Below are 751,437 nucleotides of genomic sequence, written 5' to 3' on the forward strand. Positions count from 1 at the left end.
CCTCGGCCTCGATCCAGTCCTGCGGACCCGCGAGGTGATAGATCCAGCGATGGCCGAGGTCGAGCAGGTGGCGCGTCGCCAGCCGCGCACCGGCGATCTGGTCGACCGAGAGGGCGTGCTCCTCGTCGAGACCGGTCGACTGGAGCGTCACGTAGGGAACCTCGATCTCGAGCGCCCCGAGCACTCGGAATACCCGCACCTGCGGGGCGATCACGACGAGCCCCTCGATCGACTGCGCCATCAGGTGCGCCAGCCCGGCCTCGATCGACCCGGGGTCCGAGGCGTCGATGTTCGCCGTCGAGACCCAGTAGCCGCGCTCACGCGCCGCGGCCTCGATCGCGGCGATGCTCGATGCCGGCCCGTACTGCGTGCTCGATGCGGAGAGGATGCCGATCGTCTGCGACCGGCTCGTGACGAGCGCGCGCGCGGCGCGGTTCGGGCGGTACTGCAACTCCTGCATGACGCCGTTGACCCGGTCGCGCGTCTCCGGCGCGACGCTCGGATGCTCGTTGAGCACGCGCGACACGGTCTGGTGGGACACGCCTGCCAGGCGCGCCACATCGCGGATGCTGGGTGGCCGCGGTCTCGCGGTGTCGCTCATGGGGCGGCACTCCCTCGTGGTGGCCCGTGCGCACGGTCACATGGGTCGTTCCCCCCATTATGGGCGTGAGCGGCGCTCATGTGACGGTTCGCCGGTGTCACACCGCACGACCGGGCGTAGGGTGTGCGCATGTCCGACCTGTTCCGCGAGCTGCCGCTGAGCTCGCGCACGCCCCGCGACGAATCGGGGGTGACGGGCGACTGGCGTGGCCAGCTCGCCGATGTCGTGGGCGAAGCCGCCCGCCTGCTCGCACGGGTCGACGACGACTCCCGCAGCCCGCGCACCCGCGCATTCCTCGTCGAATCGGGGCTCGACCGGGAGCGCTCCGAGGACGATCTCACCGGACTCGCCGACGCCGTGCGCTCCGGTCGCCGCCGGCGCATCCGCGATCTCTCCCGCGCGGTGACCGCGACGCTCGTCCTCGCCCGCGACACGGGCGGCGCCGTCTCCCTCGCCCCCCTGACGTTCGGCGCGGTCGCCCTCTACCGCACGACAGCGGCCCCCCTTCCCATCCGGGCCGTCGTCGCGGGACGCACCCTGCGCTCGAGCGACCATGGCTGGGAGTTCGGGCACGGCCCCCTGCTGGAGGACAGCTCCGAGCGGATCGTCGCGTTTCTGTGCGGGGTGAGCGAGAACGCTCCCGGCGGAGGCTCTCGGCCGCGTTAGGCTCGGCAGATGACCGGACTGCGCTGGGGCATCCTCGCCACGGGCGGAATCGCCCACGCCTTCACCCACGATCTCCGCACGGCGGGCCTCGACCCCGTCGCCGTGGGATCGCGCACCGCCGCATCGGCGCAGGCGTTCGCCGACGAGTTCTCGATCCCGCGGGCCCACGGCGGCTACGACGCTCTGCTCGCCGACCCCGACGTCGACATCGTCTACATCGCGACGCCCCACCCCATGCACGCCGAGAACGCCCTGGCGGCGATCCGTGCGGGGAAGCACGTTCTGGTGGAGAAGCCGTTCGCCCTGAACGCGGCCGAGGCGGCGGCGATCCGCGACGCCGCGGCCGCTCGGGGCGTGCTCGCCATGGAGGCCATGTGGACGCGCTATCTGCCGCACATGGAACGCGTCCGGGAGCTCGTCGGCAGCGGCGCCCTGGGCGAGATCCGTGCCCTGACGGCGGACCACACACAGAAGATCTCGGCGGACCCCGCGCACCGCCTCAACGCGCTCGATCTCGGCGGCGGCGCGCTCCTCGACCTCGGCGTCTACCCCGTCTCGTTCGCCTGGGACATCCTCGGCGCTCCCGAGAGCGTCGTGGCCTCGGCCCGGCTCGGCGAGACCGGGGCCGACACCGAGGTCGCGACGATCTTCACCCACTCCGGCGGCGGGATCTCGACGAGCGTCACGTCGTCGCGCGCGGCGGGCCCCAACACGGCCGCCGTCGTCGGCACCGAGGCGCGGATCGAGATCGACCGCATCTGGTACACCCCCACCTCCTTCCGCGTGATCGCCCCCGACGGCACGGTGCGCGAGACCTACGTCTCCGACGTCGCCGGGCGCGGCATGCAGTACCAGGCGATCGCGGCCGAGCGCCTCGTCGCCGAGGGCAACCTCGCCGGCGACGTGCTGCCGATCGACGAGACGGTGGCGATCATGGGCACACTCGATGACATCCGCCGACGCATCGGCCTCGTTTACCCCCAGGAGCACTGACATGGCCGACACCCAGAACGGCCGCGTCGCGGTCTACCTCGACTTCGACAACATCGTGATGTCGTGGTACGACCGCGTGCACGGTCGCAACGCCTACTCGCGAGACCGGCAGAAGATCGCGGAGTCCCCCGCCGACGCCGAGATCGCCGAGAAGCTCGCCCGGGCCACCGTGGATGTCGGGGCCATCATCGACTACGCGGCATCCTTCGGAACTCTCGTGCTCACCCGTGCCTACGCCGATTGGTCATCTCCGGTCAACGCCGAATACCGCTCGCAGCTGGTGGCTCGAGCGGTGGATCTCGTGCAGTTGTTTCCGGCCGCGGCATACGCCAAAAACGGCGCCGACATCCGTCTCGCGGTCGATGCCGTGGAAGACATGTTCCGCCTGCCCGACCTGACGCACGTCGTGATCGTCGCCGGCGACTCCGACTACGTGCCGCTGGCACAGCGGTGCAAGCGCCTGGGCCGACATGTCGTCGGGGTCGGCGTCGCCGGATCGACGGCCAAGTCGCTGGCCGCCGCGTGCGACGAATTCGACGCGTACGATGCGCTTCCGGGCGTTGTGCAACCCCAGGCCGACGAGGCTGCCTCGACCGGGTCGGCGCCGAGCCGAGCCCGCAGCCGCCGCCGTTCGAGCGACCCGACGGCCGAGCTGCTGGAGCGTGCGCTGCGGTTGGGGCACGACAAGGACGATTCGCAGTGGCAGCATGCCTCGGCGGTGAAGAGTCTCCTGCGCCGGATGGACCCGGCATTCAGCGAGAAGAGCCTCGGCCACAAGTCGTTCTCCGACTTCGTCAAGGCCTACCCCAAGGTCGCGGAGGTCGACGAGTCCACCAACATCGTGCGCATCCGCCTCGCGCCCGACAAGGCTTAGGCCCCGTCCTCACCCCGTTCGCGCACCCGGCGCGACGTGAGCGAGAACCGCGGACCACACATCGGCGAGGGTTCCCACGGCGCTCGCGCGGCGCGCCCCCTCGCTATGCTCGACGATCCATGCGGCATCCGCGGACGCCTGCTCGCTCTCCCCCGCGACGACGAGCAGCTTCGCCTCGAGGCGCGTGAGCAGGTCGGCGACGTCGGTGCGGGCGAGGGGCGCGTCGGGAACGGACACGTCGACGAAGGCGATGCGGTCGATCGCGGGGCCCATCATGACCGCCGCCTCCGCGGCGCGCCAGCCGACGGCGCCCAGCGCGATCATGCCGGCGGGGCGATCAGGCGACACGCCCTGCTCGCGCATGAGATCGGCGACGGCCGTGGACTGCTCCTCGTCGGGCGTCTCCCCGCCGAAGGCCTCGTGATCGCTCAGTGACACTGCGGGCACGCTCATCGACACCAGACGCACCCCGAACGAGGAGCTGAGGCTAGGGTTGGGATCGCCGACCGTGATCGATCCCTCCCGCAGCAGCACGACCGTGCGGCCGGCGCCGACGGCACCCGAACTGCGGTAGGTGATCTGCGACGGGTGCGGGCTCTCCATCCCGCCATCGTGGCACGCGGGGGCGGCGGCGGGGCCGCACCGCGCGGCACGGGCCCGTCAGCGGGAGCGAGGGCCCGTGGCCCACAGGGCCCAGGCCACGAGCGCCGGCTGCAGGAACAGGCGGATCAAGCGCGCGCGATCGGGGCGCAGGAGGGGCGCCGCACGCCCCGTGCGCCACTGGTGCACGTTGCCCGGGAAGACGGCGACGAAGAACGCCGCGACGGCCGCGCCGATCGCGTGTCGCTCGCGGGGAAGGGCCACCAGCGCCGCCCCGAGCCCGATCTCCACGACCCCGGATGCCACGACGATCGCGTCCTCGTCGAGCCGCGTCACCCGGGTCGCCCAGCCCGGCACGACGATGCGGTACCCGCGCCTGCCCCACGTCAGGTGGGATGCGCCCGCGGCCAGGAGCACGGCCGCCAGCGTCCACCTCGCCGCGCTTCGCAGGATCGCGACCGCGTCGCGCCGCCGGCGCGCGGGGCTCACCCCTCGCGCCACTCGTCGCCGGTGAGGTGCGACCCCGCCTGCGGCCCCATCTGCAGCATCCCGCCGTCCACGACCCACGATGCACCCGTGACGTACGATGCGGCGGGCGAGGCGAGGAAGGCCACGACGTCCGCGATCTCGCGCGGCGCACCGGGGCGCGCGAGCGGGATGCCGGGGCGGTGCACCCGCTCGGCATCCCCGGAGTCCATGTCGTTGATGGGTGTCGCGATCTCGCCCGGCGCGACGGCGTTGGCCGTGATCCCGTGCACGCCGAGCTCCTGCGCCATCACCTTCAGCAGGCCGCCGATACCGTGCTTGGAGGCGACGTAGGCGGCCGAGCCCACACGCGGCTGGTGCTCGTGCACGCTCGAGATGGCGATGAGGCGACCGCCGGCGCCCGAGGCCACCATGCGCCGCGCGGCCGCCTGCAGACCCACGAACGCGCCGTCGAGGTTGAGCGCGACGATGCGGCGCCAGTCCTCGAGGGTCACGTCGAGGAAGGGACCGCCCGTGCCGCCGCCGGCGTTGTTGACGAAGACGTCGAGCCCGCCGAGCCCGTCGGCCAGCTCGTCGATCACCCCGGGCACGGCCTCGAAGTCCGTCGCGTCGAAACGGGTGACGACGGCACGGCGGCCGAGGCGGCGCACCCCCTCGGCCGTGGCCTGGGCGCCCTCCTCATCGGTGTGCCACGTGACGCCGACGTCCATCCCCGCGGCAGCGAGGGCGAGCGCGGTCGCGGCGCCGATCCCGGAATCGGATGCCGTCACGATCGCGCGGGAGGGTGTGAAGTCGATGATCTCGGTCATACCCCGACGCTATGGCGCGCCGGCGCCGGATCCGAGGGGCTTGACACCCTCGCGGCGCGCTCCGAGACGGGAACGCGCCGCGAGAGGCGACGGATCAGGCCGCGGCCGGCACCGCCGCACCGATCGGGTCGACGGCGAGCGCGGGGCCCGCGGCATCCACCCGCACGGCGGCGCCGTCGGCCAGACGCCCCGAGACGAAGAGGTCGGCAATGCGGTCGTCGAGTTCGCGCTGCACCAGCCGGCGCAGCGGCCGCGCCCCGTACTCGGGCTCGTAGCCGCGGTCGGCCAGCCAGTCGATCGCGGCGTCGGTCACCTCGAGCGCCACCTCGCGCGAGGCCAGGCGCGCGCGCGTCGCGTCGAGCGCAAGCGAGACGATGCTCCTCAGCTGCGGCTTCTCGAGCTTGCGGAACAGCACGATCTCGTCGATGCGGTTGAGCAGCTCGGGACGCATGGCCTCCCGCACCTTGCCCATGACGCGGGCACGCAGCTCCTCGTCGGAGCCGAAGCCCGTCGCCCCGCCGCCGTCGGCGACGAAGCCGAGCGCACCCGAGCGCGAGGCGAGGAACTCCGACCCGAGGTTGGAGGTCATCACGATCACGGTGTTGCGGAAGTCGACCGTGCGACCCTGCCCGTCAGTGAGGCGCCCGTCGTCGAGCACCTGCAGCAGCAGGGTGAACACGTCGGGGTGGGCCTTCTCGATCTCGTCGAAGAGCACGACCGCGTAGGGGTTGCGCCGCACCCGCTCGGTGAGCTGGCCCGCCTCGTCGTACCCGACGTATCCGGGAGGGGCACCGACGAGCCGCGAGACGGTGTGCCGCTCGCCGAACTCGCTCATGTCGAAGCGGATGACGGAGTCCTCGTCGTCGAACACGCTGCCCGCGAGCGCCTTCGCGAGCTCGGTCTTTCCCACTCCCGTCGGGCCGAGGAAGAGGAACGAGCCGATGGGGCGACGCGGGTCGCTCATGCCGGTGCGGCTGCGGCGCACGGCCTTGGCGACCGCCGCGACGGCGTCGTCCTGGCCGATCACGCGCGCGTGCAGCTCCTGCTCCAGCGTCGCGAGCCGGCCGCGCTCGGTCTCCGTGAGCCGACTGACCGGGATGCCGGTGGCGCGACTGATCACGGCGGCGATCTCCGCCTCGTCCACGACCGTGTCGCGTCCCCCCGCGGCGAGGGCCGCGTCGATGCTCGCCTGCACCTCGCTCATCGCGTCGCGGATACGGGATGCCTCCTCGTAGTGCTCGGCCGCGACGGCCGCGTTCTTGTCGGCCTCGAGCTGCCTCAGGCGCTCCTGCAGGGCACTCACGTCGACGGTGACGCCCAGCTGCAGCCGCAGCCGCGCGCCCGCCTGGTCGATGAGGTCGATCGCCTTGTCGGGAAGCACGCGGTCGCCGACGTAGCGGTCGCTCAGCTCGACGGCCGCGCGCAGCGCCTGGTCGGTGTACGACACCGCGTGGTGCTCCTCGTACGCGGAGCGCAGCCCGCGCAGGATCTCGACGGCGTCCTCGAGCGAGGGCTCGCCCACCCGCACGGGCTGGAAGCGGCGCTCGAGCGCCGGATCCTTCTCGATCGTGCGGTACTCCTTGAGTGTGGTCGCACCAATGAGGTGCAGCTCGCCACGGGCGAGGCGCGGCTTGAGGATGTTCCCGGCATCCATCGCCCCCTCGCCGCCCGCTCCCGCGCCGACGACGGTGTGCACCTCGTCGATGAAGACGATCAGCTCGCCCGAGTGGGCGGCGATCTCGTCCATCGTGCCCGTCAGTCGCTCCTCGAAGTCGCCACGGTAGCGGGCGCCGGAGAGCATGGCGGGCAGGTCCAGGGCGACCAGGCGCTTTCCGCGCAGCTGCTCGGGCACGGCGTCCTCGACGATCGCGCGGGCAAGGCCCTCGACGATCGCCGTCTTGCCGACGCCGGCCTCGCCGATCAGCACGGGGTTGTTCTTCGTGCGGCGGGAGAGGATCTCGATCGTCTGCTCGATCTCGTCGGCGCGGCCGATCACAGGGTCGATGAGGCCCTCGCTCGCGCGGGCGGTGAGGTCCAGCCCGTACTTGTCGAGCAGGGGGGTGGCGGATGCCGCGGCCTGCGTGTCGTCGCCGGCCGGCGCGCCGACGGTCTCGCGCGCGCCCTGCGTCAGGGCTTCGGCGGTCACTCCCGCGTCGGCGAGCACCTGGCCGGCCGGGGAGTCCTCGGCCAGCACGAGGGCGAAGAAGAGGTGCTCTGGGTCGACGTAGGTCGATCCCGAGGAGCGGGCGACCTGGAAGGCGTGGAAGAGCGCGCGCTGCACCGACGTCGTGACGACGGCGCCGTCGACGGGTGCCGGGGCGGATGCCGCGGGCAGGCGCTGCTCGGCGGAGCGGGCGATCGCCTCGGGGTCGGCGCCGAGGCGGGCCACGGCGTCGCTGGCGGGTTGCTGCGTCACGACGATCCGCAGCACGTGCAGGGCGTCGAGCTCGCGCTGACCGCGGCCGAGCGCGAAGCGGCCGGCCTCCTGCAGCATGAGCTGCGTACGCGCGCTGAGGAAGCGGCTGAGGTCGATCGACCCGGCGGCGCGGGCGCGCTCGCCGGCGAGGTAGCGGGCGAGGAACTCGTCGAACGTGTTCCCGCCCTCGAAGGGATCCGGGTTTCCGGGAGTGACGTCGTCGGACACGAGGTCTCCTGATCTTGACTTGAGTGAAGTTGTGTCAACTTTAAAAGTTGAGCACGTCAGTATCAAGTCAACGCGACGGCTCTCGGACTATTCCCGGGCGTCCACCCCCAGATCGGGGTCGTCCCACAGTTCCAGGGTCTGCGCCACCCAGAAAACGGCGAAGAGCACGAGCACCACGACCTCCCCGACGAGGACGACGGGCACCACCCCCGTTCCCGCGAGATCCGCACCCGCGAGCGCCGCGACGATGGCCGCGAGCAGCACCAGCACCGTGATCGCGATGCCGACGGCGACGACCGAGTACAGCGCACGGACGCCTCCGCGCGCGGGCGCCCGCGGGGGCGAAGGCGGCCAGCGCCGCGACGACCGCGATGAGGCCGAAGAACGCCACCGCCGCGGCCAGGTGCGCGCCCCGCACGAAGCCCTCGGCATCCAGCAGCGCCCAGAGGGCCACCGCCACGACGAGCACGCCCGCTCCAGAGGCGGCGAGCACGAATCCGCGCGAGCACGTGCCCTGCACGAGCGCGAGGACGACGGCGGTCACGACGCCCGCGGACCCGACGACGACGAGCGCCGTCACCCCCACGGCGATCCCGGGGAGGAAGGCGGAGGGCACGCACGGCGCGGTGTCGGGGCAGGACGAGGCCAACCCCGGCACGTCGCCCGCTGCGAGGGGGGTGGGCACGATGGCGATGAGCGGCGCCAGGATGGCCGCGTAGTCCAGCAGCGCCTGCTCGACGCTGCGCCCCGACAGTGCGAGAAGCGCGAGCGAGACGGCGAAGACCGCGCCCACGAACACGTCCCGCGCGGGCGTGTAGAACGCGGCGCTGAGCGAGGCGGGCGGCCCCTGCGCGACCGACACCGCGGCGAACGCGACCCCGAGGAGCACGATGGCTCCCACGAGGCTCAGGCGCACGTAGCGGTACGTCCGCTGGGTCGACGTCGTCCGGAGCCTCATGCGGACCGCTCCCCGGTCAGTCCCGCCCGCCCGGCGGGCCGACGATGAGCAGCACGACGAAGATCAGCGCGACCGCGGCGGCCAGCAGCAGGCCGAGCACCCAGGGCCGGCGCAGGAACCAGCGCATCAGGCGGTCGTGCCACGCGGCATCCCGCGGGTCCGCGCCCGCCTCCCGGCGCCAGTCGCCCCGCAGGCGGCCCGTGCGGTGCAGCCAGATCTCGGTCGGGATCGTCGCGTACGGGACGACGGCGCTCGCGATCGCGACGACGGTGGGCCCGGCACCCCAGCGCTGGTTCGCCGCGACGAGCACGGCGGTGGCGCCGTACGCCAGGAAGACAAATCCGTGGATGCCGCCGCCGATCGTCACCGCGAGGGGGAGGTCGGCCGTCGCACGGAGCACGAGGCCGCCGATCAGCAGGGTCCACGAGACCGCCTCCGCGATCGCCAGCGTGCGGAACAGCGACAGGGGGGTGTGGAACACGGCTCTCCTCGGGGGCTCTCCCCCCAGCCTACGGACACCTCGCGTCGTACCCTGGTGACGATGCGCGAGTTCCTCCACGGCGCGGCCCTGCTCGGCCGCGGGTTCTCCTTCTGGCGGCGACGCCCCGGGGCGATGGCGCTCGGGCTGCTCCCCGCGGCGATCGTCGGGGCGCTGCTGCTGACGGGCCTCATCGCCCTCGCCGTGAACCTTCCCGCCCTGACAGCGTCCGTGACCCCGTTCGCGGAGGGATGGCCCGGGCTGTGGGCGGGCGTCATCCGCATCGCCGCGGGCACCGCGATGCTGGGCGGCGCGCTCGTGATCGTCGCGGTGTCGTTCACGGCCGCGACCCTCGTCGTGGGCGAGCCGTTCTACGAACGCATCTGGCGCGCGGTCGAACGAGAGGCGGGCGACCCGCCGCAGGACTCGACCTACGGGTTCTGGCGCGGCGTCGGCGACGCGGTCGCCCTCGTCGCGCGGGGCGTGGGTGTCGCGCTGCTCGCGGGGCTCACGGGGCTCGTCCCGGTCGTCGGCGGTGCTCTCGGGGCGATCGTGGGCGTGACGCTGACGGGGTGGCTGCTCGCCGACGAGCTGAGCTCGCGGGCGCTGTCGGCCCGCGGCATCCCGGCACCGCAGCGGCGGCGCCTGCTGCGCGCTCACCGTGCGCGGGCCCTGGGTTTCGGCGTCGCGACCCAGCTGTGCTTCCTCGTTCCGCTCGGCGCCGTGGCGAGCATGCCCGCGGCCGTCGCGGGTTCGACGCTGCTCGCACGGTCGCTGCTCGCCGAGAACAGCACCGCCGCGGCCGGGCACCGACCGGTCGATCCGCGGGTCGAGCGCGACGGACCCGGACGCTCTGCCAGGATCGGATCATGAGTACGGTCGCACCCGGGTCCCGTTCCGATTCCGCGCTGCTGGCGGCGGGCATCGCCCTCGTCGTCCTGCCGCTCGCCGCGATCGCGATCAAGATCGCCTGGCCGGGCTGGATGCTGTTCTTCGTCCTCTTCGCCTCGCCCCTCCTCGCGATCGGATACGTCGTGCAGGTGGTCGCGGCGGCCATGGGGTTCTTCGGCGGGCGCGCCCTGTTCCGGGCGGGCACGGCACGCCGTCGCGCGCTCATCGCGGCGTGGCTGACATCGGGCGGCGTTCTCGCGACCGGGCTCTTCTTCGTCGACGGCGGCGATTCGTCCTGGGGATCCTCCTTCATGTACCTGGTCGGAGCCGCCTCCGACCCGGTTCTCGGCATGCTCTCGGGGGTCATCAGCATCGCCGCGGCGATCGCGTGGCTCGGCGGCTGGGGATGGCTCGTGGTCGAGTGGATCGGCGCGCTCATCCGGCGGCGGCGAAGCGCCGAGCCGCACCCGTCGGCCCCGCGGTGAGTCTCGACCTCAACACCCTGAGCCCATTCCCGGACTCCGGGGATGCCGCCCCTCGGGCCCACGACGCCGCCGATCGGCTGCTCCTGGACGAGTCCGTCACGGAGCGCGCCGGCCTCCGCCGGGGCGAGGTCGTGGTGATCGGCGACACGTACGGCGCCCTCGCGCTCTCCGTCGCGGCGGAGGCGGCGGAGACGGGCGTCACGGGCGGCATCGTCCGTGTGCATCAGGACTCTCTGCTCGGAGAGCGTGCCCTCGCCCGGAACGCGGCGGCGACGGGCCACGCGGCATCCGTCGCCTCCCTCGCTCTCGATGCCGAGCTCGTGCGCGGCGCCCGTGTCGTGCTGCTGCGCCTGCCGCGATCGCTCGACGCGCTCCGCGACGTCGCGGGCCTGATCGCGGCACACGCGGCGCCCGAGGTCGTCGTGTTCGCGGGCGGCCGGATCAAGCACATGAGCCTCGGCATGAACGACGTGCTGCGCGAGCGCTTCGGCCGCGTCGACGTGACGCACGCGCGCCAGAAGTCGCGGGTGCTCATCGCCCGAGGGCCGCAGGACGGCGTCGACCCCGCGCCCGCCCGGGCCGAGCACGACGGTGTCGTCGTCTGCGCGTTCGGGGGCGTGTTCGCGGGAACGTCGATCGACATCGGCACGAGGCTGCTGCTCGACCACCTGCCGGAGGCGATCCCGGGCGCCGCGGACGATGCGGCGATCGACCTGGCGTGCGGCACGGGGATCGTCGGCGCGACGCTGGCCCTGCGGCATCCGGGACTGCGCGTCTACGCGTCGGACGAGTCATCGGCCGCCGTCGCCTCGGCGCGCGCGACCGCGGCCGCGAACGGCGTCGACGACCGGATGTCGGTCGCCCGCGACGACGCCCTCTCGGCCCTGCCCGACGCGAGCGCGTCGTTCGTCGCCCTGAATCCGCCGTTTCATCGCGGATCCGCCATCGACGAGACGATCGCGCGGCACCTGTTCGCCGATGCGGCGCGCGTGCTGCGCCCCGGGGGCGAGCTGTGGACCGTCTGGAACTCGGCCCTGCAGTACCGCGCATCGCTTGAGCGCCTCGTCGGCCCCACGCGTCAGATCGCCCGCACCCCGAAGTTCACGCTCACGGCCTCCACCCGCCGCTGAGGCCCCCGCCCCGCGCCCTGACTCGTGCCACTTTCGCGTGATCGGCGTCTCGAGGGCTCGGGATCGTTGATTTTTCGGGGGTGCTGGTGTCCGTGCGGGGCACTAACGGCATCGATTTAGACTCGCTCGGTGGGGTTGTTCGTGCGGAAGGTGCGCACGTCGTCGGGTGGGACGGCGGTGCAGATCGCACGCAAGCATCGCGGTGTCCGCACGATCGTGGAGCACATCGGCTCCGCTCATGACGACGCGCAGTTGGCGGCGCTAGTGCAGACCGCGAGGGAGCGGATCACCGCCGGTCAGCTCGCGTTCGACCTGGACGCGCTGACCCCGACCGCGCCGACCGGGGTGGCGCCGACCGTCGTCGGTTCCCGATCCCGGGTGTTGTGGGAACTGCTCGAGACCACGTACCGGCGGATCGGGTTCGACACCGCCGTCGATGACGACACGTTCATGAAGCTCGTCCTGGCCCGAGTGGTCGAGCCGACGTCGAAGGCCGACACGATCCGGGTGCTCGAAGAGCTCGGGGTCCCCGCGCCCGGGCTGCGGACGATCTGGCGCACCCTCGCTCGGTGCGTCGAGCAGGACTGGCGTGACAAGCTCGCCACCGCCGCCTACGCCCACGCGACCCGCAAGGGGGCGTTGCGGCTGGTGCTCTACGACGTCACCACCCTCTACTTCGAAGCCGAGGACGAGGACGCGCTGCGCAAGGTCGGGATGAGCAAGGAACGCCGCGTCGACCCGCAGGTGCTGATCGGGATGCTCGTCACCCCCGACGGGTTCCCTCTCGAGGTCCACGAGTTCCCCGGCAACACCGGCGAGACCCTCACCCTGCTGCCCGTGCTCCGCGCGTTCCAGGACCGGCACCAGGTCGATGATGTCGTGGTCGTCGCCGACGCCGGCATGCTGTCCGCGTCGAACCTGAACCAGATCGAGGACGCCGAGTTCTCGTTCATCGTCGGCTCCAGGATCAGCAAGGCCCCCTACGACCTCGCGGAGCACTTCGACAAGCATGGCGGAGTCCTCTACGACGGCAGCACGATGGAATCGAAGCGGGTCATGGGTGTCGGTGAGAACGCGAGGGCACGGCGGGTGGTCTACCACTACTCCGCGAAACGCGACCGGCGCGACAACCACACCCTCGACAAGCAGGTCGAACGCGCGCAGCGCATCGCCGACGGGAAACGGCCGCTCAAGAAGGACCGGTTCGTGAAGCTCACCGGCACCCGCCCCGCGGTCGATCAGGTCCTCGTCGACCGGGCACGGCAGCTCGCCGGGCTGAAGGGATACGTCACGAACATCCCCCAGGTCCGGCTCACCGGGAACGAGGTCGTCGCGGCGTATCACGAGCTGTTTCAGGTCGAGCGGTCGTTCCGGATGGCGAAGACCGACCTCCGAGCGAGGCCGATGTTCCATCACGAGGCCGACTCGATCCACGCGCACCTCACGATCGTGTTCACCGCCCTCGCGATCTCACGCCACCTTCAAGACGTCACCGGCTTCAGCATCCGCAAGATCATCCGCAGCCTCCGACCTCTCCGCGACGTCACCATCAGCATCGGCGGGAACGAGATCACCGCGACCACCCCACCCGGACCCGAAGCCAACGCCATCCTCACCGCCGCCGCGGGGCACTAACTTGGCACGACTCAGGACCGAGCGCCTCGTCGGCCCCACGCGTCAGATCGCCCGCACCCCGAAGTTCACGCTCACGTCCTCCACCCGCCGCTGAGCGCCCCGCCCCGCGCCCGCCTCAGCCGCCGAAACACCATATCCGCGCCGAACCACCGTCCGACGAACGGTGTTTCGACGCGAAAGTGGTGTCTCGGCGCGGGACGCTACGCGCTCAGAAGTCCCGGTACTCGTCATGGGCCGCGTGATCACGCGGATCTTCGGGGTTTGCAGCGGTGCCGTGCCCTCTGCGTGCCACTCTGAAACAGGCTCTCATTTCTGCCGCTTTTCGCAGCGCGTGGCACGTTTCTAGGGTAGCCACGCGTGACGCGGGCGGCAACGATTGCCCGACGCACCCTCGCTTCGATAGGAATTTGAGGATCGATTCAGAAGAAGAGCTGCGGGCCGAGCCGCGCGAGGGCGCACGGTACTATGCGACGTCGACGGTGGCCATCATGCCAGCGTCTTCGTGATCAAGGATGTGGCAATGGTAGACGCTGCGCCCCGGGTGACGCGCGAAGTCGACGAGCACCCGCACTCCATCCTGCGCGGGAACATTGATGACGTCGCGCCAAGTGGGTTCACTGACCGGTTGCCCACCCGCTTCGATCACCTGCATCGGCCAAATGTGCAGATGGAAGGGGTGATCCATAGGGGTGGGGTTCGTGATGAGCCACTCCTCGACGGCCCCTGCAGCAACGTGTTGGTCCACTCGGTCCATGTCGAAGGCACGACCGTCGAACCCGAAATCCATCATGCTTCCGCCACCGCCCATCATCATCCCCATTCCCATGGTGAAGGTGATCTCGCGCTGCCGTGCGACGGGCTGCTCGCGCAGATCTCGAACCGACGGTCGTTCTAGTGCCGCGCCCGGCGCAGCAACTTCTTGCCCCGCGACAGTGAGCGTGGCAATGGTCTCGGGACCGGAGAGGTTCTGGCCTCCCATCATTCCCATCCCGCCGCGGTCATAACCCAGCGTCTGAAACTCACCACTCCCAGCGCTCATGCTCACGAGAAGATCGGCGCGATTGCCGGGCGCTAGAAGTACCTCCCGCACTTCCGGAGGAGCCTGCTCGTGGCCGCCGTCGATCCCGAGCAACTCAAGACGTTGCCCAGGCAGGGCCAAGCGAAGGTAGCGCGAGGTGCATGCATTGATCACACGCCAGCGTTCCTGCTCCCCAGGTCGTGCCGACATGTGCGGACGGTGCTGACCATTGACCAACAGGAGATCACCTTCGCGGCCCATCATCACGTCCGCGCCCGAGGCGGCCGCAATCTGTCCGCCAGGAGTCAGTGAAATGTCCGAGACGACGAGCACCCGCTCGCGGCTGATGGGCATGTGGCCATCCTCGACGATCAGCGCACCGTACAAGCCGCCGAATATCTGGTCGGCAACTGAGCCATGCCGGTGAGGGTGATACCAGAACACCCCAGGCGGATGATCCTCTGGCAACGTGAATCGGTAGTCAAAGCTCTGCCCCGGGTCTATCGAGAGGAAAGGGTTGTCACCGTTCCCCGCGGGAGACACCTGTAGTCCGTGCGTATGCAGGTTGGTTGGGGTGTCCAGTTCGTTCCGCAACTGCACCTCGATGGAGTCCCCCGGTCGCACGCGCCAGGTCCGTCCCGGCACCATGCCGCCGTATGTCAGGGCATGCACCTGACGTCCGGCGATGGTCAATTCGCGACGCGCGGCAACGAGGTCGACCTGCAGCAACCCGCCGCTGCTTCGTAACACCTCCGGCTCGATCAGCAGTTCTCCATCGGCCATTGCTCTGCCCCAGGGGAGGCCTGTTTGAGAGAGACCGATCCCGCCGATGACGACACCGAGCCCTCCCAGAGCGCCGAGCTGGAGCGCCTGTCGACGGGTAATGGGTTTCATGCGTCGGGTGCTCGGTCAAGTCGTTGACGTCGCTCGTCGTACTCGGTGGTGTCAATTTCGCCACGGGCATAGCGCTCATCGAGCAACTCGCGAGCCCGGTTGCTCTCGGTGCGATGAGGTGACTGTCGAGGATCGCGTGCAGCAAAGACTCGAACTAGGAGCACAATGAGTACGGTAATTCCCACCAGGAGCAGGATGAGGAAAACCCAGCTCCAGCCCATACCCCACCAACCCATGTGGTCCCAGTTCGGCCCCATTACCCTCACCTCCGAGGTGCTGACTCCGCAAACTCCGGCGGGCAACTGTTGGGGTGGTATCGGCAACTCAGCCGCTGTTCCAGCAATCGTCGAATGGAGTCTTTGCCTCGATTTTACTTGAGACCCGATTCCCCGACCATGTGTAATTACTGCGGGTGAATCGGGCGCTGGGAAGCTGAAGATGCGTCTGCACCTGATCGAGGTCTCGTACCGAGGTCGTGTCCGCCCGAGACGAACGGATTGCCAGGTGGTACCCCTGGGAGGTATCGCCTCGACATGATTGAATAGCATGTGCAAGTCAAGTTGCGACGTACCGGTCCGGGAGGTGTTGGAGTGTCAGTTCAAGGCGCCCTCCCCTCGGCCCTGTTCGACCTGAAGCCTCGCCGATTCATCGTCGCCCTGTTCGCGATCGGTGCACTGCTGCTGTGTGAATCGCCTGTAAGTCTCTGAAGTGGCTGGCCTGGGGTCGGCTGGCAGGGTGGGTGCTGGTGCTCCGTCTGGTCGTGACTCTTGAATCGCCTGGCCTCCCGCTTCGGCGGGGTGCCTTTCCCAGGATCTGTCCGGCCGGGTGGGTGCCGGCGCCGACCCTGCCCACTCCGATGGCTTGATCAGAAGCTTGCCCGACCGTTCACGGCGGTCGTGGCCCATTACAGGCCTGCCTCGAAGTGACCATTCCCGGGTCGACGCCAGCAGTGACGTCAACCCAGTGGAGAGGATCACGGTCACCATGACCATCGTCGCAAACACGTTCGCGTATGTCATCGGCGCGGACACCCATTCCAGAACACACACTCTCGCCGTGCTCGACGCGCGCACTGGCGCCAGAGTGGACACTCGGACCTTCCCGACGACGCCGGCGGGATTATCACGCGCGGTCGCGTGGATCGCTCGGCGCACCAGCGGGCTGGCCGATGTGCTCGTAACGATCGAGGGCGTCGGCTCGTATGGCGCCCGGCTCGCGAGAGCATGCCAGGACGCCGGCTACCGGGTCGTGGAGTCGTTCCCGACAGCGGCACGTGAACGTCGCGGACGAGGCAAGAGCGACGAGATCGACGCGGAACTGATCGCCCGCTCCGTGCTCGGCGTCGATGCCGACAACCTCCGTGATCCGCGTCAGGACGCGGGAGTCCGCGCGGCGCTGCGGGTGCTGATCGGCGCCCGCGACCTCATCAACCTCGAACGCACCAGGTCGATCAACGCCTTGACCGCGCTGCTTCGAACGGTCGACCTCGGCATCGACGCCCGCGCCTCGCTCACCAAGAAGCAGCTCGCGGCGATCGAGTCCTGGCGCACGCGACAGGAGGACCTCGCGACCGCGACAGCCCGCCGGGAAGCGATCCGGCTGGCCCGACGGGTTGCCGTCTGCGATGAGGACCTCGCTGCTAACCGTGACGAGATCACCGCGCTGGTCGCCGCCAGCGACGCCGCAATCCTGCTCGACGAGCCCGGGATCGGCGCGATCAACGCGGCCGTGATCATCGCCGCCTGGTCACACCCCGGCCGGGTCCGCTCCGAAGCAGCGTTCGCCGTGCTCGCCGGCGTCAGTCCCGTGCCCGCCTCGAGCGGAAACACCACCCGTCATCGCCTCAACCGAGGAGGCGACAGGCGTCTGAACAGAGCCTTATCGTCGATCGCGCTGACCCGAATGTCGCACCACCCGCCGACCCGCGCCTACGTCGAACGCCGACGAGCCGAAGGACGCACCACCAAGGAAATCCGCCGCTCACTCAAGCGATACATAGCCCGCCAGCTCTACCGCCGCCTCAGCGAGCAGAGCGGACTTGACAACACATAGAAGCATCCTGGGTTTCGTTCCTATCGGGTTCCCTGTCCGGCGGTTGCCGACTGGGGTGATTCTTGGTCAGCGTAGTACGCGGCTTCGATCTCGGCGGGGGTGCGGTAGCCGAGCTCTCCGTGGAGGCGGGAGTTGTTCCACCACCACACGTACTCGAGGGTCGCGAGCTCGACCTGCTCGACCGTCCGCCACGGGCCCCGGCGGCGGATCAGCTCGGTCTTGTAGAGCCCATTGACCGCCTCGGCGAGGGCGTTGTCATAACTGTCGCCCACGGTTCCCGTGGAGGGTTTCGCGCCGATCTCGACGATCCGATCCGTGTAGACCACAGAGAGATAGTTCGACCCGTGGTCCGCGTGATGGACGAGCTCATCGAGCGGCCCCGCAGCGTTGAACGCGGCCATGTTCAACGCTTGCAAGCGGCAGCACGTCGGCCTTCAACGTCGACGCGACGTTCCAGCCGACGATCATGCGGGAGAACACGTCGATTACGAACGCGACATACGCGAACCCCGCCCACGTCGCGACATAGGTGATGTCCGCGACCCACAGCCGCCGCGGCGCGAGAGCAGTGAAGTCGCGTTTGACGAGGTCCTGCGGTTGCGGGATCGTCGGATCGGACTTCGTCGTGAACACCTTCTTCGACCGCGCCACCCCGCGCACTCCCGCGAGGCCCATGAGGCGGGCGGTCTGATCACGGCCGACATCCCACCCCTGTCGTCGCAACAGCGCATGCATCTTCCGCACGCCGTAGACGCCGTAGTTCTCCTCGTGGAGAAGGCGGACCTCCGGCACGAGCAGCTCGTCACGCAGCTGCCGGGCCGAGGGCACGCGGGTCTTCGCGGCGCGATACCCGCGGGAGGTGAGGAACCCTGGCACCGTGTCCCGGAGGACACGGCAGAGGAACTCGACCCCGAACTGATCCCGATGCTCGTCGATGAAGCGGATCATGTCGGTCAGGGCCGGTCGAGCTCCTTCGCGAAAAACACGCTCGCAGCCTTGAGGACCTCGTTCGCTTTCCGCAACTCGGCGTTCTCCCGCTTGAGCCTCGCGTTCTCCTCGGCAACATCGGTCGGGACGCCGGGCCGGTGGCCCGCGTCGACCTCGCGCCGGCGATGCCACACCCGCAGCGTCTCTGCGCTCACACCGAGCAGCCCGGCGACATGACGCACCGCGACCATCAGGTTCGGATGCGAGGGCTTCGCCTCGTCCAGCATCCGCAACGCCTTCTCCCGCATCTCGGGCGAGTACTTCTGATTCATCGGTTCCATCCTTGCTTGAAGAACGGAACGAAACCCAGGATGCTTCTATGTGTTGTCAAGTCCGCTCTGCTCGCTGAGGCGGCGGTAGAGCTGGCGGGCTATGTATCGCTTGAGTGAGCGGCGGATTTCCTTGGTGGTGCGTCCTTCGGCTCGTCGGCGTTCGACGTAGGCGCGGGTCGGCGGGTGGTGCGACATTCGGGTCAGCGCGATCGACGATAAGGCTCTGTTCAGACGCCTGTCGCCTCCTCGGTTGAGGCGATGACGGGTGGTGTTTCCGCTCGAGGCGGGCACGGGACTGACGCCGGCGAGCACGGCGAACGCTGCTTCGGAGCGGACCCGGCCGGGGTGTGACCAGGCGGCGATGATCACGGCCGCGTTGATCGCGCCGATCCCGGGCTCGTCGAGCAGGATTGCGGCGTCGCTGGCGGCGACCAGCGCGGTGATCTCGTCACGGTTAGCAGCGAGGTCCTCATCGCAGACGGCAACCCGTCGGGCCAGCCGGATCGCTTCCCGGCGGGCTGTCGCGGTCGCGAGGTCCTCCTGTCGCGTGCGCCAGGACTCGATCGCCGCGAGCTGCTTCTTGGTGAGCGAGGCGCGGGCGTCGATGCCGAGGTCGACCGTTCGAAGCAGCGCGGTCAAGGCGTTGATCGACCTGGTGCGTTCGAGGTTGATGAGGTCGCGGGCGCCGATCAGCACCCGCAGCGCCGCGCGGACTCCCGCGTCCTGACGCGGATCACGGAGGTTGTCGGCATCGACGCCGAGCACGGAGCGGGCGATCAGTTCCGCGTCGATCTCGTCGCTCTTGCCTCGTCCGCGACGTTCACGTGCCGCTGTCGGGAACGACTCCACGACCCGGTAGCCGGCGTCCTGGCATGCTCTCGCGAGCCGGGCGCCATACGAGCCGACGCCCTCGATCGTTACGAGCACATCGGCCAGCCCGCTGGTGCGCCGAGCGATCCACGCGACCGCGCGTGATAATCCCGCCGGCGTCGTCGGGAAGGTCCGAGTGTCCACTCTGGCGCCAGTGCGCGCGTCGAGCACGGCGAGAGTGTGTGTTCTGGAATGGGTGTCCGCGCCGATGACATACGCGAACGTGTTTGCGACGATGGTCATGGTGACCGTGATCCTCTCCACTGGGTTGACGTCACTGCTGGCGTCGACCCGGGAATGGTCACTTCGAGGCAGGCCTGTAATGGGCCACGACCGCCGTGAACGGTCGGGCAAGCTTCTGATCAAGCCATCGGAGTGGGCAGGGTCGGCGCCGGCACCCACCCGGCCGGACAGATCCTGGGAAAGGCACCCCGCCGAAGCGGGAGGCCAGGCGATTCAAGAGTCACGACCAGACGGAGCACCAGCACCCACCCTGCCAGCCGACCCCAGGCCAGCCACTTCAGAGACTTACAGGCGATTCACGCTTGCGCTCGATAGGCACACCTGATCGCCTTGCAGCACGTATGGCCGAGGCGGACAGCTTTCGGACCCTGATCCCAGGCGACCCAGAATGGCCGGTCGCTCTCAATGACCTCCGCGCACGAGCACCCGGGACTGCTGCACGAGTAGGTGACATCTGATCTGGCTTGCCCGGGAGGGCGGCCTGGAAGGATGGCATCGTGCCAAAGCCTTATCCCACCGAGTTCCGTGACGACGTGGTCCGCGTCGCGAGGAGCCGTGAGCCCGGAGTGACGATCGAGCAGATCGCGAAAGACTTCGGGGTCCACCCGATGACGCTGCAGAAGTGGATGCGTCGCGCCGATATCGACGAGGGCGCCAAGCCTGGCCAGACCCGCACCGAGGCGGCTGAGATCCGTGAGCTGAGGAAGCGGAACCGGCTGCTCGAGCAGGAGAACGAGGTGCTCCGGCGGGCCGCGGCGTATCTGTCGCAGGCGAACCTGCCGGGAAAAGGTTCTACCCGCTCGTGACGGAGCTCGCCGCCGCGGGGATCCCTGTGACGGTGACGTGTCGGTGCTCAAGCTCTCCCGCCAGCCCTACTACCGGTGGCTCGCGGACCCCATCGCTACCAGCGAGGTGGTGGAGGCGTATCGCGCGAACGCGCTGTTCGACGCGCATAGGGACGATCCCGAGTTTTCGGGCACCGGCTCCTTGCCGACGAAGCCGCCGAAGCGGGCGAATCCATGTCGGATCGGACGGCGTGGCGGATCGCGTCCAGCAACGGCTGGTTCAGCGCGTTCGGGAAGCCCAAGCGCAGCAAAGGACGCCGACCGGGTCCGCCGGTGCACGACGATCTCTGCGCGGTGGTCGACGAGGACGGACGGACGCGGCACGTGTTCGCGGCCGACGCGCCGAACGAACTCTGGCTCGTCGACATCACGGAGCACAAGACCGCGGAAGGCAAGCTCTACTGCTGCGCGATCAAAGACGCGTTCTCCGGCCGGATCGTCGGGTACTCGATCGACTCCAGGATGAAGTCGCGGCTGGCCGTTCAGGCTCTCGAGAACGCGGTCGCAATGCACGGCGACGTCGCCGGCTGCATCGTGCATAGCGATAGGGGCAGTCAATTTCGCAGTCGGAAGTTCCTGCGTGCTCTGGCCCGCCATCGCATGGTCGGGAGCATGGGAAGAGTTGGATCGAGCGGGGACAACGCGGCGATGGAATCGTTCTTCGCTTTGCTGCAGAAGAACGTCCTCGACCGCCGCACTTGGACCACCCGTGAGCAGTTGCGGATCGCGATTGTCACCTGGATCGAACGGACCTATCACCGCCGACGCAGACAGCGTCGGCTCGGGCGTTTGACGCCCATCGAGTTCGAGAACATCATGAACACGACCGTCGCACTGGCGGCGTGACTACAACCTGTCACCTATCCGTGCAGCAGTCCCTGATGTCCTCACTTTCATCATGGTCGGCATCATGGCGAACCGATTCCTGACGAGGAATCGAGACGCTCGGCGCCGCTGGAATGATGCCGTCGCGAGCCGCTTGGCGCAGGATCATCATGAGCACGATCAGCACCGGCCTTGTGATGCCGTTGAACTTCGATTTCGGGTTCAGCGGCGCTGGGATCTTGTCGAGTCGATCTGTCATCACACGGATGCGGTTGACGTCGATATCCCTCATCGGGGTGTCTCCGAACTCAGGAACGAGATAGCCCGAGACCTTGCCCTGATACGAGCGGACGGTGCCGACGGCACGTATCTTGCCGCTTCGGTTGGGCTCGGTCTTGATCATCTGCAGCCATCGCTTGGAGTACTCCTCGAAGCCCATGGATCGCGACTGCTCGGCGGCAGTCTCGGCGCGGCGTCGCTCCGCAATGACTTCTGGCGGCTCCCACAAGCCGAGCGAGATCTTCGAGTGCATCGACGCAAGCCACTTTCGCGCATCAGTCTTCGTGACGAACGTCAGCGCCTTATCGTCCTCGGTTCGCGCTGGGTACATCTCGCCATCTGGCGCGGGATAGCGGGCCTGCCAACGACCCGACGGGAGCTTACGCAACCGACCCCAGGCCTCGCGTTTCACCGTGCTCATGATGACCTCCCGTGGACTCGAACAGCCGCTCGTGGACTGTCGTGCCCCTCCTGAGTATTTGGAGTCGTGAGCGCCACTGATTATTGCGGTTGAGCGCCACTCGATATTCACTCTCAGGGCCACCGGTATTGCCGGTGAGCGCCACCCCGGTCGGCGCGACGCTCACCGGCCCGGGTTCAGCCGGCCGCGGCGGCGGTGTGCTCCCGCATGTTGACGTCGCCGGTCTCGATCCAGAGGGTGTTGTGGACGATGCGGTCCATGATCGCGTCGGCGTGGACCCCTCCGCCGAGGCGCTGGTGCCAGTCCTTCTTCGCGTACTGGGTGCAGAACACCGTCGAGGTCGCGTCGTAACGGCGTTCGAGGAGCTCGAGCAGCATGGACCGGACGTCGTCGGTGGGCGGGTCGAGCAGCCATTCGTCGATCACGAGGAGCGTGAACGTGGAGTACTTCCGCAACCACTTCTCCCGACCGGCGGGCTTGTCTTTCGCCGCGGTCCAGGTCTCTTCGAGGTCGGGCATGCGGATGTAGTGCGCCCGGTAGCGGTGCTGACAGGCCTGCTTCGCCAACGCCGAGCCGAGGTAGGACTTCCCGGAGCCGGTGAAGCCTTGGAACACGACGTTCATGTGCCTCGTGATGAACTGGCAGGTCCCGAGCTGCGCGATCACACCCCGGTCCAGGCCGCGTTGTTCGAGCATGTCGACGCAGCGGAGGTCCGCGTTCGGGTAGCGCAGGCCCGCTCATCGGATGAGGCCTTCGACTTTGGAGTGGGTGAACGCGGCGTGGGCGTCGTCGACGGCGAGCTTGATCCTCTCCTCGAACACCAGCCCCATCGTGAGGCCCTCGTCCTGGATGTCGAGCGCGTCGACGAGGGCGGGGACGCCCATCTCCCGCAGCTTCCGCTTCGTCTCCGCATCGAGCCGGCTCATCGGGCGTCTCCTGCGTAGTAGTCGGCGCCGCGGACATACCCGGCCGGTTCCTCTGGGGCCGACGGTTCGAACCTCGGCTGGCGTCTGCCGGTCTGGTCCTGGTGGGACTCCAGGATCGGCCGCAGATGCGCATACCGCGGTGATCGGACGCGGGAATCGAGTGCGATGCCGGCGGCGGCTTCGACCCGGGTGGCGGAGTAGCGTCGGGTCAACCTGAGCACTGCCAGCGCGGCGCCGAGCCCCTGCTCGTCGACGGGGACGGACTCGAAGATCCGGTTCACGATCGTGGTGGTGTGCTCCCCGATCCGAGCGGCCCACTCCCGTGCCCGTTGCGGGTCCATCTGCTGGTAGCGGGGCCCGTCGGGCAGATCCGAGTCGTGCGTCCGGTACTCGTTGACCACCCCGGCCGGGGCGAGCAGATGACTGGTGAGCCGCTGATCCCCGGCGAACACCTCCAACATGGTGTCGGTGATGCGCAGGTCGACAGACCGACCGATGTTCTCGTAAGGGACGGAGTAGAAGTTCCGCTCGAACACCACATGCCCGTTCTTGTGGACCTTGCGGCCGTAGAGCCACTGCGAGATCTCGAACGGAACCTGCGGCAGCGGCCGCAGCAGCGGCTTCTCCTCACCCTCGAACACCGAAAGCCTCGACCCGGCACGTTTCTGAAACGGCTTCGCGTTGTAAGCGGCGACGCGTTCGTAGACCGCGGCCCGCAACTCCGGCAGCGTCGCGAACCGCTGGTTGCGCAGAGCCGCGATCACCACCGTCGCAACGTTCCCGACCGTGCCCTCGACACTCGGCTTGTCCTTCGGCTTCTTCACCCGTCCCGGCAGCACCGCCGCCGAATAGTGCGCCGCGAGCTCCCGATACGCGTCGTTCAGCACCACCTCGCCCTCGGCAGGGTGCTTGATCACACCCGCCTTCAGGTTGTCCGGAACGATCCGCGGGACGGACCCGCCGAACCAGTCGAACATCGCCGTGTTCGCGCGCAGCCAGGTGTCCTGCTTCATATCCAGCGTCGGCTCGACGAACGAGTAGCGGGAGAACGGCAGCGTCGCGACGAACAGGTAGACCCTCGTCGCCTGCCCGGTGACCGGGTCGCTGAGCTGCATAGTCTTGCCCGACCAGTCGACCTCGACCGTCTGCCCGGCCTTGTGACCGACCCGCGACGCCGCCCCGATCACCAGCACGTGACGCTGGTAGGTCTTGCAGAACCGGTCGTAGCCCATCGCCGTCTCGCCCTTGGCACGGCAGGCATCGACGTACTCGCCATGCAGCAGTTTCAACGTCACCCCGACCCTCGCGAGTTCCCGATGCACCTTGTCCCAGTCCGGCTGCGCGTGAACACTCTCGTGCTCACCACGCCCGGGGAACAGCCGCGCATACACGTCCGCCTCGTCGAGCTCCGCGACGTCGTCCCAGCCGACGCCCTCCCGGTCGGCGGCGTTGAGCACCGCCGACACCGAGTGCCGAGACATGCCCAGCGCCGCGATCTGCCGACCCGTGAGCCCCTCCGCGCGAAGCCTCAACACCAGCTTCGCCTTGATCCTGCGTACCATCCGAACTACTCCTTCTGCCGCGTGATCAGCCACGCGGCAGAAGGAGCCTAGGAAGGTGGCGCCGAACCCGAATACTCGGTGGCGCTCAACGACGCGAACGCGCCCACGAGCAGGTTGGCGCTCAACCGCAATACTCGTGGCGCTCAGAGAAGCGAATATTCACCTCCGTGCCCCTCACGTTGCGCAGGCCCAGAGAACCGCAGCATTCCGCGGAAGTTGAGCCTTTGCGTTCACATCGAGGGGCACGATGGGGCACGGCGTTGGGCGTCAGCCGAACCCCGATTCGGTTCGGATCGCACCTCCTTGCCCACGTCGAAGGTGCACGCGTGCCCCCTGCGTGCCCCACTGAATGGATATTCCTGGTCATCTCTGTTCTCCTCTGTCGTCGAACAGAGGGCATAAAAACGGCCCGAACCCGCGAGATTTCGCGGATCCGGGCCGTTGACCAGGCTTTTCAGCCGGGGCTTCTCAGAAAACTTCTAGAAGTCCCAGTCGTCGTCTTCCGTGGCCTCGGCCTTGCCGATGACGTACGACGAGCCCGACCCCGAGAAGAAGTCGTGGTTCTCGTCGGCGTTCGGGGAGAGGGCCGAGAGGATGGCGGGGTTCACGTTCGTGACGCTCGAGGGGAACATCGCCTCGTAGCCCAGGTTCATGAGGGCCTTGTTGGCGTTGTAGTGCAGGAACTTCTTCACGTCCTCGGTCAGCCCGACGCCGTCGTAGAGGTCCTGCGTGTACTGCACCTCGTTGTCGTAGAGCTCGTACAGCAGCGAGAACGTGTAGTCCTTGATGTCGTCTCGCTCGGCCTGCGTGGCCTGCTCGAGCCCCTTCTGGAACTTGTAGCCGATGTAGTAGCCGTGCACGGCCTCGTCGCGGATGATGAGGCGGATGAGGTCGGCCGTGTTGGTCAGCTTCGCCCTCGACGACCAGTGCATCGGCAGGTAGAAGCCCGAGTAGAACAGGAAGCTCTCGAGAAGGGTCGAGGCGACCTTGCGCTTGAGCGGGCTCTCGCCGCGGTAGTACTCCATGACGATCTGAGCCTTCTTCTGAAGGTTCGGGTTCTCCACCGACCAGCGGAACGCCTCGTCGATCTCCTTCGTCGAGCACAGCGTCGAGAAGATCGACGAGTAGCTCTTGGCGTGCACCGACTCCATGAACGCGATGTTCGTGTAGACGGCCTCCTCGTGCGGAGTGATCGCGTCGGGGATGAGCGAGACGGCGCCGACGGTGCCCTGGATCGTGTCGAGCAGGGTCAGGCCCGTGAACACCCGCATCGTGAGCACCTGCTCCTCGGGGGTGAGGGTGTTCCACGACTGGATGTCGTTGGAGAGCGGCACCTTCTCGGGCAGCCAGAAGTTGTTCACGAGACGGTTCCACACCTCGAGGTCCTTCTCGTCCTGGATGCGGTTCCAGTTGATCGCCTGCACGTGACTGAGCAGCTTCAGGCTTTCGGGAGGGGTCATGAGCGGTCCTTGTGATCGATCGAGGAGAGCGAGACGAGACGGATGACGCGGGTCACAGCATGCACGAGACGCACTCGGACATGTCGGTGCCCTCGAGCGCGAGCTGGCGCAGCCGGATGTAGTAGATGGTCTTGATGCCCTTGCGCCACGCGTAGATCTGAGCCTTGTTGATGTCGCGCGTCGTAACGGTGTCCTTGAAGAACAGCGTCAGCGACAGGCCCTGGTCCACGTGCTGCGTCGCGGCCGCGTAGGTGTCGATGACCTTCTCGTAGCCGATCTCGTACGCGTCCTGGTAGTACTCCAGGTTGTCGTTGGTCATGAAGGGCGCCGGGTAGTACACGCGCCCGAGCTTGCCCTCCTTGCGGATCTCGACCTTCGACGCGATCGGGTGGATCGACGACGTCGAGTTGTTGATGTAGGAGATCGAGCCCGTGGGAGGAACGGCCTGCAGGTTCTGGTTGTAGATGCCGTGGGCCTGGATGGAGGCCTTCAGCTCGCGCCAGTCGTCCTGCGTCGGGATGTGCTTGCCCGCGAAGAGTTCGGCCACCTTCGCCGTCTCGGGCACCCACGCGCGGTCGATGTACTTGTCGAAGAACTCGCCCGACGCGTACGTCGAGTCGGCGAAGCCCTCGAACGCGCGACCGCGCTCGATCGCGAGCTTGTTCGACGCGCGCAGCGCGTGGAAGAGCACCGTGTAGAAGTAGATGTTCGTGAAGTCGATGCCCTCTTCCGACCCGTAGTGCACCCGCTCGCGGGCGAGGTAGCCGTGCAGGTTCATCTGGCCGAGGCCGATCGCGTGCGAGCGGTCGTTGCCGTCCTCGATCGAGCGGACCGAGGCGATGTGGCTCTGGTCGCTGACGGCGGTGAGGGCGCGGATGGCGGTCTCGACGGTGTCGCCGAGGTCGTCGGCATCCATCGACAGCGCGATGTTCATCGAGCCGAGGTTGCAGGAGATGTCCTTGCCGATCTCCGCGTAGGAGAGGTCCTCGTTGTACGTGGTCGGGGTGTTGACCTGCAGGATCTCGGAGCAGAGGTTGGACATGTTGATCCGGCCCTTGATGGGGTTGGCCCTGTTCACGGTGTCCTCGAACATCACGTAGGGGTAGCCCGACTCGAACTGGATCTCGGCGATCGTCTGGAAGAACTCGCGCGCGTTGATCTTCGTCTTCTTGATGCGGGCGTCGTCGACCATCTCGCGGTACTTCTCGGTGACCGAGATGTCGCCGAAGGGCACGCCGTACACGCGCTCGACGTCGTACGGCGAGAAGAGGTACATGTCCTCGCCGTTCTTGGCCAGCTCGAACGTGATGTCGGGGACGACGACACCGAGCGAGAGCGTCTTGATGCGGATCTTCTCGTCGGCGTTCTCGCGCTTGGTGTCGAGGAAGCGCATGATGTCGGGGTGGTGCGCGTTGAGGTACACGGCACCGGCGCCCTGACGGGCCCCCAGCTGGTTGGCGTAGCTGAAACTGTCTTCGAGCAGCTTCATGACCGGGATGATGCCCGAGGACTGGTTCTCGATGTGCTTGATCGGCGCACCCGACTCGCGGATGTTCGACAGCAGGAGGGCGACGCCGCCCCCGCGCTTGGACAGCTGCAGCGCGGAGTTGATGCCGCGGGCGATCGACTCCATGTTGTCTTCGATGCGCAGGAGGAAGCACGAGACCAGCTCGCCGCGCTGGGCCTTGCCCGCGTTGAGGAAGGTGGGGGTGGCGGGCTGGAAGCGGCCGGAGATGATCTCGTCAACGAGGCTCTCGGCGAGCTTCTCGTCGCCGTCGGCCAGGAAGAGCGCCGTCATCACGACGCGGTCCTCGAAGCGCTCGAGGTACCGCTTGCCGTCGAAGGTCTTCAGCGTGTAGCTCGTGTAGTACTTGAACGCGCCGAGGAAGGTCTCGAACCGGAACTTCTTGTCGTAGGCGCGGTCGTTGAGCCGCTGGATGAAGTCGAAGGAGTACTTCGCCAGCACGGCCGGCTCGTAGTACTGCTTCTCGACGAGGTAGTCCAGGCGCTCCTTGAGGGAGTGGAAGAACACCGTGTTCTGGTTCACGTGCTGCAGGAAGTACTCCCTGGCGGCGCGCTTGTCGGCGTCGAACTGGATCTTGCCGTCCGCTCCGTACAGGTTGAGCATCGCGTTCAGCGAGTGGTAATCCAGCCCGTCGAACGCGGCGTCGTGCTTGAAGGTCGGGGCCTCGGTCAGTGCAGCTTCCACCATCGTTCCAATCCGTCGCTCACGCGATCGATGTCATCCGACGTGCCGAATAGTTCGAGCCGGTACAAGTGCGGCACGTGGCACTTGCGGCTGATGATGTCACCGGCGAGACAGAAGGACTCGCCGAAGTTGGTGTTGCCTGCGGAGATCACGCCCCGCAGCTGGGCCCGGTTGGCCTCGTCGTTGAGGAACCGGATGACCTGCTTTGGCACGGCGCCCTTCTCGACGCCCCTGCCCTCTCCCCCGCCGTAGGTGGGGGTCACGAGCACGAACGGCTCGTCGACCCGCAGTGCCGGCTCGGAGGAGTGCAGCGGGATGCGCCGGGCAGGGAGACCGAGCTTCTCGATGAAGCGCGCCGTGTTACCGGAGACGCTCGAGAAGTAGACCAGCAGGGGCGCCCGCGTCGCGACGGCGGTCATGCGCCTCCCCTTCCCTCGAAGGGCCGGTATGTGCGGGGGTCGAAGAGCCTGTGCGCGCCTCAGGCGAGGCGCGACGCGAGCTCGTCGATCTTGTCGGGACGGAATCCCGACCAGTGGTCCTCGTCGGTGATGACGACGGGCGCCTGCAGGTAGCCGAGCGACTTGACCTGCTCGAGCGCGCCGGCATCCTGCGACAGGTCGAGGACGTTGTATTCGATGCCTTTGGAGTCGAGCGCACGGTATGTGGCGGTGCACTGGACGCAGGAGGGCTTGGTGTAAACGGTGATCGCCATGACGGCCTTTCATCCCCTTGATCGCGGACTGGTTCTGTTGGTCTGGCCGGCGTCCCCCCACCGGGAGTCCAATACTACATATGGGGACGGACATCGGGTGCCACCACAAGGGCTAGTAGTTACATCCGTGTCATTTTCCACCGGTTCCTCTAGATACAACACAAGTTGTCCACCGTTTCATCCACAATCACCACCCCGATCCCGCGGCCCCATCGGCCCGGAAAATCGCGGCGCGAGGATGCCGCGGCAGTTTCTGTCCACAGCCGCGAACCTATTCGGGGCATCCGACATCGATCTGCCTGTGGAAAGCCGTCCCCGGCGTGTCGCGCCCTTGCCCCACGACCCGCGCTACGCGCGCCGTCGACCTCTCTCGCACACCGCTCGGGGGCGGCTTACGATGGATGTTCGTGGGCGCCTACCGTGATCTGCTGCGCACGCCGGGCGTCGGCCGCATCATCGCCGCACAGCTGACGGCGCGCTTCCCCAATGGGATGATGTCGCTGGGCCTCCTGCTGCACGTCGAGCACATCACGGGCTCCTACGGCGCCGCGGGGCTGGTGCTCGCTGCGACCTCGGTCGGCCAGGCGGTCGCGGGACCGGTCACGAGCCGCTGGATGGGCGTGTGGGGCATGCGGCGCGTGCTCACCCTCACGATGCTCGTGTGCGCCCTCGCGATCACGGCGATCGCGCTCATCGCGATGCCCGTCCCGGCGTACATGGCGTTCGGCCTGCTCGCGGGGCTCGCCACTCCTCCGGTCCAGTCGGCCGTGCGCACGATCTACCCGAAAATGGTCAACTCCCGGCAGCTGACGCCGCTGTTCTCCCTCGATGCGTCGCTGCAGGAGCTCATCTGGGTCTTCGCCCCCGTCGTCATCACGTTCGTCGCCCTCCAGGCGGGCACGACCCCCGCGCTCATCCTCGTCGTCGCGATCCTCCTCGGCGGCTGCACGTGGTTCATCGCGTCTCCCGAGCTCGGTCGCGTGCGCATCCCGCGCAGCCGCCGGTCGATCGGCAAGGTGCTCGCGAAGCCGCCCGTCCTGCTCGGCACGGTCATCGGATTCCTCCTCATCGGCGCGTGCGCGGCCGTCGAGGCGGGCGTCGTGGCGAGCTTCGGCCACGGCGGTTTCGAGGCGGGGATCATCCTCGCCCTCTTCGCCGTCGGCAGCCTCGCGGGCGGGCTCTCGTTCGGGCACCTCCCGATCGGCCCGTGGGCCATGGCGCGTCGCATGGCGATCGTCACGATCGGGCTCGTGCTCACCACGGTCTCCCTCAACGCGTTCTGGCTCGGCGGCACCCTCGTCATCGCGGGCATCGGCATCGCGCCTGCCCTCGCGGTGATCTTCGCGATCACGAGCGCCAGCGTGAAGTTCAGCGACACCGCCGAGGCGTACGGCTGGATCGGCACGGGCCAGCTCATCGGCGCCGCCGCCGGGTCGGCCATCGCCGGCTTCCTCATCGACGGGATGGGCCCCGGCGGTGCGTACTGGGCCGCCGCCGCGTTCGCCGCGGCCGGCGTGCTCGTCTCCGTCGTGTGGGCGCGCTCGTTCCCCGACCTGCGGGGGCGCGATGCCAGCCCCCTCCCCGACACGGAGCCTGTGCCGACCATCACCTGAGCCCGCGAGCCCGCGACCCGCTCAGCGGATGCGCATCAGCATCGCCCGCACCGCCATCGCGTAGGCGTCGGCGGGCTCGGGATGCTCGTACACCCGGCGTTCCCCCGCGATCTCGATCTCGACCTCGTGGGTGTCGGGAAGGCGGCGCAGGGCACGGAACGCGCCGCGGAGCATCTCCCGCAGCTGGTCCTCGCGGGGCAGCCACAGCGCCTCCTCGAGCGCTACGGAATCCAGCGCCCACTCGGTCGTGCCGTTGAAGGCGAGGATCGTGCCCGTCGGGTAGGCCCGCGGCTCGATCGTCATCTCGCTGACGGTGAAGACGTCGGCCTCGAACTCGGGCTCGTCGAGCTGGAAGCGGTCGCCCGAGGCGGGTCGCCACACGAGCCCGGCGTCCCGCAGCGTCCGCGCCATGTCGCTCGAGATCATTCCGTCATTCTCTCGCGGGGGCGAGAGGGAGGGGCCGCCGCGCGACCCCTCCTCCGCGTCGGTCAGCGTGCGGCGTATCCGCCGTCGACCAGGTGATAGCTGCCGGAGACGAAGGACGCGGCGTCCGAGGCGAGGAACGCCACGAGAGCGGCGACCTCTTCAGGGGATCCGAGGCGCCCCAGCGCGTGCTGAGCCGCAAGGCCCGCCTGCGCGTCGGCATCGAGGTTGGCATCCACCAGCGGGGTGTGGATGAAGCCGGGACCCACCGCGTTCACGCGCACCTTGCGGTCGCCGTACTCGAGCGCGGCGTTCTTCGTCATGCCCACGACGCCGTGCTTGGCGGTGACGTACGCCGACGACATGGGGATGCCGACCGATCCGAGAACCGAGGCCATGTTGATGATCGAGCCGCCGCCCGACGCCGCGAGCGCGGGGAGCTGTGCGCGCATGCCGTAGAAGACGGCGTTGAGGTTGACCTCGATGACCTTCTGCCAGCTGTCGAGGGGGTAGTCCCCCATCTCCGCAGCCGCCCCGCCGATGCCTGCGTTGTTGACGGCGATCCCGAGCGGACCCAGCTCAGCGGCGCGCTGCACCATGGCGTCGGCCGTGTCGGGGTCGGACACGTCGCCGGCGAAGGCGGCCGCCCGGCCGCCCGCGGCGGTGATCTCGTCGACGACCCGCTGCGCATCCTCCTCGCGCAGGTCGGCCACGAGCACCGCCGCGCCGTTCGCCGCGAGCATCAGCGCGACCGCGCGACCGATCCCGGATGCCGCGCCGGTGACGATCGCGGAACGCTCTGCCACGTCGTAGGTTGCCATGTCCACTCCTATCCGCACGCCCGCTCAGCGCGCCGTTCGTCGAATTATCCGACAAATGTCGGATAATTCTGAGTCTACGCCCGTTGAAGAGGAGAGTCATGGCCGCCCCCCGCCGCGCCCACGCGCGCCTGTACTCCGCCGTGCTGACACTCGCGGCGGCCCGCCCCGTCGAGGAGATCTCGGCGACGGAGATCGCCCACACGGCGGGCGTGCACCGCTCGACCTTCTACGAGCACGCCGCCTCCCCGGTGGAGCTGCTTCGTGTCGCGCTGCGCATCCAGCTCGATCGGATCCGCGAGGAGCACCTCATCGGAGGCCCCGACCCGATCGCGAGCACCACCCGGGCCGTGCTCGCGCACATCGAAGAGCATTCGGCGATCTACGAACGCGCCCTCCTCGGCAGCGGCGGCGGCGACCTGCGCAGCATGCTCTCCGGCCACTTCCACGACAGCGTCGTGCAACTCGAGCGCTCGGGAGCCGTGCGAGCGCCGTTCGACGCGCCGGGGTCACCCGCCCGGTTCCTCGAGGAGAGCACGGCGCGATTCATCGCGAACGGATCGATCGGCATCCTGGAGGCGTGGCTGCAGGAGCCGGCGCCACGCGACCCCGAGCACTTCCTCGCGGCGCTGCGCGGTCTGGCGACGCCGCTTCGGGATACGTCGCCCGCCCGCGGGCCCGGGGCCGCGGATGCCGCACCGGCCGACCCCGGCGCCCCATCCGCTTCGTAGGCTTGCGGAATGACTTCGCCGCTCACGCTCCCCCGCCTCTCGTGGGGTCACCCCGCCGCCGCCCGCCGCGCGCTCCTCGTGCACGGGCTCGGCTCCTCCGGCGCCCTGATGTGGCGCGTCGGCACGGCGCTCGCCGACGCGGGCTGGCACGCCACCGCCGTCGACCTGCGCGGCCACGGCAGCGCACCGCGGGCGCTCGACTACACCGTCGCCGCGTACGCCTCCGACCTCGTCGCGACCGCGCCCGAGGGCGGCGGCGCGTGGGACGTCGTCATCGGGCATTCGCTCGGCGGCGCGGCATCCGTCGTCGCGAGCGCCGCGCATCCCCTGTGGGCCGCGCGCCTCGTGCTCATCGATCCCGGCATCGTCGTCGCGGGGCGCGACAGCGAGATCGTGCGCAACAGCCAGCAGCGCGCGTTCGCCGACACCTCCGAGGACGCCGTGCGGGCGGAGCACCCCGACTGGCACCCGCACGACATCGAGCTGAAGGCGCTGGCGGCGCAGCAGGCCAGCCGCTGGGCGGTGGAGCAGACGAGCGCGCAGAACATGCCGTGGGATGTCTCGGCCGCAGCGCGCCAGGTGGCCGTCCCCACCCACGTGCTCGGCGCCGACCCCGCCGTCTACAGCCTGTTCACCGGCGAGGTCGCCGAAGGAATCCTGGCGTCCAATCCGCGGTTCACCCATGCGATCGTTCCCGGCGCGGGCCACTCGCCCCACCGGGACGAGCCCGACGAGACGATGCGCATGCTTCTGGAGATCCTCGCGTGACCGACCACACCACGACGCCCCCGTTCGACGCCGCCGATCATCTGCCCGACGAGCTGATCGAGCGCATCCGCGCCCGCGCGGCCCGCCACGACGCCGAGAACACGTTCCCGCACGACGACCTCGACGACCTGCGGTCGGCGGGATATCTGGGGATCCTCGTGCCGCAGGACCGCGGCGGAGCCGGGCTGGGTGTCGCCGAGGCGGCGATCCTGCAGCAGCGGCTCGCCGGGGCATCCCCCGCCACGGCGCTCGCGGTGAACATGCACCTCGTGTGGACGGGAGTCGCCAAGGTGTTGCGCGACCGCGGCATCGACGACCTCGCCTTCGTGCAGGAGGGCGCCGCGGCGGGCGAGGTGTTCGCCTTCGGCATCAGCGAGGCCGGCAACGACCTCGTGCTGTTCGGCAGCGACACGGATGCCGCGCCCCTCCCCGACGGCGGATATGCCTTCACCGGCACGAAGATCTTCACCTCCCTCTCGCCGGCGTGGACGCACCTGGGCCTGCACGGCCTCGACACGTCGTCGCCCGACGGGCCGCGGCTCGTCTACGCCTTCGTTCCGCGATCGGCCGAGTCGGAGGGCACGATCGAGGTGCGCGACGACTGGGACACCCTGGGGATGCGCGCGACGCAGAGCCGCACGACGGTGCTCTCCGGCGCCGTCGCGCCCGCCGACCGCGTCGTGCGGTTCGTGCCGCCGGGGCCGAACCCCGACCCCCTCGTGTTCGGCATCTTCAGCGTCTTCGAGGTGCTGCTGGCGTCGGTGTACACCGGCATCGCGCGCCGTGCGCTCGACGTCGCCGTCGCGACCGCCGGCGCACGCACGTCGAAGAAGACCGGGAAGACCTACGCGCAGGACCCCGACATCCGGTGGCACATCGCCGACATGGCGCTCGCGTACGACGCCCTGCCGCCGCAGATCGCCTCTCTCGCCGCCGACGTCGACGCGCTCGCCGACCACGGCGCGCGCTGGTTCTCGCTGCTGGCGGGGCTCAAGCACCGCGCCACCGCGACCGCGAAGCGCGTGGTGGATGACGCGATGCTCGTCGCGGGCGGATCCTCGTACTTCACCCGCTCCGAGCTCTCGCGTCTCTACCGCGACGTGCTCGCCGGGGCGTTCCACCCCTCCGACCCGGAGTCGGCGCACGCGACCCTCGCCTCCGCGTGGCTCGGTCCGATCGAGTCCTGACAGCCGCGCCCCGCGACCGGCAGCGCGCGCTCAGCGCCCGTCGAAGTCGAAGGCCTTCAGCAGTTCCGCGACGGCCTGCTCGCGCTCGTCGCCGCCCTGCTCGAACATCTCGCTGACGTGGGTACGCAAGTGGTTCTCCAGCAGCAGGCGGTTGAGGGATTCGAGGGCCCGCTCGATCGCGCGCGACTGCGCGATGATGTCCATGCAGTAGTCCTCGTTCTCGATCATCTTGGTCAGGCCGCGCAGCTGGCCCTCCAGGATGCTCGTGCGGTGAAGGGCTCGGCGGCGGATGTCCTCGATCACGCCGCAAGGCTACCCTCCGGCCGACGCGGTCGGCGGTCCGGACGACGGCCCGGGCGCCGCACCCCCGTGCGAGGATGACCGGGTGACGCCGACCCCCACCCACCTCCTCAGCCCCGCAGACCGCGAGCGCCGCCGCGCGCTGCGCGTCATGAAGGGCGTGGCGCTCGGCGCGCTGCTGGGGATGGCCGTCGTCTTCGTGATCGCCTTCACCCTCCAGGAGGACGTTCCGTGGCTCGGCTACGTGCGGGCCGCCGCGGAGGGCGGGATGGTCGGCGCGCTGGCCGACTGGTTCGCGGTGACGGCGCTGTTCCGGCATCCCCTCGGCCTGCCCATCCCCCACACCGCGATCATCCCGCGACGCAAGGACGAGATCGGGCGCACGCTCGGGGAGTTCGTCGAGACCAACTTCCTCTCGGCCGACATCGTGCGGGGCAAGCTGGAGCAGATCGGCGTCTCCGATCGCGTCGGGGCCTGGCTGTCGCGGCCCGAGCACGCCGAGCGCGTCGCCTCGGAGGGGGCGACGCTCGCGGCGAGCGTGCTGCGAGCGCTGAGCGACGACGACGTGCAGTCGCTCGTCGCCGACCTGGCGCGTGAGCACCTCGTCGAGCCGGAGTGGGCCCCCGCCGCCGGCTCCTGGCTCGAGCGCATCGTCGAGGCGCGCGCGCACCACGGCGCGGTCGACCTCGCGGCCGACAGCATCGCGACCTGGCTGGACACCAACCGCGACGCCTTCACGGGGCTCGTCTCGCGCCGGCTGCCGTCGTGGGTCCCGAGCGTCGCGCTGCGTCTGGTCGACGACACCGCCTACAGCGAGGCCGTGAAGTTCGTCGCCGCGGTGCGCGCCGACCGGCGGCATCCGGCCCGCCTGGCCATCGACGGCTACCTCGACCGCCTCGCCGCGAACCTGCAGGGCGACCCCGACACGATCGCGCGCTTCGAGAGCGCGAAGGCCTCGGTGTTCGACAGCCCGCGACTGCGCCGGATCGCCGCGGATGCCTGGAACACCGCCAAGGGCGGGCTGCTCCGCTCCCTGGATGATCCCGGCAGCGGCCTGCGGGTACGGGCCCAGCAGATCCTCGTGGAGCTCGGTGAGCGCCTGCAGACCGACGAGGGGCTGCGGGTGCGGGTGGATGTCTGGGTGAGCGATGCCGCGTCGTTCGTCGTGGAGCGCTACCGCCACGACATCGCCTCGATCATCACCGACACGATCGAGCGCTGGGACCCCGCCGAGACGACGGAGAAGATCGAGCTGATGGTCGGCCGCGACCTGCAGTACATCCGCCTCAACGGCACGATCGTGGGCGCCCTCGCGGGGCTGGCGATCTATACGATCGCGCACCTCGTGCTCGGGGGGCCCGGGGCATAGCCCCGCCGCGGCGCGGACACTAGCCTGGGTGCGTGGCCGAAGCATCCACCGATGTCGCGCTCTTCATCTACGGGACCCTCACGCTGCCCGTCGTGCAGCTCGAGACGTTCGGCCGGCTGCTCGGCGGCGACGACGACGCGCTCTCGGGCTACACCGTCGACTATCTCGACCGCGACGACCCCCACGCGGCCGACCTCACGGGCCACGGCGTGCACGCCGTCGTGCGCCACACCGGCAATCCGCTCGATAAGGTCATGGGCATCGTGACGATCGTCACGGAGGACGAGCTCGACGCCGCCGACGAGTACGAGATCGGCGCGTACCGGCGCACGCTCGTGCGGCTGGACTCCGGCGCGAACGCGTGGACGTACGCGCCGCGCTCGTAGGGTGGGCGCATGAAGACGCTGGCCCTCGTACGGCACGCCAAGTCCAGCTGGGACCACCCCGGCCTCGACGACCACGACCGCACGCTGAACGAGCGGGGGCTCCGCGACGCGCCCGTCATGGCCGCGCGGCTGGCGGCGAGCGGGCTACGCCCCGGAGCGCTGCTCTCGAGCACCGCCGTTCGCGCGCGCACCACCGCCGCCGTCTTCGGAGAGGCGCTCGGTATCCAGCCCGATCTCGACGAGCGGCTCTACGGCGCGGCGCCGGGCACCCTGCTGCGCGTCGTCGCCGAGCGGGCGGATGACGCGGTCCTCGTCGTCGCGCACAACCCGGGTCTGACGGCGCTCGCGCAGCACTTCTCCGGCTTCCCTGCGGGCGCGGACGCGATCTCCCACATGCCCACGTGCGCCGTCGCGGTGTTCACGTTCGACGTGCCGACCTGGGACGACGTGGCAGGCGCCGTCCCGGCATCCTGGAGCTTCGACGCCCCTCGCGACTGACACCCGGTGCGGTCAGTCGACCTTCGCGACGGTGCCCTCCGTAAGGCTCACGAGCTGGTCGAACGTGAGCGGGAACACGGTGTGGGGGGTGCCGCCGGCCGCCCAGATCTGCGGATACGCGGCGAGGTCCTCGTCGACGATCGTCGTGAGGCGGTCCGGGTGGCCCGTCGGGGCGACGCCGCCGATGGCCTGACCCGTCGCCTCGCGCACCTGATCGACACTGGCGCGGGTGATCGACCCTCGACCGATCCGCTCCGCGAGGGCCGCGGTGTCGACGCGGTGCGCACCGCTGGTCATCACCAGCAGCGGCTCTCCGTCGCTCATGAACACCAGGCTGTTGGCGATGGCACCGACCTCCACGCCCAGCGCCGCCGCGGCGAGCACGGCGGTTGACGCGGCATCCGGCAGGACGACGATCCTCCCGGGAATGCCCGCTTCGGCGAGGCGGTCGGCGACGATTCGGCTGCGGGTAGGAAGGGGCGCGCTCACCCCGCCAGCCTAGGGCGCGCGGCTGCTCGGTCGCGGAGGCGTCCGTTGGCTTCGCGGCGTCCGGCCCTCTCCTCGGCCGAGGGCGATCGCCTTCGCCAACTCCGGCCCTCTGCTCGGCCGAGGGCGATTGCCGACGCGAGGGGCGGATGCCGCGATCCGGCCCTCTGCCGGGCAGATCCCCTCTCCCCGGCAGAGGAGCAGGAGGAACGCACGGGGATGCAGCACTCGGGGATGCGCGGGTTCGCGCACGCGCAACCGGCAGCCGCAAGGGCGCAGAACGGGACGAACCCGGATAACGGTGGACCTGAGGGTGTCTGAGTTCACGACATAGGCGACAGGTGATCGGCGACACGTGAGTCGCGTCATAGGCGACACTCGTGCATGTCGTCGAAGCATCGGGTCGTGGTGTTGAAGATCGTCGCCGGGGAGCTGTCGGTCACGGCAGCAGCGGCCGAGTACGGGATGTCTCGGCAGTACTTACACAAGCTCCTCGCCCGTTACCGCGACGAGGGTCTGGACGGGCTGAAGCCCCGATCCCGTGCCCCGTTGACCAGCCCGCAGGCGGTCACCGACCGGGTCCGTGACCGGATCGTGCAGCTGCGGGCCGCGCTGACCGCGGCCGGAACCGACGCTGGCCCGGTCACGATCGCCTGGCACCTGACCCAGGAAGGGCTACAGGCCCCGTCGACCTCCACCATCCGCCGCATCCTGCACACTGCCGGGCTGATCGCCCCCGAACCCCGCAAACGCCCCCGCTCCTCCTACATCCGGTTCGAAGCAGACAGGCCCAACGAGACCTGGCAATCCGACTTCACCCACTGGCGCCTGGCCGAGGGCACCGACGTCGAGATCCTGAACTGGCTCGACGACCACTCCCGCAAACTGCTCTCCTGCACCGTCCACCACCCCGTCACCGGCAAAACCGTCGTGGACACCTTCCTACACTGCGTCGACGAGTTCGGACCGCCCGCATCGACCCTCACCGACAACGGACGCGTCTACACCGCCCGCCACGGAGGGGGACGCAACGAGTTCGAATACGTCCTCGCCGCGCTGAACATCCGACAGAAGAACGGCACCCCGAACCACCCGCAAACCCAAGGGAAGATCGAACGCTTCCACCAGACCCTCAAACGCTGGCTCACCGCCCGACCCCGCGCGGCAACCATCACGGAGCTCCAGACCCAGCTCGACCAGTTCCGGGACTACTACAACACCACCCGACCCCACCGCGCCCACGCAACCACACCCGACCTCGCCTACGCCGCCACCCCGAAAGCCACCCCCGCCGGCCACAGCGACCGCACCCACTACCGGATCCGACACGACCACGTCGACAGCAACGGGAAAATCAGCTTCCGCCGCGCGGCCCGCATGCACCACCTCGGCATCGGCGCCAACCACCGCGGGAAACGCTGCATCCTCATCGCCGACGAACACACCGTCACCGTCATCCACCTCGACACCGGCGAAATCATCGCGACCAACACCATCGACCCCGCCCGGACCTACTGGCGAAACAACGAGAGAGAGCCCGGCCGATGGCCGGACTCTCTCTCGTAAATGTCGCCTATGACGCGACTCAGATGTCTCCTATGTCGCGACTCATCACATTGGTGGACCTGAGGGGATTCGAACCCCTGACCTCTTCATTGCGAACGAAGCGCGCTACCAACTGCGCCACAGGCCCGTGAACCTCCGTTAGGTTATCACGGCATCGGAGGCCTCTTCGTCACACGGGGCCCCTCGCCCCGCACCCTTCTAGGCCGCGGCTCGGCCGTGCCCGTATCACCCGACCCGGGCGAACACAACCCGTTCCCGATTGCGGATCGGCGCGCGCAGGATGGGGGGACGCAAGACGAGAGGAGCCGCATATGGCCATCGGAGATAAGGCAAAGCACGCCGCCGAAGACGTCACCGGCAAGGCGAAGGAAGCGTTCGGCAAGGCGACCGACAACGAGAGGCTCGAGGCGGAGGGCAAGGCCGATCAGGCCAAGGCCGACGCCAAGAAGGCCGGCGACAACGTCAAGGACGCCTTCGACCACAACTGAGTCGAGCTCCGACATCGTCGGCTGCGGCCCATCCCCTCGGGGGTGGGCCGCTTTCGCGTGCCCGAGAGCTCAGCCCGCGGCCCGGCGCTGCAGCAGCTGCCGGACGTGGGCTTCGATCTCGGCGTCGTCGACCGTTCCCATCGCGGAGTAGGGCGAGACGATCGGCTGCGTGGCGCGCGCCGCGGCGAGCGACACGGGATCGGGCTGGAGACGCGCGGCCTGGGCCCGCAGGGCTTCCTCGCGCGCGGCGCGGCGCAGGGCCTCGTGCGCGGCCGCGGCATCCAGTTCGGCGGCCGCCCGGGAGCCCGCCGAGGAGACGAGCGGCTGAGGGAGCGAGCGGGGCGTCCATTCACGGGAGACCTGCTCCGGCAGCGCGACGTCCTGCACCTGGGGCTGCTCACGCTCACCGAGCATCACCGGCGCGGCGCCGGCTTCACGCATGCGTGCGCGCGTCGCCACCGCCGCCATCCGCTGGAGCACGGCGACGGCCATCACGGCGAGCCCCGCACCCGACCACAGCAGCACCTGGCCGCCGGTCTGCACGGTCTGCCATACGCCCAGCCCGATGACGGCGAGCGCGGCGAAGAGCAGCGCGGTGGCGACGAGGCGCGCACGTCGCCGGGCACGGGCGCGGCGGGCCTGAGGAGCGTGGCGCGCGGCCTCGAGCTCGAGTCGCAGCTGCTCGAGCTCTGCGGCCTGCTTCTCGGACTGCAGGCGCTTGGCGAGCTTCTGCTGCTGCGCGGCGGTGCGGGCGGTCAGCTCCAGGCGAACCTCTTCGGGTGTCTCGCTGGTCTCGGCGAGCACCCGGAGGGCCTGGTTGAGCCGCACGGCGTTGCGCTCGGCGGCGTAGTACCGATGCCGGTTCTGCCATGTGGGCATGAGATACACCAGCCACAGCGCAGCGGCGACCAGCACGATCACGCCACCGCCGAGAACCTGCCCACCCATGGCGCCTACGGTATGCGAGCCGGGGCGATACCGACCGCATCCGCCCGCGTGTCGGGTCATGATCGCATGAACGCGGATGCCGCGTCACACTCCCGGCGCGCTGGGCTCCCGATCGGCCGGGGGCACGGTCGCGGCGTCTCGCGGTGCCTGCCCGCGCACCCACCGATCGAGCACGCCGTGCGGCACCTCCTCGCGGGTGATCGCGAACGCGTAGTGGTCGCGCCAGTCGCCGTCGATGTGGATGTATCGGCGCCGAAGACCCTCGTAGCGGAAGCCGAGTTTCTCCACGACCCGCAGGCTCGCCTGGTTCTCCGGACGGATGCAGATCTCCATCCGGTGCAGCCGCAGGTCGGTGAAGCAGAGGTCGGTGGCCATCGCTACCGAGGTGGGCGTGATGGACTTGCCCGCGAAGCGCTCGCTGACCCAGTAGCCGATCGTCGCGCTCGAGAGCGACCCGCGCGCGATCCCCCACACGTTCAGCTGGCCGGCGACGAGCCCGTCGTACTCCATCACGAGCGGCACGCCGAGACCGTCACGGTACTGCTGCAGCAGACGGCGGATGCCGAGGCGCATATCGAACGAGACCGGCCCGTCGGGGCTCGTGGCCTCCCAGCGCTGCAGCCACGTGCGGTTGGACAGCAGCTCCTGCTGCAGCACCCGCGCGTCCTTCGCGCGGACGAGCCGGATCGACACGGGTCCGTGCGCGCGGGGCAGCTCGATCTCCATGCGCGCTCCCTCGACCCGTGCGGCGGGGCGTTACAGGCCCGCCGCGAACTCCTTGAACCAGGGACGCAGCTCGGGGCCCAGATCCTCGCGATCCGAGGCCAGCTGCACGATGGCCTTGATGTAATCAACCCTATCGCCGGTGTCGTAGCGACGACCGCGGAACACGACGCCGAACACGCCGGGGCCCTCGGCATCCGCCGCCTGCTCCTCGAGCGCGTCGGTGAGCTGGATCTCGCCGCCCTTGCCGGGCTCGGTGTGCTCCAGCACGTCGAAGATCGCGGGGCTCAGCACGTAGCGGCCGATGATGGCGAGGTTGGAGGGGGCGTCCTCCTTCGCGGGCTTCTCGACGAGGCCGGTGACCCGCACGACGTCGGGGTCGTCGGTGGCCTCGACGGCGGCCGCGCCGTAGAGGTGGATCTGCTCGGGATCTACCTCCATGAGGGCGACGATCGACGCGCCGCGCTTGGTCTGCTCCTCGAGCATCTTCCCCAGGAGCGGGTCGCGATCGTCGATCAGGTCGTCGCCGAGCAGCACGGCGAACGGCATGTCGCCGACGTGCGCCTTCGCGCGCAGCACCGCGTGCCCGAGGCCCTTGGGCTCCCCCTGACGCACGAAGTGGATGTCGGCCATATCGGAGGAGGCCATGACCTTCTCGAGCTTGGAGGTGTCGCCCTTGGCACGCAGCTTGTCCTCGAGCTCCGGGACGGAGTCGAAGTGGTTCGAGAGGTTGTTCTTGTTGCGGCCGATGATGATGAGCACGTCCTCGATGCCGGCCTGGACGGCCTCTTCCACGACGTACTGGATGGCCGGCTTGTCGACCACCGGAAGCATCTCCTTCGGCATCGCCTTGGTGGCGGGGAGGAAGCGTGTGCCGAGACCGGCTGCAGGGATGACGGCTTTGAACTTCGCTTCAGGCATGCGGATATCGTATCGGTCGCACGCGCACCGATATGCCGCGCATCCCGCTCTCGCCGCCGGGGTCCCCCCTCACCCCGCCTATGATGGTGCGCGTGTCGCACGACATCGACAACACCAAGCGGGCGCTTCGCGCCGACCTCCGCGAGCGACGCCAGACGCTCTCGCAGGCCCAGCTCGAACAGGCCGGGCAGGGCGTGAAGGCGCAGCTCGACGCGCTCGTCGAGCGCCTCGGCGCCCGATCGGTCTCATGCTTCCTGGCAACGTCCACCGAGCCCGACACGCGGCCGTTCGTCGAGGGCGCCGTCGCCCGCGGCATCCGCGTGCTGCTGCCCGTGACGCGCGCCGACGGACTGCTGGACTGGGCCGTCGCGGAGAAGGACGGCGGCATCACCGAGGGGATGTTCGGCCTCCCCGAGCCCACGGGCGAGCTGCTCGGCCCGATCGCCGTCAACGACGTCGACCTCATGATCATCCCCGCCGCCGCCGTCGACGAGTCGGGCATGCGGCTCGGATGGGGCCGCGGATACTTCGACAAGACGATCGGCTCGATGGAGCGCTGCCCTCCCGTCTACGCCGTCATCTTCGACACCGAACTTCTCCCCGACGTACCGCGCGAGGTGCACGACCAGCCGGTCACCGGCATCGTCACTCCCACCCGAACCCTCACCTTTGCGGCGAACGACCGCTGATCCAGGAGCCGACATGCCCACCTACGCCTATGCCTGCAAGAGCTGCGCCCACCGCTTCGACGCGGTGCAGTCCTTCGCCGAGCCCGCCCTGACCGAGTGCCCACAGTGCGGCGGGGAACTGCGCAAGCAGTACGGCTCGATCGGCGTCACCTTCAACGGCAGCGGCTTCTACCGCACCGACTCGCGCTCGGGCTCGTCCTCCGGCGGGTCGTCCACGACCTCCTCGTCAGGTTCGTCCAGCGGTTCGTCCTCTTCCTCGAAGGACTCCGGCGGCGGCTCGGGGGCTTCTTCGGGGGCATCGTCGTCCGGAGCGAAGGCCGCGCCTGCTCCCGCGGGATCCTGACTGCCGCACCGCCGAACGAAAGGAACGAGGAACCGAGCATGATCAAGGGCTTCAAGGAGTTCATCCTCCGCGGGAACGTCATCGACCTGGCCGTCGCCGTCGTCATCGGCGCCGCCTTCACCGCCGTGGTCAACGCGATCGTCGCGAGCATCATCAATCCGCTCGTGGCGATCTTCTATCAGCCGAACGAGTCGGGCGAGTTCGGCCCGACCATCACGGGCATCTACGGGCAGGACGTCACCTTCCCGCTGGGCTCGCTCATCAGCGCCGTCATCAGCTTCTTCGCCGTCGCGATCGTCGTGTACTTCGTGTTCGTCTACCCGATGAACCGCATCAAGGCGCGCGCCGCCGCCCGCGCGGGCCTCACCGAGGCCGCCGAGGAGCCGAAACTGCCCACCGAGCAGGAGATCCTCGTGCAGATCCGCGACCTGCTCGAGAAGCAGCAGACCACGAACCCGCGCTGAACCGCGCGCCCCGCTGGCCGGAACGCCTACGCCGCTCACCAGTGCGGCGGGACGTCCCGTCGCATCCGGTCGTCGTTCGGACCGCGCTCCGTGGGCTCGGCGGCGGGCTCCGCCGTCGCGTCGCCCTTGACGGGCTCGACCGTCGTGCCGGGGGCCGGGGTCAGCTTCGCGCGGCGCGCACCGGGAACCCGCACGATCCGCTGACGCGGAGCGCCGGATGCCTCGGCATCCGCATCATTCGATGACATCGATCGGCTGGGTCGAGGTGTCCACGGCGGGCGCGTCGGGCTGGACCCCGAGGATCGCCGCGATGCGCGAGGCCACCGCCGCCGGATCGGTGTACAGGTCGAAGGAGTGCACCCGCACGTAGTGCCAGCCGAGCCGCCGCAGCAGCTGCGGCCGCAGGCGCAGGGCCTCCCGGAGGGACTCGTCGTGCGTCTCGGGATCGCTTTCGACGACGACCGCCTTGCCGCCGTGCTGCGCCACGAGGGGCAGCAGCCCGCGGTAGTTCACGTCCACCGTCACCCCGAGGCGGCGCAGCTCGCCCGCCAGCCGCCGTGTCAGCGGATCGGCGAGGTCTTCGAGGCGCGGCTCCCGGCGCCCCGCGGCGACGCCGCCGAGAATCGACATGAGGGTCGCGGCGCCGTGCTCCAGCCGCCCCTCGTCGAAGGCCGAGGGGCGGATCGACGAGACGATCACCATGGAGCGGCGGGCGCGTGTCATGCCCACCGTGAGCAGCCGCTCGCCGTCGGGGGTCGACAGGTCGCCGAAGTCGCTCAGCACCCGACCGTGACGGGTGAGGCCGAAGCCGAGCGAGAAGATCACGCGGTCGCGGCTCTCCGCGACCGACTGCTCGAGGGTGAGCACGGCGAAGGGCTCGGCCGTGTCGCGCGTGACGAACGCCGAGACATCCGAGCGGCCCGCGAAGGCCGTGTTGACGGCGGCGCGCACTCGCTCGGCGTGACGCACGCTCGCCGTGACGACCATGAGCGATTCCCCCGGCCGGTTCACGGCGTGCTCCAGCACGAGCGTCACGACGCGCGCGACCTCGGTGTCGGGGCTCTCCACGGCGCCGGTGATCGGATCGGGGGCACCGAAGCCGCCCTCGACGTAGTCGACGGTGAGGCTGCCGCGGCCGAGATACGACCCCGCCCACGGCGCCGAGACGATCTCGCCGCCGTAGAAGGCGTCGTTGACGAGCTCGGCGAGGTCTTCGCCGCCCGCGCGATAGCTGCGGGTGAGGGTGTAGACGGGGAGCATCTCGGCGAGGCGCTCGAAGACCGAGACCTCGTCGAAGGCCACCTCGGGCTCCTCCTGGGGCACGACGCCCGCGGCGAGCGCGAACGGCGAGGGCTTCTGCGTCACGGGATCGCCCAGCACGATCACCTGGCGCGCGCGGCGGATGGCGGGCGCCGCCTCGGCGAGGTTGATGGCCCCGGCATCCGCGATGATCACGGTGTCGAAACCGGGCGACTCGGGCAGCTGCGGGACGTCGTAGGGCGAGGCGAGCCAGACGGGCGCGAGCACGCGGCCGAGGTTCGGGGCGACCTGCGCAAGACCCGCCGCCGTGGGCGTGCCCCGCGTGAGCAGCACCTTCAGGGCGTCGGCCTCGTCGGGGTGGTCGACCAGGCCGATCTTCCACTCGCGCGCGAGCTGCCAGGCCAGGAGCGGGCCGGATGCCGCGGCGTGCGCCTCGTCGACGAGTCGGAAGTCCCTCTCGAGGCGATCGACGACGCCCGTGTTCGCGCCGAGCAGCGCCTTGTCCCCCCGGAGCATGTGCTCGAGCGTGGACTGCCACCAGGCGTACTCCAGCTCGGCCCCCACCCGGTCGGCGGGCACGTGGCGCACCGAGAGCTCGGAGAGCAGCTGCCCGAGCCCCAGGCGTGAGAGCTCGGCCCGGAGGGCGGTGCGCTCGATGAGGTTGTCGAGCACCTCGGACTCGGCGGCAAGCCCGCCGAGGATGCGCACGAGCCGGTCCACGGGCAGCGCGGCGAGGCGCTGATCGAGGTCGCGCCCGAGCGGGGTGTCGAGCTCGGCGAGCTCCGCGGAGACGCGCTGCCAGGCCACGTGCACGTCGGCGAGGCCCAGCGGCACCTCGGGCGCGACCCCCGCGTCGACGTAGCGCTGCCACTGCGTGCGCTGACGGTGGATGCGCACCAGCGCGTCGTGCATGTCGACGACGTGAACGCCGGGGCGCACGTACTCCTTCGCCAGGCGGCGCAGCCGGCGACGCTCCCCGCCGCGCATGTCGGCGGCGTCGCGCCGCGGCCCGACGGCCTTGATGAGCTCGGCGAGCGGACGCTCGTAGACGGAGGGGCTGAAGCGGTCGAGCGAATCGCGGATGTCGATGAGCAGACGCAGGTAGTCGCCGAGCTCGTCGATCGAGGCGAAAGGTCGCATGCGCGTCTGCGCGATGAGCTCGTACCCGCGCTCGAGGAGTCGGGGCACCTCGGTGGCGTGCAGGCGCTGCGCGAGCCTGTGCGCGGCCTCGGCCTCCTCGGTGGAGGAGAAGGTGACGCCGTACCAGGGCGAGTCGCCGGGTCCGAACCGGAACTCGCCGAGCGACGCGGCGAGCCGGAGCTTGTCGGCGGCGTCGGAGCGGTCGCCGGCGAGGCGGGTGAGCGTGTCGTAGTCGAAGCGGGCGGCCGTGTTGGCGGCCCCCTCGCCCCACTGCAGCTGCGCGAGCGCACGCACGGTCTCCAGCGGGCTGACCCCGAGGCCGGGAACCTTCGCGGTGAGCGAGCGGCGGTATGCGATCAGCAGCGCCCGCAGGCGCACCAGCGCATCGTCGACTTCCGTGAGCTGCGGCGCCCTCGCCTTCTCGTTGCGCGCGATCGCGCGCACGAGGTCGCGTCCGGCCGATGCGGGCGAACACGCCAGGCCCGGCAGCGAGATCTGCTGCAGGCGGTGCCGCACCCCCTCGATCGTCGAGCGGCGGGCGCTGACCACGAGCACGCGCTTGTGGGCCTGCACGAGAGCGCCGACGGCGTTGATGACCGTCTGCGTGCCGCCCGTGCCGGGCAGGGTCGCCACCGCGATCGAGCGGCCGGCCGTGATCTGGGCGAGCACGTGCTCCTGCTCGCCGTCGGCGTCGAGCAGGAGCGTGTCGGATGCCGGGGACCGCTCGTCCGATCCGGTGGATCGCGCCTCGCCGGGCTGGTGCGCGAGCGACTCCTTCGCCGCCGCGTGCCCCGCGAGCGCGTCGAGAACGACGCTCGGGAGGGTGACGCCGTCGCGGCTCATCGCGCGGGCGACGTCGGCGAAGGTCGACACCACCAGGCGCGGCTGCACCGTGAACGTGTCGATGTGGGCGGTCATCGCGCGGAGGCGGTCGATGACCCGCTGGGGCTTGAACACGCCGTGCTCGTGCGCAAGCTCGGCGAGCGAGGGCCCGTCGAGGGTGAGGCCGAAGTGCTCCCGCGCCACCGAGGCGAGCTCGGGGTTGATGTGGAAGCCGCCGTGGAGCTTCAGCTCGAAGTCGGATCCGTGTCGGCGGATCGCGAGCGGCCGCAGCAGCACGGGCGAGGTGTAGACGACGCCGCCCAGGCGCCACGAGGCGAGCCCGACGGCCAGATGCACGGCGTCGATCGAGCGCACGGTGCGCAGCTCGACGTTCTTGGCGGTGATCGCCTCGGCGGCCAGCCGCGCGGTGCGCAGCGCCACCTCGTCTCGGAACAGGCCCGACAGCAGCGTCGACTGTCCCGTGATGAACTGCGGCAGGCTGCCCGGATGGGCGTTGGTGATGTCGATGCCGGTGTCGGCGGCGACAGTGAAGCGCAGCAGCGGGGATGCCCCGCCGAGCTCCTTCGCTTCGGCGCGCAGCCGCGCGCGCTCGTCGTCCGCGACGTTCACGACCTGCACTCCGGGCTCTCCCAACGACAGCTCATGCGGGGTCACCGAGGACGCGGGACCGTTACCTTCCGCACCCACGGCGCTGCCATCTGCTCGCCACACACGGTCACCCTAAGCGGCTCACGGCGTACAGAGCGACAGGCGGGGCGGGTTTCGCGGTATTCGCGCGCCCGGTAGGGCTCCTCCCCCACCGGGGAGCCTCATCCCCTCTCCCCCGATCCGGCTCGGGCCGGCGAGGGGGACGACCCGCGCGGCAGGATGGGCGCATGCCTTTCGCGTTCGGCTTCCTCCCCTCACCCATCGGCACCGCCGTCGTCGTGCGCGGCGACGAGGGCATCGTCGCCCTCCGCTTCACCGACAGCGCGCCCGAGCAGGCCCTCGAGCGCATGCTGGCCGGCCTCCGCGGCGCGGCTCTTCCCGACCCCGCAGGATTCGACGAGCTGGCGCACCAGCTGGAGGAGTACTTCGCGGGGCACCGGCGCACGTTCGACGAAACGCTCGACCTCTCGGCGACGCGCGGGTTCGCACGCGCGGCTCTCGAGGCGATCCGGCGCATCCCCTACGCCGAGACGGCGGGGTACGGCGAGGTCGCGGCCGCGGCCGGCTCGCCGCGCGCGGCCCGCGCGGTCGGCACCGCGTGCGCCACGACACCCATCTCGCTGCTCGTACCGGTGCACCGGGTGGTGCGCGCAGACGGCAGCCCGGGCGAGTACGGCGGCAGCCCCGAGGTCAAGCGCCACCTGCTCGCGCTCGAGGCGGCCCACGGGGCGGTGCGGGCATGACCGCCGCCCCGCAGCCTCGCGCGACCACCTCGACGGGGACGCCGCCCGGGGGCGCCCCCTCGCCCGACCTGATCCTCGGCGAGGACGGCCTGGTCCGCCCGCGTTGGGCGGCGACCGACCCCCTGCTGCGGGAGTACTACGACACGGAGTGGGGCATGCCCGTGCGCGACGAGCGCGGACTGTTCGAGCGGCTCAGCCTCGAGGCGTTCCAGTCCGGCCTGTCCTGGGCCATCGTGCTGCGCAAGCGGCCCGCCTTCCGCCACGCGTTCGCGCAGTTCGATCCGGAGGCCGTCGCGGACTACGACGACGCCGACGTCGCTCGCCTGTTGGCGGATGCCGCGATCATCCGCAACCGCGCGAAGATCCTCGCCACGATCGGCAATGCGCGGGCGACGCTCGCCCTGCGCGAGGAGGGCGGGCTCGCGTCCCTCGTCTGGGGCTTCCAGCCCGCGCAGACCCCGCGGCCGACCACGGTGGCCGACATCCCCACCGCATCTCCGGAGTCGCGGGCGCTGGCTGCGGCGCTGAAGGCCCGCGGGTTCCGGTTCGTCGGCCCCACCACGGCGTTCGCACTGATGGAGGCCGTCGGCATGGTCGACACCCACCTGGTGGGAAGCCACCGCCGGGGCACGAGCGGGGTGTGGCCGGCGAGCGAGTAGGCCGCTCGCCGGCCACACCCGCGCCTCAGTGCTCGGTCGCCTTCTCCGCGCCGAAGCCGGTGAGGGAGCGCACGTCCATCTCGGCCGCCAGACGCCGGTCCTCCTGTCGGCGCGAGGTCACCGAGCCGAGCCAGCCGAGGAAGAACCCGAGCGGGATCGAGACGATCCCGGGGTTGTTCAGCGGCCAGATCGCCGTGCCGACACCGCGGAACACGCTCGTGTCGGTGCCCCAGAAGACGGGCGAGGCGACGATGAGCACGATCGCCGCGCCGAGCCCGCCGTACATGCTCCACACCGCGCCGCGGGTGGTGAACCCGCGCCAGAACAGCGAGAAGAGGATGGTCGGCAGGTTGGCGGATGCCGCGACGGCGAACGCCAGCGCGACGAGGAACGCGACGTTCTGTCCCTGCACGCCGATGCCGCCGACGATCGCGAGCACACCGATCACGATGACCGTGCGGCGGGCCACCTTGACCTCGCCGTCGGGCGGAACGTCGCCCTTCTTCACGACGTTCGCGTAGATGTCGTGCGCGAACGAGGCCGCCGCCGTGATCGTCAGACCCGCGACGACCGCGAGGATCGTCGCGAACGCCACGGCCGAGATGAACCCGAGCAGGATCGGCCCGCCGAGCTCGAGCGCGAGCAGCGGCGCCGCCGAGTTGACCCCGCCGGGCGCGGCGCGGATGACGTCGGGACCGACCAGGGCGCCCGCTCCGTAGCCGAGCACGAGCGTCAGCAGGTAGAAGAGGCCGATGAGCCAGATCGCCCACACCACCGAGCGCCGGGCCTCCTTGGCCGTGGGCACCGTGTAGAAGCGCATCAGCACGTGCGGCAGCCCGGCGGTGCCGAGTACGAGCGCGATCGCGAGGCTGATGAAGTCCCACGGGTTCGCGCCGTACTGCAGCCCCGGCCCGAGGATGGCGTCCGGCGGGGTCGTCGTCGAGGCATCCACGGCGCTGGCGAGCAGCCGGTCGAGGCTGAAGCCGTTGATCGCGAGGACCCAGACGGTCATCACGATGGCGCCGCCGATGAGCAGGAACGCCTTCACGATCTGCACCCAGGTCGTGCCCTTCATGCCGCCCACGAGCACGTAGACGATCATGAGCACGCCGACGACGGCGACGATGACCGACTGGCCGACGTAGTCGTCGATGCCGAGCAGCAGCGAGACGAGCCCGCCCGCCCCCGCCATCTGCGCGAGCAGGTAGAAGAAGCACACCGCGAGCGTCGTGATGGCCGCCGCCATCCGCACCGGCCGCTGCTGCAGTCGGAACGAGAGCACGTCGGCCATCGTGAACTTGCCGGTGTTGCGCATGAGCTCGGCCACGAGCAGCAGGGCGACCAGCCACGCCACGAGGAACCCGATCGAGTAGAGAAAGCCGTCGTACCCGTTGAGGGCGATGGCGCCGCAGATGCCGAGGAAGGACGCCGCGGAGAGGTAGTCGCCCGCGATCGCGAACCCGTTCTGCGGGCCCGTGAACGAGCGGCCCGCGGCGTAGTAGTCGGCGGCCGTCTTGTTGTTCCGGCTCGCGCGGATGACGATGAACAGCGTCACCGCGACGAACGCGCCGAAGATCGAGATGTTGAGGATCGGGTTGTTCTCGACGGTCGAGGATGCCGCATCGAGGGCGGCGAGGATCTCGGTCACGCGGAGACCCCCTGCCGACGCTCGAGGTCATCGCGGATCGCCTCGGCCTTGGGGTCGAGCCTGCGGTTGGCGAAGGCGACGTAGCCCATCGTGATCGCGAAGGTGGTGACGAACTGCCCGAGCCCCATGAGCAGCCCCACGGTGATGTCTCCCCACACCCGCTGCGCCATGAACTCGGTCGCGAACGACGACAGCAGCACGTAGGCGAAGTACCAGACGAGGAACGCGATCGCCAACGGGAACACGAAGCTGCGCTGCGTGCGCTTGAGCTCCTGGAAAGGCGCGGACTCCTCGACCGCGACGTAGTCGATCGCCCCCGGAGGAGCGGTCTCGGATCTCGGGTCGTTCATGCGGCCTCCTTGCCGACTCAACGAGCGCGACCGCCCTGGGCGCGCCGATTCCGGGCGCGACGGGCCCGCCTCCCCGGGATGTCATGCCTGGGGCATAACCGCCTGGTTCGGACGGAATTCCGCGCGCTGCGTGGTGATACCCTCGACGCTACGAAGGCGGCGAGGATGCCGTCACCCCCGAAAGTAGGTAGCGATGCTTACGCAGGAGCGCAGCGACGACGACGTGCGACTGGTGGCCGGGGCGGTGCGCGATCTCGCCCGCCGCACCCACTTCCCCGTCGCGTTCGGCGGGCTCTTCTCCGACGGGTCGGTGTCCGTCACCTCCGTCGTGGGCAGCCGCACCCGCAGCCTCGACGGGCTGAGCGTGCGGCCGGAGCGGGGCCTCGGCGGACGCGCCATGGTCGAGCTGCGGCCGCGCATGACGCGGGACTACCGGAGCGCGCAGCACATCACCCACGATTACGACGGTCACATCCTCGGGGAGGGCATCACGACCCTGCTCGCGGTGCCGGTCGTCGTCGACGGCCGCGCGCGCGGCGTGCTCTACGGCGGGGCCTGGGCGTCTCAGGGTGTCGGCGATGTCGTGGCGGCCCCCGCGTTCCAGGTCGCCGACGCGCTGGCCGCGGAGCTTCGGGTGCGGGAAGAGGTGCGCCGCCGCGTGGCGAAGCTCGCCCCCGCGCCGCTCGCGAGCGCAAGGCTCTCGGCTCCGCTACGCGAGGAACTGCGGGAGAGCTACGCCGAGCTGCGCCAGGTCGCGTCGGGCATCGTAGACCCCGCCCTGCGTCGCCGCCTGGAGGTGATCGAGCGGCGCCTGGCCGCCATCTCCGGCGATTCGGGCATCGTGCGCGACACGGCCGCCGCCGGGCGCTCGGCCGGCGACGTCTCGCTCTCGCCCCGCGAGATCGACGTGCTCGCGTGCGTCGCCCTCGGCGCCACCAACGCCGAGATCGCCGGGTCGCTCGGGCTGCGGGAGGGCACGGTCAAGGCCTACCTGTCCTCCGCGATGGGCAAGCTGGATGCCGCGACGCGCCACGCAGCCGTGACGAAGGCGCGCCGCTCGGGGCTTCTGCCCTGATGAGCGCGCGGTCGTGCCTTTCGCGCATCGGTGCGGATAAGGTGTCGACATGGCCCGCAGAATCGTGCATCAGCTCGTCGACGACCTCGACGGCTCCCTTCTCGAGGTGGGAGAGGGCGAGACAGTGCTGTTCTCGCTCGACGGCGTCGCATACGAGATCGACCTCACCGACGAGAACGCCGCAGCGCTGCGCGACGCGATGCAGCGCTTCGTCGACGCCGCGCGGCCCGTCTCCGCGCGCGGTGCCCAGGCATCCGCCGCGACGCGCAAGCGCCGCCGCACCGGCCAGCAGGACTACACCGCGGTCCGCGAGTGGGCCCGCTCGAACGGCCACCAGGTGTCGGAGCGGGGGCGCGTGCCAGCCGCCGTCATCGAGGCGTACGAGGCGGCGCAGGGCGCCTGACCCCGGCGCGGGGGGGGCTGGACGGCTGATCGCCCTCTCTATCGCACGCGGTCTCTTTTACATGGGAGAACCCTCCGAATGGGCGCTGTGGCTTGAAACGACTCCGAATTCTCGGAATCGTGGCTTGCTCGCCGTCCCCTACGGAAGGAAGAGCACCATGCTCACACTCACCGAGAACGCCGCAACCGCTGTCCGCTCCATCGTCTCCCAGGTTCCCGAGGGAGAGAACGGCGGGCTCCGCATCCGCGGAAACGGCACCCCCGAGGCCGGTTTCGAGCTGCAGATCGCCTCGTCTCCCGAGCCCGAGGACTCCGTCGTCGAGCAGGGCGCCGCGCGTGTCTTCCTCGAGCCGGCCGCCGCGACCGAGCTCGACGACAAGGTACTCGACGCAGAGGTGTCGCAGGACGGGTCGGTGCGCTTCGCGCTGGCCGCACAGGCCTGACCCAGAGTTTTCGCGAAGGGCTCCCGCCGCCGGCGGGGGCCCTTCGTCGTTCCCGATCGGATATCGCGCGGCACCGAGCGGTCGACGGGATCAGTCGGCGGGCGGTGGTCGCACTCTCGCGGAAGGGTCAGTCGTTGCCGCCGCCGCGGTTGCCCGCCCCGCGGCCGTTTCCGCTGTCGTCGCCGGGGTTCCGGTCGCCGCCGCGGTCGCTGCCCGGACCTCGGTTGCCCCGGTTGTCGGTGTCCGGGCCCCGGTCATCCGCCCCGGACGGGGCATTGCGTGTGTCCGCGGGCGCGGGCGCCTCGGGTGCGGGCGCCTCGGGTGCGGGCGCCGGTTCCTCGGCGGCAGGCTCGGGAGCGGCGGGGACGACCGCAGTGTTCTGCTCCACCGTCTCGATGGCGCCCTGCTGCGGTGCCTCTCCGGCGGGAGCCTCCTGCTCCGGCGCGGGCGTCTGCTCGCTCGTGCCGCCCTCCGCGACCGGCGTCACCGAGGGAGCGGGGTCCACGACTCCGCCCGCAGTCGGCGCAAGCGCGACCGCGACAGCGACGAGACCCGCCGCGAGCCCGGCCGCCCCACCCCACATGAGCGCGGGGCGGCGGCGCCGGCGTAGGGCACGGTGCTGCGACCGCGTGGTCGGGGGCGCGGGTTCGGAGACCGAGATGCCCGCGCGAACGAGCAGCGCCTTGATCGGCTCCGTCGCGGGAGGAGCGGGCGCCGGGGGCACCGCGACGATCGCGGTCTCGGCCGCCGTGGGTTCCTCCGCGTGGACCCGCGCCGGCACGTCGCCGGCGTAGAAGGCGAGGGCTGCGGCATCCATCGTCACGACCGACTCCACGACCGCCGTCGCGCTCGGCCGGGCGAACGGGTCCATCGCGGTCATCGCCGCAAGCAACTCCCGCCACGGCTCCGGCAGCCAGCCGGGGATCCTCGGAGACTGCGACAGGCGCACGACGATCGACTCCACGCCTGTCGAGTGCGGGAAGGCACGCACGCCGGTGAGGGTCTCGAGCAGCACGAGCCCGAGCGCATAGATGTCGGCGGCGGGCCCGGCGGGCGCACCGCGCACCTGCTCCGGGGCGAGGTAGGCAGCCGTGCCCAGGACGGTGCCCGGCGCCGTGAGGCGCGTGCCGTCGGTGAGGTAGGCGATGCCGAAGTCGGCGAGCTTGGCGCGGAAGGGCGCCCCCGACGCTCCCGGCGGAGCGAGCAGGATGTTGGAGGGTTTCACGTCGCGGTGCACGATGCCTGCGGCGTGCACGGTCGCGAGCGCGTCGGCGAGGTCGCGGGCGAGCGCCGCCACGGCGGCAGCCGGAAGCGGTCCCGCGTCGGCCCGCTCGCGCAGGGACGGGCCCTCGACGAGCTCCATCACGAGGTAGCCCATCTTGCCCGGGGCGATATGCGCGTCGTAGAGGGTCACGAGGGACGGGTGGGCGAGCGAGGCCAGCAGCGTGGACTCCATCCGCAGCCGCCCCGAGTCGAGCCCGGGATCCGAGCTCTCGCGCATGATCTTCAGGGCGACGACGCGGCCGAGCACGATGTCCTCGGCGCGGTGCACCCGGGCCATGCCCCCCTCGCCGAGGCATTCGCCCAGCAGGTACCGGCCATCGAGCAGCTCTTGCGTGCCTGCGTCGGCGCGCGACGGGTCGCTCACGTACATTCCCTTCCGCGACCCGCCCTCCACGCGTCGCGCACGTCGGAAACGTTAGAGGCACGTGAGGGCTCCCCGTGCGGGGTTGACACGAGGCCCGCGACGTGATGGCGACACGGGTAGCCCACCGGGGCGGCGATTTCAACCCCCCTATCCGGCAGAACGTCCCGCGTCACAGTGGATGCAGGCACGACAAAGGGGGCGCATGACACTCGAGATGGCGGTTGGGACGCGGGGCGTGCGGGCTCCGTGGCGACGCGGCGGAGCCGGAGATGCGCCCGATCTGACGGTGATTCCGGAGGCGCCCGAGCAGGTCCTCTGGCCGTGGGAGCGGATCGGTGTGGACCGGTACCGCGTGACCGACGGAGCGGCGACCCGCGGTTTCGTCGACGTCGTCGGGCCGGTCTTCGTCGGACTCGCCGGCGAGCGGTACGACCGCGCGGTCGAGATCGCGCAGACGCTCTCTCTCGAGTCCGCCGCCGAGGCGATTCTTCGCGCTTCCGGAGCCGCGAAGGCCTGATCGGGGCTCGGCACGCGAGCGACGAGCCTGTCAAGGCCTCACGGCCTGGCGCATCGTCGCCCTAATGTGGCCGACGCACGCACGCCGCACGGAAGGATGAGGGGCCCGATGACCGATCGCACCGACAGGATCTCGCTGGCCGGATCGGTGTCGCTCGGCACCGGCGTGATGATCGGCGCAGGCATCTTCGCGCTCGTCGGACAGGTGGCGGGCTTCGCGGGCGACTGGTTCCCGCTCGCGTTCCTGCTGGGCGGTGCCGTCGCGGGCGTCAGCGCATATTCGTACATCCGATACTCGAGCGTCAACCCGTCCTCGGGCGGCATCGCGATGCTGCTGAAGGATGCCTACGGTCCGGGCGTCGTCGCGGGGTCGTTCTCCCTCTTTATGTACGTGTCGATGGTCGTGGCCGAGAGCCTGCTCGCCCGCACGTTCGGCACCTACCTGCTGCGACCGTTCGGGCTGCAGGATTCCGCGGTGCTCGTCCCCGTGCTCGGCGTGATCGTGATCGCGGCCGCCGCCGTGATCAACCTCGTCGGCAACCGCCTCGTCGAGGCATCCGCCACCACCACCGCGGTGGCCAAGATCGTGGGCATCGCGGTGCTGGCGATCGCGGGCATCGTCGGCACGGCCGTCGCCGGCGACGGACTCTTCGCACACAGCTCGGGCGAGAGTCCCGACGTGCTGGGGCTGCTCGCCGGCACGACGCTGTGCGTACTGGCCTACAAGGGCTTCACGACGATCACCAACCAGGGCGACGACATCCGCGACGCGGAGAAGAACATCGCGCGGTCGATCATGATCTCGCTGGCGATCTGCGGCGCGCTCTACCTGCTCATCACCCTGTCGGTGGAGGCGAGCATCGGCGCGGAGGGCGCTGTCGAGGCCCGCGACTACGCCCTCGCGCAGGCCGCCGAGCCGCTTTTCGGGGCGTGGGGCGTGGGCATCACGGTCGCGATCGCCGTGGTCGCCACGGTGTCGGGGCTGCTGGCGAGCCTGTACTCGGTCTCGCGTCTGTACGCGATGCTGCAGGACATGCGCCAGGCGCCGGCACTGCCCGAGCGGGTGCCGCACCAGCCGCTGCTCATCACCGCGGCACTCGCGATCCTCGCGACGGCCTTCCTCGACCTGTCGCAGATCGCGTCGATGGGAGCGTTCCTCTACCTCACGATGGACATCGCCGTGCAGTGGGGCGTCATGCGCCACCTGCGCGAGAAGATCCACGCCGTGCGGTGGATGCCGGTGCTCGCGATCGTGCTCGACCTCGCGATCCTCATCCCCTTCACGATCATGAAGGTGCAGGAGGACCTGCTCACGGTGATCGTCGCCGCGGCGGTTGCGGCGGCGATCTTCGTCGGCCAGGTCATCACGGTGCGCGCGAGGAGCGCGCAGCGGGGCTGACGTCGGCGATCTCGGTGCCGACGGGACCCGAGACCCGGCGGGTGGTGATCCGGGCCCGATTTCTCATCTTCTTCTCATCTTCAGACCCCTGATCGGCGCGGATTCCGGGGCTTGGATGTCGGTGGCCCCGGGCATGATTGCCCCATGACCGATACCGCGCTCAACGCCCGGCTCCGGGCCGACGCGCGGGTCGATGCGCTGCTGCCGCGGCTCGTCGAGGTGCGGGCGCAGAAGGCGCGGCTCGAAGCGGAGGAGGCGCGCCTTCTGGCCGAGGCCCGCGGCATAGCGGAGGACTGGACCACCGAAGCGGGCGGGGCGCGCACCGGGTCGGATGCCGAGCTGCCGTACCGCTCGATCGCGGCCGAGATCGGGGCGGCGTGGCGGGTCAGTGACCGCACGGTGCAGCGACAGATGCAGGATGCCGCGACGCTCGTCCACGACTACGTCGCCACCACGGCCGCTCTCGAGGCGGGGCAGATCTCCATCGCCCACGCCCGAGCCCTCGTGTCGGCCGGCGCCGTCATCGAGCACGCCCAGCTGCGGGCCGAGTACGAAGACACCGTCCTCCCGCTCGCGTTCACCGAGGCGGCCTCGCGCTTCGCCCCGCTCGCCAAGCGCCGCGCGGAGTGGTTCGCCGACACCACCTTCGAAGAGCGCCACCACCGTGCGCTCGACGACCGCGCGGTCTGGGTCACCGACCTCGACGACGGAATGGCAGAGCTGCGGGCGCTGCTGCCAGCGGTCGTCGCCCACGGCATCCACGACCGCCTGTCGCAGATGGCCCGCAGCGTGGTCGATGCGCGCAGGCATGCCGTCGCCGGCGAGGGCGACGCCTCCCACCCTCGCGTCGCTCACGACTCGGATGCCGAGGCCTCCGATGACGAGCGCACCACCGACCAGGTGCGCGCCGACGTCTTCGCCGACCTCCTGCTGGCGGGAGAGCCGACGGCGCATACCGTTCCGGGCGGCCTCGGGGCGATCCGGGCGAACGTCCAGGTCACCGTTCCGGTCATGAGCCTCATCGAGAAGCGCGTGACCGACCCCTACGAAAGCCCCTTCCTCGTGGGCCACTCCCCCGTCGATACCCGCACCGCGCTCTCGCTCACGGCGGCGGCGCCCGGATGGGATCGCATCCTCACTCACCCGATCTCGGGGCAGGTGCTCGCGGTCGACCGCTATCGCCCGAGCGAGCACATGCGCCGACACCTCACCGTCCGGGATCAGCACTGCCGCTTCCCCGGGTGTCGCCTGCCCGCCAAGCGATGCGACGCCGACCATACGATCGACCACGCCCACGGCGGCGCGACGAGTGCCGAGAATCTCGCCCTGTTCTGCCGACGACATCACGTGCTCAAGCACCAGACCGCCTGGAGGGTGACTCAGCGGGGCGGCGGCGACCTCGAATGGACCAGCCCCACCGGACGCAGCTACATAGACACCCCCGTCAGTCGCGTCGAGTTCGCCCCCGACCCCGAGTGCGAGATCGAACCCGATCCCGTGCCGTTCTGATCCCGACTCGGGGCACAAGCGACGACCACGAAGCAGGACCGCGAGTCGGCGGGCCGACCCCTCGGGTAGATTGCGTGCGAGCGCCCGGGCCCCGACACGACGGAAAGGTCGCGCATGACCGACACCACCTGCCACGTCTCGATATCGCTCGACGGGTTCATCGCCGGGCCCGACCAGAGCCGAGAGCACCCGCTCGGTGTCGGCGGGCTCGAGCTTCATCGCTGGCACCTGGGTGACGAACGCGCCACCGAGGCCGACGCGACCGCGAGCGACTGGCTGGGGCGCCCGCGCGGCGCGTACATCATGGGCCGCAACATGTTCGGGCCCATCCGCGGCGAGTGGGACGAGGACTGGCGGGGATGGTGGGGCGCCGAGCCGCCGTATCACGCGCCCGTCTTCGTGCTCACGCATCACGCCCACGAGCCGATCGAGATGGCCGGCGGCACGACCTTCCACTTCGTCACGGAGGGGTTCGACGCCGCGTATGCCCGGGCTCTCGAGGTGGCGGGGGACGCGGGCATCCACATCGCGGGCGGCGCCTCGACGGTCCGCCAGGCGCTCGCCGCCGGTGTCGTCGACGAACTCACGCTCGACATCGCTCCCGTGCTGCTCGGAGCGGGCGAGAGGATCTTCGACGGGATCGGGTCGTTCGGCTTCGAACCGGTCGAGGCGCTGAACTCCCCGCTGGCGACGCACGTCCGCTACCGCCGCACGGCGCGACACGTGCCCGCACCGGGAGAGCCGAGCGTTCCCGAGATCGAAGTCGACGAGACGGTGCCGCCGCGTCCGGAGGAGGAGGTGGCCGACGTGCTCCGCGCAGACCCGGATGTCGAGGACCACGGCCGCGCGCGGTGAACTCCGGCGCGAGTCGCGTCAGGCGCGCTGCCGGATGACGCGAGCCGTCGCAACCGGGTCGGGCCGGTGCATGACCGACTCGGGCACGATCACGAGCGCGGCGGCATGCATCTCCTCGGCGAGCCGATCGGCCGCGGCGACCAGAAGCGGGAACGTCTGCTCCCCGCGCAGGATCGTGACGGACCGCGACACCGACACCATCCCGCCCGGCGGCGTCGAGAGCTGCGCACTCAGCCGTGCGTCGTAGACGGTCGACTGCGCGACCGCCACGAGGCCGGAGAACGCATCGCTCTGCCGGATCGCGTCGACCATCTCGCGCGGCAGCTCCACGGCCTCGAGCTGAAAGGTGACGACGGCGTCTGCGCTCCTGCCCTCGTCTACGAGGCGCTGCAACCGATCGGCGAGCCCGGGGTCGGGTTCGCCGACGCCGAAGTGGAACGGCGGCTCGGACAGGAAGAGCGCCGGATCGGCGCGCCTCGGGATGCAGCATAGAGCGCGAGGATGGCGCCCGACGAGTGCCCGAGGACGATCGCGTCGCCGCCGATGACGAAGGCGGATCTGCGCCAAGGCGCGGGGTCCGACGCGCTGAATTCCTTGCCCGGCGATCGATTCGACATCCATCGAGAAGGGACGCGGGTAGAGCGAGAGCGCTCACTCAGGAGAGCCGCCCCCCGGCGAGGAACGTCGGCCTGTCCAATCGGGCGCGATTCGCGGCGGGCCGGCGGTTAGCATTGCGGGGTGACTGCCCCGCAACCGACCGAAGACGTGTCCATCGGTGGCGACAGCATCCGCCTCGGCCAGTTCATGAAGTTTGCGGGGCTGCTCGACTCCGGCGGAGACGTGAAAGAGGCGATCATCGACGGCTACGTGCTCGTCAACGGCGAGGTCGACCGCCGCCGTGGCCGGCAGCTGCAGCTCGGCGACGTGGTCACTTTCGAGGGGCGCAGCGTCCGCGTCCGCCCGTGAGGCCGGCCCGGGCTACTGCAGCGGGTACGACCGACGCCGGCGCTCCTCGTCGGCCTTCAGGATGCCGTTCTTCACGGCCGTGCGGATGATCAGGTAGAACACCCACAGCGTGAGCGCCAGCATCCCGAGGTACAGCACGATCGCGGTGAGGAATCCGACGATTCCGATGCCCGCGGCCCACCCTGTGTAGTCGTTCTCCATGCGTCTGCCCTCTCTCGATCGGTGCGTCGAGGCTATCGAGCATCACGCCGCAGCTCGCCGTCGGCGCACCGGTGGGAGGTGACCAGGGCGGCAGACCCTGTTGCGCAGTCCCCGGCGGGCGCTACTCGCAGGCGAGGCCGTCCCCGTCGCCATCGCCGTTGTTGCCCGTGCCGTACGCGAACCATTCGTAGATCGCGGCCTGGGAGGGGTCGTCGCGGTCGAACGGGCCGGTCGGATGCCCGGCCTCGTTGCGCGAGAGCTTCGTGCACGACGAGTACGCCTGCCACCAGCTGACACCGAGCGACGGAGCGGGAGCCGCCCCACCCTGACAGGCGGCCGTGACCACGTTGCGGTCCGCATCCAGCACGGCGGTCTGAGCCGCGCGATACTCGGCCTCGAGCGGATGCGCGGGGTAGCCGTCGCTCGAGTCGTATCGCGCCACCGCGTTGCCTGCGTCGATCTGCACGCGGCCGAGATCCGTGCCGTCCGCGGTCGCGACGCTGCGCAGCATCCGACCGTAGTCGTCACGGTCGTTCTGTGCGGCGGGCAACGAGAGCACCAGCGGATCGCCGACGGAGACGAGACGGCCGAGCGCGGCGGATGCCTCGTCGTAGCCGCATTCACCGCGTTCAGGAGTGTCGATGCCGATGATGCGCACTGTTCCCGCGCTGGTTTCGATCGTGTCACCGTCGATGACCGCGGCGAACGTCACGGTGTCGGTGGCTACGGGTGACGGGGGAGATGACGAGGACGGGGCGGGAGCGGGAGCTGGGGTGCAGGCGGTGAGCATTAGCACGAGGGTCGCCGCGCTACCGATGGATGAGGAACCTACGAGCCGCCGAACCGTCACGCTTCACTCTCTCAAGCGCCAGCAGCAAGCATCAAATGGGCAGCTCCGGCGCCTTTACCGTCACGGTGCCGGCCGACGGTGCAGACATGGAGATCGCGTACGCCTACGGGTTGATCCCGTGACCGGCAAGAGTCCCCAGGCACGGGTTGAGGTCGAATCTCGGCCCGTTCCAGAACGAGTACTGATGCCGGGGCCTGTTGCTCAGCAGAACGCGCGCACCGGGATGCCGTCTTGCTTGGTCTGCTCCACGGCCGCGAATGCCGCAGTGGACCCCCTTCGGTTCTCTCGGTCGACAGTCCTGGAAGTGGTTTTACCGATCCAGCTGAAGCCTCGATCGCCGGCCGTGCATGACGACCGCCTCATCGACGACGCGCGCGGTCGCTTGTTCGGTGCCGCCCGGGCGACTCCCGCGTCACGGAACACACGCGACAGCGACGCCGTTGATGGTGCCGGCAACCCCATCGCGGTCATCTTCGCATGCACGCTGATCGGCCCGTGATCCAGCCCTGACTGCTCCAGCGACGCACGCACCTGCAGCGCCTGAGTCTTGATGTCGTCGCCCAGCTGCGTCGGTGAGGTGTGCGGCCTGCGTGACTTCGGCTCGAGCAGCGCGGCGGGCCCTTCAGCGGTCGCACGCGAGCGCAAGAGGTAGAACGTCTTCCGCGAGATGCCGTGTTCGGCGCAGAACGTCGTCACCGCCCCGCGCGGCGCGTCGTCGGGCCACTGCGAGATCGCGAGACGGACACGGGGATCAACAGGCTCGTTTCTGCTCACACCTACATGAGAGCGGCGGAAGTGCCATCACGAGCGACCCCGGAACCGTCACCGAAGTCCTGATGCAGAACCGTCACCGATGTCCTGCGAGATGACACGAAATTTCTGACACGAAATTTCAGAATGCGGGCAAAAAGCGGCCAAAAACGCATTCTGAGTGGTCTGACCACAGAAGAAATACCTGGTCAGAGGCAAAAAGAGACTGTGCCCCTGGAGGGACTCGAACCCCCAACCGTTTGCTTAGGACGCAACTGCTCTTCCATTGAGCTACAGAGGCTGGCCCGTCCAGTCTAACGGCGCCCCACGAAACCCCCGAGCAAGCCCGAGCCGGGCTCGAGCAAGCGCTCGAGCACCTCCAGCCTCAGGCGGCGAGCTCGAGATAGGGCTCCCACACCGGGTCCGAACGCTCCGAACCCCGCACCGTCCACTGCGCCCCGTGGGGCGCGCGCGGCGTCAAGCGCAGCTCCCAGCGCATCTCGGCTGGCGTCCGATCGCCCTTCACGTTGTTGCACCGAAGACACGCGGCCACGAGGTTCTCCCACGAGTCCGCTCCCCCGCGCGAGCGCGGCAGCACGTGGTCGATCGTCGTCGCACTCTTGCCGCAGTACCCGCACCGATGCCCGTCCCGACGCAGCACCCCCCGCCTGGTGACGGGTACGCGACGCGCCTGCGGCACGCGCACGTAGCGGGTCAGCACGATCACGGCGGGCCGATCGAACGTGGTCTGGATGCCGCAGACCGGATCATCCTCCACGCGTTCGATGACGGTCGCCTTCGCATTCATCACGAGCACGAGGGCTCGCTTGAACGACACGATCGCGAGGGGCTCATAGCCTGCGTTCAGCACCAGAGTGCGCATCCGGGTTCCTTTCGAATGGCCGTGACGGCTTCAGCGGTATTCGAATCACTGACGCGGAACCTCACGAAAGGGGTGCGCGAGCACAAAAAAGGACGCCGTCTTTACAGACAGCGCCCTGGAACCACGGCTATGCCGCGGCAAAAGTGCACACGATGCCGAAGGACGTAACGACCTTGCGCATTCCTGGTTCGAATGCGAGGTATTCGGTCCATCGGCTCCCTCCTCCGCTCGATCACGCGTCGCGGTAAGGGTACCTCACCCGGATGCGCACCCGGCCGACGCGCCGGTGAACGATCGGCACCGCTGCGCGACGCGGGCGAATGACGGATGCCGCGGCATCCGGCTCGCCCACAGAGGCAGCGGCTCAGCCGGCGTTGGCGACGAGCCAGCCCTCGGCATCCACTCGCGTGCCATCGACGTGGATCATGAGGTGCAGGTGCGTGCCGAAAGCACGACCCGTGTCGCTGACCTGACCGATCATCTGCCCGGCGCTCACGGTCTGACCCGCGCTCACCGTGCGGCTGCCGCCGAGCATGTGAGCGTAGACGCTCTGCACGGCGTGACCGTTGATGTTGTGCATGATCGTGACGGTCACACCCAGCGCCCCGCCGCCGTCGGTCGACGTCGTGACGACGCCGTCCGCGACGGAGTAGATGGGGGTGCCGCGCTCGACCATGTAGTCGGTGCCGCGGTGACCGGCGTAGGGGGCGCCGAAGTTGTTGAAGTACGGCAGCGGACGACGCACGATGCCAGAGCCCGGGGCCACGAGCGGCACCCCGGCGGGAACCGCGTAGGACCCGCCACCCGAGGATGCAGCCTGCGTTCGCGCCGCGGCGGCTGCGGCGGCCGCAGCGGCGGCGGCCTCTTCGGCCTTCTTCTTCGCGATCTCGTCGGGCGTCGTGGCCGCGTAAGAGCTGCGGGAGAGGTCGGAGCCCTGAACTTCGGAGGCCACGACGAGCGTCTGCGCGCCGTCGGCGGCGAGCTGCTCCATCGTGGTGGTGGCCTCTTCGGGCGAGAAGGCCGCATAGGCGGGGAGGGCGACAGTGGCCACGAGACCCGTGACGGCCGCGATCGTCAGCACGCTGCGCAGCGGACCGCGACGCTTCGACTCGATGCGCGCCACCGACGACGAGGCGACGACGGCCTTGCTCGCTCGCTGCGGGCGGGACGCCCAGGCTCGCTTGGTGGCCTGCCACCGAGAGGACCGCCGACCGAGGTCGGATCCGGCCGTGTCGGGAGCGCTCGCGGGCGTGTTGTCGTTATCAGCCAAGCTGGTCCTCCGGCCCCGGCACCCGATTTCGGGTGGGTGCGGTTCGTCGGCGCGTTCAGGCGTGGCGCGACCGCTCGGAGTGACGAACCTGTGGGGCGTACCGGGCGGTGTTCGTGCGACGGGCTTCTCGCCGCGCGACTCCCCGAGATTACCCGACGATAACGATTCTGTCACGTCGGGCGGTCCGGACTGTGGATGCCGCGGCCCCGCGCAGCGGGAACAGAAGGGTCGCGATCAGACGCTCGCGTCGACGAGGAAGATGTGCGCGGCGACCTCGACGGGGAGCTCGAGGCCCTCCTCAGCGCCGTCCATCTCGACCAGCACGTACCCCTCGTTGAAGCGATAGCTACCCCGCGCACCCGGGACGACGCCGGCACCGCGCAGCTGCTCCAGCAGCTCGGGATCGACCTGCGCGGGCTCTGCGAGACGGCGCACAGTTCCCTCGATCGGGCCACCCTTCTCGTTGAGCAGCCGCACGAGCCCCACGACCCCCTGCGAGAAAGTGAGCGCAGGAACGTCGCCCAGCTGGTCGAGCCCCGGGATCGGGTTGCCGTAGGGCGACTCGGTGGGGTGCCCCAGCAGCTCGACGAGACGGCGCTCCACCTGCTCGCTCATGACGTGCTCCCAGCGACAGGCCTCCTCGTGCACGTAGGCCCAGTCGAGGCCGATGACGTCGGAGAGCAGGCGCTCGGCGAGGCGGTGCTTGCGCATGACGTCGACCGCCTTCTGGCGCCCCGCGTCGGTCAGCTCGAGCCTGCGATCCTCGGAGACCACGACGAGGCCGTCGCGCTCCATCCGGCCGACCGTCTGCGACACGGTGGGGCCCGAGTGCCCCAGTCGCTCGGAGATGCGCGCGCGCAGCGGCACGATGTTCTCTTCCTCGAGCTCGAGGATCGTGCGCAGATACATCTCGGTGGTGTCGATCAGATCGGTCATGACCGGGTTTCCTCGCTTCAGGCCTACGAAGGCAAGCCTAATCCAGGCACCCGACGCCCGGAGGGTCGCACGGATGCCCGCCCCTAGAATCGGAGCCATGCCCCATGTGACGCTGCCCTCCGAACTCCTGCCCGTCGACGGTCGCTTCGGCTGCGGACCGTCGAAGGTGCGCGCCGCGCAGCTCGAGGCGCTGGCCACGACGGGCGCCTCGCTGCTCGGCACCTCGCACCGCCAGGCCCCCGTGAAGAACCTCGTGCGCGACGTGCGGGGTCTGCTCGCCGACCTCTTCCGCATCCCCGAGGGCTACGAGATCGTGCTCGGCAACGGCGGATCCACCGCGTTCTGGGATGCCGCGGCGTTCGGCCTCATCGAGCGCCGCTCGCAGAACCTCGTCTTCGGCGAGTTCGGCGGAAAGTTCGCCGCCGCCGCCAAGGCCCCGTGGCTCGAAGCGCCCGACGTGCGCAAGGCCGACCCCGGCACGCGCGCGATCGCGGAAGCGGTCGAGGGCGTCGACGTCTACGCGTGGCCCCACAACGAGACCTCCACGGGCGTCTCCGCCCCCGTGCAGCGCGTGCGCGGCGACGAGGGCGCCCTCACCGTCATCGACGCCACGAGCGCCGCCGGCGGCATCTTCTTCGACGTCGCCGAGGCCGACGTCTACTACTTCGCCCCGCAGAAGAACCTCGGCTCCGACGGCGGCCTGTGGTTCGCCGCCGTCTCGCCCGCCGCGATCGAGCGCATCGAGCGCATCGCCGCCTCGGGCCGCTACATCCCCGAGTTCCTCAGCCTCAAGAACGCGCTCGAGAACTCCCGCCTCGAGCAGACGCTCAACACCCCCGCGCTGACCACGCTGTTCCTGCTGCGCGACCAGCTCTCGTGGATCACCGACAACGGCGGCCTCACGTGGGCCGCGGCTCGCACGGCCGAATCCTCCACCGCGCTCTACGAGTGGGCCGAGGCGTCCGCCGTCGCGACGCCGTTCGTCGCCGATCCGGCCGATCGCTCCCCCGTCGTCGTCACGATCGACTTCGACGAGTCGGTGGATGCCGCGGCACTCGCCGCGTCGCTGCGGTCGAACGGCATCGTCGACACCGAGCCTTACCGCAAGCTCGGGCGCAACCAGCTGCGCGTCGCGACGTTCGTCTCGATCGAGCCGTCCGACGTGCGCCAGCTGATCGCGTCGATCGACTACACGCTCGAGCGGCTTTGAGCCAGGCCGACGGGGGCCCGCTCAGTTGTCGGAGTCGCTGAGCTCGCCCTCGCCGAGGTCGTCCTCGCTCGAGACGAACTCGTCGGAGTCGGAGTCGGAGTCGGAGACATCCGAGTCGTCTGAGTCATCGTCGTCATCCGAGTCGTCGTCGATGTCATCCTCGTCACCCGAGTCGTCTTCGTCGTCCGAATCGTCGTCATCGAAGTCGTCCTCGTCATCCGAGTCGTCATCGATGTCATCATCCGAGTCCTCGTCGTCCGAGTCGAGCTCGTCGATGTCGACCCCGTCGACGTCTCCGGCGTGCAGGATGCGCGAGCCGTCGGTGTCGAAATCTGCCGCGTCGAGGTCGTCGGTGTCGTCGTCGAGGTCGTCGGCGTCGTCCCCGTCATCCGGATCCTCGTCGTCCGAGTCGTCCTCGTCGGACTGCTGCGCGAGCTCGGCCTGGGCGCGCTGCTGCGCCTGGTACTCCGCCAGACGCTCGGCCCACGGCACCCACTCGGGCGCCACGAGCGCGCCGTTGCCGGGCAGCAGCTCGGCCTCCAGCACGGTCGGCTCCTCGCCTTCGATGCGCGCGACCGAAACGGTCCAGAACCAGCCCGGGTATCCGCCCAGCCGGTTGTTGAACAGCAGCGACACGACGCCGCCCTGCTCCACGCGGTACCCCGCGGCGTCGCCGATCGTGCGCTCGGGGGTGATCTCGGCCAGCGCCGCACGGGCGAGGTCGCGCGCCTGGATCAGACGCTCATCGGGCACGGCCGCCTCCGGCGCCGACGCCTCGGGCTCGGGTGCCCCGGGCGCGAACGAGGGGCCGGCCTCCGTCTCGGGGGCCGACGCGGACTCGACCGTGGCGTCGTCAGGCATCGAGTTCATCAGCGACCCGGCGCAGCACGGCCGCGACCTTCTTCGCATGACCCCCGCTCGGGTAACGCCCCCGGCGCAGGTCGCCGCCGATGCCGTCGAGCAGAGCCACGAGGTCCTCGACGATCACGGCCATGTCGTCGGCGGGCTTGCGCTTGGCCTTCGACAGGCTCGGCGGGGCCTCGAGCACGCGCACCGACAGCGCCTGCAGCCCGCGCTTGCCGTCGGCGACACCGAACTCCACACGCGAGCCCGGCTTGGGTGCCGACGCGCCCTGCGGCAGAGCCGTGGCGTGCAGGAAGACGTCCTGGCCGTCATCCGTCGTGATGAAGCCGAACCCCTTCTCCTCGTCGTAGAACCTGACCTTGCCGGTGGGCATCATGACCTCGCTGTAGGAAGCGCCCTGCGGGCGCGGGAAATCGCGGAGCGGATCGCCCCGACACATCAGACTACGGCACCGGCGCGCACTAGGCTGAGACGGATGAGCCCGACCACACCCGACCCGATGCCGGCCCCCGGCCGCCTCGAGCGCGTCCTCGCGTTCATGTCGCTCGGCATCGCCCTGCTCGCCATCGGCTGCTTCTTCGCGATCATGATCGGCACCGCCACCGGGATGACGCAGGCCGACTTCGGCAGCGGCATCTGGCCCATGGTCGCCGTCCTGCCGATGATCGGGCTGCCGCTGGCCTTCGTGCTCATCATCGCGCTGCTGATCATCACGTGGGTCAAGCGCGGCCGGGCCAACAGGGCGTAAGGCCCGGCCGACATGGCGGAGGGCACACGGGATCTCGCGGTACGGCTGGCCGCCCTCTCCGACGCGGAGCTGGCGGACTTCCTGCGCGAGCGCCGCGCCCCCGCACTGCCGGCCTGGCGTGACTTCTTCGACGCCGCCGAAGCCCTCACCGATCCCGCGTCGCTGCGTCGCGCCCTCGCCACGCTGCCCGCCGCCGACCTCGCCGAGCTGACGGACGCCGCCCGGGAGGGCCGCGAGAGCGGCAGCGCCCACACGCGACGCCTCATGCTGACGGATGCCGAGGGCGTCCCCCTCCCGCAGGTCGCGGCCCTGCTGGCCGAGTTCGGCGGCTCCCCCATCGACGTGGGTCGCCCCGCGCCCGATGCCGACGCCACCGCCGAGGGGCACGCCGCCGAGCGCGCCTTCACGAGCGTCGCCGCACTCGGCGACATCCTCATCCAGGCGATCCGCACGCCGCTCTCGCGTGTGGGCTCCGGGGCCCTGGGCGCCGCCGACCGCCGCCGCCTCGCCGAGGACCTCCCCCATCCCGACGACGTCGACCCCCTCATTTCGCTCGCCGAGCGCGCCGGCCTGCTCGCCGCCGACACCCGCTCGTTCATGCCCACCGCCGCCGCGGACGACTGGCTCGCGGCATCCACCCCCGACCGGTGGACGTCCGCCGCCCGCGCCTGGTGGATCGCCGTGCCGGCGCCCCTCACGGCGTCCGCCCGCCTCACCGACCCTGCCGGGTGGCCTGCGGCGTTCCCGGCCGACCCCGCCTGGCCCGACCGGGGCGCCGCGTTCCGCCGCGAGGCCGAGGCGTGGGGCATCGTGACTCCCACGGGCGCCGCCCCCTCGTGGACGCGCCTCATCGGCGCCGACCCCGCCGCCGCGGCGCGGGAGCTCGCAACACTCATGCCGCGCGAGGTCGACCGCATCTACCTGCAGAACGACCTCACCGCGATCTCGCCCGGTCCTCTCGCCCCGGGGCTCGACGTGAGACTGCGCCGCATCGCCGTGCGCGAATCGCACGCCCAGGCATCCTCCTACCGCTTCACGGCCGAGACCGTCGCAGGGGCGCTCACGGAGGGCGAGAACGCCGAGACGATCCTCGCCTTCCTCGCCGAGCTCTCGCTCACGGGTGTGCCCCAGCCGCTCGACTACCTCGTGCGCACGACGGCGGAGCGCCACGGCACCGTGCGGGTCGGCGACGACCCCGATGCCCCGGCCGATGCGACGCGCACGCGCGTGTGGAGCTCGTCGCCCGAGGCGCTCGAGCCGATCGCCGTCGATCAGTCGCTGCGGCCCCTCGGGCTCGTGCGCACCGCCGACGGCAGCGCCCTCACCTCGCGGGTCGCGCGCGACACGGTGCTGTGGGCCCTCATCGACGCCCGGTACCCCGCGATCGCGGTCGACGCCGACGGGACGATGCTGCGATTGCGCCGGCACCGGGTCGCCGTCTCGCCCCCCGCGACCGACGACGGCGAGACGTACGGTCCTATAATCCGCCTGCTGCGTGGGGCCGACGAGGCCGACGCGGACGCCGCGTGGCTCGACCGCGAGCTCGAGGCCGCGGTGCGCGAGCGCAGCCTCGTCGAGATCGACGTCGAGCTGCCGGGCGGCGTCGCGCGCACGTTCGTGCTCGAGGCGTCCGGCATGGGCGGCGGCCGGATGCGCGGCCGCGAGCGCGGCACCGACGTGGAGCGCACCCTCCCGGTCTCGAGCATCCGCAGCATCCGTCGCCTGTGAGCCGCCGCGCCCGCCGCGGCATCCCGCCGGTAGACTGAGCAGTTATGTCTGACGGTCCCCTCATCGTCCAGAGCGATCGCACGGTGCTGCTCGAGGTGGCGCACCCGGATGCCGAGACCGCCCGCCACGAGCTGGCCGTCTTCGCCGAGCTCGAGCGCGCCCCCGAGCACATCCACACCTACCGTGTGACGCGGCTGGGCCTGTGGAACGCGCGTGCGGCGGGACACCAGGCCGACGACATGCTCGAGACCCTCGAGCGCTGGTCGCGGTTCCCCGTGCCGCCCTCGGTGTCGATCGACATCCGCGAGACGGTGGGCCGCTACGGCCGCCTGCTCATCGAGCGCGACGACGAGGGCACCCTCGTGCTGCGCTCCACCGACCAGGCGGTGCTCGCCGAGGTCGCCAAGAACAAGCGCATCCAGCCGCTGCTGACCGGCCACCCCACCCCCGATTCGTACACGGTGGATGCGTGGGCCCGCGGCCACATCAAGCAGGAGCTGCTGAAGATCGGGTGGCCCGCCGAAGACCTCGCCGGCTACAGCCCCGGCACCCCCCACGAGATCGAGCTCGCGGAGGACGGCTGGCACCTGCGCCCTTACCAGCGCAAGGCCGTCGACAGCTTCGCCGACGGCGGCTCGGGCGTCGTGGTGCTGCCCTGCGGCGCCGGGAAGACCCTTGTGGGCGCGGCGGCGATGGCCGACACCAAGACGACGACGCTCATCCTCGTCACCAACACCGTCTCGGCGCGCCAGTGGCGCGACGAGCTGCTGCGACGCACGTCGCTCACGCCCGAGGAGATCGGCGAGTACTCGGGGCAGGTGAAGGAGGTCAAGCCGGTCACGATCGCGACGTACCAGATCCTCACCGCCAAGCGGAAGGGCGAGTACGCGCACCTCGCGCTGCTCGACGCGCTCGACTGGGGCCTCATCGTCTACGACGAGGTGCACCTGCTCCCCGCCCCCGTCTTCAAGCTCACCGCGGAACTGCAGGCGCGCCGGCGCCTGGGCCTGACGGCCACGCTCGTGCGCGAGGACGGCCGCGAGGGCGACGTCTTCAGCCTCATCGGCCCCAAGCGGTTCGACGCCCCGTGGAAGGAGATCGAGGCCCAGGGCTTCATCTCCCCCGCCGCCTGCTACGAGGTGCGCATCGACCTGCCCGCCTCCGACCGCCTCGAGTACGCCGCGGCGGCGGATGACGAGCGGTATCGCCTCGCCGCGACGGCGCACGCGAAGATCGGGGTCGTCCGCAGCCTCGTCGAGCGGCACGAGGGCGAACGCATCCTGATCATCGGCCAGTACCTCGACCAGATCGACATCCTGGCCGACGCGCTCGGGGCCCCGAAGATCACGGGCGCGACGCCCGTCGACGAGCGCGAGGAGCTGTTCCAGGCGTTCCGCGAGGGCTCGCTCACGGTGCTCGTGGTGTCGAAGGTCGCGAACTTCTCGGTGGACCTGCCCGAGGCATCCGTCGCCATCCAGGTGTCGGGCTCGTTCGGGTCGCGCCAGGAGGAGGCCCAGCGTCTCGGCCGCCTACTGCGTCCGAAGACCAACGGGCACACGGCGAGCTTCTACACGCTCATCGCGCGTGACACCGTCGACCAGGACTTCGCGCAGAACCGCCAGCGCTTCCTCGCCGAGCAGGGATACGCCTACACGATCCTCGACGCCGACCAGCTCGCCGCCTGACTCATCCCGTCCGGGCGAAGAACCGGAGGATCAGTTCCTGCACGGCGCGCGGGTTGTCGTCGGTGGCGAAGTGCGCGGCGTCCGGAATGGATGCGAACTCCACGTCGTCCGCGAAGCGCTTCACATCGCCGACATGCGCGCGCACATAGGCCTCCGTCAGCGGCACATCCTTCGCGCCGAAGGCGTAGAGGGTCGGCGCCCGCAGCCGCCGCCGGCGGTATGCGCCGGTGACGAGAGCCGGCATCTCGCCGCCGCTCTCACCCTCGTGGGCGAGCAGGGAGTCCGCGCCCTCACCCACGCGCGCGTGGACGCCGCGGCCGGGTTGCCGAGGGGATCGACGTCGAACTGGTTCCGCACCCGCGACGCCCTCGTCGCGGGTGTGGTCGTCCACCTCGCCGAGAGCGAGCGCGCCGAGATCGCCACCGCGGGACCCCCCACGATCGACACTCCCGACCAGCTGACCGACGCGTTCAGCGGCCTGATCGCGATGCAGACCGGACCCCTCGCGGCACGCACCCGCGCTCGGTACGCCCTGTTCCTCGAGGGCGCCCACGACCGGGTCATGCTCGAACCGCTGCTCGCCCAGCGCGCCGCATACGTCGAGTGGACGGCATCCCTGCTCGCGCACGTGGGCGCAGCCCACCCCGCCGAGGCGGTTCGCACGCTCATGGCCGCGTCCGAAGGCTTGATCCTGCATCGCCTCAGCGTCGATCCCGACGCCGAGATCCGTCCCGTCATCGACCGCGTGGTCCGCGCGTGCCTCGCCTGACCGCCCTCCGGCTCCGGCTCCGGCTCCGGCTCCGGCTCCGGCGAACGGTCGCGACACGCCGCGCCCGCCACTTCACCCGCGGCGCGTCGCGACCGTTCACGGCGCGGCGCGGGAGCGCCGGGGCGTAGCGCATCCGCTCGGTCGCGCGCAATCGCACCGCAATCCTGCGCGCACAGAGGATCCGTCACGATAATGGGGGGATGAGCGCACCCCGCATCCTTGTCGTCGACGACGAGCCGAACATCCGCGACCTGCTGGTCACGAGCCTGCGATTCGCCGGATTCCAGGTCAAGGCCGTCAGCAACGGCGCCCAGACAATCTCGGCCGTGCTCGAGGAGGAACCCGACCTCATCGTGCTCGACGTCATGCTCCCCGACATGAACGGCTTCAGCGTCACGAAGCGTCTGCGCAGCGCCGGCTACACCGCACCGATCCTCTTCCTCACCGCGAAGGACGAGACCGAGGACAAGATCGAGGGTCTCAACGCCGGCGGCGACGACTACGTCACCAAGCCCTTCAGCCTCGACGAGATCGTCGCGCGCATCCAGGCCATCCTGCGCCGCACGATGCAGGCCGACGAGGACGCCGTCATCCGCACCGGCGAGCTGACGATGGATCAGGACACGCACGACGTGAAGGTCGGCGACGCCACGATCGACCTCAGCCCCACGGAGTTCAAGCTGCTCCGCTACCTCATGCTCAACCCCAACCGGGTGCTCAGCAAGGCGCAGATCCTCGACCACGTCTGGGAATACGACTTCAACGGCGACGCGGGCATCGTCGAGAGCTACATCTCCTACCTGCGCCGCAAGATCGACCCGCACTCCTCCGAGCCGCTCATCCAGACCAAGCGGGGCTTCGGCTACATGCTGAAGTCCGGCAAGACCGCGTAGGACGCCCCCGCTGGACCGCCAGGCGAAGACCGATGCCCTCACCCTGTGGTGGCGCGGTATCAGCCTGCGCGCGAAGGTCACGGGCGTCACGGTCGCCATCCTCGTCGTCGGGCTCTTCGCATCGGGCATCGCGACCCTCGGGTTCGTCCGCAACGCCCTCGTCCTCGCGCAGGACGAGCAGCTCGTCGCACGCGCGCAGTCCGACCTCGCCGCGGGCCTGCTCGAGGTGACGGCCGACGAGGAGGGGATCGTCGAGATCCGGCTCACGGAGGAGGCCGCCGCCGTCGACTACTACGTCGCCGTGTACGACCCGGCGGGCCAGTCCAAGGGCAGCGTCCCCGCGCAGGGCGGGCCCGTGTGGCCCGAGGAGTACCCGCTCGAGCGCACGATCACGGAGGGCACGACGCCCTTCACGCTCACGTCGGAGGACGGCGCGGTCTACCACGCCAGCGCCGGCACGCTCGACCTCGAACGCGCGCTCGACATCCAGCTGGGCGGTCAGCTCTACACGCAGGTCGTCGCGCTGCCCCTCGCGCCCATCGACCGCACGATCGCCGTGTTCTTCGGCGTCTTCACGGTGCTCGGCGTCATCACGGTCGTCGCGGGTGCGCTGCTCACGCGCTTCCTCGTCACCCAGACCTTCCGCCCGCTCGTGCAGGTCGAGCGCGCCGCGACCTCCATCTCGGCCGGCGACTTCTCGCAGCGCCTGTCCCCCGGTGATCCCCGCACCGAGGTGGGCAAGCTCACGGGCGCCCTCAACACCATGCTCGACCGCGTGGATGCCTCGCTGTCGCAGCGCGACGCCACCGTGCGCCAGATGCGGCGCTTCATCGGCGACGCGAGCCACGAGCTGCGCACACCCCTCGTGACGGTGCGCGGCTACGCCGAGCTGTACCGGATGGGCGCGATCCGCGGCGACGACGACACCTCGCAGGCGATGCAGCGCATCGAGAAGGAGGCCATCCGCATGGGCGGCATGGTCGAGGACCTGCTCGCCCTCGCCCGTCTCGACGAACGCCGCGAGATCGCGATCGAGCCGGTCGATCTCCGACCGATCGCGCGGGATGCCGCCATGGACGTGCGCGCCGCGGCTCCGCAGCGCACGATCACCGTCACCGACCTGACGGCCGCTCCCCCCATGCCGCCGCCCCTCGCATCCGCCCAGCTCGAGGCGCCCACGACCGACACGACACCGCAGCCCAAGCGGCGCGGCGTGGCAGGCCGTGGTGCCAACGGAGGCGGCGCCCGCCGTTCGCTGCTGCGCCGCACCGCCAAGCCCATGCCAGCCCCGCGCGCCGCCGACTCCGACGACGCCACCCTCCCCGCCCCGCTGTCGTTCGACGTGCCGCTCGTGGGTCCCGCCATCAGCCACCCGCCCGTCGTGCTCGGCGAGGAGAACCGCATCCGCCAGGTCGTCGCGAACCTGCTCGGCAACGCACGGCGCTTCACGCCCGAAGACTCACCGATCGAGATCACCGTAGGCACCGACTCGTCGCGCCGCTCCGACCGCGCGCCGCTCGGCATGGGCTGGATCGCCGTCTCCGACCACGGCGAGGGAATCCCGCCGCAGATCCGTGAGCACATTTTCGAGCGGTTCTGGCGCGCCGACAGCTCCCGCACCCGCGAGACGGGCGGCACGGGCCTCGGGCTTGCGATCGTCGCCGGCATCGTCGACTCGCTGCACGGCACCGTCGAGGTCGGTGATACCCCCGGCGGGGGCGCGACCTTCACGGTGTACCTGCCGCTCGCCGCCGAAGCGACGCTTTACCTCGACACGCAGCCACTGCCCAAGCTCCGCGACTGACCGCCGCCGAAGCCACCTCTCACTCGACACGCAGCCGCTGCCCACGCTGCGCGAATGACGGCATCCGATCCTCCTCCAACTCGACACGCAGCCGCTCCCCACACTCCGCGAATGACGGCCGCCCAACCCTCCTCCCCAGGGCGGGCACGGGCCCCAGTTGTCCACGGATGCCGCGGGCGGCGCCCCACGGCTGCGGCCGGGCGCATAGCGTGGCGCCGTACCCGCCCACGACCTCCAGGAGCCCGCATGGCCGTCTTCTCCGTCGACTCCGACGCCGTCCTCACCCAGTCCGCCGCGGTCCGCGCGACCGCGGACCGGCTGCACGCCGAGTCGCAGGCGATGCTCGCGCAGCTCACGCAGCTGCAGGCGTCGTGGACGGGGCAGGCCGCGGCATCCTTCCAGAGCGTGCTCGACGAATGGCGCGTGACGCAGCTGCACGTGGAGCAGTCGCTCGCCTCGATCCACGGCGCGCTCGCCCTCGCCGCGCAGCACTACGCCGAGGCCGAGATGACGAGCGCGGCGCTGTTCCGCTGACGACGCAGACCTCCGCGGGGCCGCCTCCCCCACCGCCCTCAGCCGGCGGCTCCGCGGACACGCAGAAGGGCCCCCTCCGCGTGGAGGGGGCCCTTCTTGTGGTGCGTGGGACTCAGAAGTCCATGCCACCCGTCGGGTCGCCGGCGGGAGACGCGGCGGCCTTCTCGGGCTTGTCGGCGACGACGGCCTCGGTCGTGAGGAAGAGGCCCGCGATCGATGCGGCGTTCTGCAGCGCGGAACGGGTCACCTTGGCCGGGTCGATGATTCCCTGCGCGAACAGGTCACCGTACTCGCCGGTCGCGGCGTTCAGGCCGAAGCCGGGCTCCAGCTCCGCGACCTTGTTGGCCACGACGCCCGGCTCGAGACCGGCGTTGAGCGCGATCTGCTTGAGCGGCGCCTCGATCGCGACGCGAACGATGTTCGCACCGGTCGCCTCGTCGCCCGTGAGCTCGAGGCCCTCGAACGCGATCTTGCCGGCCTGGATGAGCGCGACGCCACCACCGGGGACGATGCCCTCCTCGACAGCCGCCTTCGCGTTGCGCACGGCGTCCTCGATGCGGTGCTTGCGCTCCTTGAGCTCGACCTCGGTGGCCGCGCCCGCCTTGATAACGGCAACGCCGCCGGCGAGCTTGGCGAGGCGCTCCTGCAGCTTCTCGCGGTCGTAGTCGCTGTCGGTGTTCTCGATCTCGCGACGGATCTGGGTCACGCGACCCTCGATCTGCGACGAGTCGCCGGCACCCTCGACGATGGTGGTCTCGTCCTTGGTGATGATGACCTTGCGGGCACGGCCGAGCAGGTCGAGGGTGGCGTTCTCGAGCTTGAGGCCGACCTCCTCGGTGATGACCTGGCCACCCGTGAGGATCGCGATGTCCTGCAACTGCGCCTTGCGACGGTCGCCGAAGCCGGGGGCCTTGACGGCGGCCGACTTGAAGATGCCGCGGATCTTGTTCAGCACCAGGGTCGCGAGAGCTTCGCCCTCGACGTCCTCGGCGATGATGAGGAGCTCCTTGCCCTCCTGGATCACCTTGTCGACGATCGGGAGAAGATCCTTGATGTTCGAGATCTTCTGGTTCGCGATGAGGATGTAGGGCTCCTCGAAGACCGCTTCCTGACGCTCGGGGTCGGTGACGAAGTAGGGGTTGATGTAGCCCTTGTCGAACCGCATGCCCTCGGTCAGCTCGAGCTCGGTGCCGAACGTGTTCGACTCCTCGACCGTGACGACGCCTTCCTTGCCGACCTTGTCGATCGCCTCGGCGATGAGCTCGCCGATCGTCGGGTCAGCGGCCGAGATCGAGGCGGTCGCCGCGATCTGCTCCTTGGACTCGACCTCCTTGGCGCCCTCGAGCAGCTGGTCGGTGATGGCCTTGACGGCCTTCTCGATGCCGCGCTTGAGCGAGATGGGGTCGGCGCCGGCCGCGACGTTGCGCAGGCCTTCGCGCACGAGAGCCTGGGCGAGAACGGTGGCGGTGGTGGTGCCGTCACCCGCGACGTCGTCGGTCTTCTTGGCGACCTCCTTGACCAGCTCGGCGCCGATCTTCTCGTAGGGGTCGTCGAGCTCGATCTCCTTGGCGATCGACACGCCGTCGTTCGTGATGGTGGGGGCGCCCCACTTCTTCTCGAGCACGACGTTGCGACCGCGCGGGCCGAGCGTCACCTTGACGGCGTCGGCGAGGATGTTCAGGCCGCGCTCGAGGCCGCGACGGGCCTCTTCGTCGAAAGCGATGATCTTTGCCATGTGTGTGTCGTCCCTCCCGGACGTAGGTTTGGGTTTAGCACTCCGACAATGGGAGTGCTAATCACATTCTGGCACTCGCCCCGGGAGAGTGCAAGCCGCATGACGGCGGGCGACCGGATGCCGCGCCGCTCAGCGCACCGACACCGAACCGCCCGACCCGGTCGGCACGAGCTCGACCCACGTCGCACCGGGCGCGAGGTGGATGGCGACGCCGTGGGCGTTGGTCAGCTGGATGGGCGCCTCGCGGGAGGGCTTCGTCCACGTCGCCTCCAGCACCTTGCCGCCCGTGGCGATCCACGCGGCGCCCGAGCCGATCATGACGGTGCGCGGGATTTCTCCGTACGCCCAGTCGATGTCGACCGCGACCACGACCACGTTCGTCGCCGACAGCGGCGCGCCGGAGGAGTCGGTGTCGGTGGCCTCGTTCTGGCCGCGCAGGTAGCGACCGCTGCCGGCATCCCACTGCCACTGCCTGCTCTGGCGCGGCGAGAACGACAGGTCGAACCCGGCCGAGGAACGCCCGTAGGCCGCCGCCGACGCGGCGAGGGGCATCGAGGTGAAGGCGAACTGCGGCGCCGGCGCCGGGATCTGCGCATAGGCCTGCACCAGCTCGCGCGCGCTGACGATGACGTTGTGGGGTGCGGCCTTTCCGCTCGTGCGATGCATGAAGCGATCGTCGGCGCCACCGTGGATGGCGTTGTGCACCGAGGTCGCGAGCATCATGTCGACGAACCGCTGCTGCCCGCCCGAGTAGGCGATGACGCCACCGAGCGGCTCGACGATGTCGGGATCCATGGGACGGATGCTGCGGACCGGGCCGATCTCGTCGGGGATGTCGGAGGACCACACCGCAACGTAGCGGGTGAGACCACCCTCGACGAGCTCCTCGAAGACGACGTCGGCGCGCTCCAGCCCCACCTGGGGCCGCGCCGCGGGGTGGTTGTCGATCTTCGCCGAGAGGGCGGGGCCCGCGACGCCGCCCGCGGGCACCGGGGTGCCGCGCAGCGGATGCGGGACCGTCTGCGGCGCCTCAGGCGCCGGCTCGACCGTTGCGGTGGGAGTCGGCGCCGGCGGCACCGTCGTCGCGATGGGAACGGGCGCAGCGTCGGAGGACGCGGCGCATCCGGCGAGCGCCATTGCGGCCATCGCGAGCACGGCGGCCCCGAGGCGGGCGCGGCGGCGCGCGGCGATCGTCATGCGCGACAGACTATGGCCGGTGCAGCGCGCCGCCGTGGCGACACGACGCACGCGGCGAGGGCCGCGGGCGTCGGGTCAGACGACCCGCACCGACTCGGCCTGCGGGCCCTTCTGCCCGGCGCCGACGGTGAACTCCACCTGCTGCCCCTCTTCGAGCACCCGGAATCCGGTCATGTCGATGTTGGAGTAGTGGACGAAGACGTCCTGTCCACCCTCGGCGACGGTGATGAACCCGTACCCCTTCTCGGCGTTGAACCACTTGACGGTGCCCTGGGCCATGCGTGCGCTCCTGTTACTGCGGGGTGAGACACAGCCATGCTAACCACGCGGAACGACGCGGATCCGGCGCTCGGGCAACTGTTGACACAGGGGCCGCGAACTCTTAATCGGACGGAAACACGCCGCTGCCACGGCGCGCGCGGAGGCGCTCTACGGTGCGGTGTCCGAGCCGCCCTCGGTGCCGTCCTGGATCTCGGTGCCGTCCTCGATCTCGGTGCCGTCGTCGCTCTCGGCGGCCGCCGTGCGGTCGGTTCCGACGATCACCGTCAGCTGCGTCGCGGGCGTTCCCGGAAGCGGATACTCGGGGTCGAGCACGACGTCGGCGGCCCCCAGGATGCCGGCGAGACCGCGTGCGGCGGCCTCGGCCTCCGCCGCCGCGTAGTAGACGGTCGTGGTGGGGAACTCCCGGTCCCCGGCGTTGCTCGCGAGCACCCCCGATTCGGGCCAGCCCTGGGCGACGAGCTCATCCTTCACCCGGGTCGCGAGGCCGGCCTCCGGCGTGCCGTTGAGCACGAGCACCGTGTACGAGGTGTCGACGACGGGCGCGACGGTGTCGACCGGCGCCGCGGTCGGCGCGGGCTCGGGGAACAGGACGATGCGCCCCTGCGCGACGAGCGAGGCGAAGATGCCGGCGCCGATCAGGACGACCGTCGCGACGGCCGCCCAGAGGAACAGGCCGGGGCCGCCGAAGCGCGGGTTCTCGGCCCGGTGCGCACCGACGCGTCCGCGGGAGGGCGGGATGTCGTCGAAACGGTCGGCAGGGGACGGGGACACCAGAGCATGCTACCGGGGGGGGCGCCCGCGAGTCCCGTCACGGGCAGGCGGAAGCGGTCAGCGGGTGACGGTCAGCGGGTGACGGCCAACGGGTGACGGTCAGCGGGTGACGGCCCGCTCGCGGGCGGCGCGCTCCGCCGCGCGCCGATCGTGGATGCGGCGGAGCCGGCCGACGAGCAGCGGATCGTGGGCGAGGGCCTCGGCGGTGTCGATCAGGCGTCCGAGCAGCTGGTAGTACCGGGCGGGCGTCAGACCGAGCTGGCTGCGGATCGCCTCCTCCTTCGCGCCCGCGTGGCGGCGCCAGTCGGCCTCGAAGTCGAGGATCGCGCGCTGCTGATCTGTCAGCTCTTCAGCCATGCCTTCACGGTACGCCGGGATCCGCCGTCAGGACGCGCGCCACTCCAGCCACGCCCCGAGCGGGTCGCACTCCGCAACCACCTGCCCGTCGAGCGTCAGGTGGAAGCCCGATGCCGCGGCGCCCGTCGACGCCTGCGGCGCGCCCGACATGCCGGCCGGATGGATCGACACCCAGCGCACGTCCCGCTCGGTCAACGCCCGCCGGAGCCGCTCCCTCCCGGCGCGCGGCACGTGCGGAAGGAGCCCGGGGGTCGTGACGACGATGCTCGCGTCGGGCGCCGCGCGGCGCGCATCGGCGATCGCATCGTCGAGGGTCGCCGGGTCGGCGGCGTCGCCGACGATCATACGCGGCGGGTCGGCAGCCGCGACATCCAGCGCGGCGGCGATGCGCTCGGCGCGCCCGTCCTCCCCCGGCCAGACGAGCGCCTCGAGGAAGGCGCGATCGGCGGCATCCCGCGCGTCGAGAGGCGCGAGGTCCACGCCCACGCGGGTGAGCACGCGCGGCAGCGTGAGCTCCCCGCCGCCCGCACCGCGCATCTCGGACGCGAGCACGACTGCGGCCGACCCTTCGACCGGATCGAGCCGCACGTCGCGCGTGCCCCAGAAGCGGTAGGAGTACCTGTCCGGATACAGGCACAGCCCCGCAGAGGCGCCCAGCTCGACGAGCGCGACCGGCCCCGGCACGAGCGAGAGCGCCGCGACCAGCGGCGCGCAGCGCAGCGGCTCGTTCGTCTGCAACGAGAGGGCGGATGCCTCGGCCACGAGCCGATCGCCATGCTCGCGCAGCCACCGCCGGAGCCCCACCCACGGCCCCACCGGCGCGCCCTGCATGCGCGCGACGGCGAAGACGAGGGGTGGCTGGCGACGGGTGGCCGGTATGCGGGCCAGCAGGGCCGCCGTCTCCGGGTCCTGCGCGATCCCGCGCGCCCAGTCCTCGTACACGTCCGAACGCCCGCGCGCCTCGTCATCGGCGAACCGCGCGTACCGCTCGATGACCGCTGCCGCGTCGTCCATAACGCCATTCAACCGCGGACGCGCCCGCACGCCGCCCAACCGCGGTTGAATAGAGGGGATCTACCCGAGGAGGACCAATGTCGTACAGCGTCGACAAGACCGACGACCAGTGGCGCGAGGAACTGAGCGCCGACCGTTACGCCGTGCTGCGGGAGGCCGCCACCGAGCGCCCCTGGACCGGCGAACTGCTCGACGAGCACCGCGCTGGGCTCTACACGTGCGCCGCGTGCGGCGTCGAGCTCTTCCAGAGCGGAACGAAGTTCGACTCCGGCTGCGGCTGGCCGAGCTTCTACGAGTCGATCCGCCCCGACGCCGTGGAGCTGATCGAGGACACCAGCCACGGCATGGTGCGTACCGAGGTGCGTTGCGCGGCGTGCGGCTCGCACCTGGGGCACGTCTTCCCCGACGGCTTCGGCACCCCCACGGGCGACCGTTACTGCATGAACTCCCTCGCGCTCGGATTCGCCCCCGAGAAGTGAGCGCGCGCGAGGCGGCTCTGAGCCGCCGGTCCTTCTCGAAGGTGACCGACGACGCGCCGGGCCACGACGAGCTGCTCTCGCTCGTCGCCGCGGCCGGGCGCGTTGCCGATCACTCCGGGCTGACCCCGTGGCGGCTGATCGAGCTGCGCGGCGACGACCGCCTCGTGCTGGGACGCGCGATCAACAAGGCGGAGGGCGAGAAGGGGGCCTCGTCCAAGCCCCTCCGCGCTCCCCTGCTGATCGCGGTCGTCGCGAGCATCCGCCCGAAGCACAAGGTGCCCGAATGGGAGCAGGAGGCCGTCGCGTCCGGCGTCGCCCACATGTTGAGCCTTCTGCTCGACGAGGCCGGATGGGGCGTCATCTGGCGCACCGGCGGCTACACCCGGTCCAAGGCCATCAAGAAGGCGCACGGGCTGAAGAAGAACGAGCTGCTTCTCGGGTGGCTGTACGTCGGCGGCAAGCCTCCCCGGTCGAGAGAGGGCCACCCGCGGCGCATCGATCCGGAGCGCTTCCTCTCGCGGATGCCGAGCCGGTAGCACACCGCAACCGCGCCCGAGAGCGCGGGCACGTGACGCGGCGACGTCACAGCCCCGTGCGGGGCGCGCGGCGATCGTCAGCACCCACCCGTCGACGCTTCGTCCTCCTGAGCCGGCTACGGGACTCGAACCCGTAACCCCCTAATTACAAGTTAGGTGCGCTACCAATTGCGCCAAGCCGGCGGGCGCCGCCGTGCGGCATCCTTCGGTCCTCGAGTCTAGGGCGTCCCTCGACCCGGTCCACGAAGTCGCTGCTATTGCGCCGGCGCGGGCGACGGCGTCGTGGTCGCGCCGGGCGTCGGGGTGGGGGTGGGCGTCGAGTAGTAGGCGTCGCTCGCGAGGGTCAGCACGAACTGCGCGAACTCCTTCTGGTTCGACACGTCGCCCGCGTAGGCGCTTCCGTTGACCAGAACCGCGGGTCCCGACAGCGGCGCCTTGGTCTCACCGAGCGGCTTCGCCAGGGCGCGCGCCGTGGCCTGCTGCACCCAGGAGGTGAAGTCGCCGCCCTCGATGCAGCCGCGCACGACCTTCACGTTCTCCGATCCGACTGCCTGCGCGAGGTCCGCCAGCTCGGCGTCGCTGTGGCCGTCCGTATCGATCTCGGGCTGAGCGACGAGAAGCTCGTGGTTGAAGGAGAAGAACGACTCCGGCGAGTAGGTGGCCACGCACGCGGCGGCCGCCGCCGCGCGCAGCGAGTACTTCGTGCCGTTGGACTTCGAGGTCAGCAGTGCCACGGGGTGGTACGAGATCGTCGCGGCACCCTGCGAGACCCACTCCGACAGCTGACGCGCGTTCGCGAGCTGGAAGTCCGCGGATGCCTCGGAAAGGTAGTCCACGTAGATGTCGACGGCGAGCCGCTCCTGCGTCGCCGTGGGCTCCGGGGTCGACTCCGGCGCCGGCGCGGGGCTCTCGACGCCCATCTGCGTCGTCCCCTCGGCGGCGGGCTGCGTTCCGGATCCGCTGAACGAGGCCATCACGCTCGGCGGGATCGTGTCGATAACGATCGCGTCGTCGTTCATCCCGGAGGGGGTGAGGTCCTTGCGCGAGTTGTCGGAGGCCACCGTCCACGCGACGGCGACTCCGCCCGCGACGACGAGGCCGCCCACGAGCGCGGCGGCGATTCCGGTGCGCACGACACGACTGCGGCGCTGCTTCGCCTGAACGGCGACGGCCTTCTCGCGCACCGCCTCACGGCGGTCGCGACGCGCGGGGGGCTGGGGCGTCTGGTCGCTGGACATCGAACCTCTTGACTGGCTGCGGCGCCCGGGCCGGCGGGTCGATTCCCCGGGCGATGGGCCGCACTCGTGGGGCGGCATCCGGGATCGATGCTAACCAGACAGGCTGGGAAAAACCCAGACGAAGAGGCATCCGCGCCCTCTGCGACCCCGGACGCCTGTGACATACTTGCCGGAGGACCCGATGGCGGGTCCGGCTCGGCTGACCCCCGCGCCTCCATTCACAACGGATCGTCCGGCACGTACCTGCCGGTGAAGGAGAAGACGTCCATGTCGTCTGTCACATTCGATAACGCCACGCGCCTGTACCCGGGGGGCACGCGCCCCGCCGTCGACAAGCTCAACCTCGAGATCGCCGATGGCGAATTCCTCGTTCTCGTCGGCCCTTCCGGCTGCGGAAAGTCCACGTCGCTGCGCATGCTCGCCGGCCTCGAAGAGGTCAACTCGGGCCGCATCCTCATCGGCGACCGCGACGTCACGGACGTCCCGCCGAAGGACCGCGACATCGCGATGGTGTTCCAGAACTACGCTCTCTACCCCCACATGACCGTCGCCGAGAACATGGGCTTCGCCCTGAAGATCGCCGGCGTCGGCAAGGAGGAGCGCGCCGCTCGCGTGCTCGAGGCCGCCAAGCTCCTCGACCTCGAGCAGTACCTCACGCGCAAGCCGAAGGCCCTCTCCGGCGGTCAGCGTCAGCGCGTCGCGATGGGCCGCGCGATCGTCCGCCAGCCCCAGGTGTTCCTCATGGACGAGCCGCTCTCGAACCTCGACGCGAAGCTGCGCGTGCAGACGCGCACCCAGATCGCGTCGCTGCAGCGCCGCCTGGGCGTCACCACCGTCTACGTCACGCACGACCAGACCGAGGCCCTCACGATGGGCGACCGCATCGCCGTGCTCAAGGACGGCATCCTGCAGCAGGTCGGCACCCCGCGCGACCTCTACGAGAAGCCGAAGAACGTCTTCGTAGCCGGCTTCATCGGCTCGCCCGCGATGAACCTCTTCTCGGCGCACCTCGCGGAAGGCGGAGTACAGCTCGGTAACTCGGTCGTCCCGATCGAGGCCGACACGCTGGGCAAGGCGCACGGCAGCGACGTCACCGTGGGCGTCCGCCCCGAGGACATCCAGGTCGGTCCGGCAGACGGCGCGGGGCTCAAGGTGGTCGTCGACCTCGTGGAAGAGCTCGGTGCCGACGGTTACCTCTACGGCCACGCCGACATCAACGGCACGCGCACCGACCTCGTGGCGCGAGTCGACGGTCGTAGCCACCCGCACGCGGGCGAGACGGTCACCCTGTCGGCGATCCCCGGTCACGTGCACGTGTTCGACGCCGAGTCGGGCGAGCGCCTCACCGACCGCGCGATCTCCTCGACCTGATCGACACCGCTCCGACGCGACGGCGCGGAATCCCTCGGGGTCCGCGCCGTCGCGCGTTCGGCGGGCCGCGGCATCCGTCCCCCACCACGCGCTCCGCGCCGCTGTGTCACAATCGAGGGCGCCGGACCGGGAGGATCCATGACCGACGCACTGAGCATCACCGCGAGCGCGGTGGACCCCGGGCTGCTGACCCTGCCGTGGTCCACACCCCTCGCGGAGTGGCCCTCGAGCACGATCGTCTCGCTGCCCAAGGGCATCTCCCGCCACCTGGTCCGATTCGCCAACCTCTCGGGGCGGGTCGTGGCCGTCAAGGAGACCACCGCCGAGATGGCCCGGCGCGAGTACGAGATGCTCGGCAATCTGCACCGCCTCGACGTACCCTGCGTCGACCGGGTCGCCGTCATCGCGGGCCGCACGGATGCCGAGGGCAACCCCCTCCCCGCCGCGCTCGTCACGGCGCACCTGAAGTTCTCGTTGCCGTACCGCGCCCTCTTCACGCAGGTGCTGCGCCCCGACACGGCGACGCGCCTCGTCGACGCCCTCGCCGTGCTGCTCGTGCGACTGCACAACGTCGGCTTCTTCTGGGGCGACGTCTCGCTCTCGAACACCCTGTTCCGGCGGGATGCCGGCGCCTTCGCCGCCTATCTCGTCGACGCCGAGACCGGTGAGCTCCACGAGAGCGGCCTGACACGCGGTCAGCGCGAGCACGACCTCGACGTGGCGCGCACGAACATCGCCGGCGAGATCATGGACCTCGCCGCGGGCGGACGCCTCGAGGGCGGCGTCGACGCGCTCGAGATCGCCGACGGCATCGTGTCGTCCTACCGCTCGCTGTGGGCCGCTCTCACCGACCGCGAGACGTTCGCCTCGAGCGATGCGTGGCGCATCACGGAGCGCGTCCAGCGACTGAACGCCCTCGGCTTCGACATCGGCGAGATGTCGATCGAGGCCACGCCGGACGGCAACCGGGTCTCGATCCAGCCGAAGGTCGTCGACGCCGGTCATCACCAGCGCCGCCTCATCCGCCTGACCGGCCTCGACGTCGAGGAGAACCAGGCGCGGCGCCTGCTGAACGACCTGGACGAGTTCCGGGCCCGCGTCTCGCTCCTCGGCGACGACGAGGAGATGGCGGCGCACGAGTGGCTCACGCGCGTCTTCGAGCCGATCGTGAAAGCGATCCCCTACGACCTGCGCGCCAAGCTGGAGCCGGCAGAGGTGTTCCACCAGGTGCTCGAGCACCGCTGGTATCTCTCTCAGGAGCGCGGACAGTCCGTGCCCCTCGCAGAGGCGCTGACGTCCTACATCAAGAACGTGCTGCGCCACCGCCGTGACGAGGCCACCATCATGGGACCCCCCACGGAGACGCTCGCGATCCCCGTCGTCACGGGTGCCACTCCCGTCATCGACGACGACGAGGACGCGAGCCTCGACTGGCGAGACCTCGTCTGACCCGCACGCGCGCGGGTCGGGTGCTCAGTAGCCGACGGCGAAGCGCTCGCGCACGTGCTTCGGGTTCTCGATCTCGTCGAGGATCGCGACGGCGAAGTCGGCGCCGGAGATGAAGGATTCCCCGCTTTTCTCGTCGACGACGAGCACATCGCCGCCGTCGCGGTAGGACCCGGTGCGCTCGCCCGGGTTCCAGGCGCCGAAGCCGCCCGCGGGGTGGATGTAGAACCAGTCGCGGCCCGTGTCATCGGCCTGGAGATCCTCGAGCACGCCGATCGCCTCGAGCGACTCGGGCTTGTACTCCTCGACGAAGCCGGGGGTGTCGACCAGCCGCGGGCCATCGGGAGCCACGAGGCTTCCGCCGGCGCCTCCCACGACGCCGAGGCGGACGTCGGCGGGCAGCTCGCGCACGAGCTCGGCGACGGCGGGACGCACCTTGCCGAGCATGTCGCCGCGGCCGGGCACGGAGACGACCACGACATCCACGCCCTCGAGCTCGGCGATCAGCCCGGGCACGTCGAGGAGCGATCCCTCGACGTACGTGACGTGATCGACCCGGTCGGCGGCCACGGTGCGCGCCACAGAGACGGCGGTGTGGCCGCGCCGGGCGGCCTCCTGAACGATGTGGCTTCCGGCGTAGCCGGTGCCTCCGATGACGGCGATACGGGGCATGTCTTGTCCTTTCGGCAGAGCGCATGTGCGCGGGTCACCATGTTCAAGTCGCGGCGGCCCGACGGCATTCCCGCGATCAGGCGCCGGCGCCGCGCAGGGTCGAGACCTGGTAGAGCGCCACGGATGCCGCGATCCCGGCGTTGAGCGATTCCGTCGCGGCGGAGATCGGGATCGAGACGATCTGATCGCACGTCTCTGTGACCAGGCGCGACAGGCCCTTGCCCTCGGAGCCGACGACGATCACGACGGGGCGATCCGCGAGCGAGAGCGAGGGCAGCGCGACATCTCCCCCGCCGTCCAGGCCCAGCACGAAGACACCCTGCTTCTTCATCTCCTTGAGCGTCGTGGTGAGGTTCGGCGCGAGCGCCACCGGCACGCGCGCCGCGGCACCGGCGCTCGTCTTCCACGCGGCCGCGTTGACGCCCGCCGAGCGCCGCTGAGGCAGCAACACGCCATGACCGCCGAACGCTCCCGTCGAGCGGATGATCGCGCCGAGGTTGCGCGGGTCGGTCACGCCGTCGAGTGCCACCAGCAGCGGCGTCTCGCCGCGGCCGATGATCTGCTCGAGCAGGTCCTGGGGGTGCGCGTACTCGTAGGGCGGAACCTTGACGGCGACGCCCTGGTGCACGCCGTCGAAACCGGCCATGCGGTCGAGCTCGGGGCGCGTGACCTCGAGGACGGGGATGTCGCGGTGCGTCGCGATGGCGAGCATCTCCTTGACGCGGTCATCCATCTCCACGCGCTGGGCGATGTAGAGCGCGGTCGCGGGGATCTTCGCGCGCAGCGCCTCCAGCACCGAGTTGCGCCCCGTGACGACCTCGGTCTCGTCATCCTTCTTCGGCCGCGGCGCGCGCACGCCCGGACGCGCGGCGGGCTTGCCTTTGCCGCCGGCGGCCGCGTACCGCTCGGCGGCCGCCTTCCGCTTGCCCGCGACGTGCCAGCCGCGGTCCTCCGCCTTCGGGGTCGGTCCCTTGCCCTCGAGCGCCTTGCGCCCATGGCCCCCGGTGCCCTTGACGGGGCCCTTCTTCTTGCCCTTGCTCGCGCCGGGGCGTCCTGGCTTAGCCATGATCGATGCTCCAATGGGTCCCGTCGGGACCGTCCTCGAGGGCGATGCCGGCCGCCGCGATCGCGTCGCGGATTCGGTCGGCCGCCGCCCAGTCCTTCGCAGCACGTGCGGTGGCACGCTGCGTGATCAGTTCGCCGACGAGCGCATCCAGCGCGCTCGTCGTACCGTCGTGTCCTGGGGCAGCCGCCTCGCCGGCCCGCGCAAGTCCCAGCACCTCCAGCATCGCCGCGACCGACCGCGCCGCCGCCACGGCCTCGTCGCGGTCGCCGCGATCGAGCGCGGCGTTGCCCTCGCGCACGGTCTCGTGCAGCACGGCGAGCGCCTGCGGCACGCCGAGGTCGTCGTCCATCGCAGCGGCGAAGCCTTCGGGCAGGATGCCGGGGCTCAGCTCGGCCGGGTCGGCGCTGCCGGCCCGCAGCACGCGCTGGCGGAACGTGTCGATGCGGGAGAGGGCCGCCTCGGCCTCATCGAGGGCGCGGTCCGAGACATCGAGGTTCGACCGATAGTGCGCCGCGGCGAGCGCGTACCGCACCGCGAGCGGATCCCTGGCACCCAGCACATCGGCGGCGAGCACGACGTTGCCGATCGACTTGGACATCTTCTGCCCGTCGACGGTCACGAGTCCGTTGTGCACCCAGTACCGGGCGAAGGCGTCCCCGGCGGCCCGCGACTGGGCGAGCTCGTTCTCGTGGTGGGGGAAGCGCAGATCGAGTCCGCCGCCGTGGATGTCGAACTCCGGACCGAGATAGCGGCGCGACATGGCCGAGCACTCGATGTGCCAGCCGGGGCGACCCGGGCCCCACGGCGAGTCCCACGTCGCGGAGGGGTCCTCGTCGGCCTTGGCGCCCTTCCAGAGGGCGAAGTCGCGCGGGTCGCGCTTGCCGCGCGGGTCGGCGTCCTCGCTCGCCTCCATCGCGTCGGGCGACTGACGGGTGAGCGTTCCGTACTCGCGCCACGAGCGCACGTCGAAGTAGACGTCTCCCGATGAGGCGGGGTCGGGGTAGGCGTGACCGGAGTCGATGAGACGCGTGATCAGCTGCTGCATCTGCGGGATCGAAGCCGTCGCGCGGGGCTCGTAGGTGGGGGGCAGGATGCCGATGGCGGAATACGCGGCGGTGAACTCCCGCTCCATGCGGTACGCCAGAGCCCACCACGGTTCGCTCGGCGAGGCGTTCTGCAGCACCTTGTCGTCGATGTCGGTGACATTGCGCACGAAGACCACGCGGCCGAACCGATGTTCCAGCCAGCGCCGCAGGATGTCGAAGCTCAGGGCGCCCCGCAGGTGCCCGATGTGCGGGCCCGACTGCACCGTCGGTCCGCAGACGTACAGCGAGACCGCGTCGGCCGTGAGCGGCACGAACTCGCGCAGGGCCTGCGCCTTGGTGTCGTAGAGCCGCACAGTCACTCCCCCAGCCTACCGGGGCGCCCCCGCGGCCCCGCAGGCCGGCGGGCGGGGAAGGCGCTAGAACTGGAGGGTGATCTCCGCCCTCGCCGTCCTCGCGGCCGCCCTGCTGTTCGGCACCACCGGCACGTCGCAGGCGCTCGGCCCCGAGGGAACGACGCCCCTCTCGGTCGGGGCCATGCGCCTCGTCGTCGGCGGCACGGGGCTGGCTGTCATCGCCTTCGTGCTCGCCCGCCGCGCGCACCGCCGTGGCGCCCTCGCGCCGCGGCCCCGCCTCACCGCCGCGCCGCTGGTCCTTCTCGCACTCACGGGGGTGTGCCTCGCGCTGTACCAGCCGCTGTTCTTCCTGGGCACGGCGCGCAACGGCGTCGCGGTCGGCACGGTCATCGCGCTCGGCTCCGCTCCGATCCTCGCCGGCGTGCTCGAGTGGTCGCTGACGCGCCGGCGCCCGAGCGGCGCCTGGCTGCTCGCCACCGCGCTCGCCACCGCCGGCGTCGCGCTGATCGGCGTGGGCGGCGGGACGGATGCCGCGGGAGCCGGCGGCACCGACCCGCTCGGGTTCCTCGGCTCGGTGGGCGCGGGTGCGACCTTCGCGATCATCGCCAACGCTCAGCGTCGGCTCCTCGACGACGGCTGGGACCCGTTCACGGTGGTGGGTGCCATGGGAGCGGGCTCGGCGGTGCTCTCGGCCGGTGTGCTGCCCTTCGTCGACCTCTCGTGGCTCGCGGAGCCCGCGGGCGTCGTGATGGCCGTATGGCTCGGCCTCGCGACGATCTCCCTCGCCTACGTGCTGTTCACGTGGGGGCTGAACGGGCTGACCGCGGCGACCGCGGCGACGCTGACCCTCGGCGAGCCGCTGACCGCCAGCATCCTGGGCGTCGCGGTGCTCGGCGAGCAGCTGAGCGTGCTCGCCGTCGCGGGGCTCGCCGTGCTCGCGGTCGGCCTCGCGACCCTGGCATGGGGCTCCCGCGCCCCGCGCGACCCGAAGCCCTTCGCCCTGGAGGCCTGACCGCCCCCGCGATCCAGCCCGCGCCGAAACACCGGTTCTGCGGCCAAACACCACACGCCGTGTGGTGTCTCGCCGCACATGTGGTGTCTCGCGGCGGCGGAGATGCCTGCGCGGGGCGCTCAGGCGGGGATCAGCAGCGCGACGGCGAAGGCGGCCACGCCCTCCGTGCGCCCCGTGAAGCCGAGCCCGTCGGTCGTCGTCGCCGACACCGAGACGGGCGCGCCGCCGAGGGCGTCGGAGAGCGTCCGCTCGGCCTCCGCGCGACGGGCGGCGAACCGCGGGCGGCCGGCCTGCACCTGCACGGAGACGTTGCCGACCCGCCACCCGGCCTCGCCCAGGAGTCCGAGCGTGCGTCGAAGGAAGGCGGATGCGTGGGCGCCCGCGAATTCCGGCCGGTCCACGCCGAAGTGGGTGCCGATGTCGCCGAGGCCCGCCGCGGCCAGGAGCGCATCGACGATCGCGTGCGCCACGGCGTCGCCGTCGGAGTGGCCCGAGAGCGCCGGCTCGCCCGGCCAGCGGAGGCCGGCGAGCCACAGCTCCCCCTCGCCCCCGAAGGCGTGCACGTCGGTGCCGATGCCCACCCGGGGCGCCGCCGGGGCGCCGGCCAGCGAGGTGTGCGGATGCGGTTGCACGTAGGCCCCGGCATCCTGGACGAGGGAGCGCGCACGCTCGAGGTCGGCGGGAGTGGTGATCTTGAACGCCGACGCGTGACCCGGCACGGTCGTGATACGGCCGCCGGCCGCGGCCACGAGGGCCGTGTCGTCGGTGAATTCGGCCGCCGCGGCGCGGTACGCGGCATCGAGCACGTCGCGGGGGAAGCCCTGCGGCGTCTGCGCGGCCGCGAGCGGTGCCCGGTCCACCGCCTCCACCACGTCGGAGCCGGCCACGCGCTTGAGCGTGTCGACGACCGGGAGCACGGGAACGACACCCGCCCCCGTCTCGTCCACCGCCGCCACAACCCTCTCGAACACCTCCGGCGGGGTGAGGGCGCGTGCGGCATCGTGCACGAGCACGACTTCGATCCCGGCCCACAACGCGCCGAGGCCCGCCGCGACGGAACCCTGCCGGGTCGCCGCTCCGGCCACGACGTGCACCAGGTCGCGCCGCCGGCCCGAGGGCAGCGGCGCCGCGGCATCCGTCCGATCCGCCACCGCGAGCGCTTCCGTCAGCGCATCCCCCGCCCGCTCTGCGGGCGCGACGACGACGACCTGCGCCACGGGGCCTCGGAAGACCCCTCGGAGGGCGTGGTTCAGGATGCTGTGGTCGTCTATCCCGACGAACGCCTTCGGTGCACCCGCACCGAGGCGCTCCCCCGATCCGGCGGCGACGACGACGATCCCGACGCGGGGGGTCGGCGTGATGCTCACGCCGGGAGCCTAGCTGGCGAGGACCTCGTCGAGGACGACACTCGCGCGCTCCTCGTCGGTCTTCTCGGCGAGGGCGAGCTCGGAGATGAGGATCTGGCGCGCCTTGGCGAGCATCCGCTTCTCACCCGCGGATAGCCCGCGGTCCTGGTCGCGGCGCCACAGGTCGCGAACGACCTCGCTCACCTTGATGACGTCGCCGGAGGCGAGCTTCTCGAGGTTCGCCTTGTACCGGCGGGACCAGTTGGTGGGCTCTTCGGTGAAGGGGGCGCGCAGCACCTCGAACACGCGCTCGAGACCCTCCTTGCCGATCACGTCGCGGACGCCGACCAGATCGACGTTGTCGGCCGGTACCTCGATCGTGAGATCACCCTGCGTGACGCGGAGCTTGAGATAGATCTTCTCTTCGCCCTTGATGACCCGAGTCTTCACTTCGGCGATCGTCGCGGCCCCGTGGTGCGGGTAGACAACCGTTTCGCCAACCTCAAAAAGCATGCAGTTATGTCCTTTCGGCAACCTACAGCCTACCACAGGCGGCATGCGCTAAGGTTCGCCCGGCACCCCCGGCGAGGGGCCTGCAGGACGACCCCATAGAATGCAAGGACCGTCCGCGTACTTCCCTGGAGGACCTGTGAAATCCCGCCGGCTCGCACCTTTCGCCGTTATCGCGGCCGTCCTCATCGGCACGACGGGATGCAACCTCACGGCGCCGCAGGCGACGACGATCCAGTACGCCCCCGCCGAGGGCGTGAACGCCGCCAGCGGCGACGTCCTGGTGCGCAACGCCGTCATCGTCTCCGACGACGGGGTCGACGGCAATTTCCTCGCAGCGTTCGTCAACGAGGGCTCCGAGCCGCAGGTCGTCACGATCGAATACGGCGAGGGAGCGGCGAAGACGACCGAGACCTTCCGCATCGCGGCCCGCAGCGCGGTGAGCCTCGGCGCCGACGTCCCGGCCTCGGCCACCGACGGCGAGAGCGTGCTCGCCGACGCCGAGCCGATCCTCTTCACGGACATCGACACCCTGCCCGGCGCGACCATGCCGGTCTATTTCCAGGCGGGCGACGCCGAGGGCAACCTCGTGCAGGTCCCCGTCCTTAGCAGCGAGCTGGAGTACCTCGCCCCCTTCGCTCCGTAAGGAGCGCCGGGCGACGCCGAGGGCGGACCGGGGTGCTCTCCCGCCCGCGGTCGCCGCGTCAGGCCTCGAAGCGGTACCCGAGGCCCCGCACGGTGACGAGCATCTCGGGTTCGCTCGGAGTCCTCTCGATCCGCGAGCGGATGCGCTTGATGTGCACGTCGAGCGTCTTGGTGTCGCCGAAGTAGTCGCTGCCCCAGACGCGGTCGATCAGCTGACCCCGCGTGAGCACCCGGCCGGCGTTGCGCATGAGCACCTCGAGCAGCTCGAACTCCCTCAGCGGCATGCTGATCTCGGCGCCGTCCACGGCCACGCTGTGCCGGTCGATGTCGAGGGTCACCCGGCCGCCCTCGAGCACGTGGTCGTCCAGGTCGACGTCCGGATCGGCGGTGCGGCGCAGCACGGCCCGCATGCGCGCGAGGAGCTCCCTCGACGAGTAGGGCTTCGTGACGTAGTCGTCGGCGCCGAGCTCGAGCCCCACGACGATGTCCACCTCGGAGTCCTTCGCGGAGACCATGATGATGGGGATGCCGGAGAGCTGACGGATGCGGCGGCATACCTCGGTGCCCGGCATCCCCGGCAGCATCAGATCCAGCAGCACGATGTCCGCGGGGCTCTCCTCGAACGACGCGATCGCGGCCGGGCCGTCCTCGGCGATCTCCACGTCGTACCCCTCGCGCCGCAGCAGGTAGGCGAGCGGTTCGGCGAGGTCGGGTTCGTCTTCGACGAGCAGCACCCGGGTCATGTGTCCATCTCTTCCTGTCGGAGGGGGGTTGCGCGGGAGGGCCCTCGCCGGGCTCCGGAGTCGGCGCTCTTGCGGCGCTTAGAGCCGTGCTTCACCGGCGGCTCGTACCGCGGCAGCCGTATCGTGAAGGTGGACCCGCGGCCGAGCCGCGACCACACCCGCACCTCCCCGCCGTGGCGCTGCACCGCATGCTTGACGATCGCGAGCCCCAGCCCCGTGCCGCCCGTGCGGCGCGAACGCGCGACATCCGCCCGGTAGAACCGCTCGAAGATGCGCTGCTGATCGCTCTCGGCGATGCCGATGCCCTGGTCCGTGACGGCGATCTCGACGACGGGGCCGTCGATGCGCACGCCGACGCCCACGCGCGCGCCGCGCGGGGAGTAAGCGATCGCGTTCGCGATGAGATTGCCGACGGCCTCGATGAGCATCGTCGAGTCTCCGCTGACGACCGCGCCGCGGTCACCGCCGCGCACGACGGTCACGCCCCCGGAGTCGGCCTGCAGGGCGTGCGCCTCGACGGAGGCCACGACGACCTCGTCGACCGATACCTCCCGAGCCTGCGGCACCTCGTCCGCCGACTGCAGCCGTGAAAGGTCCATGATGCGGCTCGTGAGGCGCGTGAGGCGGTCGGCCTCGGCCTGGAGGCGAGCCGCGAAGGCCCGCACCTGCGGCGGGTCGTCGGCGGCCGAGTCGATCGCCTCGGCGAGCAGGCTCACGGCCCCCACCGGCGTCTTCAACTCGTGCGAGGTGTTGGCGACGAAGTCGTGCCGCATCTGCTCGAGACGCTCCTGCTCGGTCACGTCGTCGACCACGATCAGGATGTGGCTCGCGCCGAGACGCGCCGCACGTGCCGAGACGAGGCGCCCCTCGGTGACGAGGGCACCGGGGGCGACGGCACCGCGTCGCATGCGGAACCGCGTGCTCGAGGGCTCCCCCGTCGAGCGGACGCGTCGGGCGAGCTGGCGCAGGCCCTCCACCGTCAGGACATCGCCGGTCGCCATGCCGAAGTCGGGGGCCGCCGGCGAGGCCGCCACGACGGTGAGGGAGGCATCCAGCACGGATGCCGCCCCCTCCATCGCGTCGAGGACCTGCAGCACACCGGCCGGCACCACGGCGCGACCCTCGGCCTCCACGCGGCGCTTGACCCGCAGCGCGGCGCCGATGAGGGCGGCGACCCCGAGACCGACGACGATGCCCGCACACAGCGCCAGCAGCGCCAGCTGCACGGAGTTCATGGGTCCAGCGTAGGCCGAAGGAGGGCCCCCCACCCGCCTTCCACCGCAGAACGTCGCGGGCGGCGACGGTACTATTCACTCTCACGGCACCGTCCGTTAACCTTCGCCGGGGAGGATCGCGGAGGCCGTGCAGCCGACGGATCCGCGAACCGCGAAAGGGCTCATCATCGTGCGCGAAGTCTTCCACCAGTCCCTCGAAGACGTGCAGGGGCGGCTCGTCGAGATCGCCGAGCTCGTCGCCGTCGCCATCGAGAAGGCCACGCAGGCCTTCGGGACGAGCGACGTCTCCCTCGCCGAGGAGGTCATCGAGGCCGACGCGATCATCGACGAGAAGGCCGTCGCGCTCGACGAGCTGGCGATAGAGATCCTCGCCCGCCAGCAGCCGGTCGCCCGCGACCTGCGCATCGTGGTCAGCGCGCTGCGCATGTCGGCCTCGCTCGAGCGCATGGGCGACATCGCCGAGCACATCGCCCAGCTCACCCGCTACCGCTTCCCCGAGCGCGCCATCCCGAAGGGGCTCAAGAGCACCTTCACCGCGATGGGGCAGCTCGACGTCGAGATGGCGAAGAAGCTCACGCAGCTGCTGAGCACGCAGGACGTCACGATCGCAGAAGACCTCCGCAACCTCGACGACAAGCTCGACGAGCTCCACGTCTCCGTCTTCGAGAAGGTGCTCGGCGAGAACTGGCAGGGCGAGGCGATGGCCACGGTCGACGCCACCCTCGCCAGCCGCTACCACGAGCGCTTCGGCGACCACGCCGAGTCGGTCGCGAAGAAGGTCGTCTACCTCGCCACCGGCGACTGGAGCGCCGACCCCGAGCTATAGCCCCGCCCGCATACGACGAACGCCCCGAACCGCAAGGTCGGGGCGTTCGTCGTATGCGTCGAGGCGGGTCGGCTACTTCTTGCCCTGGGAGGCGACGGCGGCGGCACCCGCGGCGGCGGCCTCGGGGTCGAGGTACTCGCCGGGCCCGAGGGGGACGAGGTTCTCGTCGAGGCGGTAGACCAGCGGAATGCCGGTGGGGATGTTCAGCTCGGCGATGTCCTCGTCGCTGATGCCGTCGAGGTGCTTCACGAGCCCGCGCAGCGAGTTGCCGTGCGCGGTCACGAGCACCGTCTTTCCCGCCTTCAGGTCGGGCGCGATGTCGCTGTGCCAGTAGGGCAGCATGCGGTCGATGACGAGCTTGAGGGACTCGGTGCGGGGAACCTCGCCGTCGATGCCGACGTAGCGGGGGTCGTGCACCTGGCTGTACTGGTCGTCGTCGGCCAGCACGGGCGGCGGCACGTCGAACGAGCGGCGCCAGAGCATGAACTGCTCCTGGCCGAACTCGGCGAGGGTCTGCGCCTTGTCCTTGCCCTGCAGGGCGCCATAGTGACGCTCGTTGAGGCGCCATGAGCGCTTGACGGGGATCCACAGGCGATCGGCGGCGTCGAGCGCGATGTTGGCGGTCTGGATCGCACGGCTGAGCACCGACGTGTGCAGCACATCGGGCAGCAGCCCCGCCTCGGCGAGCAGCTCGCCGCCGCGCGCCGCCTCGGCTTTGCCGAGTTCGGTCAGCCGGACATCGACCCAGCCGGTGAAGAGGTTCAGCTCGTTCCACTCGCTCTGGCCGTGGCGGAGCAGGATCAGGGTGTAGGGGGCGCTCATGCCCCCATGCTATCGGCGCCGGATGACGCGGTCCGGGCATCATGGAGGGGTGCGCTCCGCTTCCCCGCCCCGCCGACCCGTCGGACAGGCGACCCGGGGGACGACGAACACCAACCTGCTGCGACGCAACGATCGATACCTCGCCGCGCTCCCCGGGCTGCGCACGACCGCCCGGCCCCTCGTCGTCGACCTGGGCTACGGCGCGAGCGGGGTGACGGTGTTCGAGCTCGCCGAGCGGCTGCGCCGCACGGCCCCCAGAGTCGAGGTCGTCGGCGTCGAGATCGATCCTGAACGGGTCGAGCGCGCGCGAGCGCAGCTGGCGGAGGTCCGCGCCGGCCGCACCGCGTTCACCGCCGACACGAGGGTGGACTTCCGTCGCGGCGGATTCGAGGTTCCCTCGGACGGCGGCAGGCGCCCCGTCCTCGTCCGCGCGATGAACGTGCTGCGCCAGTACGACGAGGCCGCAGTCGCGGATGCGTGGCGGCTCGCGGCGTCGCGGCTCGCGCCCGGCGGTCTCCTCGTGGAGGGCACGTGCGACGAGCAGGGCCGGGTCGGCAGCTGGATCGACGTGGACGAGCACGGCACTCCCCTGCGGCTCACGCTCTCGCTGCGGCTGCAGGGGCTCGAGGACCCCTCGGTCGTCGCCGAGCGCCTGCCGAAGGCGCTCATCCACCGCAACGTGCCGGGCGAGCGCATCCACGCCGTCCTGTCGCGCCTGGACCGCGCCTGGGGCCGTTCCGCGGCGCTGGCGCCCTTCGGCCCCACCCAGCGCTGGCTGCACACCGTGACCGCCCTCGCGGACGAGGGCGTGCCCGTGCTCGGTACACGCGCACGATGGCGCCTGGGCGAGCTGACCCTGCCATGGTCGGCCGTCGCCCCCGGCTGAGCGCGTCTCAGATGCGCGGCACCGCCGCGCGGGCCTCGTCCCGCGGCATCCCCGCCGCCACGAGGAGGTCGACCGCCAGGGGGCGGAGAGCGGCGATGAGGCTGTGATCGCTCACGGCCGCCCCCGGGAGCACCGCCTGCGGGTCCAGCAGCCGGGCCACCGCCAGCAGGGCCTCCCGCGCGGCCGGCTCCATCGAGATGTCCTCGACCGACTGGCCGACCAGCGCGAGGCCCTTCCGCAGCGCCCGCAGCAGATCGGCCGCGGCCGGGCGGGCCTTCCCGTCGTCCTCGACGTAGGCGGCGCGCCGCGCGACGACGCGCAGGTTGCGCGCCGCGAGGTCCATGCCGCCGAGGATGCGCTCCTGACGCGCGAGCTCGGAGCGGCTCGCGCGCAGCCAGGGCGAGATGCGCGCGATCGCGACCGAGGAGTCGAGCAGCTCGCGCCAGCCCCGCACGAGCGGGTCGAGGGCCCGGGCCTTCTCGAGCGCGCGCTCCGCGCGCAGCCTGCTGCCGCGCTCCAGGGCCTGCCCCAGCGTCGCGAGCGTGTCGTCCATCGCGGCGAAGAGGCGCCGCACCTCGCGCAGCGCCTCGGCGCGCGGGTTGCGGGGGATCAGCGCCGTCACCAGGAGCGCGGCGGCACCGCCCAGCAGCCCGTCGGTCAACCGCGACAGCGGTGCCGAGACCCCCGCCGCGGGAAGGATCAGCACGATCGCCGACTGGATGGTCGCGGCGATCGCGAAGCCGGGCTGGGGCGAGAGGAAGCGCGCCACGACGAGCGTCGCGAAGAGCGTCACACCGAGCTGCCACCATCCGTGACCGAGGCCCAGCACGATCAGCTCCGCGATCGCGATGCCGACGATCATGCCCGCGACCGTCTCGAGCACGCGGCGCGGGCGGGCGTCGCGCACGAGGCCCAGGCTCGAGACGGTCACGGTCGCGGCGAGCAGGGGCGCCTGGTGCCCCAGGACGAAGTACGCGAACGCGTAGGCGCCCGTCGCGGCCACGACGATCTGCGTGATGGCGCCGGCCGAGCTGCGCAGGCGTTCGAGGCCGGGGCGGGGCGTGAAGCGATCGCGCAGGCGTGCGGGAACGGCGGCGGTCACCGTCGGCGGTCCGGCGTCGGCCGGCGGTTCGCCGGCGGAGCGGGCGTTCACCCTCGGGCGCGCGAGGACAATCGCGGCAGGCGGGGCACGGATGCCGCGGCACCGGCGTCGCGCGGCACGATCTCCTGCTGCGAGGCGGCGACCGGGCCGTCGTCGGTCAGCACCTGCAGCGACGCGTCGACGGCGAGGGAGCGCTTGACGACGGCGAGCGCGATCGGGCCGTCCTCGTGGTGCAGCGCCGAGGACGTGATCCTGCCGATCTCGGCGCCGTCGGCCGTGACCACGGCGCCCGGCCCGGGCAGGACGGTGTCGCTGCCGTCGAGGTGGAGGAAGACGAGCCGCCGCGGCGGGTGGCCGAGGTTGTGCACCTTCGCCACGGTCTCCTGACCGCGGTAGCAGCCCTTGTTCAGGTGCACGGCGGTGCGCAGCCAGTCGAGCTCGTGGGGTAGGGTGCGCGCGTCGACCTCGTTCGCCCGGCGCGGGCGCCACGCGGCGATGCGCAGCGCCTCGGCGGCGAGCAGCCCGGCGGCGGCGATGCCCGACGCGGCGAGAGCGGCGAGGCCGTCCTCCGTCACGATCGCCTCGTGCCATTCGCGCCCGGCGCCCGGGTGGGGAACCATGACTGCGTACTGGTGCCCGCCGGCGGATACGGCATCCCACGGGTCGCGCCACGTCGCCACGGGCGCACCGTGCTCGAGCACCGCACGGGCCGCCGGCGATTCCGACCGCGCGTACCCGACGACGGCGAGGTCGTCGCGGCGCCCGACGCTCACGCGGGAGCGGAACACCATCCGTCGAAGCCACGCCACGAGCGCATCGGCTCCGTCGGCGTCGACGATCAGCCACGCCCGCTCACCGTCGTCGACGACGGATGCCGCGTGCTCGATGTGGCCGTGGGGGTCGAGGACCAGGAGCTCGGTGCTGCGGCCCGGCTCGAGCGCGCCAAGCGCCTGGGACGTGATGGAGTCGAGCCAGGTCAGCCGGTCCTCCCCCGCGACCTCCACGACGGCACGGTCGGCCGCGTGGACGAGGGCCTCCCCGGCATCCAGCAGCGCCTGCTCGCGCAGCGGCGCGCCGTAGTGAGCGGGGGCAGCCGACCCGTCGGCCATGACGGCCCCGGGCAGCGCGGCGAACGGCGAGCCCATCAGTCGGCCCTCGCGAGGCGCGCGGAGGCGTGGGAGCGCAGCTCCTGGCCGAGGGCCTGGATGTCCCACGCCCAGAGCAGGTGACCGTCCACGAGGCCGTACATGCGCGTGGCGCCCGAGTAGGCACGCGAACCCGAGGGCCGCACGACCGCGTCGGTCGACATCTCGATCCGCGGACCCGCCACCTCGCCGAGGTAGAGCTCGGCGACGCCGTCGGCGTGCACGATCGCCGCCTCGATCTCGAATCCGCCGCGAGGCGTGCGGAGGGCTTCGACGTCGTCGGCCGTCCGCGGTGCGGGCGAGCCCGGAGCGGGGAGGAGGGCAGGCCCGGCGTCGGCCTCCCCCGCGGGGCGGTGCAGTCGCCAGTACCCCGTCTCGGGGACGAGACGCTGAGCCGGATCGGACCCGCCCTCGGCGAGCCATGCCGCCGCCGCGTAGTTCAGGTAGTCGCCGCCGTCGTGGCTGAAGCTCACCCGGTGGACGAACTGACCGGAGTGCGTGCGTCCGGCGGCGTCGTACTCGATCACGCCGGTCCCCTCCCACACGCCGATCAGCCACGACAGCGGCACGAGGTCGGCGGGAAGGTCTGCGGGGAGATCGAACACCGCGTCGCCGATCAGCGCTGGCCGCGGTACAGGTTGAGAATCACCACGCCGGACACGAAGGCGATCGCCAGCGACGCCAGGCCCAGCAGACCCACGAAGAAGAGTTCGAGCGCGACGAGGTCCATGCTTCCCACTTTAGATGATGGCGGCGAGGCCGATGGCCGCCGTGACGATACCGAGGATGAGGAGGGAGCCGAGCGCGCTGGCCGCCACGCGGCGGATGAACCCGGTGGAGCGTCCGTAGACCAGCTGCACGGCGAAGCCCAGGATCAGGGCACCCGCCATCGCGAGCGCGAACCACACCGCCTGCAGGGGCGCCGGCACGAAGACCGCGATGGCGACGCCGGCGATGAGCGCGAGCACCCACACCGTCACGATGCCGTAGACCGTGGGGCGCGGGGCGAGGTCGGGGACGGACATTGCTCCATCATCCCCCACCGCTTCGGGTTCGCGCGAGGCCCGCCGCGACGGGCCGGACGCCCGGTGCCGGGCGCCTCGGCGCGTCGGCGTAAGATGGGGGGCCACGAAGACCCCGTCCCCGGCGGCCCGAGAGGAAACGCGTGGCCCAACTGCTCGTGCTGAGCTCCACACACGGAAGTGGCCCGGCTCTGCCGTCCCTCGAGCTCCTGAGTCACCGCGTGCGTCAGATCCCCGCGGAGCCCGCTCAGCTGGTCAACGCGCCGAGCGCCGACGTCATCTTCGTCGACGCGCGCGACGACCTCGTGGGCGCGAAGTCGCTGTGCAAGATCCTCAACACGACGGGACTGGACGCGCCCCTCATCCTCGTCGTCACCGAGGGCGGCCTGACGGCGGTCAGCACCGACTGGGGCGTCGACGACGTCATCCTCGTCACCGCCGGCCCCGCCGAGGTCGATGCGCGCGTGCGCCTGGCCATGGGGCGCCTCACGCAGGAGCAGACCTCCAGCCGCATCCAGACCTCGGGCATCACGATCGACGAGTCCTCCTACTCCGCCAAGGTGCACGGCAAGCCTCTCGACCTCACCTACAAGGAGTTCCAGCTCCTCCACTTCTTCGCCACCCACCCCTCGCGCGTGTTCACCCGCGAGCAGCTGCTCAGCGAGGTGTGGGGCTACGACTACTTCGGCGGCACCCGCACGGTCGACGTGCACGTGCGGCGCCTGCGCGCCAAGCTCGGCGATCTCGAACAGCTCATCGGCACGGTGCGCAACGTCGGCTACCGCTTCAACGTCTACGACGACGACGCGCTGCCCACCGGCGGACCGTCCGGCCGCAAGGGCTGACCCGGGGCATCTTCGTTCACATCGGAGACACCCGCGCCTGCAATGATGTGGGCATGCTCGAAACCTCGATGGCAGACTCCGGCCTGGGCGATGCCGACGACGACGACTTCGACGAGATCGTCGAGGCGTACGACTCCCAGCTTCCCGAGCATCGCTACCTCGACCGTGAGCTGAGCTGGCTCTCGTTCAACCAGCGCGTGCTCGAGCTCGCCGAGGATCCCACGCTTCCGACACTCGAACGAGCGAACTTCCTCGCGATCTTCGCCAGCAACCTCGACGAGTTCTTCATGGTGCGCGTCGCGGGGCTCAAACGACGCATCATGACGGGCCTCGCGGTGCCCACCAACGTCGGGCGAGCGCCCGTCGAGGTGCTGGCCGACATCTCCACCGAGGCGCACCGGCTGCAGCTGCGCCACGCGGAGGCCTGGCAGTCGCTCGTGCGCCCCGACCTCGCCGCCGCCGGCATCGAGGTCGTCAGCTGGGACGGGCTGGATGCCGCGGCACGGGAGAGCCTCTACGACTACTTCCACGCACAGGTCTTCCCCGTCCTGATGCCCCTCGCGGTCGACCCCGCACACCCCTTCCCCTACATCTCGGGCCTCTCGCTCAACCTCGCGGTGCGCATCCGCAACGCCCGCACCGGCCGCCAGGAATTCGCGCGGCTCAAGGTGCCGAGCATGCTGCCGCGCTTCGTGAAGCTGCCCGGCGACGACGGCCCCACCGCGAAGTACCTGCCCCTCGAGGAGCTCATCTCCAACCACCTCGACGACCTGTTCCCGGGCATGGAGGTGCTCGACCACCACGCGTTCCGCCTCACCCGCAACGAGGACGTCGTGATCGAGGAGGACGAGACCGAGAACCTCATCCAGGCGCTCGAGGCCGAGCTGCTGCGGCGGCGCTTCGGTCCCCCCATCCGTCTCGAGATCACGGACGACATGGACGAGGTCACGCTCGACCTGCTCCTGAAGGAGCTCGACATCACCGAGCAAGAGGTCTACCGCCTTCCGGGACCGCTCGATCTGCGCGGCCTGTTCGACATCTCGCGCATCGACCGTCCCGACCTCCACTACCCGCCGCACGTGCCGACGACCGCCGTCGCCTTCCAGCCGGGCGACAACAACGAGCGCCCCGACTTCTTCTCGGCGATCCGCAAGGGCGACGTGCTCGTGCACCACCCCTACGAGTCGTTCGCGACGAGCGTGCAGGCGTTCCTCGAGCAGGCGGCGAAGGACCCGCACGTGCTCGCCATCAAGCAGACGCTGTACCGCACGTCGGGCGACAGCCCCATCGTGCAGGCGCTCATCGACGCGGCCGAGGCGGGCAAGCAGGTGCTCGCGCTCGTGGAGATTAAGGCACGCTTCGACGAGGCCGCCAACATCGTCTGGGCACGCAAGCTCGAAAAGGCCGGCGTCCACGTCGTCTACGGGCTCGTGGGGCTGAAGACCCACTGCAAGCTCGCGCTCGTCATCCGCGAGGAGAACGGCGTACTGCGCAGCTACAGCCACGTCGGCACCGGCAACTACAACCCCAAGACGAGCCGCATCTACGAGGACTTCGGCCTGTTCACGGTCGACGCCGAGGTGGGGCGCGACCTCACCCGCCTGTTCAACGAGCTGTCGGGCTACGCGATCGAGAAGAAGTTCAAGCGCCTGCTGGTCGCCCCCCTGCACCTGCGCAAGGGCCTGCTGCGGCTCATCGACAAGGAGCGGCGCAACGCGCAGGCGGGCAAGCGCGCCCACATCCGCATCAAGGTGAACTCGCTCGTGGACGAGCAGATCATCGACGCGCTGTACCGCGCGAGCCAGGCGGGCGTGAAGGTCGACATCTGGGTGCGGGGCATCTGCTCCATCAAGCCCGGCGTGACGGGAATGAGCGAGAACATCACCGTGCGCAGCATCCTGGGCCGGTACCTCGAGCACTCGCGCATCTTCCTCTTCCACGGCGACGGGTCGCCGCAGGCCTTCATCGGCAGCGCCGACATGATGCACCGCAACCTCGACCGCCGCGTCGAGGCGCTCGTGCGGGTCGTCGCCGAGCCGCACGTGGCCGCGCTGCACGCGCTGTTCGACCTCGCGATGAGCGAGGGGACGAGCTCGTGGTGGCTGGGCCCCGACGGCGAGTGGACGCGGCATGCGCGGGGCGAGGACGGCAAGCCCCTCATCGACATGCAGGACAAGACGATGGCGGGCGTGCAGCGGCGGCGGCGCGCTCGGGCGGTGCGATGACGGACACCGCCGTCTACGCCGCCGGAGCCGTCATCTGGCGCCTCGTCGAAGGGAAGCTCCGCATCCTCGTGGTGCACCGGACCGCCTACGCCGACGTGACGCTTCCCAAGGGCAAGGTCGACCCGGGAGAGATGCTCGCCGAGACGGCGGTGCGCGAGATCTACGAGGAGACCGGCATCCGCGTCGCCCTCGGACCGCCCGTGGGGGTCTCCCGGTACCACCTGCCCAAGGGGCGCGAGAAGATCGTGCACTACTGGGCGGCCGAGGCCACCGACGACGCGATCCGCGCGTCGGCCTTCGTGCCGAACAAGGAGATCGCGGCGCTCGAGTGGATCCCGCCCAGGAAGGCGCGCAGCTACCTCAGCTATCCCGTCGACGTCGAGATCCTCGAGACCTTCCTCGCCCTCGTCGACGACGGCGTGCTCCAGACGTTCCCCCTCATCGTGCTGCGGCACGCCAAGGCCGAGCCCCGCGGCTCCTTCGACGGCGCGGATGCCGCCCGGCCGCTCACGACGCGGGGCGTTCGCCAGGCCGCGGCGATCGTCGGACCGCTGCGAGCCTTCGGCGTGCGACGGATCATCACCTCCGACGCGGTGCGCTGCGTCGCCACGGTGGCGCCGCTCGCCGCCGCGACGGGTCGCCAGATCCAGCGCACCGCCGCCCTCAGCCAGGACGCGTGGGAGCGCGGCGAGTCGGATGCGCGCGGCGTGGTGGGCAAGCGCGTGCGCGCGGGCAAGCCGGCCGTGCTCTGCAGCCACGGCCCGGTCCTTCCCGAGATCCTCACCGAGATCGCCCTCGCGACCGGGACGATGAAGGGCTCGTACCTCGGCAGCGCCTCGGCTCTCGAGGTGGGCGCGTTCTCCGTGGTGCACCTCTCCTCGACCAACCCGGGATCCGGCATCGTCTCCATCGAGACGCACGTTCCGAAGGTATGACCCCCGCGTCGGGGCGCCCGCGACGCGCGCGTCGGGCCCGGTCTCGGCGCCGGCGGAGGCGGATGCCGCCCGTGCCTCTTCCGTCGGGGTCTGCGCCTCCCCCTCGGCGCGCCGCGCCGCCTTCTCGGCCTTCGCGACGGCCTTCTTCGTCGCACGTCTCAGCGCCTCGAGCGCCTCCTCGGCCTCGGTACGCACGGCCTTCGGCTTCTTGCGGACGGCCTTCTTCGGCGTGTCTGCGACCTCCGCGGCATCCGCGGCCCGGGCCTCGAGCTTCTTGCCGGCGCCGCTCGGCAGACGTGCGGCCGTCTTCCTGGCCGCGGCCGCCTTCTTGGCCACCTTCTCGAGAGCCGACTCCGCCTTGCGCTGCGCCTTGGTCTTCGACATGCCGCACATGCTGGCCACGCCGTGTGAACGGGTGGCGATGCAGGCCCTCCATCCTCGTAATCCAGGGGTAGTGCAGGCGGGGCGACGCCCGCCGTTCACCTTTCGTTCACCCGCGCGGCGCACTCTCGTAAGTGCCGGCTCCTAGCTTCTCGGTGTGCCCTGCACCAGGACACACTCCCCTGTCACGGATCGAAACGGATACACAGTGAAGATCACCCGAATCTCGCGCGTCGCGGCCCTCGGCGCCGTCGCCGCCCTCGCCCTCGCCGGCTGCGCCGCGAACGAGCGCGGCACCACGACCGACCCCGCGGACGGCGGCAGCGGCCTCTCCGGTGAGCTCGTCGGCGCCGGCGCCTCGTCGCAGGAGGTCGCGGTCCAGGCGTGGTCCGCCGGCTTCCAGACCGCCAACCCCGACGCCACGATCAGCTACGACCCCGCCGGGTCCGGCGCGGGCCGCGACTCCTTCCAGGCCGGCGCCGTCGCGTTCGCCGGCTCCGACCGCGCGTTCACCGCCGAGGAGATCGCCGAGGGGCCGTTCGACGCGTGCGTCGAGGGCACGGGCATCATCGAGATCCCCTCCTACATCTCCCCGATCGCCGTCATCTTCAACCTCGATGGCGTCGAGTCTCTCAACATGGACGCCGCGACGGTCGCCGGTGTCTTCGCCGGCACCATCACGAACTGGAACGACCCGGCGATCGCGGCCCTCAACGAGGGGGTATCGCTCCCCGACCAGGCCATCACGCCCGTCCACCGCGCCGACGACTCGGGAACCACCGAGAACTTCACCGACTACCTGAACCAGGCCGCCCCCGAGGTGTGGGAGTGGGAGGCCGACGGCGAGTGGCCCGCCACCCCCGTCACCGGCGAGGCCGCACAAGGCACCTCGGGTGTCGTCGCCGCCGTGGATGGCGGCACGGGGACCATCGGATACGCGGACGCGTCGCGCGCCGAGGGCTTCGGCCAGGTGTCGGTCCAGGTCGGTGACGAGTTCATCGGGTTCTCCCCCGAGGCCGCCGCCGCGATCGTCGACGCCTCGCCGCGCGAGGAAGGCCGCACCGATGGCGACCTCGCCATCGCGCTCGACCGCACCCCCGACGAGGCCGCGTACCCGATCGTGCTCGTGAGCTACATGGTCGCGTGCGAGGAGTACGTCGACGCAGCGTCCGCTGCGCTCGTGAAGGGCTTCCTCGAGTACGTCATCAGCCCCGAGGGCCAGGACGAGGCGGCCGCAGCAGCCGGTTCGGCCCCGATCTCCGAGACGCAGCGCGAGAACATGCAGGCTGCTCTCGACCTGATCGTCGTCGAGTGAGACCCTGGTGCCGGCCCGCGGTTCACGCCGCGGGCCGGCACCATCGCGACAACTGAACATCCCGTAGCACCCGAGAACAGGATGAGATGACCACCACCGCTCCCCCGGCCGCCCCGCCCAAGGCTCCGCAGCGGCCCGGCGACCGCTGGTTCTCGGGTGCCGCGCTCTTCGCGGGCTCGATGATCCTCGTCACCCTCGCCGCGGTCGCGATCTTCCTCGTCGTGCAGTCGATCCCGGGCATCGCCGCCACGAGCGAAGAGGCCTCGATCCTCTCCACCAACTTCTGGGACTACGTCTGGCCGCTCGCCTTCGGCACCGTCTGGGCGAGCTTCCTCGCGCTGCTCATGGCCGTGCCGCTCTCGGTGGCCGTGGCGCTCTTCATCTCCCACTACGCCCCTCGCCGCCTGGCGCAGGGGCTCGGCTACGTCGTCGACCTGCTCGCCGCGGTTCCCTCCGTCGTCTTCGGACTCTGGGGCATCCTCGTCCTCGCCCCCGCCGCGCAGCCGGTGTACACCTGGCTCGTCGACAACGCCGGATGGTTCCCCCTCTTCTCGGGCCCCGTCTCCGGCACCGGGCGCACCATCTTCACGGCCGCCCTCGTGCTCGCGGTCATGGTCCTGCCCATCATCACCGCGATCTGTCGCGAGATCTTCCTGCAGACGCCCGTTCTCCACGAGGAGGCGGCGCTGGCCCTCGGCGCCACCCGCTGGGAGATGGTACGCATGGCCGTGTTCCCCTTCGGCCGCTCCGGCATCGTCTCCGCGTCGATGCTCGGCCTCGGCCGAGCGCTCGGCGAGACGATGGCCGTCGCGATGGTGCTCTCCGCGACGGGCATCGTGAGCTTCCGCCTCTTCACCTCCGAGAACCCCAGCACGATCCCCGCGAACATCGCGCTGACGTTCCCTGAGGCGTACGGCGTCAACGTCAACGTCCTCATCGCAACGGGCCTCATCCTCTTCATCGTGACCTTCGCGGTCAATGCGTTCGCCCGGTGGATCGTCAGCCGCCGCAGGGAATTCTCGGGAGCCAACTGACATGACCCTCACCTCCACCCCGACGCAGAGTCCCGCCCCCACGTCGACCTCGCAGGCACCGCGCATCACCGGCGGGCGCCTGCCCGCGTGGGTGCCCTGGGCCCTCCTCGGCGCGAGCGCCCTGCTCAGCCTCCTCGTCTTCGGCATCCTCGCCGTGGCAGCCGGCACCGGTGTGAACATCGCCGGCTTCCTCGTCGTCACCGCCCTCGTGTATCTCGCGCTCATCTGGGGCGTCTCCTCGCTCATCGAGGGGCGCCGCAAGGCCGTCGACCGGCTCGTCACGGGGATCGTCTCGACGGCCTTCGCCATCGCGATGGTCCCGCTCATCTCTCTCGGCTTCACCGCGATCACCAACGGCGTCGCGGGCCTGTCGGCCGAGTTCTTCAGCTCGTCGATGCGCAACGTCGTCGGCGAGGGCGGGGGCGCGCTCCACGCGATCGTCGGCACCCTGCTCGTGACCCTCGCCGCCGCGATCATCTCGATTCCGATCGGCCTGTTCACGGCCATCTACCTCGTCGAGTACGGCGAGGGCAAGAAGATCGCGCGGGGCATCACGTTCCTCGTCGACGTCATGACCGGCATCCCCTCGATCGTCGCGGGTCTGTTCGCGTACGCCCTGTTCGCACTCTTCCTGGGCCCCGGCATCCGGCTCGGCATCATGGGGGCGATCGCGCTGTCGGTGCTCATGATCCCCGTCGTCGTGCGCTCGAGCGAGGAGATGCTGCGCCTCGTGCCCAACGAGCTGCGCGAGGCGGCATACGCGCTCGGCGTGCCGAAGTGGCTGACGATCCTCAAGGTCGTGCTCCCCACGGCGATCGCCGGCATCACGACCGGCGTCATGCTCTCGATCGCCCGCGTCATCGGCGAGACCGCTCCCCTGCTCATCACGGCGGGGTTCACGACGAGCATGAACTACAACCTCTTCGAGGGCCGCATGATGACGCTGCCGGTGTTCACCTACACGCAGTTCATGAACCAGGGCATCCCCGCCGAGGCGTTCATCAACCGCGCCTGGGCCGCGGCTCTCGTGCTGATCCTCATCGTCATGGCCCTCAACATCATCGCCCGCGTCATCGCGCGGATCTACGCGCCCGCCAAGGCCCGCTGATCCCGCTCACCACCCGAAACAACAGCCAGAGGAACACGTGTCCAAGAGCATCGAAGTCAACGACCTCAACGTCTACTACGGCGACTTCCTCGCCGTCGAAGGGGTCTCGCTCGACATCGCACCCCGCAGCGTCACCGCCTTCATCGGACCGTCGGGCTGCGGCAAGTCGACGTTCCTGCGCACCCTCAACCGCATGCACGAGGTGATCCCCGGCGCGCGCGTGGAAGGCGAGGTGCTGCTGGATGGCAACAACCTCTACGGCCAGGGCGTGGACCCCGTCCTCGTGCGCCGCCAGGTGGGCATGGTCTTCCAGCGCCCCAACCCGTTCCCGACCATGTCGATCCGCGACAACGTGCTCGCCGGCGTCAAGCTCAACAACCGGCGCATGAGCAAGGGCGACCAGGACGCCCTGGTCGAGAAGTCTCTGCAGGGCGCCAACCTGTGGAACGAGGTCAAGGACCGTCTCGATCGTCCCGGCTCGAGCCTGTCGGGCGGCCAGCAGCAGCGTCTGTGCATCGCCCGCGCGATCGCCGTCTCGCCGGAGGTGCTCCTCATGGACGAGCCCTGCTCGGCCCTCGACCCCATCTCGACCTACGCGATCGAAGAGCTCATCGAGGACCTCAAGAGCGAGTACACGATCGTGATCGTCACCCACAACATGCAGCAGGCCTCGCGCGTCTCCGACCGCACCGCCTTCTTCAACATCGCGGGCACGGGCAAGCCCGGCAAGCTCATCGAGTACGACGACACCCGCACGATCTTCACGACACCGTCGGTGAAGGCCACGGAGGACTACGTCTCCGGCCGCTTCGGATGATCCGGCGGGGAGGGCCGATCCCGTATTCGGGTCGGGGCCGGCCTTCCCACCGTGAGCGCTGCGGGCCGCTCAGGCCGTGCGCGCCCGCAGTGCGTCGTTGAGGGATGCCGTCAGCTCCGCGTCGACGGGCAGTGCCCGCTCGTCGATCGCCCGCACGGGCGCCGCGAGCCGCACGCTGGAGAGCAGCCACGCGGCATCCGCCCGCTCCAGCTCCGCGACGGACACATCCCGGTACTCGGGGTTCTCCCCCCGTCCCTCGAGCCACGCGAAGGCGCTCAGCTGCGTCGTGCCGTGGAGGATCCCGGCCTCCGGCGGCGGCGTGACGTAGCGGCCGTCGATGCGCAGCAGGACGGTCGCCGTGGGCGCCTCGAGCACGAAGCCGTCGGAGGAGACGAACAGCGCGTCATCCGCCCCGCGCCTCTTCGCCTCGCGGAGGGCCGCCATGTTGACGGCGTACGAGAGAGTCTTGGCCCCCAGCAGCAGCCAGGGCGAGCGCTCCGCCGCGCCGCGCGAGACGCCGCGGTCGAGCGTGACGACGTGGATGCCGCGGGTGCGGGCCACGGTGAAGTCGGGCGCCCCGCCGGCGGCGATCCAGGCGGTCGGCGTCGAGGCGCCGTCGACGCCGCGGCTGAGGACGAGCTTGACCGAGGCCTCGCCCGCGGGGCACAGCGTCGCCGCGGCGGCGATGGCCTGGCGCCACTGATCGAGGTTCGGGGCGGGCAGGTCGCACAGCGCCGCCGAGTGCGCGAGGCGCGCGACATGCGCGTCGACCTGGTGCGGCACCCCGTCGACGACGCCGACGGTCTCGAAGACCCCGTCGCCGCGCTGGGCCGCGAGGTCGCCGAGCAGCAGCGCGGGGGCGCCGGGATCGTGGGCGACGAAGGTGCCCGAGAAGTCGGCGCGGTCATCGTCGGATGCCGCGGGACGGATCAGGAGCGCGTGGCGCATGCTCATCCCCCGAGCCTACGCGGCGCGTGCATCCGGAATAGCTCGCGGGGGACGTCGGTTAGACTGTCATAGCCGGGCCGCAGTAACCCCGGGCTCCATCTTCTGCCGCTCCGAGCGGCCATGCGCCGAGAGGCGTTCTGCGGCCCGGCACTTTCATGCCCGCGTGCGGGCGAAGCTCAGGTGAGCGAGTCGCGGCGCCAGAGGGATGCCGCGGCATCCAGATCCTCCGCGAAGGTCGACAGGCGCAGCGCGCGCGTGGTCAGCTCGCTCGCGCGCTCCGGCTCGGTCGGCTCGTAGTCGTCGGCGAGGTGGGTCGCACCCGACGCCCCGACGCGGCAGAACGCGCCGGCGCGCTGCAACGCCACTCCGAAATCGCCGTCGAACACGCCCCGGAGGATCTCGTCCGAGAGCGTCACGAGCTCCTCGGGCCCGGCGGGCGCGGACGCACCGGCGACGACCTCGTCGGCCGAGCCGAGCTCGACCCGGCCCCGCTCGTACAGCAGCGCGGCCGTGCGGGGGTCGTCGTGGATCATCAGCTGCAGCAGGTAGATGCGCCAGAGCGTGCCGGGAAGCGTGCGGGCCGGCGAGCGCGACCACAGCTCGGCGATGTCGTCGATGCCGTGACGGTCGGTGAACTCCACGAGCCGGTCCACGACCCCGGCATCCTGCTCCTCCCGCACACGGGAGAGGAGCGCGGCCGCCGTCGAGTGCGCGACACGGGAAACCTCGGCCGGGTCCTGCGTACCGTACAGGCGGTCGAAGAGTTCCGACGGCCGCTTCACCGGCTTGTGGAACCCGGGACCGGGTGTCTCGTCGCTCATCCCTCCAGGCTACGCCGGGCGGGTGGCGTGTCAGGCCGTGGGGATGGCGAGGATGGGATCGCTCGAGGGCTCGCCCGTCGGCGACCCGCCCAGTGGCTCGACCGTGACGGCGATGACGTCGCCGGGCGACATCTCGCCGGCCAGCAACGCGGTGGCGTTGCCGGAGTGGTCGGCCTCGAACACGCCGGCCGCGATCGGGTCGGTGCCGCGCACGAACCACAGCTCGTAGCTCTGGTCGGCCTCGATGGGCGGCAGCCCCTCGGAGACGAGCACCGCCTCGCCGACCGAAGAGGACCAGTGCACCGTCGCCTCGCCGCCGTCGGGAAGGGTCGTCGAGGCGCTCTGCGCGTCCTCCGCCCGCTCGATCTGCTCGAGCGCCACGACCGCCGCGGGCCGCGCGAACTGCTGCGTGACGATCGCCGCTGCGCCGCCGATGCCGAGGAGCAGGGCGAGGGATGCCGCGAGCGCGAACCATCCTCGACGGCCGAGGCCCCGGCGGGTCGGGGCGGTGCCGACGCCGGCCGGCACCTCGGTGGCCGTCACGTCGGAGAGCACGGGCGGTGCGACGACCGGGACATCTTCCTCCGTCGCGGCCTCGGCGCGAGGCTCCGCGGCGAACTGGGGCATCGCCCCGATGCGGGCCAGCACGTCGTGACGCACGCGCGCCGGCGGATCGATCGGCTCGCTCAGGTCGGCGAGCCGGGCCAGCGCCTCGGCATCCGCCCTGACATGGTGCTCCCATTCGGGGTGAGCGGCGAGGGCGAGCGCGAACTCACGCTCGTCGTCGGGGCTCAGCGCGTGCAGCGCGTGGCCCGCAGCGAGCTCGGCGAAGTGCTGCTCGTTCATGTCGTCACCCCCAACTCCAGTCGTAGGCGGGATAATCCGTCCCGCATCCTCGTCTTGATCGTCCCGAGCGGAGCGCCCACCAGCGCGGCGATCTCGCTCTGACTGTAACCACCGAAATACGCGAGCGTCAGCGCTTCTCGCTGCGCCTCGGGGAGCGCCGCGAGCGCCCCGGTCACGCGCCGGCCCTCGATCTTCAGCTCCACCTCTTCGGCGACCCCGTCGTGGGCCACATCCATGTCGCGGAACCCCGCGCGCACATCGCGATCCGTGCTCGCCTGCGCCGATCGCACACGATCGACCGCTCGACGGTGGGCGATCGTGAGTATCCACGACCTGCCCTGCCCCTTCTTCGGAGCGAACTTGGCGGCGGATTGCCACACCTCGAGGAAGACCTCCTGAAGCACCTCTTCGCTCTGCGCCCGGTCGACCAGGACGCGGCAGATGAGTCCGAACACCCGGGAGGACATCGCGTCGTACAACTCGGCAAAGGCGTTCTGGTCGCCGTCGGCGGAGCGCACCAGGAGTTCGGCGATGCGGTCGCCCGACGCGCCGTCTTCGCGCACGTCGATGCCGTCGATCACCATGTCTACAAGCATGCCTCCTCGGGCACCCTCAACGACCCACCGCACGGGATGCGGCATTCGCCGCGGCCTAGAATGCACGGCCGGTTCGCGATCTCTTCGATGCGGTGTCCCGATCGGATGGGGATCCTCGCCCGTGCACCGCGACGTCGGCCGAAGGCTGGGGCGAGCGCCATCGGCCCTCTCCGAGGTGCGCGGACGCGCCGCGCACATCCGTCGCACCGGACGACTTTCGGACTTTCTCAATCCGATCCCCACGGGGTTCCGAAGAGCCCGTGTACGCCGCAGATGCGACGGACCGTCCCGCACCAGGGGCTGCCACAGAAACCGGGCGTGAAGCCCGTATCAGAGGAGGAAGTCATGTCGACACTGACGAAGAAGCGTGTGACGGCGGGATTCGGGCTCGCGTTCGCCGCCACGTTCGCCCTGACCGCGTGTGCCGGAGGTGCTGCGGACACCGCCGACGACTCGATGGAGGAGCCCTCGAGCGCCCCGTCCATGTCGGAGGAGATGGATGACAGCACGATGGACCCGGCCGCCAACCTCGTGGGCCCGGGCTGCGCCGACTACGCCGCCGCCGTTCCCGACGGAGCCGGCTCGGTCGAGGGCATGGCCCAGGACCCGGTGGCCACCGCCGCGTCGAACAACCCGCTGCTGACCACGCTCGTCGCGGCGGTGAGCGGCCAGCTGAACCCCGACGTGAACCTCGTCGACACGCTCAACGGTGACGAGTTCACCGTCTTCGCGCCCGTCGACGACGCGTTCGCGCAGATCGACGCCGCGACCATCGAGACGCTGCAGACCGACGCCGACCTTCTGACGTCGATCCTCACCTACCACGTGGTGCCCGGCCAGGCCGGCCCCGACGAGGTCGTCGGAACGCACACGACCGTCAACGGCGCAGACCTCGAGGTCACCGGCTCCGGCGACGATCTCATGGTCAACGACGCCATGGTCATCTGCGGTGGCGTCCAGACCGCCAACGCCACGGTGTACCTGATCGACTCGGTGCTGATGCCCCCGATGTGATCACCCTGACTCGGTCGTCCGGGGGGACGACCTGAGACGGCCGCGGCCGTCGGCGCCGTTTGCGAGGGGGCGCCGACGGCCGCGTGTCGTGTGCGGGCGGGTCGGATGCTGCGGCATCCGGCCCGCTTCGCGTTCGTTAGGCTGGAGCGCACGGGCCTCTAGCTCAGTCGGTAGAGCATCGGACTTTTAATCCGCGGGTCGTGGGTTCGAGCCCCACGGGGCCCACCCTTCTTTCATCGCTCCGATCCCTTGTAAACACTGGGATCGCGGCTTTCACCGGACACCCGAAATGGCCCCGTGACAACACTTTGACAACATCTGAACGCAGCTTTGTGGCGCGGGAGGGTCGCGGATGTTGTCACACGCTGTTGCCACCGTTGTTGTCACGAGACAGAACAGCGATCACATCGGACGATGCCGCCGCCATCCCGAGAGCCTCCGACACGGTGTCGAGATCGTCGTCGAAGAGGTCGGCATACGTATCGAGGGTCATCACCGCCGAGGCGTGACCCAGCATCCGTTGCACCGCCTTCACGTGAGCGCCGGCCGAGATGGCGAGCGACGCGGCAGTGTGACGGAGGTCATGCGGAGTGACCCGCGGGAACAGCGGCGGGGGCTGCTGTCCAGCGGCCAGCGCGTCGGCGATTGCTTGCTCAGCAGACGCTTGCGCTCGTGTCACAGCGCCGTGGAACCAGCCGCTCGTGGACTTCGGGCGCCGGAGGTGACTCGTGCCGCCGCCGAACACCAACTCATCGCGGCCGCGGCCCGTGACGAGCCGCTCCATCGTTTCGGCCAGGAAGGGCGGGTAGGGCACTTGGCGCTTCTCGTGGGTCTTCGGTGTGCCGACCTGGATGGCGCTACCGACTTCGACCGCATTCTCCTCAACGCTCACCCGCCGGCGGCGAAGGTCGACATGCGTGACGCGCAGCCCGGTCGCCTCACCCCAACGGAGGCCCGTGTAGGCAAGGAACACCACCAATTCAGGCTGAGACGACTCGCGCGCAAGGTCGGCGACCTGCTGATGGGTGAGGTAGGCGCGTGGCTTCGCGACCTTGCGCGGAAGTTTGACACCGCGTGCCGGGTTCGACGCGATGCGACGGTCACGGAGGGCGACATCGAGGATGCCGGCGAGCACCTCGTGCGCACGGCGCACCGTCGTCGGGCTGTGCGTCTTGGTAAGCTCGGAGGTCCACGCCTGGACCTCCGAATGCCGGATGCTGCCGACCGCGCGCCGTTCCCACTTCGGTCGCACGTGGATGCGCCACGCGGAGTCGATGCTGCGGAACGTCGACGGCTTGAGATCCGCCTGTCGCGCCGCGAGCCACTCCGTCCCCAGCGATCCGAGCGGGGCCCTCGAGTCCGAGGGGTCAACGAACTCGCCACGATTCTTGGAGATCTCGACTTCGGCGAGTCTGATCTCCGCCTCGTGCTTCGTGCGAAAGCCCCGCAGGGTCGCCTGCAGCCCGTTCGGCTTGCGGTAGCTGATCCGATACCGCCGTCCGGCGGCGACCGTGTACGAGTGGATGCTGCCCATGACTCAGTGTTCTCCCGTCGTCAAGCCGGTCAGAGATCGAGGAAGTCGCCCAACCAGGTGCGTACTACGGCGAGACAGTCGAGGGACACTTCACCGGCTACTCCCGTGAGCCGATCGCGCGACAACGTGCGGGGCTGCTCCGTCATGACCCACGACGGTCGTTCCAGCCCGCTCGGCCCCTCGACGCGAACGTGGTTCGGCCATCCTCGATCGGTGGTCGTGATCGGGAGCACGATAGCGAGGGTCGTGACCGCATCCAGATATCCTGCGGACGCGATGATCAGCACGGGGCGATGACCGCCTTGCTCTCTGCCGCGCACGGGCTCGAGCGTCGCCCAGGCCACGACGCCCGGGGCGAGCTCGGGTGTGGTCACGAGGCGTCGGCCAGTTCCGTGCGCTCCCAGTCTCCCGTCTCCGCAGCATGAGACGCCACATCGGCGCTGCTCGACGCGTCGATTGCGGCCTTCAGCAGCCGCAGACGCCGCCGTCTGTCCTCGGCGTCGGCGAGGTACGCAAGATGCGCGCCGAGCGTGAGCCCGTCGCGGGCGGCTTGATCCTTGAGCCGGTCGCGGAGCTCGTCGCTGACTTTGATCGTCGTAGTCATACCCGAAGTATACCGCTGTGAGATCCCGCCCCGCAGTGCTGATCACAGTGGGCGCCCGCCGTGCGACGGGGATGCGCTGGGTGTGATCCACGGTGCGGACGCCTGAACCTCGCGCTCGCGTGCTGCCCGTCGCAGCTCGGCGTGGGCGGCGCGGATAGCGTCCTGGAGCGTGAGCTCCGTTGTGCCGCGCATCATCGTCGCCCCCAGCTGTGCTGTCGCCTCCTCGTCGGTCCGCGCAACGGTGATGGCGGTGTTGTGGTGGCGCCCTCGGGTCAGTCCGACGTAGAGGCCGGCGGCGTCGACGTCCGGACCGACGACCGCGGCATCCGTCGTCTCTCCCTGAATGCCGTGCACCGTTGACGCGTACGCCAGCTGCACGTGTTCGAACGCATACTCGCGACTCACTCCACGCATCTCACCGCTGTCGCTCGCCGACACGAGGGTGATGCGATCGTCGCGAATGCCGAGCACCACCCACTGCGCGCGGTTCTCGACGCCGGTGCGCGGGTCGTTGCGACGCGTCTGTACGGTGTCGCCGACGAGGAGACGCTGCTCCCCCATCCCAAGCGCGAGCACGGTGGAGTCAAGCTCCCCTTCGTCGACGCGGCGCTGCTGGATCGCATCGTTGATCGCATCCGCCTCACTGTTGGTGCCCGAGACCAGCGCGACGCGCTTCCCGCGCGCGTGCCACTCGAAGTAGGCCGCCACCATCGCGGCGCGCGCCTCCTCCGCTCCCGATGCCCGTTGCACATGCCCGCGCTCGAGCAACTCCCCTGCAATCGTGAGGGCGTCGTCACGGTCGCGGGGCTCGCGCAGGCGAAGAGTGAGCGCAGCGTATTCGGGATCACTGAACCGGTGCACCGTGCCGAGTTCCACGGATGCTGTCGCACACCGGACCGCTGATGCCATCGCCCCCGCGTGCCCGACCGGAAGCGCCTGACACGGATCGCCCACCATCGCCACTCCCACCTGCTGCTCGATCGCGAGACCGACGAGTGCAGCCTCGGTCTGCAGGTCGACCATGCCGGCTTCGTCCACGACGATCCGATCGCCGCGTCGGAGAACGAACCGCGATGGGCCCGCATAGATCGCGCCGGTGTCTCTGTCCGACTCCCCCACCGACAGCCGCGTCCACGCCTCGGCGCCGGCGGCGTCGACGGTCCAGCGATAGCCGTGATCGGCGAGTAGGGCATGCAGGCTCGAAGCCTCCGCGCCCACCTCACGTGACGCCACGGACGCGGCCTTCCGAGTCGGTGCGACGACCAGCATTTGTCGGTGTTGCGATCGCAAAGCCGCGAAAGCCACGCGCAGCATCGTGGTCTTACCCGCGCCAGCCGGCCCGGTCACCGTCACGAGGCCGCCGGCCCCGGCAATCGCGCCGGCGGCCGCGAGCTGCGAGGGATCCAGCTGGTCGACGTCTTCCGGGAATGCCGCGCTGCGACGGAGCTCCTGCGGCAGGAGCGAGCGACCCGGCGATGCGAGCGCGTCCAGGCTGCCGGCGAGATGAATCTTCAGGCGCACTGTCTCGGTCGCCATGAACGCCTTGACCTGGCCCGGGAGGTCGGCATCCGTCATCAACCGCACGCACGTGCCGTGTGCTTTCTCTGCGATCGCGTCGATCGTCGCGATCAACGCATCGCGGGGCGCGACCACCCCGCTCCGCGCGAGGGCGCGCGTCGCGCCCGCTCGGAGGTCGAAAGAACTGAACCTCCCGCCGGTGCGGGTGGAACGCTCGTCCGCATCGACCACCGCGGCATGCGCCAGAAGGTCCAGGTCGAGCGCGTGGAGTGGGGTGGAGACGAGCGGCACAGGCGCACGGTCCACAGCGAGCCGGGCATCGAGACTCGCGAGCTCGCCACGCACAGTCGCTTCCCACGACAGCTCGTCGAGGTGAGCGGGTTTGTTCGGGCGCGACATCGCCCACGCGCGACGGTCGATCTGTGTCAGAACGCGGATGCTGGGGCTCGTCCCATCGTGCTCAGCGCTCCACTCCGCGATGAGTCGGGCTCGATTCACCTCGATCTGCGCCGAGCGCCGCGAGAGGGGCCGCACCACGCTCGCAAGTTCGGCGACCTCGCCGTCATCGTCGAGCGTGAACCCGTGACGGGCGAGCGACGCGAGCCACTGCGGATCTGTTCGCGCAGCGAGATCGCCTTCGGCGTTGATCAGGGTGTGGAGCTTCATTGCGACCCGCGAGTCGACGTTGGACCACTTGCCGTCAGCGCCGAGCACCTTCACGTTCAACCAAAGGTGGCGGTGGGCGTGCGGGTCGAGCGCGCGCGAGCGCCGATGGTCGAGCTCGACCACCTCGATGCGGGTGATGTCTTCCCGAATGAGTCCGCCATGACCGCGACGTGCGTTCAGCTCGTTCAGCCAGGTAGTGAGGATCTGGTCACGCAGGCGATTCTGCAGCGACTCGAATTCGGACGCGAGCTCCGGATGCAGCAACGCCGCGATGCTGTACGACTTCGGGTGGTTCAGCGTCGCGTCGAGCAAGAGATCGGCGTCCGCGCTGAGCCGCTGGCTTCCACGCTTCTCCCCCGTCACCGGGTCATGACCCGTGAGCCACACCCGGAGCGCTCCTGCCGATAGCTCGTCGGCTGCGATTGCGCCATCCGTCACAACGAATCTCGTGACGCTCGCATCGGTGGCGCTGCTGTAACGCTCGAGCGCGTCAGATCCGGTCGAAAGGTGGAGATGAGCATCGCAAGTTCCCTTCACGGCGTAGTCGATCGCCCGACCGACCCCGCCGGAGCCGGCGCCTCTCTTCCACCGCTGGAGACCTCCCCGCATGTCGCTAGGCTAGGACGGTATTTGACTCCTGGCCAGTGTTTTTTGTGCCATGCAGGTAGATGTCGCCGAATCCTTCAGGATGACGCTCGAGTCACGGGATCACCGATTGGTGCCTGCGTGCATCGCTGTATTGCCGTCGGAATGTCGTGGTGTCTTGCTCCTTATCCTTTAGGAATCTTCGGTTCTGCTACATCAGCTTTGCGGGTCGAGGCTGATGGTGGTGTATCACGTGGAAGCCTGGGGAAGTCGCGATCAGCAACTGTAAGGCCAGGTCGCGACAGTGAACCTAGTCACGCGTGATCGCAATGAACCGCGGCATCAAGGGATGGCCTGAGAAATTGGGGAGCGCATTCGCCGATAGTGAACCTTATGTCAGCTTAGAAGGCATCGAGCCCCTCCCCAGACGCCGATCGGCGTGAGGGGTGGTGCGTCTCTTTTGCGCGTGGGTCGTCTTGTTCGACGGGCTCGTGTGGCTGCTCATTCCCGGCTTCATCTTCGCGGTCTTGGGCCGCGCGCGTCACCGTTGGGCGGAGACCGCGAGCAGCGGAATCGAGGTATCTGCCGAGCCGTGTTCGCAGCCCTGGGAAGGCACTCGTAAGTTCCGTATTGCGCTTTCCGGGTACGGGACTGCCAGCCTCGCTGAGGGCGACTGCTAGGTTCCTGGGTGCCGACTTGCCTTTCTGTAGGTTCGGGCTATGGTGAGGGCATGTCGATGACCGCCCCTTTCGCCAGCGCGCAGCGTCTTATTGACGCCGGCGTTGTGCGGGCTGTTCTGGATATCGCGGGAGCCCGTCACGAGGTTCTCCCGCCGCGGATGACGGGCGCGGGAGCGGTATCGCTCTTGCTCTCCACCCGTCGCGCTCCGCCGTAAATGAGTCCGTGGTTTCCACGGCTTGTCCGGCTACCCAGCGCGTCGCATATGCGGCGCTTTTTTTGTACCCAGGAGGCAGAGATGCCGATCACACGACCGCGCAAGACAACGCCACGCGCCGACCCCAGGCCGCGCCGCTCCGCGCTGTGCGCCGCCAACCGCGGCGACACGGTCACCGCGCTACCGACACATCGCTCTGACGGAAGCAACGCCGGCCGGTCAGCGCTACGGGTCGCACGGATCCTCAATGTCCGGGCATGGGGCGGAGGGAGATCATGAGGTGTCGTTGGACTCCGGACGCGTTGCGGGCTCGTCTTCGCGCCTGGTCCGTGCTGAACACGGTTGCGGGGACCGTTCCTGTGCGGACGGCGAGGATGCGTCTAGCTTTCATGGAGATCATCTCGCAGGTCGATCGGGGGGAGCTGCCCCTGGATGGTGCGGCGGAGCTGTTTGATCAGTTGGCGAAGCTGATGGGGCCGCCGCATCCCACGTGATGTTCCCTGTCGTTTCTTGACCCGATGTCGGTGAGTGTCCGCTCACCGACGCGCCGGAGTCTGCTTCCGGCACTCATGACGTCGACATTTTCTGATGAGGAGTTCTCATGTCTGTTGATATTGCACCTCGGTCCGCCCCGAAACTTAACTACGCCCACATTCGCCGTTTCTTGCAGGAGGAGCTTCGGCAGCGGGAAGTCATCATCCGCGCGTCCGGCCTGTCCGCCGCGCCCAACATCGACCCGGTCTCGTGGGCGACAAATCAGGCAGCGCGGCGGGTGATGGATCAGATCACCGCGGCGCTGGACCGGCTGGAAGCTGGCACGTATGGTCGCTGCATCCGCTGCGGCGGAGCGATCGTCGCGGCGCGTTTGGACATCATGCCGTACGCCGAGAACTGTGTCGATTGTCAGCGCGATGTCGATAAACGTTGAGGCGCGGCCGGATCGCCCCGTTCGCGGAGTCCGTGCGGCGCAAGCCGAGCAAGTCGAGCTGACCCCACCGGAACGCATCGGACTGCGCGGCCTACTCTCGCTTGCCCGCCCCCGCCAGAACGACCCCGCGCGGGCGCCGCTGATCGCGGTGATCGGAGATCGGTTGGGTTGCTTGACGGCGTTGCGTTCGGCGCCGGAAGCGCAAGTGTTCCACAGTGTTCATTCGGTGTGGGGGCGTCACCGTGCGGTGGTGATCGGTGTGGACATCAGTTGGCTGCGCACCCGCAAGCAGCTTCGCGCGTCCCTGCGGGACATCGAAGTGGAGCGTGTCAGATGGTTTGTGTAAGGGGCAGTGCTCCTGACTGAAAGTCGAGACACTGATGACCATGATTGACAAGCAGGCGCGTGAGGAGCGTCGCAAGGCTCAACGGCAGGGTGTGGAGGCGCTCGAAGCATCGGGCGCATTGGATGACCTCTACGCGAAGATCGATGCTGGCGAGGTCAAGCTCGATGGCAAGGACGGGCTCATCCAGCAGCTCATCAAGGCCGGCCTCGAACGCGGATTGCGGGCGGAGCTGACCGAGCATGTCGGCTACGAGCAGGGCGATCCCGAGGCGGGGCTTCACCCGAATTCGAGGAACGGCTCGTTTCCGAAGACTGTCGCGACCAGCGTCGGTGACGTCGACCTCGCGATCCCCAGGGACCGAGATGGGTCCTTCACGCCGATGCTGGTCCCGAAGGGCTCACGGCGCCTTGGTGGGCTCGACGACATGATCGTCTCGCTCTACGCCGGCGGGATGACGATCCGCGATATCGAGCATCATCTGGTCTCCACGATCGGCACCGAGATCAGCCGGGAGACGATCAGCAAGATCACTGACGAGGTCCTTGACGAGGTCCTCGCTTGGCAGCATCGGCCGCTGGAGGCGTTCTATCCGGTGATCTACCTGGACGCGCTGATCGTGAAGGTCCGCGATGGTGCGCACGTGCGCAACAAAGCCGCTCACATCGCTGTCGGCGTCGACATGGATGGCATCAAGCACGTCCTGGGCATCTGGATCCAAACCACCGAGGGTGCGAAGTTCTGGGCCGGTGTCTGCGCGCAACTCGCCAACCGCGGCATCACGGACGTCCTCATCGTCTGCGTCGACGGGCTCACCGGGTTCCCCGAAGCGATCGAGGCGACCTGGCCGCAATCGACGGTCCAGACCTGCGTGGTGCATCTGATCCGCTCGGCGATGCGGTTCGTGAACTACAAGTCCCGCAAGGCCGTCGCTGCCGCGTTGAAACCGATCTACCAGGCCGCGGACGAAGACGCCGCCCTCGTCGCGCTGTCCGAGTTCGCCGCGTCCGACCTCGGTCAAGCGAACCCGAACACGGTCCAGGTGTTCGAGAACGCGTGGGACAGGTTCACACCGTTTCTGGCGTTCCCGCCGATGCTGCGCCGGGTGATTTACACCACGAACAGCATCGAGTCGCTGAACTATCAGCTGCGGAAGATCATCAAGAACCGCGGCCATTTCCCCTCCGACGACGCCGTCGTCAAGCTGCTCTGGCTCGCGATCTGCAACATCGAAGACAAGCGAGCCCGCGACCGACTCAAGGAACGCGGACGATCACGAGGCGTCAAACGCAACGCCGAAGGCCGCCTCGTCGAGGGCCAGATCACCACGAATTGGAAGCAAGCCCTCGCGCAACCCCTGTGCGTCAGGATGGGGTGAGACACCAGCACTGCTGACCTTCGCACTGCACGGGGCGAGAACGGACCAATACTGAGATGACGATGACGGTTGCTGACGTCGGCACCGATGATGGGGCTATGGCTCCTCGTGCTGACCGGCCCAAGAGGCGGACGTTCACCGCCGAGTTCAAAGCGGCGATCCTGGCCGAGTACGACGCCGCGGACCGCTCTGGGCGTGGGGAGATCCTGCGCCGGGAGGGCCTGTACACCTCCCACATCATCGAGTGGCGCAAGGCCGCGGCCGCCGGCTCGCTGTCCGGGCTGGGCAGCAAGCCGCGGGACCGGCGCGAGCGGGAGCTGCAGGCGCTACGGGCCCGGGCGGAGAAGGCCGAGGCCGAGCTGGCCAAGACCAGGGCGGCGCTGGACCTGATGGGAAAAGCACACGCGCTCTTGGAGACGCTCTCCGAGAGCGCGGACAAGCCGCCGCGGTCGCCGCGGTGATCAACCCGGCCGTCGACGGGCTGGCCGAGCACGTCGGCACCGCGGCTGCGTGCGCGCTGCTGGGTCGCTCCCGCGCCAGTCACTACCGGGCCAAGAACCCGCCACCGCCACGTCCACGGACACCGCGGCCGGCACCGGCGAACAAGCTGTCCGCCGCCGAGCGGGCCCACGTGCTGGCCGTGTTGACCAGCCAGCGGTTCGCGGACAAGTCGGTCGCCCAGGTCTGGGCCACGCTGCTGGACGAGGGCACCTACCTGTGCTCGATGTCCACGATGCACCGGATCCTGCGCGAGCACGACATGGCCGGGGAACGGCGCCGGCAGGCGAGCCACCCGCCCCGGACCCGGCCCGAGCTCGTCGCGACGGCGCCGGGGCAGGTGTGGAGTTGGGACATCACAAAGCTCAAGGGGCCGGAGCGGGGCGTGTACTACGACCTGTACGTCGTGCTCGACATCTTCTCCAGGTTCGTCGTGGGCTGGACCATCGCGGCCCGCGAGGACGCCGAGATCGCCAAGAACCTGCTCGAGCACGCCATGGGCATCCATGGCGTGCCGGAGGCGATCCACGCCGACCGCGGGACCTCGATGACCTCCAAACCGGTCGCTCAGCTGCTCGTCGACCTCGGGGTGGCCAGGTCGCACTCCCGCCCGCACGTGTCGAACGACAACCCTTACAGCGAGGCGGCGTTCAAGACGCTGAAGTACGCCCCGGTCTTCCCCGAGCGCTTCGGGTCCCTGGCCGACGCCGGCGCGTTCGCCGAGCAGTTCTTCGCCTACTACAACCACGAGCACCGCCACTGCGGGATCGGGCTGCACACCCCCGCCAGCGTCCACTTCGGCACCGCCGGGCAGGTCCGCGCCCAGCGCCAGGCCACCCTGGACGCGGCCTACGCCGCCCGTCCCGAGCGCTTCGGCCACCGCCGACCCCAGGCGCCCAAGCTGCCCGAGGCCGCCTGGATCAACCAGCCCTCACAGGAGGCCCTCATACAGACCGCCTGACGGAATCTGTCTCACCCGCCTTGACACTTTCCGAACTCGCCCTCGCCTACCCCGACCGCATCCAGCCCTACCTCTGAAAACCGAGCGACGCCCGCTTACACAAACAACTTGACAGGCTCTCGAAGTGCAGTGCGCAGTGCTCTGTGGTCGGCTCACCAGGTTGGAGCACATCTTTCTCGTCCTGAACGGCTCCCCCATCATCTCCGAAGACAGCGTCCTTCGGATCTGCGACAGCGTCGCACGACGAATACACAATCGCCTCGAACAAGCCTGCGCACGGTCCATCGTGATCACCGCCATCCTCGCCGAACACTGCGACGACAGCGACCGTCTCGCCGCCCGCGTGATCGCGCGGGCACGAGAACGCGAGTCATTGGACGCGGGGATCGCGCTGAACTGGAAGGAGATCACAAACACCTCGATCGGCGCCGCCGGGCTCAACGCCCACCTCTGACCGCATCACACCCCCCGCTCTAATTTCACGACGAAGGAGTTCACCATGACCACAACAACCCCCGCTTCGGCCGCCGCTCGAGTGCTGCACCGCGTGTTGTTCCAACAGCGAACGCCGGACCGCTCCCAGCCTGTCACCGTGCAGCACTCAACCGGCGTCATCCCGACAGCGCCCTCAGCGAAGTGGCTCGCCCTCGGCTAGAACGTCCCGCCCCAGCCGACGCCGGCGTACTCGCCGAACCAGACTCACCTGCGGATGCGCGCCGGTACGGAGCGAGACTCCGCACCGCGGGACCCGCCAAGCAGGGTTTGCACAGACCCATTCACGTCGTTGAATCGGCGCGCTGTTGCAGTACGTTCCGGCGCGCCTGATCGTAGGAGCGCGGTTAGCGGCCGCGATCGAAACCCATCACGTGGGGCAGGTCAAGCATTACAGGATCGCCTCCGCGATCGGAGCCTCACCCACGAGAAGGCTCAACCACCTGCCCGGACATCACACCCGGCGCGCAGCTCGTAGCCGGCCATTCACACCCCTCGACGCGACAGAGGGAGTGCTCCGCTTCAGGGCGGAGGCACTCCCTCTGGTCGAATTGGTGAGACGGGTCAGTACACGACGGTCAGCGTGTTCGAGACTGAGATGATTGTCACGACGGCGGCGTTGATGAACCCTCCGATGTATGGGTTGCCCGTCGCTCGGTAGATCTTCCGCGAGATCACGGCTGAGACCGCAAGGATGAGGATGACCGGGAACAGCCAGATGCTGAAGATGCCCCCGAAGCCCGGGATCGTGTCACCGCTGATGAAGAACGTCGCGTACTGGGCGACTACGAGCACGATCGGCGCTATCGCGTTCGCCACCGCCAGCACCAACGTGTTGAGCCATTCCTGTCCGCGCAGCGTGAACCGGTTGAAGCTGTTGATCGCCACCGAGTTCGCGAAGAAGTACACGAGGAAGAACGGCAGATAGAGCAGGGCGATCCAGAGCTTGTCCGCTTCGAACGCCTTGACGGCTACGACCCAGTACCGGAAGTCGGTCTTGAAGAAGTAGTCGAGCACGAACACGATGCCAAACGCCGCCGCGACGACGATCGCTCCGAGACCGATGCCGTGGAAGAACTTCCTCCAGCCGGGGAGGACCCCTGCTGCCCGCAGATCCAGGCTGTTCTTCTTACCGAACGCGAAGTAGGAGACCGTCATGATGATCAGCCCCGCGACACCGTTGATCGCCGCCCAGGTCGCGATGAAGAACACAGCACCCTGGGTGAAGATCGTCGGCACGGCGTTGAATGCGATGCCCTGCATCACGGGCTGCTGGCTCAGCCAGACGTAGCTCCAGCCCGAGAACAGCGCCGAGACGACCAGTCCGCCCCAGAACCATGCCAGGCCTTTGCGACTCGTGGCCGCGAGCGCAGCGGGCTCCGTAAATCGCAGGCCGGCGAAGGCGCGGGTGCCGAGAAGCGCACGCGTGAAGGCAACCAGGAAGATGCCGAAGCCGATGAGACCGAACGCCGTCGCCGTCTCCTTGACCTGCCAGATCTGGGCGCTCGGTTCGATCGCGTTCGGCGCGGGGAAGACCCGCTCCCAGAACTCGACCTGGCTCCCGACCGTCGTCTTCGAGATCGTGCCCCACGGGTGCGTCTCCGCCGGGGTGTAGACGATGCGATCGGCGTCGCCCTCGGTGTAGAACTCACCGGCCGAGCGCGATTCTTCCTCAGCCGGGTCCACGCCGAAGTTCAGGAAGGACTGCGCGTTGGGGGTCGAGATGTACTCACGCGGCGGCGTCAGCGCGACACCCTCCGGGCTGTAGCTGCGGAAGAAGAACTCGTCATACTGGGCCGCGACCAGACCGACATCTCGCGTGCCGTAGATGTTCGTGTACGCGCCGTCGGCATCGGTGTAGACAGGGTCGTTGTCGACGAGGAAGACCGCATCGATGAGCTGCTCGTCGGCCTCGTTGTCGAGGGCGACCGAGAAGTTCGCGGCCCGCGCGCCGTTCGAGTGGCCGGACACGCCGATCATCTCCGGGTCGACGTACGGCAGATCGGCGACGAGCTTCACAACGTCGTACATGCCGGTGCCGCCGAGCTCGACCTGGCTGTTCACGAGCGGCGACGAGTTGCCGTGCCCATACATGTCGATCGATACGACGATGTAACCGCGTCGCGCAAGCTCGACATAGTTGGCATCCTGCATCTCGCGGTTGTTCCACCACCCGTGAGACACGATGATGGCGGGGGCCTGAGAATCAGCGGTCGCGGCATCCGGCTTGAACAGCAGGGCGCTGATCATCTGGCCCGACGGCGTCTCCCATCTCATGTCCTTCACTGCGATGGTTCCGGCGTTCGTCTGCACCGCGGATGCGACGATCGCGGACATCAGCATTAGCTGTTCTATGCAGCGAGGTTGGTGACAGCTGGTCGGGTGGCGCGGCTGATGGGTGGCCTGCCTCCGAGTGAGCTGTGCGGTCGATGGTAGTTGTAGTGCTCGAGCCATGCGTGTAGCGCTTGCCGGCGTTGCTCGTTGCTGGTCCAGGCGCGGGCGTAGAGCCACTCGGCGGCCATGGTGCGGTGATATCGCTCGACCTTCCCGTTCGTCTGCGGACGGTAGGGGCGGGTGCGCTTGTGACGGGTCTTCGACCCTGCCAGCGCGGCAGCGAATGCCCACGACCGGTAGCACGACCCGTTGTCGGTGAGGACGCGTCGGATCCGACGGATCCCATGGCGACGGAACCACTTCACCGCGCGCTGCCAGAACCCTGCCGCGGTCGCGCCGCGCTCGTCCGCGAGTTCCTCGGTGTAGGTCAGCCTGGAATGGTCGTCGGTCGCAGAGTGCAGGTAGACGTATCCGACCCGCTGGCGCCGCGCGGCGAGGTCCTGGGCGGAGCCGCGGCCGTGGACCCGCCACCCACCGCCGTCAGGGATCCGGCCGACTTTCTTCACATCGACGCGTGCACCCGCCCGGTCGCGCCCACTCGTAGCGGCGCACCGGTTCGCGCAGGTCCTCGCCGTCCGGGGCGATATCACGGAGCCGGTTGATCCCGCGGCGCACGAGGACCCGGTGGATCGTGGAGATCGGAACCTCGTGGCCATGCTCACGGAGCTTCCCGGCCAGCTGCACCGGACCGACCTTGTGCTCGCGGCGGAGCTTCTCGATGAGGTCTTCGACCTCGACCGGTGTCTGCCGTGGCGATGAGCACGGCCGACTGGACCGGTCCTCCAGACCGGACTCGCCTTCGGCGGCCCAGCGGGCATGCCACTTCCCCAGCGTCTGACGGGCGATCTGGAACTCGGACGCGACGTGACAGATCGGACGTCCACGATCCACTTCCAGGCACGCGCGGCGGCGGCCTTCCGGAGTCAACGGCGCGTTACGGTGGGTCACGAGGTCCTCCTTGGGCGGGGATGCGATTCTTGGTCGTTTCACATCCCACCCGGAGGACCTCACCTACTCCCCGCCGACCCGCCGCCCGTCACCAACCTCACGAGACACAACAATTAGCACCAGTGACAGCGCGAGCCAGAATGGGTTCCTTTTCAGGAAGGTTGCTTTCATGAGATCCCTACTCCTTCGTGTGGGTATCGGTGGGGTTGTGACTGTATTCGGATCGAGGGCGGGGCTGGTCAGGTGTCCACGTCGCCGTCCACCCAGCCCATGGTCTTGGTGACAGCCTTCTTCCAGTTGCGGAAGAGCTGTTCGCGCTCGAGCAGCGGCATCGTCGGGCTCCAGCGCTGCGCCTCTCCCCAGTTCTCGGTTACGGAGTCCTGGCCGTCCCAGAACCCGACGGCGATGCCGGCAGCGTAGGCCGCGCCGAGGGCGGTGGTCTCGAGGATCTTGGGGCGAAGCACATCGACACCCAGCTGATCCGCTTGGAACTGCATGAGCAGCTCGTTGGCGACCATCCCGCCGTCGACGCGTAGCTCGGCCAAACCGATGCCCGCATCCGCGTTCATCGCCTCCACCACTTCTCGCGTCTGATACGCGGTGGCCTCCAGGGCCGCGCGTGCGATGTGCTGCTTCGTGACGTAGCGGGTGAGCCCGAGCAGCGCGCCGCGGGCGTCCGGGCGCCAGTACGGGGCGAAGAGACCGGAGAACGCCGGCACGAAGTACGTGCCGCCGTTGTCCTCGACCTCACGGGCCAGCGGCTCGATCTCCGACGCGTCCGAGAACATGCCGAGGTTGTCCCGCAGCCATTGCACGAGGGAGCCTGTTACGGCGATCGATCCCTCGAGCGCGTAGACGGCCGGGGCGTCGCCGATCTTGTAGCAGACGGTCGTGAGCAGTCCGTTCTCGGAGTGCACGCGCGTGCGTCCCGTGTTCAGCAGCAGGAAGTTGCCCGTTCCGTAGGTGTTCTTCGCCATGCCCTCGCTGAAGCACGCCTGACCGAACATCGCCGCCTGCTGGTCCCCCAGAACCCCGGCGATCGGGACGCCGGGCAGCATCCCGTGGTCTCGTCCCACGCCGTAGACCTCGGAAGAGGAACGGATCTGCGGGAGCATCGACATCGGGATTCCCATGTCCGCCGCGATCTGCTCGTCCCAGTTCAGCGTGTCGAGGTCCATCAGCATGGTGCGGGAGGCGTTGGTGACGTCGGTGACGTGGATGCCGCCGTTCACGCCACCGGTGAGGTTCCAGAGGATCCAGGTATCGACCGTGCCGAAGAGCAGGTCGCCGTCGTCGGCGGCCTGACGTGCCCCGCTGATGTTGTCGAGGATCCACTTCACCTTGGGACCGGCGAAGTAGGTCGCAAGCGGCAGGCCGACGGTCGCCTTGTACCGATCGACGCCGTGATCGCGGGACAGATCCTCGACGATCCGCTGCGTCCTCGTGTCCTGCCAGACGATGGCCCGACAGACGGGAACTCCGGTGTGGCGGTCCCAGACGATCGTGGTCTCGCGCTGATTGGTGAGTCCGACCGCCGCGATGTCGCCGTGGGTCAGGTTCGCGCGGGTGAGGGCGAGCCCCACGGCCTCACGAACGTTGTCCCAGATCTCGACGGCGTCGTGCTCGACCCATCCCGCCCGCGGGAAGTGCTGGCGATGCTCGAGCTGTCCGCTGGCCACGATCGACGCCGAGTGGTCGAACACGATCGCGCGCGTGCTCGTCGTGCCCTGGTCGATCGACAGTACAAAACGTGTCACGGGGTGCTCTCCGTCGAGGCGTGTGAGTGGCGGGGTGGGGTGGACGGATCGGTGATCAGGGATGCGGCGACATGGCGGCGACCCCGGGGGCGGCCGCCCTGGCGCGCGCGGCCTCGCTGTCATCGCTCGCGCGCGCCGCGGCGGCGACGGCGTCGGCCACGGCGGTGTACGCCGCGACCTCCTCGTCGCGCCTCGCGTCTGACCAGCCCAGTTCGCCGGCGACGATCCGGGCGACCTCGGGAAGGGCCGCCAGGGCTTCGTCGGCGTACTCGTAGACCATGCGGGTGCGACGGTGCATCACATCCTCCAGGTGCAGCGCACCCTCATGGCTGACGGCGTACGCGATCTCCGCGCGCAGGTAGGCGGGTGCGTGCTCCAGCGGGCGGGACATGCTCTCGTCGCGGTCGCAGATCTCGGCGATGTCGCGGATGTCGGAGCCGTACCGGTGCAGCAGATGATCGACCATCGCCGCGTCCCAGCCGAACTGTCGCGCGGAAGCGCCCGCGTCGCCATCCGTCGCAGGCCGCCCGCCCACGAGCGGGATGGTCTGTGTGACCGACGGTCGCGCGGCGGCCGCCTCGGCGCCCAGGGCGAAGTCGACGGCATCCCGCGCCATGATCCGGTACGTGGTGAACTTGCCGCCGGCGATGACCGTCAGTCCGGGGACGGGCGAGGCGACCGTGTGCTCGCGCGACACCTTCTCGGATGCGGTGCCGTCCTTCGTGCCCGGCTGCAGCAGCGGGCGGAGCCCGGCCCACGTGCCGATGATGTCATCGTGCGTGAGCGCCTTCGCCAGGACCCCATTCGCCTCATCGAGCACGTAGTCGATGTCGCGGGCATGTGCCGTGGGGTTGACGAGTTCTTCGGTCCAGGGGGTGTCGGTCGTGCCGATGACCCAGTACCGCGACCACGGGATGACGAAGAGAACGCTCTTCTTCGTCTGCAAGATAAGACCCGCGTCGCCCTCAATCCGATCGCGGGGGACGACGATGTGGATGCCCTTCGAGGCCAGCACCCGCAGCCCGCCGGTCTCGCCGGCGAGAGCCTGCGACTGCTCGGTCCAGACACCGGTCGAGCTGATGACATGGCGCGCCTTGGCCGCGATCACGCGATCCGTCTCGAGGTCGCGCAGCAGCGCGCCGTCTACGACACCGGCGCCATTCTTGGTCAGCTCCACCACCTGTGTGCGCGCGGCCGCCTGAGCCCCGTGCCCCACCGCAGTGCGAACGAGCGTCGCGACGTATCTCGCGTCGTCCACCGTCGCATCCCAGTACTCGATCGCCCCGACTGCTGCCCGCGCGCTGAGGTCCGGGAACACCCGGTCGAGGTCGCCCCGGCTGAGGTGACGATGCCAGGGGAGGGCGCGCTTTCCCCGGCGCAGGGTCGCGAGCACGTCGTAGAGGGCGATGCCCGCCCCCACGAAGGCCCGCTCCCACACCCGATGACGCAGGGGATAAAGGAAGGGCACGGGGCGCACGAGGTGGGGAGCGACCGCCGTCAGGAGAAGGTCGCGCTCTGCCAACGCCTCGAACACCAGCTTGAAATCGAGCATCTGAAGGTAGCGGAGCCCTCCGTGCACGAGCTTGCTCGAGCGAGACGACGTTCCCGCGCCCCAGTCCTGCGCCTCGACGACCACCGTCTCCAGACCTCTGCTGGCAGCATCAAGGGCGATGCCGGCACCGGTGATACCGCCCCCGATGACGAGCACGTCGAGTTCTCGTCCCGGCAGTGCGCTCTCGGACAGGCGCGCAAGAGCGCGGTCGCGGGATTCCGTGGTGAGCCGAGTGTCGAGCATGATGTTCCATTCATGAGGACCGGCGGAATGTCCCCCGGCAGCCTGAAGCGTATTAGGATCTGGGAGCATGATGGCAATACGCGCATGCAACCTGCACGAATGTGCAACCTCTCGGTGAACAGGGACGAAACGATCCTGGCGGCGGCCTCGATGTACTACCTCCAAGACATCAAAATGGAGACGGTCGCTCAGCGGCTGCACATGTCGAGGTCGAGTGTGTCCCGCCTTCTCAAGGAAGCCCGGTCCTCGGGGCTCGTAAACATAGCGCTGCGCCCGACCCCTTCCCACGCGCCGGCGTTCACCCACCTCATCGCTCAACAGTTCGGCGTCGAGGTGTACGTGGTGCCAGTCAGCGACTCGGCGACGACGCAGGAGCGACTGGATCAGGTGGCCACCGCCACGGCCAAGATGGTGACCGACTGGTTCGACTCCGACATGATCCTCGCGATCGCGTGGGGCACAACCCTCGGAGCGGTATCCCAGCACCTCACGAAAAAGCCGACGCGTGGGAGCGTCATCGTTCAGCTCAACGGGGGGGCGAACAACCGCACCTCGGGTGCCGACTACGTGGGCAACCTCATCTCTCGATTCGGCGAGGCGTTCGATGCGCGTGTGCAGCCATTCCCGGTTCCTGCCTTCTTCGACTTCGCCAGCACCAGACGCGCGATGTGGCGTGAGCGCTCCATCGCACGGGTGCTCGAGATGCAGCGGCAGGCGGACATCGCCCTGTTCTCGATCGGTGCAGTCACAGGCCAGGTGCCGAGCCATGTCTACTCGGCCGGATACCTCGAAGCCGACGACATCCGTGTGCTGGAGTCGGCCGGGGTGGTCGGCGATGTCTGTACGGTGTTCCTGCGAGCGGATGGGACTTATGAAGACCTCTCTCTGAACGAACGTGCGAGCGGGCCCACGCCGGCGGAGCTTAAGCACATACCCCGCCGCGTGTGCGCGGTGGCCGGAGACAACAAAGTCATCCCTATCCTGGCGGCCCTTCGCGCGGGGATAATCACGCACCTCATCCTTGATGAGCAGACCGCCCACGGACTGCGACTCTGTATGACGTCGGTCCATCGAGAGTCAGTGCACGCCGACATCGTGTCAGAACTCCCAGATCGCTGACCCCAGCGATGCCCGGAATGGCTGCCGCCGTTTCAGGAGTTCGCACGACGCGTCGGCCGCCACCGCAGGGCGCTCACTGTCGATGCGATCCGCGATGTCCTGCTAAGCCGCTACGGCATGACCGACGCGGTTGAGATGATGGTCGGCGCGTGGACGAACAGGTTCCCGGCAATCCCACCCGCCACGTTACTGCCACGACTCGTGGCAGCCATCATGATGCGAAACTCGAGACCGTACGCAGAGGATGGGGATCCGAAATCGCCCAGCTCAGGTCGTAGGGGTCGGCGGTCCTGGATCGCCCTTCCCGTTCAGGGAGTAGCGGGTTTGCGCCCGTTGCCTCGGCATGGTGGTTGAGGCACAGTTGTGGAGTTGATCGCTGGATGGCGGCATTCTGTGATCGCTTAGTGGCGTCTTGTCCGCCCGCAAGCGGATCCTTGACCGGGCACTGGCGTGGTTCGGCGAGATGTACCCGTGCCGCCAACTTTTGAGCGTCGAATCGTGGATGCTCGTGGAGGGGTGTTAGGGCTTCCACACCATCAGGACGACCACAGCGACCAGGCTGATGGCGGCGATGCCCGAGCTCACCGCAACGCGCGTGTAGCGCTGATGCGGTCCCCGCCGCTCCGGGTGCAGGTATGTGGGGACGACGATCCCGAGCGTGAGCGCAGCGGCGATCACATACAGGATGAGGGATCCCAGAACCCAAGGTGTGGTGATGGAGAGGTCGTATTTCGAGTCGGCCGTGCCCATGACACCGAATCCGGTGACAATCACCACGAGGGATAGGTAGGTGAGGAGGCGGAGGCTTTTCGCTGACGCCGTTACGCGGGCGGTGTCCCCTGTCGCGCGTCAGGCTTAGTGGCAGGGGTTGTTAGTTGCTGAGGCAGCGCCCCTACTGGAAGGTCTAAGAACTATGAGTCATCCCCCGGTGATCCCGGCGGAGAAGAAGATCCGCATTGTGTTGAGCGTGCTTCAGGGTGAGATCTCGATCGCGGAAGCCGCGCGTCGGGAGAAGGTGTCCGAGCAGGCGATCGGGAACTGGAAGCGCCAGTTCCTCGAGGGCGGGAAGGCGGGGATTGAGGCGGGCAAGTCGAAGCCCACGTCCCGCGAGCAGCAGCTCGAGGACGAGGTCGCCGAGCTCACCCAAGCGCTGGGTGAGGCCGCGGTCGAGATCCGGGTGTGGAAGAAGTCAGCTGAGGGCCGGCTGGGCCCTTCGAGGACCTCGAGGTGATCCGCACCGAGGCGGGCATGCCGACCGCGAGGTTCGTGGACATGATCGGCGTGCCCGAGCGGTCGTATCGGCGGTGGCAGGCCAAGGCCCGTGCCAACCGCCCGCCGAAGGGTCCGTGGCCGCAGCCGGCGCGCACCGCGGTCCGCGACGCGGTCGTCGCTCACGCGAAAGCGCACCCGGCCTGGGGACACCGGAAGGTCTGGGCGATGACCCGTCACGACGGGCACCCGGTGTCGCAGGCGACCGTGTTGCGGCTACTGCGCGATGAGGGTCTGATCCTGGGCGCGAACTACCAGCGGGAGCGGCGCCGCCTCGCCGAGCGGCGCAAGGCCGCCTTCGCGAAGGAGCCGACGGGCCCGAATCAGGTCTGGCAGCTCGACTTCTCCGAGTACGAGACCACGACCGGCGGCACCTGGCGGATCGCGTCGTGCCGGGACTACTGGGCGAAGTACGAGTTCGACGCGCACGTGTCCCCGACCGCGAACATGCACGACGCCGTCGCCGCCGTCGAGCTCGCCCTCGCCGAAGCAGAAGCGCTCCTCGGTCACCCGCTGATCGACGAGTGTCAGATCGACGAGGCGACCGGCGAGATCCTCCCGGTCCTGACGATCGTGACCGACAACGGCGGCCCGTTCCGCTCGTTCACGTTCGAAGCGTTCATCGCGACGCGCCCCGAGCTGCGGCACGTCCGGACGCGGGTTCGAACGCCCGGGCAGAACGGATCACGCGAACGCGGGTTCGGGACGATGAAGTACGAGTGGCTGTTCCGAGAAGAGATCGACGACGGCCTCCAGCTCGTCGAGCACGTGAACGCCTACCGGCACGACTACAACCACGTCCGACCGCACGAAGCGATCGCCTGGAACCGACCCGCTGACGTCTACGCCGGCACCGCCGACCCCACCATCCCCAACTTCGAAACCAAAGAAATCCTGCCAACTACTTGACGCGGGACACCCCAGTGCGGAGTGCGCGCAGGCCGGTCATGGGCATGATGGCGATGGGGCCGATGATGAAAACCGCGGTGGCGACGTGCAGGATGCTGAACAGAAGGTCCAAGGGGATTTCCTTTGCTGGGGGCCGCTGGTTACGCGGCGGCAGAGACGGCGTCGACGAGTGCGCCGTCGACGAGGTTGACGACACCGTGCATCCGGGGCAGGTGGACGAGGTCGTGGGTGACGAGCAGCGTCGAGGTGTTCAGCTCGTCGGTCAGGCGGAGGATGAGCTGGATGATGCTGGCGCCGCGTTCCTGGTCGAGTGCACTGGTCGGTTCGTCAACCAGGAGCACGCTGGGGTCGTTCATCAGGGCGCGGGCGATGTTCACTCGCTGGCGTTGACCTCCGGAGAGCTGGTGGGGTCGTTTGTCTCGGTGGTCGGAGAGTCCCACCGCATCAAGAAGCGTCTCGGCGCGTTTGGTCGCATTGCCACGGTTTCGCCGGGAGTGGCGCGCGCCGAGCTCGTTCATGACGGACAGCTGCTCCAGCGCGGTCAGGGACGGGATGAGGTTGGACTGCTGGAAGACGATGCCGATCTTGGTTCGGCGGGTCTCTGTCGCTTCGCCGGGAGTGAGGCGGGTGGCATCGACGTCGTCGATGATGACCTGTCCGGTGTCGGGGCGGATGAGGGTCGCGGCGACGGCGAGGAGGCTGGACTTCCCCGAGCCGCTCGGGCCCGTGATGCCGGTAACGGTTCCTGGGTGAGCGGTGAGGCTGACCTGGTTAACGGCGGTGATGCGATTGTCGCCGTCTGGGAAGGTGAGGGTGATGTTGTCGAGACGGATCATCGGTTGCTCCCGAGGGCGGTGAGTGGGTCGGCGGAGGTTACAGAGCGGAGCGCGAATGCGGCTCCAGCGAGGCCGAGCGTGATCATGATCGCGCCGGGCAGCAGTGTCGTGATGGGGCTGAGGAGAAACGGCAGGGCGGTACCGGCGAGGGTGCCGAAGAGGGTGACCAGCCCCAACCCGATGCCTATCCCCAGGACTAGGACGATCAGCGCCTGCCCCAGAGCGTCCCGGACCAGCGAGGAGGTGCTGGCGCCGAGTGCTTTGAGCACGGCGATGTCGCCCTTTCGTTGCATGGTCCAGACGGTGAAGAACGCGCCGATGACCAGGCCGGAGATCCCGAACAGCATGGTGACCATCAACAGAAGAGACCCGATCTCAGAGCGGAACGCGCTAAGTGCGGTCAACGACCCGAGGACGGTTTCAGAGACGGTGGAGTTCGCGGTGTCTGTGGTTTCCCAGTCCGGCGAGCCGGTGACAGCGAGAACCGTCGCGTAAGCGTCGGGGTTGCCAGTGGCTGCCGAGTAAGCCTGCCAGTCGGCGAGGGTCATCTCCACTACGGGGGTGTGGCTGTACCAGGCGTCGCCAGCGATCGTTTCGACGGTGTACGTGGTCCCGGCGATTGTCACGTCATCGCCGATAGCAACGTCGAGGTCTTTGGCTGCGGGAGCAGAGAGGCTCACCCGACCATCCCGGGAGGGGGCAGTGGCGTTGAATCCGGGTTGCACTCCGAAGATGGCGATCGCGATGCGGGCGTCGCCGGCCTCTGCCCGGGTCTGGCTGATCCCGATCGGTTCTGCCGAGGTAACGCCCGCCGCGGTGTCCCAAGCGGTGGTCTGCTGTTCGGTGATGGTGGAGTCGGAGAAGCTTGAGGCCGCGCCGTCCGTGGTGGGCGCAGAGAAGACGACCCGATCTGCCGGGATCGATAGGACGGCGGAGATGTTCTGGGTGGCAAGGCCGCCGGTGAGGCCGCTGAGGAAGCCGACGAGAACGGTGATGAGGGCAACGACCGAGCCGATCAAGACGAAACGGCCGCGGGCAAAGCGTAGGTCGCGGAGCGCGACGAACATGAGATTCCTTTCCTGTCGCCCGAGCTGGGGACACGTACCACTTTTCCTTTCTTGACCTGCCAGCTCATCGGCCGCCCGCACAGGCTTTACCGACTGAATGATGGGCGGGGAAGTCGTCCTTTCGGACGATGCCGTTGTCGTGTCGATGCGTAGTATTCGGTCCATGCCCCACACTGCGCTCACCCCTGTCTTCGTGGGTCTGCGCACCGGGTTGCATGTTCTTTTCGCCGTTCTCGCCGTTCTGGTCATCGTCCGCGCGGTGATCTCACCGACGGAGAGCAGCACCGCCGCCATCGTCCTCACCGTGGTGATGACGGCCACATACGGGATCGGAGCGACAAGGACCAGGACCACCCGACAGCGTGATCGCGTGCTGCGCCTGCTGTGGTTGGCGGCGCTCACCCTCGAGTGGGTAATCCTCCTCTGGTTGACACCCGAAGCCGCGTACCTCGTCTTCCCCCTGTTTTTCCTTTACCTCCACCTCCTCGGCCCGTGGTGGGGCGCTGCCGCGATCGTCGTCGCTACCGGCACTGCTATCTGCGCGCTTGGCATCCACAGCGGATGGAGTCTCGGCGGAGTCATCGGCCCACTGGTTGGCGCAGGAGTCGCTCTCCTGATCGGACTCGGCTACCAAACTCTGGCCCGCGAGGCGCAGCAACGCGAAGCCCTCATGCGCGAACTGCTCGCCACCCAAGGCCAGCTCGCGGCGACCGAACACGAATCCGGAGTCCTCGCCGAGCGCGCTCGGCTAGCCCGCGAAATCCACGACACCGTCGCGCAGGGCCTCTCCAGCATTCAGATGCTCCTCTACGCCGCCGAACAGGCTGACCCTGAGCGCCCTGGCGCCGAGCACATCCGGCTTGCCCGAGACACGGCGGCCAGCAATCTGGCTGATGCACGCCGGTTCATCCGTGAACTCACCCCACCCGACCTCGACGACCGTGGCCTCGGCGGAGCGCTGCGGAGGCTCGCCGACTCACAATGGGCTCCGCAAGGACTCCACGTCAACGTGCGGGTATCCGACACACTCGAACTACCGATGCACGTCCAGACGGCGCTGCTGAGAATCGCGCAGGGAGCCATCGCCAACGTCATCCAGCACGCACACGCCACCACCGCGACCATCACTCTCGCCGCCGATCACGAGCAGCTGCAATTCACCATCGCCGACGACGGCAAAGGCTTCGACCCCAACATGGCAGCCTTCGAACCGCGCGGTCGTTCAGATTCGTTCGGACTCCAGGCGACTCGCGAACGCGCAGAACAACTCGGTGGCAGCCTCACCCTCGACACGCACCCTGGCGAAGGAACGCAACTGACCATCGAGCTCACCTTGGAGCAGACGACATGATCCGGCTTCTCATCGCCGACGACCACCCCATCGTCCGCGCGGGGCTCGTGGCTCTTTTCGCCCTCGAGGGGGACATCGACGTCATCGCGGAAGCTGCCACACCCGACGCAGCCGTTTCCGCCGCGGAGCACAGCAATCCCGACGTCGTACTGATGGATCTCCAGTTCGGCGCCCAGGTCGCAACAACCGGAGCCGACGCCACCCGACGTATCCGCGCCCTCGACGCGGCACCCTACGTCCTCATACTCACCAACTACGACTCCGACGCCGACATCCTCGGAGCCGTTGAAGCCGGCGCCAGCGGCTACCTCCTCAAAGACGCCCCACCCCACGAGCTCGCAGCAGCCGTCCGCGCCGCCGCCGCAGGCGAAAGCGCCCTCGCGCCCGTCATCGCCTCAAGACTCCTCAACCGCATGCGAGCACCCCAAGCGAACCTCAGCAGTCGCGAGATGCAAGTACTCAAACTCGTCGCAGCCGGCCACTCAAACACCGACATCGCAGCCGCTCTTTTTGTCAGCGAGACCACCGTCAAATCTCACCTCGCGCACATCTTTACCAAGCTCGCGGTCACCTCACGAACGGCAGCCGTCTCCGCAGCCAGACAACGCGGCATCTTGCGCTGATCTGCGGAACGACGTCATCCCGCATGACCCGGCAGCCCGCAAGCCGGTCCGCCGTCGCGCAGTGGCGGACTGAGTATTCGCTCCTCTGAGGGCCACTGATATTGCGGTTCAGGGCCACTCGCTCATCGACGCGATCGTGTCGGTGAGGGCCACCGAATATTGGGGTTGAGGGCCACCGTTCCTAGGCTCCTTCTGCCGCGTGGCCAATCACACGGCAGAAGGAGTGATTCGGATGGTACGCAAGATCAAGGCGAAGCTGGTGCTTCGGCTTCGCGCGGAGGGGTTCACGGGGAGGCAGATCGCCGCGCAGGGCATGTCCCGGACGAGTGTGGCGGCGGTCATCGACGCCGCCGACCGGGAAGGGATCGGTTGGGACGACGTCGCCAAGCTCGAGGAAGCGGACGTGTATGCGCGGCTGTTTCCTGGTCGTGGTGAACATGACAGCGTTCACGCGCAGCCGGACTGGGACAGGGTGCACCGGGAGCTCGCGCGGGTCGGGGTGACGCTGAAGCTGCTGCATGGCGAGTATGTCGACGCCTGCCGGGCGGCGGGATCGACGGCGATGGGATACGACAGGTTCTGCAAGGCCTACCAGCAGCACGTCCTCATCTCCGGGGCGGCGTCGCGGGTGGGGCACAAGGCGGGGCAGACGGTCGAGGTCGACTGGTCGGGCAAGACGATGCAGCTGACCGACCCGGTCACCGGGCAGCAGACGCGGGTCTACTTGTTCGTTGCGACGCTGCCGTTCTCCCGCTACTCGTTCGTGGAGCCGACGCTGGACATGCAGCAGGACGCCTGGTTGCGCGCGCACGTGTCGATGTTCGACTGGTTCGGCGGGAGTGTCCCGCGTGTCGTCCCGGACAACCTCAAGACCGGGGTGCTGAAGCACCCGGCGGAAGGTGAGGTGGTGCTCAACGATGCGTATCGGGAACTCGCGGCGCACTACTCCGCGGCGGTGCTCCCGGGGCGGGTGAAGAAGCCGAAAGACAAGGCCAGTGTCGAGAACACGGTCGGGAACGTCGCGACCTGGGTGATCGCATCCCTCCGCGACCGAAGCTTCGCGAGCTTGGCGGAGTTGCGGGCGGTCGTCTACGAACGCGTGGCCGCTTACAACGCGGAGCCGTTCCAAAAGCGCGCCGGGTCAAGGCTGAGCGTGTTCGACTCGGAGGAGAAGCCGCTGCTGCGGCCGCTTCCGGTGGTCCCGTTTGAGATCTCGAGGTGGTTCTACCGGCGCCGGGTTCAGAAGAACGGGCACGTCGTGTTCGAGCGCAACTTCTACTCCGTGCCCTACCCGAACATCGGTCGGAGTGTTGATCTGCGGGTCACCGACACCACGGTCGAGATCTTCGCCGGGCAGGAGCGGCTGACGAGCCACCTGCTCGCTCCGGTCGGGATGGTGAACGAGTATCGCACCCACGACAGCGATCTGCCCGACGGTCCCCGCTACCGGCAATGGGACGCCGAACGTGTTCGCGAGTGGGCGGGCCGGATCGGGGAGGACACCACGATCGTGGTGAATCGGATCTTCGAGTCCGTGCCCGTCGACGAGCAGGGCCTGGACGCGGCTTTGGCGGTGTTGCGGCTCACCCGCCGCTACTCCGCCGCTCGGGTCGAAGCCGCCGCCGGGATCGCCCTCGCGTCCCGGGTGAGATCTCCGCGCTACGCGCATCTGCGGCCCATCCTCGAGACGAACCAGGACCAACCCGACGGGAGGAGCCCATGGGCTGAACCCGCGACTACGGGGCCGACCGGATACGTCCGCGGCGCGGACTACTACGCCGGTGACATCCGATGAGCCGGCTCGACTCGGAGACGAAGCGGAAGCTGCGTGAGATGGGGGTGACGTCGCTGGTCGACGCGTTCGAGGTCCAGGACGACAGCCTCACGTTGGGAATGGCGTTCGAAGAACGCGTCAAGCTCGCCGTCGACGACGCCCACGCCACCTTCACCCACGCCAAGGTCGAAGGCCTCATCCGGCGGGCCGGTCTCCGCTACCCGAACGCGGACCTGCGGCGAGTCGACCTGCTCGAGCAGCGGGGTCTTGACCGCGGGGTGATCGCGCAACTCGGCACCTGCCAGTTCATCACCCGGCAGCAGAACGTCGTATTCCAAGGCTTCACCGGGTCCGGGAAGAGCTACCTCGGATCGGCGTTGGCGAAGCAGGCCTGTCAGCACCGCTACCGGGCGCACTACATCCGCATGCCCGACCTCGAAGAATCCTGGGCCACCGCCCGCGACCGGCCCGCGGGGAAGGAGAAGTGGCTCCGCAAATACGCGGCGTTCACGCTCCTCGTGATCGACGAATGGCTCCTCGACAACCCCGATGACAGCGTTCGCGGCATGCTGCTCGAGCTGCTCGAGCGCCGCTACGACGCCACCTCGACGGTGTTCTGCACCCAGTACGCGAAGAAGGACTGGCACCAACGCCTCGGCGGCGGAGTCCACGCCGACGCGATCATGGACCGCATCGTCCACAACACCATCTGGATCGAGACCGGCAGCACCAACATGCGCGAACACACCGCCAGGACGGCCTGACCGGCGCCGGTGAGCGTTGCCATCACCGGGTGGCGCTCACCGGCAATACCGGGCGGCCCTGAATCGCAATATCGAGTGGCACTGAACCTCAATATCGACTGGCCCTCAACCCTTCAAATACTCAGGACGGTGTCTTAGCGGCCGTCTGGGTGATTGTTGAGATGCCCGTTTAACCCGCTCGATAAAGGTCCCCGCAAGGGTGCCCAACTCAGTACAGATGAACCGCTCTGGGTTTGATGGAGACTCTCGTTATTTGATTCCCAACAGCGGTGCTGCCGTGGTTTGGCCAGCATAGAACGCCTGCTCGAACTCCGTGGGTGGGACGTCGCCGAGGTATCCGTGGAGGCGCTGTGTGTTGTGCCAGTGGACCCAGCCGAGCGTCGCCAGCTCGAGTTCCTCAACCGTTCGCCAGGGTCCCGGGCGCGCGGGCCCGCGGACGAGTTCGGTCTTGTAGTAGCCGTTCACCGTCTCGGCCAGGGCATTGTCATACGAATCGCCAACCGTCCCAATCGATGGCGTCGCTCCGATTTCAGCGAGACGTTCGCCGTAGCGAATCGACGTGAATTGAGACCCGGCGTCGCTGTGACACCGCAGATCCTCGTGATGACGGCCCCGCGACCACCTCGCCATCTCGATCGCGTCGAGCACCATCTCGGTGCGCATATGCGACGCACACCGCCACCCCACGATCATCCGCGAGAAGGCGTCGATGATGAAGCAGACATACGCGACGCCCGCCCACGTCGGCACGAACGTGAGGTCCGTGACCCACAGGCGGTTCGGCGCGGTCGCGGTGAACTCTCGCTTCACGAGATCTGGGTGACGCGCCGAGGCTGGATCGGGCCGTGTCGTCTTGACCCGCTTCGACCTTGTCGCGCCCGCGATCCCCGCGGCGCGCATCAGGCGGCCGGTCTGATCGCGACCGATGTCGATCCCGGCGCGGCGTGCGGTCTTCCAGAGCTTGCGGACGCCGTAGACCCGGTAGTTGTCTTCCCAGAGACCGACCAGCTCCGGAAGCAGAACAGCATCACTGACCGATCGTGCCGACGGGGCACGATCTCTCGCGGCGTAGTAGGTACTCGGGGCCACCTGCAGAAGCTGACAGATGGGCTCGACCCCGAGCGGACGCCCCTCAACGACGTCGTCTTTGTTCGCGTCGATGAACGCGACTACTTCCGATGTTGGCGGTCGAGCTCCGCCCCGAAGAAAGACGCAGCCCTCTTCAGAATTTCGTTGGCACGGCGAAGCTCACGGACCTCCTGCTCCAGCTCCCGCAGCTTCCGCGATTCCGCCGTGGTCACGCCAGCCACGTTGCCGTCGTCGATGTCGGCCTGCTTGACCCACGTCCTGACGGACTCGATGCCGTATCCGAGCTGCGTCGCGACGCGTTGCACGGTCCCGTGATCGGTCCCCAGCTCCGCACGCAACGTCCTGACCATCCGAACCGCCGCGGCCTTCTCCTCCGAGGAATACCGTCGCCCCGTCGACGCCCCAGATCCCTGCATTGCTCCCATGACTCCATCCTCGTTTCCAAAGTCAGGAGCCTCCAACAAACCCAGAGCGGTTCATCGAGCTGCGGCGTGCGGGTTTGGGATCGTCACGGGCGGTGCTGCACAGCACTAGCCCACAGCGTATGTCTTTCTGTGAGTGACTTTGATCGGTTCTCACTGACCATCGCACGATGGCTCACCAACGTCTACGACGAAGACAACCCGGCCAAGAACTACACCACCCCAGGGGACGTCGCCCTAGGCGCGCCGCACAGATAGCATCCAACCCGCCGTCCAGGCGGCCAACCGCCCAGCACGCCCCGCTATCGCGCATTGCCCGGGCACGGATCCGCTACGACCGGCGACGGCCCTCCAACGGGCATCGCGCGTAGCGGGATCCGTTCAGGGCCAGGGCCGCGCACCTCCTGCGTCCTGTCAGGCGACGACCAGAGGCTGCACGTCGTGCGACTTGTCCTCGAGTTCGCGCGCGAGGTCGTAGGCGGTCTGCATGGCCATCCAGGCCCGCGCCGTACTGACGCCTGACCGTTCGAGGCGGATCGCAAGGTTCGGGCTCACTCCGGAGTGTCCGTGGATGACCCGGCTGAGCGTGACGCGAGACACGCCGAGCCGCGCGGCAGCCTCAGCGACGCTCAGGCCGAGTTCGCCGATCACATCTTCCCCAATGATTTCGCCGGGGTGGGGCGGGTTCTTCATCATGGTCTTCTCCCCCTTCAGTGGTAGTCCTGGTAATCCACGAGTTCGACATCCTGCCCGACGAACCGAAAAGTCACTCGCCAGTTGCCGTTCACCCAGACCGACCAGTGGCCGGCCAAGTCGCCCCTCAGCTCGTGGGTACGGAATCCGGGGATCGAAAGATCGGCCGGCGCCTGAGCGACATCGAGCACACCCAGGATGCGGGTGAGCTTTGAAGCATGCGCAGGCTGCACACCCTTCTTCGACCCCGACTCGTAGAGAGCTTGCAGGCCCTTATGCCGGAAGCCGACGATCACCCGGCGAGTGTATCGCGTATCGCATCGCGATACAACCAATCCGGGACTGACCCACCGTCCGCAAACGGGTCCCGAAGCCTCACGTTTCGTGACAACATTTTGACAACATCTGTGCGCATTTCGATGTTTTCATCTGTTGCCGAGCATGCCAGAAAACCGCGGAAAATCAACGATCTGCATCAAATGTCAACGGGTCGAAATTCGCCTGCGTGGGTTCGAGCCCCACGGGGCCCACCCTCAGGCAGGCGGTCACGCGGTTCCGCCGGGAAACCGAGGTCGGAAGACCCGACGAGAAGCCGCACCTTATTTCGCCCACAAGGCGGGGTGCGCATTCACCGGCGCGACGCGCCGAGTTTCGTCGCCCTCGTCAGTCTGCCTACGCGACTCGCGGGCGGTACCGCAACCCCCTGCCCGGGCACTCGACCGCGCTCTACCATCACCGCTGGAAGGAAACGCCCCCGAGGAGAGGAAGCAACCATGACCGTCGCTGACCAGATGCTCGCCACGCACCCGGAGGCTGGTACGACCGTCGCACGGGACATCGTTCAGCGCTGTATCGACGCATGCATCGAATGCGCCCAGGCATGTACCGCCTGCGCAGACGCATGCCTCGCAGAGGACATGGTCGCGGAACTCGTGGCGTGCATCCGGAGGAACTCCGACTGCGCCGACATCTGCACTGCCACCGGTGCCGTGCTTTCTCGCCAGACTGCGCCGGATGTCGCGGCGGTTCGCGCTCTGCTCGAGGCATGCCGCACCGCGTGCGAGTCCTGCGCCACCGAATGCGAGCAGCACGCAGACATGCACGAGCACTGCCGCGTGTGCGCCGAGTCCTGCCGGCGCTGTGAGCAGGCTTGCGCGGAACTTCTCACCGCACTTTGATTCGAGACCGGCTCTGCATGGCTCCCCGCGAGAGAACGTGAGGAGTCGGCCCCATCGTGGGGCGAGCCGCCTAGCGGGGGAGGGCCGCACGCGTTCACGCGGGCGACACACGCGCCTGACATGATCGGTGGATGAAGCGCGACGTCGGGGCCCGCATCGCCCTCACCGTGACCGAGCCGGCCGAGCTGGTGTTCTCCTTCGCGGTGGCGGCGGATGCCGCGACATCCGCCGAGGACATCCTCTTCAGCCTCGACGGGGCCCCGGTCGAGGCTGAGGAGCTCGTCGACGCGCACGGCACGCGCCTGCACCGGGTGAAGGCCGGCACGGGCTCCCTCGTCGCGAGCTACACGGCCACCGTCGAGGGCCGTATCCCGCCGGAGGACGTCGACCCGACCGACCTCATCCGCTACCTGCGCCCGAGCCGCTACTGCGAGTCCGACACCCTCGGACCCACGGCCGCCGCCGAATTCGGCGGGCTGAGCGGCGGCGCCCTGCTGGACGCCGTCAGCTCCTGGGTGGGAACGCGCCTGGCCTACGTGAGCGGCTCGAGCCTTCCCACCGACGGCGCCGCGCGCACCCTCCTCGCCCGCCAGGGCGTGTGCCGCGACTACGCCCACCTGTGCGTCGCCCTTCTGCGCGCCCGCAACGTGCCCGCGCGCCTCGTCTCCGTCTACGCGCCCGGGCTCGACCCCATGGACTTCCACGCCGTCGCCGAGGCCTACGTCGAGGGCGGCTGGCACGTCGTGGATGCCACGACCCTCGCCCCGCGCGGAACCATGCTGCGCATCGCGACGGGCCGAGACGCCTCCGACACCGCGTTCCTCACGACGATCGCCGGCCGCATCGCCTTCGACGGTCTCGAGGTGACGGCGGTGGCGGACGCCCTGCCGGGCGATGACATCACCAAGCTCGACCGCCTCGGCTGAGACCCGGGATGCGCGCCCCCGCCCGGAGTGGCACCCTGGGGGAATGAGAGCCTGGCTCGTGCGCTTCGCGTCGCTGTACGTCTTCGACGTCGTCGTCCTCCTCCTCATTGGATGGCTGCTGCCCGGCGTGCGGGTGGGCTGGGCGGCCCTGTGGGCGGGCGTGATCCTCGCGGTGGCGACGATCTGGCTGAAGCCGCTCATCCACCGCGGCTTCCTCGGCATGGCCCGTCGCTCCTCGAGCCGCCGCACCGCCCTCGCGGAGAAGCTCGTGCAGTACGGCATCGTCTTCGCCGTCGCCCTCGTGATCTGGATCCTCGTGGTGCTCTTCACTCGCGTGGACGTCTCCGGCTGGTTCTGGGGCTACGCGCTGCCCCCGGTCGCGCTCCTCGTGGCGTGGGCGATCTACGACCTCGTCGACGACCGCATCGAGGCCCGCACGTCGGCGCTCTACGACACCGCCTCGCGTCGGCTGCGGGGCGGTCGCGGCGGGGATGCCGCGGCATCCGCCCCCTCGTCGCCCCAGGCGGCGCAGGGCCGGCGCGAGCTGAAGGACGGCCTCACCGACGAACAGCGGCGCCTCTTCGACGAGCTGTAGGCGCCGGGCGCCGGATGACGCGCGTGTAACAATGCGTCGCTTCGGCGCACCCCTGCCCGCGAGCGCGGGGAGAATGGAATGTCACGCCCTCGCCGCGACCGCTTCGCGGCATCCGGGCACACCCCACGCCTTGGAGGCCCCCATGACGCGCTCCCGCCTTGCCACCGCCGCCGCGGGGCTCGCCCTCGCCGCGCTCACGCTCGCCGGCTGCGCATCGGGAGCCGACGCCGGCTCGTCGACCGCCGAGGAGGACGCCGGCTACGTCACCCCCGGCACCCTGACGATCGCGACCGGCGACATCGCCTACTACCCCTACGTGATCGACGACGACCCCGCCTCCGGCGAGGGCTTCGAGGCGGCCGTGGCCTACGCGATCGCCGACAAGCTCGGCTTCGCGCCCGAGGACGTGGAGTGGGTGCGCACGAGCTTCGAGGCCGCGATCGCGCCGGGCCCGAAGAACTTCGACTTCAACATCCAGCAGTACACGATCACCGACGAGCGCAAGCAGGCCGTCGACTTCTCCACCCCGTACTACTCCGCCAGCCAGGCGATCGTCGCGGTCGAGGGCGGCGCCGCCGACGGCGTGGACTCGATCGACGGGCTCAAGGACCTCGTGATCGGCGCGATGGCGGGATCGACGAGCGCCCAGACGCTCGAGGAGGTCGTGGAGCCCACGACCGCGCCGCAGCTGTTCGGATCGAACGAGGACGTGGTGGCCGCCCTGACCGCAGGCCAGATCGACGCGTTCGTCATCGACCTTCCCACCGCCTACCTCGCGACCGCGATGTACATCGAGGACTCCTTCATCGTCGGAGAGCTGCCGGCCGGCGGCATCCCCGATGAGTGGGGCGTCGTGCTGAGCAAGGACTCCCCGCTCACGGAGCAGGTGTCCGCCGCGATCGACGAGCTGCGCGAGGACGGCACCCTCGCCGCGATCACCGACGAGTGGCTCGGCGAGGGCCAGGGCGTCACGCTGCTGCAGTGAACCGTCGCGGGTCCGCCCGCCCCGCCTCGGGTACCGTCGAGCCGTGAGCGCCCACTCCCCCAGCGAGCTCGAACTCGAGCGGCGTGCGTACCGCGCGCGCCAGTCGCGACGCTCGGTGCTCGTCGCGATCGCGTCGTCGATCGCGTTCGCCCTCGTCGTGTGGGTCACCGTCATCAACACCTCCGGCTGGGCGGGCGTGCAGCAGGCGTTCTTCGACCCCGCGATCGCATGGGACGCGCTTCCCCGTGTCTGGGAGGGATTCCTGCTCAACCTGCAGGTGCTCGGCCTGTCGGTCGTCACGGTGGCGATCGTCGCGCTGCTGATCGCTCTACTTCGCACCCTGCAGGGCCCCGTGTTCCTGCCGCTGCGGGCACTGGCGGCGGCCTACACCGACATCTTCCGCGGCCTGCCGTTCATCATCGTGCTGTACCTCGTGGGCTTCGGCCTGCCGACGCTCGCCGACGAGCGCATCCCGGTGATCTATCTCGGCACGATCGCCGTGACGCTCACGTATTCGGCCTACGTGTCGGAGGTGATCCGAGCCGGCATCGAGTCGGTGCATCCGTCGCAGTGGCTGGCGGCGCGCGCGCTCGGTCTCGGCTACGGGCAGACGCTGCGGCGGATCGTGCTTCCGCAGGCGTTCCGGCGCATCACCCCGCCGCTCATGAACGACTTCGTCGCGATGCAGAAGGACGTGGGCCTCATCTCGATCCTCGGCGCCACCGACGCCGTGCTCGCCGCCCGCATCGAGTCGGCGCAGACGTACAACTTCACGCCCTACATCGTCGCCGGCATCCTGTTCATCCTGCTCGCGATCCCGACGATCCGCCTCACCGACTGGTACACGGCCCGACTGCGCCGCCGCGAGCAGACGGGAGCACTGCTGTGAGCTCCTTGCTGACGGCCACCGACCTCTGGAAGTCATTCGGCGACCGCGACGTGCTGCGCGGGGTGTCGCTCGACCTGTCGGCCCACGACGTCGTCGCCGTCATCGGCGCGAGCGGCTCGGGGAAGTCGACGCTGCTGCGCTGCCTCGGGCTGCTCGAGCCGATCGACGACGGACGCATCCTGCTCGCCGGCTCCGATATCTCCGACCCGCGGGTCGACGCCAACGGCGTGCGCGCCCGCCTGGGCGTCGTCTTCCAGAGCTACAACCTCTTCCCGCACCTCACCGTCCTCGGCAACGTCACCCTCGCGTCCCGCGTCGTGCACCGGGAGAAGCGGGCGGATGCCGAGGCCCGCGGCCTTGCGATCCTCGAGCGCGTCGGGCTCGCCGACAAGGCGCGCGAGCACCCCGACCGCCTCTCGGGCGGGCAGCAGCAGCGCGTCGCCATCGCGAGGGCGATCGCGACCGACCCCGAGCTCCTGCTGCTCGACGAGATCACGTCGGCGCTCGACCCGGAGCTCGTCGGAGAGGTGCTCGAGCTGGTGCGGACGCTCGCCGAGGAGGGGACGACGATCCTGATGGCCACGCACGAGATGGGCTTCGCGCGGGACGTCGCACACCGCGTGCTGTTCCTCGACGAGGGCCGCGTGCTCGAGGAGGGCTCCCCCGCCGAGGTCTTCGGCTCGCCACGCGAGGCGCGCACCCGGGCGTTCCTCTCCCGCTTCCGGGCCTGAGCCGCGGCCGCACACAGGAACGGGGCCGAGAACAGGAGGATCGGGCCAGGGACTTCCTGTCACCGGCCCATCTCCTGTTTTCGGCCGTCGGCCGTCGGCCGTCGCGGCTCAGCCGGCCAGGCGCTCGGCCGACTCGACGACGTTGGCGACGAGCAGCGCGCGGGTCATGGGGCCCACGCCGCCGGGGTTGGGCGAGAGCCAGCCCGCGACCTCCGCGACACCGGGATCGACGTCGCCCGCGAGCTTCGCCTTGCCCGACTCCGTCGTGCCCACGCGCGTCACGCCCACATCCAGCACCGCCGCGCCCGGCTTGACCCAGTCGGCCTTCACGAGGTGCGGCACGCCCACGGCGGCGACCACGACGTCGGCCCGGCGCACCTGCTCGGCGAGATCGGGCGTGCGCGAGTGCGTCAGCGTGACGGTCGCGTCGGTGCCGCGGCGCGTCAGCAGCAGCCCGAGCGGACGCCCCACCGTGATGCCCCGCCCGATCACGACGACGTGCTTGCCGGCGAGGGTCACCCCGTGGCGCTCGAGCAACTCGATCACGCCGCGCGGCGTACAGGGCAGCGGACCCGCGACGGCCGTCGCCGGGTCGACGCCCAGCACCAGCCGACCGAGGTTCGTGGGGTGGAGGCCGTCGGCATCCTTCGCGGGATCGATCATCTCGATGATCGCGTTCTCGTCGATGCCCTTGGGCAGCGGCAGCTGGGTGATGAAGCCCGTCACCGCCGGGTCGTCGTTCAGGGCGCGGACGGCATCGGCGATCTCGTCGAACGACGCCGTCGCCGGCAGCTCCACCTGGATCGATGCGACGCCCACCTCGGCGCAGTCGCGGTGCTTGCCCGTCACGTACGAGCGCGAGCCCGGGTCGTCCCCCACCAGCAGCGTGCCGAGGCCGGGAACGATCCCGCGCTCCGCGAGCGCCGCGACGCGAACCCGCAGCTCCTCCTTGATCGCCGCCGCCGTCGCGGTGCCGTCGAGCTTTGCAGCCGTCATGTCGTCTCCTGTCTTCGTCGTCAGGGCATCGCCGGTGTCGTCATCTCGACGCCGATCGTCCCACCGGCGCGAATACCTATGTACATAGTGATCCTACGGATCTCGCACCGAACCCGCCAGAGACGATGACCTACTGCTGCAGACCCGGATACAGAGGGAAGGCGTCCGCGAGGGCCGCGACGCGGTCACGGAGGGCCTCGACGTCGGCACCCGGCAGCAGCGCGAGCGCGATGACGTCGGCCACCTCGGCGAACTCGGCGTCGCCGAACCCGCGCGTCGCGAGCGCCGGCGTGCCGATGCGAAGACCCGACGTGACCATCGGGGGGCGAGGGTCGTTCGGCACCGCGTTGCGATTGACCGTGATGTGGATCTCGTGCAGCAGGTCTTCGGCCTGCCTGCCGTCGATCTGCGCGTCGCGCAGGTCGACGAGCACGAGGTGCACGTCGGTGCCGCCCGAACGGACCGAGATGCCCGCCGCCGCGACATCCGGCTGCGACAGCCGCTCGGCGAGCAGGCGGGCACCGCGCAGGGTGCGCTCCTGACGATCGCGGAACGCGTCGGACGCGGCGATCTTGAACGCCGTCGCCTTCGCCGCGATCACGTGCATGAGCGGACCGCCCTGCTGCCCGGGGAACACGGCGGTGTTGATCTTCTTGGCCAGGCCCTCGTCGTTGGTGAGGATGAAGCCCGACCGCGGACCGCCGATCGTCTTGTGCACGGTGGAGGAGACCACGTGCGCGTGCGGCACGGGCGAGGGGTGGATGCCGGCGGCCACGAGACCCGCGAAGTGGGCCATGTCCACCCAGAGGTATGCCCCGACCTCGTCGGCGATCGCGCGGAAGGCGGCGAAGTCGAGCTGGCGCGGGTAGGCCGACCAGCCCGCGATGATGACCTTGGGGCTGTGCTCGAGCGCCAGGCGGCGCACCTCGTCCATGTCGACGAGCGACGTCTCGGGGTCGACGCCGTACGCGACGATGTCGTACAACCGGCCCGAGAAGTTGATCTTCATGCCGTGCGTGAGGTGTCCGCCGTGATCGAGCGAGAGGCCCAGGATCGTGTCGCCGGGGCGGGCGATGGCGTGGAGGACGGCGGCGTTGGCGGTCGCGCCGGAGTGCGGCTGGACGTTCGCGAACGCGGCGCCGAACAGGGATTTCGCCCGCTCGATCGCGAGCTCCTCGGCGATGTCGACCTCTTCGCAGCCGCCGTAGTAGCGGCGGCCCGGATAGCCCTCGGCGTACTTGTTCGTCAGCACCGACCCCTGCGACTGCAGCACGGAGACGGGCACGAAGTTCTCGGACGCGATCATCTCGAGGTATCCGCGCTGACGGTCGAGCTCGCGCTCGAGCACCTGCGCGATCTCGGGATCGACCTCGGCGAGCGGGGCGGTGAAGAGCGGGTCGGTCATGGCGCCTCCTGGACGACGGCTTTCGAACGGTTCCGGTGAGCTGGCGCCCGTGGAGCGGACGCCTCGAAACTCGCATCGGCCCAGGCGTGCGGTCGAATGCCGTAGTCGGTCGCTCCCCGGTGGTCACCCACCTCAACGCCAGTTGCGACGCCCCCGAGCATACCGGATGCCCGGGCCGCCGAAGCCGTCGGCGGCCCGCCGCGGAGGCGCCCCCGCCGCCCCGGACGCGGCGGGGCGCGGCGCCGGCGACCCGCCCGCCCGTCACGTGCGCGGGACGCCGGCCGACACCCCGTCCTAGGCATCGGCGCTCCCCTGGGGCACAATGGGGGGCACGAGCACGGCGGCGGGGAATCCGCTGTGCGCGATCCGCCCGGTCACGGGGCTCTTGGGGAGAAATATGACGTCCACGTCCGTGGATGATCCTCGCTCTGTCGAGGAGACATCCGACGTCGAACTGGTCCGACGCACGCGTGGCGGCGACACCGCCGCCTTCGCGGAGCTATGGCGCCGTCACTGGCCGGCAGCCCGTGCGGTCGCGCGCGAGCTGCTCGCCTCGAGCGAGAGCGGCGTCACCGCCGAGATCGCGACGGAGGCCGCGTTCGCGCGCGTCTGGCGCCGGATCCGCTCGGGCGAGCGCCCCCGAGGCGCCTTCCGCGCCTTCGTCGCGGGCGACCTCGTGACGGCGCTCGCGCCGCGCCGCACCGATGCGGCACCGCCCGACGCCGCGTCGCTGGCGGCCATCGCTGCGCTGTTCCCCGACCAGCGCGAGGTGCTCTGGTACGCCGAGGTCGACGCGCTGCGCCCCGCCGCCATCGCGCCGCTCGTCGGGGCGACGTCCACGGCCGTCGGGACCCTCGTCGACGGCGCCCGACAGGCGGCGCGGCGCGAATGGCTGCGCGCGAGGCCGGACGGCGGCGCGGGCACGGCGGATGACGAGGACGCGGCCGCCTTCACGGCATCCCTCCCCGCACTGCTGCGCCACCACGCCCTCGGCGACGCGGGGGCTGCCGCCTACGCGGCATCCCGCGCCCGCACCGGGCAGCACCCCGCCGTGCCGGCGCTGCCGGGCACGGTCGTCGGCCGCGCGCCGGGAACCCTCCGACACACGCCGGATGCCGCGGCGCGACGCTCCGCGGCGGTGACCGCGCCGATCCCCGCCCCCCGCGCCTCCGCCCCGACGGGTCGCGCCCCCCTCAGCGCACCGCGCATGCGCAGGTGGATGTCGGGCACCGGCCTGACCGCCGTGTTCGCGACCGTCGGGGTCGTCGCCGCGGGCGGGATCGTCGCCGTCGCGCTGCTGCCGGGCTCGCAGGACGAAGGCGGCGGACCGTCGCCGTTCGGGCGCGTCTCGGAGGTGCACACCGCAGCGCCGCGCGATCCGACCCCCGGGCAGCCGGCCGCCCCCGAGGACACACCGGACGGAGCCCCGGACGACTCCGTGTCCGACGACGCGGACTCGGGCACGACGACACCCGGAACGCCGCCCGGCACGAGGGCACCCGGGTCGCGGTCGACACCGCGCGGGAGCGACCGCGACACCGCGGCGCCCGGTACGCCGGCGCCGATCGCGCCGGGGAGCCCCGCCCCGTCCGCGCCGTCACGGCCGTCGCTGACCCCCGTTCCGGCCCCCTCGCCGCCCCCGATACTCTCCCCGACGCCCCTTCCACCCCCGGAACCCGAACCGGAACCGGAACCCGAACCCGAACCGGAACCGGAACCCGAACCGGTGCCCGACGTGGACCCGCAGCCCGATCCTGGCGGCGAACAGCAGCCCGATCCGCCGGCGGAACCCGGCCCGCCCGACACACCCGAGCTGCCGGGCCTGCTGCAGGGGTTCTGGGGCGCCGGCCGCTGAGGCCCCGCTCGTAGACTGGGGGTATGAGCGAGACCCCCCGCGTCGATCCGACGCGTCCCGAGCAGCCCCGGCCCGCGGGCACCGTGCCCCGCCCGGGCGCACTGGACATCGTCCGCCTCCTGACGGAGCTGGTCGCGGTCGGCACGCTCGCCTTCTGGGGCTTCGTGGCGTTCCCGTTCCCCTGGAGCATCGTCGCGGGTCTCGGCGCCCCCGCGCTCGGAATCCTCCTGTGGGCGCTGTTCGTCTCCCCCAAGGCGGTCGTGCGGGTCCACCCGTTCGTCGCCGCGTTCGTCGAACTGCTCATCTTCGTCTCGGCCACCCTGGCCTGGTGGAGCCTCGGCCAGCCCTGGATCGGGCTCGCCTTCGGCGTCGTCGCCGTCACCGTCGGCGCGGTCGTCGGGCGGCGCCGATTCGCATGAGCGACGTCGTCGACCTGCTGCGCGCCGAGCTCGGCGTCCGGGTCGACACCTCGCCCGGCGCCCTGGAGGCGGCCCGGGCCGACAAGTCGGGCCACCGCTCCGCGGGGGCTCCGCTGGCCGTCGTGCACGCGGCATCCGTCTCCGACGTGCAGCGCACCCTGCGCATCGCGTCGCGGACGCGCACCCCCGTCGTGACCCGCGGCGCGGGCACCGGGCTCGCGGGCGCGGCCCTCGCGGGCCCCGGCGAGATCGCCCTCTCGACCCGCGCGATGACCCGCATCCTGGAGATCAGCGCCGACGACCTCCTCGCGGTCGTGGAACCGGGGATCCTGAACGCCGAGCTCAACGAGGCTCTCGCGCCGCACGGTCTGTGGTGGGCGCCGGACCCCGCCTCCCGCGCCATCTCGACCGTGGGCGGCAACATCGCAACGGGCGCGGGCGGGCTGCTGTGCGCAAAGTACGGGGTCGTCCGCGACGCCGTGCTCGGGGTCGATCTCGTCACGGCGGACGGCGAGCTGATGCGCCTCGGCCACCGCAGCGTCAAGGGCGTCACGGGTCTCGATCTCACCTCGCTCGTCATCGGGTCCGAGGGCCGCCTGGGCGTGATCGTCGGAGCGACGCTCAAGCTGCGACGCCTCACACCGGGTCATGTCCGCACGATCGCCGCGACGTTCCCCGACGTGGGCGGCGCCGCCCGGGCCTCGTCGCAGGTGACGGCCCGCGGCATCCAGCCCGCCCTCATGGAGCTGATGGATGCCGCGAGCCTCGCCGCGGTGCACCGGCTGCTCGCCCTGCCCGCCCCCACGCCGGGCGCGGCGCAGCTGACCGTGCAGACCGACGGACCGGCGGCGGATGCCGAGGCCGACGCCGTCGCCCGCGTGGTGCGCGAGGCGGGCGGTGCCGTCGTAATCTCGCACGACCCCGCCGAGGGCGAACGGCTGCTGACGATCCGGCGCTCCGTCCACCCCGCTATGGAAGCGATGGGCACGACCCTCATCGAGGACGTCTCCGTGCCGCGCAGCGCGCTGCCGGCGATGTTCGCCGAGATCGCGCGCATCGAGGCCGACTTCGGGCTCGTCATCCCCACCGTCGCGCACGCCGGCGACGGCAACCTGCACCCGAACTTCGTCTTCGACGGCGACGACGTCCCGGCCCACGTGTGGGAGGCCGCCGATGCGCTGTTCCGTGTGGCGCTCGCGCTCGGCGGCACGCTCACCGGGGAGCACGGCATCGGGGTGCTGAAGCGCCGGTGGCTCGTCGACGAGCTCGGTCCCGGCCAGTGGGCGCTTCAGGAGCGCGTCGTGCGCGCCTTCGACCCCGAGGGCATCCTGAACCCCGGCAAGGTGTTCTGAGCGGGCACCGCTTCAGCCCGCGAGGATCTCCTCGATGCGCGCGTCGGCAGCGGCGGCGACCGCCGCGACATCCTCGCCGCGGGAGATCGCCGCGAGCAGCTCGTCGAGCACGCCGGCCTCCTCCACCTTCGCCCACCGCGGCGTCGCGGGAACGGCACGGGCGGACGCGGCGGCGAGCGCCCGGGCCGCCCCGCCGGGCTGCTCGGCGGCCAGGGGGGCGAGCGAGATCCGCGCGGGGACGAGCCCCTCCGCCGCGAGGAGACTCTGGAAGCCCTCTCCGAGCATGATCCGCACGACCGAGAGGGCGAGCTCGGGCTCCGCCGTGCCGGCCGCGATGCCCACGACCGATCCGCGCGCCGCCACCGGCGCCGCGCCCCCGTCCCGGCCCGGCAGGGCGAAGACCGCGGGGGCCGCGGGCGCGCCCTCTCCCGCGCAGGCACCCGCGGCAAGGCCCGTGCCCGGACCGACCAGCCGAGCCGCCTCGGCCCCGCAGTAGGCGGCCCCGACGGATTCCGCCGCGACGAACCCGGGCGGCACCGACGCGTTCATCAGCAGGTCCTGCAGCAGAACGAGCGCCGCGACGGAGGCCTCCGAGCCGAGCCGCGCATCCCAGCGCCCGCCGTCTGACACCGCCACCTCGCCGCCGCCCGCCCAGACGAACGTCAGCAGGTCGTTTCCGCCGGAGAGCAGGATGCCGGGGCGCCCCGGCGCCGCCTGTGCGCCCGCGATCGACGCGCGGACGAACTCGTCGAGGGTCGGCGCAGGCTCGCCTCCCAGCGCGGGATCCGCGAGCACGACATCCGCGTCGGCGTGGAGGGGCACCCCGAACCGCCCGTCGCCGTTCGAGGCCGCCATGACGAGACCCGGAACCAGGTCGGCACCACCCAGATCCTCGAGCTCCCCCGCGATGTCGAGCAAGGCCCCGTCCGCCACGAGCGCGGGAACCTTCGCGGCATCCATCTCGAGGACATCCGCCTCCATCGGGGCCGATGGATCGACGCCCCCGGGGGCGTCTTCGATCACGAGCGACGCGCCCGGGTTCTCGGCCTCGAACGTCGTCACGAGATAGCCCCTCGCCTCGTCCGAGAGCGCCTCGGGGGCGAGGGCGACGCGGACCTCGGGATCTTCGGAGAGTCCCAGGGCGCAACCGGCGAGCGCCAGCGAGACCATCCCCAGGACCGCGATGGCTGCGGCCGCGCGCGGTCCGCGCACGGCCGAGCGAGAAAGGAACGTCTCCGTCACAGAGGCAAGTAGAGCGCACAGGGGGCCGGAATCCGGGTATTGACGGCGCACCGGACCGGAGGGTACCCGCCGCAGTCCCGCGTAGGGTGGACCGGGACGACAGGGGAACTGATGAAGACTCGACTCACCGCGCTGGCCATCGCCGGCATCGCCCTCTTCGGCCTGACCGCCTGCACGGGCGGGGCGCCGGAGAACGGCTCCGACGGCGGATCGGGCTCCGATGCGGGCGGCTCCGCGTCCTCGGAGCAGACCGTCGACGAGGCCTGCTCGATCGTCAACGACACGATCGAGGGCGCCGTCGCGGAGTTCGAGGGTATCTCGATGGAGGATCCCGCCGCCGCCGTGGAGGCCTTCCAGGCCGCCGGCGAAGCCCTCGGCGAGGAGGCCGGCCGCATCGGCAACCCGGAGGTCGCGGACGTGCTTCCCGACCTCGAGACCGCGCTCGCCACCGTGGCGGAGGCGATGGACGCCCTCGCCGCCGGCGACTCGACGAAGCTCACCGAGCTCGAGAGCGTCGGCACCGAGATGCAGGCGAGCTTCACCGAGTTCCAGCGCCTCTGCCTCGAGTAGACCCGGCACTCTCCGGCAACCGTTGCCGGAACGTGATATACGGTCGCCTACAATCGATGCGACGCGCACTCGCGCGCAGCGAGGGGGGCCCGCTATGACGGATCTGGTGACCACCGCGTCCGATCAGGGCGCGCACGACGGCGATGAGCCGCGCCTGGAATGGGCTCCGGCACCCTCGCCGACCCGCCGCAGGCGCTGGCCGCTGCTGCTGTGGATCGGCATCCCTCTCGCGGGCGTCGCCGCAGCCGGCTGGTACTTCGGCACGACCCTCATCGCCCCGGGAGTGACGGTGGCCGGTGTGCCGGTGGGCGGCCTCACGGTGGATGCCGCGGCATCCACGATCTCCGACGGCATCGGTTCCACGGCCGTGGAGATCACCGCCGACGGCGTCACCGCGACCATCACCGGCGCCGACCTCGGCGCATCGCTGCCCGCCGAGGAACTCGCCCGCGAGGCACTCGCCGCGCACCCGCTGTGGCAGGTCGGCGGGTGGTTCCCGGAGACCGACCGCACCGCGCCCACGATCGATCCCGACGCGACCACCGCGGCGCTGGCCGACGGCTTCGCCTCCGTGTGGGAGGCCCCCGTCGACGCCGTGGTGGCCTACGACGACGCCGCCGACCTCTACGTCGTCACGCCCGCCGTGCCCGGACTGGGCGTGGACGCCGCCGCAGCGGAGGACGCGTACCGCGACGCCCTGCTGGCGGCCGCCCCCGGCACGCTGTCGACGGATCTGGTCGAGCTGGAGGCCGCCATCACGACCGAGGCGGCCGCGGCTCGCGCCGACGAGCTGAACGCGGTCCTCGCCACGGCGGGCTTCTACGTCGGAGAGGAGCGCACGGTCGCGATCCCCGCCGACCAGACCGCCTCCTGGCTGACGCTGACGCCCGACCCCGAGCAGGGCCGCATCGATCTCACTGCCGACGAGGCCGCGATCGAGGCCGCCATGGCGGGGCTCGCCGAGGCGGTCAACCGCGCCCCGGTGAACGCCACCGTCATCACCGACTCCGACGGCGATGTCCTCCGGGCGGAGACCGAGGGGCAGACGGGTCGAGAGCTCGCCGACACCACCGGGATGGCCTCGGACTACGCGACACAGCTGGCCGGCGGCGACGCCATGTTCGCACTCCCGGTGAGCGAGACGCAGTTCGAGACGACCTCGCTCGCGAGGCTGCTCGAGGTTGACCTGTCGGACCAGCGCGTCTACCTCAAGGAGAACGGCGCCGTCATCGACTCCTGGCTGATCTCCAGCGGCAAGTCCGGGTGGGAGACCAACATCGGCTACCACAAGGTGCAGGCCAAAGTGCGGGTGCAGGACATGGGCAACGACCAGGTCGGCTACCTCCAGCCCGACGTGGAGTGGGTCTCCTATTTCTCGGGCGATCAGGCGTTCCACGCCGTCTATTGGCACCGCAACTGGGGCACGCCCACGAGCCACGGCTGCGTCGGGATGCCGACGAGCCTCGCCAAGGTCATCTACGACTGGGCCCCGGTCGGCACCGACGTCTGGGTCCACGCCTGATCCGCGCGGGCGTTCGGCGCCGGTTCACGTTAGCCTGAGTGGTATGCCGGAGCTGAGACTGGTCGAACTCTCCGCCGCGACGATCGTCGCGGTGAACAATCTGTCGCTCAAACCCGGGCAGGAGCAGTTCCTCGCGCCGGTCTCCTACGGGATCGCCGCCACCGTCGTGAATCCCGCCACGAGCTGGCAGCGCGTGGTCGTCGACGGCGACGAGGTCGTCGGCTTCGTCAGCGGAAGCTTCGACGACGAAGCCCCCGAGGACTACTTCCGGTCGATCCTCCTTCGCATCAACGTCGACGCCGACGACCAGGGCCGCGGTGTCGGGCGCTTCGCCGTGGAGGGCCTCCTCGAGGAGGCTCGTCGGCGCGGGCAGACCTGCCTCTACGTCATCTACGAAGCCGGCGAACAGGGCCCCGAGGCGTTCTTCCGGCGCGTGGGCTTCTCCCCGGTCGGCGAGACGGAGTACGGCGAGACGATCGCGGAGATTCGCCTGTAATCGCGCACGGACACGAGCGACGAAGGGGGTGGATGCCGCGGCATCCACCCCCTTCGTCGTCGCGGTCTACGACAGCGCGTCGATGATCGCGTTGAGGGTCTTCGAGGGGCGCATCACGGCCGCCGCCTTGGCGGGGTCGGGGCGGTAGTAGCCGCCGATGTCGGCGGGCTTGCCCTGCACGGCCAGCAGCTCATCGACGATGGCCTGCTCCTTCTCGGCGAGCTCGGCCGCCACCGGAGCGAACGCCGCCGCGAGCTCGGCGTCCTGGTCCTGCGCGGCGAGCTCCTGCACCCAGTAGAGCGCGAGGTAGAAGTGGCTGCCGCGGTTGTCGATGGTGCCCAGGGCCCGCCCAGGCGACTTGTCGTTCTCGAGGAACGTGCCGGTCGCGGCATCCAGCGTGTCGGCCAGCACCTTCGCCTTCGGGTTGTCGGTGTACCCGGCGAGGTGCTCGAGCGAGGCCGCGAGCGCGAAGAACTCGCCCAGCGAGTCCCAGCGCAGGTAGTTCTCCGCGACGAGCTGCTGCACGTGCTTGGGCGCGGAGCCGCCGGCACCGGTCTCGAAGAGCCCGCCCCCCGCGAGCAGCGGAACGATCGAGAGCATCTTGGCGCTCGTGCCGACCTCGAGGATCGGGAAGAGGTCCGTGAGGTAGTCGCGCAGCACGTTCCCCGTCACCGAGATGGTGTCCAGGCCCCGGCGCATCCGCTCGAGGGAGAAGCGCGTGGCCTCCTCGGGAGCCAGGATCTCGATTTGGAGCCCGTCGGTGTCGTGCTCGCCGAGGTAGGCGTGCACCTTCTCGATGAGCGCGGCATCGTGCGAGCGGTCGGGGTTGAGCCAGAACACGGCGGGCGATCCCGTGGCGCGGGCACGCGTGACGGCGAGCTTGACCCAGTCGCGGATCGCGACGTCCTTCGTCTGCGTGGCACGCCAGATGTCGCCCGGCTGGACGGTGTGCTCGATGAGCACGTCGCCCCGCCCGTCGACGACCTGCACGCGTCCGGCCGAGGCGATCTCGAACGTCTTGTCGTGGCTGCCGTACTCCTCGGCCGCCTGGGCCATCAGCCCGACGTTCGGCACGGTGCCGATCGTGGCAGGGTCGAGCGGACCGTGCGCGATGACGTCCTCGATCGTCGCCTGGTACACGCCCGCGTAGGACGAGTCGGGGATGACGGCGAGCGTGTCGTCCTCGGCGCCGTCGGCGCCCCACAGCTTCCCGCCGTTGCGCACGAGCGCGGGCATCGACGCGTCGACGATGACGTCGGAGGGCACGTGGAGGTTCGTGATCCCCTTGTCGGAGTTGACGTACGACAGGCGCGGGCCGGCCGCGAGCGCCGCCGTGATGTCTGCCGCGATGGCGTCGCCCCCGGGCACCGAGGGCAGGCCGGAGAGGATCGCGCCGAGCCCGTCGTTGGGGGACAGGCCCGCCGCGCGGAGCGTCTCGCCGTGTGTGCGGAAGACCTCGGCGAAGTACGCCTTCACGACGTGGCCGAAGATGATCGGATCGCTGACCTTCATCATCGTGGCCTTGAGGTGCACGGAGTACAGCACGTCGTCCGCGGCCGCCTGGCGGAGGGTCTCAGCCAGGAAGGCGTCGAGCGCCGCGGCGGAGAGGAACGTCGCGTCCACGATCTCGCCGGGCAGGACCTTCAGGCCCTCCTTCAGCACCGTCTCGGCGCCGTCCTCGGCGATGTGGCGGATCGTCAGCACGTCGTCGGATTCCATGACGACCGACTTCTCATTGGAGCGGAAGTCGTCGCGGCCCATCGTGGCGACCCGCGTCTTGGAGCCCTCCGCGAACGGCTTGTTGCGGTGGGGGTGCTTGCGCGCGTAGTTCTTCACCGACAGGGGCGCACGGCGGTCGCTGTTGCCCTCGCGGAGGACGGGGTTCACGGCCGAGCCCTTGATGCGGTCGTAGCGGGCGCGGATGTCCTTCTGCTCGAGCGTGGCGGGCTCGTCCGGGTAGGCCGGGATGTCGTAGCCGGAGGCCTGCAGCTCGGCGATGGCGGCCTTCAGCTGCGGGATGGATGCCGAGATGTTGGGCAGCTTGATGATGTTCGCCTCGGGGAGGGTGGCGAGCCCGCCGAGCTCCGCGAGCGCGTCACCCACCTGCTGCTCCGGCGTGAGCTTCTGCGGGAACGCGGCGAGGATGCGGCCGGCGAGGGAGATGTCCCGCGTCTGGACCTCGACGCCGGCCTGGGCCGTCACGGCCTGCACGATCGGCAGGAACGACGCCGTCGCGAGAGCCGGTGCTTCATCGGTGTACGTGTAGATGATTGTCGAGTCGGTCACCTGTGTCGTCTTTCGTTCGGGGCCGCCCACAACCCTATCGCAGCGCGGGAAACTCTCTCGATGTCGAGAGAGTTTCCCGCGCTCACACGAGCGATTCCCGCCACGCGGCGTGCAGTCGCGCGAACCGGCCGGTTCCGGCGATGAGCGCGTCCGGTGCGTCATCCTCGACGATGCGCCCGTGCTCCATGACGAGCACGCGATCGGCGATCGCGACCGTCGACAGGCGGTGGGCGATGATGATGGCGGTGCGATCGGCCAACAGCGTCTGCAGGGCGTTCTGGATGAGCCGCTCGCTGGGGATGTCCAGCGAGGCGGTGGCCTCGTCGAGGATCAGCACCGCGGGGTCGGCGAGGAAGGCACGCGCGAACGAGATGAGCTGACGCTGCCCCGCCGAGACCCGCCCGCCGCGCTTGTTCACGTCGGTGTCGTACCCGTCGGGCAGGCGCTCGATGAAGGAGTCGGCGCCCACCGCGCGGGCGGCGGCGCGGATCTCGTCGAGCGTCGCGTCGGGCTTGCCGAGCGCGATGTTGTCGGCGACGGTCCCGCTGAAGAGGTACGCCTCCTGCGTCACCATGACGATCGCGCGGCGCAGGTCCTTCGGGTGCAGCCGCCGCAGGTCGACGCCGTCGAGCGTGACCCGACCGCTGCTCGGGTCGTAGAACCGCGAGACGAGCTTGGCCAGCGTCGACTTGCCCGCGCCGGTGGTGCCCACCAGCGCGACGGTCTGACCCGCGGGCAGGTCGAGCGAGAAGTCGGGCAGGATGACGCGGTCGTCGGCGTACCCGAAGCGCACGTTCTCGAACCGCACGTGACCGCGGGCGGTCCACAGGTCCTCCGGCTCGCGGGGATCGGGTACCGTCGGCACCTCCTCCAGGACCCCCGACACCTTCTCGAGGGCGGCGGTGGCGGACTGGTAGGAGTTGAGGAAGAACGCCACCTCCTGCAGCGGCGAGAAGAAGTTGCGCACGTACAGCACCGCCGCGATCAGCACGCCCACCGCGATCCCGCCCTCGGCGACCCGGATGCCGCCCCACGCCACGACGAGCGCGAGGGACACCGATGCGATCGCCATGAGTCCCGGCTCGAACGTGCCGAACAGGCGGATCGAGCGCATGTTCACGTCGCGGTACTGCATCGACAGGTCGCCGAACTGCACATCGCCCGGCTTCTCGCGGCGGAACGCCTTGACGGCGCGGATGCCGGTCATCGTCTCGACGAACGTGACGATGACCCTCGCGCTGACGACGCGCGACTCGCGGTACACCCGCTGCGAGCGCATGTAGAACCAGCGCATGAGCATCAGGAGAGGCAGCCCCATCACGACGAGGATGACGCCCGACTGCCAGTCCAGCAGCAGCAGCGCGACGAGGGTGAATCCGCCGTACAGCACTCCGGAGACGAGCTCGTTGAGGCCGCCGTCGAGCAGCTCGCGGATCGTGTCGAGGTCGCTCGTCTGGCGCGAGATGATGCGGCCCGACGTGTAGGACTCGTGGAATTCGAGACTGAGCCGCTGCGTGTGGAGGAAGATCCGCTTGCGCAGGTCGAGCAGGATCGCCTGCGTCAGCCGCGCGGCGACGACGACGTACCAGGCGATGAGCGCCGCACCCGCGATCGCCGTGATCAGGTACACCCCCACGACACCCGCGGTGGGCAGCCAGTCGGCCCGCTCGATGACCGCCGGCAGCGCCGTGTCGATCCCGTAGGCGATGAGGGCGGGGCCGGCGACCCGGAAGGCCGTGGAGACGACGAGCACGACCGCCGCGAGGATCAGGTGCCCCCGGACGGGCGTGACGAGCGTGCCCAGCAGGCGCAGGGAGCGGCGACGGATCGAACGGCTCTCGGCACGCGTGTAGTCGGAGCGGTCCTCGCCGCTCGTGCCGGTGACGGTGGTGCTCACAGGTTCACCCCGCTCTCCCGCTGCCGGGCCTGCTCGTCCTCCAGGCTCGAGATGACGTGCCGGTAGTGCGCGCTCGTCCGCAGCAGCTCGGAGTGCGTGCCGACGGCGGTGATGCGCCCCCGCTCGAGCAGCGCGACGCGATCTGCGAGCGTCACCGTGGAGGGCCGGTGGGCGACCACGAGCGCCGTCGTGGCGTGCAGCACCTCGCGCAGCGCGTCCTCGACGAGCGACTCGGTGTCGACGTCGAGCGCCGAGAGCGGGTCGTCGAGAACGAGCACGGTGGGCCGCGCCGCGACCGCCCGTGCCAGGGCGAGCCGCTGACGCTGACCGCCGGAGAGGGACAGGCCCTCCTCGCCGATCACGGTGTCGACCCCGTCGGGGAGCGCATCGACGAAGCCCGCCTGCGCGACATCCAGCGCCTCGCGCAGCACGCGCTCGGCCTCCTCGCTGCCGGGCTCGAGGTCCTGGCGCCCGAGCAGCACGTTGCCGCGCACGGTCTGCGAGAAGAGCGTCGCGTCCTCGAAGGCCATGCCCACGTGGGTGCGCAGCTCGTCGAGCGTCAGGTCGCGCACGTCGACGCCGTCGAGGGTCACCCGCCCGCCCGTGACGTCGTAGAGCCGGGTGGGAAGCGTCGTCAGCGTCGTCTTGCCCGAGCCAGTGAGGCCCACGAGGGCCATCGTCTCGCCGGGGCGCAGCACGAGGTCGATGCCGTCGAGCAGGTCGCGCTCGCCCTCCGCGGCATCCTGATACCGGAAGTGCACCCCCTCGAAGGCGAGCTCGCCGCGGGGCTCGGCGATCGTCCGCGGCCGCGCGGGGTCGGTGATCGTGTTCTCCTCGTCGAACACCTCGAAGAGCCGGTCGGTCGCCGTGCGGGCGTCGAGCGTGAACGAGAACAGGAACCCGATCGACTCCATCGGCCACCGCAGCACCGTCGCCATTGCGAAGAACGCCACGAGCTCCGCGGACTGCAACTGCCCGAGCGCGGTGAGCGCGATGCCCGCGCCCAGGCACAGCGCGAAGGCGATGTCGGGCAGCAGCACGAGCCAGAACCAGATCCAGCCGATCGCGCGGGCCTTGCCGAGCTCGGTCTCGCGCAGGGTCTCGGCCTGCCGCGTGAACTTCCTCAGGGCGTGCGACCCGCGACCGAAGGCCTTGAGCACCCGGATGCCGTGCACGCTCTCCTCGACCGAGGTGGCGAGGTCGCCGGCCTGATCCTGGCTCTGCCGGGCGAGCGTTCCGTAGGTCTTCTCGAAGCGGTAGCCCGCGTACCAGAGCGGCGCCGAGACGGCGAGGAAGACGGTGCCCAGCAGCCAGTGCCACCGGAACAGCAGCGCCGTGCCGACGACGATCGTGAGCACGTTGACGACGAGCAGCACGATGCCGAACGCCAGCCACCGTCGCAGCATCGAGATGTCCTGCATCATGCGGCTGAGCAGCTGCCCCGACTGCCAGCGGTCGTGGAACGAGACGGGCAGGCGCTGCAGGCGCCGGAAGAACGTGTGACGCAGGTCGTACTCGACCATCGTCGCGGGCGCGAGCACGAACCACCGCCGCAGCCACACCATCGCCGCCTCGGCGAGGCCCAGCACGAGGATGATCGCGGCCCCCCACGCGATCTGCGCGGACTCGCCGCTCTGGATCGGGCCGGCGACGACCGCCTCGAGCACCAGTGGGATCGACAGGGCCAGGAGCGCGGCGCCGAGCGCGCTCGCCGCGCCGAGCGCCAGCCGCGGGATGACGGGGCGGGCGAACGGGATGAGCCTCGCGAGGGAGCGGAGCGTGGACAGGTCGGAGCGGGACGTTTCGGCGGTGGAGGTCATGATCCTTGTGGGAAGGCGGAGCGGCGGCGCCGGGATCGGGCGCACGGAGAGAGGCCGCCTCGGAGGATCCGCGAAGACAGCCCTCCAGCTTATTCCTCGCCTTTCGCGGACGGCAAGGGTCAGGCTGCGCGCTCGCGGTCGAGCAGCGCCCGCTTCACCTCGAGCCCCCACGCGAACCCGCCCAGCGATCCGTCCGCGCGGAGCACGCGGTGGCATGGCACGAAGAGCGCGGGGGCGTTGCGGGCGCAGATGGATGCCGCGGCCCGCACGGCCGCGGGCGATCCGAACGCCGCCGCGAAGGCCGTGTACGTCAGCGCCCTCCCCGGCGGGATGCGCCGCAGTGCCGCCCACCCGCGGCGTTGGAGCGGGGTGCCGGTGTGGACGACCTCGACCGCGTCGATCGCCCGCAGATCGCCCGCGTAGTACGCGCGGACGGCGGACGCGGCATCCGTCTGCCCGCGTTCGAGCCGATCGGGGCGCGCGGCGGGGGCGATCCGCGCGAGCACCGCCTCGGGCGCGTCCGTCCAGCCCGAGGCGAGCACGCGCCCCCGCTCGTCGGCCAGCAGGGTGAAGGGCCCGTCAGGGGTGTCGATCGTCTGGATCATCGCCGTGATCATGCGGGGGTCCTCTCGAGAGGGGCGAGGGAGAACGGGTCGGTTGTGTCGGGCGCGCTCGGGGGCTCCGGGGCGGGAGGGCGGGGGGCGGCCTGCGGGCGAGCGGCGGCCCGCGGGAGGGCGGCGCGCCAGAGGTGGCCCATGAGGTACGACCGCCACGGGGCGGCCCTCGTCGCCCACTCGGTGAGCCCCCTCGCATCGGCGGGCACCCCGAGCGCCGCCGCGCCCGCCCGCGCCGCGACATCGCCCGGCAGGAGGACGTCGGGATCGCCCGTCACGCGCATGCGCACGTAGTCGGCCGTCCACGGCCCGATGCCGGGCAGGGCGATCAGCGCGGCCCGCTGCGCGGCGGGATCGTCGCCCGGCGAGAGTTCGAGCGAGCCGCCGGCGAGGGCCTCGGCTGCGGACACGATGGCACGCACGCGCGCGGCGGGGCCCCGCAGCACCTCGCCGCCCCGCTCGGCGATGGCCGCGGGGGTCGGGAAGAGCAGCGTCGGCCCGGGCACGGCGCGGGCGTCGCCCGAGTCGGCAGGGGCGTCGCCGGGGTCCGCGGGGGGCTGCGGCATCCGCTCGCCCAGCGCGGCGGCGAGCCGCGTGAGCGCCGTGCGCGCCGCCGCGACCGACACCTGCTGGCCGATCATGGCCCGCACGAGCATCTCGGCGGGATCGGCGGCACCGGGCACCCGGAGCCCCGGCACGCCACGGACGGATCCGCGCAGCGCCGGCACGGCGGCGAGGGCGGCGTCGATCGCCACGGGGTCGGCGTCGAGGTCGAACAGTCGCCGCACGCGCGCGACGAGCACCGGCAGATCCCCCAGGCGGGCGAGTGTCGCGTGCAGCCGCAGCCGCGATCCGTCGTCGTGCACGCGGAAGCGCGCGGGCCCGCCCGGAAGCCGCACCGTGCGGGCGAAGGAGTCGGCCGTCGCGACCTCGACGCCCGGGAGGGCCCGCGCCGACATCCACGCGAACAGGCCGGCGGCGTCGAACGGGTCCCGGCGCGGCAGGGCCAGGCTCACCCCGCCCGGCGCACCGAAGGGGTCGCCCGCGGCGCGGGGACGCCGCGCGCGCAGCTGCGACGGCGTGAGCCCGAAGATCTCGCGCACCGTGTCGTTGAACTGCCGCACGCTCGCGAAGCCCGCCGAGAACGCCACGTCCGCCATGGTCAGCTCGGTGCCCACGAGCAGCATGCGCGCGGTCTGCGCGCGGTGCGCCCGCGCGAGGGCGACGGGGCCGGCGCCGAGCTCCTCCGTGAGCATCCGCGTGAGGTGGCGCGTCGAATACCCCAGGCGGCGGGCGAGCCCGGGAACACCCTCGCGCTCGATGACGCCGTCGGCGATCAGGCGCATGGCGCGCGATGCGGCATCCCCCCGCAGGTCCCACGCGGGCGAGCCCGGTGCGGCCTCGGGCAGGCACCGCTTGCAGGCACGGTACCCGGCCTCGTGCGCGGCGGCGCTCGTGGCGAAGAAGGACACGTTCCCCGGCTTCGGCGTGCGCGCCGGGCAGCTCGGTCGGCAGTAGATGCCCGTCGTGCGCACGGCCGTGACGAACTGCCCGTCGAAGCGCGTATCGCGCGACGAGATCGCGCGGTAGCGCTCGTCGAACGACATCGCCGGGTGCCTCGGCGTGGCGTTCGCGGACGATGTCATGCCCTCAGCCTGACACGGGAGCGCGGCATCCGCTCGCGGAAATCGGACACGGCTGCGGCGGCTGCCCTCCCCGCGGCGGTCCGCCCGGGAGGGGGGTCCGCTGCGGGGAGGACAACACTCCGGAGGGATTGCCGCCGCCGCGCGGGGAACCGCCCGACAGCCCCCGCAGCGCGCGATCCTTCCGGAGTACTGTCCGCCGCGGGCGGAAGCCCGGATCAGTGGAAGAAGTGCCGCTCCCCCGTGAAGAACATCGTCACGCCGGCAGCCTGGGCCGCCTTGATGACCTCGTCGTCGCGCACCGATCCGCCGGGCTGCACGATCGCGCGGATCCCGCCCTCGATCAGCACCGCCGGCCCATCCGCGAACGGGAAGAAGGCGTCGGATGCCGCTACGGAGCCGGCCGCGCGGTCGCCCGCCCGCTCGATCGCCAGGCGGCAGGAGTCCACGCGGTTGACCTGCCCCATCCCGATCCCGACGGTCGCGGAGTTCTGCGCCAGCACGATCGCGTTGGACTTCACGGCACGGCAGGCCTTCCACGCGAAGATGAGGTTCGTCATCTCCTCGTCGGCGGGCCGCTCGCCCGAGACCAGCTCCCAGTCCTTCGCGACGGCGTCGATGTCGCTCGGGAAGCGGTCGGCGTCCTGCAGCAGGAGCCCGCCCGACACGAGCCGGACGTCCATCTTCTCCTGCTCCCAGTCGGCGGGGAGCTGGAGCAGGCGCAGGTTCTTCTTCTCGGCGAAGACCTGCAGGGCGGCCGGCTCGAACGCGGGCGCCACGATCACCTCGGTGAAGATGTCGCGCAGGTTCTCGGCCATCTTGAGCGTGACGGGCCGGTTGGCGGCGATGACCCCGCCGAAGGCCGAGACCGGGTCGCACTCGTGCGCGCGCAGGTGTGCGCTCGCGATCGGGTCGAGCGCGTTGGGGGCGGCCACCGCGATACCGCAGGGGTTGGCGTGCTTGATGATCGCGACCGCCGGCTTGACCATGTCGAACGCGGCCCGCAGCGCTGCGTCCGCATCGACGTAATTGTTGTAGCTCATCTCCTTGCCCTGCAGCTGCGTCGCCTGCGCGATGCCGTGGCCGCCCAGGCGCGTGTAGATCGCGGCACGCTGGTGCGAGTTCTCGCCGTAGCGCAGGTTGGCCAGGCGCTCGGCCTTGATCGTGAGGTGCGCGGGCAGGTCGACGTCGTCGGCCAGCGTGCCCTCCGCGAACCACGCCGCGACGGCCGTGTCGTACGCGGCGGTGTGCGCGAACGCACGGGCCGCGAGCTCGCGGCGCTGGCTGAGGCTCGTGCCGCCCGTGCGCACCGCCTCGATGATCGCCGGGTACGACTCGGGCGAGACGACGATGGCGACGTTCGCGTGGTTCTTCGCCGACGCGCGCACCATCGCCGGGCCGCCGATGTCGATCTGCTCGACGACGTCGTCGCCCTCGGCTCCCGAGGCGACGGTCTCGACGAACGGGTACAGGTTCACCACGACGAGCTCGAACGGCGCGATGCCGAGCTCGCCCAGCTGCCGCTCGTGGTCCTCCAGGCGCAGGTCGGCGAGAAGGCCCGCGTGCACGCTCGGGTGCAGGGTCTTCACGCGGCCGTCGAGCGACTCGGGGAAGCCCGTGACGCTCGAGACGTCGGTGACGGCGTACCCGGCGTCGCGGACGGTCGAGGCGGTCGAGCCCGTCGAGACGATCTCGACACCCGCCTCGGAGAGCGCCGCCGCGAGTTCGAGCAGGGCGGTCTTGTCGCTCACCGAGACGAGTGCGCGGCGGATCGGGACGATGTCCCGGTCGCGGTAGAGGGTCGGGTCGTGACGGGGGCCTGCCATGGCTGCTCCTTCGCGGGTGGGCGGTACGGGCGGACGATGCCGCCCCGGGGTGTCAGGGTCGGGATGCCGCGGAAATCGCGGTCAGGTCGATCGCGCCCTCGGCGATGTCGCGCACGACGTCGATGAGCAGGCGCCGCTCGACGGGCTTGATCCGCTCGTGCAGCGTGTGCTCGGTGTCGCCGGGCACGACGGCGATGCGCTCCTGGGCCAGCACGGGGCCCGTGTCGACGCCGGCGTCGACGACGATGACGCTCGCACCGGTCTGCGTCGCGCCGGCGGCGAGGGCGTCGCGCACGGCGTGGGCCCCGGGGAACTCGGGCAGAAACGCCGGGTGCGTGTTGATGAGGCGCGGCGCGTGCGCGGCGACGACGCCGCTCGGCAGAAGCCTCATGAGCCCGCTCAGCACGACGAGGTCGGGGGACCACACCGCGAGCTGCCGGGAGAGCTCCTCCCCCCACGCCGCCCGGCTCTCGAACTGCTCGTAGGGGACGAGGAACGTGGGGATGCCGAAGTGCTGCGCGTGCGCGAAGCCCTCGGCCTCGCGGTCGGCCCCCACCGCCACGATGCGGGCGGGGTAATCGGGGTGGCTCGCGGCCTCGAGGAGAGCACGGAGGTTGGATCCCGTGCCCGAGATGAGAACGGCAACCGTGAGCACCCGGCAAGTCTAGTGGGGCGCCGCGTGCTCCGCCGGGCGCTCGTGCGCCGCCGGGCGCGCGGTCAGCGCGCGCGGGGACAACAGGAGGATCGCGCAGCCGATGAGCACCTCGATCCCCACGGCGAGGGCGACCGCCCCGGGGTGGGGGCCGACCTCCGCCAGCCGCCCGGGACCCATCGCCCCGTGCGCCGCGGCCGCGAGGCCGGCCGCCGCGGCGGCGGTCACGGCGGGGATCGCCAGGGCGGCGGCGATGCGCGGGCCCCACGGATCGCCCGACGTGCCGTGCGTACGGCGGGAGTCGCGGGCCGCGCGCGGGACGACGAGGATCGCGGCGAGATCCGACCGCGCCACCCAGCCCGCGAAGGCCCCCACGCCCACCGGCAGCAGGGCTACGAGGAGCAGCCACGGCGACGACACCTCGGGCAGGGCGCCGAGCACGGGGATGCCGGGGACGAGGCCCGCCTCCGTGCCTGCGGGGCTGACCGGGGCCCCCTCCCCGAGCCAGAAGCCCACCCCCGAGACCCAGGCCAGCGCCCATACGACCAGCGTGGGCACGTACGCCAGCTGCGCGAGGGTCAGCACGCCCGCGCCGAGCGCGTCGACGTTGCCCGCCTGGTAGAGCGCGATGATGTCGGCGCCGGAGGCGAAGACGGCCACGGCCAGGCCCACCGCGCCGAGCCCCACCAGGCCGAGCACGGAGATGGCGCCGGCGCGCGCGACGATTCCCGGCAGCTCGGGCCACGGGTCGGCGCGTCGGTCGAGCACTCCGCGCAGGCGGTCGACGATGCCGTCGTCGCCGTCGCGCCATGCGATCGTCAGCGCGCCCAGCAGCACGCCGGCGACGTACACCGCGGCCGGGAAGACGATCGCCTGCCAGAGGACGGGCTGCGCGACGGGGTTGAGAGAGGTGACCGCGACGAGGGCGGATGCCGCGGTCGACACGATCGCCGCGGCTCCTAGTCCGCTCGGCCACGAGCCGGACCGGGCCGCCCGGGCCCCCGAACGCGCCCCGAAGACGGCGGAGGCCAGCGCCACGGCGAGCGGCGCGAGCGAGAGCACGAAGCCCGCGGCATCCGGCGAGATCCCCGCGACGATGAGCTCGTCGGGAAGCGTGATCTGCTGGGGCACGAGGTGGCCGAGCTGCCAGATCGCCGCCGTCGCCGGCCACAGCGCACCCCAGTCGGCCGCGCCGCCCGATCCGAACACCCAGATCAGCGTGAGGGGTGCCGCGATCGCCGCGAGGCCCACGGCCGCCTGGAGGGCGGCGTCGAGGGCGCACAGGAGAGCAACGAGGACGCGATTCATGCCGCCACGACCCTACCCGCCGGCCGTCGTGGGTCCGCACCGACCCGCGGGCCGCGCGAGTCGTGGTCCGCGGCGGGTCCCCCGGGCCCGCTCAGGCGAGCGGTTCGAGCACGAACATCTGGATGCGGCGGTCGGTCTTGCGCCGGTACTCGTCGTAGTCGGGCCACACCGCCGCGGCGCGGGCCCACCACTCGTCGTACTCCGCGCCCTCGAGCTCGCGCGCCGTGTAGTCCCGCTTGTCGGCGCCGTCCTGCAGCTCGACATGGGGGTTCTTGCGGATGTTCCAGTACCACTGCGGCGGCTCGGGGGCGCCGCCCTTGGACGCCACGACGGCATAGCGTCCCTCGTGCTCGACGCGCATGAGCGCCGTCTTGCGCAGGCCGCCGCTCTTGGCACCGACGGTCGTGAGGACGATGACGGGCACTCCGCGCAACAGGTTGCCCTCCGTGCCGCCGCTGGCCTCGTAGGTCTCGGCCTGGGTGCGCGCCCATTCGGCCGTGCTGGGTAGGTATTCTCCGCTCAGGGGCATCGCGCCAGCATACGTGCACACGACGAAGGGGGCGGATGCCGCGGCATCCACCCCCTTCGTGCGGTATCGGGGCTCAGAGCCCTTCGATGATCTCGCGCATGAGAGCGGCGGTCTCGGAGGGCGTCTTGCCGACCTTGACCCCGGCGGCCTCGAGGGCCTCCTTCTTGGCCTGCGCCGTGCCCGCGGAGCCGGAGACGATCGCGCCGGCGTGGCCCATCGTCTTGCCCTCGGGGGCGGTGAAGCCCGCGACGTATCCGACGACCGGCTTGGTGACGTTTTCCTTGATGAAGTCGGCCGCGCGCTCTTCGGCGTCGCCGCCGATCTCGCCGATCATGACGATCGCCTTCGTCTCGGGGTCGGCCTCGAACGCCGCCAGCGCGTCGATGTGCGTCGTGCCGATGATGGGGTCGCCGCCGATGCCGATCGCGGTCGAGAAGCCGAGGTCGCGCAGCTCGAACATCATCTGGTAGGTCAGGGTGCCCGACTTCGACACGAGGCCGATCGGCCCCTTGCCGGTGATGTTCGCGGGCGTGATGCCCACGAGCGACTCGCCGGGGGTGATGATGCCGGGGCAGTTCGGGCCGATGATGCGCGTGGCGTTGCCCTTGCTCTGGGCGTAGGCCCAGGCCTCGGCACTGTCGCCGACCGGCACGCCCTCGGTGATGACGACGAGCAGCGGGATCTCGGCGTCGATGGCCTCGATCATGGCGTCCTTCGTGAACGCGGCGGGGACGAACGCGATCGACACGTCGGCGCCCGTCGCGGCCATGGCCTCGCCGACCGAGGCGAAGACGGGCAGCTCGACGGCGTTGCCCTCGGCATCCGTGTGCGACACCGTCGTGCCGGCCTTGCGGGCGTTGACGCCGCCGACGACCTGCGTGCCGGCCTTGAGCATGAGCGCCGTGTGCTTGGTGCCCTCGCCGCCGGTGATGCCCTGGACGATGACCTTGGAGTCCTTGTTGAGGAAGATCGACATTTCTCTGCGTTCCTTTTCGGGATGTCTCGGGTCAGGCGTTGGCGAGCTCGGCGGCCTTGTCGGCGCCCTCGTCCATGGTCGAGGCGAGGGTCACCAGCGGGTGGGCGTAGTCGCGGAGGATCGCGCGGCCCTCCTCCACCCGGTTGCCGTCGAGACGCACGACGAGGGGCTTGGACGCCGTGTCGCCGAGCGTGTCGAGCGCGCCGACGATGCCGTTCGCGACGGCGTCGCACGCCGTGATTCCGCCGAAGACGTTGACGAAGACGCTCTTGACCTGCGGGTCGCCGAGGATGACGTCCAGACCCGCCGCCATGACGGCCGCGGAGGCGCCGCCGCCGATGTCGAGGAAGTTGGCGGGGGTCACGCCGCCGTGCGCCTCGCCGGCGTACGCGACGACGTCGAGCGTCGACATGACCAGGCCCGCACCGTTGCCGATGATGCCGACCTGACCGTCGAGCTTGACGTAGTTGAGGTCGTGCTCCTTCGCCTTCGCCTCGAGCGGATCGGCGGCGGCCTTGTCCTCGAGCGCCTCGTGGTCGGGGTGGCGGAAGGCGGCGTTCTCGTCGATCGAGACCTTGCCGTCGAGGGCGATGATCTCGCCCTCCTCCGTCAGCACGAGCGGGTTGACCTCGACGAGCGTGGCGTCCTCGCCGGTGTAGACGGCGTAGAGCTTGACGAAGACGTCGGCCACCTTCGGGGCGAGATCGTCGTCGAAGCCCGCGGCCTTGGCGATCTCGAGCGCCTTCTCGGCGTCGATGCCCGTGAGCGGGTTCACCTCGATGCGCGCGAGCGCCTCGGGCTTCTCGACCGCCAGCTGCTCGATCTCCATGCCGCCCTCGACGCTGGCGAGGCTGAGGTACGAGCGGTTGGCGCGGTCGAGCAGCACCGAGAAGTAGTACTCCGTGGCGATCCTGGCGCCCGCGGCGACCATGACGCGTCCCACGACGTGGCCCTTGATGTCGAGGCCGAGGATCTGCTTCGCGGCCTCGTAGGCCTCATCGGGGGTCTTCGCGACCTTCACACCGCCCGCCTTGCCGCGACCGCCGACCTTCACCTGCGCCTTCACGACGACGACGCCGCCGATCTTCTCCGCTGCCGCCTTCGCCTCCTCGGCGGTGTCGGCGATGATGCCCGGGAGAACCGGCACCTCGTACTTCTCGAATAGATCGCGTGCCTGGTACTCGTAGAGATCCACGTAGCTCGTCCTTCAGTGGGCAACGGGTTCGAGACGCGAGAAAACGTCTCGACGTCGAGATATCGACCGGTGCCCCAGCCTACTACCGGCGGGCGGGCGACCTCGAACCGTCGGCGCCGTCGGTTCGCACCGGGGCGCCTCCCTGGCCGTTCCCCTCGCTCTCGAGCGCGCCGCGTCCCAGCCGACGCAGGTCCTCGACGGCGGGGCCCTCCAGACGGGTGCCGTCGGGTGCGAAGCGCGAGGCGTGCAGAGGGCAGTCCCACGTGCATTCGGCGTCGTTCCACGCGAGCACGCCGCCGAGGTGCGGGCAGACCGCGCTCACGGCGCGGGTGACCCCGCCGACGGTGGACACGCCCACGGGGACACCGGCGCGGTTGCCGACCGCCCCCTCCCCCTCCGCCGGTCGCGGGAGCGGCACGGGCGTCGCCTCGGCGAGGGTCCAGCCGCGCGCCGCCTCCCTCCCCACGAGGGCGTTCTCCCGGAGGCCGCGGCCCAGATCGGCCGGCACGGTGAGTCGGGTTCCGAGCGCGATCATCCACGCGGGCCGCTCCCGGAACGGGACGCCCGCGATCTCGGCGGCGATGCGCAGCGCCGCCGCCGGCCCGTTCGTGAGGCCCCACTTGTTGAACCCGGTCGCGAAGCGCACACGGCCGAGCGTCCGCGGCATCGCGCCGACGAAGGGCACGAGGTTGTGCGATTCGTAGTCCTGCGCCGACCAGCGGTGCGTCTCGCGAGCACCCGGGAAGTGCCGGCTCGTCCAGTCGACGAGCTCGTCGTACAGAGCCGACTCCGAGCGGGTCCGGCCTACGGGGTGCCCACCGCCGCCGACGATCAGCCGCGCCCGCCCGGACGGACCGTCGGCCGGCGAGACGGCGCGGATGGAGTGCGACAGCTCGTCGAGCGAGAGGTACATGCCTTCGGGAACGCCGCCGTCGACGTCGAACGCGACGCACAGCGAGCGCATGCCCCGCGTCTTGGCGAAGTACAGGCCACGGTCGATGATCGGGGTGCCCGTCGCGAGCACGATGCGATCCGCGCGCAGCGCCCCGGCATCCGTCTGAACCATCGCGTGCGGCACGGCGTGCACATCGCACACGCGCGTGGCAGTGTGCAGCGTGCCGCCCGCGGCGACGAAGGCGCGGGCCAGCGCATCGGCGACGGCCACCGGGTCGATGGCGATCTGGTTCTCGAGCACGGCGGCGCCGGCGACGGGGAAGGGCGCATCCTCGATCTCGGACGCGTCCCGCCACTGCACCGGCAGTCCCGCCTCGACGCCCGCGCGGATCTGCTCCCGCACTCCCGGAAGGGCATCGGCCGACTCGGCGAAGGAGTAGGCGGCACGACGGGTGAAGGGCACCCCCTCCTCCTCCGCGAACGCGGTCAGCCATTCCTGCCCCGCGCGATTGCTGTCGACGTACGCGCGAACGAGCGACGCCGAGTGGTGCCGGCGGAGCTGCCCGAGCACACTCCCCTGCAGCAGGGAGACCTTGCCCGTGTTCGCCCCCGTCGACAGTTCGGCGACGTCGCCGGCCTCGACGACCGCCACGTCACGGCCGGAGCGGGCGAGCATGAGCGCCGTGCTGAGTCCTGTGATGCCGGCGCCGACGACGACGACCTCGTGCCGCCCCGGGGCGAACGGTGTCGAGGGGACGGGAGTGCGGCCTGCGCGCCAGAGCGATGACATGCTGCTCAGTGAAACGGCGTCCCCGCGCCGCCGACAACGGGCTTGACAGCGCGGCGAGCGGTGGAACCGGGTTCCTCCGGTCGCGTCCTCGATACCGTTGGCGCCCCCGGTGCGGGTCTAGGCTTGCCGATTGAGATGAGCGAGACACCGTCCCCGTCCGCCGCGCGCACCACCGTCGTCGCCGCGGCTCTCGACCTGTTCGCCCAGCACGGGTTTGAGGCGACCTCGGTCGAGCAGATCGCCAGGGCCGCGGGCGTCTCGCGGTCCACCTTCTTCCGCCAGTTCGGCGGCAAGGAGGATGTCGTCTTCGCCGATCACGAGGCGCTGCTCGACGAGCTTCGGGCCTACCTCGGCCGCGGCCACGACAATCCCTGGCTCGCCGTGTGCGAGGCCTCGCTGCGCGCCTATCGGCACTTCGCGCACGACCCGCAGGTCGCGCGGCTGCGATACGAGATCGTCCGGCACGTGCCCGCCCTGCGCGACCGCGAGATCGTCACGGTCTTCCGCTACGAGAGGCTGTTCGACGACTATCTGCGCCAGGCGCTGCCCGACGTCGAGCCGATCGACGCCGTCGGGTTCGCCGCGCTCGTGACGGCCCTCCACAACCACGTCCTGCGCCGCCTGCTGCGCGGCACCAGGCGCGTGCCCGTGTCGGTGCTCAAGGACGCGCTCGACGAGGCCCTGCGCCGCTACGGCGTGCACCCGGAGCCGGCCGCTGCCGCCCCCGACGACGTCGTCGTCGCGGTCTTCCCCCGCGCGATGCCGGCCGCCGAGATCGCCCGCCGCGTGCGCGCGGAACTGGACGCCTGACCCGGCGATTCGAGTACCGGTGAAACCGCGTACCGCGTTTGCCGGTATCGGATGCCGCGGAGTACCCTTCCGGCATGACAACCGCGGACGGCGCCGACGCCGAGTCCCTGCCCGGTGAGCGCGTGCGCTCCTACGACGTCGACGCACGCCTCGGCACCGACTACTACGCCGTCTTCGCCGATGTCGCGGACGAGGACCGGGCGGTCTGGGAACGCGCGCAGGCGTTCGTCGACGAGGTGGCGCCCCGCATGCGCGAGGCGTGGGACCGCGCCGAGTACCCGCTGGACGTCGCACGTCGGATGGGCGAGCTCGACCTGGTCACCGACGGCATCGACCACGCGGGGCTCACGCGCCTGAGCCCGCTCGGGGCGGGGCTGGTCAACATGGAGTTCTCCCGCGGGGACGGATCCCTCGGGACGATGCTCGCGGTGCAGGGCGGGCTCGCCCTGCGCACCCTCGCGCTGTTCGGAAGCGACGCGCAGAAGGCCGCGTGGCTGCAGCCGCTCGCGCGCGCCGAGGTGCTGGGCGCGTTCGCGCTGACGGAGCCCGACCACGGCTCCGACTCCGTCTCGCTCGAGACGACCGCCCGCCGCGTGAGGACCGACGACGGCGGCGAATGGGTCATCCGGGGCGCGAAGAAGTGGATCGGCAACGGAGCGTCGGGCGGCGTGACCTTCGTCTGGGCACGCGTGGACGACCCCGGCGCCGACGACCACGGAGCCGTGCGCTGCTTCCTCGTCGAGCAGGACCGCCCGGGCTACACCGGGACGCCGATCCTCGGCAAGGTGTCGCTGCGCGGCATCCACCAGGCCCGCATCACCCTCGACGACGTGCACGTGCCGCTCGAGGCGATGCTTCCCGGCGCCCGCACCTTCAAGGACGCCTCGACGGTGCTCTACGCAACGCGCTCCGGGGTCGCGTGGTCGGCGCTCGGGCACGCCACCGCCTGCTACGAGGCCGCCCTGTCGTACTCCCGCCAGCGCACGCAGTTCGGCAAGCCGCTCGCGAGGTTCCAGATGGTGCAGGAGAGGCTCGCGCGGATGCTCGAGGAGCTCACGGCGATGCAGCTCTACTGCCGCCGCCTCGCCGACCTCGAGGCATCCGGCATCCTGCGCCCCACCCAGGCGTCGCTCGCGAAGTTCCACAACACCCGCGCGGCGCGGCGCATCGCGGCGAGCGCCCGCGACCTGCTCGGCGGCAACGGCATCCTGATCGAGAACGTCGTGATGCAGCACATGGCCGACATCGAGGCGATCCACACCTACGAGGGGACCGAGTCGGTCCAGGCCCTGCTCATCGGCCGCGACATCACGGGGGTGAGCGCCTTCGCCTGAGGGCGCCCCCACGAGGGGGTCAGGGCGTGTCCTGCGACTCCGCCTGCTGGTCGGCGATCTGCCGGCGCACGTCGTCCATGTCCAGGCCGCGCACGCCGTCGATGACCTGCTGCAGAGCCGCGGCGGCAGCATGGCACCCCCAGGGGTACGGGGGCGGCCCGGAGGCGGGCCTCAGAGTGGCACACGGCGCATCGCCGGGCAAGGGCTGGGATGCCGCGACGTCCGCCGCTACGGTCGTCGTATGGCTCTCTTCGGCTCCACGCCCCGCACGGTCAGGCTCGAGGGGTCGCGCGTCGACCTCGAGGCGCGGCGCGCGCCGTGGAGCCTGTGGGCCGACGGATTCGGCCGACTCGCGATCCGCTCCCTGCAGATCATCGTCGTGCTGCTCATCGCCGCGGCGCTCATCGTCGGCATGCAGCAGATCACGGTCGTCACGATCCCCGTCGTCATCGCCCTGATCCTCGCCTCCGCGTTCGCTCCCGTCATGGGGTGGATGCGCCGGCACGGCGTGCCCTCCCTGCTGGCGACGATCGTGACCCTGCTGACCATCGTCGTGCTGCTCGGGCTCGTCGGCTGGCTGCTCGTGTGGGCGGTGCGCAACCAGTGGGACGAGCTGTACGGGCAGGCCGAGGAGGGCGTGCAGCAGGTCATCGCATGGATCGGCACGCTGCCCTTCGAGATCGACCAGGCGCAGATCGACGAGTGGATCGCGAGCGCGACCGACTTCGTCACGAGCGCGCAGTTCGGATCGGGCGCGCTGGCCGGCGTGAGCGCGGTCGCCAACTTCATCACCGGCTTCGTGCTGCTCGTCGTCGTCCTCTTCTTCTTCCTCAAGGACGGCCCCCAGCTGTGGGAGTTCCTGCTTCGCCCCTTCCGCGGCGCCCACTACGCCCGGGCCCGCCGCATCGGCGACAAGACGGTGACGACCCTCGGGTCCTACATCCGCGGCACCGCGGCGGTGGCCTTCGTCGACGCCGTGGGGATCGGCATCGGCCTCGTCATCCTCCAGGTGCCCCTCGCCCTGCCCCTCGCCGTGCTCGTCTTCCTCCTGGCGTTCATCCCGATCGTCGGCGCGACCCTCGCCGGCATCCTCGCCGCCCTCGTCGCCCTCGTCTCGAACGGCCTCGTCAACGCCCTCTTCGTCGTCGGGATCGTCGTTCTCGTCAACCAGCTGGAGGGCAACTTCCTGCAGCCCGTGCTCATGGGCCGCACGCTCAAGCTCCACGCGTTCGTCGTCCTGATCGCCCTGACGATCGGCACCGTGCTCGGCGGCGTCCTCGGCGCGGTGCTCGCCGTGCCCATCACGGCGGTCGCCTGGGGCATCGCGCAGGTGTGGGACGGCGAGGACACCCCCGCCCGCTGGGCGCGCCAGAAGCGGTCCGAAGAGGTCGCGTAGCCCGGGACTGGAGCAGGAGCCGGACATGCCGCACGAGATCCCCGCACCGATGCTGGCCAAGGCGGTGGCCGACGTGCCCGAGCGGCCGGGGCTGAGCTTCGAGCCCAAGTGGGACGGGTTCCGTGTGCTCGTGTCATGGGACGGCGAGAGCGTCGAGCTCGGCTCCCGAGGCGCCAAGCCCCTGACCCGCTACTTCCCCGAACTCGTCGAGGCGATCCCGCGGCTGCTGCCCCGCCCCGCCCTCGTCGACGGCGAGATCGTCGTCGCGCGCGGCGAGCCCGGCTCGCAGCGCCTGGACTGGGAGGCGCTGTCCCAGCGCATCCACCCCGCGCAGTCGCGCGTGCGCACGCTCGCCGCCGAGACCCCCGCCATGATCGTGGGGTTCGACCTCCTCGTCGACGGATCGGAGGACATCGCGGAGCGCCCCTTCGCCGAGCGCCGTGAGCGGCTCGAGGCACTCATGGCGGGCGTGCCGCACCCCCTGCACCTGACCCGGACGACGACGGACGCCGCGCTCGCCCGGCACTGGCTCGCACGGTTCGAGGGCGCGGGGCTCGACGGCGTGGTCGCGAAGCCGCTCGATCAGCCGTACGCGCCGGGCAAGCGGGCGATGCTGAAGATCAAGCACGTGCGCACCGCCGACGTCGTCGCCATCGGATACCGCGTGCACAAGAGCGGGCGCGGCGTGGGGTCGCTCCTGGTGGGGCTCTACGACGCCGACGGCACCCTGCGCAGCGTCGGCGGGGTCGCCGCATGGAGCGACCGGCGCCGGCTCGAGCTCGTGGACGAGCTCGCACCGCTGGTGGAGCGGGATGCCGACGGGGTCGCCGTCACGGGCGAGTCCGATCGCTCGCGTTTCTCCGGCGGCAAGGACGTCTCGTTCGTCAAGCTGCGACCGGAGCGGGTGCTCGAGGTGCGATACGACCAGCTCGAGGGCATGCGATTCCGGCACACCGTGCAGTTCGAGCGCTGGCGGCCCGACCGCGACGCGGCATCCTGTCGCTTCGACCAGCTCGATCAGGTCGCCGCCTACGACCTCGGGCGCGTGCTGGTCTGAGGATCGTCAGGCGTCGGGAGTGCGCGCACGGCTCGGCTGCACGCGCGGGGGCTCCCCCGGCATCTTCGGGAACTCGGGAGGGAACGGCAGCTCGCCCAGCCCGTTCGCGAGGTCGCGCTCCCACCACTCGAGCAGCGTGTCGATGCTCCCGGGATGCGCGGAGAACTCCGCCCACGGGTCACCGCGCTCGGCGAGTCGCGCCGGGATGGTGCGAACCGTGAACGACGCGGGGTCGCACTCGTCGAGCTCGTCCCACTCGATCGGGGTCGACACGGTCGCCGTCGGCAGCGCGCGCGGCGAGTAGGCGCCCGCCATCGTGCGATCGCGGTTGGCCTGGTTGAAGTCGACGAAGATGCGCTCGCCGCGCTCCTCCTTCCACCAGTTCGTCGTCACCCGGTCGGGCATCCGCCGCTCGAGCTCGCGTCCCGCCGCGATCACGGCGTGGCGCACGTCGAGGAACTCGTGAGCCGGCTCGATGGGGCAGAACAGGTGGATGCCGCGGTTGCCGCTCGTCTTGATCCAGGACTCCAGGCCCGCCTCGCGCAGCACCTCGCGCAGCGCCCGCGAGGCGGGCACGGCCTGCGCGAACCCCGTGCCGGGCTGGGGGTCGAGGTCGATGCGCATCTCGACGGGATTGTCGGTGTCGTCGGCGCGCGACGCCCACGGGTGGAACACGACCGTGTTCATCTGCACGGCCCACACCGCCGCCGCGGGCTCGGAGAGCACCACCTGCGGGTGGCGTCGGCCGCTGTTGTAGGTGACCGTGACGGCGCCGACGTAGTCGGGAGCGCCCTTCGGGGGGTTCTTGGAGAAGAAGCTCTCGCCGCCCACGGCGTCGGGGAAGCGCTCGAGCGACACGGGGCGGTCGCCGTTGGCGGCGAGGAAGGGCCCGGACACGCTCGTGATGTACTCGGCGAGCTCGCGCTTGGTGATGCCGACCTCGGGCCAGATCACGCGATCGGGGCTCGACAGCCCCACCTCGCGGTCGCCGTTGGGTCCCGGGACGGTGAGGGTGATGCGCTCGGACGCCATGGTCCCGACCCTAGGCCCCGCTCGCGGATCCGTCACCCTCGCGGAGGGGCCCGCGCCGGCTCACTCCGCCTTGGCGCCGCCCGGTTCGGGGCGGCCCGGTCCCGTGGTGCCGGATGCCGCAGCGGCAGGAGCGGGCTCGGGCAGCGCGAGGACGGGCGCGAGCACATCCCGGTCGAGCGCGAGCCACGGCCCCGCGGGGTCGACGATCACGCCGGCCATCTCGCGGTGGTCGCGCAGCGCCTTGCCCAGCTGAGCCGGAGGGAAGGGCAGCGGCCGATCGCCGCGCCCCATCGCGACGATCTCGAGCGGGTGCGAGTACACCTCGAGCAGGCGGCGGCCGTCGGCCGTGCGCGCCTCGGCGATGCCCATGCGGGGTGTCTCGCCCTCGGGGGCGGTGTTTCGCACCGCGACCCACACGGGTGTCTCGGCGAGCGCCTCGGCGAGCGAGGCCGCCACCTCGGGCGTGCGCGGCGCGGCCAGCAGCGTCTTCACGCGCATGGCCTCGTCGGCCTGCGTGAGCGCGGGCTCGAGCACGGTGCGCGGCAGGATCGCACGTGCCGGCGCGGAGGCGCCGTCGATCAGCAGACCCGCGTACGGGCCCGCGACGACGTGCTTGACGACGGCGAGCGCCGGCTGCGGGACGGCGGAGGTGTCGGTCTGGCCGTCGGCCCGCACGGCATCCTGCAGGGCGGAGCCGGAGCTGTAGGCGAGCACGAACTGGTCGTCGCCCCGCTTGGCCACGGCGAGGGGCAGCTCCTTGCCCTCAGCGAGCAGGGCACGGGCGTCGCCCCTGATGCGCAGGAAGACGTGGCCCTGCAGGAGCTGCCGCGCGACCTCGAGCAGCTGCGGCGCCGTCGCCGGCTCGTCCAGCTCCGACAGCGCCTGCACGAGCAGCACGTTGTCCTTCATGCCCGGCACGCTCTCGCGCGCGGGCGGCGCCTCTGCCGGCGCGGAGCGGCGGGGCGGGGCGGCGGGCGCGATCGGGTCGGTACCGGAGGCCTGCTGCGTCGGGCGAGCCTCGGATGCCTCGGGCGGGCGCACCGCGCCCACCCCCCGGAAGGTGGAGACCGAGATGTTCACCTGAGGCGCCGGCTCGGCGGCCGTGTCCTGCGCGCCGCCCTGCGGACCGCCCTCGACGGCGGAACCGCCCGGGGCGGGGGATTCGTCGGGCTGAGCGGGGTTGGCCCCGTCGGCGGATGCCGCGGCATCCGTCGCCTTGGGGCGCCTCGAGAAAAGAGCCATCGCTCCAGACTAACCGCGCCGGGTGGCGCCGCCGCCCTCAGAGCTTGACGATCGGGGCGACCTTGATCAGCAGCTTCTTCTGCCCGGCGGCGTCGAAGCGCACGTGGGCGATGCGCTTGGCCCCCTCGCCCGTGACGGCGTCGACCCGCCCCTCGCCGAAGTCGTCGTGGCGGATGCGGTCGCCCGGGGCGAGTTCGAGGTCGCCGTTGTCGCGCACCTTCGCGGGTATGCGGTTGGGGAAGCGGTCGATCGAACTCGACTTCGGCACGAGGTCGTCGCCGAAGCGGCGCGACGCCGATCCCCCCTCGGGCAGGGAACGAGCACCCCAGTTCGACGACCCGCCACGGGCGCCGGGACGCCGCGCGTTGAGGGCGCGGGAGCCTCCCCCGCGCGAGTTCACGTCTCCCGGCGACTGGCGCCAGTCGATGAGCTCGGCGGGGATCTCCTGCAGGAAGCGGCTGGGCATCGCGACGGTCACCTCGCCGAACTGCGCGCGCGTCATGGCGAGCGAGAGGTGCAGCTTCTTGCGGGCCCGGGTGATGCCGACGTAGAAGAGGCGCCGCTCCTCCGCCGGACCCCCGGGTTCGTTCGCCGAGATCCGGTGCGGGATCAGGTCCTCCTCGACGCCGGTGACGAAGACCGCGTCGTACTCGAGCCCCTTCGCCGTGTGCATCGTCATGAGCGAGACGGAGCCGGAGGCATCCTCGAGGTCGTCTGCGTCGGAGACGAGGGCGACCTCTGTGAGGAAGTCGATGACGGTGCCGTCGGGGTTGTTCCGGGCGAACTCCTTCGTCACCGACACGAGCTCGTCGAGGTTCTCGAGGCGCGCCTCGTCCTGCGGATCGCGGCTCGCCCGCAGCGCGTCCATGTAGCCGCTCTTGTTCAGCAGCAGCGCGAGGCCGTCGGCCACCGAGGTGGAGGGGGCGATCTCGCCCGAGGGCGGCAGCATGAGGGCCGTGGCCTCGGCGAGGACGGCGTCGAGCTGGGTGATCGCCGCCTGGATCTTGGGTCCGACGCCCAGCGCCGAGGCGTTCGCGAGGGCGTCGCGGAAGCTGATGCCCTGCTCCGCGGCGTAGCGGGCGATGGCCGTCTCCGTCACGTCGCCGATGCCGCGACGGGGCTTGTTGAGGATGCGGCGCACCGCCATCTCGTCGGTGGGATTCGCCACGGCGATGAGGTACGCCATCGCGTCCTTGATCTCGGCGCGCTCGTAGAACTTCGTGCCGCCCATGATCTTGTAGGGCAGCGCGGAGCGGATGAAGATCTCCTCCAGCGCGCGCGACTGCGAATTGGTGCGGTAGAACACGGCGACGTCGCCGTAGGCGAGCCCGCCGCGGTGCAGCGCCTCGATCTCGTCCGCGACGAACTGGGCCTCATCGTGCTGCGAGTAGCCGGTGAAGCCGACGATCGGGTCGCCCGCCCCCACGTCGGTCCACAGCTTCTTCTCCTTGCGGTCGAAGTTGTTGCTGATGACGGCGTTCGCCGCGCTGAGGATGTTCTGCGTGGAGCGGTAGTTCTGCTCGAGCAGCACGACCTTCGCGCCGGGGAAGTCGCGCTCGAACTCGCTGATGTTGCGGATGTCGGCGCCGCGGAAGGCGTAGATCGACTGGTCGGAGTCGCCCACGACGGTGAGGGATGCCCCGGCCTCGGCCGCGCCCGCCGGCTGCGGTGCCGGCTCGAAGATCATCATGCCGCCGCCACCGTCGTAGGGAGCGGGCTCGTCGCCCTCTCCCGGCGGACGGGTGAGCTCGTGGATCAGGGCGTACTGCGCGTGGTTGGTGTCCTGGTACTCGTCGACGAGCACGTGGCGGAAACGGCGACGGTAGACGTCGGCCACTTTCGGGAAGGCGCGGAAGAGATAGACCGTCTGCGCGATGAGGTCGTCGAAGTCGAAGGCGTTGGCCCGGGTGAGGGCGCGCTGGTAGTCGGCGAAGACCTCGACGAACACGCGCTCGGCCGGATCGGACATGTTCGCCGTGCGGGCATACGACTCGGCATCCGCGAGCTCGTTCTTGAGCTTGGAGATCTTGCCCTGCACGGCGGCGGGCGTGAGGCCGTAGCGATCGGCCTCGTGCTCCTTGACGAGGCGCTTGACGAGGGCGCGCGAGTCTCCGGAGTCGTAGATCGTGAAGGAGGTCTTGAAGCCGAAGTTCTCGGCCTCGCGGCGGAGGATGCGCACGCACGCCGAGTGGAAGGTCGAGATCCACATCCCGCGGGCGGTGTCGCCGATGAGCGCGCCGACGCGCTCGCGCATCTCGGCCGCCGCCTTGTTCGTGAAGGTGATCGCGAGGATCTGACTGGGCCACGCCTCGCGCGTGCGCAGCAGCGATGCGATGCGCCGCGTCAACACGCTCGTCTTGCCCGAGCCGGCCCCCGCGACGATCAGCAGCGCCGGCCCACGGTACTCGACCGCCTCGCGCTGCTGCGGGTTCAGGCCCTCGAGGAGGTCGGCGTCGGGACGCGGCGACCCCGCGGCGGAATCGCCGCTCGAGGAGCCGACGATGAGGGGCGTGGAGGCGTCGGTCATGGCGTCTCAAGTGTAGGCGCGGCATCCGACACCGACACCGACACCGGCTGCCCGCGCGAGCGAACTTCGGGCCGCGGCCGGGAACGCGCCGCTAGCCTCGGCGCAACGCCTTCCCCGCGGTACGGATCCGCTCCAGCGCCCCGTCCAGCGCCTCGAGTCGCGCAGCAGCCTCGAGGCGTGCACCGTCCGCGAGGGCGTCGTAGGGCGCGACCGGCTCGCCCGCGCGCGCGGCCCGGGCGCGTTCGCGCTCGACGCCGTCGGCGAAGAGCAGCAGATCGCGGTGGTCGCCGAGCAGGTCGTGAACCCACTCGCCCGCGGCCGCCAGTTCGGTCAGAAGGTCGTCGGCCGGCTCGGATGCCGAGGCGATCGCCTCTGCGACGTAGCGCAGCCGCCGCGCCGCCTTGCGCACCGCGTGCAGGCCCTCGAGCGTTCCGTCGAGCCGCTGCGCCGCGCGGCGCACGCGCCGAGTCTGGTGGCGGAGAATCCGGCGCAGCACCGCCGATGCGGGGTCGTCGGCGCCGACGAGTGCCGGGGTCTCCACCACCTCCCGCAAGAGGGCATCCGCCTCCGCGAGGCGCGTCCCGGTCGCGAGCTCGCCCAGCCGGGCATGCAGGCGGCGGTACTCCGAGCGCTCGTCGTCGACGAGCCGGCGGCGGATGCCGGCATCCTCGATGCCTGCATCGTCGAGCGCGGCGGCGGCGGACGAGGCACGCACCTCGGCATCCCTGACCACCCCCAGCCGGCCGCCCCACTCGGCGAACAGCACGCGCAGGCGCCCCGCGGCGGCGGGATCCAGCGGGGACGCGAAGGCGGCGAGCACGCTGCGCAGCCGTCGCACGGCGGTCCGGTGCCGGTGCACGCCGTCGTCCTCGTCGGCGAGCGCCGCGTCGCGAGTGTCCCGCACCGCGTCGGCGGCGGCACGGAGGATCACCCGCACGACATCTCCGGTCTCGGGTGCCGCATCGACGCTCACGGCCCCACCCTACGACCGCGTCGTGCCGCTCTCCCCTGGCGGCCCGCGTCATGGAGGGACACGCGGGGAAACTCTGCGTAAACGGGGCTCGCGCCCGGGGTAGTCCGCCCGCCTACCCTTGATCGTCGCGGGTCAGGATCTCGAGGAATCCGTGGTTGATGAAGAGCCGATCCCGCCCCGCCTTCACATCGCGTAGCACGCCCGCGTCTACGAGTTCGTTGAGCCACTTCGTGGCCGTCGGCCGCGAGACGCCGCATCTTTGGATCACGTTCGCGATCCGCGCGTACGGCTGCTCGAAGAGGACGTCGAGCAGATCGGAGTTCGCTCCCGCGCTCGTCGCACGGACTTGGTCGCGAACAGTTGCCTGGAGTGCTTGAATCGCGTCGATCTTCGCCAGCGTCGCGGTCGCCGTCGCTTCCACGGCGCTGAGCATGAAGAGCACCCACGGCTCCCACGCACCGTCGCGCGTGACGTTGAGGAGGAGACGGTAGTAGTCGTCCTTGTGCGCGATGATGAAGCGCGACAGGTACAGGATGGGCGAGGCGAGCAGCCCCGCATCCACCATCATCAGGATGTTGAGGATGCGTCCGGTTCGACCGTTGCCGTCCGCGAAGGGGTGAATCGCCTCGAACTGGTAGTGCGCGACAGCCATCCGCACGAGCGGATCGATCTCAGCCGAGCCATGAATGAAGTCCGCCCAGTTCGCGAGCTTCTCCCTGATCACTCCACCCCCCTGCGGCGGCGTGTAGATCGCCGTCCTCGTCACAGGGTTGGCGATGATCGTGCCCGGCAGGTTGCGGACATCCATCTCGCGACCTTGCACGGTCGAGCACACTTGGATGGCGGTGGTGGCCGACAGCGGTCGAGACTGGATGCTGTCGAGTCCCGCGAACAGCGCCGTGCGGTACCGCAGCGTCTCTTTCGTCTCGGGTGCCGCTAGATCAGACTCGTCCTGTGCGTAGCGGAAGAGTTCGTCGGTGGTCGTGACGATGTTCTCGATCTCGGAGCTCGCCTGCGCTTCCAGGATCGGGATGGCGTTGAGCAGCACCGCGGGGTTCGGCATGCGAAGCGCGGCTTGATCCAGCGCCGCGACGGCGGCTCGGGCATCGATGGCGCGCTTGAGCACCGCGACCGTCTCGATGTCGACAGTCGGCGGTAGGAGCGGAAGGGTGTTGTACGGCTCGTCCGGGCGCCAGGTCATATGGCAAGCGTATTGCCACATTGGCGAGACCTGTAAAGAATCGGTTCGATTTTTTACACGTTCTCCCGACATGTCAAAGCGCTTTGCGCGCTCGACTACAGGCCGATCCCACCCCGATTCGCCACCGGCTGCACGATATCCATTTCGACTCCCGCCGTCGCGTCGACTACCGCTGCGAGGGTCCCCGGCGGCCGCGCGTCACCGCCGGCCGGCCCGGACGAGATGCTCGTACACGAGGCGCACGGCGACCGCGCCCTCGCCCACGGCGGAGGCGACTCGCTTCACCGAGCCGCTGCGCACATCCCCGATCGCGAAGACGCCCGCGCTCGAGGTCTCGAACATCGAGGCGCCCTCCGGGCCGGCGCCGGTCAGCACGAATCCCCGCTCGTCGAGCGCGATCGCGCCGGTGAGCCATCGGGTGTGCGGCTCGGAGCCGATCAGCACGAAGAGGGCGCTCGCCGCGACCGGCCGGCGCTCGCCGGTCCTGAGGTCTTCGACGACCACCTCTTCGAGGCGCTGCTCGCCGCGCAGCTCGCGCACCTCGCAGTTGTTCCAGACCCGCACACGGGGGTCGGAGGTGATCCGCTCCGCGAGGTAGCGGGACATGTCGCGGGCGAGGTCGTCGTGGCGGATCACGAGGGTCACGTCCGCCGCGGTCCGAGCCAGGAACAGGGCAGCCTGTCCGGCGGAGTTGCCACCGCCGACGATGACGGCCGCGTCGCCGCGACAGAGACGCGCCTCGAACTCGGTGGCCGCGTAGTACACGTGCGCCCCCTCGAAGCGGTCCATGCCGGGCACGCCGAGCCGGCGGAACCGCACGCCCGTCGCGAGCACCACCGCGCTGGCGTCCACTCGGGCCCCGTCGGCCAGTCCCACCTCGAAGTGGCCGTCGATGCGCTGCAGGGACCGCGCCTCGCCAGGGATCATGAACGTGGCGCCGAACTTGCGGGCCTGGACCACCGCCCGGTCTGCGAGCTCTGCCCCGGAGATGCCCGCCGGGAAGCCGAGGTAGTTCTCGATCTGCGACGAGGTCCCCGCTTGACCGCCCGTCGCGATCGCGTCGAGCACGACCGTCGAGAGCCCCTCGGATGCCGCGGCGACCGCCGCGGCGAGACCGGCCGGCCCGGCGCCGACCACCACGATGTCCACCGCATCGCTCGGCGGCGCGGCATCCCGCAGGCCCAGGAGCGCGGCGAGTTCCGTGTTGCGGGGGTTGCGGAGGACCGTGTGTCCCTTCCAGATCACGATGGGGGTCTCGTCGGGTGAGACGCCCAGCGCCTGCAGCGTGCTTTCGGCCTCCGGATCCGTCTCGAGGTCCTCCCAGCGGTACGGGACACGATTGCGGCTGGCGAAGTCGCGCAGCCGGCGCGTGTCGGCCGAGTATCGCGAGCCGATGATCCGCAGGCCGATACCGAGATCGGCCTGGATGCTGCGCCTCAGGATGAATGCCCGCAGGATCAGATCCCCGAGCGCCTGATCCTGGGCGACGGCCTCCTTGAGCCGGTCGTAGCGGATCTCCACGACGTCGACGTCGGTCTGGGCCACCGCCGTGACGTAGACGGCCTGCCCGGTCAGCATCGACAGATCGCCCACGAAGCGGCCCCGCCCGTGCACGGCGATCACCCGCGAGCCCCCGCTCGGCGGGTGATCCTGCGTCACCCGCACCAGCCCGTCGAGCACGACGAACAGGCCGCAGTCGCGGTCGCCCTCGCAGAACAGCGTGGCGCCCCTGGTCAGCCGCTTGCGTTCCCCGTAGCGGGAGAGCAGCATGATCTGCTCGTCGGCGAGCCGCGGATAGGCGCCGTGGGCGTCGGGGGTCTCGGCGAGGTCCGAGGAGTCCGCATCGTTCATGAGGAGCACCTCGAGTGCGGCTCCATGACACCGACCCTATGCGCGGCACGGGTCCCGGTCTAGGCCCGCTCCTCCGCGAGCCGCGTGCGGCGCTCCTCTTCGCGCTTCGAATACGCCGCTGCACGGATCGCCTCGTCCGATGCCAGACCCGTGCCGAGTGCACCGCCGAGCGTCGCCGCCGACGCGACGAACCAGGTGAGCACGAACAGATCGCCGTACCCCGCCGAGGTGCCGAGCGAATCGCCCATCACGGCCGGATCGAGGACGAAGAGGGCCCAGGCCAGGTTCACGATGTACAGGGCCGCGTAGCAGATGACGACGCCGATCGTCAGCGTCAGCAGCGTCGAGGTGTTGTACAGGCGCGACCTCTCCCGCGCCTCGGGCGAATCATCCTCCGGGTGGTCCCACAGCTCGCCGTCGATCACGATCCAGCCGATGACGACCGCGATGGAAGCGATGGTCGCCGCCGCGAGACGCCACCCCGACAGGGATGCCGCGAGCAGCCAGACCGTGGGCTCGATCGTCGCCACCGCGCCGGTGGCCAGGGCCGCGACGAGCGCGGACTTGAGCCCCGTCGCGAGCAGCCACGGACGATTGGCGATCACCATTCCCAGGAGCACCCGCCCGCGGGCACTGAGCCCGGGCAGGGGCAGCCGCTGCTCTTCGGGCGAGGCCGGCTCCGACATGCCGCTGACCAGTCCTCGCACCGCGTTTCGCGCGCGCGCTCGTACCCGGAACCCGCCGAGGGCGGGGAGGGAGAGCACGGCCGCGTGATGCTCGGTGTCGATCGCGGCCAGCAGGTAGCGGCCGCCGACGTCGCGGAGCGGAAGCTCGGTGACACCGATGACGAGGTCCCATCCGTTGCGGTCGGCATGCGCGCGCAGCCGCACCAACGCGACGTCGACGTCCTCGGACCCCAGGGTGAACGGCTCGCTCACCACCTCGATGTCCCAGCCGGCCGCATCGGCTCCGTCGGGCGGGACGAGGTCGGTCATCCGGCGCGCGAGGGCGGTGGGCGAGGCCGGGTCGGCAACGAGCCCGACGCGGATCAACTCCATCCCCGAAACGTACACCCGGCGTCGACGCCGGTGGGGTGCGCGGCCGAGCGAGCCGCCGAGAGCCCTCGGCCGTCAGGGCAGGAACTGCGCCATCCACGCGAAGGAGGGCTCCGCGACCACGGGCGCGCGGACGGGGGCGGAGAGGACCCCCACCCCGCTCGGCAGCGTCGCGGGGGCGAGCGGTTCGATCCGGCCGCGCGGGGTGTGGCGCGGACCCGCGAGCACCCACCGACCGTCCACCCGGGCGAGCGCGAGCGGAAGCCCTTCCGACGTCGCGACGCCTCCGCCCATCCCCCGCGACGAGAGCAGCGCGGCGAGGGTGAGCTGCAGCTCCGCCTCCGACGCCTCGCGCGAGCGCAGCACCGCGCGCGGCGCCCTCAGGTCACGGCGGCTCGCGTCGCGCAGCAGCGCCCTCACGTTCGCCGTCATCGCCCGCACCGCGGCGGCCGGATCGACGTGGCGCTCCGACAGCGCCGTCGCGACGGGCGTGAGGGACGGGTCCGGTTCGATCAGCGGCAGGATGCGCTCGCGCACCGCCGCGCGCTCCCCCTCGAACAGCCGGCGCACGCCGCGCGGGTGGGAGAGCACCGAGCGGCGGTCGGGAAGACCCGCGAGCAGCGTCGTCGCCTCCTCGAGCGGGCTCGGCGCGGCGGAGACCTCGGGGAGGTCGGCCGTCACGCTCCCGTAGGCGACGTCGCCGTCTCGCGTGTACAGGAAGACTTCTGCCGCGACCCGCCCCTCCGACCTCGGCACCACGGCGACATCGATCGGTCCCCGCGCCGGACGCGCGGTCGACAGGGCGTGCCCCGCGCTCGTCGCGCTCCACGCCGTCACCCGGGCGTGCGGCGCGGCCGTCCGGTACGCCAGCTGCAGGTCGACGAGCGACTCGATCCGGATCTCCGCGCGGGAGGAGACGATCTCGGCGAACCCTTCGGCGCTCACGTCGACGCCGCGGGGCCGGGCGCCGATCCCGTCCGGCGAGGCGAACCCCGCCGCGCGGGCGCGACGCCAGAGATCGGGCATGCGCTCGCGGTGATGCTGGGGCTCCAGCATCCGCTCCAGCAGCCAGAGCAGCCGGCCCGACCCGCGCTCGGGATGCGGCGAGAGCTGCCACCACGTCAGTCGGCGCGCGAGATCGCCGGCCACCGCCGGAGCCCATGTCGCGGCGTCCGCGTATCCGAGGGCGGCGACCCAGGCGAGGTACCGGGGCATGTCCTCGGCCGCCCGCCGGAACTCGGCGAGCGACACCCCCGGCGGCGGGCTCTCCCGCGCCCGGGCGGGATCGCGCAGCGCGATCTGCGCGGCGGCCATGCAGAGGCGGGCGCCGAACCAGCCCTCGGCCCGGGCGAGGACGGCGGGCGGCCACCCCGCCAGCAGCCTGCCGACGTGCTCGGCGTACACGCGCTCGGCGACGGGGCGCTCGCGAAGCGCCCGCGCCGTCGTCGCGACGGTCTGCACGATCAGCTCCTCGGCCTCGCCGGCAGTAGCCGGAAGGGGAAGCTCGGCGAGCGCGCGCCGCAGATCGCCCGCGGACGCGACATCGATCATCAGGCGGGAGGTGAGCACGCCGATCTCCGTCGGCGCGAGCCGCCCGTCCACCTCCGACGCGAAGCCGCGCGCGATCAGCGCATCGACGACGGCGTCGAGGTCGACGCCCGAGCGGTTCTGGGCGAACGCGAGCGTCTGCTCGAACCACGCGCGGACGCTCGCGCGGTCGATGACCGAGCCGATCAGCATCTCCGCGAGGACAGCGTCCCCGACGCCCGTCGCGAGGCGGCTGCGCGCCGTGTACCCGTCCGAGAGCTTCGCCGCCCACGCGGCTTCGTCGCCGCGCGGCACGAGCAGGAACCCGAACCCCTCGTCTTCGTAGCCCGCGCGCCCCGCGCGTCCGAACATCTGCTGGGCCTGGCTCACCTCCAGCGGCGTCATGCCGAGCTCGAGATCACGGATGACGACGAACTTGGCCGGCGTGTTCACGCCCGTCGACAGTCCCGACGTGGCCACCAGCACGCGAAGCCGGCGCGAGCGGAAGTCGTCGAGGGCACGACGCGCGCCCGGCGCATCGCGGAAGTGGACGCCGACGCCTCGGCGGAAGCACGCCTCGACGACCACCGAGGGGTCGATACCGCGGAAGGGCACCCCCGCCACCAGGGCGGCCGTGCGCAGCACGGCGGCCTTGCTGCCGCAGAACACGACGGCGCTGGATGCCGACGGTTCGTCCCCCGCGGCCGGTGACGCCGCACCGGGGCCGCCGCCCATGATCCTGCGCAGGAGCGGCACGACGACATCGTCCTTCGCGACCTCGTGGTCCTCCCGCCGGCCTTTCGCGGGAGGGTCGTACGGCACGAGCCGAGTCGTGAGCGCGGTGGGCCGCCACGCCGATGTCAGGAGGTCCGCTCCGAGCCATTCCGCGAGCTCGCCCGCATTCGTCACGGTCGCGGACAGGGCGACGATCCGGGTCCCTCCGTCGGCGGCGCGCAGGCGCGCGATGAGCGATTCCAGCGTCGCGCCGCGGCCGGGGTCGCCCACGAGGTGCACCTCGTCGACGACGAGGCATCCGATCCGCCCGATGGCTTCCCGCAGGGACGCCCGCCGGTAGAGCGCCTCGAACTTCTCGGTGGTGGCGACCCACAGCTGCGCCCGCGAGACCGCCTCGCTCGACATGTTCGTCTCGCCGGTGAGCTCGATCGTCGTGATGCCGAGCGCGCTCCACCGCCGGGCGATCTCCGCGACCTCCGCGGCGAGCGCGCGGGCCGGCAGCAGCCACACCGCGGGCCTGCCCTCGTCCACGATCGATCGCAGCGCGGCGATCTCGCCGATGAGCGACTTGCCCGAGCTGGTCGGCGAGACGATCATGACGTGCCCGTCCGTCGACAGCACCAGGGGAACCGCGCGGGACTGCAGAGGATTCAGCCGGTCGAAGCCTTCGAGGTATTCCCGCAACGGGCCGGGGATGAGCGAGGATGCCGGCGTCCACTCCCCCGGCCCCGGCACGACGTCGACCGCATCGTGCGAACTCACGCGCGCTCGCCCATCTCGGGAAAGCGTACCCGCGACCGCCGACACGGCTTCCGCGCGGACAGGGCCCGCTCAGCGTCCGCGCGGCGTCCAACCGGGAGGGAGCGGCGCGTCGACGGCGGCGCGCTCGGCGTCGACGGCGGCCGACCACCCCTGCGCGGCGTCCGCGCCGTCGAACCCGCCCCGCGCCACACGCAGGCCGACGTCGTCGTGGTGCATCCGCGGGTGGCCGCCCCGGCGCACACCCGCGCGCACGCTGTGCGCGTCGTCCGCGAACCCGCCGCCCCGGAACACCCGGTACTCGTCGTAGCGGGCCGGGTCGAGCAGGTCCCAGCACCACTCCCACACGTTGCCGAGGGTGTCGAACAGGCCGAAGAGGTTGGGATGCTTGCCGCCGACGTCCGCGGGTGCGCTGAGCCCGTCCGCCGCGGTCCAGGCCACCTCGGCGAGGGGACCGTACTGCGCCGCCGCCGAGCCCGCCCGGCACGCGAACTCCCACTCCGCCTCCGTCGGCAGGCGGAAGCCGTCGGCATCCACGTGCCAGGTGACCTGCTCGCCCTCGAACGAGTACGCGGGGTCGAGGCCCTCCCAGTCGGACGCCGCGTTGCAGAAGCGGATCGCCCGCAGCCAGCTCATCTCGACCGCTGGTCGGCGCGGGTGGGATGCCTCCACGCCGACGATCTCGGCGAGCTGCTCCTGCGTCACGGGGTAGACCGCGATCTCGAACGGCTCGAGCGCGGCGGATCGCCGCGTCTTCGTGCGGGCATCATGCAGCACGATCGTGCCGGCGGGGATACGCGCCATCTCGATCTCGACCATCGCGCCAGTGTCGCACGCACCGACCCCGCCGCCGAGCCGCGACCGTTCACGCGTCCGCTCCACCGCCGGCCACCCGCACTCGCTAGGGTGACCCCGTGACAGACGCGACCGCCCCCGCGACGCCGCGCCCGCCGGGGACTCCCGGCGAGGTCTTCCGCGTTTTCCTGAGGCTCGGGGTCACCTCCTTCGGCGGGCCGATCGCGCACCTCGGCTACTTCCGCGACGAGCTGGTCACCCGGCGACGCTGGGTGGACGACACCGGCTACGCCGACCTCGTCGCGCTGTGCCAGTTCCTTCCGGGCCCCGCCTCGAGCCAGGTGGGCTTCGCCCTCGGTCTCCTGCGAGCCGGCCCGCGCGGCGCCCTCGCCGCCTGGCTCGCGTTCACCCTGCCCTCGGCGCTCCTGATGGTCGCGTTCGCCTTCTCGGCGTCGCTCTTCGAGGGCGCTGTCGGCGCCGGCATCCTCGAGGGCCTCAAGGTCGTCGCGGTCGCGATCGTCGCGCAGGCGGTGTGGGGCATGGCGCGCAGCCTCACTCCCGACGCACGGCGTGCGAGCATCGCCGTCGTCGCGGCGGTGATCGTGCTGTTCGCGGCCGGTTCGCTCGGCCAGGTGGCCGCGATCGTCGTCGGCGCCCTCGCGGGGGTGTGGCTGTGCCGGTCCGCGATCGACACGGATGCCGCGCCCCTCCCCCTGCGCGTCTCCCGGCGCGCCGGAGCCATCGCGCTCGGTGTGCTCGCCGTCGCCCTGATCGGCCTGCCGATCGCCGCCGCGAGCCTCTCGTCGCCGGCCCTCGACGTCGCCGACGCCTTCGCACGCGCGGGCGCCCTCGTCTTCGGCGGCGGGCACGTCGTGCTGCCCCTGCTCGAGGCGGAGGTCGTCACGGGCGGCTGGGTGAGCGCCGACGAGTTCCTCGCGGGCTACGGCGCGGCGCAGGCGATGCCGGGGCCGCTCTTCACCTTCGCGGCCTACCTCGGTGCCCTGGCTGCGCCCGGTGCCGCGGGCCTCGGGCTCGCCGCGGTCGCGCTCGTCGCGATCTTCCTCCCCGGCCTGCTCCTTCTCGTCGGCGTGATCCCATTCTGGAACGGCCTGCGCGCCCGGCCCGCGGCGCGGGCGCTCCAGCGCGGGGCCAACGCCGCGGTCGTCGGGATCCTCGCGGCCGCCCTGTACGACCCCGTGTTCACGACCGCGGTCACCGGCGCCGGCACGTTCGCGCTCGCTCTGGTGTGCTTCGTGCTGCTCGTGTCGTGGCGCGCCCCGGCGTGGGTCGTCGTGCTGGTGGGCGCCGCCGGCGGCATCCTCCTCGCGGTGATCTGACGGCGCTCCCGGGCGCGGCTACGCGATGCGGCTGCCGCGGGGAAGTCGCCGTTCCGGCGTTCGCGTGCGCATCCCCGCCCACCAGAGCGCACCGCCGGCGAGCACGAGCTGGATCGCGAGCCCGGTGAACCAGCTCGGCACCGTGCGGTCGCACCGCGGCGCCCGCGAGACCGAACGCGATGACGGTGCCGATCGTGAGGGCGGCGACGACGAGGTAGGTCGTCGCCACGGAGAAGAGCGGACAGTTCAGGATGCCGGAGAGGCCGACCCCGAGCGTGGCGATGACGCCGATCTCGACCGCGAGCACCCCGCGCCCGGGCCGAAGTCACCCCCGGAAGAACGCGACTCCGAGATCGGGATGATCGACGAAGACGCCGTCGACCCCGGCATCCCGGATCACGCCCCACTCCGCCTCGTAGTCTCCGAAGGCGCTCGGTCCGCCCGAGCCGCGGAACTCGCCGACGAGGAACGCATTCTCCGGGCGGCATGTCCAGGTGTAGACCCGGAGGCCGCGCCGATGCGCGTCGGCCACGACGCGGGTGGGGCCGGTTGCGCGCCCGAGCGTGTTCGGCGCGAGGATGACGCGCCTGTCGACGCTGATGCCGTCCACGCGGCCGACGAGCCCGTCGAGGCCCCGCGGGGTCACGGTGTCTCGATACGTCGGAGCGTCGGCACCCCTCGTCGCCACGAGGTCGGCGGGTCGACCGCCCGCCCCGATCAGGTAGATGAAGGTCGCGGGGACGCCGCGCTGCCTCAGCCGCTCGAGCACCGTCGACTCGAAGGCCTCGATCACGAGCGGGATGCCCGCGGCCGAGCGCGCGACCTCCGCCTCGACGAGCGGGACCAGATCGAGGCCGATCCCCTCGAAGTACGTCGCGTGCTTGATCTCCAGCACGATGCCGATCTCGCGCCCGTGCTCGATCGACGCCGCCCGCACGAGGTCGAACAGGTCCGACAGCCGCAGGATCGGCTGCCGGTCGTCGAAGCTCGCGCTTGCGGGCCTGATCCGGGGAAGACGCTCGCGGCAGCGCAGAGTCGCCAGCTCCTCCCACGTGAAGTCCTCCGTGAACCACCCGGTCAGGCTTGCGCCGTCGATCGTCTTCGTCGTCCGGCGCCCGGCGAACTCGGGCCGATCGGCGACGTCCGTCGTGCCCGAGATCTCGTTCTCGTGGCGGACGACGAGCACCCCGTCCCGGCTGGCCACGACGTCGGGCTCCACGGCATCCGCCCCCATCGCGAACGCGAGATCGTAGGAGGAGCGCGAGTGCTCGGGCCGATATCCGGGCGCGCCGCGGTGTCCGATGACGAGCGGGGGGCGAGGCATGCCGTTCAGGCTATCCGCGCCGGATGAACGGGTTGCCGCGGCACCGGGCCCTCATGGTCACCTCACAGCCGCATGCCGTGACGGCGGGGCGCCCGTCGGATATCGTTGATGCACAGCGCAACTTAGCTGTGACCCCGACAACTTGGAGTGTGACGAGGCCATGGCCCTCAACAACCCCGCGTTCAACAGCCCGGCGTTCCAGGACCCGCGCGCCGTGAAGAGCTACCCCGGTGGCCCGCAGGCCGCCGGTCTCGGCGCGCAGACGCAGTTCGCCACCGGCTCACGCGCGGCAACGGATGCCGCGACCAACGCCCAGCTCGAAGGCATGTACGCCGCCCCCACGGCCGGCGCGCACCAGACCGACCGCATGACGGTGGAGGACACCGTCGTCAAGACCCTCGGCCTCTTCGCCATCCTCGTCGTGACGGCCGTCGTCGGTTGGGTCTGGACGCTCGGCGCCCTCTCGCCCGCTCAGGCGACCGGGCTCAGCGTCCTTCCGATGATCCTCGGCGGACTCGGCGGCTTCGTCCTCGCGATGGTCATCATCTTCACGTCGCGCAAGAAGGTGCGTCCCGCCCTGATCTTCGCCTACGCGGCCCTCGAAGGGCTTTTCGTCGGCGGCATCTCGGCGTTCTTCGAGTTCCAGTTCCCGGGCATCGTCGTGCAGGCGACGCTCGCGACGCTCGCCGTCGTGGGCGTGACCCTCGCCCTCTTCGCCAGCGGCAAGATCCGCGCGTCGAAGAAGGCCACGAAGATCTTCATGATCGCGATGTTCGGCTACCTCGCCTTCTCGCTCCTGAACCTCGTCCTCATGTGGACGGGCGTCTCCGACAGCGCGTTCGGCCTGCGCAGCGAGCCGAGCCCGCTTTTCGGCATCCCGTGGGGCGTCCTCATCGGCGTGTTCGTCGTCATCATGGCGGCATACTCGCTCGTGCTGGACTTCGACTCGATTCAGCAGGGCGTGCGCAACGGGGCCCCCCGCCAGCTCGCCTGGATGGGCGGCTTCGGCATCATGGTGACCGTCGTCTGGCTCTACATCGAGATCCTGCGCATCATCGCGATCCTGCGCGGCAGCGACTGACCCGCGGCATCCGCGGAACCTCGAGAGGGGGTCGTCCTTCGGGACGGCCCCCTCTTCGCATGGGTCGCGGGGAACCACCCGGACCCCTCGAGCGACAACATTCCGGCGCAACGCGCCCGGGCGCGCACGCCGCCGCGGAACGACGGCGTTCCCTCACCGCGGACGGGCCACTCTTCCGGAATGTTGTCGGCCGCCGAGCCGGCGAAGGGCGGCGGACACCTACCGCCGGGTCACTCCCACTCGATGGTGCCCGGCGGCTTCGACGTGACGTCGAGCACGACGCGGTTGACCTCGCGCACCTCGTTCGTGATGCGGTTCGAGATCTTCGACAGCACGTCGTAGGGCAGGCGCGTCCAGTCCGCGGTCATCGCGTCCTCGGACGAGACCGGCCGGAGCACGATCGGGTGTCCGTAGGTGCGGCCGTCGCCCTGGACGCCGACCGAGCGGACATCCGCCAGCAGCACGACGGGGCACTGCCAGATCTCCGCGTCGAGGCCGGCGCGGGTCAGCTCCTCGCGGGCGATGGCGTCGGCGTCACGCAGGATCTCGAGGCGGTCGGCGGTAACCTCACCGACGATCCGGATGCCGAGGCCCGGCCCCGGAAAGGGCTGTCGTCCGACGATCACCTCGGGCAGCCCCAGCTCGCGACCGATCGCACGCACCTCGTCCTTGAACAGGGTGCGCAGCGGCTCGACGAGCTCGAACTGCAGGTCTTCCGGGAGGCCGCCCACGTTGTGGTGCGACTTGATGTTCGCGGCGCCCGCCCCGCCGCCCGACTCCACGACGTCGGGGTAGAGCGTGCCCTGCACGAGGAAGCGGATGGGCTCACCGTCGGCGGCGGCCTCGCGCACGAGGTCCTTCTCGGCCGCCTCGAACGCGCGGATGAACTCGCGCCCGATGATCTTGCGCTTCTGCTCCGGGTCGGAGACGCCCGCGAGCGCCGAGAGGAACTTCTCCCGCGCGTCGACGGTGACCAGGCGCACGCCGGTCGAGGCGACGTAGTCGGTCTCGACCTGCTCGCGTTCGCCCTTACGCAGCAGCCCGTGGTCGACGAAGATGCAGACGAGCTGGTCTCCGACCGCCTCGTGGACGAGCGCGGCGGCGACGGCGGAGTCGACGCCGCCGGAGAGGCCGCAGATCACGCGCGCGGAACCGACCTGCTCGCGGATGCGCGCCACCTGCTCGGCGATCACGTTGCCGCTGTTCCAGTCGGCGGGAAGGCCCGCCGCGCTGTGCAGGAAGTTCTCGATCACGCGCTGGCCGTGGTCGGTGTGCTTGACCTCCGGATGCCACTGCACGCCGTACATGCGGCGCGCATCGCTGCCGAAGGCCGCCACCGGCGTCGCCGCCGTCGAGGCGAGCACGTCGAAGCCCTCGGGTGCCCGCGAGACCTGATCGCCGTGGCTCATCCACACGTTCTGCGACACCGGCTGCCCCTGCAGCAGCACGCCGCCGGAGCCGGTAACCTCGGCATCCGTCGCGCCGTACTCGCGCAGCCCGGTGTTGGCGACCTCGCCGCCGAGGGCCTGCGCCATCACCTGGAAGCCGTAGCAGATGCCGAGCGTCGGCACGTCGAGGTCGAAGACGCCCGGGTCGAGCGCGGGGGCGCCGGGCTCGTAGACCGACGAGGGCCCACCCGAGAGGATGAGGCCCACCGGGTTGCGCGCCGCGATGTCCTCGGCGGATGCGGTGTGGGGGACGATCTCGCTGTAGACGCCGGCCTCGCGGACGCGGCGGGCGATCAGCTGCGCGTACTGCGCGCCGAAGTCGACGACGAGGACGGGCCGCTGGGATGTCTCTGTGGCTTCGGTCACCGGGTGCTCTCGGGGGAAGGGGCGGGGGTGGATGCCGCGGGCGTCGCCGCCGGGGCGGCCTCGCGCTCGGCGAGGTAGGAGCGCACCTGACGGGCGACCCGCACCTCGAGGAAGAAGGACAGCAGCGGCACGACACCGCCGAGCGCCAGGAGGAGGAAGCGCGGGAAGGCCCAGCGCATGAGGCTCCACACGCGGAAGCACGCGAAGAGGTATACGACGTAGAACCAGCCGTGCGCGACCAGGATGAACAGCGAGAGGTTGAACCCGTCGCCGGTGGAGATCATCTCGCAGTCGCTGCCGGGGAAGAAGAGCGAGAACCACTGGCACTCGGGCCCCGCGATCGCCGGCGCGAACCACAGGAACCCTCCGCTGCCGCCGAGGAAGAGCTCCACGTGCAGCGGCGTGTACTTCAGCACCATCTCGGCGACGAGCAGCAGCAGACCGACACCCGTGATGATCGACGCCACCTGGTAGAACTTCAGCGCCCCGCGGATCTTCGGGAACGACGCGAGGCGGGGTTCGGGCATGCCGTCCAGTCTACCCGCGGCATCCGGCGCGCCTCGCGGCGTCGCGGGCTTCGAGGGGCCTGTGGCGTTCAGGATGCCGCGGCATCCTCCAGCGCCTCGACCTCCTTCTCCCACGCGTCGCGGGCGAGGCGATACCAGAGGTAGAAGGCGAAGCCCGCGAAGACGGCCCACTCGATGGCGTAGAAGACGTTGAGCCAGTTGACCGGCGCCAGCTCCGCGGGTGCGGGCGAGGAGATGGCGACGAGGTCGGTCTCCCCGGCGGCCGACGGATCCACCGCGGCGAGGTACGGCCGGTAGACGTCGAGCCCCTCGGTGTCGTGCCACACGCTCAGCAGGGCGGCCGGCGACATGCGCGGCATCTCGCTGGCCGCGGCACCCCGCGGGGGCAGCCCCGGGCCCTCGTCGGAGATGAGGCGCCCGGTGAGCGTCACGGGATCGGCGGCTCCCGTCTCGGCCGCGCGCTGCAGCTCGGCCGCCGCGGCATCCGCGTCGTCACGGCTGGCGGCCCACCCGATCGCGACGGCGAGGGAGGTGGGCTGCGCGGCGTCCGCGATGCGGAGCTGGCCGGTCACCCAGTACCCCTCCTCGCCGTCGTTGAAGCGCGACGACACGACGACGAAGTCGCCCGGGACCCATGCGCCGACGGTCTCGACGCGCTGCCCCACGAGCGGCTCGGCAAGATACTGCCCCGGTTCGACGACGTCGGCCAGCGGACGGACCTGCTCGGTCTGGCCCGGCGGGGGCGGGTCGCTGTCGATCGCCCGGTCGAGCTGCCACTGACCGAGCCACGCGAAGACGCCCGCGACGACCAGACACAGTCCCAGCATGAGCAGCCACTGCGGCCGCAGCATGACCTCCCGGAGCGTGGGCGGGAAGACCTGCGCGTCGCCCGGCGGGGTCGGCGGGGTGTCGGACACGGTGGGCGGGGAGCTCATCCCTGCCCGTAGGGGGCGACCACGACGTCGACGCGCTGGAACTCCTTGAGGTCGGAGTACCCGGTCGTCGCCATCGACTTGCGCAGCGCCCCGATGAGGTTCGCCGTGCCGTCGGCGACCGGCGCCGGGCCGTAGAGGATCTCCTCGAGCGGGCCGACCTGGTCGACCTTCACACGGCGACCGCGGGGAAGCTTGGAGTGGTGCGCCTCGGGCCCCCAGTGGTACCCGAGGCCGGGGGCGTCGGTCGCGCGCGCGAGCGCGACACCGAGCATGACGGCGTCGGCGCCCATGGCGAGCGCCTTGACGATGTCGCCCGAGGTGCCCACGCCGCCGTCGGCGATGACGTGCACGTAGCGCCCGCCCGACTCGTCGAGGTAGTCGCGGCGAGCGCCGGCGACGTCGGCGACGGCCGTGGCCATGGGGGCGTGGATGCCGAGGGTGACGCGGGTCGTCGACGCCGCTCCCCCGCCGAACCCGACGAGCACGCCGGCCGCTCCCGTGCGCATGAGGTGCAGGGCCGCCGTGTACGTGCCCGCGCCGCCGACGATGACCGGCACATCGAGGTCGTAGATGAACTTCTTGAGGTTGAGCGGCTCGTCGACGCTCGAGACGTGCTCGGCCGAGACGGTCGTGCCGCGGATGACGAAGAGGTCGACGCCCGCCGCGACGACGGTCTCGTAGAGTTCCTGCGTGCGCTGGGGCGTGAGCGAGCCGGCGACCGTGACGCCGGCGGCGCGGATCTCGGCGAGGCGGTCGCGCACGAGCTCGGGCTTGATCGGCTCCGAGTACAGCTCCTGCATGCGGCGCGTGGCGTCGACCGAGTCGAGCCCGGCGATCTCGGCGAGCAGCGGCTCCGGGTCGTCGTAGCGGGTCCACAGCCCCTCGAGGTCGAGCACCCCGAGGCCGCCGAGCTGACCGAGCATGATGGCGGTGCGCGGGCTCACGACCGAATCCATCGGGGCCCCGAGCACCGGGATGCCGAACTGGTACGCGTCGATCGACCACGCGGTGGAGACGTCTTCGGGATTGCGGGTGCGGCGCGAGGGCACGACGGCGATGTCGTCGAACGTGTACGCGCGGCGGGCGCGCTTGGCGCGGCCGATCTCGATCTCCATGCTCACGACCCCAGCCTACCGGCTGCCCCCGACGGGTCCCCGGGCCGGGGCGCTGCCCACGGCATCCGCCCCTCCCTCGCCACCCGCGAGCGAGCCGGGCGGACGACGAGGCGAGGGATGCCGCTCAGTCGCCCTTTCCGCGGAAGAGCGTCGTCCCCACGGGGTCGAGCAGGAAGAGCGCGAACGCGAGGGAGCCGATGAACGGGGCGAGGAGCACGACGCCCGCCGAGATCACCAGAGCGCTGAGCGCCCCGCGGCCGTAGGCGCTCGCATCCCGGTCCGACAGATCGGGGAGCATCGTCTCGCGGTGGCGCACCGCCCACACCCACTGCAGGTAGCTGCAGAGGATCGCGAGGAAGAACGCGACGGGCATGAGGAGCCTGCCCGCCAGCCACTCGGAGTACTCCGTCGTGAGGCTCGTCGCGAACGGCACGAGCACGATGAAGAGAAGGCGGCCATTGTTCAGCCAGACGACCGTCGCGTCGATGCGCGCGACGTGCTCGAACTGCTGCACGTGCGTCATCCACAGCAGGCACAGCAGGAGGAAGCTCAGCGCGAAGTTGAGGAACAGCTCGCCCATTCCGGCGAGCGCGGCCCACATGTCGGCATCCGACGAGATCGGGCCGAGGCCGTACGTCGTCAAGTCGAGGACGAGGAGGGTCGCCGCGATGGCGAACACCCCGTCGGTGAACGCCTCGAGACGCGTCGTGCTCTGCGTTGCCGCCGCATGCCGTCGCCGCCGGATCATGCGCCCAGCGTAGCGACGGCCTACTTCTTGTAGTTGGGCGCCTCGACAACGATCTGCACGTCGTGCGGGTGCGACTCCTTCAGCCCCGCCGACGTGATGCGCACGAACTTGCCCTTCTCCTTGAGCTCCTCGATCGTGCGCGCGCCGACGTAGAACATCGACTGCCGCAGGCCGCCCACGAGCTGGTAGGCGACGGCGCCGACCGGTCCGCGGTACGCGACCTGGCCCTCGATGCCCTCGGGGATGAGCTTGTCGTCGGTGGGGACGTCGGCCTGGAAGTACCGGTCCTTCGAGTACGAGGTCTTCTTGCCGCGGGTCTGCAGCGCACCGAGCGAACCCATGCCCCGGTACTGCTTGAACTGCTTGCCGCCCTGGAAGACGATCTCGCCCGGCGACTCGTCGGTGCCCGCCAGCAGCGAGCCGAGCATGACGGTGTCGGCGCCCGCGACGAGGGCCTTGGCGATGTCGCCGGAGTACTGCAGGCCGCCGTCGGCGATCACCGGGACGCCGGCGGGACGGGCCGCGAGGGATGCCTCGTAGACCGCCGTCACCTGCGGCACCCCCACGCCCGCGACGACGCGGGTGGTGCAGATCGATCCCGGCCCGACGCCGACCTTCACGGCATCCACCCCGGCGTCGATGAGCGCCTGCGCGCCCGCCCGCGTCGCGACGTTGCCGCCGATGACGTCGATGTGCGCGAACGTGGGGTCGGCCTTGATGCGACGGACGATGTCGATGACGCCCGCGGACTGGCCGTTGGCGGTGTCGACGACCAGCACGTCGACGCCCGCGTCGCGCAGGGCCTCGGCCCGCTGCCACGCGTCGCCGAAGAAGCCGATCGCGGCGCCCACGCGCAGGCGTCCGTGCTCGTCCTTCGTGGCGAGGGGGTACTTCTCGCTCTTGTCGAAGTCCTTGATCGTGATGAGCCCGGCGAGCCTGCCCTCGTCGTCGATGAGGGGCAGCTTCTCGACGCGGTGCTTGGCGAACGTCGCGATGACGTCGTTCGCACTGATCCCCACGGGCCCCGTGATGAGGCCCTCGCTCGTCATCACGTCGCGCACGAGCGTGGACTGCCGCTCGAATCCCGACACGAAGCGCATGTCGCGGTTCGTGACGATGCCGAGCAGGCGCCCGTCGTCGTCGACGACCGGCAGACCGGAGATTCGGTACTGCGCGCACAGCGCGTCGACCTCCTCGATCGTCGCCGTCGGGTGCGTCGTTATGGGGTCGGAGATCATGCCCGACTCGCTGCGCTTGACCCGATCGACCTGGGCCGCCTGCTCTTCGATCGAGAGATTGCGGTGCAGGATGCCGAGGCCGCCCTCGCGCGCGATGGCGATCGCCATGCGCGCCTCGGTCACGGTGTCCATCGCGCTCGAGACCAGCGGTGTCGCCACCGTGATGCGGCGGGTCACCCGCGAGGAGGTGTCGGCCTCGCTCGGGATGACGTCCGTGTGGCCCGGCAGCAGCAGGACATCGTCGTAGGTCAGTCCGACGAAGCCGAACGGGTCGTTGTGGTCCATGCGCGGTCCTCCTGCGGCGGGGTGGGGCTCACAGAATTCTACGTCCGGCGGGCCTGCAGAATTCCCGTGCGCGCACGCCGCGGAATCCCGTCCCGCGTCGATTGCGATTCGGTCTCGCCGGGGGGAATGTTTCGCCCGATCTGCCGTCGAAACACCCTCGACACATTACGCTCATACGGTGTTCGTCACAGCCGACGAACATCGTCGTCGCATGGTGGCGAGACCCCTTCTTTGGAGGTTCAGTGAGGCCCATGACAGACGCGCACGCCGCAGGGCGCGCTCCGCGCATCCTCGTGCTGCTCGGGGTGCTCGCCGCCTCGCTCATCGCGCTTCTCCTCGTCCCCATCGGGCCGGCGACCGCGGCGGAAGACGACCCGTACCGCATCAGCGGCAACGTCCAGCTGGACGGGGAGCCGCTGGAAGGGGTGCGACTGACCGTCGAGGGCCCCGGCGGCGAGCAGGAGGTCGAGACCGACGAGAACGGTCAGTGGCGGGTCGGCGTCCCCGAACGCGGCGAGACCTACACCGTCACCCTCGACGAGGACACGCTGCCCGAGGGCATCGCCGTCGTCGACGAGGCCGACGACTCGCCCAACGAGAAGGAGGTCGAGATGGGCGCGGGCGGCCGCGTCACCGTCAACTTCTTCATCGGCGAGGGCGAGCGCAACGTCACGAGCTTCTTCGACCAGTTCGTCCAGCGCGTCGTGCAGGGCCTGAGCTTCGGCCTCATGCTCGGGCTCGCGGCGGTCGGTCTGTCCCTCGTCTTCGGCACGACGGGGATCTCCAACTTCGCGCACGGCGAGATGGTCACCTTCGGCGCCATCGCCGCCCTCCTGCTCGTCGGGCCCGCGAGTCTCGCGCTGCCGCTCTGGCTCGGCTTCCCGCTCGCGATCGTCCTGAGCGCGGGTCTCGGGCTCGTGCTCGACATGATCCTGTGGCGACCGCTGCGAAGGCGAAGAGTCGGCGTCGTGCAGCTCATGATCGTCTCCATCGGCCTGTCGCTGACCCTCCGCTACATCTTCCAGTTCTTCATCGGCGGTGGAACCCTCCAGCTGCCGTACTCCGCGCCACCGCGGATCAATCTCTTCGGTTCGGTCCAGCTCAGCGTGATCGACATGATCTCGATCGCGATCTGCATCGTCGTCATCGTCGCTTTCGCGCTCTGGCTCACGCGGTCCCGGCTGGGCAAGGCCACGCGCGCCATCTCCGACAACCCCTCGCTCGCCGCGGCATCCGGCATCGATGTCGACTTCGTCGTGCGGGTGGTGTGGGTCGTTGCGGGGGGCCTCGCGGGGCTCTCCGGCATCCTGTACGCCTACTTCCGCCCCGGCATCCGGTGGGACATGGGCGCGCAGGTGCTGCTGCTGATGTTCTCCGCCGTCATCCTCGGCGGCCTCGGAACCGCGTACGGCGCGCTCGTGGGCGCGCTGATCGTGGGGCTCCTGGTCGAGGTGTCGAGCCTGTGGATCCCGGCCGACCTCAAGTACGCCAGCGCGCTGTTCATCCTCATCGTCATCCTGCTGTTCCGACCGCAGGGCATCCTCGGTCGCCGGGAAAGGATCGGTTAAGCACCATGGACTGGCTACAGATCCTCTCCAACTCGGCCTCGTCGATCCTCAGCCCCGCCACGATCGGCTACGCGCTCGCCGCCCTCGGCCTGGCGGTGCACTTCGGCTACACGGGCCTGATCAACATGGGCATCGCCGGGTTCATGGCCATCGGGGCCTACGGCTATGCGATCGGCGTGCTCACGTTCGGGCTCGAGTGGTGGGTGGCGGCGCTCGCGGGCCTCGTCGCGTCGGCGATCTTCGCCGTGATCCTCGGCATCCCCACGCTGCGCCTGCGCGGCGACTACCTGGCGATCGTCACGATCGCCGCGGCGGAAGTGGTGCGGCTGCTGTTCCTCACGACCGCGTTCGACGACGTCACCGGATCCGCCGACGGGCTGAGCGGGTACCACTCGAGCTTCCGGGCCGCCAACCCTCTGCCGCAGGGCACCTACGGGTTCGGTCCGTGGACGTACAACGAGACCCAGTGGTGGGTGCGCATCATGGGCATCCTGACGCTCCTGATCGCCGCGCTCGTCGTCTGGATGCTCATGCGCAGCCCGTGGGGGCGCGTGCTCAAGGGCGTCCGCGAGGACGAGGATGCCGTGCGATCGCTCGGGAAGAACGTCTACGCCTACAAGATGCAGTCGCTCGTCCTCGGCGGGGTCATCGCCGCCGCGGGCGGCATCGTCTACGCTCTGCCCTCGGCCGTGAGCCCGGGCGTGTACGTGACGTCGCTGACGTTCTTCGTGTGGACGGCCCTCCTGCTGGGCGGCGCGGCCACCGTGTTCGGCCCGCTCCTCGGATCTCTCATCTTCTGGGTTCTGCAGACGTTCCTGGCGAACGTCCTGCCCGCCATGGCATCGGCCGGCCTGCTGTTCGGGATGTCGGCGATCCAGGCGGCAACCCTCCGCTACATCCTCGTGGGCGTCGCGCTCATGCTGCTCGTGATCTTCATGCCGCAGGGCATCCTCGGCAACAAGAAGGAGCTGACCTTTGTCAAGTGACGCACAGGGGGCCGGGGCCCCCACCGCACCCACCGCCCGCGCGAAGACGACGGGCCTCCACGTCGGCGAGGCCGCCCCCGGCGTGGCCAAGGTCGACCCGATCATCATCGCCGACGGGGTGCGCCGCACCTTCGGCGGCGTGACCGCGGTCGACGTCGAGCACCTCGAGATCCCCCGAGGTGCCATCACGGCGCTCATCGGGCCGAACGGGGCCGGCAAGACCACGCTCTTCAACCTCCTGACGGGGTTCGACAGGCCCGACGCCGGGTCGTGGTCGTTCGACGGCCGCTCCCTCTCGGGCGTGCCCGCGTACAAGGTGGCCCGCCTGGGGCTCGTACGGACGTTCCAGCTGACCAAGGCGCTGGGCCTTCTGACCGTTCTCGAGAACATGAAGCTCGGCGCCACCGGCCAGCGCGGCGAGAGGTTCTGGCAGAGCATGATCCCCGCCGTCTGGCGCAAACAGGACACGGGGATCGAGGAGCGCGCGATGCGCCTGCTCGCGAAGTTCAAGCTCGACACGAAGGCCTCCGACTTCGCCGCGAGCCTCTCGGGCGGCCAGCGGAAGCTGCTGGAGATGGCCCGCTCGCTCATGACCCAGCCGACCCTCGTCATGCTCGACGAGCCGATGGCCGGGGTCAACCCCGCCCTCACGGAGTCGCTGCTCGACCACATCCTCGATCTGAAGGACGAGGGGATGACGGTGCTCTTCGTCGAGCACGACATGCACATGGTGCGGCACATCGCCGACTGGGTGGTCGTCATGGCGGAGGGACGCGTGGTCGCCGAGGGCGATCCGCACACCGTCATGCGCAACCCCGCCGTGATCGACGCCTACCTGGGCGCGCATCAGGAGCTCGACCTGGGCGTCGTCACCGGCAGGATCCAGACGGCGGACGCCGACCCCACGACGGATGCCGCGGCATCCCGAGCCGCGAGCGCCGAGGCGCTCGTCGCCGACGGCATCGCCGAGGACGAGAAGGAGCAGAACCCGTGAGCACCCCCGTCGCCACCCGCACCGTCGTCCACGTCGCGGACGTCCACGCCGGCTACCTGCCCGGGGTGAACATCCTCAACGGGTGCTCGCTGACCGCCGAGAAGGGTGAACTGATCGGCATCATCGGCCCCAACGGGGCGGGCAAGTCCACCCTCCTGAAGGCGATCTTCGGCCAGGTCAACGTCCGCAGCGGCTCGATCACGCTCGAGGGTGACGACATCACGGGGCTCAAGGCCAACAAGCTCGTGCAGCGGGGGGTCGGCTTCATCCCGCAGACGAACAACGTCTTCCCGACCCTCACGATCGAGGAGAACCTGCAGATGGGCCTGTACCAGCGCCCGTCCGCCTACAAGGAGCGGCTCGAGTTCGTCACCGGGATCTTCGCCGAGCTCGGCGCCCGTCTGAAGCAGAGGGCGGGCTCGCTCTCGGGCGGCGAACGCCAGATGGTGGCGATGAGCCGTGCGCTCATGATGGACCCCAAGGTCCTACTCCTCGACGAGCCGTCTGCGGGCCTGTCCCCCGTTCGCCAGGACGAGGCGTTCATCCGCGTCTCGGAGATCAACAAGGCCGGCGTGACCTGCATCATGGTCGAGCAGAACGCGCGGCGCTGCCTGCAGATCTGCGACCGGGGCTATGTGCTCGACCAGGGCCGCGACGCCTACACCGGCACGGGGCGCGAGCTGCTGGCCGACCCGAAGGTCACCGAGCTGTACCTGGGCACCCTCGGCGCCTGACGGCGCGTCAGCAGGCCGACGACCCGAATCCGGGCATCCGGTCATCAGCCGTTCCCGGTGCTGGACAACATTCCGGAAGGACGCCGCGGATCAGCCCCCATGCGACGTGATCGGGCCCGACGCGCCGGTGCTGCCGGAGTGTTGTCCGTCCGGGGACCGATCTTCTGGAGCATGGCGACGATGACCCGGCCGAGCGCGGGCGCATCGGCGAAGATGTCCGCCGCCACCGGGCGGATGCTGGCGTAGCCGCGCGCGGCCAGAGCGAGGTCCCGCCGCCGATCCGCGACCTGCGCTTGCCATCCTCCATGGTGTGCACGGCTGTCGCATTGGATGACGAGCCACCCCTCGACGACGAAGTCGACGCGGCCGACGCCGTCGATCCAGACCTGGCACTCGAAGCTCAGCCCCAGAGCGCGGAGGAGGAGGCGGACAAATGTCTCCGGCCCCGACTCGCACCGGCCGTCCACGAGTGCGCGCAGACCGCGACGCCGCCGGGGAACGAGCCGGAACAACTCGTCCAGGCCCTCCTCGTCGACGAGTCCGAGGTTCACGGCGCTGTCGAGAGTGGCGATCGCCGCCCGAGGCGTCTGGCAGATCGTGGCTTGGAGCAGCGCATCGAACACCTCCACGCGGAGCGATCGCGGGGGCGGAGTTCGGCGCAGCGGGGCCCAGTGGAGGCGCACACCGGGTGTCGGTCGCAGGCGGGTCGTGTGTGGCGGCACCTGAACGTGCACGTCGCCGCGGTCGAGGACGAAGACCCCGCGCTCCGCGAGCAGGCTCGTGCACGCGAGACGTCCCCCGGCCGCGGCTGCGGTCGTGGCCGAGGCCGAGGACGCGGGGCTCAGATAGAGGCCCTGCCGCGGCCGCAGCAGCCGCTCACCCCGCACCATCGCGGCGATGCGGGCCTGCGAGAGACCCTGCGCCTTCAGGTCGGCGTGGCAGTAGACGCGATCGGGATCCAGCGCGAGCATCGCCCCAGCCTCCGCGGCAACCGCGGGCCCGGACGCCGCGGTGACGTCATCCGGGGACGGCGGCCCGGATCACGGGAGCGGGGAGGAGGGCCGGTTCGGGACAATACTCCGGAGGTCTCGCGCCGCACGGGCTCTCCCAGCCCTGCAGCCCCGCCGACGCGGCGAAAGCGTCCGGAGTGTTGTCACGCTGCGCCGCCCCTGAGCCGCCGCCACCGACAAACAGCGGCCCCGCTTCCGAAGAACCGGGGCCGCTGCCGTTGCGGGTGGAGGGATCAGCCCTCGTAGGCCGCGTAGGTGTTGTCGTCGCCGAACTCGTAGATGCCGATCGACGCCTCGGTCGGGTCGCCGACCTCGTCGAAGGTGATCGGACCGGAGACGCCGTCGTAGTCGGCGACGCCGCCGCCGAGGATGATCTCGGCGCACTCCGCGTAGCTGGAGCAGGACTCTCCGTCGCCGGAGCCGCCGGAGACCTCGACGAGCTTCTCCGCGATCGCGGCGCTGTCGGTCGAGCCGGCCGCGAGCGAGGCGAGCGCCAGCAGGATAGTGGCGTCGTAGGACTCGGCCGCGTAGCTGTACTCCTCGAGCGCGGCGATGCCCTCGGCCTCCAGGAACGCGTCCAGCTCATCCGTGAAGGCGGCGATGGAGTCGATCGTCAGACCCGGCAGCGTGCCCTTCGCGCCCGTGAGCGAGCCCGCGGGGAACTGATCGCCGAAGTTCGACAGGTTGCCGTCGACGAAGTAGAGCTTGTCGCTGGGGATCTGACCGAACAGGCTCGGCAGGATCGTCGTGACCTCCTCGAACGTGATCAGCGCGATCGCGTCGGGGGCGGCCGCGACGACCTCGCTGATCTGAGCGTCGAACGACGTGTCACCCGTGTTGTAGGTGGGCGCCGCGACGACCTCGCCGCCCGCGGCCTCGAAGGCCTCGGTGACGTAGCCGGCGAGACCGGTCCCGTACGAGTCGTTCAGCACGATCATGCCGAGCGTCTGGTTGCCGTCCTCGGCGATGAGGTTTCCGAGCACCTCGCCCTGCAGGACGTCCGAGGGCGCCGTGCGGAAGTACAGCCCGTTGTCGTCGTAGGTCGTGAACACGTCCGAGGTGTTGGCGGGCGAGAACTGGATGACGCCGGCACCCACGACCTGGTCGATGAACTGCAGCGAGGTGCCCGACGACGCGGCGCCGATGATGGCGGACACGCCCTCACCGAGCAGACGCGGGATCTCGGTCTCGTAGGCCTTGTTGTCGGTGTCGCCCGAGTCGCCGTAGATGACGTCGAGGGTCAGGCCCGTGTCGGCCGTGGCCTCGTTGATCTGGGCCGTCGCGTAGGCCACACCGGCCTCCTCCGGCGGGCCGAGGAAGGCGAGGTTGCCCGTCTGGGGCAGTGCCGTTCCGATCGTGAGGGTCATCTCCTCTCCGGCTTCGGCTGCCGGGGCGGACGATTCGGTGTCGCCGCCGCTGCCGGCACAACCCGCGAGGAAGAGCGCGCCGACGCCGACGACGGCGATGCCACCGACGACCTTTCCGCGCGAACGGGAGAAGACGCTCATAGTGCTCCTTGCTGTAAACGAACGCTGGGCCGGCCCTGGCGCCGACCTCGTGGATCTCACCCTAAGCGCGGGACCCGCGTTCCAACGTTGCGGTGCGTTAACGATGTGTCACGAGATGGTCACGGCACGATAACGGCCGTCTCATCAGCCCGAAATCACCCCGGCGAGACGACGGCGTCGGACCCGGTGCCGCGGATGCCGGTACCTGGTACGCAGAACCGCATCCGCCCGCGTGGGCCCCGCCCGCTTCGCCAGTCAGGTGATCGGGGCGACGTCCGAGACGCCCCTGTGGCGGCGCGAGTACAGCAGCTGATCGATCGTCAGGACCGACAGGGCGACCCACACCAGGCCGAAGCCGATCCACCGCTCGAGCGGCATCGGCTCTCCGAGGATCCACGCGCCGGTGATGAACTGCATGATCGGGGCGATGAACTGGAGCAGCCCGATGACGGTCAGGGGCACCCGCCGCGCACCGGCAGCGAAGAACAGCAGCGGTGTCGCCGTCGCAACCCCTGCCAGCGAGAGCAGCACCGCGTTCCACACACCGGCCGTGCCGAAGGTGAGGCCGGATGCGAACGAGACCGCGACCAGCTGCCCGATCGCGACCGGCGCGAGCCAGAACGACTCCAGGGTGAGTCCGCTGACCGCGTCCACGCGAGGGCCGATCTGCTTCTTGACGAGGCCGTAGACGCCGAAGGATGCCGCGAGGGTCAGGGCTATCCACGGGAAGGTGCCGTACCCGACGACGATGACGCCAACGGCGAGGGCGCTGATGCCGATCGCGATCCACTGCGTCATCCGGAGGCTCTCGCGCAGGACGAGAACGCCCAGGATGACGGTGAAGATGGGGTTGATGAAATACCCCAGGCTCGTCTCGATCACGTGCCCGGACAGGGTCGCGATGAGGAACACCTGCCAGTTGACGTAGATGACGGCTCCCGCGAGCGCCGTCCACAGCAGCAGGCGGGGCTGGCGGATGATGCGCCCGAACGCTCCCCAGGAGCGGGTCACGCTCAGGAGCACGGCGCAGAAGACCAGCGAGAGCAGGATGCGCCACGCGACGATCTCCCACGGGCCCGTCGGGGCCAGGGTGAGGAAGTACAGCGGCAGGAATCCCCAGAGCAGGTACGCCGTGAAGGCGTACACCCCGCCGAGAGCACGCTCCCGGGCGGGATCGGGCGCGTGGTTCACCGGCTCAGCCTACCGCCGGAGCGACGTCCGGCTCGGGACGCCGCGTGCCCCCGCTCACTCAGCGGGAGGACCCGGTCGCGACACCCCGGCGCACCCGCAAACGACGAAGGACCCGGATGCCGCGGCATCCGGGTCCTTCGGTGGTGTGCGTCGCTCAGCGAACGACGACCGCGAGCACGTCGCGGGCCGAGAGCACGAGGAACTCGTCGGCGCCGAACTTGACCTCGGTTCCGCCGTACTTGCTGTAGATCACGCGGTCACCGACGGCGACATCGAGCGGAACGCGGTTGCCGTTGTCATCGATGCGGCCGGGGCCCACCGCGACGACCTCGCCCTCTTGGGGCTTCTCCTTCGCGGTGTCGGGGATGACCAGGCCGGAGGCCGTCGTCTGCTCCGCCTCGACCTGGCGGATGACGATGCGGTCCTCGAGCGGCTTGATGGAAACCTGAGTGGAAACCGTCACGGTCTACCTCTTTCTTGATCCAAGACTCATTAGCAACCTCGCTGCGAGAGTGCTAATGACAGTGTAGGCATCCGCTGGCACTCCCGCAACGCGAGTGCCAGCGGATGACGGCGTCGCCCGCCGTAGGGTGGTGCGGGTGGAGATGTCGGAGCTCACGGCCCTGCTGACCCCCGAGGGCCTGCGGCTGCTCGACGCGACGCCGCCGGTGGAATCGGCCGCCGACGTGGCGCGCGAGGTCACCCGACTGCGCGCCGCGGGCCACTCCCCCGACCTCGTCTCGGCCGTCGTCGGCCAGTCGCGTCTGCGGCGGCGTGCCCGTGCGAAGTTCGGCGACCTCGCGGCGCGGATGCTGTTCACCCGCGCCGGCCTCGAGCAGTCCACGCGCCTGTCGGTCTCCACCCTGCACGCCCGGCGCTTCCGCGACGCCGGGATCGCCTCCGTCGCCGACCTCGGATGCGGGATCGGGGGCGACGCCTTGGGCGCCGCCGGGCTCGGGCTGGACGTCCACGCCGTCGAGGCGGACGAGGTCACGGCCGCCCTCGCGGCCTTCAACCTCGCGCCGTTCGGGGAAACCGCCCGGGTCTCGAACGCCCTCGCCGATTCGATCGACCTCGGGCCCGAGGTGGGCGTGTGGCTGGACCCCGCCCGCCGCACCGCGGGCCGTACCGAGACGACCCGCCTGAGCGACCCCGACGAGTACTCGCCCACGCTGTCGTGGGCGTTCGAGGTGGCGGAGCGCCGGGCGACCGGCATCAAGCTCGGTCCGGGTCTGGACCGGGACCTCATCCCGGTGGGCGCCGAGGCGCAGTGGATCACCGTCGACGGCTCCACGATCGAGCTCGTGCTGTGGTCGAGGGAGCTCGCCCGGCCAGGTATCGGTCGCGCCGCCGTGGTGCTGACCGACGGCGGCGCGCACGAACTGACCGCCGAGCACGATGCCCCCGACGAAGACGTCAGCGCGCTCGGGGCGTTCGTGCACGAACCGGCGGGCTCCGTCATCCGCGCCCGCCTCATCGGCGACGTCGCGCGATCGCTGCAGGCCGGGCCGATCGCACCCGGGATCGCCTACCTCACCGGCGACGCTGCCCTCACGAGCCCGTTCGTATCGACCTTCCGCGTGCGGGAGGTGCTCCCGACCGACACGAAGAAGATCGCCCGCGCCCTCCGCGAGCGAGGCATCGGCACACTCGAGATCAAGAAGCGCGGCGTCGACGTGGATCCCGCGGTGCTGCGCACGAGGCTGCGCCTGCAGGGGCCGGAGTCGGCGACGCTGCTGCTCACGCGTGCGGGCGGCGGTCGCCTGGCGATCCTCGCCGATCGCGTCTGACGCACGGCCCCGCCCGCGTCAGGCGAAGAGATCGGCCTGCATCGCCGCCCAGACGATCCAGATCGCGCTGTAGATGATCGAGAGGATGCCGAGCGCCAGCGCCCACGCCGCGGCCTGGCGTCCCTCTTCGGGGCGGCGCAGGGCCATCGCCGCCACGACGACCGCGACGACGCCGATCGGAAAACCCCAGCCGACGAACAACGAGGCCGCGAGGCCGACCACGGCGATGACGAGCGCCCACCCCGCGAGGCGCCGCCGGTCCTTCGCGGGGGCGGGCGGGTCCCAGGGTCCGAAGGGGATGCGGCGGTCGAGGAAGGGGACGGGACCGGTCTCCCTCGCCTCGTCATCCTCGCCCTGGGGGGACGGCCCGTGCGGGAGGACCGGCGGCGCGAAGGGGATGGCCGGCTCGGTGAAGCGCGCGGGCGGCGGAGCGGCCCCCTCCGCGGGGACCGGGCTCGCGTTCGCGAGGCCGGGTTCTGCGGCCGCCGCGCCGTCCTTCTCCTCCGCGCTCACGCCGGCTCGCTCCCCGCAGCGACCTGGATCTCGGTGACGGGAAGCGTGGAGTCCGCGCCGAACGCGAGCGTGGACGGCTGCCGCCCTGCGCGGATCAGTTCCGCGGCGAGCGCGGCGATCATCGACCCGTTGTCGGTGCACAGCGACAGCGGCGGGATCCGCACCGCGACGCCCGCGGCATCCGCGCGCTCGAGCGCGACCTCGCGCAGGCGCCGGTTCGCGATGACCCCGCCCCCCAGCAGCAGCCGGGGCACGCCGTGGCGCACGCACGCGTCGAGCGCCTTCGTCACGAGCACGTCGACGACCGCCTCGCGGAAGGATGCCGCGACATCCGCCACGGGCACGGGCTCGCCGGCCGCCTCCTGATGTTCGATCCAGCGGGCGACGGCGGTCTTGAGCCCGGAGAAGGAGAAGTCGTAGCGGTGCCGGTCCATGTCGCTGGCGCGGGAGAGACCCCGCGGGAAGCGGATGGCCCGGGGGTCGCCGGACGCCGCGGCGCGATCGATCTCCGGACCGCCGGGATAGGGCAGCCCCAGGATGCGGGCGACCTTGTCGAACGCCTCGCCGGCCGCGTCGTCGACCGTCTCGCCCAGCAGCTCGACGTCGCTCGTCAGATCGCGCACGAGCAGGAGCGAGGTGTGGCCGCCGGAGACCAGGAGCGCGACGGTCGGATACTCGAGCGGCTCGGCGTCGGCGTCGAGGAGGTCGGCGGCGATATGACCGACGAGGTGGTTGACGGCGTACAGCGGCGTCCCGAGGGCCACCGCGAGCGCCTTCGCCGCGCCGACGCCCACCATCAGGGCTCCCGCGAGGCCCGGCCCGGAGGTGACTGCGACGGCGTCCAGATCGGCGAGCGCGACACCCGATTCGGCGAGCGCGGCCTCGATCGCGGGCTGCAGGGCCTCGAGGTGGGCACGCGCCGCGACCTCCGGCACCACCCCGCCGAAGCGCGCGTGCTCGTCCATGCTGCTGGCGATCGTGTTCGAGAGCAGCGTGCGACCCCGGACGATGCCGATGCCGGTCTCGTCGCAGCTGGTCTCGATGCCGAGCACGAGCGGTTCCTCGCGGTTCATCCGCTCGCCCCCTCCCGCGGGCCCCGGCCACCCTCGGCGGGGGTCGGCGCGGCCTCGCCCTGCGGCGCCCACGTGCGCAGGTCGAGTGCCATCACGATCGCGTCGACCCCGTCGGGCTGGTAGTACCGGGGCCTGCGGCCGAGCTCGCCGAACCCCTCCGAGACGTAGAGGGAGTGCGCGACGGAATTGTCGGCACGCACCTCCAGGAACACCTTCTTCGCTCCGCTGTCGCGGGCATGGCCCACCAGCGCCCGCAGCAGCGCCCGCCCCTGACCCCGGCCTCGCACCTGCGGATCCAGGGCGAGGGTCTGGATGTCGGCGTCGGGCAGGCCGCGGGCGGCCCTCACTCCCCCGTATCCGACGACGCGGCCCGCCTCCTCCATCACGACGTAGTGCGCGTGGGTCGAGGCGAGCTCCTCCCGCATCATGGTCTCGGACCAGGCATCGGTGGGAAACGACGCCCGTTCGAGCGCCATGATCGCGCCGAGGTCCGACGGGGCCGCGGGCCGCATCATGTCCCCACCCGCTTGGGTACGGCGCCGAGGGTCACGTCGGGGGCGCGAAGGTACAGGGGTTCCGTCATGCCGTCCTCCGCGCCGGCGTCGCCCGTGGCGATCCGGTGCGCAGCCACCCGGCCGAGCGCCGCGGCGGAGATGCGGGAGGCGTCGATGCGGCGGGCGCCCGCTTCGCGCAGGCGATCGTCGAGCTCGTGGCGGGGGGCGAGGGCCGGCTCGGTGGCACGCACGGGGACGCCCCGGGGATCGAGACCGGCGTAGACCGTGTACGCGAACTCCCGGCGGCGCGCATCGGTGACGATCGCGACGGGGGCGTCGGCATCCGCGGCGTCGAAGTGCGTGCGGGCGGCCGCGTCGTGGCTGACGACGGGGACCAGCCGCGCCGACCGCGCCAGCGCGAATGCCCGCGCGGCGGCGACGCCGATGCGCAGGCCCGTGAAGGGGCCCGGCCCCATGCCCGCCGCGACGTGGGTGATCTGGTCGGGGCGCACGGACGCCTCGGCGAGCGACCGCCTGATAAGGTCCCCGATCACCTCGGCATGGCCAAGCGGGTTGTCGCTGGCCGCCTCAGCGAGCTCTACGCCGTCGAGGTCGACCACGGCGACGCCGGAGCCGAGCGAGGTGTCGAGCGCGAGGATCACGCCCTCCAGGGTAGTCGCGCCGAGGAGGAGCCTGGCGACGCGGGCGCCACCCCTCTGCGCGCGGACAACACTCCGGAAGGATCGCCTGTCAGCACCCCCGTATCCGCAGGACGACGCCCCCGCCCGTAAGCCGTCCGGAATGTTGTCCGCGCCGCGGCTACGGCCGGCGCGAGACCGTGACGACCCGCGGGGCGTCCGCGTCGAGCTCGAGCGTCGTGCGCGAGAGGTCGCCGCACATCGTGTCGGCCCCGCGTCCGCCGACCGGGCGCTCGATCTCGACCTCCCACCAGTGCTCGCGCAGGCCCTCGGCCATGCCCCGGCCCCACTCCACGACGACGACGGAGCCGTCCGCGTCGATGTCGAGGTCGTCGAGCTCGAGGGCGGAGCCCAGCCGGTAGGCGTCGGCGTGGACGAGCGGCGCGCCGCCGGCGAGGGAGGGGTGGGTGCGGGCGATGACGAACGTGGGGCTCTGGATCGGGCCCCGCACCCCGAGTCCCTCCGCGATGCCCCGCGTGAGCGTGGTCTTGCCAGCGCCGAGGGGGCCGGTGAGCACGAGCAGATCGCCCGCTTCGAGGCCTGCGCCGAGCCGCCGGCCGAGCTCCTCCATCGCCGGGGCGTCGGTGATGTCGTGGCGCCCGAGCAGGGCGTCCGACACGGTCATGACGACACCTGCCGACGGGGAACCCGGGCGCCGATGCGCGTGACGATCTCGTAGTTGATGGTGCCCGCGGCATCCGCCCAGTCCGTCGCCGCGGGAACGCCCAGCGTGGGGTCGCCGAACAGGACGACCTCGTCGCCGACCGCGACGGGCGTGTCGCCGACGTCCACGACGAACTGGTCCATCGCGATGCGCCCCGCGACCCTCAGGCTGCGGCCGCCGATGGTCACGGGCCCCGCACCGGAGGCCTGCCGCGGGACGCCGTCGGCGTATCCGAGCGGCACGAGCGCGAGCGTCGTCGGGCCGGGCGCGCGGTAGTCGTAGCCGTAGGAGACGCCTTGACCCGCGGGGACCCGGCGCACGGCGGCGACGGCGGCACGCAGCGTCATCGCGGGGCGCAGCCCGAGCGCGGCGGACGAGCGATCCGCGAACGGCGAGAGGCCGTAGATGCCGATCCCCAGGCGCACGCAGTTCAGCCGCGCCTCGGGCAGGTCGATCGCGGCGTGGGTGGCGGCGATGTGGCGCAGCGGCGGGTTCAGCCCGAGGCCGTCGGCGGCGATGAGGCCGGTCTCGAACGCGGCGAGCGCCGCAAGGTCATCCTCGCGACTGGTGTTCGACAGATGACTGAACAGGCCTACGACGCGCAGTTTGCCGCTGCGCTCGAGGCGCGCGGCTTCCGCGAATACAACATTCCAGTCACCGGGGGCGATGCCGTTGCGAGACAGGCCGGTTTCGAGTTTCAGGTGCACCCCGACCGGACGGTCGACGGATGCCGCAGCCGCTGCCTGCAGCAGCTGGTCAAAACTCGAGATACCCAGCTCGATCCCCACCGACGCAGCTTCGGCGAACGAGGCACCCGGGGCGTGCAGCCACGCCACGATGGGTGCCATGATGCCGGCCCGGCGCAGAGCGAGGGCTTCCGCGACGTCCGCGACACCCAGCCGGGTCGCTCCGCCCTCGAGCGCCGCGACGGCCGAGCGCGCAGCCCCGTGCCCGTACCCGTCGGCTTTCACGACCGCGATGACCTCGGTTCCGGTCAGCCGCCGCAAGTGGCGCGTGTTCGCCGCGACCGCGCCGACGTCGATGAGGGCTTCGCGCATGATGCCGGCCGGGAGCTGCGTCATGAGCCCTCCCCGCTCGTGACGGCGTCTCGCGGGACGGCAGATCGCGTAACGGCGGCCGATGCCGCGACATCCGATTCCGCGACGACGTATGCCGTAGCAAGCCCCGCGTCGTGCGACATCGACAGGTGGATCGCCGTGATGCCTCGCGCCGTGACGACGTCGGCGGTCGAACCGACGAGCGTGAACCACGGACGCCCGGATGACTCGGGGGTGACTTCGATCTCGGTCCAGTGGACACCATTCGAGCCACCGAGGGCCTTGATCAAGGCCTCTTTCGCGGCATAGCGCGCGGCGAGAGACCGGGGCCGCAGCATCCGCTCCGTGGGCGAGAACAACCGCTCGAGGAGCCGGGGGGTGCGCTCGAGGGTGCGCTCGAAGCGGGGGATGTCGACGATGTCCACGCCGATTCCCACGATCATGCGCGCACCTCGTTCCTCACCCCGCAACCCTATCGCCGCAACGGGCCATGCTCCGCTGTCGCACATCGACCTTCCGCGGGGGCGGCAAGGTCGGTATGTGACAGCGGAACCCCGAATTACTCGACAGTGACCGACTTCGCGAGATTGCGCGGTTGGTCGACATCCAGGCCCTTCGCGGTCGCGAGGGCCATCGCGAAGATGTGCAGCGGCACGACGGCCAGGAGCGGCTCGAAGAGGGGCTCCGCGAGCGGGATGCGCAGCACCTCGTCGGCGAAGGGCAGCACCGCGACGTCCCCCTCCTCGGCGATCGCGATCACGCGGGCACCGCGCGCGCGGATCTCCTGGATGCTCGAGACGACCTTCTTGTGCATGTCGGCCGACGCCCGCGGCGAGGGCACGATGACGAAGACGGGCTGCCCGGGCTCGATGAGGGCGATGGGGCCGTGCTTGAGCTCGCCGGCGGCGAAGCCCTCGGCGTGGATGTACGCGAGCTCCTTCAGCTTGAGCGCGCCCTCGAGGGCGATCGGGTAGCCCACGTGGCGACCGAGGAACAGCACCGATCGGGTGTCGGCCATCCAGTGGGCGAGCTGCTCGATCCGCTCCTGCTCGCGCTCGAGGATGCGGGCGATCTTTCCGGGGATCGCCTCGAGCTCGAGCACCTGCATCGACTCCTCGGTGCCGCTGCGGGCCCATCCGCGCACCCGCGCGATGTGCAGGCCCAGCAGATACAGCGCCGTGATCTGCGCGACGAAGGCCTTGGTGGAGGCGACTGCGACCTCGGGGCCGGCGTGCGTGTAGACGATGGCGTCGGACTCGCGCGGGATCGTCGCGCCCTGCGTGTTGCAGATCGACAGCGTCTTCGCGCCGCGCTCGCGCGCGTACTTGACGGCCATGAGCGTGTCCATCGTCTCGCCGGACTGGCTGATGGAGACGACGAGCGTGCCGGGGTCGAGCACGGGATCGCGGTAGCGGAACTCGTGCGCCAGCTCGACGTCGACGGGGATGCGCGTCCACTGCTCCAGCGCGTACTTGCCCACGAGCCCCGCGTAGGCGGCCGTGCCGCAGGCGATCACGATGATTCGGGAGACGTTCGTGAAGAGCTCGTCCATCCCGTCCAGCTCGGGGATGACCACGTGGCCGTCGCGCACGCGCCCCCGCAGGGTGTTCGCCACGGCGTCGGGCTCCTCCGAGACCTCCTTGGCCATGAACGACGACCAGCCGCCCTTGTCGGCCGCCGAGGCATCCCACGTCACCTCGAAGGGCTCGACGTCGACGGCCTCGCCGAAGAAGTCGGTGACGGTCACGCCGTCGGGCGTGATCGCGACGATCTGGTCCTGCCCGATCGCGAGGGCCCGGCGCGTGTGCTCCACGAAGGCGGCGACGTCCGAGCCGAGGAAGTTCTCCCCCTCCCCCAGGCCGATCACGAGCGGGGAGTTGCGGCGTGCGCCGACGACCAGCCCGGGGTGATCGCGGTGCATGGCGAGCAGCGTGAAGGCGCCCTCGAGCCGGCCGGCGACGGTGCGGAAGGCCGCCACGAGGTCGCCGCCGTTCGCGCGGTACTCGTGACCGAGCAGCACCGCCGCCACCTCGGTGTCGGTCTCGCTGCGGAACGTGTACCCCACCGCGACGAGCTCCGCCTTCAGCTCCCCGAAGTTCTCGATGATGCCGTTGTGGATGACGGCGAGCCTGTCGTCGTCGGCCAGGTGCGGGTGCGCGTTGCCGTCGGTGGGCCCGCCGTGCGTCGCCCAGCGCGTATGCCCGATGCCGGTCGTGCCGTCGGCGAGCGGGGCGTTCTCGAGGTCGCTCCGCAGCACGCTGAGCTTGCCGGCCCGCTTGCGCATCCCCAGGTCGCCGTTGTCGTCGATGACGGCGATGCCGGCGGAGTCGTAGCCGCGGTACTCCAGGCGCGCGAGGCCCGAGAGAAGGATGCCCTGGCTCTGCCTGGGGCCGACATATCCGACGATTCCGCACATGCGATCGAGTCTAGGCGGCGGATGCTGGGCGTCTCGTCCGCGCCGCCGGGGGGCTCGCCGACGGCGCGTCAGAGCTTGCGCAGCAGCACGCGCTCGACGCCGTGCCGCTCGCCCTTCTGCAGGACGAGCGTCGCACGGTGGCGCGTCGGGAGCACGTTCTCGATGAGGTTCGGCATGTTCGTCTCGGTCCAGTAGCCCATCGCCGTGCGCACGGCGGCCTCGTCGTCGAGATGGGCGAACCTGTTGAAGAACGACGACGGGTTGGCGAACGCCCCCGCCTTCAGCGCGAGGAACCGCTCGACGAACCACTGCGCGATGTGCTCGGCGTCGGCATCCACGTAGATCGAGAAGTCGAACAGGTCGGACACGGCCACCTCGTGGGGCGACGGCGGCGGCTGCAGCACGTTGAGCCCCTCCACGATCACGACATCGGGTCGGCGGACGACGACACTGGCATCGGGGACGATGTCGTAGCGCATGTGCGAGTAGAAGGGAGCCCGCACCTCGGGCGCGCCCGCCTTGACCTCCGACAGGAACCTCACCAGGGCCCGTCGGTCGTACGACTCCGGGAAGCCCTTGCGATCCATCAGGCCGCGCCGCTCGAGCTCCGCGTTGGGGAAGAGAAACCCGTCGGTCGTGACGAGCTCGACCCGCGGCGTTCCCGGCCACCGGCTCATGAGCTCGCGCAGGAGCCGCGCGATCGTGGACTTGCCGACCGCCACCGATCCCGCCACGCCCACCACGAAGGGGGTCGTCGTGTCGGGCTCGCGCAGGAAGCGCGCGGTGTCGGCGCCCAGTCGCTTCGTCGCGGTGGCGTAGAGGCTCAGCAGCCGCGACAGGGGCAGATACACCTCGCGCACCTCGGTCAGGTCGAGGCGGTCGCCGAGTCCTCGCAGCTGCACGACCTCCGCCTCGCTGAGGGGCTGGTCGAGCCCCGAGGCCAGGCGCGCCCACTCCGACCGGTCGATCTGACGGTACGGGCTCGTCGCGTCGTCGCGAGGGGCGGATGCCGCGGCGAGCGCCCGCGCGCCTGCCGCGCCCGGGCGATTCGGCTCCGCGAACGCGGTCACGGCGGTCTCGTCGGTGGGCACGGGGCCATGCTAGTGGCGGCACGCGCACCGCCCGGCTCATCGGCCGGGCGACACGACCGAGCCGGATACCCTTGCGGAGTGCGCTTGGGAGTCCTCGACATCGGCTCGAACACCGTCCACCTGCTCGTCGCCGATGCGAGGCCCGGGGGGCGGCCGCTGGCGACCACGAGCCAGCGCACCGTGCTGCGCCTCATGCGATACCTCACGCCGGAGGGCGCCATCAGCGCGGAGGGCGTCTCGGCGCTCGTGAGAGCCGTCATCGAGAGCAGACGCGTCGCGGCAGAAGAAGGCGTCGACGAGCTGCTCGCGACGGCGACGTCGGCCGTTCGCGAGGCTGCCAACGGCGCCGACGTCATCGCCCGCATCGAGGACGCCCTCGGGCAGCCCCTGCAGGTGCTCGGGGGCGAGACGGAGGCCCGGTTCACGTTCCTCGCGGTGCGTCGCTGGTTCGGCTGGTCGGCCGGGCAGATCCTGCTGTTCGACATCGGCGGCGGCTCGCTCGAGATCGCCTCGGGCGCCGACGAGCTCCCGGATGCCGCGGCATCCGTGCCCCTCGGTGCGGGCCGCATGACGATCGAGTACCTGCCGCAGGACCCGCCCTCGGCGGATCAGATCGACACCCTGCGGCGGCACGCCGCCCGCACGCTCGCGCCGGTGACGGAGCGCTTCTCGTCCGAGCCCCGGCCCGACCACGTCGTCGGCTCGTCGAAGGCGATCCGCTCGCTCGCGAAGCTGGCGGGGTACCCGGTTCCGGGGTGGTCGGGCATCGAGCGGATGGTGCTGCCCCGCCGCGAGCTGAAGGCCTGGATCCCGCGCCTGGCCCGCATCCCCGCTGAGGCGCGCCAGGAGCTGCCGGGCATCACCCCCGACCGCACCTTCCAGATCGTGGCCGGCGCGGTGGTGCTGCACCAGACCATGAAGGCGATGGACGTCGAAGAGCTCGAGGTGAGCCCGTGGGCGCTTCGCGAGGGAGTGCTGCTGCGCTATATCGAGTCCCTCACGTGGGGGTAGGACGCCCCCTGCCCGTCGTCGCTACAGGGCGAGGCGCTCCCGCACGACGGCGGCCAGCGCGTGCGCGTGACGGCGGGCGTCATCCTCGGATGCCGCCTCGACCATGACCCGCACGAGGGGCTCCGTGCCGGAGGGGCGCAGCAGCACCCGACCGGTGTCGCCGAGCTCGGCGGTCGCGGCGGCCACGGCATCCGCGACGCCCTCGTCGGCGCTCGCGCGGGAGCGGTCGACGTCCTTCACGTTCACGAGCACCTGCGGGTACACCGTCATGATCTGCGCGAGCTCGGCAAGAGACCGCTGCTGCCGCGCCATCTCCGCGACCAGGTGGAGCCCCGTCAGGAGCCCGTCGCCCGTCGTGGCGTGGTCGCTCATGATGACGTGACCCGACTGCTCGCCGCCGAGCGAGAACCGGCCGGCGTTCATGCGCTCGAGCACATAGCGGTCCCCGACCGCGGTCTGCTCGACGCGGATGCCGCGCTCGGTCATCGCCCGGTGCAGGCCGAGGTTGCTCATGACCGTCGCCACGAGGGTGTCGCCCGCCAGCAGCCCGCGGCCGTGCATCGACGCGGCGAGGATCGCCATGATCTGGTCGCCGTCGACGACCTTGCCCGCGGCATCCACCGCGAGGCAGCGGTCCGCGTCGCCGTCGTGCGCGATGCCCACGTCGGCGCCGTGGGCGATGACGGCGCGCGCCAGGGCGTCGAGATGCGTCGAGCCGACGCCGTCGTTGATGTTCAGTCCGTCGGGGTCGGCGCCGACGACGATGACGCTCGCGCCCGCGTCGCGGAAGGTCTCGGGCGAGACGCCGGATGCCGCGCCGTGCGCGCAGTCGAGGACCACCGTGATGCCGTCCAGGCGCACGTCCAGCGACGCGAGCAGATGCACGACGTAGCGGTCCTCGGCGTCGGAGAACCGGGTGATGCGGCCGACATCGGCGCCGGTGGGCTGGAGCTTGGGCCCCGTCATCGCCGCCTCGATACGCTGCTCGACCTCGTCGGGGAGCTTGACACCGCCCCGGGCGAAGATCTTGATGCCGTTGTCGGGGGCGGGGTTGTGGGATGCCGAGACCATGACGCCGAAGTCGGCGTCGCGATCGGCGATGAGAAAGGCGAGCGCGGGGGTGGGGAGCACGCCCGCCTCGAGCACGTCCACCCCGGAGGAGGCCAGGCCCGCCGCGACGGCGGCCGTGAGGAACTCCCCGGAGATGCGCGGGTCGCGCGCGACGACCGCCGTGGGGCGCTTACCCGAGGCGCGACGCGCCTCGGCGGTACGGCCCTGGCCCAGGACGACGGCGGTCGCCTGGGCCAGGGTGAGTGCGAGATCGGCGGTGAGGGGGCCGTTGGCCAGCCCCCGCACGCCGTCCGTGCCGAAGAGCGGCATGGGGACGGGCCGCCCGATCAGCGCTTGGAGTACTGCGGGGCCTTGCGGGCCTTCTTGAGACCGGCCTTCTTGCGCTCCTTCACGCGCGCGTCGCGCGAGAGGAAGCCGGCCTTCTTGAGCGTCGGGCGGTTGTGCTCCGCGTCGATCTCGTTGAGGGCGCGGGCGATGCCCAGGCGCAGCGCGCCGGCCTGACCCGAGGGGCCACCGCCCGAGATGCGCGCGATGACGTCGTACGCGCCGGCGAGGCTCAGGACCGTGAAGGGGTCGTTGATCAGCTGCTGGTGCAGCTTGTTCGGGAAGTAGTCCTCGAGCGTGCGCCCGTTGACCGTGATGGTGCCCGAACCGGGAACGAGGCGCACGCGGGCGATGGCCTGCTTGCGGCGGCCCACGGCGGCGCCGGGCACCGAGAGCACGGGGCGCTCGGAGACGGCGGCAACGGCCTCGGCCGGCGTTTCGGTCGAGTAGTTCTGGGGGAGGTCGGTGTTTTCGGAGATCTTCGCCACGAGTGTGTCCTTAGTCTGGGCGGCGCTTACTGGGCGACCTGGTCGAAGGTGTAGGTCTGGGGCTGCTGCGCGGCGTGCGGGTGCTCGGCACCGGCGTACACCTTCAGCTTCGACAGCTGCTGGCGGCCCAGGCTGTTCTTGGGGAGCATGCCGCGCACCGCCTTCTCGACGGCGCGGACCGGGTTCTTCTCGAGGAGCTCGGCGTAGGAGACCGCCTTGAGACCGCCCGGGTAGCCCGAGTGACGGTAGGCCATCTTCTGCTGGAGCTTCTGGCCCGTCAGCGCGACCTTGCCGGCGTTGACGATGACGACGAAGTCGCCGGAGTCGATGTGGTTGGCGAAGGTCGCCTTGTGCTTGCCGCGAAGAAGGGCGGCGGCGTGGCTGGCGAGGCGACCGAGCACGACATCGGTCGCGTCGATGACGATCCAGTCACGCTGGACCTGCCCGGCCTTGGGGGTGAAAGTGCGCGTCACAGTAGTGCTGCTTTCTTGAATCGAACGGAGGAGTTCGTGAATCCCGCTCCGGGGTGCTTCTCGGACGACTGCCCGTGAAGACGCCAGTGGAGGGCTCACGTTCGCGGTACCGGCCAGCAGGGGCCCAGGCACCAAAGATCCAGACTAGTCGTTGCGGCGGGGTTTCGCCAACCGGCCGCCTGGCCGCCGCGCGCGGGAGACCGCCGACCCGCATAACATCTACGCGTGAGACCGCGACGCTTCGTGCGCCTTTCCCCCCGTGCCCGCTCCCGGCGTCGGCTGTGGTGGGTGATCGGCGGCGTCGTGGCGTTCGCCGTCGCGATCGTCGGCGTCGTCGCGACCGTCAAGGTCTCGCACGAGCTCGCCGCATCGCCACCCGCGGTGGGGACGCGCATCGCCGTTCCCGTCGATTCGAAGGCGGCCCGCGCCGCGGCATCCACGTCCGACCCGGAGGAGAAGGCCGCCGCGCAATTCCTCGCCGCCCAGCCCACCGCATACTGGCTCACGCCGGAGGAGACGCCGCCCGGCTCCGCGGGGCAGCGCGTGCAGGACCTGATCGAGTCCAGCCGCGAGCAGGACGCCGCGCTCGTCCTCGTCGTCTACGGACTCCCGGAGCGCGACTGCGGCAACTTCTCCGCGGGTGGGCTCTCACCCGAGGCGTACACGGAATGGATCGAGGAGATCGCGGGGCCGCTGCACGCGGCGGGCGATGTGCGCAAGATCGTCATCGTCGAGCCGGACTCCCTCGCCCTGGCGCCCGAGTGCGGCAATCTCGATCAGCGGCTTCCGGAACTGCGGATGGTCGTCGACCGCCTGGCGTCGACCAACACCTGGCTGTATCTCGACGGCGGACACTCCAACTGGCTTCCCGCGTCCGAGATGGCGGAACTGATCTCCGCGGTGGGCGCGCAGGACGCGGTGCGCGGATTCGCCACCAACGTCTCGAACTTCCAGGCGGATGCCGACGAGTTCGCGTACGCGCGCGAGCTCTCGTCGCTGCTGGGCGGCGCTCACGCCGTCATCGACAGTTCGCGCAACGGGGCGGGGCCCACCGGCGAGTGGTGCAACCCGGCGGGGCGCCTCGTCGGCGAGGCGCCGGGGACCTTCGGGGACGAGGTCGTCGACACCAATCTGTGGATCAAGCCGCCCGGCGAGAGCGACGGCGAGTGCAACGGCGGGCCGCGCGCGGGACAGTGGTGGCCGGATGCCGCGAAGGAGCTGACCCGCGAGGCACGCTGACAGATCGTCGGTCGCCTTCCAACGAGGAGCCGGAACCGCGCGCTACCACTGTGACGGATGTGGCAGAATGACGCTCGACCCAGACCGGGCCGGCTTCCCCAGGGCCGCGCTCGTCCACTTCCCGGGGCCGCGGGGGGGCAGCCATGCCGGAGACTTCACAGCGCGAGACCGCCGTCATCGTCGAGGACGATCCGGATGTCCGTCACCTGCTCGTCGAGGTTCTCGAAGCGGCCGGGTTCTCGACGGTGTCCGTCGGCAACGGCATCGACGGCATCCGGGCGGTGCAGTCCTACCAGCCCCTGATCACGACGCTCGACGTGAACATGCCCGGCATCGACGGGATCGAGGCCGCGCGCCGCATCCGCGCCTCCAGCGACACCTACATCATCATGATCTCGGGACTCGAGGACGAGGCCGACGTGCTGATGGGCCTCGGGGCGGGGGCCGACGACTACATCACCAAGCCGTTCCGTCCACGGGAGTTCCGTGCGCGCATCGACGCGATGCTGCGTCGCCCGAGGGCGACGATCACCTCCGCGCCCCCTCCCCGGCAGCAGGAGCGGTCGGGTCCGTCCTTCCCCGGGGCGCGCCCCGTCGCCCACGGGTGGGTGCCGGCGCCCGGCCACGGCGAGCAGCACCCGCCGGCCGCCTACCCCGTCGCGTACCCCGCCTACGGCGCCGCTCCGGTGACCTTCGCGCCCGCCATCGACGCGCCGGCGGCGCCCGAATCGTCGCAGTCCGCCGCTCCCGCGCCTTCGACGGCGACGCCCGGCGCGGAGGTCGGACCCGTCGCCCCGACGGCGACCGAGACGCCGGCGATCTGGATGACCCACCGCGGTCTCCAACTCAACCCCGAGTCGCGCATCGTGCTCCTCGACGGGGCCGAGGTGGAACTGACGCGCACGGAGTTCGAGCTTCTTGCGACCCTGCTCGAATCGCGCCGCCGCGTGCGGAGCAAGGCCGACCTCACGCTCGTGCTGCGCGGCGAGTCCTACGTCACGTCCTATTACGTCGGCGAGGCCGACAAGCGGGCCGTCGAGGCGCACATGACGAATCTGCGCCGCAAGCTCGGAGACAACCCCACAAGCCCCCGCTTCGTCGAGACGGTACGCGGCGTCGGATACCGGCTGACGGCCGAGTCCGAGGCGCCCGCCGTCTGAGCGACGCGACGACGCACGCGCACCGACCACGGCGAAGGGCCGGATGCCGTGGCATCCGGCCCTTGATGACGACTCCGGCGGTTCCCCCCAAGCCCCGATCGCGAAGCTTCCCCCTCCGCGCGATCGACGGCCCCGACGAGCGTCGTCATCCCGTATGGCCGCTGAGCGGCCGGACGATCCCCCTTCGCCCGGCCGCCTTCGGCCGCGTGCGCGTCATACCCGGTATCCGTACTGACGTCGCACGAGCTTGAAGAACATGAAGAGCGTCTGCACGACCGTCACGATCGCCAGCACCGGCCAACCGACCGCGAGGATCGCCGACTGCACCTCGGTGCCGAGCAGAGACCAGATCACGCCGATCGCGATGACGACTCCGATGCCGACGAACAGCGGGGCCCAGTGCGCGAAGCCGCCGCCCTTCTCGGCCTTGGCCTGAGCCGCCCAGTTGTCCACCTTCTTGCGGGACAGGAAGCTCGTCCACGCGCGGAGGAAGTGGCTGATGCGCACCCACATGTAGAGCTCCGCGGGGATGCCGGTGGCGGCGAACAGGATGTCGCGCTTCGTCTTGTCCTGCATCGTCATCGCGACGCGCACGTTCAGCAGCACGGCGATGACGGGCGGGATGAGCCACAGCGGCGAGAAGACGAACGCCCCGATCGAGAGCGACCCGACGAGCAGGAAGATGAACGCGACACGCACGACGATGTTCGTGAGCATCGAGAAGTTCTCGAACCAGCGCAGACGCAGGTTGGGGTGGAAGGGCTGCCCTTTCGTGTCGCCGCGCTGACCGGGCCACATGAGCTCGATGGCGCCGTAGGTCCACTTGACCTGCTGCGCATCGAGCGCGCGGAGAGTCGTCATGCCGCCCACGTCGGCGTGCGCGAACGGGCTGATCTTCGTGAGGTAGCCGGCGCTCTTGATCTGCAGCGACAGCAGCGAGTCCTCCACCTCGGAGTCGCGCACCCAGGGCGTGTTCTGGTGGTTCTCGCGCATCACATCGCGCAGGGCCTTCGTCGCGAAGATCGAGAACTGGCCACCCAGCACGGCCATGTTCCGCCCCCGCAGGAGGTTCTGCATGTTGAACGCCGCGAACTGCGTGCGCTGGCCGGCGATGAGGAACTGCGCGACCAGGCCCTTGATGGGGGCGTCGTCGATCGAGTAGATCGCCGAGATGCCGCCGATGCGGGAGTCCGCGAGGATCTCGCTCTCCAGGTATTCCACCGCCCTGTTGTCGGCGGTGGTGTCGCCGTCCACGCCGAGCAGGTAGTCGTAGCCCTCGACCAGCGAATAGCCGTAGTTGAGCGCACCGACCTTCTTGTCGGGGTTCTTGCCGATGTCGTGGATGAAGACCTCGGTGAACTGGTCGCCGAGCTCCGTCGTGATCTCGTGCGGACCGGCGAACTTCGACGCCTCGCGGACAGTTCCGTCGGAGGTGTTGTTGACGACGACGTGGATGACGTCCGGCACCCGCGTCTGACGGAGCAGCGACTCGAGGACGGCCGCGATCGACTCCTCCTCGTTGTAGGCGGGGATCACGCAGCCGATGGTGGAACGCGAGGTGGAGGTCGCCTCGAGCACCTCGGCGAAGTCGTCGGGGAAGTGCTGCGCGGGAACGGGCGCGGGCTCGGGTTCGATGGGAGCCACGACGCGGCGGCCGGCGCGCTCCATGGTGCCGGTGCCGGAGCGGGGGCGCGCGGGAGCGGCGCCGGGGCGGCTGACCCCCGGATACTGACCCTGTGCGGTGTGTGCCTCGTGCACGGTTCCCCCTTGCTGAGCGGGCCGAGCGGCCCGGAATGGCGGACGGACGACCCGGTTCGGGCTCCGGATCGTCCGCCTCGGGAAAGTGTGGCGAACGCACCGCAAGTTCGCGCCTCGCTCCCCGCATGGTTGGCGCAAGATTTGCGCAAGGAATGCTGAAGTCAGGTCCGACCAGGGGAAAACAGAGAGGGGCGGATGCCTCGGCATCCGCCCCTCTCTGCATCGCTCACTCCTCGGCGAAGATCGCCACCGGCACCGACTGGTACACGGTCTGCTGCGAGAAGCTCGCATCGTCGTTCGCCGCGCCCTCCACCCATACCGTCAGGGCGAAGTTGAGCGTGATCCCGATCGTGTCGGCTGGCAGCTGCTGGATGGGTGTCTCGGGGACGAGCAGGCCGCCCTGGAAGGTGTTCAGGAGAAGACCTCGATCGGAGCGCAGCGTGTCGGAGGGCACGAGGGTGCGGGGGTCTGCCATGAACTGGAACGGGGACGTCGACGAACCCGATTCCTGCGCCGTGGCCGACGTGATCGAGACCTGCGAGAGGTACACGCGACGCTTGTCGGTGAGGACGGCTCGCTCGCTCACGCGGTTGTCGACGGCATTGACCGCGAAGCCGAAGACCTTCTCGTCGTTCGGCGACCACTCCATGGTGCGCCGGGGATCGACGGCCCAGACATCCAGATCGATCTCCAGCTCGTCGCCGACGGAGCTGGAGAGGCTGACCGAGCCCTCGTAGCTGAACTCGGAGTCGAACGGGATCTCGGGCGTGGGCGACGAGGTCGGAGTCGCCACGGTCGCGGGCTCGTCGCCCGCGATCATCTCCCGCACCTGCGCACACCCCGAGGCGGCGAGGGCGGCGGCGAGGATCGCGGCGATCAGGGCGGCGCGCCGTGCGGGGCGCGGGAAGACGGACGAGACCATGGGGACGAGGTCCTCTCGGGGTGCCGTGGGAGGCGAATGGGGAGGGCTGCGCGTGACGCGGTGTCGAGAACCGCTATCACATCTCGCGCCGGTGAGCGCGATCGTACCTCATCCTCCCATAGGCTTTGCTCGTGACCGTCGCGCCCGCAGACGCCCGCGACGACCCCCCTCCCGCCGGAGGTCCGGCCCCCGCATCCCGCCCCGAGGACCGAACGAGGACGATCATCAGCCCTTCCGCCGCGCAGCCGCCGACAGGAGAGATCGGCGTCCCCTCCTCCCGCACGCGCTCCGCGTGGCAGCTGCAGCTCATCCTCGGCCTCGGGATGCTGATCGTCGTCTTCGCCGTCCTGACGCTGCAACCGGAGATCCTCGCCACATGGACCTTCACCCTCGGGCTTGCGATCCTCATCCTGACGACCGCGGCGACGCTCACGATCCCCTGGCAGCGCCTACCTGCGGCGGCGCTCCTCTCCGTCCCGCTGATCGACATCGTCGCCATCGCCCTCCTCGCCGCGGGTAACGACAGCGCCATCCGGACGCTGTGGGCCATCCCGATCATGTGGATCGCGTCGTTCTTCCGAGCCGCGGCGACCGTCGCCGCGCTCGCACTCGTGGGCATCGCCCTGTTCGCCACGGCCCCCGGCGGGAACCCCTTCGAGGTCGGACTCCTGCGGTTCCTGACGATCATGGTGGGCTTCACCCTCGTCGCCGTCGTCGCCGCGAACGCCGGGCAGCAGACGCGCGCCTTCAAGCGCCTCCTGCGCCGTCAGGCGTCGCGGCTGACGGACACCCTCGCGCGCGTGCTCGCCCACGAGCAGCAGCTCTCGCTCGTCCTCAACTCGGTCGACGTGGGAATCGCCCGGCTCTCCCCGGCCGGCGACGTCACCTTCGCCAACGACTCCTATCGTGCGCTGTTCGAGCTGGACAAGACGGCCCCCGGCGCCCCCCACGCCGCAGTCCAGTATTCGGAGTTCCGTGGCTCGAGCATCCCCGCCGGTGCAGCCCCCCTGGCGAGGGCGGCCGCGGGCGAGGAGTTCCACGACCTGCGCACGTGGCTGTTCGACTCGCGTGGGGAGTGGCATGCGCTGTCCACGGATGCGAGGCGCCTGCGGGGCACACCCGACGAGGGAGACGGCGCGATCGTGATCGTGAAGGACATCACGACGATGCTGCAGGCCGAGCGCGCCCGCGACACGATCGCCAGCACCGTCTCGCACGAGCTCCGCAATCCCCTCACCGCCGTTCTCGGCTACGCCGACATGGCGCTCGACGACACCGACCTCCGCCCCGCCCCCCGCCGGCAGTTCGAGATGATCCAGGGCGCCGCCGAGCGCATGCAGCACCTGATCAACGACCTGCTGCGCGGCGCATCGGATGCCGCGGCGCTGCAGCCGGGACCGGCCGGGCACGAGACGTGCGACTTCGCGCGCGTCTGCCGCGAGTCGGTCACGTCCTTCGCGCCGTGGGCGGCCGAACGCGGCGTGAGCGTGACCGTGACGGGTCCGCACCCCCTCCCGGTGATCGGCGACGAGTTCCAGCTCCGGCAGGTCGTCGACAACCTCCTCAGCAACGCCATCAAGTACAGCCACCGCAACGGTCGCGTGACGCTCTCCCTGCGGGTCGTGGAATCCGCCGCCGAACGCAGGATCGTGCTCGTGATCGCCGACGACGGGATCGGCATCGCGCCGGCCGACGTCGAGCGCATCTTCGATCCGTACTTCCGGGCGCAGGAGGCGAGCGACGGCGACGAGACGGGCACGGGCCTCGGCCTCTCGATCGTGCGCGACATCGTGCGCGAGCACGGGGGCGACATCACCGTGCGATCGGAACCGGGCATCGGCACGGAGATGACGGTGCGCCTGCTGCCCGGCGACGACGCCGGAGAAGGAGCCCCGGGGGGCGCCGACGCCGCGGAGCACCGCTCATGATCCCGTACGACGCGATCACCTTCGGCACCGCTCAGATGAGCGTCGTCACCGTGTGCGCGATCCTCGTGATCGGCCTCGGCTTCACGACGCGACCCTCCCGCGCCTACCTGCTCTGGGCCTTCGCGTTCCTCCTGGCCCTGCTGTCCTCGTACGCGAGCATCGCCGCGGAGCTGGACGAGCACAACGAGCCTCTCCGGGTCTTCGCGCTCGGCCTGCTGCTGGGAGTCCCCCCTCTCCTGTGGTCGGGACTGCGCGCCCAGCGGGATGTACGCGCCTACGGCTGGGTGGGGCCGCTCGCCGCCGTGGTCTTCGGCACGCTGCTCGCCGCCGCGTCCTCGGGAGAGCTCTACCCGATCGCCTTCCGCAGCGCGTTCCTGTGCTCCGGGGTCTTCGCGGCGCTCTGCGCGTGGGAGCTGCGGCTCGGGCGGCGGCGACGCTCCCGGTTCGCACTGCCGATGCTCATCGCCTCCGTCGCCTACGCCGGGGTCGCGCTGATCGGGTTCTCGGCCGGCATCGTGGTGATCGTGTCCGGCATTACCGACGATCTAACGGCCACCCGCGCGCTGAACAACCTCGGCGTGATGGTCTACTCCATCTGCGTCACCGTGACGATCCTCACCCTTAGCAACGATCGGCGCGGGGCGGGGTCGATCTCGAGCGACCCGCGATCCGTGCCGACCTTCTCCGCCGTGGCGTCCGACCGGCTCGAGCGCGCGCGTGCTCGGCGGGAGAGGTCCTGGAGCGTCGTGAGCCTGCGGTTCGACGATGTCGACGACATCCGAGACGCCGCCGGCGAAGCGGGGTTCCGCAGCATCCAGGCGCGTCTGTCGAATGGCTTCCTCGACCGTATCGGCGCCGACGCCGACCTCGCGCGAGGCGGAGACGGGGTGCTGGTCGCCCTCATCCCGGCCGCTCCCGCGTCCGTACGCCGCACTCTGCACGCGCTCCTCGACGACATCGCGGACACACGAGAGGATCTCCCCCTCAGCGTCCGCCTCACCGCGAGCGCCGGGCTCGTGGGTGTGGAGAGCGCGGGCTACGACCTGGAGGGCCTCGAGCGCGCCGCGCACGAGGCCCGGTGCAGCGCCTTCCAAGCCGGCGGCAACCGCGTCGCCGTCGCCGAGGCCGCCGTAGATCGCTGACGGGGTCGACCCTGCCCCCCGGCGCGGGTCGACCCCGCCCGACCCCCGTAGACGGTCAGCGCACGACCGCCGTAACCGTCGGGAGCCGGGCCAACACCTCCTCGCTGACGGATCCGAGCAGGAATCGCGCGAAGGCGCCGCGGCCGTGGCTGCCGAGCACGACGAGCTCCGCGGACCTCCCCCGCGCGGCGATCACGCTCGCGGGAAACCCGCTCTCGACTACACGCCGAACCCGCAGGTCGGGGTAATCGCTCGCGAGGCCGGCGAGGGCGACCGCCTGCATCTCCTCCGTGGCGGTCTGCATGTTCGCGAGGTAGTCCTCCGGGTACGTCGAGAACTCCAGCGGCACCGCGACCGGGGACCACACGCTGACCGCGATGAGCTCCGTACCGCGACGGTCCGCCTCCGCGGCGGCGAAGGCCAGGGCGGCCTCGGACACCTCGGACCCGTCGATGCCCACCACGACGCCGCTACGCTCCCCCGGCTCGAGCTCGGGCACGACGACGACAGGGCAGTGGGCCGCAGCGACGATGCGGATGCCGCGGCGACCGCGAAACGGTCCGCCGACGCCGCGGTAGTCGCTGCCGATGACGAGCAGTGCGGCATCCGAGGACGCCGCGATGAGGATCTCGACGGGATTGCCGCGCTCGAGGCGCGTCGTCACGGCGACGCCGTGCTCGCGCACGCGCGCCGCTTCGCGCCACAGCAGCTCCTCGGCGTGCTCAAGCGCCGTGTCGACGACGGCCCCCTCCCCGATCACCCCGATCGCCCCGCCGACGACGGCGACCAGTTCGATCGTCGCACCGCGTTTCCGGGCCCATCCGGAGGCCCATTCCACGGCCCGATGGGATGCCGCGGCATCCTTGACCCCGACGACGAGCTTCGCGTCCATGGCGACTCCTTTGTTCTCTTGGGACGGTACCCCGCGAGAGCGCGCCCGTGAAGGGGGAGAGCCGGAGAAAACGCCGCCTACGCGAGCAGCGTCCCCACCGTCGCCAACGCCACCCAGGAGGCGTTGAAGATCGCGTGGGTCAGGACCGCGCCCCAGATGCGCCCCGTGAGAACGACGAGCAGGCCGCACGTGAGGCCGACGAGCGTGTAGGCCGCCGCATCATCCCACGCCAGCGCACCCGAGAGCGTGTGCGCGACGACGAAGAGCCCGGTCGTCGTGATCACGGCGACGAATCCCGCGACCGCCCCGCCGAGGGCCCGGCGCGCGACGGAGTAGATCGCGATCAGAAGCACAGCGCGGAAGAAGAACTCCTCGAGCACGGGCGAGATGACGACGGGGGCGAGAAGATCGCCGAACCACCACGACGCGGGGAGAGCGCCGTCGATCGTCGGGTAGGCGGGGAACGGGGTGACCCCACCCGCCGCCGCCTGATCCAGCCACCCCTGGCACACGCGCAACGACACCCCGAGGACGACGCCGTAGAGGATATCGACCCCGCGCAGCCTCAGCAGGCCGCGCGGACGCGACCGTCGCAGCGCGAGGACGATCGGCGCGAGCATGCCCGCCCAGACGGCGACCGCGGCGAGCGTGCGGCCTGCAGGAGTAGGCGCGGCCGCGTGGATCGCCGCCGAGGCGAGCGTGCCGATCGCGAAGGAGATCATCGCCCAGCCCAGCAGGTCGTAGCCCCACCGCTGCACGCTCGAGCCGCCCTCGAACCAGAGCCGTCGGCGGGACCGTGCCCGCCCACGTGACGCGCCCTTCTCGTCCGGTGCGGCGACCTCGCAGGCAGCTGTGTCACTCGAGGTCACAGGTGCATCACTAGACTCGGGGGCCACGAGCCCACGTTACCGGGAGAGGCCCATGATCGAGCTGCTCACGGTGTGCACCGGCAACGTCGCCCGTTCACCCCTCGCCGAGGTGCTGCTGCGCGCCCGCCTCCGGGGCCTCGGCATCCGGGTGACGAGCGCCGGGACCCGTGCGCTCATCGGCCACCCCATGACGCTCGAGGCGCAGGTCCTCGCGGAGGCCGCGGGAGCGCGCGCAGCGGATGCCGAGGCGCATCGCGCGCGGCTGCTCACGGAGCGCGAACTGGCGGCGCCGGCGCTCGTGCTCGCTATGGCCCGCGAGCACCGGCGCGCCGCGGTGGAGCTGGCTCCGCTGAAGCTGCGCTCCACCTTCACGGTGCGAGAATTCGCGCGGCTGGCGGCGACCGTTCCGGACGACGCCCTCGTGGCCGCGCTCGAGGGCCTCCACGACCCCTCGGACCGACTGCGGGCGGCACTTTCGCTCGTCTCCGCGGCGCGCAGCGCCTCCGCTCCTCCTGACGATCCCGAGGATGACGACGTCGTCGACCCGTATCGCCGCTCCCACCGCACGTACGACCTCGCGGCAGCGCAGCTCACCCCCGCGATCGACGAGGTCGCGCGGGTGCTGCGGATCGTCGCCGGCCGCGCCTGAGCCACGGCACCCCTCGCTCGCCCCGAACGGCCGGTCGACGCGGCCCGCACCCATCCCCTGCGACGACCGAACGCGGCCGGCGTGCGGCGCGTGCGCTGCCGCCGAGGACGGCGCGCCGCTAACGTCGGCACTGGCGCCACCCCACGCCGAACAGGAGGGAACCCGCATGTCCGACTCGACCAACTACCCCCCGCCGCCCGCAGACGGCACTCCGCCCCCGCAGCAGCCGGCCCCCGGCGCCTATCCGCCGCCGCCGGCGTACACCTCGCCGAACCCAGACGCCCCGGTGCCCGGCAGGACCCTCGGCATCGTCGCGTTCATCCTTTCGTTCTTCGTCCAGCTCGTCGCGCTGATCCTCGGGATCGTCGCCCTCGTGCAGAGCAGGAAGGCGGGCGCGAAGAACGGCTGGGCCGTCGCCGCGATCATCGTCAGCGCGATCCTCATGGTCATCGGCATCATCGTCGGGATCGTCCTCATCGGCGTCGCGGTCGGCGCCGCCGAGGAGTTCGCGCGTCTGTGCGCGGATCTCGGCCCCGGCACGCACACGCTCGACAACGGCCTCACGATCTCCTGCGGCTGACCCTGCCGCGGCTGCACCGTCAGGGTGCGAGCCGCTGCACGCCCACACCGATCACGTAGGCCGCCGCTCCCGCGCCGATCAGCAGCAGCGTGATCGTCACGAAGCCCAGCGCCATGCCGTCGATCGGCAGCTCACCGGTGCCGGTGAGCCCTTCATGGGCTCGCCGGTACCGCGCGGCGGCACGAAGGTATCCCCCGGCCGCGGCTGCGACGCCCAGGATGCCGAGCACGGCCGCCGCGACGCCGATCGTCTCCCCGGCGAACCTGACGACGACGGCGCTGGCCACGGCGAGCGCGAGGCAAGTCCGTCGCCACGCGAGGAGCGTGCGTTCGGGCTGCAGGCCCGGGTCGAACGGCATGTGGGAGGGCGTGGTCACCAGAAGAACCCGAGGGTGAGCAGAACGACGCCGACGATCACTCCGCCGACGATCGCAACGCCCGTGCTCGGCGCGGGCAGGGGGCGGTGAAGCGCGGGTCCGGCTCGGATCCGCGCGCGAAGACCGATCGGGGGAAGCGGTTCGACATCGTTCCGACCCTATCGCGCGCGCATAGGCTGGTCGGGTGTCCGCAGATGTGCCCTCCCCCGCCGGTCTTCCCGCCTCAGCGGGGGGGTGCCGGCGACGAGGCCGACCGGAAGGCGCCGCTGAACGAGGTCTCGCTCGAGGCGTCGACGAGCGCCGCCGGCTTCCGCACCGTCGGCCGGTGAGCGGGGTCCTATGAGCGCCGGCGAACTCGGCTTCGGCGCGTGGGTGCTGCTGGCGATCGGCGCCGTCACGGTGGGCATCGGCAAGACCGCGATGCCCGGGGCCACGACGGTCGCCGTCGCGATCTTCGCGAGCGTCCTCCCCGCCCGCAACTCCACGGCCGTGCTGCTCGTCCTCCTGCTCGTGGGCGACGTGTTCGCCCTGCTGGCGTACCGGCGCCACGCCGACTGGCCGACCCTGCTGCGGCTCGCTCCCGCAGTGGTCACGGGCCTCGTCGTCGGCGCCCTCTTCCTCGCCTTCGCGAATGACGGCGGCGTGCGGCGCGTGATCGGGGTCATCCTCCTCGCCCTGATCGCGCTCACCCTCTGGCAGCGACGGCGAGGAGCGGCATCCATTCCGGGCGAACGGTCGCGACACGCCGCGGGCACCGATGCGGACACGGCGAGTCGCGACCGTTCGCGGCCCGTGCCCGCGGCGCGTACCGCGGCCACCGTCGGGTACGGTGCCGCGGCGGGCTTCACGACGATGGTCGCGAACGCGGGCGGGCCCGCGATGTCGATGTATTTCCTCGCGGCCCGCTTCCCCGTCAAGGCGTTCCTCGGCACCGCCGCGTGGTTCTTCGCGATGATCAACGTGGCCAAGCTGCCGTTCGCCATCGGGATCGGTCTGCTCACGCCCGCGGGGCTCCTCATCGACCTCCTGCTGGTTCCGGGCGTCCTCGTGGGGGCACTCATCGGCATCCGTGCGGCAGGTCGGATGTCGCAGCAGCTGTTCGAGCGCATCGTGATCGTCCTCACCATCCTCGGCGCGGTGTATCTGCTCGTCGGCTGAGGCGGAGGCAGCCCACCGCGATCGAGAGGAGGGTGGTCATCGGCCAGCTCGCCCTGGTCGCCGTCATCCCGGTCCTCGCGCGGGTGTTCCCGCCCGCCGAGCTGGGCGTGTATCAGGAGGTGGCATTCGCCATCGCGTTCATCCTGCTCCCCCTCGCGACGCTGCGGATGGAATACATCGTTCCCACTACGCTCTCGCAAGACCTGGTGCGCCGGCGGCTTTCGCAGGCGACGGCCGTCGCACTCGGGCTGTCGATCACGGTGGCGGCAGCGGGACTCGTCGCGCTCGACTCGGGCGCGCTGCGCAACCAGAGATCGCTCGATCTCATCGGCGGTGGAGTCCACAGTCCCGACATCGGATTCGGACGCCGCGGCCGCGCCGAGACGACCGCACGACGCGACACGCTCGTCGTCAGCCTGCGCGGGGCTCGTGCGTTCCCGACGGATGCCTGGATCGCGGCGGTGCGGTCGGTGGCCGCCCGTCACGACCTACGCCTGGTGACACTCGCACAGGTGCGCTCCGACGAGGCTCGCGCCGCCGAGCTCGCGCACGCGCTGGATGCCGAGCACGTGAAGTGGGGCGACGCCGACGACCTCTCGCACGAGCGCCGGCTGCTCGGGCTGTACGGCCACGCTGCGACAGCCCCTCCTCGCCGCCGCGGAGCGGGTCGCGGGGGTGCGCGCCGATGCCCGTGCGGCGCTGTCGGCTTCGCCGTCCGAGGAATCGGCGGCCGAGTCCGTCCTCAGCGGGTGAGGGCTTCCCAGTCCACCTCGACGGCGCCGGGCACGGTGCGCGAGATGCGGGCGGGCGCCATGTCGCCCTCTCGCGGCCAGCGGCGTCGGGGGAAGACGACGGCGGTCTCGATGACGGCGGTCTCGAGCCCGTGGGCTTGCGCGAGGAGCGTCAGTCTGCACTCCTGATAGCGGGCCGCCCCCTCGGGCATCGAGACCCCGAGCACGCGCACGGTACCCCTCGCCGCACCGGCGAAGGGATCGCGCGTGATGCGCTCGAGCTGCTCCACCGCCTCCTCGGCCCACTCCTCCACGCGCCCGAGCCTACCGGGGGCGGAGAAGCGTGGAAGCGGGGGATTCCCGTCCTACGCGCACATCGCTCAGTTCTTCTCCACATCGCGAAGAGCCGATCCGTCCCCGAACGCTGGCTCCGGGATGACGCTCAACGTGCCGTCGGTCTCGAGCACGATCGCGGCGACGCCCTCGAGCGATCCCCCGCCCGAACTGCGCACCGCCTGCGCGAGCTCGTCCTCCGTGAGTCTCGCCCGTCTGAGCGACCGGGTGCGGATCTCGCCGTCTCTCAGGAGCAGGATGGGGCGCGATGTGACGACCTTGCGGGCGCCGGGCCACCGCGACGAAATCCACGCGACGATGAACTGCAGCAGCGCGATGAGTCCGAACGCCGCGGCCCCCTCGCTCCACGAGACGTCGCTACTGAGGAGGATCGTCGCGAGGGTGGACCCCAGGGCGACGGTGACGACGAAGTCGTAGGCGTTGAGCTGAGCGAGCGTGCGCTTGCCCGACACACGCAGGACGACCACGAGCGTGACGTAGGCGGCGGCGCCCACAAGGACGATGCGTACCAGGTCGGACCATGAATCGAACCACACGTCGCACTTCTCCTCTCGGCGGTATCGGGCCACGGTACCCCCGCAACGCCCGAGGGCCCGACCCGTTGCCCGCGAGGGCGCCTGCTGGTAGTCGCAGGCGTTTTCGCACATCGCCGTCCGACGGGGCAGACTCTGTGTGAGCGGCAGCACGCACCACGCCGTTCCTTCCCGGAAGCCCCATGTCCCGACCAACCACCCTCCGCGTGTCCGCGGACCGACTGCAGGTCTTTGCACGATCGCAGCTCGCACTGTTCGCTGCCGTGGTGGTGCTCGCCCTGGGCGCGGCGTTCGCGGGGCCGGCGATCACGGGCGGCATCCTGCTGGCCGTGGGCGTGCTCCTCGTGACCGCGGCGACGATCGCCGCCCTCCTCCTTCCGGGGCGTGCCGGGATGCGCGAGCGGCGGTTCGCCCTGCTCGCGCTCGCGGCCCTCGCGACGACCGACACGGTCGGGATCGCGCTCATGCGCACCGCGTTGCTGCCGGAACTGCCCGTCGTCGACCTCCTCGCCGTCTTCCCCGCGCTCTGGCTCGCCTACGGCGTGCGCCACGAGAAGGCCGCCGTGATCACCGCGACGCTCAGCGCGGTGGTGATCACGCTCACCCCCTTGCTCATCGCCATGGAGTTCCCCGGCGATCCGACCGAGTGGGTGGATGTCTTGGCCCTCCCGGTGCTCGTGCTGCTCATCTCCCTCGTCGTCGGGATCGCCGCCCGCCGGATGCGCGCCACGCAGGAGGAACTCGCGACCGCACTGGAGATTCGGGAGGAATTCCTGCGGACGGCGTCGCACGAGTTGCGCACGCCGCTCACCCCGGTCGCCGGCTACCTGAGCCTGCTGCAGGAAGAGCACCCCGAGCACACCCCTACCGGGCGAGTGCTCGCGGTCGTCCAGGGCAGCGTCGACACCCTCGTGGACCGCGTCGCGGCGCTGACGAGCGCCGCGGACCTGTCGCCGAAGATCAACCCCCGCCCGGTGTCTTTGAGGACTGTCGCCGGCGCGTCGGTGAACGCGGCGCGTGGCGCCGCGACCCAGCGCGGCGTCACGGTGCAGGTGGAGGAGGCAGCGGATGCCATGGCGTTCGCGGATCCCGACGGTGTGCGCACGGCGATCGCAGAGATCCTCGACAACGCGATCAAGTTCTCCTCCGCGGGCTCGCGGGTGAGCGTGTCCTGGGCGGCGGTCGACGACCTCGTGGTGCGATTGATCGTCGCCGACGACGGACCCGGGATGACACCAAACGAGCGGTCCCGTGCGTTCGAGCGCTTCTACCGCACCCCCGCGGCGCGAGAGGGCGCGATCGGCGGTTTCGGACTGGGGCTGACGCGGGTGCGCGCGATCGTCGAGGCGCACGGCGGCACCGTGCAACTGAAGCAGCAGCATCCGCGCGGCGTCCGCGCGGTGGTGACCCTGCCCGCGGCGCGCGGCTGAGCCGGTCGCATCGTCCGGCGAGTACGTCTCCGTCGGGATAGGGAGCGCCCCACTGCGGGGGGTGAGATCCGGGCGACGTTCGGGTGGATCCGAGCCCCGCGCCGCCGGCGCCTCCTACTCTCATATTCACGGGAATACTCCCCGTCGACGTCATCCCCCCAGAGACGAAACGGCCGCGGTCCCCAACGCGCCGTCCACGACGGGATTCCCGTCTCCCGACCCCCTCGAGACGTTCGTCCCCCAAGAGCGCGCCTCGAGGGGGTCTTCTCGTCGGGGTGCACGCGGGACGGGTATCGCCCGACGCCCGAGGCCCTCATGATGGGGTAATGACACCCGCCGCCTCGTCGCTGCGCGACGAGGCACCCCCTTCGCTCGATCTCGATCCCGAAGATCTCCTCCGGGAGATATCCCGACGCGCCCTCGAATACTGGTTCCGCGTGCCCCCCGAACGCCTCCATCGCGCGCTTCGGCGAGTGGATCCGGAGCTGATCGCGCAGAACCGGGCAGCGCTGGTGCTGTACTTCGCCACGCGGGGCGAGGGAGCGGACGACCTCCCGTGGATCACCCCGCCGGACGCACCGCCGGTCCCGGAGTCGCTGCGGGACATCGTCGAGGTGTTCCGGCTGCTGGAGTCGGGGCGGCCGGCCGCCGCCGCGCGGCTGATGGATCGCGCGTACGCGCACCTGCTCGCCGGAACCGCGGATACGCACCGCACTCGCGACGGCGGTTGGACCGCCGCGGTCGCGCTGCACACGGGGACAACCCGCGCCCTCGCGGGCGACTTCGGCGCCGCAGCGGCGGACCTCGCCCGTGCGGGCGTCTGGCATGTCCCCGACACCCTCATGTGCGTGCCCCGCGACGCCCACGCGATGCTCGCCCTCGTGCACGCGCTCGTCGGCGACTACCGAATCGCCGCATGGGCGCTCCGCTCCCTCGAGCGAATGACGCCGAGCGACTCGTGGCTCGAACCGGAGATCGACGCGACGGCACGCATCGCCGAGGCGTCGCTCACCGAGCCCTCTGCGCGACCGGCGGCATCCGACGACTTCTCCCTCGCAGCCTTCGTCCTCGACACCCACCCCGCAGGGGTGTACCGAGGGCGATGGCCGTTTCTCGTGTGGCAGGTCACGCGAAGCCTGCTGAGGCAGGAGCGCATCAGCGACGCCGAGACGCAGATCGAGCAGTTCCGGCGTGCGCGCCTGCCGGGCTGCGACGGCGACGGCCTCCCCCGCTCGGTGCTGCCCTGCACGGCCGCGACCGTCGCGTGCCTCCGGGAAGACGATGCCGCCGCGTGGCGCCTCCTCGCGGAGGCCGACCCGGATTGCGACCTGACGATCACCACCACCGCGACGACGGCGTTGCAGTTCGGCCGCTACGAACAGGCCCGCGCCGCCGCAGAGCGCCTCCTGGACCGGTGCGGCGAGCTTCGGGGCTCCCGGATCGCCGCGATCGGAGTGCTCGCCGCGGCTGCCCTGCGCGACGGCGACCGCGCGGGTGCGGAGGCGCTGCTGCGGCCGCTCGCCTTCGAGTCCCGCCCGCTCGCACGGTCGGAAGAGCCGTGGCTGCCATCCGATGTGCGGGAGCTGCTCGGCGAGATGGAGTCGGAATCTCGCCGCCCCGCCGCGACGCCCTCTCCCCCCGCGGGGCTCACTCGCGGAGACCTCGAGATCCTCGCCCTGCTCGACTCCCCGCTCTCTCGCCAGGAGATCGCCGATCGCCTGTTCGTCTCGCTCAACACGGTGAAGTCCCGCATCGCCGGCGTCTATCGCAAGCTCGGTGTCGCCTCCAGAGGGGATGCCGTCGCCGCCGCCCGGGTCCGGGGGGTCCTCGGGTAGGGAGGGCATCGGCGAGCGACCGACCCTCGATGCTGCCACCGCCCCCAAACACCCGTGTGGCAGGATAGGCGCGGGGGGTCAGGGGAGCCCCGTCTCCCCGACGCCAAGCGGCCGCACAGCACAGTCCCCATCCCGCGCGCCGTACGACGCCGAGAGGACCCCAGCCCCGTGGAGCTCAGCGACTACATCCGTATCCTGCGAAAGAACTGGCTCGTGATCGTCGCGCTGACGCTCGTGGGCATCGGCTCCGCAGCGGCGTACAGCCTCACGCGCGAACCGCAGTACGAGGCCACCAGCCAGGTCTTCGTCTCGAGCCAGGCGGGCTCCACCGTCGCCGAGCTGCAGCAGGGGAACACGTTCACACAGGCGCGCGTGACGACCTACGTCAACCTCGTGACGACGCCCATCATCCTGAACCCGGTCATCTCGGACCTCGGCCTGGAGAACATCAGCGCCAACGGCCTCGCCGAGAAGGTGAGCGCATCGAGCCCCCTGAACACGACGATCATCTCGATCACGGTCACCGACCCGAGCGCCGCGGAGGCGGCCCGCCTGGCGAACGCCGTCGCGGCGAGCCTCACCGAACAGGTCGAAGACCTCGAGACCCTGCCCGACTCGGACGCGAGCCCCATCAAGCTCACCCTCGTGAAGGATGCCGACGCGCCCTTCGTGCCCGTCAGCCCCAACGTGCCGCTCAACCTCGCCCTCGGCGCCCTCGTCGGCCTCGCCCTCGGCGTCGGATTCGCCGTCCTCCGCACCGTGCTCGACACCCGCATCCGCTCCACCCGCGATGTGGAGGCGATCACCGAACGCCCGATCATCGGCGCGATCCCCTTCGACCCGCGTGCGAAGGAACGGCCGATCATCCTCAAGGAAGACCCGACCAACCCCCGCAGCGAGGCGTTCCGGGCGCTGCGCACGAACCTCCAGTTTCTCGACATGGACGGCGGTCACAGCTTCGTCATCACCTCGAGCATGCCGAGCGAGGGCAAGTCGACGACCGCCGTCAACCTCGCGATCGCGCTCGCGGACGCGGGCAAGCGCGTCGTGCTCGTCGACGCCGACCTGCGCAAGCCGAAGGTGCACGAGTACCTGGGTGTCGAGGGCGGCGTGGGGCTCACCGACGTGCTCATCGGCCGCGTGCACCTCACCGACGTCCTCCAGCAGTGGGGCTCGCGCAGCCTCTACGTCCTGCCCGCGGGCAAGATCCCCCCGAACCCGAGCGAGCTGCTGGGGTCGGCGCAGATGCACGCACTGCTCGAAGCCTTCTCGCGAGATGTCGACGTCGTCATCCTCGACGCTCCCCCACTGCTGCCCGTGACGGATGCCGCGGTGCTCGCCAAGCGCACCAGTGGCGCCATCGTCGTCGTCGCGGCCGGCGACACCAGTCGTCACCAGCTCGAGGGCGCCATCGACGCGCTCGAGACGGTGGACGCGAAGGTGGCCGGCATCGTGCTCACCATGGTTCCCACACGTGGACCGGATGCCTACGGCTACGGGTACGGGTACGGGTACGGCGGTTACGGCTACGGGGGCCACGCCCCCGAGTCCCCGAAGCCGAAGCCGGCGAAGGCATCGACGCGCAGGGCGCGCCGCTCGGCGGAGACGGCGCCGGAACAGGTCCGCACGGGCGCGCCGAAGGGCAGCGCCTCGATCGACGATCTGCTCTAGCCACGATGACCCGCTACCGCTCCCGCCGCAGGGCGCGCACCGGCGCGGCCCAGTGGATCGGTGTCGCGATCGTCGCGGCGCTGGCCGTCGTCGTCCTGGTGCTCGCGCTCGTCGCGCTCGATCGGGGAACGGGCGACGAGCACCCCGAGGGAACGGCCTCGACGCCCATCGATGCAGAGCCGTCGCCGAGCGGCGAGCCTTCGGCGGAGCCCACCCCGACCGCGACGCCGCTCGAGCCCGTCGAGCGCGCGCAGGAGCGGTTCCTCGCCGAGGGGAGCGAGGGCGTCCTCTGGCGCGCCGTCGCGGGTTCCTGCACCGAGGGCATCGCCCCCGTGATCGAACGCTCGACCGACGGCGGACTGACCTGGAACGACGTCACCCCGCTCTACCGCGACATCCGGCAGGTGGCGGCGCTCTCTCCGCTCGCCGGTACGCAGGCCGAGGTCGTCGCCTCGCTCGGCGACGACTGCGAGACCCAGCTGATGCGCACGTTCACCCAGGGACGGTTCTGGGAGCCGTACCCCGACGAGCTGGCCGCCGCGAGCTACATCGAGCCCGCGGATGCCGCGACGGTCGTGCTCGGGGGCGAGCCCGTCGCCGCCCCGTGCGCGCAGGCTCGCAGCCTCGCCGCGCAGGAGGGCACCGCCGCCCTCGTGTGCGACGCCGAGGTGTTCACGTGGGACGGCGCCGACTGGGCGGCGGCGGGGATCGCGGATGCCGTGGCCGTCACCCTCGCCGACTCCGTACCGGTGGCCGTCACGCGCGCCCCGGGCTGCGGGGGCCTGCAGGTGGGCTCGACGTGCACACCGGCCGACCCCGCCGCCCCCACCGCGGCATCCGCCTCGCTGCTGTGGAACGCCGACGCGCTCATCCCGCTCGGCTAGGACGCCGAGAGGCCCCGAAACACGCCAGGCCGTACACCTCACGGTCCATGAACCACGTCAACGCCGAGAGCAGGTAGGTCGTAGCGACGATCCCGAGGATCAGGTTGCGCACCATTCGGTTCACACCGGCGAAACCGGCGATGCACAGCAGCACGCCGTGCACCAGTCGGCTGATGTCGAGGGCGAGGTCGACGGTGACGACGCCGAAGAGATGACCGTCGACGAAGAAGCCGACGATGCTCAGCGCCAGCAGTACGAGCCCGAGGATGCGAGCGAACCAGACAGCGACCACAGAATCTCCTTTCGCCCTGGGCAAGGAGTGATGCGCACGAGGATCTCGTCGCCGCGTGAGGACATCCCCCAAGATGAAGTCCTCACGCGGCGGCGACGTCCTCGCCCGGCCACGCACCGCTTGCGGGGCCGGAGTCAGCCTCGGAAACCCACGATCTTGTGCGTGCCGTCGCACCAGGGCTTGATGGCGGAGGCACCGCACCGGCACAGAGCCGACGTGGCCCGCCTCGTGACGATGCGGTTTCCGCTTTCGTCGACGACCTCCACGGTGCCCCGGATGATGAAGGGGCCGTCGGGGTAGGCCTCGATCGATGGGGGCCGCTCAGACGGTGTGCACATGCATGTCTCCTGTCGATCCGGCCCGATCGTGCGCCGGCGGGCCCAGGCGGCGAGCACCCCGGGCGGTCACGGCACGAGGGGCTCGCGCAAGGACGACCGCCCCTCCTCGAACGCGCTCAACATGTCGTCCGCGCCCCACTCGTCGACGGTGAGACAGGCGGCCGCGCCGAAGAGGATGTCGGGGAGGAGCGCCGGGTCCTGCTCGGCGAGCGAGCCGGCGAGATCGCGTCCGGCGATCTGCTCGTGCACGGCGTCGGCCTCGACATGCTCGTCGAAGTACTCCGTCACATCGGGACCGAAGCCGAGGCGCCGGAAGCCGTCGCCGTAGGAGCGGTTCGGCAGTGACGACGTCATCTCGAACGCCGCGAGGTGCCCGACGATCGCCCCGAGCAGGCGGCGGTTCAGGCCGAACATCGACATCATGTTCAGCGACGCGAGCGTCGTGGCGGGGATGTGGTCGAGATAGGCGCCGTAGCGATCGTCGATGCCGGCACCGCGCAGCGTCCGCGCGAAGATCGCCGCGTGCATCCGGACGGGGTCGCCGCCGCCGTACTCATCGGCCTGGCTCTCCACGAGCGCCACCTTGGGCACGCCGCGCAGTCGAGGGATCGCCCACGAGTGCGGGTCGGCCTCGCGAAGCGTGTACACGCTGCGATGGATGAGGAACTCCCGCACCTGCGCGATCGTCGCCTTCTTCGCGACGAAGCGCGACAGGCTCGGCCCCGGGGTCGGGGCGGTGAGCGCGAAGAGCGCGGCTGCCACGGCTTCCCTCGTCGGCTCCGGAGCCTCGGGGACCTCCACGCGCTCGCGCAGATCGCCCTCGAACCGTCGCTCGAGCACACCCCGCGCGGCGATGATGCCGAGGTCCCACTCGTGGCGCGCGTCGATGTCCGGGAGGGACCCGTAGTGACTGGCGTACAGCAGGAACAGCGAGAGCTGGGCATCCTCGTCACGGGCGAGGTCGTCCGGCTCGTGGGCCGCGCGCTCGGCCACCGCGACGAGGTGTTCGCTCGACGGCGCCGCGACGCGGGAGGTCAGCGTCTCCAGGAGGAGGGCGCTGAGAGGACCGCGAGGCGCCGGCAGCGCAGCGCCTGGGCGGGGGCCGTCGAAGCGCGCGACGAATCCCGCGGGGGGCGAGGGTGCATCGGTGGGCGCGATATCTAGGGCGCTCATGCGTTGCGCCTGTAGGGCGCGAGGTCCTTGCGCACGCGCGCGATAAGGGGCGAAAGGTGGTCGTTCATGGGGTTCCTCCGGAAGTGTGCTCCCCGAAGCTGGGCGCGTGCTTCCGTCTCCGGACGGGGGTTGACCTCACGCGCTCGGCACGATATCGGCGTTCGCCGGGAATCGCACGGACAGCACCGCCCGCTCACCCCACGGGGTCGGCGGGGATGGGCACCAGAGCGATGGGAATGCCCCCGCCTACCCAGATGTACGCGTCCCGACGGGTCCCCTCGCCATTGTTCACGAGGAGCCAGCCGCCCTCTCGCTGGGCCGCCGCGATCTCCTCCTGAACCTCTGCGAGTTCTCGATTCGAGATCGTGTACGGTGGTGCGCTCATTCCCGATGCTCGTGTCGTCCTGCCAGCTGAAATGGAACGACTCGCCCCGCCGCACCTTCGCCCGGATGACCTTGTGCAGATGAGCGAGCGCTCGGCCGTCGAAGTCCGCCTTGATGCGCGGCTCGTACAGGAACTTTCCCATTACACCCCCTTCCGCCGTGGCGCCGGATCCGCACCGAGACGGACTGATCGGGAATGCCCGTGGGGCTCCGGCGTTCACTCCCCCATGAGCACCGTCGGAATCATCGGAGCAGGCAACATCGGATCGACCCTCGCCCGGGGGCTCGTCGACCGCGGCTACGACGTCGTGATCAGCAACTCCCGCGAGCCGGAGACGCTGCAGCATCTCGTCGCCGAGCTCGGACCCCGCGCACGCGCCGCGACCGTCGCAGACGCGGCCGCCGCGGGCGACTGGGCGATCGTGACCGTGCCGCTCGGCGCGATCTACGCGATCCCGGCCGGGCCGCTTGCGGGCAAGATCGTCGTCGACACCAACAACTACTACTGGGAGCGCGACGGCCACATCGCCGAGCTCGACGAGAAGACGACCACGACGTCCGAGATGTTGCAGCGGCGTCTGCCGGACTCCACGGTCGTCAAGGGCTTCAACCACATCATGTCGTCTCAGATCCTCACCGACGGCGCGGCGCCGGGCACCCCGGGCCGCCGGGCCCTCGCGACGGCGAGCGATTCCGCCGCGGGCGTCGACTTCGTCACGCGTCTCTACGAGGCCTTCGGCTTCGACACCGTCAACGTGGGCCCGCTGTCCGAGAGCTGGCGCGTCGAGCGCGACCAGCCGGCGTACGTCGTCCGCCAGACCGCGACGGAGCTGCAGGAGAACCTCGCCCGCGCACAGCGCTGACCCGCTCAGGTCAGGCGGCCGTCGCCCGGTCGGCTGACGCGCAGCCAGTGGTGGCCGTAGGCATCCACCTCGAACGAGGCGGCACCGTCGGCGAGCCCCATGCGGTCGGGGCCGAACAGATCCACCAGGGACGTGCCCTCCGGCTCGCCCGGCAGCGCGATGCGCACGGTGGCGGGCACGTCGGTGAAGTTGTGCACCGCGACCATGCGGCCGACGTCTGCCGACACGGAGTGCGCGAGGATGCCGGGCGCCCCGGCATCCAGGATCTCCAGTTCCCCCCAGCCCAGTTCCGGCGAGATGCGGTACCGGCCGGTGAGATCGCGGAAGAAGTGCAGCAACGACCCGCGGTCATCGAGCTGATCGGCCGCATTGACGTGGACCGGCGCGTATCCGTCGCCCGGCGGCGCCGCGACGAGCTTCGACAGCGGCGCGGAGGAGAATCCCCCCGTCTCATCCCCGGCCCATTGCATGGGCGTGCGCACCGCATGCCGCTTGTCGAGGTCGGGGTTCTCGCCCATCCCGATCTCCTCCCCGTAGAAGATGACGGGGGTGCCGGGAAGGCTGAACATCAGGCTGTAGGCCATGCGGATGCGACGGGGGTCGCCGTGCAGCATGGGCGGAAGGCGTCGTACGATGCCGCGACCGTACACGCGCTGGTGCTCCTCGGGGGCGAACGCGTCGAACACCTCCTGGCGTTCGTCGTCGCTGAGCTTGTCGAGGGTCAGCTCGTCGTGGTTGCGGAGGAAGTTGGCCCACTGCGACTCCCGCGCGATGGCGGGACGCGAGCGCAGCGCCTCGATCAAGGGGGTGGGATCGGCGCGGGCGAGGGAGAGGTAGAACGCCTGCATGCCGACGAAGTCGAACTGCATCGACAGCTCGTCGCCGTCCGCCCCGCCGAAGTAGCGCAGCTGCTTCTCGTACGGCAGGTTCACCTCGCCGAGCAGGATCGCCTCGCTCGAGCGGCGCTGGAGGAACTGGCGGATGTCGCGCAGGAACTCGTGCGGATCGCCCATGTCGGCGCCCGTGGGCACCTCGAGAAGGTAGGGCACGGCGTCCACGCGGAAGCCGGAGATGCCCAGCTGCAGCCAGAAGCCGATGGTCTTGGCGATCTCGTCGCGCACCTTGGGGTTCGCGACGTTCAGGTCGGGCTGGTGGTGGTAGAAGCTGTGCAGGTAGTACTGGCCGCTCTTGTCGTCCTTCTCCCAGATCCCGTCCTCCTCCCCCGGGAAGACCTCGTTCGGAGCGTGGGCGGGAGGGTCGTCTCGCCAGACGTAGTAGTCGCGGTAGGGCGAGTCGACGCTCTTCCTGGCCGAGACGAACCACGGGTGCCGGTCGGACGTGTGGTTCACGACGAGGTCGACGATCACCCGCATCCCCCGGTCTTTCGCCGTGCGGATGACCTCGACGAGGTCGCCGTGGGTGCCCAGGCGCGGATCGACGCCGTAGAAGTCGCTGACGTCGTACCCGTCGTCGCGATCGGGCGTGGGATAGAACGGCATGAGCCAGATCACCGTGACGCCCAGCTGGGCGAGGTAGTCGATGCGCTGCGACAACCCCTGCAGGTCGCCGATGCCGTCGCCGTTCGCGTCGACGAAGGTCTCGACGTCGAGGCAGTAGACGACGGCGGTCTTCCACCACAGGTCGCTCGTGTCGGTGATCTTCATGGGGTCTCCTTCAGGCGGGGCAGGATGACGCGGGCTGCGGCGTCGAGGAAGTGGCGCTGGTCCTTGCCGACGTGGTGGAGGTAGACCCGGTCGAATCCGAGCTGGACGAGCGCTGCGATCCGGTCAGCGAGCTCGTCGGGATCGTGGGAGACGAGCACGGCCTTGCGCAGCTCCGCCTCGTCCGGGTCGGTCGTGAGCGCCTCGAAGTCTTCGGGGTGAGGGAGATCCCACGCGAGCGGCGGCGAGACGAGGCCGTTGCGCCACTGGTCCCGCGCGAGCGCGAGGGCCTCGGCATCCGTCGGCGCGAGGCTCACGTGCACCTGCAGGACGCGGGGCCCCCCACCGCCGGCGTCGCCGTACGCGTCGAGCAGCGAGCGAAGGGCTTCGGGTTCCTGCGCCACGGTGGCGATGCCGTCGGCCCACGAGGCCGCCCAGGCCGCCGTCCCGGGGCTCACGGCCGTCGCCAGCAGGGGCGGCGGCGTCTCCGGCAGGCTCCAGATCCTCCCGCGGTGCACGCGAACGAGACCGTCGTGGTCGACCTCCTCTCCCGCGAACAGCCGGCGCATGACATCGACGCATTCGCCGAGGCGCCGCGTACGGGTGTCCTTGTCGGGCCATCCGTCGCCCGTGACGTGCTCGTTCATCGCCTCGCCGCTGCCGAGGGCGGCCCAGAACCGGCCGGGGAACATCTCCTCGAGCGTCGAGAACGCCTGCGCGACGACGGCGGGGTGATACCGCTGCCCCGGTGCGTTGACCATTCCGATCGAGAACCGTGTGGTGGCGAGGGCCGCGGCGATCCAGCTGAGCGCGAAGCCCGACTCGCCCTGTCTCGGCGTCCACGGCGAGAGGTGGTCGGAGCACATGGCGCCGTCGAAGCCGGCCGCGTCGGCATCCTGCACATGCCGCAGGAGGGTGCTCGGGGGGATCTGCTCGTGCGAGGCGTGGAAACCGGTGAAGACCATTCCTCGATCGTGACGTCCGCACGCGGCGGGCGGTAGGGCCGTGCGGCGGGCGGCGCCTCTCCGCTACGATGCCGCGCCGGTCAGTCGGCGTGCTCGGCGGCGACCTCGGCGGCGGCGACACGCGCCGCCGCGATGAGCGGGTCGGATGCCGCGGCATCCGCGAGCCGGCTCGGCATCTCGTCCCCCGCGCCCGCGTGCGCCTCCGCGAGGTCGACGCAGGCCCGCAGGTTGGTCAATGCCCCGCCGAGCCCCGCCGCGAGCGCCTCGGCGGCCACCACGAGGTCTGCAGACAGGTTCGGGTTGCCCACCCCCGCGATGAGGTGGAGCTCGTCGACGAGACGCATTCCGACATCCCCCAGGCGCTGCGACGTGCCCGCCGCGGCGATCGCCGCCTCGCGCACGAGCCGGTCGCGGTCGTCGTCCTCTTCGTGCGCCAGCGCGGCGCCGAGCTCCGCCGAGCGCACCCCGTCGGCCTGGGCAGCGTCGACGGCGTCGTCCCGCAGACGGCGCAGCCGCCCGCCGGCGGCGACGGCCCGCTCATCGTCCGGCGTGTACGCCGCGACCATGTGCAGGAGCGATGCGGCGGTCGCCATCATGATGCCGCTCGCCGCTCCGCCTCCGGGGGCCCCCGTGGGCTGCGCGAGACGGTCCAGCCAATCCTCGAGGCTGATGCTGGGGTGGATGCGGGCGTCGTCGTCCATGCGCGCCACGGTACTCCCGCCGGTGGCAGGCTGGAAGCCGGGGGTGATCACGACGGACGATCCGAGAGAGGCCGCGGCTCGCTATCGGGCCGCCCAGACGGGCGAGGGCGACGGCACTCCGCCCGAGGAGGAGCCGCGTCCGATGACGCAGGCCGAACGCGCGGCGGTCGTGGAGATCGCGATCGCCCAGGCCGTCCGCCGCGGCGAGTTCGACGACCTGCCCGGAGCCGGCAAGCCTCTGCAGGGTCTGGAACGCGGGCACGACCCGGATTGGTGGATCCGTCGCAAGATCGAGACCGAGCAGCTGCGCGGCCTCGGCCCCCCGGCGATCGCCCTCAGGGTGGAGAACGCCGAGCTGGACGACCGGCTCGACGCGCTGGGCCGGGAAAGCGACGTGCGGGAGGTTCTCGAGGACTTCAACAACCGCATCATCGAGGCACGACGGCAGCTGCTCGGCGGGCCGCCCGTGGTCACCCCCGTGCGCGACGTGGAGGCGAACATCGAGGCGTGGCGGGAGCGTCGCGAGGCGGCGGCGGCCACCGCCGAGGCCCTCGCCGCCCCGCGCTCCAGCCGGCGGCGCTGGTGGCGGCGTGGGCGCTAGCAGTGGGGCGGAACGGGGGTGCCCGTCGGCGGGACGCCCTGGATCTCGCCCCAGGCATAGCCGCTGACGGCCCGGCCGTCCAGGGTGCCGGTGTACGAGAAGAGGCCCTCGTACACCGCGCGGCCGAGGGCGTTGAGCTCCTGGTCCGGGGCGGTGGCGCGGAAGACGAGAGCGGCCGCGGGGCGGGTGGGTGACCCGTCCAGCTGTACGTCGTACTCCAGGTGGTAGACGTAGCAGCTGTGCGGCGAGGTCCACGTATCGGCGGTCGGCGTGATGTGGATCGCACCCTGCGGCCAGTTCGCCGTGGGCTCCAGCGTGCCGTTGACCGCCTGCGAGGAACCGGCGCCGCCCAGCATCGCGTAGTGCAGCTCGCCGACCTCCCGCTGGCCGGTCGTCGCGATCAGCATGCCCTGCAGGCTGCCGGGGAGCTGCACCGAGAACTCGGTCCATTCGTATCCGTCACCGACGACGTACTGCGCCGCGTCGTTGTAGGTCTCGGTGAGGTTGTCGAAGAACAGCAGCCCCTCCGTGCCGCTCGCGACGTACGACGACCCGATCTGCACCGACCACTCCTCGACCTCCACGAGCGGCATCGAGTAGTACTGCGACCCCTGCCCGGTCATGGGGTCGCCGGTCGCCTCCAAGTAGGCGCCGATGTCGCCGCCGTAGGAACCCATGATCGGCGTGCGCTGATCCGTGGTCGGGATGGGGCCCCCGGACGCGGGCAGGGGCTCGCCGTCGAACATCCACAGGGGGAAGAACCCGTTGGGCCCGTACCCCCACTGGATGATCCCGGTGAGGTCCTTCGCGCGGACGGAGAGCGTCGCCCACTCCCGGGCGGGCGACCCCGCCATGCCGGTCTCGACCGACACCGTCAGCTCGTACACCGACCCCACGGCTCCGACCGCACCCGATACGACGCGCATGTCGACGATCTGCTCGGGATCGCCGGTGCTCTGCTGCTCGACGTGGATGCTCCACGGCGCGTACCCGATCGTGGTGGGCACCGAGATGTCGGCGAGACCATCGATGCCGCCGAATCGCGGGCCCTCGTCGAGAGAGAGACGGTTGAAGATCAGGCCCGACTCCTCCATCGTCAGCCACGGCACCTGCAGACCGGGGATGACCGTGTTGCCCTGCGACATCAGCGCGATCGAGTTGACCTCGCCCTGATCGTCGACGAGGTGACCGAAGAACTCGAACGACTGCGAGTCGTACTGCGGCAGCCCGGTCGAGAGGAACGACCGGAATCCCGTGCAGTCCTCGCCCTGCGCCAACGCCGTCGTGGAATACGCCGCGATCGATCCGAAGTCCATGACGGGGATGCCCGGGTCGGTGCTGCTGGTCGGGCACGCCGGTGGCACGGTGGGGACGGGCTGAGGCGTGGGAGCGGGTGTCGGCGCCGCGGTCGGCCGAGGCTTCGACGAGCCGCCCCCTCCGCCCGGCGCGCCGCCGCCGGAATGACCGCCGCCGCCGGCGCCGCCTCTGCCAGGTCCTCCCCGGTCGGAGTTCCCGGCGTCAGCCGGAGGCGACGACGGGGATGCGGTCGCCGTCGGTGCCGGCGTGGGCACGGGGCGCGCCGTCGTCGTCGGCGCCGGCGCGGCCGCGGCAGGCGGCGAGGCGCGGTCGGCCGCCGGCGCGGCGAATGTGCAGGCGCTCAGTCCTCCGGCGAGCAGAACGACGAGCAGCACGGCGGGGGCGCGTGATGACCTCACTCGGGAAGTATTCCACAGCGGGTTCGCCGTCCTCCCGACGGACGGACGCCCGCACGCGCACGCCCCGGACCTCCGCCAGACTGGAACGCGATGCGCGCAGTGATCGGATGGGCCGAGCGGCACCAGGTGCCGCTCTATCTCGCGGCGCTCGCCGCCGGCGTCGCCTTCGGGCACGCGGTGCCCGCGGCATCCCGTCCGCTCGAGCTCGCGATCACCCCGATACTCGGGCTGCTGCTGTACGCGACGTTCCTCGGTGTGCCGTTCTCCGCGATCGGCTCCGCGGTGCGCGACGGGCGATTCCTCGTCACGGTTCTCCTGCTCAACTTCGTCGCCGTGCCGGCCGTCGTCTTCGCCCTGTCGAGGTTCGTGGCCGGCGAGCGCGCCGTCCTCGTGGGCGTGCTTCTCGTGCTGCTGACCCCGTGCGTCGACTACGTCATCGTGTTCACGGGCCTCGCCGGCGGCTCGCGCGCGCGGCTCCTCGCCGCGACCCCGCTGCTCATGCTCGCCCAGATGGCGCTGCTGCCGGCGTACCTGTGGCTCATGGTCGGCGGCTCCTTCGTCGCCGAGCTCGACCTGCGTCCCTTCGTCGATGCCTTCCTGCTGCTCATCGTGCTCCCCCTGGCGGCGGCCGTCGCCACGCAGCTGCTGGCGGCCCGCGCGGCGTGGGCGCGCCGAGTGGATGCCGCGGCGACCGGCCTCATGGTGCCCCTCATGATGGCGACGCTTGCTGTCGTCGTCGCGTCGCAGGTTCCCGGCGTCGCGGGCCGGTGGACTGTGCTCGCCGGGCTCCTCCCGCTGTACGTGGCCTTCGCGGCCGTCATGATCGCGCTCGGTCGGGGAGCGGGGTCGCTCGCGCGACTGGACGCACCGGGGCGCCGGGCCGTCGTCTTCAGCGGCGTGACGCGCAACTCCCTCGTCGTGCTCCCGCTCGCGCTCGCGCTGCCGAGCGCGTACGCGCTGACCCCGCTCGTCGTGGTGACGCAGACCCTGGTCGAGCTGCTCGTCATGGTGGCGATGGTGGCATATGCCCGCAGGGCGATGCCGCGAGCGTAAAATGGGAATCTTGAACGCCAGGAGTCTTGCGGCTCGTCACGGAGGATCAGTGGCCGGAAATGCGACCACTCGCTTCGACAACGTCTCCCTGTTGTCGGTCGCGAGCGTGCTCCCCAGCCGGGTGACGACCTCGGCCGAGATCGAGGACCGGCTCTCGGGGGCGCTCGCACGGCTGAGACTGCGGCCCGGCCTCCTCCAGCGCGTGGCCGGCGTCCTCGAGCGGCGCAACTGGGCCGAGGGGGAATCGACCGACGAGGCGACGATCGAGGCGGGCGCACAGGCGCTCGCCGACGCGAAGGTCGACCCCGCCGATGTGGGCCTGCTGATCAACACGTCCGTCACGCGCAAGCACCTCGAGCCCTCCGTCGCCGTGCGCCTGCACCACGGGCTGGGCCTGCCGACCTCGGCGATCAACTTCGACGTCGCCAACGCCTGCCTCGGCTTCGTCAACGGCATGAGCCTCGCGGCCAGCATGATCGAGTCAGGGCAGATCCGGTACGCGATCGTCGTCAACGGCGAGGACGCCGACGAGATCCAGGTCAACACCATCAACCGGCTCGTCACCGCGGACGTGGACCGCGACGGGTTCATGAGCGAGTTCGCCTCGCTCACCCTGGGGTCCGGGTCGGCGGCCGCCGTGCTGGGCCGCGCCGACGAGCACCCCGAGGGCCACCGCATCCTCGGCGGCGTCACGCGCGCGGCCACCCAGTTCCACGAGCTCTGCGTCGGCAGCGTCGACGGCATGTTCACCGACGCGAAGGCGCTGCTCAAGGGCGGGCTCGACCTCGTCGTGTCGGCGTGGAAGGAAGCCGCCCCCGAGTGGAAGTGGTCGTCGATGGACCGCTACATCACGCACCAGGTGTCGTCGGTGCACACCAATGCCATCGTCAAGGCCGCGAAGCTCGACCGTTCGCGCGTGCCCACGACCTTCCCTCGCCTGGGGAACGTCGGCCCCGCGTCGATCCCGATCACCCTGGTCGAGGAGCAGAAGACGCTCACGCGCGGCGACCGGGTGCTGCTCATGGGCGTGGGCTCGGGCCTGAACACCGCGATGATGGAGCTCGCCTGGTGACCCAGGCCGCGATGTCGCCCCCGCCCGGCCTGCCCGGGCTGGAGCAGCGCTTCAGCCGCCTGCTCGTCGTGCCCGGCCGGGGGGCGGATGCCGGAGCCGATCGCGGCTGGCACGTGCTCGACTCCGGGCCCGCGCTCGAGGACGCCGGCGTTCCGATCCTCGGGACGATCCTCGCGGTGCACGGCAATCCCACGTGGTCGTACCTCTGGCGCACCGTCGTGGCGCGATCCGTCGACCGGACCACCGTCACCGGGGCATGGCGAGTGATCGCCGTCGACCAGCTCGAGATGGGGTTCTCGCAGCGCACCGGCATCCACCGCACGCTCGCGCAGCGCGTCGCCGATCTCGGTGCGCTCACCGACTCGCTGCGTCTCGAGGGTCCCGTCGTGACGCTCGGGCACGACTGGGGCGGCGTCATCTCGCTCGGCTGGGCGATCGATCACCCCGACCTGCTCGCCGGGGTCATGCTGCTGAACACCGCCGTGCACCACCCCGAGGGGGTGCCGATACCTGCTCCGCTGCGGCTCGCCGGAGCGCGGGGCATGCTCGCGGCATCCACCGTGCAGACCACCGCCTTCCTCGACACGACGCTCGCGCTGGCGTCACCGCGGCTGGGCGACGAGGTGAGGGCGGCGTACCGCGCGCCCTACCGCGGCGCCGCCCGCCGCGGGGGCATCGGAGGGTTCGTCGCCGACATCCCGGTGGACGCGCGCCACGAGAGCTTCGCCGAGCTGGAGCGGATCGCGGCGGGAACCGCCCGCCTGGGCGTGCCCGCCCTCATGCTGTGGGGCCCGCGCGACCCGATCTTCAGCGACCGCTATCTCGACGATCTGATCGAGCGGATGCCGCACGCCGACGTGCACCGCTTCGAGGGCGCCGGCCACCTCGTGGCGGAGGACCGCCCCGTCGCCGACGCCCTCTTCGCCTGGCTCGACGAGCGGCTGGTTCGGGTGCCGTCGCCGGCACCCACCACGACCGCCGCAGCGTCGCCCGACACGTTCGATCCGATCTGGCGCGGCCTGGAGGAGCGCGCGGACGACGACGGTACGGCCGTCATCGACATGTCCGCGCGCGGCGCCGACGAGCCGCTCCGGGTGAGCTGGCGCCGGCTCAACGACCGCGTCCGCGCGATCGGTGCGGGACTGCACGCGATGGGAGTGAAGCGGGGCGACCGCGTCTCGCTGCTCGTGCCGCCCGGTCCGACCCTGTCGGCGATCGTCTACGCGTGCCTGCGCATCGGCGCCGTCGTCGTCGTGGCCGACGCCGGCCTCGGCGTGAAGGGGCTCACCCGTGCCGTGCGCGGGGCGTGGCCCGACGTCGTGATCGGCGAGGTACCGGGGCTGACGGCGGCTCGGGCCCTCGGATGGCCGGGGCTGCGTATCTCGGTCGCGCGTCTGCCGCGCGCCTCGGCGGCGGCGCTCGGCGTCGCGACGTGCCTCGCCGACGTGGCCGCGCTCGGCGCCCGGGCCGAACTCCCCGACGCCCCCGGGCCGTCCGATCCCGCCGCGATCCTGTTCACCTCGGGATCGACGGGCCCCGCGAAGGGCGTCGCCTACACGCACGGCCAACTCGCCGCGCTCCGCGACACCCTCGCGGCGCACTTCGGCGTCACGGGCGACACCGGCCTCGTGACGGGCTTCGCCCCGTTCGCCCTGCTCGGGCCCGCGCTCGGGACCCGCTCGGCGACGCCCGACATGGACGTCTCGGCCCCGCGCACACTGTCCGCGAGCGCGGTCGCCGCCGCCGTGCGCGCCTCGGACGCCCGCATGGTGTTCCTCTCCCCCGCCGCTGTGCTGAACGTCGTCGCGACGTCGGCGGCCCTGACACCCGCCGACCGCGAGGCGCTCGACCGCGTCAGCGCCTTCCTCTCCACGGGGGCTCCCGTCGGTGCCGGTCTGCTCGAGCGCATCGGCGCCCTCATGCCGAACGCGAGCGCGCACACGCCGTACGGGATGACGGAGTGCCTGCTCGTCGCCGACGTCACGCTCGAGGACATCCGGGACGCCGCAGCGGCCCCCGACCGCGGTGTGCTCGTCGGTGGGCCGATCGGCGATAACCGCGTGCTGATCAGCGCACTCGACGCCGATGGCCGCGCGACCGGCGAACCGGGGGTCGAGCCGGGCGTCCTCGGCGAGGTGCTCGTGAGCGCACCGCACCTGAAGGACCACTACGACCGCCTGTGGCTCACCGACCGCGCCGCGGAGCGCGAAACGCCCGATGCCGCGGCCGGAGCGGGAGGCGACGGCCGCTGGCATCGCACGGGCGACATCGGGCATCTCGACGCCGCCGGGCGCCTCTGGATCGAGGGCCGGCTTCCGCACGTCCTCGTCACCGCGGACGGGCCCCTCGCCCCCGTCGGCCCCGAGCAGGACATCGAACGGGCGGACGCCGTCCGCCGCGCTGCGGTCGTCGGCGTCGGACCGCAGGGGCTCCGTCAGGCGGTGGCCGTCGTCGAGACGACGCCCCCGGCATCCCGCCCCGGCCTCGCCGATCCGGCCGTGACCGCCGCCGTCCGGCAGGCCACGCAGACCCCGATCGTCGCGGTGCTCGCCGTGCCCGCGCTGCCCACCGACATCCGCCACAACTCCAAGATCGACCGCACGCGCCTGTCCGCGTGGGCCGAGCGTGTGCTCGCGGGCGAGACCACGGGGGCGCCGTGATCGTGCTCGCGACCGGCGCGTCGGGGTTCCTGGGCCGCGCCGTCGCCGCCGAACTGGTCGCGCGGGGGCACGAGGTGCGGACCCTGCAGCGTCGCCCCTCCGGCGTCGCCGGCGCCACCGACATGCTCGGCTCCATCACCGACCCCGACACCGTCGCGCGGGCGCTGGAGGGTGTCGAGGGCGTCGTGCACCTGGCGGCGAAGGTCTCGCTCGCGGGAGACCCGCGCGAGTTCCGGGCCGTCAACATCGACGCGACCGCCCGGCTGCTGGAGGCCGCGCGCACCGCCGGGGTGGGCCACGTCGTCCACGTCTCGTCGCCCTCGGTCGCGCACGCGGGCGCGGCGCTCGCGGGCAGCGGCGCCGACCCCGCCTCGCCCGAGCGTGCGCACGGCGAGTACGCCCGCACGAAGGCGGAGGCGGAGCTACGCGCGCTCGCGGCCGACTCCGCGGCGATGAGCGTCACCGCGATCCGCCCGCACCTGGTGTGGGGACCGGGCGACACGCAGCTCGTGGAGCGGATCCTCGAGCGTGCGCGCCGCGGACGGCTCCCGCTGCTCGGCGGCGGCACGGCGCTCATCGATTCGACCTACATCGACAACGCGGCCTCCGGCATCGTCGCAGCCCTCGGCCGCCCCGACGCGACCCGCGGCCGGGCCTTCGTGCTCACCAACGGCGAACCCCGGCCCGTCGGCGATCTGCTCGCGGGCATCTGCCTCGCCGGCGGCGTACGGCCGCCGCGGTGGAGCATCCCCGCCGCACTCGGCCGGGGCGCGGGCTCCCTCATCGAACGGATCTGGGCGATCCGCCCGGGACACGACGAGCCCCCCATGACGCGCTTCCTCGCCGAGCAGCTGTCCACCGCGCACTGGTTCGACCAGCGCGACACGCGCCGCGCGCTCGACTGGGCGCCGACCGTCTCGATCGACGAGGGTCTGCGGCGGCTCGCCGCCCACTACGGGGGCACGGCGGGCTAGTTAGAGGAGCCGAGCGGGTGATCCGTACGCGGCGACGGCGCGGTCACGGGTTAGCAACACGATTCCTTCGAGGCGGGCCTGGGCCACCAGCATCCTGTCGAAGGGGTCCCGGTGCAGCGACGGCAGGTCGAGCACAGCCGCGGCATGCGCTCCTGTGACGCTCAATTCCAGGTAGCCGTTGTCCATCAGTCCACGCCGGAGCACTCGGGGATCGACATCGAAGTCGGGGCGTCCGAGCGATGCCTTGATGCTCACTTCCCAGATGGACGCGGCACTGAAGATGGGCTCGTTCTCCGGAGCGTCGATCTCCTCGAGTGCCGCAGGCGGAAGAGCGTCGGGCTGGTACGCCGCCCAGAGAAGCAGATGCGTGTCGAGGAGGATCTTCATCCGTCCGCTCCGAAGAGCCCGACGATCTCCTCGGTCCCCCACTCGTCGAAGTCGTCTGGAATCCGCGCGATGCCCGCCAGGAATCCGATTCGCTGGGGCGCGATGGGAGCGCCGATCCGCGTCACCTGGGCGACAGGCGTGCCTGCCTTCGAGATCACCACGGTCTCTCCACCCGCCGCCCGCGCGACGACACGCGAGAAATGCGTCTTCGCTTCGTGGATGTTGATGCTCATACGGCGCCTCCGACTTAGTCCTATCGACTAGACTAATACCGGGATGTCAGGCGCCCTCCCACATGCGGGAGGGCCCGCGTGTGCTGGGATGGATGCCATGACCTCCTCCGGAACCGCCCTGTCCGTCACGATCGACGGCACGCCCGACCTGCCCGGCGAGGTCCTCAAGTCCCTCTACCGGATCACGCGACGCTCGACGACAGAGCTGCGCCGATCGATCGTGGCGGGCGATCCGGTGTACACCGCCGAACTCTTCGGAAGCGACCACGTCGAGGTCGCGCCGCGGCTGGAGAAGGCCGTCGACTACCTGCAGGGGCTCGGCATCCCCGTCGTCCTGCACGAGACGACCGACGGGCAGCGCGACGAGATCGCCCTCGAGACGATGCGCGAGATCCTGGCGGCCGGCCCCTGCCGTTCGGAGAGGTGACGCCGAACCAGGACGGCGCCGGCGTCGTCGACGCCGTGGGCGAGGGCGTCGACGGGCTGTCTGCGGGCGACCGCGTCTGGCTCTTCCTCGCCGCCCACCAGCGCCCCACCGGCACCGCACAGGAATACACGGTCGTGCCCGCCGACCGCGTCGTGCGCCTGCCCGAGGGCATCGGCTTCGACGTCGCCGCGAGCCTCGGCGTCCCCGTGATGACAGCGCACCGCGCGTTCACGGTGCACGAGTTCGGACCCGAACGCCTCGCTCCGGGCGCCCTCAGCGGCCGCGTCGTGCTGGTGCAGGGCGGTGCGGGCGCTGTCGGACACGCGGCGATCCAGCTCGCGACCTGGGCGGGCGCCACCGTCATCGCCACGGTCAGCAGCGAGAAGAAGGCGCAGCTCGCTCGCGCCGCGGGCGCGCACCATGTGCTCCGCTACCCCGACGATCGCCTCGCCGAGGCGATCGCAAGCCTCGCGCCGAACGGCGGTCGACCACGTCGTGGAGGTGGCGCCCACCCAGAACGCGGCGCTGGATGTCGCGGTGCTCGCCAACCACGGCAGCATCGCGTACTACGCCGACAACAACGGCGACCGGTTCACAGCGCCCATCGTGGAGAGCTTCGCCAAGAACGCCCGCTGGCAGGGTCTCCTGCTCTACACGGTGGGCCGCGCAGCGCTCACCGCCGCGGCGGAGGACATCACGGCGGCGCTGGTCGACGGCGCCCTGCCCGTGGGCGAGGCCGCGGGTCTGCCGCTCACGTGGTTGCCGCTCGAGGAGACTGCGGCCGCGCACGACGCCGTCGAGCAGGGCGCGACCGGGAAGGTCCTCATCCGCGTCTCCGACGACGCCAGCTGACCCGCCAGCGCCGGCGGCGCGCCGAGCTCATCGTGCCGCGGCCTCGGAGATTCGGTCGCCCCGCTCCAAGGTCAGGGAGAGACTTGCGCGGCCAGGGCGTGCCCCTGGGCTCGCGCATCTCGCAGGAGGTCGTGACGGCCAACTGGAACACCGCGACCGGCAGCGCCCCCGTCGCAGCGTACGCAGCGGTGCCGACACGGATCGAGGACTTCACGGCGGATGTCGCGGCCGTCGCCGCCAGCGGCAAGCCCGTGCTCATCGCGCACGGCACCGCCGACAACATCCTGCCCATCGACGCGACGGGCCGCCCGTTCTGCGCCGCCGTGCCCCAGGCGGAGTACCACGAGATCGAGGGCGCCCCGCACGGCATGCTGTGGACGCACGCGAAAGAGGTCAACGCCGTCCTGCTTCCGTTCGCGAAGGACTGAGCGCGCTCGCCGATCATCACGAAAAGATAACGGCAAAGCCTTGCCCGCCGTTATCTAGTCGTTATAGAGTGCACGCACGGTAGTTGTTTTGCTGTGGCAGCTACCGGCATGTGATTGCAGGACACTCTTGGTGCAAAGGGACAAGGGCCGGTCGGAAGCCTCTCCGACCGGCCCTTACTTGTGTCTCGCGGTGTGTCCCCGATGGCGGCGCGTCACCGACGCGCCGCGTCGGTGCACTCCCGCGACGCCTCAGCCGCCGGCGACCCCCACCGGCCGGTACCGCTGCACGACCATCCCAGACCGGAACTCCCGACGCTCGACGAGCCCGAGCGTGATCTGTTCTCGCAGACCGGCGAGCAGCGTCGGCCCGCGTCCGGCGAGGACCGGATGCACGACGAAGGTGTACTCGTCGATGAGTCCCACTCCGCCAGCGCATGCGGGAGCCGCACTCCGCCCACCGACAAGCCCGTCCCCGGCTCCTCCTTGAGTCGCCGCACGGCGCGCTCGAGATCTCCGTGCACCAGCTCGGCATTCCAATCCACCTCCGTCAGCGTGCTCGACACGACGTACTTCTTCTTCCGATCGATCGCCTCGGCGAACGCGACCTCCGGCTCGTTCATCCAGTCGGGCCACACCCCGTCGGCCGGGCGTCGCCAGGCCGACTCCATCAGCTCGTACGTCGCCCGGCCGAAGATCTCTGCATCCACTGCATCCATCTCAGCGGTCCAGAAACGCATGGACTCTTTGTCGGGAGGAAGACCCGCCTCGTGGTGGCAGCACCCATCGAGCGTGACGTTGATCGCGTATCGCAGTGGTCTCATCACGTCGCTCTCCCCCGATGCGCACCGCCCGTTTCACCGGAACGTAGCAGAGCCCGCCCACGCTGTCATCAGCGTGCGCCGGCTGCGCGGAGCAGCGGCGCGGACCGAAATATCACGAAGAGATAACGGGAAATCCTTGCCCGCCGTTATCTGGTCGTTATAGAGTGCAGGCACGGTAGTTGTTTTGCTGTGGCAGCTACCGACATGTGATTGCAGGACACTCTTGGTGCAAGGGACAAGGGCCGGTCGGACGCCTCTCCGACCGGCCCTTACTCTTGCCGCCCACGCCGATGCGCCCCGGCCGATGTCGGAGGCCCCTGCGACAATCTCCTCATGGGAGGCCCTTTCGCCGCACTCGAGCAGTCGCTCGAAGCACTGCGTGCGGAATGGGATGCAGCGGTCGCGCCGACGCTCGCCGCTACGGCCGGTCCGGCGGTGTCGGATGCCGAACTGGTCGCGCTCGCCCGGGCGTCGGAAGATCTGGGCCGACGCCTCGACGCCCTGCGCACGATGGTCGCGGGAGAGATCGCGGAGCGCTCACGGCCCTCGCTCGGCGGCGAGCGGCTGAGCGCCCGATACGGTTGCCGAGACGCCTCCGAGCTCCTGCAGCGAGTCACCGGGGTGTCGGCGGCGACGGCTCGATCGCGCGCCGCGACCGCGCACGACGTGAGGCAGGGAGAGAGCCTGACCGGCGAGCCGCTCCCCGCGGCCTTCCCCGACGCCCGCGACGCCTTCCTCACGGGGGCGCTGGGCATCGACGCGCTGACCGCGATCACACGCACCCTCGCGCCGCTGCGCGAGCGCTGTGCCGTCGCGAACGTGGCGGCCGCCGAGCGCGAGCTGGTCGCGGCGGCCACGGGGACGACGAGCGACGCCGCGCCACCGGCCACCGCCGACGACATCCGGATCCAGGCGAAGGTGTGGGCACTCTACCTCGACCCCGACGGCGCCCTGCCCGACGACGAGAGAAACCATCGCCTCCGCGGCGTGCGGTTCGGGCGCTCGCGCGACGGCCTGGTCGACCTCCAGGGTCGCCTGCTGCCCGAGGTCGCCGCACAGCTGCAGCGCCTGTGGGACGCCTACCTGAGCCCGCGCGCGGGCGACGGGCACGCGGATGCCGCGGCATCCGGCCCCGCTTTCACCCCCGACGACGGCACCGCCACGGGCGAGCCTCCCGCCGACCTGCGCTCGCGCCCGCAGCGCCAGCACGACGCACTCGCCGGAATCCTGGCGGTGGCCGCCCGTTCCACCGAGACCCCCACCCTCGGCGGGCAGGCGCCGACACTGCTCGTGACCGTGGCGGCGCAAGAGCTGCACCGACCGGCCGGGATCGCCTACCTCGAAGGCGTGCGCCTTCCCGACGAAACCGGGTCTGACACCTCGCGTACGCCCGTCCCCGCAAGCTTCGCGCGTCAGATCGCGTGCTGCGGCGGCATCCAGACGCTCACCCTGGGCGGCGCGGGGCAGGTGCTGTCGCTCTCGAGCCCGCAGCGTGTGTTCACCGCCCACCAGCGCCGGGCGATCATCGCGCGCGACGGCGGCTGCGTGATCCCCGGATGCCTGGTGCCCGCCGCCTGGTGCGAGATCCACCACGTCGTCCCGCACGCCGCGGGAGGCGCGACGCACATCGACAACGGGGTGATGCTGTGCTGGCACCACCACCGCACGATCGACACCGGCGGCTGGCGCATCCGCGTGAGCGGCGGGGTTCCCGAGATCCGGGGGCCGTCGTGGTGGGATCCGTCGGGCAGATGGCGCCCGTCGCGTCGCGCAGTCGCGCCACGACCGATCGGGGTCGGGCCCCCGGCCTGACGCCGAGGGCCGCGCCTCGCCGGTCGAGCCTCGCGCGGAGGGCGTATCCTCTTGCCCATGACCAACCGCCACCTCGCCGTCGACGCGTGGGAGAGTCTCTTCCGCGCCCAGCACGAGGTGTTCACCGAGATCAGCGATGACTTCCGCGACTCGGACCTCGCGCAGGCGGAGTACGACGTGCTGCTGACCGTGACCCGCGCCCCCGGCATGACGGCGAGGCTTCGCGACGTGACGTCGCTCATGCTCGTGAGCCAGCCCTCCGTCTCGCGGCTCGTCGACCGAATGGTGGCGCGCGGCCTCGTGACCAAGTGCGCCGATCCCGAAGACGGACGCGGCGCCCTCGTGCGTGCCACGGAGAAGGGCGCGGCAGCCTTCCGCAAGGTCGCCACGCAGCACGCTCGCACGATCAGCGAGAGGATGTCGCGCCTCGACGAGGACGAGCTGCGCCAGCTGCGCGACCTGACGTCGAAGCTCCGCGGTCAGGACTGCTGAGCGGCCCCTCCGGGCGCACGGATGCCGCGGGCCGCCGTCGACCCGCGGCATCCACCCCCGGCGGGCTACTGCTCGACGGAGTGCGGCGCGTCGGCCTGCGCCGTCTCGCCCCGATTCTCGTGCGCGGTGAGGATGGGGGTGTCGGCGTCGGTCTTCACCTCGACCTTGCGAGGCTTGGCCTTCTCGCTCACGGGGATCGTGACGCTGAGAACGCCGTTGCTGTACGTCGCCGCGATGTTGTCGGTGTCGATCCCCTGACCGAGGTTGAGCTGGCGCAGGAAGCTGGCCGCTTCGCGCTCGCGGGTGATCCACTTGACGCCGTCACCGGCGGCGAGCGTGCGCTCGGCACGGATCGTCAGCAGCTGACCGTCCACGTCGATGTCGACAGAGCCGGGATCGATGCCCGGCAGGTCGGCGGTCAAGACGTAGTGGTCGCCGTCGCGGTACAGATCCATCGGCATGCGCCGCGGTCCGCGGCGGGTGTCGAACAGGCCCATCGCGAGACGGTCGAGGTCACGGAACGGGTCGTAGGTCGCCATGATTCTCTCCTTCTGTTCTCGTCCAATCTGAAGTTGAGTCACATTGACTCAACTAGTCTTAGATTAGCACTTGATGGGAGAGAGTGCTAGAGGGTGTGGCGCAGGCGAGCGGCCTCGTCCGCGGGCATCCCGTAGCCGTGCTCCGGCGCCGGGTAGGCGCCCGAGCGCACCTCGTCGGCGTACGCGGAGACGCCCGCGATCATCGCTTCGCGCAGGGCGGCATAGCGCTTGACGAACCGCGCCGGGGCGCCGTCGTGGATGCCGAGCAGATCGTGGAACACGAGCACCTGGCCGTCGGTGGCGGGGCCCGCCCCGATGCCGATGACCGGCACGTGCAAGAGCGGCACGATCGCCTCGGTGGCAGCACTCGGGATCGCCTCGAACACGATGGCGAAGCATCCCGCGTCCTGGAGCGCGACGGCGTCGTGACCCACCCGTGCGGCCTCCTCGGCCGTGCGGCCCTGCGACCGGAACCCGCCGAGGACGGCGGCGGTCTGCGGCGTCAGGCCGACGTGCCCCATGACGGGGATGCCGGCGGCCACGAGTGCGCGGGCACGCTCGACCGACGTACCGCCGCGTTCGATCTTGACGGCGTCGGCGCCGCCCTCCTTCACGAAGCGCTGCGCCGTGAGGATCGCCTGCTCGTCGGAGACCTCGTACGAACCGAACGGCAGGTCGGCCACGAGCATCGGCCCCGAGAGCCCGCGCCGAACGGCTTTCACCAGCACGAGCATCTCGTCGATCGTGACGGGCACCGTGCTGTCGTAGCCGAGCACCGTCATCGCCCCCGAGTCGCCGACAAGCACGATGTCGACCCCCGCCGCCGATGCGACCTGCGCGCTCGGGAAGTCGTACGCCGTGACCATGACGATGGCCTCCCGCGCCGCCTTCCGCGCAGCGAGGGTGGCGAAGGTCACCGGCCCCGCGCTCATGACCGCGCCGAATCTGTGCGCAGCGTCGCCACGGCGGCGTCGACGTCGATGATTCCGTTGCGGCGGTCCACGTGCACGACCACGGGCTCGTAGGCGGCCAGCTCGGCCTCGGAGTACTGGGCGTAGGTGATCACGATGACCGTGTCGCCCGTGTGCACGAGACGCGCCGCCGCACCGTTGACCTGCAGGATGCCGGTGCCCCGCTCCCCCACGAGCGCATACGTCTCGAAGCGCGCGCCGTTGTCGATGTCGAGCACCTGCACCTGCTCGTTCTCGCGGATGTCCGCCGCGTCGAGCAGGTCGGCATCGATCGTGATCGAGCCGACGTAGTTCAGATCGCTGCCGGTGATCGTCGCGCGGTGGATCTTCGATTTCAGCATCGTGCGCTGCATCAGCGGGGAACCTCCAGGATCCGGTTGTCGATGAGACGGGCGCGCCCCACCCTTGCGGCGACGGCCAACAGCGCCGCGCGCTCGATGCGATCGAGCCGGCGCAGGTCGTCGGGATGCCGCAACTCCAGGTACTCCGGATCTATTCCGGCATCGGCCAGCACGTCCCGCGCCGCGGTCAGCACGGGCCCCGCCGCGGTCTCGCCCCCCGCGACCGCCGCCGCGGCGGCGGCGAGAGCCCTGTTGAGGGCCGTCGCCTGCGCGCGGGCTTCGGCGTCGAGGTAGACGTTGCGCGAGCTCATCGCGAGGCCGTCGGGTTCCCGGACGATGGGGCACGCCTCGATCCGGACGGGGATGTCGAGATCGCGCACGAGCCGCCTCACGACGAGTACCTGCTGGGCGTCCTTCTGCCCGAAGTACGCGACGTCGGGCGTGACCATGTTCAGCAGCTTCGCCACGACGGTGGCCACGCCGTCGAAGTGGCCGGCACCGCGCGAGGCGCCGCAGAGCACCTCCGTGATGCCCGAGATGTGGATCGTCGTCGCGAACCCGTCGGGGTAGATCTCCTGGGTCGACGGCGCGAAGAGGATGTCGGCCCCCTCCCCCTCGGCGAGCGCGGCGTCGCGCACCTCGTCGCGCGGGTAGGCGCTGAGGTCCTCGCCGGCCGCGAACTGGGTCGGGTTGACGAAGAGCGAGACGACGACGAGCCCGGAATCGGCGCGCGCGCGGCGCACGAGTGAGAGGTGTCCCTCGTGGAGCGCCCCCATCGTCGGCACGAGCCCGATACGTCGACCCGCCGCGCGGGCATCCCGCGCCGCGGCACGCATCTCGGTCACGGTCCGTACGATCCTCATCCGCGGATCCGTCCTCTCTCTGCCAGGTCGTGCGTCGCATCGCGCAGCACGTCGAAAAGGGGGAGCAGGTGGGGGGCGTCGCTCTCGATCGCCGCGCGCTGCCGCCGCACCGTCGCGTCGTCGCCCCGCGCCACCGGGCCGGTCAGGGCGCCCGAGGGTCCGAGCGAGGCCCAGTTCGCCACCGTCGCCGCCACGAGCGGATGCAGCAGCGCCCGGGCGTCGGCGCCATCGAGCCCGGCGGTGGCGGCCACCTGCTCCGCGGCATCCAGCAGCGTCACGAGGTAGTTCGATGCGACGGATGCCGCGGCGTGGTACCCCGCCCTCTGCTCGTCCCGCACCTCGAAGGCGCGGAGGCCGAGGGCCTCGGCGAGCGCCCGGGCCGCGTCGAGCGCCTCCGGTGTGATGCCGGCGATCGCGCATCCGACACCGGCGAACGCCTCGGGCTCTTCGTCGCCCGTGAAGGTCTGCAGGGGATGCAGGCCCGCGTCGGCGCCGGACCCGCGCAGCGGCGTCGCACCCGAGGTGTGCACGATCACGCCGCCGAACCCCGACGCGCGCACCGTCGACGCGGCATCGGCGATCGCGGCATCCGGCACGCACAGCACCACGGCGTCGACGCGCCTCGTGTCCAGCGCCTGGTCCCGGCCGAAGGGACCCGTGACGGTCGACCCCGCGGCGGAGAGGGCCCGCGCCAGCGGGCGGCCGAGGCGCCCGGCACCGACGACGGCGACCGTCGCGACGGGGCGACGCGGCTGCGGCGTGGTGGGGATCATGGGGTCACACACCCGGGACGGACGGTGCGGGTGTGTCGAGTATCCTCCACGACCGCGCGCCGGACAAATACGCCACCGACGTTCACAGCTTGCGCAGGAGCACGCTCTCGACGGCGTGATCCGCGCCCTTACGCAGCACGAGGTCGGCGCGGTGACGGGTGGGCAGCACGTTCTCCCGCAGGTTCGGCAGGTTCACGCCGTGCCAGAATCCCGCAGCCTTCTCCACCGCCTCGGCATCGCTCAGGTCGGCGTAGGTACGGAAGTAAGAGGCCGGGTCGCGGAACGCCGCCTCGCGCAGCGCGAGGAACCGCTCGGTGTACCACCGCTCGATGTCGGATGCCGCGGCATCCACATAGATGGAAAAGTCGAAGAACTCGGCCACGGATACGTCGTTGGGGCGCGGCGGCGGCTGGAGCACGTTCAGACCCTCGACGATCAGCACGTCGGGGCGCCGAACGGTCACCACCTCGCCGGGCACGATGTCGTAGATGCGGTGAGAGTAGACCGGCGCCCGCACCTCGCTCGCGCCGCTCTTCACGGCCGCGACGAACTCGACGAGGGCGCGGCGGTCGTACGACTCCGGGAAGCCCTTGCGACGCATGAGACCCCGGCGCTCGAGCTCCGCGTTCGGGAGCAGGAAGCCGTCGGTGGTGACGAGCTGCACGCGCGGGGTGTCGGCCCAGCGGGCGACCAGCTCTCGCAGCAGCCGCGCGATGGTCGACTTGCCGACGGCGACCGACCCGGCGATCGCGATGATGAACGGCGTCGTGGTGTCGGGTTCGTCGAGGAACGTCGCGGTGGAGGCGCCGAGCGACTGCGCCCCCGCGGCGTAGAGACTGAGAAGGCGGCTGAGCGGCAGGTACACGTCCGCGACCTCGCCCAGGTCGAGTCGGTCGCCGAGCCCCCGCACGTGCTCGATCTCCTCCGCCGTCAGCGGCTGGGGCATGTCGGCGGCGAGGCGCGCCCATTCGGCGCGGGTGATCTCGCGATACGTCGAGGGGATCGGCTCGCTCACGCCGTCGGCTCGGCCTCGTCGCGTCCGACCAGCAGATCCCCTGCGGCGTCGAGCACGGCGTCGGCCACCTCGCGCTTGCTCCCCGAGACCTGCGCGACCACGCGGCCGGTGCGATCGAGCACGGTCGCGGCGTTCTCGTCGGCGCCGAACCCCCGCCCGCCGCCGACGGCGTTGGCGACGAGAAGATCGGCGGGCGTGCGCGCGACCTTCGCGCGGGCGAGCGCGACGAGCTCGTCGGCGTCCCGTGCCGTCTCCGCGGCGAAGCCGACGACGATACGGCCGGGCACGGGGTGGGCGACGAGCTCGGCGAGCACATCGGGAGTGCGAACGAGGGCGAGTTCGAGCGTCTCGCCGAGCTCGTCCTTCTTGAGCTTGCGCTCCCGGGGCTCGGCGGGGGCGAAGTCGGCGACGGCGGCCGCCATCACGACGACGGACGCCGACCCCGCGAGCTCCTGTACCCGCGCCGCCAGCTCGGCGGCGGTCTCGACGTCGACGCGCGTGACACCCGCTGCGGCGACGTCGGCGGCGGGCGCGGCATCCATGTTCGCGGCGATGACGGTGACCTCGGCTCCGCGGGCGGCGGCGGCGAGCGCGAACGCCGCGCCCTGCTTGCCGCTCGAGCGGTTGCCGAGGAAGCGGACGGGGTCGATGGGCTCCCGCGTCCCGCCGGCGGTGATCAGCACGCGCCGACCCTCGAGGTCGCGCGGGACGGCGGTGCGGGCCGCGGATGCCGCGACGAGCGTCGCCTGGACGATCTCGTCCGGCTCACTCATGCGCCCCGGCCCGATGTCGGCTCCCGTGAGTCGGCCGGACCCCGGCCCGACGATCGTCGTGCCGCGCTCCCGCAGCGTCGCGATGTTCGCGGTCGTGGCGGGGTGCTGCCACATCTCGGTGTGCATCGCGGGGGCGACCACGAGCGGCGCCCGACTTGCCAGCACCGTCGTGCCGAGGAGATCGTCGGCGATCCCCGCCGCGAGCTTCGCGATCGTGTTCGCCGTGGCGGGGGCGATGACCACGACATCCGCCTGCTGCCCCAGTGCGACGTGGCGCACGGCCGCGACGTCGTCGAAGATCGAGGTGTTCAGGGGGTTGCGGCTGATGGCCTCCCACGTCGGGGCACCCACGAACCGCAGCGCGGAATCGGTGGCGATCACCCGCACCTCGTGGCCGAGGAGCACGAGGTCCCGCACGATCTGCACGGTCTTGTACGCGGCGATGCCGCCCGTGACACCTACGACGATGTTGAGCGGCCGATCCATGATGAGCCCACTGTATCGGGGCGGGCGGCGCCGACGCCCCTGCGAGCCGGCTCGGTGGAGCCGACCGAGCGGCTCACCCCCGCAGGGATCCGAAGAGGTGGAGGTCGAGGTCCTCGCTCAGCAGCTCGCTCGCGATGCGGCCGCGCACGCTGGTGCCCTGGTCATCGAGCGGCGGGCTCACGACCGCCGCCCCGAGAACGCCGGGAGCCGACAGCACGATCGCCCCGGACACGCTCGACTTCGCGGGGATGCCCACGCGCCTCATCCAGCGTCCAGAGCCGTCGTAGACACCGCACGTCGCCATCACCGCGACGACATCGCGCGCGACCCGAGACGGCACCACGTGGTGGCCGGTGACGGGGTTGACGCCCCCCAGCGCGAGGGTCGCTCCCATCACGGCCAGCGCCTCGGCGTCGACGAGCACGGCGCAGGCGCGCGCATACACCTCCACCGCTTCATCTGCGCCGAGGGCGAGCGTGCCCTCCGAGCGCATGAGGTGGGCGAGCGCGTGGTTTCGATCGCCGAGTAGGTGCTCGTTCCGGGCGACGTCCTCGTCGACCTCGAGGGCTCGCCCGGCGAAGGCGGACAGACCCCGCAGGATCCGCTCATTACGTCCTTCGGCGTTCCCGCCGTCGACCAGCGCGGCCGTCAGAAGGGCCCCCGCATTGACCATCGGGTTGGGCGGGCGGCCCGTTCCGCTTTCGAGCTTGATGGCGTCGAAGGCCTCGCCGGTCGGCTCGATGCCCACGCGCTCGAGTGCGTCGCCGTCCGTGTCGACCAGTGCGAGGGCGAACAGGAACGGCTTCACGGCCGACTGGATGCTGAAGGCGACGTCGGCATCGCCGCTTCCGCGAATCGAGCCGTCGGCCTGCGCGAGCGCGACACCGAAGAAGTCGGGATCGGCACCCGCCAGCTGCGGGATGCTGTCGTCGACTTCGCCGCCACCCTCGCGGCGCACCCTCTCTTCGAGCGCGTCCAGGTCGTAGGTGTGGTGATCGGGAGCGGGAACCTTCGCCATGCCTCCAGCCTGGCACGGGCGCCCTCGTGCAAGCGGTGGCGCTCATCGAACGCGAGGCACGCGGGAACCGCCCCGAGTAGGCGCGGCGACCACCGGCCAGGCGGTGAGCTCGGGGCGGGTCCGCGCAACGCCTAGGTTGGAGGCATGGCAGAGCGCCCCGCCGACGACCCGAACGATCGCATGACGACCGAGCTCGGTCTGCGCATCAGTGCGTTGCGCAAGAAGAAGGGGCTCACCCTCGTCGCCCTCGCCGGACGAACCGGACTCTCGCAACCGTTCCTGAGCCAGATCGAACGAGGACGCGCCCGCCCCAGCATGCCCTCGCTCCATCGCCTCGCATCGGCCCTGGACACCACGACACCGGCGCTCCTCTCGGGCGGCGATCCGGGCACGAGCGCCGCCGCCGAGATCGACACGTCCACCGTCAGCCTGGTCCGCGCCGATCAGGGCTCGATGGCCGTGCAGTCCAACGGGCAGGCGAAGTCGCTCGTCGCCGGCGAGCGCACGATGTATCCCCTCGAGTTCGTCACGAGCGTCTCGGAATTCGAGGACTACTACCAGCATCCCGGTGCCGAGTTCATCTACGTCATCTCCGGGCACCTCGAGGTCGACCTCGACGCCGAGGGCGTCCACCGCATCGGCCCCGGCGACACCCTCTATTTCGCCGGAGGCGTGCGCCACCGGTGGCGCGTCGTCGGCGTCTGGCCCGCACGGCTGCTCGTGACACAGGCGGGGCCTGACGCACAGTCACGAAATATTGCAGAGCCGCATATTTAATCACACGCTCCAGCCTTCACACATCGGCAATTGCGGGGTAACAGGCGCGAAACATCCCTGGCAGATATTGATCTAGTCAATATTTAGCTCGGGAGGAACGATGTCCGGCGCCACACTGGAGTTCGACGATGTCGGCATGCGGTTCCCGAACGGGACCGTCGCGCTCGACCACGTCGATCTCACGATCAGCCCCGGCGAGTTCGTCGCGCTCCTGGGCCCGTCGGGATGCGGGAAGTCCACGCTCCTCCGCCTAGCATCGGGACTCGACAGCGCGTCCTCCGGTCGCACGGTCGTCGGCACCCAGAACGTCGGATACGTCTTCCAGGACGCGACGCTCCTCCCGTGGCTCACGGTGGCACGCAACGTCGCCCTCTTCGGCGAACTCGAGCGGCTTCCCCGCGCCGAGATCGAGCGGCGCGTCTCCACCTCCCTCGAGCTCGTCGGGCTCGCGTCCTTCGCGGAGCACCTCCCGCACCAGCTATCGGGAGGCATGCGCATGCGCGCGTCGCTCGCGCGCTCGCTCGTGAACAACCCCTCGCTCTTCCTCTTCGACGAGCCCTTCGGAGCGCTCGACGAGTTCACCCGGGAGAAGCTCAACGACGATGTCCGCTCCCTGTGGCGCGAGGAGCGGTTCACGGGCGTCTTCGTCACCCACTCGATCGCCGAAGCCGTCTACATGGCCACGCGGGTCGTGGTGATGGGCGCCGCGCCCGGCCGGATCATCGGCGAGTTCGCCGTTCCCTTCGGCGACCACCGCGACGAGCACACGCGGTACTCGCCCGAGTTCGCCCGCCTCTCCTCCGACATCTCCGACCTGCTGAAGGGGGCGATGGCATGACGCGCCGCACCTGGATCTCCATCCTCATGCCGGTCGGTTTCGCCGCAGCCGTCCTGGCGCTCTGGTACATCACGAGCGCTTTCCTCCTCACCCCCTCCAAGCGGTTCATCCTCCCGATGCCGCACGAGATCGTCGTCGTGGCGTTCCTCGATCCCGAGAACCTGCTCGACCTGCTCCGCCAGCTCGGCACCTCCGCGCTCGTCGCGATGTCGGGTCTCGCGATCGCGGCGGCCATCGGCATCCTGACCGCCGTCCTGATGAGTCAGTCGAAATGGGTCGAGACGACGCTCTACCCCTACGCGGTCGCCCTTCAGAGCGTGCCGATCCTCGCACTGGTGCCCCTCATCGCGTTCGCGCTCGGCTACGGCTTCGGCAGCCGCATCCTGGTCGTCATCCTCATCTCGATCTTCCCGATCATCACGAACACCCTGTTCGGTCTGCACTCCGCCAGCCCTCAGATGAAAGACCTCTTCCGGCTGAAGAAGGCCAGTCGCTGGACGGTCATGACGCGACTGCAGTTCCCCGCTGCGCTGCCCGCGCTCTTCACCGGCCTGCGGATCTCGGCGGGCATGGCGGTGGTCGGCGCAATCGTCGCCGACTTCTTCTTCCGCAAGGGCGAGTCGGGGATCGGGCTCGCGATCGACACGTACCGCAACCTCCTCAACGGCGAGATGCTCTACGGCGCCATCATCCTCGCCTCGCTGCTCGGGCTCGCCGCCTTCTGGCTGTTCGGGCTCCTCTCCCGCCTCGTCGTGGGCAAGTGGTACCAGCCCGACCGCCGATGACCTCCTCCTACACCGCCCCGCCCGAATCACCCGACACCTGGAGCACACCATGAACAGATCACGCCCCCTCCTCGCGGCCCTCGGAGCCGGCATCGCCGTCACACTCGGCCTCGCCGGCTGCGCCGGATCGGAGACGACCGCCGAGAACGCCGTGGCAGCCGGCGGCGAGGGCGCGCTGAGCGCCTGCCCCGCCACGGTCGTCCTGCAGACCAACTGGTTCCCCGAGCCCGAGCACTCCGCCGCCTACGCCCTGATCGATCCGGCCGAGGCGACGACCGACCCCGATGCGGGGATCTACTCCGGTCCCGCGATCGCCGACCCCTCGATCACGATCGAGGTTCGCTCGGGCGGACCCTTCATCGGTTTCCAGCAGTCCACCGCGCTGCTGTACTCCGACGACTCGATCATGCTCGCGATGATCGACACCGACGAGTCGGTCAAGCTCTCGGCCGACCAGCCGACGAAGGCCGTGTACACGCCGCTGCAGGTCAACCCTCAGATCCTCCTGTGGGATCCGGAGCGCTACTCCTTCGACGAGATCTCGGACATCGGCGAGAGCGATGCGACGGTGCTGTACTTCCAGGGCGCGACCTACATGGACTACCTCATCGCCCAGGGCGACGTGCGCGCCGACCAGGTCGATGGCTCCTTCGACGGATCGGTCACGCGCCTCGTCGCCGACGAGCCCGTCGTCATGCAGGGCTACATCACGCAGGAGCCGTACCGCCTGAAGGTGGACTTCCCCGACTACGGTCGCGATGTCGACTCCTTCCTCATCGCCGACTCCGGGTACGACATCTACCCGGCCGCGTGGTCGGGCAAGCCCGAGGTCGTCGAAGCTCAGTCGGACTGCCTCGCCCAGCTGGTGCCCGCCATGCAGCAGGCGCAGATCGACTACATGGACGACCCCGAGCCGGTCAACCAGGCGATCTCCGACTATCTCGTCGAGATCGACCAGTTCTTCCAGGTCACGCCCGAGCTCGGCGCCGAGATCCACCGCGTCATGCAGGACGAGGGAATCGTCGCCGACGGCACCGATGGCGTGTTCGGCTCCTTCGACGCGGAGCGGATGGAGCGGATGACGGCCCTCTTGGCCGACATCTACGCCGACTCCGGTGTCGAGGTCGCCGAGGGCCTGACCGCCGAAGACATCTACACGAACGAGTTCCTCGACTCGAGCATCAGCTACGGCCGGTGATCACGCGGGGCGGGCAACGACGCGAGCCGCCGCCCGCCCCCTCGACCGACCCCTCACCACACGGAAAGCAGTACCCATGACCATCGCCTCCGTCACCGCCCACCCCCTCCGACTCGAGACCGACTACGCCGCGATGACGCTCTTCCTCGTGCGCGTCGAGACCGCCGACGGCGCCGTGGGCTGGGGCGAGAGCTGCGACAGCTTCGGCATCTCGTACCCCACCGTGCTCGCCCGTTTCGTGGAGGACGTCTGGGCGCCGGCCGTCACGGGACTGCCCGCCAGGGACGCTCTCGATGCGCTGCGGAAGACCCGCGGTGCCGTCGCCCGGACCCTGGGGTTCAGCCACTCCGCCGCCCAGTCCCTCAGCGCGGTGGATATCGCCCTGCGAGACGCGCTGGGGCGCAGCGAGGGGCGCTCGGTCTCCGCCGAGATCGGCCGCCGCACCGACACTCTGCGCGTCTACGCGGGCAACAGTCACTTCCTCGAGTCGCGCAGCGCAGACGCGCACGTCGAGCTGCTCGGTCCGCTGCTGGATCGGGGGGTGGACAGCGTGAAGATGAGAATCGGCCCCGATTGGCGCACGGCCATGCGCGTCCTCGGGGATCTGAGGCAGCTGCTCCCCCAGATCGACCTGATGGTCGACGGCAGCGAACTCTTCTCGGTCGCCGAGGCGATCGAGATGGCGCACCGACTCGCGGATCTGAACATCAGCTGGTTTGAGGAGCCCGTGCCGGCGACGCGCATGGGCGCGATCTCGCGCATCGCCGCGGCATCCCCCGTGCCTCTCGCCTATGGCGAGCACCTCTTCAGCTCCGAGCACATGCTCGACACCCTCGATGCGGCCGCGGTCTCGGTCATCCAGCCCGACGCCTCGATCTGCGGCGGCGTCGAGGACGCCCGACAGATGGCCCTGACGGCGCAGGGCCGCGGTGCCCGCGTCGTGATGCACCTCCACGGCAGCCCCGTGACCCTCGCAGCGAACGCCCTCGTCGCGGCGAGCGTCCCCGGCGTCGACCTGATCGAGTACCCCTTCCACCTCTCCCCCATGCTCGATCGAGTGGCGCCGGGCTGCGGATTCGATGTCGCGTCGATCGTCGACGGCCGGATCTCGGTGCCCCGGGGCCCCGGCCTCGGCCTGCAGCTCGATCTCGACGTGATCGAGGCGGGCCGACGAGCGTTCGCCGACGCGTGAGGATGATGAGATGACGTCGTCGCCCCAGAGGATCCTCGTCACCGGATGCCGCGGCAAGGTCGGTCGCGCCGCCGTGCTGGCACTGCGCGCCGCCGGCCACGACGTGCGGGGAACCGATCTCGGCCGCCCCGTCTACGACGTGGACGAGTCGGACCCGGTCCCTTACGTCCAGGCCGACCTGACGGATGCGGGTGACGCGTTCGCCGTGATCCGTGACGTCGACGTCGTCGTGCACACGGCGGGCATCCCGGAGCCGACGAAGAACGTCGCGCATGCCGTGTTCCTCACGAACGTGTCGTCGACGTTCAACGTCGTGGAGGCGGTGGCGGCCCGCGGCATCCCGCGGCTGATCAATCTGTCGAGCGACTCGGTATCGGGCATGACGTGGGCGCTCCGACCGTTCGTGGGCGCCTTCTGCCCCATCGACGAGACGCACCCCGACCTCGCGCACGACGCCTACGGCATGTCCAAGCGCGTGACGGAGATGCTGTGCGACGCGCTCGTCGCGCGCACCGACGCGACCGCGGTGTCGATACGCCCGACGTGGGTGCTCACCCCCGAGTCCTACGCATCGAACCTCCGGCCGTTCTTCGCCGATCCCGACCTTCCGAGCGCCGTGTTCTGGGCCTACATCGACGTGCGCGACCTGGCCGACCTGGTCGTCGCGTGCGTCGAGACCCCGACGCCAGGCCACGAGGTCGTGTACGCCGCGGCAGCCGACAACATCGGCGGCCGCGACCTGCTCGCCGAGGTCGAGCGCCTGCACCCCGAGGTGGAGAGACGCACGGTGTCACGGGCGGATGCCAGCGGCATCGACTCGTCGAAGGCGCACCGCCTCTTCGGCTGGGCCCCCACTCGGTCCTGGCGCGACCACCTCGACGAGCGCGGCGAACCGCTCCGCGGCTAGATCATCGGCATCGCGTTCGTCATGGGCCTCAAAAACTTCGTGTCCGCCTTCCTCAGCACCTATCCCGCTGTCCTGTTCGCCGCGACACAGCATTGACCCATCCCGGCATGGCGATGCTGGTCGCGGTGATGCGGACGCTGCTCACGCAGGCGATCGATCGCGAAGCCGAGGCTCGCGCCCTCCGCTCCGAGCTCGACGAGGTGATCTGATGCCGATCGTCGTGGACATCGACGTGATGCTCGCGCGCCGCAAGATGTCTGTCGGCACGCTCGCCGACCTCGTGGGGGTCACTCCCGCCAACCTCGCAGTCCTCAAGAACGGCCGCGCGCGAGCGGTGCGCTTCTCGACCCTCGACGCGCTGTGCGAAGCACTGGACTGCCAGCCGGGCGACCTCCTGCGGTGGGAGGCACCCGCGCCGGGCGGGATGTGATTCGCGAGGCTCACGCGAACGTGCGCGCCTCCTGCCGGAACGCCGCCCCGGGGTGGGTGTCCGGCAGGCGCGCCTGCCCCTCGCCGAAGAGGTGCTCCCGCAGCGTGCCGCCCGGCAGGTCGTCCTTGATCACGCCTCGCCGCCGCAACTCCGGCATCACCTTCTCGAAGAACAGGTCGTGCCCGCCGTCGGGATCGGGCTGCACCAGGAAGCCGTCGGCATCCGTCTCCTCGATGAGCGCGAGCGCCTGGTCGACCGCCTGCTCGACGGTGCCGAGGAACGGCTTGCCCATGACGCCGTTCGCACGGAACTCCTCCAGGATCTCGCGCACCGTGGGCGCGTCGGGCCCGAGGAATCGTTCCACGTTGGTGCGGCCGTTGTCGGTGTCCGCGGCGCTCGCCGGCATCGGCTTGTCGAGATCGAGCGAGAGCAGGTCGATGCCCGTGAAGTAGGCGTAGGTCGTCGCGGCGAACTCGAGGGAGATCTCGGCGATCTGCGCCTCGTGGGCCGCGATCGCCTCCTCCTCGGTGTCGGCGACGCGGAAGGTCCCCGCGATCAGGCACTTCACGGCGTCGCGCCCGCGCCCCTTCGCCTCGGATCGGCGGCGGATGTCGCCGATCTGCTCGGCGAGCGCCTTCGACTCGGCGGCGAGGAAGACGGCCTCGGCGTACGTCGCGGCGAGCTCGCGGCCCGCGCTCGACGCCCCGGCCTGGAACAGCGTCGGTGTCACCTGAGGCGAGGGGGGCGTCACGAGCACGCCCCGCGACGAGAAGAAGGGTCCGTCGTGCACGACCTCCCGCACCCGCTCGGGGTCGGCCCACACCGCGGTCGCCGCATCCCGCACGAAGGCGTCGTCGGCCCAGCACCCCTCCCAGAGCTTCAGCGAAAGCTGCACGTGGTCGTCCGCGAGCGCGTACCGGTCGTCGTGCGGCATGAGTGGTTCGCCGAAGAGCAGCGCGGAGCCCGCCTGCGCCGACCCCGTGACGATGTTCCAGCCGATGCGACCCTTCGAGAGGTGGTCGAGCGTGCGGTACTGGCGGGCGACGATGGGGGGCTTCTCCGCCATGGTCGAGACCGTCGTGACGAGTCCGAGCGTGGAGGTCGCGGCGGCGAGCGCCGACATGAGCATCTGCGAGTCGACGGTCGAGAACTGCACGTCGCGCTCGACCGCCGTCGGCACCACCGTCCCGCCCAGAGTGGGGTAGCCGTACGAATCGGCCAGGAAGAGGAAGTCGGCCCCCGCCGCCTCGCACTTCCGTGCCAGATCGATCCAGTAGTCGAGGTCGGTGAAGTTGGGCTCGTGCTCCCGCCCGGGGATCTTCCACGTGCCGCGGGCGCGCCCGTTCTGGAACATCCCGATCGCCAGCTTCTTGGTCATGCGAACACGCTCCGCTCCGAAAGGTCGCGTCGATACGCGGCACCGGGATGCTCGGGGGCCAGGTACGGCGACCCGCTTCCGGACAGCCGTTCGCGCAGGGTCATGGGGTGCCGGTCCGTCTCCACGAGGTCGCGTGCGCGCAGCTCCGGCATGACGAGGTCGAGGAAGCTGTCGAAGGTGCCCGTGTGGTCGGGCTGCACGAGGAAGCCGTCGGCATCCGTCGCCTCGATCGCCGCCTGCGCCTGATCGACGACCTGGCTCGCGTCACCGATGAACGGCGCCCCCATCACGCTGTTGCGCTGGAACTCCTCGAGGATCTCCCGCACGGTGGGAGCGTCCGGACCGAGGAACCGCTCGACGTTCGTGCGGCCCGTCTGCGTGAGGGCGGCGTCGACGTCCAAGGGCTTGTCGGGGTCCATCGCGGAGAGGTCGAGCCCCGTGAAGAAGGCATAGGATGCCGCGGCGTCATCGAGCGATCGCGTGCCGGTCGAGCGGTCGCGCAGGGCGCGGGCCTCGGCATCCGTCCCTGCGACGACGAAGGTGCCTGCGATCAGGCACCGGATCGACCGGGGATCCCGCCCGTACTCCTCGGCGCGCCGCCGGATGTCGGCGATCTGCGCCGCGAGCGCCGGCACCTCCGCGGCGAGGAAGACGGCCTCGGCGTAGCGCGCGGCCAGGTCGCGCCCGGGGGCGGAGGCCCCGGCCTGGAAGAGCATGGGGGTGCGCTGCGGGCCGGGCGGCACCGTGAGGATGCCGCGCGAGGAGAAGTGCGGCCCGTCGTGCGAGATCTCGCGCACGCGATCGGGGTCGGCGTAGACGCCCGCCTCCCGGTCGACGACGAGGCCGCCCTCGTCCCAGCATCCCTCCCAGAGCTTCAGCGACAGGTCGACGTGGTCGGCGGCGATCTCATACCGCTTGTCGTGTTCGGTCATGGGCAGCCCGAACAGGCGCGCGGAGGCGTTCTGCCCCGCTCCCGTGACGATGTTCCAGCCGATCCGGCCGTTCGTCATGTGGTCGAGCGTCGCCATCTTGCGCGCCACCATCGGCGGCTTCTCGACCGTCGTCGAGAGGGTCGTCACGAGCCCCAGGCGTTCGGTCACGGCCGCGAGAGCCGGGAGGATCATCGTCGGATCGGCCTTGGGGAACTGCACCCCGCCGCGCAGCGCCGTGGCGGGGATCCCCTCACCCACGACGGGGTAGCCGTAGTCGTCGGCGAAGAAGAGGAAGTCTACGCCGGCCTCCTCGCAGCGGCGGGCCATGGTGAGCCAGTGTCCCAGGTCGAGGAAGTCCGTCGCGGTGTTCTCGGGGAGCTTCCACGCCCCCATCAGGCCCGCGCACTGGAACATCCCGATCTTCCACGGAGCCGTCATCCGGCCACCCCCTGCACTGTAAGTGAACTGAACAGTTCAGACTGTACGAGGGGTTTGTTACGAGGGTGTCACCGCCGCGAGAAGCCTGGCGCACGTTCGAGGACGGGGCGGATGCCGAGGCGATACGCGTCGCGCAGCTGATCGGCCGGCACCCCCGACAGCAGGAGGAACTGCAGCCCGCGGAACAGGGCGATGATCTGCGTGGCGGCGGCCCGCGCGTCGCCCCCGTCGAAGCCCTCGGCGCGCAGCACGGCATCCACCTCCTCCACCCATTCACGACCCACGCGCTCGATGAAATCGCCCCACTCGTCGGGGTCGCGCATGGCGATGCCGAACCGCTGGAAGAACAGCCGCACGTAGGGGCGGCTCTCGGGGTCGGCGAGGTCGTCCCACGCCGCGATCAGACGCTCTTCGAGGTCGCCCGCGTCGCGGAGTCGGTCGAACATGTCGCGCAGGCGCGGAAACCGGTCGAACGCCACGAGCGCGGCCTCCCCGATCAGCTCCTGCTTCGAGCCGAAGTAGTACAGCAGCATCCGGTTGTTCGAGCCGATGGCCCGCGCGATCGCGCTGAGGCTGAGGTCGATGACGCCGTCGCGCAGGATCAGGTCGACGACGAGACCCAGCAGCCGCTGGCGCTCCGGTGTGCCGTCCACGACGCTCATTGTATGGCGCGCGATCGGGCCGAGGACGTCGCGGAAATCAGCGGGCCGCCACCGCCGGCGCCAGCACGGGATGCGCCGCGCCGAGGCGGTCGTTGCCGGGAGTCTCCGTCAGGCGGGCACGCAGGGAGTTCCCCGGCGCGCCGTCCCGCAGCCGGCCGCGCTCACGCAGGAGAGGCATGACGAGACGACCGAAGTCCTCGAGGTCGTTCGGCTCGAACACCGGCTCGATGAGGAAGCCGTCCAGGTCGGTGGTCGCGATGAGCGCCTCGATCTGATCGGCGATCTGCACGGGGTCGCCCACGATCCGGAAGCCGCGGGTTCCCCGGCCCCGCAGCTGGTCCAGGATCTCGCGCACGGTCGGCGCGTCCTCGCCCAGGAACCGCTCGATGTTGCTCGTGCCCATCTGGCCGACCGGGCCGCCGGCATCCATGATCTGCTGCAGCGTCCGATCGGGATCCAGCGCCAGGAGGTCGATGCCGGTGTTGCCCGCGTACAGGGAGGCGACAATCTCGTCGGTCTGCATCGCGTCGAACTCCGCCTCGTACCGACGGGCGTCCGCCTCGCTCTCCCCCACGAACACCGTCAGGCCCGCCATGAGCTTCACCCCCTGCGGGTCGCGGCCCGCCTCGCCCGCCAGCCGGCGGATGTCCGCCACCGCCGCCGCGGTGCGGGCGGGAGTCGTCGCCTGCACGAAGACGCATTCCGCGTTGCCCGCGGCGAACGCGCGGCCGGCCGGCGAGGTCCCCGCCTGGAAGAGCACGGGGGTTCGCTGGGGCGAGGGAGGCGCCCCGAAGTAGCCGCGGGAGCGGTAGTGCTCGCCCTCGAAGCTCACGCGGTGCACGCCGTCGCGCCGTGCGAAGACGCCGGATGCCGCATCGCCGACGAAGGCGTCGTCATCCCACGCCGTCTCCCAGAATCGCGACGCGAGCTCGACGTACTCGGCGGCCATCTCGTAGCGCGTGTCGTGGGGCACCATGCTTTGGTGACCGAAGACGTCGGCCACGGCGTTCTGCGACGCCCCCGTGACGATGTTCCACCCGATGCGCCCGCGAGTGAGGTGGTCGAGCGTGGCGAAGCGGCGTGCGAGCTGCACGGGGTGGTCCACGCCCGTCGACTGCGTCACGACGAATCCCAGCCGGTCGGTGTGCTGGGCGAGGATCGGGATCAGGTAGTCGGGGTCGGCGCCGGGGAAGTTGATGCCCTTCTCCACCGCGACCCGCGGAAGGTCGCCGTCGATGAGCGGGTACCCGTACCCGCCCGCGAAGAAGAGGAAGTCGAATCCGGAGTCTTCGAGGATCCTCGCCATCCGGATCCAGTACGCGGGGTCGAGATACGACAGGCCTTCGCTGCGCGGGTGCGCCCAGCTGTACGTGCCGCCCACCTGGGGACCCATGACCTCGAAGACACCGAAGTGGAGTGTCTTGCTCATGCCGCCAGCCACTCGTCGATCCTCGCCTTGGCCGTGGCCTTGACGTCCGCCGGCGCGAGCGTGGTCTCGATCGACGTCCACGCGCACGCGGCGAGCTGCTCGTCGCTCAGGCCGAGGCTGGTGCGGCACAGTTCGTACTCGGAGAGGATGTCGGGCCCGAACAGGATCGGGTCGTCGGCGTTGATCGAGCAGCGCACCCCGGCATCCAGCAGGCGGGTCAGAGGATGCTCCCCGATCTCGGCGACGACCTCCAGGAGGACGTTGGACGTGGGACACACATCGAGCGGGATGCCGCGCTCGGCCAGCTCGGCGACGAGCTCGGGGTCTTCGACCGAGCGTACGCCGTGAAGGATGCGGTCGGCGCGGAGCACATCCAACGCCTCCCGCACCGACTGCGGCCCGACGAGCTCCCCCGCGTGCGGCGTGGACTGCAGCCCCGCGGCGCGGGCGATCGCGAACGGCTCGCCGAAGTCGGCGCACGGGAATCCGCGCTCGTCCGCCGCGAGCCCGAGGGAGACGACCCCCTCGCCGGCGAAGCGCGCCGCCGAGCGGGCGACCTCGATGGCATTGTCGAGGCCGGCGGTGCGATCGATCGTGGGCATGAACCCGAAGGCCACGCCGTGCGCGGCGGAGGCGGCGCGGGCGAGGTCCAGCATCTCGGCGAGCGCCGCGTCGAGCGAGCCGTAGCGCTCGGCGTAGAACCGGGGACTGACCCCCAGCTCCAGGTACGCGACGCCCTCCTCGGCCTGGTCCTCGAAGATCTGATCCATCAGGATGCCGAGGTGGTCGTCGTGATCCATCGCCGCCAGGAGCCCCCGATAGGTCGCGCTGAACGCGGTGAACCCCTGGAAGCCGTTCGTCGGCGCGGGCTCGATGCCGAGCCTCTCGGAGAGCGCGACCAGGGTGGCCGGGCGCATCGCGGCCTCCATGTGCAGGTGCAGGTGCCCCTTGGGAAGCGCCCGCAGGTCGCGCGTCGTGGACGAGGAGGGAAGGGTGTCGCTGAGGGTCATCGGTGTCTTTCTGGCGCTCGGGGGTTGGCGGGGGGTGGGGCCGCAGGGATGGACTCCGGCCCCACCCGGATCACTCCTGCAGGCTGGCGTGCGCCGCCTCCAGGTAGCTGAGGTCGATGTAGTCCGCGGGATCCGGCAGATCGGTGTACCCGGCGGCTTCGAGACCGGGGTACATGACCTCCCGCATCAGCTCGGGGTCCATCCAGAACAGGGGGTCGCCGTACTCGCCGACGACGAGGGGCTGCTGCAGCTCGTTCTCCCGCGTCTGCTGCACGAGATCGAGGCCGAGGTCGGCGCCGAACTCGTCGACGGAGAGCTGAGCGCCCACCGCGAAGTCCTCGCCGTTCTCCTCCCACCCGCGGATCGACGCCCGCAGGAACGCCTCCATGAGATCGCCGTTCTCCTCGACGTAGGCCGAGTCGCCGTAGACGACGTTGCCGTAGAGGGGCATGCCGAGCTCGGCGTAGAGGGTGACGACGTAGTCGTCGGGCGACATCCCGTACTGCTCCTCGAGCATGATCGGCTGGTTCGTCGCGTACGCCGTGTAGGCGACGCCCTGACCCTCCACGAGGGGGGCGATGTCGAATCCGACCGGGATGAAGTCGTAGTCGGGCTCGAGCCCCGCGAGCGCGAACGCCGCGTCGTAGTTGATCTGCGTGCCCTCCTGCCCGAGCACCGTCTTGCCGACGAGGTCCTCGGCGGAGTAGACCGGATCCTCGGCGAGGGAGACGAGCGCGCCGGGGCTCTCCTGGAACAGCGCGCCGAGCGCCGTCCAGTCGTTGCCGTCGGCGAAGGTCTGCAGCCACTGCTGCGTGCTGGGCACGATGCCGAGGTCGGCATCACCGGCGGCGACCGTCGCCATCGTCGTCGGGGCGTTCGGACCGCCGCCGATCCACTCGATGTCCAGCCCCTCCTCGGCGTAGTACCCGTTGGCGTCGGCGATCCAGAATCCCGCCCACTCGACGTTCTTGATCCAGCCGAGCGAGACGCGGATGGTCGTGAGGTCCTCCGAGACCTCCGAGGAAGCCGAATCGCCCGCCGAGCCGGCGCAGCCGGCCAGAGCAAGGGAGGTGACGAGGGCGAGGGACGACGCGGCGACGAGCCGGGAGCGGCGTCGGGAGCTGATGGGGGGCATGGGACTCCTTGGTGTGGTGGGTGGAGCGGGCGAGATGGAGCGGCGGATCAGGTGACGCGAGCGTCGACACGGCGCTCCAGTGCGCGCGCTCCGACGAAGACGAGGACGGAGGCCACGGTCGCGACGAGGGCGGTGCCCCACGCGCGTTCCATGTCCATATAGCTGCGGGATTCCGAGAAGAGCGCACCGAGACCATTGGTGCCCATGAGGAACTCCGCGAGCATGGCCGCGAGCACCGCGCTGGGAGCGGTGATGCGCACCGAGATCATGAGGTTGGGCAGAGCGTGCAGGACGCCCAGGCGCGTGAGCACCTGCGCCTTGCCGGCTCCCATGACCCGGAAGAGGTCGCGACCGCTGTCGGGGATTGAGGCCAGGCCGGAGAGCGTGAAGACGAAGGCGGGGAAGAAGCAGATGAGGGCGGTGGAGGTGATCACCGCGGCATCTCCGTACCCCACGATCCGCGCGATGATCGGGATCATCGCCGTGATCGGGACCGAACGGATGACGAGGGCAGCGGGCGTCACGACGCCCGACAGCGCCGCCGACCACCAGACCGCGATGCCGGCGACGAAGCCGATCGCCGTGCCGCCGACGAGACCCCCGAGCGACACGCCGAGCGTGTACAGCACGGAGGGCACGTAGTCGCCGAACCCGACAGCGACATCGGCGATGACGAACCACGGCCGCGGCGCGACCGTCGAGGTGTACCCGTTGAGCACGATCCACAGGTCCCAGGCCACGATGATGAGGGCGATCGGCCAGAGGTGCACGAGGCCCATGGCGAGGGTGCGGAGCCTGCTCATGCGAACCTCCGGAGGGCGAGTCGTTGGAGCTGGACGAAGACGAGGTACGCCGCGAGCGACATGATCGTCGCGGCGAGAGCGGCCGCCCACAGCAGGGCCATCTGGTAGTTCTGCATGGCGCTGACCAGGACCAGCCCCAGCCCCATCGGAGCCCCGAACCATTCGCCGATCGTCGCCCCGAGCACGGCCGCGGGAGCGCTGAGCGTCAACCCGTCGAAGAAGGCCGGCACCGCTCGCGGGAGCTGGAGCCGTGTCAGGCGCCGCATCCGCCCCGAGCCGAGGACGGTGAAGACGTCCTCGTGCGCCGTGCTGGTGTGCGCGAAGCCCGACGTCATCGTGACGAACATGACGAAGCCGACACTGAGGGCGGCGATGACCATCGGGGTGTCCTCGCGCCCCACGGTCGTGATGAGGAGGGGCGCGAGAGCGATCGTCGGAACGGCGTGGAGGATCGCCGCGAACCGATCGAAGCCCGGCCGCAGCAGGGGGATCACGAGGGCGAGAGCCGCGCCGAGCACCGCGACCACGACCCCCAGGGCGAACCCCTCCGCCGCGGCGGCCAGCGTGACGAGGCTGTTGCGCCAGACGAGGCTGGCCCCGGCCGGAGTCGCGACGTACTGCGCGACGTCGGTCAGGGGCGGCCATGCCCTGCCTGCGAGCTCGAACTGCCCGATGACCTCGGCGGCGAGGATCAGCAGCACGCTGCCGACCACCCCGTACATGACCTTCATCGAGGCGCGGGCGGTCGGCCTCACGCCGCGGCGCCCTCGGCGTGATCCAGCAGAGAGGTGAGCTCGTCCACGAGCGCGTGGAACTCCGGCGAGCGGGTCGTCTCGGCATCGCGCGGACGCGGGAAGTCCACCTTCTTGACCTCCCGCACGTGCCCGGGACGGCCCGTCATGACGATGATCCGATCGGCGAGGATGAGCGCCTCGTCGACATCGTGCGTCACGAGGATCGTGGTGATCTTCTCCTCGCCCCAGATGCGGGCCAGCTCGGCGTTCATGCGACGCCTCGTCACCGCATCGAGCGCGCCGAAGGGCTCATCCAGCAGCAGCAGATCGGGGCTGAGTGCGAGGGCGCGGGCGATGGACACGCGCTGCCGCATGCCCCCCGAGAGCTGCTTGGGCCGTGCCTTCTCGAACCCGGAGAGGCCGACGAGCTCGATCAGCCCGTCCACCCGCTCGTCGTCGACCCGGCGGCCGGCGACCTTGAACGGCAGCGCGATGTTCTGCCGGACCGACGCCCACGGGAGCAGCGCGTGCTCCTGGAAGGCCACGCCCAGACGGTGCTGGCGGGCGAGCTGACGCGGGTCGGCACCGAAGACGTCGACGCTCCCGCTGGTCGCCTCATCCAGCCCCGCGGCGAGCCGGAGGACGGTGGACTTCCCGCACCCGGACGGCCCGATGATCGCGACGAACTCGGCCTCTGCGATCTCGATGTCGACGTTCGCGAGCGCCTGCAGGGTCTTGCCGCGCCCGAGCGCGAAGGACTTGTCGGCTCCTCGGATGGCGACGGCCGGACGGGGCTCCGCATCGTCCGGGGCCGGGATCCCGCTTCGCGCCGGCAGAGCGGTGGGTGCGGTGAGAGTTGCAGCAGACGCCATCGGAGGGCTCCGTTCGGTCGGGCGTTCCTGATCGAGGCACCCGAGGCGCTTGCTGCTCCGCCCGAGTGAATTGGTTAGTTCAACCGTAGGAATCTCCTGTTTCGGTCGCGTGACGCGATCGTGCGCACCTTGTTACGTTCTGAGCCCCCCGCACGGCGCGGCAGGATGGAGCAATGGCAAGAGCTGACTTCTCCCGGATCACCGAGGCCGACCTGCGCGAGGCGGGGAGCCTGAAGTGGACGATGTTCCCCGACACCATCGGCGCGTTCGTCGCGGAGATGGACTTCGGCGTCGCACCCGCCGTCGCCGACGCCCTCAAGGAGGCCGTCGACCGCGGCGAGACCGGCTACCTCACGCCGAAGCGGGGAGCGCAGCTGGCGACCGCGGCATCCCGGTGGTATTCGACGTCGTACGGATGGGATGTCCCGCCGGAGCGCGTCCACCACATCCCCGACGTCATCGCCGCGTTCGAGCTGGCCATCGAGAAGTTCACACCGGCGGGGTCCCCCGTCATCGTTCCGACGCCCGCCTACATGCCCTTCCTCTTCGTGCCGCAGCTGCGGGGCCGGGAGGTCATCCAGATCCCCGGCGTGCTGGTCGACGGCCGCATGGGGATGGATCTCGACGCGATCGGACGCGCGTTCGACGACGGCGCCGGCATGCTCGTCCTGTGCAACCCGCACAACCCCCTCGGCACGGTGTTCACCCGCGCCGAGCTCGAGGCCGTCGCGGCGCTGGTGGAGGCGAAGGGCGGACGGGTGTTCTCCGACGAGATCCACGCACCGCTCGTCTACGCTCCGGCGCGCCACATCCCCTACGCCTCGGTGTCGCCGGCGGCGGCGGGCCACACGATCACGGCGGCATCGGCATCCAAGGCCTGGAACCTCGCTGGACTCAAGTGCGCACAGCTCATCCTCTCCAACGACGAGGATGCCGCGGCGTGGGAGAAGCTCGGGATGCGGGCCGGCGTCGGCACCTCGACCCTCGGGGTGATCGCGAACATCGCCGCCTACGAGCACGGCCGGGGATGGCTGGAGGAGGTCACCGCCTATCTGGACGAGAACCGCCGGACACTCGTGGCCGACCTCGCCGCGGCGGCGCCCCTCGCCCGCGTGACGGTGCCCGAGGGCACGTACATCGCCCTCATCGACTTCCGCGCCTATGGGCTCGAGGGAGATCTCGGCGCGTGGTTCCGGGAGCACGCGAGGGTGGCGATGACCGACGGGGCCGCCTGCGGCGAAGCGGCAGCCGGTCACTGCCGCTTCGTGTTCGCGATGCCGCGCCCGCTCCTGCGCGAGGCCGTCGCCCGCATCGGCGCCGCCCTCGAAGCCCTGTCGTCGAGGCCGATCCCCGCGGCCGAGGGATGAGAAGCGTCTCATTTCCACATAGAGGTCATGCGGCCGCGGATTGACCGAAATCCGCGGATTGGGAGAGACTTGCGCTGCACACCCGAGCGCATGGAGCCCTAATCGGATGAGAACGGGCTCATCTTTCAGGAGGCCGATGACCACGCCGTCGAAGTCGCCCCCCATCCCCCACGATGACGACGCCGCGGGAGGAGCCGTTCCCGCGCTCGCACCGCCCTCTCCCCGGCCCCGGACGGCCCTCGCCCTCTACTACGGCACCGACCCCCACCGGCTGAGGGCCTCGCTCGCACGCAGCGTCCCCACCGACGCTCTGGGCCGGTCGACACGCCATGTCCTCCTGGCCCTCACCGGGGTCCCCGATCCCGGTGACACCGACGGCATCCTCCCGAGGGACGAGAAGATCGCCTGCGCCGTACGCGAGCGCGCCCGCGGCAGGCCCGGGAAAGCGCTGGAGATCCTCCGCGAACACGTCGCGGTGCAGCGCGCCTCCGCCACCGTCGACGACTCGGACGGGTGGCATCCCTTCCTCGCCCTGCTCCGCGGCAGCACGGCTATGTTCGCCGGCGACCTCGTCGATGCACAGGCCCATCTCACTCGCGCACGCATGTGGCACGTCGCGCCGGAGCTGCGCATCATCCACCGGCACGCCCACGCCCTCTCCGCCCTGCTGCACGCCGTGGTCGGCAACCGCGCGGTGGCGCTCGGCGAACTGAAGACGCTCGATCAGGTCCCCGTCACCGGGTCCTGGGTCGAGGCGGAGATCGCCGCGGCGAAGTCCCTGTGCCTCTCCGCGCTCGAGGCCGGCGACATCGACCGCCGCACCTCCCCGTCGATGCCCCTGTCGGATCTCCGGGAGCTCTGGCCCTTCGCCGCCCTCGTCTACACGCAGCCGCATCTGGAGCAGGGACACTTCGTGGATGTCGAGGCGACGCTCGAGAGCATCGAACGGGCCGGCTGGCCCGGAGTGGACACCAGCGACGGGCTCCCGGGGTCGGTGGTGCCGCTCCTGAGAGCCGGCATCGCCCGCGCGCGAGGAGACCTGCTCGGCGCCGCGCGGGCTCTCGGCCGCGCGGATCCGCGCTGCGGGGAAACCCGGTCGGCGCGGACCCTGCTGCTCCTCGACACCGGCGAGCTCGGCCGCGCACGAGACTCCGCCGAGGAACTCCTCCGACGCGCGACCGGGATGCGGCGTATACGCCTCACCGCCCTCGGCATCCTCGCGGCGTGCGCGCTCCGCACGAAGGACTCGGACGCGGCAGACCACCATCTCGGGGCGCTCTGTTCGCAGTCCATGCCCCTCAGCCCCAGCGAGTTCGGCCTCCTGCCCGCCGACGTCGCGGCGGCGCTGGATGACCGGGCGTCGTCGCCCACAGTCGAGTCGCCGGGCGAATCGAACCCGGGCGCCGTCACTCCCGGAGAGCGTGCGCTTCTCACGCTGCTCGAGACCGGGGCCACCCGCGCCGAGATCGCTGCGGCTCTCTTCGTCTCGGTGAACACCGTCAAGACCAGGCTCCGTCTGCTCTACCGCAAGCTCGGCGCGTCGTCCGCGGCCGAGGCCCTTGCCCATGCACACCGCCGCGGCGACCTCTGAGCGGATCGGGCCCGCTCACCGGGGTGAAGGTCGGGTGAGGCAGCGGTTTTTCGTCGGCTGCGCCGGCCGCTCCGTCTACCGTGGGGGTGCGAGGTCTATCGCCCGCCACCGTCGTCCCCAGCGACGGGTGCCGACGCAGTCCCCAATGCCCGGTGCACGGCGGGTCCTCGCGCTCGGGCCCCCTCGAGACGCTCGTTCCCCAAGAGCGCGTCTCGAGGGGGCCACCTCGAGCAGCCGCGGACCCGAACCGCTTCCCCCGCGGCTTCCTCGAGGTGGACAGCATGGGCGGCGCGCTTCCGGGAATGGTCTTCCACGGGATCTCGCGGGGCTGCCGCGGAGACGACGACCTCACTCTCTCCCAGCTGGCGGCCGCGGTGCGGACGGCGAGTGCGACGGTCGCCCGGCGCACGGGCGCTACGCTCGGCCAGAATAGGCTCCTGGACGCGCACCTCCCGGCCGACTGGGCGCTCGCGTCGGCCGTCTGCGCGGGCGCCGACGGCGCCACCGCGCTCGATCAGGCGGACCGTCTCGCGGGCGCGACGGCTCCTATCATCTGATCCCGCGGGGGTGGGGGCTGCCGGCCCGATACCACCCGAATCGACAGCCCCCGCACGTGACCGGCACGAGTCGAAGCCTGCTCCCCCAAGAGCCTCGGCCTTTCGTGATGTCAGTCCTATTCAAGCGGATATGACGCCGCGATCGCACCACCCGCCGTGAACGGATCAGCCGAGCTGCTTCTGCGCCCGCTTGACGGCGCGCCGGAACTTCTTGCTCGCACGCTTGCGGATCTTCTTCACCGTGCGGTCGTTCCACACCGACCCGGCGGCGTCGCGGACGGCGTCGTACTGCGCACGTCCCTGACGGGAACCGGCGAGGAACGAGGCGATCACGATGACCGTGAGCGCGGCGAGGATGAATGCCTTCTTCATGACGGAGTGTCCTTCCTGAGGCGGTCCGACCACGCTAGGTGGCGGGCGCCCGGCGCCGCGGGGGCTGGCGGATGCCACCCGGATGCGCTACACCGCGCAGCGGGTGCGGCTCACCCCAGGCCGCTCAGCCGGTGGAAGCGCTGCTGCTGATAGACGAGGGGATGGGCGTCGTGGTCCACGCTCAGGCCATGCACCTGCATCACGACGATGCGGTGGTCGCCCGCCGGGGTGGTCGAGAGCACCTCGCAGTCGAGCCACATCGTGGAGCCGTCGACGAAGAGAGCCCCGGCATCCGTCGCCGTCGTGGACAGCCCGGCGAACCGGTCGCGGCTGCGGGAGGCGAGCTGGAGGCAGGCGTCGGCGTGATCCCCGCCGAGGATCGACACCCCCAGCCGGCCCGCGCCCTCGAGCACGGGCCAGGTGGTGGAGGCGTTCTGCACCGAGAACATGACCATCGCGGGGCTGTAGGACACGCCCACCGAGAACGACGACGCGACCATGCCGACTGGGGACCCGTCGACCACGGCGCAGATCGCCGCGACGCCGGAGGGGAAGCGTCCGAACGCCCCCCGCACATGCGCGGGCTCGTCGCTTACGGCTGTCAGGGATCGAGACGGCGGCACGGTCTGTGCGGGGTGCTCGACGAGATCGGAAACGAAGCTCATGGGCAGACTCCTTCGACGGATGGCGCACGGGGCGACCAGGCGATCCGGTGGGGATCGCACCGACGGAGGACAGCCGAGCCGCATCTGCCGGTACGCACCGGTGGGAAAGATGCCCCCGAGGTCTTGTGTCTCGGATGGGTCCACAGCGGCTCACGCTGCCCCGCCAGTATGTCCGCGAGCGATTACGCCACCGTGACCCCGAGGTAACGGGAGTGTTGCGCGGTCACCGCGCCTCGTCGAGCACCGTCTTCATCTCAGGCATCCCGAACTGGTCGGCGATCTGCGCGGCCGTCGGCACGCTGAGATCCGGATCGCCTCCGGCTCCGAGGAGGGCGCGCAGCGTATCGACATCGCGGCGGAACACGGCGCACGCGATCGCCGTCTGACCCGCCTGGTTGACCGCGTTCACATCCGCTCCGCGCCGAAGGAGATCGGCGACCGTCTCGCTGTGCTCGGCGTACGTGGCGACGATGAGCAGCGTGTCCCCCCGCGCGTTGCGCGTGTTCACGGGCACACCGGCGTCGATCATCTCGGCCAGCGGGCCGGTACGTCCTTCGCGCGCAAGTGCGAACGTGCCGTCGATGACCTCAGCGCTCAGGTGCGCCCCGGGGTTGCCGTCGCTCATCGTGCCATTCTGGCGCCCCGCCGCGTGCGGTGCATCCCGGCGCCCGATCGCCGACCGCGTTGTGCGCAGGGGGCCCGCGGAGTATCGTCCCCGGCATCCACGATGATGTGGATGAAATCTGGGGTTGGGGAACGCCATGGTCGGATTCACGGTGCATGCGGAGCGCGCGCGGAGGAGCGCGCCAGAGGCGACACGACGCTCGGCGCCGCCGTTCGAGCCCTCGCGACGGCCGTTCGTGCCGCGGATGCTGTGGGGGACGGGGCAGGAACGCTGCGCCGAATGCGGCAGCACGCTGAGCCCGGGGGCGGCCTACCGCCTGTCCGCCAGAGCGGTGTACTGCTCGCCCGAGCACGCGGAGCGGGATCTGCGAAGCTGAACTCGCCCTCCCGGCGCTCATTCCGCAGTACGCACGCGTTCAGCGTCTCTTCACGCAGATGAAACATCCGGGGTTGGCATATCCTGCAAGCTTGCTGAATACTGGAACCCGGAGGGGGGCTGATCCGCTGGGGGTCTTGGCCGGCTGGGCTTCATGTTTCCCCGAGACCGTCGAAGTGGGGGCTTCTTGGTCTCAGTGCATACATCACGGTGACCACATACGCAGACCAAGGGAATACACAACATGAAGCTCACGATGAAGAAGGCAGCCGCCGCATTCGCCCTGGCCGGTGCCCTCGCGCTGGGCGCCCCTGCTGCTGCCAGCGCCTACGTCCCGAGCGGCAGCATCAGCGGCCCGTCGACCGTCGCACCCGGCGGTACCGGCACGTTCAGCTTCGCCGCCGGAGTCTTCGACCCGGGCGCCACCGTCACCTTCACGATCACGGGTGAAGGCGCGAGCGGGGTTACCCTCGCGTCGATCGTCAAGACCGCGATCGAGACGAAGAGCTACACGAAGCCCGCCAACGCGGACGGGTCCGCGTCGGTGCAGGTGACCCTGCACCCGCAGGCGACGGGCACCTACACGCTCACGGCGACCGACGGCAACGTCTCCACGCCCAACATCACGATCACCGCAGCGGCCGCCGCCGGCGGCTCGGGCGGCGACGCCCTGCCCGACACCGGCACCGACAGCGCGCTCATGCTCGGCCTCTGGGTCGGCGGCGGTGCCCTGCTGCTCGCCGGTGGCGCGATCGTCGTCGCCACGACCGTCCGCCGTCAGCGCCAGCACGCGGCCTGACACCGGCTCCACGAAGGCCCCGCACCGCTACGGCGTGCGGGGCCTTCGTCGTGCGCGGCGGGCGCCGCCGCCGGGATAGGATTCCGGCAACCCGGCAACGACGCCTCCCACGACCCGCGGAGGGCGAATGCACACATCGTACGAGCAGCGGCGACGTCCTGCGTCACAGGTCTCGCGCGGACTCGCGGTGGGCACGCTCGTCATCTATGTCGCGACCCTCGGTCTCATCGCCCTGTGGCCGACCCACGTCGACGCACCGTTCTCCCCGCACATCGCATGGCTCCTCGAACGCGTGCCCCTCCTGACATACAACCGTCTCGAGTTCGCCGCGAACATTCTCCTGTTCGTGCCCTTAGGCTTCCTGCTCGCGGTGCTGGTGGCACCCCGCTGGCGATGGACGATCCCGCTCGCCGCCCTCGCGGTGTCGGCCCTCATCGAGGGGTGGCAGGCGCTCGGGCCCGGCCGCACGTCGACGCTGCTGGATGTCGCGGCGAATGCCGCCGGGGGCGTGCTGGGGCTCGTGATCGCCCTGATCGCCCTTCCCCGTCGCCGATGATCCTCAGACGCCGGATGCCGCGACCGTCGAGATCAGGGGCACCGTTCCCGGGCTGGCCGTGACGAGGATCGGCTTATGATCGGACAGCCCCTGTGGGAGCGTGCGCACGCCCTCGATGTCGAACCCGACCGAGGTCGCGAAGTCGTAGTGACCGCGGAAGAACCGGTAACGGGTGTAGGTGCGGGCATCGCTGAGGTTCAGTTCGTACCCCTGCTCCCTCACCTTCTGCCCGAGGTTCTCCTTGAAGACCGGGTAGTTGTAGTCGCCGACCATGAGGGCCGGTAGCCCGGGGCCCATCTTCTCGAGCTCGACGAGCGCGGTACGGATCTGGTGTCGGCGAAGCGAGTTGAGTGCCGTGAGCGGGGCCGCGTGGAAGGAGGCGACGACGATCTCTCGACCCGCGTCGATGTCCAGCAGGCGCACTCCCAGCACGCGTTCCTCGGCCGGCTTGAGCACGCGATCGTGCAGGGACTTCTTCACCGCCAGCGCGCGCACATCCAGCGCCCGGAACCCGTTCGCGCGGTAGTACACGGCGAGCCCCAGCCGGTTGCGCGCCGTGGCCTCCGCGAGACGAAGCCCGTGGACCTCGTGCGGGATGCCTGTCGAGTCGCACTCCTGAAGACACAGCACGTCCGGATCGTGCCGGTCGGCGAGCGACGCCAGCTCGCGGGCGGCCCGGTGCTTGCGGAGGTTGTACGAGATGACTCTCATGGCATATCGAGCGTACGCCCACGTCGTTACGGCGAGGTGTCTCGGCCGCGTCCGGTCGGCCTTTCACCGCCGCCTCCCAGGCCGCGGCTTCCTGGGGTGCGGCAAGAAGGCTGTCTGCCGGACGAGGCTCGAGCGGCGTAGCATCACTATCGAGAGAGTTATCCTCGGCGACCACTATCCCCCCTGTGCCGCCGAACGCACTTTCGATTGCCCTCTACGGACACCTGCGTTTCCCCCCGACGCACCGTAGGGGGCGTTCTTCATTCCGCATGTTCGCCCGGAACCGCGTGTCGCTGCCCGCCAACTCGACATGTGGCGCCATTTCTCCTTAAAATGCTGACGGGGAGAGAATTCTCCGGTTGGCGCTGTCCCCAGCAGCGTGCGCGACACGGTCCCCAACGCGTCGCCCGCAACCGACTCTCCCGCAGTGGCCCCCTCGAGATGCCCGTTCCCCAAGAGTGCATCCCGAGGGGGCCACCTTCGTCAGCGCAGGGCGCTCGCGCGCGTCGACGCCGGCCATTCGAACAGCCACCCGACCAGAGGCGCCCGCGTGCGCAGCATGGCGAAGAGCGTCCCGACCACCATCGCGGCGCCGACTCCGATCATCCAGACCGCCCACGCCGCCCTCCACCCCGCCGCCGCGATGAGGAGCGAGTCGAGCATCCAGATGAGCGTGTAGTGGGTCACGTAGAACACGATCGAATTCCGCCCCACGTACTCGACCGGCATCGGCGCTCGGCCGAGCGCCTTCCCCGGCAGTACCGTCGCCACAGCGACGATGAGGCCCACGACCCCCCACGCGTAGGCCGGTTCGTAGCGCACCTGAACGCCGGCGACGCTCATCGCCGATACGGCGACAGCGGCCGCCAGACCGGCACCGACGGCGAGCCTGCGGATCGGCGCCGACCATCGCACCGGTCCCCTCCTCGACCACGCCCACCCGAGCAGGAAGAAGGCGAGGAGGAACAAGAAGCGCGACATCCGGTAGTCCTCGGGCGCGAAGCCCGAGGCGAGCATGGCCACAAGAGCCGGCCACAGGGGCGGGACTCCCGCGCGTGCCAGCAACCACGCGAGCGCGTAGTACGCCAGCAGGAACCACAGATACCAGAGGTAGGTGGGCGGGAAGAGGAGAATGTTGGGCACGAGCGAGAGCGTGAATGTCCCCGTGACGACGAGGAAGATGACCGACCACAGCAGGTAGGGCCAGCCGATCGCACGAAGCTTCCCCATGGCGTAGGCGCGGGTCGGCTTGGACAGCGCTCGCGGGACCAGGATGCCGGAGAGGAACATCAGTAGCGGCATCCGGAACGGCGAGACGATGTCGTCGAATGCGCTCAGCGCAGGTGGCACCGTGAGCCCGAAGTCCGCCACCCACGTCATGGAATGGTGCATCACGACGAGGAGGATGGCGACCCCCCGAGCCTGATCCATCCACCGCAAACGCTCCCCCAGCGCCCCCATGCCCCCAGCCTACGGACAACCCTCGCGTTACGGAAGGTTTGACCCTTCCGTGAGGTGAGGGTGACAGGGATTCACCCCAGTTCGCGCCGTGCGCGCGTCTGGGCCGCGCGTTCCGCGAGGAGATCTGATGCGGGGTAGCCCACCTCGGCCAGGGTGAGTCCCCGGGCGGCGAGCACCGGAAAGGCGCTCGATCGAGTCCTCTCGTCGCGAAGGCGCGCGGCATCCTCGACGTCCAGGCGCCCCTCTCCGATCGCCGCGCACACGCCGACGAGGGCGCGCACCATGCTGTGGCAGAAGGCGTCGGCCCGCACCTCGGCCTCGAGCACGCCGTCGGGCAGTCTCCGCCAGGTGTAGTCCAGCAGTGTCCGGATCGTCGTGGCCCCCTCTCGGGGGCGGCAGTAGGCCGCGAAGTCATGAAGCCCTCGAAGGCTGGATGCCGCGGCATCCATCGCAGCCGCGTCGAGCGACGCCCGCACCGAGGTGGTGTCATGACGGCGGAGCGGATCGTAGCCGGAGGCCGCATCGGCGATGCGGTAGACGTAGCGCCTCCAGACGGGCGAGAAGCGGGCGTCGAACCCCTCGGGGGCCGCGGTCGCGGCGCGCACCGTCACGTCGGAGTACGCCCCGAGCACCCCCCGGAGGCGATGCGCGAGCTGATCGAGCGGGGGACGCGTGTCACGAGGGCGGTGGAGTCGCTCGATGTCATCGGGGGCGACATCGACGTGCGCGACCTGCCCTGTGGCGTGCACGCCGGCATCCGTGCGTCCGGCAACGACCAGGCGCGGCGCGGCCGGGCTGCGCAGCACCCGCTGCAGCGCGGTCTCGAGCGCTCCCTGCACCGTCCGCAGTCCGGGCTGGCGCGCCCACCCGGCGAAGTGCGTGCCGTCGTAGGCGATGTCGAGGCGGATCCGCACGCCGCCAGCCTACTTGCGCTTGCCCGACCCGCCGCATGCTTCCGCCCGGCGGGTATCCCCCGGTGTCGGCAAGGACGACGAGGCCCATCGCGCGTGCGCCCGCGTCCTCATGCCTGCGGTCGATGCGGTGGCGAGGGCGCTGCGGATCGTCGGCCCCTGACTTGTGTCCTGTCCGCACGTGAGGCAGGGTGAGAGATGCCGTGCGCGGGCGCGTGACACGGCAGGGGCTGGGGGGGACGCATGGTGGGGCATGCTTGCGCGAGCGCGGGTGGGGACCGATGAGGTTCCGCCGTCTGCTGTACCTCGCGACGTTCCTGATGGTGCCGGCGCTCAGCGCCGTCACGCCCCTCATCGCCATCCCGGCGATCACGAGCACTGCGGGCGCGCGCGGGTGGGAGGCCTACGCGCTCGGCCTATCGATCGGATCCGCGGCATGCGTCATCATCGAGCTGGGCTGGCCGCTGACCGGACCCCAGCGGGTCGCCGCGGAGCCGCCGGGACGGCGCTGGGCGACCCTGGTCTCGTCGGTGCGCACTCGACTGCTGGCCTTGCTGGTGCTCGCTCCGCTGGCCGTGCTCGTGGCGATCGCGCTCACCCGGATCACCGGCGCGTCCTACACGATCACGGCGGCCCTCATGGCGGCTACGAGCGCCGCGACGGGCCTGTCGGGCAACTGGTACTTCACCGGCGTCGGGCGCCCGCTGCGCATCCTCACCTCCGACGCGCTTCCGCGTGCGCTCCTCGTCGTCGCAGGATCGATCGCGGTCGTGAACGGGGCGCCGCTGCAGACGATCCCCGCGGCGTTCCTCATCGCCGTCCTCTTCAGCCCCATCGCGAGCCTCCTGCTGGCGCGTCACGAACGGGAAGGGCCGACGCGTTTCCGCCTGCGCGACGATATCGCCACGATACGAGGTCAGCTGACCGCGATGAGCGGGCGGTCGATCGCCGCGCTGTACGCCGCGCTGCCCATCACGCTCGTGGGGATCTTCGCCCCCTCCGCGCTGGCCGCGTTCGCCGCTGTGGAGCGGCTCATGCGGATGTCGCTGACGATTCTGCAGGCCGTTCCCAACGCCCTGCAGAACTGGCTCGGCCAGGCGCGCGACCCCGCCGAGATCCGCCATCGCGTGCTCACCGTGATCAAGCTGAACTTGGCGCTGGGCCTCGTGTGCGGCGTCGGCTTCGCGGTGCTCGCCCCATGGATCAGCTCGATCCTGTTCACGGGCACGGTGGTGGTCGATCCGCTGCTCGCCGCGGCGTCCGGCACCGTCCTCGCCCTGGTCTGTCTGACCCGCGCCACGGGTCCCCTCGGCCTCATCCGATACCGGAAGATCCACGCGGTGACGATCTCCGCCGCGGCCGCCGCCGCCGTGGGCGTGCCCGCCATCTGCGTCCTCGCGGTGTTCTACGGAGCCGTGGGGGCGACCCTCGGCGGGGTCCTCGCCGAGACGACGGCGGCTGTGGTGCAGATCGTGGTGCTCGCGCGCGTCATGCGTCGGCGCACCTGAGCGGTCCGGTCGGGCTCAGGGCTGCGGCTCGACATTGCCGGCGGCGTCGGCACCATCACGCCGAGCGGGCGCGGGGTCGGCGACGCTCGCTCGCCAGCTTCCCATGACCTGCGCGTGCTCGTCGCCGCGCCGGACGACACGGCCGATGACGAGCGCGACTCCCACACCCACGGCCAGCCAGACGACGAGCACGAGAGCGACAACGACCAGGAATTCCACGCGTACCCGCCCTCGAGACCCTCGCGGATCCGAGCGGACCAGCGCCGTCATCCTATCGGCCGAACCCGATCACGGTGGTGAACCCGCGCCCAACCCTCTAGCATGGGAAGAGTTGGCCGCCTGGGGAGGGGGCCGCGTCGGGGAGTATCGAGACACGTCTGGGGGCGTTCGATGGCATACGGGGGCAACTGGGAAGGCGGACGCGTCGTCGTCCGTTCGGAGACGGTGGATTCCGAGCCCGCCCGCACCCAGACTGCGGGCCCGGCCGAACCGGTGGTTGCGCCCGCCGGCGGCGGGGGACGCCGCATCAGCCGGCGCGACGCGCTGCGTCTCGGCTTGTTCGGGCTCGGCGGCGTGATCATCGGAGGGCTCGGCGGGTTCGCCCTCGGCCGCTCGACGGCTCCGTCGGCGACCGCACCGCACCCCGTGAGCGGTGCGCCGGAGCGCGCCGGGCTGGCATCCGCCTCCTTCCCGATCACGATCGGCGCCGACGCGCGCTCGCTCGTCGACAGCGAAGGCCGCCACTTCCTCTACCTCGCCGACACCCCCTGGAACGCCATCAGCCGGATGACGCGCGAGTCGTTCACCACGCTCGCCACCGCGCGCAGTGAAGGCGGATTCACCGCCCTGCAGATGTCGGTGCTCGACTTCGACCCCCGGGCGCAGAACGCATACGGCGAGCGCCCCTTCGCCGAGCGCGGCGACCTTGCGGAGCCGCTGAGGGGCGAAGCCGACTATTGGACGCACGTCGAGTGGTGCGTCGACGAGTGCGCCCGCCTGGGACTGGTGGCCTGCCTCGTCCCGAGCTGGTACGGCGGATGGGGCGACGCGTGGCGGGGGTACGTCACCGAGGACAACGCCGCCGCCTACGGCACCTTCCTGGCGGACCTCCTGGGTGACCGCCCCAACGTGTGGTGGCTGCTCGGCGGCGACAACGATCCGACCGACGAGGGCGAGGCCACGTCGGGCGTCCCGGGCGGCCTCTCGCGCGGTCCGGTGGTCGCGGCGACCATCCAGATGGGCCGAGCGCTCTACGAGGGACAGTCCGTTCCTCAGCTGATGTCCTATCACACGGCCCGCGAGATGACCGTCGAGGAGCACTTCGGCGACGAGGCGTGGTATCAGCTGTCGGCGGCGTACAGCGGCGCCGACTCAGCACCGTTCGTCCGCGCGGAGTTCGACCGCAGCACCGTGCGCCCCGTCATCCTGTGGGAGTCCTACTACGACGGCCGTGACAGGGAACCCCTCCTCGACCGCCGGGAGGTGCGCGGTCAGGCCTACCACGCCTTCCTATCCGGCGCCGCGGGCGCCGCATACGGCCACGAGGACGTCTGGCCGGTGACCGAGGAGTGGCCGGCGGCGCTGGCGGCCGGCTCCGCGGAGGACGTCAGCGTGCTCAGCACCCTGCTCGCCGCTTTCGTGCCCGGCGTGCTCGAGCCGCTCGGCCCCGAGTCGGGACTGCTTCCCGACGGCCATGGCACCCCGGGCACCGCTTCGGCCGTGGCCGTGGCCGCGCTGCCGGACGGGGCGGGCGCAATGGCCTACTTCGGCGAGCCGCGCTCGACCATCAGGATCGACACCACCGCTCTCGATGCCGACGCCACCTTCGCCATCCGCTGGTTCGATCCGGCGACGGGAGAGGAGTTCTTCGTCGCAGACGACCGTGCCGGCGAGGACGTCGTCGTGAGCTGGCCCTCGACCTGGAGCGACGCAGTTCTGCTCGTGCGGCGCTGACCTCGGCGGCTGGGGCGCCGCCGGCGGCGCGGGGAGGGGGGATGCGCCGCCGGCGACGGTTCTAGGAGACGAGCGCGTCGCTACGACGCCCCGCCATCGCCTCGTACAACGCGATGGACGTCTCGCCCAACCGCGCGTCGGAGAGTCTTTCGCGCTGTACCTCGATCGCCCGCTCCGCCATCCGATCACGCTCGGCCCGATCGCTCACGAGGCGGGCGACGGCGGCGGTGAGCGCGGCGGTGTCGTCGCACAGCAGCCCGGTCTCGCCGGGGATGACGACATCGCGGTTGCCGACGATGTCGGTCGCGACCGCCGGCAACCCCATCACCTGGGCCTCCATGAGCGAGATCGGCATGCCCTCCCAGCGGGACGGGAAGAGGAAGACGTCGGATGCCGCGAGCCGCGCCACGACGTCGGTATGCGCCAGCCACCCCGTCACGGTCACGGGGGCATCGCCGATCCACCGGCGGCGCTCCTCCGGCGTCCCGTCCCCGATCCAGACGAACTCCGCCTGTCCGCCGAGGCTCCGTGCGATCTCGGCGAAGCGGTCGGGCGCCTTCTGCTCCATGAGTCGTCCCGATGCGATCACAACGGGTCGCCCCGCGGAGCCTGCCGCTCGAGGCAGCCCCGCGACGGGGATTCCGTTCTGCAGAACATGCACGTCGCCACCTGAGCGCCCGAGCCGTTCCCGCGTCACGCGCGCCTCGGAGTCGGACACCAGGATCAGCCCGTCGCAACGGGAGCGCAGCGCCCGTTCGACCGCCGCCGCAGCGCGGTTGGAGAAGGCCGGGCCATCCCCGCGAAGGAACGCCCAGCCGTGCGGCGAGTAGGCGATGACGTCCGCCTGCCGCCGGATGGCGGGAGAGAGGCGCCCCGCGAACCCCGCGAACGTCGAGTGCAGGTGCACGACATCGACACCGTCGCGGGTCGCGACGATGGCGGCGCGACGCAGCCCGTCGATGGCGCGGATCCGACCGCGGTAGGGCACCTCGATCCGCGTGACCTCGGCGGGGAAGCGCTCTACGAGCTGCGCCTCCGGCGGCACGGCCGGCTTCCGCGGGTACACGACGACGACGTCGTGCCCCAGCGCAGCCTGCTTCGCCGACAGCGCAGCGACCGCGGCGAGCACGCCCCCCACGAGCGTCTCCGTGACGTGGACGATCTTCACCGGGACTCCTTCACGACGGCATCCGCTCGCTCTTCGCCGTCGCGGCGAACAGCGCCAGGAAGAGGGGCAGCTGGGGCGTGATGTGCCTCAGATACGAGCCGTAGTCGGGTTCGAACGCCGTCTGCACCATGAGGAACGCAAGCAGGAATGCCAGCGGCAGCACGGCGCCGGTGCGCGTGCCGACGATGAAGCGGATCCTGCCGATCGCGAGCGCCCAGCACACCGCCATGAACGTGCCCGCCAGCAACTGCACGACATCGCCCGAGAAGATCATCCAGACGGGGAACGCGATCCACAGCATCATCGCGACGGCGTTCACCCACTGCGTAGGGATCGCCAGGCCCGGCACGAGGTCGTCCAGCTGCGTCGAGCGATCGTAGTCGAGCACCGTGTTGATGTCCGTGCGGAAGAACGTGAACGGCACGCCCATCACGAACTGGAATGCCACGACGAGGGCGAGAAAACCGACGAGGATCACCGGAATGAGCATCCACGCCGACTTCACGGCGGGAAGTACGAACCGGAACACGAGATAGAGCGCCACGACGAGGTACCAGTACTGGCGTACGTACGTGGCGTACAGGAGGGCGAGCGCGATCCAGGCGACCTCGAGCTTCCACGAGCGCCGCGCGGCAAGGAGCAGGATCGCCAACGGGAGGACGAAGAACTCCTTCGAATACTGCGAGAGATATACGCCGCCAAGAAGGAGCGAGCCCGCCGCGAGGCCGATCGCGGGGAAGGACATGCGCGGAATCGTGCGCCACCCGACGGCTACCACGACCGCCGCGGCGAAGACGAGGTAGGCGAGGATCGGGAACACCTCGGGGATCGACCCGAGGCCCGTCACCCGGTAGAGCCAGCCGGTGGTTCCATAGGAGCTCGGCCCGTCCGACTGCAGCTCCCCGGTGATGAATCTGCGGATGATGAACTCGTCGAGGAAGAGCTTCGCGGGAAGCATCGAGTGGCTCCGCCACGCGATGAAGGCCCCCGCGACGAGCGCGACGCTCACGAGCCAGTACTTCACGGCATCCAGCGGCATGCCGCTTCGAGCATCGTGCAGGGGGGCGCGGGTGGGCTCCCTGACGAGGCTCATGCGACACGCTCGACAGGCGCCGCCTCGGCCGGGACCACGCCCGCGGCCTCCCGGACGAGGGCGGAGAGGGTGTCGGCGGATGCCGCCCAGTCGAAGGCGCGCACCCCTTCCCGTCCTGCCCGGGCGAGCTCGTCCCGCATCCCGGCGTCGCCGTGGAGCTGCGCCACGGCCGCGGCCAGCGCCGCCGGGTCGCCGGCGGGCACGAGCAGCGACCCGCCGATCGCGCTCGCGAGCTCGGTCTGTCCCGGCACCCGCGTGACGATGCTCGGGGTGCCCGCCGCGGCCGACTCGATGATCTTGAACGGAGACACGCCGGTGGCGCTCGCCGCAACGTCGTGCCGCGTCGCCAGGGTCATCTCGGCACGGGCGGCGGCACGGGCCACCTCGTGCTTGGGACGCCGCCCCAGGTACGTCACGCGTGCGTCGTCGCACGCGCGCACGGCGGGCGCCATCTGCCCGTCGCCGATGACGTGGAGATCGAGGTCGCTCGGCCATGAGGGGTCGGCGAGCGCATCGAGGATCGTGTCGATGCCCTGCCACGACGCCATGTTCCCGAAGAACAGCGCGTGGGGCGGCGTCGAGGCGCCGCCGTCCCGTTCTGCCCGCGCACGCTCCGCATCGAACTGCGCGACGTCCGCGCCGTTGGGGATGACGGTGACGCAGTCCCGGCCGTCGTCGCGGACGCTCGCGACCCATTCGGCGAGCCCCTCGCTCGGCGTGACGATGCGCGTCGCCTGCCGGATCGAGGACAGCGCCAGACGGGTGAACCAGGGTGCGCGACGCGTCCACGGATTCGAGTCGTACATGTCGTCGAGGTTGCCCTGCACGAAGATCACCAGCGGCAGCCCGCGGCGCGTGAACCGGCCGCTCACGAGCGCCACGAACGGGCTCCAGCGCGCGAGCAGGACACCTCGGGGCCGGATCATCCGCCCCCGGACCACCACGGAGGCGAGCCGGAAGATCTTCCGCAATGCTCCCGGCACCCACCGCGGCCCCTCGCGCCAGACCGTGACGACGCGCACGCGGAAGTGCGGATCGGCCAGCCGAGCGAGGGTCCCCCGCGTGTGAGCGCCGGCCGCCGTGTAGTCGGCCGCCAACTCGGCGCAGAAAAGTGTGAGCGGCAAACCGCCCGGAGCGCTAGCGCCCTCGATCGTCCCCAACGATCGCATGACTCATCCCCCATCATGAGTGTGCGTGGGCCCCATGCTAGCCACCTCGGGCCCACCTTGCGCAACGTCTTCGCGCAAATGGCTCGTACGACGCGCCGTCGAATGTGTCCGCGGGGTGGCTTCCGAAGACCGATGGCGCTATACATGACTGAGCGACGTCGTCGGGGGGACCGACGGGGCATGGGGAAAGATCGCCTTCCACGTCGCTCATCACGCAATTCTCTGGGGGGGAAGAGTGGGGACTCGAGACTATGCGCGGATCTTCCGCCGTTCGTGGCTGCTGATCGTCGTCTTCGCGATCGTGGGCACGCTCGCGGCCTGGGCGGTGACCGCAACGACGACGCCTCGCTACTCGGCGACGAGCGCGGCGTTCGTCTCCAGTGACGCGGGCGGCACGCTCAACGAGCTCACGCAGGGCAACGCGTTCACGCAGCAGCGGGTGAACACGTACGCGAAGCTGATCACCGAGCCGATCGTCACGGAACCGGTCATCGAGGACTTCGGCCTCGACGTCTCGCCCGGAGCGTTCGCGGGCGACGTGACGGTGTCGATCCCCGTGCAGACGACGATGCTCGAGGTCACCGTGTCGGGCGAGTCGCCCGCGATCGCCGCGAGCGTCGCGAATGCGCTCATCACGAGCCTCGCCACCACGGTCGAGCAGATCGAGACCACCGCCGTCAGCAGCACGCAGGTGATGCTGGATGCCGCGGGCAATCCCGTCCTCGACGCCGCCGGCAACCCGGTGCCCTCCGAGCCCGTGCCTCCCGTGCAGATCACGCAGGTCCGCTTCGCGGAGACTCCCTCGACGCCCGTCAGCCCGAACCTCGCGCTGAACCTGGCCATCGGCCTGGCCGCCGGTCTCGCGCTCGGGGTGCTCGCTGCGATCCTCCGCGACCTGATCGACACACGACTGCGCACGCTCGACGATGTCGAAGCGGTCACGACCGCGCCGATCGTGGGAGCCATCCCGCAGGCGCCGCGGAGCAGGTCCGGCAACATCCTCGCGGAGGATGACCCGGGCAGCCCGACGGCCGAATCGTTCCGCATTCTCCGCACGAACCTCCAGTTCCTCGATGTCGACGGGCCCGCGACCTTCGTCGTGACCTCGCCCTCCAGCGGAGAGGGCAAGTCGACCGTCACCACGAACCTCGCCGCGTCGATCGCGGCGACCGGGGTGCGCGTGCTCGTCGTCGAGGCCGACCTGCGCCGTCCGCAGGTGCACAACTACTTCGGGGTCGAGGGCGGCGCGGGCCTGACCGACATCCTCATCGGCCGTGCCGAGCTCGCGGACGTCGTCCAGCCGTGGCGGTCGCCGAACCTCCACATCCTGGCGGCGGGGCGCATCCCGCCTAACCCCAGCGAGTTGCTGGGGTCTCACCAGATGCGCGAGCTCATGACGCAACTGCAGGAGCGGTACGACGTCGTGCTCTACGACACGCCGCCCGTGCTCCCGGTGCCCGACGCCGCGATCCTCTCCCGCACCGTCGGGGGCGTGCTTCTCGTCACGTCGATCGATCACACGCGCCGGGACGAGGTCAGAAGCGCGGTCACCGCGCTCGAGAAGGTCAACGCGCGGATCTCCGGGGTGGTGGCGAACCGCCTCCCCGGCCGGGGCACGACGTCCTACCTGGCCGAGGCCTATCACTCGAGCAGCACTCCTCAGCGCGAGCCTGCGGTGGAGAGCGAGGACAGCCTGTCCGACTTCGAACAGTTCTTGCGCGCCCCGGGGGGCGGGGCGCCGCTTGATCTCGACAGCCGGAAGAGCACGTTCGCGCGAAGCGGCAGACGTTCGCACCGGGGGCACGAGACGTCGCCGTAACACGACCGCTGCGCTGACCGCATAGCTGGGGAATCGATCGCTGGGGAAGATCATGGTCACGGAATCGCTGTCGCACTCGATCGTGCGCGCACCGGCAGCTCTGGATTGGCTGTCGCTGTATCGACGCACCCTCTGGGTGTCGGATGCTCTCGTCATCGCGGGGGTGATGTTCGCCACCCAGTACGTGTGGTTCAGCCTCACCGGAGAACCCGTGTCACGGCCCGTCGATGACATCGGGCCCGTCACCTACACGTGGCTGTCGACCGCCCTCATCCTCGGGTGGCTCGTCGCGCTGGCGATCTCCGGTTCCTACAGCGACCGGGTCGTCGGGATCGGCACGGCCGAGTACCGCAAGGTGATGGCCTCCGCGATCTATCTCTTCGCGATCCTCGCCGTCGTGTCCTATCTCACCTCCACTCCGATATCCCGGGGGTACCTGCTTCTCGCGTGTCCCGCCGGCACCGCGCTCCTGCTGCTCACGCGGGCGCTCTGGCGCCGTCGCCTGTGGGCGGCCCGGCGCGCGGGCGACGCGATGTCGCGGGTCCTCGTCATCGGCGACGACCAGGAGAGCGCGCGCATCATCGCGGAGCTGGGACGGATGCCGGAGGCCGGCTATCGCGTCGTGGGTGTGAGCGGACCCGGCACGCGGTCGGACTTCTCCTCCGCCGGCGTGGACGTTCCCTTCCTCGGACCGGTGCGGGACATCGACCGCATGCTGGAGGTCACGGGCGCCGACACCGTGCTGGTCGCGAGCGACGCCGCGCTCTCGGCGCAGAGCGTCAAGCAGATCAGCTGGCAGCTCGAGGCGGGGCGGCAGCACCTCATCATGGTGCCGAGCCTCACCGATGTCGGGGGCCCTCGGATGCACCTGCGTCCGGTCGCCGGGTTCCCCCTCGTCCACGTGGAGACCCCACGGTACTCGGGGCGTCAGCGCTTCGTGAAGCGATCCTTCGACGTCGTCGGCTCGGGGGCGCTGCTTCTCGTGCTCGCACCGTTGTTCGGCGTGCTCGCGCTCCTCGTGCGTCTCTCGAGCCGCGGTCCCGTCTTCTACCGGCAGGAGCGCATCGGGCAGGAGGGCGTGCCCTTCCGCATGATCAAGTTCCGCTCGATGATCCCGGACGCCGACGACATGCTCCAGCGCCTCCTGGCCGAACAGGGCAAGGCGGGGCAGCCCCTCTTCAAGCTCGAGAACGATCCCCGGATCACGCCGATCGGACGGATCCTCCGCAAGTACTCGCTCGATGAGTTCCCGCAGCTGATCAACGTCTTCCTCGGAGACATGAGCCTGGTGGGGCCGCGCCCCCAGCGCAAGGAAGAGGTGGCGTTCTACGACTCGGCCGCCGAGCGGCGCCTCATCGTCAAACCGGGGATGAGCGGGCTCTGGCAGGTCAGCGGCCGCTCGGCGCTCTCCTGGGACGAGGCCCTGCGCCTCGACCTCTACTACGTCGAGAACTGGACCCTACTGGGGGATGTCAGCATCCTGTTCCGCACCTTCAAGGCCGTGTTCGCTCCGGGCGACACCGCCCACTGACACCGACCGCCTCGATAACCGAACATCACAAACAAGGTCGTCGCCTGGGGGCTCCGACCACCTTCAGAGAGGAACACGTCGTCATGTCCGACGTCAGCACCGTCGTGCCTGAAAAGGCCGACATCCCCGTCGTCATCCTGTGCGGGGGCATGGGAACACGCATCCGGGAAGCCAGCGAGAAGCTGCCCAAGCCGCTCATCGAGATCGGCGGCAAGCCGATCCTGTGGCACATCATGAAGATCTACGCCGCGAACGGATTCCGCCGATTCGTCCTCCCCCTCGGGTACAAGGGCGACCAGATCCGCGACTTCTTCCTCACCTACGGCGATCAGGGGCGCGACGTCACCGTCAACCTCGCCAGCGGAGGGTCGCCGCAGTGGTACGGCGAGGCCCAGACCGAGGACTGGGAGGTCACGCTCGTCGAGACCGGCATCGAGACCGGCACGGGAGCGCGCATCAAGCGCGTGGCCCGATACCTCGACCAGCCCTACTTCCTGCAGACATACGGCGACGGCATCGGCAACGTCGACATCGGCGCCCTCTACGCCCAGCACGTCGCGAGCGGGCTCGTCTCGACGGTCACGGGCGTGCACCCGACGAGCCGCTTCGGCGAGATGCACGTCTCGGGCGAGCGCGTGACGGAGTTCAACGAGAAGCCGACCATGGCGGACGGCTGGGTCTCCGGCGGCTTCTTCGCGCACAAGCGGGAGATGGTCGACCGATACCTCGACGAGGACCCGGATCTGCTCCTGGAGAAGAAGCCGCTGCAGCAGCTCGCAGCCGACGGCAACCTGGGTGTCTTCACGCACGAGGGCTTCTGGATGGGCATGGACACGTACCGCGACTGGACCGAGCTCAACGGGCTCTGGGACTCCGGCGACGCGGCCTGGAAGGTGTGGGGCTGAGCATGAAGGTACTCGTCACGGGAACCGAGGGTTACCTCGGCTCCGTCCTCGCCCCCGAGCTGCTGCGCGACGGCCATGAGATCCGCGCCGTCGACACCGGCTTCTACAAGGCGGGGTGGCTCTACAACGGCGTGGACTCCACGCCGGAGACGCTGGCCAAGGACATCCGCCACGTCGAGCCGGCCGATCTGGAGGGCATCGACGCGATCGTCCACATGGCGGAGCTCTCGAACGACCCGCTCGGGCAGTTCAACCCCGGCCTGACGAAGTCCATCAACCACGAGGGATCGGTGCGCCTGGCCCGCCTGGCGAAGGATGCCGGGGTGTCCCGGTTCATCTACATGTCCTCGTGCAGCGTGTACGGCGTTGCGGACGGAGTCGTGGACGAGTCCTCCCCGGTCGACCCGCAGACGATCTACGCCGAGTGCAAGGCGATGGTGGAACGCGACGTGCTTCCGATGGCCGACGACGGTTTCTCGCCGACCTTCCTGCGCAACGCGACGGCGTTCGGCGCCTCCCCGCGCATGCGCTTCGACATCGTCCTCAACAACCTCGCGGGGCTCGCGTGGACGACGAAGCAGATCGCGATGACGAGCGACGGCACGCCGTGGCGTCCCCTCGTCCATGCGCTCGACATCGCCAAAGCGATCCGCATGACGCTGCAGGCGCCCCTCGACAGCGTGCGCGGTGAGATCTTCAACGTGGGGTCCGAGGAGCAGAACTACCAGGTGCGCGAGATCGCCGAGGTGATCGGCGAGGTGTTCCCGGGCTGCGACGTCTCCTTCGGTGAGGCGGGGGGCGACAACCGCAGCTACAAGGTCAACTTCGACCACATCCGCGAGGTGCTGCCCGGGTACGAGTGCGACTGGAACGCGCGCCGCGGCGCCGAGCAGCTGCTCGCCGTGTTCTCGTCGATCGATCTCGACGAGGCATCCTTCTCGGGCCGCGGCTTCACGCGCCTCAAGCAATTGGAGTACCTGATCCGCACGGGTCAGGTCGACGACGAGCTCTTCTGGAGGAAGCCGTGATCTTCCGCACCACCCCGATCGCGGGGGTCGCGATCATCGACCTCGAGGAGCACAGCGACGACCGCGGCTTCTTCGCGCGCTCGTTCGATCGAGCCGAGTTCGAGGCGGCGGGCCTGGACCCGCACATCGAACAGGCGAACATCTCATACAACCACCGCGCGGGGACGCTGCGGGGGATGCACTTCCAGATCGCTCCGAGCCCGGAGACGAAGCTGATCCGCTGCACGCGCGGAGCGATCGTCGACACGATCGTCGACATGCGGTGGGACTCCCCCACGCGCCTGCAGCACGTGTCGGTGGAGCTTTCGGCAGACAACCGCCGCGCCCTGTACGTGCCCGCGTACTTCGCTCACGGGTACCAGACCCTCGTCGACGACACGGAGGTCACCTACATGGTCTCGGGCGGCTACGCCCCGACGGCGGAGCGGGGACTGCGGCACGACGACCCCGCGCTGGGGCTGACCTGGCCGCTGCCCGTCGCGGACATCTCGGCGAAGGACGCCTCCTGGCCGCTCCTGTCGGAGTGGACGGACGAGCAGCTGGCCGCCGTGACGGGAGGGAGGCCGTGATCCTCATCGACCGCGCGCTGGCTCAGCGCGAATCTGACGGAAACCCGATCGGCGTCGCGCTCGTGGGCGCCGGTTTCATGGGGCGGGGCCTGATCAATCAGATCGTCAACAGCGTTCCGGGGATGCAGATCTCGGTCGTCGTGAACCGCACCCTGGAGAAGGCCGAACGCGCCTTGCGGGACGCCGGGATCACCGACGTGCGCGTCGTGACCGACGCCGCGGGTGTGGATGCCGCGGTCGCCGCCGGCGCTGTGGCGATCACGACGGATCACCGGGCAGCGTGCAGCGCGGAATCCGTCGACGCCCTCGTAGAGGCGACGGGAGCCGTCGAGTACGGCTGCCACGTGGTGGTCGACGCGATCGCGGCGCGCAAGGACATCGTGCTCATGAACGCCGAGGTCGACGGAACCGTGGGCCCTATCCTCAGCAGGCGGGCCAAGGCCGCCGGGGTCGTGCTCACGGGGTGCGACGGCGACCAGCCGGGCGTCCAGATGAACCTCGTCCGCTTCGTCCGCGGCATCGGGCTGACCCCGCTCGTCTGCGGCAACATCAAGGGCCTCCAGGACGAGTACCGCACCCCGGCCACGCAGGCGGCGTTCGCCGCGAAGTGGGGTCAGGACCCGTACATGGTCACGAGCTTCGCCGACGGCACGAAGGTGTCGTTCGAGCAGGCGATCGTCGCCAATGCCACCGGAATGAGCGTCGAGCGTCGCGGCATGCGCGGCGCCGATCACTCCGGTCACGTCGACGAGCTCACGGGCGCGTACGACGTGGAGGAGCTCGAGCGGCAGGGCGGCGTCGTCGACTATGTCGTGGGCGCGCAGCCCGGGCCCGGCGTCTTCGTGCTCGCGACGCACGACGACCCGAAGCAGCGTCACTACCTGAACCTGTACAAGCTCGGCGAAGGTCCGCTCTACAGCTTCTACACGCCCTATCACCTCTGCCACTTCGAAGTGCCGAACACCGTCGCCCGCGCGGTCGAGTTCCGCGACGCGGCGCTCGAGCCGCTCGGTGCGCCGACCGTGGAGGTCGTGACCGTCGCCAAGACGGATCTGCCGGCCGGCACGGTCCTCGACGGCCTCGGCGGCTTCCACACCTACGGCGTCGCCGAGCGGGCCGACACCACGGCGGCACAGGAGCTGCTGCCGATCGGGGTCGCCGAGGGATGCCGCACGCTGCGCGATATCGCGAAGGACGAGGTGCTCACCTACGCCGACGTCGAGCTGCCCGAGGGCCGCCTCGTCGACGCTCTCCGCGCGGAACAGGCGGCAGAGCTGCCCGCCGCTCTCCAGCGGGCCTGACCACCCCGGCGGGCGGGATCTTGGGGACCGAAAGGTGTCCCGCCCGCCGGGGAGACCCCCTCGCGCGTCATCGCGCGTCGAGCTGGGCGAGGAAGTCGTCCGCCATCGATGCCTGTTCGCGCAGACGATCGCGCCGACGCTGCGCTTCCGCGCGGATCTCGTCGAGCTCGGCGCGCTTCGCCGCATCGTGCGGGTCGGCCGTGAGGGCGTCGACGACGCGGAGGACCGCACCCATCTCCTCGAGCGTGTAGCCGAGCGGCTTCATACGGCGGATAACGAGCAAACGGGCGAGGTCCTGCTCCGTGTAGAGCCGGAAGCCGCCCTCGGTGCGCGCGGACGGTTTGAGAAGCCCCACCTCGTCGTAGTGGCGGATGGTACGCAGCGACATCTCGGCACGCTCGGCGAGCTCGCCGATCTGCATCACCTCGTCGGACACGAGTCCTCCTCCGCCGCCGATCGCGGCAAATCTCACGTTTGGGTAGAGTTGTCCCGGGGCGCGCTCTTCGCGCCCCGATCCCTCATTCTCCTCCGTCGCATCGTTGCGACCGGTCGGCGCGCGCATCCGCGCCAAACCTCGCGAACCTCTTCCGCCCGCACGTCCCAGGAGCGCACATGACAGCCCTCACCCCCGCACGCGAGAACGCATCCCGCTATCGCATCGAGCCGACGGTGATGCAGGCGCTGCGCACCCCGCGCCTGCTGACCCGCGAGGTGCTGGCCGGTCTCGTGGTCGCGCTCGCCCTCATCCCCGAGGCGATCGCCTTCTCGATCATCGCCGGCGTCGATCCTCAAGTGGGCCTGTTCTCCTCCTTCGTCATGGCCGTTGCGATCGCCTTCGTCGGCGGCAGGCCCGCGATGATCACCGCCGCCACCGGGGCGATCGCCCTGGTCATCGCCCCCGTCGCACGCGAATACGGCATGGACTACCTCATCGCGACCGTGCTGCTGGGCGGCCTCCTGCAGATCGTGCTCGCCCTGTTGGGCGTCGCGAAGCTCATGCGCTTCATCCCCCGATCCGTCATGGTCGGCTTCGTCAACGCGCTCGCGATCCTCATCTTCACGTCGCAGCTTCCGCAGCTGATCGGCGTGCCATGGCTCGTCTATCCGCTGGTCGCCGCCGGGCTGCTGATCATGATCGTCATGCCGCGGCTGACGAAGGTCGTTCCCGCGCCTCTCGTCGCCATCGTCCTGGTCACCGCCGCCGTCGTGGTCTTCGCCTTCCAGGTGCCCGACGTCGGGGGCCAGGGCGAGCTGCCGCGCAGCCTCCCCGAGCTGTTCATCCCGCAGGTGCCCCTCACGCTCGAGACGCTGCAGATCATCGCACCCTATGCGCTGGGTTTCGCCGTCGTCGGCCTCATCGAGTCCCTCCTGACGGCGAAGCTCGTCGACGACATCACCGACACGCACTCGCGCAAGACCCGCGAGGCGTGGGGTCAGGGCGTCGCGAACGTTCTCTCGGGCGCGTTCGGCGGCATGGGCGGTTGCGCGATGATCGGCCAGACCATGATCAACGTCAAGGCCTCGGGCGCGCGCACGCGCATCTCCACCTTCCTCGCGGGCGTCTTCCTGCTCATCCTGGTGGTCGCGCTGGGCGACGTCGTCGCGATCATCCCCATGGCCGCCCTCGTCGCCGTCATGATCATGGTGTCGGTGGCGACCTTCGACTGGCACAGCATCCACCCCGCGACCCTCAGGCGGATGCCGCTGAGCGAGACCGCCGTCATGGTCATCACCGTCGTGGCGACGGTGATGACGCACAACCTCGCCATCGGCGTCATCCTCGGCGCGCTGACCGCCATGGTGCTCTTCGCCCGCCGGGTCGCCCACTTCGTCACCGTGACGCGGACGATCGCGGAGGACGAGGGCGTCCCCACCGCCTACTACGCCGTCGACGGCGAGCTCTTCTTCGCCTCCAGCAACGACCTCACGACGCAGTTCGACTACGCAGGCGACCCCGACCGGATCGTCATCGACATGTCACGCTCGCACGTCTGGGACGCCTCCACCGTCGCCGCGCTCGACGCCATCGTGAACAAGTACGAGCGCCACGGCAAGCGGGTCGTCATCGAGGGCATGAACGAGACCGCCTCCGCCTTCCACGGGCGCCTCTCCGGCGGCCTCGGCGCCGGGCACTGACGGCGGGAACCGGCGCAGTGCCACCGGCTCAGCCGACGCGCTGACCGCGCCGCGCGATGCCGAGGAGCTCCTCCAGGGATGCCGCGGTCACCTCCGTGGCGAAGCGCTCGACGAACACCCGCCGAAGCCGGGCGCCGAGCGCCACCGGATCGGCCGAGCGGATGCGTGCCGCGACCGCCGCGGCATCCGTCCAATCCGTCACGGGAATGTAGGAGCCGGCGCAGTACTCCTCGATCACCGGCGTGGGCGTGGCCACGAGGCCGACACCGAAGGCCGCCGCCTCGACGATCTTGGACGGCAGCTGATTGCGTGCGGCACTCGAGGCCGGGTCCTGCGGCACGAGCGTGAAGTCGATATCGGCGTAGACCTCGCGCAGCGTGGCGTCGTTGCCGATCGAGTGCCACAGGGCTCCGCCGCTGTCGGGTCGGAACGAGCCGCTGAAGCTGGAGAACTCGATCTCGGGCATCGCGCGCACCAGGTCGAGGATGCGGTCGGCGCCCTTGTGCGGCCGCACCGTGCCGAGGTAGGCCAGGCGCGGCGGCCCGGGCCGCCGCGACGACCGCTCGGGAAGCAGCCAGCCCGTGGGCCGCGCGTGCGGGATGATCGTCGACGTGCGGCGCGGATGCGGGCGCTCGGCGTAGGTGTCCCGCAGCGTGGCGCTGGAGAAGCTGTAGGCGTCCGCGGCCTCGGCGGTGCGGCGCTGTGCCCGCGCCACCTGCAGCGGCGACTTGCGATGCAGCACGTTGAGATGGACGGCGGTCGTGACCGAGGCGTTCGCCTGCTCGCGCATGAGACTCACGTCGTCGTCGTCGAAGTCGGCGATCACCGTGACCCGCGGCGTCCCCGCGACGGCACGCGCGATGCGGTCGAGGGGCGAGAGCCCCTTCGAGATCCACACCACCACGGGCGCATGACGCGCGGCGTTCCGGATGCGATGGATCAACGGATCGAGTCGGTGCGGCGAGAACCGGTGAAGCGGCAGATCGAAGTGGCGCGCGCCCGTCCAGGCGGGGCCGTCGTCGAGCGCCCACAGCTCGACCTCGCCCACTTCCGCCGCGACGAGGCTCAGGCTGATCGCGCGCCCCAGCGAGTTTGTCACGGCGGACTCCGCCAACGTGAAGGTGATCATGCGGTTCCCCCAGAACCCCTGCGGCGGCGTCCCCCATGCACGCCGACCCCGCAACAATAGCGCGCTCCGGGGGCGCACGTACAGGGAGCGCCCGGACGCGCTTCATGCCGGGCTGGGAACGAGCCCTGCGCGCCGTCGGGAGCCCGACGTACACTAGGCGGGCCGCGCGCTCCGCCCGCCCGCGCGCACCCGAACGATGAGCATCTCACCCGCCCTTCTCGACGCGCCGCCCAGCGCCTCCGCATCGCCGGCTGACGGCGCAGCGGCGGCGCCGTCAGCCGTGCCGCGATACGCCGGGCTCGACGGGCTGCGCGCGGTCGCGGTCGCCCTCGTCGTGGCGTATCACCTGTTTCCCGGCCTCGGCGTGCGCCAGGGGTTCATCGGCGTCGACGTCTTCTTCGTCATCAGCGGCTTCCTCATCACCTCGCTCCTCCTGCGCGAGACCTCCCGCACCGGCCGGATACGCCTCGGCGAGTTCTGGCGGCGCCGCGCTCGTCGGCTGATCCCCGCCATCGTCGTCCTCATCCTGGTCTGCGCCACGTGGGCGTGGCTGCAGGGCGGCGACGCCCTGGTGGGCCTCGGCAGACAGGTGCTCGGCGCCCTGACGTTCAGCTACAACTGGCTCTCGATCCAAGCGGGGACGGGGTACTTCCAGGAGGGCACCCCCGAGCTCTTCCGCAATCTCTGGTCCCTCGCGGTCGAGGAGCAGTTCTACGTCGTCTGGCCCCTCGTGCTGCCGGCGGTGCTGCTCCTGCGGGCACAGTGGGCGCGGGGCGCGATCGCGGTCCTCGCCGCAGGGGCCTCCGCGGGGTGGATGGCCGCCCTCGTCGCCGGCGGTGCAGATCCCACGCGGGCGTACTTCGGAACCGACACGCACGGCTTCGGCATCCTGCTCGGCGTCGCGCTGGCCTTCGTCGCGGAGCGCGCGCTCTCAGCGCCGCGACCGTGGATGTCGCACGCAGCGGTTCGGATCGGCATGAGCGGATTCGCCGCCCTCGCCCTCGCCGCCCTGCTCCTGCTCGCCACGCTGCAGCCCACCCTCGGAACGGCGACGTTCCCGGGCGCGCTCGCGGCCGCCAGCCTGCTCTCCGCCGCCGCCATCGCGGGGGCCGTCTGGCCCGGTTCGCTCTTCGGCAGGGCCATCGACGCCTCTCCCCTGCGGTGGGTCGGCGAGCGCTCCTTCGGGATCTACCTCTGGCATTGGCCGCTCCTCGTGCTCCTGCTGCCCGCGGCGGCCGCCGACGCCGAGGGGGTTCCCGCCTGGATCGGCGGCACGGCGCTCGCACTCACGCTGGCCGCCTCCTGGGCTTCCTATCGGTGGGTGGAGCAGCCCGTTCGCAGGCTCGGCTACCGCGGCTGCCTGCGCAGACTTCGGGCGCGCCTCGGCGGCGCTCCGCTCACGCGCCTCTCCGCCGTGCTGACGATCCTCGTCATCTGCGCCGGCATCGCCGCGACCACCGCGGGCATCGCGGCCGCCCCCGCCCGGTCCTCCGGCGAGGCGGCGGTCTTCGCCGGCCAGGCAGCGCTTCGGCAGGGCGGATCCGTCGGCGATCGCGTCCCCGGCACGTCGACGCAGCCGCGCCCGCCGCTGGCGCCGACCCCGGCGGGATCGCCCACGGCGGCACCGCAGCCCGTCGCGATCGCCGGCGACCAGGTCACGGCCGTGGGCGACTCGGTCATGCTCGCCTCGGCAGGCGGCCTGATGGATCGCCTGCCCGGTATCCAGGTGGATGCCGCGGTGTCGCGCTCGATGCATGCCGCTCCCGGCATCCTCGAGTCCCTCTCCGGATCGGGGCAGCTCCGGCCCTTCGTGGTGCTCGCCCTGGGCACCAACGGGCCCGTCGACGATGCCGCTCTCTCGCGGGCGGCGGACATCGCCGGCCCCGATCGCACCCTCGTCCTCGTCAACGCCTACGCACCGCGCGACTGGATCCCCGGCGTCAACTCCGACCTCGAGGCTTTCGCAGCGACCCGCGAGAACGTCGTCATCGCCGACTGGTCGGCCACGGCGGCGGCGCATACGGACCTGCTGGCGGGCGACCGCATCCACCCCGGCCAGGCCGGTGGGCGACTCTTCGCCGAAACGGTCGCGTCGGCGGTGCAGGGAGCGGAGGACGCACGCGCCCAGAGGGAGTTCGAGCGCGCGCAGCTTCGCTCCGCGCTCGCGACCCGCCTCGTCGTCGGCGACGAATAGTCCGCGGGCCGGCGCACGACAGAGGAGGGCCCGCGCTCCTCTCGGATGCGCGGGCCCTCCTCTGTGCGGAGGCCGACGATTACTTCTCGGCGTTCTCCTCGGCCACGACCTCGTCGGCCTGCTCGGACGCCACGGCGGCCTCCTCTGCTGCGGCCTGGTCGGCGGCGGTCTCGCCCTCGGCCGGCGCCTCGGCGGGCTCGTCTGCCACGGGCTCCGCGGCGGGGGCGGCGACGGCGCTCTTCTTCGACGACTTCACCTTCGGGGTGACGGGCTCGAGGACGAGCTCGATCACGGCCATGGGGGCGTTGTCGCCCTTGCGGTTCCCGACCTTCGTGATGCGCGTGTAGCCGCCTTCACGGTCGGCCACGAGCGGCGCGATCTCGGTGAAGAGGACGTGCACGACCTCACGGTCGCCGATGACGCTCAGAACGCGGCGGCGCGCGTGCAGGTCGCCGCGCTTGGCGAACGTGATCAGGCGCTCGGCGAGGGGCCGCAGGCGCTTCGCCTTCGTCTCCGTCGTCTTGATCGAGCGGTGCGTGAACAGGGCCGCCGCGAGGTTGGCAAGCAGCAGGCGCTCGTGTGCGGGGCCGCCTCCGAGGCGGGGACCCTTCGTGGGCTTGGGCATTTCTCAGTTACTCCAGGGGTTCTCAGTCGGGTGTGCGGGCCGCTCAGGCGGTCTCGTCGTCGTAGCCGCCGTAGAAGGACGCACCGTCGAACCCGGGGACCGAGTCCTTCAGCGACAGGCCCAGCGAGACGAGCTTGTCGCGCACCTCGTCGACCGACTTCTGACCGAAGTTGCGGATGTTCATCAGCTGCGTCTCGGAGAGGGCGACCAGCTCCGAGACCGTGTTGATGCCCTCGCGCTTGAGGCAGTTGTACGAGCGGACCGACAGGTCGAGGTCCTCGATCGGCATCGACAGCTCGTTCGAGAGCACGGTCTCGACCGGCGCGGGGCCGATCTCGATGCCCTCGGCCTCCACGTTGAGCTCGCGGGCGAGACCGAAGAGCTCCGTGAGGGTGCGGCCGGCCGACGCGACGGCGTCGCGGGGCGCGATCGACGGCTTGGACTCGACGTCCAGCACGAGCTTGTCGAAGTCGGTGCGCTCGCCGGCACGCGTCGCCTCGACGCGGTAGCTCACCTTGAGCACGGGCGAGTAGATCGAGTCCACGGGGATCTGGCCGGCTTCGGCGTACTCGTTGCGGTTCTGGGTCGCCGAGACGTAGCCGCGGCCGCGCTCGATCGTCAGCTCGAGCTCGAACTTGGCGGTGTCGTTGAGCGTCGCGATGACGAGCTCCGGGTTGTGCACCTCGACGCCGGCCGGCGCGGAGATGTCGGCCGCCGTGACCTCGCCCGAACCGGTCTTGCGCAGGTAGGCGGTGATGGGCTCGTCGCGCTCCGAGGAGACGACGAGCTGCTTGATGTTGAGGATGATCTCGGTGACATCCTCCTTGACACCCGGGATGGTGGTGAATTCGTGGAGCACGCCGTCGATGCGGATGCTCGTGACCGCCGCGCCGGGGATGGAGGACAGCAGGCTGCGGCGCAGCGCGTTGCCGATCGTGTAACCGAAGCCGGGCTCCAGCGGCTCGATGACGAACCGGCTGCGGAACTCCGAGATCTTCTCCTCGGTGAGGGTGGGACGCTGTGCGATGAGCACGGTGTGATCCTTTCGGCTAAGTGCCCGCTATATGACACTTATGGATGAGGTGTTGAGTTTTGCTCGGGCGGAGGCCCGGCCGCGGGGCGACCGTGGGCTGCCGCGGAAGATTCGCGGGGCGCGACGGCGGGGCCGGGACCGCCTCGCGGCATCCCGGCCCGGCACGTCAGACGCGGCGGCGCTTGGGGGGACGGCAGCCGTTGTGCGCCTGCGGCGTCACGTCCTGGATGGACCCGACCTCGAGGCCGGCGGCGGTCAGCGAGCGGATCGCGGTCTCGCGGCCCGAGCCGGGGCCCTTCACGAAGACGTCGACCTTCTTCACTCCGTGCTCCTGCGCCTGGCGGGCGGCGGACTCGGCCGCCATGCCGGCGGCGTACGGCGTCGACTTGCGCGAGCCCTTGAAGCCCACACCGCCCGAGGACGCCCAGCTGATGACGGCGCCCGACGGGTCGGTGATCGAGACGATCGTGTTGTTGAACGTCGACTTGATGTGGGCCTGGCCCACCGCGATGTTCTTCTTCTCCTTGCGACGCGGCTTGCGCGCGGCGCTCTTGGCCTGTGCCATGTGTCTTCTCTCCTAAACCTGGGGCGCGCTTACTTGCGGCCGGCCTTCTTCTTGCCGGCGACGGTGCGCTTGGGGCCCTTGCGGGTACGCGCGTTCGTCTTCGTGCGCTGGCCGCGCACGGGAAGGCCGCGGCGGTGGCGCAGGCCCTCGTAGGAGCCGATCTCGACCTTGCGGCGGATGTCGGCGGCGACCTCGCGGCGGAGGTCGCCCTCCACCTTGTAGGTGGCCTCGATGTGGTCGCGGAGGGCGACGAGCTGGTCGTCCGAGAGGTCCTTGACGCGGACGTCGGGATCGACGCCCGTCGCGGCGAGGATCTCGTTCGAGCGGGTACGGCCCACGCCGTAGATGTAGGTCAGGGCGATGACCACGCGCTTATCGCGCGGGATGTCGACGCCGGCAAGACGTGCCATGCGGCTCTCCTAGGAGTGTCGTGGAGGTGTGGAGCAGGATCGGTGCCCGGGCCTCCGCCCCGGGGTGTCCCCCGCACGGATGCGGGATCTGAAACTGCCGGATGTGTTGTGTTCAGTTGTCCGTGTGCGAGCCGCGACGAGCGCGGCGGCCTCAGCCCTGGCGCTGCTTGTGGCGCGGGTTGGACTTGCAGATCACCATGACGCGGCCGTGGCGACGGATCACCTTGCAGTGATCGCAGATCGGCTTGACCGAGGGGTTGACCTTCATGTGCTTCTCTTTCGCTGTCTTCGTGCCGTCGGGCCGTTCCGCGGGCGCGGAGCGGCGATGACGGCCGTTACTTCTCGACCGGGTCTAGCGGTAGCGGTAGACGATGCGGCCGCGGGTGAGGTCGTAGGGCGAGAGCTCCACGACAACGCGGTCCTCGGGGATGATGCGAATGTAGTTCTGCCGCATCTTTCCCGAGATCGTCGCGAGGACCTTGTGTCCGTTGCTCAACTCAACGCGGAACATCGCGTTGGGAAGCGCCTCGGAGATCACGCCCTCGATCTCGATGACACCGTCTTTCTTGGCCATACACTCGCTTACGCTGGGCAGACCGGTCGGTCTGCGGATGAATGGGATGGGTGGCGCCCCGCTCAGCTCGCCGTGTCGATCGGACACGCCGAGAGAAGGCGCAAGGCACCAAAGATCTATGGTATCCCACGCGACCGGCCCTGTCCACCGCTGCCGGTGGCGGGCGACCCGGTTCAGCGGCGGTTGCGGCGCCACCCGAGGATCGCAAGGGCGCCGCCCGCGACGAGCAAGGCGATCGCGACGACCCACAGCCACCACGCGGGCGTCGACCCCGTGGGCGGCAGCGTCTGCTCGAAGACGTTCCGCACCGTCACGATCTGCTCGGATGCCGCGGCATCCGTCACGACGAACGACGCCGGCGTGATGCTCGGCTCGCGCCACCATCCCCCCGCTCGCGATGGCGGCTCCGCCTGGGACACGGCGCAGGTCGCGCCGATCGGCGCGGCGAACGGCCCCGCGCGACCCTCGCCGGCCGTCGCCCACGATCCGGCCGCGACGACCGATCCCGCGACCTCGCACGCCCACACCCCGGAGAACGCCGCAGCCGCGGCATCCGTCCCCCCTCCGCCCGAGACGGACGTGACGATAGCGAAACCGGAGACCGCCACCGCGTTGGTGACCGTCAGGGAGACCTGCGGGACACCGGTCGGCGGCGGCACGACGAACGTGACAGGCTCTCCGGCCGGCGTCCCGTCGACGCTCCACGCCGGGTCCCGCCATGCGAAGCCGGCAGGCAGGGCCGAGGCGAGCTCGGCCACGGTGCACGCCGACCCCACCGGCAGGCCCTCTACGCGGACGGGCTCCGCGGGCGTGACGGTCCACACCTCGAGTCGGACACCGAGCCGGCCCGGGACCTCGCACGAGACGAGGCCCGAGAAGCGCGCGTCGGGCGGCACGAACCCGGCCCCGTCGCCGAGCAGCTTGCGCACATCGACGTGTCCCTCGTCGAGCGGGGGGATCGGTGGAGTCACCTCGCACTCGAAAGGCGGCAGGACGAACGGGTAGTTGTGCAGCTCGTTGCCGACGCCGTCGACGATGAGGTCGCCGCCGACGTAGACCCGCCCGTTCGCCGACGCGGTGATCCGGGCGGAGCCGGCCGGCACCAGCAGCGATCCGAGCACCTGGCTCGAGCCGGCGATGTCCACCTGCCCCGCGTCCGGGAGGTTCCACAGCGTACTGGCCGCGACGGCGCCGAACAGCGGCGACGTCAGGTCGTCGGCGCGTACGCCGTCGTCGGCGTAGTAGGTGTGCAGCATCGTGACCGGGCCGGAACCGGTGACCGTGATGATCACGGCGGCATCCGAAGCGATGTCCTCGAAATAGATCTCGGAGACGGCGTTCGCCTGCGAGCCGGTGATCGTGAACATCTCGGTCGCCCCCGCGGCGCCGGACCCCGTGAACGTCACCCGGTTGCCCGAGACCGCGCCGGGGGTGGCTGCCGCGGCCGCCCAGGCCGCCGACTGAGTCGCCATCGCCCCGCCCCACGCGGCGAAGACGCCGAGCGCGTCGGCTGCTCCGAGACCGGCGTGCAGTCCGCCGTTGTTGAGCTCGTAGCGCGGCGACGGGAACGCGGGCGACGCGGACCCACCGACCTCGACGTTGCCACCCAGAAGGGTCGTCCCGGCGTCGTCGAAAGCGAGAGCACCGACATCCAGCACCGTCGTCGGCCCGACCATCAGGTCGCCGCCCACGAGCAGCATCTCGTCGCCGGAACTCGGCCGCACGTTGGATCCGACGCCGACCGAGCCGACGTTGACGCGACCGCTCTCGCGGGTGAATGCCGCGTCGCCCGTCACCACGACGAGACCCTCGATCTCGGCCGCGGAGCCCTCGGCGCGCAGATCGCCGCCCACGAACACCGAGACGTTGTTGTCCGTCCACAGCTCGTTGGTGTTGCCGGGCGGGGGGAGGGTTCCGTCGGGGCACTCCCCCGGCACGGCGTGCGCCGTCGGGGCGGATGCCGGGGCCGCCGCCCACACGCCTCCCACGCCCGCCGCGAGGGCGACCGCCATCGCGGCGCCCACCGCTCGTCGTGCCCGCGTCGTGGCGTGCGGCATCCGCGCCCCCTTCGTCGGGGCTTACGTTAGCGCACGGGCGGATTCAGCCCAGGCGGGCGACGATGTCGGCCTGCGGGTCGCCGGTGAGCTGGATCCGCTCGCCATCGACGACGACCGTCGGCGTGCCGCGACCGCCGTTCTCGTCCGCGGGCATCTCCCGTGTCATCGCGGCCACGAAGCGATCGTAGGTGCGCTCAGTGACGCACGCGTCGATGCCCGTCGCTCCCGCTTTCTCCGCGATCTCGATGATCTGCTCGTCGGTCAGGCCGGCGGAACCCTCTGCGGGCTGGTTCTCGTACATCGCCTGGACGAAGGGCGAGACCGCCTCGGGCGAGCTCTCGGCGACGCAGTAGAGAGCGTTGGCGGCGCGCGTGGAGTAGTCGGTTCCCTGCGAATAGCGGTCGAGGATCGCGACGGGGTGGTACTCGAGCGTGATCGACCCGTCGTCGACGAGCCCTGCGAGGGTCTCCCCGTAGATCTGCTCGAACTGCTTGCAGATGGGGCACATGAAGTCGATGTAGGTCGCGACGACGTCCTCGCCCTCGCCCACCGAGATCGCCCCGGTCTCCGCGTTCACGATGTCGGACTCGGGCGCCGGCCCCGCCGACGTCGCGCTGCTGTTGATCCACACGACGGCGACCGCCGCGACCACGAGCACGGCCACGACGCCGACCGAGATCCAGATCGCGAACCAGTTCGTCTTCTTGCCCGCGGCAGCGGCCATGTCATCCCTCCCGAGGACTTCTTCAGCTGATCGGCACCGGCGTGATGCCGAACGGCTCCAGGCCCGCGGCCCCGCCGTCGTGCGCCGTCAGCACCCAGATTCCGCCATCATGCACGGCGACGCTGTGCTCCCAGTGGGAGCCGGACGAGCCGTCCACCGTCGAGACCGTCCAGTCGTCGTCCTCGACGAGCGTCGCGGGGTCGCCGTCGACGACCATCGGCTCGATCGCCACGGCCAGACCGGGCTTGACCTCGGCGCCGCGGTCGGCGACGCGGTAGTTGAATACGGGGGGCGATTCGTGCATCTTGCGACCGATGCCGTGACCCACGTAGTCCTGCAGGATGCCGTAGCTCCGGCCGCTCTCGGCGCCGCGGTCCTCGATGTAGCCCTGGATCGCGGCCCCGACCTCACCGAGGAAGCGCGCCGACGCGAGCGCCGCGATGCCGGCCCAGAGCGAACCCTCGGTGACGCTGGAGAGCGCCTCGCGCCGGGCCACGAGCTCGGGGCGGTCGGGGTCGGGCAGGACGATCGTGAACGCCGAGTCCCCGTTCCACCCCTCGAACTCCGCGCCCGCGTCGATCGAGAGGATGTCACCGGGCTCCAGGACACGCGTGCCGGGGATGCCGTGGACGACCTGCTCGTTGACCGACGCGCACACGGTGTGTCGGTATCCGCGCACGAGCTGGAAGTTCGAGCGCGCACCGGCGCCGGTGATGACGGCGGACGCCGCGGCATCCAGCTCGAGGGTCGTCACGCCCGGGGCGGCCAGCCGGCGCACCGCCTCGAGCGCGTCGGCCGTGATCCGGCCGGGTCGCACCATCGCCCGCAGCTGCGCGGGGGACTTGTAGATCGAGCGTCGCAGGCCCACGTCAGGCGGCGGCCCGGCGGGCGAGCCCGCGCGCCTCGAGCGCGGCGAAGATGCGCTCGGTGATCTCCTCGAGCGAGCCGACGCCGTCGATCGTGTCCACGATCCCCCGCTCGCGGTAGACGCCGAGGATCGGGGCGGTCTCGTTCTCGTAGATGTCGAGACGCTTGGCGATCACCTCTTCGGTGTCGTCGGTGCGTCCCTGCTCGGCGGCGCGCAGCTTCAGTCGCTCGATGCTCTCCCGGCGGGGGACGTCGAGCTCGATGACGGCGTCGAGCGCCTCGCCCCGGCCCGAGAGGAAGTCGTCCAGGTGCGCGACCTGGCCGAGATTGCGCGGATAGCCGTCGAGAAGGAAGCCGGAGGCCGCATCCGGCTGCGTGAGCCGGTCGCGGACGATCTCGCTCGTCAGCTCGTCGGGAACGAGGTTGCCCGCCTCCACGATCTGCTGCACGCGCCGGCCGAGCTCGGTTCCCTCGCTGATGTTGGCCCGGAAGACATCTCCGGTCGAGACGACCGGGATCTCGTAGGCCTCGCCGACGAGGACCCCCTGGGTCCCTTTGCCGGAGCCCTGCGGGCCGACGATCAGGAAACGTGCGGAGGTCTGCGTCATCGGAGGAGCCCTTCGTAGTGGCGCTGCTGCAGCTGCGCGTCGATCTGCTTGACGGTCTCGAGACCCACGCCCACGATGATGAGGATCGAGGCGCCCCCGAACGGGAAGTTCTGGTTGGCGTCGACCGTGGCGAGCGCGATGAGCGGCAGCAGGGCGATGAGACCGAGGTAGATCGAGCCCGGCAGCGTGATGCGCGTGAGCACGTAGTCGAGGTACTCGGCGGTGGGGCGACCCGCCCGGATGCCGGGGATGAAACCGCCGTAGCGCTTCATGTTGTCGGCGACCTCGACCGGGTTGAAGGTGATCGCGACGTAGAAGTACGTGAAGCCGATGATGAGGAGGAAGTAGACCGCCATGTAGAGCGGGTGATCGCCGGTGGTGAAGTACTGCGAGATCCACACGACCCAGCCCGCGGGCTCCTCGCCGACGGCCGGCTGGTTGAACTGAGCCAGCAGGGCGGGGATGTACAGCAGCGAGGAGGCGAAGATGACGGGCACGACGCCGGCCATGTTCACCTTGATCGGGATGTATGTGTTGGTGCCGCCGTACGTGCGCCGGCCCACCATGCGCTTGGCGTACTGCACGGGGATGCGCCGCTGCGACTGCTCGACGAAGACGACGAGCGCGACGACCACGATTCCGATCGCCAGCACGAGGAGGAAGGTCTCGAAGCCGCGCGCCTGCCAGATCCCCCACATCGCGGCGGGGAACGTCGCGGCGATCGAGGTGAAGATCAGCAGCGACATGCCGTTGCCGACCCCCCGCTCGGTGACGAGCTCCGCGAACCACATGATGAGGCCGGTGCCCGCCGTCATCGTGATGATCATGAGCAGCTGGGCCCACCAGGCCTCGTTGGTCAGCAGCTGGTCGCATGCGGCGACGCCGGTGTTGCCGAAGAGCTGCCCGCTGCGGGCGACCGTGACGAGCGTCGTCGACTGCAGGAGCGCGAGGGCGATCGTGAGGTAGCGCGTGTACTGCGTGAGGCGGGCCTGGCCGGCCTGACCCTCCTTGTGCAGCGTCTCGAAGTGCGGGATCACGACGCGCAGCAGCTGCGTGATGATCGTCGCCGTGATGTACGGCATGACGCCGAGCGCGAAGATCGACAGCTGCAGCAGCGCACCGCCCGAGAAGAGGTTGACGAGCGAGAGCAGGCCCTCGGTCCCCTCGTTCTGCCCGATGCACGACTGCACGTTCACGAAGTCGACGAACGGCGTCGGCACGTGCGCACCGAGACGGTAGAGCACGATGATGCCCAGGGTGAAGGCGATCTTCCGGCGCAGATCGGGTGTGCGGAAGACGCGCGCGATTGCGCTGAACAAGAAGGATCCTCCTGAAGGGGAATGAGGCCGCCCGCGGGACGGCCAAGCACCAGGGTAGCCCAGGGTCGCTCGCGGGGCGTATCCCGACCGGCGACAGCAGTCCCGGACGACGAAAGGGCCGGAGGATTCCCCCGGCCCTTTCGTGCGTGGTTACTTGACGCTGCCGCCCGCGGCGACGATCTTCTGCTCGGCGGAGCCGGAGACCTTGTCGACCGTCACGGTGAGCTTGACGGCGATGTCGCCGTCGCCCAGCACCTTGACCTTCTCGTTCTTGCGAACGGCGCCCTTGGCGACGAGGTCGGCCACGGTCACGTCGCCGCCACTCGGGTAGAGCTCCGCGAGCTTGGCGAGGTTGACCACCTGGTACTCGACGCGGAACGGGTTCTTGAACCCGCGCAGCTTCGGGGTGCGCATGTGCAGCGGCATCTGCCCGCCCTCGAACCCGACGCGCACGGTGTTGCGGGCCTTCGTGCCCTTCGTGCCGCGACCGGCGGTCTTGCCCTTCGAGCCCTCTCCACGACCCACGCGGGTCTTGGCGGTGTTGGCTCCGGGCACCGGACGCAGGTGGTGCACCTTCAGCACACCGGGACGCGTCGTGGCCTGGGCGGGTGCCTTGTCGGCCTTGGCGGGGGCCTTCTTCGCCGCCGGCTTCGTGGCGGGCGCAGCCGCCTCGGCCGCAGCCTTGTCGTTCTCAGCCATCAGTCGATCTCCTCAACCTTCACGAGGTGGGCGACAGTCTTGACGTAGCCGCGGGTCTGGGCGTCATCGGGACGGACAACCGTGTCGCCGATCCGCTTGAGGCCGAGGCTCCGCAGCGTGTCGCGCTGGTTCTGCTTCTCGCTCACCTTGGACTTGACCTGCGTGACCTTCAGACGCGCAGCCATCATGCACCTGCCTTCGCAGCGGCGACGGCCTCGGCCTCGGCCCGCACCAGGCGCGCGGGGGCGACCTGGTCGAAGTCGAGACCACGGCGGGCGGCCACGGCGCGCGGCTCTTCGAGCTGCTTCAGCGCCGCGACGGTCGCGTGGACGATGTTGATCGTGTTCGACGAGCCGAGCGACTTCGACAGCACGTCGTGGATGCCGGCGCATTCGAGCACGGCGCGCACGGGGCCACCGGCGATAACACCGGTACCGGCGGTCGCCGGACGCAGGAGCACGACGCCGGCGGCCGCCTCACCCTGCACGGGGTGCGGGATCGTCACGCCGACGCGGGGCACGCGGAAGAAGTTGCGCTTGGCCTCTTCGACACCCTTGGAGATCGCCAGGGGGACCTCGCGCGCCTTGCCGTAGCCGACGCCGACGAGACCGTTGCCGTCGCCGACGACGACGAGCGCCGTGAAGCTGAAGCGACGACCGCCCTTGACGACCTTCGACACGCGGTTGATCGTGACGACGCGCTCGAGGAACTGGCTCTCGTTGCGGTCACGCGAACCGCGGTCGCGGTTCGGGTTGCGCTCGCGGCCGCCGCGGCGGGGCTCGCGCTCACGCTCCGTGGGCGCGTCCGTGGTGGCGGGCGCCTCGGTGGTGGCGGACACGTTGTTCTCCTTGTTGTCGGTGCTCACAGGTTCAGCCCGCCCTCTCGCGCGCCGTCCGCGATCGCGGCGACACGGCCGGCGTAGCGGTTGCCACCCCGGTCGAAGACGGCCTCACTGATTCCGGCGGCCTTCGCGCGCTCGGCGACGAGCTCGCCGACCTTGCGCGCCTTGGCCGTCTTGTCGGCCTCGAGGGAGCGCAGGTCGACCTCGAGCGTCGAGGCGGATGCCACGGTGTGGCCCTTGCTGTCGTCCACGAGCTGCACGAACACGTGGCGGGACGAGCGGTTCACGACCAGGCGCGGACGCTCGGTGGTGCCGACGATCTTCTTGCGAAGACGGGCGTGGCGGCGCGAGCGCGCGACGGACTTCGACGTCACAGCCATGGTTACTTACCAGCCTTTCCGGCCTTACGCCGAACGACCTCGCCGGCGTAGCGGATGCCCTTGCCCTTGTACGGCTCGGGCTTGCGGATCTTGCGGATGTTGGCGGCGGCCTCACCGACGGCCTGCTTGTCGATGCCGCTCACGGTGACCTTGTTGTTGCCCTCGACCGTGAGCGTGATGCCGGCCGGCGGCTCGACGAGCACGGGGTGCGAGAAGCCGAGCGCGAACTCCACGGAGCCGCCCTTCTGCGCGACGCGGTATCCGGTGCCGACGACCTCGAGACCCTTGGTGTAGCCCTGGGTCACGCCGATGATGTTGTTGTTGATGAGGGTGCGCGTGAGGCCGTGGAGCGAACGCGACTCGCGCTCGTCGTCGGGCCGGGTCACGAGAATCTGGTTCTCCTGCACCGCCACCTCGATGGGGCGGGCGATCTGAATGCTCAGTTCGCCCTTGGGGCCCTTGACCTGGACATCGCGGCCGCTGACCTCGACGGTCACGCCGGCGGGGATGTCGATGGGAAGCCTACCGATACGGGACATGACGGATCACCACACGTAGGCGAGGACTTCCCCACCCACGCCCTTCTGCTCGGCCTGACGGTCGGTGAGGAGACCGGAGGAGGTGGACAGGATGGCGACGCCGAGGCCGCCGAGCACGCGGGGCAGCTCGGTCGAGCGTGCGTACACGCGCAGACCGGGCTTGGACACCCGCTTGATGCCGGCGATCGACCGCTCGCGGTTCGGGCCGTACTTCAGCGTGAGGGTCAGCGTCTGACCGACGCGGGCGTCGGCGACGGCCCAGTCGGAGATGTAGCCCTCCTGCTTGAGGATCTCGGCGATGTGGGTCTTGAGCTTCGAGCTCGGCAGGCTCACGGAGTCGTGGTGCGCCGAATTCGCGTTGCGCAGACGGGTCAGCATGTCTGCGACCGGGTCTGTCATTGTCATGTGTGTAGTCCTTCGTTCACCAGGTTTCGACCGCCGTTACACGACGGGCGACCTGTGGTGGTGGTGTGCCCGGATGGGCGGGTTCAGGCCTGGGCGTTCGGGTCGCGGAACGGGAAGCCGAGGTGACGCAGCAGAGCACGACCCTCGTCATCCGACGTCGCGGTCGTCACGACCGTGATGTCGAAGCCGCGGACGCGATCGATCTTGTCCTGGTCGATCTCGTGGAAGACCGCCTGCTCCTGCAGACCGAACGTGTAGTTGCCGTGGCCGTCGAACTGCGTGGCCGACAGACCGCGGAAGTCGCGGATGCGGGGCAGCGCCAGCGAGATGAGGCGGTCGAGGAACTCCCACGCGCGGTCGCCGCGGAGGGTGACGTGCGCGCCGATGGCCTGGCCCTCGCGCAGCTTGAACTGCGCGATGGACTTGCGGGCCTTCGTCACGACGGGCTTCTGACCGGTGATCTTGGTGAGGTCGTCGACCGCACCATCGATCACCTTGCTGTCACGAGCGGCCTCGCCGACACCGGTGTTCACGACGACCTTGACCAGACCGGGGATCTGGTGGACGTTCGCGTACCCGAACTCCTCGCGCAGCTTCTGCTGGATCTCGGAGCGATACTTCTGCTTCAGGCGCGGCTGGATCTTGCCAGCCGGCGCGGCAGTGGACGTTGACATCAGAGGTCCTTACCTGACTTCTTCGCGTAGCGGACGCGCACGGTGCGCTTCTCGCCGTTCTTCACGACCTCCTCGACGCGGTGGCCGACGCGGGTCGGCTTCTTCGTCTCGGGGTCGACGATCGCGACGTTGGAGATGTGGATCGGGGCCTCGACGGTCTCGATTCCACCGGTCTTGGTTCCGCGCTGCGACTGGCCGACGCGCGTGTGCTTGGTGACGTAGTTCACGCCCTCCACCACGACGCGGTTGGTGCCGGGAACGACCTCGAGGACCTTCCCCTGCTTGCCGCGGTCGCCGCCGCGTTCGGGCTTGGCGCCCGAGATGACCTGAACGAGGTCACCCTTCTTGATCTTCGCCATGGGTTACAGCACCTCCGGGGCGAGCGAGACGATCTTCATGAATCGCTTGTCTCGCAGCTCACGGCCGACCGGTCCGAAGATGCGGGTGCCGCGGGGCTCCCCGTCGTTCTTCAGGATGACGGCGGCGTTCTCATCGAACTTGATGTAGGAGCCGTCCGAGCGACGCGTCTGCTTGACGGTGCGCACGACGACCGCCTTGACGACATCGCCCTTCTTGACGTTGCCGCCGGGGATCGCGTCCTTGACCGTGGCGACGATGACGTCGCCGAGGCCGGCGTAGCGACGGTTGGAGCCGCCGAGCACGCGGATCGTGAGCAGCTCCTTGGCGCCGCTGTTGTCGGCGACCTTGAGGCGGGATTCGTTCTGAATCATTGCTTACTTCGCCTTCTCGAGGATCTCCACCAGGCGCCAGCGCTTGGTCGCGCTCAGCGGGCGGGTCTCGTTGATGAGGACGAGGTCGCCGATGCCGGCGGTGTTGCCCTCGTCGTGCGCCTTGACCTTGGAGGTGCGACGGATGACCTTGCCGTAGAGGGGGTGCTTCACGCGGTCCTCGACCTCGACGACGATCGTCTTGTCCATCTTGTCGCTGACGACATAGCCGCGGCGGGACTTGCGGTACCCGCGGGCGCCGGCGTCACGGACGTCGTGCTCGGCGTGCTCGTGACCCGCGACCTGCTCTGCGGCGGTGTCGGCCTTCTTCGTGGTGGCCATCACTCAGCCTCTCCTTCGGCGGTGGCCGAGTCGTCCTCGGACTTCTTCGCCTTGCTCTTCTTGGCCTTCGTCGCCGTCTCCGCGGGAGCGGGCGTGGCACGGATGCCCAGCTCGCGCTCACGGATGACGGTGTAGAGCCGCGCGATGTCGCGCTTGACGGCGCGGATGCGGCCGTGGCTCTCGAGCTGGCCGGTGGCCGACTGGAAGCGCAGGTTGAACAGCTCTTCCTTGGCCTTGCGCAGCTCCTCGACGAGGCGCTGGTCTTCGAACGTGTCGAGCTCTGCCGGGGCGAGCTCCTTGGTGCCGATCGCCATTACGCGTCGCCCTCCTCGCGCTTGATGATGCGTGCCTTCAGGGGCAGCTTGTGAATGGCACGGGTCAGGGCCTCGCGAGCGAGTTGCTCGTTGACACCGGCGACCTCGAAGAGGACGCGACCCGGCTTGACGTTGGCGACCCACCACTCGGGGGAGCCCTTACCGGAACCCATGCGGGTCTCGGCGGGCTTCTTCGTGAGCGGACGGTCGGGGTAGATGTTGATCCACACCTTCCCGCCACGCTTGATGTGACGGGTCATCGCGATACGCGCCGACTCGATCTGGCGGTTGGTGACGTACGCGGGCGTGAGGGCCTGGATGCCGAACTCGCCGAACGACACCTTCGTGCCACCGGTCGCCTGCCCGTCCCGCTTGGGGTGGTGCTGCTTGCGGTACTTGACCTTGCGGGGGATGAGCATTACGCCGACACTCCTTCTGCGACGGGCGCCTCGCTGCGGGGGCCACGGCGACGGTCGCCGCGGTCATCACGACCGCGCGACTTGGGCGCGTTGGCCTGCTCGCGTGCGAGCTCCTTGTTGGTGAGGTCGCCCTTGTAGATCCAGACCTTCACGCCGATGCGGCCGAAGGTCGTCTTGGCCTCGTAGAAGCCGTAGTCGATGTTCGCGCGCAGCGTGTGCAGCGGCACACGACCCTCGCGGTAGAACTCCGAGCGGCTCATCTCGGCACCGCCGAGGCGGCCCGACACCTGGATGCGGACACCCTTGGCGCCGGCGCGCTGCGCGCCCTGCAGCCCCTTGCGCATCGCGCGTCGGAACGCCACGCGTGCGGAGAGCTGCTCGGCGACACCCTGCGCGACGAGCTGGGCGTCGGCCTCGGGGTTCTTCACCTCGAGGATGTTCAGCTGGATCTGCTTGCCGGTGAGCTTCTCGAGGTCGGCGCGGATGCGCTCGGCCTCGGCGCCGCGGCGGCCGATCACGATGCCGGGGCGGGCGGTGTGGATGTCGACGCGGACGCGGTCACGCGTGCGCTCGATCTCGATGTTGCTGACGCCCGCACGGTCGAGCGAGGTCTGCAGCATCTTGCGGATCTTGATGTCCTCGGCGACGTAGTCGGCGTAACGCTGACCCGGCTTCGTCGAGTCCGAGAACCACCGCGAGACGTGATCGGTCGTGATGCCGAGGCGGAAGCCGTACGGGTTTACCTTCTGTCCCATTACTTGCTCGCCTTCTTGGTCGGGGCGGCGGCCGCGTCAGCGACCTCGGGGGTCGACAGGACGACCGTGATGTGGCTCGTGCGCTTTTTGATCTGGAACGCGCGGCCCTGGGCGCGGGGCTGGAAACGCTTGAGCGTCGTGCCCTCGTCGACGTAGGCGTTCTTGACGAACAGACCCTGCTCGTCGAAGTACTCGCCGTCCTTGTCGGCCTTGACCCGTGCGTTGGCGATGGCCGACGCGACGAGCTTGTAGATCGGCTCGCTCGCACCCTGCGGTGCGAACTTCAGGATCGCGAGGGCCTCTTCGGCCTGCTTGCCCTTGATGAGCGCGACGACGCGACGAGCCTTCTGAGGGGTCACGCGGATGTGTCGCACGCGGGCGATGGACTCCACCATTTCTCTCTCCTCCTCGGTCGCCTTAGCGGCGACGGCCCTTCTTGTCGTCCTTCTCGTGACCGCGGAAGGTGCGGGTGGGCGCGAACTCGCCCAGCTTGTGGCCGACCATGGTCTCGGTCACGAACACGGGGATGTGCTTGCGACCGTCGTGGACGGCGATCGTGTGGCCGAGCATGGCCGGCACGATCATCGACCGGCGCGACCAGGTCTTGATGACGTTCTTCGAACCCGACTCGTTCTGAGCGGCGACCTTGCGAAGCAGGTGCTCGTCGACGAAGGGGCCCTTTTTGAGACTGCGTGGCATCTTCTGTTCCTACCTACTTGCGCTTCTTGCCGGCGTTGCGACGACGGACGATCAGCTTGTCGCTTTCCTTGTTGGCGTGGCGGGTGCGGCCCTCGGCCTGACCCCACGGCGACACGGGGTGGCGTCCACCGGACGTCTTGCCCTCACCACCACCGTGCGGGTGGTCGACCGGGTTCATCGCGACACCGCGGACCGTCGGGCGCACGCCCTTCCAGCGCTTGCGGCCGGCCTTGCCCCAGTTGATGTTGGACTGCTCGGCGTTGCCGACCTCGCCGACGGTCGCGCGGCAGCGCGCGTCGACGTTGCGGATCTCGCCCGAGGGCAGGCGCAGCTGGGCGTAGGGGCCGTCCTTTGCGACGAGACGCACCGACGCACCGGCCGAGCGCGCGATCTTCGCGCCGCCACCGGGGCGCAGCTCGATGGCGTGCACGACGGTACCGGTGGGGATGTTGCGCAGCGGCAGGTTGTTGCCGGGCTTGATGTCGGCGTTCGGGCCGGACTCGACGACGTCGCCCTGCGACAGCTTGTTCGGCGCCAGGATGTAGCGCTTCTCGCCGTCCACGTAGTGCAGAAGGGCGATGCGCGCCGTGCGGTTGGGGTCGTACTCGATGTGAGCGACCTTCGCGTCGATGCCGTCCTTGTCGTTGCGACGGAAGTCGATCAGGCGGTACTGGCGCTTGTGGCCACCACCGATGTGACGCGTCGTGATGCGACCCTGGTTGTTGCGACCACCGGTCTTGCTGAGCGGACGCAGCAGCGACTTCTCGGGCGTCGAACGCGTGATCTCGGCGAAGTCGGCGACCGACGAGCCGCGGCGACCGGGCGTCGTGGGCTTGTACTTGCGAATAGCCATGTTCTTAGTCCTCTATCCCGACCGTCAGCCGACAGCCGTGAAGATGTCGATGGTGCCCGACTTGAGGGTCACGATCGCGCGCTTGGTGTCCTTGCGCTTGCCGAGCCCGAACCGGGTGCGACGGGCCTTGCCGTTGCGGTTGGCGGTGTTGACCGCCGCGACCTTGACGCCGAAGATCTTCTCGACCGCGAACTTGATCTCGGTCTTGTTGGCGCGGGGGTCCACCAGGAAGGTGTACTTGCCCTCGTCGATCAGGCCGTAGCTCTTCTCGGAGACGACCGGCTTCAGGATGATGTCGCGCGGGTCCTTGTTCAGGGCGCTCATGCGGAGACCTCCTCGGTGGCCGACTTCGACGCGACGAAGGCGTCGTACGCGGCCTTGGTGAAGACGATGTCGTCGGAGACGAGCACGTCGTAGGCGTTGAGCTGGTCGAAGAACAGCACGTGCACGTACGCGAGGTTGCGCACGCTCTTGATGCTCAGCTCGTCGTCGCGGTGCAGGACGACCAGCACGTTCTTCGTGGGGGCGACCTGCGCGAGGTACGCCGCCGCCGCCTTGGTCGAGGGGGCGCCCTCGATGCCGAAGGACTCCACGATGTGCAGGCGCTGGCCCCGGGCGCGGTCGCTGAGCGCGCCCAGGAGGGCGGCCGCGATCATCTTCTTGGGGGTGCGCTGCGCGTAGTCGCGCGGCTTCGGACCGTGGACGATGCCACCGCCGGTCATGTGCGGCGCGCGGATCGAGCCCTGACGGGCGTTACCCGTGCCCTTCTGCTTGAAGGGCTTGCGGCCGGCACCGGAGACCTCGCCGCGACGCTTGGTCGAGTGCGTGCCCTGGCGGGCCGCGGCGCGCTGCGCGACGACGACCTGGTGGATCAGCGGGATGTTCGTCTTGACGTCGAACACCGAGGCGGGCAGCTCCACGGAGCCGGCCTTCTTGCCGTCGGTGCCACGGACATCGAGCGTGAGAGTCGAGTCAACCATGTGCTCAGGCGCCCTTCACTGCGTTGCGGACGTACACGATGCGACCGCGCGCACCGGGGACGGCGCCCTTGACGAGCAGCAGACCCTTCTCGGCGTCGATCGCGTGCACGGTGAGGTTCTGGACGGTCACGCGCTCGCCACCCATACGGCCGGCCATGCGCATGCCCTTGAAGACACGGCTCGGGGTCGACGAGGCGCCGATCGAGCCGGGCTTGCGGTGGTTGCGGTGCGCACCGTGCGAAGCGGAGACGCCCTTGAAGTTGTGGCGCTTCATGACACCCGCGGTGCCCTTGCCCTTGCTGGTGCCGACGACGTCGACCAGCTGGCCGGCCTCGAACACGCCGTCCACCGTGAGCTCCTGACCGAGTGAGTAGTCAGCGGCATCCGCGGTGCGCACCTCGGTGAGGTGACGGCGGGGGGTGACGCCCGCGGCCTCGAAGTGGGCCGTCAGGGGCTTGTTCACCTTGCGGGGGTCGATCTGGCCGTAGGCGATCTGAACGGCGTTGTAGCCGTCCTTCTCGGGCGTGCGCACCTGGGTCACGACGTTCGAGGCGAGCTCGATGACGGTGACGGGGATGAGCTTGCCCTCCTCGTTCCACACCTGGGTCATACCGAGCTTGGTGCCCAGCATGCCCTTCGAAATCTTGTTGTTGATGTCAGCCATGTCGTCCTCAGAGCTTGATCTCGATGTTGACGTCGGCCGGCAGATCGAGGCGCATCAGGGAGTCGACGGCCTTCGGCGTCGGGTCGATGATGTCGATCAGACGCTTGTGGGTGCGCATCTCGAAGTGCTCGCGGCTGTCCTTGTACTTGTGGGGGGAACGGATGACGCACACCACGTTCTTCTCCGTCGGAAGGGGCACGGGGCCCACGACGGTCGCTCCTGCACGGGTCACGGTGTCGACGATCTTGCGGGCCGAGCTGTCGAGCCCCGCGTGGTCGTACGACTTCAGGCGAATGCGGATCTTCTGTCCCGCCATTGTCTGCTCACTCTCTTTCTCGCGTCTTACGACACCGGTTCGGATGCCGGGCGCATTGGACGCACGGTGGCGCTCTCGCGCCGGGCACTTCGCCGCCGCCCGGAGGCGACGTGTTGCTGCACCGCTGTTCTGCTGTCAGCCCGGGAGCTCGATGCTCCCGGCATCCGCACGATCGCTCCGCACGCGCGCAGGGCACTCGGACGGAGCGATGATGGGATGTGTCGTTCTGCTGCCCGCGGCCTAGGTTCGACATCGGGGCCTGGGCCCTGCGATGCGTCCTATGCACTGCCCTGGCAGTGATCCGGTGCGCGCATACGCGGCCCCCGGAGTGTGGAACCTGACTAGTCTACGTGACGCCCGGGCGTGTCGCAAACCCGGGCGTGTTGCAGAGAGAAGGGCGGTGCCCCAAGCCACCGCCCCCTCCCCGCCCGCCGCGCGGCGGAACTCTGCGTCAGCCCGCGCCGCGTATGCGAGGCGGACCGTCGATCGGTGGGAGGGCCCCGGAGGAGATGCGGCCGCGCGTGCGCGTCGAGTCCGCGGGAGCGGCGCGACCAGGACGACGGGAGCACGGGGTCACCACCGCGGATGCACCGCACCGGGTGCCACGCGTCGTGGTCGATCCTGTCCCCATCAATGCATCCCCACATGCATCTCACCGGCGGCGCCCTGCGCCCACCGGACCGCGACCCCCGTCGCGGGTTCGCGGGCCGGGCCCGCATACGCCGCGTCCCCCACGGCGCGTGCCCATCCTGGCACAGCGGCCACCACGACGGAAGGGCGAGTGCGCATGAGCGACCGCAACCCTCCCGTAACGTGATGCCCGCTAGCATGTGGACATGCTGGGGGCAGATGGGGATCAGGGGACGAGCTCTGCGCACGCGCGGGAGCACGAGGCGTCGGGGGGTCACCGGCCGCACCGCCGCGCGTGGGTCGCACCCGTCGCGGCATCGGGCGGGGCCGTCCTCGTCGGCGGTGCGATATGGCTGCTCGCTCCCCTCGCGGTGGCGGCGCAATCGGAGCCCGCCCCGACCGTGACATCCCTCGTCCCGCTCATCACCTCGACGGTTCCGGCCGGCACCTCGGCCGTGCTGGCCGGGCCCGGCATCGACCCGACGGGCGCGACCGTCTCGACCGACGGCGTCAGGGCGTTCATCGCGAGCCTGCCCGCGGAGGGCGTGCGCACCGTCGAGGTGCCCTCCGGGTCGGTGATCCGCCTGGACGGCACGATCGAGATCCCCGGCAACACCATCCTGCGCGGGGGCGGGGAGCTGCGCTGGACCGAGGGGATCTCGGAGAGCGCGGCCCTGAGCGTCGTCGGCGACAACGTCGAGATCTCGGGCGTGACGATGACGAATCCGAACGAGCTCGGGAGCGCGGAGGGCGACCGCAACTACGGGATCGAGATCAAGGCGTCCGATGTTCGCGTGATCGGCAATCACATCGAGCGATTCCAGAACGGCATCGCCGTGCGGTACGGCGGCGAGTTCCACGACATCGTCATCTCCGGCAATCGGGTGAAGGACGTCATCGGCGTCGGCGCCGGGCCGGACTCGCGGGAGAACCGGGGCGAGGATCGCGGCGACGGGATCGTCGTGTGGGGGGCGCAGGCCACCGTGACCGGGAACATCGTCAACGCGAAGCCCGGCACCGACGCCCGCGTGGGCATCCACACCGAGAGCATCACCCTCGGCAACACCGAGGACGCCCCTCACACCGCGTCGATGGTCGCGATCACGGGCAACGTCGTCTACGGGCAGTTCCGCCGCTCGATCGTGAGCGAGAACGTCGCCCACACCACCATCACGGGCAACACCGTGGCGGATGCCACGTGGTGGGGCATCGCCGTGATCCTCCGCTCGCACGACAGCGTCGTGGCGGACAACACGATCCTGTACACGCGCACCGCCGCCGACGGCCAGGGGCAGAACTACGACCCTCGCAGGGCACCGATCATGATCTACGGGGGCGTGGAGCGCGCGCAGATCAGCGGCAACTCGCTCGTCGTGAAACCGGGCGCCGAGGCACGCGCGTTCATCGTCATCCAGGGCGAGGGCGATCAGGCCCCCGCGGACATCACGGTCGACGGCAACACGGGATTCAACGACGAGGGCACGGTGACGGACGGCATCGCGACGGTCGGCACGACATCCGGCGTCCGGGTGACGGACAACCGGCTCGAGGGCTTCTCATCGGCGGGCGTCTCGCTCTCGCGCACGAGCGACTATCTCGTCGACCGGAACGAGCTCTCCGGCGCCGGCGCGGCCGTCGGCGTGCGCATCGAGGACAGCTCGGGATGGGGCAGGGTGACCGGCAACATCACCACCGGCGTCGGGAGCGCGGTCGAGGCGCCCGACGGCGCGGACGTATCGGGCAATCTCGCCCCCTGATCCCGCGCCCGGGCGCGATGCCGCGACGACACGACGAAGGGGCCGGGCCCGAAGGCCCGACCCCTGTCGGTGCGGATGCCGAGGCATCCGGCGTGAATCAGATCACTTGATGATCTTGGTCACCGTTCCGGCGCCGACGGTGCGGCCACCCTCACGGATCGCGAAGCCGAGGCCCTCTTCCATGGCGATGGGCTGGATCAGCTCCACCGTCATGTCCGTGGTGTCGCCGGGCATGACCATCTCGGTGCCCTCGGGCAGCGAGATGACGCCGGTGACGTCCGTGGTGCGGAAGTAGAACTGCGGGCGGTAGTTCGTGTAGAAGGGGTTGTGACGGCCACCCTCCTCCTTGGACAGGATGTACGCCGTGCCCTCGAAGTTGGTGTGGGGCGTGACCGAACCCGGCTTCACGACGACCTGGCCGCGCTCGACGTCGTCGCGCTTGAGACCACGCAGGAGCAGACCGCAGTTCTCGCCGGCCCAGGCCTCGTCGAGCTGCTTGTGGAACATCTCGATACCCGTGACCGTCGTCTTCTGCGTCGGGCGGATGCCGACGATCTCGACCTCGGAGTTGATGCCCAGCGTGCCGCGCTCGGCGCGACCCGTCACGACCGTGCCACGACCGGTGATCGTGAAGACGTCCTCGATCGGCATGAGGAACGGCTTGTCCTTGTCACGCACGGGGTCGGGGATCGACTCGTCGGCGGCGTCCATCAGGTCGAGGATCGACTGGACCCACTTCTCGTCGCCCTCGAGAGCCTTCAGGCCCGAGACGCGGACGACCGGAGCGTCGTCGCCGGGGAAGCCCTGGCTCGACAGCAGCTCGCGGACCTCGAGCTCGACGAGCTCCAGGATCTCCTCGTCGTCGACCATGTCGGCCTTGTTCAGCGCGACCATGAGGTAGGGCACGCCGACCTGCTTGGCGAGCAGAACGTGCTCACGCGTCTGGGCCATCGGGCCGTCGGTGGCGGCGACCACGAGGATCGCGCCGTCCATCTGGGCAGCACCGGTGATCATGTTCTTGATGTAGTCGGCGTGACCCGGGGCGTCGACGTGCGCGTAGTGACGCTTGGGGGTCTCGTACTCGACGTGCGAGATGTTGATCGTGATGCCGCGCTGACGCTCCTCGGGAGCCGAGTCGATCGACGCGAAGTCGCGCTGAACGTTGGTGGCCGACGGGTACTTGTCGGCGAGCACCTTCGAGATCGCGGCGGTGAGCGTGGTCTTGCCGTGGTCGACGTGACCGATCGTTCCGATGTTCACGTGCGGCTTGGTCCGCTCGAACTTGGCCTTAGCCACTGGGTCCTCCTCAGGACTGTCGTGTAGAAGCCCCGGTCGCTGGATTGCGACCGGCTCTCTACGGGGATGGTTCTCAGTCTAGTTATGAAGTTGTAGAAACCGAATGCCGAGGCATCCGACGCGGGTTACTCGCCCTTGTTCTTCTGGACGATCTCGTCGGCCACGGCGCGCGGGACCTCGGCGTAGCTGTCGAACTCCATGGAGTAGACGGCGCGGCCGGAAGTCTTCGAGCGCAGGTCGCCGATGTAGCCGAACATCTCGGACAGCGGGACGTTCGCCCGCACGACCTTGACGCCCGCAGCATCCTCCATCGACTGGATCTGTCCGCGGCGGCTGTTGAGGTCACCGATGACGTCGCCCATGTACTCCTCGGGAGTACGCACCTCGACCGACATGATCGGTTCGAGGATGACCGGACTCGCCTTGCGGACGGCCTCCTTGAAGCCCATCGAACCGGCGATCTTGAACGCCATTTCAGACGAGTCGACATCGTGCGACGCACCATCGAGCAGGATCGCCTTGACACCCACCATGGGGTAGCCGGCGAGAACGCCGACGTTCATGGCGTCCTGGAAGCCCTGATCGACCGGCGCGATGTACTCGCGCGGGATTCGTCCGCCCGAGACCTTGTTGACGAACTCGTACGTGGTCTCGGCCGTGACTTCGAGCGGCTCGAGCGCGAACTGGATCTTCGCGAACTGACCCGAACCACCGGTCTGCTTCTTGTGGGTGTAGTCGTGACGCTCGACGGCCTTCTTGATCGTCTCGCGGTACGCCACCTGCGGCTTTCCGACGTTGGCCTCGACCTTGAACTCGCGCTTCATGCGGTCGACGAGGATGTCGAGGTGCAGCTCGCCCATGCCCTTGATGACCGTCTGGCCCGTCTCGGCGTTCTGCTCGACGCGGAACGTCGGGTCCTCTTCGGCGAGCTTCTGGATCGCGGTGCCGAGCTTCTCCTGGTCGGCCTTGGTCTTCGGCTCGATGGCGACCTCGATGACCGGCTCGGGGAACGTCATCGACTCGAGCACGACCTGGTGGTTCGCGTCCGAGAGCGTGTCGCCCGTCGTCGTGTCCTTGAGACCGATCACGGCGTAGATGTGACCCGCGGTGACCGAGTCGACCGGCATCTCCTTGTTGGCGTGCATCTGGAAGATCTTCCCGATGCGCTCCTTCTTGCCCTTGGTGGCGTTGACCACCTGGGCGCCCGAGTCGAGGTGACCCGAGTAGACGCGGATGTAGGTCAGGCGACCGAAGAACGGGTGCGTGACGATCTTGAACGCCAGGGCCGCGAACGGCTCCTTGCTGTCGGCGTGACGCTCGATGATCTTCTCTTCGTCCTTCGGGTCGCGCGCCTCGATGGCGGGGACGTCGAGGGGCGAGGGGAGGTAGTCGACGACCGCGTCGAGCATGGGCTGGACGCCGCGGTTCTTGAACGCGGAACCGCAGAGCACCGGGTAGACCTCGGACGCGATCGTCATCTTGCGGATGGCGCCCTTGATCTCGTCGGTGGTGAGCTCTTCGCCGCCGAAGTACTTCTCGAGCAGCACCTCGTCGGACTCGGCGACCGTCTCGAGAAGCTTCTCGCGGTACTCGGCGGCCTTGTCGGCGAGGTCGGCCGGGATCTCCTGGATCTCGTACTTGGCGCCCATGGTGACGTCACCCTTGGCATCGCCGGGCCATACCAGCGCACGCATGTAGACCAGGTCGACGACGCCGACGAAGTCGTTCTCGGCGCCGATCGGGATCTGCAGCACGAGCGGCTTGGCCTTCAGCCGGTTGATGATCGTGTCGACCGTGAAGTAGAAGTCGGCGCCGAGCTTGTCCATCTTGTTGACGAAGCAGATGCGGGGCACGTCGTACTTGTCGGCCTGACGCCACACGGTCTCGGACTGGGGCTCGACACCCTCCTTGCCATCGAAGACGGCGACAGCACCGTCGAGAACGCGGAGCGAACGCTCCACCTCGACCGTGAAGTCCACGTGTCCGGGGGTGTCGATGATGTTGATCTGGTTCTTCTCCCAGAAGCACGTGACCGCCGCAGAGGTGATCGTGATGCCACGCTCCTGCTCCTGCTCCATCCAGTCGGTCGTCGCCGCGCCGTCGTGCGTTTCGCCGATCTTGTGGTTGACGCCCGTGTAGAACAGGATGCGCTCGGTGGTCGTCGTCTTGCCAGCATCGATGTGGGCCATGATGCCGATGTTGCGGACCTTGTTGAGGTCGGTGAGCACGTCTTGTGCCACGGGTGCGTTTCCTTACGTGAGGTGACGGGATGTCGCGGGTTCCGCCGGCCGGAACCGGTGGTCCCGGCCGGCGGAGTGGATGCTGATTACCAGCGGTAGTGCGCGAAGGCGCGGTTCGACTCGGCCATCTTGTGGGTGTCTTCGCGGCGCTTGACCGCGGCACCCAGGCCGTTCGAGGCGTCGAGGATCTCGTTCTGCAGACGCTCGGTCATCGTCTTCTCACGACGACCCTTCGCGTAGCTGACCAGCCAGCGCAGCGCGAGGGTGTTCGCGCGGTGCGGCTTGACCTCGACCGGCACCTGGTAGGTCGAGCCGCCGACGCGGCGGCTGCGGACCTCGAGGGTGGGGCGGACGTTGTCGAGCGCCTTCTTGAGCGTCGCGACCGCGTCCTGGCTGTTCTTCGCCTCGACGCCCGCGAGGGCGTTGTAGACGATCGACTCGGCGAGGGACTTCTTGCCGTCGACGAGGATCTTGTTGACGAGCTGGGTGACGATGGGGGCGCCGTAGACCGGGTCGTTGACGACGGGGCGCTTCGGGGCAGGACCCTTACGAGGCATGGTTCTCAGCCCTTCTTCGCGCCGTAGCGGCTGCGAGCCTGCTTACGGTTCTTCACGGCCTGGGTGTCCAGGGCGCCACGGACGATCTTGTAACGCACGCCGGGCAGGTCCTTCACACGACCGCCACGCACGAGCACCATCGAGTGCTCCTGCAGGTTGTGGCCCTCGCCGGGGATGTAGGCGGTGACCTCGGTGCCGTTCGAGAGCTTGACACGGGCGACCTTGCGCATCGCCGAGTTCGGCTTCTTGGGCGTCGTGGTGTACACACGGGTGCACACGCCGCGCTGCTGCGGGTTGGCCTTCAGGGCGGGAGCCTTGGTCTTGGTGACCTTCGGCGAGCGACCCTTCCGGACCAACTGCTGAATGGTTGGCACTGGTTGTTCTCCTTCATGCTGCACGGTGACAGCGTTCGTGTTCTCTCCCGGGCATCCGGATATCGGTCCGGCCGGCCCGGGTCACGTAGACCCGCTCCCGCGCCAGAGGGCTGTCGCGATCGAGGGGGTATGCCGTGGGGGTGACCTGTTCGCAGGTCGTTCCCTGAGATGAGATGCGGCTTCCGCCCACCCCGGGACACGCTCACGGCACGTCGCAGGGCGCGCATGGGCGCACACCCGATCAATGATACGCGCGGGGGGCGAGGGCGGTCAAACGGATGCCGCGCCGACGGGCACACTCACGGCATCCGGTCAGCGAGGCGCGCGCCGCCACGCGCCCGCCGCGGCGAGCAGCAGCCCCGCCCCGGCCAGAAGCGCGCCCAGCGACAGCAGGCCGGGGGCCGTGCCCTCGCCGCCCGAGTTCGCCAGCGACGCCGGCCCCGCGGGAGCCGGAGACCCCGCGACTTCGAAGGCCACCCACGCCCGCACCGTCCCGTCCGCGTTCGTCAGCGCGAGCCGGTGCGTCCCGGGCGCGAGCGACGTCGGCACGCGTACCGATGCTCCGCCCTCGGCGTTCGTCCAGAGCCAGCCGCCCCACACCGGCTCGGAGAAGAACCAGGCCCCGAGCCACGTATGCGCGGGCAGCCCCGACAGGGTCAGCGTGCCACCGGCCTCCGCGACGGCGGGCGTCGCGACGAGGCCGCCCTCGGTGGCGGACGTGAGCGCGTCCGCCGCAGGGCCGACAGACGGCGTCTGCGGAGCGGCGGGCCGACCCGTGGCGACCGAGAGGGATGCCGCAGGGCCGGCGATCCCGTCGGCGTTGCGAGCGGCCACCTCGACCGCGAACGTCGACTCGGCGGGGAGCCCCTCGATCCGCAGAGAGGTCTCGTCGCCCTCCAGTGTCCAGTCGTCGGCCACGTCGGGATCGGTCCCGCGCAGCGTGACGACGATGTCCGTCGCGCCGGGCACCGGCTCCCACTCGAGGTCGATGGCATCCGACCCGGCCTGCGCCGTGAGCCCGTCGACGGCGCCGGCGGGCAGGTACGACAGGATGGCCGCCGCATCCAGCAGCCCCGCACCGACGATGTCCTCGTACGCCACGCCGGCATCCTCGAGCGGGTTCTCCATCTCGCGCGCCGTCCGTGCGGCGAGCTCATCCAGGTCGGCGGCCGAGGCGCCCGGGGCGTACTCCCGCGCGAGCGCGAAGACGGCGGCCGCGGCAGGAGCGGCGGCGGAGGTGCCGAAGAAGCGGTACTCGGGGCCGTCGGGGCCGACGTCCGGCGATCCGAAGAAGCTCGTGCGCGCGCCGTCCACCGCCGTGAACACCGGTCCGGGCACCATCGCCGGTTCGGGAAGAGGAGCCGACGGGGCGACCACCATGGGGTCGACGAGCTCGAACAGGAGGCGCCCGGGGCCGAGGGAGCTGAACACCTCGGGTCGCTGCGGCGTCTCCCAGTACGCCGCGCCGACCGCGGTCGCGTAGCCGTCGGCCTCATGCCCGTAGGCCACAGGCCCCACGGTGTCGGGGCCATCGCTGCGGTCGTACTCCCGCTCCAGCATGCGCTCCGCCCCGCCGATCACGCCGAACCACACCTCCGGCGTCGCGCCGTCCGTGCGCGTGCGGGCCAGGACGAACTGGTACGAACCGCCCTCCAGCGGAGCGGAGACCGAGAGCCACGACGTGGGCACGAAGGTGTTCAGGAGCGTCGACTCCGCCACGAACTCCGGCTCGGCGTCGTCGGTGTAGAGCTGCAGCACGAGATCGTTCTCGACCTCGTAGATGACCTCGCCCCACCCGAGCACGACCGAGGGGCTGGCCCCGTCCGAGAAGACGACCCTGTCGCCGGCGTCCTCTCCCATCCCGGGGTCGAAGTCCAGGCAGTCGACGACCTCCGCACCCTCGACCTCCACCCAGTCGGGGCACTCCATGCCGCGATAGGCCTCGGTGCGCCAGCCGCTGATCGGCAGACCCTCGCTCGCGGTCCCTTCGGCGCCGACGGCGGTGGCGTTGCCGACGGAGGTGAGATAGTGCACGCCCTGCTGCTGGACCCGGTCGATGGCCCACGACAGTGTGCCCGGCTGGAAGACCGGCTCGCCGTAGAACGAGATGTCGTCGACGATGATGTCGGCGCCCGCGTCCGCGAGGTCGAGGATCGCCTGGGCCATCGTCAGCTCGCTCGTGCCGGCCGCGGCGAACATGAGCCGCGCCCCCGGCGCGATCCCGTGGACGAGCTGCGCCATGGCCCGCCCCTCGTCACTGCCCTCGGCGTCGCCGAGCACCTCGACGTCTTCCTCGTAGCCGCACGGATTTCCCGCGCCGGGCAGCATGCCGAGGAGCACGTCGTCCTCGGGCGACGTCGGCTCGTCCCTGGCTCCGTACGAGTCGGAGATGATGCCGACGCTCACACCCGACCCGTCGACCTCGAAGAGCGATCGGGCGAGGTCGGCGGAGAGCGGGGCATCGGACTCGCTCGGGATCGCCCGGCAGGAGTCCGGATTGACCTCGGGCGCCGCGGGACGCGGGCCCTGGCCGAGGACGGATCCCGCGAGGGGGCGCAGATCGACGGTGATCCCCCGCACCCCGGATTGGGCGGCGATGGCCTCGAGGGCTTCGGGCGCGGCATACGCCGCAATGGATGCCGCGAAGGCGAAGGTGCGCTCTATCCGCGCCACGGCGGCGAGGGCATCACGCTGGGCCGCGGTGGGAACAGCGTCGTACTGGACGGTGATGGCGAGGCGGCCTTCCTCGTCCCACTGCAGGCTCCCGGGTCCGGACGCGGGCATTCCCAGTCCCGCGGCAAGCAGCTGCGGGTCGCTCCCGACCTCGCGCGCCTCCCGCACGATCTGCTCCGCGAGCGTGAGCGTCTGCGGCACGGATGCGGCGTCCTCCTCAGCGGCCGCTGGAGCCACGACACCGACCCCCACGACGGCGGGAACCGCCACCGCGGCGATCGCCAACATCGACCATCCCGCCCACCGGCGCCCAATCATGCGTGCACCCACGCCAACACACGCTAGGGCGCGGGCTCCAGCCTCCGCCCACTCGGGGGGTGACGCTCACCCTTTCTTCACCCTCCGACCAGGAGCAGCGCGAGAAGGCCCGCGCTCACCAGGACGATGCCCGACATGCCGAGCCCCAGCCGCACGAGCCGCCGGCGACCGCGCACCCGCACGGCGCGGGCGATGGCGATCGCATCCACCGGCTCCTGGCGTGCGCGACCGGTGGGCCACCGCCCCGTCATCCCCTCCGGGCGCCCCTCGAACGCCGCAGCGGCGGGGGAACGAGGGAGGTCGGCGACCGGCTCGACGGCCCCCGCCACCGGCACGCGTGCGCGACGGCCGTCCCCCGCGCCGTCGGCGCGGGGGCGGACACCGCCCCCCGGGATGCCCCGCGCCCGCGAACGGATCGTGTCCGACATCGACTCGGCCTCGTCCGCCTCGTCCGCATCAGGCTCGCCGGGCGCCCGCACCCGCGTCACAGTCCTTCGCGTCGGAGCCCGAACTCGGCATCGCCGAGCAGGAAGCGGTGGGTGACCTCCTGCGACTCACCCGGAGGGACCTCGACCTCGTCCCCGTCCTGAGCGAGGAGGATCACTCCGTTCGTCGAGTAGAGGTCCGTGATCGACCAGACATCGCCGTGCAGTTCGAGGCGCGCGTGCGTCTTCGACACGGTCCGGGTCTCGTCTGCCAGCGGAACCAGCTGTGCGCCGGGGTGATCGGGGTCCTCCTGGGGGCGGCGGCCGAGGACGACCAGCTCGGACGTGAGGCGGACGGGGGCGCCCTGCGGCGTGAGGAGGCTCCACACCGCGCGGCGCCGCGACGCGACGACCGTCTCGTCGAAGACGGAGTCGTCGGGGATCTCGGGCGCCGCGTGCTGCGCCGAGACGGATGCGCGCGCGGCGCGCGGCCCGCTCAGGACGGGCGCGCCCTGCACGGCCGACACCTCGGCGGAGCTGTGGGAGTCGGTGTCGGAGGACGCGCCGAACTCCGCCGCGTCCGGGCCCTGCGTCGCGGCGATGGGCGCCGCGAGGGGCGACCACCGGTCACCGCTCGTCGACGGAGGGGGCTGTGGCACCTCCCGCACGGGCGGTGCCTGCGGTGCCGCGACGGCGGGGCGCGCATCGCCGTCGCCGCCGGGGACGGCGCGGATCGGGGCGGCGGGCGGAAGCGCCGGCGGCACGGCCGGACCCTGAGCGGGGAACGTCTGCGTGAACGGTGCTCGTCCGGTGAATCCGGAGCCCGTCTCCTCGGCCGCCGCGGCGGCGTCGGCCTGCGCGCGGCGCATGGTCGAGCGGAAGGCGTGGGCGGGCTCCGACGGCTCGAGCGGTGGCGCCCGGTCGGGAAGCGGCGGAACCGGGGGAACGACCGAGGGATAGCCCGATACGGTCGGCGCCGGCGGCCGGGGCGGCAGTTCGGGGCCCCCGGCCGGTCCGTGACGACCGAAGACGGAAGCGCTGCTCGCGGATGCGGGACCCGTGTACGCGGGCGCCACCCTCCCCTCGAGGTCCAGGCCGGGGTTGGCGTGCCGCAGGGGACCGCTCTCGACGCCGGGCTCGTCCCCCAGCCACCGCGCCGGGCCCCATCCGACGACGGTCGCCCAGACCGGGAAGGCGAGGACGCCGAGCACGGTCATGCCGGCGCCGAACCCGAACGACCGGTTCACCCGCCAGAGAGCCATCGCGAGGACGACCAGGAACGGAACCTGGCCGAGGACGGGCACGAGGGCGAGCAGGGCGAACCATCCCGAGAAGCCGCCGACCTGCAGAACGACGGCGACGTTGAGCAGAGGCACCCACGCCGTCCAGGGGTCCTCGCCCACCTTCGCGAACACCGCCTGCAGCGCGAGGCTCGACCACACGTAGACGAGGATGCCGGCGCCCAGCCAGCCGAGGATCAGCAGGAGTGCTGCGGAATCGTTCATGATGTGCGCGTGCCCCCGTGAGGGTGCCGCGTCCTCCTCCCCTGTCGGCGGCCGTCGCGGGAACGCGCGACCGGTTCCACCGGAGCGACCGCGCGAGCGAACGACCTCAACGATACGACTGCACGGAGCCTTCGCCACAGAGTGGCTTCGGCGGCGAAGGCGTGACGCTCGGCATCCACGATGTCCCAGAAGCGCGCCGCCTCGTCAGGCGTGGTCCGCCCATCCGAGAACACCGCGCGATCGGCCCGCTCCGCGAGGGTGGGGGAACCCGCCGTCGCGTAGAGCTCCGCCGTCTCGGCCCGGGTGCGGCGCCCCGGCGCGGGAAGTCCCGCGTCCACGGCGGAATCGACGAACTCGTCCCAGCCCGCCACGATCGCCGCGCCGGGCGGCGCCCGCCGTCGTCCCCGTCTCCTCAGGACCTTCGCGAGTGCGACGAGGAGGAACGGCCCGGCGACGAGCAGCACGAGCAGCAGCCCGATCGCAGCGGTCCGCACGACGCCCCACAGCAGCGTCAGATCGACCCCCGCATCGTCGGCGTCGGGGTCGCGGACCACGGTGTCGGTCAGCCCCGCGTCGGGGGGTGCGACCTCTTCGGGCGTCTCCGGCAGCACCACCGTCGGGTTCTCGGGGTCGCGCTGTCTGCTCAGATCGGCGGTCGGCTCGACCCGGTGCTGCGGCGTGACATCGACCGGGATCCACGTCGCATCGGACGCTTGCACCTCGACCCACGCCCTCAGGTCAGACCCGCGGCAGACGCCGCCTTCGCAGAAGGGCGTCCCGTCGCCGGGATCGCTCAGGTGCGTCCCCACGACGATCCGGGCGGGGAACCCCAGTTCTCCGGCCATGAGCGCCACGGCGACCGCGAACTGCTCGTCGTCGCCGACGGCGGCCACGAGGGACTCCCCAGGCCGCGAGGCGGCGCCCTCCCTCTGCAGCAGGGCCCGGAAGAGCGCGTCGATCCTGCTCAGGGAGTGGCCCGCCGCGCTGGGGAGGAACGAGGCTCCGCCCAGCTCGGAGAGCCACGCGGGGGGCACCGCGGCGTCGATCGCGACGGAGTGGCTGAGGTAGCCGCGCTCGCGCAACAGATCGACGAGGGCGACCAGAGCGGCCCCGCCCTCCCCCTCGACGTGCTGCTGCATCCACCTGATCAGGGATTCCGGCGCCGCCACCGAGGGCGCCAGGCCCGGGGAGACCGCGTGCGCGAGCGGGGGCGTCGCGGGAACGATGGAGTCGATCCGGTAGGCGTCTCCCGGCTCGAGCGAGCCGCCCGCCACCTGCACGGCGGATGAGGCGCCGGGGCTGTAGTAGAAGCCGTCGCCGAGCGCCGTGGCGCGCGGGCCGTCGAACGCCACGGCGGAGGTCCGTCCGATCGTCGGCAGCCAGATCCCCTCGAGGCCGTCGATCCGCACCTGCGCGGCGACGGCCTCCCCGGCGCCGGCGTCCACGCGGTCGGGGACCCGCACGAAGGCCGCGGACGCCTCCGTCCCTGCGCTCGTGTACTGCACGCCGTCGTAGTGGGAGAGGGTCGCGATGCGCACCCTCTCCGGCTCCCCCCGAAGAGCGGCGACCGTGAACAGCTCCTCGTCGTATGCGGAGTCCGCGAAGAACGCCCGATACTCCGCGAGCGGGCTGATCGCCCGGGACAGCGCCAGGTCGGGCCCGACGCCGGAGCGGAGGACCGTCCGCTCCGCCCCCGCGGCGAGCGCGGGCGTGACCGCGGCCGCGACGATCACGGAGCCCACGATCATCACGGCGCCGAGCCCCATTCGCCGGGTGTCGGAGGCCGATCGCGACCGAGTGAGGCGCACCCCGCTGCCCGCTGCCGCACGACGCAGCGCGCGCGCCCGCTCGTCGTAGTGCTGCCACGCCAGCCACAACAGGCTGGCGATGAGGCCCGCCGCCCCCACCACCGTCTCGCGCGGCGCGGCCAGGGTGATCGGCCCCCACTCCCACGGCGCGCTCGAGACCGTGCGCCCGAACAGCAGACCGAAGGAGACCATCGCCAACCCGATGACGACGGCGAAGGCGGATGCCGGGGCGCGGCGCCAGGCGAAGAGCAGCGCGGCGCAGACGCCCACGAGGAAGACGATCAGGGCGGGCACGAGCAGGTTGCGGTACTGCCCCGCCGGCAGCTCGACCGTCAGCAGGTCCTTCCAGGCCGTGACCGTCCCCGTCAAGACGTCCCGCAGGCCTAGGCCCCAGTCCGCCGGAGAGCCCAGGCGGGACGGCACGGCCAGCGGAACGCCGAGCACGAGGACCGCAGTGCCCGTCGCGAGCGTCGTGAGCCACCCGGGCCATCGCGCGGCCCATGCGCCGATGGCGATCGCGGCGCCCGTGGCGGATGCCACCCCGACGAGCAGGAGGAACGCGGGGCTGCGGTACACGGGCCATGCGGCGACCGCCGCGAGTACGGTGAGCACCGCGACGTAGAGCGACCCCGCGACGATCCGCGGGCGTGCGACGGTCCGGTTCATGCCGCACCCCTCAGCATCAGGCTCGCGAGGTCGTCGAGCACCCCGATGGTGAGGACGCCCATGCCGCCGGGTGTCTGCACGCGCGGATGCGCCCGCTCGTCGCACCGGATCACGAGCACCGCCGTGTCGGCGGGGAAGGCCAGCGCCGCGCGCCGCAGACGCGACGGGGTCACCTGCGAACCGCACACGATGATCGCGATCGACAGCGTCGTCTTCGTCTCGGCCGTCAGCCGGCACACGCCTTCTACGGGCATCGTCTCCTCGAGCGTGCGCACGGCGCAGAAGCCGTCGAGGAGCGCGCGGGGGGATGCCGCAGTCAGGTCCCTCACCGCCTGAAGCCTTCCGCGCACGGCGCGCGGGATCTCGGCACCGATCACGACGTCGAGGTCGCGGCCGTCGCGGATGGCACGCGTGCCCAGCGACGCCGCCGCGCTGACGGCGAGCTCGAACTCGTCCGCGTCGGCGAACTCGGCGGCGGCCAGGCCGAGCACGATAGCCATCCGCGAGCGTCGGGACTCCTCGAACTGGCGGACCATGAGCTGTCCGGTCTTCGCGGTGGACTTCCAGTGGATCTGGCGTCGCGTGTCACCCGGGGCGTACTCGCGGATCGCGTGGAACGACATGTCGGCCTCGACCAGGCGCCGCGTCGGATTGCCTTCGAGATCTCGGATGAGCCCCGCGCTCGTCGAGGGCACCGAGACCGTGCGGGGGTGGACGTAGAGGCGGTGCACGTCGTCCCAGGCGTGCTCCCGCCGGACCAGCCCGATGGGGTCGCTGCGCACCGTGGTCGGCGGGCCGACCGTGATGATCCCGCGGCGCTCGGCCGGGAGGGTCAACGGCTGCGCGACGACGTGGTCGGCGCGCAGGAGGGGCACCCCCAGCTCGACGAGACCGTCGCCGACCGGAAGGTCCAGGCGTCCCGGCAGCTGTGTCGACCGGCCGCGGTTCCGGATGCGGATCTCGCCCCCGACGACCCCTCCCGCGACGACGCGTTCGTGATCGAGGAAGACCTCCACGTCGTAGGCCCGCGCGCCGAAGAGGAACGGAAGCGCGAGGGCCAGCATCACCGCCGAGGCGATCCCGGCCACGATCCATTCCACCCACCCGAGGATCGCGCCGGTCACGAGGCCGGCGCTGCCGGCGGCGATCACGAGCCAGCCGGCGGGAGTCACGGATTCCGCCGCGCGCTCGGCCAGCGTCATCCCCCGCTCCCGCGCGGCACGCCATACCCGGGCCGCCCCCGCGACGAGCGCGACGGTGCGCCCGCTCCGCGCCGCGGTGGTCAGGCGGGTATGCGACGCCGACGCGGTCCCCGTGCGCCCCGGCTCGGTGCTGCTCATATCGGTTCCCGCTGCGTGGGGGGCGGCACGTCGAGCAGTACCTGCCCGACGATCGCCTCGGGGGTTACCCCGTCGAACTCGGCCTCGGGATGGAGGATGAGTCGGTGGGAGAGCACCGCGACCGCGAGCGCCTTGACGTCGTCGGGGGTCGCGTACGTGCGTCCGCGCGAGGCCGCACGGGCCTTCGAGGCATGGGTGAGGGCCAATGCACCGCGGATGCTCACCCCGAGCCGCACCTGGTCCGCGTTGCGCGTGGCGTCCACGAGCCGCGCGACGTAGTCGAGGACGAGCGCGCTGACGTAGACCTCCCGCGCGAGATCCTGCATGCCCACGAGCGCCTGGGGCGCGATGACGGGTGAGAGCTCGGCGGTCGGCACGGCCGCTCCGTCGAGGATCCGGACCGTCGCGGCGTGGTCGGGATAGCCGAGGGACGTGCGGAGGAGGAAGCGGTCGAGCTGCGCCTCGGGGAGGCGGTAGGTGCCCGCCTGCTCCACCGGGTTCTGGGTCGCGATCACAAGGAACGGCACGCCCACGGGCCGGCTGACCCCGTCGACGGTCACCCTCCCCTCCTCCATGACCTCGAGCAGGGCGGACTGCGTCTTCGGGCTGGCCCGGTTGATCTCGTCGGCGAGGACGATGTTCGCGAAGACGGGGCCCGCGTGGAACTCGAACGATCCGTTCTTCTGGTCGTAGACGGTGATGCCCGTGATGTCGCCCGGGAGGAGGTCCGGCGTGAACTGGATGCGCGTGTTCGTGCCCTGCACCGTCTGCGCCAGCGCCCGCGCCAGCGAGGTCTTCCCCGTTCCCGGAACGTCTTCGAGCAGCACATGACCGTCGCTGAGCATCGCGGTCAGGACGAGCTCGATCACGTGGCGCTTGCCGAGCACCGCACGCTCGACGTTGTCGGTGAGCTGGTCGAAGGTCTGGGCGAACCAGGTCGCCTGCTCCTGTGCGAGGGTCATCGTGGAGTGTCCTTCGGGTCGTCGGATCGAAGTCGTGCGGGCCGGAGCGGCTGCGGCGAGGTCATCACGGGGCCTCCCCGTCGGCCGGCGGCACGGGGTCCGGCGGGGGCAGATTCGGCGAGCAGGCCGATCCGAACGCACCCGTGGCCGGCTGCAGCCCCCATCCCTGAGCGGCCCAGTCTGCCGTGACCCGGATGCCCTCGACGGAGACGGCCCCCACGGGCACGATTCCCGTGCCCGCATCGAACGGGAGGACGGCGCCGGAGGCGTCCCGGAACACCGCCCCGCCGCGGTCGAAGACGATCGACGCGCGGCCGCCTGCGGGATCGTTGGACGAATCACCCCGGAGGGCGAGGGGCTGTCCGCCCTCGCACACGTCCACGCGCCATCGGGCCCAGACCTGGTAGGGGGCGCTCCCCTCGCGGGGCAGCGCGAGCGCCCAGTCGGTCGCGGTGCCCCACTGCCGGTGCACGTAGCGCACGCGGATGCCGGGGTTGCGGTCGAAGACGCTCGAGGGCGGCCCGCCCTGGATCTCGACGGAGTTGTTGCGCGGGGGCTGCTCGGCGGATGCCGGCGCGTCGCGGATGATCCACGACGCGCCCTCCTGCGACACCTCGGGGGCGGGCGAGACGACGTACGTCCATCCCTCGGGCGGCCGCCCGCTCTGCAGCGCGCGCACCGTCGCGGAGGCGTTCGCCTCTCCGAACACGCGTTCACCCACCCGGGACTGCACGCACACCGTGTAGCCGTACTCCTGGCCGTCGGCCACGGGCCCGAACTCGGCCACGGACCCCTGCGCCTGCGGCACGCATCGCTGGCCGGCGGCGACGATCCCGTAGACCAGGCGCGACCCGTCGCCCCCGCTGCCGGCGGATGCCTCGGCGCGGATCCGCGAAGTCCCGTCCCCGAGGGAGGTCGCCGCGAGAGTCAGCGCGACATCCCTCGGGGCGCCGACGCCGTTGCCGAAGATCGTCAGGGACGGCCCCGTGGTCTCCCCCGGCAGACCCGGGGGCACCGCGTACCGGGAGTGCGGTGTCACGACGATCGGGGAGGCGGTGTTGGAGCCCACGCGGTAGGAGGCGACATCGATGGTCTCCCGGCCGCGCGGGACGTCGACCCGCAGCGTCTCGCCGGACTCGCTGGCGATCTCCAGCCAGCCCGTGTCGGCGGAGTCGACCCCCTCGATTCCGAGCGCGACGACGCCGCCCTCGCCCCCGGTCACGACCGGCTGCGCCGTGACGCGCCCGGGAGGCCCGGGCGGATCGTACGCCCAGGCCACCGTGCGTACGACACCGCGAGACTCGCCGACCGCGTTGGTCGAGGTCACCTCGTATCCGCGCTCCTCACCGTTGGGAGCGGGGATCGGACCGCATACACCGAGCGGATCGCACGTCGCCACGACGGATCCGCCCGTGCGCACCGTGAACCCGGTCAGCGCGGGGTAGGCGGAGCGGGCCTCCCCCGGGTCGACCCGGAGGGTGAGGGTGCCGTCGCCGTAGCCGGTCTGCACGACCCCGCCGGGCGCACGGGGGAACCCCTGCAGATCCAGCAGCAGCGAGCCGTCCCGCTCGCCCGCCGTGACGCGACCCTGCGCGTCGCGCAGGGAGAAGACGGCCGGGCAGGTCGCGCCGGCCGCATCCGCCGTCCAGCGCGCGATGACGGCGCGCGGCGAGGCGACCTCGAAGGTGACGCCGGTGCACGCGCCCGCGGCACGGACCCCGACCAGCTCCATCGGGGTGCGCGGCAGCGGGTTCACCTCGCCGGCGGCCGCGACGACGTCGATCGTGCAGGACGTTCCCGCCGCCTGCGAGCACACCTGCGCGACGGCGCCGGCGCGCGGCAGCAGACTCGGCGCGGGCCCCACCCGCAGCAGCAGCCGGGCGGGGGCCACGCCCGCGTGGCTCGTGATCGAGATCTCGACGGCCTCCTGGACACCGGGAACCGCGTCGTCGCGGCCCGTCACGGTCAGGACGCCCCCCTCGTCCAGGACCTCGAAGGCGGCGCCCGCATAGGCGACGCCGTACGCGACGCCGTCCCAGTCCTCGGTACCCTGCCAGGTGGTCAGCGAACGCAGGTCGAACGTCGTGCTCTCGCCCGGTGCGAGCGTCAGCGAGCCCGTGCGCAGCGCCGGCTGCGGCGCCGCCGCGCGGATCGTCACGGGCAGGGAGAGATAGGTCCACTCCTGCGCCCCGCCGACCCGCACCGGCACCTCGCACGCGTCCATCCACGGCGCGCCGTACCCGGCGTCGTAGCGCAGCCGCGTCCCCGACTCGAGTGCGCACGCGCTGCCCGGCCGGGCTCCGGACGCGCTCACCGCCTCCGAGACCTCCAGCCCGGCACCGCGCGGCACCGCGATCACCCTCGTGAGGTCGACCGCGCCCGACTCCCCCTCCATGACCTCCCATGCCGGGGCGGAGCTGCGCACGGCCGGAACGAGGTCGGCTTCGCCGGGGATGCGCAGGAATCCGAAGGTCGAGACGGGCCCGTCTGCGGCGTCGCCCGACAGCTCGAAGGCGACGACGCGGCTCTCTTCGGGGAGAGCTCCCGCGAGGCGGTTCCCGGTGACCCGCACCCCTTCGGGGTCGCCCCACAGACTCAGGGAGAGATCGGCGACGTCGCCGCCGATCCAGGAGGCCTTGCCGGAGACGACGTCGACCCCGCTCGGGAAGTCGTCACGGCTCTCGACGGTCAGGGTGGTGTCGGCGACGGTGGGGTAGTTCGGCACCGCCTCCCGAACGACCCGCACCACGATGCGCCCGCGCGCCGTGTTCCCGGAGTCGCTCTCGACGTCGTAGAGGAAGGACAGCGTTCCCCGGGCGTCTCCCGCCGCCACGAGCACCGACGTGTCGTCGAGCTCGCGGATCAGCTCCCGCTGCCGCGCGTACTCCGGATTCGCGCTTCCGTCGTCGAGGGTCGCCGACACGTCCGGCTGGATCCCGGTGAGGCGGAGGGTGCCGCGCGAGGGATCGACGTCGTTGTCGAGAGGGCTGATCCGCACCGTGTTGCCCTCGCCCGCCTGCACGTGCACATAGTCGGTGAACGTGACGGGTGCGGGGTCGGTCTGCGCATCGAGCACACCGATGCGCACCGTACCCGTGCCGGTGGATCCGAGGCCGTCGACGACGCGGTAGCGGAAGGACACCTGGCCGCGATGGCCGGGGACCGAGGAGTAGACGATCGATGTGCCATCCGGCGACACCGTCGCAGACCCGGATGCCGGCTGCGAGACGACCTGATCGAGGAGCACGGCATCGCCGTCCGGATCGACGCCGAACCCGTCGAAGGCGATCGTCGTCGTCTGCCCGGACACGACGCGTCCCTCCAGCGTCGCGGGGACGGGGGCGCGGTTGGCGTCCTCCGGCATCACACGGACGCGCACGCTCGCCGTGTCGGCCAGCGCCGGCGACGCGGCCGAGTACACCCCGTACTCGACCGTGTACTCTCCCGGGTCCGGGGGCGCGAGGTATCGCAGGGTCGAGCCCGAACCGAACGCGAGCGCGTCGGGGGTGCTCGAGACCACCTGCGCGGGGTTCAGGTTCACGGCCGATCCGGAGGGCGCGACATCGTTGTCGAGCACGGGGATGTCGACCTGCGCACCCGCGCGCACGACCACCGTGTCATCGACCGCGATCGGGGCGAGCTCCGGCGCCGGCGGAAGGAGGTACACGGTCGCCTCGCCCGCCACCTGGGCCCCGTCATCCGCCGTGCCGTCGCCGACGGTGTACGAGACCGTGCCCAGCAGGCCCGCCTCGCCCGATGCCGTGGCACCCGAGACGCGAAGGAAGTTCTGCCCCACCGCGTCGACGCTCAGGCTCGAGCCCGGCGCCGCGCGGGCGCGTACGTCACTGAGCAGCAGCACGCGGCGGGTGGGGTTGGACACGGCGGCGAAGACGTCGACGGTCGCGTCCTCGCGGGGATGCACGAACGCGACGACGGGAGCGGTCGTCAGCTGCGCCGGGGCGTCCTCGGCGACGAGGGTGATGCGCACCGTCGCGGTGGCCTCCCGCGCACCGTCGCTCACCGTGTAGGCGAGTCGGTAGGTGCCCGGCCCAGCGGCGGAGAAGTCGAAGACGGTGCCGCCCGGCGAGACCACGGCGGTCGCCGCCGCGTCATCGAGCACGCGCACGGCCGTCAGCTCGACCCGGCCCGCGGTTCCGACGACGTGGGGGCCGACGTCCACGGTCACCGCGTTCGCGCCGCTGTCGACGAGCGCGAACGAGTCGGCGGCGAGACCCGGCTGCTCCGACACGCGGATGCTCAGCGGCCGGCTGCTCACGGCGCCGAGCGCATCCGCCACCGTCACGACGAGATCGACCGTCCCCGCCGCGCCCGTGCCGTCGTCGGCGTGCTGGTACACGACCTCGCCCGCCGGGGTCGACGCGACGACCCCGACGCCCGAGGGGTTGGTCACGGAGAGCAGGAGGAGGGGATCGCCCTCGGGGTCGACCCATCCCGTCAGGACCGGGACGGACACGGTGCCGCCGGCGGCCACCTCGGGTGCGGGCCACTCGTGCAGGCACTCGGGGACGCCGCACCACTGCGGCGCGGAGTTGGCCCCCGCCGGGACGATCGTGAGCGTCACCGTCGCGGGCTCCGAGAACATGCCCTCGGATGCCGTGCCGTCGGTGACCCGGTAGGTGAGCGTCGCCGTGCCGCTCGCCCCGGGCGCGGCACGCACGGCCAGTCGCTGACCGTTGTCGGTGATCGTCACCTCCCCGAACCCGGGGTCCAGGCCCGTGACCGACGCGGGATCGATGCTCAGCACGTCCTCGTTGGGATCGTGGTCGTTCAGCAGAACCGGCACGACGGAGAGCGCCCCTTGCCGCAGACCGAACGCGTCGGCCTCGGCGACGGGGGGCCGGGGGTCCAGCACGACGGCGGCCTGTTCGAGGCTGTCGTCCGCGGTCGGGTCCTGCCGATCGTCGAGAGTCCAGTCCTGGCTGGTCGGCACGAGCCGGCCGCCGGGAACCTCCCACACCCAGCCCGAGCGCGTCTCGTTGAGGGCGGCGGTGCCCCCCGAGACGAGGAAGACGGGACGACGCTGATCGCCGAGGTCGCGCCCCGCGAAGTCGAGGGCGTTCTCTCCGGCCGCCGACGACCACAGCGTGCCGCCGCCCGTCTCCGGCAGCCACGCGGCGTAGGTCACGCCGGCCACGGTGACGGGCCGGGCGGGCGTGCCCCGCACCTCGTCCACCCCGCCGGCGACGATCTCCGGCTGCGCCGCGCCCACCTCCCACCGAAGCAGCCTGCTCTGGTCGGCGATGTAGACCGCGTCGTCGACGGACGACGGAACGCTCACGACCGCGGTGGCGTCCACATCGGTCGTGGCGCCCGCATCCGCGCCCCGCTGCCACGCGCCGCCGCTGGAGCGGTCGAGCAGGAACCACGCACCGGATGCCGCGGTGAGCGCCGGGTCCTCCGCGTCCGCATCGAGCGGATCCCGCCCTCGGGCCTGCCCCGCCGCGATGTCGTACCGCAGCACTTCCCCCCGCTCCGCCGAGTACGCGTAGAGCATCCCCCCGTCGTCCACGGCGATGGCGGCTGCCGTGTAGTCGGGGGCGTCTGCGCCGTCGGGGGCGACCTGGGCGGGCGAGGGATCGCCGAGGGCGCCGGTCCACACCGCGCCGGTATCGGTGCGGTACGCGACGAAATCGCCGGCCACCGCGACATCCGTCGTTCCCGCCGGCGTGGCCGGAGATTCCCGCAGGACGTCGTCGACGACATCGGCGGGCTGCGCTTCGTCGAGCCGGGTCACCCGGCCGAAGCTCTCGGAGAACAGGAAGGCACCGGCGGGCGATTGCGCGAGCGCGCTCGGATTGCCCACGTTGCGCACGGTGTCAAGCTCACCCACCGCCGTGTTGACGCGGGCGTAGCGGCGCCCGTCGCCGGTCTGCAGCGCCCACAGCGACGTCTCCGCCGGCGGGACCTCGCGGGCATCCAGACCCGGCCAGACCACCGACACCCCCACGACCACCCCGAGCACGGCGATCACCGACAGCCCGGTGATCAGCGCCCGCCGCCCGCGCGGCACGGGCGTCACCAGGCCCCCGATCCCACGAGCGCGCCGACGATCCCCGCCAGCACCCCGAAGGCGAGCACCGCGAGTCCGCCGACGAGCCACGGCCACAGCGGCCGCCGCGGCTCGATCGAGCGGGAGATGTCCTCGTCCTCGTCACGTGCCAGGGCGGCGATGCCCACGCGGGCGGGAGCGCGCCGCGTGCTCTCCTGGGCCACCTGCGAGCGGACCGGACCGCGCAGCGCCACGTCGGCGAAGTCGATCTGGGGGGCCGGCGGGGTCCAGTCCTCCGCCACGATCTCGAGCGGTGTCGCGGCCAGGCCCAGCTCCGTCTGCACGGCGCGCAGCGCCTCGGCCATGTCGAGCGCATGCGGGTAGCGGCGACGGGGATCCCGGCTCATCGCCGTGGCCAGCACCTGCTGCAGCGACTCGGGCACGTCACGACGCCCGAGCGTGCGATACGTGCCGCGCGTGATACGGCGACGCAGATGCTCCCTCGTGTTCTGGCCGCGCTCGAGGCGTTCGAAGGGGCTGTGGCCGGCCAGCAGGGAGTACACCGTCGCCCCGAGGCCCCACACCTCGCTCGCGACCGTGCCCGAGGTCTGTTCCGTGACGACCTCCGGAGCGCTCCACGGCACGCTCATCGCGAGAACCTGCTCGGCCCGGCCCCGCGCGAGCGAGGACGAGATGCCGAAGTCGGCCAGCACGGGCGCGCCGAAGCTCGTCACCAGGATGTTGCTCGGTTTCACGTCGCGGTGGATGAGGCCGGCGCGGTGGGCCGATTCGAGGGCGCTGGCCATCTTGACGCCGATCGTGAGGACCTCCGCCACCGGCATCCTCTCGACGCGATAGCGCTGCGCCAGCGAGTCGGGGCAGTACTCCATGACGATGTACGGTCTGCCCTCGGCCGAGATGCCGGCCTGATAGACGGTGACGATCGAGGGATGCGCCGACAGGTGCGCCAGCACGTCGGCCTCGGCGTTGAACATCCGCAGCAGGTCGGAGTCCTGCACGTCGCTCGGCAGCACCTTGACGGCGACGAACCGTCTCGGCATGTCCTGCGCGTAGAGGAAGACGTCGGCGAAACCGCCCGACCCGAGAGGGCGGACGTAGGTCAGCCCGGGCAGCAGCGGAGGCGACGACGGCAGACGCTTGCCCATGTCGATCCCCCCAGAACGCGCCCGCGGCGGCGCATGACATGCCCTCAGGCGCCGCCGCCCCCCTGACAGCAATCGGCGCGTCCCCCGCCGACGGCGAGGAGTGCAGTCATGGTAACAAAGCCGGATGCGAGGCGGGCGTCGCCGCGGAAGACCGTGGATGCGTGGGCTCAGCGCTCCGCGTCCAGGCCGCCCAGGCGCGGCTCGCCCGGGTCGAAGGGGGCGTCGAGCGACTGCGAGAGCTCGGACAGGAGGGCGTCCACCTGCGGTTCGACGAACTCCGTCACGGCGCTCTGCACGCGGAGCCGGTGATGGAGCAGGATCGCGCACACCTCTCGTCCGACGAGGTTCGCGTAGTCGTCGGCGAGACCGACCTCCTGCCGGAGGGCGGCCTTCGCCTCCGCGCTGAGGGGCGGCAGGGCGGGCACCGCGGCATCCATCTCCTGGGCCAGACCCGAGATCGTGAAGAGGAACGGCGCGCCGGGGGTCGGGTCGGGATCCAGCGGCAGGCCCTCGTACTCGGGCTCGAGGCCCTCCATGGGGCGGTAGCTGCGTGCGCGGTTGCGGGCCGCCTGCTGGTCGAGCTCCGCCTGCAGCATCGGCAGATTCTGCGCCGTGTACGTGGCCACGGCGTGGTCGACGATCGTCTTGATGCGGGTCGACAGCCCGTGCTGCACGCCGTGCGGGACGTCGGCACCGAGACCGACCGCCGACAGGATGGGCGAGCCGAAACAGCGACGACAGGGCGCCGTGCGTCCGCGGTGGGTCGCCGGCTCCCACCGGGGAAGCCAACGCAGCCAGGCATCCACCGCTTGGCCGACCTGCGTCTCGAGGGAGCGCTCCACCCCTCTACGGTAGCCCGCACGCGTGCGTGCTCGAGGGATCCGTGCGGAATCCTAGTCGTCGCGCTCCCATGGCCATCGCGGCACACCGGGTCCGGAGCGGGCGGCGACCGCGGCTCCGGCCCCCGCGAGCGCGCCCGCGATGACGATGACCGCCGCGACCCATGACACCGCCAGGCTCGCCCCGATGCCCAGGGCACGGAGCGGATCGGTCCCCGTCACGGTGGCACCGACGGCTACGCCCACGCAATAGGAGGCGGCCGCCACGAGACCCGTCAGCACGGCGGACCCGGCTCCCGCCCTGCCGCGCGGGAGCGCCCACGCGGTCACCGCCGCGAACCCGGCCACGGCGAGGATGGTGCCCAGGATGCCGGGGGCCTGGCCGAGCCCCGGTTCGGCGATGACGGCCTCACCCGTCAGCAGCGAGACCATGCCCAGCGCGAAGACGAGGAGCGCGAAGAACCCGGCCGTCGCGAAGGCGAGGATCGCGCGTTCCCGACCGCGACGACCGGGGTCCGCTCCTGCGGGGCCCCGGTCGTCGTCGGTCATGGGCTTGTACCGAACCCTAGGAGCGGACCAGCTGCGGGCCGGCTTCGAGCGTGCGCTCGTACTCCCGCTGGGCCGTCTCGTTGAGCTCGCGAACGCGGCGACCGCGGGCGGCGATCCATGCGCCGTACCAGATCGTGAGCTCACGCCCGATGACGAAGGCGGCGAAGGCGAGCGGCGCGACCACCTGGGCCTCGATGAGCTCGGCCCCCTCCGTGCGCGTGAGCTGCCAGAACGGAGCCTGGAACAGCTGACCGACCAGGTGGGCACCGTACGCGACGAAGCCCAGGAGAAGGCCCCAGATCACCCAGTGACCCCACCGGCCCGTGTTGATGATTGCGCCCAGCAGCCAGAAGCCGAGGAAGAACACCACGGTGGCGGTCCACAGCCACCACGACTGGAGCGCCGAGAGGGCGCCGTCGACGAGGGTGGAGAGCGTGTAAGTGCCATCCAGCAGCCCGAAGGCGAGCGCGCACGCGAGGTACAGCGCCGCGAAGCTGAGGGCGGCCAGCAGACCGATGAGACCGGCCGCGGCACGGTTGCCGCGGGCTCGGGGCGGTTCGGGAGCCTGCACGAAGATGTGCTGCGGCCCACCGAAAGCGGCGCCCGCGACGGGCTCGGCCCCGGACGCGGGTTCGGAGGCGGTGACGGCGGCACGCTCGGAGGAGCGCGCCGGTGCGTCGGAGGCGAGCGCGGCGGTCGGCGCGTCGGACCGCGCGGACGCGGCCTCGATGTAGGAGAGGTCGCCCGATCGCCCCGTGTCGCCCGCGTCGGAGGGGCGGTCGGCGGCGGGCGGCGTGTAGCTCGAACCGGGGACGCCGGCGGAGCGGTGCGCGGATGCCGCGGCATCCGTCCCGTCGGCGCGCGCGGCGCGCGCGTCGGTCGTCGAGCCCTCGTCGGAAGAGGAGCCCCGCTGCGCGGCTTCGGCGTCGGCGAGGCCCTGATTGGCGCGGACCACCACGTCGTCATCGGTGGGTCGCGGCTCCTCGACGGGGTCGCCGGGAGCTCTGCCTGCGTCGCTCATGGGTGCACTCCTCACACGGGGACTGTCCCCGCTCGCGTCAGGCTACCCCGGGGGCGCGCCGGCGTCCGTCAGGCATGCCGGGTGCGTGTCACAGCCGATCACGGCCAGATGCGGGACTCGATGGCGTCCTGCGGCACCGGCGGCCCGGGAAGGGTGCGCACCGTCGCGAGCCAGAGGTCGCCGCGCACGACGTGCTCCTCCGCTCGGTCATCCTCTCCGGCGGGCTTGGCGCACGCCACCCCGTCGGTGACCTGCTGACACTCGAAGCCCGCCCCGCCGAGCACCCCCGCCACCGTCGTGGCGGCCACCGGGGCGACGCGCGACAGCGTCACCGTGGCGGCCCCCGACGCATCCGTCCATGCGCACGAGACGAGCACGCTCGCGCCCAGCGCGTCGGCGAGGTCGGTCACCGCCGTCTGCGGCGCAGTCGCCCCCTCCTGGAGGGCGAGGCCGGCCGAAGAGGTCAGCTGCTGCCAGTTCGAGGGCGGGTAGAGCTCTTCGCACGTGCCGGGAGGGCCGGCGCGCTCGACCTCGATCGCCTCTCCCGCACCGCCCGATTCCTCTCCTGCGGCGGGGGACTCCGGAGGCACCGACACGGTGGGGGCGGGTCCCGGCCCGAGCGTCCCCGCGACCGCGCCCTGCGCCCACGCGACCACGACGGGCGTCATCGGATAAGCCAGCCAGGCCAGGCCCGCGACGACCGCGAAGGCGATGAGCCCGATGGGCCAGGCCAGCCACAGGCTCCGCCCACCGATCCGCGCCATTCCTCCACCTCCGACAAGCCCGTCCGCGCAGAACCATATCCCGCGTCGCGCCGGCCGCCGCGAGCCATGCCGTGCAACGCCGAAGGGCCCCGCACGGATGCGGGGCCCTTCGGGTGAAGCGGGTGGATCAGTTGTAGGTGCCGGGCGTGAAGTCGTCCGTCGAGAAGCTGTCGAAATCGACGAACCCGAGGTCGGCCTCGGAGTACACGCCGTCCGACGCGAACACCCGGTTGGGGTACCGCTCCGACTTCGCCTCCTCCGTGGCCTCGACCACGACGTTGCGATACTTCGCCAGACCCGTACCGGCCGGGATCAGCTTTCCGATGATCACGTTCTCCTTCAGGCCGACCAGCGGATCGCTCCTGCCCTCCATGGCGGCCTGCGTGAGCACGCGGGTCGTCTCCTGGAAGGACGCGGCCGACAGCCACGACTCGGTCGCGAGCGACGCCTTCGTGATGCCCATCAGCTCCGGGCGACCGGACGCGGGGCGCTTGCCCTCGGCGACCGCCTGGCGGTTGATGTCGATGAAGCGACGCGAGTCGACCAGCTCACCGGGCAGCAGGGTCGTGTCGCCGTGGTCGACGACCGTGACCTTGCGCAGCATCTGGCGCACGATGACCTCGATGTGCTTGTCGTGGATCGGCACACCCTGCGAGCGGTACACGCCCTGCACGCCGCCGACGAGGAACTTCTGCACCTCGCGGGCACCCTGCACGCGCATGATGTCCTTCGGGTCGAGCGTTCCGACCTGCACCGGGTCGCCCACCTCGACGTGCTGACCGTCCTCGACGAGGAGGGTCGCACGCTTGAGGACCGGGTACACCTTGGGCTCGTCGCCGTCGTCGGGAGTGATGATGACCTTGCGGGTCTTCTCCGTCTCGTCGATCGTGACGCGACCGGCGACCTCTGCGATGGGCGACGCACCCTTGGGGGTACGGGCCTCGAAGAGCTCCTGCACGCGGGGCAGACCCTGCGTGATGTCGTCGGCCGAGGCCGAGCCACCGGTGTGGAAGGTGCGCATCGTCAGCTGCGTGCCGGGCTCACCGATCGACTGGGCCGCGATGATGCCGACGGCCTCGCCGATGTCGACGAGCTTTCCGGTCGCGAGCGAGCGTCCGTAGCACTTGGCGCAGACGCCGACCGCCGAGTCGCAGGTGAGCACGGAGCGCACCTTGATCGAGGTCACTCCGGCGCCCACGAGGCGGTCGATCAGCACGTCGCCGACGTCGGAGCCGGCATCCGCGAGAACCTCACCCTTGGCGTCGACCACGTCGGCCGCCAGGGTACGGGCGAACACCGAGTTCTCGACATTCTTGTCCTTGATCAGCTCGCCGTCGGCACCCTCGGCCGCGATGACGTACTCGAGGCCCTTGCCGGTGCCGCAGTCCGTCTCGCGGATGATGACGTCCTGCGAGACGTCCACCAGGCGACGGGTCAGGTAGCCCGAGTCGGCGGTACGCAAGGCGGTGTCGGCGAGACCCTTGCGGGTACCGTGCGTGGCGATGAAGTACTCCGCCACCGACAGCCCCTCGCGGTACGAGGAGATGATCGGACGCGGGATGATCTCGCCCTTGGGGTTGTTCACCAGGCCTCGCATACCCGCGATGTTCCGGATCTGCAGCCAGTTGCCACGAGCGCCCGAGGACACCATGCGGTTGATGGTGTTGTCGACCGGGAAGTTCTCGCGCATCGCGACCTGCACCTCGTCGGTGGCCTTGGTCCAGATGTCGATGAGCTCCTTGCGGCGCGCACCGTCGTCGATGAAGCCCATCTCGAAGTCGTCCTGGACCTTCGCGGCGGCGGCCTCGTACTTCGAGACGATCTCGGCCTTGTTCGGAGGCGTCAGGATGTCGGACAGCGCCACGGTGACACCCGAACGGGTGGCCCAGTAGAAGCCGGCGTCCTTGATGCGGTCGAGCGTGGCCGCGACCTCGCCGGGGTACTCCTCGGCGAGCTTGTTGACGATCTGCGACAGCTTGCCCTTGTCGGCCTGCTCCCGCACGAAGGGGTAACCCTTGGGCAGCGCGTCGTTGAAGATCGCCTGACCGAGGGATGCCTCGACGAGACCGTGGCGGTCGTAGTCCTCGGGGGCCTCGCCCTCGAGGAACGACAGCCCCTGGATGCGGATGCGCGCCTTGGCCTGCAGGTCGAGGGTGCCCTCCTCGCGAGCCATGATCGCCTCGGAGACCGAGCCGAACACACGACCCTCGCCCGCGGCGCCCTCCTTGATCGTCGTGAGGTGGTGCAGACCGATGATCATGTCCTGCGAGGGCAGGGTCACCGGGCGGCCGTCCGACGGCTTCAGGATGTTGTTCGACGCCAGCATGAGCAGGCGGGCCTCGGCCTGAGCCTCGACCGACAGCGGAAGGTGCACAGCCATCTGGTCGCCGTCGAAGTCCGCGTTGAAGGCGGCGCAGACCAGCGGGTGGAGCTGGATGGCCTTGCCCTCGACGAGCTGCGGCTCGAACGCCTGAATGCCCAGGCGGTGCAGGGTGGGTGCACGGTTAAGCAGCACGGGGCGCTCGCGGATGATCTCCTCGAGCACGTCCCAGACCTCGGGACGCGTGCGCTCGACGGCGCGCTTGGCGGCCTTGATGTTCTGCGAGTGACCGAGGTCGATGAGGCGCTTGATCACGAACGGCTTGAACAGCTCGAGCGCCATCTGCTTGGGCAGACCGCACTGGTGCAGCTGCAGCTGCGGACCGACGACGATGACCGAACGGCCCGAGTAGTCGACGCGCTTGCCGAGCAGGTTCTGGCGGAACCGTCCCTGCTTGCCCTTGAGCATGTCGGAGAGCGACTTCAGCGCGCGGTTTCCGGTGCCCGTCACGGGGCGGCCGCGGCGGCCGTTGTCGAACAGCGCGTCGACGGCCTCCTGCAGCATCCGCTTCTCGTTGTTGACGATGATCTCGGGAGCACCGAGGTCGATCAGGCGACGGAGGCGGTTGTTGCGGTTGATCACGCGGCGGTACAGGTCGTTCAGGTCGCTCGTGGCGAACCGGCCGCCGTCGAGCTGGACCATCGGGCGCAGCTCGGGCGGGATGACCGGAACGACGTCGAGCACCATCGCGGCGGGGCTCATGCCCGTCGAGAGGAACGAGTTGACGACCTTGAGGCGCTTGATCGCACGGATCTTGCGCTGCCCGCGGCCCTCGGCGATCTGCAGGTGCAGCGCCTCGGCCTCGGCGGCCAGGTCGAAGTCCTGCAGGCGCTTCTGGATCGCCTCGGCGCCCATGTGCGCCTCGAAGTAGAGGCTGAAGCGGTCCTGCAGCTCCTGGAAGACGTCGTCCTCGGGCTTGAGGTCGCCGACCTTGAGGCCCCGGAAGTCCTCCCACACGCGCTCCAGGCGAGCGATCTGCTCGTCGAAGCCCTTGCGGGTCTGCGCCATCTCCTTCTCGGCGGCGTCCTTGACCTTCTTCTTCTGGTCGGCCTTGGCGCCCTCTGCCTCGAGCGAGGCGAGCTCCTCCTCCAGCGTGCGGAGGCGGGCGGCGATGCGCGAGTCGCGCTGGTCGCCGAGCGTCTTCAGCTCGAGACGCAGCTCGTTCTCCAGCTGGGGCATGTCGGCGTGACGAGCATCCTCGTCGACCGAGATGACCATGTACGCCGCGAAGTAGATGACCTTCTCGAGGTCCTTCGGAGCCATGTCGAGCAGGTACCCGAGGCGCGAGGGCACGCCCTTGAAGTACCAGATGTGGGTAACGGGCGCGGCGAGCTCGATGTGGCCCATGCGCTCGCGGCGGACGGAGGACTTGGTGACCTCCACGCCGCAGCGCTCGCAGACGATGCCCTTGAAGCGCACGCGCTTGTACTTGCCGCACGAGCACTCCCAGTCACGGCTGGGTCCGAAGATCTGCTCGCCGAAGAGGCCGTCCTTTTCGGGCTTGAGCGTGCGGTAGTTGATGGTCTCGGGCTTCTTGACCTCGCCGTAAGACCAACGACGGATGTCGTCGGCGGTGGCCAGGCCGATGCGAAGCTCATCGAATGTTGTTGCGTCGAGCACTAGTTCTCCTGTGCGTCTGAAGAGTCGAATTCGTTATCGGGCCTGGCTCAGATCTCGTCGATCGACGAGGACTCGAACCGGGAGGAGATGTTGATGCCGAGCTCCTCGGCGGCGCGGAAGGCGTCGTCGTCGGTGTCTCGGAGGTTGACCGCCGTGCCGTCGGCCGAGAGCACCTCGACGTTCAGGCAGAGCGACTGCATCTCCTTGATGAGCACCTTGAAGGACTCGGGGATGCCGGGCTCCTGGATGTTCTCGCCCTTGACGATCGCCTCGTACACCTTGACGCGGCCGAGGATGTCGTCGGACTTGATCGTGAGGAGCTCCTGCAGCGCGTACGCGGCACCGTAGGCCTCGAGCGCCCACACCTCCATCTCACCGAAGCGCTGGCCGCCGAACTGCGCCTTACCACCCAGCGGCTGCTGCGTGATCATCGAGTACGGGCCCGTCGAGCGTGCGTGGATCTTGTCGTCGACGAGGTGGTGCAGCTTCAGGATGTACATGTAGCCGACCGAGACGGGGTCGGGGAACGGCTCGCCCGAGCGCCCGTCGAACAGGCGCGTCTTGCCGGAGGAGTCGATGAGGCGGTCGCCGTCGCGGGTGGGGAGGGTCGAGTCGAGCAGACCCCGGATCTCCTCCTCGCGCGCGCCGTCGAAGACGGGCGTGGCGACCTTGGTGCCGGGGGCTGCCTCACGGGCCTCCTCGGGCAGCAGCTGCGCCCACTCCGGGTTCCCCTCGACCTTCCAGCCCTGCTTCGCGATCCACCCGAGGTGGGTCTCGAGCACCTGGCCGAAGTTCATCCGGCCCGGGATGCCGAGCGGGTTGAGCACGACGTCGACCGGCGTGCCGTCGGGGAGGAAGGGCATGTCCTCGACCGGGAGGATCTTCGCGATGACACCCTTGTTGCCGTGGCGGCCGGCGAGCTTGTCGCCCTCGGTGATCTTGCGCTTCTGGGCGATGTAGACCACGACGCGGCGGTTGACGCCCGAGCCGAGCTCGTCGTCGCCGTCCTCGGCGTTGAACTCCTTGACCGCGATGATCGTGCCCTGCTCACCGTGGGGCACCTTCAGCGACGTGTCGCGGACCTCGCGGCTCTTCTCGTTGAAGATCGCGCGCAGCAGTCGCTCCTCGGCCGAGAGCTCGGTCTCGCCCTTGGGCGTGACCTTGCCGACCAGGATGTCGCCGGGGCGGACCTCGGCGCCGATGCGGATGATGCCGCGCTCGTCGAGGTCCTTCAGCAGGTCGGGGCTGACGTTGGGGAGGTCACGGGTGATCTCCTCCTTGCCGAGCTTGGTGTCGCGCGCGTCGACCTCGTACTCCTCGATGTGGATCGAGGAGAGGGTGTCGTCCTTCACCAGATCCTGGTTGAGGATGATCGCGTCCTCGAAGTTGTGACCCTCCCACGGCATGAACGCCACGAGGAGGTTCTTGCCGAGGGCCAGCTCGCCGTTCTCGGTGGCGGGACCGTCGGCGATGACCTCGCCGACCTCGACCCGCTCGCCGGCGCTCACGACGACGCGCTGGTTGTAGGAGGTGCCCTGGTTGGAGCGGTCGAACTTGCGCAGGTAGTAGTCCTGCGTTCCGCCCTCGTCGAGCTGCACGGTCACGACGTCGGCGGAGACCTCCATCACGACGCCGGCCTTCTGCGCCGTGATGACGTCGCCGGCGTCGACGGCCGCGTAGCCCTCCATACCGGTGCCCACGAACGGCGAGTCGCTGCGCAACAGCGGCACGGCCTGACGCTGCATGTTGGCGCCCATGAGCGCGCGCTGCGCGTCGTCGTGCTCGAGGAAGGGCACGAGCGAGGTCGCGACCGACACCATCTGGCGCGGCGAGACATCCATGTACCCGATCTCCTCGGGGTGGAAGAGGTCGACCTCGCCGCCCTTGCCGCGGCGGGCGAGGACGCGCTCCTCGACGAAGTGGCCGTCGGCCTTCAGGGGCGCGTTGGCCTGGGCGACGATGAAGTCGTTCTCCTCGCTGGCGGTGAGGTAGTCGATGTCGTCGGTGACGCGGCCGTCGACCACGCGACGGTACGGCGTCTCGATGAAGCCGAACGCGTTGATCCGGGCGAACGAGGCGAGCGAGCCGATCAGACCGATGTTCGGGCCTTCCGGCGTCTCGATCGGGCACATGCGGCCGTAGTGCGACGGGTGGACGTCGCGGACCTCGACGCCGGCGCGCTCACGGGACAGACCGCCGGGACCGAGCGCCGAGAGGCGGCGCTTGTGGGTCAGGCCCGCGAGCGGGTTGTTCTGGTCCATGAACTGCGACAGCTGGCTCGTTCCGAAGAACTCCTTGATCGCGGCGACGACGGGGCGCACGTTGATCAGGGTCTGGGGCGTGATGGCCTCGATGTCCTGCGTCGTCATGCGCTCGCGCACGACGCGCTCCATGCGCGAGAGACCCGTGCGGACCTGGTTCTGGATGAGCTCTCCGACGGCGCGGATGCGGCGGTTGCCGAAGTTGTCGATGTCGTCGACGTCGAGGCGGATCTCGGCGGTCTTGCCGCCGCGGATCCCCTCGAAGGTCGCGTCGCCGCGGTGCAGACGGACGAGATACTTGATCGTCGCGACGATGTCGTCGACGGTGAGCACCGAGTCCGACAGGGCCGTGTCGAGACCGAGCTTCTGGTTGATCTTGTACCGACCGACCTTGGCCAGGTCGTAGCGCTTCGGGTTGAAGTAGAAGTTGTCCAGCAGCGCGCGGGCGGCCTCGGCGGCGACCTGCTCGCCCGGACGGAGCTTGCGGTAGATGTCGCGGAGCGCGTCTTCCTTCGTGAGGATCGTGTCCTTCGACAGCGTCTCCTCGATCGAGTCGAAGCCGGCGAACTCGTTCAGGATGTCCTCGCTGGTCAGGCCCAGCGCCTTGAGGAAGACGGTCACCGACTGCTTGCGCTTGCGGTCGATGCGCACGCCGACCTGGTCGCGCTTGTCGACCTCGAACTCGAGCCACGCGCCGCGGCTCGGGATGATGCGCGCCGAGACGATGTCCTTGTCACTCGTCTTGTCGGGCGTCTTGTCGAAGTACACACCGGGCGAGCGCACGAGCTGCGAGACGACGACGCGCTCGGTGCCGTTGATGATGAACGTGCCCTTGTCGGTCTGGAGCGGGAAGTCGCCCATGAAGACCGTCTGCGTCTTGATCTCACCGGTCTGGTGGTTCATGAACTCGGCCTCGACGTACAGCGGTGCGGCGTAGGTCTTGCCCCGCTCCTTGCACTCCTCGATCGAGTACTTCTCGGGCTCGAGGTAGGGGTTCGTGAACGACAGCTGCATCGTCTCCGAGAGGTCCTCGATCGGCGAGATCTCCTCGAAGATCTCCTCGAGTCCGCTCTTGAGTGCGATGTCGGTGCGACCGGCGGCCTGCGCCTCGGCCAGGCGCGTCTGCCACGCCTCGTTGCCGACGAGCCAGTCGAACGACTCGGTCTGCAGTGCCAGCAGGTCGGGGACCGTCAGCGTGTCGGAGATCTTGGCGAACGAGAGACGCGAAGCTCCGCGTCCGTTCTTGGTGGGGGTGGTGGATGCGTTGCGCGCAGCAGCCAAGGGGATAACCTCCATGGGCCCGGTGAGGGGCCGCTAGATTCCTTGTCGTGGGTGGATTGCTCGTCTTTCCCCGATATCCTGTCGCCGCACGCCGCTCACGCGGGGGGCGCACAGAACCAGCCGACCACCATATGAAGGCAGGGGGAACCTAGGAGCGCAAACAGCCACTATACGTCGATTGCCGCGCTGTGTCCAGCGTGATCCTTGACGGGTTTTCGTTCCTACGGTATAAACGCGCCCGAGCTCGCCCACCCCCGAGTCCTCCGTCTCTGGACGCGAGGGCCCCTCGGGGCCACAATGAACCGCATGACCGCGGGGAACGGTGCACCGACGCGTGCGATCCGCACACCGGACCAGCGGCTTCGGATCTTCGTCTCCTCGACGCTGCGCGAACTCGAAGCCGAGCGCCGGGCTGCGCGCGCGGCCATCGCGGGGCTGCGCCTGGCCCCCGTGATATTCGAGCACGGTCCCCACGCCGCGGCGCTGCAGGCGGCGATCGACCGCGGACGCGAGTACGGCGTCCTCGAGGCGGCCGAGTACGCCCTCGCCGGCGTGCCGGACACGGAAGCCGCGGCGACGATCAGTGCGTGGCGTGCCGAGGCACGCACCTGACGCCGGTCAGGGCGCCCGCCGCGCGTGCCGGAAGCGCAGGAGCGTGCCCGGCCGCGCCTGCCCGACGGCGTCGAGGGATGCCGCGGCGACGACCGCGATGACCGGGTATCCGCCCGTGACCGGTCCGTCGGCGAGGAGGACGGTGGGCTGGCCGGACGGCGGCACCTGGATGGCGCCGGGCACCATCGGCTCGCTCGGCAGCTCCCCGCCGCGGAGGCGCTCGATCGGAGGACCCTCGAGCCGGATGCCGACACGATCGGCCTCGGCGCCCACGCGCCAGGATGCGTCGAAGAGCAGTCGCAGCGCGTCGGGGGAGAACCAGTCGGCGCGCGGCCCCTCCGCGAGCTCGATCTCGAGGATGTCGGGCGGCACGCTCCACGGCACCACGTCGACGGGCGGCACGGGGCCCGCGGCATCCTCGCCCGCCTCGAGCGCATCGCCCGCCGCGAGGTGCGGCAGCCCGATCCCCGCGAGTCGATCGGTCGCCCGCGACCCCGCGACGACGGGCGCCCGGATGCCGCCCCGCACCGCCGCGTACGCGCGGGCGCCGTGCTGCGCCCAGCCCAGGCGCAGCTCGGTCCCCGCCGGCCAGAGCAGGGCGCGCTGCGCGTCGACGGCCACCCCGTCGATCGTGACGGCGGGCGCCGCGCCGGTGATCGCGATCCACTGGTCCGAGCGGGCGCGGGCCCGGAACCCGCCGAGGGTGATCTCGATGCCCGCGGCGGTTTCGCGATTGCCGACCAGCCGGTTCCCCAGGCGCAGCGCCGCGCGGTCGAGCGCACCGGAGACGGCCACGCCGACCGCCGCGTGGCCGGGACGCCCCAGATCCTGCACGGTCGCCAGCAGCCCCGGTTCGAGGACCTCGATGCCCCCCGCGCCCCGGTCCGCGGGGGGCATCGGGGCCGCGGCCGCGGCCGAGCGCGCACGACCGGGTCGCCACGTGACCCGCGTGCCGGGAGCGAGCAGTGCGGGCCTTTCCCGGACGGGGTCGAACAGCACCGCGCCGGTCGTGCCGATCAGGCGCCAGCCGCCGGGGGTGGCCCGGGGGTAGGCGCCGGTGAACTCGCCCGCCAGACCCACGGCGCCCGGCGGCACACGGGTGCGGGGCGCCTCGAGGCGGGGCACCTCGAAGGACCAGTCGGGCGCGACGAGGTAGGCGAAGCCGGGCGCGAAGCCGCCGAAGGCGACGGTCCACGCTGCGCCCGCGTGCCGCGCGGCGAGCGCCTCGGCGCCCATCCCCAGCATCCGCGCGGTCTCGTCGAGGTCGGGCCCGTCGTACACGATGGGAAGCTCGACGCCGACGGCCGGTCCCGGTGACGCGGAGCCCCCTTCGTCGTGCGCGGCGCGGATCCATGCCCGCGCCGCGGCGACGGGGAGCACCCCGGGGTCGAACTGCACCAGCACGGTGCGCGCCGCGGGCACGATATCGACGACGCCGCGGGGCGCCGACCCCGCGAGCGCCTCGCGCAGCGCCGTCGCCTCCGCAAGCCCGGCGACCTCGGCGAGCACGGCGCGGTCCCCCATCGGCAGCAGCCGGAGCACGGGCGCCCCGCCCGCGGCGCCCACCGCACCGCGACCGGCGTCGGGGCTCACCACGGCGCGCGCACCTCGACCCCCGCGGCATCCAGCGCCGCCCTCACGGCACGGGCCATCTCGACCGCGGCGGGCGTGTCGCCGTGAAGGCACAGGGATGCCGCGCCGGCGACGACCTCGCCGCCGTCCTCCGCCTCGACGACGCCGTCGAGGGCGAGCCTGACGGCGCGCCGCGCGACGAGGGCGGAGTCGTGCAGCAGGTCGCCCCGCTGTCCGCGCGGCACGAGGGTGCCGTCGGGGCGATAGCCGCGATCCAGGAACGCCTCGCGGACGAAGGGGAGCCCGGCGCGCTCGGCCGCCCGCGCGATGGCGCCGTCGAGCCCGAGGATCGGCAGCGGGCTGCCAACCCTTTCCGAGAGCTCGGCGACGACCGCCACGACGGCGTCCGCCTGGCCCGCATCGACCGTGACGGCGTGGTAGAGCGCGCCGTGCGGCTTGACGTAGCGGATGTCGGCGCCCGCGCGCCGCAGCGCCGCGAGCTGACCCGCGACGCTCGCACGCAGCTCGCCGGGCGGGAGGGACACGGCCCGCCGGCCGAAGCCGGCCCGGTCGGGGTAGGACGGGTGCGCACCGACGGCGACGCCGCGCTCGCGGGCGCGCCGCGCGGCATCCGCCATCGAGCGGTCGTCGCCCGCGTGTCCGCCGCACGCGATGCTCGCGCTCGAGACGACCTCGAACATCGCCGCGTCGTCGGCCGTGGCGACGCCGTCGACGGTCTCGCCCAGGTCGGCGTTGAGATCGATGACGGCCACGCCCCCACGCTAGCCCCGGGGCTGTCGGTACGGTGGTGCACATGGCCAGAACCCGCCGGGGCGATGCCGCCGAGCCGCCCCAGGCGCGCCTGGGCGACGGGACCCTGGCGCGCATCGTGCCCTCGCCGTACACCTCGGGGCACGAACTCGAGGTCGACGGCACACCCCAGTCGCACGTCGATCTCGACGACCCCACGCACCTGCACTTCGAGTACATCGGGCGGATGGCCGCCGTGATCGACCGGCTGCGGATGCCGGGGCAGCCGCTCACCGCGGTGCACCTGGGCGCGGGCGCCATGACGCTGCCGCGCTACATCGCACACACCCGCCCCGGGTCCCGGCAGCAGGTGATCGAGCTGGAGCAGCCCCTCATCGACCTCGTGCGAGAGCACCTCCCCCTTCCCGCCGGGGCCTCGATCCGCACCCGCATCGGCGACGCCCGTACCGTGCTCGGGAACCTGCCCGCGGGCCTTCGCGGCCAGGTCGACCTGCTCGTCTCCGACGTGTTCGCGGGATCGCAGACCCCCGCCCACCTGACCTCGGCGGAGTTCTACGACGCCGCGCTGGCGCTCCTCGCCGACGACGGCGTGCTCCTGGTCAACGTCGCCGACGGCGCCGGGCTGCGGTTCGCCCGAGGACAGGTGGCGACCGTGCGGGGCGCCCTCCCGCACGTCATCGTGCTCGCGGAGGTGCAGGTGCTGAAGGGGCGCCGTTTCGGGAACCTCGTGATCGCGGCGTCGTCGTCGCCGCTGCCCACCGAGTGGCTGCCGCGACTCATGGCGGCGGGACCCCACCCCGCCAAGGTGGCCGCGGGGGCGGAGCTCGACGCGTTCGTCGCGGGGGCGCGCGTCGTGCACGATGCGGATGCCGAGGCATCCCCGCGCCCGTCCTCGTCGCTGTTCCGATGATCGCGGCGCGCCAGGCACGGGGACGCACGGTCCTCGTTGCAGACTGTCAGGGCACGCCGGCCGGTTCGGGTCCGGGGCGAGTGAGGAGGTCACGGTGAGCTACATCCACGGGTACGATCCCGAGACTCTTCGCGAGATCATCGATCCCGCCGAATGCCTGGCACGCCTGGACGAGCTCGGAGACAAGCGCAGTCTGCCCTCCCTCCTGGAGCGGGTCTGGCTGCTGAAGGTGCTCGAACGGCTCGACGACGCGCTCGTCGTCTCGGAGGAGTCCGTCCGCGTGGCCCGCATGGCCGGCACCCGCAAGGACCTCCTGCGAGCGCGCATCCTCCACGCGACGGTGCTGCAGCGCCGCGGCGCGTTCGCCGCCGCGGCTCACGAGCTCGACACGTGCGCCGAGGAGGCCGAGGGCCAGGGATGGGCCTCGATCGCCGCCTTCGCGGCCCAGCACCGGGGCAAGGTCCACTACGAGGCCGGCGCCTTCGATCTCGCCCGCCGCGACTTCAAACGGGCTCTCTTCCTGCGGCAGGAGTCGGGAGCCTCCGACGCAGAGCTGGAATCGACGCTGCTCGCGGTGGATGCCGCCGACCGACGCCGCACCCGCGACGTCGTCGCCAGCTGACCCGCGTGTCGTAGGCACGCTCTACCCTCACGCCATGTCCGATCTGCAGCGCGTGCGCGTGTGGGCCGAAGCCCTCATCGCGCTCCACCTCGACGAGACGTGGTCGTTCGCTTTCGACAACGCCAAGCGCCGCGCCGGCCTGTGCGACTACACGCGACACCGCATCAGCGTGTCGCGGTACCTCACGGCGCGGTACGACGACGAGACGAACCACCAGACGCTGCTGCACGAGGTGGCGCACGCCCTCGCGGGCCCCGCCGCGGGGCACGGTCGCACGTGGAAGCGCATCGCGCGCGAACTGGGCTACACCGGGGGCACGACGCATCACGGCGAGACGGCCACCGAGCTCGCTCCGTGGGTGGGCACCTGTCCGGCGGGCCACCTCGCCTACCGGCACCGGCGCCCGACGCGACCCGCCTCCTGCGCGCAGTGCGCGCGCCGCTTCGACGAGCGCCACCTCTTCGTCTGGCAGCGCCGCGAGATCACCCCCGCCGAGAGGCTCGCCGCCCTGACGCCCCGCTGACCGGCGCCGTCTCGCCGTCGCGGCGGCCCCGCCGGCTCAGAGCGGCCGGAATCCGCCGTCGCGGAGCACAGGCACGACGCCGGCGCTGTCGTGGACGGCGGCGCCCGCGACCGCGTCGCGCTCGCCTCGTGCGGCCATTGCGCGACCCGATCCGCTCGCCGTGAGCAGGTGCCGCACGGCTCCGCGCAGCGCCCGGAAGCCCTCCGCCGCGACGGCCGCGTCGGGAGAGGTGTGGTCGATCCCGAGGTCGCCGAGCGCCGCCACGACGGCCCCGGCCCCGAGCTGGTCCTCGACCGCCGGGTGCACGAGGTCCGCGGCATCCGGCGCGACGAGCTCGCCCGCGGCGATGATCGCGACGCTCGTGCGGCCCGCGCGGCGGGTCTGCTCGGCGAGGACGGCCTCCGCGACCGCCCGGGCGTTCACCAGGCCGGCCGCGAGAACGATCGCGTCGGGCCCTGCGACGCGCGCGATCTCGCCGACCACGGGGTCGAGGCGATCGAGCAGGATCTCCTCGCCGGCCGCGGCGGCCTCGACCGCCCTCGTCGAGGAGTCGAGCACGTCGACGACGACGACGACGTCGGACGGCGCGAGGCGGGCCAGGCCCGCGGGGCCCCACTCGAGACGCACCTGGTACGTCGACTGGTCGTGTGGGCGGGGCGCGGGGCTCGAGGTCACCCCGAGAGCCTACGGCGACGCCACGGAGGCGGACAATCCGAGCCGACGCGGATGAGAGACTGCGGGCATGCGCATTCTGCTCAAGCACGTGATCGACTGCGATGCGGATGCCGCGTGGCGCGCCCTGCACTCGCCCGCCGCCGTGGCGGAGCTGTATGGTCCGCTCCTCACGATGCGCCCCCTGGCTCCGACCCCGCTGCCGACGCGGTGGGAACCGGGCACCGACGCCGCCGTCCAGCTGGAGGTGGCGGGACTACCCGCCGGCCGGCAGTTCCTCCACCTCAGCGACCGGACGGCGACCGAGCGGGACGGGCGTGTGCGCATCCTCCGCGACAGCGGCATCCCGCTGACGGGGCCTCTCGCCGCGCTGGATGTGTGGGACCACCAGATGGCGGTCTCCCCCGCGCCCGGCGACCCCGCACGCACCCTCTGGCGCGAGCGTCTCGTGATCGGAGGGGCCGCGGCGCCCGTCCTGTGGCCCGGGCTGTGGGCCCTCTGGCAGTGGCGTGCGGCCCGCATCCGCGGGCTCGCCCCCTCGTGGGCCTACGACCCGCCCGAGCCCGACGCCGGCTGAGCGGACGCAGCCCCGCAGGTCCGGCATCCGGCGCCTCCCGAGCATGACGTCTCCCGCTCAGCGGTAGACGTCGAGCGACCCCGGCAGCATCTCCACGCGCACGGAGAGCCGGGGCCCCTCGCCGCCCGTCCGGGCCGTCGCGACGGTCTCGACCTCGCCGTCGTGCACGAAGGGCGGGATGCCGCGGGCGACGTCCGCGCGGAGCGCGATCTCGATGCGAGGGGTCAGGACGCGCTCGATGTCGGTGGCGCGCGGCATGAGCCGCAGCGCCCGGAGCACCGACACCGTACGGCGCCCGAAGGCGAGCGACGCCATCGCCCGCACGCGCGGGCCCCGGGCGTGCACGATCCGCACATCGAGCACGTCGTCGTCGACGAGCCAGCGCTGCATCGTCGCGATGCGCTCGGGCGAGTTGCGGCCCACCCCCACGAACACCGACCACACCCGCATCCGCCGCCCGTCGATCTCGACCTCCAGCGGGTCGGCGCGGCGCAGCACCCGCACGGCCGCGACGACGCCGGCGACCCACTTCCCGAGGCGACCGCGCAGCCGGTCGCGCTGCGCGACGAAGTCGGGATAGATGCCGAGGGCGCCCGTGTTGAGCACCGTCATCTCGCCCTCACCCGCGTCGAGGACCGCGACGCCGACCCGCACACCGCGCCCGGCGACGAACGCGTCGAGCGCCGCGTCGGGGGTGTCGATGCCGAGGGCCCGCGCGAAGTGGTTGAAGGTGCCGCCAGGCAGCACGAGCAGTGGCAGCCCGGCATCGCGGGCCGCCTGCGCCGCCGAGGCCACCGACCCGTCGCCGCCGAGGACGCCGAGCACGCGGGGCGGCTCGGCTCCGGCGAGCGCGGCCGCGAGCACGCCGCCGGGGGTGTCGTCGCCGGTGAGCGCGTGGATGCGCGCGGCGGGCAGGCGCTCGCGGATGCCCGGAAGCGGGTCGGCGCGCACGACGGCGGTTCCGGCCGATCGGTTGGTGAGCAAGAGCACGCCCGCACCGTCGGGGGACGTGGGAAGGTCGATGCTCATTGCAGCGACCATACCCTCACGAGACGGAGCCCGTGGTGGGCGGGCGGGAATCCACCGCGCGATGTATTCCGGCGGAGGCGGTCGTACGCTGATGCCATCGCGCCCGCCGGCGGGGTGGGCGCCCGAGCCTCGACGAAAAGGAGGTTCCCATGTCCGTCAGCCCGACGCACCCCACCCCCGGTGTCCTGAAGGCGATCGTCGGCGAACCCGAGGTCGTCGAGGACTCCGCGCCGGATGCCGCGGCCGTCGCCCTCGCGGCGGGCGTCGAGCGCTCGGAGAGCTGGCTCGGCCTGCGGGAGGCCGTCTCGGCCCTGCAGGGCCTGCAGGCGCCGGACGGGTCGGTACCGGACCCCCGCGATCACGATGTCGCGCGCGCCCACGCGACGCGCATCCGCGCCGCGATCGCCGAGCTCGCTCCCCGGTTCCCGCATGACGCGTCCTATCTCGCGGCATGCGGAGCGGATCTGCGACGCTGGGCCGAGGGGGGCTTCGGGGTGCCCGACTTCCTGGACGCCCTCGTCGCCTTCCACCCCGAGCGGCACCGCATCGACGGGCTCCGCCACCTCGTGGTCTTCCCGATGTACACCCAGAACGGCTCGCGCGAGCGGCTGCTGGAGGCCGTGCTCGTCGAGACGATTTGGCCCGAGGCGATCGCCGCGCTCGAGGCCGGGGACTACGGCAACCGGCTGTTCGTCTCGCTGCGGCTCGTGGACTTCACGGCGGGGTACGACACCGACTCCGCCGTGCTGTTCCCCGAGACGGTGGCCGTGCGCGAGGTGCCGGAGTTCACGTGGGGGGCGATCTTCCAGGACAGGGAGGCCGCCCGATACCGGCGGGTGGTCGCGGCGGCGGCCGAGGTGACGAAGCTGGCGATGCCGGCGGATGCGCAGCGGATGCTGGATGACCAGCACCTCGCCGAGCAGACCTTCGTGATGTGGGACCTCATCCACGACCGCACCCACATGCGAGGCGACCTGCCCTTCGACCCGTTCATGATCAAGCAGCGGATGCCGTACTTCCTCTACTCGCTCGAGGAGCTGCGGTGCGACCTGACGGCGTATCGGGAGTGCGTGGACATCGAGCGCCGCCTGAGCGCTCACGCGGAGCGCTCGGACCTCGAGGAGGAGACGCGGGAGAAAGCGCGGCTCGTGCAGTACGCCGTCGTGTTCGATCGCATCTTCCGCTTCGCCCTCACGGGGTCCCGCGTGCGCAACTACGACGGGCTCGGCGGCCAGCTGCTGTTCGCGTGGCTGCACCAGCGCGGCGTGCTGCACTGGACGGACACGGCCCTCCGCGTCGACTGGGACGACGCGCCCGCCGCGGTCGTCGCCCTGGGCGACGCGATCGACGAGCTCTACTGGCGCTCGATCGACCGCCCGAAGGTCGCCCACTGGCTCGCGGCGTACGAGCTCATCCGCGGCGTTCTCACCCCTCATCCGGCGTCGGCGTGGGCCGCGGGCCTGCCGCCCGCGGTGCTCGCCGGCCCGCCTAGGGGCTACACCGACGCCGTGCTCGAGGACGAGTTCCCGCTGTCGATGTTCTACGAGGCCCTCGAGCACAAGCTGCGCCCCGTCATCGCCTCGACGCGCGGCATCCGGGCCTGAAACCCGCCCCGCGATCCGCGCGCGGCTGCCTCGTAGGCTGTGGGGGTGACCCCCCTCCACGACGGCGCCGTGCGCGGATTCGCCTCCGACAACTACTCCGGCATCCACCCCGAGGTGCTCGCCGCCATCGCCGCGGCCAACGACGGGCACCAGGTCGCCTACGGCGAGGACGCCTACACCCGGCGGCTGCAGGAGGTGTTGCGGGGGCACTTCGGCGACGGGGCCCTGGCGTTCCCCGTCTTCAACGGCACGGGCGCGAACGTCGTCGGGCTGCAGTCGATGCTGCCGCGGTGGGGCGCCGTCGTCACGGCCTCCTCGGCGCACATCAACGTCGACGAGGGCGGGGCGCCCGAGCGGGTCGCGGGCATCAAGCTGCTGGCGGTGCCGACGGATGACGGGAAGCTCACCCCCGAGCTGATCGATCGCGAGGCGTGGGGGTGGGGTGACGAGCACCGCGCCCAGCCGCTGGTCGTGTCGATCACGCAGTCGACCGAGCTCGGCACGGTCTACACCCCCGCGGAGGTGCGCGCGATCGCCGACCACGTTCACGAGCGGGGCATACGCCTGCACATGGACGGCGCGCGGCTGTCGAACGCCGCGGCATCCCTCGGCGTTCCGCTGCGCGCGCTCACCACCGACGCCGGCGTCGACGTGCTGAGCTACGGCGGCACGAAGAACGGCGCGATGATCGCCGAGGCGATCATCGTGATCGACCCGGCTGCGTCGGAGGGGCTGCGCTACCTGCGCAAGCTCGACATGCAGCTGTCGTCGAAGATGCGGTTCGTCTCGGCCCAGCTGTTGGCCCTCCTGGAGGGCGACCTGTGGCTGCGCAATGCGACGCACGCGAACACGATGGCGGCGCGGCTTCGCGCGGCGGTCGAGACGGGCACCGCCGACGGCTCGATACGCGGGGTCGTCTTCACCCAGCCGACGCAGGCGAACGCGCTCTTCGCGACGCTGCCCCCGGGGGTCGCCGACCGGCTTCGCGAGAGCTTCCGCTTCTACGACTGGGACAGGCGGACGAACGAGGTGCGCTGGGTGTGCTCGTTCGACACCACCGAAGGCGACGTCGATGCGTTCGCCGCGGAGCTCGCCCGCGAGACCACGTCTTAGCACACGAGTCATCCCGCAACGAGACGCTCTGTGTGCGGCTCGATCCTGATCACCACCGACTTCGACACCGGGGTGTTGCTGCCCTCGGCGGTGCTCTCCAGCGGAACCAAGACATTCGCCTCGGGGAAGTAGGCGGCAGCACACCCCGGTGCCGTGGGATATGCGACGGCGCGGAGCCCACGGAGCTCGCGGTCCGCGTCGCCGGGGAATTCGCTGAACACGTCCACCTGCTGGCCGTCGACCAGCCCCAGCGCGCTCAGGTCGTCAGGGTTGACGAGAATCACGGCGCGACCGTTCTTGATCCCTCGGTAGCGGTCATTCAAGCCATAGATCGTGGTGTTGAACTGGTCATGGGACCGGATCGTCTGCAAGAGCAGACGACCAGGCGGACATTCCACGTGCTCGAGTTCATTGACCGTGATCATCGCCTTGCGGGTCGGCGTCGGGAAGGTCCGGGAGTCGCGCGGCCCATGGGCGAGGACGAAACCGCCCGGCTGCCGGACTCGCTGGTTATAGCCCTCGCAGCCTGGTACGACTCGAGCGATGTGTTCCCGGATGGTGTCATAGTCTCGCTCGAATGCCGCCCAGTCGACGGGGATCGTATCGCCGAGAACCTCGCGTGCCAGCCGCGAGACGATGGCGACCTCCGAGAGAAGGCCGGGAGCGATCGGTTCGACTTGGCCGCGTGAGGGCCGGACGGCGCAGACGGTGTCCTCGACCGATACGAACTGTTCGCCGCTGTCCTGTCGGTCGATTTCGCTACGACCCAGCGTCGGCAGGATGAGCGCCTCCTCGCCGACGACCGTGTGTGATCGGTTTAGCTTGGTCGACACCTGCACCGTCAGCGCCGTGCGGGTCATCGCTTCCTCGGCCGTCGCCGAATCCGAGACCGCAGCAGCCAGATTGCCGCCCATCGCGAACCAGACCTTGACCCGCCCGTCGCGCATCGCCCGGATCGCCTGCACGCTGTCATGCCCGTGCTCGCGCGGAGGGGAGAAACCGAACTCGGCTTCGAGGGCGTCGAGGAACGCGTCGGGCATCTTCTCCCAGACCCCCATCGTGCGATCACCCTGCACGTTGCTGTGACCGCGGATCGGCGCTGCACCGGCGCCCGGCTTGCCGATGTTGCCGCGCAGCAGCAACAGGTTCATGATCTCCTTGATCGTGGGGACTGCCTTCTTGTGCTGGGTGAGGCCCATCGCCCAGGTGATGATCACGTTGTCCGCGGCCATGTACCTGGCCGCAAGGTCATCGATCTCGGCAGCGGTCAGTCCGGTTGCCTCCAGGACGGCCGACTCATCGAGGTCGTCGAGGTGGCGTTCGAACTCATCGAGCCCTTGACAGTGGCGGTCCAGGAAAGCGCGGTCGAGTACCGTTCCCGGCGCCGCCTTCTCTGCGGCGAAGACACGCCTCGACACCGCCTGCAACAGCGCCATGTCGCCGCCGAGGCGGACCTGCAGATACAGGTCGGCCAGTTGCGTGCCCTTGCCCACGATCCCCCGCACGGTTTGCGGGTTCTTGTAACGCAGGAGCCCGGCCTCCCGCAGCGGATTGATGGCCACGATCGAGGCGCCGGCTCGCTTGGCGTCCTCCAGTGCGGTCAGCATGCGCGGATGATTCGTGCCCGGATTCTGCCCCATGACGATGATCAGGTCGGACTTCTCGAAGTCGTCGTAGCCGATCGTCGCTTTCCCGACCCCGATCGCTTCCTCCATGGCCAGTCCGGACGACTCGTGGCACATGTTCGAACAGTCCGGAAGGTTGTTGGTGCCGAAGGCGCGCGCAAACAGCTGGTACACGAATGCGGTCTCGTTCGAGGCGCGCCCGCTGGTGTAGAACGCCGCTTCGTTCGGCGATGACAGGGCGTTCAGCCGATCGGCGATCACCGTGAACGCCGCATCCCAGCTGATCGGCCGATAGTGTGCGTCACCTTTCGCCTTGTAGACCGGCTCAACCAGCCGGCCTTGCTGACCCAGCCAGTACTCGCTCTTGGCACGCAGCTGAAGAATCGAATGCGATGCCCAGAACTGGGTCGGCACGGCGAGCGGCGTCGCCTCCCAGGTGACCGCTTTGGCGCCGTTCTCGCAGAATTCAGCGACCTTGCGGTGGTCGGGATCGGGCCACGCGCAGCTCATGCAGTCGAAGCCATCCTTCTGGTTCATCTTCGTGAGGAGCTTGACCGTCCGTCCCACGCCCATGCCGGTGAGCGCCGGAACGACCGAGTGGGTGACACCAGGGATACCCGCCGCCCATTTCATCGGAGCGGTCACGCGGACGCGGTCGCCGGTGTCCTCGCCACCTCGCGTCGTGCCTGCCATGTTGTCCGTCCTCCCCCGCCTATGAACACCAGAGTTTCGCTTCCGCGGGCGGCGCGTCAGCCGAAGAGTGACGCGCCGCTCGCGTGCGCGGTGGTGACAGGAGCGCTCCCCTTGCGCGCCTGTCGGTGTGTGTCAGCTTCTGTTCGCCGAGCGCGGGGCCCCGATCCCCGGGTCGATCTGCGTCGGTCCCGCGGACGAGGGCCGAACGTCGAAGTCGAAGATCGAAGTCGGCAGGTACACCGTCGAGCACGAGTTGGGAATATCCACCACGCCCGAGAGCCTGCCTTCGATGGGTGCGGCGCCCAGGAGCAGATAGGCCTGTTCGGGGCTGTATCCGAACTTCGTGAGGTAGTCGATCGCGTGCAGGCACGCGCGCTGGTACGACAGGTGCGAGTCGAGGTACCGCTGCTCGCCGTCCAGGGTCACCGAGGTCCCCGAGAATGCGAGCCATTCGCTGAACCGCGGGTCGACGTTGCCGGGCATGAAGATGGCGTTCTCCTGCACCCCGTAGGTATCCATTCCTCCCCGGATGATCTCGACTCGCAGGTCGATGAACCCGCCCATCTCGATTGCGCCACAGAAGGTGATCTCCCCGTCGCCCTGCGAGAAGTGGAGGTCGCCGACAGACAGGTTCGCGCCATCGACGAAGACCGGGTAGAAGATCCGCGTGCCCTTGGACAGGTTCTTGATGTCTTGGTTGCCGCCGTTCTCGCGCGGCGGCGCGGTACGGGCAGCCTCACCGGCGACGCGATCGACGTCGGATGCGGGCACTCCACCGAGTACCGCTTCTCGGGGTTCCGGAGGAAGCGCCAGCGGAGGCACGCGGTCCGGGTCGGTGGCGATCAGGTCCCGCTCACGCTTGTTCCACTTCGCAAGCAGCTCGGCGGAGGGCGCGGTTCCCATGAGCCCTGGGTGGATGAGTCCGGTGAAAGAGACGCCCGGGATGTGCCGCGAGGTCGCCGTCTGGCCGGAGAAGTCCCAGATCGCCTTGTACGCGTCGGGGAACTGATCGACCAGGAAGCCCCCACCGTTGTTCCGGGAGAAGATCCCCGTGTATCCCCACCCCTGCCCCGCGAGCGGGCCGGAATCCTCCTGCGGGATGGGGCCGACGTCGAGGATGTCGACGACGAGCAGGTCTCCCGGTTTCGCGCCCTCCACGGCGAACGGCCCGCTCAACTTGTGCACGGTCAGCAGCGGAGCATTGAGGATGTCGTCCGCTGAGTCGTCGTTGACGATGGCGCCGTCGAACCACTCTCGGCAGTCGACGCGGAACGAGTCCCCCGGCTTGACCGTGGCCACCGGCGGGATCTCCGGATGCCACCTGTTGTGGCCGATTTTCTCCTGGTCCTCGAACTTCTTCGTCGAGTCCAGCGGGAAGATGACGTCAGGCATTGCTTTCTCCTTGTCTGGTGATCCGCCGGGGTCGCCTACGGCCTCGGAAGCTTGCGATGCAGCGGGTTGGAGGTGTATCCACCTCCCGAACGACGGGGGGCGCCGGGGAGACCGCCGCGGACCACCTCCGGCTCGTGCGCGCTGCGCGCGCTGCGGTCGATGAGACCGTATGCGGAGCTGCCTGCGGCGCTCAGGTGCGGTGCACTCGGAAGCCGCACCGCAGGCTGCGCGCACTGCGGGCACATGGCGTTCGCCGGGACCTCGGCCATGCTGTGTCGCTCTTCGAAGACGTCGCCCTCGCGACAGCGAAAGGTGTACGTGGGCATGTGGCTCCTCCAGCCGGGAGATGATCTATCTGGTCGCGTCGCCCACGCGGACGCTGTCGGCGTCCGCGCTGGATCTGTTCCGCCCGAGGATGAGCGCGACGATCAGGGCGAGCACGCCGAGCGCTGCCACCACGCCCCCGAGGAGCGCGTCGGTCTGGAAGTAGCCCGAGAGAATGAACAATGCCGGAATGGTGCCCGTGAGGAACGACACGAAGATCGTGAACCATCCCGTGGCCTTCTGGATGTCCGATCTGCCGAGTGCGAGGAGGAGGAAGAACATGAACCACAGCACGGCCCAGACCAGCCAGATGGCGCCGAAGACCGGGTCTCCGACCGCTACGAACTGCAGGATCCCCACGACGACCGCGACGATCACGACGAACAGCGAGAACCATCCCAGTCCTTCTCCGCTCACGCCTGTCCATTGGATGATCCCGACGTACAGATAGGTGAACCCGAAGAGATAGAGGCCGAAGGCGCCGAAGACGACGGCGGGATTACCGGCCCCCTGCAGCAGGATCAGCGTCGGGAAGACCACCTGCATGCCGCCCACGAAGAAGTTCAGGATCGCCGCAGACCTGCCGGGAATGACCCCGATGAGCATGAGCCCGTTGATGAACAGCACGGCGCCGACATAGAGAAGTCCGACGTTCGCCATGGGCTCCACCTCGCGATCGAGAGCACATCAGCGACGACGAAAACGCAGCAGCAGACGCCCATCGTGCGCGCACGCTGCGTACGGCCAGCCCCAGACCAATTCGTTCGACTCTGAACAGCTCGGCAATGGATTTTCACGTTACGGGGCCATTGGTGCCCAAGCTAGTGTGCGCCCGAGTGCGCGTCAATAGACCGAGGTGGCGGGCGGAGAACCTAGCCCAGCGCGAAGCCGGTGCCAGCCGGGCCGGACGTGGACAAGCGTGCGCCGGCGGGCTGCGGGACGGCGCGCGGCTGTCGAGACGGGCACCGGCGATGGCTCGACCGGCTTCGCGAGAGCTTCCGCTTCTACGACTGGGACAGGCGGACGAATGAGGTGCGCTGGGTGTGCTCGTTCGACGGCGTTCAGCCCGCGCGGGGCCGCCCCGTCAGCACGCTCGCGAGCGTCGGCCGCCAGTGTCTCGAGACGTACTCGACGGCCTCGTCCACGCCGAGCGAGCGGGTGGAGTTGCCCACGCGCACCCACAGGTCGGTGGAGCCGCCGTCCCTGGACTGCACGAGGAAGACGGGCTTCGGCGAGGGTGGGCAGTTGACGGCGCAGACGACGGTGCCGTCAACGGCGGCGAATTGGATGTGCGGGAGCGTCGCGGCGTTTCGCCCGAGCAGGGTGGAGAGCAGGTCGCGCAGCCACAGCTCGAACCGGTCGTGGTCGGGGGTGCGCAGCGTCGCGAGATCGCGCTCGAGCCCGACCGGCTGGCCGGCATCGTCCGCCCCGATCACGAGAACTCCGCCGCGCGAGTTGAGGAACGCCGCGATCGTCTTGGCGATCGCGAGCTCCATACGCGGGTCCTTCTTGTCCTCGCGCACGTTCCAGCGCGCGGTCTCCTTGAACTCGGCGACGTCGGACTCGCCCGCCGCGATCACGGCGGAGACGTCGACATCGCCGTGCGCGGGGCGCACCGCGGCCGCGATCGCGGCGGTGGCGAACGCGATCGCGACGGTCGAACCGAGGGTGACCAGGATCGTCGTCGGCATCCACAGGCGCTGCCCGTACAGCAGCCATCCGGAGAGGAACAGCCCCACGCTCACGCCCAGCAGCGCCACGATCGTCATGGTCGTCAGGCTCAGCCGCAGGCGGCGCCCGAAGATGCGCCGCATCGCCCACGCGACGAGGTACGACACCGCGAGAACGATCGGGAGCGCGACCGCGAAGTCCACCAGGAGGGGGCTCTGCGCCATCCTCATCACCTCCGCCGCGGTCAGCGAAGGGCGCCGACGCTGGCGAGGGCGAGGCGCACGAGGGTGCCGCGACCGCCCTCCATCTCCCCCGCGAGCGTGTCGGAGCAGGCCTCCTCGGGCGACATCCACGTGACCTCGAGGGCGTCCTGCCGCGGCTCGCACGTGCCGGTCACGGGCACGACGAAGGCGAGCGAGACGGCGTGCTGCCGGTCGTCGTGGAAGGCGCCGAGGCCCGGCATGGGGAAGTACTCCGCGACTGTGAAGGGCGTGGGCTGCGGGGGCAGCAGGGGGAAGGCCATCGGCCCGAGGTCGTTTTCGAGGTGACGGAACAGCGCGTCCCGCACCGTCTCGCCGTACCGCACGCGGCCGCTCACGATCGTGCGGGTGATCTCACCCACGGGCGTCGCGCGCAGCAGGATCCCGACCTCGGTCACGGCGCCCACCCCGTCGGTGCGGACGGGTACGGCCTCGACGTAGAGCATCGGCATCCGCCGCCGGGCCTCGGCCAGCTCGACGTCGCTCAGCCAGCCGGGGTTGCTCGCGCTGTCCGCGGCCGGTGAGCCGAAGCCCGCGCCCATGCCGCCGAGCGGGTCGCGCGGCGTGCCGGGACGGTCGTTCTCGTCGTCGCGCTCGTTCGGATCGGGGTCGGGGGTGCGGACCGGCATGCCTCCTGTATACCGCAGGGCGGGCCCCGATCCGGGTGCGGTGATCGGCTCGCCCGCGATCGCCGACGCGACGCGCACGGTTGTCGGCGGGGTTTGCGAGGATGAGGGGCATGCCGCCGGAAACCCCCCTCCCCCTCGATGCCGACGCCGTGCTGTGGTCCTCGACCGATCCCGCCGCGCCGCTGCTCGTGCTGCTGCACGGATACGGATCCGACGAGAACGACCTCTTCGGGCTCGTGCCGCATCTGCCCGACGGGTACCGCGTCGCCGCCGTGCGGGCGCCGCTGAGCCCGCCCTGGCCAGCCCCCGGCCACTCGTGGTACCCCATCGAGGGCCTCGGCGGACGCGACCCGGAGGGCATCACCCGCGGCGCGGCCGCCTTCCTCGCGTGGCTCGACGCGCACGTGGATGCCGGGGCATCCGTGGGCCTGCTCGGCTTCTCCCAGGGGGCCGCCGTCTCCCTCCAGGCGATGCGCCTCCGGCCCGAGCGCTTCGCCTTCGTCGTCGCGCTCTCGGGATACGCGGCGCCGGGCGCGCTGCCCGGCGACGAGGCGCTCGCAGAGCGGCGTCCGCCCGTCTTCTGGGGCCGCGGCACCCACGACGATGTCATCCCCGAGGCGCTCATCGTGCACACGACGGACTGGCTCCCGGGTCACAGCGAGCTCTCGGGTCGCGTGTACACCGGCCTGACGCACAGCGTCTCGGAGCAGGAGCTCGCCGACGTGCACGCGTTCCTCGTCGCGCAGCGGCCCGCCGAGCCCGCGGGTTAGCGGGTTCCCCCTCCTCCCGCGCTCCCCGCTACGCCCCGGTTCGCCGCTCACCTGTCACATCCGGCTCCTCGGGGGGCCGGCGGGGAGCCGTTCTCGACGGGCGAGCGGGGGGTCACCTCCGGTGACGCGCTGCACACCCGCGCCGGGAGCGCGATCGGGCAACCCCCGGCCCGATGTCGCAGGCCGGGTCCATGATGGAGTCGATGAGCGACGTGCTCGAGCGATTCGGCCCCGCCACCCAGGAGTGGTTCCGCGGGGCCTTCGCCGCGCCCACCTCCGCGCAGGCCGGCGCCTGGGATGCGATCTCCGCCGGCAGGCACGCCCTCGTCGTCGCCCCGACCGGTTCGGGCAAGACGCTCTCGGCGTTCCTCTGGGCGATCGACCGCGTCTTCCGCGAGAAGCCGCTGAGCGCCCCCGCGGAGGCGCCCGTGCGCGGGCGGCGCGCGCCCCGCGGCGAGACCCCGCGGACGAGCATCCTCTACATCTCGCCGCTCAAGGCACTCGGCGTCGATGTCGAGCGCAACCTCCGCTCCCCGCTCGTGGGGATCGGCCAGGCCGCGCGACGGCTCGGCATCGCACTCCCCGACGTCACCGTCGGGGTGCGCTCGGGAGACACCCCCTCGAACGAGCGTCGCCGGCTCGTGCAGGATCCCCCCGACATCCTCATCACGACCCCGGAGTCGCTCTACCTCATGCTCACGAGCCAGGCGGGGCAGACGCTCGAGAGCGTCCACACCGTCATCGTCGACGAGGTGCACGCCGTCGCCGCGACCAAGCGCGGCGCCCACCTCGCCGTGAGTCTCGAGCGGCTCGACGCCACGCTCGAGCGCCCGGCCCAGCGCATCGGTCTCTCGGCCACGGTGCGGCCCATCGACGAGGTCGCGCGGTTCCTCGGCGGCTCCGCTCCCGTGGACATCGTGGCGCCGCCGGCGAGCAAGGCCTTCGACCTCCGGGTCGTCGTCCCGGTCGAAGACATGCTCAACCCGCCACCGCCCCCCTCGCGCGCAGGGGATGGGGCGGGCGCCGAGACGGGCGAGGACGACGCGTCATCCGCCGACGACGAATCGGGCGCGTGGTACACCGCCGACAGCCGACTGCGGCCCGAGAGCACGGAGATGACGGGGTCGGTGTGGCCCCATGTCGAGGAGGCGATCGTCGACCGCATCCTCGAGAACAGGTCGACGATCGTGTTCTCCAACTCCCGCCGGCTCGCGGAGCGGCTCACGGGCAGGCTCAACGAGATCTACGCCGAACGGCTCGGCATCGTGCCGTCCGAGGGCACCGGAGGGGGGCACACGGCCGCGGATGCCGAGGCCCCGCCCGTCCTCGCGCGCGCTCACCACGGTTCGGTGTCGAAGGAGCAGCGTGCGCAGGTGGAGGAGGAGCTCAAAGCCGGACGCCTGCGCTGCGTCGTCGCGACGAGCAGTCTCGAGCTCGGCATCGACATGGGTGCCGTCGACCTCGTCATCCAGGTGGAGGCCCCGCCGTCGGCGGCGAGCGGCCTTCAGCGGGTCGGACGCGCCGGGCACCAGGTGGGCGAGGTCAGCCGCGCCTTCCTCTTCCCCAAGCACCGCGCCGACGTGCTGCACACCGCCATCACGACGGAGCGCATGCTCGCCGGTCGCATCGAGGCCATCACGATCCCCCAGAACCCGCTCGACATCCTCGCCCAGCAGACCGTCGCGGCGGTGGCGCTCGGCGAGCTGCCCGTCGAGGACTGGTACGAGCAGGTCCGCCGCAGCGCGCCGTTCCGCACCCTGCCGCGATCGGCGTTCGAGGCGACGCTGGATCTGCTGGCGGGGCGCTACCCGTCCGACGAGTTCGCCGAGCTGCGCCCGCGCATCGTGTGGGACCGGGACGCCGGCACCATCACGGGCCGGCCCGGAGCGCAGCGGCTCGCGGTCACGAGCGGCGGCACGATCCCCGACCGGGGCCTGTTCGGCGTCTTCGTGGCGGGCGAGACGCGCAACGCCCGCGTGGGCGAGCTCGACGAGGAGATGGTCTACGAGTCCCGCGTGAACGACGTCTTCACACTCGGCACGACGAGCTGGCGGATCGTGGAGATCACCCACGATCGCGTCAACGTCGTCCCCGCCTTCGGACAGCCGGGGAAGCTGCCGTTCTGGCACGGCGACGGCCTCGGACGCCCCGCGGAGCTCGGCGAGGCGCTCGGCCGGCTCTCCCGCGAGCTGACGGCGTCGGACCCGGCGAAGGCGCGGGCGAGGCTGCGCGACGCGGGTCTCGACGATCTCGCCGTCGGCAACCTGCTGTCCTACCTGAGCGAGCAGAAGGAGGCCACGGGCAGCATCCCGACCGATCGCACCCTCACGGTCGAGCGCTCCCGCGACGAGGTGGGCGACTGGCGGATCATCCTTCATTCCCCGTACGGCATGAGCGTGCACTCGCCGTGGGCGCTCGCCGTGAACGCGCGCATCCGCGAGCGGCTGGGCGTCGAGGGATCGGCCGTCGCGAGCGACGACGGCGTCATCGCTCGCATCCCCGACGCCGCATCCGATCCGCCGGGGGCCGAGCTGTTCGTCTTCGAGCCCGACGAGCTGGAGCAGGTCGTCACCGACGAGGTGGGCGGCTCGGCGCTCTTCGCGTCGAGGTTCCGCGAGTGCGCCGCGCGGGCATTGCTGATGCCCCGGGTGAACCCGAATAGGCGCAGCCCGCTCTGGCAGCAGCGTCAGCGCTCCGCCCAGTTGCTCGAGGTCGCCAAGCGCCACCCCACCTTCCCGATCATCCTCGAGACGCTCCGGGAGGTGCTGCAGGACGTCTACGACGTCCCGGCCCTGCTGCGTCTGCTCCGGGGCATCGGCGAGCGGCGGATCCGACTCGTGGAGACGACGACGACGCAGCCGTCGCCGTTCGCCCGCGACCTGCTCTTCGGATACGTCGGCGCGTTCATGTACGAGGGGGATTCCCCGCTCGCCGAACGCCGCGCGGCCGCGCTCTCGGTGGACCCGGCGCTGCTGTCCGAGCTGCTCGGCAAGGTCGAGATGCGGGAGCTGCTCGATCCCGATGTCATCGCCCAGTTCGAACGGGAGGCGCAGCGCCTCGATCCCGACCGCCGGGTGCGGGGCGTGGAGGGCGTCGCCGACCTCCTGCGCCTCCTCGGCCCCCTGGACGCCGCCGAGGTCGCGCAGCGGCTGCAGGCGGGCGACGCTCCCACGGCCCCCGCCGACGACGACCCCGCCACCCCCGCAGCGCCCGCGCCCGCCGCGACCGTGGCCGAGGCAGCCGCCCACCTCGACGCGCTCGTCCAGGCGCGCCGGGCGATCCCCGTCAGCATCGCGGGCTCGACGCGCACCGCCGCGATCGAGGACGCGGGGCGCCTGCGCGACGCCCTCGGCGCGGCGCTGCCCGTGGGGCTTCCGCTCGCATTCCTCGAGCCCGTCGCCGATCCGCTCGCCGATCTCGTCGCGCGGTACGCCCGCACGCACGGCCCCTTCACAGCGGATGCCGTCGCCGGGCGGCTCGGCGTGGGGGTCGCGGTCGCGCGGCAGACGCTCCAGCGTCTCGAGTCGCAGGGGCGCGTCGCCGGCGGCTTCTTCCTGCCGGCCACCGCCGACACGCGCGACGAGACGGAATGGTGCGATGCGGAGGTGCTGCGGCGGCTGCGCATGCGCTCGCTCGCGGCGATCCGCGGCTCGGTCGAGCCCGTGCCGCCCGAGTCGTTCGCGAGGTTCCTGCCGTCCTGGCAGCACGTCACCCGCCCCCTCGAGGGCATCGACGGCGTGGCCGCGGTGATCGAGCAGCTCGCGGGCGTCCCCGCTCCCGCGAGCGCCTGGGAGACGCTCATCCTCCCCTCGCGGGTCTCCGACTACACCCCGGCCATGCTCGATGAGCTGACGGCGACGGGCGAGGTCGTGTGGTCGGGGCACGGGTCGCTCCCGGGCCGCGACGGGTGGATCGCGCTGCACCCCGCGGACGCCGCGCCGTTCACGCTCCCCGACCCCGACGCCGAGGTCGCGCCCGACTCCCTCGAGCACGCCCTGCGCGAGGCGCTCTCCAACGGCGGCGCATGGTTCGCCGCCCAGCTGCGTCAGGCCGTCGACGCCCCGAACGATCAGTCCGTCATCGAGGCGCTGTGGAACCTCACGTGGGCCGGGATCGTCACCAACGACACCTTCGCGCCGGTCCGCTCGCTGCTCGGCGGGGGGTCGCAGGCGCACCGCTCGGCGCGTCGCACGCCCCGCTCGCGCATGTTCCGGGGAACGAGCATGCCGCGACCGGCGGCGCCCCCGCGCCCCACGGCCGTCGGCGGACGCTGGTCGCTGCTCCCCGAGCGCGAGACGGATGCCGCCGCTCGGGCGACCGCGACGGCATCCCTCCTGCTCGACCGCTACGGAGTCGTGACCCGCGGATCGGTGCAGACGGAGGGCGTCTCCGGTGGCTTCGCGCAGGTGTACCGCATCCTCGCCGGCTTCGAGCAGGCCGGGCACTGCCGCCGCGGATACCTGATCGAGAAGCTCGGGGCGGCGCAGTTCGCGTCGTCGCCGACGATCGACCGGCTGCGCGAGTTCGCTTCGCTGCCCGACCCCGCACCGCGACGCGCGGTCACGCTGGCCGCGACAGACCCCGCCAATCCCTACGGCGCCGCGCTGTCGTGGCCGACGATCGAAGGCGTCACGCATCGCCCGGGCCGCAAGGCGGGGGGACTCGTCGTGATCGTCGACGGGAGCATCGTCCTCTATCTGGAGCGCGGCGGGAAGAGCGCGCTCGTCTTCGACGACGACGACGAGGCGCTCGCGTCGGCCGCCGCCGACCTCGCGCGCACCGCCCGCGCGCGGCGACTCGACACGCTCACGATCGAGCAGGTCAACGGCGACTTCGTCTACGGCACGGGCCTCGGCGTCGCGCTGCGCGCCGCCGGGTTCGTCGAGTCCCCGCGCGGGCTGACCCTGCGCAAGGTCACGGCCGGCGAGGCCGCGCGGGAGGCGGCACGTGCCTGAAGGCGACACGGTCTACCGCACCGCCCACCACCTCCACTCCGTTCTGGCGGGCAGCGAGATCGTGCGCTTCGACGTCCGCGTGCCCGGCAGCGCGACCGCCGACCTCAGCGGACAGCGGGTGCGGGAGGTCGTGCCCCGGGGCAAGCACATCCTGCACCGGATCGGAGATCACACGCTGCACTCGCATCTGAAGATGGAGGGGGCGTGGCACATCTACCGGCCCGGTACTCGTTGGCGCGCCCCCACCTATGCCGCCCGCGCGATCGTCGCGACCGCCCAGTGGGAGACCGTCGGCTTCGACCTCGCCATGGTCGAGGTCCTCCCCACGCGCGACGAGGCGCGGCTCGTCGGCCACCTGGGCCCCGACCCGCTCTCGGATGCCTGGGACGCACGGGAGGCGGCGCGGCGACTGAACGTCGACACCCGCCCGGTGCACGTCGCCCTCCTGGACCAGCGCAACGTCGCGGGCTTCGGGAACGAGTACGCCAACGAGCTGCTGTTCGTGCGCGGCATCCACCCCGAGACGCCCGCCACGGCGGTGGACGCCCTCGCCCTGGTCGAGCTGGGTGCGCGGATGATCCGGCAGAACCTGCCGGGCCCGGGGCGCACGTTCACCGGCGATTCCCGCGCGGGGCGCGGCACGTGGGTGTACGGGCGGGAGCGGCGGGCCTGCCGCCGGTGCGGCACGACGGTGCGGGCCACGACCCTCGGCGCATCGCCCACGAGCCAGCGCAACGTCTTCTGGTGCCCGCGCTGCCAGCCCGCGGTCCGGGACGACCCGGCCACGGCCGCGCGATCATAGGCGCCGCCCGCCACCGGCGCAACGGGAGGATGCAGCGCCAGACGCCCGAGAAGAATGGGCAATCCGGCAGGCAGGCGGCGACGAATGCCTCGTGAAAGCCGATGCGGGGAATGAGGCGGACCCTCCGTCCGTTGTCTCCAGTACTCGACTCCGACCGGAGCCGCGGGAGGAAGAATTGGGCAAGAACTACGTCGACATCGAACGTGACAACGGCGAGACCCTGCGCTACCGCAAGCACGTGAACGGGCGCGGGCTGATCGCCCACGGCGCGAAGGTGCACGCGAGCGCATTCGTCGAAACCGGGGCGTACGTCGAACCGGGAGCGCAGGTCGCCGCGGGCGCGCGGATCCTGCGCGGCGCATGGGTCGAATCCGACGCATTCGTCGGGCGCGACGCGCTCGTGGAGGAGCACGCCCACATCGGGCGCGGCGCCGCCATCGGCCCGGGAGCGCGCATCGGCGTCCGCACCCACGTGGGCGACCACGCGCGCGTGGCGAGCGGCGCCCTCATCGGAGACGACGAGACGATCGCCGACGGACAGGCCGTCGCCACGGATCGCCGCGGCCTCTGGCTCGCTGCCTGAAGGGCCCATCGCGCGGCATGAGCCGCACGTGCGACGGTAGCCTGGGCGGATGACCAGGGGTTCCGGCCGAAGGGCGCGCCGACCCGCGCGGCCGATCGAGCGCGGCAGCCGGAAGCCGCCGCCGAAGGCGCCTTCACCCTCGCGACCGGCCACCGCTCGGGAGCCGGGGTCGGTCGGCGACCGCACGGGCGTCTTCCGCCTGGGGGTCGTGCCCGGCACGACGCCGGGGACCTGGATCTCCCGCTGGCGCGAACGCCTGCCGGGCGTCGAGTTGCAGCTCGTGCCCGTCGAGGCGCGCGAGGCGCGCGAGATCCTCGACGCACGATCCGCCGACGCCGTCCTGGCGCGCCTGCCTCTGCAGGCGGACGGACTCCATGTCATCAGGCTCTACGACGAGGTGCCCGTCGTCGTGTTCGACAAGGCTTCGCATCTCGCGGCCGCCGACGAGCTCCGAGCGATCGACCTCGAGGGCCAGGTGCGTATCGTGCCGGCCGACGACGTCCTTCCGGGACTGGAGCTGCCCGGCACGGTGGCCCCGTCGTTCCCCTCCCTCGCGACCACCGCCGACGCGATCGAAACGGTGGCGGCGGGGGTGGGCATCGTCGTCGTTCCGCAGTCGCTGGCCCGTCTGCACCACCGCCGGGACACCGATTACCGCCCCCTGGCCGACGGACCGGTCTCCACGGTCGCGCTCGCCTGGATCGCGGAGCAGACGACCCCGGATGTCGAGGCTTTCGTCGGCATCGTGCGCGGGCGCACCGCCCGATCCTCGCGCGCGTGAGGACATGCACCCGGGGAGCCCGCCCGCGCCCCGCTCGCCGATCGGCCCCGAATCCGATCGTCCTAGAATCGAGCGCATGACCACCACCGACGCGGGCGGGCGGCCCCTTCTCTACGTGTGCGTGCGCCCGCAGTCCGGCGCCGCCGAGGCCGAATACCGCTCCTTCCGCGAGGCCACGCACCGGGACGAGACGGTCCTCCACGCGCACGACCTGGTGCGGCATCCGCTTCCCCCCGACGCCTTCGACCGCTACGCCGGCTTCCTCATCGGCGGCAGCCCGTTCAACGTGGCGGACCCGGAGTCGACCAAGACCGATGTGCAGCGGCGACTCGAGGCGGACCTGGAGGGGATCGCGCGGCGCGCGGCGGGCGCGGAGACGCACGCGATCTTCACGTGCTACGGGATCGGGATCGTCTCCCGCGTGCTGGGCGGAGAGGTCACTCGCGGGTTCCCCGAGGACACCGGACCCACGACCGTCGAACTCACCGACGCCGGCGCGTCCGACCCCGTGCTGGGCGGCCTGCCCCGGCGCTTCACGGCGCTGACGGCCCACAAGGAGGGCACCGGCCAGGCACCCCCCGGGGCCTCGCTCCTGGCGCGCAACGAGGCGTGCCCCGTGCAGGCCTACCGCGTGGGTCGCACGCTCTATGCGACCCAGTTCCATCCCGAGCCGACGGCGGCGGCGTTCATCGAGCGGATGGGCGTCTACCGCAACGACGGCTACTTCGACGCCGCCCGCTTCGACGAGATCGCGGGGCGCGTGCGGGCTGCCACCCTGAGCGAGCCGCCCCGCATCCTGCGCGCCTTCGCCGACCTCGTCGGTTGACGGGCGCCCCGCTCAATCTCCCTGCGGCTTGAGCAGACGCAGACCCGCGACAGCCACCGGAATCACGACCACGACCACGGCGACGATGATCGCGGCGATGCCGATCGGCTCGCTGCGCGGCTGCTCGAGCAGCCGCCCCGCGGCGAGCCACACGGCTCCCCATCCGATGGCGAGACCGGGCGTCACGCGCCATCCGCTCGCCCATGCGATCCCGAGGCCGAGGATGCCGAGGACGACGAGGACCGCGACCCCCCACGCGTGGGCGTGGTCCTCCCACGAGGTCGGCCCCACCTCGGTCAGCCACGCCGCGACGTTGGCGGCCGACGCCACGGTGACCCACCCGAGATGCAGGCCGGTCACGCCGTCCAGCAGCACGGCGTCGGCGGCGCCGTCGCCCGGCACTCGGGTCGCGACCGCCCGCTGGAAGGTGACGCACAGCGCCGCAAGCAGCAGGAAGATCACGATCACCGTCGCCCAGATCGGCAACAGCTGCGCCGCCACGAGCCAGAGACCGTTGAGGACGATCGTCAGGGCGACCCACCAGCCCAGGGCGCGCTGGCGCTCGGATGCGCGCTGCGACGGGAGCGCCTGCCAGACCACGTACGCCACGAGCCCTGCGTAGATGACCGACCAGATCGAGAACGCCGGGCCGGCCGGCGCGAGGTATGTCGCATCGGAATCCAGCGCGCCGCCCTGGGAGTTCTCGACCGCGGTCCCGCCGAGCCCACCCACCCCCACGAAAACGGCGACGAGCGTGAAACCCAGCGACGAGATCACCGCGATCTGGCGCAGCAGATCGCGGGCACGCAGGGCCTGGTCGTGCGATCGGACGCTCATGCCCACACGATACGGGGCACGGGCGTCCGATCGCGCGGGCTTGACAGCCTCCCGGCTAGGCCCGCTGGCTGGCGAGAACGCGCGCCGACTCGCGTGCCGCGTTCTCGTTCTTCTTCCCCGCTCGCGATCCGGCCAGCTTGGCGGAGATGTGCTCGCCGACGGTGATCGGCTCGTACAGGTCGGGGTGATCGGCGTCGACGCAGGAGGGCAGCGTACGGATCATCGCGTCGGTGTTGCCGTCGTGGAAGAAGGCTGCCGACCGCCGGCGCTTGATCGTGCCGTCGATGACCGGCGGCTTCACGCGGTGCAGCGTCGACATCCACCGCTCGTTCGTCCAGCGCGCCGTGACGTCGCCGAGGTTGATGAGCAGTGCGTCATCCGCCGGTTCCACGTCGTTCCACGATCCGTCGGCCCCGAGCACCTGGAGACCTCGCACCTGGTCCGCCCACAGGATCGTGACGATCCCGTAGTCGGTGTGCTCGCCCATGCCCATGAGCTCCCCGTCGAGGCGCACGTCGGTGCCGGGCGGCAGCGCGTAGTTGTTCATGCGCATGACATCGAGCGAGTGATCGGTGACCCGCTCGAAGAAGTCGGCGGGAAGACCGAGCGCGTCGGCGAAGATGCGGGTCATCGTGCGCGCGACCCGCCCCGCCTCGGCGAAGTAGGCCTGCACCTGTCCCTCGAAGCCGTCGACGTCGGGCCAGAGGTTGTCGGCGTAATCCGGCTGGGGCAGCTCGGCGACGTGCGGATAGTCGGCGGCGCCCGCCCCGACGTTGAAGGCTTCGAAGAAGTCGTTCATGCGGGTGGCCGATTCCACTCCGAGCGAGAGCGACAGCGACTCCGACTTGGGCGGGCTGTAGCCGCGGTTGACCCGCGGCGGCGTGCGGTACGACTTCTTCTGCTCCAGTTCGAGCGCGAAGAACCGGTCCATCGCGTCGGTGAGCCCGTCGATCACGGCGGCGGGGATGCCGTGGCCCGTGATCTGGATGAATCCGACCGTGCGGCATGCGTCGTCGATCTGCCGGGCGACCTCCGCCCGCTCTGCAGGCGTGCCGTTCGTCACATAGGGAGTGATGTCGACCAGGGGAACATGGAATGTCATTGCGACTCCTTGGATCGGGAGCCGCCCGAGAGGGCGGCCCGCGCTGAGGTGGGGTAGCCGCTTCACGTCTTTCCAGTCACCCGCGGCGGAAGTTCCGCGTCGGGCTTTCGCGTACGGTGAGCGTCGGCGGAGACGTTACCCCGCCGACGTTTCGCCCGGGTTACGGGAGGCGGGGCCCGACGATCGCCGCCGACTCCGGCGCGATCGTCGCGGTGTCCGCTTCGCGCGAGACGCCCGCGGCATCCGTCGCCAGCAGCACGACGGCGTCCTCGCGAACCGGCAGAACGGTCGGCCGGTCGCTCAGGTTCACGAGCACCGACAGCGCGCCGCGGTCGAGGCGGAAGACCCCCTCGGCGGGCGTCGACGCGGCCACCGAGGCGAAGGACGGGTCCGTCGCCTCCGGACGGGCCCGGCGCAGCGCCGCCAGGTCGCGGTGCAGGGCCAGCATGCGGGCGTGATCCCCGCGGCCCGGCTCGCTCCAGTCCAGCTTGGAGCGCTCGAACGTCTGGGGATCCTGCGGGTCGGGCACGGCCGATTCGTCCCAGCCCATCTTGGCGAACTCGGCGATGCGCCCCTTCGCGGTCGCCTCGCCGAGCTCGGGCTCGGGGTGCGAGGTGAAGAACTGCCACGGCGTGCCGGCCCCCCACTCCTCCCCCATGAACAGCATGGGCGTGAAGGGGGAGAAGAGGTTCAGCACGGCCGCGCAGGCGAGCCGCCCGTAGGACAGGGTCTGCGACAGACGGTCGCCCGCCGCACGGTTGCCGATCTGGTCGTGGTCCTGCGCGAAGGTCACGAGGCGCCAGGTGGGCACGTCGGCGGGAATGGGATGCCCGTGGTCGCGCTCCCGGAAGGAGGAGTAGGTGCCGTCGTGGAAGAAGCCCCGGGTCGACGTCTTGACCAGCGCCTCCGGCGTGGCGAAGTCCTCGTAGTACCCCGCCTTCTCCCCCGACACGGCGACATGCACCGAGTGGTGATAGTCGTCGCTCCACTGCGCGGTCAGGCCGTACCCTCCGGCCTCCCGGGGGAGGATCAGGGTCGGGTCGTTCATGTCCGACTCGGCGATGAGCGTCAGGGGTCGGCCGAGGTGCGCCGACAGGGCGTCGGTGGCCTCGGCCAGCTCCTTCAGGATGTGGCGGTCGCCGTCGTCGAGGAGGGCGTGCACGGCATCCAGGCGCAGGCCGTCGACGTGGTAGTCCCGCATCCACATGAGGGCGTTCTCGATGATGAACGCGCGCACCGCGGGCTCATCGAGGTTGACCGAGTCGCCCCACGTGTTGCGGCTTCCCTCGCGGAGGTACGGGCCGAACTCGGGCAGGTAGTTGCCGCTCGGCCCGAGGTGGTTGTACACGACGTCCTGGATGACGGCGAGGCCCGCCTGGTGGGCCGCGTCCACGAAGCGCTGGTAGGCGGCCGGCCCGCCGTACTCCTCCTGCACGGCGTACCAGAGGACGCCGTCGTACCCCCAGTTGTGCACGCCGTTGAAGCCGTTCACGGGGAGCAGCTCGATGTGGGTCACGCCGATCTCGAGGAGATGGTCGAACCGGTCGATCGCGGCGTCAAGCGTCCCCTCCGGGGTGAAGGTGCCCACGTGCAGCTCGTAGATGAGGCCGCCCGCCAGCTGCCGTCCGGTCCAGGAGTGATCGAGCCACGTGTGGGCGGCGGGATCGAAGAACGCCGACGCGGCGTGCACGCCCGACGGCTGGCGGCGGGATCGCGGGTCGGGCCGCAGATCGTCGCCGTCGTCGAGGACGAACCCGTACTCCTCGGCGTCCCCAAGAGCCAGCTCGGCGCTCCACCAGCCGTCGGCGCGCGCGGTCATCTCCGTGTCGCCCGCCCCGGGTCGGCGCAGCCGCACTCGGGACGCCTTGGGCGCCCATACGTCCACCGTCATGTCGTCTCCTCGTGTCGCTGGTCGCCCGTCGGCACGAGAACCGCCACGGGGTAGACCGCCAACAGGTCGCCGAGCGCCACCGCACCGCCGTCGACGCGGCGGCCCGTGAGTGCATCCGTCCACGATCCGACAGGGCACAGCACGGCCGTCTCGCCCCACCCGCCGCGCGCCGCGAGTCCCACCGGCAGCCGCGTCGCGACGGTGATCGCGCCGCCCCGGTCGAACGCGATCGCGTGCGCCGCGGCATCCCCGACCACCGTCATGGGCGTGTATCGCGTGAACAGCTCGGGGCGATCGCGCCGCAGCCGCAGGGCCCGCGAGGTCACGCGCAGCTTGGCGCGGGCGCTGTCGTCGATGGGCGGGTGCTCTCCGCGGTCGAACGCCTCGTCCACCTCGCTCAGCAGGCGGGCGCGTTCGCCGAAGTCCACCGCGCGCCGGTTGTCGGGATCGACCAGGCTGTCCTCCCACAGCTCGGAGCCCTGGTAGACGTCCGGCACCCCGGGCCCGGTCAGCTGCAGAACCTTCGCCGAGAGGGAGTTCACCCAGCCCGGGGCCGCGATCTCGTCCACGAACGACGACAGCGCGGCCGCCGCCCGCTCGTCGTCGAAGGCCGCATCGACGACGGCGTGCATCCGGTCCTCGAAGTCCGCGTCCGGATCCCACCACGAGGTCATCTCCCCCGCCTCGCGAGCCGCCTTCTCCGCGTAGGCGTGGAGACGCTCGCGCGAGGCGGGCCAGGCCCCGACGATCGCCTGCCACAGCAGGCTGTCGAACGGGCCGTGGCCGCTGGATGCCGCAGACCGAAGATCCTCGAGCACTTCCGCCCACCGCTCGGGCATCTCGGCCAGCACCGCGAGGCGAGCGCGTACGTCCTCGCCGCGCTTGGTGTCGTGCGTGGAGCGCGCCGTCATCGCCTGAGGCCAGGACGCCTGCCTGGCGGCCTGCGCGGCGTGGAAGCCGGCGGCATCCAGCGAGAACACCGACGGGTCTCCGCCGACCTCGGTGAGCGGGCCCAGCCGGGTGGCACGGTAGAAGGCGGTGTCCTCGACCCCCTTCGCCATGACGGGGCCCGTGGTCTGCTCGAACCGCCGGGAGACCTCCCTCTCCGGGTCGGCGAGCTGCGGCCCGATGACATCGATCGCACCGGCGAGATCGGGTCGGCGGCGCAGCGCCTCCGCGACCGCGGCGTCGAGGTGCTCCCGGCCGGCGGGGAGGTACGACCGGTACACGGCGACGCACGCGAGCAGTTCGGCGAGCGCGTCGGCGGCCCCCGTCACGGGCTCGTCGAGCAGGCGCACGAGCCGGGCGACCTCGGCCGCCTGGATCGTCTCGGCGATGGTGCGCTTGGTGTCGTGGATCAGGTCGTGCCACGAGGTGCCGGCGGGAAGGCCGGTGTCCGTGCGCAGCGCGGCGTCGAGGGCGTCCAGCCGCGACTCGCCGGCGGGATCGATCAGCACCCGATCGATCTCGGCCATCGCGTCGTACCCCGTCGTGCCGGCGGTCTTCCACCACGCGGGCAGGGCCTCGCCGTGCTCGAGGATCTTCTCCACGAGCACGTAGACGCCGCCCGTCGCCTCCGCAAGCCGGTCGAGGTACCCGCCCGGGTCGGCGAGGCCGTCGGGATGGTCGATACGCAGCCCGTCGACCAGCCCCTCGCGCACCCATCGCAGGATCTCCGCGTGGGACTCGTCGAACACCCAGGGCACCTCGACCCGCACGCCCGCGAGCGTCGTCACGGCGAAGAACCGCCGGTAGTTCAACTCGGCGGCCTCGCGTCGCCAGAACATCAGCTCGTAGTGCTGACGATCGTGCACGGTGCGCACGATCTCCGGCATCCCGAGCCGGTCGCGCTCATCGTCGGCGATCGAGCCCGCCGCGAGCGGGTAGGCGTTGTCGTAGTAGCGGAGCAGGCCGTCGGGGGCATCGTCGGCGGGCTCCGGATCCACGACGACCTCGCCGTTCGCGATCGCCTCGTCGAGCTCCGCGCCGAGGATCGGCACGCGCACCCTGCCGCCGCCGAACTCCCCGTCGACGTCGAACGCCTCGGCGTAGCGCGATGAGCGCCCCTGCCGCAGCAGATCCCACCACCACGGGTTCACCCTCGGCTGCGATACGCCCATGTGGTTGGGGACGGTGTCCACGAGGATGCCGAGGCCCGCCTCGCGCGCGGCGGCCGCGAACCGATCGAGCCCCGCCGCCCCGCCCCGCGCGGGGTCGACCCGCGTCGGGTCGACGACGTCGTAGCCGTGGTCCGACCCCGGCGTCGCCGTCAGCAGCGGCGAGAGGTAGGCCCACGAGACGCCGAGGTCACGGAGGTAGGCGGTGACGGATGCCGCGGCATCCAGATCGAACGTCTCCCGGATCTGCAGCCGGTACGTGGAGGACGGGTGGCGTTTCATGAGGGCTCCCGCGGATTCAGCGGCGGACTTCGGACGAGGGCGCCCGCGACGGGGTCTCCTCGCCCTGGCTGCTCGCCAGCGCCGCGAGAGACGCCGCCACGGAGTGGTCCACCTCCGGCTCGGGCACCGAGTGCTCACGCAGCACGATGAGGGATCTCTTCTGCAGATCGACGTGCTCACCCGGCAGGATGGGGCGCGTGTCGGCCAGTTCTCCCGCGGTGTCGATGATCACGTCCCACTTCGGAGAGAAGTCCAGATCGGGCAGATGGAACTCGATCGTCTCGTCGCTCGCGTTGAAGAGGATGACGAAGTGCTTGTCGACGATCGGCTCGCCGCGGCGATCGCGCTCGCGGATCCCGTTGCCGTTGAGGAACACCCCCACCGCGCGCCCGAAGCCGGAATCCCAGTCCTCGGGCTGCATCTCGGTGCCGTCGGGCCGCAGCCACACGATGTCGGGGAGGCCCTGCCCCTTCTCGCGCCGCACGGGACGGCCGTCGAAGAACCGCCGACGGCGGAAGGTCGGGTGCTCCTTGCGCAGCCGCGCCACGGCGGCGGTGAACTCCACGAGCGGGTGGTCGGCCTCATCCCAGTGCATCCAGGTCAGCTCGTTGTCCTGCGCGTACCCGTTGTTGTTGCCCTGCTGCGTGCGGCCCAGTTCGTCGCCGTGCAGCAGCATGGGGACGCCCTGCGAGAGCAGCAGAGTCGCGATGAAGTTGCGCTGCTGACGGGCGCGCAGGGTGAGCACCTCGGGGTCATCCGTCGGCCCCTCCACCCCGAAGTTGAACGAGCGGTTGTGCGATTCGCCGTCGTTGTTGTCTTCGCCGTTGGCCTCGTTGTGCTTCTCGTTGTAGCTCACGAGATCGCGAAGGGTGAACCCGTCGTGCGCCGTGACGAAGTTGATGGAGGCCACGGGGCGGCGCCCGGAGTGCTCGTACAGGTCGGCCGACCCGGTCAGTCGCGAAGCGAACTCGCCGAGGGCCTGCGGCTCGCCGCGCCAGAAGTCGCGCACGGTGTCGCGGTACTTGCCGTTCCACTCCGTCCACTGCGGGGGGAAGTTGCCCACCTGGTAGCCCCCGGGCCCGATGTCCCACGGCTCGGCGATGAGCTTGACCTGCGAGACCACCGGATCCTGCTGGACGAGCTCGAAGAAGGTCGCGAGACGGTCGACGTCGTAGAACTCGCGCGCGAGCGTCGCCGCGAGGTCGAAGCGGAAACCGTCGACGTGCATCTCGAGCACCCAGTAGCGCAGCGAGTCCATGATGAGCTGCAGCGTGTGGGGGTGACCCACGTTGAGGCTGTTCCCCGTGCCCGTGTAGTCGGTGTAGTACCGCTTGTCGTCGTCCTCGAGCCGGTAGTACGCCGCGTTGTCGATGCCCCGCATCGACAACGTCGGGCCCATGTGGTTGCCCTCCGCGGTGTGGTTGTAGACGACGTCGAGGATGACTTCGATGCCCGCCGCGTGGAGCGACTTGACCATCGCCTTGAACTCCTGCACCTGGTTGCCGAGGTCGCCCGTCGATGCGTAGGTGTTCTGCGGAGCGAAGAAGGCGATCGTGTTGTAGCCCCAGTAGTTCGACAGGCCCTTCTCCTGAAGGGTGCTGTCGTTGACGAACTGGTGCACCGGCATGAGCTCGATCGCCGTGACGCCGAGGCGCTGGAGGTGGTCGATCATCGCCGGGTGGCCGATGCCGCTGTAGGTGCCGCGGATCTCCTCGGGGATGCCGGGGTGGAGCTGCGTGAGCCCCTTGACGTGCCCCTCGTAGATGAACGACGACGCGTACGGGGTCTTCGGCTGCCGGTCGCCCGCCCAGTCGAAGAACGGGTTCACGACGACCCCCATCATCTGGTGGGGGGCGGAGTCCTCGTCGTTGCGCGTGTCGGGGTCGCCGAACTCGTAGCCGAAGACGGGCTGGCCCCACTCGACCTCCCCCGAGACCGCCTTCGCGTAGGGGTCGAGGAGCAGCTTGTTGGGGTTGAAGCGCAGCCCGTTGGCCGGGTCGTGCGGGCCGTGCACGCGATAGCCGTACCGCTGGCCGGGACCGATCTGCGGCAGGTACGCGTGCCACACGAAGGCGTCGACCTCGATGATCTCGACGCGGGTCTCCTCACCGTCCTCGCTGAACAGGCACAGCTCGACGCGTTCGGCGCCTTCGCTGAAAAGGGCGAAGTTCGTTCCGTTTCCATCGAACGTCGCACCGAGCGGATAGGTGGATCCAGGCCAGGTCTGCACGGGGCTCCTCGGGTAGGGGGTACTCACCATATCCAAGCGGTGCGGGCGACCCGGTGTCATGGCATTCTCTTTGGACAGCCGCTGTGCTATGTCCGGAGCGGCCTCGGCACATACCCCCCTCCGACATTAGGCTGGCGGCGTGGGCACGATCTATTACGGGGGCGGAGCCACCCCCATCGATATCGAGGACCGCGCCCTTGCGCACCTCAAGGTGGTCATCGCGACCAAGCTTCGCCGAGGGGAGAGCTTCACCGTCTCCTGGCGGCACCCCGATGACCAGCCGCGCGGGCGCAGCACGATCTGGCTGCACCCCTCCATCCCCCTGCGTTTCGTCTTCGACGACCCCGAACCCGCGGAACTCAGCCGCGAGTGGATGGAAGAGCTGGCACAGTCGGCGAACTCCTCGGGCGGGATCATGCTCGTCGCCGAGCATTTCACCGGCGAGGAGTCGGCGGACGGAGAACGCGCCGACGCCACGGCGCACGCCAACTAGAGGGTCCGGCTATCCGGACTGCTCCGCGTCGGCTGCCGACATCTCCTGGGGCTCCGGCACGACGAACAATCCGTTGGGGCTCGACGCCGACGTCATGAGCTCCTCCACCCATGCCCGGTTCAGGCGCGGCTCGCGGCTGCCGTGGAACGCGAACTGCATGGGCACGGAGGGGTGCATCCAGAAGCTGCGGCGACTGATGCCCTCGCTGTCGAGATCGACGGTGAACATGAACGACTCGCTGCGGCGGAGCTTGTTCATGATGACCACCCGGAGATGGGCCAGGGTGCGGTCCTCGATGTCGACGGAGTTGTTGATCGTGTCGTAAATGAATCGACCCATGGCCCGAGCATAGCCCCGCGATCACGCGCCCTGCGGCGGACGCAGCAGCAGGGCGATGCGCTCGTCGAGGTACTCCGCCAGCGGCATCCGTCCCGCCCCTCGGCTCCATCGCACGGAGGGCACTGCGCCGACCAGCGTCACCGGGCCGGATGCCTCCCCGCGCGCGACCGCGTCGAGGTCGACGACATGCCAGCCCACGTGCACGGTCTCGCCCTCCGCGAATCCGCCGCGCAGCGCCGCGAGGGCCAGTTCGGCGCGCTCCCGGGATGCCTGTGCGGTGAATCCGCGCCGCCCGGGGTCGTGAGCACGGACGATCTCGCCCGTCGCGAGCAGTGCGTCGTCGGCGATCAACAGCACGCCGAGATGCCAGGCCTCCCCGCGCGGCACGACGCGGGGCCCCCGCGCCGCGGCGAACAGGCGCGGGGTGACGAGCTCGCCGAGGCGCGCCCGCGGAGCGCCCGCAAGACGCCGCCGGGCGGAGGCGACGACACCCGCGGCATCCGTCATGCGTGCGCGCTCAGCCCAGCCCGTGGCGTGTCTCGTGCGAGGAGTCGGCTCCCTCGACGGGTTTGCGCGAGAGCCCGACCGAACCGGCATCCGCGCCCGTGGACAGCGCCGCCGACACCGCCACCTGCTCGTCGACATCGCTGTAGCGGGGGCGCAGCTTGACGGCCTCGGTGCGGGCCTTGGCGCGCTTGGCCTTGCGGCCCGCGTAGGAGAGGTTCAGCACCTCGACGAAGATGGCGAACGCCATCGGCCCGTAGATGAACGCCTTGTCGATGTGGATCTCGAACCCCTCGGCGATGAGGAACACGCCGATCAGCAGCAGGAACGACAGCGCGAGCATCTTCACCGTGGGGTGCCTGTTGACGAACTCGAAGATGAAGCGCGCCGCGAAGAGCATGATGCCGAAGGACAGCACGACGACGGTGATGATGACGAGCAGGTTGTCGGTCATGCCCACCGCGGTGATGACCGAGTCGAGCGAGAACACCAGGTCGAGCACGAGGATCTGCGCGATCACCGAGCCGAAGGTGACGGCCTCGCGCTTGTCGCCGTGACCCTCCTCCTCGCCCTCGAGCTTGTGATGGATCTCGGTGACGGCCTTGTAGACCAGGAAGAGACCGCCCGCGATGAGGATGAAGTCCTTCCACGAGAAGCCCATGCCGAGCAGCTCGACGACGTCGTCCTTCAGCGTGATGATCCAGCCGGCGAAGAGCACGAGCAGCACGCGCATGAGCATCGCCAGGGTGAGGCCGAGATTGCGTGCCTTCGCCTGCTGCTCCCTGGGCAGCTTCGACGCGAGGATCGAGATGAAGATGACGTTGTCGACCCCGAGCACGACCTCCAGCACGAACAGCGTGAGGAAGACCGCGATGAGATCCGGCGTGAAGGCGAGGGAGAAGTCCACGGGCTCAGGGTAGCCGCGCGAGCGCGCCGCGTCTCACACCTGGTCGTCGGCGGCGGGATCGCGGACGACGTCGCGCCTGCGCGAGCCTTGCAGCGCCATGCCCACGAGCGGATACAGCAGCACCGACAGCATCCCGGCACCGACCAGTGCCGCGGCGAGGCCCGGCCGGAGGATCCCCTCCGCGACCCCGATCGACGTGACGGCGACGATGATCGGCAGCCCCGTGGCGCCGAGGAAGGCCATCGCGACGCGTTCCCGGCCCGACGATCCGGGCGGTGCCGAGAGCATCGAGGGGAGCCCCCGCACGACGAGCAGCAGGGTGAGGAAGACGGGGACGAGCAGGGCGTCACGCGCATCGCCGAGGAGCGACGCGAGATCGAACGTCACCCCCGTGTAGACGAAGAAGACCGGGACGAACACCCCGAAGGCGAGGCCCTCGACCTTCGACTCCACCTGCTGACGATCCGGCTCGGGCGCGTTGCGCATGATCAGCTGCCAGACGACGCCCGCCACGAACGCGCCGAGCAGCATGTCGAGGTCGAGCACCAGACTGAGCGCGACGAGGCCGGCGAGGATCAGGATGATGACGCGGACGGCGAACTGCCCCGAGGTGTGCAGCGTCGACGTCACCACGGCGTGGAGTCGTCTGTGCGGTACCCGCGCCGCCGCGAAGACGGCGAGCCCCGCGATCCCCACGAAGACCGCGAGGACGATGCTCGCCAGGCCGATGTCGCGGCCGCCGAGGAACAGGGAGATCGCCACCAGCGGCCCGAACTCCCCCAGGGCCCCCACGGCCATGACGGCGCGGCCGAAGGGGGTGGGCAGCAGGTCCGCGTCGCGCAGGATCGGCAGCAGCGCACCGAGGGCCGTCGAGCAGAGCGCGACGCCGATGACGACCGCGGCCTCCCCCGGCGCGATGAGCAGACCGACGGCCACGCCGGCGGCGAGGCTGACGATCCACCCGGTCGCGGCTCGGCGCCCCGAGCGACCCCGCACGACGGCGAAGTCGATCTCGTTGCCCGCGACGAAGAAGAGCAGCGCGAGGCCGAAGTCCGCGAGGCGCTCGCTGACGACGCCGGGCTGCACCCAGCCGAGCAGGCTCGGGCCGATCAGGATGCCGAGGGCGAGCTCGAACACGACGATCGGCACGCGCGCCCACCGGGAGAGCCCGCGGGCGAGCAGCGGCGCCGAGACCGCGACGAGCGCGATCACGAGGACGTCGATCTCGCTCAGGGCCACGGGCCCAGGTTAGCGAGCGGCGCGCTCAGCGCCAGACGTCGTCCGCGATCGCGACGACCTCACGGATCTTCGCCCACTGCTCGTCCTCGGTGAGGACGTTGCCCTCCTCCGTCGAGGCGAAGCCGCACTGCGGGCTGATCGCGAGCTGCTCGAGGGGGGCGAACCGCGAGGCCTCGTCGATGCGGTTCTTGACGGCATCCACGTCTTCGAGCTCTCCGCTCTTGGACGTGATGAGCCCCAGCACCACTGTCTGGTCGCCCTCCGGAAGGAAGCGCAGCGGCTCGAATCCGCCGGCCCGGTCGCTGTCATACTCCAGGAAGAACCCGTCGTAGGCGACCCGGCCGAGCAGCTGTTCGGCGACCGGCTCGTACCCGCCCGAGGAGATCCATGTGGAGCGGAAGTTGCCCCGGCAGACGTGCGTCGTCACGACCAGGTCGTCCGGCTTGCCGTCGAGGATGCGGCCCAGCATGTCGGCGTACCGCTCGGCCAGGCCCTCGGTGCGGATGCCGCGGTCCCGAGCCTTGGCGAGCTCCTCGTCGCTGCAAAGGTAGGCCCAGGCGGTGTCGTCGAACTGCAGGTAGCGGCATCCGGCGTCGTAGAACGCGGCGACCGCGTCGCGGTAGGCCTGGATCAGGTCGTCGACGAACGCGTCGCGACCGTCGTAGACGCGGGGGTCGATGTGGTCGGGCTCGAGCCGGAAGTCGAGCACCGTCGGGGCGGGGATGCTGAACTTGGGCTGCGCCCCGGTGGTCTCCGCGAGCACCGACTGCAGGGAGCGGTAGTGATCCAGCATGGGGTGGGTGTCACTGAAGCCGACCTTGCCGCCCAGGTGGACCCCGCGGGGCTTCGTCTGCACGCCCTGGAACTGGATGCCGTGGTCGAGCTCGACCACCTCGACGCCGTCGAGCATGCCGAAGAAGTCGAAGTGCCACCACGACCGGCGGAACTCGCCGTCGGTCGCCAGCCGGAGGCCGTTGGCGGCCTGCTTCTGCACGAGGTCGCGGATCTGGGCGTCCTCGACCTCGCGCAGCGCGGCGTCGTCGATGACGCCCGCGGCGCGGTCGGCACGGGCGGCCTTGAGGGCCTCGGGGCGCAGGAACGAGCCGACGATGTCGGCGCGGTACGGGGGATTCACACTCACCCTGTCACTGTAGCCGCGGCATCCGCGGGGCACGATGGATGTGTCGGCGGATGGCGAACACACCGGCACCGCTCACCGCCGTGCCGCGGGCGGCGCCTCCCGCGGCACGCGGATGAGCGCGCCCGCGGTGAGGAAGAGGGCGGCGCCGACGACGTGCGCGACGATCCACCCGATCCCCTCGGCGGGGACGGGGAAGATCGGGTTCCACGCCACCGCGACGGCGAAGAAGACGATCGCCCACCACCACTGCTGCGCCTGCACCCCGAACCACGCGACGATGAGGGCGAGGATCGCGACGACGAAGCGGATGAGCAGGTACCAGTCGGCGCCCAGCAGGGGCACACCCGCCAGCAGGGCCGCGGCGGCGATGATGCCCGGCACGAATGCGGGGCGGCTGGTCTCTGGCTTCGCGGGCGTCTGCGGCATGCCCCCATCCTGCCCCGCCGCGCGAGACACCACATCCGCGCCCAGACACCGGACGGGCGATGGTGCCTCGGCACGAATGCGGGGTTTCGGGCCGTGCTCGTCAGACCGCGAGCGGGCGAGGCGGCGGGGCCGGCGGCGTCTCGGCGGCGCCGTGCACCTGGTGGTGAAGGCGCTCCATTCGTGCGTCGAGCTCGGCGGCGGTATCGGCCGCGTCCTTGAGCGAGGCCAGCAGGCCCGCGGGCACCTGACGGTCGTACTTGTAGTAGATCTTGTGCTCGAGGCTGGCCCAGAAGTCCATCGCGATGGTGCGGAACTGCACCTCGACCGGCACGTCCACGCGGCCCGTCGAGAGGAACACGGGAACCTCCACGATCGCGTGCAGGCTCTTGTATCCGTTCGCCTTCGGCCGGGCGATGTAGTCCTTCACCGTGCGGACGGAGATGTCGTCCTGGGCCGTGAGCAGGTCGAACAGGCGGTAGGCGTCGGCGACGAAGCTGACGGTGACACGGATGCCCGCGACATCCGTGATGTGCCGTCGGATCGCGGCGAAGTCGGGTTCGATCCCCTTGCGCGACACCTTCTCGGTGAGGCTGTCGGGCGACTTGACCCGGCTCGTCACATGCTCGATCGGATTGTAGTCGTGCATGTGCTGGAACTCGTCGCGCAGGATCGCGATCTTCGTCTCCACCTCCTGCAGACCGAACCGGTACTCCAGCAGGAACCGCTGGAACTCGTCGCGCAGGGCCCTCATCTCTCGCAGGGTGGCGGAGAACGAGGCGTCATCGAGCGAGACCGACATGGGCAGAACGCTAGGCGCCCCGGTTACGAGGTCACTGGGAATCGGATGCCGCAGCCAGCGCGGCACGAGCGCGCTCCGCCCGCGTCGCCGCCTCCCGCGCGCGCGCAGCGGCGGCATCCCTCTCCCGCGCGTGCCGGTCGGCTTCGGCAGCCGCCTCGTCCGCCTGCGCAGCGACGCGCGCGAGCTCCTGCTCGAGGGCGGACACCCGCTCGCTCAGCAGCGCCGACCGCTCGCGGGCCTTCTCCTCGCGCGCCCGCGCCGCCGCCAGATCGCGGTCCGCGTCGGTGGCTCCGCGCTCCGCCTCCCGGACGGCCTTCTCGGCGGCGCGGCGCGCCCGGAGCTCCGCAGGATCGTCGCGCGGCGCCGCGGCTACGCGTGCCCCGCCCCCGGGAGTCCCGCCCCCGACGGCACCGGAGAGGTCGACGGGGTCGAGCCCCGAGGCATCCAGCGCCCGCACGAGGCGTCCCGTCTGCACCGCGACCGCCGCCCCGGCGTCTCGCAGTGCGGCGTTCAGCGTGCGCGCGACGTCGTCGCGGGACGCTGCGCTGACCGATACCCCGGCCTCGCCGGCGAGGGAGACGGCGTCGCGGGTGAGCGCCGCGACGAGGTCGCGTCGCTGCCGGTTGAGCGCGGTCAGAGCCGTCGCATCGAGGTCGTCCTGCGCCTCGCGCAGCTCCGCGGCGAGCGCCAGCACCTCCTCGAACCTGCCGGGGTCGGCGCGGACGAGGACGTTGACGGCCCATGCCGCGACGGAGGGACGGCGCAGGGCCCTGATCGCGCGAGACGCGGAACGCTCGCCCGCCTCGGACGCCGCGGCATCCCGTGCCGCGGTGAACTCGTCGGGGCGCAGTCCGTACAGACGCGCGGCCGCCTCATCGACCTCCGTGTCCGCCACGACGCCATTCTCCCGCTACTCGCCGTCAGAGCGGCTTGCCGCCCGTCACCGGCAGCACGGCACCCGACACGTACGTTGCCGCTTCGGACGCGAGGTAGACGTAGGCGCCGGCCAGCTCGGCAGGCTGCCCGGCCCGACCGAGCGGCGCGTCCTGCCCGAAGGTCGCCAGCCGCTCCTCGTCCCAGCCCGTGCCGGGGATGAGGGGGGTCCACACCGGTCCGGGGGCGACCGCGTTCACGCGGATGCCCTTTTCGCCGAGCTCGCCCGCGAGGGCCTTCACGAACGCCACCTGGGCGGCCTTGGTCATCGCGTAGTCGATCAGTCCGGGCGAAGGGTTGAACGCCTGCACCGACGAGGTGACGATGATCGAGGCCCCTGCCTCCAGGTGCGGGACGGCCGCCCGGGCGCTCCAGATGAGGCCGTAGAGGTTGGTGCGGAAGACGCGGTCGAACTCCTCGGTCGGAAGGGACGCGAGGCTTTCCCGGTCCTTCTGGTACGCGGCGTTCAGCACGACGACGTCGAGGCCGCCGAGCTGAGCGACGGTGTCCTCCACGATCGACGTGGCGAACGCCTCGTCGCGCACGTCGCCGGCGAAGGCGACGGCGCGCCGACCCGCCGCCTCGACGAGCGAGACCGTGGATGCCGCGTCCTGCTCCTCCTCGGGCATGTGCGCGATCGCGACATCCGCCCCCTCCCTGGCGAAGGCGATCGCGACGGCGCGCCCGATGCCGGAGTCGCCGCCGGTGATGAGCGCGCGGCGGCCCTCGAGCAGGCCGTGACCGACGTAGCTGTCCTCGCCGTGGTCGGGCTGCGGCGTCATCGGGCCGGTCGTGGCCGGCTGATCCTGCTCCTGGCCCGGGAATCCCTCGTCGTGGTGTTTGGTCGTGGGGTCGGTCTGCTCGTTCGCCATCGCTGGCTCCTCTCGTTCGACGTCTCCGACGCTAGGGACGCCCTCCGACCCCACGCAGGCCCTTGACATCCGGACCACCGGCCGCATAGGGGCGAAAGCGCATAGCAGCACGACGCGCGACGGGCAATCCCCCGTGCCGCGTCGGCGCCTCCTCCTACCGTGAGACCGACCGAGTGCGGTCGCCCGTGCGACCGCGGAAGGAGATCAGCAATGGCCGAGACGAAGAAGAGTGACACCACCTCGACGACGAAGGGCCGCCGTCGCCCCGGCCGGGGTGCGGGGCTGACGAAGGAGCAGAACGCCGAGACGGGTTTCCGCGCCTCTGCGCAGCTCAGCGAGAACATGCAGCGCGTGCTCGTCGACCTCATCGAGCTCTCGCTGCAGGGCAAGCAGGCGCACTGGAACGTCGTGGGCGCCAACTTCCGCGACATGCACCTGCAGCTCGACGAGATCATCGAGGCCGCCCGCGGATACAGCGACCAGGTCGCGGAGCGCATGCGAGCCTTGCACGCCCTGCCCGACGGGCGTTCCGACACCGTCGCGGAGATGACGACACTGCCCGAGTTCCCGCACGGCGAGGTGTCCACCGCCGAGACGATCGATCTGGTGACCGAACGGCTCGACGCCGTCATCGCCACGGTGCGCGAGGTGCACGACCCCGTCGACGACGAAGACCCCACGACCGCGGACATCCTGCACGGCGTGCTCGAGGGGCTCGAGCAGTTCTCGTGGATGGTCAGCGCCGAGAAGCGCACCCCCACGGGACGGTGACGCTCCCCACCGCGCCGGGGGCTGTTGCGGGAGCGCTTGTGGAACCGGCGACGCTCGGAGACCGCCCCACTCCCGGTGCGGTGGCGGCGGCATCGTCGATGGGCGACGTCGTCGGCTTCGGCGTCCACGTGGATGCGACGATCGACTGGGCCGTCGAAGTCGGCAGATCCGCGCCCGCCCCCGGCACGGGCCGCACCCGCGAGCTGTGGGAGATCCTGGCCACCAGCGCCCGGCGCGATGTCGCCGCCGCCCGCATCCTCGAGCCCCACCTCGACGCCCTCGCGATCCTCCATCAAGCGGCCGGGGCGGGGCGCCCGGTGGATGCCGTGCGTCGCGCCGTGAACGCGACGGGCGATTCGTCGTGGGGGGTGTTCGCCGCGGAGGCGCGGGGGACGCGGCTCACGGCGACCCGCGCGGGCGACGGGTGGGTGCTGGAGGGCACCAAGCCGTGGTGCTCCCTCGCGGGCCGGCTCTCGCACGCCCTCGTCACGGCGTGGGTGAGCGACGACGAGCGGGCCCTGTTCGCCGTCGATCTGCGCAGCGACGCCGTGGCGGCCCACGGCGGCCCGTGGGTCTCGCGGGGACTATCCCAGATCTCCAGCACGCCCGTCGATTTCACCGCGACGCCCGCTACGCCCGTCGGAGCGCCGGGGTGGTATCTGAGCCGACCGGGATTCCGCTGGGGAGGCGCCGGTGTCGCCGCGTGCTGGTGGGGCGGCGCCCTCCCGTTGCTCGACGCCCTCCGCGCGGCGTCGGCGCGCTCCGGCGCGGACCAGCTCTCGCGTGCGTGGCTCGGCGAGGCCGACAGCCGCCTGTGGGCCGCGGGCCTCGCGCTCGCAGAGGCGGCGCGCCAGGAGGACGCCGGGGCGAACGCCGACGAGGCCCGGGTGATCGCCGAGCGCGTGCGAGCGGTCGTCTCCGACGCCGTGGAGCGGGTGATCGCGATCGCGGACACCGCGCTCGGGCCCGCACCGCTGACCGCCGACGAGGATCATGCGCGCCGCGTGGCCGACCTCCGGGTGTACCTGAGGCAGCATCACGGCGGGCGCGATCTGGCGCGGCTCGGCACCGCGCTGACCGCCGAGCCCGGCGCGGGTGCACGGTGACGACCGTCTTCGACCACCGGGAGGCGGGCACCGGGGAGTCCGAATGGCGCGAGCATGCGCCGTGGCGGTCTTCTCCCGAGCTGCGGATCGACGCCGCGGCGCTCGACGCGCTCGTCGTCTGCGCGGCGCACCCCGACGACGAAACGCTCGGCGCGGGCGGACTGCTCGCGACGGCGGCCGCCCACGGCATCCCGTGCACCGTCATCATCGCCACCGACGGCGAGGCGTCGCACCCCGGCTCCCCGACGTGGACGGCGCCCGCGCTGGCCCGCGCGCGACGCACCGAGGCGACGCGGGCGCTCGACGTGCTGGCTCCGGGTTCCGCGGTGCATTTCCTGGGCCTCGGCGACGGCATGCTCCGCGAGCGCCGATCCCGCCTGGCGCGCGGTGTCGATGCGATCGTCGGCGCCACCGAGGGACCGAGGGTGCTGGTCGTCGCCCCGTGGGACGGCGACGGGCATCGCGATCACCGGGTGATGGGCGAGGTCGCCGCCAGTGCGGCGCGCCGCGCGGGCGCGCGCTACGCCGGCTACCCGGTGTGGCTCTGGCACTGGGGCGATCCCGCGGCGGTGCGCACCGACGGATGGATGCGCCTCGAGCTGTGCCCCGATGTGCGCGCGGCGAAGGCCCGGGCCCTCCGCCTCCACGCGAGCCAGACGCAGCCCCTCTCGCCCGCGGAGGGCGATGAGGCGATCCTCTCCCCGGAGATGCTGGCCCACTTCGAACGCGACACGGAGGTGTTCGTGACACCCGCCCCGCCCACCCCCACCCCGCCGACCGGGTCGCTCGACGCAGCGTTCTTCGACGGGTTCTATGCCCGTCACACCGATCCGTGGGGGTTCGAATCGCGCTGGTACGAGCGGCGCAAGCGCGATCTCCTCCTCGCCGCTCTCCCCCGCCCGCGCTACGGCAGCGCGCTCGAGCTCGGGTGCGCGACCGGCCTGCTCACCGAACGCCTCGCCGAGCGCTGCGACAGCGTCGTCGCGCTCGACATCGCCCAGAGCGCCCTCGATCGGGCGTCCGCCCGGATCGGAGCGGACGCCCGCGTGACGCTCGTACGCGCGCGGCTGCCCGAGGAGTGGCCGTCCGGTCGATTCGAGCTGATCGTGCTGTCTGAGATCGCGTACTACTGGGATGCCGACGACCGGGCGCGCGCCCTCGCCCGCCTGCGGGAGTCGCTCGCCCCCGACGGCGCGCTCGTGGCGTGCCACTGGCGCCATCCCGTCGCCGACCACCCCGCGTCCGGTGACGAGGTCCACGCCGCGCTGCGGCGGATACCGGGGCTGCACGGGGCGGTGCGCCACGAGGAGGACGACTTCCTGCTCGATGTGCTCGTCCCCGACTCGACGCCGTCGGTCGCCCGAGCGGAGGGGCTGGCACCGTGACCGCCGACCACGTCACCAACCTCGCCGTCGTCGTCCCCGCGCACAACGAGGAGGCGCTGCTTCCCGACTGCCTCGCCGCGCTCCGGGCGGCGGTCGAGCGCGTGCGTCGCCGCGTCGCGCTCGTGACGGTGCATCTCGTGCTGGATGCCTGCACCGACGCGTCGGCGGCGATCGCCGCGGCATCCACGCTCGGCGTCTCCGTCGTCAACGCGCGGGCCGTCGGCGTGGCCCGCACGGTGGGGGTCACGGCCGCGCTTCGCGCACACCCGAGAGTCGCATCCTCGCGGCTGTGGACGGCGCACACCGACGCGGACTCCGTCGTGCCCGCGCACTGGCTGGAGCACCAGATCGAGCTGGCCGCGGCGGGCGCGGACGTCATCGTCGGCACGGTCAGACCCGACTTCCGCGACCTCACCCGCGCGCAGTCCGACGCCTGGTGGGCGACGCACACGCCGGGGGTGGCGAACGGGCACGTGCACGGCGCGAACCTCGGCATCCGGGCCTCGACGCTGCTGGCCGCGGGGGGCTTCGACCCCGTGCCCGAGCACGAGGACGTGCGCCTCGTCGACCGCGCGGCGGGCATCGGCGCCCGGATCACGGCATCCGACGACGCCTGGGTGCAGACGTCGGGCCGCCCCGTGGGCCGCACCGCGGGCGGCTACGCCGCCTACCTGCGGGAGAAGCTGGTGCCGCTGGCGGCGCGCGACGTCGGCGACACCACGGAAGGGCGCACGGCGCAGCCGGACGACGCGAGCGTCCAGGCGGTGGCAGGATGACGCGCCTGGAGCGGCTGGCTCGGCGCGCACAGAGAGGGACCCGGCCGGTCAGATCGTCGCGACGGAGCCGGAGTCCACGCGGCAGTTCGATCCGACCACGAACGAGGCGAGATCAGAGCAGCGGCCGGGCAGCGTGTACTGGGGGAACTCGAAATCCATCTCCGCCGCCGGCCGCGTCGTCGACGCGCGCGTGACCGGCCCCCCGGCGTCGAGCTCCCAGAACACGAGACCGAACGCGATGGCGTTGGTCGACCACAGCTGCAGTGCGGCGACGAGGATGATCACTCCGGTGGCGGGCGGCGCGGTGAGCAGCTCGAGGACGAGCTGGACCAGCAGCACCTGGGTGAACAGCAGCACGACGAACGCGAGAGCGAGCGACAGCGCACGCGACCATGCCGTCTGACGGGTCATGTGGCGCGGGTTGAGGATGACGAGCGGAACGATCAGCAGCGCGCACACGATGGCCGCGCCCCACTGCAGCGGCGGGAAGAAGTAGGGCGGGAGCAGAACCCAGAGCACGACGGCCCCGAGCACGGCGACGATCGGCGGCCACCGATGCTCGGGCGCCTCCATCGGCGCGGCGGAGCGGCGGCGTGACATGTGCCCAGTGTGCCAGGGGCCCGCGTGGCTAGGCTGGTACGGGCGCGCCTCGCCGACGCTCCGTCACGGAAGGACCCGGATGCCGCACGCCTCGTCTCCCTCTCCCGGCCGCAACTGGGCCGGAAACCTCGTCTACGGCGCGAGCCGGCTCGAGCGCCCGCGCACGATCGACGAGGTCGCGCACATCGCACGCACCGCGGGTCGCGTGAAGGTGCTCGGGAGCAGGCACTCGTTCAACGACATCGCCGACACGGACGGTGTCGCCATCAGCCTCGACACCCTCGAGGGCGACATCGAGATCGACGCGTCGGAGCGGGTGGCGGAGGTTCCAGGCGGCATCCGATACGGAGAGCTCGCCTCCGCGCTCCACGAGTACGGCTGGGCTCTCCCGAATCTGGCTTCCCTGCCCCACATCTCGGTGGCCGGCGCGATCGCGACCGGCACCCACGGTTCCGGCGACCGGCAGGGCAGCCTCGCCACCGCCGTGCGAGCCCTCGAGATCGTCGACTCGGCCGGCGAGGCGCGCCGGATCAGCCGCGGCGAGCCGGACTTCGAGGGGGCGGTGGTCTCCCTCGGCGCGCTGGGGGTCACCACGCGGATCGCTCTGGACATCGAGCCGGCCTACGACATCGCCCAGACCGTCTACGACGCCCCGCGCTGGGACGCGGTGCTCGCCGACCTGGACGCGGTCACGGGCGCGGGCGATTCGGTCAGCGTCTTCACGACGTGGCAGCGCGAGCAGACCCTCGACCAGATCTGGGTCAAGACGCGCGGGGAGGTGCCCAGGGAGCTCGCCGGCGCGCGTCGCGCCGACGGCCCGCGGCATCCGATCCCCGGCGTCGACCCCGCCCCGGCGACGGTCCAGGCCGGCGCGCGCGGGCCGTGGCACGAACGGCTGCCCCACTTCCGCCTCGAGTTCACGCCGAGCGCCGGCGATGAGCTGCAGAGCGAGTATCTGATCGATCGATCGCACGCCGTGGACGCCCTTCAGGCGCTCCGCGAGCTGCGGGAGGAGATCGCGCCGCTCGTCCTCGTGACCGAGCTGCGCACGATCGCCGCGGACGACCTGTGGCTGAGCGGCGCCTTCGGACGCTCCACGCTCTGCGTCCACTTCACATGGCAGCGGCGCGAAGACGACGTCCGCGCGCTCCTGCCCCGCATCGAGGCGGCCCTGGCGCCCTTCGGCTCGCGTGCGCACTGGGGCAAGCTCTTCACCGCCGACCCGTCGACGTTGCCCACCCTCTATCCCCGGTGGCAGGAGTTCCGGTCGCTCCGCGCCGCGTGGGACCCGCGCGGCGCGTTCCGGAACGCCTACCTCGAGCGCATCGGTCTCTGACCCCGAGGTGCCGGCTCCGTCAACCCCCGTACCTCCGGGGGCGCTGCTGCCCTAGCCTCGGACACACGTCCGATGCCGAGGAGCCCCCATGTCGACCACCGTTCGCGCCATCCAGTGCCCGCCCCAGACCGTGTTCGACGTCCTGGCCGACGGGTGGCTCTATCCCTGCTGGGTCGTCGGCGCCTCGCGCATGCGCGACGTCGACGAGGCCTGGCCGCAACCGGGATCCCAGCTGCACCACTCCGTGGGCACCTGGCCGTTCGTCCTCGACGACCAGACCCGCTGCGAGGAGTGGAACCCGCCCCACCGCGCGGTGCTGCGGGCGAAGGGGTGGCCGATCGGCGAGGCGCGGGTCGTCATCGACGTCCGGCCGCGCGGCGACGGCTGCGTCGTCCGGATGCAGGAGGACGCCGTCGCCGGGCCAGCGACCCTCGTCCCCCGTCCGGTCGCCGACATCATGCTGCATCTGCGCAACCGTGAGACCCTGCTGCGGCTCGCCTACATCGCCGAGGGCCACGAGTCCCGCCCGGAGCCGTCGACCGCGGAGCGGGAGCGCGCCGAGGACGGCGAGCCGACGGAGCCCGGGGAGGAAATCGCATCGTGACGGCGGGTTCGGATGCCGACGCCGTCGTCGTCGGCGCGGGCCCGAACGGGCTGGCCGCCGCCGTCACCCTCGCGCGGGCGGGGCTGCGCGTGCGCGTATTCGAAGCCTCCGACCGCATCGGCGGCGGCTCGTCGACGCGGGAGCTGACCGCACCCGGCTTCCATCACGACGTGTGCTCGGCCGTGCATCCCCTCGCTTTCGAGTCCCGGTTCTTCCGGGAGTTCGCGCTGCCGCAGCGGGTGGCCTTCGCGGTTCCGGCCGTCTCCTTCGCCCACCCGCTCGACGGCGGCCGCGCCGGCATCGCCTACCGCGACCTGGACCGTACGCGCGACGCGCTCGGCCGCGACGGACGCGCGTACGACGCCCTCGTGCGGCCGCTCGCGGAGCGCTCCGCGCAGGTCGCGGAGCTGACCGGCTCGACGCTTCTGCGGATGCCGCGGCATCCGCTCACCGCGGCGCGCTTCGGGCTCGCGACCCTCGAGCAGGGAAGCGCGCTCTGGGGAGCGCGCTTCACGGGGGAGGCTGCCCCGGCGATGCTGACGGGGGTCGCAGCCCACACGATCCTCCCCCTGCCGAGCCTCGCGTCGGCGGGCGCGGGACTCGCCCTGACGACCTACGCGCACGCGCGGGGGTGGCCGATCCCGATCGGCGGATCGCAGGCGATCGCCGAGGCGATGGCCGCTGACATCCGGGCGCACGGGGGGGACATCCTCACCGGCACCCGCATCGACAGCCTCACCGAGCTGCCGCCCGCGCGGATCACCGTGCTGGACGTCACGCCGCGGGCTCTCCTGCGCATGAGCGCGCATCGTCTCCCGGCCGTCTATCGGCGCGCGCTGGAGGGGTTCCGCTACGGCAACGCCGTCGCGAAGGTCGACTTCGCGCTGTCCGAGCCCGTCCCGTGGACCAACCCGGAGGTGCGGCGTGCGGGAACGGTGCACGTCGGCGGCTCCCGCGCGGAGATCGCCGCGGCCGAGAACGCCGTCGCGCACGGCCGCCTCGTCGACGACCCGTACGTGCTCGCGTCGCAGCCGAGCCTGTTCGACCACACCCGCGCCCCGACGGGGCGGCACACGCTGTGGACGTACACGCATGTCCCCGCGGGCTCGACCGCCGACCGCACCGAGGCCGTCATCCGGCAGATCGAGCGCTTCGCGCCCGGCTTCCGCGACACCGTCCTGCACACGTCGTCGTCGACGGCGCAGGAGGTCGCGGCGCACAACGCGAACTACCCCGGCGGCGATATCGCGGCAGGGGTCCCCGACGTCGCGCAGCTGCTGCGCCGGCCCGTGCTGCGCCCCGACCCGTGGCGGACACCGCTGGCGGGGGTGTACCTCGCATCGGCATCGACGAGCCCCGGGCCCGGCGTGCACGGGCTCGCCGGGTGGCGCGCCGCGCTCAGTGCGCTCCGCCGCGAGATGGGTGTCCGGCAGGAGCCGAACCTCTCACCCGGCGCCTGACGGGCGAGCCGCCGGCCGCCTCCGGCGTCAGCCCCCGAACTCGTCGATCTCGCGCAGGTGACGGTACGCGCCCCGGAAGAACACCAGCGGTCCGCGCCCGTCGGCCGCGAGGGGACTGAGCTCGCGGACGCGACCGATGACGATGAGATGGTCCCCGGCCTCGTGCTCGGCCCAGAGATCGCAGTCGACCCACAGGAGCGTGTCGTCGATCAGCGGATTGCCGCCGGGCGAGGGGCGCCACAAGACCCCGGACCACTTGTCCGTGCCCGAGCGCGCGAACCGGCTCGACAGCGCGTGCTGGTCATGTGCCAGGACGTTGACCGCGAAGCGGCCGGTCGCCGCGATCCGGGGATAGGACGTCGACGTGCGCATGACGCTGAACATCACCAGCGGCGGATCGATCGACACGGACGAGAAGGACTGGCAGGTGAACCCCACCGGCTCCCCTTCATCCGTCCCGGTGACGACGGTCAGTCCGGAGGCGTAGTGGCCCAGCGCATCCCGGAAGCGCCTCGCCTCGATCGAGGTCGGGGCCAGGGCGGGCGTGGCGTCTTCCCTCACGCGCCCACGGGGCTCGCCGACGCGGCAGCGACGCGGGCGAGCCGGGCGAGGTTGCCCGCGTACTCGGATGCCGCGGCATCCACGACCTCGGCGAGCTGGTCCATCTGGCTGAGCGCGAGGTAGAAGCCTCGGCCCGGCACCGTCGCCCCCAGCTCGACCAGCAGCGGGGAGAGGGTGAAGGTCGGGCCCATCGAGTGGGTGAAATCGGCTCCCGTGTGCACCGGAATGGCCGTCACGCCGGCAAGTCCGTTGGCCGGATACCGGTCGAGGAACGCCTTCAGCAGTCCCGTGTAGGTCGCCTTGTAGGTGGGGGACGCGAACACGGCCAGGTCGCTCTCGGCGACGCGGGCGTTGAGCGCGGACATCTTCTCCGACGGCCAGGCGAAGATCTCGTCGGTGTGGTCGGCGAGGTCGATGACCTCGAGGTCGTAGGTGCCGGGCACGAGCAGCTTCTCCACGAGCAGCTCGGCCACCTTCCGCGTACGGGACGCCGGCTTGGGGTTGCCGACGACGGTCGTCACGTGCAGGGTCATGTCACTTCTCACATTCGTACCGGTGAACAGGAACGAAGGACGACGCCGCCCACCCGCCGCACCGGCGCGCGTGGCGCATCGCACCTCATACACCGCCGGGATCTTTTGGCCCCGCGGGCCCGCAACGGCTCACGCTGCGCAGCCATTATGCGCGGTCGCGGGTTTCCGGGGTGTTTCGCCCTTCCGCGCCGCGCCGCGGCCTACCGCAGCGTTATCCCGCCGTCCCGCCGCCGGATCAGTCCTGCGAGTCGTCCACCTGGACGGGACCGCCCTCGGGACGATCGATGTTGGGGTCGCCCGTTCCGCTCGGCGACGGTGCCTGGGGGACGCCCTCGGCGCCCGGCTCGTCGGTCGACGGGTCGATGGGGTTCTTCTCGCTCATGCGTTCTCCTCGGGGTCGTCGTCGGGGTCCATACCGGGCCGGACCGCCGCATCCGGAACGATGTCGATCCGCTTCACTCCATCGCCCTGCGTGACGGAGATGCGCGGCGCCGCGTCGGCCTCGGTCGCGTGCGGCGCGCTCGTGAGCTGGTCGTGCCGTTTCTCCTCAGAGCTGGCGGGATCGGTCTCGTGTGCGTCCATGCGACGACGCTAGCCCCCGCCATCGCGGCTGCGCCACGGCTGGCGCTCGACGCGGCCGGATGCTACGCCGGGGCGTCGCGCCGGCGGGGCGGGGGGAAGTGACGGATCGGGACGGGTCGGTTCGACCGGTCGGCGCCGGCCTCCGCGGAGACCGACCGCTCGATCGCGGCCATCGCCTCCTCGAACGACCGGTGGATGCTCTCCGCCGCGCGCGAGCGCAGCCACAGCACGGCAGCGCGCTCCCCTCGGCACTCCACGAATGCGATCACCCGACGGGGATCGTGGTCGTCCAGCGCGCCGTCGCACACGCGCCAGCATCCTTCGTCTACCTTCGTCAGCTCCAGCCCGCTGTGCATTGCCGCAGCCATCATCGTGACCTCCTCGTCACTGGGTGTGTGTTCGTACTCGGGGGGACATCGCCGCCCGTCGGGCGGGCGCGTCGCCTGGCCGACGCGATTCGCCGATATCTCACGCAGGCGCCCCCTCGCCGGGCCGGAGCACGACCTTGATGCATCCGTCGTGCTTCTTCTGGAACGTCTCGTACAGCCCGGGGGCCTCGTCGAGCCCGCCGCGGTGCGTCACGAGGTCGGCCACGCCCAGGGGGTCGGAGGGATCCTCGACGAGCGGGATCAGCTGGTCGACCCAGCTCTTCACGTTGCACTGCCCCATCCGCAGCGTCACCTGCTTGTCGAAGAGCGTCTTCATGGGCATCGGGTCGGCATCGCCGGCGTAGACGCCGCTGATCGAGACCGTGCCGCCGCGGCGCACGAGCTCGATCGCGGAGTGCAGGGCGGCCAGCCGGTCGACGCCGGCCTTCTCCATGAGCGGCTTCGCGAGCGTCCGCGGCATCCGGGACATGACGGTGTGCGCCGCCTTCACGAGTCCGCTCCCGTGCGCCTCCATGCCGACGGCGTCGATGACGGCGTCCGGGCCGCGGCCCTCCGTGGCATCCCGGAGCGCGGCGACGGTGTCGTCCCCGTCCTCCCAGACCTCGACTCCGTGGCGGGCCGCCATCGTCCGTCGCTCCTCGACCGGGTCGACGCCGAACACGCGATGGCCCCTTCTGGCGGCGATCCGTGCGGCGAATTGGCCGACGGGTCCGAGGCCGAGCACCGCGACCGAGCCGCCGTCGGGAACCTGTGCGTATTCGACGCCCTGCAGCGCCGTGGGCAGGATGTCACTCAGGAAGAGGTAGCGCTCGTCGGGTCCTTCGTCGGGGACGGGGATCGTGTTGTAGTCCGCGAGCGGCACCCGGAGCAGCTCCGCCTGGCCGCCGGGAACCTGGCCGTAGAGCTTGGTGTAGCCGAAGAGGGCGGCACCGCTGCCCTGCTCCCTCACCTGGGTCGTCTCGCACTGCGACTGCAGGCCTGCCCGGCACATGAAGCACTCGCCGCAGGAGATGTTGAAGGGGACCACCACGCGCTGACCCACCCGAAGGCCGGTCACCTCGGCGCCCACCGCCTCGACGACTCCCATCGGCTCATGACCGAGGATGTCGCCCGGATCGATGAAGGGGCCGAGCAGCTCGTACAGGTGCAGGTCGGACCCGCAGATGGCGGTGGCCGTGATCCGGACGACGGCGTCGGTGGGCTTCTCGATTCGGGGATCGGGGACGTCCTCCACGCGGATGTCGCGCGTGCCATGCCATGTGACGGCTCTCATCGATTCGCCTTTCGTCGTGCGCGGGCCGACGGACGGGCCCGGCGCTTGGGAGTTGCGGTCCCGCCAGCCTCCCCCGGTTCACCGGCCCGCCGAGGGGGGTTGACGGGAGCGTTCCCGCTGGCTAGCCAGGCGGGCCCACACAGCGCCGTCTGGCGCATTCGCGAGCGGCGCGCAACCCCCGCCGCCGGGGCCGCGCCCATCCGTAGTCTCGCCTCACACCGACAGAAGGATGCCCCCCTCCATGGCGGACTTCGGATACACCCTCATGACCGAGCAGAGCAGGCCCCGCGAACTCGTGCGGTACGCCGCGACGGTCGAGCGGGTGTTCGAGCTGGAGGAGCTGCCCCAGTCGCTCATCGGCAAGGTGCTGCGTCGAGAGGTGCACGAGCGCATCCTCTCTCTGTAGGCGGGACCGCCGGCCGGGCGCGCTCGGCCGGTCAGAGGGCCGTGAGTCCGGCGACGCCGCTGCCGAGCGCCACGGCGCCGACCAGCAGCAGCACGGCGGCCATGACGACGCCGTTGTCGCATGACCCCCGGCTCAGAGGGGGATGAGGGCGACGTCTCGCAGGTCGCCGGCATCCGCCAGCGCCGTCATCATCGTGCAGCGCGGCTGCCGGCGACGGTCGGTCGGCGAGCCCGGATTGAGCAGCCGCAGCCCCGACGCGGTGCGCGTGTCCCAGGGGATGTGGCTGTGCCCGAAGACCAGGACATCGGTGTCGGGAAACGCCTGCGTCATCCGCGCCTCCCGGCGCCGCGCGTCGCCGGTCTCGTGCACGACGGCGAACCGGATGCCCTCGATCCCGCGCCGCGCGATCTCGGGGAGGCGCTCGCGCAGGTCGGGCCCGTCGTTGTTGCCCCACACGCCCATCACGGAAGCGTGCCCTTCGAGGTCGTCCAGCACCGACGCGGAGACCCAGTCGCCGGCGTGGATGACGAGGTCGGCGTCGTCCGCTGCCCGGCGCACCGCGTCGGGCAGCGCCCGCGCTCGGCCGGGGATGTGCGTGTCGGCGAGCAGCAGCAGCCGTGTGCTCACGGGCGCGCCCGGGTCTCGATGATCGGGGCGTCGAACGTCCGCCCGTTGAGCTCGAGGTAGAGGTGCCCCTCCGTGACCGACACGGTGATGGTGTTGCGACGCTCGATCGCGGATGTCGCGGCATCCACGAAACCGGGGCCGAAGCTGCGCACGACGAGGTCCTCGGCGCGATGCAGGGGCTTGCCCTGCCAGGCGGCGACGACCTTCGCGGGATCGCGGTGCGTGTAGACGACGGCGCGATCGGCGAGCTTGGCGCCGTAGTGCAGGCGCGCGGAATCCGGCGCCCCGACCTCTATCCACGACGTCACCCGACCGGTCGGGTCGCGCACGAGGACGGCGGGCTCGTCGGTCGAGGCGATCCCGTCGCTGAACGCGATGCCCTCCGCGAACTCGAGGCAGTAGGCGAGCACGCGGGTGAGCATGAAGGCGTTGGTCTCGGAGGCGTGCCGCGCCACCCGCAGCGCCAGGTCGTCGTAGACGCCGCGGTCGACGTCGGCGAGCTGCCCGGTGAAAGTGTGGATCGTTGCGCCGATGGCCATGGTGAACGAGCCTACGCGCGACGGGGCGATCTTCCATCTGGTGGAAGAACGCCCCGCATCGCTTGTTCGCCCGAGCCGTGCCGCGGAGACTGATCCGGGCGACACACCGGTCGAGGGAGAGGGTGGGCGATGGCACGCACGGTCGAGGGCATGATGAGCGCGGCCGTGCTGCGCGACGGCGCGCCCGGGCTCGATGTCGTCGACATCCCGATCCCCACGCCTCTCGCAGGAGAGGCCCTCGTGAAAGTGCGCGCATGCGGCGTGTGCCATACCGACCTGCATGTCATGAAGGGCGAAGTCGCCTTCCCGCGACCCGCCGTGCTCGGCCACGAGATCAGCGGCACGATCGTCGCGATCGGCGACGGCACCGCCGAGGCGGGCGGGCTGGCGGTCGGCGACGACGTCGTCGGCGCGTTCATCATGCCGTGCGATGCATGCGACGCGTGCGACCGCGGGCGGGACGACCTCTGCGCCGAGTTCTTCGGCCAGAACCGGCTGCGCGGGACGCTCTACGACGGGCAGAGCCGGCTCACGCTCGCCGACGGGTCGTTCCTGGCGATGTACTCGATGGGCGGGCTCGCGCAGTACGCGGTCGTTCCGCTCACGGCGCTCGCCGTCCTTCCCGAGGGCGTGGACCCCGTCTCCGCCGCCGTCCTCGGGTGCGCGGCCTTCACATCGTACGGCGCCGTCCATCGCGCCGGGCGCGTGCAGGCGGGCGAATCCGTCGCGGTCATCGCCGTCGGCGGCGTGGGTAGCGGGGTCGTGCAGATGGCCAGGGCCGCCGGCGCCGACCCCATCGTCGCGATCGACGTCGCGGACGACAAGCTCGACGCCGCGCGCGCGCTCGGCGCGACGCACGCCGTCAACTCCCGCGAGGAGGACGTCGTCGCGCAGGTGCGCGCGGCGACCGGGGGGCGTGGCGTCGACGTCGCCTTCGAGGCGCTCGGGCATCCCGCGACCTTCCGCCAGGCGATCGACGTGCTCGCCGACGGGGGCCGGATGGTGGCGATCGGCATCGCCGCCGGCGCCTCCGTCGCCCAGATCGAGATCACGCCGCTCGTGCGCCGCGGATACTCGATCACGGGCTCGTTCGGCGCCCGCACCCGGGAGGACCTGCCCGCCGTCGTGCGCCTGGCCGCCGACGGCGACATCGACACCGTCGGCCTGGTGACCCGTACGTTCCCGCTGAGCGAGGCGGATGCCGCGTACCGCGCCCTCGCGGAGGGCCGGATTACCGGCCGCGCCGTCATCGTGATGGACGAGGCCCCGAGGAAGGACGAGACCGCGTGAGCAGACGCATCCCCCACTGGATCGACGGTGAACCGGCCGACGTACCCGACCGACGCGTGGCACCCGTGTACGACCCCGCAACCGGCGCGCCCACGGGCGAGGTCGTCCTCGCCGAGCCCGGCGACGTGGACCGGGCGGTGCGCTCGGCCGCTGCCGCGTTCCCCGCGTGGAGGGACCTGTCGATCGCGCGCAGGCAGGCGGTGCTGTTCCGGTTCCGCGAGCTCCTCGAGCAGCGCAAGGGAGAGCTGGCCGAGATCATCACGAGCGAGCACGGCAAGGTGCTCGCCGATGCGCTCGGGGAGATCGCGCGAGGACAGGAGGTGCTCGAGTTCGCCCTCGGGTTCGCCGAGGTCCTCAAAGGCGACTACTCCGTCAACGCCTCGAGCGGCGTGGACGTGTACTCGTTCCGCCAGCCCATCGGAGTCGCGGCGGTCATCAGTCCCTTCAACTTCCCCGCGATGGTGCCCCTGTGGTTCCTTCCGGTCGCGCTGGCCGCCGGGAACGCCGTCGTGCTCAAACCGAGTGAGAAGGATCCGTCGGCGTCGCTGTGGATGGCGCAGCTGCTCGCCGAGGCGGGCCTGCCGGCCGGTGTGTTCACGGTCGTCAACGGCGACAGGGTCGCGGTCGACGCGCTGCTGGAGCATCCGGGGATCGCCTCGGTGTCCTTCGTCGGATCCACTCCGATCGCCCGCCACATCTACGAGACCGCCGCGCGACACGGCAAGCGCGTTCAGGCGCTCGGCGGCGCGAAGAACCACATGCTCGTGCTGCCGGATGCCGATCTCGACCTCGTGGCGGATGCCGCCGTCAACGCCGGCTTCGGATCGGCGGGCGAGCGCTGCATGGCGATCTCGGTGATCGTGGCGGTGGAGCCGGTCGCCGACGAGCTGCTCGGCAAGATCGCCGAGCGCATGGCGGGGCTGAGGATCGGGGACGGCCGCCGAGGGTGCGACATGGGCCCCCTCATCACCCGCGAGCACCGCGACAGGGTGTCGGGATACATCGACACGGCCGCCGCGGACGGAGCCGCCGTCGTCGTGGACGGCCGTGGCGTCGTCGTCGACGGCGAGCCGGGGGGCTTCTGGCTCGGCCCCACGCTGCTCGACCGAGTGCCGACGACCTCGGCGGCGTACACCGACGAGATCTTCGGACCGGTGCTGTCGATCGTGCGGGTCGACTCGTACGAGGAGGGTGTGAGTCTCATCAACACGGGGGCGTTCGGCGACACGAAGGCGTACGGCCGGCAAGGCTTCCACTTCTTCACCCGCGAGAAGGCGGTCACGGCGCGCTGGCTCGACCCGAGCCACGGCGGAATCAACCTGGGATTCCCGCAGAACGCCTAACAGCGGTCCGGGATCAGCTCGTCGAGGGCAGGTGGGCGAGACCCATCTCGGGGGCGTCGACGGCATCGGGGGTGAGCGACGGCGGTGCGGCGGCGTACGCCGCCGACAGGCGCCGGTACGGCCGGGAGACGAAGGCGAGCATCACGGTGACGAGGAGAACCAGGCTCGCTCCCACGAAGGCGAGCGCGATGCCCCGCGCCTCGCCCGGGCCCAGCAACCACCCGAGGGAGTCCTGCCCGTCCTGCGAGTCCATGAAGGGGATGAGCCAGAACTGTGCCAGCGGACCGACCAGGAACGAGGAGACCGGTGCCGCGGCCGACTCCACGCTCGCGGCGAAGCCGAACACCCGGCCCTGCTTGTCGAACGGCACGACGCGCTGCACGATGGTCTGCTCGGCCGCCTCCGCGATCGGCATGAGGCACATGAAGACGAGGACGCCGAGCGCGTAGAGCCACCACCACTCGCGGATGGCGAAGGTGAGACCCAGCAGCGCGATCCCGACGTTGACGAGCAGCAGCGTGCGGACCGGGTTTTTTCCGAGGCCGAAGCGGGCAACGAGGGCGCCTCCCATCACGAACCCGAAGCTGGTCATCCCGAGCACGATCCCCCACATCTCCACCGAGAAGAGAGTGAGGCCGTACGGGTCCATGAGGGCCATGAACACGCCGCCCACGAGGTTGTTGAACGTCGAGAAGAGGATGAGCGCGAGCAGACCCGGCACGGCGACGACGGCCGGGATGACCCCGCGGAAGCCGACCTGAGCGGGAGCACCCTCGACGTGGACGACCCCGCGCTCCGGGATGGGGACGAAGAGGAGGTGCCCGAGCGCGAGCGCCGTCGCCGCGATCGCGATGACGACGGTCCACCCCATTCCGAGCAGGCCGATCGACAGCCCCGAGAACACGCTCGTGACCATGAATGCGATGCCCTGCACCGCGCCCACCAGCCCGTTCGCCCTGTCGCGCCGATCTGCCGGCACGAGCAGGGTCACGGTGGTCGACAGCGCGATGTTGCGCAGGTTCTCGACCACGCCGCCCACGAGGATCACGCCCGCGAACACCCAGAACCAGGGGCCGCCCCAGTCGACCAGCACGCTCTCCGGGAACGAGAGGTAGAGAGCGCCGGCGAGCAGATACGTCACGAGCGTGACCCCGCTCGAGAGCACCATGACCGCCTTCTTCTTCATGCGGTCGACGATGACCCCGAAGATGACACCGAAGGCGGCGACCAGAAGCATGTAGGAGCCGCCGATGATCGCCGTCGCGAGCACCGAGCGCGTCTCGAGATACGCCCAGAAGGTCAGCGCCCACCACAGATAGCTGGAGGTCACGTTCGCGGCCGCGGTGTTCGCGAGCACCTGATGGAACGCCCGCACGGTGCGGGGACCGGGCGGAGCCTGCGCGGCCTCATCCCGGCCCGGCTGGCGAAGCGACTCGGCCATGGATTCTCCTGGGGGTGCGGCGGGAGCGTCCGCCCCACGATGACCGCAAGGTACAGACCGCCGCGGACACCGCGTCGTCTGCATGCTCCCGCGCCCGCCCCACGCGCGCAACCCCGATGTCGGAGGAGGGGAGTACGATCCGCGCATGGCGTACATCGAGACGCAGCAGATCGTCAAGACCTACCGCCCCAAGGGAGCCGCCGTCGTGCGCGCGCTCGACGGGCTCGACCTGTCGGTCGAGCAGGGCAGCGTGACGGCGCTGCTCGGCCCGAACGGTGCGGGCAAGACCACCGCCGTCAAGGTCCTCACGACCCTCATCCGACCCGACTCGGGGCGCGCGATCATCGCGGGGGTCGACGTCTTCGACGACCCCGCCGAGATCCGCCGGATGATCGGCGCCAGCGGTCAGTACGCCGCCGTCGACGAGAACCTCACCGGCTACGAGAACCTCTACATGGTCGGCCGGCTCTATCACCTCGGCCACCGGCTCGCGGCGCAGCGAGCACGTGAGCTGATCGAGGTCTTCGACCTCGTCGAGGCGCAGAACCGTCCCGTCAAGGGGTTCTCAGGGGGCATGCGGCGGCGAATCGACCTGGCGGGCGCCCTCGTCATCAACCCGCCCGTGCTCTTCCTCGACGAACCCACGACAGGACTCGATCCCCGCAGTCGGCTCGCCCTCTGGGAGGTGATCGAGTCGCTCGTCGCCGGCGGGACAACGGTCCTCCTGACGACGCAGTATCTCGAGGAGGCCGATCGGCTCGCGGATTCGATCTCGATCGTCGACAGCGGCCGCGTGATCGCCGAGGGCACCGCCGACCAGCTGAAGGCCTCGGTGGGCGGGCAGCGCGTGGCCGTCACACTCGTCGACGACGCCGACGGCGAGCGCGTCCGCGACATCCTGAGTCGCTACGGCTCCGGTCCCGTCGCAGAGGGGGGCGATCGGACATGGGTCGTGCCCGTCGCCGACGGCGCCACCGGCCTCGGCGGCATCGTGGCCGACATCGCCGCCCAGGGCATCGAGCTGCACGACGCCGGCATGAGGCGCCCGACGCTCGACGACGTCTTCCTGCAACTGACCGGCCGCGCAACCGGCACGGACGACGAGGCGGAGGATGCGGCATGACCGAGACGAGCGCCGCGGCCCACACGGGCCGCACCCCGCCGGGCCGGATCCGGGCCCCCGAGGGAAGCGCGGTCAGCCGCCTCCTCTCCGACGGCGCGATCGCGACGTGGCGGAACCTCAAGAAGATCGTGCGCGTTCCCGACATCCTGCTGTTCACGCTGATCCAGCCGATCATGTTCGTGCTGCTGTTCACCTTCGTCTTCGGCTCCGCCATCCCCGTGCCGGGCGGCGACTACACCTCGTTCCTCATGGCGGGGATCTTCGCGCAGACGATCGTCTTCGGCTCCACCTACTCGGGCTCGGCCATGGCGCAGGACCTGAAGGACGGCATCATCGACCGGTTCCGCACGCTTCCGATGAACGGCGCGGCCGTGCTGATCGGACGCACCACGGGCGATCTCGTCATCAACCTGCTCTCGCTCGCGGTCATGATGCTGACGGGTCTCGTCGTCGGGTGGCGGGTCACGTCGTCGCCTCTCGAGTTCCTGGCCGGCGTGCTCCTGCTGCTGTCGTTCTCCTACGCGTTCTCGTGGCTCATGGCCTACCTCGGCATGATCGTGCGCAGCCCCGAGGTGATCAACAACGCGTCGTTCCTGATCCTCTTCCCCCTCACGTTCCTCTCCAACGCGTTCGTGCCGAGCGAGGGCCTCCCCACACCGCTGCGGGTGTTCGCGGAATGGAACCCCGTGACCGCGCTGGTCACATCCGCGCGGCAGCTCTTCGGCAACGTCCCCGCCGGCACACCGGTCGGCGACGCCTGGCCGGCCCAGTATCCGATCCCGACCGTCATCGGGGGGATCGTCGTGCTGCTGCTCGTCTTCGTGCCGCTGTCGATCCGCCGGTTCGCGACGCTCGATCGCTGAGCAGTCGGAACGGGGCGCAGGGCGCCAGCGGGGAGATGATGGGGGCATGACCGCTCATCACCGCCCAGGACTGCGCGTCACGGCGGGCGTGACGATCCCCGAGAGCGAGCTCTCCTGGCGATTCAGCCGTTCGTCGGGTCCGGGCGGACAGGGCGTGAACACCGCCGACTCCCGCGTGGAGCTCACGTGGGACATCGCGGCCTCGCGAGCGCTGTCGGAACATGAGCGTGAGCGGCTGCTCGATCGGCTGGGCGGTCGGCTCGTGCGGGGCACCCTGACGATTGCCGCGTCGGAGCACCGGACGCAGGTGCGCAACCGGGACGCGGCCCGCGAACGGCTCGCCTCGGCGGTGGCCGACGCACTGCGCCCGCCGTCGCCGTCGCGACGCGCGACCATGCCCAGCCGGGGAGCGAAGGAACGGCGCCTCGGCGCCAAGCGCCGGCGAACCGACGTCAAGCGGCTGAGGCGCCCGCCCACGGACTGACCCGGGACCCGTGACCTCCGCGCGATTCGGCCGGCCCACGGGCTGAGCGGCCCCTCGCGGCGCGCAATGACCCTCACCCCCGTAGCTGATCGAGCAGCTCGACATGGTCGGCGGTCCCGGTGAACTCGGTGATCCGACCGTTCACGACCCGGCACATCGCGAACTCGGCGACGTTCACGTGCCGTCGCGTCGCGGCGATGCCGCGGAACTCCCCGGCGTGCGTGCCGCTCGCGCGCAGATGCACGGCCAGGCGATCCTCTTCGACGAGCAGTTGAATGCGGCGCCACCGCCAGTCCGGGAAAGCGCGGAACAGCTCCGCCGCATCCTTCACCCAGGCATCCGCGCCGCGCGGCAGGTGCGCGCGGCGGACCGCGGGATCCAGAAAGGAGCGGATGGCGTCGAGATCGTGACGGTTGCACGCATCGAGGTAGTCGCCGAACCACTCACGCATCTCCCACGGCTCCACCCCTCCATTCTCGTCGGGTCGGGGCGCCGCTCTCCCGAGACGCCCGCCTAGGATGCCTGAGTCAGCGCTTCCTCGGCGGCGCCGTCCTCCGTGAGGCTGTGCCAGATGTCGAGGGACACGGATTCAGCGCCCCGCACGTCGCCGGAGGCCATGAAGCCGATCAGTTGCTCGTGCCTCTCCACAGACGACCGGCCACCTCGCGTGAAGCGCGACAGCTCCGCTCGGCGCACCAGCGGTCCGAACTGCTCCAGCACCGCCTCGGCGGCACTGTTGCCGAGCGCCGCGACGGGGATCATGTGGAGTTCGTCATCGGCGTCCAGCGCCGCGCTGATGTCGCCCGCCGCGAGCGACGCGGCGAATCGGCGATTCGCGCCCCGCATGCGCTCGATGTCTGCAGCGCTCAGCCGACCTGTCGTCTCGCGCACCGCCAGGCCGTGCATGGCGGCGATGACATCCCGCGCGTCCCGCACCGCCCGCGGGTCGATGGTGCTCACCGCCGTCGACCGGCCCGGCACGGCCACCACCAGTCCGCTCGCCTCCAGGCGCAGTAGCGCTTCGCGCACAGGCGTACGGCTCACTCCCAGCCACGCCGCGACATCGCCGTCCTTCAGTTGCTCCCCGGGCTCGAATGCGCCTTCGACGATCGCGTCGCGAAGCCGTCGGTAGACGTCGTCGCGAAGGAGGGAGCGACCCAGCCCTGGGCGGCCCGAGGGAATCGGCATGCAATACATTGCGCACACCATCGGCGTCGACGCAAGTCCGGCTCGACCGCGCCCACGCGACCGGCTCGGAGACGCAGCCGCCGCCGACCTACCTGCCCGGCTTACAGCCCGGCGCCCGGGAGGCGTCCTCGCGTGTTCAGCGGGCGGAGAAGGCCGCGTCGAAGGAAGCCGTGGGCTGCTTCCACAGCTTCGATCGCACGAACTGCACCGCCTCGGCGGCGCCGTGCAGGCGGTCCATCCCGGCATCCTCCCACTCGATCGAGATGGGTCCGCGGTAGCCGATCGACTCGAGGGCGCGGAACGCGTCCTCCCAGGGCACGTCGCCGTGTCCGGTGGAGACGAAATCCCAGCCGCGCCTCGGATCGCCCCAGGGCAGGTGCGATCCGAGCACCCCGGCTCGCCCGTTCGTCGGGCGCAGGCGCGTGTCCTTGCAGTCGACGTGGTAGATACGGTCACGGAAGTCCCAGATGAAACCCACCGGATCGATGTTCTGCCACATCATGTGCGACGGGTCCCAGTTAAAGCCGAACGCCTCCCTGTGATCGATCGCGTCGAGGGTGCGCACGCTCGTCCAGTAGTCGTAGGCCACCTCGCCCGGGTGCACCTCGTGCGCGAACCGCACACCCTCGCCGTCGAACACATCGAGGATCGGGTTCCATCGGGCCGCGAAGTCCTCGTAGCCGGCCTCAATCACCGAGGCGGGCACGGGCGGGAACATCGCGACGTAAGGCCATACCGACGACCCGGTGAACCCCACGACCGTGTCGACTCCGAGTCGCCGCGCAACCCGCGCGGCGCGCTTCATGTCCTCCGCAGCGCGCCGCCGGACGCCCTCTGCATCGCCGTCGCCCCACACCGAGGGGCGCAGGATGGCCTCGTGCCGGAAGTCGATGGGCGCATCGCACACGGCCTGCCCGGCCAGGTGGTTCGAGATCGCGAATACCGAGAGCCCGTGGCGGTCGAGGATCTCCTTTCGCGACGCGAGGTAGCCCGGCTCCTCTTCAGCGCGCTCCAGATCGAGGTGGTCCCCCGAGGCCGCGATCTCGAGGCCGTCATAGCCCCACGACGCCGCCAATCGGGCGACTTCTTCCAAGGGCAGGTCAGCCCACTGCCCGGTGAAGAGCGTAACGGGATGCGTGGACTCACTCATGCGGCGCTCGATTCCGGCTCGCGAACCGGCGCGACATCCACCCACTGTCCGGAGTCGGACGAGGCGATCACCGCCTCCGTCAGTCGTGCGGCGCGCACGCCGTCGGAGAAGGTGGGCAGCCCGTCGACGGGGCGCCCCTCGATCGTCGCGTGCACATCACGCATGAACAGGGAGAAGCAGTCCTGATAGCCCTGAGGGTGTCCGGACGGCACCGTCACATACGCTCTGGCAGCGTCGTGATGAAGGGTCTCGAGACCCTTCGGCAGGATGGACGCGTCATGCGTCGCGCCGACCCAGAGATCGTTGGGGTTCTCCTGATCGAACGCGTACGACCTCGTCTCCCCGTCCAGCGAGAGCCAGAGCCGGTTCTTCCGCCCCGGCGTGGCCTGCGAGATCACGACGGAACCGGTCGCGCCGCGGTCGGTCTGGAACATCATCGTCACCCCATCCTCGGTCGATACGGGCACTTCGCCGTCGTCGGAGTGCCGCGTCTCGTGCAGTCGGGACTTCTGGGCGAGCAGGCGCTCGATGCGATGGCCCGTGGTGAACTCGAAGAGGTCGCACCAATGCACACCGATATCGGCGAACGCTCGGGAACCCTCGTCCGTCACCCGCCAATTGTAGGTCGACTGATCGGACAGCCAATCCTGCAGGTAGTGTCCGTGGGCCAGCCAGATGCGCTCCCCGGTGGCGGTGATACGTGCCCGCGCCTCGCGCACCGTCGGGTAGAAGCGGTAGATGAACGGCACCGCCGTCACCACGAAAGCGTCGCGCGCGGCGCTTTCCAGGAGCAGGGCGTCCTCCGCCGTCAGAGCGAGCGGCTTCTCGCAGACGACGTGCTTGCCGGCCGCGATGGCGGCGAGCGCGAGCGGTAGGTGCTGTGCGTTGGGGGTGCAGATGTGGACGATGTCGACGTCGGGGTGGGCGACCAGCTCGTCCGCCGTGAGCGCGAGCGGGACGTTCTCCTCCTGCGCGGCCTCCCGGGTGCGCTCGAGATCGCGACCGGCGTACGCGACGACGATGCCCCCGGTCGAGCGCACGGCGCGGGTGTGCACCCGGCCCATAAAGCCCGTGCCGATGATGCCGCTTCGCAGCGGCGGGCGGGCCATCACTTCTTCCTCGACAGCGCGACGGCGGCGATGATGATCGCGCCGCGTACGACCTGCTGCTGAGCGACGTCCAGCCCGGCGAGGATCAGCCCGTTGTTGATCAGGCCCATGAAGAGCGACCCGAACAGCGTGCCGATGATGGCGCCGCGGCCGCCGAAGAGGCTCGTACCGCCCAGGATGACGGCGGCGATGACCGTGAGCTCATCGCCCTGGCCCCACTGGAAACGTCCCGATTCGAGTCGACCGGCGTAGAGCATGCCGGCGACCGCCGCCGCGATGCCGGAGATGAGCAGCACGGTGAACTTGATGCGCGCCGTGTTGATGCCCGTGTAGGCAGCCGCTGTCGGGTTTCCACCCGTCGCCAGGACCTTCCGCCCGAAGCCGGTGCGGTTCATCACGAGCCATCCCACCGCCACCGCCACGATCGTCCACACGAGCAGGCCCGGCACGGGGCCGAAGTCGCTGCCGCCGAAGATCATCACGTAGAGGCGATCGGTGATCGGCTGCGGCGCCGACGCGGTGATCCACTGCGCGAGGCCCGCGGCCAGGCCCAGCATTCCGAGGGTGACCAGGAAGGACGGGATCCTCAGCAGGGCGACGAGCCCACCGTTGATGGCGCCGATCGCCGCGCCCGCGGCGAGACCCGCGAGGATGCCCGGGACGAGGCCGAACTGCATCGTGGTCATCGCCGTCACGACGGATGCCAGGCCCGCGACCGATCCGACGCTCAAGTCGATCTCGGCGGCCGCGATCACGAACGTCATCGCGATGGCCATGATCGAGATCGTCGCGGTCTGCCGAACGATGTTCAGCATGTTGTTCGCGGAGAGGAAGCCGTCGTTGCCCAGGAATATCGCGAAGAAGAGGAACACCACCACGAATGCGATGTAGATGATGTTGCTGCGCCAGTCCAAGCGGGTGATGACCCGTGACAGTCTGGACGGCTGAGTGGACGGTGCGGCGCTGCTCATGCTGCTGCTCCTTGGATGATGAGTTGAAGCTGCTCTTCGCTGTCGATGTCGGTGCGGGGGAGTTCGCGGATCGAACGCCCTTCCCGCATGACCACGATGCGGTCGGCAACGGCCAGGAGTTCGGGAAGTTCGGACGAGATGAACAGGACCGCGTTGCCCTGCGAAGCGAAGGCACGCACGATATCGAGGATCTCCGTCTTCGTCCCGATGTCGACACCTGCGGTGGGCTCGTCCATGACGAGAACCCGCGGCTCGGTGTTGATCCACTTCGCGACGACGACCTTCTGCTGGTTGCCGCCGGATAGTTGGCTGATGGGTGCGTAGGGATCGGCGACCTTCACCGCGAAGCGCTCTACAAGCTGTTCGGTGAGGTCGCGGAGCTTGCGAGGAGAGAGCAGGCCGCTCGTCTTGACGTGCTCGAGGACGGGGAGCGTCAGGTTGTCGGACACGGAGTGCTCCAGCACCAGTCCCTGATCCCGGCGGTCCTCGGGGATGAGGGCGACGCCCGCGCGTTGAGCGGCGATCGGCGTGACGAAGCGGACGCGCTCCCCGTCGATGCTCAACGAGCCCCGCGTCGGCCGGTCCATTCCCGCCACGACCCGCGCGAATTCCGTGCGGCCGCTGCCCATGAGGCCCGCGAGACCGACGATCTCGCCGGCGCGGATGGTGAGGGAAACCGATTCGAGTACGGTACTGCTCGCGATGTCCTCCGCCGCGAGGAGCACGGGTGCGTCCCTGGGGACCTCGCGCTCCTGGTAGACGAGATCGGAAGCGAGCCGCCGTCCGATGATGGCCTCGATGATCTGTTCCGCGCTCATCTCCGCCACGGGAGCCGCGAGAGCCACCCGGCCATCGCGCAGGACCGTGATTCGATCGGCGATCCGGCGGATCTCGTCCATCCGGTGCGAGATGTAGACGATCGCGATCCCGCGGTTCTTCAGCGTCTCGATCAGCGAGAAGAGATTCTCGACCTCGTGCTTGGCGAGGCTGGCGGTGGGCTCATCCATCACGAGGATGCTGGCCTGCTTGGCCAGTGCCTTCGCGATCTCGACGAGCTGCCAGTAGGCCGTCCCGAGGTCCTCCACCCGCGCACGGGGGTCGATGGTGACACCCAGCCCGTCGAAGAGCTCCTTCGCCGCGCGCTCCGCCGCGCGGTCATCGATGAGGCCGGCCTTTCCGGTGATTTCCCGGTTGAGGAAGATGTTCTGCGCCACCGTCATCGAGGGGATGAGGCTGAACTCCTGGAAGACCATGCCGATCCCGGCACGCTCCGCGTCGGCGGTGCTCCGGATCTCGACCGGTTCGCCCCGCACTTCGATCGTGCCCGACGTGATCGGGTGGACGCCCTGCAGCACCTTCATGAGAGTGGACTTGCCGGCTCCGTTCTCACCGGCGAGGGCATGCACCTCCCCCGCGATGATGTCCATGTCCACGGACTTCAGGACCTCGACGGGGCCGAAGCTCTTCACGATCGCCCGCATCCGTACGGCGGGCGGTTCGAGGGGGATCTCAGCCATGTTCGGCGTCCGCGCCGGTGGCATCCGCGACCTTGACCCACTGGCCGGTCCGGCCCGATTCGAGGATGGCGTCGTCCACGAGTGCCGCCTGGTAGCCGTCCCCGAAGTTCGGGGACACCGTTCCGCCCTCGACCACGGCCTTCAGGAAGTCGTGCGCCTCGATGATCTTGGTCTCGCCGTAGCCGATGCCGAGCGCGGGGATGGGCCACAGCGACTCGCCGTAGGGCGTGTTCGGCCCGGTGTAGACGGTGCGGAAGCCCCGGCGGTCGGCCGGGTCGCCCTTGAAGGCGACCTGCAGCTCGTCACGGTTCTCGTAGTTGAAGAAGATCGAGCCCTCGGTGCCGTGGATCTCGAAGGTGATGAAGTTGTTCCGGCCCCACGCGTTGCGCGTCGCCTCGATCGAGCCGACGGCGCCGCTACGGAAGCGGACGAGCGACATCGCCTCGTCGTCCACGTCGACGGCGCCGCGGGGCCCGTCGTTCTTGACCGAGCCGCCCAGGGCGTCGAATCCGCTCGACTGCAGCGGGCGGTCCGGAATGAAGGTCGACACGACGGAGGTGACCTCGGAGATCTCGCCGACGAGGTAGCGGGCCAGGTCGACGACGTGGGATCCGATGTCTCCGACGGCCCCGGAGCCCGCGATGCTCTTCTGGAAGCGCCAGCTGAGCGGCGAGTTGGGGTCCGCGCTCCAGTCCTGGAGGTAGGTGCCGCGGAAGTTGAGGATCTCGCCGATGGCGCCCTCTTCGATGTACTTCTTGGCCAGCGCCACGGCGGGCGTGCGACGGTAATTGAACGCGACGGCGGTGACGATGCCGGCCTTCTTCGCGGCCTCGTACATGCGGCCCGCCTCTTCCGCGGTGGGCGCGAGGGGCTTCTCGCAGATGATGTGCTTGCCCGCCTCGGCGGCGGCGATCGCGATCTCCGCGTGCAGGTTGTTGGGCGTCGCGATGTCGATCACGTCGATCGACGGGTCGTTGACCACGTCGCGCCACGAGGACGAGAAGCCCTCCCACGAGTAGCGCTCGGCCGCGGTGCGCGCGAGGTCATCCGTGGCGTCGACCACGATCTTCTTGATCGGACGCGCCGGCGCCGGCCAGAAGAACATGGGCATCGCGGCGTAGGCGAGCGAGTGGGCCTTGCCCATGAATCCGCCACCGATCATGGCGATGTTGATGTCCTGCATGTTCTGCCTTTCTTTGTGCAATCGGATGCCCCGTGGGGACGACCGGAGTCGGACGCCCCCACGGCGCGGACAAGCTCAGCGACGAACGTCAGTCGACGTACGCGTCCCGCACGGATGCCGGCGCTTCGGCGTCGTAGACCAGCTCCCAGGCCTCGAGCACGTTCTCGTGGTCGACGGGAAGAGAGCTGAGCGCGACGTACGGAGGCACGTCGACCCCGAGGATGCTGAGCGCGGCGAGGTCGGCCTCGGCGACGCCCTGGTCGTAGGGCAGCTGGGCACCCAGTCCGACGATCATCTCGTTCTTGGCGAGGGCGATGGCCACGTTCGTGCCCAGGTCCTGCGTCGCGATCTTGATGTCGGTACGACCTGTCTCGCGAGCGGCGGCCATGACGCCCTCCGCGGGCACATCCCACACCGCCCAGATGCCGTCGAGGTCGGCGTGCCTCGTGAGCATCGCGTTGGCCACGCCCTGGGCGTCACCCGCGAAGTCGGGGCCGGCGATGCCCTGCTCCTGAACGATCTCGATGTCGGGGAACTCCTCCGTGATCGTCTCGACGAAGCCGTCGTAGCGCTGCTGCGTGACGAAGAAGTCGGCCTCGTGGTAGATGACGCCGATCTGGCCTTCGCCGCCGAGAGCGCGCGCGAGAAGGTACGCAGAGGTGACCCCGTTGCCGTAGTTGTCGGCGGAGACCATCGACACGTAGTCCTGCCCGGCCACGAAGCCGTCGGGCACGTTGTCCATGAACACGAGCTTCACGCCCTGCTCAGCGGCCCTGCGGTAAGCGCTGGCGGTGGCCACCGTGTCGGTCGGGATGGACACGATGATGTCCGGGTCCTGGGTCAGCACGGTCTCGATCTGCGAGACCTGCGTCGCGGGGTCGAAGTCGGCGTCGGTCGTGGCGATCACTTCGATCCCGAGCCGATCGAACTCCGCGTTGAGGCCGGCGATCTGGGCGTTGGCCCAGTCATTGCCGCCGTAGTGCATGACGATCGCGGCCGTGAGGCCCATCGCCGCGATCTCTTCCGCCTGCGCATCCGTCACGACGGTGGTGTCGACCGAGGCCGGCTCCTCGCCGTTGGGGCCGGTGCTGAGCACCTGTCCCGTGATCTCGGCGAGCGCGGCGTCGATCTCCGCAGAGATCTCGGGGTCGACTTCTTCGCTCGCGCCGCCGCCGGCGGGCGTGCAGCCCGCGAGGGCGGCGATGCTCATGGCCGCGACGAGCGCGACCACCGTTGTCCTGATTTTCATCCTTCTTGCTCCTTTGCTGTGGGACTGCGACTGCATTGTTCGGCAGGTGAGTAGGGGACGACTACGGTCAGGCCAGCTTTCCGGCCTGGAGGAATCGAAGGCTTCGTGCGGCGGCGGCGCTCTGGTCACCCTCGTACCCGTCGAGCTCGACGGTGATCCAGTCGTCGTAGCCGGCGTCGACGACCGCGTCGATGATGCCGCCGAGGTCGAGGTCTCCCTCGCCGAGCGGCATGAACGCGTGAGTCGTCGCGTCGAGGTCCTTGAGGTGCACGTAGGCCAGGCGGTCCGCGTGCCGACGGATGACGGCGGCGGGGTCGCCGCCGCCGGCCGCGATGTGTGCCACGTCGGCGCAGAGGCCGATCGATGTCGCCGCGAACAGGGCGTCGATCTGCTCGGGGGCCTGCGCGAGGCTGCCGAGGTGCGGGTGGTAGCTGGCGACGAGACCGGCCGCCCGGGCGCGCTCCGCGACCGTGTCGAGGAACTCACCCGCGATCCGGTAATCCTCGTCGCGGCGCCCGGTCGAGCGAATGGCACCGCCGCCGATCACGTAGTGCCGGGCACCCGCGGAAGCGGCGAGACGGATCGAGCGATCGAACCGGGCCAGCTCGTCCTCGTGCGCGTCGCGGTAGATCAAGTGTCCCCCGCTGTACACGCCCGCGACCTCGAGCCCCTGGCCATTGACAGCCGCGACGAAGTCCGAGATGGAGTCTTCGAAGGGAAGGAGATTGCCGTCGAACAGCTCGAGGCCCTGGTAGCCGACCGCTGCGATCGCCTCCAACGTGCCGTGCACGTCTCCGGGCGTCTCATAGAAACCGGATCCCAGATTCGTCACAGAACCGGGCGTGCCGACGACGCCGCCCCACGCATTTGCTTCGTAAGCGAATTTCACGCTTCTACCCCCTCGTAGATATTGGCTACATTGAGAAGCTAACACTTATGACTCCCGGAAGTCAAATATAAAATCCGCGCCTCCGCCGTTCGACACATTGCATGCCGTTTTCGCCATTAGCCTGGTCTGACGATTCGAAGGTGAGGGGACATGATCTCTGCGGGCGCCGGTGAGCTCTTCCAGCTGATGCGCGACGGACGTCCGCGGACGCGCGCCGAACTGGTGGAAGAGACGGGACTCGCCCGCACCAGCGTGGTGAATCGGCTCGCGGCCCTCGCGGCTGTCGGACTCGTCACCCCGACCGGTACCGCGGCCGCTTCCGGCGGACGCCCCGCCGCCCGCCTCGTTTTCGAGCAGACGTCACGGGTGTGCATCGGGATCGACCTCGGCGCGACTCACGGCTCGGTCGGAATCCTCGACCTGGCCGGGGAGGTGCTGCATGAGGAGAGCAGGACCCTCGACATCGCGGAGGGGCCGATCCAGATCCTGACGTGGGCACTCGATACGGCCGAGCGCCTGCTCGCCGCGGCGGGCAGGCAGCGGCACCTGCTGGGAGTGGGCGTGGGGGTTCCAGGTCCGGTCGAGCACTCGACGGGCAGGCCGATCCGCCCGCCGATCATGCCCGGCTGGGACGGCTTCGACATCCCCGCTTTCATTCGTCAGCGGCTCGACGCGCCCGTCCTCGTCGACAACGACGTGAACCTCCTGGCGCTCGGCGAGCGTGCCACGCGGTGGCCCGGCGTCAGCGACCTCTTGTTCATCAAGGTCGCCACGGGCATCGGTGCGGGCATCATCCTCGGCGGACAGCTTCAGCGCGGAGCCCGCGGATCCGCCGGAGACATAGGACACGTGCAGGTGCCGGGCGTAGCGGACGATCGCGACCTGGAAGCGCTCGCCAGCACGCCGGCGATCGCAGCGAGCCTCAGCCGCGACGGCGCGAGCGTGGACACGACCGACGTGATCGAACGAATCCGTACCGGCGACCCGATGGCGGTCACCGCGGCCCGCGACGCCGGCCGCATCATCGGCAAGGTCACCGCGGCCTGCGTCAGCATCCTCAACCCCTCCGTCGTCGTGATCGGCGGCCAGCTGGGGGTGAACGTGCAGGAGATCATCGCCGGCGTACGCGAAGTCGTCTACCAGACGTCGATCCCGCTCGCGACGCAGCACCTGAACATCGTGCCCGCCGAGGGAGGCACGACCGCGGGTATCCGCGGGGCGGGGCTAATGGTCCTCAACGAACGCCTGAGCGCAACGGCGGTCGACGAACTGATCGCCGACATCTGATCCCGGCGGCCGTCGGGGGCCCGCTCGCCGCCGGGATCGGCAGCGGTTCGGCTACACGAGCGCGGTCGACCCCCGCGTCACGAGCTTCGTCGCGACGGAGTGGATCCCTCCTCGCCCCTCGCCGTTGATCGCTTCGAAGAGGAGTTCCGCGGCGCGCCTGCCGACCAGCTCGAGCCGCATGTCGATCGTCGACAGCGGCGGCCGCGCCTGCGTGGCGATCGGCACCCAATTGTCGTGTGCCATGACGGCAACCTCGGAGGGAACCGACCGCCCGCTCTCGCGCAGGGCGTCCAGCGCACCGCGCGCGATCTGATCGCTGCCGCAGAGCACGGCATCGAGATCGGGGAATCTCGCCAGCAGGGTGCGTATCGCTCCGCGCCCCCACTCTTCCGTCCAGGCCCCGTACAGCGCCTCACCCCCCAGCAGCTCGAGGCCCGCGGCACCGAGCGTCTGGACGGCGCCCTCGACGCGATCCCGTGCGGCGGCGTACGTGACGTCGCCCGAGACGTACGCGATCCGTCGTCGCCCGCAGCTGAGTACGTGCTCCGCGGCCAGACTCCCCGCACCGACGTTGTCGCTGATCACCGAGATGTCCCTCGGGTCATCGGACGGTGCGTACGCGTAGACGATCGGAACGGGGAAGGCATGCCCGAGCGAGGGGCGGGGATCGGTCTTGTCACCCACGACGATGAGCCCATCGACCCGACGGCCGAGCAGCGCGCGGATGTGATGCTGCTCGCGTATCGCGTCTCCGCGGGCGTCGCACAGGAATACCGACGTGCTGCCGGTTCCGAACGCATCCTCCGCCCCCATCATGACGGGCAGGGAGAAGCGCCCCTCCATGTCGCTCGTGAGCAGGCCGACGGTGCCTGTTCGACCGGTCAGGAGCCCCTGCGCGAGCGAGTTCGGCGCGAAGTTCAGCTTCTCCGCAGCTCTCAGCACGCGCTCCCGCGTCTCCGGCCGGACGTGGTCGCGTCCGTTCAGCGACTTCGACACCGTCGCGATCGACACCCCTGCGAGCTGTGCCACGTCGCGCAACGTGGCCGGCCGGGAGCGCTTGTCGATCGGGTCGGCTCGCTCTGGCATCATCTTCCCTTCGAGGGCTCTCTACCGGGGCCTACGCCACCACTCTCCCAGATCGCTCGTGCCGTAACGCTGCACGAGAACATCGTGCGCATCGATTCCGACCGCCGAGATCCAGGGCAGGCAGGTCTTGTTGCCCTCACCCTTCCCGCGACCGCCGAAGTGGGTGCCCTCGAACATCGGATCGTCGATCATCCACCAGCTCACGAGTACACCTTCCTCCTGCAGGCCCGGGCGCGCATAGCCCCACGACTTCTCGGGCGTCTCGACGTTCGCGCTCGATCCGGCGAGAACGAGCTCTGCGATGCGCGCCAGGTCCTCGTCGCCGGTCGCCACGGCGACCTCGAAGAGGTCGGGGACGGCGTGCAACTCGTACGGATGGATGTATCCGGCGCCCGACGTGTCGCAGGCGCTCCATCCCGTCGTGCGGAATCCGTATCCGGCCAGCGTGCTCGACGGCGGCAGCGGCACGTCCCACAGGTACACCCACGTGGCCAGCAGTCTCGCCGCGTCGAGAGCGCTGCGCAGGGCCCGCTCGTCGCCGGTGCTCCGCCATACCGAGAGCGACGCGCGCAGGCAGAACAGGATGCTCTCGCTGTCGACCAGCTGAGCCCTCGCGTAGATGCTGTCGTGGATGCCGCCATTGTGCTTGACATCGCGCACGAAGCGCTCTGCGGTGAAGCGCTCGGCTTTCCGTGCGGATTCGAGATAGCGATCCTCGCCTGTGATCTCCGAGAGCGCGACGAGGAAGGGAACGGCCGTCGCCGTGGATGACTTCTGGTTCAGTTCGGCGAGACCGAACCACACGCGCGGCTCCACGAGGGGCGAGCCGTCGAAACCGTACGCGCGACGCCACGTCCCGTCCTCTTCCTGCGCGGAGAGCAGGAAGTCGCCGAACGAGACCGCAGCGGCGAGCCAATCCGCGTGTTCACTCCCGCGGTCCGCCTCGGAGCGGTAGGCGCGCAGCAGCGCGGTGTGCTCCTCGGCCATGCACCGCAGGTACGTTCCCTCGAGGCCCTTCAGCGGCTCGATCGCGTATTTCATGTGGTTGTACACGGGCCCCATGAGCTGCTCGAGGTCATCGCCCTCACTCGCGTACGCGAGCGGCAGGATCAGCCCGCTCCACCAGTTCGAGGTGCGGCCGTGTTCGAGGTCGTACAAGGTCGGCGTCAGGCCGCGCGGAGAGGCGAGAGCCTGAGAGGCGAAGAAGTCGATCACCCGCAGGCCCTTGTCGCGGGCCGCGGGATCCGCGCTGGTGTCGGCGTGGTTGAGGGCGTGCAGGGCATTCAGCACGTTCTGTCCTGTGAAGCCGTACTGGATGATGTTCCCGAGCTGGATGCCGTCCTGGGGATGACAGTTCGTGACGAAGCCCGCAGCCTGCTCGCCGTTGACGACTCCCTCCGCGTAATACGGGAGGAGTGCCTCGACCCGCAGGCGGGTGATCTCCTCGAGCGTCGTCGGGAGCTCGACACGCTGCGGGTCCAGCTCCGCGAGCCGAGCCGACCACAGCTGCCAAAGCGCGTCGATGTCGGATTCGGCGCGTAGCGCGCGGAACTCGTACGTCACGTCGAAGAGCTCGGCCCCGGCGCTGAGTGGATAGAAGGCGCCCCACCCCTCGCGGCCGCGCGCGGTCAACGCGTGGGAGTGGGAACGCTCCACGAAGGGATACGCCGCCACGAGGCTCGCTCGGTCTTCCGCCGTCGGCGCCACGCCGAGGCTTCCCACATCGGTCGACTGCAGGAACTCGACCTCTCCCCGCTCCCGCTCCGGGCTGTCGTCCCGCTCGGGCAGGTCCGTGCGCACCAGTGCGATGCCACCGCCCAGGCGCGGGAAGTAGGCCAGCACGCTCAGCGCCGTCAGGCGGTCGTCGCGGTAGACCAGCTCCCGGCTGTCGACGTAGTCCTCGAGACCGTCCTCGTCGATGTCATTGAGGTTGTACAGAGCCGGCGGGGCGTAGTAGCGCCCCGCATCGAAGAGCTCCCCTCCTGCGTGCAGGTCGGCGGTGATGGTCGCGCGCACGCCGCATAGTGACGTCCCCGACCGGAGGACGCGGACGCTCCTGTGCACCCGCAGGACCGATGCCTGCACGGTCCACTCGTCGTCGACCGCGATCTCCCAGCCGTCATACGTCACGTGCGCCGTTGCCCGCAGTCCCGAGTCCGATTCGACGGCTTCGTCGTAGCCGACCGAGACGGAATCGGTCGGCTTACCGGGTACGTGGAACTCGAGAGAGACGGGGCGGGGAACTCGAACCGTGATGTCGGGGAGCTCGCGCAGAGCGAACTCGAGCGGAGCGGCGTGGGCAGCGTGCATGGAAATGCGTCTCCTTTGAAGGCAACGGTAACGGGACGTGTCGAAATGGGTGGGCGGGCTGCCCTGCTCAGCCCTTGCTCGCCCCGCTCATCAGGCCCGCGATAATGCCCCGCTGCGCGATGAGGGTGATGATGAGGACGGGAAGCAGATACAGCACGGATGCTGCGGTCATCTGGCCCCAGACGGTCTGGAACTGGGTGATGTAGGAAGCGATCCCGACGGGCATGGTCTGCGCATCCGGTGTACGCGTGAGCGAGAGCGCGATGACGAACTCGTTCCATGCGGCCAGGAATCCGAAGAGGGCGGCGACGGCGATCGCCGGGCGCGACAACGGTATGACGATCCGGATGAGCGTGCGAAGGGTCCCGAGCCCGTCCATCCGTGCGGCCTCGAGCAGCTCCTCCGGGAACTCGCGGAAGAACCCCTCGAGCATCCAGATGACGAGAGGCAGGACGATGGGGATGTACGCGATCGTGAGGCCCACGGTCGTGTTGATCAGCCCGAGCTCCCTGAACTGCAGGAAGAAGGGGAGCGCGAGCGCGACGGGCGGGAACATCCGTGTCACGAGGGCTGCGGCGAGAAGCGCTCCGCTCAACCGGTAGCGGTATCGCGCGAATCCGAACGCCGCCGGCACGCCGAGAAGGAGGCTCAGGATCGTCGCCCCCGCCCCGACCACCAGGCTGTTGCCAAACATCTGAAGGAGGGCGCCGTCGCTCAGGACCGCGCCGAAATGCTCCAGGGTCGGCGCTTCCGGCAGCAGCCGCGCCGGGATGGCGAAGATCTCGGACGTGGGCTTCAACGACGTGGCGAAGATCCATGCGATGGGCATGAGGAAGAGCGCGACCGCCGCGACCGAGATCGTCGTGAACGCGACGGCGGGGGCGACGCGGCGAGCGCGGACCCGGCGGTGTCGAGGTGGCACTGCCGTCGGCGCAGTCGACGTCTTGGCGATGGTGGAGGTCATCGGCGATCCTCGCGATCTCTCAGAAGGAAGAAGATGCTTCCCGCGCACACGGCGATCACGATCACGAAGAGGATCGTCGCGGCGGCGGCACCGGGGAAGTCCGCCCGGGTGAACATGAGTCGGTACAGGTAAGAGCTCATCACTTCCGTCGAGTTCGCCGGCCCGCCTCCCGTGAGCACGTACACGGCGTCGAAGACGCGGAACGCGTCGGCCAGACGGATGACGAGGATGATGAGGATCGCGGGGCGCAGCAGGGGAAGGATGATGTGGACGAAGGTGCGCCACCTGCTGGCGCCGTCGGTGCGCGCAGCCTCGACGAGCTCGTCGGGGATGTTCGCCAGGCCCGCGAGAAGCACGAGCACGACGAAGGGAAGCGCGAGCCACAGATTGGACACGAGGATGGTCGTTCGGGCGAGCCAGACATCCGCAAACCACGTCGGCTCGGGCAGCCCCAGGATCTCGAGCCCGCGGTTGATCAGGCCGTAGTCACTGGAGAACAGGAACTTGAAGGCGAGCGCGGCGACCACCGGCGCCACCATGAGCGGCAGCGCGACGATGACACGAAGAATGCGGCGACCCGTGGTCGCCCGGTGCAGAGCGAGCGCGATCGGGAGACCGACGATGAGTTCGAGGAGCAACGTCGTCGCGACGTAGCCGAGGGTCTGCATCAGCGCGTGCACGAACTCGGGCGACGTCAGCACCCCCACGTAGTTCTCCGCCCCGACGAACGATGAGTCCCCGCCGGCCCCCACACGGAAGTCCTGCACGCTCAACGAGATCGTCCAGAGAAGGGGGAACAGCGCTGTCACGCCCAGCGCGATGATCGCGGGCGCCGTCAACGCCACTCCGGTCCAGCGGCGCTGCGTTCTGATCGATGAAGCGGCTATCGGCCGTCGTCCCGTGGCTGCCATTGTGTGTCCTCTTCTGATCCGGGGCCCGGAAGGATGAACTCCCGAGCCCCGGAGGTGGAACCGACTATCCGAATGCCGCTTCGGCGGTCGCCTGCGCGTCGCGCAAGGCGGCGGCGGCATCCTGGTTCTGCGACATGACGCTCGAGACCGCCACGGCGATCGCGTCCTGGTACTGCGGATAGAAGGGCGTCATCGGGATCGTGGTGCTCTCGGCGACGGAGTCCGAGAAGGTGGCGATCGCCGCGTGCTGCTCGGCGGTGAGGGCCGGATCCTCGGCGGCGGCCTCGGTGGCCGATTCGCGGGGAACCGGCGATACATGCGTGACGCTCAGCTCGGTCAGCACATCCGTGCTCGTGGCCCACAGCACCCACTCGGTGGCCGCGTCGACATGGGCGCTCGCGGAGTTCACTCCGAAGCCCCACGAGAACGTCGTGGACACCCGGTCGGGGTTGCCGGGGCTGATCGCGAGCCCGACCTGGTCGACGACCTTGGACTGTGAGGGGTCAGCCGTCATCCCGTACATGTAGGGCCACTGGAAGACCATGGCCACCTTGCCCTCGAGGAACTGGCCCTGGATCTCCGTGATGTCGTGCAGACCCGGGGGGCTCGACTGATCCTCGAACTGGATCGCCGTCATCATGTCGAAGGCCTCGAGCGCCTGCGGCGTGTCGATCGTGGGAGCACCGTCCTCCGCCGCGATGTCCGACCCCGTCTGCTTGACGAACGTCTGGAACCGCGTCGCGACCTCCCCGTCCTGCTTGCCCGGGATGATCGTGCCCCAGATGCCGGCGTCGCGGTCGGTGAGGATGCGGGCGTACTCGCGGTACTCGTCCCACGTCGTGGGCGGCTCTTCCAGGCCGGCGGCCTCGAACAGGTCGGTCCGGTAGTACAGCACCGTGTTGTGCACCATATAGGGCAGCCCGTACAGGCCACCGTCGTAGCTCACGGTGTCGAGAGTGTGCGGCAGGAAGTCCGCGCGGTCCTCTTCGGACACGACGTCGTCGAGGGGCACGAGGTATCCCTGCGAGGCGAACTCCGGCAGCCACGGCTGGTCGATGGTGAACACGTCGATGGATCCCGCGCCGGCGATTGCGTCGGTGAGGAACTGCTGACGCATGTTCGCGTGGGGAATCGCCTGGAACTCCACCTCGATGCCGGTCTCGGCGGTGAACTCGACGGCCTTCTCCTTGAAGAACGTCTCCCACGGCGAGCCGGCTTCGACTCCCACCGTGATGGGCCCGTCGCCACCGGACTCACCACCACCACCACCCGGCGCGCACCCGCCGATCACTACGACGGAGGACACGGCGATCATTGCGGTCGCCCACCTGCCGACGGAGCCGCGCGAACGAGCTCTGCGTACCATCATCTGCTCCCTTGCTCGATGCTGACCCGCCGCTCGCATCGTTAGACGGCGACAGGGCAAGAAATGCTTTTCCTGGGTTACCGTATTCTCCAAAGTTTTCGCTGTCAAGCTCTTCAATAATGCCGCTTGTTGGATGAATTGACGAGCATCAGTTCGGTGGATACTCTTCACGAAAACCTTTCCCTAACTTTGCAACAGGAGGCGTCGTGACCATCCCCACCTCAGGCATTCGCCACTCGGTCGCGCCCGTCATGCCGGCCGCGCCCACGAGGCAGCGGCCGCTGTCGGCGACCGACGTCACGATCACGGGCGGCTTTTGGGCCGCGAGGCAGCGGGCCAACGCCGAGTCGACGATCCCGCTCAGCTTGGACTGGATGGAACGAGTCGGATGGCTGCACAACTTCGACGCAGCCGCCGGCGGGACGCTGCCGCAGGAGAGGCGAGGGCGGGAGTTCTCGGACTCCGAGATCTACAAGCTGCTGGAAGCCATGTCATGGCACCTGGCGGCGACCGTTGATCCGGCTCTCGAGGAGACCGTCCGCGCCGTGACCGAGCGCGTCTCGGCCGCGCAGGAGGACGACGGCTACCTGAACACGATGTTCGGGCGCCCCGGCCAGCAACCCCGGTACTCCGACCTGGAGTGGGGACACGAGTTGTACAACGTCGGGCACCTTCTGCAAGCGGCGGTCGCTCGCCTCCGCACGGGCGTCGAGGACGAACTCGTCCAGATCGCACGACGCGCGGCGGACCACGTGTGCGACGTCTTCGGCGACGACGGGATGCGAGCCGTCTGCGGGCACCCCGAGATCGAGCTGGGTCTCATCGAGTTCGCACGCGCAACCGGCGACCAGAAGTACCGCGATCAGGCGCGCCTCTTCCTCGATCGACGAGGGCAGGGGTCGCTGCGCGAGATCGAATGGGGGCGCTCCTACTTCCAGGACGATGTCCCGATACGCGAAGCCACCGTCCTGCGGGGACATGCCGTACGGGCCCTGTACCTGACCGCCGCCGCGACGGACGTCGCCGTGGACACCGGCGACGCCGAGCTCCTCGCGACGATCGAGCGCCAGTGGGAGGCCACCGTGGCGCGGCGCACCTACGTGACGGGCGGAATGGGCTCCCACCACCAGGACGAGGCGTTCGGCGAGGACTTCGAACTGCCCTCGGATCGGGCGTACTGCGAGACCTGTGCCGGCGTCGGGTCGATCATGCTCTCGTGGCGTCTGCTGCTCGCCACGGGAAACCCCCGGTACGCGGACCTGATCGAGCGCACGCTGTTCAACGTCGTCGCCGTGTCGCAGGCGCCCGACGGTCGGTCGTTCTTCTACTCCAACACGTTGCACCAGCGCACCCCCACGGTCCCCGCGGCACCCGACGAGGTGAGCCTGCGCGCGAACTCCGGGCTGCGCGCGCCCTGGTTCGAAGTCTCGTGCTGTCCGACCAACCTGGCGCGCACCTTCGCGACGTTGACCGCCTATCTCGCCTCCACCTCGAGCACCGGGATCGACATCCACCAGTACAGCGAGTCGGTCATCCGCGCGACGCTCCCCGACCTCGGTCAGGTCCGACTCAGCATCCACACCGAGTATCCCACCGACGAGGTCATCGACATCGTCGTCGAGGACTCCCCTGACGCGCCATGGGAGCTCGCGCTCCGCGTCCCCGCGTGGGCGAAGGACGCGACCCTGGAAGTCGACGGGGTGAGCCGACCCGTCCTGCCCGGCCGCGTGACCGTGACCCGCGCCTTCGCCCGGGGCGAACGCGTCCGGCTCATCCTGCCGCTGCGGCCGAGATGGACCTTCCCCGACCCGCGCATCGACGGGATCCGCGGCACCGCCGCCGTCGAGGTCGGCCCGCTCGTGTACGCGCTCGAGTCCGTCGACCTTCCCGACCACGCCCACGTGGACCGCTTCGTCGCAGACACGTCCCGAGCTCCCTCCAGAAGCGCGGACGGCGTCTTCGTGACCGGGCTGTTGGAGGACTCCGACATCCACTCGTGGCCGTACACGGAGGACGCCCGACCGCGGGAATCGAATGCCGTGCAGGCGGTTGCGCTCACTCCGTACCACGCGTGGGCGAACCGCGGGCCCAGCACCATGCGCGTCTGGATGCGCACCGCGCCCGGCTCCGCCGAGAACTCGGGCTCCGGATCGGGCGCATGATCGCCGATCTGCGTCACGTCCCGTTCTCGGCTGCCGGTTCCTACATCGCGTTCTCCCGTCTCTCCGGCAGCGGCGAGACGTCGGAGACCGTGAGGATGCGCACGGTTCGAAGCGGCGCATGCACACCCGATCTTCTCGAGGTCCTCCCCCTCACCGACGGGGGTCCTGCCGCCGGGGAGGCGAGCTTCACCCCGGACGAACTCGCGATCCAGGCGGGATCCGGCGCCGTGCGGATAGCGTTCGAGGATCCCTCGCGCGTCCGCGTGCACGGCGACGGCGTCGGCATCCTGCTCCGCGCGGATGCAGCCGGGCCCTACGACACACTCGTCCCCCTCGGGGACGGCGAGTGGCGGTACCTGCGCTACGAGGCGCGCACGACGCTGCGCATCCGCGTCCGCGCCGGCTCGGCCCGGTCCCTGTCGACGTGGGACGGCGTCCGGAGCGGCCTGCTGCTGTTGGCGGGGGACCCGGGAACGGTGTTTCACATCGAGGAGGAGGCCGAGTCGTCCGGCCCGCTCCAGGCCGTGCCTGCGGACGGCGTCGTGCCCCACTTCGCCGAGTTCCTCGATCTGATGCCCGACTGCGGCCCGGAGTTCCAAGACGCACGGGAGCTCGCCGCCTACGTCCTCTGGTCCACGCTCGTCGAGCCGTCCGGGTTCCTCAACCGACCTTCGATCCTGATGTCGAAGAACTGGATGACGAACCTCTGGAGCTGGGACAACTGCTTCAACGCGATGTCGCTCGAGCGGATGCCGTGGCTCGCTGCGCACCAGTACTTCAGCGTGTTCGACCACCAGACCGCCGATGGACGCCTGCCCGACTACATCAACGACGCGTTCCGGAGCTATTCGTTCGTCAAGCCACCCATCCACGGATGGGCGCTGCAGCGGATGCGTGAGCGTGGCCTGGTCGACGAGTCGTGGCTCGCGGCGTCCTACGAGCCGCTGAGCCGGTGGACGCGTTGGTGGCTCACCGAGCGCACCGCGACGGAGGCGGCCCTGCCGCACTACTACCACGGCAACGACTCCGGGTGGGACAACAGCACGGTCTTCGAAAGCGGAGTGCCGGTCGAATCCCCCGACCTGGCGGCGTTGCTCGTGGTGCAGATGGACGCACTCGCCGATGCCGCGGCGACTCTCGGTCGCCCGCAAGAGGCCGACGAGTGGCGCGAGCGCGCTGAACGCATGCTGGGCATGCTGTTGGAGCGGCTCTGGAGGGGCGACCGGTTCGTCGTGCGTCGAGCCGGCAGCGCACGGGAGGTCGCGTCATCCAGCCTGCTCACGAGAGTGCCAGTCATTCTGGGGAACAGACTGCCCGGCGATGTCTTCCGCGCCCTCGCGGAGGACATCGGCAGCCACGACTTCCTCACCGCAAGCGGCCTCGCCACCGAATCGGTGCGCAGCAGCGCGTACGACAGCGACGGCTACTGGCGCGGCCCCGTCTGGGCGCCGTCGACCATGCTCATCGTCGACGGGCTCACCGCGGGGGGCGACTCCGCGCTCGCAGGGCGCATCGCCGACGCCTTCTGCCGCAATGTCGCACGATCGGGGATGGCGGAGAATTTCGACGCCCTCTCCGGCCACGGCCTTCGCGACCGTGCCTACTCGTGGACGGCGAGCGTCTTCCTCACACTCGCGTCCCGCTACCGCGGCGGGCGCGCTTAGCGGTCGGTCGGGCACGCCTGCTCGACCGGCCGGGCCGTCAACGGTCGCGTACCGCGAGGAATCGGATCGGCAGTTCGCGCAATTCCACGGGGCCGTGCGGGCCCTCACCGTCGAGCAGCAGGGAATCGCCGGGCTCCATTTCGTACTCGTAGCTACCATGCCCATAGACCATGCGCCCCTCGAGCATGTAGAGAAACTCGGTCCCCGGGTGCTGGAAGAGCGGAAAGACGTTCGAAGCGTCGGTGAGGGTCACGAGCGTGGGCTCGATCGCGTCCGGCAGGTCCTTCAAGACGCCGAGCATTCGATATTGATGGCCGTACTGCGTGCCGCTGCGCACGCTGACGCTGCCGGCACCGGCCTTCGTGAAGGATGCCTCCCGATCGCTGTCGGTGCCGCGGAAGAGGGCTGTCACCGGCACCGACAGCCCTTCTGCGAGGCGCTGGAGCGTCGTCAAAGAACACGAGGTCGTCGCCGACTCGATGCGAGAGATCATGCCCTTCGACAGCCCCGTGCGGGCCGCGAGGTCGGCCGCGGAGATGCCCAGTTCCGCGCGATAGTGGCGCACCTGTTGGGCGATGATCGGCTCGAGGATGCCGCCCTGCACGCTCGCGGGATCCGTCATCCGTCCATCATACGGAGGGGCCTGCGCCGGTGAGCGACGCGAGTACGTCCGCGAGTGCGCCGGCGCCTAGGGCGTGTCTGACAAAGGTTTGGGGGTTTGATTGAGACCCTGGGGACGTGTCTCGGTTCCAGATGTTTTCGGATGCTCAGTGGTCGTTGATCGAGGGGATGCTGCCGAGTCCGACGGGTCGGCCGGGTCGGAAGTTCGCAGACGCGAGAACGATGGTCGAGGCGATCATCTACCGGTATCGGTGCGGGATCGCGTGGCGGGATCTGCCGGAGGTGTTCGGGCCGTGGCAGACGGTGTGGACGTGGCATCATCGGTTGGCCTCGGATGGCACCTGGGATCGGGTGCTCGCGAAGGTCACCGCGGCAGCGGATGCGGCCGGCATGGTCGACTGGTCGCTGTCGGTGGACTCCACGATCGCCCGCGCCCACCAGCACGCCACGAACACCACCCGCCTCACAGGGGGCTGGATCGAATTACACGAATCCGGGGCTCGAGCCGCCTGATCACGGCATCGGCCGATCCCGCGGGGGCCTGTCGACGAAGATCCATCAGCTCGTCGACGGCAACGGCCTGCCGCTGGTGACCCTGATCACACCGGGTCAGGCGGGTGACTCGCCGATGTTCCTGCCGCTGATGGCGCAGTTGCGTGTGGGCCGCGACACGGGCAGGCCGCGGACCCGCCCGGACGCGGTGCGAGGCGACAAGGCGTACTCGTCCCGCGCGATCCGACATCATCTTCGATCACGCGGAATCAAGGCCGTGATCCCCGAGCCTGACGACCAGAAAGGCCATCGAAAGCGACGCGGTCCCCGCGGTGGCAGACCCGTGGGCCTGGACGCGGCCGACTACCGGAACCGCAACGTCATCGAGCGCCGCTACTGCCACATCAAGCAGTGGCGAGGCCTCGCGACTCGATATGACAAACACGCCGTGACCTACCGCGCCGCCGTCGTTCTCAACGCCGTCATCGCCTGGACCAAGGCTTTGTCAGACACGCCCTGATATGGGGGTGGGGTTTGTCAAGGGGCAGGGGTGAGCGGACGCCGTGCCCGTCGGCTTCGGCGTCCGCTCGTTCCGGTCGTGTCGGGTGGTGACGCGCGGGTCGTGTTCGACGCGTTGTCACTCTGATATGCGCGGGTTGGTTACCGCATGACGGCTTGTTCGGCGGGGCGTTCACGCGAGTCTAGAGATCGAGCGTGGCCAGCCTGGGCGGGTTGCTCATAGGGCGTGTCGCGAGTCGCCCGGACGCTGCCGTCACCACCGTCGAGGACCGGAAGCAGGGGGGGCGGGTCAGGTCATGACGGCCAGGGACCAGCACCAGCCGGCGAGCTCGCGAGCGATCGCGGCGTTGGCGACGACGCTGCGCTTCCGGCGCGCCTGGAACCCGGCCCAGCGCTCGTGGAGACGCTGGTTGCCGGCGTGGCCTCGCGCCCGGGCTGCGGCGCTGGCGCGGTCCCATCGGGCGCGCATGATCGGCGAGGTGGGCCGGTAGATCGGCCGGTGGTGCCAAGCCGCTTCGATCAGTAGCCGTCGGGCGTGGCCGTTGCCGGTCTTGGTGATCCCGCCCAGTGCGCGTGACGCCCCGGATGAGGACTCCGACGGGGTCAGGCCGACATAGGCGCCGATGCGGTGCCCGTCCAGCCGGGTCCAGTCGCCGATCTCGACCGCGAGCCCGAACCCGGTCAGCGTCGAGACTCCTCGCAGGCAGCAGAGCCGGTTCACGACGTCGGTGAACTCGCTGTCCGCGGCCATGCGGATGATCGCCGCGTCAAGACGGTCCCGCCGGTCGACGGCCTGGATCATCGCCTCGTAGGCGGCATCGAACGCGGCCTGCAGCCCGACCAGCTCGAACCGCTGCGATCGCAGCCAGGTGTCGTGCGCGACCGTCCATGCCTTCCCGCCCGCGTACTGGATGCCCTGCCGCAGCAACAGCTTGCTGACCCGGTGACGGGCGGACATCAGATCGCCGCGCGCATCCTCGCGGGCGCGCACCAGATCCCTGGCGGCCTCAGACTCGACGCTCGGGACGACCACCTCGACGATCTCCCCGAGCCGCAGCAGCCGGGCCAGATGCACCGCGTCACGCGCGTCCGTCTTCACCCTGTCACCAACCGGGCGCTGCAGCTTCGATGGCGCCGCGACCACGCATCGCACTCCGGAGGCCGTCAACGCGCGCGCCAGCCCGAATCCCGTCGGACCGGCCTCATACGTCGCTGCGACCGGGCCCGGCAGGCCCGTCACCCAGGCGACGATCTCCTCGGTGCTGGAGCCCATGCGCCGCTGCACGAGCTCCCCGGTTTGTTCGTCGATCGCGGCCGCGACCACGCTCCGCGCGTGCACATCCAGCCCGACACTCGTACGCTCAGATATCACTGGGGCCTCCCTCACGTATGTGGATAGGCGAAGCCGGGATACCGGCCCGCAACCCACGGTCTACGCGAGCGGAGGCCTCAGGCTCAACCACTCATAGCGTCTAGCTCGGCGTCGGCGTCCTCGACGAGCTCCTCGGGCGCGTGGGAGACGCCCGTCGGATTGCGGACGAAGAGCATGCCCGTGGGGATCGCACCGGCCATGACGCCGGCGTCGTGGCCGGCCCCGCTGCCGAGCTCCGGTGCGCCCGGCAGGGCGGCACGCAACTCCGCGCGCAGGCTGCGGTCGAAGTCGACGGTGGGGCTCAGCGACTCCTCACGTACGTCGGCCCGGCATCCCTCCTCCGCCGCGATCCGTTCGACCGAGTCGCGGATGCGGGTGACGAGCGCCGCCGTCACGGCATCTTCGGGATGACGCGCGTCCAGCCAGAAGGACACCCTCGACGCGATCACGTTCGTCCCGCCCGGCACCGGCTCGATCCGTCCGACCGTCGCGCGCGCGTCAGGCACGTCGCGCGCGACCTCCCGGATCGCCACGACCATGCGCGCTGCCGCGACCATCGGGTCACGGCGGTCGGCCATGAGGGTCGTGCCGGCATGGTTGCCCTGCCCGTCGACCGTGATGCGCCAGCGCCCATGCCCGAGTATCGAGGACCCGACCGCGATCGGGTGGCCCAGGTCGATGAGTCCGCGCCCCTGCTCGACGTGCAGCTCGACGAAGCACCCGATGCCGTCGAGCGACTCGCGATCCATGCCGACATGTCGGGGATCGAGACCGTCACGGATCAGCGCCTCCGCGAGCGTGGTGCCGTCCCGGTCTTTCAGCGCGAGCGCGCGTTCGGGTGCGACGGCTCCCGCCATCAGGCGCGAGCCGAGGCACGCGAGACCGAACCGGGACCCCTCCTCCTCGGGGAACACCGCCAGCGCCACCGGACGCGACGGTGTCACGCCGCGCTCCCGCAGCAGGTCGACAGCGGCGAGCGCGGATGCGACGCCCAGCGGTCCGTCGTAGCCGCCGCCACCGGGCACCGAGTCGAGGTGGCTGCCGGTGACGACAGCCGGACCAGCGCTGCCTCGGGGGCGCCACCACGCCCAGACGATGCCGTTGACGTCTCGATGCACCTCCAGCCCGCGGGCCTCGGCGTGGGCGCCGAACCACTCGCGCAGCTCCCTGTCCTCATGACCGTAACCGGGCCGCAAGTAGCCGCCGCGCGGATCCGCGCCGATGTGTGCGATCTCGGCGAGCATGCCCGCGACGCTCACGCGCGCACTCCCGCGGTCAGTGGGCGGAAGCGGTCCGGGACGTCGCCGTCACCTTCGACCAGGCGTGCAACGTACTCGCCCAGCAGGGGTGCGAACTTCGCGCCGTGGCCCGAACAGGGCGAGAGGATCGTGATCCCGTCGATGCGATCGATCACGAAGTCCTCGCCCGCGATGTTCGTGAACAGGCACGTGGTCTCGGCGTACGGCTCGGGGACGAGGCCCGGCAGGTTCTCCCGCACGTACGCGACGACCCGCTCCCTCCGGACGGGATCTATCGCACGGTTGTGCCACGCTGCTGAGCGGATCGTGTGTCCGCCGTTGTACTCCGCCACCTTCTGTCCTCGAAACTCCGCATCGCGGCCGCCCGGCAGTGCGTAGACCTGTATGGGTGCGGACTTGTGAATGATGGTCGGCCAGACATCTGCCGCGTCGCGGTACGGGAAGTGGAAGGCCTGCTCCTGCCGAACCTCGAGGGAGGGGAACGCGGCGAGGCGTTCCGTACCGATGCCCAGACCCCCCAGCAGGTCGGGCAGCCACCCGCCCGCCGCCACGACGACCTGCTCGGCTTCCACGACATCGCCCGTGCTCGAAACGGCCATGTACCCGGCTCCACGGGCGGAGACCGCCGCGACCGGCCACCCGGTGCGCACGGTCGCGCCTGCCGCCACGGCCAGGCGCAGCATCGTGTTCACCGCCCCCTCCGCATCGATGACGCCGGCCTCGTCGTGCCACAGCACGGCCCCGTCGAACGCGATACCGCCCCAGCGGTCGGTCGCCTCGGCCGCACTGAGCAACTCGTGCGCGACTCCCTGGTCGGCGAGAACGCGCGCGAGCCGCACCGGATCGCGCCTGTCGCCGTGATCCACCGCGCCGACGGCTGAGATCAGTGGCATTGCGCCTCCGCTCATGCCGGGGTGGGACGGCTTCAGCGTCTGCAAGTTCATGGCGGAACGCTTCGTCTGCGACGTCATCGTCGACAACGACGTCAACCTCGTGGCGCTGGCCGAGGCACGCGCCTACGGCGGCGCCCACCTCCCCCTGTTGATGATCAACATCAGCACGGGAGTCGGCGCCGGTTTCGTCAGCGAGAGCGGCCTGCTGCTGCATGGTGCGGCCGCTGACATCGGGCACATCCAGATGCGCGACATGAGCGACGTGCTCTGCAGCTGCGGGAACCGCGGGTGCCTCGAGGCGATCGCGTCAGTGGGCGCCATGGCAGGTCGCGTTTCGAAGGCGCTCGGCACTCCCGTCACGTCGAAGGACCTCATCAGCCGACTCGTGCTCGGAGACGCCACGACCGTCAGCGTCGTGCGGGAGACCGCCGCGACGCTCGGGCGCGCGATCGCCGACCTCGTGAACTTCTGCAATCCGGCCCGGATCGTGATCGGCGGAGATGTCACCGAGTGCACGGAAGACGTGCTCTCGCAGATCCGGAGCGTGGTCTACCAGCAGGCGCAACCGCTGGCGACCCGCAACCTCTCCGTCACGCACGGCTCACTCGGAAACGAGGCCGGTCTGATCGGTGGGATGGTCTCCGGCATCGAACAGGTGCTCTCGCCCCGCGGCATCCAGTACCTCACCCGTCCGGCCGACTCCACGATGCTTCCCCTCGGGCTGCAGATCGGAGCGTAGGGCGCACACGCGTCCGGTTCCCCCCGCCTGATCAGGCGCGCACCACGACGCCGGGAGTCGCGGCCCACACGACGACGCGATCGCCCACGCCCAGGTCGTGGAGACCCGTCCGGCGGATCGTGACCCGGCTGCCGGCCCGGTCCAGGCGCACCGCGATCACGGCGTGCGAGCCGAATCTGCTGATCCGTTCGATCGTGCCGACCGGGGTACGGCCGGGCATCGTCGTCATGCGCTCCGTCGGCTTGAGGGCGAGCTGCTCCGGGCGGTACAGCCCGAGCGAGCCCGACCCGGGCGCGGTACCCTGCGAACCCACGAGCGGACCCAGCACGGTCGCCAGCCCGCCGCTGCCGTCCCGGGTGGCCGGCAGCAGTACCGCGTCGCCGACGAAACCCGCCACCCACGCGTTCTCGGGCCTGGCGTAAAGCCGGTCGGGGCTGTCGAGCTGCTCCATCCTGCCGTCGCGCAGAACCCCGACCCGATCGCTCACGGACAGCGCCTCCTCCTGATCGTGGGTGATGAGCAGAGTGCTCACTCCCTGGGCGCGCAGCAGATCCACGACCTCGATCCGAAGACGCGCGCGCAGGCTCGCGTCGAGAGCGCTGAACGGCTCGTCGAGCAGCATGAGACGCGGCGCGGGTGCCAGCGCCCTCGCGAGCGCCACCCGCTGCTGCTGGCCACCGGAGAGCTCATGGGGGAACCTTCCCGCGAGCGGGGTCAGATCGGTCAGCTCCAGGAGCTGCCGAACGCGAGGGTGCCCGGCGGCACGATGGGCGGGCACGCCCCGCAGCCCGTACGCGATGTTGCCCGCGACCGACATCCGGGGGAACAGCGCCCCATCCTGCGGGACCAGGCCGACCCGCCGGCGTTCGGGCCTGACCGTCGTCACGTCGCGGCCGCCGAGGTGCACGGTTCCGCTACGGGCCGGATGCAGCCCGGCGATGGTCCGCAGCAGCGTGGATTTCCCGCTTCCCGAGGGACCGAGCACGGTTACGAGCTCGCCGTCCTCGATGCCCAGATCGATGTCTCGCAAGACCTCGACCCCGCCACCATAGTCCGCCGAGAGGGCAGCCACGCCGTGCGGCTGTGCGATCGGCCGACGCGTCATCGACGTGCTCCTTCGTACAGGGTCGCGGCCAGCATCATCGCCGGCACCAGGCCTACGAGCACCAGCAGCACCCCGATCGGGGCGGCCGCCCCGTAGGCGCCGATGCTGGTCTTGCTCCACAGCTCCGTCGCGAGCGTGTCGACTCCGATCGGTCGCAACATGAGCGTTGCCGGCAGCTCCTTCATGACCGCCGTCGCGACGAGCACCCATCCGGCGACGATGCCGGGCAGCGCGGTGCGCGCCGTGACCCGCCACCAGGTGAAGAACGGGCCGTGACCGAGAGTGCGGGATACCTCCTCCAGCCGAGGAGGCACCCTCGCGATCGCCGAGCGCAGTGCGCCGATCGCGAGCGAGAAGCACAGCACCACGTAGGCGGCGATCAGGGCCGCAGCGCTCTGATATGCCGCCGGGACGAGCGCCAACGACAGCGCCACGAGGGCCAGAGCCACCACGACACCGGGGATCGCGTGCGTCAGGTAGGACACCGACTCGGCGAGCGCGATGAGCCGCGACCGGTACCGTGCCGCGAGCACACCGATCGGCAGCGCGAGCACGACCGTGACGGTGCCGGCTACGGCACCGAGGAGCAGCGTCGTCACGGTCGCCGCGGCGAGATCCTCCATCGTGCTCCCGAACCGCTCGCTGCTGAGCCAGCGCACCGTCATGGCGATGAGCGGCGCGAGGACACCGAGTGCGGCGACGAGACCGAGCCCCGCGCCGCACGCGAGAGTGCTCAGTGTACCCAGGGGACGCGCCGTCTGCCCTCGCTGCACCGAACCGGGGTCCGCCCCTGCGCGATCGCCCCGCAGTCGCCGCTCGCCGAGCACCAGAACGAGCGCGAACGCGACCAGCGCAAGCGACGTGACGGCCGACGCCGATCTGTCGATGCCGCCGCTGAACAGCGCGTACACGCCCGTCGTCAGCGTCTCGTAGCGCAGGATGGCGGGCGAGCCGAAGTCCGAGATGGTGTACAGCGCGACCAGGAGCGTGCCGGTGACCGCCGCGGGAAGGATCTGCGGCAGCGTCACGGTGAAGAACGCGGACGATCGGCTGCGACCGAGGGTGCGCGCGACGTCGGCCAGACCGTGATCGGCAAGGGCGAGCGCGCCGATGGTGGGCACGGTGACGAGCGGTACCGTGGTCAGCACGGTGACGATCACGAGCGGCCCGAGGCCGTGCAACTGCGGGAGGGCCGAGGACCAGGCGAACGCGCCGACGAAGCTCGGCACCGCGAGCGGCAGGCAGGCCAGAACAGGCCAGAGCGGGCGGAACGGGAGCCTGACCCGGACAGTCGCCACGGCGATCGCGACGCCGAGGACGAGGCACGCGGCACTGACCAGCACCGCGAGTAGGAGCGTGTTGCCGAACAGCTCGAGAGTGCGCTGACGGAACAGGATCGCGGCGGCGTGACGACCACCCGAGCCGAGGGCCCGGACGATCAGCTGCGCGACGGGCGCGAGCATGATCACCGCGATCACGACCGCGAGCACGACCAAGAGGGCGGGGGGCCGCCGTGCGGCGCCCCCGCCCTCGGTCAGGCTCCGCGAGCGTGTCCCGTTCGCGGAGCCTGCGGGCGGTAGAAGCTCAGTCAGAGCAGGCCGACCTCGGTGATCATCGCCACGGTGTTCTGAAGCGAGGAGAGCTGCGACAGGTCGACATCCGGGGCACCCAGATCGGCGAGCGGCGGGACGCCCGCCGGACCCTCGAGGTCGCCGATCAGCGGGTACTCGTACGTCTCCTCGAGGAAGTAGGTCTGCCCCTCGTTCGAGACGAGGTACTCGACGAACTCGAGCGCCTCGGATGATCCCTCAGCCGGGGCGAGGATGCCCGCGCCGGTGACGTTCACGAGCGCGCCGATCGAGCCGGGGTCGCCGAACTTCAGCTGCGCACGCAGGGTGGCCGGGTCCTGCTCGGAGCGGGCCCAGTAGTAGTGGTTGATCAGGCCCACGTCGACGGCGCCGGCGTTGACGGCCTCGAGCAGCTCGCCGTTGCGGCCGAAGATCTGCGCCCCGTTGGCCTTCATCCCCTCGAGCCATTCCCGCGCGCGGTCCTCGCCCTCCTGCACGCGCATCGCGGTGATGAAGGATTGGAAGGACGCGTTCGCGGGCACGATGCCGACCTTGCCCTGCCAGGCCGGGTCGAGCAGCTGCCATACGTCGCCCGGGATCTGGTCGGCCGTGTACTTCTCGCTGTCGTAGGCGATGACACGGGCGCGACCGGTCAGACCGACCCAGGAGTCGTCGCGAGACGTGTACTTTGACGGCACCAGCGAGGTGATCTCGCTGGGCAGAGTGGTGAGCAGCCCCTCCGCGGCGACGGCGCCGAGTGCGCCCGAATCCTGCGACAGGAACACCTGGGCCGGCGTGGCCGAGCCCTCCTCGAGCAACTGGGCGGCGAGTTCGGTCGATCCGGCGTACCGGACCTCCACGTCGATCCCGCTCGCGTCCTCGAACTGCTCTATCAGCGGAGCGACGAGCTCTTCATCACGGCCCGAGTAGACCACCAGCGTACGGTCCTCGTCGGCGGCAACGGTCTCGGTCGCGGCGGGTTCGCTGCTCGCGGTGGAGCAGGCGGTCAGCAGCATGGCGGCGGCCACGGCCGACGCGAAGAATGCGGCCGTGCGTCCTGGAGCGGTCATTTGAAGTGATCCTTCGGTGCGTAGGGAGTGAACTGTGGGATCCCATGAATGAGGGTAGCCTTACCTCAAGGGAGCACTCCCCCCAAGATTGGGGGTGGGCCCCGTCGAGCCCCCATCCAGCCCCGAATGGAGCGTCCGTGATCAAAGTCCTGGTCGTCGATGATCATCGGGTGTTCACGGAATTGCTCTCGCTCGCGCTCGATGCGACCGCGGACATCGCGTGCGTCGCGACCGCGACGACGGCCGCCGAGGGCCTGGCGAAGCTCGCGGCGTACGAGATTGACGTCGTCGTGCTCGATGTGCGACTGCCGGACGGTGATGGACTCCAGCTGGTGCACTCATTGCTGGCTCTGCGGCCGAGCTGCCGAGTGGTGCTGTTGACCGCGCACCCTCGCGCCGATCACGCGGCGACTGCGCTCGCAGCGGGAGCGGTCGCGTTCCTGGCGAAGGACGAACGACTCGACGACCTGCTCGCCGCGGTCCGCTCGGCATCCACGACCCGTCCCGTGCTCTCGCGGACGCTGCCGGCATCGCCGCACGAGGTCGTCGATCTGACTCCGAGGGAATGGGATGTGCTGGGTGCACTCTCGCGCGGCCGCGCGGCGGCCGAGATCGCAGACGAGCTGGACCTGTCGCAGCACACCGTGAGGGACCACATCAAGGGGCTGCTGCGCAAACTCGGCGCGCGCTCGCAGCTGGAGGCGGTCGCGCGGGCGCGGGAGCTGGGCGCACTCGACTCGAGCCTCGGGTGAGCACGCACCGCGCGAAGGCGGACTCGAGGCACACGGCTGGATTCGACTCGCCTCGGCTCCTCCGCCGCGCCCTCCGCGTGCACCTCATCGCCACGTCTTCCGTCTTGCTCGCGGTGCTCGGTGCGATGCTCCTGACCGAGTGGCTGCTCACGACTCGCCAGGCCGACCGGATCGCCGCCGTCGTCACGACGAGGCTTGCCGAGTCCGTACTGCAGCCGCTCAGCGCGATGGACTTCGCCGACGAGGGTCTCGACACCGAGGCTCTCGACGCCGAGCTGCGCGGATTCTTCGCCAGCGGCACGATCGAGCGGATCAAGGTCTGGCGAGTCGAAGGGGACGAGGTCAGAGTGGTCTACTCGGACCTCGACGAGATCGTCGGCGAGGTGCGCCCGTTCTCGGCTGAGCTGGCGACCAGGCTGGACGCGGGAGAAACCGTTGTGCTCTCGGTGCCGGACGACGTCGAGCATCGTTTCGAGGCGGGACTGCCGGTCGAGCTGCGGGAGGCATTCATCGGTTTCACCGACGCCGCCGGGCGTGACATGCGGCTCGAGGTGTACGTCCCGGTCTATACCCGGCAGATGATCGCAGGAGCGCTCTCGCTGCAGGCGCCCGTCATCGCAGGCGGCCTGGTCGCCCTGCTCGTCGTGCTGCTGCCGCTGTCGATCCGGCTGGCGAGGCGGCTCGAACGGCTGGACGCCGAACACGAGCGGGTGCTCGCCTTCGGGCAGCGGGCGCGCGAGCAGGAGCGCGCCGAACTGGCTCGGCGGTTGCACGACGACGTCGTCCAGTCGCTGTCGGGTGCGCGACTCGCCGTCGGCTCGCTCGAGCGCACCGCAGGCACGCGCGAATCGGATGTGCTCGACCGGGTCGGCGATGTCCTCGCCGAGAGCATGGCGACCCTGCGCGGCATGCTCACCGAGTTCGTTCCCGGCGCTGTGACCGCGGCCTCACTCGACCACGACGTCGCCGAGCTCGCCGCTCGGGTAAGAGCGGGGAGGAATGGAGCGCCGCCGACGCTGCTCTACACGGGCCCCAGCGAGGAGGACCGAGCGGTGCTCGCCCGTCTCGACGACGATGCGGCAGCGGTGTTGTTCCACGCAGCGCAGGAGGGTCTGCGCAACGCGGTTGAGCACGCGGACGCCCTCGTGATCGCGCTGAGATTGACCGTCGGCCGGGAGGCGGATGGTGCGCGGACGGTGCGCATCACGGTCGAGGACGACGGCGCAGGCATCGACGAGGGCGCCGCGCGGCAGGCGCGGGTCCAGGGACACGTCGGGCTCGAGCTCGTCCGCCGCGCGGTCGAGGCGATCGACGGCGGCATGACGGTGCGCGCACGCCATCCCGAGCACACCGGCGGCCCCGGCACGGTGCTGACGTGCGTCGTCCGAGCGGAGATGGGCGCCAGCGGGCCCGAGATCCGTCCTACTCTCCGTCCCCTCCGTTCCCGTTCCCGCTCCCGCGGCGGAACGCCCGATAGACCGCATCTGCGACGACAAGGTCCTGCCACCCCTGCCCCACCGACTTGAACACCACCGGCCCTGCGCGCCGGGGCCGGTGACCCCTCGGGCCGTTCGCGCGGATCAGGTCGCCCAGGGGCACGAGTCGATCGGCGCGCAGCGCACCCGACGCGATCGCCAACACGACGTCGCCGGCCTCGCGCAGCGCCGTCGGGACGTCCTCGATCACCACCATCGCTCGACGCATCAGGACCGGATCGAGCTCCCTGCGTTCGGGATGGTGGGAGCCCACCGCCACGACCATCGCGTCATCCCGGACCATCGCGCCATCGAAGAGCGGACTTCCCGCGCTGGTCGCGGTGGCGATGATGTCGGCTCGGCTCACGTCACCGGCGACACCGACCGCCGCGGGGATGCCGTGCTCGCCGAGCCGCTCGACGAGGGCCGTCGCGCTCTCGGGTGAGCGCGAGACGATCCGGATGTCGTCGATCGTGCGAACGGCGCGCAACGCGTGCACGTGGCCCTCGGCCTGCGGTCCCGCGCCGAACACCACGAGGCGGTGAGCATCGGGCGCCGCGAGCTCGTCCACGGCGACCGCCGAGAGCGCCGGGGTGCGGAGCGTCGTCAACGCCGCACCATCCAGCACGGCACGGGGCGTGAGCGTCTCGGAGTCCATCAGGATGTAGGTCGCCTGGATCCGGGGATGACCGAGCGCGTCGTTTCCCGGCGCGACGGAGAGGACCTTGACGCCCGCCATCCCACCGTGCTCCCCCGGCATCAGGAGGAGCTCTCCGCGCGCCGTCGGAACGGCGGTGCGAGCCGGTTGTCCGGCCGGATCCAGACCGTCGCTCAGAGCCGACCGCAACTCCGTCACCGCGTCGCGCCAGGATACGAGCGAACACACGGTGGCCGCGTCTATCGTCAACACGCCGGGCACCGCCCACCGTTGTGGAGTCCATCGCGACCGCGGTCGTCGTGGACTGCACTCCTCGGCGCGCAGCGCATCGCCGTGCGGACCGTCATGACGACCGGACCATCTCTGCGATCAGTGCGACGCCGTAGCCCGTGCCGCCCGCAGCGCCCTCGGCGTCTGCCACGTGGCGGAAGGCCGGCCCCGCCATGTCGACGTGGGCCCAGGGAATCTGCGCGACGAATCGGCTGAGCAGCAGCGCAGCGGTGGAGACGCGCGCGCGAGGCACGCCCGGGAAGTTCTTGTAGTCCGCGATGTCGGATGCGATCTGCGCGTGGAGGCCCGTCTGCAGAGGCAGCCGCCACACGCGATCCCCCGTCCGCTCACCCGCGGCCGACAGCCGCGACGCCAGTGCGTCGTCGGTCGACACGAGCGCCGCGAAGTCATCCCCGAGAGCGTTGCGTGCGGCGTAGGTGAGGGTGGCGAAATCGACGATCGCCTGCGGGCGCATCTCCGCCGCTCGCGCGAGCGCATCGGCAAGGATGACCCGTCCCTCGAAGTCGGTGTCGAGGATCTCCAGCGTCGATCCGTCCCGAAGGCGCACGACATCGCCCGGCCGGACGGCGTGGGCGCCGGGCATGTTCTCGACGACGGGGATCACGGCCGAGAACGAACGGCCCGGCGCGATCGCCGGCAGCAGCGAGAACGCAGCGATGACGGCCGCCGCGCCGGCCATGTCCGACTTCATGTCCATGAGCGCATCCGCGGGCTTCAGGGAGAGCCCGCCCGAGTCGTACGTCACTCCCTTGGCCACGAAGACGCATTCGGGAGCCCCATCGCCGGTCGCGAGTTCGAGCAACAGGGGCGGATGGGCGGATCCCCTGCCGATCGCGACGATGCCGCCGTATCCGCCGTCGGCGAGCTCGGCCGCCTCCCGCACGATGACGCGCACGCCCAGCGGTTCCAGCAGGTCCCGCGCACGACGGGCGAGCTCAGCGGGCGTGAGTGCGGACGGCGGAAGGTTGACGAGGTCACGAGCGTGCCGCACGGCCTCTGCGGCCCGGGCACCGCGCTCCCACGCCTCGGCGAAGGACCCGCTCGCACCCGCGGGGAGGGAACGAGACACGAATGTCGTCTCGCCGGTCATCCGGAACCGGTACCCACCCCGCGCGATGCCCTCGGCGATGGCCGCGATCGCATCCTCGTCGCCGGATGGGGAGAACGAGTCGACGTCGACCTCGAGTGCCACCGGGTCGGTTGGCTCGGTCACCGCGCACGCCGTGGAGACACGGCGTGCGATGGCCGCCGCGGCGCGCGCGAGCCGCTCGGGGGACGACGCGGCGCGGGCGCCCGCGCCCGTGAGCCCGACGACGACGTCGCCGGACTGCTCGATCCGGGTCTGGCCGAGCTGACCGGTGAAGCCGTCCACGCGTCGCGCATCGAAGCTCTCGGCATCGACATCGTCGGCATAGATCGCCCGCACCACGACGGTACTCATCTCGAGGGCCCCGCACCGATCGGCACTCCGTCGAGCACGACGCGCGGCCTCCGGTCGCTCCAGAGCAACGAGGGGTCCTCGAGGGGATTGCCGTCGAAGATCAGCACGTCGCCGAACGCCCCGGGGCCGATCCTGCCGATGCGGTCGTTGCGCAGCAGCGCGGCGTTCACCGAGGTGACGCTTCGCAGCAGCTCGAGCACGCCCGCGACGTCGGCCTGCAGCCGCAGGCCATGCAGGTGCTCGGTCTCGAGCTCGCCCATCAGGTCCGACCCGAAGCCGACGGGAACACCCGCGCCGTATGCGCGTTCGATCGCGGTCATTCCGCGGTCGAGCACTTCGGCGTTCTTCGCAAGGCCGACGGCCGTCATTCCGAGTTCCCCACCACGGCGCGACATCGCGTCGTAGGTGACCAGGGTGGGCACGAGATAGGCGCCGGCGTCCGCCATGGCGCGCGCAGTGACCGCGTCCAGCAGGTTGCCGTGCTCGATCGAGCGCACCCCTCCTCGCAGGGCATGCTGGATGGCCTCCGATGAGTACGCGTGCGCGGCGACATAGCTTCCGCGCCTGGTCGCCTCTTCGGAGACGGTGCGGATCTCCTCCAGCGAGTACTGCGGGATCTTCAGGGGATCGGTGGGCGACGTGACGCCGCCCGAAGCCATGATCTTGATCGCGTGCGCTCCGCCGTGGAGGCGGCTGCGAACGGCGACGCGCAACGCGTCCGCCCCGTCGACGATCTCAAGGCCCGGGCCGCCATGGAAGCAGAGCGTGTCGTCCGGCGACGTCGGGTCGCCGTGTCCGCCGGTCTGGCTCAGCGCGGCACCGGTGTAGAAGTACCGCGGCGACGTGAACAGGCCTTCCTCGATCGCGGTGTGCAGCCCGGCGTCGCCGCCCGCGACATCCCGGACGGTCGTGAATCCGCGACGCAATGCAGCGCCCAGGCGCCTGCGTGCGAGGAGTGCGACATAGCTGAGATGACGAGTCTCGTTGTGCAGGAGATTGAGCGACACGGCATATGCGTGCAGGTGAGCATCGATGAAGCCGGGAGTCACGACCCCGCCGCGTGCGTCGATCTCGGGGATGTCGTCCGGCGCGGAGTCGTCGGGGTCCAGCATGACGCCCTCGCGGATGATCAGGTCCCGCGCGTCGAGCGATGCCGAGGATCCATCGAACAGGAGGCCGTTGCGAATGCGGAGGGAACCACCGCGTGTACGGAACTGCGTCATCGCGCGACCTCCGGGAAGGCCTCGGAACGCGCACGCGCGACGGCGTCGGTAGCCGCGGCGGTGATCTCCTGCGCGATGGCGACCGAGTCCTCGTCGAGGCTTCCGTCGGGGCCGAGGAAATTGATGGAGCCGATCGTCTCACCCGCGTGCACGACCGGCGTGTTGACGATCGCACCGCAGCCGAGCGACTCGATCGTCGCCCAGTCGAAGAAGAACTCTCGCACGGAGTCGCGATCGGCTCCGAGGAACGGACGCTGACCCGCGACGACCTGCTCGAGCCAGATCGGCGAAGTCTGCGTGGGATCCAGCCGCTTCCGGCCGCCCACCGCGTACACCTCGGGATGCGTCGTGTACACGCGGGAGACCTCGGTGCCGTCCGGCGTGAGCACCGTCACCGTGACGAGGATGCTGCCGAGTCGCCGGGTCGCGGACTCCGCTGCCTGGGGGAGGGACAGTGATGACATGTGTGAGGCTCCGTTCGTGGGGTGGTCAGCGGTCTCGTGAGAGGTCAGCGGTCGATGGGCGGGGACGGCGAGGTCGGTACGGATCCCGGATCGAGGGCCGCGAGCAGCAGGTGCGTGGACAACAACTCCCCGGGGTGGTCGAGGTGGACTCCGAGTGCTGCCGCGCGCCGCAAGCGCAGCTGGAGTGTGTTGCGGTGGACCCCGAGCCGCTCCGCTGCCGCCGTGGCAGAGCCGGCACAGTCCAGGTATGCGACGACCGTGGCGATGATGTCGGCGGCATGCGGGTCCCGCATCAGCAGGGGATAGGCGGTCTGTGCAAGATCCATCGCATCCTGCGCGGGAAGGAGTCGCCGCACGAGCGGAAGGCCGAAGCGACGGAAGTCGATGACCGGCCCGCCGGCCTCGGCGAGACGCGCGGCCAGTCCCGCCCGGCGCAGCAGGTTCGACACCTGCTCCGTCCCCTCCGGGTCTTGCGCCACGCCGAGTGCCGTTCCGAGGGGACCGAGGCCCGCGTCCGCGAGCTGCTGCAGCGCACCGTCCACCTCGGCGGAGGGATGCGCGAGCGGCACGATGGCGAACCATCCTGCGCTCATCCGCGCGAGCGGCACGCGGGGAAACGCTTCGCGCCAGCGACTGGTGACGACGGGTGCGATGCGGTCGGCTCGATGATCGACGTCGTCGACGACCCGCAGCACGACGGCCGCCACCGGTGTACCCGGAGGCCACCGCTGGAGCGCGGCCTGATCCGGATGACCATCGTCGACCGCGCTGTCCTCGCGCACGCCGGCGAGGGCGGCGAAGGAGAGGAGCGGTGCCGCGTCGACGAGGTCGGTCAGCTCGTGAGCGAGGAGAAGCGCCCGCACGGTCATGCCGGCGCGGGCGAGCGCCTGCTCCGCGAACGCCTGCTGCGACGGCGAGACCGTGGCGACCAGTTCCGGACCGCGTCTGCCGTCGGCGAGCACCGACCTCACCGTGACCGCGTCATTCGGGCGCTCGCCGCGCGACACGAGCTCGATCCCCTCCACCAGCACCTGCACGTGCGCGTCGTTCAGCTCCTGCGAGATCTCACTCAACACCTCGGCGATGGTGGTGGCGCGGACGACCCGGTTGTGGAGCGCATCGAGGCGGAACAGGATCCCCGCCTCGAGAGCCCCGAGCTGCCGCGCCAGGGCGAGGGCCGTGCGGTCGATGCCGACGGCCGCCGTGAACAGCGCGACGCCGAATCTTCGTGCGAGCTCGATGACCGATTCCGAGAATGACTGCTCAGACACCACGAGCGCGGCGGCACGTCGCTCCCACGCGTATCGCAGCGCGACGGATACGACCCATCCGCCCAGGGCCAGCTCTTCACCGAGCAGCACGATGCTGTCCGGACCGACCTCGAGGATCTGGTCCACGTGGGTGATGAGCACGATCTCCCGCACCGACTGCGCAGAGGAGGGGACGTGATGAGCGGTGAGCCCCGCGCTGTCGTGGGCCAGCAGGAGATCGCGAAGGATCACACCGCGTCGCGTGGAGCTCATCGGGCCCGACCGCCTCTCACGTGCCCGACGACATGCATCGCCATGGGCTCGACGAGCGCCCGGCCCTCCGGCGAATACCACTGCGGGGCCGCCGGAAAGCTGATGAGATCGAGCTTGTTCCCCACCCACAGGTCGTCGAGGCTCGCAACGCTGGCGTCCTCGGGGCGCACCATCGTGATGACGTCGGGGACGACGGCTTGGATCGCGCCGTCGACGAGCATCATGAGGATCTCGTTCTGGATCTCCAGCCGCACGATGCGTCCTTGCGCCTCGTCGACCAGGGTCGCGCTGGAGGGTCGATCCGGCAGGCCCGGGACGGATGGCCGCGAAAGCCCTTCCACGTCGGTGACTCGTGCCCGGATGACCTTACGCATCCCGAGCAGCGTGGTCAGCTGGGCGTACTTGGCCTGCGTGTGCTGCGCGGAATCGAGGATCTGGCCGATTTCGATGAGGCGACTGATGCTGCCGATCACTCCATGCTCCTGGAGCACGGCCGCCGTCACGGGATACGAGGCTGTCGCCGCCCACCCGCCGAGCTCCGACGCGAGCGCGCGTACGATCCGTTCCGCCCGCGCGGGCGCGACGACGTCGACGACCGCGGTCTCTCCCGTCGGCCCCGTCAGCGCGATCGGCCCGGCGCTCATGCCCGCCAACGCGAGGGTGGTCTGGCTGACGAGCGGGAAGACGCGCCCCATCGGGTCGGCGTCGACCAGAGGGAGTCCGGTCTGCAACGCCACGCTGACCGGAACCATCGCGTTCACACTGGCCGCCGCGAGCGGGAATATCCCCTGCAGAGGCACGCCAAGCCTCCCCTGCAGCAGGTTCAACGCCGTCTCGAACTCATCGCCGATCGGGATCATCTCCGAGAACATGAGTCCACGGTTCACGAATCCTGTGGACGTCGTCATCGCCGCCGGATCGAGGTCGTCCGCCGAGACCAGGAGGGGGCCCTCCCCGTTGAGCTCGATGAGCCCGAGCGTCATGTCGCGGTACTGCAGCGCGCTCTCGTGATCGATCGTGCACGCCACGAACATCGCGCCGGTGCAGAGGTGGCCCATATCGGCGGCGGTGAGGCGACGGCGGGTCATGCGCGGCTCTCCTCCAGCGCACGCGCGGCCGGAAGGCTCGCGACCTGCGTTTCCGCGACCCCGCGCACGCGGGCCCGGATCATCTGGGCCTCGCCGTACGTCGTCGCGAGCACACGAGCCTCCGTTATCCGAACGCCCGAGGGGTGCGCACCCCATGCGACGAGGTTCGCCCGGGCGATCGCCTCTCCATCGGCGAGCGCCCGGTCGATGTCCTCCGCGCTGACCACTCGGGCGACCCGATTGTGCCAATAGGATGCCGGCGCCACCGCAGCCCCCACCGCGACGAGATCTTCGTCGGTGCCGATCGCGGGAGCGAGCCCGAACTCGGCCAGTTCCCGTTCCGCCCCCTCCACGAGAACGGTCACGGGCGGCTCCGCCGAGCCGGAGAGAAGCAGGTCGGTGAGCGGCACGACCCGGGCGAAGCTCGATGCGAGCGAGATGCCGCCCGGGAGCGATGTCCGGCTGACGACCGACGGCAGACCGTCCACGAACTCGCCGATCCGCACGGCGCCCCGGCGTGCCACGATGATCCGACCGCTCGTTCGACCCGCAACGGCGGCACCGCCGAGCATCTCGCCCGCGACATCGGCGCGCATCGAATGCACGGGCGTGATCGGCAGCCTCGACAGCGGTGTGCATCCACCCTCGTTCGTGGCCACGAAAGCGCGGACCTCTTCTCCGGCACCCTGCGCGACCGCATCCTCGAGAGAGGCCGCGAGTTGTTCCGCGCGTGCGAGCATCACCGCGTTGAGAATCGCGGTGAACTCCCGGACCAGGAGCGAGTCGCTGTAGAAGGCGCTCGATTCCGTGATGCTGCCGACCGCTGCGGCGGACCGGAGCACTTCGGCCGCCCGTCGCTCGTGCTCGGCGTTGACCGGAGAGCCCGCGGCCGAGACGACGAGGTGCGCCCCCGGTGCGATGTGCTCCGCGAGACGGCGCAGGGCCTGCTCGTCAAGCGGCACGAGCTCATGACCGAGCGCGTTGTGTCCTCCGCCGACGTGGGCGACGTCGACCGGGATATGCTCCGACGACCACAGGTGACGACGCGGTTCGCGCGGTGCGCGGGGCTCGATGAGCACCGAGACGACCCCGGCATCCGCGTCTCTGACGAGCGCCCGACTCACATCGAAGACGACGGAGGAGACGGGTTCGTCTTGGTCGCTCCGCAGACTTCTGAGGGCATCCGCGACAGCGCTGGTCAGATCGCCGTGAGGCGATCGCCGCGCACGAGCGAAGTGCCCGTCCTCATGGACGCCGACGGCCGAGATCTCGTCGGGGGTGACGCGCACACCGATTCGCATGGGATCCTTCCGCGGCTCTGCGAGCCGTTGAGGTTTGTGCCTCTATCCTGGCGCGCGCACCGTCACGAACGTCTGGATCTGCGTGAGAGCCAGGCATCCGCGGCAACCGCCACGAGGATCAGGACACCGGTCACGACCTGCTGGTAGGTCGTGTCCCAACGCAACAGGTTGAAGCCGTTGCCGATGACGGTCAGGATGATGACTCCTACGACGGTGCGCCAGACCGCTCCGGCACCGCCGAGGATGCTGGTGCCGCCGATCACGACGGCGGCGATGGCGGTGAGCTCCATGCCGGAGCCCATCGAAGGCTGGGCCGACCCTGCCCGCGACGCCAGCACCATTCCCGCGGCCGCCGCGCAGACGCCGTTGATCGCGAACACCGAGATGTGGATGAGGGGCGTGCGGACGCCGCTCAGCCGTGCGGCCTCTTCGTTCCCGCCGACCGCATAGATGCGCCGCCCGAACGTCGTCCCCCAGAGGACGAAGCCCAGAACCACGGCCGCGACGGCGAACAGGATCGTGCCGCCGGACAGCCCGCCCACCGCGGGCAGCGCCCAGAAGCGGAACGCCTCGAGCTGATCGCTGGGGACGGACAGGATCATCCCGCCGGTCAGCACGATGGCGAGCCCGCGGTAGATGATGCTGATGGCGAGCGACCCGATGAAGGAGTTGACGCGCGTCAGAACGATGAGCGTCCCCGTGATCGTGCCGAGGACCGCGCCGACACCTAGGGCCAGGACGAACCCCAGGGGGACGCCGAGATGCGTCGTGAGGAAGACCCCGGCGATGGCCGACACGGCGAGGGTCGCCGACGAGGACAGGTCGAACACGCCGGAGACGATGCAGAGCGTCGCGCCGACGGCCAGCAGACCGATGACGACGGCCTGGTCGAGGAGGTTGACGATGTTCTGGCCCGTGAGGAATGTCGTGGTCGACAGGCTCAGGTAGACGATGATCGCCAGCAGTCCCCCGAGGATGCCGAAGTCCTTCAGGTCGATCCCTCGGCGGCGCGGGCGTAGTGCGATGTCGGATGTCACGGTGGTCATCTCCTAGAGGAAAGCGGCGGACATGATGTCCTCGCGGTCGGCAGGATTCGGGAACTCGGCGACGACCCGCCCGAGGCGCATGACGAGGATGCGGTGCGACAGGGCCATCACCTCCTCGAGTTCGGAACTCACGACGATCACCGCCGTTCCCGCGGCGGCGAGGTCGAGGATCAGATTGTGGATGTTGACCTTGGCGCCGATGTCGACGCCCCGGGTGGGTTCGTCGATGAGGAACACCTTCGGAGGCGTGATGAGCCACTTCCCGAACAGCGCCTTCTGTTGGTTGCCTCCCGACAGCGCGGCAAGGGGAACACGGTGGACGCTTCCACGCACGTCGACCATGGTGACGACGCGGTCCACCGCCGCACGCTCGGCGCCCCGTCGCAGGATCCCGCCGACCTGGCGGCCCCCGAGCGAGGGCAACGCGATGTTCTCGCTCGCGTCGCGGCGAAGGACGAGGCCCTCGTCCTTCCGGGACTCCGGCACCAGCGCGAGCCCCCGGTCGATCATGCTCCGGATCGTCGCCCGTCGCACCGGCGCACCCGAGACGGACACCCGACCGGACGTCAGGCGGTCCGCGCCGAAGATGGCCCGGAGCGTCTCGGATCGACCGCTGCCGACGAGTCCGGCCAGCCCGAGTATCTCGCCTTCGCGCACCTCGAGGCTGACATCGAGGATGCGCCCGTTCGTCAGGCCCTCGGCACGGAGCACCACGGGCGCGGACTCCGGCACCGGAGCGGGCGTTCTCGCCAGCGCGGCGATCTCGCGGCCGACCATGAGTCGCACGAGCGAGTCGGTCGTATGACCCGACGCGTCCTCGGTGACGATCTGCGCGCCATCCCGGAGCACCGTGATCCGATCCGCGATGCCGAGCACCTCCTCGAGGAAGTGCGACACGATGACGACCGTCGTGCCACGGTCCGCGAGCGTGCGCAGCACCACCAGCAGCTGTTCGGTCTCCGCTTCGGCGAGCGCCGCGGTCGGCTCATCCAGGCACAGCACCCGTGACCCCCGGGCGAGTGCCTTCAGGATCTCGACCTGCTGCGCCTTGCCGAGCGGGAGAGAGGACACCACCGCGTTCGGGTCGAGATCGAATCCGATCTCGGCCGCGAGCGCGTCGAAGCGGCGGCGATCCGCGGAGGGCGTCGCGACTCCGCCCGCGTTGGCCCAGCCGCCCAGGAAGACGTTCTCGAGAACGGTCCGCTGGGGGACGAGTGCCAGCTCCTGCGAGATCAACGAGACACCGTGAGCAATCGAGTCCCGCGGGCTCGACAGGCGCGTCGGAACGCCGTCGAAGAGGACGCGGCCGGCATCCGCGGTGATCGCCCCGCCGAGAATGTTCAGCAGCGTGGACTTGCCCGCACCGTTCTCGCCGAGCAGGCCATGGATCTCGCCGGGCGCGATCTCGAACGAGACGTCACGCAGGACCGAGATGCCGTTGTAGGACTTCCCGACCGCGTCGAGCCCGATGAGCGGTGTGCTGGTGAGCGTCGTCGGCTTTGCCACCGTCGTCCCTTCGTGATCTATCGGTGGAACGATCGCACCCTCCGGTGAGCCGCATGCGAGCGACCCACCGGAGGAAGGCGATCAGTCGTCGTACGTCGCCTCGAAGCCCTCGAGGTTCGCGGCGGTGCCGATTCCCTTGCTGGGGGTGAGGTCCGCCTCGTTGATGGCCACCTCGACGTCCTCGCCCTGGTGCTTCTTGATGCCGAGCTCCGCGGCCGTGTAGCCGTTGAGGTAGAGGTCGAGCGTGTACGTCGCGAACCATTCGCCGCTGCGCACCGCCTCGACCGCCTGGCGCGACGAGCCGTTGCCGACGAACATGACCGGGCTGTCGGCACCTGCCGCGAGCCGCGCGCCGCCGATGGCCTGCGAGGAGCCGATCACGACGTCCACATCCGGGTTGGCGGTGATGATGTCCTGGAACGCCGCCTGACCGGAGTCCGCGGTGTATCCGCCCTCGACCTGTGCGACGACCTCCGCACCGCCCGCCTCGAGGGTGTCGACGACGGCCTGCGTGCGGGCGTTGTCGAGCGGCAGCGCCCGGAAGCCCTCCATGTACCCGACCTGACACGGGTCCGCGCCGGCCTCTTCGCAGGCCATCAGGCCCATCTCGCCGAGCTTCTCGCCGTTGACGACGGCGGGGTCCACGATCGAGATCGCACCTTCCACCTGGGGTTCGACGGTCTCGAAGTCGGGGCCGACTGCCGTGAACTCGATGACGACCGTGATGCCGGCGGCGATCGCGTCTTCCAGCGGCTTCTGAACGACGAGGTTGTCATTGGCCTGGATGACGATGACGTCGTACTGGCCGGACGTGACGGCATCCGTCACCTGCTGCGCCTGCAGCTGGCCGTCGAAGTTGGAGTCGACGAACTCGGATGTCGCGCCCATCTCCTGCGCGGCAGCCTCGACGCCCTCATACACGCCCTGGGCGAACGAGTTCGCCGCGGCGAACCCGAAGAACCCGATGCTCAGCTGGTCGTCGCCGGCGGGTTCCGAGCCGGGCTCGGGGCCCGACGCGGCGCAGCCGGCCAGGAGTGCGACCGTGGCCAGTGCCAGGCCGGGGACTGCGAAGTACTTCCTCTTCATTGCAGGTACCGCTTCCTCTCGTTGGGGTGGAACTGTGATCTCATTCGGGGTGCACGTATCCGTAGTCCGCCCGGGCGCGCTCGACCGAGACGTAGCCGTTCTCCACGTCGTACCGGACGGCCTCGTGATCGCGCTCCTCGGGTCGGCCGTAGCCGCCACCCCCGCCGACGGCCAGACGGATGACGGTGCCCTTCGTCGCAGGCTGGGCGTTGATCTTCAGGGTGCGGAACTCATCCGGCCCTCCGGGGTTGATGACCACCTCGGGACCCGCGGCGCCGTTCCCGTCGAAGAGCCCCCAGGCGGGGGTCTTCGAACGCTCGAACCAGAGACCGAAGACACCGTCTGCGAGGAACTCGTACTCGCGGATCACGCCGTTGCCCCCGCGCCAGCGTCCGGCACCACCCGAGTCCGGGCGGATCGAGTACTCGCGGATGCGGAACGGCCACTTCGTCTCGACCATCTCGATCGGGAAGTCCTGCAGCGAGCCGTTGACGTTGTTGATCAGCGCCGACTCGCCGTCGGAGCCGTCCCACGCGCCCCAGCCGCCGAGGGTCGCCTCCATCGACACCCAGTTGCGACCCACGCGGGGGTCGAATCCGGCACTCGTGATGATCATCGAGTCGCCGTGGCTCGCGGCGGCGACGCGGTCGGGCAGTGCCGGCGCCAGGGCGCGCGAGACCATGTCGATCAGCATCCCGAGGTGCGAGAAGTACCACTGGCACGCAGCGGGCGCGACCGCCCCCAGCACGGAGCCCTCCCGCACCTTCACCGTGAGCGGCCGGAACGACCCGCCGTTGGAGTTGGTCTCGGGGCTCACGAGGATCTTGTAGCCGACGCGCAGGGCCGAGATGGCCTGGGCGACGCCGCAGTTGACCGGGCCCTGCGTCTGATCGGCCGACTCGGTGACGTCGAACTCGATCTGGTTGCCGGAGACCGTGACGGTCAGCTTGATGGGAATCGGGACATCGAGGTTGATGCCGTCGTTGTCGAGGAAGCCCTCGGCGGTGTACACGCCGTCCGGGATCTCGCGCACCCGCTCGAGCTCGAGCTCCTCGGTCTGGCGGAAGATCTCGTCGCGTGCCGCCTCGATGACATCGAGTCCGTACTTGCGCACGAGCTCCTGCATGCGGACGGAGCCCATGCGCAGGGCCGCGACCATCGCGTGCATGTCGCCCACGGTCTGGTACGGGAAGCGGGTGTTCGTCTGGATCAGCTCGACGACGTCCGTCTCCACCCCCTGCGAGATGAGCTTGACCGGACCCATCCGGAAGCCCTCCTGGAAGATGTCGGTGGAGTCCATCGACGCCCCGACATCCTTTCCGCCCATGTCCATCCAGTGGGCACGGGTGGCCGAGAAGCCGACCAGCACGCCGTCGACGAAGACCGGGGCGAAGATCGTCACGTCGTTGAGGTGGGTCCCGCCGATGTAGGCGTCGTTGAGGATCCAGACGTCGTCCTCACGCCAGACATCGCGACCGTACTTCTCCTCGACGGCCCTCGAACAGGTCTCGATGTTTCCGAGGAACAGCGGCAGGCCCGCGGACTGCCCCAGCACCTGGTGGTTCTGGTCGAGCAGTGCCACGACGCAGTCGCCGCCTTCGTAGATGATCATCGAGTACGCCGACCGGATGAGCGTGGCGTTCATGTCCTCCGCCGCGCTGGTCAGCGCGTTGCGCAGGATCTCCACGGTGACGGGGTCGACGGTGACCGGAGCGGCCGCGGCATCGAGGGCGGTGGTGTCGACGGTGGTCGAAGTCATGATTCAGGCCTCACTTTCGATTTCGAGGTTCGTGATGATGAGCGAGCCGTGCTCGTCGACCGTGACCGAGAAGCCCGGCGGCACGACCGTCGTGGCGGTCGCCTCGATGACGATCGCCGGTCCGGTGAACACGTGTCCCGCCCGCAGCGCGTCCCGCTCGGTGACGACCGTGTCGACCTCCTGACCGTCGAAGATGACCTTGCGGACCTCGTGGTCGAACTCGGGGCCGTCGGCCTGTCCGATCGTGAAGGTGTTCGCCGACTCGAGCCGGCCGACGACGCGCGTGCGCAGCGTGACGATCTCGATCGGAGCGCCCAGAGTGGAGTGCCCGTAGCGCGCCTCGTACGCTTTCGCGAAGCGCGCGCCGAGCGCGTCGAGGAAGCCCTCCTGCAGCGGTTCGTCCGCGTTCTCGAGCGGGACGGTCAGGAAGTACTCCTGCCCCAGGTAGCGGACGTCGACCGAGTGCTCGGCGTATCGGTCCGCCGCGGGGATGCCTTCGCTCTCGAGCGAGGCAAGCGCCTCGGTCTCGACTCTGCGCAGAACCCGGCTCATGTCGGTCGAGTCGATGTCCTCGTCGAGGAAGTAGTAGGGCTCGGTGAAGTCGCGCCGGATGTCGCCCTGCAGCATGCCCCACGCGGAGAACGCCCCGGGGAACCGAGGCACGATCGTCTCGCGGATGCCGAGCTCCTTGGCCAGGAAGACCGCGTGCATCGGACCCGCGCCGCCGAACGCCACGAGGGAGAAGTCGCGCGGCTCGATGCCGCGGGAGATGGTGATGGTCCGGATGGCCTGCGCCATCTGGGAGTTGGCGACGTTGCAGATGCCCTCTGCCATCTGCACCACGTCGAACCCGAGCTGCTCGCCGACGGATTCGATGGCGCTGACTGCGGCCGCGTGATCCAGACGCATCTGTCCGCCGGCGAAGTTCTCGGCGTCGACGCGGCCGAGCACGAAGTTCGCGTCCGTCACCGTGGGCTCGGTGCCGCCGCGGCCGTAGCACGCCGGTCCGGGCTGGGCGCCCGCCGATCGCGGGCCGACGCGCAGTCCGCCCGCCTCGACCCATGCGACCGAGCCGCCGCCCGCGCCGATTGTGTGGATGTTGACGATGCTCATCAGCATCGGCAGGCCTTCGAGCGTCGCCTCCGTCGAGACGTCCGGCACGCCGTTCACGACGAGCGACACGTCGAAGGAGGTGCCGCCCATGTCCACGCCGATCAGGTTGTCGTTGCCCACGATCTTCGTCAGGGCTTCCCCGCCGATCGCACCGCCGACCGGGCCGGACAGAAGCGTCTGAAGGGGACGCTCGCGCGCCGACTTGGCGGTGAGCACGCCACCGGAGGACTGCATGATGTGCAGCGGGGCATCGACGCCGCGTGCCGTCAGCTTCTCCTCGAGATCGACAAGGTAGCTGCGCACGACCGGGCCGGTGTACGCCTCGATGACCGCCGACGAGGTGCGCTCGTACTCGCGCCATTCCTTGGCGGCCTCGTGCGAGAGCGAGACCGTGAAGTCCTCGCCGAGCACCTCGCGCAGGATCTCACGGGTGCGCAGCTCGTGCGCGGGGTTCCGATAGCTGAAGAGGTACCCGACGGCGACGGCACCGTAGCCTTCGTCCTTCGCACGGATGGCGGCGGCGCGGACGGCGTCCTCGTCGAGGGGGACCAGCTCGCTGCCGTCGTACTGGAAGCGACCGGGGATGCCGATCACATCCTTGCGCTCGACGAGCGGCTCGGGCTTGCGATACTGCGCGTCGTAGAGGCGCATTCGCGGGCCCCGCGCGATGTGGTAGACGTCCTGAACGCCGTCCGTCGCCAGGAGCAGCACGCGCACTCCGCGTCTCTCGAGGAAGGCGTTCAAGCCCTGGGTCGTGCCGTGCACGATGAAGTCGATGTCCGCCAGATCGTCGATGATCGACTCGAGGCCTCCCAGGACTCCGGTGCTCAAGTGGCCCGGGGTCGTCGACGCCTTGGTCGCTCGGAACTCCCCCGTCGACTCATTGAATGTCACGATGTCCGTGAAGGTTCCGCCGATGTCCATCGACACCCTGTAGCTGGTCACTGCTTGCCTCCTGCTGGGTCTGATTAGCGTGCATCGTATGAGTCGCGCCGGATCTGTTGGCGTGCACTTTGCCTACTCGCGCCGGTACAGTCAGGGCGTTATGACCAAATGAGCCGAGGCGGGACGCGGAACCTTCGCGGCGAGTGGCCTGCAGCCGCGATTTCACAATGGAGTTCGCGGCCCTGACGGTCATGTTTCGGGCGTGTAAGACGTGTGTTAACCGAATTGCCCAGCGTCGGGCCGACTGCTCAGCGTTGCTGGCGCGCCGCGAGCGCGTCCTTCAGCGCTGCCAGCACCGCTGCGATCGCGGGGCTCTTGCGGGACGCCGTTCGGGCCGCCGCGAAGACCTCACGCTCGGGCCGGCCCGGTAGATCGACGAGGCGGACGGCGCCACCGTCCTGCGCCCACACGAGGTCGGGCAACATCGCGACGGCGTGTCCCGATGCCACCAGCCGGATGTGCGCAGTCAGGTCGGTCGCCTCGTACCGCACATCGGGTTCGAAGCCCGCCGCACGGCACTGCTGCACGGCCCAGTTGCGCACCGCCGTCCCCGACGGTTCGAAGATCCACGCCCGCTCCGCGAGGTCCGCCAGGCGGTGAGCCGGATCCTCCGCCGGCAGCGCGAGGCGGATCGGATCGGTGCCGAGGCTCGTCCGATCGATGCCCGCGCGGAGCTCGCGCGTGTGACCCGGGTACTGCTCGGCCACCACCAGGTCAAATGTCCGTGCCGCGAGCTCGAACAGGGCGTCCTCGGGGGGCATTTCCCGGTACTCGAGGCGCACGGCCGCCCCACGATCGGCCAGCAGACCAAGCGCGGCCGGCACCAGCGACTGCGCGGCGGTGGGCATGACCGCGATGCGAACCCGCGACTCCCCCGCCCCGGAATCCCGCAGTTCGGCGCGCGCGGCCTCGTCGAGCTCGAGCACTCGCGCAGCGTGCCGCGCCAACCGCACCCCTTCCGCAGTGAGCCGCACACGCCGCCCATCCGGTTCGAGCAGCACGGCACCCGCCTCGCGCTCGAGAAGCCCGAGCTGCTGCGAAACGGTCGAGGAGCTGTAGCCCAGCGCCCGCGCGACCTCGGCGATCGTGCCCCTCAGGCTGAGCTCGTGCAGCAGACGTAGTCGTCGTAACTCGAGCATGCGGTCCAATCATCGGTTTTCTCGAAGAGTACTCGATATGAACATGCGCTTTTCATGATGCGTTTTCCTGATGACACTGGGAGTCCCCGCACCCGCGGGGCACACTTCTCTGGAGGAAACCCATGTCGCTCTCCCCCTCGATGAATCCGATCGGCGGAGAATCCCGCGCGGACGACGCGGTCGCCGACCTCGCGGACGACGCGGTCGCGCTCGTGCAGGCATGGCTGGAAGAGGCGCGCGGGGTGCCGGTCGACAAGTCGGCGCGTCGCCTCGCCGGGGTCCTGGGCGACGAGAACGGACTCGCGTTCACCGTTGGGTTCGTCGACGGAGTGGTGCGCCCGGAGGACACCGCGGTGGCGGCACGCAACCTGCGTGCTCTCGCGCCCCTCACGCCCCGATTTCTTCCCACGCCGCTGCGCGCGCTCGTTCGCCTGGGCGGAAGCCTCGCTCCGATAATCCCCGGCGTCGTCGTCCCGATCAGCCGGCGGGTGCTGCGCTCGATGGTCCGGCATCTCATCGTCGATGCGACGGATCGGCGACTGGGACCGGCCATCCGCCGCATCCGCTCGGCCGACGGCGTGCGGCTCAACGTCAACCTGCTGGGCGAGGCGATCCTGGGCCAGGACGAGGCGGCCCGGCGGCTCGACGGCACGCGCCGCCTGCTCAGCCGGGACGATGTCGACTACGTGTCGATCAAGGTCTCGTCCACCGTCGCACCCCACAGCCCCTGGGCGTTCGACGAGGCCGTCGCGCACGCCGCCGACGCACTGGTCCCGCTCTTCAGGATCGCGCGCGACGCGCCCACGGGTCGCAAATTCATCAACCTCGACATGGAGGAGTACAAGGACCTCGACCTGACGCTCGCCGTCTTCACGTCGATCCTGGAGCGCCCCGAGTTCCGAACGCTGGAAGCGGGCATCGTCCTGCAGGCCTATCTACCGGACGCGCTGGGCGCCATGATGCGCCTGCAGGAATGGGCGGGCAAGCGGGTCTCGGAGGGCGGAGCGCCGATCAAGGTCCGCGTCGTGAAGGGGGCGAACCTGCCCATGGAGCGCGTGGACGCCGAGGTTCACGACTGGCCCCTCGCCACGTGGTCCACGAAGCAGGAGTCCGACTCTTCGTACAAGGCCGTTCTCGAATACGCCCTCCGGCCCGAGCACACGCCCGCCGTGCGCATCGGCGTCGCCGGCCACAACCTCTTCGACATCGCGCTCGCCTGGCTGCTGGCGCAGCGCCGGGGAGTGACCGACGCCATCGAGTTCGAGATGCTGCTCGGAATGGCGTCCGCGCAGGCGAGCGTCGTCCGGCGGACGGTCGGCTCGCTTCTGCTGTACACACCCGTGGTCCACCCGGCAGAGTTCGACGTCGCCATCGCCTACCTGATCCGCAGGCTGGAGGAGGGCGCCTCCAGCGACAACTTCATGTCCGCCGTCTTCGAGCTCGACAGCGACCCCGCCCTCTTCGCCCGGGAGCGTGACCGGTTCATCGCCTCGACGAAGGCGATCCCGCGCGATGTGCCGCAGCCCCGGCGGCGCCAGGACCGCCGGCGCGCACCGGGAACCACTGCCGTCGACGCCTTCCGCAACGCGGCAGACACCGATCCGAGCCTCGCGGCGAACCGCGTGTGGGCAGAGCACATCCGGGGCCGGATGCAGTCATCCTCCCTCGGTGAGCGCACCGTGATCGAGAACACGCTGTCGGACGTCCGTGCGCTCGACAGCGTGATCGCCGGGACCGTCGAAGCGGGCGCGGGATGGCGGGCGCTCGGCGAGGATGCCCGGGCCCGGATCCTGCACCGAGCCGGCGACATCCTCGAGGCCCGCCGCGCGGAGCTGCTCGAGGTGATGGGGTCCGAGTGCGGCAAGGTCATCGAACAGGGCGACCCCGAGGTCTCCGAGGCGATCGACTTCGCGCACTACTACGCCGAGAGCGGGCGGGCGCTCGCCGGAATGCGGGGAGCCGCCGCCGTACCCGCACGCCTCACCGTCGTCACGCCGCCGTGGAACTTCCCCGTCGCGATCCCGGCCGGCTCGACGCTCGCCGCGCTCGCCGCAGGGTCGCCCGTCATCATCAAGCCCGCGCGCCGGGCGCGCCGCTCCGGCGCGGTCATGGTCGAGGCGCTCTGGGAGGCAGGCGTGCCGCGCGACGTCCTCCAGTTCGTCCAGCTCGAAGGACGCGAGCTCGGCGACCGGCTGATCGGTCACCCCGCTGTGGAGCGCGTGATCCTGACGGGTGGGTATGAGACCGCCGAGTCCTTCCGCGCGATGCGACCCGACCTTCCGCTGCTGGCGGAGACGAGCGGCAAGAACGCGATCATCGTCACGCCGAGCGCCGACCTCGACCTCGCCGCCAAGGATGTCGCGTACTCGGCATTCGGCCACGCGGGTCAGAAGTGCTCTGCCGCATCGCTCGTCATCCTCGTGGGCTCGGTCGCCTCGTCGCAGCGTTTCCGGCGTCAGCTGGTCGATGCGGTGCGCGCGTACGACGTCGGGATGCCCTGGGACGGCACGGCGCGGATCGGACCGCTCATCGCCCCGGCCGAGGGCAAGCTGCTCCACGCCCTCACCGAACTCGAGCCGGGAGAGCGCTGGGCGCTCGCGCCCGAGAGGCTCGACGACGAGGGCGCGCTGTGGCGACCCGGCATCCGTGACGGCGTGATGCCCGGATCGCCCTTCCACCTCACCGAATACTTCGGCCCCGTGCTGGGGATCATGACCGCAGCATCGCTCGATGAGGCGGTGCGGCTGGTGAACGCGATCGACTACGGGCTGACGTCGGGACTGCACTCGCTGGACGAGGACGAGATCGCGCAGTGGATGGCCACCGTCGAGGCCGGGAACCTGTATGTCAATCGGGGGACCACGGGAGCCATCGTGCAACGGCAGCCGTTCGGCGGCTGGAAGAAGGCCTCGGTGGGGACCGGGACGAAAGCCGGCGGCCCGAATTACCTGATCGGGCTCTCGGACTGGATCGATTCGCCCGTGGCGGCAGCGGCGGTGACGGACCCGCTCTCTCGCGCGGCCCTGGCCGCCGCGCACGGCGCCGAGGCCGCCGACGTGGATTGGCTGGGCGGAGCTCTCGCTGCGGACGAATCGGCGTGGGCCGACGAGTTCGGGGTGGTCCGCGACGTGACCGGCCTCGAGAGCGAGCAGAACGCGCTGCGTTACCAGGCCGTGCCGGTGACCGTCCGCGCCGACGGCGGCCGCGCGGTCGACCTCATCCGCGTCGTCGCGGCAGGCCTGCGGGCAGGATCGGACGTGTCGGTGAGCGCCGCGGGCGAGCCCTCCGCCGCGGTACGGGAGTGGCTGTCCGATTCCGGCGTGCCGTTGTCGATCGAGTCCGACCGGGCGTGGTTCTCGCGGGCATCTTCGCTGAGCGGTGCCGGGGGCAGGATCCGGCTGATCGGGGGCGACTCAGCGCGCCTCGCCGCACATCTCGGCGGTACGCCCGCAATCGCCGTCTACGCCGGCCCCGTGACGTCGGCGGGGCGGGTCGAGATGCTCGCGTTCGTGCGCGAGCAGGCCGTCTCGATCTCCGCTCACCGGTTCGGAACGCCACGCCGGTACGAGATCGACCGGCTCCTGCCCGCGGCTCGCTCCTGAGCCGGGGCGGTCTCGACCCGTCGAACCCGGCGGCGACGGGATGCCGCGGGCAGCCGTACCTCGCTACGGAAGCGTCAGCAGCTTCTGGAGCAGGCGGGCGCCGAAGCCCTCCGCGGTCTCCAGCACGACCACGTTGACTTCGTCCTCGCGGTCGACGGGGCCGCGGTACGACGTCCGCAGGTCGGCGACGGTCATCCCTCTCGCCGGTCCTGCAGAGCAGTCGACGGCGAGAGTCGTCCTCGCCGAACGGAGGACCTGTTCCTCGCCGACGGCGAGCGCGACGGCCAGGGGGTCGTGGAGAGCGCACTCGGGAGCGCCGAACACGCCGGTGTAGAAGGAGAGATAGTGCTCGAGCGCCGACCCGATCAGTCGGGGAATCCGGCCCGGAGCGGCCCTCAGCTCCGCGGCGTCGGCGGCCGTGAGGCGCTGTCGCATCGTGGCGTCGAGCGGAACCAGGACGACGCGGAGGTTCGACCCGAGGACCCGCTGCGCCGCCTCCGGATCGTGCCAGATGTTCGCCTCGCCGACGGGCGTCGCGTTTCCGGGATGCAGCACGGCACCACCCATGATGACGACCTGGTCGATGAGCTCGGCGATCGAGGGGTCCAAGGAAAGCGCGATCGCGAGGTTGGTCAGGGGTCCGACCGCGATGATCACGAGGCGTCCCGCATGCTCGTGCGCGAGCCGAACGATCGCGGCGGGCGCGGACTCGGCCGAGGCATCCACCGGCGAGCGCTCGAGCTCGACGCCGCCGAAACCGTTCGCCCCGTGAACCCTATGAGCTGAACCGGAGAAGGCTCCGTCGAGCGATGAGGCGGCGCCGACATGAACCGGGATGTCGGCATGGCCCGCTATGGCGAGCAGGTCGAGCGTGTTCTGCGTGGCTTGGCCGACCGACACGTTCCCGAAGACCGTCGTGACGGCGACGAGTGCGTCCGCATTGTCTGCGAGCAGATAGCCGAGCGCGAGCGCGTCGTCGATTCCCGTGTCGCAGTCGAGGAGATAACGGCGATCCGCGGCCGACGCCCGCCCGTTCGGTGGTGTCGCCATGGCGTCCGCCTTCCACAATCTGTTGCCCGCCGCGACGCGAGGGCACCGCCTTGTTAACTGTTCGTTTCCGCGCCCGACGGAGGAGATGACCTGCGTGATACTGGGTGCGGAATCGATTCGTCACCACCCTATCCAAGCCGCGGTGCGAACGGGAAACGAGGACACGAGGATGCTGAAGGTGTATCTGGCCGGGCCGGAGGTCTTCCTGCCGGGCGGGCGCGAGCTCATCGAACGCAAGCGCGCACTGAGCGCTCGGTACGGCTTCACGCCATCGCCGCTGCACGCGGATCTGACGCCCACGGCATCCGCCTCGCCGCTCGCACGGGGCATCGAGATCAGCCGGCTCAACGAAGAGCGGATGCGAGAGGCCGACGTGTGCATCGCGAACCTCACTCCGTTTCGGGGCGTCAGCGCGGATCCGGGCACGGTGTACGAGCTCGGCTACATGGCCGCGGAGGGCAAACCGGTCTTCGCCTACACGAACGATCCGGCCGACTACTCCGCCCGCGCGGCGACGTACTTCGCCGGCGGGCTGCATCGCGACGACGACGGCGTGCTGCGCGGGCCCGACGGGCAGATGATCGAGGATCACGGCATGGCGGACAACCTCATGCTGGAGGGCGGCATCCTCACCCGCGACGGTGTCTTCGTCCGCGCCGCGGCCCTGCTCGAGTGGGATGACCTCAGCGCTTTCGAGCGGTGCCTGGCCGACGCGCGACGAGCGCTCACCGGTCGGCAACCGCTGGACTGAGAGGGGACGGCGGCGCCGACGCGGACCGCGCTCGGGGCGGCGCACGGTGACCGCCGCCGGCCTCACGCGGGCGCGGCCAGGCGCCGGTAGCTCGCTCCCGGGTGCGAGGGCTTCAGACGGTCGCCGCCGCTCAGGCCGGCCCGGAAGGTGCGGGCCGGCGAGGGGCCCTCCGGTCGATGACCGCGGGACTGCATGACGGGCAGGACGAACGTGACGAAGCGGCGCAGCTCCGCGATATCCAAGGACGGCTGCAGCATGAAGCCATCGATGTCGGTCGCGGCGACGATCTCCTCCATGGCGTCGACGACATCGCCGCCGTCACCTGTGATCGTCCAGTCTCCGAGCTTCGCCCCCTTCAGGTCGTCGAGGATCTCACGGACGGTCATCGCCCGCTCGCCGGCCCGGGGAAGGTACTTCCTCACATCGCTCTGATTCATCTCTCCGAGATCGTCGCCTCGCTGGGTGAGAGGGAGTGCGGGATCGAGCGCCATCAGGTCGATGCCCGCCAGCGCGCGGAACTGGCTGGCCGCGCCCTCATCCGTTTGAAGATCGACGATGCTCTTGCGCCACGAGAGCGCCTCGTCCCGGTCCGGGCCGGCGATGATGCTGGCGCTGCAGAACATGGCGATGTCGCCGGGCTCCCTTCCATAGCGAGCCGCCCGTTCGCGGATGTCCGCGACGCTCTCGGCCGTCCTCTCCAGGCTCTCGGACTTGACGAAGACGCACTCGGCGTACCGCGCCGCGAAGTCCTTGCCCACCTCGGATGTTCCGGCTTGGAAGATCACCGGCGTGCGCTGCGGGGACGGCTCGACGGTGAGATAGCCGGACGTTCGGTAGAACTCTCCCGCTCGATCGATGCGATGGATCTTCCCCGGGTCCGCGTACACTCCGCGGGTGCGGTCGGCGAGGACGCCGTCGTCGTCCCACGATCCCTCCCAGAGTTCGAGCGTCATCTCGAGGTACTCGCGCGCTCGCGCATATCGATCGTCGTGGGCCCGCATCTGCTCATGCCCGAACAGCAGCGCGATCGCATCCTGAGAGGAGCCCGTCACCACGTTCCAGCCGAGACGCCCCCTCGTGAGGTGATCCAGAGACGCCAGCCGGCGCGCGGTGTGCACGGGATGGTCCAGGCCGGTCGGCGATGTGAACACGAGTCCGAGCCGCTGCGTGACGTGCGCCAGGGCGGGGATCAGGGTCATGGACTCCAGCCCGGAGAAGCTCCCACCCTCGACCGCGGCGGGCAGCACGTCGCCGCGCGCGTCGATCGGATAGCCGTAGCCGTCGGCGAAGAACAGGAAGTCGAAGGCCGCATCGTCGAGCAGCTGCGCCATCTCGACCCAGAAGGCGAGGTCGGTGTATTCGTGGTGGCGGCTTTCGGGATGGGCGAGGGCGAACTTGTTGCTGTTCGCCGCCCGCGCCGACTCGAAGACGCCGAGTCCGATGCGCTTCATGGGGATTCCTTTCTCAGCAGAGGCGCCGGCCCCTGAACACCGCGGCGGTCGCGTCATCCCCCGATGCCGAGGCGGCGGGTGATCCATCCGCTCACCACACCCAGCACCAGATAGATGGCGAGGACGACGACGACGAGTCCGATGCTGGCCGCCCACAGCTGGAGGTACTCGGCACGAGCGGACGAAAGCGTCAGAAGGTATCCGATCCCGTTGCCCGTGGCCAGCCACTCCGCAAGTGTGGCGCCGGCTATCGCGGCCGGCACGGCGATCTGCGCGGAGGCGATGATCGAGGGCACCGCGTAGAGCAGGCGCACGCGGCGCGCCGCCTCGAAACCGGACCCGCCGCTGGCGCGGATCACGTCGATCGCCCCCTCGGGGGCCGCACGCAGGCCCATCATGACGTTCACCAGGGTGGGGAAGAAGCTGACGAGCACCACGACGATCGTCACGGTGAGCAGCCCGCGGCCGAACACGATGACGACGATCGGAAGCATGGCCAGAAGAGGTATCGAGCGCAGCACGATGGCCATGGGCATGGCCACGCGGCTCAAGCTCGGGAGCGCGACCAGCAGCACGGCACCCGCGATGGCGAGGACCGTGCCGACGACGAATCCGACGGCCGCGTCCACGGCGGTCTGCCCGAGTGCGACCAGGAAGACGTCCCAGAATGCGGACGGGCCGAGTCCTCGCAGCGCATCCCCCGCGATCGCGTACCCCAGCAGCTCATGGGGCAGTTTGACGAAGTACTCGTCGAGGCCGAACACGAAGCGTAGCGAGTACCAGAAGCCGAGGATGACGACCAGGGCGATCACTGCTGAGCCGACGGCCGCCCAAGATGCGAGCCGGGTCGACTGCGCACCCGCAACCGAGGTGCCGACGTTCGAACCCCGGCCCGCCCAGGGGACGATGAGGCGCGCGAGGAGTGTAACAAGGCCGAACCCGAGTGCCGCGATGACTCCGGAGAAGACGCCGATCGCCCACACCCGGTTGACGAGCATCATCTCCTGAGCCGCGACGAGCACGGCTCCGAGGCCTTCCGCCGAGCCGAAGAACTCGGCGATCAGTGCGCCCAGCACCGCCGCGGGCACGGCGATCTGCAACGCGGCGATGATGCTCGGCAGCGCCGACCAGAGCCGCAGGAATCGCAGCCGTGCCCATTCCCGTCCCCCGCTAGCGGTGATGACGTCGAGACCGCGGTCATCGACCGAGCGGAAGCCGAGCAGCACGCCGACGAGCAGCGGGAAGTAGACGAACAGCGCCGTGACGACGATGCGTGCCGTATCGGGCTGAAGCGCTGCAATGAGGATCGGAGCGATCGCAACGGTGGGAATGACGTTGAGCACGATGGCGACGATCATGACCACCGGCTGGCTCAACGGCACCAGGAAGCAGATCGCGGCGAGCGGGATGACGACGATCACCGCCCACAGCAGTCCGAGTGCGGCGTTCTGCAGGGTGAAGGCCGCGTTCCGCAGGATCAGGTCCGCGTCCGCGGACATCTGCGTCACGAGCTCCCACGGGAACGGGATCACGTGCCGCCCGGAGAGCGCCCATGCCACGGCGGTCCATGCCGCCAGCACGCCCAGGACGACCGCCGCGGGCATGAGGGTTCGCGCGGCGAAGCGAGGAGGCGCGACCCGCGGCGGCGCGATGGCATGCGCGGCCATCATGCCGCCTTCGCGGCGAAGAGCAGCTGGGCGAGCCTGTCCGCGTAGTCGTGGAACTCGGGACTCGAGCGCACCTCGGCGGTCCTCGGTCGCTCCAGGGCTACGTCCACGCGTGCCACGATGCGTCCGGGACGAGCCGCCATGACGAAGATGTGATCGCTCAGGAAGACCGCCTCCCCCAGGGAATGCGTCACGAGCAGCGTCGTCGTCGGACGCTCCGACCAGATGCGCTGGAGCTCGGCGTTCATCGTGTGCCGGGTCATGTCATCGAGCGCGCCGAAGGGCTCGTCCAGCAGCAGCACGCTCGGTTCGAGCACGAGCGCCCGGGCGATCGCCACGCGCTGGCGCATCCCGCCCGACAGCTGCGCCGGGCGCGCCTTCTCGAATCCCTTCAGACCCGTGAGCGCGATGAGGTCGGCGATGGCCTTCTTGTCGATGCGGCGACCGGCCACCTGGAGGGGAAGCGCGATGTTCGCCTCGACGGAGCGCCAGGGAAGCAGCGCGGCATCCTGGAAGGCGACGCCGATCTGATGCTGCTGCTGGACGACGGCGGCCGCCTGCGAGAGCACGGACACCGACCCGCTCGTGGGGTCGTCGAGGCCGGCGAACATGCGCAGCAGTGTCGACTTCCCGCATCCAGACGGTCCGATGAGGGCGGTGAACGAACCCTCACGGGTGTCGAAAGAGACCCCCTCGAGTGCGGTGACCGGTCCGCGCGAGGTCTTGAAGACCTTCACCACCTCGCGGGCCCCGAGGCCGGCTCGCGCCGACCCGGCCTCGGGGGAGATGACCGGCGTGGATGCGTCGACCACTACAGCACTCCCTCCGCGACGCTGAGGTCGAAGAGATCGTGGGCGTCGAGATCGACTCCGAGGATGTTGTCGAACAGCGCCTGCGTCTCCTCGAGCCCCGATTCGGTCACCTCGAGGAGCGCGCCGCCGGAGCGCTCCTGGCCACGTCGGATCAGGTCGGCCCACACGGCGGCCCCTTCGACCTGGCTCGCGAGCTCGAGGCCGAGCTGCTCGCCGTACACGTCGTAGGTGATCTCGCCGACGGCTGCGGGGTCCTCGAGCAGATCCTCGACGCCCAGCTTGGTGCCCTCGATGATCGCCCTGATCTGCGCCAGCTGCTCCGGGTCCTCCAGCGAGTCGCGCCGGACGGTCAGGATGGAGCTCCACCGGTTGTAGCCGTGCTCGGCAACGGGGATGACGGTGGTGTCGATGCCCTGGGCGGCGAGCACCACGGGGACGTTGCCCACGGGGCTCACGATCGCGTCGACCTCCCCCGAGACCAGCGGAGTCGGCGAGCCGTCCACCGGCACCGTCGAGACGGTCGACATGTCGAGACCCAGCCATTCGAGGAAGGGAAGCGTGGTGCGGTCATTGGCCGACAGGCCGATCGTCGCCCCCTCCAGCTGCATCGGGTCCTCGATGCCGTCCTCGGCGAGCGAGACGATCGCGTTCGAGGAGTACTGATAGACGGCCGCGACGCCGACGAGGGGGGCGCCACCGAGGACGGCGTTGGCCAGCGACTCGCTGGTCATCAGCCCCACCAGCGCACCGCCGCTGACGATCTGAGCGTCGACGGCGACTTCGGGACCGCCCGGGAGGATCTCGACATCCAGACCGAGGTCCTCGTAGTACCCCTCCTCGACGGCGGCGATGATCGCCCCGTTCTCGACGTTGGGGAGCCACCCGAACTGGATGGCGGCCGAACCCAGGTCCTCGGCGGCGGCATCGTCCGAGCCGGAGGCCTCAGGGTCGGAACCGGCCGAGCAGGCGGCGAGCGTGAGCCCCATGCTCGCCACCGCGGCGAGCGCGACGAGTCGGCGGGACATGCGAGTGCGGGGAGATCGACTGCTGATCACGGGTTTTCCTTCTGTCGGGGTGCAGGGATGGAGCAGGGCAGGGGTGGAGGTCAGGCGGGAAGGCGGGAGCGCAGCACGGGTCGCGAGAGTGCGCTGAGTGCGGGCGTCTCGGCGGACATGAGCCGCTCGCGGAGCGTGCCGCTCCGTGGCTGCTCGGCGACGACGCCGCGCTCGCGCAGCAGGGGGAGCACGGAGTCGATGAAGGCGTCGTAGGAGGCGGTGCCGCCGAAGGTGCATTCGATCAGGTAGCCGTCGAGGTCCGCCTCGCGGGCGATCCTCTCCAGCTGCGCGGCACACTGCGCGGCAGTACCCGTCACCTTGAAGCCGCCCGTGGTCTCGACGATGCTCTCCAGGATCTGCGCCACCGTGGGACTCGAGGAGTCTCCCCGCTGGTACTTCATCGCACCCGACTGCCCCACTTCGCTGCGCACACCGTCGAGGGTCTCGTCCGGGTCGAACTTCATCAGATCCACGCCGCTCCAGCCCATGTAGAGCGCGGCCATCGCGGCGGTGCTCGGCGCGGAGGAGAGGCTCCGGCGCAACTCGTGGGCCTCTTCCTCGGTCTCTCCGACGATCACGGAGACGCTGTTGACCACCTTCACCGAGTCGCGAGCGCGCCCGGCGGCCTCGACGGCGTCGCGGATGCGGCTCACCACCGTCTTCGCGGACGCGATGTCGCGCTTCTGCACGAAGACGGCCTCGGCGAAGTCGCCCGCGAATCGCATCCCCCTCGGAGAGGTACCGGCCTGGAAGAGGGTAGGGGTGCGCTGCGGAGACGGATCGGCGGAGTAGTACCCGTCGAAGTCGAAGTACTCACCGGCGTGCGTGATCCGATGCACCTTCGCGGGATCGATTGCCGTACGCGTCGACTTGTCGAAGAGCATGGCCCCGTCATCCCACGCGGTCTCCCAGAGAGTCAGACAGAGGTCGACGAACTCCTCGGCACGGTCGTAGCGAAGATCGTGGGGCATCACCCCGCGTTCGCCGAGCAAGCGGGTGAGGGACTCCTGCATGTCGCTGGTGACGATGTTCCAGCCGACGCGTCCCGCTGTCAGGTGATCCAGGGTGGTGAATCGACGGGCGTGGATGTAGGGCCGCTCGACGGTCGTCGACGCGGTCAGGACGAAGCCCAGGCGATCGACGGTCGCGGCCAGGCCGCTCACGAGCGACATCTGGTCGAGGACGGGGAACTGCACCGATTCCCGGATGACGACCTCGGGCACCTCTCCGTCGGCGTTCATGGGATAACCCGAGGCGTCTGCGAAGAAGAGGTAGTCGAACCCGCCCTCATCGAGCCGGCGGGCGAGCCTCTGCCAGAAGGCGAGCGACGCATACTCTCCCGTGCTGCTCAGCGGGTGGGTCCATGCATTGGAGAGGAAGACCGGAGACATGACCTCGAATGCGCCGAGTGAGAGCGTCTTCTTGTGCGTCGCCACGGGCGGTCTCCTTCAAGGTCGGGCGTCGAATGGGTGCGGAATCGATTCTGCACGCACTGGAGCGCAGACATCCCGGAGAAGCCGAAACTGTAAACGACGCGTAAAGAATCGTCATCTCGTCGCAACAAACGGCTCCGGCGGGCGCGAAATAGCCGGGCCGCACGGGGCAGCGGCCCGGCTTCGCGGACGCACGGGGCGTCAGGCGATGAGTGCGACCAGCTCTTTCTGCCGAGCAGCGGCGCGTGCGCGGATCTCCGCCACGTCGACCGTGACGACCTCGCCGTCCTTCACGACCATCTCGCCGTCGACGAGCACGTGGCGGACGTCCCGTCCCGTCGCGCATTCGTAGGCGAAGATCTCCGGTGACGCGTATGCGGCCGCATCCGGTCCATCCGTGCGCAGCACGACGATGTCTGCCCTCTTGCCGATCGCAAGCGAGCCCGCGCTGTCCCCCAGCGCCATGGCGCGGGCGCCGCCGACGGTCGCCATGCCGAGGATCTCCTCGCCCCGGACACCGTTGCGGTTGTGCACGGGGGTCGCTTCGGCATGCTGCTGCCCCACCCGGGCGAGCATTCCCACCTGGAAGAGATCGAGCGTGCCCAGCGTCGCGACGCCATCGGTCCCGAGCCCGATCGCCACGCCCCTCCGCCACATCCGCAGCGCCGGGGGCGTGCCGATCGAATAGTTGCCCTTCGCGCAGTGGGCGGCGGAGACGCCATGACGCACGTACGCATCGACATCATCGTCGTCGACCAGAATCGAGTGCGCGCCGTGGAGGGTCTCATCGAACACCCCCTCATCGATGAGGTGGTCGATGGGGCGCTTCCCGAACCTCTCGAGCGCGAAGTCGATCTCGTACGTGCCCTCGACGAGGTGGGTGTGCACCTTGACCCCCCGCGCCTTCGCCTCTCGGTGAATCTCCCTGACCAGTTCGGGCGTGCTCGTGATGATCTGCCGCAGCGACATGCAACCCGTGACCCGCGACGAGCCGTCGGGCGCGGTGGGAAGCGCCTCCACGAGCTCGATGTTCCGCGCGATCGCCTCGTCCGTCGTCATCCGCATCGTCGACGGGATGCGTTCGCCGCCGTCCATCGTGTTCTGGGAAACCGCCCCGCGGATGCCGGTCGCCCACGCCGCACTCGCCATCGACTCGGGATGAGGGCCCCCGGCCTCGAAGAAGGTGGTCGTTCCCGTCTGCAGCATGGCGGTGTAGGCCAACAGACCCGAGAGCTCGACGTCTTCGGGCGAGAGGTTCGCCTCGAACGGAACGAGATACTCGCGCCACGTCGGCACCCGCAGCGCGCCACGCGTGGCCAGCTGGGGGATCACCCCGCGCATGAGCGTCTGCGCCGTGTGAAGGTGCGCATCCACGAGCCCTGGCATCAGGATGTCTCCGCTGGCGTAGGTGCGCTTGTCCGAATGCCACCGACTGGTGACGTCGCTCGTCGCGCCCACGTCCACGATCACCCCGTCCTTGATCGCGATCGCGCCGTCGGCGATCACACGGGCCTCGCCGTCGAAGGTGAGGACGTGCGCGTTCTGAATGAGGCGGTCGGCTCGCTGGGCCATTGCTTCTCCGGATTCGAGTGGGACGGTTGGTGACAGGGCGGATGCCGAATCGATTCGTCGTAGAATTCAAGCACGTATGCGAGCCACACGAGCGGCCTATGCTGGGGAGACATCCAGGCCTCGCGGAAAGCACGGAGGATGACGAGCGGATTCGTACGGGCGACGATCGCCGACGTGGCGGCTGCGGCGGGAGTCTCCAGGACGACCGTGTCGGTTGCGCTGTCCGGCCGTGGCCGGGTCGATCCGCAGACGCGCGAACGCGTGAGGAATGTCGCGGATGCCCTGAACTATCGGCCCAGCGTTCGGGCGCAGCGGCTGCGAGGCGGCGCCTCGCGGACGATCGGTCTGCTGACTGCTCTTCCCGACGAGGTCGTCGGTCGCGATTCGCATCTGAGCTTCCTGTTCGACCTCGCAATGCCCCTCGCGCGGACGCTTCTGGAGATGGGCTATTCGACGCTTCTCCTGCCTCCCGTCGGGGATCTCGCGCACCTCGACTCGATCGACGCCGACGCGGTCGTCGTGATCGATCCGCGCGAGAGCGATCCGATCATCACGCGCTTCCGGGAGCGCGGCATGCAGGTGGTGGCCATCGGTTCGGTGGCGGGGGTCGACGCCAACGGCGTGGTCGATCGTGGAGACGGCGACGCCGAGGTCGCGATCGGTCACCTGATCTCGCGGGGTGCCCGGTCCATCGTCCTCCTGTCGACCGCCGAGCAGCACTCGCTCGCCGCGAGCCTGCGCCGATTCGTCTCCGAGCGCGGACACCGACTCGACGCCAGGCTCCGACTCGTCGAGATCTCCTCGGCATCGGGCGAGCGGGGCGGGTACGAGAAGACCCTCGAACTGCTCGCGGCCGATCCCTCGATCGACGCCGTGTACGCGCCCATCGACGCCTTCGCCGTCGGTGCGTCGCGGGCCGTGCAGGAGCGCGGGCGGCGAGTGCCGGAGGACGTCATGATCATCACGAACTACGACGGGCCGCGTGCTCAAGCCTCGTCGCCCCCGCTGACCGCACTCGACCTGAATCTGACATCGATCGCCGAGGCCGCGGCCGAGCTTCTGATCGCGTGCGTCACCGACCCGCGGCCGGAACAGCGCACGATCAAGGTCGCCAACCCCGGACTCCGCGCGAGGGCATCGACGGCACGAGCGACCGCCGAGAGGAGCGGCGCCCTGCTCTCCGGGACCCTTCCGTCGGGGATGTGAGCACTCGGGGGTCGCCGACCCCAGCGATCGGGAGCAGGGTCCGACCTGCTCAGCAGGCCGGACTCATGGAACCGACGTTGGGGGCTGAATTCGAACCGGAGGGCGTCTGTGCTCGCCAGAACGACGGCAGTGCCGTTGGTATCGCTCCACGTCCGCGGCAGGAGCAGGAGTCGACTGCCTTCTTGAGTGATGAGGACGAGCCCGTCGTACCGGTACCCGAAGGCGGCATCCTGGGACGAGCACATGGTCTCCGTGACCCCCGGCTCGGTGAGGTTCAGGCTTCGCTCCGAGTAGAGTTCGTTCGTGAAGTTCGCGGTCGGCGCGTCCGCCGTGAGTACGGGCTGTTCCACCTCGACGCCGACGAGGCCCCATGTGCCGCACGAGATGTAGGCGGCCTGTTCCGCCCGCATGGGACGGCGACGACCGCCGAGGCGATGTCGTGCGATCCGACCGCCGTGACCGCGACGCCGGGCATGGCCCCGATACGTGTAGCGAACGCGGGATCCAGGGACGACACCCCCAGCCGTCCGCGCATCGCGATAGTGGAAGGGTTGTCGAGCATCGAACCGTCGCGCAGCAACGCGTAGTCCACGGCCCACGAGTCCACACCGATGCTGACGAGGTCGGGGGCGGATCGCACGGCCTCGCGAGGCCCGGCTTCCGCAGCACCGAACACGCCGAGCACGTCCCAGTGCAGCCCGTCGCGCAACGCTACCGGGTCGTTGCGAAAGCGCGCACTCTGCTCGAGGTGAAGGATGACTGGGCCGACATGCCCAACCATCACCCGCCCGCTGGTGGCGCCCAGATCGACGGCCGCGACGCCGGAGCCAACCGGGATGTGCAGCCCGGTTGACCGGCTGAGCTCGGGGCCCGTGAGCACATAGACCGCGCCTGCGACGTTCTCGGGCACGACCTCGCGCTTGAGGATCGTCCGGTTCGCGTAGCACTGCCCGAGGTCCTCGTCCTGCTCGATGAGCGCCTTCGCGGCGGCCTTGGCGACGAGGAACGAACCCTTCGCCATGACGCCGTGCTGCAGATCCCAATCCTTCTCGGAGGTCTCGAGGAGGTGAAGCGCCCTGAGTTTGTTGGAGGCTCCTGGCCTTGGAAACGAGGATGGAGTTATGCCGAAGGAACTGAGGAATGGGAAGCCGACGACTCGTCGGTACTCGGTCGAGGAGAAGGCCGCCGCGGTGCGGATGGTGAGGACGCTGCGTGCGGAGCTCGGTGTCACGCAAGGGACCGTGCAGCGGGTCGCGACGCAGCTCGGGTACGGTGTTGAGTCGGTGCGGATGTGGGTGAAGCAGGCTGACATCGATGACGGTGTCACTGCCGGCGTGAGCAGCGCGGAGGCGCAGCGGGTGCGGGAGCTCGAGCAGGAGAACCGGGAGTTGCGCCGGGCCAACGAGTGCTGAAGCGGGCTGCGTCTTTCTTCGGGGCGGAGCTCGACCGCCACTACCGGAAGTAGTCGCGTTCGTCGACGCGAACAAGGACGATCTTGTGGACGGTCGCCGGCTCGGGGTCGAGCTCATCTGCAGACTGTTGCAGGTGGCTCCGAGCAGCTACTACGCCGCCAAGACACGTGCCCCGTCCGCCCGCGCGCAGCGGGACGAGGAGCTGATCCCGCGGCTGGTTGAGCTGTGGGAGTCCAACTACCGGGTCTATGGGGTCCGCAAGCTCTGGAAGCTGCCCGCCGCGCGGGATCATGATCGGCCGAGACCAGACCGCCCGGTTGATGCGCGCCGCGGGGATCGAGGGGGTGAGGCGTTCGAAGCGGGTGAAGACCACTCGCCCGGATCCGGCGTCGGCGCGGCACCCGGACCTGGTGCAGCGGGAGTTCACCGCGACCGCCCCGAACCGGCTCTGGGTCACCGACCTGACATTCGTGCCGACCTGGACCGGCGTCGCCTACGTGTGCTTCATCATCGACGCGTTCAGCAGGATGATCGTGGGGTGGCGGGTCGCGTCACACATGCGCACCGAGATGGTCAAAGAAACACCTGTGAGCTCGTTGACGAGTGTCGGCGCCGACGGTTAGGGTGGGTACATAAATACCAGCCCCGCTGTCGCTCATTGACTTTCGAGTCGCCGAGATGACATGGGCTGGTTTTCTTTTTCGCCAGGATGGGTAGCGTGAAGGATCACCTCCCATACGACGATCGGGACTGCTGCACGAGTAGGTGACATCTGATCTGGCTTGCCCGGGAGGGCGGCCTGGAAGGATGGCATCGTGCCAAAGCCTTATCCCACCGAGTTCCGTGACGACGTGGTCCGCGTCGCGAGGAGCCGTGAGCCCGGAGTGACGATCGAGCAGATCGCGAAAGACTTCGGGGTCCACCCGATGACGCTGCAGAAGTGGATGCGTCGCGCCGATATCGACGAGGGCGCCAAGCCTGGCCAGACCCGCACCGAGGCGGCTGAGATCCGTGAGCTGAGGAAGCGGAACCGGCTGCTCGAGCAGGAGAACGAGGTGCTCCGGCGGGCCGCGGCGTATCTGTCGCAGGCGAACCTGCCGGGAAAAGGTTCTACCCGCTCGTGACGGAGCTCGCCGCCGCGGGGATCCCTGTGACGGTGACGTGTCGGGTGCTCAAGCTCTCCCGCCAGCCCTACTACCGGTGGCTCGCGGACCCCATCGCTACCAGCGAGGTGGTGGAGGCGTATCGCGCGAACGCGCTGTTCGACGCGCATAGGGACGATCCCGAGTTCGGGCACCGGCTCCTTGCCGACGAAGCCGCCGAAGCGGGCGAATCCATGTCGGATCGGACGGCGTGGCGGATCGCGTCCAGCAACGGCTGGTTCAGCGCGTTCGGGAAGCCCAAGCGCAGCAAAGGACGCCGACCGGGTCCGCCGGTGCACGACGATCTCTGCGCGGTGGTCGACGAGGACGGACGGACGCGGCACGTGTTCGCGGCCGACGCGCCGAACGAACTCTGGCTCGTCGACATCACGGAGCACAAGACCGCGGAAGGCAAGCTCTACTGCTGCGCGATCAAAGACGCGTTCTCCGGCCGGATCGTCGGGTACTCGATCGACTCCAGGATGAAGTCGCGGCTGGCCGTTCAGGCTCTCGAGAACGCGGTCGCAATGCGCGGCGACGTCGCCGGCTGCATCGTGCATAGCGATAGGGGCAGTCAATTTCGCAGTCGGAAGTTCCTGCGTGCTCTGGCCCGCCATCGCATGGTCGGGAGCATGGGAAGAGTTGGATCGAGCGGGGACAACGCGGCGATGGAATCGTTCTTCGCCTTGCTGCAGAAGAACGTCCTCGACCGCCGCACTTGGACCACCCGTGAGCAGTTGCGGATCGCGATTGTCACCTGGATCGAACGGACCTATCACCGCCGACGCAGACAGCGTCGGCTCGGGCGTTTGACGCCCATCGAGTTCGAGAACATCATGAACACGACCGTCGCACTGGCGGCGTGACTACAACCTGTCACCTATCCGTGCAGCAGTCCCATCAGCTCGCGAAGATGCTGGGTCGTGGCCTCACGAGCGCCGACCGTCCGGGCGCGATTGCCGCGCTGAAGCGGATTGGCTACTACCGCCTCTCGGCGTACACCTACCCGTTCAGGGAGCCGCCGACGGAAGCGGATGTTGCTGCCAAACGCACTCGCGCCGAGAACTTCCGGCCGGGGGCGCGCCTCGAGGATGCTCTCCACCTCTACGAGTTCGATCGCAAGCTCCGGGCGGTGCTGCTCCAGGCGCTTCAGGAGATCGAGGTCGGCTTCGCCACGAAAGTCGGCTACACGCTCGGCAAGCGGGCCGGCGACGGTCACCTCAAGATCCAGCATCTCGAAGCGTCAGCCTGTCGTCTCGTCAATCAAGACGGTCTTACCGAGCACGAGGCATGGGTGCAGCGCTACGAGAAGCTCCGCAAGGATGCGAAGGACGAGGAGTACGTCAAGCACCACATCCTGCACTACGGCGGCGAGATCCCGATCTGGGTGGCGACCGGATTCATGGACTTCGGCTGCCTGATCCGACTGTACGCGCTGATGGATGCTCGAGACCGGAAGAGGATCGCATACGAGCTGGGCCTGAAGGGCAACGGCTCGGACACGCTGTATCGGTCGCTACGTGCGCTGAACATCCTTCGCAACCACTGCGCGCACAGCAACCGGATCTGGAACCGGGCGACCGTCGACGTGCCGCCGAAGTTCTCGACACAGGTCGCACCCGAACAGCTGCACCATCTCAACGAGCTCGACAACGACCAGCGCCAGAAGATCTATCTGCTGATTGCTCTTACGGCACATCTCGAACGCGCCGTAAACCCGTCGAGCACCTGGGCGTGGTCGGCCTTGCCGACGCAAGCGAAGAAGCTGGGCAACGTGGGAGGAATGACACTCGAGAACACGATGGGGTTCCCCGAGGGTTGGCAGGAACTCGCACTCTGGAAGAAGTAGCTCGGAGTCACAGCGCCGCGTTCACTAGCCGAAGGGCGTGAGCAACGTGATCTCGTCCACGTCCTCGACCGATAGCTGAACGTCGTTGATCGTGGGCTCGGTGAACGTCGCGTTCCGGTTACCGTTGCGTTACCGCTGACACACTCAGGGCAAAGCGAAAGCCCCGCGATCCCAGTAGTTACAAGGGATCGCGGGGCTTCGGCGCTGGCGGTGACGGTGGGATTTGAACCCAAGCAGGAACACCTTTCATACGTGCACAACAGGCCGGCTTCGCTGTCATTCCGCGAGACTTGACCTTTCGGCCGTGTACTGCGAAGGCCCCGAGCTTTCGTCAATCTTTCTCACGGCGTTCCCACGGGCTCGGGCCTCGTCCGGGGCAAGGAAAGTGCCCTCTATCAGCCCGCGGAGCGGGTTCCTCCTTGATCGCGTGCTACTGCGTCAATGATGGCGGGGATGTCGTCGCCGGCTTGCTGCAAGAACTCGTCCTGCAGCAGCGTGGCGAGGTCGGAAACGGCGACCGTGAGCACCTCCCCGGCGGCCACCACGATGGGGATGCGGGTCTTCTTGGCCGTTTTCGCGATGCCCCAGCCGGTGGTCATCGCTTGGGGCAGCGCGAGGGACCGATCCTTCTCGGCGAAGTAGTAGGTTTCGGCGCTCTGCATGAGATCGACGCGGGTTTGCGCGAGGGCTGAGGCGATTTCGTTCATCACCAGCGCATCGGTCTCGTACGCTTCGTCGCGTTCCAGGCGGGACACGAACCCGCCTTCAACGAGACTCCGGGTCCGCAAGGTGGTAGTGCGGCGACGGTTCAGCGCGGGGTAGAGCTGCATGATCCACGATACGGCGGCGGTGAAGAGGATGAAGCCGGTGCGCGCTTCGAGCGGGGCAAGTATTCGCAGGACGGGGGTGGTCGCGACGACGTCTCCGTAGCCGAGGGTCCCAAGCGTGACGAGGGAGAGGTAGATCGACGAGAAAAGATCGGGATAGCGGTCCGGGTTGATACCCGGGGCAAAGCTGAAGCCGTCCGGCATCTGCGGCAGATAGATCAGTGTCCACCCGCAAACCTGCAGCGCTGCCCAGACGACGATGACCAGGACGATTCCCACCGGACCAGCAAGCGGTGACGGGCTCCCCCTCAGCCACCGGGATAACCGCCAGGTTCCGCGCATCACCCACGTGCTCACCCCTCCGCGACCGGCGGGGTGAAACAGCGTGTGGAACACGTCACGAAGGCCAACGAGAATCAGTGCGACACCGACTACGACGGACAGCACGTTCATGACTCCGGCAGCATCGCGTCGCTCCTCGACTTTCATTCTCTCCGCTGGTTAGGCAAGCACCACCGCTTCAGCATCAGATGGCGATGCGGCCTAACATGCCCGTCGGGCTACTACGCCAGTTACTCGGCGGGGCACTGCCGCGTGGCGGCGCGATCGAACTCGGGTACCTCGCGGGCCTCAGCCTCGGCGACAGTGGCGGCGATGCCGTTCTCCTCGATGTCCTTGATCAGCCAGTCCATCTCGAGGATCTCGTTTCGCTGAGCTTCGCTGATCGAGACCGCGAGTTCGCAGACGCGCACATCCTGAATCTGTGCCCGTTCGGAACGGGTGATGGCGAGCGAGTGATGCGGGATCATTGCGCTCATCCAGTCCGTGTCATCCACCGTGATCTGGCTGCGGTCGAGAGCGATGCCGCCGCCGATCAGCAAAACCCCGACTGCGACGATCGCGATGTTCGCTTTCGTGTTCTTGTACATGTTCAGCATCCAGGCGAGCATGACCAACACCATGGTGCCGCCCATCGTGACCGCCATGAACACACGGCTCTCGCTGAAGCGGACGTGGCCCCACTCCCACGAGCCGGCGAACATCACCCAGTACATGACGACCATCGCGGTGAGGATCATCGCCGCGAATCGCAGATACATCGTCATCTGCATTCGCGACTTCTGCCCCGTCTGGCGCTCGTTGTGGTCCCGCTGTTGGTCGTTATTCTGATTCGTCGACAAACCGATCATCTCCTCATTCACTCATTCGTACCGTCGATTGCCTCTCGTCCGTCGAGGCGCGATCGGTCGCGCGCTCAGGCGGCGAGCAACTCGACGCAGGCCTGCTCGCAGCGGCGGCACGCCTCTGCGCAGATCTTGCAGTGCTCGTGCATCTGCTCGTGCTGCTCGCACTCCTCCGCGCAAGCGGCGCACGCGGCTCGGCACGCCTCGAGGACCGCACGAATAGTGTCGGGGTTGCTGCCCGTCTGGCGGGTCAGTACGGCAGCGGTCGCGGCGCAGACGTTGGCGCAGTCCAGGTTCTTGCGGATGCATTCGGTGAGCTCCGCGACCATGTCCTCGCTGAGGCACGCGTCAGCGCACGCGGCACACGACTGGGCGCACTCCACGCACGCCTCGATACACGTCAGCAGCGCATTGCTCGCATCGGCCTTCGGGTGGGTGCGCAGCATGTCTCCCGTAATGGTCATCGTCATTGCTCCTTTCCCGCCGGGCGGATGCCCGACCAGCGGCACGCTATAACGGGTATACCCATCCACGGAGGGGGTTGCATACCGGTAGGGGGCTGCGGTACTAAGTCACACGTACGTAGCAAGCCAGAGCGTCTCGAGCACGGCCGCCATACCCAATGGGGGTATACGGTGAACTTGTCGCCATACCAACAAAGGCGACCCCCCCAGGAGGGGAAGTTGTCATGTCGATGAACGAGTTTCGGGTATGGATATGACATGCGGGCTCGATGGGGCCCGCTGAATCGCTCGCTCACTCTGTTCCACCCGATGATCGCGACGACGTTGTCGATAGGAAAGGCCCATGACCTCAAACACCTCTGACCACGCCCCTGGGGGGACGCACCCCGGGGAGCACGGTCAGCACACCGGACAGATGGCAGAGCACGACGCACACGCAGAACACGGCGGGGCACATGCGGGCCACGGCGCCGATCACGTAACGCAATTTCGTCGGCTGTTCTGGATCAACCTGATCATTGCCGTACCCGTCGTGGCGTTCTCGAGCATGTTTGCGATGCTCGTCGGATACCAGCTGCCCGACTTCCCGGGCGCCGCATTCATCGCGCCCGCGCTGGGTACCGTCATGTATGTGTGGGGCGGGCGCCCGTTCCTCACCGGTGCGGTCGCCGAATTGCGTGCCCGCACACCCGGCATGATGCTGCTGATCGCCCTCGCAATCACCGTCGCGTTCCTCGCCTCCTGGGGCGCGAGCCTCGGACTGTTGGATCACGAGCTCGAGTTCTGGTGGGAGCTGGCACTGCTGATCGTGATCATGCTCCTCGGGCACTGGATCGAGATGCGGTCGCTAGCCCAGACCACTTCGGCCCTCGACTCGCTCGCAGCGCTCTTGCCCGACGAGGCCGAACGGGTCGAGGGCGACGACGTGATCACCGTCTCACCCACCGACCTGAGGGTTGACGATGTCGTGATCGTTCGCCCCGGTGGCAGCGTTCCCGCCGACGGGCGCATCGTCGACGGCAGCGCCGACATGGACGAGTCCATGGTCACGGGCGAATCCCGCACTGTTTCACGCGGTGTGGGCGACCCGGTCGTGGCGGGTACCGTCGCGACCGATTCCGGGCTGCGCGTGCAGATCACCGCCACGGGTGACGACACCACCCTCGCCGGCATCCAACGGCTCGTCACCGAGGCGCAGGCTTCGTCATCGCGAGCACAGCGTCTCGCCGACCGCGCCGCGGCATGGCTGTTCTGGTTCGCCCTCGGCTCCGCCGTCATCACCGCGCTCGTCTGGAGCCTCCTCGGCAACCCCGATGCGGCCGTCGTCCGCACGATCACGGTGCTCGTGATCGCGTGCCCTCACGCGCTCGGGCTCGCGATCCCCCTGGTCGTCTCGATCGCAACCGAACGCGCCGCGCGCGGGGGCGTTCTCATCAAGGACCGCCTGGCGCTCGAGAGCATGCGCACGATTGACGCCGTGCTCTTCGACAAGACCGGCACCCTCACCAAGGGCGAGCCGACTATCACCGATGTGCAGACGGTCGGGGATGTCGAGCCCGACACCGTTCTGCGCCTCGCGGCCGCGGCGGAGGCCGACAGCGAGCACCCGCTCGCGAAGGCGATCGTCCGCGCCGCGCAGGACCGGGACCTCGCCGTGCCGCGCGCATCCGGCTTCCACTCCTCCCCCGCCGTCGGCGTCACCGCGACCGTCGAGGGCACCAAAATCCGGGTCGGCGGGCCGGCACTGCTCACCGAGGCCGCGGCGTCCGAAATCCCCGCCGCCGACACGTGGCGAGATGAGGGCGCGATCATCCTGCACGTCATGCAGAACGGCGCGGTCATCGGCGGGCTGCGGCTCGCGGACGAGATCCGCCCCGAATCGCGCGAAGCCGTCGAGGCGCTGCACGCCCTCGGGGTTGAGGTCGTCATGATCACCGGTGACGCAGATGCCGTCGCGCGGACGGTCGCCGGCGAACTCGGCATCGACCGGTACTTTGCGGGGGTGCGACCCGAGGACAAGTCGGCGAAGGTCGCCGAACTGCAACACGGCGGACGCAAGGTCGCGATGGTGGGCGACGGCGTGAACGATGCCCCCGCCCTCGCCCAGGCCGACGTCGGCATCGCGATCGGCGCCGGCACCGACGTCGCGATCGCCTCTGCCGGAGTCATCCTCGCCAGCTCCGACCCCCGCTCAGTGGTGTCGGTGATCGAGCTGTCGCGGGCGAGCTACCGCAAGATGCAGCAGAACCTCTGGTGGGCCGCCGGCTACAACCTGATCTCGGTCCCACTTGCCGCCGGCGTGCTCGCGCCGATCGGATTCGTACTGCCGATGTCGATCGGTGCGATCCTGATGTCGCTGTCGACGGTCGTCGTCGCCCTCAACGCCCAACTGCTCCGCCGCCTCGACCTCCGACCCGAGGCGTCCGTTCGCTCCGTTCTGAACCGCTAGAGAGGCCCTGCCATGTCGAACACCACCCAAGACCCCGTTCACGAGCCGGATTTTGCTCACGAATCCGCCGGGCACGGCTACATCACCGACAAATCCAAGTACCTCAACCGGCTGAAGCGCATCGAGGGACAAGCCCGGGGTGTGCACAAGATGATCGAGGACGACAAGTACTGCATCGACATCTTGACGCAGATCAGTGCTCTCACCAGCGCGCTGCAGGTCGTCGCCGTTGGTCTTCTCGACGATCATCTCAAGCACTGCGTCCTCAATGCCGCGCGCGCGGGCGGCGACGAGGCAGACATCAAGATCAAAGAAGCCACCGACGCCATCGCGCGACTCGTGCGGTCCTGAATTCCCACCAGGCGGAAGCACGGCGGCGGTCTGCTGAGTATTTGCGCTTCTGAGGGCCACTGATATTGGGGTTCAGGGCCACTCGCTGATCGACGCGATGGCGTCGTTGAGCGCCACCGAATATTGGGGTTCGGGGCCATCTTCCTAGGCTCCTTCTGCCGCGTGGCCTATCACGCGGCAGAAGGAGTGATTCGGATGGTACGCAAGATCAAGGTGAAGCTCGTGCTTCGGTTGCGCGCGGAGGGGCTCACGGGTCGGCAGATCGCCGCGCAGGGCATGTCCCGCACCAGTGTGGCCCTGGTGCTCGACGCCGCCGACCGGGAGGGCATCGGCTGGGACGACATCGCCGAGCTCGACGAAGCGGACGTGTATGCGCGGCTGTTCCCCGGGCGTGGTGAGCACGAGAGTGTTCACGCGCAGCCGGACTGGGACAAGGTGCATCGGGAACTCGCGAGGGTCGGGGTGACGTTGAAGCTGCTGCATGGCGAGTACGTCGATGCCTGCCGTGCCAAGGGCGAGACGGCGATGGGCTACGACCGGTTCTGCAAGACCTACCAGCGTCACGTGCTGGTGATCGGGGCGGCGTCGCGGGTCGGTCACAAGGCCGGGCAGACGGTCGAGGTCGACTGGTCGGGCAAGACGATGCAGCTGGTCGATCCGGTCACCGGCACCACGACGAGGGTCTACCTGTTCGTCGCGAGCCTGCCGTTCTCCCGCTACTCGTTCGTCGAGCCGACGCTGGATATGAAGCAGGACACCTGGTTGCGCGCGAACACGGCGATGTTCGACTGGTTCGGCGGGTCCGTCCCGCGGATCGTTCCGGACAACCTGAAGGCGGGTGTGATCAAGCACCCTGCCGAGGGCGAGGTGGTGCTGAACGACGCGTATCGGGAGCTCGCGGCGCACTATTCGGCGGCGGTGCTGCCGGGACGGGTGAAGAAGCCGAAGGACAAGCCGAGTGTCGAGGGCACGGTCGGGAACGTTGCGACGGTGGTGATCGCGGCTCTGCGCAACCAGCGGTTCGCGACGCTGCCGGAGTTGCGGGCCGCGGTCTACGAACGCGTCGCCGCTTACAACGCGAAGCCGTTCCAGAAGCGCGCCGGCTCCCGGCTGAGCGTGTTCGAGGGTGAGGAGAAGCCGCTGCTGCGGCCGCTGCCGCAGGTTCCGTTCGAGATCTCGCAGTGGCTCTACGGCCGCAAGGTTCAGAAGAACGGGCATGTGGTGTTCGAGCGGAACTTCTACTCCGTCCCTTACGAGAACATCGGTCGGTCTGTCGACCTGCGCATCACCGACACCATGTTGGAGGTGTTCGCCGGGGATCAGCGGCTCACCAGTCATCTGCTCGCCCCGGCCGGGGTGGTCAACGAGTACCGGACGCATGACAGCGATCTGCCCGATGGGCCCCGCTACCAGCAGATGGACCCGCAACGGGCGCGGGAGTGGGCCGCTCGGGTCGGGGAGCACACCACGACGATCGTGAACCGGATCTTCGAGTCCGTCCCGGTCGATGAGCAGGGGCTCGGGGCTGCGCTGGCAGTGCTGCGGATGACCCGACGCTACTCCGCCGCCCGTGTCGAAGCCGCCGCTGGCATCGCGCTCGAGTCCCGCGTCCGATCACCCAGGTATGCGCACCTGCGGCCGATCCTCGACTCGAATCAGGACCAACGCGGCAGAGGCCCATGGTTCGAACCCGCCGACGAGGAACCCGTCGGCTACGTCCGCGGCGCCGACTACTACGCAGGAGGCACCCGATGAGCCGGCTCGACTCCGAGACGAAGCGGAAGCTGCGGGAGATGGGCGTCCCCGCCCTCGTCGACGCGCTCGACATCCAGGACGAGGGCCTCACGATGGGGCTGGTGTTCGAGGAGAGGATCAAGCTCGCCGTCGACGACGCCCACGCCGCGTTCACCCACTCCAAAGTCGAAGGCCTCATCCGACGAGCGGGCCTGCGCTACCCGAACGCGGACCTCCGCCGCGTCGACATGCTCGAACAACGCGGCCTGGACCGGGGTGTGATCGCGCAGCTCGGGACCTGCCAGTTCATCACGAGGCACATGAACGTCGTGTTCCAAGGCTTCACCGGCTCCGGGAAGAGCTATCTCGGCTCGGCGTTGGCGAAGCAGGCGTGTCAGCACCGCTACCGGGCGCACTACATCCGCATGCCCGACCTCGAAGAGACCTGGGCCGCCGCGAAAGACAAGCCAGCGGGTCGGGAGAAGTGGTTGCGGAAGTACTCCACGTTCACCCTCCTCGTGATCGACGAATGGCTGCTCGATCCACCCACCGACGACGTCCGGTCCATGCTGCTCGAGCTCCTCGAACGCCGTTACGACGCGACCTCGACGGTGTTCTGCACCCAGTACGCGAAGAAGGACTGGCACCAGCGCCTCGGCGGAGGGGTCCACGCCGACGCGATCATGGACCGCATCGTCCACAACGCCCTCTGGATCGAGACCGGCGACGTCAACATGCGCGAGCACACCGCCGCCGCGGCCAACTGAACCCGGGCCGGTGAGCGTCGCACCTGCGGGGGTGGCGCTCACCGGCAATACCGGTGACCCCGAGAGTGAATACCGAGTGGCCCTGAACCGCAATAATCAGTGGCGCTCACGACTCCAAATACTCAGTCTGCCGCACACCGCGCGCCAACATCGCCTCACCCCTCCGTCTCTCCACCCGCGTATCGCGCGGCAGACGCGGCGCAGTGTGCTCAGCCGCGAGCCGCGCGAAGGGAGTTCGGCGGATGGACACCCATAGGAGTGAGGCGCACCCTCCAGATGCAAGGACAGTGACCCGGCGCCCGAGGCCTCAAGACGGCTTGCGGCTGGCCACCATTGCCCCGACGATCACCAGCAGCGCGGCAGCAGGATAGCCTGCGGCGAGGTCGACCCAACCTTCCGGTTGAGTTGGCCCGAAAGTTTCCAAATGCGCAAGCCAGTGGATGATGCCAACCACTGCTCCACCGATCATGATCACTTGACCTGCGCGGAGATATATCCGGCGGCGGCGGAAACGCTTCTGGAATTCTTCTTGGGTGGGCTCTCTACGCGGCGTGTCCATATGTTCTCCTCGCTTGTGGGGGTTTTGCAGCACCAACATGCTGCGGCGACAAGTGCTGCACCTCGGCGATCAAATTGTGCCGACACGAACAGTTGGTGCGACCGAGTCGGGCCGCGCCGCTGGCGGTTCAGGGCAGACCGCACTTTTAGGCGAGCGCGGGCGCACGTGCCGGTACGGACCTCGCCATTTGGTACGTGCGTCACGTTCACGGCGCCTTCAAATCGGCGCAGGCATCGTGGTAGCGAGTCACGCATCATAAGTGCCTCAGCGGAATCGTGCTCCGGCGGATGACTTCGACGAGAGTCCAGCCACCGCACCCGCCGCGAATAGCAGAACGAGGACGCCCACGCCGATCCGGTCGAACCATGGTGCTACCGCCATCGCTGGAGTGACCGAGTCGGATAGCGGCGCTTCGGCGACCATGGCGGAGCTTGTGAATGGTGCCATCGTGGCGATCTCTGCGCCGTCGGGCCCGATGATCGCGGATGATCCCACGGTAGACACGTTCGCCACGGATCGAGCCGTCTCCATCGCGCGGGCGCGCGCGATGGAGAGCTGCTGCTCACCCTGAGCTGAATCCCCGAAGTCAGCATTATTGGACGGGACGATCAGAATCTCGGCTCCCGTAGCGATAGTTTCCCGGACGAGCTGGTCGGAGACGATATCGAAGCAGAGTGCCAGACCGATCGGGACGCCGTTCACCTGGACGGTGGCGGCTGTCGTTCCCGGGGTCATATCGACAGGAATCAGCGACGGAACGAACGGCAGGAGGCTTGACCAAGCTGCACGGTCCGGAAGGTATTCGGCGAAAGGGACCGGGTACCTCTTGTCATATTGTTCGACTACTCCCACGCCCGCGCGCCAGACGAGTGCGCTGTTGAAGACCTGATCGTCGTCTACCGTGAGCGTGCCGAAAAGGATAGGCGCGCTCACCCGATCGGCGATGCCGTCGAGCGTGGCTTGAACCTCGGCGGTTCGCGCGACGTCAACATCAACAGAATTCTCGGGCCACACCAGAAGATCGAGATCTTCGTCATACAGCGATTGCGTTGCACGCACATGATCCGCAAAGATTCTCCCCGGCGCACTGGCGTTGAAGATGCCGGCATCCGAGTTGCCCTGCGCTGCACCGAGCCGCATACTTCCCGTCTCATTGAAGGAGAAAGAGGGAACGGCTAAAAGAACGACGAGAAGTACGAGTGGAGCGGACGCGGACCCCAATCTGCGCGAACGCGCGACCTGCACGGCCATCGTGCTCATTATGACAACGGCGAAAGTGGTTCCGGCAACCCCGACCCACGGCAGTAGGTCGCGCAATGGGCCGTCCACCTGGCTGTAGGCGATTCGACCCCAGGCGAAGCCACCATACGGCCAGTTCCCGGTAACGAAATCGCGTCCGACCCATGCCGCTCCCACCAGCACGGGAACCACCACCATCCGGGTGACGTCTCCCGGAATCCACTCCTCAATCGTCCTCCACCCGGAGATCATGATTGCGGCGGCGCCCACCGACATGAGCACCTGCAACGCGACGAGTGCTGCCCAGGGTGCGGGACCGAGATAGGTCGTCAACCAGACAATATGAATGCCCCAGAAACATGCCGCTCCCGCCGCGGCTCCCGCCAGCGCATGGGTCATTCGAGGTGCTGTCAGAACACAGACCTGCAGCGCCACGCCCACGAGCGCGAAGGGCCAAGACCCGACGGGAGGGAACGCGAGCGTCGTGAGAGAACCCCCCAGTGCGCCGAGAGCCAGAGTCCTCAGGAAGGCATATCGGGGCGCCCGTCGCCGCGCCAACTTCGCGTGGCGGGGGCGAACCGCCTCGAGCGGGACCGGGATGGTCACGGTCCTGGGGGGTTATCGCCCGCCACGCGGGGGTCGGAGGCGGACGCTACGAAGGTTGAGCGGTGGGATTGCCTCTCACTCTCGAGAGTGTGGCCGCTCTCCTGGTCGCTTGAAGCGGTTTTCGGGGAGCGGCCCTGTCGGTAAACGCTTGGTTCGGGCTCCGGGTGCCGGGCCGCTTGGACAACGACGAGAACCACGCCGGCAATCGCGTGAGTATTTGCGCTTCTGAGGGCCACTGATATTGGGGTTCAGGGCCACTCGCTGATCGACGCGATGGCGTCGTTGAGCGCCCGAATATTGGGGTTCGGGGCCATCTTCCTAGGCTCCTTCTGCCGCGTGGCCTATCACGCGGCAGAAGGAGTGATTCGGATGGTACGCAAGATCAAGGTGAAGCTCGTGCTTCGGTTGCGCGCGGAGGGGCTCACGGGTCGGCAGATCGCCGCGCAGGGCATGTCCCGCACCAGTGTGGCCCTGGTGCTCGACGCCGCCGACCGGGAGGGCATCGGCTGGGACGACATCGCCGAGCTCGACGAAGCGGACGTGATGCGCGGCTGTTCCCCGGGCGTGGTGAGCACGAGAGTGTTCACGCGCAGCCGGACTGGGACAAGGTGCATCGGGAACTCGCGAGGGTCGGGGTGACGTTGAAGCTGCTGCATGGCGAGTACGTCGATGCCTGCCGTGCCAAGGGCGAGACGGCGATGGGCTACGACCGGTTCTGCAAGACCTACCAGCGTCACGTGCTGGTGATCGGGGCGGCGTCGCGGGTCGGTCACAAGGCCGGGCAGACGGTCGAGGTCGACTGGTCGGGCAAGACGATGCAGCTGGTCGATCCGGTCACCGGCACCACGACGAGGGTCTACCTGTTCGTCGCGAGCCTGCCGTTCTCCCGCTACTCGTTCGTCGAGCCGACGCTGGATATGAAGCAGGACACCTGGTTGCGCGCGAACACGGCGATGTTCGACTGGTTCGGGGTCCGTCCCGCGGATCGTTCCGGACAACCTGAAGGCGGGTGTGATCAAGCACCCTGCCGAGGGCGAGGTGGTGCTGAACGACGCGTATCGGGAGCTCGCGGCGCACTATTCGGCGGCGGTGCTGCCGGGACGGGTGAAGAAGCCGAAGGACAAGCCGAGTGTCGAGGGCACGGTCGGGAACGTTGCGACGGTGGTGATCGCGGCTCTGCGCAACCAGCGGTTCGCGACGCTGCCGGAGTTGCGGGCCGCGGTCTACGAACGCGTCGCCGCTTACAACGCGAAGCCGTTCCAGAAGCGCGCCGGCTCCCGGCTGAGCGTGTTCGAGGGTGAGGAGAAGCCGCTGCTGCGGCCGCTGCCGCAGGTTCCGTTCGAGATCTCGCAGTGGCTCTACGGCCGCAAGGTTCAGAAGAACGGGCATGTGGTGTTCGAGCGGAACTTCTACTCCGTCCCTTACGAGAACATCGGTCGGTCTGTCGACCTGCGCATCACCGACACCATGTTGGAGGTGTTCGCCGGGGATCAGCGGCTCACCAGTCATCTGCTCGCCCCGGCCGGGGTGGTCAACGAGTACCGGACGCATGACAGCGATCTGCCCGATGGGCCCCGCTACCAGCAGATGGACCCGCAACGGGCGCGGGAGTGGGCCGCTCGGGTCGGGGAGCACACCACGACGATCGTGAACCGGATCTTCGAGTCCGTCCCGGTCGATGAGCAGGGGCTCGGGGCTGCGCTGGCAGTGCTGCGGATGACCCGACGCTACTCCGCCGCCCGTGTCGAAGCCGCCGCTGGCATCGCGCTCGAGTCCCGCGTCCGATCACCCAGGTATGCGCACCTGCGGCCGATCCTCGACTCGAATCAGGACCAACGCGGCAGAGGCCCATGGTTCGAACCGCCGACGAGGAACCCGTCGGCTACGTCGCGGCGCCGACTACTACGCAGGGGCACCCGATGAGCCGGCTCGACTCCGAGACGAAGCGGAAGCTGCGGGAGATGGGCGTCCCGCCCTCGTCGACGCGCTCGACATCCAGGACGAGGGCCTCACGATGGGGCTGGTGTTCGAGGAGAGGATCAAGCTCGCCGTCGACGACGCCCACGCCGCGTTCACCCACTCCAAAGTCGAAGGCCTCATCCGACGAGCGGGCCTGCGCTACCCGAACGCGGACCTCCGCCGCGTCGACATGCTCGAACAACGCGGCCTGGACCGGGGTGTGATCGCGCAGCTCGGGACCTGCCAGTTCATCACGAGGCACATGAACGTCGTGTTCCAAGGCTTCACCGGCTCCGGGAAGAGCTATCTCGGCTCGGCGTTGGCGAAGCAGGCGTGTCAGCACCGCTACCGGGCGCACTACATCCGCATGCCCGACCTCGAAGAGACCTGGGCCGCCGCGAAAGACAAGCCAGCGGGTCGGGAGAAGTGGTTGCGGAAGTACTCCACGTTCACCCTCCTCGTGATCGACGAATGGCTGCTCGATCCACCCACCGACGACGTCCGGTCCATGCTGCTCGAGCTCCTCGAACGCCGTTACGACGCGACCTCGACGGTGTTCTGCACCCAGTACGCGAAGAAGGACTGGCACCAGCGCCTCGCGGAGGGGTCCACGCCGACGCGATCATGGACCGCATCGTCCACAACGCCCTCTGGATCGAGACCGGCGACGTCAACATGCGCGAGCACACCGCCGCCGCGGCCAACTGAACCCGGGCCGGTGAGCGTCGCACCTGCGGGGGTGGCGCTCACCGGCAATACCGGTGACCCCGAGAGTGAATACCGAGTGGCCCTGAACCGCAATAATCAGTGGCGCTCACGACTCCAAATACTCACGCGACGACGAGCGCTGTGAGCACGTTTATCTTGACGCCCCAGATTTCGAGTTCGGTGGGGTCGATACGAATGGATTCCAACCATGCCCTGCCCGTGCCGTAGATGAGCAGGTAGACGCCGAGCGCCCTGCCCCACCTCAGGTCATAGCGACGCTCCAGAAGAAGGATTGTCGCGGCGCCTGCGAGATTCCACAACATCTCGTACAGAAAGAGCGGGTGAAAGAGCGTGCCCGGCGGCAAACCCTCCGGGAAAGCGGCGCTCTGCGGGTCGATTTGAAGCCCCCACGGAAGAGTGGTTGGAAGGCCGTAGAGCTCTTGATTGAAGTAGTTCCCCAGCCGACCCACTGCTTGCGCGATGAGCATGGCCGGCGCGAGTGCGTCGGCGAAGGACAGGAACCGGATTCCGGCAATGCGGCATCCGATCATCGCGGCAGCGCCCCCGACGAGGACGGCACCGAAGATGGCGAGTCCCCCCTCCCAGACATACAGCACGCGCCACAGATCAGCGCCCGGGTAGAAGTAGTCGTTGGGATGGGTGATCACATGGTAAACACGTCCACCGGCGATTCCGAAAGGGACTGCCCACAGCGCGATGTCGACGACAACGCCGCGGGCGCCACCTCGTCGTTCGAGGCGCCGAGAAGCCAGCCACGTGGCGATCGCAATCCCGAGAATGATGAAGAGCGCATAGAAGCGAAGCTCGAATACGCCGAGATCGATAGAACTGATGGAGGGGCTGGGAATGCCCGCCGTGAACATCAGCCCGCCGACGTTCACGGCTTCACCTTTGCCGACAGCCACGCGTAGGGGTCGATGTAGGTGCCGTCGGCACGCATCATACCGAGGTGTAGGTGGGGGCCTCCGCTCAGTCCGGTATCGCCGACTTTGCCGACGAGGTCACCGACACTGACCGAATCACCGACCCGCAGAGCCAGCGTTCCGACTGCCATGTGTGCGTACAGGCTGCTGATTTTCTCCCCGTCGACGACGTGGTCGATGATCGCGTACACGCCCCACTGGCTGCTGTCGCTGGCTGACGCTTCCCGCACGACGCCATCGGCGACCGCTTGGATCGCCGAGCCGGCGCCCGGGTTCATATCTATCCCGTTGTGATCTTGCGGGCAACCGGGGCACGGTGATTCGCGCCATCCGAACCCGCTGCTGATCGGAACCCCGGTCAGAAACGGCCACTGGATCGCGCCGCTGTAGTTGACGAATGTGGATGCTGTCTGCGCGTACACTCCCGTCGTGATCGCACTCGCGCTGACGTAGGTTCCTCGGTCGAGGGGCGCGCCTGTCACCTGGATGTCAAGATCCAGCGATTGGGCCTCCCCGGCGGAGCCACTTGCTTCCGTCGTGTCGCTCGACACCCCTGCCGGGAATGAGGCGCCGCTGGCGGGAAGAGCGAAACTTAGCGCTAGAGCTACCGCGGACGACATCGCGGTCGCTGACACAATCTGTCGCCGGAACGACGAACGACGCATCACGGCGAGCGGAGGGTGGGGTAGCGCTGATGGCGAAAATCTCCGGCGCTCCTTTTCGCTCTCCCTGATGCTTCGGCGGGTCGGCGAGGTAGCGGGCATGGACGGGTCTGACGATGAGGGCATTGTGATTCCGGAAGGAGACTAAGTCGCGCGCACCGGCGCGGAAGAAAAGCGAGAGGATCCAGTTAGCGGATCACTCGTGACACGGTCGAGGATCATGAGGCAGACCGGTCTTGGCTCACGCCGCACAGCGCCGAAAGAAACGCGGTGTGGGTCGGCAACGAGCACCGTGACGAAAACGGGTGCGCTCAGGTCCGACTGATCGAGAGGACGTGAAGATCTGGTGCGCTATGCAGGAGCGCCCGCGCGCGGAAACCCGCCCCTGAGGGGGGAACCAGACGTGTCGACAGCCAGAATCGCCGCGACGTCCGCGCGAGCCCGAGGCCTAAGGCAGCGACGAATGCGCACACCGCGACGACCATGCACGCGAGCAGGTCCTCCATGTGGGATGAGCAATTCGAATCGCAGGGTGCAGCAACGAAAGACGAACCGCCCGATACGGAGGACATTATCGGGTTGTCCTCAATGCTCTGCGAAAGGGAAACTTCCGACGATCGTGCGACGTTGTGCTCGCCTCCGGCATGCATCGCCAGAAGGGCGAGCACGAAAAGCGACATGAGCGTGGCAAGCCAGAGGGTCGCGCCTTGAGTGCGTGCGCCGTCGCGAAGAATGTTCACTCGCGCCTTCCTGCCGCAGGGCTCGTTACGTGATCGTGATGACCTCAGAGTACAAGATCTGCGTCCGAGACTTTCCTGTGAACCACATCCGGGGACTGCTGCACGGATAGGTGACAGGTTGTAGTCACGCCGCCAGTGCGACGGTCGTGTTCATGATGTTCTCGAACTCGATGGGCGTCAAACGCCCGAGCCGACGCTGTCTGCGTCGGCGGTGATAGGTCCGTTCGATCCAGGTGACAATCGCGATCCGCAACTGCTCACGGGTGGTCCAAGTGCGGCGGTCGAGGACGTTCTTCTGCAGCAAGGCGAAGAACGATTCCATCGCCGCGTTGTCCCCGCTCGATCCAACTCTTCCCATGCTCCCGACCATGCGATGGCGGGCCAGAGCACGCAGGAACTTCCGACTGCGAAATTGACTGCCCCTATCGCTATGCACGATGCAGCCGGCGACGTCGCCGTGCATTGCGACCGCGTTCTCGAGAGCCTGAACGGCCAGCCGCGACTTCATCCTGGAGTCGATCGAGTACCCGACGATCCGGCCGGAGAACGCGTCTTTGATCGCGCAGCAGTAGAGCTTGCCTTCCGCGGTCTTGTGCTCCGTGATGTCGACGAGCCAGAGTTCGTTCGGCGCGTCGGCCGCGAACACGTGCCGCGTCCGTCCGTCCTCGTCGACCACCGCGCAGAGATCGTCGTGCACCGGCGGACCCGGTCGGCGTCCTTTGCTGCGCTTGGGCTTCCCGAACGCGCTGAACCAGCCGTTGCTGGACGCGATCCGCCACGCCGTCCGATCCGACATGGATTCGCCCGCTTCGGCGGCTTCGTCGGCAAGGAGCCGGTGCCCGAAAACTCGGGATCGTCCCTATGCGCGTCGAACAGCGCGTTCGCGCGATACGCCTCCACCACCTCGCTGGTAGCGATGGGGTCCGCGAGCCACCGGTAGTAGGGCTGGCGGGAGAGCTTGAGCACCGACACGTCACCGTCACAGGGATCCCCGCGGCGGCGAGCTCCGTCACGAGCGGGTAGAACCTTTTCCCGGCAGGTTCGCCTGCGACAGATACGCCGCGGCCCGCCGGAGCACCTCGTTCTCCTGCTCGAGCAGCCGGTTCCGCTTCCTCAGCTCACGGATCTCAGCCGCCTCGGTGCGGGTCTGGCCAGGCTTGGCGCCCTCGTCGATATCGGCGCGACGCATCCACTTCTGCAGCGTCATCGGGTGGACCCCGAAGTCTTTCGCGATCTGCTCGATCGTCACTCCGGGCTCACGGCTCCTCGCGACGCGGACCACGTCGTCACGGAACTCGGTGGGATAAGGCTTTGGCACGATGCCATCCTTCCAGGCCGCCCTCCCGGGCAAGCCAGATCAGATGTCACCTACTCGTGCAGCAGTCCCTTCAGCAGCGATGACACTAGACACCTATGCGGACCTCTTCGACGACGACCTCGACAACGTCGCCGAGGCCTTGAGTAGAGCGCGTCAAGCAACGATCACACTATTAGAGGTGACACAGCCAACTCCGCCAAACCAAATCATGCCTTCATCGACCGCACATGCCTTTCTCCCGCTGAATGGTGGCGGACTGAGCCGATAAGGCGGGACGGTAGCGCCGCTTGCCCACCCACTGCGTTCGCGCGACGGTGGGTCAGACTGCGCGGAGGAGATACTTGGCGAAAATCCCGTCGTCGCCATAGCCGGCTTCCTCGATCGCGAAGCCTGCCTCGGTGAGCATTGGTTCGAGTAGCCACGTGAAGGTGGAGTGCTCGTCTCGGACGTGTTCTTCGAGGTCGGCACGCGTCCATCCGCCTTCCTCGTCCGCGTAGCCGGTCGAGCACCAGTGCTCGATCCGTTCGATCGCACTTTCCAGCGGAAAGTGGTACACGACATCCCACAGGCGGAGGATCCCGCCAGGGCGAAGCATCGCTCGGATGCGCGCAAGCGCGATGGCCTTCCAGAAGTCGGGGAGGTGGTGCAGCGCGTAGCGGGAGTAGACGAGATCGACCGATTCGGACGGGCGCTCGTAAGTTAGGTACCCCGCCTCCACGATATGGAGCGACGAACCTGCGGCTTCCGCTTTCTCACGGAGGACCCTGAGCATCACAGGTGAGGGATCCACGGCCGTCACGTTTTCCCACTGCTCTGCGGCGAGCAGTGCGAACTGCCCCGTTCCGGCTCCGAGATCGACGACATCCGAGCTCCCGGCCGGAAACACCTTCCGCAGGGCTGCGATCTCGCTCGCTGCGCCGGCGTCTTCCTTCGCGTCGTAGTGGGCCACGTGCTCAGGATCGGTGTTCTCTCGACCCAGAGACGTTGTCTCATCCAAGAACCACGTCGGTCGCTGCATGCCGCCCACCATATCGAGTGGTAGCGGCATGGCTTCTAGTTGTTGTGTCTCGTGAGGTTGGTGACGGGCGGCGGGTCGGCGGGGAGTAGGTGAGGTCCTCCGGGTGGGATGTGAAACGACCAAGAATCGCATCCCCGCCCAAGGAGGACCTCGTGACCCACCGTAACGCGCCGTTGACTCCGGAAGGCCGCCGCCGCGCGTGCCTGGAAGTGGATCGTGGACGTCCGATCTGTCACGTCGCGTCCGAGTTCCAGATCGCCCGTCAGACGCTGGGGAAGTGGCATGCCCGCTGGGCCGCCGAAGGCGAGTCCGGTCTGGAGGACCGGTCCAGTCGGCCGTGCTCATCGCCACGGCAGACACCGGTCGAGGTCGAAGACCTCATCGAGAAGCTCCGCCGCGAGCACAAGGTCGGTCCGGTGCAGCTGGCCGGGAAGCTCCGTGAGCATGGCCACGAGGTTCCGATCTCCACGATCCACCGGGTCCTCGTGCGCCGCGGGATCAACCGGCTCCGTGATATCGCCCCGGACGGCGAGGACCTGCGCGAACCGGTGCGCCGCTACGAGTGGGCGCGACCGGGCGACATGGTGCACGTCGATGTGAAGAAAGTCGGCCGGATCCCTGACGGCGGTGGGTGGCGGGTCCACGGCCGCGGCTCCGCCCAGGACCTCGCCGCGCGGCGCCAGCGGGTCGGATACGTCTACCTGCACTCTGCGACCGACGACCATTCCAGGCTGACCTACACCGAGGAACTCGCGGACGAGCGCGGCGCGACCGCGGCAGGGTTCTGGCAGCGCGCGGTGAAGTGGTTCCGTCGCCATGGGATCCGTCGGATCCGACGCGTCCTCACCGACAACGGGTCGTGCTACCGGTCGTGGGCATTCGCTGCCGCGCTGGCAGGGTCGAAGACCCGTCACAAGCGCACCCGCCCCTACCGTCCGCAGACGAACGGGAAGGTCGAGCGATATCACCGCACCATGGCCGCCGAGTGGCTCTACGCCCGCGCCTGGACCAGCAACGAGCAACGCCGGCAAGCGCTACACGCATGGCTCGAGCACTACAACTACCATCGACCGCACAGCTCACTCGGAGGCAGGCCACCCATCAGCCGCGCCACCCGACCAGCTGTCACCAACCTCGCTGCATAGAACATCTAGTCCGCGGCGACGGCGACTATCGGCGACGAGTTAAGGGCGATGAGAACACGTTCGTTCTCATTTCGTTCTCACTTGCTGATTCTGCTAATGACAGAAGCCCCGCGATCCCAGTGTTTCCACGGGTTCGCGGGGCTTCGACGGTGGCGGTGACGGTGGGATTTGAACCCACGGTAGGGGGTTACCCTACACAACTTTTCGAGAGTTGCACCTTCGGCCGCTCGGACACGTCACCGCCGACAAGCTTACGACACGTCTCGCGCCCGCGGAAATTCACGGCGATCGCGCGCCCGAGACTGTACGCTCCGCCCGGGCATCCTGCTCGCCGCGGTCTTGCACGGCACACCCGCGGGGCTGGCCGAGAGTCGCCCGTACGACCCGCCGGGTCAGTTGCGCGCGGGGGCCACGGCGCGCGCCGCGGCGTGGGCGGCCGCCGGCAGGGCAGCCGTGATCCGCTCGAGCGCCGCATCGTCGTGCGCCGCAGTGAGGAACCATGCCTCGAAGACGCTCGGCGGCAACGAGACTCCCGCGTCGAGCATCGCGTGGAAGAACGCCGGATAGCGCCACGCCTCCTGCGCCTGAACCTCGTCGTTGTCGACGGGCGCCTTCGCGGCGAACGCCATGCCGAACAGGTTCCCCGCGCGAGGCACGGAATGGTCGACACCCTCGGCGGTCAGAGCCGCCGAAAGGGCGCCGGCGACGACGGATGCCGCGGCATCCACCCGCGCGTACACCTGGGGCGTTGCGGCGCGCAGGGTGGCGAGCCCCGCCGCGACCGACAGCGGATTGCCCGAGAGCGTGCCCGCCTGGTAGACCGGGCCGACGGGCGCGAGCTTGTCCATGACATCGGCGCGTCCGCCGAGCGCGGCCAGCGGCATCCCACCGCCCACGACCTTGCCGAACGTGAACAGGTCGGGCGAATAGCGCTCGCCCGCCTCGGCCTGCAGGCCCCAGTAGCCCGCCGAGTGGACGCGGAAGCCCGTGAGCACCTCGTCGACGATCAGGAGCGCGCCGTTCTCGTGCGCGATGTCGGCGAGACCGGCGTTGTATCCGGGCAGCGGCGGCACGACGCCCATATTGGCGGCCGCGGCCTCGACGATGATGCCCGCGATGCGGTCGCCGTGGATCTCGAAGACCTCGCGCACGGCGCCCAGATCGTTGTAGGGCACCACGAGCGTCTGGGAGGCGACCGGCGCCGGCACCCCCGCCGAACCGGGCAGGCCGAGGGTCGCGAGCCCCGAGCCCGCGGCCGCGAGAAGGCCGTCGGAGTGCCCGTGGTAGTTGCCGGCGAACTTCACCAGCAGATCGCGGCCCGTGTATCCGCGCGCGAGCCGGATGGCGGTCATCGTCGCCTCGGTTCCGGTCGAGACCAGACGCACGCGCTCGACCGGCCGGCCCTCACCGACGGCGACACGGTCCGCGATGAGCTCGGCGAGCTCGACCTCCGCCTCGGTCGGGGCACCGAAGGACAGGCCGCGCAGAGCGGCCTCCCGCACCGCCTCGACAACGTCGGGATGGGCGTGGCCCAGCAGCGCCGGCCCCCACGACGCGACGAGGTCGATGTATTCGCGACCCGCGGCATCCGTCACCGTCGCACCGCGCGCCGCTGCAAGGAACCTCGGCGAGCCCCCCACGGATCCGAAGGCGCGAACGGGGGAGTTCACTCCTCCGGGGATGGCGGTGCGGGCACGCTCGAAGAGGTCGTCATTGCGGTCGGTCATCCCTCCATTCTCCCCCGGCTCGCACATCGGCGCGGCGAGGGGGTTAGGCGGTCACGCCGCGCGCTGCGGGGCAGCTCGCGTGCCGCGGCGAGTTCGGATGCTGCGGGGCACCTTACGTGCTGTGGGGCACGGCATGACCTGCCCCGCAGCACACAACCTGCCCCGGATGCGTCGCGGCGGCTCGACGTAGGAGCCCGGCGCCGGCCCGATGTCAGAGCGCGTCGCGGAGCCAGCCGGCGGCCTCGACCGCCGCATAGGTGAGGATCGCGTCCGCGCCCGCCCGACGGATGCCGAGGAGCGCCTCCAGCATCGCGCCGCGCCCGTCGATCCAGCCGTTGGCGGCCGCGGCCTGGATCATCGCGTACTCGCCCGAGACCTGGTACGCCCACACGGGCACATCGACGGCCGACCGCACGTCCGCGAGCACGTCGAGATAGGGCAGGGCCGGCTTGACCATGACGACATCGGCGCCCTCGTCGACATCCATGATCGCCTCGCGCACCCCCTCGCGCGCGTTCGCGGGGTCGAGCTGATAGCTGCGCCGATCGCCCTTCAGCTGCGAATCGACCGCCTCGCGGAACGGTCCGTAGAACGCCCCCGCGTACTTCGCCGAATACGCCAGGATCAGGGTGTCGACCAGCCCCTCACCCTCCAGTGCCTCGCGCACGGCGGCCACCTGGCCGTCCATCATGCCCGACAGGCCGAGCATCGCAGACCCCGCCCGCGCCTGCGCGAGCCCCATCGCCACGTAGCGCTCGAGGGTCGCGTCGTTGTCGACCGACCCGTCCTCCGCGAGCACGCCGCAGTGCCCGTGGTCGGTGAACTCGTCCAGGCAAAGATCCGTTTGCACGACGAGCGCGTCGCCGACCTCCTCGACGACTGCGCGAGTCGCGACGTTCAGGATGCCGCGGTCATCATCGGCGCCGGTGCCGCACGCATCGCGCACGGCGGGCACGCCGAAGAGCATCACGCCGCCGATGCCGGATGCCGCGGCATCCGTCGCCGCGCGCCGCAGCGAATCGAGCGTGTGCTGGAAGACGCCCGGCATGGATCCGATCTCGCGCGGCTCGTCGATGCCCTCGCGCACGAACATCGGCAGGACGAGCTGCGACGGCACGAGGTGCGTCTCCCGCGCGAGGCGACGGACGGCGGGCGTCGTGCGCAGCCGGCGGGGGCGGTGGGCGGGGAAGCTCACGGCTGGAGCTCGTCGGCGGCGTGCGGCAGGGCCAGGTGCGAAACCGCCTCGATGAGCGCGGCCACCGTCTGCTGGGGCGCGACGACGTCGACGGACAGGCCGACCTTCCGGGCGTCCTTCGCCGTGCGCGGCCCGATGGCGGCGATCACGGTCGAGTCGGGGACGTCAGGGAACTGCAGACTCACCTGCTCGGCGACCGAACCGCTCGTGACGAGGATCGCATTGATGCGCCCGCTGGCGACATCGCGGGCGATGCGCTCGGTCACCGGCACCCCCACCGTGCGGTAGGCGACGACCGAGCGCACATCGTGCCCCGCATCGATGAGCATGCGCGTGAGCACCGGCTTGGCGATCTCGCTGCGGAGGGTGAGGATCCTGCGGGACTCCGGTTCGAGCGCGATCATCTGCTCGGCCATGCCGGCTGCGGAGTTGTCCTGCTCCGGCACGAGGTCCACTCGGTAGCCGACGGCCTGCAGCGCAGCCGCGGTGGTCTCGCCGACAGCGGCGATCTTCGTCGCGGCCGGGATGGTGACGCGGTGCGCGTAGAGCACGTCGACGGTCGTCGCGCTCGTCACGGTGAGCCAGTCGAAGTTGCCCTGCTGCAGGTCGTGCAGCGCGGCATCCAGCGTGGCCTGATCGCTCGTCGGGGCGAAGTTGATGAGGGGCGCGACGACCGGAACGGCGCCCTGCGCGCGAAGACTGGCTGCCACCCCGTCGCCCCACGGGCCACCGCGTGGCACGAGCACACGCCACCCGCCGAGGGGCTTGTCCGTTGCGACGTTTCCGGTGGTCTGGTTCATTGCGGTGACTCTCGTGACACGAGGCCGGCCGCCCCGCGGTCGAGGAGCCGACGTGCGATGGCCGACCCGATCAGCGCTGCCCGCGCGGTCGGGTCCGCGCCGTCGGCGGCGATCGCGCCATTGCCGCCGCCCGTTGTTCGACTATAGCCCCCCGTCAGGGACTCGGTCCGATCCACCCCCACGCGCGTCGACCCGTCGATCGCGTACACGACCGATCGCACACGCGCCTCGTCGCCGTCGATCTCCGCGTGAACGCCCACCGGCGCGTGGCACCCCGCCTCGATGTCCGCGAGGATGGCCCGCTCGATCGTGACGGCGAGCCGCGATGCCGCATCGTCCAGCGCCGCGACGGCCTGCCGCACGGGCGACGGGGCGTCCTCCCGGATCTCCACGGCCAGCGCGCCCTGCCCCGCCGCCGTGGGCCACTCGGCCAGACCCAGCGGTTCGAGGTACAGATCGGATGCCGCGCCGAGACCGGGCCGAGGACCGTCGACGTCTTCGGCGGGGTCGAACAGCCCGAGGCGCGACAGCCCCGCCGCCGCGAGCACGATGCCCGCCAGCTCGCCGTCGCGCACGCGCTGCATCCGCGAGTCCACGTTTCCCCGCAGGTCCTTCGCGTTCACACGGGGAGCCCGTCGGCGCAGCTGGGCAATGCGGCGGGGGGAGCCCGTCCCGACGACGGCACCCGTCGGCAGCGCCCCGAGGCCGCCCGGGTCGAGCGTGACGACGACGTCCCGGGCGTCCTCGCGCGGCGGGATGCCGGCGACGACGAGCCCGGGCGCGCCCGCCACGGGAAGGTCCTTCAGCGAGTGCACGAGCAGGTCGCACTCCCCCGCGAGCAGCGCCTCGCGCAACCGCGTCGCGAACACCCCGGTCCCGCCCATCTGCGCGAGAGACGCCCGCGAGACATCCCCCTCCGAGACGATCGGGACGAGCTCCACCGGCACCCCCGTCAGCCGGGTGATCGCGTCGGCGACGTGCCCGGACTGCGCGAGCGCCAGTGCGCTCCGCCGCGTGCCGAGGCGCAGCGTCACCGTGCGCCCGTCCCGGCGGCGAGCCCTCGAGCGTCGGTCACTGCAGCACCTCGGGCACCTCGTCCAGACGCAGGCGCCGCCCGGTGAAGAACGGGACCTCCTCGCGCACGTGGCGGCGAGCGTCGGTGGCGCGCAGATCGCGCATGAGGTCCACCAGGTCAACGACGTCGTCGGCCTCGAGCGGCAGGAGCCATTCGTAGTCGCCGAGCGCGAACGACGCGACGGTGTTGGCGAGGACGCCCCGGAACGCCGCGCCCTTGCGCCCGTGCTCGGCGAGCATCCGGCCGCGCTCCTCCTCGGGCAGCAGGTACCACTCGTACGACCGCACGAACGGATACAGGCACAGCCACTCTCGGGGCGGGATGCCGCGGAGGAACCCCGGCACGTGCTGGCGGTTGAACTCCGCGTCGCGGTGCACGCCCATCGCGTTCCATGTCGGGAGAAGGTGCTTCAGCAGCTCGGTGCGGCGCAGCCGGCGCAGGTCGCGCTGCAGCTCTTCCGCCGTGTTGCCGTGCAGCCACACCATGAGATCGGCGTCGGCACGCAGACCGGAGACGTCGTAGAAGCCGCGCACGGTGACGCCGCCTTCTTCGATCAGGCGGACGATGTCCTCGAGCTCCGTCGCACCGGTCTCCGTGACGGGCGCGTCGGGGTTGCGGCGCCAGACGGCCCACAGGGTGAAGCCCCGCGGCGCCTCGGCGTCGGAAGGCGATGAAGCGGGGGCGCGATCGGCGTCGGGAATGCCACTGTCCGTCATGACACCAGTCTCACGCTCGCCCGCCGGATAGCAAAACGGCGCGCGTCCGGCGAGGCACCGTCAGTGGCGGGGGGAGGTGTACGCACGCACGGCAGCCCACACCGCGACTCCCACGAGCGCGGCAGCACCCGCTGCGACCGCCACGGCCGCACCCGGGTGGGAGCGGTGGAACTCGCGGGCCCTGACGATCCCGCGGTCGGTCGCGCGAGCGATCCGCTTCGGGAGATTGGCCTTCTCCTCGATCGCGGCGAGGGCGGCCTTCAGCTCGGCTCGCGCCTGCGCGACAGGGTCGTCCAGCGAGGGCACGACGGTGCGAGGCATCGACACCAGAACAGCATCGGGCTTCGGCGTGTACTCAGTACTCATCTCGAACCTCCCGGACGATCCCGATGTCCTCCTTGGCCGCGGTGAGCGGGTTCTCCCGTTGCGACGCCCGCCGGAAGCGCGCGAGGCCGAGCAGCACGAGCACCGCGACGACGAGCAGCATCGCCGCGCCGATGACGAGGGCCGACAGCCAGACCGGCCACACCGTCGCCAGGCCGGCGATCGCCGCGGTCCCGAAGACCGGGACCGACCAGAACACCACGACCAGCGCGGCGACGAACCATCCCGCACCGATGCCGTAGTCCTTCGCAGTCTTCGACACCCACGACCGGGCGGCGTCGACCTCCGCGACCACCAGGTTGCGGACGAGTTCGGGAACCTCGCCGACGAGCGTCAGAAGGCTGTCGTCGGCGCGGTCCCGCGTTCCGCGGGGACCCGCCACGGTCAGGCTCCGCCCGCGGTCGACCGATCCGCCTCGGCGGCTGCCTCGGCGGCTGCCTCCTCGGCCGCGTCCGCGATCTTCTCGGCGTCCTTCTTGGCCTTCGCCGCAGCCTGGCGCACCTCTGCGCCCGAGTCCTTGCCCGCCTTGACCGCGGCATCCAGCTTCTCGCCGGCGCTGCCCTTCTGCGTGACGGCGTGCGTCACCTTCGTGGCGCCGTCCCACAGGGCGGCCGGCACGGCCTTGGCGGCGTCCGCGGCCAGGTCCTTGACCTTGCCGACCTGCGCCTGCACGGTGTCGAGGCTCCACACCTTGTCGACCTGGGTCTTGATCTGCTCGTAACGTTCGCGTCCTGCGCGCGAGCCGAGCACGTAGCCCGCCGCCAGGCCGATCACGAGTCCTACTTTGCCCCGCATAGTGGGTTTCCTCACGCTCGTCTTCGGATGGATCAATCGGTCAGGTCACCAGAGTAGACCCGTATGCCGATTTCGGCATCCACCCTTGACACACGCGGGTTTCAGGCCCAGAGTGCGCCGTGGCGCAGCCGATCGGCCTCGGCGACGGCGTCGGGAATCACCTGAGCCAGGCCCGTTCCGGCGATCCACGCCCCCACGACGCCCAGCCCCTCGTGCTCGCCGACCGCGGCGCGCGCGCGGGCCGCGGCGTCGGCCTGGCCGATCACCGACGCGGGCTGGCTCTGCTCGTATCGCTCCCGTCGCGCGGCGACGAGCACCGACGCCGGCAGATCCACCCCGAGCAGCGCGGATGCCTCGGCGAGCGCCAGCCGCGCGGCCCCGTCCTCGTCCAGGGCGGCGGTCGCGGGGGCCTCCCCCTGCGCACCGAACGACACCCGTACGACGTGCCTGCCCGCCCCCGCGGCCGCCGCGACCCACGGCCACTTCGCCGTCACATGGGTGAGCGCCTTGGCCGTGTGGGCGCCCGGAACGCACAGCACCCCGCTTCCGCGGGGCGCGTCATCCAGCGCCGGTGCGTCGACGACGAGAGTCACGACCTCGACGACGGGCGCCGGGCGCTCGCCCGCCGCGGGCAGCTCCGGCACGACGGGGGCGAGCAACCGCCGAGCGGCGTCCTCGGGCACCGCCACGACGACGACGTCGGCGAACAGCGAAGAGGGGTCGGAGCCGAGGGAATCGGCGTCAGGCGCCTCGGCGTCCCGCACCGTCCTCTCCGCGACGTCGACCCGCCAGCCGCCCTGGGCGCGTTCGAACGCCACGGCCTCGCTGTTCGTCCGCAGCTCGACGTCGAGCTCGCCCAGCCGTCGCACGAGCGCATCGACGAGGGTCGACATCCCTCCCTCGAGCCCGTTGACGGCGGCGCCGGGGGCCGCGGCGGGCTTTCCGCCGCGCAGGGCCGCCACCGCGCCGCTCAGCGATCCCGCCCGTGTCAGCGCGGCGTTGAGGCCCGGCGCCGCGGCATCCACGTCGATGTCTTCGGGGCGTGCCGAGTAGACGCCCTGCACGACGGGGGCCACGAGGCGGTCGAGCACGCGGGCGCCCATGCGGGAGCGCACCAGGGTCGCGAGGCTGTGCTCGTGTCCGATCGTCAGGACGGGACGCAGGCGGTCGACGTACGCGCGCCACGCTCCCGGCCAGCCGATGACGCGCCGCACGTCGGGCGCGAACGGATTCTCCGGGATGCCGAGCACCCCGCCCGCGGGCATCGGTGCCGCCCCCACGCCGGGGATGCCGGCGAGCCAGGCGCGACCGCCCGCCGGGGCGACGACGCGATCGCCGATGCCGAGCTCGTCGATCAGTGCCCGCACGTGGCCGCCGCGCGTGGCGTAGCTCTCCGCCCCCACATCGAGCGCGAGCCCGCCGACGTCCGCGCGGCGGACGGCACCGCCCGGCGCGGCGCCCTCCTCGAGCACGGTCACCGTCAGGCCGACCTTCGCGCATTCGAGGGCGGCCACGAGCCCGGCCACGCCCCCTCCGATCACGACGACGCGCGTCGCGGCCGCACGCTCCCGCAGGCCGACCGCCCCGCCGGGGGAGCCGCTCACGCGCGACCCGAGTGGATGAGCTCGACGATGCGGGTGAGGACCGCCGGATCCGTGTCGGGCGGAACGCCGTGACCGAGGTTCACGATGTGCGCCCGCGCCGCGCGCCCGCGACGCAGCACGTCGAGCACGTGGGCCTCGAGCACGAGCCACGGGGCCCGCAGGAGCGCGGGATCGATGTTCCCCTGCACCGTCACGTCGGGGCCCAGCAGCTGCGCCGCCTCGTCGAGCGGGGTCCGCCAGTCGGCGCCGACGGCGTCGGCGATCCCGCCGAGGCGCATATCGGGCAGGATCGGGCCGGTCCCGACGCCGAAGTGGATGATCGGAACCCTGCCGCGCGCGTCCTCGAGCGCCGCGCGCGAGTGCGGCGCGACGAAGGTGCGGTAGTCCTCGCGCGAGAGCGAGCCCGCCCAGGAGTCGAAGAGCTGAACGGCGGATGCCCCGGCATCCGCCTGCACGGCCAGGAACTCGCTCGCGACCCGCGCGAGCCACCCCGCGAGGCGATGCCACGACTCCGGGTCGGCGTGCATCATCGCCCGCGCCCGCAGGTGCTCCTTGGACGGGCCGCCCTCGACGAGGTACGCCGCGAGCGTGAAGGGCGCGCCCGCGAAGCCGATGAGCGGCGTGCGCTCGCCGAGCTCGGCGGCGATGATCGCCACGGCGTCGCGGATGGGCTGCGACGCCGCCGCGACCTCCGCGGGGTCGATGGAGGTGAGCGCGACGACGTCGGAGGCCGTGCGCACCGGATCGGCGAAGACGGGACCCCGGCCGGGCTCGATCTCCACCGCCACACCCGCCAGGCGCAGAGGCACGACGATGTCGCTGAAGAAGATGGCGGCGTCCACGCCGTGCCTGCGCACCGGCTGCAGCGTGATCTCGGCGGCGAGAGCCGGATCGAGGCACGCGTCGAGCATGCGCGTGCCGACGCGCAGCTCGCGATACTCCGGCAGCGAGCGCCCCGCTTGGCGCATGAACCACACCGGTGCGGTGTCGGGACGGTCGCCGCGGAGGGCGCGCAGCAGCGGAGTTTCGGAGAGGGGCATGGGCTTCATTCTCCCATCCGGCCCCGGGTCGAATCCCGCCGGATGTCTCGACCACGAGCGACCTCAGCGAGCTCCCTCCCGCACCGGGTAAACTGGAGACGTGTTGCTGTGCGTCACGGCGAGTCATAAGACCGCCGGCTTCGATCTCCTGGAGCGGCTGAGCGTACACACGACCGACATCGCTCCGCTCATCGCGGAGCATGACGAGTGCGTGCGCGGTGCCGTCGTGCTCGCGACCTGCAACCGCTTCGAAGCGTACGTCGACATGGACGAGCCGGTCACCGCCGCGGGCGCCGTGGGCGTCGAGGCGGCGCTGCTCGCCGTCGAGGCCGCCACCGGCGTGACCGCCGCGGAGTTCGACGGGTCCTACTCCGTCGTGGCCGGAGCCGACGTCGCCGAACACCTCTTCGCCGTCGCCTCCGGGCTCGAGTCGGTCGTCGTGGGCGAGGGCGAGATCGCGGGTCAGGTGCGCCGTGCGCTAGGCGACGCCCGCAAGCTCGGCACGTCATCCGGCGAGCTCGAGCGCCTCTTCCAGCGCGCGAGCGAAGCCCAGCGCGGCGTGAAGAACTCCACCGCGCTCGGCCGGGCCGGCCGCTCGCTCGTCCGGCTGTCCCTCGACCTCGCCGACAGCCGCGTGACCGACTGGGCGGCGCTGCGCGTGCTGCTCGTGGGCACGGGCGCCTACGCCGCCGCCACGCTCGCCGCGCTACGCGACCGCGGGGCGGACGACATCACGGTCTACTCGCCGTCGGGCCGGGCGCAGAAGTTCGCGACGAAGCACGGTCTGGTGTGGACGGACGACGCCGCCTACCCGCGCACCGCCGCGGCATCCGACCTCATCATCACCTGCACGACCGCCGACCACCACGTGCTCGACGCGGGAGTGCTGCGCCAGGGTCGCTCCGAGCTCGACCTGGACCTTCCGCGCATCGGCGAGGCCGCGGCATCCGGATGCCCGATGGGCGGCTCGGCCTACGGCGGCGGCCGCAGCCTCGTCATCGACCTGGGCCTGCCGCGCAACGTCGACCCCGATGTCGCAACCGTGTCCGACGTCGACCTGCTCGACCTCGAGACCATCCGCCTGCACGCGCCCCTCGAGGAGCTGCAGGCCACCGACGCCGCGCGCGAGATCGTGCGCGCCGCCGCCCGCCGCTTCACGCAGGCGGGCGAGCGCCAGTCGCTCGCCCCGGCGGTCGTGGCGCTCCGCCAGCACGTGTTCGGCGTGCTCGACGACGAGATCTCGCGCGTTCGCACACGCGACGACGACGGCCGCACGGAGCAGGCCCTGCGTCACCTCGTCGGTCGGCTCCTGCACACTCCGACCGCGCGGGCGCACGACCTGGCAGCGCAAGGGCGCGCCGACGAATACGTCGCGGCGCTCGGCGCCCTCTTCGGCATCGAGGTGCCCGCACAGGAGGCCGAGCGGGCGGCCGCACAGGCCGACTCAGCCACCGCCTGAACCGCATTACCCCGACCGACGGGGTATGCCGCGGGGGCCCCGAGTGCGAGACTGGGGTGATGACGCTCCATATCACCGGCGATGCCGATGCGGACGAGCTGCTCACGAACGATCCCCTCGCTTTGATCATCGGCATGCTGCTCGACCAGCAGATCACCATGGAGACGGCCTTCTCAGGGCCCGCGAAGATCCGCGATCGCATCGGCGGGCTCGATGCGGCGGCCATCGCCTCGTACGATCCCGAGCAGTTCGCCGCGGCCTTCTCGCAGACGCCGTCCGTCCACCGGTTCCCGGGAGCCATGGCGGCGCGGGTACAGGCGCTCTGCGCCGCCATCGCCGAGGAGTGGGGCGGGGATGCCTCAGCCATCTGGACGCGCGACCACCCCAACGGCCGCGAGGTGCTGCGGCGCCTGAAGGCCCTGCCGGGGTTCGGCGAGCAGAAGGCGAAGATCTTCCTCGCACTGCTGGGCAAGCAGTGCGGCTACACGGGTGAGGGCTGGCGTCAGGCATCCACCCCCTACGGGGACGCGGGTGCGTACCGCTCCGTCGCGGACATCACCAGCCCGATGTCGCTCGCCAAGGTGCGCGAGTACAAGAAGGCCATGAAGCAGGCGGCCGCGCGCGCGAAGGGCGAGGGATGAAACTCACCGGTGGCGACGTCGACGCCTTCCTCGCAAAGATCACCCCGGCCGCACGCCGCCGAGACGCCGAGACGCTCGTCGACCTCCTCCGCGAGGTCAGCGGGCAGGAGCCCGCGATGTGGGGCACGGTCATCGGCTTCGGCTCGTGCCACTACCGGTACCCGACGGGGACGGAGGGCGACTCCCCCGTCATCGGCCTGGCGCCCCGCAAGCAGGCGTGCACGCTGTACCTGCTCGACGGCATCGCCGCGCACCGGGAAGACCTGGCCGACCTCGGCCCGCACTCCACCGGGGTCGGATGCCTCTACCTCAAGGACGTCGGCGCGGTCGACCGAGAGACCCTGCGCCGCATCCTCGTCCGCTCGCACGGCTTCGTCGCGGCGGGCGGCGACGGAGAGTACGCGCAGCTGACCGTCACCGCCTGAGGCGCGACGGCCCTCGGCCGGTGAGGCGCCGCGGGTCAGGCGCCGCGGAGACGCTCGGCGAGGTGCGCGTGCAGCCCGTCCAGGGGCACCCGCTCCTGCGCCATCGTGTCGCGGTCGCGCACCGTGACGGCGCGGTCCTCGAGGGTGTCGAAGTCGACGGTCACGCAGAAGGGCGTGCCGATCTCGTCCTGGCGGCGGTAGCGGCGCCCGATCGCGCCGGCGTCGTCGAAATCGATGTTCCAGTCCCCGCGCAGCTCGGCCGCGACCTCCCTCGCAACGGGCGAGAGCCTCTCGTTGCGCGAGAGCGGCAGCACCGCGACCTTGACGGGCGCGAGGCGCGGGTCGAGCGCCAGCACCGTGCGCGTGTCGGTGCCGCCCTTCGCGTTCGGCACCTCCTCCTCGCGGTAGGCGTCGACGAGGAACGCCATCATGGCGCGGGTCAGACCGAACGACGGCTCGATCACGTACGGCGTGTAGCGCTCGCCCGTCGCCTGGTCGAAGTACGAAAGGCTCTGACCGGATGCCTCGGAGTGGCTCGTGAGGTCGTAGTCGGTGCGGTTGGCGATGCCCATGAGCTCGCCCCACTCCTTGCCGGGGAAGCCGAAGCGGTACTCCACATCGATGGTTCCGGCCGAGTAGTGCGCGCGGTCTTCGACGGGAACGTCGTAGCGCCGCATGTTGTCGGGGTTCACGCCGAGGTCGACGAACCAGTTCCAGCAGTCCTCGACCCAGGACTCGAACCACTGACCGGCATCCTCCGGCGGGGTGAAGAACTCGATCTCCATCTGCTCGAACTCCCGCGTGCGAAAGATGAAGTTGCCGGGGGTGATCTCGTTGCGGAACGACTTGCCCACCTGGCCGATGCCGAACGGCGGCTTCTTGCGCGAGGCGGTGAGGACGTTCGCGAAGTTCACGAAGATGCCCTGCGCCGTCTCGGGGCGGAGGTAGTGCAAGCCCGTCTCGTCGTCGACGACGCCGAGGTACGCCTTGACCAGGCCCGAGAACGCCTTGGGCTCGGTGTACTGGCCCTTCGTGCCGCAGTTGGGGCACGGGATGTCGGCGAGACCGTTCTCGGCGGGGCGACCCTTGCGGGCCTCGAAGTCCTCGATGAGGTTGTCGGCGCGGAACCGCTTGTGGCACTGCAGGCACTCCACGAGCGGGTCGGTGAACGTCGCGACGTGACCGGATGCCTCCCACACGCGCTTGGGGAGGATGATCGACGAGTCGAGGCCGACCATGTCGCCCCGGCCGCGCACGAAGGTCTGCCACCACTGGCGGCGGATGTTCTCCTTCAGCTCCGTGCCGAGGGGGCCGTAGTCCCACGCCGAGCGGGATCCGCCGTAGATCTCGCCCGCCTGGAAGACGAACCCGCGGTGGCGGGCGAGGGCGATCACTTTGTCGAGGCGAGACTGTTCGGCCACGGTGGCTCCAGAGGCAGGTGGGGGCTGGGGGCGCGGACACCGAGCGGCGCAGCGAGGCCGCGGCATCCCCTCGATCCTAGTCGCGGTCATCCCGGGCGCCGCCCGACGCCCCCGGCGCCGCGCACCGCCGCCCACCGGGAACAGGCGAACAGCCCGAGACAGGAGGATGCCGCGCGAAACGTCCTGCGCCGGGCGCTCCTCCTGTCTCCGGGCGGCCGAAGGGGCACGCGAGCTCGTGGCTCGCCGCGGCGTGGGCGCTCGTGTGCATCGTCTTCGCCGCCGACGACGGCCTGCAGCTGCATGAGCGCGCAGGCTGGGCCGCCCTCGACGCGTTCCCGGAGATGGGGACGACCGCCCTCTTCCTCGAGTACCTCGTCTTCGACGCCCCGATGACGGCGCTCGAGGACGGCGGCGAGATCGTCACGATGTCGTTCGTCGTGAGCTTCCTGTTCGCCGTCGCCTTCGCGGGGCACCGCCCGGACGCACGCGCGTGGCCCTCCCGTCAGACGCGCGGGCGGACGAACAGGTAGCCGCGCTCGTCGTCGAATCCGCCGATGACGAGGCCCTCCGACAGATGCCCGAGGATGGCCTCGCGCACGCGGACGCGCCACCGCGCGGCATCCTCGGGATCCTCGGCGCGCACCGCCTCGATGTCTCGTGGGATCTGCACCGAGGCGACGACGTCGGCGTCGTCGGGCGTCGGGGCGGGAGGCGCCGCGAGCGCCCACGCGACCATCAGCCGGTCGGTCTCGTCGCCGCTCTCGATGCCGCCCCGCAGCGCGCCGTAGTGGTTGGGCAGGTACTCGATCGCGCGGGTGCCGAGCACGCGCAGATTGAAGTGGGCGTTGCGCGCCCCGAGCGGGTCGAAGGTCCAGGTGATGTGACCGACCTCGCGGGCGAACGCCCATTCCTTCTGGTGGTTCTTCAGCATCCGCCCCCAGCCCTGCCCCTGCCGTTCGGGCGCGACGCCCGTGATGTGGGAGTGCATCGCTCGACGCGCGGGCGCGCCGAAGAAGCCGACGGACGCCCCGACCATCTCGCCGTCGTCGAACACGCCAACGACGTAGTTGCCCGAGTGCTGCAGGGCACGCAGCACCGACGCCGGCATGACGTCGCGATCGCCGCCCCAGATGCGCCGGATCATGACCGAGGCCTCGGTCATCTCGTCCATCTCGGTCAGCTCGCGGATCTCTCGCATGCCACCAGTCTGCACGGATGCCGGGGCCGCCGGCGTCATGCCGACGTCGTGACGTGCTCGGCGAACAGCCCCGGCCACGCCATCACGCCGTACGGCGAGCGCGCGATCACGACCCGGCTGCGCGGGATCAGCTCGTGCAGCTTGTTCGCCGTCTTCAGCGGGTGCGTGCGATCGCCGCTCCAGGCGAGGATGAGCGTCGGCACGGCGATCTGCTCGATCAGCCGCTTGGGCGGGAAGTCCGTCGCCGCCGCGCCTCGCAGCACGGTGGGCAGCAGGCGCTCGTCCACGCTCGGTCGGGTCAGCGGCGCATCCGCGAGCGCCGGCGGAACGGGCGCCGTGCTGCCCTGTTCGTGGAAGGCGCCGATGCCCTCCCGCTCCACGAGGTCCGCGCCGTCGAGATAGGTCTGGGCCTGCGCGCGCCGCGACCCCCACGCCGTCGGGGGGACGACGAGGGTGAGGCTCGCGAAGCGCCGCGGGTCGCGCACCGCCGCATGCAGAAGCGTGCCCGTTCCCATCGACGGCCCCACTCCGTGCACGCGCTCCCCGGGTGCGACGTGGTCGAGCAGCGCGAGGAGGTCGCCGGCGAGGCTGTCCCAGCCGTAGTCCTGCGCCCGGAGGGTGCCGGAGGAGTTGCCGTGCGCGCGCGCGTCGAAACGGAGCACGCGATGGCCCCGCAGCGCTCGCCCGAGGTCGAGTCCCAGCTGGGCGTCCCGGTCCCGGCTGGAGGTCAGGCCGTGCAGCTGGACCACGAGCGGACCGGCATCCCCCGCGATGTCGTAGTCGATCCTCGCGTCGTCGATCTCGAGAACGGGCACGGCACCTCCGGGACATCTGCGCGAGATCGGGGGCCCCTAGACTACGCCGCTATGCGCCTGACGAACGTCACCCAGATGACCCTTCCCGAGGGGCGTCTCTCCAGCTACGGCGTGCGCGTCTCGGGCGCCGCGATCCGTCGCCTTCCCATCTCGTTCGACCAGCAGCGCCACGTCGGCGAGGGCGAGAGGGACGGCTCGTGGATGGCCGTCGCCTTCGAGCCCGACGGGTCGCCGAGCAGGGAGGATCTCGCCACGGCGTGGGACCGCGTCGTGGCACGCCACGGCACGCTCCGCACCGTCTTCTCGCGGGATGCGGACGGAGGCCTGATCCTCGAGGAGAGGGCGACCGAGCCCGGCGAGTGGGTCGAGCACCGCGCCGACGGCGGCTCCGCGCCCCGCGACGTGCTCCGACGCGCGCTGGATGACCGGTGCCACCCCTTCGGCGCGCCGTCTCACCGCCTCTGCGTGCTCCGGCCCGCCGATCGTCGACGACGCCCCACCATCGTGATCGCGGCGGACCACTCGCACGTCGATATGTGGTCGCTCCTCGTCCTGGTGCGCGACCTCCTCACCGAGCTCCGGATCGAGCCCGACGTCGAACCCGAGCCCGCACCCGCCCCGCCGGCGTCGTTCGCCGAACACACCGGCCATCTCGCGCAGCTCCCCTCCGCACCGGAGGAGATCCACGGGCGTTGGGAGGACATCCTCCGCGCCGGCGACGGGGCGATGCCGACGTTCCCGCTGCCGCTCGGCGACGTGAGCCGGCCCCGCGAAGAGGTCGTCGAGGTGCGCGACGTGCTGGATGCCTCGGAGGCCGCGGCGTTCGAGGCCGCGGCCTCCGAGGCAGGGGTGCGCGCCAGCGCGCTCGGCGTCTCCGTCCTGACGGATGTCACCGCGACGCTCTGCGACGCCCCGCTGCGCGCGGTCTTCCCCGTGCACAGCCGCCATGAGCCCCGCTGGCTCGACTCCGTCGGCTGGTACATCACCAACTCGGTCATCGAGTGCGCCGACGCCGACCCCCGGGCCGCCGCCGCGGCGGTCCGGGAGGCTCTCGCCCTCGGGTCTCATCCGCTCCAGCCGATCCTCGCCCCCTATGGGGGCATGCCCGCCCGCCCCGGCATGTTCGCGATCTCGTGGCTCGACACGCGGCGGCTGCCCGCCGTACCGCCGGGCCTGCGCATCCAGTACGTCTCCGCCAGGGTGCGTACGGACGGCGTCATGATCTGGTTCATCGTCAACGAGAGCGGACTCCACCTGCGGTGCCGCTACCCCGACACCGCTCAGGCGCGGACGAGCGTGGGCCGGTGGCTGGATGCCGTGCAGGCGGGACTGCGCGAGCGTGTCGCACCCGTGCGGCATCCGTCCCACTGACCGGGGACGCCAGCCCGGCCCGGGAGAGTGCGCCGATAGCCTGAGGCCGTGGGTTCGGATGAGGAAGACAGGCTTCGCCTCACCCGGCAGACCCCGCAGTGGGTCATCGTCGCCGTGCTCGCGCTCGGCGGACTGTGCGCATCGTTCATGTTCACCCTCGTCGTGCCGATCCAGTCGGCGCTGCCCGCGCTCCTCGACGCACCCCGCGAAGACACCGCGTGGGTCGTCACCGCGACGCTGCTGACCGCCGCCGTGGCGACCCCGATCTCGGGTCGCCTGGGCGACATGTACGGCAAGCGCCGCATCGTCCTGGTGCTGCTCGCCCTGCTCGTCCTGGGGTCGGCGATCGCGGCCCTGTCCACCTCGATCGTGGGCGTCATCATCGGGCGCGCCCTGCAGGGCGCCGTGACCGGCGTCGTGCCGCTCGGCATCGCGATCCTGCGCGACGTGCTGCACCAGGACCACCTCGGCACGGCGGTGGCCCTCATCAGCGCCACGATGGGCGTCGGCGGAGCGATCGGGCTGCCCGTGAGCGCGCTGATCACCGAGCGCGCCGACTGGCACGCCCTGTTCTGGGTCGCCGCGGGGCTCGGCGCCGCGGTCTTCGCGCTCGTGCTGTGGATCGTGCCGGTGAGCGTGCTGCGATACCCCGGCCGGTTCGACTACGTGGGGGCCGCGGGGCTGGCGCTGGGCCTGACCGGCATCCTGCTCGCCGTCTCGCGCGGCGGCGAATGGGGCTGGGCATCGCCCACCACCGTCGCCTGCGGCCTGGGCGGCGTCGCCGTGCTCCTGGTCTGGGGGTGGTACCAGCTGCGCACGCCGGAGCCGCTGCTGGATCTGCGGGTGGCCGGCCGGCGCCCCGTGCTGCTGACCAACATCGCCTCGATCGGCATGGGTTTCGCACTGTTCGGCTCGAACATCCTCTTCCCCCAGATGCTCGAGCTCCCGGTCGGATCGGGAGCCGGGTTCGGGCTCTCCCTGATCGGCGCCGCCCTCGTCGTGATGCCCTCGGGGCTCATCATGATGGTGATCTCGCCCGCAGCGGGCTGGCTCTCGCGGGTGTTCGGGCCGCGGCTGCTGTTCACCCTCGGGGCGCTCTCGGTCGTGTCGGCGTACGCCTTCGTGCTCGTCCTCTCCCACGAGGTCTGGCATCTCGTCGTCGCGAACTGCCTCGTCGGCGTGGGGATCGGGTTGAGCTTCGCGGCCATGCCGATGCTGATCATGCGCGCCGTGCCCGTGGAGGAGACCGGGGCATCCAACGGCCTGAACGCGCTGTTCCGCTCGGTCGGCACGAGCAGTGCGGCGGCGGTGCTCGGCGGCGTCCTGGCAGCGATGTCGCAACCGTTCGAGGGGGTCGCCGTCCCCACGCCCGCGGCCTTCCAGCTGGGCTTCTGGATCGCGGGCTCCGCCGCCGTCGTCGCGCTCGTGCTGACGTTCTTCATCCCGCGCCACCCGGCGCCCATGCGGCACGCGTCGATCCCCCGTTAGGCGTGCCGCGCGGCATCCGGCGCTACCCTGGCCTACGGCGGCGCCGTGTACCTCTCGACGATCCTCGGCGCCTGGCTCGCCGACCGGCTGTTCGGATCGGAGCGCGTGCTCTTCGCGAGCGCGATCGTCATCATGGCGGGTCACATCGCCCTCGCCCTGCTCCCCGGCTTCCTCGGGGTGGGCGTCGGTCTCGTGCTCGTCGCGGTGGGCTCCGGAGGGCTCAAGGCCAACGCGACATCCGTCGTCGGCACCCTCTACTCCGCCGACGACCCCCGCCGAGACTCGGGCTTCTCGCTCTTCTACCTGGGGATCAACCTCGGCGCGTTCGCCGGACCCCTGCTGACGGGGCTGCTGCAGACGACGCTCGGATTCCACTGGGGCTTCGGCCTGGCCGCCGTGGGGATGGCGCTCGGACTCATCCAGTACTCCTTCGGCCGGAAGCAGCTTCCCGCCGAGGCGCGCCGGGTGCCCAACCCGTTGCCCCGCGGCCGCTACGGCGTCGTGATCGGCATCGGGCTCGCGGGGGTCGCGGCGATCGCCGTCGCGGTGCTCCTCGGCTGGATCCGCGCCGAGAACCTCGCCACGGTCGTCATCGCCGTGACCCTCCTCGCCACCATCGCCTACTTCGTCGTGATCCTCGCCAGCAGCCGGATCACCGCCGTCGAGCGGTCGCGCGTCGTCGGCTTCATCCCGCTCTTCATCACGAGCGTCGCGTTCTGGTCGCTCTACCAGCAGCAGTTCACCGTCGTGACGATCTACTCCGATCAGAAACTCGACCGCGACATCCTCGGGTGGGAGATGCCGGTGTCCTGGGTGCAGTCCATCAATCCGATCTTCATCATCCTGCTGTCGGGGGCGTTCGCCGCCCTGTGGCTGAAGCTCGGGCGCCGGCAGCCCTCGACCCCCGTGAAGTTCGCGCTCGCCGCGGTGATCATGGGACTCGCGTTCCTGGCGTTCCTGCCGTTCGCGGGCGGCGGACCCAACTCGACGCCCCTGCTCGCGATCGTCGGCATCCTGTTCGTCTTCACGGTGGCGGAGCTGCTGCTCTCCCCCGTCGGGCTGTCGGTCGCCACCAAGCTCGCCCCGGAGGCGTTCCACACCCAGATGGTGGCCCTGTTCTTCCTCTCGGTCGCCCTCGGCACGGCGATCGCGGGCGAGCTGGCGAAGTTCTACGACCCGACGAACGAGGTCCCCTACTTCTCGATCCTCGGCGCCATCGCGATCGTGGTGGGGCTCGCCCTGCTGGCCTCGGTGAAGCCGGTGCTGGCCCTCATGCGCGGCGTCCGGTGACCGAGGGCCCGCTTCAGACCAGGCGCAGTTCGGCGTCGATCGCCGCCCCCGTACGCAGCAGCGCCGGGGTGTAGCGGGCAGCCTGCTGTCCGGCGTCGCCGCTGCTCGCGCTCATCGACACGTTGATCGCCGCGACGACGGTCCCCGCGCGGTCGTGCAACGGCACGGCGATCGAACGCAGCCCCGGCTCGAGCTCGCCGTCCACCAGCGCCCACCCCTGCTCGCGGATGCGCGCGAGTTCGGCGCGAAGCGTCCCCTCGTCGACGATCGTGCGGGAGGTGATGGCGCGCAGCGGGGTCGATTCGATCACCGAGGACGCGGTCTCGTCGGGAAGGCCCGCGAGCAGCGCACGGCCCATGCTCGTCGCGTACGCGGGGAAGCGGGTGCCGATCGTGATGCGGACGCTCATGATCCGTCGCGTGGGCACCCGCGCGACGTACACGATGTCGGTGCCATCCAGCACGCCCGCCGACACGCTCTCGTCCACCTCGCGCGACAGCCGCTCGAGGTGCGGCTGCACGATCTCCGGCAGCGTCAGCGACGACAGGTAGCTGAAGCCGAGCTCGAGCACGCGCGGGGTGAGGGCGAAGGTCCGGTCGTCGCTGCGCACGTAGCCCAACGACTCGAGCGTCAGCAGGAATCGGCGCGCGGCCGCGCGCGTGAGCCCCGTGCGGCGCGCGACATCGCTGAGACTCAGCTCGGGATGCCCGGCGTCGAAGGCGCGGATCACGGCGAGCCCGCGCGCGAGCGACTGGACGAACTCCCCGGATGCCCCGGCATCCGCCCGCGCCCCTGGCTCCTCCATCGCGCCCACCCTACCGCCGCGGCGGCGCGCGAACTGAAACAATGACCACCATCGATGCACGAAGGGGCGTTCCATGGTCGATGCCGAGCGGGATGACGAGCGCACGCGCGGGGCGCTCCGAGCCGCGCAGATGTACTACATGCAGGACCTCACGATGGAGGCGATCGCGAGGGAGCTGCACACCTCTCGATCGACCGTCTCGCGGCTGCTCAGCCACGCTCGGCAGAGCGGACTCGTCGACATCCAGATCCGCTCGCCGTTCGACGCCACCTCCCACACCGAGCGCGACCTCTCCGCTCGCTACGGCGTGGCCGTGCACCTCGTGCCGACGCCGCCCGACGTCAGCGACGTCGACCGGCTGGAGCGGGTGGCGCTGACCGCGGCGCGCATCCTCGCCCGGTTCATCGACTCGAACATGACCCTCGGCATCGCGTGGGGATCGACCGTGAGCGCGATCAGCCGCCACCTCGCCGCGAAGGACACGCACAACGTCACCGTCGTGCAGATGAACGGCGCCGGCAGCTACCTGACCACCGGGATCGATGTCACGAGCGAGATCCTGCGCCGATTCGGCGAGGCCTACGGCGCCAAGGTGCAGCACTTCCCGGTACCGGCGTTCTTCGACGACCCCGCGACGAAAGATGCCGTGTGGCGCGAGCGCAGCACGCGACGCGTGCTGGACATCCAGTCCCGCATGGACGTCGCCCTGTTCGGCCTGGGCTCGCCGTTCGCCGAGGTCCCGAGCCAGGTGTACATCGGCGGGTACCTCGACGACGGCGACTTCGCGAGCCTCGACCGGGACGAGGTCGTGGGCGATGTCGCGACGGTGTTCTACCGCGTCGACGGCAGCTGGCAGGACATCGAGCTCAACCAGCGCGCCACCGGTCCGGCGTTCGACGAACTGCGCCGCGTGGCGCGCCGCGTCTGCGTCGTCGCCGGCGAGCAGAAGCTGCCCAGCCTGCGCGGCGCCCTCAACGCCCGCCTGATCACCGACCTCGTCATCGACGAGGGCTCGGCGCGGCGCCTCCTCGCAACCCCCTGACGCACGTTCGTGCACGGGGTGGCACGCATGCGTCCGCCCTCCGTAACGTAAGCAGAGGTCTCGCCGTCGCGACGCTTCACCGACAAAGGAGTTGCCGATGTCCTTCATCCTCGCCCTCGACCAGGGAACCACGAGCACCCGCGCGATCGTGTTCGACCGCCGCGGGCGCGTCGTGTCCTCCGGTCAGCTGGAGCACCGGCAGATCTTTCCCCGCGCCGGGTGGGTCGAGCACGACGCCATGGAGATCTGGCACAACACGCAGGAGGTGATCGGCGTGGCGCTCGCCCGCGCCGACATCACGCGGCACGACATCGCGGCCGTCGGGATCACCAACCAGCGCGAGACGACCGTGCTGTGGGACAAGCGCTCGGGCGAGCCCATCCACAACGCCATCGTCTGGCAGGACACCCGTACGCAGCCGCTCGTCGACCGCATGGCGGAGGACGGCGGGCGTGACCGCTTCCGCGATCTCACCGGGCTGCCCCTGGCGTCCTACTTCTCCGCGACGAAGATCGCCTGGATGCTCGAGAACGTCGCCGGCGCGCGGGAGCTGGCCGACGCGGGCCACCTCGCCTTCGGCACCACCGACACCTGGCTCCTCTGGAACCTCACGGGAGGCCCGGACGGCGGGACGCACGCGACGGACGTGACCAACGCCAGCCGCACCCTGCTGCTCGACCTGGCGTCGCTGCAGTGGCATCCCGAGCTGCTCGACGCCTTCGGCATCCCGGCGTCGGTCCTCCCCGAGATCCGGTCCTCCTCCGAGGTGTACGCCGAGATCGAGCCGTCGAGCCTGCTGCGGCATGTCCCGGTCGCGGGGATCATGGGCGATCAGCAGGCGGCGACCTTCGGCCAGGCGGCCTTCACACCCGGCGCGAGCAAGAGCACCTACGGCACGGGGAACTTCCTCGTGGTCAACACGGGCGACGCGCCCGTCCGCTCCGAGAACGGCCTGCTGAGCACCGTGGCCTACCGGCTGGGCGACGATCCCGCCGCGTACGCCCTCGAAGGCTCGATCGCGGTCACGGGCTCCCTCATCCAGTGGCTGCGCGACAACCTCGGCATCATCGACAGCGCACCCGCGGTCGAGGCGCTGGCGGCGTCCGTCGACGACAGCGGCGGGGTCGTGATCGTGCCGGCCTTCTCCGGCCTCTACGCCCCCCACTGGCGTCCCGATGCGCGCGGCGCCATCCTCGGCCTCACGCGGTTCGCCGACCGCCGGCACATCGCCCGAGCAGCCCTAGAGGCCGTCGCGATGCAGACCCTCGAGGTCGTCGGCGCGGCGAACGCCGATATGGGAACGCCGATCACGCAGCTGCGGGTCGACGGCGGGATGGTGCAGAACGACCTTCTGATGCAGATGCAGGCCGACTGTCTCGGCATCCCGGTGGTCCGCCCGAGCGTGTCGGAGACCAGTGCGCTCGGCGCCGCCTTCGCCGCGGGGCTCGCGGTCGGGTTCTGGTCGGGCCTGGAGGAGCTCGAGTCGCTCTGGCGCGAGGACCGCCGGTGGGAGAGCACGACGACGCCCGAGGAGCGGGCCCGCCTCCGCGAGCGCTGGCAGGATGCCGTGTCGCGCACCCTGGACTGGGAACGGCAGGAGCCGTAACCCCGGACGGAGTAGGGCCGAGCCGCGGTCGGCCCTACTCCGTCCGCGCTCAGCGGGTGCGCTGGCGGGCTCCGGCGCGCGTCAGCGTGACGCCGTGCCGCTCGCGCAGCTCGGTGATCGCGAGGGCTCGTTCCGCCTCGACGCGGGCGTCGTCCCAGCCGGCCGCCTCGACGAGGGCCGAGAGGACCTGCTCGAGCACCTCGCCCGTGAGGTGGCCCGTGAAGGCGAGGTCCGTACGGCGCAGCACGACATCGGTCGCGTGGACGACCTTCTCCTGCGACACCATGTAAGCCACCTCGGCGGTCGACAGGAGCGGGCCCGCGATGGCCTCGTCATCCGGCTCCACCTCGGCGATGTACCGGGCGACGTCCCGCGCGCGGGTGCCGTAGCGCTCGAGGAGCACCCTGCCCCGCTCCGGCGAGAACCCGGCCAGCTCGCGGCGGATCCAGGCATCGGCCTCCGCCGGCGAGGGGAAGTCCCGCCCGCCGCCGATGGCCAGGCCGTCGGTGGACACGACCCGCTCACGTCCGATGAGGGCGAGCGTGCGATCGGCGAGGTGTTCGCCAAGGGCGCGGAAGGTCGTCCACTTGCCGCCGACGAGGTCGAGCATGGGTGCTCCCGGACCCTCGGCGTCGACGATGCGGTAGTCCCGCGAGACGAAGCCGGGGGCGAGGTCGTCATGGCGGGGCAGGGGGCGGATGCCGGAGAACCGGAAGACGATGTGCGACCGGTCCACCGCGATGTCGGGGAAGACCTGCGCGATGAGGTCGAAGAAGTAGTCGACCTCCTCCTCGGTGCACACGGCGGGTTCGGCCGGGTCCGCGTCGATGTCGGTCGTGCCGACGAGCACGCGGTCCTTGAGCGGATACACCAGGACGATGCGGCCGTCGTCGTGCTCGAAGAAGATCTCCCGTCCGCCGGTGGCGGCCAGCAGCTCCGGGTGGTCGAGCACGATGTGCGAGCCCTTCGTGCCGCCGGTCAGTGCGCTCTCGCGACCCAGTGCGGCGTTCGTGAGGTCGAGCCAGGGGCCCGCGGCGTTCACGATGACTCGCGCGGCGATCGTCTGCTCGCGTCCGGTCAGGAGGTCGCGCACGATCACCCCGTTCGGCGCCGCGCCGACCGCCTCGACGTACGTGAGCGCGGTCGCGCCCTCGTGGCTCTCCGCATCGAGCGCGACATCCAGCGCCAGGCGCTCGGGGTCGCGCAGCGACGCGTCGTAGTAGGTCGCGGTGAAACGGAAGTTCTCCGCCAGGCGGGGAAGCTCCTCGCGAGACGCCTTCTTCCCGAGGAACCGATGGCGCGGCACTGCGCCGCCGTCGCGCGAGAAGAGGTCGTAGATGGTCAGGCCGACCTTGATCAGGAGGGCACCGCGGGCCTTCGGCGTGCCCTGCGTGTGCGTGAGGAAGCGCAGCGGGGCGGCGAAGAGCCCTGAGAACACCGTCGTGATCGGAATCGTGGTGCGAAGGGGGGACACATGGTGGGGCGCCGTGCGTAGCAGCGCGTTGCGCTCCCGAACGGATTCGCGCACGAGGCGGAACTCGCCGTTCTCCAGGTAGCGGATGCCGCCGTGGATCATGTGGCTCGACGCCGCGCTCGCGCCCGAGGCGAGATCGCCCCGCTCCACCAGAAGGACGCGGACTCCCTGCATCGCGAGATCGCGGAAGGTCGCGAGGCCGTTTATGCCGCCTCCGATGATGAGAACGTCGTAGTCCGGGTCGGCGAACGCGGTCGCGACATCCGGGCGTGGATCAGCCATGTGTCAGTCCTTTCCACAGGCCAGGATCACGCGCCGAGCAACAATGCGCAAGCGATCTGCACACACGTGCAGATCGCTTGCGGCTCGCGGTGGTCGGCTCAGCGCTCGAGGACGACCGCCAGCCCCTGGCCCACCCCGATGCAGATCGCGGCGACCGCGACGCCGCCACCACGGCGCGCGAGCTCGTGCGCCGCGTGCCCGATGATGCGGCCACCGGAGGCTCCGAGCGGGTGCCCGATCGCGAGCGCCCCTCCGTGGATGTTGAGCTTCTCGGGGTCGAGTTCGGGCCAGCCCGCCAGGCACGCGAGGCTCTGCGAGGCGAAGGCCTCGTTCAGCTCGACGAGATCCACGTCGGCCCAGGTCCTTCCCGCTCGCGCGAGGGCCTTGTTCGCGGCCTCGATCGGGGCGATCGGGAACTGATCGGGATCGACGCCGTGCGCCGCGCGACCCGTGATCCGGGCGAGGGGCTCGGCATCCAGAGCACCCTCGGCCCCAACCAGCACGGCCGATGCGCCGTCGTTGATCGACGACGAGTTGCCCGCCGTGACGGTGCCGTCGGCGGCGAACAGGGCCTTGAGCCCCGCCAGCTTCTCCACCGACGTGTCGCCGCGGATCCCCTCGTCGCGCGCCAGCTCCGCACCCGGCACCTGCACGATCTCGCCGTCGTAGACACCGTCGGCCCACGCCTGCGCCGCGAGTCGGTGCGAGCGCACCGCGAACTCGTCCTGCGCCTGCCGGGAGATGCCCCACTCGCCCGCGATCTTCTCCGCCGACTCCCCGTTGCTGATCGTCCAGTGCGAGGGCAGCGCCTTGTTGATCATGCGCCAGCCGATCGAGGTGTTCCACATCGTCTGATTGCCCACACCCGGCCACGGCTTCGGCGACTTCTCGACGACGTAGGGCGCACGGCTCATCGACTCCACGCCGCCGGCGAGGACGAGGTCGGCGTCGCCCGACTCGATCGCCCGCGACGCCTGGATCACGGCCTCGACGCTCGAGGCGCACAGGCGGTTGACGGTCACGCCCGTCACGGACGTGGGGAACCCCGCGAGGAGAGCCCCGAAGCGGGCGACGTTGCGGTTGTCCTCGCCCGCCTGGTTGGCGTCGCCGAAGATCACGTCGTCGATGCGGGCGGGGTCGACCCCGCTGCGCTCGAGCGTCGCCTTCATGACGAGCGCGGCGAGGTCGTCGGGCCGCACGCCGGCGAGGGCACCTCCTGCCCGGCCGAAAGGCGTGCGGACGGCGTCGTAGATGACGGATGCGGTCATGTCGGTACCTCTCGTGTGGTTGGAGCCCTGTCGCGGCGGTCGCCCTGCGGCTCGCTCACCGGGCGGGCGCGAGCCTGAGCCCCGTCAGCTCCTGCAGGGACTCGACGGTGTTCTCCCCGAACGCCTCGCGCAGGGCGAAGCCGTCGGGGGTGACGTCGAACACCGCGTGGTCGGTATAGACCCGGCTGACGCATCCCACGCCCGTCAGCGGGTAGGTGCACGCCTCGACGAGCTTGGATTCGCCCTGCTTCGTGAGCAGGTCGGTCATGACGTAGACGTCCTTCGCGCCGATCGCGAGATCCATCGCGCCGCCCACGGCGGGGATCGCGCCCGGCGCACCCGTCGACCAGTTGGCGAGATCGCCCGACTGCGAGACCTGGAAGGCGCCCAGCACGCACACGTCGAGGTGGCCGCCGCGCATCATCCCGAAGGAGTCGGCGTGGTGGAAGTAGGCGGCCCCGGGCAGCGCCGTGACGGGCTGCTTCCCGGCGTTGATGAGGTCGGGATCGATCATCCCCTCGGCGGGGGCCGGTCCCATCCCGAGCAGCCCGTTCTCCGTGTGCAGGATGATCTCGAGACCCTCGGGCAGGTAGTTCGCGACGAGGGTCGGCGCGCCGATGCCGAGGTTCACGTAGGCGCCCTCGGGGATGTCCGCCGCGATGCGCTGCGCCAGCTCCTGGCGCGAGATGCGGGTGCTCACTGCCGACCCCCCTCGGTGGTGGATGCCGCGGCATCCGCCAGCCGGCGCCCTTCGATGTCGACGCCGCCGACGAACTCGCCGTCCCGCAGCCAGGCGCGCTCCCCGACCGCGACGACGCGGTCGACGAAGATGCCGGGGGTGACGACGGACTCGGGGGAGAGCGAACCGAGCGGCACGACCTGATCGACCTGCGCGATCGTCGTCGTCGCGGCCGCCGCCATGATCGGGCCGAAGTTGCGGGCCGTCTCGCGGTAGACGAGGTTGCCCCAGCGGTCGCCCGAGAGCGCGCTGATCAGCGCGTAGTCGGCGCGGATCGGGTACTCGAGCACGTAGCGACGCCCGTCGATCTCGCGCTCCTCCTTGCCCTCGGCGAGCTCGGTGCCCACGCCCGTGGGCGAGAAGAAGGCGCCGATCCCGGCGCCCGCCGCGCGAATACGCTCGGCGAGATTGCCCTGGGGAACGAGCTCGAGCTCGATCTCCCCGTCGCGGTAGAGGCCGTCGAAGACCCAGGAGTCGCTCTGGCGCGGGAACGAGCAGACGATCTTGCGCACCTGCTTGTTGGCCAGCAGCGCGGCGAGCCCGGTGTCCCCGTTGCCTGCGTTGTTGTTCACGATCGTGAGGTCGCGGGCGCCGTGGGCGATGAGGGCGTCGATCAGCTCGACCGGCTGGCCGGCGCGCCCGAACCCCCCGATCATGACGGTCGCCCCGTCGGGGATGTCGCCGACCGCGTCTGCGACGGTGGGTACGGATTTGTCGATCACGCGCTCTCCTCACCAAGTGTTCGCTATGCGAACGCAAGTGCGCTCTGCGATCATTCTACCGCGTCAGCCCTCGGAGGAGTAGACCTCGCCCGCGATCCGGAAGGCGGTGTTGGCCGCCGGCACCCCGCAGTAGACCGCGGACTGCAGGATGACTTCCTTCACCTCATCGATCGTCAGCCCGTTGCGCAGCGCGGCACGCAGGTGCATCACCAGCTCCTCGTGGTGACCGAGCGCGATGAGCGCCGTGAGCACCGCCACCGAGCGCGACCGCCGGTCCAGGCCGGGCCTCGACCAGACGTCGCCCCACGCGACGCGCGTGATGAAGTCCTGGAAGTCGGCGGTCAGATCCGTCGTGTTCGCGACGGCGCGGTCGACGTGCGCATCGGAGAGCACCTCGCGGCGAACGCCCATGCCCTGCTGCCACCGGCCGCCGTCGGTCAGGCCCTCTCCCTCCGGCCGGCTCATCGTGCCGCCTCCGCGAAGAACCCGCGCAGGAGCACGGCCGCGGCATCCGGCTGCTCTGCGGGCGCGAGGTGTGAGGCGTCGTCGATGCGCAGGACGCGTCCGTCCCGCACGCCCTCCGCGATCTCCACCGCCGACGCCTCGGGCGTCACGGCGTCGAACTCGGCCCACACGGCCGCGACGGGCACCTCGATGCGGGCGAGACGATCGCGCACGTCGTACACCGCGAGCGCCTCGCAGCAGAGCGCGTAGTTCTCGTCGTCGGTGTCCCGCAGCGCGTGCAGCAGGCGTCCGCCGATCTCGGGGCGACGCTCGAGGGACCCGGGGGCGAACCAACGACCGGCCGACGCGGTCACGAGGCTCGACGTGCCCTGCGCGCGTACCTGGGCCGCGCGCTCGCGCCAGGCCTCCTCGTCGCCGAGCTTCGCTCCGGAGCAGACGATCGCCGCGGCATCCACGAGGCGCGGGTGGCGCAGCATGAGCTCGAGCCCGACCGCCCCACCGAGGGACACCCCCGCGTACAGGATGCGATCGGCGCCGGTCTCGGCCACCGCCGCCGCCACCGCGTCGGCGATCTCGCCGACCGTGAACGGCTCGGTCGCGGCGGGGGCGTCGCCGTGGCCGGGCAGGTCCCACGCGCACACCCGGTAGTCGGCGGCGAGCAGCGGCACGACGTCCTCCCACAGGATCGCGGAGGTGCCCAAGGACGGGCCGAGCACGACGAGCGGCGCTCCGGCCGGCCCCACGGGCTCGGTCATGCGGATGGCGGGGACGGTCATGATTGCTCCTCGAGAAGGTGGTCGGTGAGGGATGCCGCGGCGCCGGTGTAGCCGGCGGCGTCGAGCAGCCCGTCGATGTCGAGCGCCGCCGCCTCCGGCAGCCGCCGCACGCGATCGCCCAGGTCGTCGCCGCGCGCCACGGCCGCGACGATCTCCGCCACGCGCTGCTCTCCGATGAGCGGTCCGAGCACGAGGGAGAGGCGTTCGGCGAGCACGAGCCCCCGCGTGGTGGCGAGGTTGCGCGCCACGGACGCGTCGTCGACGCGGAGGCCGGCCACGAGGGCCGCGGCGTGGGCGGTCGCGCCGCGCGCCGTCCGCAGCAGCTCGCGCAGCGCCGGCCACTCCGCGTGCCAGGCGCCGTCGGGGCGCTCGTCGACGGCGAGGGCCGACGCGACATGAAGCGTCGCGCCCAGCTGGGGCGCCCGGATCGCGGCGGAGCGGATGAGGACGGATGCCGCGGGGTTCTGCTTCTGCGGCATCGCCGAGGAGCCCCCGCCCGCCCCCTCGGCGAGCTCGCCGACCTCGGTGCGCGACAGCGTCGCCACGTCGGCGGCGATCTTGCCCACGGCATCCACCGCCTGCACGAGCGCGTCGCCCAGTTCGGTGACCGGCCAGCGGTGGGTGTGCCAGGGGGCGTCGGGAACGGCCAGGCCCGCCTCCGCGGCAAACGCTGCCGTCAGCTCGAGGGCCGCGGCGGGCGATCCAGTGATCTCGACGAAGGACGCGAGGGTGCCGCCCGCGCCCGCCAGCTGGGCGGGAAGGGCCGCACGGGCGGCATCGAGCCGCCGCCGGGCTCGACGCACGCCGCCCAGCCAGCCGGCGGCCCGAAGGCCCACCGTGGTCGGCACGGCGTGCTGCGTCAGCGTGCGCGCGACGGTGAGGGTGTCGCGGTGCGCCCCGGCGAACCCGGCCAGCGAGCGCTCGGTCTCCCGCAGCGCGGAGGCGACTCGGGCGGAGGCGGAGGCCGCCACCCGCATGAGCGCCGTGTCGAGGATGTCCTGGCTCGTCGCGCCGCGGTGCACCCACAGCCTCGACCCCTCCGGCACCGCGGCCTTCAGCGCGCCGACGAGGGGGATGACGGGATTGCCGCCCGCCACCGCCGCCCCGGCGATCCCGGCCACGTCGAGCCCATGGCCGACGCACCCCTCCTCCGTGCCGCGCCAGTCGAGGGCACGGTCGATCTGCGCGACGGTCTCGCGCGGCGCGTGGCCCGTCCGCGCGTACGCGCGGGCCAACGCGACTTCCGCGCTCACGAGCGCGCGGAGGACCGCGGCATCCGTCACGTCGCCGTCGTGGCCCACGCTCACCGGCGAGAGCAGCCCCTCGTCGAGCGGCTCCCTGGCGGCAGCGGGATCCTCGGCGAGGGGGGACTCAGAAGGCAAGGAAGACGGTCTCCTTCTCGCCCTGCAGCCAGATGTCGTGCACGAGGTGGCCCTCGGGCGTGCGTGTTGCGATGAGCGTATCGCGCTCGGCCGGGCTCAGCTGCGACAGCAGGGGATCCGCGGCGAGCGCCTGCTCGTCGTCGGGGAGGTAGATGCGCGTGTGGAGCTTGTTGGGCAGGCCGCGCGCGAACACGACGACGGAGAAGAAAGGGGCTTCGCCGTCGACCGACCCCGGATTGCGGGTCCAGAACTCATAGTGGCCGTCATCTGTCGTCGCGGCGCGACCGAAGCCCGTGAAGGTGTGGTCGTCGCGTCTGCGCGATCCCCGGGCGGCGGGCACCGATCCGTCGCTGTCGGCCCCCCAGATCTCCACCAGGGCGTCGGGGATCGCCGATCCGTCGCCGTCGAGGACGGTCCCGCCGAGCACGATCGCGCCGGGCGTGTGAGGGAAGGCGACCTCGTGCATCTTGGGATAGACGAGGCCGAAGGCGAAGAACGGACCGATGGTCTGTCCGGAGGTGGGCGCGAGGGTGCGCGGACCCATCTCGCGCGGGGTGCGGGTGGTCATCAGTGCTCTCCCTCGGGCTCGAACCAGGTGGCGTCGGGACCGTCGACGACGATGTCCCATCGGTAGCCCATCGAGAACTCGGGCACCGTGAGGTCGTGGTCGTAGGCGGCGATGAGCGCGTCCCGATCCCGCTGGTCGCGGATGGTGTTGTAGATGGGGTCGAGCGCGAAGAGCGGATCGCCCGGGAAGTACATCTGCGTGATGATGCGCTGCGTGAAGCCCGACCCGAAGAGGGAGAAGTGGATGTGGGCGGGTCGCCACGCGTTGACGTGGTTCTTCCAGGGATACGGGCCGGGCTTGATCGTCGTGAAGAAGTACTCGCCCTGGTCGTTCGTGACGGTGCGGCCGGCGCCGGTGAAGTTCGGGTCGAGCGGCGCGGGGTGCTGGTCGCGCTGGTGGATGTAGCGCCCCGCGGCGTTCGCCTGCCAGATCTCGACGAGCTGGTTCGCGAGCGGGCGCCCCCACGAGTCGAGCAGCCGCCCGGTGACCGTGATGCGCTCGCCGAGGGGCTCGCCGGCGTGCTGCAGCGTGAGGTCGGACTCGATCGCCGCCACATCGCGCTGACCGAAGGCGGGCGAGTAGAGCTCGATCGTCTCGGGGTCCACCAGGCGGGGGTTCTTCGTCGGGTGTCGCAGCACGCTCGAGCGATACGGCGGGAAGTCGAACAGCGTGGTCGGCACGCTCTCGCCCGCGGCGACCCGACGCTCTACGTCGGCGTGGATGTCGCGGATCTCCTGCGTGATCTGCCGCTGCGTCGCCTGATCGGGGGCGGCCAGCAGGGACTCGGGAGCCGCGAACTGCTTCGCGGCGGTCGCGTGCGAATCGGCCGGGTTGGCCGCGTCGGGGCTCGCGGGTGTGGACATCGTGTCTCCTTCGACGAGGACGTGCCTCCAGGATGACGCGCCGCGCCGCGGCATCCCGGCACCATTCCCACTGAATGGGATTCTTACGAACTCCGCAGCGCGCGCGTGAGGTCCGCCGCGGCCTGCACGACGAGAGGGCCGAGCCGGCGCTCGTCGGCGCTCTCCAGCCGCACGACGATGCCGAGCGCCCCCCTCGGCAGCCCCTCGACGCGACCGAGCGGCGCCGCCACCGAGACGTTGCCGAGCGTCATCTCCTCGCGGGTCATCGCGTACCCGCGCGCCCTCGCGCGCTGCAGGTCGGCGCGCAGCTGCGGCTCGGTCGTGACGGAATAGGTCGTCTCGCGCTGGAGCGGCACGGAGAAGTACCGCCGCATCCACTCCTCGTCCCGCGTGGAGAGCAGGGCCTTGCCCACACCGGTCGTGTGCAGCGGATGGCGCCCGCCCATCCGGCTGAGCGTCGGATACGACGCCTGCCCCGAGAGCCGTCCCACGTAGAGCGCGGCGGCCTCCTCCGGCGTGGGTGCATCCAGCACGGCGAGGTGGACGTTCTCCCCGGTCGCGTCGTAGAGGCGCGACATGTGGGGCAGGGCGGTCTCCCGCAGGCGCAGTGCGAGGGGAGAGAGCTCGCCGAGCTCCCAGAGCCGCGCCCCCACGGTGTAGCGGTGCCCCGGAGCCCGCGCGAGAAGACCGTGCTCGAGCATCTGCGCGACGAGCCGGTGCGTCGTCGACGACGCCAGCCCCGTGCGGGCGGCCAGCTGGGCGGCGGTCAGCGCGGGGTCGTCGTCGCCGAAGCACGCCAGCACCGACATGGCCCGCGCCAGCGTGCCCGCGCCATTGCCCGCGCCCGCCCCGTCGCCCGCGCCAGCCCCGGCATCCCTGCCCGCACCCGCCCCGTCGCCCGCGCCCGACGCGTCCGCGCCCGCCGCGGCATCCCTGCCCGCACCCGCCCCGTCGCCCGCGCCAGCCCCGGCATCCCTGCCCGCACCCGCCCCGTCGCCCTGCTCCATCCCGCACCCCTCCCCCTCGAACGTACCGCGGCGCGCCGCCGCACCGCCCTCACCCGCCCGGTCCTCCCCTGTCGGATATCGACCCTCGTGCACCCCGCGAGCGTCGATATCCGACAGGGGAGCGCCGGGGAAGAGGGGAAGAGGGGAAGAGGGGAAGAGGGGACGAGGGGAAGAGGGGAAGAGGGGACGAGGGGAAGAGGGGAAGAGGGGACGAGGGGAAGAGGGGACGAGGGGAAGAGGGGACGAGGGGAAGAGGGGACGAGGGGAAGAGGGGACGAGGGGAAGAGGGGACGAGGGGACGAGGGGAAGAGGGGACGAGGGGAAGAGGGGACGAGGGGAAGAGGGGACGAGGGGACGAGGGGAAGAGGGGACGAGGGACGAGGGGAAGAGGGGACGAGGGGACGAGGGGACGAGGGGAAGAGGGGAAGAGGGGACGAGGGGACGAGGGGACGAGGGGACGAGGGGACGAGGGGACGAGGGGACGAGGGGACGAGGGGACGAGGGGACGAGGGGAAGAGGGGACGAGGGGACGAGGGGACGAGGGGACGAGGGGAAGAGGGGACGAGGGGACGAGGGGAGCGCGTGAGAGAGTGTGGGGCATGGCGAACTCGCCCTCCGGCGACTCGATGACCGCGCGCATCGTGCGCGTGCTCGAGACCTTCGACGCCGACCGCACCGTGCAGACGATCGCCGACATCGCGCGACGCGCCGCGTTGCCCTCCTCGACGGCTCAGCGCATCGTCGCGGAGCTCGCCGCGTCCGGTCTGCTCGAACGCGACGAGGACGGCCGCGTGCGCCTCGGCATGCGGCTGTGGGAGCTCGCGCTCCGGGGTTCGCTCGCCCTGCGCCTGCGACAGGCGGCTCTGCCCTTCATGGAGGGCGTCCAGGCACGCGTGCGCGAGCACACCCAGCTCGCCGTCCTGGAACAGGACGAGGCGCTCTTCATCGAACGCCTCTCGCACCCGCTGGCGGGAGCCAACATCACCCGCATCGCGGGCCGCCTGCCCCTGCACGCCTCCTCCGCGGGGCTCGTCCTTCTCGCGCACGCGTCCCCCGCGCTCCGGGAGCGCGTGCTCTCGCAGCGCCTGCGCGCCCTCTCCGCCGAGACCCAGACGGATGCCGCGGTGCTGCGCACCCAGCTCGAGCGCGTGCGCCGAGAGGGGTTCGTCATCGCCCCGGGGACCGTGGAGACCGTGTCGACGGGGGTCGCGGTCCCCGTGCGAGAGGGGCGACGGGGCCCCGTCATCGCGGCGCTCGCCGTGGTCCTGCCCCGAGACGCCCCCACGGCCGGCGCCGTCGACGAACTGCGACGAGCCGCCGCCGGCATCGAGAGCGCCCTCGCCGCGCCGTGAGGCCGGGAGAGCATTCCACCCCGCAAGACGCCACCCGTTGAACGGGCCACCGCGCGCCTCGTACCGCCCGGTCCCGGCATCATGGACCGCGGCATCCGCCGTCGAAGGAGACGACCCATGACGAATACCCTCCGCACCCGCGTCGCGATCGTCGGAGCGGGCCCCGCCGGCCTGCTCCTCTCGCACCTGCTCGCCGCCTCCGGCATCGAGTCCGTCGTGATCGACTCGCGCACCCGCGACGAGATCGAATCAACGATCCGCGCCGGGATCCTCGAGCACGGCACCGTGCGCGTGCTCGACGAGAGCGGGGCATCCGATCGCGTCCTCACCAGCGGTCACCGTCACGACGGCATAGAGCTGCGCTTCGAAGGCGAGGGGCACCGCATCGACTTCCCCTCCCTGACGGGCCGGAGCGTCTGGCTGTACCCCCAGCACGAGGTGCTCAAGGACCTGATCGCCGCGCGCCTGGCCGGCGGGCAGGACCTGCGCTTCGGCGTCACGGCCGAACGCATCGAGGATGCCGAGACCGCGCGCCCCCGCGTCGTCGCCTCCGATGCCGACGGTACGTCCCTCGAGATCGAGGCGGACTTCGTGGTCGGAGCCGACGGATCGCGCAGCATCGCGCGCGCCGCCGTGACCGGCTCGTCCACCGGCGGATACTTCCGCGAGTACCCGTTCGCGTGGTTCGGGATCCTGTGCGAGGCGCCGCCCAGCTCCGAGGAGCTGATCTACTCCAACTCGCCCAACGGATTCGCGCTCATCAGCCAGCGCAGCGCGACGGTGCAGCGCATGTACTTCCAGTGCGATCCCGGCGCGGATCCGCACGCGCCGTCCGAAGCCGAGCTCTGGGACGCCCTGCAGTCGCGCGTGCCGGGGACCACGCTCAAGGAGGGACGGATCTTCCAGAGGGACGTCCTCCGGTTCCGCAGCTTCGTCGCCCACGAGCTCCGCCGGGGCCGGGTCGCCCTCATCGGAGACGCCGCCCACACCGTCCCGCCCACGGGCGCGAAGGGGATGAACCTCGCGATCGCCGACGTCCTGCTCCTGGAGAAGGCGCTGCGGGCGCTGCTCGAGGACGGCGACGAGCGCGCGATCGACGCCTTCCCCGAGAAGGCCCTGCGCCGCATCTGGAAGGCGCAGCACTTCTCCTGGTGGATGACGAGCATGCTCCACGTCGCACCGGATGCCTCCGACTTCGATCGGCGGCGACAGGTCGGCGAGCTGCGAAGCGTCGTCGAGTCCGAGGCGGGCCGCACGTACCTCGCCGAGGCGTACACGGGCTGGCCGTTCGAGGACTGAGCCCACGGCGCGCGGCGCGCTCCCGGTGGATGGGCGCTCCGCGCTGCGCGACGGGCGAGGAGCGGTATAGTCCGGTGCTCGTGACCACTCAACGGCGGACGTCCACCGACATCATCCTGCTGGTCGTCGCCGTCTGCCTCGTCGCCGCGAACATGCGACCGACGATCACCGCGGTCGGGCCGCTGCTGGAGCAGATCGGCACCGACACCGGCCTGACCGTCGCGACGCTGGGCCTGCTGGCCGCCGTACCGCTCACGGCGTGGGCGCTCGTCTCGCCGTTCGCGCTCCGTCTCTCCCGGCGCTTCGGGATGTCCCGGGTCGTCCTCGCCTCCCTCGCGCTCCTGCTCGTCGGCACGCTCGTCCGCTCCCTGCCCGGCCCGGTCGCGAGCCTGTGGATCGGCACCGCACTGATCGGCGTCGCGCTCGCGATCGCGAACGTGCTCATGCCCGCCGTCGTCAAACGCGACTTCCCCGCACGCGTTCCGGTCATGATGGGCCTCTACACGGCGCTCCTGGGGGGCGTCGGCGCGATCGCCTCCGGGGTGGCGGTGCCGTTGTCCGCGCTCGGCGACGAGTCGACGGGGTGGCGGATCGCCCTGCTCGTCAGCGGCGCGGCCCTGCTGCCGTTCGCCATGGCGGCGTGGGCACTGGCCACCCGCGGTCATCACGCCGCGCATCTCGCCGCGCCCGGCGACGGCCTGTCGCGCCGGGGCATCTGGACCGATCCCGTGGCCTGGCTCGTGGCCGCCTACATGGGGCTCCAGGCGGCCACCTTCTACATGATGCTCACCTGGCTCGCGAGCATCTCGATGTCGATCGGCCGCAGCGAGCTCGTCGCCGGCTTCGACGTCATGACCTACCAGCTGCTCACGATCGCCGGCCCGTTCGTGGTCCCCGTGCTGCTTCGCGGGCGCGCCCGGCGCTTCGTGCCGGCGATGCTCCCGGTGCTCGGCGTCGTCGGCGTGCTCGGGCTCCTGATCGCCCCGGCCGGCATCGCGTTCTGGGTGCTGCCGGTGGGGCTGGCCTCGGGCGCCTCGCTGAGCATGTCGCTCACGCTGATGGCGGAGCGCGCACGCGACCACGACTCGTCCGCCGCCCTGTCGGGCATGGCGCAGTCGGTGGGCTACATCGTCGCCGCCGTCGGCCCGGTCGTCTTCGGCTGGGTGCACACCGTCACGGGGTCGTGGTCCTGGTCGCTGGCCCTGCTCGCACTGACGCTCGTCGCCCAGTCGGCGACGGGGATCTTCGCCGGACGCGAGCGCTACGTCTTCGATGCGCGGCCGCTCCGCACCTGACGGGCGCGGCCGCCGGTGAACCGATCAGGCGATGCGTTCGCCGCACATGCCGCAGACGCCCGTCGCGGGCACCTCCACGAAGCACGTGGGGCAGACGGGCGCCGCCTTCTCGGCAACGGGGGCGCGGGGGGTCGTGCGCGCCCGCGCCCCCGCGGCGCGCGAAGCTCGGGCCGCGCGCGCCGGCGCGGCGGGCGGTTCGACCTGGCGCGGGGGCTCCGGTCGATGCGCCAGACAGTAGAACCGCACGATGCCGGCGTGGTTCTTGGGGTTGCGGTGCTTGACGGCCCAGAGCGCCGTGCGCTCGAGCGGGACCGCGTCGAGTCCGCAGAGCGCGCAGCGGGTGGGGTCTCCCGGCACCACGTCGGCGACGAGGACGGGCACGTCGTACGACAGCGCATCGCGCCAGTCGGATGTCGCGGTGATCTTCACGGGAACCTCCGGACGGTGGCGGCGCCGTCGGGTGAGGCGCCACTGTCCAGGCTAGCCCGCGCGGGGCTCCCCCGAGCCGGGGAAGGCGAGCCGTCCCAGCAGGCGGACGAGTACGTCGCGTTCCGCGTCGTCCAGCTCGGCGTGGATCTCCCGCTCCGCCTCACGCGCCGATTTCTCCGCGTCGGCGAACAGCGCACGCCCCGCGTCGGTCGCGACGACGACATTGGCCCGCCGGTCGTTCGGGTCGGACTCCCGCGAGATCGCTCCGCGCCGCTGGAGCTCGTCCACGAGCGCGACGACCTGGCTCGGATCCAGCCGCAGATACTCGGCGATCTCTCGCTGCGAGGGACGACCGCCGCCCACGGCGAGGGCCAGCACGGAGTAGGAGCGCACCTTCAGTCCGTGCGCCGCGAGCGCGGCGTTGCCGCTCGCGAGCGAGAGGGCGTTCGCGCGGGCGAGCAGGAAGCTCAGATCGTCGCGCAGGTCGCGCGCGCTCCCGGTTTCCGTCATGGTCGAACGATAGCAAAGGTCAACGCCAACAATGATTGACAATCTCAACAGTTGATGCTTTCCTGATCTCAGGCAAACGAAGGAGTACCTCCATGTCACTCGAGGGCAAAGTCGCTATCGTCACGGGGTCCGGCCGCGGGCTCGGGCTGGCCTACGCGCAGGAACTGGCGCACCAGGGCGCCGCCGTCGTCATCAACGACATGGACGAGACCGCCGCGGCATCCGCCGTGGCATCCATCACCGACGCCGGAGGCAGGGCCACCGCGGTCGTCGCCCCCGTGGGGCCGACCGAGACGGCCGACGCCCTCGTGAAGGCCGCCGTCGACACCTTTGGGGGCCTCGACATCCTCGTCACGAACGCCGGCGTCCTTCGCGACAGGACGCTCTGGAAGATGACGGACGACGACTTCGACACCGTGATCGGCGTGCATCTGCGCGGCACCTTCACCTGCGTGCGCGCGGCGGCTACGTACATGCGCGAGAACGGGGTCGCCGGGCGGATCATCTGCATCGGGTCCCCCACGGGGCAGCGCGGCAACTTCGGCCAGACCAACTACGCCGCCGCGAAGGCCGGCATCGTCGGCATGGTGCGCACGTGGGCACTGGAGCTGAAGAAGGCCGGCATCACCGCGAACGCGGTGATCCCCGTCGCCGCCACGGCGATGACCGCGACGATCCCCTACTTCGCGGCCGCGATGGAGGCCGACTCCCGCGGCGAGGCGATGCCGGCGTTCTTCCGCCACGACCTCGGGTTCGGCACCTCTCGGGATGCCGCGGGCATCGTCGCCTACCTCGCCTCCGACGCCGCTGCGGGCGTGACGGGGCAGGCGATCGGCGTGGGCGGCGACCGCCTGCAGGTCTGGTCCCACCCGGAGCCGGTCGTGACCGCGTACCACGACGGCGGCTGGGACGTCCCCGCCCTCGAGGCGGAGTTCCCGGCGGTGACCGAGGGATCCCTCCAGAGCGTGGGCGAGTCGTTCCCGCCGCTGCCCGAGGACCTGCAGCGCCCCGCGCCCGGTCGGTGAGCCGGCGCCCGGTGAGCACGACGTGACCCCGCGGTCCGGAGGAGAGACGAGATGACCCGCTACGAACCCGCGATCGATCTCGACGCGATCGAGGCCATCGACGTGCACGTGCACATCGAGGTCGATGCGCACGGTCACTCGTCGCTGCCGCCCGACCTCGTCGAGGCCGCGTCGAAGTACTTCAGCGCCGGCATCGACCGGCCCGACCTCGACGCCGTCGCGGACTACTACCGCGCGCGGCGGATGGCCGCGGTCGTCTTCACCGTCGACGCGCAGACGCAGCTGCACCATGCCGCCCTCTCCAGCGAGGAGATCGCGGACGGCGCCGCCCGCAACAACGACGTCCTGATCCCCTTCGGGTCGGTCGACCCCCGCGCGGGGTTCGCGGCGGTGGAGCGCGCGCGCGTCCTGGCAGCGGAGCACGGCGTCAAGGGGTTCAAGTTCCACCCCACGGTGCAGGGGTTCGATCCGAGCGATGAGGCGTACTACCCCCTCTACGAGGCGCTGCAGGAAGCCGGCGTCGTCGCCCTGTTCCACACGGGTCAGACGGGCATCGGCGCGGGCATGCGCGGTGGCCGCGGATTCAAGCTGGCCCTGTCGAACCCGATCCTGCTCGACGGCGTGGCGGCCGACTTCCCGGATCTGCAGATCATCATGGCGCACCCCTCCGTGCCCTGGCAGGACGAGGCCCTCTCCGTCGCGACGCACAAGCACAACACGTGGATCGACCTGTCGGGCTGGAGCCCCAAGTACTTCCCCGACCAGCTCGTGCGCGCGGCGAACTCCTACCTCAAGCGCCGGATCCTGTTCGGCTCCGACTTCCCGCTGCTGACACCCGACCGCTGGATCGCGGACGCCGAGAAGACGACGCTCAAGGCGGAGGTCATGCCGGGGATCATGAAGGACAACGCCGCCAGGCTGCTGGGCCTCGGGGGCTGAGCATGCCGGCCCTCGAGTCGGACGCGACGTTCGGGATCGACCCGTACGGATTCGCGCAGACCCACCTCAGCGCTCCCGCGCGCGACGCCCTCGGCGCCCTCCAGCGCACCCTGGACAGCGAGATCCGCCCCCTCCTGGCCGATGCGTGGGACAGCGCGACGATGCCCGCCGAAGTGTGGGAGAAACTCGGCCCCCTCGACCTGATGCGCCCCGCGGGCGTCTCCGACGCCGAGGCGCGCAGCTCGATGTTCTCGGGATTTCGCAACTACGTCCTCGCGCGCACGGACGTGTCGGTCGCGACGCTCTATAACGCGCAGTCCGGGCTGTTCCGCACGACGGTCGCGCTCGGCGGTTCCGCCGAGCAGGTGGCACGCCTCGATCCGCTCATCGCCTCGTTCCGCCTCACCGGCACATTCGCGCTGACCGAGCCCGACCACGGCTCCGACATCGCCGGCGGCATGGAGACGACCGCCCGCCGGGACGGCGACGACTGGATCATCAGCGGGGCGAAGAGATGGATCGGTGCCGCCGCGGCCGTCGACACCCTCGCGATCTTCGCTCGCGACTCCGAGACGGGCGACGTGCTCGCCTTCCTCGTCCCCCGGCGCAGCCCCGGCGTCACGGTGACGCCCATCGAGGGCAAGATCGCGCTGCGGCCGATGCAGAACGCCGCGATCCGCCTCGACGACGTCCGCGTCCCCGAGACCGACCGGCTGCAGAACGTGCGCGGGTGGCGGGACGTCGCCCGCATCCTGCGCGCGATGCGCTCGGACGTCGCCTGGATCGCCACCGGGCTGCAGGCGGGAGCGCTGGATGCCGCGGGGCGGTACACGCGCGAACGGACGCAGTTCGGGCGCCCCGTCGCGGGCTTCGCCCTCGTGCAGGAGAAGCTCGCCCGGATCCTCGGCAATCTGACGTCCTCGCTCGGCATGGTCGTCCAGCTCTCCGCCCGCCAGGACGCGGGCGAGTTCGCCGACGAGAACTCCGCGCTCGCGAAGATGCAGACCGCGCTTCTCGCCAGACGCAGCGTCGCGCTCGCGCGCGAGGTGTGCGGCGGCAACGGGCTGCTGCTCGAGCACGGCGTCGCCCGGTTCTTCGCCGACGCCGAGGCGGTCTACTCCTATGAGGGAACGCACGAGATCACCGCCCTCATCGTCGGCCGCGCCCTGACCGGCGAGTCGGCATTCGTCTGACCCGCGTCATCCATCCACGAAAGAGAGACACACAATGACCACCACCGTCGCCTTCGCCGATCTGCAGACCCTCGTCGGAACCGACCTCGGCTACACCGACTGGTTCGAGATCACGCAGGACCGCATCAACACGTTCGCCGACGCCACCGACGACCACCAGTGGATCCACGTCGACCCCGAGCGCGCGAAGGAGGGGCCCTTCGGAGCGCCGATCGCCCACGGCTTCCTGACGCTGTCGCTGTTCATCCCGCTGTGGGTGGAACTGCTCGACGTGGAGGGCGCGACGACCAAGGTCAACTACGGACTCGACAAGGTGCGCTTCGTCTCCCCCGTCCCCGCCGGCTCCCGCATCCGCCTGACCGCCACCGTCGTGGAGGTCACCGAGGCCGGCGGCGGCATCCAGATGGTCGTCGACGCGACGATCGAGATCGAGGGCGGGAGCAAGCCCGCCGTCGTGGCGCGGAGTCTGCAGCGCTTCTACGCCTGACCCACCCCGCTGCGGCGCCCGTTCCCGAGGGCGTCGCAGACCTGGACATCCCACGAAGGAGTGCGGACATGAACGAACTCGGCGTTGGCGGGTGGCTCGCACGGCGACGGCTGAGGTCGCCGGACAAGCCCGCCCTGATCTTCGACGGCGGTCGGTGGACCTACCGGGAGATGGCCGACCGGGTCGACCGGGTCGCGGGGCTGCTCGCCGCGCGGGGCATCGGGCGGGGCGACCGGGTCGCGTACCTCGGGGAGAACAGCCCCGAGTTCCTCGCCGTGCTGTTCGGGATCGTGCAGCGCGGTGCCGTCTTCGTGCCGGTCAACACCCGGCTCGCGCCCCCCGAGATCGCCCACGTGCTCCGCGACAGCGCGGCGCGCCTGCTCGTCCACGACCCGGAGTTCGATGGGGTGCTCGCATCGGTGCTGAGCGAGGACGACATGCCGGAGGTCATCCGGACGGGCGAGGAGCCGACCGCGCTGTCGGCGCTCGTGTCCGGCGCCGCCCCGCTGCCGGCCGCCGAGCGGATGCTCCCCGAGGATCCGGCGGCGATCATCTACACGTCGGGCACGACGGGCCGGCCCAAGGGCGCGATGCTCACGCACCAGAACCTCACGTTCGTGTCGCTGAACTGCATCGTCGACTACGACGTCGTCTCCTCCGACATCGCCCTGCTCATCTCCCCCCTGTTCCATGTCGCGTCCCTCGGCATGGGGGCCCTGCCGGTGCTGCTGAAGGGCGGCACGATCGTCCTCGAGAAGGGCTTCGACCCGGCGCGCGCGCTCGCGCTCATCGAGAAGCACCGGGTCACGATGCTCAGCGGCGTGCCGACGACGTATCAGATGCTGGCCGATCACCCCGCCTGGGCGGAGACCGACCTCTCCTCGTTGCAGAAGCTCACGTGCGGAGGCTCCGCGGTTCCGACCCGGATCCTCAACGCGTACGAGGAGCGGGGGCTCTCCTTCTCCCAGGGCTACGGGATGACGGAGACCTCTCCCGGCGGGACGAGCCTGCCGCCCGAGATGTCCCGCGCGAAACAGGGCAGCGTGGGGCTGCCGCAGTTCTTCCTCGACGTGCGGGTCGCCGACGAGTCCGGGCAGGAGCTGCCGCCCGGGGAGCTCGGCGAGGTCCAGCTTCGCGGGCCCAACGTCTTCGCCGGCTACCTGAACCTGCCGGACGCGACCACCGCCGCCTTCACCGACGACGGGTGGTTCAGGTCGGGAGACCTGGGCTACGTCGACAAGGACGGCTACCTCTTCATCGCCGACCGCCTCAAGGACATGATCATCTCCGGCGGCGAGAACATCTATCCCGCCGAGGTGGAGAACCTGCCGGGGGTCACGGGCGTCGCCGTCATCGGCGTCCCCGACGACAGATGGGGCGAGGTGCCCTGGGCCATCCTGACGCTCTCGGCGGGAACGACCACCGACACCGAGGCGGTCCGCGCGCACCTAGACGGCCGGCTCGCCCGCTACAAGCTGCCGAAGAACGTCGTCGTCGTCGACGAGCTCCCCCGCACTGCGTCCGGAAAGGTCCGCAAAGCCGATCTGCGTGCGCGCTTCGCCGGCTGAGCGAGTCCAGGATGCCGGGCGCCCGCACCGCGTGCGGTGATCAGATGACGCCCGTGCCCCGGTCGACGTAGAGGTTCACCGCCACGTTGACGCGGATGGGGGCGAGTTCGAGGGTCAGGGTGTTGACCAGGCCCGTCACCCCTCCGTTGATGGTGGACCCGGTCGTCGAACCCGGGTACGGGAGGTCCTTCGCCCGGCCCCCGAAGAGCACGATCCCGGTCGTCACGGACGGCTCCAGCCGATGCCGGCGCTCGTGAGCGTGTTCGAGCGAGCGTTGGCCGATCCGCAGCTGAAGGACGCGGACTGGAGCGCGATCGCGGAGGTCAGCGGCGCGACCTGCGGTGACGCACGATCACCCGCCCCGGGGGACGAGATCCCCCGGGGCGGGTGCAAAAGGTCCGCAGGACGCTTACAGCGGGTACTGGCCGGGCTCGCGCCGCATCGTGATCCAGCGGGTCTCGGTGAAGGCGTCGATGTTCGCCTGCGCGCCCCCGTGACGCGAGCCGGTTCCCGACGCGCCGACCCCGCCGAACGGGGCGTTCGCCTCGTCGTTGACGGTCTGGTCGTTGACATGCACGATTCCCGAGGGGATGCGCGTGGCGAGCTCGTAGCCCGCCAGCGCGTCCGCCGTGACGATGCCGAGCGAGAGCCCGTAGTCCGTGTCGGCGGCGAGGGCGACGGCCTCGTCGTCCGTCGCGAACGACACGACGGATGCCACGGGACCGAACACCTCGTCGCAGTACGCCGCGGCATCCTTCGGCGGGTTCGCGAGTACCGTCGGACGGTAGAAGAGGTTCTCGTAGGTTCCACCCGCGGCCAGCGTCGCACCCTGGGCGACGGCGTCCTGCACGAGGGTGTGGACGCGATCGCGCTGCACCTCGTCGATGAGCGGACCGAGGTGCACCTGGCCCGCGGCGGGGTCGCCGACGTGCATCGAGTCGGCCTTCGCCGCGAGCTTCTCCACGTACTGGTCGAAGATCGACTCGTGGACGATGTGCCGGCCCACGGTCATGCAGATCTGACCCTGGTGGAGGAACGCGCCCCACGTGGCGAGGTTGACCGCCTTGTCGACGTCCGCATCGTGTCGCACGATGAACGCCGAGTTGCCGCCGAGTTCGAGGTGCGCACGGGTGAGGTGACGGCCGGCGAGTTCACCCACGGCGCGTCCGGCCCGCGTGGAGCCGGTGAACGCGACCACCCGCACGCGGGGGTCGGCGACCATCGCCTCGCCGACGTCGGCGCCCCCGGGAACCAGCTGCAGAACGCCTGCCGGCAGCCCCGCCTCCTCGAAGATGCGCACCATGCTGACGCCGCCGGTGATGACCGTGCGCGGGTCGGGCTTGAGCAGCACGGCGTTGCCGAGCGCGAGGGCGGGTGCGACGGCGCGGATGCCGAGGATGAGCGGCACGTTGAACGGCGAGATGACCCCGACGACGCCGACGGGGATCTGCTGCGCGAGCGAGAGGCGGGGCTCCTCGCTCGAGAGGATCGACCCCAGCGGCGCAGACGGCAATGCCGAGGCCTCGTAGCACTCTGCGGCAGTGACGTGCAGGGCGAACCCGGCCAGCGGCGGGATCGCCCCGACCTCGCGCACGTTCCACCCCATGATCTCCTCGGCGTGAGCCTCCCACAGCTGGGCGGCCTTGCGGAGCACGGCCGCCCGGGCGGGGTGGGGCATCGCGGCCCATTCCCGTTGCGCGCGAGCCGCGCCCTCGGCGGCGCGGGCGACGTCCTCGGGGCTCGCCATGCCGACCATGGCGAGGGTCTCACCGGTGGCGGGCTCGACGGAGGCGATCTCGCCCCCTCCGCCGGGCACCCATTCGCCGTCGATGTGGACGCGACCCGCGAAAACCTCCGGGTCGATCAGTGCGGTGGTCGGTTCTGTGACGGTCGACATCGTTGTTCCTCTCGTCGATGTGGGTCTGCAGCATTCACGTTCGCAGGCGAATCTGGCAGTTCGTGGTGACCGCGTCCAGCCGCGGAGCCGGGCGGGACGGGGCTTCCTCTCCTCGGGCGAGGATGGATGCCGGGGAGAGGAGGTTGCGGGCCGATTCGGTCCTCTGCCCGGCATCGCCCTCTCCCCGGGCGAGGACGGATGCGGAGGAGAGGAGGTTGCCGGCCGATTCGATCCTCGCCCCGGTCGACCCCCTCCCCCCAAGCAGGGGGACACTGACGAAGCGCCCCGCGCTACCCCCCGACGCGGGACAGACGGGCGGCCCGCCGACCCTCGACGCTCGAGGCGAACCCGCGGCGGATGACGCGCATCGCGTCCTGCGCCAGCCCGACGCCGTCGAGGTACGGCGAGCGCCAGATCGCGAGCATGTCGCTCGCGAACGGCGAGAGCACCGACCGTGAGAACGCCTCGACGCCGAACCGGCCGCTCCATCCGATGTCGAACGCGTGGCGGACGAGGGCCTCGAGATCCACGGCGCCCGTCGAGAGCATGCCGCGCCCCGACTGGCCGAGTTCGAGGTGGCCTAGCTTGGGCGCCGCCATCGTGATCGCGCCGGCCAGGTCCGCCTCCTCCACCGCCATGTGGAAGGTGTCGAGGTGGATGCGCAGGTTTTCGGAGCCCGAGAGAGCGACGAACTCCATCGCCTGCGCCGCCGTGTTGACGACCGAGGTCTCGTAGCGGTTGAGCACCTCGAACGTCATCATGACGCCCCGGTCGGCCGCCTCGTCGGCCACCCGGCCCACCTCGACGGCAGCCCGCTCGATCGCCGCCGGGTCGGTCACGCCCGCGGGGCGCCCGAAGAGCCCGTACGGGACGCCGTTCATCTGGTCGCCGCGCAGGGCGACCGTCAGGTCCAGGGCCGCCCGCAGCATCGCCGCCCCCGCGGCGCGCTCCTGCGGATCTGCGGAGGACACATCGGCCCCCGGAGCCTGCCCGGCGATCGTGATCGGCGACACGTCGTGCGCCGCGAGCACGTCGCGCAGGTGGGCAGTGTCCGTCGCGTCCGGATCCAGCGGAGGGAGCACGACGCGGCGGTAGCCCGCGGCCACCACGGCGCTCAGCGCCGCGGGGACGAGATCCGAGAAGGCATCGGCCAGGAGCACGTTGAGGTGGCATGCCACATCCAGCGCCCCGGCGTCATGGTCGGTCGTCATCGCTGCACCGCCTCAGAACGTCGGCAGGTCGAGCCGCTGCTTGAAGACCGAGTAGCCGTCGTCCACGTGCACGACGGTGCCGTTGATGACGTTCGCCTCGTCCGAGGCGAGGAAGGCCACGACGTTGGCGATCTCCTCGGGCTCCGTCATCGTGCCGCGCAGCTGCTCGGAAGCGAAGGTGGCCTTCAGCTCGTCCGAGAACTGGTTGATGATGGCGGTGCCGACGCGGCCCGGAGTGATCGCCACGGCGCGCGTGCCGTACTGCGCGAGCTCGTACGCCGCCGACCGGGTGAACGAGATCACGGCCGCCTTCGCCGCGCTGTACGTGAACGACAGCTCCGCGGCCTGCTCGCCGTAGATGGAGGAGGTGCTGATGATCACACCACCGCCGCCCTGTGCACGGAACTGCCGTCCCGCGGCGAGGATGCCGTAGTACACGCCGTCCTGATCGATCCGGATCATCGGCTCGTAGTCGACGGCGGGGTCGTGCTCGAGAAGCGGCTTGCCGCCCGCGATGCCCGCGTTGTTGAAGATGACGTCGAGCCGGCCGAACACGTCGACGGCGTGCTGGACGGCGGCTTCGACCTCGGCGAAGACCGACACGTCCACTCCGAACGACGTCGCGCTGTCCGGCGTGTCCGCGTTCAGCCGATCGGCGACGGTCGCCGCGCGCTCCGCGTTGACGTCGGCGACGACCACCTTCGCCCCCTCCGCGACGAACTTCTCGACGGTCGCGAGACCGATTCCGCTTGCGCCGCCCGTGATGAGGGCGACCTTGTCCTGCAAACGCATGATTCTCCTTCTGCGTCACGATGCGCGACGCGGGGACGGGTGTGAGGACCGGGGGAGGCGGAGCTCACCGCCTCCCCCGGTAGTGCGGGCGTCAGCCCAGCTGGTCGGACGGGGTGATCGCGTCGGCGTTGTCGATCGTCACGAGCGTCGTGTCGGCCATCTCGAAGGTGGTGTCGGGCAGCGTGCCGCTCTCCTGGTAGGCCACGATGTGGTCCATGACCGTGTCGAGGATCATCGGCCACGGCTGCTCGACGGTGGCGAGCATCGCGCCCCCGGCCTTCACACCCGCGATCGCCTCGCTCACCGCGTCGACGCCGGTGACCTTCGCATCGGCTCCCGCCTCGGTGATAGCCTGCGCGGCGCCGAGGGCGGCGTCATCCCAGCCGACCCAGACTCCGTCGAGGCCGCCGGGGTTCGCCGCGAGGTAGTCCTGCACGAGCGCGAGCGCCTCCGTGCGACCCGTCGCCGGAGAGGCGACCTTCTGGATCGAGCCGCCCGCGATCGTCGCGCCGGCCTCCTTCAGAGCCTCCTCGGCGAGCCCCGCGCGCATGCGGATGCCGGGGTGGGGGTCGTGCCCGATCACCATGATGTTCTTGCCATCGAGGCCGCCGAGCGCCTCGTCGAGCGCACCCACGGTCTGGTCGACGATCATCTCCTGATTGGCGGTGATGTTGATCGCGAACGCATCGTTGGCCTCGGTGCCCGAGTCGATCGCGAAGATCGGAATGCCGGCGTCCTTGGCCGCCGTGACGATGGATCCGATCGAGGCGACGTCGGTGTAGCCGTCGAAGATCGCATCCGCGCCCTGTCCGATCGCGCTCTCCACCGCGGGGTTCATCTTCTGGAAGTCGAAGTCACCCTGGATCATCGTGAGGTCCCAGCCGAGCTCCTCGGCCTGCTCCTCCACCGCCTTGACCCACCATGCGCCGACGGGGGTCTGGTTTCCCGAGGTGAAGGCGATGACCTTGAACGGGTCGCCGTCCTCGCCTCCGCCCCCGCCATCGGCGGAGCCGGTCGAGCATCCGGTCAGAGCGAGCGTCGCGACGGCGGCCGCGGCCACCAGCGCCTTGAATGATGTACGCACTTGTCTACTCCTTTGTTGCAGTTGCGTGTTTTCCTGGTGCCCGGGTACGGCAGGCCGCGCCCGGAGGGAGGAGGTATCGGGTGACTACCTCTCCCGGTTCTTGAACGACGAGAGGGTGACGGCCGCGATGATGATGAGGCCCGTGACCACCTGCTGGACGTAGGCGTTGACGCCGAGGATGTTGAGCCCGTTGCTCATCACCCCGATGATCGCGACGCCCACCATCGTGCCGACGATGTTGGCCGCGCCGGAGCGGACCACCGTCATGCCGAGGAAGACGGCCGCGACGGAGAAGAGCAGGTTGTCCTCGCCCTGGACCGCGCTCGCGCTTCCCAGGCGCGCGGCGAGCAGGATGCCGCCGATGGCCGCGACGGCACCGGCGACCGTGAAGGCGGTCAGCCGCGACATCCTCACGTTCACGCCCGACAGTCGCGACACCTCGGCGTTGCCGCCCGTGGCGTACCAGCGGCGGCCCACCGTGGTGTACCGCAGCACGAACCAGAGGATCACCGAGATGGCCACGGCGATGAACACGGGCAGCGGCACCTCGAGGAATCTCCCCTGTCCGAGCACGTTGAACTCCGCCGGCAGGTTGAACAGCGTCGTGCCGTTGGTGACGAGGAACGCCAGGCCCGTGACGGATGTCAGCGTCGCAAGCGTCGCGACGAACGCGGACAGATTGAGATAGGCCACGAGCAGGCCGTTCGCGAGCCCGATCAGGGTGCCGACGATGATGGCGATGAGGATGGCGAGGGCCACCGGCATCCCGGCGAGCATCAGCGATGCGGCCACCGCGCCGGCGAGCGCGGACGTCGCCGCCACCGACAGGTCGAAGTCGCCGACCACCATGACGATCGTCTGCGCCCCCGCGATGATGGCGAGGATCGCCACCTGGTAGAGGATGTTGCGCACGTTGGTGAACGTGAGGAACACGTCCGGGCGCATGGCGAAGAAGAAGATGATGAGCAGCACCAGCGCGAGCACCGTGCCGCCCGAGAGCAGGCGCTGCCCGACGGAGCTCTTCGGCCCCGACCGCAGCTCTGCGGCATCCTCCAGCCCGGGGTTACGTGTGGTGGTCATCGGTCGGCCTTTCCATAGCAGTAGGACAGCAACAGCTCTTCGTCCGCGTCTTCCGCGCGGACCTCTCCGGATATGCGACCCTCGTGCATGATGAGGATCCGGTCGCTCATTCCCATGAGCTCGGGCAGCTCGGAGCTGACGGCGATCACCGTCGTCCCCTGAGCGACGAGCTGCCTGATGAGGCGGTAGATCTCGGCCTTCGTGCCGACATCGATCCCGCGGGTGGGCTCGTCGAGCAGCAGCACGCGCGGGTTGCGGGCGAGCATCTTGGCGAGCACCACCTTCTGCTGGTTGCCGCCCGAGAGCTCGCCGACGTACTGTCCCGCGCTGCGCGCCTTGATCTGAAGATCGGACATGCCCTTGCGGACGATGTCGGAGATCTTGGCGCCCGAGACGACGCCCGCAGCGCTGACGGAGGGGATGTTGGCCAGCGCGATGTTGTCGCGGATCGTCATGCCGAGCACGACGCCCTGCGTGCGCCGCTCCTCGGGCACGAGCGCGACGCCGGCCTGGAGCGCCCTGCCGACGCCGGGAGAGTGCGGCAGCGTCACCCCGTCGACCACGATCGTGCCGGCCTTGTGCTTCTGCGCGCCCGAGAGGATGCGCAGAAGCTCGCTGCGGCCCGCCCCCGCGAGCCCTCCGATGCCGAGCACCTCTCCGCGGTGGGCGACGAACGAGACATCCGTCACCTTCCGGCCCTGCAGGCCCTCGACGACGAGCGCGACGTCGGTCGTCGCCGTCGTGCGGTCGGGGTAGAGCTCGCCGCTCGCACGACCCACCATCGTGGAGATGACCTCGTCGATGTGGGAGTCCGCGACCTGCTTGGTGACGATGGTCTCGCCGTTGCGCATGATCGTCAGGCGATCGCACAGCTCGAAGACCTCCTCGAGGCGGTGCGAGACATAGACGATCGCGACGCCCTCGTCGCGCAGGCGACGAAGGACGGAGAAGAGCTCGACGATCTCGACGTCGGTCAGCGACGCGGTCGGCTCATCGAGGATCAGCACCTTCGCGTCGGTCGCGAGTGCCCGGGCGAAGGCCACCATCGTCTGCTGCACGGGCGAGAGCTCGCCGGCGAGCTTGCCGAGGGGGATCCGCTGGCGGATCCGCTCGAGCTGGGCCTTCGCGCGCTGCCGCAGCGCTCGCCACCGCACGATGCCCCCGCTCCGGGGCGTCTGGTCGCCGAGGAGGATGTTCTCCGCGACGCTCAGCGAGGGGATGATCGACAGCTCCTGGTAGAGCGCGACGATTCCGGCGCGATTGGCCTCCCGGACGTTGGCGAACTCCACCTGCTCGCCATCCCGGAGAAGGGCGCCCTCGTCGGGGTCGTACAGACCCGTGACGACCTTGATGAGGGTGGACTTGCCGGCACCGTTCTCCCCGAGCAGCGCGTGGATCTCGCCCGCCCGCACCGACAGACGCGCCCTGCTGAGGGCGTGGACGCCGTCGAAGCGCTTGACGATGTCGCGCGCCTCCAGCGCCGGGGTCGGCTCGAGGGCTGCGGCATCCGTCGCGGCGGACGTCGACGGGCCGCTCACGGCGTTCCCTCCCCCGCCGCGGACTCGACGTCGTTGCAGCGGATGATCACCTTGGGGTGTCGCCCGCTCATGTGCGCCTCGAACGCCGCGACGGCGTCGTCGAGGTCGAACACCGCCGCCGTCAGCTCGTCGACCTCGAGGTGCGGGAGGATCTGGAGCGCCCGAGGGAAGGCGTAGGGCGACACGAACACCCCGGTCAGCGTCAGCTCCTTCAGGTAGAGGTAGTCGGAGAGCCCCAGCGGCATCTCGAAGTCGTGCGGGTACATCGCGCCGTAGACGACTGTGCCGCCCTTGGCCGCGATGTCGAGCAGGCCCCTGACGGCCCGCACGGATCCCGATGCGTCGATCACGACGTCGTATCCGCGCCCGTCGGTGATCTCGTCGGCCCGCGCGAACTGGTTCTCCGACACGGGGTCGATCACGTGCTGCGCGCCGTGCCTGAGCGCCATCTCCCGGCGCTCGGCGATCGGCTCGATCATCGTCAGGCTCGTCGCCCCGTACATCCGCATGACCTGCAAGGCGAGCTGTCCGATCGGGCCGCCCCCGCACACGGCGACGCGGTCGCCGACCCGGATGCGGGTCTTGTCGGCGATGCGGACCGCGACCGACGTCGGTTCCAGGAGGCAGCCCTTCAGCAGCGACACCTCATCGGGCAGGCGATACACCTGCGACTCGTGCCACGTGACCGTCTCGGCCATCCCGGGACGGTTGTACTCCTGGATGTTCTCGCAGAACTGCTGGCGCCCGTCCTGACAGGGACGGCAGGTGCCGCAGAAGCGCAGGAAGTTCCCCGCGACGCGATCCCCCACGCGCAGTCCGTTGCGGACCGCGCGCTCACCGAGCGCCTCGACGACGCCCGACAGCTCGTGGCCGAGCCCGATCGGCACGTCGGTGCCGAAGAATCCCTCGGCCAGATGCGGGTCCGATCCGCAGATCGCCGCGTAGGCGACGCGGATGCGCACGTCCTCGGGACCGAGCGGCTGATCGGGGAAGTCCACGACCCCGATGCGTCCGCGGGCACCCTCGTCGGGGTCCCGGAGACTGCCGATCTTGGTGACGGCTACTGTTCTCATTCGTCTCTCCGTTGAGCGCTGATGCGCAGGTTTAGGCGGCGATGACCCGCCGCAGCGCGGCGACGGTGTCGGCCAGTCCGTAGCCGTGCTTGTCGCGCAGCTGCTCATCCTCGCCGAAGCCCGCGTACACCTGCGGGATGCCGAGCCGTTCGAACGCCTCGAGACGGATGCCGCGGTCGGCGACCACGTCCGCGATGCGCGATGCGAGGCCTCCGTAGGCCAGGTGATCCTCGAGCACGACGAAGCGTCCTCCGGTCTCCGCCGCCGATCGGACGATCAGCTCCTCGTCGATGGGCTTCAGGGTGAACATGTCCACGACGCGGATCGATCGGCCGTCCTTCGCGAGCTCCTCGGCGGCGTCGAGCGCCTGCGCCACGACCGTGCCGTGCGTGAAGATGGTCGCGTCGGTGCCCTCGCGGGCGACGATGCCCTTGCCGATCCGCACCTCGTGCTGACCCGGCTCGTAGAGCACCTTGTCCTTCTTGCCGACGGCGAGGCGGATGTAGATCGGCCCGCTCATCGCCATCGACTGCCGGATGATCTCCCCGACCATGAGCGGATCGCCGATCGAGGTGACCGTCATGTTCGTGAGCGCGCACATGAGGGCGAGATCCTCGACCGCGTAGTGCGTGGAGCCGCCGTTGCCCACCAGCCCGCCGTGGGTGCCGATGATCTTGACGGGCAGGTTCGGGTAGCAGACATCGGTGCGCACCTGCTCGAGGGCCCTCATGGAGAGGAAGGGGAGCATCCCGGAGACGACGGGGATGTTGCCGTCGTACGCGAGGCCGGCCGCGATGCCGACGCACGCCTGCTCGGAGAGGCCGACGTCGAGGAAGCGCTCGGGGTACGTGTCGCGGAACTCGACCAGGGTGGCGCCGATGTCGGGCGTCAGAACCCACAGGTTGTCGTGTTCCTGACCGAGCTCGGCCAAGGTCGCGCCGATGACGGACCGCGCGCCGAGGAAGTCACCGAAGGTGAAGGTAACGGGCATCAGACGGACTCCTTCTCACGGGTGGCCTCGAGGGCCTTGAGTGCTCGTTCGAGGTCGGCGGCGCCGAGCGAGCCGGCATGCCAGGCGAGGTTGTGCTCCATGAAGTCGACGCCCTTGCCCTTGATCGTCTCGGCGACGATCACGGTCGGCTTGTCGCTGTCGGTGGCCGGCAGGTCATCGATCGCGGCGACCAGAGCAGCCATGTCATGGCCGTCGATGTGCACGACGTTCCAGCCGAAGGCGGCCCACTTGTCCGCGTAGGGCTCCAGCGTCACCCGCTCCTCGTCGAAGCTCGTCATGAGCTGGCGATTGCGGTCGATGACGGCGACGAGGTTTCCCAGCTTGTTGGAGCTGCCCGCCAGGGCGGCCTCCCAGACCGACCCCTCGCCCGTCTCGCCGTCGCCCATCAGGGTCACGACGCGATGCGTCTCCCCCCGGCCGCGGGCGCTCAATGCCATGCCGACGGCGAGCGGCAGCCCGTGCCCGAGCGAGCCGGTGGAGCACTCGACGCCCGGCAGCTGCACCTTGCACGGGTGCATGCCGTACGCGCTGTCGAGCTGACCGTAGGTCTCGACGATCCCGTCGTAGGAGAAGAATCCGCGCATCGCCATCGCGATGTACATGCAGACGGCCGCGTGGCCCTTGCTCAGGACGAAGCGGTCGCGCGTCGGGTTGGCGATGTCGGTGGGATCGACCTCGAGGCCGTAGTGGAAGAGCGCGGTCAGGATGTCGGCCGAGGAAAGATCGCCGCCGATGTGGACGGCTCCCTCGTACGTGCCGCACAGGTGCAGCAGCTTGGCGCGCAACTCGTAGGCGAGCTCTTCGAGCTGCTCGACGCTGGGTCGATCGGTGGTGGCACGCTCGGGTGCGGGGCTCATCATGTCTCCTCATCGATGACACGGAAGACGGCGTCGCGGGCGCTGTGCGCACGTCGTCGTCGTCGACTTCGCTTGCTCGTCCCCGCCTGCTCCGGCGGCGACGCGAGTGACGCTAGCACGAACTCATTTACAAGTAAACAGGAATGCTTATAAACTCGTTGAGCCGACCACCAATGGATCCGGCTGCCTCCTCGCGGCCTGAGCGCGGAGGTGAAGGCCCGGTCCTTCCGGGCGACGACAGACACAGAGAGGTGCGTAGTCGAGATGACCGATACACAGATTTCCGCGGGTGTGCGGACGGGGTTGTTCATCGGGGGCGTGGAGCGTCATACCGGTGAGGTGTTGAGTGTGGTGGATCCGGCGAGGCCGGGTGTGGTGGTCGGTGAGGCCGCGTCGGCGTCGGCGGGGGATGTCGCGGACGCGGTCGCGGCGGCGAACGCGGCGTTCCCGGCGTGGTCGGGGTTGTCGGCGGCGGAGCGGGCCGGGTTGATGGCCGACGCGATCGCGGGGATCGGGGATGACCGGGACGCGGACGCGGAGATCTTGTCGTTGGAGAACGGGAAGGTGCGGTTGGAGGCGTGGGTGGACGCGCTGGTGTTCGAGATCCGGTGGAACCTCGCGTTGATGCTCGCCGACGAGGTCGAGGCGTCCAAGACGCTGCCGGTGGTCCCCGGACACATCCCCGTCTCCACCGAGGTGTCCTACCAGCCGTTGGGTGCGGTGACGATCATCGTGCCGTTCAACTGGCCCATCGCGATCCTGGGAGCGGCGCTGCCCCACGCGCTGCTGGCGGGGAACACCGCGATCGTCAAGCCGCCGCCCTCGGCGCCGCTGGCGACCACCCGGCTGGTGCAGCGGGTGGCGGAGAAACTGCCCGCCGGGGTGCTGAACATCGTCACCGGCAAGGACGAGAACATGTCCGGCCTGATCCAGAACACCGACATCGCGAAGGTCTGCTTCACCGGGTCCGTCGGCGGCGGCAAGCGCATCGCCGAGATGGCCGCCCGCTCCCTCACCCGCGTCACCCTGGAACTGGGCGGCAACGACGCGGCGGTGTTCCTGGAAGACGCGATCCTCGATGACACCCACCTGGACCGCCTCTACGCCGCGATCTACGACAGCACCGGACAGATCTGCATGAACGCCAAACGCGTCTTCGTGCACCGCTCCCGCCTGGACGAACTCGTCACCGGCCTGGAAAACCGCCTGAAAAACGTCGTCCTCGGACACGGCCTGGACCAGGCCACCACCATGGGACCCCTCCACCAGGGCGCGCAGAAAGCATTCGTGGAAGAGATCATCCAAGAAGCCAAAGACGCCGGCGCCGACGTCCGCGAATACGGCACCCTCCCCACCGGAGACCTCGCCGGCGGCAACTTCCTCCGCCCCGCGATCGTCATCGACCCCGACCCGGGCCTGCGCGTGGTCACCCAGGAACAATTCGGACCCGTCATCCCCATCATCCCCTTCGACACCGAAGACGAAGCCATCCGCCTCGCCAACGACACCTGGGGCGGACTGTGCGGATCGGTCTGGACCGCCGACCCCGACACCGCCCACCGCGTCGGCTCCCAACTGATCTGCGGATACGTCTGGATCAACGACCACGGCGCCACCCGCCTCGACCTCCGCGCCCCCTTCGGCGGCATGAAGCAATCCGGCTACGGCCGCGAACAAGGAATCGAAGGCATCCGCGCCTTCCAAGACACCCGCTCCATCGCCACCATCGACCCCCAAGCCCTCGCAAACATGGCCCACTAACACCACGCGCGAACATCGATACGACGGGATCCGGCCCCCAAATGCGGGGCCGGATCCCGTCCTTTCTGGGAGACTCATGCATACCGAAGGCACCGTGACCGTGGGATCGACGAGGGTCGAGAGGAACCGCATGGCGAAGAAGAGGGCACGCGATGCCGCCCGGGAGGCGGCCGCAGCCGCCTCGAACGCCGTCACCGAGCCGATCACCGATTCGATCGACCCCGAGAACTTCACGCCCCGCCTGCTGGCCCTGCTCTCGAACGCCCTCGTCTGGCGCGAGTCCCACGAGCTGCGACGACGATTCGGTCTCGGCACCAACGACTGGCGGGTGATCTCCGTCCTCGCGATGAAGCCGGGATCCGCCGCGACCGACGTCTCCGACTTCATCGGCGTGAACAAGGCCGTCGTCTCCAAGAGCGTCAACACCCTCGTCGACCGCGGGCTCGTCATCCTCTTCGACGGCCCCCGGGGCTCTCGTCCCATGTATCTCACCCCCGAGGGGGCGCGCATGCACGACGCGATGCTCCCCATCTCCCTGCGCGGCCAGGAGATCATCCTGGCCGATCTGTCCGCCGACGACATCGACGCGCTGAACACGCTGCTGAGGCGGATGCTCGAGAAGACGCGCGAACTCCAGCAGCTCGAGAGCGACGCCCTCGCGGCCGGCCTCTGACGGGCGACCCGGCGGGCGGCGGGCCACTGGGCGTCCATGTACTCGCGCGGCAGCGCGGGGTCGAGCCGCAGCAGCGCGAGCCAGTCGGCCACGAGCAGCATCCGCGCCGCCAGGGCTCCCCGCTCGTCGGGAGGCGAGAAGCTCTCCCACCTGGCGAGGAACTCGTGGTGAGCGCCGCGGATCGCGTCGATGTCCCACGCGGTGCGCACGGCGTCGACCATCGGGAAGCCCGGGAGCTCCTGGGCCGCGAACGCCGTCACGGACCCTGCGGGCAGGTCGGGGATGATCGCGGCCAGCGCGCCGGCCAGATCGACCTCGCCGGGCGCGATCCACAGCCCGTCGCGCAGCGGAGCGAAACCCGACCAGGTCAGCGCCGCCCGGAGCCGGTGCCGCAGCGTCCGCTGCTCCTCGGGAACCGTGAACGTCACGAGCGTCCACCCCGCACCCGACGGCGCGAAGGGGGTCGGGCTGTTCACGCGCCGGGATGCCTCCCGCAGCACCTCGATGCCGTGCGCCGTCAGCACGAAGCCGATCTCCCGGCCGAGACGCCGCCGCTCGATCAACCCGCTGTCCACCATCCGGTCGAGGTTGGTGCGCACGGCGGGGCCCGCGACGCCGGCGTCCTCCAGGACGGTCAGAAGCACCGCCGCGCGCAGCGGCTCGAAGTACCGGTCGCACACGTACTCGCCGAAGAGCGCCAGCAGCAACTGGCGCGGCTTGCGCGGCAGCGCGGTGCCGTCCCTGACCGCCACGACCCCGCCGGGATCGACGCCCGGCATCACCTGCGGGGGGTTCACGCGGCCGACACCGGACGGACCGCCTCACCGCGCTTGGCGCGCTGGATCTGCTCGTAGACGTGCGTGCGCAGCTCGGTGAAACGGGGCAGCGCCCGGGTGGTGATCTGGTCGCGCGCGTCGGGCAGATCGATGGCCAGGTCCTCCTGCACCCAGGTCGGCGACTTCGACAGCACGACCACGCGCTCTCCGAGATACACGGACTCGTCGATGTCGTGCGTGACGAAGAGGATCGACATGCCCCGCTCGCGGTGGAGGGTGCGCACGAGGTCCTCGAGATCCGCGCGGGTCTGAGCGTCCACCGCGGCGAAGGGCTCGTCCATGATCAGCACCTCGGGCTGATATGCGACGGCGCGGGCGATGGCCACGCGCTGCTGCATGCCGCCCGAGAGCTGCCATGGGTAGCTGCCGCCGGCGTGCTCGAGACCGACGGCGGTCAGCGCGTCGTCGATGAGCCTGTCGCGGTCGGCGCGGCTGTGGCGCTTGTGCTTGAGCGGCAGCTCCACATTCCCCGGACCGTCAGCCAGGGATAGAGGGAACGGCCGTACTCCTGAAAGACCAGCGCCATGTTCGGCGGCGGCGCGGACACCCGTTCCCCGTCGAGCTCGACGGTTCCCGAGGTGGGCGCCAGCAGACCGGCGATGCACTTGAGCAGCGTCGTCTTGCCGCAGCCCGAAGGGCCGCGTCATGAGTTAGTAGAACGTTGGCCCTACCGCCGAGGGGTTCGCCGTGCACATGTTCCGTGTGACGCAGCCAGAACGATCCCCCTCTCGATATGCCTATGGACAATCCCTATGCGCATAGGTAAAGTGCCTCTCGGGAGACGCGACGAAGCGCTCCGACTGAGAGCGGAAAGGACCCCGATCAGTGTCTCGAAACACCCCCGCCGCGGATCCCGCGGCAGCCCTGAAGCTGGTGAGCGACTTCTCGCTCGAGATGACCGGAAAGGATGTGCCCGGCCTCGAGGAGGCGGCGCACTCGATCCCCGCCGGCACGAAGATCAACGTCACGTTCCTCGGGAACGAGGATCTCGACATGCGCGTGTCGGCATCCAAGGCCGTGAAGGACATGGGATTCATCCCCGTCCCGCACATCTCGGCCCGGCGCCTGTCGTCGCAGGACCAGCTCGAGGAGTTCCTCGGCCGCCTGCAGGAGGTCGGCGCGACCGAGCACGTCTTCTCCGTCGGCGGCGACCCCGCCGAGCCCGAGGGCCCCTACCCCGACTCGCTGTCGGTCATCCAGACGGGCCTGCTGCAGAAGTACGGGGTCAAGGAGGTCTCGATCGCCGGGTACCCCGAGGGCCACCCCGACATCAAGACCGACGTGCTGTGGCGCCACTTGGAGGACAAGTCCGCCGCGCTGAAGGAGCAGGGCCTGGATGCCGTCATCCTCACCCAGTTCGCCTTCGACACCGACCCGGTGATGGCGTGGATCGACGGCGTGCGCTCCCGCGGGATCGAATCCCAGATCCGCATCGGCACTCCGGGACCGGCCGGCATCAAGCGCCTGATCAACTTCGCACGGCGCTTCGGCGTGGGCGCGAACGCGATGATCGTGAAGAAGTACGGCTTCTCCCTGACCAACCTCATGGGCACCGCCGGACCCGATAAGTTCGTGTCCGACCTCTCCGCGCTGCTGGCGCAGGATCCGGCATCCGGAGACGTCAAGCTGCACTTCTACACGTTCGGTGGCCTGCTCGCGACGTCGGAATGGGTGCGGCAGTACTCCGCATCCCAGTCCTAAGGAGCCCTCCATGACCGTGCACAACGAAGCGCTGCGCGACCACGCCTGCCTGATCGTCCACGGCCCGGACCAGCCCGGGATCGTCGCGGCGGTCTCCGCGCTGGTGAGCCGCAACAAGGGCAACATCGTGGCGTTGGATCAGTACTCCGACAACGCCGACGGCGGCGCGTTCTTCCAACGCGTCGTGTTCCACCGCCCCAACCTCGCCGCCGCGATGCCCGAGATCGAGGCCGACCTCGCCGAGACCGTCGGCGGGCTGGGCCTGGAGTGGAAGCTCACCGACCAGTCCGTGCCGAAGCGGATGGCGATCCTCGCGTCCACGTCGGATCACTGCCTGCTGGAGCTGCTGTGGCGCCACCGCCGCGGCGAGCTTCCCGTGACGATCCCCATGGTGATCAGCAACCACACCAACGTCGCCGACGATGTCCGCTCCTTCGGCATACCGTTCTTCCACGTCCCCTCGCAGGGGCCCGACAAGAGCGAGGCCGAGGCGCGGATCCTCGAACTGCTGAAGGGCAACGTCGACTTCGTCGTCCTGGCCCGCTACATGCAGATCATCTCCGAGGACTTCCTCGACGCCGTCGAGGTGCCCGTCATCAACATCCACCACTCGTTCCTGCCCGCCTTCATCGGCGCCGGCCCCTACAAGAAGGCCAAGGAGCGGGGCGTCAAGCTGATCGGCGCGACCAGCCACTACGTGACGAAGGACCTCGACGAGGGGCCCATCATCGAGCAGGACGTCGCGAGGGTCGACCACTCGATGACCGCCGCGGACCTTCAGGCCCGCGGAGCGTACGTCGAGCGCGCCGTGCTCTCCCGCGCCGTCCAGTGGCACGCCGAAGACCGCGTCATCCGACACGGCAACCACACCATCGTCTTCTGACACCATCCACAACAAAGAGAGGTTCATCGTGGCACCCAAGAATCTTCAGGAAGTCATCGATCAGGCCGGAAGCCCGGTCGAGCTGCTTCGCAACTCGCAGATCGGCTCCTACATCTACCCGGTCGTCCCCGCCGACTTCCAGAACTGGATCAAGGAGCAGAAGGCCTGGCGCGACACCGCCGTGCTCTACGACCAGTCGCACCACATGGACAACGTGTTCCTCAAGGGCTCCGACGCCATCAAGCTGATCTCGGACACGGCCATCAACTCGGTCGCGAACTTCGCGGTCAACAAGGCCAAGCAGTACGTCCCGACCACGGCCTCGGGCCACGTCATCGGCGACGGCATCCTCTTCCGCGAGGCCGAGGACGAGTACGTCTACGTCGGCCGCGCGCCCGCGTCGAACTGGCTGATGTTCCACGGCGAGACCGGCGGATACTCCAACCTGGAGGTCGTCGTCGACCGCCGCTCGCCCTCGCGCCCCTACGGCGACGCGGTCGCGCGCAAGTACTACCGCTTCCAGATCCAGGGCCCCAACGCCTGGGCCGTCATCGAGAAGCTCAACGGCGGACCGCTCGAGAAGCTCGGCTTCTTCAACATGTCGGAGATGAAGATCGGCGGCATGAACGTCCGCACGCTGCGTCACGGCATGGCCGGCGCACCCGGGCTGGAGATCTGGGGCCCGTACGCGGACCACCACAAGATCCGCGACCTGATCGTCGAGGCCGGCGCCGAGTTCGGGCTGCTGCCCGTCGGATCGCGCGCGTACCCGTCGAACACGCTGGAGTCCGGCTGGATCCCCTCGCCGCTGCCCGCCATCTACACCGGCGCCGAGGAGCAGGCCTACCGCGAGTGGCTGCCGGCCGACAGCTACGAGGCCACCGGCACGCTCGCCGGCTCGTTCGTCTCCGACAACATCGAGGACTACTACCTCACCCCGTGGGAGCTCGGCTACGGCTCGTTCGTGAAGTTCGACCACGACTTCATCGGCCGCGACGCGCTCGAGAAGATGGACCCCGCCGCCCAGCGCAAGAAGGTCACCCTCGCCTGGGACGCCGAGGACCTCGGCAAGGTGTGGACGTCGCTGCTGAACGTCGACGGCCCCCACTACAAGTTCTTCGACCTGCCGCTGGCCAACTACGGCTCGGCCAACTACGACGCCGTCGTGGATGCCGATGGCACCGTCGTGGGCTACTCGATGTTCACCGGTTACTCGGCGAACGAGCGCCGCGGCCTGTCGCTGGCGACCCTCGACCCGAACGTCCCCGAGGGCACCGAGCTCAAGGTCGTGTGGGGTGAGCCGAACGGCGGCTCCAAGAAGGCCTCCGTCGAGCCGCACGAGCAGACCGAGGTCCGCGCCGTCGTGAGCCCCGTGCCGTACTCGACCGTTGCCCGCGCGACGTACCAGGGCGGCTGGCGCACGGGCTACAAGGACTGAGCCCACCGTGAGACCCGAGGGGGCCCGAGCTTCTGCTCGGGCCCCCTCGAACCATTGATAGCCTCACCCTGATCGTGACGAGGGGAACCGGATGAGCCTGCGATACGCGCTTCTCGCGCTGCTTCGGGTGGGACCGCTGTCCGGCTACGACCTGCAGAAGCAATTCACGCAGTCGGTGGGCCACGTCTGGCACGCCCCCGACTCCCAGATCTACCCCGAACTGCGCAAGATGCAGGCGGAGGGCTTGATCGAAGGCGAGGAGCAGCCGCGCGGCGAGCGCGGCACGCGCCGCGTCTACCACGTCACGCCGGCGGGACATGAGGCGTTCCTGGAGTGGATGCGCACTCCGCTCGACTACCAGCGCGTCCGCGACCCCGCCCACCTTCGCGCGGCGTACCTCGAGACGACGACCGCGGATGCCGCCCGCGCCTTCCTGCGGGCGCACATCGTCCAGTGGGAGGGCGAGCTGGAGCAGTGGGAGGGCGAGCTCACCCACATCGAGCATCTCTCGAACCCCATGCTCGTGCGGCGACTGGAGGCCACCCCCGCAGAGGGGCACGCCGAGACCATCGCGTGGAAGCGGTTCGCCTACGAGGGCCTCGTCGAGCGCGCTCGCAGCGAGATCGCCTGGGCGCGCCGGGGCCTGGATCTCGTCGATGAGATCACTGCGCAGGACTGACCGCGGCGCATCGCCTCCCGTCAGAACACGTACTCCATCAGGTCGACCCCGAGCGTGCGGAACGCTTCGTGCGCGCGCAGCCGATGCATGATCGACAGATCGTCGAAGCACACCACGAGCGCATAGGCGACGCCCGCGCGAGGTCCCGCCAGCACCCCCGCCTCGGCACGGACGCCGCGGTCTCTGCCGGTCTTGTTGATGAACAGCAGTCCGTGGTCGTCGTCGTCGTGCGCGAACGGATCGAGCCCTGTCGCGGCCGCGACGAGCGAGAGATCGTGGTTGAGGCAGAGCCACTCCGCCACCTGGGCGCTCACCGCCGCGCTGACGAGCGTCGTGTTGACGAGCGCGGCGAAGACCTCCGCCAGCTCCTTCGCCGAGCCGAGCGCGAAGTGGGGCGCATCATCCGGCCCGCGCTCGTCGCGGAAGCGGTCGAGCACGGCGGCCCGGGCGAGCCCTATCTCCGTGATCCTGCGGTGCACCGCCTCGAGTCCCACCCGCTCCAGCAGCAGGTTCGCGGCCCGGGCGTCGCCCGCGGACGCCGCCAGGACGGCGACATCGCGCAGGGGCAGGGCGGGCGCGGCGAGGTGACGCCAGAGGCCGGAGGCGCCGGCGGCGTCGGCATCCCCGCGCTCCACGATCTCGAGAGGATCCACCGATCCGTCGTCGAAGCGGGCGGCGACTTCGATCAGCAGAGGCACCACCCCGAGCGCTCCTATCGGCTGGGTCACGTGGTCATCGCCCGCCAGCACGACCGAGTCGCGATCGAGATCCCGGACATGCACCGAGACGCGCGCCCCGGTCGCGGCCAGCTCGTCGAGCACCGACAGCGTTGACGTGAAGGACCGGCGGGAGGCGGCCTCCCTGCGAGGACGCCGCCGCCCTCCATGGCGCGCCGCGCGCGAATCGGTGCTGTCCCGGGTTGGCTCAGGAGGCGTGCCCACGAGCGGATTCCTTCCCTCACGGGTGTCGGATCTACTGTCGTGCTCGGTCTGCGGGGGATGCGGCATCCGGGCGCCGTCCCCCGCGGCACCCGGATGGGGCGGAGTCACCAGATGGTAACGCGCTGGTCCTCGGCGAGCCAGAGCTCGTCACCGTCCGTGACGTCGAACGCCTCGTAGAAGGCATCGATGTTGCGGACGATCTGGTTGCAGCGGAACTCGTTCGGGGAGTGCGGATCGATCGTGAGCAAGCGGATCGTCTCGGCGTCGCGGCCCTTCTGCTGCCACACCTGCGCCCACGAGAGGATGAGGCGCTGGATGCCGGTGAGACCGTCCACCACGGGAGCCTCGGCGCCGTTCAGAGACAGCGCGTAGGCCTTCAGCGCGATCCCCAGTCCCCCGAGGTCGCCGATGTTCTCCCCGATGGTGAGCGCTCCGTTCACGTGGTGGTCGGGCAGACCCCGTGGCGACAGCGCGTCGTACTGCACGATGAGGCTCTTCGTACGCTCCTCGAACGCGGCGCGATCGGACTCCGACCACCAGTCCTGCAGTCGTCCGTCGCCGTCGAATCTGCTGCCCTGATCGTCGAACCCGTGCCCGATCTCGTGCCCGATCACGGCGCCGATCCCGCCGTAGTTGGCCGCGGCATCCCGCCCGGCGTCGAAGAACGGGTACTGCAGGATCGCCGCGGGGAACACGATCTCGTTCATGAGCGGGTTGTAGTAGGCGTTGACGGTCTGCGGCGTCATGTACCACTCGTCGCGGTCGATGGGCGACCCGACCTTGCCGAGCTGCCGGTCGTGCTCGGCGACGTGGGCGCGACGCACGTTTCCGACGAGGTCGGCCGGGTCGATCTCGAGAGCAGAGTAGTCCCGCCATTTCACGGGATAGCCGATCTTCGGGGTGAACCTGGCGAGCTTGTCCAGGGCGCGCTCCCGTGTCTCGGGTGTCATCCAGGGCAGATCCCGGATGCTCTCCCGGTAGGCCTCGATGAGGTTGGCGACCAGGTCGTCCATCGCCTCTTTCGCCGCCAGCGGGAAATGACGCTCGACGTACACCTTGCCGATCGCCTCACCGAGCGCGGCCTCGGCGAGGCTGACGCCGCGCTTCCAGCGCTCGCGGTTGACCGGGACCCCGGTCAGCTGCGTGCCGTAGAAGGAGAAGTTCTCCTGCACGATCTCGTCGGTGAGGAACGCGGCGGCGGCGTGGACGATCTTGAAGCGCAGCCACGCGCGCCATTCCGGCAGCTTCGCGGGCGTGAGCAGGGAGCCCAGCCCCTCGATGAAGCTCGGCTGAGAGACGACGACCTCGCCGAACGCGTCTTCGTGATCGGGGGCGGCGGCGCTCCGCCACGGGGAGAGGTCCGCACCCGCGAGCGACACGAGGTCGTCCCACGTGCGGAGGTTGTACGTCGCGACGGCATCGCGACTGCGCACGTTGTCCCAGTGGTGGCCGGCGAGCTCCGTCTCGATCGCCACGACGCGGTCGGCCTCGGCCGCGGCATCCTCGACGCCTGCGAGACCCAGGATCGTCTCGATGTGGGCGCGGAATGCGATGCGCAGATCGGCGAAGTTCGGGAGCCGGTAATAGCTCTCGTCCGGGAGGGAGAGACCGCCCTGCATGAGGAAGGGGACGTATCGCTGCGGGTCGCCGGGATCGGGTTCGACGTACAGGCCGACGAGGCCGCCCACGCCCTCCCGCTCGAGACGGCCCGCGAGCGTGAGGAAGCCGGCGATGTCACGGACCTCGTCGACGCTCTCGAGCTGGGCGGCGATCGGGGAGACGCCCAGCTCGGCGATCCGCTCGGTGTCCATGAAGCTCGTGAAGAGATCGCCGATCTTGCGGGCCTCGGTGCCCGGCTCCGCCGACTGCGACTCCTGCACGATCTCGCGCACGTGGCCCTCGGCCTGCTCGGCGAGGAGGTGGAACGATCCCCACCGAGCCTTGTCGTCGGGGATCTCGGTCCGCTCGATCCAGTTTCCGTTCACATAGCGGTAGAGGTCGTCCTGGGGTCGGATCTCGGGGCTCAGATCATCGAGCGCGAGACCGGAGCGAAGCGCGTCGGTCATGTCGTCCAGGATAGGCGCAGCCGTTCGGGAGTACTCCCACGGGAGGTGGTCGGGACTCGAACGTGCAAGGGGAACCCGCCCTCAGCGCGCTCTCTCGGGCTCGGCGTAGTCGTCCGGAGTGATCGCGCGGATGCCGCGGTCGTGCAGCACGTACTGGGCGCGCAGGTCGACCCGGGCGCTCGCGCACGCCCTCGCCATGGCAGCCGCCCACAGCCGCTCGTTCGCGCCGAATCGGCGGGGTCCCCTGCGCTCCCACACGAGCACCGCCCGGCGGGCGCCGACCGCCTCGCAGATATACGCCAGGCGATGCGCCAGCACGTGCGCCGCATCGCCTTCCCGGGGGTCGGCCGCGGACGGGCGATCGGACGGCCGGGCCGGGTAGTCGTCGCACGGCATGATCGGGTCGGCGAGGCGGTCGTCGTGGTCGAGGAAGAGCAGCCACAGCTGCCGCGGGTTGATCGCGCGTCCGAGCAGCAGCCCGATCACCTCCTCGAGGTCGGTGTCGAGGGCGAGGATGCGCGAGCGGTCGAGACGAGGATCGGTGTCGGTCATCGGGCCAGCTTCCGCCGTTCCGGACACGGCGGTCCCGCTCGCCCCCGCCGACCGTGGAGACCCCGCCGCGCCGTCGGCTGGGGAGAACCGTCCCTGCGCTGCGCCTCGTAGGCTCGAGGCGTGACGGTGGCGGGCGAGGGGCGGCGACTGAACCGCGACATCCTGCGCCTCGCCGTGCCGGCGCTCGGCGCGCTGGTCGCGGAGCCGCTCTTCCTCATCGTCGACGCCGCCCTCGTGGGGCACCTCGGCGTCGTCCCGCTGGCGGGGCTCGGCATCGCCGCTGCCGTGCTGCAGACGATCGTCGGGCTCATGATCTTCCTGGCCTACTCGACGACCCCCGCCGTGGCGCGCCGGTTCGGTGCGGGTGACCCGAGCCGGGCGGTCTCGGTGGGCATCGACGGGATGTGGCTCGCGCTCGGCGCCGGCGCCGTGCTCGCGCTGCTGGGCTGGCTCACCACCCCCGCGATGGTGGCCGCGTTCGGCCCCGGCCCCGACGTCGCAGAACAGGCCGAGACCTACCTCGGGCTCTCGATGGGCGGGCTGCCCGCGATGCTCATCGTCTTCGCCGCGACGGGATTGCTGCGCGGGCTGCAGGACACGGTCACTCCCCTCTGGATCGCCGGCCTCGGATTCGCCGCCAATGCGCTGCTGAACTGGGCGCTCATCTACGGCCTCGGCTGGGGGATCGCGGGTTCCGCGATCGGCACCGTCATCGCCCAGTGGGGAATGGTCGCCGCCTACGTCATCGTCGTCGGCAGGCTGGCGCGACGGCACACCGCCGCCGTCCGGCCGCAGCGGGAGGGCGTGCGCGGGTCGGCCCGCTCCGGGGGATGGCTGTTCCTTCGCACCGTCAGCCTGCGCCTCGCGCTCCTGCTCACCGTCGGGGTCGCCACCGGGATGGGACCCGAGGAGCTCGCGGGCTGGCAGGTGGCGTTCACGATCTTCTCGACGGCCGCCTTCGCGCTCGATGCACTGGCGATCGCCGCGCAGGCCCTCGTGGGCAAGGGCCTCGGCGAGGGCGACGTCCCGCAGGTGCGGCGGGTGCTGCGGCGCACCCTCGCGTGGGGCGCGTGGTTCGGCGTGCTCGTCGGGGCGCTCGTCGGGCTCGGCTCTCCCTGGATCGGGCTGCTGTTCACCGGCGACGAGCGCCTCGCGGCCCTGGTCCTGCCCGCACTCGTCGTGCTCGCCATCGCCCAGCCCGTGTGCGGGGTCGTCTTCGTGCTCGACGGCGTGCTCATCGGCGCCGGCGACGCGAAGTACCTGGCGATCGCGGGGGGAGCGAATCTCGTCCCCTTTCTGCCGGCCCTCGGCATCCTGGCGTGGACGGGCGCCTCCGGCGCCGCGGGGCTCGCGTGGCTCGCGGTCGCGTTCTTCGGCGTCTACATGTGCGCCCGGCTGCTCACCCTCGGCTGGCGCGTGCGCGGCACGCAGTGGCAGCGCGTCGGCGTCCACTGACGCCTCACGCGTGGCGGCGGCACCATTCGTACATGACGACGGCGGCGGCCGCGCTCGCGTTGATCGAGCGCGTCGAGCCGTACTGGGTGATCTCGACGATCCCGGATGCCGCGGCGAGCGCCTCGGTCGACAGGCCCGGTCCCTCCTGCCCGAAGAGCAGGACGCACCGCTCGGGCAGATCGGCGCGGTCGACGGGCACCGAGCCGGCGACGTTGTCGATCGCGAGGATCGGGAGGGCGGCCTCCGCGGCCCACGCGGCGAAGGACGCGACATCCTCGTGGTGGCGCACGTGCTGGTAGCGATCGGTCACCATGGCGCCGCGGCGGTTCCACCGACGGCGTCCGATGATGTGGACCTCGGCGGCGAGGAAGGCGTTGGCGCTGCGGACGACGGCGCCGATGTTGGAGTCGTGCTGCCAGTTCTCGATCGCCACGTGGAAGCGGTGGCGGCGCGTATCGAGGTCGGCGACGATCGCCTCGAGCGTCCAGTACCGGTAGCCGTCGACGACGTTGCGCCGGTCGCCCTCGGCCAGCAGCTGACGGTCGTAGCGAGGGTCCTCGGGCCAGTCTCCCGGCCCACCCGGCCAGGGTCCGACGCCCACGGGCAGCTGCGGCTCGGGATCCTCTGACACCGAGCCAGCGTAGCGCCGCTACCGGATATTTCGGTCGCCCGAAACATCCGGTATGTTTTCGGCATGCCGAAAGACACCGTCGTCGTCGACGACGCCACTGCTCCTCAGACACCGCGTGGCGCCCTGAGCACGCCGAGGCTCGCGTGGCTCATCGGTCCCGCCCTCGTCGCGGGCGTCGCCTACCTCGATCCGGGCAACGTCGCCAGCAACATGACGGCGGGCGCCCAGTACGGCTACCTGCTGGTGTGGGTCGTCGTCGTGGGCAACGTCATGGCCTGGCTGATCCAGTACCTCTCCGCCAAGCTGGGCATCGTCACGGGCGAGAGCCTGCCCGAGGTGCTGGGCCGCCGCATCCGGCGTCGGTGGCCGCGTCGCGCCTACTGGCTGCAGGCCGAGCTGGTCGCGATGGCGACCGACATCGCCGAGGTCATCGGCGGCGCGGTGGCGCTGTACCTGCTCTTCGGCATCCCTCTGGTGTGGGGCGGGGTGATCACGGGGCTCGTGTCCATCGCGCTGCTGCTCGTGCAGTCCCGCCGCGGGCCGCGCCCCTTCGAGAACGTCGTGATCGGCCTGATGGCGATCATCACCGTCGGCTTCGTCGCCGGAGTCTTCGTCGGGCCGCCGGATGCCGCGGGCATCGCCTCCGGGCTCGTCCCCCGCTTCGAGGACACCGGCTCGGTGCTGCTCGCCGCGTCGATCCTCGGTGCCACGATCATGCCCCACGCGATCTACGCGCACTCGGCGCTCGCACGAGACCGCTTCGCCCCCCGCGCGGACCGGGGTCGCGCCGCCGGGGCGCGCCGCGACGCCGCCGAGCTCGAGCGGCTGCGGGGGGTCGGAACCCTCCGGCTGCTGCGCGCGACCCGGTGGGACGTCTCGATCGCGATGGTCGTCGCGGGGACCGTCAACCTCTGCATCCTGCTGCTCGCCGCCGCGAACCTCGCGGGCGTGCCCGGCACCGACAGCCTCGAGGGTGCGTACGCCGCGCTCGACGCGGGGCTCGGTCCGGTCGTCGCGACGCTGTTCGCCGTCGGCCTCCTCGCGAGCGGGCTGGCGAGCACATCGGTCGGCGCGTACGCCGGCGCGGAGATCATGCACGGTCTGCTGCGCGTGCGGATCCCGCTGCTCGCACGACGCCTTGTGACCCTGCTGCCCGCCCTCGCCATCCTCGCAATCGGGTTCGACCCGACCCTCGCGCTCGTGCTGAGCCAGGTCGTCCTCTCGTTCGGAATCCCGTTCGCCCTCGTCCCGCTCGTCGTGCTGACGGCGCAGCGGCGCACCCTCGGGGGCTACCGCAATCGCGCCTGGACCACGGCGGCGGGCGTCGCGGCATCCGTCTTCCTCATCAGCCTGAACGGCGTGCTGCTCTGGCTCGTCTTCACCGGCGCCTGAGCGACGCGGGTACCCTGAACCGGTGGCACCCGCGAGCCCCGTGACCGACGACTACCTGAAGACGATCTATCACCACACCGAGTGGCAGGAGCGTCGCATCACGCCGTCGCAGCTGGCCGCCGAGCTGGGCCTCGCCCCATCGTCGGTCACCGAGATGGTGCAGAAGCTCGCCGCGCAGGGGCTCGTCACCCACCGCCCGTACGGCCCCGTGTCGCTCACCCCCGAGGGCGAGGCGCGGGCGAAGGCCGTCGTGCGGCGCCACCGGCTCATCGAGACCTGGCTCGTGCGCGAGTTCGGCTACACATGGGACGAGGTGCACGAGGAGGCGGAGGTGCTCGAGCACACCATCAGCGACCGCCTCCTCACCGGCATCGACGCCCGCCTGGGTCACCCGCGCTTCGATCCCCACGGCGATGCGATCCCGGATGCCGCGGGTGGCGTGCAGCGCGAGGACTTCGTCCTGCTCGCCGACGCCGCCCCGGGTCACGAAGGCCGGGTGCTGCGGGTGAGCGACCGCGATCCGGCGATGCTGCGCGCGGTCGAGACGGCGGGGGTCGAGGTGGGCATGGTCGTCTCGGTCGTCGACGCGACGAGGGTGAACGCACCCGCGGGGATGCTGTCGCTGCCCGAGGGCGCCGCGCGCATCGTGTGGCTCAGCGCCTGAGCCGCACCGTCACGGCCAGCGGACGGCGGCCGTCTCCTCGCAGAACGCCCAGAGCCGCGCCCCCACCTCGGGCGAGCGCGTGGCCGAGACGAGGCGCGCGCGCCGCGGCATCCCCTTCGTCACGACGGCCGGTCCCCACGCCGAGCCGCCCTCGACGTCGGGATCGATGAGCGCGCGAACGGGCGACCACGCCCCGTGCTCCTTGGACTGTGTCAGCGCGGCCTGCAGGTTGTCGACGAACCGGCCCGTGCGCGTGGGCTCGTTGACACCGGCGATGCCGACGGTTCGCCCGCTGACGGAGTATCCGGGGTGCGCGACGATGCTGGAGACGGGGGAACCGGCGGCACGCAGCCGGCGGTCGGCCTCGACGCCGAGGGCCTGAGTGGCGATCTTGGACTGCACGTAGGCGCGCCACGGGGAGTAGTCGCGTTCCAGCTGCGGGTCGGCGAGATCGTACCGCCACATCGACGTGGACATGCTCCCGAGCCACACGAGCCGCCCCGCGCCGGCGCGGGCGAGGGGGCCCAGGAGCGTTCCGGCCAGCGCGAAGTGCCCGAGGACGTTCGTGGCGAACACCACCTCGTTGCCGTCCTGGGTGACGCTGCGCTCGCGCGGAGGATGGACGACGCCCGCGTTGAGCAGCACGCCGTCCAGCCTGTCGCGGGCCCCCACGGATGCCGCGGCCGCTCGCACGGATCCGAGGTTGCTCGTGTCGAGCAGCATCGTCTCCACGGACGCGCCGGGGACGCGCCGCCGCAACGCCGCGCGGGCGTCGGCGAGGCGGTGGGGGTTGCGGCCGGTCATGATGACGTGGGCGCCCGCGCGCGAGAGCTGCTCCGACGAGAAGTATCCGAGCCCCGCGTTCGCACCCGTCACGAGGAAGACGCGGCCGTGCTGCGACGGGAGGTTCCGCGGGTCCCAGCCCGCTCGTGCGGCGCTCACTGCACCGACACTACGGGGCGCGCCGCGCAATAAGCTGAGGCCATGCCCGAAGGTCGCACTCCCGCCCTGCACAAGCGCTCCCGCTCCGACATCGAATGCTGGCTCACCGACATGGACGGCGTGCTCGTGCACGACAACCGTCCGGTGCCCGGCGCCGCCGAACTGCTCGCGCAGTGGCGCGACGCCGGCACCCCCTTCCTGGTGCTCACGAACAACCCGATCTTCACGCCCCGCGATCTGAGCGCGCGGCTGCGAGCATCCGGGCTGGACGTTCCGGAGGATCGCATCTGGACGTCGGCGCTCGCGACGGCCGACTTCCTGCGCTCCCAGCTCCCGGGCGGCACGGCGTTCGTCATCGGCGAGGCCGGCCTCACGACGGCTCTGCACGAAGCCGGATACATCATGACCGAGTCCCAGCCCGACTACGTCGTGGTCGGCGAGACGCGTCAGTACTCGTTCGAGGCGATCACGAAGGCGATCCGCTTCATCAACGCCGGCGCACGCTTCATCGTGACCAATCCGGATGCCACGGGCCCCACCCCCGCGGGCATCGTCCCGGCCACGGGCGCGTTCGCCGCGCTCATCACGAAGGCCACCGGCAAGGAGCCGTACGTCGTCGGCAAGCCCAATCCCATGATGTTCCGCTCCGCACTCAACCGCATCGGGGCGCATTCCGAGACGACGGGCATGATCGGCGACCGCATGGACACCGACATCGTGGCGGGCATCGAAGCCGGCCTGCACACCGTGCTGGTGCTGACGGGGATCAGCGACACCGCGGAGATCGAGCGCTACCCGTTCCGCCCCGACGAGGTGCTCGACTCGGTCGCCGAACTGCTCGCCGACGAGCCCGCCGAGTCGGAGCTTCCCGAGGTCCTCTAGCGAGACGCCCATGGATCAGCGCGACCTGCTTTTCGCCGCCTCGGCGATCATCCTGACCGGCACGCTCGTCGCGTGGGTCGTCGTGTGGTGGCGCGGCCGCGGACGGGACTGAACCCGTCCAGGCCCGGCCCTGCTGATCGGGGCATGTTCTGTGCAATGGGGCAGGTTCTGTCCTGCCCCATTGCACGCAACCTGCCCCGGAGCATCCACCGCGAGAGCAGACGGGCAGCGCGGATGCCGCGCGGTCCCTACTGCGGTGCGAGGCCCAGGTCGTCGAGGTCGATCGCGGCGAGCCAGCGCAGGCCCTCCGCCTCGACGGCGGCCTGCGCCCCCGTCTTGCGGTCGACGATCACGGCGACGGCGACGACGTCGGCACCCTCCCGGCGCAGCGCCTCGACGGCCTTCAGCGCCGACTGGCCGGTGGTGGAGGTGTCCTCGACGACGACGACGCGCTTGCCCGCGACATCCGCGCCCTCGATCTGGCGCCCGCGTCCGTGATCCTTCGGCTCCTTCCGCACGACGAACGCGTCGAGCGGGCGGCCCGTGCGCACCGACTCGTGCATGACGGCGTTGGCGATGGGGTCGGCGCCGAGGGTGAGACCGCCGACGGATGCCACGTCGGGGATGTCCGCGATGAGATCGAGCATGAGGCGTCCGATGGCGGGCGCCGCCCGGTGATCGAGCGTCAGTTTGCGCATGTCGACGTAGTAGGACGCCTTCTTGCCGCTCGAGAGCGTGAAGTCTCCGTGGAACACCGCCTCGGCGCCGATGAGGGCGATGAGGGACTGGCGGTCGGCTTCGAGCTCGGGCGTGGAGGCTGCGGTCACACGGCGAGTCTACGGCGAGGCGAGAAATAGGCTGGATGCATGCGTCTTGCCACCTGGAACGTGAACTCCATCCGCGCCCGCGTGGGGCGCATCGTCGACTTCGCCCAGCGCGAGGGGATCGATGTCCTCGCGATGCAGGAGATCAAGTGCACGCCCGCGCAGTTCCCCTTCGCCGCCTTCGAGGAGGCGGGGTATCACGTCGAGGCGCACGGGCTGAACCAGTGGAACGGCGTCGCGATCGCCAGCCGCGAGCCGCTCGAAGACGTCGAGCTGGCGTTCCCGGACATGCCCGGATTCGCGAAGGGGCATGAGGGTCCGGATCAGCCGCAGGAGGCGCGGGCGATGGGCGCGACCGTCGGCGGGGTGCGCGTGTGGAGCCTGTACGTGCCGAACGGCCGGGGCCTGGGCGACCCGCATTACGTCTACAAGCTCGACTGGCTGGGCGCCCTCGCCCAGTACACCCGCGACGCTCTCGCCCGCACGCCCGATCTGGCCCTCGCGCTGACGGGCGACTTCAACATCGCACCCACGGACGAGGACAACGGCGACCCGACGATCGTGCCGGGGCTGTCGACGCATGTGTCCGAGCCCGAACGCGACGCCTTCCGCGCGCTCGAGGCCGCCGGTCTCGCCGATGTCGTGCGCCCGCTCGTGCCGACCGGATTCACCTACTGGGACTACAAGCAGCTGCGCTTCCCCCGCAACCAGGGCCTGCGCATCGACTTCATCCTCGGTTCTCGGGCGTTCGCCGACGCGGTCACGGGTGCCGCGATCCATCGGGACGAGCGCAAGGGCGACGCCCCGAGCGATCACGTGCCCGTCGTGGTCGACCTGGATACGGCCGCACCGGACGAGGACGACGACGTGCCGATGATCTTCGGCTGACTGCCGTTGTCCGTGAAGCCCACGCACGTCGGCGACGACCCCCGCCCGGCATCCCCCCTTCGGCGGAGGCGGGGCGGGCGGACGGGGCCTACCGTGGGGGGATGAGCGCGAACTCCCCCACCACCGGCAGGCCGGCGCCCGACGCCCGCGACCTGCGCGCCGACGCGCTCCTGGCGGGCGCGCTGCTCGTGGGCGCCATCGTCAGCGCCGGGCTCTCGTCCGTCGCACAGCTGTACGGCGACGGCCAGGCGGACCTGGGCTGGGCGCTGCTCTATGCCGCCGCCCTCACGGCGCCCCTCGCGGTGCGCCGCCGATTCCCATGCACGGTCGCGGTCGTCGTCTCGGTGCTGTACTTCGTCGCCGTCACCTTCCGCATCCCCGAGATCTACGTCGGCAACATCGCGGTGTTCATCGCCATCTACACGGTGGGGGCGTGGGTTGCCGACCGCCGTCGTGCGATGCTCGTGCGCGTCCTGCTCATCGCGGGCATGTTCGCGTGGCTGCTCGTGACCACCTTCCAGGCGGCGACGGCCCCCACGGAGGGCGACTTCTCGCGCGCCGGCGTCTTCTCCCCCTTCGTCGCGTTCATGCTCATCCAGTTCCTGATCAACGGGCTGTTCTTCGGGGGCGCCTACTACATGGGCGACCGCGCCTACGCCGCCGCGCTGGAGAGGCTGGCACTCGAGGAGCGCACGGCCGAGCTGGAGCGGGAGCGGGAGGTCACCGCGGCGCAGGCGGTGGCGCTCGACCGACTGCGCATCGCCCGCGAATTGCACGACGTCGTGGCCCACCACGTCTCCGCGATGGGCGTGCAGGCGGGGGCCGCGAGGTCCGTGCTCGATCGCAACCCCGATGCCGCACGGTCCGCACTCGCCGGCGTCGAGGCCTCGGCGCGAGAGGCGCTCGGCGACCTGCGGCACCTGCTCGGCACCCTGCGCAGCCCCGACGATCCCACGATCGACGCAGACGGCGAGGTCGCGGCATCCACCGTGGGCCTCGACGCCCTGCCGGCCCTCGTCGAGAGGGCGACGCAGACGGGCCTGCCCACGACGCTGACGCTGCTCGGCGATGCCGTTCAGGTGCCCGCCGTCGTGCAGGTGAACCTCTTCCGCATCGCGCAGGAGGCCCTCACGAACGCACGACGCCACGGCGGGCCGGATGCCGCGGCGGACGTGCGGCTGCGGTATGACCCGGGTTCCGTCGAGCTCGAGGTCACCAACTCGGGCCGCGTCGCGCCGGCGCGCCCCGGCGGGCTGGGGATCGTCGGCATGCGGGAGCGCGCGGCCTCCTCGGGGGGCACGCTCGAGGCGGGGCCCCGCTCGCGCGGGGGCTACCTCGTACGAGCACGCATCCCGGTGTCCGGGCGAAGCGGTCCGGAGGAGCGGGAGGACGCGGCGCCCGTCGCCGGGTCGAGGAGGCCCTCATGAGCGCGATCCGCGTGCTGCTGGCCGACGACCACGCCGTCATGCGCGCGGGATTCCGCATGATCCTGGAGGCCGCCGGCATGGAGGTCGTCGGGGATGCCGCGACCGGCGCGGAGGCGATCGACGCGGCCCGGTCCCTCCGCCCCGACGTCATCTGCATGGATGTGCAGATGCCCGACCTCGACGGGCTCGAGGCCACGCGCCGCATCGTCGCCGCCCCGGAGCCGGGCCCGGCGGTGCTGGTGGTGACGACCTTCGACCGCGACGACTACCTCTTCCGCGCGCTCGAGGCCGGCGCAAGCGGTTTCCTGCTCAAGAACGCCGGGCCCGAGGAGCTCGTGGCGGCCGTGCGGATCGTCGCGGCGGGCGACGCGCTGCTGGCGCCCGAGGTCACGCGGCGCGTGATCGCACGCTTCGCCGCGGCATCCCCTCCCCCCGCCTCGCCCGCCGCGCACGCCCGCACCGCGACAGCGGTCCGCGCCGCCACGGCCACCCCGGTGGCGGGGCTGACGGAGCGCGAGACGGAGGTGCTGCGCCTGCTCGCTGCGGCGCTCAGCAACGGCGAGATCGCCGCCCGCCTCTACATCGGCGAGGCGACGGTCAAGACGCACGTGTCGAACGTGCTGCAGAAGCTCGGCGCGCGCGACCGGGTCGCCGCGGTCGTGTGGGCGCATCGCCACGGCGTCGTCGGGGACTGACCCCGCATTCCCCGCGCCCACGTGGGGCGTGGAGCGTCAGGCCGCGACCGAGGCGCGCTCCTCGACGGGCACGTAGCGGTCGATGAGGGTCGCGAAGGCGTCGAGGTAGGAGACGAGGAACGCGGCGGTGCCCTCGTTGGTCACCTCGCCGTCCTCGGCGAAGACGCCGGGGACGTACTGGATGAAGCCCTCGGGCTGGCCCAGCACGGGTGCGTTGTAGTGGCTCAGGATCGCCTTCAGGTGCTGCTGCGCAGCCGCCGTGGAGATGGGCCCCTGCGAGGTGCCGATGACGGCCGTGGGCTTGCCGGCGAACGAGGCCTGGCCGTAGGGGCGGGCCGACCAGTCGAGGGCGTTCTTGAGCACGCCCGGGATCGAGCGGCTGTACTCGGGGGTGACGATGATGACGCCGTCGATTCCCGCGCATCGATCGGGTGCGGTCGGCGGGGCCGGCCTGCGTCTCCCCCCACGGGGGAGGCCGGAAGACCCCTCCCGGGAGGGAGGCGGGCCGGGCCCCTCCCTCCGTAGCGTGAAGGACACGCACCGAACGAGAGGACCACGGATGCTGAGGCTGAGCGGGATCACGAAGAGCTACGGCGGAAGGCGGGTGCTCGACGACATCACCTTCGACGTCGTACCCGGCCGCCTCACCGGCTTCGTCGGCGGGAACGGGGCCGGCAAGACCACGACGATGCGCATCGTGCTCGGCGTGCTCGCGCGCGACGCCGGCGAGGTCACCCTCGACGGCGCCGCGCTCACCGCGGCGGATCGGCGCCGCTTCGGGTACATGCCGGAGGAGCGCGGCCTCTACCCCAAGATGAAGGTGCACGAGCACATCACCTACCTCGCGCGCCTGCACGGATTCTCGGCGTCGGATGCCGCGGCGCGCGCCCGCGCGCTGCTGGAGCGCCTCGGGCTCGGGGAGCGGCTGAACGACCTCGTCGAGACGCTGTCGCTCGGAAACCAGCAGCGCGCGCAGATCGCCGCCGCGCTCGTGCACGATCCCGAGGTGCTGATCCTCGACGAGCCCTTCTCCGGGCTCGACCCGCTCGCCGTCGACGTCGTCGCGGGGGTGCTGCAGGAGCGGGCCGCCCAGGGCGTCTCGGTGCTCTTCTCCTCGCACCAGCTCGACGTCGTCGAGCGCCTCTGCGACGACCTCGTCATCATCGCGGGCGGCACCGTGCGCGCCGCCGGCGCCCGCGATGCGATGCGCGCCGAGCACGGCTCGCGGCGCTACGAACTGGTGTCGGGCACCGACGCCGGCTGGCTCCGGGACGAGCCTGGAGTCACCGTGACCGACTTCGACGGCGGGTATGCGCTGTTCGACGTCGAGGACGACGCCACCGCCCAGCGCGTGCTCCGCCGCGCGGTGGACAACGGCGACGTCGCCAGCTTCGCGCCGCAGCATCCGACCCTCGCCCAGATCTTCAAGGAGGTCATCCAGTGACCGCGTCCACCCCCACGCGGGCGTCGAGCCCCACGGCCCCCTCGACCGCGCAGAGCGTGTGGCTCGTCGCCGAGCGCGAGATCGGCTCGAAGCTGCGGTCGAAGGCCTTCGTCATCTCGACGGCCTTCCTCTTCCTGGTGGCCCTCGCGGCCGTGGTCTGGGGCGGGTTCCAGGCGCGCGACACCTCCGGCATCCCCGTCGCCGTGACCGCCGATGCGCCCGCCGCGGTGTCGTCGATCGCGGGCCTCGAGGTGACGGAGGTGCCCGACCGCGCGGCGGCCGAGGAGCTCGTGACGGAAGGGACGGTCGACGCCGCGCTCGTGGGCGACTCCGCCTCGCCCGTCGGCTTCGCGCTCGTCGCCGAGAGCGAGGCGCCGACGAGCCTGCTCCTCATGCTCTCGCAGGCTCCCCCGGTCGAACTGCTCGACCCCGACCAGACAGACGGCGCGCTGCGTTACTTCGTCGCGCTCGCCTTCGGCATCGTCTTCCTCATCGCCGCATCGACCTTCGGGGGGACGATCGCGCAGAGCGTCGTGGAGGAGAAGCAGACCCGCGTCGTGGAGATCCTCATCTCCGCCATCCCGACCCGCGCCCTCCTCGCCGGGAAGGTCATCGGCAACACGATCCTCGCCATGGGACAGATCGTGGTGCTCGCGGCGATCGCGATCGTGGGCCTGACCGTCACCGATCAGGGCGCGGTGCTGCAGGGGCTCGGGGGGCCGATCGCCTGGTTCGCCGTGTTCTTCCTCTTCGGCTTCATCCTGCTGGCGTCGCTGTTCGCGGCCGCCGCGGCGATGGTGTCGCGTCAGGAGGACGTCGGCTCGACCACGACGCCGCTCATCATGCTCGTGATGGCGCCGTACTTCCTCGTCATCTTCTTCAACGACAACCCGCTCGTGCTGACGATCATGTCGTACGTGCCGTTCTCGGCGCCGGTCGGGATGCCGATGAGGCTGTACCTGGGCGAGGCGCAGTGGTGGGAGGCCCTGATCTCGCTCGCGATCCTCATCCTCACGTGCGTGGCAGCCATCCTCGTCGGAGCGAAGATCTACCAGAACTCGCTCCTGCGCATGGGGGCGCGCGTCAAGCTGGTCGACGCACTGCGCGGCTGAGATCGCGACGGACGAGGGGTGCCGGGTCCCCGGCATCCCTCGTCCGGTCAGTCCATCTCGATGACCGCGATCACGTTGCGCGCCGGGTCGAGGAACCACGCGATCGCCGGGCCGAGGTCGCGATTGATGCCCTTCCGATCGGTCGGCAGATCGGCGTCGTCGTAGATCTTGGTCGCGACCCCTTTGCCGTTGAGCTCGTCGACCGCCTCGTCGATGTTCGAGACGGGGATGTTCAGCACCGTGAAGCTCGCGGGCTCGTGGTTGTCCTTGGGATAGATGAAGATGTGGGCGTCGCCGCCGAGTCGCACATCGAGTCCCATCTCGGGCATCTCCTCGACGTCGAAGCCGAGGACGTCGCGATAGAAGGCGAGGGCGGCGGGGACGTCGTCGACCGAGAAACTGCTGAATGGCTGCGTCGTGGTGAACATGGATTCCTCCTCGAGTTCCGCTCCCCGCTACAGGCTCCTCCTCGTCCCCGCCCGTGTCCAGAGAGTGTGCGCTCCCCCGCAGGACCGCGACCCCTCGGTCAGCGCTCGACGAGCACGCCGTCGGCGTCGGCCCAGACGCGCGCGCCCGGCCGGAACGTGACCCCCGCGATCGTGACGGGAACGTCGACCTCGCCGGCGCCCTCCTTGGCGCTCCTGCGCGGATTCGATCCGAGCGCCTTGACACCGATCGGCAGCGCCCCGATCGCCGCGCGGTCGCGGATCGCTCCGTGCACGATGATCCCCGCCCACCCGTTGCGCACCGCCGAGGCGGCGATGACGTCCCCCACGAGCGCCGACTCGAGCGATCCGCCGCCGTCGATCACGAGCACCGCTCCCCCGCCCGGCGACGCGAGGACCTCCTTCACGAGCGCGTTATCGCGGTGACAGCGCACCGTGCGCACCGGTCCGCCGAAGGCCGCGCGGCCCCCGGCGTCCTGGAGCTGCAACGGGAGGGAATCCAGCGCCTCACCGCGCTCGTCGTACAGGTCGGCCGTCGAGATGTCCATGCCCCGACGCTACGCAGTGGCCGCCGCGCGCGGGCCGCCGCGACGATGTGAAGTTCTCTCCGACTTCCGCCCCTGTCAACCCGACCCGGCCACGGCCGACGCACGGTTACTCTGAGGCATGCCCGCCCACATCCTCGGCATCGGCACCGCGACGCCGCCCACCGTCATCACCCAGAACGACGTGCGCGACCTCTTCCTGGCGCAGCCCGGCACCGATCGCCTCACCTCGAGGCTCATCGGAGCGGCATTCGACCAGTCCGCGATCGACACGCGCCACACCGTGCTCCCCGAGCTCGTCGCGGGCGGTTCGGCATTCGTGGATCGAGATTCGCGCGCCGTGCACGCGCCCCTCACCGGTGCGCGCAACGACGTCTACATCCGCGAGGCCCCGGCGCTGTTCTCCGGCGCCGCCCGGGAGGCGCTCGAGCAGGCGCGGATGCCGGCATCCGCCGTCACACACGTCGTGACCGCGTCGTGCACGGGCTTCTTCGCCCCGGGCCCGGACTTCCGGCTCGTGAAGGACCTCGGCCTCGCGCCCACGGTCGAGCGCGACCACCTGGGCTTCGTCGGATGCGCCGCCGCATTCCCCGCCCTGCGCTCGGCGTCGCGCATCTGCGCGGCCGACCCGTCGGCCGTCGTTCTCGTCGTGTGCGGCGAGATCTGCACGATCCACCTCCGCGTCTCGAGCGACCCGGAGCAGATCGTCGCGTCCGCCGTCTTCGCCGACGGCGCCGCGGCCGCGGTCGTCTCCGCCGCACCGGCACCCGATGCCCGCACTCTCGAGCTCGGCGGATTCGGCACGGCCCTGACATCGGAGGGCGAGGACGAGATGCGCTGGGTCATCGGAGACCACGGGTTCGAGATGACCCTGACCGCCGAGGTGCCGCGCGTCATCGGCCGCGAGGTGCGCGCCGCTCTCGACCCGCTGCTCGCGCGAGCGGACGCGCCCATCGACGCCTGGGCCGTGCACCCCGGCGGGCGCAGCATCCTGGACCGTGTCGAGTCGTCTCTCGCGCTGTCGCCGGCCGCGCTGCAGCACTCGCGCGACGTGCTGCGCGAGTACGGCAACATGTCGTCGGCGACGGTGCTGTTCATCCTGAAGCGGATGCTGGGCGACGAGCGCCTGCGCGATGAGGATCGGGTGATGGGGGTGGCGTTCGGTCCGGGCCTCACGGTCGAGTCGGCCCTGCTGCGGGCGCGCGTACCCGCACCCGTGCACGCCGAGACGCTCGCAGCCGTCGGCACCGGCTTCGCCGCATGATCGCCCCGTCCCTCGCGCGCCGCGACGGGGATCTGCGCGAGCTCATGGACGATCCCCACTGCGACGCGATCCGTCTGCGCCGCACCCTGGAGCGCTTCGCGCTGATCAATCGACTCGTGGCCGGATGGGGCGGCGTCTATCGGCGACACATCCGGCCACGGCTGATCGCCCGGGGCGGGGGCGAGGCGCGCATCCTCGACATCGGCTGCGGCGCCGGCGACGTGCTGCGGGGAATCGTCTCCCGCGCCCGCGCCGACGGCTTCGCGGTGACGGGGCTCGGACTCGATCCGGATGACCGCAGCCTGAGCGTCGCGCGGGGCGCGGCATCCATGCGCGGAGTGGAATACATGCTCGGCCACAGCGGCGACCTCGCCGCCCGGGGCGACGCCTTCGACGTCGTGGTCTCGAACCACCTGCTCCACCACCTGAGCCGGAGCGAGTTGGCGGCGGTGCTCGCCGACTCCCGTGTGCTCTCGCGCGGGGTGAGCCTGCACTCCGACATCCATCGCTCCGCCCTCGCCTACGCGGGGTACGCGATCGGCGTCACGCCCCTGGCGCCGGGAAGCTTCCTGCGCACGGACGGGCTGCGGTCGATCCGCCGCAGCTACACGGCCTTCGAGTTGGAGGGCGTGCTTCCGGAGGGCTGGCGCGTCGAGCGCCCGGCGGCGTTCCGCCTGCTCGCGGTGAGCGAAACCGGGCACTGACCGTGCACGACGTCGTCATCGCGGGGGCGGGGCCCGTGGGCACCCTCCTGCAGGCGGAGCTCGCGCGGCTCGGCGTCGAGGCGACCGTCATCGAGCGGCGCGCGCAGCCGGGCCCGGGTAGCCGGGCCGTCGGCGTGCATCCGGCCGCCCTCGACGCGCTCGAGGCGTCCGGAGCCACGGCCCGCATCCTGTCGTCCGCCATCCGGGTCGTCCGGGGCGAGGCCCGGGCCGCGCGGCCGTTCGGGGTCGTCCGCTTCGACCGGCTCGAAGCTCGTCATCCGTACGTCGCAACCCTCCCGCAGTCCCGCACGGAGGACGCCCTCGCGGAGGCCGCCGCCTCCTGGGGAGCGACGGCCGTCGTGCGCGGGTGCACCGTCGAGGGCGTTCGCGGCGGTCCCGAGGCGGTGCGGCTTCGCCTGCGGCGCGGGGACGTGACGACGGAGGAGACGGCACGCATCGTCGTGGTGGCGACCGGTTCGGCGGGGCGGGCGATCACGCCGCTGACCGCGTCGACCCGGATCCGCGCCTACCCCGACCGCTATGTCATGACGGACGCGCCCGATGCGACGGGAGAGGGCACGACGGCGGTCGTGCATCTGCACCCCGAGGGCGTGCTGGAGTCGTTCCCGCTGCCGGGGGGCATGCGCCGGTTCGTCGCGTGGCGGTCCCCGGCGGATGCCGAGGCCGAACCCACGGGGTGGCTGCGCGACGCCATCACCCGCCGCACGGGCTCCGCGGACGCGGCGTCCGCCGTCTCGACCGCCGCCGCGTTCGGCGTGCGGCGGGCGCTCGTGCCGCGGATGCGGTGGGGGAGGGTCGTCGCGATCGGAGACGCCGCCCACGAGGTGAGCCCCATCGGCGGCCAGGGCATGAACCTCGGCCTCATCGACGCCGCCACCCTCGCCCCGCTGCTCGCGAGCTGGATCGTCACGGGTGAGGAGCCTGCAGGAGAACTGCGCGAGTGGGACCGACGTCGCCGCCGCGCCGCCGCGATGTCGGCACGCATCGCAACGGCCAACACGGTCATCGGGCGGACGGCCGGGCCGGTTGCGCATCGCGCGCGGACGGCTGCCCTGCGCGGCATCCTGCACTCCCCCGCGGCGAACATGCTCGCGCGGGCATACTCCATGGGCCTCGACCCCGGGTAGTTACGCGCGCGTCAGAGACCGGCGCTCGTCGCCGCGAGCTGGAGCGCCAGAAGCAGCGCCGACACCATGACGAGGCGGAACACCGTCCGGTCGGGCGCGCGCAGAGCGCGCACGAGTCCCGCCGCCGCGACGGCGAGCACGAGGACGCATCCCACGACCGATACGGCGGCCGCGAGGGGGGCCGGCTGCAGCATCCAGCCGCCGAGAAGCACGGAGAGCGCCCCGATCGCCACGGCTGCGAACGCCGCGACCACCGAGGCCCGGGCGCCGATCCGGTGCGGCAGGCCGCGGATGCCGGTGCGCGCATCGTCGTCGAGGTCGGGCAGCACGTTGGTCAGGTGCACGGCCGCGCCGAGGGCGGCGCCGGCGATCCAGGCCCAGAGCGGGGCCACGCGAGCGGGATCCGTCGCGAGGGTGGCGAGCGAGGGGAAGAGCCCGAAGCTCAGCAGGAAGGGCGCCAGCGAGAGCACCGAGCGCTTGAGCGCGACGTTGTACGACCACGCCGACACGAGGAACACCCCGTGCGCGATCAGGAAGCCGGGGCCGAGCAGCGCCGACAGGATGAGCGCCGCCGCGACGGCCCCCACTGCCGCGATCCACACCGTGCGCACACCGATCTCGCCGCGCGCGATCGGCTTGTCGATGCGGCCAACGGCGCGATCCCGGCCCGCGTCGATCGCGTCGTTCGACCAGCCGATGGAGAGCTGGCCCGCGAACACGGATCCTACGAGCAGCGCGAGCGCGGTGGGCGTCGCCTCCGCCGCGAGACCCAGCAGCAGCGACAGCACCGAGACGACGAGCGTGGGGCCCGGGTGGCACGAGCGCCAGAGCGCCGCGGCGCTTCTCATACGCAGGATGCCGGGGCCACGGCATCCGCCCCGCCCGCGCCATCGATCACCCGGCCACCCTACCGCCGCCCCGCGTCCGGCCCGCCCGCCCGCCGAAACACCACTTCTGCGTCGAGGCACCGTCCGTCGGCTGGTGTTTCGTCGCAGAAGTGGTGCCCGACGCGGTCCGGGGTCGCGGCGGGGATCAGTCCTCGATGAGCTCGGCCTCGATGACGTCGTCGCTGTCGCCGGGATCGGATGCCGGGGCCGCGGGCCCGTCGCTCGTCAGCACCAGCGACGTGCCGTCGGCCGCGACATCCACCCGCACGACGTCGCCGTCGCGCACGCCGCCCGCGAGGATCGCCATCGCGAGGCGGTCCTGGATCTCCGACTGGATCAGCCGCCGCAGGGGCCGAGCCCCGAACACGGGATCGTACCCGCGCTCGGCGAGCCAGGCGCGTGCATCGGGGGTCACGGCCACCGTCAGCCGACGCTCGTGCAGGCGGCGCTGGAGCGCATCCACCGCGAGCTCGACGATCTGCGCCAGGTCGTCCTGCGTGAGCGCCTGGAAGATGACGATGTCGTCGAGCCGGTTGATGAACTCGGGCTTGAACGCCTGACGCACGAGCCCCTGCACGGCCTCGCGCTTCTGCTCGAGGGAGAGCGTGGGGTCGATGAGGATCGGCGAGCCGAGGTTGGACGTGAGGATCAGGATGACGTTCTTGAAGTCGACCGTGCGGCCCTGACCGTCGGTCAGGCGCCCGTCGTCCATCACCTGCAGGAGCACGTCGAAGACCTCGGGGTGGGCCTTCTCGACCTCGTCGAGCAGCACGACCGAGTACGGGCGGCGCCGCACGGCCTCGGTGAGCTGGCCGCCCTGCTCGTAACCGATGTAGCCGGGAGGGGCGCCGACGAGCCGCGACACGGAGTGCTTCTCGCCGTACTCGGACATGTCGATGCGCACCATGGCGTGCTCGTCGTCGAAGAGGAACTCGGCGAGCGCCTTGGCGAGCTCCGTCTTGCCGACACCGGTGGGGCCGAGGAAGAGGAAGGAGCCGGTGGGGCGGTTCGGGTCGCTGATGCCCGCGCGCGAGCGACGGACCGCATCGGAGACGGCCTTCACTGCATCCTTCTGCCCGATCAGGCGCTTGCCGAGCTCGGCCTCCAGGTGCAGCAGCTTCTCCGTCTCGCCCTGCAGGAGCCGCCCGACGGGGATTCCCGTCCACGCCGCGATGACGTTCGCGATGTCCTCGTCGGTGACCTGGTCGTTCACCATGCGGTCCTCGCTGGACTCGGCCCGCTCGGCTTCCATGAGCTGCCGCTCCAGCGCGGGGATCTCGCCGTACAGCAGCCGCGACGCCTTCTCGAGGTTGCCCTCGCGCTGGGCGCGCTCGGCGTCCACGCGCGCGGCGTCGAGACGCGTCTTGAGGTCACCGACCAGGTTCAGCGACGCACGCTCGTGCTCCCACCGTTCCTGCAGCTCGCCGAGGCGCGCCTCCTGCGTCTTGAGGTCCTCGCGCAGCTTGGCAAGCCGCTCCTTCGAGGCGTCGTCCTTCTCCTTCTTCAGCGCGAGCTCCTCGAGCTTCAGCCGGTCGACGTGGCGCCGCAGCTCGTCGATCTCGAGCGGCGCGGAGTCGATCTCCATGCGCAGCCGCGACGCAGCCTCGTCGATGAGGTCGATGGCCTTGTCGGGCAGCTGCCGGCTCGGGATATACCGGTGCGACAGGGATGCCGCGGCCACGAGCGCGGCGTCGGCGATCGCGACCTTGTGGTGGGCCTCGTACCGCTCCTTCAACCCGCGCAGGATCGCGACGGTGTCCTCGACGCTGGGCTCGCCGACGTACACCTGCTGGAAGCGGCGCTCGAGCGCGGCATCCTTCTCGATGAACTCGCGGTACTCGTTGAGCGTCGTCGCGCCGATCAGGCGCAGCTCGCCGCGGGCCAGCATCGGCTTGAGCATGTTGGATGCCGCGACCGAGCCCTCCCCGCCGCCCGCGCCCATCAGCACGTGCAGCTCGTCGATGAAGGTGATGACGCGACCCTCGGACTCGGTGATCTCCTTGAGCACGCTCTTGAGCCGCTCCTCGAACTGTCCGCGGTACATCGCCCCGGCGACGAGCGCGGAGATGTCGAGGGTGATGAGCTCCTTGTCCTTGAGGGACTCCGCGACATCGCCCGCGACGATGCGCTGTGCGAGGCCCTCGACGACGGCGGTCTTGCCGACGCCGGGCTCGCCGATCAGCACGGGGTTGTTCTTCGTGCGGCGCGTGAGCACCTGGCTGACGCGCCGGATCTCGGCGTCGCGTCCGATGACGGGGTCGAGCTTGCCCTGCTTCGCGCGCTCGGTGAGGTTGATGCCGAACTGCTCGAGGGCGCTCTGCTGCTCCTCCTGCGGCTGCTGGCCTGGTTGCATGGTCGTCCGTTCTCGAGAGATCCTCGGGCTCACGTCTAACTTGAGCCTTATTGGCTCAACTTTAACACTGCCCGGACGCCGACGCCAATGCCCCCACGGGGCGCGCAGGGCGTCGGGGCCCACCCCGCGCCAGGACAACATTCCGGATGCATCGGCGCGGAGCGGCCGCCGGGGCGGCGGACGGCCGGCTCACCCCGCATCCCACCGGAATGTTGTCGCAGCCACGGCGCACAGCCCCGGTCCGCCCCCGGGGTCAGGCGGCGAACGTGGCCCGGTACGCCGTGGGGGTCGTCCCCAGCATCCGGGTGAAGTTCTGGCGCAGCACCGCCGCGGATCCGAAGCCGCAGTCCTGCGCGATCCGGTCGAGCCCCAGGTCCGTCGTCTCCAGCAGGCGCTGGGCGTGGATGATCCGCTGCCGCGCGAGCCAGGCGGCGGGGGTCGCCCCGAAGTCGGCCTTGAATCTGCGGGCGAATGTGCGCGGCGACATGTGCGCACGTGCCGCGACCTGCTCCACCGTCAGGTCGTGGCGCAGGTTCTCGAGCATCCAGTCGGCGACGGGGGTGAGCGAGAGCGAGGTCACCCTCGGCAGCGGCCGGGCGATGAACTGCGCCTGCCCGCCGTCCCGCTGGGGCGCCACCACCATCCGGCGCGCGATGACATTGGTCACCTCGGCACCGAGCTCCTGTCGCAGCAGGTGCAGGCACGCGTCGAGACCCGCAGCCGTCCCGGCGCTCGTGATGATCTTGCCGTCCTGCACGTAGAGGACGTCGGGATCCACCTCGATCTCCGGGTACATCGCGCTCATCGTCTCGGCGTAGCGCCAGTGCGTCGTCGCCCGCCGCCCGTCGAGCACCCCGGATGCCGCGAGCACGAACGCGCCGCTGCACACGCTCAGCACCCAGGCGTCGCGCGCGACCGCGCCCCGCACGGCCTCGCATACCCGCTCGTCGGCCATCGCCCACGTCGCCCGCGGGACGGGGGTGACGACGACGAGGTCGGCCACGGCCGCGAACGACAGGTCGTTCTCGACGGTGATCGAGAAGCCGAGGTTCGACGCGACGAGGCCGGGCTCGGCGGCGCAGATGCGGAAGTCGAACGGCGCGATGCCGTCGTCGGAGCGGTCGAGCCCGAACGCTTCGCACGCGAGCCCGAACTCGAAGGGCGAGAAGCCCTCCTGCACCACGACGGCGACCGTCTTCATCGCACCCCCGGAATCAGTGGCAGTTTTCCTACGAACAACGTCTACTCTGCCACTCGTGGCAGTTATCCGCTCATCGTAGCGTGACTGCCATGATCCTGCTGATGAGCTTCCTCGCCCTCGCCGCTCTCACCGGCATCGCCGGCACCGTGCATCTCCTCCTCACCGACGGCTACCGCCGCGTGCCGACCGACCGCGCCCGCATCCCCGACCGGACCCGATCCGAACCGGTCGCGTCAGAGTCCGCGGCGACCCGCGTACACGCCCAGAAGTCGCGCGACGTGAACCTCGGGGTCGAACTCCCGCGCGCCGTCGGCCGCACGCTGTGACGCGAGCACGACGCGTGCCGGGTCCTGCACGAGCGCGATGAGCATCTCCGCCATCGCCTCCGGTTCCGGGCCGGCGGCGCGCAGGCCGGCGACGTCGACACCCTCGGTCAGCGCCGGATCGACGTAGAAGACGCCGCGCCGCGCGTGCAGCGCCTCGACGATCGTCACCGGCTGATTGTCGAATCCGTACGAGGACAGCGCGACCACGTGCGACTGCCGCATGAGCTCCTGCACCCGGCCGCGATCGAGCCGTCCGTGGAAGCGCACCGGCAGCCCCTCGGCCGCCCGCTCGCCCTCGGCGCGCAGCGGCCCCTCGCCCACGACGTCGACCGACAGCGAGCCGCCGGGAAGACGGCGGGATGCCTCGGCGATCGCGGCGACGAACTCCATCAGCCTCTTCTCGGGCACGAGACGCCCGACCCAGACGATCCGCAGCGGAGCGTCCACCGACGTCAGCGGCTCGGCGGCCGCGTCGGGAAGCGCCACGGCGTTCGGCACCACGCGCACGTCGGCGAGGCCCGCCTCGCGGAGCCGCACGGCCTGGTGCGCCGAGGGCGACACGACGGCATCCACCCGCTGACCGGTGGCGAGGGTCAGCCCCCGAAGGGCCGAGTCGAGGGGAGCCCCGGCGAGCGCGGCGCGTGAGGAGGGGAATCCGCGCAGCCAGCGGGCGAAGATCCGCACCGCGGCCGCCGCGACGCGGCCCGCCCCCCGCGGCACGGGCGCCTGCCAGAAGAAGGTGTGGACGGTCTGCACCGTGCGAAGACCCCGCCGGCGCGCCGCGCTGATCGCCGCGGCGGAGAGCCCGAACTCCGAGTGCACGTGCACGACCTCGACACCGTGGTCGGCAAGGTGCTGCGCGAGGCGGGAGCGCAGCCCGGCGGTGTTGCGGATCACGGGCAGATCGACCCCCGGCAGGGTCACGCGGGCCGGGACGAGAGCATCGGCGCCGCCGATGCCACGCCACTCGCGCAGCCAGGATGCCTCGGCATCCGCCGGCTCGGGAGCGATGAGCAGCACGTTGTGACCGGCCCGGCGCAGCAGCGTCGCCTCGTCGAGGAACGCGCTCTGCGCGCCGCCGAGGTAGTCGAGCGAGTAGTCGCAGACGAGCGCGACGCGGCGGGGCGTGCCGTCCCCGGAGCGCCCCCGATCGGCCGCGTCTGTCGTCACGACCCGACGGGCTGGCCGCGGTAGAGATCCTCGAACGTGCGCAGCGTGCGCTGGATGTCGTGGATCTTCACGCCCTCGAGCGAGGCCTCCTGCATCTGGCGGAACCGATCGGCATCCGCCGACAGCACCGCGGCGAGCTTCTCGGCGAGGTCGTCGGCGCTCGCCGGGTCGAACAGATAGCCGTTCTCGCCGTCGTGCACGAGGTGGGGCAGCGCCATGGCGTCGGCGGCGACGACGGGCAGGCCCGACGCCATCGCCTCCATCGTCGCGATCGACTGCAGCTCGGCGATCGAGGGCATCGCGAAGACGCTCGCACGGCTGTAGATGCGGCGAAGCTCGTCGTCGTCGACGCGGCCGTGGAACGTCACGCGGTCGGCGAGCCCCAGCTCCTCCGCCAGGTGCTCCAGGTTCTTGCGCTGATCGCCTCCGCCGACGATGTCGACCTCGGTCTTCAGCCCGGGATCGAGCTGGGCGACGGCCCGCAGGAGCAGGTCGATCTGCTTCTCGCGCGTGAGCCGGCCGACGAAGAGCACGCGGTGGCGTTCGCGCGGCGTCAGGTCGGGGAGGTAGTTGCCGGCGTCGAGGCCGCAGGAGACGGGCAGCACCCCGTGGATGTCGATCGCCCGCTCGAGGAAGTCGGCGGCGTTGCGGGTCGGCGTCGTGACCGCGCAGGCGAGCGCGAACGTGCGGGCGGCGTCGTCCCACGCGAGCTTCACGAAGAGGTCGTGCAGCGCCGGGGGCAGCGTGGTGTGATCGAGGATGTTCTCGGGCATCACGTGGTTGGTCGCCACGACCGGGATGCCGCGCTTGCGCGCCTCGCGGGCGAGGCCCCGCCCGATGACGATGTGCGACTGGATGTGCACGGCATCGGGCTTGACGGCGTCGAGCACCTGGCGCGCGTAGTGCTTGGAGCGCCACGGCCAGACGAAGCGGAGCCAGTCGTGCGGGGGCCATCGCACGGCGGGCAGCCGGTGGACCATGACCTGCTCGCCCTCGATCGTCTCCGGCCCGGGCGCCTGACGGCGGTAGCGCTGATTCGGGGCGACGATGTGCACGTCATGCCCCTTCGAGACGAGACCGGCGGCCAGGCGCTCGCTGAAGCGTGCCGCACCGTTCACATCGGGCGCGAACGTGTCGCAGCCCATGACGATCGTGAGAGGCCGTGCGGATGACGCGGCATCCGCCTCGGCGCGCGGCGATACGGGCGCGTCGGACTCGCGGTCGGCGCCGTGGGTCTCGGACGAACTCACGGGGGGCTGCCAATCTGTGCGGCGGATGGGGGGCGTCTCACGTGCACGCGAGCAGTCACTCTACCCGAGGGGTTCGCGCGGACCCGGGAGGCGGGGCGGGTGCGCCCACACCGCGGGCCCAGGCATCCGCCCTACCCTGGGGGAATGGCGAGACTGCAGGCCGATGCCCCGCGCGAGCGGTGGGTCCCCGTCACCGGGTCGCTGGGGTTGCGCGGCCGGCGGCATCGCAAGGCGGCGATCGGGATGCTGCTGGGCCAGGCGAACCGCGCGATGCGCGCCCCCGAGCGGCCGGGCTCGGGGATCGCGGCCTGGGCGATGAGCCAGGCTGCCCCGCTGCTCATGCGCCGCGCGGCCGGTCGCGTGCTCGTCTGGGTGTGGAAGAGCGATCCGGAGCTGCTCGTCGTGATGGCGCAGGTGCAGGAGGCCACGCCGCAGGTACGGGCGGCGCGCGCGAGCATGCCGATGGAGTACGACGACACCGAGACCTTCCGCGGAACGTATCTGGGGGTCGGCGAACGGCTGGTGGTCGACCTTCCGCCCGACGAGCGCACGCCGCCGTTCGCGACCTACACGTGGGACACCGGCACGCACCTCGTGACGGTGACCGCCGTGTGCAGCGACCGTGCGCGGTTCGGCACGGTGCGCGGCGCGGTCGACGACCTCGCCCGGTCGCTGCGTCTCGTCGAAGACGTGGCCGCCGGCGAGAGCGCCGGCGTTCTTCGCATCGATCCGGCCTGACCCCGCCTCGACGGTGGCACGCTGTTGTCATGCCGGTGCTGCCGATGTTCCCGCTGGGGTCCGCCCTGCTGCCCGGCATGCCGCTGCCGCTGCGCATCTTCGAACCCCGCTACCGGCGACTCTTCGACGACGTCTCCGCAGCCGACGGCGCGTTCGGCGTCGTCCTCATCGAGCGGGGCGGCGAGGTGGGCGGCGGCGACCAGCGCTTCACCCGCGGCACGATGGCGCACATCCGCGGACACCGCGACGTGGGAGAGTCGATCCTCCTCGCCGCCGTCGGCGGCGACCGCTTCGACGTCGTCGGCTGGGAGGACGACGACCCCTACCCCCGGGCCCGCGTGAGGGAGGTCCCGGCCCTCGCCTGGGACGAGGACCTGCGGGCGGAACGGGATGCCGCGGAGCGCGACGTGCGCCGCCTCCTCGTCACCGCGACCGAGTTCGTCGACGTGCCGTGGTCGCCCGACGAGGAGCTCTCCGACGACCCGGTGCTCTCGCTCTGGCAGCTCGCCGGGATCGCACCCATCGGCACGCTCGACCGCTACGGCATCCTCGCCTCCGACGACCTCGCGACGGTCGTGAGCCGGCTGCGCACGGCCGTATCCGACGCCGACGAGCTGATGCGCCTCACCACCGCGCCTCTCGAGGTCGACGACGAGGGGTACGACTGAAAATCGTGAGGTCACGGGATCGACGCCCGTCGGAGCCACAAGGATCGTCATTACAACGGTCCCAGAAACCCTCGCCTAGCTTCTACATGGCGGGGGTTTTGCTTTTCCCCGATGAGAGCCGATTTGCAATCCCGCGAACCAGGCTGCGATCCCCCGGCCCGTAGCGAGCGATGCGAGTCGAAACGCCCGGAGAGGGTGCTGATTCGTCAGCCGCGACGGCAGCTTGGGCCGGTCTGGGGCCGGTGAGTGCTCCGACCTGACTCGTGCCACTTTCGCGTGATCGGCGTCTCGAGGGCTCGGGATCGTTGATTTTTCGGGGGTGCTGGTGCCCGCGCGGGGCACTAACGGCATCGATCTAGACTCGCTCGGTGGGGTTGTTCGTGCGGAAGGTGCGCACGTCGTCGGGTGCGACGGCGGTGCAGATCGCACGCAAGCATCGCGGTGTCCGCACGATCGTGGAGCACATCGGCTCCGCTCATGACGACGCGCAGTTGGCGGCGCTAGTGCAGACCGCGAAGGAGCGGATCACCGCCGGTCAGCTCGCGTTCGACCTGGACGCGCTGACCCCGACCGCGCCGACCGGGGTGGCGCCGACCGTCGTCGGTTCCCGATCCCGGGTGTTGTGGGAACTGCTCGAGACCACGTACCGGCGGATCGGGTTCGACACCGCCGTCGATGACGACACGTTCATGAAGCTCGTCCTGGCCCGAGTGGTCGAGCCGACGTCGAAGGCCGACACGATCCGGGTGCTCGAAGAGCTCGGGGTCCCCGCGCCCGGGCTGCGGACGATCTGGCGCACCCTTGAATCGCCTGTAAGTCTCTGAAGTGGCTGGCCTGGGGTCGGCTGGCAGGGTGGGTGCTGGTGCTCCGTCTGGTCGTGACTCTTGAATCGCCTGGCCTCCCGCTTCGGCGGGGTGCCTTTCCCAGGATCTGTCCGGCCGGGTGGGTGCCGGCGCCGACCCTGCCCACTCCGATGGCTTGATCAGAAGCTTGCCCGACCGTTCACGGCGGTCGTGGCCCATTACAGGCCTGCCTCGAAGTGACCATTCCCGGGTCGACGCCAGCAGTGACGTCAACCCAGTGGAGAGGATCACGGTCACCATGACCATCGTCGCAAACACGTTCGCGTATGTCATCGGCGCGGACACCCATTCCAGAACACACACTCTCGCCGTGCTCGACGCGCGCACTGGCGCCAGAGTGGACACTCGGACCTTCCCGACGACGCCGGCGGGATTATCACGCGCGGTCGCGTGGATCGCTCGGCGCACCAGCGGGCTGGCCGATGTGCTCGTAACGATCGAGGGCGTCGGCTCGTATGGCGCCCGGCTCGCGAGAGCATGCCAGGACGCCGGCTACCGGGTCGTGGAGTCGTTCCCGACAGCGGCACGTGAACGTCGCGGACGAGGCAAGAGCGACGAGATCGACGCGGAACTGATCGCCCGCTCCGTGCTCGGCGTCGATGCCGACAACCTCCGTGATCCGCGTCAGGACGCGGGAGTCCGCGCGGCGCTGCGGGTGCTGATCGGCGCCCGCGACCTCATCAACCTCGAACGCACCAGGTCGATCAACGCCTTGACCGCGCTGCTTCGAACGGTCGACCTCGGCATCGACGCCCGCGCCTCGCTCACCAAGAAGCAGCTCGCGGCGATCGAGTCCTGGCGCACGCGACAGGAGGACCTCGCGACCGCGACAGCCCGCCGGGAAGCGATCCGGCTGGCCCGACGGGTTGCCGTCTGCGATGAGGACCTCGCTGCTAACCGTGACGAGATCACCGCGCTGGTCGCCGCCAGCGACGCCGCAATCCTGCTCGACGAGCCCGGGATCGGCGCGATCAACGCGGCCGTGATCATCGCCGCCTGGTCACACCCCGGCCGGGTCCGCTCCGAAGCAGCGTTCGCCGTGCTCGCCGGCGTCAGTCCCGTGCCCGCCTCGAGCGGAAACACCACCCGTCATCGCCTCAACCGAGGAGGCGACAGGCGTCTGAACAGAGCCTTATCGTCGATCGCGCTGACCCGAATGTCGCACCACCCGCCGACCCGCGCCTACGTCGAACGCCGACGAGCCGAAGGACGCACCACCAAGGAAATCCGCCGCTCACTCAAGCGATACATAGCCCGCCAGCTCTACCGCCGCCTCAGCGAGCAGAGCGGACTTGACAACACATAGAAGCATCCTGGGTTTCGTTCCTATCGGGTTCCCTGTCCGGCGGTTGCCGACTGGGGTGATTCTTGGTCAGCGTAGTACGCGGCTTCGATCTCGGCGGGGGTGCGGTAGCCGAGCTCTCCGTGGAGGCGGGAGTTGTTCCACCACCACACGTACTCGAGGGTCGCGAGCTCGACCTGCTCGACCGTCCGCCACGGGCCCCGGCGGCGGATCAGCTCGGTCTTGTAGAGCCCATTGACCGCCTCGGCGAGGGCGTTGTCATAACTGTCGCCCACGGTTCCCGTGGAGGGTTTCGCGCCGATCTCGACGATCCGATCCGTGTAGACCACAGAGAGATAGTTCGACCCGTGGTCCGCGTGATGGACGAGCTCATCGAGCGGCCCCGCAGCGTTGAACGCGGCCATGTTCAACGCTTGCAGCGGCCGCACGTCGGCCTTCAACGTCGACGCGACGTTCCAGCCGACGATCATGCGGGAGAACACGTCGATTACGAACGCGACATACGCAAACCCCGCCCACGTCGCGACATAGGTGATGTCCGCGACCCACAGCCGCCGCGGCGCGAGAGCAGTGAAGTCGCGTTTGACGAGGTCCTGCGGTTGCGGGATCGTCGGATCGGACTTCGTCGTGAACACCTTCTTCGACCGCGCCACCCCGCGCACTCCCGCGAGGCCCATGAGGCGGGCGGTCTGATCACGGCCGACATCCCACCCCTGTCGTCGCAACAGCGCATGCATCTTCCGCACGCCGTAGACGCCGTAGTTCTCCTCGTGGAGAAGGCGGACCTCCGGCACGAGCAGCTCGTCACGCAGCTGCCGGGCCGAGGGCACGCGGGTCTTCGCGGCGCGATACCCGCGGGAGGTGAGGAACCCTGGCACCGTGTCCCGGAGGACACGGCAGAGGAACTCGACCCCGAACTGATCCCGATGCTCGTCGATGAAGCGGATCATGTCGGTCAGGGCCGGTTGAGTATTTGCGCTTCTGAGGGCCACTGATATTGGGGTTCAGGGCCACTCGCTGATCGACGCGATGGCGTCGTTGAGCGCCACCGAATATTGGGGTTCGGGGCCATCTTCCTAGGCTCCTTCTGCCGCGTGGCCTATCACGCGGCAGAAGGAGTGATTCGGATGGTACGCAAGATCAAGGTGAAGCTCGTGCTTCGGTTGCGCGCGGAGGGGCTCACGGGTCGGCAGATCGCCGCGCAGGGCATGTCCCGCACCAGTGTGGCCCTGGTGCTCGACGCCGCCGACCGGGAGGGCATCGGCTGGGACGACATCGCCGAGCTCGACGAAGCGGACGTGTATGCGCGGCTGTTCCCCGGGCGTGGTGAGCACGAGAGTGTTCACGCGCAGCCGGACTGGGACAAGGTGCATCGGGAACTCGCGAGGGTCGGGGTGACGTTGAAGCTGCTGCATGGCGAGTACGTCGATGCCTGCCGTGCCAAGGGCGAGACGGCGATGGGCTACGACCGGTTCTGCAAGACCTACCAGCGTCACGTGCTGGTGATCGGGGGGCGTCGCGGGTCGGTCACAAGGCCGGGCAGACGGTCGAGGTCGACTGGTCGGGCAAGACGATGCAGCTGGTCGATCCGGTCACCGGCACCACGACGAGGGTCTACCTGTTCGTCGCGAGCCTGCCGTTCTCCCGCTACTCGTTCGTCGAGCCGACGCTGGATATGAAGCAGGACACCTGGTTGCGCGCGAACACGGCGATGTTCGACTGGTTCGGCGGGTCCGTCCCGCGGATCGTTCCGGACAACCTGAAGGCGGGTGTGATCAAGCACCCTGCCGAGGGCGAGGTGGTGCTGAACGACGCGTATCGGGAGCTCGCGGCGCACTATTCGGCGGCGGTGCTGCCGGGACGGGTGAAGAAGCCGAAGGACAAGCCGAGTGTCGAGGGCACGGTCGGGAACGTTGCGACGGTGGTGATCGCGGCTCTGCGCAACCAGCGGTTCGCGACGCTGCCGGAGTTGCGGGCCGCGGTCTACGAACGCGTCGCCGCTTACAACGCGAAGCCGTTCCAGAAGCGCGCCGGCTCCCGGCTGAGCGTGTTCGAGGGTGAGGAGAAGCCGCTGCTGCGGCCGCTGCCGCAGGTTCCGTTCGAGATCTCGCAGTGGCTCTACGGCCGCAAGGTTCAGAAGAACGGGCATGTGGTGTTCGAGCGGAACTTCTACTCCGTCCCTTACGAGAACATCGGTCGGTCTGTCGACCTGCGCATCACCGACACCATGTTGGAGGTGTTCGCCGGGGATCAGCGGCTCACCAGTCATCTGCTCGCCCCGGCCGGGGTGGTCAACGAGTACCGGACGCATGACAGCGATCTGCCCGATGGGCCCCGCTACCAGCAGATGGACCCGCAACGGGCGCGGGAGTGGGCCGCTCGGGTCGGGGAGCACACCACGACGATCGTGAACCGGATCTTCGAGTCCGTCCCGGTCGATGAGCAGGGGCTCGGGGCTGCGCTGGCAGTGCTGCGGATGACCCGACGCTACTCCGCCGCCCGTGTCGAAGCCGCCGCTGGCATCGCGCTCGAGTCCCGCGTCCGATCACCCAGGTATGCGCACCTGCGGCCGATCCTCGACTCGAATCAGGACCAACGCGGCAGAGGCCCATGGTTCGAACCCGCCGACGAGGAACCCGTCGGCTACGTCCGCGGCGCCGACTACTACGCAGGAGGCACCCGATGAGCCGGCTCGACTCCGAGACGAAGCGGAAGCTGCGGGAGATGGGCGTCCCCGCCCTCGTCGACGCGCTCGACATCCAGGACGAGGGCCTCACGATGGGGCTGGTGTTCGAGGAGAGGATCAAGCTCGCCGTCGACGACGCCCACGCCGCGTTCACCCACTCCAAAGTCGAAGGCCTCATCCGACGAGCGGGCCTGCGCTACCCGAACGCGGACCTCCGCCGCGTCGACATGCTCGAACAACGCGGCCTGGACCGGGGTGTGATCGCGCAGCTCGGGACCTGCCAGTTCATCACGAGGCACATGAACGTCGTGTTCCAAGGCTTCACCGGCTCCGGGAAGAGCTATCTCGGCTCGGCGTTGGCGAAGCAGGCGTGTCAGCACCGCTACCGGGCGCACTACATCCGCATGCCCGACCTCGAAGAGACCTGGGCCGCCGCGAAAGACAAGCCAGCGGGTCGGGAGAAGTGGTTGCGGAAGTACTCCACGTTCACCCTCCTCGTGATCGACGAATGGCTGCTCGATCCACCCACCGACGACGTCCGGTCCATGCTGCTCGAGCTCCTCGAACGCCGTTACGACGCGACCTCGACGGTGTTCTGCACCCAGTACGCGAAGAAGGACTGGCACCAGCGCCTCGGCGGAGGGGTCCACGCCGACGCGATCATGGACCGCATCGTCCACAACGCCCTCTGGATCGAGACCGGCGACGTCAACATGCGCGAGCACACCGCCGCCGCGGCCAACTGAACCCGGGCCGGTGAGCGTCGCACCTGCGGGGGTGGCGCTCACCGGCAATACCGGTGACCCCGAGAGTGAATACCGAGTGGCCCTGAACCGCAATAATCAGTGGCGCTCACGACTCCAAATACTCAGCCGGTCGAGCTCCTTCGCGAAAAACACGCTCGCAGCCTTGAGGACCTCGTTCGCTTTCCGCAACTCGGCGTTCTCCCGCTTGAGCCTCGCGTTCTCCTCGGCAACATCGGTCGGGACGCCGGGCCGGTGGCCCGCGTCGACCTCGCGCCGGCGATGCCACACCCGCAGCGTCTCTGCGCTCATACCGAGCAGCCCGGCGACATGACGCACCGCGGCCATCAGGTTCGGATGCGAGGGCTTCGCCTCGTCCAGCATCCGCAACGCCTTCTCCCGCATCTCGGGCGAGTACTTCTGATTCATCGGTTCCATCCTTGCTTGAAGAACGGAACGAAACCCAGGGCGATTCACCGTTCGGGCATCCGCGCCCTCGGCTTCGAGGATCTCCGCGGTATCTCCGACGCGCTCGATCGAGCCATGGCCGATGCCGAGTCGCAGCGGGGCTTCCACCCTTGGCTGCCGGCGGCCGACAAGGGCGCGTGCCGCGAGCCGTGCCCTGCAGCGACTCGGCGACGACGAGCTGTGAGAACTTCCTTTACTCGTTCAAGGCCGGCCTGACGGCCGGCTCACTCCCCGGCGCTCGCGCTGCGGTGCGTCCGGTCCTCGCTTCGCTGCGGTCCGGGCGCTCCTCGCGCGACCACCACCCGAGCACCTATTCTCCGATGTTGTGATCAGCCAATGTTCTCTCGTTCAGCCTCTCGGCTCGTCGGAAGCCCCGCCTGATCAAGTGCACGCACTGGATCTGCCAGCAGCGTGCGCAGCCAGTCTCGAACGAGTTGCTCGTTACCTGGCAGGAACGGAAGCGCTCCGATCCCAGTCTTAGCGATCGAACGAAAGAGATCGGCATCCTCATATCCCGCGCACTCGGTTGCGGTTGCGGGGAACAGGGCCACAGCGTGCGTTACGGGGCGCAGATCCACGCCATCGTGATTGACGGCGACCGCATCGCGGTAACGATGCATCGCATTGATCGCGTCCTGTCCTGGGCCGGGGTAGCCGCGTCCGCTCTTCGATTCGTAGCGCCGATACTTCGCGTCGAGGATGAGCTTTATTGGCGGTCGTCCCGCCAGATCGATTGAGACGAGAATATCCGGCTTGTGATCACCAGTTGGAGTTCTAATTTTCTCATTGTTCGATACAGAGACACGAAAGCCCTCGAGCTCGTATACGAGGACAGACGCCCCTTCATCAATTGTGGGAGCCAGCAGCCGTTCGCTTACTATTCGCAGCTCTCGCATGGGGTCTGCGCTCGGGAACTGTGAGCGAACTATGTCAATAACCTCGAGGAGGCACCATTGCTCGTAGAGCTTGGCGATGTTCGCCAGGCTCGCCTCACGAGTCACGCCGACCAGCGTCAATATGTCTCGCAGAGCGATGATCGATCGATAGATCTCCGAGTATCCGCTCTTGTTCAATAGAACAGTCGACGGTGTGACTATTGCGCCAGGGTCGGACCTTGCTGCTCGAATAGGCTCCGACCTCAAGGCAAACCTAACCGTCGCCTCCAACTGATCTAGTTCCCGGAGGACGCCCGCTTTGACCTCCGCGTCATCGAGCGAGCCGCGACCGGGGTCGCCATCGACCCCGACCCGAATCCTGCTCACCCTGGTCAGGATCAGGTTGAGCTGGCCATGTATCCAGCGATGCTCAGGGGAATCCCAGGAGCGAAACCGGGTGTCTGCGGGCAGACGCTCGCGCGCGGCCACTGATCCCACTGATGTCCACGATCCCTTGCCCCGTCCCTGGCGGATGGCCGTCACCGTTGTCCCACCGAAGCGCTTGATCTGGTGGAGCCGAACGTAGCTGACGTCCTGGTGGAGGACCTCGTGAGGGTGCAAGTCCATCAGCCGAACGCCATCCAGCAGCTGGGAAACTTCTCCGCGGAGCACAGTCAGCCAGTCGATGTCCCGATCTGCTGTCGGCATTTCCCTGGATCCGCTCAGCCGGCGGGTTGCCTGGTAGAACCGAAACAATAATCGGTTGTTGTGAGACTCGATCGCGTGCAGTAGAGCCTGATAGTCAACCTTGTAGTCAACCTTGGATGGGAACACCTCCAGGAGGACCTGGATCTTCTCCCCTGGGCTCGAACAGACAAAATCAACGATACCGACTAGCGAACCGAAGTTGATCACCCCGGATTGGACACCCGTCTCTCCGATTGCACCAACGCCGCTGACGAGCGAGCTTGAGCGAGTGCGAACCGCCACACGCTCGCCTGCGATCTTCGGCTCGAGGGTAAGGCGATAGTCGGTCTGTTCCCACAGTCCGAAACGATTCCCCTGTTCTGCAAGCAAGACTTCCATGTCCGCCGGCGCACCGCCGACCCTGACTTCACCCTCAGGAAGCGCCAGTCCCATTCGAGACTCCGCGTTGACGTCGAGCAGCATCCTCATCGAGTGCGACTCGACTCTGAGCATCGGGACGTAGCGCACCATGGCTCAGAAAAAGCTCGTGTGTCCGTCGCTGACCAAGCGCTCGCGCATCGCACCGACTCTGCTCTCGGAGTACCCGTATCCAAGCCCTGCGAGTGTCACCTGAAGCGCCTCGAGCGCGCCACCGAGGCGGCTACCACTGCCTTGAACTCGAGGCAGGATCTTCGCGGCGATCGCGATGTCGGTCGGCGACACCGGAAGCCCGTCTCGAGTGGTGAACGATTCTCCTACCTGCTGCGACTCCAGGACGAATGCGACAAATTCGTCGCGTACCCTGTATCCGATCTCCAGCCTGCTTTGCAGCAGGTTCTCGTTGATCTCAACAAGCTCGAGCAGAGTTGACTCTATGAGAGGAGAACTAAGGTCACTTCGATTAGCAAGGCCCGTGGGCTCGCCCCGCCAAGCCGCCGAACTGTAGGGGACGTGCTGTTCGCTCACAGACTCTGACAGTGAGCCAACAGCCAACAAATCGACGTCGTTGTATTCCAACACGAAAGCGCGATCGAGCACCTTCCGTGAAAAGTCGTAGGTTGACTCGTCCACGTTGACTGCACCGACGATTGCAAGATTCCTCGGCAGAACAACTGTTGAATAGTCGACGTGATCGACAACTCCTGCACTTGGCACGAGCGGCGCGGAGTTGCCATCAGGGTCCAGTCGCTCCATCGCGCTCAAGATCTCCGCCAGATAGTATTCCGGCCTTGCGATGTTCATCTCATCCAAGAGGAAGAAGTGCTGCACGTCTGGTTCCTGCATTGCTTCGGATGCGAACCGAAGCAACGGGCCCGGGCGGAATTCGCCAGCGAGATTCGTGTAGCCGAGCAGATCGCTGCTGTCGGTCCAGTCCGGCTTCACCGCGACGACTTCGATCTCCGAAGCCGTTGCCTCGGCGATCAGAATGGGCAGGCGAGTCTTGCCTGTTCCGGAAATGCCCGCAAGGATCACAAACGGCTTCGCTCGAACCGCCGTCGCGAACGCGCCGACCTGCCACGGATGCACAATCATGCCCTTTGCCGAGACATAGGCAGCGACGGCAGCGGCATCGATCGGCTCGCTCCGGTAATCGACTGGGATGTAGTCGTCGCCGGCAGTATGCGCACCAGCGACCGGACGGGGCAGCTCGTCGGTCGCCCGCGCAAGCTCCGCGTACGTTGTCTGGAACCGCGACCAGAACACCGGGTTTGCGTCTCGCATTATTGCAAGCGTTGCCAGAACCGGCAGCAATCTCTCAGCGTCAGTCCCCGCGGACCTGTCGTGGAGTACATAACAATTCTGCGCCGATGACGCACCCGACCAGCCGAACATCCGCTGTTCGCCGAGACCGGAGGCGCCGAAATATGCCGACTCCTTCATTTGGGGGTTCGTGACGACCGACTGCATAAGAATGACATCCGCCATTTGGAGCATGACCCGCGCAGCGGCACCGACTTTGTCATTGGTGCGCTCGACATGAGTCACGCGCCCTACGCCGAGCAAGCCCCGTTGATTGGCACTGCCCTGACTACTCTCTGCCCCCATTACGAACACAATTAGGGAGCCGACGCAGCGACCGGGCTCCTCGATGAACTCGACTGGCGGTTGCCCGAACTCCACGACGACCGGCTCGGCAGGCGCAATCAGGGCACCAACCGTAGCGCGATAGTAGATTTGCTGATCGGCCCCCCAGTTGCCCGTCGCGGCCTCTGCCGGATCAACGAGCGTTCCCCTCAGCCGACCGGAACGGGAGTAGCGCGGCGACAACCGCAGGAGGAACGCATCACGCACTCCTGAATACTATGCGGACAACGCCTTGAGAGCGGAGTCAGGAGCACTCGATTGAGCGATCGCACCGGGGTACAAGTTGCTCAGTGTCGCAGTCGCCTTGACCCGCTCGGCGAGCCAAGTGATGACGGGAACCGACACTGCATTGCCTAGCGCGTGATATCTGCGGCTATCCAAGTCCTCGCCCACAGATGTTCCCTTTGGAACCGTCCAACCATCGGGGAAGCCCTGTAGTCCCTCGACCTCAGCCGGAACCAACCGACGAACCCGATCGTGATAAGCCACGTACGTTCTGCTCCAGTCCGTACCCGTGTGACGTCCTGTAGTCGCAGAGATACAAAAAGAGAGCTTCGGGACGAAGATCTCCGCACTCGAACCGATCAGTTGCTTGTGGCTTCGATGGTTTCGGAGTCGGCCAGACGGCTCAGCGCGCTCCATAAAGGGGGAAAGAGTCGACGATTCTGACTTTCGACCCTTCTCAAGATGCCCTTCGCCGCGTTCGGGCTCAAATAGTATCTGAGCGGCACGTCCTGGGTCGTTATAACATCCAACAATGTAGACGCGGCGTCGTGACTGGGGGACTCCGAAATGCTTGCTGTTAAGTATCCGCCACGCCACACCATACCCGAGTTCGACCAACGTCTGGATGACGATTCCAAAATCTCGTCCTTCGTGCGAATTGAGAAGGCCTGGAACGTTTTCGAGGATGACAGTCCCGGGACGAGCGTCTCCAAGAAGTGCAGCGAAGTCGTAAAAGAGTCCAGATCTTGCCCCTCGTAGCCCATCTCGAGGCCGAGCTCTCGCCAGCGAGACGTCTTGGCAGGGGAAACCTGCGCACCAGATGTCGGCTCGGGGGATGTCATCAACACTCAGCTCCTTGATGTCCTTGTTACGCGCAATGTGGGGCCATTCCTGCTCAAGAATCACGTTGCAGTAAGGGTCGATCTCGCTCTGAAAAACGGTTCGGAAACCGGCCGCCTCAAAGCCCAAGTCGAATCCGCCGATGCCCGCGAAGAACGATGCGACCGTGCCGTGCTCGGCTGACGTGGACTTCGGCGACAAGGGAGCAACTCCAGGCATCTCGAGAGCGATCCAGCGGCTTCTGGATCAGGCTTTCACTCTACGGTGGGTCTCGGACATTGGGCCGATTTCCCCCGTGTGCCCACGGGATCCGGCGCGGGCCACTTCCGTCTTCGACCACAAGCCGCACTGAGCACGGCTCCGAGGCTCGCTCACCTCTATCGCGTTGCATCGCGGGGCCGGTCCCGGGCCGGGAGCCCGGCTGAAACCATCCGCGACCAGCCATCACCAACGAGCACCCCAACCGCGGAATCACGCGGCAAACGAGCACTCGTGAGCACCCGCTGACCCCGCGAACACAACTGAAAATCGTGAGGTCACGGGCAGGTCCTGACAGCGCCGGCCGCGCGCCAGGCGCCGACGCCGGCGCGGCATGATGAGCGCATGGATCGAAGCGCCGCCGCCGATACCCGCCCCTCCCGCCCCGATCGGGCCCCGATGCCCACCCGCGAGATGCACATCGCGGCGGGACGCTCCGCGCGCGACGTGATCCCCCGCGACACCCTCGCGCAGCTGACGACATCCGGCCGGGACCCCCTCGGCATCCTCGACCGCCAGAACGCCGATCGCCTGCCCGAGCTGCTGCCCGTGCGCGCCGAGAGGATGGCGCAGAGCCCGTTCGCGTTCTACCGAGGGACCGCGGCGATCATGGCGGCCGACCTCGCCCGCGACCCGCACACCGGCATCCAGGTCGGCTCGTGCGGCGACGCGCACGTGGCGAACTTCGGCTTCTACGCGGGGCCGCAGCGCACCCTCGTTTTCGACCTCAACGACTTCGACGAGGCCGGCTGGGCGCCGTGGGAGTGGGACCTGAAGCGCCTCGTGACGAGCATCGTCATCGCGGGGCAGGCCGCGGGGCACGAGGATGCCGTGGTGCGGGCCGCCGCCGACTCGGCCGTCCGCAGCTATGCCGGCGCGCTGCGGTCGGGCTCGCGGCGCAGTCCGCTGCAGCGCTACGTCGAGCACTTCGCCGCCGATGCGGGAGAGTCGACGCTCGACGACGAGTCCCGCGCCGTGCTGGCGGCGGCCCGGCGCGACGCCGAGAGGCACACCTCCGAGCGCGCGGCCCGCAAGCTCACCGAGCGCGGCGACGACGGCATGCTCCGGTTCGTCGAGCGACCGCCGACCATGACCCACCTCGAGCCCGAGCTCGAGGGGCACGTCCATGACCTGATCGCCGCCTACCTGTCCACCGTGAACGTTGACATCTGGATGCTGCTGCAGCAGTACGGCGTCAGCGATGTCGCACGCCGCGTCGTCGGCGTCGGCAGCGTCGGCACGCGCTGCCACCTCACGGCGTTCGACGACGGCGACGGCAACGCCCTCCTCCTGCAGTCGAAGCAAGCGGGGCGCAGCGTGCTGGAGGAGTACGGCGGCATCCGGCAGCCGGCGGCGGTCACGCGCTATGTCGCGCAGCACGGCGAGGGGGCGCGGGTGGTCGCGCTGCAGCGCATCCTGCAGGCGGTGTCCGACCCCTTCCTCGGGCACTTCCGCTTCGACGGCCGCGACTACTACGTGCGCCAGTTCCACGACATGAAGGGCGGCATCCAGATGGAGACGCTCGACGCGGGCCCGTTCCGCCGGTACGCGGACGCGTGCGCCACCGTTCTCGCGCGGGCGCACGGGCAGTCCCCGAATGCGCCCGTCATCGCCGGCTACGTCGGCCGGGGTCGCGCGGTGGCCGAGGCGATCGTGGCGTGGTCCTACCGCTACGCCGAGCTGTCGCTGAGCGACTACCGCGCGTTCGTCGCGGCATCCTGAGCCGGGGTGCGATCGCGTACGTTCCCAGCGCCTGTCGGGGCAGGTTGTGTGCAGTGGGGCACGGCAGAACCTGCCCCACTGCACACAAGCTGCCCCGATCCCGGGAGGGTCGGACCCCGGGTGTCAGTCGGATGCCGGGGGCTGCGGCGGACGCGGCCGGTAGAGCACGACGTCGGTCGCGCGCCGCACGCGCGTCCCGGCCCGCAGGGTGATGACCGAGCCGGTCACGCCGGCGGCGAACACCCGCGACCCCGGACGCGACTGCCGCTCGACCTGCAGCTGCTGCTCGAGGTCTCGGACGCGGCGCGAGAGGTCGTGCACCTGCTCTTCGAGGGCGATGAGCCGCGCGATCGCGGGAAGGCTCATCCCGTCGGCCGAGAGACGCGCCACCTCGCGCAGCTGGTCGACGTGTCGCGTCGAGTAGCGACGGGACCCGCCACGCGTGCGCTCGGGCACGACCAGGCCCAGCCGGTCGTACTGCCGCAGGGTCTGCGGGTGCATCCCCGAGAGCTCGGCGGCCGCCGCGATCGCGAAGATCGGGGCATCCTCGTCGATCTCGTCCATCAGGCTCGCGCCTTCTGCATCAGCTCCGCCCGCGGGTTCTCCTTGGGCTCGGCCTCCCGGAAGCGCTCCAGCGCCTCACGGGCCGCCCCCTCCAGGTGCGAGGGGACGACCACCTGTACCTCGGCGAGCAGGTCTCCCGTGCCCTTGGCGGTCTCGACACCGCGGCCCTTGACCCGCAGCACGCGGCCCGACGGCGTCCCCGGGGCCACGCGCAGCTTGACGGGCTCGCCGCCGAGGGTCGGCACCTCGACCGTGGCTCCCAGCGCGGCCTCCGTGAAGGTCACCGGCAGCGTCAGGCGCAGGTTGAGCCCGTCGCGCACGAAGACGGGGTGCGGGCGAACGCTCACGTGCACGACGATGTCGCCGCTCTCCCCGCCGTCGGGCGAAGGGCGGCCGCGGCCGCGCAGGCGGATCTTCTGGCCGTCGGCGACACCCGCGGGGATCTTGATCTTGAAGGGGCTGCCGTCCTCGCCCTGCAGCGTGATCGTCTCGCCCTTGGTCGCCGTGACGAAGTCGATCGTCGTGCGCGCCGTGACGTCCGCGCCGCGCGCGGGGCCGCCGTAACCCTGGAAGCCCCCGGAGGGCTGCCCGAACCGGCCGGAACCGAAGCGGCCGCCGCCCTGCTGCTGGTTGAACATCGAGAAGATGTCGTCGAAGTCCGCCGCGGAATAGCGGCCGCCGGCGCGGCCGCCGCCGAAGCCGCTGAACACGTCCTCGAATCCGCCACCACCACCGCCGCCGGCCGTGAAGCGCGCACCCGATCCCATGGCGCGGATCTGGTCGTACTCCTCGCGCTGCTCGGGGTCGGAGAGCACCGCGTACGCCTCGCTGATCTCCTTGAAGGTCGCCTCGGCCTTCGCATCACCCGGATTGGAGTCGGGGTGATACTGGCGGGCGAGCTTGCGGTAGACCTTCTTCAGCTCCGCCGCGGAGACGTCTTTCGACACGCCGAGGACCTTGTAGAAGTCCTTGTCGAACCAGTCCTGACTGGCCATGTCGTCCTCCGTCTATTCCGCCGGGACGGCGACCACGACCTTCGCGGGGCGCAGCTCGACCGAGCCGAGGCGGTAACCCACCTCGATGACCTCGAGCACCGTCGTCTCCTCCTGGCCCGCAACGGGCTGCTGGAAGATCGCCTCGTGGTGCTGGGGGTCGAAGACCTCGCCGACGGCGCCGAAGGCCGTCACGCCCAGGCGCTCGGCCACGGTGCGCACCTTCTCGCCGATCGCGGCGAACGGGCTCCCCTCGCTCAGGTCGCCGTGCTTCTCCGCGCGGTCGAGGTCGTCGAGCACCGGCAGCAGGCCCTTCACGGCCTCGCCCTTCGCACGCTCGATCTCCCGCTCGCGCTGCTCCTCCGTGCGCCGACGGTAGTTGGCGTACTCGGCCTGCAGGCGCTTGAGGTCGGTCAGCAGCGCCGACTCCAGGTCGGCGATGACGGCGTCCTCGGATGCCGCGGCATCCGAGCTCTGTTCGGCGCCGAGGATGTCCTCGACGGTGAGAGCCTCTTCCTGCGACTCGGGGTCGGAAGCCTGCGCCTCCGACCCCTCGTCACCGGGAAGAATCTCGTCGTCGCCCTGCGGCTCTTCGAAGTCCTTGTCGGTCATGATTACTTCTTCTCGTCCTCGTCCTCGACGACCTCGGCGTCGATGACGTCCTCGTCGTCGCTCTGCGTCGACGCGCCCTCGGCGGGCTGCTCGCCCTCCGCCGCCTGGGACTGCGACGAGGCGTAGATCGCCTCGCCCAGCTTGCCCTGGCTGGCGCTGAGCTTGTCGAAGGCCGTCTTCACGGCGTCGTCGTCGTCTCCCGCGAGCGCCGCCTTGAGCGCATCCACATCGCCCTGCACCTCGGACTTGACGTCCTCGGGCAGCTTGTCGGCGTTGTCCTGGATGAGCTTGTCGACGGAGTACGCGAGCGATTCGGCCTGGTTGCGCACCTCGGCGGCCTCGCGGCGCTTCTTGTCCTCGGCGGCGTGCTCCTCGGCCTCGCGCACCATGCGGTCGATGTCCTCCTTGGGCAGCGACGAGCCGCCCGTGATGGTCATCGACTGCTCCTTGCCGGTGCCCTTGTCCTTCGCCGACACGTGCACGATGCCGTTGGCGTCGATGTCGAAGGTGACCTCGACCTGCGGGATGCCGCGGGGCGCGGGCGCGATGCCGGTGAGCTCGAAGGTGCCCAGCGGCTTGTTGTCGCGGGTGAACTCGCGCTCGCCCTGGAAGACCTGGATCGCGACCGACGGCTGGTTGTCGTCGGCGGTCGTGAAGGTCTCGCTGCGCTTGGTCGGGATGGCGGTGTTGCGCTCGATGAGCTTCGTCATGATCCCGCCCTTCGTCTCGATGCCGAGGCTCAGCGGGGTGACGTCGATGAGGAGGACGTCCTTGCGCTCGCCCTTCAGCACGCCGGCCTGCAGGGCGGCGCCCACGGCGACGACCTCATCGGGGTTGACACCCTTGTTCGCGTCCTTGCCGGTCTCGCGCTTGACGAGCTCGGCCACCGCGGGCATGCGGGTCGAACCACCCACGAGCACCACGTGGTCGATGTCGCCCACCTTGATGCCGGCCTCGCGGATGACGTCCTCGAACGGCTTCTTGGTGCGGTCGAGGAGGTCCTTGGTCAGGTCCTCGAACTTGGCGCGCGAGAGCGTCTCGGACAGGGACACGGGGCCGCTGTCGGTCAGCGACAGGTACGGCAGGTTGATGCTCGCCGAACTCGAGCTCGACAGCTCCTTCTTGGCCTGTTCCGCGGCCTCCTTGAGGCGCTGGAGGGCGATCTTGTCTCCCGAGACGTCGACACCGGTGGTGTCCTTGAACTGCTTGATCAGGTAGTCGACGATGCGCTGATCCCAGTCGTCGCCACCGAGGCGGTTGTCGCCGGCGGTGGCGCGCACCTGGATGGTCGAGAAGTCGTCGTCCTTGCCCACCTCGAGCAGCGAGACGTCGAAGGTTCCGCCACCGAGGTCGAAGACGAGGATGAGCTCGTCCTCCTTGCCCTTGTCGAGGCCGTAGGCCAGGGCGGCCGCGGTGGGCTCGTTGATGATGCGCAGCACATTCAGGCCCGCGATCTCGCCGGCCTCCTTCGTGGCCTGGCGCTCGGCGTCGTTGAAGTACGCGGGGACGGTGATGACGGCATCCGTCACGGTGTCGCCGAGGTACTCCTCGGCGTCGCGCTTGAGCTTCTGGAGGATGCGCGCGGAGATCTCCTGCGGCGTCCACTTCTTGCCGTCGACGTCGAACGTCCAGGTCGTGCCCATGTGGCGCTTGACGCTCGCGACCGTGCGGTCGACGTTGGTGACGGCCTGGCGCTTGGCGGTCTCGCCGACGAGCACCTCCCCGTCCTTCGTGAACGCGACGACCGACGGCGTCGTGCGAAGGCCCTCGGCGTTCGCGATCACCTTCGGCTCGCCGCCCTCGAGCACCGCGACCACGGAGTTCGTGGTGCCAAGGTCGATTCCTACTGCACGGGGCATGTGTTTCTCTCCTTCGTATGAACCGCAGCGGGATGCTGCCGATTCGGTGTTTCTGCGGAAGTCTGCGATCGGCTCGACCGGGGTTGAGCCGTCTGCGCTCAAGAGTACTCAGACCGCCGGATGCTGTCAAATGAACTTGACATGGTAAGGCTCAACTTTTTCGGGATAGAAGAGCTCGCGGACGGGCTCTCGCAGCCCGGCCGGCGACCCATCGCGAGAACCACGCGGCATCCGGCACGCGAGCCAGCAACGGACCGGCCACGATCGTGATGAGCACGTACGTCGTCGCGAGCGCGGCGAGCGCGGGCTCGACCCCCGAGGCGACCGCGAGCCCCGCGATGACGATCGAGAACTCGCCGCGCGGCAGCAGGGCGAAGCCCGCCCGCCAGCGGCCGGCCTCGGCGATTCCCGCGTGCCGCGCGGCGAGGTACCCCGTCAGCAGCTTGGCGGCCATCGTGACGACCGCGAGGATCACGGCGGGAACGAGCATCGGCACGAGGTCGCGCGGATCGGTGGAGAGCCCGAAGAAGAGGAAGAAGACCGCGGCGAACACGTCTCGCAGCGGCGCGAGAGCCCGCTGCGAGGCCCGCCACGAGCAGGGTCAGGCCGAGCGCCGACAGCAGCAGCACCACTGCTCGCGCAGACCCGCCAGCTGGGTGAAGATCGGCGATCCCCCGAGCACCTCCGCCAGCGCCGTCGCCTCGTCGTCCGTGAGCGACACCGTGGCGCGCACCCGGTCGGGATCGTCCCGATCCCCGAGCGCCAGCTCGCGTCCGCCGTCGCGCAGCGACACCACCGACAGCCTGCGACCCGTCTCGCTGACGATGTCGTGCCGCACGCCGATCCCGGGCAGCTCAGTGCGCTCCACATGTACGCCGATGCGCACATCCTGACAGGCGAGCGGATGCCGCGGTATAGCCTGGGCGCCGCGCCGCGCCGCGGCGGCGCCGGGCCACCCGCCGTTCACCGAAGGGCCATACCGTGCCGCACATGAGCGACACCCCCGACCGCACCAGCCGCCGCCGCGTCGTCGCCTGGGGGCTATGGGATTGGGGCTCGGCGTCCTTCAACGCCGTCGTGACGACGTTCGTCTTCACCGTCTACCTCACGAGCTCGGGCTTCGGCCCCGAGGGGGTGATCGAGTCCCAACTGGGCTGGGCACTCGCCGGCGCGGGCCTGCTCGTCGCGCTCCTGGCCCCCGTCACCGGTCAGCGCTCCGACACCTCCGGCCGGCGCAAGCTCTGGCTCGGGGTGAACACCTACATCGTCGTGGCCATCACCCTCGCGATGTTCTTCGTCGAGCCCGATCCCTCCTTCGTCTGGCTGGGCCTGCTCCTGGTCGCGGGCGGGAACGTCTTCTTCGAGTTCGCGGGCGTCAACTACAACGCCATGCTACGGCAGGTGTCCACCCCGGCCTCGATCGGCGGCGTGAGCGGCTTCGGCTGGGGCATGGGCTACGTCGGCGGGATCGTGCTGCTGCTCATCGTGTACTTCGGCTTCATTCAGGGGTTCTTCGGGCTCCCGAGTGAGAACGGCCTCGACGTGCGCCTGTCGATGATCGTCGCCGCGCTCTGGTTCGGGATCTTCGCCCTGCCCGTCCTCTTCGCCGTGCCGGAATACCGGGGCGCGGGAACACGGCGCGAGCGCATCGGGTTCTTCGCCTCCTACGCGCGCCTCGGCCGCGACATCGCGCGGCTCTGGCGCGACAGCCGCGCCACCGTATGGTTCCTGCTCGCGAGCGCCGTGTTCCGCGATGGCCTCGCGGGCGTCTTCACCTTCGGGGGCGTGCTCGCGGCATCCGTCTTCGGGTTCTCGGCGGGAGAGGTGATCCTCTTCGCCATCGCCGCGAACGTCGTCGCGGGCATCTCGACGATCGCGGTCGGCGCCCTGGACGATCGGCTGGGCGCGAAGCCGGTCATCGTGACGGCGCTGGCCGGGCTCATCGTCTCCGGTCTGCTGGTGTTCTTCCTGCGCGACGGCGGGCCCGCCGTCTTCTGGACCGCCGGCCTGGCACTGACCCTCTTCGTCGGCCCCGCCCAGTCGGCCTCCCGCACGTTCCTCGCGCGCATCATCCCGCCCGGTCGCGAGGGCGAGGTCTTCGGCCTCTACGCCACGACCGGGCGCGCCGTGTCGTTCCTCGCGCCCACGATGTTCGCGCTGTTCGTCGGGCTCACGGGCGACGCGGCCTTCGGCATCCTGGGCATCGTGCTGGTGCTGCTGGCCGGGCTGCTGCTCCTGCTGCCCGTGCGCGCGCCCGCCGCCGTCCCCGCCCTGCGCTGAGCGGGCCCCGGCACTCCCCGCCCTCCCCGCGCCCGCCGCGCCCCGGCCGTCGCTCCCCCGCCCCTGCTCCCCTGTCACGAACCGCGCGCCGCCCCCGGCTCGCCTGTCACGAACCGCGCGCCAGGGGCGCCACGCCGAGCGGTTCGTGACAGGCGAGCGTCGCCCGGGGGTCAGGGGCGCGGCGCCCGGGCGGGACAGGCGAGCGTCGCCCGGGGGTCAGGACCGCGGCCACGCGTTGGCGAAGCGCGTGAGCAGCGTCGCCAGCTGGGCGCTCTCCTCCGGGGTGAAACCGCCCAGCGCCGCCTCGACGGCCGCGCGGCGCTCGGCGCGCACCCGCGCGACGAGTTCCCGCCCGCCGTCGCCGAGCCCGATCAGCGTGCGGCGCGCATCGGCGGGGTCGGCCTGCCGCACCGCGTGGCCGAGGTCGATCGCCTGCTGCACGAGCCGGCTCGCCCGCGGCTGATCCACGCCGATCGCGTCGGCGACCGCGCCGATCGTCAGCGGCGCAGACGCGGCGTCCAGCGCTTCCAGCACTCGCAGTCGCGCCGCCCCCGCGAGCCGCTCCTCCGGCGAGCGGTGCCCGCCATCGCCCACCGGACGCCCCCGGCCGCCCCGTCGGCGCCGCACGCGGGAGAGCGCAGCGGCGATCGACTCAGCGGGATCGCGCGACGTATCGGACACGCGTCGAGAATACATGCCACCTGACATGCTTTTGCAGCAGCGCTCCCGCCACGCCCGGCTCCCCACGCCGGCCGCAGCGCGCGGCATCACCCGAATGTGTCGGCGAATGTGTCCGATTGCTACGCCGCATAACGTCCCAGGTCGTCACGCGCTCGTCTCCCCCGGGGGGCTTCACGTACCGTGCAGGGATCGCCACACCGCGACGACCTCAACGACTGCGCGAAGAGGATGCTGTGACTCCTGACACGACGGACACCCCGGCCGCCCTGGCCGCGGCGACCCGGCCGCCCACCGAGGGCGCACGCGCGCGGCCGCCGCGCCCCTCGAGCAAGCCGAACGGCCAGTGGAAGATCGACGGCACGTCTCCCCTCAACGGCAACGAGGAGTGGAAGCAGGTCGACAACGGCCTGTCGGTGCGCGACCGCATCGAGAACATCTACGCAGCGGGCGGATTCTCCAGCATCGACCCCACCGACCTGCACGGCCGTTTCCGGGTCTGGGGGCTGTACACCCAGCGCAAGCCCGGCATCGACGGCGGGCGCACCGCGACGCTCGAGCCTCACGAGCTCGAAGACGAGTACTTCATGCTGCGCGTGCGCATCGACGGCGGTCAGCTCACGACGGCTCAGCTGCGCATCATCGGGGGCATCTCGACCGAATTCGGTCGCGACACGGCGGATCTGACCGATCGGCAGAACATCCAGCTGCACTGGATCCAGGTCGAGGCGATGCCGGAGATCTGGCGCCGGCTCGAGGCCGTCGGCCTCGGGACCACCGAGGCGTGCGGGGACGTGCCGCGGGTGATCCTCGGCTCGCCCGTCGCGGGCATCGCCGCCGACGAGCTGATCGATCCCACCGCGCAGATCGACGAGATCACCTCCCGCTTCATCGGCGACGAGTCGCTGGCCAACCTGCCGCGCAAGTTCAAGTCCGCGATCACCGGCCACCCGAGCCAGGATGTCGTGCACGAGATCAACGACGTCGCCTTCGTCGCGATCGACCACCCCGAGCACGGCATCGGCTACGACCTCTGGGTGGGCGGCGGGCTCTCGACCTCTCCGCGTCTCGGCGAGCGCCTGGGCGCTTTCGTCGCGCCGGAGCGGGTCGCCGAGGTGTGGCACGGCGTCGCCCAGATCTTCCGCGACTACGGCTACCGGCGCCTGCGCAACAAGGCGCGCCTGAAGTTCCTGCTGGCGGAATGGGGCCCCGCGAAGTTCCGTGAGGTGCTCGAGACCGAGTACCTCGGCGAGCCGCTGCCCGACGGCCCGGCGGCGCCGAAGCCCGCGACCCCCGGCGACCACGTGGGCATCCACCGGCAGAAGGACGGCCGGTTCTACATCGGCGTGACCCCGATCGTCGGCCGCGTGTCGGGTCCCGTGCTCACCGAGCTCGCCGACGTGCTCGAGGCCCACGGATCCGGGCGGCTGCGAACGACCCCCCACCAGAAGCTCGTCGTCCTCGACGTGCCCGAGGAGAACGTCGAGCCGCTCGTCGCCGAGCTCGACCGCCTGGGCCTGTCGGCCCGTCCGAGCCTGATCCGCCGCGGCACGATCGCCTGCACCGGCATCGAGTTCTGCAAGCTCGCGATCGTCGAGACGAAGGGGTTCGCGACGCAGGCCGTGCTCGACCTCGAGAAGCGCCTCGAGGGCCTCGACCTGCCGCATCCGCTCTCCCTGCACGTCAACGGCTGCCCCAACTCGTGCGCCCGCATCCAGACGGCCGACATCGGCCTCAAGGGCCAGCTCGTGACGATCGACGGAGAGCAGGTGCCGGGGTACCAGGTGCACCTGGGCGGCGGTCTCGCGTCCCGGGACCGCGAGAACCCGGGCCTCGGGCGCACCGTGCGCGGCCTGAAGGTGGCCGCCGACGGCATCGCCGACTACACCGAGCGGGTCGTGCGCCGCTTCATCGCCGATCGCGACGCGGCCTCCGACGAGACCTTCGCCCAGTGGGCCCACCGCGCCGAAGAGGAGGCTCTGCAGTGACCGTCTCACTCGCCCCTCGTGCCACCGCCCGCCGCGCCGCCGACGAGCTGCGCGCCCTCGCGGAGCGCGGCAACGTAGAGCTCGGCAGCCTGACCGACCGTGAGGCCTCGCCCGCCGAGGTCGTGCGCTGGGTCGCGGAGAACTTCGGGGTGGATGCCGCCGCCGTCGCCTGCTCGATGGCCGACGCCGCCCTGCCCCACCTCGTCGCCGAGCAGCTCCCCGGGGTCGACGTGCTGTTCCTCGACACCGGATATCACTTCGCCGAGACCCACGCGACGCGCGACGAGGTGCAGCGCGCGCTCGACGTGCGCATCGTCGACGTGCTGCCGACGCAGAGCGTCGCCGAGCAGGACGCCGAGTTCGGCGCGAGGCTCTTCGCCCGCGATCCCGCCCTGTGCTGCGCGCGCCGCAAGGTGGAGCCGCTGCACGAGGCCCTCGGCGGGTACGAGGTGTGGTTCACGGGCGTGCGCCGCGACGAGGCACCCACCCGCACCCTCACGCCCCTCGTGACGTGGGACGAGCGCAACGGTCTCGTCAAGGTGAACCCCGTGGCGGCCTGGTCGTTCGACGACCTCCTCGACTACGCCGGCGCGCACCGTGTGCCCGTGAACCTCCTCGTCACGAACGGATACCCCTCGATCGGGTGCGAGCCGTGCACCAAGCCGGTCGCCCCCGGCGAAGACCCCCGGTCCGGCCGCTGGGCCGGGCTCGGAAAGACCGAATGCGGGCTCCACGTATGACCGACACCTTCACGAGCGACGTCGCGTCCGTCCGCTCGGGAGACGCCTCATCCGCTCCGCGCCTCGACGCCCTCGACCTGCTCGAGGCCGAGGCGATCCACATCATCCGCGAGGTGGTCGCCGAGTTCGAGCGCCCCGTGCTGCTCTTCTCGGGCGGCAAGGACTCCGTGGTCGTCCTGCACCTGGCGGCGAAGGCGTTCTGGCCCGGGCGCGTGCCGTTCCCCGTGCTGCACGTCGACACGGGCCACAACTTCCCCGAGGTCCTGGCGTTCCGCGACGAGACGGTGGCGCGCCTCGGCATCCGCCTCGAGGTCGCCCGCGTGCAGGACTACATCGACGACGGGCGCCTGCACGAGCGCGCCGACGGCACCCGCAACCCGCTGCAGACCCTGCCGCTGCTCGACGCGATCGCCGCGGGCCGTCACGACGCCGTCTTCGGCGGCGCCCGCCGCGACGAGGACAAGGCCCGGGCCAAGGAGCGCATCATCTCGCTGCGCGACGAGTTCGGCCAGTGGGATCCGCGCAACCAGCGCCCCGAGCTGTGGAGCCTCTACAACGGCCGCCACACCCCGGGCCAGCACGTGCGCGCGTTCCCCATCTCCAACTGGACCGAGCTCGACGTCTGGCGCTACATCGAGCGCGAGGACATCCCCCTGCCCCCGCTGTACTTCGCCCACGAGCGCGACGTGTTCCGCCGCGACGGCATGTGGCGCGCGGTCGGCGAGGTGTCCGAGCCGCGGGCCGGCGAGGAGGTCGAGCGCCGCGTCGTGCGCTACCGCACCGTCGGCGACATGAGCTGCACGGGAGCGGTCGAGTCGGATGCGCTCGACACGGCATCCGTCGTCGCCGAGGTCGCCCGCTCGACCCTCACCGAGCGCGGCGCCACGCGCGCCGACGACCGGATATCGGAGGCCGCCATGGAGGACCGCAAGAAGGACGGGTACTTCTGATGACCGGGACAGTGCTCGCCCAGACATCCACGCTCTTCCGCTTCGCGACGGCCGGGTCGGTCGACGACGGCAAGTCCACGCTCGTCGGCCGCCTGCTGCACGATTCCAAGGCGATCCTCGCCGACCAGCTCGAGCAGGTGGCACGGACGTCGGCCGAGCGGGGATTCGCGCACGGCACCGGCTTCGATTTCGCGCTGCTCACCGATGGCCTCCGCGCCGAGCGCGAGCAAGGCATCACGATCGACGTCGCCTACCGCTACTTCTCGACCGGCACCCGCAGCTTCATCCTCGCCGACTGCCCGGGACACGTGCAGTACACACGCAACATGGTCACCGGCGCGACGACGGCGGATGCCGTGGTCGTGCTGATCGACGGGCGCAAGGGCGTGCTCGAGCAGACGCGTCGCCACCTCGCCGTGATCGCACTGCTTCGTGTGCCACACGTCGTCGTGGCGGTGAACAAGATCGATCTGCTCGACTTCGCGGAGGACGCGTACGCCCCGGTCGAGGCCGACGTGCGCCGGGTCGCCGAGGGCCTGGGCATCGAGGACGTGCACGTGCTGCCGGTCTCGGCGCTCGAGGGCGACAACATCGTCGAGCGTTCCGCCCGCACGCCGTGGTACGGGGGTCCGGCCCTGCTCGAACTGCTCGAGACCCTGCCGGCGCAGGGCGACCTCGAGAGCGCCGAGGACGCCTTCCGCCTGCCCGTGCAGCTCGTGCTGCGGCCGCAGGGCGGGCTCAGCCCCGAGCTCGCCGCCGATCCCGCCCTCGCGGAGCGCTACCGCGACTACCGTGCCGTCGCGGGACGCATCTCGTCGGGAGAGGTGCGCGTAGGCGACGCCGTCGAGATCTTCCCGAGCGGGGTGAGCACGACCGTGACGGGGATCGAGGTCGCCGGCGCAGAGGTCGAGGCCGCGATCGCCCCGACCTCGGTCGCGCTGCGCCTGGCCGACGACGTCGACGCCGCCCGCGGGTCCCTCGTCGTCACGCCGGGCTCACTGCCCGCGCCGCGCCGCTCGGTCGAGGCCGAGCTGTTCCAGCTCGACGCGCGTCCGCTCGCGACGGGCGCGCGAGTGCTCGTCAAGCACGGCACCGCGACGGTGCAGGCCATCGTGCAGCAGATCACATCGCGGTACGACCTCGACGAGCTCGTACACGTGCCCGCCGACACCCTCGCGGTCAACGACATCGGGCGCGCGACGCTGCGCCTGGCGGCCGATCTGCCGCTCGAGTCCTACCGCCGCAGCCGCGACGGAGGCTCGTTCCTCGTCATCCACCCCGCCGACGGCGCCACGCTCGCCGCCGGGATCGCCCTCTCCGCAGACACGGCGGCGGCCTGAGGCCTCTCGGATCCCCATGACCATCCGCCCCTCGCAGCCTGTCGCCACGAGCGCTCCGGCCGTGCGCCTCGGTCCGAGCTTCGACGAGGGCGTGCTGCTGCGGACGCCCGCGCCTCCCCGGCCCCCGGCCATCCGGCTGGAGAACGTCTCGCAGCGCTTCGGAGCCACCACCGTGCTCGAGGACATCTCGCTCGATGTCGCACCGGGTGAGTTCCTCTGCCTGCTCGGGGCCTCGGGCTGCGGCAAATCGACCCTGCTGAACCTGATCGCGGGGCTCGACGCCCCCTCGGCCGGCCGGATCACCACCCCCGCGGCGGGTGCCGCCGTCATGTTCCAGGAGTCGGCGCTCATGCCGTGGCTCAGCGCGCGCCGCAACGTCGAGCTCGCGCTCCGCCTGCGCGGCGTCGGCCGCGCCCAGCGCCGCGCGCGGGCTCTCGAACTGCTCGACATCGTCAACCTCGCGGATGCCGCGCACCGGCGCCCGCACGAGCTCTCGGGCGGCATGCGACAGCGCGTCGCGCTCGCGCGCTCGCTCGCGCAGGACCGCCCCGTCCTGCTCATGGACGAGCCGTTCGCGGCTCTCGATGCGATCACCCGCGACCTGCTGCACGAGGAACTGGAGCGGGTGTGGCGGGCGACGGGACGCACGATCGTGTTCGTCACGCACAACGTGCGCGAGGCCACCCGTCTCGGGCAGCGCGTCGTGCTGCTCTCGAGCCGGCCGGGTCGGATCGCGCGCGAGTGGCGCATCGCGCGCACCGAGGGCCGCCGCATCGAGTCGCCCGAGGTCGGGGCCCTCGCGGTGGAGATCACCGACCAGTTGCGCACGGAGATCCGACGCAATGCAGCCTGATACCGATCTGCGCAGCCTCGAGGCCGGCAACGATCGGCTGCAGACGAATGCTCCGATCCCTGCCCGCCCGATCCGGCGCGTGCTCGGATCGGTGCTGCCGCCCGTGATCTTCGTCGTCGCGATGATCGCGGTGTGGCAGGTCGCCGTCACCATCACCGGCCCCTCACGCGACACGATGCCCTCCCCTGCACAGGTGGCCGCGGCGCTCGGTGAGGCGTGGGCGAGCGGCGCGCTGCCCGCCGCGGTGGCCACGAGCCTCGGCCGAGGCCTCATCGGATTCGCCGCGGCGATCGTCATCGGCACGGTCCTCGGCCTGATCCTCGCGGAGGTGCGGCCCCTGCGCCGCGCGATCGCCCCGATCGTGTCGGGGCTGATGGTGCTGCCCTCGGTCGCCTGGGTGCCGGCGGCGATCCTGTGGTTCGGACTGACCGACGCGCTCGTCTACTTCGTCGTGCTGATGGGCGGGGTGCCCTCCATCGTGAACGGCATGATCGCGGGCGTCGACCAGGTGCCCGTCCAGCTGCGGCGGGCGGGCACCGTCATGGGCGCGCGGGGCGCGCTCATGTCCCTGCTGATCGTGCTGCCCGGCGCGCTTCCCGGGTACATCGCCGGGCTCAAGCAGGGGTGGGCGTTCTCATGGCGCGGCGTCCTCGCCGCCGAGATCATCGCGGTGGGCGGCACCCTCGGAGCCGGGGTCGGCGCCCTGCTCCAGGACGGACGCGAGGCGGCGGACCTGGCGGCCGTGCTCGCGGCCATCCTCGTCATCCTCGTGATCGGCATCCTCGTCGAACTCGCCCTGCTCGCCCCGCTCGAGCGGCGCGTGCTGCGAGGGCGCGGCCTGCTGCAGGGAGGCGCCCGATGACGACTCCGCTCGGACGCGTCACGCTCGTCGGCGCCGGCCCCGGCAGCGCCGACCTGCTCACGGTGCGCGGCCTGCGCGCGCTCGAGCGGGCCGACGTCATCGTCGCCGACCGCCTCGGCGCCCGCCCCGTGCTCGACGAGCTGGGCCTGGACACCCCCGTCATCGATGTCGGCAAGCTCCCCGGCCACCACGCCGTGCCGCAGGAGCGCATCAATGCCCTCCTGGTCGAGCTGGCCCTCGAGGGCAAGCACGTCGTGCGCCTGAAGGGCGGCGACCCGTACGTGTTCGGCCGTGGCGGCGAAGAGCTCGCCGCCTGCCGGGATGCCGGCATCCCCGTCGACGTGGTCCCCGGAGTCACGAGCGCGGTCTCGGTGCCCGCGATCGCCGGCATCCCGCTCACGCACCGCGGGCTCGCGACGGCGTTCTCCGTCGTCTCCGGCCACGACCAGCTCGGCGAGGTCGGCGGCGGGCGCGACCACACCGTCGTGCTGCTCATGGGCGTGGGCACCCTCGGCCACTCCGCCCACGTGCTCGCGCGCGGCGCCCGGGGCGCCGACTGCCCCGTCGCCGTCATCGAGGACGGATACGGCGAGCACCAGCGCGTCACGATCGGCACGCTCGGCACCATCGTCGCCCAGGCCGCGCAGCGCCGCGTGCGCAATCCGGCGGTCATCGTCGTCGGCGACGTCGTCACCCTCAGTCCCTACGCCCCCGAAGAACTCTCCGCCAGAAAGGCCGAAGCACTGTGAGCACCCTCAATCTCCGTGTCGCGATCGTCGGCGCCGGTCCCGCCGGCATCTACGCCGGCAACATCCTCTCCGTCCGCGTGGCCGACGCCGGCGGCACCGTCGAGATCGATCTGTTCGAGACCCTCCCCGCCCCCTACGGCCTCATCCGTTACGGGGTCGCGCCCGATCACCCGCGCATCAAGGGCATCGTCACGTCGCTTCACGAGATGCTCGACTCGGGCGTCATCCGCTTCATCGGCAACGTGGAGGTCGGCCGCGACGTCGCCCTCGACGAGTTGCACGAGCGCTACGACGCCGTGATCCTCGCGACCGGGGCGATCCGCGACGTGCGGCTCGACATCCCGGGCATCGACCTGCCGGGCTCCTACGGCGCCGCCGACTTCGTCGCCTGGTTCGACGGACATCCCGACGTGTCGCGCGAGTGGCCGCTCGACGCGGCGGAGGTCGCGGTGATCGGCAACGGCAACGTCGCGCTCGACGTGGCCCGCGTGCTCGCCAAGCACGCGGTCGACCTGCGCTCGACCGAGATCCCCGACAACGTGCTCGCGGGGCTCGAGGCCTCGGCCGTGACCGACGTGCACGTCTTCGGCCGCCGCGGTCCCGCCGACATCAAGTTCACGCCCATCGAGCTGCGCGAGCTGGGCGAGGTGCCCGACGTCGACATCGTGCTCTACGACGAGGACTTCGAGGGCGTCGACCCCGCCGCGGCATCCAACAACCAGCTCAAGGTCATGCTGCGCACCCTTCAGTCCTGGCGCGGTCGCGAGGTGGGCACCGCCTCTCGTCGCCTGCACCTGCACTTCTTCCACTCGCCCGTAGAGGTGCTCGGGTCCGAGCGCGTCGAGGGCGTGCGGTTCGAGCGCACGACCCCGACCGGCGACGGCAGCGTCGTCGGCACGGGCGAGCTGCGCGACATCCCGGTGCAGGCCGTCTACCGCGCGGTCGGCTACTTCGGCACGCCCGTGCTCGATGCCCCGTTCGACGAGGTGCGCGGCGTCGTCCCGAACGTCGAGGGGCGGGTGACGGATGCCGCATCCGCACTCTCCGCGGAAGACGGCGGCACGGCGGTGCGCGGGCTCTACGCGACGGGGTGGATCAAGCGCGGACCGGTCGGCCTCATCGGGCACACCAAGAGCGACGCGATGGAGACCGTCGCGCATCTCGTGGCCGACGCCGAGGCGGGCCTGCTCGCCGCCCCGACCGAGCGGGGCGACGTGCTCGAGCTGCTCGCCGACCGCGGCGTGGAGTACACGACCTGGCAGGGCTGGCTGGCCCTCGACGCGCACGAGCGCGACCTCGGCGCAAACCACGAGCACACGCGCGAGCGCGTGAAGGTCGTACCCCGCGACGAGCAGGTGCAGATCTCGCGCGCGGACGCGCTGACCCGGTCGTGAACGGATCGCCCGCGGCGGGCGGGGCCGAGGGGACGCCGCCTGTCGCGCCGACCGTCGTCGACGTTCTCGTCATCGGCGGCGGACCCGCGGGGCTCTCGTCAGCCCTCAACCTGGGACGGGCCCGCGCCGGCGTCGCGCTCGTCGACGCCGACCGCCCCCGCAACGCGGCGACGCTGCTCTCGCACGGGTTCCTCACCCGCGACGGCGTGCCCCCGCACGAGCTGCGACGCCTTGCACGCACGGAGCTCGAGGCGTATCCGGATGTCGTGGTGCACGGCCGCACGAAGGTCGTCGCGGTCGCGCGCGCCGACGGCCACCCCGACGGCGCGCGCTTCGTCGCGACGCTGGAGGGTCGGCGCGCGCCCGCCACGATCGCCGCGCGCGCCGTGATCGTCGCGACGGGCCTGCGCGAGACCCTGCCGGCGGTGCCCGACATCCGCGGCTTCTACGGCATGTCGCTCTTCAGCTGCGCCGCGTGCGACGGCTGGGAGCTGCGCGACCGCCCCCTCGCGCTCATCGGCGAGAGCGCCGACCTCGCCGACCGGGCTCGCCTCATCGCGCGGTGGACGAACGCCCTCACGGTCTTCACGAACGGATCGGACGCGCTCGGGGTGGATGCCGAGGCCGAACTGACGGCATCCGGAATCCGTGTCGAGCGCGCCCGCATCGCCGAGCTTCAGGGTGAGCGCGGGATGCTGTCGGCCATCGTGCTCGAGGGCGGCAGCCGGGTCGAGATCGCGGGCGGTTTCGTCCGCCCCGAATGGCATTCGGCGCTGGAGTTCCTCGCTCCCCTCGCGCCCGACCTCGACGACGACGGGCACCTCGTCACCGACCGCTCCGGCCGCTCCAGCGTGCCCGGGCTCTACGGCGCGGGCGATGCCGCGGCTCCCGGCGCTCAGCAGCTGATCGTCGCCGCCGGTGCCGGCGCCCGCGTCGCCGCGGTCGTCGTGCACGACGCCCTCGGGGTCACGCAGGCTCACTGACGGCTGGGCTCGAGCGGCGCGGTGACGGTGCTGTCGCCGCTCGCTCAGCGACCGTGATCAGCCGCCGAGGGCCCCGGCATCCGACGTGCCGACATCGGTGCGGTGGAAGTTCTGGAACGAGCGGGATGCCGTGGGTCCGCGCTGGCCCTGATAGCGGTTGCCGTAGGGACCGGAGCCGTAGGGGTTCTCGGCCGGCGACGACAGCCGGAAGAAGCAGAGCTGGCCGATCTTCATGCCGGGCCACAGGGTGATCGGCAGGGTTGCGACGTTGGAGAGCTCGAGGGTGACGTGGCCCGAGAAGCCGGGGTCGATGAAACCCGCAGTGGAGTGGGTGAGAAGGCCGAGGCGCCCGAGCGAGGACTTGCCCTCGAGACGAGCCGCGACGTCGTCCGGGAGGGAGACCTGCTCGAAGGTGGCGCCGAGGGCGAACTCGCCGGGGTGCAGCACGAACGGCTCCTGCGGGTCGACCTCGATGAGGCGGGTCAGCTCGGGCTGATCCTGGGCCGGGTCGATGAAGGGGTACTTGTGGTTGTCGAAGAGGCGGAAGTAGCGGTCGAGCCGCACATCGACGCTGGAGGGCTGCACCATCGCGGGGTCGTAGGGATCGAGGCCGATGCGGCCGCCGTCGAGTTCGAGCCTGATGTCGCGGTCGGAGAGCAGCACGGGCCCAGCCTACCGAGCGGGCGGGGGCGGATCGGGGCACGATCGGCGGCACCGCGCACAACACTCCGGACGTTCGCACCGGAACCGGACCGGAAGGCGCCGGAGGCGACAGTTTCCGCGAATGTCTCCGGAGTGTTGTCCGCGCGTGATCGGTCCCGCCGCGTTTGTTATGCTGGCCGGACGCCGAAAGGCTCCGGGGATGTAGTTCAATGGCAGAACTTCAGCTTCCCAAGCTGATAGCGCGGGTTCGATTCCCGTCATCCCCTCCACTCGTCCCGCCACGTGGCCGCAGGCCGCAGGCAGAAGCCCGGACGCCTCCGCCGGCCGCCCGACACGAACGGGGCCCGAGGATCGTTCGTCTCCCGGCGCGTCCCCGCGGTTATCCCGCGGGGTGCGCCCAGCGGTACGACTCCAGCGGACGCAGGGGCGGCTGCGCCCCCTCGTGCGTGACGGCATCCGCCCCCACGGCGCACGCTGCGCGCAGCGCTTCCTCGCGGTCCCACCCGGCGGCCAACGCCACCGTGAGCGCCGCGCAGAACGCGTCCCCCGCCCCGACCGCGTTGACGGCCCGCACGCGCGGCGCGGGGACGCGCACGACCTCGGTGCCGTGCTCCCGCAGTGCCGCGCCCTCGGACCCGTAGGTGACGGCGACCAGGGCGGCTCGTTCGATCTCGGGCCGCAGCGACTCGTACTCGTGCTCGTTGACGATGACCAGATCTGCGCGCGCGAGCACCTCGGCCGGCAAGGCCGCGGCCGGCGCCGCGTTGACGGCGAGGTAGCCCGGCACCGCCTCCGCGAGCCGGGCGACGACGCCCATCGGGATCTCCAGCTGCGCGAGGACGACCTCGTCGGGCGCGAACCGCACCCCGTCGAGGCTCACGTCGGAATTGGCCCCGGAGCAGACGACGATCTGGTTCTCCCCCGACTCCTCCACCGTGATGAGCGCCGTGCCGGTGGGCTGCGCGCCGAGCCACACGTCGGCCGTCCCGACACCCGCCTCCTGGAGGTTCTCGAGCATCCGCTGTCCGTCGCCGTCGTCGCCCACCGCGCCGATCATGCGCACCGTCGCCCCGAGGCGCGCGGCCGCGACGGCCTGGTTCGCGCCCTTGCCTCCCGGATGCCGCGCGAGCGTTCCACCCAGCACCGTCTCGCCAGGACCGGGCAGCCGCCGCACGGCGGCGCTCACGTCGACGTTGATGCTGCCCACGACGGCGAGCGAGGGGAGGCGGGGAGAGCTCATCCGCCCATTCCACCACGCCGCCCCCACCGCCGAGGATCCGCCCGCCCGCCGGCATGCACCCGGGGTCGCTTTGCCCCCACCCCCGCACGCGCGATATAACCCTGAGAGCGAACCGGCGCCGCCGGAGTACGACAGCGTGGTCGACGCCCTCACGAAAGGCCACCATGTCTGCACCCGCTCGCCGCCCCGTCTTCCTCGACTGCGATACGGGCATCGACGACGCCGTCGCCCTCGCCTACCTGCTCGCCTCTCCCTCGATCGAGCTGGTGGGAGTGGGCACCGTCAGCGGCAACATCGACTCGGCGACCGCGGCCCGGAACACCCTCGACCTGCTCGCCCTCGCCGGGCGCACGGACATCCCCGTCGCTGTCGGCGCGCACGACCACCTCTCGCACGGCTACGGGGGCGGTGCAACCCACGTTCACGGAGAGAACGGCATCGGGGGCGTCACGCTGCCGACGGCCACGCGCGCACCGGAGGACGCCTCCGCGGTCGACCTGCTCCTCGAGCTCTCGCACCGTCACGCGGGCGACCTGCACCTGCTCACGATCGGTCCGGTGACCAACATCGCCCTCGCCCTGGCGGCCGACCCCTCGCTGCCCGAGCGGATCTCCGGCGTGACGGCGATGGGCGGAGCCGCGCTGTGCGCGGGCAACATCACCCCCGTCGCCGAGGCGAACATCGCCAACGACCCCGAGGCGGCCGCCACGATGCTGGATGCCGCGTGGGACATCACGCTCGTGCCGCTCGACGTCACGATGGAGCACACGCTCGGGGAGGAGGACCGCGAAGCCCTGCTGGCATCGGCGAATCCCTTCACGCGTGCCGTCGGCGAGATGCTCGACCACTACTTCGACTTCTACCGACCCATCTACGGCGAGCGCGGCTGCGCGCTGCACGATCCCCTCGCGGCGGCCATCGCGGTGGGCGATGGCGTGACGGCGACGCGCGCGCCCCGGGTTCCCGTCATCGTCGACACGACGTCGGGCCCCGGGCGCGGTCAGACGATCGCCGACCTGCGCGGTCAGCGCCCGCGCCCCCGCGATCACGATGGCGTCCGCACGAGGATCGTCCTGGAGGTGGACCGCCCCCTCGGGCCCCACCTCGTCGACACGCTCACGCGATTCTGAGGGCGCCCGCTCCGGCCGACCGCCGCGTCACGCGACGGGCTCGGCCGGTGGCGCCGCACGAGGCACGGTGCGCACCGCCCCGATGCTCGCGATCACGACGAGGGCGATCCCCGCGAGCTCGAGCGGTGTGAGCACCTGTCCCAGCAGGAGCAGCCCCGCACCGGTCGCGATGGCCGGAGCGAGGCTCATGAGGATCGCGAAGGCGGATGCCGCGAGCCGGCGCAGCGCCGACAGCTCGAGCGCGTAGGGGATCGCCGAGGAGAGCACCGCGACCGCGGCGCCGAGCGCGAGCGTGACCGGGTTCAGCAGCGCCGCGCCCGCGTCGGCCACGCCGAAGGGCAGCGACGCCACGGCCCCGATCACCATCGCGAGAGCGAGCCCCTCGAGCTTGGAGAAGGCCCGGCCCACCCGCTCCGAGGCGAGGATGTAGCCCGCCCAGCTCGCGGCGGCGCCGAGCGCGAACAGCACGCCCAGCAGGTCCAGATCCTGCCAACCGCCGCCGGCGAGGAGCACGACGCCGCCGAACGCGAGTGCCGCCCACAGCCAGGCCACGGGCCGTCGAGCGACGATCACCGACAGCAGGAGCGGCCCCAGCACCTCGATCGTGACGGTGACTCCGAGATCGAGTCGCTCGAGCGCGAGGTAGAACAACCCGTTCATCACGGCGAGGACGAGGCCGAACAGGATGACGGCGTGCCAGTCCGCCCGGGAGCGGCCGCGCAGGGCCGGGCGCGCAATCGCCATGAGCAGCACCGCGGAGAAGACCAGCCGCAGCATCACCATCCCGAGCGGCCCGGCCGCCGGGAACAGCAGCACCGCCACCGAGGCGCCGACCTCCTGGCAGGCGAGGCCGAGCACCACGAGGCCAGCGGCCGCCGATCCGCCGGAGCGCGGGGTCACCGGCAGACGTTGATCTGCGCGACGGCGTCGCCGTACTGCTGCGCCGTCCAGGGCAGGCCCAGCTCCGGCGCGGTGAAGCCGGATGCCGCGGGGGCTCGCGACGCGATCGCGGCGAGCTGCCAGGCGAGGTGGCCCGCGACGGCCGCGCCGGCCGTGGAGTTGTTGAGCACCACGACGACCGTCATTCCCGTGGCGGGGTCGGTGAAGCCGGCCGTGAGGTAGCCCGGCATCGCCCCCATCTGGCCGATGAGCGATCCTGCGATCAGGGCGCCGCCGGTGGCGGTGTACCACGCGGGAGCTCCCGAGTAGGCGGGCAGCGGCTCGGAGAAGCGCTCGCTCGCGGCCTCGCCGCCGATCGCCCCCGACGCCATCGCCTGCAGGTAGAGCCCGAGATCCTCGAGGGAGGAGACGACGCCCGCGTCAGTGAATCCCGCCGACGAAGACATCACCGAGACATCCCGCGGCTCGGCGCAGTTGAGAGTGCCGTCGGGGTTCGACGGGATCCAGGCGCCGTGCAGCGGCTGGGCGCCGGGCGCGGATGCCGCGGCCGGAGGCAGCGACGTCGCCGCCAGACCGAGGGGCTCGACGATGTAGCGCTCGTACATGGCAGCGGCGCTCAGGCCGGTCGCGCGCTCGAGAGCCATGCCCAGGAGCATGAATCCGGCGTCCGAGTCCCGGTACTCCGTGCCGACGGCGGAGCGCGGCTGACCGATCCCGAAGGCGGCGATCTCCAGCGGGTCCCAGACCCTCCCGGGGTTGCTGTACCACTGCGCACCGATGACGGGTTCGAACGAACCGAGCCCCGCGGTCCCGTTGCACAGGTCGAGCAGGGTCGCATCCTGGAGATCGGGGTACCCGACGACGTAATCCGTCACGGGGTCCTGCAGCGACACGGTGCCTTCGCTCGTGACCGCGTAGAGCACGTCACAGGTCATCAGGCGCGTGAGGTCTGCGATGCGGAAGGTCATCGCGGGCGTGACGGTCGCGCCCGTCGCGTCGGTCCCCAGTCCCGCGACCCAGCTCCCGCTCCAGGGGGCCCACACGCCCACGAGCGCGCCGGTGGATGCCGTCGCCGCCATCGCGCTCTGCACCGCGGCATCGAGCTCGGCCGCGACCTCGTCCGGGAAACCCCCCGACGCCTGCTCGACGAGGTCGAGCTCGAGGGCCTTGTCGGGCGCGCACCCCGCGGCCAGGAGAATCACCGAGAGCACCGCGCCCGCGATCGCCGCGCTTCGACGGCGAATGCCGCGTGCCGCCATACTCACCCCCCGGTTTATCCTGGTCGAGTCTAACGAGCCGAGATCACCGTTCGATCACGCGCGCCGCCTACGGTAAGGGCGTGACCCATCTCTTCGACGAATCCGTCGTCTCGGCGGTGCTGCGGCACATGAACACCGATCACGCCGGCGACAATCTGCTGATCGTGCGGGCGTTCGGTCGTCCCGACGCCGTCACGGCCACGATGACGGGGTTCGACGGGGCCGGGGGCGCCTGGAACGTCGAGGGTCCGGACAGCATCGCCGCGGTGGTGCGGGTGGACTGGCCCACGGGCCCGATCAGCGAGCGGGCCGAGGTGCGTCGAGAGGTCGTCGCCCTGTATGACGCGGCGTGCGCACGGCTCGGCGTCGAGCCGCGCCCGCACGGATGAGGAAAGAAGTACTTAGGTAATCCTTACCAGGTCGCTACACTGGCGGCATGTCGAACGTCGTGTCGTTCTCCGTCCTGCTTCGCGAGCGCTCCAGCCGCGCCCACTCCGCCAGCGAAGGCGAGGGCTTCATGGCCGATCTGCTCGGGGGCGAGGGCACGCGCGAGGACTACATCTCGCTCGTCGCGCAGCACTACTTCATCTACGACGCCCTCGAATCCGCCGCTGCGGCGCTGCGCACCGACCCCGTCGTCGCCCCCTTCATCAGCGACAAGCTGACGCGGCTGCCGGCGCTCGAGGCCGACCTCGACTTCCTCGTCGGCCCGGACTGGCGCGAGCGCATCGCCCCGCTGCCCACGACGAAGCGGTACGTCGATCGCATTCGGAAGGTGGCGGCGACATGGCCGGGCGGCTTCGTCGCGCACCACTACACCCGATACCTCGGCGACCTCTCCGGCGGCATCTTCATCGGACGCGTCATGCAGCGGCGATTCGGATTCGACACCAACGGGATCGGGTTCTACCTGTTCGCCGACATCGCCGACCCCCGCGCCTTCAAGGATGTCTACCGCGAGCAACTCGATCGGGCGCCGTGGGACGACGAGCGCGAGCGCGTGATCGACGAGGTGCTGGTCGCCTACCGGTTCAACACGGAGCTGTTCCAGGACCTGCAGCGGGCGCGCGTCCGCTCGTCCGTCGCCTGAGCGGCCTCACCCCGCCTGCGGCGCACGACGCGAGGCGAGGAAGCGCTGCACGTCGGGATCCACGCGGATGTCGCTCGGGCGGAGCGGACGCGAGAGGTAGAGCCCGTCGAGCGAGGTGAGACGACTGAGCGCGACATAGGTCTGCCCGGGCGCGAACGCCCCCGAACCCAGGTCGATGACCGCGCGATCGTAGCTCTTGCCCTGCGACTTGTGGATCGTCACGGCCCAGGCCAGCCGAAGCGGGAACTGGTGGAACTCCGCCACCACCTCGCGCGTGATCTTCTTCGACAGCGGCGAGTAGCTGTAGCGGTACTTCTCCCACGCGGCGGGTTCGACGTCGTGCTCCTCGCCGTCGAGGTCCACGCGGACGCTGCCGCCCGCGATCCGGGTGACCGTGCCGATCGACCCGTTCACCCAGCGCGGCGGGTCGCCGTAGGCGCCGACGTCGTTTCGCAGGAACATCACCTGCGCGCCGACCTTCAGCCTCAGCTCGGCATCCGCCGGGTACGCACCCTCGCCGCGACCGAAGTCCCCCATGATCTCGGCGTTGGCGGTCTGGGCGGTGCCGGGGAGCGCGTCGAGGTGGCGCCGATTGATGGCGTTGACGATGTCGTTGCGCGTGGCCAGCGTGATGATGGGGGTCTCGGTCGGGCCCGGAGTCGGCGGTGTGCGCGATCCCATGTCGTTGAGCACGCCGGCGATGTCCGCCGTGACCCGCCCGTGTCTGACCGCGTTGAGCATCGCCTTGAAGCCGTCATCCGACTGCCGGTGGATCGTCCTGAGCTCGTGGATGTGCAGCTGCGCACCGTAGCGGCCGAGCGCATCGAGGCCTCCGAGCGTGTCGCCCGCCGCCTCTCCCCCGTCGTGGCCCGCCCACACGTGCGCATCGAAGAACCAGAAGGAGCGGTAGTGGTCGCGGATGTACGCGAGCTCGTCTCCCCGGGGCGGCACCGGCGCCAGCTGGAAGGGGTCCCCGAACATGACGACCTGCACGCCGCCGAAGGGCTCGGCCCGTCGTCCCCTCGCCTGCCGGAGGGATCGATCGATGCCGTCCATGAGGTCGGCGTTGACCATCGACACCTCGTCGATCACGAGCGTGTCGATGGCGCCGAGGATCTTCCGCGTGGCCTCGGGCTGCTCCAGCTCCTGGTCGGCGATGAGCCCGATCGGGAGGCGGAACAGGGAGTGGATCGTCTGCCCCTCGACGTTGAGGGCGGCCACACCCGTCGGCGCGCACACGGCGATCTGCTTGGACGTGTGGGCCGACAGGTGCTGCAGCAGCGTCGACTTCCCGGTGCCGGCACGACCGGTGACGAAGATGTGATCCCGAGTGTCCTCGATACGACGGAAGAGCGCCTCCTGCTCGGCGGAGAGGGGCGGCGTGGTCACCGCAACATGTTATGCGGGATGCCGCGCGCCCCGCGTTCTCGGCGGCGTGCACCCATGCCCGCTTAGACTTCCCGTGTGGATCAGGGGGCGGTGACCGGTGTGCGCGAGCGCCCCCGTGGGCGGCGTCACCGGTCCGGCCTGCGTCGCGATGTGGCCCTGATGGTCGTCATCGGGATGCTCCTGGTCGCCGCGCTCGTCGCGGCCGGGCTCTCGCTCTACCGCCATTTCTACGGACCGTCGGCGTTCGTCGAGCGCTACGTCTCGCTCCTCGCGGAGGGGTCGGCCGCCGACGCGCTCGCGGTGCCCGGCGTGCGCGTCTCGTCGGCCGCACTCGAAGAAGCGGGGATGAACCCGTTCGCCTCGCAGGCCCTCCTGCGCTCCGCGGCGCTCAGCTCGATCGACGACATCCACGCGATCTCGGAGAAGACGGTCCCGGAGGGCGTGGAGGTGACCGTCGGATACCGGACCGGCGACCACGCCGGCCGGTCGACGTTCCTCGTCGAGCAGGACGGGTGGATCGGCGTCGCCCCGCGGTGGCGCTTCGCTCAGAGCCCGCTCGCCGTGCTCGATCTGCAGGTGTCGGGCTCGATGAGCTTCACCGTCAACGGCTTCGAGATCGACAAGCGTCAGGTGGCCGCGGAGGGCGCGGATGTCGACCCCGCGGCGACCGTGTCCCTGCTGGTGTTCTCGCCGGGGCGCTACCGGGTGGGCGTGGACACCCCGATCGCACAGACCCCAGGCGTCGACGTCGTGGCCGACGTCCCCCTCGTCCAGGTGCCCGTCCAGGTCGCAGCGGAGCCGACCGAGGAGTTCATCCGGGTCGTGCAGGACGAGGTCGACGCCTTCCTCGACGAGTGCGCGACGCAGCAGGTGCTCCAACCCACGGCGTGCCCGTTCGGCTACGTCGTCCAGAACCGCATCGTGACCCTTCCCGAGTGGTCGATCAGCGAGTACCCGACGGTCACGCTCGAGCCCTCGGGCGCCGACTGGGTGATGCCCCCGACGACCGCGGCCGCGCACTTGCTCGTCGACGTGCGATCGCTGTTCGACGGCACGATCCGCGAGGTGGACGAGGACGTGCCGTTCACGTTGGATGCCGCGATCTCGCTCCAGCCCGACGGATCGGTGTCGATCCGGGTGGGCGCCGGCTGACCGCCGGCGCCCAACCGCGGCATCCGCTCGTCCCTCAGGGCGTGCGCTGGGCGGTGCGCGCGTCGCGCTCGGCCAGGGCCGCGAGCCGCGCGTTGTAGGCGTCGAGCTCGGAGTCGTTCGTGCGATCCGCCTGGCGGTCCTGGCGCTTCTGCGTGCGCTCGTCCGACCGGCTCCACTGGATCGCGACGGTGATCGCGAGGATGAGGGTGGGGATCTCTCCGACCGACCATGCCACGCCGCCCCCGACGTACTGGTCCTCGAGGGGCGTCACCCCCCAGTCGCGGCCCATCGACCCGAACCAGTCGGCGAGCATGAGCCCCGACTGCATCATGATCGAGATGCCGAAGAACGCGTGCATCGCCATGACGCCGATCAGGAGCACGAGCCGGAACGCGTAGGGAAGGCGGTACGGCACGGGGTCGATGCCGATCAGGGTCAGCACGAACAGGTATCCGGTGATGAGGAAGTGCAGCACCATCCAGATGTGACCGGTGTGGTCGTAGAGCGACCAGCGGAACAGGTCGGTGTAGTAGAAGATCCACAGCGACCCGACGAAGAGCGCCGCCGCGATGAACGGGTTCGTCAGGATGCGGGCCACGGGCGAGTGCACCGCCCAGAGGATCCACTCCCGCCCGCCGCGCGTGCCGTCGTCGCGCTTGCGGATGGCGCGCGCCGCCAGGGTGACGGGCGCCCCGGGCACGAGCAGGAGCGGGATGGCCATCGTGAGGAGCATGTGGCCGACCATGTGCGCACTGAAGAGGTACTGCTCGTAGATGGCGACCGAGCCGTTGGTCACCCAGAAGAGCGCGAGCACTCCCGCGACCCACGACACGGTGCGCGCCACCGGCCACTGGTCGCCGCGCCGACGCAGGCGCCTCACGCCCGCGAGGTAGAAGAACAGCAGGAAGCCGCACAGCAGCGACCAGAGTAGGTCGGGCTCCCACGCCGTGATCCATCGCGCGGCATCCAGAGGAGGCGGCAGCGGGGCGCCCGTGAGGTACTCCGCGGGGGTGGGATCGATGATCGGGTCCTCGCCGATGGGCGACGCGGTGCGGGCGAGCGCCGCGGCCGCACCGCTGGCGATGCCCATGAACGCCAACTCCAGCGCGATCAGCCCCCAGAAGAGCCGGGCGGCCCCGGCATCCGCGATGCGCGCGATGAGCCGTCCGCGGTAGGAGGCCGCGAGCACGCCGATCGCCACCAGGGCCGCGACCTTCACGACGATCAGCACGCCGTAGGGCGTCGCGAGCTCGCTCCAGGTGCCCAGCGCGAGCGCGGCGCGGGTGTAGCCCGACAGGGCGACGACGATGAACGCGACGAGGGCGATCGACGAATAGCGGCGGAGCACCGCCGTGAAGGCGGGGCCCGGCATGACCGGCCGCAGCACGACGAGCACGAGCAGCCCGCCGAGCCAGACGGCGGCGCCGATGATGTGCAGCGCGAGCGACGACACGGCGGCGTTGTGGTTCGCCGCGGCCCCGTCGTGGCTGGTCGTCGCCATCGGAACCAGCGCCGCGATCGCGAGGAGCGCGACGAGGAGCGTCGGCGTCCACGTGCGAACGGCGAACGCGAGAACCGTCACGACGGCGCCGGCGAGGGTCGTCAGCAGCCACGCGCGGCCGAATTCGAGGTCGAGGAGGTACCGGCCGAGCTGCTGCCCGAAGACGGCGTCGGCGCTCGGGGTCGCGTTGAACGCGTTGAGGAAGTTGAGGTAGGCGGTCGTCCCCGCGGCCACGGTGAAGACGGCCGCGCCGATCGAGGCCGCGTCGAGCGCGAGATCGAACTCCCGATGCCCCGCGCGGAGCGCGAAGAGGGCGAGCACGAGGGAACCGACCATCACGGCGGCGCCGAGGTTGACGAGGAGATCCGCCACCGGCAGCCCCCAGCGCACGACGGGCCCGGGATCGCCGATGTCGAGCGGGGCGGCGCCGCCGCCGTAGGCGAGCCCGAGGAGGAGCGTGGCGAGGGCGGAGACGACGAGGATCGCCGGGCCGGCCACGCGCAGGGATCGAGGACTCACCGCACCAGCCTAAGGCGGCCATCCGCGCGCGGGGCGTGGGAGCCGACCCGCACGCAGAAGGGGGACGCCGCGATCGCGGCATCCCCCTTCGTGTGGCGTCGGCGATTACTTCGCGGCGGCCTTCAGCTTCGAGCCGGCGGTGACCTTGACGCGCTTGCCGGCGGCGATCTTGATCTCCTCGCCGGTCTGCGGGTTGCGGCCCGTGCGAGCGGCGGTGTCGACCTGCTCGAACGAGATCCAGCCGGGGATCGAGACCTTCGTGCCCTTGGCAACGGCCTCGGAGACGGTCGAGAACAGACCGTCGACGACGCGCGAGACCGTGGCCTGGCTCTCGCCGGTGGCGCTGGCGATGCTCGCGACGAGCTCGGTCTTGGTGATGGACTTGTCTGCCATGGGGGTTACCTCCAGCGGCGGCTCGTCCGCCGCCTCGTTCACTGACCGGGCCCGAAGTGCCCGGCTGGTCGATCGACCGCGTCGAATCTACCCCGCACGTGTGATGTTCCGCGTATTTCCGCGGGTTTTCGGCATCCCCGCGCGTGTTGCATGTGACAGAAGTGGCGCAAGTGATGCAAGTGAGGTCTGCTCCGCCCCGCGCGGCTGCGCGGCGCACGCAGAAGGGCGGGCCCCCGAAGGAGACCCGCCCGAGACTGCGTGGACGACGCGGTGCTTACCAGCTCGACTTGGTCACGCCGGGCAGCTCGCCACGGTGCGCCATGTCGCGGAAGCGCACGCGCGAGATGCCGAACTTCGTCAGCACACCGCGGGGGCGGCCGTCGATCACGTCGCGCGAGCGCAGACGCACCGGCGACGCGTTGCGGGGCAGCTTCTGCAGGCCGACACGGGCGGCCTCGCGCTGCTCGTCGGTCGAGGTCGGGTCGACCAGGGCCTTCTTCAGCTCGGCGCGCTTGGCGGCGTAGCGGTCGACGACGGCCTGACGCTGCTGGTTGCGCGCGATCTTGCTCTTCTTCGCCATGGGATCAGCGCTCCTCTCGGAATTCGACGTGCTTGCGGACCACCGGGTCGTACTTCTTGAGCACGATGCGGTCGGGGTTGTTGCGGCGGTTCTTGCGCGTCACGTAGGTGTACCCCGTGCCGGCGGTCGAACGCAGCTTGATGATCGGACGAACGTCCTGAGCCTTCTTCGCCATTACAGCTTCACGCCCTTCGCGATCAGATCCTTCACGACCGACTCGATGCCGCGGACGTCGATCACCTTGATGCCCTTGGCGGACACGTTGAGCGTGATCTTGCGTCCCAGCGAAGGAACGAAGTAGGTCTTCTTCTGCACGTTCGGGTCGAAGCGGCGCTTCGTCCGTCGGTGCGAGTGGCTGATGTTGTGACCGAAGCCGGGAACAGCACCGGTCACCTGGCACACTGCGGCCATGGTGTCTCCTTCTGTACCGTGAAGCCGGACGGCTCCACCCAAGATCCCTTGTCTGCGTCTCTCCCCGCACGCAGGACCCGCGCCCGGAGAACCGGTCGTGGAGCGAACGAGTGGAGTGAGACGCGAACTGCGCGCTGGAGTGCGCACAGACAATCGCCAATACTAGCACGCCGGGCGTGTCGCCCCGGCGGAGGCCGCGTGGCCGGCGCGACAGCCTTCTCGCCCGCACTCAGACAGCGGTCGGCGCCGCACCGCGCCCCCACCGGAACGCGGACACCGTGGGGTCGCCCCCGATCCAGAACCGCCACGGGTACTCGGGCCCGCCCGCGACGCCCGCCACGCCCACCCTCGGTCCGGACACCACCGGCGCCGGCCGAGCCGCGGGAAGCAGCAACCGCGCGGTCGCACCCCCGAGCGGCACCCCCTCGATCGCATCGATCCCGTCGTGCAGGGCGTGCCGCAGTCCCACGGCATCCCCGAGCCGGCCGGGACCTCGCGCGAGATCCCGATCGGCGCGAACGACGCCGCGGAGGGTGCGGCGCCGCCGGGCGATGTCGGATCCCGCGATCACCTCGCCGGCGCGCAGCAGCACCCCGCCCGCCACCCCCGCGGGGCCGCAGACGACGTTCACGCAGGAATGGATGCCGTGGCTCAGGTAGACGTAGAGATGACCCGGCTCGCCCCACATCGTCGCGTTGCGGGCGGTCGGTCCCATCCGCGCGTGCGATCCGGGGTCGGGCACGGCCCCCGTTCCGAGCCCGTGATAGGCCTCGACCTCGGTCACCCTCAGCGCCACCTCTCCGTCGGCGAGACTCGTGATCAGCACTGCTCCGAGCAGCGTCGGCGCGACCTCGAGGGCGCTCGCACGCAGGTCGGCGCGCTCGGCCGGTCGCGTCTGCGCTAGATCGCGACCTGGCACCACGAGATGTCCGTCCCCTCGATCACCGTGACGCCCTCGCCGTCGCGGGTGTCGATGATGTGGGTCTCGATGCGGGTGGGAAGGGGGCGCGTGTACGTGTCGTAGGCGTTGGACACGAGGTCGGGGGTGACGATGACCGCGGCATAGCGACCGCTCGGCGACGCACAAGTCTGCATCACGGCATCCCCCGGACCGGCGAGTTCGAGCAGCGGCGTGACGGCTCCGTCGGCGTCGACCCTCACGACCGACTGGGCCGCGGGGAACCCGTCCTCGCCCATGCGGGTGAAGGTGCGCAGGGTCGACCCCGCCACGGAGGGGGTGACCGGCCCGGGGATGCCGAGGGACTCGGCGCCGTCGGCCGCGACGAGCGGCTCCTCGGAGAGATCGGTCAGATCGATCACGACCGTGCCCTCGTTGCGCTCGACGATCGCGCGGGCCGTGCCCCTCTCGATGCCCGACAGCGCGAGCGCACCCCCCAGCAGAACCGGCTCCGCATCGAGGTCCGCCGTGTCGACCAGACGGAGCTGTCCGTCGAAGGTCAGCACGATCAGGGCGGACGTCTCCGGCACGAACGCCCATTGCACGACGCGCGAATCCTCCCCCACGTCGATCGCGACGGGGTCCGCTCCGGGCTCGGAGAGCGACGCGATGAAGAGCGTGGACTCGATGCCGCCCGACGCCGAGATATCGAGATCGGTGTAGGTGTAGCCGACGAATCCGCCCTGATCGGCGACCTGGAGCCCCGCGATCGTGCCCTCCCCGGGCAGCGCCAGCTCGGTGGGCTCCGAGCCGTCCAGACCCGTCGTCACGAGCCGCGCGGCACCCGCGGCATCCGTCGTCTGGACCACGAGAGCGGTGCGCGACGCGCGGTAGTCCTCGATCTGCTCGTCGGTGAAGACGGGGACCGCGCGGTCGCCGGCGAGGTTCGTCGAGAAGATCGCGTCGTCGGCGTCGTCTTGCCGCTGCAGCACGAACAGCGGCGGCGTCCCCGTCGTGAAGGTGTGCCGGAGCGTGGATGCGGGACCGCCGCTCGCGCCCGTGACGTCGTCGATCCGCACCGTGTACTCGGTGTCGGGATCGAGCGCATAGGTGAACTGCACGGCGATGTTGCGTCCCGACGCGGCGATCGTGAACGGGGCATCGGGCTCGACCGACACCTGCTCCGCCGTCACCGGGGCGAGCGGCTGGTTCGTCGTGAACACGACGCGCTGGCCCGCGGCCGCCGCGACCGCCTGCGCATCGACCGCGGCGGCGCCCGCCCTCGGACCCTGCGTGAGGCTGACGGCGGCTCCGACGCCGCCGACGAGCACGAGGGCCGCGAGCACGACCGCGAGCGAGCGCCCGAACGTCGCCCCCGGGCGGCGGCCTCGCAGCGCGCGCCGGGTGGGGCGCTCAGTACTCATACGGGTCCTCCGGCTCGTCGACGGGCTCGACATCGACCGGCTCGAGCACCAGTCCGCCGCTCGCCGAACGGGAGAACGCGCCCCGCACCTCGACCCACTGCCCGTCCTCGAGGTCGTCTGTCCCCGCCGCCCCCGAGACGGGCACGCTCGCCGACTGGGCGTCGATGACGCAGTGCACGATGACCAGGCGCGTGAGCGAGAAGCCGTCGGTGTCGCCGGTCGAAGAGACGAAGCCCACGAGGCTCGCGGGCTCGCCGACGAAGCGCGTCGGGTCGGTCGTCGTCGCGATCACGGAGGCCCACTCCCCGATGCCGAAGTTCGACGTGTCGTCGGAGCTGGCCAGGGCGAGCGTGGCCGAGGTGGAGAGCACCGGCGCCGCTCCCGACGTGCGCGCGAGAGCGAGCTCGGACGAGAGGGATGCCGGGGGCGTCGCGATCGCGAGCAGCACGAACGCCGATGCGATCACGCCGCCCGCGGCCGAGGCCACTGCGCCGAGGAGGGGGCGGGGCGCGGGGGACGCCGCGTCGCGGTGGCGCGAACGGCGGAGCGCGCCCGCCGGGGCGGCCTCCGCGGGGTCGGCGGGCGTCCGCCCGAGGTCGTCGCGCTCGTGCTCGTGCTCGTGCTCCGCGTCGTCCTCGACGCGCACGCCGCAGGAGGCGACCGCGGCGACGAGGAGCACGACCGACATCGACACCGCCCACCATGCCGAGTCGGGATTGATGTACAGCCCGATGCGGCCGGTGACCCAGAGCCCCAGGGTCACGACGGCGAGCGCCGCGGCGAGACCGACGCCGAGCCACCGCATGCCGAGCGCGCTTCCCCTAGGCAAGGAGGTTCACCCCCACGGCGATCGCGAACGCGGAGGCGATGACGACGGCGACGATCCCCGCCAGCGTGCGCGTCGTGAAGGTCGTGCGCAGCAGCGCCAGCATCTTCACGTCCACGAGCGGGCCCACCAGCAGGAACGCGACGATCGAGCCCGGGGTGAAGGTCGACGCGAAGGACAGCGCGAAGAAGGCGTCCACGTTGGAGCAGATCGCGACCGTGAGGCCGAGGAGGATCATGGCCACGATCGACAGCACCGGGTTGGACCCGATGGCGATCAGCACGTCGCGGGGGATCAGCACCTGGATGGCCCCCGCGATCGCGGAGCCGATGACGAGCGCGGGCATGACGGCGCGCAGCTCGCGGACGAAGACCTCGAGGCTGCGCTGGACACGGTTGCCGTGGAGGTGGTGGTCGTGGGCGCACTCGGCGCGGAAGCGATCCGTGAGCATGCCGTCCGGGTCGGGGTGCCGGCTGTACAGCCATCCGATGAGGTTGGCGATCGCGTATCCGCCCAGCAGGCGCGCCACCAGGATGCCGCCGTCCCAGCCGAAGGCCTGGTGGGTGGTGAGGATCACGATCGGGTTCACGATCGGCGCCGCGACGAGGAACGTCAGCGTCTCGGGCACCGAGAAGCCGCGGATGAGCAGTCCCCGCGCGAGGGGCACGTTGCCGCATTCGCAGACCGGGAGGAACATGCCCAGCAGCGAGAGCACCGCCCGACGAGCCCAGGCGCGCCGCGGCATCCACACCTCGATGAGCCCGGCGGGCACCCACACCTGCACGACGATCGAGAGGATCAGGCCCAGCGCGATGAACGGCAGCGACTCGATCAGGACGCTGAGCCCGAGGGTGAAGCCGTCCTGGGCACGTGTGGGCAGGGATGCCTGGAAGAGGCCCGGCGCCCAGGCGTCGATCGCGACGAGCACCGCGATCGTCGCGAGGCCGATCGCGCCGCCGATCACCGGAACGGTGGATCGCGCGTGGAGCCGGGCGGAGCGCGCCGGCGAGGCGGACGAGGAGTGGTCGGGGCGGCGCGTGCCCGTGCGCTCAGTCTGCGACACGCTCGCGGGCCCGGGCGTCCGCGCAGGATGCGCAGGTGCCGAAGATGTCGACGATGTGCTCCGCGTCGGTGAAGCCGTGCTGGGCGGCCGTGCCCCGGGCCCACTGTTCGACGGCATCCGCCTCGATCTCGACGGTCGACCCGCAGGAGCGGCAGATGAGGTGGTGGTGGTGGGCCTGCATGCGGCACGCGCGATAGAGGCTCTCGCCCTCGGGGCTCTGCAGGCTGTCCGCCTCGCCGGTGGAGGCGAGGTCGGCCAGCGCCCGGTAGACGGTCGCGAGCCCGATGCCCGTCCCGCCCTCGCGGAGGGCGGCATGCAGCGACTGCGCGCTGACGAACCCACGGGAGCCGTCGAGCGCCGTGCGAACGGCGTCACGCTGCCACGTGTTGCGCTGGGCCATCTGCCACCTCCGAGAGCCGACCGCGAACGCGATCGCTCCCAAGTCTAGGACGGCGCACCTTGGCGGCGGCTGGACCGCCCCGCCCGCCTGCGGCCCGGCGCCGCGGCATCCGAGGGCTCTCAGGGAGCGCCGCGCCGCGCGCCGACGAGCCGGCAGACCAGGTAGATCGCGAAGGAGATCGTCGTGATGTACGGACTGACCGGCAGCGTGCCGGCGATCGCGAGCAGGATGCCGCCGACCGCCGAGACGACGCCGAACACGGCAGCCAGCGCCGGCACAGCGATCGGTCCCGACGCGATCCGCATGGCCGCCGCGGCGGGCGTCACGAGCAGGGCCATCACCAGCAGCGCGCCGATGATGTGCACCGCGACCGCGACGATCAGCCCGAGCAGCAGCATGAACGCGAACGAGACGGCGGTCGTCGGCACTCCTCGCGCGGCAGCCGACTGCGGGTCGAGCGAATCGAACCGCAGCGGGCGCCAGATCATGACGAGCCCCACGAGCACGAAGGCCCCGATCCCGATCAGCCATCCCAGCTGGTCGGACTGCACCGAGACGATCTGCCCCGTGAGGAGGCTGAAGCGGTTGGCCGTGCGGCCGTTGTAGAGCGACAGGAACAGGATGCCCAGGCCCAGGCCGAACGGCATCAGCACGCCGATGATCGAGTTGCGATCGCGGGCCCGGGCTCCGAGCCAGCCGATGATGCCCGCCGCGACGAGCGACCCGACGATCGAGCCCGTCACGACGTCCACGCCGATCAGCAGCGCGGCGGCCGCGCCCGCGAACGACAGCTCGCTGATGCCGTGCACGGCGAAGGCCATGTCCCGCTGCATGATGAAGACGCCGATGAGGCCGCCGACGAGACCGAGGACCGCGCCCGCGACGACCGAGTTCGACACGAGCGCGAGGATCTCGCCGTAGTAGGGCAGCCCGCCGAACATCGCCTCCCACACGTCGGCCCAGCTCATGCGTGGTCCCCGGCTTCGTGCTCGTGGTGATGGTGGGAGGCCTCGGCATCCGGGGCCCCGACCACGACGAGGCGGTCGCCCGCCCGGAGCACGAAGACGGGGGCGCCGTACAGATCGGTGAGCACGCGGGAGGTGAGCACCTCGTCGGGCCTGCCGAGCGTGAAGCGGCCGTTCGCGAGGTAGAGGATGCGGTCCACCTTGCCGAGCACGGGGTTGATGTCGTGCGTGACGAAGAGGACCGCGGCGTCCTTCTCCCGCCGGTGACGGTCGATGAGCGAGATGACCGACTGCTGGTTGGCGAGGTCGAGGCTCGTCAGCGGCTCGTCGCAGAGCAGCAGGCGCGGGTCGTCGGCGAGCGCCTGGCCCGCGCGGAGCCGCTGCTGCTCTCCGCCGGAGAGCTGGCCCACGGGCCGGTCGGCGAACCCCCGGGCATCGACGGCGCCGAGCAGGGCGTCCACGCGCTCGCGATCGGCGCGACGCGGGATGGGAGGCCCGAAGCGATGGCCGCTCACCCCGAGCGCGACGAGGTCACGGCCCCGCAGCGCCGCGTCGCGCGGGAGCGGCCGGGACTGCGGGATGTAGCCGATGCGGCGATTGCCCGGCCGGCGCACGGGTTCACCGAGGGCGGTGATGGCGCCCTCGGTGAGGCGCTCCAGGCCGAGGATCGCGCGCAGGAGCGTGGTCTTGCCGGAGCCGCTCGGGCCGAGCACGGCGACGAACTCGCCCGGCTCGACCGACAGATCGAGGCCCGACCATATCGTGCGCTCGCCGCGCTGCAGCGCGGCACCGGAGATCTCGAGGGGGCGCGCGGAGCTCACTCCGCCAGTGCGCCGGCGAGCGCCTCGATGTTCTCCTGCATCCACGAGATGTAAGTCTGGCCCTCGGGGAGCGTTTCCGTGAACTCGATCACCGGGATGCCGGCGGTCTCGGCGGCATCGATCACCTGCGTCGTCTCCGCCCCGCCCGTCTGCGCGTTGGCGATGACGACGCGGACGTCGCGGGACTCGAGGAGGCCGAGCGCCTCGAGGAGCGTGGCCGGGGGCACGTCCTGGCCCTCTTCGACCGCCTCGCTGAAGGCCTCCGGGGTCACGTTCTCGAGCTCCGCAGCCGAGACGAGGTAGACCGGCACCGGCTCGGTCACGAACACCGCGGCCCCCGCGTTCTCGCTCGCGATGATCGCGAGCGACTCCTCGAGCCCCGCTATCTCGGCGGCGAACTGCTCCGCGTTGGCCAGGAAGGTGTCGGCCTCGGCCGGCATCAGCTCGCCGAGCTCGTCGGCGATGTGCTCGGCGACGTGCTCGATCGTGTGCGGGTCGTACCAGACGTGCTCGTTGAAGCCCTCGATGTGGTCGTGACCGGAGTGGTCGTGCCCCTCCTCGGCCGCGTGTTCCTCCTCGGAGTGCTCGTCCTCGGAGTGGTCGTGCTCGTGGGAGTCGCCGTCCTCCCCGGGCCAGTCGTGCGAGGACTCCGCGGCCGTGATCACGTGCGCGTCGGTGCCGCTGGAGTCGATCAGGGCATCGATGAACGAGTCGTATCCGCCCCCGTTCTCGATGATGAGATCGGCGCGCGAGACGGTGAGCTGGTCCTGCGCACTCGGCTCGTAGTCGTGCGGGTCCTGCGCGCCGGAGGTGATGATCGACTCGACGTCGACGCCCTCCACGTCGCCGACGACCTGCTGGGCGATGTCGCCGTAGACGTTGGTCGAGGCGACGACCGTGATCGCGTCGTCGCCGGGGCCGGCGGCATCCGTCCCCCCGGCACAGCCCGCGAGGACGAGCGCCGACGCGGCGGGGAGAGCGAACAGGGGCAGGATGCGGCGGTATCGGGTCACGCCGTCAGCCTACCGTCTAGTGATTATCGTTCTCAACTTAACGGGCTTCCCGCACTCGCTCCCCTGTCACAAAACGCTGCCCGCGCGGCGCCGCACCGTCGGAATGCGACAGGTGAGCACGAGGACGCGGGCCCGCGCGCGGGTCAGTCGAGCAGCAGCGCGGGTTCCTCGAGCACCGACGCGACGTCGGCGATGAAGCGCGAGATGCCGTCGCCGTCGACGACGCGGTGGTCGAACGAGCCCGACACCGTCGTGACCCAGCGCGGGCGCACCTCGCCGTCGACGACCCACGGCTTCTGACGGATCGCGCCGAGAGCGACGATCCCGACCTCACCCGGGTTGATGATCGGGGTTCCCGCGTCGACGCCGAACACGCCGATGTTTGTGATCGTGATCGTGCCGCCGCGCTGGTCCTCGGGGCTCGTCTTGCCCTCGCGGGCCGTGAGGGTGAGCTTCTCGAGCGCGCGCGCGAGCTCGCGGGTGTTGAGCGCCTGCGCATCCTTGATGTTCGGCACGAGCAGGCCCCGGGGCGTCGCGGCCGCGATGCCGAGGTTGACGTAGTGGTGCACGCGGATCTGCGCGCCCCCCTCCGCGTCGACCCAGGCCGCGTTGACCATCGGCGTGCGCCGCACCGCCCAGATCACGGCGCGAGCCATGATCAGCAGCGGCGAGACCTTGGTGTCGGCGAAGTCCGGCGAGGCCTTCAGCCGCTTGACGAGCTCCATCGTCCGCGTGGCGTCGACGTCCACCCAGACCGAGACGTGCGGCGCCGTGTACGCGCTGCTGGTCATCGCCGTGGCGGTCGCCTTGCGCACGCCCTTGACGGGGATCGACTCCTCACGTGCGTCGTCCGTCGCGCGAGGAGCGGGGGCGGATGCCGCGGGCTCCGCCGCGGGAACGGCGATCGTCTCCTCGCGCACGGCCCCCCACTCGGGGGTCTCGATGTTGCGGAACACGCTCGCCTGCGAGGCGTGGCGAACGACGTCCTCGCGGGTGACCTCGCCGGCCGGGCCCGAGGGCTCGACGGACGAGAGCTCGACGCCGAGGTCCTTCGCGAGCTTGCGGATGGGGGGCTTCGCGACGACGCCCACCGACGCGGCGACGGGGCGCTCGGCCTTCTTGCGGCGGCGGGAGCTCACGTGTCCGCCCCCGCCGTAGCCGACGAGCACGGAGCCGCTCTCCTCCGCGGGATCGGGCGCAGCCGCGGAATCGTCCGGCGCGTCCGCCTCCCCTCGCGCTGCGCCGATCGTGATGATCGGCGCACCCACCTCGACGGTGTCGCCCTCGGAGGCGAGGAGTTCGCCGACGACGCCGGCGAAGGGCGAGGGCAGCTCGACGATCGACTTGGCGGTCTCGATCTCCACGATCACGTCGTTGATCGCGACCTCGTCGCCGGGCGCGACGCGCCACGAGACGATCTCGGCCTCGGTCAGGCCCTCTCCGACGTCGGGGAGCAGGAACGTCTGCGTGCTCATCGGTGGATCCTCTCGGGGGTACGTGGACAACATTCCGGAGACACGGGGCTCTGACGGCTGCCGCAGCGCTTCGGCGACGCCCGCAGCACCGTTCTTCCGGAGTGTTGTGCGGCGAGCGGAGTCATCGGTCGGTCTCTCAGTAAGCGAGCGTGCGGTCGACGGCCTCGAGGATGCGGTCGGCGTCGGGAAGGTACGCTCCCTCCAGCTTCGCCGCGGGGAAGGGTGTGTCGAACCCCGACACCCGCAGCACGGGCGCCTCGAGCGAGTAGAAGGCGCGCTCCATGACGGTCGCGGCGACCTCGCTGCCGAGGCTCGTGAAGCCGGGTGCCTCCTGCGCGTAGACCATGCGGCCGGTCGAGCGCACCGAGTCGAGGATCGGGCCGTAGTCGACGGGCGAGAGCGAGCGCACGTCGACGACCTCGCAACTGACGCCCTCCGCCTCGGCGAGCGACGCGGCCTGCAGCAAAGTCGTGACGATGGCCCCGTGCCCGACGAGGGTGACGTCGGTGCCGCGGCGCACGATCCGGCTCGCGTGCAGCGGCAGCGCGCGGGCGCTCGTGTCGACCTCGCCCTTCTGCCAGTAGCGGCTCTTGGGCTCGAGGAAGACCACCGGGTCGTCGCTCGCGATCGCATCCTGGATCATCCAGTAGGCGTCGTTGGGCGTGGACGGGCTCACGACCCGCAGACCGGGCGTGTGCGTGAAGTACGCCTCGGGGCTCTCCTGGTGGTGCTCGACCGCACCGATGTGGCCCCCGTAGGGGATGCGAATCACGACGGGCATGCTCAGCGCGCCCTCGTGGCGGTTGGTCAACTTGGCCAGCTGGGAGGTGATCTGGTCGAAGGCGGGGAACACGAAGCCGTCGAACTGGATCTCGCAGACGGGCCGGAACCCGGCCATCGCGAGGCCGATGGCGGTGCCGACGATCCCGGACTCCGCGAGCGGGGTGTCGATCACCCGGCGGTCGCCGAAGTCGGCCTGCAGGCCCTCCGTGACGCGGAAGACGCCACCCAGGGGGCCGATGTCCTCACCCATCAGCAGCACGCGGTCGTTGTCTTCGAGGGCGCGCCGCATGCCGGCGTTGAGGGCGCGGCTGAACGGCATCGTGGTGGGTGCGCTCATCGGCCCGCCTCCTCGAACGACGCCTCGTAGTCGCGCAGCCAGCGGCGCTGCTCGTCGATCAGCGGATGCGGCTCGCTGTACACGTGCGCGAACATCGCCTCGTGCGTGGGTACCCCCAGCTCGAGGGTGCGTACGCGGGCATCCTCCGCCACCGCGCGGGAGTGCTCCTCCACGCCGTCGAAGAAGGCGTCGGATGCCCCGCGGCCCCGCAGGTACGCCCGCATGCGCTCGATCGGGTCACGCAGCGCCCAGGCCTGCTCCTCCTCCGGAGTGCGGTACTTCGTCGGGTCGTCGCTCGTGGTGTGCGCGCCGCGGCGATAGGTCACCGCCTCGATCGCCCGGGGGCCGGCGCCGCCTCGCGCCTCGTCGAGGCTCGCGCGGGTGACCGCGAAGCTCGCCAGCACGTCGTTGCCGTCGATCTGCACGCTCGGCATCCCGTACCCCCGCCCGCGATCGACCAGGGGGGCCTTCGACTGCGTCGAGACGGGGACGGAGATCGCCCATTGGTTGTTCTGCAGGAAGAACACCTGCGGGGCGTTGTAGCTGGCGGCGAACACCATCGCCTCGTGCACGTCGCCCTGGCTCGAGGCGCCATCGCCGTAGTAGACGATGACGGCTTCGTCGCGCTCGGGGTCTCCCGTGCCGCAACGCCCGTCGAACGCGAGCCCCATCCCGAACCCCGCCGCGTGCAGCGTCTGCGACCCCAGCACGAGCGTGTAGATGTGGGTGTTCCCGTTCTTCGGGTCGGTGGGATCCCATCCCCCGTGGGTGAGGCCCTTCATGACGCGGATGATGTCGACGGGGTCCACGCCGCGGATCATGCACACGATGTGCTCGCGGTAGGAGGGGAAGAGGTGATCCTGCCGCCGCGCGGCGTACGCCGACCCCACCTGGGCCGCCTCCTGCCCGAAGCTCGGCGGCCACAGGGCCAGCTGCCCCTGCCGCTGGAGGTTCGTCGCCTCCCTGTCGAAGGCGCGCACGGTCGCCATGTCGCGGTAGAAGCCTTCGAGGTCGGCATCGGTCAGCGCCTCCACCAGCGGGAGGTACCGCTCCGCGGCGGCCGTGGGCGCGAGGGTTCCGTCGGGCGCGAGCACGCGCACGACATCCGGGGCTTCGAGCGGGATCACCTGCCCTACGCTAATGCCCTCGCCGGGTGACCCTCGGGTAGACCCTCCACAACGGATGCCGCGATCCGTATGACGCTGTCGACAGATTCGTCCGCTCCGACCGAGATCCGCACCCCGTCGCCGGCGAACGGACGGACGATGAGACCGGCCTCGTCGAAGCGAGCCGCGACCTGCATCGTCTGCTCGCCCGTGGCGAGCCAGACGAAGTTCCCCTGCGCGTCGGGCACCCGCCATCCGGCCTCCCGCAGGCCCGCCACGAGCCGGTCCCGTCGCTCGACGAGCGCCGCGACGCGCTCACGCAGCGCGGGCTCCATCTCGAGGCTCGCGAGGGCCGCCCGCTCGGCCTGCGCCGTCACCGACAGCGGAATGGCCGTGGCCCGCGCCGCGTCGAGCACGCGGGGATGGCCGATCGCGTAGCCGATGCGCAGTCCCGCGAGTCCGAAGGCCTTGGAGAAGGTTCGCAGCACGACCACCTGCGGGCGGTCGCGATACCCCGCGGGCCCGAGACCGTCGACCGCCTCCGGATCGGTCACGAACTCCGCGTACGCCTCGTCGAGGACGACGAGCAGGTCGGAGGGCAGCGCGGCGAGGAAGGACTCGAACTCGGCGCGGCGCACGGCGGGCCCCGTCGGGTTGTTGGGGCTGCAGACCAGGACGACCCTGGTGCGCGGCGTCACCGCCGCCGCCATCGCCGCGAGGTCGTGCCGCCCGTCGGGCCCGACCGGGACGGTCACGCTCGTCGCGCCCGCGACCGTCACCAGCAGGGGGTAGGCCTCGAACGAGCGCCACGCGTACAGCACCTCGTCGCCGGCGCCGGCCGTCGCGGCGATCAGCTGGGCCAGGATCGACACCGATCCCGCTGCCACGTGGACCGCCTCGAGGTCGACGCCGTACCGCGCCGCGAGCCGGGCGCGAAGGGCCGCCGCGGTGGCGTCCGGGTACCGGTTGATCTCGGTCGCCGCGGCGAGCGCCTCGAGGACGCCGGGCAGCGGCTCGAAGGGGTTCTCGTTGCTGGAGAGCTTGTGGGCCGAGGCATCCGCCTGCCGGCCCTGCTTGTAGGTGGGCATCGCCGCGATCTCGGGGCGCACGCGCACCGGCGCGTCGGCGGGGGGCTCTGCGGGGGCGGTCACCCCTCGAGTGTACGAGCGCGGTTCGCCGCGCCGGGGCCGCTGCGCGGGGGCAGGATGCCTCGCGCCGCGCAGGCGCCCCGTGCCAGACTTGACGCACCATGCGCTTCATCGTCCGAGTCGTCGTCAACGCGTTCGCGATCTGGGTCGTCACCCTCATCCCCGCGCTCCAGGTGACCGTCACGCCCTTCGCCCCCGGCGAGACGCTGCAGCTCGTGCTGACCCTGCTGCTCGTCGCGGCGATCTTCGCGATCGTCAACAGCGTGCTCGGCACGGTGATCCGCATCGTCGCGATCCCGCTCTACATCCTCACGCTCGGCCTGATCTCGCTCGTCATCAACGGCTTCCTGCTGTGGTTCACGGCGTGGATCACGTCGTTCTTCGGCTTCGGCCTGAGCGTCGGCGACTTCTGGTGGGGCGTGCTCGCGGCGCTGATCATCTCGGTGATCAACTGGATCTTCGGCATCATCCTGCGGCCGAAGGAGAAGCGGGACTGAGCGACCCCCTCGCGGCCGAGAAGTCGGTGCGGGTCACCCTCTCGGCATCGCCGAGCCTCTGCCAGAGACGTTCGATCTCGGCCAGCCGGGGGTCGGCGGATGCCTCGACGAGTCGCGCCGTCTCGACGTAGGCCTCCATGTGGTGCGCCGGCAGCGTCGCGTCCCCGAGGTGCGGCAGGGGGTCGACGACCCGGCTCACCTGCACGCTGCCCGACGAGCCCTGGGCGGCGACCGGCGCCGGCCCGGCGAGCGCGGCGACCGGGTCGTCGGCGTGCCGGACGTCTATCGCGAGCACATCGGGCGCGACCTCCGCGGGGACCGGCGACCCGAAGGTGATGAGGGTGCGCACGTCGGGGTCGGCGCCGGCCAGCGCGACGCCGATCATGGCCCCCTGCGAGTGCGTCGCCAGGTGCACCGCCTCGCCCGGGGCGACGCCTGCGGCATCCATCGCGGCCCGGACCGCGTCGACCGACGCCGCGCCCTCACCGCTGTAGAGCTGCAGGTTCGAGCGCATGTCGAACGGGTCGGCGCCCCCCAGCTTCGCGCTCTGCGTGCCGGCGACGTACACCATCCACTCCCGGCGCCCTCCCGGCAGGTCGTAGCGCTCCACCCTCACGCGCGCCGCGTCGCCGCCCGGGATGCGGCGCGCGGCGGCGGCCAGGCCCGTGGGCGGCCGGGCCGGCGCCGTCCACGCGGGTGCGACGGTGGCGGCCCGCGGCGACGGCGGGACGGCGCGAGGCGCAGCCGTCCCGCGCGCGGACGTGTGGAGGGCGATCGCGCCCCGCAGCGCCGCCATCGCCGCCCCCGCCCACAGCGCGCCGCCGATCCCGCCCGCGAGCGCCGCGACGAACCCCACCTGCGCCTCCAGCGAGCGGGGCGTGCGCCCGGCGAGCTCGATGCGCGCGCGGGCCAGGGCATGCCACGCGGCATCTGCGTCGGCGATCTGCTCGTCGCCCAGCAGCCGGCGGGCGAGCACGACGATGCGTTCTTCGATGCCCTCCCGGGTTCGCGAGCCGTCACCCGCGTCTCCCGCCGAGAGCCACTGCGCCCGCAGCTCCGCCAGCTCGTACGTGTCGGCGGCCGTGCGCAGGTCGCCGCCGAGCTCGTCCAGCCGGTCGGCGGCGGTCGAGAGCCGACTCGCGGCGTCGCCGCACCGGTGGGCGAGACCGCGCGCCTCCGGCACGGCCCACGCGTCGAACAGCGCCTCCCCGGCGCGGGCGACCCGCTCGGCCGCGCCGCGGATCCCCTCCGCGTCGACGGCGACTCGCGCCGCCGCCCGGCGGAGGCTCGCCGTGTCCACCTGCACGACGGCGCCCGAGGTGATCGTGATCTCGTCGCCCATGGACCGCGCGCCCGTCAGCGCACCGCGTCCACGGCGGCGGCCAGCCGTCGCCGCAGCATCCCGATGTCGGCGGCCACCTCATCCGCCACCGCGGCACCCGCCGCCATCCCCTCCTCCGCGCGCCGCGCGGCATCGACGAACGCCCGTCCGGCGGGGCTCTCCCACGCCACCTCGGCCGGGAGCCCGTGCACGGCGGCGACCAGCTCGCCGACGGTGGCCAGCGCGTCATCCGCCAGCCGTTCCGCCACGCCCAGCGCGGCGAGCGCGCGCTGCGCGGAGGCGGGATCGAGGGGGTAGGAGGCGAGCACGCTCCCAGCGTCCCGGAGCGTCGGAGCCGCACTCGCGTGCCGCCCCTCCGGGCGGGGTCGTGAAGCCGCGACGGGATCTGGGGAGGAGGGATCGACCCGCGCCGCTGCCGTTGGCACAATGGGCGACATGTCGCGACCCGATGACTCTTCGGCGTTCCGCGTCGTCTTCGTCTGCACCGGAAACATCTGCCGCTCGCCCATGGCCGATGTCGTCTTCCGGCAGATGGCGGATGCCGCGGGCCTGTCCTCGCGCGTCGCGTCGACCAGTGCGGCGACCGGCGACTGGCATGTGGGCGAGCAGGCGGACCACCGCACGCTCGCCGCACTGGAGCGCCAGGGCTACGACGGTCGCATCCATCGTGCGCGGCAGTTCACCCTCGAGTCGTTCGCCGCGAACGACCTCGTGGTGGCGCTCGACCGCAGCCACGAGCGGATCCTGCGCGGGTGGGCGCCCAGCGAGGAGGATGCCGGCAAGGTGGCGCTGCTGATGTCCTTCGAACCCCGGCCCCACACGCTCGACGTGCCCGACCCCTACTACGCGGGGCCCGCGATGTTCGACGACGTGCTCGGTATGATCGAGAGCGCGACCCGGTCTCTCTTCCGCCAGCTGGAGCCCGCGCTCCGTTCGGGGTCGCGATCCCCTTTCCTCACCCCGCCCGGAGCTCTGTCTTGACGTCGCTGCCCTTCCAGCCGCTCAGCCCCCTCGATGGCCGGTACCGCCCCGCGGTCGCCCCGCTGTCCGAACACCTCTCGGAGGCCGGCCTCAACCGCGCGCGGGTCGAGGTGGAGGTCGAGTGGATCATCGCTCTCACCGATCGCTCGCTGTTCGACACCTCACCGCTGCCCGAGGAAAGCAAGCTCGCGCTGCGCGCCCTCTACCTCGCGTTCGGGCAGCAGGAGATCGACTGGCTCGCCGAGCGCGAAGCGGTCACCCGCCACGACGTGAAGGCCGTCGAGTACCTGGTCCGCGATCGCCTGTCCTCGCTCGGCCTCGACGCGATCGCCGAGCTGACGCACTTCGGCTGCACGAGCGAGGACATCAACTCACTCGCCTACGCGCTCACCGTCAAGCGGGCCGCGCTCGAGGTCTGGCTGCCGGCCCTCCGCGCCGTCATCGACCGCGTCGCCGCGCTCGCCGACGAGCACCGCGACGCCGCCATGCTCTCGCGCACCCACGGTCAGCCCGCGACCCCCACCACGATGGGCAAGGAGCTCGCGGTGTTCGCGGGGCGCCTCCGCCGCGTCGCCGACCAGGTCGCGGCATCCGAGTTCCTCGGCAAGTTCTCCGGCGCCACCGGCACGTGGTCGGCGCACGTCGCCGCGGCGCCCGAGGTGGCGTGGCCGACCGTCGCCCGGGAGTTCGTCGAGTCGCTGGGGCTCGGCTTCAACCCGCTCACGACGCAGATCGAGTCGCACGACTGGCAGGTGGAGCTGTACGACCGCATCCGTCACGCGGGCGGCATCCTCCACAACCTCGCCACCGACGTGTGGACCTACATCTCGCTCGGCTACTTCACGCAGATCCCCGTCGCGGGCGCCACCGGCTCGTCGACGATGCCGCACAAGATCAACCCGATCCGGTTCGAGAACGCCGAGGCCAACCTCGAGATCGCGGGCGCCCTGCTCGCGTCGCTGTCGACGACGCTCGTCACGAGCCGCCTGCAGCGCGACCTCACCGACTCCTCGACGCAGCGGAACATCGGCGTCGCGTTCGGGCACTCGCTGCTCGCGCTCGACAACCTGCACCGCGGGCTCGGCGAGATCTCGCTCGCGGAGGACGCGCTGCTGGCCGACCTCGACGCCAACTGGGAGGTGCTCGGCGAGGCGATCCAGACCGTCGTGCGCGCCGAGGTCGTCGCGGGCCGCTCGCGGATCAGCGACCCCTACGCCCTCCTGAAGGAGCTCACGCGCGGCCGCCGCGTCGGCGCGGAAGACCTCGCCGCGTTCGTGCAGACCCTCGAGATCGGCGACGACGCCAAGGCGCGCCTGCTCGCTCTCACCCCCGCGACCTACACGGGGCTGGCGACCGAGCTCTACTGAGCGCGGGGGGATGCCGCTGCATCCCCGTCGCCGGAGTCGTCCGCAGGCTCGTCCGGCAGCAGCACGGGGCGGTCGACGGGCCGCTCCACCTGCGCGGGGTCGACCGCGAGGAGCAGCAGCGAGAGCCCGAGCAGCACGCCGATGAACGTCACGCCGGCGACGACGAGCGCGAGCGGAAGCACGCTCGTGCCGCCGCCGGTCTGGAAGCCGCCCGCGGAGAAGAACGTGACGACGCCCGCGAAGACGGCGCACGCGAAGGCGATGCCCAGCAGCTGAACGGGGCGCATCAGGGCGCGGCGGGTGGGTCGGTCGCTCATGCGGTGCCCTCCTCGGGCGCGGGGGCCACGGCATCCGCCTCACCGGCGGCCTTCGGGCGGGGGGAGAAGGCGGCGATCGCGAGGTAGACCGCCACGATGGCGGCGTACCCGCCGAACACGCCGACGGCGATCGTCGTCCCGGTCAGGGTGAAGGTGCCCGCTTCGTCGATCGTGTACTCGAGCACGTACTGCGCCGGGATCACGAGCATCGCGGCGCCCAGGACGAGGGTGAGGATGCCGACGGTCACGGCATCCCGTGCCTGTCCGCGCCGCGCGGCGTCGGCCCGGCGCTCGCGGAGCCCGGAGAGGAGCTCCACCGCGCCCGACACGAACGCCCACGCGATGACGAGGACGAAGAAGGTCGTGCTCGTGCGCCAGGGGCCGATCCCGGCGATCATTCCGGCGATGACCGCGACCGCCCCGAGCGAGAGCGGCGCCCACCGCCTGCCGGCGGGATAGGTCAGCCACGCCGCGAGGAAGAACACGATCGCCGTGAGGATGCCGAACCCGCTGAACACCGAGAGTCCGACCGCCGCGGAGTGATCGGGGGAGAACGTGATCATCAGCGCCGCGATCGCCGCGGCACCGGCGCGGGCCAGCTGCACGTGGTGCACGGCGAAGCGCTCGGCGGGGACGGACGGGCTTGACACGACGGAACCTTGCGTAGACGAGGGGATGCCTCCAGTCTAATGGGGGTGCATCGCGTGGCCCGGGGGGGATGGCTCCGGCGGTGGGCGGCGAAGGCCGTCCCCCGGAGCAGTCGTGCGGGTGCGCGCGTGCCGCGACCTGCCGGGGAACCTCATCCGCGCGGGCGAGATCGCCCGAGCAGGAATCATGGCGGGGAACGGATCGGCCCAGGACGGCTTCAGCGACGCCGAACGCGCCGCGATGAAGGAGAGGGCCGCCGAGCTGCGCGCCCAGCGCGGCGGAGCGAAGAAGGCCGATCAGGCGCAGGCGGTGCAGGACAAGATCGCCGAGATGCCGGACGAGGAGCGTGCGCTCGCGGAGAGGGTGCACGCGATCGTGGTGATGAACGCGCCTCAGCTGGATCCCAAGCTCTGGTACGGCATGCCCGCGTATGCGAAGGACGGCGCGGTGGTGTGCTTCTTCCAGGCGGCCACCAAGTTCGACAGCCGGTACTGCACCGTCGGTTTCAACGATGCCGCCGCGCTCGATGACGGCCCGATGTGGCCGACCGCGTTCGCGCTCACGGCGATGACGCCGGAGACCGAGGCGCGGCTGGTCGAGCTCGTGCGCCGAGCGGTGGGCGCCCCCGCGCCGAGCGAGGAGCCGGGCACCTAGGCTCGGTGGAGTGGAGCAGCACGACGTCATCGTGATCGGCGCGGGGCTGGCGGGCCTGCGCGCCGCGACCCGGCTCGCGCTCGACGGGCTCGACGTGACGGTGCTCGAGGCCTCGGATGCCGTGGGCGGGCGCCAGCGCACCGACCGCGTCGACGGCTTCCTGCTCGACCGCGGCTTCCACGTGCTGAACCCCGCCTACCCCGCCGTGCGACGGTGGGTCGACGTCGAACCGCTGCGCGTGCGCCGGTTTCCCGTGGCGGTACGGGTGCGCCGCGCCGGCGGGGTGCGCGAGCTCGCGCACCCCCTCCGTCATCCCTCGCACCTCGTCGCGACGCTGCGGAGCAGCCTCGTGACACCGCGGGATGCCGCGATCCTCGCCCGCTGGCTCGCTCCGGTGCTGCTGCGGCCGCAGGCCGTCGCCCGCGGCGACGACCGCGCCCTCGCCGAGGCCTGGACGGCGCTCGGCCTGCGCTCGTCCCTGCGCACCGAGGTGCTCGAACCGTTCCTCGCCGGTGTGCTGGCCGACGACTCGGGGGAGACCTCCGACGCGTTCGCCCGGCTGCTGCTGCGGTCGTTCGTGCTCGGCCGCCCGGGTGTGCCCGAGCACGGCATCGGGGCGGTGCCGCTGCAGCTCGCCGCGATCGCACGGGCGATCGGGGCACGCATCCGCGTCGACGCCCGCGTCACGGCGGTGCGGCGCACGGGCCGATCGACGGAGGTGGCGATCGCGGGAGCGCCCGCCCTCGAGGCGCGCGCGGTCGTCGTCGCCGTCGGCGGCGAGGCGCTGCCGGGCCTTGTCGACCTGCCCGCCGCGCCCACGAAGGGCCTGCAGACGTGGTGGTTCGCGAGCGAACAGCCGCCCTCGGCATCCGCCTCGCTCTCGGTGGACGGCCGCCGACGGGGACCGATCGTGAACACGGTCGTCATGTCGCACACGGCCCCCGGCTACGCGCCCGAGGGGATGCATCTGGTGCAGGCGACGTGTCTGCTGCCGGGAGGGGAACGGGCGGCGCCCGCGGAGGGCGACGTGCGGCGGCAGCTCACGGAGATCTGGGGTCGCGACGCCGGATCGTGGCGGCTGCTGCGACGGGACGACATCCCCCACGCCCTCCCCGCGCAGCCGGCGCCGCTGCGGCCCGCCAAGCCGGCCCGCCTGTCTCCGGGGCTGTACGTCGCGGGCGATCACCGCGACACCGCCTCGATCCAGGGCGCGCTCGTGTCGGGGGAACGCGTGGCCCGAGCGGTCGCGGGCGACCTGCGGCGGGGACGCTGAGCGCCCTCAGCGCAGGAAGAACTCCACCGCGGCACGGCGGAAGTCGCGCGAACCGGGGGTGTTGAAATGATGCCGGCCGGGGATCTCGACGAACTCCCCGCGGGGCGTCGCCTCGGCCAGCCCGCGTGAGCGCTCGAGGATGGCGTCTTCGCTGCCCGTGGCGAAGAGGATGGGCTGCTGAGGGGGATCGGCGGGGTCGGGATCGGAGTCTCCCAGGCGCATCCCCTCGGCGAGCGCGACGAGCGCCCGCAGGTCGTTTCCGCTGACCCGCTCGGCGAGGGTGACGTAGTTGCGCGTCACCGGGTCGGTCACCTCGGTGCCGTCCTCGACGAACGCGCGGGCCTGGTCGAGCTTCAGCCGGCCGAGCGGCGTGCCGTCCGGGATGCCGCCCAGCACCGCGCTCGAGACGCGGAGCGCGGCGTCGACGGCCAGCTGCCACCCGACGCGCGCGCCGAGCGAGTACCCGGCGTAGCGCGCTTCGTCGATGAGGTAGGTGTCGAGCACGACCTCGAGGTCGTCGATGAGGGCGGGCATCGAGTAGGCCGCGGGATCGTGGGGCTTCTCGCTGGCGCCGTGTCCCCGCTGGTCCACCCCGATCACCCGGAACCCCGCGCGAAGCAGCTCCCGCACCCACCCCGTGCTCACCCAGTTGTCGCGGCAGCTGGAGGAGAAGCCGTGCACCACCAGCACGGGTTCGTCCCCGTCATCCCCCCACGTGTAGGTCGCGATGCGCAGGCCGTCGCCCGACATCACGAACCGCGGGTCGGGCATTTCGGTCAGGAGGGGAGCGGCATCCATCCCCCCAGCATTGCGCATCGGTTTGCGGTGCGAGCGCGCACGGAGCCATGATCTCGGCATGGACGACAACGGCGACGAGAGACTCCCCGCCGAGGATCTCGACGCCACCGAGCGCGCGGCGGCCGACCCCGCGGCGCACTGGGAGCAGCGTTACGCCTCGCGCGGCTCCGTCTGGTCGGGGCGCGTCAATCGCACCCTGGTCGATGTCGCGGGGAACCTGTCCCCCGGATCGGCCCTGGATCTCGGGTGCGGCGAGGGCGCGGACGCGATCTGGCTCGCCGAGCGGGGCTGGTCCGTGACCGGGGTGGACCTCTCTCCGACGGCCGCGCGGCGCGCGACCGACGCAGCGCGGGCCGCGGGAATCGGGGAGGACCGGGCGCGATTCGTCGCCGCCGATCTGACCGCATGGAGCCCGGAGAGGAGCGTAGACCTCGTCGCCGCCACCTTCCTGCACTCCATGGTCGAACTCCCGCGGGCGGCGATCCTCCGTCGTGCCGCGACATGGGTCGCGCCGGGCGGCCACCTGCTCGTCATCGCGCACGCCGCCGCGCCGCCCTGGGCGGCAGGTCTGCGCGAGCACGCCCACGAGCACCGGCAGGCGTTCCCGACCCCGGCGAGCGAGATCGCCGACCTCGACCTGGATGAGCGCGAGTGGGTGGTGCGCATCGCCGAGATCCGCACCCGCGCGGCGACCGGCCCCTCGGGCGAAGAGGCGGACCTCGAGGACTCCGTCCTGCTCGTGCAGCGCCGCTGAGTCTCGGAAGCGCCGCTCAGCGCGGGCGGCGCGGCGGCTTGGGGCGGTCCAGGCCGATGTGGATGCGGGTGCGCTTGCGCTCCAGCGAGATGAAGAAACCCCCGACGAGCCACAGCGGCACCTGCGTCAGGAACGCGACGCGGAACGCCTCGAGCGAGTAGGTCTCCGGTGTCCCCGCTCCCTGCAGGTCGAGCGCGAGGCCGATGAGGAACACCGCGAGCAGGCCCGCGAGGAATCCTCCCGAGTTCGTGATGCCCGTGGCGGTGCTGAGGCGGTGGCTCGGGTTGTGCGTGCGCGCGTGGTCGAACGCGATCATGGATGCCGGGCCGCCCAGCGCCAGGGCGATGACCAGCGCGAACAGCAGCCACAGCGGCGCGGGGCCCGGCCACGCGATCACGCACAGCCAGGCGATCGCCTGCGCCGCGACCGTCGGCAGCACCAGCGCCCGCGAGCGCACATTCGGCAGCCGGCTGGAGAGCTGGCCCATGAACGGGCCGATGACGATGCTGACGAGCACGAGGGTGGACATGAGGGCCGCCGCCTCGGCCTGGTCCAGTCCCTCGCCGGCGGTGAGGAACGGCATCCCCCACAGCATGATGAACGCCGTGCCCGCGAACGGTGTCGTGAAGTGCGACCAGAACGCCAGCCGGGTCCCCGGGTGCGACCAGGCCGCGCGGATGCCGACGCGCGTGTCGACCGAGGAGGTCACCGTGGTGATCGCCCCCGTCGACGTGTCGACCGAGACATCCGCGGTGCGTTCGGGCGGGTGATTGCGGATGATCAGCGCCACGAGCACGGCGAACAGGATGCCGAGGCCCGCGACGCTTCCGAACGTGATCGACCAGCTCGTCGCGTGCAGGAGCGCCGCGAGCGGGATGATCGCGACGATCTGCCCCAGCTGTCCGAGGATGCCGGTCAGCTGCACCATGAGCGGGCCCCGCTGGGCCGGGAACCAGGTCGCGATCAGGCGGAGCACGCTGGGGAAGACCGCGGCGTCGCCCGCACCGAGGAGCAGGCGCGCGGCGATCGCGATGCCGACGTTGGGGGCGAACGCGATGGCGAGCTGGCCCGCCGCCATGAGCACCATGCCGATCGTCATGATCGGCCTGGCCCCGTAGCGGTCGAGCAGGAGGCCCACGGGGATCTGCATCGCGCCGTAGATGCCGAGCTGGAGGACCGCGAACATCGACAGCGTCGAGGCATCCGCCTGGAAGCGCTCCGCCGTGTCGATCCCGACCGCCGCGAGCGAGGTGCGGTTGGTCACCGCGAGCATGTAGGCCGCGACCCCGACGCCCCAGATGGTCCACGCCCGCCACGAAGGCGTGGCGAGTGCGGTGTGCGACACAGGGCTTCTTCGGTTCGGGGAGGGCTGTCCTCCCAGCCTAATCACGCCTCCGATGCGCGAAACACCATATCCGCGCCGAGACACCAGCAGCCGCACGCCGTCTCGCCGCAGATGTGGTGTCTCACGCGGCGGGGTGCATCACCACGGCGCGGCCCGCGATGCTCACCCACTGCGCGCCGGAGACCTGCGCGACCGTCGCGCGGGGGTCGCGCTCGATGTTGCGCACCTTCTGGGTGCCGTCGGAGGTGATGATGCGCACGACCCCGTCGCGGCCGACGCCGCGAACAGCCCGACGAACGCACCGGTGAAGCCTCCGGCGAACTCGGTGCTCAGGAAGCGCGCCTCCAGAGGCGTCTCCTCGGTCCTCGACCCGTCGGCAGCGGTCGCGGAGAAAATGTACTCGTCTCCATCCCCGCGCACCTCGAGGACGACCGGCCCGAACGGAACCTCCTGGAGCACGGTCTCGAGGTCGATGCGACCGATGACCTGCCGCAGCGCCACCTCCGAGGCGTCGCCGGCCCGGCGCACGGCGAGGCTGAAGAAGTGCGACTCGTTCATCCACACGACAAGGCCTGCCTCGTCGCCCGTCCCGTCGGGAGCGCTCTCGAGGAGCGCCCGGGAGACGAAGTAGTGGTGCTGCTGACGGCGTCCCACGAACGAGGGGAAGCGGTTGTCGCGCAACGGTGCCCCCGTGGGCAGGGTGAGCGACCCGGGGCGCGACAGCAGGACGTCGAGAGGAACGGGTCGGCGGAGGAACTGCCAGCTCGGGTGGAGCGTCTCCGCGTCGAAGTCGTCGCGCACCGGCGCGGGGCGAACCTCGTGCGCGGGCAGGGACGGGCGGGGCAGCGCGACGGCGACCTCGCTCTGCTCTCCCACGCGGGGCCAGCCGTCATCCGTCCAGCTCACGGGGGCGAGGAGCGTCTCGCGCCCCAGGACGTGGCGCGGCCACTGGCCCCGAGGCCGCACGTCGAGGCAGACCCGAAGCGGCGGAATGACGCGGAGTGGTCGTTCCGGTTCTACAGGTCCGCGCCGTGAACGGTGAGGCCGGCCGACGTCACTGGACGATGGCAAGACCTGTGGCCTGTTCGGCCTCGGAGATCCCGCCCGCGTCCTGCACGTCGAGTCCCGCATCCTCCATCGCGGCGACCGCCTGCGCGGATCGGTTGCCGGTCTGGCAGTAGACGACGTACTCGTCGTCGGGGTCGAGCTCCGCGATGGCCGCGTCGAACTGCGGGGATTGAAAATCGATGTTGATGGCGCCGTCAAGATGCCCGCCGGCGTACTCCGCGGGTGTGCGCACATCGACGACGACCGTGTCGTCGCCGATGACTATGGAGCCAGGCGCCGTGGCGGCGCAGCCGCTCATCACGACGGAGAGAGCGAGGGCCGCGCCGAGCGCGACGGCTCGCAGGCTACGCCGCGGCATAAGGGTGACCCCCGCACCGCTGGTCAGCCGGAACTCCGTAGAGCGCCTCTTCCACATGCTGACCGCACCCTTCCCACGTTGCTTTGCCGCACTGCCCACACGTCATACGAGCACACATCTCCTGCGCCTTTCGTCGGGATCGGATTCAATCCGAGTATACCCCCCTGGGTATACTCGGATCTATGCACTCATCTCGCTCGAGGAAGGAACCGCCTGTCGTCGGTCAGTGGGTCGCGGGGCTCGATGTCCCGGTCGTGAACGAACGCGCGGTGCGGGCGTCGGCGGGGATTCTGTTCCTGGGTGGGTTCTCGGCGTGGCTGTGGAGCGTGAGCACGGGGGATCTGCAGCCGATGCGGATCTTCGGAATGGCGTTCGCCATCGAGATGATGCTGCGGCTGTTCGTCGGAACGGCCTTCACGCCGACACTCGTCCTGGGTACGTTGATCACGCGCCCGCAGCGCCCGGAGTGGGTGGAGTCGCGATCGAAGCTCCTCGCCTGGCGCCTGGGTTTCGGGATGTCCCTAGCGGGATGCTTCAGTCTGGGGTGGCTGGGCTTGCCGGCGATCATTGCTCAGGTGATCTGTGGGATGTGCCTCCTACTGCTGTACCTGGAGGCGGTCTTCGGGATCTGTGTGGGATGCGTCCTCGGGCAGCGCTTCGCACGTCGCAAGCCGCAGCTGTGCGCGGGGGACACCTGCACCTACACGCCCCCGGCGAAGGGTGAGCAGCATTCGATCCTCCGTGACTGAGCCCGGGTCGCGACGGCTGGGCAACGGTATCCCGAAGCTCAGCTGGGTGGGGCCGGGTTGGCGGCCGCACCATCCGGATGCCGGCGGCCACCACCAGAAGCCCGAAGGCTCCGCCGCACTTGTGCGGGGCGGATTGCGTCGAGCGCGCGGAGCCGATTGTGGGCACCGCCCGGAAGTGGATCGGCGGATCCGCTTGCGTGCGTCGCGCGTAGGAGGGAGCTTCTTGGGCACCTGGCTCGATGGAAGCCGCACGCGCTTGAGATCGATGCGGCGGCGGGCGAAGGGTCTATATACTGCTTTATATAAACCGGAGGAGGAGTCATGACCGTCACGTCAATCGACATCGACCCGAACGAGCTGCGCCAAGCGAAGGAGCTCGCGGGCACGACCTCCAATCGCGAAACGGTGGATCTCGCCCTGCGCACTCTCATCGCCGTCCGTCGCCAGCCGGCAGCCGTCGAGCGGATCATCGCCCGTACGTTCGAGCCCGACCAGATCGACGCGCCGACGATCCCGCCGGCGACGGCGATTGCCGGCCAGTGACGACCTACCTCGTCGACAACAGCATCTGGCAGAAGGCCTCGACGAGCGAAGCGATTGCGACAAGGCTTCGGGAACTCTCGCCCACTCACCTGATCATCACCTGCCCGCCGCAAGTCCTCGAGTACTGCCATTCGGCTCGGAGCCCGCAGGAGTACCAAGAACTCCGCGCGGACATGGAGCAGCTACTGTCGGCATGGGAACACCCCCACGAGCAGCAAGCCTTGGACGTTCAGCAGGCGCTGTGGGACACCGGGCTCATGCGAGCGGCAGCGGCGTTCGATTGCCTGATTGCGGCGTACGCGGTCGCCAACGACGCTGTCATCCTGAACTCCGACCACGACTTTGGGTTCATCGAGATCGCCACGCGGGGCGCGGTCCGGCAGGAGTACGTGGCGCCCTAGGGGACTTCCGACCTGGTCAGTAGCACTGTGACGGATCGGACCGGGCCGCGGCCTCGGGCCGCCAGCTTGGGCTGCTTGCCCTTCAGATGACCCTTCGCCCGCGCCACCGCCATCCCTTCCTTCGTGCGCATGCCGATCAGCTCGCGTTCGAACTCGGCGACCATGGCGAGCACGTCGAAAAGCAGCCTCCCCGCCGGGTCTGTGGGGTCATGCCTGCTCCCGCCGAGACTGAGCGCGACGCCTTTCGCAGTCAGCTCGTCGGCGATGTCCCGTGCGTCCCTCACCGATCGGGCGAGCCGCCAATCAGTATTCCGTTTCATGCCGCCGACGGTGCCACCGTCAGCGCAGAGGCGCACCCAAGTTAATCGACTTGCGGGCACCGCGCGCCTGGGGTGTGTGGCGAGCCGGGAGTTCCGCCTCGCAGGCGTGACCGATCCTGACCGTGCGCGATCAATTCTGCATTGCCCGCTGCCACGGGCTCTGACGCTTGAGTGAGTATTTGCGCTTCTGAGGGCCACTGATATTGGGGTTCAGGGCCACTCGCTGATCGACGCGATGGCGTCGTTGAGCGCCACCGAATATTGGGGTTCGGGGCCATCTTCCTAGGCTCCTTCTGCCGCGTGGCCTATCACGCGGCAGAAGGAGTGATTCGGATGGTACGCAAGATCAAGGTGAAGCTCGTGCTTCGGTTGCGCGCGGAGGGGCTCACGGGTCGGCAGATCGCCGCGCAGGGCATGTCCCGCACCAGTGTGGCCCTGGTGCTCGACGCCGCCGACCGGGAGGGCATCGGCTGGGACGACATCGCCGAGCTCGACGAAGCGGACGTGTATGCGCGGCTGTTCCCCGGGCGTGGTGAGCACGAGAGTGTTCACGCGCAGCCGGACTGGGACAAGGTGCATCGGGAACTCGCGAGGGTCGGGGTGACGTTGAAGCTGCTGCATGGCGAGTACGTCGATGCCTGCCGTGCCAAGGGCGAGACGGCGATGGGCTACGACCGGTTCTGCAAGACCTACCAGCGTCACGTGCTGGTGATCGGGGCGGCGTCGCGGGTCGGTCACAAGGCCGGGCAGACGGTCGAGGTCGACTGGTCGGGCAAGACGATGCAGCTGGTCGATCCGGTCACCGGCACCACGACGAGGGTCTACCTGTTCGTCGCGAGCCTGCCGTTCTCCCGCTACTCGTTCGTCGAGCCGACGCTGGATATGAAGCAGGACACCTGGTTGCGCGCGAACACGGCGATGTTCGACTGGTTCGGCGGGTCCGTCCCGCGGATCGTTCCGGACAACCTGAAGGCGGGTGTGATCAAGCACCCTGCCGAGGGCGAGGTGGTGCTGAACGACGCGTATCGGGAGCTCGCGGCGCACTATTCGGCGGCGGTGCTGCCGGGACGGGTGAAGAAGCCGAAGGACAAGCCGAGTGTCGAGGGCACGGTCGGGAACGTTGCGACGGTGGTGATCGCGGCTCTGCGCAACCAGCGGTTCGCGACGCTGCCGGAGTTGCGGGCCGCGGTCTACGAACGCGTCGCCGCTTACAACGCGAAGCCGTTCCAGAAGCGCGCCGGCTCCCGGCTGAGCGTGTTCGAGGGTGAGGAGAAGCCGCTGCTGCGGCCGCTGCCGCAGGTTCCGTTCGAGATCTCGCAGTGGCTCTACGGCCGCAAGGTTCAGAAGAACGGGCATGTGGTGTTCGAGCGGAACTTCTACTCCGTCCCTTACGAGAACATCGGTCGGTCTGTCGACCTGCGCATCACCGACACCATGTTGGAGGTGTTCGCCGGGGATCAGCGGCTCACCAGTCATCTGCTCGCCCCGGCCGGGGTGGTCAACGAGTACCGGACGCATGACAGCGATCTGCCCGATGGGCCCCGCTACCAGCAGATGGACCCGCAACGGGCGCGGGAGTGGGCCGCTCGGGTCGGGGAGCACACCACGACGATCGTGAACCGGATCTTCGAGTCCGTCCCGGTCGATGAGCAGGGGCTCGGGGCTGCGCTGGCAGTGCTGCGGATGACCCGACGCTACTCCGCCGCCCGTGTCGAAGCCGCCGCTGGCATCGCGCTCGAGTCCCGCGTCCGATCACCCAGGTATGCGCACCTGCGGCCGATCCTCGACTCGAATCAGGACCAACGCGGCAGAGGCCCATGGTTCGAACCCGCCGACGAGGAACCCGTCGGCTACGTCCGCGGCGCCGACTACTACGCAGGAGGCACCCGATGAGCCGGCTCGACTCCGAGACGAAGCGGAAGCTGCGGGAGATGGGCGTCCCCGCCCTCGTCGACGCGCGCTCGACATCCAGGACGAGGGCCTCACGATGGGGCTGGTGTTCGAGGAGAGGATCAAGCTCGCCGTCGACGACGCCCACGCCGCGTTCACCCACTCCAAAGTCGAAGGCCTCATCCGACGAGCGGGCCTGCGCTACCCGAACGCGGACCTCCGCCGCGTCGACATGCTCGAACAACGCGGCCTGGACCGGGGTGTGATCGCGCAGCTCGGGACCTGCCAGTTCATCACAAGGCACATGAACGTCGTGTTCCAAGGCTTCACCGGCTCCGGGAAGAGCTATCTCGGCTCGGCGTTGGCGAAGCAGGCGTGTCAGCACCGCTACCGGGCGCACTACATCCGCATGCCCGACCTCGAAGAGACCTGGGCCGCCGCGAAAGACAAGCCAGCGGGTCGGGAGAAGTGGTTGCGGAAGTACTCCACGTTCACCCTCCTCGTGATCGACGAATGGCTGCTCGATCCACCCACCGACGACGTCCGGTCCATGCTGCTCGAGCTCCTCGAACGCCGTTACGACGCGACCTCGACGGTGTTCTGCACCCAGTACGCGAAGAAGGACTGGCACCAGCGCCTCGGCGGAGGGGTCCACGCCGACGCGATCATGGACCGCATCGTCCACAACGCCCTCTGGATCGAGACCGGCGACGTCAACATGCGCGAGCACACCGCCGCCGCGGCCAACTGAACCCGGGCCGGTGAGCGTCGCACCTGCGGGGGTGGCGCTCACCGGCAATACCGGTGACCCGAGAGTGAATACCGAGTGGCCCTGAACCGCAATAATCAGTGGCGCTCACGACTCCAAATACTCAGCTTGAGTGTGATCATGCGCGGCACGGCGACCCGGAATGTCCACATGGACATCGCATGACATTTCATCTGCGAAATGGACAACTTCAAAAAACCTACAACTGGTGTAGGAACCGCTCAGAAATGTCCATGTCGGAGGCGGAATCGTGCGACCCTCCGGAGCGATATGTCCACGTCGCGTCGTCGGCTACATCCAGCAACTTGTCCATCCGGATGGCTGAGACTGAGCGGCTACACGCACATTCCTACGTCTGGTGACCAGCATGGACATGGACGCGTCACTCGGCGGCAAGTCGAGCCTTAATCTCAACTCGCATCTGCCGCCGAACCCCGGCTCGCGTCTGAGGATCATCGAGCAACGTCTGTCGGTTGACGCCGGCGCCACCCTCGGCGCCCGCACGGATCCACTCGTGGAAGGCAGCCGACGTGGCTGAATCAGTTCCTTCGAGGTCCGTCATCCACTCGGCCTGCAAGTCTGCCTCCGCGAATGGCCCTGAGATCTGCTCGTTGAAGGTGATCGTCTTCACAACCACCCTGCTGTTGTGATGAACCCATCGTTGGAGCAAGAGATTTACGCCCTGCTCACTCAGGACGGCGATGCGTTCACATCCATCGAGCAGATCGTCAGGGCCAAGCAGATCTAGCGCCAGAAAGTCGATCGAGTGCTTCTCGTGGCCTTCCTGCAACCCAGGCAAGGGCATTCGCCGATACGCCTCCTTCGACCAGCTCGACCTGTGGCCTTGAACCTCCACCACCCGCGCTACCAGAATCTGCTCGAGCAGGTCCGAGCCCTCGCGGCGCAACGCACAAGGGTGCTGAAGAACGGCCCACATGGTCGAACCGTCCCGCCTACGAAACACGTCGCCCGTGAAGATCGGACGGGTCGGGTCGACCTCGGCTCCCTTCGCCATAAAGATCAGCTCAGGAACAGCAGGTGTCTCGAGATCGACAGTCACCCCGGCTCAGTCCTTCGGCCGAATCGAAACCATCCCGTCGTTGGCGACAAAGGTTTCAAACGCAGGGTCTATGTATCGCTCACGCCAGTCGGGATCGAACGCGTCGAGCGCTTCATCGACTGCGCTGTGGTTACTCGCAAGGTCGAGCACAAGGTGCGCCTTACCGCTAGCGACGAGGTCGATCGGACTGACCGCGACTCCACGCGCCACCGGCATCTCGAACCACGACGCGGGGTCGTTTACGAGCATCTCCTGCTCGATCTTCTCTACCACTGCCACGACGTAAGCAAGCTTCAGGCGATTCTCGCCCGTGATGTTCTCTCCCCGCCGCCACTTCTGAAGCGCGGGTACCGAAACTCCGGTGAGGCGTGCCACGTCGCGCCAGGCGAATCCCCAGTCGTTAAGCCGCCCAAGCAGGTCGGCTGGGCGCTGCCGACCAAGCAACTGGCAACTCTGAGAAAGGTCGTCTTCCCACGCACGCCGATGCAGTTCCCGCGTATCGCCATCAAGGTGACGTACCTGCTGACGAATGGTTCCGACGTGCTGACTCAACGTTGTTCGTGTCTCACCGACCTCAGGAAGGCCGACGTATCCACCCGTGGGGGCAAGCCTTTCTGTCGCTGACAACGATGTCATCGAAGAACCTCCTGTCTCAGTTTCTCAGTGATAAGGGACTCAAACACAGACCTAATGGGGACATGTAGCGCGTCGAGCGTGTCCGTCACGAACAGAGGATCGAACTCCGGGACACCGCGACTGATGGGTTGCCACGCTCCATCCATGTCGATGAGGAAGAACGGCCCTGATCGTTCAGCGGGCCGAACCAGATTCGGTGAAGAGGCGACTGCCTGTCCATCGCCTATGCCGTATCGAACGGTATAGGACAAGCCGGGCTCAGTCTTGACGATCGTGACGCCTTGCGTCTCCTGAATCGGAGCGCCGAGAACATTTGACAATCCCTGCGGGCCGAGCAATTCCGGAGCAACCCACTCCGACCAGTTGGTGGCCCCTGCTTCCGCGGGAACCCGAAGCTCATCGATGTATCTCAGACCGATGCGTTCGACTCCATCGAGAGGCGCGATGTCGTTCCGGGCGTGCAAGGCGGTCGCGACCAATGCGCTGAAAGCCTCCCAGCCCTCGTACCTCGTCGTCTCTACCGCCACGGCATCAGGTCGCAGAGTCACGCTTTGGTGAAGACTCCGTGAGACGAAGCGCGGATGATGCGAGACCTGCTGCTTGCCCGATGGCAGTTCAACATCGACGACTTGCTCCACCCGAAGAATGGGTAGCGCGTCGCGCAACACGGCACCTACCGCTTCTACCTCGGCGGCCGACAGTTTCCGGCGCACAGGATGTCGGATCTCCGCAACGACAAGAGCGATGGGCGCGTGAGGATAGATCTCCCGGTCGGCCATGGCTCGATGCTACCGGAATAGAAACTGAAAGTGATACCAACAACGTTGGTGATTCAGCAGCACTAGCGCCCCCACGCCCGAAGGCCAACGTGGCTGCGACGCCAGGGAACACCTCCGTGGCGACGCCGCCCGGCGTCAACGTCAGCTCTCGTCATCCATGCGATCAACGTCATCAGTCGATTCTGCTCGAACGGCGTGATAGTAGGGCGTGAACGCGAGCAAGAACGCCATCCACCACGCGTACAGTGCCGCATCACCGCCCGACTCAGCCTCATCCAGGAGACCGTGCGCAACGCGGTTGCGCAGGTTCGGGCCGGTCGGCCCGCAGAAGAGGGCTCGAATGTTCCACGCGAGGTCCTCACCGAGAACCTCATTCGCTTCCGGAAGCTCCATGAGCGCGCTCAGCCCTGGCTCCATCTCCGTGTCATTGGTTTTCAGGTTGCGCGTCTCAACTCCGCTCGCCTGCAGTGCGCCCCGCACGCAGGCTTCGATCGTGGGAGCAAGTATGAACAGTGACTCGGTCACCCGCCCGTAGTAGCCGTGATGGAGCCCGCGGGCATAAAGGCTCTTGCGGTCCGCCGGCACGAACCCTGAGGCGGAGACGATCACCTCGAAGTCCCGGATGTCGAGTCGGTAGTTCGTCGAGAATTGCATCACCGCTGGCCGGATGTGCGCGGTCGCGATCGCAGCAACGTGCAGTGAGTGGTTCTTCACCATCTGCGCCCATCGACTCGGATCGACGCCGGAGCGAAGCCTGTCTTCGTCTGTGCTGTGGACTTTCCGCGCATCGTCCGTAATTGTCGAGCTCGGCACGATGTTCAAGAGCCCCGTCTGATTGGAGGACTGGAGCGCGTCTTCGAAGGTCTGGAGCGGGGCCGCCGAAAACCACCTAGCGAGACCTCGAATGAGGTCGGTGTCGTTCGCGATTGCTTCCGCCTGCTCGACGATCGGAGACAGGTCGATCGGACCGCTGCGGACCTTCTGCATCTCGCCAAGCGCGCGCTCGCCAGCCACCCGAATCAACCTCGGGAGCTTCCTGACACGCTTTCGTGTGCGCTCACTTCGGAGGTGCCGCGGAACCTCACGGTAGGAGCTGTAGGCATTGCCTAGGAAGTTTCGCGCGACGAGACTCGAGTCTCTCCGTCGCTTTGCTTCTTGCCACCACGTATCGCCGATCGCCTCTCGACTCGGTGCCGCTAACGCGTCGGCGTCATTGCCCCGTCGCCACCGGATCGACTCTTCGAGGAGCTGAACCTTCGCATGGGCAGTGAGCTCGGCGCTCGCCAGCGCGTCGAGCCTGTCGGCGATCTCTGCGGAGTGGCCGTTGAAGTAGCGGGCGCGTCGCATCGCCTGCGCGACGTGCCACGCGGCGATGGGCTTGCCGCCTCGAAAGGCTTCGAGCGCCCGGGCTGTAAGTGCCTGAACGCCGTCATTGAGGCGGTAGCGACCCGCTATCTCAGCGGCGCGGATCCACATCTGCATCAATTGGTCGTCGGGGTCGGGTAGCAGTGAAAGTGCCGCAACAATCTCGGCGTGCTGCTTGGCGAGTGAGAATCGCCGACCCCGATCGCTCTCTCGAACTAACAAGATGTCGCACATGCGCGCCGCGAGCACGGATGGAGGAACCTCTTCAAGAAGTAGGCCAAAGAACTCGAGCGCTTCATTGTCCAGGTCGTCGGGCAACGCCGTGCGCTTGCCTCCGAGTGACATCAGCGGCGTATACGGGCTATCCCAGTCAGACCCGTCGAGCATCATCCCGGCAATTGCCGAGAGGCTCCGATACGCGTGCGCCCCTGCGGACTCGCTGTCGAGGTCATCCGCGAGCGCCTGGAAGCGACTGTGCGCGTCGATTAGCGTGTCGTCGCCGACGATTGCATCCACATCGATCGCAGCGAACATCTCTCGTGCCGTCTTCGTCACCGGCCGAGCGTATCGAGTCTGGCCGACTGCCGGCGACACGCCCGAGCAGCCGGTCACGGCCGTCATGGACTTAGATCTCCGCTACGCGAGGAATGCCATACCGATTAGGCCACACCGACGCCCGTCCGCGGAAACGCTGGATCAGTGTCGAAGCGAACCAGACCCGAGGATGCGGCCTGGAGCGACTACGCGGGCAAGCTCGCCACGAACCTTCAACGGCTCCGCCACGAGCGCGGGCTCAGCCAGGAGGACGTCGCATACCGGTCCGGCCTGACGCGCTACACGTACCAGAAGTACGAGAAGGGCGAGTCGAAGCCGGGAACGCCGGCGAATCCGACGATCCGCACGCTGCTCGCGATGTCGCAGGCGCTGGACGTCGATCTCACTGAGATTCTTCCGCCCGACGCGCCCGACCTTCGGCTTCGCTGAACTCGAAGGCGCGCGACAACTCACGGTGCACGTCGGCGCCGAGCGCGGTGAGGGCGAGTGGCTGACCTCGGAACGCACGGTGGATCAGCGGGCCACCGGCATCCACCCCGATCCGTCTCATCTGGTTCGCGAGGATGCTCAGCGTCACTCCGAGCTCGGTCGCGGCGGCCGTCATCGTGCCGTGGCGGGCGACGACGAGGAATCGATCGGCGCGCTGTGTGGCGTCCTGTCCGACGAGGATCCGGCGCAGTAGCGGCGAGTCGCCGGCGCGTGGGTCAACCCGGATCGCGGTCGCTCGGCTCGCGCTGCCGCGGACTCGGCGCGGGATCCCAGCGGCCTCGAGGTGGCGGTTGATCGTGGTCATCGTCACGCCCACCTCCGCGGCTATCTCAGGGATGGTGCGGCGCTCGTCGATGTAGCGGCGCCGCAGCCACTCCACATCGATGTCAGCCCTCCGTCGACCGATGCGAATCTCGACGCCGACCTCCTCGAGCACGCGGCTGACGGTCTGACGGGCGACCCCGTGTTCGAAGGCGATCTCTCTCACCGACTGCCCCGCGGAGTACGCCGCGACCGCGCGGGTCGGCTTCACTGCGGCCCGGGCGGGGCGAGCTTCCGGCCATTCGCCCCCGCCCGATGCGGCGACATCTACAATCACGCCGGCGAGGTCGAGGTCCGGCATCCATTCCACGGGCTCATCGATGTGCCGCGCCTTCAGGAATGCAGTCGCCGAGTCGTTGAGCTCACGGGAAACGACTTCCGGCAATCCGTCGCGAAACGAGCGAACTTCGGCGAACGAGGGGAAGCCGGCCTCTTGAGCGAAGGGCGCCCGCGCCACGCGATTGCCGCTCAGTAGGGCGTAGAGGTGCGCGCGGGCCGTCTGCCACCGCCGATCCCCACCGGGCAGGACGTTCGCCATCCGGCAGATCTCGCGCCACTCGTCGCGGGGCAGGATGCCGGAGTAATCGATGACCCGCCGGCGTGCGAAGTCGATCGGCGTCGAGGTCTCATCGAGGAACGCGACAAGCCGAGCGATCGCGCGGATAGTGTCGGCCTCGGGTGCGTTGCGGCCGAGAGACCGCATGACGTGGCTGACCTGGCGTCCCTGTGCTGCGGGATCGAGGAGCTTGATGGCCGAGCCGTGAGTGAGGCGGGTGCCCACGAAGACCACGGCTGCCGCCAGCGCACCGCCGGCGATCTCCGCATCCAGGCGCCGTGGTGCGAGGCGTGAGGTCCATTCGGGCCACAGGACGGCGGGAAGCTTTGCGGCTCTCGCGGCCGGATCCACCACCGACATCGTCACCGCCTGAAGGGTCGCAGTAGGACGCCTCATTCGACCGAGCGCACGGCTTACGTGGTCGCGCAGTGGCGGGGAGTAGTGGTCGAGCGCGGTGTGGACGCTGACGCGTCCGCGCAGCAGGTCAGTGACCCGGTCGCCCGACTGCAGCGCAACGAAGGCGATCGTGTTGCCGAGAGCAACTTCTCGGGCAGTGCTTGGCCGCAGATCCACCTTGCCGGTGCGCTTGTGAGACGCGATCGGTCTCACGTCAACCTGGCCCGCAGGCATCCACTCGAAATGCTCTCCGTCGACGAGCGCTTGTCGTGCCGCGCGTGACAGCAGCAGCATGTCGGACAGCACCTGGACGGTGCTCGGTCGACCGCCGGCGTAGATGCCGAACTCGCCGACGCCGGTAGCGATGACCCTCAAGATCGCACGTTGCGCTTCGCGAGTCTCGGAGTCCGCCGCCACGAACTCCTCGCTCGAAGTGAGATCGACTCCGCAGCGCGCGCCTAACATCGGCGGCTCGGTCGGCGGTCTGTTGTGACAGTGCCCGGGTTCCGGAACGATCGTGAGGGGATGGGCGAGGAGCCGGGGCGGTTGGCCGCAACCCGGGCACCGGTCGACGAGTAGACGCTTGTGGCGTTGGCAGGCGAAGCCGAACGGGAACTGCCAGGACAGGCGCCAGCGGCCTCCCGAGTCGGCGAGACACTCGGGGCAGTAGCGGGCGGCTACTCCCGTGGCCGGGCAGGACGCGCTGATGCGTCCCTGAGGCGTGAGGCGGATGGCGTTCGCGGCGAACGTGGTGCGGGTCATCGCGCGGAACTCGTCGCCCGACCGGCCGGTCGCCAGCTCGAGGTTGCTGAGCTGCTGAGGTTCGAGCGCAGTGGACCAGGCCCGTGAAGATTGGGATCCAGCGGCGGGAACCTCGTCGCTCCCGATCAGTCCGAGCGCTCGAGCCATCTCGCCGACAGTCGCCCCATAACTGTGGGCCATGAACTCGACCCAGGAATCGAAAGGTTCATCCGGGAGCGGCATCGCGACGTGGAGCAGGCGCCGGAGGCTCATGCGACGGACCGAGGCTTGCTCCGCTTGGCCGCGAGCTTCTTCTCCTCGAGCTCCATTGCAACGACCTCCCGCGCATCCTCGGCTGCCACGTCGATGTCGATCTCGTCCAGCACCGCACGGGTCAGTTCCTCAGTGCCGTCACGCATGGCGTGCACAGCACCGAGGGTGATCAGCTTAAAGAGCGAGCCGATCATTCCGGTTGAGCGTTCGTAGAGGTAGTCCGCTTGCTCACGGAGCATGTGCGGTCGCGCGTTGGCCAGCACAAGGCGCGCGTCGATCGCGCCCAGCAAGGTCATCCAGGTCTTTCGGTGCTCACCGACCGGGTGCGCGAATGGCGGGAGGGTCAGGCGTGTCCAACGCCGCGCGATCTGCGACATCGCGAGCTTCTTGTCGGTCTTGCTTTCACTGAGCAGCCCTGTGCTGCTCATGTTGACGCCTGTGAAGAGGAAGGTCGCCGGGTACTCGTTGGCGAGCCACTTCAGCTCGTTGGCCAGCGCGACTCCCTCGTCGGTGTGGATCTTCAGGAAGTGCACGTCGTCGACGATGATCAACCGCGTGCCGTGACGGCGAACCGACTCGGCTGCCAGCGCAGCCAGGTTTCGGTTGCGCAGGTATCGGCTCCTCGAGGCGTCGGCGGAAGGATGGTTGTAGAAGTTCAGGATGGACTCGTTCAACGCACGCGTCGTCGTGTTCCCGGAAAACGCCACCCTGCAGACGGGGATGTGGAGCGTCTGCCCGTCGTCGAAGTCACGTCCGTGCCGCAGGATCTGCCGTTGGTGAAACGCCCGCCCGAACGCGTCGACGGCGGTGGTCTTGCCGAGCCCGGGCGGCGAGTCGATGACCGCGGCGCCCTTCACCCGAGACGGGCCCTGTTGGTTCGCATCGAGCAGGTCCCAGAGGCGTCCGTTCAGCCTCACGACCTGCGGAGTCTTCACCAGGAAGTTCGCGTGATATCGCTCGCGGTGGTAGTCGTAGGCGACACGCTCGTCCTCGCTGAGCTCCTCGATCTGTCTCGCCGACAGCCGCTCGGGCTGCTCAAGGGCTGGCGCTTCGGCGAAGTCCCGCCACCCCTCCCAGCGAGAGAGGAGTTCGTCGCGCTCGAGCGGAAGGATCACAGGTCCTCCAGGAGGTCGATGTCGTCGAGGTCCTCTTCGATGAGCTCGTCGGCGGTGAGCGCGAGCGGATCGTCGTTTTCGCTCGCCTGTGCTGGTGAGAACGAGACCATGCCCAGCTCCTCGCTCAGATCCGGTCCAGCCGTCTGCTGCGCGATCTGCTTGGCGATGTGCGGGAAGAACGGGCTGTCTGGGCCGTCCGCGGTCTCGGCGAGCTGGGCAGCCAGTCGCGCGCTAATGCGCTTCTCGGCAGGCGTGCTCGCACGGCCGGCACCCCACCGTTCGAGGAGTTCACCGAGCACTTCGGACACATTCACACCGTTGCGACGGTCGAGAGCGATGCCCTTGGCGTACTCGAGGGCGTCGAAGCTGAACGGCACCGGGACCTTCGGCGCGTGCTCCCAGCGCAGCACGTGCCAGGAGTTGTCGTCGGGGTCGTTGAAGTAGATCTGCGAGAAGTCGTCGGGGTTCACCGAGAACTGCCACTTCCGCTTGCTCTTTGCCATCGCCCGTGATCGGTCGTAGTACTTCCCGACGATGTCGCCGTTGTAGCGGAGAGTGCCGACCTCGACGCCGTAGTGGTTGAACTTGCGCTTCACGACGGGGAGCATCTCGAGCAGCAGGTTCGGGTTCGATGGGACACGGATGCGGCCGGCCACCGCGATCCCCTGCTCGAACTTCTGAGCGGGGCTCATCTTGGCCGCCGGCAGCTGCGAGTCGACAAGTCCGTCGTGCGGGCGAACGTGGTAGATCGTCGCGATCCACTCCCGCAGGATCTGCTCCAGCTGCGGGATCGTGTAGACGGCTTCCACCTCGGGCGCCTCACCCCGCGAGGCGATGTCTGAGCCCTTGTAGCCGGGTAGCTCTTGCAGCACCTCGTTGATGGTGCGGAACCACCGTTCCACCCACGCCTTGTCGGTGCCGGTATAGACGTGCGCGGGCTGGATGGAGATCCCGAGTCGCTGGCACACGCTCGCCACGTGGATCGACATGAATGGCTTACCGTGATCGATGATGATCGTGTCGGGAAGGATGCCGGGTCGGCGGAACCGCAGCGCCTTGAGGTTCTCGACGTCGATAACGATGTTCTCGGGTACGCCGTGGAACGGCCAGGTCGCTCGGTCGCCCCACTCCGCCGGCATCTCGCGCGGCATGAGCGCTTCCATCAGCACTCCCGCGACATCCACCGCCTTGGTCGAGACGGGCGCAAGGCGAAGCCCGAGGATCGACCGGTCGTAGAGGTCGAGGGCAACGGTCAGCTCGGCGCGTATCCACTTGCCGGTGACCGGCGCGACGCCGAAGACGTTGAGGGGTGTGGTGTCGAGGACGACGTACTCACCGGGTCTTGTCGCGACCAACCGTCCGTACGGCACGGGCGGCCGTGTGTCGATGGATCGTTGCGCGCGCATGCTCGCGCCGAACGTCCCCTTGCCACGGGTGAGTTCGGCGACCGCGTCGCGAGCGGTCGAATCGGAGGGGATCCGCACATCGGCATCCGGGTATTCCCGGTTGACCCTTGCCAGCACGATCGCGAGCGTGGTCGTGACGCTGCGCTTGGCGCCGCGCACGTTCTCCTCAACGACGCGCCGGCACATGTCAACCCAGCGCGGATCGAGGCCGGAGAGCGCCGGCGTCCACGATGTCTTCCGGAAGTCGAGCAGCGCGAGATCTTCGCCCTCGTCGAACCGATCGTCCCAGCGCTTCAACGTCTTCGGACTGACTCCGAGCTCTGCAGCCTTGGTACGACGACGCTGGTGAATGGTTGTGAGCTTCGGGTTGTACTCCGGTCGAGGCTCGTGCGGCTGAGCGAGCGTCGGCAGCCCCGACGCAAAGCCCGTGCGCATCTCGCGGATGTGCGCGGCCTTTGTTCGCGCCTCATCGCGTTGCGCTTCCGTCGCGTCCGCCCAGATCAGCGCGAGCGGTGTGAGTGCGACCTCCTCCGACGGCAGTCCGAATGCGTCCATCGCGTCGCGAAGGAGCTCGACGAGTCGAACCCGTCGGGTTCTCTTGGCGCCGTCGACGAGGACGACGGCATCGCCGGCGATCTCGATGACGGTGCAGAGACAGCCGTCGTACGAGACGGTGCTGCCGACCCGGATTTCAAAGTTGTGGCTCATGGCATCTCCAATTGGGTGTGGTTGGCAAGGGCGGAGGTGAGGTCGCAGAGAATCAAGCGGCGCCAGAGCAGGTGCAGCACGACCGCTCGCGCATAGGGAGCGTCACTCAAGGCGGCGCCAGCACTCCGCAGACCCGCGCCGAGTGTGGGTGCCTCGCGAGTGGCTTCCTCGACCAGATCGACGTCTCGCTGAGGGAACTGCCAGCGACGCCTGTAGCCCGCGAGGAACCGGATGTTGGAGAGCAGTGCAGGGGCGGGTTCTGTGACGATCCGGTATGCCCACCCGCGCGACTGGATGATGTCGCCCGCCCACCGGAGAGCACCCGCGATGTCAGGATCCTCGAGCCGGCGCTTGGGCTTGACTTCGATGACCGTGAATCGGTGGTCGTCGTGCTCAATCAGGTAGTCGGGCACGTAGCTTCGCTCGACACCGTCGCGGTCGGCGATCAGCTCGAACGGCTGCGAGGCGATGCGAACGGCCCGGTGGTCGAAGTCCTCCAGGAGTAGCGCCGCGAGTTCGAGGCGGCTCTCGTACCCGACGAAGCCCTCCGTCGTTGCCGACCAGTAGCGCCCCGGGTAGTGGCGCTGTCCGCGATGCCAGCGGAACGTCCGCCGAGGCTCGGCCTCGAAGACATGGGGGGCGTCCAGGTCCGATAGCTCGCCCCGTTCGAGGTCATCCCGATCGAATCTCAGCGTGTAACCCGGCAATGACGTCGTCATGGTGACCTCCTAAAAGTCACGAGCCTAGAGTCATAATTCTTGACTCTTAACGTACGGAGGTCACCTACGTTCCGCAGCTTCGACACGCGGTCCGAGTCCTTCGTGTTTGAGGCTTCTCGCACGCCGAAGGATGCGGGTAGTGAATGTGACATTTACGCTGGGGGCGTCAGCTACACAACACGCGCCACGCCGTTGGATTTCGCCCTGCGATGCTCCTCCTGCGCTGAGCGCCTCATGCGAAAATGAGGCGGTGGAGACCATGCCGAGCGAACAGAGCGAGGAGCTCTCGAAGCTTGCCTTCGGCAGCAACCACATGCTCGCGCTCATGGCCGAGATCGCGCGTTCTCCCGACGGGAAGTTCTCCACGCCGTCCGTGGCAGATGCCACGGGGCTGTCGACCAGTACGATCCACGCCTTGCTGAAGCGCCTCAAGCAGCTGGGACTTGTCCGGCGGACCGACGAGGTCACTCCTGAGCGGATCAGGATCTACCAGCGTGCGGTGCACCCGACATGGGACTACGCACTGCGACTCGAGGCCGAGGCTGACGCGCGCGCGGCCGGAACCTTCACGATCCAGTGGGAGCCAACGACGGCGGGGCGGTAGCTCGACCTGCTACCGAGCACCGGAATGCCTAATTGGTATGGCATCCTTCCTCTATGGGCGTCGTTGAGGATCGCTACGAATCGTTCTCGACCGCCGCGGAGGACCCCTACCTGGGCGCGCTCCTGGGAACGATCGAAGAGCCGGCGGGCGCCTCGACCGCAAACAGAGCCGGCCTGCTCACTCTCGCGTGGTGGGACCAGCATGGCACTGGACCAACCCGCGCTGAACTCATCGACGCCGTCTTCGAGATCGACGACTGGGATGCCGCGATCGCGGACCCGGCACGCACACTCCTCGAACGCCACGAGCAGGTCGACCTTCTCCAGCGCTGGCTCATCAGCTATTGGACCAGGCTCGGAACAATCTCGTTCATCCCCGGACACGACGACATCGTGGGAGCCGATCTGGAAACGCCGCGAGGTCGTCCCGACGATCCTCGAACCGCGCTTGCTCAACGTCGTCCGTCTGCACCTGGGGCCGCAGGTCGACGCGCTGCGGCCGTTCCCGTGGCAGCCCAAGAAGGGCGCGATGTCGACCGAGGGCTCGGACCTCGGCCTTCCCGCGCGGGTGTTCCCACAGTGGTTCCGATGCACTGGCTGCGACTACCTCGGCCCACTCACGCGATTCACTTACACGAACACCCATCCGTTCCGGCCCGACCTCGCCCAGTTCACTCACAAGCCCTGCCCTGGTCGCGGCGGTCGAGGACGCCGCGAGGGAAGCCCCGCCGTCCCTGCACAGCACCTGCTGACCTGCACCAACGGACATCTCGACGAGTTCCCCTACACGCTCTGGGTTCACCGGGGCCAGAGGTGCCCGAACGCTGAGAATCCCGACCTGAAGATGCGTGACGCCAACGTCGGCAAGAGCGTCGGCTCCACGATCATCTGCCAGTCGTGCAGCGCCACACGCGGCATGGCCGAGGCCCAAGGAGCGAAGGGGCGGCTCAAGCTGCCCCAGACGTGCCGGGGACGCCACCCTCACCTCGGCGCATTCTTCCCCGGCTGCAAGGCGCGGCCCGCGCTCATCATGATGGGAGCCTCGAACCTGTGGTTCCCCTCGACGCAGAGCATCATCGTCATGCCGCGCTCCGACGCCGAACAGAAGGAAGCACTCGCCGACCACCTTCGTGTCGAACTCGGCATCGACCAAATTCGGCAGTTCGCCGACCAGATCCCGGTCATCCGCGCACTGGCGGGCGCGCGCAACATCGACGTCACCGGACTCACCGACGACGACATCGCCATCGCCGTCGCGGACGTGCTTGCACCGCCCGAGTCCGAAGAAGACCGGGAGGAGCGCCGCGCCAACTGGGACCCGATCGAACTACTCATCCCCGAATGGCGCTACCTCCAGAAGCCGGCCTTGTTCCCCGAACAGCAGAACAACACCGGACTCATGGTCACCGAGATGCAGCGCGGCACAGAGCTGCACCCCCGCGTCAAGCGCGTCGTCGGCGTCAACCGGATGAAGCGGGTCAATGCCGTCCTCGGGTTCACGCGTCTCGACGAGATGGATCGCGTCAACGACGTCGCATCCCGCCTGGTCGACTTGACCCGCATCGGCAAGCCCACCTGGGTCCCCGCCACGGAAGACCGCGGCGAAGGCATCTTCCTGCAACTCGACCTCGACGCCGTCTCTCAGTGGGAACGGCACATCGAGACCACCCCGCTCTGGAACTCCCACCTCGAAGCCCACCGCCGGAACTTCGCCCGCCGCTTCTCCGAGACCGCCGCCACCATCAACCCCGACACCCGCCTGCCCGGGCCGCGCTACTGGCTCGTCCACACCCTGTCGCACATCCTCATCCGCGAGATGGCCATGTACTCAGGCTATGGTGCTGCCAGCCTGACCGAGCGCATCTACGCATGGCGGGACGAGCCCGGACGCGAGGCCGCGGCGGGACTGCTCATCTGCACGACCGCCTCCGACAGCGAAGGCACTCTCGGCGGACTGGTGGCCTTGTCGGAGCCGGAGCAGCTTCAGGGCATCGTGCTCTCGGCGGTTCGCCGGGCTTGGCGCTGTTCCTCTGACCCGGTCTGCGCCCAGCGCACGCCGTCGGACCCCGAGGACTTCCTTCATGGCGCCGCCTGCCACACCTGCTGCTTTGCCTCCGAAACCTCGTGTGAGAAGGCCAACCGCTTCCTCGACCGACGGTTCCTGCTCGACCTCCCGACCGCGAACGGACCGACCGTGCCAGGGTTCTTCGGCAACTATGGCCTCTGACCCGCTTGCCGAACTCGGCACCTTCCTCACCGCAACCGAGGCGGAGCGGCTCGCCCTGCAGTTCGAGACCGGCACGCCCGTCAGCGTCGCCGTCCGCGAGATCGCGATCAGCCGGCGCGAACAGGTGAAGGACCTGCTCGCCGCCTCCGGGTTTGGACCCGGCGACCGCGAACGTTCCACCAGTGTCCTGCGCGCGATCGCCGGCGCAAAGACCGTTCTGCGCGAGCTGACCCCGGTATGGACAATGCCCGGCAACGAAGCCAACACCGGCCACCTGACAAGCGAGTTCCACCGCATCGTCGGAGCAGCACGGCAGTCGGTTACGGCGGCGACCTATAACTTCCAGGACACGTCACAGATGTGGACGGCGCTGAAGGCAGCGTCCGAGCAGCCCGGCGTCGTCGTCACCGTCTACGTCGACGCCGCAGTCGCCGGCGCCTCGACGGTCAAGGCGCAGCTCCCACGAGCCACGGTGTACCGCTCTGCGCTCCTGCCGAACGGCAAGCAGGTCGTCAGCCACGCGAAGTTCATCGTGGTCGACCACGAGCTGCTCCTGATCACCAGTGCGAACTTCAGCTACTCCGCCGAGAACCGCAACGTCGAGTTCGGCATCCTCGTCCGCGATACTGCCCTCGCCACGTCGGTCGAGTCCGCCATGACGAGCAAGCATGGGTCGCTCTACGAGCTCATCAACGCCTGATCCGTCAACGCCACCAGAGGCACGAGATCGCCGATGTGTAGGTTCCCGCTCGAGATGGCGAGGAATGCCGCGATTCCACGGTAGTTGGCTGGGGTTTCGGGTTCAGGATTCCGCGAGTAGTGGCGGATTCTTACAAGAGCTCATGGCCGTCGCGGCGATCGGCTACACACCATGCAGCGTGTCCGAACCGGCAGCGACGCGCTCTCCCCGGCCGCAGCAGCGCCCCCCGACGTGAACGGGAATACTCTCGTCAATCGGGGAGCTCCGGCAGGCGTCATCCTCCGCCGGGCAGATGCTCGAGGTGCCCGATGGCCTCCTCGAGCAGTTCGGAGACGTGGTCGTCGAAGAGCGAGTAGTGGATGTGCCGGCCGTCGCGCGTGCCAAGGACCAGGCTCAGATGCCGCAGCAGCCGCAAATGGTTCGATGTGGTCGTCTGTCCGATGTGCAGCTGTTCGCTGAGGTCGGTCACGGTGCTCGGCTGAACACTCAGCGCGCTCAGAATGCGCAGCCGCACAGGTGACGCCAGTGCCTGCATGATCTCGGCGAGACGCTCAGCATCCGCTACGGACAGGGTGCCTGCTTCCCGACGCGTCTCAGTACCGGCCATGCTCACCATTGTGCCCTCCGACCACGATAATCATTCACAATTACAATATATCATGATCTTGTGATGTATCCTGGTCGCATGACTGCTTCTTCCCCGACGACTACCGCGCCCGCTGCGGAGACGCACGACCATTCCCACGGTTCGGCCCGGTGGGAGCTGTGGTTCGCGATCGCCGCGGGCGTGACCTACGCCGGCGGGATGATCGCCGAGTTCGCGTTGGGGCTGCCGATGGTCGGGTGGCCGTTGGTGTTCTTCCTCGCCACCTACTTCTTCGGTGGGTTCTTCACGTTCCGCACCGCGATCGCCTCGACGATGCGAGGGAAGTTCGAGGTCGACTTCCTCATGCTGGTGGCCGCGATCGGCGCCGCCCTCATCGGCCGGTGGGCGGAAGGGGCGGTGCTGCTGTTCCTGTTCAGCCTCGGCCACGCGCTCGAGGAATACGCCCTCAGCCGTGCCAGCAAGTCCATCGAGTCCCTGGCCGAGCTCGCTCCCCGCAGCGCCCTGGTGCGCCGCGGCGGGGACGAGCCGGTGGAGGTGCCGGTGGAGGAGATCGTCGTCGGGGACATCGTCGTCATCCGCCCGAACTCCCGCATTCCCTCAGACGGGTTCGTGATCTCCGGGGTGTCCGCGGTGGATCAGTCCGCGGTCACCGGGGAGTCGATTCCGGTGGAGAAGGAGCCGGTGGCCGACCCGGAGCGGGCGATGCGCACCGTCGACACCCTGCCCGCCGCCAACCGTGTGTTCGCCGGCACCGTGAACGGGTCCGGCGTGCTCGAGGTCGAGGTCACCGCGACCTCCGCGGACTCGACGCTCAGCAAGGTCGTCGAGCTCGTCCGCTCCGCCGACCAGGCCGCCTCCCCCACACAGCAGTTCATCGACCGGTTCCAGCGTTGGTACGTGCCCGCCGTGATCCTCGGGGTCGCCGTCACCCTCCTGATCTCCTGGCTCGCGTTCGCGCAACCGTTCCCCGACGCGTTCTACCTCGCCATGACCGTGCTCGTCGCCGCCAGCCCCTGCGCGCTCGCGATCGCAACCCCGGCCGCGGTGCTGGCAGGGGTCGCCCGTGCTGCGCGTGCCGGGGTGCTCGTCAAGGGCGGCGCCCCGCTCGAGACGCTCGGGCGGGTCAAGGCGATGGCGTTCGACAAGACCGGCACCCTGACCTGGGGTGCCCCCCGGGTGACGTCCGTCACCCCCGCCGCCGACGTGCCCGAGTCCGAGCTGATCCGCACTCTGGTCGCTGTCGAAGCGCTCAGCGATCACCCGCTGGCCGAGGCGATCGTCCGCGACCTCGAGCCCCGCGTCCCCCAGGCCGAGCGCCTCACCGCGACAGACCTGAACGCGGTCGTCGGGCGTGGCGTCACGGCGACGATCGACGGCGAGCGGGTCGACGTCGGCAACCTGCGCATGTTCGACGAGCAGCAACTCGCGCTGACCGGCACGCTCGCCGACGCGTACACGCAGGCGCGGGACTCCGGGCAGACGCTGATGATCATCCGCCGTGGCGACCGGTTCCTCGGCATCGTCGGCGTGATGGATGCGTCCCGCGCGGAGTCCGCCCAGGTGCTCAGCGCGCTCCGGGGCGCGAACGTGGGGCAGCTCGTGATGATCTCCGGCGACAACCAGCGCGTCGCCGACGCGGTCGGCCGGGAAGTCGGCGTCGACACCGCGATCGGCGAACTGCTCCCCGAGGACAAAGTCGCTCAGATCACCCGCCTCGCCGAAACCCACCGACCGATCGCGATGGTCGGCGACGGCGTCAACGACGCCCCCGCGATGGCCCGCGCCGACGTCGGCATCGCGATGGGCGCCGCCGGCTCCACCGTCGCGTTGGAAACCTGCGACATCGCGCTGATGAGCGACGACCTCGGCCGCGTCCCGTTCGCCGTGCGGCTCAGCCGCGCCACCAGCCGCATCATCCGGCAGAACCTCATCGCCAGCCTCGCGATCGTCGCGTTCCTCATCCTCGCCACCTTCCTCGGCCTGAACATCGGCGCGGTCGTACTCATCCACGAAGGCTCCACCCTGATCGTCGTCGGCAACGCACTCCGCCTGCTCAACTTCGAGCGCGGCAAAGAGCACCACGGCATCGACCACGAAGACAGGCCCACCGCTTGAGAGACTCAGCCGGCGCAGGCGACGGCCTCCCTTGCGCGGCTATGTGGCCCAGCAGGATTGCACGGTGCCGGTCGTTGCCTGCGCGACGGTCGGGATGGTCTCCACGAGTGCTCGTGTGATCTCCTCGGACGCGGGGTACTCGATGACCCGCCAACCGACGATGCCGAAGTCCTCATCCAATGCCTGCACCGCGCATGCGAACGACGTCCCAGCGGGTGGCGTGGCTTGGAAGGATACGGTCACGGTGCGCGCATCGACCAGCTCGTATCCGGTCTCGTCGAATCCGACGTCGTCGAGCGAGTTCGAGACAGTCAGCCACGAAAGCCCGGCGACAGACAGGATTGCCGCCGTCGCGACGGTGACCCAGAACACGCGGCGGCGGATGGGCCGCGGTCCCCGACCGTAGCGGTCGGCGAGCTCCTCTTTCGTCGTCACGTAGTGCGCCCTATCTGCGGCTGCGAGCATCGCGGTCGGCGAGCTCGGTGAGGCGTGCGTTGTAGGCCTCGAGCTCGGCTTCGCCGGTGCGGTCGGCGTGCCGGTCTCGCCGCTTGGTCTCGCGGTCGTCGCTGCGACTCCACTGAATCGCGACCGTGATCGCGAGGATCAGGGTGGGGATCTCACCGATCGACCACGCGATACCGCCGCCGGTGTACTGATCCTCGAGCGGTGTGACACCCCAGGTGCGACCCATCGACCCGAACCAGTCGGCGACCATCAGCCCCGACTGCATCATGATGGCGATGCCGAAGAACGCGTGCATCGCCATCACACCGATGAGCAGCAGCAGCCTGCCGGCGTAGGGAAGCCGCCACGGCACCGGGTCGATGCCGATCAGGGAGAGCGCGAACAGGTAGCCGGTGATGAGGAAGTGCGCGATCATCCACTGGTGGCCGAGGTGGTCGTACAGCGACCAGCGGAACAGGTCGGTGTAATAGAACACCCACAGTGAGCCGATGAACAGGGCGGCCGCGACGAACGGGTTCGTCAGGATGCGGGCGACGGGCGAATGCACCGCCCACAGGATCCACTCCCGCCCGCCGCGGGTGCCGTCGTCGCGTTTGCGGATCGCCCGGGCGGCGAGGGTCACCGGGGCGCCGGCGACCAGCAGCACCGGGATCGCCATCGTGAGCAGCATGTGCCCCACCATGTGCATGCTGAACAGGTAGTCCTGGTAGACGTTGACGACGCCGCCGGTGACCCAGACCAGCAGCACCATGCCGGCGACCCACATGATCGTGCGATACACAGGCCACGCGTCGCCGCGCCGGCGCAGCCGCCACACCCCGGCGAGATAGAAGAAGATCGCGAACCCGGCGAGCACCGCCCACAACATGTCCACGTTCCACGCGGTGACCCACCGTTCGATCGTGAGCTCCGGGGGCAGCGGGGCACCGGTGAGGCGTTCTGCCGGCGAGGGGATCTCGGGAAGCGGGGCCGGGTTCGGTGGCGGAGTGCGGGCCAGCGCTGCGGCGGCGCCGCTGGCCACACCCATCAGTGCCAGCTCGAACGCGATGAGCATCCAGAAAGGGCGGGATGCCGCGTCGGAGCTGCGCATCCTGCCGATCAGGCGGGTGCGGTACCACGCCCCGAAGAGGCCGAGGCCGACGAGCGCGACGACCTTGATGCCCAAGATCGCGCCATAGGGCGAGAGCAGATCGGACCACTCCTGCAGGCCGATGGCGGCGCGCACCGTGCCGGACACGGCGACGAGCACGAACGCGGCCAGAGCGATGCTCGAGTAGCGGGCGACGAGATCGGGGATGCGGCGACGGTCGAGGGCTGGACGGACGGCGATGAGCAGCAGGAGCCCGCCGAGCCACACCGCGGCGCCGATGATGTGCAGGATGAGCGCCATCATCGCCTCGTGGTGGAAGGCGTCATCGCCGGAGTGCCCCTGCGTGCCCATCGGCACGAGCGAGGCCACCGCCACCAGGGCGACCAGAAGCGTCCCGACCCAGGACCGCACGGCGAATGTCAGGACGGTGAGGGCGGCGCCGGCGACCGTCGTGATCAGCCATGTCCTGCCGACCTCGAGCTCGACGAGGAACCGGCCGAGCTGGGCACCGAACTGGGGGCCTGCGTCGATGGCCGGGTTGAACACGCTGAGAAGCGTGAGGAACCCGGTCGCGCCCGCGGCCACGGTGAACAGGGCTGCAGAGATCGACGCGGTATCGAGGGCGACGTCGAACTCGCGCTCACCGGCCCGCAGCGTGAACAAGGCGGTCACGAGCACACCGACCATGCCCGCGGCGGCGAGATTCACGACCAGTTTCGTGACCGGAAGCCCCCAGCGCACAACAGGGCCGGCGTCGCCGAGTGGGATCTGCGCAGCACCCCCACCGAACCACAACGCCCCGACCAAGGCGATGAGTGCGACCCCGCCGAGGATCGCAGGCCCTGCGACCCGCAAGACGCGAGGAGTCATTCCTGTCGCGGTCGGAGTGACCGCTGTCCGCGTTCAGTGGCATCCGCACCCGTGGTGGCGGGAATCGAGAGTATCGGGGTCATGTGCGTGCTTTCGGCTCGGGCAAGAGGGCGGGGCAGGGGTGCGGGGTCATGTGAGCCCGGAGTAGGAGTGGAGGCCCTGGAAGAACATGTTCACGATCGTGAAGTTGAACAGCACCGCGACGAACCCGATGATGGACAGCCAGGCGGAGCGGGTGCCGCGCCAGCCGCGGGTCGCGCGGGCGTGGATGTAGCCGGCGTAGAGCACCCAGATCACGAACGTCCACACCTCCTTGACATCGAAGCCCCAGTAGCGACCCCAGGAGTCGTTGGCCCAGATCGCGCCGGCGATCAGGGTGAACGTCCAGAACACGAACCCCACGATCGCGAACCGGTACGCGAGGGACTCGAGCACGTCGGCGGCGGGCAGAGTGCGCAGAAACCCAAGACCGTCGGCGCGGGCAGTGTCCGAGGATGCTCGGGTGCGGCGCTCCCGGCGGGCCTGCAGGAGCTGGGTGATGGAGATGCCGCAGGCGATCGCGAACAGGGCGGTGGCCAGGGACGCGACGAAGACGTGGATGACCAGCCACACGCTCTTGAGCGGATCCATCAGCGGAACGACCTCGACGTAGAACGAGACCGTCGCGCCACCCAGCAGCAGCACCACCATGCCGATCAGGAACGCACCGAGGAAGCGGAGGTCGTAGCGGCGCAGCACCAGCAGGTAGACGGCCACGATCAAGACCGTGCCGGTCAGCGCGAACTCGTACATGTTCGCCCACGGCACCCGCTCCGCGGCGATGCCGCGCAGGATGGTGCCGGCCAGGTGGAACAGGAACGCGAGGACCGTCAGCGACGTCCCGATCCGCGCCCACAGCAGCCGTTGACGCTGCGCGGGCGGCGTGCGAACACTGTCCACCGACCCACTCTGGGCGTTGTCCGTCTGCTGGCCCGCCCGTGCGGTAGCGCCGGCCAGGACCGGCTCCCGCTGCGGGACGCTGGCGGGGACGGAGCGCCCGGCCAGGTCGATGGTGTACGCGATGAACGCGAGCAGGTAGGTGGCGATCGCCGTCCACACCAGCAGCAGTGAGATGCCGTCGAGGGAGAGCGCGTCGGTTCCGGTCATGGCAGGGTCGTCCTCTTCGTCGTTGCGGTCAGGGGGTGCCCGCGAGCGGGGTGGCGCGGTAGATCCGTGCACATCGGTCAGCCCGCGTTCGCTTCCAGCCAGGCCAGCGAGTCCACGGCCGCGCTCAATGTTCCCGCCGTCAGCAGAGTGCGCCGGCTCACCCCGGCCCGGAATGCGCGGCTCTCCGCGGGCGTGGGCGCGCACCCACACTCCTCCGCCGTCAGGTCACCAGGAAGGGTGAGATCGCTGCCCGTCGCCAGCGTTCGCAGCGACCAGGCCAGTCGACCTCCGGCAGGCCTCATCCGTGGCGTGTTCATGGGTGCCTCCCCGGATCAGTCGAACGATCTGCGGCGGCCGCACGCGTGCGGGCACGGTGGGAGAACCCCGCCGCGGTGAGAGCGCCGGCGGCAGCGAGGACGATGAGAGCGGTGAGCCAGGGACCGAGGATCACCGCCGGGGTGAGTCCGGTGCGCAGCGGGACGGTGGTGATCGACGCGTCAACGGTGTCGACGCCGATGCTGTCGACGGTGGTGCCGTCCGGGGTGATGACCTGGCTGGTGCCCACCGTGGAGACGTTGACGACCGCGCGGCCGGTTTCGATGGCGCGCATCCGGGCGAACGCGAGCTGCTGCAGGTTCTCGTCGGTGCCGCGGAAGTCGGCGTTGTTGGTCTGGAACACGAACACCTCTGCGCCGGCGCGGGCACCGTCCCAGATCACGGCGTCGTAGATCACGTCGAAGCAGATCGCCAACCCCACCCCGACGTCGCCGACCTGCACGAGCGGCGGGTTGCTGCCGGGGGTGTATTCGCGTTGGATCAAGCCCACCAGGTCGGGGACGATCAGCTCGTAGAACCACCGGTCCGGCACGTACTCGCCGAACGGGACCGGGTTGACCTTGTCGTGCCACTGCCGGCCCGTGGGATCCGCGGTCCACAGCAGGGACGTGTTGAAGACATCGTCGCCGCGGGTGGTGGCGGCGTTCATCAGCAACGGCGCCCCGGCCGAGCGCACGACCCGGTCCAACGCCTCGGCGGCGGCGGGATCACTGAGCGGGTCGGCGTCGACGCCGCCCTCCGGCCAGGCCAGCAGATCCATCGGCTGCCCGTACAGCGGCACCGTGGCGGCGGTCTGCGCGGCCAGGACGTCGCCGGGCACCTTGTCGTCGAAGTACCCGGTGGGGCCGTTGCCCTGCACCCATCCCACGCGGAACTCCCCGGCCGGCGCGGTGGGGAACTGCGGCGCTATCACCAGGAGAGCGGCGACGCTCACAGCAGGGTGCAACCCGAGCATGAAGCGGATGCCGCCGGCGCGGATCCACTGCACCACAGAGGCGCACAGAATGACGATCAGCAGGGACAGGCCGGTCACGCTCGTCCACGACACGGCCTCCGCGAGCGGGCCGCCCACCTGGGTCATCCCGAGGCGCGCCCACGGGAACCCGGAGTACGGCCACGCACCCATCACCACCTCACGGGCCGTCCACAGAACCCCGATCAGCGGCGGTACCGCGAGCAGCTGCACGAGGCCGCGGGCCGGATAGCGGGCGGTCCACCGGTAGGCGAGCGCGATCGGCACCGCGCCCGCGCCGAACAGGACCGCTTCCAGCCCGGCGAGGGCAAGCCACGGCACCGGGCCGAGGAACTCCCCCACCCACACCAGATGGGTCGTGTAGAACACGGCGCCGAACACAGTGCCGACCAGCAGCGCCCCGCCGATGCTGCGGCCGATCAGGGCCACCAGGGCGACCGTGACACTCACGAACGTCAACGGCCACCACCCCACCGGTGCGGAGGCGAGATCCAGCAGCAGGCCGGCGGCCGCGGATGCCAGCACCGCCGCCCACACCGGCAGCGACCATGCCGCCACGGTGCGGCGCGGCGTCTCCTGCTCCGGCGCGGCGGCCGGGGCGGGTGTCGGCAAAGGCGTGCGCATCGGTCAGGTGTCTTTCTGGTGGAGTCGGGTGAGGTAGTCGTTGTACGCGTCGAGCTCAGGGTCGCCGTGTGCGTCGGCGCGACGGTCGGCGGCGACCGCTTGGGCGGTGTCGTCGCGGAACCAGCGGTGCATGACGTAGATGAGCATCAGCAAGGTGGGGGCCTCGCCGTAGGACCAGGCCAGCCCGCCGGCGAGGCGCTGGTCTTCGATCGGGTCGATGCCCAGCGCGCTCGTCGGGCCGGCGAACCCGTCGATGAGGGTAGTGGTGGCCATCATCAGGAAGACGCCGAAGAAGGCGTGCAGGGCGGCCTCGGCGAACACGTCCAGGGCGCGGCCGCCGTGGCTCATCCGCACCGGCAGCGGGTCCGACGACAGGATCGGGATGGTGAACAGCATCCCGGCGACCAGGAACCCGACCTCGAGGAGGGTATGGCCGGTGACGGTGGACAGGATCGGATCGGCGAAGTTCGCCAGGTACAGACCGTAAAACGCGGCCAGGTATAGCGGCACCGCCAGCCACGGGCTGAGCAGCCACCGTGCGGTGCGACTGCGTAGCCCGGCGTGCGCGGCGCGGAGCACCAGGAGACCTGGGCCGTGGTGCGGGGTGGCGCGCAGCAGCAGGGTGCCGGGAGAGCCGAGGACCAGCAGCGGCGGGATCGCCATCATCAGGGTGAGCTGCTGGAACATGAACACCGAGAACAGGGCGTACCCGAAGTTCTCCACCGCCAGGCCGGTGACCGCGGCGAGGGCGACGCAGCCGAGCAGGAAGCTGACCGTCCGCCACACCGGCCAGCCGCGGCCGCGGACCCACATCCGGATCGCACCGGCCAGGTAGGCGACCGCGAGGAGTCCCGCGAGGAGCGGTAGCACCGGAGCCGGAAGCGGGGCCGGGGTGAGGAACCCGCCGAGGGTCGGCGGGGCGTCCGGGATCCACACGGTCGTCACGGTGTGTCCTTCGCAGGCTGGTCTACGCCGAGGGCGTGCGCGTGGCGGGTCGCGAACTCGTCGACGGCGCGCGCCAAAGCGGGGTCTTCGCCGCGGGCCAGTCCCGCGTACTCGACGTGCACACCATCCGGGGTGGTGCGGGCTTTCACCCAGAGCCGGCGGCGGGGCACGAACAGGCCGGCGAACAGGCCGAGGGTGGCGAGCACGGAGAACGCGAGCACCCAGCCGCTGCTGGGGTCGCGTTGGATCTGCAGCGACGCGAACCGCTTCACCGGCTCCTCCGCCGTGACCTCCTCCCAGGTGATCGTGCCCCACCCGTTCGGCAGACCGACGGTGGCGCCGGGGGTGAGCTCAAGGGAGTCGGCGGCGGTGTCGCCGCCGGTGTGCTGGGTGAGCCCGTCGACCTCGAGCGTGTACACCGACCTCGGAGTGCCGTCGTCGATGCCGAGATCCCCGCTGAACACGTTGAGAGTCAGCACCGGATTGACCACGTCCGGGTAGACGGAGGTGAACGCGCCGGAGGGCAACACCCCCTGGGTGGGGTAGAAGAACCCGACCAGCCCGACCTGTTCGGGCAGCCCGTCCGGGATCTTGATGATGCCCAGCGAGGTCATGTTGGAGTCCTGCGGCAGGAACGGCTGCGACTCGCTGTACACCACCTCGCCGGCGGCGTCGCGGATCGTGAGGGTGGGGGCGTAGCCGTTGCCGAGCAGGTAGATGCGATCGCCGTCGACGGTGATCGGGTAGTTCACGATCACGCTCTGCGCCCGATCGTCCTGCCCGGGTTGGCGGATGGTGATGTCGGCGGAGAAGTCTCCGGCCTGGCCTGCGCCGGGGGTGCCGGGCAGCCGGTAGGAGACCTGGAAGTCGTCGAGGGTGAGCGAGTAGGGGGCAAGGCCCGTGCCGTCGACGAAACGGCCGGGGTTGAACGAGGAGTAGTCGCTGAGCGCGTTCACGAACGTGGTGCCCTCCACCACCACCCGCTGCCCGGTATACGCGAACGACCCGCCGATCGCGACCGAGACCAGCACGCCGACGAGGGCGACGTGGAAGATCAGGTTGCCGGTCTCGCGCAGGTAGCCGCGCTCGGCCGACACCGACGCGGCTCCGCGGGCGTCGTATCGCTCCACCCGGTATCCGGCCTTGCGCAGCTGCTCTGCCGCGACGTCGATCGCGTGCGCGGCCGGGTCGGTCCTCCCTTCCTCTCTCGGCAAGGTCAGTTCCCGGTACTCCGAGAGCCGCGACAGCCGGGCCGGGGTGCGAGGGGGGCGGGAGCGGAGCGCCTTGTAGTGGTGCTTGGCGCGCGGGATCACGCAGCCGATCAGGGAGGTGAACAGCAGCAGATAGATCGCGGAGAACCACGGCGACAGGTACACGTCGAACAGGCCGACCGCATCGGCGAGGGGGAACACGTCAGGGTTGTCCCGCTCCCACTGGATGACACCGTTGGGGTCGGCGCTGCGCTGCGGGAACAGGGACCCGGGGACGGCGGCGATCGCGAGGAACAGCAGCAGGACCAATGCGGTGCGCATGCTGGTCAGCTGCCGCCATGCCCACCGCAACCACCCGGTGATGCCCAGCGCCGGCTGGGTGATCTCCGTCGCGGATTCGCTGTCGGCGTGGTCGCCGGGGCGTAGCGGGGCGGCGGTGACGTCGATGCCGGTGTCAGAGCGGGAGGGGGACATTGATCACCACCTGTTGCAGCTGCGACATCAGTGCCGTCCACAGCCCGGTCACCATCAGCAGGCCGAGGGCGATGAGCATGGCCCCGCCGATGATGTTCAGGGCGCGGATGTGGCGGCGCAGGAACGTCACCGATCGGGACGCCCACCCCCATCCGGCCGCGAGGATCAGGAACGGGATGCCCAGGCCCAGCGAGTACGCGAGCCCGAGCAGGCCCGCGCGGGCGGGGTCACCGAGGTTCCACGACATAGAGATGATCGCTGCGAGCGTCGGGCCGATACAGGGGGTCCAGCCGACGCCGAGCGCGAACCCGAGAAGCGGCGCCCCGATCAGCCCGGTCCTACCCTGGGCGCGAGGGCGGAGGGTGCGCTGGGCAATGCCGAAGAAGCCGAGGAACACCAGGCCGAGGGCGATGATGACGACCCCGAAGACGCGAGTGAGCACATTGGCGTATTGCAGCAGCAGGTACCCGAAGGTGCCGCCGAGGATCGTGACGGCGACGAACACCACGGTGAACCCGGCGATGAACAATGTCACGCCCAGCAGCAGCCGCGCGCGCTCCGCCGTCACCGTGCGCCCCCCGTCCAGCGTGGGGGCCGCGGTCGTCGTGGTGGTGCTGCCGAGGTAGCCGAGGTAGCCAGGCACCAGCGGCAGCACGCACGGGGACACGAACGACACCAGCCCGGCGAGGATCGCGACCGGGATCGCGACCCACAGGGCGCCGTCGACGATCACCGCTCCCGGATTCATGAGGTGTCCTCGGCGAGGGTGTCGGCGACCAGGGTGGACAGGATCGACGCGCTGGCCAACTGCCCGATGATCCGCGCCGCGACCCGCCCCTCCTGGTCGATGACCAAGGTGGTGGGGGTGGCCTGGATCGGAGTGACCTGCGCGAACGCGAGCTTGACCCGTCCGTCGTTCACGTCGATCACGCTCGGGTAGGTGACGTTGTTGTCACGGGCGAACGACAGTGCGGTGGCTGGCTGGTCGTAGGTGTTCACCCCGAGGAACGCGACGCCCTGGTCCTGATACTCCTGCCAGACCTCCTCGAGCATCGGGGCTTCGACGATGCACGGCCCGCACGCGGCGTACCAGAAGTTCACCACCAGCACCCCGCCGCGGTAGTCGTCACTGGACACCGTCTCCCCGGTCTCGGTGACGCCCTCGAACACCACCGGCTCCCCGCGGTCGGCATCCGGGATCTCGACGATCTGGAAGTCACCGGCGATGTAGCCCTTCTCGCTTCCGTCCCGGTACTGCTGCGCGAGCGAGTCGCTGGACGTGCACCCGGCCAGCAGCAGCGCCGCGACCAGCGTCATGGCGGCAAGGACGCGGCGGCGGATCATGCGCGCTTGACCTTGATCAGGGCGCCGGCGACCAGGAACACGACCGCGGCGACCGGCTGCGCCGCAGTCCACACCGGGCCGGTGAACGGGAACGGGAACACCGGGTTCCAAATCACGGCGATCACGACGAACACAGGCAACCACCACCACTGCCGCGCCTGGATCGCGAACCACCCCACGATGACCGCGAAGATCGCGGCGACGAACAGCACAACGGTGAACCAGTCCCCGCCCATCAGTACCGGCGCGAGGAACAACACCGCCGCCGCGAGCAGCCCCGGCGCGAACGCGTTGCGCTGGTATACGGACGAGGTCCGCTGCTTCGCCATCATGACCCGCTCACCACGGAGCCCGTCGCAGGCGCCGCGCTGTCCGCGCTGACGCGGGAGCGGCGGTGTCGGGTCCACAGGCTCAGGCCGAGGACGATGACGCCGGCACCGAGGGCGACGTCGGCGAGGTTGCCGATGAACAGGTTCCCGTAGGCGAGGAAGTCGGTGACGTGCCCGACCCCGAACCCAGGGGGGGAGAACAGCCGGTCGATCAGGTTCCCGATCGCGCCCCCGAGGATCAGGCCGATCCCCATCGCCCACCATCCGGTCCGCGCCCGCGCGGCGGCGACGACCAGCAGCACCACGGCACCGACCCCGAGGAGAGTGAGCAGCCCGGTGACCCCGGCTCCGAGGGAGAGGATCGCGCCGGGGTTGAACGCGAGCTGCAGCCCAAGCAGATCCCCCAGCAGCGGGATCCGCTCCTCCTGACTCAACCCTCCCAGTGCGGCCGCCTTCGTCGCCTGGTCGACCAGGACCACCACAGCGGCGGCCAGGCACGCGACCGCGAACCGCCGGGTCTGCTCACGAACCATCAGCGGCTCCTCCTGCGTTCGCGAGGGCCGCTGATAACCCGGTCATCAGACCGGCTATCAGGAAGAGGTTTTTGGTGTCAGAAGTCGAAGAGGTCACCGAGGAACCCTTCCTTCCGCCGACGCCCGGAGCGACCGTGATGATCCCTGTCGCGGTCAGAACGGTGGTCGCCCTCGCGCGGATAGGGGGCGGTGCTGGTTTGCCGGCCGCCGCCAGCAAGGTCGGCGGCGCGGTCGATGATCTTGTCGAGCTCGCCACGGTCCAGCCAGACGCCCCGGCACTGCGGGCAGTAGTCGATCTCGACCCCGGAGCGTTCCGTGATCAGCAGGGCGGTCCCGTCGACCGGACATTTCATGAGGGGTTCTCCTTCTGTTGCTGGTCGTCGGCGGTTCCACCATCCGCGGCGGCCGCGGCCGCGGCTGCTCGGTCGCGGCGACGACGCTCTCTGGCCACCATGAGCACGACCACCAGCGCGCCGCCCAGCACGATTACGCCACTCAGGACCGCAAGGACGGGGAGGAGTTCCCCACCTCCGGATGGCCCGTTGTGAACCTCTCCGGACGTATTGGCGGCAGATGTGGGAGACGGGTCGGGTGTCTGCTCCTCGGTCGCTTCGGGGGTAGGGGCGCTGGTGGGGACGGTGACCGCTTCGACGGTGTACTGGTACTCGTTGCTGATCGGGTGCCCGTCGCTGGACACGACCCGCCACCGCACCGTGTACACGCCCGCCTGACCAGGCGTCACCGCCTGGGTGACCGTGGTCCCGTCGATGACCGGATCCCCCGATGCGATGTTCTGCCCGTCCGGGGCGACCACCTCAATGATCACGGCGCTGAAATCGGTGAGGATCTCGCCGCTGAACGTCAGCGAAATCTCCTCCGGGACCACGCTGACCGTGGATCCGGCTTCCGGGGAGGAGGAGACGATCTCATCGTGCGCGGCTGCGGGCGCCGCGGTGGCGAACAGGAGCCCGGCGGCCAGCAGCAGCGTCGTCAGAGTGGACAGGAGGAGGATGCGTCTCCGTGAGCCGGATCGGTGCGGGTGTTCGTGGTCGGTGACGGTGGTCAAGGCGGTGGTCCTTTCAGGGCCGGTTGATGATGTGCTGGGCGATCGTCGTCGCGTCTTTCCAGACCCCGGCGAGGGTGTCGGAGCCGCGGCCGCCGTACTGCGGCATCCCCGCCACGAACAGCCCGGGCAGGCCGGTCAGGGTGCGCCGCGGCCGGTCGACGCGGGCCGGTTCCGGGAGCCAGTCGTCGCCAGGGGTGTAGCCGGTGGCGAGGATCACCGAGCGGGGGGATGCCTGCGTGCCATCGGCGAAGGTCACCCCGGCGCCGGCCGCGTCCTGCACCGCAGCTGCGATCGTGACCCCGACGCGGCGCAGCTGCTCATAGCTGTCGCCGAAGATCGGCTCGGGGCGACGCTCCCGCGAGAACAGCGGCACCCTCTCCCCCGCCGCGGCGGGATAGCTCATCGCGGGGCGATGCTGCCGCCGGGTTCGCACGGACAGCGTCACGGTGTGCGACGCGGACAGTTCGCGGGCCAGCTGCACACCGCTGTTCCCGCCGCCCACGATGAGCACGTCGCCGACGGGGATCTGCTTCGGGTACAGGTACTCGCTGCTGTGCAGCACCACCCCGGGCATCGTCAGCAGAGACGCCCACTCCGGAATCCGCGGGTGCGCGGCCGCGCCCGTCGCGCAGATCACGTTGCGGGTCTGCACCTCCCCTGCCGTCGTCGACAGCAGCAGAGTCGAGCCGTTCCCGCGATGCTCCACCCCGGTCGCCTGGATGCCCCAGACCGTCTCCACGCCCAGCCCGGCTTCCACGAAGGTGAGGTAGTCCGCCATCTCGTCCACTCGCGGATGCCGGCGCTGGTCACCCAGCAGCCGCCGCGGAGACAGCGCGCTATGCCGGGCGTCGCTGAGAAGCTCCATCGAATGCCACCGTGAGGACCAGGAACGCTGCCCCGTGCTGGCGGCGTCGATCACCACAAACTCGTGCTGCGGCCGCAGCCCTTCCGCGGCCAGAGCCGCGGCAACCGCGAGCCCAGACTGCCCGGCGCCGACGATGATCGCCCGCCGATGCGTCAAACCCGCCCGCATCACCGGCCACCGTTCACCGCAGCCTGGATGGCGTTCTCGAGGTCGTCCCACTCCTGCAGCTCGAGCAGCTCACCGTCGAGGAAGAACGTCGGCGTGCTGCTCACCCCGAGCGCCTGGCCCTCCTCGAAATCCAGCTCCACCCGCTCCGCCGTAGCCGGGTCCGCCACGGCGGCGTCATAGGCGGCCATGTCCAGACCGATCTCCTCCGCGAAGCCACGGAACAGGTCGGCGCGAGACTCCTGCGCCTCACCCCACTCCGCCTGCGTCTCGAACAACCGGACATACATGTCCTCGAACCGGTCCTGCTGCGCGGCCGCTTCCGCCGCGACCGCCGCGTTCTTCGAATTGAAGTGACCGGGCAGCGGGAAGTAGCGGACCACATACGTGATCTCCCCAGCGAACTGCTCCCGCATATCCTCCACGATCGGGAAGAACGCGCCACACGCCTCGCACTCGAAGTCGAGGAACTCCACCAGGGTGACAGCGCCCTCCCCGCCGTCGTCGAGGACATGCGAGCTCTCCCGCACCACCTGCGGGGATGCGTCACCGCCCCCAGATGAAGGTGGAGCGGACTGGCTCTGATTGACAAGGACATAGATCAACGCGGCGATCACCATCACCACCACAACGGCAATGGTGACGAGCGTCGCCTTCACAGGGGTTTTCATCGGGTACTCCAAACCAAGACACGGCACAGGACAGAACCCGGGCACGCAGCCCGGGACGAAGCGCCACCCGGAAAGGGTGGCGTGCCACAATGTCAGGTTCGGGAAAGACCCAACTGCGTCAACGAAAAGACAATCGGGTGAGCACGGGCAGCCGGCGCCGGAAGCAGCGAAGGCATCCGTGGCCCGTCACCGAGAACCGGAGGCATCCGCCGACGCCACAACCCCCGCAGCACCACCATGAACGTCAGCCCGCACAACACGCCCAACATGCACAGCGCAGCGCCCACCAACGCGTTCGGCCCAGAAACGACGCCACCGGCGACCGCCTCATGCTCGACTGGGGCGTCTGCCACGGGCTCGACGTGGGGGTCCATGAACCCAGAAATCACCAGCGGAACAGGAGTCGAACCGTCCGCCTCTGTGTGACCCGTCGCTGCCAGACCCAACATCAGCAGCAGCGCCAAACCGACGCTGGTAATGAGCCTCATTATCAACAATTGCTCATTCAGCGTCGTGGAGCGCGGAGTCCGGGCCGAAGAGACCATCGCCCACAGCCTACCGTGCGCACCTAAACCCATTCGGAGCCCGGTTCACCCGAGCACGGGAGCGCCGGCAGCGCCGGCCGGGTCCGGCGCGGCTAGCCGGTCAACCAGGACGATGACGACGGCAACGGTGGCGAAGGTGGCTTTGATGGGGGTCTTCACAAGGGCCGGTTCCAAGTCGGGCGGTGTTCTGCCACCGCGGGGCGAGGGGTCGGTGGTCAGGCGTGGGCGGGTTCGGGCTGGCGAGCGGGCACCGTGGCGAGTTGCCGTAGCGCAGCGGGGCGACGGGCGGCGCGGACGCCATTGAGGATGACGACGACCTCGGCGATCTCATGCACCAGCACGACGCCGGCGAGCCCGAGGATGCCGAACAGGGCGAGCGGGAACAGCGCGACGATGATCGCCAGAGCCAGACCGATGTTGGCGGTCATGATGCGTCGGCCGCGGCGGGCGTGGGCGAGGGCGCCGGGGATGAGGCGGAGGTCGTGGCCGATGAAGGCGACGTCGGCGGACTCGATCGCCGCCGCGGAGCCTTTCACACCCATCGCGATCCCGACCGTCGCCGTCGCCAGTGCCGGGGCGTCGTTGATGCCGTCGCCGACCATCGCGGTCGGTTGCTGCGTGACGAGCGCCTCAATCGCGGCGGCCTTGTCGGCGGGCAGCTGCTCGGCGCGAACGTCGGTTACGCCCGCCTCGGCGGCGATGGCGTGGGCGGTGCGGGTGTTGTCGCCGGTGAGCATGATGGTCTCAATGCCCTGCGACTGCAGCATCCGGACCGTCTCGGCCGACTCCGGGCGCAGCTCGTCCCGCACGCCGATCAGGCCGGCGATCTGCCCGTCCGCCTCGACCACGACGACGGTCATGCCCTGCGCGGCAATCGCCTCCGCGTTCAACTGCTGGCCGGCGGGATGGAGCCAGCGGACATTGCCGACCCGGATCGCCCGGCCGTCGACGGTCCCGGTGATGCCATGCCCGGCCTCCTCGACCACCTCCGTTGCGGGGCTGGCGACGGGTGCGGCCGCGATGATGGCCGCGGCGAGGGGGTGGGTGCTGGTGGCCTCCACGGCGGCGGCCCAGGCGAGCAGGTCGTCGCGGGTGATACCGGGTGCGGGCTGGACGTCGACGACGGTGGGCTCGTTGCGGGTGAGGGTGCCGGTCTTGTCGAGGGCGACGGCGCGGATCGTGCCGAGCTGCTCGAACGCTTCACCTGACTTGATGACGACGCCGAACTTTGACGCCGCTCCGATCGCGCTGATCACCGTCACGGGCACCGCGATGGCCAGCGCGCACGGGGATGCCGCAACCAGGACGACGAGGGCGCGTTCGATCCAGGTCCACGGGTCGCCGACCAGCAGCCCGAACAGGGCGACCACGGCAGCGGCGATCAGGACGACGGGAACGAGCGGCTTCGCGATCCGGTCGGCGAGGCGTGCCCGGTTGCCCTTGCGGGCGTGGGCCTGCTCCACGAGGGCGACGATCTGGGTGAGGGAGTTGTCGCGGCCGTCCGCAGTTGCCTCGATCCGCAACGTCGCCGCCCCGTTGACCGAACCGGCGGCGACCGGATCGCCGGGGCCGACCTCGACCGGGATCGACTCGCCCGTGATCGCCGACGTGTCCAGGCTCGACCTACCCTCCACGACCACGCCGTCTGTGGCGATGCGATCGCCGGCACCGATGACGAGGATGTCCAGCTCACGCACGTCCGCGGCGGGGATCGTGACGTCGCTGGTTAGGCGGGAGACGCGGACAGTGTCGGGGATGAGGGACAGAAGGGCGCGCAAGCCTTCCTTGGCGCGGTCCATCGCCCGGTCTTCAAGCGCCTCGGCCAGGGAGAACAGGAACGCCAGGGTCGCGGCCTCGCCAACGTGGCCGAGCAGGACCGCGCCGATCGCGGCGATGGTCATCAGCAGCCCGACCCCGAGGCGACCGCGGATGAGGCGGCGGATCGCGCCGGGGACGAAGGTGTAGGCGCCGGCGAGCAGCGCCGCCCACTGCAGCACCAGCGCCGGGATGTGCAGACCAGTCCACTCGAACGTGTATCCGGCGAGGAGGAACAGCCCGGACAGCGCGGAGGGAAGCAACGCGAAGTCGCGCCACCAGGGCGGGCGGACCTCCGGCTCCTCGTCCGCCTCGGTGGGGGTGGTGGCGAGGTCGGGGCCGCAGCAGGCATCGCCCGCATCGTGCACCGCGCTTGGCGCCGCGGTCTTGGAGGAGGGTTCCGCGGCGCAGCAGGCGTCACCGGTCGAGAGCGGCCGGGACAGTTCGATGCGCCGGACCGTACCGGGCTTGCGCGGCTCGTTGGGGCCGCAACACTCTTCGCTCACTGCACGCTCTCCTTCGTTGCGGGGGCGGGCGTCTGCTCTAGGAACGTGAGCGCGGCCAGTGCGTCATCGGTGCCGGTAACGGAAAGGCGCAGGTCGGGGTGGGTCGTGTCGATCGCCCAAGTCGCGAACGCGCAGCAGGACTGCTCGGTGCGGACCAGCTCCGTCAGCCGGGCGGTCGCGTCGTCGATCTTTGGGTAGTGGACGGTGATCTGGGCGGCCGTCCTGTCGATGTCGAGGAGGTAGTCGTCGTTGAATTCCTGCCACGCGGCTAGCTGTGCAGCACCAGCGCCGGGCGTCAGCGTGCAGGCCACCGGCAGCAGGTCACGGTCGATGAGGCTCATGCGCAGCACTCGCACTGATCGTCCATGCACGGGGCGCCCTCGTCGACGGCGACGACCGCCTCGAGCAGCTGTCGCAACCCCTGGGTCAGATGCGGGTCGGCGATCTCATACCGGGTGCGCCGACCTTCCGGTGTGGCGACGATCAACCCGCAGCCCCGCAGGCACGTCAGATGATTCGAGACGTTCGTGCGGGTCAGCTCGAGATCTCGTGCCAGCTCAGCCGGGTAGCCGGGAGCGTCCAGCAGTGTGAGGAGGATCCGGGAACGGGTCGGGGTCGGCCATCGCCCGACCCAGCCGGTTCATCACATCGAGGCGAGAAGTAAGAGTCAGCACAGGCTGACTATACATTCTCCGCTGTACTAATGCGAGGGCGGATGAGTCGCGGTACCCCGGCGACCATGACCACCATTGCGACGAGCTCCACCAAGGTCTGAGTCACTACAACCAACGGCGTCAGAGCGAAAGATGCCGGCAGCGCGAGAGCGAGCGGGAGCACGACCAGCGAGTTGCGGGTGACCCCGCTGAACGTGGCCGCCCGGCGGCTGGGAACATCCAAGCGTGCCGCGCTCCCGAGGAGCGCACCGAGTGGTGCCACGATTAGGACGAACACGACGAACACGGGAACCGCGATTAGCAGCTGGCCGAGAGCGCTGCTCACGCCGAAGACCTGCGAGCCGATCACCACGGCGAGAGTCAGCATCATCAGCGGCACCATTGCCGCCAGCACCACGCCCTCGATCGCGCGGCCGGCACGGAACCGTTTCGCCAGCAGCTGCGTGGCGGCGGCGAGAACGAGCGGCAGCACGATCAACAACAGAAATGCCTCCACGAACGGATGCGGGTCGAACGCACCCACCACCTCGGCGCCGGCCATCAGCCACAGGTACACCGGCAGCAACACGATCTGCAGAAGCATCAGCAGGGGCGTGGCAGCAAGCAGCCGCGCACGTGCACCGCCAGCCAGGCCAGTGAACACAATCACGTAATCCACACACGGCGTCAGCAGCACTGTCCCGCGTCAAGTAGTTGGCAGGATTTCTTTGGTTTCGAAGTTGGGGATGGTGGGGTCGGCGGTGCCGGCGTAGACGTCAGCGGGTCGGTTCCAGGCGATCGCTTCGTGCGGTCGGACGTGGTTGTAGTCGTGCCGGTAGGCGTTCACGTGCTCGACGAGCTGGAGGCCGTCGTCGATCTCTTCTCGGAACAGCCACTCGTACTTCATCGTCCCGAACCCGCGTTCGCGTGATCCGTTCTGCCCGGGCGTTCGAACCCGCGTCCGGACGTGCCGCAGCTCGGGGCGCGTCGCGATGAACGCTTCGAACGTGAACGAGCGGAACGGGCCGCCGTTGTCGGTCACGATCGTCAGGACCGGGAGGATCTCGCCGGTCGCCTCGTCGATCTGACACTCGTCGATCAGCGGGTGACCGAGGAGCGCTTCTGCTTCGGCGAGGGCGAGCTCGACGGCGGCGACGGCGTCGTGCATGTTCGCGGTCGGGGACACGTGCGCGTCGAACTCGTACTTCGCCCAGTAGTCCCGGCACGACGCGATCCGCCAGGTGCCGCCGGTCGTGGTCTCGTACTCGGAGAAGTCGAGCTGCCAGACCTGATTCGGGCCCGTCGGCTCCTTCGCGAAGGCGGCCTTGCGCCGCTCGGCGAGGCGGCGCCGCTCCCGCTGGTAGTTCGCGCCCAGGATCAGACCCTCATCGCGCAGTAGCCGCAACACGGTCGCCTGCGACACCGGGTGCCCGTCGTGACGGGTCATCGCCCAGACCTTCCGGTGTCCCAGGCCGGGTGCGCTTTCGCGTGAGCGACGACCGCGTCGCGGACCGCGGTGCGCGCCGGCTGCGGCCACGGACCCTTCGGCGGGCGGTTGGCACGGGCCTTGGCCTGCCACCGCCGATACGACCGCTCGGGCACGCCGATCATGTCCACGAACCTCGCGGTCGGCATGCCCGCCTCGGTGCGGATCACCTCGAGGTCCTCGAAGGGCCCAGCCGGCCCTCAGCTGACTTCTTCCACACCCGGATCTCGACCGCGGCCTCACCCAGCGCTTGGGTGAGCTCGGCGACCTCGTCCTCGAGCTGCTGCTCGCGGGACGTGGGCTTCGACTTGCCCGCCTCAATCCCCGCCTTCCCGCCCTCGAGGAACTGGCGCTTCCAGTTCCCGATCGCCTGCTCGGACACCTTCTCCCGACGCGCGGCTTCCGCGATCGAGATCTCACCCTGAAGCACGCTCAACACAATGCGGATCTTCTTCTCCGCCGGGATCACCGGGGGATGACTCATAGTTCTTAGACCTTCCAGTAGGGGCGCTGCCTCAGCAACTAACAACCCCTGCCACTAAGCCTGACGCGCGACAGCACGAACAACACCCCAACGAGCACCGCCTGGTCAGCCGCCACGGCGCGACTCAACCCGAACACGACCACCGGCACGACGACGAAGTTCAGGACGAGCACGACGCCCAGGAACCGCCAATCCGTGAAGGCCCGGCCGATCGCCGTGAACGGCACCCCCAGGAACGTCGCGTACAGCAACAACCCGAGCACGGGATTGATCGCCGACTCGAGCGGATCCGCCACCGCCGGCACGAGTAGACCGACCACCGCACCCACGGCGATCGCTGCGAGGTAGAGCACTACCTGATGCCGCTCCCACCACTCCACAGCTGTGCACACGAGCACAAGCCTGTCGAATGTAGCCGGTTCGCCCCTAATCGAGTGAGCGAGTAACCCTTCACCCCCAGCCAATGGCAGGACTGCTAGGTGCATGCCAACTACCCGCGGAATCTGTCATTTCGGATAGGAACCGACACGGCACTTACACGCATCGTTCTCACCAATCTTTCGGATCCGCCACTTGTCCGCCACTTCATCTAAGAATCCGCCATCTTCGCCGAGAACCTACACGATGACCGCCGAGCCGAAATGTCCATATGGACACACCGTGGACGGCGGTTTCAGAGTCCTAGCGCAACACCTCGTCGAGGAGGTTCGTTGTGTCGAGGAAGATTCCGTGGGCGACGCGGGCGGGCGCGGTTCGAGGGCTGATCGCGGGTCGTTCTGCGATCGAGTTCGCGCCGACTCTGGGTGTCAGCATGAGCGTCGTGAAGTTGTGGGCCAAGCTCGCGGGCGTGGAACTGATGATGGGTCGCGTCGGTGGCGCGAGGCCGATGCCGATGGATGTGGTGGTCGAGGGGCACCCTGATCGGGGGTATCGGCGGCTCACGCTCGCGGATCGGTCGTTCATTCAGGCAGGCTTGGCGATGCGTCCCCCGTTATCGATCCGGTCGATCGCGGCGGAGTTGTCCGTGTCCGCCTCGACGGTCTCCCGCGAGATCCGTGCGCATCAGGTGCGGCACTGGGATCGAAGTCACTACGACGCGGAGATCGCGCACTATCGCGCGTTGGCGGCGCGGCCGCGGTCGCGACCCGGGAAGCTGGAGCATCCGCCGTTGCGGGACGCGGTCGTGTCACGCTTGAACAACCGATACTCCCCGCAGCAGGTCGCGGGCGAGTTGACGCTGCTGTTCCCCGACGACCCGGAGATGCGCGTGTCGCACGAGACGATCTACCAGGCGCTCTACGTGCAAAGCAAAGGCGCGTTGCGTCACGAGCTCACGGTCGAGAAGGCGCTGCGGTCCGGGCGAACTACACGTATCCCGAAATCGAAGCTGCCGCGCAGATCGAGTCGACCCTGGCTGGAAGGCGCCCGCCTTGCCGATCGTCCCGCCGAGGTCGAGGACCGAGCGGTGCCCGGCCACTGGGAAGGCGACCTCGTCGTCGGACCGGGCAACTCGGGCATCGTGACCCTGGTCGAACGCACGCACCGGTTCACGCTCCTGGGACGGCTGCCAGGGCAACGCGACAGCAAGACCGTCACGGACGTCCTCGCCGGCATGATCCGCGACCTTCCCGCAACGCTCACGCGCACGATCACCTGGGACCAGGGCGCCGAGATGGCCGAGCATGCCGCGTTCACCATCGCCAGCGACTGCAACGTGTACTTCTGCGACCCGCACTCACCCTGGCAACGCGGCACGAACGAGAACACGAACGGGCTGATCCGCGACTTCTACCCGAAGGGCACGAACTTCAACGAGATCACCGACGACGAACTCACCGAAACCCAGCGACTCCTGAACATCAGACCGCGTCGCACCCTCGGCTACCGGAAACCAGCTGACATGATCAACGAACTGATCAACGGTGTTGCGCTGACAACCTGAAACCGCCGACATTTCATCTGCGAAAAGGACAACTTCAAAAAAAACCTACAACCCGGTGTAGGAACCGCTCAGAGATGTCCATCTGCGCAGCGAAAGGACGCGGGAGTGACAAGCGAGATGTCCTCGAAAGCCCGCCGCGAACATGCTGCTAGATGTCTTCGGGAGTCGATCTGTGCTCGTCGGGCGGATGACTCCACCTTTTGCCTTTCGGCGGCGAGATGTAGAGCAAAATGCCGAGAGCGATGCCGACACCGAGGATGACGTCGGCGAGGTTGCCGATGAACAGGTTGCCGTAGGCGAGGAAGTCGGTGACGTGGCCTCGGCCGAATCCGGGTGGGGCGAGCAGGCGGTCTAGGAGGTTGCCGACTGCGCCTCCCCACAGCAGGCCGATCGCGACCGCCCACCCGGCGGTGCGGGCGCGTGTTGCGGCGATGAGCAGAGCCACGGATGCCGCGGCTGCGATGATGGTGAGCAGCCAGGTTGAGCCGGATCCGAGGGACATGACGGTGCCGGGGTTGAACGCGAGCTGCAAGCCGAGCCAGTCTCCCAGGAGTGGGATGCGGGCTTGTTCGCTGAGCTGCGCGAGGGCGAGTGCTTTGGTTCCCTGGTCGATCAGCACCGCCCCGACAGCGACGGCGCACGCGATCAGGAATAGACGCGGTCGGACGCGCGCGCCAAGAGGGCCGGCGGAACTCACTTCCACGGCATCCGCCCTTCCCTGCGCGAGGCCGTGAACGGGACCGGTCATGCCTTCGTGCGCCGCGCCGCGCGGAGCCCGTTGAGGATAACGATGACCTCCGCGACTTCGTGCACCAGCACCACGGCGGCGAGGCCCAGAATGCCGGTGATCGCGAGCGGTAGCAGGACGCGATGATCGCGATGGACAGGATGACGTTCTGGTTGATGATGCTGCGGCCGCGGCGGGCGTGAGCGAGGGCCTGCGGGATGAGGCGCAGGTCGTGGCCGGTGAACGCGACGTCGGCGGACTCGATCGCGGCATCTGCGCCCTTGGCTCCCATCGCGATCCCCAGGTCGGCGGCTGCGAGAGCGGGGGCGTCGTTGATGCCGTCCCCGATCATCGCGGTGGGCTGCGACTTCGACAGTTCCGCGACGGCGGTGGCCTTGTCCTCGGGGCGCAGTTCGGCGCGCACGTCGCTGATGCCGGCCTGTGCGGCGAGGGCCGCGGCGGTGCGGGCGTTGTCGCCGGTGAGCATCGTCACGCCGATCCCGCGCCGGTTCAGTATGGCGATGACCTCGGGGACTTCGGGGCGCAGCTCGTCCCGCACTCCGATCGCTCCGGCGGGCTGGTCGTTGCGGTGGACGATGACGACGGTCATCCCCTCGGACTCCATCGCCTCCACGTCGCCGACCAGCGTGCCGGCGTCCAGCCAGCGTGGACTCCCTACGGCGAGACGAGCACCTTCGAGGGTGCCGGCGATGCCGTGGCCGGCGGTCTCGCTGACGTCTGTAGCGGCCGGAGCGTTGGGAACCGCGGTGGTGATCGCTGCGGCGAGGGGATGCGTGCTGTGACCTTCCAGGCTCGCCGCCCACGCCAGCACGTCAGCCTCGGTCACGCCGGTGGTGACGACGCGGGTCACGGTGGGCTCGTTGCGAGTCAGGGTGCCGGTCTTGTCGACGGCGAGGTGGCGGATGCCACCGAACCGCTCGAACGCGGCACCGGACTTCACAACCACACCGAACTTCGACGCAGCCCCGATGGCGGATACGACAGTGACCGGGACGGCGATCGCCAGAGCACACGGCGACGCTGCGACCAGCACGACCAGGGCGCGGGTGATCCACAGCTCGGGGTCGCCGCTCAGCAGCGACCCGAGCACGCCGACCAGCACGGCGAGGATCATCACGCCGGGCACGAGGGGTCGGGCGATGCGGTCGGCCAGGCGGGCGCGGTCGCCCTTCTCGGCCTGCGCCTGCTCGACCAGTTCCACAATCGTGGTGAGCGAGTTGTCGGTGCCAGCGGCGGTGGCCTCGACCTCGAGGACGCCGGTGGTGTTGATCGACCGGCCGACACGTCGGTGCCGGGTTCGACCTCGACCGGGATCGACTCCCTGTGATCGCGGACGTGTCCAGGCTGCTCCGCCCGGCGCGCACGATACCGTCTGTCGCGATCCGTTCACCCGGCCGGACCACGAGCACGTCACCGACGCGCAGCTCCTTCGCCTCTACCTCGGCTGTGGCGTCGCCGCGCTTGACGAGCGCGGCGACGGGCACGAGTTTCAACAGTGCCCGCAACCCCGCGCGGGCGCGGTCCATCGCCTTGTCTTCCAGCGCCTCTGCGATCGAGTACAGGAACGCCAGCGCGGCGGCCTCCTCGACGTAGCCGAGGATCACCGCGCCGGTGGCGCTGATCGTCATGAGCAGGCCGATGCCGAGCTTGCCCTTGGTGAACAGCTTGCGCAGCGCGCCCGGCACGAACGTGTACGCGCCCAGCAGCAGACCGATCCAGAACAACACCAGGCCCGCGGTCTCCGCGCCGGTCCACTCGCACACCAGGCCGGCGGCGAACGCGACGCCGGAGGCGATCGGGATCAGAACGCTCGGGCTCCGATACCAGGACCGGTCATCGTCATCATCGTCGTCGTCGAGGTCGACGTGCTCGACTTGCGAACCCGTGACCGCGCTCACGCCCGCACCTCCCCCGCCACGCAACCTTCGACCCCGCAGTTCGGGTCCATGCACGGCACGCTCTCGTCGACCGCGAGTGTCACATCCACCAGCGCCGTCAGGGCGCGGGCAAGGTGCGGGTCTGCGACCTCGTAGCGGGTCTGCCGGCCCTCGGGCTCGGCCACCACGATCCCGCACCCGCGCAGACACGTCAGATGGTTCGACACATTCGAGCGGGACAACCCCAACTCGCGAGACAGCACCGCCGGGTAACTCGGGCCGGCCAAGAGAGTCAGGAGAATGCGAGAGCGGGTCGGGTCGGCCATAGCTCGACCGAGCCGGTTCATCACATCAAGTTGATCAGCAATAGTCAGCACACGATGACTATACATCAACTGCTGTACTCCGTCGGGCGCTTGCTTCTTCGTACTTGGACCCGCGATTCTCCCGAGAAATGTCCGGATGGACATCGCGTGGACATTTCATCCGCGAAATGGACATTTCAAAAAAATCCCTACACCCGGTGTAGGAACCGCTCAGAGATGTCCATCTGCGCAGCGAAAGGACGCGGGAGTGACAAGCGAGATGTCCTCGAAAGCCCGCCGCGAACATGCTGCTAGATGTCTTCGGGAGTCGATCTGTGCTCGTCGGGCGGATGACTCCACCTTTTGCCTTTCGGCGGCGAGATGTAGAGCAAAATGCCGAGAGCGATGCCGACACCGAGGATGACGTCGGCGAGGTTGCCGATGAACAGGTTGCCGTAGGCGAGGAAGTCGGTGACGTGGCCTCGGCCGAATCCGGGTGGGGCGAGCAGGCGGTCTAGGAGGTTGCCGACTGCGCCTCCCCACAGCAGGCCGATCGCGACCGCCCACCCGGCGGTGCGGGCGCGTGTTGCGGCGATGAGCAGAGCCACGGATGCCGCGGCTGCGATGATGGTGAGCAGCCAGGTTGAGCCGGATCCGAGGGACATGACGGTGCCGGGGTTGAACGCGAGCTGCAAGCCGAGCCAGTCTCCCAGGAGTGGGATGCGGGCTTGTTCGCTGAGCTGCGCGAGGGCGAGTGCTTTGGTTCCCTGGTCGATCAGCACCGCCCCGACAGCGACGGCGCACGCGATCAGGAATAGACGCGGTCGGACGCGCGCGCCAAGAGGGCCGGCGGAACTCACTTCCACGGCATCCGCCCTTCCCTGCGCGAGGCCGTGAACGGGACCGGTCATGCCTTCGTGCGCCGCGCCGCGCGGAGCCCGTTGAGGATAACGATGACCTCCGCGACTTCGTGCACCAGCACCACGGCGGCGAGGCCCAGAATGCCGGTGATCGCGAGCGGTAGCAGGACCGCGATGATCGCGATGGACAGGATGACGTTCTGGTTGATGATGCTGCGGCCGCGGCGGGCGTGAGCGAGGGCCTGCGGGATGAGGCGCAGGTCGTGGCCGGTGAACGCGACGTCGGCGGACTCGATCGCGGCATCTGCGCCCTTGGCTCCCATCGCGATCCCCAGGTCGGCGGCTGCGAGAGCGGGGGCGTCGTTGATGCCGTCCCCGATCATCGCGGTGGCTGCGACTTCGACAGTTCCGCGACGGCGGTGGCCTTGTCCTCGGGGCGCAGTTCGGCGCGCACGTCGCTGATGCCGGCCTGTGCGGCGAGGGCCGCGGCGGTGCGGGCGTTGTCGCCGGTGAGCATCGTCACGCCGATCCCGCGCCGGTTCAGTATGGCGATGACCTCGGGGACTTCGGGGCGCAGCTCGTCCCGCACTCCGATCGCTCCGGCGGGCTGGTCGTTGCGGTGGACGATGACGACGGTCATCCCCTCGGACTCCATCGCCTCCACGTCGCCGACCAGCGTGCCGGCGTCCAGCCAGCGTGGACTCCCTACGGCGAGACGAGCACCTTCGAGGGTGCCGGCGATGCCGTGGCCGGCGGTCTCGCTGACGTCTGTAGCGGCCGGAGCGTTGGGAACCGCGGTGGTGATCGCTGCGGCGAGGGGATGCGTGCTGTGACCTTCCAGGCTCGCCGCCCACGCCAGCACGTCAGCCTCGGTCACGCCGGTGGTGACGACGCGGGTCACGGTGGGCTCGTTGCGAGTCAGGGTGCCGGTCTTGTCGACGGCGAGGTGGCGGATGCCACCGAACCGCTCGAACGCGGCACCGGACTTCACAACCACACCGAACTTCGACGCAGCCCCGATGGCGGATACGACAGTGACCGGGACGGCGATCGCCAGAGCACACGGCGACGCTGCGACCAGCACGACCAGGGCGCGGGTGATCCACAGCTCGGGGTCGCCGCTCAGCAGCGACCCGAGCACGCCGACCAGCACGGCGAGGATCATCACGCCGGGCACGAGGGGTCGGGCGATGCGGTCGGCCAGGCGGGCGCGGTCGCCCTTCTCGGCCTGCGCCTGCTCGACCAGTTCCACAATCGTGGTGAGCGAGTTGTCGGTGCCAGCGGCGGTGGCCTCGACCTCGAGGACGCCGGTGTGTTGATCGACCGGCCGACACGTCGGTGCCGGGTTCGACCTCGACCGGGATCGACTCGCCTGTGATCGCGGACGTGTCCAGGCTGCTCCGCCCGGCGCGCACGATACCGTCTGTCGCGATCCGTTCACCCGGCCGGACCACGAGCACGTCACCGACGCGCAGCTCCTTCGCCTCTACCTCGGCTGTGGCGTCGCCGCGCTTGACGAGCGCGGCGACGGGCACGAGTTTCAACAGTGCCCGCAACCCCGCGCGGGCGCGGTCCATCGCCTTGTCTTCCAGCGCCTCTGCGATCGAGTACAGGAACGCCAGCGCGGCGGCCTCCTCGACGTAGCCGAGGATCACCGCGCCGGTGGCGCTGATCGTCATGAGCAGGCCGATGCCGAGCTTGCCCTTGGTGAACAGCTTGCGCAGCGCGCCCGGCACGAACGTGTACGCGCCCAGCAGCAGACCGATCCAGAACAACACCAGGCCCGCGGTCTCCGCGCCGGTCCACTCGCACACCAGGCCGGCGGCGAACGCGACGCCGGAGGCGATCGGGATCAGAACGCTCGGGCTCCGATACCAGGACCGGTCATCGTCATCATCGTCGTCGTCGAGGTCGACGTGCTCGACTTGCGAACCCGTGACCGCGCTCACGCCCGCACCTCCCCCGCCACGCAACCTTCGACCCCGCAGTTCGGGTCCATGCACGGCACGCTCTCGTCGACCGCGAGTGTCACATCCACCAGCGCCGTCAGGCGCGGGCAAGGTGCGGGTCTGCGACCTCGTAGCGGGTCTGCCGGCCCTCGGGCTCGGCCACCACGATCCCGCACCCGCGCAGACACGTCAGATGGTTCGACACATTCGAGCGGGACAACCCCAACTCGCGAGACAGCACCGCCGGGTAACTCGGGCCGGCCAAGAGAGTCAGGAGAATGCGAGAGCGGGTCGGGTCGGCCATAGCTCGACCGAGCCGGTTCATCACATCAAGTTGATCAGCAATAGTCAGCACACGATGACTATACATCAACTGCTGTACTCCGTCGGGCGCTTGCTTCTTCGTACTTGGACCCGCGATTCTCCCGAGAAATGTCCGGATGGACATCGCGTGGACATTTCATCCGCGAAATGGACATTTCAAAAAAATCCCTACACCCGGTGTAGGAACCGCTCAGAGATGTCCATCTGCGCAGCGAAAGGACGCGGAGTGACAAGCGAGATGTCCTCGAAAGCCCGCCGCGAACATGCTGCTAGATGTCTTCGGGAGTCGATCTGTGCTCGTCGGGCGGATGACTCCACCTTTTGCCTTTCGGCGGCGAGATGTAGAGCAAAATGCCGAGAGCGATGCCGACACCGAGGATGACGTCGGCGAGGTTGCCGATGAACAGGTTGCCGTAGGCGAGGAAGTCGGTGACGTGGCCTCGGCCGAATCCGGGTGGGGCGAGCAGGCGGTCTAGGAGGTTGCCGACTGCGCCTCCCCACAGCAGGCCGATCGCGACCGCCCACCCGGCGGTGCGGGCGCGTGTTGCGGCGATGAGCAGAGCCACGGATGCCGCGGCTGCGATGATGGTGAGCAGCCAGGTTGAGCCGGATCCGAGGGACATGACGGTGCCGGGGTTGAACGCGAGCTGCAAGCCGAGCCAGTCTCCCAGGAGTGGGATGCGGGCTTGTTCGCTGAGCTGCGCGAGGGCGAGTGCTTTGGTTCCCTGGTCGATCAGCACCGCCCCGACAGCGACGGCGCACGCGATCAGGAATAGACGCGGTCGGACGCGCGCGCCAAGAGGGCCGGCGGAACTCACTTCCACGGCATCCGCCCTTCCCTGCGCGAGGCCGTGAACGGGACCGGTCATGCCTTCGTGCGCCGCGCCGCGCGGAGCCCGTTGAGGATAACGATGACCTCCGCGACTTCGTGCACCAGCACCACGGCGGCGAGGCCCAGAATGCCGGTGATCGCGAGCGGTAGCAGGACCGCGATGATCGCGATGGACAGGATGACGTTCTGGTTGATGATGCTGCGGCCGCGGCGGGCGTGAGCGAGGGCCTGCGGGATGAGGCGCAGGTCGTGGCCGGTGAACGCGACGTCGGCGGACTCGATCGCGGCATCTGCGCCCTTGGCTCCCATCGCGATCCCCAGGTCGGCGGCTGCGAGAGCGGGGGCGTCGTTGATGCCGTCCCCGATCATCGCGGTGGGCTGCGACTTCGACAGTTCCGCGACGGCGGTGGCCTTGTCCTCGGGGCGCAGTTCGGCGCGCACGTCGCTGATGCCGGCCTGTGCGGCGAGGGCCGCGGCGGTGCGGGCGTTGTCGCCGGTGAGCATCGTCACGCCGATCCCGCGCCGGTTCAGTATGGCGATGACCTCGGGGACTTCGGGGCGCAGCTCGTCCCGCACTCCGATCGCTCCGGCGGGCTGGTCGTTGCGGTGGACGATGACGACGGTCATCCCCTCGGACTCCATCGCCTCCACGTCGCCGACCAGCGTGCCGGCGTCCAGCCAGCGTGGACTCCCTACGGCGAGACGAGCACCTTCGAGGGTGCCGGCGATGCCGTGGCCGGCGGTCTCGCTGACGTCTGTAGCGGCCGGAGCGTTGGGAACCGCGGTGGTGATCGCTGCGGCGAGGGGATGCGTGCTGTGACCTTCCAGGCTCGCCGCCCACGCCAGCACGTCAGCCTCGGTCACGCCGGTGGTGACGACGCGGGTCACGGTGGGCTCGTTGCGAGTCAGGGTGCCGGTCTTGTCGACGGCGAGGTGGCGGATGCCACCGAACCGCTCGAACGCGGCACCGGACTTCACAACCACACCGAACTTCGACGCAGCCCCGATGGCGGATACGACAGTGACCGGGACGGCGATCGCCAGAGCACACGGCGACGCTGCGACCAGCACGACCAGGGCGCGGGTGATCCACAGCTCGGGGTCGCCGCTCAGCAGCGACCCGAGCACGCCGACCAGCACGGCGAGGATCATCACGCCGGGCACGAGGGGTCGGGCGATGCGGTCGGCCAGGCGGGCGCGGTCGCCCTTCTCGGCCTGCGCCTGCTCGACCAGTTCCACAATCGTGGTGAGCGAGTTGTCGGTGCCAGCGGCGGTGGCCTCGACCTCGAGGACGCCGGTGGTGTTGATCGACCCGGCCGACACGTCGGTGCCGGGTTCGACCTCGACCGGGATCGACTCGCCTGTGATCGCGGACGTGTCCAGGCTGCTCCGCCCGGCGCGCACGATACCGTCTGTCGCGATCCGTTCACCCGGCCGGACCACGAGCACGTCACCGACGCGCAGCTCCTTCGCCTCTACCTCGGCTGTGGCGTCGCCGCGCTTGACGAGCGCGGCGACGGGCACGAGTTTCAACAGTGCCCGCAACCCCGCGCGGGCGCGGTCCATCGCCTTGTCTTCCAGCGCCTCTGCGATCGAGTACAGGAACGCCAGCGCGGCGGCCTCCTCGACGTAGCCGAGGATCACCGCGCCGGTGGCGCTGATCGTCATGAGCAGGCCGATGCCGAGCTTGCCCTTGGTGAACAGCTTGCGCAGCGCGCCCGGCACGAACGTGTACGCGCCCAGCAGCAGACCGATCCAGAACAACACCAGGCCCGCGGTCTCCGCGCCGGTCCACTCGCACACCAGGCCGGCGGCGAACGCGACGCCGGAGGCGATCGGGATCAGAACGCTCGGGCTCCGATACCAGGACCGGTCATCGTCATCATCGTCGTCGTCGAGGTCGACGTGCTCGACTTGCGAACCCGTGACCGCGCTCACGCCCGCACCTCCCCCGCCACGCAACCTTCGACCCCGCAGTTCGGGTCCATGCACGGCACGCTCTCGTCGACCGCGAGTGTCACATCCACCAGCGCCGTCAGGGCGCGGGCAAGGTGCGGGTCTGCGACCTCGTAGCGGGTCTGCCGGCCCTCGGGCTCGGCCACCACGATCCCGCACCCGCGCAGACACGTCAGATGGTTCGACACATTCGAGCGGGACAACCCCAACTCGCGAGACAGCACCGCCGGGTAACTCGGGCCGGCCAAGAGAGTCAGGAGAATGCGAGAGCGGGTCGGGTCGGCCATAGCTCGACCGAGCCGGTTCATCACATCAAGTTGATCAGCAATAGTCAGCACACGATGACTATACATCAACTGCTGTACTCCGTCGGGCGCTTGCTTCTTCGTACTTGGACCCGCGATTCTCCCGAGAAATGTCCGGATGGACATCGCGTGGACATTTCATCCGCGAAATGGACATTTCAAAAAAATCCCTACACCCGGTGTAGGAACCGCTCAGAGATGTCCATCTGCGCAGCGAAAGGACGCGGGAGTGACAAGCGAGATGTCCTCGAAAGCCCGCCGCGAACATGCTGCTAGATGTCTTCGGGAGTCGATCTGTGCTCGTCGGGCGGATGACTCCACCTTTTGCCTTTCGGCGGCGAGATGTAGAGCAAAATGCCGAGAGCGATGCCGACACCGAGGATGACGTCGGCGAGGTTGCCGATGAACAGGTTGCCGTAGGCGAGGAAGTCGGTGACGTGGCCTCGGCCGAATCCGGGTGGGGCGAGCAGGCGGTCTAGGAGGTTGCCGACTGCGCCTCCCCACAGCAGGCCGATCGCGACCGCCCACCCGGCGGTGCGGGCGCGTGTTGCGGCGATGAGCAGAGCCACGGATGCCGCGGCTGCGATGATGGTGAGCAGCCAGGTTGAGCCGGATCCGAGGGACATGACGGTGCCGGGGTTGAACGCGAGCTGCAAGCCGAGCCAGTCTCCCAGGAGTGGGATGCGGGCTTGTTCGCTGAGCTGCGCGAGGGCGAGTGCTTTGGTTCCCTGGTCGATCAGCACCGCCCCGACAGCGACGGCGCACGCGATCAGGAATAGACGCGGTCGGACGCGCGCGCCAAGAGGGCCGGCGGAACTCACTTCCACGGCATCCGCCCTTCCCTGCGCGAGGCCGTGAACGGGACCGGTCATGCCTTCGTGCGCCGCGCCGCGCGGAGCCCGTTGAGGATAACGATGACCTCCGCGACTTCGTGCACCAGCACCACGGCGGCGAGGCCCAGAATGCCGGTGATCGCGAGCGGTAGCAGGACCGCGATGATCGCGATGGACAGGATGACGTTCTGGTTGATGATGCTGCGGCCGCGGCGGGCGTGAGCGAGGGCCTGCGGGATGAGGCGCAGGTCGTGGCCGGTGAACGCGACGTCGGCGGACTCGATCGCGGCATCTGCGCCCTTGGCTCCCATCGCGATCCCCAGGTCGGCGGCTGCGAGAGCGGGGGCGTCGTTGATGCCGTCCCCGATCATCGCGGTGGGCTGCGACTTCGACAGTTCCGCGACGGCGGTGGCCTTGTCCTCGGGGCGCAGTTCGGCGCGCACGTCGCTGATGCCGGCCTGTGCGGCGAGGGCCGCGGCGGTGCGGGCGTTGTCGCCGGTGAGCATCGTCACGCCGATCCCGCGCCGGTTCAGTATGGCGATGACCTCGGGGACTTCGGGGCGCAGCTCGTCCCGCACTCCGATCGCTCCGGCGGGCTGGTCGTTGCGGTGGACGATGACGACGGTCATCCCCTCGGACTCCATCGCCTCCACGTCGCCGACCAGCGTGCCGGCGTCCAGCCAGCGTGGACTCCCTACGGCGAGACGAGCACCTTCGAGGGTGCCGGCGATGCCGTGGCCGGCGGTCTCGCTGACGTCTGTAGCGGCCGGAGCGTTGGGAACCGCGGTGGTGATCGCTGCGGCGAGGGGATGCGTGCTGTGACCTTCCAGGCTCGCCGCCCACGCCAGCACGTCAGCCTCGGTCACGCCGGTGGTGACGACGCGGGTCACGGTGGGCTCGTTGCGAGTCAGGGTGCCGGTCTTGTCGACGGCGAGGTGGCGGATGCCACCGAACCGCTCGAACGCGGCACCGGACTTCACAACCACACCGAACTTCGACGCAGCCCCGATGGCGGATACGACAGTGACCGGGACGGCGATCGCCAGAGCACACGGCGACGCTGCGACCAGCACGACCAGGGCGCGGGTGATCCACAGCTCGGGGTCGCCGCTCAGCAGCGACCCGAGCACGCCGACCAGCACGGCGAGGATCATCACGCCGGGCACGAGGGGTCGGGCGATGCGGTCGGCCAGGCGGGCGCGGTCGCCCTTCTCGGCCTGCGCCTGCTCGACCAGTTCCACAATCGTGGTGAGCGAGTTGTCGGTGCCAGCGGCGGTGGCCTCGACCTCGAGGACGCCGGTGGTGTTGATCGACCCGGCCGACACGTCGGTGCCGGGTTCGACCTCGACCGGGATCGACTCGCCTGTGATCGCGGACGTGTCCAGGCTGCTCCGCCCGGCGCGCACGATACCGTCTGTCGCGATCCGTTCACCCGGCCGGACCACGAGCACGTCACCGACGCGCAGCTCCTTCGCCTCTACCTCGGCTGTGGCGTCGCCGCGCTTGACGAGCGCGGCGACGGGCACGAGTTTCAACAGTGCCCGCAACCCCGCGCGGGCGCGGTCCATCGCCTTGTCTTCCAGCGCCTCTGCGATCGAGTACAGGAACGCCAGCGCGGCGGCCTCCTCGACGTAGCCGAGGATCACCGCGCCGGTGGCGCTGATCGTCATGAGCAGGCCGATGCCGAGCTTGCCCTTGGTGAACAGCTTGCGCAGCGCGCCCGGCACGAACGTGTACGCGCCCAGCAGCAGACCGATCCAGAACAACACCAGGCCCGCGGTCTCCGCGCCGGTCCACTCGCACACCAGGCCGGCGGCGAACGCGACGCCGGAGGCGATCGGGATCAGAACGCTCGGGCTCCGATACCAGGACCGGTCATCGTCATCATCGTCGTCGTCGAGGTCGACGTGCTCGACTTGCGAACCCGTGACCGCGCTCACGCCCGCACCTCCCCCGCCACGCAACCTTCGACCCCGCAGTTCGGGTCCATGCACGGCACGCTCTCGTCGACCGCGAGTGTCACATCCACCAGCGCCGTCAGGGCGCGGGCAAGGTGCGGGTCTGCGACCTCGTAGCGGGTCTGCCGGCCCTCGGGCTCGGCCACCACGATCCCGCACCCGCGCAGACACGTCAGATGGTTCGACACATTCGAGCGGGACAACCCCAACTCGCGAGACAGCACCGCCGGGTAACTCGGGCCGGCCAAGAGAGTCAGGAGAATGCGAGAGCGGGTCGGGTCGGCCATAGCTCGACCGAGCCGGTTCATCACATCAAGTTGATCAGCAATAGTCAGCACACGATGACTATACATCAACTGCTGTACTCCGTCGGGCGCTTGCTTCTTCGTACTTGGACCCGCGATTCTCCCGAGAAATGTCCGGATGGACATCGCGTGGACATTTCATCCGCGAAATGGACATTTCAAAAAAATCCCTACACCCGGCCTCAGACCGCCGGCGCCATGTCCGTGAAGCGCGAGAAGTGGCCCTGGAACGCCACGGTCACAGTGCGCGTGGGGCCGTTACGGTTCTTGGCCACGATGAGGTCGGCCTCGCCGGCGCGCGGGCTGTCGGCCTCGTAGGCCGCCTCGCGGTGGAGCAGGATGACCATGTCGGCGTCCTGCTCGAGCGAGCCCGACTCGCGCAGATCGCTGATCGCGGGCTTCTTGTCCTGCCGCTGCTCCGGCCCGCGGTTCAGCTGTGAGAGCGCGATGACGGGAACCTGCAGCTCCTTCGCGAGCAGCTTGAGCGCGCGGGAGAACTCCGACACCTCTTGCTGGCGGCTCTCCACGCGCTTACCGCTCGTCATGAGCTGCAGGTAGTCGATGACCACCATCTTCAAGCCGGCACGCTGCTTGAGCCGGCGGCACTTGGCGCGGATCTCGACGAGGGTCATGTTCGGGCTGTCGTCGATGTACAGGGGCGCGTCGTTGATGCGGCCGCGGGTGGCGGCGATCGTCGTCCAGTCGCGCGAGTCGAGCGACCCCTTGCGCATCGTGTGCAGCGGCACGGCGCCTTCCGCGCTCATGAGGCGCATGGCGATCTCGCTGCGCCCCATCTCGAGCGAGAAGAAGATCGTCGGCAGGTTGTGACCGATCGCGGCGGCACGCGCGAAGTCGAGCGCGAGCGTCGACTTACCGAGGGCGGGTCGGGCGGCGATGATGATCAGCTGGCCGGGGTGCAGACCGTTGGTGAGATCGTCCATCTCCTGGAATCCCGTCGGCACGCCCATCATCATGCCGTCGCGGCCGCGGGCCGCCTCGATCTCCTCGACCGCGGCATCCACCGCGACCGTGAGTGGGACGTAGTCCTCGGCGGTCTGCGTGCCGGTGACCTGGTAGATCTCGGACTGGGCGTTGTTGACGAGGTCGGCCGCCTCGCCCTGGCCGTCGTAGCCCATCTGCACGATGCGCGTGCCCGCCTCGACCAGGCGGCGCAGCAGTGCGCGCTCGGCGACGATCGATGCGTAGTAGCCGGCGTTGGCCGCGGTGGGCACGATGGACGTGAGCGTGTGGAGGTAGTCGACGCCGCCGGAGCGCTGGAGGTCGCCGTTCTTGATCAGCTCATCCGTGACGGCGACGACGTCGGTGGGCTCGCCGTGCGAGTAGAGCGAGAGCACCGCGTCGAAGATGACCTCGTGCTTGGGCACGTAGAAGTCGACGCCGCGCAGCGTCTCGATGACGTCGGCGACGGCATCCTTCGACAACAGCATGCCGCCGAGGGTGGACTGCTCCGCCAGGATGTCGTGGGGCGGGGTGCGCTCGCTGGAGCGTGGTGCTCCCCCGAGTCGGTCGTCCGAGATGTCCGCGATCGACACCGCACTCCCTTCCGCCTGCCGGCTGTTCGTTGCGCCCGGTCCTGCCGCGCTCCGCGGAGCGCTTCGACGCGCACCTCTGCCGTGCGCACATTTCTCGACGCCGGGCGACGACTGCGCCCCGCCGGCGTTCCCGCACCAGCACAGCAGCAGCCTCCGACACCCGCCGGATCGACAGACCCGGTACTCCCCCGAAAGTGCGCTCCCTCACGTTAGGGGCGCCTTTTTCGCACCGCAAGACGGCCTGTGGATAACTGTGTGGAGAAAATCGCCGACACGCCGCCGGACCTGTGCACAACACCTGTGGAAAACGCCCGGGAAGTCGCCGGATGGACACTTTTTTATCCCTCTGGATCAGGCTTTATATGCTTCACAGCCTGTGGATTCACAGCACCTTGAACCGGGGATTGAGACTTGCGCTTTTCTCCCCAATGGTTGTGCAAAACGTGTCCCCCATTCGGAGGACAGGGGCGATTCGCCGTGCGACCGGGGGGTTTACGTCGCATGCGATCGGGCGTACCTTCTCTCGAATCTGATGCGGTATACGCATTCGACGCAAGGTCCACCGGGGGGGTGAGGTCATGGACGTCGCAGAGACGACCGGCGATGGCAGGTGGCGGCGGCTCGCGCTGCTCTGCCTGGGCGGCGCGGCGCTCGGCACCGCCCTCGCCTTCCTCATTCCCGCGGCGGCACAGGCCGACGAGGGCGATGACGGCTCGGGCCTGCTCGGGGTCGTCTCCCAGACCGTGGATGCCGTGGAGCACACCCTCGGCGGGGTCGTCGGTGCGGCGGATCCCGCCGTCACCTCCGTCGTGGAGACGGTCGCGCCCTCCGCACCGGCGCCTCCCGCCCACGATGTCGCTCCCGCGCCCCCGCCTCCGTCGCCCGCGACCGCCGTCGGCTCCGTCGCCCACGGCCTCGCCTCCACCGTCGACACCGCGGTGGGCGGCGTCGTCGAAACGGTCGGGGATGCCGCCGCATCCGCCCCCGTCGCAGCTGTCGTCGAGCCCGCGGACGAACTCGTCGCCTCGGCACCCGTTCTCTCGCACCTCAGCTCCGCGCTCGGGTTGCCCTCGGCACTCGGCGCGCTGGCCGCCTCGCTCGATGACACTCTGGCTGCGGTCGTAGGCACTCCCGGCGCGGACGCGGGCCTCGCCATCCCGCTCCCAGAGGCGCTGCACCCCGCTCCGACACGGGATGCCCCGTGGGTAAACGCTCCCGTCGGGTCCCTGCTGAACGAGCCCGGCCCCGGCGACACAGCGGGCAACGTCGCCCTCGCCCCCGCCGCCGCGGTCACCCCGCTCGCGAGCTCTGCGTCTGCGCCCTCTCTGATCGCCGGCTCAGCCGCGTCGGGCCCTCGGCACGGCGCCGCTGCCCCGACCGACCCACTGTTCCTCGCCTGGTCGCTCATGATCGCGCCCGCGAGCTCGGGTGCTGCGGTGGGCGGCGCCGGGTTCGCGCTCGTGGGCGCGCTTCTGGGCGCCGTCCTGATCCCCGCGCCGCGGCGCGGCGGTCGGGCGCTCCGCGCGCCCCGCCGCGCACCGCTTCCACCGACATTCGCCACCGACGTCACCCCTGACTGAGGGAGCTTCCGCCGCGCCTCCGCGTGCGGCAGAAGCCATCGGCGCGCCGACCGGCGCCCCGACCCCACTCAGTCACTCAGGAGAAGACATCATGCGAAGGATCATCACGCGCGCGCTGTACGGCGCGCTTCTCGGGGGCGGCATCGCCCTCGTCGGCACCGGCATCGCTCACGCCGCCGACACCTCCGGCGAAGACGGCCTCGCCTCCGGCACGCAGGGCCTCATCGGCATCACGGCCCCGGTGACGGTGGGCGGCAACGCCGTGTCGCTCATCGGCGACAGCGAGACCGCGGATGCCGAGACCGCTCCCGCACCCGCGGCGCCCACACCGGCGGGATCCACCTCGGGTGCCGACGGGGCCGCGTCGGGGAGCCAGGCCATCATCCAGGTCGACGTCCCCGTCACCGTCTCGGGCAACGGGATCTCCGTCGTCGGGGACAGCTCGAGCGATGGCGCGACCACCGGGTCATCCGCGCCCGCCGAGGCTCCGGCGCCTTCCGAGGCACCGGCCGACACCGCCCCCACGACGGACGGCGAGGACGGGATCGCCTCCGGCACCCAGGTCGTCGCGCCCGTGCAGGCGCCGGTGACCGTCGGCGGCAACGCCATCTCCGTCCTCGGCGACAGCGAGAGCGAAGGCACCACCGCGGCACCCGCCCCGGCAGCCGGAGACACCACCGGCGAGCCCGCGACAACCGGCGAAGACGGCATCGCCGGAGGCACCCAGCTGGTTGCGCCCGTGCAGATGCCGATCACCGTCGGCGGCAACGCCATCTCCGTCCTCGGCGACAGCGAATCCTCCGGCACGGCGACCTCGGCTCGGACCGGCGGCACGCCGGTCACGCTGGGCGGCAACGCCGTCTCCGTCGGCGGCGACAGCACGACGACGGATCCCGTGACGAGTGCACCCGGTGACCCCGGCACCCCGGGTACGCCCGGAACCCCCGGGGCTCCCGGCACCCCAGGCACCCCGGGCACTCCGGGCACACCCGGCAGCCCCGGCAGCACCGGGACCGGAGGGTCGGCCATCACGGGCCAGGCATCGGGAGCGATGCTCGCGTCCGTCGGGTCGACGACCCTCGCCTCGACGGGTTCAACGCCCCTCGGCCAGCTCGCCCTGGCAGCGCTGATCCCGCTCCTGGCGGGACTGGGGCTGTGCGTGGGTGCGGCGCGTACGCATCGCCTCCGCGCCTGAGCCCAGACGACGGATGCCGCGGGCCCCGAAGGACCCGCGGCATCCGTGCCGGGCGCGCCTACTTGGCCGCGACGACCACCAGCGTGATCACGGCGGTCACGTCGTCGCGAAGACGAACCGTGGCCTCGTGCTCGCCGATCGACCTGATCGGCGACGTGATGTGGATCTTGCGCTTGTCCAGGTCGCCGAGACCCGCGGCCTTGACCGCATCGGCGATGTCGCCGGTCTTGACGGAACCGAACAGGCGACCCTCCTTGCCGGCCGTGACGGCCAGGCGGACGGAGGAACCCTCGAGGTTCGACTTGAGGGCGAGGGCCTCTTCGTGATCGTGGATCGCGCGCGACTCGCGGGCTGCGCGGATGGACGCAACCTGCTTCTCGCCACCGCGCGACCACGCAACGGCAAAGCCCTGGGGGATGAGGTAGTTGCGGGCGTACCCGTTCTTGACCTCGATGACGTCACCGGCGCTGCCGAGACCGGCCACCTCGCTCGTGAGAATCAGCTTCGACATGAGAACTCCTTAGCGGCCAGCGCCGGCGTAGGGCAGGAGCGCCATCTCGCGGGCGTTCTTGATCGCGGTCGCGATGAGGCGCTGCTCCTGCACCGAGACACCGGTGATACGACGGGCACGGATCTTGCCGCGCTCCGAGACGAACTTGCGAAGCGTGGCGACATCCTTGTAGTCGATGACGCCGACGCGGGTCGGCTTCGCGGGAGCGGCGTTCTTCGCGCCCTTCCGCGGCTTGCGGCGGTCGCCGCTTGACTTTCCAGCCATGTGGTTTTCCTTTGGGTGAGGGTCGGATGCCGCAGGTCACGCGCGGGGGCGGCCGGCGCGGCATCCGGAATCGTTCAGAAGGGGGTGTCGTCGCCGTAGGCGCCGGGGGCGCTCCAGCCGTCTGCGCCGCCGCCGGTGTTCGACTGCGCGGGCGTCGCCCACGGCTCGTCGGCCACCTGGCCGCGGTTCTGACCGCCACCGCCGCTGCCGCCCTGCGCGCGGGTGACCTGCGCCGTGGCGTAGCGGAGCGAGGGGCCGATCTCGTCGACCTCGAGCTCGATCGAGGTGCGGTTGTTGCCCTCGCGGTCCTGGTAGTTGCGCTGCTTCAGACGCCCGGTCGCGATGACCCGCGCGCCCTTCGTCAGCGAACCCGCGACGTGCTCGGCGAAGTCACGCCAGACGCTCGCGCGGAGGAACAGCGCATCGCCGTCCTTCCACTCGTTTGCCTGACGGTCGAACGTGCGCGGCGTCGACGCGATCGTGAAGTTCGCGACAGGGAGCCCGTTCTGCGTGTACCGCAGCTCGGGGTCGGCCGTGAGGTTTCCCACGACGGTGATGATCGTCTCGCCGGCCATCAGACTTACGCCTTCGCTGCCTTGGCGGGAGCGGCGGCCTTGCGGGCGGCCTTCTCCTCGGAGCGCTTCTTCTCGGCGGCGACGAGCGCGATGGCCTCCTCGGCACGCAGCACCTTGGTGCGCATGACGGCTTCGGAGAGCTTGAGCTGGCGGTCCAGCTCCTGCGTGGCCTCGCTCGTGGCGGTGAAGTTCACGACGGCGTAGATGCCTTCGTTCTTCTTCTGGATCTCGTACGCCAGGCGCCGGCGACCCCAGATGTCGACGTTGTCGATCGTGCCGCCGTCATTCGTGATGACCTTGAGGAACTTGTCAAGGTTCGGGGCGACCGTACGCTCGTCGATCTCGGGCTGCAGGATGACCATGAGCTCGTACTGGTGCGAGTGCGTCACTAACCCACCTCCTTCGGACTAGAACGGCTGCCGGGCATCTCCCGGCAGCAGGAGGGTGTGTGCACGTGTCTCGGGCTTACGCGGACAGGGCCACCGCCAGACAACCTCTCTACTCTAGCCGATCCGCGCGGATGCCGGGGAACCGGGGGTCGAGCGCGCATTCACCCCGCCGCCGACCGCGTCGGCCCGAGCCTCGCCCGCATGCTCCCGCTTCTCGGTCACCGCCACGTCCTCCGGTCGCTCCGTCATCGGGGGCGTTCCGCCACCGCCCGCGGCGCCCAGTCTGCCGTGAAACGGCCCCGGCGCTCCGGCGCCCCGCCCGCGTGCGGGGCGCGCGCCGCCGTCAGCCCACGCCGAGGTCGGCGAGCTCCGGCTCGCTCAGCATCCGCGAACGGATGAGAAAGCGCATCCCCGTCGGCCCCTCGACGCTGAACCCGGCCCCTCGCCCCGGCACCACGTCGATGGTGAGGTGTGTGTACTTCCAGTACTCGAACTGCGACTCCGACATGTAGACCTCGATCGGGTCGTCCAGGCCGGCGTCGATCGTGCCGAGCAGCACGTCGGAGGGACCCGTCACGAACATGCCGACGGGGTAGCACATCGGTGCGCTGCCGTCGCAGCAGCCGCCGGACTGGTGGAACATGAGAGGTCCGTGCTGGGTGGTCAACTGCCGCAGAAGGGATGCCGCGGCATCCGTCGCGGCGACGCGTTCGGTCATGTCTGCGCTCCTCTCGAGCCTCGCTGTGGGCCCCTTCGTCCGCGATGACGCTCGGCATCGCGGGGTGTACATTGCGGACGACGGGGTGTGGCGGCGTCGGGGCGGGCACCCGGGGGGAAAAAGGATGCCCGCCCCCCGCTCGGATCAGAAGAAGCCCATGGGCCCTTCGGCGTACGACACGAGCAAGTTCTTCGTCTGCTGATAGTGATCGAGCATCTTGAGGTGGTTCTCCCGCCCGATGCCCGACTGCTTGTACCCGCCGAACGCCGCGTGCGCCGGGTACTGGTGGTACGTGTTCGTCCACACGCGCCCGGCCTCGATGCCGCGCCCCGCGCGGTACGCCGTGTCGCCGCTGCGGCTCCACACCCCCGCGCCGAGGCCGTAGAGCGTCTCGTTCGCGATCGACATGGCCTCGTCGAACCCGTCGAAGGAGGTGACCGAAACCACCGGCCCGAAGATCTCCTCCTGGAAGATGCGCATGTCGTTCGTCCCCTCGAACACGGTCGGCGCCACGTAGTAGCCCTCCGCGAGATCGCCCCCGAGGTCCACCCTCTCGCCGCCGGCGAGCAGCTTCGCGCCGCCCTCCTTGCCGATCTGGATGTACGACAGGATCTTCTCGAGCTGGTCGTTGGATGCCTGGGCGCCGATCATCGTCGCGGGGTCGAGCGGGTTGCCCTGAACGATCCTGCCGACCCGCTCGAGCGCGTCCCCGAGGAACCCTTCGTAGATGGAGCGCTGGATGAGCGCCCGCGACGGACACGTGCAGACCTCGCCCTGGTTCAGGGCGAAGAACGTGAAACCCTCGAGGGCCTTGTCGTAGTAGTCGTCCTTGGCCCGGGCGACGTCCTCGAAGAAGACGTTCGCGCTCTTGCCACCGAGCTCGAGGGTCACGGGGATCAGGTTCTGCGACGCGTACTGCATGATCAGGCGCCCCGTCGTCGTCTCACCCGTGAACGCGACCTTGCGGATGCGCTTGTGCTGCGCGAGCGGCGCACCCGCCTCGATCCCGAACCCGTTGACGATGTTCACGACACCCGGCGGCAGCAGGTCGCCGATGATGTCGAAGAGGAAGAGAAGGGATGCCGGGGTCTGCTCCGCCGGCTTGAGCACGATGCAGTTGCCTGCCGCAAGAGCGGGGGCGAGCTTCCACGTCGCCATGAGGATCGGGAAGTTCCAGGGGATGATCTGACCCACGACGCCGAGCGGCTCGTGGAAGTGGTACGCCACGGTGTCCTCGTCGAGCTGGCTGAGCGACCCCTCCTGCGCCCGCAGCACGCCGGCGAAGTAGCGGAAGTGATCGACGGCGAGGGGGATGTCGGCGGCGAGCGTCTCGCGGATCGGCTTGCCGTTCTCCCACGTCTCGGCGACGGCGATCTTCTCCAGGTTCTCCTCGATGCGGTCGGCGATCTTGTTGAGGATGTTCGCGCGCTCGGCCGGGCTCGTCTTGCCCCAGGAGGCGAACGCCTTCCAGGCGACGTCGACGGCTCGGTCGATGTCCTCGACGGTGCCGCGGCCGACCTCGCAGAACGGCTTGCCCGTGACGGGGGAGATGTTCTCGAAGTACTGGCCCTTCACCGGCTCGACGAACTCGCCGCCGATGTAGTGCCCGTAGCGGGAGCGGTACTCGGCGAGCGCCCCGCGCTGGCCGGGAGCGGCGTAGACGCTCGAGACGCCCTCTTCGACGATGGTCATGTCTGTCTCCTTCGACGTGTCATGAGTGCCGGGCGTGAGGCCGCGGCAGGTGGCACAACGCTATGCCGCGCAACGTTGCATTCCGTTGCACGCCCCGGGCGGGGCCCCGCGCATCCGGCCGCGGGCCGAGCGCCGCCGCCGTGTCAGCCCTCGAGGCGCTCCAGACGCGCCACGAGCCCCGCGCGCCGCGGCGAGCGGGAGGGCAGCAGGCGCAGGCAGAGCTGCAGCACCTCGGCGTCGTCGGCCGCCGCCTCGGTGTCGGCGTACGCCAGCAAGACGTCCACCCGCGCCTCCGCGAGAAGGGCCTCGCGGAGGGCGAGGTGCACCCCCTGGCGGAAGTCCTCCACGCCGGGTCCCACCGACTCCGGCAGCACGGCGCCCCGGTAGGCGGCGAGCGCGACGCGGTGGGCGCCCCGGTCCAAGAGCGACAGCACCTGGTGGGCGTCAGTCTCGAGGTCGGCGAGCAGCCGGTACGGGCGCGAGGCCGGCACGAGGTGAGGGGCGACGCGCTCGAGCACCTTCCGCAGCCGCACCATCTCGGGTCGCAGCGTCTCGGGTCCGGCGCCCGCGCCGTAGACCAGGTCCGCGAGAGCCTCCGCCGAGAGCCCCTGGCGGTGGGTGGCGAGCATGACGAGGATCTCGGCGTGACGGGCGCTCAGTTCCGTCACCGTGTCGCCGCCCTCCCGGGCCACCTCCAGCAGCGCGCGCGATCGGCCGAGAACACGCAGCGTCGAGCGCGTCGGCTCGGCGGCGGGCGGACGCGGGCGTCGTCGAGCGGGAGACGCGGCCTGCTCCCGGGCACGCAGGCGCGCGACGAGCAGCTCTCCCTCGACGGCGCGCGCCGTGGCATCCACGAGAAGCTGCGCCTGAGGGGTGACGGCGTTGGCCCCGCCCGTGACATCGATCACCCCGAGGATGCGCCGGGTCTCCGGATCGTGCACGGGGGCCGCCGTGCAGCTCCAGGGCTGCACGAGCCGGTTGTAGTGCTCGGCGCCGTGGATCTGCACGGACCGGTCGAGCGCGAGCGCCGTGCCCGGAGCCGCCGTGCCGACCGCCGCCTCCGACCAGTTGGCGCCGGCCACGAAACCCATCTCTCCCGTGAGGTTGCGCACGTGCCGATCGCCCTCCACCCAGAGGAGCCTGCCCGCGGCATCCCCCACGGCGACGGCGACGCCGGCGTCCGCGGCATCACCGGGGAGCAGGAGGGCGCGGATCATCTCGAGGGCCCCCGCGAGCGGATGCGTGCGGCGGTACTCCTCCAACTCCTCGGCCGTCAGGGCGACGGGTGGCAGAGCCTCGGCGCCGACCATGCCCGCGAGCGAGCGTCGCCATGACTCCCGCACGAGCGGCCGGACATCGCGCAGCCGCTCATCGCCGGGATTGCCCAGCACGAGCTCGTCGTGCGCGCGCTCGATCAGCAGACGGGACGTCTGCGGCGAGACCTCCCGGCGCGGCGACCACGGCGACGGCATGCGCCCCCCATCTCCAGTGACGGTTCGCACAGGATACCCGCCATCTCTGTCCCGGCCCAGGGGCCTGACGTCGACGATCGATCTCGCCCGCAACGGCGCGGTCGGCTGCCCACCGGATGCCGCGGCTAGCGTTGTCCCCATGAAGGTGACGGTGCTGGCGGGCGGCGTGGGCGGCGCGCGGTTCGCGCGAGGCGTGCGCGAGCACGCGCGGCGCTCCGGCGACATCGAGCGGATCGACGTCGTGGTCAACACCGGCGACGACTGGTGGCTGGCGGGAGTGCGCATCTGGCCCGACCACGACTCCCTCCTCTACACCCTCGCCGGCGAGAACGACGACGAACGCGGGTGGGGCCGCCGCGGCGAGAGCGAGCGCGTCGCCGCCGAGCTGCAGGCGTGGGGCGTCACCCCGCCGTGGTTCACGCTCGGCGACCTCGACCTCGGCACCCACCTCGCGCGCACGGCGTGGCTGCGCGCGGGCGAGACCCCGAGCCAGGTCGCCCGCCGGCTCGGTACGAGGTGGGACCTCGGCGTCACGCTGCACCCCGCCACCGACGACGAGATCGACACGCACGTCGTCGTCGAGGGCGGCGACCGGATGCACTTCCAGGAGTGGTGGACCCGCCACCGCGCCTCGCTGCCGGCGATCCGGTTCGAACATGCGGGGATCGCGAAGGCGAGCCCCGCACCGGCCGCCCTCGCCGCCATCGGGGCGGCCGACGTCGTCCTGGTCGCGCCCTCCAACCCCGTCGTCTCGATCGGTCCGATCCTCGCTATCCCCGGCATGCGCGACGCCCTCCGCCGGGCCCCGGCCCCCGTCGTGGGCGTGTCGGGCATCATCGGCGGGGCCGCCGTGCGGGGCATGGCCGACTCGTGCCTCGCCGCGATCGGCGTGGAGACGGATGCCGCGGCCGTCGCCCGGCACTACGGAGCGCGCTCGCGAGGGGGGCTGCTCGATGGCTGGCTCGTGGCGGAGGAGGACGCGGCATCCGGCCCGGCGCTCACGGCCGACGGCATCCCGAGCGTCGCCGTCCCCCTGTGGATGCGCGACGCCGACACGTCGGCCCGCCTGGCCGCAGACGCGCTCGCGCACGCGTCGACGCTGCGGGCGGACGCGCGGCGGGCCTGAAGCGACCGGGTCTCAGCCCTGCTGGGCCCACCACTCCCGCAGGCGCCGCTCCGCCTCGTCCGGGCCGAGCACGCCCTCATCGAGCCGCAGGTCGAGCAGGAACCGGTAGGCGGCACCCACTTGAGGGCCGGGCCGCAGGCCCAGCACCTCCTGAATGCGGTTGCCGTCGAGCTCGGGGCGGATCGCGTCGAGCTCCTCCTGCGCGGCCAACTCGTCGATCCGGCGCTCGATGTCGTCGTACGCCGAGCGGAGCCGGGCGGCCTTGCGCTTGTTGCGGGTCGTGACATCGGCCCGCGTGAGGATGTGGAGGCGCTCGAGGTTCTCTCCCGCGTCCCGCACATACCGGCGCACGGCGGAGTCGGTCCAGGTGCCCTCCGCGTAGCCGAAGAAGCGCAGGTGCTGCTCGATCAGCTGCGTGACGGCCGCGGTCGTGGCGGTGTCGAACCGCAGCGCGCTCAGGCGCTTGCGGGCGAGGCGCGCCCCGACGACGTCGTGATGGTGGAAGCTCACGCCCCCTCCGGGCTCGAGCTTGCGCGTCGCGGGCTTGCCGATGTCGTGCAGCAGCGCCGCCAGGCGCAGCACGAGGTCGGGCGCCGTGCCGGGTCGTCGCACGCGCTCGAGGTCGATCGCCTGGCGCAGCACCGTGAGGGAGTGCTCGTAGACGTCCTTGTGGTGGTGGTGCTCGTCGACCTCGAGGCGGAGGGCGGGGACCTCCGGCAGGAACACCTCGGCGAGCTCCGTGTCGACGAGGATGCGCAGGCCCAGCACGGGGTCGGCCGACTGCAGCAGCCGCACCAGCTCGCCCTGCACGCGCTCGGCGCTGACGATCGAGAGCGATTCGCGCATGCGCGCCATGGCCTCGAGCGCGGCCGCATCGACGGCGAACCCGAGCTGCCCCGCGAAACGGGCGGCCCGCAGCATCCGCAGCGGATCGTCTCCGAAGCTGACGTCGGGGGATGCCGGGGTGCGCAGCACGCGCGCCAGGAGATCCTCCACCCCTCCCGTCGGATCGACGAGGCGGCGCTCCGGGACCCGCAGGGCCATGGCGTTCACGGTGAAGTCGCGGCGGCCGAGATCGGCCTCGAGCGAATCGCCGAACGCGACGACGGGCTTGCGCGAGGCGCCGTCGTACGCGTCGGCGCGATAGGTCGTGATCTCGACCTGCTCGCCCCGGACCCGCGCGCCGATCGTGCCGAAGTCGCGCCCCATGTCCCACTGCGCCGTGCTGATCGGGGTGACGATGCGGAGGATGTCGTCGGGCCGGGCGTCGGTCGCGAAGTCGAGGTCGTTGGTGGCCCGGCCGAGGAAGGCGTCCCGCACGGGGCCGCCGACGACGGCGAACTCGAACCCGGCGCCGGCGAACGCGTCGGCGAGCGTCGCGACGACGGGCGAGGCCGCCAGGGCCTCGAGTCGCGCGAGGCCCTCGGCCATGCTCACCATGCCTCCCAGCCTACCCAGCGGCGCACCCGCCCCACGGAGCCGCACGCGCCCCGCCCGTCGTGCACGGGGGCCTACGAGCCCGCGAAGCGCAGCAGCCCGTCGCCGAGCAGGTCCCGGACGCGCGGCAGCAGGTCTTCGCGCAGCGCCGCGGCATCCACCTCCATCAGCTGGGCGATCGCGTCGATCAGGCGTCCGACCGGCAGCTCGCCGTCGCACGCGCCGACGAGGGCCGCGAGCGCGGGGTCCACGGGGATCGTGCGGGAGAAGCCACCGCCCTGCCGCAGCTCGATGACGCTCGGGTCGGCGGCACCCGGCAGGTGGTGGCGGGCCTCGGTCACGTCGTCGGCGACCTGCAGGACGGATGCCGCGAGCCCGTCGTCGTCGAGCGCGCGCTGCCGGTCGTGCGCCACGAGGCACGCCGCCAGGTGCGCCCCGAGCGCGCGCTCGGCCACCGGCTGCGCCACGCGCTCGTACCGGGCGAGCGTCGGGCGTCCCTCCCGAGGGCGGCGCAGCAGGATGTAGCCGAAGCCGATCTCGTCGACCCCCCGCGCCGCGAAGTCGTCCAGCCACGCCGAGAGCAGGACGTCGTAGCCCGGGCTGCCCGGCACCGTGCCGCCATCGCGGATCCACAGCTCGGCGTAGGCGACGGGGTCGAGGCGTTCCCGCTCGATGACCCACGCATCCAACGCGACGGGCGAGAGGGCCACCCACTCCCGCACGCGCTCGAGCCCGTCCTCCCCGTCCCGGTACTCCCAGTTGCCGAGCAGCTGCGCCGTCCCCCCGGGCGAGAGGTGGGTTCCCGCGCCCGTGACGACGGCCCGAACGAGATCGTCGCCCTCCAATCCGCCGTCGCGGTACTCGTAGGCGGGCACCCCCGTGGCCCGCGGAGTGATGACGAAGGGCGGGTTGGAGACGATGCGATCGAAGCTCTCGCCCGCAACGGGCTCGAACAGGCTCCCGTGCCGGGTCTGCACCCCGGCCACGTCGTTGAGCAGGGCGTTCAGCCGGGCAAAGCGCAGCGCTGGCTCGGAGACGTCGGTCGCGACGACCGCCTCGGCGGCCCGGCGGGCCCGCAGCGCCTGGATGCCGCAGCCGGTCCCGAGATCCAACACACGGTCCGCCGGCACGGGCAGCTGCAGCCCCGCGAGCGTCATCGACGCGCCACCGACGCCGAGCACGTGGTCGGGCGCGATCGGTCCGCCGAGCGCCACCTCGTCGAGGTCGCTCGCGATCCACCACTCGCCGGCGCCCGCGTCGTCGACGAACGCCTGCGGGCGCACCACCGCGAGCGGGACGATCCCCGCGGCATCCTCCCGCGCGAGTCCCAGCGCCACGAGTCCCGCGACACCGCAGCGCGGCAGAGCCCGCTCCAGCTCGCCCGAGGAGACGGGGTCGCCGAGCCAGAACAGGCGTGCCAGCGTCGCGGCGGCGTCATCGACGCGGGCCAGCGCGCGGCGCACCGGCAGCGCGCGGCCCCGGCCGAGCGCCTCGTCGGCCACCACGCCCCACAGGGCCCGCAGCCGCGCGGAGGTGTAGCCCGCGGCATCCAGATCGGCGGCGAGCGCGGCACACAGGGACGGGGAGGGTTCGGGGATCACTCCTCCATTCAATCGCGGCGCGCGCGCCCGCTCAGGGAGCCCGGCTGCCGCCACCGTAGAATCGGGCGGAACGTGCGAGCGCCCTCGCACCCCAGCTGACCCCGGACTGACCGTGACGCACCCCCATTCTGGTTCCGGCGTGCGGACCGGATCCGCGTGCGCGGCATCCGCATCCCGCCCCCGCGCCCGGCTCGCGATCTTCTTCGCGATGCTCGCGCTGGCGCTGCTGGCGCTGTGTGCACCGGCGGCCCCGGGCGCGAGCGCGGCCCCGCTGCCCACGCCGAACCCGACGGCGACGGCGGATGCCGGGGACGCCCCCCTCGTCACCGTCGCCGCCCTGAACCGGGGTCTCGTACGCACCGGCGAGCCGCTGTCGGTGTCGGTCGTGGCCGAGAACCCGTCGGATGCCGAGCTGGAGCCGACGACGGCGGGCGTCTCGGTGGGCACGGCGCCGATCACAGACCCGGCGATCCTCGACGGGTGGCTCGCGAACACCACGGATCTCGAAACGGCCGTGATCGACCGGCAGCCCGTCCCCGCCATCGCCGCGGGCGAGAGCGTCGCGATCACGTCCAGCATCGCCGCCGAGACGCCCGGCTGGGCGGGCCTCGCACCCGGGGTCTACCCCATCGAGGCCGCCGTCGGCGCGAGCGAGCCGGCCCGCGGGGCGATCGTGCTGCTCGATACGGCCGCCCCGCCGGCCACCGCCCCCGTCGGCATCGTCGTGCCGATCACGGCGGGCCCCCGAACGACGGGCCTGCTGAGCGCGGAGGAGCTCGTTTCCCTGACCGCCGCAGACGGTCGGCTCACACAGCTGGTCGACGGCGTGTCGGGATCCGCGGCCGTCCTCGCGATCGATCCCGCGATCGTCGCCTCCATCCGTGTTCTGGGCACCGCCGCCCCCGCGTCGTCGACGCAATGGCTGGCCCGGCTGGAGGCCCTGCCGAACACCCGCTTCGCCCTGCAGTTCGCAGACGCGGATGTCGCGACCCAGGTGCATGCCGGGCTCTCCGGCCTGCTCGAGCCGCGGGGGCTCGCCTACGCCGTGGACCCGGCCGACGTCGCCGAGGACACCGCGACGCCCACCCCCGCCCCCACCGGCGCGCCGGCGACCCCGTCCCCGGCGCCGACGGGGGAACCCGACGACGGAGGTGAGCCCGTCCTCCCCGACCTCGCGGAGCTGACCGAGATCCCCGGCGCCCGCAGCGGTGTCTTCTGGCCCGCCGAGGGACACGCGGACGACGGCGTCGTGCAGACCCTCGCGGCCTGGGCCGAAGCATCCGGAGACACCCCCGATCCGCTGACGCTGCTCGCCTCCGACGCCGCCGAGCGCGACACCGTCACCGCCGCGGGAACCGTGGGCGACGCCGACGTCCTCGTCTACGACTCCGCCGCCTCGGCCGCACTGACCGCCGCTGCCGAGCCCGGCGACACGTCGCGCGCCGAGGCGCTGTCGACCCTCTCCGCTCACCTTGCCCTCGCCACGACGCGGGCCTCCGGTCCGGTCCTGCTCGCCGTGGACCGCCTCGACGAGGCATCCGCATTCGGCCTGCAGACCGCCCTCGGCGGGGTGTCGGGCTACCTGGGTACCGCCCCCCTCGGCTGGGACGAGCTGCGCGCCGCCGAAGCCACTCCCACCAGGGCGCTCGCCCCCGCCCCGGCCGAACACGTGGAAGCGTTGCAGCGGTTGCTCGTCGGCGAAGAGCGGCTGGAGGTCTTCTCGGCCGTCATCGACGAGCCCTCGCTGATGCTCGAACCCGAGCGCACCGCGATCCTGCAGCTCATCGGCGCCGGCTGGTTCGACGACGAGGAGTGGCCGGCGGCGATGGCGGACCACGCGGAACAGACGCAGGCGACGCTCACCGCCGTCGAGTTGCAGCCGCCCTCCACGATCCAGCTCATCAGCCCGGAGGCGGGCCTGCAGTTCTTCGTGCGCAACGATCTTCCCTGGGCCGCCAACGTCGTGCTCGTCGCGGTGCCCGACAACCTGCGCCTGGATGTCGAGCGCACGACCGTCGTGCGGGCGGAGCCGGGCGTGAACACGCGTGTGCAGGTGCCCGTGCGGGCCCGAGTCGGCAGCGGCGAGGTCGACATCTCGCTGCGGCTGCTGAGCCCCACGTCGGAGCAGGTGGGCCCGGAGCGCGTCGCCGAGGTGCAGGTGCGCGCCGAGTGGGAGGCGATCGGGATCGTCGTGCTCTCGGTGCTCGTGGTCGGCTTCATCGCGACGGGGGTCGTGCGCACGGTCCTGCGGCGCCGGCGCGCGAAGCGGGCGGAGGAGACGAGTGGCTAGCCTCGGCCGCGCGAGCGCCGTACTCGCCGCCGGCACCCTGATATCCCGGGTGACCGGACTGGTGCGCTCGGTCGTGCTGGTGCTCGCGCTCGGATCCGTCGCTTCGGGAGCGGCCGATGCGTTCGCCATCGCCAACCAGCTTCCGAACAACATCTACGCGATCATCTCCACCGGCATCCTCACGGGCGTGATCGTTCCCCAGATCGTGCGGGCGGCCGCGCACGCCGACGGGGGCGGCGCGTTCGTCTCCAAGCTGCTGACGCTCGGGACGGTCGTACTCGTCGTCACGACGGGCCTCGCGACGCTCGCGGCACCCTGGCTCGTGCAGCTGTTCGCCACGTTCGCGGGTGCGCAGTACGCGCTGACGGTCGCGTTCGCGTACTGGTGCCTGCCGCAGCTGTTCTTCTACGGGTTGTACGCGCTCGTGGGCGAGACCCTCAACGCGCGTCGCGTGTTCGGGCCGTACACGTGGGCCCCGATCGTCAACAACGTCGTGTCGATCGCCGGGTTCGGCATCTTCATCGCCCTCTTCGGGCCGCACCGCTCCGACGTGCTCGACTGGTCGGCGGACATGATCACGGTTCTCGCCGGAACCGCGACGCTCGGGATCGCCGCACAGGCGCTGCTGCTCGTCGCCTTCTGGCGTCGCGCCGGCCTGCGCGTCCGGCCCGACTTCGCGTGGCGGGGCATGGGCCTTCGCCACATGGGAACGCTCGCATGGTGGACGTTCCTCATGGTGATCGTCGGCCAGATCGCGGGCCTCGTGCAGACGCGCATCGCCAGCCAGGCCTCGGAGATCGCCCCGTCGATCGCGACCATGAACTACGCGTGGTTCATCTTCATCCTCCCGTACTCGGTCATCGCCGTCTCGATCGGCACCCCCTACTTCACGCAGCTGAGCGAGCACGCCGCCGCGGGCCGCCACGACGAGGTGCGTACCGATCTCGCGGCGAGCATCCGCAGCGTCTGTTTCTTCATGGTCGGAGCCCTCGCCGCCGTCGCCGCGGCGTCGGTCACCGTCTCGCGCATCTTCTCGGAATCGGCGCCGGATGCCGCGGAGTTCGCCCTCGTGCTGGGTGCGTACCTCGTCGGGCTCGTCCCGCTCTCGATCCTCTACATCGTGCAGCGCACCTTCTACGCCTACGGCGACACCGTGCGCCCCTTCGTCTTCACCCTCGTGCAGGCGGTGCTCGTCGTCGTGACGGCCGTCGCCGCCTCCGCCGTGCTGCCGATCGAGCGGCTCGCGGCCGGCATCGCGCTCGGCCAGTCGCTCGCGGGTCTCGTGCAGCTCGCCCTCGCCATCTGGCTGCTCCGGCGCAAGCTCGGTCGCCTCGAGCTCACCGCGACGCTCGGATCGCTCGCGCGCTTCTTCGCGGCGGGCCTGCCCGCGGGAGCGGCCGGGTGGGGCCTCTTCCTCGCGTTCGGGGGCGTCGGGGGCTGGGCCGCGGCATCCGTGCCCCTGGCCGTCGTCGGCACGATCGTCATCGGCGCGGTCGTCGCTGCCGTGTACGTCGCCGTCCTCGCGGCCTTCCGTGCGCCCGAGCTGGCGGTGCTCGGAAGCGTCGTGCGCCGCTTCCGCCGGTGATCCGGCGGGTGAACGCGTCATGACGGGCGTGCCAACCCTTCCGGTCTCCGAAACCTCGCCGGGGGCCTGGAATGGGCGCGGGCTACGATGTGTTGCACGCTGCTGAACGTCACGACAGCGCTGAGGAAGGAACACACGTGCGTCAGGTCATCATCATCGGCTCCGGTCCGGCGGGGTACACCGCCGCCATCTACGCCGCGCGCGCCAACCTCGAGCCGCTCGTGGTCGCCAGCTCCGTCGAGGCCGGCGGCGAGCTGATGAACACCACCGAGGTGGAGAACTTCCCCGGGTTCCCCGAGGGCATCCAGGGCCCCGAGCTCATGGACAAGATGCGCGAGCAGGCCGAGAAGTTCGGCGCCGAGGTGCTCTACGACGATGTCGTGGAGCTCGACCTCGACGGCGCCGTGAAGAAGGTCACGCTCGGCAGCGGTGCGGTGCACGAGGCATCCGCGGTGATCTTCGCGACCGGGTCCGCCTACCGCAAGCTGGGCCTGGAGGGCGAGGAGCGCCTGTCCGGTCGGGGCGTGTCGTGGTGCGCCACGTGCGACGGCTTCTTCTTCCGGGAGCGCACGATCGCCGTCGTCGGCGGCGGCGACTCGGCCATGGAGGAGGCGACCTTCCTCACGCGGTTCGCCTCGAAGGTGTACATCATCCACCGCAAGGACACCCTGCGTGCGTCGAAGATCATGCAGGAGCGGGCATTCGCCGACCCGAAGATCGAGTTCATCTGGAACGCCGAGATCGCCGACATCCTGGGCGAGGACGCCGTGAGCGGCGTCGTGCTGCGCTCCACCGAGGACGGCACGACTCGCGAGCTGCCCCTCGACGGTCTCTTCGTCGCGATCGGGAACGACCCCCGCACCCACCTCGTGCACGGCAAGCTCGAGCTCGCCCCTGAGGGCACGATCAAGGTCGACGGCCGTTCTTCGCGCACGACCGTCCCCGGTGTCTTCGCCGCGGGCGACGTCATCGACCCCACCTACCGTCAGGCCGTCACGGCGGCCGGCAGCGGAACGGTCGCGGCGCTGGATGCCGAGCACTTCCTGGCCGCGCTCGCTCAGGCGGAGCAGAAGGCCGACGCCGCCGTCGCATAGGCGGAACAATTCCCGGCCGACGCGCGTTGGCCCCCCGTGAACCCCGAACAAGGAGACATCATGACCGCCAAGGCCACCACCTCGGGCACCTGGGAGCAGGACGTGCTCCAGGCCGAGGGTCCCGTGCTCGTCGACTTCTGGGCCGAATGGTGCGGACCCTGCCGCATGGTTGCGCCCGTTCTCGATCAGATCCAGTCGGAGAACCCCGACAAGATCACGATCCTCAAGCTCAACGTCGATGAGAACCCCGATCTGGCCATGAAGTACCAGATCACGTCGATCCCTGCCATGAAGGTTTTCGAAGGCGGCGAGGTGAAGACGACGATCATCGGCGCGAAGCCCAAGTTCGCGCTCGAGCAGGACCTCAAGCCGTTCATCGGCTGACGACCTCCGAGTCACGAGAGCCCCGCCGGCGCGTTGTCGGCGGGGCTCTCGTCGTTCTCGAGACGCGAGGTCAGACGGCGCCGTAGGCGTCCACGCCCATCTCTCCGATGATGCGATTGAGGTCCTGGATGGAAGCGAAATCAATCACGATCTGGCCTTTTTTTGCCGACAGAGAGATGCGCACGCGGGTGTCGAGCCGGTCGCCCACCCGTTCCGCCACCTCGTCGAGGTGACCACGGCGCGTGCCCGCCTGCGGCCGTGCGCGCTTGGAGTCGACGCCGCTTCTCGCGGCCGCCTCCGTGGCACGCACGGAGAGATCCTCGTTGACGACCTTGTCGGCCAGGCGCTGCATCGCGTCGCCGTCCTCGAGCGACAGGATCGCCCGCGCGTGGCCCGCCGACAGCACCCCGGCCGCGACCCGCTGCTGCACGGGAACGGGAAGGCGGAGAAGGCGGATGGTGTTGGAGATCTGCGGGCGCGATCGTCCGATGCGCGTGGCGAGCTCCTCCTGGGTGATGCCGAAGTCCTCCAGAAGCTGCTGGTAGGCGGATGCCTCTTCGAGCGGGTTCAGCTGAGAGCGGTGGAGGTTCTCCAGCAGCGCGTCGCGGAGCAGGTGCTCCTCGGCCGTGTCGCGGATGACGGCGGGAATGGACTCCAGCCCGGCTTCGCGCGCCGCGCGGGTGCGGCGCTCTCCCATGATCAGCTCGTACGTATCGGGCTGGTCGTCGCTCGGACGGACGACGACGGGCTGCAGCACGCCGAACTCCCGCACGCTGTGGATCAGCTCGGCGAGTTCGTCGGCGTCGAAGTGCGTGCGGGGCTGGCGGGGGTTCGGGACGATCGAGTGCGGGTCGAGGTGGACGAGCCGCGCGCCGGGCACATCGACGAGCTCCTCCTCTCCCGCGGCGGCCCCGGCATCCGCGCTCCCGGATGCCGGGGCGTGGCCGTCGAGCGTCGGCGGGGCGATCACGTCGGTCGCGACCTCGTCGGCCGAGACGGCCGCTGTGCGCGATGCGCCGGGGAAGAACACATCCACGGGGCGCGACTCCGACTCGCTCGTGGGGATGAGCGCGCCGATACCCCGGCCGAGTCCTGTTCTTTTCGCGGGCATCAGCTCGCTCCTTCCTGCTGAGCGGTGCGTGCCGGGGCGGGCACCCCTCGACGTGTGATCTCGACCGCGGCCTCGCGGTAGGCGATGGCGCCGGCCGACTGGCCGTCGTACGCGATGACGGTCTGGCCGAAGCTCGGCGCCTCCGACACCCGCACCGAACGCGGAATGACGGTGCGCAGCACCTGGTCGGCAAAGTGCGAGCGAACCTCCTCCGCCACCTGCTGGGCGAGCTTGGTGCGCCCGTCGTACATCGTCAGCAGGATGGTCGAGACGTGAAGGGGGGGATTCAGGTGCTTCTGGATCATGCGCACACTGCCGAGGAGCTGGCTGAGGCCCTCCAGCGCGTAGTACTCGCACTGGATGGGGATGAAGACCTCATCCGCGGCCGCGAACGCGTTGATCGTCAGCAACCCGAGCGACGGGGGGCAATCGATGATGACGAAGTGGATCGGCTCCTCCTGCGACGCCAGGAAGTCATCGAGGGCCGATCGCAGACGGTGCTCGCGCGCCACCTGCGACACCAGCTCGATCTCCGCGCCCGCGAGATGGATCGTGCTGGGGGCGCACAGGAGACGTGGCGATTCCGGGCTCTGCTGCACGATGTCGGCGAGAGGGAATTCGTCGATCAGCACGTCGTACACACTGGGCGTTTCCGCGGTGTGCACGACGCCGAGTGCCGTCGAGGCGTTTCCCTGCGGGTCGAGGTCGACGACGAGCACCTTCGCACCCAGTGATGCGAGCGCTGCCGCGATGTTCACCGTCGTCGTCGTCTTGCCGACCCCGCCCTTCTGGTTGGACACGGTCATGATGCGCGTGTCGACGGGCAGATCGACGTCGACCCCCTCGAGGGCGCGGCGCCGGGCACTGAGGTCGGCCAGCTCCCGAGCGAGCGGGGTGTCATCGAGAGACGCGGATGCGGTGTGCTGCGCGCGCTCGGAATGTTCCACGTGAAACGCTCCACTACATGTTCGGGGGACCTGAACCACTCTAAGCGCTCGCGCCGACGCCGCCCGCCAACCCAGAGCGTGCCGCACAGAACGCTCGGTGTTTCACGTAAAACGCGTGCGTCCCGGGTCGAGCAGAGAGGTGGAGTGCCGCACCTCCGGATGTTTCACGTGAAACCTCGAGCGCCTTCCTCGTAGAGACGAACGCGCGAGCAAGACCACATACATCGCTGTTCGGGAGGTCGTCCCACGTCAGGCTTCCCGTCGCCCGCGGAACGCCGCCGCAAGCCGGATGTTTCACGTGAAACCGCCCCAATCACCCACGAGCAGCCGCCCGCATCGGCCCTCGGCCTCGCAGTGACGTTGCACGTGCAACACCCGCTCGTACTCGCGGGGCATCGTATTCACCGTCCCCGGGCTCGTGAGACTCCTGTGACGGCGATCATGCTGGAAACCACCCGTTCCTCGCCGAGGTCCGTCAGCCGGCCGGCCGCCACACTGGCCGATCTGCGGGCAGGCGGAGCGCACCGGGGCAACGACCTCGAGGTGAACGCCGCCTCACTCGCCCCGCCACTGCACGCCGCCTTCCGTCGATGACGATGCTCATCCTGAGTCGGCGGACCTCCGGGTGCGTCCCAGCCAACCCGCCGCGGCGCCCCGGGTTTCACGTGAAACAACGGGACCGCGTGCCGCAGGGCGACCACCTCAGACACACCGGGGGTTCTTGTTCTCACCGCGGCTCAGAGCGGCAGTGTCGCCCTCACGACGCGCGTCGGCTCGGAGATGACACCCTCGCCGACGACCTCGACGCGGACATCCGTGAGTCGGAAGCGACGGATCTGCTTCTCCGCGGCACCGATCTCCGCCGCCGCCGCCGCGCCCTTGAGCAGCACGAGTTCACCGCCCGGGCGGGCGAGCGGCGCCGTCAGCGGAATGAGCGTGCGCAGGGCCGAGACGGCGCGGGCCGTCACCTGGTCGAGCGGGGGCGTGGGGCGGAAGTCCTCCGCGCGACTGCGGACGACCTCGACGTTCTGCAGGCCCAGGTCGGCGGCCTGCTCCGTGAGCCAGGCGACGCGGCGCTCCATCGGCTCGATCAAGACCCAAGAGATGTCGGGGCGAGCGATCGCGAGCACGAGCCCGGGCAGTCCGGCGCCCGACCCGACATCGCCTACTCGGCCCCCGGCCACGAACAGCGGTGCGATCACCGCGCTGTTCAGCACGTGCCGCGTCCACAGTCGAGGCAACTCGAGTGGTCCGATCAGGCCCCGCTCTTCGCCGTGCTGCGCGAGGTTGGCCACGAAAGCACGAGCGACGTCGACGCGGTCGCCGAACAACGCCGCGGCGGCGTCGGGTTCGATCTCGAGGTCGCTCATGGATGTTTCACGTGGAACGCGTCAAGCGCGGCGGATCACCGTGTGACGATCGGCGCCCTCACCGTACGACTCGGAGACGTATCCCCGCTCTGCGACGATGTCGTGGACCAACTTTCGCTCGTAGCTCGACATCGCCGGCAGCGACGCCTGTCCCGCTCCGTCGCCGAGGCGCTCGATGGCGCGGGCGACGAGCTGCTCAAGCTCGCTCTGGCGCGTGTCGCGCGATCCGCCGATGTCGAGGATCAGGCGCGAGAAGCGACCCGTCTTGCTCTGCACCGCGATGCGCGTCAGCTCCTGGAGCGCCCGCACCGTCTCGGGGTCTGAAAGCACACGAAGGGCGCCGGATCCCTCCTCGCTCGCCTCCACCGAGACGTATGCGCGGCCATCGCGTACGTCCAGCTCGATGTCGCCATCGAGGTCGGCAATGTCGAGCAGCTCCTCGATGTAGTCCGCCGCGACGTCACCCTCCTGCTCCAGGTGGGCCACCGTGGGCTCGTCGGTACCGGACTCCGTGGTCTCGGCTCCAGATGTCGTCGTCATGATCGTCCTCTCACACTTCCGCTCTCGGGCAGGCTGTACTCGCGTCAGCGGGCCGCGGGGGCACTCGCGCCGCCGTCGGGGTCACCCGATGACGACGGTCCGCCGGCCCCACCCGCCGATGGCTTCGAGGGCGCCCCACCCGCAGGTTTTCCGCCCTGCTTCTTGGCGCGCTGCTTGCTGACGGGCTGCTGCCGCTTGGGGGCTGCCGCCTTCGCCTTCTCGGCCTCGATACGCAGGCGCTCCTGCTCCTCGAGGTACTTGGCCATGGGCACGACTTTGCCCTCGGCGTTGATCGCCTTGCCCTTGCGCGCGAGTCTCTCCTCGCGCGCCTTCGCGGCATCCGAGCCCGGCGTCGGCATCTCGCGGATGACGATGAACTGCTGCACCATCGTCCAGATGTTGGAGGTGAACCAGTAGATGACGACACCGAGCGGGAAGAAGACGCCCGAGAAGATGAACGCCAGCGGCAGGATGTACAGCATGATCTTCTGCATCTGATACGCCTGGCCCGTCTTGGCCTCCGGCGACAGATTCTTCGAGATGATCTGCAGCTGAGTGAAGAACTGCGACACGATCATGAGGGCGACGAGGATCACCAGGATGACGATCGCCACCGTGTTGCTGCTCTCGACCGCGTTGATGAGGGTCTCGTGCAGCGACGCGACGCCGAACAGCCGCGCGTCGTAGAACTCCCGGGTCAGCTCGTTGTCGAGGAGCCCCACACCACTGAAGTCCGGATTGGCCCCGATCTTCTGCACATCGTTCAGCACGGAGAAGAGGGCGAAGAAGATCGGCATCTGCACGAGCAGCGGCAGACAGCTCGAGACGGGTGTCGTGCCGTGCTTCTTGTACAGCGCCATCGTCTCGCGGCTCATGGCCTCCCGAGAGAGCTGGTCCCGCTTGCCTCGGTATTTCTCCTGAACTTTTCGCAGTTCAGGAGCGATTTCCATCATCTTCCGCTGGCTCTTGATCTGCCGGACGAAGAGGGGAATCAGCGCGGCGCGCACCACGATGACGAGGCCCACGATCGAGAGCACCCACGTGATGCCCTCCGCGGCCGGCAGACCCATGGTGGTGAACAGCCAGTGCCACGCGACGAGCACGAGCTCTACCGCCCATTTGAGCGGCCAGAGGATGATTCCGAAAAGATCCGGCACGGATCAGTCCTTTCTCGGGGGAGCGGGCACGACGAACCCGCGAGGGGTCAGCTCATGCCGGAAGCGCGGGTGGGCGGGCACGTCGTCGATTCCGCCGTGCGCCCAGGGGTGGCAGCCGGCCAGGCGGCGGGCTGCTCTGGCCGCACCGATGACGAGCCCGTGCTGCTGCACCGCACCCACGGCGTATGCGGAGCACGTCGGGTAGTACTTGCAGACATCGCCGTAGATCGGGGAGATCACGGCCCTGTAGGCCAGAAGGGCGGCGATGCCGAGGTTGCGCGGAGCGAGCGCGAGGGCCGCCAACCCGCGCGCGGGATCGAGGTGCGCATGACCCGTCATCGCGACGGGAAGCGGATCGCCCATCATGCCGCCCGCTCCAGGCATCGCCGCACCTCGGCGTGCAACGTGGCGTAGTCGGCGAGCGACGACGTCGGCAGGGCGCGGATGACGACATCCTTGCCGTCTCCGATCGCGGGAAGAAGAGCCTGACAGGCGGCCTTCAGCCGCCGCCGGACGGTGTTGCGCGTGACGGCAGACCCGACGTTTTTGGCGACGATGAAACCGAAGCGCACGCCGCCCCCCGCATGGGAAACGACGTGCGTCACGATGTGGGCTCCCGCACAGCGTCTTCCCCGTCGTACCACATGGCGGTAGTCGAGTCCGCGGGTGAGGCGGTTCGCTCTGGAGAGCACCGGAGAAGTCAGGCCGAAATGGTGTCGCGCCCCTTGGCCCGGCGGGCCGAGAGGATGGCGCGGCCGGCGCGCGTGCGCATGCGGGCGCGGAAGCCGTGCTTCTTGGCGCGGCGGCGGTTGTTGGGCTGGAAGGTGCGCTTGCTCATAGTGTCACTCCGGGAGTCGTGTCACCGGGACGTGGGCGACCGGAGACGATATCTGGCGGGAGAAATGCCGCGAAGGCATAAGTCAACTTCGTAAGGATACGCCCTCGCTCGTTGCCGCCACAAACCGAGAGGGACGAACGGATCATTATCCCGGGC

General features: G+C 70.2%; 703 protein-coding genes, 6 tRNA genes, 27 pseudogenes, 1 riboswitch and 2 other annotated features (1 of these 739 only partly in view). Of the genes and pseudogenes, 268 read left to right on the forward strand and 468 right to left on the reverse strand.

The window, feature by feature from the left end; translation table 11 throughout:
* Positions 1-601 carry the 5' portion of a LacI family DNA-binding transcriptional regulator gene (locus RYJ27_RS09805; protein ID WP_330170133.1) on the reverse strand. 410 nt of this gene lie to the left of the window's left edge, so only the first 601 of its 1,011 coding nucleotides appear in the window; the start codon lies at positions 599-601; its stop codon lies beyond the left edge, outside the window.
* 129 nt (positions 602-730) lie between these two features.
* Between RYJ27_RS09805 and RYJ27_RS09810 the strand changes: the two genes are divergently transcribed.
* The 3 genes from RYJ27_RS09810 to RYJ27_RS09820 are packed head-to-tail and all read left to right on the forward strand — an operon-like array spanning position 731 to position 3,134.
* Positions 731-1,267, forward strand: a complete 537-nt coding sequence (locus RYJ27_RS09810) for a hypothetical protein (protein ID WP_330170134.1) — start codon at positions 731-733, stop codon at positions 1,265-1,267.
* A 9-nt stretch (positions 1,268-1,276) separates the two neighbouring features.
* Positions 1,277-2,260 (forward strand): Gfo/Idh/MocA family protein, encoded by a 984-nt coding sequence (locus RYJ27_RS09815; RefSeq protein WP_330170135.1) that lies wholly within the window; start codon positions 1,277-1,279, stop codon positions 2,258-2,260.
* Between the two features lies 1 nt (position 2,261).
* On the forward strand, positions 2,262-3,134 hold the full coding sequence (locus RYJ27_RS09820; RefSeq protein ID WP_330170136.1) for an NYN domain-containing protein: 873 nt from the start codon (positions 2,262-2,264) through the stop codon (positions 3,132-3,134).
* Between the two features lie 9 nt (positions 3,135-3,143).
* On the opposite strand, the gene RYJ27_RS09825 is transcribed toward RYJ27_RS09820, so the two are convergent.
* The 6 genes from RYJ27_RS09825 to RYJ27_RS09850 all read right to left on the reverse strand — a co-directional run bounded on the left by RYJ27_RS09825 (position 3,144) and on the right by RYJ27_RS09850 (position 9,112).
* Positions 3,144-3,737 carry a hypothetical protein gene (locus tag RYJ27_RS09825; protein WP_330170137.1) on the reverse strand — a complete coding sequence of 198 codons (594 nt, stop codon included), beginning with the start codon at positions 3,735-3,737 and terminating at the stop codon, positions 3,144-3,146.
* A gap of 57 nt (positions 3,738-3,794) precedes the next feature.
* Positions 3,795-4,223: a DoxX family protein gene (locus RYJ27_RS09830; RefSeq protein WP_330170138.1), complete on the reverse strand. Its 429-nt coding sequence runs from the start codon at positions 4,221-4,223 to the stop codon at positions 3,795-3,797.
* Positions 4,220-5,029 carry an SDR family oxidoreductase gene (locus tag RYJ27_RS09835; protein WP_330170139.1) on the reverse strand — a complete coding sequence of 270 codons (810 nt, stop codon included), beginning with the start codon at positions 5,027-5,029 and terminating at the stop codon, positions 4,220-4,222. The genes RYJ27_RS09830 and RYJ27_RS09835 overlap by 4 nt, the downstream gene beginning before the upstream one ends.
* A 94-nt stretch (positions 5,030-5,123) precedes the next feature.
* Positions 5,124-7,673, reverse strand: coding sequence for an ATP-dependent Clp protease ATP-binding subunit (locus RYJ27_RS09840; protein WP_330170140.1), 2,550 nt, complete (start codon positions 7,671-7,673; stop codon positions 5,124-5,126).
* 67 nt (positions 7,674-7,740) lie between these two features.
* Positions 7,741-8,631 (reverse strand): hypothetical protein, encoded by an 891-nt coding sequence (locus RYJ27_RS09845; RefSeq protein ID WP_330170141.1) that lies wholly within the window; start codon positions 8,629-8,631, stop codon positions 7,741-7,743.
* A gap of 16 nt (positions 8,632-8,647) precedes the next feature.
* Positions 8,648-9,112, reverse strand: coding sequence for a DUF3817 domain-containing protein (locus RYJ27_RS09850; protein WP_330170142.1), 465 nt, complete (start codon positions 9,110-9,112; stop codon positions 8,648-8,650).
* Positions 9,113-9,172: 60 nt separating this feature from the next.
* Here RYJ27_RS09850 and RYJ27_RS09855 point away from each other — a divergent pair, with 60 nt between their 5' ends.
* The 4 genes from RYJ27_RS09855 to RYJ27_RS09870 all read left to right on the forward strand — a co-directional run bounded on the left by RYJ27_RS09855 (position 9,173) and on the right by RYJ27_RS09870 (position 13,250).
* Complete coding sequence (locus RYJ27_RS09855; RefSeq protein WP_330170143.1) at positions 9,173-9,982, forward strand: EI24 domain-containing protein; 810 nt, start codon at positions 9,173-9,175, stop codon at positions 9,980-9,982.
* The gene (locus RYJ27_RS09860; protein WP_330170144.1) at positions 9,979-10,485 is read left to right on the forward strand and encodes a hypothetical protein; all 507 of its coding nucleotides are present in this window, start codon (positions 9,979-9,981) and stop codon (positions 10,483-10,485) included. Before RYJ27_RS09855 ends, RYJ27_RS09860 begins: the two co-directional genes overlap by 4 nt.
* Complete coding sequence (locus tag RYJ27_RS09865) at positions 10,482-11,615, forward strand: class I SAM-dependent methyltransferase (protein WP_330170145.1); 1,134 nt, start codon at positions 10,482-10,484, stop codon at positions 11,613-11,615. The genes RYJ27_RS09860 and RYJ27_RS09865 overlap by 4 nt, the downstream gene beginning before the upstream one ends.
* Before the next feature lie 129 nt (positions 11,616-11,744).
* Complete coding sequence (locus RYJ27_RS09870) at positions 11,745-13,250, forward strand: IS1634 family transposase (RefSeq protein WP_330170146.1); 1,506 nt, start codon at positions 11,745-11,747, stop codon at positions 13,248-13,250.
* A 463-nt stretch (positions 13,251-13,713) separates the two neighbouring features.
* Here the strand turns inward: RYJ27_RS09870 and RYJ27_RS09875 are convergent, their stop codons facing one another.
* Positions 13,714-15,162 (reverse strand): multicopper oxidase family protein, encoded by a 1,449-nt coding sequence (locus RYJ27_RS09875; RefSeq protein ID WP_330170147.1) that lies wholly within the window; start codon positions 15,160-15,162, stop codon positions 13,714-13,716.
* A 984-nt stretch (positions 15,163-16,146) separates the two neighbouring features.
* Between RYJ27_RS09875 and RYJ27_RS09880 the strand changes: the two genes are divergently transcribed.
* On the forward strand, positions 16,147-17,214 hold the full coding sequence (locus RYJ27_RS09880) for an IS110 family RNA-guided transposase (RefSeq protein ID WP_061873125.1): 1,068 nt from the start codon (positions 16,147-16,149) through the stop codon (positions 17,212-17,214).
* A gap of 20 nt (positions 17,215-17,234) precedes the next feature.
* Here the strand turns inward: RYJ27_RS09880 and RYJ27_RS09885 are convergent.
* Positions 17,235-18,473 (reverse strand): annotated as a pseudogene (locus RYJ27_RS09885) (IS3 family transposase).
* Positions 18,098-18,201 (reverse strand) — a sequence feature (AL1L pseudoknot). Its footprint overlaps the pseudogene before it by 104 nt.
* A 45-nt stretch (positions 18,474-18,518) precedes the next feature.
* Positions 18,519-19,586, reverse strand: a complete 1,068-nt coding sequence (locus RYJ27_RS09890; protein WP_061873125.1) for an IS110 family RNA-guided transposase — start codon at positions 19,584-19,586, stop codon at positions 18,519-18,521.
* 497 nt (positions 19,587-20,083) lie between these two features.
* On the opposite strand from RYJ27_RS09890, the pseudogene RYJ27_RS09895 reads away from it, so the two are divergent.
* Positions 20,084-21,277: pseudogene (locus RYJ27_RS09895) on the forward strand (IS3 family transposase).
* A gap of 10 nt (positions 21,278-21,287) precedes the next feature.
* On the opposite strand, the gene RYJ27_RS09900 reads toward RYJ27_RS09895, so the two are convergent.
* The 7 genes and pseudogenes from RYJ27_RS09900 to nrdH form a co-directional block, all read right to left on the reverse strand.
* Complete coding sequence (locus RYJ27_RS09900) at positions 21,288-21,956, reverse strand: hypothetical protein (protein ID WP_330170148.1); 669 nt, start codon at positions 21,954-21,956, stop codon at positions 21,288-21,290.
* Between the two features lie 176 nt (positions 21,957-22,132).
* Positions 22,133-22,882 (reverse strand): annotated as a pseudogene (locus RYJ27_RS09905) (ATP-binding protein).
* Entirely contained in the window at positions 22,879-24,444 is a 1,566-nt protein-coding gene (istA, locus tag RYJ27_RS09915) for an IS21 family transposase (protein ID WP_330170150.1), read from the reverse strand. The pseudogene RYJ27_RS09905 and the gene istA (RYJ27_RS09915) overlap by 4 nt, the downstream one beginning before the upstream one ends.
* 479 nt (positions 24,445-24,923) lie before the next feature.
* The gene (gene nrdF, locus RYJ27_RS09920) at positions 24,924-25,904 is read right to left on the reverse strand and encodes a class 1b ribonucleoside-diphosphate reductase subunit beta (protein WP_330170151.1); all 981 of its coding nucleotides are present in this window, start codon (positions 25,902-25,904) and stop codon (positions 24,924-24,926) included.
* A gap of 52 nt (positions 25,905-25,956) precedes the next feature.
* On the reverse strand, positions 25,957-28,116 hold the full coding sequence (nrdE, locus tag RYJ27_RS09925) for a class 1b ribonucleoside-diphosphate reductase subunit alpha (protein WP_330170152.1): 2,160 nt from the start codon (positions 28,114-28,116) through the stop codon (positions 25,957-25,959).
* The gene (gene nrdI, locus RYJ27_RS09930) at positions 28,098-28,532 is read right to left on the reverse strand and encodes a class Ib ribonucleoside-diphosphate reductase assembly flavoprotein NrdI (protein WP_330170153.1); all 435 of its coding nucleotides are present in this window, start codon (positions 28,530-28,532) and stop codon (positions 28,098-28,100) included. The genes nrdE and nrdI overlap by 19 nt, the downstream gene beginning before the upstream one ends.
* Positions 28,533-28,591: 59 nt before the next feature.
* The gene (nrdH, locus tag RYJ27_RS09935; protein ID WP_330170154.1) at positions 28,592-28,825 is read right to left on the reverse strand and encodes a glutaredoxin-like protein NrdH; all 234 of its coding nucleotides are present in this window, start codon (positions 28,823-28,825) and stop codon (positions 28,592-28,594) included.
* A 407-nt stretch (positions 28,826-29,232) separates the two neighbouring features.
* On the opposite strand from nrdH, the gene RYJ27_RS09940 reads away from it, so the two are divergent.
* A complete protein-coding gene (locus tag RYJ27_RS09940; RefSeq protein WP_330170155.1) occupies positions 29,233-30,438 on the forward strand; it encodes an MFS transporter in 1,206 nt (401 codons plus the stop codon).
* Between the two features lie 21 nt (positions 30,439-30,459).
* On the opposite strand, the gene RYJ27_RS09945 is transcribed toward RYJ27_RS09940, so the two are convergent.
* Together RYJ27_RS09945 and RYJ27_RS09950 are read right to left on the reverse strand one after the other, a co-directional pair.
* On the reverse strand, positions 30,460-30,864 hold the full coding sequence (locus RYJ27_RS09945; protein WP_330170156.1) for a pilus assembly protein CpaE: 405 nt from the start codon (positions 30,862-30,864) through the stop codon (positions 30,460-30,462).
* Between the two features lie 62 nt (positions 30,865-30,926).
* A complete protein-coding gene (locus tag RYJ27_RS09950) occupies positions 30,927-31,682 on the reverse strand; it encodes an SDR family NAD(P)-dependent oxidoreductase (RefSeq protein ID WP_330170157.1) in 756 nt (251 codons plus the stop codon).
* Between the two features lie 98 nt (positions 31,683-31,780).
* On the opposite strand from RYJ27_RS09950, the gene RYJ27_RS09955 reads away from it, so the two are divergent.
* From RYJ27_RS09955 to RYJ27_RS09965, 3 genes are read left to right on the forward strand one after another with little or no spacing between them, the layout of a single operon-like run.
* Complete coding sequence (locus tag RYJ27_RS09955; RefSeq protein ID WP_330170158.1) at positions 31,781-32,410, forward strand: TetR/AcrR family transcriptional regulator; 630 nt, start codon at positions 31,781-31,783, stop codon at positions 32,408-32,410.
* Positions 32,411-32,419: 9 nt separating this feature from the next.
* Positions 32,420-33,178, forward strand: coding sequence for an alpha/beta fold hydrolase (locus RYJ27_RS09960; RefSeq protein ID WP_330170159.1), 759 nt, complete (start codon positions 32,420-32,422; stop codon positions 33,176-33,178).
* Positions 33,175-34,365 (forward strand): acyl-CoA dehydrogenase family protein, encoded by a 1,191-nt coding sequence (locus tag RYJ27_RS09965; protein ID WP_330170160.1) that lies wholly within the window; start codon positions 33,175-33,177, stop codon positions 34,363-34,365. Before RYJ27_RS09960 ends, RYJ27_RS09965 begins: the two co-directional genes overlap by 4 nt.
* A gap of 30 nt (positions 34,366-34,395) precedes the next feature.
* Here the strand turns inward: RYJ27_RS09965 and RYJ27_RS09970 are convergent, their stop codons facing one another.
* Positions 34,396-34,668: a metal-sensitive transcriptional regulator gene (locus RYJ27_RS09970; RefSeq protein WP_330170161.1), complete on the reverse strand. Its 273-nt coding sequence runs from the start codon at positions 34,666-34,668 to the stop codon at positions 34,396-34,398.
* A gap of 82 nt (positions 34,669-34,750) precedes the next feature.
* Here RYJ27_RS09970 and RYJ27_RS09975 point away from each other — a divergent pair, with 82 nt between their 5' ends.
* Genes RYJ27_RS09975 through RYJ27_RS09985 form a run of 3 tightly spaced genes read left to right on the forward strand, consistent with a single transcriptional unit; the run spans position 34,751 to position 36,918 of the window.
* Positions 34,751-36,034, forward strand: coding sequence for a DUF445 domain-containing protein (locus tag RYJ27_RS09975; RefSeq protein ID WP_330170162.1), 1,284 nt, complete (start codon positions 34,751-34,753; stop codon positions 36,032-36,034).
* 32 nt (positions 36,035-36,066) lie between these two features.
* Complete coding sequence (locus RYJ27_RS09980; RefSeq protein WP_330170163.1) at positions 36,067-36,420, forward strand: gamma-glutamylcyclotransferase family protein; 354 nt, start codon at positions 36,067-36,069, stop codon at positions 36,418-36,420.
* Positions 36,421-36,429: 9 nt separating this feature from the next.
* Positions 36,430-36,918: a SixA phosphatase family protein gene (locus RYJ27_RS09985; RefSeq protein WP_330170164.1), complete on the forward strand. Its 489-nt coding sequence runs from the start codon at positions 36,430-36,432 to the stop codon at positions 36,916-36,918.
* Between the two features lie 12 nt (positions 36,919-36,930).
* Here the strand turns inward: RYJ27_RS09985 and RYJ27_RS09990 are convergent, their stop codons facing one another.
* Positions 36,931-37,407, reverse strand: coding sequence for a YbaK/EbsC family protein (locus tag RYJ27_RS09990; protein WP_330170165.1), 477 nt, complete (start codon positions 37,405-37,407; stop codon positions 36,931-36,933).
* Positions 37,408-37,788: 381 nt separating this feature from the next.
* On the opposite strand from RYJ27_RS09990, the gene RYJ27_RS09995 reads away from it, so the two are divergent.
* Positions 37,789-38,970 carry an IS481 family transposase gene (locus RYJ27_RS09995; RefSeq protein WP_330170166.1) on the forward strand — a complete coding sequence of 394 codons (1,182 nt, stop codon included), beginning with the start codon at positions 37,789-37,791 and terminating at the stop codon, positions 38,968-38,970.
* A 51-nt stretch (positions 38,971-39,021) separates the two neighbouring features.
* Here the strand turns inward: RYJ27_RS09995 and RYJ27_RS10000 are convergent.
* Positions 39,022-39,097, reverse strand: a tRNA-Ala gene (locus tag RYJ27_RS10000).
* A 184-nt stretch (positions 39,098-39,281) separates the two neighbouring features.
* Here RYJ27_RS10000 and RYJ27_RS10005 point away from each other — a divergent pair.
* The gene (locus RYJ27_RS10005) at positions 39,282-39,458 is read left to right on the forward strand and encodes a CsbD family protein (RefSeq protein ID WP_330170167.1); all 177 of its coding nucleotides are present in this window, start codon (positions 39,282-39,284) and stop codon (positions 39,456-39,458) included.
* 69 nt (positions 39,459-39,527) lie between these two features.
* Here the strand turns inward: RYJ27_RS10005 and RYJ27_RS10010 are convergent, their stop codons facing one another.
* The 3 genes from RYJ27_RS10010 to galU all read right to left on the reverse strand — a co-directional run bounded on the left by RYJ27_RS10010 (position 39,528) and on the right by galU (position 42,050).
* The gene (locus tag RYJ27_RS10010; protein ID WP_330170168.1) at positions 39,528-40,406 is read right to left on the reverse strand and encodes a hypothetical protein; all 879 of its coding nucleotides are present in this window, start codon (positions 40,404-40,406) and stop codon (positions 39,528-39,530) included.
* Positions 40,407-40,490: 84 nt separating this feature from the next.
* Positions 40,491-41,132 carry a GNAT family N-acetyltransferase gene (locus RYJ27_RS10015; protein WP_330170169.1) on the reverse strand — a complete coding sequence of 214 codons (642 nt, stop codon included), beginning with the start codon at positions 41,130-41,132 and terminating at the stop codon, positions 40,491-40,493.
* 30 nt (positions 41,133-41,162) lie between these two features.
* Positions 41,163-42,050, reverse strand: a complete 888-nt coding sequence (galU, locus tag RYJ27_RS10020) for a UTP--glucose-1-phosphate uridylyltransferase GalU (protein ID WP_330170170.1) — start codon at positions 42,048-42,050, stop codon at positions 41,163-41,165.
* Between the two features lie 83 nt (positions 42,051-42,133).
* On the opposite strand from galU, the gene RYJ27_RS10025 reads away from it, so the two are divergent.
* The 3 genes from RYJ27_RS10025 to mscL are packed head-to-tail and all read left to right on the forward strand — an operon-like array spanning position 42,134 to position 43,546.
* Positions 42,134-42,739, forward strand: coding sequence for a 5-formyltetrahydrofolate cyclo-ligase (locus tag RYJ27_RS10025; protein WP_422732894.1), 606 nt, complete (start codon positions 42,134-42,136; stop codon positions 42,737-42,739).
* A gap of 13 nt (positions 42,740-42,752) precedes the next feature.
* Positions 42,753-43,082, forward strand: coding sequence for an FmdB family zinc ribbon protein (locus tag RYJ27_RS10030; protein WP_330170172.1), 330 nt, complete (start codon positions 42,753-42,755; stop codon positions 43,080-43,082).
* A 38-nt stretch (positions 43,083-43,120) separates the two neighbouring features.
* On the forward strand, positions 43,121-43,546 hold the full coding sequence (gene mscL, locus RYJ27_RS10035; RefSeq protein WP_330170173.1) for a large conductance mechanosensitive channel protein MscL: 426 nt from the start codon (positions 43,121-43,123) through the stop codon (positions 43,544-43,546).
* Between the two features lie 35 nt (positions 43,547-43,581).
* On the opposite strand, the gene RYJ27_RS10040 is transcribed toward mscL, so the two are convergent.
* Together RYJ27_RS10040 and RYJ27_RS10045 are read right to left on the reverse strand one after the other, a co-directional pair.
* A complete protein-coding gene (locus RYJ27_RS10040) occupies positions 43,582-43,794 on the reverse strand; it encodes a hypothetical protein (RefSeq protein ID WP_330170174.1) in 213 nt (70 codons plus the stop codon).
* Entirely contained in the window at positions 43,781-47,500 is a 3,720-nt protein-coding gene (locus RYJ27_RS10045; protein ID WP_422732831.1) for a DEAD/DEAH box helicase, read from the reverse strand. The genes RYJ27_RS10040 and RYJ27_RS10045 overlap by 14 nt, the downstream gene beginning before the upstream one ends.
* Positions 47,501-47,664: 164 nt before the next feature.
* Between RYJ27_RS10045 and RYJ27_RS10050 the strand changes: the two genes are divergently transcribed.
* Both RYJ27_RS10050 and RYJ27_RS10055 read left to right on the forward strand, forming a co-directional pair.
* Positions 47,665-48,180: a methylated-DNA--[protein]-cysteine S-methyltransferase gene (locus tag RYJ27_RS10050; protein ID WP_330170176.1), complete on the forward strand. Its 516-nt coding sequence runs from the start codon at positions 47,665-47,667 to the stop codon at positions 48,178-48,180.
* The gene (locus RYJ27_RS10055; protein WP_330170177.1) at positions 48,177-48,839 is read left to right on the forward strand and encodes a DNA-3-methyladenine glycosylase I; all 663 of its coding nucleotides are present in this window, start codon (positions 48,177-48,179) and stop codon (positions 48,837-48,839) included. Before RYJ27_RS10050 ends, RYJ27_RS10055 begins: the two co-directional genes overlap by 4 nt.
* A gap of 25 nt (positions 48,840-48,864) precedes the next feature.
* Here the strand turns inward: RYJ27_RS10055 and RYJ27_RS10060 are convergent, their stop codons facing one another.
* Together RYJ27_RS10060 and RYJ27_RS10065 are read right to left on the reverse strand one after the other, a co-directional pair.
* Positions 48,865-50,487 (reverse strand): solute symporter family protein, encoded by a 1,623-nt coding sequence (locus tag RYJ27_RS10060; protein WP_330170178.1) that lies wholly within the window; start codon positions 50,485-50,487, stop codon positions 48,865-48,867.
* Positions 50,484-50,837 carry a DUF485 domain-containing protein gene (locus tag RYJ27_RS10065; RefSeq protein ID WP_330170179.1) on the reverse strand — a complete coding sequence of 118 codons (354 nt, stop codon included), beginning with the start codon at positions 50,835-50,837 and terminating at the stop codon, positions 50,484-50,486. The genes RYJ27_RS10060 and RYJ27_RS10065 overlap by 4 nt, the downstream gene beginning before the upstream one ends.
* Before the next feature lie 193 nt (positions 50,838-51,030).
* Here RYJ27_RS10065 and RYJ27_RS10070 point away from each other — a divergent pair, with 193 nt between their 5' ends.
* From RYJ27_RS10070 to RYJ27_RS10080, 3 genes are all read left to right on the forward strand, one after another.
* The gene (locus RYJ27_RS10070; protein WP_330170180.1) at positions 51,031-51,912 is read left to right on the forward strand and encodes a LuxR C-terminal-related transcriptional regulator; all 882 of its coding nucleotides are present in this window, start codon (positions 51,031-51,033) and stop codon (positions 51,910-51,912) included.
* Positions 51,913-51,961: 49 nt separating this feature from the next.
* Positions 51,962-52,315, forward strand: coding sequence for a histone-like nucleoid-structuring protein Lsr2 (locus tag RYJ27_RS10075; RefSeq protein WP_330170181.1), 354 nt, complete (start codon positions 51,962-51,964; stop codon positions 52,313-52,315).
* 157 nt (positions 52,316-52,472) lie between these two features.
* Positions 52,473-52,757 (forward strand): Fe-S cluster assembly protein HesB, encoded by a 285-nt coding sequence (locus RYJ27_RS10080; RefSeq protein ID WP_330170182.1) that lies wholly within the window; start codon positions 52,473-52,475, stop codon positions 52,755-52,757.
* A gap of 127 nt (positions 52,758-52,884) precedes the next feature.
* Here RYJ27_RS10080 and RYJ27_RS10085 read toward each other — a convergent pair whose 3' ends face one another.
* Positions 52,885-54,405 carry a serine/threonine-protein kinase gene (locus RYJ27_RS10085; RefSeq protein WP_330170183.1) on the reverse strand — a complete coding sequence of 507 codons (1,521 nt, stop codon included), beginning with the start codon at positions 54,403-54,405 and terminating at the stop codon, positions 52,885-52,887.
* A 202-nt stretch (positions 54,406-54,607) separates the two neighbouring features.
* On the opposite strand from RYJ27_RS10085, the gene RYJ27_RS10090 reads away from it, so the two are divergent.
* The 4 genes and pseudogenes from RYJ27_RS10090 to RYJ27_RS10105 form a co-directional block, all read left to right on the forward strand.
* Positions 54,608-54,922, forward strand: coding sequence for a hypothetical protein (locus tag RYJ27_RS10090; protein ID WP_330170184.1), 315 nt, complete (start codon positions 54,608-54,610; stop codon positions 54,920-54,922).
* 108 nt (positions 54,923-55,030) lie between these two features.
* Positions 55,031-56,320, forward strand: a complete 1,290-nt coding sequence (locus RYJ27_RS10095; RefSeq protein ID WP_330170185.1) for an APC family permease — start codon at positions 55,031-55,033, stop codon at positions 56,318-56,320.
* A gap of 144 nt (positions 56,321-56,464) precedes the next feature.
* On the forward strand, positions 56,465-57,829 hold the full coding sequence (locus tag RYJ27_RS10100) for an HNH endonuclease signature motif containing protein (RefSeq protein ID WP_330170186.1): 1,365 nt from the start codon (positions 56,465-56,467) through the stop codon (positions 57,827-57,829).
* Positions 57,830-57,943: 114 nt separating this feature from the next.
* Positions 57,944-58,540, forward strand: a pseudogene (locus RYJ27_RS10105) (dihydrofolate reductase family protein); the annotation flags it as partial.
* A 162-nt stretch (positions 58,541-58,702) separates the two neighbouring features.
* Here RYJ27_RS10105 and RYJ27_RS10110 read toward each other — a convergent pair.
* Positions 58,703-59,251 (reverse strand): hypothetical protein, encoded by a 549-nt coding sequence (locus tag RYJ27_RS10110; RefSeq protein WP_330170187.1) that lies wholly within the window; start codon positions 59,249-59,251, stop codon positions 58,703-58,705.
* Positions 59,252-59,422: 171 nt separating this feature from the next.
* Here RYJ27_RS10110 and RYJ27_RS10115 point away from each other — a divergent pair, with 171 nt between their 5' ends.
* Positions 59,423-59,650: an RNA-binding S4 domain-containing protein gene (locus RYJ27_RS10115; protein ID WP_330170188.1), complete on the forward strand. Its 228-nt coding sequence runs from the start codon at positions 59,423-59,425 to the stop codon at positions 59,648-59,650.
* Positions 59,651-59,662: 12 nt separating this feature from the next.
* Here RYJ27_RS10115 and RYJ27_RS10120 read toward each other — a convergent pair whose 3' ends face one another.
* The 7 genes from RYJ27_RS10120 to RYJ27_RS10150 form a co-directional block, all read right to left on the reverse strand.
* The gene (locus RYJ27_RS10120; protein WP_330170189.1) at positions 59,663-59,851 is read right to left on the reverse strand and encodes a hypothetical protein; all 189 of its coding nucleotides are present in this window, start codon (positions 59,849-59,851) and stop codon (positions 59,663-59,665) included.
* Positions 59,852-59,972: 121 nt separating this feature from the next.
* The gene (locus RYJ27_RS10125; protein WP_330170190.1) at positions 59,973-60,563 is read right to left on the reverse strand and encodes a thermonuclease family protein; all 591 of its coding nucleotides are present in this window, start codon (positions 60,561-60,563) and stop codon (positions 59,973-59,975) included.
* Positions 60,564-60,902: 339 nt separating this feature from the next.
* Positions 60,903-61,475 (reverse strand): hypothetical protein, encoded by a 573-nt coding sequence (locus RYJ27_RS13530; RefSeq protein WP_422732832.1) that lies wholly within the window; start codon positions 61,473-61,475, stop codon positions 60,903-60,905.
* A 205-nt stretch (positions 61,476-61,680) separates the two neighbouring features.
* A tRNA-Arg gene (locus RYJ27_RS10135) sits at positions 61,681-61,752 on the reverse strand.
* An 84-nt stretch (positions 61,753-61,836) separates the two neighbouring features.
* The gene (locus RYJ27_RS10140; protein WP_330170191.1) at positions 61,837-62,334 is read right to left on the reverse strand and encodes an HNH endonuclease; all 498 of its coding nucleotides are present in this window, start codon (positions 62,332-62,334) and stop codon (positions 61,837-61,839) included.
* Positions 62,335-62,698: 364 nt separating this feature from the next.
* Complete coding sequence (locus RYJ27_RS10145) at positions 62,699-63,604, reverse strand: M23 family metallopeptidase (RefSeq protein WP_330170192.1); 906 nt, start codon at positions 63,602-63,604, stop codon at positions 62,699-62,701.
* 234 nt (positions 63,605-63,838) lie between these two features.
* Positions 63,839-64,540, reverse strand: a complete 702-nt coding sequence (locus tag RYJ27_RS10150) for an iron-dependent transcriptional repressor DtxR (protein WP_330170193.1) — start codon at positions 64,538-64,540, stop codon at positions 63,839-63,841.
* A gap of 97 nt (positions 64,541-64,637) precedes the next feature.
* Between RYJ27_RS10150 and serC the strand changes: the two genes are divergently transcribed.
* On the forward strand, positions 64,638-65,750 hold the full coding sequence (gene serC, locus RYJ27_RS10155) for a phosphoserine transaminase (RefSeq protein WP_330170194.1): 1,113 nt from the start codon (positions 64,638-64,640) through the stop codon (positions 65,748-65,750).
* 21 nt (positions 65,751-65,771) lie between these two features.
* Here the strand turns inward: serC and RYJ27_RS10160 are convergent, their stop codons facing one another.
* Positions 65,772-66,611, reverse strand: a complete 840-nt coding sequence (locus tag RYJ27_RS10160; protein ID WP_330170195.1) for a DUF3027 domain-containing protein — start codon at positions 66,609-66,611, stop codon at positions 65,772-65,774.
* Complete coding sequence (locus tag RYJ27_RS10165) at positions 66,604-66,987, reverse strand: cold-shock protein (protein WP_330172046.1); 384 nt, start codon at positions 66,985-66,987, stop codon at positions 66,604-66,606. The genes RYJ27_RS10160 and RYJ27_RS10165 overlap by 8 nt, the downstream gene beginning before the upstream one ends.
* A 102-nt stretch (positions 66,988-67,089) precedes the next feature.
* Between RYJ27_RS10165 and RYJ27_RS10170 the strand changes: the two genes are divergently transcribed.
* The 3 genes from RYJ27_RS10170 to RYJ27_RS10180 are packed head-to-tail and all read left to right on the forward strand — an operon-like array spanning position 67,090 to position 70,775.
* Entirely contained in the window at positions 67,090-67,362 is a 273-nt protein-coding gene (locus RYJ27_RS10170) for a multidrug ABC transporter ATPase (protein ID WP_330170196.1), read from the forward strand.
* 12 nt (positions 67,363-67,374) lie between these two features.
* The gene (locus tag RYJ27_RS10175; RefSeq protein WP_330170197.1) at positions 67,375-69,090 is read left to right on the forward strand and encodes a helicase-associated domain-containing protein; all 1,716 of its coding nucleotides are present in this window, start codon (positions 67,375-67,377) and stop codon (positions 69,088-69,090) included.
* 44 nt (positions 69,091-69,134) lie between these two features.
* The gene (locus RYJ27_RS10180; protein ID WP_330170198.1) at positions 69,135-70,775 is read left to right on the forward strand and encodes a DNA repair helicase XPB; all 1,641 of its coding nucleotides are present in this window, start codon (positions 69,135-69,137) and stop codon (positions 70,773-70,775) included.
* Between the two features lies 1 nt (position 70,776).
* Here RYJ27_RS10180 and RYJ27_RS10185 read toward each other — a convergent pair whose 3' ends face one another.
* Positions 70,777-71,073, reverse strand: a complete 297-nt coding sequence (locus RYJ27_RS10185; RefSeq protein ID WP_330170199.1) for an alpha/beta fold hydrolase — start codon at positions 71,071-71,073, stop codon at positions 70,777-70,779.
* Between the two features lie 6 nt (positions 71,074-71,079).
* Between RYJ27_RS10185 and RYJ27_RS10190 the strand changes: the two genes are divergently transcribed.
* From RYJ27_RS10190 to RYJ27_RS10205, 4 genes are all read left to right on the forward strand, one after another.
* Positions 71,080-71,544: a TetR/AcrR family transcriptional regulator gene (locus RYJ27_RS10190; RefSeq protein ID WP_330170200.1), complete on the forward strand. Its 465-nt coding sequence runs from the start codon at positions 71,080-71,082 to the stop codon at positions 71,542-71,544.
* A 200-nt stretch (positions 71,545-71,744) separates the two neighbouring features.
* Positions 71,745-72,437, forward strand: a complete 693-nt coding sequence (locus tag RYJ27_RS10195) for a response regulator transcription factor (protein ID WP_330170201.1) — start codon at positions 71,745-71,747, stop codon at positions 72,435-72,437.
* Positions 72,438-72,663: 226 nt separating this feature from the next.
* On the forward strand, positions 72,664-74,241 hold the full coding sequence (locus RYJ27_RS10200) for a sensor histidine kinase (protein WP_330170202.1): 1,578 nt from the start codon (positions 72,664-72,666) through the stop codon (positions 74,239-74,241).
* 246 nt (positions 74,242-74,487) lie between these two features.
* Positions 74,488-74,775 (forward strand): WXG100 family type VII secretion target, encoded by a 288-nt coding sequence (locus RYJ27_RS10205; protein ID WP_330170203.1) that lies wholly within the window; start codon positions 74,488-74,490, stop codon positions 74,773-74,775.
* Positions 74,776-74,887: 112 nt separating this feature from the next.
* Here RYJ27_RS10205 and groL read toward each other — a convergent pair whose 3' ends face one another.
* The 6 genes from groL to RYJ27_RS10235 form a co-directional block, all read right to left on the reverse strand.
* A complete protein-coding gene (gene groL, locus RYJ27_RS10210) occupies positions 74,888-76,510 on the reverse strand; it encodes a chaperonin GroEL (RefSeq protein ID WP_330170204.1) in 1,623 nt (540 codons plus the stop codon).
* A gap of 129 nt (positions 76,511-76,639) precedes the next feature.
* Positions 76,640-77,707: a DUF3048 domain-containing protein gene (locus RYJ27_RS10215; RefSeq protein WP_330170205.1), complete on the reverse strand. Its 1,068-nt coding sequence runs from the start codon at positions 77,705-77,707 to the stop codon at positions 76,640-76,642.
* A gap of 75 nt (positions 77,708-77,782) precedes the next feature.
* Positions 77,783-77,986 carry a cold-shock protein gene (locus RYJ27_RS10220; RefSeq protein WP_330170206.1) on the reverse strand — a complete coding sequence of 68 codons (204 nt, stop codon included), beginning with the start codon at positions 77,984-77,986 and terminating at the stop codon, positions 77,783-77,785.
* A 150-nt stretch (positions 77,987-78,136) separates the two neighbouring features.
* Complete coding sequence (locus RYJ27_RS10225) at positions 78,137-78,760, reverse strand: LytR C-terminal domain-containing protein (protein ID WP_330170207.1); 624 nt, start codon at positions 78,758-78,760, stop codon at positions 78,137-78,139.
* A gap of 99 nt (positions 78,761-78,859) precedes the next feature.
* On the reverse strand, positions 78,860-79,117 hold the full coding sequence (locus RYJ27_RS10230; protein WP_330170208.1) for a DUF3263 domain-containing protein: 258 nt from the start codon (positions 79,115-79,117) through the stop codon (positions 78,860-78,862).
* A gap of 27 nt (positions 79,118-79,144) precedes the next feature.
* A complete protein-coding gene (locus RYJ27_RS10235; RefSeq protein ID WP_330170209.1) occupies positions 79,145-80,131 on the reverse strand; it encodes a DUF2332 domain-containing protein in 987 nt (328 codons plus the stop codon).
* Positions 80,132-80,208: 77 nt separating this feature from the next.
* Between RYJ27_RS10235 and msrB the strand changes: the two genes are divergently transcribed.
* Entirely contained in the window at positions 80,209-80,610 is a 402-nt protein-coding gene (msrB, locus tag RYJ27_RS10240) for a peptide-methionine (R)-S-oxide reductase MsrB (RefSeq protein ID WP_330170210.1), read from the forward strand.
* The gene (locus RYJ27_RS10245) at positions 80,607-81,146 is read left to right on the forward strand and encodes a nitroreductase family protein (RefSeq protein ID WP_330170211.1); all 540 of its coding nucleotides are present in this window, start codon (positions 80,607-80,609) and stop codon (positions 81,144-81,146) included. Before msrB ends, RYJ27_RS10245 begins: the two co-directional genes overlap by 4 nt.
* A 110-nt stretch (positions 81,147-81,256) precedes the next feature.
* On the opposite strand, the gene RYJ27_RS10250 is transcribed toward RYJ27_RS10245, so the two are convergent.
* Both RYJ27_RS10250 and RYJ27_RS10255 read right to left on the reverse strand, forming a co-directional pair.
* A tRNA-Thr gene (locus RYJ27_RS10250) sits at positions 81,257-81,329 on the reverse strand.
* A 71-nt stretch (positions 81,330-81,400) separates the two neighbouring features.
* On the reverse strand, positions 81,401-82,384 hold the full coding sequence (locus tag RYJ27_RS10255) for a DsbA family protein (RefSeq protein WP_330170212.1): 984 nt from the start codon (positions 82,382-82,384) through the stop codon (positions 81,401-81,403).
* Positions 82,385-82,651: 267 nt separating this feature from the next.
* Between RYJ27_RS10255 and RYJ27_RS10260 the strand changes: the two genes are divergently transcribed.
* Both RYJ27_RS10260 and RYJ27_RS10265 read left to right on the forward strand, forming a co-directional pair.
* Positions 82,652-83,755: an ABC transporter ATP-binding protein gene (locus tag RYJ27_RS10260; RefSeq protein WP_330170213.1), complete on the forward strand. Its 1,104-nt coding sequence runs from the start codon at positions 82,652-82,654 to the stop codon at positions 83,753-83,755.
* Between the two features lie 138 nt (positions 83,756-83,893).
* Complete coding sequence (locus tag RYJ27_RS10265) at positions 83,894-85,204, forward strand: DUF4032 domain-containing protein (protein ID WP_330170214.1); 1,311 nt, start codon at positions 83,894-83,896, stop codon at positions 85,202-85,204.
* Between the two features lie 24 nt (positions 85,205-85,228).
* Here RYJ27_RS10265 and RYJ27_RS10270 read toward each other — a convergent pair whose 3' ends face one another.
* From RYJ27_RS10270 to cysS, 3 genes are all read right to left on the reverse strand, one after another.
* A complete protein-coding gene (locus tag RYJ27_RS10270) occupies positions 85,229-85,873 on the reverse strand; it encodes an NAD(P)-dependent oxidoreductase (RefSeq protein WP_330170215.1) in 645 nt (214 codons plus the stop codon).
* A 76-nt stretch (positions 85,874-85,949) separates the two neighbouring features.
* Positions 85,950-86,939 carry a 23S rRNA (guanosine(2251)-2'-O)-methyltransferase RlmB gene (gene rlmB / locus RYJ27_RS10275; RefSeq protein ID WP_330170216.1) on the reverse strand — a complete coding sequence of 330 codons (990 nt, stop codon included), beginning with the start codon at positions 86,937-86,939 and terminating at the stop codon, positions 85,950-85,952.
* Positions 86,932-88,344 carry a cysteine--tRNA ligase gene (cysS, locus tag RYJ27_RS10280; RefSeq protein ID WP_330170217.1) on the reverse strand — a complete coding sequence of 471 codons (1,413 nt, stop codon included), beginning with the start codon at positions 88,342-88,344 and terminating at the stop codon, positions 86,932-86,934. The genes rlmB and cysS overlap by 8 nt, the downstream gene beginning before the upstream one ends.
* A 70-nt stretch (positions 88,345-88,414) precedes the next feature.
* Between cysS and RYJ27_RS10285 the strand changes: the two genes are divergently transcribed.
* Positions 88,415-89,350 carry a DMT family transporter gene (locus RYJ27_RS10285; RefSeq protein WP_330170218.1) on the forward strand — a complete coding sequence of 312 codons (936 nt, stop codon included), beginning with the start codon at positions 88,415-88,417 and terminating at the stop codon, positions 89,348-89,350.
* Positions 89,351-89,469: 119 nt separating this feature from the next.
* Here RYJ27_RS10285 and ispD read toward each other — a convergent pair whose 3' ends face one another.
* Positions 89,470-90,717, reverse strand: coding sequence for a 2-C-methyl-D-erythritol 4-phosphate cytidylyltransferase (gene ispD / locus RYJ27_RS10290; protein WP_330170219.1), 1,248 nt, complete (start codon positions 90,715-90,717; stop codon positions 89,470-89,472).
* Between the two features lie 9 nt (positions 90,718-90,726).
* Positions 90,727-91,209, reverse strand: coding sequence for a CarD family transcriptional regulator (locus RYJ27_RS10295; RefSeq protein ID WP_330170220.1), 483 nt, complete (start codon positions 91,207-91,209; stop codon positions 90,727-90,729).
* 136 nt (positions 91,210-91,345) lie between these two features.
* Here RYJ27_RS10295 and RYJ27_RS10300 point away from each other — a divergent pair, with 136 nt between their 5' ends.
* Positions 91,346-91,852 carry a DNA modification methylase gene (locus RYJ27_RS10300; RefSeq protein ID WP_330170221.1) on the forward strand — a complete coding sequence of 169 codons (507 nt, stop codon included), beginning with the start codon at positions 91,346-91,348 and terminating at the stop codon, positions 91,850-91,852.
* Between the two features lie 58 nt (positions 91,853-91,910).
* Here RYJ27_RS10300 and RYJ27_RS10305 read toward each other — a convergent pair whose 3' ends face one another.
* Positions 91,911-92,594 carry a response regulator transcription factor gene (locus RYJ27_RS10305; protein ID WP_330170222.1) on the reverse strand — a complete coding sequence of 228 codons (684 nt, stop codon included), beginning with the start codon at positions 92,592-92,594 and terminating at the stop codon, positions 91,911-91,913.
* Entirely contained in the window at positions 92,591-93,829 is a 1,239-nt protein-coding gene (locus RYJ27_RS10310) for a sensor histidine kinase (protein WP_330170223.1), read from the reverse strand. The genes RYJ27_RS10305 and RYJ27_RS10310 overlap by 4 nt, the downstream gene beginning before the upstream one ends.
* Positions 93,830-93,998: 169 nt before the next feature.
* Here RYJ27_RS10310 and phoU point away from each other — a divergent pair, with 169 nt between their 5' ends.
* A complete protein-coding gene (gene phoU, locus RYJ27_RS10315; protein ID WP_330170224.1) occupies positions 93,999-94,655 on the forward strand; it encodes a phosphate signaling complex protein PhoU in 657 nt (218 codons plus the stop codon).
* 72 nt (positions 94,656-94,727) lie between these two features.
* On the opposite strand, the gene RYJ27_RS10320 is transcribed toward phoU, so the two are convergent.
* Positions 94,728-95,477: a phosphoglyceromutase gene (locus RYJ27_RS10320; RefSeq protein WP_330170225.1), complete on the reverse strand. Its 750-nt coding sequence runs from the start codon at positions 95,475-95,477 to the stop codon at positions 94,728-94,730.
* Between the two features lie 22 nt (positions 95,478-95,499).
* Between RYJ27_RS10320 and RYJ27_RS10325 the strand changes: the two genes are divergently transcribed.
* Positions 95,500-96,363 (forward strand): class I SAM-dependent methyltransferase, encoded by an 864-nt coding sequence (locus RYJ27_RS10325; RefSeq protein ID WP_330170226.1) that lies wholly within the window; start codon positions 95,500-95,502, stop codon positions 96,361-96,363.
* 7 nt (positions 96,364-96,370) lie between these two features.
* On the opposite strand, the gene RYJ27_RS10330 is transcribed toward RYJ27_RS10325, so the two are convergent.
* The 4 genes from RYJ27_RS10330 to RYJ27_RS10345 form a co-directional block, all read right to left on the reverse strand.
* Positions 96,371-97,465, reverse strand: a complete 1,095-nt coding sequence (locus RYJ27_RS10330; protein WP_330170227.1) for an FUSC family protein — start codon at positions 97,463-97,465, stop codon at positions 96,371-96,373.
* Between the two features lie 47 nt (positions 97,466-97,512).
* Positions 97,513-98,610, reverse strand: a complete 1,098-nt coding sequence (ygfZ, locus tag RYJ27_RS10335) for a CAF17-like 4Fe-4S cluster assembly/insertion protein YgfZ (protein WP_330170228.1) — start codon at positions 98,608-98,610, stop codon at positions 97,513-97,515.
* Positions 98,610-99,215 carry a heme-binding beta-barrel domain-containing protein gene (locus RYJ27_RS10340; RefSeq protein ID WP_330170229.1) on the reverse strand — a complete coding sequence of 202 codons (606 nt, stop codon included), beginning with the start codon at positions 99,213-99,215 and terminating at the stop codon, positions 98,610-98,612. Before RYJ27_RS10340 ends, ygfZ begins: the two co-directional genes overlap by 1 nt.
* Positions 99,216-99,350: 135 nt before the next feature.
* Positions 99,351-99,635 (reverse strand): hypothetical protein, encoded by a 285-nt coding sequence (locus RYJ27_RS10345; RefSeq protein ID WP_330170230.1) that lies wholly within the window; start codon positions 99,633-99,635, stop codon positions 99,351-99,353.
* Positions 99,636-99,775: 140 nt separating this feature from the next.
* On the opposite strand from RYJ27_RS10345, the gene RYJ27_RS10350 reads away from it, so the two are divergent.
* The 7 genes from RYJ27_RS10350 to pstB all read left to right on the forward strand — a co-directional run bounded on the left by RYJ27_RS10350 (position 99,776) and on the right by pstB (position 108,292).
* Positions 99,776-100,477 (forward strand): response regulator transcription factor, encoded by a 702-nt coding sequence (locus tag RYJ27_RS10350; RefSeq protein WP_330170231.1) that lies wholly within the window; start codon positions 99,776-99,778, stop codon positions 100,475-100,477.
* Between the two features lie 53 nt (positions 100,478-100,530).
* The gene (locus RYJ27_RS10355) at positions 100,531-102,702 is read left to right on the forward strand and encodes an RNA degradosome polyphosphate kinase (protein WP_330170232.1); all 2,172 of its coding nucleotides are present in this window, start codon (positions 100,531-100,533) and stop codon (positions 102,700-102,702) included.
* Positions 102,699-103,637 (forward strand): NUDIX hydrolase, encoded by a 939-nt coding sequence (locus tag RYJ27_RS10360; protein ID WP_330170233.1) that lies wholly within the window; start codon positions 102,699-102,701, stop codon positions 103,635-103,637. The genes RYJ27_RS10355 and RYJ27_RS10360 overlap by 4 nt, the downstream gene beginning before the upstream one ends.
* Positions 103,638-104,226: 589 nt before the next feature.
* Complete coding sequence (pstS, locus tag RYJ27_RS10365; protein ID WP_330170234.1) at positions 104,227-105,333, forward strand: phosphate ABC transporter substrate-binding protein PstS; 1,107 nt, start codon at positions 104,227-104,229, stop codon at positions 105,331-105,333.
* Between the two features lie 86 nt (positions 105,334-105,419).
* Positions 105,420-106,367: a phosphate ABC transporter permease subunit PstC gene (gene pstC / locus RYJ27_RS10370; protein ID WP_330170235.1), complete on the forward strand. Its 948-nt coding sequence runs from the start codon at positions 105,420-105,422 to the stop codon at positions 106,365-106,367.
* A gap of 1 nt (position 106,368) precedes the next feature.
* Complete coding sequence (gene pstA, locus RYJ27_RS10375) at positions 106,369-107,475, forward strand: phosphate ABC transporter permease PstA (RefSeq protein ID WP_330170236.1); 1,107 nt, start codon at positions 106,369-106,371, stop codon at positions 107,473-107,475.
* A 37-nt stretch (positions 107,476-107,512) separates the two neighbouring features.
* Entirely contained in the window at positions 107,513-108,292 is a 780-nt protein-coding gene (pstB, locus tag RYJ27_RS10380) for a phosphate ABC transporter ATP-binding protein PstB (RefSeq protein WP_330170237.1), read from the forward strand.
* A gap of 69 nt (positions 108,293-108,361) precedes the next feature.
* Here pstB and RYJ27_RS10385 read toward each other — a convergent pair whose 3' ends face one another.
* The 4 genes from RYJ27_RS10385 to sigK form a co-directional block, all read right to left on the reverse strand.
* Entirely contained in the window at positions 108,362-109,246 is an 885-nt protein-coding gene (locus RYJ27_RS10385) for an aminodeoxychorismate lyase (protein WP_330170238.1), read from the reverse strand.
* 170 nt (positions 109,247-109,416) lie between these two features.
* Entirely contained in the window at positions 109,417-110,061 is a 645-nt protein-coding gene (locus tag RYJ27_RS10390; protein ID WP_330170239.1) for a DNA-directed RNA polymerase subunit beta, read from the reverse strand.
* Positions 110,062-110,091: 30 nt separating this feature from the next.
* On the reverse strand, positions 110,092-110,907 hold the full coding sequence (locus RYJ27_RS10395; RefSeq protein ID WP_330170240.1) for an anti-sigma factor: 816 nt from the start codon (positions 110,905-110,907) through the stop codon (positions 110,092-110,094).
* Entirely contained in the window at positions 110,904-111,503 is a 600-nt protein-coding gene (gene sigK / locus RYJ27_RS10400) for an ECF RNA polymerase sigma factor SigK (RefSeq protein WP_396664719.1), read from the reverse strand. Before sigK ends, RYJ27_RS10395 begins: the two co-directional genes overlap by 4 nt.
* A gap of 345 nt (positions 111,504-111,848) precedes the next feature.
* Between sigK and RYJ27_RS10405 the strand changes: the two genes are divergently transcribed.
* Positions 111,849-112,517 carry a fasciclin domain-containing protein gene (locus RYJ27_RS10405; protein WP_330170242.1) on the forward strand — a complete coding sequence of 223 codons (669 nt, stop codon included), beginning with the start codon at positions 111,849-111,851 and terminating at the stop codon, positions 112,515-112,517.
* Between the two features lie 152 nt (positions 112,518-112,669).
* Positions 112,670-112,742: transfer RNA gene (locus RYJ27_RS10410), tRNA-Lys, on the forward strand.
* 133 nt (positions 112,743-112,875) lie between these two features.
* On the opposite strand, the gene RYJ27_RS10415 is transcribed toward RYJ27_RS10410, so the two are convergent.
* Genes RYJ27_RS10415 through RYJ27_RS10430 form a run of 4 tightly spaced genes read right to left on the reverse strand, consistent with a single transcriptional unit; the run spans position 112,876 to position 117,448 of the window.
* Positions 112,876-114,051: a tyrosine-type recombinase/integrase gene (locus RYJ27_RS10415; RefSeq protein WP_330170243.1), complete on the reverse strand. Its 1,176-nt coding sequence runs from the start codon at positions 114,049-114,051 to the stop codon at positions 112,876-112,878.
* Positions 114,052-114,080: 29 nt separating this feature from the next.
* Complete coding sequence (locus tag RYJ27_RS10420) at positions 114,081-114,425, reverse strand: type II toxin-antitoxin system PemK/MazF family toxin (protein ID WP_191008101.1); 345 nt, start codon at positions 114,423-114,425, stop codon at positions 114,081-114,083.
* The gene (locus RYJ27_RS10425) at positions 114,422-114,655 is read right to left on the reverse strand and encodes a toxin-antitoxin system protein (protein WP_141381543.1); all 234 of its coding nucleotides are present in this window, start codon (positions 114,653-114,655) and stop codon (positions 114,422-114,424) included. Before RYJ27_RS10425 ends, RYJ27_RS10420 begins: the two co-directional genes overlap by 4 nt.
* A gap of 42 nt (positions 114,656-114,697) precedes the next feature.
* Complete coding sequence (locus RYJ27_RS10430) at positions 114,698-117,448, reverse strand: AAA family ATPase (RefSeq protein WP_422732833.1); 2,751 nt, start codon at positions 117,446-117,448, stop codon at positions 114,698-114,700.
* A 1,472-nt stretch (positions 117,449-118,920) separates the two neighbouring features.
* Here RYJ27_RS10430 and RYJ27_RS10435 point away from each other — a divergent pair.
* The 5 genes from RYJ27_RS10435 to RYJ27_RS10455 all read left to right on the forward strand — a co-directional run bounded on the left by RYJ27_RS10435 (position 118,921) and on the right by RYJ27_RS10455 (position 122,881).
* The gene (locus RYJ27_RS10435) at positions 118,921-119,247 is read left to right on the forward strand and encodes a TraR/DksA family transcriptional regulator (RefSeq protein ID WP_330170245.1); all 327 of its coding nucleotides are present in this window, start codon (positions 118,921-118,923) and stop codon (positions 119,245-119,247) included.
* Positions 119,213-119,593, forward strand: a complete 381-nt coding sequence (locus RYJ27_RS10440) for a hypothetical protein (protein WP_330170246.1) — start codon at positions 119,213-119,215, stop codon at positions 119,591-119,593. The genes RYJ27_RS10435 and RYJ27_RS10440 overlap by 35 nt, the downstream gene beginning before the upstream one ends.
* Positions 119,594-119,627: 34 nt before the next feature.
* Entirely contained in the window at positions 119,628-120,968 is a 1,341-nt protein-coding gene (locus RYJ27_RS10445; RefSeq protein WP_330170247.1) for an IS256 family transposase, read from the forward strand.
* Between the two features lie 62 nt (positions 120,969-121,030).
* Positions 121,031-122,427 (forward strand): IS3 family transposase gene (locus RYJ27_RS10450; protein WP_370428832.1). Its coding sequence is split into 2 segments (ribosomal slippage): positions 121,031-121,367 and positions 121,367-122,427, totalling 1,398 coding nucleotides; the frame shifts between segments, so codons are not numbered across the junction.
* A 286-nt stretch (positions 122,428-122,713) separates the two neighbouring features.
* Positions 122,714-122,881, forward strand: a complete 168-nt coding sequence (locus RYJ27_RS10455) for a hypothetical protein (RefSeq protein WP_330170248.1) — start codon at positions 122,714-122,716, stop codon at positions 122,879-122,881.
* A 602-nt stretch (positions 122,882-123,483) separates the two neighbouring features.
* On the opposite strand, the gene RYJ27_RS10460 is transcribed toward RYJ27_RS10455, so the two are convergent.
* The 4 genes and pseudogenes from RYJ27_RS10460 to RYJ27_RS10475 form a co-directional block, all read right to left on the reverse strand.
* Positions 123,484-125,256, reverse strand: a complete 1,773-nt coding sequence (locus RYJ27_RS10460; RefSeq protein WP_330170249.1) for an alpha/beta hydrolase family protein — start codon at positions 125,254-125,256, stop codon at positions 123,484-123,486.
* A 14-nt stretch (positions 125,257-125,270) separates the two neighbouring features.
* Positions 125,271-126,261 (reverse strand): annotated as a pseudogene (locus tag RYJ27_RS10465) (IS481 family transposase).
* A gap of 239 nt (positions 126,262-126,500) precedes the next feature.
* Entirely contained in the window at positions 126,501-128,018 is a 1,518-nt protein-coding gene (gene glpK / locus RYJ27_RS10470) for a glycerol kinase GlpK (RefSeq protein WP_330170250.1), read from the reverse strand.
* Positions 128,019-128,073: 55 nt separating this feature from the next.
* Positions 128,074-129,813, reverse strand: coding sequence for a glycerol-3-phosphate dehydrogenase/oxidase (locus tag RYJ27_RS10475; protein ID WP_330170251.1), 1,740 nt, complete (start codon positions 129,811-129,813; stop codon positions 128,074-128,076).
* Positions 129,814-129,840: 27 nt separating this feature from the next.
* Between RYJ27_RS10475 and RYJ27_RS10480 the strand changes: the two genes are divergently transcribed.
* Positions 129,841-130,932: a sugar-binding transcriptional regulator gene (locus tag RYJ27_RS10480; RefSeq protein ID WP_330170252.1), complete on the forward strand. Its 1,092-nt coding sequence runs from the start codon at positions 129,841-129,843 to the stop codon at positions 130,930-130,932.
* A 519-nt stretch (positions 130,933-131,451) separates the two neighbouring features.
* Here RYJ27_RS10480 and RYJ27_RS10485 read toward each other — a convergent pair.
* The gene (locus RYJ27_RS10485; protein WP_422732834.1) at positions 131,452-131,709 is read right to left on the reverse strand and encodes a hypothetical protein; all 258 of its coding nucleotides are present in this window, start codon (positions 131,707-131,709) and stop codon (positions 131,452-131,454) included.
* A 136-nt stretch (positions 131,710-131,845) separates the two neighbouring features.
* Between RYJ27_RS10485 and RYJ27_RS10490 the strand changes: the two genes are divergently transcribed.
* Both RYJ27_RS10490 and RYJ27_RS10495 read left to right on the forward strand, forming a co-directional pair.
* Entirely contained in the window at positions 131,846-132,163 is a 318-nt protein-coding gene (locus tag RYJ27_RS10490; protein ID WP_330170253.1) for a transposase, read from the forward strand.
* Positions 132,160-133,110: an integrase core domain-containing protein gene (locus tag RYJ27_RS10495; RefSeq protein ID WP_330170254.1), complete on the forward strand. Its 951-nt coding sequence runs from the start codon at positions 132,160-132,162 to the stop codon at positions 133,108-133,110. The genes RYJ27_RS10490 and RYJ27_RS10495 overlap by 4 nt, the downstream gene beginning before the upstream one ends.
* A gap of 140 nt (positions 133,111-133,250) precedes the next feature.
* Here RYJ27_RS10495 and RYJ27_RS10500 read toward each other — a convergent pair whose 3' ends face one another.
* Positions 133,251-133,946 (reverse strand): ABC transporter ATP-binding protein, encoded by a 696-nt coding sequence (locus RYJ27_RS10500; protein WP_330170255.1) that lies wholly within the window; start codon positions 133,944-133,946, stop codon positions 133,251-133,253.
* The gene (locus RYJ27_RS10505) at positions 133,943-135,013 is read right to left on the reverse strand and encodes an ABC transporter permease (RefSeq protein ID WP_330170256.1); all 1,071 of its coding nucleotides are present in this window, start codon (positions 135,011-135,013) and stop codon (positions 133,943-133,945) included. Before RYJ27_RS10505 ends, RYJ27_RS10500 begins: the two co-directional genes overlap by 4 nt.
* A gap of 163 nt (positions 135,014-135,176) precedes the next feature.
* Between RYJ27_RS10505 and RYJ27_RS10510 the strand changes: the two genes are divergently transcribed.
* The 4 genes from RYJ27_RS10510 to RYJ27_RS10525 all read left to right on the forward strand — a co-directional run bounded on the left by RYJ27_RS10510 (position 135,177) and on the right by RYJ27_RS10525 (position 139,525).
* Entirely contained in the window at positions 135,177-136,364 is a 1,188-nt protein-coding gene (locus RYJ27_RS10510; protein ID WP_330170257.1) for a sensor histidine kinase, read from the forward strand.
* Positions 136,361-136,987 carry a response regulator transcription factor gene (locus RYJ27_RS10515; RefSeq protein WP_330170258.1) on the forward strand — a complete coding sequence of 209 codons (627 nt, stop codon included), beginning with the start codon at positions 136,361-136,363 and terminating at the stop codon, positions 136,985-136,987. Before RYJ27_RS10510 ends, RYJ27_RS10515 begins: the two co-directional genes overlap by 4 nt.
* Before the next feature lie 232 nt (positions 136,988-137,219).
* The gene (gene istA / locus RYJ27_RS10520; protein WP_183498613.1) at positions 137,220-138,782 is read left to right on the forward strand and encodes an IS21 family transposase; all 1,563 of its coding nucleotides are present in this window, start codon (positions 137,220-137,222) and stop codon (positions 138,780-138,782) included.
* Positions 138,779-139,525, forward strand: a complete 747-nt coding sequence (locus tag RYJ27_RS10525; protein WP_183498614.1) for an ATP-binding protein — start codon at positions 138,779-138,781, stop codon at positions 139,523-139,525. The genes istA (RYJ27_RS10520) and RYJ27_RS10525 overlap by 4 nt, the downstream gene beginning before the upstream one ends.
* A gap of 249 nt (positions 139,526-139,774) precedes the next feature.
* Here the strand turns inward: RYJ27_RS10525 and RYJ27_RS10530 are convergent.
* The 3 genes from RYJ27_RS10530 to RYJ27_RS10540 form a co-directional block, all read right to left on the reverse strand.
* A protein-coding gene (locus tag RYJ27_RS10530; protein WP_330170259.1) for an IS3 family transposase occupies positions 139,775-141,039 on the reverse strand; the annotation gives its coding sequence in 2 pieces (ribosomal slippage) (positions 139,775-140,736 and positions 140,736-141,039; 1,266 coding nt in all).
* Positions 140,606-140,740: a sequence feature (AL1L pseudoknot), on the reverse strand. Its footprint overlaps the gene before it by 135 nt.
* A gap of 411 nt (positions 141,040-141,450) precedes the next feature.
* Positions 141,451-141,732 (reverse strand): HigA family addiction module antitoxin, encoded by a 282-nt coding sequence (locus RYJ27_RS10535; RefSeq protein WP_191008086.1) that lies wholly within the window; start codon positions 141,730-141,732, stop codon positions 141,451-141,453.
* 14 nt (positions 141,733-141,746) lie between these two features.
* Positions 141,747-142,025: a type II toxin-antitoxin system RelE/ParE family toxin gene (locus RYJ27_RS10540; protein WP_330170260.1), complete on the reverse strand. Its 279-nt coding sequence runs from the start codon at positions 142,023-142,025 to the stop codon at positions 141,747-141,749.
* A 477-nt stretch (positions 142,026-142,502) separates the two neighbouring features.
* On the opposite strand from RYJ27_RS10540, the gene RYJ27_RS10545 reads away from it, so the two are divergent.
* From RYJ27_RS10545 to RYJ27_RS10570, 6 genes are all read left to right on the forward strand, one after another.
* Complete coding sequence (locus tag RYJ27_RS10545; protein WP_422732835.1) at positions 142,503-142,907, forward strand: four-helix bundle copper-binding protein; 405 nt, start codon at positions 142,503-142,505, stop codon at positions 142,905-142,907.
* A 131-nt stretch (positions 142,908-143,038) separates the two neighbouring features.
* Positions 143,039-143,833, forward strand: coding sequence for a transglutaminase-like domain-containing protein (locus RYJ27_RS10550; RefSeq protein WP_330170261.1), 795 nt, complete (start codon positions 143,039-143,041; stop codon positions 143,831-143,833).
* Positions 143,834-143,876: 43 nt separating this feature from the next.
* Positions 143,877-144,428, forward strand: a complete 552-nt coding sequence (locus RYJ27_RS10555; protein WP_330170262.1) for a hypothetical protein — start codon at positions 143,877-143,879, stop codon at positions 144,426-144,428.
* Positions 144,429-144,570: 142 nt separating this feature from the next.
* Positions 144,571-145,413 carry an ABC transporter substrate-binding protein gene (locus tag RYJ27_RS10560; protein ID WP_330170263.1) on the forward strand — a complete coding sequence of 281 codons (843 nt, stop codon included), beginning with the start codon at positions 144,571-144,573 and terminating at the stop codon, positions 145,411-145,413.
* Between the two features lie 43 nt (positions 145,414-145,456).
* Positions 145,457-146,302 carry an amino acid ABC transporter permease gene (locus RYJ27_RS10565; RefSeq protein ID WP_330170264.1) on the forward strand — a complete coding sequence of 282 codons (846 nt, stop codon included), beginning with the start codon at positions 145,457-145,459 and terminating at the stop codon, positions 146,300-146,302.
* Entirely contained in the window at positions 146,299-147,033 is a 735-nt protein-coding gene (locus RYJ27_RS10570; RefSeq protein ID WP_330170265.1) for an amino acid ABC transporter ATP-binding protein, read from the forward strand. Before RYJ27_RS10565 ends, RYJ27_RS10570 begins: the two co-directional genes overlap by 4 nt.
* 108 nt (positions 147,034-147,141) lie before the next feature.
* Here RYJ27_RS10570 and RYJ27_RS10575 read toward each other — a convergent pair whose 3' ends face one another.
* Positions 147,142-148,029, reverse strand: a complete 888-nt coding sequence (locus tag RYJ27_RS10575; protein WP_330170266.1) for a bifunctional methylenetetrahydrofolate dehydrogenase/methenyltetrahydrofolate cyclohydrolase — start codon at positions 148,027-148,029, stop codon at positions 147,142-147,144.
* A 130-nt stretch (positions 148,030-148,159) separates the two neighbouring features.
* On the reverse strand, positions 148,160-149,434 hold the full coding sequence (gene glyA, locus RYJ27_RS10580; RefSeq protein WP_330170267.1) for a serine hydroxymethyltransferase: 1,275 nt from the start codon (positions 149,432-149,434) through the stop codon (positions 148,160-148,162).
* Positions 149,435-149,505: 71 nt separating this feature from the next.
* Positions 149,506-149,590: riboswitch (ZMP/ZTP riboswitch) on the reverse strand.
* A gap of 241 nt (positions 149,591-149,831) precedes the next feature.
* Here glyA and RYJ27_RS10585 point away from each other — a divergent pair.
* Genes RYJ27_RS10585 through RYJ27_RS10595 form a run of 3 tightly spaced genes read left to right on the forward strand, consistent with a single transcriptional unit; the run spans position 149,832 to position 153,060 of the window.
* The gene (locus RYJ27_RS10585) at positions 149,832-151,289 is read left to right on the forward strand and encodes a hypothetical protein (protein ID WP_330170268.1); all 1,458 of its coding nucleotides are present in this window, start codon (positions 149,832-149,834) and stop codon (positions 151,287-151,289) included.
* A gap of 23 nt (positions 151,290-151,312) precedes the next feature.
* Positions 151,313-151,708: a YrdB family protein gene (locus tag RYJ27_RS10590; RefSeq protein WP_330170269.1), complete on the forward strand. Its 396-nt coding sequence runs from the start codon at positions 151,313-151,315 to the stop codon at positions 151,706-151,708.
* Entirely contained in the window at positions 151,705-153,060 is a 1,356-nt protein-coding gene (locus RYJ27_RS10595; protein WP_330170270.1) for an FAD-binding oxidoreductase, read from the forward strand. Before RYJ27_RS10590 ends, RYJ27_RS10595 begins: the two co-directional genes overlap by 4 nt.
* Before the next feature lie 12 nt (positions 153,061-153,072).
* Here RYJ27_RS10595 and RYJ27_RS10600 read toward each other — a convergent pair whose 3' ends face one another.
* Positions 153,073-154,302: an extracellular solute-binding protein gene (locus RYJ27_RS10600; protein WP_330170271.1), complete on the reverse strand. Its 1,230-nt coding sequence runs from the start codon at positions 154,300-154,302 to the stop codon at positions 153,073-153,075.
* Between the two features lie 111 nt (positions 154,303-154,413).
* On the opposite strand from RYJ27_RS10600, the gene RYJ27_RS10605 reads away from it, so the two are divergent.
* From RYJ27_RS10605 to RYJ27_RS10615, 3 genes are all read left to right on the forward strand, one after another.
* The gene (locus RYJ27_RS10605) at positions 154,414-154,872 is read left to right on the forward strand and encodes a hypothetical protein (protein WP_330170272.1); all 459 of its coding nucleotides are present in this window, start codon (positions 154,414-154,416) and stop codon (positions 154,870-154,872) included.
* A 94-nt stretch (positions 154,873-154,966) separates the two neighbouring features.
* Positions 154,967-156,394, forward strand: a complete 1,428-nt coding sequence (locus tag RYJ27_RS10610) for a L,D-transpeptidase (RefSeq protein WP_330170273.1) — start codon at positions 154,967-154,969, stop codon at positions 156,392-156,394.
* A gap of 43 nt (positions 156,395-156,437) precedes the next feature.
* Entirely contained in the window at positions 156,438-156,890 is a 453-nt protein-coding gene (locus RYJ27_RS10615) for a GNAT family N-acetyltransferase (RefSeq protein ID WP_330170274.1), read from the forward strand.
* 66 nt (positions 156,891-156,956) lie between these two features.
* Here RYJ27_RS10615 and RYJ27_RS10620 read toward each other — a convergent pair whose 3' ends face one another.
* From RYJ27_RS10620 to RYJ27_RS10675, 12 genes are all read right to left on the reverse strand, one after another.
* On the reverse strand, positions 156,957-159,176 hold the full coding sequence (locus tag RYJ27_RS10620; RefSeq protein ID WP_330170275.1) for an NADP-dependent isocitrate dehydrogenase: 2,220 nt from the start codon (positions 159,174-159,176) through the stop codon (positions 156,957-156,959).
* An 82-nt stretch (positions 159,177-159,258) separates the two neighbouring features.
* A complete protein-coding gene (locus RYJ27_RS10625) occupies positions 159,259-161,073 on the reverse strand; it encodes an ABC transporter ATP-binding protein (RefSeq protein WP_330170276.1) in 1,815 nt (604 codons plus the stop codon).
* The gene (locus tag RYJ27_RS10630) at positions 161,070-162,893 is read right to left on the reverse strand and encodes an ABC transporter ATP-binding protein (protein ID WP_330170277.1); all 1,824 of its coding nucleotides are present in this window, start codon (positions 162,891-162,893) and stop codon (positions 161,070-161,072) included. Before RYJ27_RS10630 ends, RYJ27_RS10625 begins: the two co-directional genes overlap by 4 nt.
* 119 nt (positions 162,894-163,012) lie before the next feature.
* Positions 163,013-163,507: a methylated-DNA--[protein]-cysteine S-methyltransferase gene (locus RYJ27_RS10635; protein ID WP_330172048.1), complete on the reverse strand. Its 495-nt coding sequence runs from the start codon at positions 163,505-163,507 to the stop codon at positions 163,013-163,015.
* On the reverse strand, positions 163,507-165,153 hold the full coding sequence (locus RYJ27_RS10640) for a DNA-3-methyladenine glycosylase 2 family protein (protein WP_330170278.1): 1,647 nt from the start codon (positions 165,151-165,153) through the stop codon (positions 163,507-163,509). Before RYJ27_RS10640 ends, RYJ27_RS10635 begins: the two co-directional genes overlap by 1 nt.
* A 215-nt stretch (positions 165,154-165,368) precedes the next feature.
* Positions 165,369-166,976: a bifunctional phosphoribosylaminoimidazolecarboxamide formyltransferase/IMP cyclohydrolase gene (gene purH / locus RYJ27_RS10645; RefSeq protein ID WP_330170279.1), complete on the reverse strand. Its 1,608-nt coding sequence runs from the start codon at positions 166,974-166,976 to the stop codon at positions 165,369-165,371.
* Positions 166,977-167,028: 52 nt separating this feature from the next.
* On the reverse strand, positions 167,029-167,631 hold the full coding sequence (gene purN, locus RYJ27_RS10650; RefSeq protein WP_330170280.1) for a phosphoribosylglycinamide formyltransferase: 603 nt from the start codon (positions 167,629-167,631) through the stop codon (positions 167,029-167,031).
* A 9-nt stretch (positions 167,632-167,640) separates the two neighbouring features.
* Positions 167,641-168,936 (reverse strand): cell division protein PerM, encoded by a 1,296-nt coding sequence (locus RYJ27_RS10655; protein WP_330170281.1) that lies wholly within the window; start codon positions 168,934-168,936, stop codon positions 167,641-167,643.
* 91 nt (positions 168,937-169,027) lie between these two features.
* On the reverse strand, positions 169,028-169,465 hold the full coding sequence (locus tag RYJ27_RS10660; protein WP_330170282.1) for a nitroreductase family deazaflavin-dependent oxidoreductase: 438 nt from the start codon (positions 169,463-169,465) through the stop codon (positions 169,028-169,030).
* Positions 169,466-169,538: 73 nt separating this feature from the next.
* On the reverse strand, positions 169,539-170,441 hold the full coding sequence (gene sucD / locus RYJ27_RS10665; RefSeq protein WP_330170283.1) for a succinate--CoA ligase subunit alpha: 903 nt from the start codon (positions 170,439-170,441) through the stop codon (positions 169,539-169,541).
* A gap of 31 nt (positions 170,442-170,472) precedes the next feature.
* Positions 170,473-171,636, reverse strand: a complete 1,164-nt coding sequence (sucC, locus tag RYJ27_RS10670) for an ADP-forming succinate--CoA ligase subunit beta (RefSeq protein ID WP_330170284.1) — start codon at positions 171,634-171,636, stop codon at positions 170,473-170,475.
* An 82-nt stretch (positions 171,637-171,718) separates the two neighbouring features.
* Positions 171,719-173,320 carry an FAD-dependent oxidoreductase gene (locus RYJ27_RS10675; protein ID WP_330170285.1) on the reverse strand — a complete coding sequence of 534 codons (1,602 nt, stop codon included), beginning with the start codon at positions 173,318-173,320 and terminating at the stop codon, positions 171,719-171,721.
* Positions 173,321-173,455: 135 nt separating this feature from the next.
* On the opposite strand from RYJ27_RS10675, the gene RYJ27_RS10680 reads away from it, so the two are divergent.
* Positions 173,456-174,130 (forward strand): TetR/AcrR family transcriptional regulator, encoded by a 675-nt coding sequence (locus tag RYJ27_RS10680; protein ID WP_330170286.1) that lies wholly within the window; start codon positions 173,456-173,458, stop codon positions 174,128-174,130.
* A 74-nt stretch (positions 174,131-174,204) separates the two neighbouring features.
* Entirely contained in the window at positions 174,205-175,464 is a 1,260-nt protein-coding gene (locus tag RYJ27_RS10685) for an acyl-CoA dehydrogenase family protein (RefSeq protein WP_330170287.1), read from the forward strand.
* A gap of 19 nt (positions 175,465-175,483) precedes the next feature.
* On the opposite strand, the gene RYJ27_RS10690 is transcribed toward RYJ27_RS10685, so the two are convergent.
* Positions 175,484-175,666: a hypothetical protein gene (locus RYJ27_RS10690; protein ID WP_330170288.1), complete on the reverse strand. Its 183-nt coding sequence runs from the start codon at positions 175,664-175,666 to the stop codon at positions 175,484-175,486.
* Between the two features lie 39 nt (positions 175,667-175,705).
* On the opposite strand from RYJ27_RS10690, the gene RYJ27_RS10695 reads away from it, so the two are divergent.
* Complete coding sequence (locus tag RYJ27_RS10695) at positions 175,706-176,860, forward strand: AI-2E family transporter (protein ID WP_330170289.1); 1,155 nt, start codon at positions 175,706-175,708, stop codon at positions 176,858-176,860.
* A gap of 25 nt (positions 176,861-176,885) precedes the next feature.
* Entirely contained in the window at positions 176,886-177,917 is a 1,032-nt protein-coding gene (locus tag RYJ27_RS10700; protein WP_330170290.1) for an ATP-dependent DNA ligase, read from the forward strand.
* A gap of 6 nt (positions 177,918-177,923) precedes the next feature.
* Here the strand turns inward: RYJ27_RS10700 and ligD are convergent, their stop codons facing one another.
* From ligD to RYJ27_RS10745, 9 genes are all read right to left on the reverse strand, one after another.
* The gene (gene ligD / locus RYJ27_RS10705; protein ID WP_330170291.1) at positions 177,924-178,949 is read right to left on the reverse strand and encodes a non-homologous end-joining DNA ligase; all 1,026 of its coding nucleotides are present in this window, start codon (positions 178,947-178,949) and stop codon (positions 177,924-177,926) included.
* A gap of 60 nt (positions 178,950-179,009) precedes the next feature.
* Positions 179,010-180,191: an SseB family protein gene (locus RYJ27_RS10710; protein ID WP_330170292.1), complete on the reverse strand. Its 1,182-nt coding sequence runs from the start codon at positions 180,189-180,191 to the stop codon at positions 179,010-179,012.
* A 37-nt stretch (positions 180,192-180,228) separates the two neighbouring features.
* Positions 180,229-182,718, reverse strand: coding sequence for an ATP-dependent helicase (locus tag RYJ27_RS10715; protein ID WP_330170293.1), 2,490 nt, complete (start codon positions 182,716-182,718; stop codon positions 180,229-180,231).
* Between the two features lie 91 nt (positions 182,719-182,809).
* Positions 182,810-183,691 (reverse strand): CHAD domain-containing protein, encoded by an 882-nt coding sequence (locus RYJ27_RS10720; RefSeq protein WP_330170294.1) that lies wholly within the window; start codon positions 183,689-183,691, stop codon positions 182,810-182,812.
* Positions 183,692-183,803: 112 nt separating this feature from the next.
* Positions 183,804-184,892: a Fic family protein gene (locus tag RYJ27_RS10725; RefSeq protein ID WP_330170295.1), complete on the reverse strand. Its 1,089-nt coding sequence runs from the start codon at positions 184,890-184,892 to the stop codon at positions 183,804-183,806.
* Positions 184,893-185,090: 198 nt separating this feature from the next.
* Entirely contained in the window at positions 185,091-186,743 is a 1,653-nt protein-coding gene (locus RYJ27_RS10730; RefSeq protein WP_330170296.1) for an FAD-dependent oxidoreductase, read from the reverse strand.
* 59 nt (positions 186,744-186,802) lie between these two features.
* Positions 186,803-187,801, reverse strand: a complete 999-nt coding sequence (locus tag RYJ27_RS10735; protein WP_330170297.1) for a hypothetical protein — start codon at positions 187,799-187,801, stop codon at positions 186,803-186,805.
* Positions 187,802-187,873: 72 nt separating this feature from the next.
* Positions 187,874-190,822, reverse strand: a complete 2,949-nt coding sequence (locus RYJ27_RS10740; RefSeq protein WP_330170298.1) for a DEAD/DEAH box helicase — start codon at positions 190,820-190,822, stop codon at positions 187,874-187,876.
* A 69-nt stretch (positions 190,823-190,891) separates the two neighbouring features.
* Positions 190,892-191,638: a formylglycine-generating enzyme family protein gene (locus tag RYJ27_RS10745; RefSeq protein WP_330170299.1), complete on the reverse strand. Its 747-nt coding sequence runs from the start codon at positions 191,636-191,638 to the stop codon at positions 190,892-190,894.
* 95 nt (positions 191,639-191,733) lie between these two features.
* On the opposite strand from RYJ27_RS10745, the gene chrA reads away from it, so the two are divergent.
* Positions 191,734-192,951, forward strand: coding sequence for a chromate efflux transporter (gene chrA / locus RYJ27_RS10750; protein WP_330170300.1), 1,218 nt, complete (start codon positions 191,734-191,736; stop codon positions 192,949-192,951).
* Positions 192,952-192,969: 18 nt separating this feature from the next.
* Here the strand turns inward: chrA and RYJ27_RS10755 are convergent, their stop codons facing one another.
* Positions 192,970-193,092 (reverse strand): hypothetical protein, encoded by a 123-nt coding sequence (locus RYJ27_RS10755; protein ID WP_330170301.1) that lies wholly within the window; start codon positions 193,090-193,092, stop codon positions 192,970-192,972.
* A 184-nt stretch (positions 193,093-193,276) separates the two neighbouring features.
* A complete protein-coding gene (locus RYJ27_RS10760; protein ID WP_330170302.1) occupies positions 193,277-194,275 on the reverse strand; it encodes a glycerophosphodiester phosphodiesterase family protein in 999 nt (332 codons plus the stop codon).
* Positions 194,276-194,435: 160 nt separating this feature from the next.
* Between RYJ27_RS10760 and RYJ27_RS10765 the strand changes: the two genes are divergently transcribed.
* Positions 194,436-195,356 carry a Bax inhibitor-1/YccA family protein gene (locus RYJ27_RS10765; protein ID WP_330170303.1) on the forward strand — a complete coding sequence of 307 codons (921 nt, stop codon included), beginning with the start codon at positions 194,436-194,438 and terminating at the stop codon, positions 195,354-195,356.
* A 230-nt stretch (positions 195,357-195,586) separates the two neighbouring features.
* Here the strand turns inward: RYJ27_RS10765 and guaA are convergent, their stop codons facing one another.
* From guaA to guaB, 6 genes are all read right to left on the reverse strand, one after another.
* Positions 195,587-197,170: a glutamine-hydrolyzing GMP synthase gene (guaA, locus tag RYJ27_RS10770; protein ID WP_330170304.1), complete on the reverse strand. Its 1,584-nt coding sequence runs from the start codon at positions 197,168-197,170 to the stop codon at positions 195,587-195,589.
* A complete protein-coding gene (locus tag RYJ27_RS10775) occupies positions 197,167-197,697 on the reverse strand; it encodes a DUF3817 domain-containing protein (RefSeq protein ID WP_330170305.1) in 531 nt (176 codons plus the stop codon). The genes guaA and RYJ27_RS10775 overlap by 4 nt, the downstream gene beginning before the upstream one ends.
* A gap of 68 nt (positions 197,698-197,765) precedes the next feature.
* Positions 197,766-198,632: an SURF1 family protein gene (locus tag RYJ27_RS10780; protein ID WP_330170306.1), complete on the reverse strand. Its 867-nt coding sequence runs from the start codon at positions 198,630-198,632 to the stop codon at positions 197,766-197,768.
* Complete coding sequence (locus tag RYJ27_RS10785; RefSeq protein WP_330172049.1) at positions 198,629-199,747, reverse strand: GuaB3 family IMP dehydrogenase-related protein; 1,119 nt, start codon at positions 199,745-199,747, stop codon at positions 198,629-198,631. The genes RYJ27_RS10780 and RYJ27_RS10785 overlap by 4 nt, the downstream gene beginning before the upstream one ends.
* A gap of 124 nt (positions 199,748-199,871) precedes the next feature.
* Positions 199,872-200,495 carry a TMEM175 family protein gene (locus RYJ27_RS10790; protein ID WP_330170307.1) on the reverse strand — a complete coding sequence of 208 codons (624 nt, stop codon included), beginning with the start codon at positions 200,493-200,495 and terminating at the stop codon, positions 199,872-199,874.
* Between the two features lie 20 nt (positions 200,496-200,515).
* A complete protein-coding gene (gene guaB, locus RYJ27_RS10795; protein WP_330170308.1) occupies positions 200,516-202,018 on the reverse strand; it encodes an IMP dehydrogenase in 1,503 nt (500 codons plus the stop codon).
* A gap of 251 nt (positions 202,019-202,269) precedes the next feature.
* Between guaB and RYJ27_RS10800 the strand changes: the two genes are divergently transcribed.
* Genes RYJ27_RS10800 through RYJ27_RS10815 form a run of 4 tightly spaced genes read left to right on the forward strand, consistent with a single transcriptional unit; the run spans position 202,270 to position 206,300 of the window.
* Positions 202,270-203,586 carry a branched-chain amino acid ABC transporter permease gene (locus tag RYJ27_RS10800; protein WP_330170309.1) on the forward strand — a complete coding sequence of 439 codons (1,317 nt, stop codon included), beginning with the start codon at positions 202,270-202,272 and terminating at the stop codon, positions 203,584-203,586.
* 5 nt (positions 203,587-203,591) lie between these two features.
* A complete protein-coding gene (locus RYJ27_RS10805) occupies positions 203,592-204,572 on the forward strand; it encodes a branched-chain amino acid ABC transporter permease (RefSeq protein ID WP_330170310.1) in 981 nt (326 codons plus the stop codon).
* A complete protein-coding gene (locus tag RYJ27_RS10810) occupies positions 204,562-205,566 on the forward strand; it encodes an ABC transporter ATP-binding protein (RefSeq protein ID WP_422732836.1) in 1,005 nt (334 codons plus the stop codon). The genes RYJ27_RS10805 and RYJ27_RS10810 overlap by 11 nt, the downstream gene beginning before the upstream one ends.
* Complete coding sequence (locus tag RYJ27_RS10815) at positions 205,563-206,300, forward strand: ABC transporter ATP-binding protein (protein ID WP_330170311.1); 738 nt, start codon at positions 205,563-205,565, stop codon at positions 206,298-206,300. Before RYJ27_RS10810 ends, RYJ27_RS10815 begins: the two co-directional genes overlap by 4 nt.
* A gap of 44 nt (positions 206,301-206,344) precedes the next feature.
* On the opposite strand, the gene RYJ27_RS10820 is transcribed toward RYJ27_RS10815, so the two are convergent.
* The 4 genes from RYJ27_RS10820 to groES all read right to left on the reverse strand — a co-directional run bounded on the left by RYJ27_RS10820 (position 206,345) and on the right by groES (position 210,472).
* Entirely contained in the window at positions 206,345-207,271 is a 927-nt protein-coding gene (locus RYJ27_RS10820; RefSeq protein WP_330170312.1) for a hypothetical protein, read from the reverse strand.
* A 272-nt stretch (positions 207,272-207,543) separates the two neighbouring features.
* Positions 207,544-208,818 (reverse strand): ABC transporter substrate-binding protein, encoded by a 1,275-nt coding sequence (locus tag RYJ27_RS10825; RefSeq protein WP_330170313.1) that lies wholly within the window; start codon positions 208,816-208,818, stop codon positions 207,544-207,546.
* Between the two features lie 255 nt (positions 208,819-209,073).
* Positions 209,074-210,009 (reverse strand): EamA family transporter RarD, encoded by a 936-nt coding sequence (gene rarD, locus RYJ27_RS10830; RefSeq protein ID WP_330170314.1) that lies wholly within the window; start codon positions 210,007-210,009, stop codon positions 209,074-209,076.
* A gap of 154 nt (positions 210,010-210,163) precedes the next feature.
* Positions 210,164-210,472 (reverse strand): co-chaperone GroES, encoded by a 309-nt coding sequence (gene groES / locus RYJ27_RS10835; protein ID WP_330170315.1) that lies wholly within the window; start codon positions 210,470-210,472, stop codon positions 210,164-210,166.
* Between the two features lie 136 nt (positions 210,473-210,608).
* On the opposite strand from groES, the gene RYJ27_RS10840 reads away from it, so the two are divergent.
* Positions 210,609-211,799, forward strand: coding sequence for a THUMP-like domain-containing protein (locus tag RYJ27_RS10840; protein ID WP_330170316.1), 1,191 nt, complete (start codon positions 210,609-210,611; stop codon positions 211,797-211,799).
* Between the two features lie 18 nt (positions 211,800-211,817).
* Here the strand turns inward: RYJ27_RS10840 and RYJ27_RS10845 are convergent, their stop codons facing one another.
* From RYJ27_RS10845 to coaA (RYJ27_RS10885), 9 genes are all read right to left on the reverse strand, one after another.
* Entirely contained in the window at positions 211,818-212,312 is a 495-nt protein-coding gene (locus tag RYJ27_RS10845; RefSeq protein WP_330170317.1) for a hypothetical protein, read from the reverse strand.
* Complete coding sequence (gene tsaD, locus RYJ27_RS10850; RefSeq protein WP_330170318.1) at positions 212,309-213,385, reverse strand: tRNA (adenosine(37)-N6)-threonylcarbamoyltransferase complex transferase subunit TsaD; 1,077 nt, start codon at positions 213,383-213,385, stop codon at positions 212,309-212,311. The genes RYJ27_RS10845 and tsaD overlap by 4 nt, the downstream gene beginning before the upstream one ends.
* Complete coding sequence (gene rimI, locus RYJ27_RS10855) at positions 213,382-213,900, reverse strand: ribosomal protein S18-alanine N-acetyltransferase (RefSeq protein ID WP_330170319.1); 519 nt, start codon at positions 213,898-213,900, stop codon at positions 213,382-213,384. The genes tsaD and rimI overlap by 4 nt, the downstream gene beginning before the upstream one ends.
* Entirely contained in the window at positions 213,897-214,541 is a 645-nt protein-coding gene (gene tsaB / locus RYJ27_RS10860) for a tRNA (adenosine(37)-N6)-threonylcarbamoyltransferase complex dimerization subunit type 1 TsaB (RefSeq protein WP_330170320.1), read from the reverse strand. The genes rimI and tsaB overlap by 4 nt, the downstream gene beginning before the upstream one ends.
* A gap of 157 nt (positions 214,542-214,698) precedes the next feature.
* Positions 214,699-215,202: a tRNA (adenosine(37)-N6)-threonylcarbamoyltransferase complex ATPase subunit type 1 TsaE gene (gene tsaE, locus RYJ27_RS10865; protein WP_330170321.1), complete on the reverse strand. Its 504-nt coding sequence runs from the start codon at positions 215,200-215,202 to the stop codon at positions 214,699-214,701.
* Positions 215,199-216,323, reverse strand: a complete 1,125-nt coding sequence (gene alr, locus RYJ27_RS10870; protein ID WP_330170322.1) for an alanine racemase — start codon at positions 216,321-216,323, stop codon at positions 215,199-215,201. Before alr ends, tsaE begins: the two co-directional genes overlap by 4 nt.
* Positions 216,320-216,742, reverse strand: a complete 423-nt coding sequence (locus tag RYJ27_RS10875) for a holo-ACP synthase (RefSeq protein ID WP_330170323.1) — start codon at positions 216,740-216,742, stop codon at positions 216,320-216,322. The genes alr and RYJ27_RS10875 overlap by 4 nt, the downstream gene beginning before the upstream one ends.
* A gap of 116 nt (positions 216,743-216,858) precedes the next feature.
* On the reverse strand, positions 216,859-218,715 hold the full coding sequence (gene glmS, locus RYJ27_RS10880; RefSeq protein ID WP_330170324.1) for a glutamine--fructose-6-phosphate transaminase (isomerizing): 1,857 nt from the start codon (positions 218,713-218,715) through the stop codon (positions 216,859-216,861).
* 68 nt (positions 218,716-218,783) lie between these two features.
* On the reverse strand, positions 218,784-219,806 hold the full coding sequence (gene coaA / locus RYJ27_RS10885; RefSeq protein ID WP_330170325.1) for a type I pantothenate kinase: 1,023 nt from the start codon (positions 219,804-219,806) through the stop codon (positions 218,784-218,786).
* Between the two features lie 78 nt (positions 219,807-219,884).
* Here coaA (RYJ27_RS10885) and RYJ27_RS10890 point away from each other — a divergent pair, with 78 nt between their 5' ends.
* Positions 219,885-220,817, forward strand: coding sequence for a Ppx/GppA phosphatase family protein (locus RYJ27_RS10890; protein WP_330170326.1), 933 nt, complete (start codon positions 219,885-219,887; stop codon positions 220,815-220,817).
* A 21-nt stretch (positions 220,818-220,838) separates the two neighbouring features.
* Here RYJ27_RS10890 and glmM read toward each other — a convergent pair whose 3' ends face one another.
* The 3 genes from glmM to rplM are packed head-to-tail and all read right to left on the reverse strand — an operon-like array spanning position 220,839 to position 223,173.
* Positions 220,839-222,197, reverse strand: a complete 1,359-nt coding sequence (gene glmM, locus RYJ27_RS10895) for a phosphoglucosamine mutase (RefSeq protein ID WP_330170327.1) — start codon at positions 222,195-222,197, stop codon at positions 220,839-220,841.
* A gap of 17 nt (positions 222,198-222,214) precedes the next feature.
* A complete protein-coding gene (rpsI, locus tag RYJ27_RS10900) occupies positions 222,215-222,691 on the reverse strand; it encodes a 30S ribosomal protein S9 (RefSeq protein WP_422732895.1) in 477 nt (158 codons plus the stop codon).
* 35 nt (positions 222,692-222,726) lie between these two features.
* Positions 222,727-223,173, reverse strand: a complete 447-nt coding sequence (rplM, locus tag RYJ27_RS10905; protein ID WP_330170329.1) for a 50S ribosomal protein L13 — start codon at positions 223,171-223,173, stop codon at positions 222,727-222,729.
* A 225-nt stretch (positions 223,174-223,398) separates the two neighbouring features.
* On the opposite strand from rplM, the gene RYJ27_RS10910 reads away from it, so the two are divergent.
* Both RYJ27_RS10910 and RYJ27_RS10915 read left to right on the forward strand, forming a co-directional pair.
* Positions 223,399-224,412, forward strand: coding sequence for a glycoside hydrolase family 6 protein (locus RYJ27_RS10910; RefSeq protein WP_330170330.1), 1,014 nt, complete (start codon positions 223,399-223,401; stop codon positions 224,410-224,412).
* A 143-nt stretch (positions 224,413-224,555) separates the two neighbouring features.
* The gene (locus tag RYJ27_RS10915; protein ID WP_330170331.1) at positions 224,556-225,572 is read left to right on the forward strand and encodes a response regulator transcription factor; all 1,017 of its coding nucleotides are present in this window, start codon (positions 224,556-224,558) and stop codon (positions 225,570-225,572) included.
* 213 nt (positions 225,573-225,785) lie between these two features.
* Here the strand turns inward: RYJ27_RS10915 and RYJ27_RS10920 are convergent, their stop codons facing one another.
* Positions 225,786-227,330: a glycosyltransferase family 2 protein gene (locus RYJ27_RS10920; RefSeq protein ID WP_422732837.1), complete on the reverse strand. Its 1,545-nt coding sequence runs from the start codon at positions 227,328-227,330 to the stop codon at positions 225,786-225,788.
* Positions 227,331-227,556: 226 nt separating this feature from the next.
* Positions 227,557-228,252 (reverse strand): fructose 1,6-bisphosphatase, encoded by a 696-nt coding sequence (locus RYJ27_RS10925; protein ID WP_330170332.1) that lies wholly within the window; start codon positions 228,250-228,252, stop codon positions 227,557-227,559.
* 131 nt (positions 228,253-228,383) lie between these two features.
* Here RYJ27_RS10925 and RYJ27_RS10930 point away from each other — a divergent pair, with 131 nt between their 5' ends.
* Together RYJ27_RS10930 and RYJ27_RS10935 are read left to right on the forward strand one after the other, a co-directional pair.
* Positions 228,384-230,180 carry a sensor histidine kinase gene (locus RYJ27_RS10930; protein ID WP_330170333.1) on the forward strand — a complete coding sequence of 599 codons (1,797 nt, stop codon included), beginning with the start codon at positions 228,384-228,386 and terminating at the stop codon, positions 230,178-230,180.
* Positions 230,177-231,322, forward strand: coding sequence for a nucleotidyl cyclase domain-containing protein (locus RYJ27_RS10935; protein ID WP_330170334.1), 1,146 nt, complete (start codon positions 230,177-230,179; stop codon positions 231,320-231,322). Before RYJ27_RS10930 ends, RYJ27_RS10935 begins: the two co-directional genes overlap by 4 nt.
* A gap of 55 nt (positions 231,323-231,377) precedes the next feature.
* Here the strand turns inward: RYJ27_RS10935 and RYJ27_RS10940 are convergent, their stop codons facing one another.
* Both RYJ27_RS10940 and RYJ27_RS10945 read right to left on the reverse strand, forming a co-directional pair.
* Positions 231,378-232,214: a universal stress protein gene (locus RYJ27_RS10940; protein WP_330170335.1), complete on the reverse strand. Its 837-nt coding sequence runs from the start codon at positions 232,212-232,214 to the stop codon at positions 231,378-231,380.
* 77 nt (positions 232,215-232,291) lie between these two features.
* A complete protein-coding gene (locus RYJ27_RS10945; protein ID WP_330170336.1) occupies positions 232,292-233,083 on the reverse strand; it encodes a CPBP family intramembrane glutamic endopeptidase in 792 nt (263 codons plus the stop codon).
* A 52-nt stretch (positions 233,084-233,135) separates the two neighbouring features.
* On the opposite strand from RYJ27_RS10945, the gene RYJ27_RS10950 reads away from it, so the two are divergent.
* A complete protein-coding gene (locus RYJ27_RS10950; protein WP_330170337.1) occupies positions 233,136-233,732 on the forward strand; it encodes an arsenate reductase/protein-tyrosine-phosphatase family protein in 597 nt (198 codons plus the stop codon).
* 166 nt (positions 233,733-233,898) lie between these two features.
* Positions 233,899-234,312: a DUF4190 domain-containing protein gene (locus tag RYJ27_RS10955; protein ID WP_330170338.1), complete on the forward strand. Its 414-nt coding sequence runs from the start codon at positions 233,899-233,901 to the stop codon at positions 234,310-234,312.
* A 19-nt stretch (positions 234,313-234,331) separates the two neighbouring features.
* Here RYJ27_RS10955 and RYJ27_RS10960 read toward each other — a convergent pair whose 3' ends face one another.
* Positions 234,332-234,688, reverse strand: coding sequence for a DUF202 domain-containing protein (locus tag RYJ27_RS10960; RefSeq protein ID WP_330170339.1), 357 nt, complete (start codon positions 234,686-234,688; stop codon positions 234,332-234,334).
* Between the two features lie 194 nt (positions 234,689-234,882).
* On the opposite strand from RYJ27_RS10960, the gene RYJ27_RS10965 reads away from it, so the two are divergent.
* The 3 genes from RYJ27_RS10965 to RYJ27_RS10975 are packed head-to-tail and all read left to right on the forward strand — an operon-like array spanning position 234,883 to position 236,766.
* Positions 234,883-235,017, forward strand: a complete 135-nt coding sequence (locus RYJ27_RS10965) for a hypothetical protein (protein WP_330170340.1) — start codon at positions 234,883-234,885, stop codon at positions 235,015-235,017.
* 10 nt (positions 235,018-235,027) lie between these two features.
* Positions 235,028-235,846: a sulfite exporter TauE/SafE family protein gene (locus tag RYJ27_RS10970; protein ID WP_330170341.1), complete on the forward strand. Its 819-nt coding sequence runs from the start codon at positions 235,028-235,030 to the stop codon at positions 235,844-235,846.
* Between the two features lie 32 nt (positions 235,847-235,878).
* Positions 235,879-236,766, forward strand: a complete 888-nt coding sequence (locus tag RYJ27_RS10975; protein ID WP_330170342.1) for a polysaccharide biosynthesis protein — start codon at positions 235,879-235,881, stop codon at positions 236,764-236,766.
* Between the two features lie 191 nt (positions 236,767-236,957).
* Here the strand turns inward: RYJ27_RS10975 and RYJ27_RS10980 are convergent, their stop codons facing one another.
* Positions 236,958-237,467: a DUF421 domain-containing protein gene (locus RYJ27_RS10980; protein ID WP_330170343.1), complete on the reverse strand. Its 510-nt coding sequence runs from the start codon at positions 237,465-237,467 to the stop codon at positions 236,958-236,960.
* Positions 237,468-237,670: 203 nt separating this feature from the next.
* On the opposite strand from RYJ27_RS10980, the gene RYJ27_RS10985 reads away from it, so the two are divergent.
* From RYJ27_RS10985 to RYJ27_RS11000, 4 genes are all read left to right on the forward strand, one after another.
* Positions 237,671-238,894 (forward strand): sensor histidine kinase, encoded by a 1,224-nt coding sequence (locus RYJ27_RS10985; protein WP_330170344.1) that lies wholly within the window; start codon positions 237,671-237,673, stop codon positions 238,892-238,894.
* Positions 238,895-239,220: 326 nt separating this feature from the next.
* On the forward strand, positions 239,221-240,729 hold the full coding sequence (locus tag RYJ27_RS10990) for a helix-turn-helix transcriptional regulator (RefSeq protein WP_330170345.1): 1,509 nt from the start codon (positions 239,221-239,223) through the stop codon (positions 240,727-240,729).
* Positions 240,730-240,897: 168 nt separating this feature from the next.
* Positions 240,898-242,400 carry a tyrosine-protein kinase domain-containing protein gene (locus RYJ27_RS10995; protein ID WP_330170346.1) on the forward strand — a complete coding sequence of 501 codons (1,503 nt, stop codon included), beginning with the start codon at positions 240,898-240,900 and terminating at the stop codon, positions 242,398-242,400.
* 5 nt (positions 242,401-242,405) lie between these two features.
* Positions 242,406-243,284: a hypothetical protein gene (locus tag RYJ27_RS11000; RefSeq protein ID WP_330170347.1), complete on the forward strand. Its 879-nt coding sequence runs from the start codon at positions 242,406-242,408 to the stop codon at positions 243,282-243,284.
* Here RYJ27_RS11000 and RYJ27_RS11005 read toward each other — a convergent pair.
* From RYJ27_RS11005 to RYJ27_RS13545, 5 genes and pseudogenes are all read right to left on the reverse strand, one after another.
* Positions 243,268-243,576 (reverse strand): hypothetical protein, encoded by a 309-nt coding sequence (locus tag RYJ27_RS11005; protein ID WP_330170348.1) that lies wholly within the window; start codon positions 243,574-243,576, stop codon positions 243,268-243,270. The genes RYJ27_RS11000 and RYJ27_RS11005 overlap by 17 nt on opposite strands.
* A gap of 134 nt (positions 243,577-243,710) precedes the next feature.
* Positions 243,711-243,914 carry a CDGSH iron-sulfur domain-containing protein gene (locus tag RYJ27_RS11010; RefSeq protein ID WP_330170349.1) on the reverse strand — a complete coding sequence of 68 codons (204 nt, stop codon included), beginning with the start codon at positions 243,912-243,914 and terminating at the stop codon, positions 243,711-243,713.
* A gap of 66 nt (positions 243,915-243,980) precedes the next feature.
* Positions 243,981-245,087, reverse strand: coding sequence for an iron-containing redox enzyme family protein (locus RYJ27_RS11015; RefSeq protein WP_330170350.1), 1,107 nt, complete (start codon positions 245,085-245,087; stop codon positions 243,981-243,983).
* Positions 245,088-245,280: 193 nt separating this feature from the next.
* The gene (locus RYJ27_RS11020) at positions 245,281-245,472 is read right to left on the reverse strand and encodes a hypothetical protein (RefSeq protein WP_330170351.1); all 192 of its coding nucleotides are present in this window, start codon (positions 245,470-245,472) and stop codon (positions 245,281-245,283) included.
* 43 nt (positions 245,473-245,515) lie between these two features.
* A pseudogene (locus RYJ27_RS13545) lies at positions 245,516-245,818 on the reverse strand (hypothetical protein); the annotation flags it as partial.
* Here RYJ27_RS13545 and RYJ27_RS11025 point away from each other — a divergent pair.
* The gene (locus RYJ27_RS11025; RefSeq protein WP_330170352.1) at positions 245,699-246,334 is read left to right on the forward strand and encodes an NADPH-dependent F420 reductase; all 636 of its coding nucleotides are present in this window, start codon (positions 245,699-245,701) and stop codon (positions 246,332-246,334) included. The pseudogene RYJ27_RS13545 and the gene RYJ27_RS11025 overlap by 120 nt on opposite strands.
* 5 nt (positions 246,335-246,339) lie before the next feature.
* Here RYJ27_RS11025 and RYJ27_RS11030 read toward each other — a convergent pair whose 3' ends face one another.
* The 3 genes from RYJ27_RS11030 to RYJ27_RS11040 form a co-directional block, all read right to left on the reverse strand.
* The gene (locus RYJ27_RS11030; protein WP_330170353.1) at positions 246,340-247,998 is read right to left on the reverse strand and encodes an alpha-amylase family protein; all 1,659 of its coding nucleotides are present in this window, start codon (positions 247,996-247,998) and stop codon (positions 246,340-246,342) included.
* Positions 247,995-248,960, reverse strand: coding sequence for a TIGR03885 family FMN-dependent LLM class oxidoreductase (locus tag RYJ27_RS11035; RefSeq protein ID WP_330170354.1), 966 nt, complete (start codon positions 248,958-248,960; stop codon positions 247,995-247,997). The genes RYJ27_RS11030 and RYJ27_RS11035 overlap by 4 nt, the downstream gene beginning before the upstream one ends.
* An 80-nt stretch (positions 248,961-249,040) precedes the next feature.
* On the reverse strand, positions 249,041-249,661 hold the full coding sequence (locus RYJ27_RS11040) for a cyclodeaminase/cyclohydrolase family protein (RefSeq protein ID WP_330170355.1): 621 nt from the start codon (positions 249,659-249,661) through the stop codon (positions 249,041-249,043).
* 43 nt (positions 249,662-249,704) lie between these two features.
* Here RYJ27_RS11040 and RYJ27_RS11045 point away from each other — a divergent pair, with 43 nt between their 5' ends.
* Complete coding sequence (locus RYJ27_RS11045) at positions 249,705-250,262, forward strand: DnaJ family domain-containing protein (protein ID WP_330170356.1); 558 nt, start codon at positions 249,705-249,707, stop codon at positions 250,260-250,262.
* Here RYJ27_RS11045 and RYJ27_RS11050 read toward each other — a convergent pair.
* Complete coding sequence (locus tag RYJ27_RS11050) at positions 250,259-251,626, reverse strand: hypothetical protein (protein ID WP_330170357.1); 1,368 nt, start codon at positions 251,624-251,626, stop codon at positions 250,259-250,261. The genes RYJ27_RS11045 and RYJ27_RS11050 overlap by 4 nt on opposite strands.
* Before the next feature lie 441 nt (positions 251,627-252,067).
* Between RYJ27_RS11050 and RYJ27_RS11055 the strand changes: the two genes are divergently transcribed.
* From RYJ27_RS11055 to RYJ27_RS11070, 4 genes are read left to right on the forward strand one after another with little or no spacing between them, the layout of a single operon-like run.
* Positions 252,068-253,030: an arsenic resistance protein gene (locus RYJ27_RS11055; RefSeq protein WP_330170358.1), complete on the forward strand. Its 963-nt coding sequence runs from the start codon at positions 252,068-252,070 to the stop codon at positions 253,028-253,030.
* Between the two features lies 1 nt (position 253,031).
* Entirely contained in the window at positions 253,032-254,102 is a 1,071-nt protein-coding gene (locus RYJ27_RS11060; protein WP_330170359.1) for a 3-oxoacyl-ACP synthase III, read from the forward strand.
* Positions 254,103-254,113: 11 nt separating this feature from the next.
* Positions 254,114-256,762, forward strand: coding sequence for an alpha/beta fold hydrolase (locus RYJ27_RS11065; RefSeq protein WP_330170360.1), 2,649 nt, complete (start codon positions 254,114-254,116; stop codon positions 256,760-256,762).
* Positions 256,759-257,736, forward strand: coding sequence for an NAD-dependent epimerase/dehydratase family protein (locus tag RYJ27_RS11070; protein ID WP_330170361.1), 978 nt, complete (start codon positions 256,759-256,761; stop codon positions 257,734-257,736). Before RYJ27_RS11065 ends, RYJ27_RS11070 begins: the two co-directional genes overlap by 4 nt.
* Here the strand turns inward: RYJ27_RS11070 and RYJ27_RS11075 are convergent, their stop codons facing one another.
* Positions 257,737-258,123, reverse strand: a complete 387-nt coding sequence (locus RYJ27_RS11075) for a type II toxin-antitoxin system VapC family toxin (protein WP_330170362.1) — start codon at positions 258,121-258,123, stop codon at positions 257,737-257,739.
* The gene (locus RYJ27_RS11080; protein ID WP_330170363.1) at positions 258,120-258,356 is read right to left on the reverse strand and encodes a type II toxin-antitoxin system Phd/YefM family antitoxin; all 237 of its coding nucleotides are present in this window, start codon (positions 258,354-258,356) and stop codon (positions 258,120-258,122) included. Before RYJ27_RS11080 ends, RYJ27_RS11075 begins: the two co-directional genes overlap by 4 nt.
* Before the next feature lie 97 nt (positions 258,357-258,453).
* Between RYJ27_RS11080 and RYJ27_RS11085 the strand changes: the two genes are divergently transcribed.
* From RYJ27_RS11085 to RYJ27_RS11095, 3 genes and pseudogenes are all read left to right on the forward strand, one after another.
* Complete coding sequence (locus RYJ27_RS11085) at positions 258,454-258,783, forward strand: hypothetical protein (protein ID WP_330172052.1); 330 nt, start codon at positions 258,454-258,456, stop codon at positions 258,781-258,783.
* A pseudogene (locus tag RYJ27_RS11090) lies at positions 258,777-259,635 on the forward strand (NADPH:quinone reductase); the annotation flags it as partial. The gene RYJ27_RS11085 and the pseudogene RYJ27_RS11090, both read left to right, overlap by 7 nt.
* A 104-nt stretch (positions 259,636-259,739) precedes the next feature.
* Positions 259,740-260,063, forward strand: a pseudogene (locus RYJ27_RS11095) (alpha/beta fold hydrolase); the annotation flags it as partial.
* A gap of 249 nt (positions 260,064-260,312) precedes the next feature.
* Here RYJ27_RS11095 and RYJ27_RS11100 read toward each other — a convergent pair.
* A pseudogene (locus RYJ27_RS11100) lies at positions 260,313-260,884 on the reverse strand (dihydrofolate reductase family protein).
* Positions 260,885-261,217: 333 nt separating this feature from the next.
* Here RYJ27_RS11100 and RYJ27_RS11105 point away from each other — a divergent pair.
* Positions 261,218-262,696, forward strand: a complete 1,479-nt coding sequence (locus RYJ27_RS11105) for an HNH endonuclease signature motif containing protein (RefSeq protein ID WP_330170364.1) — start codon at positions 261,218-261,220, stop codon at positions 262,694-262,696.
* Between the two features lie 57 nt (positions 262,697-262,753).
* Positions 262,754-263,188, forward strand: coding sequence for a MarR family winged helix-turn-helix transcriptional regulator (locus RYJ27_RS11110; RefSeq protein WP_330170365.1), 435 nt, complete (start codon positions 262,754-262,756; stop codon positions 263,186-263,188).
* A gap of 65 nt (positions 263,189-263,253) precedes the next feature.
* Here RYJ27_RS11110 and RYJ27_RS11115 read toward each other — a convergent pair whose 3' ends face one another.
* The 8 genes from RYJ27_RS11115 to glsA form a co-directional block, all read right to left on the reverse strand.
* Positions 263,254-263,727: an Hsp20/alpha crystallin family protein gene (locus tag RYJ27_RS11115; protein WP_330170366.1), complete on the reverse strand. Its 474-nt coding sequence runs from the start codon at positions 263,725-263,727 to the stop codon at positions 263,254-263,256.
* Between the two features lie 86 nt (positions 263,728-263,813).
* Entirely contained in the window at positions 263,814-264,659 is an 846-nt protein-coding gene (gene panB / locus RYJ27_RS11120; protein WP_330170367.1) for a 3-methyl-2-oxobutanoate hydroxymethyltransferase, read from the reverse strand.
* Entirely contained in the window at positions 264,656-265,051 is a 396-nt protein-coding gene (panD, locus tag RYJ27_RS11125) for an aspartate 1-decarboxylase (RefSeq protein ID WP_330170368.1), read from the reverse strand. The genes panB and panD overlap by 4 nt, the downstream gene beginning before the upstream one ends.
* A complete protein-coding gene (panC, locus tag RYJ27_RS11130; protein WP_330170369.1) occupies positions 265,051-265,902 on the reverse strand; it encodes a pantoate--beta-alanine ligase in 852 nt (283 codons plus the stop codon). Before panC ends, panD begins: the two co-directional genes overlap by 1 nt.
* A complete protein-coding gene (locus RYJ27_RS11135) occupies positions 265,899-266,675 on the reverse strand; it encodes a Rossmann-like and DUF2520 domain-containing protein (protein WP_330170370.1) in 777 nt (258 codons plus the stop codon). Before RYJ27_RS11135 ends, panC begins: the two co-directional genes overlap by 4 nt.
* An 82-nt stretch (positions 266,676-266,757) precedes the next feature.
* Entirely contained in the window at positions 266,758-267,690 is a 933-nt protein-coding gene (coaA, locus tag RYJ27_RS11140; protein WP_330170371.1) for a type I pantothenate kinase, read from the reverse strand.
* Positions 267,687-268,949, reverse strand: a complete 1,263-nt coding sequence (gene coaBC / locus RYJ27_RS11145; RefSeq protein ID WP_330170372.1) for a bifunctional phosphopantothenoylcysteine decarboxylase/phosphopantothenate--cysteine ligase CoaBC — start codon at positions 268,947-268,949, stop codon at positions 267,687-267,689. The genes coaA (RYJ27_RS11140) and coaBC overlap by 4 nt, the downstream gene beginning before the upstream one ends.
* Positions 268,950-269,022: 73 nt before the next feature.
* The gene (glsA, locus tag RYJ27_RS11150; protein WP_330170373.1) at positions 269,023-269,967 is read right to left on the reverse strand and encodes a glutaminase A; all 945 of its coding nucleotides are present in this window, start codon (positions 269,965-269,967) and stop codon (positions 269,023-269,025) included.
* 144 nt (positions 269,968-270,111) lie between these two features.
* Between glsA and RYJ27_RS11155 the strand changes: the two genes are divergently transcribed.
* From RYJ27_RS11155 to RYJ27_RS11190, 7 genes are all read left to right on the forward strand, one after another.
* Complete coding sequence (locus RYJ27_RS11155; protein ID WP_330170374.1) at positions 270,112-270,744, forward strand: helix-turn-helix domain-containing protein; 633 nt, start codon at positions 270,112-270,114, stop codon at positions 270,742-270,744.
* Positions 270,745-270,844: 100 nt separating this feature from the next.
* The gene (locus RYJ27_RS11160; RefSeq protein ID WP_330170375.1) at positions 270,845-271,582 is read left to right on the forward strand and encodes an ABC transporter ATP-binding protein; all 738 of its coding nucleotides are present in this window, start codon (positions 270,845-270,847) and stop codon (positions 271,580-271,582) included.
* Positions 271,579-272,367, forward strand: coding sequence for an ABC transporter permease (locus tag RYJ27_RS11165; RefSeq protein ID WP_330170376.1), 789 nt, complete (start codon positions 271,579-271,581; stop codon positions 272,365-272,367). The genes RYJ27_RS11160 and RYJ27_RS11165 overlap by 4 nt, the downstream gene beginning before the upstream one ends.
* Positions 272,368-272,416: 49 nt before the next feature.
* The gene (locus RYJ27_RS11170; RefSeq protein ID WP_330170377.1) at positions 272,417-273,565 is read left to right on the forward strand and encodes a hypothetical protein; all 1,149 of its coding nucleotides are present in this window, start codon (positions 272,417-272,419) and stop codon (positions 273,563-273,565) included.
* 76 nt (positions 273,566-273,641) lie between these two features.
* Positions 273,642-274,757: a mandelate racemase/muconate lactonizing enzyme family protein gene (locus RYJ27_RS11175; RefSeq protein WP_330170378.1), complete on the forward strand. Its 1,116-nt coding sequence runs from the start codon at positions 273,642-273,644 to the stop codon at positions 274,755-274,757.
* 10 nt (positions 274,758-274,767) lie between these two features.
* Positions 274,768-275,664, forward strand: a complete 897-nt coding sequence (locus tag RYJ27_RS11180; protein WP_330170379.1) for an NAD-dependent epimerase/dehydratase family protein — start codon at positions 274,768-274,770, stop codon at positions 275,662-275,664.
* A gap of 208 nt (positions 275,665-275,872) precedes the next feature.
* Complete coding sequence (locus RYJ27_RS11190; RefSeq protein ID WP_330170380.1) at positions 275,873-276,094, forward strand: helix-turn-helix domain-containing protein; 222 nt, start codon at positions 275,873-275,875, stop codon at positions 276,092-276,094.
* Between the two features lie 10 nt (positions 276,095-276,104).
* Here RYJ27_RS11190 and RYJ27_RS11195 read toward each other — a convergent pair whose 3' ends face one another.
* From RYJ27_RS11195 to RYJ27_RS11235, 9 genes are all read right to left on the reverse strand, one after another.
* Positions 276,105-277,472, reverse strand: a complete 1,368-nt coding sequence (locus tag RYJ27_RS11195) for an NtaA/DmoA family FMN-dependent monooxygenase (RefSeq protein WP_330170381.1) — start codon at positions 277,470-277,472, stop codon at positions 276,105-276,107.
* Positions 277,469-278,842 (reverse strand): NtaA/DmoA family FMN-dependent monooxygenase, encoded by a 1,374-nt coding sequence (locus RYJ27_RS11200; RefSeq protein ID WP_330170382.1) that lies wholly within the window; start codon positions 278,840-278,842, stop codon positions 277,469-277,471. The genes RYJ27_RS11195 and RYJ27_RS11200 overlap by 4 nt, the downstream gene beginning before the upstream one ends.
* 68 nt (positions 278,843-278,910) lie before the next feature.
* Positions 278,911-279,495, reverse strand: coding sequence for a TetR/AcrR family transcriptional regulator (locus tag RYJ27_RS11205; protein ID WP_330170383.1), 585 nt, complete (start codon positions 279,493-279,495; stop codon positions 278,911-278,913).
* Positions 279,496-279,541: 46 nt separating this feature from the next.
* Positions 279,542-280,933: an NtaA/DmoA family FMN-dependent monooxygenase gene (locus RYJ27_RS11210; RefSeq protein ID WP_330170384.1), complete on the reverse strand. Its 1,392-nt coding sequence runs from the start codon at positions 280,931-280,933 to the stop codon at positions 279,542-279,544.
* Entirely contained in the window at positions 280,930-281,943 is a 1,014-nt protein-coding gene (gene add, locus RYJ27_RS11215) for an adenosine deaminase (protein ID WP_330170385.1), read from the reverse strand. The genes RYJ27_RS11210 and add overlap by 4 nt, the downstream gene beginning before the upstream one ends.
* Positions 281,944-282,013: 70 nt before the next feature.
* Entirely contained in the window at positions 282,014-283,078 is a 1,065-nt protein-coding gene (locus RYJ27_RS11220) for an ABC transporter substrate-binding protein (protein WP_330170386.1), read from the reverse strand.
* A gap of 47 nt (positions 283,079-283,125) precedes the next feature.
* Positions 283,126-283,881 (reverse strand): ABC transporter permease, encoded by a 756-nt coding sequence (locus tag RYJ27_RS11225; RefSeq protein ID WP_330170387.1) that lies wholly within the window; start codon positions 283,879-283,881, stop codon positions 283,126-283,128.
* Positions 283,878-284,636: an ABC transporter permease gene (locus RYJ27_RS11230; RefSeq protein ID WP_330170388.1), complete on the reverse strand. Its 759-nt coding sequence runs from the start codon at positions 284,634-284,636 to the stop codon at positions 283,878-283,880. The genes RYJ27_RS11225 and RYJ27_RS11230 overlap by 4 nt, the downstream gene beginning before the upstream one ends.
* The gene (locus tag RYJ27_RS11235; protein ID WP_330170389.1) at positions 284,633-285,487 is read right to left on the reverse strand and encodes an ABC transporter ATP-binding protein; all 855 of its coding nucleotides are present in this window, start codon (positions 285,485-285,487) and stop codon (positions 284,633-284,635) included. Before RYJ27_RS11235 ends, RYJ27_RS11230 begins: the two co-directional genes overlap by 4 nt.
* Before the next feature lie 173 nt (positions 285,488-285,660).
* Here RYJ27_RS11235 and RYJ27_RS11240 point away from each other — a divergent pair, with 173 nt between their 5' ends.
* The 3 genes from RYJ27_RS11240 to RYJ27_RS11250 all read left to right on the forward strand — a co-directional run bounded on the left by RYJ27_RS11240 (position 285,661) and on the right by RYJ27_RS11250 (position 289,002).
* Positions 285,661-286,854 carry a MalY/PatB family protein gene (locus RYJ27_RS11240; protein WP_330170390.1) on the forward strand — a complete coding sequence of 398 codons (1,194 nt, stop codon included), beginning with the start codon at positions 285,661-285,663 and terminating at the stop codon, positions 286,852-286,854.
* A gap of 136 nt (positions 286,855-286,990) precedes the next feature.
* Positions 286,991-288,445, forward strand: a complete 1,455-nt coding sequence (locus RYJ27_RS11245; RefSeq protein WP_330170391.1) for a helix-turn-helix transcriptional regulator — start codon at positions 286,991-286,993, stop codon at positions 288,443-288,445.
* 281 nt (positions 288,446-288,726) lie between these two features.
* Positions 288,727-289,002: a DAK2 domain-containing protein gene (locus tag RYJ27_RS11250; protein WP_330170392.1), complete on the forward strand. Its 276-nt coding sequence runs from the start codon at positions 288,727-288,729 to the stop codon at positions 289,000-289,002.
* Positions 289,003-289,167: 165 nt separating this feature from the next.
* On the opposite strand, the gene RYJ27_RS11255 is transcribed toward RYJ27_RS11250, so the two are convergent.
* The 3 genes from RYJ27_RS11255 to RYJ27_RS11265 all read right to left on the reverse strand — a co-directional run bounded on the left by RYJ27_RS11255 (position 289,168) and on the right by RYJ27_RS11265 (position 290,664).
* The gene (locus RYJ27_RS11255) at positions 289,168-289,374 is read right to left on the reverse strand and encodes a hypothetical protein (protein ID WP_330170393.1); all 207 of its coding nucleotides are present in this window, start codon (positions 289,372-289,374) and stop codon (positions 289,168-289,170) included.
* A 110-nt stretch (positions 289,375-289,484) separates the two neighbouring features.
* A complete protein-coding gene (locus RYJ27_RS11260) occupies positions 289,485-290,039 on the reverse strand; it encodes a flavin reductase family protein (protein WP_330170394.1) in 555 nt (184 codons plus the stop codon).
* A gap of 223 nt (positions 290,040-290,262) precedes the next feature.
* On the reverse strand, positions 290,263-290,664 hold the full coding sequence (locus tag RYJ27_RS11265) for an ankyrin repeat domain-containing protein (protein WP_330170395.1): 402 nt from the start codon (positions 290,662-290,664) through the stop codon (positions 290,263-290,265).
* 631 nt (positions 290,665-291,295) lie between these two features.
* Between RYJ27_RS11265 and RYJ27_RS11270 the strand changes: the two genes are divergently transcribed.
* Positions 291,296-291,838 (forward strand): hypothetical protein, encoded by a 543-nt coding sequence (locus RYJ27_RS11270; protein ID WP_330170396.1) that lies wholly within the window; start codon positions 291,296-291,298, stop codon positions 291,836-291,838.
* Between the two features lie 127 nt (positions 291,839-291,965).
* The gene (locus tag RYJ27_RS11275) at positions 291,966-292,394 is read left to right on the forward strand and encodes a VanZ family protein (RefSeq protein WP_330170397.1); all 429 of its coding nucleotides are present in this window, start codon (positions 291,966-291,968) and stop codon (positions 292,392-292,394) included.
* Between the two features lie 3 nt (positions 292,395-292,397).
* On the opposite strand, the gene RYJ27_RS11280 is transcribed toward RYJ27_RS11275, so the two are convergent.
* The 3 genes from RYJ27_RS11280 to truA all read right to left on the reverse strand — a co-directional run bounded on the left by RYJ27_RS11280 (position 292,398) and on the right by truA (position 295,480).
* The gene (locus RYJ27_RS11280) at positions 292,398-293,105 is read right to left on the reverse strand and encodes an endonuclease/exonuclease/phosphatase family protein (protein WP_330170398.1); all 708 of its coding nucleotides are present in this window, start codon (positions 293,103-293,105) and stop codon (positions 292,398-292,400) included.
* Between the two features lie 483 nt (positions 293,106-293,588).
* A complete protein-coding gene (locus tag RYJ27_RS11285) occupies positions 293,589-294,536 on the reverse strand; it encodes an acyltransferase (RefSeq protein ID WP_330170399.1) in 948 nt (315 codons plus the stop codon).
* A 101-nt stretch (positions 294,537-294,637) separates the two neighbouring features.
* Entirely contained in the window at positions 294,638-295,480 is an 843-nt protein-coding gene (gene truA / locus RYJ27_RS11290; protein ID WP_330170400.1) for a tRNA pseudouridine(38-40) synthase TruA, read from the reverse strand.
* Positions 295,481-295,758: 278 nt separating this feature from the next.
* Here truA and RYJ27_RS11295 point away from each other — a divergent pair, with 278 nt between their 5' ends.
* Positions 295,759-296,985 (forward strand): hypothetical protein, encoded by a 1,227-nt coding sequence (locus RYJ27_RS11295; RefSeq protein ID WP_330170401.1) that lies wholly within the window; start codon positions 295,759-295,761, stop codon positions 296,983-296,985.
* 15 nt (positions 296,986-297,000) lie between these two features.
* On the opposite strand, the gene RYJ27_RS11300 is transcribed toward RYJ27_RS11295, so the two are convergent.
* The gene (locus RYJ27_RS11300; protein ID WP_330170402.1) at positions 297,001-297,204 is read right to left on the reverse strand and encodes a hypothetical protein; all 204 of its coding nucleotides are present in this window, start codon (positions 297,202-297,204) and stop codon (positions 297,001-297,003) included.
* Positions 297,205-297,375: 171 nt separating this feature from the next.
* On the opposite strand from RYJ27_RS11300, the gene RYJ27_RS11305 reads away from it, so the two are divergent.
* Positions 297,376-298,938, forward strand: a complete 1,563-nt coding sequence (locus tag RYJ27_RS11305) for an apiosidase-like domain-containing protein (RefSeq protein ID WP_330170403.1) — start codon at positions 297,376-297,378, stop codon at positions 298,936-298,938.
* Between the two features lie 61 nt (positions 298,939-298,999).
* Here RYJ27_RS11305 and RYJ27_RS11310 read toward each other — a convergent pair whose 3' ends face one another.
* The 3 genes from RYJ27_RS11310 to RYJ27_RS11320 are packed head-to-tail and all read right to left on the reverse strand — an operon-like array spanning position 299,000 to position 302,323.
* Complete coding sequence (locus RYJ27_RS11310) at positions 299,000-300,106, reverse strand: glycosyltransferase (RefSeq protein ID WP_330170404.1); 1,107 nt, start codon at positions 300,104-300,106, stop codon at positions 299,000-299,002.
* A gap of 10 nt (positions 300,107-300,116) precedes the next feature.
* Complete coding sequence (locus RYJ27_RS11315; protein WP_330170405.1) at positions 300,117-301,199, reverse strand: hypothetical protein; 1,083 nt, start codon at positions 301,197-301,199, stop codon at positions 300,117-300,119.
* Complete coding sequence (locus RYJ27_RS11320; protein ID WP_330170406.1) at positions 301,196-302,323, reverse strand: glycosyltransferase family 4 protein; 1,128 nt, start codon at positions 302,321-302,323, stop codon at positions 301,196-301,198. Before RYJ27_RS11320 ends, RYJ27_RS11315 begins: the two co-directional genes overlap by 4 nt.
* A gap of 280 nt (positions 302,324-302,603) precedes the next feature.
* Between RYJ27_RS11320 and RYJ27_RS11325 the strand changes: the two genes are divergently transcribed.
* The 6 genes from RYJ27_RS11325 (at position 302,604) to RYJ27_RS11350 (ending at position 309,521) form a co-directional block, all read left to right on the forward strand.
* Complete coding sequence (locus RYJ27_RS11325; protein ID WP_330170407.1) at positions 302,604-304,187, forward strand: tyrosine-protein kinase domain-containing protein; 1,584 nt, start codon at positions 302,604-302,606, stop codon at positions 304,185-304,187.
* Between the two features lie 52 nt (positions 304,188-304,239).
* Positions 304,240-305,718 (forward strand): sugar transferase, encoded by a 1,479-nt coding sequence (locus tag RYJ27_RS11330; RefSeq protein WP_330170408.1) that lies wholly within the window; start codon positions 304,240-304,242, stop codon positions 305,716-305,718.
* An 83-nt stretch (positions 305,719-305,801) separates the two neighbouring features.
* Positions 305,802-306,623 (forward strand): sugar phosphate nucleotidyltransferase, encoded by an 822-nt coding sequence (locus RYJ27_RS11335; RefSeq protein WP_330170409.1) that lies wholly within the window; start codon positions 305,802-305,804, stop codon positions 306,621-306,623.
* A gap of 2 nt (positions 306,624-306,625) precedes the next feature.
* The gene (locus RYJ27_RS11340) at positions 306,626-307,651 is read left to right on the forward strand and encodes an NAD-dependent epimerase/dehydratase family protein (protein ID WP_330170410.1); all 1,026 of its coding nucleotides are present in this window, start codon (positions 306,626-306,628) and stop codon (positions 307,649-307,651) included.
* Positions 307,648-308,220, forward strand: coding sequence for a dTDP-4-dehydrorhamnose 3,5-epimerase (gene rfbC, locus RYJ27_RS11345; RefSeq protein ID WP_330170411.1), 573 nt, complete (start codon positions 307,648-307,650; stop codon positions 308,218-308,220). Before RYJ27_RS11340 ends, rfbC begins: the two co-directional genes overlap by 4 nt.
* Entirely contained in the window at positions 308,217-309,521 is a 1,305-nt protein-coding gene (locus RYJ27_RS11350) for an NAD(P)H-dependent oxidoreductase (protein WP_330170412.1), read from the forward strand. The genes rfbC and RYJ27_RS11350 overlap by 4 nt, the downstream gene beginning before the upstream one ends.
* A gap of 67 nt (positions 309,522-309,588) precedes the next feature.
* Here the strand turns inward: RYJ27_RS11350 and RYJ27_RS11355 are convergent, their stop codons facing one another.
* Complete coding sequence (locus RYJ27_RS11355) at positions 309,589-309,942, reverse strand: MerR family transcriptional regulator (RefSeq protein ID WP_422732896.1); 354 nt, start codon at positions 309,940-309,942, stop codon at positions 309,589-309,591.
* Between the two features lie 191 nt (positions 309,943-310,133).
* Between RYJ27_RS11355 and RYJ27_RS11360 the strand changes: the two genes are divergently transcribed.
* Positions 310,134-311,657: a SulP family inorganic anion transporter gene (locus tag RYJ27_RS11360; protein WP_330170414.1), complete on the forward strand. Its 1,524-nt coding sequence runs from the start codon at positions 310,134-310,136 to the stop codon at positions 311,655-311,657.
* 28 nt (positions 311,658-311,685) lie between these two features.
* Here the strand turns inward: RYJ27_RS11360 and RYJ27_RS11365 are convergent, their stop codons facing one another.
* Positions 311,686-312,756 (reverse strand): glycosyltransferase family protein, encoded by a 1,071-nt coding sequence (locus RYJ27_RS11365; RefSeq protein WP_330170415.1) that lies wholly within the window; start codon positions 312,754-312,756, stop codon positions 311,686-311,688.
* A 226-nt stretch (positions 312,757-312,982) separates the two neighbouring features.
* Here RYJ27_RS11365 and RYJ27_RS11370 point away from each other — a divergent pair, with 226 nt between their 5' ends.
* The gene (locus RYJ27_RS11370) at positions 312,983-314,980 is read left to right on the forward strand and encodes an acyltransferase family protein (RefSeq protein ID WP_330170416.1); all 1,998 of its coding nucleotides are present in this window, start codon (positions 312,983-312,985) and stop codon (positions 314,978-314,980) included.
* Between the two features lie 79 nt (positions 314,981-315,059).
* Here RYJ27_RS11370 and rplQ read toward each other — a convergent pair whose 3' ends face one another.
* From rplQ to rpsJ, 31 genes are all read right to left on the reverse strand, one after another.
* The gene (rplQ, locus tag RYJ27_RS11375; RefSeq protein ID WP_330170417.1) at positions 315,060-315,605 is read right to left on the reverse strand and encodes a 50S ribosomal protein L17; all 546 of its coding nucleotides are present in this window, start codon (positions 315,603-315,605) and stop codon (positions 315,060-315,062) included.
* Between the two features lie 43 nt (positions 315,606-315,648).
* A complete protein-coding gene (locus RYJ27_RS11380) occupies positions 315,649-316,638 on the reverse strand; it encodes a DNA-directed RNA polymerase subunit alpha (RefSeq protein WP_330170418.1) in 990 nt (329 codons plus the stop codon).
* Positions 316,639-316,804: 166 nt separating this feature from the next.
* Positions 316,805-317,203: a 30S ribosomal protein S11 gene (gene rpsK / locus RYJ27_RS11385; protein ID WP_013583990.1), complete on the reverse strand. Its 399-nt coding sequence runs from the start codon at positions 317,201-317,203 to the stop codon at positions 316,805-316,807.
* 29 nt (positions 317,204-317,232) lie between these two features.
* Positions 317,233-317,613 carry a 30S ribosomal protein S13 gene (gene rpsM, locus RYJ27_RS11390; protein ID WP_330170419.1) on the reverse strand — a complete coding sequence of 127 codons (381 nt, stop codon included), beginning with the start codon at positions 317,611-317,613 and terminating at the stop codon, positions 317,233-317,235.
* A 151-nt stretch (positions 317,614-317,764) separates the two neighbouring features.
* On the reverse strand, positions 317,765-317,881 hold the full coding sequence (gene rpmJ / locus RYJ27_RS11395) for a 50S ribosomal protein L36 (RefSeq protein WP_005050492.1): 117 nt from the start codon (positions 317,879-317,881) through the stop codon (positions 317,765-317,767).
* A gap of 84 nt (positions 317,882-317,965) precedes the next feature.
* A complete protein-coding gene (gene infA, locus RYJ27_RS11400; RefSeq protein ID WP_017201569.1) occupies positions 317,966-318,187 on the reverse strand; it encodes a translation initiation factor IF-1 in 222 nt (73 codons plus the stop codon).
* Between the two features lie 173 nt (positions 318,188-318,360).
* A complete protein-coding gene (locus RYJ27_RS11405) occupies positions 318,361-320,244 on the reverse strand; it encodes a choice-of-anchor A family protein (RefSeq protein WP_330170420.1) in 1,884 nt (627 codons plus the stop codon).
* A gap of 43 nt (positions 320,245-320,287) precedes the next feature.
* Entirely contained in the window at positions 320,288-320,968 is a 681-nt protein-coding gene (locus RYJ27_RS11410) for a DsbA family protein (protein ID WP_330170421.1), read from the reverse strand.
* A 22-nt stretch (positions 320,969-320,990) separates the two neighbouring features.
* Complete coding sequence (gene map, locus RYJ27_RS11415; protein ID WP_330170422.1) at positions 320,991-321,836, reverse strand: type I methionyl aminopeptidase; 846 nt, start codon at positions 321,834-321,836, stop codon at positions 320,991-320,993.
* Position 321,837: 1 nt separating this feature from the next.
* Complete coding sequence (locus RYJ27_RS11420) at positions 321,838-322,443, reverse strand: adenylate kinase (protein ID WP_330170423.1); 606 nt, start codon at positions 322,441-322,443, stop codon at positions 321,838-321,840.
* The gene (gene secY / locus RYJ27_RS11425; protein WP_330170424.1) at positions 322,440-323,762 is read right to left on the reverse strand and encodes a preprotein translocase subunit SecY; all 1,323 of its coding nucleotides are present in this window, start codon (positions 323,760-323,762) and stop codon (positions 322,440-322,442) included. The genes RYJ27_RS11420 and secY overlap by 4 nt, the downstream gene beginning before the upstream one ends.
* A gap of 150 nt (positions 323,763-323,912) precedes the next feature.
* Positions 323,913-324,461 (reverse strand): 50S ribosomal protein L15, encoded by a 549-nt coding sequence (gene rplO / locus RYJ27_RS11430; protein ID WP_330170425.1) that lies wholly within the window; start codon positions 324,459-324,461, stop codon positions 323,913-323,915.
* Positions 324,461-324,646 carry a 50S ribosomal protein L30 gene (rpmD, locus tag RYJ27_RS11435; RefSeq protein ID WP_194424257.1) on the reverse strand — a complete coding sequence of 62 codons (186 nt, stop codon included), beginning with the start codon at positions 324,644-324,646 and terminating at the stop codon, positions 324,461-324,463. The genes rplO and rpmD overlap by 1 nt, the downstream gene beginning before the upstream one ends.
* A complete protein-coding gene (gene rpsE, locus RYJ27_RS11440) occupies positions 324,646-325,326 on the reverse strand; it encodes a 30S ribosomal protein S5 (RefSeq protein WP_396666773.1) in 681 nt (226 codons plus the stop codon). Before rpsE ends, rpmD begins: the two co-directional genes overlap by 1 nt.
* Positions 325,323-325,682: a 50S ribosomal protein L18 gene (gene rplR / locus RYJ27_RS11445; RefSeq protein ID WP_330170426.1), complete on the reverse strand. Its 360-nt coding sequence runs from the start codon at positions 325,680-325,682 to the stop codon at positions 325,323-325,325. The genes rpsE and rplR overlap by 4 nt, the downstream gene beginning before the upstream one ends.
* Positions 325,683-325,684: 2 nt before the next feature.
* Positions 325,685-326,221: a 50S ribosomal protein L6 gene (gene rplF / locus RYJ27_RS11450; RefSeq protein WP_330170427.1), complete on the reverse strand. Its 537-nt coding sequence runs from the start codon at positions 326,219-326,221 to the stop codon at positions 325,685-325,687.
* A 6-nt stretch (positions 326,222-326,227) separates the two neighbouring features.
* Positions 326,228-326,626 (reverse strand): 30S ribosomal protein S8, encoded by a 399-nt coding sequence (gene rpsH, locus RYJ27_RS11455; RefSeq protein WP_330170428.1) that lies wholly within the window; start codon positions 326,624-326,626, stop codon positions 326,228-326,230.
* Positions 326,627-326,709: 83 nt separating this feature from the next.
* Positions 326,710-327,300, reverse strand: a complete 591-nt coding sequence (gene rplE / locus RYJ27_RS11460; protein WP_330170429.1) for a 50S ribosomal protein L5 — start codon at positions 327,298-327,300, stop codon at positions 326,710-326,712.
* Positions 327,300-327,659 carry a 50S ribosomal protein L24 gene (gene rplX / locus RYJ27_RS11465; protein ID WP_330170430.1) on the reverse strand — a complete coding sequence of 120 codons (360 nt, stop codon included), beginning with the start codon at positions 327,657-327,659 and terminating at the stop codon, positions 327,300-327,302. The genes rplE and rplX overlap by 1 nt, the downstream gene beginning before the upstream one ends.
* Before the next feature lie 3 nt (positions 327,660-327,662).
* Entirely contained in the window at positions 327,663-328,031 is a 369-nt protein-coding gene (gene rplN / locus RYJ27_RS11470) for a 50S ribosomal protein L14 (protein ID WP_330170431.1), read from the reverse strand.
* A gap of 3 nt (positions 328,032-328,034) precedes the next feature.
* On the reverse strand, positions 328,035-328,370 hold the full coding sequence (gene rpsQ, locus RYJ27_RS11475; RefSeq protein WP_330172054.1) for a 30S ribosomal protein S17: 336 nt from the start codon (positions 328,368-328,370) through the stop codon (positions 328,035-328,037).
* Positions 328,370-328,684, reverse strand: coding sequence for a 50S ribosomal protein L29 (rpmC, locus tag RYJ27_RS11480; protein WP_330170432.1), 315 nt, complete (start codon positions 328,682-328,684; stop codon positions 328,370-328,372). Before rpmC ends, rpsQ begins: the two co-directional genes overlap by 1 nt.
* Entirely contained in the window at positions 328,684-329,103 is a 420-nt protein-coding gene (gene rplP / locus RYJ27_RS11485; RefSeq protein ID WP_067354305.1) for a 50S ribosomal protein L16, read from the reverse strand. Before rplP ends, rpmC begins: the two co-directional genes overlap by 1 nt.
* On the reverse strand, positions 329,103-329,858 hold the full coding sequence (gene rpsC / locus RYJ27_RS11490; RefSeq protein WP_330170433.1) for a 30S ribosomal protein S3: 756 nt from the start codon (positions 329,856-329,858) through the stop codon (positions 329,103-329,105). The genes rplP and rpsC overlap by 1 nt, the downstream gene beginning before the upstream one ends.
* Positions 329,858-330,253, reverse strand: a complete 396-nt coding sequence (gene rplV / locus RYJ27_RS11495) for a 50S ribosomal protein L22 (RefSeq protein WP_330170434.1) — start codon at positions 330,251-330,253, stop codon at positions 329,858-329,860. Before rplV ends, rpsC begins: the two co-directional genes overlap by 1 nt.
* A gap of 22 nt (positions 330,254-330,275) precedes the next feature.
* Entirely contained in the window at positions 330,276-330,557 is a 282-nt protein-coding gene (rpsS, locus tag RYJ27_RS11500) for a 30S ribosomal protein S19 (RefSeq protein WP_330170435.1), read from the reverse strand.
* Between the two features lie 13 nt (positions 330,558-330,570).
* Positions 330,571-331,410 (reverse strand): 50S ribosomal protein L2, encoded by an 840-nt coding sequence (gene rplB, locus RYJ27_RS11505; protein ID WP_330170436.1) that lies wholly within the window; start codon positions 331,408-331,410, stop codon positions 330,571-330,573.
* A gap of 24 nt (positions 331,411-331,434) precedes the next feature.
* On the reverse strand, positions 331,435-331,734 hold the full coding sequence (rplW, locus tag RYJ27_RS11510; protein WP_330170437.1) for a 50S ribosomal protein L23: 300 nt from the start codon (positions 331,732-331,734) through the stop codon (positions 331,435-331,437).
* Positions 331,731-332,390: a 50S ribosomal protein L4 gene (gene rplD, locus RYJ27_RS11515; RefSeq protein ID WP_330170438.1), complete on the reverse strand. Its 660-nt coding sequence runs from the start codon at positions 332,388-332,390 to the stop codon at positions 331,731-331,733. The genes rplW and rplD overlap by 4 nt, the downstream gene beginning before the upstream one ends.
* Positions 332,391-332,394: 4 nt before the next feature.
* The gene (gene rplC / locus RYJ27_RS11520) at positions 332,395-333,054 is read right to left on the reverse strand and encodes a 50S ribosomal protein L3 (RefSeq protein ID WP_330170439.1); all 660 of its coding nucleotides are present in this window, start codon (positions 333,052-333,054) and stop codon (positions 332,395-332,397) included.
* Positions 333,055-333,061: 7 nt separating this feature from the next.
* Positions 333,062-333,370 (reverse strand): 30S ribosomal protein S10, encoded by a 309-nt coding sequence (gene rpsJ / locus RYJ27_RS11525; protein ID WP_013584016.1) that lies wholly within the window; start codon positions 333,368-333,370, stop codon positions 333,062-333,064.
* An 836-nt stretch (positions 333,371-334,206) separates the two neighbouring features.
* Here rpsJ and RYJ27_RS11530 point away from each other — a divergent pair.
* Complete coding sequence (locus RYJ27_RS11530; RefSeq protein ID WP_330170440.1) at positions 334,207-335,757, forward strand: NosD domain-containing protein; 1,551 nt, start codon at positions 334,207-334,209, stop codon at positions 335,755-335,757.
* Between the two features lie 102 nt (positions 335,758-335,859).
* Here RYJ27_RS11530 and tuf read toward each other — a convergent pair whose 3' ends face one another.
* The 18 genes from tuf to rpoB form a co-directional block, all read right to left on the reverse strand.
* Positions 335,860-337,053, reverse strand: coding sequence for an elongation factor Tu (gene tuf, locus RYJ27_RS11535; RefSeq protein ID WP_330170441.1), 1,194 nt, complete (start codon positions 337,051-337,053; stop codon positions 335,860-335,862).
* Between the two features lie 125 nt (positions 337,054-337,178).
* Positions 337,179-339,293 (reverse strand): elongation factor G, encoded by a 2,115-nt coding sequence (gene fusA, locus RYJ27_RS11540; protein ID WP_330170442.1) that lies wholly within the window; start codon positions 339,291-339,293, stop codon positions 337,179-337,181.
* A gap of 86 nt (positions 339,294-339,379) precedes the next feature.
* Positions 339,380-339,850, reverse strand: coding sequence for a 30S ribosomal protein S7 (gene rpsG, locus RYJ27_RS11545; RefSeq protein ID WP_100809897.1), 471 nt, complete (start codon positions 339,848-339,850; stop codon positions 339,380-339,382).
* A 5-nt stretch (positions 339,851-339,855) separates the two neighbouring features.
* Complete coding sequence (gene rpsL / locus RYJ27_RS11550; protein WP_292812855.1) at positions 339,856-340,224, reverse strand: 30S ribosomal protein S12; 369 nt, start codon at positions 340,222-340,224, stop codon at positions 339,856-339,858.
* Between the two features lie 312 nt (positions 340,225-340,536).
* Positions 340,537-343,185, reverse strand: coding sequence for a S8 family serine peptidase (locus RYJ27_RS11555; protein ID WP_330170443.1), 2,649 nt, complete (start codon positions 343,183-343,185; stop codon positions 340,537-340,539).
* A 107-nt stretch (positions 343,186-343,292) separates the two neighbouring features.
* On the reverse strand, positions 343,293-343,643 hold the full coding sequence (locus RYJ27_RS11560) for a hypothetical protein (RefSeq protein ID WP_330170444.1): 351 nt from the start codon (positions 343,641-343,643) through the stop codon (positions 343,293-343,295).
* A 56-nt stretch (positions 343,644-343,699) separates the two neighbouring features.
* Positions 343,700-345,145 carry a DUF5684 domain-containing protein gene (locus RYJ27_RS11565; protein WP_330170445.1) on the reverse strand — a complete coding sequence of 482 codons (1,446 nt, stop codon included), beginning with the start codon at positions 345,143-345,145 and terminating at the stop codon, positions 343,700-343,702.
* On the reverse strand, positions 345,142-347,619 hold the full coding sequence (locus RYJ27_RS11570) for a transglutaminase-like domain-containing protein (protein WP_330170446.1): 2,478 nt from the start codon (positions 347,617-347,619) through the stop codon (positions 345,142-345,144). Before RYJ27_RS11570 ends, RYJ27_RS11565 begins: the two co-directional genes overlap by 4 nt.
* Complete coding sequence (locus tag RYJ27_RS11575; RefSeq protein ID WP_330170447.1) at positions 347,616-348,959, reverse strand: DUF58 domain-containing protein; 1,344 nt, start codon at positions 348,957-348,959, stop codon at positions 347,616-347,618. The genes RYJ27_RS11570 and RYJ27_RS11575 overlap by 4 nt, the downstream gene beginning before the upstream one ends.
* The gene (locus tag RYJ27_RS11580) at positions 348,956-349,921 is read right to left on the reverse strand and encodes an AAA family ATPase (protein ID WP_330170448.1); all 966 of its coding nucleotides are present in this window, start codon (positions 349,919-349,921) and stop codon (positions 348,956-348,958) included. Before RYJ27_RS11580 ends, RYJ27_RS11575 begins: the two co-directional genes overlap by 4 nt.
* A 64-nt stretch (positions 349,922-349,985) precedes the next feature.
* Positions 349,986-355,961 (reverse strand): Ig-like domain-containing protein, encoded by a 5,976-nt coding sequence (locus RYJ27_RS11585; RefSeq protein WP_330170449.1) that lies wholly within the window; start codon positions 355,959-355,961, stop codon positions 349,986-349,988.
* Complete coding sequence (locus RYJ27_RS11590; RefSeq protein WP_330170450.1) at positions 355,958-357,097, reverse strand: serine/threonine-protein kinase; 1,140 nt, start codon at positions 357,095-357,097, stop codon at positions 355,958-355,960. Before RYJ27_RS11590 ends, RYJ27_RS11585 begins: the two co-directional genes overlap by 4 nt.
* A gap of 167 nt (positions 357,098-357,264) precedes the next feature.
* Positions 357,265-357,939 carry a spermidine/putrescine ABC transporter substrate-binding protein gene (locus RYJ27_RS11595; RefSeq protein ID WP_330170451.1) on the reverse strand — a complete coding sequence of 225 codons (675 nt, stop codon included), beginning with the start codon at positions 357,937-357,939 and terminating at the stop codon, positions 357,265-357,267.
* Between the two features lie 51 nt (positions 357,940-357,990).
* The gene (locus RYJ27_RS11600) at positions 357,991-358,485 is read right to left on the reverse strand and encodes a hypothetical protein (protein WP_330170452.1); all 495 of its coding nucleotides are present in this window, start codon (positions 358,483-358,485) and stop codon (positions 357,991-357,993) included.
* 16 nt (positions 358,486-358,501) lie between these two features.
* On the reverse strand, positions 358,502-359,506 hold the full coding sequence (locus tag RYJ27_RS11605; RefSeq protein ID WP_330170453.1) for an ABC transporter: 1,005 nt from the start codon (positions 359,504-359,506) through the stop codon (positions 358,502-358,504).
* A gap of 98 nt (positions 359,507-359,604) precedes the next feature.
* Positions 359,605-360,270: a hypothetical protein gene (locus RYJ27_RS11610; protein ID WP_330170454.1), complete on the reverse strand. Its 666-nt coding sequence runs from the start codon at positions 360,268-360,270 to the stop codon at positions 359,605-359,607.
* A 127-nt stretch (positions 360,271-360,397) separates the two neighbouring features.
* Complete coding sequence (locus tag RYJ27_RS11615) at positions 360,398-364,270, reverse strand: DNA-directed RNA polymerase subunit beta' (protein ID WP_330170455.1); 3,873 nt, start codon at positions 364,268-364,270, stop codon at positions 360,398-360,400.
* A 47-nt stretch (positions 364,271-364,317) separates the two neighbouring features.
* Entirely contained in the window at positions 364,318-367,812 is a 3,495-nt protein-coding gene (gene rpoB / locus RYJ27_RS11620; protein ID WP_330170456.1) for a DNA-directed RNA polymerase subunit beta, read from the reverse strand.
* A 306-nt stretch (positions 367,813-368,118) separates the two neighbouring features.
* On the opposite strand from rpoB, the gene RYJ27_RS11625 reads away from it, so the two are divergent.
* Positions 368,119-368,424, forward strand: a complete 306-nt coding sequence (locus tag RYJ27_RS11625) for a DUF4062 domain-containing protein (RefSeq protein ID WP_330170457.1) — start codon at positions 368,119-368,121, stop codon at positions 368,422-368,424.
* 6 nt (positions 368,425-368,430) lie between these two features.
* Here the strand turns inward: RYJ27_RS11625 and RYJ27_RS11630 are convergent, their stop codons facing one another.
* Positions 368,431-370,020 carry a 5-oxoprolinase subunit B/C family protein gene (locus tag RYJ27_RS11630; protein WP_330170458.1) on the reverse strand — a complete coding sequence of 530 codons (1,590 nt, stop codon included), beginning with the start codon at positions 370,018-370,020 and terminating at the stop codon, positions 368,431-368,433.
* On the reverse strand, positions 370,014-370,769 hold the full coding sequence (gene pxpA, locus RYJ27_RS11635; RefSeq protein WP_330170459.1) for a 5-oxoprolinase subunit PxpA: 756 nt from the start codon (positions 370,767-370,769) through the stop codon (positions 370,014-370,016). The genes RYJ27_RS11630 and pxpA overlap by 7 nt, the downstream gene beginning before the upstream one ends.
* Before the next feature lie 41 nt (positions 370,770-370,810).
* On the opposite strand from pxpA, the gene RYJ27_RS11640 reads away from it, so the two are divergent.
* From RYJ27_RS11640 to RYJ27_RS11650, 3 genes are all read left to right on the forward strand, one after another.
* Entirely contained in the window at positions 370,811-371,677 is an 867-nt protein-coding gene (locus RYJ27_RS11640; protein WP_330170460.1) for a spermidine synthase, read from the forward strand.
* A 94-nt stretch (positions 371,678-371,771) separates the two neighbouring features.
* Positions 371,772-372,299, forward strand: coding sequence for a hypothetical protein (locus RYJ27_RS11645; RefSeq protein ID WP_330170461.1), 528 nt, complete (start codon positions 371,772-371,774; stop codon positions 372,297-372,299).
* Between the two features lie 34 nt (positions 372,300-372,333).
* The gene (locus tag RYJ27_RS11650; protein ID WP_330170462.1) at positions 372,334-372,822 is read left to right on the forward strand and encodes a SprT-like domain-containing protein; all 489 of its coding nucleotides are present in this window, start codon (positions 372,334-372,336) and stop codon (positions 372,820-372,822) included.
* A gap of 36 nt (positions 372,823-372,858) precedes the next feature.
* Here RYJ27_RS11650 and RYJ27_RS11655 read toward each other — a convergent pair whose 3' ends face one another.
* A complete protein-coding gene (locus RYJ27_RS11655; protein WP_330170463.1) occupies positions 372,859-373,497 on the reverse strand; it encodes a 2-phosphosulfolactate phosphatase in 639 nt (212 codons plus the stop codon).
* 67 nt (positions 373,498-373,564) lie between these two features.
* Here RYJ27_RS11655 and RYJ27_RS11660 point away from each other — a divergent pair, with 67 nt between their 5' ends.
* Complete coding sequence (locus RYJ27_RS11660; protein ID WP_330170464.1) at positions 373,565-374,071, forward strand: hypothetical protein; 507 nt, start codon at positions 373,565-373,567, stop codon at positions 374,069-374,071.
* 57 nt (positions 374,072-374,128) lie between these two features.
* Here RYJ27_RS11660 and RYJ27_RS11665 read toward each other — a convergent pair whose 3' ends face one another.
* Positions 374,129-375,100 (reverse strand): diacylglycerol/lipid kinase family protein, encoded by a 972-nt coding sequence (locus tag RYJ27_RS11665; protein WP_330170465.1) that lies wholly within the window; start codon positions 375,098-375,100, stop codon positions 374,129-374,131.
* Positions 375,101-375,249: 149 nt separating this feature from the next.
* On the opposite strand from RYJ27_RS11665, the gene RYJ27_RS11670 reads away from it, so the two are divergent.
* Both RYJ27_RS11670 and RYJ27_RS11675 read left to right on the forward strand, forming a co-directional pair.
* Positions 375,250-376,704, forward strand: a complete 1,455-nt coding sequence (locus tag RYJ27_RS11670; protein WP_330170466.1) for a DUF6421 family protein — start codon at positions 375,250-375,252, stop codon at positions 376,702-376,704.
* Between the two features lie 45 nt (positions 376,705-376,749).
* The gene (locus RYJ27_RS11675) at positions 376,750-377,817 is read left to right on the forward strand and encodes a threonine aldolase family protein (protein ID WP_330170467.1); all 1,068 of its coding nucleotides are present in this window, start codon (positions 376,750-376,752) and stop codon (positions 377,815-377,817) included.
* Positions 377,818-377,825: 8 nt separating this feature from the next.
* Here the strand turns inward: RYJ27_RS11675 and RYJ27_RS11680 are convergent, their stop codons facing one another.
* The 6 genes from RYJ27_RS11680 to RYJ27_RS11705 all read right to left on the reverse strand — a co-directional run bounded on the left by RYJ27_RS11680 (position 377,826) and on the right by RYJ27_RS11705 (position 384,411).
* Complete coding sequence (locus RYJ27_RS11680) at positions 377,826-380,135, reverse strand: FdhF/YdeP family oxidoreductase (protein ID WP_422732838.1); 2,310 nt, start codon at positions 380,133-380,135, stop codon at positions 377,826-377,828.
* Between the two features lie 132 nt (positions 380,136-380,267).
* A complete protein-coding gene (gene fmdA, locus RYJ27_RS11685; protein WP_330170468.1) occupies positions 380,268-381,527 on the reverse strand; it encodes a formamidase in 1,260 nt (419 codons plus the stop codon).
* A gap of 35 nt (positions 381,528-381,562) precedes the next feature.
* Positions 381,563-381,853, reverse strand: coding sequence for an FmdB family zinc ribbon protein (locus RYJ27_RS11690; protein ID WP_330170469.1), 291 nt, complete (start codon positions 381,851-381,853; stop codon positions 381,563-381,565).
* A 25-nt stretch (positions 381,854-381,878) separates the two neighbouring features.
* Positions 381,879-382,511, reverse strand: coding sequence for an AmiS/UreI family transporter (locus tag RYJ27_RS11695; protein ID WP_330170470.1), 633 nt, complete (start codon positions 382,509-382,511; stop codon positions 381,879-381,881).
* A gap of 401 nt (positions 382,512-382,912) precedes the next feature.
* Positions 382,913-383,746 carry an AlbA family DNA-binding domain-containing protein gene (locus RYJ27_RS11700; protein ID WP_330170471.1) on the reverse strand — a complete coding sequence of 278 codons (834 nt, stop codon included), beginning with the start codon at positions 383,744-383,746 and terminating at the stop codon, positions 382,913-382,915.
* Between the two features lie 20 nt (positions 383,747-383,766).
* Positions 383,767-384,411 carry an NUDIX hydrolase family protein gene (locus tag RYJ27_RS11705; protein ID WP_330170472.1) on the reverse strand — a complete coding sequence of 215 codons (645 nt, stop codon included), beginning with the start codon at positions 384,409-384,411 and terminating at the stop codon, positions 383,767-383,769.
* Positions 384,412-384,521: 110 nt separating this feature from the next.
* Here RYJ27_RS11705 and RYJ27_RS11710 point away from each other — a divergent pair, with 110 nt between their 5' ends.
* From RYJ27_RS11710 to RYJ27_RS11735, 6 genes are all read left to right on the forward strand, one after another.
* On the forward strand, positions 384,522-385,181 hold the full coding sequence (locus tag RYJ27_RS11710) for an alpha/beta hydrolase (protein WP_330170473.1): 660 nt from the start codon (positions 384,522-384,524) through the stop codon (positions 385,179-385,181).
* A gap of 203 nt (positions 385,182-385,384) precedes the next feature.
* A complete protein-coding gene (locus RYJ27_RS11715) occupies positions 385,385-390,136 on the forward strand; it encodes an ATP-dependent helicase (RefSeq protein ID WP_330170474.1) in 4,752 nt (1,583 codons plus the stop codon).
* A complete protein-coding gene (locus tag RYJ27_RS11720) occupies positions 390,129-390,938 on the forward strand; it encodes a DNA-formamidopyrimidine glycosylase family protein (protein ID WP_330170475.1) in 810 nt (269 codons plus the stop codon). Before RYJ27_RS11715 ends, RYJ27_RS11720 begins: the two co-directional genes overlap by 8 nt.
* A gap of 175 nt (positions 390,939-391,113) precedes the next feature.
* Positions 391,114-391,521 carry a transferase gene (locus tag RYJ27_RS11725; RefSeq protein ID WP_330170476.1) on the forward strand — a complete coding sequence of 136 codons (408 nt, stop codon included), beginning with the start codon at positions 391,114-391,116 and terminating at the stop codon, positions 391,519-391,521.
* 49 nt (positions 391,522-391,570) lie between these two features.
* Positions 391,571-392,302: a LysR substrate-binding domain-containing protein gene (locus RYJ27_RS11730; protein ID WP_330170477.1), complete on the forward strand. Its 732-nt coding sequence runs from the start codon at positions 391,571-391,573 to the stop codon at positions 392,300-392,302.
* A 76-nt stretch (positions 392,303-392,378) separates the two neighbouring features.
* Entirely contained in the window at positions 392,379-393,128 is a 750-nt protein-coding gene (locus RYJ27_RS11735; protein ID WP_330170478.1) for a glutamine amidotransferase-related protein, read from the forward strand.
* 12 nt (positions 393,129-393,140) lie between these two features.
* Here RYJ27_RS11735 and RYJ27_RS11740 read toward each other — a convergent pair whose 3' ends face one another.
* The 5 genes from RYJ27_RS11740 to glgX all read right to left on the reverse strand — a co-directional run bounded on the left by RYJ27_RS11740 (position 393,141) and on the right by glgX (position 401,587).
* The gene (locus tag RYJ27_RS11740) at positions 393,141-393,965 is read right to left on the reverse strand and encodes a tryptophan-rich sensory protein (RefSeq protein WP_330170479.1); all 825 of its coding nucleotides are present in this window, start codon (positions 393,963-393,965) and stop codon (positions 393,141-393,143) included.
* Positions 393,966-394,020: 55 nt separating this feature from the next.
* Positions 394,021-395,067 carry an isopenicillin N synthase family dioxygenase gene (locus tag RYJ27_RS11745; RefSeq protein ID WP_330170480.1) on the reverse strand — a complete coding sequence of 349 codons (1,047 nt, stop codon included), beginning with the start codon at positions 395,065-395,067 and terminating at the stop codon, positions 394,021-394,023.
* 160 nt (positions 395,068-395,227) lie between these two features.
* On the reverse strand, positions 395,228-396,958 hold the full coding sequence (gene treZ / locus RYJ27_RS11750; RefSeq protein WP_330170481.1) for a malto-oligosyltrehalose trehalohydrolase: 1,731 nt from the start codon (positions 396,956-396,958) through the stop codon (positions 395,228-395,230).
* The gene (gene treY, locus RYJ27_RS11755; RefSeq protein ID WP_330170482.1) at positions 396,955-399,357 is read right to left on the reverse strand and encodes a malto-oligosyltrehalose synthase; all 2,403 of its coding nucleotides are present in this window, start codon (positions 399,355-399,357) and stop codon (positions 396,955-396,957) included. The genes treZ and treY overlap by 4 nt, the downstream gene beginning before the upstream one ends.
* Before the next feature lie 16 nt (positions 399,358-399,373).
* Positions 399,374-401,587, reverse strand: coding sequence for a glycogen debranching protein GlgX (gene glgX / locus RYJ27_RS11760; protein ID WP_330170483.1), 2,214 nt, complete (start codon positions 401,585-401,587; stop codon positions 399,374-399,376).
* Between the two features lie 139 nt (positions 401,588-401,726).
* On the opposite strand from glgX, the gene RYJ27_RS11765 reads away from it, so the two are divergent.
* Positions 401,727-402,080, forward strand: coding sequence for a DUF7882 family protein (locus tag RYJ27_RS11765; RefSeq protein ID WP_330170484.1), 354 nt, complete (start codon positions 401,727-401,729; stop codon positions 402,078-402,080).
* 9 nt (positions 402,081-402,089) lie between these two features.
* Here RYJ27_RS11765 and RYJ27_RS11770 read toward each other — a convergent pair whose 3' ends face one another.
* From RYJ27_RS11770 to RYJ27_RS11810, 9 genes are all read right to left on the reverse strand, one after another.
* The gene (locus tag RYJ27_RS11770) at positions 402,090-402,419 is read right to left on the reverse strand and encodes a DUF7882 family protein (RefSeq protein WP_330170485.1); all 330 of its coding nucleotides are present in this window, start codon (positions 402,417-402,419) and stop codon (positions 402,090-402,092) included.
* Between the two features lie 21 nt (positions 402,420-402,440).
* Positions 402,441-402,926: a glutaminase gene (locus RYJ27_RS11775; RefSeq protein ID WP_330170486.1), complete on the reverse strand. Its 486-nt coding sequence runs from the start codon at positions 402,924-402,926 to the stop codon at positions 402,441-402,443.
* Between the two features lie 10 nt (positions 402,927-402,936).
* A complete protein-coding gene (locus RYJ27_RS11780) occupies positions 402,937-403,830 on the reverse strand; it encodes a TerC family protein (RefSeq protein ID WP_330170487.1) in 894 nt (297 codons plus the stop codon).
* Between the two features lie 33 nt (positions 403,831-403,863).
* The gene (locus RYJ27_RS11785) at positions 403,864-405,069 is read right to left on the reverse strand and encodes a cation:proton antiporter (RefSeq protein WP_330170488.1); all 1,206 of its coding nucleotides are present in this window, start codon (positions 405,067-405,069) and stop codon (positions 403,864-403,866) included.
* A 25-nt stretch (positions 405,070-405,094) separates the two neighbouring features.
* On the reverse strand, positions 405,095-406,210 hold the full coding sequence (locus RYJ27_RS11790) for a 5-methyltetrahydropteroyltriglutamate--homocysteine S-methyltransferase (protein WP_330170489.1): 1,116 nt from the start codon (positions 406,208-406,210) through the stop codon (positions 405,095-405,097).
* A gap of 72 nt (positions 406,211-406,282) precedes the next feature.
* Complete coding sequence (locus RYJ27_RS11795) at positions 406,283-406,636, reverse strand: DUF6804 family protein (protein ID WP_330170490.1); 354 nt, start codon at positions 406,634-406,636, stop codon at positions 406,283-406,285.
* Between the two features lie 100 nt (positions 406,637-406,736).
* A complete protein-coding gene (locus RYJ27_RS11800) occupies positions 406,737-407,435 on the reverse strand; it encodes a GTP pyrophosphokinase (protein WP_330170491.1) in 699 nt (232 codons plus the stop codon).
* 31 nt (positions 407,436-407,466) lie between these two features.
* Complete coding sequence (locus RYJ27_RS11805) at positions 407,467-408,330, reverse strand: transposase (RefSeq protein WP_330170492.1); 864 nt, start codon at positions 408,328-408,330, stop codon at positions 407,467-407,469.
* Between the two features lie 25 nt (positions 408,331-408,355).
* Positions 408,356-409,240: an SDR family oxidoreductase gene (locus tag RYJ27_RS11810; protein ID WP_330170493.1), complete on the reverse strand. Its 885-nt coding sequence runs from the start codon at positions 409,238-409,240 to the stop codon at positions 408,356-408,358.
* A gap of 210 nt (positions 409,241-409,450) precedes the next feature.
* On the opposite strand from RYJ27_RS11810, the gene RYJ27_RS11815 reads away from it, so the two are divergent.
* The 4 genes from RYJ27_RS11815 to RYJ27_RS11830 are packed head-to-tail and all read left to right on the forward strand — an operon-like array spanning position 409,451 to position 413,278.
* Entirely contained in the window at positions 409,451-410,011 is a 561-nt protein-coding gene (locus RYJ27_RS11815) for a Dps family protein (protein WP_330170494.1), read from the forward strand.
* Positions 410,008-411,117: an acyl-CoA dehydrogenase gene (locus tag RYJ27_RS11820; RefSeq protein WP_330170495.1), complete on the forward strand. Its 1,110-nt coding sequence runs from the start codon at positions 410,008-410,010 to the stop codon at positions 411,115-411,117. The genes RYJ27_RS11815 and RYJ27_RS11820 overlap by 4 nt, the downstream gene beginning before the upstream one ends.
* Entirely contained in the window at positions 411,114-412,502 is a 1,389-nt protein-coding gene (locus RYJ27_RS11825; protein WP_330170496.1) for a bifunctional PIG-L family deacetylase/class I SAM-dependent methyltransferase, read from the forward strand. The genes RYJ27_RS11820 and RYJ27_RS11825 overlap by 4 nt, the downstream gene beginning before the upstream one ends.
* Positions 412,499-413,278, forward strand: coding sequence for a glycosyltransferase family 2 protein (locus tag RYJ27_RS11830; RefSeq protein ID WP_330170497.1), 780 nt, complete (start codon positions 412,499-412,501; stop codon positions 413,276-413,278). The genes RYJ27_RS11825 and RYJ27_RS11830 overlap by 4 nt, the downstream gene beginning before the upstream one ends.
* 48 nt (positions 413,279-413,326) lie before the next feature.
* On the opposite strand, the gene RYJ27_RS11835 is transcribed toward RYJ27_RS11830, so the two are convergent.
* Positions 413,327-413,878 carry a hypothetical protein gene (locus tag RYJ27_RS11835; RefSeq protein ID WP_330170498.1) on the reverse strand — a complete coding sequence of 184 codons (552 nt, stop codon included), beginning with the start codon at positions 413,876-413,878 and terminating at the stop codon, positions 413,327-413,329.
* 79 nt (positions 413,879-413,957) lie between these two features.
* Between RYJ27_RS11835 and RYJ27_RS11840 the strand changes: the two genes are divergently transcribed.
* From RYJ27_RS11840 to RYJ27_RS11850, 3 genes are all read left to right on the forward strand, one after another.
* On the forward strand, positions 413,958-415,214 hold the full coding sequence (locus RYJ27_RS11840) for a D-arabinono-1,4-lactone oxidase (RefSeq protein ID WP_330170499.1): 1,257 nt from the start codon (positions 413,958-413,960) through the stop codon (positions 415,212-415,214).
* An 88-nt stretch (positions 415,215-415,302) separates the two neighbouring features.
* Positions 415,303-415,818 carry an SRPBCC family protein gene (locus tag RYJ27_RS11845; protein WP_330170500.1) on the forward strand — a complete coding sequence of 172 codons (516 nt, stop codon included), beginning with the start codon at positions 415,303-415,305 and terminating at the stop codon, positions 415,816-415,818.
* Entirely contained in the window at positions 415,815-417,278 is a 1,464-nt protein-coding gene (locus RYJ27_RS11850) for a phytoene desaturase family protein (RefSeq protein ID WP_330170501.1), read from the forward strand. Before RYJ27_RS11845 ends, RYJ27_RS11850 begins: the two co-directional genes overlap by 4 nt.
* 27 nt (positions 417,279-417,305) lie before the next feature.
* Here the strand turns inward: RYJ27_RS11850 and RYJ27_RS11855 are convergent, their stop codons facing one another.
* The 6 genes from RYJ27_RS11855 to RYJ27_RS11880 form a co-directional block, all read right to left on the reverse strand.
* Positions 417,306-417,839, reverse strand: coding sequence for a flavin reductase family protein (locus RYJ27_RS11855; RefSeq protein WP_330170502.1), 534 nt, complete (start codon positions 417,837-417,839; stop codon positions 417,306-417,308).
* A complete protein-coding gene (locus RYJ27_RS11860) occupies positions 417,836-418,372 on the reverse strand; it encodes an NADPH-dependent FMN reductase (protein ID WP_330170503.1) in 537 nt (178 codons plus the stop codon). The genes RYJ27_RS11855 and RYJ27_RS11860 overlap by 4 nt, the downstream gene beginning before the upstream one ends.
* A gap of 235 nt (positions 418,373-418,607) precedes the next feature.
* Positions 418,608-418,754, reverse strand: a complete 147-nt coding sequence (locus tag RYJ27_RS11865) for a hypothetical protein (protein WP_330170504.1) — start codon at positions 418,752-418,754, stop codon at positions 418,608-418,610.
* Positions 418,751-418,954 (reverse strand): multidrug transporter, encoded by a 204-nt coding sequence (locus RYJ27_RS11870; protein ID WP_330170505.1) that lies wholly within the window; start codon positions 418,952-418,954, stop codon positions 418,751-418,753. Before RYJ27_RS11870 ends, RYJ27_RS11865 begins: the two co-directional genes overlap by 4 nt.
* A 62-nt stretch (positions 418,955-419,016) precedes the next feature.
* Positions 419,017-419,325: a hypothetical protein gene (locus RYJ27_RS11875; protein WP_330170506.1), complete on the reverse strand. Its 309-nt coding sequence runs from the start codon at positions 419,323-419,325 to the stop codon at positions 419,017-419,019.
* A 97-nt stretch (positions 419,326-419,422) separates the two neighbouring features.
* The gene (locus RYJ27_RS11880; protein ID WP_330170507.1) at positions 419,423-420,616 is read right to left on the reverse strand and encodes a zinc-dependent alcohol dehydrogenase; all 1,194 of its coding nucleotides are present in this window, start codon (positions 420,614-420,616) and stop codon (positions 419,423-419,425) included.
* A gap of 241 nt (positions 420,617-420,857) precedes the next feature.
* Here RYJ27_RS11880 and RYJ27_RS11885 point away from each other — a divergent pair, with 241 nt between their 5' ends.
* Positions 420,858-421,022, forward strand: coding sequence for a hypothetical protein (locus tag RYJ27_RS11885; protein WP_330170508.1), 165 nt, complete (start codon positions 420,858-420,860; stop codon positions 421,020-421,022).
* A 132-nt stretch (positions 421,023-421,154) separates the two neighbouring features.
* Here RYJ27_RS11885 and RYJ27_RS11890 read toward each other — a convergent pair whose 3' ends face one another.
* Complete coding sequence (locus tag RYJ27_RS11890) at positions 421,155-421,649, reverse strand: metallophosphoesterase family protein (protein ID WP_330170509.1); 495 nt, start codon at positions 421,647-421,649, stop codon at positions 421,155-421,157.
* The gene (locus RYJ27_RS11895) at positions 421,646-422,188 is read right to left on the reverse strand and encodes a YaeQ family protein (protein ID WP_330170510.1); all 543 of its coding nucleotides are present in this window, start codon (positions 422,186-422,188) and stop codon (positions 421,646-421,648) included. The genes RYJ27_RS11890 and RYJ27_RS11895 overlap by 4 nt, the downstream gene beginning before the upstream one ends.
* A gap of 129 nt (positions 422,189-422,317) precedes the next feature.
* Here RYJ27_RS11895 and RYJ27_RS11900 point away from each other — a divergent pair, with 129 nt between their 5' ends.
* Positions 422,318-423,478 carry a zinc-binding dehydrogenase gene (locus tag RYJ27_RS11900; protein WP_330170511.1) on the forward strand — a complete coding sequence of 387 codons (1,161 nt, stop codon included), beginning with the start codon at positions 422,318-422,320 and terminating at the stop codon, positions 423,476-423,478.
* The gene (gene mmsA / locus RYJ27_RS11905; protein ID WP_330170512.1) at positions 423,475-424,821 is read left to right on the forward strand and encodes a CoA-acylating methylmalonate-semialdehyde dehydrogenase; all 1,347 of its coding nucleotides are present in this window, start codon (positions 423,475-423,477) and stop codon (positions 424,819-424,821) included. Before RYJ27_RS11900 ends, mmsA begins: the two co-directional genes overlap by 4 nt.
* A gap of 13 nt (positions 424,822-424,834) precedes the next feature.
* Here mmsA and RYJ27_RS11910 read toward each other — a convergent pair whose 3' ends face one another.
* Positions 424,835-426,262 carry an MFS transporter gene (locus RYJ27_RS11910; RefSeq protein WP_330170513.1) on the reverse strand — a complete coding sequence of 476 codons (1,428 nt, stop codon included), beginning with the start codon at positions 426,260-426,262 and terminating at the stop codon, positions 424,835-424,837.
* Positions 426,263-426,407: 145 nt separating this feature from the next.
* Between RYJ27_RS11910 and RYJ27_RS11915 the strand changes: the two genes are divergently transcribed.
* The 3 genes from RYJ27_RS11915 to arfB are packed head-to-tail and all read left to right on the forward strand — an operon-like array spanning position 426,408 to position 428,732.
* A complete protein-coding gene (locus tag RYJ27_RS11915; RefSeq protein WP_330170514.1) occupies positions 426,408-427,385 on the forward strand; it encodes an ATP-binding cassette domain-containing protein in 978 nt (325 codons plus the stop codon).
* On the forward strand, positions 427,382-428,248 hold the full coding sequence (locus tag RYJ27_RS11920; RefSeq protein WP_330170515.1) for an ABC transporter permease: 867 nt from the start codon (positions 427,382-427,384) through the stop codon (positions 428,246-428,248). The genes RYJ27_RS11915 and RYJ27_RS11920 overlap by 4 nt, the downstream gene beginning before the upstream one ends.
* 46 nt (positions 428,249-428,294) lie before the next feature.
* Positions 428,295-428,732, forward strand: coding sequence for an alternative ribosome rescue aminoacyl-tRNA hydrolase ArfB (arfB, locus tag RYJ27_RS11925; RefSeq protein ID WP_330170516.1), 438 nt, complete (start codon positions 428,295-428,297; stop codon positions 428,730-428,732).
* A gap of 73 nt (positions 428,733-428,805) precedes the next feature.
* Here the strand turns inward: arfB and RYJ27_RS11930 are convergent, their stop codons facing one another.
* The 9 genes from RYJ27_RS11930 to RYJ27_RS11970 all read right to left on the reverse strand — a co-directional run bounded on the left by RYJ27_RS11930 (position 428,806) and on the right by RYJ27_RS11970 (position 437,988).
* Positions 428,806-429,198, reverse strand: a complete 393-nt coding sequence (locus RYJ27_RS11930) for an ester cyclase (RefSeq protein ID WP_330170517.1) — start codon at positions 429,196-429,198, stop codon at positions 428,806-428,808.
* Between the two features lie 47 nt (positions 429,199-429,245).
* The gene (locus RYJ27_RS11935; protein WP_330170518.1) at positions 429,246-429,920 is read right to left on the reverse strand and encodes a GntR family transcriptional regulator; all 675 of its coding nucleotides are present in this window, start codon (positions 429,918-429,920) and stop codon (positions 429,246-429,248) included.
* A gap of 136 nt (positions 429,921-430,056) precedes the next feature.
* Positions 430,057-431,070 (reverse strand): sugar phosphate isomerase/epimerase family protein, encoded by a 1,014-nt coding sequence (locus RYJ27_RS11940; RefSeq protein WP_330170519.1) that lies wholly within the window; start codon positions 431,068-431,070, stop codon positions 430,057-430,059.
* A complete protein-coding gene (locus tag RYJ27_RS11945; RefSeq protein WP_330170520.1) occupies positions 431,067-432,179 on the reverse strand; it encodes a Gfo/Idh/MocA family protein in 1,113 nt (370 codons plus the stop codon). Before RYJ27_RS11945 ends, RYJ27_RS11940 begins: the two co-directional genes overlap by 4 nt.
* Positions 432,179-433,150, reverse strand: a complete 972-nt coding sequence (locus tag RYJ27_RS11950) for an ABC transporter permease (protein WP_330170521.1) — start codon at positions 433,148-433,150, stop codon at positions 432,179-432,181. Before RYJ27_RS11950 ends, RYJ27_RS11945 begins: the two co-directional genes overlap by 1 nt.
* Positions 433,147-434,667, reverse strand: a complete 1,521-nt coding sequence (locus RYJ27_RS11955) for a sugar ABC transporter ATP-binding protein (RefSeq protein WP_330170522.1) — start codon at positions 434,665-434,667, stop codon at positions 433,147-433,149. The genes RYJ27_RS11950 and RYJ27_RS11955 overlap by 4 nt, the downstream gene beginning before the upstream one ends.
* Positions 434,660-435,850 (reverse strand): levoglucosan dehydrogenase, encoded by a 1,191-nt coding sequence (locus RYJ27_RS11960; RefSeq protein WP_330170523.1) that lies wholly within the window; start codon positions 435,848-435,850, stop codon positions 434,660-434,662. Before RYJ27_RS11960 ends, RYJ27_RS11955 begins: the two co-directional genes overlap by 8 nt.
* Before the next feature lie 88 nt (positions 435,851-435,938).
* Complete coding sequence (locus RYJ27_RS11965; RefSeq protein ID WP_330170524.1) at positions 435,939-437,099, reverse strand: substrate-binding domain-containing protein; 1,161 nt, start codon at positions 437,097-437,099, stop codon at positions 435,939-435,941.
* Positions 437,100-437,166: 67 nt separating this feature from the next.
* Entirely contained in the window at positions 437,167-437,988 is an 822-nt protein-coding gene (locus RYJ27_RS11970; RefSeq protein WP_330170525.1) for a sugar phosphate isomerase/epimerase family protein, read from the reverse strand.
* 150 nt (positions 437,989-438,138) lie between these two features.
* Between RYJ27_RS11970 and RYJ27_RS11975 the strand changes: the two genes are divergently transcribed.
* Positions 438,139-439,275: an ROK family transcriptional regulator gene (locus tag RYJ27_RS11975; RefSeq protein WP_330170526.1), complete on the forward strand. Its 1,137-nt coding sequence runs from the start codon at positions 438,139-438,141 to the stop codon at positions 439,273-439,275.
* A gap of 51 nt (positions 439,276-439,326) precedes the next feature.
* Here RYJ27_RS11975 and RYJ27_RS11980 read toward each other — a convergent pair whose 3' ends face one another.
* From RYJ27_RS11980 to RYJ27_RS12000, 5 genes are all read right to left on the reverse strand, one after another.
* Positions 439,327-440,364 (reverse strand): LacI family DNA-binding transcriptional regulator, encoded by a 1,038-nt coding sequence (locus RYJ27_RS11980; protein ID WP_330170527.1) that lies wholly within the window; start codon positions 440,362-440,364, stop codon positions 439,327-439,329.
* Positions 440,365-440,382: 18 nt separating this feature from the next.
* On the reverse strand, positions 440,383-442,671 hold the full coding sequence (locus RYJ27_RS11985; RefSeq protein ID WP_330170528.1) for a glycoside hydrolase family protein: 2,289 nt from the start codon (positions 442,669-442,671) through the stop codon (positions 440,383-440,385).
* A 67-nt stretch (positions 442,672-442,738) separates the two neighbouring features.
* Positions 442,739-443,635, reverse strand: a complete 897-nt coding sequence (locus RYJ27_RS11990; RefSeq protein ID WP_330170529.1) for a carbohydrate ABC transporter permease — start codon at positions 443,633-443,635, stop codon at positions 442,739-442,741.
* Positions 443,632-444,474, reverse strand: a complete 843-nt coding sequence (locus RYJ27_RS11995; RefSeq protein ID WP_330170530.1) for a carbohydrate ABC transporter permease — start codon at positions 444,472-444,474, stop codon at positions 443,632-443,634. The genes RYJ27_RS11990 and RYJ27_RS11995 overlap by 4 nt, the downstream gene beginning before the upstream one ends.
* A gap of 136 nt (positions 444,475-444,610) precedes the next feature.
* Complete coding sequence (locus RYJ27_RS12000; RefSeq protein ID WP_330170531.1) at positions 444,611-445,852, reverse strand: ABC transporter substrate-binding protein; 1,242 nt, start codon at positions 445,850-445,852, stop codon at positions 444,611-444,613.
* A gap of 266 nt (positions 445,853-446,118) precedes the next feature.
* On the opposite strand from RYJ27_RS12000, the gene RYJ27_RS12005 reads away from it, so the two are divergent.
* Entirely contained in the window at positions 446,119-448,074 is a 1,956-nt protein-coding gene (locus RYJ27_RS12005; protein ID WP_330170532.1) for a glycoside hydrolase family 127 protein, read from the forward strand.
* Positions 448,071-449,738, forward strand: coding sequence for an amylo-alpha-1,6-glucosidase (locus RYJ27_RS12010; protein WP_330170533.1), 1,668 nt, complete (start codon positions 448,071-448,073; stop codon positions 449,736-449,738). The genes RYJ27_RS12005 and RYJ27_RS12010 overlap by 4 nt, the downstream gene beginning before the upstream one ends.
* Positions 449,739-449,775: 37 nt before the next feature.
* Here the strand turns inward: RYJ27_RS12010 and RYJ27_RS12015 are convergent, their stop codons facing one another.
* A complete protein-coding gene (locus tag RYJ27_RS12015; RefSeq protein WP_330170534.1) occupies positions 449,776-450,360 on the reverse strand; it encodes a helix-turn-helix domain-containing protein in 585 nt (194 codons plus the stop codon).
* A gap of 116 nt (positions 450,361-450,476) precedes the next feature.
* Here RYJ27_RS12015 and RYJ27_RS12020 point away from each other — a divergent pair.
* Positions 450,477-451,371, forward strand: a protein-coding gene (locus RYJ27_RS12020) for an IS5 family transposase (protein WP_330170535.1) whose coding sequence is annotated in 2 segments (ribosomal slippage) — positions 450,477-450,827 and positions 450,829-451,371 — 894 coding nt in all. Because the reading frame shifts where the segments join, the coding sequence is not laid out codon by codon here.
* Positions 451,372-451,659: 288 nt separating this feature from the next.
* Here RYJ27_RS12020 and RYJ27_RS12025 read toward each other — a convergent pair.
* The 3 genes from RYJ27_RS12025 to RYJ27_RS12035 form a co-directional block, all read right to left on the reverse strand.
* Entirely contained in the window at positions 451,660-452,742 is a 1,083-nt protein-coding gene (locus RYJ27_RS12025) for an IS110 family RNA-guided transposase (protein WP_330170536.1), read from the reverse strand.
* A gap of 83 nt (positions 452,743-452,825) precedes the next feature.
* Complete coding sequence (locus RYJ27_RS12030) at positions 452,826-453,986, reverse strand: allantoate amidohydrolase (RefSeq protein WP_330172056.1); 1,161 nt, start codon at positions 453,984-453,986, stop codon at positions 452,826-452,828.
* 11 nt (positions 453,987-453,997) lie between these two features.
* Positions 453,998-454,894: an FAD-dependent oxidoreductase gene (locus RYJ27_RS12035; RefSeq protein ID WP_330170537.1), complete on the reverse strand. Its 897-nt coding sequence runs from the start codon at positions 454,892-454,894 to the stop codon at positions 453,998-454,000.
* Positions 454,895-454,907: 13 nt separating this feature from the next.
* On the opposite strand from RYJ27_RS12035, the gene RYJ27_RS12040 reads away from it, so the two are divergent.
* Positions 454,908-455,633 carry an ROK family protein gene (locus RYJ27_RS12040; RefSeq protein ID WP_330170538.1) on the forward strand — a complete coding sequence of 242 codons (726 nt, stop codon included), beginning with the start codon at positions 454,908-454,910 and terminating at the stop codon, positions 455,631-455,633.
* A gap of 31 nt (positions 455,634-455,664) precedes the next feature.
* Here the strand turns inward: RYJ27_RS12040 and RYJ27_RS12045 are convergent, their stop codons facing one another.
* From RYJ27_RS12045 to RYJ27_RS12055, 3 genes are all read right to left on the reverse strand, one after another.
* Positions 455,665-456,738 (reverse strand): ABC transporter ATP-binding protein, encoded by a 1,074-nt coding sequence (locus RYJ27_RS12045; protein ID WP_330170539.1) that lies wholly within the window; start codon positions 456,736-456,738, stop codon positions 455,665-455,667.
* Positions 456,735-458,228 (reverse strand): ABC transporter permease, encoded by a 1,494-nt coding sequence (locus tag RYJ27_RS12050; protein ID WP_330170540.1) that lies wholly within the window; start codon positions 458,226-458,228, stop codon positions 456,735-456,737. Before RYJ27_RS12050 ends, RYJ27_RS12045 begins: the two co-directional genes overlap by 4 nt.
* 98 nt (positions 458,229-458,326) lie before the next feature.
* A complete protein-coding gene (locus RYJ27_RS12055; RefSeq protein ID WP_330170541.1) occupies positions 458,327-459,376 on the reverse strand; it encodes an iron ABC transporter substrate-binding protein in 1,050 nt (349 codons plus the stop codon).
* Between the two features lie 137 nt (positions 459,377-459,513).
* On the opposite strand from RYJ27_RS12055, the gene RYJ27_RS12060 reads away from it, so the two are divergent.
* Together RYJ27_RS12060 and RYJ27_RS12065 are read left to right on the forward strand one after the other, a co-directional pair.
* Positions 459,514-460,128, forward strand: a complete 615-nt coding sequence (locus tag RYJ27_RS12060; protein WP_330170542.1) for a response regulator transcription factor — start codon at positions 459,514-459,516, stop codon at positions 460,126-460,128.
* A complete protein-coding gene (locus RYJ27_RS12065; RefSeq protein ID WP_330170543.1) occupies positions 460,125-461,654 on the forward strand; it encodes a sensor histidine kinase in 1,530 nt (509 codons plus the stop codon). The genes RYJ27_RS12060 and RYJ27_RS12065 overlap by 4 nt, the downstream gene beginning before the upstream one ends.
* Here RYJ27_RS12065 and RYJ27_RS12070 read toward each other — a convergent pair.
* The 13 genes from RYJ27_RS12070 to RYJ27_RS12130 form a co-directional block, all read right to left on the reverse strand.
* Entirely contained in the window at positions 461,551-462,522 is a 972-nt protein-coding gene (locus RYJ27_RS12070) for an ornithine cyclodeaminase family protein (RefSeq protein WP_330170544.1), read from the reverse strand. The genes RYJ27_RS12065 and RYJ27_RS12070 overlap by 104 nt on opposite strands.
* Positions 462,523-462,604: 82 nt before the next feature.
* Positions 462,605-463,993 carry a M17 family metallopeptidase gene (locus RYJ27_RS12075; protein WP_330170545.1) on the reverse strand — a complete coding sequence of 463 codons (1,389 nt, stop codon included), beginning with the start codon at positions 463,991-463,993 and terminating at the stop codon, positions 462,605-462,607.
* Entirely contained in the window at positions 463,990-465,216 is a 1,227-nt protein-coding gene (locus tag RYJ27_RS12080; protein ID WP_330170546.1) for a metal-dependent hydrolase family protein, read from the reverse strand. Before RYJ27_RS12080 ends, RYJ27_RS12075 begins: the two co-directional genes overlap by 4 nt.
* The gene (locus RYJ27_RS12085; RefSeq protein ID WP_330170547.1) at positions 465,213-465,680 is read right to left on the reverse strand and encodes a GAF domain-containing protein; all 468 of its coding nucleotides are present in this window, start codon (positions 465,678-465,680) and stop codon (positions 465,213-465,215) included. Before RYJ27_RS12085 ends, RYJ27_RS12080 begins: the two co-directional genes overlap by 4 nt.
* Before the next feature lie 44 nt (positions 465,681-465,724).
* On the reverse strand, positions 465,725-467,203 hold the full coding sequence (locus RYJ27_RS12090) for a helix-turn-helix domain-containing protein (protein ID WP_330170548.1): 1,479 nt from the start codon (positions 467,201-467,203) through the stop codon (positions 465,725-465,727).
* Complete coding sequence (locus tag RYJ27_RS12095; protein ID WP_330170549.1) at positions 467,200-468,291, reverse strand: DUF917 domain-containing protein; 1,092 nt, start codon at positions 468,289-468,291, stop codon at positions 467,200-467,202. Before RYJ27_RS12095 ends, RYJ27_RS12090 begins: the two co-directional genes overlap by 4 nt.
* Positions 468,288-469,592, reverse strand: a complete 1,305-nt coding sequence (locus RYJ27_RS12100) for a hydantoinase/oxoprolinase N-terminal domain-containing protein (RefSeq protein ID WP_330170550.1) — start codon at positions 469,590-469,592, stop codon at positions 468,288-468,290. The genes RYJ27_RS12095 and RYJ27_RS12100 overlap by 4 nt, the downstream gene beginning before the upstream one ends.
* Before the next feature lie 62 nt (positions 469,593-469,654).
* Complete coding sequence (locus RYJ27_RS12105) at positions 469,655-470,638, reverse strand: ABC transporter permease (RefSeq protein ID WP_330170551.1); 984 nt, start codon at positions 470,636-470,638, stop codon at positions 469,655-469,657.
* A gap of 3 nt (positions 470,639-470,641) precedes the next feature.
* Positions 470,642-472,144 (reverse strand): sugar ABC transporter ATP-binding protein, encoded by a 1,503-nt coding sequence (locus RYJ27_RS12110; RefSeq protein WP_330170552.1) that lies wholly within the window; start codon positions 472,142-472,144, stop codon positions 470,642-470,644.
* Positions 472,145-472,225: 81 nt separating this feature from the next.
* Positions 472,226-473,230 carry a sugar ABC transporter substrate-binding protein gene (locus tag RYJ27_RS12115; RefSeq protein WP_330170553.1) on the reverse strand — a complete coding sequence of 335 codons (1,005 nt, stop codon included), beginning with the start codon at positions 473,228-473,230 and terminating at the stop codon, positions 472,226-472,228.
* 40 nt (positions 473,231-473,270) lie between these two features.
* Entirely contained in the window at positions 473,271-474,989 is a 1,719-nt protein-coding gene (locus tag RYJ27_RS12120) for a hydantoinase B/oxoprolinase family protein (RefSeq protein WP_330170554.1), read from the reverse strand.
* Between the two features lie 3 nt (positions 474,990-474,992).
* The gene (locus RYJ27_RS12125) at positions 474,993-477,047 is read right to left on the reverse strand and encodes a hydantoinase/oxoprolinase family protein (RefSeq protein ID WP_330170555.1); all 2,055 of its coding nucleotides are present in this window, start codon (positions 477,045-477,047) and stop codon (positions 474,993-474,995) included.
* Between the two features lie 248 nt (positions 477,048-477,295).
* Positions 477,296-478,186 carry a LysR substrate-binding domain-containing protein gene (locus RYJ27_RS12130; RefSeq protein ID WP_330170556.1) on the reverse strand — a complete coding sequence of 297 codons (891 nt, stop codon included), beginning with the start codon at positions 478,184-478,186 and terminating at the stop codon, positions 477,296-477,298.
* Between the two features lie 140 nt (positions 478,187-478,326).
* Here RYJ27_RS12130 and RYJ27_RS12135 point away from each other — a divergent pair, with 140 nt between their 5' ends.
* Positions 478,327-481,788 (forward strand): bifunctional proline dehydrogenase/L-glutamate gamma-semialdehyde dehydrogenase, encoded by a 3,462-nt coding sequence (locus RYJ27_RS12135; RefSeq protein ID WP_330172057.1) that lies wholly within the window; start codon positions 478,327-478,329, stop codon positions 481,786-481,788.
* Between the two features lie 63 nt (positions 481,789-481,851).
* Here RYJ27_RS12135 and RYJ27_RS12140 read toward each other — a convergent pair whose 3' ends face one another.
* The gene (locus RYJ27_RS12140) at positions 481,852-482,838 is read right to left on the reverse strand and encodes a nucleoside hydrolase (RefSeq protein WP_330170557.1); all 987 of its coding nucleotides are present in this window, start codon (positions 482,836-482,838) and stop codon (positions 481,852-481,854) included.
* Between the two features lie 169 nt (positions 482,839-483,007).
* Between RYJ27_RS12140 and RYJ27_RS12145 the strand changes: the two genes are divergently transcribed.
* Positions 483,008-483,589, forward strand: a complete 582-nt coding sequence (locus RYJ27_RS12145; protein ID WP_330170558.1) for a nucleoside 2-deoxyribosyltransferase — start codon at positions 483,008-483,010, stop codon at positions 483,587-483,589.
* Between the two features lie 62 nt (positions 483,590-483,651).
* Here the strand turns inward: RYJ27_RS12145 and RYJ27_RS12150 are convergent, their stop codons facing one another.
* The 6 genes from RYJ27_RS12150 to RYJ27_RS12175 form a co-directional block, all read right to left on the reverse strand.
* Positions 483,652-485,040, reverse strand: coding sequence for an NtaA/DmoA family FMN-dependent monooxygenase (locus RYJ27_RS12150; protein WP_330170559.1), 1,389 nt, complete (start codon positions 485,038-485,040; stop codon positions 483,652-483,654).
* A gap of 53 nt (positions 485,041-485,093) precedes the next feature.
* Positions 485,094-486,710 carry an ABC transporter permease gene (locus tag RYJ27_RS12155; RefSeq protein WP_330170560.1) on the reverse strand — a complete coding sequence of 539 codons (1,617 nt, stop codon included), beginning with the start codon at positions 486,708-486,710 and terminating at the stop codon, positions 485,094-485,096.
* The gene (locus RYJ27_RS12160; RefSeq protein ID WP_330170561.1) at positions 486,707-487,519 is read right to left on the reverse strand and encodes an ABC transporter ATP-binding protein; all 813 of its coding nucleotides are present in this window, start codon (positions 487,517-487,519) and stop codon (positions 486,707-486,709) included. The genes RYJ27_RS12155 and RYJ27_RS12160 overlap by 4 nt, the downstream gene beginning before the upstream one ends.
* Positions 487,519-488,574 carry an ABC transporter substrate-binding protein gene (locus RYJ27_RS12165; RefSeq protein ID WP_330170562.1) on the reverse strand — a complete coding sequence of 352 codons (1,056 nt, stop codon included), beginning with the start codon at positions 488,572-488,574 and terminating at the stop codon, positions 487,519-487,521. Before RYJ27_RS12165 ends, RYJ27_RS12160 begins: the two co-directional genes overlap by 1 nt.
* A 50-nt stretch (positions 488,575-488,624) precedes the next feature.
* Positions 488,625-490,010 (reverse strand): NtaA/DmoA family FMN-dependent monooxygenase, encoded by a 1,386-nt coding sequence (locus tag RYJ27_RS12170; RefSeq protein WP_330170563.1) that lies wholly within the window; start codon positions 490,008-490,010, stop codon positions 488,625-488,627.
* A 198-nt stretch (positions 490,011-490,208) separates the two neighbouring features.
* Positions 490,209-491,579 carry an amidohydrolase family protein gene (locus RYJ27_RS12175; protein ID WP_330170564.1) on the reverse strand — a complete coding sequence of 457 codons (1,371 nt, stop codon included), beginning with the start codon at positions 491,577-491,579 and terminating at the stop codon, positions 490,209-490,211.
* Between the two features lie 138 nt (positions 491,580-491,717).
* On the opposite strand from RYJ27_RS12175, the gene RYJ27_RS12180 reads away from it, so the two are divergent.
* A complete protein-coding gene (locus tag RYJ27_RS12180) occupies positions 491,718-492,785 on the forward strand; it encodes a substrate-binding domain-containing protein (RefSeq protein WP_330170565.1) in 1,068 nt (355 codons plus the stop codon).
* Between the two features lie 802 nt (positions 492,786-493,587).
* Here the strand turns inward: RYJ27_RS12180 and RYJ27_RS12185 are convergent.
* Positions 493,588-493,851 (reverse strand): annotated as a pseudogene (locus RYJ27_RS12185) (hypothetical protein); the annotation flags it as partial.
* A gap of 55 nt (positions 493,852-493,906) precedes the next feature.
* Between RYJ27_RS12185 and RYJ27_RS12190 the strand changes: the two are divergent.
* The 3 genes and pseudogenes from RYJ27_RS12190 to RYJ27_RS12200 all read left to right on the forward strand — a co-directional run.
* Positions 493,907-494,811, forward strand: a pseudogene (locus RYJ27_RS12190) (IS3 family transposase); the annotation flags it as partial.
* A gap of 201 nt (positions 494,812-495,012) precedes the next feature.
* Positions 495,013-496,205 (forward strand): IS3 family transposase gene (locus RYJ27_RS12195; protein ID WP_330170566.1). Its coding sequence is split into 2 segments (ribosomal slippage): positions 495,013-495,297 and positions 495,300-496,205, totalling 1,191 coding nucleotides; the frame shifts between segments, so codons are not numbered across the junction.
* A gap of 20 nt (positions 496,206-496,225) precedes the next feature.
* The gene (locus RYJ27_RS12200) at positions 496,226-497,188 is read left to right on the forward strand and encodes an Abi family protein (RefSeq protein ID WP_330170567.1); all 963 of its coding nucleotides are present in this window, start codon (positions 496,226-496,228) and stop codon (positions 497,186-497,188) included.
* Positions 497,189-497,583: 395 nt separating this feature from the next.
* Here the strand turns inward: RYJ27_RS12200 and RYJ27_RS12205 are convergent, their stop codons facing one another.
* From RYJ27_RS12205 to RYJ27_RS12215, 3 genes are all read right to left on the reverse strand, one after another.
* Positions 497,584-498,294: a potassium channel family protein gene (locus RYJ27_RS12205; RefSeq protein WP_330170568.1), complete on the reverse strand. Its 711-nt coding sequence runs from the start codon at positions 498,292-498,294 to the stop codon at positions 497,584-497,586.
* A gap of 293 nt (positions 498,295-498,587) precedes the next feature.
* Positions 498,588-499,205: a DUF305 domain-containing protein gene (locus RYJ27_RS12210; protein ID WP_330170569.1), complete on the reverse strand. Its 618-nt coding sequence runs from the start codon at positions 499,203-499,205 to the stop codon at positions 498,588-498,590.
* A gap of 65 nt (positions 499,206-499,270) precedes the next feature.
* Complete coding sequence (locus RYJ27_RS12215; RefSeq protein ID WP_422732839.1) at positions 499,271-499,663, reverse strand: four-helix bundle copper-binding protein; 393 nt, start codon at positions 499,661-499,663, stop codon at positions 499,271-499,273.
* A gap of 415 nt (positions 499,664-500,078) precedes the next feature.
* Between RYJ27_RS12215 and RYJ27_RS12220 the strand changes: the two genes are divergently transcribed.
* The 4 genes from RYJ27_RS12220 (at position 500,079) to RYJ27_RS12235 (ending at position 504,964) form a co-directional block, all read left to right on the forward strand.
* Positions 500,079-502,112 (forward strand): heavy metal translocating P-type ATPase, encoded by a 2,034-nt coding sequence (locus tag RYJ27_RS12220; protein ID WP_330170570.1) that lies wholly within the window; start codon positions 500,079-500,081, stop codon positions 502,110-502,112.
* A gap of 12 nt (positions 502,113-502,124) precedes the next feature.
* Positions 502,125-502,463, forward strand: coding sequence for a metal-sensitive transcriptional regulator (locus tag RYJ27_RS12225; RefSeq protein ID WP_330170571.1), 339 nt, complete (start codon positions 502,125-502,127; stop codon positions 502,461-502,463).
* Between the two features lie 195 nt (positions 502,464-502,658).
* A complete protein-coding gene (gene istA, locus RYJ27_RS12230; protein WP_330170572.1) occupies positions 502,659-504,218 on the forward strand; it encodes an IS21 family transposase in 1,560 nt (519 codons plus the stop codon).
* On the forward strand, positions 504,215-504,964 hold the full coding sequence (locus tag RYJ27_RS12235; RefSeq protein ID WP_330170573.1) for an ATP-binding protein: 750 nt from the start codon (positions 504,215-504,217) through the stop codon (positions 504,962-504,964). The genes istA (RYJ27_RS12230) and RYJ27_RS12235 overlap by 4 nt, the downstream gene beginning before the upstream one ends.
* Before the next feature lie 307 nt (positions 504,965-505,271).
* Here RYJ27_RS12235 and RYJ27_RS12240 read toward each other — a convergent pair whose 3' ends face one another.
* On the reverse strand, positions 505,272-505,523 hold the full coding sequence (locus RYJ27_RS12240) for a hypothetical protein (protein WP_330170574.1): 252 nt from the start codon (positions 505,521-505,523) through the stop codon (positions 505,272-505,274).
* A gap of 264 nt (positions 505,524-505,787) precedes the next feature.
* On the reverse strand, positions 505,788-507,368 hold the full coding sequence (gene lnt / locus RYJ27_RS12245; protein ID WP_330170575.1) for an apolipoprotein N-acyltransferase: 1,581 nt from the start codon (positions 507,366-507,368) through the stop codon (positions 505,788-505,790).
* 369 nt (positions 507,369-507,737) lie between these two features.
* Here lnt (RYJ27_RS12245) and istA (RYJ27_RS12250) point away from each other — a divergent pair.
* Positions 507,738-509,204, forward strand: a pseudogene (gene istA / locus RYJ27_RS12250) (IS21 family transposase); the annotation flags it as partial.
* Between the two features lie 83 nt (positions 509,205-509,287).
* Positions 509,288-510,035, forward strand: a pseudogene (locus tag RYJ27_RS12255) (ATP-binding protein).
* 122 nt (positions 510,036-510,157) lie between these two features.
* Here RYJ27_RS12255 and lgt read toward each other — a convergent pair.
* From lgt to RYJ27_RS12275, 4 genes and pseudogenes are all read right to left on the reverse strand, one after another.
* Entirely contained in the window at positions 510,158-510,961 is an 804-nt protein-coding gene (lgt, locus tag RYJ27_RS12260) for a prolipoprotein diacylglyceryl transferase (protein WP_330170577.1), read from the reverse strand.
* Positions 510,934-511,530, reverse strand: a complete 597-nt coding sequence (locus RYJ27_RS12265; protein ID WP_330170578.1) for a M23 family metallopeptidase — start codon at positions 511,528-511,530, stop codon at positions 510,934-510,936. Before RYJ27_RS12265 ends, lgt begins: the two co-directional genes overlap by 28 nt.
* A 975-nt stretch (positions 511,531-512,505) precedes the next feature.
* Positions 512,506-513,699: pseudogene (locus RYJ27_RS12270) on the reverse strand (IS3 family transposase).
* A 319-nt stretch (positions 513,700-514,018) separates the two neighbouring features.
* Positions 514,019-514,717, reverse strand: coding sequence for a class I SAM-dependent methyltransferase (locus RYJ27_RS12275; protein WP_103663401.1), 699 nt, complete (start codon positions 514,715-514,717; stop codon positions 514,019-514,021).
* 152 nt (positions 514,718-514,869) lie between these two features.
* On the opposite strand from RYJ27_RS12275, the gene RYJ27_RS12280 reads away from it, so the two are divergent.
* Complete coding sequence (locus tag RYJ27_RS12280; RefSeq protein WP_330170579.1) at positions 514,870-515,862, forward strand: IS481 family transposase; 993 nt, start codon at positions 514,870-514,872, stop codon at positions 515,860-515,862.
* Between the two features lie 150 nt (positions 515,863-516,012).
* On the opposite strand, the gene RYJ27_RS12285 is transcribed toward RYJ27_RS12280, so the two are convergent.
* The 11 genes from RYJ27_RS12285 to hemE all read right to left on the reverse strand — a co-directional run bounded on the left by RYJ27_RS12285 (position 516,013) and on the right by hemE (position 525,198).
* Positions 516,013-516,103: transfer RNA gene (locus RYJ27_RS12285), tRNA-Ser, on the reverse strand.
* A 151-nt stretch (positions 516,104-516,254) separates the two neighbouring features.
* Positions 516,255-517,589 (reverse strand): glutamate-1-semialdehyde 2,1-aminomutase, encoded by a 1,335-nt coding sequence (hemL, locus tag RYJ27_RS12290; protein WP_330170580.1) that lies wholly within the window; start codon positions 517,587-517,589, stop codon positions 516,255-516,257.
* A 211-nt stretch (positions 517,590-517,800) separates the two neighbouring features.
* Entirely contained in the window at positions 517,801-518,784 is a 984-nt protein-coding gene (gene hemB / locus RYJ27_RS12295) for a porphobilinogen synthase (RefSeq protein ID WP_330170581.1), read from the reverse strand.
* The gene (locus RYJ27_RS12300) at positions 518,781-519,584 is read right to left on the reverse strand and encodes a uroporphyrinogen-III synthase (RefSeq protein WP_330170582.1); all 804 of its coding nucleotides are present in this window, start codon (positions 519,582-519,584) and stop codon (positions 518,781-518,783) included. Before RYJ27_RS12300 ends, hemB begins: the two co-directional genes overlap by 4 nt.
* Positions 519,581-520,618 (reverse strand): hydroxymethylbilane synthase, encoded by a 1,038-nt coding sequence (gene hemC / locus RYJ27_RS12305; protein ID WP_330170583.1) that lies wholly within the window; start codon positions 520,616-520,618, stop codon positions 519,581-519,583. The genes RYJ27_RS12300 and hemC overlap by 4 nt, the downstream gene beginning before the upstream one ends.
* Positions 520,619-520,655: 37 nt before the next feature.
* Positions 520,656-521,375 carry a hydrogen peroxide-dependent heme synthase gene (hemQ, locus tag RYJ27_RS12310; RefSeq protein ID WP_330170584.1) on the reverse strand — a complete coding sequence of 240 codons (720 nt, stop codon included), beginning with the start codon at positions 521,373-521,375 and terminating at the stop codon, positions 520,656-520,658.
* A gap of 60 nt (positions 521,376-521,435) precedes the next feature.
* Positions 521,436-521,741, reverse strand: coding sequence for a hypothetical protein (locus RYJ27_RS12315; RefSeq protein WP_330170585.1), 306 nt, complete (start codon positions 521,739-521,741; stop codon positions 521,436-521,438).
* Positions 521,731-522,141, reverse strand: coding sequence for a phage holin family protein (locus RYJ27_RS12320; protein WP_330170586.1), 411 nt, complete (start codon positions 522,139-522,141; stop codon positions 521,731-521,733). The genes RYJ27_RS12315 and RYJ27_RS12320 overlap by 11 nt, the downstream gene beginning before the upstream one ends.
* A 2-nt stretch (positions 522,142-522,143) precedes the next feature.
* Positions 522,144-522,554: a hypothetical protein gene (locus RYJ27_RS12325; RefSeq protein WP_330170587.1), complete on the reverse strand. Its 411-nt coding sequence runs from the start codon at positions 522,552-522,554 to the stop codon at positions 522,144-522,146.
* A gap of 101 nt (positions 522,555-522,655) precedes the next feature.
* Entirely contained in the window at positions 522,656-524,158 is a 1,503-nt protein-coding gene (locus RYJ27_RS12330; RefSeq protein WP_330170588.1) for a protoporphyrinogen/coproporphyrinogen oxidase, read from the reverse strand.
* Positions 524,155-525,198 carry a uroporphyrinogen decarboxylase gene (gene hemE / locus RYJ27_RS12335; protein WP_330170589.1) on the reverse strand — a complete coding sequence of 348 codons (1,044 nt, stop codon included), beginning with the start codon at positions 525,196-525,198 and terminating at the stop codon, positions 524,155-524,157. Before hemE ends, RYJ27_RS12330 begins: the two co-directional genes overlap by 4 nt.
* 100 nt (positions 525,199-525,298) lie before the next feature.
* Here hemE and RYJ27_RS12340 point away from each other — a divergent pair, with 100 nt between their 5' ends.
* From RYJ27_RS12340 to RYJ27_RS12350, 3 genes are read left to right on the forward strand one after another with little or no spacing between them, the layout of a single operon-like run.
* Positions 525,299-526,657, forward strand: coding sequence for a glutamyl-tRNA reductase (locus RYJ27_RS12340; RefSeq protein ID WP_330170590.1), 1,359 nt, complete (start codon positions 525,299-525,301; stop codon positions 526,655-526,657).
* Positions 526,658-526,716: 59 nt separating this feature from the next.
* On the forward strand, positions 526,717-527,298 hold the full coding sequence (locus RYJ27_RS12345; RefSeq protein WP_330170591.1) for an HhH-GPD-type base excision DNA repair protein: 582 nt from the start codon (positions 526,717-526,719) through the stop codon (positions 527,296-527,298).
* Entirely contained in the window at positions 527,295-527,723 is a 429-nt protein-coding gene (locus RYJ27_RS12350) for a DUF1801 domain-containing protein (RefSeq protein WP_330170592.1), read from the forward strand. Before RYJ27_RS12345 ends, RYJ27_RS12350 begins: the two co-directional genes overlap by 4 nt.
* A 35-nt stretch (positions 527,724-527,758) precedes the next feature.
* Here the strand turns inward: RYJ27_RS12350 and RYJ27_RS12355 are convergent, their stop codons facing one another.
* A complete protein-coding gene (locus tag RYJ27_RS12355) occupies positions 527,759-529,144 on the reverse strand; it encodes a glycine--tRNA ligase (protein ID WP_330170593.1) in 1,386 nt (461 codons plus the stop codon).
* A gap of 260 nt (positions 529,145-529,404) precedes the next feature.
* Between RYJ27_RS12355 and RYJ27_RS12360 the strand changes: the two genes are divergently transcribed.
* Positions 529,405-529,674 (forward strand): hypothetical protein, encoded by a 270-nt coding sequence (locus RYJ27_RS12360; RefSeq protein ID WP_330170594.1) that lies wholly within the window; start codon positions 529,405-529,407, stop codon positions 529,672-529,674.
* On the opposite strand, the gene RYJ27_RS12365 is transcribed toward RYJ27_RS12360, so the two are convergent.
* Positions 529,647-530,342, reverse strand: a complete 696-nt coding sequence (locus RYJ27_RS12365; RefSeq protein WP_330170595.1) for a GNAT family N-acetyltransferase — start codon at positions 530,340-530,342, stop codon at positions 529,647-529,649. The two genes, RYJ27_RS12360 and RYJ27_RS12365, sit on opposite strands and share 28 nt — an antisense overlap.
* Before the next feature lie 35 nt (positions 530,343-530,377).
* Entirely contained in the window at positions 530,378-531,157 is a 780-nt protein-coding gene (locus tag RYJ27_RS12370; protein ID WP_330170596.1) for an alpha/beta fold hydrolase, read from the reverse strand.
* A 51-nt stretch (positions 531,158-531,208) separates the two neighbouring features.
* Here RYJ27_RS12370 and RYJ27_RS12375 point away from each other — a divergent pair, with 51 nt between their 5' ends.
* The 3 genes and pseudogenes from RYJ27_RS12375 to RYJ27_RS12385 form a co-directional block, all read left to right on the forward strand.
* Positions 531,209-532,528, forward strand: coding sequence for a condensation domain-containing protein (locus RYJ27_RS12375; RefSeq protein WP_330170597.1), 1,320 nt, complete (start codon positions 531,209-531,211; stop codon positions 532,526-532,528).
* Positions 532,529-532,576: 48 nt separating this feature from the next.
* Complete coding sequence (locus tag RYJ27_RS12380) at positions 532,577-534,016, forward strand: MFS transporter (RefSeq protein WP_330170598.1); 1,440 nt, start codon at positions 532,577-532,579, stop codon at positions 534,014-534,016.
* Positions 534,017-534,028: 12 nt separating this feature from the next.
* Positions 534,029-535,306: pseudogene (locus tag RYJ27_RS12385) on the forward strand (peptide MFS transporter); the annotation flags it as partial.
* Between the two features lie 13 nt (positions 535,307-535,319).
* Here RYJ27_RS12385 and RYJ27_RS12390 read toward each other — a convergent pair.
* Entirely contained in the window at positions 535,320-536,111 is a 792-nt protein-coding gene (locus RYJ27_RS12390; protein WP_330170599.1) for an IclR family transcriptional regulator domain-containing protein, read from the reverse strand.
* 73 nt (positions 536,112-536,184) lie between these two features.
* Between RYJ27_RS12390 and RYJ27_RS12395 the strand changes: the two genes are divergently transcribed.
* Both RYJ27_RS12395 and glpK (RYJ27_RS12400) read left to right on the forward strand, forming a co-directional pair.
* Positions 536,185-537,153, forward strand: coding sequence for a sugar-binding transcriptional regulator (locus tag RYJ27_RS12395; RefSeq protein WP_330170600.1), 969 nt, complete (start codon positions 536,185-536,187; stop codon positions 537,151-537,153).
* Positions 537,154-537,250: 97 nt separating this feature from the next.
* Entirely contained in the window at positions 537,251-538,759 is a 1,509-nt protein-coding gene (gene glpK / locus RYJ27_RS12400; RefSeq protein WP_330170601.1) for a glycerol kinase GlpK, read from the forward strand.
* 49 nt (positions 538,760-538,808) lie between these two features.
* Here glpK (RYJ27_RS12400) and RYJ27_RS12405 read toward each other — a convergent pair whose 3' ends face one another.
* From RYJ27_RS12405 to RYJ27_RS12450, 10 genes are all read right to left on the reverse strand, one after another.
* Positions 538,809-540,515 carry a glycerol-3-phosphate dehydrogenase/oxidase gene (locus RYJ27_RS12405; protein ID WP_330170602.1) on the reverse strand — a complete coding sequence of 569 codons (1,707 nt, stop codon included), beginning with the start codon at positions 540,513-540,515 and terminating at the stop codon, positions 538,809-538,811.
* A gap of 98 nt (positions 540,516-540,613) precedes the next feature.
* Positions 540,614-541,783, reverse strand: coding sequence for a thiolase family protein (locus RYJ27_RS12410; protein ID WP_330170603.1), 1,170 nt, complete (start codon positions 541,781-541,783; stop codon positions 540,614-540,616).
* Between the two features lie 55 nt (positions 541,784-541,838).
* The gene (locus tag RYJ27_RS12415) at positions 541,839-542,483 is read right to left on the reverse strand and encodes a 3-oxoacid CoA-transferase subunit B (protein WP_330170604.1); all 645 of its coding nucleotides are present in this window, start codon (positions 542,481-542,483) and stop codon (positions 541,839-541,841) included.
* Positions 542,480-543,244, reverse strand: a complete 765-nt coding sequence (locus RYJ27_RS12420; protein ID WP_330170605.1) for a 3-oxoacid CoA-transferase subunit A — start codon at positions 543,242-543,244, stop codon at positions 542,480-542,482. The genes RYJ27_RS12415 and RYJ27_RS12420 overlap by 4 nt, the downstream gene beginning before the upstream one ends.
* Positions 543,245-543,307: 63 nt before the next feature.
* Positions 543,308-543,709, reverse strand: a complete 402-nt coding sequence (gene pcaC / locus RYJ27_RS12425; RefSeq protein ID WP_330170606.1) for a 4-carboxymuconolactone decarboxylase — start codon at positions 543,707-543,709, stop codon at positions 543,308-543,310.
* On the reverse strand, positions 543,706-544,485 hold the full coding sequence (locus RYJ27_RS12430; RefSeq protein WP_330170607.1) for an alpha/beta fold hydrolase: 780 nt from the start codon (positions 544,483-544,485) through the stop codon (positions 543,706-543,708). The genes pcaC and RYJ27_RS12430 overlap by 4 nt, the downstream gene beginning before the upstream one ends.
* Positions 544,482-545,867 (reverse strand): lyase family protein, encoded by a 1,386-nt coding sequence (locus RYJ27_RS12435; protein WP_330170608.1) that lies wholly within the window; start codon positions 545,865-545,867, stop codon positions 544,482-544,484. The genes RYJ27_RS12430 and RYJ27_RS12435 overlap by 4 nt, the downstream gene beginning before the upstream one ends.
* On the reverse strand, positions 545,857-546,435 hold the full coding sequence (gene pcaG, locus RYJ27_RS12440) for a protocatechuate 3,4-dioxygenase subunit alpha (RefSeq protein ID WP_330170609.1): 579 nt from the start codon (positions 546,433-546,435) through the stop codon (positions 545,857-545,859). The genes RYJ27_RS12435 and pcaG overlap by 11 nt, the downstream gene beginning before the upstream one ends.
* A complete protein-coding gene (gene pcaH, locus RYJ27_RS12445) occupies positions 546,435-547,298 on the reverse strand; it encodes a protocatechuate 3,4-dioxygenase subunit beta (protein ID WP_330170610.1) in 864 nt (287 codons plus the stop codon). Before pcaH ends, pcaG begins: the two co-directional genes overlap by 1 nt.
* Before the next feature lie 83 nt (positions 547,299-547,381).
* A complete protein-coding gene (locus RYJ27_RS12450) occupies positions 547,382-548,305 on the reverse strand; it encodes an IclR family transcriptional regulator (RefSeq protein ID WP_330170611.1) in 924 nt (307 codons plus the stop codon).
* Between the two features lie 599 nt (positions 548,306-548,904).
* On the opposite strand from RYJ27_RS12450, the gene RYJ27_RS12455 reads away from it, so the two are divergent.
* From RYJ27_RS12455 to RYJ27_RS12465, 3 genes are all read left to right on the forward strand, one after another.
* Positions 548,905-549,657 carry an IclR family transcriptional regulator gene (locus tag RYJ27_RS12455; protein ID WP_330170612.1) on the forward strand — a complete coding sequence of 251 codons (753 nt, stop codon included), beginning with the start codon at positions 548,905-548,907 and terminating at the stop codon, positions 549,655-549,657.
* A gap of 117 nt (positions 549,658-549,774) precedes the next feature.
* Positions 549,775-550,956 (forward strand): 4-hydroxybenzoate 3-monooxygenase, encoded by a 1,182-nt coding sequence (locus RYJ27_RS12460; protein WP_330170613.1) that lies wholly within the window; start codon positions 549,775-549,777, stop codon positions 550,954-550,956.
* Positions 550,957-551,036: 80 nt separating this feature from the next.
* Positions 551,037-552,251, forward strand: a complete 1,215-nt coding sequence (locus RYJ27_RS12465; protein ID WP_330170614.1) for an MFS transporter — start codon at positions 551,037-551,039, stop codon at positions 552,249-552,251.
* A gap of 24 nt (positions 552,252-552,275) precedes the next feature.
* Here the strand turns inward: RYJ27_RS12465 and RYJ27_RS12470 are convergent, their stop codons facing one another.
* Together RYJ27_RS12470 and RYJ27_RS12475 are read right to left on the reverse strand one after the other, a co-directional pair.
* Complete coding sequence (locus RYJ27_RS12470; RefSeq protein WP_330170615.1) at positions 552,276-552,680, reverse strand: glucose-6-phosphate dehydrogenase; 405 nt, start codon at positions 552,678-552,680, stop codon at positions 552,276-552,278.
* Positions 552,681-552,731: 51 nt separating this feature from the next.
* Positions 552,732-553,190 (reverse strand): MarR family winged helix-turn-helix transcriptional regulator, encoded by a 459-nt coding sequence (locus RYJ27_RS12475; protein WP_330170616.1) that lies wholly within the window; start codon positions 553,188-553,190, stop codon positions 552,732-552,734.
* Between the two features lie 92 nt (positions 553,191-553,282).
* On the opposite strand from RYJ27_RS12475, the gene RYJ27_RS12480 reads away from it, so the two are divergent.
* The 5 genes from RYJ27_RS12480 (at position 553,283) to RYJ27_RS12500 (ending at position 558,402) form a co-directional block, all read left to right on the forward strand.
* The gene (locus RYJ27_RS12480; RefSeq protein ID WP_330170617.1) at positions 553,283-554,215 is read left to right on the forward strand and encodes an SDR family NAD(P)-dependent oxidoreductase; all 933 of its coding nucleotides are present in this window, start codon (positions 553,283-553,285) and stop codon (positions 554,213-554,215) included.
* 51 nt (positions 554,216-554,266) lie between these two features.
* A complete protein-coding gene (locus RYJ27_RS12485; protein ID WP_330170618.1) occupies positions 554,267-555,154 on the forward strand; it encodes an amidohydrolase family protein in 888 nt (295 codons plus the stop codon).
* A gap of 2 nt (positions 555,155-555,156) precedes the next feature.
* Positions 555,157-556,347 (forward strand): acyl-CoA dehydrogenase family protein, encoded by a 1,191-nt coding sequence (locus RYJ27_RS12490; RefSeq protein ID WP_330170619.1) that lies wholly within the window; start codon positions 555,157-555,159, stop codon positions 556,345-556,347.
* A gap of 34 nt (positions 556,348-556,381) precedes the next feature.
* Entirely contained in the window at positions 556,382-556,834 is a 453-nt protein-coding gene (locus tag RYJ27_RS12495) for a MaoC family dehydratase (RefSeq protein WP_330170620.1), read from the forward strand.
* Positions 556,835-556,902: 68 nt separating this feature from the next.
* Positions 556,903-558,402: an acyl-CoA synthetase gene (locus tag RYJ27_RS12500; RefSeq protein ID WP_330170621.1), complete on the forward strand. Its 1,500-nt coding sequence runs from the start codon at positions 556,903-556,905 to the stop codon at positions 558,400-558,402.
* A gap of 40 nt (positions 558,403-558,442) precedes the next feature.
* Here RYJ27_RS12500 and RYJ27_RS12505 read toward each other — a convergent pair whose 3' ends face one another.
* The 10 genes from RYJ27_RS12505 to RYJ27_RS12550 form a co-directional block, all read right to left on the reverse strand.
* A complete protein-coding gene (locus RYJ27_RS12505; protein ID WP_330170622.1) occupies positions 558,443-558,628 on the reverse strand; it encodes a Rossmann-fold NAD(P)-binding domain-containing protein in 186 nt (61 codons plus the stop codon).
* A 183-nt stretch (positions 558,629-558,811) separates the two neighbouring features.
* On the reverse strand, positions 558,812-560,299 hold the full coding sequence (locus RYJ27_RS12510; protein ID WP_330170623.1) for a benzaldehyde dehydrogenase: 1,488 nt from the start codon (positions 560,297-560,299) through the stop codon (positions 558,812-558,814).
* Between the two features lie 290 nt (positions 560,300-560,589).
* Positions 560,590-561,510, reverse strand: a complete 921-nt coding sequence (locus RYJ27_RS12515; RefSeq protein ID WP_330170624.1) for a sugar phosphate isomerase/epimerase family protein — start codon at positions 561,508-561,510, stop codon at positions 560,590-560,592.
* A gap of 12 nt (positions 561,511-561,522) precedes the next feature.
* Positions 561,523-562,302 carry an SDR family NAD(P)-dependent oxidoreductase gene (locus RYJ27_RS12520; protein ID WP_330170625.1) on the reverse strand — a complete coding sequence of 260 codons (780 nt, stop codon included), beginning with the start codon at positions 562,300-562,302 and terminating at the stop codon, positions 561,523-561,525.
* A gap of 91 nt (positions 562,303-562,393) precedes the next feature.
* Complete coding sequence (locus RYJ27_RS12525) at positions 562,394-563,386, reverse strand: sugar ABC transporter substrate-binding protein (protein ID WP_330170626.1); 993 nt, start codon at positions 563,384-563,386, stop codon at positions 562,394-562,396.
* Between the two features lie 84 nt (positions 563,387-563,470).
* Positions 563,471-564,466 (reverse strand): ABC transporter permease, encoded by a 996-nt coding sequence (locus tag RYJ27_RS12530; protein WP_330170627.1) that lies wholly within the window; start codon positions 564,464-564,466, stop codon positions 563,471-563,473.
* A complete protein-coding gene (locus tag RYJ27_RS12535; RefSeq protein ID WP_330170628.1) occupies positions 564,463-566,004 on the reverse strand; it encodes a sugar ABC transporter ATP-binding protein in 1,542 nt (513 codons plus the stop codon). Before RYJ27_RS12535 ends, RYJ27_RS12530 begins: the two co-directional genes overlap by 4 nt.
* A complete protein-coding gene (locus RYJ27_RS12540; RefSeq protein WP_330170629.1) occupies positions 566,001-567,077 on the reverse strand; it encodes a zinc-dependent alcohol dehydrogenase in 1,077 nt (358 codons plus the stop codon). Before RYJ27_RS12540 ends, RYJ27_RS12535 begins: the two co-directional genes overlap by 4 nt.
* Before the next feature lie 31 nt (positions 567,078-567,108).
* Entirely contained in the window at positions 567,109-568,068 is a 960-nt protein-coding gene (locus RYJ27_RS12545) for a transketolase family protein (protein ID WP_330170630.1), read from the reverse strand.
* Complete coding sequence (locus RYJ27_RS12550; protein ID WP_330170631.1) at positions 568,068-568,949, reverse strand: transketolase; 882 nt, start codon at positions 568,947-568,949, stop codon at positions 568,068-568,070. The genes RYJ27_RS12545 and RYJ27_RS12550 overlap by 1 nt, the downstream gene beginning before the upstream one ends.
* A 261-nt stretch (positions 568,950-569,210) precedes the next feature.
* Between RYJ27_RS12550 and RYJ27_RS12555 the strand changes: the two genes are divergently transcribed.
* Together RYJ27_RS12555 and RYJ27_RS12560 are read left to right on the forward strand one after the other, a co-directional pair.
* A complete protein-coding gene (locus RYJ27_RS12555) occupies positions 569,211-570,707 on the forward strand; it encodes an aldehyde dehydrogenase family protein (protein ID WP_330170632.1) in 1,497 nt (498 codons plus the stop codon).
* 130 nt (positions 570,708-570,837) lie between these two features.
* A complete protein-coding gene (locus tag RYJ27_RS12560; RefSeq protein WP_330170633.1) occupies positions 570,838-571,380 on the forward strand; it encodes a MarR family winged helix-turn-helix transcriptional regulator in 543 nt (180 codons plus the stop codon).
* Positions 571,381-571,451: 71 nt separating this feature from the next.
* On the opposite strand, the pseudogene RYJ27_RS12565 reads toward RYJ27_RS12560, so the two are convergent.
* Together RYJ27_RS12565 and RYJ27_RS12570 are read right to left on the reverse strand one after the other, a co-directional pair.
* Positions 571,452-572,159: pseudogene (locus tag RYJ27_RS12565) on the reverse strand (PaaX family transcriptional regulator); the annotation flags it as partial.
* 14 nt (positions 572,160-572,173) lie between these two features.
* Positions 572,174-572,856 (reverse strand): annotated as a pseudogene (locus tag RYJ27_RS12570) (ABC transporter ATP-binding protein); the annotation flags it as partial.
* 185 nt (positions 572,857-573,041) lie between these two features.
* Here RYJ27_RS12570 and RYJ27_RS12575 point away from each other — a divergent pair.
* From RYJ27_RS12575 to RYJ27_RS12590, 4 genes are all read left to right on the forward strand, one after another.
* On the forward strand, positions 573,042-573,917 hold the full coding sequence (locus RYJ27_RS12575; protein ID WP_330170634.1) for a methylenetetrahydrofolate reductase: 876 nt from the start codon (positions 573,042-573,044) through the stop codon (positions 573,915-573,917).
* A gap of 10 nt (positions 573,918-573,927) precedes the next feature.
* On the forward strand, positions 573,928-574,800 hold the full coding sequence (gene purU, locus RYJ27_RS12580) for a formyltetrahydrofolate deformylase (RefSeq protein WP_330170635.1): 873 nt from the start codon (positions 573,928-573,930) through the stop codon (positions 574,798-574,800).
* A gap of 28 nt (positions 574,801-574,828) precedes the next feature.
* Positions 574,829-576,238 carry a vanillate/3-O-methylgallate O-demethylase gene (gene ligM / locus RYJ27_RS12585; RefSeq protein WP_330170636.1) on the forward strand — a complete coding sequence of 470 codons (1,410 nt, stop codon included), beginning with the start codon at positions 574,829-574,831 and terminating at the stop codon, positions 576,236-576,238.
* Positions 576,239-576,329: 91 nt separating this feature from the next.
* A complete protein-coding gene (locus RYJ27_RS12590) occupies positions 576,330-576,917 on the forward strand; it encodes a PadR family transcriptional regulator (RefSeq protein ID WP_330170637.1) in 588 nt (195 codons plus the stop codon).
* A 20-nt stretch (positions 576,918-576,937) separates the two neighbouring features.
* On the opposite strand, the gene RYJ27_RS12595 is transcribed toward RYJ27_RS12590, so the two are convergent.
* From RYJ27_RS12595 to RYJ27_RS12605, 3 genes are all read right to left on the reverse strand, one after another.
* Entirely contained in the window at positions 576,938-577,738 is an 801-nt protein-coding gene (locus RYJ27_RS12595) for a serine hydrolase (protein WP_330170638.1), read from the reverse strand.
* 224 nt (positions 577,739-577,962) lie between these two features.
* Positions 577,963-579,924, reverse strand: a complete 1,962-nt coding sequence (locus RYJ27_RS12600; protein ID WP_330170639.1) for a M13 family metallopeptidase — start codon at positions 579,922-579,924, stop codon at positions 577,963-577,965.
* A gap of 81 nt (positions 579,925-580,005) precedes the next feature.
* Positions 580,006-580,476, reverse strand: a complete 471-nt coding sequence (locus tag RYJ27_RS12605) for a hypothetical protein (RefSeq protein WP_330170640.1) — start codon at positions 580,474-580,476, stop codon at positions 580,006-580,008.
* Between the two features lie 120 nt (positions 580,477-580,596).
* On the opposite strand from RYJ27_RS12605, the gene RYJ27_RS12610 reads away from it, so the two are divergent.
* On the forward strand, positions 580,597-581,931 hold the full coding sequence (locus RYJ27_RS12610; protein WP_330170641.1) for an MATE family efflux transporter: 1,335 nt from the start codon (positions 580,597-580,599) through the stop codon (positions 581,929-581,931).
* A 4-nt stretch (positions 581,932-581,935) separates the two neighbouring features.
* On the opposite strand, the gene RYJ27_RS12615 is transcribed toward RYJ27_RS12610, so the two are convergent.
* Positions 581,936-582,562 carry a TrmH family RNA methyltransferase gene (locus RYJ27_RS12615; RefSeq protein WP_330170642.1) on the reverse strand — a complete coding sequence of 209 codons (627 nt, stop codon included), beginning with the start codon at positions 582,560-582,562 and terminating at the stop codon, positions 581,936-581,938.
* Positions 582,563-582,625: 63 nt separating this feature from the next.
* Between RYJ27_RS12615 and RYJ27_RS12620 the strand changes: the two genes are divergently transcribed.
* Together RYJ27_RS12620 and RYJ27_RS12625 are read left to right on the forward strand one after the other, a co-directional pair.
* Positions 582,626-583,954: an Nramp family divalent metal transporter gene (locus RYJ27_RS12620; protein WP_330170643.1), complete on the forward strand. Its 1,329-nt coding sequence runs from the start codon at positions 582,626-582,628 to the stop codon at positions 583,952-583,954.
* Positions 583,955-583,976: 22 nt separating this feature from the next.
* The gene (locus tag RYJ27_RS12625) at positions 583,977-584,618 is read left to right on the forward strand and encodes a metal-dependent transcriptional regulator (RefSeq protein ID WP_330170644.1); all 642 of its coding nucleotides are present in this window, start codon (positions 583,977-583,979) and stop codon (positions 584,616-584,618) included.
* A gap of 9 nt (positions 584,619-584,627) precedes the next feature.
* On the opposite strand, the gene RYJ27_RS12630 is transcribed toward RYJ27_RS12625, so the two are convergent.
* Complete coding sequence (locus RYJ27_RS12630; protein ID WP_330170645.1) at positions 584,628-585,560, reverse strand: SDR family NAD(P)-dependent oxidoreductase; 933 nt, start codon at positions 585,558-585,560, stop codon at positions 584,628-584,630.
* Positions 585,561-585,602: 42 nt separating this feature from the next.
* Between RYJ27_RS12630 and RYJ27_RS12635 the strand changes: the two genes are divergently transcribed.
* A complete protein-coding gene (locus tag RYJ27_RS12635; RefSeq protein ID WP_330170646.1) occupies positions 585,603-586,442 on the forward strand; it encodes an HAD-IIA family hydrolase in 840 nt (279 codons plus the stop codon).
* Between the two features lie 248 nt (positions 586,443-586,690).
* Here the strand turns inward: RYJ27_RS12635 and pyrE are convergent, their stop codons facing one another.
* Entirely contained in the window at positions 586,691-587,269 is a 579-nt protein-coding gene (gene pyrE, locus RYJ27_RS12640) for an orotate phosphoribosyltransferase (RefSeq protein WP_330170647.1), read from the reverse strand.
* Positions 587,270-587,308: 39 nt separating this feature from the next.
* Here pyrE and RYJ27_RS12645 point away from each other — a divergent pair, with 39 nt between their 5' ends.
* From RYJ27_RS12645 to RYJ27_RS12655, 3 genes are all read left to right on the forward strand, one after another.
* Positions 587,309-588,154 carry an exodeoxyribonuclease III gene (locus RYJ27_RS12645; RefSeq protein ID WP_330170648.1) on the forward strand — a complete coding sequence of 282 codons (846 nt, stop codon included), beginning with the start codon at positions 587,309-587,311 and terminating at the stop codon, positions 588,152-588,154.
* 101 nt (positions 588,155-588,255) lie between these two features.
* Positions 588,256-589,581: a sensor histidine kinase gene (locus RYJ27_RS12650; RefSeq protein ID WP_330170649.1), complete on the forward strand. Its 1,326-nt coding sequence runs from the start codon at positions 588,256-588,258 to the stop codon at positions 589,579-589,581.
* Positions 589,578-590,276 (forward strand): response regulator transcription factor, encoded by a 699-nt coding sequence (locus RYJ27_RS12655; RefSeq protein WP_330170650.1) that lies wholly within the window; start codon positions 589,578-589,580, stop codon positions 590,274-590,276. Before RYJ27_RS12650 ends, RYJ27_RS12655 begins: the two co-directional genes overlap by 4 nt.
* A gap of 36 nt (positions 590,277-590,312) precedes the next feature.
* On the opposite strand, the gene RYJ27_RS12660 is transcribed toward RYJ27_RS12655, so the two are convergent.
* Complete coding sequence (locus RYJ27_RS12660; protein ID WP_330170651.1) at positions 590,313-590,858, reverse strand: NADPH-dependent FMN reductase; 546 nt, start codon at positions 590,856-590,858, stop codon at positions 590,313-590,315.
* On the opposite strand from RYJ27_RS12660, the gene RYJ27_RS12665 reads away from it, so the two are divergent.
* The gene (locus RYJ27_RS12665) at positions 590,836-591,720 is read left to right on the forward strand and encodes an ABC transporter ATP-binding protein (protein ID WP_330170652.1); all 885 of its coding nucleotides are present in this window, start codon (positions 590,836-590,838) and stop codon (positions 591,718-591,720) included. The genes RYJ27_RS12660 and RYJ27_RS12665 overlap by 23 nt on opposite strands.
* Positions 591,717-592,832, forward strand: coding sequence for an ABC transporter permease (locus RYJ27_RS12670; protein ID WP_330170653.1), 1,116 nt, complete (start codon positions 591,717-591,719; stop codon positions 592,830-592,832). Before RYJ27_RS12665 ends, RYJ27_RS12670 begins: the two co-directional genes overlap by 4 nt.
* A 47-nt stretch (positions 592,833-592,879) precedes the next feature.
* On the opposite strand, the gene RYJ27_RS12675 is transcribed toward RYJ27_RS12670, so the two are convergent.
* Positions 592,880-593,260 carry a VOC family protein gene (locus tag RYJ27_RS12675; protein WP_330170654.1) on the reverse strand — a complete coding sequence of 127 codons (381 nt, stop codon included), beginning with the start codon at positions 593,258-593,260 and terminating at the stop codon, positions 592,880-592,882.
* Between the two features lie 98 nt (positions 593,261-593,358).
* On the reverse strand, positions 593,359-593,826 hold the full coding sequence (rraA, locus tag RYJ27_RS12680) for a ribonuclease E activity regulator RraA (protein ID WP_330170655.1): 468 nt from the start codon (positions 593,824-593,826) through the stop codon (positions 593,359-593,361).
* Positions 593,827-593,944: 118 nt separating this feature from the next.
* On the opposite strand from rraA, the gene RYJ27_RS12685 reads away from it, so the two are divergent.
* Genes RYJ27_RS12685 through RYJ27_RS12695 form a run of 3 tightly spaced genes read left to right on the forward strand, consistent with a single transcriptional unit; the run spans position 593,945 to position 596,939 of the window.
* Positions 593,945-595,087, forward strand: coding sequence for a type III polyketide synthase (locus RYJ27_RS12685; protein ID WP_330170656.1), 1,143 nt, complete (start codon positions 593,945-593,947; stop codon positions 595,085-595,087).
* Positions 595,084-595,791: a methyltransferase domain-containing protein gene (locus RYJ27_RS12690; RefSeq protein WP_330170657.1), complete on the forward strand. Its 708-nt coding sequence runs from the start codon at positions 595,084-595,086 to the stop codon at positions 595,789-595,791. The genes RYJ27_RS12685 and RYJ27_RS12690 overlap by 4 nt, the downstream gene beginning before the upstream one ends.
* 2 nt (positions 595,792-595,793) lie before the next feature.
* Positions 595,794-596,939 carry an FAD-dependent oxidoreductase gene (locus tag RYJ27_RS12695; RefSeq protein WP_330170658.1) on the forward strand — a complete coding sequence of 382 codons (1,146 nt, stop codon included), beginning with the start codon at positions 595,794-595,796 and terminating at the stop codon, positions 596,937-596,939.
* Between the two features lie 11 nt (positions 596,940-596,950).
* Here the strand turns inward: RYJ27_RS12695 and RYJ27_RS12700 are convergent, their stop codons facing one another.
* The 3 genes from RYJ27_RS12700 to RYJ27_RS12710 form a co-directional block, all read right to left on the reverse strand.
* A complete protein-coding gene (locus RYJ27_RS12700) occupies positions 596,951-597,787 on the reverse strand; it encodes a UbiA family prenyltransferase (protein ID WP_330170659.1) in 837 nt (278 codons plus the stop codon).
* Positions 597,788-597,971: 184 nt separating this feature from the next.
* Positions 597,972-600,179 carry an ATP-dependent Clp protease ATP-binding subunit gene (locus RYJ27_RS12705; protein WP_330170660.1) on the reverse strand — a complete coding sequence of 736 codons (2,208 nt, stop codon included), beginning with the start codon at positions 600,177-600,179 and terminating at the stop codon, positions 597,972-597,974.
* A 253-nt stretch (positions 600,180-600,432) separates the two neighbouring features.
* Positions 600,433-601,380, reverse strand: a complete 948-nt coding sequence (locus RYJ27_RS12710; protein ID WP_330170661.1) for a GlxA family transcriptional regulator — start codon at positions 601,378-601,380, stop codon at positions 600,433-600,435.
* A gap of 80 nt (positions 601,381-601,460) precedes the next feature.
* Here RYJ27_RS12710 and RYJ27_RS12715 point away from each other — a divergent pair, with 80 nt between their 5' ends.
* A complete protein-coding gene (locus tag RYJ27_RS12715; protein WP_330170662.1) occupies positions 601,461-601,706 on the forward strand; it encodes a hypothetical protein in 246 nt (81 codons plus the stop codon).
* Here the strand turns inward: RYJ27_RS12715 and RYJ27_RS12720 are convergent.
* Both RYJ27_RS12720 and RYJ27_RS12725 read right to left on the reverse strand, forming a co-directional pair.
* Entirely contained in the window at positions 601,614-602,876 is a 1,263-nt protein-coding gene (locus RYJ27_RS12720; RefSeq protein ID WP_330170663.1) for a glycosyltransferase family 4 protein, read from the reverse strand. The genes RYJ27_RS12715 and RYJ27_RS12720 overlap by 93 nt on opposite strands.
* The gene (locus RYJ27_RS12725) at positions 602,873-604,021 is read right to left on the reverse strand and encodes a glycosyltransferase (RefSeq protein WP_330172059.1); all 1,149 of its coding nucleotides are present in this window, start codon (positions 604,019-604,021) and stop codon (positions 602,873-602,875) included. Before RYJ27_RS12725 ends, RYJ27_RS12720 begins: the two co-directional genes overlap by 4 nt.
* A 249-nt stretch (positions 604,022-604,270) precedes the next feature.
* On the opposite strand from RYJ27_RS12725, the gene RYJ27_RS12730 reads away from it, so the two are divergent.
* From RYJ27_RS12730 to RYJ27_RS12745, 4 genes and pseudogenes are all read left to right on the forward strand, one after another.
* Positions 604,271-604,864 carry a hypothetical protein gene (locus tag RYJ27_RS12730; protein WP_330170664.1) on the forward strand — a complete coding sequence of 198 codons (594 nt, stop codon included), beginning with the start codon at positions 604,271-604,273 and terminating at the stop codon, positions 604,862-604,864.
* A 29-nt stretch (positions 604,865-604,893) separates the two neighbouring features.
* Positions 604,894-605,532, forward strand: coding sequence for an LON peptidase substrate-binding domain-containing protein (locus RYJ27_RS12735; protein WP_330170665.1), 639 nt, complete (start codon positions 604,894-604,896; stop codon positions 605,530-605,532).
* Between the two features lie 368 nt (positions 605,533-605,900).
* Positions 605,901-606,335 (forward strand): annotated as a pseudogene (locus tag RYJ27_RS12740) (IS1634 family transposase); the annotation flags it as partial.
* Between the two features lie 298 nt (positions 606,336-606,633).
* Positions 606,634-607,701, forward strand: a complete 1,068-nt coding sequence (locus RYJ27_RS12745; RefSeq protein ID WP_061873125.1) for an IS110 family RNA-guided transposase — start codon at positions 606,634-606,636, stop codon at positions 607,699-607,701.
* 20 nt (positions 607,702-607,721) lie between these two features.
* Here the strand turns inward: RYJ27_RS12745 and RYJ27_RS12750 are convergent, their stop codons facing one another.
* Complete coding sequence (locus RYJ27_RS12750; RefSeq protein ID WP_330170667.1) at positions 607,722-608,648, reverse strand: IS3 family transposase; 927 nt, start codon at positions 608,646-608,648, stop codon at positions 607,722-607,724.
* A gap of 177 nt (positions 608,649-608,825) precedes the next feature.
* Between RYJ27_RS12750 and istA (RYJ27_RS12755) the strand changes: the two are divergent.
* Positions 608,826-610,384: pseudogene (gene istA, locus RYJ27_RS12755) on the forward strand (IS21 family transposase).
* The gene (locus RYJ27_RS12760) at positions 610,381-611,130 is read left to right on the forward strand and encodes an ATP-binding protein (RefSeq protein WP_330170573.1); all 750 of its coding nucleotides are present in this window, start codon (positions 610,381-610,383) and stop codon (positions 611,128-611,130) included. The pseudogene istA (RYJ27_RS12755) and the gene RYJ27_RS12760 overlap by 4 nt, the downstream one beginning before the upstream one ends.
* Positions 611,131-611,226: 96 nt before the next feature.
* Here the strand turns inward: RYJ27_RS12760 and RYJ27_RS12765 are convergent, their stop codons facing one another.
* The 4 genes from RYJ27_RS12765 to RYJ27_RS12780 all read right to left on the reverse strand — a co-directional run bounded on the left by RYJ27_RS12765 (position 611,227) and on the right by RYJ27_RS12780 (position 616,526).
* The gene (locus tag RYJ27_RS12765; protein WP_330170668.1) at positions 611,227-611,556 is read right to left on the reverse strand and encodes a transposase; all 330 of its coding nucleotides are present in this window, start codon (positions 611,554-611,556) and stop codon (positions 611,227-611,229) included.
* Positions 611,557-611,924: 368 nt separating this feature from the next.
* Entirely contained in the window at positions 611,925-613,640 is a 1,716-nt protein-coding gene (locus tag RYJ27_RS12770) for a DUF2357 domain-containing protein (protein WP_330170669.1), read from the reverse strand.
* A 51-nt stretch (positions 613,641-613,691) separates the two neighbouring features.
* On the reverse strand, positions 613,692-615,449 hold the full coding sequence (locus RYJ27_RS12775; protein WP_330170670.1) for an McrB family protein: 1,758 nt from the start codon (positions 615,447-615,449) through the stop codon (positions 613,692-613,694).
* A 9-nt stretch (positions 615,450-615,458) separates the two neighbouring features.
* Positions 615,459-616,526 (reverse strand): DNA cytosine methyltransferase, encoded by a 1,068-nt coding sequence (locus RYJ27_RS12780; RefSeq protein ID WP_330170671.1) that lies wholly within the window; start codon positions 616,524-616,526, stop codon positions 615,459-615,461.
* 384 nt (positions 616,527-616,910) lie between these two features.
* On the opposite strand from RYJ27_RS12780, the gene RYJ27_RS12785 reads away from it, so the two are divergent.
* Complete coding sequence (locus tag RYJ27_RS12785) at positions 616,911-618,287, forward strand: DUF2252 domain-containing protein (protein WP_330170672.1); 1,377 nt, start codon at positions 616,911-616,913, stop codon at positions 618,285-618,287.
* A 123-nt stretch (positions 618,288-618,410) separates the two neighbouring features.
* On the opposite strand, the gene RYJ27_RS12790 is transcribed toward RYJ27_RS12785, so the two are convergent.
* From RYJ27_RS12790 to RYJ27_RS12815, 6 genes are all read right to left on the reverse strand, one after another.
* Positions 618,411-618,851, reverse strand: a complete 441-nt coding sequence (locus RYJ27_RS12790) for a heat shock protein transcriptional repressor HspR (protein WP_330170673.1) — start codon at positions 618,849-618,851, stop codon at positions 618,411-618,413.
* On the reverse strand, positions 618,851-619,846 hold the full coding sequence (locus tag RYJ27_RS12795; RefSeq protein WP_330170674.1) for a DnaJ C-terminal domain-containing protein: 996 nt from the start codon (positions 619,844-619,846) through the stop codon (positions 618,851-618,853). The genes RYJ27_RS12790 and RYJ27_RS12795 overlap by 1 nt, the downstream gene beginning before the upstream one ends.
* A 12-nt stretch (positions 619,847-619,858) precedes the next feature.
* Positions 619,859-620,455 carry a nucleotide exchange factor GrpE gene (locus RYJ27_RS12800; protein WP_330170675.1) on the reverse strand — a complete coding sequence of 199 codons (597 nt, stop codon included), beginning with the start codon at positions 620,453-620,455 and terminating at the stop codon, positions 619,859-619,861.
* A gap of 2 nt (positions 620,456-620,457) precedes the next feature.
* Positions 620,458-622,314, reverse strand: a complete 1,857-nt coding sequence (gene dnaK, locus RYJ27_RS12805; RefSeq protein WP_330170676.1) for a molecular chaperone DnaK — start codon at positions 622,312-622,314, stop codon at positions 620,458-620,460.
* 151 nt (positions 622,315-622,465) lie between these two features.
* Positions 622,466-622,867 carry a cation:proton antiporter domain-containing protein gene (locus tag RYJ27_RS12810; RefSeq protein WP_330170677.1) on the reverse strand — a complete coding sequence of 134 codons (402 nt, stop codon included), beginning with the start codon at positions 622,865-622,867 and terminating at the stop codon, positions 622,466-622,468.
* Positions 622,868-622,915: 48 nt separating this feature from the next.
* Positions 622,916-623,182 carry a cation:proton antiporter regulatory subunit gene (locus RYJ27_RS12815; RefSeq protein WP_330170678.1) on the reverse strand — a complete coding sequence of 89 codons (267 nt, stop codon included), beginning with the start codon at positions 623,180-623,182 and terminating at the stop codon, positions 622,916-622,918.
* Positions 623,183-623,304: 122 nt separating this feature from the next.
* Between RYJ27_RS12815 and RYJ27_RS12820 the strand changes: the two genes are divergently transcribed.
* On the forward strand, positions 623,305-624,594 hold the full coding sequence (locus RYJ27_RS12820) for an MFS transporter (RefSeq protein WP_330170679.1): 1,290 nt from the start codon (positions 623,305-623,307) through the stop codon (positions 624,592-624,594).
* A 216-nt stretch (positions 624,595-624,810) separates the two neighbouring features.
* Here RYJ27_RS12820 and RYJ27_RS12825 read toward each other — a convergent pair whose 3' ends face one another.
* A complete protein-coding gene (locus RYJ27_RS12825) occupies positions 624,811-625,275 on the reverse strand; it encodes a MarR family winged helix-turn-helix transcriptional regulator (RefSeq protein ID WP_330170680.1) in 465 nt (154 codons plus the stop codon).
* Between the two features lie 233 nt (positions 625,276-625,508).
* On the opposite strand from RYJ27_RS12825, the gene RYJ27_RS12830 reads away from it, so the two are divergent.
* From RYJ27_RS12830 to RYJ27_RS12870, 9 genes are read left to right on the forward strand one after another with little or no spacing between them, the layout of a single operon-like run.
* The gene (locus RYJ27_RS12830) at positions 625,509-627,260 is read left to right on the forward strand and encodes a nitrite/sulfite reductase (protein WP_422732840.1); all 1,752 of its coding nucleotides are present in this window, start codon (positions 625,509-625,511) and stop codon (positions 627,258-627,260) included.
* Positions 627,257-628,000 carry a phosphoadenylyl-sulfate reductase gene (locus RYJ27_RS12835; RefSeq protein WP_330170681.1) on the forward strand — a complete coding sequence of 248 codons (744 nt, stop codon included), beginning with the start codon at positions 627,257-627,259 and terminating at the stop codon, positions 627,998-628,000. Before RYJ27_RS12830 ends, RYJ27_RS12835 begins: the two co-directional genes overlap by 4 nt.
* Entirely contained in the window at positions 627,997-628,950 is a 954-nt protein-coding gene (gene cysD, locus RYJ27_RS12840; protein WP_330170682.1) for a sulfate adenylyltransferase subunit CysD, read from the forward strand. The genes RYJ27_RS12835 and cysD overlap by 4 nt, the downstream gene beginning before the upstream one ends.
* The gene (locus tag RYJ27_RS12845; RefSeq protein ID WP_330170683.1) at positions 628,950-630,290 is read left to right on the forward strand and encodes a sulfate adenylyltransferase subunit 1; all 1,341 of its coding nucleotides are present in this window, start codon (positions 628,950-628,952) and stop codon (positions 630,288-630,290) included. The genes cysD and RYJ27_RS12845 overlap by 1 nt, the downstream gene beginning before the upstream one ends.
* Before the next feature lie 16 nt (positions 630,291-630,306).
* Entirely contained in the window at positions 630,307-631,143 is an 837-nt protein-coding gene (locus RYJ27_RS12850) for an ABC transporter ATP-binding protein (protein ID WP_330170684.1), read from the forward strand.
* Positions 631,133-632,005: an ABC transporter permease gene (locus RYJ27_RS12855; RefSeq protein WP_330170685.1), complete on the forward strand. Its 873-nt coding sequence runs from the start codon at positions 631,133-631,135 to the stop codon at positions 632,003-632,005. The genes RYJ27_RS12850 and RYJ27_RS12855 overlap by 11 nt, the downstream gene beginning before the upstream one ends.
* A complete protein-coding gene (gene cobA / locus RYJ27_RS12860; RefSeq protein WP_422732841.1) occupies positions 632,002-632,754 on the forward strand; it encodes a uroporphyrinogen-III C-methyltransferase in 753 nt (250 codons plus the stop codon). Before RYJ27_RS12855 ends, cobA begins: the two co-directional genes overlap by 4 nt.
* Positions 632,751-634,148, forward strand: coding sequence for an FAD-dependent oxidoreductase (locus RYJ27_RS12865; RefSeq protein ID WP_330170686.1), 1,398 nt, complete (start codon positions 632,751-632,753; stop codon positions 634,146-634,148). The genes cobA and RYJ27_RS12865 overlap by 4 nt, the downstream gene beginning before the upstream one ends.
* A complete protein-coding gene (locus tag RYJ27_RS12870; protein WP_330170687.1) occupies positions 634,145-635,131 on the forward strand; it encodes an NAD(P)/FAD-dependent oxidoreductase in 987 nt (328 codons plus the stop codon). Before RYJ27_RS12865 ends, RYJ27_RS12870 begins: the two co-directional genes overlap by 4 nt.
* A 57-nt stretch (positions 635,132-635,188) precedes the next feature.
* Here RYJ27_RS12870 and dcd read toward each other — a convergent pair whose 3' ends face one another.
* A complete protein-coding gene (dcd, locus tag RYJ27_RS12875; protein ID WP_330170688.1) occupies positions 635,189-635,794 on the reverse strand; it encodes a dCTP deaminase in 606 nt (201 codons plus the stop codon).
* 195 nt (positions 635,795-635,989) lie between these two features.
* Here dcd and RYJ27_RS12880 point away from each other — a divergent pair.
* Positions 635,990-636,063: transfer RNA gene (locus RYJ27_RS12880), tRNA-Gly, on the forward strand.
* Between the two features lie 110 nt (positions 636,064-636,173).
* On the opposite strand, the gene RYJ27_RS12885 is transcribed toward RYJ27_RS12880, so the two are convergent.
* On the reverse strand, positions 636,174-637,034 hold the full coding sequence (locus tag RYJ27_RS12885) for a ribokinase (RefSeq protein WP_330170689.1): 861 nt from the start codon (positions 637,032-637,034) through the stop codon (positions 636,174-636,176).
* 164 nt (positions 637,035-637,198) lie between these two features.
* Between RYJ27_RS12885 and RYJ27_RS12890 the strand changes: the two genes are divergently transcribed.
* Positions 637,199-638,164: a nucleoside hydrolase gene (locus RYJ27_RS12890; protein ID WP_330170690.1), complete on the forward strand. Its 966-nt coding sequence runs from the start codon at positions 637,199-637,201 to the stop codon at positions 638,162-638,164.
* A 27-nt stretch (positions 638,165-638,191) separates the two neighbouring features.
* Here the strand turns inward: RYJ27_RS12890 and RYJ27_RS12895 are convergent, their stop codons facing one another.
* Both RYJ27_RS12895 and RYJ27_RS12900 read right to left on the reverse strand, forming a co-directional pair.
* Positions 638,192-639,064 carry an EamA family transporter gene (locus tag RYJ27_RS12895; RefSeq protein WP_330170691.1) on the reverse strand — a complete coding sequence of 291 codons (873 nt, stop codon included), beginning with the start codon at positions 639,062-639,064 and terminating at the stop codon, positions 638,192-638,194.
* Positions 639,061-640,323 (reverse strand): serine hydrolase domain-containing protein, encoded by a 1,263-nt coding sequence (locus tag RYJ27_RS12900; protein ID WP_330172061.1) that lies wholly within the window; start codon positions 640,321-640,323, stop codon positions 639,061-639,063. The genes RYJ27_RS12895 and RYJ27_RS12900 overlap by 4 nt, the downstream gene beginning before the upstream one ends.
* Positions 640,324-640,403: 80 nt before the next feature.
* Here RYJ27_RS12900 and RYJ27_RS12905 point away from each other — a divergent pair, with 80 nt between their 5' ends.
* Together RYJ27_RS12905 and RYJ27_RS12910 are read left to right on the forward strand one after the other, a co-directional pair.
* Positions 640,404-640,712 carry a DUF2470 domain-containing protein gene (locus RYJ27_RS12905; protein WP_330170692.1) on the forward strand — a complete coding sequence of 103 codons (309 nt, stop codon included), beginning with the start codon at positions 640,404-640,406 and terminating at the stop codon, positions 640,710-640,712.
* A gap of 47 nt (positions 640,713-640,759) precedes the next feature.
* Entirely contained in the window at positions 640,760-641,413 is a 654-nt protein-coding gene (locus RYJ27_RS12910; RefSeq protein ID WP_330170693.1) for a biliverdin-producing heme oxygenase, read from the forward strand.
* Between the two features lie 6 nt (positions 641,414-641,419).
* On the opposite strand, the gene RYJ27_RS12915 is transcribed toward RYJ27_RS12910, so the two are convergent.
* Positions 641,420-642,802: an ATP-dependent DNA helicase gene (locus tag RYJ27_RS12915; protein ID WP_330170694.1), complete on the reverse strand. Its 1,383-nt coding sequence runs from the start codon at positions 642,800-642,802 to the stop codon at positions 641,420-641,422.
* 75 nt (positions 642,803-642,877) lie between these two features.
* On the opposite strand from RYJ27_RS12915, the gene RYJ27_RS12920 reads away from it, so the two are divergent.
* Positions 642,878-643,954, forward strand: coding sequence for a hypothetical protein (locus RYJ27_RS12920; RefSeq protein WP_330170695.1), 1,077 nt, complete (start codon positions 642,878-642,880; stop codon positions 643,952-643,954).
* Positions 643,955-643,988: 34 nt separating this feature from the next.
* Here RYJ27_RS12920 and RYJ27_RS12925 read toward each other — a convergent pair whose 3' ends face one another.
* The 17 genes from RYJ27_RS12925 to RYJ27_RS13005 form a co-directional block, all read right to left on the reverse strand.
* Positions 643,989-645,974, reverse strand: coding sequence for a bifunctional copper resistance protein CopD/cytochrome c oxidase assembly protein (locus tag RYJ27_RS12925; protein WP_330170696.1), 1,986 nt, complete (start codon positions 645,972-645,974; stop codon positions 643,989-643,991).
* A 105-nt stretch (positions 645,975-646,079) separates the two neighbouring features.
* Positions 646,080-646,367 carry an HU family DNA-binding protein gene (locus tag RYJ27_RS12930; protein ID WP_330170697.1) on the reverse strand — a complete coding sequence of 96 codons (288 nt, stop codon included), beginning with the start codon at positions 646,365-646,367 and terminating at the stop codon, positions 646,080-646,082.
* A gap of 274 nt (positions 646,368-646,641) precedes the next feature.
* Positions 646,642-646,947, reverse strand: coding sequence for a 30S ribosomal protein S14 (rpsN, locus tag RYJ27_RS12935; protein WP_330170698.1), 306 nt, complete (start codon positions 646,945-646,947; stop codon positions 646,642-646,644).
* Between the two features lie 4 nt (positions 646,948-646,951).
* Complete coding sequence (gene rpmG / locus RYJ27_RS12940) at positions 646,952-647,122, reverse strand: 50S ribosomal protein L33 (protein WP_029145259.1); 171 nt, start codon at positions 647,120-647,122, stop codon at positions 646,952-646,954.
* Complete coding sequence (gene rpmB, locus RYJ27_RS12945) at positions 647,122-647,358, reverse strand: 50S ribosomal protein L28 (protein WP_251454689.1); 237 nt, start codon at positions 647,356-647,358, stop codon at positions 647,122-647,124. Before rpmB ends, rpmG begins: the two co-directional genes overlap by 1 nt.
* Positions 647,359-647,587: 229 nt before the next feature.
* Entirely contained in the window at positions 647,588-648,277 is a 690-nt protein-coding gene (locus RYJ27_RS12950; RefSeq protein WP_330170699.1) for a DNA-3-methyladenine glycosylase, read from the reverse strand.
* Positions 648,259-649,680, reverse strand: a complete 1,422-nt coding sequence (locus RYJ27_RS12955; RefSeq protein ID WP_330170700.1) for a hypothetical protein — start codon at positions 649,678-649,680, stop codon at positions 648,259-648,261. Before RYJ27_RS12955 ends, RYJ27_RS12950 begins: the two co-directional genes overlap by 19 nt.
* On the reverse strand, positions 649,670-650,509 hold the full coding sequence (locus RYJ27_RS12960; protein ID WP_330170701.1) for a TIGR03943 family putative permease subunit: 840 nt from the start codon (positions 650,507-650,509) through the stop codon (positions 649,670-649,672). Before RYJ27_RS12960 ends, RYJ27_RS12955 begins: the two co-directional genes overlap by 11 nt.
* On the reverse strand, positions 650,502-651,569 hold the full coding sequence (locus RYJ27_RS12965) for a permease (RefSeq protein WP_422732842.1): 1,068 nt from the start codon (positions 651,567-651,569) through the stop codon (positions 650,502-650,504). Before RYJ27_RS12965 ends, RYJ27_RS12960 begins: the two co-directional genes overlap by 8 nt.
* Positions 651,556-651,969, reverse strand: coding sequence for a Fur family transcriptional regulator (locus tag RYJ27_RS12970; RefSeq protein ID WP_330170702.1), 414 nt, complete (start codon positions 651,967-651,969; stop codon positions 651,556-651,558). Before RYJ27_RS12970 ends, RYJ27_RS12965 begins: the two co-directional genes overlap by 14 nt.
* A gap of 119 nt (positions 651,970-652,088) precedes the next feature.
* Positions 652,089-652,937 (reverse strand): metal ABC transporter permease, encoded by an 849-nt coding sequence (locus RYJ27_RS12975; RefSeq protein WP_330170703.1) that lies wholly within the window; start codon positions 652,935-652,937, stop codon positions 652,089-652,091.
* The gene (locus tag RYJ27_RS12980; protein WP_330170704.1) at positions 652,934-653,755 is read right to left on the reverse strand and encodes a metal ABC transporter ATP-binding protein; all 822 of its coding nucleotides are present in this window, start codon (positions 653,753-653,755) and stop codon (positions 652,934-652,936) included. The genes RYJ27_RS12975 and RYJ27_RS12980 overlap by 4 nt, the downstream gene beginning before the upstream one ends.
* Positions 653,752-654,768 (reverse strand): metal ABC transporter solute-binding protein, Zn/Mn family, encoded by a 1,017-nt coding sequence (locus tag RYJ27_RS12985; protein ID WP_330170705.1) that lies wholly within the window; start codon positions 654,766-654,768, stop codon positions 653,752-653,754. The genes RYJ27_RS12980 and RYJ27_RS12985 overlap by 4 nt, the downstream gene beginning before the upstream one ends.
* Positions 654,769-654,911: 143 nt before the next feature.
* Positions 654,912-656,243: a dihydrolipoamide acetyltransferase family protein gene (locus RYJ27_RS12990; RefSeq protein ID WP_330170706.1), complete on the reverse strand. Its 1,332-nt coding sequence runs from the start codon at positions 656,241-656,243 to the stop codon at positions 654,912-654,914.
* A 136-nt stretch (positions 656,244-656,379) separates the two neighbouring features.
* Positions 656,380-657,363: an alpha-ketoacid dehydrogenase subunit beta gene (locus tag RYJ27_RS12995; RefSeq protein ID WP_330170707.1), complete on the reverse strand. Its 984-nt coding sequence runs from the start codon at positions 657,361-657,363 to the stop codon at positions 656,380-656,382.
* Positions 657,360-658,490: a thiamine pyrophosphate-dependent dehydrogenase E1 component subunit alpha gene (locus RYJ27_RS13000; RefSeq protein ID WP_330170708.1), complete on the reverse strand. Its 1,131-nt coding sequence runs from the start codon at positions 658,488-658,490 to the stop codon at positions 657,360-657,362. The genes RYJ27_RS12995 and RYJ27_RS13000 overlap by 4 nt, the downstream gene beginning before the upstream one ends.
* 5 nt (positions 658,491-658,495) lie before the next feature.
* The gene (locus RYJ27_RS13005; protein WP_422732897.1) at positions 658,496-659,557 is read right to left on the reverse strand and encodes a histidinol-phosphate transaminase; all 1,062 of its coding nucleotides are present in this window, start codon (positions 659,555-659,557) and stop codon (positions 658,496-658,498) included.
* A gap of 161 nt (positions 659,558-659,718) precedes the next feature.
* Here RYJ27_RS13005 and RYJ27_RS13010 point away from each other — a divergent pair, with 161 nt between their 5' ends.
* Positions 659,719-660,114, forward strand: coding sequence for a phage holin family protein (locus RYJ27_RS13010; protein ID WP_330170710.1), 396 nt, complete (start codon positions 659,719-659,721; stop codon positions 660,112-660,114).
* On the opposite strand, the gene RYJ27_RS13015 is transcribed toward RYJ27_RS13010, so the two are convergent.
* Together RYJ27_RS13015 and RYJ27_RS13020 are read right to left on the reverse strand one after the other, a co-directional pair.
* Complete coding sequence (locus tag RYJ27_RS13015; protein ID WP_330170711.1) at positions 660,083-661,456, reverse strand: lipase family protein; 1,374 nt, start codon at positions 661,454-661,456, stop codon at positions 660,083-660,085. The genes RYJ27_RS13010 and RYJ27_RS13015 overlap by 32 nt on opposite strands.
* Before the next feature lie 14 nt (positions 661,457-661,470).
* Positions 661,471-661,764, reverse strand: a complete 294-nt coding sequence (locus RYJ27_RS13020; protein WP_330170712.1) for a hypothetical protein — start codon at positions 661,762-661,764, stop codon at positions 661,471-661,473.
* A gap of 118 nt (positions 661,765-661,882) precedes the next feature.
* On the opposite strand from RYJ27_RS13020, the gene RYJ27_RS13025 reads away from it, so the two are divergent.
* Both RYJ27_RS13025 and purB read left to right on the forward strand, forming a co-directional pair.
* Positions 661,883-662,437 carry a low molecular weight protein-tyrosine-phosphatase gene (locus tag RYJ27_RS13025; RefSeq protein ID WP_422732843.1) on the forward strand — a complete coding sequence of 185 codons (555 nt, stop codon included), beginning with the start codon at positions 661,883-661,885 and terminating at the stop codon, positions 662,435-662,437.
* Positions 662,434-663,804: an adenylosuccinate lyase gene (gene purB, locus RYJ27_RS13030; RefSeq protein WP_330170714.1), complete on the forward strand. Its 1,371-nt coding sequence runs from the start codon at positions 662,434-662,436 to the stop codon at positions 663,802-663,804. The genes RYJ27_RS13025 and purB overlap by 4 nt, the downstream gene beginning before the upstream one ends.
* Here the strand turns inward: purB and RYJ27_RS13035 are convergent.
* Together RYJ27_RS13035 and RYJ27_RS13040 are read right to left on the reverse strand one after the other, a co-directional pair.
* Positions 663,798-664,121 carry an amino acid transporter gene (locus RYJ27_RS13035; RefSeq protein ID WP_330170715.1) on the reverse strand — a complete coding sequence of 108 codons (324 nt, stop codon included), beginning with the start codon at positions 664,119-664,121 and terminating at the stop codon, positions 663,798-663,800. The two genes, purB and RYJ27_RS13035, sit on opposite strands and share 7 nt — an antisense overlap.
* Positions 664,118-664,771, reverse strand: coding sequence for an acyl-CoA synthetase (locus tag RYJ27_RS13040; protein ID WP_330170716.1), 654 nt, complete (start codon positions 664,769-664,771; stop codon positions 664,118-664,120). The genes RYJ27_RS13035 and RYJ27_RS13040 overlap by 4 nt, the downstream gene beginning before the upstream one ends.
* 118 nt (positions 664,772-664,889) lie before the next feature.
* Between RYJ27_RS13040 and RYJ27_RS13045 the strand changes: the two genes are divergently transcribed.
* Together RYJ27_RS13045 and RYJ27_RS13050 are read left to right on the forward strand one after the other, a co-directional pair.
* Positions 664,890-665,423: an iron chaperone gene (locus RYJ27_RS13045; protein WP_330170717.1), complete on the forward strand. Its 534-nt coding sequence runs from the start codon at positions 664,890-664,892 to the stop codon at positions 665,421-665,423.
* A 10-nt stretch (positions 665,424-665,433) separates the two neighbouring features.
* Entirely contained in the window at positions 665,434-666,696 is a 1,263-nt protein-coding gene (locus tag RYJ27_RS13050) for an NAD(P)/FAD-dependent oxidoreductase (protein ID WP_330170718.1), read from the forward strand.
* A gap of 6 nt (positions 666,697-666,702) precedes the next feature.
* Here the strand turns inward: RYJ27_RS13050 and RYJ27_RS13055 are convergent, their stop codons facing one another.
* On the reverse strand, positions 666,703-667,494 hold the full coding sequence (locus RYJ27_RS13055; protein WP_330170719.1) for an alpha/beta fold hydrolase: 792 nt from the start codon (positions 667,492-667,494) through the stop codon (positions 666,703-666,705).
* Between the two features lie 58 nt (positions 667,495-667,552).
* On the opposite strand from RYJ27_RS13055, the gene RYJ27_RS13060 reads away from it, so the two are divergent.
* The gene (locus tag RYJ27_RS13060) at positions 667,553-668,248 is read left to right on the forward strand and encodes a class I SAM-dependent methyltransferase (protein WP_330170720.1); all 696 of its coding nucleotides are present in this window, start codon (positions 667,553-667,555) and stop codon (positions 668,246-668,248) included.
* A gap of 16 nt (positions 668,249-668,264) precedes the next feature.
* Here RYJ27_RS13060 and RYJ27_RS13065 read toward each other — a convergent pair whose 3' ends face one another.
* The 3 genes from RYJ27_RS13065 to RYJ27_RS13080 form a co-directional block, all read right to left on the reverse strand.
* Positions 668,265-669,521: an MFS transporter gene (locus RYJ27_RS13065; protein WP_330172063.1), complete on the reverse strand. Its 1,257-nt coding sequence runs from the start codon at positions 669,519-669,521 to the stop codon at positions 668,265-668,267.
* 234 nt (positions 669,522-669,755) lie between these two features.
* Positions 669,756-670,499, reverse strand: coding sequence for a beta-xylosidase family glycoside hydrolase (locus tag RYJ27_RS13075; protein ID WP_479691272.1), 744 nt, complete (start codon positions 670,497-670,499; stop codon positions 669,756-669,758).
* A 148-nt stretch (positions 670,500-670,647) separates the two neighbouring features.
* Positions 670,648-671,076, reverse strand: coding sequence for a rhodanese-like domain-containing protein (locus RYJ27_RS13080; protein ID WP_330170722.1), 429 nt, complete (start codon positions 671,074-671,076; stop codon positions 670,648-670,650).
* A 125-nt stretch (positions 671,077-671,201) separates the two neighbouring features.
* Between RYJ27_RS13080 and RYJ27_RS13085 the strand changes: the two genes are divergently transcribed.
* The 3 genes from RYJ27_RS13085 (at position 671,202) to RYJ27_RS13095 (ending at position 672,712) form a co-directional block, all read left to right on the forward strand.
* Complete coding sequence (locus RYJ27_RS13085; RefSeq protein ID WP_330170723.1) at positions 671,202-671,768, forward strand: DUF4395 domain-containing protein; 567 nt, start codon at positions 671,202-671,204, stop codon at positions 671,766-671,768.
* A gap of 321 nt (positions 671,769-672,089) precedes the next feature.
* The gene (locus tag RYJ27_RS13090) at positions 672,090-672,311 is read left to right on the forward strand and encodes a type II toxin-antitoxin system VapB family antitoxin (protein ID WP_330170724.1); all 222 of its coding nucleotides are present in this window, start codon (positions 672,090-672,092) and stop codon (positions 672,309-672,311) included.
* Complete coding sequence (locus RYJ27_RS13095) at positions 672,308-672,712, forward strand: PIN domain-containing protein (protein WP_330170725.1); 405 nt, start codon at positions 672,308-672,310, stop codon at positions 672,710-672,712. The genes RYJ27_RS13090 and RYJ27_RS13095 overlap by 4 nt, the downstream gene beginning before the upstream one ends.
* A 59-nt stretch (positions 672,713-672,771) precedes the next feature.
* Here RYJ27_RS13095 and RYJ27_RS13100 read toward each other — a convergent pair.
* Positions 672,772-673,011 (reverse strand): annotated as a pseudogene (locus tag RYJ27_RS13100) (recombinase family protein); the annotation flags it as partial.
* A gap of 354 nt (positions 673,012-673,365) precedes the next feature.
* On the opposite strand from RYJ27_RS13100, the gene istA (RYJ27_RS13105) reads away from it, so the two are divergent.
* Positions 673,366-674,925 carry an IS21 family transposase gene (gene istA, locus RYJ27_RS13105; protein ID WP_330170572.1) on the forward strand — a complete coding sequence of 520 codons (1,560 nt, stop codon included), beginning with the start codon at positions 673,366-673,368 and terminating at the stop codon, positions 674,923-674,925.
* Positions 674,922-675,673 (forward strand): annotated as a pseudogene (locus tag RYJ27_RS13110) (ATP-binding protein). The gene istA (RYJ27_RS13105) and the pseudogene RYJ27_RS13110 overlap by 4 nt, the downstream one beginning before the upstream one ends.
* A 400-nt stretch (positions 675,674-676,073) precedes the next feature.
* Here RYJ27_RS13110 and RYJ27_RS13115 read toward each other — a convergent pair.
* The 4 genes from RYJ27_RS13115 to RYJ27_RS13130 form a co-directional block, all read right to left on the reverse strand.
* The gene (locus tag RYJ27_RS13115; protein WP_330170727.1) at positions 676,074-676,751 is read right to left on the reverse strand and encodes a hypothetical protein; all 678 of its coding nucleotides are present in this window, start codon (positions 676,749-676,751) and stop codon (positions 676,074-676,076) included.
* Positions 676,752-676,757: 6 nt separating this feature from the next.
* Complete coding sequence (locus tag RYJ27_RS13120; RefSeq protein WP_330170728.1) at positions 676,758-677,303, reverse strand: hypothetical protein; 546 nt, start codon at positions 677,301-677,303, stop codon at positions 676,758-676,760.
* A gap of 80 nt (positions 677,304-677,383) precedes the next feature.
* The gene (locus RYJ27_RS13125; protein WP_330170729.1) at positions 677,384-678,166 is read right to left on the reverse strand and encodes a TIGR04255 family protein; all 783 of its coding nucleotides are present in this window, start codon (positions 678,164-678,166) and stop codon (positions 677,384-677,386) included.
* Between the two features lie 141 nt (positions 678,167-678,307).
* Positions 678,308-680,086: a DUF4209 domain-containing protein gene (locus tag RYJ27_RS13130; protein ID WP_330170730.1), complete on the reverse strand. Its 1,779-nt coding sequence runs from the start codon at positions 680,084-680,086 to the stop codon at positions 678,308-678,310.
* 144 nt (positions 680,087-680,230) lie between these two features.
* Between RYJ27_RS13130 and RYJ27_RS13135 the strand changes: the two genes are divergently transcribed.
* Positions 680,231-680,515 carry a helix-turn-helix transcriptional regulator gene (locus RYJ27_RS13135; RefSeq protein ID WP_330170731.1) on the forward strand — a complete coding sequence of 95 codons (285 nt, stop codon included), beginning with the start codon at positions 680,231-680,233 and terminating at the stop codon, positions 680,513-680,515.
* Here the strand turns inward: RYJ27_RS13135 and RYJ27_RS13140 are convergent.
* From RYJ27_RS13140 to RYJ27_RS13155, 5 genes and pseudogenes are all read right to left on the reverse strand, one after another.
* Positions 680,469-682,223, reverse strand: a complete 1,755-nt coding sequence (locus RYJ27_RS13140) for a LysR family transcriptional regulator (RefSeq protein WP_330170732.1) — start codon at positions 682,221-682,223, stop codon at positions 680,469-680,471. The two genes, RYJ27_RS13135 and RYJ27_RS13140, sit on opposite strands and share 47 nt — an antisense overlap.
* A 210-nt stretch (positions 682,224-682,433) precedes the next feature.
* Positions 682,434-682,862, reverse strand: a pseudogene (locus tag RYJ27_RS13535) (TniQ family protein); the annotation flags it as partial.
* Positions 682,859-683,977 carry an ATP-binding protein gene (locus tag RYJ27_RS13145; protein WP_330170733.1) on the reverse strand — a complete coding sequence of 373 codons (1,119 nt, stop codon included), beginning with the start codon at positions 683,975-683,977 and terminating at the stop codon, positions 682,859-682,861. The gene RYJ27_RS13145 and the pseudogene RYJ27_RS13535, both read right to left, overlap by 4 nt.
* Entirely contained in the window at positions 683,974-686,091 is a 2,118-nt protein-coding gene (locus RYJ27_RS13150) for a hypothetical protein (protein WP_330170734.1), read from the reverse strand. The genes RYJ27_RS13145 and RYJ27_RS13150 overlap by 4 nt, the downstream gene beginning before the upstream one ends.
* On the reverse strand, positions 686,088-686,810 hold the full coding sequence (locus RYJ27_RS13155; protein WP_330170735.1) for a TnsA-like heteromeric transposase endonuclease subunit: 723 nt from the start codon (positions 686,808-686,810) through the stop codon (positions 686,088-686,090). The genes RYJ27_RS13150 and RYJ27_RS13155 overlap by 4 nt, the downstream gene beginning before the upstream one ends.
* Positions 686,811-687,069: 259 nt before the next feature.
* Between RYJ27_RS13155 and RYJ27_RS13160 the strand changes: the two genes are divergently transcribed.
* The 3 genes from RYJ27_RS13160 (at position 687,070) to drmC (ending at position 690,340) form a co-directional block, all read left to right on the forward strand.
* On the forward strand, positions 687,070-687,414 hold the full coding sequence (locus RYJ27_RS13160; protein WP_330172064.1) for a MarR family transcriptional regulator: 345 nt from the start codon (positions 687,070-687,072) through the stop codon (positions 687,412-687,414).
* Between the two features lie 261 nt (positions 687,415-687,675).
* Positions 687,676-689,640 (forward strand): DUF1998 domain-containing protein, encoded by a 1,965-nt coding sequence (locus tag RYJ27_RS13165; protein ID WP_330172065.1) that lies wholly within the window; start codon positions 687,676-687,678, stop codon positions 689,638-689,640.
* Positions 689,630-690,340, forward strand: a complete 711-nt coding sequence (drmC, locus tag RYJ27_RS13170; RefSeq protein WP_330170736.1) for a DISARM system phospholipase D-like protein DrmC — start codon at positions 689,630-689,632, stop codon at positions 690,338-690,340. Before RYJ27_RS13165 ends, drmC begins: the two co-directional genes overlap by 11 nt.
* Before the next feature lie 274 nt (positions 690,341-690,614).
* Here the strand turns inward: drmC and RYJ27_RS13175 are convergent, their stop codons facing one another.
* Positions 690,615-690,947, reverse strand: a complete 333-nt coding sequence (locus RYJ27_RS13175; protein WP_045246029.1) for an ArsR/SmtB family transcription factor — start codon at positions 690,945-690,947, stop codon at positions 690,615-690,617.
* Positions 690,948-691,025: 78 nt separating this feature from the next.
* On the opposite strand from RYJ27_RS13175, the gene RYJ27_RS13180 reads away from it, so the two are divergent.
* Complete coding sequence (locus RYJ27_RS13180; protein ID WP_048809453.1) at positions 691,026-693,062, forward strand: heavy metal translocating P-type ATPase; 2,037 nt, start codon at positions 691,026-691,028, stop codon at positions 693,060-693,062.
* 39 nt (positions 693,063-693,101) lie between these two features.
* On the opposite strand, the gene RYJ27_RS13185 is transcribed toward RYJ27_RS13180, so the two are convergent.
* From RYJ27_RS13185 to RYJ27_RS13295, 23 genes and pseudogenes are all read right to left on the reverse strand, one after another.
* Complete coding sequence (locus RYJ27_RS13185; RefSeq protein ID WP_045246023.1) at positions 693,102-693,497, reverse strand: DUF4307 domain-containing protein; 396 nt, start codon at positions 693,495-693,497, stop codon at positions 693,102-693,104.
* 10 nt (positions 693,498-693,507) lie between these two features.
* Entirely contained in the window at positions 693,508-695,487 is a 1,980-nt protein-coding gene (locus tag RYJ27_RS13190) for a bifunctional copper resistance protein CopD/cytochrome c oxidase assembly protein (RefSeq protein WP_045246025.1), read from the reverse strand.
* Between the two features lie 129 nt (positions 695,488-695,616).
* Positions 695,617-696,633, reverse strand: coding sequence for a c-type cytochrome biogenesis protein CcsB (gene ccsB / locus RYJ27_RS13195; protein ID WP_045246027.1), 1,017 nt, complete (start codon positions 696,631-696,633; stop codon positions 695,617-695,619).
* A gap of 313 nt (positions 696,634-696,946) precedes the next feature.
* On the reverse strand, positions 696,947-698,566 hold the full coding sequence (gene lnt, locus RYJ27_RS13200; protein ID WP_101305216.1) for an apolipoprotein N-acyltransferase: 1,620 nt from the start codon (positions 698,564-698,566) through the stop codon (positions 696,947-696,949).
* 3 nt (positions 698,567-698,569) lie between these two features.
* Positions 698,570-699,511: a cytochrome c oxidase assembly protein gene (locus RYJ27_RS13205; protein WP_045246896.1), complete on the reverse strand. Its 942-nt coding sequence runs from the start codon at positions 699,509-699,511 to the stop codon at positions 698,570-698,572.
* A complete protein-coding gene (gene resB / locus RYJ27_RS13210; protein ID WP_330170737.1) occupies positions 699,508-701,196 on the reverse strand; it encodes a cytochrome c biogenesis protein ResB in 1,689 nt (562 codons plus the stop codon). Before resB ends, RYJ27_RS13205 begins: the two co-directional genes overlap by 4 nt.
* Positions 701,177-701,944 carry a cytochrome c biogenesis CcdA family protein gene (locus RYJ27_RS13215; RefSeq protein WP_045246898.1) on the reverse strand — a complete coding sequence of 256 codons (768 nt, stop codon included), beginning with the start codon at positions 701,942-701,944 and terminating at the stop codon, positions 701,177-701,179. Before RYJ27_RS13215 ends, resB begins: the two co-directional genes overlap by 20 nt.
* Positions 701,941-702,540 carry a TlpA family protein disulfide reductase gene (locus RYJ27_RS13220; protein WP_045246899.1) on the reverse strand — a complete coding sequence of 200 codons (600 nt, stop codon included), beginning with the start codon at positions 702,538-702,540 and terminating at the stop codon, positions 701,941-701,943. Before RYJ27_RS13220 ends, RYJ27_RS13215 begins: the two co-directional genes overlap by 4 nt.
* Positions 702,537-702,872, reverse strand: coding sequence for a DUF6804 family protein (locus RYJ27_RS13225; RefSeq protein ID WP_045246900.1), 336 nt, complete (start codon positions 702,870-702,872; stop codon positions 702,537-702,539). Before RYJ27_RS13225 ends, RYJ27_RS13220 begins: the two co-directional genes overlap by 4 nt.
* A complete protein-coding gene (locus RYJ27_RS13230) occupies positions 702,869-703,402 on the reverse strand; it encodes a signal peptidase II (protein ID WP_045246901.1) in 534 nt (177 codons plus the stop codon). Before RYJ27_RS13230 ends, RYJ27_RS13225 begins: the two co-directional genes overlap by 4 nt.
* A 77-nt stretch (positions 703,403-703,479) precedes the next feature.
* Positions 703,480-703,755 (reverse strand): TFIIB-type zinc ribbon-containing protein, encoded by a 276-nt coding sequence (locus RYJ27_RS13235; RefSeq protein WP_045246902.1) that lies wholly within the window; start codon positions 703,753-703,755, stop codon positions 703,480-703,482.
* On the reverse strand, positions 703,752-704,468 hold the full coding sequence (locus tag RYJ27_RS13240; protein WP_048809232.1) for a copper resistance CopC family protein: 717 nt from the start codon (positions 704,466-704,468) through the stop codon (positions 703,752-703,754). The genes RYJ27_RS13235 and RYJ27_RS13240 overlap by 4 nt, the downstream gene beginning before the upstream one ends.
* Positions 704,469-704,481: 13 nt before the next feature.
* On the reverse strand, positions 704,482-705,501 hold the full coding sequence (locus tag RYJ27_RS13245; protein WP_045246903.1) for an NAD(P)-binding domain-containing protein: 1,020 nt from the start codon (positions 705,499-705,501) through the stop codon (positions 704,482-704,484).
* On the reverse strand, positions 705,501-706,169 hold the full coding sequence (locus RYJ27_RS13250; protein WP_045246904.1) for a DsbA family protein: 669 nt from the start codon (positions 706,167-706,169) through the stop codon (positions 705,501-705,503). The genes RYJ27_RS13245 and RYJ27_RS13250 overlap by 1 nt, the downstream gene beginning before the upstream one ends.
* Before the next feature lie 92 nt (positions 706,170-706,261).
* Positions 706,262-706,714, reverse strand: a complete 453-nt coding sequence (locus RYJ27_RS13255) for a hypothetical protein (protein ID WP_045246905.1) — start codon at positions 706,712-706,714, stop codon at positions 706,262-706,264.
* Between the two features lie 215 nt (positions 706,715-706,929).
* A complete protein-coding gene (locus tag RYJ27_RS13260; protein ID WP_048809234.1) occupies positions 706,930-709,035 on the reverse strand; it encodes a heavy metal translocating P-type ATPase in 2,106 nt (701 codons plus the stop codon).
* Positions 709,032-709,376 carry a hypothetical protein gene (locus RYJ27_RS13265; protein ID WP_048809235.1) on the reverse strand — a complete coding sequence of 115 codons (345 nt, stop codon included), beginning with the start codon at positions 709,374-709,376 and terminating at the stop codon, positions 709,032-709,034. The genes RYJ27_RS13260 and RYJ27_RS13265 overlap by 4 nt, the downstream gene beginning before the upstream one ends.
* Positions 709,373-709,709: pseudogene (gene cmtR, locus RYJ27_RS13270) on the reverse strand (Cd(II)/Pb(II)-sensing metalloregulatory transcriptional regulator CmtR). The gene RYJ27_RS13265 and the pseudogene cmtR (RYJ27_RS13270) overlap by 4 nt, the downstream one beginning before the upstream one ends.
* A gap of 7 nt (positions 709,710-709,716) precedes the next feature.
* On the reverse strand, positions 709,717-710,385 hold the full coding sequence (locus RYJ27_RS13275) for an arsenite efflux pump (protein ID WP_330170738.1): 669 nt from the start codon (positions 710,383-710,385) through the stop codon (positions 709,717-709,719).
* 9 nt (positions 710,386-710,394) lie between these two features.
* Positions 710,395-711,135, reverse strand: a complete 741-nt coding sequence (locus tag RYJ27_RS13280; protein WP_330170739.1) for an integrase core domain-containing protein — start codon at positions 711,133-711,135, stop codon at positions 710,395-710,397.
* Complete coding sequence (locus RYJ27_RS13285) at positions 711,132-711,344, reverse strand: hypothetical protein (RefSeq protein ID WP_330170740.1); 213 nt, start codon at positions 711,342-711,344, stop codon at positions 711,132-711,134. The genes RYJ27_RS13280 and RYJ27_RS13285 overlap by 4 nt, the downstream gene beginning before the upstream one ends.
* Complete coding sequence (locus tag RYJ27_RS13290; RefSeq protein WP_330170253.1) at positions 711,341-711,658, reverse strand: transposase; 318 nt, start codon at positions 711,656-711,658, stop codon at positions 711,341-711,343. Before RYJ27_RS13290 ends, RYJ27_RS13285 begins: the two co-directional genes overlap by 4 nt.
* Positions 711,659-711,729: 71 nt before the next feature.
* A pseudogene (locus RYJ27_RS13295) lies at positions 711,730-712,050 on the reverse strand (arsenic resistance protein); the annotation flags it as partial.
* A 320-nt stretch (positions 712,051-712,370) separates the two neighbouring features.
* On the opposite strand from RYJ27_RS13295, the gene RYJ27_RS13300 reads away from it, so the two are divergent.
* Positions 712,371-713,600 (forward strand): IS30 family transposase, encoded by a 1,230-nt coding sequence (locus RYJ27_RS13300; RefSeq protein WP_422732844.1) that lies wholly within the window; start codon positions 712,371-712,373, stop codon positions 713,598-713,600.
* A gap of 148 nt (positions 713,601-713,748) precedes the next feature.
* On the opposite strand, the gene RYJ27_RS13305 is transcribed toward RYJ27_RS13300, so the two are convergent.
* From RYJ27_RS13305 to dnaB, 13 genes and pseudogenes are all read right to left on the reverse strand, one after another.
* Positions 713,749-714,348: a signal peptidase II gene (locus tag RYJ27_RS13305; RefSeq protein ID WP_330170742.1), complete on the reverse strand. Its 600-nt coding sequence runs from the start codon at positions 714,346-714,348 to the stop codon at positions 713,749-713,751.
* Positions 714,345-716,153: pseudogene (locus tag RYJ27_RS13310) on the reverse strand (heavy metal translocating P-type ATPase). The gene RYJ27_RS13305 and the pseudogene RYJ27_RS13310 overlap by 4 nt, the downstream one beginning before the upstream one ends.
* Positions 716,154-716,242: 89 nt before the next feature.
* The gene (cmtR, locus tag RYJ27_RS13315; RefSeq protein ID WP_330170743.1) at positions 716,243-716,602 is read right to left on the reverse strand and encodes a Cd(II)/Pb(II)-sensing metalloregulatory transcriptional regulator CmtR; all 360 of its coding nucleotides are present in this window, start codon (positions 716,600-716,602) and stop codon (positions 716,243-716,245) included.
* Positions 716,603-716,841: 239 nt separating this feature from the next.
* Positions 716,842-717,441 (reverse strand): signal peptidase II, encoded by a 600-nt coding sequence (locus tag RYJ27_RS13320; RefSeq protein WP_330170742.1) that lies wholly within the window; start codon positions 717,439-717,441, stop codon positions 716,842-716,844.
* A pseudogene (locus tag RYJ27_RS13325) lies at positions 717,438-719,246 on the reverse strand (heavy metal translocating P-type ATPase). The gene RYJ27_RS13320 and the pseudogene RYJ27_RS13325 overlap by 4 nt, the downstream one beginning before the upstream one ends.
* An 89-nt stretch (positions 719,247-719,335) precedes the next feature.
* Positions 719,336-719,694, reverse strand: a pseudogene (cmtR, locus tag RYJ27_RS13330) (Cd(II)/Pb(II)-sensing metalloregulatory transcriptional regulator CmtR).
* A 238-nt stretch (positions 719,695-719,932) separates the two neighbouring features.
* Positions 719,933-720,532 (reverse strand): signal peptidase II, encoded by a 600-nt coding sequence (locus RYJ27_RS13335; protein ID WP_330170742.1) that lies wholly within the window; start codon positions 720,530-720,532, stop codon positions 719,933-719,935.
* Positions 720,529-722,433: a heavy metal translocating P-type ATPase gene (locus RYJ27_RS13340; RefSeq protein WP_330170744.1), complete on the reverse strand. Its 1,905-nt coding sequence runs from the start codon at positions 722,431-722,433 to the stop codon at positions 720,529-720,531. Before RYJ27_RS13340 ends, RYJ27_RS13335 begins: the two co-directional genes overlap by 4 nt.
* Positions 722,430-722,789, reverse strand: a complete 360-nt coding sequence (gene cmtR / locus RYJ27_RS13345; protein WP_330170743.1) for a Cd(II)/Pb(II)-sensing metalloregulatory transcriptional regulator CmtR — start codon at positions 722,787-722,789, stop codon at positions 722,430-722,432. The genes RYJ27_RS13340 and cmtR (RYJ27_RS13345) overlap by 4 nt, the downstream gene beginning before the upstream one ends.
* Positions 722,790-723,028: 239 nt before the next feature.
* Entirely contained in the window at positions 723,029-723,628 is a 600-nt protein-coding gene (locus RYJ27_RS13350; RefSeq protein ID WP_330170742.1) for a signal peptidase II, read from the reverse strand.
* On the reverse strand, positions 723,625-725,529 hold the full coding sequence (locus RYJ27_RS13355; protein ID WP_330170744.1) for a heavy metal translocating P-type ATPase: 1,905 nt from the start codon (positions 725,527-725,529) through the stop codon (positions 723,625-723,627). Before RYJ27_RS13355 ends, RYJ27_RS13350 begins: the two co-directional genes overlap by 4 nt.
* Positions 725,526-725,885: a Cd(II)/Pb(II)-sensing metalloregulatory transcriptional regulator CmtR gene (gene cmtR, locus RYJ27_RS13360; RefSeq protein ID WP_330170743.1), complete on the reverse strand. Its 360-nt coding sequence runs from the start codon at positions 725,883-725,885 to the stop codon at positions 725,526-725,528. The genes RYJ27_RS13355 and cmtR (RYJ27_RS13360) overlap by 4 nt, the downstream gene beginning before the upstream one ends.
* Before the next feature lie 149 nt (positions 725,886-726,034).
* Positions 726,035-727,405, reverse strand: a complete 1,371-nt coding sequence (dnaB, locus tag RYJ27_RS13365; protein ID WP_330170745.1) for a replicative DNA helicase — start codon at positions 727,403-727,405, stop codon at positions 726,035-726,037.
* A 578-nt stretch (positions 727,406-727,983) separates the two neighbouring features.
* Here dnaB and RYJ27_RS13370 point away from each other — a divergent pair.
* A complete protein-coding gene (locus RYJ27_RS13370; protein WP_330170746.1) occupies positions 727,984-728,985 on the forward strand; it encodes a hypothetical protein in 1,002 nt (333 codons plus the stop codon).
* 91 nt (positions 728,986-729,076) lie between these two features.
* Positions 729,077-730,180: a chaplin family protein gene (locus RYJ27_RS13375; RefSeq protein ID WP_330170747.1), complete on the forward strand. Its 1,104-nt coding sequence runs from the start codon at positions 729,077-729,079 to the stop codon at positions 730,178-730,180.
* 58 nt (positions 730,181-730,238) lie between these two features.
* On the opposite strand, the gene rplI is transcribed toward RYJ27_RS13375, so the two are convergent.
* The 7 genes from rplI to RYJ27_RS13410 all read right to left on the reverse strand — a co-directional run bounded on the left by rplI (position 730,239) and on the right by RYJ27_RS13410 (position 735,801).
* Positions 730,239-730,691, reverse strand: a complete 453-nt coding sequence (gene rplI / locus RYJ27_RS13380) for a 50S ribosomal protein L9 (RefSeq protein WP_330170748.1) — start codon at positions 730,689-730,691, stop codon at positions 730,239-730,241.
* 9 nt (positions 730,692-730,700) lie between these two features.
* Positions 730,701-730,955: a 30S ribosomal protein S18 gene (rpsR, locus tag RYJ27_RS13385; RefSeq protein WP_292815389.1), complete on the reverse strand. Its 255-nt coding sequence runs from the start codon at positions 730,953-730,955 to the stop codon at positions 730,701-730,703.
* 74 nt (positions 730,956-731,029) lie between these two features.
* Positions 731,030-731,530, reverse strand: a complete 501-nt coding sequence (locus tag RYJ27_RS13390) for a single-stranded DNA-binding protein (protein WP_330170749.1) — start codon at positions 731,528-731,530, stop codon at positions 731,030-731,032.
* A 5-nt stretch (positions 731,531-731,535) separates the two neighbouring features.
* Positions 731,536-731,892: a 30S ribosomal protein S6 gene (gene rpsF, locus RYJ27_RS13395; protein WP_330172066.1), complete on the reverse strand. Its 357-nt coding sequence runs from the start codon at positions 731,890-731,892 to the stop codon at positions 731,536-731,538.
* 370 nt (positions 731,893-732,262) lie between these two features.
* Positions 732,263-732,637, reverse strand: coding sequence for a DUF779 domain-containing protein (locus RYJ27_RS13400; RefSeq protein WP_330170750.1), 375 nt, complete (start codon positions 732,635-732,637; stop codon positions 732,263-732,265).
* A gap of 144 nt (positions 732,638-732,781) precedes the next feature.
* Positions 732,782-734,329 carry an acetaldehyde dehydrogenase ExaC gene (exaC, locus tag RYJ27_RS13405; RefSeq protein ID WP_330170751.1) on the reverse strand — a complete coding sequence of 516 codons (1,548 nt, stop codon included), beginning with the start codon at positions 734,327-734,329 and terminating at the stop codon, positions 732,782-732,784.
* Between the two features lie 143 nt (positions 734,330-734,472).
* Positions 734,473-735,801 (reverse strand): GAF domain-containing protein, encoded by a 1,329-nt coding sequence (locus tag RYJ27_RS13410; protein ID WP_330170752.1) that lies wholly within the window; start codon positions 735,799-735,801, stop codon positions 734,473-734,475.
* Between the two features lie 139 nt (positions 735,802-735,940).
* On the opposite strand from RYJ27_RS13410, the gene cofD reads away from it, so the two are divergent.
* Entirely contained in the window at positions 735,941-736,927 is a 987-nt protein-coding gene (gene cofD / locus RYJ27_RS13415) for a 2-phospho-L-lactate transferase (protein WP_330170753.1), read from the forward strand.
* A 12-nt stretch (positions 736,928-736,939) separates the two neighbouring features.
* Here the strand turns inward: cofD and RYJ27_RS13420 are convergent, their stop codons facing one another.
* Together RYJ27_RS13420 and RYJ27_RS13425 are read right to left on the reverse strand one after the other, a co-directional pair.
* Positions 736,940-738,367 (reverse strand): CCA tRNA nucleotidyltransferase, encoded by a 1,428-nt coding sequence (locus tag RYJ27_RS13420; protein WP_330170754.1) that lies wholly within the window; start codon positions 738,365-738,367, stop codon positions 736,940-736,942.
* A 71-nt stretch (positions 738,368-738,438) separates the two neighbouring features.
* Positions 738,439-739,965, reverse strand: coding sequence for a DUF7059 domain-containing protein (locus RYJ27_RS13425; RefSeq protein ID WP_330170755.1), 1,527 nt, complete (start codon positions 739,963-739,965; stop codon positions 738,439-738,441).
* Between the two features lie 139 nt (positions 739,966-740,104).
* Here RYJ27_RS13425 and RYJ27_RS13430 point away from each other — a divergent pair, with 139 nt between their 5' ends.
* The 4 genes from RYJ27_RS13430 to trxA all read left to right on the forward strand — a co-directional run bounded on the left by RYJ27_RS13430 (position 740,105) and on the right by trxA (position 745,318).
* Positions 740,105-742,255 (forward strand): DUF6049 family protein, encoded by a 2,151-nt coding sequence (locus RYJ27_RS13430; RefSeq protein WP_330170756.1) that lies wholly within the window; start codon positions 740,105-740,107, stop codon positions 742,253-742,255.
* Positions 742,248-743,840, forward strand: a complete 1,593-nt coding sequence (gene murJ, locus RYJ27_RS13435) for a murein biosynthesis integral membrane protein MurJ (protein WP_330170757.1) — start codon at positions 742,248-742,250, stop codon at positions 743,838-743,840. The genes RYJ27_RS13430 and murJ overlap by 8 nt, the downstream gene beginning before the upstream one ends.
* A 137-nt stretch (positions 743,841-743,977) precedes the next feature.
* The gene (gene trxB / locus RYJ27_RS13440; protein ID WP_330170758.1) at positions 743,978-744,934 is read left to right on the forward strand and encodes a thioredoxin-disulfide reductase; all 957 of its coding nucleotides are present in this window, start codon (positions 743,978-743,980) and stop codon (positions 744,932-744,934) included.
* Positions 744,935-744,994: 60 nt separating this feature from the next.
* A complete protein-coding gene (trxA, locus tag RYJ27_RS13445; protein ID WP_330170759.1) occupies positions 744,995-745,318 on the forward strand; it encodes a thioredoxin in 324 nt (107 codons plus the stop codon).
* A gap of 70 nt (positions 745,319-745,388) precedes the next feature.
* On the opposite strand, the gene RYJ27_RS13450 is transcribed toward trxA, so the two are convergent.
* The 8 genes from RYJ27_RS13450 to rpmH all read right to left on the reverse strand — a co-directional run bounded on the left by RYJ27_RS13450 (position 745,389) and on the right by rpmH (position 751,281).
* Positions 745,389-746,429 carry a ParB/RepB/Spo0J family partition protein gene (locus tag RYJ27_RS13450; protein ID WP_330170760.1) on the reverse strand — a complete coding sequence of 347 codons (1,041 nt, stop codon included), beginning with the start codon at positions 746,427-746,429 and terminating at the stop codon, positions 745,389-745,391.
* Entirely contained in the window at positions 746,429-747,376 is a 948-nt protein-coding gene (locus RYJ27_RS13455) for a ParA family protein (protein ID WP_330170761.1), read from the reverse strand. The genes RYJ27_RS13450 and RYJ27_RS13455 overlap by 1 nt, the downstream gene beginning before the upstream one ends.
* A gap of 737 nt (positions 747,377-748,113) precedes the next feature.
* Positions 748,114-748,746, reverse strand: coding sequence for a 16S rRNA (guanine(527)-N(7))-methyltransferase RsmG (gene rsmG, locus RYJ27_RS13460; RefSeq protein ID WP_330170762.1), 633 nt, complete (start codon positions 748,744-748,746; stop codon positions 748,114-748,116).
* Positions 748,747-748,767: 21 nt separating this feature from the next.
* The gene (locus RYJ27_RS13465; RefSeq protein ID WP_330170763.1) at positions 748,768-749,286 is read right to left on the reverse strand and encodes a Jag family protein; all 519 of its coding nucleotides are present in this window, start codon (positions 749,284-749,286) and stop codon (positions 748,768-748,770) included.
* Positions 749,287-749,330: 44 nt separating this feature from the next.
* Positions 749,331-750,443, reverse strand: coding sequence for a membrane protein insertase YidC (yidC, locus tag RYJ27_RS13470; RefSeq protein WP_330170764.1), 1,113 nt, complete (start codon positions 750,441-750,443; stop codon positions 749,331-749,333).
* A gap of 3 nt (positions 750,444-750,446) precedes the next feature.
* Positions 750,447-750,782: a membrane protein insertion efficiency factor YidD gene (yidD, locus tag RYJ27_RS13475; RefSeq protein WP_330172067.1), complete on the reverse strand. Its 336-nt coding sequence runs from the start codon at positions 750,780-750,782 to the stop codon at positions 750,447-750,449.
* Positions 750,783-750,805: 23 nt separating this feature from the next.
* Positions 750,806-751,135, reverse strand: a complete 330-nt coding sequence (gene rnpA / locus RYJ27_RS13480; protein WP_330170765.1) for a ribonuclease P protein component — start codon at positions 751,133-751,135, stop codon at positions 750,806-750,808.
* Between the two features lie 8 nt (positions 751,136-751,143).
* Positions 751,144-751,281, reverse strand: a complete 138-nt coding sequence (gene rpmH / locus RYJ27_RS13485; protein WP_330170766.1) for a 50S ribosomal protein L34 — start codon at positions 751,279-751,281, stop codon at positions 751,144-751,146.
* Positions 751,282-751,437: the final 156 nt, after the last annotated feature.

Source organism: Microbacterium limosum (assembly GCF_036324365.1).
Lineage (GTDB): Bacteria > Actinomycetota > Actinomycetes > Actinomycetales > Microbacteriaceae > Microbacterium > Microbacterium limosum.

Coding starts and splice junctions, on each gene's coding strand:
- RYJ27_RS10055 (WP_330170177.1), top strand. CDS start 48,177: ATGACCGCCGCCCCGCAGCCTCGCGCGACCACCTCGACGGGGACGCCG.
- ccsB (WP_045246027.1), bottom strand. CDS start 696,633: ATGACCGGAACCGACGCGCTCTCCCTCGACGGCATCTCACTGCTGCTG.
- RYJ27_RS12085 (WP_330170547.1), bottom strand. CDS start 465,680: ATGTCATCACTGTCCCTCCCCCAGGCAGCGGAGTCCGCGACCCGGCGA.
- RYJ27_RS10775 (WP_330170305.1), bottom strand. CDS start 197,697: ATGCCCGAACCCCGCCTCGCGTCGTTCCCGAAGATCCGCGGGGCGCTG.
- RYJ27_RS11195 (WP_330170381.1), bottom strand. CDS start 277,472: ATGACCAAGAAGCTGGCGATCGGGATGTTCCAGAACGGGCGCGCCCGC.
- RYJ27_RS12550 (WP_330170631.1), bottom strand. CDS start 568,949: ATGATGAGCCCCGCACCCGAGCGTGCCACCACCGATCGACCCAGCGTC.
- RYJ27_RS11740 (WP_330170479.1), bottom strand. CDS start 393,965: ATGAGCGTCCGATCGCACGACCAGGCCCTGCGTGCCCGCGATCTGCTG.
- RYJ27_RS13375 (WP_330170747.1), top strand. CDS start 729,077: ATGCGAAGGATCATCACGCGCGCGCTGTACGGCGCGCTTCTCGGGGGC.
- RYJ27_RS11220 (WP_330170386.1), bottom strand. CDS start 283,078: ATGCCCCCCATCAGCTCCCGACGCCGCTCCCGGCTCGTCGCCGCGTCG.
- RYJ27_RS12155 (WP_330170560.1), bottom strand. CDS start 486,710: ATGATGGCCGCGCATGCCATCGCGCCGCCGCGGGTCGCGCCTCCTCGC.
- rpsQ (WP_330172054.1), bottom strand. CDS start 328,370: ATGGCCACCACGAAGAAGGCCGACACCGCCGCAGAGCAGGTCGCGGGT.
- RYJ27_RS10760 (WP_330170302.1), bottom strand. CDS start 194,275: ATGCCTCGCCCCCCGCTCGTCATCGGACACCGCGGCGCGCCCGGATAT.
- RYJ27_RS10675 (WP_330170285.1), bottom strand. CDS start 173,320: ATGTCATCGCTCTGGCGCGCAGGCCGCACTCCCGTCCCCTCGACACCG.
- RYJ27_RS12885 (WP_330170689.1), bottom strand. CDS start 637,034: ATGAGCTCTCCCCGCCTCCCCTCGCTCGCCGTCGTGGGCAGCATCAAC.
- rplX (WP_330170430.1), bottom strand. CDS start 327,659: ATGGCGAAGATCAAGAAGGGTGACCTCGTTCAGGTCATCTCGGGCGCC.
- RYJ27_RS10875 (WP_330170323.1), bottom strand. CDS start 216,742: ATGATCGTGGGAATCGGCGTGGACATCGTCGACATCCCCCGCTTCGAG.
- RYJ27_RS11175 (WP_330170378.1), top strand. CDS start 273,642: ATGACCATCGCCTCCGTCACCGCCCACCCCCTCCGACTCGAGACCGAC.
- hemE (WP_330170589.1), bottom strand. CDS start 525,198: ATGCCCCTCTCCGAAACTCCGCTGCTGCGCGCCCTCCGCGGCGACCGT.
- RYJ27_RS13150 (WP_330170734.1), bottom strand. CDS start 686,091: ATGAGCCACAACTTTGAAATCCGGGTCGGCAGCACCGTCTCGTACGAC.
- RYJ27_RS11255 (WP_330170393.1), bottom strand. CDS start 289,374: ATGAAGAAGGCATTCATCCTCGCCGCGCTCACGGTCATCGTGATCGCC.
- istA (WP_183498613.1), top strand. CDS start 137,220: ATGGTACGCAAGATCAAGGCGAAGCTGGTGCTTCGGCTTCGCGCGGAG.
- infA (WP_017201569.1), bottom strand. CDS start 318,187: ATGGCCAAGAAAGACGGTGTCATCGAGATCGAGGGCGTGATCTCCGAG.
- RYJ27_RS13025 (WP_422732843.1), top strand. CDS start 661,883: ATGGGCGACATGTCGCGACCCGATGACTCTTCGGCGTTCCGCGTCGTC.
- RYJ27_RS10030 (WP_330170172.1), top strand. CDS start 42,753: ATGCCCACCTACGCCTATGCCTGCAAGAGCTGCGCCCACCGCTTCGAC.
- RYJ27_RS11625 (WP_330170457.1), top strand. CDS start 368,119: ATGACCGCGGGGAACGGTGCACCGACGCGTGCGATCCGCACACCGGAC.
- RYJ27_RS13410 (WP_330170752.1), bottom strand. CDS start 735,801: ATGCCGTCGCCGTGGTCGCCGCGCCGGGAGGTCTCGCCGCAGACGTCC.
- RYJ27_RS12690 (WP_330170657.1), top strand. CDS start 595,084: ATGATCGCCCCGTCCCTCGCGCGCCGCGACGGGGATCTGCGCGAGCTC.
- rplE (WP_330170429.1), bottom strand. CDS start 327,300: ATGTCAACGTCCACTGCCGCGCCGGCTGGCAAGATCCAGCCGCGCCTG.
- RYJ27_RS11030 (WP_330170353.1), bottom strand. CDS start 247,998: ATGAAGATCACCGACACGAGCGACCTGTGGTGGAAGACCGCCGTCGTC.
- ygfZ (WP_330170228.1), bottom strand. CDS start 98,610: ATGGGCTCGCCGTTCGCCGCGCTGCCCGGGGCCGTCATGGCCGACGGG.
- nrdE (WP_330170152.1), bottom strand. CDS start 28,116: ATGGTGGAAGCTGCACTGACCGAGGCCCCGACCTTCAAGCACGACGCC.
- RYJ27_RS12140 (WP_330170557.1), bottom strand. CDS start 482,838: ATGGCGACACCACCGAACGGGCGGGCGTCGGCCGCGGATCGCCGTTAT.
- rplV (WP_330170434.1), bottom strand. CDS start 330,253: ATGGTGGAGTCCATCGCCCGCGTGCGACACATCCGCGTGACCCCTCAG.
- RYJ27_RS09855 (WP_330170143.1), top strand. CDS start 9,173: ATGCGCGAGTTCCTCCACGGCGCGGCCCTGCTCGGCCGCGGGTTCTCC.
- RYJ27_RS10180 (WP_330170198.1), top strand. CDS start 69,135: ATGTCTGACGGTCCCCTCATCGTCCAGAGCGATCGCACGGTGCTGCTC.
- rpmH (WP_330170766.1), bottom strand. CDS start 751,281: ATGAGCAAGCGCACCTTCCAGCCCAACAACCGCCGCCGCGCCAAGAAG.
- RYJ27_RS10025 (WP_422732894.1), top strand. CDS start 42,134: ATGGTGCGCGTGTCGCACGACATCGACAACACCAAGCGGGCGCTTCGC.
- RYJ27_RS10785 (WP_330172049.1), bottom strand. CDS start 199,747: ATGGAGATCGAGATCGGCCGCGCCAAGCGCGCCCGCCGCGCGTACACG.
- RYJ27_RS11835 (WP_330170498.1), bottom strand. CDS start 413,878: ATGTCACGCCGCCGCTCCGCCGCGCCGATGGAGGCGCCCGAGCATCGG.
- RYJ27_RS10695 (WP_330170289.1), top strand. CDS start 175,706: ATGGCTCTCTTCGGCTCCACGCCCCGCACGGTCAGGCTCGAGGGGTCG.
- RYJ27_RS10360 (WP_330170233.1), top strand. CDS start 102,699: ATGACGGACACCGCCGTCTACGCCGCCGGAGCCGTCATCTGGCGCCTC.
- pcaG (WP_330170609.1), bottom strand. CDS start 546,435: ATGACCACCCGCACCCCGCGCGAGATGGGTCCGCGCACCCTCGCGCCC.
- groL (WP_330170204.1), bottom strand. CDS start 76,510: ATGGCAAAGATCATCGCTTTCGACGAAGAGGCCCGTCGCGGCCTCGAG.
- treY (WP_330170482.1), bottom strand. CDS start 399,357: ATGAAACGCCACCCGTCCTCCACGTACCGGCTGCAGATCCGGGAGACG.
- istA (WP_330170572.1), top strand. CDS start 673,366: ATGGTACGCAAGATCAAGGTGAAGCTCGTGCTTCGGTTGCGCGCGGAG.
- trxA (WP_330170759.1), top strand. CDS start 744,995: ATGACCGCCAAGGCCACCACCTCGGGCACCTGGGAGCAGGACGTGCTC.
- RYJ27_RS10100 (WP_330170186.1), top strand. CDS start 56,465: ATGACCGATACCGCGCTCAACGCCCGGCTCCGGGCCGACGCGCGGGTC.
- RYJ27_RS10950 (WP_330170337.1), top strand. CDS start 233,136: ATGATCGAGCTGCTCACGGTGTGCACCGGCAACGTCGCCCGTTCACCC.
- RYJ27_RS10800 (WP_330170309.1), top strand. CDS start 202,270: ATGACAGACGCGCACGCCGCAGGGCGCGCTCCGCGCATCCTCGTGCTG.
- RYJ27_RS11745 (WP_330170480.1), bottom strand. CDS start 395,067: ATGACATTCCATGTTCCCCTGGTCGACATCACTCCCTATGTGACGAAC.
- RYJ27_RS10295 (WP_330170220.1), bottom strand. CDS start 91,209: ATGCTTTTTGAGGTTGGCGAAACGGTTGTCTACCCGCACCACGGGGCC.
- mscL (WP_330170173.1), top strand. CDS start 43,121: ATGATCAAGGGCTTCAAGGAGTTCATCCTCCGCGGGAACGTCATCGAC.
- istA (WP_330170150.1), bottom strand. CDS start 24,444: ATGGTACGCAGGATCAAGGCGAAGCTGGTGTTGAGGCTTCGCGCGGAG.
- RYJ27_RS13085 (WP_330170723.1), top strand. CDS start 671,202: ATGCACTCATCTCGCTCGAGGAAGGAACCGCCTGTCGTCGGTCAGTGG.
- RYJ27_RS09825 (WP_330170137.1), bottom strand. CDS start 3,737: ATGGAGAGCCCGCACCCGTCGCAGATCACCTACCGCAGTTCGGGTGCC.
- RYJ27_RS10310 (WP_330170223.1), bottom strand. CDS start 93,829: ATGAACTCCGTGCAGCTGGCGCTGCTGGCGCTGTGTGCGGGCATCGTC.
- RYJ27_RS11135 (WP_330170370.1), bottom strand. CDS start 266,675: ATGATCCCCACCACGCCGCAGCCGCGTCGCCCCGTCGCGACGGTCGCC.
- RYJ27_RS10780 (WP_330170306.1), bottom strand. CDS start 198,632: ATGAGCTCCCCGCCCACCGTGTCCGACACCCCGCCGACCCCGCCGGGC.
- RYJ27_RS13225 (WP_045246900.1), bottom strand. CDS start 702,872: ATGATGGCGAAGCAGCGGACCTCGTCCGTATACCAGCGCAACGCGTTC.
- RYJ27_RS12010 (WP_330170533.1), top strand. CDS start 448,071: ATGATCGCCGATCTGCGTCACGTCCCGTTCTCGGCTGCCGGTTCCTAC.
- RYJ27_RS09820 (WP_330170136.1), top strand. CDS start 2,262: ATGGCCGACACCCAGAACGGCCGCGTCGCGGTCTACCTCGACTTCGAC.
- RYJ27_RS13005 (WP_422732897.1), bottom strand. CDS start 659,557: ATGCCCACCTACAAGCAGGGCCGGCAGGCGGATGCCTCGGCCCACAAG.
- RYJ27_RS09945 (WP_330170156.1), bottom strand. CDS start 30,864: ATGATCTCGAGCGACATGGCGCGGACGCTGCGGGACGCCGGGCTCGTG.
- RYJ27_RS11565 (WP_330170445.1), bottom strand. CDS start 345,145: ATGAACGATTCCGCAGCACTCCTGCTGATCCTCGGCTGGCTGGGCGCC.
- RYJ27_RS12115 (WP_330170553.1), bottom strand. CDS start 473,230: ATGAAGAGGAAGTACTTCGCAGTCCCCGGCCTGGCACTGGCCACGGTC.
- rpsH (WP_330170428.1), bottom strand. CDS start 326,626: ATGACAATGACAGACCCGGTCGCAGACATGCTGACCCGTCTGCGCAAC.
- RYJ27_RS10700 (WP_330170290.1), top strand. CDS start 176,886: ATGCCGCACGAGATCCCCGCACCGATGCTGGCCAAGGCGGTGGCCGAC.
- RYJ27_RS10605 (WP_330170272.1), top strand. CDS start 154,414: ATGAAGACTCGACTCACCGCGCTGGCCATCGCCGGCATCGCCCTCTTC.
- RYJ27_RS12405 (WP_330170602.1), bottom strand. CDS start 540,515: ATGGCTGATCCACGCCCGGATGTCGCGACCGCGTTCGCCGACCCGGAC.
- sigK (WP_396664719.1), bottom strand. CDS start 111,503: ATGCTTGTAGACATGGTGATCGACGGCATCGACGTGCGCGAAGACGGC.
- purU (WP_330170635.1), top strand. CDS start 573,928: ATGACCGTGCACAACGAAGCGCTGCGCGACCACGCCTGCCTGATCGTC.
- RYJ27_RS13190 (WP_045246025.1), bottom strand. CDS start 695,487: ATGACTCCTCGCGTCTTGCGGGTCGCAGGGCCTGCGATCCTCGGCGGG.
- RYJ27_RS12605 (WP_330170640.1), bottom strand. CDS start 580,476: ATGACCGACACCGATCCTCGTCTCGACCGCTCGCGCATCCTCGCCCTC.
- RYJ27_RS09995 (WP_330170166.1), top strand. CDS start 37,789: ATGTCGTCGAAGCATCGGGTCGTGGTGTTGAAGATCGTCGCCGGGGAG.
- RYJ27_RS12590 (WP_330170637.1), top strand. CDS start 576,330: ATGAGCCTGCGATACGCGCTTCTCGCGCTGCTTCGGGTGGGACCGCTG.
- pstA (WP_330170236.1), top strand. CDS start 106,369: ATGACCCTCACCTCCACCCCGACGCAGAGTCCCGCCCCCACGTCGACC.
- RYJ27_RS13180 (WP_048809453.1), top strand. CDS start 691,026: ATGACTGCTTCTTCCCCGACGACTACCGCGCCCGCTGCGGAGACGCAC.
- RYJ27_RS09985 (WP_330170164.1), top strand. CDS start 36,430: ATGAAGACGCTGGCCCTCGTACGGCACGCCAAGTCCAGCTGGGACCAC.
- RYJ27_RS10270 (WP_330170215.1), bottom strand. CDS start 85,873: ATGCCCCGTATCGCCGTCATCGGAGGCACCGGCTACGCCGGAAGCCAC.
- RYJ27_RS11795 (WP_330170490.1), bottom strand. CDS start 406,636: ATGCCGCAGACGCCCGCGAAGCCAGAGACCAGCCGCCCCGCATTCGTG.
- RYJ27_RS12540 (WP_330170629.1), bottom strand. CDS start 567,077: ATGAGAACAGTAGCCGTCACCAAGATCGGCAGTCTCCGGGACCCCGAC.
- RYJ27_RS13080 (WP_330170722.1), bottom strand. CDS start 671,076: ATGTGGAAGAGGCGCTCTACGGAGTTCCGGCTGACCAGCGGTGCGGGG.
- RYJ27_RS11360 (WP_330170414.1), top strand. CDS start 310,134: ATGACAGCCCTCACCCCCGCACGCGAGAACGCATCCCGCTATCGCATC.
- RYJ27_RS11945 (WP_330170520.1), bottom strand. CDS start 432,179: ATGGCCCGCCCGCCGCTGCGAAGCGGCATCATCGGCACGGGCTTTATG.
- RYJ27_RS12220 (WP_330170570.1), top strand. CDS start 500,079: ATGGCAGAGCACGACGCACACGCAGAACACGGCGGGGCACATGCGGGC.
- RYJ27_RS10175 (WP_330170197.1), top strand. CDS start 67,375: ATGGCGGAGGGCACACGGGATCTCGCGGTACGGCTGGCCGCCCTCTCC.
- RYJ27_RS12620 (WP_330170643.1), top strand. CDS start 582,626: ATGCCGAAAGACACCGTCGTCGTCGACGACGCCACTGCTCCTCAGACA.
- RYJ27_RS12450 (WP_330170611.1), bottom strand. CDS start 548,305: ATGGAGCAGGGCGACGGGGCGGGTGCGGGCAGGGATGCCGGGGCTGGC.
- RYJ27_RS10615 (WP_330170274.1), top strand. CDS start 156,438: ATGCCGGAGCTGAGACTGGTCGAACTCTCCGCCGCGACGATCGTCGCG.
- rplQ (WP_330170417.1), bottom strand. CDS start 315,605: ATGCCCAAGCCCACGAAGGGTCCCCGCCTCGGAGGCGGCCCCGCACAC.
- RYJ27_RS12555 (WP_330170632.1), top strand. CDS start 569,211: ATGACCGATACACAGATTTCCGCGGGTGTGCGGACGGGGTTGTTCATC.
- rpmJ (WP_005050492.1), bottom strand. CDS start 317,881: ATGAAGGTCAACCCCTCGGTCAAGCCGATCTGCGATCACTGCAAGGTG.
- RYJ27_RS12790 (WP_330170673.1), bottom strand. CDS start 618,851: ATGGACGAGATCGACGAGGATGCCCCGATCTTCGCGATCGCGGCGGCC.
- RYJ27_RS13160 (WP_330172064.1), top strand. CDS start 687,070: ATGCCGAGCGAACAGAGCGAGGAGCTCTCGAAGCTTGCCTTCGGCAGC.
- RYJ27_RS09860 (WP_330170144.1), top strand. CDS start 9,979: ATGAGTACGGTCGCACCCGGGTCCCGTTCCGATTCCGCGCTGCTGGCG.
- RYJ27_RS10235 (WP_330170209.1), bottom strand. CDS start 80,131: ATGGACGACGCGGCAGCGGTCATCGAGCGGTACGCGCGGTTCGCCGAT.
- RYJ27_RS13335 (WP_330170742.1), bottom strand. CDS start 720,532: ATGACCGGTCCCGTTCACGGCCTCGCGCAGGGAAGGGCGGATGCCGTG.
- RYJ27_RS11165 (WP_330170376.1), top strand. CDS start 271,579: ATGACGCGCCGCACCTGGATCTCCATCCTCATGCCGGTCGGTTTCGCC.
- RYJ27_RS10535 (WP_191008086.1), bottom strand. CDS start 141,732: ATGATGAAGAACCCGCCCCACCCCGGCGAAATCATTGGGGAAGATGTG.
- rlmB (WP_330170216.1), bottom strand. CDS start 86,939: ATGGCTAAGCCAGGACGCCCCGGCGCGAGCAAGGGCAAGAAGAAGGGC.
- rplO (WP_330170425.1), bottom strand. CDS start 324,461: ATGGCTGAGAACGACAAGGCTGCGGCCGAGGCGGCTGCGCCCGCCACG.
- RYJ27_RS10415 (WP_330170243.1), bottom strand. CDS start 114,051: ATGGGCAGCATCCACTCGTACACGGTCGCCGCCGGACGGCGGTATCGG.
- RYJ27_RS11985 (WP_330170528.1), bottom strand. CDS start 442,671: ATGCACGCTGCCCACGCCGCTCCGCTCGAGTTCGCTCTGCGCGAGCTC.
- RYJ27_RS10820 (WP_330170312.1), bottom strand. CDS start 207,271: ATGCTCGCGCTGGATCCCGATCGCGTCTACTGCCACGCCGACCTGAAG.
- RYJ27_RS12600 (WP_330170639.1), bottom strand. CDS start 579,924: ATGACCGACGCGCTTCGCTCCGGTCTCGCGCTCGATGATCTGAGCCCC.
- RYJ27_RS10065 (WP_330170179.1), bottom strand. CDS start 50,837: ATGAACGACCCGAGATCCGAGACCGCTCCTCCGGGGGCGATCGACTAC.
- RYJ27_RS11660 (WP_330170464.1), top strand. CDS start 373,565: ATGCGCATTCTGCTCAAGCACGTGATCGACTGCGATGCGGATGCCGCG.
- RYJ27_RS11025 (WP_330170352.1), top strand. CDS start 245,699: ATGAGCACCGTCGGAATCATCGGAGCAGGCAACATCGGATCGACCCTC.
- RYJ27_RS10805 (WP_330170310.1), top strand. CDS start 203,592: ATGGACTGGCTACAGATCCTCTCCAACTCGGCCTCGTCGATCCTCAGC.
- RYJ27_RS13010 (WP_330170710.1), top strand. CDS start 659,719: ATGCGCTTCATCGTCCGAGTCGTCGTCAACGCGTTCGCGATCTGGGTC.
- RYJ27_RS11015 (WP_330170350.1), bottom strand. CDS start 245,087: ATGAGCGCCCTAGATATCGCGCCCACCGATGCACCCTCGCCCCCCGCG.
- RYJ27_RS11800 (WP_330170491.1), bottom strand. CDS start 407,435: ATGTCGGTCTCGCTCGATGACGCCTCGTTCTCCGCCACCCTGCGAGAG.
- RYJ27_RS11980 (WP_330170527.1), bottom strand. CDS start 440,364: ATGATGCCAGAGCGAGCCGACCCGATCGACAAGCGCTCCCGGCCGGCC.
- rplD (WP_330170438.1), bottom strand. CDS start 332,390: ATGGTTGACTCGACTCTCACGCTCGATGTCCGTGGCACCGACGGCAAG.
- rpmG (WP_029145259.1), bottom strand. CDS start 647,122: ATGGCGAAGAAGGCTCAGGACGTTCGTCCGATCATCAAGCTGCGTTCG.
- RYJ27_RS10305 (WP_330170222.1), bottom strand. CDS start 92,594: ATGACCCGGGTGCTGCTCGTCGAAGACGAACCCGACCTCGCCGAACCG.
- RYJ27_RS11670 (WP_330170466.1), top strand. CDS start 375,250: ATGTCCGTCAGCCCGACGCACCCCACCCCCGGTGTCCTGAAGGCGATC.
- RYJ27_RS11975 (WP_330170526.1), top strand. CDS start 438,139: ATGATCTCTGCGGGCGCCGGTGAGCTCTTCCAGCTGATGCGCGACGGA.
- RYJ27_RS12375 (WP_330170597.1), top strand. CDS start 531,209: ATGCGCCTGACGAACGTCACCCAGATGACCCTTCCCGAGGGGCGTCTC.
- RYJ27_RS12215 (WP_422732839.1), bottom strand. CDS start 499,663: ATGACCATTACGGGAGACATGCTGCGCACCCACCCGAAGGCCGATGCG.
- RYJ27_RS11730 (WP_330170477.1), top strand. CDS start 391,571: ATGACCAGGGGTTCCGGCCGAAGGGCGCGCCGACCCGCGCGGCCGATC.
- RYJ27_RS12460 (WP_330170613.1), top strand. CDS start 549,775: ATGACGAATACCCTCCGCACCCGCGTCGCGATCGTCGGAGCGGGCCCC.
- RYJ27_RS13245 (WP_045246903.1), bottom strand. CDS start 705,501: ATGCGGGCGGGTTTGACGCATCGGCGGGCGATCATCGTCGGCGCCGGG.
- RYJ27_RS10550 (WP_330170261.1), top strand. CDS start 143,039: ATGAAGCGCGACGTCGGGGCCCGCATCGCCCTCACCGTGACCGAGCCG.
- RYJ27_RS13060 (WP_330170720.1), top strand. CDS start 667,553: ATGGACGACAACGGCGACGAGAGACTCCCCGCCGAGGATCTCGACGCC.
- RYJ27_RS12100 (WP_330170550.1), bottom strand. CDS start 469,592: ATGCGAATCGGTGTGCGCGTCACCCCCGACGAGATCTCGGCCGTCGGC.
- RYJ27_RS12645 (WP_330170648.1), top strand. CDS start 587,309: ATGCGTCTTGCCACCTGGAACGTGAACTCCATCCGCGCCCGCGTGGGG.
- RYJ27_RS10265 (WP_330170214.1), top strand. CDS start 83,894: ATGACCGACGCACTGAGCATCACCGCGAGCGCGGTGGACCCCGGGCTG.
- RYJ27_RS13280 (WP_330170739.1), bottom strand. CDS start 711,135: ATGACCCGTCACGACGGGCACCCGGTGTCGCAGGCGACCGTGTTGCGG.
- RYJ27_RS11875 (WP_330170506.1), bottom strand. CDS start 419,325: ATGATGGCTGCGGCAATGCACAGCGGGCTGGAGCTGACGAAGGTAGAC.
- RYJ27_RS10215 (WP_330170205.1), bottom strand. CDS start 77,707: ATGACGATCGCCGCGCGCCGCCGCGCCCGCCTCGGGGCCGCCGTGCTC.
- RYJ27_RS10555 (WP_330170262.1), top strand. CDS start 143,877: ATGAGAGCCTGGCTCGTGCGCTTCGCGTCGCTGTACGTCTTCGACGTC.
- RYJ27_RS11840 (WP_330170499.1), top strand. CDS start 413,958: ATGCCGCACGCCTCGTCTCCCTCTCCCGGCCGCAACTGGGCCGGAAAC.
- RYJ27_RS13350 (WP_330170742.1), bottom strand. CDS start 723,628: ATGACCGGTCCCGTTCACGGCCTCGCGCAGGGAAGGGCGGATGCCGTG.
- RYJ27_RS10710 (WP_330170292.1), bottom strand. CDS start 180,191: ATGGCTCTTTTCTCGAGGCGCCCCAAGGCGACGGATGCCGCGGCATCC.
- RYJ27_RS10140 (WP_330170191.1), bottom strand. CDS start 62,334: ATGCGCACTCTGGTGCTGAACGCAGGCTATGAGCCCCTCGCGATCGTG.
- RYJ27_RS12325 (WP_330170587.1), bottom strand. CDS start 522,554: ATGCGGGGCAAAGTAGGACTCGTGATCGGCCTGGCGGCGGGCTACGTG.
- RYJ27_RS12035 (WP_330170537.1), bottom strand. CDS start 454,894: ATGCCACTGATCTCAGCCGTCGGCGCGGTGGATCACGGCGACAGGCGC.
- RYJ27_RS12345 (WP_330170591.1), top strand. CDS start 526,717: ATGACGCTCCATATCACCGGCGATGCCGATGCGGACGAGCTGCTCACG.
- RYJ27_RS10515 (WP_330170258.1), top strand. CDS start 136,361: ATGATCCGGCTTCTCATCGCCGACGACCACCCCATCGTCCGCGCGGGG.
- RYJ27_RS10745 (WP_330170299.1), bottom strand. CDS start 191,638: ATGGTCGAGATCGAGATGGCGCGTATCCCCGCCGGCACGATCGTGCTG.
- RYJ27_RS10955 (WP_330170338.1), top strand. CDS start 233,899: ATGTCCGACTCGACCAACTACCCCCCGCCGCCCGCAGACGGCACTCCG.
- RYJ27_RS11775 (WP_330170486.1), bottom strand. CDS start 402,926: ATGACGGATGCCGCGGGTGTCGTCGCCTCCGCCCGGCGGCGTCTTGCG.
- RYJ27_RS12900 (WP_330172061.1), bottom strand. CDS start 640,323: ATGGCGGCACGCGGCATTCGCCGTCGAAGCGCGGCGATCGCGGGCGCG.
- RYJ27_RS11690 (WP_330170469.1), bottom strand. CDS start 381,853: ATGCCCACGTACACCTTTCGCTGTCGCGAGGGCGACGTCTTCGAAGAG.
- RYJ27_RS13235 (WP_045246902.1), bottom strand. CDS start 703,755: ATGAAATGTCCGGTCGACGGGACCGCCCTGCTGATCACGGAACGCTCC.
- RYJ27_RS12685 (WP_330170656.1), top strand. CDS start 593,945: ATGCCCGCCCACATCCTCGGCATCGGCACCGCGACGCCGCCCACCGTC.
- glyA (WP_330170267.1), bottom strand. CDS start 149,434: ATGACCGACCCGCTCTTCACCGCCCCGCTCGCCGAGGTCGATCCCGAG.
- RYJ27_RS12785 (WP_330170672.1), top strand. CDS start 616,911: ATGGATCGAAGCGCCGCCGCCGATACCCGCCCCTCCCGCCCCGATCGG.
- RYJ27_RS12275 (WP_103663401.1), bottom strand. CDS start 514,717: ATGCAGCGACCGACGTGGTTCTTGGATGAGACAACGTCTCTGGGTCGA.
- RYJ27_RS11915 (WP_330170514.1), top strand. CDS start 426,408: ATGGCGTACATCGAGACGCAGCAGATCGTCAAGACCTACCGCCCCAAG.
- RYJ27_RS11250 (WP_330170392.1), top strand. CDS start 288,727: ATGGGCGGCGCGCTTCCGGGAATGGTCTTCCACGGGATCTCGCGGGGC.
- RYJ27_RS12770 (WP_330170669.1), bottom strand. CDS start 613,640: ATGCTGCTCGACGTCAACGCGGAGTCTCGAATGGGACTGGCGCTTCCT.
- RYJ27_RS11180 (WP_330170379.1), top strand. CDS start 274,768: ATGACGTCGTCGCCCCAGAGGATCCTCGTCACCGGATGCCGCGGCAAG.
- RYJ27_RS12175 (WP_330170564.1), bottom strand. CDS start 491,579: ATGGCCCAGCGAGCCGACCGCCTCATTCAGAACGCGCACGTCCTCACC.
- RYJ27_RS12545 (WP_330170630.1), bottom strand. CDS start 568,068: ATGCCCGTTACCTTCACCTTCGGTGACTTCCTCGGCGCGCGGTCCGTC.
- RYJ27_RS11845 (WP_330170500.1), top strand. CDS start 415,303: ATGTCGACCACCGTTCGCGCCATCCAGTGCCCGCCCCAGACCGTGTTC.
- RYJ27_RS13320 (WP_330170742.1), bottom strand. CDS start 717,441: ATGACCGGTCCCGTTCACGGCCTCGCGCAGGGAAGGGCGGATGCCGTG.
- rpmC (WP_330170432.1), bottom strand. CDS start 328,684: ATGGCGATCGGCACCAAGGAGCTCGCCCCGGCAGAGCTCGACACGTTC.
- RYJ27_RS11665 (WP_330170465.1), bottom strand. CDS start 375,100: ATGAGCATCGACCTTCCCACGTCCCCCGACGGTGCGGGCGTGCTCTTG.
- RYJ27_RS12300 (WP_330170582.1), bottom strand. CDS start 519,584: ATGAACCAGACCACCGGAAACGTCGCAACGGACAAGCCCCTCGGCGGG.
- RYJ27_RS11330 (WP_330170408.1), top strand. CDS start 304,240: ATGGTCACGGAATCGCTGTCGCACTCGATCGTGCGCGCACCGGCAGCT.
- pstC (WP_330170235.1), top strand. CDS start 105,420: ATGACCACCACCGCTCCCCCGGCCGCCCCGCCCAAGGCTCCGCAGCGG.
- resB (WP_330170737.1), bottom strand. CDS start 701,196: ATGTCCCCCTCCCGCTCTGACACCGGCATCGACGTCACCGCCGCCCCG.
- RYJ27_RS12520 (WP_330170625.1), bottom strand. CDS start 562,302: ATGCGTTTGCAGGACAAGGTCGCCCTCATCACGGGCGGCGCAAGCGGA.
- RYJ27_RS10220 (WP_330170206.1), bottom strand. CDS start 77,986: ATGGCCCAGGGCACCGTCAAGTGGTTCAACGCCGAGAAGGGGTACGGG.
- RYJ27_RS11080 (WP_330170363.1), bottom strand. CDS start 258,356: ATGAGCATCAACATCCACGAAGCGAAGACGCATTTCTCGCGTGTCGTC.
- RYJ27_RS13255 (WP_045246905.1), bottom strand. CDS start 706,714: ATGGTCTCTTCGGCCCGGACTCCGCGCTCCACGACGCTGAATGAGCAA.
- RYJ27_RS11405 (WP_330170420.1), bottom strand. CDS start 320,244: ATGCCGCACGCCACGACGCGGGCACGACGAGCGGTGGGCGCCGCGATG.
- RYJ27_RS11055 (WP_330170358.1), top strand. CDS start 252,068: ATGCGCGCAGTGATCGGATGGGCCGAGCGGCACCAGGTGCCGCTCTAT.
- treZ (WP_330170481.1), bottom strand. CDS start 396,958: ATGACGGTGGACGTATGGGCGCCCAAGGCGTCCCGAGTGCGGCTGCGC.
- RYJ27_RS10150 (WP_330170193.1), bottom strand. CDS start 64,540: ATGACCGATCTGATCGACACCACCGAGATGTATCTGCGCACGATCCTC.
- RYJ27_RS12850 (WP_330170684.1), top strand. CDS start 630,307: ATGACCATCCGCCCCTCGCAGCCTGTCGCCACGAGCGCTCCGGCCGTG.
- RYJ27_RS12090 (WP_330170548.1), bottom strand. CDS start 467,203: ATGAGCTCCACGCGACGCGGTGTGATCCTTCGCGATCTCCTGCTGGCC.
- RYJ27_RS12120 (WP_330170554.1), bottom strand. CDS start 474,989: ATGACTTCGACCACCGTCGACACCACCGCCCTCGATGCCGCGGCCGCT.
- rplN (WP_330170431.1), bottom strand. CDS start 328,031: ATGATTCAGAACGAATCCCGCCTCAAGGTCGCCGACAACAGCGGCGCC.
- galU (WP_330170170.1), bottom strand. CDS start 42,050: ATGCCTGAAGCGAAGTTCAAAGCCGTCATCCCTGCAGCCGGTCTCGGC.
- RYJ27_RS12015 (WP_330170534.1), bottom strand. CDS start 450,360: ATGACGGATCCCGCGAGCGTGCAGGGCGGCATCCTCGAGCCGATCATC.
- RYJ27_RS11410 (WP_330170421.1), bottom strand. CDS start 320,968: ATGGCCGCTGCCGCGGGCAAGAAGACGAACTGGTTCGCGATCTGGATC.
- exaC (WP_330170751.1), bottom strand. CDS start 734,329: ATGACCATCGTCGAAGAGGGCGTCTCGAGCGTCTACGCCGCTCCCGGC.
- RYJ27_RS12210 (WP_330170569.1), bottom strand. CDS start 499,205: ATGATCGGTTTGTCGACGAATCAGAATAACGACCAACAGCGGGACCAC.
- RYJ27_RS09900 (WP_330170148.1), bottom strand. CDS start 21,956: ATGAGCACGGTGAAACGCGAGGCCTGGGGTCGGTTGCGTAAGCTCCCG.
- RYJ27_RS11010 (WP_330170349.1), bottom strand. CDS start 243,914: ATGTGCACACCGTCTGAGCGGCCCCCATCGATCGAGGCCTACCCCGAC.
- RYJ27_RS11160 (WP_330170375.1), top strand. CDS start 270,845: ATGTCCGGCGCCACACTGGAGTTCGACGATGTCGGCATGCGGTTCCCG.
- RYJ27_RS11700 (WP_330170471.1), bottom strand. CDS start 383,746: ATGGCGCAGAGCCCCCTCCTGGTGGACTTCGCGGTCGCGCTCCCGATC.
- RYJ27_RS11715 (WP_330170474.1), top strand. CDS start 385,385: ATGAGCGACGTGCTCGAGCGATTCGGCCCCGCCACCCAGGAGTGGTTC.
- lnt (WP_101305216.1), bottom strand. CDS start 698,566: ATGCGCACGCCTTTGCCGACACCCGCCCCGGCCGCCGCGCCGGAGCAG.
- RYJ27_RS12150 (WP_330170559.1), bottom strand. CDS start 485,040: ATGAAGCGCATCGGACTCGGCGTCTTCGAGTCGGCGCGGGCGGCGAAC.
- RYJ27_RS12955 (WP_330170700.1), bottom strand. CDS start 649,680: ATGAGTACTGAGCGCCCCACCCGGCGCGCGCTGCGAGGCCGCCGCCCG.
- RYJ27_RS13250 (WP_045246904.1), bottom strand. CDS start 706,169: ATGAAAACCCCTGTGAAGGCGACGCTCGTCACCATTGCCGTTGTGGTG.
- RYJ27_RS11210 (WP_330170384.1), bottom strand. CDS start 280,933: ATGAGCAAGACACTCCACTTCGGTGTCTTCGAGGTCATGGGTCCCCAG.
- RYJ27_RS10610 (WP_330170273.1), top strand. CDS start 154,967: ATGACGGATCTGGTGACCACCGCGTCCGATCAGGGCGCGCACGACGGC.
- RYJ27_RS12055 (WP_330170541.1), bottom strand. CDS start 459,376: ATGACCGCTCCAGGACGCACGGCCGCATTCTTCGCGTCGGCCGTGGCC.
- RYJ27_RS13370 (WP_330170746.1), top strand. CDS start 727,984: ATGGACGTCGCAGAGACGACCGGCGATGGCAGGTGGCGGCGGCTCGCG.
- RYJ27_RS10925 (WP_330170332.1), bottom strand. CDS start 228,252: ATGGTCTCGTCCGTCTTCCCGCGCCCCGCACGGCGCGCCGCCCTGATC.
- RYJ27_RS11035 (WP_330170354.1), bottom strand. CDS start 248,960: ATGGTCTTCACCGGTTTCCACGCCTCGCACGAGCAGATCCCCCCGAGC.
- rpsS (WP_330170435.1), bottom strand. CDS start 330,557: ATGCCACGCAGTCTCAAAAAGGGCCCCTTCGTCGACGAGCACCTGCTT.
- RYJ27_RS10765 (WP_330170303.1), top strand. CDS start 194,436: ATGGCCCTCAACAACCCCGCGTTCAACAGCCCGGCGTTCCAGGACCCG.
- RYJ27_RS11735 (WP_330170478.1), top strand. CDS start 392,379: ATGACCACCACCGACGCGGGCGGGCGGCCCCTTCTCTACGTGTGCGTG.
- arfB (WP_330170516.1), top strand. CDS start 428,295: ATGACCGCTCATCACCGCCCAGGACTGCGCGTCACGGCGGGCGTGACG.
- RYJ27_RS12700 (WP_330170659.1), bottom strand. CDS start 597,787: ATGAGAAGCGCCGCGGCGCTCTGGCGCTCGTGCCACCCGGGCCCCACG.
- RYJ27_RS11235 (WP_330170389.1), bottom strand. CDS start 285,487: ATGGCGTCTGCTGCAACTCTCACCGCACCCACCGCTCTGCCGGCGCGA.
- RYJ27_RS11705 (WP_330170472.1), bottom strand. CDS start 384,411: ATGCCGGTCCGCACCCCCGACCCCGATCCGAACGAGCGCGACGACGAG.
- glpK (WP_330170601.1), top strand. CDS start 537,251: ATGTCCTTCATCCTCGCCCTCGACCAGGGAACCACGAGCACCCGCGCG.
- RYJ27_RS10040 (WP_330170174.1), bottom strand. CDS start 43,794: ATGTCATCGAATGATGCGGATGCCGAGGCATCCGGCGCTCCGCGTCAG.
- dnaK (WP_330170676.1), bottom strand. CDS start 622,314: ATGCCCCGTGCAGTAGGAATCGACCTTGGCACCACGAACTCCGTGGTC.
- RYJ27_RS11280 (WP_330170398.1), bottom strand. CDS start 293,105: ATGAGAGTCATCTCGTACAACCTCCGCAAGCACCGGGCCGCCCGCGAG.
- hemL (WP_330170580.1), bottom strand. CDS start 517,589: ATGACCGACCGCAATGACGACCTCTTCGAGCGTGCCCGCACCGCCATC.
- RYJ27_RS11065 (WP_330170360.1), top strand. CDS start 254,114: ATGTCGCCCCCGCCCGGCCTGCCCGGGCTGGAGCAGCGCTTCAGCCGC.
- purH (WP_330170279.1), bottom strand. CDS start 166,976: ATGGCAGGCCCCCGTCACGACCCGACCCTCTACCGCGACCGGGACATC.
- RYJ27_RS13090 (WP_330170724.1), top strand. CDS start 672,090: ATGACCGTCACGTCAATCGACATCGACCCGAACGAGCTGCGCCAAGCG.
- alr (WP_330170322.1), bottom strand. CDS start 216,323: ATGACGCAGCTCCCGGCCGGCATCATGCGCGAAGCCCTCATCGACGTC.
- glmM (WP_330170327.1), bottom strand. CDS start 222,197: ATGCCGCTCTTCGGCACGGACGGCGTGCGGGGGCTGGCCAACGGCCCC.
- fmdA (WP_330170468.1), bottom strand. CDS start 381,527: ATGCCTGACGTCATCTTCCCGCTGGACTCGACGAAGAAGTTCGAGGAC.
- RYJ27_RS11910 (WP_330170513.1), bottom strand. CDS start 426,262: ATGGCCGAGTCGCTTCGCCAGCCGGGCCGGGATGAGGCCGCGCAGGCT.
- RYJ27_RS12430 (WP_330170607.1), bottom strand. CDS start 544,485: ATGACCGTCCCCGCCATCCGCATGACCGAGCCCGTGGGGCCGGCCGGA.
- RYJ27_RS12515 (WP_330170624.1), bottom strand. CDS start 561,510: ATGACGACCGACCATGACGCCGGGGCGCTGGATGTGGCATGCCACCTC.
- RYJ27_RS10935 (WP_330170334.1), top strand. CDS start 230,177: ATGATCCCGTACGACGCGATCACCTTCGGCACCGCTCAGATGAGCGTC.
- RYJ27_RS10195 (WP_330170201.1), top strand. CDS start 71,745: ATGAGCGCACCCCGCATCCTTGTCGTCGACGACGAGCCGAACATCCGC.
- RYJ27_RS12180 (WP_330170565.1), top strand. CDS start 491,718: ATGACGAGCGGATTCGTACGGGCGACGATCGCCGACGTGGCGGCTGCG.
- RYJ27_RS11960 (WP_330170523.1), bottom strand. CDS start 435,850: ATGCAGGACATCAACATCGCCATGATCGGTGGCGGATTCATGGGCAAG.
- RYJ27_RS11265 (WP_330170395.1), bottom strand. CDS start 290,664: ATGAGCGACGGCAACCCCGGGGCGCACCTGAGCGCTGAGGTCATCGAC.
- RYJ27_RS12145 (WP_330170558.1), top strand. CDS start 483,008: ATGCTGAAGGTGTATCTGGCCGGGCCGGAGGTCTTCCTGCCGGGCGGG.
- RYJ27_RS11000 (WP_330170347.1), top strand. CDS start 242,406: ATGACCCGCTACCGCTCCCGCCGCAGGGCGCGCACCGGCGCGGCCCAG.
- pcaH (WP_330170610.1), bottom strand. CDS start 547,298: ATGTCCACACCCGCGAGCCCCGACGCGGCCAACCCGGCCGATTCGCAC.
- RYJ27_RS11900 (WP_330170511.1), top strand. CDS start 422,318: ATGGCACGCACGGTCGAGGGCATGATGAGCGCGGCCGTGCTGCGCGAC.
- RYJ27_RS13215 (WP_045246898.1), bottom strand. CDS start 701,944: ATGAATCCGGGAGCGGTGATCGTCGACGGCGCCCTGTGGGTCGCGATC.
- RYJ27_RS12975 (WP_330170703.1), bottom strand. CDS start 652,937: ATGAGCTGGGCCGACGTGTGGGAGGCGATGTTCGGCGGGCTGCCCTAC.
- rpsM (WP_330170419.1), bottom strand. CDS start 317,613: ATGGCACGTCTTGCCGGCGTCGACATCCCGCGCGATAAGCGCGTGGTC.
- RYJ27_RS11240 (WP_330170390.1), top strand. CDS start 285,661: ATGGCAAGAGCTGACTTCTCCCGGATCACCGAGGCCGACCTGCGCGAG.
- RYJ27_RS11295 (WP_330170401.1), top strand. CDS start 295,759: ATGAGGTTCCGCCGTCTGCTGTACCTCGCGACGTTCCTGATGGTGCCG.
- RYJ27_RS12530 (WP_330170627.1), bottom strand. CDS start 564,466: ATGACCACCACACGTAACCCCGGGCTGGAGGATGCCGCAGAGCTGCGG.
- RYJ27_RS12655 (WP_330170650.1), top strand. CDS start 589,578: ATGAGCGCGATCCGCGTGCTGCTGGCCGACGACCACGCCGTCATGCGC.
- sucD (WP_330170283.1), bottom strand. CDS start 170,441: ATGTCGATCTTCCTCAACAAGGACTCCAAGGTCATCGTCCAGGGCATC.
- RYJ27_RS12135 (WP_330172057.1), top strand. CDS start 478,327: ATGAATCCGATCGGCGGAGAATCCCGCGCGGACGACGCGGTCGCCGAC.
- RYJ27_RS11335 (WP_330170409.1), top strand. CDS start 305,802: ATGTCCGACGTCAGCACCGTCGTGCCTGAAAAGGCCGACATCCCCGTC.
- RYJ27_RS10480 (WP_330170252.1), top strand. CDS start 129,841: ATGTCCCCCGGCAGCCTGAAGCGTATTAGGATCTGGGAGCATGATGGC.
- RYJ27_RS10505 (WP_330170256.1), bottom strand. CDS start 135,013: ATGTTCGTCGCGCTCCGCGACCTACGCTTTGCCCGCGGCCGTTTCGTC.
- RYJ27_RS10260 (WP_330170213.1), top strand. CDS start 82,652: ATGTCGTCTGTCACATTCGATAACGCCACGCGCCTGTACCCGGGGGGC.
- RYJ27_RS10435 (WP_330170245.1), top strand. CDS start 118,921: ATGTCTGTTGATATTGCACCTCGGTCCGCCCCGAAACTTAACTACGCC.
- RYJ27_RS12760 (WP_330170573.1), top strand. CDS start 610,381: ATGAGCCGGCTCGACTCCGAGACGAAGCGGAAGCTGCGGGAGATGGGC.
- RYJ27_RS11155 (WP_330170374.1), top strand. CDS start 270,112: ATGGCAGAGCGCCCCGCCGACGACCCGAACGATCGCATGACGACCGAG.
- RYJ27_RS13065 (WP_330172063.1), bottom strand. CDS start 669,521: ATGCTCGCGGTGACCAACCGCACCTCGCTCGCGGCGGTCGGGATCGAC.
- cysD (WP_330170682.1), top strand. CDS start 627,997: ATGACCGACACCTTCACGAGCGACGTCGCGTCCGTCCGCTCGGGAGAC.
- RYJ27_RS10965 (WP_330170340.1), top strand. CDS start 234,883: ATGTGCCCTCCCCCGCCGGTCTTCCCGCCTCAGCGGGGGGGTGCCGGC.
- RYJ27_RS12410 (WP_330170603.1), bottom strand. CDS start 541,783: ATGACCGCATCCGTCATCTACGACGCCGTCCGCACGCCTTTCGGCCGG.
- serC (WP_330170194.1), top strand. CDS start 64,638: ATGCCCCATGTGACGCTGCCCTCCGAACTCCTGCCCGTCGACGGTCGC.
- RYJ27_RS12485 (WP_330170618.1), top strand. CDS start 554,267: ATGACCCGCTACGAACCCGCGATCGATCTCGACGCGATCGAGGCCATC.
- RYJ27_RS11305 (WP_330170403.1), top strand. CDS start 297,376: ATGGCATACGGGGGCAACTGGGAAGGCGGACGCGTCGTCGTCCGTTCG.
- RYJ27_RS12990 (WP_330170706.1), bottom strand. CDS start 656,243: ATGAGCACGCAGACGTTCCTGCTCCCCGACGTCGGAGAGGGCCTGACC.
- glmS (WP_330170324.1), bottom strand. CDS start 218,715: ATGTGCGGAATCGTCGGATATGTCGGCCCCAGGCAGAGCCAGGGCATC.
- RYJ27_RS11920 (WP_330170515.1), top strand. CDS start 427,382: ATGACCGAGACGAGCGCCGCGGCCCACACGGGCCGCACCCCGCCGGGC.
- RYJ27_RS11340 (WP_330170410.1), top strand. CDS start 306,626: ATGAAGGTACTCGTCACGGGAACCGAGGGTTACCTCGGCTCCGTCCTC.
- RYJ27_RS11105 (WP_330170364.1), top strand. CDS start 261,218: ATGGGAGGCCCTTTCGCCGCACTCGAGCAGTCGCTCGAAGCACTGCGT.
- coaBC (WP_330170372.1), bottom strand. CDS start 268,949: ATGGATCGGCCGCTCAACATCGTCGTAGGTGTCACGGGCGGCATCGCC.
- RYJ27_RS11870 (WP_330170505.1), bottom strand. CDS start 418,954: ATGGACGCACACGAGACCGATCCCGCCAGCTCTGAGGAGAAACGGCAC.
- RYJ27_RS12475 (WP_330170616.1), bottom strand. CDS start 553,190: ATGACGGAAACCGGGAGCGCGCGCGACCTGCGCGACGATCTGAGCTTC.
- RYJ27_RS11530 (WP_330170440.1), top strand. CDS start 334,207: ATGCTGGGGGCAGATGGGGATCAGGGGACGAGCTCTGCGCACGCGCGG.
- rpsR (WP_292815389.1), bottom strand. CDS start 730,955: ATGGCTGGAAAGTCAAGCGGCGACCGCCGCAAGCCGCGGAAGGGCGCG.
- RYJ27_RS11600 (WP_330170452.1), bottom strand. CDS start 358,485: ATGACCGACGACGACCGGGGCCCCGCAGGAGCGGACCCCGGTCGTCGC.
- RYJ27_RS10590 (WP_330170269.1), top strand. CDS start 151,313: ATGAGCGAGACCCCCCGCGTCGATCCGACGCGTCCCGAGCAGCCCCGG.
- msrB (WP_330170210.1), top strand. CDS start 80,209: ATGTCGTACAGCGTCGACAAGACCGACGACCAGTGGCGCGAGGAACTG.
- nrdF (WP_330170151.1), bottom strand. CDS start 25,904: ATGACCCCTCCCGAAAGCCTGAAGCTGCTCAGTCACGTGCAGGCGATC.
- RYJ27_RS10090 (WP_330170184.1), top strand. CDS start 54,608: ATGACACTCGAGATGGCGGTTGGGACGCGGGGCGTGCGGGCTCCGTGG.
- rpsG (WP_100809897.1), bottom strand. CDS start 339,850: ATGCCTCGTAAGGGTCCTGCCCCGAAGCGCCCCGTCGTCAACGACCCG.
- RYJ27_RS12510 (WP_330170623.1), bottom strand. CDS start 560,299: ATGTCGACCGTCACAGAACCGACCACCGCACTGATCGACCCGGAGGTT.
- RYJ27_RS09845 (WP_330170141.1), bottom strand. CDS start 8,631: ATGAGGCTCCGGACGACGTCGACCCAGCGGACGTACCGCTACGTGCGC.
- glsA (WP_330170373.1), bottom strand. CDS start 269,967: ATGGCGAAGGTTCCCGCTCCCGATCACCACACCTACGACCTGGACGCG.
- RYJ27_RS13015 (WP_330170711.1), bottom strand. CDS start 661,456: ATGGGCGACGAGATCACGATCACCTCGGGCGCCGTCGTGCAGGTGGAC.
- RYJ27_RS11020 (WP_330170351.1), bottom strand. CDS start 245,472: ATGAGCGCACCACCGTACACGATCTCGAATCGAGAACTCGCAGAGGTT.
- RYJ27_RS10990 (WP_330170345.1), top strand. CDS start 239,221: ATGACACCCGCCGCCTCGTCGCTGCGCGACGAGGCACCCCCTTCGCTC.
- rplR (WP_330170426.1), bottom strand. CDS start 325,682: ATGGCTGTGACGTCGAAGTCCGTCGCGCGCTCGCGCCGCCACGCCCGT.
- RYJ27_RS12765 (WP_330170668.1), bottom strand. CDS start 611,556: ATGAATCAGAAGTACTCGCCCGAGATGCGGGAGAAGGCGTTGCGGATG.
- RYJ27_RS12365 (WP_330170595.1), bottom strand. CDS start 530,342: ATGCGAGAGATCCGCGAGCTGACCGAGATGGACGAGATGACCGAGGCC.
- RYJ27_RS12095 (WP_330170549.1), bottom strand. CDS start 468,291: ATGACCCGCCGTCGCCTCACCGCCGCCGATATGGGCCACCTCTGCACC.
- RYJ27_RS11950 (WP_330170521.1), bottom strand. CDS start 433,150: ATGAGCAGCGCCGCACCGTCCACTCAGCCGTCCAGACTGTCACGGGTC.
- RYJ27_RS11810 (WP_330170493.1), bottom strand. CDS start 409,240: ATGGCGAACGAGCAGACCGACCCCACGACCAAACACCACGACGAGGGA.
- RYJ27_RS12795 (WP_330170674.1), bottom strand. CDS start 619,846: ATGGCCAGTCAGGACTGGTTCGACAAGGACTTCTACAAGGTCCTCGGC.
- panD (WP_330170368.1), bottom strand. CDS start 265,051: ATGCAGCGCACGATGCTGAAATCGAAGATCCACCGCGCGACGATCACC.
- RYJ27_RS10970 (WP_330170341.1), top strand. CDS start 235,028: ATGAGCGCCGGCGAACTCGGCTTCGGCGCGTGGGTGCTGCTGGCGATC.
- RYJ27_RS12730 (WP_330170664.1), top strand. CDS start 604,271: ATGGCGAGACTGCAGGCCGATGCCCCGCGCGAGCGGTGGGTCCCCGTC.
- rplC (WP_330170439.1), bottom strand. CDS start 333,054: ATGGCTGACATCAACAACAAGATTTCGAAGGGCATGCTGGGCACCAAG.
- RYJ27_RS13055 (WP_330170719.1), bottom strand. CDS start 667,494: ATGGATGCCGCTCCCCTCCTGACCGAAATGCCCGACCCGCGGTTCGTG.
- RYJ27_RS10790 (WP_330170307.1), bottom strand. CDS start 200,495: ATGATCCGGCGGCGACGGCATGCGGCGGCAACGCAGAGCACGACGCGT.
- RYJ27_RS11420 (WP_330170423.1), bottom strand. CDS start 322,443: ATGACGCAGACCTCCGCACGTTTCCTGATCGTCGGCCCGCAGGGCTCC.
- add (WP_330170385.1), bottom strand. CDS start 281,943: ATGACCCTCAGCGACACCCTTCCCTCCTCGTCCACGACGCGCGACCTG.
- RYJ27_RS12495 (WP_330170620.1), top strand. CDS start 556,382: ATGACCACCACCGTCGCCTTCGCCGATCTGCAGACCCTCGTCGGAACC.
- RYJ27_RS12500 (WP_330170621.1), top strand. CDS start 556,903: ATGAACGAACTCGGCGTTGGCGGGTGGCTCGCACGGCGACGGCTGAGG.
- RYJ27_RS11710 (WP_330170473.1), top strand. CDS start 384,522: ATGCCGCCGGAAACCCCCCTCCCCCTCGATGCCGACGCCGTGCTGTGG.
- RYJ27_RS10010 (WP_330170168.1), bottom strand. CDS start 40,406: ATGGGTGGGCAGGTTCTCGGCGGTGGCGTGATCGTGCTGGTCGCCGCT.
- RYJ27_RS11110 (WP_330170365.1), top strand. CDS start 262,754: ATGACCAACCGCCACCTCGCCGTCGACGCGTGGGAGAGTCTCTTCCGC.
- cobA (WP_422732841.1), top strand. CDS start 632,002: ATGACGACTCCGCTCGGACGCGTCACGCTCGTCGGCGCCGGCCCCGGC.
- RYJ27_RS10715 (WP_330170293.1), bottom strand. CDS start 182,718: ATGACCGACGCCTCCACGCCCCTCATCGTCGGCTCCTCGAGCGGCGAT.
- RYJ27_RS11075 (WP_330170362.1), bottom strand. CDS start 258,123: ATGAAGATCCTCCTCGACACGCATCTGCTTCTCTGGGCGGCGTACCAG.
- rpsC (WP_330170433.1), bottom strand. CDS start 329,858: ATGGGACAGAAGGTAAACCCGTACGGCTTCCGCCTCGGCATCACGACC.
- RYJ27_RS09890 (WP_061873125.1), bottom strand. CDS start 19,586: ATGACCATCGTCGCAAACACGTTCGCGTATGTCATCGGCGCGGACACC.
- RYJ27_RS12800 (WP_330170675.1), bottom strand. CDS start 620,455: ATGACCGACAAGGACTTCGAAGAGCCGCAGGGCGACGACGAGATTCTT.
- RYJ27_RS12045 (WP_330170539.1), bottom strand. CDS start 456,738: ATGACGCGTCGGCCGATCGCACAGCCGCACGGCGTGGCTGCCCTCTCG.
- RYJ27_RS10445 (WP_330170247.1), top strand. CDS start 119,628: ATGACCATGATTGACAAGCAGGCGCGTGAGGAGCGTCGCAAGGCTCAA.
- rplP (WP_067354305.1), bottom strand. CDS start 329,103: ATGCTCATCCCCCGCAAGGTCAAGTACCGCAAGCAGCACCACCCCAAG.
- RYJ27_RS12930 (WP_330170697.1), bottom strand. CDS start 646,367: ATGGCAGACAAGTCCATCACCAAGACCGAGCTCGTCGCGAGCATCGCC.
- RYJ27_RS12225 (WP_330170571.1), top strand. CDS start 502,125: ATGTCGAACACCACCCAAGACCCCGTTCACGAGCCGGATTTTGCTCAC.
- RYJ27_RS09880 (WP_061873125.1), top strand. CDS start 16,147: ATGACCATCGTCGCAAACACGTTCGCGTATGTCATCGGCGCGGACACC.
- RYJ27_RS12855 (WP_330170685.1), top strand. CDS start 631,133: ATGCAGCCTGATACCGATCTGCGCAGCCTCGAGGCCGGCAACGATCGG.
- yidD (WP_330172067.1), bottom strand. CDS start 750,782: ATGACGGGTCATGCGCACCTCGATCCCGCGCGCGGGTTGGCGGCCCTC.
- RYJ27_RS10120 (WP_330170189.1), bottom strand. CDS start 59,851: ATGGAGAACGACTACACAGGGTGGGCCGCGGGCATCGGAATCGTCGGA.
- rpmD (WP_194424257.1), bottom strand. CDS start 324,646: ATGGCTGCGCGTCTGAAGGTCACGCAGGTCAAGTCCAAGGTGAGCGAG.
- RYJ27_RS10230 (WP_330170208.1), bottom strand. CDS start 79,117: ATGGCTGAAGAGCTGACAGATCAGCAGCGCGCGATCCTCGACTTCGAG.
- RYJ27_RS11315 (WP_330170405.1), bottom strand. CDS start 301,199: ATGAGCCTCGTCAGGGAGCCCACCCGCGCCCCCCTGCACGATGCTCGA.
- RYJ27_RS12560 (WP_330170633.1), top strand. CDS start 570,838: ATGGCGAAGAAGAGGGCACGCGATGCCGCCCGGGAGGCGGCCGCAGCC.
- RYJ27_RS12750 (WP_330170667.1), bottom strand. CDS start 608,648: ATGATCCGCTTCATCGACGAGCATCGGGATCAGTTCGGGGTCGAGTTC.
- RYJ27_RS10915 (WP_330170331.1), top strand. CDS start 224,556: ATGCCGGAGACTTCACAGCGCGAGACCGCCGTCATCGTCGAGGACGAT.
- RYJ27_RS11285 (WP_330170399.1), bottom strand. CDS start 294,536: ATGGATCAGGCTCGGGGGGTCGCCATCCTCCTCGTCGTGATGCACCAT.
- RYJ27_RS09960 (WP_330170159.1), top strand. CDS start 32,420: ATGACTTCGCCGCTCACGCTCCCCCGCCTCTCGTGGGGTCACCCCGCC.
- RYJ27_RS10630 (WP_330170277.1), bottom strand. CDS start 162,893: ATGACCTCCACCGCCGAAACGTCCCGCTCCGACCTGTCCACGCTCCGC.
- RYJ27_RS11225 (WP_330170387.1), bottom strand. CDS start 283,881: ATGAGCAGGCTCCGCACCCTCGCCATGGGCCTCGTGCACCTCTGGCCG.
- RYJ27_RS10595 (WP_330170270.1), top strand. CDS start 151,705: ATGAGCGACGTCGTCGACCTGCTGCGCGCCGAGCTCGGCGTCCGGGTC.
- RYJ27_RS12235 (WP_330170573.1), top strand. CDS start 504,215: ATGAGCCGGCTCGACTCCGAGACGAAGCGGAAGCTGCGGGAGATGGGC.
- RYJ27_RS10075 (WP_330170181.1), top strand. CDS start 51,962: ATGGCCCGCAGAATCGTGCATCAGCTCGTCGACGACCTCGACGGCTCC.
- RYJ27_RS12745 (WP_061873125.1), top strand. CDS start 606,634: ATGACCATCGTCGCAAACACGTTCGCGTATGTCATCGGCGCGGACACC.
- RYJ27_RS12390 (WP_330170599.1), bottom strand. CDS start 536,111: ATGGAGGAGCCAGGGGCGCGGGCGGATGCCGGGGCATCCGGGGAGTTC.
- RYJ27_RS12970 (WP_330170702.1), bottom strand. CDS start 651,969: ATGGCCCAGCGCAACACGTGGCAGCGTGACGCCGTTCGCACGGCGCTC.
- RYJ27_RS11085 (WP_330172052.1), top strand. CDS start 258,454: ATGACCTCCTCCGGAACCGCCCTGTCCGTCACGATCGACGGCACGCCC.
- RYJ27_RS11815 (WP_330170494.1), top strand. CDS start 409,451: ATGGCCGAGACGAAGAAGAGTGACACCACCTCGACGACGAAGGGCCGC.
- RYJ27_RS11955 (WP_330170522.1), bottom strand. CDS start 434,667: ATGGCTGAGATCCCCCTCGAACCGCCCGCCGTACGGATGCGGGCGATC.
- RYJ27_RS13290 (WP_330170253.1), bottom strand. CDS start 711,658: ATGAGTCATCCCCCGGTGATCCCGGCGGAGAAGAAGATCCGCATTGTG.
- RYJ27_RS10545 (WP_422732835.1), top strand. CDS start 142,503: ATGACCGTCGCTGACCAGATGCTCGCCACGCACCCGGAGGCTGGTACG.
- panB (WP_330170367.1), bottom strand. CDS start 264,659: ATGAGCGCGGGGCCGGTGACCTTCGCCACCCTCGCTGCGCGGAAGGCG.
- RYJ27_RS12820 (WP_330170679.1), top strand. CDS start 623,305: ATGAGCGACACCCCCGACCGCACCAGCCGCCGCCGCGTCGTCGCCTGG.
- RYJ27_RS10825 (WP_330170313.1), bottom strand. CDS start 208,818: ATGAGCGTCTTCTCCCGTTCGCGCGGAAAGGTCGTCGGTGGCATCGCC.
- RYJ27_RS09875 (WP_330170147.1), bottom strand. CDS start 15,162: ATGAAACCCATTACCCGTCGACAGGCGCTCCAGCTCGGCGCTCTGGGA.
- RYJ27_RS11560 (WP_330170444.1), bottom strand. CDS start 343,643: ATGTCGGACACGATCCGTTCGCGGGCGCGGGGCATCCCGGGGGGCGGT.
- rplI (WP_330170748.1), bottom strand. CDS start 730,691: ATGTCGAAGCTGATTCTCACGAGCGAGGTGGCCGGTCTCGGCAGCGCC.
- RYJ27_RS11965 (WP_330170524.1), bottom strand. CDS start 437,099: ATGAAAATCAGGACAACGGTGGTCGCGCTCGTCGCGGCCATGAGCATC.
- RYJ27_RS11270 (WP_330170396.1), top strand. CDS start 291,296: ATGAAGAAGGCAGCCGCCGCATTCGCCCTGGCCGGTGCCCTCGCGCTG.
- RYJ27_RS10730 (WP_330170296.1), bottom strand. CDS start 186,743: ATGAACGATGCGGACTCCTCGGACCTCGCCGAGACCCCCGACGCCCAC.
- RYJ27_RS11570 (WP_330170446.1), bottom strand. CDS start 347,619: ATGAACCGGACCGTCGCACGCCCGCGGATCGTCGCGGGGTCGCTCTAC.
- RYJ27_RS11575 (WP_330170447.1), bottom strand. CDS start 348,959: ATGAGCAGCACCGAGCCGGGGCGCACGGGGACCGCGTCGGCGTCGCAT.
- RYJ27_RS13465 (WP_330170763.1), bottom strand. CDS start 749,286: ATGACGACGACATCTGGAGCCGAGACCACGGAGTCCGGTACCGACGAG.
- RYJ27_RS10510 (WP_330170257.1), top strand. CDS start 135,177: ATGCCCCACACTGCGCTCACCCCTGTCTTCGTGGGTCTGCGCACCGGG.
- RYJ27_RS12030 (WP_330172056.1), bottom strand. CDS start 453,986: ATGCTCGCCGAGATCGCACACATCGGCGCGGATCCGCGCGGCGGCTAC.
- RYJ27_RS11260 (WP_330170394.1), bottom strand. CDS start 290,039: ATGAGCTTCGTTTCCGATCTCGTCGAGCACCCCGCACAGACCGTGCCG.
- RYJ27_RS10725 (WP_330170295.1), bottom strand. CDS start 184,892: ATGACCTGGCGCCCGGACGAGCCGTACAACACCCTTCCGCTCCTACCG.
- RYJ27_RS11170 (WP_330170377.1), top strand. CDS start 272,417: ATGAACAGATCACGCCCCCTCCTCGCGGCCCTCGGAGCCGGCATCGCC.
- RYJ27_RS11880 (WP_330170507.1), bottom strand. CDS start 420,616: ATGAGAGCCGTCACATGGCATGGCACGCGCGACATCCGCGTGGAGGAC.
- RYJ27_RS10080 (WP_330170182.1), top strand. CDS start 52,473: ATGCTCACACTCACCGAGAACGCCGCAACCGCTGTCCGCTCCATCGTC.
- RYJ27_RS11370 (WP_330170416.1), top strand. CDS start 312,983: ATGAGCATCTCACCCGCCCTTCTCGACGCGCCGCCCAGCGCCTCCGCA.
- RYJ27_RS11935 (WP_330170518.1), bottom strand. CDS start 429,920: ATGCCGATTCCCTCGGGCCGCCCAGGGCTGGGTCGCTCCCTCCTTCGC.
- RYJ27_RS12735 (WP_330170665.1), top strand. CDS start 604,894: ATGCCGGTGCTGCCGATGTTCCCGCTGGGGTCCGCCCTGCTGCCCGGC.
- RYJ27_RS12105 (WP_330170551.1), bottom strand. CDS start 470,638: ATGACCACCGTGACATCCGACATCGCACTACGCCCGCGCCGCCGAGGG.
- RYJ27_RS12480 (WP_330170617.1), top strand. CDS start 553,283: ATGTCACTCGAGGGCAAAGTCGCTATCGTCACGGGGTCCGGCCGCGGG.
- RYJ27_RS12705 (WP_330170660.1), bottom strand. CDS start 600,179: ATGCAACCAGGCCAGCAGCCGCAGGAGGAGCAGCAGAGCGCCCTCGAG.
- RYJ27_RS12040 (WP_330170538.1), top strand. CDS start 454,908: ATGCCGGGGTGGGACGGCTTCAGCGTCTGCAAGTTCATGGCGGAACGC.
- RYJ27_RS11860 (WP_330170503.1), bottom strand. CDS start 418,372: ATGACCCTGCACGTGACGACCGTCGTCGGCAACCCCAAGCCGGCGTCC.
- RYJ27_RS12080 (WP_330170546.1), bottom strand. CDS start 465,216: ATGACGCAGTTCCGTACACGCGGTGGTTCCCTCCGCATTCGCAACGGC.
- panC (WP_330170369.1), bottom strand. CDS start 265,902: ATGAGGATCGTACGGACCGTGACCGAGATGCGTGCCGCGGCGCGGGAT.
- RYJ27_RS11555 (WP_330170443.1), bottom strand. CDS start 343,185: ATGTTGGCGATCGCCGCGGTGGCGGTTCCCGCCGTCGTGGGGGTCGGT.
- RYJ27_RS13390 (WP_330170749.1), bottom strand. CDS start 731,530: ATGGCCGGCGAGACGATCATCACCGTCGTGGGAAACCTCACGGCCGAC.
- RYJ27_RS13400 (WP_330170750.1), bottom strand. CDS start 732,637: ATGACCGAACGCGTCGCCGCGACGGATGCCGCGGCATCCCTTCTGCGG.
- RYJ27_RS11770 (WP_330170485.1), bottom strand. CDS start 402,419: ATGGGTCGATTCATTTACGACACGATCAACAACTCCGTCGACATCGAG.
- rplB (WP_330170436.1), bottom strand. CDS start 331,410: ATGGCTATTCGCAAGTACAAGCCCACGACGCCCGGTCGCCGCGGCTCG.
- RYJ27_RS10500 (WP_330170255.1), bottom strand. CDS start 133,946: ATGATCCGTCTCGACAACATCACCCTCACCTTCCCAGACGGCGACAAT.
- RYJ27_RS12455 (WP_330170612.1), top strand. CDS start 548,905: ATGGCGAACTCGCCCTCCGGCGACTCGATGACCGCGCGCATCGTGCGC.
- RYJ27_RS11245 (WP_330170391.1), top strand. CDS start 286,991: ATGACCACGCCGTCGAAGTCGCCCCCCATCCCCCACGATGACGACGCC.
- RYJ27_RS11605 (WP_330170453.1), bottom strand. CDS start 359,506: ATGAGCGACGCAGGCAGAGCTCCCGGCGACCCCGTCGAGGAGCCGCGA.
- RYJ27_RS11885 (WP_330170508.1), top strand. CDS start 420,858: ATGGCGGACTTCGGATACACCCTCATGACCGAGCAGAGCAGGCCCCGC.
- pcaC (WP_330170606.1), bottom strand. CDS start 543,709: ATGAGCCGGCCGGAGGGAGAGGGCCTGACCGACGGCGGCCGGTGGCAG.
- RYJ27_RS11060 (WP_330170359.1), top strand. CDS start 253,032: ATGGGAATCTTGAACGCCAGGAGTCTTGCGGCTCGTCACGGAGGATCA.
- RYJ27_RS11275 (WP_330170397.1), top strand. CDS start 291,966: ATGCACACATCGTACGAGCAGCGGCGACGTCCTGCGTCACAGGTCTCG.
- ligD (WP_330170291.1), bottom strand. CDS start 178,949: ATGGCGTCCGAGCGCATCACCCTCACCGTCCCGGGACCCAACGGCGAC.
- RYJ27_RS10405 (WP_330170242.1), top strand. CDS start 111,849: ATGTCGACACTGACGAAGAAGCGTGTGACGGCGGGATTCGGGCTCGCG.
- RYJ27_RS11865 (WP_330170504.1), bottom strand. CDS start 418,754: ATGAGCGAGAAGAACCCCATCGACCCGTCGACCGACGAGCCGGGCGCC.
- RYJ27_RS12315 (WP_330170585.1), bottom strand. CDS start 521,741: ATGAGTACTGAGTACACGCCGAAGCCCGATGCTGTTCTGGTGTCGATG.
- RYJ27_RS12890 (WP_330170690.1), top strand. CDS start 637,199: ATGTCTGCACCCGCTCGCCGCCCCGTCTTCCTCGACTGCGATACGGGC.
- RYJ27_RS10425 (WP_141381543.1), bottom strand. CDS start 114,655: ATGACTACGACGATCAAAGTCAGCGACGAGCTCCGCGACCGGCTCAAG.
- RYJ27_RS13230 (WP_045246901.1), bottom strand. CDS start 703,402: ATGGTTCGTGAGCAGACCCGGCGGTTCGCGGTCGCGTGCCTGGCCGCC.
- RYJ27_RS10490 (WP_330170253.1), top strand. CDS start 131,846: ATGAGTCATCCCCCGGTGATCCCGGCGGAGAAGAAGATCCGCATTGTG.
- RYJ27_RS10255 (WP_330170212.1), bottom strand. CDS start 82,384: ATGTCCAGCGACCAGACGCCCCAGCCCCCCGCGCGTCGCGACCGCCGT.
- RYJ27_RS10655 (WP_330170281.1), bottom strand. CDS start 168,936: ATGAATCGCGTCCTCGTTGCTCTCCTGTGCGCCCTCGACGCCGCCCTC.
- RYJ27_RS13450 (WP_330170760.1), bottom strand. CDS start 746,429: ATGCCCGCGAAAAGAACAGGACTCGGCCGGGGTATCGGCGCGCTCATC.
- RYJ27_RS13305 (WP_330170742.1), bottom strand. CDS start 714,348: ATGACCGGTCCCGTTCACGGCCTCGCGCAGGGAAGGGCGGATGCCGTG.
- RYJ27_RS12675 (WP_330170654.1), bottom strand. CDS start 593,260: ATGTTCACCACGACGCAGCCATTCAGCAGTTTCTCGGTCGACGACGTC.
- rraA (WP_330170655.1), bottom strand. CDS start 593,826: ATGGACATCTCGACGGCCGACCTGTACGACGAGCGCGGTGAGGCGCTG.
- RYJ27_RS11695 (WP_330170470.1), bottom strand. CDS start 382,511: ATGGCGAACGTCGGACTTCTCTATGTCGGCGCCGTGCTGTTCATCAAC.
- RYJ27_RS10475 (WP_330170251.1), bottom strand. CDS start 129,813: ATGCTCGACACTCGGCTCACCACGGAATCCCGCGACCGCGCTCTTGCG.
- nrdI (WP_330170153.1), bottom strand. CDS start 28,532: ATGACCGCCGTCGCGACGCGGGCGCCCCTGCTGGTCTACTTCTCGAGC.
- RYJ27_RS12710 (WP_330170661.1), bottom strand. CDS start 601,380: ATGAAGACGGTCGCCGTCGTGGTGCAGGAGGGCTTCTCGCCCTTCGAG.
- RYJ27_RS11200 (WP_330170382.1), bottom strand. CDS start 278,842: ATGACGGCTCCGTGGAAGATCGGGATGTTCCAGTGCGCGGGCCTGATG.
- rplF (WP_330170427.1), bottom strand. CDS start 326,221: ATGTCCCGTATCGGTAGGCTTCCCATCGACATCCCCGCCGGCGTGACC.
- RYJ27_RS11940 (WP_330170519.1), bottom strand. CDS start 431,070: ATGAGTGAGTCCACGCATCCCGTTACGCTCTTCACCGGGCAGTGGGCT.
- rpsK (WP_013583990.1), bottom strand. CDS start 317,203: ATGGCACAGGCCAAGAGCGCCGCGCGCAAGCCGCGTCGCAAGGAGAAG.
- RYJ27_RS10575 (WP_330170266.1), bottom strand. CDS start 148,029: ATGACGGCTGCAAAGCTCGACGGCACCGCGACGGCGGCGGCGATCAAG.
- rpsF (WP_330172066.1), bottom strand. CDS start 731,892: ATGGTCATCCTGCAGCCCGAGATCGACGAGCGTACGGTCGCCCCGAAC.
- RYJ27_RS11590 (WP_330170450.1), bottom strand. CDS start 357,097: ATGGGCAAGCGTCTGCCGTCGTCGCCTCCGCTGCTGCCCGGGCTGACC.
- RYJ27_RS11895 (WP_330170510.1), bottom strand. CDS start 422,188: ATGGCCATCGGCGCAACGATCCACACTTTCACCGGGCAGCTCGCCGAC.
- RYJ27_RS10160 (WP_330170195.1), bottom strand. CDS start 66,611: ATGCCTGACGACGCCACGGTCGAGTCCGCGTCGGCCCCCGAGACGGAG.
- RYJ27_RS10320 (WP_330170225.1), bottom strand. CDS start 95,477: ATGAGCGCCCCCTACACCCTGATCCTGCTCCGCCACGGCCAGAGCGAG.
- RYJ27_RS11680 (WP_422732838.1), bottom strand. CDS start 380,135: ATGGCAGGCACGACGCGAGGTGGCGAGGACACCGGCGACCGCGTCCGC.
- RYJ27_RS10640 (WP_330170278.1), bottom strand. CDS start 165,153: ATGACATCGTCCGCGAACGCCACGCCGAGGCACCCGGCGATGTCGTTC.
- RYJ27_RS12490 (WP_330170619.1), top strand. CDS start 555,157: ATGCCGGCCCTCGAGTCGGACGCGACGTTCGGGATCGACCCGTACGGA.
- tsaE (WP_330170321.1), bottom strand. CDS start 215,202: ATGACCGTGTCGGACGCCCTGCTCGGGCGCCACGACATCACCGACGCC.
- RYJ27_RS10585 (WP_330170268.1), top strand. CDS start 149,832: ATGACGTCCACGTCCGTGGATGATCCTCGCTCTGTCGAGGAGACATCC.
- RYJ27_RS12665 (WP_330170652.1), top strand. CDS start 590,836: ATGCTGAGGCTGAGCGGGATCACGAAGAGCTACGGCGGAAGGCGGGTG.
- rsmG (WP_330170762.1), bottom strand. CDS start 748,746: ATGAGCGACCTCGAGATCGAACCCGACGCCGCCGCGGCGTTGTTCGGC.
- RYJ27_RS09815 (WP_330170135.1), top strand. CDS start 1,277: ATGACCGGACTGCGCTGGGGCATCCTCGCCACGGGCGGAATCGCCCAC.
- RYJ27_RS10050 (WP_330170176.1), top strand. CDS start 47,665: ATGCCTTTCGCGTTCGGCTTCCTCCCCTCACCCATCGGCACCGCCGTC.
- RYJ27_RS10390 (WP_330170239.1), bottom strand. CDS start 110,061: ATGAGCGACGAGACACCCGGTCCCGGGTTCCACAAGCCGGTGAAGCGG.
- RYJ27_RS10165 (WP_330172046.1), bottom strand. CDS start 66,987: ATGCCCACCGGCAAGGTCAGGTTCTACGACGAGGAGAAGGGGTTCGGC.
- RYJ27_RS13165 (WP_330172065.1), top strand. CDS start 687,676: ATGCCGCGATCGCGGACCCGGCACGCACACTCCTCGAACGCCACGAGC.
- RYJ27_RS12780 (WP_330170671.1), bottom strand. CDS start 616,526: ATGCCTGGAGTTGCTCCCTTGTCGCCGAAGTCCACGTCAGCCGAGCAC.
- cofD (WP_330170753.1), top strand. CDS start 735,941: ATGAAGGTGACGGTGCTGGCGGGCGGCGTGGGCGGCGCGCGGTTCGCG.
- RYJ27_RS10355 (WP_330170232.1), top strand. CDS start 100,531: ATGCTCGAAACCTCGATGGCAGACTCCGGCCTGGGCGATGCCGACGAC.
- RYJ27_RS12995 (WP_330170707.1), bottom strand. CDS start 657,363: ATGAGCGCACCCACCACGATGCCGTTCAGCCGCGCCCTCAACGCCGGC.
- RYJ27_RS12725 (WP_330172059.1), bottom strand. CDS start 604,021: ATGGGCTGCGACACGTTCGCGCCCGATGTGAACGGTGCGGCACGCTTC.
- RYJ27_RS11610 (WP_330170454.1), bottom strand. CDS start 360,270: ATGGCGCGGATCGGTGGGCGGAGCCTGTGGCTGGCCTGGCCCATCGGG.
- RYJ27_RS10525 (WP_183498614.1), top strand. CDS start 138,779: ATGAGCCGGCTCGACTCGGAGACGAAGCGGAAGCTGCGTGAGATGGGG.
- RYJ27_RS12075 (WP_330170545.1), bottom strand. CDS start 463,993: ATGAGTACCGTCGTGGTGCGGGCGATCTATGCCGACGATGTCGATGCC.
- RYJ27_RS10205 (WP_330170203.1), top strand. CDS start 74,488: ATGGCCGTCTTCTCCGTCGACTCCGACGCCGTCCTCACCCAGTCCGCC.
- RYJ27_RS10460 (WP_330170249.1), bottom strand. CDS start 125,256: ATGTCCGCGATCGTCGCATCCGCGGTGCAGACGAACGCCGGAACCATC.
- RYJ27_RS11190 (WP_330170380.1), top strand. CDS start 275,873: ATGCCGATCGTCGTGGACATCGACGTGATGCTCGCGCGCCGCAAGATG.
- RYJ27_RS13220 (WP_045246899.1), bottom strand. CDS start 702,540: ATGATCCGCCGCCGCGTCCTTGCCGCCATGACGCTGGTCGCGGCGCTG.
- RYJ27_RS13265 (WP_048809235.1), bottom strand. CDS start 709,376: ATGAGCCTCATCGACCGTGACCTGCTGCCGGTGGCCTGCACGCTGACG.
- guaB (WP_330170308.1), bottom strand. CDS start 202,018: ATGGACCACAACGACCCGTTCGGCTTCGTCGGACTGACCTACGACGAT.
- istA (WP_330170572.1), top strand. CDS start 502,659: ATGGTACGCAAGATCAAGGTGAAGCTCGTGCTTCGGTTGCGCGCGGAG.
- rimI (WP_330170319.1), bottom strand. CDS start 213,900: ATGATGCGGCCCGCGGCCCCGTCGGACCTCGGCGCGATCATGGCGCTC.
- RYJ27_RS09950 (WP_330170157.1), bottom strand. CDS start 31,682: ATGGCAACCTACGACGTGGCAGAGCGTTCCGCGATCGTCACCGGCGCG.
- RYJ27_RS13125 (WP_330170729.1), bottom strand. CDS start 678,166: ATGGCCGACCGGGAGATCTATCCTCACGCGCCCATCGCTCTTGTCGTT.
- RYJ27_RS09955 (WP_330170158.1), top strand. CDS start 31,781: ATGGCCGCCCCCCGCCGCGCCCACGCGCGCCTGTACTCCGCCGTGCTG.
- RYJ27_RS12635 (WP_330170646.1), top strand. CDS start 585,603: ATGCCCGAAGGTCGCACTCCCGCCCTGCACAAGCGCTCCCGCTCCGAC.
- rpmB (WP_251454689.1), bottom strand. CDS start 647,358: ATGGCCGCAGTGTGCCAGGTGACCGGTGCTGTTCCCGGCTTCGGTCAC.
- RYJ27_RS10940 (WP_330170335.1), bottom strand. CDS start 232,214: ATGGACGCGAAGCTCGTCGTCGGGGTCAAGGATGCCGCGGCATCCCAT.
- RYJ27_RS13175 (WP_045246029.1), bottom strand. CDS start 690,947: ATGGCCGGTACTGAGACGCGTCGGGAAGCAGGCACCCTGTCCGTAGCG.
- RYJ27_RS12130 (WP_330170556.1), bottom strand. CDS start 478,186: ATGCTCGAGTTACGACGACTACGTCTGCTGCACGAGCTCAGCCTGAGG.
- RYJ27_RS12350 (WP_330170592.1), top strand. CDS start 527,295: ATGAAACTCACCGGTGGCGACGTCGACGCCTTCCTCGCAAAGATCACC.
- RYJ27_RS09835 (WP_330170139.1), bottom strand. CDS start 5,029: ATGACCGAGATCATCGACTTCACACCCTCCCGCGCGATCGTGACGGCA.
- RYJ27_RS13420 (WP_330170754.1), bottom strand. CDS start 738,367: ATGGTGAGCATGGCCGAGGGCCTCGCGCGACTCGAGGCCCTGGCGGCC.
- RYJ27_RS10325 (WP_330170226.1), top strand. CDS start 95,500: ATGACGCGGTCCGGGCATCATGGAGGGGTGCGCTCCGCTTCCCCGCCC.
- RYJ27_RS11115 (WP_330170366.1), bottom strand. CDS start 263,727: ATGGCGACCTACGACCCGTTCCGTGACCTCGACCGTCTCGCGATGGGC.
- RYJ27_RS10680 (WP_330170286.1), top strand. CDS start 173,456: ATGAGCGAGACACCGTCCCCGTCCGCCGCGCGCACCACCGTCGTCGCC.
- RYJ27_RS11640 (WP_330170460.1), top strand. CDS start 370,811: ATGGCCAGAACCCGCCGGGGCGATGCCGCCGAGCCGCCCCAGGCGCGC.
- RYJ27_RS11990 (WP_330170529.1), bottom strand. CDS start 443,635: ATGACCTCCACCATCGCCAAGACGTCGACTGCGCCGACGGCAGTGCCA.
- RYJ27_RS10345 (WP_330170230.1), bottom strand. CDS start 99,635: ATGTCCGTCCCCGACCTCGCCCCGCGCCCCACGGTCTACGGCATCGTG.
- RYJ27_RS12240 (WP_330170574.1), bottom strand. CDS start 505,523: ATGGACACGCCGCGTAGAGAGCCCACCCAAGAAGAATTCCAGAAGCGT.
- RYJ27_RS13035 (WP_330170715.1), bottom strand. CDS start 664,121: ATGAGCGACCGACCCACCCGCCGCGCCCTGATGCGCCCCGTTCAGCTG.
- RYJ27_RS11040 (WP_330170355.1), bottom strand. CDS start 249,661: ATGGACGACGACGCCCGCATCCACCCCAGCATCAGCCTCGAGGATTGG.
- RYJ27_RS10735 (WP_330170297.1), bottom strand. CDS start 187,801: ATGGAGTTGATCCGCGTCGGGCTCGTTGCCGACCCGGCCTCGCCCACC.
- RYJ27_RS10385 (WP_330170238.1), bottom strand. CDS start 109,246: ATGAGCATGCGCCACGCGCTCCTGATCCGTCCCGCGGCATCCGACGAT.
- RYJ27_RS13155 (WP_330170735.1), bottom strand. CDS start 686,810: ATGACGACGTCATTGCCGGGTTACACGCTGAGATTCGATCGGGATGAC.
- RYJ27_RS12395 (WP_330170600.1), top strand. CDS start 536,185: ATGGTCGATGCCGAGCGGGATGACGAGCGCACGCGCGGGGCGCTCCGA.
- RYJ27_RS11355 (WP_422732896.1), bottom strand. CDS start 309,942: ATGCAGATCGGCGAGCTCGCCGAGCGTGCCGAGATGTCGCTGCGTACC.
- RYJ27_RS10015 (WP_330170169.1), bottom strand. CDS start 41,132: ATGGAGATCGAGCTGCCCCGCGCGCACGGACCCGTGTCGATCCGGCTC.
- RYJ27_RS11580 (WP_330170448.1), bottom strand. CDS start 349,921: ATGACCCTCGCACAGGAGCAGGCGACCTGGTTCGCCCAGACCTTCGAC.
- RYJ27_RS10685 (WP_330170287.1), top strand. CDS start 174,205: ATGACAACCGCGGACGGCGCCGACGCCGAGTCCCTGCCCGGTGAGCGC.
- RYJ27_RS09810 (WP_330170134.1), top strand. CDS start 731: ATGTCCGACCTGTTCCGCGAGCTGCCGCTGAGCTCGCGCACGCCCCGC.
- hemQ (WP_330170584.1), bottom strand. CDS start 521,375: ATGACGGACAGTGGCATTCCCGACGCCGATCGCGCCCCCGCTTCATCG.
- RYJ27_RS12845 (WP_330170683.1), top strand. CDS start 628,950: ATGACCGGGACAGTGCTCGCCCAGACATCCACGCTCTTCCGCTTCGCG.
- RYJ27_RS10095 (WP_330170185.1), top strand. CDS start 55,031: ATGACCGATCGCACCGACAGGATCTCGCTGGCCGGATCGGTGTCGCTC.
- drmC (WP_330170736.1), top strand. CDS start 689,630: ATGGCCTCTGACCCGCTTGCCGAACTCGGCACCTTCCTCACCGCAACC.
- RYJ27_RS10070 (WP_330170180.1), top strand. CDS start 51,031: ATGCTTACGCAGGAGCGCAGCGACGACGACGTGCGACTGGTGGCCGGG.
- rpsJ (WP_013584016.1), bottom strand. CDS start 333,370: ATGGCGGGACAGAAGATCCGCATTCGCCTGAAGTCGTACGACCACGCG.
- RYJ27_RS10560 (WP_330170263.1), top strand. CDS start 144,571: ATGACGCGCTCCCGCCTTGCCACCGCCGCCGCGGGGCTCGCCCTCGCC.
- RYJ27_RS11650 (WP_330170462.1), top strand. CDS start 372,334: ATGTCCGATCTGCAGCGCGTGCGCGTGTGGGCCGAAGCCCTCATCGCG.
- tsaD (WP_330170318.1), bottom strand. CDS start 213,385: ATGAACCGCGAGGAACCGCTCGTGCTCGGCATCGAGACCAGCTGCGAC.
- RYJ27_RS10005 (WP_330170167.1), top strand. CDS start 39,282: ATGGCCATCGGAGATAAGGCAAAGCACGCCGCCGAAGACGTCACCGGC.
- rpsN (WP_330170698.1), bottom strand. CDS start 646,947: ATGGCGAAGAAGAGCAAGATCGCGCGCAACCAGCAGCGTCAGGCCGTC.
- RYJ27_RS10170 (WP_330170196.1), top strand. CDS start 67,090: ATGAGCCCGACCACACCCGACCCGATGCCGGCCCCCGGCCGCCTCGAG.
- RYJ27_RS12650 (WP_330170649.1), top strand. CDS start 588,256: ATGAGCGCGAACTCCCCCACCACCGGCAGGCCGGCGCCCGACGCCCGC.
- RYJ27_RS10395 (WP_330170240.1), bottom strand. CDS start 110,907: ATGAACGAGCAGCACTTCGCCGAGCTCGCTGCGGGCCACGCGCTGCAC.
- rplW (WP_330170437.1), bottom strand. CDS start 331,734: ATGAGCGCCCTGAACAAGGACCCGCGCGACATCATCCTGAAGCCGGTC.
- RYJ27_RS12910 (WP_330170693.1), top strand. CDS start 640,760: ATGTCGAACGTCGTGTCGTTCTCCGTCCTGCTTCGCGAGCGCTCCAGC.
- nrdH (WP_330170154.1), bottom strand. CDS start 28,825: ATGGCGATCACCGTTTACACCAAGCCCTCCTGCGTCCAGTGCACCGCC.
- RYJ27_RS10660 (WP_330170282.1), bottom strand. CDS start 169,465: ATGCCCCTGAGCGGAGAATACCTACCCAGCACGGCCGAATGGGCGCGC.
- RYJ27_RS10430 (WP_422732833.1), bottom strand. CDS start 117,448: ATGCGGGGAGGTCTCCAGCGGTGGAAGAGAGGCGCCGGCTCCGGCGGG.